Genomic DNA, 922746 nt, shown 5'->3' with positions numbered 1-922746 from the left:
CATATACTTGTTGTATCGTTTCTTTGTGAGATTGTGACATTGTTAATATTAAATCTGCATTTAAATCCTCTGCTGTAAAACGTTTAGCATTACTAGGTGATGGTAAATGATGTTCATTTATAATACTTAGTGTATTCTGTGACGTAGGCTGACCATCTTGAGCAAAAACACCTCGTGATTCTATGATATATTCAGGCATTTTTGCTTTGGCAATACTTTCAGCCATAGGACTTCTACACGTATTACCAGTACAGACAAAGATTATTCTCATAGTTGATCTCCTTTAACAATAGTTTGACTTGCAGCTTTCATCATTCTATTCATAATCGCTATGGTATGGTCAGTAATATCAAAACCATAAATATATGCTGTTTTAATTTGTTCATCTTGATCAATATGATGCAATATTTTATAAAGGTTATGATTTGCCCCTTTAATATCATTTTCATTTTTACATAATTCTATAAAAATAGACCCTTCAGGCACGAAATCTCGCTTATCATTTGGAACGATAAATGCTGTTTGGCTCCAATCTTTTTCTTCTGAAGGCTTTATATTGAATGCTTGAACAATTTGTAAAGGTGTATCTGGCGCATAATGTTTATATTTCATCCCTGGTGCAATTGGCTTATCACTATCCAAAGTCTTTGCTGTAGATACACTATGAGGTAACACCGCTTCAATCATCGTTTTCGTAATTGAACCAGGTCTAGCAATTCTAAATGGAAACTGTGTGCAATCTAATACAGTGCTTTCCAACCCTTCTTCACTTTGATCACCATTTACCATACCATTAATACGACCATTTAAATCTGAATAAACGTGTTCAAATGTTGTAGGTGACGGTCTACCACTTAAATTTGCGCTCGGTGCTGCTATGGGTATATCTACGAATTGCAAAATTTGTCTGCCGATTGAATGACTTGGCATTCTAACAGCAATTGATGATAAACCACCACTTACACTTTCACACAAATATCCCTTTTTAATCGGTAATATAAAAGAAATTGGTCCAGGCCAAAAATGCTTCATCAATAATTTAATTTCGTCTGTTATATCATGTGTAAAATGTTCTATTTGTTTTAAATCATGTATATGCACAATCAACGGGTTATCTGAAGGTCTACCTTTCGCTTCATATATCTTTTGGATCGCTTCTGCATTTCTCGCATCTGCACCAAGACCATATACTGTTTCCGTTGGTATTGCAATCAAGCCTCCTTGTTCGAAGATGTGCTTGATTTCATTTATATCCGGAAATTGATTGATTTCATTTTTATACTGTCGTAAATCCCAAATCTTCGTTTCCATTTAGCCCCGCCCTTTCTTCTCATGATTTTATTTTAGAATAAAATAAAAAGTTATGCACTCTCATGATTTATCATGTTCAGTACATAACTTCTTATTACCACTCGAAAGAAATAATTCTATCGTTATTATTAATATCTTTTATAATTTGAACATCTAATGAAGGATATTTAGATTGTATTTTTTGCTTCAATGTTTGACCTTGTTTATAACCAATTTCAAAAACGACCTTTGCATTCGGCAGAAGTACTTTTGGCAATTGGGTTAATATTGCATCATAAACCTTATACCCATTATCTTCTGCAAATAATGCAGAATGTGGTTCATATTTCAATACTGTGTCATCCATCAGTACAGCCTCACTATCATCAATATAAGGCGGGTTAGAAATTAGACCATTCACTTTTATACCTCTTTCTATTAAAGGTGCTAATGCATCACCCTGCAAAAAGTTAATAACTACTTGATGGCTAAGGGCATTTTCTTGTGCTACGGCTAATACTGTATCATATAAATCTGTAGCATAGACAGTTAATGAACGATTCATTTTTTTTAGTATAATTGGAATATTGCCACTACCTGTACCAATATCAACAATTGTATCATCAGAATGAATCTCGTTATAAAAGTGTAACATGACTTCCTCAGTTTCAGGTCTAGGTATTAAACAATCTTCAGTCACCTTGAATGTCTCACCGTAAAATGATTGGCTTCCAACAATATACTGAATCGGTTCACCTTTTAACATTCTAACTTCAGCGTCGTTATATAATTCTAAATGTATGTCCGACATTACCTCATCCTTATGCATCAAATAATCCGCTTTACTCCATTGCAATAAATCTAACATTAACCATTCTGCTCGAGTCGTTTCAATATCTAGTTCAATGCATTTCATTTTTGCATTAGAAAGTCGTGTTTTATAATTCACCATTGTTAAGTTCTTTCAATTTATCAGTTTGTTCAGCTAAAGTTAATGCATCTATCACTTCGTCTAATTTTCCTTCCATAACTTGATCTAACTTCTGAATCGTTAAACCAATACGGTGGTCAGTCACTCGACTTTGAGGATAATTATACGTTCTAATACGTTCTGAACGATCACCAGAACCTACTGCTGATTTACGTTGGGCAGCATATTTTTGTTGCTCTTCTTGTAATTTCATATCAAATAAACGCGCTTTCAAAACTTTCATAGCTTTTTCACGGTTTTGAATTTGTGATTTTTCTGAAGACGTAGCAATGATTCCGGTCGGCACATGTGTGATACGTACAGCTGAATCCGTAGTATTGACATGTTGTCCACCCGCACCACTAGAGCGGTAAGTATCTACTTTAATATCTTCATTTCGCACTTCAATTTCTACATCTTCAACTTCTGGTAATACTGCAACTGTAGCAGTCGATGTATGAATACGTCCACCTGACTCGGTCTCAGGTACACGTTGTACACGATGGGCGCCATTTTCATATTTCAACTTACTATAAGCACCTGATCCTGAAATTGAAAAACTGATTTCTTTATAACCACCATGGTCACTTTCAGCGGCTTCTACAATTTCTGTTTTATAACGTTGTGCTTCAGCGTATTTAGAATACATTCTAAATAAGTTTCCAGCAAAAATTGCAGCTTCATCTCCACCGGCAGCAGCACGTATTTCCACGATAACGTCTTTCTCATCGTTAGGATCTTTCGGAATAAGTAAAAATTTAAGACTTTCTTCTAGTTTCGGAACTTGATTGTTAAGTGATTGGTGTTCTTCTTTTAACATTTCAATTTCATCACTGTCTTTTGTTTCTTTTAACATTTCTTCTATTTCAACAATGTCTTCTTTGACTTGTTTATAATTACGGTATACTTCTACAGTTTTTTGTAGATCTGATTGTTCTTTTGAATATTTTCTTAAGTTATCTGGATCACTTACTACATCTGGATCACTTAATAATTCATTTAATTGTTCATATCTTTCTTCTACGATATCTAATTGATCAAACACTACATTTCCTCCTTCATATTATTACTTGGTGCAACAATATGATGCGCTCTGCATCTTGGTTCATAACTTTCATTTGCACCAACTAATATAACTGGATCATCTATTTTTGCTGGGTTACCATCAATCAACCTTTGTGTGCGGCTTGAAGATGCACCACAAACAGCACAAACAGCTTGTAGTTTAGTCACTTCTTCACTTACTGCTAGTAGGTGTGGTATAGGTTCAAACGGTTCCCCTCGGAAATCCATATCTAGTCCCGCTGTAATGACTCTATGGCCTTTTTTAGCTAATTGTTCAACAATATTAACTACACCTTCTTCAAAAAACTGCACTTCATCGATGCCTATAACATCTGTATCTGACAAATCGTGCTTAAGTATTTCAGCCGCTGTTGAAATATTAATTGCTTCAATAGCGTTGCCATTATGAGAAACAATCTTATCTTTATGATAGCGGTCATCTATAGCCGGTTTAAATACAACTACTTTTTGCTTAGCATAAAGGCCTCGTCTTAATCGACGAATTAACTCTTCAGATTTACCACTAAACATGCTTCCAGTAATACATTCAATCCACCCGGAATGATAAGTTTCATACATTATGCGTTCCACCTTTTTCAAAACATAATCGATTCATTATAGCATATTTTTTTAATTGAAATATGCTATTTCTTCAAGATATTGAGTTATTTTTATGTATAAAAACTATTAAAACTGTAATATTCTAAATTAGAGACTTATATTTATAAAAACAAAAAGGCATTCTCATATAATGAGAATGCCTTATAACAACGATTACTCGTCGCTTGATTTGATTCCGAATTTTTTGTTGAAACGTTCCACACGGCCATCCGCAGCAGCGAATTTTTGGCGTCCTGTGTAGAATGGATGTGAATCAGATGAAACGTCTAAACGAATAACTGGGTATTCGTTGCCATCTTCCCATTCCATAGTCTCTTTTGAAGATTTTGTTGAACCACTTAGGAATTTAAAATTCGTAGTTGTATCTAAAAAGATTACACTGTGATATTCAGGATGAATATTTTTTCTCATTATTTTCAGCTCCTTTGCCCTGAACCATCTGGAACAGAGTTGTTTGTGAGTTTTTACCCAATACTTGATAATTATAATTGCTTTAAAACCAAAACGCAACCCTAAATCATATATTAGCTTGATAACACTTTGCTAATTTCAACTTAAATAATTGGTTTACCTGTTTTAGTGCTTTCTTTAGCAGCCTTTTGTAATTGTTCAAAAAATTCTTGGTTATTTTCTGTACGTTTTAATTTGCGTACAAATCTTTCTGTAAAATCAATTGAATCTGTAAACATATTACGTAATTGCCATAATGATTCTAAATCTTTTGGAGAAATAAGTAGTTCTTCTTTACGCGTTGAACTACGACCGATATCAATAGCTGGAAATACTCGGCGCTCTGCCAATTTACGATCTAGATGTAATTCCATGTTACCCGTTCCTTTAAATTCTTCGTAAATCATATCGTCCATACGTGATCCTGTATCAACTAACGCTGTAGCTAGTATCGTCATACTGCCACCAGCTTCAATATTTCTTGCAGCTCCGAAAAATGCTTTTGGCTTGTGTAATGACGCAGGGTCTAAACCACCAGACAATGTGCGTCCACTTGGTGGTATGACAAGGTTGTATGCGCGAGCTAACCTTGTAATTGAATCCATTAAAATAATGACATCTTTTCCTACTTCAACAAGTCTTTTTGCACGTTCTAATAAAAGTTCTGCAACTTTAACATGGTGTTGTGGTGGCTCATCAAATGTAGAGTGCACAACTTCAGCAGATTCAACAGAACGTTCAATATCTGTTACTTCTTCTGGACGTTCTCCGACTAATAATACAAATAATTCTGCATCTGGTTTGTTGATAGCAATAGCGTTAGCAATCTCTTTTAATAGAGATGTTTTACCTGCTTTTGGTGGTGCAACAATAAGTCCACGTTGGCCCAAACCAATTGGCGTAATTAAATCCATAATACGAGTCGAAAAATTTTGCTTCGTTGTTTCTAAAACGATTCGTTCTTCAGGATATAATGGCGTTAACGCTTGAAAGTGAGGTCTTTTTTTAACTTCTTCTGCATTCTCGTCGTTAACAAAATCAACTTGTAGCAAACCATAATACTTTTCATTATCCTTTGGTTTTCTTACTTTACCAGTAACTTTATCGCCGCGTTTGATTTCAAAACGACGTATTTGACTGGCAGAGATATAAATATCTTTTTCACCTTTTGAATAATTAACTGTTCTAAGGAAACCATAGCCATCTTGTTGGATGTCATCTAATACACCCTCCATATAATAGTTACCGTCTTTTTCCATTTGCGCTTCCATAATTGCAAGAACAAGTTCTTTTTTATTAAGTTTACTATAATTTGTTAGTTTTAGAGATTTTGCTTTTTGAGTGAGATCTTTTGTAGTGTAATTTTTGTATAATTCGTGGAACGATTCATACTGAGGTGATGTTCGTACTTTATCAGGCATTATCTTGCACCCATTTCATAAATAAGTTTTTAAATAACGCAACGTACTACGCTACTTACTTTTATAACTATAGCAAATTTCTTATTTAATTACAAAATGTATTTCAGTTTTTATAAATTATAAAAGCAAGACAGTTAAACTGCCTTGCTTCATTTAAATTATTTAATTACTGCTAAACTTTATTATTTATAATAGCCAGCAATGGACTTAACTTCTAGGAATTCTTCGATACCGTAGTCGCCCCATTCGCGTCCAATACCAGATTGTTTATAACCACCAAATGGTAAGTCCGATTTACGGCCAGCTTCATTAATTTCTACTGTACCAGCTTCAATTGAACGTGCTACTTTTTGTAATGTGTCTTTATCATTACCGTATACATATCCAGCTAAGCCATATTTAGTATCATTTGCAATTTTAATTGCTTCATCTAAATCATTGTAAGTGATAATTGACATCACTGGGCCAAAAATTTCTTCTTGCGCGATTGTCATACTATTATCAACATTATTAAATATTGTTGGGCGAGCAAAGTAACCTTTTTCTAAGCCTTCAGGTTTGCCAGGTCCACCATAGAATAATTCTGCACCTTCTTCAATACCTTTATCGATATATGATTGTACTTGGTCAAATTGTTTTTTACTAATGATTGGACCAACTTGAGTGCCTTCTTCGCGTGGATCACCGACTTTAACTTGACTGAATTTTTCTTTTACAGCTGTTAAGAATTCTTCTTTTAGACTTGCTGGTACTAATGTTCTGGTACCTGCTGTACAAACTTGACCAGTATTGCTAACAACTTTACCAGTTGCTGCACTTGCTGCACCATCAATATCTGAATCATCTAAAATAATATATGGTGATTTACCGCCCAATTCAAGTGATACTTTTTTGAAATCTTCAGCTGCTTTTTTCATAATGCTTGAACCAGTTGGACCAGAGCCAGTGAACGACATCATTCTTACTTTCGGATGTTCACTTAATGGATTACCTACACCTTGTCCATCACCATTCACTAAGTTAAACACACCTTTTGGCACGCCTACTTTATCAAAAATTTCAGCCAAAATAATTGCGGCGAATGGTGTCTCTTCAGATGGTTTTAATACAACTGGACTTCCTGCTGCAAAAGCGGCAGATAATTTCAATGAAGTTTGATTCGTTGGGAAATTCCAAGGTGTAATTAAGCCAGAAACACCAATTGCTTCCTTCACAACTAAATCATCACCACGACGTTCTTCAAATTCAAAATTATCTAATGCATCACGTGCTGCTTCAAAGTGATCTAGTCCCATTTGATAATGTACTTTTTCTGATACTGATAAAGGCGCACCTAATTCGTCTGTAATTGCCTCTATAAGATCATCTTTTCTATTTTTATATTCTTGTACTATTTTATCTAATAATGTTCTTCTTTCTTCTATTGAGCTGTGTCTAAATTCTAGATACACATTTTCTGCAGCGTCTACTGCTTTATCAACATCTTCTTTATTACCTTTCGCAATTGTACCTGCTACTTCTTCTGTCGCTGGATTAATAACTTCTAGTGTTTCTCCACTAGTGCTTTCGATCCATTCTCCGTTAATATATTGTTTAGTGAAATTTCTCATCAATAATTCACTCCCTAATTTGTGTTGATAATTATATTTTAACCGAGATTCTATATTTTTAAACATTAATGCTCACGTTATTTGACGACAAACGTTGTTATTAAGCGTTTTCTAATCATTTTACATTAATAATTAGTCCCAACAAAAACCTTGAACCTCACAATTTATAAGCTGAAAAAATATATATTTTCTTTTTTTGAAACAAAAAAGAAGTCTATGACATGTCATAGACTTCTTCTCTTATTATAACGCTTTAAATCTTCGTTCATAGAGATTGATATTATTGATTTTCAAGTTCAATAAAATCTTGCGCCCACTTTTCCATTGGTACTAATGCTGCCGCTAGTGCATCACCTTTATCCGTAAGTTGGTATAATATGTTCATCGGGCTTGTAGATACTATTTTTTTCTCTACAAGACCCCATTCACTTAGGTCTGTTAATTTTATACTAAGTGCACGTGGTGTAATTGTTTTCAAATCACGTTTCATATCCGAAAAATGAGCAGATTTTTCTGGACACCTAGACAAGTAATTAATAATTAGACCATTCCAACTTCTACCTACTATTTTAAAGGTCTCTTCAAGATAAGGGCAAACCTCCATGGTCATCACCTCATATCGTTTTTATTCTATAATCTGAGTTACTAAAATATATTTCAAGTACTTAGTATATTTAGTATACCACATTTTCTAAATTTCTTCAGTCCAAATATCTGCACCTAATGATTCTAAAGTACTCACAATATTAGTGTAGCCACGATAAATATGTTTTACGTTGTAAATTGTAGTAACACCTTCTGCTAAAAGTCCTGCAACAATAAGACATGCGCCTGCTCGTAGGTCACTCGCATATACTTCTGCTCCTGTTAATTTAGATGGCTTAATAGTTGCCGTACCATCATCTGCATTGATATTGGCACCCATGTTTTTTAATTCATCAACGTGTCTAAAACGCGCTGGGTATATTGTTTCAGTCACAAAAGATACACCATCTGCCATAAATAATAGCGGTGTAATAGGTTGTTGTAAGTCTGTAGCAAATCCAGGATAAACTAAAGTTTTAATGTCGACGCTTGAATAAGGCGCACTACGTTTAATTTTAGCACTATCATCGCCAACTTGAATATCCACGCCTAATTCTTTTAACTTTACAGTTAATGGTTCAACATGTGTTGGGATAATATTATTAATTTGAATATCCTCACCACAAGCTGCAGCTATACACATATACGTACCAGCTTCTATTCTATCTGGAATAACTTGATGATGAGAACCGTGAAGACGATCCACACCATTAATCTTAATCGTACTTGTACCTGCACCTTTTATATCTGCACCTAGACCAATTAAATACGTTGCTACGTCTACAACTTCTGGTTCTTTAGCTGCGTTTTCAATGACAGTATGCCCTTCAGCTCGTACAGCTGCAAGCATAATATTAATTGTTGCACCAACGCTCACAATATCTAAAAATATATTTGCACCAGTTAATTTGTCAGCTTCAATTTTCATAGAAGTCTCACTTGATTCATCAATCTTCGCGCCTAAAGCTTTAAAACCTTTGATATGTTGATCAATAGGTCTTGGTCCTAATGGACAACCTCCAGGTAAACCAATGACACATTTTTTAAATCTACCTAACATTGCACCCATCATATAATAAGAGGCACGTAAAGACTCGACTTTATTATTAGGTAATGGTGCATTTTCAATGTCAGTAGGGTCGACCTTTAATGTCATACCATCTAATTCTGTTTTAATATTTAAATCCCCTAATAGACTAACCAATGTTTCTACATCAGAAATTTCTGGAAGACCTTCAATTGTTACTTTATCTTCAGCCAGGATTGCTGCAGGTATAATTGCTACTGCACTGTTTTTAGCACCGTGGATATCCACTTCACCTTTAAGTGTTTGTCCACCTCTAATTTTTATCACTTCTTGAGCCATTCGCTTGTTCTCCTTTGACTTTCAATCATTATTTGCATTATAAATTACTTTTTCCAGTTTGCAAAGTACATCAGTCTACTAAAACTTTTTAAAATTAAAATTAAGTGATGCAAGTTACATATAAATTATTTACTATAGTTTTTATTTCCCATTATTTTATGTTTTAAATCATAATTATATATATTTTGTTTGAGATTTATGTAAATAGTTTGGATTTAATAATAACCTCTTTACCAAACGATAGCAATTATAACATAAAAAAATAAGACTGGGACATAATTACATGTCTCAGCCTCATTTGTAATATAGATTAAATTATTTTGCTCGGTTAGATGTACCAAACTCTTTAATTTTACCAATAACTGTTGCTTTGATTGCTTCACGTGCTGGTCCTAAATATTTACGAGGATCATATACTTCTTTATCTTTGTCTAAAGCTTCACGTACTGCTTTAGCAGAAGTGATTTGGTTTTCTGTATTAACGTTAATTTTTGCTGTGCCGAAAGGAATAGCTTTTTGGATATCTGTAGTTGGGATACCAGTACCACCGTGTAATACTAACGGTAATCCTGTAGAAGCACCAATTTCTTCCATTTCTTTAAATCCTAATTTAGGTTCACCTTTATATGGTCCGTGTACTGAACCTAATGCTGGTGCTAATGTATCAATGCCTGTTCTTTCAACAAGTTCTTGACACTCTTTAGGATCTGCATAGATAACACCTTCAGCGATAATATCGTCTTCTTGTCCACCTACAGTACCTAATTCAGCTTCAACTGATACGCCATGTTCATGCGCATATTCAACCACTTTTGAAGTGATTTCAACGTTGTCTTCAAATGAACCATGAGAAGCATCGATCATTACTGATGTAAATCCAGCATCAATTGCTTCTTTACATTTTTCAAAGCTTGAACCGTGGTCTAAGTGGATTGCAACAGGGACAGTGATTTCTTTGTCGTGCATTAACCCTTCAACCATTTTAACTACCGTGTAGAAACCACCCATATAGCGAGCAGCACCTTCAGATACACCTAAAATAACTGGAGCATTCTCTTCTTGTGAAGCTTCTAAGATAGCTTGTGTAAATTCTAAGTTATTTAAGTTGTATTGACCAACTGCGTAACCATTTTCTTTTGCGTCTATTAACATTTCTTTCATTGAAACTAAAGGCATGAAAGTTCCTCCTTGGTGCTTTAAGCACATATTTTTACAATCTAATTATATCAAAATTAGAAACCTTTTGCATTCTTCTAATCAATTGTAAGCGCTTTTAATTGTTTTTTTCTTTTTAAAACCTTAAAAATAGACCTTTTTCTTCTAATTTTTGTAAATTTGTTATACTATACATCTTATTTTACAGTAATTATAAAAATATAATTATGAAATCGTTTCAATCAAATAACACGAATTTTGAAACCTTTATAAAAAATTCAATTATCGTTAATTTATAATGACATTTAACAATTAAGGATATAAAAAAGACGCATTGCTAACTGTAACTTTTAATTACTTAGCTAACATGCGTCATTTTTATTTTATTTAGATTGTTTATTTTTTAAAGCAGCTTCAATAAACGCTTTGAAAATTGGTTGTGGACGGTTAGGTCTTGATAAAAATTCAGGATGGAATTGACAAGCTACGAAAAAGTCATTTTCAGGAATTTCCACTATTTCAATTAAGCGACCATCAGGGCTCGTACCTGAGAACACCATACCGTTTGCTTCTAATTGTTCTCTGTATTCATTGTTAAATTCATAACGATGACGATGTCTTTCTTCAATATCAGTTTCATTGTAAATTGAGTGTGCTAATGTACCCTCTTTAATATGGCAAGGATAAAGTCCTAAACGTAACGTACCGCCTAAATCTTCAATATCTTTTTGTTCAGGTAGTAAATCAATAATTGGATACGGCGTGTTTGGATCTAATTCTGCTGAATGTGCACCTTCAAGGTTAAGTACATTTCTAGCAAATTCAACCGTTGCTAATTGCATACCTAGACAGATACCAAAGTACGGTACGTTATTTTCACGTGCATATTTAATCGCAGAAATTTTTCCTTCACTTGCACGGAATCCAAATCCACCTGGGACTAAAATACCATCTACATCTGATAATATTTCTGACACATTATCATCTGTCACTTCACTAGAATCAATCCATCTTACTTCAATATCTTTTTTAAATGGATAACCTGCATGTTTTAATGATTCAACAACCGATAAATAAGCATCTTGAAGACTTACATATTTACCAACTAAACCAATTGTCACTTTGCCATCTAAATTATTCACTGTGTCTAGTAAATATTGCCATTCATCTAACTGTGTTTCGTATTTTGGATTAAGTTCTAAACGATCAATCACAATGTTTTCCATATCTTGTTTGCTTAACTGTAAAGGAATTTCATATAGTGATTCTGCATCACGACATTCGATTACACTTGCTTTGTCGATATCACAGAATAAAGCGATTTTATCTTTTAAATCTTGTGTTAATTCATATTCTGTACGAACCACAATCAAATCAGGCTGAATACCTAAACCGCGTAATTCTTTTACACTATGTTGTGTTGGTTTCGTTTTCATTTCTCCAGCAGCTTTAATATACGGTAATAATGTACAGTGTACATACATTACATTTTCGCGACCTAAGTCACTGCGAATTTGTCTAATGGCTTCAATAAATGGTAATGATTCTATATCCCCTGTTGTTCCACCGATTTCAGTAATAACAACATCAGCATTTGTGCTTTCTCCTGCTAAAAGTAAACGTTCTTTAATTTCATTTGTGATATGCGGGATAACTTGTACTGTTCCTCCTAAATAATCACCACGACGTTCTTTCTTCAATACGTGAGAATACACTTTACCAGCTGTAACATTAGAATATTTATTTAAGTTAATATCTATAAATCGTTCATAGTGTCCTAAGTCTAAGTCTGTCTCTGCACCATCATCAGTAACAAAAACTTCACCATGTTGATATGGACTCATCGTTCCAGGATCTACGTTTAAATATGGATCGAATTTTTGGATTGTTACTTTTAGCCCTCTATCTTTTAATAGTCTTCCTAAAGATGCTGCTGTGATACCTTTTCCTAATGAAGAAACAACTCCACCAGTTACAAAAATAAATTTTGTCATGTTCTGCCTCCTAGTTATTAAAACAGTTTTTTCAATCAATACCGATATTGACATCGAATTTTTAAAATCAATTGCTTAATTTTTTGTGTAATAGCGTGTTTTACATATTATAATTATCATTTATTATTTTCATATGTATAAATTATTGCTCTAAGCAATTACCTAATTTCAAAGAATTCATAAATTTTTTATAGTCATTTAAATAAAAAAATCGCTCCCTCTCACATCGTTGTAAGGGGGAGCGTATAATATTTATACACGTCGTCCTAATTAAAGGAGCCCGAATAAAATTTTATCATTTTCACGAGAAAAGTCAATTAAATCTCAAATAATTATTTTTCAGTTTCTTCCTCGGCTTCTTCGTCTTCATCTTCTTCTTCGTCTTCATCATCAAAGTCTTCATCATCTTCATCAATAACAATGCCTTCTTCTTCAACTTCGTCTTCTTTTGGTTCTTCAGGATCATTCAAAGTTTCTTGGTCATCAGTTACAGCTGGGATGTCATCATCGTCATCAGTTTCATCTTCACCAAGTAATTTTAAATTTTTATCTTCTTCTGGGTCATCATCCAATATATCGAATTTTTGAATTGTTGGCGCAATTTTTTCTTCAATATCATCTACTGAATACCAATCACGTAATCCCCAGATATTTTCTCCAACGTTTAAAAAACGACCGTCAGTATTTAAGTCTGTATAGAATTGTACAATTCTATGTTCTACTTCATGGTCTTCATAATGTCCAAGCGCTTTAAATTCATCGATGATATCGTATAAATTCATAGTACTATTTTTTTCATTTAATAGCGTATAGGCCATATCGATAAATGATTTCTCATCAACCATTTCTTTTGTATAATCTTGAATTCTCATTATTTATTCTTCCTTTCAAAGGCATTTATCCAAATCCGTACTAAGTTCATCTTAAGTAATAATAACAAATGTAAATTATAAATGACAATTTGTGATTTCGCAATCTCTATTAATAATTTATATGCTTTTCAAATACTTTAAAATCATCCGCAGACTCGATTTCAACAAAGTTACTATTGATACATAACGGTTTTAATTCATTATTCTCACCATATAGTGTAATTGTCAACAGACTGACATCATCAAAATACTTTCTGATATATGTAGAAAGTTGTCTCAAAGCACTTTCCGCAATACCATTGTGTCTTTCTGATTTATTAACCTCTACAGAAGAAATATTCATACGTTGTTCATGTTTTTCTACTGCAATAAATCCTACTTTGTTTCCATCTTTAAATAAATCAATAATATGAATGTTGAACGGCACATCTTCCGTATTTGGCTTTAATTTCAATGATGATACATGGTTTGAATCTAAGTCTAAATAATATAATCTTTCTTTTCCTAGTGGTCCTTCTTCTTTAGTTGCAGTGTGCATGAAACCTGCACGTTCATAAACATTCCAAGCACTCTCATTTTCCGCATCAACGACTAAATATAAGTGGTTGAAATCTGGAAATAAAGATTGAACATATTGTGGAAGATACATCATCATTTTAGTACCATAACCATAACCTTGAAAATTTTGGTTAACAGATAGTGATCTAACATAAATCACTTGTTTTGGTGTATCGTAGCCTTCATGTTGATAATACTGATGCAAAACGAAAAATCCTACAACTTCCCCTTTTTTATTTAATGCGATGTTTGCAATTCTATCTTTATCGTGCAACGCATCTTCTAAAACATCACTCGGCAAAGATGAATAAATTTGTTGGCGCTCATTCAATTTAAAATTATAAAGTGCATCTTTATATTTATCTTCATACACTTGAACTGTAATTCCTTCAAATTGTTTTTTAATAAACATATCCTATCCCCTATTTAAAACTTAGTAATTATTTATTAATACCACTTTCTAACTAATTATAACCTATATTAAACCGTTTAGTTTAAAAAGCAATTCATGAGCCAATTCACACCAAATTGATCTTTAACTTGACCATGCATAGCATTGAAAAATGTTTTTTCAAGCGGCATATGTGGTTCACCAAATTTACTCAAAGCGTTATATACTTGTTGTTGCACTTCTAAATCGTCAAAGGTCAAAATAATATTAGTATTATCATTATGCCATTCTTTTCCGTATGTACTTGATATATGTAATATCACTGTTGCATTCACATGCAATTCTGTATGCAGTCGTCGTCCATTTGTTTCGTTTAATATTTTTTCTTCTCCACCAAACGCATTTTTATAAAAATTCACAGCTTCATCAACGTCGTCTACTTTAATAAACGGACTTAATTGCATCATAAAAGAACGCTCCTTTTAATTTCATATTTGATTTTCCCCTATTTTATTATAATATTAGTTATAATGTAAATTTATTTGGGGGGAAATAGAGATGAAGATTGGCATTGATGCTGGTGGAACTCTAATTAAGATAGTTCAAGACAATAACGGGGAACGTGTATACACAACAAAATCAACTACTGAAATTGATGATGTTATCTCATGGTTAAATCAACAAAATTGTGAAAGCATTAGTTTAACTGGTGGACAGGCTGCATTAATACAAGAACACTTGACTTGTCCTTCGCGTATTTTTGTCGAATTTGATGCGGCTGCAAAAGGTTTAGAAATACTTTTAGTAGAACAAGAGCACTTATTAGATGATTACATCTTTACTAACGTCGGTACCGGCACTTCATTACACTTTTCAGACGGTAATCATCAACAACGTGTAGGTGGCGTTGGCGCAGGTGGTGGAATGATTCAAGGGCTTGGATATTTATTAACTGGTATTAAAGATTATAAACAATTAACTGATACAGCTCAAAATGGAAATAGAGAGATTATTGACTTGAAAGTTAAACATATTTATAAGGACAGTGAACCACCTATCTCAGGTGACCTTACAGCAGCAAACTTTGGCCATGTCCTACATAATTTGGATGCCAATTTTACAGATGCTGATAAATTAGCATCTGTTATAGGTGTTGTTGGGGAAGTTATTACCACAATGTCTATTACTGTTGCTAGAGAAAATAATACTGAAAATGTCGCTTATATTGGTTCATCTTTTCATAATAATGATTTATTAAAAAAAGTTGTTACAGACTATACAATACTTCGCGGGTTTAAACCTTATTATATTGAACATGGTGCATTCTCTGGTGCATTAGGTGCAATTCATTTATAAATATCAACATGAAAAAAGCAGTTTTCTACGTTTTTCAGTAGAAAACTGCTTTTACTAGTAATTCAAAATACAAATGTCCCAAATTTCTATCTATAGTTTCAAAACAACTCATCATAATTAATCATTATTCAAATAATATAAAAACAAAATACTAGCGCATTGAAACGCATTTAGAAATAATTAAAATGTAAGTTGGTCAATCACTTTTTGAGCAGATACAACTGTGCCTACAACACCCGATTTCAAGTCTATTGCTACAGCTTTATCATCATCTCGTAAATTATCTAACCATTCAGCGAATACTTCACCTTCGATTTCGATAATTTCACATTCTTCAAAGTCTTCGTTCCTTACCTTTTCAGCTCTACTTTTAATGCTCCAAACAGGCATGATTTGTGGTCTTTGATGTTCATCATCACTAATCAATATAAAATGCTTTTCTTTTTGATTAGATAAACCAAAGACTGCGTCCTCTTTAGCAACATCGTTTACAAATTCTTTCAAACGAATATTGTCTAAATCAGACATTAACTCATTTGTAATTTCTACAATATTAATCAATTCGCCATCTGTAGTACCAGTAGCATCAATGAGTACTTCTTCGCCTTCTTCAAATAAGTTATCCATTTCGTATGTTACAAAACGGTCTATATCAATTTTCTTTATATTGCTGTAGTCAATATTAAGCTTCTTCAAAAATGTTTCCGCTTTAGATTTTTCCGACCACGCACATACTACATTTTTTCCCAATACTTCATGTCTAATTAATTCTTTTGATTTTGTAGCTACGTAAAAGACTTCATTGACTAAAATTTCTTGGAAAAATGAATTTTGTTTATAAGACATCATAGCACCTTCAATTCATTTATAATATTTACCCATACTTAAAATATAAATGACTCTTATACTCTAGTCAATTAACGTCTAATGTAATTTACTAGAGAGATTCATTATATTTGTGAGTAATTGTTCTATTCTTCTTCTAAATCATTTAAAAATTGTTGCTCCATTTTCTCCACATATGATTTGTTTTCCCCATGCCATATGCAACCAAACCTTGATTTAACAACTTCATTATCAAACCAATCCCCATCATAATAAGATAACGGAAATAATACACCCTTATTTACATACTTCATAATTGTGTTGAAAAATTTTGAATTATCTACATGTGATAAATAACTATAAAATTTATGATAACCTTCTTGAAGAAACGGTTCTAGCAATAACATACTTGTTGAGCCATTCTGTCTAAAATTCAAATCTATCGCAAAAATGTCATCGTTGCTATCTACCAAAAGGTCAAAACCAGCTATTCCAAAATATCCTTTCGAAACGCCGACTTCCATAATCTCTTTACCCGCTTGAATTACAGCATCAGGCACATCTTGTACATTTTCGTTTCCATTATAATATCCATATTTATTGGTTAACTGTTCAGAAGTCCCAATATAACGCACACCAGTATACTTCGAATATGCATATTGAACACAATAATTTGCAACTGCTTCTACTTTTTGTTCGATAATCATCGTATCTGTTTCGTTTTTAGCATTTTCAATACGCAATTTTGCTTGTTCTAAATCAGCATCATTATAACAAATCATCACACCATATCCACCTGCTGTTGGTAGGTCGTCTCCAGGTTTCAATACAAATGGATACTCCCATTTTGCTACAGTTTCTACAAAATTATCTATATCAACAACTTCTCTTGTAGGTAGATATTTATAGTTCGTCCATTCTGGTATACGTGCTTTATTATTTAAAGCTACAAAAATATCCTTATCCAATGCATAATACTTTTTATTCAAAATATCTTCACCATGAATGTATTGAAAGTAAACTTTTTTATAATCATGTGCCAAATCTTGTATCAATTGTTCATAGCTACTTTGATCTTGAAATTTAAGCGTATTGGTTGGCATAGCTTTACCAATTGCTTCAAATAGCATTTTTAATTTATCAGTTACACTTGCTTCGTGTACGATTACAGGCATCTCATTAGCAATAATCAGCTCTCTACCAGTCAAAAAATTAGATTGATGTACTTCGGGTTCCAACCAAGGATTCGATATATAAGACGGTCTAGAAGTATAAACAATATGTGAATCGTAAAGATCACTAAGTGTTAATGTAGGTCTTAGAGAGCTATGATTTGTCATTTTTTGTGCCCCTTTGTATATTGATATTGTTCGATGATTTCTTCAAACAATGGTTTATTTTCTATAAGTTCTTGCCCCATTAAAGCGAGAATTTTCGCACCTCTAATTAATGCTTGATCACCATGGGTACTACCTGCTGCTTCACGGAAACGATGTGTATGACCAACTAAATTTCGTGAACCAATTTTGATATGAGGATGAATCGTTGGTATACAATGACTGACATTCCCAGTATCTGTAGAACCATATCCAAAATCATCATCTATAACTGCTTCACCCATTTCAGTGGCATGTTTCGCAAATAAGTCATCTAATTTAGACGTTTTAATAAATTCATTAACCCCATTTTGTATTGGTCCAAATTCAAAGTCACAATCTGTTTGTAATGCTGCACCTTTTGCTATCTGTCCAACCCGCTCAGTCAAAACATCTAGCTCTTTTCGAGACGTAGCCCTCGTATAAAAACGCGCATGTGTAAAATCAGGTATAATATTCGCTGCTTTACCACCATCAAGTATCACACCATGCACACGTTGGCGTCTTTTAATGTGTTGTCTTAATTGCGCTATCCCATTAAAATAAGAAATCATCGCATCTAAAGCATTTCTCGCTTCATCTGCGTTTTCAGATGCATGCGTACTTTTACCATAAAATTTTATATCTAAAACATCGACAGCCAATGTATCAATCGTTCGATATGTTTCATTTCCAGGGTGGACCATGAGTGCAATATCCAACTCATCTATAACACCTGCTTTAACATAAGTCGCTTTAGCACTGCCATTTTCACCGCCTTCTTCTGCAGGACATCCTAAGACAATAATTTTACCACCAATCTTATCAATCACTTGTTTCAATGCAGTACCCGCTAATACACTCGCAGTACCTATAATATTATGACCACAAGCATGTCCTAAACCTGGCAAAGCATCGTATTCTGCTAAAAATCCAATTGTAGGCCCTTCTATACCTGAGTCATATCGTGCAATAAATCCTGTTGCATGTCCTGCTATATCAGTTTCCACATCAAAATCATGTGCTATTAGATCTTCAATCAAAGTTCTCGAAGCAAAAATCTCTTCATTTCCTAATTCTGGTCTTTGGTGTATCTGATGACTTATTTCTAAGTATTTATGATTTTCATTTTCTATATAATCTAAAATAATTTGTTTTTTCTCCATCGTTTGCACTCTACCTCCTGAATTACCAAAACACTTTCAACTTCCATACACTATGGATTAAGTAATTTTATAGATAACACCACATATCATGCTAAATATTTATATCGTGTTTAATTATTATTTATTCTATCGGGTTTCTCGTCTTCTGTCATTCCTTTTCTGAATTTTAAATAAATTAGTATTTTACCACTTTGTATTTATACCCGTTTCAGAAATTGTAAATACATTGCGGTCTTGTTACAATTAACTTACTTATAATATTAGGAGGATATGACATGCCAAAAATGAACGTTGAAAGCTTCAATTTAGATCATACGATAGTATCTGCACCATTTGTCAGACTAGCTGGTAAAATGGAGGGCGCTAACGGTGATGTTATTCATAAATATGATATCCGTTTCAAACAGCCAAACAAAGAGCATATGGAAATGCCTGGTTTACATTCTCTAGAACATTTAATGGCCGAGAATATTAGAAATCATTCAGATAAAGTAGTTGATATTAGCCCAATGGGTTGTCAAACTGGCTTCTATGTTTCATTCATTAACCATGATGATTATGAAGATGTCTTAAACATCATCGAACAAACAATCAATGATGTATTAAACGCTACAGAAGTACCTGCTTGTAATGAAGTACAATGTGGCTGGGCAGCAAGTCATTCTCTTGAAGGCGCTAAAGAAATTGCACAAACTTTCTTAGATCAAAAATCAGTATGGCAAGATATATACGGAGAAAACAAATAATCATACTAACCTATAATTAGCTTAAGATAACTGTGAGTTCATTTATTCCTAACTTAATTATATTGCATAAAAAAGTGGCTGTTAGATTTCCAATAAGGATACTAACAGCCACTTTCTTTATTTAACCGATTATAGCTTACTAATCATTTTTATCATGATAAATTGTAATGGTAAACGGCCATACAAAGCCCATTTAGGTAATTGCTTACCAGCTAGTGGTAAATTTTTACGTGCCATATAAATATTAGCTGGGAAGACAGCCCATAAAAAAGCATTTATCGTTTTTTTCAAACATGTTGAAGGCTGCTTGAATAATAATAATAAACCAAACACGATTTCAAACACACCTGTGATTAAAACTGCGGCTTTTCTAAATGGTAAATATTCAGGTACAATATTTCTGAAATTTTCTTCATCTTTAAAATGAAGCACGCCAGCTACGCTAAAACCAATGCCAAATAAAATTCTAATTATTTTCTTCATTACTCAATGCCCATTTCTTTTAAATAACTTCTTCCGTACTCTGGTAATTTCACATTAAAATTATCAGCAATCGTTGCACCCAGCGAACTAAATGTAGCATCTACCGATAATTCATGATATTCAGCAATTTTCGGACTAAACATTAGAACTGGGATATACTCTCTTGTATGATCTGTACCTTCAGCAGTTGGATCATTACCATGATCAGCAGTGATAATTACTAAATCATCTTCTTGTAAATGCTCGATAAGTTCAGGTAAACGCTCATCAAAATCTTTAATCGCTTGTGCATAACCTGCTTTATCACGACGATGTCCGTATAAGGCATCAAAATCCACAAGATTTAAAAAGCTTAGTCCATTAAAATCACGTTGTACTGTTTCTATTAATTTGTCCATACCGTCCATATTATCTTTTGTACGAACCGCTTCAGTCACACCTTCGCCATCGAAAATGTCATTTATTTTTCCTAAGGCAATGACATCATAGCCACCATCTTGTAATTCATTCATAACTGTTCTGCCAAAAGGTTTTAAAGCATAGTCGTGTCTATTAGATGTCCTTTTAAAGGAACCTGGTTCACCAAGATAAGGTCTGGCAATAATTCTACCAATTAAATATTTTGGATCTTTGGTCAATTCTCTTACTTTTTCACAGATATCATAAAGTTCTTCTAACGGAATAATATCTTCATGGGCAGCAATTTGGAGAACTGGATCAGCTGAAGTGTAGACTATTAAGTCTCCAGTCTTCATTTGATGTTCGCCCCATTCATCTATAATTTGCGTTCCAGAAGCAGGGCGATTAGCTACTACTTTACGACCAGTTATTGACTCAATTTCATCTATCAACTCTTTAGGGAATCCTTCAGGATATACTTTAAAAGGTTGCATGATATTTAAGCCCATAATTTCCCAATGCCCTGTCATTGTATCTTTACCAACAGAGGCTTCACTCATTTTAGTGTAAAAAGCTTGTGGTTTTGCTTCTTTTTCAATTATAGGTAGTGGTTCAATATTACCTAAACCTAATTTTTGAAGATTAGGTAATGACTGATTAAAATCTTCTAACGTGTGTTTTAATGTATGACTGCCTTCATCGTTAAAAGCTTTTGCATCAGGGCCTTCCCCTATGCCTACTGAGTCCATCACAATTAAGTGTACTCGTTTAAATGGTGTAGTCATTATCTCAACTCCTATTCAGTAATAATTTTATGAATCAATGTTGGTTCTGCACCTTGTTCACTTACTGTGATACTTTGGTTCAATTTCTCTATTACATCATCAACGTTTTCGCGATTACTGTGTATTGTTAATAGTGGTTCGCCTTCATCGACTCTGTCGCCTACTTTTTTATGCAGTACAAGACCAACACTTAAATCGATATCATCGTCTTTTGTTTGTCTACCTGCGCCTAACATCATCGAGGCAACGCCCATTTCATTCGCAACAATTTCAGTTACGAAACCAGATGATTCCGCTGGTAATGCGACTTGATATTTGGCTTGTGGTAATTTTGATACGTCGTCTACCACTGAGCCATCTCCATCTTGATTCTCTAAAAATGTTCTGAAACTTTCTAAAGCAGAACCATCTTGTATTGCTTTTTCTAACAATGCACGTGCTTCTTCTAAATCTTTTGCTTTGCCGCCCACTACAACCATTTGTGAACCTAAGGTCATTACAAGTTCAGTTAAGTCTTCAGGACCTTTACCTTGTAGTGTTTCAATTGCTTCTTTTACTTCTAAGGCATTACCTATAGCGTGTCCTAAAGGTTGACCCATATCTGAAATGATAGCCATTGTATTTCTACCTACATTATTACCGATGCTTACCATAGCATGTGCTAAAGCTTCAGCATCTTCAAGCGTCTTCATAAATGCGCCATTACCTGTCTTAACATCAAGCACAATTGCATCAGCACCTGCTGCAATTTTTTTACTCATAATTGATGAAGCGATAAGTGGAATAGAATTTACTGTACCAGTAACATCACGAAGACCGTACAATTTTTTGTCTGCCGGTGTTAAATTACCAGTTTGCCCAATGACAGCAACTTTAGCTTCATTCACTAACTTAACGAATTTTTCTTCACTGATTTCAACATGGAAACCTTCAACTGATTCTAATTTATCAATCGTTCCGCCTGTATGTCCTAGTCCTCTTCCGCTCATTTTAGCTACAGGTACACCTACAGCTGCAACTAAAGGTGCAAGTACTAATGTAGTTGTATCTCCAACTCCACCAGTAGAATGCTTATCAACTTTAGTACCGTGAATATCTGATAAGTCAATAACGTCACCTGAATTAACCATTGCCATAGTTAACGCAGCTCTTTCTTCATCATTCATATCTTGAAAGAATACAGCCATCGCTAAACTAGAAGCTTGATAATCCGGTATGTCACCATTTGTATAACCAGTTATAAAAAATTCAATTTCCTCTTTCGTAAGTACTTGTCCGTCACGCTTTTTTTCAATAATATCTACCATTCTCATATGAGTTGGCCTCCCCTGTTTGTCTATCATACAAACTTAATAATATATCCCTTTTTTAAGTATTAACTATTCTAGTAGTCAGAATCGCTTTCTAAGCCTTGAATTATTTGAACGCCTGCACTCGCACCAATACGCGTTGCGCCAGCTTCAAGCATCTTGTTGAAATCTTCAAGATTTCTCACGCCACCAGAAGCTTTCACTTCTAAGTCATCTCCAACAGTATCTTTCATTAATTTCACGTCTTCTGGAGTTGCACCGCCACCAGCAAACCCTGTTGATGTTTTAACAAAGTTAGCACCTGCTGCTTTACTTAGTTCACTTGCTTTAACTATTTCTTCGTCTGTTAATAGACATGTTTCAATAATTACTTTAACTGTTTTACCGTTCGCAGCGCCAACAACACTTTCAATGTCTTTTTGTACGTCTTCATAACGTCCGTCTTTTAATGCACCAACATTGATAACCATATCAAGTTCAGAAGCACCATTTTTCACAGCATCTTCAACTTCAAACATTTTCGTTTCTGTAGTAGACGCGCCTAAAGGGAATCCAATTACAGTACAAACTAATACTTCTGTATCTTTAAGTTTTTCTGCTGCATATTTTACATGTGTAGGATTAAGACACACTGATTTAAAATTGAATTCTCTAGCTTCCTCGATAATTTTGTCGATTTGAGCTCTAGTCGACTCCGGTTTAAGTAATGTATGATCTATATATTTTGCGTAATTCATATTAAATCCTCCTAATTTTTGTTTACAATTAACATTCATTTCACTTATTATTATAAAGCAAAATTAAATAGATATCTTTATAAACACTCTCTTATTATCTATATTACAAAAATTCGCAATAATAATAAACAAATGTTATCTTTAAATTGATAAAAGAACATAAAGGAGAAGATGATTATGACAAAATCTACACCTCATATTCAACCCAATGGAACTAAAATTGCAAAAACAGTATTGATGCCGGGAGATCCGCTTCGTGCAAAATACATAGCTGACAACTATTTAGAAAACGTTGAACAATTCAACGAAGTTAGAAATATGTTTGGATATACTGGTACTTATAACGGGAAAGAAGTATCAGTAATGGGATCAGGCATGGGCGTACCTAGTATTGGAATTTATTCTTATGAGCTTTATAATTTCTTTGATGTTGAGACAATTATCCGTATTGGATCTTGTGGTGCATTACAAGAAAACGTTAACCTTTACGATATAATTATTGCTCAAGGTGCTTCTACAAACTCTAGTTATGTAGAGCAATATAATATTCCAGGTCATTACGCACCTTTAGCTGATTTTGATTTAGTTTTAAAAGCAAAACAAAAAGCGGATGAAATTGGGGCAACTACACATGTAGGAAACATATTATCATCTGATACATTCTATAATGCTGATCCAACGTTTAATGAAAGATGGCAACGTATGGGTATCTTAGGTATAGAAATGGAATCTGCTGCATTATATTTAAATGCAACTTACGCTGGTAAAAAAGCGTTAGGTATATTTACAGTGAGTGATCATATATTACGCGATGAAGCAACTACAGCTGAAGAACGTCAAAATTCTTTCACTCAAATGATGGAAGTCGCACTCGAAATGGCTGAGTAATTGATATTTCAAATCATTATTTAAATAAAACAGGTCCTTCAAAACAACGTATGTTTTGGAGGACCTGTTTTTTAATGAAAAATGGATAAGATATAGAAATTCCGAATAAATGGATTCACTGCGATAGTGATTATATTCATGGCCTTTTGTATAAGTGTCGTGATTTTTAAATAGAAAAAGAGCGAAGAAAAATCAAAATTTGATTTTTCTTCGCTCCTACAACGTTGACTGGTTATCAGACAGCTACTATGCAATCCTTCAAAGATAACAGATTGATGCTTATAATCTAAAATCAGGTTATTTTCGCACTAGCTTACCACTCACTCAATCAAAATATAATATTCATTCATATATGTTACTGAATTCTCTTATTTACCTAAATAAGATTTTAACATCCAGTTATGTTTATCTATATTTGTTTTCATACCGATGAACATGTCTTCTGTTACATCATCTTCAGCAGCTGAAGCAACTTCAATTGCTTCTTCTAATTGTTTTGTAATATTTTCAAAGTCTTTAGATAGTTCTTCTACCATTTCTTCAGCTTTATAGCCTTTACCAGCTTCATCAATGATTGCAAGGTCTAAACTTTCTTTTAATGTTGCAACTGGGTTTCCACCTGCTGCTAAAATACGTTCAGCTAAATCATCGATATATTGACTTGCTTCATCATACAATTCTTCAAATTTAGTGTGTAATGAGAAGAAATTAGGTCCTTTTACATACCAATGAAAATTGTGTAATTTAGTAAATGCTACTGTCCAGTTTGCCACTTGTTCATTTAATACTTTTACTACGTCTTTATTACTGTTTGCCATGCTAAAATCTCTCCTTTAAGTTTAATTATCATTACAAAATGACAACTCGAGTTCTTGATTACATTTATTATTATATAATAATCATTATAATCTGTAAAGTGTTTAACTTATCTAAATTAGAATTATTTTAATCTGTGTTGTCATTTCATAATCTTACTATATTATACCCAAATTAAGGGGGTTTAATCTAGTTCTTTTCTGTATGGCATCGCACCTTGAGCACCTAATCCAGTTACAGAAAAACTACCCGCTAAATTAGCAAAATCAACGGCTTCTTCTAAAGGTTTATTTTCAATTAGTGCAACAGCTAAAGCACCATTGAATGTGTCACCAGCACCTGTAGTATCAACGACTTTCTTTTTATATCCTTTGACAAGTTGTTGAGAATCATTGTAAAACATAGCACCTGCTGCTCCCTTAGTTACAATAAGCTTACGAGGATAAGCTTTCAGTGCTTCATCTACTCCGTTTTCAAATAGTAGTTCACTTTCTGATTCATTTGGTGTAATCCAAGTCACTTTATCTATAATTTCTTTGTCAATGTTACGATATGGTGCTGGGTTTAATATTACTTTCATATCATGTTTCACAGCATAATCTGTCACTTCTTTAATTGTATGTTCTGGTATTTCATGTTGCATCAAAATAATATCTCCTGCACCAAAGCGCTCGAGTTTTGGTAACACTTTTTCAGGCGTTACATGATTATTAGCAGCAGGCACAACGATGATTCGATTATCATCTTCAAACAGTGTAATATGCGCTGTTCCAGATGTTTCATTTTCAATTTTATCCATAAAAGTTGTATCTACATTGTTTTGTTCTAAGTTCTCAATAATCTGTTTACCATTTTCATCATCGCCTACAGCGCCTATCATATATACCTTATTACTCAAACGAGCTGCTGCAACAGCCTGATTAGCACCTTTGCCACCAGTAGTTGTAAAAAATGAATTACCCATAACTGTTTCACCTGCTTGTGGTAAAACGTCTGTTTTCACTACTAAATCAATTGATGAACTACCTATTACAACAATGTTCTCCATATTTGCTTCCTCCGTCTATTCAATCAATAAAAAATGATTGCTCATAAGCATTAGGCTGATGCCAATGCGTTTTCCACATTTTATCCCTATTATCAGCAAACAATTGATATCCTAAATCTCTAAGTGGTTTAGGCGTCAAATGTAGCAATATACCGATCCATTTATAATTTGTCAGTGTTGTGATTAGTGTAGTGATTGCATCAGATTTATATTCGAAATGATCCCCTTCTTGCAATATAACACTGTCATATTGTTTTGTTTCAGGATAATTTTCAAATAAATTTTGTGCTGTTTCTCCTTGTAATTCAGCAAATTGATAACGTCTTGACAAACCATTTTGTATTAGCCAAATTGCATAGTTATAGCAATATACACAATTGGCATCATAATATATTATTGGCATATACTTCACCCCTAACAGTAAAATATTATATTGTCACTTCATAAGAGAATGTGATTTCTCCACACTATTATTATATCCTAAAATTATAAAATTAAATCATTATATCACTCGTTATCCTATTTTATTGTCATTTATCCTCTAATTATAACCGCTGGGACGTTTTAAACTAAATCGGACTAACACTTTAAACTACAAAAATTTAAAAGAGCACCAATCCATTGATAAAATACAATGAATTGATGCTTCTATTTTAAGTATGGATATATCCATAGCTTATCTTATATTATTAACTTTAAATAAGTTATGACTTAGAATTAGTCTTGATTTACTTTCACGATTCTTGTATATTTCAAAAATTGTTCAGTATATTTTTGCTTAATTTCATTTAAGTCATCATATGTGATACCCACAATATGCCAATTTGGATTAAAATGATAAAATGAATCTTTTTTTCTAGACCATTTAACCATACTACCATCTCTATTATAGCGTGGTAATGTTATTTCATAACCTTCAAGCACATTGATATATGTTTGGAATATATCAGGATCAATACGATTAAAGTTATCTATAACAAGGTAGCTTTTATCTGTACGAGGCATAAGATTCGTTATAAACCCTTCTCTGTAGTACAGTGCACCTGTTTCATTTGGTAAATACTTCCCGTACAACATATCTTCAGAAAAGTCAGGATGACCAGAAGTTATCACTGGTTTCGCATTCGTTTTTTGTAATAAATCTTCAGCTGCCTTTAAGCCTTCTCCTTTATCAACTACGAGTAAAATAAACGGTTTTAAATCTTCAGTATGTTCATCAATCATCTGACCACTTTTAACAGCTTCAAACTGTGATTTCATACCATCATTTTTACTTATTTCACGAATCGCATCGAATTGTGTTTTTGACATGCTAGCAATAGCTTGCTTTGCGTTTTCTTGAAGATAATATAAATTTTTCAATTTAGGATGTTTGTTTAATGTACCCAATGAAACAGGGTCAATTTCCTTTTCAAAATAAACCTCAATTGCAGTACTGTTTGTTCTCCCAGGTATAGGTGATTTTTCATGTATATGCTTACTTACTTCTCCTACACCAATGACGGACTGATCTCTATTTTTATTATAAAAAATAAGTTGATCACCTATTTCAAGTTGCGTGTAAAAATGATAACCATTTCGTTTAATACCGTTATATGTGTGCGTATATATTGTATTGTATGATTTAGGTTCGAACTCTTGTTCTTCCGCTATAAAAAAGTATCGAGGAATTTTTGTTTCTCCTTTACCTAAACTAACAATTAACTCAAATTCTTCTTGTGTTATTTGATTAAATAAAGTTTCTTTCATATTTCTCATTCTAAATTCTAATTGTTCGCTTCTTTTCAAATAATCCGCAGTTAATGGTTTAAGCTGTTCTTGTAATTGAAAATGAACACGAATTTTATTTTGAGCACCTGTTTGTACACTTGTAATTTCACCCAAACCTAATAAACCAGTATCCATTTGTACTTGATAAAAGATAACACGGTCTCCTACTTTAGCTTGTTTAAATGATCGGAAACCTTGTGAAGGATTAAATTGTGCACCTGATTCAAATAATGTCGTCTGACCTACTAATAGTTCATTATGGTTCCAGCGATTATATCCGCAGTTCAACCAAAAATAACTTGTTTCCTCTGCCATTTAGATACTCCTTATCTCATATAAAAATTCTATCTAGCCTATTATATGCAAAAATTTCTTTCTGAACAAACATTACAATAAGTTTATCAACTTCATCGTAATTAAACTTGAAATAATGACGACAATCCATGTTACTAACCCAAGCATTACCGGTTTCATACCTGCTTGTTTAAATTGTTTAAAATCAACACTTAATCCAATGCCAGCCATCGCCATTGTAATTAAAAACAATGAAATTTGTTGGAATACATGTATCACTGTTGGTGAAAAATTAAAAACAGTGCTTATTAAAGATGCTACGATAAACCATACAATAAACCATGGAAATATTTTAGCAATAGATGTATCAGTTTGTTTCGCTTTTTCTTTACGTATCGTTCTATATGTAAAAAAGAGTACCACCGGTATAATCATTAAAGTACGCGTTAATTTTACAACTGCCCCTGTTTCTAAGGCTGTATTGCCATAGTTTGAAGTTGCAGCAATCACACTTGAAGTATCATTAATAGCTGTTCCTCCAAAATATCCAAATGCAGTTTGCCCCATATTTAATACGTGGCCTAATGGTGGAAATACAAATACTGCTATTAAATTAAATAAAAATATCGTAGAAATAGCGAATGCTACTTCACTTTCTTTCGCTTTAATTACTGGACTTGTTGCAGCAATTGCCGATCCACCACATATTGCTGTTCCAACCCCTATTAAAATACTTAGATGTTCATTAATTTTAAATATCTTCATTAACAAAAACACAATGATAAAGGCAGCAAGTAAAGTAATGATAATGATTGGTAACGATTTCCATCCAATTGCTCCAATAGATTGAAAGCTCAATGTAAACCCAAGCACGATAATGCTGTAATGCAAAATCTTTTTGCTACTATACTTGATACCAGCTTCATATTTTTTAGGAATTAAAATTATATTATTGATAATAATTCCTATAATAATAGCAAAAATTGCACCGCCAATGACTGGAAATTCACTTCCTAATATTGTTGCAACCATTGCAATTACCAAGGTCATCATGATACCCCGTACTTTTTGCACACTTGCCACCTCCCAATTTAGTTTCATTTTAGCATATTTCTTTTGACATAAAACTGTAAAAATAAATATTATATTTTGCAATATTTATTTAAATATTTTCAGCTAAATTCTCACAGCACACAAATAATTAATCTTAAGATACTTCGTAAAGTATATTTCAAATTGTTTTTGTTCTGTTTTTTTCATAAAATCACAAAAAAAGTATCTTCTACAATAATGTAAAGATACTAAACTTATTGGCTATTACGCTACGGCAAACGCAGCCATAATCGGCATGATGTTAATCATAACCCCGCCAAGCTTTAATAAACCGCTTATCTCTTTATTAGGAATTGTAATCAATGATGAAATTATCCCAATTACTCCTATCATTACTGGAAATGCCATAGAAGGAAAAATTGGTAATTTTAAAAATATGCCTGCACCTGCTAACATTCCACAAACTAATGAGATATACAAAAATTTATACATTTCAAAACACTCCATTTTTTCTATAAGTAACTAACTATTAGTTCGTAGTCTCCTTCAAATATTGTATCTAAGTCGTCTGAAGTTAGAATAAAGTTTTGTCCATGATTTAAATCATAAACTTCGCCATCAATAATCACTTGTCCCTCACCTTTAAGTACTGATACGAGAACAAACTCTCTTGGTTTCATATAATTTAGTGTACCTGAAATTTGCCATTTCACAATTGTGAAAAAATCATTAGATACGAGTTGTGTACGTTTGTGATTTTCAATGATTTCAGTATCTGTAGCAATATTGATATTTTCATTGGCTATTTCAATGACGTCTTTAGCTTTTCCTTGGTCAAGTTCACGTTTATGTCCTGAGTCATGTTCACGATCGAAATCATACACGCGATACGTTACATCTGAAGATTGCATCGTTTCATACACTAGAATACCTGCACCTATGGAATGGATTGTACCTGCAGGGATAAAATAAAATTCTCCTGGTTTAACTTTAACTTTATTAAATAAACCATTATACTCTCCGTCATTTAATTTATCTATGGCTAACTCTTTTGTTTCTGCAGAAAGCCCATAGATAATTTCTGAATCTTCTTTAGCATCGATTATGTACCAACATTCAGACTTTCCATATTGCCCGTTCTCTTTTTCATAAGCATACGCATCATCTGGATGAACATGTACTGACAATGCTTCCTTAGCATCAACAATTTTAGTCATTAACGGGAATTCTTTGCTTGGAAAATCACCAAACAATTCTCTGTGCTCATTCCAAACTTGATCTAAAGTTTGACCTTTGTATGGTCCATTTAATATCTCACATTTGCCATTTGGGTGCGCTGATATCCCCCATGCTTCTCCAATACAATCGCTTGGTAAATCATATCCTAATTCTTTTAATCTATTGCCACCCCATATTTTTTCATGGAAAATTGGTTTTAAAAATAATGGCATTAATCACACCTCCAAATTCTTAAGTTGCTTCATTCAAATTTTAAGTCTTTCTATATAAAATACTTTTAACGGAAATTTTTATGTATGGTTTTGTATTTTTTATTTGAGCTATAAAGATTGTATCATATAACGCTGCGCGTTATAAACGACTAGTTCAACGTTCAACGATACTAAAATCACTTGTTATTATATCAATTATTTATAAAGCATAATAGATTATTTTGTTTGACTCAATTACATTTTTCGTCATTTTAATGAACAATTATATTATTGTCGTAAATTTTTTTACAAAAATACTTGCCATTATAGACTTAAAAATATTATAATTACTATAGAGTCACAAAAACAGACTCTATCTGTTTTACATATAAGGTAATTAAAAGTTTATTATGATGTACTTGAAAAAGCTGATTACTTTTTCAAAAATATAAAATTTGCGATAAAGCCCAAACTTCCTTAGTTTGGGCTTTTATTATTGCTCAACAACCTAAAGTAAAAAATTTATGCCTTAAACTTAATAAAATCAAAAAAATAAAAGCACTTATTTCATTTTTTAAAATTGAAATAGGTGCTTTTTTCAATAAGACTGAAACATAAATACCTGTCGCAACCATACTGTTACATTGGCAGTAGCTGTCTAAATTGAAATTACGCTTATATTAATGCTTTTATTCCTATTTTTAAGTCCTCTTTGCCGACCTAACTTCACACTACAAAAGCTGTTTTAAAAATTAGATTGCTGACACACTCCCAGATGCTTTCCAAATATTATTGCTCTTTAAAATTAGCTAAAATTGTTTCTTTAACTTCTAATAAATGTGACTCCATGGCTTTAACTGCATTGGTAGCATTTTGTTCTACGATTGCATTATAAATAATCACATGTTCTTCATGTAGTTTATTCATTGTCTTTTGTTTGCTATAAATAAATATCTTTCTTGTTTCTTCCATTGAATCTTGCATTAATTCAGAAATGTTATTTAATAGCTCAACTAGCAATGAATTTTTGGCTGCCTTTGCAATTGAAAGATGAAATTGTAAATCTGCTTTTTCCCCAGATGTGCCATCGGTTACCGCTTCACCCATTTCATCCAATGCTTTCTTTAAACTCACTAAATCTGCTTCATTACGATGTATGGCAGCCTTTTCTACCGTAGCACTTTCTACGATTTCTCTTAACTCTAAAAGTTCTGTAATTTGATCTAACGATGTGAACTTATCACCTAATTCAAAAAAGGTTGGTTCTATTTGCTTAATAAATGTACCATACCCTTGTTTCATTTCTATAATTCCAATTGTTCTTAAAGCATTTAATGCTTCTCTCACTGATGCAACACTTACACCATACTGTTGACCAAGTTTTTGTATAGAAGGTAACTTATCACCCACTTGATACTCCCCTGATTTTATACTTTCTAACAGAATGTCAGCGATTTGTTCATAGATTTTCGTGTTTGAAATTTTCATAATTACCTCCAAACGATATCTATTATTGTATCAAATTTTTGCTATTTATTTATATTATAAGCTATATATTTCAAATAAAAAAAGAACCAATTTACACTTCTATGTAAATTGGCCCTCTAAAGTCCGCTCTAAAATCGATAATTACTTATTAAAATTTGATAAAGCGGTTGAAATTTCTTCATCGCCACTAACAATTTGGAACTCAGTATTTAAGTAGTCATCTTCAGTCAATACTTTTGTTAATACAGATGCTACATCTTCGCGAGGGATTGATCCTCTACCTTCAAAAAATGCACCTACTTCAATTTTATTCGTACCTGCATCATCTAATAAACCGCCCGGATGTACAATTGTATAACCTACATCTGCTTGTTTAAGATATTCATCAGCATAGTGTTTCGCAATTGTATATGGTTTTAAACCTCCACTTGCTTCGAATGACTCTCTTCTAGAATCATAAGTTGAAACCATCACATATTGTTTTACGTTATTGGCTTCACTTGCTTTAATTGATTTAATTGCGCCATCTAAATCCACACTGATTGTTTTATCTGCACCTGTGTTACCACCAGATCCAACAGAAAAGACAACTTTGTCGAATCCTTTAACCTTTTCAGTCAATGTTTTGATATCATCCGTTTCTACATCTATTAAAGTTGCATCTATGCCTTTATCTTTTAACGCGTCTACTTGTTCTTGCTTTCTTACAGCAGCTGTAAAGCTTTCACCACGTTCTTTTAATTGATTTACTAGATGTTGGCCAACGCCACCATTTGCTCCAATTACTAATATACTCATAAATTATTGCCTCCTTAAAGGTAGTTGCTACTTAAAAGTCTACCACTTCTGTGGGATTTTAAAACTAAAGTGAATTATACTTTGACAATAAAGCCTCCTTATATTAATATATGAATAAATGTTCATATATTAATATAAGGAGGCTTTACGTAATGAATGAATCTTTAGATTCACAAACAATTGATAACGTGACTGAAATTTTCAAAGCATTAAGTGAAGGCAATCGTTTACGTATTATGCACTTATTATCACATGGCGAAAATAGTGTCGGTCATATTGCTCACAAATTAGAGATGAGCCAATCAAATGTTTCTCATCAATTGCGTGTACTGAAACAAGCTCATTTAGTGAAAGCTAAACGTGATGGTCAATCTATGATATATGCCATAGATGATACGCATGTTACTACCCTATTAAAACAAGCGATACATCACGCAACACATCAACAATAAGGAAGGTGGCGTTTGACATGTCTGAATCTGAACACCATGGACACAATCATGCACATGGTCATGTGCACACAAATAACAAAAAAATATTACTTATTAGTTTTCTAATTATTGGAACCTTTATGATTGTTGAGATTATTGGCGGCTTTGTTTCTAATAGTTTGGCATTACTTTCTGATGGTCTACACATGTTTAGTGATACAATTTCTTTAGGTGTAGCGCTACTTGCTTTTATTTATGCTGAAAGACATGCTAATAAACATAAAACATTTGGTTATAAAAGATTTGAAATATTGGCTGCATTATTTAATGGAGTCACATTATTCGTTATAGGCATTATTATTATTGTTGAAGCTATTGGTCGTTTCTTTGATCCTCAAGAAGTTCAATCCACAGAAATGTTTATAATTAGTGTTACCGGACTAATAGTTAATATTATAGTTGCTTATTTAATGTTTAAGGGCGGAGACACATCACACAATATTAATATGCGTGGCGCATTTCTTCATGTAATCGGAGACTTATTAGGTTCAGTAGGTGCAATTATAGCTGCTGTGCTTATCTGGAATTTCAACTTAACAATCGCCGATCCAATTGCCAGTATCATTGTATCTGTACTTATTATTAAAAGTAGCTGGGGCATAACAAAATCTTCTCTCAATATCTTGATGGAAGGTACGCCAAGTGATGTTAATATGAATCAAGTCTTTTCTATGATTACGGAAGAAGAAAAAATTAAAAATATACATGATTGTCATGTTTGGACAATTTCCAACGAAATGAATGCTTTAAGTTGTCATGCTGTAGTGCCAAATACGATGACTATTGAAGAAGGTGAAGTGCTCTTAAACAGATTAGAACATAAATTAGAACACTTAAATATTCAACATATGACCATACAGCTAGAAACAACTGATCATCTACATGATAATAATCTTTTATGTTCTGCAATTTATTCAAAACAAACAACACATCATTCACACTCACATTAAAAAAAGTGATTTTCCAAACAAAATTGGAAAATCACTTTTCATTTATGAAACCTTATATTTTTAATAGACCGTTGATAATTTAAATAAACTTATCAAAGATTAGATCTTTTGCTGGTACTTGTTTTTCAGTAAAGCCTCTTATAAATTCTTCATTATCATACGGAACTTTAATACGTTCACATGAGAATTCATTTTCATCAATTGTTATAATGCCATATACTGCATAAGCACCATTATTAAGTCCTACAGAACCAGGGTTAAAATATACAGTAGATTTGTCATCATAAAAATGCACTGTATGATTATGTCCAAAAACGATTAAATCAGCATTCTTGTCTTCAAATAATGCTTTAACGTTTTCTTCACTTGGCTCAACAATTGGACTATAAGGTTGTCCATCAATAGGTGTACTTAATTTCTCATTGGCAATTTCATAATGAATAAACAATACTTTTTTATTATTAAAAGTCTTCTCAATTACACGTGGTAATTCATCTAATTTGTCATAATAGTCTTCATCTAAATGACTTTCAATCCATTGATGATGTTCATAGAATTTATCCTTTAAGTCTTCTGGATAAGGAGTATCATTTACGATCGACATAACCGCTTCATCATGATTACCTGCAATGATTTCCATATCATCTCTATCGAAAATTTCATCAAGCACTTTATTTGTTTCATGCCCTACTCCGATATTATCGCCTAGATTAAATATTTTATTGATTCCTTCTCTTCTATCAATATCATCCAAAACGGTTTCCAATGCATCAAAGTTTCCATGTACATCAGTAATAATTGCAAATTTCATGATGATATCTCCTTTCAACTTTTTCTCATTAGGATATTCTAACATTTTATAGCCAATTTGTTACCTATTAATTTTAAAATCTTCAATTTTTTGATATCGTATTGTTATCACTAAAAAGGAGTGCTTAAAATTTGTTTAAATATCATAAACTAGCTTTGCAAAATGTAAAACCCCAAAATGCTAAAACAATACTGTTTTCAATTGTAAGTTTTATCATATTATTTGCTTTAACAATTTTATCGTTTATACCAGTTCAACCTGCAATTTATAAATTCGCAATGTCGATGGCAATGCAACAACCAATCGGTGGTTCAATATTTATGTTGATACTAACAATTCTGATTCCACTATTGATTTTTGTATTAATCGGTTACCCATTAATAGTTGGAACTATATACACTATAGACAAAGCATTAAATAAAGACAAGGTTAAATTAAAAGATTTATTCTCAGTCTTTAAAAAAGGTAAATATCTTAAAAGTTTAAAATTAGCTTTATTCACTTTATTATTCATTCTAATTTTATTCGCGCTCAATTTACTCGTATCTAAAGTACTTAATTTAGGTATCATGCAATTATTCACTGCACTACAAGGTCCATTAAGTAGTTCTGATCATGCACTTGGTCTTTCACTAACTTTCCAAATTATTGCAGCAACAATTACCGTCTTTATTCAATCATTTATTTATTGGTTCTTTGCTATTGTAATTATTAACTTTACTGTAGCATTTGTTAAAGATCCTAGTGTTGGTGCTTGGGCAGCTGTTAAACGTGGATTCAAGGGCGTTAAAAATGGTAAGAAAACTTGGTTTAAATTCTACCTTGGTATATTACTATTAAACTTAATCGTAATTATCCTTGCAAATCCTGTTAGTCAATTAATTTCAATTTCAACAGGCGGTATTTCACAAACTGTCGCAATGATTCTAATTTACATTATATCTATTATCGTTATTATTGTAAGATTAGCCATTTACTATATGAATATATTAGCGATTATTCAATATTATAACCGTAATGGTGAAAGTATAGATAAAGCTGAAATAAAAAAAGATAAAAAGAACTCTAAAAAACAATCAAACAATGATTCAAAAATAGAAAACAGTGTAAATAATACTACTGAAAAAACGAAGTCTAATCTAAGTGATAAAAGTGACAATATACAAGAAAATGCAAAAGATAACTTAAACGATAAAAGTAATAATATTCAAGATACTACAAAAGATAAAGCTTCAGATTTAAAAGATCAAATTAACAAAACAGATAAATAATATATATCAGAAACACGAATTGCCAATGTAGCATTTTAAATGTCTACATTGGCAATTTTTATATTTCGATACATTTATACCGCTTATTTATCCATCGAGTTTTAAACCCCTATTATGTGCATTCTATCTATATCGTGTATTATAAAGTTCTTGAACATATTAAAAAAATGATAGATAATCTTTTTCAAGAGAACCTATCAGTTTTATGTTTATTATTTTATGAAATGTTCTTTTAGATATGCTGCTGCACCATTTTCTTCATTCGTTAAAGATGTTACATCTTTTGCTAAAGCCTGAATTTCAGGTCTCGCATTTCTCATAGCAACAGTATAATGTCCAAATTCAAACATTGCTCTATCATTATCACTATCACCAATGACTAAAGTTTCTTCCTGATTAATACCAAAGTGTTCAATCATCTCTTTAATACCTGTGCCTTTGTCTGTATTAAACGCCATAGTCTCTGCATTAAAGCGTGATGAATTTGATACACTGATTTGTAATGCTGCACTATCTTCGATTAATTGATTACGGAAATTAGTGATTTTCTCATATTCAGGTGAGAATAAATAAATTTTTGAAAATGACGTATCAGGAATAGTATCTTCCCAATCTACTTTGCCTTTTAAAGACTCTCTTCTAGAAGTCCATTCACTTTCTCCTACTTTGCCCGGTGGTGTTGCTGGTTCAAATAATGCCTTCGCCCATGCTTCATCTTCTTTAAGCACGACACGGTCACTGCCAAATGGGAAGATTTCATAATATATTGCTTCTTGTTTTGCACGTTTAATAACTTCACTTACTGTATTATATGAAAGACCATGTTTAAAAATAGTCTCTTTTTCCACTACACCTAACGTTCCATTCGAACTTATAATGCCATCTACTTCAAAAGTTTCGGGCACCAAATAATGAATTTCGTCATGTGCTCTACCAGTTGCTAAGAACACTTTATAACCAAGGTTTCTTAATTGTTGAATCACTTCAGTTGTTTCCGTATCTACCCGGTTATCTTTATGTAAAATCGTACCATCCATATCTAAAAATATTGCTCTCACATTATCCATCTAAGTAATCCTCCATCACATGTTATCGTATTAAATTATGGCATTATATTTCCTTTTCCGCAACGCGTTATCGTCTTAAAAATAGTGAGTAGCGTTGATTTTGATAAACCACACTCACATCTCTATTGAAAAAATTACTTAAAGTGTCACTATTTAATACAGACTGTAGTTCTCCTTGCTTATAACATGTACCATCCTTCAATAAAAAGCCGCGTTGAATATTTTGTGTAATTTCTTCAACAAAATGTGTTACATAAATCACCGCAAGTTTTGGATTTTGTTTATATAATTTATCAAGTGCACTGAGCAAATCTTCGCGTGCTATAAAGTCTAATCCTGAAGCAGGTTCATCTAAAATCATTAATTTAGGATCACCCATTAATGCTCTAGCAATCAATACTTTTTGTCTTTCACCCGTTGATAAATAGCCATAATATTGATTTTCAAATTGACGCATACCCATTTGCTCTAAATATCGCTTAGCCATTTCAATATGACTCGCTTTCACTTCTTTATAAACGCCTATTGATTTAAAAATACCACTGATGACTACATCTAATACAATTTCGCCATCTTGAAATCGATTCATTAAACTGCTTGAAACAAACCCTATTTGATCACGTACATTATCTGCAGAATAACCTTTGTTCCCTGGCTGCATACCAAACAATGATAGCGTCCCTGATGTATGTGGTTCATAAGCATTTAAGATGTTGAGTAATGTTGTTTTACCTGCACCATTTAAGCCGTATAACATCCATTTTTCGCCTTCACTTATTTGCCAACTCACATTTTCAATTATTTCTTTTCCTTGTTTTCTTCTTGCAACATTTTTCAACTCAACAAGCATGAAATCACCCCTATTCTTTACACTTCAACTTATTTTAAACACTTACTTAAATTATTTTATGATTGTGCGTCTCTAAATATTTTTTCCAAAGTTTTGCCTTTAGCTAGTTCATCAATCATTTTATCTAAGTATCTAATTTCTTTCATAATTGACGGCTCCATATTTTCAACTCGAATACCACATATGACACCTGTAATTTTAGTTCTATTAGGATTTAACTCTGGTGCTTGTAAAATAAATGTTTCATAATCCGTTCCGTCATCAATAAGTTTATCTATTTGTGTTTGCGTATATCCTGTCATCCAACAAATAATTTCATCTACTTCAGCTTTAGTTCTTGCTTTCTTTTCAACTTTTTTAATCAGATGCGGGTATACAGAGCCGAAAGCCATCGTATATATTTTCGGTTTCGTCATTTTAAAAATCCTCTCTTAGTTTCTCTTAACAATTTTTATAATAATCTTAGCATAATAGAACAATTTATAATTTGAAAATAATATGAATACTATATACCTTTCAAAATCAAAAATAAAAGGCGGGTGTGCAAAAGCAACCAGCCTTTTATGAAAGTAATGCATATACAGTAATAAACTTTTCTTTAATTATCAACAGTATGTCAGTATAGAATTAAACTTATATCATTTATTTAATATTTCAATAAAAAAGTGAAATATTATTCACCTACGACCCCATCATTATCTCGATCGTCCATATGCGCATATAACCAATGATCACTATTTATTGGCATGCTGAACCCTGCAGCTTCAGCTTCTGCAATTGTCACTTGTCCATTACCATCAGAATCAACGTCCGCAACTGTCTCATCATCCCCTGTTGAAGTTGCTGGCTCAGACTCTGGCTCCTTATTACCAGTTAACCCAAGTGACTCATTTAGTTCATCAGGGTTCACATTATCAAATGAATCTGTTACTTCATTTCCATTTATAGTATAAGTATATTGATAGCTAGAAGGAATTTGTGTTTCGGTATCGGGATAAGTTATATTAGCTTCAAAATTAGTAGCTCCGCCCGCTTCTCGGATAGTCTTTTCGAGATAAGCTTGATCACCATGTCGGTTTAGCGTACTATCTTGTGGAGTAATATTATAAGCATTCGACACACCACCAAGTGAGTCAGCAATAATGTGTCCTTCGTCTAATTCATCACTTTCAACACCAGGTACCTTTGCCTCATCAGCATAATATCTACCTGACGATAACACATCCTCTGTCTCATCATCTTGTATTTTAATTTCATCTGCAATAACTCGTGTCAATTGCCCGTGTTCGTTAGTGAACGCCCAATATTTTCGATCACCATAACCGATATCTACAACGACGTTCGCGTCACGGTTCCCAGACATATCACCACCATCGACTTCAATTTTTTCATAGCCTGGAAACGTATCATCACTAGCTTCAGTTGTCGTTTCACCTTCTACTTGAGGTTCCTCTGATTTGTTTTCATTCTTTACCTTGGTAGTTGTTTCTTCTTTTTCATTTTTTAAATCTGTGACTACCTTTGCATCCGTATCTTTATCGGCAGAAGATGTATCTTCTCCGTTGGCACAACCAACAATAAAAACAGTCATTAAAAGTAAAACTAAATATTTTATTTTCTTCATTTTAGTACGCTCCTATTATGTTACTTGTTAATCATTCAAAACCCTCAAAATTATAATCTCGGACATTATAGTACTTACAACTTTTATGTATTTTTGTATGATATTATTTATTTCCTATTATACAGGAGTAACATTACTTTTGTTTTAGTTATGCAACAATTATTTATAATTATTTTATGCCTAATTTTTTTGAGTAAAATCAATGTATTTCACTAAATTTAATACATAATAAAAAGGCTGAATCACCAATGGATTCAGCCTTTTGTTATATAAACAATAAGTTATAATTTAATCTTTATTTATTCTACTGTAACTGATTTTGCTAAGTTACGTGGTTTGTCTACGTCTAAATCTCTGTGTAGTGATGCGTAATAAGAAATGAGTTGCATCGTTACTACAGAAACTAATGGTGTTAATAGTTCATGTACTTTTGGAATTACGTAAGTATCGCCTTCTTTGTTTAGACTGTCCATTGAAATGATACATGGGTTTGCACCACGCGCTGCAACTTCTTTCACGTTACCGCGGATTGATAAGTTAACTTTTTCTTGTGTTGCTAATGCAATCACAGGTGTGCCTTCTTCAATTAACGCAATCGTACCATGTTTTAACTCTCCACCAGCAAATCCTTCTGCTTGGATATATGAAATCTCTTTAAGTTTTAAAGCACCTTCTAGACTCACATTATAGTCTACTGTACGACCGATAAAGAATGCATTACGAGTAGTTCTTAAGAAATCTGTTGCAATTTGTTCCATAACATCAGCGTCATCTACAATCGCTTCGATTGCAGTTGTTACCTTAGCTAATTCACGTAATAAACTTACATCTACTTCTTTACCACGTTCTCTCGCTACGATTTTTGCAAAAATAGAAAGTACTGCAATTTGCGCTGTGTATGCTTTTGTTGAAGCAACAGCTATTTCCGGGCCTGCATGTAATAGTAATGTATGGTTAGATTCACGTGATAACGTTGATCCTGCAACATTCGTAACCGTTAACGATTTGTGACCTAATCTGTTCATTTCAACTAATACCGCACGACTGTCTGCTGTTTCACCCGATTGTGAAATATAAATAAATAATGGTTTTTCAGAAAGTAATGGCGTGTTATACACAAATTCTGAAGAAACATGAACTTCAGTAGGAATACCAGCCCATTTTTCGATAAATTCTTTACCTACTAAACCAGCATGATAACTTGTACCTGCAGCAATAATATAAATACGATCCGCTGCTGCAACATCTTTGATAATGTCTTCATCCATTTTCAAGTTACCTTCTTCATCTTGGTATTCTTGAATAATACGACGCATTACTGCTGGTTGTTCATGAATTTCTTTTAGCATGTAGTGGTCATAAACACCTTTTTCAGTATCAGCTGCATCAATTTGTGCTGTATAAGCTTCTCTTTCTTGAACAGTGCCATCTTGATCTTTAATAATAACTTCATCACGTTTAACGATAACAATTTCATGATCGTGAATTTCTTTATATTGGTTCGTAACTTGTAACATAGCCATAGCATCAGATGCAATCACATTGAAATCATCGCCTACGCCAATTAATAATGGTGATTTATTTTTAGCTACATAAATTTTATCTTTATCTTCACTATCGATTAAACCAAGTGCGTAAGAACCCTCTAATAAAGAAACTACTTTTGTAAATGCAGCTTCAGTAGCAAGGCCTGTATTTGAGAAATATTCTACTAATTGTACAATCACTTCTGTATCTGTTTCTGAGATAAATGAAATATCTTTTAAGTATGCGTTTTTAAGTTCTTCATAATTTTCAATTACACCGTTATGCACAAGTGTAAATCGTTCTGATGTTGATTGATGCGGATGTGAGTTTTCATGATTCGGCACACCATGTGTCGCCCAACGTGTATGTCCGATACCTACATTACCATCAGTATCATCACTATCTGCAACTTTTCTAAGCTCAGCAATGCGTCCTTTAGATTTAAATACTGAATTACCTTTGTCATTCACTACTGCAACACCGGCAGAGTCATAACCTCTGTATTCTAATTTTTCTAAACCTTTTAATAACAATTCTTTGGCATTATCATGCCCAATATATCCAACAATTCCACACATTTAATTTTCCTCCAATGTAATGGCGATGGGCAACGAACGTTCAGCGTGTACGAACCTGTTCAATTGCTTATAAGCCATCATAGACGGACTGGTGCCTTTGTTTATTTAAAAGCGAATCCATGTCTAAGATAGGCATATTAGTCCCATACACCTTATAATATTATTTTTATTTTATTTTTGGCTATCTTATTAACTTTGTGCACTAGGTTGCCCTAATGTTTTCCTTAATAAGTTCACGAATGAGCCACATCCGGGATAGCATCCGCCGATGGTTCGATAACTATCCTCCTCGTCTACAAGTACTGATATCATGTCTATTAAGATTTCTGTTATAAACCTTAAATATTTAACATTTATCACTTCACTTGCACAGGCGCTATAATTGAACTAAATGATTTAACTGTCCTCCTTTCCCTCAATAATTCTTATTGTACAATGTAAACAATGTTTATTGCAAATCATTTATTAACATTATTTTTACAACCACTTAAAATTTTATTTATATGTTGTCACACTACGTAATTTTCTTTCTTTTTTGTATTAGATAACTGTCGTAAAGTTGTCAAAAACTCTATGACAAAATTGAAATTACTTTAAGTTGTTTATTAATGTAAACAGCCATACAATGAACTTATAAATAAAAACAGAAAAAGAGGTGCAATTTATGTCACAAACAGAGACTAAAGAAAACAAAGGTATTGGGCGCAAAGTCCAGGCATTTGGCTCGTTTCTTAGTAGTATGATCATGCCAAACATTGGTGCATTTATCGCATGGGGTTTTATCGCTGCTATTTTCATTGATGGTGGTTGGTGGCCGAATAAAGAGTTAAGTGAATTATCTGGACCAATGATTTCATACTTGATTCCATTACTTATTGCTTATAGTGGTGGACGTTTAATTCATGAAATGCGCGGCGGTATTATTGCTGCTGTAGCAACAATGGGGGTTATCGTTGCTTTACCAGATACACCAATGTTACTTGGTGCAATGATTATGGGACCTCTCGTTGGTTGGTTAATGAAAAAAACTGACGAATTTATTCAACCGAGAACACCACAAGGCTTTGAAATGTTATTCAATAACTTCTCTGCTGGTATTTTAGGTTTTATAATGACTATCCTAGGTTTCAAACTTTTAGCACCAATTATGGAATTCATTATGTACATCCTTTCATTAGCAGTTGAAACGTTAGTACATGCTCATTTACTTCCATTAGTAAGTATTATAGTAGAACCTGCAAAAATCGTATTTTTAAATAATGCGATCAACCATGGCGTGTTTACGCCTCTTGGTGCCGATCAGGCAGCTTCTGCTGGTCAATCCATTTTATATACAATTGAATCTAACCCTGGACCTGGTTTAGGTATTTTAGTTGCTTATATGATTTTTGGTACTGGAACTGCAAGAGCAACATCTTACGGTGCTGGTATTATCCACTTCTTAGGTGGTATTCATGAAATTTACTTCCCTTACGTATTAATGCGTCCGTTACTATTCGTAGCTGTAATTTTAGGTGGTATGACAGGCGTTGCTACTTATTCACTATTTGACTTTGGATTCAAGAGCCCAGCTTCACCTGGCTCCTTTATCGTTTATGTTCTGAACGCACCTAAAGGTGAATTTTTACACATGCTTATCGGTGTAGTACTCGCAGCCTTAGTTTCGTTCATCGTTGCTGCCATCATCTTGAAGTTCACAAAAGAACCTGATGAAGACCTAGAAGCTGCAACGGAAAAAATGGAATCTACTAAAGGTAAAAAATCAAGTGTATCTTCTAAACTAACAGGGAATAAAGATAATAATACTGTTGGAACGACTGGTGCTGGTGCTAGTGCTGCAGCTACATCTGCAGATACTGAAAGTAGTGAAGCACAATCTGAAGAAGACTTATTAGATAATTATGATACAGAAAATGTACATGCGCATGATTATAGTAAAGTAAACCATGCTATATTCGCTTGTGATGCTGGTATGGGCTCAAGTGCTATGGGAGCAAGTATGTTACGTAATAAATTTAAAAAAGCAGGTATCCAAGATGTGGATGTTTCAAATACCGCAATCAATCAATTATCTGAGGACGCACAACTTGTTATTACACAGAAAAAACTTACTGATAGAGCAATTAAACAAGCACCTAATGCAATTCATATTTCAGTAGACAATTTCTTAAATTCACCTAGATATGATGAATTACTTGAAAATCTTAAGCAAGACGAAAATTAATTAAAAATTATATAGAATAATACTGGAGGGTATGACTATGTTTTTGAGTACACGTGAAAAAGAAATTATCGAAATGTTAATTAAGTATCACGGTCAATATGTCACGATTTATGACATTGCTCAACATCTAGCTGTATCCTCTCGTACTATTCATAGAGAGTTAAAATCCATTGAGTCATTCATAAATACGTTTAATATTAAATTAGAACGTGTGACTAAAAAAGGAATACAACTCGATGCAGATGAGCATGCAATGACCTCACTGAAAAATGTACTGTCACAACAAAATACAATCGATTTATCTCAAGAAGAACAAAAAGTTATTATTTTATATGCTTTGATTCAAGCTAAAGAACCTATCAAGCAATATGGCTTAGCACATGAAATTGGTGTATCTACACAGACGTTAACCAAACTTTTGGATGAATTAGACATTGAACTTGATCAATATCAATTAAAATTACAGAAAAAACGCGGCGAAGGTATTCATTTAAGTGGCGCTGAATCAAAAAAACGTGAATTATTAAGTCAACTTATGGTCAATAATTTAAATAGTACGAGTGTCTATTCAGTAATTGAAAATCATTTTGTCTATCAATCCATTAACCAATCTCAACTGGCGATGGTAGATATGGATAAAATTTTCCAAGTAGAACGCATACTTATGGATCATTTAGATCAACTCCCCTATTCATTGACTGAATCTAGTTACCTCACATTGACTGTGCATATTGTATTAAGTATCGATCGCATGCTTAATGGTGAATACGTTGCGCTAAATAATGATATCTATAATAATGTTAAAGATTCATTTGAACACAAAGTAGCTGCTGCACTCGCCTTACATTTAGAACATATTTATGGCGTGCAGTTCAATCAAGCAGAAGTAACCTTTATTACAATTCATTTGCGTGGTGCGAAACGTAAGGAATCCGTTGAAGTGTTTAAAGATAATAAGGATGAAGCTCGTATCGATCAACTTATTCACTCTGTTGCTAAATATTCACAACAAGACTTTAAAGATTGGGATACACTGAGTGAAGGTTTGAAATTGCACCTTATTCCTGCAATTAATCGATTGAACGCAAATATTGAGACATATAATCCATTAACAGAAATGATTAAACATAAATACCCTAGACTTTTTGAAAGTGTACATCGAGGTTTATCACATATTTGGCCAGATTTTAATTTTCCAGATAGTGAAATTGCATTTATTGTGTTGCATTTTGGTGGTGCTATTCAAAATCAAGGAAGTCCATTTTATAGCGTCTTAGTTGTTTGTAGTAGCGGTATTGGCACAAGTCGCTTACTAGCTACACGATTACAGCAAACATTCAGTGAGATTCAAAAAACGACACAAGCTTCAGTTGGAGATTTAAATGAATTAGATCCAACACAATTTGATGCGATTATCACAACCGTAGATTTAGACATTACAACACCTTATATCACTGTAAATCCATTACTGCCTGATTCAGATATTAATCATGTTGCTGCGTTTCTAAACATGCAAAAAGACTTACAACCCAGCGACACATTAGATTATACACATCAAAATATACCAGATCCTGAAGCTAAACTATCTTATATCAGAAAAGGTTTAGAACTTATTGATTCAGTATATATTGATTATATAAGCGTTTCTAATTGGACTAACTATTTAACTGAAACATTATTATCTCACCAAATTATTACAGATGGTCAGTCATTCGCTGAACTCATTAAGCATCATATGGACACTCAAGGATTTGTCTTGGAACCATATCCGATAGCCATACCTCATTTAAAGAATGAAATAATTCAAAAGCCTTTTATTTTAATTACGATTTTAAATGAGTCTATCATGCTTAAAAGTAATCAAAATGACGATTTATCAGTAAATTATTTATTAAATATGTTTGTACCGCATGATGATACGATGTCACAACTTGTCAGTGACATATCAGGAAAAATGGTTGAACATTTAGACAATATTGATGAATTTATGCAACATCCAGAACAATTGTTAGATATTTTAAAGCAGAGTTATCTTATACAATTACAAAATCTATTAAACTTGGAGTGAAGAAAATGAGCGAATTATTCAGTAACGAAAACATTTTTATTAACCAATCAATGAAAGACCAAAACGAAGCAATCGAAAAAGCGGGACAAGCCTTAGTTTCAAGTGGTGCCGTGACAGAAGCATATATTCAAGCAATGAAAGACCGTGAACAAGTCGTTACGACTTTCATGGGTAATGGCTTAGCAATTCCACATGGTACTGACGAAGCTAAAACAAGTGTCTTAAAATCAGGATTAACATTAATTCAAATTCCTAAAGGTGTCGATTGGGACGGTGAAGAAGTTAAAGTCGTTGTCGGAATTGCAGGTAAAGACGGTGAACATTTAGATTTACTTTCTAAAATTGCAATTACGTTTAGTGAAGAAGAAAATGTTGAGCGTATTGTTAAAGCTTCATCTGCAGAAGAAATTAAACAGGTCTTTGAGGAGGCTGACGCATAATGAAAGCATTACACTTTGGTGCAGGTAACATAGGCAGAGGTTTTATCGGTTACATCTTAGCTGATAATGATGTTAAAGTAACATTTGCAGATGTGAACGCTGATATTATCAATGCTTTAGATGAAAAACAAGAATATGATGTCATTTTAGCTGATGAAGCTCAAACAACAACACGCGTGCATAACGTTGATGCAATTGATTCAGGTTCCCTTTCTGAAAGTTTGAAAGAAGCAGTATTAGAAGCAGACTTAATTACCACTGCAGTTGGCGTTAATATCTTACCAATTATTGCTAAATCATTTGCGCCCTATTTAAAAGAAAAAGAAACACCTGTAAATATTGTGGCATGTGAAAATGCTATTATGGCTACGAACACTTTGAAAAAAGCGATTCTAGATATAACTGGTCCTTTAGATGACCATATCCATTTTGCTAATTCAGCAGTCGATAGAATCGTGCCAATGCAAAAGAATAAAAATATTTTAGATGTCGTGGTTGAACCATTTTATGAGTGGGTTATAGAAAAAGATAAATGGTTCGGTCCAGAATTAAATCACATTAAATATGTAGATAACTTAACACCATATATTGAAAGAAAACTACTAACTGTGAATACTGGTCATGCTTACCTAGCTTATGCAGGTCGATACTTTAATCAGCCTACAGTATTAGATGCTATTAATGATGAGAATATTAAACATGATTTAGATAAAGTACTTAAAGAAACTAGCCAGTATATTACAAGTCAATTTGATTTTACAGAAAATGAACAAGCACAGTATGTTGAAAAAATTATAGGTCGTTTTAAAAATCCTAACTTATCGGACGAAGTTACGCGTGTCGGTCGTGGCACAATTCGTAAAATAGGACCTCAAGATCGTATCATTAAGCCATTAAATTATTTATATCAAAATAATTTAGAGCATGACGGTTTAGTTAAAGCAGCTGCATTGTTGTTAAAATATGATGACTCTAACGATCCCGAAACAGTAGAGAAAAATGATTATATTAAATCCAACAGCGTTGAAGCATTCTTAAAAAATTATGCTAAAATCGATGAACAATTAACTACAGAAATTGTTCAAGCATATAATGTACTATAATATTTTAAAATTGCTGTCAAATAGTAATAAAAAACTGGGAACAAGAGTTTTAACCTTGTTCCCAGTTTTTTTATTTTATCAAAAATTGAAATTTGTTTATTCGTCTAATCCCATTTTATCTTGTACCACGTCTGCTATTGTTTGCGCGAAACGTTGTGCATCTTCATCAGTTGAAGCTTCAACCATTACACGAACAAGTGGTTCTGTACCTGAAGGTCTTACTAATATACGACCTTCCCCGTTCATTTCTACTTCTACTCTTGTCATTACTTCTTGAACATCAATATTTTCTTCTACACGATATTTATCTGTAACTCGTACATTGACTAATGATTGAGGATATTTTTTCATTTGGCCTGCAAGTTGACTTAGACTTTTACCAGTCATTTTAATAATACTTGCTAATTGTACACCTGTTAATAAACCGTCACCTGTCGTATTATAATCCATAAGAACGATATGACCCGACTGTTCGCCGCCTAAATTATAATTACCTCTTCTCATTTCTTCAACAACATAACGATCTCCAACTTTAGTTTTGTTTGATTGAATACCTTCATTTTCTAAAGCTTTATAAAATCCTAAATTACTCATCACTGTTGAAACAATCATATTGTTATTAAGCTCACGATTCTTAGACATCGCTTGCCCAATAATAAACATAATCTGATCACCATCAACGATTTCTCCATTTTCATCAATAGCGATAAGTCTATCTCCATCACCATCAAAAGCAAGTCCAAAGTCACATTCAGATTCTACAACTTCCTTAGCTAATGTTTCAGGATGTGTTGAACCAACTTCTTTATTTATATTATAACCATCTGGATTACATCCAACTGTCACAGTATCTGCTTCTAAATCTCCGAATAAAAATGGCGCTAATGATGAAGTAGAACCGTTCGCTCCATCTAAGCCAATTTTCATGCCGTCTAGATTTACATCTACTGTTGATTTTAAATAACTGATATATTTTTGACTACCTTCAAAATAGTCAGAGCAATGAACGATATCTTCTCCAATTGGTCTAGGTAAGTCAGGATTATCTTGATCTAAAAGTGTTTCTATTTCTTGTTCTTGGTCATCTGACAATTTAAAACCGTCTGAACCAAAGAATTTGATACCATTATCTGGAACTGGATTATGAGAAGCAGAAATCATGACGCCTAAATCAGCTTCCATTGCACGAGTTAAATAAGCAACTCCGGGCGTTGATATAACACCTAAACGCATTACCTCTGCACCAATTGAAATAAGTCCAGCAATTAAAGCAGATTCTAACATTTCTCCGGAAACACGCGTATCTCTACCAACGAGTACTTTAGGGTGCTTTTCCCCTTCATTATGTGCTAATACGTAACCACCGTAGCGTCCTAATTTAAATGCAAGTTCAGGGGTAAGTTCTTTATTAGCTACGCCCCTTACGCCGTCTGTTCCAAAATATTTTGCCATTATATATATCTCCTTTATTTTAAAAAAATCTATTTGACTGTAATTGTTGCAGTTGTATCTTTAGGACTTACTTTAGTAACCTTATCAGGTACTTCAAACGTAATATCTTTTTCAGTAGAACCTGCCACATCATCCAAATCAATATTGGCTGTAATTTCATCAATATCTTCTAGATCTTCTTTATTACCATAAATTTCAACTTCCTCATTATCTAATTCGATATTATCTACTTCACGACCGTTTGATAATGAGCCTACTGTTTTAGTTTTTACTTTCACTTTTTTACTATAGTCTTCTACTTTCACACTTAGATTGACTTCATTTGGTTGAACCATCACATCAATTTTATTTAAGTTTCTATCAAATGCAGTAATTTGTGCAACATCTGTTGTGTTTTTAGAAATTTCACTTTTATTTTTATATGTTGCTTTTAAATAAGCAATTTTATCAATTTGATTTTTACCGCCAGTCACTTTAACAGTTTCTGGTGACACGCTCTGTTCACTCACTTTATATTCCGGATCCAAATCATTATTACTTACATCTGGTTCTACTTTTAATGTTTTACTTACTTTCTCTTCCAGATTTATGGTTGTTTCTTTCGGTTTCACATTATAATCAATATCTTTATTTAACCCATTCACTTGGAATTGTGTAGTATGCTTACCTGCTTTTTCTTCACTCAAGTCTAATACGGCTTTAATACTTTCACCATTTTCAGCCTTTAGTACTTGTGATTGTGGTCCAGATATTTCTACATCTACTTTATTTGGAACTTCACTGGCATACAATGATGTGTTGTCATACTTCACTTGAACTGGTACATCTTCAATTGTTTCTGAAGATTTCTGTCCTAAGTTATCAGCATTAAAAATATTGCCAAACATATTATTAACTGATAAGAAAAATATTAACGCTAATACAAGTGCTATTAACCTTAATCCCCACTTACTTTCTAGCATATTATTTCACACCTTTCTTGTTAAAGTGTGTGCCAAACCAATGTTCAGCCAATAATTCTTCAAAAGCTTCGTTAGAAATATCTTTTCTTAATTTACCATCAAATGTAACGGAAATTGACCCTGTTTCTTCAGAGACAATAACTGTAAAAGCATCAGACACTTCAGAAATACCAACTGCTGCTCTATGTCTTGTACCTAAGCTTTTAGCAATCTTGGCACTATCTGATAATGGTAAATAACTTGCAGCACTTGCAATTTTATTTTCTTGTATAATCATCGCACCGTCATGTAAAGGTGTGTTAGGCACGAACACGTTTGTTAAAAGTTCTTGTGATATTTCCGAGTTCATGGCAATACCAGTTTCGATATAATCTTGTAACCCTGTTTCATTTTCAAAAACAATCAATGCGCCAATACGTCGTTTTGCCATATACTGCACTGCTTTGGATACAGAGGATATAAGTTTTCCTTCATCACTATTTAAATTAGTTGAATAGCGTTTAAATAGACTTCCACGACCAAGTTGTTCTAATGCGCGTCTAATTTCTGGTTGGAATATTACGATTAAAGCTAACACACCCCATTGAATAACTAAATCAAACAATTTGGCTGTGGCTGTTAAATTTAACATTTTACTCACTTGTTGACCAATAACTATTACGACAATTCCCTTTAATAGTTGAATGGCTTTGGTACCTTTAAAAACTGTAATGAGAAGATAAAGTACATACCATACTATGAGCAAATCGAGTACACTTGCAATTATTTTCACTGTACTCCAGTCATCAAAAAAGTTGGATAAATCCATAACATCTCCTCCGGTTATCTGTTCCCATGATATATATTATACCAATCATAAAGCCAACTGTCATATTTAGTATTTAATTTTATTGTAAAAATTAAAAAAACTGATATGGATTTAATCCACATCAGTTTCATTACTAATTATAGAAGCGTTTCTCCAAAGAAACTACCTACTAAACCAACAGCTTGTTTAGCTGTATCATTGGTGTGATCTATTAATGGATTAACTTCAACTATATCCATAGAAGTTACACACTTCGAGTTATGTAATAACTCTAACGCAAAATGACTTTCTCTATATGTCAAACCACCTAAGACTCTAGTGCCTGTTCCTGGTGTTTCAACAGGATCCAACGCATCGACATCTAATGATAAGTGTATACCGTCTGTTTTAGCTTCTAGATACTCTATCGTTTCATCCATAACTTGTTTAATACCATATCGATCAACTTCCGCCATAGTATAAGTTTTAATATTATTTTCTTTTATGTAACGGCGCTCGCCATCGTCTAAGTCTCTCATTCCTATAAGAACGATATTTTCTGGCTTTACTTTAGGTGTATAATTTGAAATGTTAACTAAACGATCATCCCCGTCTCCAGCAAGCACACGTAATGGCATCCCATGTATATTCCCTGATGGTGATTCTTCAGGTACATTCAAATCCCCATGTGCATCATACCAAATAACGCCTAAATTATCATAGTGTTTACTTACGCCAGATATTGAACCTATAGCAATGGAATGATCTCCTCCAAGAATTAATGGGAAGTTATTTTTCTCAATACTATTCGATACAGCTTCACTTAAGTTATTAGAAACAGTAATAATTTCATCTAAATTTCGTAAGCCCTCTTGCTCTGAATTAAACTTATCTAAATCGATTGCTGGTACTTCAATATTACCAGAATCTTCAACGGATAAACCTATCGCTCTAATACGATCAACAATACCTGCATATCGTATAGCATCTGGACCAAAGTTAACCCCTAATTTCCTTTGACCATATGTTGATGGTGCTCCAATTATTTCTATTTTTTTATTCATGTTAAAAACCCCTTTGCTTTCATCTGTTACTAGAATAATCGAAAGCGCTTTATGTTTCAAGTTAATGTAATATCATAATTTTTTTATAAAATCGACATTTTACATATAAAACCAGTATAATGATTTATAATTCATAAAAAGGCCTTATATTAGCTTTTACATACTATTCTAATCATAAAAATGTATATAAATTATTTTGAATTTTCTTTATTATATTATCATTTAAAAATTTTTAGTAATTTTAATTTTCAACACAAAAAAAGCATTTCTCATAAGAGAAATGCTATAGAGTGAGCCATAGTGGGCTCGAACCACTGACCCTCTGATTAAAAGTCAGATGCTCTACCAACTGAGCTAATGGCTCTAAATGGCTGGGCTAGCTGGATTCGAACCAACGAGTGACGGAGTCAAAGTCCGTTGCCTTACCGCTTGGCTATAGCCCATTAATGGTGGAGGGGGGCAGATTCGAACTGCCGAACCCGAAGGAGCGGATTTACAGTCCGCCGCGTTTAGCCACTTCGCTACCCCTCCGCTATTAAATTAAAAATGGTGGAGGATGACGGGTTCGAACCGCCGACCCTCTGCTTGTAAGGCAGATGCTCTCCCAGCTGAGCTAATCCTCCAATATGTATGACCCCGACGGGACTCGAACCCGTGTTACCGCCGTGAAAGGGCGGTGTCTTAACCGCTTGACCACGGGGCCATATGGCTCCACAGGTAGGACTCGAACCTACGACCGATCGGTTAACAGCCGATAGCTCTACCACTGAGCTACTGTGGAATAATGAAATTGCCTGGCAACGTCCTACTCTTGCGGAACGTAAGTCCGACTACCATCGGCGCTAAGGAGCTTAACTACTGTGTTCGGCATGGGAACAGGTGTGACCTCCTTGCCATTGTCACCAGACAATGAACTGTATAAAAAATTATACATTCAAAACTAGATAGTAAGTAAAATTTGATAATGCCAAACAAAACACTTTTTAAATTTGATTAAGTCTTCGATCGATTAGTATTCGTCAGCTCCACATATCGCTATGCTTCCACCTCGAACCTATTAACCTCATCATCTTTGAGGGATCTTATAACCGAAGTTGGGAAATCTCATCTTGAGGGGGGCTTCATGCTTAGATGCTTTCAGCACTTATCCCGTCCATACATAGCTACCCAGCGATGCCGTTGGCACGACAACTGGTACACCAGAGGTATGTCCATCCCGGTCCTCTCGTACTAAGGACAGCTCCTCTCAAATTTCCTGCGCCCACGACGGATAGGGACCGAACTGTCTCACGACGTTCTGAACCCAGCTCGCGTACCGCTTTAATGGGCGAACAGCCCAACCCTTGGGACCGACTACAGCCCCAGGATGCGATGAGCCGACATCGAGGTGCCAAACCTCCCCGTCGATGTGAACTCTTGGGGGAGATAAGCCTGTTATCCCCGGGGTAGCTTTTATCCGTTGAGCGATGGCCCTTCCATGCGGAACCACCGGATCACTAAGTCCGTCTTTCGACCCTGCTCGACTTGTAAGTCTCGCAGTCAAGCTTCCTTATGCCTTTACACTCTATGAATGATTTCCAACCATTCTGAGGAAACCTTTGAGCGCCTCCGTTACTCTTTAGGAGGCGACCGCCCCAGTCAAACTGTCCATCTGACACTGTCTCCCACCATGATAAATGGTGCGGGTTAGAAATCCAACACAGCAAGGGTAGTATCCCACCAACGCCTCGACGTAAGCTGGCGCTCACGTTTCAAAGGCTCCTACCTATCCTGTACAAGTTGTACCGAATTTCAATATCAGACTACAGTAAAGCTCCACGGGGTCTTTCCGTCCTGTCGCGGGTAACCTGCATCTTCACAGGTACTATGATTTCACCGAGTCTCTCGTTGAGACAGTGCCCAAATCGTTACGCCTTTCGTGCGGGTCGGAACTTACCCGACAAGGAATTTCGCTACCTTAGGACCGTTATAGTTACGGCCGCCGTTTACTGGGGCTTCGATTCGTAGCTTCGCCGAAGCTAACCACTCCTCTTAACCTTCCAGCACCGGGCAGGCGTCAGCCCCTATACATCACCTTACGGTTTAGCAGAGACCTGTGTTTTTGATAAACAGTCGCTTGGGCCTATTCACTGCGGCTCTCCTGGGCGTTAACCCTAAAGAGCACCCCTTCTCCCGAAGTTACGGGGTCATTTTGCCGAGTTCCTTAACGAGAGTTCGCTCGCTCACCTTAGAATTCTCATCTTGACTACCTGTGTCGGTTTGCGGTACGGGCACCAAAATTCTAGCTAGAGGCTTTTCTTGGCAGTGTGAAATCAACGACTCGAGGAAACAATTTCCTCTCCCCATCACAACTTGACCTTAAGAGTGCCGGATTTGCCTAACACTCAGTCTCATTGCTTGGACGTACAATCCAATAGTACGCTTCGCCTATCCTACTGCGTCCCCCCATCGCTTAAAACGAAATTTGGTGGTACAGGAATATCAACCTGTTATCCATCGCCTACGCCTATCGGCCTCAGCTTAGGACCCGACTAACCCAGAGCGGACGAGCCTTCCTCTGGAAACCTTAGTCAATCGGTGGACGGGATTCTCACCCGTCTTTCGCTACTCACACCGGCATTCTCACTTCTAAGCGCTCCACATGTCCTTGCGATCATGCTTCAACGCCCTTAGAACGCTCTCCTACCACTGTCCTTACGGACAATCCACAGCTTCGGTAATATGTTTAGCCCCGGTACATTTTCGGCGCAGTGTCACTCGACTAGTGAGCTATTACGCACTCTTTAAATGATGGCTGCTTCTAAGCCAACATACTAGTTGTCTGGGCAACGCCACATCCTTTTCCACTTAACATATATTTTGGGACCTTAGCTGGTGGTCTGGGCTGTTTCCCTTTCGAACACGGACCTTATCACCCGCGTTCTAACTCCTAAGATAAAATTGATTGGCATTCGGAGTTTGTCTGAATTCGGTAACCCGATAAGGGCCCCTCGTCCAAACAGTGCTCTACCTCCAATAATCATTACTTAAGGCTAGCCCTAAAGCTATTTCGGAGAGAACCAGCTATCTCCAGGTTCGATTGGAATTTCTCCGCTACCCACAACTCATCCGCTCACTTTTCAACGTAAGTCGGTTCGGCCCTCCATTCAGTGTTACCTGAACTTCAGCCTGGTCATGGGTAGATCACCTGGTTTCGGGTCTACGACCAAATACTCAACGCCCTATTCAGACTCGCTTTCGCTACGGCTCCACATTAACTGCTTAACCTTGCATCAAATCGTAACTCGCCGGTTCATTCTACAAAAGGCACGCCATCACCCATTAACGGGCTCTGACTACTTGTAAGCACACGGTTTCAAGTTCTATTTCACTCCCCTTCCGGGGTACTTTTCACCTTTCCCTCACGGTACTGGTTCACTATCGGTCACTAGAGAGTATTTAGCCTTGGGAGATGGTCCTCCCGGATTCCGACGGAATTTCTCGTGTTCCGTCGTACTCAGGATCCACTCAAGAGTGAACAAACTTTCGACTACAGGATTATTACCTTCTTTGATTCATCTTTCCAGATGATTCGTCTAATTTGTTCTTTTGTAACTCCGTATAGAGTGTCCTACAACCCCAACAAGCAAGCTCGTTGGTTTGGGCTCTTCCCGTTTCGCTCGCCGCTACTCAGGGAATCGATTTTTCTTTCTCTTCCTGCGGGTACTAAGATGTTTCAGTTCCCCGCGTCTGCCTTCAGATATGCTATGTATTCACATATCGATAACACGACATAACTCGTGTTGGGTTTCCCCATTCGGAAATCTCTGGATCAAAGCTTACTTACAGCTCCCCAAAGCATATCGTCGTTAGTAACGTCCTTCGTAGGCTTCTAGTGCCAAGGCATCCACCGTGCGCCCTTAATAACTTAATCTTTTCGACCTTCAACACGATAAAATCGGTTGAAAACCTAAAATGTTATTAATCTGTGAGTGTTCTTTCGAACACTAGCGATTATTTCTATTTTTTTGAATTCAAGCTTTTTAAAACTCTAATTCACTCGGTTTTGCTTGGTAAAATCATAAATTTTACTTACATATCTAGTTTTCAATGTACAAAATAACGCAATGAATACTCGTAATGAGCATTCAAAACTGAATGCAATATGTCAATGTCATTCCTCTTCATCTTCTCAAGGAAGATGTTCCGAATATATCCTTAGAAAGGAGGTGATCCAGCCGCACCTTCCGATACGGCTACCTTGTTACGACTTCACCCCAATCATTTGTCCCACCTTCGACGGCTAGCTCCATAAATGGTTACTCCACCGGCTTCGGGTGTTACAAACTCTCGTGGTGTGACGGGCGGTGTGTACAAGACCCGGGAACGTATTCACCGTAGCATGCTGATCTACGATTACTAGCGATTCCAGCTTCATGTAGTCGAGTTGCAGACTACAATCCGAACTGAGAACAACTTTATGGGATTTGCATGACCTCGCGGTTTAGCTGCCCTTTGTATTGTCCATTGTAGCACGTGTGTAGCCCAAATCATAAGGGGCATGATGATTTGACGTCATCCCCACCTTCCTCCGGTTTGTCACCGGCAGTCAACCTAGAGTGCCCAACTAAATGCTGGCAACTAAGTTTAAGGGTTGCGCTCGTTGCGGGACTTAACCCAACATCTCACGACACGAGCTGACGACAACCATGCACCACCTGTCACTTTGTCCCCCGAAGGGGAAGGCTCTATCTCTAGAGTTTTCAAAGGATGTCAAGATTTGGTAAGGTTCTTCGCGTTGCTTCGAATTAAACCACATGCTCCACCGCTTGTGCGGGTCCCCGTCAATTCCTTTGAGTTTCAACCTTGCGGTCGTACTCCCCAGGCGGAGTGCTTAATGCGTTAGCTGCAGCACTAAGGGGCGGAAACCCCCTAACACTTAGCACTCATCGTTTACGGCGTGGACTACCAGGGTATCTAATCCTGTTTGATCCCCACGCTTTCGCACATCAGCGTCAGTTACAGACCAGAAAGTCGCCTTCGCCACTGGTGTTCCTCCATATCTCTGCGCATTTCACCGCTACACATGGAATTCCACTTTCCTCTTCTGTACTCAAGTTTCCCAGTTTCCAATGACCCTCCACGGTTGAGCCGTGGGCTTTCACATCAGACTTAAGAAACCGCCTACGCGCGCTTTACGCCCAATAATTCCGGATAACGCTTGCCACCTACGTATTACCGCGGCTGCTGGCACGTAGTTAGCCGTGGCTTTCTGATTAGGTACCGTCAAGATGTGCACAGTTACTTACACATTTGTTCTTCCCTAATAACAGAGTTTTACGATCCGAAAACCTTCATCACTCACGCGGCGTTGCTCCGTCAGACTTTCGTCCATTGCGGAAGATTCCCTACTGCTGCCTCCCGTAGGAGTCTGGACCGTGTCTCAGTTCCAGTGTGGCCGATCACCCTCTCAGGTCGGCTACGTATCGTTGCCTTGGTAAGCCGTTACCTTACCAACTAGCTAATACGGCGCGGGTCCATCTATAAGTGATAGCAAAACCATCTTTTACTTTAGAACCATGCGGTTCCAAATGTTATCCGGCATTAGCTCCGGTTTCCCGAAGTTATTCCAGTCTTATAGGTAGGTTACCCACGTGTTACTCACCCGTCCGCCGCTAACTTCAAAGGAGCAAGCTCCTTATCTGTTCGCTCGACTTGCATGTATTAGGCACGCCGCCAGCGTTCATCCTGAGCCAGGATCAAACTCTCCATAAATGAATTATGATGTTTGATTAGCTCATAAAATACTAATTTGTGTGTTATCTCTAACACGTTTGAACCAACAATTTAATGTTGTGTTCGGAATTAACGTTGACATATTGCAATTCAGTTTTCAATGTTCATTTGGATAATTGCTTTATTACTATACCATTTCAATTGACGTTGTGTCAATAAAAAATTAATATTCTTTAACAATCATTTAACATTACTTTAATAATATTAAAGTATTTCTTATAATGTTTCAAGTATATTTTTTACACTTTTTCGAAATTGAATTAAATAATGTTTTTGTCGTTTTTGACGACTTTTATATAATATCAATTCCACAAGAGAAAGTCAATACTTTTTTGTTTATTGTGATTTGTTACGTTTACACTGTATCGTGCTTTCGTTGGTCACAAGAAATAATTCTACCACCATTCAAAAAAATTGCAAGAGAAAAGTGGATAAAAATTAAATTAATTTTTACCCACTCCTTAAATGCTACTATTTACTAGTCTTTTCAATGATTTGTTGTGCCATTGATTGGTATATTTCTCCTAATCTATCATCTGGTTGATAAATGGAAGGCGCGAAATCTTTTGGATTCCATGATGGTTGTTCTAATGGTAGGTGACCTAATAAGTCTGTTTGTAATTCTTCAGCAAGCTTTTCACCGCCACCTGTTCCAAATACATATTCTTTATTTCCAGTTTCTTCGCTTTGGAAGTAAGACATGTTTTCTATTACACCTAAAATCGTGTGTTCAGTGTGTTTTGCCATTGCTCCAGCTCTTGCTGCAACAAATGCTGCAGTAGGATGAGGTGTTGTTACAATAATTTCTTTACTTGATGGCAACATCGTATGTACATCTAAAGCAATATCCCCTGTACCTGGTGGTAAATCTAAAATCAAATAATCTAAATCTCCCCATCGTACTTCAACAAAGAAATTCGTAAGCATTTTCCCTAACATTGGGCCTCTCCATATAACTGGTGCGTTCTCTTCAACAAAGAAAGCCATTGAAATTACTTTCACACCATGACGTTCAACTGGTATGATTTCTTTACCTTGTACCCCTGGTTTTTCATCAATTCCCATCATGTCTGGAACGCTAAAGCCATAAATATCAGCATCAACTAGACCAACTTTTTTACCTTCTCTAGCTAATGATACTGCTAAATTGACTGCTACTGTTGATTTTCCAACGCCACCTTTACCAGAAGCGATGGCTATAAACTCTACAGGATTGTCTTTAGATAATAAGCCTTCTATTGTTTGTTGCTCGTCATCACTCGTACCTCTATATTGTTCTACTACATCAGATGGTAATTCTTCAAATCTGATGCCAACTGTATTAGCCCCATTTTCTTTTAATACTTCCACTACGGCCATTTGTAAATCTAATTGAGGTTGTCCCCCTAATTGAGCCATAGCTATTTTGACACTTACATGCTCTATTTCTTCTTTAATAGTAACCTCTATTATTCCATCAGTTTCTTTTAAAGGTACATTTATTATTGGATCTTTTAATTCTCCAACAAGTTCTTTAACTTGCTCAGTCGTTAACACAATGCGTCCCCCTCTTTATAAAATAATCATTATTTATATTCTAACAAACAAAACTTAAGTTTGCTTTAAATAGTTTATATTCAGTATAAATATAATCAGCTTATTAAAAAAGAAGTTAGCTCACTTCACTCTCTATTAAAGAATAAATAAACTAACTTCTTATAGTAATTGCTATATTTCTTTCTTAAATGGTTACTTTAACTATCGGAGATAAAGTTAAAGTATTACAGTTTCTACTATATATTAACATTATATTCATTCTTCATAATCACAACATTTAAAGTGCTTCAATTAACTGTTGTGATTTTCTAAAATAAGATGCTTATTTTCCATTTAAGTTTTCACTATCTGGATAAAATATTTCCTTACATATAAATAAGAGTCCTATGATGAATACAATCACCCAAAAATCAATATTTATATAAGTGTAATGGATATGCACTATGAAGTAAAATAGCAAAGTTGTTACAGTGAAAGTAATTAAGTGATAAGTTATTCCTTTAAAATATGGGTTATCTGGTAATTTTTTTCTAAAGTAATCCATTAAATTCTCTATTATAAACAAATTGAAATAACCTAATACAATATAACTACCATAATAAATTAAGTTATCGTAAAAGTTTTTGTTATATCCAAAATACGCAAGATGGAAATAAATAAGGATTCTACTCAAACCATATAATCCAAATCCTAAAAATGTTAAAAATATAGCCCCAGAAATAATAAATACCGAAAGTACAATAAGCGTTGTAAATAAATATTTTATATATTTCATTGCTTACTGTCCTCCCTTTTCACTCTATTTCGATATTCCGTTTAATAATCACCTAACTTTTGTTACAACCTCGCTAGTATTTATTATTAAAACTATAATCGCATAAACTATATTACCATTATAACAACTCACTACCAAATACAAATTAACACGAAGCTCTACTATTCAAATTATAACGTTTATTGATGAAGTAAATCATGTTTTAGTTATATAGATACAGTTTACTAATTAGATTCTTGTTTCTGTTCTTTATAAAACACAGTCCATAAAACTATTAGTATAATCAATATAATTAAACTAAGTAAGATAACATTGTGTATTTGCAGACTGATAAAAGTGAACGATAAAGCATAAACGTAACCCATTACAGTAGAACCTATTGAATTACCTAAACTCTTAGTTAATGTATAGAGTGACATCATCCGCTTCATATTATTTAATGAAGTCTCTTCTTGAGTTATAACACTATCTTTTGTATAAACTGTGCCAAAGCTAACCCCTGCAAGTAATAAACTAAATGCTATAAATAATGGCGATTCGGTGCCTATAAATATTAAAATGCCACATAGCATTAATAGTGTGAAAGCAAAAATATATAATCCTTTTCTACTCATTCTAACCTCTAATTTATCTAATGAAAAATTAAGCGCTAACCAAGCAAATGAAATTGGAAATATTACAAAGCCACTTTGTAATGGTGAGAGGCCCATTTCTTCTTGTAAATAAATAGGCATATATAAGTTGTAACCCATCAAAATAATTGCATAAGCAAAATCAGTAAAGAATATTAAAATAATTGTCTTATTAAATTCTGTAACTGGTACAAATGGTGTTTTTATGTTTTTTTCATTTTTGTAAAGAACCACTGCCATTATACAAGCTAAGATAAGCGAAATGATGTTTAAATATAAATTCGCTTTATTCATAACTGTAAACATTAAAAAGAAGATTAATACATAGAAGTACGTTAAGCCCTTCACGTCTAATTTATTTTTTGCAGTTGTATTTTCATTTTCAAAATGGAATGTGATTATCACCAATACCATAGCAGCAATTGCAATCGGAATATTCACGAAGAATAACCAGTGCCACGTTGCAAATTCTAAAATAGTTCCTCCCAAAACCGGGCCAATAATGCTAGAAATCCCCCACACACTACCAACAATTCCCATAATTTTATAACGTAATGGGATTTCAAAGGCAAGTTTAGGTACTATTTGACTCAGTGCCATCATTACACCAGCACCTAAACCTTGTATAAAACGAGACATGATAAGTATCTCAAAAGTGCCACTTATTCCGGATAAGAAACTTCCTATAGTAAAAAGCAATAATCCTAAAAGTGTGATATAAATAATTTTCGTTCGATCTAGTAGTTCTCCTACAATCGGATTAGCTATGACAATTGCAATAAAATAAACTGCGAAAATCAATGAAATGGATGAAGTAACATTTAAGTCATCTCTTATAGTAGGAATTGCTAAAGAAACAATTGATGTTTCGATGGCAGACATAAACATAATTAATATTAATGCAACTACGATACCTAAAGACTTAATATTCATAATCTACCTCCTTGCATAACAAATTAAATTTTTTTAGCATAATCAGAGCAATTACTATGTAGTAATAAGTTTCAAATCGACTTCTTGAGGCTAGGGCAGAAATACATGTTACAGTCTAAATCTTTCTTTGTTTTAAAAAAAGAGCGGGATAGAAATCAAAATCTGATTTCATATTCCCGCCCCCACAAAGCCTACTAAAAAATAATACAAGAGCCGAAACTCTTGCATAAGTACTTAAAACAAGCCCATATATATCAGACAGCTAGTGCCCATATAATAATTGCTTTTAAAACATAGATTTATGTCCTAGAGATTACTAAATCTATGTTTTTTAGAATTACATAAAATATAAAATAGCTATAAAATGAAATACGGATGCAATTACTATAAAGAAGTGCCAAATCATATGAAAATATGGACGATCTTTTTGTGCATAGAACCATGCTCCAACGGTATAAGCAATCCCACCAAATAGTATAAATAGCATAAATATTACCGATGAATCGAAAATAATTGTCGGTAAAAATAAAACGCCAATCCATCCCATAACTAAATACATAGTTAAGCTCAATTTATGACTAACATTTTTAGCTAAAGATTTGTATAGAATACCCCAGAGTGTAATACCCCAAAGTACTGCCATTGCAGTCCATCCTAACCATCCACCAATTAACACTAAACATATTGGCGTATATGTTCCAGCAATTGCAATATATATCATACTGTGATCGATAATTCTGAGTATATATTTATGCGAAGAATTATTAGGCATCGCATGATAAATCGTTGAAGATATAAGCATTAGGAAAATACTTATCACATATAGCGAAACGCTAAATGAACCTAATATGCCATGATTTAAAAAACTTTGTATTGCTGCATAAGGCAATACACATAAAGCAATGAATGCAGCTGCCCCATGTGAAACTGCATTTCCAATTTCCTCACCAAATGTTAAAGGTACAATATTTTTAAATGTTTTAGCCACTTTGCTATTATCTACATCTACTGTATGAGACATAAGTGTAACCACCTTTTTTATATCAAATTCATACGTTTCAAATCAGCTGTAGCTGTTTCAACACTATCTTTACCTTCTTTATTTTTTAAAGGAGAAAACTCTTCTTCTCTCGGTACTTGTAATGTAATAAAGCTATTAGCATATTGGAAAATATCAAAATAGAATAATTCAAACTTAAGTGTCGGTTGCTCAATTACGCCAAAATCATCATCTAACTGTTTTAGTTTTTTAATCGCTAAATGATATGGCAATGCATGATCAACCACATTGTTAATAAATAAAAGTTTAAATGTATGTATTCCTATATTAGCGTTATTAAATTCATTAGCAACTTCAGGGTCTAATTCTGAATATTCAAGCACAGTATCTTTTTGATTAGCTGTCACTAATCTACCAACACTTTCCCCCTCTTTAGGTTGAATTGACTTTGTAGTGATATCCATACTTTTTTGGAATGTATAACCTGCAAATAATGGATCCAATACTTTCACAAGAACGTTATCAATATTATTCAAGAAAATATATTCCACTCCATTGTCTGTCATTTCATCTAAATAGCCTGAATTTTTGAGTGATTTAAACACGCCACCATTACCGTTAGGCGTTTCTAGGATATTACCATCTACATCTAAAACTAACTTGCCTTCTTCAGATAAGGCAACAATGTTCTCTTGCTTGAAAAAGTGCACATGTGATTTATCATATCCAAAATAATCTTTAGCTTCGAAAAATAGTTGTGTTTCTTTGTCATTTACTTTGCTAGTCATGATATACCAATCGACAGCTACACCTGTTTGCTCTTTTAATGCTATTAATTGTTGTGCTTGAATTTCAAATAAGCTAACGCCTTCAATTTCAAATGAACCTTTAGGTCCTTTATAACCTAAACGCGTCCCTTGTCCACCTGCCATTAATAACACTGCAAATTTACCTTTTTGAATTGCGTCTAAACCAACTTCTTCATATTTTTTGATTTCTTCTTCTGAAAAATCATTTTTAACATCATATTTCACCTCATTAATAGAGGAAACGTCATCGATTACTTTTTTATTTACATACAAATCTTCGTATAAATCTTGAATATCAGATAAGTTTAAAGAGTCTACTTTATTAGCCAATTGTTCTTTCTCATTTGTACTCATTAGTTTTTCAAATTCAATTAAATGGTCTTGATTAAACTTTTCTAAACCTTTCTTATCTAGCATGTTCTCTCTCCTTAATATTCAAATATTAGATAAAAATAGTATCTTATTACTGACTTGAATATATAATTTCACTATTTGTACTTTATATTATTATGATTATATGCACAACCTTAATCATAACCATTTAAAAAAAAAGCTGCTTAATAAATGGTTGAAAAAACACATAAGTTGCGCCTATAGTTAACGCGCTCGCAAGTGATAAATCAACGAGACCACCTGTTTTAAAAACTAAAGGGAATTTCACATTGATTGGGATAGGATATAAAAATTTAACTCCCCTAGGTGTTAACATATCTAGTATAACATGAGACAGCATTCCTAATATAATGGTAATTAAATAATAAATTGGCGTTTGAATAGCATATAATAAACAAATTATAATTGAAATAAATAATAGCGAGTGTGTAAATGTCCTGTGACCAAATAATAATCTAATAAAAAAGCTCAAAACTTTAAATCGTCTACCAATTTTACTTTGTGCATGACAAATATCAGGTAATAAACTTGATATAACTGCAAGCGTTATAACCGTAATTGATGTAAACAAATCTGTATGAAAATATTCTATAGTTAATGCGCCTACTAATAAACCGCATGATGCGTGGGTTTTACCTGTCATTTTCACTTCTCCTTATCGCAATATATTTTATCATATCTTTTATATCAATGCGAACGTACTTTCGTAAAAAACATTGAGTATAACATATTCAATAAAAGTATCACACAATTACTTGAAAACGGTTGCATGTTGTTGTATGATATAGCTATAAATTAATTAAAGGATGTGTTCTAGATATGGCAATGACAGTTAAAAAAGATAACAATGAAGTAAGAATTCAATGGAGAGTTGCAGATATTAAGATTCCAACAAGTGATATTAAGAACATTTCACAAGATCAAAATATCCATGAAATTCCAAAATTAGATAGAAACAAAGTTTCGAGAATTGGTTCTACTTTCGGAAAAACGAACCGTGTTATCATCGACACTAATGACCATGAATACATTATTTATACGCAAAATGATCAAAAAGTATATAATGAAGTAACAAAATAATATTAAACAATTAACAATAAAAAGACGCAATTCTAACCCCACGTTAGAATTGCGTCTTTTTTATATTAATCACGTCTTAAACATATAAGGGATATCAATTAACCTCTAATTCACAATGATGATATACTATAGCTAAATCTTAGAAAGTGGGTGCATATCATGTACGTTGTTACGAATAGAATTGATGTTAAAAAAGGGTTTGCAGAGAAAATGGCGCCTAATTTTACAAAAAAAGGCAAAATAAATGAATTAGAAGGATTCCGTAAAGTTGAAGTTTGGCTAATCGAAGACGAAACAGACTACGATCAAATGTATGTGAATACTTGGTGGGATTCTGAAGAAAATTTCAAAGCATGGCTTGAAAGTGATGCGTTTAAAGAAGCACACGCAGGTAAGTCAAAATCTAAAAGTGAAGATTCACCAGTCATAGGGAATAAAGTTGTTAAAGCAAATGTTTTATCAACACTTAATTAATCAGATACGTTTGTAAGTTTAAATACAACAAAACAATAAATATTGCAAAACACCCCGAAGATTAGTTTTTCAATCTAACTTTCGGGGTGTTTTAATTGTATTCATAATTCATAATGTTTTTAAACTAATTAAAATATAAATGCGCCATCAACGCTATAATCGGTAATGCAATAATTGTTCTGATTAAGAAAATAACAAATAGTTTAAAGATACTGACTGGAATTTTCGAGCCTAATATCACCCCACCTACTTCTGATAAGTAGATTAACTGACTAATACTTAATGCACCGATAACGAATAATGTAATATCATTGCCTACGCCCTCAATTAATATAGAAGGTAAAAACATATCGGCAAAGCCTATTAATATTGTTTCTGATGCTTGCGCAGCTTCAGGAATTTGCAGTAATTCTAAATATGGTACAAATGGTTTACCTATAATTGCAAATATTGGTGTGTAGGTCGCAACGATTGTCGCTAGTGTACCAATACTCATAACAACTGGTAAAATAACAAACCACATATCTACAACTGTTTTAAATCCCGATTTGAAAAATGATTTGAATCCTGGTGCATTAATACCTGTTTCTGTTGCCATATCAAAACCGTGACTTAATGCTGTTTTATTTTCTGGTAATTTTTCAGTTCTCATTTCTTCAGATACTTCTTTTGAGTATTCGTCTTTGATTGATTTTAATGGCCAGACTCTTGGCAAAATCAATGCACAAACAATACACGAAACAATAACTGAAAAGTAGAAATAGAAGAAATGATTTTGCATATGTACTGTTTCCGCAATGACGATAGCAAATGTTATAGATACTACACTAAAGGTAGTAGCAATAACTGTTGCCTCACGTCTAGAATAAAAACCACTTTCATATTGTTTACTTGTTATTAATACCCCTACTGTGCCATCTCCAATAAACGATGCTAAGTTATCCACTGTAGAACGCCCTGGTAATGTGAATAAAGGTCTCATAATAGGTCTAAAGATTGGACCTAAAAATTCTAACAATCCATATTCCATAAGTAATGGTAAAAATAATGCAGCAAATAAGAATACAGCAACTAATGTTGGCAATAGACTTTCAAATACAAGCCCACCAGTGTCTGCAGAATAAATTACTTCAGTACCTACTTTCAAATAAGTCATCCATACAAAGACAACTGCTAATATTCTTAATAGCAACCAGACGATTTTCACATTAAATGCATTATATAAAAGTCCCTCTGGTTCTAATTTATTTTTCAATATTGTAGAGCATAAAATCGATAATATACCTGATATTGTAATAATCAAAACAATAATTAATGGCATAGCGTTCCCGAGCACATCTTGCAACAGTCCTGCTAATAGCGCGACGGGTAATGTAGTTTGCTTAACACCATCTTCAGTCACAGTAACAGGTACTAAAAACAAGATAATACCAATCAATGACATGACAATGAATTTTAATCTACCTCGTACCAATTGTGATTTACTATATTTATTCATTTCATTCACCCCTTAGGTGTTTATATTTTTATATACACTTAAAAAAGCAACAGCAATAATTATAACCTATTATGTATAAATATGTAAATCAATAATTTTAGGTTTTTATTGTCTTCTTGTATATGTATAAATAAAATGATTGACTCTAATATTATTTAGGGTCAATTACACTTTATATGAAAACGCTTACTTTTGCAATTTATTTTTGAATTATATTTTTCTTATTAAAAATAAAAAGTATGGAACGCCGACAATAGCAACGATTACACCGACAGGAATATCGATAGGTGGATGAATACCTCTTGCAAGGCCATCACTAATTGACAGTATAAGTGCACCAATCAAACCTGACATAATGATGATGTGGATATGTTTATGGCCAACTATTCGTCGCGCTATATGCGGTGCAATCAGTCCAAGAAAACTTAATCCCCCGACGAGTGAAATTGAAGCGCCTGCTAAAGCTACTGCTAAAAATAATAAAATCATTTTAATCTTTTTAATTTTTGCCCCTAGTCCCAGCGCTACATCGTCACCAAGAATTAAAATATCTAACTGATGACAGTAATAAAAAATAAGCGGTAAGGTAATGATAAACCATGGTAATATCACTGTTATGTTCGACATGTTGTGACCATATAAACTTCCAGTAAGCCAAACTAATGCAGTATTTGCATCTAGCGGATTACGTATTAACATATATTGAACAATCGTAGTACAAATTGCACCTATTGCTAAACCAATTAATGCAATTTTCGAACCTTTCATATTAAATTTAGATATTAACAAAGTCAAAATCAAACTAATACAAAATGCACCAAAGAAAGAACTAAATGGCAAAATATATAAAGGCGCTGTAGGAAATAGCATTATAACCGTAACAGCGGATAAACTCGCACCTTTTGTAATACCAATAACATCTGGTGATGCAAGTGAATTTCTTACAACACCTTGTATCAGAGCACCAGAAATCGCTAAGCTACTACCAACAATCAATGCCAAGCACATTCGTGGTACTCGATACTCATTTAAAATAAAGTTATCTTGTGAAAGTAAACTTTTAACCACTTCAGCAGGATGTATAAATACTGAACCTATGGACAATGATCCAATTGCAAAAATAATAAGTAATATCGTCACAATCGTATATTTTAATATAAGTCTAATAGTCATATGCGATCCACTCCTTTAGCAGTAATTGCAAGGAAGTATAATGCACCTACAAATGAAGTAACAATACCTACAGGCGATTCAAATGGAAATGCAATTAATCTACTGAGTACATCAGATAGCAATAATAAGTCTGCACCAATAATTATCGCTAAAGGAATCATCACCCTATAATTTGTATGTATATAATATTTAACAATATGTGGAACGATTAATCCTACAAAGTCAATAGGGCCCGCTACTGAAACAGAAGTTCCTGCTAATAAAATAACAAGAATAGCTATAATAATTCTCACTACTTTGACATTTTGCCCTAAAGATGTAGCTAATTGTTCACCTAGCTCCATAATTGTTAATTGTTTTGCTATCATAATAGTTCCAGTAAAAGCAATAATAAGCCAAGGTAAGATGCCTAAAATTTGTGTCCAGTTGATAGTAGATAATGAACCTACAAGCCAAAACATAACTGTGGAAGTTGCATGTTCGTTTAGTAGAATAATTCCTTGAGTCATACTTGTAAAAAATAAATGAATGGCCATACCTGCTAATGCTAACTTAATTGGTGTTATTCCTTTTGTAGATCCTGATAGCAAATAAACTGTTAAACCACCTACAAACGCGCCAAAAAATGCTAGTATTGTAGCAAATGGTGTTAAGGCAGGTATAAGCATCGTGATAAATACGATAACGAAAGAAGCGCCCGAGTTAACGCCAAATATTTGAGGCGATGCCAAAGGGTTTCTCGTCATAGCTTGCATGAGTAATCCAGCCACGCTAAGTGCTGCACCAATGAATAGTGCTGCAATCATTCTAGGCATACGCACATTATGAATTAAAAATGTTTGTTTCGTTTGATCGTGTGTCCATAGATAATCTATAAAATCTTTCGTTGTAATGCGTGAAGCACCAACCGTTAAATTAAAATACATCATAACAAAAAGCGCACCCACACTCACAATGAATATGAGTGCTGTGCGTTTTTGTATTTTGCTTTCAGAACTATTGGTTTGACTAATACGCTTTACTTTAGCCATTTACCATCACCCTATTGTTGTTTATCATTATTTTTGGTTTTAGAAACTTCTACGAGTTGTTTTGCTATTTCTTCAGAAGAAATAATACCACGTGCTCGTGCCCAAGTATTTCGATCAAAAATAGATACTTTATTATTTTTCACTGCGTCTAGATTTTTCCATACTGGATCCTGTTCTTGTTTTTTCAAATTCGGGTCGTCTTTTCCTTCATCAACCATGATAAACATTCGTCCTGGATTAATATCTGAAAGTACCTCAGAATTTAATTGTAAATAAGGACCTTTTAAGTATTTAGCTAAATTATCTGTTTCTGTTTTATTTAATGCGTTCTTAAAACCTAGCTCTTTTAGCAGCTCACCAACATAAGTATTTTCAGGATGAGATAGTAATCCTGATTTTGCAATAACAGTAGCTAACACTGGCTCAGATTTATCCATAGTAATTTCTTTACTGTATTCTGACATTAAATCTTGATGTTCTTTTAATCTTTCTTTTCCTTTATCTTCTTCTCCTACTGCTTTCGCAATTGTTTTAAACGCATCTAAATTATCTTTATAGTCACTATCAAAACTTGGCAGTAGAATTGTCGGCGCAATTTTTTCTAAATCTTTTTGTATGCCTTTATGTCTATTAGTATCAGCTATAATTAAATCTGGTTTCTGATTACTAATTTCTTCTAAGTTAGGCTGTTTACGTAAACCAACTGATTTATAATCACCGATTTTTTCACGAATTGGTTTTAATATTCTATCCTTTTTACCATCATCTGCTATACCCACTGGTTTTATATCTAAAGCTGCAAGTGCGTCTACATATGAAAATTCTAACGCTACGACTCGCTCAGGATTTTTATCAAGCTTTGTTGTACCGCCATCATGTTTAATCATCACGTCAACTTTATTAGCGTTATCCCTTTTAGATTCCCCAGTGTCTTTATCATTACCATTTCCACAAGCGGTCAATAATACTACTGTCAAAGCTAATATAAGCACACTCATAAATTTAAAACTATGCTTCATCGTTGTCACTCCTTAGATGTGTATATTTACATATCTAATTTTATTGAGAATGATTATCGTTGTCAACATATTTTTAATTAACTTTTAATTTTCTACAATGAATTAAACACTTGATTTTTAATGTTAGTGCATGCTTGCTCAACACCTTCATCACGTGTATATGCTTTTGTTAAATTAGGCATATACATGCTTTGTGCTAAAGCTTTATACCCTAGACTAAATTGTATTTTGTCTCCTAATTGATAAAAATCCTGATTTAATAAATCAATCATGACATGATCACTTGTAGCACCTAATATTTTCACTTGATGATGTATAGGTGTAATCGCTTCGACATGCGTATCCAAACTACCAATATCAATAATGGCTTGTAAATATTGTTTGCCTGTATCATAGTTCATACGTGGCTTAATCTCTACTATTTCTGCTTCTAAAATAATTGTATCTTGATATAACATTGCAATTGGATGATTTGTTGTGGTCTCAATTCCTCTGAAGAGCGTTTCGCCTATTCTCAGTTCGTTAATTTTACCTAAATCACTATAAGCCATTTGAGTTAACAAACTTGAATTTCCACCTGATATAATTTTAAATTTTATATTGGTCACTTCTTCAATAGACTTTACAAATTGATTAATCATTTTCACATCTTCATCTGTAGGTGCGTTCGACTGAAAACACATAAAGTTAAATGCTAACCCTGTAATATTAAGGTGATGCATCTGAATTATTTCTTTAATATAGTCAATCACATCATAAGTTAAGATACCTTCCCTAGCATCTTTCCAATCCACCATGAGTAAAATTTGGTGCTTCACTTGTTGTTTACCTGCAAGATCATTTAATTGTCGAATCGTCGCTATCTCAGTTTGAATGCTTATATTCGTATAACGCACTACATCTTCAAGTTCATATTGATTTGTAGTTCCTATCATTGCAAAAGATAGATTGGTATCTTTACTCTTCGTAATATTATCAATTCTGGCATCTGCAAAGTGTGTCATACCAATGTCTTTTAACACTTCTATAATTTTGCTATCACCAGCCACACATTTGGTTACAGGTGTAAAACAAATATTATTTTGACTGCACAAGGCGTTTAATACATGACCGTTATATTTAATTTTAGATAAATTAATCTGTAATTGTGCCATGTTTACACCTCTTTATATAATGGGTTCTTTAATTTTATAGTTACGTACTGTTTCACTTTACTTTCCATTCTCATGCGCAACAATGCTTTGACTGAAATCGTAGGTCCAAACAAAACTGTTTTCAACACTTGTGCATGAGCTTTTTGTGAATCTATCGCTTCATCTACTATGTTCCCAACTAATTTAAATAACGCTCGCTCATCTACTTCTTCATATTTTGAAAAATAATGAATCAGTTCTGCAATTTGATTTTGAATTACTGAATGTTGAAACTTTCCGATAACCGCTTCAATATTTTCAGCAATCAGACTTGAATTCGTTATATCAACATGAGGTAATTTAAGCTTTAAAGTGTCTAAATCTATTCTTGAACCACCTAGATCTCTAATAATAAATTTCATTTGATAATCCGGTCCAAGATTAATAATCGTATTTTGCATATGCGCTTCTAAGGCGATACCGTAATCTTGTATATATGCAATTAATGGTTCAATTAAAGTTTTCGCATAACTACACAAAAATTGTTTGATGGCGATTGATGTAGGTCCTTCTCCAATCCACTCCAAGTAACTATCTACAACGACTTTGTTATCAACTGGATTTTTATTAATTAGACTAGCTGTCACCAACGTCGTTCCGTTATCTGCGATATAAGGTTTGTGTCTCACTATGCAAGCCAATTGACGTGCGGTATCGTCATCTATATTTACATGAATACCATAAGGTTCCAAAGCGACTTGTAATTGTGGGTGTAGCTCTAACATCTCTTGTAATTCATAACTGAGTTTAGGTCCATCTACTGTCGTCACAGCTGCAACGGTTCGGATGGCACTCGTAGCTTGAATATTTACTGGTAATTTAATATGATACGGCTTATTGATTAACGCCATTGTTCTAAATGATAACGTTGCTTTAGATGCTACATCAAATGGTGTGGGTAATAATCGACCTTCTTTTATCCATTCCGAAAATTGATGCACAATCACATTGTCATATTGCCAAGGATGTACAAGTATTATTCTATAATCCTCCAGTTCAAACTGGTACGGTTCTAAAAATGCTTTGAGTTTATAACGATATTCAGGAATAATATGATTTAAAATATATTGTTCATCATCTTCCATTGACGTTGTAATACAATCTGCTTTATGAATAAGCATTACTTTTAATGGAATAATCTTTTCAAACTCTGGCGCATATAATTTTACTTCTTTTCTTGTTAATGGCAATTTCGTTTTAGACAAGGGATGCGTTGGATGCCCTTCTACAACGATACTCTCCGAATAAGTTAAATCATTAATTTCTTCTGAATCTTTAAAATGCTTTAACCAGACGAAGAAATTAATAGTTTCAGGCATTCTCGAAAATTTCAATGTTGCATGAATCAATGCTTGTCTATGAGAAAAATGGTCATACGTCAATGCAAAACCATCTCTACTAGAAATGAGTTCTTCTCTCAATCTGTTACTCATTGGTATATCAAATTGCTTATCCAATACATCGAGCAAGTGTTCTACAGTTTCGATTTCCATCATAGTGTTACCCTTGATGTAACGTATCTTTCCTCTAAATACATATCTTTCCATATCACTTTTATGTACTTTATCCACTTGTAAAAGTTGTCCATGATATTGTAATTCAATATAATCTTCAAACTCATTAACTATCATTTGATCAGGAAAAATATGTTCCTTAATAATCGCATTATAAATACGATACTGTACGTTTTTATCTGCAGTTTGCCATGTCCGATCCGTCATACAACAATGCCTCCATTTTGCTCAATCTATTTATTATATATTGAATAATGCTGTAATCACAAATGTATTCAATTCTATTACAAAGCATATGATTACTGTATTTAAAGTAATTTACTTCTACTTTTCCATTTTAATACTCACTATGTTCCCTCTATTTTTCAAATCAACACAGTACTAAAAATAAATTATTCGGTGTCCATTCACTTTGGGATGTTAAAATACATAGAAAAGTGGTAAATATAAATGATGAAACTGTTATATTTCATATGTCATACAATCAAATTAACACTATTATGATAGAACCCATACTTATTTTTATAATTGATAATTATTATCAATGTACTTAATATAGATTATATAAATACCTTATACTTTTGTAAAATAATTTTAAGAGGTGCCTTATGAATACAAACATAGACTTTAACAATTCAATTAATAAACTCACTGAAGATGAACAATATGCATTAACCTATTTAGAATCTATCAATTATGAATGGCGTGATGCATTTATGAAAGCGTTATTAATCAGTAGAGATAAAATATCACAGCGGCTCATCACTTCTTTACATAGAGAGAATTTAGTTAATAGTCGCGATTATAGTCAGGTCATTACAACACAAGATGCACCAATAAACTTAGCAACTAACCAATTACAAACATTAAAAATAAATTTCCCACACGCTCAAAAAACTTTATATGCACCTATTACTGGATTACATGCATTCGATAGAATTGATGTTGAAGGCCCCTTTTATTTTGAAAGTAAGCATAATTTTGAAAGAATTTTACATCCTAATGAGATATTAAGTTGTATTTTAACCGAAGTACCAACACTTAATAATGACGCAAGTTATCAATTTAGAGAAGATATAAATAATAGCGTAGCTAATATGGCTATTTCGCTTAGCTTTCAAATGATTACATTAGCTGATGAAACTTTGCCTCTTGGTCAACTAATTATTGAAGCGGAAGATAGTTATTTAAGATCCGAACAAGCAGTTGTTGAAGGGCATCCCTTACATCCAGGTGCAAAATTACGTAAAGGTATGACACCTGAAACTGCAATTAATTATTCTTCTGAGTTCAATAATGTTATAGGCTTAAAGTTTATCTTAATACATAAAGATATTGCAAAAGTTGAAGCATTATCCAAAAATTACAATGAAACTCTATATGATTTATTCGAAGGCTTATATTCCGAAGTTTTAAAAGAGGTTGGTTCTGAACATATTGATACGTACTATGTCATGGTCATACATCCATGGCAATATAATGAAGTATTAATAAATCAGTATGACAATGAGCTTAAAGAAAAACGAATTATTCCAATTCACTATCAACTTGATTATCACGCTGGTCTATCGTTTAGAACACTAATGCCAAAGCTGCCTATAACTTCACCCCACATTAAACTATCAACTAATGTGCACATCACAGGTGAAATTAGAACTTTATCTGAACAAACAACAATTAATGGCCCACAAGTCACAAAAATTTTGAATGACATTAAACATAGCGATACCCTATTTCATAATATTGCTGGAGATACGATTGATGAAATTGCTGGCATCCACTTTTTTAAAACAGAAGATCCACATGATATACAAACTATAAGAAGTGAACAATTAGGTTCGTTATTTAGAACTAATATTTATGATGTTATTGATAATAATACAACACCTATGATTCCATCAACTTTAGTTGCCAACTATGTTTATAACTATGAAACACCTATCAATACACTTATCAAAAAGTATGCACAAACACATGCTTTTGATTCTTATAAAGAAGCATGTATCACTTGGATAGAACAGTATAGTCAAGCACTAATTGATATTACGCTACCTTTATACATTAAATATGGCATCGCTCTTGAAGCACATTTACAAAATACTATCGCTACATTTAATAGTGATGGCTCGTTAAACAAATTATATGTCCGTGATTTTGAAGGTTTACGCATTGATGAAGCTTACTTGAATCACATGGGATATAGAACCCAAAATTTTCATGAGAAATCCTTAATTTTAACGAATCAACCACAAACTGTTTTTAATAAAGTATTTTATTCTAGTATTCAAAACCATCTTGGAGAATTAATCTGTACTTTAGCAAAATCTAGTGCTATTGATGATTTAGAACAAAGCATATGGTCAAACGTAAGTGATCTATTAGCTAACAAGTTAAATGTTATCGCCAATACTATGGATGATTCTAAAAGAATCGATGAAATTAGAGCATTATTATTCGCGTCTGAAATTGACTATAAATGTGTAACCACGATGAGACTAGAAGATGAAGCAGATGTTTATACATATATAAAAGTGAATAATCCACTTCACCGAAATCATGAATCTCATTAAAGTATGATATTAAGTCTATTTAAATATTAAAAAACCAAATGCTTTTATAGCAATTGGTTTTTCGACATTTTAAAACCGCTAAAGCAAATTAACTTTAGCGGTTTTTAGTTTGATACTCAATTAATTATTGTAAGCCTTTTTCCTCATTATTTGAGTTTTGGCTTTTTTCATTTTTTTGAGACCATTCTTTTTTAGTCATTACATCTTCAACGCGCATGTTAACTTCAACTACGTCAAGACCAGTAATATATTTAACTTGTTCTTTAACTAAATCTGTTACTTTACGGAAGATTTTAGGTGCTGATTCACCGTATTCTAATATTACTTTTAAATCAACAGCTGCTTGTTTTTCTCCAACCTCAACGCTTACGCCTCTTGAAACGTTCTCGTTGCTTCCGAATGAGTTAGAAATACTATCGACGAATCCGCCTTTCATTTCTAAAATTCCACTTACTTCACGCGCTGCGATACCTGCAATTTTCTCAATTACTTCATCAGAAAATGTTAATTTATTTGAAAATTGCGGTTCTTGTTTTTGTTGTTCTTGTTCTTGTTGCTTTTGTGCTTCTTGTTCATTAACTCCAGTTTGATTATTATATGCTTGTTTTGCTTTGTTATTATCTACTGCCATATTAAAATCTCCTTTGTCTTCTCAATTTTTAAAATTTAATTTTAAGTCATTTTCAAACTTTGGAAATACTAACTCCATCGATTTAAGAAATTTAAAAAGTCTTGCTTACGGTCTTTAGTATACCCGATTGCAATTCCAATCAAACATAATACTAAGATTAATATTGTACTCCAGAAACCTAGTGTTAAGAATAATATTGCGATAATCAAGAATGCTAAGAATCCAATGATTCTCCATTTAAATACTTTTAAGAAATCAACAACTTCTTGTGTAGAATCTTGTCCATTTTGGTGATTATTATTAGTCATGATAACCCTCCCTTACAACACACGTTTGCCTGAGGTTTTTTGATCTCTAACGTTGACCTCTAGTTTTGATACTGGTAATTCAGTAAAGTGTTCTACGTTCTGCTTAATGTCATTTCTAATTTCTTCCGTTAATGATTTAACTTGAACATCACCTGGTACAAAGAAATCCGCTTTCAAAGCAATATGTGATTTCTTTTTCTTGTTATACAATTTTGCAATCACGTTCGGTTGACGAATTTGATCATATTGTACAAGTGTATCGTATGCTGATTTTTCAATTGCTTTTCTCGATACATAAATATGACCATCATTGAAATCTTTGTAAAGTCCGGGTTTTCTATACGTAGGTTTAAACAAGCTGAATACTAGTATCAGGCCAATTAAAATGAGTAACGCTGCTAAAGTTATTAAGGTTGGTTGAAACCAATTAAACTGTGTTAAGTAATCTTGATACTGAGTAATTCTAGAGTCTTTGATATACATAAACAGTAAAACACCAACGATTACTACAATTAAAAGTCCTAATATGAAATTTTTAAGTCGCTTCACCTCGTATGCCACCTCCTATGTTTCTAGATTATGTACTTGTTATATATGACTAATACCCTTTAAAAAAATCTTAGAAACATTTTTATTGTATTTGTTAAATATTTTCTATGGCAAAATAAGTTTGCTCTAGTTATTATTCTTCCGATCTTCAGTTGATTCTATTTGTTTATCGTCTTCTGTTTCTGAATCACCTTGATTTGCTTTACGATATTGTAAAAGCTGACTATCCGTGACAAGTAGCTTATTGCTAGGTCTCGGCTTTTCTATTGCTAATGATTTAAAGAGTGACCATATCATTAATATAATGACAATGGAGAATGGTAATGCTGCAATAATTAACAGGTTTTGAATCGATTGCGTTCCACCCGTATAAATCATAATCATCGCAAATAACGCTAAAATAATGCCCCAACTGACTTTGACTAAACCAGAAGGATTAATACTACCTTTAGAACTCAACATACCTAATACATACGTAGCTGAGTCGGCTGATGTTACAAAGAAAATCATAATGACTATCAGCGTGATAATACTCAATACAAATCCTAATGGAAATTGTTCCAACGTAGCAAAGGTCGCTGTTTCAGTTGCTTCTTTCGCGATATTCGCAATACCGTTTTGTTGTAAGTAAATTGCTGAGGCGCCAAATACTGCAAAAAATATGAAACATACAAGCGCTGGTACAAATAATACACCTAATATAAATTCTTTAATCGTTCTACCTCGAGAGACACGGGCGATAAAGATTCCAACAAATGGCGCCCATGAAATCCACCAAGCCCAATAGAAGATTGTCCATTGTTTTAACCACTGGAATTTTTCTCCACCCGATTGCGGTATACGTAAACTCATGTTAAAGAAATTAGCAATATAATCCCCTAATGAATTGGTAAACGTATTTAATATCGTTAGTGTAGGTCCTACACAGAACAATAAAAGTAACACGAGGAAAGCTAACGCCATGTTAATATTACTTAAGCTCTTAATACCTTTATCAATACCTGACCAAGCTGACCAACTAAATAATAAGGTTGCTATAATAATGATAATAACTTGACTCCCAAAATTAGAGGGTATTCCAAATAAGAAATTCAATCCTTCATTGATTTGCAACGCACCAAAACCAAGTGTTGCAGCAACACCTGTTACAGTAGCAATAATTGCAAGGACATCTATCGCCCCACCGATAGGACCTTTCATCATTTTACTGCCTAAAATAGGTATTAACGTAGCACTGACTAGTCCCGGATAACCTTTATGGAAATTAAAGTACGCAAAAACGAGTCCCACGATACCATATACAGCCCATGCGTGCACACCCCAATGAAAGAATGAAAATTGCATCGCATCATTAATTGCAGTTTGCGTGCCTGCTTTATGTAATGGGGTTAAAGTAAATGCATGACTAATTGGTTCAGAAGTTGTCCAAAAGACTAAACCAATACCCATACCTGCACTAAATAACATTGCGAACCATGATTTTAATGAAAATTCAGGGTCTTCGCCTTCTTCACCCAATGTAATAGATGAATATCTAGAAAATAATAGATAAACACATACAATTAATATGACTAATACAAGTAATAAATAATACCAACCAAAATTAACTGCTATAAAATTCGTAATAGATTGAGTGACTGATTCTAATTGTTTCGGTAATATTGCGCCATAGAGTACAAATACTGTACAAATAGCTAATGCCACCCAAAATACTGCTGTCATTTTTTTAAAATGCATAACAAAATTACACTCTCCCTTTGCTTTATGTAAGATACATACCCTATCATACTTAATATATTCCATATTTGTAACCACTTTTAAGGATTATTAAAATCTTATTTAAACACTATAAATAGATTTATTAAATATGTAATTATAATAAATTTACATATTTAAAAGCCTTCCAATTATTCACCCATAAGGTAATTGTTTGGAAGGCTTATCTAGTATATTAATTTCATAACACATTAACATGACAGATTTTAATATTTATAACTTATGATTCTTGATTGAGTTGAATTACTAATTTACCAATCATGTTTTGATTTTCAAGTTTCGTATGTGCTTCGAACAGACTATTTGCTGTTAAACCATCTATCACTTCATTTAAAGTTGGTTGATATACATTCGCTTCTATTTTTTCAGAAATGTCCGTTAAATAGTCACGATGTAAAGTCATGTCTTCAGTTTCATGTAGCGGTCTTGAATACATATATTCATGTGTAAATGTAATACTTTTAGGTTTGAGTAAGTTTAAATCTTGTTTATTTTTAAAAGCGACAATGGTTGCAATGATCCCTCTTGGTTTTACGAGTTCGATCATTTTTTCATAGTATTGATCTGTATCAAATGTACAGAAAATATAATCAACTTCGCTTATTTCATATTTTTCAAACTCTTTAACTAAATCATTTTTATGATTTAATACAATATCTGCACCCATATCCTTAGACCAAAGATACGTTTCTTCTCGTGAAGCGGTTGTAATAACATGGAGTCCATGATGTTTAGCTATTTGCGTTGCAATACTTCCTACACCACCTGCACCATTGATAATTAAAATAGACTTACCTTTATTATCTTCTGGATTATGCGAAATTTTAAATACATCAAATAATGTTTCTGATGCAGTGAGTCCTGTTAAAGGTAAACTTGCAGCTTCAGCAGCACTTATATTTTTAGGTTTTTTAGCGACAAGACGCTCATCAACAAGTTGGTATTCTTGATTAGAACCTTGATATGCAGGAGAGCCAGAATAAAATACTTCGTCGCCAACTTTAAAATGATTAATTTCTTCACCTACCGCTTCTACCACACCAACAGCATCAAAGCCTAGAACTCGTGGTGGCTCGTCAACAGGAGACTGTCTTATTTTAGTATCTACAGGATTAACACTAATCGCTTTTACACGTACTAAAAGTTCGTATTGCGTTGGTTCAGGTCGTTCAACTTCAAATTCATAGAACTGATTTCCTTCATCTAGATCAAAACGAGTATCTGCACCTATTGCTTTCATATTACATATCTCCTTTAATGTTTAGATATTGTCTGACACCTGTACAACTTGTTTGCCAAAGTTATCGCCTGTAAATAAGTTTCTAAATGCCTCTGGTATGTGTTCAAATCCATTCATGACTGACGTTTTTGTTTTTATTTTATCTTCTTGGACCCATTGGGCAAGTTGTTTACTCGCATTTGCGAAATCATCTGCATAATTTGCCACAATAAAGCCTTTCATTAATGCTTGTGATTTTATGAGGATGGGTTGAATACGTGGACCATGTTCAATCGTTGTATCATTGTAACCAGAAATTGCTCCACAAACAGGAATTCGAGCAAATTGATTTAAGTGTTTCATTACTTCATCAGCAATCAATCCACCGACGTTTTCGAAATACACATCTACACCATTTGGTACTGCTTTAGCAAGTTGTTCTGAAAAATCATCTGCTTTATAATCCACACTCGCATCAAAACCTAATGTTTCTGTTAAGTATGTTGTTTTTTCAGGGCCACCTGCAATACCTACAACATAAGCACCTTTTAATTTAGCAATTTGTCCTACCACTGAACCAACCGCACCAGATGCTGCAGATACAACAACTGTTTCGCCTTCTTTCGGTTGTCCAATTTTTAATAGCCCATGATATGCTGTTTGACCAGGCATGCCTAACACGCTTAAATATAAATATAGTGGAACATCTGTGTTAGATACCTTAATAACATGCTTTGCTGGGACATTGCTTAGTTTTTGCCAAGGGAATTGTCCAGTAACAATGTCACCTTTATCAAAACCATCTGCTTCTGATGCAATGACTTTACCAACAACATGCCCTGATAAAGGTTCATCAATTTGGAATGGTGTGATATAAGAATCACTATCATCCATACGTCCGCGCATATATGGATCTACTGATATATATAACGCTTCTACTTGAATTTCATCTTTTTTCGGCATATCTATTTCAACAGTTTCATATTTAAATATCTCATCTGAAGGAATGCCTTCAGGTCTCTTAGCTAATACGATTTGTTCTGTATTCATTATATTGCCTCCATTCGCTATTTTCTTTCATTTTATAGTGATATAACGGTGCAATCAATCAAATCGCTTATTGAGCTCTATGTGGTCATGTTATGCTTACGTTAAATTCATATACTAATCGATATATAGTAATAAGGAGATATTGAAGTGAAACTAAGTATTTTAGATTATGTTCCAATTTTTGAAGGCCGCAACGCGACACAGGCTTTAAATCATACCGTTGAATTAGCTCAATTAGCTGAGTCATTAGGCTTTTATCGCTATTGGGTGGCAGAGCATCATCAAGTGCATTCTGTAGCCTCTAGTGCGCCTGAAATGGTTATGATGTCACTCTTAGAACGAACATCCTCCATTCATATTGGAAGTGGCGGTATTATGCTGCCTCATTATAGTGCATATAAAATTGCAGAACAATTTAAAATAATGGAAGCACGTCACCCTGGACGCGTCGATTTAGGCACAGGACACTCGCCTAGCTTCAAAAATGTGAATCATGCTTTAAATGAAGCTAAAACAAAAGATATAAGTTATAAAACACAAATTAATGATTTAATGCATTATTTTAATGATGACAATACTTATAATCATCGTTTTAAAGGGTTACAAGCAACGCCATTAATCGATACGAAGCCGAGTATGTTTATATTAGGCATGAGTAAACAAAGTGCTGCAATCGCTGCAGAAAAAGGATTACCTTTCGTAGTTGCACTTATGGGTCAAGCTAACCAAATTACTGAAAATGTTATTAATCATTATCGTGACTTATTTAAACAATTTCATCCTGAAAGTGAATCTTATGTTATTATTTCTACATTTGTAATTACTGCACAACAGCAATCACAAATAGCTCAATTAGAACATGCCTTTCATTTATGGTTAGTGCGCATTGGTTATTTGGATCAGCCTGAGTTTTATCCTTCAATTGAATTTGCAATGCATCGACAACTCTCAACACGTGAACAAGATAAAAAGATTTCTAACCAAAATAGAGTGATTTCAGGTTTACCTAATCATGTTATAAAAGCACTGAATGATGTTGCTTTAAGATTTAATGCTGACGAAATTATGATTCAACCACACGTTTTTGGTGAAACACACCGAAAAACACTGCTAGAGTTAATTGCCAAGGAAAATATAACAGAATAATAATAAAAGCAATATATCGCCCACATTTAACTATCGGCTGATATATTGCTTTTTTGCATGATATTTTAATTTACAGATCTTTATCCCATAAGAAATCATTTATTTTATCTTGGACTTTTTTATTATTTGCTAGTTTTCCATGCTCTGCATTAGGCCCATGCACTTTAAATTCATCATATGATTTTACGTTGTCACCTAATAAATATTTTAATGATCTTGAAGATACATTAGTCACCCTACCGTCTGAGTCTGTACCATCTTCAATGTCTCCATATATATTTAGCACATTTACGTCATCAGGAAATTTATGTTTCATAGCTCGTAATTCCTTATAATCATCCATCATTTTATTAGGTTTGCCTTTTTTATCTAATTCAATATTTAATTTTTTGCCATCTACATCTACCTCACCATTAAAGTTCCCGGCCAAATTTACTACTTTATTTAAAGCAGGTAGTTGTTCATCGTCTCCATAATTTAACATATAGTAACTAAATGATTTATTACTCATAGAATGTGCGACAAAATTAAATTTTTCAAAGTTATATTGATAGTTCGTGGCAATGATGGCATTTCTTATCCATTTTGCATTTTTTTCTACATTTTCATTATTATTATCTTCTAACTTAATTTTAATAATTGGATATTTAGATTTACTTGTTAAATTTCCATCGAATGTCACCTTTCCATCAGATGAAACATATGCTTGAATAACCTCTTTTGATGCACCTGACTTAATAGCTGAATTTACTAGAAAATTCCCTGAGTCAGCTGAGCCTTTATATCCATGAAGATAAAATGTAGGTATTGCTTCCTCGGAATCACTTCTGACAGGATATTCGTTATTTCCATAATATTTAATTACTAAAATAACTACACTTAATAAGGCAACGAGCAAAATGATAAGTAGTACTGTATAGAAATTATAAGAGTTCTTTTTATCTTCCATGTAATCACGCCTTATATTATAGAGTTATTTTCCTTAATTACCCAACATCTTATCATACTTAACGTTTTAAAATAAATTTTTATTTTGTAATACAAAAAAAGCACTTTCCAATTATATTGGAAAATGCTTTTTAATATCGAACACAAACTGTCTACACTAATTTGCATACTGTATCTGGAAGCGAATAACTTCGCAACAGTTGCAGTAGTAATATTAACGTTTTGAGAACTGTGGTGAACGACGAGCTTTTTTAAGACCTGGTTTTTTACGTTCTTTCATACGAGGATCACGAGTAAGTAATCCAGCGCGTTTTAAAGAACCTCTGTATTCAGGATCTGCTTCTAATAATGCACGAGCAATACCGTGACGGATTGCTTGAGCTTGTCCAGTAAATCCACCGCCGTGAACGTTAACTAAAACATCATAGTTACCTTTAGTTTCTGTAACATCAAACGGTTGGTTTATATCTAAAATTAATGATTCAAATGGTAAGTAGCTACGTACATCGCTGCCGTTAACAGTAATATTACCTTCACCTGGTACTAAACGTACACGTGCTACTGAGTTTTTACGACGGCCTGTGCCTTTATATTCAACTTGTGCCAATGTAATTTCCTCCTTTTAATTAACCACGTAACTCGTAGTTTTCTGGTTGTTGTGCAGCGTGTGGATGTTCAGCGCCACCATATACAAATAATTTTTTACCTTGTTTTTCGCCTAAACGCGTGCTTGGTAGCATACCTTTAATTGAATTTTCAAGTAAACGTTCTGGGTTCTTAGCTTTTAACTCACCAGCAGAAATTGATTTAATTCCGCCTGGGTGGTTTGAGTGACGATAATACATTTTATCTTGTTCTTTGTTACCTGTAAAATGTATTTTTGAAGCGTTGATGATAATCACATAATCACCTGTATCAACGTGTGGTGTATAAGTTGCTTTATTTTTACCGCGTAAAATAGTTGCTACCTCTGATGATAAACGACCAAGTGTTTTATCTTCAGCATCAATAACATACCATTTGCGCTCAATGTTTGATTCATTAGCCATAAATGTTTGACGCATATAATTGTCCTCCTAGAATAAATAAATGTTTCTTGTTTAATAGTTATTACTTTTAAGTTTAGATGTCATTTATTTTGTTAATTTTTTGTTCTTGTTCTACGTGCTTCTATATCTTGTTACACAATAAGATTCCGGGGCTTATCGTGGGTGATATAAAACAATACCGTTAGTAATCGTATAATTTTTAAGACGTTTTGTCAATCTTATTTAATCATTTTGTGTTGATTTTTTTTGATGTATTTTTATATCACTACCAAAGTCATTGATTAACGCTGAAGATGTCAAATAAATCCGCTCTAAATATAATCCTTCAGATGGTGCAGTATACGGAACCTGATTACGATCTTTCATCATTAATAACTCAGGTACCTCTTCAGGATTACGCTTTCCTTTACCAACTTCTAATAGAAACGCCATAAGCACACGTACCATATTATATAGGAATCCTGAGCCTGTGACAATATAATCCAGACCATTTTCTGTAATTTTAATACGACTTTCATATATCGTGCGCACTTTACTCTCTACTTCTGTTTTTTGTGAACAAAAACCAGTAAAATCATGCGTTCCTACGAATAATTGGGCTGCCCGATTCATTTTTTCAATATCTAATGAATCGGTAATATATGTTTTCAAACCGCATTGGAAAGGATCCTTGTGCTCTGATTGATAAATTTTATAACGATAAGACTTTCCGACACAATCATATCTACAATGAAAGTCATCATCGACAATCATTACATCATTCACATAAACATCATCAGGCAAAGCACGATTCATTACGTACTTCCATTGTGGCGGAGCAATATTCAATTCTGTATCAAAATGAAAATATTGTTCTAACGCGTGTACGCCTTTATCGGTTCTACTACTTGGGTGAATTCGCACATGACGTTTGTGCATTCTTTTAAGTATTTTTTCAAACTGTTGTTGTACTGTTCTACCATTTTGTTGTATTTGAAAACCAAGAAACTGACTTCCTTGGTATGAAATATTTACTAAAACACGCATCATGCATTACACTCCTATATATTTTAAAACAAACAGTATCACTGCTATTGGTATTAGTAATATGAGCACTAATACATCTGTCCATCGCCATTGCAACTTACGAAAACTCGTACGTTGTTTTTTAGTATCGTAACCTCTTACTTCCATTGCAATAGCTAAGTCTTCTGCCCTTTGAAATGCTGAAATAAACAATGGTATTAATAATGGTATAAAAGCTTTAATTCGATTAACCAATCCTCCAGAGCTTATTTCTGAGCCACGAGATTTTTGAGCTAAAATAATTTTATCTAACTCGTTCATCAGTGTTGGTATAAATCGCAACGCTATCGACATCATCATGCTCAATAGATGCACAGGTATCTTAACAAGTTTAAGCGGTGATAATAGTCTTTCAAATGCATCTGTTAAGTCAATTGGACTTGTCGTTAACGTTAATATCGTTGAAATCATAATGATGAACATGAGTCTCAATACAATATAAATACCTTCTAAAATCCCCTGTGTATCGATAGAGATAAATGACAGCTCAAATATTCTTGTGCCACCCTTGGTTAGAAACAAATGCATTAGAAAGGTAAATATGAGAAATATCCATATTGGCGTTAATCCTTTTACTAAAAACCATAATTTAATATGGGCTAACTTCATGAAAGTTAATATTAATAGAAACAACCAAAAATAAGTAGCAAACGAATGTGCAAAAAAGATTAATACAATAAAGAAAAAGGCAAATATCAATTTTGAACGTGGGTCCAAACGATGGATTATTGTATCTAACGGCAGATAGCGCCCTATGATAAACTTATCTCTCATGTTGTTGCCACTCCTTATACATTTCAATAAATTCTGCTTCAGTTAATGCGATTTTATTAAAATAATATTGATGTTTATCTTCAATATCCCTTTGCAGTTTCACAATATTTGGTACATCTAAGTGCATTTGATTCACATAGTTCGTATCACTAAATAATTTACGTGGTGTACATGAATCAATAAGTTTGCCATTGCTCATAATTTTAACTTCATCTACATATTTGGCTACGTCATTCATTTCATGCGTTACAAGAATGATTGTTTTTTGTTGTTCCACTTGAAGTTTTTTTATTAATTCCATGATTTGTTTTCTACTCTTTGGATCAAGGCCTGCAGTAGGTTCATCTAAAATAACAATGTCTGGATCCATTGCCAATATTGATGTAATTGCGATCTTTCTCATTTGCCCACCTGACATTTGAAAAGGAGACTGCTGCAATATATCCCTGTTAAAACCAAATTCTAATAGTAAACGAAACGCACGTTCTTTTACTTCGTTAAGAGGCATATTAAAGTTTTGAGGACCAAAAAGAATCTCTCTTTCAACAGAATCTTCGAATAGCTGTGATTCCGGAAATTGAAATACAACACCTACGCGTTTACGTACTTGCTTTAAAAACTTATCTTTAGTCTTATGGGTGATTGTTATATCATCTACTTCTAACGCACCACTAGTTGGCTTTAAAAGGCCATTGAAATGTTGAATCAATGTTGATTTGCCAGAACCAGTTTGTCCTATTACAGCATAGTATTTCCCTTGTTCAAATGACGTGACAATGTCTTCCAACGCAAGATATTCAAAGGGTGTGCCATTTTGATATACATAACTAACTTGGTTAAAATGAACCGTCATAATTTTCTTACCAACCCTTCATAAGTTACGTAATCAGTAACGCCTAATAACTGCTGATGCATCCGCATTGAAAATGGAAGATCTAAACCAATCTTTGTGAGTTCATTACCATCACTAAAAATTTCTTCTGGTAAGCCCGATTGATGTACAGTACCTTCATTTAACACCACTACATGGTCGGCCTCTACTGCTTCTGACAAATCATGTGTAATAGAAATAATCGTAACATCTTTATCGTCTTTTAAACGATGAATCAATGAAAGTAACTCATTTCTACCAGCAGGATCTAACATAGAAGTAGCTTCGTCTAATATAATGATATTTGTATCCAAAGCGAGAACTCCTGCAATTGCAACACGTTGCTTTTGGCCTCCTGAGAGAGACTGGGGTTCGTATTTAGCTCTATCTAACATTTCTACGTCAGCTAATGCTTTAGGCACAATACTCTGCATGATTTCATATGTTACGCCATTATTTTCTAAACCAAATGCAACATCATACTCCACTGTAGACCCTACAAATTGATTTTCAGGATTTTGGAACACAATGCCAATGTGCTGTCTTAAGTAACTCAAATTATCTTCTTGAACTAATCTATTAAGCAAATAAATATCACCATCAAATGGTGATTCTATGCCTATCATTAGTTTAGCAATAGTAGATTTACCTGAACCATTATGTCCTACAATTGATGTCCATTGTCCTTTTGGAATCTCAAAAGATACGTCATTTAACGCAAATCGTTCATCACTATTATATTTAAATGAAACATGATTAAATGTAATAATATTATCTCGCGTGTCCACATCAATTGCCTCCCAAAATTTATAATCATCATTGTTGTATACTTATCCTATTTTACATGAAACTTTCTAAAGAAGCACTAGTAAAGTCTAAAGAAACACTGCTATAAATAAGTACTTTAAAACTTTTATAAAATAACTCTTTTGACATTTGCGCATTAGTGTAAGTGTTCATACATTGCTAATCGGAGTGGGACAGAAATCTAATTTTTCTAACAAGATTTCGTCGTATGAGCCGAGTTCCGCTAAGCGGACTAGAAAATGGGATTCAAGAGTTGGAGCTCTTGCATAAGAACTACTGCTCTTCATAAATGAAGTAGTTCTTTAAAAGCTTAATATAAGCGCATCTTCATTTCAGTCAGCCACTGCCAATATAATAATTGAGGATGAGACATGTATTTTGTCCCAACCTCTTGATTTTCAAATGCATAAGGCCTCCTCAATTCTGTAGGAATTGAGGAGGCCTTATAAATAAAAAAAGCGCGCACCCCATCATATTTTTGAGTTCACGCTTTAAAGTTTATTAAGTTTGATGGGGTACTCTGAGCTAGACAATATTTGTATGTGGCAAACATTATCGTTGCACTCATTTGCTTTATACATAGTAGTACGTATATTTAAATTAAACTAATTCGATAATTACTGATTCAGCTCCGTCACCGCGACGAGGGCCTACTTTAAGAATACGAGTGTAACCGCCTTGACGTTCTGTATAACGTTCAGCAACTTCACCGAATAATTTTTGTAGTGCAGTTTGAATTGATTCATCTTCATTTAAGATTTCAACATTGCGTAAAGTTTTAGCAGCTTGACGACGAGAAGCTAAATCTCCTTTTTTACCTAAAGTGATTAATTTTTCAACAACACTACGTAGTTCTTTTGCACGTGCTTCTGTAGTTTCAACACGTTCACTAACGATAAGTGATGTAGCTAAATCGCGTAACATAGCTTTACGTTGATCAGAAGTACGACCTAATTTTCTGTAACCCATGAGTTAACCTCCTTTATATTAATCTTCTTTTCTTAATCCTAAACCTAAATCTTCAAGTTTGTATTTAACTTCTTCTAAAGATTTACGACCTAAATTACGGACTTTCATCATGTCAGCTTCTGATTTATCAGCTAACTCTTGGACAGAGTTGATACCTGCGCGTTTTAGACAGTTGTAAGAACGTACAGATAAATCTAATTCTTCAATTGACATTTCAAGAACTTTTTCTTTTTGATCTTCTTCTTTTTCAATCATGATTTCAGCATTTTGTGCTTCATCAGTTAATCCAACAAAGATATTCAAATGTTCAGTTAAGATTTTTGCAGCTAATGAAACAGACTCTTGTGGCGTTATAGAACCATTAGTCCAAACATCTAACGTTAATTTATCAAAATCACTACTTTGACCTACGCGCGTGTTTTCTACAGTATAGTTAACACGTTCTACAGGTGAATATAATGAATCAACTGGAATTACACCAATTGGTAAATCACTAGTGTTATTTTGTTCTGCTAATGCGTAGCCTCTACCTTTATTAGCAACTAGACGGATTTTTAAATGTCCACCTTTAGAAACTGTTGCAATTTTAATCTCAGGATTCAGTATCTCTACATCACTATCATGAGTAATGTCACTTGCAGTTACTTCGCCTTCATCTTTAACATCGATCTCCAAAGTTTTTTCTTCTTCAGAATAGATTTTTAATGCTAGCTTTTTGATGTTCATAATAATTGCAGAAACATCTTCAACAACATTATCTATAGCTGAGAATTCATGTAATACGCCTTCGATTTCAATGTATTTAACGGCAGCACCTGGTAATGAAGATAGTAGGATACGACGTAAGGAGTTTCCTAGTGTAGTACCGTAGCCACGTTCTAGTGGTTCAACAACGAACTTACCGAATTTAGCATCATCACTAATTTCAATTGTTTCAATTCTAGGTTTTTCGATTTCAATCATTTACAAATATCCTCCTTGATTACGTCGACTTGATTTGTACTGTAATTTCTCAGTGACCTGCGACAATAACAATAAAATTATACGCGACGACGTTTTGGTGGACGACAACCATTATGTGGAACTGGAGTAACGTCACGGATTGCAGTTACATCTAATCCAGCTGATTGTAATGCACGGATAGCTGATTCACGACCAGGACCTGGGCCTTTTACAGTGACTTCAACAGATTTCAAACCATGTTCCATAGCTGATTTAGCAGCAGTTTCTGATGCCATTTGAGCTGCGAATGGAGTTGATTTTTTTGATCCTTTGAATCCAAGTGCACCTGCTGATGACCATGATAACGCATTACCAAATTCATCAGTAATTGTTACGATTGTATTATTGAATGTTGAACGGATGTGAGCCACACCATTTTCAATATTCTTTTTCACTCTACGTTTACGAGATACTTGTTTACGTGCCATTTAAATTTTGCCTCCTTTACCTATTATTTTTTCTTGTTAGCTACAGTTTTAACTGGGCCTTTACGAGTACGAGCATTGTTCTTAGTCTTTTGTCCGCGTACTGGTAAGCCACGACGGTGACGGATACCACGGTATGATGAGATTTCCATTAAACGTTTAATGTTTAAGTTTTGCTCACGACGTAAGTCACCTTCTACTTTATAGCTATCTACTACTTCACGGATACGACCTAATTCATCATCAGTTAATTCGTTAACGCGTGTGTCTGGTGAAACGTTAGCTTCTTCAGCAATTTTATTAGCTGTAGTAGTACCGATACCATATACATAAGTTAATGAAATAACAATACGTTTTTCACGTGGAATATCTACTCCTGCAATACGTGCCATAATTATTTACACCTCTCTTTATTAGCCTTGTTTTTGTTTATGTTTTGGGTTGCTACAAATTACCATTACTTTACCTTTACGTTTAATGACTTTACATTTTTCGCAAATTGGTTTTACTGATGGTCTTACTTTCATTTTAATACCTCCCTATATTATGGAGTGACGATTATTTATAACGATACGTAATTCTTCCGCGCGTTAAATCGTACGGAGACATTTCTACAGTTACTTTGTCGCCAGGCAGAATACGAATATAATTCATTCTGATTTTACCACTTACGTGAGCTAAAATCTCATGACCATTTTCTAATTCTACTTTAAACATTGCATTTGGTAAAGTATCTAACACAGTACCTTCTAATTCAATAACATCTTGTTTAGCCATTTATTAACTTCCCCCTTTTTGCAATAGTTGGTTATCGTCAACAATCAACTCTAACCATACGAGTCTATAAGTGTTGTTAATAAGTTTAACAAAATTAAAATGAATTACTATATCGCATTGTCACTCTTATTCAATTATACTTTCGACATTCCATAGACCGTACAAGTTGATATTATTTTAAGTTTTCTAAGATATCGATAACGTCTTCAGTTACGACTTTAATATCTCTTGAACCATCAATGTTTTTTAATACTTTTTTATTATCATAGAATTCTAAGATAGGTTTAGATTGTTTAACATTGACATTTAAACGATTTGCAACTGTTTCTGGGTTGTCATCTTCACGTTGGTATAATTTACCACCATCAAGATCACAAATACCTTCAACTTTAGGAGGATTGAATACAAGATGATAAGTTGTTCCGCATTTTTCGCAAATTCTACGACCAGTTAGGCGGTTCATTAATTCTTCTTCAGCTACCTCTATATTGATAACAGCATCAATTTTTCTATCTAATTCTTGCATAATTTCATTTAATGCTTCAGCTTGTTCAATAGTACGAGGAAAGCCATCTAGTAAGAATCCTTTTTTTGCATCGTCTTCAGAAATTCTATCTTTAACGATGCCCACAGTTACTTCATCAGGGACTAATTCTCCACGATCCATGAATGATTTGGCTTCTTTGCCTAAATCTGTTCCATCTTTAATCGCTTTTCTGAACATGTCTCCAGTAGATATGTGTGGAATTGGGAATTTCTTTACAATTTCACTCGCTTGAGTTCCTTTACCTGCACCAGGTAAACCCATTAAAATGATATTCATAAGTGCCCTCCTACAATTTATCTACCACCAAAGCCTCTATAATCTTTTTGAGTCACTTGAGCTTCAAGACTCTTCATTGTTTCTATTGCTACACCAATTACGATAAGTAAGCTGGTACCACCAAGCTGAATAGATTGAGGTAAGCTCATTACTTTAGTAGCAATGATTGGCAGAATCGCAATTACAGCTAAGAATATTGACCCTACAAATGTTAAACGATAGAGAACTCCAGTAATATATTTTTTTGTTTGTTCACCAGGTCTAATACCTGGAACATAACTTCCTTGTTTCTTGAGATTATCTGACATCTTTCCAGGATTGACTTGAACAAATGCATAGAAGTATGTGAATGCAATGATAAGCACCACATAAACAATCATACCGATATTACTCGATGGATTTGCCACGTCTGAAATCTTCTGCGCCCAACTAGCGTCAGGGAAGAACAATGTTAATGTTCTAGGTAACAAGAAGAATGCCATTGCAAAGATAACCGGGATAACCCCAGCAGCGTTAACTTTCAAAGGTAAATATGTTGCTTGTGAACCTAATCGTTGTGTTGATTGCTTTTTCGCATATTGAATTGGAATTTTACGAATAGCTTGTAATACAAATATTGCACCGACTGTTAATAATATCATTCCAATGATTAACCCTAGTACTTTCAACCATGCCATTGTAGTATCATCTTGACCTACGAAAGACTGTTGATAGAACTGAATTAATGATGAAGGTAGTGATGATAAAATACCACCAAAGATGATAATCGAAATACCATTACCAACACCGAATTGAGTGATTTGATCACCCATCCAAATTAAGAATGCTGTACCTGCTGTTAATACAACAGCTATTAATAAATAACTAAGGATTGATTGATCAATGATCAATTGACCCTTTAGATAATTATTAAATTGGAACGCCATCCCAATTGACTGGATAAAGGCAAGAACAATAGCAAAATAACGTGTGATGTTAGTAAGTTTTTTTCTACCTGCATCACCTTGTTTTGCCCACTCAGAAAACTTCGGAACAATATCCATTTGTAATAGCTGCATCACAATTGATGCAGTAATGTAAGGCATTATACCCATGGCAAAGATTGAGAAATTCTGCAAGGCTCCGCCACCAAATGTATTTAACAAATCAGTGACACCTTGAGATCCTTGTCTACTGTCAAAAGCAGCTGGATTTACGCCAGGTGCTGGAATATAAGTACCTATTTTAAAAATAACTAACATTGCGAGAGTAAAAAAGATCTTGTTACGAACTTCTTTAGTTTTAAAGAAGCTCACAAGCGTTTGAAACATTAGATCACCTCGTGTGCTCCGCCTTTTGCATCAATAGCATCTACTGCAGACGCAGAGAATTTGTTAGCTTTCACAGTTAACTTTTTGTCTAGTGAACCTTTACCTAGTACTTTAACACCAGATTTTTCGTTCTTAACTACACCAGATTCTACTAATAAAGCAGGAGTTACTTCAGTACCATCCTCAAATTTATTAAGTTGGTCTAAGTTAACAATAGCATATTCCTTACGGTTAATGTTAGTAAAACCTCGTTTTGGTAAACGACGGAATAATGGTAATTGACCACCTTCGAAACCTGGTCTTACACTACCACCTGAACGTGCTTTTTGACCTTTTTGTCCACGACCACTAGTTTTACCGTTACCAGTAGCTGCACCACGTCCAACACGGTTACGTACTTTACGAGAACCTTCTGACGGTTTTAGCTCATGTAATTTCATTTCGGCACCTCCTTAATTATTTTTCTTCTACTGTCACTAAGTGACTGATTTTGTTGATTTGCCCACGAATAGCAGGGTTATCTTCAACAACTACTGAAGAGTTCGTTTTTTTCAAACCTAGAGCTTCAACAGTTTTACGTTGTGTTTCTGGACGACCTATAACACTACGAGTGAGGGTAATTTGTACTTTAGCCATAACTTATTTTCCCTCCTTAATTGTATAATTCTTCTACTGATTTACCGCGTAATTTCGCAACTTCTTCAGCATTTTTAAGGTTTTTTAATCCATTAATTGTTGCACGAACCATGTTGATTGGTGTATTTGATCCTAAAGATTTACTTAAGATATCAGTGATACCAGCTAATTCTAATACCGCACGAACAGGGCCACCTGCAATAACACCAGTACCTGGTGCTGCTGGTTTCATTAAAACATTACCTGAACTGAAACGACCATTAATAATGTGAGGTGTTGTACCTTCAACACGTGGAACAACTACTAAGTCTTTCTTAGCTGCTTCTACTGCTTTTTTGATTGCTTCTGGCACTTCTTGTGCTTTACCAGTACCGAATCCAACGCGACCGTTTTTATCTCCAACCACTACTAAAGCAGTGAAACGGAAACGACGACCACCTTTTACAACTTTAGCAACACGGTTAATTGTAACAACGCGTTCTTCAAATTCTTTCACTTCTTCTCTACGAGCCATGTAAATGTCCCTCCTTCAAATTAAAATTCTAATCCATTTTCACGAGCTGCATCTGCTAAGGCTTTAACACGGCCATGGTATAAATATCCTCCACGGTCAAAAACAATTGTTTTAATACCTTTATCGCTAGCTCTTTTAGCTACAGTTTCGCCGACTTTAGCTGAAAGTTCAACTTTTGAACCTGTTTCATTTGCTAAGTCTTTTTCTTGTGTTGATGCTTGTGCTAATGTTTTGCCATTAACATCATCGATAACTTGTGCGTAAATGTGTTTGTTTGAACGATAGATGTTTAAACGTGGTTTTACAGCTGTGCCTGACAATTTATTACGGACACGAGCATGTCTTTTCAAACGCACTTGGTTTTTATCAATTTTGCTGATCATTTTATTACTCCTTTCTTCTGAAAGTTATTTATTATTTACCAGTTTTACCTTCTTTACGGCGAACGAATTCTCCTTGATAGCGAATTCCTTTACCTTTATACGGTTCTGGTGGTCTTGTTGCACGAATGTTTGAAGCGATAGCGCCAACTGCTTCTTTAGAAATACCAGTTACTGTAACTTTAGTATTTTTTTCAACAGCGAAACTAACACCATTATCAGCTTTAATTTCAACTGGGTGTGAATAGCCAACATTAAGGATTAAGTCTTCACCTTGCATTTGAGCACGGTAACCTACACCTACTAGTTCTAATGTTTTTTGGTATCCTTCTTTAACACCGATGATCATATTATTAATTAAAGTACGAGTTGTACCATGTACTGTTTTATCATCTTTAGAATCAGATGGTCTCACAACTTCTAAAGTACTTTCATCTTGTTTATATGTCATTCTTTCATCCATAGTTTTAAACAATTCACCTTTAGGACCTTTAACAGTTACTGTATTGCCTTCAATAGTTACTGTTACGTCACTAGGGATGTCAATAATTTTTTTACCAACACGACTCATGTTATCGCACCTCCTTGTTATTTATTATTACCAAACGTAACCTAGGATTTCTCCGCCGATATTACGTTTTCTTGCTTCTTTATCAGTGATAACACCTTCTGAAGTAGAAACTAATGCAATGCCAAGACCGTTAAGTACTTTAGGTACTTCGTTAGCTTTAGCATAAACACGTAAACCTGGTTTAGAAATACGTTTTAATCCAGTGATAACACGTTCATTGTTTTGACCATATTTAAGGAATAAACGGATAACCCCTTGTTTATCGTCTTCAACAAATTCTACGTTTTTAATGAAACCTTCACTTTTTAAAATTTCAGCAATTTCTTTTTTAATGTTTGAAGCAGGTAATTCTAATTTATCGTGACGCACCATGTTGGCGTTTCTTACACGAGTTAGCATATCTGCAATTGGATCGTTGATTGTCATTGATTGTTGCCTCCTTTCAGACTTTTTATATTACCAGCTAGCTTTACGAACGCCAGGGATTTGGCCTTTATAAGCTAATTCACGGAAACAAATACGGCATAATTTGAATTTACGATATACGGAATGTGGACGACCACAGCGTTCACAACGAGTATATTCACGTACTTGGAACTTTTGTTTTTTTTGTTGCTTAGCAACCATTGAAGTTTTAGCCACTTAATTAGCCTCCTTTAGAGATTATTTTTGAAATGGCATACCGAATTGTGTTAACAATTCACGAGCTTCCTCGTCAGTGTTAGCAGTTGTTACGATAACGATATCCATTCCTCGTATTTTACTTACTCGGTCATAGTCGATTTCAGGGAAAATTAATTGTTCTTTAATACCTAAAGTGTAGTTACCTCTGCCATCAAATGCAGATTTAGATACACCACGGAAGTCACGTACACGAGGTAGTGATACAGAAATTAATTTATCTAAAAAGTCATACATTCTTTCGCCACGTAAAGTTGTTTTAGCACCAATTGGCATACCTTCACGTAAACGGAATGTTGCAACAGATTTTTTAGCTTTTGTGATTAATGGTTTTTGACCAGTGATAGCTTGTAATTCCTCTACAGCATCATCTAATACTTTAGTATTTTGTACAGCGTCACCGACACCCATATTTACTACGATTTTATCAATTTGCGGCACTTCCATTACTGAACTATAGTTAAAATGTTTCACTAAGTTTTGAGTAACTTCAGAGTTGAATTTTTCTTTTAAACGGTTCACAGTGGATCCTCCTTTCAATTAGTTATTAATTATTAGTTTTGATTTCTTCGCCTGATTTTTTAGCGATACGAACTTTTTTGCCATCTTCGAATTTATAACCTACGCGTGTTGGTTCATTCGTTTTAGGATCTAATAATTGTACGTTAGAAACATGGATTGCTGCCTCTGTTTCTAAGATTCCACCTTCAGGATTAAATTGAGTTGGTTTTTGGTGCTTTTTGATTGTATTGACACCTTCCACAACGACACGGTCTTTTTTAGGTTCAGTTGCAACAACTTTACCTTCTTTACCTTTGTCTTTACCTGCGATAACTTTTACGTTGTCACCTTTTTTGATATGCATGTGTGGCACCTCCTTAAATTTATATATTTATAAATGTATTATTAAAGTACTTCTGGAGCTAATGATACAATTTTCATGAAGTTGCCTTCACGTAATTCACGTGCAACAGGTCCAAAGATACGAGTACCGCGTGGGCCTTTATCGTCGCGAATAATGACACATGCATTTTCATCAAATTTGATGTATGAACCATCGTTACGACGTACGCCTGATTTAGTACGTACGATAACAGCTTTAACTACTTCACCTTTTTTGACAACGCCACCTGGTGTAGCATTTTTAACACTTACTACGATAACGTCACCAATATTCGCTGTTTTACGACCAGATCCACCTAATACTTTAATTGTAAGAACTTCACGTGCACCAGAGTTATCTGCTACTTTTAATCGTGTTTCTTGTTGGATCATGAGTTAAACCTCCTTTATCTTCACTATTTATTAAATAATAACTGATTCTTCAACAATTTCTACCAAACGGAAACGTTTAGTTGCTGATAAAGGACGTGTTTCTTGTATTTTAACTGTGTCCCCTAATTTAGCTGAGTTGTTTTCATCATGAGTTTTGTATTTTTTAGAGTATTTTACTCGTTTACCATATAATTTGTGCATTTTGTATGTTTCAACAAGTACAGTTACAGTTTTATCCATTTTATCGGAAACGACTCTACCTACATAAACTTTACGATCATTTCTTTCGCTCACTATAGTAACCTCCTCTTTAAATTAAATTATTGATTAGCTTTACCTTGTTCAATTTCTCTTTCACGAACAACAGTTTTTAGACGTGCAATCGTTTTTCTTACCGTGCGAATACGTGCAGTTTCTTCTAATTGACCTGTTGCTAACTGAAAGCGTAGGTTAAAAAGCTCTTCTTTTGAAGATTTAATTTGTTCTTCGATTTCTGAAGTGGTTAAGTCTCTAATTTCCTTAGCTTTCATTTGTTTCACCACCCAATTCTTCACGTTTTACAAACTTAGTTTTCACTGGAAGTTTGTGACTAGCTAAACGTAATGCTTCGCGCGCAACTTCTTCGTCAACGCCTGCGATTTCAAATAAAATTCTACCTGGTTTTGCTACTGCAATCCAGCCTTCAACCGCACCTTTACCAGCACCCATACGTACTTCTAAAGGTTTTTTAGTGTAAGGTGTATGTGGAAAGATTTTAATCCAAACTTTCCCGCCACGCTTCATGAAACGTGTCATTGCAATACGAGCTGATTCGATTTGACGAGATGTGATCCAAGAAGTTGTAGTTGCTTGTAAACCATACTCACCAAATGTTACATAGTTACCGCCTTTAGAACGACCAGTTGTTTTAGGACGATGTTGGCGACGATATTTTACACGTTTTGGTAGTAACATTATTATTTTCCTCCTTCACTAGTGTTCTTAGTAGCAGGAAGAACTTCTCCACGATAAATCCATACTTTGACACCTAATTTACCGTAAGTAGTGTCAGCTTCTGCATGTGCGTAACTAATGTCGGCACGTAGTGTATGAAGTGGAACAGTTCCTTCTGAATATTGCTCGATACGAGCGATGTCAGCTCCGCCTAAACGACCTGAAACTTGTGTTTTGATACCTTTAGCGCCATTTTTCATAGCTCTAGTAATAGCTTGTTTTTGTACACGACGGAACGATGCACGATTTTCTAATTGTACTGCAATATTTTCAGCAACAAGTTTAGCATCTAAATCAATTTTCTTGATTTCAATAACATTGATATGAACTTTTTTGCTTGTTAATGAGTTCAATTTATTACGTAATTTTTCAATTTCTGAACCGCCTTTACCGATTACCATACCTGGTTTACCAGTATGAATAGCGATGTTGATACGGTTAGCAGCACGCTCAATTTCAACTTGAGAAACTGATGCTTCTTTTAATGCGTTATCAATATACTTACGGATTTTTAAATCTTCGTGTAATAATGATGCGAAGTCTTTTTCTGCATACCATTTAGCTTCCCAATCACGGATGATACCAACACGAAGTCCGATTGGATTAATTTTTTGACCCACAGTGTTCCCTCCTTAAAAGATTATTAAGCTTCTTTAGCTTCTTCTTTACCGTCACTTACGACGATTGTAATGTGGCTTGTACGTTTGTTGATCGCACTTGCACGGCCTTGTGCACGTGGACGGAAACGTTTTAATGTTGGTCCTTCATTAGCATAAGCTTCTTTAACTATTAACTCATCAGTGTTCATGTCATAGTTATGTTCAGCATTTGCTAAAGCGGACATTAATAATTTTTCAACTACTGGTGATGAAGCTTTGTTTTTTAATTTTAAAATCGCTATAGCTTCACCAGCGCTCTTGCCTCTAATTAGATCTAATACTAATCTAACTTTACGAGGTGCGATTCTTATTGTTTTAGCAACCGCTTTTGCTTCCATTCGAATTTCCTCCTCTACTTGTTAGAAGTTATCTTCTAGTTTTTTTGTCATCTGCTGCATGACCTTTAAAAGTACGTGTTGGTGCGAATTCTCCTAATTTATGACCAACCATATCTTCAGTTACGAATACAGGTACGTGTTTACGTCCATCATATACTGCGAATGTATGTCCGATAAAATCAGGGAAAATAGTTGAACGACGTGACCAAGTTTTGATTACTTGTTTTTTCTCGCTTCCGCTTTGAGCCTCAACTTTTTTCTTTAGATGATCGTCAGCAAAAGGTCCTTTTTTAATACTACGAGCCATAGTGGCGCCTCCCTTCTTATTGTGAGCGTGCAGCAATCATGCCGCACACGCAAATAAGTCATTTTTATTTTTTCTTCTTACGTCCACGAACGATAAGTTTGTCTGAAGATTTTTTACCACGACGAGTTTTCTTACCAAGCGTAGGTTTACCCCAAGGTGACATTGGAGATGGCATACCGATAGGTGCACGTCCTTCACCACCACCGTGTGGGTGATCGTTAGGGTTCATTACAGAACCACGAACTGTTGGGCGTTTGCCTTTCCATCTAGAACGTCCTGCTTTACCAACGTTAACAAGTTCATGTTGTATGTTACCAACTTGACCAACAGTAGCACGGCAAGTTGAAAGAATCATACGTACTTCACCAGATCTTAATCTGATTAAAACATATTTACCTTCTTTACCAAGTACTTGTGCACTAGCACCAGCTGAACGAGCGATTTGCCCACCTTTACCAGGTTTCAACTCGATGTTGTGTACTACTGTACCTACTGGGATGTTAATTAATGGTAATGCATTACCTAATTTGATATCTGCATTTTCACCGTTTTCCAATACTTGACCTACTTTAAGGTTTTTTGGAGCGATGATATAGCGTTTTTCTCCATCAGCATAAACTAATAATGCAATGTTTGCTGAACGGTTTGGATCATATTGAATTGAATCAACTTTAGCGTTGATGCCGTCTTTATTACGTTTGAAATCAATAACACGGTATTGACGTTTATGTCCTCCACCGCGATGGCGAACTGTCAATTTACCTTGGTTATTTCGTCCCGCTCTTTTCGGTAGCGGTTGTAATAATGATTTTTCTGGAGTTGTTTCAGTGATTTCTGAGAAATCATAACCAGTCATATTACGACGACCATTAGTAATTGGCTTATATTTTTTTAGAGCCATTGTCGTTTACCTCCTTATTGGTAATGTTTTAGTTGAATAGATCGATTGATCCTTCTTTTAATTTTACAATTGCTACGCGTCTTTTGTTTGTATAGCCTTGGTAACGGCCCATACGTTTTTTCTTTGGTTTGTAGTTGATGATGTTTACATTTGCAACTTTTACGTCAAAGATTTCTTCAACAGCGATTTTAACTTGTGTTTTATTAGCACGAGTATCAACGTCGAATGTGTATTTGTCTTCTGCCATAGCGACAGATGATTTTTCAGTGATTACGGGGCGCTTAAGAACGTCTCTTGCTTCCATTATCCTAGCACCTCCTCAACTTTTTTAGCAGCTGATTCTGTAATTACTACACTGTCAGCGCTTGTGATATCTAGAACATTTAAACCTTGAGCTGTAGTAACTTGTACACCAGGAATGTTACGAGCAGATAATGCTACGTTTACATCTTCTGATTCAGTAACTACTAATACTTTTTTAGGTTGTTCTAAATTTGAAAGTACAGCTTTGAACTCTTTAGTTTTTGGAGCTTCTAAGTTTAATGTATCAACAACAGTTAAACCTTTTTCTTGTACTTTATAAGATAATGCTGAGCGTAATGCTAAACGACGCATTTTCTTAGGCATTTTGTATGAGTAGCTTCTTGGTGTTGGTCCGAATACGATACCACCACCACGCCATTGTGGAGCACGGATTGTACCTTGACGCGCACGTCCTGTACCTTTTTGTCTCCATGGTTTAGCTCCGCCGCCTCGTACTGCTGAACGGTTCTTAACAGCGTGTGTACCTTGGCGTAATGAAGCACGTTGTAAATTAATTGCTTCAAAAAGAACACTATTGTTTGGTTCGATTGCAAATACTGCATCGTTTAATTCAACTGAACCTGATTTAGTTCCATCTACTTTTAATACATCATAATTTGCCATTATGCATATCCTCCTTTCATTCTATATTATTTATTACCTTTGATTGATGAAGTGATTTCTAAGAAACCTTTTTTAGGTCCAGGTACATTACCTTTAACTAAAATTACATTGTTTTCAGTATCAACTTGAACTACTTCTAAGTTTTGAACTGTTACTGTGTCTCCACCCATACGTCCAGGCATTTTTTGTCCTTTAAAGACTTTTGAAGCATCTGATGCCATACCTATTGAACCAGGTGATCTATGGAAATGAGAACCATGTGACATTGGACCACGTGCTTGATTATGACGTTTAATGGCACCTTGGAAACCTTTACCTTTAGATACGCCTGTTACATCAATTACGTCTCCAGCTTCAAATGTATTAACTGAGACTTCTTGACCTACTTCGTATTCATCAACGTTAACGTTTTTGAATTCACGAATGAAGCGCTTAGGTGCTGTGCCTGCTTTTTTAGCATGGCCTTCAGCTGGTTTGTTAGCATATTTGCTAGTTTTGCTACCTTTTTTATAAGCTCGTTTATCTTCGTAGCCTACTTGTATTGCGTTATAACCATCAATCTCTTCAGATTTCTTTTGTAATACAACGTTTTGGCTTGCTTCTACTACTGTTACTGGGATTAAATCACCGTTTTCTCCGAAAACTTGTGTCATCCCGATTTTTCTTCCTAAGATTCCTTTGGTCATCGAAAGTCCACCTCCTAAATTTTTCTATTATAATTTGATTTCGATGTCTACGCCAGATGGTAAGTTTAAGCCCATAAGAGCATCAACTGTTTTTGGTGTAGGATTAACAATATCGATTAAACGTTTATGTGTACGTTGTTCGAACTGTTCACGTGAATCTTTGTACTTATGCACGGCACGAATTACAGTATAAACTGATCTTTCAGTCGGTAACGGAATTGGTCCAGATACATCTGCACCAGAACGTTTTGCTGTTTCAACAATTTTTTCTGCTGATTGATCGATTACGCGGTGATCATAAGCTTTTAATCTGATTCTGATTTTTTGTTTTGCCATAATTTTCCCTCCTTATTCGTCTACATTTAAGTGATAGACTTCTCCACGAAAACTATCTCACACAGCGCCATGGCAAAGCGGCCGGGTGTGTCAGTAACCTTTCGCTTCATCGCGTGTTCTTAAAGTCCAACATTAGATATGTTACATGAAAAGCAGTGATTAATCAAGCTTTTCTGCAAAAGTTTTTATACTTTTTGTCTAACACATACTTTGTTATTGTACTTGAATACGCTAATCACTTCAACCTTTTTTGAAATCTTTTTGAAAATCTTTTTAAATCTCTACAATTGATTATTACTTATTATTATTTAAATCCATTGGTTTGTTTTATAATAGTAGATATTAGGTGGTGATTTGATATGAAAAGCGGTATTCGTACTACGCTTATAATTTTGAGTTTTATACTCCTTATAGGAGAGTTTGTTTATGGTATTCCATTTCTTGGTGGTAGCATTATTCTTAGTTTTGGTTGGCAACCATTGCTCATTAACGCCCTATTATACCTTGTAACTATGATAATACTTATTGTAGATAAACAAAACTCAATTAAACCAATGATGGTTATTCCATTATTAGGTCTTATCGGTTCATTCATTGCATTTTTACCTTTCATAGGTATGGTTGTGCATTGGATTTTATTCTTTTTAATGCTTTTCTTTATATTCGTACTCTTTTCAACTCCTCTGTATGTAGCTAACAAAAATGCAAAAGTAGTATATACAGAATATAGGGAAACTCATAAGAATTAGACTTTCTTTTTAAATTTGTTTTATAAGTTCTGTTAGTTAGGATTAACTATTTTTCATCGAGCGTATATTGTATGAGTCTTTGTTTGGTTAAATCATACCAATCAGGTAAATTCCTTCTTTATGTAAAGCATGAATTTTATTACCTTTTCTAAAATTGCTATTATAATGAAGAAACTTGTTTTTACTTCTTGTATAATATAGATTTGATGTGTAATACTACCTACGAATTCTAAACAATTCCAAATTGATTATTTATAAAATATAAAAGCACATTGTCGCGTCACTTTGACGTTCAACAATGTGCTTTTAATTTATCCGTGAACAAATACGAAATAGAGAATAAATAATACCATTAAGCCATACATAATAGGATGTATTTCTTTATGTCTTTTAGAGATTAACATTGTAATTGGATAGAATATAAACCCGCAAGCAATACCTGTCGCAATTGAATATGATAAAGGCATCATAATAATTGTGACAAAAGCTGGTACTGCAACTTCAAATTTCTTCCAATCTATTTCTGCAAAGTTTGAAGCCATTAAGACACCAACTACAACTAATGCAGGTGTAGTAACTGCACTCGTCACTACTTCCATAAGTGGACTAAAGAATATCGCTAATAAGAAACAAAAACCTGTTACTACACTTGCAAACCCTGTCCTAGCTCCGACAGCAACACCTGATGTTGATTCAATATATGTAGTCGTTGTTGTGGTACCAAAAATTGAACCTACGATTGTTGCTAATGAATCTGAGAAAAGTGCACGTCCAGCTCTTGGAAGTTTGTTATCTTTCATCATACCAGCTTGACTAGCTACTGCTACTAAAGTTCCTGCTGTGTCAAAGAAATCTATGAATAAGAATGTTAGGATAACAATTAGAAATTGAACAGTAAATAATTGTGATGGATCTTTAAAGGCTTCAAAAGCTGCACCGAAAGTTGGTTCAATACTTGGAACTTGACCTACAATGCCACTCGGCGTATGTATAAGACCAGTAATCATACCAAGAATAGACGTAAGCATCATACCAATAAATATTGCTCCTGGCACTCTAACCGCATAGAGTATAACAGTGATAATAATACCAAATATAGTTAAGAGTACCGGACCCTCAGTAATTTGCCCCAATGTAACTAAGGTAGAATCATTGGAAACAATAATACCAGAACTTTGTAACCCTACAAAGGTAATAAATAACCCGATTCCAGCAGAAACTGCCATTTTCATCTGGAAAGGAATTGCGTTTATGATTATTTCCCGTAGCCCTGTCATAGTGAGGACTGCAAATACTAAACCAGAAAATAGTACTCCAGTTAAACCGACTTCCCAAGGAATGCCCATAGTTAATACAACAGTAAATGCAAAGAATGCATTTAAGCCCATACCAGGTGCTAAAGCAATCGGATATCGTGCGATTAGCCCCATAAATAGTGAGCCAACAAAAGCTGCAAGTGCTGTGGCAACGAAAATAGCACCTTGATCCATTTTCATATCGTCAGACACGCCATCAACGCCTGCTAAACTAAGTACTTGAGGGTTAACAGCTAAAATGTATGCCATAGATAAGAAAGTCGTTAGCCCACCAAGTATCTCTTTCTTATAGCTTGTTCCATGTTTATCAAACTTGAAATACTTTTTCACAGTTAGTTCTCCTTTTTTTAAAATACCTTCATATTTTAATATCAAATTAACTATTTTACAATAGCAAACACGAACTTTGTTAAATTATATATTTCGTTTGTTCGATTATTTTAGAATTTAAGGTCTTTTAGCGCGTCTTGGAATGGGTTATTCTCTATACCTTCATCTTTATTCATGTATTTTTTCATATCTTTTTTATTTATTTTATCTGACTTTTTATTTTTATGTCGTTTATCCATTTGAGCTTGACTTTCAGTATGACCACAGACACAGCGATAAACGGCATCCTTTCCTCTTCCGAATAATGTCATTTTTTTATGACAATTAGGACAGCGTGCGTTAGTTTTTCTTTGAACATTCTTTTTCGTTTTACACGTTGGATCCTGACAAACTAGCATTTGTCCATTTTTCGTTTTAACTTTAATCATAAATTTGCCGCAAGTTGGACACTCAGTAGTAGTTAAATTGTCATGCTTATACCTTTGTTCGCTTTCCTTAATTTCAGATACAACGTCGTTAGTAAATTGTTTCATCTCTGATATAAACTGTTTCACATCATATTTGCCTTGTTCAATGAGTGAAAGTTTTTCTTCCCATTCTGCTGTCAATAATGGAGAAGTAAGTTTTTTTGGTGCTAATTCTAAAATTTGTTTTCCTTTAGAAGTTACTTTTATTTTGCCATCACGTGCTTCAATCGCATTCATATTAAATAATTTTTCTATGATATCTGCTCTGGTTGCTACAGTACCTATACCGCCCGTTTCTTTTAATGTGTCATTATGTTTTTTATCATCTAACGCAAAGAATTTCTGAGGGCTTTCCATCGCTTTGAGTAAAGTTCCCTCATTAAAATACGCTGGAGGTGTTGTTTCATGTTGGTCTATGTTCACGCGAGTGATTTTAAGTGTTGCGCCTTTTTGCATTTGAGTAATTTGTTCATTTGTTTTTTCTTGTGTATCATAGACTGCTTTAAATCCTAATTTTGTAGTGATTTTATCTTTAAAAGTAAATTTATATCTACCAACACTTAATTCTATAGAAACTGCTTCGTATTCATGAGGTGGCATTAGATTTTCTAAGTATCTTTGAGCAATCATCATATATATTTTTGATTCTCGTTGGCTTAATTGATTCATATCAGGACGTACTTCTGTTGGTATAATAGCGTGATGATCTGATACTTTACTATTATTTACAAATCTTTGTTTAGCAGAAAATGATTGTGACATTTGTCCTTTTGCAATGTCTTTTAAAGTGGTAGCCATAATTGCTTGCAAACGGTCTTTAAGCGTATCTACCATGTCATCAGTTAAATAATTTGAATCTGTACGAGGATACGTCACAACTTTATGTCTTTCATATAATGCTTGTAGTGTATTTAATGTCTCTTTAGGTCCTAAGTGATAACGTTTATAAGCTTCTTGTTGTAAGTCAGTTAAACTAAACAATTGCTGTGGGTATGATTTTTTATGACTTTTAGTTATTGTTTCAATCGTTGCTACTTGTCCTTCAATTTCCTTCTTGATATCTTCAAAAATTGTTTTATCTGAATGTGATTGAGGTTTAATACACTGAAAATTAAGACCACCTGCATTCAATTTCATCGTGAAATAAGTTTGTGGTTTGAATTGATTAATCTCATTTTGTCTCATTTGTACTAATTGTATTGTAGGAGTTTGCACACGGCCAAGTGACAATTGAGCGTCATATTTAGTTGTCAACGCACGCGTAGCGTTGATACCAACAATCCAATCTGCTTCACTACGTGCTAATGCAGCATGATATAAATTGTCATATTTACGACCATCTTGTAATTTATTAAAACCATCTTTAATTGCTTTATTTGTTACAGAACTAATCCATAAACGTTTAATTGGTTTATGATTATGTGCTTTATCTAATATTAATCGCGCTACTAGTTCTCCCTCTCTACCAGCATCTGTTGCAATGATGATATCTTTAACATTATTTTTCTTAATTAAAGATTGAACTGTTGAAAATTGTTTTCTTGTCTTACTTATAACAACAGTTTTCATTTTATTTGGTATAATAGGTAAAACATCAAGTTTCCATTCTTTATAATTATTATCATACTGTTCTGGCGTAGCATTCGTTACTAAATGTCCTAACGCCCAAGTGACAATATATTTATTATTTTCAAAGTAGCCATTGCGCTTTTCATTAACATTCAAAGTATTTGCAATGTCTCTACCTACTGAAGGTTTTTCAGCTATAATTAGTGATTTCATAATTTCGCCCTTTCAATTTCAATATAATATTTATTGTAACATGTATATAGCACATCGAAACTTCCATTTATTTCAAAAAGTTCCTATAATTAACTTAAATAGTTTACAGACGGAGGTATTTTTATGAAAACTATCAAATTAAACGACTATGACCAGATAGAGCAATTTATAATTAACGCAGATTATCGCTCAGCTTCTTATTTATACAAATTACCACCAGCACATAAAAACATTACAACTAATATAAAACAACTGATTGAAGATCCAGGCGTCTATGCACAAATAAATGATCAAGACCAAATCATTATGCTAATTTCAGCCTTTCAATATGAACAAAATAAATATAAAGTTCTTGGTCCTTTCGTGAATAAATCAGTTTCACCATCAGTTTTAGCTTTTCAAGACTTATTTGAAACCTTAGCACAAAGCAAATCTGAGTCTACAAGTTTCAACTTTTCTTTTGAAGAAACAGAACAAAATTATTTAGATTTTATGAAAACCATCCAATCTTCTTATAGTTTTACAGATTATTATTTAGTAGCATCACAAGATATTGGTGAAATTGAGCACGCACAAAACATCACTGAATATCAACCAGCTTACTATCGTTTATTTAGTAAATTGCACGAACACACATTTAAACATGATGTAATGACTGCAGATGAAATTGTTGAATCACTAGATGAGCATCATCGCCTATTTATCTTTATGTCTGAGGGACTACTGAAAGGTTATCTCTACCTTCAAATATTTGAAAATAGTCATAAGGCAGAAATTAAATATTTTTCTTCACACTCTGATTATAGACTTAAAGGCATAGCATTTGATTTACTATCACACGCTATACACATCGCGTTTACTAAGCACGATATAGAAAAAGTTTTTTTCAAAATACGTAGTAAAAACACGACACTCGTTGAACGTTTTAATGAGCTAGGTTTTAATATCAATTATGAATATAAAAAATTTAAATACGTCGCTGCTCATATTTAATTCGTTATACCTTTATAAGCTTAAAATTTGGAATCCAACCAAATTTTAAGCTTATTTTAATTATTCTTATTAAAAATACTCAAAACAGTTACCCATCATATTTCACAATGATGTAAAATAATTTTGTATATAATCTAATATTTTTTACTATATTAATATTTTGCTTTAAAATATCATACAAGGGCAATCTAAGATAGTTATTTTGAAAGGAAAGTATTATTTAAATAGAGAGTGAGTGAAGATAAAGTATGGATATATTAATTGCCCTTTTACCCGCGTTATTTTGGGGAAGTGTTGTTTTAATTAATGTGCTCGTTGGTGGTGGCCCTTATAACCAAATTAGAGGTACTACATTTGGTGCATTAATCATTGGTATTATTTTATTATTAACTGGCAATGCTGAATTTGGTGACCCCACTATTATTATTGTCGGTTTAATTTCAGGTGCTTTTTGGGCGCTTGGTCAAGGCTACCAATTGAAATCAATTAGTTTAATTGGTGTGTCTAAAACAATGCCTATCTCTACTGGTTTACAATTAGTAGGTACAACATTATTTAGTGCTGTATTTTTAGGTGAATGGAGTACTGGTACTCAAGTTACACTAGGCCTACTCGCTATGGTATTACTCGTTATTGGTATTGCTATGACGTCTATTAAAGGCAAAAATGAAGCATCAGAAAGCACGAAAAACTTTGGTAAAGCAATGCCTATCTTATTAATTTCTACTGTAGGTTACGTCGTGTATGTAGTTATAGCTCAAATCTTCGGTGTAGATGGAATGAATGCCCTTTTCTTCCAATCTATAGGTATGGCGATTGGTGGCTTAATTCTATCAGCTAAACACGAAACATCAATAAAAAGTACTGTATGGAATTTAATTCCAGGTGTTATTTGGGGGATAGGTAATTTATTTATGTTCTATTCACAACCCAAAGTCGGTGTAGCAACAAGTTTTTCATTATCCCAATTATTAGTCATCGTATCTACACTTGGCGGTATTTTCCTATTAGGTGAGCGTAAAGACAAACGTCAAATGACTGGCATATGGGCTGGTATTGTTCTCATTGTCATTGCTGCCTTTGTACTCGGAAATATTAAAGGTTAACATTAACAATCAAATATCATGTATTACAAATAGATAAACAACATTAAGTTTAAGGCAACGACAATTTTTCATTGCATATTAAATGATTAGTGGCTTTCATCTCTAATCATTTAATATTTGTCTTAAACTTTTTGTTTTATACTATTACTATCAAGGAGGCGTCATACATTATGTTTAAAGACTTAGAAGGTAAAGTTGTAGTGATTACAGGTGCTGGTAGCGGTATTGGAAAAGCTATGGCAGAACAGTTTGGTGATGAAAAAGCCAACGTCGTTATAAATTATCGCTCAGAACGCCATTTAGAAGTTGTATCTCAAACTATTAAATTAATTGAAGATGCAGGCGGCAAGGCAATCAAGGTACAAGCTGACATATCAAAAGAAGATGATGTAGAACGTTTAATTCAATCTGCTGTAGATCAATTTGGTACACTCGATATCTTAATTAATAACGCTGGATTTGAAAAACCGATTCCTACACATGAAATGCCTTTAGAAGAATGGCAAAAAGTAATTGACGTCAATTTGACTGGTGCATTTATAGGCTCAAAAACAGCTATAAACCAATTTTTAAAAGAAGATAAAAAAGGTGTAATTATCAACACATCAAGTGTTCATGATAAAATTCCATGGCCAAACTATGTAAACTACGCAGCAAGTAAAGGCGGATTAAAATTAATGATGGAAACAATGTCGATGGAATATGCACAATATGGTATTCGTATTAATAATATTTCACCGGGAGCTATCGTTACTGAACACACGAAAGAAAAATTCTCTGATCCAACAACACGTGAAGAAACATTAGAAATGATCCCATCTAAAATCATTGGCGAAGCTAGTCAAGTTGCTAACGTCGCAAGATTTTTAGCTTCTGACTTAGCGGATTATATTCATGGCACAACAATATATGTCGATGGTGGTATGACAAATTATCCTGCATTTATGGGTGGTAAAGGTTAAACTAACATTTAATCTAGTGAGCAATTATTAACGACAGCAAAAAGCACACTTGTAAATAACAAGCGTGCCCTAATTGAGACTGAGACAAAATACATGTCTCAGTCTCAATTATTATATTGGCAGTGGATGACTGAATTGAAAATGTACTTATATCAAGCTTTTAAACAACTACTACTTCGTTTATGAAGACAAGTTGTTCTTATACATGAACTTTAGCTTTTGCATTGCATTTTCTAGTCAGCCTTGTGGGACTTGGCTCATACGCTGAAATATTTTCGGAAAAATGAGGTTCCTCCCCTTCACTTATACAAATAAAGCTTGGTAAATGTATAATATAATTATACTAATAACAATCGTTAAATTGGTGACCATACCTACCAGTGGTAATGTCTTATATTTAAATTGAATTGCATAAGGTATGATGGCTACACCTACGGGTAATAACCATGCAACCTGTAGTGTTGTTTTTACCATTTGATCATCAACTGGTAAAAAGAAATATACGAGTAAGCCAGCGATAACACCTAGACCATAATGTAATAAAATGTACTTCATCGCAATTGGTAAAAAGCGTTTATCTATACTAAAATTCAACATTAACCCTATCAAGATCATCGATAATGGCATATTAGCCCCTGATAGTACAGAGAAGAAATCAATTACTGGATCTGGAAAATGAATATTGAGCATATTTAAAATAAACATGATGATATATGTCATTAACGGTACTGATTTAAGAAGATTTTTCGCTAAATATTTAAAGTCAAAACTATCACCTGAACTACTAAAATAGCTTCCTACAAAGTAAGTAACCCCAAACATAATAATTGCGCCACCAATATCTACCATACCAAAATAAATCATACCAGTATTTGGCCATATGGCTTCTACTAGTGGATATGCAAATAAGCCTATATTGAGTGAAGCCATCATCATACCAGTTGTCCCTCGTATTTGATTATCATATTTCATAAAGAACCATACCATGATTAATTTTGTTAAAACACCATATAAAATCATCAGTATAGGTAAGACAGAAAGAGATAAATCTAAATCTGCTTCGTTTAAATTAACTATCACGAGCGAAGGCAATGTGACATTTAGAACTAATGTTGCAAAGACTTGGCTGTCGTTTGCCTTAAAGTAATTAATTCTTTTAAGTGCATAACCTAATGCAATAAGTAAAATAATTATGATAAATTGTTGGGTCACAATAAACCTTCTTTCGTTACATCTTTTCGTTTTCATTCCATTTTCATACTTTAACATATAACTCGGTTATTTTAGAAGCTTTCAATTTCATGTTATAATTTAAACTAAAATAGTGTGGTTAGTGCCGCATACAAAAGGAGTGTGTAAAAATGGATTTAAAAGAAAAATTAGCTGAACTAAAATATGATTATGTGAGACTACAAGGTGACCTTGAAAAAAGAGAATCCGTCAATCAACAAGTTGACCCATTATTACGACAACTTGAAGACATAGAAAAAGAAATTGCATCTGTTCGTTCAGAAATTAGTCAAAAAGAACGTAAATAACATCCTAGTAAATCAATTTTTTACGTGCTAAGATTAAGTGCATACATAGAAAGGATGTAATTCAATGCAACTGTACCTTATCTTTTTACCAATATTATATCTTATAGTAAGCTACATCAGTGTATTTAAAATGCCAACAATCATTACACGCATTTTACGTATTATTATGGCCTTGCTCTTATTATTTGTTGTAGCAATTACAACATTATCCTTCCCTGCAGTAAACTGGTGGGTGTTCATCGTACTATTACTTATCATTGGCAATGTAGAAATTACAGCATTTAAAAACGGTAAAAAAGATCCTAAAGCCGTTCAAATCTTAAATATAATTACAATTTTACTATTTGTGGTATACGCTATTTTAGTATTAGTATTATATTAATTATTTAAATATTGAGTATTGAAGTAGTTGCCTATTTCAATACTCTTTTTGCGTAGTGCATTATTTTCAGTTAACTGACAATATAAGCTCTAAGAAAACATATGATTTATTCTGTATCTTTTCTATATAATGACAAATAAAACTGCTTACACATATAATACTGTGTAAGCAGTTTTTCTGTAGGCGTTTATTAATACATCCTAATATGAGTTACCTATTTTTACTTTTTCTTGTTACGTTTATTTATAATTTTATCTTTCAAGCTAAATAGTATTTCGTAAATAACAGGTACTACAATTAGCGTTAATAATGTAGAAGAAATTAACCCACCTATAACTGTCGCTGCCATACCTTTTGAAATAATAATTGAGCTGTCTTCACCAAACAACATTGGTAATAGTGCACCAATTGTAGCTATAGCTGTCATAAGAATTGGTCTAATACGCGTACCACCAGCTTCTAATAATGCGTCTTTCATTTCCAGACCTTGTTTTTCTTTATTAATAACTCTATCTACTAGCACAATCGCGTTTGTGACTACGATACCAATCAGCATAAGCATGCCTATCATACTTGGTACTGATATTGTTTCGCCAGTTAAGACAAGTGCGATTACTACACCTATTACAGTATATGGAAGAGAGAATAGAATTGTAAATGGTGCAAGCGCACCTTTAAACGTAAGAACAAGCACTAAATAAACAATTATTATTGCTGCTATCATTGCTAGCACCAATTGAGAAATAGCTTTGCTTATGTCTTCATTAGCCCCTCCTACTTTAGTTTCTACGTTATTTGGTTTATCTATATCGTTCACTTTAGATATTACTTTTTGAGCCATACCACCGACATCATCGTTTGTTACTTTTGTAGAAACTGTTGCAGTGTAATCACCCGCTTCTGTTTCTATTTTATTAGGTGTGGATGATTTTTCTAAATCGGCAATCTCGCTTAACTCAATAGATTGACCAGTTGGTGTTTGTACTTCTGTGCTTTCTAATTTTTCTTCTGTCCAGTTTTTATCTTTGTCTTCTTTAACTTTTACATCTATGGATTTACCTTTTTCTTTAACAGTCGTAACCGTTTGTTCAGGTGTATTTTGATTTAATGTCATTGCTAATTGCGAAGCTGACAAACCATAGCTTGCAGCTTTATTTTGATCGACTTTGATATTATATTGCTCATAAGTTTGTGATAAATCTGACTTAACATTAGATAATCCTTTAATATCTTTCATTTCGTCTTCAACTTTTTTTACGGTTCCTTCTATTGAATCTAAAGATGGACCTGTAACTGCAATTTCTAATGCTTTGTTGTCTGTGCCAGTACCCATATCTTGATTACCCCAATCACCAGGGTGTTTATATTTTTCAATATGACTGAGTACTTTATCTGGTTCTTCATCAAAATTTGGTGTGTTAGAATCATATTCCACCATTATCGCCATGCTGTTTGAACTTCCAGTAGGGTCAGTTGGCGTCGCACCACCAACTGAATATTGAACAGTATTTACTTTATCTTTTTTATTTAAATATTTCTGTACTTCTTCCGCATGATTCAAAACGCCTTCTTCAGTTTCACCAGGTTCTGGTGTATATGTAAGTGTCATATACTTATCTTCACCTGTGGAAATGAAACTTGTTCCAAGTTTAGCAGCACCTAGCCCAATACTTGCTATCAAAATGATTGTACTAATAATAATAACAATCCATTTATGGTTTAATGACCAATTTAATACTTTTTTGTAATTACTACCTATCAAACCTAGTTTATTTTCTTTATGTTGTTTGATTCCTTTTTTAAAGAACGTTGCACTTAATGCTGGAACAATTGTTACAGAAACAAGAAGTGACGCTAATAAACTAAAAGCAATTGCAAGTGCAAATGGTCTAAACATTTGCCCTACTGAACCTGTTACAAAGACTAGTGGCAAGAATACAATAATTGTCACTATAGTAGATGATAAAATTGGTTTGAACACTTCACTTGTAGCACTTATAACTAATTTATCTCCGCTTAATTGCTCTTCCTTATCTGATAATCGTCGGTATATATTTTCTACTACTACGATAGAGTCATCAATCACACGTCCTATAGCAACGGTTAATGCACCTAAAGTAAGAATGTTTAATGAGACATCTGATAATTTCAATGCCACCATCGCTATTAAGATAGACATTGGTATGGATACAATTGAAATTGCAGTCGTTCTTATATTTCTTAAGAATAACAAGATTACGATAATCGCAACCATTGTACCTAAAGCTGCTTTTTCAATCATAGTGTAAAGAGAATCTTGTATAGGTTTCGCTGTATCCATGACTTTAGTTGAATTGACATCAGGATTTTCTTTAACAAATTTATCAATTTCATTTTTAGTATCTTCGGCTACTTTTACAGTGTTAGCATCTTGTGATTTAGTAACCTGTACATTCACCGCATCTTTACCATTTGTTTTGGAAATAGACTCACGTACATCGCCTACAGAGACATCAGCAATATCATCTAATTTTACTGATGGTACGCTTGCTCCACCTGAGCTACTACTTGCTCCAGCACCTTGCATTGCTGAACCTTGCGAAGAAGCTCCCGAACCATCTTGACTTTGTGCTGCGCCTTGTTGATTTGAATCACTTGCACTTTGTCCTTGAGTGCTAGAGCCAGCACCTGCAGTTAGTGGTATTTCTAAATCTTTCAATGCATCTACCGATGTGAATTGACCATCGATAACAACAGATTTTTCTGTCTTATCAAATTGGAATAATCCGAGTGGCGTTTCACTTGTAGCACTCTTTAAAAATTGTTGAACACTTTCTGCACTTAAACCACTTTCTTGTAATTTATCTTGATCAAACTTCACAGATACTTCTCGTGACGTTTGACCGTTAAGTTGTGCAGTTTGTATGCCTTCAATTGTTTCTAAACGTGGGATCAGTTCGTTGTTAATTTTATTTGTCGTATCTTTGAGGTTATCTTCCTTATTACTAAATGAATAAGCTACGATAGGAAATGCATCCATTGAACTTCTTGTCAGTTCCGGTTCCTCAACCTCTTCATCAAATTTAATCTTATCGATTTCTTTCTGCAAATCATTTTCCGCTTTATCCATATCTGCAGTTTCTTCATATTCTACAGATACCATTGAAGCATTTTGTATAGATTGAGCGCTTACGCTTTTAACATCAGACATAGACCTAACTTGACTATCTATTTTATCGCTAATGTCTTCCTTTACTGTTTCTGGGGTTGCACCCGGTAATGCTGTTTGTATTGTAATTATAGGTGGTTCGGCATCTGGTAATAGTTCGAGTTTCATTTTAGAACTCGAGTATATGCCAGCTAATATAACTAACAAGACCATTAAGAAGATTGCAAATTTATTTCCTAATGAAAACTGTAATAATTTTTTTATCATGCGCTTAATCTCCTCTCGTACTTTCATTTCGTTATATCTAATTTACCATAAGTCTCTAACTTACAATATCATATATATTAATAATTTTATAAATTTATTTAGTATATAAAAAATGCACAGTATAAAGTTTTATAAAATTTAAATCAAAACTTTATACTGTGCATTTTTATGTTCAACTATTTTATTACATTTTACTTACTTCTAAGTTTACGAGATATTCTAATTTTTGCTTTAGTAAGCTTCGGTTTTACATTTTCAATTAATTGATACAGTGGTTTGTTTAATACATAATCAAACTCACCTATTTTTTCACTTAAATATGTGCCCCAAACTTTTTTGAATGTCCATAAGCCATAGTGATCGGAGTCTTTATCGGGATCATTATCAGTACCACCAAAATCATAAGTTGTTGCGCCGTGTTCCCTAGCATATTGCATCATAGCAAACTGCATATGATGGTTTGGTAGAAAATCACGATATTCATTTGAAGAGGCACCATATAGATAATATGATTTGTTACCTGCGAACATTAACAACGCGCCTGACAAATAAATACCTTCAGGGTGCGATAGTTCTAATTTTTCCATATCCTCAATTAATTCTTGGGTTTTAACGATTTTATTATTTACATCGTTGATTTTATTTAGTGTTTTTTTATCTTGTTTTTTTTCAGCTAATTTAACTTTTTCTTGCTCAAGCTGTGATAAGTCTTCTCTTAAATCTTTGAGTACTGGTTTAGGCTCTAATTTAACTAAGAATAATTCTGCATCGCCTTCTGGATTCATAGCATCGTATATATTTTGGAAATAACTAATATCACGTGTTAAAAAGCCATCACGTTCACCTGTAATTTGCATTAAGTTAGCAAATGTTTTTAAGCCTTCTCTATTAGAACGCTCAACAGTCGTACCACGTTTTAAAGCTAATCTGACTTTTGAACGATTACGTCTTTCAAAACTTTGTATAAGTTCTTCGTCCGACTTTTCAATTGGTGTTATCATTGTCATTCTTGGTTGTATATAATCTTTAGATAAGCCTTCTTTGAAACCTTTGTGTTTAAATCCTAGTGATCTTAGGTTTGTTAATGCGTCAGCACCTTTGTCTACTTCAACATCTGGATCAATTTTAATAGCGTATGCTTTTTCTTCTTTTGCAATTTGCATTGCGTACTCTAAAAGCGTTTCTAATGCGAGTTTATTACTGTAATCTGTAACAAAACCTCTAGAAATATAGCATAACGTATAAGGTAACTTAGGTACCTTTTTAAATAATAGTTGAGCAACGCCTTTTACTTCGCCCTCTTCTCCAACTGCAATACGTTTTGAATACCATCCAGTTAGTGTTTTTGTTTCTGCCCATTTTGTTAATTGTAATAAATCACCCTGTGGATGCGACTTAACAAATGCATCATGTGCTTGATTTGTGATATTCATCTTTTCCATACAACTGATGTCTCCTTTATCAATTCAATACTTTGATATTATACATTGCTTCGCTCATAATTTCACATATAAACAATTCATTTGTTATACTATATTAAAAGAAAAAACGAGGTGTTTTCATGCGTATTTTTATTATTGGATTATTACTGATTATTAATTTAATCTTTGTAGTTCAAGCTTTTATCGAACCACTGTCAATATCATACTTGAGCTTAAGAGTAATTTTAGCAGCGTTGTCTTTTGTTATATGTGTTTACTTATTATTATTACGTACACATAAAGTCGCCACGTATTTAACTATTTTAACACTTATTATTTCATTGATACACATTTTCATTATTGCACATAGCGCATACCTTTATATTTATTAATCTGCCTCGAACTGATAGCTTGCTCCTCGAATAATTAAAGTATACGATGATGAAGTTTTATCGTCTCTTAATGTGACAGATTTATACCCTGAATGTTCACCATCATAAATGTGGTAAACGACATCATCATTTTTTAATTTTAATGCAGTATATGTTTTAGTTTCACTTATTTTTTCCATATCAAACCAATATTCCCATTTTTTTACAGTATGCTCTCGTTCTGTGCTGTATATATTAATTGTTTTAATCGTAAATTCTTTTTGTTGCAACGGTTCTAATTTTGCATTTCTCACTTCTTCAGCTTCACTCCACTGTATAAAAAATGGTGGTTTTACTCTATAGTCTGGATCTGCAATATAAAGCAATTTCCAAGATGTTTTATCACCTTTCACATTTTCCCTATGCATATCTATGGGACCAATGACCTCTATATTTCTCGTTTCCAAATCTTTTTTCAATTGATGAATATCTTGCGTACGAAATGCCAGTGTTTTTATACCTTGACTATAATTATCTTGTACTATTTTAGAAGGAAACGATACACGTCCTTCATCTGTTTTTATCATTTTTAATAATACGTCGGGTTTATACACGTCTAACAACTCTATATATGCATTATTCAAATAGGTTAATCTGTTATAAGTTCCCAACCTTTCATGGTGGCCACCTTGATGTAATTTAAACAAATGCCCCGGATATTTAAAGTTATCTAATTGATGAATATAATGAATCATATGATCTAATTTTAAATACTGCATTAGGTATCTCCCTTATTTTAGCTTTAACTATATCTTAACAAATTGTATACCACTTTACTTGTCTTAACTAACACTACGTAATAAATTTCTTATCTCCATAAACTTTTTCTTGAATTTTTAATGATTTTACATCGCCTACTATTGATTTTTTTATTAAAAAAGAATAGAATAAGTATGCTGTAAATTAAGTTAGCAAAGCTAACTATATTAGGAGGTCATTATGGAAAAAAATATTATATTTAATAACCTTATTGCAATTTATAGACCATACACAAAATTGTTTCAACCTATATTTGAAGAGTTTGATCTATATCCTGCTCAATGGTTGGTATTTAAAGATATAGCATACAATGCGCCTACTACTTTGGTACAAATATCAAAGCGCCGTGCCATCGAGAAACCAACGACACGTAAGATTTTAAAAGTACTTTCTGAAAAATCATTGCTTTCAATTGAGCCTGGAATTGATAAAAGGGAGAAATTATTGGCACTCTCAAAAGAAGGTCAGCTATTATATAACAACATTAGTACTCGAGTTGATAAGGTACAAGGTCAGCTTATTGAAGACACAGGATTATCTGAAGGCGATTTTAAACAGGCAGTTAAGACTATTCAATCAATACATGAAGCTATAACAAAAATGGAGGAAGGGTAATATGAATCAAGCAATACCAACAAAATCACCCATATGGACAAAAAGTTTTAATATAAACTTTATAACCAATTTTTTAATATACTTATGTATGTACTTACTTATAGTAATAATCGCCAGTTATGCTAAATCTGAATATAATGTTTCAGATAGCACCGCTGGCTTAGTAACAGGACTCTTTATCATAGGTTCCTTAATTGGCCGTTTTGTAACTGGTAAATATGTAAATAAAGTCGGACCAAAACGTATATTGTTAATTGGATTAGTATTTTTACTCGTTACCCAATTGTTATATTTTATAGAAGGTTCTATAACATTACTCATGTTTACTAGACTAATCAACGGTATTGCTACAGGAATTACTACAACGGCAACAGGCACCATCGCTGCTTATGTCACGCCTAATGATAGAAAAAGTGAAGGCATTAGTTTATTTTCTTTAAGCCTTGTTATTGGTGCAGCTATTGGCCCTTTCCTTGGTTTACTATTAATTAATACTTTTCCAATTAAAATGTTATTCTTAATTTGTCTTGTTTGTGGTGTAGTAAGCTTATTAATTTCTTTCTTTGTAAATCTACAATTTAAGCCCGATACAACTGATACAACTACTCAAAAAACAACAAGTAAAAAATTCAACATTAATAATTACATTGCAAAAGAAGCCATACCTGTAGCAATAATTATGTTGATTTCAGGTTTAACTTATTCTTCAATACTTACATTTTTGCAATTCTTTGCTCAAGAGATAAATTTAGTAACGATTTCTAGTTACTTCTTTATATTTTATGCCATTGCATCATTGATCACTCGACCAATTGCAGGTCGTCTCATGGATCAAAAAAATGAGAACGTCATTGCATATCCTGCCTTTGTATTCTTAATCCTTACATTCGTTACTTTAAGTATTACAAATAATGGTTGGTTACTCATTCTTGCTGGCTTGTTCTTAGGTGCAGGTTATGGAAATATTTCATCCTGTATGCAAGCTATTGCCATTAAAGTATCACCACCTGCTAAATATGGTATAGCAACTTCAACCTATTTTATCGGATTAGATTTAGGAGTTGGGTTTGGACCATATGTTTTAGGCTTTATGACATCCTCCGTATCTTATGCACAATTATATGCTATTATGGCCGTCATCGTACTTATAGCAGCTATTATTTATTTCTTCTTACATGGCAGAAAAGTTAAACAACTTAACTCATTGTAATAAAAAGAGAACGGAAAGGAATCAAATTTTGATTTCTTAGTCCCGTTCTCTTTTTTATGTATGCTTTTATGTAGACTTGATTATTGTGCTACTTTAATCGTTTCTATTTCTTGTATAATATCATCAAAAATCTTAGTTTGAATATCATTGAAATAATAATAAACTTGTCTTTCATCTGTCTCAGAGCGAACTTTAGACATGAGTTCTTTTTTATAAATTTTTCGTATAATCACGTCAATCTTGCTCGTGTCCCATAACATTTCGAAATGAAGTGTATCTCTCAATTCCTTTCCGCTGATTTTTTTAGCTTCATACACTTTATACAACACAACAAATTCTTCAATTGATAAATGATGTACGGTCTTCAACCAATGTTTTAATTGACTTAATGCTCTTTCAGAAGTTATAAAATAAGATACTTTACTTTCCATAATAATGGCCTCCTCATCGTTTTTTCTTGTTGTTTTAATGGCTTTATAATGAATAAGCTTCGAAAATATTATATAACATTTTCTTCATTAAATCTATTATTTTAAAAGTAATAGATAAATATTTTTTACTATTGTCTTTCATTTATATAGCTTCTTATACATACCAAGCATTTTTTTGTTTTAATTAAATCCCTAAAGTAAATATAAACATTTTTTATTAATAGAATATCTTAAAAAATCTTTATTTTAAAATTTGAAAATGTCTATTATTAACCTTTATTTTGTTAAATAAATAGAATGATTTTTTTATCTTGTGATTTAACACAAAAAACGCTGAGAGCATATTTATTTAAGCTGCTCCAGCGTTTTATGATTTTAGTTATTATGTCAGCGTCAAAACTATAACAAGTCTAATAGATAGATTGACAACTATCTAGTGATACTAACCACCAATATAATTCATATTAATTTTTTTGCGCTTTCTATTTGCTACGGTTTGTTCCGTACGTTCATCTGAATATCTATCATCTCTAACGTTCCATAGTACTTTAAATTGTTCAAATAGCTCGTCATCAGTTGCTCCAGCACGCATAAATGATTTCACATTAAAGCCATCTACTGTACTAAATAGACAACTATAGAACTTACCGTCTGATGACAATCGACCGCGTGTACAAGTAGAGCAGAAAGATTGAGATACACTAGTGATAAGACCAAACTGCGCACCATTATCTTTATGACGATAATATTTAGCGACTTCGCCAAAATATTTTGGCTCAACAGATTCAATATCAAACTCATTTTCTATCATATTTAACATTTCATCTTTTGTTACCACTTTACTAAAATCCCATCCATTATCATTTCCAACATCCATAAATTCTATAAATCTAATCTCAATATCTTTCTCTTTGAAATACTGAATCATAGGTAGAATTTGGTTATCATTTACACCTTTTTGTATAACCACATTTACTTTCACATGGAATCCTATGGAAATTGCATAATCAATCTGTTGCAATATTGTAGAAGCTTTTATATTTCTATTATTAATCGCTTGAAACACTTTGTCTTCAATTGCATCTAAACTTACATTAATACGTCTTAAACCTGCATCATATAATTTTTGACCATGTTTTTTTAACAATAAGCCATTTGTCGTTAGACCAATATCTTCTACGCCATCAATCTGATTCAATTCATAAATCAATTTATATAAATCACGTCTGAGTAATGGTTCACCGCCTGTAATACGTATTTTTTTCACACCTAATCGTGTGTATACTTTCGAAATACGTACCATTTCATCAAATGTAAGAAGCTCGTCTTTAGGTAAGAAAACAAAATCATCGCCAAATATTTCTTTAGGCATGCAATAATCACAACGGAAATTGCATCGATCTGTAACTGATAATCTTAAGTCACGTATCGGCCGCCCGAGTTTATCAGTGATTTGTTCTACCATATCGTTAGCCCCCTTTATCTATTTATAATTTCATGTTGTAAAGCGTCCAAATCATGCTGGAAATTAATATTTTTATACCAATAATCAGGTGAGTCAATTGTATTAACATCTAACCAATCGCTTGCAACTTTAGTATAAACATTCTTTAAACTATAATCATCTGAATTCAGTGCCTTATCAATGTAAGTTAAAGTATGTGGACTGTAAAAGGCAAGTGTAGGTATCGGTCTACCCGCTTCTTGAAAACCTGCAATATCTAACTGGTCTTCAATAAGGTGTTCCACCATAAATTGATATAATTTACTTATCGCTTTTTGAGTAATCATAGGTGAGTCAACGGAAATAACAAAGAAAAGTTCTTCCTCTAGGTGTTGGCTCATGACTGATCTAATACCTGCCAAAGGCCCTTTATCTTTATTCTGGTGTTCATCTATAATTATATTTGGGTAATCAAATTGTGTCGCAAGATTTTCATTGGTACTTATAATAATTTGATTAAACATGTTCGTTGCTTCTAACACATCTATAATTCGCTCATAAAATGTTTGCGATTCAATTTGTGCAAAAGCCTTAGGTTCACCGAATCTCTCTGACTGTCCTCCGGCAAGTATAATTGCTTTCATCTCTTCTTTACCCTCCGCTAACTGGTGGAATCAATGCGACAGTGTCATTAGGTTGGACAATGTCATCATTTTTCACAAATTCTTCATTTACTGCTATTTGAAATTTTTTATCGCTAATACTAGGATAACGTTTAAATAAATCTGTAATAAATTCATCTACAGTAATATCATAACTTAAATCGATGTCTTCTGATTGTTTTGCTAATATTTCTTTTATCTCTGCAAAATAAAGTACTCTCAAGATTGGCCTCCTTCAATCGCATCCTCATAGCTTCCATGTTGATGTCCTTGCCATTGTGCACCATCTTCCCATATTTCCTTTTTCCAAATAGGTACGATTTCTTTGATACGCTCAATTGCATATTCATTTGCTCTGTATGCATCTTTTCGATGTGGCGAAGATACACTAATAAGTACTGCAATATCTGAAATAGCTAACGGGCCAATTCTATGAACGATTGTTGTTTGTGTACCAGGCCATTGTTCTGAAATTTCATCACCTATTTGAGCTAACTTTTTTTCTGCCATAGGAATATAGGCTTCATACTCTAAATACTCTGTTTTAATTCCTTTTGTCCATTCTCTTACATGACCTGTAAAAACAACAACTGCACCTTGATGTTCATTCAGTACATAAGATCTATATTGCTCTGTCTGTATCGGCTCGCTTGTCACTTCAAATTGCTTCATTTAATTCATTCCTTTGATATTAAAAAAGATAATAACCATTGGTCATACTGACGTAAAGCCTCTGGTTTTGATATATTAATGGCATACTTAATATGTGTTAAATGATTTAGTGCATTTCGGTCGTTTTCATCACGATAAACTAACACTTTATCGTAACTTGCTTCTTTAAAACCCTCTACCAATATTACGTTACTGTCTATTGTAACAGATTCATCTATGATTTCATCAAGCGTTTTGTTTTGTGTTCTGGTGACACTTTGTTGGTAAGCATTACCTTGAACAATACTTTGATCTGCACCTGCATAAAAGTGTTTCATATGGTCAACATGATTATTTTGTAATGTGATATCAGGGTCGTCCTCAGAGTTATGATGTCCATGATGTTTCACCGTTGCTACTGTGTGGTGATGTTCTTTTAATACCTGAATTGTATGTTCTATTAATGTGGTTTTCCCAGAGTTTTTCAATCCAACAATTTGTAAAATCATATAAAGCATTCCGTTTCATAAGCTAGTGATTCAGTTAATATTACATTTACCGTATAACCTTTTTTATATCCTCTTGTTCCACCTGGTAACATAATCATGGCATTACTATGTGCAATCGCTACAACTGCACCTGATTTGTTAAATCCTGAAGGAACCGCTGTCATTTCTTTGCCGTTAAAAGTGACCGTCGCACGAATAAATCTCGTAAATGGGTTTGCTTTTGTAAAATCTTCCATCAATGTAGCTTGCACGACTTGAGGATAAAGTGCATTTGCGTGCATCATATGTTGAACTGCTGGCTTAACGTATAACTCAAAGCCTGTAAAGCATGCTGATGGATTTCCAGATAAACCAAATAGATACTTACCTTCTGCTACTGCTACTGTCGTCACACTTCCTGGACGCATAGCAATTTTATTAAAAAGGACTTCAGCATTTAATGCTTCGTATATTTGTGGTAAATAATCAAAATCCCCAACTGATACACCACCAGTAGTAATGACGATATCATGTTGTTGCATCGCTTCTGTAACCACTTGAATACTACTTTCTAAATCATCTTGTTGTATTTGATAACGTTTTACTTGTAAGTCTAATTTACTAGCCAATCCAGTAATCATTGGCCCATTAGAATTCCTTATTTTCCCAGGTTCTAAATCATCACTTACATCTAATAACTCACTGCCTGTAGCAATTACGGCTACGCTTGGTTTTTTAAAAACAGGAACTTGTGCATAGCCATATGTAGCTAATACTGCAATGGCACCAGGATTAATTTGTTGTCCTTTTTGTAAAATAACGTCACCTATTTGAGTTTCTTCACCTTTTAAAGAGACGTTTTCATTTGATTTAAATGCCTTACGTAATGTGAAACTTTGTCCTTGTTCTACAGTTTGTTCTAACATGACGACTGCATCTGCACCTTCAGGCATCGCGGCACCTGTCATAATTCGAACTGCTTCAAACGCACCAACTTTTTTATCCGAAACAGCACCGGCACCAATATGGTCAATCACATTGAAAGTTAGACGGTGCGCACCACTTGCATTTGTTGTATCTTTACTTCTAATGGCAAAACCATCATAGGGTGATTTGTTAAAACGGGGAATTTCGTATGTAGCAATAATATCTTCAGCCAATACATGGTTTAAGCTAGCATCTAGGGGCACTGTAGTCTCACCCATATAAATATTTTGACTCACAACGCGTTCAATGGCTTCACCTACTGGAATTGGATTTCTTTTCTCAACTGGCATCTAAATCTACTCCTTATATTAATTAATTTCGTGATATACTAGAAAACGATTAGGAGGGATATGTTTGTCTGAATTTACACATATTAATGAACAGGGCAATGCTAAAATGGTAGATGTTTCTGAAAAAAATATTACGAAACGTACTGCAATTGCACATTCAAGCATTACCGTAAACCCAGAAATCTATCAACAAATTGTTGATCATACAAATAAAAAAGGAAATGTTCTTAATACTGCACAAATTGCAGGTATTATGGCTGCTAAAAACACTGCTGATATTATTCCAATGTGTCATCCTTTACCACTAACAGGTATTGATGTTGAATTTCAGTGGCAGAAGCATACGCAAACTTTCACTTTGAATATCCAAGCAACTGTGTCTACTACTGGAAAAACAGGTGTCGAAATGGAAGCATTAACTGCTGCAACTGCTGTAGCACTTACTGTATATGATATGACAAAAGCTTTAGACAAAGGTATGGTTATTGGCGAAACTTATTTACTATCTAAATCAGGTGGTAAATCTGGTGATTTTGAACGAAAAGCATAATTAATATTTACGCTCAACTCGAATAAAGTCTCTAAGACATAAATACGTGTCTCAGCCTCAATAATTATATTGGCAGTAGCCTATCTCATATATAAATACACTAATGTGAAGCTCTTGTATTCTTTTTTCTAGTAAACCTTGTGAGAGGGCGGGAAAGATATCAAATTTCGTATTTTGATTCTTCTCACCCTCTTTATTTAGTTATTTCTTTAACCAAATGATTTAGTTCTGGTTTTATTAACTTCTCCAATGCTAATTTAACAGCTCCAGTAGATCCTGGAATACTAAAGATTAACTTGTCATTTACTGTCCCCGCGATTGCTCGAGACAATAATGCTCTCGTACCTACATCCTCAGCATAACTAAGATATCTAAACAGCTCTCCAAATCCTTCAATTTCTTTAGTAAAAAATGAAGATACTGCTTCTATAGTTACATCTCTTTGTGCAATACCAGTGCCACCTGTAGTAACAATCACATCGATATCTTCACTTAACCATTGCTCAACTTGCATTTGAATCGCTTCTTGTTCATCTTTTACTATTTTATAATGCGCCTTATCGATTGAAACATTTAATTCCGATAACAACTCTATTACTAATTTACCACCCTTGTCTGTCTTATAATCTCGTGTATCAGAAACTGTCAATACTGCACATTTTATATCTTGATTTAACTTAACATTTGTATGCATTGTTACACTCCTTTAGCCAAATAGTTGGTTTATTAAAGTAATCGCTTGTTGAGGATTCGTCATACCATGTATCAGTAATCTGCCACCTTTAAAGCTAACAATACGATAGCCATTATATTCAAAGTGAATCATATAAGGATTACGTCGATAGGCAATATTTTGCTGAGTTAAAAATGTTTCTAATATTTCCTGGGAAATATTAGGGTTTTCGTATTGCACTGTATCCCTACCACACAAACTAGCAAACTGTCGTTTCGTTTCATTTAAATGTGGATACGTAGGTGCGCAACCACAAGTCTTGCAATCGCTCCGTTGTAGTTTACTAAATCCAAATGTAAAGTGTGTGCCTTCCCATAAATCTCCATAAATTACTTTAGTCGGAACGTGTTGTTCTGTTAAAATTTTTAGCGCATCCCTCATCTGCAAACTTGTAGTCATCGTCACTGCAGGTTGAATTACACCTACCGTATCACATGTCATGTTTATAGCTGGTAACTGTGGCACTAAGCAATTAAAACATGGCGTGTGTCCTGGAATAAAAGCAGCTTCTACATAAGTACTTTGGACTACCCCACCATAAATCCACGGTATGCCTTTTTGAAAAGCAAAATCATTAATTAACTGTCTCGTTTCAAAGTTATCTGTTGCATCTAATATAAGTTGAGCTGAACCAGCATTGTCATCTAAAAACTGACGATTTACATGTGCAATATAACTATGAATCTTCAAATCTTGTCTAATATCCAATAATTTTTGTTTAGCAGCAACAACTTTTGGCAAACCTTCCAACGCATCCGATTCACTAAATAACGTTTGTCTTTGAAGATTACTATATTCGATATAATCTCTGTCTACAATAGTTAATGTACCAACCCCTGCTCTAACTAAACTTTCAGCAAGATGTGTACCAAGTGCCCCCACACCTACAATGAGCACGTGTGATTGCATGATTTTATCTTGTCCTTTAGGACCTATATGTTTAAATAACGTTTGTCTTGAATAGCGGTCTTTTGTCACTACAATAACCCTCTCTATACATCATTGTATCCATTATAAATCTTGCATGCGAGAGTAACAACGGTTTGCCATTAATATTACAAAAAGTAGTGAATTCCCTATGTATTTTTGATTCTGAGCACTAGCAATGATTGGTATAACTAGAAAAGTTAAAGGTTTTATTCATACACTTAATATGCTCTAAATCATGCCGCACGTTACTTATAAAGCATATCCTTTAATTATATGTTCGTGTTACAATAAGTTAACTATTACATGGAGGTGAATCAATGGCACGTTCAAAAGACTATGAACAACTATTGGAGCAAGCAAAAGATATCGTCATCAATTCAATTGGAGAAACCATGGATCTTTATGGAGTCAATCGTAGTGTAGGTAATCTATATGGCACGATGGTTTTTGAACAAAGTAATATGACACTAGATGAAATGCGTTATGAATTACAAATGAGTAAGCCCAGTATGAGTGCAGGTGTTAAAAGACTGCAAGAATTTGATGGCGTAAAACAAGAGTTTGTTCGAGGAAGTAGAAAACAACACTTTACTGCTGAAAAAGACTTTTTTACGTTTTTTGGAAACTTCTTTTCACAAAAATGGAAACGTGAAATCAAATTGAATTCAGAAGCAATATACAAAGCTGAATCTTTATTGAATCCCATTATTCATTCAGAAACTGCTACACCTGAAATCATAGAAGAAGCACAAGAAATTTTAGAGCAAATAGAACATTCTAAACTCTATTATGCTTGGCTATCTACTCTAACAGATGCGCTCAATTCAGGAGAAATATTTGACTATTTTCCAATTCCGGAAAATAAATTATAATCGACATGTCAACATAATAAGACCAATCCATAAATACTAATAATGGATTGGTCTTATTTTTAATATTTTATAATTTCACAAGTACCTAATCACCTAGAATATATCTTGAGCTTGCAGCATCTTATCAGCAATCATTCATTCAATATTAATCACTTCATGAGCCAGTGCCTCTGCTTCATAATTAGAATGTGTTACAAAAATAATTGGTATTTGCCACTCTTCAAATATGCGCTTTACTAACTGAATACTTTCATCTTTAGTCGTATCATCCAAGCTTGAAAATGGTTCGTCCAATAATATGAGATCTGGTCTAGTACTTAACGTTCTTGCTAATGCCACACGCTGGGATTCTCCACCCGACAGTCTCATTGGAAACTGTGATTTTAAATGCGTAATGTTTAATTGATGCATCAAAGTCTCTATATGTTCAGAAGGTTGCGCCATAAAAGTTATATTCTGATACACATCCATATTAGGAAACAATTGATAATCTTGAAATAAGTATCCAATATTACGCTGTTGAATTTTCACATCTATATTGTTAGGCGTATCAGTTAAAATACGTTCATTAACTTCTATATGTGCCTTATTTGCACTTTTCAATCCTGCTATAATATTTAAAATTGTTGTTTTACCAATACCGGAAGGACCTTTAACTGCATAAATTTTAGGTTCAGTATCTTGTATGCTCATATGCAATTGCGTGTTTTTGAGCGCATGCTCTAAATGTAATTTCAACAATTAATCTACCTCCCGATAACGGTCTTTATTCAACACATTGATTGTGCCAATTACTGTAATCGCAAATGCGACAAGGACAATCACCCACAACCACGCTTGATTTTCTTTACCTTGTTCTACTAAAAAGTATATTTCTAAAGGTAACGTATTCGTTTTATTAGGTATGTAACCAGCAACCATCAGTGTCGCACCAAATTCCCCTATTGCTCGGGCAAAGCTCATCATAATTCCTGATAATATCGGACGCTTGGACAATGGTAAAATTAATTTGAAAAATATCTTGTTTTCACTCGCACCCATCGTTCGTGCAGTATTGAGCATTTTATTATCTATACTACGAAACCCTTGAACAGTATGCTGATACATCAATGGAAAACTCACAATCACAGATGCAATAACTGCTCCAGTCAGCGTAAAAACTACTGGTAAATGTAATACATCCGTAAAAAATGCACCAACAAAACTTCTAGGTGAAAAGACAATTAATAAAATAAATCCCATAACAGTTGGTGGTAATACAATAGGTAAAATAATTATACTTTCTAAGATTCTAGCAATAAAACCATGTCGTTTATACAACCATCTTGAAACAACGATACCAATAAAAGTAACGATGGTTGTACTAATAACAGCTACTTTGAGTGATATCCAAAATGGTGTAACATCTACCATTGCTAAAACCTCCTATGCTTCAAATTGATACTTTTCTAATATTTCTTTAGCTTGATCTGTCTTAAGAAAGTCAATCCATGCTTTAGCTAACTGCTTATCTGTTGTTGTCGCTGCTTTATAAACAATGGGTTGCTTTAAATCAGCTGCATCGATTTCTTTAACATGACTCTCGCCATTTTGCTGGCTTTGATATAAGTCAGTTTTATACACATACCCTAATTGCGCATTACCTTTTTCAACATAGTTTAGTACTTGTCGCACATCTTTAGCAAATACTAAATTAGGTTTCACTTGTTCGTATAAACCGTTATCTTTTAAATATTGCTGGGCGTATTTCCCCGCTGGCACAGAATTAACCTCACCAATGGCTAATTTATCGCCTTCTTGTAGAGATTCAACCGATTTATAATTACTGTCCTTGGCACCAATAAGTACGAGTTTATTTTTAGCGTATTCATATGTATTTTGTGCTTTATCTTTATCTTGTAATGCATCAACGTCTTTCTTGTTCGCTGACATAAACACATCTACAGGCGCACCTTTTTCAATCTGTTGTCTTAATGAACCAGACCCACCATAATTAAATGTAACATTTGCATCTTTATGATCTGCTTCAAATGCTCGTTTCAATTCTTTAGTTGCGTCAGTCAGACTTGCTGCTGCTGAAATATGTAGTTCTTGTTTTTTTTCGTTTCCATCAGAATTGCTATCGTTTTTGCTCTTACTGTTTCCATTTGAACACCCTGCTAATACTAGACATAGCGTCATAAACATTACGATTAAATATTTTATTTTCATATAAAACAACTCCTATCACTTATAATTATATTCTTATTCATAAAAAAACAAAAGACCTAAATGATAGTACTTAGGCCTTTTGTAAGCGTATATTTTTTATAATTGTGAGGCGCTGTTTTATAGTTGTTCAATAAAGCGTTTAAACGCGTGATGACCTTGTTCTGTATTCTTAAATACGCCAGCATCTTCTAATACACGTTTGAATTTAAATCCTACTTCTTTATCTACAACTTCATCGACATTATTTACATTAATATCATATGATTGTTTCATTTCTTCAGCCCATTGTTGATGTATTCCTAAATCTATTTGAGTTTTATCTAATAAATAATCTTTAACTTGTTGTAATTCTTGTTTTAGTCGCCCTGGTAATATAGCAGTTCCCATTACTTCAATTAGACCTATATTTTCTTTCTTAATATGTTGCACGTCTTTATGTGGATGGAAGATGCCATCAGGGAATTGTTCTGAAGTTTGATTGTCTCGTAAGACAATGTCTAATTCATATTGTTGTTCCCTATATCTTGCGATTGGTGTAATCGTATGATGACGTTCACCATTAATGCTAAATGCTTTAATATCCACACTATCATCCGAATATTGATTCCATTGTGTCATGACATAAGTAGCTGCTTCAATCAGTTGCGCTCTATTGTCGCCTTTCAAACGAATAACACTCATTGGCCAATTTAAAGTGCTAGCTTGAACTGATGGATAATTAGCAATAGTAAATTGATTTATTTCAGCAGCGTTATCCATCGGAAATACATGTCTTCCAGTTTGATAATGATTGTGCGATAAAATTGATCCACCCACAAGAGGTATATCCGCGTTAGACCCAATAAAATAATGAGGAAATTGATCTATAAAATCTAACAAATTAATGAAAGTATTTTTATTGATTTCCATAGGGACATGTTGTTCAGATAAAACAATACTATGTTCAGCAAAATAGGCATATGGCGAAAATTGGAAGCCCCACTTTGCACCATTTAAATTTAAGCGAATGACGCGGTGATTTGTTCTTGCAGCTTGTAGCACTGAACCTTTAAAGCCTTCATTTTCTATGCATAATGCACATTTCGGATAAGCGGTAGCTGGTGCTTCTTTCGCTTTTGCAATTTGTTTTGCATCTTTTTCAGGTTTTGATAGATTAATCGTGACTTCAATATCTCCGTATTCAGTAGCAACATCATAATTAATATTATTCGCAATTGCATCTTCTTTGACATAGTGATTACGTTTAGCTATGTCATAAAAATAATCTGTAGCCGCTTCTGGTGACAGTTTATATGCTTCGTTAAACTTGCGGTTAATTACCGATGGGCGTGGTGTAATTAAGTCTAGAATTTGAGCTTCAACAATTTCTTTACTATATAATGCATCTTCAATACAATTTTCACTAACAGCTTGGCGAATCCAATATTGTGTAATTTCATTTGCTGTCGCATCTTTATTTAATTCAGACACTGCTGAATCATCAATACCTTTTGCATTTAAATTACGCAATAGTTGGTTTTGAATATAAATGCTATCTTCTTCTTCATAAACACCATACGAAATTGCTTGTGATACAAATTGTTGTACTAATTGTTGATTTAATAACATGCATTAACCCTCCACATTTTCTTGATATCCATTTGGATGTTGATGATGCCATTGCCACGCTGAATTAATAATATCGTTAATGTTATCGTGCTGTGGTTTCCAGCCAAGCACTTGTTGCGCCTTATCACTTGATGCGATTAATTTACTTGGATCACCTGCTCTTCTTTCTCCTACTACTGCTTCAATAGGTTCATTTGTTACTGTTCTTGCAGCTTCTAGAATTTCAAATACCGAATAACCTTGACTACTTCCTAAATTAAATGCACCAGATGCTCCGCCGTTTTGTAAATGTTGATACGCCAAAATATGCGCATCTATTAAATCAACGACGTGAAGATAATCACGAATACATGACCCATCTTCTGTATCATAATTATCACCGAATATTGTTAAGTATTCTCTTTGTCCAAGTGCGACTTCTAATACAATTGGTATAAGATGTGTCTCTGGACGGTGGTCTTCACCAATAGCGCCATTTTCTTTAGCACCTGCAACATTAAAATAACGCAGTGCTGCATAATTAACCCCGTATGCTTTATGACTCCAGTGCATCATTTTCTCCATCATCAATTTACTTTCACCATATGGACTTGTAGGTGTTTTAGAATCTTCCTCAGTAATAGGTACTGAATCTGGCTCACCATAAACTGCAGCTGTCGAAGAAAAAATAATATGTTCTACTTGATGGTCATACATGACTTCTAATAACACTTGTAATCCGTACACATTATTATTGAAATAGGCTAACGGTTTTTCTACAGATTCACCAACTAATGAATAAGCACAAAAATGGAAGACACCTTCGATGCTTTCTTTATTAAAGACATCATCTAAAAATGCTTTGTCTCGAATGTCTCCTTCATAAAACGTAGCTTCTTTATGCACAGCTGCTCTATGTCCTGTACCTAGATTATCTACTACAATAACGTTGTATCCTCTTGCAATTAACTGATCTACCGCATGACTTCCTATATAACCAGCGCCACCTAAAACTAAAACAGACATATACAAAATCCTTTCTCTATTCATTGATTAATAATTTATAATGATTTAACGCCATCACTTATACCCACATGATAAAATGACGGAGCGTAACCGATGCGCTCTATATATTGCTTAGAAACTTCATTTTCCAATTGTTTTACACTATCTTTATGTACTAAAGCAATTGCGCAACCTGCGAAGCCAGCACCAGTCATTCTAGCTCCCAACACGCCATCAACTTGCTGAGCTGTTTCTGCTAAAGTATCTAATTCTATCCCTGTAACTTCATAATCTTCTTTTAATGAGGCGTGAGATTCATTTAATAACTTTCCAAATTGATCAAAGTTATTTTCTGCTAACGCTCGATGTGCTTTTTTCGTGCGTTCATTCTCCGAAACTGCGTGTCTTGCACGACGACGCTTCACTTCATCCTCAATAAGATCTTGATGCTGTTCAAATTGTTCTAATGACAGCTCCCCTAATGATGCAATATCAAGTGCTTGTTGCAACGAAGCTAATGCCGACTCACATTGTGCTCTACGTTCATTATATTTACTTTCTGTAAGAGAACGTCGCTTGTTCGTATTCATAATTGATATGACATAATCTCCAAATTTCGCAGGTACATAATCAAATTCTAAAGTTGCGGTATCTAGTAATATTGCTTGCTCAGCTTTACCCATACCAATAATAAATTGATCCATAATACCTGAATTGACACCAATAAATTTATTTTCAACACGCTGTCCTATTTTTATAAGTGCTAAGCGTTCTAAATCTAAAGTAAACAACTGCTTAATGAGCCAGCCAGTTAATAATTCAATAGACGCTGACGATGACAAACTTGCCCCATTTGGAATATTTCCTTCAACTAAAATATTGAAACCATGGTCTATGTCAGAGAATTGTTCACTTAAATATTTAACTACACCTTTAGGATAATTTGCCCAATCATGTGCCGCTTCGAATTCTAATTCATCTAACGTAAATGTAATCATACCAACCTCTTCAAAATTATTTGAATAAAGTTGAATAAGTTTATCATCTCGCTTTGTAGCTAGGCCATATGTACCCAACTCAATCGCAGCTGGAAAAACATACCCACCGTTGTAATCCGTATGTTCGCCTATTAAATTAATGCGTCCCGGAGCAAAAGCACTGACTTCAGCCTTAACGCCAAACAAAGTTTCAAACTTATCATGCATGGCTTGTAACATAATAACCCACTCCTCCTATATAAATCATTTTATCTATAATGATATTCTTCTAGTAAACATAATTAAAGTTTACTTGTTTACTAAATGTTTTGTCAATTAAGATTGTCTTTTTGTTTTAAAAGTATTCCGCTCTTTAAGCTGTGCTTCTACTACGACATGTATGGCAACGTGTCTCGTTTTATTAATGCGTTCTTCTGCCATTCGCACTGCAGTTCTACCAAATTCATCTACTGGTATGTGTACACTACTTATAGAAGGCACAGCATACTGTATGACTTCTAAATCATTAAAACTTATCAATTTAACATCTTTTGGAATTGCTATTTTTTCATATTGAATTTGTTGTAATATACCTATAGCAATCATGTCGTTCCCTGCTATAAAAACTTCAGGTAACCGATGCGCATTTAACAACGTTTTTACAGCTTCTTCACCATTTTCTTTTTTCCAGCCATTAATCATAGTTATTTCGTTAATTTGATGTTCAGAACACCATTCTCTATACGCTTTATATCTAACATCTGTATGATTTGAAAACGGTGTACCGGCTAAATCTCTAATCATATGACTACCACCGATATACGCAATTTGAGTCATTCCTAATGACTTGATTTCATCCAATAAGTTGGTCATAGAATAGTGTAAATCTGAATAGACAGCATCTATTGATTTCGGTGTATTAGGATTGTTAATGACAACTATATTTTCATTATATTCACGTAGTGTGTTCAATGCTTCTGTAGAAAAATTACCTACTACGATAATTGCCCCTGCCTTGTCGACTTTATATAAATCTAGATTTTTATCGTTTCCATCTATTCTAATTGTGCGCTTCAAAGACAAATTCAAACGTTTAACTTCAGCTTCTATTGCTAAGCGTATCTCTCTATAATAAGGGTCTGACATTTCTTTAGCTCGAGATGCATAGGTAATGATTTGAATGCTTTTATTTTTTCTAGCCGATTTTTGATATTGTAGTTCGTTTGCAACACGATGAATCCTTTCTCTCGTATTTTTTGAAACTGACAATGTTGGATCATTATTTAATACACGTGAAACAGTGCCAGGACTTACCTCTGCTTCACGTGCAATATCTCGTATACTTGCCATATCGAAATTCACCTCTTTAATTGTTTACCATAAGTTTACTTGTATATATCCTTTTAATCAATCTTGACTATTTTAAAAATCATTATAAATAATACAATGTGTAAATTAAAAATCCTTTGTTATATTCATAAACTGAATCTTTTTTTTACATTGAAAAATGCGCTAAAATGAAAGAGTGAATATGAAACGGGGTGTACTCATGCATGAAGATATACTGACCAATCAACCCATAGTACGGTTTGAGAACGGTAAGTTAGTAGAAACAAAGGATCATTACGTTACTGAGTTTCCATTAACAATTATGGTAAATGGCGAAGAATTTGCGACTATAATTTGCAGCCCGAACCACTTAGAAGAGCTTGTCTTAGGTTTCCTAGCATCTGAAGGAGCTATTTTAAAAAATGATGACTTAAAATCTATCCAAATAGATGATAGTAAAGGGTTTGCTCATGTTGAATTGACCAAATCTCTCAGTGAACGTTTCGAATATTCAACAAAGCGCATGATTGCGTCTTGTTGTGGTAAAAGTCGAGAGTTTTATTTTCAAAATGACGCGGCAGTCGCAAAGACTTCTATGTCTAAAATTGTGTTAAATCCAACTCAAGTACTCAATATGATGACCCGTTTGCAAAGCGCCAGTAAAATTTTCAAACAAACTGGTGGCCTTCATAATGCTGCGATTAGTGATGGCGATAAATTCTTTGAGCATCGTCAAGATATTGGTCGTCATAATGCATTAGACAAATTGTATGGTTATTGTATACAACGACATATACCTGTACGTAATAAAGTGTTGATATTTAGCGGTCGTATTTCATCAGAAATATTAATCAAAGCTGCGAAAATCGGTGTTGGCGTCATCTTATCGAAATCTGCTCCGACAACATTAGCAGTGACACTTGCTCAAGATTTAAACATTACTGCCATAGGATTTATTAGAGATGGTAATTTCAACATTTACAGTCATCCAGAACGCATAACACCTGTTGAAACTTTTGAGTAGTAATTTAAAATCTAAATCTTTACAGAAATTAGATTTTAAATATAAAAAGGACGCATCCATTTGATTACGGATGCGACCTTTTATTTTGAGCGTGAGTATTTTTGTCTCAGTCTCTATAATTATATTATTTAAATGTATTTAGCATTTTCTTTTAAAATTTGATAACAGTAACTTATATATATGTAACCTTGTCGGATATACATTTCCTTAGCACTGTCTTCACCGTCAGCTATTAATATAATCGGTTTCGTATCAGCTACTTCCGCCACAAAAGTTTGCATCGTACTGCCAATGCCTTGTTTCTGATAACTTTCATCTACACCAAAACCATCAATTTCCACAGTACATTGTGAAATGATTAAATCCAAAATCCCTACAGGCACATCTGCTTTATATGCGATTACACGAGATTTACTATCTTTATTGAATTGATTGCGTATTACTTCAATACTTTCGTCTGCATACGCTTTGCCAAACGGTTCAGCAAATTGACGATAAATTGTAATATAATCTTCTAATGTTTGTTCAGTAACAAACATGACTTTAATTTGATCATTTTTATGTTTTTTTATATTCTGAGATTCAATTGCATAGAGTTCCATTAGTCCTAGTTCAAAATCATATGTTTGAATTTTATCTAACCATTGTTGATCTAACAGTGTATTCTCAGGAAATGTAAATGCTAAATGATGAGATGCTTGCTTTTTATGCATATCTAATTGATTTTTCATATCTTGTTCCCAAGATATGATAGACGGCATTTGTTTATAATCCCATTTATTCACATCGTAGACTAAGGGTTCGTCAGGTGTCAGATAAATTGTCTTTAGTGTATCATCCACAAAAACATCACCTTGTTGAAATATATCATTCATCGAAATCACCACGATTCAATCACCTGCCCTTATATATTTATTTTATTAATTGTTTAAAACGACTATGATTAAGCATAATATTACCTATCAAACTTGCAATAATTGCTTTGACTAAATCCGCAGGCATGAAGACAAATGATAAAGTCACTGATTTTGAAATCGGTAAATTAGTCATAAGCCCCATAACAATTGTACCTACAATATCTAATAAAATAACACCAAAGATTATTGTTGTAACTAATAATACAGTAAAGTTTATTTTTTTGAAATACAAATCTCTTACTAAACCAATTAGATATGCAATGACTGGATACATGATTAAAAAGCCAGTAGAGGGTCCTGCGAATACACCTATACCACCACGTCCACCAGATAATAATGGCAAGCCAGTTGCTACAAGTAATAATAATACAATTACACTAAGTGCCCCGTATTTACGTCCAAGTAAAATTCCCGCTAAGAAAATACCAATATTTTGTAAAACGATAGGTACTGGCATAATTGGCAATGGAATAGCTGGCACAAATCCTAATACACCAATAATTGCTGTCATTAAAGCAGTGTATACTAAATATTTTGTCGTCATAGTCAATCCTCCTAATGAAAAAAATTATACCACAAATGTTAACTATTAAAAATAAAAAGTTTACAATAATTTATATATAATAAAAAAACACAACTCAACGGTATTAAGTCGTTGAATTGCGCTTTTTTAAAGCTGATTATAGTATTAATCGTAATACTTATTAATTTAACTCGGTATATTAGTTATTTAAAAATTTCTCTTTTAAATCTTTTCTCATAAACTCTAAAGTATATGGGTCATTATACCAATAAGTTTCAGCTTGCACTTCAAGCACATTGTCATTTTGAACTGCTGGTAAGTTATTCCATAGATTAGTTTTGGCATAAGCTGGTGTTGATTTCCCTTTACTTGTCGAAACAATATAATCGCCAGCATAGTCTGCTATTTTTTCTTGTTTCACTTCAGCCCAACCTTCTTTTTCAACTAAATCATTTAATTTATCAGGCATTTTAAGGCCAAATGCTTGATACAATACTTCTCCGCCACGGCCCCAGTTTGGTCCATAACTATATAGTTTTTTCTCGAATTCATCAAAAATTGAAACTGTTGCGTCTTCACCAATTTTATCTTTAATTTCTTTACCATCTTTTTTAGTTTGTGCTTTCCATTTGTCTTCCCATTCTTTTACTTCATCTTCTTTACCAAGTAACTTACCTAATTCCCTTTGTTGATCTAAATATTTATGTTTGCCGTAATCAAATACGACTGTTGGCGCAATCTTTTTATATTTTTTAATATTTTTGTCAGTAGAATATACAACGATTAGATCTGGTTTCGTTTTTGCTACTTTCTCAACATCATTCTCGCCAACTTTTTCAACATCTTTAAATTTATCTTTAAGGAGGCTACTACTATCGACTTGTTCATTTACCGCAACAATATTTCCACCAAGATATTTAATTCCGCCAGCATATGTAGGAGCAACTACTGCTATACGTTTTGGATCTTTTGGTATATCTATCTTTTTCCCACTATCTAATTTATAAGACTTTGTTTCAGCTTTTGAGTCACTGTCCGAATTATTACCACATGCTGCTAAAATAAGCACTAAAGCAATTAACGGAAACAATAATTTTTTCATAAATTTTCCTCCATTGAAAATGATTATCACTACCAATCGATTATATAATGACTAAAGTAAATTTACAATAGTAATCATAAGTATCTTCAAATTTTTTTGGATAACAAAAAATACATATAGACAATTTGTCTATATGTATTTTAACTGTTTGTTTATATATTTTTAAAAATGATCTAATACACTATGTGCAATATTCGTATACGCCATATCTTCCATCGGTGGATTGTGTAAACCTGCGCGCATATCTCTATAATAGCGTTGTAATGGTCTTTCCATTTGAAGACTTTTAGCACCAACAATTCGCATAGCTGTATCTATAACTTCTAACCCTTGGTTCATTACCAACACTTTACTTGCTGATGTTTCATTCCAAACCTTACTACCTGAAACCTCACGATTATATATCGCTGCAGTACTCCACAAGAAATGGCGTGCAGATAATAATTGAGCTTCCATCTTCCCAATATTTTGTTGCACAGTTGGAATATCACCAATAGTACCTTCAATACTATTTGGACTGTAATTTTTAGCAAAATCTACAGCATAGTCTCTTGCTGCTTGTGCAATACCAAGATACACACTTGGTATATGTAAAATCCAGCCATTCGGTTTCTTACCACCGGCGCCTCTTATTTCAACAAAGTTTTCTTGCGGGATGTGCACATCATTTAATAATAAATCATGACTTTCAGTTGCACGCATACCTATCATATTCCAATTATCTGCAATTTCTACACCAGGGGTATCTTTTTGTATTAAGAAAAAACCAACTTGATCGATGTCTTCATAATAAGCACTCACAACAAAATGTGTCAGCCCTTTACTCATTGAGGTAAACGTTTTTACTCCATTAACAACAAATCCATCATCTACTTTAACAGCGTTTGTCGCAGGTCTTCCGCCACGAGTTGGGCTACCAGTCTCAGCCTCACTAACTGCTCGATTTACTAACGCTCCATTTTTCACTGCTTCAGCAAAGCGATCTAACATAGTTGGTTCCCACATTTGTTGTTCATATAATTGGCCTACTACACTTAAATGCCATCCTATAGAAAGTGCAGTCGCACCATCAATAGATCCTAAATAGCTTTGTAATATAACCATATCTTCAACAGTTGCCCCTTCACCACCGTATGCTTTAGGTAAAGTAAGCAGTGTATATCCTTCTTTCACTAGCCATTCAATATTTTCATAAGGAAAGCGCGAATGGATATCATTATATTCCGCTTTCTCTTTAAATTGCGTTTTAACTGTATCTAGTTTTGCAATCCATTTTTCTTGAATATCCGTATGTATTAATGCGGAATAATTCACTTTCATCACCTCATCATTAACTTTATTACTATTTAAACTTAGTTTAACACTCGCCATTATTGAAAGAAAGCTTTTCAGCACCAAATCCCTACTTTACCGATAAGAATTAATATGATATTTTGTATTTATTGACATACTGGGGGAAATTGAATGATTACAGTTAAAAACATCATACATAAATACAACGAGAACACGATACTTAACGACGTTGGCTTTGCACAAGAACAGGGCACGGTTACTGCAATTATAGGGCCAAGTGGCTCCGGGAAAACAACTTTACTTAGAACGTTAAACGCACTCGCGCTTCCTAAATCTGGCACCATTGAAATCGGGGATGAAACATTTGATGCTGCACACCATACAAATAAAGATATTGCTAAATTACGTCAAAAATCAGCTATGGTGTTTCAAAATTACAATTTATTTAAAAACAAAACAATACTTGAAAATATCACTTTAGGTTTAATACATGGTCAAAATTACACTTCCAAACAAGCTAATGATATTGCTACATCTTATTTAGAGCGCGTGAATTTATTAAATCAAAAAGATAAATACCCTATTCAGCTATCTGGAGGTCAAAGCCAACGTGTAGGTATTGTTCGTGCACTTGCGCTCAATCCAAAAGTTCTTTTATTAGATGAACCTACTTCTGCTTTAGACCCTGAATCAATTCAAAGCGTCTTATCTCTGATTAGATCGATTGCTCAAGAAGGTATGACGATGGTACTCGTTACACATGAAATACAATTTGCAAAAGCAATTGCTGATCAAGTTATATTTATTGATGATGGGCAAATTATCCATCGTGGAACGCCACAAGAAGTATTGGAAGATTCAAAATCTGAGAGAATCCATCGCTTTTTAAACAGAGTTGAAACGGAGCGTGACATTTAATGACATTAAAAAGAAGTTTCACATTTTTATTAATGTTAATGATGGTTTCCGTACTAACAGCATGTGGTAATAATGATGCTTCCAATAGTAATTCTCAGAAAAAAGAAGTTAAAGTAGCACTTTCTGCTGAAGTTAATCCACCTTATTTATATACAAATAAAGATAATGAGTTTGTTGGCTTAGATATGGATTATATGAAATTAATTGAAAAGAAATTACCTCAATATGATTTTAAATATGAAGTCGGTGAAGAGGAATCGAATTTAGTGGGGATTGGTTCAGGCAAGTTTGATATGGGGATAAATTGGTTTTTCAAAACACCAGAACGTGAAAAACAATTTCTCTATCAGGATGTGCCTTACAGTTATGCGCTACCTTTATTAGTAGTAAACAAAGACAACAATGACATACATAGTTTACAAGATTTACCTGATAAAAAAATCACTCCTATGGCACCAAGTGGTGGTTTATATTCTATACTCACGCAGTTTAATAAAGACCATAGTCCCAAAATTGACATCAACACAATACAAGAACCTTCAAATGGAGACAATTTAAAAATGGTCAGCCAAGGACGTCGTGATGCCATGTTTTTAAACTGGAACACATATAAAGCAATCCAAGAACAGATAAATGCCGACGTTAAAATAGGTGGTATTGTGAAGAAAGAACCATTGCATATCGTTTACAATAAAAAACACCAAAAACTTCACGATGACGTGGATCGCGCAACCCAAGAACTTAAAGATGAAGGCAAATTACAATCACTTTCAAAAAAATACTTTGATATAAATGTCTTTGATGATTTAAGTGAAATTAATGAGCAGAAAGATAAATTGGAGGTGACAAACTAATGGGATCAGTCAATTGGTTAGATTTGTTTGGACAAGTGTTACAACAATTACCTTTAACTTTATTGATGATAATTGTTTCTCTCTTTTTCGCAATCATACTTGGTTTTATTTTAGCAATGATTCGTATTAAAAAGACAAAAATACTCGCTCCTATTGTAAGAGTTTATCTTTCATTTATACGGAGTACACCATTATTATTACAACTCTTTTTAGTATATTTTGCATTACCTCAATTATTGTTACTTATTCATATAGATATTAACCATTTCAGTAGATTGTTTTTTGTTATCTTAGCATTCACTTTACATACAGGTGCATACCTTTCTGAAATTATCAGAGCAGGTTATCAATCCGTGGAATATAGTCAAATTGAAGCTGGATTAACAATTGGTTTATCTTATCCTAGAATTTTAAAAGATATTATTATACCTCAAGCTTTACGAAATAGCATACCAAATTTAACAACTCAAATCATAGAACTTGTCAAAGATACTTCATTGGCTTTCACCATTGGTATCATCGATATGATGGGACAAGTCAAACTAATCATTGGAAACAATTACGGACTCGGTATGCTAGAGGTTTATATCGTAATTTCAATCATATACTGGATTATTGCTCTAATTATTCAAGGTACCTTTACTTTAATTGATAAACGAACACAAAAACCATATAGCGTTTAAGGAGGAAAATCATTTTGTCATTCATTCTATATACTATAAGTGAAGTGCTTAAAGGCGTGCCAAATACAATTATTATTTCCATTGTAGCTATGTTCGTAGGTCTTATTATTGGGACGTTATTTGCGATTATTCGTATCAAACATGTACCTGTCTTATCTCAACTTATAATCGTGTATAATTCGTTTTTTAGAAGTACACCATTAATCGTTCAATTGTTCATACTATATTATGGAATACCTTCATTTATACTTTTTTTAAATGATCGGTTCACTTTGACAATCAATCCTGACATATTCTCACCTTTAGCGATTGCCTTTATCGTCTTTTCTTTTCATGCCGTAGCGTATCTTTCTGAATCAATTAAAGGCGGTCTTCAATCCGTAGATCAAAATCAAATTGAAGCTGCGCAAACTGTCGGACTATCAAAATTCAGCATTTATAAAGAAATTGTATTACCACAAGCTTTTGCTTATGCATTGCCTAACATAGAAAATCAATTCATTATGTTAATCAAAGGTACTTCCCTAGCATTCGCTGTTCAAGTAACTGAAATTATGGCAGTCAGTCGTGTTATTGCAAATGAAGGTTATCGTTTTATTCCTGTTTATACAGTAGCAGCTATATTTTACTGGTTGTTAGCAATAATATTAGAGTTCGTCTTTGCGAAAATGGAACGTAATACGACGCGTTACTTAAGAGCAAATGCTTCTTAGATAACGATATCAAACAAAAAACTGTTTCTGAAATGTTATTTCAGAAACAGTTTTTTTGTAATTTATTATATTTAAGCTAAACTTTCCATGCATTCCGCTTTAAGTTTATAATATTGTTTTACTTTTTTCGGCATTGTGCCATGTTGTAATTCATCTTTAGTAACTATAGGATAGTTTTTAAAAACAACTGAGCCTATATAACCACAAAGTGCACTTCCTGATGCACACATTAGTGCCACAATTATTACAGTTAATGCATTATTAAATCCAAACATAACCATAAGCCCAGCAATTGGTGTAGCTGTACCTGTCGCATCATTTACTAAACCAAACATAGAGATAATTACACCTGAGAGCGCACCACCTACAAAGTTTGTTAAATATACTGGTACTGGATTTGCTGTCACAATGTCAGCTTGAGATAAAGGCTCTATTGCAACTGAAATCGTTGTTTTACGATCTCCAAACTTCATACGCTTAAATAATACAAAATTCATAAATGATGAACCAAATACTGCTAAAGCACCGATAGCCATTGGTGTACCAGTTAATCCTAATAATGCTGTTAATGCCATTGAGCTTAACGGTGCAGTAGCAACAACAGTAATAATACCACCAAGTACAATGCCCATTAGAATAGGACTTGAAGTCGTAGATTCTTTAATGATATTTCCAATTTGTAATAACGTCGCATCTACTAATGGTGTTGTACCAATAGCAATTAAACGTGTAATAGGTGCGATGACAATAATCGCTGCAATTAAATCAAGCCCATCTGGTAATTTTTGTTCCATCCATTTCATACCGAAACTCGCAATATAAGCTGCAACAAAGCCAGGTAAAAGATCCATGCTTCCACATGAAACAGCAATTACAAATGCATAAACTGGAGATACACCCATAGCTAATGCTACGAGTCCTGCAGCTGCAACACCGCCAAGTCCTCCAGCTGCATCACCTAAATCTCCTAAGAATGGAATACCAAACAAGTCTCCACCTACATATTTATGAAACGCTTCTACTAGAAATGAAGCAATAGCTGCGTTAGCAAGGGCCCCCATGGCCTTGCCTCCATTTGGTGCTTTACTCGTGAACAATGTAAACAAAGCTAAAACAATCCCTAAAAATATGATCCCGATTAATAAATTCATAAAAACACCTTTCCAAACCGTTTTGTATGCGCTTTCATTAGACAAATATTAGTATAGCACATTTAATTTGGTTCTCAAATCATATTTTCGTACAATATATAACTATAATTATAAAATTACATTATTCAGAATATTCAAATCATTTAGACTTACGTACAACCTTATTATCATCAAGCTTTCACACATTAAAACTGTTCTTGTAAGTTCTCAATAAGTTCATTAATTTTATCACGTTGTGCTTGATTTATATATACTACTACAGTTCTTTCATCTATATTGCTTCTTTTTTTATTTAAAAAATCCATTTTTATAAGCTTTTGTAAAGCCTTCGTTAAATAGTATGGTTTCAATTCTGAGTATTGAGCAATTTCTTTTGCAGTGACGTCATTTTCTTTACAATTATACAGATAATTTAATATCAGTACCTCTTCGTAATTTAGTTTATAGTTCTTTTTCGTTGTTTTAAAAAACTTCCTACCTTGTTGATAAGTTGTAATAAGTTCATTTAGTGACTTGAAATTTTGTTCATTCACAAAACCACTCCTTTTGTTATATCTTGATGTTAGTAATTTAATTTTATCCTATTTAACGCCTTTAATTCAATATGCTTAACTATGAAAAATATGAACAATTCCTACTCTTTTTTTAATCTTTTATTTTTATTTTTAAATTTTAGTGGTTCATTCACCCTTTTTATTACTAAAAAAAGACATAGGTATAAAAATTTCAATTATCAAATATCTCTATTTAAAATAATGCATTTTGATATTTTAAATGAGCTATATAAATTCATACAAAAATGCACAGCAAGTGTTAGACTATTATCCAACATTTGCTGTGCATTTAAACGATTGCCATTTTAAATGATTGAGTTCTATCATTATTATTTTTTCTTAAGATCAACTGTGTCTATGAAGCTTAATGCTGCTAAACTTGTTAAATCTAATGCATGTTTAGCACCTGCTTTACCATGTCCTGCTTCAAAGTGTTTAAATGCTGCTACACCTAAAACTGAAATTGTTATAAGTGATGCAATACGTGATAATCTTTTACTTGCAAAGCTTAAAACGAAAAATACAGCACTTAATGCTTCAAGTGCTCCTGCCAATGGCATTGCATTCGATGGCAAATTAAACACTTCAACAAAAGATTCTTTCATTGATTGATCACCTTTAAGTTTAGGTTTTGATGCATCATATAATTCCTTAGCTAATTTTAAATTTGTTAAATAACGTAATATCATTACAAACGCTCCTTTTATTTGTTTTCAAAATATTTATCTACAATAGGCTTTACTCGCTCTGCTAACAATTTAATTGTATTGATTGTTTTATCATGTGGCATAGAACCTACAGGTGTATGCAGCATAAAACGAGTAAGGCCTAGTGCTTCAATTGTTTCAATTATCTTTTGTGCAACGGTTTCCGGACTTCCAACATACAAAGCGCCATGTGGACCTGCTTCACGATCGAAGCTGTTTTCATCATATGGTGGCCAACCCCGTTCTTTGGCTAATATATCATGACTCGCTTTTACTGATGGGAAAAACTCACGTTTTGCCAACTCATCTGTTTCAGCAATGTACCCCCACGAATGCGTTGCTATAGGCAATTCATTTATATTATGTCCGTAAGATCTAGCAATAGATTTGTACATATCTATATTTCTTCTAAATCTTTTTGGATCACCGCCAATTATAGCATAAGTTATAGGTAATCCTAATGCTCCTGCTTTCAATGAAGATTCTGGCGTTCCTCCAGTTGCAATCGTAATTGGTAAAGGCCCATGTTCCGCCTTAGGATAAACACTTAAGTTTTCAATAGAAGGTCTTAACTCCCCTTCCCAATTTACAATTTCCTCTTTATTAATGGTCAATAATAAATCTATTTTCTCATTAAAGAGTTGTTCATAGTCTTTTAAATCATAGCCAAATAATGGAAATGATTCAATAAATGAACCTCTTCCTACCATTATTTCTGCACGTCCATTAGAAACTGCATTTAATGTAGAGAAACGTTCATAAACTCGAACAGGATCATCTGAAGATAATACTGTTACTGCACTACTTAACTTTATATGCGTTGTATTACGAGCTGCTGCTGCTAACACTGTAACGGGATCAGATACTGCATAATCTGCTCGATGATGTTCTCCCAAACCATATACATCTAAACCATATTGGTCAGCTGTTTCTATTTCTTCTATTATATTTCTAATTCTTTGTCCATTACTTATAGCTGCTTGTCGTCCATTTTCCATATGAATATCAATATTATCTGCAAATGATGTCAAACCAAGTTCTATTTTCAAATAATCACCTCACAAACTAAGTATAATTTTTATACTTCTATATTAAATACTTCATTAGAACATGTCAATTTCAATGCTCTAATTCTTTTTTTCCTATTAGAACAGCATTTAATTTACATTAACCTTAATTTAATACTTTTTATATAGTATTTATTTAAAGCGTTTTTTCAAATATTTAAATAACTAAATTCTCTCATATTTTATTGTTTGTAATTTTCTGTTATTTTACAGCTTTGTAATAAACTGAAGTGCAATTATACACTGTAAATTTTGTAAAGGTTATATTAACGGCATTTTAAGCCTAAAATGCCTCTTCTCCTTTTGTTACATTACGCACTTCATTATTAGAACTAAATTACAAAACGATAACAAACCCCACAAACAGAGTTTTTTCTGATAAAGTAATTCTTGTCGTTAAAACAGCGAAAAAAATTATAAAAAATGTCTTTATGAGACTGGGATAAATGATTTACAATTATTAGGAGGAAATTTAACAATGAAAAAAATCGCTACAGCTACTATCGCTACTGCAGGAATCGCTACTTTTGCTTTTGCACAAAATGATGCAGACGCTTCAGAAAATAACAATGGTGGATATAACCCAAATGATCCAACATCATACAGCTATTCATATACAATAGATCAACAAGGTAACTATAATTACACTTGGCAAGGTAACTGGAACCCAAGCAATGCTAACCAAGGTCACAACAACAATGCTCAAAGCAATAACAGTGGTTATAGCTACAATCAAAATGCTTCTACAGCTACTAACAGTAACTCAAACCAATCATATACAACAAATAACCAAGGTACTGGTGGAAGCGGAGCTGTTTCAACTTCTACTTCAAATAGTAATGTTCAAGTAACAACTACTAGCGCACCATCAAGCTCATCAAACTCAATGGCTAACACTTCAGGGTCATCAAGCAACCTTTATACTTCAGGTCAATGTACATATTATGTATTTGATAAAGTTGGCGGTAAAATTGGTTCTACTTGGGGTAACGCAAACAACTGGGCAAGCGCTGCAGCTGCATCAGGTTACACTGTAAACAACTCACCTTCTCAAGGTTCAATCTTACAATCATCAACTGGCGCAATGGGTCACGTTGCTTATGTTGAAAATGTAAACAGCGACGGTTCAATTAACGTTTCTGAAATGAACTACGGCCAAGGTGCTGGCGTTGTTACTTCACGTACAATCTCAGCTAGCCAAGCTTCATCTTACAACTATATTCACTAATAAATGTTTTAAATAAAAAAAGACAATCCTCATGGATTGTCTTTTTTTGCTATTTTTTCTTAAAGTTCTTCACTTTAGTGATTATTCAGCTATAGTATTAAATGGAAAAAGGGGGCCGAGATAGAAATCAAAATTTGATTTCTATCTCGGCCCCTTTTATGTTTCAGTCTTCTAAAGTCTTATACTTATTAAAACCAATATGCTATCGCTATCCAATATATAAAGGCCATCAAATAAAGTAATGGAAAACTTTCTAAAGCTTTGCCTTTAATCCGTGTATATAACACAAATATACCTATTATGAGTAAAATAACTGAAAAAATAAGTCTTACAATAAACATTGTTTGCAATGAAATTATTGACGTCGCTGCCAACGGTAAAATCGCTACTACGATTGTTAATATAACAATAATAATCGTGTAGTAAATTGTATCGCTACTCTTATTTCGATGAGAATTAATCCAAAATATAATGAGTCCAAATATCGTAGTTAGTAAAATTTCATGTATTATCGTTGAACTATTTAACAATTCGGTCCTATAAAGTAATATCGCTACAATATACAATACAAAACCGATTGAAAAATAGATTATAGAAGGAGTCTTTACTTTTTTATCTACATTGAAATATTGATGAATTCCTGATGCCAATAGTAATATCGCTACAATTATCACTAGATATAACATAGAATCACCTCATCCATAGTTATATATAACCGAATTATATATTTTTAAACTTATAGTTCATTATTTATATTAAGAATTATAAGTTTTTCTCTTTCAACGATATAGACTTAAATCATTTGGTTTATTAACTCTTTGCTTTTTTAATGCCAATACCTGAAAATCCATAAAAAATTGCAAATATGATACATAGATAACATGGTACTGCCCAAATAAAGAATTGATCCACTGATACACCTAACTGTTGTGTATAATAAATGCCTGATGTTCCCCATGGAATAAGTGGAATAATCATTGTACCTGAATCTTCTAGTGTTCTTGATAAATTAGAACGATCTAAATCCATATCATTATACATTTCCATCATTAACACACCGACCATGATAATGACTACAGATGCCACACCAGCAGCGAGTACCATTATTAGGCTACCGATGACGGTCGCTAGTATTAATTGTCCAACTGAATTAATGTTTTTGGAAATTGTTTTCAAAATAACATCTAAACAACCAGCTTTTTCAACAATACCTGCGAAGGCATAGCCACAAAAAATAGTAACAATGATTTCTGTCATACTCATCATGCCGCCTTGCTCAATCAAATTAATGGCTCTATCCGATAAATCTCCACTACTTGACGCCACCATGCCTTTATTAAAACCATCGAAAGTGGACTTAAATCCATCTACAATGTTAAATCCATGATTAAATGCGCCAACAATGATTGCACTCAAACTTGAAATAAGCATTGCAGGTACAGTCGATATTTTTAATAATAAACACGTAATAATAATCAATAAGGGAATCCATACAAAAATATTTATATTATAAATTTTAGTTAATTCGCTAAGCATTTGATTCACTTGTGACGTATTAGTATTTCCACCAAATTGCATACCTGCAAAATACCAAACAATTAAGCCGATAATTGATGCTGGTATAGTCGTCCATATCATGGCTCTTATATGCGCAAATATATTCACTTTTGTTACTAAAGCTGCTAAATTTGTCGTATCTGAAAGTGGTGACATTTTATCACCAAACACCGCCCCTGCAATTATGGCACCTGCTGCCATACCTGGTGTAATATGTAATTGTGTCGCTATAGCCATTAGCGCTATGCCCGCTGTAGACGCAGAGCCCCATGCTGTCCCTGTGGCAACTGAAGTAATTGCACATATAATAAATGCAGATACTAAAAATAAATTAGGGTCTAAAAATTCTAACCCATAATAGATCAAAGCTGGGACAGTACCTGAGTACATCCATGTACCTACGATAATTCCAACCGCTAAAATGATAAAGATAGCTGGCATTGCTGTAGCTAAGCGATGTGTGATACCTTCTTCCAAATCTTGCCATTTCAACCCAACACGTCTTGCTATAAACGCAGCATATGCTGATGCTAAAATTAATAAAGCTTGTATTGGAATTTCAAAAACAACAAATCCTGTAATTACTATTATAATCATTACTATAATAGTAGAAATTGATTCTAAAAATGTTGGTTGTCTTGTCATACACAGTCCCCCTATTGTTAGTTTAAATTAATTAAGCCCCAATTTTTCTTTGCCTAATTCATTAATAGTGAGTCCTTCTTCAAAAAAGTCACGCTCTAAAATAGTAGATGCTAACACAATGATGGCATCAATGTTTGGCGTTTCAACCTCAATTTCACGACCAAGACTAGACCATAATACGAGTCCGTATGCAATATCTTCTGTTAAATAACGATTTTTCACATGGTTTGGTCCTTTGATTTGTGAAAATACTGGGCTCGTGTTAAACAATCTATTTAAAGGTTCATCTTCATCTTTTTTTTCTAAATAACCACGTTCAATACGTGCTTCTTTAGCTGGAGACAATTCAAAGCCTAACTTACGTCCTAAAGTTAATCGTTCCAACTCTACTGCGTGTAATAAACGAACGGTGTGTTTCGTTATACCTTCTTCATATAATGCAAAGTCATCTGCATAATCGATGCGTCCTACATTGAGTAATGTTGGGCCTGGATGCACTTCTGGATTCCCATTCTCAAGATTTGTTTTCCAAAGGCTTTCCTCTTTTACAACATATGGATATAACGTTTCAATTTTGTCAAAGCTGTTACTTAAATATTCTTTATCATATGTTGAAAAATGAACTTTTCTTACATTTAACGATAAGTCCACGTGAGCTTCATCAAAATTCACTCTTGTCCCATAAGTTAATGTGTTCACTTCAGCAAATATCGGCATAACTTCTATACGCATATCTTCTAAGACGTTCATAAATCGAATTGAGGCCATTGCCGCTGCGATATTAAAGAAAATTAATTGCTTATCATTAATAAATGGTGCCATCGTACGTGCATAATGCTCAATAAATGTAGATGGTATAATAACTTGAATGATTTCTGCATCACTAACAACATATTCCATGTCATCACTGATATCAGTAAATTCAATGAACGTTTCTTCTCCTTCATTATTAAACGTAAACCCACCTTGTGCTATCGCCTTGTCAAACTTATCAATAGATTGATTTCGACAATATAACTTCACCTCATGTCCTTTATGTTTCATATCTAATGCTGCTGTAACAGCACCATTTCCTGATCCTACGATTGCTATCTTCATAAATACCCTTCTTTCTCTAATGATTTGTATATATGAGTGTTTTAAACATTACTATAATGTATATCCAATTTAGATTTCTGATAAACACTGGTATTCAGCCTATCCTTAGTTGCATTATATTCATTTGTTTCATCCCATTAAATGCACTATATTTTAAAATGCTCACTTTGCTAATTTTTAAATTGTAGCCTTTCAAATTAAATATCATTTAAGAATAAAATTTGTTATAGTTATGCTAATAAGGGAGGCGTGATTCATATGGATCAACAATATAATACAAACCAATCTTCTACAGTTATAAATCAAGAACCAAGTAGCGATGATAGATTAATGGGTACTTTAATCTATGTGTTAAGTTTTTTCACTTCATTAATAGCACCACTAATTATTTGGCTCATTAAACGTGAAGATTCACCATTCATTGACAAGACTGGTAAAAATTATTTCAACTTTTTACTTTCTTATATGATTTGGCTAATCGTTGCTTCAATAGCGATGTTTATCATAATAGGTTTTATCTTATTCCCTATCATAGCTATTTTGAATTTTATATTTACTATCGTAGCTGCTGTAAAAGCATATAATGGAGAAGACTATTTACCACCACTTTCAATTAGATTTTTCAAATAAAATGAATCTAAATTTTGTGACTTATTACAACTGTTGTAATACAAATTAGTTATTTTGAATGTTAAGTTATTGTAAAACCTTATACCATAGCTTTTTACAAACCATTACAAACCGATACCTTTCTGTAACCTCACATGTCGTTTATTACAACGATATGTGAGGTTTTTTTAATTGTTTTACAAAAGCGTAACAAACCACACAAACCTAAATTCATCTGTTAGAGTATTACTTGTCGTTGAAAGCAAAGCGAAAAATAAAACATTAACTTTAAAGACTATCGAACGAATAACATAAATAATAAATATTAAGAACGTACAAATTTGGGAGGATTTTTTAATTATGAATAAATTAGTAACAGCAACAACTATCACAGCAGGTATCGGCGCAGCAATCGTAGGATTAGACCAAGGAAATGAAGCAAGTGCAGCAGAGCAAACACAACAAACAACTCAAACTACTACACAAGAAACTTCAAGCTCAAGTGCTAACTTATATACTTCAGGTCAATGTACTTGGTATGTATTTGATAAAGTAGGCGGAGGTATCGGTTCTACATGGGGTAATGCAAATAACTGGGCTTCAGCAGCTTCATCTGCAGGCTACACAGTTAACAACTCTCCAGAAGCTGGATCAATCTTACAATCATCTGAAGGACCAATGGGCCACGTTGCATATGTTGAAAATGTAAACAATGACGGTTCAGTAACGGTTTCAGAAATGAATTATAGTGGCGGACCTTACTCTGTAAGTGAACGTACTATCTCTGCTGGTGAAGCAGGTTCATATAACTATATCCACGTTAACTAATATTCGCTACTACAATATAAATTAGAATATTTCAGAGTGCCAACAAAGTCTAGAGCTTTGTTGGCACTTTTTTGTGCGTGTTTTTCGTGGGCACTTCCTCATCCTATAGTCTTCATATTATGCTTGATTAACTAGTCAATCATCGGAGTATAATACTACCCCTTTTTAAAATAATATACTCAATCATTCATCAATATCCGTTTATAGAGATAACCACATCAAAATAAATATGAGGACATCACGCGCTATAGTTAAAACAAATTAAAAAAACAGCGTTTAGCACTAAATTTTTTTATATAATTTTTAATATTGCAGTATAACAGAATATTTGAGAAAATAAGAGCGTTTGATGAAAAAAGGAGGCACAACGATGCAATGGTTTAAAGTTATACTTGCTGGACTTATAGAAATATTATGGGTCACTGGCTTAAACACTGCTGATTCGTTACTTAGTTGGATTGGTACGATCATCATTATTATTATAAGCTTCTTTCTTGTTATTGCTGCGTGTAAATCATTACCCGTCGGCACTGTTTACGCCGTATTCGTAGGTATTGGCGCAGTCGGTACTGTTTTAGTGGATATGTTATTTTTCGGTGATCCTTTTAACTCTATGAAAATTATCTTAATTATACTATTGGTAGTAGGTATTATCGGTCTAAAATTAACTACAGAGGAGGCTGAAAACTAATGGCTTGGTTTATTTTACTCATTGCAGGTCTATTAGAAGTAATTGGTGTAGTCATATTAAATGAAATTACACGCACTAAAAGGAAATCATTAGTCGCTCTATTAGCAATTGCTTTTATCTGTAGTTTTAGCACGCTCAAAGTAGCAATGAATGACATTCCTATGGGAACTGCTTATGCAATTTGGAGTGGCATCGGTACTGGCGGTGGCACACTTGTAGGTATGTTAATATACAATGAATCTAAAAATGCAAAACGTATATTCTTTATTGGTTTGATTATTTTTTCCATAGTGGGCTTAAAGCTCATAAGTTAGAAAAACAAATAATAAAATAGACTTTCTAAATCATGTTATAAAAATAAAAGCAATAATTCATTATTTAATAGTGAATTATTGCTTTTTTTGGTAATAGCTATGTATGACTTATATACTTTATAATATATAAAGAAGCAACAAAGAAATCGTTTTCTATAGCTTTTTCGTCATTACATAAAAAGAACACACAAGTATTTCTTTAATAAATATAATAATTTGTTTAGTGCTTTGAAGTTTACTATACTAAATATATAATGGAGGGATTATACATGGTAAAAGTTTATATCGTAGGTCCAGTACCTGAAGTAGGTTTTGACTTGTTAAAAGATCAAGGTTATGAGGTTGAAATGTATGAAGGCGAAGGTATCATTGATAAAGATACTTTAAAGCAAGGGGTTAAAGATGCTGACGCTTTAATTAGTCTGTTGTCTACCAACGTAGATAAAGAAGTAATTGATGCAGGTAGCAATTTAAAAATCGTCGCAAACTATGGTGCAGGTTTTAATAACGTAGATGTAGCCTATGCTCGTCAAAAAGACATTGACGTTACAAACACACCAAAGGCTTCAACAAATTCTACAGCTGAATTAACTTTTGCACTCGTACTTGCAGTTGCAAGACGTATCGCTGAAGGTGATAAATTATGCCGTACAACTGGCTTTGACGGATGGGCACCATTGTTCTTCCGTGGCAGAGAAGTTTCTGGTAAAACGATTGGTATTATTGGCTTAGGTGAAATTGGTGCTGCTGTAGCAAGACGTGCCAAAGCGTTTGATATGAATGTGCTTTATACTGGCCCTAACCAAAAAGTCGATAAAGAACGTGAAATCGGCGCCAAGTATGTAGACTTAGAAACTTTATTAAAAAACGCAGATTTTGTAACAATTAACGCTGCATATAATCCAGATTTACATCATCAAATTGACACTGATCAATTTAAAATGATGAAGTCAACGAGTTATTTAATTAATGCTTCGAGAGGGCCTATCGTTCATGAACAAGCTTTAGTACAAGCTTTAAAAGATAAAGAAATTGAAGGCGCTGCTTTAGATGTTTTCGAATTCGAACCAGAAATAAACGACGAATTAAAATCACTAGACAATGTAGTACTCACACCACATATTGGTAATGCGACATATGAATCTCGTGATATGATGTCTAAAATTGTTGCGAATGACACAATTAGTAAGCTAAATGATAAAAAACCTAAGTTTTTAGTAAATTAATGAATTAGTTGCTAAAAGCTTAGTTCTAAATACTTAGTACAAATTAAAGCACCCATCCATTAAAAATATGGATGGGTGCTTTCTATTAAAATATTCCAAGTTTATTTACTTTTGGATTTATATAAAAACTTAGTTTGGTTCGTAATTAATTTATTGGGCAAAGCCTTTGCAATGCCATTTCTTACAGCTACAACCAGTTTATTACTACGTTGTGCGAGTTTACCTATTTTTCTAGAGCGTGTAATTACTTTTTTAGTATGTTTTACACGTAATTTATCATAGCGTTGTAACGCCTCATCAAACGAATATGACTGAAGACAATTTGCTAAGACTATCGCGTCTTCCATTGCTTGTCCAGCGCCTTGTCCCATGTTTGGCGTCGTTGCATGCGCTGCATCACCAAGTAAAATAGCACGTTGATAAACAAATGTTTTCAGTGGTTTTAAATCATAAATGTCATTTAATAAAATATCTGTTTCGCTTTGTTTATCTAATACGTTTCTTATTTCATTTGGAAAACGATTAAATCTGGCTTGTAAATGAGGTTTGCCATAGGTTTTCATTTTACTATCTTTTTCTTTAGCATTAATAGAAATAAACCAATAGGCTTGGTTGTTTAATAAAGGTACAACCCCTACTCTTCCTTTCGGAGACCAATACTCTTTAGCAATTTGAGCATCTTTAATATCCACATCTTCTACCAATCCTCTAAACACTGTATAACCTTGATATTCAGGCTTACTATTAGGTTCAACCGTATTTCTTATCTTAGAATGTACACCATCTGCACCAATACATAAATCAAATGCTTCTTGCTGTTGTGTATTAAAATGTAAAGTCACTTTTAAATCGCCATTATCAATATGAGTCACAAAATGATCTGTATAGATTGCTTCTTCCGGCACATAAGATTGAATCACATCTATTAAATCTTGACGAGACATTGTTAAGTTCACCGTATTCTTTTTTAACTTCACTTTGGATAGCACGTTATTTTTATCATCTCGCACTTCCATTGTATCAATGATTTGCCCAACATTTTTAATGCCTTTTGCTAAATCATGCTTTCCTAATTTTTCAATAACGTTACCACCAATGCCGATACCTGCACCTATTTCAGCTACTTCATTGTTTTTTTCAAATACTTTGACATCATGTCCTTGTTCAATTAATAATGCTGCAGTTGTTAATCCACCAATACCCGCGCCAACTATAGCTATTTTCATTTTCAATTCACTCCAAATTTTCCTAGTCTATTCGATATTAACACTTTTATAAAACTTTATATTAATAAGCTCTTTGATATTAGCCTAAGTATTGTCAATAAGTCATCACACAAAAAAGATAACAAACGTATCATGAAAACACCCTGTTATCTTTCGTCATAAATATATTATAACTCAATTTTTACAAATAATAATCCTTATTAATATGATCTTTCTTTATACCCAGTTTATCATAATAAACCTTCATAAATGTGGCGATGTTTTCGTCCCATTCTACATCACTTGCATATTGGTGTTCTCCAGGTGATTTAGGATTCCAACGCATTTGATACAATGATAATTGTTCATTTTCAAAGTAATTACCTCTTATAAATTTAGCTCCACCCATAATTGCGCGTTCTGGTGAAGTCCAAGATTGCTTTTTAGCAAAACTGCTACCTGTGTGTACTGCATTTTCATCAAATGCACCTATACCGTAAAAATTATAGTAATGCTTACCATCATCTTCTATACCTTTAGCCAATTCAGATTTACCATTACCTGTTTCAACAAGCGCATGGCTCACAAGGTATAACACATTAACTTCATATTTGTCTTGTGCTTTTAAAAATGCATCACCTTTATTTTTCAATATCCCTTTATCTTTTAAAATATCATTTACTTCTTTTTCTGACATTGACACTTTTTCAGAAATATCCATATGATTCAAGTTATCTTTGTCATCATTTACATCCATAGCTTTTTTAACATCAGCTTTTGAAGCCTCAACAAATCGACCGTTTTTTTCTGTCATATTGAGAGTGCCTTCACCAAGTTGCTTATCTACCGCTTCATCAAAAGAATGTGTCTTTTTATCATCAAATAGGTGTGTTTCGTTTATAATTAATAAAATCGTAAATACAATGATGATAATGAGCATAATAAATAATGTTAATCTTTTCTTTATAATTTCATTCATTATATAATAACTCCCTAGCTTACACTTATTTAGTTAATGTAACATAAGCAATAATAATAGCAATTAAGACAACTACAAAAGAAATGTTAAGCGCTATCCTCATAGCTTTCTTATCTCTAAACAACATATTGAATATCATTAAACTGATGACTAATGAAACTGCGAACATTGTAATAGCCATTACCATATTCATCATTATTAAAAAAACAACTCCCAAAACTAGAAATACATTTGAGATAACCGCCATGATTTTAATCATTTTCGCGTTGATAAGCCTTCCACTCCTCGCCCTTAAAAATATATAAAATTTAATTCTAATAATAGAAATTGTATCATATTTACCATTGTTTCAATATGTCATTTTTAAAACAATAGGCTGAAGCGCTTCTATAAAAACTGCTTATCTTCATAAATGAAGTAGAAGTTCTTTAAAAGCTTGATATAAGCGCATTTTCAATTCAGTCAACCACTGCCAATATAAAAATGAGACTGAGACATGTGCTATGTCCCAGCCTCTAACTTTTATTTTAACTATTTATTAGGGAATGCTTATCTTGACATACCTCTAAGCATATTCATCATATATGTCAGACTACGATTCATTTCATCATCTTTCAACATACCCATCAAGCCAGTAATCGATGTTTTTTGATTCGGATTGGCCTGATTTGCGACATGTAAGCCTTTGTTCACTTTATTTAACATCTCAGATAAGTCATTTACATCTAAGTCACCTAATAAAAATACAAGTGAAGCCATATTTGAAATCAAACCTGAATATTGTTCTTTATTTAATTCAACAGAGAACTTATTGGCTATAACACCTCTACTTTTAATTGCACCAGACATAGCATCTAGCAATTTAGCATCATCTAAAGTGCTAATGATGTTGATTGCTTTTAAAATGCTATCTTTGTTTGCAACAATTGCATCTGTCACTTCAGCTAAATTTTCCTCTTTAATCTCTGCTTCAGTTTTTTGCATGCGTTTAATATTCGTTATTCTTTCAGCCATTATTTATCCACCTGACTTCCTGGGAAAGTATAATCTTTACGTTTCCATTTGTCTTCAACTCGAACGCTGTATTGTGGTTGACGTTGTTTATTTACACGGAAGTTCGTAGGGTTAAGTGGTGATTTACCTCTTCGTGTCTTCACTTCCATGCGACAGCTTGTACGTTTATAAGATGGAGTATCTGTATCTTTGTCTACATCACTATTTGTTAATAAGTTAATCGCTCCATGGTCACCATTTTCCATAGCATTATTATTTAATGGGATATAGATTTCTTTACCTTTAACTCTATCCGTCACATGTGCCACAAGTTCTAATTCACCAGTTTCAGAAATTAATTTAATTTCTGCTCCCTCATGAATACCTCTGTCCTCAGCTAGTTCAGGAGATACTTCAACAAATGCATTTGGCATTTTGTATTGAAGTCCTGGTACTTTATAAGTCATATTGCCTTCATGGAAATGCTCTAATATACGACCGTTATTTACATGTAAATCATATTCTTCATTTACTTTAAAGAAATTATCAAATGTTAATGGATAGAACTTCGCTTTTCCATCATCAAAATTAAAGCCTTCTAAGAACAGTGTCGGTTGATCTGTACCATCTTCTGCAACTGGCCATTGTAAACTGTCATATCCTTCTAAACGATCATAGTTCACACCTGAATATGATGGCGTTAATCTTGCGATTTCATCCATGATTTGACTTGGATGTGTATAGTTCCAATCATAACCTAACGTTTTGGCTACAGCTTGGATAATCTCCCAGTCTGGTTTAGAGTCACCTTTAGGTTCTAAAGCTTGGTATAAACGTTGGATACGACGCTCTGTATTTGTAAATGTGCCTGTTTTTTCTAATGATGGACTTGCTGGTAACACTACATCTGCGTATGAAGCAGTAAATGTAAAGAACTCATCTTGTACTACTAAGAAGCCAACTTTTTCCAATGCAGCTTGTACATAGTTGATGTTAGAGTCAACGATACCTGTATCTTCACCATATAAATAAAGTGCATCAATTTCTCCTTCATGTATACCTTCCATCATTTGATGGTTATCTTTACCTACTTTTCTAGGTAATGTTTGACCATATTCGCGTTCGAATTTTGCTCTTATTTCATCGTCAGTAACACTTTGATATCCTGGGAATTTGTCAGGCATACTCCCCATATCACTACAACCTTGTACGTTATTATGACCACGTAAAGGATAAGCGCCTGTGCCTGGTCTTCTATAGTTACCTGTTGCTAATAATAAATTAGATATCGCTGTTGAAGTGTCACTACCAATGTCTTGTTGTGTCACACCCATTGCCCATGCGATTGATACTGATTCAGCATCTACAAGTTGATGTGCAAAGTCTATTAAAGCTTCTTTAGAGATACCCGTTGTTTCTTCCGCAAAATCCATTGTAAATGGCGCTAATGATTTATGATACGCTTCAAAGCTGTTCACCCATTCGTCGATAAATACTTTATCATGAAGATCGTTATCGATAATGTATTTAGTCACTGCTGACAACCAAACTAAATCAGTACCAGGTTTAGGCTGATAGAAATTATCTGCGCGTTCAGCCATTTCATGTTTACGTATATCAAACACATTTAAAGTATTGTTATATAGCTTATGACCACGTTTAATACGTGAAGCAATAACTGGATGAGCTTCTGCTGTGTTTGTACCAATTAAGACAACCATATCTGCAATTTCAAGATCATCTATTGAACCAGAGTCACCACCATGACCTACCGTTCTAAATAGCCCTTTTGTTGCTGGTGCTTGGCAATAACGTGAACAATTATCTACATTATTTGTGCCAATGACTTGTCTTGCAAGCTTTTGCATAAGATAAGACTCTTCATTTGTTGCTTTTGAAGATGATATAAATGCTAAGCCATCTGAACCATGAGAGGCTTTAACTTTATTAAAGTTATCAGACACAACTTTTAGTGCTTCATCCCATTCAACTTCTTCAAATTGGCCATCTTTACGTACTAATGGTTTTGTGAGACGTTCTTCTGAATCAATATAATCCCAACCGAATTTGCCTTTAACACACGTTGCAATTTTATTAGCTGGTGATTCTTGTTGAGGTTGAACTTTTATAACTTCTCTATCTTTTGTCCATACATCGAAAGAACAACCAACACCACAGTATGTACATACTGTCTTAGTTTTTTCGATACGCTCTTCACGCATTGCTGCCTCTGAGTCAGAAACTGCAAACAACGGACCATAACCTGGTTCCGCTTTTTTCGTTAAATCAATCATAGCTGCTAATGATCCAGGCTCTAAATCAGTCATATAGCCGGCACTGCCTTCCATATTGACTTCCATCATTGCATTACATGGACAGACTGTTGCGCATTGACCACAACCTACACATGATGAATCGTTGATTGAAGTATCATTATCCCAAATCACTCGTGGTTGTTGGCGTTCCCAATCAATTGTAAGTGTTTCATTTACTTGAACGTCTTGACATACTTCTACACAACGACCACATAAAATACATTGATTTGGATCGTAACGATAGAAAGGACCGTAATCTTTTTCGTATGGCTTTTCTTTATATTCATAAGTTTGATGCTCTAAACCCCATTGGTCCATTGTATTATGTATTTCACAGTCGCCATTGTTATAATCACAAACTGTGCAATACAACATATGATTTTCTAAGATTCTGTCTAAAGCTTCTTTTTGGCTTGTTTGTACGTTATCATTTTGCGTATTAACAATCATAGGTCTATCAATTGTGGTACCACACGCACGTGCCATTTTACCGTCTATTTCAACAGTACACGTGTCACAAGTTTGTATTGGACCTAGCGATTCGTTATAGCATATTGATGGAATAAATGTATCTTGAGATTTGATGAACTCAAGTAAATTCGTCCCTGGTTCTACAAGATAATCTTTGCCATCTAATGAGACAATCAAATGTTCTTGCATTCTCTTCACCCCTATTATTATTTATGATGCCCGCGTTATATATCTATTAGGTGCTGAATAACATTCCATCTAAAAAGCCCACACTTTTTTAAGATAATGTTATCTATATTGTATATCTATTTCATTTAAATGTTAAGGATTTCCACCTTATTTCACATTTTATTATATTAGATGTACTTTATGGCTCAAAACTTAATATTTATAGAAAGTTATTTTATAATTCTTTTTGATCAATAATCTTTCTGTTATTTCGTAAATATTGGCATAATAAAAAAACTATAGATTTTAGCATTCGCCAAAATCTATAGTTCATTTAAATTACATTCCTAAATTATCTTTAATGCTTGCTTCAATTTCACTAAGTGAACTCTCACTTGGTATAAAATAGTACAAGCCATCATCTTGTATGCCACCCTGTCCATCTAACTGGTGTCTATTGACCTGTTCATTCGCATCATTATAATTACTTCTTATTTTGTTTAATTCTCCAACTGTAAGGTCCGTTTTCACATTATCTTCAACATGATTCATTAATGAATTAAAATGTGTAACTGAACTGATACTTGTAAGTTTATTAGCTAAGCCTTGGATAACAAGTTGTTGACGTTCTTGACGACCAAAGTCTCCGCCAGCGCCCTCTTCTTTACGACTTCTAATAAATGCCATCGCTTCTTCTCCATCCATATGGGATTGAACGCCCTCACTAAACTGATAACCATCATATGAGAATGACGCGTTACTCGTTACATTGATACCACCGACAGTATCTATCATATCTTGCATACCGTCCATATCTATTGTTGCGTAGTGATCAATAGGTACATTTAATAAATTCTCTACTGATTTCACTGCCATATCAGGTCCACCATAAGCATATGCATGGTTGATTTTTTCAGTAGTACCTTTACCTACGATTTCTGCTTGTGTATCTCGTGGAATGCTGACAATTTCTGTCGTTTTTTTCTGCGGGTTAATCGATAATACCATTACTGTATCACTACGTTGACCGCCACCTTCAGCATCTCTTTTGGCATCAGAATCGACACCAAACAAAGCAACTGTAAATGGATCACCATCATCTAAATTGACGTCTTTATCTCTTAATGAAGATTTATCTCTGTCTAAAGGATTATGAATTGATCCCCCAACAGAAAATATTTTAAATCCTAAATAAATAACTGCTAGTAACGCTAATAAAAATAATATACCAAAGAACCACAATATTAATTTTGTTGGTAAGCCCATTTTTTTATTTTTTTTAGAACGATTCACTCTTATCATTCTCCGTTTCTGTATTCAATTTCTCTCATTTAGTAATACATTATATATTAATAAGTTGGGTTTGGCATAGTGCTTTAGACCTATTATTTATATAATAAATAATAAATACAGTGATTTTTTATTGTATTTTGTATCCCTTTCCTGAATTTAGTATACCTAATACTTTTTCATGACAACCATTGTTACTAATAATAAATGGGCCTGCTTTAGAGAAGTCTAGCGGCGTATTATCTAAAGTCGTCATTTTAAGTCCAAGTTCACTGGCAAACAAGAATTGCGCTGCGATATCCCAAGGTTTTGGATTTGTATTAACATGCGCACCGAATTGTCCTTTGATTACACGGATTGAATCTAAACCACAAGATCCGATAAAACGATGGCTAAATGAAGCATCATTTAGGCCATGAATGGTCTCATCATTCATAACTAATGTATTAAATGAAATAATTGCATCTTGTAAATCAATACTTTCGGGTTTTTCTAGTCGCTTACCATTCACATATGCACCATACCCTTTAGCTGCTTTGTACAGTTGACCATGTGGGTAATCATAAATATATGACAGCATTGGTTCACCATCAATAAAATAACCTAGAATAATACAGTAATCTTCTTGTTGTTTAACTAAATTTGTCGTTCCATCAATGGGATCCATAACCCATACATGTCCTTCTTTAGGATGCACTTCTTCATTCGACTTTTCTTCAGCGAACAACTGATGTTCTGGAAAATTTCGCTTTAAAAATTGTTCGAAGTTATGTTGTATTGATTTATCAACATTTGTCACTAAATCAAACCTATTTTGTTTCGTACTTGTAACCATATCCTCGATTAACTTCGGGATGACTTTATCCAATGTTTCAAGCCAAGACCTCACGGCATCATCGATATAAATTAATTGTTCTTTTTCCATGTATAGACACCTCTTTAAATTTATAAATTATTATGTTCCTTATTAAGTATGAACTATCTTTAATTTATTATATTTTATCATAGAAATATTAATGAAATATATGATATATCATAACCACTAAAACAATTTGGCACACATATTGTTGCTATAACATAAAAATAAAACCGACCAGCGTAGCTAGTCGGTTAAATAGAAAGGAAAGTAAGTAATAAATATTGAAGATGTTTGATTAGTAACGTGAACGAATTAGATGTTAACAAAACTATATGTAATAGCCTACCCCTTTGTCATCTACTCGCTACCCCCTTGTTACTAATTACATATTAACATAAGTTTTTAGCTAATGTAAGCGTTTTCTTTATTTTTTTAAAAAAGTTTTTCTAAATGTCGTCATTGTCACTTTTATGATATAATAAATGTAATATGTAATCATTTGGGAGGTGACTTTCTAATGAATAAACGCGAGAGACAAAATAAACTTGTTCTAGCTATTCAAGAGAATAGACAAATTACCGCTTCAGAGTTAGCAAAAAACTTAGACGTGTCAAAACGAACGATTTTAAGAGATATTCAAGATTTAGAAGATCAAGGTGTGAAAATTTTAGCAAAGCACGGTAAACTAGGTGGCTACCAACTTCAAGAAACACCAAATAGTTATGAGATTGAGCTGACTGAAAATCAACTATCCGCTTTGTTCTTAGTGCTTAATGAAAGTCAGTCTTACACTACGTTACCTTATAAAGAAGAAGTTAATGCAATTATTAAAAAATGTTTGAATTTACCTTATACAAAAATGCGACGCGCTTTAAAAAAGCTAGACCGTTATATTAAATTTGATCACCGACAACATACAAATTTACCACCTATATTTTCTGAAGTCCTCATTTATTGTACTGAAAGAAATGTTATGGCAATGGAATACAATAACGGTACAAATATAGGCACTGAAAATGTTATTTTTATCGGATTATTATGTGAAAAAGGTCTGTGGAAAGCAGTCGTCTTTGAAATTGGTTTGGGTAAAACAAATGAGATTCCTATTATTGATATACACGATATCTCATATTCATTTGAAAAGACAATCAAGACTCAAGACATTACTATAAATAATTATCAACAATTTTTAAATCCAACTGAGTCCTAATTGTCTCAGTTGGATTTTTAATTACTTATATTTTTTCGATAAGCAAATAGTTTATTAATTCCTAAAGTCGTTTCTCAAAATTTCTCTCTCCTTTTCACAAGTTTATAATTACCTTCCTATTCTATTCAATATTGTATGTTGATTATTTAAATTCACCCTAAGCACAATGAAATATTTTCAATTTAAATTAAACAGCCTCATCACATTTATGAAAGGAAGTCTTTATGTATAACTTAGAATTCCATCATTTAGAACAACACATCAGTAAATTATTGAACTTACTAGAAATATATAAATTTGCAATCGTCACCAATCATAAAAAGAAAAACGACTACAAACAAAATATTCATGATTATATCGATAAAGAATACGCCGCTCTAAAAAGCGTCTCAAAGCATCATACTTCTCTTATTCACTACAATTACTTTCAATTTCTTTCTGAACAAATTGAACAGCCTATAGATGAACTAACTATAGGTAATACAACGAAATATATAAGTGATATTCAGCAACGTTTATTTCGTATCCACCAATTATTAACCCCTCTTTTGTAACAATATTACACTCTGAAGATTTTTATAAATTAAAATTGTAATAGTTTTTCATGTATTGTACAATGAAAACGATTACAGCAATATAAGGAGTGATAGCAATGCATGGATTTTCTATATATCTTGGACAGCCCATCGACAAACCATATATCAAACGGATGATTGCTTCAGGCTACAGCACCATTTTTACATCTGTACAAATTCCTGAAGAAAACGAAAGTACTAAATATCGCTATTTGGGAGAACTTTTAGATTATTTATCTAATGATCAGCTTACATATATGATTGATATCAATCCTTTGTTGCTGGATCACAATTTCTATCAATTCTTACATCAATATGAGACAGCAGAATTTATGATCCGTATCGATCATAGTACTTCTTTAAATGTCGTCAACGATATTATCAGTAACGGATTCAAATGTTGTATCAATGCTAGCATCATCTCAGAGCAATTATTGCAACAGCTTTACCATGAGCTTAAAGATTTTACTTATCTTTGTTATTGCCATAATTATTATCCAAGACCTGATACTGGTTTGGAGCCGCAATTCGTAGCGTCACAAAACAATTTGATTTTAAAATATAACGCACAAGCAGATATATTTGGCTTCATCACTGGTTCAACGTTGCGTGGCCCTCTATATAAAGGTTTGCCAACAATTGAATCTACAAGATATCAGCACCCTATTCAAAGTGCACAGTTACTTAAAGATAACTTAGTAGAACATGTAATGATTGGAGATCCACTCATTGATTCACATGCTGCACAACAACTCATTACTTTTTTACACCACAGACATTTCAACCTAAATATTACGCTTTTAGATGACCAAGTATCATCAATATTATTTAAACCTCATACGGTGCGTGCTGATAATCCAGCTCACGTTATTAGATCACAAGAAGCTCGTCTTTATTGTGATACAGAGATTCAACCATTTTCAACAAATGGTCGAAATTTCGGTGCTATAACCGTGGATAATAAACTAAATGGACGTTATCAAGGTGAATTACAAATTATTAAAAATGATTTACCACCGCATAATCATATCAATGTTGTAGGTGAAGTTAAAAAGACCGATTTACCATTAATTCAATGCATGCGCCCTAATGACACATTTGAATTTACGTACAAGAATAAGGAGCTGTAAAAATGAGTAATTTAATAACTGAATCAAGAAATGAAGCTACAATGCACTTAGACGAAATGTCTATTCAACAAGCTTTAGAGACTATGAATGAAGAAGATCAAAAAGTACCTCAACAGATAAAACAAATATTGCCTGACTTAGCCAAAGTCATTGAAGTTACAACGAAGCAATTTAAAAAAGGTGGCCGCATTATCTATATGGGCGCAGGCACGAGTGGAAGACTCGGCGTACTCGATGCAGCAGAATGTGTGCCTACATTTAATACAACACCTGATGAATTCATCGGATTAATAGCCGGTGGTCAACCTGCCATGACAGTCGCAGTCGAAGGTGCTGAAGATAGTGAATCACTAGCACATGATGATTTAAAACACATTGACTTAACAGACAACGATGTAGTTATTGGCATTGCGGCCAGTGGAACTACGCCCTACGTCAAAGGCGGTTTAAAATACGCTACAGAGTTAGGTGCCCATACAGTTGCCATTTCTTGCAATGTCGATACAGAAATTAGCAAACTAGCAGAATTCCCTGTAGAAGTTAATGTCGGTCCCGAAGTATTAACTGGATCTACGAGATTAAAATCAGGAACAGCACAGAAACTAATCCTTAATATGATTTCCACAATCACAATGGTTGGTGTGGGAAAAGTTTATGGCAATCTTATGGTAGATGTAAAAGCCACAAACCATAAATTAGTTGACCGTTCAGTGCGTATTATTCAAGATATTTGTGATATTCCATATGAAGAAGCTCAAAAGCTTTATAATGACGCAGACCAAAACCTTAAACAAGCAGTCGTTATGTACCTATGTGATATTTCAAAAGCTGAAGCAGAAACAAAATTACGTCAAAATGACAATATTATTAAACAAGCAATAAAAAATTAATTTATCCTGATTTAAATAGCAATGTCACGTTGCCACATGAACCATATAACTATGATGCAATAAGGAGGTATATAGGATGACAAAAGAACAAAAACTCGCTGAACATATTATAGACGCTGTTGGTGGCCTTGATAATATGGATAATGTTATTAATTGTATGACCCGTGTCAGAATTAAAGTGATCGATGAAAACAAAGTAGATTATGATAAATTAAAAGCAACTCAAGGTGTTATGGGCGTCGTAAAAGACGAACGCGTGCAAGTGGTAGTTGGTCCAGGTACTGTTAATAAAGTAGCGGATCATATATCTCAATTAAGCGGTGTACGTCTAGGGGAAACAATCCCTCATAACTCTACGAATTATAAAGCTGATGCTGAAGCCAAAGCACAAGAAAATAAAACAGCAATTCAAAGCAAACAAAAGCGTGGCGCCTTTAATAAATTATTAAAAACAATTGCCAATATCTTTATTCCGTTAATCCCAGCCTTTATTGGTGCCGGATTAATTGGTGGTATTGCTGCAGTCTTAAGTAACCTTTTAGCTGCTGGCCAAATTTCAGGTGACTGGGTTACACAACTTGTCACAGTGTTCAATGTAATTAAAGATGGTATGTTAGCTTATCTAGCTATTTTCACAGGTATTAATGCAGCCAAAGAATTCGGCGCAACACCGGGGTTAGGTGGTGTTATTGGTGGTACCACATTACTCACAGGATTAACTGATGAAAATGCGATTACTAATATATTTACAGGCGAACCACTGCAACCTGGTCAAGGTGGTATTATTGGTGTTATTTTTGCAGTATGGCTTCTTAGTATCGTTGAAAAACGATTACATAAAATTGTCCCTAATGCAGTAGATATTATTGTCACACCAACTATTACGTTATTTATCATCGGTTTATTAACTATATTTATCTTTATGCCATTAGCTGGCTTTGTTTCTGACGGTTTAGTATCTGTCATCAATGCTACAATCAGTATCGGTGGCGTTTTTAGTGGCTTTATCATCGGTGCTTTTTTCCTACCGCTAGTTATGTTAGGATTACATCATATATTTACGCCTATTCATATTGAAATGATCAATCAAACGGGTGCAACTTATTTACTTCCTATTGCTGCAATGGCAGGCGCTGGTCAAGTTGGTGCTGCTTTAGCTTTATGGGTAAGATGTAGGAAAAATACTACGTTAAGAAATACACTCAAAGGTGCACTACCTGTAGGATTTTTAGGCATCGGAGAACCTTTAATTTATGGTGTCACTTTACCGTTAGGCAAACCATTCTTCACTGCCTGTATTGGTGGAGGTATTGGTGGGGCTGTTGTTGGAGGTATTGGTCACATTGGAGCAACTGCAATTGGACCTAGTGGAATCTCATTGTTACCTTTGATTTCAGATCATATGTATTTAGGATATATTGCAGGACTACTCGCTGCGTACGCAGGTGGTTTCGTCTTCACCTATTTCTTAGGTACGACGAAGACTATGAGAGAATCTGATAGCTTAGGTGATTAATTATGACCAACGTACTTTACAAAATTGACAGCAATTATGCTCAGTTAACTAAAAGTGAGAAAAAAATTGCAGATTTTATCTTGAATTCACCACATAAAATCATCAATATGTCAGTACAAGATTTATCTAACGAGATTCATACTAGCACAGCATCCATCGTTAGATTTAGTAAAAAAATTACAGATAAAGGTTTCCAAGAATTAAAAATTGCCATTTCTCGTTATTTACCTGATGACGCAATCCATAATAATCACCTTGAATTGGCGGATAATGAGTCAGTCGATACACTAAAAACAAAAATGCTATCTCGTGCAACAGACACGATGAACTATGTATCAACGTACATAGATGAATATAGTATTGACAGTATTTGTGAAACAATGAAGCGTTCAAATACAATATTCTTATTTGGTTATGGTGCTTCACTCGTAATCGTTACTGACTTATTTCAAAAATTATCACGCATTGGACTCAATGTCCGTTTGTTACAAGAAACACATTTATTTATGTCAACATTAGCAACACACGATGAAAATGACTGTATTATCTTTGTAACAAATCAAGGTAATCATAGTGAAATGCAATCCATGGCTAAAGTCGCAACAGACTATAACATTCCAATTATTACCATTTCTAGTTCTAATGATAATCCTGTTGCAAAAGTTTCAGACCATACTTTAATATATGGTCAAACGGATGAAAACGAACTACGTATGGCTGCAACAACATCATTATTTGCTCAACTTTTTACAGTAGATATACTTTACTATCGCTATATCGCATTGAATTATCAAAGTGCATTAGACTCTATTACACAGTCTAAAATGGCTTTAGATAATTATCGTAAGCATTTATCTAAAATTAAATTCAAACATTAATCTATATGTTAAGTTGAACTATAAAAAAAGCACCTATCGTCAGCAAAATACGCTGACTTGATAGGTGCTTTTTTGTGAATTAAAATAAGAGACTAGTAAATCGTATAGTAATTTTTAGTGCCTTATTTTAAGTTATCCTAAATATTGATATTTTATTTATTTAGCTTCACTTTTTAAGAATTCAAAAATGTTTTTAGCATTATCTGTATTATCTATATTTCCTTGGAATTTATCACTACCAGGGCCATAAGCATATGTGTTCACGTCTTCACCTGTGTGTCCTGTTGTAGTCCAACCTGTATTCGATTTATCATTGATTGGTTTTTGAATTGCGTTTTGTAATTTTTGTAATTGCCCTTCATATGCATCATCATCTTCATTTAATTTTTTCAACTTCTCAGCTTCATCTTTAATTTTATCAATTTGAGATGCCTCTACATCAAATCCATAACCTTCATTAATTACTTTTTCAGCATCTTCGCCTTTGGCAATTTGTTCAGTCATGTATGTTCCTGAATGTTTCATATCGTGGATTACTTGAGGGTTCCAAAGGTAATCTTCACCTTTGGCAATTGATAAACCACCTGTTGAGTGATCTGCAGTTGCCACTACAAGTGTATCTTTATGTTCTTTAGCATAGTTCATAGCATAATCAAATGATTTTTCAAAACCTTCCATTTCTGACATTACACCAGTAACATCATTTGGGTGACCTGCTTTATCAATCGAAGCACCTTCCACCATTAAGAAGAACCCTTTATCATTTTGCTGTAATTTATTAACTGCAGTTTCTGTCATATCTAATAATTTAGGATTTTTATCAGGGGCGTCTATTTGTAATGGCATATTTCCATCAGCGAACAAACCTAATACTTGTTTACTTGTTGATTTTTGTAAATCTGTTTTATTATCTACAACGTCATAGCCATCTTTTTTAAATTTATCTGCTAAGTTGCCATTTTCTTCACCGAAATATTTTGCACCACCGCCAAGTAAGACATCTACTTTATGTTCGCCGTTAATTTTATCATTGTAAAATTGTTGTGCAATTTCATCTTTTTTATCGCGTGAGTCTACGTGTGATGCATAGGCTGCAGGTGTTGCATCTGTAATCTCAGCAGTGGAAACTAAGCCTGTTGATTTACCCTTTTCTTTTGCTTGTTCTAATACTGTTTTAACATTTTCTTTATTTTCATCTACACCAATTGCCCCATTATATGTTTTATGACCAGAACTAAACGCAGTAGCTGATGCTGCTGAGTCCGTAACATTCTCTTTCGGGTCAGCTGGATTTGTACGTTGATTGCCGACAAGATGTTGATCGAACGCAGTTTTTTCCATTTCTTTTGTTTCAGGATTATCTGCAAAATAACGATACGCTGAATTATAAGATGGTCCCATGCCATCGCCTACTAAAAATATTACATTTTTAGGATTTTCAGTATTTCCCATATACGACACATCAGGTGTATCATTTGATGCTTTTCCATCACCAGAAGCATATGTTGATTGTACATTTCCTAATGCAGATCCAACAACAATTGCACTAGCTACAGTTACAGTTGCTAACTTATTTAATAGTTTCATAAATTAATAACTCCTTTGATATGTATTATTGTGCTTACATGTTAAGTGTAATACTCTAATTTTGTCTCAATATTTTAATAATGTAAATTTTCTGTAAAACACTAGTTGTGTAAATGCTTATATACCTATGGTTTTGAGAGACATTTTTATAATAAAAAGGTTAGCTATTTTATAACTTTGTAATTTCAGTCATAAAGTAGCTAACCTATATTTAATTCAACCTATATTAAATTTGTTTATCTTTATCTAACTTATGATAGCCTTTTAAGAAATAGAAAATCGCCATAAACGATAAGAATACAATACCAATTACTACAGAAACAACTGTCTCTTTATTGAATAACATTCCAATTAATACTGTAATAAAGAATGCCATTGTAATGTAGTTTGTAAATGCTCCGCCTGGCATTTTAAAGGGATGATCCTTTACTAATTCAGGAGAACGTTTCCTAAATTTCAAATGACTAATTAAAATCATAAACCACGGTACCATACCTGGTAAAATAGATGCACTATATACATAAACAAAGACGCTCTCAGCACCTTCAATAAATAAAGGTAAGATAACATTTAGTAATGCTCCAATTAAAATACCAATAGAAATTGCTGTTACTGTCCACACAGGAACACCATTTTTCATAACTTTAGAAAAGAATTTAGGCATTTGTCCTCTTTGAGATAATGTAAATGTCATACGACTCGCACTGAATATTCCAGAGTTACATCCAGACATAGCAGCAGTTAATACTACAAAGTTAATAAAGCCAGCTGCAAACGTAATACCAACTTTTGCAAATGTTCCAACAAATGGACTACCAATGTTACCTAATTGATCCCAAGGATAAACTGTTACAATTACAAAAATCGCACCAATATAGAAAATCAATATACGCCAAATGACGCCATTAACGGCACTTTTAATATTTTTCTGAGGGTCTTTTGTCTCTCCGGCTGTAATACCGATTAATTCTACACCTTGGTAAGAGCCTATAACAATAGACAGTGCAAAGAAGAATCCAATCCAACCGTTAGGCATGAATCCACCATGTGCCCATAAATTTGATAAACCAAGTGCTTCTCCTCCATTACCTAATCCGAAGAAGATTAATCCAAATCCTGCAATAATCATTAAGATAATTGTTACTACTTTAATCATTGCAAACCAGAATTCAAATTCACCAAAAGCTTTAACTGACACTAGATTAGCACTGGCTAATAATATTACTACCAGTACACCTGGAATCCACTGTGGTAAATCCGGAAACCAATAATTCATATATTCTCCGACGGCTATCACTTCACTCATACCGACGACAATCCACTGGAATATATTACTCCAAGCAGTTAAATAGCCTGCCACTGGATGTATGTAATCACTTGCAAAGTTAGCATAAGAACCTGTGGTAGGATATAAATAAACCATCTCCCCCATAGCTCTCATTACTAGAAATAAAAAGATACCTGCTATTAAATATGCAAATATAACAGAAGGACCTGTCCACTTTATAGTGCTTGTTGCGCCCATAAATAGTCCTACTCCAATTGTCCCGCCAAGTGCAATCATACGCATTTGACGTGCACCTAGCCCCCTATGTAATTCTTTGTTCTCGTTCATAATTCAAACCCCATCTCTTTCGATTGTAAGTACAGATGAAACACTTATTATGTCGCCATTATACTATAAATTCTAAAAATTGGAATAATTATTTTCGATTTATGTAAGGGTTTACATTTCCGCTATTAATTGTATTTTATTTCGTCAAAAATTGCAAAGTAATTTTACAAATTCCAATTTTTTATTTTTCAACTATCATCATGAAATTTATTATGTAGATATTGTGAATTTATTCACAAATATTAATTAGCATAGTATACTTGTCCTAACCTATCAAAAGTGAGGATAAGTAATTGAATGAGAAAAACATTAAATGGGATAAAGTCTTCTATGGCAAGGCATGGATTAACCATGTAGTTGAAACGATTAGAACCAAGGACGTACTTCAAAGTTTTTACTTAAAGCGTTATCTATTACGTGCCACGATGGCCGGGTTTATCTTAGGTATCATTACTGTATTCGTGTTGTTAATTAAAGCTAGCATCGGAGGCGATATGGCCTCTGGTGTGACAAATTTAGTTTCATCCATCGCCTTTAGTTTCGCACTATTACTAATACTATTCACTAATTCAGAATTATTAACAAGTAATTTTATGTATTTCACTGTTGGATTGTATTATCGTGTTATTAGTCCTATGCGTGTCTTAAAAATTTTCACCTTATGCTTCATAGGGAATGTGGCTGGAGGCTTAATATTTTTCACACTCACGCGACTTTCAGATATTATGTCTCCAGAGATGTTCATTCAACTTGAAGTTGCAATTGAACATAAGCTATTTGCTGCAGGATTTTTAGCAATTTTAATCAAAGGTATATTCGCTAATTTTTTTATCAATATTTCATTAGTTATCGCCATGCAAATTGATGACATTCTAGCTAAAATGTTTGTCATGATGTTTGGCGTATCCATATTCGCCTTTATGGGTTATGAACATGTCGTTTATAATTCTGTATTATTTGCTGGTGGACTCGTTTATCAAAGTGATTTAATGTCATTGATCCCTACGTTAATTAATTTACTTGGTGCTGCTTTTGGAAACTATATTGGCGGGGGGTTGATTATCGGATTGTTTTACGCCTATTTAAATGATCATCATCAATATGATGGTGAAAGGTTACATTAATTTTGCGATATTCTATATTTCAAACTTTCTATGGTATAATTTTCATTAGATTTTATTACAAAGGAGTTCAACATGAATAAAATTTTACTAAAAAAAACAATTACAGTTTCTCTTATCTTTGGGGTGTTATTTTTCTTATTAAATTATGTTTCTGGTTCAGATAGTTCAATTGGACAATTAATTTTAAAAAGTCTACTTGTAATTGTAGTATTTGCTATTTTATATTATGTCTTATTTTCTATTGTTGATTCACCAGAACGAAAATATAAATTTGGTATCACGATTCCAATCGCATTGTTAATAGCTATTATCATATGTGCTTTAATATCTACTATAAAAGTTGGTATTATTGTCGGTTTAATTCTTGGTATCGTCGCTGGTTATGTTTGGGAATATATAGAAAAAAATAAAAATGGTGGTGACAAATCATGAGTATGATTATAGGCGTTATTGTAATCATTTTACTAATTGTAAGTTTGATTCCTAATTTAAAAGCAGTAAAAGCTTCTAAAGAAACTGGTGAAAAAAATACACGTTTTGCAATCATGGTAGGTATAGATTCAATACTACTCGTCCTCGTTGTAGCAACATTGATTTTCCAACTTTTATAATTAACAATGCTTATATTAAATATAAGCTCACATATATAATACAGTTGACTTCGCAACAGTGCTTTGTTTGCGTGCTAAAAGGGGCCTCCATATGGAAGCCCCTTTTTTAAATTTAATATCAGGTGCAAATTTACAATTTATCTTGAAGTACAAAATAATATATTAAACTAGCCCCTAACAAATAAACCACTGTGCCTACCATAAATGATCTAAAGTGTATTTTAAATGGTATTTTTTTATTAAAAATTGGGCCTAATAGCAAATTACTTATCGCCAATACAATGGGTCCACCCAAGAAAAATAAAATTAAATATCCACTCATTTAATTAATCTCTATTTTTCTCAAAGTATGTCGTAATGATTTCTTCACCGGTTAAATCTTTTCCAGTAAATGCCACTTCGCTAAAATCTTGTTTTTCTGTCATTGTATTTGTATTGACGATAACATCTAAACCAGCTACAACTGCAGCAGTTGCACCATTAACTGAGTCTTCAATCGCTAAACAATTTCCTGGATTGTAATTAAGTTTTTGAACAGCAGTGAGGTATGGTTCAGGGCTTGGTTTAACCGCTTCAACATCTTCTCGACCTACAACGATATCGATATAATTGCTTAATCCTAGACTTTCAAATGCTGGTTTGATATCGGCTCTATAGCTACTCGTCGCAATCGCCATTGGTATATGACATTTTTTGCAATAATCCATTAACTGTTTCATTGCATCAATGATTGGCAAATCAACGCTCGTGTTATTGTGTTCAACATAAATTTCATGCTTATTTTCTTTGCCTAATTGACCTTCTAAATAATGATGTAAATCCGTTGCGGCTCCGCCAATAGATTGACGATAAAAATCCAATGTTATTTCAGTTAAATTATGTTTTTTTAAGTGTTTATTAATGATTTCAAATAGATGTCTTTCTGTATCAATAATCGTGCCATCAAAATCGAATACGACTGCTCTATACATAATATATCCTCCTCTGTCCACTTGTTTTCTTAAATTATATTAATGCTAGCTTATCATATTTTTATTTTGAAATATGCATTTTCGGTTTTAAAATGGTAACATCAAAATTAAAAGCTCACTCCAAATTTGAAGTGAGCTTATTATATATGCTTCTAGTGTATTATCGTTTATTCCAATATTTTGCTAAAACTGGTCCGGTAATATTGTGTATCAAACTAAATACTGCTCCGGGTACTGCTGATAAAGGACTGAAATGTACGGTAGCCAATGTTACTGCTAACCCTGAATTCTGCATTCCAACTTCAATCGAAACAGCCTTTTTATCGGCGCGTTCCAGTTTAAATATATTTGCTAATGTATATCCAAGTACATAACCAACAATGTTATGTAATATGACTACTGCAAAAATGAGCAATCCTGTTTCTAGTATTTGTGATTTACTCCCACCTACTACAGAAGCGAGTATGAGAGAAATAGCAATTACAGAAACGATTGGCAATGCAGTTGCAGACTTATCAGCGAATTTTTTAAATACTTTTTGTAATATAAAACCAATCGCAATAGGGATAAGTATCACTTGCACAACTGACCAAAACATACTCATAAATGAAACTTGTAACCATTCATGTGCAAATAAATAAATTAATGCTGGCGTTAAGAACGGTGCAAGTAATGTAGAGACACTTGTAATAGCTACAGACAACGCAACATTTGCATTTGCTAAATAACTCATAACGTTACTTGATGTTCCCCCTGGACAACACCCAACTAATATCACACCAATTGCAATTTCAGGTGGTAATTGAAATAATTTAGCAATTAAAAAAGCCGCTAAAGGCATAATTGTGTATTGCAAAATCACACCAATTATTACGCACTTAGGCGATTGAAATACAATTTTAAAATCTTTAGGGTCAATGGTTAACCCCATACCCAACATTACGATACCAAGTAAATATGGTACCCAACCACTTAACGTAGCTAACTGAGTTGGAAAAATAAATCCAATTATTGCAGCGATTAACATCCATATCAAGAATGTGTTTGTTGCAAACCGACTCACTTTTGATAACATCTCTCAACACTTCCTCTATGTATTAATAAAGAAAAATGTATCATACTTTAAACGCCTATACAACTGAATTTTCAAAATATTCCAACTTTTGTAAATGCAATAATATCAAACTCAAAAATAATTTCTAACTTCGTTCTAAAGACCTAGTGCCAACATTTTAAAAGAGTGGTACAATTTAATAGAAATAAAAACTTGTATAATTTTAAGTGTAAAGAATATTATGATTAATATCCATATGACACTTTATATAGATATGGAGGTATAATATGTTTTTAGATAGAACGGAAACTTTTGTGTTAAATATAGGTGGACTTAACAAACGCGCCACACGAAAAAATTTAACTAAATTATGTAAGCAAATTAATTTTTGCAACTCATTCAAGTTTTCAATTTTCAAAGAAAATAACTTGTATGCATTAAAGGTCAACTTACCAAAATACCAGTTACCATATATTATTAGTTTTCTTAGCTTTCATAATTATTTAATTTATCAAATTATAGAAAGTAATCATTCTGAAAAGTTATTAGATCTTGATCATTTATTGTTATCTTCTAAACGTTTTGAACTGACTATCGATGGGCTTTACGACGCTTTTGTCAAAGATAAAGTTATTGATATTTTGAACTTAATCAATCAAACGGAGCATATTACATATACCTTCAATAGAGATAAAATAAATGTTTCTTGTTCTCCTAAAGTTTTCGCGAAGCTCATCCAAATGGTTGCTACTCATAACATTGATGTACTTGGTGCAATATACCAACCACGATTAATGAGTAAAGCTAGGATTTCGTAATTCGTTTAAATAATAAAAAATAAGCACAGCCCGTATGGAACGGTTCCATACGGGCTGTGCTTATTTTTTATTATTTATTTAATCTTGCTCTTCTTTGTTAACAATGTTTTCAAAAGCTTCTCTTACTTGTGGTACTGACATACCAACAACGACTTGGACATTTTTACCACTTTTAACTAATCCGTGTGCCATTTGGTTGTGCGTGAAATAACCACTATCTTCTACTTTATCTATATCATTCACTGTTAATCTTAAGCGTGTCGTACAATTTGTTACGTCCTTGATGTTTTCTTTACCGCCAAGGCCTTCTAAATAATAATTTGCTTTATCTTCGTATTCATTACCAGTAGATATTGTATTTGCTTTGTCATCACTACCTTTTTTACTCTTATAATCATTTTTACTATACAACTTCACGTCTTCTTCGTCTTTCTTGCGACCAGGAAGTGGAATATTGAATTTTAAAATTAAGAATCTGAATAAGAAATAATAAATAGCAGTAAATACAAGACCAATAATGATTTGAATTACATATGTTAACCAATGATTTTGTGCTAAAGGTATCCAATTCGTAGCAAAGAAGTCTAATAGACCGCCACCAAAGTTACCTACGAGGCCAAATCCATACATAAGTGTATCCATTGTTGCAGCTAATAATGCGTGCAATACAAATAAATAAGGTGCAATAAATAAGAATGTAAATTCTAATGGCTCTGTAATACCTACAACTACAGCAGTTAATGTAGCTGGGATAAGTAACGCTGCAATTTTTTTCTTATTCTCTTTAGGTGTTGTTGAATACATTGCTAATGCAATACCTATCGAACCAAATACTTTACCATTACCTTGTAACATAAATCCATAAGGAAATTGTTCTTTCAATGGCTTTGTACTCGTCGCAAATTCATTTACATGCGCAAACCATTCTGCTTTTAATCCGTGGTTTACCACTACCGGGCCTACTTCAATTGGTGCATAAATAAAGTGATGTAAACCAGTTGGAATAAGCACTCTTTCTAAGAAGTGATATAGCCATACTCCAATGTAACCTGATCCTATGATAAATCCTTGTAATGAAGAAATACCACCTTGAATCGTAGGCCAAACAATACATGTTATTAATGCAATAGGTAACATAACAAAAAACGAAATCGTTACTACAAATGTTAACCCTTGGAACACACCTAACATTTCAGGCAGTTTCTTACTATAGAACCTATTATGTATCCATGTCACAATGCTAGAAATTATGATACCACCTAAAATATTGGTATCTAACGTTTCGATCCCAGCAATTGCTTTGAGTCCGGTAACATTCTCGACACCTTTTTCCAAATTAGCTCCAAATGTATGTGGCCATTGCGTGAGAATAGCGTTAATAAATGTATTAAACATTAGATAACCCATTAACGCTGCTAGTGCAGCATGACCAGGTGCTTTTTTAGCTAAAGAAAGCGGCAACCCGACAGCAAATACAATTTCCATGTGATCGAATATTACCCAACCACCAGATTCTATTACGGACCATATTCTAAACCAAGTCGTCCCATCTTCTGCAATACTTCCCATTATTGCAGGATTTTTAAATAATGTAGCAAACCCTAAAACAATACCGAAGAAAGCAAACATCAATACTGGAACTATCATCGCACTCCCAAATCGTTTAATTGCGTTCATAGAAATATACCCCCAAATACTATTAAATTTAGATAACTTACATTCAAATCCTTATATGTAAATTTATCATTTTTAGATACGTTTGTTTCAAAACTTATCTCAATATTAAAGGAAACGCTTACATATAAGCAATGGTTTGACTACATTACGAATAGTTTTGTATAATCAGATTATATTTCCAAAACTTGAAAATATTTTCATGAAGTGCGAGGTTATCATATTGTTTTTAGATGAACGCGTTAATAATAACTTTAATAAATTAAATGAGAATGACTTACATATTGCTCATTTTATCAATACACATACGACAGAATGTAAAACCATGAAAATTCAAGACTTAGCAGAATTTACGCATGCTTCAAATGCAACGATTCATCGTTTTACGCGTAAATTAGGTTTTGATGGTTATAGTGACTTTAAATCTTACTTAAAGTTTGAAACTGAAAAATCTCATAATCTCCCTTCCGACTCTATCGAAGGATTCAAACAAGACGTCGAAAATACTTTTACATATTTAGAACGTATCGATTATAATCTTGTCACCGATAAAATCAACGAAGCAGAGACCGTCTATTTGTATGGAACAGGTGTCGCACAAATGAATGTAGCCCAAGAAGCGCAACGTATTTTGTTAACAATTCATAAAAATATTATTGTATTACATGATGTACACGAATTTAAAATGGTACTTAATAGAACTACACCTACAGATATTTTCTTCATTATTTCTCTTTCTGGTGAATCACATCAATTATCAGATATCACCAACTTATTACAGTTACGTCAAAAATATTTTTTCTCCATTACTACTTTAAATGATAATACACTTGCTCAAAAAGCTAATTATAATATTTATGTTTCTAGCAACACATTTTATCTTGCTGACGGTATAGATTATTCAAGCTTTATAAGTTATCACATATTTTTCGAAACATTATTGCGTAAATTTAATGAGCGCATAGAAAAAGGTGAAATTATATCGTAATAATTCACCTCCTTTATCCTGAGCTTACTTTTGAAATATAACTACACATCTCTATGTTCAAAAACCCTTACCCTAATCCATTAGCATATACTTATGGATTGGGGTAATTTCAATTTACATTAACTTGATTTCATATGGGACATCTGTAGGAACAATACGAGGTAAAATTTAAAAGCTAGGATTTGTGCCCTACAAGTAAGTATGAAACATTTATTGTAAAGGAGATATTACACTTGGTGGAAAACGTAAAAAAACTGTCAACAAAGCTAAAACTTTGCTAACAGTTTATATTCAAAATATCTTATTAAATATTAAAGGTCTGATTCAAATTCTTCTAATACCACTTGTAATTTATCAAATAATATTTCGAAACCATGCGCAGTAGAATCATGATATTCTTTTTTCTTCTGCTTATATTCCAGTATTGTATATCTACGTTCTTTTGGCACAAAAGCTTTATAATTAAAAATCATTTGAGCGATGCCCGCTTCTCTTTCGAATATTTCAATTTCAATGGTATCTTCAGAATCACTTAACTCTGGCATACCAATTGTCATGACGATATATTCATATGGCGTTAACGTAATAAAAGAACCTTTTACTACATTTTCTTTCCCTTTACGAACGTCAACAATTTCATAACTTCCATTTTGTTCAGCGTTAATATGAATTGATTTATTTGTTCTATCTGTTGTCATAAACCATTGTTTAAGAAAACGTTGATCTGTCCATGCTTGATATAATAATTCTGGTTCAACTTTAAATAGTCGTTCAAGTCGTATCTCAACGTATTCATTTTCAACATTATATTTACCCACGATTGTTCACCTACTTTCACTCTTAATTCTATTCTAACCTATTCTACAAGACTTCTAAACAATAATCCTATGAATCATAAAATGTTCTAGTCTTTACTTTAAAACGTTCAACTTCTATATTTTATCGTCAATAGTCAGTAAACGTCAAAATTTTAAACGTCACTTTCGCAAAAACATGTATTTAAGTACTTTTTATAAACTTACTGTATATCAAAGCATAATAAAAAGGGAGGTTCATCAGATACAAACACTGCACTGATTCGCCTTCCCTTTTAACCCCTTATTTCTTATTTAATCTTGGTAAGTTAAATAAGATTGCAATCAAACCACAAACGCCCAAAATCATTGGATAAATAGAGTAGGGTAATAACTCAAATGGCGATATAGACGCCACGCCTGCTGCTGCAATTAACTGCGGGCTATAAGGTAAGAGCCCTTGGAAACAACTCGCAAACATATCCAAAATACTTGCCGATTTTCTTGGATCTATATCATATTCTTCTGAAATTTCTTTTGCTAATGGGCCAGACATCAGTATCGATATCGTATTATTCGCTGTTGAAATATCCGCTGCACTGACTAACCCAGCTATACCTAATTCTGCGCCACGTTTCGATTTCACTCTATTACGAACAAAGTGAAGTAACCATGTGATACCGCCGTTATGTTGAATAAGCGCTACGAGGCCTCCGATAAGTAAGGCAATCATCGCAATATCTTCCATACCAATAATACCTTTTGAAATGGACTCTAATAAGCCTGTCCAACCAAATGATCCATCTATAAGGCCGATTATTGCTGATAATGCGATACCACCGATAAGCACAATAATTACATTAATACCAATTAATGCTAATATTAGTACCATTAAATAAGGTAAGACTTTGATAATATTATAATCGTAACTTTTACTTGCATCAATTTGTGCTCCATTTGTTAAAAACCACAAAGCTATAATCGTAAATATAGCACCTGGCAACACAATTTTAATATTCACTTTAAATTTATCACTCATTTTTGTCTTTTGAGTACGTACGGCAGCGATTGTTGTATCTGAAATCATTGATAGATTATCGCCAAACATTGCACCACCTACAACTGTAGCCATTGTAATAGCTGCTGAGACGTCTGTTGCTTGACTCAATCCAAATCCAACAGGCGCTATTGCTGCTACTGTACCTACAGATGTACCCATTGAAAGCGAAACAAACATACAAATAATAAATAAGCCTACGATAATTAAATTCTCTGGAATAAGTGACAGTCCTAAATTAACTGTAGATTGTACGCCGCCCATGTCTTCAGTAGTTTGAGAGAAGGCACCAGCCAGTATAAAGATGAGCATCATTAAAATAATATTTGAATGACCCGCGCCTTTTGTGAAGACTTCCACTTTTTTATGAAACGTTTCTTTTCTATTTAAAATCAAAGCTACAATAGATGCTACTAAAATAGCTACATTTAAAGGCATTGTTGAAAAATCTCCTGTACCAATACCTACACCTAAAAATAAACCTACAAATACGAGCAATGGAATCAATGCCCAAGCATTACCTTTCTTTGTCTTCTCCATACAAAACCAACTTTCTATAAGGGTAAAAGCGTGAAATTTATTCCCCGCTATTTCTTTATGTTTCTTTTTGAAAATAAAAAAACTCTTTTCTATTGAAGAAAAGAGTAAACGTTGTGTCTTCGTTCTTATCTTCTAGCATACATCTATGCTACTGGAATTGGCACACGCATCATCATGTTGCCGAAGCATCGACGGGCCAGTCCCTCCACTTCTCTAGATAAGTTATTAAATTGTTTTATTACAGTATATTTTAACTGTAATTCGTGAAATACTGATTTAGCTTAATACGTTAAAGCACGTTTGTCAACATTACTTTGCAACCATACGATATTTTCAACAAGTGTAACACCCTTATTCAGTAGGTCGCACAATCGTAAATGTTTCTCCTAAAGATGCATAGTCATTGCCAGCTAAGCGAGAAATAGCTGTTAGCGCTTGGGCATCAATTTTACTGTCTTCAAAGTATACATCATCATCGATATGGAACATAACGACTTCACCAATAATTAAATCAGAACCTTCTTGTGGATCCCCTAATGGAATAATTCTGTTTAATTTACATTCCATACGGATTTTTGCTTGTTGTATCCCTGGCACAGAAACAAGTTCTGAATCAATACATGTTAAATTTGTTCTTTCTAGCTCATTACTTGTACGTTCTATTGGTGCTGCCGTTTTATTAACTTCTTCAACTATGGTTTCATCAGTAATGTGAACGACAAATTCTTCGGTTTCTTCAATATTGACTGACGTGTCTTTTCGTTTACCTTCTGAGCGTACAGTAGAAATCATAATCATTGGCGGTGCGCTATTCACTATATTAAAGAAACTGAATGGCGCTGCATTTAAATGACCTGACTTGTCTTGAGAAGTAACAAATGCAATCGGTCTTGGAATAATACTCCCACTCAGTAATTTATAATTTTGTTTTTTAGAGAGTGTATCTGCTTTAAATTGTTTCATATTGTATTATCATACCTTTCAAAAAATAAAAGCTAGATAATCTCATAGAGATTTCTAACTTTTGATATCATTAGTCTAACTGAGTTCCGCCTGTTACACCATAAACTTGCCCAGTCGTATAACTCGATTCTTCGGCAGCTAAATGTACATACACTCCTGAAAGTTCAACAGGTTGTCCTGCTCTACCTAATACTTCTTTTTGACCAAATGTAGGTATTTTAGATTGTGGCTGGCCACCAGATATTTGTAAAGGAGACCAAAATGGCCCAGGTGCTACACAATTCACACGAATACCTTTAGCACCTAATTCTTCAGATAAACTTTTAGTTAATGAAATGATTGCTGCTTTTGAGGCTGCATAATCATGTAAAATTGGATTTGGATTATATCCTTGCACTGATGAAGTCGTCGTAATTGTAGCACCCGGCTGTAAATAATCTAGTGCTTTTTGAACTGTCCAAAATATAGGATAAACGTTCGTTTCAAATGTTTGAGTAAATGAAGCTGTATCAAAACTTTTTAAATCATCTCTGTATTGTTGATGTCCTGCTACAAGGGTTACATTGTCTAAACCGCCTAGTGCATTATAAGCTTGCTCTACTAAATCATAGTTAAATTGTTCATTTCGGAGATCTCCTGGTATTAAAACAGCTTTTCTACCTGCTGCTTCAATCACTTCTTGTACTTCTTCGGCGTCTGCTTGTTCTTCAGGAAGATAATTTATCGCTACATCTGCGCCTTCTTTTGCATACGCTATAGCTGCTGCTCTTCCAATGGCAGAATCTCCACCCGTCACTAACATTTTATAATTTGTTAATCTGCCATAACCAATATATGAAGTTTCCCCACAATCTGGTTTAGGTTCTAATTCTTTTTGTAAACCAGGAACCGCTTGTTCTTGTTTTGGAAAATCTTCACTTGAAAATTTTGTTCTCGGATCTTGGGCTGCCATAATACAACACTCCTTAAATAATTATTATATCTTTACATTACCCAAATTTTATAGGAGTTAATACATATACAAAGTGTTTGGCAACTTATACTTCGTTCAATAATTTTTGCACAAATGTAACAAAATACTCAGGTACTTTTTCTAGAATACGTTCATCTGGGTCATACTTAGGGTGATGTAAATCATATTCACTATTCGACCCAATAAATGCAAAGACGCTTGGATATTTATTTGAAAAACCAGAAAAGTCTTCCCCAATTGTTAAAGGTTTATCCATAACTTCTACATTATATCCAACTTGTTTCGCTACTTCGATAGCGTCATCCGTTAGTTTCTCATCGTTTTTAACGGCGCCTGGTAAACGATGATATAGTGTTTCTATTTCGACATCAAACGCTTCTGCAAGCCCACTTCCAATTGCTCTAAGCCGTTCTTCAATATAAACACGTTTATCTTCATCAAAGCTTCTCACAGTACCTTGGACATATGCCTGATCAGCGATGACATTCCATGTATTTCCACTAGATACTTCACCTATAGTTACAACTGCGCTATCAAAAGCAGATAGATTTCTACTCACAATCGATTGAACACTGTTAATTAATTGTCCTAGAACGATGACAGGATCATTACCCTGTTCTGGTTTAGCAGCATGCGCGCCTGTGCCTTTTATTTTAAATTCAAAGCGATCTACAGATGACGTAATTACACCAGGTTTCACTGCAAATTCACCCACGTCTAACGACGGATAATTGTGATAGCCTAACACAGCTTTTGCACCATCAATCGCTCCTGATTCAGTAATATGTAGTGCACCATAACCCAGTTCTTCTGCAGGTTGAAAAATAATGCGGACACGCCCTTTTAATTGGCTTTCAATGTCTTTAAGTCTTGTTGCTACGGCTAAAATACTGGCCATGTGTATATCATGTCCACATGCATGCATAATACCTTCATTTGTTGAAGTGAATTCATGTACCACTTGCTCATGAATAGGTAAAGCATCAATGTCTGTTCTTACAGCTACAAATGTTTCACCTTGTCCTACTTCAGCAACTAAACCAGTCTCTAATGGTAAATCAATTATTTTAATATCATACGCCTCTAATATTCGTTTCAATCTTTTTGTCGTCTCATATTCAGCATCTGAAAGTTCAGGGTATTGATGTAAAGTTCTTCTCCAATTCACGTAATCTTCATATTGTGGCATTATATGTCACGTCCTTTCTTATTAATAAAACGGAAAATCATGTAATAACTTATCGTTACAACAACGACGCCTAAGGCAAGGTTATTCGTAATTAAAATAAGCAATACAGTAGATATAATTAAAGTACTATTTAACAAAGGTGCTTTGCGAATGAATGGCACCGTTCGTCTATCAAATGTACCAAGTGAAATCGTGATCAATACAGTAGCTAACACTGCCATAGGTATTCGTCCGATTATTTCTCCAAAAATAAATAAACAAATCAATAAAAAACTGCCTGTGATGAAAGTAGAAACCCTCGAATTTGCACCCATAGCTATGTTAAAACGCGATTGTCCAACAAGTGCGCTACCGCCAAAACCTCCAAACAAGCCAACGATAAAGTTTGCAATGCCTTGACCAATAGATTCCTTATTCTTATCACTAGTTGTCGAAGTTACAACATCAACCATTTGTGCTGTTAATGTCGTTTGGATTACGGCTACGATGGCCATTGCTACACCATAAAGTAATGCAACCATCACTATATTCAAATCACTCATTTCATTAGGTATGGAAGGTATTGGCATTTTTATATGTATTGAAGCCGTATCAGAAACATATTGAATGTTTGGTTTAATCACTCCTGCAAGTAGCGTCAATATAATAATTGCTATTAAAGGTGCTGGTATAAGTTTGATATATTGCCCTGCAAGCCAAATAATAAAGAATGAAGCTATTGCAAACACATATGTCGAAGCTGAAACATTAAATATATGCTTTAATTGGGATGTAAACAATAATAAACCTAATGCATTCATAAAACCAATAACAACACCCGTAGGTACGAAGTCTAACAATTTATTTATGTGACAGTATCCTAATATGATTTGTATGACGCCCATAAACAATGTAGCTAAAATAAGCGCTTTTAGGCCATGACTTGCCATTAATGGTGCAACTACTAGCGACACACCACTACTTGGCGCTGAGACCATCAACGTTCTATTGCCAGTAAAGCTCAACACGAGCATCATCAAACCAGTACTTAACATGCCTATCGTTGGGCTTACGCCAGCGATGAAAGAGAATGCAATTGCGCCTGGAAGTAATGCAAGGGCAAGTAATATACCTGTGAGCATATTTTGACTTAAATCCCCGCTCCATTGTTTAACATAAGTAGTTTGCCCCACATTCGATGTCACCTCCCATGTATGCTTTAAATAACATGGTACCATAATTGTCAAAATATTTAATCAACTCAAACTTAATTAATTTACACTTAAAAAAGAAGAGTGAACTTGAAAAAGAGCTTTGCATTAGCTCTTTTCAAGTTCACTCAATTCACAACAATATAACAATTAAATCTGAGACATACGTATATGCCCCAGATTCAATATTATTAGTTATTTAATTTAATTTGGTTATCAACAAGTATTTGGCCATCTTTGATTACTTTTTCAGCATGGTTTATACCATAATGATATGGAATATACTCATGGTTTGGTGCATCCCAAATGACGATATTGGCTTTGTCACCTTTATTAATTGTTCCAGCATCAACATCAATTGCTTTTGCTGCATTCACTGTAACAGCATTCCAAATCTCATTCGGTGATAATTTTAATTTCAACGCAGCAATCGACATCACAAGTTGTAAGTTGTTTGTCACACAACTCCCTGGATTAAAGTCTGTTGCAATAGCGATAGCTCCACCATTATCTAACATACCTCTAGCATCTGCGTATTGCTCCTTACCTAAATAAAATGTGGTACCTGGTAGTAATACAGCTACTGTATCGCTATCTTTAAGCTTCGCTTTGCCTTCTGTACTTGACGCAACTAAATGGTCTGCAGAAATTGCACCTTCATCAATTGCTAATTCTAGACCACCTAATGGATCAATTTCATCTGCATGGATTTTAACATCAAAACCTAAATCTTTTGCTGCTTGCATATATTTTCTAGATTCTTCTACTGTAAATACGCCTGTTTCGCAAAAGATATCTGCAAAATCAGCATACTGTTTAACTTCAGGTAGTAAATCAATCATTTCTTGTAAAAAAGCTTGATTAGATTTCGCGTCTTTTGGTACTGCATGCGGACCTAAGAAAGTATGTTTCATATCTAAGTTATATTTTTCTGCTAAACGTTTGGATACACGTAGTTGTTTGAGTTCACTTTCTTTATCTAAACCATAACCACTCTTACTTTCAACAGCTAAGACTCCATGTTGTATCATCGTTAACAAATTCTTTTCAGCTTTATTAAATAGCTCTTCTTCAGTTGCATTTCGTGTAGCTTCTACTGTGGATAAAATACCTCCACCTTGCTCAAGTATTTCTAAATATGAAACGCCTTGTCTTTTAAGCGACATTTCATGTTCTCTTGAACCGCCATGCACTAAATGAGTATGTGCTTCAACAAGTGATGGTGATACAACTTTCCCTGTAGCGTCGATTGTTTCCTTCGCCTCATATTCATCTGTATGGGCACCCGAGTAAACCACTTTGCAATCTTTAACAACAACCGTTCCATTTTCAATGATTTCTAATTCGTCTAAATCTTTTCCTTTTAAAGGACGCTCTGTAGATTTTGGTAAAATTAATTCTTTAATGTTTTGAATAATTAAATCGTTCATTTTATATCTCCTTTACCCGTAATCATTGGAATTTTGATACCTTTTTCTTTAGCAACATTAATTGCTGATTCATAACCTGCATCTGCATGTCTTACAACCCCCATACCCGGATCTGTCGTTAATACACGTCCTAAGCGACGATCTGCGCGTTCTGAACCATCAGCGACAATGACCATACCAGCATGTAATGAGTAACCCATACCTACACCACCGCCATGATGGAACGAAATCCATGAGCCACCAGCCGCTGTGTTAATTAAAGCATTTAATACTGCCCAGTCTCCCACAGCATCTGAACCATCTTTCATACCTTCTGTCTCACGGTTTGGACTCGCAACAGATCCTGAATCAAGATGATCACGCCCGATAACGACCGGTGCAGAAATTTCTCCATCACGAACCAAACGATTTAAGGCTAAGCCCATTTTGGCACGTTCCTCAAAGCCCAACCAAGCTATACGAGAAGGTAATCCTTGGAATGCAATTTTTTCTTGAGCTAAATCTAACCAGCGAATAAGCTTTTCATTATCTGGGAATAGTTTTCTCATTTCTTCATCTGCACGTTCGATATCTTTAGGATCTCCACTTAAAGCTGCAAAGCGGAATGGCCCTTTGCCTTCACAGAATAAAGGTCTAATATACGCTGGTACAAATCCTGGGAAATCAAAAGCATTTTCTAAGCCATTATTATAGGCAACTTGTCTAATATTATTCCCGTAATCAAAAGCAACTGCACCATTTTTTTGGAATTCAATCATTAACTCAACGTGTTTTCTCATTGAATCTTGGGATAATGCAACGTATTCTTTAGGGTCTTTATCACGTAGTGATTTTGCTTCCTCTAATGAATAACCTTGTGGAATATAGCCGTTCAATGGATCATGTGCACTTGTCTGGTCAGTAACAACATCAATTTTAAATCCTTTATCTAAAATGGCTTTGTGTGTATCTACAGCATTACCAACAAGTCCGATAGATAATGGTTTACCCTCTTGTCGTGCTTCCTCGGCTAAACGTAAAGCCTCATCTAAGTCATGTGTTTTCACATCGCAATAACGTGTTTCTATACGTTTATCAATACGTGTCTCATCAACATCTACACCAATTACAACACCGCCATTCATCGTAACGGCCAGTGGTTGCGCACCACCCATGCCACCTAGTCCGGCTGTTAAAGTCACTGTCCCATTTAACGTGCCATCGTAATGTTGATTAGCAAGCTCACCAAATGTTTCATAAGTACCTTGAACAATACCTTGGGAACCAATATATATCCAGCTACCCGCTGTCATTTGTCCATACATCATTAACCCTTTTTTATCTAATTCGTTAAAGTGATCCCAATTTGCCCACTCAGGTACAAGTACGGAATTTGAAATTAATACACGCGGTGCTTCTTCATGTGTTTTAAATACAGCAACTGGTTTTCCGGATTGTACTAACATTGTTTCATCCGCTTCTAATGAACGTAACGTCTCTTCTATCGCTTCAAATGCTTCCCAGTTTCTAGCAGCTTTACCAATACCGCCATATACAACTAAATCTTCAGGACGTTCAGCTACTTCTGGATCTAAGTTGTTATACAACATTCTAAGCACTGCTTCTTGCTCCCAGCCTTTACATTCAATATCTAAACCTTTTTTTGCTACTATTTTTCTCATGAAAAATCACTCCTCATTTTAATTAATTAACCTTTGTTTAATAAATCTTAAAATAGCCATAATGCGAATGGTATCGTGATTAGTAATGTAAGCACTACTCTTTCAAACCATATCAAGACCAATTTACCAACTGATATTTTTATCTCAGTTGAAAGAATCACAGGTACCACACTCGAGAAAAAGATAATCGCCGAAACACTCATTACTGCTACTATAAATCTCGTAGCTAAATCAGCAGTTTGTGCAATGGCAGCAGGTAATAGCATCTCAACAATTGAAATGGTTGAAGCTTGTGCTAATATTGCTACATCCTGAACTGGGAATATACTTATAAATGGATAAAAAATATAAGATACATATTCTATTATCGGTGTATATTCAGCAATAACTAAACCTAAGAAACCGATAGACATAATAGAAGGTAAAATCGCAATTGTCATTACGACGCCATCACGTAAATTTTCACGTACGTTTCCTATTAGTGAGTCAGCATTTTTAACAGCCAACTTAGCTTCTAACCAAGATTCTTTTAATAAAGGCATATCTCTGCTTTTTTCTTCTTTATATGGTTGGTTCTGATATGTCGTGTTTTTCTCAAATCTTATAGGTGGGAGTTGTACGGTGATGGCAGTAACTATAAAAGTCACTGCAAGTGTGAACCAAAAATAAAGGTTCCAATGTTCAATAATACCTAATGTATTGGCTACTATAATCATGAAAGTAGCAGATACAGTTGAGAAACCTGTCGCAACAATAACTGCTTCTTTATGTGTATATCCACCATTTTTATAGACTTTATTTGTAATTAATAAGCCAATTGAATAACTACCTACAAACGAGGCAACCGCATCAACTGCTGATTTACCTGGTGTTTTAAAAATAGGTCTCATGACTGGTCTCATAATTACGCCAATAAATTCTAATAATCCGTAACCTACTAAAAATGTTAATAAAATAGCCCCTACTGGGATTAACACACTTAGTGGAATCGCTAATTTATCGTATAAAAACGGTCCAATACTTTCTTTCAATACAAATCCTGGTCCAAAATCAAAGACAATCATGAAAGCAATGAAGACGCCTAATACTTTAAATAAGCTAAAGATAATATCAGTTTTTGATTTGTTCCATTTTTTATTAATAAATGGATGCAATGCACCTATAATGATTAAAAGTAATACATAATAAGGTAAAATTGGATTCACCAAAAATGTAATCCACTGAACAATATGATCAATCAGAATTGTTGATTTACCATTAATCGTTATAGGTACAAAGAAACATATAATGCCAATTAAGCTATAAATGAAAAATTTCCACATGTACTTCACGCCCCTAACATGAAAGTACGCCTCCCGCTATATCTCTCAGTATAATATGATATGATATATACTACCAATATAAATAAACTAATTATTGATAGTTTAAAACTATAAGATAAATACATATTCACGGAGGAATTATATTGAAAATCATTCAATTAGAGTATTTTGTCGCCGTTGTGAAATATAATAGTTTCACTAAAGCTGCTAACTTTTTACATATTAGTCAACCGTCTTTAACGACTACAATAAAAAAAATGGAAGCCAATTTAGGTTATGACCTTTTTATGAGAACTACTAAGGATATTAAAATCACTGAAAAAGGAATTCATTTTTATAATTACGCGCAACAATTGATACAGAACTATCATCAAACAATCGAAAAAATGTATGACCTCAATATGGGACATGCGCCTAAAATCAAATTATCTATTTTAGAATCAGCAAATCAATGGATTTCTCAAGTGCTTTCTATCCATTTAAAATATAATCCTAATCAGACTTATCTTGTATCTGAAGTGCATGACCAAAATAAAATACTGGAACAACTCATCAATTTTGAAAATCATCTCGCTTTGACCAACGAACAAATTAGTCATGAAGATATTAAATCTATTCCTTTATACGAAGAATCCTATGTCGTTATTACACCTAAAAATGCTTTTCCAGATACTAAAATAACGTCTATTAAATCATTGCCATTAATTTTACCTACAAAAGGCTCTCAAGTGCGTAAACATCTTGATGATTACTTTACACGTATGAATATACATCCAAATATCATTATGGAAGTTGATCGTTTTGAAGCGGCTACGAATTTTGTCCATAGAGGATTAGGATATGCTGTTATTCCACGCGTATATTATCAATCATTTAATGCACGAGATTTAGATGCACTAGAAATGCGTCCCAAACTAGGCCGTTCTATTTATATTAACTATCTAAAAAAAAGAAAGCACTCAGAGCGAGTACTTTCTTTTATAGATCAGTGCATTGATTATTGGAATATTAAAGAATAAAATGATGTAAAAAATTAGCAGATAATTTAGCAGTTCGATTATCCACATCATATTTTGGATTTGTTTCGGCAATACTAACAGTCGAAACTTTCTCATTTGGAATAATACGTTTCGCCAATTCAAGTACAACATGCGGTGATAGACCTAATACAGCATTTGCACTTACACCCGGTGCGAATGCACTATCAATAACATCCATACATATCGTAAACATAATCACATCATGATCATGTACGAAACGTTCTATCTTATCCTTAATTGGAGGAGAAATTTGATGTAACAATTCATCAGAATAAACAAAACCGATGTCTCTTTCTTTCGCGTAATCAAATAGTGCTTGCGTGTTACCACCTTGTTGAATACCTAATACTAAATAATCAGTATTTTCATCCTGTTCTAAAATTTGTCTAAAGCTCGTACCAGAAGTAGAACCAGATTCTTTTCTAGTGTCAAAGTGTGCATCAATATTTATGACACCAATAGAAGCATCAGGAAACGCCTCACGCGTGCCCAAATACTGTGCATAAGCGATATCATGTCCGCCACCTAATAAAAAGGTTTGGTTATGTCTTTGTATCGATGAAGCAACATAATGCGCAAATTCTTGTTGGGTTTCTTCTAAAGTTTCGTGATTATGTTCAACATTTCCATAATCATAAATTGAACATGTTCTTAAGACTGGCAAATTAGCAAAAGTCTTCTTGATTGCATCTGGTCCTAACTTAGCTCCGATTCTTCCTTTATTAAGTTCAACACCCTTATCAACCGCATAACCTAGCATACCTACACCGTGACGTGGTTCATCGTACTCATCTTCAATATTACGAAATTGTATCGTTTGAAAATGTCTGAATTCTGTTTCCTCTGTTTCACTATCGATTCTTCCTGTCCATAAATCACGTTGTGCTAATTTATACATAGTTCTCCTCCTTTTGAAACTATATCGACACTTAAAGTATACGCTTACATTTTTGCCAATTCAATTATATTTATAATTACCTTTACCCACTTGTTTAAAAGTTAATTTTGAAATTCACATTAAAATTGTTGCGTTTACACGTTTGATTTTGTAAAAGTATTACATTTCAATGATAAATATTTGAATTTAATTTATTTATCACTAAGAAGTATGTATAATTAGGCATAAATGATTTTTCTGAACCCTATTGGAGGTTACATAATGAATACAAAACGTATACCAGGTTTTCAATGGGCAATGATGATATTTATTTTCTTCATTATTGCTTATGCAGCACCTATTATACTTAAAGATTTTCAAGGTACAATTTCACTTAAAACTTTTGTCTTTGACATAAGTAGCTTAGCACCATTTATTGCTGCTATTATATGTTTACTCGTCTTTAAGCACAGAGGTACGCAACTCGGTAGTTTAAAGTTTTCAATTAGTTTAAAAGTTATAGAACGTATCATTTTAGCACTCGTTATACCATTAATTATTTTTATTATTGCTATGATTTGCTTCAATGTTTATGCAGATAGTTTTGTACTTCTACAAACAGAAGATTTATCTGTTTCAATTATATCAATTATCATTGGTCAAATTATCATGGCTTTCTTAGTAGAGTTTGGTTTCCGTTCTTATTTACAACATATTGTTGAAACTAAGATGAATACATTTATCGCATCTATTATTGTAGGGATTATGTATTCAATATGGAATGTTAATATTTCATTTAGCTTTGATTATGCGATATATAGTTTCCTTTATTCTTTCGCTTTTTCAATGATTATTGGAGAACTTATTCGTGCTACAAAAGGACGTACAATATACATTGCGACAATATTCCATGCGACAATGTCATTTGGACTCGTTTTCTTATTTAACGAAGAATTAGGCGATGTGTTCCCAATGAAAGTAATTGCTTTAAGTACAGTTGCTGTTGCCGCTGTTTACATTCTATTAAGTATTATCGTTCGAGCGATTCTTTATTTCTTCACAAAACGTAATTTGGATGAAGTGGATGATAACAACTATCTTGACCATGTTAACGAAACATCTGAAAACGATGCTCAAATCGATGATGATGTTGATGAAGATAGTGTTAAAGATGAAAACAAGACAAACACTTCGACTTCAGACAGCTCAAAATCAACGACTGCTGCAAGTGGTATTGCTGTGGCCAACCGAACGACACATGACTCAGATCAACAGCCGCACACTGATGACACAACAAAGACGACAGCTTCAACAGTCGATGATAAAGATACAACATCTCCAGTTAATGAAGCAACTGAACAAAACAACACAGATTTAACTACTGATGATAATCAAAAAAAGACAAACACTGAAAACAACACGACGTATCATAACAGTGATGAAATAAATCAACAAGATGACAACACAAAATCTAATGATAATGACAATAACGACTCAAACAATTTAACTAATAGTTCAGTTGAAGCATCTACTGAAAAAGTAAAACATGATTCAAATGACAACGATAATGAGTCATTAAAAACAAGTGCGCGTTATTCAACTACTCGTAAATCTTCAGCAGTAAGTAATGCGAAAGCATCCATTACTGAGGATAATCATGTTGAAGACACATCATCAACTGAAGCAAACACTACACACGCAACACATAATGATGCAGCAGTAGATAATGATTCAAACGATAAACACACGCGTTCTCCTTTTAATCTTAAAAGTAAACGTGGTCACCGTCGTTAATTACATCAATGCGTTACATTATTAAATCTTGAGGAAGCATTGTATATATAATACTTCCTCATAGAGTGTCGACAAAGTCTCTGGCTTTGTCGGCATTTTTTGTATACATTTTCCGCGAAACCCGTAGTCTTCAACTAATACTTTATTAACGAGTCAGGCGTCGCCAAAATCACTACCATCTTTATATAAAAAAAGTGATAAATAATCCATTGGGACCTTTATCACTTTTTTATTATTTATTTATCAAGAATTTTTACACCGTCTGGTGAACCAACAATAATTTGGTCAGCAACATCTAAGAAATAACCAGTTTCCAATACGCCCACAAGATGGATTAAATACTCATGCATTTCGTAAGCGTCTATATTTTCGTATAATTCTAAGTCCAATATATAGTTACCATTATCTGTAATAAAAGGCACATCATCAACAACGCGGCGTATTGCTTTAATATTGCCCTTACCATATGACTCAATCTTTTTAGATACGAGTAGCCAATTAAATTTATCTACTTCTACAGGAAGCTTAAACGTTTGGCCTAAATAATCTACGCATTTACTATCATCTATTAAAACAATAAATCTGTCTGCCATAGCATCAATTACTTTCTCTCTAAATAGTGCTCCACCGCCACCTTTTATAAGGTTTAATTGGTTGTCTACTTCATCAGCGCCATCAATTGCGATATCAATTTTATCTATATCGTTTACATCGACTACACGCATACCTAATTCTTTAGCGATATAAGCCGTTTTGTTTGAAGTACAGACTCCAGTTATATCAATATGTGCTTGTTCTAATTTCTCTGCGATTTTTGGCACGAGTAGTTCAATTGTTGAACCTGAACCAATACCCACAATCATACCATCTTTAATTTGGTCTAATGCATCATCAAATGTACTTAACTTCAACTGTTTTTTATTCATAATGCTTCCCCTTTACACACAGTACTTTTACCTTTATTGTACATGAGATTTATAAAAATACATAGCTAAAAAACGTAAATATAAAACGCTAATATATGTTCACTTGCATATTCCTAAATTTGTTTTAAAATGATAATCACTAAACTGCAGGAGGTACTGAATTATGATTTATACGCTAGATGCAATTTCTACAGGTAAAATTCAAGATTTATCATACAGTACGAAAAGACCGATGCGCTCAGCCTTAAACAAAAAGAGAATCACAAATCAAATGTGGTTATCGAAGACTGGGTTCATTGAAGATGAGCAAGAATATAAAGGGCATGGTGGACCAGATAAAGCGCTATGCCTTTATAGTAAGAAGAACTATGAATTATGGAAAAATGATGTTTCTACATTACCTGACTATGCTATGTTTGGTGAGAATCTAACTGCTGTCGATTTAGATGAAAATGACATTTATTTGGGGGATCAATTCCAATTAGATGAAGCAATTGTAGAAGTATCTGAAATAAGAGAACCATGCTGGAAAATTCAAGAAAAGTATAAAATTCCAGATCTAGTTAAGCGCATGTCGCGTTCTTGTAAGACTGGGTTTTATCTTAGAGTTATCAAAGAAGGGTTTGTAAATGATGCTGCAAATTTAGAATTAATACATTCTTCAAACACGCATATGCCTCTTACAGTGTTCGAACTTAATGACATCTATTATAACGATAATAAAAATATAAGACGTTTAACAGATGCTTTGAAGAACCCCTATCTAACTGATGAGAGACATTCAAAGTTGCAAAAATTTTTAAAACGAGCACAAAACATCGCAGAGAAATAACTATATAAATGGGAACTGGAGAGAAAAATAAATTTTTCTCATAAGGTTTCGGTGTATGATTCGCTCTCGGCAAAGATGTCTAGAAAATAGACTACAAGAATTGCAAGTCTTTAAAAGTTTAATATAAGCCCATTTCCAATTCAGTTAACTACTGCCAATATAAAAATAAGGCTGAGACATAAAGTAATGTCCTAGCCTTATTTGCATAATATCAATTTAGTTTCTATAACTCTTTTTCAAAAATTTTATATGACGTTTTTGAATAGTATGGTTGATTAGCTTCCAATATAGATGGGGCTTTTTCTCCCATTAAGTTAATGTCATTTGGTATACATTGCGTCTCAAGTGTAAAACCAGAATGTGCCTTGTAAATATTAAAGTCACTTTGCCAACTTGTAGTATCATTAAATGTGAAAATTACAACATTTGGCATGTCAGTATTCACTGTTAATAAAAAGCGTTTATTTTCAACGGTCATTTCATTGCCACCTATATCAAATGGATGATCGATGCCGCCAAAACGTTCCATTTGTGCTTTCACAACTGGATGTTCACTCGTAAAAATGTCTTTAAATTGTATGTTTTTTTCGTTAAACGTGTCCACTAAATCAATTGGTTTCATGCTTTCAACAATATTATCGTCGCCTAATAAATACATATCTAATTTTGAACTTGAAATACTATGGTTATCAATTACATTATTATCTCTATTCAAATTAAAATAAACATGATTCATCGGATTAAATAACGTTTTCTCTGTAGCGGTTGCTTTGTATTCAATTGTCCATTTATGGTCAACATCATAAGTATGAATTACTTCTAGGTCAATATCACCAGGAAAATGGTCGTCTGAACTTTTTATAGTTGTTGTAAAAATAACTTTTACTTGGCCCACTTGCTCTTCAATTTCATAATCAAAAAAGCGTGTACCAATACCTTCTGGACCACCATGTATGTTATGTTCACCGTTATTTGCGTCAAGCTGATACGTTTTTCCATCTAATTCGAAAGTAGCATTTGCAATTCTACCACCATAACGACCAATTGTTGCCCCGAAATGAAATGGGTTTTCCTCATAGAATTCATCTGCTTCTACAACATTTCCAAGTACAATGTTATTATCATCGTATTTCCATGAGACAATACGTGCGCCATAATTTGTAAAAACAATTTTCGTTTCTTCATTATCAATTTTAATTAAATCAATACCATTACTTTGGCTTTCTACTTTTGCAAACATCATCAATTACTCCCTTTCAAACCCAATACTTTTTCAAAAGTTAATATTAAGTTTTATCATGAATAAAAACATCACTTACAAACGTGGCCTGTAAATCACAACTCAGAAGGGGATCTTCATTGTGTTTAGGCAATGTAAACTTTCTCACTACAAGTCCAATTAATTTGAATATTTAATTTGAATATTTATTTTGAATATTTATTTTGAAAATAATAATTCAATTGTAGTAAACAAACCCTATCACACATAATACGATTAAATGTAACAACATCAATGTGATTAACTATGCTTCCCTCTAGCATAAATTAACTTGCAAAGTCACTTTGATGCAATAACACAAATCTTGTGTAATATTTAATACTCCCTATTTCTTCTATTACTCTCTTATATTGTAACAATTTAGTCAAATGTTTATCTATACTAATCGTCAATTTTAACAAACAATCATAAAAATTGTTATACTTTTTCTATTATTATACAAATAATAGCCAAATTTTCATTGTATAATATTATAACTTTGTTGAATTCCTCTTTATTCTACTACTTAATTTATATAAGTACATAGTAATTTTATATAAACAACTTTCTATTTACTCTAAAAAGATACGTTTTTATACACAATAAGCGTATCAATATTAAAAAATAAACTACCTCCACATATTACATGGTGATGGTAGTTTATTTTAATAGCGCACTTTAAATTATTATTTTTTGTTAAATATACGTTTTACCGAGCTCATAAAGCCTTTATCAAAACTCAAAATCGTATCTTTATAACTACGCACTGCAACCCATAATAGTATAAAAATAGTGATAATAGATATAACCATACTTAATACGATTTCCCAAATAGCAACATCAGGCGTGGATGCACGAACAAACATTACAAATGGTGAAAGTAATGGTATAAAGCTCGTGATTTTCACTAATAACGTATCTGTGTTCATGATACTGAAAAAGGAAATATAGAAAGCAATCATACTAATTAATGTCATTGGCATTAATGATTGATTAATATCTTCTATACGCGCAGTAATAGATCCCAAAATCGATGCTAAAATAATATATGAAAGTATACCAATAATCATTGATATGATACCTACGACGATTAATTGCACGGTTAATTCGTTTGGTTCAATATCAAACCCTTTTAACATATCTCCAATATCAAACACTAAGAAACATATAATGCCAGCCACAATAAATATACTGATTTGGGTTAATGCTACTGAAACCACACCTGCCATCTTCGCAAGTATATGCGTCACTGGTGACACACTCGTAATAATCATTTCAATAACTCGTGATGTTTTCTCAGTTGCGATTTCCATTGCAACTTGGCTCGCATAATTGAAAACGATAAAGAATATGAGCATCACGCCTGCATATACAATCATTGTATTAAAGCCTTTTTGAGCTTCATTTAAATTTGAATTGTTGGCATTATCTGCAAGCACTTCTGAAGTCACTTCACTTTGAGACTGCAATTGCTTTAATTCATCTTGTGATAAGTTTAAATTCGCTGCAACAAATTGTGTTTGTACAGTTGATAATGTTGCTTTTAATTTTTGCTTATCTTGTTCTGAAACAGTATCTTTACTCAATATTTTACCTGAAAGTTTTTGATCTTCGCTCAGTTTAATAACGTATGCTTTATCTAATTTTTCGTTTTTAACCTGTGACTTTGCTTGTTTCTCTGATAATTGCTTAAAGTCTGCCCCTTCATCAAGCTGATCACCTTGTGATTTAATGACTTTATAAATTTCATCATTCGATGAGACGACCCCTACTTTATCAGGGCCATCGTCAAATAAATCAATGATATTATTAATATTCGCCGCTCCAACCATTAACAGAATCACAATAGCTGTGAATATAACAAATGACTTTGTTTTAACTTTATTTTTATAAGTTAAGGAAAAAGTTGCAAAGAATTTATCCATTGACGTCACCTACTTTTGCTATAAAGATTTCATTTAGTGATGGTTCTACAACTTGGAATCTTTTGACGAAACCATACTGTATTACAACTTCATAAATTTTCTCAGCAACCGCTTCTGTCTCAATCATTGCTTTAATTTCCCTTTTACTTCTATCTACATTTAATACACCATCAATGCTATCTATCTCTGACATTTCATGTTCTGTTTCTATGACGACACTTTTCTTACCATGATTAGCTTTCACTTCATCAATCGGCCCTGAAACAACAAGCTCTCCACGATTTAGAATACAAACATTATCACATAACTCTTCTACATGTTCCATTCTATGAGAGCTATATATAATAGTAGTACCAGCATTATTTAAATCTTTAACCGCTGATTTTAATAACTCTACATTTACTGGATCTAAGCCGCTGAATGGTTCATCCAAAATGAGTAATTCTGGTTTATGTAACATACTTGCTAAAAGTTGAATTTTTTGTTGATTCCCTTTGGATAGTGCTTCAATTTTCTTTTCTCTATTTTCCTTAATACCAAACCTATCTAACCAATAATCTATAGCTTCTGTAATTTCTTTGGACTTCATTCCTTTTAAAGTAGCTAAATAACGTAATTCATCTTCTACTTTCATTTTAGGATGTAATCCTCTCTCTTCTGGTAAATAGCCAATGTGGTTGTATGAAGTCTTGTCTATGGGTTTGTCATTATATGCAATTTTGCCTTCAGTGATTGGCGTTAGACCTAAAATCATTCTGAAGGTTGTCGTTTTTCCTGCACCATTTCTGCCTAGAAAACCTAACATTTTACCTTGTTCTAAAGATAATGAAATATCATTAACAGCTGTAAAATCTTTATACTTCTTGGTTACATGTTCAATGTTTAGTGACATTGTGCCCCGACCCCTTTCTTTTTAAAAATTATATACTTTGATAATACCATTAGATTAAGCAAAGTTACATTTTAAATTTAACTTTGCTAGACATGATTCTATTTTATTAATGGTCTTAGCTCATTGACGTAACTATAATCGATTAAAAATATAACTTTATTACTTCTTATGCAAATGATATAACACAATAAAAATAACGCTGTTTCCACTTAAACTAAGTTGGTAACAGCGTTTTAATTTCAATATTTTAATTCATCTTGCTTTTGAGTTTATCCAAGTTGCCCATTTTCTTTTGTATTAAAAGTATCTTCATACCCATGATCACTCGAACGAATGTGATTACCGTATTTATGGCTCGTCCCATATTTATTTGTTCTTCTTTCACTATCCAAACAACAAATAACTAAACAATATATTCCTAAAACCATATAAATGATATATATCAACAATAGCGTAATGATACTAGAAATATTAGCATATTCAGGATCCATCGCATTTATTGATGTAATAATAATATTAGTAACAATTAATACAGCAAAATAAATCACTGGAATCACCATTTTTCTACTAGTATCATGAAATCTTCTTACCAATAATGCCCAGCCAGGAATCAGTGTAGCTAATCCATATATAACAAGATATATACAAGATATGACTATTAAAATGCCCCCAATTATAGTAACTTCACCGGAATAAGATGAAACACCTGAAATAAGCATGATTAAACCTATAATAAGTATTATTAGCGCTGGTATCATAAAAATCAAATGCCATAACGTCATGTACCAATATTCGCTACGACGTGAGCGCCCTTTAAAATTAACATAGTTTGTCCAAAATAATTTGAGCGCTTGAAGAAAGCCAATTTTCCGCTCCATATTACTCCCCCTTCATATACGTTTGTTAAAGATAATTTTTAAATTACATTAAACTTTGGTACATTATATGTAAATTCTTTATATATCTCATTTAGTTTAGTGTAACAAACTATTTTGTGAGTAGTAATACAATTTTACTGATTCTAAAAAAAACATTTAAAAACATTTATTTTTTTTAAAACTTGAAACCGGAGGAACAACTCATGGATTTTTTACGTCGAGATACAATAGCTATTGCTAAAGATTTATTAGGTGTCAAAGTGGTTTTCCTAGATGAACTCGAAACATTCACTGGATACATTGTAGAAACTGAGGCCTATGTTGGCAAAGAAGACCGCGCTGCTCATGGTTTTAATGGAAAAAGAACGCCCAAAGTAGAATCTTTGTATAAACGTGGTGGAACGATATATGCGCACGTTATGCACAATCACCTTTTAATAAATTTTGTCACAAAATATGAAGGCATCCCTGAAGGTGTATTAATTAGAGCTGTAGAACCTGAAGAAGGTATTGAAACCATGAAATTAAATAGAGGAAAAAGCGGGTTTGAATTAACTAATGGCCCTGGAAAGTGGACAAAAGCATTTAATATCCCTCGACATTTAGATGGTTCTCACTTAAATGAAGGCCGCCTATCAATTGACACTAAAAACCGTAAGTACCCATGCGCTATTGAAGAAAGCGGACGTATTGGGATTCCAAATAAAGGTGATTGGACATTTAAACCACTACGTTTTACTGTAAAAGGCAATCCGTATGTCTCTAAGATGCGTAAATCAGATATGACAGATTCAGAATATACGTGGCTCTAATACAATATAATAATATAGAAAAAGAGCTTCCTAAGATGGACGGCTCCGCTACGTTCGTTTCTATTTCTTTTATCGATTGCTTTATTCAACATTACAGACCTCACCACTGTTTAATTTAAACATATTATTTTTGTTTGAAAAATGGCAGTAATTTGGACCGACTCCTGCGGGAAAAGCACTAGCCGAAGACTACAGGCTGAGGCTGTACCCGCGGAAAACATGCACAAAAAAGTGTCGACAAAGTCAGAGACTTTGTCGACACTCTGAGAGCTTCCAAAAATGGAAGCTCTTTTTTCTATATCAAGCATAAGTTTTTCATCAACTATTTATTTTTTAACTTTTTATTTCCATCTAATAAACCAAATTGAATTGTTATAATTGTACAAATAACCAATATAACTGGATAGAATGAATATTTTAATACTTCTAAATAGGAGACATCACCATATTGTTCTACCATTAACATCCCACTATCATGGGGTAGAACCATTAAGGCACTACAAGCAAATATATCTAGTAAGCTGGCCATCCGTTTAGGTGGCACTTTATATTCATCACCAATCTCTTTTGCAATTGGTGCAGAAATAATAATCGCTAACGTATTATGTGAAAGTGCAGCAGATAGCACACCTGACATCATACTGATGACATATTCAGCACTTTTACGTCCTGTAGCCTTCCTCTTCATAGCTTGAATGATCCAATCCACACCACCATAGTATCGAATCAATGCTACAAGGCCAGATACTAAGAATGCTACAAGGAAAATGTTGAACATACTTTCCATACCGTCGCCCATTGCTTTAGTAAATTGGAAGATACCCATTTGACCTTGAACCAAACCTAGTAGTCCAGCCATCCCAATACCAAGAATAAGCACAAGAATCACATCTAAACCTGCAATAGCCGCTATTAATACAAATATATAAGGCAAAATATTAATGAAGTTGAAACTTAAATCACCTTCTACATTACCAGTGCCACCAACAATGGCGTATATAATTGCAGTGATAAGCGCGGCAGGCAAAGCAATGAGTACATTCATTTTAAATTTATCTTTCATCTTAGCGCCTACACCATTCGTTGCGGCAATCGTTGTATCAGAAATGATGGATAAATTATCACCAAAGTAAGCACCTGCAATAACTGCTGCACCCGCTGCTGCAACACTTAAATCCGCTGCTTGTGCTACAGCTACACCAACAGGTATAAATGCTGCTTGCGCTCCTGTTGAAGTCCCTAAAGTTAACGCAGCAAACCCACTCATTATAAATATTCCTGGGATAAGTAAACTTGGTGGAATGACGGAAAGTCCCATGTTCACCATAGCTTCTTTACCACCCATTTCAGACGTAACCGTTGAAAAAGCACCTGCAAGTAACAAGATTAATCCAAGATTTACAATGCCTGAGTTCCCTGCATGTTCAGTAAAAATTTGAACTTTTTTCGTGAATTTCGTTTTTCTATCATAACAAGTCCATGCTATGACAATACCTATAAAAATAGCGACATGTCGCGGCAATTGATCAAAAGCATCCTCTTTGCCCATAATCGTAAATGTAATCCCCACACCGATATATAAAACTAAAAATATTAATAACGGCAATAATGCTAACGCACCATATTGTTTTTCACTTCTTAATGATTCACCCATATACTTACTCCTTATAACCTAGTATTTACATATGATATATAGTATATCAAAACTGATAGAATGTCATCGGATAAAACTTCATTTCTTTTATATAATGGTCATTTAGTCTTTTTTAGCTATTTGATTATACTTACTAATTTTAATTTTACTTCCTTAATTAACTTTAATACTATATAAATTAAGTTCTATTATAAATTTCGGTGTTAAATTACACAAAAAAACTATATATTTCTTAGCATTTAATTTTTTTGTAGCATTATCATATTCGAGAATGTATAATAAATATCATGGACTTTTGTAAGCACTTTCTTGCTTTAGTACAAAAATTATTTACATATCACAACTTAGGAGAGATTTATTTGTAAAATGAGGGGGAATGAAAATGCTAGAGCTAGACGCTATTACTACTTTAGCACTCGCATGTGTTTTATATCTTTTAGGGGTATATATAGTGAATCATATTGGCATCTTAAAGCGATTATGTATTCCTGCACCAGTAATTGGTGGTTTGTTATTCTCAGTACTTGTTGCTATCTTACAATCAACGAACATTATAACAATAAAATTAGATTCTGAATTCTTTCAGAACTTCTTTATGCTTGCTTTCTTTACAACAATTGGACTAGGAGCATCATTAAAACTACTACGCTTAGGCGGAAAAGTGTTAATATTATATTTTATCTTTTGTGGGGTTCTTGCCGTATTCCAAAACATTATTGGAGTATCCTTAGCAAAAGTTTTAAATATTCCACCATTACTTGGACTAACAGCTGGTTCAATGTCAATGGAAGGTGGACACGGGAATGCTGCAGCATATGGTCAAACCGTGCAAAACATGGGTATTGATTCAGCATTAACAGCCGCTCTAGCAGCCGCAACATTAGGTCTTGTTGCTGGTGGATTAATTGGTGGTCCTGTAGTTAAATTTTTAATAAATAAATATAATTTAAAACCAGAACACGCAGAAGAAACAACAAAAGATTACAGTAATGTAAAATCTAACGCATATTTAAGAAATCGCATGACACCAACAACAATATTCCTATTACAATTTTCAATTGTAGCGATCTGTATGGCCATTGGTTCTTATTTAGGTAATACATTCTCGGACATAACAAACATTAATGTTCCTGTTTATGTGGGTGCTATGTTTGTCGCAGTTATTATACGTAATATATCAGAATATAATAATTTAAATCTTATTGATATGAAGATTGTCGATAGTATCAGTGATGTTTCTCTTAGCCTATTCTTATCTATTGCCTTAATGAGTATTCAACTTACTGAAATTTATCAATTAGCGATTCCATTAATCGTTATTGTATTAGTACAAGTCGCATTTATCGTATTATTCTCAGTCTTCGTCGTCTTCCGAGGACTAGGTAAAAACTATGATGCCGCAGTTATGATTGGTGGTTTCATCGGACATGGTTTAGGTGCTACACCTAACGCAATGGCTAACCTAGATGTTATTACTAAAAAATACGGTGCTTCACCTAAAGCTTATCTTGTCGTTCCGATAGTCGGAGCATTCTTAATAGATTTACTTGGTGTACCAATCGTTACAACATTCATTAACATCTTTGGTTAAAGTAAAAATGACATTTGAATCAAACTGAAATATAAACCTTTTCAGTTAAATAAAAAGATGGTTGAGACAAGTATTTATGTCTCAGCCATCTTTTTTGTTATCTAATATCTAACCCTCTTTGTTCTATCCATGATTCTAGCTTAGGGCTAAAGATCATTTGTGATTGTTTTAAATCTTTAATTGTTGGTGTATCAAGCATTGTCATAATTTTCTTCATGTGATCTGTGAATTGTTCAGCATAATTAATTGCCTCTGTAATACCATGGTGCTCGACTTGGTTTAAAAATGGTCGTGACATACCAACAGCACTAGCGCCTAATGCAAGACATTTCACTGCATCTAATGGCGTTCTCACACCACCACTTGCTAATATATCCATATCTTGTTGGTGTGCAGTACTTTCTAATAGTGATTCAACAGTCGTTTGCCCCCATAAACCAAGATAATCCATATCTTTATATGTACGTCTTTCATTTTCAATATCTACAAAGTTTGTACCGCCACGTCCACTTACATCAACGTATCGGATCCCAATCTCATGCAATTGTTTAATTGTTTCTTTGCTCATACCAAAACCAACTTCTTTAACAATCACTGGTACATCCACATGCGCTACAATTTGCGCAAGATTTTCCATCCATGTAGAGAAAGTTCTATTCCCTTCTGGCATGACAAGTTCTTGAGGTGCATTTACATGAACTTGTAGCGCTTGTGCATCAAGTAATTTCACTGATTCAACTGCTTTATCTACAGGTACATCTGCACCAACATTACTGAATAAAATACCATCAGGATTTGTTTCTCTTACTATACTAAATGATGAAATCATTTTACTATTACGTAAAGCAGCATGTGTAGATCCCACAGCCATTGCCATTCCAGTTTCACGTGCAATGATCGCCAGTTTCTCATTGATCTCTTTCGTCCATTCACTGCCACCTGTCATTGCATTAATATATAATGGTTGCTTAAGTGTAAAGTCCTTTAATTCACTTTGTATATTAACATCATCCACATCGATATTCGGAATTGAATGATGGACAAACCTTATTTCATCAAAATCTGAAATTGTAGCATCTTGTTGTGCCATTGCAATTTCTACGTGCTCATTCTTTCTTTGTTCTCTTTTATTATCACTCATCTTATGCCCTACTTTCAATCCTTATTATGTTCACTCTATTATTTAAAACATTACCTATATTTTCAAATATAATATTAAAACCATTTCTCTTTTTTAAAATAAAAGATACTACCTATACTAATTGCTAACATGATTGCAAGTACAATGTAATAACCGTAATGCCATTGAAGTTCTGGCATATTTGAAAAATTCATTCCATATATACCTGTAATTAATGTTAAAGGAAGGAATACAACAGATACTAAAGTAAGTATTTGCATAATGCTATTCATCTTATAGTATGAATATGACGAATAATTATCCCTTATTTCTTCAGTCATTTCTTGTGATAAGTTTATTATATTTTCTTGTTTAATCATGTGATCGTCTATATGTTGAATATACATATGATTCTTGTCATCTACAAGTAATTGACTGCTTTCTTTCATATTATCTACTAATTCTCTCATCGGATATATAATACGCTTTAATTTTATGATTTTCGAACGTATTTTAAATACATCATCCATTATTTCTTTAGTTGAGCTACCATGTGTTTCTCTATCTTCTAACTCATAGACTTTATTTTCGATATCATAAATTAATTCAAAATAAGTATCTACAACTTTGTCTAAAATATAAAGTATCACATCTGAAGCATCTAAATCCGATTCATAATGGCTTGAGATATACTGCTCTACTTCTTGTAATACCTCAAAATGTTTATGGTGATATGTAATTAACATATTGTCTTTAATGTACAGATTCAGAACCTTGTCTCCAGTATATTGCGAATCAACGCTATGAAACGCTATATACTGATACGTGTTATAAATTTTATATTTAGCCCTTGGAGTCCCATTTATTGTATCATCGATTTCAAGTTGATTAAAATTAAAGTATGATTGTAGCATCTCGTTTTCTTCGTCAGATGGATTATTAAAATCACACCAAATAAAAGTAGCTGATTCAGGAATTTCTTTAAAGTGATTAACTTGGGATAAAGATTCTTTAGAAGTCTGATATTTTATTGTCACACTCATAATTTCCCTCCTCAAATCATTTCTTTTATTTTACCATGAAATACACTGTATGTATGGTTTAGTAAGTTTTAGTTATTTTTCTTTAGTAAATACATTTACATGTTAAAATTTAACTATTACTTTTATTTTTAACAACCAAGGAGCTGTTTACATGAAAAAGCCTTTTACAGTAGTACAAACTGTTGCCAAAGAAATGATAGATCATAACGGTCACGTACATGATGCCAACTACAATATGGTTTTTAGTGATGCAATAAACCAATTTAATTATCAGCATGGTTTATCACTTCAAGAACGAAAAGCATTAAATTATACAATCTTCACTGTTGAAGAACAGACTGCTTATTTATCGGAATTAATTGAAAATGACCAATTCTACATCAGTGTATATATATATAATTACGACGTTAAAAGAGTACATTTCTTCTCAATAATGAAGAAACAAGATGGGACGACTGTAGCTACAAATGAAGCTATGATGTTAGGGATTAGCAGAGCAACTAAAAAATCCGCCCCATTCCCTCAACATTTTTTAGATCAAATTGTAAGTTATTATGATAATCAAGAACGCATCGATTGGCCTAAACAATTAGGTCATCGTATCAACATTTCACAGTAAGGAGATGTATATTCATGTCACAAAATATAAGAGAAGTCGTACAATTACAGCTATATGATTTATTCGATAATACTAAATTTGAACTTAGTGAACTCAATCAAAATAAAAGTCTCGTTATTAATGGCCCTGATAGTAAACTCATCAAGCGTGGTTTAGATATAAGCTATCTCCAAGGTCAAAAGAAAGCAATCGACGCGATTGATACACTTTTAAAAACATATACAGATGATCGTATATTCATTGAACATTATAATAATTACGCGCTTATTACTTCAGAAGAATTTGAAACATCTGCTTCTAACTTTGGTTCAATGATTGAACCTCAAGATGAATTCGAATTATTTTTAGCAACTCATTATAATCTAATGGGTCAAAAACTAATTATCGATACGATTAATACACTTATAAATAGTTAAACGCAATAAAACAGTTCCAATTTATGTGCAAATTGGAACTGTTTTATTGCGTTCTATTTATATTTTGACTTTATAAGTTGGCTTTTACTTAAAGTAAATAACTTTATTGTTCATTATACGTCAATTGTATTAACGATTTGTTTAACAACTTTATGAGACTCTCTAATAGGCAATAGTTCGAACGCATGAACCATGTTTTTGTATTCATAATAATGAATTGGTTGTTGACGCTCTTCTAAAATATTAACCAATTTTTTCATATCTGGTTGATAAATCTCACGAGTACCACCAAACATAAATATCGGTGGTAAATTAGTTAAATTACCATTGATAGGTGAAACTTTAGATTCATCTAGTGATAAATCTTTTGACCAATAACGCATAATTTTTTGAATACCATATTTATTTAGAATGACATCTTTCTTTTCTAACTCTTCTGTAATTGCTTCGTTTTGTAGATGCGCATCTAGAAGCGGAGACAGTAAATAAACCTTGTTTGGCAACGGTTGTTGCTTATCTTGCAATTGCTGCATAAAGCTTAATGCTAATGCACCACCTGTCCCATCGCCCATAATGATGATTTCATCACTACTCACTTCGGATAATAATTGATTATACACTTCAAAAATAGCACTGTATGTGTCATCAATATAATACTCAGGTGCTTTAGGATAAATTGGCATAACAATTTCATGTAATGTACTCAATGCGAGCTTATCCATTAATCTCCAATGAAATGCTGAGGGTTGCAATACATTGTAGCCACCATGTATATATAGTATTTTTTTCTTGCGACTATGCCTAAAACAAAATCTGAAAAGTTGCATGTCACCTATAGTTTGCTTATCCAAATCGGATTTCACATTTAATGTTTCTGGTTGTTTATGCTTTTTTTCATTCATTTTTAACCTTGTGTCTAAAAAACGTTCAAAATCTTGCTCACCTTCAAATAAAATTGATCTATGTGGTAATAAATACTTGTTGATAAATTTTGTTGTCAGTCTTGATTTCATTCATAATCAACCCAATCTCTATATTTAATGTGCATTTTATCAGAATTTTTTAATATAATTTAGTATTTAAAATTAATGTTATGGTAAAATTAATACAATGACATAAAAACGAAGATATAATATAATGTAAGTAACATAAAACCCCTATTTTAAATGCTACTGAATATTAAATACATTCTATCGATAATTAAAATGTATCAGTTATTTAGCATTATAACAAAACAAAAGTCATAAAATAAGCAGATGCTAATATTAGTTTAGCGAAAGGAGCACCTTATGGCCGAAAAAAACAAACAGTTTGCCGATTTTGAGCACACACTAACGAGCGAGCCTATGCAAAGAGGATCTCAATACGGTAAAAAGAAACTTTCTTGGGTAAACATACTTATCCAACTTCTCGTATTAATATTAGTAGCTATTACAGGCTATAGTATGTTTAAGGAACCTATTTTCAATCTAGTGTTTGTTAAGGAAACAATTAACTTCCACCAACTTACAAACTTTCAAGAAACGATCAATAGCTTCTCTAACTTAAATATCAACGTTGAAAACATTGACAACTTACAAACAAGTGTCGATCGTTTGATATTAGTATTTTATGTATTTTTTATTGCTTGTATTTTTAGTTTAGTTTTAACTATTTTTACGATCATTTTTAATAGAACTTCATTAAAAATTGTCAATATGTTTGTTATTGCCATTATGTTAGTTATTACATTTGGTTTTTCTTACTTAATTAAAAATATTGCTAGACGTATCGCTAATTCAATAAATCAATATTATGTTTCCGTTAAGCCTATTGATATTTTGACTGAGGCTGATGCAATTCATAATGCGCTCATCCTTTTAGGATGTAGTATTGCATTGATTATTATTAGTATGCTTTTCAGAAATCGTAAACCTCGTATACGTGCTTAATAATGAAAGCATAACTGTTCATTCATTAAGCTAACACAACTAAATTTTAAAATAAAAGAACCAATCCATTAGATAATGGATTGGTTCTTTTATTTTGAGAATAGCTACTTATATCTCATTTTTAAATTTTATAGTTACTTTAATTTTCTTTTGATAAATAATGTTCTTTCCCTTTTAAGAAAAGACTTAATATAAATGCAAGTGCACTTAAACCTGTCGCAACTAAAAACGCGCTATTCACACCGTTAATGGAAGCAATTTTCTGAACAAATTCTAACAATTGTGATGTCGCTAATTGTTCGCCGCCCATTGTTTGTGCCATTTCTTGTAAACGATCTTTAATAAATGGATTCGTTTTATCCAAATCTTGTGAATAAGCAGCGATATGTTCAGTTGTTTGTGTTGACATTACAGTCACTAATAAAGCTGTACCTATAGAACCTGCAAGTTGTCTTAATGTATTTGATAAGGCATTACCATGGGAAATCAACCGTTGTGGCAAGGAATTCATGCCTGCAGTCATAATCGGCATCATGATAAAACTCATACCAAATGAACGAATCATATAAACTATCATTAAGTGAGTATACGTTGTATTCGTATTCAGTTTCGACAATTCCCAAGTTGCATAAGTCATGATTCCTGTGCCTATAAGGGCTAACGGCTTAATACCAATTGTATCTAATAATTTACCTGCAATAGGACCCATTAGTCCCATAATTAATGCACCAGGTAATAATAGTATCCCTGAATCCATAGGACTAAATCCTTTTAAGTTTTGTAAATACAAAGGCAATAGAATCATACCACCGTATAAACTCATCGTAACAATCATATTGATTATAGTTGTTAATGTGAAACCAGAATACTTTAATACTTCCATATTCAACATTGGTACACGCATTGTAAGTTCTCTAATAACAAAGGCAATAATAAAGATAACACCTAGCATTAATGAAATTAACACGATAGGTGAAGTCCATGTATTATTCCCTGCTTCACTGAAGCCATACAATAGCGCACCAAAACCAATGGTACTAAAGATAATACCTGGGACATCTGCTTTAGGGTTTGTTGTAACTTGATATACTCTAAACCATATATAACCAATAATTAATGCTACCAGTCCGATGATAAACATACCATAGAACATAACATTCCATTGGTAATTTTCAACGATATATCCAGATAATGTTGGACCAATCGCTGGTGCTAAGATCATTGCTATACCTAATGTTCCCATTGCCGCCCCACGTTTTTCTGGTGGGAAAATCGTCATAAATACATTTGTACCTAACGGCATTAATACACCAGCTCCAATGGCTTGCAATACGCGTCCTGCCATCATCATTCCAAACGAACCTGATATACCACAGACTAAAGAGCCTAATGTAAATAATGCCATCGCAACTAAAAAGAGTTTACGATAAGAATATTTATTAAATAAAAACGCACTGATAGGAATTAAAATACCGTTGACCAACATAAATCCTGTCATTAACCACTGTCCGGTATTTGCAGAAATATTAAAATCAATATTGATTTCTGGTAAAGCCACATTCAATAACGTTTGATTTAAGATTGCAATAAACATACCAAAAATCATTGCTACTAAAACTTTGGCTTGTGTAGCACCTTTACCAAACATAAATGAATTATGTTTGGCTTTTAGTTGTTCATTGACTTGGGCTTCTTCTGAGTTTGGATTTATAGTTTCATGATTTGAATCAGTTTGTTGTTGTACTTCTTCGGTTTCTGTATTAAAAGTTTCATTTTCATCATCAAGCACATCAGATTCTGATGTAACGTTTTCACTTGTATGATGTGTTGTTGCAGATTGTTTCGTTGTTTCGCTAGATTTTTCATTGTTTCTTATATTAAATTTAGATTGATAATTTTCATTTGATGTGTTGTTTTCATGCTTAACATGTTCCATTTGTCGCATTGATTTCTTTTTATTTCTTTTCGTTATAAATAGATTCAATAATCCGACAAGAATGAGCGCTATGACTACGTAAATAATAATGAAGGCCATTGTCATTTCAAGCCCTCCTTAGTTTTTATGGATTTTAACTTCAGCGTTCATTCCTGGAACAACATTATTAGATGGTTTTGAATCTAGTGAGATTTTTACAGGTACTACTTGAGAAACTTTAGTATAGTTACCATCACTGTTTGTTGAAGGCATCATAGAAAAACTTGACGCTGTTGCTTTACCAACCTCTTCTACTTTACCTTTAAGTTCAGCGTCTTCACCGTCTAGTGTTATATTTACATCTTTACCTTCTTCAACATCTGCAATGTCTTTTTCATCAACATTTGCAGTAATGTATGAATCATCTAAATTATAAGCATAGGCAATTGGCGATCCAGCTTGCGCCATTGAACCTTCCATACCATCAGTTTTTACAATTGTGCCGTCTTGAGGCATTTTAATATCCATTTTTTGTGATTGGCCGTCTTCACCTTTTGTTGCAATCTCTGCAACTTTATCACCTTTACTTAATTTCTCATTATTCTTAACGTCAAAAGATTTAATTTCGCCTGCTGCTGGAGCTGAAACTTTAATTTGCTCACCATCAACTTTGGCATTATCTGTACTGACGAATCCTGTAGCTTGATTATAAAAGTGGAAACCAACTACTCCTATTATTACAAGAACTACAATGGTAATGACATTAATTAACACCATTTTCTTCATTACACTTTCCTCCTATTTGCTTTTAAAATTCACCTTATATATTATAGAGTCATGCTAAATAAAAAAACACCGACACTTCTACTAAATGTGTCGGGTAAGTAATTATATGTTTTTTGAAGGAGATAAAATGAGACAGAAAGCTAAAAATAAAATCATTCGAAATATGATTATCCTATTAGAAGAACATCCATTTGAACATATTACTATTAAAATGATTTGCGCTTATAGTGGGGTCAATAGAACGACATTCTATGACTATTTTGTGGATAAATATGACCTTTTATCTACAATTCAAACTTATCACTTAAAAAAGTATATAAAATTATTAGATGTTTTATACAATAGCTTTGAACACACAGAAATCAACTATGAGAAATTATATAAATTTTTTAAAATTATTTTGTGCTATATCCATCGTCATTATGGCTTCTTTCACGCAATATTTGTTACACACCCAAATCGTGACTTATTTAGCGATTACGTTAAAGAAACCAAACTCAATTATACAAAATTGTTAGATGATTATACGACTGTAACAAATAAAAAACAGTTTGTTACGTATGCTATCGGTGGGCAACTTGGTATTATCTATTACTGGGTACGTGAAGACTGTATTGAATCACCAAATGAAATGGCACAAATTTTACTTGCAAATGCCATTAAATTAGGGCGTTAATACTGTAATCATTTTCGCATTACAATGTTTTTATAATATAGAAAATAAAAACGGCTGCTAGATATCCACTAAGGAATCTAACAGCCGTTTCTCATTTTCTTTTTATCCAATTTCACTATTTTAGAGCTACACGTTTAAATACATAATAATTTATTATTTGAAGTGTAATCAACAATAATCCTACTATTAATATAATCGTGACATAAGGGATATAACTATCTTCTCCCATCACGCCAACTAGTGGTGACACAAGCCCACCTATTAAGAATTGCACTAACCCTAATAAGCTAGATGCACTACCATTGCCGACTGTGTTCTCATCCATTGCAATCGAGAAACCTAATGTCGCTACTCCTGTAACAGGAGCCACTAGAACAATAAAGCCTATAAACAATAGCCAGATAGATAGATGCATGTATAAAATAACGCTTATCCATACAACACCCACTAATTGAATGATTGTTAATACACGCAAAAGAACTTGTCTATCAATATAATCCACTAACTTACCTGTCAATTGACTAGAAACAATGAGACTTATACCTACAGATGCAAACATTAGGCTAAATTGCTGAGCAGACATGTCATAAATACGTTGTGCAATAAAAGGAGATGCAGAAATATAACTAAACAATATAACGAATGTCACACCTTGTATAAGCATAGGTAATACAAATCGAGGTGTAGCTAATAACTGTTTGAAACCTTTGAAGATACTAACGAGATGGGGGCTATCTCGTTGCTCAGTTGACAATGACTCTTTAATATTAAATATCGTTCCAAATAACATTAGCAGACCAAATATAGTTAATATAACAAAGACCATACGCCACGTAGAAAATGATAAAATGACACCGCCTAATGCCGGTGCTAATACTGGTGCAACACCGTTTACTAACATGAGTAACGCTAAAAATTTAGTTAATTGTTTTCCGGTATACAGATCACTTGATATCGCTCTAGAAATCACTGCCCCTGCTCCACCACAAAATCCTTGTACAAATCTTAAGGCGATCATCAACCAAATATTATCCACAAAAATAATACCTATACTTGCCAATGTAAATAATGCCATAGCTACGATTAATGGTGTCTTTCGTCCAATAGAATCTGATATCGGACCTACAAATAAATTACCTAATGCTAAACCAATCATAAACAAAGATAAAGTTAGTTGTGAATTAGATGTTGTTGTATTGAAATCTGATTGTATCTGTGGCAAGCCTGGCAAGAACATATCAATAGATAATGCGCCTATCGCAGTTAACGCGCCTAAGATAATAACAAACAGTAAGGAATTCTTATGTTGCTCTTGATAATTGGACATTTCTATTCTCCTCAATGCTGAAACCCTAGCATTTTTAGCTACTTATTAACACTTCATCTCATATCATTATAAGAAAAAGTTCATTGCTATTATTATAGCCTTTGCTAACGCAATTTTAAATAGATGTAGTTAAATTGATATGTAAAAGACAAAGGAAGCGATGATAAGAAATCAAAATTTGAAATTTGATTTCTTATCACCGCTCCCACAAAGTTGACTAAAAATACGCTTTGCATTAATTTTTTAAATATTTAACTTTGCTCTGAATACTTCACTACTTTTAAATCATTCGCTTTGTCATTACCTTCAAGTTGATATTCTACTTCACCATATTGGCCATCTTCTTTTAATGTTTGGCCTGTAACATAGAATGTATTACCTTCTTTTACAATATCAGTAATCTGTGGCTGCTGAAGATAGAATAGTTCATTAGATTTAACGTCTTTTTTAGTATCCTTATATTTTTCACTATCTTTCTTTAAATAGGATGATACTAAATTAAAATCACTTTGACTGCGTGCACTAATCATTGCCGCAGTGTAATCACCGAAAAAACGAGACACCTTATTTCTAAAACTATTTTCTTCTTTTTCTTTTTTCTCAACATACTTCTCGATTTCATCATCATCAAAGTTTAAAGTGACTTGTGTTTTATCTTTGAGGTTATCTGTTTTCACTGTTGTTTCTGCTGATTTAAATGTTTTCTTCTTAGCTTGTCCTTCAGCAGATACCGTTATATCTTTTGTTTTAGGATATGGGCCAAATTCTTTAGCTTTTGCGTAATCATAAGTTTTGTCATTGATTTTAACTTTAACTGAATCTGTATCTATTTCAGATGCACCATTTAATTCAACTTGTACATATGCTTCGTTAAAGTCTTCAGTAACATCAACTGATTCATTGTTACTGTCATTAAAATTGAATTTGAGGTGACCATTGAATTGACCGTTCGACATTTCTTTTTTAGCTTCAAGTGTATAATCGCCTGGAATAAATTTACCTAAAGAAGTTGGCTTATTTTTCTCAGCTACTACAGTTTTTTGCTTATCATCTGCCTTAAATTCATACGTTGTTTCTTGTTTAGGTTTTACAATCGCTTCTTTAGTTGGTGCAGTAAAGCTCATATTATCAAATATTAAATAGCGAGTCCCATTTTTACTGATTCTCAGAACTTTTTCTCCATTTTTGGCTGTGACAAAATCTGAATTCTTAGTATCATTTTGGTTCAATTTCGCAATTTTACTATTTACATCTTTCACAAAGTTATCCATTCCAACTTCATTTTTTATGTATTTAATATAAGCATCAGCTTCATTTTCATCAACACTGTTATTTTGAGTACTCAAAAGAGTTGAAAGTTTTTGCGTATCGTTATTATCTACTGCGTTTATTATAATCTCTGATTGCGCTTCAGGTGAATTAAAGTTTCTAACCAAGAAAAAAACAATGATAAGTAAGATAAGGATAAAGAATGCAATACCCCAAGGAATAACTTTACGTACGTTAATATTGGTTGTGTTTTTATTTGTTTTTGTAGAGCGTGTCATTTTTTCTGAATCGCCTTGCTTTGCACGATAACCGCAATGACTACACCTTCTCTGCCCATTTCTTATGTTTTCTCCACACTTCGGACATTTTTGCATTTTATCACCTCTTTACGTTTACCCTTGTTTTTTACACTATCCCGTTATTTTAACACATTATAGGATTAAACTATATGACAGATTAATACTCCATTAATCACTATACCCATGCATAATCGCAGTATACTAATAGTATATTTTAAAGCTATAATATTTATTATATGTGCCTTGCTTAAAAATTGATATACGCATTTAGTCTAATGCTTTGTTCTTTTATTGAATCGTCTATTGTTCATAACAATGTACCTTCAAAATTAATATCTAAATGTTTTATAAGTTAAAAGAGACTACTAGTCACCCTAGCTTGGATGCTAACAGCCACTTAATAAGACTCATCTTTAGCTAATTATATCTCGATGTATTTTTTAAATATGTCCTATCATACTTATATTGATTAATGTTACGAATGATGTTTAATATTAAAGTTCTTCAGCCTTTGATCAATGATTTCTAATACATAACGCGCTTGTTCAATTTCATCATCTGATAGATCATGCAGTATATCACTGACTATGTCATTTATAATAGACTTACTTTTTCTATTAAATTGTTTGCCCTTCTCAGTTAATTTAATATATTTTAATCGTTGATCTCCTGTGTCTTCAGATTTATCCCATTGTACAACCTCAGCTTGAATTAATTTTTTTATTCTTCGGCTGACGGCAGCTTTATTTACACCTTGTCGTTCTGTAATTTCTGTTAAAGTCATCGCTTTTCCATTTTCAAGCATTAATATAACGTTTGCTTGTTCTTTTGATACATTGTATTCTTCTCTTAATGCCTTTAATAATTTAGCTAATAATGTATTTACATCATCTATAAATTCTCCCATGAATTCTATATGACTACTTAAATTTTTCACCATTGGTTGCACCTCTTTAATCTCCACTGTATGTAATATCATTTTGTAATTTGTTATATTAATAGTATCAATATTTTAACTTCTATAAAAGTTAAAATATACAATGCTTCCATTTACGGATATTGTATGTTGCTTAATATTAATAGTAACGCTTTATCCATTTGCATATTTTAATGGATTCAACTACATTTAATATACTATAAAACACTGGGGTGAAACATGAATATTCTGGCACTACTTTGTATTTTACTGATAGTACTTATTTTCTTAAGTATGTATTTTAATTTTAAATATTTTGCAAATATTAATATTTTTATTTCCCAGGTAATATTAGGTTATATTGTAATTATCTTACGTATTGGTTCTCATCAAATCCCTATAGACATCATTGTTGTAATGATTATTGGTTTCTTATTAGTACATATAAAACACAAACATATACTGCAGTATCGTATGAGCGCGCTATTTTTAAAACGACTTTATCGCTTATCTTTTAAAGTTATCGTTTTCACACTTGCTTGTGCATACATTAGCTTGCTACCTTTTGGATTTAATGTTGTATTCCTATGGTTATCAGCGATTGCCTTTAGCGCGATTTTCACTTTTATTTGTTATGTATCTTGCGCTTCTTGTTATTTAAATCAGAAATATATAGCAAAGTTTGATACGATACTCGTCTTAGGTGCGGGTATTTTTAATGAACATGTCACGCCTATGTTAGCTAATAGATTAGATCGAGCATTAGCATTGTATAAACAACAACCAAATGCCCAATTTATCGTAAGTGGTGGACAAGGTCCGGATGAACCTATATCTGAAGCTTTGGCCATGTTTCGTTACTTAGTTGATCGTGGCGTGAACCCAGCTCAAATTTTAATGGAAGATGCATCTACGAGTACATATGAAAACATTAAATTTACAAAAGCACTAATACAGCAGTCATTCAATACAAAACCTAAGATTGTCTGTGTCACAAGTCAATTTCATATTATGCGTGCAGTCCGCTTCGGCCAAAAGTTAGACCTTAAATTAAAAGGCGTAGGAAGTCATACACCTTATCACTTTTTTGAAGTTGCCTTAATTAGAGACTTTTTAGCATTAATGTATCAATACAAGTTATTGCTTACAGTTTACTTTGCTACATTATTTTTTTCTTGTATTTTTGCATTGTGGCACATCCCTACTTCTTAGACATATAATGTTAAAAACAACCAGCTTTAAATCGATTAAAATATCAATTTAGCAAATAGATCAACGTGACACAGTATTAAGTATTTATTAATAGTATTAAACATAAGATGAATAAGAACGTAAAAAATAAGAGGCTGGGACATATCACATGTCTCAGCCTCTTATTTTTATTGGCAGTGGCTGACTGAATTTAAAAAGCGCTTCGGCTCTTATATTCCATTTAACAGTCAGCTGTGTCGGGATGGCTCATACAACTAAATTTCATTGAAAAAAATTAAATTTCTGTCCCATTTCCTTCTCCCCGTTCTAAAAAGGTTATTTATTATTTTTATCTCCCAAGCGCTTCAAAAGGAATTAGACTTTTATGGGTTATGAATTCACAATTACACCATTATCTAATTCAATTACTCTGTCTGCATACTGAAATAATCTTTTGTCATGGGTAATCATTATACCTATCATTTTTTTACTTTGTATTTGATTTTTAATCATGTGAATAACTTCAGTTGCACGTTCTGCATCTAAACTTGCTGTAGGTTCATCCGCAAGTATAATTTTAGGATTGTTCATCAATGCTCTCATAATCGCTACACGTTGTTTCTCCCCACCAGATAACATATGTGGAAATACATTTAAACGGTGTTCTAATCCTATTTGTTTTAATAACATTTCCGCTCTTTGACTAGCATCATTTTTAGACATTCCAGCTTCTTTACCTATTGTCGTTAATTGTGCTTTCACTTTTAAATAAGGCACTAAATGTGAAGATTGGAATATAAATCCAATTTCATTCAATCTTAATTCTGATGCTTTTTTATCTCCTGCATATAATGGAGAACCATTATACAAAATGTCACCACTATTTTGTGAGAGTAAACCACCTAAAATAGTAAGTAATGTTGTCTTACCTGAACCTGACGCACCATTTAATATTACGAATTCTCCATCATTTACTTCAAAGTTTATTCCTTTTAATACAGGCGTTTCTGATGGACCTTTCCCAAATGATTTTTTAATATCTTTTACTTGTAAACTCATTATTCTCCACCTCCAATTGCTTCAATAGGGTCTACTTTAAACAGTTTAATGAACGATAACACTGCACCTATAATTGCCACTACAATAAATACGCCTACAACTAATAATAGATTAGATAGTGTTACATGGAATGGCATTGACACGGGCATAATTAATGATAAACCACTCACAAATCCTACAGAAATTAACACGCCGATCATAGTAGTAATTAATATTTGAATTAATAATGCACTTAATAAATGTTTTGTTTTGATGCCAATTGCTTTTAAGATACCGATTTCTGGTATTTTTTGAATCGTCATAACATAGAAGAATGCGCTAAGTACGATCGCTGAAATCACGAATAAACTTACAATCATCATATTTAATGGCGCTTGCTCTGCTTGATAACTTGGTATTTCACTTGTAATATCATCTTGTGTAAATACTTTGACATCTGAGATTTTATTTATTTCATCTTGTTGTTTACTTGTTAAGTCTTTAACAGGATAAACTGTACTCACTTGTTTGTTCAAATTGTCGAAGCCACTATCACTCATCATCACGACTGAGCTATGTGAATGCATCGTATCGTTGATAACACCTGATACTCTTAATTCTTTACCATCTTTAACTTCAACCATGTCACCAACGTTTATACCTTCTGCAGTGAGCTTACTATTAATTGCAAATTCATTATCTTTTGTTGGATAACTACCTTCTGCCAATTCAGGCTTGTCATTATTCACTGTATTAATCATCACAACATCTTCTTCGGTTTTATCAATTTTTAATGTTTGTGACGCTAATTTTAATGGTTCTTGGTTTGTAATATCTTCTATTTTCTTTTGTTGTTCTGGTTTGATAATTGATTTCTCAATTTGTGGTTGCTTATTATCCTGTAAAACATATTTTTCAGTTTTCATATTGTCTAACATCGATATGTTTTCTCTTGCTAACCCCTGTGCTAATCCGCTAATAAATAGAACCATAATACCTAGTAATAAAATGATTAACATAATTAAAATATAACGGAATTTATAATATTTTATCTCCTGCCATGCTAATTTCATCATTTCCACTCCTTCTCCAAAACTTATATCTAGAGTTTATCCTCCTTATGTGAACTCAATATGAACTTATGTTCATTTTTTAAAAACTTTTGTTATTTGTGAAGTCTATGAGTAACGTTTATAATGACAATAAAATGAAGAAGGAGACATTGCCCATGACAACTTGTCTTATTGTCGATGATGACAAAAAAATATTAGAGTATGTTTCTAATTATATTCGTCGTGAAGGATTAGAAACAATTACGCAATCAAGCGCTGAAGACGCACTGTCCTATCTAGAATCAAATCTAGTAGACATTGCCATTGTAGATATTATGATGGGTGGCATGAGCGGTTTTGAGCTCTGTAAAATTTTAAAAGAAGATTACGATATGCCAGTTATCATGTTAACTGCGCGCGATGCGCTAAGTGATAAAGAACAAGCTTATTTAACAGGCACAGATGACTATGTCACGAAACCTTTCGAAGTAAAAGAGCTCATTTTCAGAATTAAAGCTGTGCTGAAGCGCTATAACATTAATGCTAATAGTGAAATTACTATTGGCAACCTGACGCTTAATCAAGCGTATTTAGAATTACAGACAGATTCTAAAACAATGAATTTGCCTAATAAAGAATTCCAATTGCTATTTATCCTTGCTTCTCATCCAAGACAAGTTTTTAATCGTGATGATTTAATAGAAAAAATATGGGGATTTGATTATGAAGGTGATGAGCGTACTGTCGATGTTCATATTAAACGCCTTAGAAAAAGGCTTGAAAAATTGGAAGCATCAGTAACAATTCATACAGTGCGTGGATTGGGTTATAAGGTGGATGATCATGTTTAAATCACTCTATACACGCATTGCAGTGTATACTATTGTTGTTATGCTCTTCAGTGCAGTAGTCAGTTTTTTATGTACAAATATTATTTATCATAATTTTTTGAAAGAAAATAATGACGCAAAAATTATGCGTACTCTAAAAGATTCGATGGAATATCAAAAAGAATCAAAAATTGATAGTCACCCACCATTTTTCAAACATTTAGGTGAAATGAATTACCAAATTATGACTATTTCAGAAAATGGAAAAAGAACATACTATGGTGAAGCATTCAGAAAAGATAATATAGCACAACAAGATGTTCAAAGTGTATTAAACGGTAAAGATTATCATGGTATTAAAAATTTACCTTACACGCCTATTATTACTGGTTTTTTTGAAAATACTACTCAAAATACAGTAGGTATTGCTTTTGAATCCGAAGGTCAAAACTATGCCGTCTTCATGAGACCTGATATCGGTAAAACATTTAGTGAATTTAGAATATTCTTAGCGATACTAATATCGTTATTACTCATTATCTCTATCATCCTAGTTATTTCTTCAACTTATACATTAATCAAACCCATTCAACAATTGAAAAACGCGACAGAACGTCTTATGCAAGGTAATTTTGATACAGCAATTAAAATCACACGTAAAGATGAATTAGGCACGTTACAATATCGATTTGATAAGATGAGACTTTCATTAAAACAATTAGATGATATGAGACAACATTTCGTTCAGAACGTTTCTCATGAAATCAAAACACCATTGACACATGTTCATCATCTACTTGATCAGCTCAAATTTGCTAAGAGCGATCAGGAACGTGAGCGCTATATTGATGATATTTACCAAATCACTACACAACTTAGCGAATTAACAAAAGAACTTTTATTGTTATCCGAAATTGATAATGGTGCACATCTTGAATTTAAAGATCACATTGAACTTAATCAACTTTTAAAACAAATTATTCGCCATGAACAATTTTCTGCCAATGAAAAAGATTTAATCATCATGTCAGATTTAGAAAATATTGAAATGGTTGGTAACGAACGCTTATTACATCAAGCATTCCAAAACCTCATTACAAATGCAATTAAATATTCAATTCAAGGCGGTACGATAGATATTATACTTAAGCAAGATTTAGATTCTATTAAGTGTACAATTACAGACGATGGTCAGGGTATGACTGAAGAAACACAATCTCGTTTGTTCGAACGTTTTTATAAAGCAAGTAATCATGACAATAGTAATGGCTTAGGCCTTGCTATTGCTAAGGCCATTTTTGAACTACATGGTGGTACGATATCCATAGTAAGCGAAAAAAATAAGGGCACTACATTCTCTATCGAAATCCGTAAAAGTTAAATTAAAAGCGCACGGTTAGCCTAGTATGATACTAGATTAACCGTGCGCTTATTTTCATTGCTTATTATCATATCAATGCCAAAGCAATATTAATTTATTTTTAAATTTTTCGTGATTTCTTCATTCAATTTCGTATAAAGTGCTTCATTATCTGATAGTTTCATGCCATATGAAGGCACCATTGTTTTCACTTTGTCTTCCCATTGTTTAAATTCTTCACCATAGCAACGTTTAAGCATATCAAGCATGATATCTACTGCTGTAGAAGCACCAGGCGACGCACCTAACAATGCAGACAATGAACCGTCTTCAGAAGTTATAACTTCGGTACCAAATTGCAATGTTCCCTTACCATTTTCTGTATCTTTGATAACTTGCACACGTTGACCAGCTACAACAATTTCCCAATCTTCACTCTTAGCATTAGGAACAAATTGACGTAAGTCTTCCATACGCTCTTCATTTGAAAGGGTAAGTTGTGAAATTAAATATTTTGTTAAACTCATTTCTTTAATTCCTGCAGACAGCATTGTAATTAAGTTGTTTGGTTTCACAGACTTAATTAAATCCATATTTGAACCAGTTTTCATGAATTTAGGTGAAAATCCAGCAAATGGACCAAATAATATTGTACGTTTGCCATCTATGTAACGTGTGTCTAAATGTGGTACTGACATTGGTGGTGCTCCTACTGAAGCTTTTCCATATACTTTAGCAAGATGTTGCGTTGTAATTGATTCATCTTTACATACTAAGAACAAGCCACTTACAGGGAACCCACCAACATGTTTGGATTCTTTAATACCTGTTTTTTGTAGCAATTGTAAACTTGCGCCACCAGCACCGATGAACACGAAATCACTTTCAACAAATGTCACGATATCTGTTTGTAAATCTTTAACTTTCATCTCCCAAACACCGTCTTCACGTTGTTTAAGATCTTGTACTTCATGTTCATAATTTAATTCAACTTGCTTTTCTTCTAAGTTTTCAAATAACTTTTTAGTTAGTGCACCGAAGTTAACATCTGTACCAGTTTTATCATAACTCATTGCCATTGGTACATGAGATGTACGACCTTCCATCATCAATGGTACCCAATCAGCTATTTTATCTTTATTATCAGTAATTTCCATATTACTGAATAGAATGTTTTTGTTTAATCTGTCCACACGTCTTTTTAAGAAATCTACGTTACGGACACCTTGTACAAAACTCATGTGAGGTACTGGCTTAATAAATGCTTCAGGTTGCGTAAGTTGACCTTGTTTAACTAAGTAATTCCAAAATTGTTTAGTAACTTGGTATTGTTCATTAATTTTTACAGCCTTATTTATATCTATTGAACCATCTTTATTTTCTTTTGTATAATTCAACTCACATAATGCAGAGTGACCCGTACCCGCATTGTTCCAACCATTAGAACTTTCTTCTGCTGGCGTAGATAACCTTTCATACATCTTAATCTCTTTCTCTGGTGCGAGTTCTTTTAATATAGTTCCTAATGTTGCACTCATGATACCGCCACCGATTAAGATGACATCTGTTTTGCTATGTTTTGTGCTCATAACAAACACAGTCCCCCTTTTATATATGTTTATAGAAACGTTATCTTTATCCTTTTAAAAAAGTGGATGAAGCGTTTTCTATAACTAAAAAATAAAAAACCTTGCCGTTATTATTGATTAAAATGTAAAAATAACGAAATATATCTTTATACTTCTCTAATTATATACGTAATCGCCCTATGAAAAAAGGGCTTTCAGTAATTCTACACAAATTTTGTTAATATGTGTTAACCAAACTGTTAGTTAAAAGAGCTATTATATCTTCTAAAAAGACGTTAAAATGCTTTTTAAATACTGAAATAAGTTTGATACTACTAATAAAAACACATTATACATTTCATGATATAATGAATTCTAATTTAAGTTAAGAAACATTTGGAGGTTTTCCGATGAAATCAATCACTTTTTTCATGCATAATATCTATGCCATGGGAGGTACTGTAAAATCTATTTCACAATTAGCTAATACACTGGCTAAAAAAGGTCATAAAGTCGAAATCATTTCTATATTTAAAGGTGATTTAAAACCTTATTTCGAACTCCATGATTCTATCGTTATAAAACCTTTAATCAATTATCAGTTGCACCCTAAAAATTTCAAAAATTTACTTTTTAACCGTATTAATAAATACACTTCATTTTCTAAACCTAAAGTACTTTCAAAAAATGAACCAGGTTTAAACCAGTTTTCACGTTATATAGAGAAAAAGATGATTAAATCCATTCGTAAAATCGATACAGACGTTTTAATCGGGACTAGAGCCAGTTTTAATATATTGATTGCAAAATATGCACAAAACAACATTGAAACTATTGGCATGGAGCATATGAATTTTGAAGCCCATCCTGAAGCATTTCAACAAGAAATCATTGATGCATATACCGCTTTAGATAAAGTGACTACACTTACTACTGTAGATAAAATTAAATATCAATCTTATATTCAAACACCTATTTATGTTGTTCCAAATATTTTAGATGAACCTAGACTTAATAAAACAAAAGAAAAAATAATTACTGCAGCTGGCCGTTTAGAATATGAAAAAGGATTCGACATACTCATCGATAGTATTAATCCCATTCAGCATATCGTCAGAAAATTTGGCTATAAAGTACACATCTTTGGAGAAGGGCAAGAAAGAGATGCATTACAACAACTTATTGATCGATATGACTTATCAGATATTGTTTTACTACAAGGTTCAACGCAACAATTAAATGAACAATTAGCAATTAGTGAAATTACAGTTGTTCCTTCACGTAACGAAGGTTTCGGCATGGTTATCTTAGAAGCCATGAACCAAAGTAATATTGTAGTAAGCTTTAGTGGGAACGCTGGGCCTGATTCTATTATTAAAAATAACGTAAATGGTTATTTAATAGATCATAAGAACGTGACTGAATTGTCGAATAAACTGCGTAGACTCATCAATCAAGAATTCAAAGAACAAGTCCTTATAGAAAATGGTTTCAAGACCGTAGCTACTTATTCACCTGAGGCTGTTTATCAACAGTTTTCAAATATGCTTAATTCAAAATAAAAAAGATGTTGGAGCATATCAATTTATACTCCAACATCTTTTTTTATTTAAATATCTATCGTGATTCGGGTCAATCTTTCATCGAAGACTACAAGATAAAACTTTGATTTAGGCAAATCATTATAGATTTATATAAATTAGCGCTATCTACGTAAAACAAAAAAACTGCCAACAAAGTCTGAACTCTGTCGACAGCTAAATATTATTTATTTCTAGATAAAGAAATTCAAGATAAATGTCCAAATACATATGAAGACGAGCATCGCAATACTATAGCGTAATGTCATTTTCAACAATTGAGATTCTTTACCAACTTGTTGTACAGATGCAGTTGCGATTGCAATAGATTGCGGAGATATAAGTTTCGCTGCTACACCACCAACAGTATTGGCAGAAACGAGTAACGCGCCACTTGCTCCTATATTATTTGCAACAGCTGCTTGAATCGGCGCAAACAACGTATTATTATTTGTCACTGATCCAGTTAAAAAGACACCAATCCAACCTAAAATTGGAGATAGTAATGGGAATATAGCGCCTGTTTTTGCAATACCTTCACCAATTACATTACTTAATCCTGCATACGTCATAAGTTTTGAAATTACTAAGATAAAACATATTGTGATAATTGGTAACCAAAGTTCTTTAAATGAAAGTTTAAATAGTCGACCACCATCAGCAAAACCAACACGTTTAGACATTAAAATAGTAATAATTATTACTAAAAGAATGGCTGTACCTGTTTGACCAATTATGTTTAATGGAAGACTAATTGCTTTATTTGCAATCTCACTATAAGTACCCGGCAATGTGATGTTAAAGACGAACGCTTCTAATGCACCACCTGGCTCAAACAGTGCTTTGAAGTTTGGTGCACTCCATATCATTACAAATACTGTTAAAATGAAAAACGGGCTCCATGCATAAACAATTTCTTTCGCTTTATGTTGATCAATTTCTTGTGGTTTTTCTTCTTTATTAATTCTAAAGATATGTTTTGGTTGAAATTTTTTAGAAAATAAAGCTAATGCTAACATTGCGCCTAATGGTGGAATAATATCTGCTAATTCAGGTCCAACAAATAATGTAATTACAGCCTGTAATACTGTATAAGTAATACTTACAATTAAGATGGCTGGCAATGTTTCTTTAATACCTTTGAAACCATCAATAATCCATATTAATAGGAATGGTACTGCCATATTCATAATGAATAAAGTGAGCGTAGACATTTGTGATACTGCCATACCTGTAATATCTTCTGGTAATCCTAAAGTGTTAATTACAGTGATAGGTAAACCAATCGCACCAAACGCCCCTGCTGTAGCATTTGCAATTAAACATAGCATCGCTGCTTGTAATGGAGCGAAACCAAGCTGAGTTAGTAAAAGAGCACATATTGCAATTGGTACACCAAAACCTGCAGCACCTTCTAAGAATCCATTAAACGCAAAACCAATAAGTAATAATTGGATACGTTGGTCTTGTGAAATACTAGATATACTATCTTGAATAGTTTGGAACTGCCCTGTTTCAGTTGTAACTTTATATAATAATACTGCCATGATAACAATATAACCAATAGGTATGATACCTTGGAAAAATCCTTCGACAACTGCACCAGAAGCAATACTTACTGGTAGTTTAAAACACAATATTGCAATGATTAATGTAACGACTACAGTAGTAATTGATGCATATATCCCTTTCATTCTAAATACAGTTAAGCATAACAAGAATAAAATAATAGGAATCGCTGCAATGATAGATGAGACTAATACATTGTTAAAGGGGTTAAAAGTTTCTACAAACATTTGCTTCACTACTTCTTTCTATTTTAATTTATATTGAGATAGCTCGTTATTGTGATTTTTTTCACAATGAAATTATAACATTTTCTGTATTAAATACAATATACTTTTTAAAACTTTCATTATTTTTTCTAGCGTAACACGAAGTTTAAAATTTTAAAACCTGCTCTGCAAGGGATTCATTTATCTCAAGTGCACTCCGTGGTAAAATAGTAACAATAATGATTAAGTAGAGGGATATTAATGATAAAACAAATTGAATTAGTTGAGTGGCAACATTTAGAAACTCAACTAAAAAAAGCAACACTAGAAGATTATACACATTTTGTTGTAATTAACAACAGTATAAAAACACACCAAAATATGATTGAGGCAGTTAATTTGAAGCCTTGCACGATTGTAGCTGACTATACTGTTAACCAACAATACATAAATGATTGTCGTTATTTTGGTAAATTAGAGATTACATTTAATGATTGGATAGAAAATATTAATCACTATCCAAACATCATTTTCCATATAGAAACAACGCAACGTATTATAGATGAATTTAATATACAAAATTTATTTGACTTAGCTTTAATATCACTATTGCAAGATGATGTTGTTACTGACAGTCATGTCACTTTTGATTTCAGTCAGTCGTTTACTACAAGTAGCAAGATATGGAAGGATATACACCAACTGACACCATTGAATACGACAAAATTTAATTTAAATAAATTGGCATATGAACATAAACATGTCCTTCCATTTAAAACGAATGAAACATTGGCGCCTGAACAAATGCGTTTTACTGATAAATGGTTGAATGCTACAGGTTTCAAAATGCCCCATTGGCTTTTCAATATTGTGCAACGCCAGTCAGTTAAAAAGCATCGAGAAAAAAGCTATATATATGAAAAAAACCCGTCAAAAGTTAAAAATCATATTGTATTCTTAGGCTTTGATTATGGTTTTAGAGGTAACTCTCGTTACTTGTTCAATCATTTTGCTAAACATTTTTCAAAATTACCAATATATTTTATAACCGATGATGTCAATGGTCCAAACTTCATCAAGCCAGATGATCCAAAAGCAAAAGATCTCATAGAAAGCGCATGTGTAGTGATATTAGAAAGTAATATTCCTGATACACTAAAACCTAATGGAACTATTATTCAACTTTGGCACGGTACACCTATTAAAAAACTGTTTTTAGATAGTAATGAACCATCACAAAATCTAAATATTTACAATTACCGAGCACGTAAATATAATAAGTGGTTACAGCAAGATTATTTTGTATGCGATAGTGAATCCATTATTGAATATTTCAAATCTGCTTTTCCACAACAACAAACACATATTTTAAACTGTGGTTATCCTAGAATCAGATATTTGCTAGATAAACAAACGGATCACCATTATATTTCTTTTATTAAACGAGAATTGAAGTTAGACCCTGAAAAAGAAACTTTACTTTATGCGCCAACATGGAAATCTCACCAAGATGATTCAGATCTATTACCTATTAGTGACGGATTACTCAATAAATATAATGTTATATTTAAAGGACATATTGAAGATCAAGCTTCTTATATTCCTGAAAATGCAATTCTTGCACCGCCACATATAGAAGTTCAAGACTTATTATTAGTTTCAGACATTGTACTCACAGACTATTCTTCTATTATTTTTGATGCATTAACAATTAATAAAACTGTTTGTCAGTACACACCAAATCACGCTAAATACATTGCTGAACGTGGAGTTTATGATGAAGTTATGCATTCATTAGCTACTGTTAGATATAGTGATGCTAAGGCTTTGTTAAATGATTTAATTAGTCATCAAATGACAGAGATTCATTCCAATCCCTTTATCAATAAAGATAATCATGCTTTTGAAACACTGTCTCATATTATTAAAAAGTGTAATAAAACATATAACTAATATAGAAATATCGTTAATCATATAATAAAAAGGCTAGGAAACCTCATTACAGTAATGAGAGCTCCTAGCCTTTTTTTGTGTATGATTACTACTTCAATTGATTATTGATGATAAGCTGGATCTACAACTCGTACAGTTCCTTGTTGATCTACTGTAGCAATTGCGTATGTTCCTGGTTCAGCTTGATTTTGGAAACTAAAGATATAACTATAATTACCTTCGCTTCCTTCAATGGCATAATCATTATAAGGATTAGATTGACCATTAATTGAGTTAACTTCTGCCATTGCATTATCTAATGAGTTTTGGAAGTTAGGTAAATTCTGTAATGCGGCTTGATTATCAACAGTTCCTGACGAAATATTTTGTGAAACTGGAACCACATTTTGTCCTTGGTACGGTGGTACATATTCTGATGTCCCTGAATTTGCTGTACCATTGTTTGCATTGTTTGTATTCGCATTGTTTGATGCATCATTGTTTGCATTCGCATTACCATTTGCACCGTTTGCATTTGCACTATCTGCAGAACCATTAGCGTTACTACCACTATTAGCTGCATTGCTATTAGAATTTGCATCACTTGAACTATTAGCACTATCGCCACTATTAGAACTGTTAGCGCCATTACTATCATTTGAATTTGAATCATTGCTATCTGTAGCATTTCCACTGTCGCTTGATGAACTATCACTATCTGAGTCACTATTACTGTTGCTATCAGAACTATCATCATCGCTTGAATTGCTGTCACCAGATTTACTGTCTGAATCTTTGTCAGAGCTATCATTGCTCTTCTTGTCATCATTCTTAGAATCTTTTGATTGGTCTTCGCTAGATTTTTTGTCATCTGAACTATCATCTTTGTTATTACTTTCGTCATCGCCACCATTTGAACAAGCAGCTAAAGCTAAAGATAGTGTCAGCGCCCCTGCTAATAATTTTTTCATATAGAAAACCTCCTTATGTTTTAATACTCATAACTTAATAGTTTAGCCATATGTATTAATTTGCCAATAAGTTAGATGAGAATTAGTATGTTATTCACTATAAATTTAAAAATAAACATCTTTTGTCAAAAATCTTTCGAAAGAAAATATAAATTTAATGAGAACTAAAAATTTCAAAACTTTAATTTACATTATTATCAGCTTAATAAGTTAACTTAATTTATGATATTTAAATTGTTACTTAATTATTCCATTAATTTATTTGATCCAATTCATGCTATTTATAAATATTTCTCCATAATTAAATCCGTATCGATAATAGAACCTGTATAAAATTGATGTTCTCCAGTCACTGCAAGCCCTTGTTTTTGATAAAATCGATAAGCTTGCGTATTATGCTCCCATACACCTAACCAAAGCTTTGATTTGTTCAGATCTTTTGCTTTAGCCACTGCAAAATCAAAGACACTTTTACCTTTACCACTACCTTGCGCTTGAGGTAAAAAATAAATACGCTGTAGTTCAAGATATTCATTACCCATAGCTTCCGTTTGAGCCTCATTAATATTCAATTTAAAATAGCCAATAACTTTATTATTCTCTTTATAAAAGTAAGTGAATGAATTTTTATTTAGTAACTCTTTTTTTAGTTGTTCGACAGCATATGCTTCATTAAAGTAATGTTTGAAATCTTCCTCAGAATATTCTCCCTCCTCAAATGTTGTTCTAAACGTTGTCATACACAAATCTCTCAACATGTTAACTTCAGATTGTTTAACATGTTCAATACAGTGGGTCATGATTCCACCTCTATTTCTATTAATATTTGTTATTTATTATACTAAAACTAGGATAATTTTACTATAAATTTTTCATAATTCCGCTATTTTCGCAAGAGTATATTTACAATAATTCTCATCTTGTAACAAAACCAAAAGTTTTTGACTTTGAAGCGCTTACTTCTAAAACCTTATGTCTAGCCTTATTGTGTAATTTGCAATTACATGATAAAGTTGATTCTAGTTTTTTAATTGTGCATAAATATATACATAAGGGAGTGCCCTAAGGCAATGACTGAATCATTTAAAGCTTTTGTGGTCGACGAACAGGACGGCAAAGTAACAAATCAATTTAAAGATATAACTATAGATGACCTTCCAGAAGGTGAAGTGCTGATTAAGGTTAAGTACTCAGGTATCAATTATAAAGATGCATTAGCAACGGTTGAAAATTCAAAAGTTGTTAATACTTATCCAATGGTTCCAGGTATTGATTTAGCAGGTGTAATAGAACATTCTGATACGCACGCATTCGAACCTGGCGAAGAAGTAATCGTAACTGGTTACGATTTAGGGAGCAGTCATTATGGTGGATTTAGTGAATATGCTCGTGTCAAAGAAGAATGGATCGTGCCATTACCTAAAGATTTAACACTGGAAGAGGCTATGATTTACGGAACAGCGGGTTATACAGCAGGATTAGCAATAGAGAAATTAGAGCGTAACGGACTTTCAGTTGAAAAAGATGACGTACTTGTACGTGGTGCTACAGGTGGTGTTGGAACACTTGCTGTTATGATGTTAGATTCTATTGGCTTTGATGTTGTAGCGAGCACAGGTAAATCAGGTGTTGAAGAAAAACTTAAATCACTCGGCGCAAAAGAAGTTATACCTCGTATTAGCGAAACTGATAATAAACTCCTTGGCAAACGTACTTGGCAAGGAGCAATTGATCCTGTAGGTGGCGAAAGCTTATCTCAGATTATCAAACAAATAGATTATAATGGAAGTATCGCAGTAATCGGTATGACTGGTGGTCATAAATTTGATAGTTCAGTATTTCCTTTCATATTAAGAGGTACTAGTATTATAGGTATTGATTCAGTTTATACTGAAATGAAACAACGTAAACATATCTGGCGTCGATTAGCTAGAGACTTAAAACCAGATCATTTACACGAAATTAAACAAGTAATCAAATTTAGCCATATCGAAGATAGTATTAAAAAAGTCCTTGAACATAACAATTCTGGCCGTATCGTAATCGATTTCGAAGCATAGTAAAACAATAATTCCTTACCCCTACTTCAATTCATATTTTGAAGTAGGGGTTTTTGCATTTTAAATATAAATTCATTTTTATTCACATATAGAAAATATTCCGTTTGATATAAACACATATGAATTAATAAAAATCTTATACTTTAATATTTACAACCAATATATGAAAGCGTATACTTATATCTATCGAATTAAATCAGGAGGGTTTGGGAATGAAAATAAATAAGAAACTCATCTTTTTCCTTGGTGCCTTAGGTGGATTACTCTACGGTTATGACATGGGAGTCATATCTGGTGCTTTATTATTTATAAAAGATGATATTCCTTTAAATAGTTTTACAGAAGGTTTAGTCGTTTCATCTATGCTCGTTGGGGCAATTGTTGGTTCGGGAGCGAGTGGACCAATGTCCGACAGACTTGGACGTAGACGTGTTGTGTTTATCATAGCAATCATTTACATTGTCGGAGCATTAATACTAGCATTAGCACCATCAATGCAAATCTTAGTGCTTGGTCGTCTAGTTATTGGTTTAGCTGTTGGTGGTTCTACCGCAATCGTTCCAGTATACTTATCTGAAATGGCACCAACAGAACAACGTGGATCATTAAGTTCATTAAACCAATTAATGATTACAATTGGTATTTTATCATCATATTTAATCAACTACGCTTTCACACCAATTGAAGGCTGGAGATGGATGTTAGGTCTTGCTATTGTACCTTCTATCATCTTGCTTATCGGTGTAGCATTTATGCCTGAAAGTCCAAGATGGTTACTTGAACATCGAAGCGAAAAAGCTGCTCGAGACGTTATGAAATTAACATTTAAACATAATGAAATAGATAAAGAAATTGCTGATATGAAAGAAATCAACAAGGTTTCTGACAGCACTTGGAATGTCTTAAAATCAGCTTGGTTAAGACCTACTCTGTTAATTGGTTGTGTGTTTGCCTTGCTGCAACAAATCATAGGTATTAACGCGATCATTTACTATGCACCTACTATTTTTAGTAAAGCTGGATTAGGAGATGCTACTTCTATTTTAGGTACAGTCGGCATCGGTGCAGTGAACGTGGTAGTTACAATTGTCGCTATTAATATTATTGATAAAATTGACCGTAAACGTCTATTAATTATCGGTAATATCGGTATGGTTGCTTCATTATTAATCATGGCTATCTTAATATGGTCAATGGGAATTCAATCATCAGCTTGGATTATTGTTGCTTGTTTAACTCTATTTATTATATTCTTTGGTTTCACTTGGGGACCAGTACTATGGGTTATGTTACCAGAATTATTCCCAATGCGTGCACGTGGTGCAGCAACGGGTCTGGCAGCATTAGTATTGTCAATTGGTAGTTTATTAGTTGCACAATTCTTCCCACTCTTGACTGAAGTATTACCAGTAGAACAAGTATTCTTAATATTCGCAGCTGTTGGTATTGTAGCTTTAATCTTTGTTATTAAATACTTACCAGAAACTCGTGGACGTAGCTTAGAAGAAATTGAAGCGGAATTACGTACTAGAACAAATGCAAACGAAGCAAATATAAATGAAACAAAATAATTTCATTATATAAAAACGCTGACATCAGTTTCACCTCATAGCTGACGACAAAATCGTAAGATTTTGTCGTCAGCTTTTTTGTTCGCGTTTTTTGTGTGCACAACTTCATCCTGTATCGGCTTTTGCTTTATTAGCTAGTAAGGAGTAGGCACAAATCAATAACATTTTTCAAATAAAAAATTATTCATCATATTAAGGCAAAAGAAATAAATATATTAAAATTTAGTGAATAAGTGGCTCTTTTCATAGAAAAACACTTTCGTTGAATGCATATTAAAATGTATTCAACGAAAGTGTTTTTATGTTATTAGCTGAGCCAACTTTATTATATTTTAATATTTTCGATACATCCCTGCCGAATGCGGTTCTGTCGTTATAAAACCGTATTGTGCATATAGCTGATCTGCTGGATAGTCAGCAATTAAACTGACATATGTGCCTTGTTCAGCTTCAGCAGAAATGTACGCCATAATATTTGTCATAATCAACTTGCCATAGCCTTGCCCTTGATAATTAGGATTAACAGCTATATCAATAATTTGAAACGCTGTCCCACCATCGCCAATTACCCTCCCCATGCCAATAAGCAATTGATTATCATAAATTGATACATCAAAACAAGCATTAGCTAAACCTTTTGCTGCTGCTTTTTGTGATTTCTCACTCAATCCTGCTATTTTGCGTAAATTTCGATACTCTGAAACTGTTGGGGCCTTATGCTTTATTTCTATCATTTACGAACAACTCCTAAAAAAACACTATGTAACATTTACCATATCACATAGCTTCTTAGCTTACTTTTATTTTAAAGATATTTTTTCATAACCACTTTATTTGATTCTTTAAACACATCATTGTGACTAGATACATAACCCTCAGGTGTGGCTTTAGGCTCGACATATAATTTAGCTAAGTTTGCGGCATTAGCTGCATCACTAAATGCACTAGCAATAAGATGTGCTTTTGCCTCGTGATAGATAATATCACCACATGCATACAGCCCTTCAATACTCGTAGATGTATTGCCAAAACCTTTAATACTATATTCGTTAAACATATCAACTTGAGTTGAAGATTCTTCTAGTAATGTATTTTCATGATCAAAGCCATGACTAATAATCACTTCATCAAATGTTTTAGCAATTTGTTCTTTCGTTTCTGTATTTTCTAAAATAACCTGTTCAATTTTAGTTTGTGTAGAATCACCAATAAGTTGATGAATATGTGTGTTAGGTAATTTTTCAACTTCTAATTTATCCAACACATCTTTCATTGCCTCATAGCCTTTAATATCTGCTTTACGATAAATAAGTGTGACACTTTTGGCATAACCACTTAAATCATTTGCCCAATCTAATGCAGAATTCCCAGCGCCTGAAATCAATACGTTTTTATTTTTAAACTTTTTCAATGATTGTACTACATAATGTAAATTCGTTAGTTTATAGCGCTCTGCATCTTTGATATCTAATTGCTTAGGATTAATAATACCACCGCCTATTGCAATGATGACAGATTTGGCGTCATAAATATTATGCTTATCCGTTTCAATTTCAAAATGTTGTTCCGCTATTTTTCTAATGTCTAAGACACGTTCTTCCAAATTGACTTCAGGATTAAAATGTAAACCTTGTGTAACTGTATCTTTAATTACTTCGCCACATGGTTTAGGCGCTAAACCGCCAATGTCCCATATAATTTTTTCAGGGTAAACATGCATTTTCCCACCAAGTTTATCTTGTATATCAATAATTCTAACACTCATACCTCGTAAACCCGCATAGAAACTTGCGTACAATCCTGCTGGTCCACCACCAATAATTATAACGTCATTCATAATGAATCCTCCCAAAATCTATCTTTTCTCTTGATACTATTATGCTTGAAATGATAACGATTATCAATGGAAACGCTGTTATTTCCAGTCCCTTTTTCATTAATTTGTATACTTAAAATGGATATACCGATACGGTCATTTTTCTTAGATTATACTTTATTAACGAAGTTTCTCATCTAGAAAATAAAGGAGTGGAACCACCCCGGCAAAGCTGATTAGAAATGACGTATAAAAGCTGAAGTGCTTTTTCAATTCAGTCAGCCACTGCTAATATAATAAAAGAATCTGGGACATGTACTTATCTCCCAGATTCTTTTTAAATTTATGATCATACTTAATGTAGCATTACAGTTTATTTTTCATTTTTAGGATCTTTGATAATTGCACCTTTTAACAAGAAGAATAATAAAATAAACCCTGCTGTTAAAATTGTATGTCCGATACCAGCAAATCCTGCAAATGATTCTGGTACTGTTTTACCTATGACTTGATATGTTCCTTTAGTAAACATCATCCCTATTGTTGTTAATACACCTAGGTTAAATATAATGTAGAACCAATTAAATAGATAATAACTACTTAAATTAAAGACTTTTGTTACAGGTAATAAAATAAGATGCATAAACATGCCTAATATCAACGTATGTGTGTGTACAACTACAAGTTGCGTTTCACCAGTAAAATCATACGCTAATGTTAATTCACGATAATAAAACCCACTTAGTAAACCTAAGATTGTATAGACTAAAAAAGCATACAATATTCTGCGCATCGAGACTCCTCCTTATAGCTATTATAGGATATTTTTAAAAAAATTACAGTGACAATTCAACAAACTTACTCATTAAAAAGACAAGTCATATTTTTAAGATGACTCGTCTTTTTATTTATTTTATTAAATAACTTTATACACCTATTTTATTTAGCTGTCTTTTTAAAGATTGCTACTAACGACAAAATGATTGCAACAATAGATACAATCCATAGTGCTATTGGGCCATTACTAGATTGACTGCTTACAGCAGTATCTTCGTTCCCCTTAGCTACTTTAGTAATAGGTGCAGGTTTTTCTGCATCTTCATCTCCTGTCCATTTAACAGTTTCACCATCATCGTATGTTTGGTAAGCATCCCATTTAAATTCGCCTTCTTTTTCAGGGTTCGCCACTTGGATTGGTAAATCGATGAATTCATTTGGGCCAATGCCTTTATCTTTTGCCGTCCAAGTAATTTTCGTAATATTACCATCATCATCTTTAGTTAATTTATGATCAAATTGATCATTAGGTTCAACACCAACTACTGTAAGTTCTTTCGGTACTTTTAATTCAATTTTAGTCGTATTTGCATCTTTTTCGACTGGAACTCTGACATCATACTTTTCATATGAACCCGGTTCACTCGTATCTGGATTTAGCGTTACGTGAGCATCTGCACTTTTAGAAAAGCCCACTGCAATGATACATGCGACGATTGCTGCCATAATTTGTTTAAACATAAATTTTATCTCCCTTTATCCTGGAATATTGATTTGACTCATAATTACACCAACTAATATCAATATAATTCCCATAATTAATTCAATATACAATGTTACTTTATTTGCGCGGTGTTGTTTTCCTAACGCTCGTGTCGTTTGATAAAATCCTAGTGTCATCATGATGAGCGTTAATACCACTTTAACGATGAGCAATGCACTCCATGTTTGTATATTAGTCCAAATAGCTAATATATTTGTTTGGTCTATAGACATCAATACGCCAGAAATTATAATAAGTGCTACTGCAATCGTATTTAATTTCAATAAAAATGCTCTGATAGCATGGCTACTCTGATTTGATTTCGCACGTATGACAAGGAGTAAATAAATCAATGCACCTAACCAAAGTGACATCCCGCCTATATGTACTGTTCTAATTAAAATCGACCAAATAGGCACGCTTTGAGACCATGCGTGTCCAGACATACTCAATGTGATTAGCATTAATATTGTTATGAATACATACCAACTCTGTGACATGTGTTTCAATGTAAATAGCCCTAACAATACTATAATGGCCACCATCGTTAAGACAAATGGCACTTGTATTAGCGCTGCTGTTTGTAATGATAATACATCAGAAACAACATCTGAAGAAAGTGTCATCATATAAACTAAAGCAGTCATTACTGATAGCATCATAAGCATCCATACAATAGGTTTAATATATTGATTAGACTGAAATGGTAATAACCCTTTTCTACTTGCCAATTGATTTACTAGAAATAGGCCTGATAATGTAATAATGAGTCCTTCAGTTATAAAGCGTAATGCTCCAAACCAAAAATCTGCTTTTTCATAAAATGGTGGTGTCGTATCAATTCCATTAGCAGTTTCTTTACCAATTGAAAATTCAAACGTATCGCTTATCTCGTGACCATCTGCTGACATTGTTTGCCATTTTACATTATGTGTTCCTTTTTCTAACTCATCCACAGGAAATGATAATGTCTGTGAAGAACCTGTTGTACTCGGTTTCACTTCAGCAATTTCACTTCCAGTGTCATCAAAAATTTGCACACTCGAATATTGTGCGTGTACTGGTTCATTAAATTGTAGTTCAATTTCTCCTGGTTGTTCATTTACAACGCTGTTCGCGTTTGGCGTTACTTTTTCAAGTGTAGCATGTGCTGACACTTGTTGCGTTAATGCCATAAACACTATGATTATAGTGATGAAAAATATAGACATCGTCGCTTTAGGAAATCTTATAGACAGTTGCACGACAAATCCCCCTACTTATGTCTTGTACTTCTCATCATATTAAATTCAAAGTTTATTCACAATATTAATTATTAATTGTCATTTTTCAGACATATCATTTACATTAATTATTTTAATTCATGTTATATACTTGCAATCAATTTATTACATGTTATTGATTTGTACAATGCTATCTTTTAAAGTATGATGCTTTTATTTTTACAAAATAAATATCACTCATTTCCTCTCTAAACAATAAAAAGCTCATTCCCAAATTGTTGTGATTGGGAATGAGCTTTTTAATATATCAATTGATTTCAAATTATATTTTAGTTGTTTTCATTATTTTCAACTTGGTCTATTTTATCCACTTTACGCTGTGAACCGCCTTCCCAAGTTACATTGAGATAAGCTTCAACATTCTTTTTAGCGACTTCTATGCCAACAATTTGAGCGCCCATTGTCAAAATTTGTGCGTTATTACTTAATTGTGCACGTTCTGCAGAGTAATAATCATGTGCAAGCGCTGCACGAATGCCTTTGAGTTTATTAGCGGTGATTGCTACGCCAATCCCCGTACCACAAATTAAGATGCCTCTTTCGTTTTGTCCTTGTTGAATGCTTTTACCTACTTCAGCAGCTACATCTGGATAGTCAGTTTCTGCACATTGATGACAACCAAAATCTTCTACCTCATGTCCTAATTGTTCGACATGAACTTTAACCGCTTCTTTTAATTCATAACCATTATGGTCTGCACCAATTGCTATTTTCATACTAATTCCTCCTTATAGATTTAGCTACAGTAATTAAATAAATGATTTAAAAGTTTCTAACATAAGATACGAAGATGTCGCGCCTGGATCAACATGTCCTTGGGCACGATAACCTAGTCTTTTAGAACGTCCTTTATTAGAAATAATCTCTTTCGTGCTATCCATTCCAGACTTCGCTTTCACCAGTGCTTTATTAAAAGCGTCCCCAAATGGTTCATCCTTATCTAGTGAGGTTTCTAAAGATTTATAAAACGGGTCAAGCGTATCTATCATTGTCTTATCTCCGATTTCAGCTTTACCTCTATCTTTAATACCTTTACTAAAAGCAATCCAAAATTGATATAATGCTACATCATCTAATTCAGTTTTGTTTTTTACTGCAACAGCCGCCTTAAGATAACCAGAAGCATAGAGTGGACCAACTGAAGAACCAACTGCATCTAAAAAGCTTTTACCGACTGCAACGCTAATTTTTGCGATATCATTTTGTGTTTGCAATTCATTATTTATCGTTTTTTGTACAGCTTGATAACCAATATTCATCGTTACACCATGGTCACCATCACCAATTTTTCTATCCAATTCACAAAGGATATCTTGTTGTTCTTCAAATAAAGTTGTTAACGCTAAGATATATTGTTTAAATGATTGACTCGTCAACGCCATAACTACTTCCTCCTACACTTCTTTAAAGTTTGGGCAATCTACTGGATGATCCATACAAGATTTCAACGTTTCATCTAATTTCATTAAACTCACCGAAAAGCCGCCCATTTCCATTGAAGTTATAAAATTACCTACATAAGATTTATATGTTTTAATGTTTTGTTCTTTTAAAATTTCATCTACCTCTTTATTTATGATGTACAGTTCCATTTGAGAAGTTGCACCTAAGCCATTAACCAATACAATGACTTCATCATCAGCGTTGTATAGTCCTTCTTTTAAAATATTTTGCATAATCACATGAACTGTTTCTTTTGCTGTGCGAATTGTTGTTTTTTCAATACCTGGCTCACCATGATGGCCTAAACCAATTTCCATTTCGTTCGCTTCTAAATCAAAACTTGGTTTTCCAGTTTGAGGTAAGTAGCACGGGCTTAAACCAATACCCATTGAACGGGTACAATCATTAGCTAATTGGGCAATACGTCTTACCTCTTCTAAGTCATAACCAAAATCAGCTGCTGCGCCTGCTGCCTTATACACTAACAACTCTCCAGCTATCCCTCTACGATCATCAATATCTTTTGAAGACGCAACATCATCATTACCTATGACCACTGCAGTTTTGATATCATCTTCAATTTCAGTCATTTCACTAGCCATTTCAAAGTTCATCAAATCGCCCGCGTAATTACCATAAATGTATAACACACCGTGACCTTCACTTATTTCTTTAGTTACAGCTTGTATTGGAATAGGAGATGGAGAAGCAAATATATTACCGACAGCGACACCGTCTGCCATGCCTTTCCCTACATAACCTAGGAACGCTGGTTCATGTCCTGAGCCACCACCTATTAATACACTTACTTTTCGATTAGTATTGCGTTTTTTTCCAATTAACGCCCTTTGGTGAAGTTTTGAACGTCTAATATAGTCAGGGTAGGCAATCACATAACCAGTCATTAACTCTTCAATGACATTATCGGGGTTATTAATCATCTTTTTCATTTCAATTCTCTCCTTTTTACGATGCTCTATATTTGAACTTGGATGTTAAGGTACCAGAACGATTTTTAATGATTGATCACCTTTTTTCATTAGTTCAAAACCTTCCTCAAAATCTTTAAGTGCTAATTGATGCGTCACAACGCCGTCTGTTGGGAAATCTCCTTTTGCTATACCATCGATAACAAGCGGATAACAATAAGGTCCTAAATGGCTACCCATCAAGTCTAATTCTTTACGGTCTGATATAATACTCCAATCCACTGTAACAGGATCAGCAAATACTGAAAATTCTACAAAACGGCCTAATTTTCTGATTGCACTCAAACCTTGCTCTACTGATTTAGGATGACCGGTGGCTTCGATGTAAGTATCACAACCATACCCTTCAGTCAGTGCTTTGATTTCTTTGACGACATCTACTTTTGATGGATTCATAACAATATCAGCGCCGAATTTTTTCGCTAATTCTAAACGATCATCTTTCATATCTAGCACTACTAACGTTTCAGCACCTGATTTTTTAGCAGCGCCCACCATGCCTAGTCCTAAAGTTCCTGCACCAGATAACACAACGAAATCACCGAGTTTAACATTCGCACGTTGTACAGCGTGTAGACTACATGCGTAAGGTTCAATTAAAATCGCTTTTTCAATCGGCATATCTTCTGGCACTTTATAATTAATTGCTTCTTTCGTAAATTTCATATATTCTGCCATACCGCCGTTTACATTGTTTTGGAAGCCATATAAATCATGTTTTTCACACATCCAATACTGACCGTGATTACAAAATCTACAATCCCAACAAGGTACAATTTGTTCAGAAATTACACGATCACCAATTTCAAAATCTGTAACTTCATTTCCTTTTTCTACAATGCGTGCGATAAATTCATGTCCAGGTATCATCGGTGCCTTGATATATGACGGCTGTGTTTCATCACCCCAAAAGCTAGGTGCCCCATCATATGCTTTGATATCGCCTGCGCAAATGCCGCAAGCTTCTACTTTAACGACAATTTCCTTAGGATTATCAATTGTTGGCGTATCTACAGTTTCATATTTATATTCTCCAGGTGCATAAGCTACAACAGCATTCATTTTTTCCGGATAATTTTTCTTTGTCATTATTAACAGCTCCTCAACTTTTTAGAAAGCGTTTTCATTTACAATTACAATTCTAATATATATTTTTGTTTCTTTCAAATATTTTTTCGTTTCTTTTCGTTTTGATCTGTTTTTATTTGCTTGTGTACGATTTATGTTAAAATAGTTAATGATACGAAGGAGGATATGATTCATATGAAAATGTACGCGGATGAACGAAGAGAGCATATATATACTTATATAAAATCACATAAACGTGCGACTGTTAAACAGCTTTCAGATTATTTAAGTGTGACAGAAGCAACTGTTAGGAGTGATCTTAGACGTTTAGAAGGTGAAAACAAAGTCACTCGAACGCACGGTGGTGCAAAAGTAACTGAAAATATGACATCTAAATTAAACTTTTCTTATCGTCTGACACAAAAACATAGTGAAAAGTATAAAATTAGTAAATATGCATTAAAAAAGATTGAACCACAACAGTGCATTATGATTGATGCAAGCTCTACAACATATGAATTAGCAAAATTATTAGCAGAAACTACGATGGAACTTACAATTATTACAAATGGTTTAGAAAATGCGGTACTTTTAAAAGAGAACCCACATTTAACTGTTCTAGTAGTTGGAGGATTTGTTTCGCAGGACTCAAATGCTATTACTGGTAATATAGATTCACAAATATTAGAAATGTATCATATTGATTATTTCTTTTTATCCGCAAATGGCTTTACACTTGATAATGGATTAACAGACTTCTCACTACCTGAAGTTCAATTAAAAAAACAAATGGTGCGAGAAAGTGAAAATGTAATTGCACTTATTGATAAAAGTAAATTCGATATTTCTTCTACACTTTCCTTTGCAAAAATCAGTGATATCACCGAAGTTATAACAGATGAACCACCAACTCAAAAATGGACACATGACGTCCCTTTCACGCTCACAATTGCACACTAAATAAAAAAGGAACAATGATGATAGCTCTTATTTTAAAAGTTAAACATGACTTTTAAAATATCACAGTACATCATTGTTCCTTATATTTTTGTTATTTTTAAACGCCGCCACTCCAACCTACAGCAGTAAAGATGTAAAGTATAACCGAGCCAACGACAATCCAAATTAGAAATAGTGGTGCCATAAATTTAAACCACGAGCCAAAGTTTGCTTTGGCAATCGCGATAGCACCTACTGTTGCACCTAAAGTTGGTGTAATTAAGTTACCTAACCCTCCACCAAACGATAAGGACGTTAATAACATTTGATCATTAACACCTAACGCATTAGTCACAGGTTGTAAAATAGGAATCATCACGCTCATTAATCCTGAACCAGATGGTACTAGTAAATTAAATATACCTGCGACAATAAATACGATAACAGCTACCATGCCAGACGATGAACCATCAAGTTGTGTAGTAAGACTGTTTACAATTGTGCTCAATATCTTACCTTTTTCTAAAATCACACTAATTGTATTTGCCATGATAATTGCAAATGCTACGACTAACATCGGTTTAGCACCTTCCAAAAATCCATCAACCATTGCAGTTGTCCCTTTTTGTTTTATTAAATAGGCTAAAACAAAACTAATACCAAAAACAGTAATAAATACACCATTGCCGTATTTTTCTGTCCAGTTTAACATACCATTACCTAAGGCTAATATAATCGGTGTCACAATGACTAATGTAGCTACGATGATATCTCTCCAATTTACTTGTCTATCTTCAATTGCCATATCATCATTACTTTTTTCTTTATGATTAAACAGCCACTTTTGTGTCGGCATCATACTCTTATTAGGATCTTTAATGACTCTTCTTGCGTACCAAATCACATATAACAGAGTGATAATTAAAAACACTGCATACATTATAGCTCTTCCACCATAACCAGAATAAAGTGCTACTTCAGGATAAACAATTTGTCCAATTTTAGCCATACCTGAAGGTGAAATTGAAAAAGCCATATACAAAGGTAAAAATGTAATGGCTAGTGCCATAATAGGGTCTAATTTCAAACGATTTACGAGTATGACTCCAAGCGTTACGAACACGATCATTTGATCTCCACCAACGAAGAACCCGATAAACGCCATCAAGGAAAATAACCCGATAATTAATGGCAATGCACCAGCATGTTCGAAACGAAAAATCATATAATTCGTTAATTTTGTCACAGAGTCTAATTGTAATATACCACCCATTGCACCACCTATAAATAATAATAGTGTAATCGTTTGGGCTGATTGAACCCCCCCATTAAGTATGAGTGTAATAGCATAAAATGGATTCACTGGGTTTTGTGAAATTGCATGATACGTCCCTTGTATCATTGATCCATCTTTACTTGTATCAAATTGCCCAGCAGGAATGACATACGTCAATAAACAAGCAAACATCATCATAATAAGCATCATTAATAGCACATGAGGTAATTGGAATTTTCTTTTCACTTTTGTTTCAGTTTGCTCTGGCGCAGTGTTGACGTTACTATGGTTTACATGTTGATATGATGTTGTACTTGATTCTGACATGAACTTCACTCCTTATATTTAAAAAACAGACGCAACGTTTTAAAATAGAGGCGTCTATCCACTTTATTGTTTACTGAGTATTAGTGTGTTACTTCTGTCCTACTATATCTATTTTCTTTAAAAGGAATACCTATATGATCTCGTAATGTATCCCCCTGATATGCTTTATCGTAATAACCTTTTTCTTCTAAGATAGGTAATACATAATTTAAAAACTCATCATATACAGGTCCATTAATATGGGGGCCGAAGATAAATCCATCTGCTGCGCCATGTTCAAACCATTCAATGATTAAATTTGCTACTTCTTCATAAGTACCAGTGAAAGGAGAGCGACGGGCTGTTTCTTCCAAAGCGACATCTCTCAATGTTAAATTATTTTGTTTTGCGCGTGCCGCAATAGAATCTGCAGTAGCACGGAAACTATTTTGACCCACTTCACCTAAATCTGGAAACGGTGCATCGAGATCATATTGGCTGAAATCATGATGATCATAATATCTACCTAAGTAATCTAAAGCTTCGTCAATTGTCGCCAATGATTTTATTTCATCAAAGCGTGCTTCTACCTCATCGTTCGACTTACCAATAACTGGGGATAATATAGGATATACTTTAATGTTTTGTGGATCGCGTCCAAACTTTTTGGCTTGTGATTTAATACTGTCGTAATTACTTTTAGCGGTATCTAGTGATTCACCTAAAGTAAATACTGCATCAGCATATTGAGCTGCATATGCTTGTCCTTTAGGAGATGCACCTGCTTGAAATATAACAGGTTGGCCTTGTTTAGAACGACTAGCATTTAATGGACCCTTAACTTGAAAATATTGTCCTTTATAATCTAACGTATGCATTTTTTCCTTATCTAAATATGAGCCAGTCTCAACATCAAATGTAAAGGCATCATCTTCGTAAGAGTCCCATAACCCTTGAACGACTTGCAGATGTTCCTCAGCAATATCATACCTAACATCATGTTCAGGATGATCTCCTTTACTATAGTTATCGGCACTACCAGCAAGTGGCGAAGTTACTATATTCCAACCTGCACGCCCATGACTGATTTTATCGATTGTTGCGAGTTGTCGTGCAACAGTAAAAGGTTCACTATATGATGTTGAAATAGTACCAACTAAACCAATACGCTGAGTTACCGGCGCAAGCGCAGCTAAAAATGTTAACGGCTCATGTCTATCTAAAAAATGTGGAATAGATTTCTCATGAATAAATAATCCATCTGCCACAAATACAAAACTGAATCCTGCCTGTTCAGCTTTTTTAGCAACATCAAGTTGGAATTCAAAATTTGTACTGGCATCGCTCGGTACATCTTTAGATTTCCAAGCATGCATATGACCACCAGGACCGTTTAACATGATTCCAAAATCGATTTTATTTTGACTCATAATACCCCTTCTTTCTGCTTTTCTTTGTTATTCGTAATAGCTAATTGGTCTACTGTTTTAATTCTTAATTTATGATTTTGAACTGGCATATGTAGCATAAATTCATCTATATTGCCGTCACGATTTAATTGATTTAGCTGTTGCTTAATTTCATCCGCGGAACCATTAAAAACATCTATTTGCTTTTCTTCAACTTCAAAGTCTTCGTCACTTTGTTTTTTAAATGTTTCTACTTGTTCCTTTGTATTAACAGTGATTTTTCTACCATCATCGAAATGTAAAGCATAATTTGTACTACCTTCTTTAACTAATGCCTGTTCTTCTTTATTCTCTGATACAACGGCAGCCACCCCTACAATGACTCTGCCTTCAGGAAATTGTTGCTTATAATCTTTAAGGGCTTGTTGTAATGTTTCAATATTTGAATTTATGAAAAATGCATATATAAACCCAACTTTTTCTGTAGCAGCAAATTGAGCAGAACTTTCACTACCACCTAGTAGATAAATTTGTGGTGTGGAGATTTCATTATTGCGTATCGTTGTTTTTAATTGTCCATAATCTTCGTTTGCAGAAAAATCTCCATTATTAAATTGATTTAATAAATGAAATTTATCATTGAAACTTGTTTGTGGTGACTTTAATTCTGTTTGCAACGCCTGTGTCGCTAAAGGAAAGCCTCCCGGTGCTTTACCTATACCTAAATCGACTCTTCCAGGTGCTAAATGACTAATGAAATGAAATTGCTCTATAACTTTGAATGGACTATAATGTTGCAACATTACGCCACCAGAGCCTACACGTATATTTTTTGTGTGATTCAATATATGTGTTACAAGTATCTCCGGACTCGTACCTGCAACTTCTTCTATATTGTGATGTTCAGCAACAAAGTACCTTGTATAGTTTAATTTATCTGCTAGTTGTGCCAATTCCACTGTACGAGCTATACCGTCGTTTACTGTTTCATTTTTATCTATTGGACTTTGATCAAGAATGCTAATAGCTGTCACACGCTGTCCCCCCATATCAGTTTTCTGAAAAATTTATTATATGTAATATTATGCCTTCTATGACTTTTTGTCAAGTATCCCTATCTCTTTACTAAGGATTAAAAATAAAATGATTTGATACATGTGATTTATTGTTCCAAATACAGCGATATTGGTTAATTTTCAACAATACAAAAAAGTTGAGAAAGTCTGTTTTACAACAAACTTTCTCAACTTTTAATTTTATATTTAATTATACTTTAGTAAGTCCAGCCCACAGTATGTTCTGTTTCTTCTTCACTTGAAAGTTCGTCAATATCAATCATTGCTTCTGATACATTTCTCGAATGATAACCAATACGTTCTAGTATAGCAATCATATCTAGATATAACAGACCACCTTCTGGTGAACATTCACCTGAACTTAAACGCTTAATATGTTTTTTTCTTAAATCATGTTCAAGTGTATATGAATCGTTACTTAAATTAACAATTTCATCTTTTTTAACTTTGTCATATACGCTAAACATTTCAACTGATTTATCGAAAGACATATTCACGTGTGAATAAAGTTTATCGATACTTTGTGCAGCTTTATCAGAGATTTGTACTGGTTCATTGTGTAACTGTTTCAAATCTAATATATACGCTTCAGATAATCCAGCTACTTTTAACATCGTACGGTTTACGTCAAATAACACAGACATTCTTTCTGCATCTTTTTTGGATATTTTCTTCTCAGATATTTTCGTTAAATATTCTTTTACATTGTCATGCATATTTTGAACAGCCGCATGTTTTTGAAGTACTTTTTTCTCATTTTTTTCATTGTATTCACTAACATTCTCTAATAATGAGTATGTCATACGTCCAATGTTTTGGATTTCATCTTGTGCTTCTTGTAAAGCAATACTTGGAGCTCTATTAATTAAATTTTTATCTAGATGTCTAGGTTTATATTTTTCTGTTATATCTTCACCAGGAATAAGTTTTGTTACGATCCAAGCTAGAACAAATATAAATGGTAATTGAATCAATGTATTTGTAACATTAAATGTACCGTGTGCAAAGGCAATCGTCATTTCTGGATTTAAGTGCATTACTCCTTGCATCCATTCAACAACCCATTGATAAATAGGTAAAATCGCTAAGAATATTGCCGCACCTATTACGTTAAACATAACATGTACTGCTGCTACACGTTTTGATGCAAGTGAGCCAGCTAAACTTGCGAGTATAGCCGTGATTGTTGTACCAATGTTGTCCCCTAACAATATAGGTAACGCACCATTTAAACTAACTAAGTCATTCGCATAGAATCCTTGTAGTATACCAATTGTGGCGCTTGAGCTTTGGACAATAACTGTTATAATCGTACCTGCTGCAACGCCAAAGATTGGGTTAGTTGACATGTCTAACATGAATTGATGGAAACCATCTAAATTAGCTAGTGGTTTTACGGCACTGCTCATTAATTCTAATCCGTAGAATAACGAACCAAAACCAAATAAAATCATACCGATATTTTTAACTTTTCGCTTTTGAACAAAGAATATTAAAAATGCACCAATAGCTAATATTGGTAGCGAATATGCACCAAGATCAATACCTATAATAAATGCTGTAACTGTGGTACCTATATTCGCTCCCATTACAACACCAATGGCTTGACGCATTGTCATAAATCCTGCACTTACAAGTCCAATGGTAATTACCGTTGTACCAGAACTACTTTGAATCAAAATCGTAACTATCGCACCTGCAAGTACGCCCATAAGTGGGTTGCTCGTAAATTTATTTAATATACTTCTAAGACGGTCTCCTGCTGAGGCCTGTAAGCCATCGCCCATTTGCTTAATTCCGTATAAAAATATACCTAATCCACCGATAAAAGTGAAAATTGTCTCCATAACAGATGAATCCATTGTCACACCTCTTTAAATTATTTGTAAACTATGTGAATTATAACGCATATTTGTAAATTTAGTGTTAATTTTTTATTAAAATTATAGAGTGATTTCTAAATGCTTTTGCAATCATATTTCAACGATATATCAGACCACCTAATAAATGCTTTGCTATCAGTGTTTTCCTATTTATTTTATTGATTTTATGTGTAAAACAATTATGTCTTTTTAATGAATTTAATCATATAAATATACTCAAAAGAATTAATTCTCTTTATTTATGTTTTTATTGAGGTATATGTATTAAAACCGTCTCCCCAAATTTTGAGAAGACGGTTTTAATTTGAACTTAATGCTTATATAAAAACTTTTCACTAAATGATTGTTATATACCGTTAATTACTTGGTTTAAGATGGTAATTCTGATCGTTTTCCACTATGCTTTCTAATCATTGCTGCTAATATCGATGAAATTATGCCGAAAATTATAAATCCTACAAACATCCACATCGTTGAATTCATTTCTAATGACTGATGCATATAGAGTAATTCTCTTAAATATTCAGCATAGTGCGTAAATGGGTTCCAATCCACTATATAGTCTTGATAAAATTTCGGTAACATTTGTTTTGGCGATGTTACGAGTTGCATACTAAAGAACATTGCTATAAAGAAAATAGGAATTGATTTCATACCTAACCATGTCATTACACCTAAGATTAAACCCATAAATCCTAGAATAGAAATGGATATATAAATTGCTATTTTATTTATATCAGGGAAGTCAAAACCTAACACACCTGACATGAAATAAACATACCCAAATCCACCAACAAATGCTGTAATCACTCCTACAATCATTTGTCCTATTGAAGCGATAATACGTTGCGAAATTTCAATATTATTACTCGTTCTAAATGCAAAGAATAGTAGTAATGAAGCTACAATTGAGCTTATCCAGACTGGCATAAACATTAAGAACGGCGCGTTACCACTAGCTTGGTGGTCCTTCACTTCATTCACTTTTTTATTTATTACATTTACAGGCGTTGTAATATCTTTGATATCGCTCGCATCTATTTGCACATTCTGTTGGTCTAATGTATCTAAACTCTGTTTGGAAATTTGTTTGTTAAGATTATCCCCAATACCTTTCAGTATATTAGATGACATTTGTGAAGCCTGCATATTCGCCCCACTATTCGTAAGTGTTTTAAATTGAGCTTGCTTTACTGTTATATCTTGGTTACTACTTTCTTGAGCCATTTTCTGTTGCATTTGTTTGGCTTGAGCAGCAGGTATTTCACCTGATTTCACTTTATCTTCCATTTCTTGTTTCTTATTATCCATTACTATCTTTTGAGTTTTACTCATCGCATTTTTTGAAAAATCTTCTTCGAAAATTGCAGCACCAAAATATTTTTGTTCATCTAATCCTTTACGCGCTTCTTTTTCGCTATCTACATTGATCCATTTTATTTCATCAGAGTTACTATCTTTCAATTTATCTTCTAAATTTCCACCTATGTTTATATCTTTATTTTGAATAGATGTCCCTTCATCATGATTCACAATTGCGATTGGCATCTCTTTAGGTTGGGGATTATACGCTGGATAAAAACCAATTGAAAAAATTGCAAGTATGATTAATATCGCTATTGGCGCAATCCAAAGTAATTTACTTTTAAATATATTCATACCATTTACCTCCTTATTGAACATCATGTTGATTATTCACTACTTTGTTTATTATAATGAGGTTAATAGAATATTCAATATGCAATAACAATCATATTGTCTTTTTATCAACATATCATTACATATTGTTAATTAACTAAAATGAGGTGACTACTATGCCAGAAGATCGACGTGTACGTAAAACTAAATCAGCGATAAAAACTGCTTTTATACAATTACTTGAAGAAAAAGAGTTAGAAAAAATTACAATACAAAATATTACCCAATTAGCCGATGTCAACCGCGGTACTTTTTATTTACACTATGAAGATAAGTACATTTTACTTTCTGATATGGAAGATGAATTTATATCAAGGTTAGCCGATAGAATTGTATTCGAAAAAGTCATCATGCATGATGTAAGTGTTGAAGCATTTGCCAAAGCATTTTCAGAGGAAGTTTTAAAGAATATCATTACTTATTTATATGACAATATTGAATTTTATAAAGTGATTTTTAAACTTGATAGAAAAAGTAAAATAGAAGAAAAAATTTCTGATTTAATGTTAAATAATATGAAAAAAAGCATACCTTTTAGTAATACCGTTTCTGATATTCCTATTGGTTATTTTCATAGTTATGTAAATGGGGCCACAGTTTCGTTTATAAAATATTGGGTACAAGATGAAGATAGAATGGATCCAGATACGGTAGTTGATTATTTGTTTAAAATTATCTTTAATGGTCCTTTACGTCTTATGGCAAATGAGCACCAGCATACTGATCATACAAAGTAAACTTGTCATCTTTGTATTTCTTCGCTAGTATTAAAAAGAATTTTAGAGAAAGGAACTATTTGTATTATGATTACTGCATATAAACACACACAAACACATGAGATAGTTGAATCTCCATTAGATCAATCCGCTTCTTGGATAAATGTAGTAGATCCAAATTGGGAAGAAATTGATTCTTTAATAAATTTATACGGTATTCCAGATGACTTTGTTCGTGACCCATTAGATACAGAAGAAAGCGCTCGTGTCGAGTATGATGAAGATACACGGTATTCACTGATCATTCTCGATATACCAGTTGTTAATGATACAAACTTAAAAGTACTTTCCTTTATTACTATTCCATTAGGTATCATCATTGGCAATAAAAAAATAATAACTGTTTGTAATACTGAAAATGAATTTCTCGAGAACTTTAGTCGTCAAAATATTAATTTACATTTTCATAGTCGCTTTGCACTTAATATATTACTGACAATTGCCAATCACTATAATAGAAATCTTAGATTACTTAATAAAACAAGATTACGCATCGAACGTGATTTAAAAAATAATGTCACGAATAAACAACTTTATAATTTAATGGAAGTAGAAAAAAGTTTAGTATATTTTCTTGCGGCACTTAAAGGCAATGAAGCCATTATCAAAAAATTATTTCGACTACCTGCAATTAAGCGTTTCGATGAAGATGAAGATTTGTTGGAAGATTTGGTTATCGAGAATAACCAAGCCTTAGAAACCACAAAATTATATACAGACATTTTAGAGAGTATTACAACCTCTTATGCTTCATTGCTTTCTAATGAAATGAACAATACGATGAAGACATTAACGCTGTTTACTGTTTTCTTAACCTTACCTACATTAGTATTTAGTTTTTTTGGTATGAATGTACCCTTACCTATAGATGATCACAGCTATGTATCATGGCTCATTGTTATTGCTATTTCATTAGTCATCGTGACGATTGTTGGCGCATTTTTATGGCGTAAACAAAAGCTTTGAAGGCATCCTAAAAATTGATATTTAACATAAAAACAAACCCACGTTGTAATTAACGTTGGGTTTGTTTTTATGCGTTATAGCAAAAGTCTAAATCTCACTAGAATTTATATAATTATCCTGCTTCATTTTTATATTTATTTCTAAAAGATAAAGTGTACGTAACCGCAAAGGCTACGATAAAGGTAATGAGCATCGCAATACCATAATGTAACCAACCATTATTCTGACCGCTAATAGATATAAAACCTGGAAGTCCTGCAGTACCTAAAGCAATTGCTTTAACTTTAAAGAATGAGATATAAGCTGAACCAATACCTGAACCTACAATTGCTCCAATGAATGGATACCTTAATTTTAGATTCACTCCAAACATTGCAGGTTCCGTAATACCTAAAAGTGCTGAGATGCCCGCAGCAGATGCTACGCCTTTTAATTTCTTGTTCTCTTTTATAATAAAGAAAGCGGCTAAAGCTGCTGCACCTTGCGCTATATTAGACATCGTTGCTATTGGGAAAATAAATGAACCACCTGTAGACGCACTATCTGCAATCAATTGTGTTTCAATTGCAATAAAACTGTGGTGCATGCCTGTAATTACAATTGGCGCATATAGCAAACCAAAAATAAGTCCGCCAATTGCACCACCAAATTCATATAACCACGTTAGTCCATCAGATAACCAATAGCCTAACGTGCGTGTGATGGGTCCAACAAATAAAAATGTTAAAAATGCAGTAACTAAAATTGAAAGTAGCGGTGTTAATAAATTATCTAATACAGCTGGTACTACTTTACGTAAACCTTTTTCTAAATTAGCTAAAATATAAGCAGCTACTAACATTGGCAATACTTGCCCTTGATAACCTACCTGATTTATTTCTAAACCAAGCACATTCCAAGAAGGTATTTCTTCCCCTTCTTCTAAAGCTTTGGGATAATCATAGGCGCTCATTAACTCTGGATGCACAAGAATCATCCCTAAGGCTGCTCCAAGAAAAGCGTTTCCTCCAAAGCGTTTGGCAGCGCTAAATCCAATTAAAATTGGCAGTAGCGTAAACGGTGCATTCGCAAAAATGTTAATCATTTCTGCCAGACCTTTGAATTGATTATGTACTTCTATTAATGACTGTTTATCATAGAAAATACCTGGTGCTGTTAGAATATTATTAATTCCCATTAATAAACCACCTGCTACGATTGCAGGGATAATTGGTACAAATATATCAGATAACATTTTCACAAATCTCTGGAATGGATTCATGTTTTTATTACCTTCTGCTTTTACTTCTGTTGTCGTAGCAGCTTCTTTACCTGTTATGCTTTCTAACTCTGCAAATACCTTGTTCACAGTACCCGAACCTATAATAATTTGATATTGGCCACCAGTAGAAAATGTTCCCTTCACAACATCCATTTCGGATAATTCTTTTTCATCTACTAAGCTTTCATCCTTAAGAACAAGACGTAATCGTGTGGCACAATGTGCCATCGCATCTATATTTTCTTCTCCACCGATTGCTTGTAGTATTTCTGTAGCAGATTTTTTATAGTTCATCTCTATACCTCCCATTTAAATAGAACCGGTTCCATAAATATGAATATTTTTATTGTAACCGGTTCCAATAAATTACGCAATAGCTAAATGAACTTTTACACCGCTTATTCTACGATATATATACCACTTACTAAATGATGTTCAGCCCATATTTTCGAGTTCAGCATCATCAACATTATTATAATAGCCTTGAATCTTACTTATAAAATAATCTTTTAGTTTTAGTATAGATTCTGAATTTGTCTGTGCATCTTCTAGATGAATCTTCCATGCTCTGTCAGGACATTCAGTTTCAAAAAATTCTTTGTGTATTCTAACGGTACTTCTGTTAACTGGTAAATTGTATTTTTTTAATAATAGTGCAGCAACCCAAAAACTAACTTCTTCATTTTTCATAAATTCTTGATCTGTAAGCACACCATCTCTTTTAGATTGGCATCGTTCTACACCTATAAAATGTGTATTAGCATAGATGTTACCACAATGCCATTCAACATATTCTGTTGGGTGAAACCAATAGCAAGTATCCTGATCTACATAAACACTTGCCCATCCTTTTTCAAGTTCATTTTTTTCGATTCTATTATTTAGCCAATCTATATAATCTTTGGCAGCATAATTCTCAGCATCATCATGAAGAACAATGCCTAATATATAAGGTTTTAAATCAGTTATTTTATTATTTGTGGTATAAAAATTGGAATAAATATGATTCATAATGAATAACCTCCTCTAAATAATACGTATATGAATTAAAAATTCGTTATTGTATAGTAAAAATTTATACGTACCTCATTTTACATTGTTCTAAATTTAATTTTTACATCTTTATAACAACATTATATTCAAAAATATTTATATTTAAAGTATTACTGTTCACAACATTTTATTATATAATGTAATCTGTTTAACAAATCATTTTTCTATTAGGAGTTGCTTTTATGATGGAAAGTACAACACTATGTATTCATGAATATTTAAGTACATACACACGACGTTGTATCGACCGAGTAATCTTGTTATTTTCTTTAAATAACCAACTTGACGTCGTGATCAATGGGAAACATGAGTCTGTTGGCAGCAATCTTACCGTTATCAATCATAGTGATTTATATCAAATAACGAACGCTGAACAACTTGTTGAATTAACAATACCTGTACAGCAATTTGCGGAAATAGATCAATCATTCTTTCATTGTTATTATAATTTCAAATTGATAAATTCTAGTGAATATATCAAATATTTAACATTAACTATGATTGAGCAATTAAGTCGCTTAAATGATACGAAATCTTCAAATATCATTGAAATTATTACCATTTTAAATAAAGAAGCTAAAATTAAACAAGATTTTATTTATGTACCTTCTATTCAATCTGAAAGTAACTTGTTAAATAAAATTACTGTATTTATTAAAGCTCACGTAACTCAGCCTATTTTTTCAAAAGATATTTCTAATTCTTTTTATATATCGGCACCGTATATCTCTATTTTGTTCAAGAAATACTTAGGCATAAGTTTTAAACATTATATTGCTAGTTTAAAGATAGCCTCCTCCTTAGCAGAATTAGTTCATAGTAAGGAGACAATCCATGCCATTTCAGAAAATATGGGATTTAACCATTATCCAAATTATACACATCAATTTAAAAAACACTTGAATATGACACCTAAAGAATACAGGAAAAAATTCATGGTATTACAGCGTATCCCTGTGAAGCTAATTAACAAAGACGTTAGTAATTATATCCCCTATTTCGAATCTATTTCAGTAGAAAAGCCATTGTCATCTAATCAAGTCAACATCGAATTGGATCAATTAACCTATAAAGATACTGCAAAAACACCGACGCTTTTTATTCACATTGATGATCTGATGGATATCGTTCAATCAACTTTAAACACTAACCTCAATTTCACTGATTTATCCGAATCCTATTTAATGATTAACAATGTTAGTAAGCTCGCTTTAGAAAAGTTGAATTTCACTGGCTTGATTGACTTCATTGACTCATTATTTTCAAATAATGTAGGCATCGCAATTAGGGTTAAATCTAGCCATCAATTTAAATTTATTCAAGATATCATCTTACAGTATTTAAAATATAAAAATGAGTATCATTATCAACAATCTAACTCTAATTTTATAATGCTTTTCGATGCTGAACATTTGTCATTAAAAGAAATTAACCGTTTATATATTAAAGTAAAAAATTTAAATATTCGTATAAAACTAGCTATAACAGTAGAAGGTGTAATCAAACAAACACATTTCTTAAAAAGTGCATTTGATATATTACACAGATTCAATTTTGATTTTTACTTTATTGATATTGAACAAAAAGAGGTCCAATCATTGCTTAATAAAAAGAGTAATATGTTTAATCACTCAATGAGCTATTTTGACTATTATAATCAACTCATTGACGCATCTCAAATTCACACCTCTAAATTTGTATATACCAAACTCACCAAAAAGTGTTTTAAATTATATAAAGAAAATACTCCCTTAGAAACTGCCGACTTAATGTGCCATATATTAATTATGCTCAATCGAGGAAGTGGTGTAGGTTACGAATTAATGGCTAAAGATAATATGGATATTGCATTAATGAATCGTCACGGAATATGTGAGCCTTTAATATATCTATATCAAATTGTGAAACCTTTTATTGGTAAACCTTTATCAATTCATGAAAATTATATCGTTTTTAAGGATTTTCAAAATATACACATCTTATTATTTAATTCATTGAAACATCGCTTTTCGCCACAAGAAGTACATAAATTTGTCCTAAGACCTCATGTATTACCTACTAAGGCAATGCTATTTATACAAACACTTAACAGAGAACATGGTTTTATTGATTACGCCCTACCACCTTTATTAAATGAAACGTATATCGAACGCACACTTTTACGTCATATAGAACAAGCAAATACGCCAAAAGCCGAGATAAAACAATTTATACGAACAACTGATCTCCTAGAATTTGAACTTCATTATGACGAGCTAAAGTATATACGTATCTCACCATTCTAAATAGCAATCAATGTTACACTTAATGTAGCTTATCTTATAAATAAGTCTAAAATAGTACTATTCATTATAAATCGAATAAAATTACCCACTTTATAATTGCATTATTTTAGCATTTCAGATATAAAAGAAGAAACGGATATAAAGGAGATTTCAACTTTGAAAAACAAAAAAATGTTTGCAATTGTTATTAGTTCAGTAATGTTAATTGTTGCTATTGTTTTAGTCGTTATGATGATGTCTAGTGGTCCAAAAGAGACTTACTATGGCTATATGGAAAACAGTACAACAGCTGAAAAAGTAATCAGCGAGAAAGATAAAAAGATAGAAAAAGATGTGAAGTTACCTTCTGAATCTGGATTTTCACCTAAGAGCGGAGATTTTGTTAAATTAGTAAAAGCTGAAGGTGACGATACTTATAGTGAAATGGAAGTTATCGATCATGACGATATGCCACATGGCTTAATGATGAAAATTCATGACATGGGTGAAATGAAAGGCATGTAATCCACAGGTTTATGTAAGTGCTTAACTTCTTTACTCACATATATAAGAGCAGTTAAATTTTCTTAAATAGAGATTTACTGCTCTTTTTTTAATCTATATAGTCTCTGTAAAAAAGAAGTATTAATAAAATTAACGAACAAATATTATTTCAAAGATACCACCTAAAAAAACCAAATGCTTATATAGCACTTGGTTTGTCTACGTTTTTATTTTCTTAGTTAGTCTTTAATTTTATAATCTTTTTTAAATGCATTATGTTTGGCACCTTTGATATCTTTATTTGTCTCCGGATCAAAACCTTGGACTACAATTCCTGTAGTCATGCTGATTGGTTGAACTACATAAGTATGTTTTGGATCATCTTTAAATTTAACTTCTTTATAAAACAAACCTTTTTTAGCACTGTACAGTGTTTCTTCAGATTTAATTTTCTCTGTCAAATTTTGATCTTCCATATAATGATCAACCAATTCTAAGTGTTTATGCCCTTGGTATGTTCTCATGGCAAAGAATAATACAATTGAAATTATAAGCGCTACAAGTAATACACCCATAATTTTAAAAAATGTCTTCATTTATAATCTCCTCTAGTTAACGCGATATCTTTCTATAGTAAAGTAAGTCATTAACTTAATATGTAAGTTATATCTTACTCAAATCATTAATATTCGCTCATTCAAATTGATAATAGTAATAGTATGACTGATTATAATACAATTATAAAGCGTTATAACTGTTTTGTAACAAAATCTCCTTATATTTCAGAGCAACCCAAACATCAAATTAACATTTCTTAATATCATTTAATACATAAATCCTATTTCAAGTTTAGTCGTATTGATTTAAAGCCTATAATCTTTATATGAATTCAAGTAATTAAGACGTACGGAATGTTATAGTATTAAATTTTTACTTATTTAATAAGATAATAGTTAAAAAATAGTATAAAAAGCTATATCTAAAGGTGCGCAACCGTTCCTTGACAATGAATGGTGTTCATAATATGGTTAAATTTCAAAAGGGGTGATTAAATGGAGGAAAAGGACAGCTACCTAGAACAGCAACTATGCTTTCTATTTTATGTTTCTTCTAAAGAAATAATTAAGAAGTATACTTCTCATTTAAAAGAGTATGATTTAACATATACAGGTTATATTGTCTTACTCGCAATTAAGGTGGACGAAAAAATTAATATTAAGACGCTTGGTGAGCGTGTCTTTTTAGATTCTGGAACACTTACACCTTTGTTAAAAAAACTTGAGAAAAAAGGTTATGTAACAAGAACTCGTGAGATTGATGACGAACGTAACTTACAAATTGCACTTACTGATAAAGGGACAAACGTGCAAGAACCGCTTTCAAAAGTTTCAAAAAAAGTTTTTAGTGAATTCGATATGGACATAGATGAAGCTATAGACTTAAAAGATACATTGCAAAAATTTGTTAATAAACATTTCGCGAAAGATATTTAAATCATATGGGGTTTGTTGAGGTTAAATGGGACAATGTAATACATACATAACATTTTTATCTTCGACTCACCTCTTTTTAATCCTACTTACTACAACACCCACTTACTTACTTTACTCCTGAAACTTAACTATCCAACACTTGTTATAAAGCATTCTCTGCATCTTAACGTTTCATTTTAAAATGTTTCAACTTTCATGCTAAAATAATGTGAATACAATGATTAATAGTTTGACTTTGATTTTCTTTGACTATTTTATTATAATGTATTTGTAAGGTAAACTAAGTGTTCACTTTAATTTTATACTTTTTATAACTTAAACTTCAATTCCATTCGATTAAATATAATAATTAAACTACGCTGAGGAGAGATGTAGCATGACTTTTGAAAATAAAAATTTTAACAATCCGTTTATCGATGTAAATCCAGGTGATTTATTCAGAGATTTTGGAAAACAAATTTTCGAACAATTTCCTGGCAATGAGAGTATTAAATCAGATATTAAAGAATTAGACAATGCCTATATCGTTGAAGCTGAACTTCCAGGTATTAAAAAAGAAAATATTAGTTTAGAATTTGAAAATAATTTGCTAACGATTGAAGGTAAGCAAATTGTCGAAGTTCAAGATGAAAACGACACTAAACGTGCAGTACACCAAGAACGTAACCATAGTGATTTGAGCCGCCAATTCCCATTTGAAAATGTTGATGATAGTAGTATCAAAGCTTCTTATGAAAATGGCCTACTCACTGTAACGTTGCCTAAAAAAGAGCAAAAAGAACAACCGAAATCAAACATCAAAATAGACTAAACATTCATAGATAATAAATAGCGCTACATTTCCAATTTATGGTAATGTAGCGCTATTTGTTTTCTTATTTTTTCTATATTTAAGAAATCAGTCTCAAATTGTCTTTTTTTACGATATGTAGCATGGTAATGATGCCTATAACACCAAAGAATGCTAAAAATATAAATGCTAAATGGCTTGTACCAGTCATCATTGTGACATAAGATATGACAATTGGAGGGAAGAAACCACCAAGTCCGCCCATCATTGAAACAATACCATTCGCTGCTCCTGATTCTTTGGCAAAATAGAATGGAACGAGTTTGAACACGAGACCATTACCAGTACCTGCACATATACTAATAAGTAAACAACCGATTGTAAACAATAATATATGACTTGAAAACCCTAAAATAATTGCACCTATAATCATAAATACAAAATCTATCATTAATAAAATAACTGCATTAAATTTATCTCCTAAAATCCCACCTAATGGCCTTAAAAAAGTGGCTAACGCGATAAAGATACCAGATCTAATACCAGCATCTACTTCACTAATACCAAAGTTTTGAACTAAAAAATTCGGTAAAAATAATCCAAACGCTACAAAAGCACCAAATGTAATAAAATACCATAATGATAAATAATAAAGCTTAAGATCTTTCATTAATTTTTTAGACTGCTTAACGAGTGGCACCTTTATTTTTTTCTCATTCGCATCACCCAGAAGAAACATTAAAATTGCAAATAAAACAATAACAATCAAATAGCCTCTAACTGTCGTTTGCCAGCCAATCATACCTGCAATAACTGGAGCTAAAAATGAAGAAATTGCAGTACCAATGTTCCCCATACCATATATTCCATTAGCAAGTCCTACTCTTTCTTTAGGAAAATATTTAGGAATTGATGTGACACCGACTGAGAAAATTGCGCCCCCAACACCTAAGAAGAAACCAGAAGCCATTAACATGCCCGGCGTTTGGGCTTGGCTTAAAAAGTAAATAGGAAATAATAGAATAATAAAGCTACAGAAAAACACCCATTTAGCACCAATAATATTAGTTAAATATCCAAATGGCACTCTTAGAATAGAACCCAATATAACGGGTATTGCTAAAATAATTGAAAGTTGATTCCCCGTGATATTAATATCTTGGGAGATAAAAGGCATTAATGGAGATATAATACTCCATGCCATAAATCCAACTACAAGACTTAGCGTTTGTAAGCTAAGTTGGAAACCACCACTTGCTTTGTTCATTCATTTCACCTTCATTTTCATCTATTTAATTTCAATGATTAAATAGCCAGTATTTCGCAGTTACTCAATAATTAAAAAATATGGATATTATTTAATGTTTATGAAAGTTAAAACTGGTGTTATATAAGCGAATTGAAAATTGCTTTTTGTTTACAAAATACTAGCTACACTTTCATTTTATGTTTATTGTGAAAAAATTAACATAAGGATTATCCCTTAAGTTAATGTGTGGTTTCCCCTATATTCATCAACCATTATTATTACTTTATATTTTGGTTTCACAGCACAGTAAATAAATCTTTTATAAAAAAAGTTAGCACGAAAAAATGACTGAATAGAACAATCATTTTTCGCGCTAACACTATATTGATGAATCTATGTGATTTAAAAGTCGACTAGTTTTTTCTTCATTGCATATTCAACTAATTCAGGTTTTGTTTTTAAGTCTAGTTTTTGCATGATATGTGTTTTATGTGCTTCCACCGTTTTGACAGAGACGAATAACTTTTGAGCGATGTCTTTATTGCCATATCCTTTTGCAATTAATGGCAAAATCTCGATTTCTCTTTTAGATAAAATTTTAAATGGATCATTACTCGCTTGAGTATCTTGAAACGAATTGTTAACGAATTCGTTTACTAGCGATGTTGTGAGTTTCATATCTACGTAAGTTTCACCTTGGTAAACGGTTCTTATAGCCAATAAAAGCTGTTCATCTGGAGCATTTTTTAAAATGTAGCCTTTTGCGCCATTCCTTAATACATGAAATAAATATTCCTCATCGTCAAACATCGTTAATATCAATATCTTTGTTTCTGGAAAACTCTCAGATATCTTACTTGTTGCAATAAGCCCTGATTCACCCGGTGGCATGCTTAAGTCCATAATTAAAACATCTGGCTTGTATTCCATTACTTTCTGGTACGCTTCTACACCATCAGCTGCCGTCCCAACGACTTCCATATCTTCTTGATAGTTTAAAATCATAGAAAATCCTGTGCGCACAACAGCATGATCATCTGCTATCACTATTCTCAAAATTAATTTCTCCTTATTCCCTTATATTGGAACTTCTAATGTAACGATAGTACCTCTATCAATCTGTGTATCTATACTTACTTCTGCATTAACGAGTTCTGCGCGTTCATTCATACCATAAAGTCCTAATCCGGTACCTTGTGGTTGATCCGTTTTAATAAAACCTTTGCCTCTATCTATAATTTCTGCAATTAATTTATAGTCGTTTACATGTAAATCAATATCAACAGTATCTACACCAGCATATTTTATTGCGTTAAACAATGCCTCTTGAACAACACGATATACGACTGTTTCAATCTCACTATCAAAGCGATGTGAAGCTAGATTAGAGTGATATTCTATGCGTATGCCATAATTGGCTTCAACTTGTTTGAAATAGGTTTTAAATGCTGCATCTAAACCTAGATCATCCAAAGATGACGGCCGCAATTCAACAGATAAATTACGAATATCATCTATCAATTTGGACATTAATCCTTCTATTCGCTTAGAATTATCTACCAAAGTTTGCATTTCTCTATGGTATTTTAGCAGCCTTAATTCCACATCGATGTTTAACATTTCTTGTACGAGACTGTCATGCAATTCACGTGATATTCTTTTTCTTTCATTTTCTTGTGCAGATATCGTTTTTTGCATCATTTTTCGCTGATACATCTTGTCATGACGCTCTATTTGAGGTGAAACATTTTGTAATGTAAATGCTTTAATATCTTTTGTTTCATCAATAGTTTGATATGTCGCTGTAAAAGGTTCAACTGTACCACGCGTCGTTTTCATAAATACTTGAAAACTTGTATTTCCAACTGAATCAGCTTCTAAAAAGCAATTTGTACATGATTGTAAATCATATTCATTTGTATACCCATCACAGCGACTACATATCGTATTAGTCATTTCTTGGTAGTCATTATCCGGTGAAATAATATCATGCGCTGCTTTATTCATCGCTATCACTTGACCATATTTATCAACAAATACTATTTTTTCACTTGTATTATTAAAATATTGAACTAACAATTGGTCTATACTTTCCACTTGATTCGTTTTCATAAAATCACCTAGTCTTCTTCATTAAAAACACCCAATTTATTTACGATTGAAATAGAGTGACATGTTTGAGGTAGTGGTCTATTATTTCTTTGACCTAATAATAGCACACCATAAACGTGATTTTCATACCATAATGGTATTGCCATCACTGCTGTTAGCCGTTCACATAATATTATTGGATATTTGTGTTTTTCGCTCGGTAAGAGAAATTGATTGATATCTTCTATCACCATTCGCTTACCTGTTTTCATCACATTTCCTGCAATCCCTTTACCTATTCTAAGCACAATAAGTTTATAGCGAGAATTGGTACTTCCAGATACATAATTCCATTTTATCGGTGACAATTGGTTTTCATCTTTGTAAAATGCCAATCCTGCAAAATCAAAACCTTCTTCAATACGTAGCGTGTCTAAAACGGCTTGATAATTCACTTGTTCATTAAAAGATAATAGGCTCAATCTTTCGCCTCCATTCACACTTTATGCTTTCGATAAATAATGTAACTACGGCTCACATAAGTTAGTGGTACACTCCACACATGAACTAATCTAGTAAACGGCCAAAAAGCCATAATCACAAATCCTAGAAGTATATGCATCTTAAACGCGAGTGGTACATGCGTCATTAATGTAGCATCAGGTGAAAACATAAATAGTTGTCTAAACCATATTGAAATTGTCTCTCTATAATCAAATGTTGGTATCGTTGCATTTGTTACTAAAGTAGCATAGCAGCCCATAAAAACAATAATTAGAAGTAAAAAATTCACAATAATATCTGAGGCAGAACTCAATTTTCTAATGTTCTTTTTAGTTACACGGCGTGCGGTTAGCAACAACATACCTATCATAGTTATTATACCAAATATACTCCCAATATACACTGCTCCTATATGATACAAGTGATCATTAACACCGACTGCTGATAACCAAGATGCAGGTATAACTAATCCTACAAAATGGCCCATAGCTACGGGAATTATGCCTAAATGGAACATGAGACTGCCCCATTTCAATTGTTTCTTTTCAATAAATTCACTAGATTTAGCAGTCCATGAAAATTTATCAAATTTATATCGTGCGATGTGCCCAATTAAAAAAATAGCTACGCAAAGATAAGGTACAATCACCCATAGAAATTGATTAAACATTTGTCTTCACCTCTGATACAGGTTCGATGCACGCTTTCAAAGTAGCTCTTAATCCTTTGATTAAGTAATAATATGGGCTATCTTTTTCTTTTAATTGTTGTGCCATCGCATAAGTACCATCTTCAATAATCATGATGATAAATTCAATATTTCCTTGTGCGCGTGAATCATTTTGCCATTGTGCGACATATAAAAACTCTAGCATTAAAGGTAAATAATCTGGCAATTCATTGGCTGCCATTTCCAATCCAAACATCTCATATAATACTTTTAATTTAGCGAGTAACTGTCCACGTTCCTTTTGTGTATCAAATTTATTATAAGTCATATAAAGTGGTGCCTTTTTATTAAAATCAAATGTGTCTGAATACAATTGTTTAATTTCTAACAGGCTGAGTTCATGCATCTTTTCACGATAAATTAATAAATCATCAAACGCTGGATGTCCCAAATCAATAACTTCTTCAAATGTTTTCGGATGAAATGTCAATTTTTCAGGAAATTCCAACTGTTGAGCTAAGTAACCAAAAGTTTCTTGATAATAAAAATACTGCGTTAGATTAATCACGGAAAATCCCTCCATAGAAATTTTCGTTGTATATTTCTTGTCCTGATTTTTCAGATGCTGTACCCACAGGAACACCACATCCTTCACAATTAGAACCGAAGTATTCTCCACCATAACCTTGACTACCTTGAGCACGATACGTATCTATATAGTCTTCTTTATGAGATGTTGGAATTACAAAGCGATCCTCATATTTCGCTATAGCTAACAAACGATACATATCTTTTGTTTGGCGTTCAGTTAATCCAAGTCTTGACAATTTATCAGTATCAAATGGTTTGTTTGTCACTTCTGCACGCATATAACTTCTCATAATTGCCATACGTTGTAATGCTATTTTAATTGATTCTGTATCTCCAGCAGTAAATAAATTCGCTAAATATTGAATTGGTAATCTCATTTCTTCAATTGCTGGGAATATCATATCAGGATTTCTATTTGCATCTGTTGCCGTTTGCCCTTCAAAATAACTCATGATTGGACTCAATGGTGGACAATACCAAACCATTGGCATAGTGCGATATTCAGGATGCAATGGAAACGCAAGTTTATATTCAATAGCGAGTTTGTAAACTGGTGAATTTTGAGCTGCCTCAATCCATTCCATTGAAACACCATCTTTTTGTGCTTGTTCAATCACTGATTCATCATATGGATTTAAGAATAAATCGAGTTGTTTTTCATATAAATCTTGTTCGTTTTCTGCACTAGCCGCTTCTTCAACTCTGTCGGCATCATATAATAAAACACCTAAATATCTCATACGACCAGTACAAGTTTCAGAACATACTGTAGGCGTGCCTGCTTCAATACGTGGGAAACAAAATGTACACTTCTCTGCTTTATTGGTTTTCCAGTTAAAATAAACTTTTTTATATGGGCAACCTGTCATACAATATCTCCAACCACGACAAGCCTCTTGATCGACTAGCACAATACCATCTTCGTCTCGTTTATACATTGCACCAGAAGGACATGAAGCAACACAACTCGGGTTCAAACAATGCTCGCATAATCTTGGTAGATACATCATAAAGGTTTCATCGAATTTAAATTTAATATCTTCTTCAATACGTTGAATATTAGGGTCTTCTGGTCCAGTAACGTGCCCCCCTGCTAAATCATCTTCCCAGTTAGGTCCCCAATTTAAATCTAATTTCTCACCTGATATTAGAGAATGTGCTTTAGCGACTGGCGAATGATTACCTGCTTTAGCTGTCGTAAGGTGGTCATAATTATACGTCCACGGCTCATAGTAATCTTTAATCACTGGCATATCAGGATTATAAAATATTTTCCCTAATGCTATTTTTGACCATTTACTACCAGATTTAAGTTCTAGTTTTCCTTTTTTATTTAAGTACCATCCACCTTTATACTGTTCTTGGTCTTCCCATCTTTTGGGGTAGCCAATACCTGGCTTAGTTTCTACATTGTTAAACCACATATATTCAGCTCCGGGTCGGTTTGTCCATGTACTCTTACAAGTGACACTACAAGTATGACAACCTATACATTTATCTAAGTTTAATACCATTGCGATCTGTGCTTTAATCTTCAAGCCAGTCAACCTCCTTCAGTTTTCTAACAGCTACATAAACATCTCTTTGATTTCCAATAGGACCATAATAATTAAAGTGATAACTGATTTGTGCATAACCACCTACAAGTTGTGTTGGCTTTAAATGTATTCGTGTTGGTGCATTATGAGAACCACCTCTTGTTTCTGTAATTTCAGAACCTGGGGTTTCAATATGCTTATCTTGAGCGTGATACATAAACATCGTTCCTCTTGGCATACGGTGTGACACAACTGCTCGGGCAGTTACTACTCCGTTTCTGTTGTAGACTTCTAACCATTGATTGTCTGCAATATCATGTGCTTTTGCATCCTCTTTTGAAATCCAAACCGTTGGACCACCTCTAAACAGTGTCAACATATGTTGGTTGTCTTGATAAGTAGAATGGATATTCCATTTACCATGTGGGGTTAAGTAGCGTAATACGAGTGTTTGATCATCCATCGTGACATGCTTATCCCTTGTCCCAAATACCATTGGTGGTAAAGTTGGTTTATAGACAGGTAAGTTTTCTCCAAATTGTTGGAATATTTCATGATCAATATAATAACTTTGACGTCCTGTTAATGTTCTAAATGGTACTAAACGTTCAATATTTGTTGTAAAAGGTGAATAACGCTGTCCATTTTTATTTGAACCAGGGAACACTGCAGTTGGAATAACTTCTCTTGGTTGGGCCGTCATATTTAAAAACGTTATTTTTTCTGATGCACGTTCACTAGAAATATCTTTTAATGGCATGCCTGTTTGTTGTTCTAAATCTTCATAAGATTTTTGTGATAATTTGCCATTTGTAGCTGAAGACAAATTCAATACAGCATCTGCTGCACGTCTTGCAGTATCTATTCTAGGTCTACCGTTTCTCACTGAATCTTCTTTGTCATCATTCCAAGTACCGACCATATGTTTCAGCTCTTCATATTGTTCTGACACTGTAAAACTCACACCATGAGCACCCACTTTAGCTTTTTCTAATAAAGGCCCTAGTGTGACATATTTATCAAATATTTTTGTATAATCTCTATCAACAACTGTGAAGCTTGGCATTGTCTTACCAGGAATGGCTTCTACTTCACCTTTAGTCCAGTCCTTTACAATACCATTCACATTCGATATTTCTTGTTGCGTATCATGAGCTAAAGGTGTAGTTACGACATCTTTGTATACGCCTGTAAGGTGTTTTTTCGCAGTTTCTGACACTTCTTTACTTAACGATTTGAAAATATCCCAATCTGAACGTGATTCCCATAAAGGATCGATTGCCGGATTAAATGGATGTACAAAAGGATGCATATCCGTAGATGATAAGTCATGCTTCTCATACCATGTCGCAGCTGGCAAGACAATGTCTGAGTAAAGTGGTGTCGAAGTCATTCTAAAATCTAGTGACACAAGTAAATCTAGCTTACCTTCAGTGTCATCTCTCCATTGAATCTCTTCTGGTTTCACTTCTTCATTCGGTTCTGCCAATAGTCCAGACTTTGCTCCGAGTAAATGTTTCATAAAATACTCTTGCCCTTTCGCAGAACTAGATATTAAATTAGAACGCCAGAGGAATAACGTTTTCGGATGATTCTTTTTCAAATCAGGATCTTCAATCGCAAACTCTGTATCTCTCGATTTCACAGAATCTACTGCACGTTTTAAAATCGCTTCATTATTAAATTCATTTGCCTCTCTTGCTGCTTCACCAAATGACAAACTATTTTTATTAAATTGTGGATACGAAGGCAACCAACCTAATCTGGCTGCTAGCACATTATAATCTGCTGGATGTTGGTGCTTAATATTCTCAGCTAATGGGGATTTTATACTATCCACATTAGATTCTTCATATTTCCACTGATCTGTCGCAAAATAGAACCAACTCGTGCCATTTTGTAATCTTGGTGGTCCTTGCCAATCTTTGGCGAATGCAAGTGTATTCCACCCTTCAATGGGTCTACATTTTTCTTGGCCAACATAATGCGCCCATCCGCCACCATTCACACCCTGACAGCCACATAGTAATACTAAATTCAATATAGAACGGTATATCGTATCTGAGTTAAACCAATGGTTAATACCTGCACCCATAATGATCATCGATTTACCCTTTGTATCAATTGCATTTTGCGCAAATTCACGTGCCACTTGCGTAACCACATCTTGTTTCACACCTGTCACTTTTTCTTGCCATGCAGGTGTATAATATGAATTTGCATCTTTATAGTCCTTCGCTTCTAATTCATGATTAAATCTTTTTATGCCATATTGACTTGTCATTAAATCATAAACTGTCGTTATATATTGTTCTTCTCCATTTGCTAGAGTAATTTTTTTAACCGCAATTGGTCGTTCAAAAATACCATTGCCCTCATTATTGAAATATGGAAATTGTATTTTTTCTAATTCAAAATGATCTTCTGCAAGACTCAGTGCCGGGTCAATTTTACTACCGTCTTCATTTTCTAATTTTAAATTCCATTGTTTATCTTTTTCCCAACGTTGTCCCATTGTGCCATTTGGAACCGTTAAGTCTTGAGTGATTTTATCAAAAATGACAGGCTTCCATTCACTATGCTCTACTGTTTCGCCTAAGTCATTTGCTCTTAAGAAACGACCTGCTTTAAAACCATTTTCATCTTTATCTAACATGATAATAAATGGCATATCCGTATATTGTTTTGAATAATTTATAAAATGCGCATTGGGTTGATTAACGTAATGTTCTTGTAGTATGACATGCGTCATCGCTTGCGCAAGTGCTGCATCAGAACCAGGATGTGGTGCTAACCAATTGTCTGCAAATTTCACATTCTCTGCATAATCAGGTGCAATTGACACCACTTTCGTTCCTTTATATCGAACTTCAGTCATAAAGTGTGCGTCTGGGGTACGAGTCATCGGTACATTAGAACCCCACATCATAATGTAAGATGCGTTATACCAATCACTTGATTCAGGCACGTCGGTTTGTTCACCCCAAATTTGAGGTGAAGCAGGTGGTAAATCTGCATACCAATCATAAAAACTCAGCATTTCTCCACCAAGTAAACTCACAAATCGTGCACCAGAAGCATAACTCAACATAGACATAGCAGGTATCGGGGTAAAACCAGCTATTCTATCTGGACCAAATTTTTTGATAGTATAAATAATTTGAGCAGATATGAGTTTCCCTACGTCTTTCCAATTCGTTCTCACTAATCCACCTTTGCCTCGTGCTTGTTTATATAATTTTGCTTTTTCCTCATCTTCTACGATAGATGCCCAAGCTTCTATCGTATTATTATCATGAGTTTCTAGGACTTCTACCCAAAGTTCCCACAACTTTTTACGGATATATGGATAACGAATTCTTAAAGGACTATATTCATACCAAGAAAATGAAGCACCACGTGGGCAACCTCTAGGTTCAAATTCAGGCATATCAGGCCCACAACTTGGATAGTCTGTTTGTTGATTTTCCCATGTAATCACACCATTTTTAACAAATACTTTCCATGAGCAAGAACCTGTGCAATTCACACCATGAGTCGTTCTAACTACTTTGTCATGACTCCATCTTTCTCGATACATTTTCTCCCATTCCCGACTCTTACTTTCTAAGACCGACCAGTCACCATTAAATTTTTCTGTCGGCTTAAAAAAGCTTAATCCAAATTTTTTCATTGAAAACACCCTCTCAGATCATTGCCAGTAAAATTTTAAAAGTAGGATTCTATGGTTCACTTCATTCACTGCTTAACTAAATTGTACATTTTTTCACAAATTTCAAATATTAGGGAATCACCTAATAAGCAGTGGAAATACCCTTAGTTTTTAAGTACACACTCATGAGCAAAAGTAATTTAATGTCCTATAAATATAAAAAAGACGATCTCTATTCACTACAATAGAAATCATCTTTTTATTCTTTGGGGTTATCAATTATCTTCTGAAATCATCTTATTTTATATCCTTAGAGTGAATTTTCTCATCAAAATGTCGCATTAATTGTTGTTCTATAAACAACTGTTGGCTGTGATGAAGCTCATGCTTTTCATCAGGGTTAATTAAGCACCATCCACCGTTTTCATAGACATCAAATGCTTGCTCCATTGCCTGTAAACGGGGTCCAGAAATTAAATATTTCTTACTAGCACATTTTTTTAAGGTGCTTTTAATATTTTCATAAGCTGCTATATCTCCTACAATCACTATGCCAGGTGATATTTGTTCTAAATCATCAGAAACCTGCTCCGCAATTGTAGTTACCGTACCTATAATATGTTTTTCATTAAAAGAAGAAACATTAAATATGAGCAATACTGGATAATCTACTTGTGTAGTCTGATATATTTCATTCATAATTTCACTCAACCGCTTCACACCCATATAAATAGCTAACGTGCCCCCATTTATAAGTGCTGTAACATCAACTTGCTGCTGACTATTTTTATTCAGATGCCCTGTCGTAAAAGTGACACTATGGGCGACATTACGAATTGTTAATCCTAAACCTACTGAGGCTACAGCAGCACTCGCTGTTGTAATACCTGGTACAACTTCAAAATCAATTCCGGCTTGTGACAATGTAACAACCTCTTCATGGACTCTACCAAAAATTGCAGGATCCCCACCCTTTAATCTAACAACACATCTATGGTGCTTTGCAGCTGAAATTAATTTTTCATTTATGACTTGTTGTTGTATATGCTTACGGTATGCTTCCTTACCCACATTTATTATTTCAATTTCTGGTCTTACTAATTGTAAAATGAATGGATTGACTAATCTGTCATACAATATGATATCTGCACTTCGAATAAGACGTTCGGCCTTTCTTGTTAATAATTCAGGCTGCCCAGGTCCAGCACCTACGAGATATACCTTGCCATAAGTGTTTAGTGGCATATATATACAGCTCCATTATGAATTTCTACATCGTAAACATCCACACATCCAGTATCTGGTGACTGAACGAGTCCCGTTTTCAAATCTATTTTTTGATCATGCAAAGGACAATATACAAATTCACCGCTTACCGTACCTTCTGAAAGTGGTCCTTGTTTATGAGGACATACATTATGAACTGCGTGTATTTCACCTGATTCTGTTAAAAATAAACCAATTTCGATATCGTTTATGATTACCTTTTTGCCAACTAAAGGAACAAGCTCATCGACCGTTGCTACTTTTATTTTTTCTAATGCTTTCATAATTAAACTTTCTCCACTTCAAATATTTTTTGTGCTACTTCATTATTTATAATGTGTGACCATGGTTCAGCTTCTATAGCTTTTTTCGCTTCCATAATACGATTGAACAAATCGTCTTGTCTTTCTTGATTTAATAAAACTGCTTTAACGTTTTCAAAACCTAATCGCTGTATCCACGGTGCAGTACGTTCTGCATAAATACCAGTCTCTCTATAATATTGCATCATCGCACCACATAATTTAATGACCTCATCTTCTGTTTCGACGGTAGTTAAATGTATACCCTCTGTTACGTCCGTACCGCCATTGCCCCCAATATAAATTTGAAAGCCATTTTCAACGCTGATAACACCAAAGTCTTTAACACCAGATTCTACACAGCTTCTTGGACAACCAGAGACACCCATTTTAAACTTATGTGGCGTGTCGATGTATTCGAATGTTTTTTCTAAACGAATACCTAATTGCGTAGTATATTGCGTACCAAATCGGCAAAATTCCTTACCTACACAACTTTTAACTGAGCGTGTCTTTTTCGCATATGCTGAAGCTGAACGCATACCTAAATCAGACCATATTTGTGGTAGTAATTCTTTTTTAACACCATACAATCCTATACGTTGAGAACCTGTCACTTTCACTAATGGCACATCATATTTTTTAGCAACTTCTCCTAACCGAATTAACTGATCTGCATTCGTAACACCACCGCGCATTTGGGGAATCACAGAAAATGTACCGTCATTTTGAATGTTGGCATGATAACGTTCATTTGCAAAACGTGACTCAATTTCATCATTATGCTCAAATGGATAAACCATATTCAAATAATAATTAATAGCTGGTCTACACTTTGGACAACCCGACTTATCACTAAAGTTGAGTGCATAGCGTACTTCCTTAGACGTTTTCAATCCTTTTGCTCTTATCTGAGTAACAATTTGATCACGCGTGAGCTCAGTACATGCACATATACCAGATGGTTTAGAAGCAACAAAATCATCACCTAATGTATACTCTAAAATCTGACCAATTTGCCCTTTACACTTACCACATGAATTGCCAGCTTTTGTTTCTTTTGTGACTGCTTCTACACTAGTAAGACCATGCTCATTAATTGCACTCACAATCTTTCCTTTGCTGACACCATTGCATCCACAAACTGTCTCATCATCTGACATGTCGGCAATACTTATTTCACTCGTTACTCCGCCTTTATGCATAAGTGAAACCATCGTGTAATCTTCTAATGGTTCTTGTTTTTTCATCATATTAAAAAATCTTGGACCATCATCAATATCTCCATATAAGACTGCTCCAACAATGCTGTCATCTTTTAAAAACACTTTCTTATAATGTTTATTAACACCGTCAAAAACCTCTACACCTTTGATATCTATCTCTTCTTTAATTTGACCAGCACTATATAAATCACAGCCCGAAACTTTTAAAGAAGTAAATGTTGTGGAACCTCGATAGCCTTCTGCTTCTCGACCGGTTAAATGGTCTGCCAATACTTTACCCTGCTCATATAATGGCGCAACTAATCCATACACTTTACCATTGTGTTCTGCACATTCACCAACTGCAAAAATAGCTTCATCACTCGTTTGCATATAATCATTAACGACAATGCCTCTATTCACTTTTAAGCCACTTGACTACGCAACTTGTGTATACGGTCGAATACCAACTGCCATGACCACTAAATCTGCTTCTAATGTTGTACCATCCGCTAACAAAACACCGGTAACATCTTCTTGTCCAAGTATTTCTTGTGTACTTGCCTGCAATTTAAAGTGCATTCCTTGTGCTTCTAAATCTGCTTTCAACAAATCTGCAGCCTTTTTATCTAATTGCATTTCCATAAGCCATTCAGCAAGATGTATCACAGTAACTTCCATACCCTGGTCCATTAATCCACGTGCACATTCTAATCCCAGCAAACCACCGCCGATTACGATAGCACGCTGCTTTGTTTTAGCAATTTCAATCATACGCTCAGTGTCTTCAATCGTTCTCCAACCTATTACACTCGATAAAGACGCACCTGGTATAGGTAATACAAAGGCACTCGAACCCGTAGCAAATATACAAATATCATAATGACATCTAAGGCCATCAGCTGTAATCACTTGTTTTAGTTCTCGATTAACCTCTACTACTGGATCATTTGTAATAAGCTGAATATCATTGTTTTTATACCACTCAAATGGATTCATAATGGTCTCATCCACTGTCATTTTTTTCTGCAATATATTTGATAACATAATTCGATTGTAATTTGGATATGGTTCCTTACCTATAATCGTTATGTTATATTGCTGTGCATCACGTTCTAATATTTCTTCAATCGTGCGTATGCCCGCCATGCCATTACCAATCATTACTAACTGCTTTTTAGACATTGTCTTCCTCCTCATACTCTTCATTTAAAAATGCTTGTACCGCTTTTGATAGTTGTTTCACTCCGCTACGATTGGTACCATTTGATCTAAAATGAATACTTATGTCTTTGTATTTTATTTCGCACATGTTGTAAAAATCAGATTGCGCTTTATCACCTATATGGTTAACAAGTTGATAACGCTTAGCATCTTGTTTAATTAGATGATTCACATCTTCATCATCTGTTGCAGCAAAAATAATATCCGCATATTTAATATCTTCGCTGTCATAACACTTCGTAAACAACTTCATTTTAGGATATTCAATTTCAAAAAATTCCGGTAAAAATTTTTTGCTTATAATAACTAGCGACTGTATGTCTTCCTTAATAAGCTGTTGTACTTTTCTGTACGCAACTTTACCTGCGCCAATCACTACAACACGCTTATCTGACAAGTTGAGTTGAATTGGATACACTTTCAAACACCTCTAATTGTTTAATTCTTTCTGTAATCATCGTTGAGAGCAAAGGGTCAAAATTAATAGCTGCTGCATAATGTATATTACAACCGTCATTCATTTGCGCTATATGATGTTTTGCTTTGTTTACCAAAAAGCCGTCATAGAAAAATAAGGGTACAATCAATATGTCTGTATTATTTTTTAAATAGTGCAGTAAGTTAAAGCGATAATTGTAGTCACCATATAATGTCATCATAGAAATAGGTATTTCAAACACGTCACAGTCTTGAGTTAACTGCCATAAAGCAATATCAGGATGACGATAACGTTCGCTGCCATGAGCCATTAAAATAATGTGCTGTATTTTAGGATGACTTTTAACTTTAAATAAAATTTTCTGTTTAACTAGCGTTGTCATTAATTTATGTGTGCCAAGTGGCTCAGCAATTTTATATTTAATATGTGGATATTTATTCTCATAAAGTTTTAAGATCATAGGAATATCTTCTAAATAATGCTTTGCTGGAAAAAGTAAAAGTGGAATGATATTAAAACTTTTAGTACCCTGTTGAATACGTGTGTCTAGTACTTGTTCAAGACTTTGATTTTTACTTTCTAAGAAAGCAATACGATAATCACGTACGTTACGACTTACCAATTGCTCCAAAAAATGATGTAGTACTTCATTTTGTTTCCCTTTATTCATGCCATGAACAACAAGTATAAAATCAGTCATATGATCCCCCCTTTTCTTTACACTTGCATTGTAATATAAATTCAGTTGTTTTTGTGAATTAAATCACATGATAGTTTAAAAATAGGGAATCCCCTTATCCAATCACTAATGGGATTCCCTATGCATTTATTCAATTTATTAGAATGGTGGCGTACCTAGTACTTCTTCGTCAAAACTTTCCGGTATTAGTACTTTTCTCATGATAACTCCCAAATCTCCATCGTTACTCTCGTGCTCACCGTATATTTCATAACCACGTTTTTTATAAATATCTAGTAGCCAAGGGTGTAAACGTGCAGATGTACCAAGCGTCACTGCTGGTGCTTTAAGCGTGTCTCTTAAATAAGTCTCTTCAACATATTTTAACAATTTACTTCCAATACCTTTACCATCATATGACGGCTTCGTTGCGAACCACCAAACAAATGGATATATTGAGATACGACGTTTTCCTTCCCAAGGATAACGCACCGTAAGCGTTGAAATTATTTCATGATCATCTTCTAGTACAAACATCGTACTTGTTTTAATATTCTTTTTAACTAATTCAACATTCGCATTAACTGATGGCCAATCTATACCTAATTCCCTTAACGGAGTAAAAGATTCATACATCAATTTTTGTAATGCCTCCGCGTCAGATTCCACAGCAACTCTTATATTATATTCAGACATTTTGTCACTCCTTCTCATTTATGGCTTATTCATTCATGGATAACATCCCTAAAAAATCATAAACCATTTACAATCATATCAATACAATATGGCTTCTTAATTATTGAGTCAATTATTATGTTTTAAAAACTAAAAAAAGCACAATCACAAAAAAATTATGATCATGCTTGTTACTATTTTGAATATCATTAATTATGTAAGCTATTTCGTTTACCATTTAAATACGCATAAACTAGACCAACGAAAATACCTCCACCAATGTAGTTACCTATAAAGGCGAACACTATATTTTTTAATACGTGTAACCATGCGACTCCATCAAAATCATAAAACACCATACCTGCGTATAGCCCTGCATTAAATACAACGTGCTCATAACCCATAAATACAAAGACGATGACTCCACTAGCAATGAAAAATGCTTTTGTTAGACCGTCTTTAAATTGAATTGATAAATAAATACCAATATTAATAAAGAAATTACAAAATATGGCTTTACCTAAAATGCCATACCATGTGGCATCTACCGTCTTACCATTCACAAGTTTCGTTAAGCTTGCAACCATGTCTGAAGTCATGATTGGCGTGAATTTCATTAAAGCAAATAGGAAAAATCCACCTATTATATTAAATAGAAAACATACCATCATAATACCCAACGCTTTATTCATACCGATGACTTTATAATACCAACCAACTGTTAAAAACATAAAGTTACTCGTTAATAATTCTGAATGTGACAGTACAATTAAAACTAAGGCTAAACTAAATGAAATAGCTCCCATTAAATTTATTAAACCTTCATTTGCACCTGCAAATTGTGTTTTTATAGCTAGCATAAATACAGTAACAATTGCTAGTAAGAATCCTGACATAATAGATTTAAGTGCATAACGACCAGGTGTCTTATCAAACAAAACTTCCTTCATTTGTACTTGATTATTAATATTATCAATCGTTTCTCTCGACATGTAAGTGTCCTTAATGGATTTATTATTATCTACCAAGAAATATGCCCCCTTTTTTATTTAAAAAAATGATGATTTATCTATACCAATGATGTTATTATATTAGTTTCATTTGATATTTAATAGTCAAAAAATAAGTTTTTTAATTTTGAAATTTAATATATTGCGCATTAGCTTAAAATAACGTAAACTTTACTTGTACTAAAAACAAACACAAGCAAAACCTAAAGGAGGCCTATACTTGAATACACAATTCTCTGTTTCAATCCATATTCTCTCTCTGTTAGCTATAAAAAATGAACCTGTTTCAAGTCAATATATCGCTGACAGTATTAATAGTAACGCCACCTTAGTGAGAAAATTATGTCGTTATTTAAGAGACGGTAATTTTATACAAAGTAGCCAAGGTATCGCCGGTTACAGTTTATCTTGTTCATCCCATGATATTAAACTCGGTGATTTATATAAGCTTATTTTTGCTGACACAACCCATTTCGCCAAAATTCATGGTCACACTAACACAGATTGTCCTGTTGGGAAAAATATAACGCCTGCACTTGATGAAATATATAGTGATGTTGACGAAACGATTATAAATAAACTTAACGCCTATACAATTAAAAGTGTCATTGATCGCTTTTAAATAAATAACGCTTGATTAGCATGCTATGTACTTAATTTTCATTAAGTATAAACAAGCTAATCAAGCGTTTTATTTTTGTGAAGGAATATAGAAATGAGCGTTCTTATAATGGTATATCAGATGTGAACAATCAAATGGTATACCAGTAGTTGTATAAAATACTTGTTCATAATTTAAGCAAGGATCGCCCTCATCCAATTCTAATAATTCAGCTTCTTCTTCTTCCAATTTATCTACATTAAAATAAATATCAGAAAACCCAATCTTCACTTTTAAGTTTTGTTCTAAATATTTAAAAATAGAATTTTCTGCTATAGATTCATTTAAAAATAGCACGATATCTTTATTAAAATACGACTGCTCGAAACAAAATATTTCACCATCTACATAAACAATACGCTCTAAAACATAGACTAATGTATCTTTCTCTAACTTTAATTTTTGTCGAACGCTTTCTGGTGAAATGACTTCCTCAACGCGCAATACCTTATTTGTTACATTTAGCCCTGTAAATTCATCACTAAAACCGCCAGTTGAAAAGAGATTAAGATATCCATCTCTTTTTTTATTACGCACATAGATACCACTACCACGTGCTTGATAAATATTACCTTGTTTTTCTAATATTTCCAAAGCTTTAATAATCGTGCTTTTACTCACATTATATTTTATTTTTAATGCCTCAACACTTGGTAATTTATCCCCTGCTTGAAATTGACCACTTTCTATATATTCATTCATTTGTTGAGCAATTTGTTCATACTTGAGCATATACTTACCCCTTTTATATTAAAATTCACCCAATTATAACATGAATGCCAATTTAAACTATCGAACTTTTTATTTGTAAGGGTCTTTACAAATTGTACCGGTACAATTAGAATGTAAGAAACGATTACACAAATCGTGTTGATTAACTTATTAAAGGGGTTGGGAAATGTGGCAGACAAAAATAAAATACTCGCACAAAGTATATTAGATGCAGTTGGAGGAGAAGAAAACCTTGTCAAAAGTACTCACTGTGCGACACGATTACGTTTAGTATTGAAGAGATCTATTCCAGATGCCAAAAAGAAAGTCTCAGAAACAGACGGAGTTGTAACTGTTGTAGAAAATAATGGGCAATTTCAAGTCGTTATTGGCAATAACGTTGGTGAAGTATATAAATCTTTTGAGATTTTAACTGGTAAACAACAATCTAATGATAATGATCAACCTGAAAATAAAGGTTCGATACTCAATCGTGTAATCGCAACAATGTCAGCAGTATTCGCACCATTTATTTATATTTTAGCTGCCGCTGGTATATTACAAGGGTTATTAATAATCATAAAACTTATAGTTCCAAATTTTGAAAATACCGGTACTTATGAAGTATTTAACTTCATGTCTTGGGCACCTTTCACATTCTTACCAATATTCATCGCAATTACTGCTTCACGCCATTTTAATGTAAATACTTATATTGCAATTGCTTGTACTGCAGCATTGGTGAGTCCTGATTTAACTGGAATGGTAGAAAGAATACAAAGCGGAGAAACTATTAAATTGTTTGGTATGCCTCTTACAGAGACAAGTTATACTTCATCTGTTTTGCCACCATTGTTCTTAGTTTGGATATTATCCTATGTTGAAAAATACTTAAACAAATGGATACACGATGTAGTAAAACCTTTATTCACTCCATTTTTTAGTATTGTTATTATGGTTCCTGTTACGTTACTCGTTATTGGACCAATCACTACCCTCGGAGCACATGGTATTGCTGCTGGCTTTAATTTTCTAGTTGAAGTTGCACCATGGTTAGCAGGCGCACTTATTGGAGGTTTGTGGCAAATATTTGTAATCTTCGGTGTACATTGGGGAATCACTCCTATGGTTTTAGCAAATTTTGAACAACATCAAAGTGATTCTTTCCAAGCATTCCAAACAATTGCCGTAATTTCACAAATGGGAGCTGTTATCGGCGTATTAATAAAATCTAAAAGAACAGAAATTAAACGCGTCGCTTCTTCAGCTGCTGTTACTGGCATTTTTGGTATTACAGAACCTTCAATATATGGTATTAATTTACGCTTTAAAAAGCCCTTTATAATAGCATGTATTAGTGGTGCTCTAGGTGCATTTGTTGCAAGTTTCTTTAATCCTAAATATTATGCATATGCTGGCCTACCTGGTCCTATAACAATTATTAACGGATATAGTCCCGACAATCCTTCATCTATATGGGGCATTGTAATAGGATCAATAATTGCTATCATTTTACCTATTATATTAATTCAATTTTTAGGTTATGGTCATGATACGACAGAAGAAGTAGAAGACACAGAAATTAATTCAAGTACTGACCCTCAAACTAATTCAACAAATAATAATCTTGAAACACTTATTCATAGTCCATTAAATGGACAAGTCATTCCATTACCTGAAGTTGATGATCCTATTTTTGCTGAAGGTATGATGGGTCAAGGTATTGCTATAAAACCTCAGGATAATACAATTTATTCACCAATTGAAGGTACCGTAAGTATGATTGCTAACAGTAAACATGCAGTAGGAATTACTTCTCCTAATGGTGTAGAAATATTAATACATGTTGGTTTAGAAACTGTTCAGTTAAATGGAGAAGGATTTGAACTATTTGTTAATGAAAATGATGCAGTCAAGCAAGGTAAACCTTTAATAAGTTTCAATCAAAAATGGCTTGAATCAAATGGGTACGATACTGTAATTCCAATCATTGTCACTAATTCAGCTGAATTTAGTGAAGTAATTACTACAGATGCAGTACAAGTTTCGCAAAATGATGCATTACTAACAATTATAAATAAATAATAAGAATAAAGGAGTATATAATAATGACTAAATTACCAGAAGACTTTTTATGGGGTGGCGCTCTTGCTGCCAATCAATTTGAAGGTGGTTACGATAAAGACGGAAAAGGCTTAAGTGTTATTGATGTAATGACTAATGGAGAACATGGCAAGCCTCGTGAAATCACGCAAGATGTAGACCCAAATAAATATTATCCAAATCATGTAGGTATAGATTTTTATAATCGTTATAAAGAAGACATCGCATTATTTAATGAAATGGGATTAAATTGTTTACGTACGTCAATCGCTTGGTCTCGTATCTTTCCTAATGGAGATGAAACAGAACCTAATGAAGCAGGACTACAATTTTACGATAATATTTTTGATGAATTGTTAAAATATGGGATTGAGCCAGTGATTACTTTATCTCATTTTGAAATGCCTTTACATTTAGCACGCGAATATGGCGGTTTTAGAAATAGAAAAGTAGCAGATTTCTTTGCTCAATTTGCAGAAACTGTATTCAAGCGTTATAAGGATAAAGTTAAATATTGGATGACTTTTAATGAAATTAATAACCAAATGGATATAGATAATCCGATTTTCTTATGGACAAACTCAGGCGTCCTTATCGAAGAAGATGAAAACCCAGAAGAAGTACTGTATCAAGTCGCTCACAATGAATTAATCGCGAGCGCAAAAGCTGTAAAAATAGGTAGAGAAATTAACCCTGATTTTGAAATAGGATTAATGATTTCTCATGTAGCAATATATCCTTATTCTTGTAATCCAGAAGATATGATGGAATCCGTAAAAGCAAATCGTTTACGTTTCTTCTTCCCAGATGTCCAAGTTCGAGGCTACTACCCTAGCTATGCAAATAAAATGTTAGAACAAAAAAATTATGATATTGGTTGGCAAAAAGGAGATGACAAAATTTTATCAGAAGGTAAAGTTGATTATATTGGTTTTAGCTACTATATGTCTACTGTTGTTAAACACGATGCAAAATCATATACTGGAGAAAATGTTACCAATGGTGGGTTAGCGAATTCTGTCGATAATCCTCATATTCAGCAAAGTGACTGGGGTTGGGCCATTGATCCTACAGGGCTACGTTATACTTTGAACATATTATATGACCGTTACCAAATACCACTTTTCATAGTTGAAAATGGCTTTGGTGCTGTAGATGAAATTGATGAAAACGGTGAAATTCATGATACGTATCGTATCGATTATTTAAAAGCACATATTAATGTAGCAATCACAGCAGTTGACGAAGATGGAGTGGATTTAATGGGCTATACACCATGGGGTATTATAGATATTATTTCTTTCACTACAGGAGAGATGAAAAAACGTTATGGTCTAATTTATGTCGATAGAGATAACCAAGGTAATGGCACTTTAGAACGTAGAAAGAAAGATTCTTTTGATTGGTATCGTAATGTTATTGAAACAAATGGTGAATCATTAAGTTAGTGATAAAGACAGTAATTTTCACTGATTCCTGTGGTAATAGTACTAGTCATCGACTAATACTTTTGACTCTAACCTAAGTTAACTATTATGAAGAATATTGATTTACTTAAGTATACGCAAATAGAACTGACGACAAAGCCAAAGACTTTGTCGTCAGTATGAAGAGTAGTACAGAACTCTAATTAGAGCAATTAGAGTTCTGTACTACTCTCTTTTTATATAAAATATTAGTTTTTATACTTACTTAACACATGTAAGCCATAAGCAAAGATGCCATATCCTGTTAATGTACGTATAAACCATTTAAATGTAGTATGACTCAAACTTTTTTCATTTAATAATAACGCCGGTACTAGCGTACTCACTGAATATAGTCCAAGTACTTTAACATAACGTTTATTCAATACACTCACCTCTTTTCATATACTATTATATCGAAAAGAGGCTTAGAATAAACAGGTGATTTTCAACATCTTATTGACTATTCTTATAATTTTGTTAAAAGCGTCTCTAAATTATCAAAAGTACTATTCATACCTTCTTCTACACCCATGTCCAACAATTGTTGTGCTGCTTTAGGATCTGGCAATTCTGCTATAGATTTAATCGTAGTTAAACCGTCACTCTTTTCTTCTATATGAATGATGTTATGCATACCTGCCATTTTTTCATCAATATTACCATCTTTGTCTGCAAAGTAATCATAGTAATCAATGAGTATAGGTTCCTTCACTTCATTATAATTAGTCACAGTATAGCTTGTACCTTGAGGCGCACGTATCGCAAAAAATGCATGTCCACCAGTCTGAACATTAAATTGAAATACTTCAGTCTTTGCACCTTGTGGATGAAACCATTGTTCAAATAAAGCACGGTCAGTATAAGCTTTAAATATATTTTGTGCAGTTGTGTTAAAATCTCTCGTAAAAATTATTTTATTTTCCTTAACTTGAACTGTCATTTACGATTCTCCTTCATTCATAATTACATATGATGTTATCTTTTTTACTTTAGCATTTTTGCTATGGCTTTCAAATTCAAAGAAGTCTGCAAAATAAACTGAATCTCCATTTTGAGCAATTTGAGTGCCATGAACTGCGCCTAATTTGCCATGAGAAATATTATGCGTTACTTCCAATGATGCAATGTCGAATTTATGTTCGTTAATTTCATCATAAAACGCTTCAAAACCATGTAATTCAAAAGCGCCAGGAACCTCCCATATAAAATCTTCTGTGACAGCTTCAAATAATTGTGCTTTATCTACTAATATTGAGCCTATTAAAAAATCTAACATTACTTTTCTTTTAGGTGCATTATCACAATTTAAATCTCCCGTTAATTTAAATGGTAAGTCTGACTCGGTTTCATTATTAAAATTCAAGTTGATATCTATTAACGCTTCATGAAGTATTTCAATCGCTTTAGGTCCAATACCATGAATGCCTAATAGTGCTGTACGCTCATACTGTGCTACTTTTTCCAAAGTTGTTATCCCTATATTATTAAGTGCTTGTGTTGCAGGTCTTCCAATTTTCGGCAATTCTGTTGACATGTTATCTCCCCCTATCTTAGTATCACTATACCCATTTCATTGTTTCATTATTTATCAATAAGCATTAATTATAACTCACTAACTTTTGTCGTAAGGTAGTTGACAAATCCTACAATTTAAACTACCTTATATTATAAGATAGTGAAAAGAGGGATGATATGTCAATTTCAAATCAAATGATGAAAGGATTATTAGATGGTGCCATATTGGGACTGATTTCTCAAGGTGAAACATATGGTTATGAAATTCTAGATAAATTAAAATCTCAACAATTCCCTGAAATTAGCGATGGCAGTATATATCCAGTATTATTACGACTAAATAAAAATGGTTATGTCACTACAATAACTAAAAAATCGGATACTGGCGGACCAAAACGTAAGTATTATTTATTAACTGAAGACGGTAAAAAAGAATTAGCAAATTTTAAAAGTAAGTGGAACTACTTAAATAATGGGATGAATAATTTAATGAGGACTGTTGACGTTGTTGACTAAAAAAGCTGAAGATTTTTTACTTAAATTAAGAATCGAATTATTATTTCGTGGCAAGAACGAAGATGAAGTTAATGCGATTGAAGAAGAATTACGTGATCATATTACAATCGCTGAAGAAAACAATGATAATATCAATAATTTACTAAACACGCCTATTAAAGATTATGCTGATAACTTTTCTAAAGAATTGAGTTTAACTAAAGGTATTCATAAATACATACTTTACATTATTTCATTTATGATTGTAATGACAACTGTTCCAAGAATGCTGGATAATTCATTCCAGTTAAGCTTATCGTTAATATTCTATATTTTGTTCATCTTTATTGGTTCTTTTGTATTGGTATTGTTTGTAGTAAAAAAAGTAATTATGAGATGGGGCGATAGTAAGAAAACATATGTTGCTGCTTTCGTTATTGCACCTGTTATTTTCGGAATTTACTTACTGTGTGAATTCGTGTTACGTAACCATCCATTATTTGTTTTTTGGTCACCCAATCAAACTACTAACTTTACAATGGGACTAATGCTTTTATTGATAACAATGATTACTTGTTTTGTATTAAAACAAAAATATTTTGCTTTTTTAATATTAGTCTTATGTCTCCCAGACCTTATTGGAAAAATATTTACTAGTGGAGATCATACAAACTATAATTTCGTACTGATTACTAGTATCGGTACTATAATCATTCTCTGGAGTGTTAGTATTTATATATTCTTTAAATATTGGCGTGAGAGAAAAGAAAAGAGTCATTAATCTATATAAAAATAGCTACTAGATACCTATATTAGGTTATCTAGTAGCTATTTCTTTTAATAAGCGTTAAATTTTAGACGTTTATGTTTCTTAGTCTTCTAAAGCAAATTCTATACTAGCTTGGAATTTCACATCTTTACCAACCATTACGCCGCCTGTTTCCAGTTTTTGGTTAAATGACATGCCGTATTTTTCGCGATTGATTGTACCATTTACAATGAAGCCTGCAGTTGTTGCACCATTTAACGGATTTTTACTTGAACCTTCATAAGAAGCATCAAAAGTTTCTTCTTCAGTTACATCTTTAATTGTTAAATTACCCGTTACTGATTTTTCATCTACTGAAGTAATTTCAAATTTTACATCTGGATAATTTTCAGAATCAAAGAAATCTCCACTACGTAAATGACCATCACGGTCTGCTACGTTTGTATCAATTGAGTCAGCTTTAATTACAGCTGTACCTTTAAGTGATTTTAAATCATTAATGTCGCCTTCTAAGTTTACATCGAAATCTTTAAATTTACCTTTAACGTTAGAAATCATTAAGTGCTTCACTGAAAATTCTACTACTGAATGTGCTGGATCAAAATTAAATGTTGTCATAAAAAACATACCTCCAAAGTATTATTAGTTTATTTGATACATTTAGTATACCAGATATATTTATTATATCAAGTGAAAAGTTTGCACTTTTCATCTACTTTAATTTCATTCCCTCAATTCACTTTTTTATTCAATTTAAATTTAAAAAGTAATTTGACTTAGAGTAAATTTCAATATTAATGCGCTAGCATCTCTGCTTTAATTTCTTTACTACTTAACGCTTTAGGATAATATGTCGGCCAATTATCTAATTCTTTCATCACTTTTTCTTTATCATTACCTATAAATATATGATAGTGATGTGCTTTCTTAGGTGCAATATTATGGTCACTAAATTGGACATACTTAGGTAAATCTTTATCTCCATTATCCTCTAATTTAAATGTATATCTTACACCTCTATTGCCTTTTTCATATTTCAAAATATCTTTGCCATCATACTTATATTTACCTGACGCTTTTTTGCCGTTCTTCTCAAACGTAATTGAGTCACTTGTGATATTGATATTATCTATATCTGTTTTATAACCCTTTTCGTAATATGCTTTATATTCTTTTGCTGTCATTGAATCATCTTCTTCAGCTTTATGCTTCATCACATCATCTAATGATCCATCTTTCAAATATGGATATACTGATTGCCAATCACCTTTATAATCCGCTAATGGTCTATCTTTAACTTGGTTATCTTTAAAGTAACCCTCTGAAATTGCTTTTTCATGTTTGCCTTGCTGTTTATCATCATTTACTTTGATATCGTTACTTAAAGCTTTATCAATGTTTTTTATATTTTTATTCATAAGGGATTGATAGGTTAAATCCTCATCCTGTTGTTGTTCTTTATTAAGAGATTCCATATTATAAAATTTTAATGGCTTAGCCTTTGTTTCTTTACGAATTGTATCTGTAACTTTATTTGAAACATTATCTTCATATAAAATATATTTTGCTCCTGAATCATTAATTTCATTAACTATTTCTGTTAAAGCTTTTTGAGATGGGTCTTCTGCATTCATGTTTTGAACACCTTTTTGTACAAAACCATATCTTTCAGATAAATAACCCATTGATTCGTGAGAAATAAACACAGCATTACCTTGTTTATCTTTTGTAACATCTTTCATTTTGTCATCTATTTTTTTCAGTTCTTTATCTAGTTTTTTATAATTTTCTTCATAATCTTTTTTGTGTTTTGGATCTTTATTAATTAATTCATCTTTGATTTCTTTAGCAAAAGTTTGATTGAATTTAGGATCTAACCAAACATGCGGATCATATCCTCCATGATGATGTCCCTCGTGCTCATGCCCCTCTTCTTCTTCGTGACTATGTTGATCTGTAAGTAGTTGGGATTTGTCTAATTTATCTTCTAGCGATAATTTTTTATCTTCATCTTTTATCGTTGATGCCACTTTTTTAGCAACAGGGTCTAGGTTGTCTCCTGTGTATAAGAACAAATCTGATTTACTCGCATTAATTATGTCTTTTTGAGTTGGTTCATAGCTATGTAAGTCTGTGCCTGCTGGATAAATTGATTCTACTGAAACATGTTCTCCTCCAATTTCTTTAGCAAATGATTTTAGCGGAAAAACTGTTGTATTAATTTTTATTTTATTTTTGTCACCTTCACTTCCTTTTTCATTCGTATCAGCTTTGCCACATCCTGCTATGACAATTGCAAATGTAATGACCAAAGATATTATGTATAGTGTTTTTTTCATTCTACATCCTCCTACAAATAGTAATACTTACGATTTAAAATTATAAACTCACTTCGACCAAAATGCAATACTAAATAATAATGATTACGATTTATTTTCGTGTAAAAGAAAAGCCTAAAGTACATTGTTATTACAATTTTTTGTACTTTAGACCAGTTACTTACTTATTTTTTTCTATTAATTTTTTATAATTGTCGTAATCATACGGATCTTCCACTTTTTCTCCACCTATATAAACTGTAGGTGCAGTATCAATATTTTTATCTTCAGCTTGTTCTTTATCTTTCTGAGCTGCTTTCCATGATTTACTATCTTCAGTTTTATAATCTTTTTTAATTTTTTCTTTTTGTTTACTGTCGATACTTAATTTATCAATTTGTTTATCAACCAGTGACTTAGTTATCCATTCTTTTTCAGCATCGCCTTGTTGTTCAAACATTAATTTTTGAAAATCTAAATATTGCTTCGGTGCAATTTGCTGTACTGCATGACCAGCTCTCGATCCAATAATCGAATCATCACCAAGAAAAGCCATATTCACAAATTCATAATCCACTTTATTTTTATCTATATAATCTTTTTTAAGTTTAGGCATAATATTACTTTCTACTTTTTTACAATAGGAACATTTAAAATCACCATATTCTATAATTTTAATTTTCCCATTGGCATTTTGCTTGTCATCTTTATGTGCATCCTCATCACTTGAGCAAGCAGTTATTAATAACATAGTAGCTATCAAACCTAAACATAGCCATAATTTTTTCATATGCTTTCAAAAACACCTCAATTTTAGATATCAATAAATAAAATTATTCTTTAATATCCATATTTTCTTCTTTATAATCAGGTTCATGCTTGTGTGTATATGCTTTCGAATTAAAATCTTTTAAATGTTTTGCTTTATCGTCTTCAAATTTATAAGTATAATAATGTACTTCTTCGTCTTCTTTAAAAGGCTTATAAGCAAGCATGACATATTTACCTTTTTCATAAACGTATATATTCGCATTCTTTTTGTCGAATTTTTCTTCAAGATCACCTTTTTGTTTTTCAGATAAGTTTTCTTGATATGTTTGTTGTTTATTTACTGCTTTATCTATTTTATCAGCATACTTCCCACTACTACAGCCTGCTACAATAATCGTCGATATAGCGATCATGATCAATAACTTTTTCATTATTTGACACACTCCTAAATCCAGTTTAACTACTCATGAATCACCTTTAAAATATAATTCTTCCATAAATATTATCATACAATGAACAACTTAAATGTTCTAGAGTGATTTTAAATTCATTCTTTCTAAATATTTTATTTTACGAATAAAAATTCGGCTCGACAATTTATGTCAGGCCGAATTTATTGTTAATCTGCTAAACGCATTTTAATTGCTAATGCACCATAATTTAATTCGTCAGTTTGCGAATATATTTGATATATGGCTGCTAATTTTTGAGAAAGCTGTTCTTCCTCTTTAGCACCAATTTCTTTATTTGTATAATGATTAATCAATGCTTGAAATGAAGGGAAACCCACCATTTCTGTGACGATTACATTGACTTGTTCATCCGTCTCGAGATTTGTGAAAATAATGGTATCTCCATTTTGTACTTCTTGTCTTTTTTCATCATTTAATCTTACTTCGATTGTTTTTGTCCCATTTTTAACTAGATGAAATGGCTCATTATTTAATTTCATCGAATGTTCTATGATACATACACTCCATTCTTGTATTTATGTGGTTATTTATGTTTAAAAATATCACAATTACAAATGTAATTACAGTGTTGTCTATAGTGCTTCGTAACATTAATCTATTATAATTCTTTTTGTTCTGCTCGTATCTTGCGTTGACTTTTCAGCATAAACACACTGAGTAAACTGATAATAGAAATAATAACTGCAAACCAAAATGCGCCATGATACCCACTTAATAAAGCTTCATGTTGTATTTGAGCTGCCATCTCTTGTTTTCCAATACCTTTATAATTACTCATATCAGGTGTGAAGTTTTTAGAAACTTGGGTCATCACTGTAATTAAGCCAGCTGTACCAATAGAAGCTGAAATTTGTTGCACTGTATTCGTCATTGATGAACCATGTGCATTCATCTCACGTGATAACTGGTTCATTGTATGTGTCATTAATGGCATCAATCCTAATGCAATACCTATCATGCGAATTGCATATACCGTTGCAAGAATTGCTGGTGAAGTCTGTTCGTCCATTATTACAAAATAAGAAGTCGTTATTACAACAATGGACATGCCAATTAATGCTAATATTTTAGCACCATACTTCTCATATAAAAATCCTGAAGCTACTGACATTATACCCATTACAATTGCACCAGGTAATAATATAAGCCCAGATTGAAGCGCTGAGTCTTTCATTATATTTTGCACGAACATTGGTAATATTGTTTCAGATCCAATCATTGATATCATTGTAAATGCCATAATTATAATACCTACAGCAAATTGACTGTTTTTGAATACTGAAAAATCTAGTAATGGCGTTTTTAATTTTGTTTGGCGGATAATGAAAGCTGTTACTAAGATAAGTCCGCCTATTACAGTTGTTAAAACTACTGGATCATTCCAACCATCACGTGAAATCGAACTTGTACCATAGAGTAAACCACCAAATCCTAGTATGGATAATATGATGGATAATACGTCAACTGGTACTTTTCTATTCGTACCCACGTTTTTCACAAACTTAAGTGCTCCGATGAATGTTAATGCTGCGATTGGTGCAACAACAAAGAAAAGTGAACGCCAATCAAAGTATTCAACAAGTACACCTGATAACGTTGGCCCTATGGCTGGTGCTAAACCAATTACTAAACCAAATGTCCCCATATACTTACCACGCTCATGCGGTTCAAAGATGTCTAATATTGTAGTCATCATAAGCGGTAACATGATTCCAGATCCTAATGCTTGAACAATTCTTCCCCCTAATAAAATTGAAAAATTAGAGCTAAATCCTGCAATTATAGTACCTATAAAAAATATAAATATTGCTGTTAAAAATACTTTCCTAGTTGAAAATCGTTGAATCACCATCGCTGATAATGGGACAACTACGCCATTAGTCAATAGAAAGGCTGTTGTGAGCCATTGTACTTGCGTGTAATCTATTTGAAAATCTTTCATTATACTTGGTAATGCTGTTGTTAATAACGTTTCATTTAAAAGTCCAAAGAAACCGCCAAGCAACATCATTAATATCATTAATATTTTGGCTTTTTGATTCATATTCTGTCTCCTGTTTTCCTATTAGTCTATCAACCATAAAATAGCTGCATTTATGCATTATACATATATTTCAACGACATCACATTAAATAAACTTAAAAACATTAAAAATCGTCGTAATTATTTTTTTATGCACAATCCCTATCTTTAAATCGTAATAATTACTATTTACAAAATATTTATGATACTTCATAATACACATAGATAAAGGAGGTCATATTTTATGAAATTAGATGTACAAACAGCACGTCGTAACTTAAATAGTCCTAATATAAAGACACGAAAACGTGCGCGCAAGATTATTCAGCAACACAAACGTAATAAATAATATTTCTACTTAAATACTTTAATTTTAAATTATAGTAACAGCTTAAATTCCCTCCAGAATGGTGTTTGTCTATTTCTATTAAATTATGCAAATTTTCTACATAAATTAATTCTCATATAACTGTGTGATAATGATGCATAAGAAGACGGACAGAAATCTAATTTTTCTAATAAAATTTCGTCGTCTCACCCCAGCACAACTAACTAGAAAAATCGAGACTGAGGCATGTGATATGTCTCAGTCTCTTACTTTTCATCAAGACAATAATATACTTAAAAATATTATAATTATAGTATATTATTGTCTTTACTTTTTTGATAAAATAGTGTTGTACACCAATAATTTTATTTGGAAGGAGAATTTTATGCAGCTTTTAACTATAGAAAATATTAATAAACGGATTAAGAAGCAAAAAATTTTAAAAGACATTTCATTCACTCTTAAGCAGGGAGAGGTCGTAGGTTTAGTCGGTGCTAATGGAGCTGGGAAAACAACGTTAATGAAAGTAATTTTAGGACTTTCTAATTATCAATCCGGTTCACTTAAATTACATGGGCCTATGAATAATAAGCACATTGGCGCTTTAATTGAAAACCCTGGAGTGTATCCTTTCCTTACCGGTTACGAAAACATGACTTTAATTAATGAAGATAAATATAAAGAAAACATGGAACAAATTATAAAAAATTTAGAAATGTCTCAATTCATACATAAAAAAGCTAAAGCATATTCTTTAGGAATGAAACAGAAATTAGGTATTGCACTTTCCCTTTTAAATCAACCTCAACTCGTTATCCTAGATGAGCCTATGAACGGATTAGATCCAAAAGCAGTGAGAAATGTAAGGGAAACTATTTTAAGTCTCAAAGCACAAGGTGTTTCGTTTCTTATATCAAGTCATATGCTAGGTGAACTCGTTAAAGTAACTGACTCGATTTTAATTATTGATAATGGGGCTATCGTTAAAGAAACGACAATGGAAGAACTCAATAATTCGAATGAAAGTGATTTGGAAAATGTATTGCTTAATATTATCGATCATAAGGAGGAGAAAAAATAATGGGAACATTGATAAAACAAGAATTATATAAAATTTTTAAAAAGAAATCATCAATTATTATACCAATCATTATTTTTATCATCATGATTGGTTTAGCTATTTTAAGCAAAAACTATTCGAATGTAATTGAGTCAAATTTGCTACTTGAACAAGGTTATAGTGGTTTTTCTTGGATTATCTTTTTGATGATAATTCAAGCAAGTACAATTATTACTATGGAATTCCATTACGGTACAATTAAAAATTTACTTTATAGAAATTACACAAGAACAAGTATTATTTTAAGTAAACTTATTGCATTGTTCATCTACTCTCTAATTGTATTTGTACTTTGTATTCTAATTAGTTTGCTACTTAACCTTACATTTTTCTCTGACATCGATATTTTAAAACACTCAGGAGAACAATTATCTCCATTACAAAGTTTATTATTAACATCATTAGCAACTTATGTAGGTATGTGGCTCATTTTAAGTTTAACGTTGTTACTTTCTTGTATACTTAAAAGTCCAGGCGTCTCAATCGCTGTCGGTATTATTTTCTATTTTGCTACTTCGATACTCGCTGGCATTTTATTTATGGCAATTGAGCAATGGGAATGGCTTAAATGGAGTCCTATTAATATGTTAAATCTAAGTGTCCAAATTCTCGATAATGATATATACAAAAAAATGACAAAATTAGAATTACACGAATTACTTATTGGTAATGTTGCATATATTGTAGTTTTCTTAGCATTAGTAGTGTTAGTCTTTAGAAAAAAGAACGTTTAATTTTTACTACTAAGATAAGTTATTAAAACCAGACTCGAATGATGTGTTCTAGGTAAGCAAGCACGAAATTATAATATATAACAGCCCTGAATTTATAAATTCAGGGCTGTTATATATTATATCTAGTTTATTACTTAGCTTTCATCATAAATAATATTTATTCGTCACTTTTAAATCATCTGTTAATTCATAAATAAGAGGTGCGCCTGTTTTTATTTCATAATTAACAATAGCTTCGTCAGATATATCCTCTAAATATTTAATTAGTGCTCGTAATGAATTACCATGAGCAGAAACTAATACTGTTTTATCATCTAATAACTGTTGAGAAATTTGATCATTCCAATATGGTATCACTCTAACCAAGGTATCTTTTAAACTTTCAGATTCTGGCATAACTCTTCTATCTAAAAGTTCATATTTTCTATTATTTAAATAACTATTTCGTTGTTCTTCATTTTGCTTTGGTGGTGGCGTATCATATGATCGTCTCCAAATATGAACTTGGTCTTCACCAAATTCTTCACGAGCATCATTTTTATTTAAACCTTGCAATCCGCCATAATGACGTTCATTTAATCTCCAAGATTTTATAATTGGTATAAATAACTGATCAGATTCATTTAACAAATGATATGTCGTTTTAATAGCTCTTTTTAACAGAGACGTGTAAACAATATCAATTTCTATACCTTGATCTTTTATTTTTTTACCAGAGGTGATTGCTTCATTTCTACCCTGTTCAGATAAGTCTACATCTGCCCATCCTGTAAATAAGTTTTTAGCATTCCATATGCTTTGCCCATGTCTACATAAAATTAGTTTTGGCATAATATTTCCTTCTTTCCATTAAGTAAAATATGGTTTTATACGATATTTACAGGAATGTTACAGCAATAATACTTATTGTTTATAGTTGCAAAGCTGACCACTCACCTATTCCTGCACTAATTATCGCATTTCTATATTAAAATTATAACAATTTACACTTTATTTTGAAATGATTGTATTCATTTATTCATAAAAGATACTTTCTTTTTATTTTTCTGTAACCTACTCACCATTTTTTGATGTTACAGTTATAAACGTTGAAATAAGAAAACAGTAAATAACTATTATTTATTAAATTTTTAAATACTTAAATGTAAAAACATAACCTGTGATATTTCATATTGTATACAGGTAAATCAATTAGGAGGATTTAAAAAAATGAAAAAATTATTATTAGCATCTTTCGCATCGATTACTATTGCAGCAACTGGTTTAGGAGTGAGTTCAAGTGTATCAACAGCAGACGCAGCTGAGACATCAACACAACAAACTAACAATGACGTATACAGTGAATTTATAGAAGCAGGTGGCACTAAAGCGCTATGGGATAATATTGTAATGCCTGAATCAAGCGGTGACCCTGAAGCAGTAAACGAATTGGGCTATAAAGGGTTAGGACAAACTAAAGAAGCTTGGGGCACTGGCACAGTTGAAGAACAAACTAAAGGTATGATTAACTACGCTGAGGAGCGTTACGGTTCAATAGAATCAGCTATCGATTTCCGTCTAGCTAATGGCTGGTGGTAATTAATACCACCTATTCAAGCACTACGTGTGAGAATAGATTGTTTTAACACATAAATAATTTGTAGACCTGAAATTACTTTCAGGTCTCTTTTTATGTTATTAACTCAATTATTTATCAAATAACTATATTTTCCAGCGTAAAGGCTCGGACCGTGTCTTAGGCAAGCAATTATGGATCTTACATATGTTATAAAAAGTCGGAATAAAAAAACTGCCAACAATTGTCGACAGTCAGAAATCAATTACAAATATATTTAGTTTGAATATTATTTATTTTTAATTATTGTATAGATGCTGGTTCGGGATGTACATAAACTGAAGAAATACCTTTTTCATGCATATGTTGTTCTACTTTATCACAGATATTGTGCGCATCTTCTAAAGATAAATCCGATTCTACGACAATAGTTACATCTACAAAAATACTACTGCCATGGTATCGTCCTTTAATATTTTGCACATCAATCACATCTTCTATTTCTAAAACATAATTTTTGTAAGCTTCTAATTCTTGTTCATTAAACCCATCACTTAAAGTAAAAATTGATTCTTTAAATATTCTAAAACCAGTGTAGATAATAAGTAAACCTAAAATCGTTGCTAATACTGTATCAAGAATTGGCAAACCAAATTGTGTAAAAATTAAACCTACAGCTGTTCCAATACTAACTAACGCATCTGATAAATTATCCTTTGCCGCTGAATTTAGCGAACTACTATTCGTTCGTCTAGCTAACTTTTGATTAATATAAAATACTATCAACATAATAATGCCACTTATAACACTGACATATATCGTAATTACATTAGGTGCATGGTGATCTTTAGAAAAAATTTCAGGAACACTTTCTATAACAACTTGTATACCTACAAACATGATAATAAACGAAACGAGTAACGTTGAAATATTCTCTGATTTTAAGTGTCCATAAGGATGGTTTTTATCCGCAGGCTTAATAGAAATTTTCAGTCCTATAATAACCGCTAACGAAACTACAATATCAGTCATATTGTTTAAACTATCTGCTCTAACTGCTGCTGAATCGTACATAGAGCCAACAATAAATTTGGCAATTGAAAGAACGATATATACAATTAAACTTAAATAAGCGCCTTTTTGCGCTGTTTTCAAATTTTCATTTTGTGTCATATCTGTTGTCCACCTTAATTAATATAGAACATTTATTATGACTTATCCCAAGCATATTTACAACAATTTTTATTCAAAAATTATTTAATATAAAAAATCTAATTATTTTTTTAGTCTTTCCTAAATAAAGTTGTTAAATTGTACAAAAACAAAAGCCTTCACTATTCTAACTTTACTTTTAAGTCTAAAAAAATCAGTCTTTCAGTATATATTTTGATAAAACAAAAGTAATAGGTATCGTTATAATTAATCCTGCAAACGGGGCTATTACTGAAGAAATATGAAACCACTGTACGAATATATACAATAGCAATGTCTGCATCCCCATATTTACAACCTGTGTTAACGGAAATTGAATAAATTTACGCCATGTGGGTTTTACTTTATATACAAAATGGCAGTTTAAATAATATGAAATTATAAAACTAACCATAAACCCACTTACATGACTGACTAAGTAATTTAAATCTATTAATTTTAATAAGATAAGGTAAACAATGTAGTAATTTAATGTATTAATGCCACCAACAATGATGAACTTTATAATTTCATAGTGGGTTTTATTTAAATTCATCTGCTTACTCCTTTGATTCATATTTATAATTATTTCGCACGTTCTATTTGTTTTTTAGTATGTAAATTATCATTGCATTTCTAAATTCATATGGGATAATTATTTAGTTACAGAATAATTAAACTTGTATGTAATAATGCATAAGAGAGAAATTTAAAGGAGTACTTAACATGGACAAAACTTCAAATCGCCAAATACCGCTAATTGTTATTATTGTGTTGGGTATTATGACTACTTTTGGTCCTTTAACAATAGATATGTACGTTCCATCATTACCAAGTGTACAAAGTGATTTTAATACAACCGCTTCTCAAGCGCAACTCACACTGTCTTTCGCTATGATAGGACTCGCAATAGGACAATTTATCTTTGGACCTTTGTCAGATGCATATGGACGTAAAAAGATTGCTTTGATCATTATCATATTATATGCAATTGCTTCATTTATTGCAGTATTCGCAACTTCTATGTCTACTTTATTAACAATTCGTTTGATACAAGGTTTGACTGGTGGCGGAGCCATCGTCATAGCTAAGGCCTCTATAGGGGATTTACATAAAGGTAAAGCCTTAGCCAAAGGTCTAGCTTCACTTCTTGTCGTGAATGGGATTATTACTATTATCGCTCCACTGATCGGTGGTTATGCCTTAAGTGTCTCAAACTGGCAAGCTATTTTCTTTATTTTAACAATTGTTAGTATGATCATATTCTTTTTCGCCCTTTTCAAAATGGAAGAAACAAGAACAGCTGATCTTTCAAAACTTAACTTTGGCACTATTTTTAAAGACTTTGGTTATTTGTTGAAAAAACCAGCTTTTGTTTTTCCTATGTTGTTGCAAGGATTGACGTATGTGATGTTATTCAGTTTTTCATCTGCAGCCCCTTTTATTACACAAAAAATTTATGATATGACACCCCAACAATTTAGTGTGCTATTTGCAATTAATGGTATTGGATTAATTATCATGAGTCAGCTCACTGCTATTTTAGTTAGCTATATAAATCGTTATGTATTACTGATTGCACTAACAATGATACAAATTGCAGGCGTCGTATTAATTTGTATCACACTCATATTACACCTACCAACCTGGGTTTTAGTCATCGCATTCTTCTTAAATGTTTGCCCAGTAACAGGGATTGGTCCGCTAAGCTTCACATTAGCAATGGAATCTCGTACAGGTGGTAGTGGCAACGCCTCTAGTTTACTCGGTCTTTTCCAATTTATTCTAGGTGGTGTGATATCTCCGTTAGTTGGTTTACAAGGCGGATATAGTGTCATGCCATATTTAACGATTTTAGTTATTACTACGGTGCTAATTATTTCATTAGAACTTGGCTTAAAATTCACTACCAGAAGAAGTGTATTGAACAAATAATCTATATAAAACAAGTGCGACACCAGTCCTATTATAAAAGGGAGCTTCCAAATTTTTGGAGGCTCCCTTTTATTTTTTGTTACTATGATTTATCTAAACGATAGGAAGCCATATTTCTGTAATATATTCTTCTGATCTAATTGGTCCCTCTTTATACAACTCAAAAAATGGCGCATCGCGAAATTCATAATCTAATGTAGGTAAAATATGTCTATTTATCTTTTCCATACCCTTTTTAATAGACTCAGGTACTGGCCCTTTAGCATCAAAGACAATGTATCTACCCTCAGATAATTCTGTTCTCTGCCATTGCGCTTCATCTGTATCATTGGTAACACCAATGAGACAATGGACTTCACCATTAGCATGAGGCTTATAAACAGCCAATAGCCCTTGCAATTGATTATTACCTAGTGGCATTAATTCCTGTTTCTTCCCTTTATCATCAAAATCCATCCAGAAATTAAATATATCTTCTTGCGCTTTTTGACCAGTCCCATACTCCTTTTTCACACCTAAGACTGAAGTCCGTGGTAGCGTCTCTAATCTGTATTCCATACACATCCACCCCTTTTTGTTATTATAACCAAAATACATATACGATTTCTATCGTGAACTATTATATGGATATTCAGGCATCTTAATATGCATCTTCAAATAATGGTTATATAATAAAATAAATTTCAAAACAATTCCATTTTTGCAAATCAAGCAAGGAGCCATAGCATGAGTCGAAAAATTTTATCTGTAAAACCAATTAGTCAGCTTTTTCCTATTCCAATGGTTATGGGATGTGAAGGCGTATCCGCTGCCATGATACTACAATTTAATGAACACGCTATTCCAGCTACACAAATTATGAAACATTGGCCTAGACATGCAAATAACCCTTATAAAGGCTATGTGGGCAATCATCTATGGATTAAACGAGGGCATCACCAAACAATATTCCCGACTGCTTTAGTTCCTCATTTAAAACAATATGATGCACATATCAATGACAGTACTGGACAATCTTTAAATGACCTATGTAGCATTATTGATCAAGGCCAACCAGTGGTAATTTATCACACTGTGCTAGGTCAGCGTCCTGAGAAACGTACATTTAAATTAGATAACCATCCCACTCAGTTAGTGTCCAATATTCATGTCACTGTACTCATCGGTTATGACGAACATCATTATTATTATATTGATCCACTATGGTCACATTTAGGTAAAATAATACTTGTTCCTGCAATCATACCCAATCAATTTCAAATTATTAAAATCAAAAAAGCTAAATTAGAACATAGTTATAACGCACCTGGTCGCATGAGTTTTTATATTCAACCATCATAATGTTGACAAAATAAAAATAGATAGGACGAGATAGAAATTTAATTTGCTTTCATATTCTCGCCCCTATAAGGTTACTAAAAAATTGAAATACTATATAATGCATGATTGATTTCCTGTTCTATATCAGCTGAACGCCATTCTCTTTGATAACCTAAACATGGACAAATGTATGTGATACCGCGTTCTTCAAATGCATTTCTAAAATGAACATGCCCCATAATGCTATAGCGAATATCGTATTGTTGATATAGAGTATCAAAATCTGACGTTCCTATAAACGCATTAAAATAATCAAATATACGATGTGGCATTGGCACTGCAAATTTCGGATGCGTTACGATATGTGTCATAAGTATCACTTTTTTGTGTTTAACTTTTTCAATATCCTTTGCCGTTTGTTTGGCTGCAATGCGAGATAGTTTTCTATCTTCCATAGGCCAATCAATTTTAACTTTATCTTGCCATGTTGCACCGTAATACTTTCTACGAGCAATTCTTTCAATTGAAAATTTAGGATCCGCATACGTATAATCATACCATCCTGTGTTCCCAACAATGGCCCATTCATCATTTATGTCATAAGGTTTTCCAATTAAGCACGATTCCATCGCCATATAAAAATCTAAAATCTCAGCTGATGTGGCACCTGTATCTGTAGACCAAAAATCGTGATTTCCCGGAATAAATAATACTTTTATTTGTGTTGTGCTTTCAAGCCGCTCAATAAATTGCTGTGTTAAGTTATAATTATTGGAGATATCTCCTGCAATTAGCAACATTTCTATACCTCGCTGATTTATAACTTTAATTAATACTTGTTGATAATCTTCAGGTTTCAGTGTCTTATGTCTATCTACATGCAAATCTGAAATCATACCTATTTTCATATTTATCACATTCCTCTACTTCATAACAGTATCATTATTACATACTCTCTTATAGTTCATTAAGTAATCCGCATAATTTTGAATTGTTTTAATTAATAAAATATAAACCATTAACACAACGTCATCACGTAATATATTTATTCTACATTACTATTGAAAGTGTAAATATTTCTTTTTAAAAATAAATGATGCTATAATAATATCAATTTAGTATATAAAGGAGGACATTCTATGGAGTTTACAATTAGAGCCTTGTCCGAAGAAGATAAGCACGGTAAAGCGATAGTTCATTATGAAAGTTGGCTGGAAACTTACGATGACATAGCTAAGAATGATTACTTAGAAAAACTTGATAAGGAAAAGTTTATCAAGCAGTCCTCCTTACATGATGTACCAACATTAGTTGCTATTGTTAATAACGAAGTTGTAGGTTTTATTTCCTATGGCAAGACACAAACATCAACGTCTTCAGATGATTGGAGCGAAATCTTCGCATTATATCTATTAGAAGAATATCAACGTCATATGATTGGCTTTGCGCTAACACAGCGTGCATTAGAGTTATCTTATCCAGATAATGTAATGCTATGGGTTGTAGAAGAAAATGACAATGCTATCAATTTCTATGAACAGGTAGGCTTTAAACGAACGCCTGAAAAAAAACCTACCTATCTCGGTAAAACATATAATGAAATAAGAATGAACTTCACAAGAACTGAACACGACCAATAATTAAATCATAATAAACAAAGCGTACCTCCTACATAATGTAGACGTACGCTTTGTTTATTATAATGTAAGTGTTAGTGTGTTTCTCCTAACGCTACTTTGATATCTTTATCTGATTCAATGACCACTTCAAGCGCTACTTTCAAACCTTTAGCGATTGTCTCTAGAGACATCGATGGCTTTTCTACCTTATCTGCAACTTGTTCAGGTATGAATGGAACATGGATAAAACCAAATTTAATATTTGGAAACTGTGTCGCCTCTAAGTAACCAAGTTGATATAAAATATGATTGCATACAAATGTGCCAGCTGTATTAGATAAACGTGCAGGTACACCTTGTGATTTTATTCCCTCAGTTATACGTTTAACCGGTAGATTAGAAAAGTAAGCAGCTGCTCCTGTTGTTTGTATGACTTCATCAATTGGTTGATTGCCTTCATTATCTGGAATACGTGCATCATCTATATTGATTCCGACACGTTCCGGTGTTAATTCAAACCTACCACCTGCTTGTCCAATCGCTAAAACAATATCATATTCTTTTTGATTTAATTGTTCTTCTACGACCTCTTTACTTTTATGAAATACAGTTGGTATTTCTAATTTATCTATCTTATGACCATCAATTTCATCTGGCAAAAGTTTTACAGCTTCTAAAGCAGGATTAATTGCTTCTCCACCAAAAGGATCGAAACCCGTAATTAATATATTCATCATTTAATAGCCTCCTTTATTTTTAATTCACTAACGCTCAATAATTATGATTTAAAAAGCCCAAAAATACATTAAACCAATGTGTACAAAAATTAATATAAACGCGATAGGTGCTTGTGCTTTAATAACGCCAAATTCATCTTTCATTTCTAATAATGCTACTGGCAATGTATTAAAGTTTGCTGCCATAGGTGTTAACAACGTTCCACAAAATCCACCTGTCATTGCTAAAGCACCAGCTATAACAGGGTCTCCACCTTGAGCTATAACAAATGGAATACCAATACTTGCCGTGATAACCGTAAATGCTGCAAAAGCGTTGCCCATTAGCATCGTAAATAATACCATGCCTAATACATATGCTGTCGCTCCTAATAAATGATTGCCTTCCGATAAAAATGAAGATAGCCCTTTAGAAATAACATCTCCAACACCACTAACAGTAAATAGCACACCTAAAGCTGCTAAAAACTGAGGTAATATACCTACAGTGCCAATCTGTTGTGTTAATCTATCACTATCATAGAGCACATATTTGCTATTAGGTTTAATTACAACATAAGCTGCTAACAACCCTAAAACAGAGGATACACCTAAACCAATTGCGCCGCCTAAGGGCGTCCAATTTGATACTGCAATTGCAGCCACAGCTAGTATAATAGCTGGAATAAATAATTTATTACCATATTTTTTTGCACCTTTATCTCCTGTTGTTTCATCAACATCAATGATATTTTTGATTATTACTTGCTTAAATAATGTTAATCCACCCATTACTAAAATAAATATACCGTTTATTACATTTGGTATATAAGGACCTATGATAAAAGTTGTTGCTAGCAAAATCCAAAATAGGGCTGTACCATACTTCTTCTGATGTGACGAAGCTTTTAATACACGATATGCTGTATAAAGTAATTGTAAACCTATTAATATGTAAAAGAGCTCTAAAATATTATTTAATGTATTTTCACTCATTTTTGTTCACCTGCTTCGTGCCATACTTTTTCTCTAAATACTTATCAAACCTTATGTTATTAATCCACACAATAATGAAAACGATAATTGCAATTGGTAATGATGCGAGAACAAGATCGACTGCATCTACTTTAATGCCTAATGACTGAAACGTTCCAACCATTAGTAATACACCTGCTGCGCCAACAAATAAATTTTGTCCAAAGAAATTACCATAATTTTCCATTGCAGAAGCTTGTGCTTTTATCTTCTCAATATCTGTTGCATCGACTTCTTCATCTTTTAAGTTATAACGTGTTTTTAATGCACCTTGTACCATCGGATTAATCAGTGGCCTAACAAATTGTGGATGTCCTCCTATACGAATCGACGCCACACCTGCTAGCTCTCTAATAACTAAATAAATTGTCATCAATCGTCCACTCGTTACACGCTTCACCTTTCCTATTAAATTAGAAGCTTGTTTTTTCAATCCAAACCTCTCTATTAATCCAACCATCGGTAAAGTTAAAATGAACAACGTCACCAACCTATTATCTACAAACGCCTTGCCCAATGTATCTAGAATTTCATAAATATCTAATCCTGATACAATTCCAGTAACTACTGCGGCAATTAAAATTACTGCAATAGTATCAACTTTAAAGACAAATCCTAATATGATAATCAAAATTCCTATTAATTTTAACCATTCCATAAAATCCCTCCTTTTTACTATAGTATAAATTTATTATTCCTAAATACAATGAATTTTCAGAAAAATTATGTTGATAACTCGCTTTTATGAAAATCCACAAAAAAGAGCGGGAGTATGAAATCAAATTTTGATTTCATACTCCCGCTCCCACAAAGCTAACTAGTAAAAGTTTAACTTCAAGAATAACTGTTATTTAGTTTAACTTACTCATGAGATTTATTTTTATAACCATTTCAATTCTGACTCAGGAACTTCACGTGAAGGTAATAGCGTCTCAACAATCAATATAATCGTACAAATTATTGATACAACATTTAAGAATATTGCAACGCTATTGATTTGTATAATATCAAACAAGATATTAACAAGAATCGATAAAATAATTAAAATGAGTGCAGTAACCCTTTTTCTACCTGCATCATAAAATCTTCTTAACGTCACTGAAACCATAGGTACCATGATTGCTAAAGCAAATATACCAATAAGTGCAGATAAAATCGCTGCGACAATAAAAGCGCCTGTTATAAAGCTAATTGCGCCGATTAACGCTACGATAAAGATGCCAATGATATGAACCAATACTGGTGTCCAGAACTCTAGTCTATCTGATTTCCCTTTAAAGTCAGCATATCTCTTCCAAAAACTTTTATACGCCTCTATCATATTGTTACCACTCCATTTTCTTCTTATGGAATTACCTGTGCAATGAATATATTCACTAATATATCGCACTAACCTATACACTAACAAGCATTAGATTATAAAAATTTATTTAAGAAAAGATTACAAGTTATTCTTGCTCTTTTGCTGACTCAATATAAGAATTAATAATTTGTTCTAAAACAACAGGTAATTCTTCAAATGCACTTTTTTTATGCAAACGTTCACTGACTTTATGTGCGTCTTTACCTATCGGTCCACATAATAATATCGGTGCGCTAATAGCTTGAATAACTTCAAATGGTAGTTGATATGTTTTATTAAAATTAGGCGTATTTTTTTCATAGGCAGCAATTTGTTCCATATCTCCATCAAAGTTCAAATAACTACTATCACTAATACCATTAAAATAGTGAACACGTTCACTTTGACGTTGAAATTGATCGCGTAACGTTCGACGCACTAATTCAACCGTTGACTCAATACGCTTATCGTAAGACGAATTAACAGCAGGATAATATGGTGTTGCAAAAAATGTCACTACTGCTGGTGCAATATCTTTACAAGTTTGCATTAACGTATCAGCAACGTTGACACTTTGTAAATGTAACTCGTCTGTCTCTTGGATCGCCTTATCGATTTGCATAGTTATATATGCCTCTCCATGTTGTTTAATGGCATATCGCTTTAATTGCTCATATGTGAGCACATTAATTTTCGTATCAAATTCTTTCTCTTGCTCTTCTAATATAGAGAGCCAATCACTTTCACAACGTTCTGTAGCGTGTATTACTGAATCGATAAACTGTCTAAACACATCAGCTGGTTTATTTTTAAAAAGAAAAACATTAAACAATCCTATTGTTCTGAATGGTGTTTGGACATCGTACGCCAATTTATAATCTCTCATATGCAGAGATACTGGAACGGGCGTTGCATCATTTTCAAAAACTTCTCTAAATGCATTGTTGTATTCAATCTCTTGAGTAATATAACTCATCATAAAGTTAGAACTCAAACCATCTAATGGATTACCTACATGCGTTTCTTTGCCATAACATAATACACCAGGCATAATTTTTCCAATTGACCCTGAATATATATAATGCTTTTCATCAGCACCAGCTTGTTGAAAAGTAGGTTCACTATTTAAATGAAGTTGTATATCTAAATGATATTGTTGCTTTAGCTGGGCAATTGCTTCTACTGCTTTGCGCATCCCCGAAGAGTTGACTTCTTCATCTGGCACTGTAACTAAAATTAAATTAATGTCCCATGCTTCAACACTAGCCAATTCAATTAATGAAAGATGCAACATGAGCCCTGCTTTCATATCCATTGTGCCTCGGCCAAATAAATAGGTGTCATTGTTTAAGTCTTCAATTGCTTCTGCATTTAAATAATGATGATTTGGGGAAAATAATGATTTTAATTCATCTGGATTAAACGCATTGCAATGAAAATTACCATAATCTTCTACACCAACAGTGTCATAATGACTAATTAACACAATTGTTTTTGCCGAAGTATTTGCTTGATAAAAGGCAACAACAGCTTCCTTATCATCTTCAGTTTGTGTCAATTGAATATGCTTTTTATGTTCTTGAAAGTATGTAAGTTGTAACAATAGCTGCTTTACGAAGTTTGGAAATGTTAGTTCCCCTTCAGAATTCGTCACTGTTGGATGATTCACTAATCTCTTTAATAAATTCAATCGATTTTCGTATGATTGCCATAGCAATTTCGTCACTTTATCCCCTCCGTTTGTAAGCGTTTTCTCAAGTATAATATGTATTGAAATTCAATAGCAATAGATTTAATTATAAAAACGATATTTTAACGTATTTAATAGTTTCTCAATCGACACTTAGTTACAATTGAATGTTCCTAACTATAATATTCTATAAATTAATTAACAGTTTTCAGAAAATTAAAATTACATGTCATTATATCCTTGTAATCTGATAAGGATTGTTGTATTATTCATGTATTATCAATCTTGGAGGTTAATATTTATGACATTATATTTACTAGAAGCAAATGACTTAGCTTTTGCCTCAACAAAAAGCGAATTAGAAAAGAAAGCAGCTGATTTAACAACTGCTGAAGTACCAACGCTTATCGAAGTACAGGCGACAGAAGACCTTACACACGGATACTTTATCGTTGAAGCTAATGATGATACTGAAGCGAAACAATTTTTAGAAGATGCTTCAATTAATATAAATCTTGTTAAAGAAGTACGTTTAGTTGGTAAAGAATTAGAAGACGTTAAAAAAGGTGATGCACATGTAGATTACCTAGTAACTTGGAATATTCCAGAAGGCGTTTCTATGGATCAATATTTAGCACGTAAAAAGAAAAACTCAGTACATTATGAAGAAGTGCCTGAAGTACAATTCCAACGTACTTACGTTTGTGAAGATATGTCAAAATGTATCTGTTTATACGATGCACCAGACGAAGATGCTGTTCGCCGTGCACGTAAAGCTGTAGATACACCTATCGATGATATCGAGAAAATATAAAGAACTACTTTCTCAATGAAATTGAGATTAGTAGTTCTTATGCACTTTTTTCAAAATAAAAAATTAAAACCAATCACTTCACGGGCTATGTGTATGCATAGCCCTTTAGTGTAAGGATAAACCATACTAAAACGATAAGATTAATCGAGGTGTTGTAATGATTCACATTGACCACGTTCAACATCAATTTGGCGATAACCAAGTCATTAATGATTTTGAATTAAATATAGAAAAAAGTAACATCGTAACTTTTATAGGTAAAAGTGGTTGTGGTAAATCGACGTTATTAAATATTATTGGTGGTTTTTTAACACCAACTTCAGGGACAGTAAATATTGATGGAAAAATTAAACAAACACCATCACCTGATTGTTTAATGATATTTCAACACCACAACTTACTTCCTTGGAAAAATATTAACGACAACATACGTATTGGTTTGTCTCAATACATAAGCAATGAATACATTAATAAACAGTTAAAAACCGTAGATTTAAATCATAAAGGAAAATTATTCCCAGAAGAATTATCCGGTGGTATGAAACAACGTGTTGCGCTTTGTAGAGCACAAGTACACCAACCAAATGTCATTCTCATGGATGAACCTTTAGGCGCTTTAGATGCTTTTACACGTTATAAATTACAAGATCAGCTTGTACGTTTAAAAGAGCGCACAAAAGCAACAATCATTTTAGTTACGCATGATATTGATGAAGCGATTTATCTTTCAGATAATATCGTGCTACTCGGTGAGGGGTGTGAAATTATCAATCAATATAATATAAAACAATCTCATCCTCGTAACCGCAATGATAGTCATTTACTAAAAGTTAGAAATGATATTATGGAAAAATTTGCGTTAAATCATCATATGGCAGAGCCAGAATATTATTTATAAGGAGTGTTAAAAATTGAAAAAATATATTGCTTTTACTTTAATACTCCTACTTATTCTTTCTGGTTGTAGCCCAAATAAAAATCAAGATAGTCAAAATAGTGACAATAAAAAACAAACTATAAAAATAGGCTATCTTCCAGTAACACATTCAGCAAATTTGATGATGACAGAAGAAATTCAACAAAAGTCTAAAAAATCTGGTTACAAACTTGAACTCATACGTTTTAATAATTGGCCAGACCTTATGGATGCATTGAACAGCGGTAAAATCGATGGTGCATCTACACTGATTGAACTTGCAATGAAATCAAAACAAAAAGGCTCAGATATTAAAGCAGTCGCCTTAGGTCATCACGAGGGCAATGTGATTATGGGACAAAAAGGTAAAGAAGCTTCTGATTTTCACAATCACGGAGAATACAGTTTTGCTATCCCACATCGTTATTCAACACATTATTTATTACTAGAAGAAATGCGAAAGCAAATGAACTTAAAATCTAACACTTTTAGTTATCATGAAATGGCTCCAGCAGAAATGCCTGCAGCGTTAAGCGAAAAGCGAATCTCGGGTTATTCTGTCGCGGAACCATTCGGGGCACTGGGAGAAAAATTAGGTAAAGGCGATACTATAAAGCATGGTAGTGATATCGTTCCAGATGCTTATTGTTGTGCACTCGTACTCAGAAGTGATCTTATTGATCAACATCATACAGTTGCCAAAGCATTCATGTCAGATTATAAACAAGCTGGTTATAAAATGAACAACAAAGAAAAAAGTGTTGATGTCATGGCAAAAAACTTTAAGCAAGATAGAAAAGTTCTAGAACAATCAGCAGAATGGACATCATATGGCGATTTAACAATTAAAAAAGATGGTTACAGTAAAATTACAGATTTAGTAAATGATCATAATCTTTTTAAAGCACCTGCTTATAAAGATTTTGTTGATCCTACGCTATATAAGGAGGGATAAATGAAATGACAGCTAATTTAGTCAAAAAATGGACATTACCAATCATTACTTTCATCATTTTCCTATTTATATGGCAATGCGTAATATGGATTGGAGATTACCAGCCCATTCTTTTACCGGGACCCTTACTAGTAGCAGAAAGTATTTGGCAGTTCATTATTACCGGGGAAATATTCTCACACTTAGGTATTAGTTTATTTCGCTTTATTGTAGGATTTGGATTTGCAGTTATCGTAGGGGTTCCTGTTGGCTTTTTATTAGGACGCAGTAATGCATTATTTGATGCAATAGAACCGCTATTTCAATTAATTAGACCAGTCTCCCCTATTGCATGGTCGCCGTTCGTCGTTTTATGGTTTGGTATAGGAAGTTTACCGGCGATGGCAATTATATTTATTGCAGCATTTTTCCCAATTGTTTTTAATACAATCAAAGGGATTCGAAATGTGGAACCACAATACTTGAAGATTGCGTCTAATTTAAATTTAAAGGGTTGGTCATTATACCGAAACATCCTCTTCCCTGGTGCATTTAAACATATTATGGGCGGTATACATATGGCAGTTGGAACAAGTTGGATATTCTTAGTTTCTGGAGAAATGATTGGTGCACAATCTGGACTTGGATTCTTAATTGTTGATTCACGGAATATGTTGAATTTAGAAGATGTTTTATCTGCCATATTCTTTATTGGGGTATTCGGATTTTTAATTGATCGCCTCATTAGTTATTTAGAGAAAATGATATTAACACGTTTTGGTGAATAAAGGAGAGTATATTTATGAGTTTAAAAACACACATTGAAAACGAATTAGATCCCTATTTAGTAGAAATTGATGACGGTTCACATTATCCTAAAACCTTCATTCAAACTTTATTTGAAGAAGGTTATTTTAAAGAAAATGATGTCAAAGCAAATTCAGAAGTCATCGAAGAAGTATCAAAATCTTGTCTGACAACGGGCTTCTGTTTATGGTGCCAACTGGCATTTTCTACCTATTTACAAAATGCAGAACAACCGCATTTAAATAAAGAGTTACAACAGCAATTACTATCAGGTAAAATTTTAGGTGCTACAGGATTATCAAATCCGATGAAATCATTTAATGATTTAGAATCTTTCAACTTGTCACATCACTATAAGGATGAGCAATTCATTGTGAATGGTAGATTACCTGCGATTAGTAACATTGCTTCAGAGCATTATTTTGGTGCTATTTCTAAATCTGAAACATCAGATGAACTTGTAATGTTTATCGTTCAAGCCAATCAAGAAGGCGTTAATATAAATGAAATGTCTACCTTCTTAGGTGTAAATGGTTCAGCAACATTTTCAATTGAAATGAATGATGTGCACATACCTGAAGCACATATTATTACACACGACGCAAAAACATTCGCATCTAAGATACGTCCACAATTTGTAGCGTTACAAATACCGATTGCATTAGGTTCAGTACGTTCATCACTTGATTTAATTCATAAATTCTCTAATGCACAAAATGGCATTAACAAATATTTAGAATATGATGTTCAAGATTTTGAAGCACGTTATAATAATATAAAAAATCAATTTTACAATTTATTAGATACACATGATTTACACAATCAATTTGGTGACTTGATTGATTTGAAAAAAGAAGCCGGTTATTTACTACTTGAAGTCAATCAAGCATCTATGGTTAACGGGGGTTCTAGAGCATATTCACCTCGTGCACCTCAAGCACGTAAATTAAAAGAAGGCTTTTTCTTTGCAGCGCTAACGCCAACATTAAGACATTTAGGTAAACTACAAGAAGAATTCAAAAGCAGCAATGCTTCAGTTTAATAGCTCAATTTAAAAAAGTAATAACTTTTATATAATAGGAAATTACTTGTTGATATTTTTATTTTTAAGTAATAGCAGTTATTGGGGCGACTTCTGACTAGTTAATAAAGCATTAGCTGGAAACTACAGGATGAGCTGTACCCGCGAAAAGCGTGCACACAAAATTAGACAAAGTCTCAGACTTTGTCGACATACTAAAACAGCGAACAACTGTGTAAATACAGTTGTTCGCTGTTTTTCTGTTACTATGCGTTAACAAACCATTCGATTGCACGTTTAATACTTTGATCCCAATAAGCATAATCATGTTCGCCAGGTCCATCCTCAAATTGATATGGAACTGCTTTTTCATCTAAATACTTGATAAATTGTTGATTATCTTCGTGCAATTCATCTTCTGTGCCACACATGATGAGTAACTCCGGAATAGCTTTATTTTGGTCTACTGCTTGATCGACTAAATGATATGGATCTAAGTCAGTACCTTTAACCCTTTTACTTGTTCCTGCTATAGCTTCACCTGAGAAATCATACCAATCAAAATCCATAAGGTGTTGACCATTAAATACTGCTGATAACGGACAAGCTTTAGCAAAACGATGTCCTTGTGATAAAGCATATTTAATAGTGCCATAGCCACCCATAGAATGCCCAGCAATAAAATTATCTTCTCTTTTATCAGATAATGGTAAAATTTGATGCGCATAATCTAACACTTCTAATACATAATCAAAATAGTTATGGCCATAAACCATGTTACTATATCCACTATGGTCCGCGTTTGGCATAATGACAGCTAATTGATGCGTATTAGCATAACGTTCAATACTTGTGTAACGCATATAAGAAGTTTCATCACTTGAAAGACCATGTAGTAATAATAAAGTTTTCAATGGTTTCGGTTGTGCTGCTTTATTAAAGTAACTTTCATCTTCCGGTAAAATCACCATAAAATGATGATGCATACCTATTGTTTTAGAATTATAATTAATTGATAAAATTGCCAACTTTAATCACTATCCTTTATTAATTAACACTTTGTGGCTTATGCTTTGCTTTTTTCTGTGTTTTGTTAGAAGGATCTAAACGTTTTTCTAAAAATCTCAATCCAACGTCAATTAGAATTGCGATTAATGCAATTGGAATTGCACCTGCAAGAATAAACGTTGTGCCATCTGTTGCGTTTGTACCACGAATAATAATGTCACCTAAAGTTGGTGCTCCAATAAATGACCCAACTGCTACAACACCAATTGCTACAACAAGTGCGATTCTTAAACCACCTAAAATTACAGATAAAGACAACGGTAACTCAATTAAACGTAACACTTGGTTTCTTGTCATACCCATACCTTTACCAGCATCTTTAATGTTTGCATCAACGCCAATAATACCTGTAAAAGTATTTTTAATTATAGGTAATAATGCGTATAAGAACACTGTTAAAACAACTGTATTTGGACCTAAGCCCATCACTAACATTAAAATTGCTAACATCGCAATAACTGGTACAGTCTGTATAATATTGGCAATTGTAATAATCGTCCATGATAATTTTTTATATCTAGCAATGATAATCCCCAATGGAATACCTACGATTGCTGCAAATAAAACGCCATATACTGACATTAATAAATGCTTAATGAATAAATCCCATAGGTAGCCAAAGTTGACTGAATAATATTCGACTAATTGCTGTAATAAATTACCTTCCATTAGTTTTGACCACCTTTCTTATCGTCTTCAAAATAGTTGTGTGCTTTCAAGAATTTTTCAGCTACAACAGCTGGTTCTTGACCTTCACCATCTGCTTGATAATTAAGCTTTTGCATTTCTTCTGTTGATATTTTGCCCTCCAACTTATTAATAATTGGTTTTAATTTTGGATGTTTTTCTAATAAACTATTCGTTGCTACTGCACTCGAATCGTATGGTGGGAAAAAGCGTCTATCGTCTTCAAGTACTTTTAAATCGTACCCCTCAATACGTCCATCCGTTGAATAACCAACTGCTACTTCTAGATTTCCTGAATTTAAAGCATCATATACAAGTCCGATTTGCATTGGACGTACTGTATCAAAGTCAAATCCATATTCTTTCGTAAATCCTGGATAACCGTCACCTTCACGATGTAACCACGAACTGTCCACGCCAAGTCTTAACTCATCACTATATTTTTCTAAATCTGAAACAGTTTCTAAATTATATTTCTCAGCTGTTTCTTTAGTAACCATAAATGCGTATGTGTTCGCAAAACCATATGAATCAAAGAATGTTTGATCAAATTTCTTTTGGAACCCATCTTGAGTCGCTTCCATCGCTTTTTCAGGATCTTTTATTGGATCTTCTTTTAAAGCGCCTGTTAAATCTGTGCCATTATATCTTGCCCCTGACATATTTGCATCACCATTCACTAAAGCATTATGTTGAATGGTACTTGAACCTAAATTGTTAATTAATGATGGTTTAATCTGACCATCTGTGTCATGTTCTATTAAAAGCCTCAACATATGAGACATAATTTGTGATTCACTCGTTGCAAGTGCTGTAATTTTAACTTCATTATCTGAGCTGCTACCACTTAAACCAGGTAAACTACATCCAGATAACACCGTCAGACACAGTACAAGCACGATACTATACTGTTTAAACTTCTTCATAATGTCCTCCTTTTATTATCTGGATACTTTTAAGCCTTTTGGAACAGCCCATTTTTCGACTATTGAAAGTAATACATCTACAACTAAAGCTAAAATTGTTACAAGTATAGCTGCACTTACAATCATCAATGGATCATATAAATTTAAACCGTTAAATACAAAGTCACCTAAGCCGCCTGCACCAACATAACTTGCTAGCGTCGCCCAACTGATTACATATACAGATGATAATCGAATACCACCTAATATAAGTGGTAAAGCTAACGGTAATTCAATATCTTTCATAAGTTGTAACTTGGTCATTCCCATACTTGTGCCAGCTTCTTTAATATTATTGTCGATGTTTTTGACGCCTAACACAGTATTATTTAATATTGGTAAAAGTACATAGATAAATAATGCTACAATTGCAGGTAATTTCCCCACGCCAAATATTGGTATCATGATAGCTAATACCGCAAGTGTTGGTATTGTTTGAAGCACACCAGCAATTGTGAGTACGATATTTGAAGTTCTTTTCATTTTGGATAAGATAATGCCTAATGGAACAGCCACTACGATAGCGATTAACAATGCGATCATTGAGATATAAAAGTGTTCAGCTGTTTTTGATATCAGTTGCCCACCATATTGCTCTATGAAAACTTTCATTATTTATCAGCTCCTACATTTTCGGGCTCTACTATTGCATTTTGATCCGCATTGTCATCTTCGTCTATTTCGCCCCAAATACTGTCATAAACAATATCCACTAGGTTTGCTCTCGTAACTAATCCAATTAATGTTTCACCATCTTTATCCACTACCGGAACGTTTCTTACATTTCGTTTTAAAATTGTACGTACTGAATCTTGCAATTTACTGTCTATTCTTACTCTATAAATATCACGTTGCATCGTATCGATAAGCTCTTTGTTTGCACGTAAGCCTTGGTTAATGTCTTCAATATCTAAGTAACCTAGTAATCTATTGTTATTACCTACCACAAAAATAGTATCTACACGACGTTCTCTCATGACTTTAACTACTTCGTTCAGTGAACGATCTGCGTGTACAGTTACTGGTTTAATCATTGCATCTTTAACTGTACGCATATTTGGACGATCTTGAATTAATCTATTTTGACCAATAAAATCACGTACGAAATCGTTTGCAGGATGACGTAAAATATTATCTGGTGTATCAAATTGTATAACTTGTCCTTCAGACATAATACAAATTTTGTCTGCTAGCTTAATCGCTTCATCCATATCATGCGTAACAAAAACAAATGTTTTACCTAATTTTTGTTGTAATTCTTTCACTAAATCTTGTAATGTATCTCTCGTAATCGGGTCTAATGCACCAAATGGTTCATCCATTAAGATGACATCTTGTTCAGCAGCTAATGCACGCACTACCCCAATACGTTGTTGCTGTCCCCCAGATAATTGAGATGGATACCTATCTAAAAACTCTTCTGGTAAATCTACGAGTTTAATTAATTCTTTCGCTTTACGTTCTTTCTTTTCTTGAGACCATTTTAATAATTTCGGTACTAAAACGATATTTTCTCTGATTGTCATATGAGGCATGAGTCCTATTTGTTGAATTACATAACCAATTTTTCTACGTAATTCTACTGGATTCATTTTGCGGACATCTTTGCCATTAATTGTTATTTGTCCCTCAGTAGCTTCTATCATTCTGTTAATCATTCTTAAAGCAGTAGTTTTACCACTACCACTTGTTCCTATAAACGCAATAAATTCACCAGATTCAACATCTAATGATATATTATCTACAGCTTTCTTCCCACCGCCGTAGACTTTTGATAAGTTTTTAATACTTAACATGGTTCAATTCCTTTCTATGTACATATTTTTAAATTAAAAATATTTCATAATAAATTTAGGACTATCTGTGGATGTTATACAAATTCTAAAATAAGTAACAACATAGCTACAAATAGCCCTAATTTATTCGTTTTGGTTGTTAAAAAACAAATCAATTATACAATAAATTAAAATTTGATTTTGTTACCCTATACAATAAGATACCTTAATTAATAAAAATAAACAATTTATACTTATGAATTTTGTTTCTTTAAACATTCAATAAACATAGTTAATCAATCGTTTCAAATTGATTTCAATTATACTATTTATGCTTAATGCCAATAAGATGACCAAGCTCTTGAGGCTTATTTTTAATCGTATTTATAGTAGCATAATCTTCAATCGCTTTTTTTATCATTTCTGGAAATACTTCGGGCTTATCTATAGCTGTATTCATTCCCATGAGCATTACTTCATAAGTTGCACAACGAGATTGATTTGCATCTGTTAACGTCATAAACACATGTAAACGTTTCGCATCATAATCATATAGCTCAACATTAACCGAGATTAACTCATCTACTTTAATTTCTTTTAAATACATCACATGATTTTCTAAAGTAAACACTGTGTATTGGCTTTGTGCTATCGTCTCTTTATCTAGTCCTAGATAGGCAAGCCAAGCATCTGTCGCATCACTAAAAACACGATTATATTCAGCATCATTCATATGACCATTGTGGTCTACCCAAATATCTTTCACTTTAGTCGTATATTCAAACTGTGAATGTATCATATTAATACTCCGAAGGGCTTGTGGCTTTTTTCATTGATGGTGTATCTTCTGGCCAATATTCTTCTGCTAATTTTTTTACTTTGATTAAGAATTCGTTGCGTTTCTGATCAAGCTCTGACATTGTTTGGCCTTGTGATGATGCTTCACATCCATTAACGACTTCTTCATATAAATCTTTCGTTAATTCTGGTGCTACTAATTTAGTCCATGGTTTTTTCAAAGCTGGGCCAAATTGTTTTAACATGTGGCGCATGCCACCTTCTCCACCTGCCAAATGGAAAGTCATGAACGGTCCGTATTGTGCGTAACGCAATCCTGCTGCATGTGTGAATGCTTTATCTACTTCTTCTGTAGTAGCTATGCCATCATTTACAATATGCAATGCTTCTCTCCAAAGTGCTTCCATTAATCTATCAGCAATATGACCTTCTATTTCATGTCTTACATGCAGTACGTCCATGCCGATACCTTCATAAGCTTGTTCAGCTTTTACTGTCGTTGCTTCCGCAGTTAATTGTCCTGGAACAATTTCTACAAGTGGTAAAATATATACCGGATGGAATGGATGAGCTACAACTAAACGCTCTGGATGTTGTAAGTTTCGCTGTAACTCTGAAGGTTTAATACCTGAAGTGCTTGAACCTATTGTTGCATCAGGTCGTGCATAAAAGTCTATTTCAGTCAGTACTTGCTCTTTTAATGATTCAATTTCAGGCACATTTTCTTGTATATGATCTGCTTCTTTAACGGCTTCTTCTAAATAAGGTGTAAATGTAAGATTTTCTAATGAAGCACCTTCTGCTAAGCCAAGTTCTTCGGCATATGGCCAATTTTGTTTTACTTGTTTCAACATTCTTTCATATGCGCCTTCACTTGGATCAGTAGCGATTACTTCATGGCCATGTGCTAACATTCTTGTAATCCATCCACTACCAATAACGCCTGTACCTACGACTGCGAACTTCATTTTGCCCCTCCTTGTGGATCTCTAAGTTGATATTTTTCACGCGCTTCAGCTGGCGTCATTGGTTCTATATCTAAACCTTGTAATATTTCTACAGCCTTTTCAACGAGTTGTTCATTCGTGGCTTTGACACCTTTTGCCAAATATAAATTATCTTCTAATCCCACACGTACATTGCCTCCACGTTTAGCCGCTTCTTCTACTGTTGGAAATTGCATTCTGCCAATGCCAAATGCTGACCAGTGTGCATTTTCAGGTATACGCGTCTTAAAGTATTCTATTGTTTCAGCGTCATTTTCTGCTCCCCAAGGAATGCCAAGACAGAATTGGAACATTGGCTCTCCTTCGATTAAACCTTCATTTATAAGTTGCTTAGCAAATGATATATGACCACTGTCAAAACACTCTAACTCAGGTTTCACACCAGCATCTTTAACAAGTTGTGCTTGTTCTCTTAACCAACTTGCTGGGCTTAAATAAAGCGTGTCACCCATATTGACACTACCACAGTCTAGGGTACACATTTCTGGTAATAATGCGCCTACAGGTTCGTGTCTTTCTTTTGGTGTTTGCATGTCTGTTCCTTTTGCGCCAGTATATGGATCTTCCAGATTCGGGATGAAGTCTCCTCCTCCACCAGAAGTAATATTTATAACAATATCTTCGTCTGCTTCTCTAATTAATCTCACAGCTTCTTTAAAAAATTCAACGTTATGACTAATGCCACCTGTTTCTGGGTCCCTAGCATGTATATGTGCCACAGTCGCTCCTGCTTTTGCACATTTTATCGCTGAATCAGCAATCTCTTGTGGTGTTACAGGAACATTTTTATTTTTTTTTGTAGTATCTCCAGCACCTGTTATAGCTGCTGTTAGCATAACTTTCTTCATTAATATAAACCTCCAACAGAGTTTTTTAATACATCGATTAGTGTACCAACCAGACGGTTTAGTTTCAACCTTATAAAATATAAAAAAGGGACTAATCAATTTTTAATCATTGACTATCCCTATATTATCAGTGCTTTACATGAAATTTTCATTTAATTATTTTTTTATAATTTCTATTTTTATCGACCCTTTTTAATCGATTTTTTCATTTTTAGTATAAGTTGTTAGTCTTTCTAAAACTTCAGCTCGCATCGAATCATCTATGGCATCTAAACCAAATATTTCAGACAGCCATAGCCCATCGACCGCCATTCGAATAATTGTCGCATCAACTTTGTCTAATCCATCATTCTCAATATTGAATTGCCATTCTTTATATGTGTCTTGTAAAGGTAATAATAAATTACTATTTATACCTTGTGCAGCTAACATTCCTGAAGTGATAGATGCATTTTCCGAACTGTATTCGCGTGTAGCATCTATAAATGCGCGTATCCATTTACCTTGTTGTTGGTCATCACCTTGCACATGTTTATCAACGTTAATTCGATATATTTCGTCTGCATGATCGACAAGTCCTTGAATTAATGCAAATTTGTTTTTGAAATGATACAACAAGCCACCTTTACTTACGCCTGCTTTCTTAGCAACAGCATCCAAAGTTAAATATTCACTGCCTTGTTCATTAACGATAGATGCAGCTGCTTCTAGTAATTGTATCCGTTTAGAAACTCTTGGCATTAATACACCTTCTCTCTAAAAGTACGTTACGAGTTGATATCTCATAACACTTTTTATATTCGAGCAAACTATAAACGATAATTGTTAAAGTTGCAACTGTATCTTTTTATTATTAATTAAAATAATGACCATTAAACAAGCGATATGAACTAAATACACGTTTTATTTTATTTATATTAAATATGAATAACTCTTAAAAATCATTCTACACTTTTTTCAGCTTACTTAAATTACGTGGCTATTTTTCTAGACTTATTCTGTAATTTTAATATCAACTTCAAGTCTATATTATTTATCATCTATACCCTTACCTTCTAAAATATGATCCACATATTTTTCAACACGTTTTTCACGTGTTGTCGCTCTTTTAGCTTGTCCGATATGAAACATGTACTGTCTCTGTCTACCGGGTGTTAAATTATAAAATGCTTCTTCAAGTTGAGGGCTGTCATTTAATTTTATTTGTAGTTCTTCTGGCATTTCATAGTCTGCTGTTTTTTTCATTGGCACTTGCTTGCCTGATTTTTCAATTCTTATTGCTTCTTCAACATACCATTTAATTTCATCTCTTCGGTTTTCAACTTCTTCTAGGCATTCAAAGCGCAACTGTCTTGCAGCTTGAACATTTTTCGTTTGTTGAATAAGTGATTGATATGGGTCTTCCATGATAGACCCTTTTTCAAAAAGTAAAGCACAATAATGTTTAAAATCTTGAATAATCACTACATTTTTATTCTCTAACGTGTAACAAGGGTGCATCCATTTATAATCTTCTACTAATTCAGTTTCTCGAATAATTTCACGCATTATTTTAAATTCATCTTGCCATTGTTTTAATCTATCAATAAATGCATTTACTTTAATATGATCATCTTGTTCATTAGCCATAAAAATTACACCTCTTTATAATTAATTTATTTATATTTATTCTACTATGAAATGATTAATTTTATCTAGATTTAATCTTTTTAACATTTATACTAAGTTTTCCGATTGATATACTATGAATTGAATAGTTGTTATGGTATGATTTTTTTATTATTTAGACTATTACATAGAATATGAGGTGATTTTAATGCAACAAGCAACAAATTTAAAAAAAGTACTAGGTTTAACTGACGTCTTGGGTATAGCTATCGGGCAAATCATAGGTGCTGGGGTCATGTCACTTACTGGAATTGGTATACAGATGACTGGTAGTGGCATAACACCTGCATTTATTTTATCTGCCATCATCACCTTACTGACGATGCTCCCTATCGCAATATTAGGTTCGACATTACCTACTACTGGCGGAATGTATCAATACACTAGTCGTTTATTGTCTCCAAAGACAGGCATTTTTTGGTTATTATTATTTATCTTTTTACAGATCACGTTGTCATTATATGCATTATCATTCGCACAATATTTAGAAGGTCTTTTCCCTGGAGTACCGGTTAGGACTGTCGCCTTCTCATTATTAACTATTTTATTTATCGTAAATATCATTGGTATTAAATCTGCCTCTATTATTGGAAATATTATGGTAGTCACTTTAATAGTGGCTTTGTCTTGCTTTATCATATTTGGTGTTCCACATGTTAACTTTGGTGTATTTAATACGAAATCTATGCTCCCAGATGGTTTCACCGGCTTCTTTACTGCTGTAGGCCTTGTTTCTTTTGCGACTGGTGGTGCTCAAGTAGTTGCTGAACTTGGTGGAGAAATGAAAAACCCTAAAAGGGACATTCCCATTGTTATTATTGTTGCTACTATATTTGTCGGATTATTATACGCATTTATTGCCTCAATTGCAGTAGGTGTATTACCTATTCCAGAAGTAGCAGGTAGACCTTTAACGAGTGTCGCAAAAGAAGTATTACCAACCCCGGTATTTATCTTCTTTATGGTTGGTGGCGCGATGTTTGCTTTAGCAACTACACTTAATTCGACTTTTACTTGGGTAACAAAAAGTTTATTAGTGGCAATTCACGATGGTTATTTACCTAAATATTTAGGTAGCGTAAACAAAAGGTTTGGTACACCTCATTGGCTATTACTTATCTTTTACATTATTGGTGCATTGCCTATTATTACAGGTATGTCTTTAGATGTTGTTGCACAACTTGGTACAGGCATTTCTCTAATTGTATTTGCATTTCCAGCCTTAGCTGTGACACAATTGCCAAAAAAATATCCTGAAGCATATAAACAATCCCCATTTAAAGTGCCGTATCCTATCCTAGTGACAATTGCTATAAGTGCAATTATAGTCTTGCTATGCCAATCTTATTTGCTAATTTCAGATTTAAAATCAGGTTATATCATAGGCACCTTTATATATATTATTATCTCAGCATTTATTGCTCATTTCTCAAATAAAAAAGCGCATTTAAACATTAGTGAAATACAACTAAATTCTAAGCAAATCCCCGAAGAACAAATCAACTTTTCTAATGATTTATAATATAATAAAAATGAGGACGGGCACATGACATCAATTTTCCAATCGACATGTGTCCGTCCTCATTACTGTTTGACTTCCCAAAACTCTGTTTTCTGCTTAAAATCAAATATTAATTTACATATAACAAAAGCTTATTTATCACTAATTTTTGTGAGTCAATCAACTATTTTTGATACTCTGAATTAAATTTACTTACGCTTTATTATATTTCGCTGCTTTTTTTAAACTTATAACCAATATAAGTGCCACTAGGGCAATGGCAGCACTAAAGTAAGTTACAGCTAAAACATCTATTTTCGAAACAACTAAACCACCTATGATACCACCGATGCCAATACCGGCATTTAAGCTCGACATATTCCAACTCATCACTTGACTTGTATCCCCGTCAACGTGTTCAATGATACCACTCTGAACTGCCGGATTTGTACTCCATTGCATAATGTTCCAGATAAAGATAACCATTAATAGCAAGCCAGTACCTGGTAAGAAAACATTCAATACTAACATCATAAGAATAAATATTGAAGTTGCAATCGTTAACCAGCGCTTACTTGTTAATTTATCTGATAGTACTCCACCCATCGAAGTTCCTATTACACCTGCAATACCATTGATTAATAATGCTATAGAAACAAATGATAGATCATGACCACTGGACAACATTAACGGATTAATGTAGATAAATGTAACGGAATTCGCTACTAATAATAGGAATGTAATACCTAAATATTTTGTAATTTCTGCAGGTCTTAAGATTTTAGAATAACTACTGCCACGTTTTTGACTACTTGTACTTGTTGTAGATGCTTTAAACTCTGGATCAGGTACATAAAAGTACATAAGAATACCAACAAGTATACTTACAGCTACTATAAATAGAAACGTAAATCTCCAACCAACTAAATCACCAATAATTGTTCCAATAGGCACACCGAATACGTTAGCACCACTAAAACCTGAATAAACGATACCTATCATTTTCCCACGATGTTGAGGTGCCGTTAATAAAGCTGTTAATGCTAGTATCTTCACTACAATTAAAGCTGCAGCTGCTGAAGATAAAATGCGTCCAAATACTAAAATAGTAAAATCAGGGGCAACTGCAATAATTACGTTCCCTAACATAAACATTACTAATGCCCATAATAAAACTGGTCTTGGTGAAAAACGATTTGTGACTTTAACCAAAATCGGTCCTGCAATAGCAAAGGTAATTGCATATAAAGTTACTAACTGACCAATAATTGCTTCAGAAACACCTAAATCATTACTCATTAAATTCATAATCCCAGCAACCATCATTTCAACCATACCTACAATAAATATGCTCAAAATAAATGTTGCAATTCGCATAGCTGACATACGTTTCACTCCTTTCTTTTATTTCGTTGCAATTTTTACATAACCACTATATTATAAACCATTCGTCAACAGGTTTGAATATATTTACTTGGTGCCACCTCTAACGTATTAATAACATTTAACAATTCACAAAGTACCGCAACATTCATTAATTAGCTCATAAAGTTAAAAACAACAATGAATAAAGGGAACATCCTATTTTAGATGCTCCCTGACTGAGTTTCTTCTATAAAATTTAGCGTTGTTCAACATGCAAGTGACGTCCTATCAGTTGATTTCGATGGTTAAAAAATTGTTTATAGCTTAAGTATGTAGCAATTAGTGCTGACATGATTGTTGCTGTTGTATGAATAAATACAACCATCAATTGAAATTTCACAGCTTCTAATGGGTCAACACCACCAATAATTAACCCTGTCATCATACCAGGTATAGATACAATACCATATGTTTTAACAGAATCTATTGTTGGGACGATCGCTGTCTTTACACTTTCTCGTATTGTCGTTTTTGAAGAAAGTTTCGGCGTAGCACCTAGCGCTAATTTAGCTTCAATCCTACTCATCTCTTTAACAAATTCTCTATCTAAATTCTGATAAGCCAAATTAATAGCAATTAGTCCATTACTCCCTAGCATACCTGCAATCGGAATGACTTCATTAGGCTTGAATTGAATAGCACCTGTTATGATGACGCCTGCTAATGGTAATGCAACACCAATAAATATTGCTGCAAAAGATATCCAAAACACATGATGCATCACTGGTGATGCTCTACTGATTGTATTCCAGGAAGCATTAATAATAATAATAAATACAAATAATAAGAGTAACCATTTTTGGTTAACATCAAATATAAAGTGCAAAAGATACCCTAAAATAACAAGTTGAACGACAGCTCGTGTTGTTGCCACGAGTAGATCTTTAATAATATGTAATTTTTCTTTATAAGAGACAATCATGGGAAAGATTAGGAGTAACCCTGTTAACACTAAAGCTGTTGTACTCATTATAAATCCTCCTGTTTGTCTATTTTGCCATCAACAATTCGAATTCTTTTTTGAAAATGTCTAATACTCTGATTCGTACTATGTGTAATCCATAAAATTGCAACACCTTCATCAGCAAGCTTGAAAATGAGGTCTTCTACTTTCTCATTATTTTGCGTATCCAATGCACTTGTTGCTTCATCTAATAATAGTATTTGAGGTTTATACATTAATTGTCTAGCAATTGTAATACGTTGTCTTTCTCCACCTGATAGATGCTCTACACTTGTATTAAAATTATAGTGACCTAAACCAACAGCTTTTAATAACTTCTTAGCTCTTTTACGATCAAATTTGTCCTCTCGAACTACAGCAGGAAATGCCATATTATCGCCAATTGTAAAATCAAACAGATCACTTTCTTGTAATAAATAACTAATGTCCATACGTAATGATTCAGGTTTAATTTGTTCATAAACTTTACCATTAAAATATATGTCACCCTGCGTTGGACTAATCAAATTATTAAGCAACCGTAACAATGTACTTTTACCGCTTCCAGAAGGTCCTATAATAGCAATTGTATCTCCCTTTTCTATTTTCAAATTGATATTATCGATGATGTATCTATTGCCTATTTTGTAAGAAACATTTTTAACTTCTAACATCATCTGCCCTCCTTAAAGTATGAATCATTTCATCTTATTTATTCCCTAAATCAATTATTTTAATAGCCTTTTCACGCAATGCGTTGGGGTCAGGCGTTCACCTAATAATTAATATGTCATTCAACAAATTTCATTTACTTATTTTTTATTTCATAAAAACAATAGCTATGAATGAAATTAAATTATTTACAGCATGCAACGTTATAGCCAGTGCTAAATTCATACCACTCTTTAAATAAACAAAAGCAATCGCCACGGCAATAATAATATAGGAGCCTATCTCAAATGGAGATGTGGCACCAATCATATGAACACCTGCAAACAATACAATTGAAAGAACTGTAGCAAAACCATATGTAATTTTTTTGCCTAGTTCATGGATAATTAAATGCCTAAATAATAGTTCTTCAATAATAGGCGTTAAAATCACAATATCAATAAATAAAAATGGTAACATCCTGTTATCAGCGAACATTTCCTCTAAGAATATTTGATTTTGTGTTTCATTATATTGTAATGACTTAGGCAAAAATTCCATTAACCAAGCGTATGTTGAATTTAAAATTAAAATTAATAGATATGCAACCATAATCATCAATAGATATCGAGGTACTTTTTTAAACCTATCCATTGCAATCGATAGCATTTTATCTTTTTTATGCATTGCATAAAAGCTATATAGAATGATTATTTCTGCAATGACTGCGCTCATGACTAATATATTTTCATCAGTAACAAACGATTCATTTTTTATATCAATAATAGAATATATTCCATATATTAAAACAAAGAAAATAATAGGAACTATATTATTAGCAACAATATATATAGGGAATAGCCAAAAATCTCTTTTTACAATCTTGTCATTGTTCCATATGTTTTTTTCATTGTGTTCTTTTTTTATCTCATGAGTTGACTGTTTAGCCATATGACACCTTCCTTATCGTTGTATACAATGAATATACCATGATTTAAATTACTTATATACATTTTATAATATATTTATTCGTCAGCTATTCTCATCTTTAGTATATTGGTCAGCCCTACTTTATAGTAGATATCATATTGTAAAATGCGTATTTTGTTGTAGTATATATGTAAATGGGGAGGGATGTTACATGGCAATTTTGACAATATTACAATTCATCGTAAATATCATCATAGTGCTAATTTTATTAAGTGTATTAATTATTGGGGGATTTTTACTATTTAAAGATAAGCATCAAAAGCAACATAGTGTATTACGTAATTACCCATTACTTGCACGTGTTCGCTATTTTGGAGAAAAAATTGGTCCTGAACTCCGTCAATATTTATTTTTAGCGGATACGAAAGGTAAACCATTTTCCAGAAATGATTTTACTAACATCGTATTAGCTGGAAAATATAATTCTAGAATGACGAGTTTTGGTACGCAAGAAGATTATAAAGATGGTTTTTATATACAAAATACAATGTTTCCTTTACAAACATCAGAATTACACATTGATCAGTCACCTATGATTTCTTCTTTTATCTATGAAATTGATAATGAACGTCTGTTCAATCGTGATGAACATAAAATTCAAGCTGAATTTAATCCTTACTATATATCAGAAGAAAATCGTGTCACTTTAGGCGCAGAACTTAAGCACCCATTCAAACCTAAACGCTTAGTTGGTCAATCTGGTATGAGCTATGGTGCATTAGGTAGTAATGCAATCAAGGCATTGTCTAAAGGACTTGGTCAAGCAGGTACTTGGATGAATACGGGCGAAGGTGGATTATCAGAACACCATCTTTCTGGTGATGTGGATCTCATCTTTCAAATTGGACCGGGATTATTCGGAGTACGTGATAAAGCAGGCGTATTTGATATAGATGCTTTTCTTGAGTTAGCACATAGAGATAAGATTAGAGCCTTTGAAATAAAACTCGCACAAGGTGCCAAAACACGTGGTGGGCATATGCAAGGTAATAAAGTAACTGAAGAAATTGCAAATATACGTAAGGTTGAACCATGGAAAACAATTAATTCGCCTAATCGCTTTGATAGCATTAACAGTCCAGAATCTTTACTTAATTGGGTAACTCAGCTCAAGCAACAAGCTCAAAAACCGGTTGGCTTTAAAATTGTTGTAAGCAAAGTTTCAGAAGTAGAAAAACTTGTACAAACTATGGTTGAGACAAATCAATATCCTAGCTTCATCACCGTTGATGGCGGTGAGGGCGGTACTGGTGCAACTTTCCAAGAATTGCAAGATGGTGTTGGTTTACCTTTATTTACGGCTTTGCCTATTGTAACTTCAATGCTTGAAAAGCATGGCATACGTGACCGTGTTAAAATCTTCGCATCTGGAAAGCTTATCACGCCAGATAAAATCGCAATTGCTTTAGCACTTGGCGCAGACTTAGTGAACGTGGCACGTGGCATGATGATTAGTGTCGGCTGTATCATGAGTCAACAATGTCATATGAACACTTGTCCAGTAGGCGTAGCTACTACGGATCCTAAACTCGAAAGAGGACTAATTGTCGATGAGAAAAAATATCGTGTCACTAATTTTGTAACAAGTTTACACGAAGGATTATTTAATATAGCTGCTGCAGTCGGTGTGGAGTCACCTACAAAAATATCTAAAGACCACCTCATTATTAAAAATAAAGATGGGGGTGTTCAATCAATACGCGATTATAAACTGAAATTAATTGATCAACATCGATGACATAAATAGAGCTCTATTACTTAAAAGTAATTAAACTGCTTTTCAAAGTAATAGAGCTTTTTATTATTTATTTGCTTCATTTATTTGTTGCGTTAGTTTTGTTTCTATAGTGCTTTGCTCATCTTCTAATGGATTGAACTCAAATTTCTTATCATTTATAAATACTGTTGGTATGCCTTTAATTCCTCTACTAACCGCTTCTTCAGTAATCGCTATAGAGCGTTCATCAGCTTCTTTCTGAGGTGATAAGTTAAACTGTTTCTGCATTTTCTCTTCTATAGTAGCAAAATCAACTGTCCATTCTTTTTGAGTGTCATACAATTTACGTATAATTTCTAGTGTTTCGTCAGTATTTTGATAATCTAAATGAATATTTGCAACCGTACCTTTTAATAATCCGTTCTTCGTTTTATCAAAATGCTTAATTACATGTTGTACTTTACCTTGATCTATCAGTGTTTTTAATGATTGATCTGCAGCTTTAAAATAATTTTTACAATATGGACAAGCCAAATTTATAAATGATTCCACTTTAACGGGCGCATTTGATGACCCTAATGTAAGATGTTTAACTTCTTTCATATAAAATCCCTCCACTTTGTCTATATTTATATTGAAACATGCTTATTCTTTTTATGCACACTTTTAGTCTGAGTAATTTAGTAGGAATTTTATTTTTCAAACCAATTAGCGACGTTCCTCATTACTTATTCTCCCTCATAGTCAAAATGCTATGTAATTGCATACTTCATGTTAAAATAAAGTTATCAATTTTAATGGGAGGCATTATATGAACAATTCAGTGAAGTTATTAAAATCACTAACAGATGTTGATGGTATTGCAGGCCACGAAATGGCAGTTAAATCTTTAATGCACGAATATTTAACACAAGTAAGCGATGAAATCATAGAAGACAATCTAGGCGGGGTTTTTGGTAAAAAGACTGCTACTACAAGTAATAAAACATTAATGGTTGCTGGTCACTTAGATGAAATCGGCTTTATGGTGACTAAAATAGATAAAGACGGCTTCCTAAAATTCACCCCTATTGGTGGCTGGTGGAATCAAGTCATGCTCTCTCAAAAAGTAACGGTAACTACGGATGATGGTAGAAAAATTAGAGGTATTATCGGTTCTAAACCGCCACATGTATTGTCACCGGAAGAACGTAAAAAAAACGTTGATATGAAAGAAATGTTTATTGATATTGGCGTTAAAAGCAAAAAAGAAGCACAACAATTCGGTATCGAATTAGGTAATATGATAACACCATATAGTGAATTCGAAGCATTAGCGAATAATAAATATTTAACTGCAAAAGCTTTTGATAACCGTTATGGCTGTGCCCTTGCAGTAGATGTATTACAAAACCTTAAGAATGAGACTATTGACATCAATCTTGTCTCCGGTGCCAATGTTCAGGAAGAAGTTGGTCTTCGTGGAGCTAAAGTAGCTGCCAACAAAATCAAACCTGACTTAGCTATAGCTGTAGACGTTGCTGTCGCATATGATACACCAGGAATGTCTGGTCAAGTAAGTGATACAGCAATTGGTAATGGTCCTGTCGTTATTTTAATGGATGGATCTAATATTGGGCATGTTGGATTTATGAAGCATATTAAAGCAGTGGCTAAAAAACATAATATTTCGATTCAATTAGACACTACTGCTGGCGGTGGCACAGACGCAGGAAGTATTCATGTCGCGAATGAAGGGACACCAACTGTCGCTATTGGAGTCGCATTACGTTACATGCATTCCAATGTTTCTGTGTTACACACAGATGATTACAAAAATTCAGTAGCCTTAGTTACGGAAATTATTAAATCTCTTAATGACGATGTGGTTGAGCAAATCATTTGGTAATCTAGGAGTTAACTGAGATACAGTATTCAAATGTAAAGTTAAAACAAACATAGAACGTATTCAAATATACTAGCTATACGGATAAGGGAGCGGGACAGAAATCAAATTTGATTTTCTATCCCCTCCTTTTTTATACTTTTTAAATGAATTTTCAAACAAATACACGAACGTTCATATATGTTATATATATTTAAACTTTGAAAATCATAAAGTTTTCAGAATATTTATTCTATTTTTATTCTTAATTTGTTATACTACCGATAACTTATTAGGGAGGTCGTTATGATGGTTTCGAATACTAAAGGTAAGCCAACGCTAATAAATAGATTTTTGAATATTGTAGAAAAAGTTGGAAACAGATTACCCGATCCTAGCATTTTATTTTTCTTAATGTGTGTAGGACTCGCAATACTTACTTGGGTTGTATCATTATTTCAGATTTCCGTAAAACATCCAGGTACAGGTGATACGATTGCAATCAAAAGTATTTTAAGTAAAGATGGACTATCGATGATTCTGAATGACGCCATAAAAAACTTTTCAGAATTTCCAGCATTAGGTCTTGTCCTTGCAGTCATGCTTGGTATTGGGGTAGCAGAAAAAACAGGTTACTTCGATAAATTAATGATTCAAGTCGTACATAAAGCACCAAAGAATTTCATTGTGCCGGTCATTATTATTATAGGTATCTTAGGCAATGCTGCGGGTGATGCAGCGCCGATTGTGTTACCACCATTAGCAGCGATGGTCTTTATTAAATTGGGCTATCACCCTATTGCGGGTTTAGCAATGGCTTACGCGTCTGCTCTTGGAGGATTCTCTGCAAATGTCATGATTGGTATGTCAGACGCATTACTTTATGCATTTACAAAACCAGCTACAAGCATTGTTTCTGATAGTGTGCATGTCAATGTAGCTATGAACTGGTACTTTATTGCAGCAAGTGTGCTCGTTTTATTACCTTCCGTATATTGGGTTACTATGCGTTTTGTCATTCCTAGATTAGGCAAATATGATGATTCTAATTCAGCTATTCAAGCCGATGATTCTAATTCAAAGCTCACACCTCAAGAAAACCGTGCCGTATTTTGGGCTAATATCAGTTTTTTTGTATTAATTGTATTGCTTATCATTTTAGCAATACCGCAACACAGTTTTCTGAGGAATGCCAACACAGGTAGTTTACTGAATGATGCACCTATCATTAACGGTGTCGGTCTAATTATTTTAGTATTATTTTTAGTTCCTGGTTTAGTGTATGGCATTATGGTAAAAGAATTTAAAAATTCTAAAGACCTAGGAAAAATGTTAGCTGATTCAATGTCATCTATGGGTTCATTTATCGTCATTGTGTTTTTTGCAGCGCAGTTACTTGCCTTTTTAGAATGGAGTAACCTGGGCATTATCGTTGCTGTTAAAGGCGCTTCAATACTTCAAGGTCAGAATGGCGTTGTACTTATCCTAGGTATTATCTTATTAAGTGCACTGATTAATTTATTAATTGGTAGTGCATCTGCCAAATGGGGGATTTTAGCACCTATTTTTATCCCAATGCTTATCATTGTAGGTTTCCATCCAGCATTGACTCAAATGTTGTATAGAATTGGTGATTCTATTAGTAATCCAATAACGCCTATGATGCCCTACTTACCATTGCTATTATCTTATGCACAAAAATATGATAATGATATGAAATTAGGTTCACTATTATCTAGTCTAATGCCCTATACAATTATATTAAGTATCGTGTGGCCATTATTCATGATTGTTTGGTATCTATTAGGTTGGCCGCTTGGTCCAGGTGGTCCCTTACATGTAAAATAAATTATTAAAAAAGAGGCAGACAAGAAGGAAATATTTCCGTGTCTGCCTCTTTACTTTCAATTATACTAACCTCTGAAATAATCGGCGTGTAGTTATACTTTTATTAAGTAATATTAAATATTTTAGAACACATTTTTTTCTAATTGTTGTAATATAAAAGTAAGAAAAGGGTAAATAAAGTACAAGTAAAGTAAAATAACCTCATTTACTTAGGAGGAAATTATGGAACGTATAGGATTAATAGATATTGGTTCAAATACCATTCGACTCGTTATTTTTGAATTTGATCATAAAACAGGATTAAATGAAATATTAAATATCAAAACACCTGCAAGGTTAAGCCAATATTTAACTGAAGATTTGGCTATGACTGATGACGGTATTGAAGTATTAACTAAAGCATTGCGCAGTTTTAAAAAGGTTGCTGACAAGTTTAATATAGATGAATTACATCCGGTAGCAACCGCAGCCATTAGACAATCTACCAACCAAGAGCAGATTATTGAACATATCAAAGAAGCACTTAAAATCAACATTAAAATTATTACAGAACAAGAAGAAGCATTTTATGGTTTCTATGCTATCACACATACTACTGATGTTAGTGACGGCGTGTCTGTCGATATTGGTGGTGGCTCTACAGAAGTCACACTCTTTAAAGATAAAAAACTAATAGAATCACATAGTTTTCCATTTGGTGTTGTTACATTATCTCATCGCTTCTTTGAGGGCAAAAACCATAATGATAAATCAGCAATCAAAAACATGGAAAAGTTTTTAACTAAACAATTTGAACAACTTTCTTGGTTAAAAAATCAAGAAATCACCTTAGTTGGTATCGGGGGTTCCGCACGTAATGTCGCGCGCATTCATCAATCTGAGCACTCATACCCTATTGGTGGTGTTCACAACTATGCAATGACTGAAGAAAATATTGATGAAGTGTACTCAATCATTAAAAAAAGTTCATATGACGATTTAAAAGATATAGATGGTCTAAGTAGAGATCGTGTAGACATTATCTTGCCCGCTGTAGCTGTCTTCAAGTCATTATTTAATAGAATTAATGCGAATCAATTCACATTTTCTCGCAAAGGGCTACGTGAAGGTTATGCGATGAAATTAATTTCTGAACGTCACCCTGAAGAATTTAAAAAAGAGAATATTCGTAAAGATGCTCTATACCATTTAGCTAACGAATATCGCATTGAGGAAACAAGTGCTAAACAACGTGTGAAGCTAGCACAAACATTATTAGAACAATTAATAGGCTTTAAAAAATTAGAAGTAACTCAAAAAGAATACGAACTATTTGCTGAAGGGTCTTACTTGTACTACTTAGGAAGATTTATTGATGCTGATTCAAGCTCACCGCACACCTATTATATTATCGCGAATTCAATGATTGATGGTTTTCCCCATGAAGATAGAGTGAAGCTCGCTTTACTTGCTAGTTTTAAAAATAAATCATTATTAAAATTCTTTAGTCATGAAACCAAATGGTTGCGTGGCAAAGAATTGGATAACATCCAATCTCTAGGCGGCATTATCAAATTTGTCAATGCGCTTAATGTGTCTCATACGAGTTCTGTAGAGCAAGTAGAATTACAACAAAATGATGATGATTACACCTTATTTGTATACTACAACGGTGAGCCTATCGCTGAAGAATATCAATCCTTGAGGCAGAAAAAGCATATTGAAAAAATCTTAAAAGATGACCTATCTATCATCTTTACAAAATCTTAAAATTTATATGATAAGTTATACGTAGCAAAATACAATATTCAGACTACAACGAGGTGTAATTAGAGTTATGCATAGAAATTTGGGAGCAAAAGATTTGAACTTACCACAATACTACAATAATAGAGAACTCAGTTGGTTAGATTTTAACTATCGCGTATTACAAGAAGCCAATGATAAAAACAATCCATTGCTTGAGCAACTTAATTTTGTTTCGATATTTAGTTCGAATTTAGATGAGTTCTTTATGGTCCGCGTAGCTGGTTTACAAGACCAAGTCAAAATGGGTTATGATAAACCCGAAAATAAAGCCCAATTAACACCAAAACAACAACTTAATCAAATCAATATCAAAAATAAACAAAATGTCGACTTACAATATAAGCGTTATAACGAATTGGTAGAAGATTTACGTCAACATAAAGTTGAAATTGTTCAACCGGATGAATTACCTGAATCGTTATTATCTCAATTAGAAACAGAATTCAAAACTGGTATTTTACCAACATTAACTCCATTAGGGATAGATGCGTATCACCCTTTCCCAAAATTAAATAATAAAAGCCTGAATATCTTTGTTGATATAGATACTGAAGATGCGATTAATTCTGCAATTGTCCAAATACCTTCTTTAATACCTAGATTTTGTTCATTAAATAAAGGCGATACGCAATTCATAATTATGGTAGAGGACATCATTACGCATTTTATTAATGAATTATTTAGCGGATATGAAGTACTAAACACTTTTGCGTTTAGAATTACTAGAAATGCTGATTTAACTATACATGAAGACGGTGCGGAAGACCTTCTCATTGAAATTGAAAGGTTTTTAAAGGAACGTAAACGTGGTACTGCTGTACGCTTAGAAGTGGATGGACGATTCGCCACGCATGAAGACATTGTGTGGATTATGAACCAAGTAGAAGTACATGATGATGAGGTTTATTTTGTAGACGGTCCGTTAGATTTAACGATGCTGTCTAACTTAGTTGATCACTTATCTAATAAATTGAAGCACTTAAAATACAAAAAGTATGTGCCACAGACACCACAGTCTTTAGGTAACCATAATGTGTTTGATTTATCGTTGAAAAAAGACATATTCTTCCATCACCCTTTCGAATCGTTTGAGCCCATTGTCGACTTCATACGTGAAGCCGCTGAAGATCCAGATACAATTGCTATTAAACAAACGCTTTATCGTGTCAGTAAAGATTCCCCTATTATTAATAGCTTGAAAACCGCTGCTGAGAATGGGAAACAAGTTACTGTACTTGTTGAGTTAAAAGCACGTTTTGATGAAGAAAATAATGTGCATTGGGCAAGAATGTTGGAAGACGCCGGCTGTCATGTTATATATGGTATGACCCATTTAAAAACGCATAGTAAAATTGCGCTTGTAGTCAAACGTATCAATAATAAACTCACTTCCTTTATTCATCTAGGCACTGGAAACTATAATGATAAAACCGCTAAATTATATACGGACATGGGGCTAATTACTACAAACGATGCAATTGCTGAAGACGCACTAAACTTTTTCAATTATCTTAGTGGTTATTCAGTCAAACCTGTTTATAATAAACTTATTGTTGCACCATTTGATATTAGAGATGTCTTCTTAGCTCGAATAGACAATGAAATTCAAACACATCATGAACATGGTAACGGCAAGATTATAATGAAGATGAACTCTTTAACAGATAAAGATATTATTCTTAAATTATTTGAAGCCTCTTGTGCTGGTGTTAAAGTTCAACTTATTATTCGTGGTATTTGCTGTCTGAAACCAGGTATCCCGGGTATTAGTGAAAATATAGAAGTCGTAAGTATCGTGGGACGCTTTTTAGAACATTCACGTATTTACTATTTCCACAATAATGGAGATGAAAAAATCTACTTATCTTCTGCAGATGCCATGACACGTAACATGATTAAGCGTGTAGAAATCTTATTTCCTGTTGAAGACAAAGCCATTGCCAAACGTTTATTAGATTATATGAACCTTCAGTTATCTGATAATCAAAAAGGACGTTTTCAAGATTCACATGGACGTTATCATTACATTGAAAATAACTTGTCACCATTAAACTCTCAAGCTTATTTAATGAAGGAAGCGATGAATTATGGTCAACAACTTCAAGATGAAGTATCGCAACCACAACCTCATGTTGTATCAGCCAATTCACCTCAAGGTTGGTTTTCTAAAATACGTCGCACTTTCAAAAAATAATCCATTACATTAAATATAGCGCTGAATGCTCCGTTTAAAAGTGAGCATCCAGCGCTATTTATTATGTTTTTGTCATACAATAGCGCTTGCCATTATATATTAATAATGCTTCCATACATAATTATAAAGTTTAGACATCACCCACTTGTGTATCGGAGCTTGTGATACTAAATATACTAGCCAAGGTAAAGCGGGTTCATAATGATTCAAACCAATCACACATCTATAACTCGATGTTGATGTTCTAAATTCGAGCATTCCATCTTTTCCTCCATTACTACTTACTAGTAAACCGCCTGTTACTTTTAAAATGAAATTGGTTGGTGAGCTGTATGCTTTTTCCATTTTTATTAATGGATATGGTAAGAACTTCAAGCTAATTTCAAAGCGCTTCTCTGTTTGCTTAATTCTAATCCATCCTAAACTACATTCTTTTAAATATTGTTCATACATGTCAACAAGTTGTATGGCATTGATTTCTTTTGTAAGTAACATATGTTGAAATGAATAGACTTTTTTATATTTATCTTGCATATGTCTCGAACATTTACCTATCCTATTTATAACTTTAGAAACTGACATATCAATTACTTTGACTTTTTGCGAATTAAATATATTTTTAAAATGATTGTTATACTTTTTTTCCACGTTCAATATGTGGATTTTCTTGTCACTACATGAAGGTAAGGCGTGTAATATATTTTCAATAGCCCACATATGCATACTATGCGAATGTCCTTGTAAATATCCATTGGGAAGTGCTGCTTTATTCGTTATATATATAATATGATGCATTTGTTTTAAAGTACGTTGCAATTCATAAGTTTGGAATACATTTGTTGCCACAAAAACGCTATTCAAATGTACAATATTATTATTTGTATAAACTTCATGATGGTTTTGTAATTTCTTAATTAATTGTTTACCTAAATAACAATTCGCACCAAATATAAACACTTTCATTATTATCGCTCCTATTGACACTCTAGTTGATAATTGATTTGATATTTTTTAAAACGACCAATCAAATGATATCATTCGCATTTTAACACACTATTTTTGCTATAATTAATAAATGAAAGATTTCGTATTATAGGAGGATTTTTATGCTTGAATTAAAAAAATTAAAACAAAATTTCCCTTTAATTAATGATATGCAACAATATAAACCTATCTTTTGGGAAAACCCCAAGTTTCATCAAGTTGAAGCGCTCCCTTTTTCAATAGAAGATATCGAAGACGCAGCATTACGTCTCGAACGATTTAGTAGTTATATACGCAAAGTATTTCCTGAAACAGAGAAAGATCACGGATTAATTGAATCACCATTGAAGCCCATCCCCTTTATGCACAACCACCTTTCTCAAACAGAACAACATGGAGCTAACGGCAAGTTATGGCTGAAATGCGATAGCCATCTTGCTATCTCAGGTTCTATCAAAGCTCGAGGTGGTATTTATGAAGTTCTTAAGCTGGCTGAAACGATAGCAATGAAACATGGTGGTCTCGAATGGACAGATGATTATCGTATTCTAGATGAACCACATTATAAAGAATTGTTCAGTAAATATAATGTTTCAGTTGGCTCAACTGGCAACTTAGGTTTAAGCATAGGTATCATGAGTGCCAAACTTGGTTTCAGTGTTACTGTACATATGTCTAGTGATGCTCGTCAATGGAAAAAAGATTTATTACGTGCTCGTGGTGTAGAGGTCGTAGAACATCAATCTGACTACCAATTTGCTGTTGCTGAGGGCAGAAAAAGTGCAGAACATGATGCATCTTGTCACTTTGTTGATGATGAAGGTTCTGCTGATTTATTCTTAGGTTATACTGTAGCTGCATTACGCCTAAGAACACAATTAGATAGTCAAAATATTCAAGTAGATGCTGACCACCCACTTTTCGTCTATTTACCATGTGGCGTTGGTGGCGGCCCTGGTGGTGTTGCTTTTGGATTGAAAAAAGTCTTTGGTGAACACGTTTATTGTATTTTTGCCGAACCGACACATGCACCTTGTATGTTACTAGGAATGATGACGCAATTGCACGATGAGATTTCAGTGACTGATATTGGATTAGACGGACGTACCGATGCAGACGGGCTTGCTGTATCACGCCCTTCCCGTTTAGTCGGTCAAATAATGAACACACTTTTATATGGCGCATTTACAGTTGATGATAAACAAATGTATCGCTACTTATATATGTTAAGTGAGAAAGAAGATATCTTTATCGAACCATCTGCCGCTTCAGGTTTTGCTGGCCTTACTGAAGCTACAAAACACGCTAAAAATAAAGGAATTCATATAGAAAATGCCAACCATATCGTGTGGGCTACTGGTGGAAACATGGTGCCAAAAGACGAAATGATGAAATATGTGACTTACGGTCACAGTTTAACTTAGTATGTTGAATTGTCAGTAGTTGGCTCATGTTTAGTCAGCCTATCTGGGAGTGAGACAGAAATCTAATTTCAATTTTTGATTTCTGTCTCACTCTTTTTTAATCATTTTCTCCCACTTCTTTAATAAGAAACTTTTAGCTATCTAAGTTAAATCAAATATCTATTTTCAGAATATTTATTGAATTTAAAAAATAACTATGTTAAAGTATTCTTTATCAATCCACTTTAGTTCGGTAGAGTAACAAAGTAAAAAAGACAAAGGATGGTCATATTATGAATACAACGACACTTATTAACAACAAAGAATTTGAATTAGCCTTTTTAAAACATTTTCAGCAAGCTGAATTCAAACTCGTAGATTTCAGTTTTATCGAATCACTGTCATGGCAAACCCTTACAACAGACGATTTGCAACAAATGACTGAGCGCAGTTTCTGGCAACATGACCATCATATCTTTGCATTACGCAATGATTTTACCGATCAATTATTACGTTATTACAGCAATTATCCACCACAATATCAAAGTGTTGCCTACACTGGCCCTATTGTTCGTGATAATGAAGTTTATACTCAACTAGGTATCGAACATTACAATCCAACAATTACAGACATGCAAAACGACTTCATCACCTTTTATGACTACATCAAAACAACATTAAATGATGATATTGATTTTGTGATTTTAGGTCATTATCAACTGATAGATTTACTTTTATCGCCTAAAGAACAAACCGAAGATGTATTGAAACTCATACAGGAACGTAATATTTCAGAACTTACATCTCAATTAGGTATAGCGCATCCAGTTGTTCAACTACTCACTACCAAGACCACAGAACAACTTGATTTATTAAGTCAGCTATTTCCACATGATCATCGAACAATACAGGCATTACGCCGATGGGAACAATGGTTTAAATCTCAAGATATTACTAATATTCACTTAGATATCACGCCACAACCACCACGTTCTTATTACAAAGGTGCCTTTATGAGATGTCATCTTAAAAATAATAAATCACAACAACTTACAGGTGGTTTTTACAAAGGTGAATTAGAAGGCTTTGGACTTGGTTTTATACTTTAATTAAAAAGGGAGAGAACATCATGCTTACTGTAGCTTTAGCGAAAGGAAGATTACTAAAAAGCTTCATTGCTTATTTGAATGAAGTAAATGAACAAGAACTTGTACGCGCATTGGAACAGAGAGAGCGTCAGTTACTCATCTCTGTAGGAGAAATCCAATTTGTTTTAGTTAAAGGGAGCGATGTACCTATTTATGTCGAACAGGGGGTTGCAGATGTAGGCATCGTAGGTAGTGACATTTTAGAAGAAGGTAATTACACAATCAATAATTTACTTGATTTACCTTTTGGTGCTTGTCACTTTGCATTAGCAGCTAAACCAGATACAACAACTTTTACGAAGGTAGCTACCTCTTATACTAAAACAGCTAGAAAATATTTTGAAGCCCAAGGATTAGACGTAGAATTAGTAAAACTATCTGGTTCTATCGAATTGGCATGTTTAGTCGATATGGTCGATGGTATTGTAGATATCGTCCAAACAGGTACCACTTTAAAATCGAATGGCCTAGTTGAAAAAGATACAATTAAAAACATTAATGCCAAATTAATTACAAATAAACAATCTTATTTTAAAAAATCAGCCGAAATAGACGATTTTATACAAACATTGGAGGTGTCTCTCATTGATTATAAATAAAGCTACATTTTTAAAGGACTATTTAAATCAATCCGCATTAAATGAAGGGTTATATCCTCTAGTTAAGGATATTTGTGACAATGTAAAGCTTCAAGGTGACCAAGCTTTAAAAGCTTATAACCAACAACTTGATCACGTAGAGACATCAGAACTTGAAATTCCTTATGAAGCTTTAGAAACGGCTTATAATCGCATTGACGATACATTACGTGATGCGCTTCAGCAAAGTCACTCACGTATCAAAGCTTATCAAACTTCTATTAAATCTACAGCACAACAAGGTACAGATGAATGTTATGAAATGTATCATCCATTAGAACGTGTCGGTGTATATGTACCGGGCGGTAAAGCAAGCTACCCTTCTACTGTGTTAATGACTGTCACATTAGCTAAGGTAGCTGGTGTTAAAAATATTTTTGTTGTCACACCACCGCAAGCCCGAGGATTACCTGATATTGTTTTAGCAGCTTGTTATATTGCAGGTGTCGATAGAGTATTCCAGGTTGGAGGCGCACAAAGTATCGCAGCGCTTGCTTATGGTACAGAAACAATTCCAAAAGTAGATAAAATTGTAGGTCCCGGCAATCAGTATGTTGCTTACGCAAAAAAATACCTCTTCGGTCAAGTAGGTATTGATCAAATTGCTGGTCCAAGTGAAATCGCCTTAATCATAGATGAGACGGCTGATTTAGATGCTGTAACTTATGATGTATTTGCTCAAGCTGAACATGATGAACTTGCGAGAACGTTTGTGATTAGTGAAAATAAAGCGTTATTGCAGCAACTCGAACAACGCATCCAACAAACTTTAAGCCAAATTGAACGTCAGCCTATCGTTGAAGCAAGCTTAACAAACAATCATTTTTTAATTTCAGTAGATAGTTTTAATGAAGCATGTGATTTAATGAATCAAATCGCCCCAGAACACGCATCAATTCAAACAGCTTCACCACGTGATTATCTAAATCATGTGCGTTATGTGGGCGCACTATTCTTAGGACATTATTCTCCAGAAGTTATCGGTGATTATGTAGCGGGACCGAGTCATGTCTTACCGACCAATCAAACTGCGAGATTTACCAATGGTCTATCCGTTAATGACTTTTTAACACGTCATTCTGTGATTGATTTATCTGAAGCTACATTTGAAAAAATTGAAGGTTCTGCACGTAAGCTCGCTCATACTGAACAACTTTTTAACCATGAACAATCTATAGAAATCAGATCACCAAAGGAGCCACGTAATGATTAGAATTAACAAAAATGAAAGTCCACTTCGTCCATTATCTGATTCACAATTGGCAACAATTATTCAAGAAGCAACATTTAATTTCTATCCAGATGACGAGTATGAACGTTTTAAAGCAGCTTACGCAAATTATTATAATCTTTCAGCTGAACAAATTATTGCAGGTAATGGTTCTGATGAATTAATTCAAAAATTAATGCTGATTATGCCAGAAGGCCCAGCACTTACATTGAACCCAGATTTTTTCATGTATCAAGCCTATGCTTATCAAGTTGATCGCCCAATTGAATTTGTAAATGCTGAACCAGATTTATCATTCGATTTGGAACGTATTTTGCAACGTATAGATGAAGTTCAGCCAGCGTTCTTTATCATGAGTAATCCGCACAATCCGTCAGGCAAGCAATATAGCCTGACGTTCTTAAAAGCAATTGGAGATAAAATGAAGACATTAGGTGGTTATTTCATCATAGATGAGGCTTATTTAGATTTTGGTAATACTTATCAAATAGAGATGCAGCCGCACATTTTACAAATGCGTACACTTTCAAAAGCATTTGGCATCGCTGGGTTAAGATTAGGCATGCTCATTAGTACGCCCGAAACAATACAAGAAATTAAAAGGATTGAACACCCTTACCCATTAAACACAATTACATTGCATATTGCTTTATATATGTTTGAACATACAGAAATGCTGAACAATTTTATAAATCATCAAAGACAACTGGCTATGAAATTACGCAATATGTTTGATGACTTAGTATCAGATATCATGGTCGTATTTCCTTCCTCGACGAACTTTGTTTTAACAAAAGGAACTGCAGCACAAAGTTTGGGCGCATTTATTAAGGCGCACGGTTTCCTACCTAGAGTCTATGAGGAAAACGAAATGGCTGATTATGTTCGTTATTCTATAGCTACAGATGAACAGTTAGATGAATTAGCAGCAATCATTAAAAATTGGAGGTCTCAATATGATTTATCAAAAAACACGTAACACTGCCGAAACACAATTAAGTATTTCACTTGCAGATGATCAACGTACAAGTAAAATTGATACGGGTGTGGGTTTTCTAGATCATATGCTTACCCTCTTTACTTTTCACAGCAAATTGTCAATTACAATAGAAGCGAATGGTGATACGGAAGTCGATGATCACCACGTGACTGAAGATATTGGTATCGTACTTGGTCAATTATTATTAGAATTAGTTAAAGAACGCAAAAGCTTTCAACGCTATGGCGTAAGTTATATTCCTATGGATGAAACACTTGCACGCTCAGTTGTAGATATCAGCGGCCGTCCGTATTTATCATTTAATGCAGACTTAAGTAAAGAAAAAGTAGGTACCTTTGATACGGAACTTGTAGATGAATTCTTTCGTGCATTAGTGATTAATGCACGATTAACAACACATATCGATTTATTACGTGGCGGTAATACACACCATGAGATTGAAGGCATATTCAAATCATTCGCCCGTGCACTAAAAGAAGCTTTAGCAAGTAACGATTCAGAAGGCATACCCTCTTCTAAGGGTGTGATTGAATGATTGCTATCATAGACTACGGTCTAGGAAATATTAAAAATGTACAACGTGCAGTCGAACATTTAGGCTATAAAACGATACTGACAGATAAGCAAAGTGAAATAGAAGCTGCAGATATCATCATATTACCTGGTGTGGGTCATTTTAAAGACGCAATGCAAGCGATACAAACACGTGGCTTAGCATCAGTGCTACAGTCAATTACAGATAAACCGATTATAGGTATCTGTCTTGGTATGCAACTCTTATACGATTGGAGTGCAGAAGGAAATGTCGAAGGTTTAAAACTTTTCCCGGGAAATATTGTTCCAATCGAAACACACTATCCTGTACCTCATTTAGGCTGGAATAATTTAATTAGCAACCACCCTCAATTGGCACAAGATGTATATTTCGTACATTCATATCAAGCTGAAATGTCTGAACATGTCGTTGCTTTCGCTGAATACGGTGATCCAATTCCAGCAATTGTTCAATATAAACACTATATCGGCATTCAATTTCACCCAGAAAAAAGTGGATCCGATGGATTAACAATACTCAACCAAGCATTGAAAGGCGGTTTCTTATTATGATTAAACTCTGGCCAGCAATTGATTTAATCAATGCTACAAGTGTACGACTAACTGAAGGTAAATATGATTCAGAAGAAAAAATGCCACGTAGCGCTGAAGAAAGCATCAAATTTTATAACCAGTTTAAGTGCGTTGATCGTATTCACATTGTCGATTTAATCGGCGCAAAACAACAATTATCTATTGAAAGAAATTATATAAAAGAGTTACGACAACTTACTGACAAATCAATGGAAGTTGGTGGCGGTATTAGAAGTATCGACACAATAGAGGCCTATTTCAATGACGGTATTGATTATTGTATTGTAGGTACCAAAGGTATTCAGGATTTAGCATGGTTAGAGCAAATGGCAAATCAGTATCCAAATCGTATATACATTTCTGTTGATGCTTATCGTCGTGATGTAAAAATCAATGGTTGGGAACAAGACGCTCAACTAGATTTATTTGATTTAGTTAACGAAATTGAACGCTTCCCACTTGGTGGTATTATTTATACAGATATTTCTAAAGATGGTCGATTGGAAGGACCCAACTTTGAAATAACAGGACAATTAGTAGCAGCGTCTGATAAACAAATTATCGCTTCAGGTGGTATACGAAACCAACAAGACTTAACACAGTTAGAATCACTAGGCGTCTATGCTGCAATCGTCGGTAAAGCAGCGCACAATGCTGATTTTTGGGAGGGATTATCATGATTAAAAAGAGAATTATCCCCTGTTTAGATGTAAAAGATGGTCGCGTAGTTAAAGGGATTCAATTTAAAGGATTACGCGATATTGGTAATCCAGTAGACTATGCGCTTTATTACAATGACCAAGGTGCAGATGAACTCGTCTTTTTAGATATTTCTCGAACAGAAGCTGGTCACGATCTCGTACTTGATGTCATTGAAGAAACTGCCGGAAAATTATTTATTCCACTTACGGTTGGCGGCGGTATTGCTACTTTAGATGATATATCACAACTACTTAATCATGGTGCAGACAAAGTTTCACTGAATTCAAGCGCACTTAAAAATCCAGAGTTCATTAAACAAGCAAGTGAGAAATTTGGAAGTCAGTGCATTTGTATCGCTATTGATAGCAATTATGATGACGAACTGAAAGACTACTATTGCTATACTCACGGTGGTAAACAACGTACTGATAAACGTGTATATGATTGGGTCCAAGAAGTAGAAGCATTAGGGGCAGGTGAACTACTCATCACAAGCATGACTCACGATGGTATGAAACAAGGCTTTGATGTGAAACATTTACATGATATTGAACAACTTGTAAATATTCCTGTCATCGCTTCAGGTGGTGGCGGAAAACCAGATCACTTTGTTGATTTATTTAAACAAACAAATGTTTCTGCAGGTCTCGCGGCAAGTATATTACACGATAAAGAAACCACTGTAGATGAAATAAAACAAACGATGGCACAAGGAGGTATTCCCATTAGATGACACAGCAACCTGATTTTAGTAAAGGACTCTTACCAACAATTTTGCAAGATGTTGATACAAAACAAGTGCTCATGCTTGGCTATATGAACGAAGCAGCATATAACAAAACATTAGCAGATGGCATTGTTTGTTTCTATTCTCGCTCTAAAGAACGTTTGTGGACCAAAGGCGAGTCTTCTGGCCACACGCAAGTAGTTAAAAACATTCATTTAGACTGCGATCAAGATACACTACTCATCGATGTTGTGCCAAATGGTCCAACTTGTCATACTGGGAGCCAAAGTTGCTTTAATACCGACGTTCCTTTTAATATCCAACAATTAGAACAAACTGTAACTTCAAGTGCACAATCCAATAAAGAGAACTCATATACACAATATTTGTTAAATGAAGGTCTAGAAAAAATCACCAAAAAATTTGGAGAAGAATCGTTTGAAGTTGTTATTGGCGCGATGAAGTCTGACCGTAATGAAGTGACAAATGAAACTGCAGATTTAATGTATCATCTATTCGTATTATTACATGCTTTAGATATTAAATTTGAAGACGTCGAAGCTGTGTTAGCACAACGTCATCAGACCTCAAATAACTTCAAAGGCGAACGTAATGATATAGACAATTGGTAAAATTAACAATTGCTTTACTACGATGTGAATCCTTTTTAATTTTGCTAACTTAGCAAGATGATTGCTATTAGTCGATTTTAAATCATAAAAAGAGAGTGAAAATCAAAATTTGATTTCCGCTCTCTTTTACTTTATATTTTATTTGTTTTTCAAAAGTTCTTTTTTGAAAAATTCTGCTTGTTTTTCTACTGAGATCAAATCAGCATAAATGGCTTCATCCATTGAATAATAGATCACATTGCCATTTTGTACAGCTTCATTATTATGCCATATGTTCGATTTAACAAATTCATTGTTCACTTTCCCACCATCTTTTGTTGGTAAGAGTAAGTAATCACCTGAATAGTCATTGAATTTTTCTTTAGGTACTTTCATGAATTTTTCTTTTGGCATTGCTTCCTTAGCTTCGGGATCTTCTTTTAGTTTAAACCCTTCGTAAATTGCTTCACTGCCTCGTCCAAATCTAGGTCCAAATTGATAAATATCTTTTGCTTGAATATCCATAATTGAAAAAGTTTTATCTTCCCCAATGGCTTTTTTAATTTCTTCACCATCTTTTGCTAACTTTTTAGATAGTTCATCAGCTTGTTTCTTAGCTTTGCTTTCTTTGTTTACTAACTTACCAATTTCAATATGAGTATCTTTATAGTCCATATTTTGTACTTTTATAGGTACTGTTGGTGCTATTTTAGATAATTTTTTATTATTTTTATTTTCTTTATATGTAATAATCAAATCTGGTTTCAACTTAGCAGCAGCTTCTACATTTTCTGGATTAATTTTCTTAACTTTTCCCATGTCTAAATACTTAGAGTCTGGATATACATTCGTAATACCAACAGGTTTAACACCTAGTTTTTTTAAGTTTCCGTAATTTGCTGTTAAAACTAAGACTCTCTTCGGATTTTTAGGTATTTTAACTTTACTACCATCCTCAGTAGTATAAGATTTCGTACCCTTATCATCTTTTGCATCTGATTTATTAGATTCATTGCCACTACTACATGCCGCTAAAAATATTATAAAACATAACATTAAACATAGTATTTTTTTCAAATTAATAACCTCTCCCATTGTATAATACCTTCATTATAATTGAAATTGATTATCAATTGCAATTTAATTATACTTTTACAAGAAATAAATATATACTTTATTTAATAAGATAAATAAAATTACTGCTCTTTTAATTATCTTTTGATATTATAAAATTATATTAGGGAGATGACTGAAATGGAAAATTACTTTTTAGGAATTGATCATGTACAAGTTGCTGCCCCGGCCAATCGTGAATCAGAAGCTCGCGAATTTTATTCAGAAACACTTGGATTCAAAGAAATTACCAAACCTGCTAACTTAGCCTTAAATGGCGGCGTGTGGTTTCAAGTCGGTCACCAACAACTACATGTTGGTGTTGAAGATGACTTTTCACCGGCTAAAAAAGCACACCCTGCTTTTCTCGTTCATAACGCTACTGACGTAAGAAAATTACTTGAATCTAAAGCAATTGAAATTATATATGGGGATGAACTCGAAGGTGCAGATCGTTTTTATATTTATGATCCATTCGGCAACCGAATTGAAATTATTGAATGGTTATAATTTAGTGTCTTTATTAAAGTCCTTAAAAATACGCCTTGCACATAATCATTTATGTACGAGGCGTTTATTAGCTAATTTTTGCAATTATAATTGTTCATCTATCAATGTTAACGCAATTTCTAATGCTTGAATTCTATTTTTTAATAATGTCGTTCGACTATTTAGATTTCCTTTTTGTTCTCATTGCGTCAGCGATTTTTGACATTTTGTTAAAAGCGAGCGTATTTGTGCCCTACTTTGTTGTAATTCTGTTTTGGTATACTGTTCCATTATTTTCTCCCAATGCTGACTTACTAATCACAATGTTTATAATCAGCTTAAAGTTCTAAACACATTAAGTCCTCATCATAGTAAACAGTTCCATCGTATAGTGCTTTCGGCTCAGTTCCATAACGTTTAAATCCTAACTTTTCATATAAACTAATTGCACGTTTATTTTCACTAAGCACGCATAAATTGATTGTTTTTATTGTATTTTGTTCAACCACATAATCAACGATTTGTTGGATTAGTTGCTCAGCTATACCTTGTCGTCTATATCGTGGGTGACAATATACCGAAACTAAATTACCTTTATGCTTTATTTTTTCTAAAGTCTCACTATAAAACGTCGCAATACAAACCAGTGTTGCTTCATCAAAAGCCCCTACAGTAAAATGAGTAGCGCTATTTTCTAACCTCACTTTGAATTTCTCAATCGAAAATTCAATCTCTCTATCATATGTAGAAGCAAAGCCATTAGGATCTGTCTGGAGTGAATTGAGTCTTAGTAATCGATACTGTGATACATCAGCTTCACTTAAAAATCTAAAGTCCATTTAATCACGCCTTTCAGTCTATCGCTACAACTATCATTATAGACCCTTAGCTCTGCTTGAAGTTAGGGGTCTATAATGATACTATTCTAAACTGGTCGTACAGTTACTTCGTTCACATTGACATGACTCGGTTGTTGTAATGCATATATAGCTGCTTCTGCAATATCTTCAGGGTCTAATTTTTTACGTTCTCCCCAATCCGTTGCTCCACTTAAAGGCGTATCAACCATTCCTGGTGAAATACTCGTTGCCCGAACGCCTGTCTTAGCCAATTCTTTTTCTAAGCCTTGTGTTATCGCATGTACAGCTGCTTTTGACGCACTATATAATGTACTTTTTTTCGTTACTTCAAATCCAGAGATAGAAGCTATATTTATAATATGACCACTTGATTGATTTAAAAATGTTGGTAGCACTGCATTTATGCCATAAAGTGTTCCTTTAACATTCACATCAATCATTGCATCCCACGCTTCTACATCACCATCTGTAATTGCTGAAGACAGCATTTGACCAGCACTATTTATTAATATATCTACACGACCAAATTTGTCTTTCGCCGTTTGGACTAAGCGCTCAACATCTTGTTTGTCTGTAATATCCACTGCTAATGTCTCAACGTCTGCATTGCCTGCTTTTTGAATACGTTGGGCAGTATCATTTAAACGTGATTCATTACGCCCTGACAATACCACTTTCACTCCATGACTTGAAAGTACTTGCGCAATACTTGCACCAATCCCACTACTTGCACCTGTAACAATTGCAACTTTATTTTTTAATTCAACCATTTATAACTTCCTCTCTTTATAATGTAGGTAAATTTTTCCTTATATTTTCACATTGTATCATGCAGTTATAAGGATAAATAAATAATTGAATTTGGGTTATCTTGTCAGAATACATATTTCGTTATAAAGTAGGTGTATATAATAAATATAAGTAGCAATATGTTCGATGCTTAAAGGAGGATGGCTCATGAATTTTGAAGAACGCTTAGCTAAGTTACGTGAAACGATTGGTAAAACAAGCTTTGATTTTCGATTTGAATCATTATTTGATAAAGAAGAATGGATTAATATGAACATACCACAGCGTAAACAATTAGAACGTGAATTTCATAAATTTATAGAACAAAACGACCATTTACGTATACCTTACACTACCGAAGACCATATTCGTATGCGCTTGTATAATTTAGTTTATGATTACAATGAAATTAAACATAATTTTAAATCCTATATTTGATTCCTTCTTACTAAGATAACGTTTGCACTTTATATACAATACAAAAGCCTATACTACTGGATGAACAGTAAGTATAGGCTTTTGTAAGCTTCTAACGGATGAACGGTAAATCATGAAAGTTGATACTGGGGAGAAAACCATGTTAGAAGTTGGCTAATACCTTTCATTATTGCACAGTCATAACGAGAGGTATTACTCAACGCCATAATCACTCGATGCACACAGTGTATAAATCATTAGCTAGCTACTTTTTTTGCAAGTCCATAATTGTATAATTTCTCTGCATCAACGTAAGCTATATAATCAATACTTCTGTATCCATCTTTAATATCATTGATAATACCTTGGTTTACACCGGTATGAGTATAAATATCATAGCTACTTTCATTTGAAAAAATAACTTCCTCAATTACTTTTCTCATTATAATCACTCCGTATTTTTACTTTCGCTAAGCTTTTTCTATCTTCTACACTTTCATCATAATAGATAGTAACTTGATTTGAAAGTATTTTGTGATTATTTTCACAAATTTATCACTTTTAAGCTTTTTCTATTTATTAAAATCGTTTATTAATTGACTTCTCAAATTAATTGAAGTGATTTCTTCATTTTTATGTTGTTGAAAGTATTCTTATATTATTATTTTTATAGAAATACATAGGCTATGAGTTTCTCATTACGTTCTTTCACAAACATATTTTTTATTAAAAGAATAACCTTTTTGTTAAAATTCCTCCTTAAACTAAACATTTTGTGAAAATTATCACATTATTCCGTGAAATAATGTGGTATTTTTGCTTTGAGCGTGATAATTTTAATAGTGTAATGTAAGCGCTTTATAAAATTCTCTACGCTTAGACTAACAATGCTTTAACTATTTATTCGTAATGTCTAGATAGCTATACATAAAAATTATTTTTGAAAGGAGCATTTAATATGATCGAAACTTTATCACAATATCAACCTAAATTTAAAAAATTGATTTGTGTTGATTCAGATGGTTGTGCCATTGATTCAATGACAATTAAACACGAACGCGCTTTTGGCCCTGCACTTGTAAATGAATGGCAACTTGATGATATCAAAGAAGCTGTGTTACAGCGTTGGAATGCTTTTAATTTATATGAAATAACAAGAGGGATCAATCGTTTTAAAGGACTCGAAAAAATGTTGAGCGAACTTGTAGCAAAGGGATTAAACATTGAAGGTTATGAAGATATAAAGCATTGGGTTCAAACCACTGCATCTTTTTCCAATCCGGCTCTAGAACAAGCAATTCAAGCCTCACCTGAAAAGTTAGGCTTACAAAAAGCACTGGCATGGTCGCACAGTGTAAATGACCACATCAAGAATTTACCTAGTATTGGTCCTTTCGATCATGTCCAACGTACGTTGAAAAATGCCTCAACGTTTGCTGATATTGCAATCGTATCTTCCGCAAATTTATCCGCAGTTGCTTATGAATGGGAAACATATCACCTTACACCCTATTTGAGTGGCATGTTTGCTCAAGAAGCTGGTACTAAAGAATACTGTTTAGAACAATTGAAACAATATTACAATACCGAAGACATCATCATGTTAGGTGATGCTATGGGTGACATGGATGCTGCAAAATCGCATGATATTTATTTTTATCCTATTTTAGCAGGACATGAAACTCAATCATGGTTAGATTTTGATAATAAATATTTAAAATTATTTAAAGAAGGTCGCTTCAATCAAGACATTCAATCATCCTTAACTACAATATTTTATAATAATTTCGAAGGAGAGAACTAAGTTTATGGCAAAAGTAAATTTAAAAGCAACACCTTATAATTTAGATGACGAACAAATTTCATGGGTAGAGCGTACACTTGGCACTTTGACAGACGAAGAAAAAATTGGACAACTCTTTTTTAATTTATTTTCTTTAGAAGGCGGTAAGAAGTTTCATGATGCTGACTTAACAAATAAAGAAGTCTTAGAACGTTTCCACATTGGTGGCGCACGTTATGAAGGCGGGAATAAAGAAGATGTACAAAATTTACTCAATGATTTACAAGAACACGCAAAAGTTCCAGTCTTAGTAGCCGCAAACTGTGATTCAGGTGGTAACGGCGCTTGTAAAGATGGTACCTACATCGCAAGTGCTGCTCAATGTGAAGCAGCACAAGACACAAAAGTAGCTTATAATGCTGGCCTCGTATCAGCACGTGAATCTTCTGCTTTAGGCGTACATATTAATTTCGATCCATGTGTAGATATTTTGCAAAATTGGCGAAATACAATAGTGAACACACGTGCTTATGGTACAAATGCAGAAACAGTTATAAAATATTCTAGCGCTTTTATAGATGGTTTTAACTCTGAACGTGACATGATTACTTGTATCAAACACTTCCCAGGAGATGGTACTGAAGAACGTGACCAGCATCTCGTACTTGGTGTGAATGAACTCTCAACACAAGAATGGGATGATAGTTTCGGCAAAGTTTATCAGCATCATATAGATCGTGGTGTTCAAATGATTATGGCAGGTCATATTGCACAACCCGCTTATTCTAAAAAATTAAATCCAGCGCTTGAAGATAAAGATATCTTACCTGCTACACTTGCACCCGAATTAATTACAGGCTTATTAAAAGAAGACTTAAACTTTAATGGATTAGTTGTTACTGATGCTAGCCATATGTTAGGTATGACCGCTGCAATGCGTCGTGAAGACTATGTGCCACAATCTATAGCTGCCGGCTGTGATATGTTCTTATTCTTCAATGATTTAGAAGAAGATTATCAATTTATGTTAAATGGTTATAGAAATGGTGTTATCACTGAGGAGCGTTTAAATGATGCAGTACGTCGTATTTTAGGACTTAAAGCTCAAATGAATTTGCATAAACAACAAGCAGAGGGTACACTGATCCGCCCACAAGAAGATTTAGCTATTATTGGTTGTGATGAGCATTTAGCAATGCGTACTGAAGCTGCTGACTTAGGTATCACTTTAGTTAAAAACACTTTAGATCAGTTACCGATTCGACCTGAAACGCATAAGAATATTCAGTTATATATTATAGAAGGTGAAAAAGATGGTATCTATAAATCTGCAAACAATGTAGAAGAAGATATTATTCAAGAATTAGAATCACGTGGTTTCCATGTGACATTGAATGATGGTTCTACACGAGTTAAAGGTAAAACGTTAGAGTATCGTGAAAAAGTAGATGCAGCACTTGTCTTTGCTAATATTATTGGTTACGCAGCTGAAAATAATTACCGTATTAAATGGGGCACTGCCATGAGTAATGAAATTCCTTGGTATGTGCATGAAGTCCCAACAGTATTCGTTTCTTTAAACTTCACAACTCATTTGCACGATGCGACAATGGTCAAAGCTTATATCAATGCCTACCATTCAAACCCAGAAACAATCAAACAAACAGTAGATAAAATCATGGGTGAAAGTGAATTCAAAGGTACTCATAACGACTTAGTTTGGACAGATAAATGGCAAGCAAAATTATAATATTAAGTAAGTTTTCTATATTAGATTGTTGAAACATTTTTAAGAACATAAATACTTATCAACGACTAAAAGGGGGTTTCCACTTATGGAAAACCCTTTTTATATTTGTCGTTACAGTCGTTACCTTTATTTGCATTTTCAATCATGCTTTATAACGGACCAGCCCCAACTAGTAGTCCTCGGCTAGTGTTTTATTAACTTGTCAGGAGTCGCCCCAAACTACTACCACTTTTCAAACAACATAGGATATAACTTAAAAAGTGATAGTATTTATAATATTAATTATATTAATAGTTAAAAGATATCAAATGAAGTAATTTTCATATTGGAATGCTTTCACAATAATCACTTATTACATAAATTAGTTAGCAAAAAGTTTCATGATATTTATAAATGTATACAAAACGAACCCCCTACAAATGCCATCATCCATCGTAGAGAGTTCAATGTTTAAACTTTATTATAAATCATGTGTATTAATTTTTATATCCAAAATCAGGAATATTGTCCCAACGTTTTTTGAAATAATGTGCGACTGCTTTCGGTCTTCTCTCACGAGTGAAGATACCCTTTTTATTTCCTTGGACTCTGATAATTCCACTAGATGTTTCAAAGTCAGCAAAGTTCCATGTTTGTTCGCCTATAAATTGAGGATAGTTATCTATAACTTCATGATTGGCTTCATAATAACGAATTTGATATTCTTCCGTAAATAATTCATCATTAATTGCGTGCATCCCCGCTAATGTATCTGCGCCGTATTCCGTAAACATAATTGGCTTGCCCGGTTGTTTCTTACTCCAAGCATCTAACTCTGCTCTCAATGCCTCTTTAGCTGCTTCTAAATCACCAGTCTGTGTATACCAACCGTAATATCGATTTAAGCACAACACGTCTACTAAATCTTGTACTTCACATGTGTCTGGTTGGGAAGTGAGAATTGTCACAATCGTTACCGGACGTTGTTGTGGGTCACATGCTCTTGCTAAGTTCACTAAAGGCTCAAAGTACGCTTTAGCGCCTTTTTCAGTAGAAGCCGGTTCGTTAGCAACAGACCACATCACTACACATGCATGGTTCTTATCACGATCAATAAGACCTTTAATCACCGCTTCATGTGCCTCTTTTGTACCAATTTCCTTAAACGTATCTCGCGTCGTAGTACCAGATAAAATAGCACTAAAGTTTAGGTGCACACCTACCGCAGTCGTCTCATCAATGATGACGATACCTTGTTCATCTGCTAAGCGCATCATTTCTTCTGAATAAGGATAATGTGACGTTCTAAATGAATTCGCACCAATCCATTTCATCAGATTAAAGTCTAATACGTTTGTAACTTCATTCATACCACGTCCACTATAATAAGCATCTTCATGTTTACCAAAGCCTTTAAAGTAAAATGGTTCTCCATTAATTAAAAATTGTCCTTCTCTGACTTCTACAGAACGAATACCGAAACGCTCTGCATACGTATCAATAACTTGGTCATTATCTAACAGTGTGACTTCTAAATGATATAAATAGGCATTTAATGGTTGCCATAAATGAGGATTGTCTACTTCTATGATACCTTCTGCGCCTGATGTTTCAGCTACGATATTATCCTTTTCATCTCGTAACTTAACTGCTATTGTAGGCACTGCTTCATTCGTAGTGACTTTATATTGTACCTTAGCACAGTTTTCTAATACTTCTGGCACAATTTCAATATCTTCTATAAATACTTTAGGTGTCGTATATATTTTCACAGGTCTATGTAAACCTGCATAATTAAAGAAGTCGAAGTTTGGTGAATTTTTCTTAATTATTTTACCATCATTATTAATCGATTCACAGTACTCACCAACTGGCAAAGTGGTTTCATCTAAAATATTATTCACACAAACTGTTAAACGATGCTGACCAGAACCAAATTCCGAATCGATGTCAACTTCAAATGGTAAGAAGCCACCTTGATGTGATGTTACTTCTTTACCATCGACATATACTGTTGCTTTATGTGTTGCAGAACCAAATCTTAATACAACACGTTCGTTTCTTAATACGTTAGGTATTGTAAACGTTCTTTCATACCATACGTTACCAACGTGATTACGAATATCAGAAGTAACACCTTGGTCGTTATATGATCCTGGTACTGCCATAACTAAATCCGTATTTAATGGTCGTGTCACATCAATTTGATCATCTACGCCCTCTATCTTAAAGTCCCAGATGCCATTTAAATCAATCATACTTCTATATTTATTTATCACTGGATATAACATGATTTAACCCCCTCTAAAACAGTTCAATTATCTAAAAATGAATTATAATTCTTCTCTAAGTGCTAATTCTTTAACAATTTGTTTATGTCTATGGTCAGTTAATGGATATGCAAAGAAGAACAATATCACTGCGATTAAACAAAGTGAAGCAGGTACAATAAAGAACAATACTTTTAATCCTGTTATTGTTTCAGCTGATTGAGCTGCTTGTGGTACATAACCAATGAGCGTTAAAGCTAAACCTGGTAGGAAACCAGCTAAACCTTGTGATATTTTTCTAGTGAAACTGTAACTTGAATAAATAATACCTTCTGATCTAATACCTGATTGCCATTGGCCATATTCTACAACGTCTGCAATAAATGCCCAAGTCACAGTATTAGGAATAACTAAGAATAATTGTGCAATCGTATTAACAATTAAGAATAATAACACATTATCGGAGAAGAACATGAAGTTAATAAATTGGAATACAACGAAACCAGATACACCGATAACTGCTGTCATTTTCTTACCTACTCTTTTACTTAAAAATGTAGTTAAGAACAATGCAGGTACTAATATAATAACGTTTAATGTACTCACAACGCCCACTAAATTAGCTTCACCCAGCACATATTGGAAGTAATATAGTTGCGAGGACTGTTGTAAGAATAATGCTGTAATCGTTAATAAAGTATATAATGCTAAAATGATAAATGGTCTATTTTTAAATAAATTTAAAAACGCTTTACGACCAATACCTTTTTCTTTCGGTCTTTCTACTGTATGGCGTTCTTTAACGCCTTTGTAACACAATAGATGGAATGTCACACCAGCGACAGCAAGTATACCCACTACAACTGGATAACCCAATGCATGACTAGGGAATAGACTAACTAATGGGATAACTACAATACCAGAAATAAACATAGCCCCCTGTGAACCTAAGTTACGAAACACTGATAGTTGCGTACGATCATCTGCATTAATAGTCATAGATGCTGATAATGAGCCATATGGAATATTTACAAATGAATATGCTGCGTTAAATAATAAGTAAGTTCCAAATGCCCATATTATTTTCCCCGTTTGACTAATATCTGGTGACATAAAGGTTAAAACTGTAAGTAAGGCGAGCGGTATCGTACCGTACAAAATAAAAGGCTTAAACTTGCCACGTTTAGCAAAGTTCCTTTGATTATCTACTAAAGTCCCCACTCCAGTATCTACAAAGGCATCAAAGAACTTCGCAACAAGAAACACAGCTCCCCCAACTACTGACGGTATGCCCAAAATATCTGTATAGAATAACAGTAAGTAAATTTGTCCCATATCAAACATTAAGCCATTACCTAAATCTCCAAATCCATATGCAAGTTTTTCTTTGAATTTTAATCTTGGTGATTGAATTTCTTTAAAACTCTTTAACTTACTATTTGCCGGTTTTAATTTTGCTGTAACCATGCTGATAACCTCTTTCCACTATAGAAACGTTCCTGACTGCGCTTTACTGTTTTAATCGTTTCTTAGTATGTATTAGTGATTGTTACAATCAATCGATAATAAGACACACAATTATGTAAGCGTTTTCTTATATCGTTAAAAATTTTTATTCCCATAAATTAAATTACTTTTGAAGTCGTTAATGACATATCGCTCACCCTTATTTATAGGAATCTTAACTTTATTATATTTTGAATTACAGAACAGTCAACATTAAAATAACAACGTTGTTATAAAATGAATTTCACTTAATTAATACATCGTAAGCGAAGGTGATTCACAAACTCTATAACTACAGCTTTTATTGACATACGAACTCAGCTATTTCTTTTGGTTTGCCTACAATTCATTTTTTAAATATAAGTGTGTAAACTTGTATGTTAAACAATGATTTTACATCATAATTATCATTTTATTAATATTTTTAATAATATATTCACTAAAAATGAAACAATCAATGTCTTTTTCTAATTTTCTATAGTTCATTATCCTAATAAAACTCTTTATGTTTTGTTCGATAACTTAATGGTGTTGTTCCGTATTGTTTTTTAAAACACTGTGTAAAGTAGCTTTGCTCTTTAAATCCAACGTAATTTGCCACTTCAGCGACGGTCATTTTAGTTCTCGCAATAAGGTCACGTCCCTTTTTCACTCTTGATTCAATGATGTATTGTGAGATAGATTTATGAATTTCCTTATTAAATATTTTGGACAAGTAACTCGGTGCCAAACCAACATATGAGGCGAGCTCATTTAATGACAATGCACTATCTAAGTTTCTTTCAATGTATTGAATTACCTTACTTACTTTTGGACTATAGGCATTCGCTTTTACCTTCATCGCACTATCTGTATATGCTTTAACAATTGAATGGGTGATTTCATCTAAAGTTTCTATGTCCATTGTTTGATCTATTAATGCCGCATACTTTGCAGATATTTCATCAATATGAATCAAACTTACACCCGCTTTTTCTCCGGCTTTACGGCATAACGTATTAATCAAATATGCTTTGTATTGTTCATTTGAAATATCATCCCTTACACGTCGTAAGCCTGCAACTGATAAATTCATTGCATTTAGAATTGATAAAGCTTCATTAGCATTGCCATTTTCAACTGCAGTAAGTAGCTGATTCTCCATATTATAACGATACTCTATTTCTTTTAATGTATAATCCATTTGCGCTTTGGATTCTGCTAACTCTTCTGTATTCGAATGAAAACTAAAATCAATTTTCACAGTTTCATAAATGCTATTTCTTTTTTTCAAAAAACGAATTGCTAAGCGACACATTTTTTGTGCTTTAACTTGGTGACACAAAGGTATCGTCAGTAAATATTGCTTCAATATAGAAAGTTTCGATATTTTAATATCTAAACTTTGAAGTAACTCATTACAACGACGTTCATTTGGCCGCTTCTCCATATATGGGCCAACAATATAAATTTGCTTGTACTTTTTAAATTTGAAAATTAAAAAGTTTACACCAAAACGATTCGTATAATGATAAATTTTATTGCTATGCATTTGTACAATAAAATGTTTCAACTCATTATTGAACTGCTTGCGTGCAGTATTTGTAAACGGCGTCTTAATATGATTAATCACCCCATTCATATCACTCATATCATATCCTTCTAGCCGAATTCCCAATAATTGTAGCGCATGCATCTGTAAAATCTCTAGCGTTTCCTCATTCATAAAAAAACACCCCATTCCTTATATTTTTATTATATCTAAAAATATAAGGAATGGGGTGTGAAATTTATATTAAATTTCTTTGAACTTATCAAACAATTCTATAACCAGTTCGTTTTTTATTGTCAAAAAAATTAATTCAAAATATTAATTCAAATTGGATAAACGGCTATTTACGGTATCTTCACACGTTTACTCATTTGAATTTTTCTTACCAAATTTGAGTTTAAATGGTGCATAGAATAATACAAATATAAGTACAAGTCCTAAATAACCTATTAATGGATAGAAAATTGCTACTAAATCTGTAAAACCTACGAAACTCAAACACAAACCAATGATGACTGTAACTGTATAGAAAAGTTTAAAACGTTTCGTATCTACCATCGTAAAGCGTGTTGCAAATGCATAGAACATACCTAAACCAGTATTGAATATCATACCGAAAATGACAAAAGCCATAATGACTCCAAGTATAGGTGAAATATGATTCACGATACCTAACATTGGCATCTCCATTTCGCCAACAACATCGATTTGTGTAAAGATAGCTAAATGACTTAGTACAATCATAACGCCTAATGCAAGTCCACCGAATAAACCACCTAATGCTGCAACTTTTGTATTTTTCTCAGAACCACCCATGACAATCGCCATAGAAGCACCAACTGCTGTATTAAATGATGCATAGTTTACACCTGCTATAAACCAGTTAGGTAATGTTGATGGTTTCGCATCTGAAATCGTATTAAGTTGTGAGAATGGTACATCTGTTGTCATAAAACTATAAACTGAAATTATTATAATGAATATAATTAAAAATGGAGTTATATTCCCAATTACTTTAACAACGCCTTCTACTTTCATCATACCCGCAAGTAGAATAAGTATTGTCATAAGAATCGTACCTACAATTGAAGGTAATCCGAATTGTTGATTAAGGTTTGATCCAGCTCCTGCAATCATAACGACACCTACACCAAAGAGTGTAAAAATAATGACTAAATCAATAATCCATCCTAAAATTTTACCAAATATAGATTTTCCTGTGATATTATGTATAACTTCTTTATGAGAATCTGTCTTAGATTTACTTCCTAACCAAACAAGCATCATACCCACATAAGCAAATAATGCTGTAGTAATGATAGCGCCAAATGTCCCCATAATGCCAAAGCTCGTGAAGTATTGAAGTACCTCTTGCCCTGATGCAAATCCGGCTCCTACAATGACTCCAATAAATGCGCTTGCGATCAGTAATATTCTTTTCATAATTAAGCCCCCTATTTTACTTACTATAAATGAGTTGTGTATAATTTCAACACTCGTATATTTGTGTAACATCAACCACTCACATTTCAATCACTCAAAAAGGTTGAAATAGACGTTTTGATATCGCTAAAAATTTGATATTGGTTTTATTTTATCATTTTAAAGCAATTGGATGTTGTTCTTCTCAACGACATCTATATTTAAGTAACGTAAAATCACAACAAAAATTTAAAAATTCATAATAAATTAAATAAAAATCCTCTTAACTATTAAGGAGTCCTTTATTGAGATTATCTTTGTTCATCAATTTCATTATTTAATTTTAATAGAAATTAAGTTAATCTTTTTCGCTTTTTCTGTTATATTTTTATATGTTTTTGCTATTATATGAGTTCAATCATGAAATTATTTTAGTTTAAAGCAGCAATTATTTGGGCCGACTCTTGACTCATTAAATATAGTACTAGCCGAAGACTAGAGGCTGTGCTCGTGGAAAGCGTGCACAAAAAATGCCAACAAAGTCGTTAAACTTTGTTGGCAGATTGGCTTTCTATTTTAGACAAACATATTAAGTATAAGTATGAAGATTAAACCAGATACTGAAATCACAGTTTCAAGTAATGACCACGTTAAGAAAGTCTCTTTAACAGTCAAACCGAAATATTCTTTGAACATCCAGAATCCTGCATCATTAACATGAGATAAAATAACACTACCCGCACCTATTGCAAGCACAACGAGCGCAACGTTAACATCTGATACTTGTAACAATGGTAAGACGATACCTGTAGATGAGATTGCTGCAACTGTTGATGACCCTAAAGCAATACGAAGTACTGCAGCAACAAGCCATGCTAAGAATATAGGAGACATTTCTGTACCTTCAAACAATGTAGCAATAGTATCTCCAACGCCACCTTCAATTAATACTTCTTTGAAAGTACCGCCACCACCAATAATTAAGATCATCATCCCAATTGGATAAATCGCATTAGATACTGAATCCATAATTTCTGAGTTTTTGCGTCCTTGTTTAATACCCATAGTAAAGATTGCAAACAGTACAGCTATAAGCATTGCCGTAGCTGCAGTACCAATAAAGTATATAAATGATTCAAAGCCATTTGTAGCTTCTTCATGGCCTGTAATCAATTGTACAATTGTTGATAGCAACATCAAAATAACAGGAGAAATCGCAGTTAATAAACTGACTCCGAATCCCGGCATTTCTTCTTCTGAAAATTCTTTTTGTGCACCTAAGGCTGATATATCGCCCTCACGTGTATAAGCCGTTGGTGCAATTTTTTGCGCAATTTTATTAAACAATGGTCCAGCTATAATTGTAACTGGAATTGCAATAATCATACCGTAAAGTAATACGTGGCCTAAGTTTGCATCTAATTCTTTAGCTATAACTACTGGTCCTGGATGTGGCGGTAAAAATCCGTGCGTTACAGATAAAGCCACAACCATCGGAAAACCTAATTTTAACTGTGAAACATTTGCACGTTTAGCAATCGTAAATACTAAAGGAATCAATAATACTAAACCTACTTCAAAGAATAAAGCAATACCTACAATAAACGCAGCTACAAGCATTGCCCATTGTACATGTTTAGGTCCGAACTTATCGATAAGCGTGTCAGCAATACGTGTCGCACCCCCACCATCAGAGAGTAGTTTCCCTAATATAGCACCTAATCCGAAGATCAATGCAATATGTCCTAGTGTACTTCCCATACCATTTTCTACTGTTTCAATGATTTTATCTAAAGGCATACCTAGTAAAATTGCAGTCACAATTGATGTGATAATTAATGAAATAAATGTGTTTAACTTTAAGAAAATAATAAGTGATAATAATACGATAATTCCTATTACCACCGTAATCAATGGCCAAATTGTTTCAAACATCATCGTTCTCCCCTTTCAAATTAAAGATTGAATTAGAACTTTACAGACATGTATCTAATCAATCGTGGTAACGCTTTCTTTCATAATTAAAATTTTAAAGAGTATGTGACAAGTTCTTCGTAACGTGAGTGTCGCTTGTTGACTTGTCACTTTTCTCTTTAAAGGCTCTTTCTATATCGTCTTACTATGGTTTGTCATCCGTCATATGTTCACGTTGGAATGTTGCAATTTCTGTGTAGCGATCCTCTAATGAACGACTTAAGTTGATAAATATAGAAATGAGTTGTTGATACACCTTCACATTATCTTGGTTCGGCTTATGTTCGTTTGTAGTACCGACCATCTCTTCGATAATAGAAAAATCATCAATTTCGCCAAGTGCTTTCATTCCTAATACACATGCACCTAAGCAAGAGCTTTCATAACTTTCAGGTACAATTAAATTCGTATCAAAAATATCTGCCATCATTTGGCGCCACACTTCACTTTTCGCAAAACCACCTGTTGCTTTAATTGTCGAAGGTGTTTCATCCATTACTTCGATTAGCGCAAGATATACGGTGTAAAGATTGTAAAGAACACCCTCTAAAGCAGCACGAATCATATGTTCTTTTTTATGCGTTAATGTTAATCCAAAGAATGAACCTCTGGCATCTGCGTTCCATAATGGGGCACGTTCACCAGCGAGATATGGATGGAAAATCAATCCTTCTGCACCCGGTTTAACTCGATTAGCAATTTTAGTTAACACGTCATATGGATCGACGCCTAAACGTTTTGCAGTCTCTACTTCGCTGGCTAATAATTCATCACGAAGCCAACGTAATACGACACCACCATTGTTTACAGGACCACCTATAACATAATGATCTTCAGTTAACACATAGCAGAAAATACGCCCTTTATAATCTGTACGTGGTTTATCTATCACCGTTCTAATTGCTCCCGATGTTCCTATCGTCACCGCAACTTCACCTTTTTTAAATGCATTCACACCTAAATTGGAAAGTACACCGTCACTTGCACCAACCACAATTGGTGTATTTTCATCTATGCCCATCAATGTTGCATAGCGACGTTTCATACCTTTTAAAATGTGTGTTGTTGGTACAACCTCTGGTAATTGGGTCTCTTCAATACCTAGCAATTCTAGCGCTTCTTTGTCCCAAGCTAATGTTTCTAAGTTAAGCATCCCAGTAGATGATGCCATAGATTGATCTATAACAAATTGCTCAAATAATTGATAGAAAATGTATGTCTTAATATCAGCAAATGTAGCAGTTTGGTTGTATATTTCTTGTTGTTCATGCTTCATCCAAAATATTTTAGCCAACGGGGACATAGGATGGATTGGCGTGCCGGTTCTTTGATATATTTCATTACCATTATGTTCATTTTTAATCTGTTCAGCGTATTGGCTTGCGCGATTATCTGCCCAGGTTAAATTTTCAGTTAATCGTTGGTTACTCGCATCCATTGCTATTAAACTGTGCATCTGAGCACTAAATGAGATTAATTTAAGATCTTCTTTAGCAATATTAGCTTCTCTCATTACATATTTAACTGTCATTAACACTGCATCAAATAACTCATCTGGGTTTTCTTCAGAAGTTTCCACATTAGGTGTATGCAATGGATAACCGATATTGTGTTTCATTATAAATTGACCTTTTTCGTCGTAGAGTACTGACTTCGTACTCGTTGTGCCTATATCGACACCTATCATGTATTTCATGATTTTTCCTCCTACTTCTTTTACCGAGTTAAAACACTAATTTAACCAGAAACTGTCAACATCCTCGCCAACGTCATCAAAGTTGAGATGGAATGCTTCTCTAAGTTTTGCAGCATCTTGCTTCGCAATCGCTTCTATAAACACTTCATGATTACGATGAATACGCTCAAAATCTTCTGGATTCTCGCTCATGCGTGTACGCATTGATAATAATATCAGTGCTTCCATTACCGGTCTTAAGTTATTCCAAAAAGTTTTTAAGTATTGGTGCTTTGAAGCGAGTATCGTAACTTCATGAAATTTCATATCATGTTCAGTAAATGCTTCTGCATCTTCAAATTTAACTGCCACTTTCATCATTTCTAATTGTTTACGTAATTCTTTAACAATCTGATCATTATTCAAAGTTTTGATTCTACTAAACGCAAATGATTCCAACATTATTCTTAAATCATAAAGTTCTTTTTTCTCTGTATCATCAAAAGGCAATACTTCTGCGCCCATTCTTTCTAAATGTATCAATTGATCTTGCTTTAATAATTTAAATGCATCCCTGACTGGTGATCGACTAACATTAAATTCTTTAGCAATTTGATTCTCCGTCAATAACGTATCTGGCGTTATTGTGCCCTCAACAATTCTTAAACGAATCTCTGCAGCAATCATTTCACCTTTCGAGACGCCCTCTAGCCATTGTTCTGGATACTTATAATTCATGATGATATCACCTCTTTTTATCAATACGATATACTTGTATACAAGTATAGTAATACACAACTTCACTATTTGCAAACGCTTGCAAAGGGTGTTTTTATCTATTTTCAACTAAAAAAACCGACATGACAGGTCTTGAACCTATCATATCGGTTATTATATTTATTTTACTTTCATAAAAATTTGAAGCATTATGACGGTTGCAGCTCACGACATCCATTCCTCAGCAGTAACAAATTAGAGCTTCAACTTTAATGTAGTTTTACTTAATTATCGAATACTTCAGAATGTATATTTTGCATTTTACTTTCAACCGTTGTGATTTCGTTTGCACATTGCTTTAATGCATTTCTATAGTTCTCAGTATTTTCCGTGTTTTTATAACGTATTTTATGCTCTAAGCTTGCCCACATATCCATACCAATTGTTCTGATTTGAATTTCTACAGGCACAGTTTCTACTGTATTAGCTAAAAATACTGGAATTGCTACAACGATATGTAAGCTACGATATCCATTATCTTTAGGATTTCCAATATAGTCTTTACGTTTCAAGAGCTTCACATCTTCTTGTTTAAGTAATAACTCTTCTATCACATAAATATCATCTATATAGTTACAAATCACTCTAATACCTGCAATATCTAATATATTTTCTCTAGCTGACTCTGTGCTTATCTCTAATCCTTTACGATTTAACTTTTTAATTAAGCTTCGCATTTCTTTAACACGACGCTCCATATGATGGATCGGATTATGTTTATACATTTGTTGAAAATTATCATCTAAAATATCTAATTTAGTACTAATTTCTTTGAGTGCTGAAGAATATAATTGTTCCAAAGCAACGAACCCTATTACCATATCAAATGCATCTTCTTGATTATTTATATGCTTTAGACTCTCTCTAAATTCTTCCTTCAAATCGTCTATATTTAGTGATGGTTTACGTTCAATGTACATATTTCTTTCCTCCCAAGAGATCTACTTAGACTACATTATAGCTGATTTTTATTTATTAACTAAATAAAAAGATACTTCAAATATGATAAAATACATTTTTGAAGTATCGTTGTTTTTTCAAACTGAAATATATTTAAAAAAAGTACTAGTCCATCAAGTTAATGGAATAGTACTTCGGCGATTAACATCTATGTCCCGAAATCTCTTACTCTATGTTCTATTATTTCATGGGACAACTGAATATTTGATTGCTATTCATCTTTCTTATGTTCTCTCACTTCTGTCGATCTGTTATCAGCAATATTACGTGCACGTTTCATCGCATCCTCTTTCTTATCAAAACTATCGGAAGCTTGCTTAGCACCGTCTGTTTTAATCTTCCATTTATTATCTTCATAATAAACGTGAACATCTTTATTATTTAATTCAGGGTTCGCTGAATCATCTTTTTCATGTTTAGTTATTTTCTTGTTTTTCAATTCGTCTAATTCTTTTTTAGAAGCGTCTTTATACCAAGATTCAGCTTGCTTCGTAGCAATAGGTATTGCTCTATCTTCCTTATAACCATCTTTGAGCATCGCATTTCCAATATCTATTGCTTTTTTAAGTTCTAATTTTTCCATGTTTTTCCAACTTTGTGGGTAATCATCCATTGTCCAAGGCATTAACTTTAACCTCCTACGTTATAATTTATTCTTCGTCTTAATTGTTGTTTACCACTACTGAAAAGTTACAAACAAAGCAATATACACTTTCAATTAAAAACTCAAAATAGATAGCAATGATTAATTTTCTTAATGAACGGGAATTAAAGTATGAATCTAATCATTTCATACAGTACTTATAAAGGAGGGATATAATGACAAATATAGCGATAGGTTTAATTCCTTCACCTGACATGCCACATAAACTTATTAATAAAATTTCCGATTATCTAGCCGATGATATCCATAACAATGTAGATGATAAAACAAATTGGGATTTTGAAACACATGTCGCTTCCATGGTTGGGACAGCTGAACATATGGATAAAGCACTAGATATCGCATCAAATATAAAAAAACAAAAGAATTGGGACTACACAATTTGTATCACTGATTTACCAAGCCTATCTAATAATAAAACTGTGATTTGTGATATAAATCTAGATGACAAAACAGCATTAATATCTGTGCCAGCATTAGGTGCTGTGAATTTAAAACACAAGCTACGTCATTTTATTACATTTATTGTTAAATATTTTTTTACTTCAGGTTCAGATAAAAGCCTTTTGAAATCAAAGTATTTTAAATTAACAAAATTCAATGAAGTTATACCAAATGAAGATAACAAACAAGATAATAGAAAGCGTATTGTTTCTAAAACATCATTTTTAGGTTGGTTTCATTTAATCTTAGGCATGACTTTTTCTAATGAACCTTGGTCTGCTATTTTAGATTTCAAAAAAATTATTTCAGTATCCTTTGCAACTGGAACATATATCGCAATCTTCTCAACACCATGGGATTTGAGCTTAGATTATGAATACTGGCGCTTTATTCTACTCATGTTATTATCTATAAGCGGCATGGTCGGATGGTTAATATATTCATATAATTTATGGGAACGCCCAAATCCAAAAACACAACAATCCTATCGTTTCATTTACAATTTCACGACATTGACTACATTATTCGCTATCACCATTTTTAATTTTGCTGCATTATTTATATTACTCACAATAAGTACATTATTATTTGTACCACCAGAGATCTTTTCTAGCTGGACTTCTTTGAATGAAAAACAACCAACTTTCGTCAACTATATTAACCTTATTTGGTTTATAACTTCGTTGGGTATTTTAGCTGGTGCCATGGGTTCAACAGTTGAAAATGCTGAAAAAATCAAACGTGTAACATATTCATTCAGACAATATTATAGATATAAAGAACTAGAACAAGACGACGATAACACTAATAGTACTGATCAAGCGTCAGATTACAATAATGGCAAAAAACTATCACACAGTGAGGAGGATTCCAATGACAAATAGGACGATTGAAATCGGATTAGTAGCGGCACCAGGTATAACGGAAAAAATCGCTCACAATCTTGAAAATAACTTGCCAGACATATTAGCGAATTATTTCGCTAAAGATATTGAATGGAAAATCAATACAGTTGTTGATCCCCTTACTGGTTCTGCAGAAACTTCCAAAGAAATATTCGAAAAAATTGCTAACTACCAAAATAATAATAATTGGCAATACACTATAGGACTGACTGACCTCCCTATTATTAAAGATAATAATGTTATCGCTTTTGATATTAATAAAAGTAATGGTGCCAGTTTAATTTCCGTACCTTCCTATGGATGGCGACCAGTTCAAAAACGTATACAAAAATCTATAGTTGGAATTATTGAAACTGTGAATATGGATCATTCACAGGATTTACAAAAAAATGATCACAACGATAAAGGAAGTCAAGAGAAATTAAAATCACAATTTCCACTTTCAACTTTAAAATCACGCACAGCATATTTAGAAGACACAAATTCCAAACATACACACTATTTTGTTTCATCTAATACAAAAGGTTCTTTTCGTTTAATCAGTGGTATGACATTTGCAAACAACCCATTAAACATGCTCAGTAGCTTGAGTAATGTCGTAGCCATCGCATTCACTACTGGTGCTTTTGGTATCGTTTTTACTACGATGTGGAATTTAAGTTATGTTTATTCATCTTGGCGCATGTTACTCATGATGGTAGTCGCCATTTTGGGCATGATGTTTTGGATTATTGTAGCGCACCATTTATGGGAATCGAAAAAAGAAAGTAGAAATAAAAGAGTTACAATGTTATATAATTTGACAACTGTACTAACATTAACTGTTTCACTTATTATTTATTATATAATATTGTTCTTTTTATTCTTAATTGCTACTCTTGTAGTCTTGCCTTCAGGTTATTTAGGTCAAACTTTACAAATGGGTGGCTCCGCAAATTTAATCACTTATATAAATCTTGCTTGGTTTGCTACTTCTATATCAACAGTTGCCGGTGCAATTGGTGCTGGTTTAAACAATGAAGAACTCATATTAGAAAGTACTTATGGTTTTAGACAAAAAGAACGTTATAAAAAAATGGAAGACCAAGAAAAACAACAAGAACAGAAAAGAACTGAAGCTAAGAAAGATATTGAAGAGAAGAAGCAGGAAGAAGAAAAGAAAGCAGAACAAGAAGCTAAAAATAAACAAGATCACTAGGGACAGTCTTACCTCAGACAAACTTCAGACTTCCCTTCACACTTAAAAATTTGTTTGACACCTTAAAACAAATAAAAAACAAAAGCAAGCCAACCCTTAATTTCATTCATCATAGGGTTGGCTTGCTTTTTAAACTTGTGCTAATTTCACTTTTTGTCTTGCGTTCATACAATTATTTTGAATACTCATCAATGATGTTTTAATGTGCATATACTGAGGTAGTTCGGGTATTTCTTGAACTTTAATATGCGAACCTCTTTCAAAATGTTTTGCTATATTTTCAAAAATAAGTAAGTATTCGCCCATTGTTTCATCATCTATATGATACCTTTCTTCATTACTCAAAGCTCTTGTAAGCATAAAGCTAATTTCTTCTAGAGCATAAATACTCGGATAATAATACTGTATGACCATCTTATTACTAAACAGTTCACCATTTGCGCTGTTATATACTTGCTTCATGTTATTAAGTTTCACGCTTAACTGAAGCATTTCTTGTTTGTCTTGTTCTCGTGATGAATATTTACTACTTGCAAACAAGTAATGGAACAATACTGCCTCGTCTCTTGCTACGTCCGCGAGTGTTGCTGGTAACATGGATGACGCTGTCTTTCTGCCTATTACCAATAAACAAATAACAGCAATTGCAATACCCACAATTACATCAATCACGCGTGGTAATGCAATTAAAATTGTTAAGTGATTCGCTGCTATACCATTCAACAAGATCACTTGAATCGTTATAAAAATAACAGCGAATGAATAGTTAGCACCCACAAATACCTCTGTCACACCTGCTGCTGCAGCTAACAAGATAATCGCAATTGGTAACGGTGGCGTCGATAATAAAATTAGAGATAATACAAGCACACCTATAATTGTACCAACGCCCCTAGATCCAGCACGTTCAAAACTATGTAACGTTGTTGAACCTAATAGTACTGTATGTGTACTTAAAGGGATCCAATATGCTTTTTCAAAGCCAAACATAAGTGCAATAAAAATTGAAATAGCCATAATAACTGTATAGCGTAATGTATTTCTAAACACAAAGGAATCCAAAGTTAAATTTGTTAACATACGGTGTCCATAAATAGGAACACGAATATCAATTTCATGTTCTACACGTTCATTACCTGCATTCATAATTGCATCTACTTTGAATATATTATCAACTAGATTTTGATATTGGTCATCAATTTCCACTGCTTTTGTCCATTGTTTTTTAAAATTACCTTCAGAGTATACAAGTTTTATTACAAAATCTGCCATTTCTTTGATTTCTTTAGGTAAAGGACGCATGTTCTTTTCATTCAGCTCTAATAATTCTGAATGAATACCTTGCGCTGTATTATGAAGTAATAGCAAACGCTGAAATTCGGGCGATTCTTTAGATTTCGCAGTACTAGAAGTAATCAGTTGAGTATCTGAATTTCGAAAAGCAGTCACTGCGAATTGTGATGCTTTAGCAAATGCCTTCGGATCATCAAAATTATAAATAAGTTGTTTAATGATATTATAGTCATTTTTGATGGCTTTTGACTCTGCAGATTCTTTAGAAATAACTATAAGTATAGTAACAATTAATGTTGCTAATAATCCCCCAACAAACATAGCGAGCCCTCTATATAAAGCTTCTTCTGGAGCTACAGGTAAGTTGAAAGGTAAACTGAAAGCAACAATAAAGAATGTCGATGAAGGTCCTGGTATATTCAATGAACTAAATATATAATACGGAATGACCGTAACAATAAGTAGCAATACACCAAAGATAAGTGGTTGGCTTACTGTGAGCGTACCTAATATCATTGCAATAGATAACCCTATCGATGAGAAAAATACGATACGCAGTTTTGATTTAGATGACCCACCAAATACATATATATGTGCTAAAGTACCAGTAGATATTAATAATCCTGTAGAAAGATGACCCATTAAATAACCAATAATGAGTGGGATAAACATTAATATAGCTTGTCTTAAACCTTTAGCAACATCGATTTTCATGGAATTAAATCGAACAAGTGACTTTAAATATTTAACCAATGTTGGTGTTCATCTCCTTTAATATTTTATTTTTCATTAGTTTAATACGTGTGTGCTCTACAAATTAAAGTCTTTAAAAAGCACAAATAAAAATGGGAGAAGGAGAGAAATCAAAAATGTGAAATTTGATTTCGTATTCCAACCCCCACAAGGCTGACTAAATATCTTAAAAGTTTGATATAAGTACAATTAGATATCAGACAGTTACTGTGTAATCTCAAATTTACATTTACGACATAGTATGTTGTATTTATATCCTAGTCTTATTAGGTCGTAAACACATGTAGTCTATTTATCTCAGCTTACTAACAATTCAATATTTAATACAATATTGTTTATTATCGTAAAAATTACATATGTCCAACTTAAAACATCACTTTACTATTTTAACACTTTTTGAAAAATATTTTGTCGTATTTGATTGGATAATATCATAGACAATTTATTATAAATCATTTCATTGTTAGTATGATGTAAAAAATCTTTTTATATCGCCCAAATGATTTATTCTGCTTCTTTAATATCTTCATGAACGCTTGAATAATCGATATCTGTTTCTAAAAATTCATCATTATTCACAGGAAAGTGTTGTTCAAGTGTTTCTATATTACTAATTTCTACTGAGCCACTATTAAATTCAAAGTCTAAGACATGGCCACCAAACGTTTTATTTTTATCAACAAAATGTAAATGAAATCCTCCTGCAGCTACGCCATGAAATAATTGTGGAGAATAAAATCCTACAATCGTACCATGCACTTGTTCTTGCGTATATTCAGGTTGTTTTTTAGCCGATTCTATTAATTTAGTATAAGGTCTCTCTTGTTTCGGCATCATTCTGACATGAATCATTTCAAATTTACCGGTGATTTTGACAGCTATAAATATATTATTACTCGCTGCTTGACGTTGTATTTCATTTAACAAAGCTTCAGAGTCTGTGATATAGCGAACATCAAATTGCTTATCTACTTTGAAAGGGGTAACTGTAGAGAATGGTGTCATTTCATTACCTTCTAATTGTTTGAACTCACCATATTCATTGGCATGATATGCGTTACCATCTAATATAATAACTTCACCATCAGAACCAGTTAATGTTCCTATACCTAAATCACCATGTTCTAAAATTTCGTTAATCGTAGCAGTGCCTTCTAATAAACCTGCCATCAACGTACCTAAAGTTCCGTGTTGATATAACATTATTTCTTCTCTCCTTACTAAAACGTATTACTTACTTTTTAAAATTGGGGGTATTTTTATTATAATTGCTTCCAACATGAAATTATACACCATTATATTACACTGCAACAGCTTAGTGTCTTAATCGACCATATTAAAAGGCATAAAAAGTCTAAACTCACGAGATTGTGTAAGTTTAGACTCTTATTTTTGAAATGGTATTTTATTTAGTTTGAGAAACCTTAATATCTGGTTTTGTAATCAAATATTGCGTAACTTCTTTGAAAAAGTGTTGAAAGTGTTCTGTGCCATTGTGTACTTCTAAAGCTTCTTCATTTTCATATTGTTCGATAAAAGCAAATGTATTAGGCTCATCCGTTCGTTCAAAATGTGCATAATACAATGCGCCGTCTTCTTTGTTAGCTGCTAATACAAGCGGTTCTACTAACGCTAAATACTGATCACGCTTTGACGGATCAATTTTCATTATCGCATTTACAGTAATCATCTTTTTCTCCTCCTAGGAAATCATTATCTTTATAAATTACCGCAAACTAAATATCGCAAACATTGCATGCTTAATATCAATTATTAAAAAAAGTATCATTCAGTAATAAATCGAAATACTCCAAATTTTGAAACCAAATATATCAAAAAAAGACTAACTCCCCCTTTGAAGTTAGTCTTTTATAATATATAATTTCTCCCGTTTTAAACTAAATGAGTGACTTTATAGTTTAATATAAAACTTCATCTAGCTTATTTGTTTAATTTTGACTACATAATTTAAACCCCTTATTTAAATTATGTTTTACTTTTTCTTGCCAACGCTTTTAACAGTTTGACGTACATCTGCTAAATCCCCTTCAACATCGATGTCAGGTTTTTTAGTAAATTTACTTACTACAACCGTTACAATTAAACTTGTTAAGAAGCCTGGTATGATTTCATATAAATTAAAGAAATCATTAATTTCACCAAGTGGTTTAACAAATGCAATCCATATAATTACTACAATTGCCCCTGCTAACATACCACTTACTGCACCAGTACGACTTAAGCCTTTCCAATATAATGACAATAGAACAAGTGGTCCAAATGCTGCACCAAAACCTGCCCATGCATTACCTACAAGACCTAAAATCGTGTCGTTTGGTGTCCAAGCAATCCAAAGCGATATAAGTGCTACAACGATTACTGATAAACGTCCCACCAAAACAAATTCTTTTTGATGTTCTTTGGCTGCTTTCTCACCACGGAATAATTTATAAAAATCTTCTGTTAATGAACTTGATGTCACTAACAATTGTGAAGAAATTGTACTCATAATCGCGGCTAAAATAGCAGCAAGTAAGAACCCACCAACAAGCGGATGGAATAAAATTTGTCCCATTAAAATAAATAGTGTTTCTGGATCTTGTATGTCTGCGCCACCACTATTAATAAATGTGATACCTGTAAGACCAACCCCTACTGCACCTAGTAAGCTGACTGCCATCCAACCGATACCAAAACGTCTTGCTGTTGGTATTTGTTTAATTGATTTGATAGACATAAAACGTACAATGATATGCGGCTGACCAAAGTAACCTAATCCCCAAGCAAAGAATGAAATAATACCTATTGCTGTTGTACCTTTAAATAAATCCAAATTCGTAGGTTTTATTTCTGCTGCTTGTGATATTGTATCAAGTCCACTTAATTGCATCATAGCAACAATCGGTACCATCACCATAGCGATAATCATAACGACCCCTTGGAAAAAGTCTGTTAATGATACTGCTAAATAACCACCAAAGAATGTATATGCAATAACAATAACTGCTACGATTACCATACCCAAGTGATAATTTACACCAAATGCACTTTCAAATAATACCCCACCTGAAACCATTCCAGAATGAGTATATAACGTAAAGAATACAACAATAATTGCCCCGGCAATTATTTTAATAGAGTTAGATTTATCATCTAGTCTATTTTTAAAGAAATCTGGTAGCGTAATGGCATCCCCAGCTTTCTCTGTATATACACGGAGACGCGGTGCTACAACAATATAGTTTATGTATGCCCCTATAGTTAGACCAATCGCTAACCACGCTGCTGATAGCCCAGTTGTATAAACTTCCCCAGGTAGTCCCATTATCATCCAACCACTCATGTCGGACGCCCCTGCGGATAATGCTGTTACATATGGACCAATATTTCTGCCGCCCAACATATATTCACTGACATTGCCTGTCGATTGTTTAAAGCCATAGTAACCTATGCCTAGTAAAACAATGAAATAAACAATTAGCATAATATAAGTTTGCCAGTTCGGGTCTACTTGACTCTGTAATGATGCTCCCAATGTAAACATTGAACAAACTCCCTTTTACTTTATGATTTTGTCACATGCATTCATTATACAAAAATCAGAGAGATTTTAAACCACTTATCAGAAACTTTTTTCTTCCATTTTTTGTTAAAAGGGCTTTATGGCACTTTGAACACTGATACATAAGCGTTTTTAACGCTTAAAATTAAAAGTGTAATAATTCTCTTTTAGTGCTTTTAATCTCGTTTTACAATTCACGAAAATGTATGTTTCCCACAACTTTTATATAAATATCGTTTTTACTGTATTTGAGTAACATGTTATTTTACATTATTTTTTGCAGTAATTGCCTTTTCTATATATATAAACTATAAACATTTTCTATCGTTTATTCATTATTAAGCCGTTTTTTAGAATTTATGTACAGTTAATAATATAATAAGAAATGGACATAATAATCAAAATTAATGCTACAATAAAAACTATATAATGAAAGCGTTTTACATAGCTGTAATACAAAACATTACAAAAACTATACAACTGGAGTGACATAAATCATGTGTAAAACAACGGATAAAAGCGTAAAGGACAGATATTTAGATTTACTTTCAGAACAATTTCACTCAAAAGAAGAATTGGCTACAGAAATCATTAATTTGGAATCTATTTTAGAACTTCCAAAAGGCACAGAACACTTCGTCAGTGATTTACACGGTGAGTTCCATGCTTTCCAACACGTGTTACGTAATGGCTCTGGAAATGTACTGTCAAAAATCAATGACATTTTCCAAGATACTTTAACACGTAAAGAAATTAATGAATTTTCCTCACTCGTATACTACCCAGAAGAAAAAATAAAATTAATAAAAAATAATTTTACTTCTAAAGCTGAATTAGATGAGTGGTACGTAACTACAATTAATCGTTTAATTAAATTGATTACATATGCCTCATCAAAATATACACGAACAAAATTACGTAAATCGCTGCCTAAAAACTATGTCTTTATTATTGAAGAATTACTGTATAAAAGTAATAAATACAATAACAAACATTCCTATTACGAAACATTAATCAATCAAATCATAGAGCTTGAACAATCTGATGATTTAATCATCGGTCTATCATTTACCATCCAACATTTAGTAGTTAATCATTTACATGTTGTGGGTGATATTTATGATCGGGGACCAGAACCAGATAAAATTTTAGAAACACTTATTGATTATCCCTCAGTAGATATTCAATGGGGCAATCATGACGTTTTATGGATTGGAGCTTATGCTGGTTCTAAGGTTTGTTTAGCCAATTTACTGCGCATTTGTGCACGTTACAATAATTTAGATATTGTTGAAGATGCCTACGGTATTAATTTACGTCCATTATTAACACTTGCTGAGAAATACTATGATGGTAATAATAAGGCATTTCAACCTAAAAATACTCAGGATTTAACCCAAGCAGAATTAGAACAAATTACGAAAATACATCAAGCTGTCGCAATCTTACAGTTTAAATTAGAAGCGCCTATTATTAAACGTCGTCCAGCATTTGAAATGGAAGAACGTTTAGTGTTAGAAAATATCGACTATGCAAAAAATGAAGCAACATTGTACGGCAAGACTTACACGTTAGAAAACACTTGTTTCCAAACAATTGATCCTGAAGATCCTAATAAATTACTTGAAGAAGAAGAAGAAGTGATGAACAATTTATTATTATCTGTTCAACAATCAGAAAAATTAAAACGTCATATGACTTTCTTAATGCAAAAAGGTAAGCTCTATTTGCCTTATAACGGTAATTTACTTATCCATGGTTGCATTCCTGTAGATGAAAATGGTGAAATGGAATCTATGACGATAGACGGTGAAAAACGCTATGGTCGAAATCTATTAGACTACTTTGAAACTCACGTCAGAAAAGCATTCGATAATAAAGAAATTGAAGATGACTTAGCAACTGATCTCGTGTGGTATTTATGGACTGGTAAATATTCTTCACTATTTGGTAAACGAGCAATGACAACTTTCGAACGTTACTTTATTAGTGATAAATCAGCACATAAAGAAGCTAAAAACCCATATTATTATTTACGTGAAGATGTAGATATGTGTAAAAAAATGCTAAAAGACTTTGGATTAGATCCTGAACAAGGCCATATTATCAACGGACATACCCCTGTGAAAGAAATTGATGGCGAGAATCCAATTAAAGCAGAAGGTAAAATGATCGTAATCGACGGTGGCTTCTCAAAAGCCTACCAATCAACGACTGGTATCGCAGGCTATACTTTACTTTATAACTCATTCGGTATGCAGCTTGTAGCTCATAAACATTTTAATTCGAAAGAGCATGTTCTGCTTAACGGCGCTGATGAACTTTCGATTCGTCGCGTCGTAGATAAAGAATTACAACGTAAAAAAATACGTGATACGAATTCAGGTCAAACTATCCAAGAAAAAATTGATATCTTAAAAGAATTAATGCATGATCGCTTCGTAAATTAAAGCAACTCAATAAACGCATAAAAAATCCATTTGCTAACAATAAATTATTGCGCAAATGGATTTTTTCTATATATTCTGATGTAAATAAGCGTCTTTCAAATAACCAATCATCCCTTTTTCTGATTCTACAGGATTATTATTACCACGCTTGAATGTTACGACTTTACCATCACTAATATGATAAAGTATCATATCATTTTCAGTTAACTCACCTTTACAAGATACTGGTATTTCTATAATATTGTGATCTTTAATAAAACGGTTAAACCAACGTGATGTAAAATTCCAATCAAACAAAATATGATTTTTGATTGGCCCATCGACATTACTTCGTGCATGTTCATCACTAAACGACACGGGCATCATATCTACATTTTTCAAACCAAATTCTGGGACTAATTCATTAAATGCTAGACTGTTAAATACAAATGATTGCGTCATGAGTAAACATTTGTTGTAACGTGTCATATCTGCATAAATACGATCATTACTCGACAGTAAATTGCCTTCAAAAATTTCAAAATCTAAATCATGTGAGCGTTGAGACGTATTTTTAAATAAATTAAATGCCATAACTGGAATATTATGTTCTCTCAATTTTGCGCCGAGATGAAAAGCAAATTCACTTTCTCCTACAATGATTACACCCGGTGGTTCTGTACTTGAAAGCCTCATAACTTTACTCAACGGTAAGAAACTAAAACCATAAATCACTACGGTAATAAACACTAATCCAAAAGTAACTGGCGTGATGAATTCAGCCATTGGTGTACCTTTCTCTACGAATAAGCCCCCAAAAAACTGAGCAACAGTAAGTACGACAATGCCACGCGGCGCCATCATAGACACCATCGCGCGTTCACGTTTTGAAATTTCTGTATTTATCGTAGCCAGTATGATTGAAATCGGCCTAATTAAAATAATCATGATTGCACAGAAAATAAATAATTTCCACGACATGACACTTTTTAACACTTCTAATGTTAAAGAAGATGTAATTAAAATAAAGACCGTCGAGATCATGATTGATGACGTGTTCTCGATAAAATGATCAGATTCTTTGAATATTAAATCGTGACGTTTCATACGTGCCATCATTAAACCGAAAATTGTGACTGCAAGTAATCCAGATTCTGGTAAAATTTCATCACAAATAGCAAATATTAATAAAATAAAGACTAATTGAATTGGTGGCATGAGATTTTGAGGAATTAAATCACGTTTAATCAGCCACATAAATAAGTATGATGCACCAAAACCGATGACCACAGCTACTAAGAAGCGTAAGACAAAACTCAATATAATTTGCAATTCAAAGCCCTGTTCAAATATTTGAAACACATAAAAAGCACCGAGCGCTAACATAGGTCCAATAGGATCAAGTATGATACTTTCCCATCTTAATATTGAATCTACACTTTTTCGAACTTTAGCTTGTTTTAATAATGGTTGAATTACGGTAGGCCCCGTTATTAAAAATAAACCGCCTAAGACGAGTGAAATTGCCCATGAGAATCCTAATACGTAATGTAAGGCAATTGAACCTAAGATCCAAGCAATCGTAGCTCCTATAGTAATGATACGCATCACTGCCTTAGAAATACCTTTTAATTCACGAAAGTCTAAATTACTACTTCCTTCGAATAAGATAATAGCTACAGCTAATGATACTAACGGACTGAACACTTCTTGTCCTAAACTTTCTTGAGGGTTAATCAGACCAAATATAGGCCCTACGAGTAACCCTACGATAGCCATGACTACAATCGATGGCCATTTAATTCTGGTAGCAAACCACTGGCTGAAAATGCCAAGCGCTAAAAATATAACGATGAGCAACATTAATGGTAAGTTTAGTAAAGTCACATAACTCCCTCTCTCTATTTTTAATATCAAACAATTTTTGTATACTTTCTTTCAAAAATTCATTAACAGAAAAACATACTATCAAAATTTGAAGTTTAACGCACTAAAATGACCTTCACTATATACCCACACATATTTCACTTTAATCGTAGCGATATTCCGAAATACCTCGCTGAGTACTCTCCTGATATACATATGTCTACACCAAATAAACTTTCGTGTTTATTTCTCTTCCTTTTTAAGGTAGAATTAACTATTGTGATGCTTTTTATATAACATAACTTAATTCGGATAATGAATTGTCATGAAAGGATTCCAAACAATATGAATAAATTAAAAGAAATTATTATTGTTGCTTTTGCATTTGTCGGTGTTGTAGTAGGTGCTGGCTTTGCTACAGGGCAAGAAATTTTCCAATTTTTTACAAGTAACGGTAATTTTAGTGTGTATGGTGTTTTTATTACTGGCTTGATTATTACTGTTGGCGGGGTTTTTGTACTGAACACAGGTTATCGTCTGCGTTCACATAGTCATACAGAACCGATCAAATTTTACTTACCTCGTACTATTGCAACGATATTTGATGTCATATTAACATTATTTTTATTTGCATTAGCAATGATTATGACTGCAGGTGGCGTATCTACAATTAATGAAAGTTTTGATATTCCCTATGGTCTTAGTTCATTTTTATTAATCTTAGTTATTTTATTAACACTATTTTTAAAATTTGATCGCTTAATTACTGTATTAGGCATGGTTACCCCATTCTTAGTCTTAATTGTAACGATTATTGCAATATATTATTTTTCAACTGGCCAATTTAATTTTGAGGCTGCTGACAGCTATGCAAATAGTGAAGGCCGTACAGATAACTGGTGGTGGTTCGATGCTATCAATTACGGAAGTTTACAAATTGCTGCTGCTTTTAGCTTCCTTTCAGTAATGGGAGGTCGTTTAAAATTTGAAAAATCAACTATTTGGGGCGGTATTTTTGGTGGTATTATCATTACCTTCCTATTATTAATGCTCAATCTCGGTATGGTTACAGAATTCGCCCAAATTACAGGCGTTGCACTCCCATCATTATTACTAGCCAATAATATTTCCCCTTTTATTGGTGTATTTATGGCTATCGTTATGATTTTAGTTATTTATAACACAGTCGTAGGATTAATGTATGCGTTCGCCTCACGATTTACTGAGCCTTATAGTAAATCGTATTACATTTTAATTACCATAATGGCAATTATTACTTTTGCTACAACTTTTATTGGTTTTATCGAATTGATAGGCAAAGTATTCCCTATCATGGGTATTTTCGGTTTCATTCTATTAATTCCAATATTTATTAAAGGTATACTTAAAAACAAACCCGAATAACACATAATTGATTATCTATATTCCGAAAGAAAATCAGTTTTATAGGATATAGACAAAATTGAATATTTTGCCACCGCACTGAGTCACTCTATTTTGAGAGTGACTCTTATTTTTTATCTATTTTAAATCTAGTTATTATGATCTATAAATTTAAAAACAAGACATAAACTGCATGCGCTCTATTACACACATGAAGTTTATGCCTTCTATTTCTTGCTATTATTTTAATGTTTCACATTTTTCACTATTATATATTATTGATTTAATACTGTTTGACCTGCTTGAATACCTGCTTGCGTTAGTTCGTGACTATTCACCCAAACTTGCGTCACATTTGCTCCACGACTTTCAAAAATATCAATTACATTCTTACTAGCTTCTACAGTAACGATTGGATCGTTTTCTCCCATAGAGAGTAATACATCTACATCACTTAAATCTTTATTGTTCACTAAATCTACAGGATAAAGTGGTGCATATAACAATGCTTTTTTAAATGTAATATCATCATGTAACATCATGCTAATCGCTATATTTGAGCCATTTGAAAATCCTACCGGTATGGCTTGTGCTAAATCAAAGTTATATTTATCAGCCGCTTCTTTTAAAAATGTAATTAAGCGCTCTGTTCTATATTCTAAATCTTCGATATCGTATTTTCCTTCTCCTAGACGTTTGAAGTAACGGTTCATACCATTTTCAGAAACCTCTCCTCTAACGCTTAATACATTATATTTAGAATTCAATACTTCACCTAATGGTAACAAGTCTTTTTCATCCCCACCTGTACCATGTAATAAAATAAATGTAGGTGCGTTTGCTTCGCCTTCTTTAAAAATGTGTTCCATATAACGACATCTCCTTTAATTTTGTATTATATTCATTAAACTTGCTACTGTGTAAAATTGCTATTATCATACATCACTATATTCTAATTGGTGGTAAATGGCGTAAAAGTTCTTCTCTTTTTTCTTCATATTGAGGTGGTAACATCAAATGTGTACCAAGTTCCTCAAACCGTTCATCAACGGTAAACCCTGGCCCCTCTGTCGCAAATTCAAAAATAATACCACCATGTTCTTTCATGTAAACTGCATTAAAATAATTACGGTCCTTAACATCTGTTACGTGGTAACCTTTTCCTGTCATTTTTACTTGCCAACCACGATGGTCTTTATCTGTAGGTACAGACCAAGCAATGTGATGTACAACGCTAACACCCCAACGTACATGTTCTTCCGGTGCGACTTTCTGAACCATGACGTGATGTTGCCAATCACCAGCTGTTTCAATATGGATATAATCATCGTTTTCACTTACTTGCGACAATCCCATATCCTTTGTTAAGGTACGTACAGTCGCTATTGGATCCAGCGACAACATCGTCACACCATGAAAACCAATAATGTCTTTGTCATTATCTCCATTTGTTTCTCCTTCAACAAGTGCCAATGGCAAACCATGTATATCATCAAACTCTAAAGTTTCTTTATCGAATAACTGTGTTCTTTCTACATTTATATCATTTTCTAGTAAATGTTGTTCCCAAGCTGCAATAGCATCTTTTGGAATTCTAAACGCAATTCTTTCAACTTGTCCTGCACCAATACGACCTTTATGCGCATTTGGCCAATTGAAAAACGTTAATATCGTTCCATTATCGACGTTGCCATTCGAGAAATATAAATGATACGTAGACGGGTCATCGAAATTCACTGTTTTTTTAATTAATTTTAAATTTAATATATCTCTATAAAACTGAATGTTTTCTTCTGGATTACCTACAATTGCTGAAATATGATGAATGTGTTGAATTGCTTCCATAATTGTTCCCCCCTGATTATTTACCTCTGCACTTTTTTAAACGCGAGTGCTTTATCGTTTTGTGTTAAATGGTTTGACTTCTGATTCAATATATTCACGTTGCTCTTCTAAAAATGGTGGCAGTGCTAGACTTTCTCCAAGTGTTTCATATGGTTCGTCACCCATAAAACCTGGGCCATCTGTAGATACTTCAATTAATATATGACCAATACGTGCATATAAAGCTTCAAAATAAAATCTATCTACTAAGCCAGAATTACCTATACCTAATTCTTTATATTTTTCCATCCATTGCTCAATTGCTTCATGATCTTTTAATCTAAATGACACATGATGTACTTCACCGTAGCCTTGACGCGATGCTGCTCCTTCAACATCTTTTCTTAAAATTACTTGACCGCCATTGCCACCTTCGCCGACCTCTAATAAAGCAACATTATCTTCTTCATGTTTCACTTTCATACCAAAGACTTGTTCTAATATTTTGATAAAATCTTCAAAATAGCTAACTGTAATTTCAATTGGTCCCAATCCATAAATAGCTTTGTCTGTTGGTACAGGACCATTTTTCCATGGTGTACCCGGTGCAACACCTGTATTATGTTCATCTGATACAAGTTGGTATCTTTGACCATCCACTTCTTCAAATGGTAAAACTTTTGTGCCAAATAACGTTTGTATACCATCATGTTTTATTTCAAAGTCATTAAAACGTTGTTCATAATATTCAAGCGCTGCATCATTTGGAACTCTAAACGATGAACGTGAAATTGAATTTGTTCCTCCAGTACCTTTTGGCACATTAGGAAAATCGAAAAATGTCATATCTGTTCCTGGTGAACCTACATCATCTGCAAAAAATGTGTGATACGTATATATGTCATCTTGGTTTACTGTTTTTTTAACAAGTCTCATACCTAATACTTCTGTGAAAAATTTATAGTTTCTTTCTGCATCATCAGTGATCGCAGTTACGTGGTGGATACCTAATAATTGATTGTTTGTCATAATAAAACTCCTTATTTTATAATTTATCTCGATTTCGAAGTAATTTTCACTAAATTTTAAAAGTGCTACTACACTTCTGTGGATTGAGCACTTATTTTTTTCAAAGCTTGTTTTAATGTGGTCATTTCTTCATCGGTAAGTACCGAGAATGTTGATGTTAACGTTACTGCATGTTCTGGAAATATATCATCCATCAATGCATGTCCTTGATCAGTAAGCGAAGCATTGGTAACACGTTTATCTTGTTCATTACGTATTCTGATTACAAAACCTTTTTCTTCTAATTTATCTACAACATATGTGATGCTACTGCTAGCAATTAATACTCTCTGTCCAATACGTTGTATCGGTTGATCACCTTTGTTATACAATAATTCCATTACTTCAAATTCTGTAAGATTTAAGCCATAACGTTGAACGTCTGTCCTAACAATTTGTTCCAAATAGTCTACCGTTCGGTTTAATCCAATGAATGTATTTAATGATTCTTTTGTACGGTCCATTACGTCACCAACTTTCAATTTGTTTCTAATTCGAGATAAATATAACACCTCTCAATAACATAGTCAACATATAAGTATAAAAAATATACCAAAATAAATAAAACATCTATTTTATGGTCTTAGTTGAGACTAAAAGTCATTTTCATCGCTTATTTTCACTTCAAAATCAAATTAAAATATCCAATTAATTATTATACAAAATAATATTTTTTCTCTCATTCTCGTTTTCAAAAAATATTCAGTGGTAGAAGAAAGTATATGGAGGTGTCATAATTGAACAAATTATTTATTAATAATGAATTTATCGAAAGTAAATCAACTGACACAGCAGACGTAATCAACCCTGCTACGGAAGAAATAATAGATACAATTTCATTCGCAACAGAATCCGAAGTTAATGATGCAGTAGAAAAATCAAAACACGCCCAGTTAGAATGGGAAAAAGTACCTGAACCTACGCGTGCTGATCATGTAAAATTATTAATTCCATTATTAGAACAGAATAAAGATACATTGGCAGAACTATACGTTAAAGAACAAGGTAAAACACTTGCTTCAGCTAAGGGTGAAATTGATAAAGCGATTCAGTTCATCGATTATATGACTAGTTTAAGCATGAGTAACAAAGGTGAAGTTTTACAAAATAGTCGTGAAAACGAAACTATTTTACTTACGAAAAAACCTGTTGGTGTTACTGCTGGCATCGTTCCTTGGAACGCGCCAATTATGGTATTAATGAGAAAAGTCATACCAGCTATCGTTACTGGCTGTTCGGTAGTGATTAAGCCAAGTGAAGCAACTTCTTTAATTACACTTAAACTTGCAGAACTTATTCGTGAATCTACAATACCTGCTGGTCTTGTACAAATTCTACCAGGTAAAGGCGAAACAGTTGGCACTCAATTGTCACAACATCCGGACATTCAATTAATCTCTCTTACTGGTAGTATGCGTGCAGGTAAATCTGTATACGCTGAAAGTGCTAGTACAGTTAAAAAGGTTAATTTAGAGCTTGGTGGTAATGCACCTGCGCTCGTCACTTCAAACGCTAATTTAGATAAAGCTGTTGACTATATCGTTACAGCAAGAGTAAACAATGCTGGTCAAGTGTGTACATGTCCAGAACGTATTTTTGTACACGAAGCGATTCACGATACATTTATCAATAAATTAAAAGGTAAGATGGAACAACTTAAAGTTGGTGATCCATTCAATAAAGACACAGACTATGGTGCTATTATTAATCAACAACAGCTTGATAGCATTGATGACAAAGTACAAGATGCTGTGAAAAATGGTGCTGACTTAATTACAGGCGGACATAAAGTTGATGGCGCCGGCTATTTTTATGAACCAACTATTTTAGATAAAGTTAATCCTCAAAATAGTGCATTTAAAGAAGAAATTTTTGGTCCTGTCATACCGATTGTGACATATAATGAATTTGAAGATGCTATTGAACAAGCAAACGATACTAATGCCGGATTATCGTCATTTATCTTTTCTGAAGATTTAAAAGAAATAATGACTGCTACAGAGCGACTTAAATTTGGCGAAGTTTATGCTAACTGTGAAGCTGAAGAAGTTGTAAATGGTTTCCATGCCGGTTGGAGAGAATCTGGTATAGGTGGCGCTGATGGCATTCATGGCCTTGATGAATATTATAATACCACTGTATCTTATATAAGATACGACTAGACACATCAGTCACAGACTTGAATAATAACAGTAAAAAGCCACGAAGAAATGTGCTAAAACAGCATTCTTTCGTGGCTTTTTGACTTTGATTTTTTAATCGTTCAAAGCTTTATCCAATGATTTTATGTTTTCTTTCATCAATGATTGATATGAAATGTTTTCTTTATCCGCTTCGGATTTGGACAAGGTTGCCATATTATGGAAACCTAATGGTGTCGTATCAGATTCTTTCTGAATGACATCCGTTACTTTAGAAGAAATATTTTGTTCATATAAAACGTAAGGTTGTCCTGTTGCTTTAATGTTTTTAACAATATCCATCAAATCTCTTTGACTTGGTTCTTCATTATTCATACCGCTAACACCCACTTGCTCAAAACCATATCTGTTAGCTAAATAACCGATAGAATCATGCGAAATAACTACTTTATCACGTTTCGTATCTTTAGTAATTGCTTTCATTTGCTCATCAATATCTTCAATATCTTTAACTAATTTTTGATAATTTTTGTCATAATAATCTTGGTGTTTAGGATCTTTTTTCGTTAAATCATCTCTGATTTCTTTCGCAAATATTTTGTTCATTTCTGGATCCAGCCACACATGAGGGTCATTCTTGCCATGATCATGACCTTCGTGTTCGTCTTCATGTTCATGGCTATGCTCTGCTTCCTCATGTTTGTGCGCTGTTTCTTCATGTTCATGACTATGCTCTGCTTCTTCGTGTTCGTGCGCTGTTTCTTCATGTTCATGACTATGCTCTGCTTCCTCGTGTTCGTGCGCTTTTTCCTCATGTTCATGGCTATGCTCTGCTTCCTCGTGTTCGTGCGCTGTTTCCTCATGTTTATGATTAGCATTAAAATCGTCTTCACTCAAATTTTTTGCTAAGGGCAATTTTAAATTATCATTATTGATAGAACGTGTAATTGTTTTTGCGACTGGATCCATAGCTTCACTGGAATAAACAAATAAATCACCTTTGGCAATATTAATCATTTCTTTTTGCGTAGGCTCAAATGAGTGCATATCAGCACCGGGCGGGTAAATAGATTCTGCTTCAACATATTTACCACCGATTTGTTCGGTAAAACTTTTGAATGCAAATGCAGTCGTATATATTTTAAGTTTATTTTTAGAACTGACGTCTTGTTTTTCTTCTTTATTAATATCCCCACATGCACTGAGTAACACAGCGCATACACATGTCAGTATCAACAGTATACTTTTTTTCAAAAAAATTGCCCCTCCAAATCGAAATTGTTCCGTTAAAACTATAAACTTATTTCACATATTTTTCAATGGTTTTCGCTTAATCATTATATATTTCTTTACTTAACTTTATCACTTCTATGTTAATTCATACTGTAAATTGTTTAATATTTGGCAAAACGTGATATTTAGTAAGTAATACATTTATAATAGGAGTGATAAAATGGCTGATATTAAACAAGGTACGAATAAATTTTACATTGGTGATGATGAAAATAACCCACAAGCGCAAATTACTTTTAAACAACAAGGTGATAATCAAATTGATATCGATCACACTGGTGTTCCAGAAGAATTTGGTGGACAAGGTATTGGTTCAAAATTAGTTAAATCTGTTGTAGATTATGCACGTGAGAATAATTTAAAAGTAACTGCATCTTGTCCTTTTGCTGAAGCAGTAATTGAAAAGAATTCAGATTATCAAGATGTTTACGTAGGTTAAGCTTTAAAATTTTAAATTAGATATTTCACAATAGCTAGCTGATATTTAACTTAATTTGTTTCAAGTTCTTAAAGAACTACTTCCTCATTTATGGAGATGACTAGTTCTTATGCAAGAGCTTTAGTTCTTGTATTCTTTTTTCAGTCATCCTTATAGGGCGGGCGTATGAAATCAAATTTGATTTCATACGCCCGCCCTCTTTTTATCCATTTTGTAGTAAATACATATTATGATATATACCATGTTGCGCAATCAATTGATCATGGGTCCCTCTTTCTACTATTTCCCCACGATTTAATACAAGGATTTGATCCGCATCTTGTATTGTGGATAATCTATGTGCAATTGCTAAAGTTGTGCGACCTTTTCGCATTTCATTTAATGATTTTTGTATTTGCTCTTCTGTTGCTGAATCTATATTTGCAGTTGCTTCATCTAAAATTAATACTTTAGGATTCGTAGCAATTGTTCTCGCGAATGCAATTAATTGTCTTTCACCGCTTGAAAAAGCACTCCCTTTTTCTATTACTTTATGATTATATTGCTCAGGCAATTTCTCAATAAAATGATTAGCATGTACAAATTCTGCTGCAGCCTTCACTTGTTCAAACGTCATCGTAGGATGATATAACTTAATATTAGATGCGATTGTACCGTAAAATATAAATGCATCTTGTAAAACTAAACCTATTTTCTCTTTTAATTCAGCTTTAGGTATAGTCTTAAGTGAATTGCCATCGACTTCAATGTCACCTCGGTTAAATTCATAAAAACGCATAAACAAGTTAACGATGGAACTCTTTCCAGAACCCGTATGGCCAACCAATGCTACCATCTCACCAGGATTGGCAGTAAACGTGATATCATTCAGTACATCTGTTTCACCATCATAACTAAAACTAACATGTTTAAATGCAATTTTCCCGTCCTCAATTTTGTGTGTTTTGGTTTCATGCTGTTGTGGTTCATAAGTGTCATCATCAATAAGTGCAAATACTCTGCTAGCTGATACAAGTGCTTGTTGTAAGATATTTAAATTCTGACTCACTTGATTAATAGGTTCAAAGAAACGTTCCATATATTGTACAAACGCAAATACAACACCCGCCGTGATGCCAGTAGTATAACTAATAACACCAAAATAACCAAGAATCATGACCACTGCAAAAACAGATATAGAACTGATAGCAGGACGTAATAATAAACTATCAAGTTTTACTGTCTTCAGCATATAGTCATAATGTTCATCATTAATTTTGTTAAATTCTTTATTTAATCGTTGCTCTTGATTAAACGCTTGAATAATTCTCATACCTTCAATTGATTCTGCTAATTTAGAATTCAAATCAGATAATCTTTGTCTCGTTTTAGTAAAAAGAAAGGCAGAGTATTTTCTATACGTCGCTAATATTATAAAAATAATAGGCAAAAACACAAGTGCAATTAATGCTAATTTTACGTCTAAAATAAACATCATGATATAACTTGCAATCATCATAAAAAATGCCATGATAAAAGTAGAAAACACGCCAATGATCATATCCACGATTGTTTCTGTATCATTCGTCAATCTTGATACAATACTGCCTCCAGGAACTTTATCGAAATACTTCATACCTAATTTACCTAATTTATTAAAAGCGTCAATACGCAATTGTTGAATTACCTTAAAAGCTAAATATTGGAACATATACTGACTAAAATAAAGGGTGATAGCACCTATAATTTGTATACCTAAAAATATAACAATCAACCAAATCATCGTATCTTTTGGAAAATGGCGTGGCGTTAAATAATCATCAATAAATATCTTGACTATATACGGTGTCATCATACTTGCCACAGTGGATAAGATAAGCATGATAAAGGCTAATGTAATCGTACCTTTATAGGGTAACGTATATTTAAACAACCGAATTAATGCACTTCCTTGGTCCTTTGCAGTTAAGTTAGTACGTTCAGTCATTTTCATCGCCCCCTTTCGTAAGATGATCTAAGTTACGTGATAACTTATCTTGTAAAGCTTGGGCTTGATACGTTTCATAATACCAACCTTTTTTCTCTATGAGTGAGTTATGAGTACCACTTTCAACGATTGTCCCTTCATCCAATACAATGATGAAGTCTGCATGTTTTACAGCGCTCATGCGATGTGCAGTAATGATATTGGTTTTACCATTTCTCACACTTTCTAAATTAGCTAAAATAGCTTCTTCCGTTTGCGCATCCACAGCTGACAATGAATCATCTAAGATAAGAACTTCTGGGTCTACTAATAATGCTCGTGCGATGGACACACGTTGCTTTTGACCACCAGATAAAGAAACACCCCGTTCACCTACTACAGTATGATAACTATTAGGGAAAGCCATAATATCGTCATGAATATGACTTAAGCGACTCGCTTCATAAATACTGTCATCATCAATTTCCTCATTACTAAATGCAATATTATTACGTATCGTTGTGGAGAATAAAAAATGTTCTTGTGGCACATAGCCAAATTGAGCTCTTAAATGCTTCACATTATAATCACGTATTGGATGGCCACCGTAAGTGATATCTTGCCGTCTTTTAGTATCAAATTCTCTCAATAACAAGCGTATTAATGCACTTTTCCCAGAACCTGTACGTCCAACAATTCCAAGTGTCGATCCCTGCTTAACTGAAAAATGCATATCATATAGTCCTTGTTCATCATTACCCGGGAAATTAAACTGTTCTATATTAAATATAATGTCACCCGTTGGAGGACCATCGATTTTATAAGTGGTTTCTATATCGTTCGGTAAGTTTTCAATTTCATCAATACGCTCATAAGACGCTTTGGCTCTCTGCACAATATTAAAAAATAAACCTAGCGCTAATAATGGCCATACGAGCATGCCTAAATATGTAGTAAAAGTAATAAGTTGTCCTAGCGTAATCTCATTTTGAAATACCATTTGTGCACCAAATGCAATCGCTAAAAAATAGCTAGTACCAATTACCAAAGTTATCGTAGGATCAAATAAAGCATCTATTTTCGATACTTTTAAATTTTTAGCTACAACATCATCACTGAGTGCTTTAAAATCTGCTTGGTCACTTGATTCATAACCAAATGTTTTAGTCACTTTAATACCTGCAACACTTTCCTGCGTTTTATCATTCAATTTACTAAACGCAGCTTGTGCTTTTTTAAATCCTTTACTTAAAAGCGACCCATAGTAACTCGTTAATAACACCATAAAAGGTAAGGGAATAAGCGCAATTAATGTTAGTTTCCAACTTACCGTCGTAGCCATAGTAATTACAACGGTACCTCCACTAATTAACGAATCAGCAATCATTAGAATACCCGCACCTGCAGCATTTTGTACTGCTCTTATATCATTAGTTGCATGCGCCATTAAATCGCCTGTACGTCTGTTTTGGAAAAATATCGCGCTCATAGCCGTGTATTTTTCATACAAATAGGTTCTCAAAGTCTGCCCTAGCTTTTGACTCGTTCCAAAAATAGATAATCTCCATACATATCTTAAAACATACGTTAATATCGCTACAATAGTTAAGATAATAAGGTAGATTGTTAATAGTTTGGGTGTTAGCTTATTTGTCGTCATTTGGTCTATTGTCTTACCTATGATTTGAGGTGGTACGATTTCAATTAATGCGATTAATAGCAACGTAAATAAACCAACAATATAACTCATTTTTTGTTGTTTAAAAAACCATCCTAATTTCCAAAATACTTTCAAATCCTCACCCCCGAAATCATGTTAATTACACTGTCACTCTAGTTTACCATAAGTTTACATAGGTAAATATATCAATATTTTTACACTACAAGTCACTAAAAGACATATAAAAATACCGGCAATGAAAATCACTGCCGGCATAAATATAATACATTTTAGTTTGAGTTTTTTCGCTGTTGTTCTTGGAATTCGTAAAACACTTGGAATAACATAATTAACATTGCTGGGTGATACGTTTCACCTTCAATATATACGTCATGACGTGACGCTAATTTAAAGCGCTCAGACTTTGTTTGCATTAATTCATTATTCCCATCTGTCACTTTTACGCTTCTAGAAAAAAGTCCTGATTGAAATTTTAATGTATCACCTTTATTACCCTCAAAAAGCAATGTAGGTTTAAAGCCTATTTTCGAACGAAAAACACCTATTGGATCGTCATTTTTTTCTACTTGCCATACTGTTTTAAATGGTGTTTTAAACGCACCACTTATAGTTTTTTCCTGAAGAATACGATACGTATCTTTGCCATCTGTAATCTCAAAGTTTTGTTTGCTATTGCCAAACATTGCAAAAGCCTCTTGTGTTGATGAAGTATAAAATAATTGTAACTTAAATACCGCTTCATCCTTATCATTAAACACATCAATTGCTGCTTTGGAAGCACTGAAAAAATTTTCTTTAAAATAATAATGTGCCATTTTCAAAACTCCTATCCGTTAACTTTTTTCATTTAACCTTAGTATACCCCATGCTGAAATTCAAACTATAAATCGCTTTGAAATTCTATTTGTACATTCGAGCAAATTGTGTTGACTTATAAAGTAAGATACTCTAAACTCAAACTTGTAACAATAATAAATACAAGTAATGATAAGGAGCTTTATTATGACTTTTCACGATAATACATCAATCCAAGTAACGAATATCACTTTAAACGTTGAAAACCTATCAACAATGATTAAATTTTATAAACAAATTTTAGGCTTAACCGTCAATACTGAAACTCAAAAGGACGTTATATTTAATATAGGCAACCATGGTCACACTTTAACTTTACACGAAATCACTGATGGACGTCGCCCTTCTATGAAAGAAGCAGGTCTATTCCATATCGCCCTACTGTTACCATCTAGAATAGATTTAGCTAACTTCTTATATCACGCATCAAGTTTAGGCGTTCAAGTTGGTGGAGGTGACCACCTTGTCAGTGAAGCGTTATACCTTTCAGATCCTGAAGGCAACGGGATTGAAATCTATGATGACCGCTCAAAAAACGAATGGTCATGGAACGGCAATAAAGTAAAAATGGATACACTGCAAGTCGATGTTAATGACCTTATTGCACAACGTACAGAAACAGGTTGGCAAGGTATGCCTGACGATGCCAAAATAGGACATTTACATTTAAAAACTGCAGACTTAGAACAAGCGCGTCATTATTATATTGATCAATTGGGATTAGAACATATTTCCGATTACCCACAAGCGCTATTTATGTCTACCAATCAATACCACCACCATATCGCAGCAAACGTATGGCAATCCAACACGGTACGTCAAGATAACGACACAAGTTTAGGTTTATCACATGTTGATATATACAAACCTAGTGCAACTTCTGAACAATTTATCGGACCAGAAGGTTTTGAAATTGCAATACACAGCGACGCTTCACTTGTGGCTGATAAAAATAAATAATCCATATAATTTACGGACTTGAATTGCTTTCAAGTCCGTTTTAATCATTAAATTTAGATACTATAGTGTTATTTTAAATTTAATCTTTCTTTTGACTTATGATTACTACCTCCTCTATATTTAATATATAAATTTACTTTTATTAATTAGTTAATAAACAAGGGATGTTATTTACTATGAAAATTACTAAAATACTTAACAATAATGTTGTTATTTCTAATATCAATCATGTAGAGCGTATCGTAATGGGCAAAGGCATTGCTTTTGGAAAGAAAAATGGACAAAGTTTAGATAAAGATAAAATAGACAAAGTGTTTATACTTACGAGTAATGAACAAGAACGAATGCTCACATTACTCAATGAAATTGATCAAGATGTATTAATGACTACGCAAGATATTATCGTAGAAGCTAATAATTTATATGAGAAACCCATTTCAGAATCAGTATATCTTTCTCTTACAGATCATATTGATTATGCGATTAAACGTACACATGAAGGCCATAATATTAAAAACCCTTTATTATACGAAATTAATCGATTATATCCTCAAGAATTTAATTTAGGTCTAAAAGCGATTGAATTTATCAACCAACGTTTTAATGTATGCCTTCCTAAAGATGAAGCTGGTTTTATAGCAATGCATATTGTAAACGCGAGTATGGATGAGAATATAGCTAATATTTATGAAATTACTAAAATTACTAAAAGTATTCTTGATATCGTACGCTATCATTTCAATTTGCATATGACAGAAGATGAACTTAATTATTCTAGATTTATGACGCACCTTAAATTCTTTAGCCAAAGATTAATCAACCATGAAGCATTAAATGAAGTTACTGATGAATCGTTATTACATGCATTACAACAAAAGCACAACAAATCAGATGCCTGTGTCGATAAAATTTCTGATTTTCTTCAAAAACATTACAATCACAAATTATCTAATGATGAGCGCGTATATCTTATATTGCATATAGCGAGATTATTAAAATAAAATGAAAGCGTTGACATTTAAATATGCAAACGCTATACTATATTCAATCTTATATATTGTTACTTTAGACGTTATTATCGACGTTTGGGGTTGTAACTTTAAGTAGGCAAAACCCAGAGTAATACATTTCGAAACCTTAGGGCGACGTATGTGTATTATTCTGGGTTTTTTGTTTTTCTATTATTGTTAAGTACTTTCAAAGTGATATTAGCAGATGCCAACATTTCTTTTGTGGCCACAAGAAATGCAAACCATCTTTCACTCACTTTTATACTGCTCACACTTAACTTAATAGATAATTATAAAAATTGAGGTGAATTTGTTATGAAATATGAAGGATTAGCTAAAGATATCGTTGATAAAGTTGGTGGCGTTGAAAATATCAACTCTTTAACACATTGTATTACTCGTCTCCGTTTCAAGCTAAAAGATGAAGAGGAAGCAGATACTGAATACTTAAAAAACAATGAAGAAATCGTGACAGTTATGCAATCTGGAGGACAATATCAAGTAGTAATTGGAAATCATGTGTCAGATGTTTATGATGCAGTCAATAAAGTAGCAAATTTAAATGATGACGATACTGATACATCGCATGAGAAAAGCACAGGTAGTTTATTAAATCGCTTTATTGATTTAATTTCTGGTATTTTCCAACCTATATTAGGTGTATTAGCTGCTGCTGGTATGATTAAAGGTTTTGCTGCACTATTCTTAGCATTAGGATGGATTTCCGAACAGTCAGGTACTTATCAAATACTATTCGCTATCGGTGACGCATTATTTTACTTCTTTCCACTATTCTTAGGTTTAACAGCAGCCAAAAAATTTGGCTCCAACCATTTTATAGGTATGGCTATCGGTGCTTCACTTGTCTATCCTACACTTGTAGGAGCTATGGCAATGGAGGCTAAAGGAGCGTCCACTCTTTTTGCTGGCACGATTTTTGAAGTTCAATCAAATTTAACATTCTTAGGTGTCCCAGTCATATCAATGACTTATACATCTAGTGTAATACCTATTATTATTGCAGTTTACTTTGCAAGTATTCTTGAAAGAAAATTAAAAGTCATTATTCCAGATGTGATTAAAACATTCTTTGTACCATTTTTCACACTGTTAATTGTAGTGCCATTAACATTCTTAATTATAGGTCCTATCTCTTCTTGGATTGCCAATTGGATAGGCAGTGGTGCAATTGGCATTTATGGATTAAGTCCAATATTAGCTGGCCTATTATTAGGTGCATTTTGGCAAGTATTTGTAATTTTCGGTCTACATTGGGGTCTTGTAGCAATTATGATAAATAATATTTCAACTTCAGGATTTGACATTATTTATCCACTTATTTTTGCAGCGTCATTTGCACAAACAGGTATTGTATTAGGTATTTTCTTTAAAACTAAAAATACAAAGTTAAAATCTTTATCACTACCTGCTGCAATTTCTGGTATTTTCGGTGTAACTGAGCCTGCAATTTATGGTATAACCTTACCACGTAAAAAAATGTTTATTTATAGTTGTATTATTGGCGGTCTCTTTGGTGCATTCATAGGCCTAGCTGGTACAAAACTATTCTTTATGGGAGGATTAGGTATTTTTGGTTACACAGCTTTCATTGGTGATACAGGATTAAATTCAGCATTCTGGTTAGCAATATTAGCTACTATTTTAGCTACAATCGTAGGTCTGATCGTCGGTTATATTTTCCATACAGACAAAAATGAAAAAGATGTTCAAACTACTGCGCCTCAATCAGAACAGACGAATAATAAAGATAATGATACTTTAGATACAAACAAAGCAATTCAAAACGAAAATGTAAAAGAAGACGATTTTATCGTTGCACCTATATCTGGCGAAACATTGCCATTAGAACGTGTTGATGATCCCGTCTTTGCTTCTCTTGCTATGGGTAAAGGAGTCGCAATCAAACCCTCTTCCAATTCAGTGGTTGCACCATTTGATGCCAAAGTAGAAAGCCTCTTCCCTACTGGACATGCGATTGGTTTGAAATCTGCTAATGGCACAGAAGTACTCATTCATATTGGCATCGATACAGTGAAATTAAACGGCAAAGGATTTAATCCCCTTGTAGCCCAAGGTGACTCGGTTACAACAGGACAACCTTTAATCGAATTTGATTCAGAAGTTATTCGTGATGAATCATTTGATGACACAATTATGATAGTAGTAACAAATACTAACGAAACTAAAGATGTTGTCATAGAAGATAAAGACAGTATTATACAAAAAGATCCATTAATTTCAGTAATTTACTAATTTAAGGAGGTTTATTTATGTCAGTGTTAAATAAAAGTTTTTTATGGGGCGGAGCTATCGCAGCCAACCAGGCTGAAGGAGGTTATGACAAAGATGGTAAAGGATTAAGTTTAGTAGATCTCTTACCTGCAGGTGAGGCACGCAAAGAACCATTATTCAATCCATCAAAAGCTTTAAACCAGGACTTTGATTATTATCCTAGTCATCAATCAATCGACTTCTATCATCGTTACGAAGAAGATATAAAACTCTTTGCAGAAATGGGATTTAAAGCATTACGTTTTTCCATCTCTTGGCCTAGAATTTTTCCAAATGGAGACGAAACAGAGCCTAACGAAGCAGGTCTAGCATTTTATGATGGTCTATTTGATACATTAGAAAAGTACGGCATTGAACCTATCGTTACGCTAAATCATTTCGACACACCTTATTATTTAGCAAAACATTATGGTGGTTGGTATAACCGTAAGACCATAGATTTCTTTATGAATTATGCAACTGTTCTTTTTGAAAGATATAGTCGTCGCGTAAAATATTGGATTACACATAATGAGATCAATATGATTCTTCACATCCCATATATTGGTGGCGGTTTAATTATTGAAGATACTGATAATAAGAACCAAGTAATGTATCAAGCAGCACATCATCAACTTGTTGCTTCAAGTCTAGCAACCAAAGTCGCGAAAGAAATTGATGAAACTAATCAAATTGGTTGTATGTTGGCTGCTGGAGATGTCTATCCAAACACTTCTCACCCCAATGATGTGATGGCTGCTGTATCAAAAAACAGAGAACAATATATATTTATCGACGTTCAATCACGTGGAGAATATCCAAATTATAGTAAACGTATGTTCAAGGACTTGGGTGTGTCTATAAAAAAAGAAATCGGTGATGACGAAATATTAAAACAAAACACTGTAGATTATATTTCTTTTTCATACTATTCCAGTAGACTTGAAAGTGGCGACGACGCTATCAACAAAAACAAAACGGCAGGCAATGCTTTTGCTTCACTTAAAAACCCTTACCTAGAAGCATCAAATTGGGGCTGGCAAATTGATCCTGTCGGCTTAAGAGTTACGATGAACCAAATCTATGATCGTTATCAAAAACCACTATTTATTGTAGAAAATGGTCTGGGTGAAATGGATGAGATCAATGAAGATGGTACGATACACGATACGTATCGTATTAAATATTTAAGTGAACATCTCGAACAAATGATTGAAGCAGTCAAAGATGGTGTGCCATTAATTGGTTATACTTCATGGGGATGTATCGACATCGTTTCTGCAGGTAGTGGTGAAATGAAAAAACGTTATGGCTTTATATATGTGGATCGCGATAACAAAGGTAATGGTAGTTTAAATCGTAGTCGTAAAGATTCATTTTACTGGTACAAACAAGTCATTCAAAGTAATGGAGAAAATTTAACATATTAAATAAATTTTAGGAGGACGTATTATGACAATGTTACATGGATTTAAGGATTCATTTTTATGGGGCGGCGCAACTGCTGCGAATCAAATTGAAGGTGCGTATGATTATGATGGTAAAGGAATGTCGGCGGCTGATTTCGTCGAGTATGTACCGAAAGAACAACGAACTGGCGATAATAATATGGAGATGACTTCCGAAAAAATCAAAGCTATTTTATCCGGAGAATATGAAGGGCGTTTTCCAAAACGTGATGGTATAGACTTTTATCATACTTACAAAGAAGATATAAAACTATTTGCAGAAATGGGTTTCAAAGCATTTAGAATGTCTATACATTGGTCTCGCATATTTCCTAAAGGTTTTGAAGAAGAACCTAACGAAGCAGGTCTTGCTTTTTATGATGATGTATTTGATACTTTATTATCATATAATATTGAACCTGTAGTCACTTTAAGTCACTACGAAACGCCATTTGGTCTAACTGAAAAATATAACGGTTGGGTTGACAGAAACGTTATTGATCACTTTGTTCACTATGCAGAAACTGTATTCACACGTTACAAAGATAAAGTGAAATACTGGATGACTTTTAATGAAATCAATATTATTAATATTTCACCTTATACAGGTGGTGGTATTATTTCTGATAGAGAAACAAACCCTTTAAAAGCTTCATACCAAGCATTACATCATCAATTCGTCGCTTCTTCATTAGCAACTAAAAAATTAAAACAAATTATACCAAATGCTCAAATGGGTTGTATGCTCGCGCGTATGAAACATTACCCTTATACATGTAATCCAGAAGATGTATTGAAAGCACAACATGAAGATCAAATGAATTTAATGTATACAGATGTACATGCACTTGGTGAATATCCTAATTTTTACAAAAAATTCTTAGCCGATAACGATATTACTTTAGACATTACAGATGCAGATTTAGCAATCATTAAGCAATATACTGTGGACTATATCTCGTTTAGTTACTATATGTCTCTATTATCTTCGACTTCTCCTGAAGGAGAAACAACACAAGGTAATTTAATGAACAGCCTTAAAAACCCTTATCTTGAAGCTTCAGACTGGGGATGGCAAATTGACCCTATTGGATTAAGAATAGTCCTAAATGAATTATGGGACAGATATAAAAAGCCTTTATTTATTGTTGAAAATGGTTTAGGTGCTAAAGACATCGTTGAAAACGGTCAAATCCATGATAACTATCGTATTGACTATCTTGAAAAGCATATTACAGAAGCCAAAAAAGCAGTTCAAGACGGCGTAGATTTAATGGGCTACCTCGCTTGGGGACCTATCGACTTAATATCTATGTCTACAAGTGAAATGACTAAACGTTATGGTTTTATCTATGTTGATCAAGATGATTACGGTAACGGTAGCAAAAAACGCATTAAAAAAGACTCGTTTGAATGGTATAAACACTTGATTAATACAAATGGTAAAGAACTATAACTCGTGTATTTAATTCCAGTATAAGCATTTTAAATATATGTAGTAATTTGTGTTGATTACTACGGAAAACATGCACATAATACTAACAACTAAGTTCTGGAAAATAGGACAGACAAAAGGGAGCATATCGTTGATATGCTCTCTTTTTAGTGTTAAATGAGTCTTATTATAATTTTATATAATTGAACCAATTTCATTAAGTGCTGACGCCTTGGGGAATAGTATGAGCGAGAGACTACAGGCTCGAGCCATACCCCAGGCACGCATGCACTTGCAAAATTGGAAGTTTTTAAATTTGAGAATGAGCTATTTATATCTCCGGCACTTCATTATTAAACTTAGTTAAAATACTAATATTTTATTATAACCATTCTACAACATCTGCTTGAGGCTGGCGTACTTTTTCTTTAGATTCTGTTTCTCTATAACCAAAAGCTGCCATTACGGAAGGTGCAAAGTGTTCTGTATCTGCAATACCTTCTTCAGCTAAGAATTGAGTAACTGCATCCAAATCAAAACCTTCTATAGGACAAGAATCAATGTTTAATAATGCTGCACTCGTCATCATATTCCCAAGTGCAATATATGTTTGTTTTTTAGCCCATTCTAACAATGTTTGTTCAGTGTCATTAATATGAAAACTCGTTTGGAAATTTTCGAATTTTTCTTCTGTTGCCGGAATACTTTCTTCACTATACTTTTTAATATCACGTATCATATGTTGAACGAATGGTGATTTCGCTGTAACATTTTTGCGTGCTAAGATTAAGACAAAATGACTTGCTGTATCTAGCTGGCCTTTTGCACCCCAACTGATTTCTTTCAATTTGCTTCTAATCTCACTATTTTGAATCACAACAAATTTCCATGGCTCTAATCCGAGTGAGCTTGGTGAAAGTCTCCCCGCTTCTAAAATAGTATTAAAATCACTGTCTTCTATTTTTTTACTTGCGTCAAAACGTTTCGTTGCATGTCTAAAATTAAACGCATCTAAGATCGTTTGTTGCATTTGTGTCATAACCTGAGTGACCTACCTTTCAAATCAATTATATATATCAGTATAGCTACTTTCTAATTCTTATTGAAATAATATGTTTATATAATTGCGGCGGCTAATATCAGCGAGTAAGAACGTGCCTTAGGCAAGCGAGTATGAAATTTATATAGCACTATCTAAATTATGTCTGTAAAAAAGAAACAAAAAACTGCCAACAAAGTTACGATTTTGTCGACAGTTTAAGCGTAAGGCACATAAATACAGCAAAGTTAAAGATTTCTGTCCCGCTTTCCTATATATTTAATTCAGTACACTTAATACTTTTTCTTCAATTACAGTTAACACACCTTGTTCATCATTCGTAGGTGCAATGTGATTTGCTACTTCAAATAATGTTTTATCTTCACTATTTTTCATAACATAACTATGTGTTGCAAGCTCTAACATATCTAAGTCATTATTGGCGTCACCAAATGCCATCAAACTATCAGGACTTAATTCCCATTTCTTTAATAAACGATGCAATGCCTGGCCTTTAGTCATTCCAGGTATAATAAGATCGATACTGTCTCGACCACTTGATACAAGCTTTAAATCTTCAGTAAAGTTTTCACTTAAGTCTTCATCTAGTGTCGGGTGTGATTTTCTATCAATATTCAATGCTATTTTCACATATTCATCATCTGGTAAATCTTGAAATGACTCAATTTCTTTTAATTGACGATAATAAAAATGTGCTTCTTTTTTAAACGCTTCTGTATTATCCTTTAGTATATAGGCACTGCGTAATCCACAAACAATCAGATTATCAATGCCACGCTCAATGTTTAAATAGTCAATTACTTTTTGATAAAAGCTTCTATCAAATGCTTCATAGTCATATAAAGTATCCCCTTCATATATAACTGCACCATTTTCAGCTACAAACAACATATCACGTTGTCCGAAAATAGATTTTAATTTAGCATATTGGTTACCACTTGCTGCAATAAACTTAATGTCATGTGCTTTGAGCTGTTGAAAAATTTGTTCAAATCTTTTTTCATCATAACCTTTTTTGGAATCTAAAAATGTTCCATCCATATCAACCGCAATTGCTTTTATCATAATGTCCCCTCAAATCTTCCTATTTATGTATATCTTTACATTATATCGACTATACAGTGTGATTCAAAGTAAATTCATCATATATTGTAATTTAATTATTAATATTAAACGCTCACTGTCTTATTAAAAAAATCATTTGTAAATAATTCAATTTTAGATTTTTCCGTATAGCTTAAATAATGGAAAATAAATACAAAAACTGCCGAAAAATTCAATACTTTTTCGACAGTCTATATACTTCCAACGTACTGATTTTTGCTTTTATTTCAAGCTATATTATGTCTTTAACAGTTATTTTAATTAAGTTAAGTAGTTGTATGATACTGCTTAACTTTTATGTTTTTTAACATGCACTTTAGAAATATAATTAGATTTTTCTTTAATGTCATAAATCGTTAAGCCTTTAATATCTTTCTTCTCACCTGGGACAATAATACTCACAATATAAGAGAAGATAAAAGCAACTACAAATGAAATAATTGAAACAAAGAATGGTGAGTTTCCTCCACCTACGCCATTAAAGATATAAGCAATAATGATTCCCAAAATTAGTCCTACAATTACGCCAAATGTATTTGTACGTTTTGTAAATATACCAACTGCAAATACACCTGCTAATGGTACGCCTACAAGGCCTGTAACTAATAAGAATAAATCCCATAAATCATTGGAATCTGCTGCAATAAGATAGAGCGACATTCCAAAACCAAATAAACCAGCTAAAATAATCATCCATCTTGCAAAAGCGACTTCGCTTTTTTCTTCACCTTTGCCGAAAAATCTATGTTTAATATCAACAGATAAACAAGCAGAAATTGAATTTAAGCTTGATGAAATCGTTGACTGTGCGGCTGCAAAAATAGCAGCAATTAATATTCCAGCAACAAACGGCGGCATTTCAGTAAGTATAAAATACGGTACGATTGATGACGTATTAAAGCCTTCTGGTAAAGTACTTTCATGGCTATAGAATGAATAAAGCATTGTACCCATACCATAAAATAATGGTGCCGAAATTAACGCTAAAGCACCATTCATCCACAATGCTTTTTTCGTTTCTTTCATCGAATCTGACGCTTGGTAACGTTGTACCACGTCTTGACTCGCAGTATATTGATGTAAATTATTAAATATATTACCTAAGAAAATAATAGGAATTGCTGCAGCTGCCGAATTTAATTTCCAGTTATCTACACTAATAATTTTCTTGTTTTCCATTGCATCTGATATAAGTGTGCCCATACCATCTTGTAAGTGTGATACACCTAGTATGATAATTGCTGCAGCACCACCTAATAAGATGATCCCTTGAATAAAGTCACTCCATACTACACCTTCAAAGCCCCCTAAGAAGGTATATAAGATACAAAGTATCCCAACGAGACTCGCAACCACATAAGGATTCATATCAGATACTGCTGTGATTGCCAATGTAGGTAAATAAATTACAATTGCAACTCTACCTATATGAAATAACACAAACAGTAATGAACCTATGACACGGACACTCGGCCCAAATCGTGCTTCTAAATACTCGTATGCAGAAGTAACATTTAACTTTTTGAAAAACGGTACATAAAAATAAATTAACAGTGGAATAATAGCTACAATTGCAATATTACCAGCAATATAAGACCAGTCAGTTAGAAATGCTTTTTCTGGCGTAGACATAAACGTGATCGCACTTAAAGTGGTTGCATAAATAGAAAAACCTACTGCCCAAGACGGCAAACGTCCACTTGCTGTAAAGAAGCTATCTGTATTTTGACTTGCGCGTTTGGTAAAGTATGCACCAATTAATAACATAATCAATAAATAAGCGATAACTGCTACCCAGTTCCATGTACCAAAACCTACCTGTTGCATTTACTTCATCCCCTTGTGTGATGTTTTATAAATTATAGTTTTTGATTAATGTTTCCAATTTACTTCTATTACTTTCATCAAATGGTTTGAATGGGCGCTTAGGTTGGCCACCATCAATACCACGCGTTGCTAGAATTTCTTTTAATGTTGAATAGATACCCATGGATAATACATTTTCAATAATGTCATTTGTATCGTGTTGAATTTGATAAGCTTCATCAATTTCACCATTTTGAGCTTTTTCAAAAATTTGTCTAGCGCGCTTACCATTCACATTATAAGTTGAGCCAATTGCGCCATCTACCCCAGATATTGCAGCTTGGACTAACATTTCATCAAAGCCAGAAAGAATTAATTTGTTTGGATATGCTTTACGTATACGCTCGAGCAAGAAGAAGTTTGGTGCAGTGTATTTCACACCGATTACTTTTTCATGTTCAAAAAGTTCGCCAAATTGCTCTATTGATATATTCACACCTGTTAAATCAGGAATAGCATATATAATGAGATTGTTTTGAGTTGCTTCAATTAATTCAAAATAATAATCTTTAATTTCTTCAAATGAGAAAGGATAGTAAAATGGCGTAACTGCTGAAATTGCATCATAGCCTAATTCTGTAGCATATTTCCCCAATTCAATCGCTTCATTTAAATCTAAAGAACCGACTTGTGCAATCATCTTCACGTCATCATTTACTGCTTCTTTAGCAAGTTTAAAGATTTGTTTTTTCTGTTCTTTATTTATTAAAAAGTTTTCTCCTGAACTACCATTTACATATAATCCATCTAAACCTTCTGTTTCAATTGCATTTTTAGCAATCTGTTTTAATCCTTCTTCTTTCACTTGACCTTGTTCATCAAACGGTACTAACAACGCTGCATATAAACCTTTTAAGTTCTCTTCCATGTGATAACCCTCCATCTATTTTTCTTAAGTTATTATTATAAAAAATGTATATAACCTTTTATGATCTATATATCATCTTCCATAGATTTCTATTTACATCTCAAATTGTAAACGCTACCATAAATAGTGGCAATAGCTTTTTGAAAAGTTTCATCATTTATTACGATATTTTATGAAAATGATTTTCAAATGTAGTTATAACTACACATTTAAATATAAAGATGATACATATAATAAGAAGATGTTACAGGAGGCATGGCATATGGAAAATTATAAAGTCGCAATTGATATCGGAGGAACAGCAATTAAGGCGGCTGTTTTAGACGAAGATTTAAGTTTTATAGATTATCACAAAGTTTCTACACCGGACAATATTAATCATCTTATCGTTGATACTGTATACGCATTAGTTGAACGTTTTCAAAAAGAATACAATCTTAATCCCTTACAAGTAGGCATATCTAGTGCTGGTGTTGTTGATGAAGAAAATGGCATCGTTGTCTACACTGGACCAACAATACCTAATTATAATGGCACAAATTTCCACCATTTACTAGCACCACTGAATGCACAAGTACAAGTCTTTAATGATGTGAATGCCGCCTTACTCGGTGAACTTAGTCTTCACCAATATGAAGTGGATAATATATTTTGTCTTACACTAGGTACTGGGATTGGCGGCGCTTTTTATAACGATACGCTACAGTTATACAATGGAGAACGTAATAGAGCAAATGAAATAGGTTATTTATTATATAACGCGGAAGAGAATAAAACATTTGAACAACGTGCCTCAACTTCAGCACTAAAGTCTTTAATGTTATCTCGTGCGTTTCCCTATGAAGAGGATGTACCTAAACTATTTGAATTAGCTGAGCAAGGAGACACGTTGGCACTATCTATTCTTAATCAATGGAGTCAAGCTGTTGCCGAAGGTATTGCACAAATTCAAATCATCTATGATCCTGGTTTAATTCTTATCGGTGGCGGCATATCTTCCCAAGACCAGCAATTACTCAAATATATCACACCAAAAATAGAAAGGTTCTTACCGCCACAATATGGTCATGCAGCCATACAAACTACACATACACAAAATCATGCTTCACTGTTTGGTGCAATTTCTAAATTTTAAAAATAACCTGTGAAATCATGCGTTTTCTTTAATTTGAACGACTATATGTCATTCAGTAAATATGAGAAAAATCACGCACGCCATTTCGCAGGTTATCTGTTGTTATCATTCATTTAAAATCACTTTTTTAGTTTGTTGATAAACATTATTCATATATTTATCATCTAACAATAAATAACTGACAATATCTATTAAGAAAAGCGTCGCTATTTGTGTATTAATAAATTGTGTATCATTAATTCTAGATTGATCCGTTGTAATTAATACTAGATCTGCACATTGCGTTAAAAGACTTCCTTCATAATTTGTAATGACTACCACATAAGCACCTCGTTCATGTGCAATTTCTGCAGCAGCAATTAACTCTGTAGTCTCACCGCTATTTGAAATAGCTACAAAAGTATCCGAAGCTGTTAATAATGAGGCAAATATTTTCATTTGATGCGCATCTGTAGAAACGCTCCCCTTCAATCCCATGCGCATCATACGATAGTAAAATTCAGTTGCAGATAAACCTGAACTACCGAGCCCAGCATAAATAATTTGGCGGCTACGATTAATTTGATTTACAAAACTTTGAATTTTTTCATCAGATATAAATTCTCCTGTTTGTTGAATAATATCTTGATGATACTTATGAATACGTTGAATCAGCGGACTGTTCTCAATAACTCTGTCCGTCATTTCTTGTTGTAAATTAAATTTCAAATCTTGAAAGTTGTCATAATTCAATTTATTACTAAAGCGTGTAATGGTCGCTGGTGATGTTTTAATAGCATACGCTAGCGAATTAATTGTGGAAAATGTATCATCAAAATCATTATTTTGAATGTAATCAACAATTTGTTTATCAGTTTTTGTAAATAAATGATGATAACGTTGAATACGATTTTCAAATTTCATAAAATTCACCCTTTCAAAATAAATAATAATTAAAGTATATATGAAAATGTTTTTCATAACAATGAAAACTATTGATTATTATTTTCTTGATGTTATATTAAAATTACTAAGTCGATACAAATTAATTTTTATATTAAATCTACTAAAGTTATGGAGTGTAATATTATGTTACCACAAGGATTAATTGTTTCATGCCAAGCTTTACCTGATGAGCCTTTACACTCATCATTTATCATGTCAAAAATGGCTCTAGCTGCATACGAAGGTGGCGCAGTTGGCATTAGAGCAAATTCTAAAGAAGATATCATTGCTATCAAAAAAGAAGTTAACCTACCAATCATTGGTATCGTTAAACGTGATTACGATAATTCAGACGTTTTCATTACAGCAACAAGTCAAGAAATTGATGAATTAATTGAAAGTAAATGTGAAGTAATTGCCTTAGATGCTACAAAACAACAACGTCCTAAAGAATCATTACAAGAACTTGTTTCATATATACGACAAGCAGCACCAAATGTTGAAATTATGGCTGATATTTCAACGCTTGAAGAAGCGCAATACGCGGACGAATTAGGTTTCGATTATGTAGGGACTACATTACGTGGCTATACCTCTTATACTAAAGGACATATTTTATATGAAAATAATTTCCAATTTCTTAAAGATGTTTTAGCAAATGTTAATGCTAAAGTTATTGCTGAAGGTAATGTCATCACCCCTAAAATGTTCAAAGCAGTTACTGATCTCGGTGTGCATTGTACTGTCGTTGGCGGAGCAATTACACGTCCAAAAGAAATAACAAAACGTTTTATCGACGTTATCGATAAATAATATAAAAGACCGTTATCAAGCGATTATTGCAAGCTCATGCTTGCCGTTAAACTACACTCTTGTTCAATCACAGTAGTTTAATACAATCGTCTCGATACGGTCTTTTTTTAATTACTAATATCATTTAAGTCGCTTCAGCAACAAATATTTTACGGTCTTCCCACTCACCCGTTTGTTCATTATAGTTATCACAAGTAATTAAAGTTAATTGCTGTTTATCTAATTGTTGTTCTTCTAGAACTTCGACATCTTCAGGCTTCACATCAAATATTTTAGTGATTTTATATGTTTTTTCCTCATTCCCAGTTTTAAAATAGACACTGCTTCCTTTTTTTGCTTTTGGCAAGTTAGAAAATTGATAGGTCGAAGAACCTGTGAACGTATGACCAGCAATTGCAATGTTTTGATCTTCTAATGACTCATCTGCTTCAGCAAAACTCACACCTCTTTCAAGTTGTGCTGGTGTCGCTGGTCCAGGATAAACTGGTGTTTTTATATCTGCATCTGGCACGGATATATAGCCTGCCATTTCTGATTTATCATTTGGTATTTCAACCTGCTCTTGTTGGTTCTTGTTATGTTGTTTATCGAAAGTTTCAACTTTTTCCTCGTTCTCTTTCTCAGTAAAATAATTATCAATATGTGGCTTGGCAAAGATATAAATAGCTGCCAATATAAGCAATACTCCAATAAGTGAAATGAGTCGGCTCCCCCATTTTTTCATGCTTTATAACTCCTTTATTAGCTTTAATTATTATAGAATTCTACATAAGTATAGCACAAGGCATACTAGGCCATACATTCTTTTCCTAAGGTATTGTCTATTATATAATCTAAGATGTTAACTTTCATAACAATAAATTGCGTATTCATCATATTAGGTGTTAAATATAAATAAATGATTTTCTAACTACACTTATGAATTATTTTCACAAAAACTCACTGAAAGGATGATATATTATGATACGTAACGCAGTTCAATCCGACTTACCTAATATATTAGACATCTATAACGATGCTATACTCAATACTACAGCAGTTTATACATATAATCCCCAAACCCTAGAATCACGAGAAGCTTGGTTCGAAAAAAAGACCGACAATAATGAACCTGTCATCGTATATGAAGAGCAAGGAGAAGCAATCGGTTTTGCTACTTATGGTTCATTTCGAGATTGGCCCGCCTATCAATACTCAATTGAACATTCTATTTACGTTAATAAACACCATAGAGGCAAAGGGATTGCTTCTCAATTACTCTCAGAAATAATTGAACAGGCACACAGCAATGGCTATAAAACATTAGTTGCTGGTATTGATGCTACAAATGATTATAGTATTTATTTACATAAAAAATTTAACTTTACGCATTCAGGTACCATACATAAGGTAGGTTATAAATTTGATAAGTGGCTTGATTTAGCCTTTTATCAATTAGATTTAAGTACTATGCCATTGAAATAAGACTATACATTTCTAATATTTGTCTTCGACAACTTCATATACGAAATTTAACATATCGAGTTTGATTGAAAAGTTACAGTAATTTGGACCGACTCCTGACTAGTTAAAAAATCATAAGCTAAAGACTACAGACATTTTTGGCCTCCATAAAAAAATGTCGACAAAGTCGTGAACTTTGTCGACACTCTGAACAGCCCTAAATTTTAGGGCTGTTTTATTATATTTATTTATTTATTCATTTCTAACCACTTTGCCATTTCATTTAAATTATTCACTGTAATGGTCGGCGACTGTCCATTATCATCATATTGTTCTCCTTTACGGTTTACCCATACGGTATCAAAACCAAAATTAGCTGCTCCAGTTACATCCCAAGAGTTTGAAGACACAAACAAAATATCTTCTCTAGTCATTTTATAATATTCTAATATTAGCGCATAGCTTGCAGGGCTTGGCTTATATTGTTTAATCTCATCTACACTAATCACAGTATTTATATAGTCACTGATTTTTGAATTGTCGACTAACGGCATTAACATACTATCATTGCCATTAGAAAGTATACCGATATCGAAACCTTTTCCATTCAAACTAGAAAGTACACGTGGAATTTCATTAAAATAATTTAAATCTAAAAAGGCATCAAATAATTGATTTACATCGTCTCTATTATACTGAATTTTATGTTCATCCAGTACATAGCGTAAAGCATCTTTAGTTAAATCATCAAATGGAATATAGCGCTGCATAATTTGTCTTAAAAACATATGATTTAATTGTGTTTTTCGCCATAGTTTTGAAATTGATGCTGCTAATTCATCATCAAATTGAGTCATATCATTTTCTAAGGATGACATATCAAAGATTGTTCCATACACATCAAAGATAATAGCTTTATACATATTGAACCTCCCCTTCTTGATAAAACTAAACTACTTACTCTTTAGCACAATATTGGCATGTTAAACAGTTTTGACCTAAGATTTAAACTTAATTTATTAAATTCTTGCTTTTTCTTATGCAACATTTATATTGTTCGCTATAACTTGACTGCTTATCACTTTTATAAAGTTTTGGTAAATTTATACATATTACTATTACTTTTTGTTTAATCGGTTATAGAGAAATAAGAGAGGAGCTTGGTGACTATGAAAAAAATACTTTTGTCTGATATATTAAATCTTTTTGTTATAGCTTTAATCTACATGGTCTTTATCACGTTAATACTGTTCTCCCTTGATTTGTTTGAAATCCAAACAACTGGCTCCATATTTTTGGAAAAACTTAGCTCTATAACCATCTTTCAAATCTTCAGAAATACTTTATTTAATGGCTTATTTACTTTGTTTTTATTTATTACCTGTTCAATTTTAATTTTTAAATCTATAGACTTATATGCTAAGCAAAAATGATTCTAGTAAAAATTATTTCTCTCTCATTATTAAGTGCTAACTTATGTTAATTTCAAGAAAGTTAAGCCATTTTAACAAACCTACTTTGCATTGTGCAAATTTTTATTATTTATGCATTTTATATTGTAAGACTACATTGTTAGTTATATAATATTTATAGAGAATGTGTTTGCGTTTTATATAAAGGCCCATCATCGTGCCGTTTATTATCATAGTTATATTCCATTCCCAGAATTAAACTTTATGCACCCGTTTTAATAAAGCGTATCAACATGATTCTCAGCAAATGAGCATATACTTCAATATGGCCCATTGCAAGAGATCTAAAATCACTTTCAGGCTGTGGTTTTAGATCTTCTTGTATTGTTCACTGTTCCCTTTATTATCCTTCTAAATAAATCATAAGGTTAGCACGTCAGCATTATTTTTAAGTGCAACAAACTCCTTCTTTTTCATTATTTACTACTTTCTCTCACTTTAATTTAAAACAGAAGTATTTGTATCACCATTTTTATGTTTATTGCATATATTTAGCTTATATTTAAAAATTATATACAAATCCATTTATTTGTAACTAACCTCAAATTTTCACATTCTAAATGAAGTATCTTATTTATTAATTTAAAGCCCAATAAATTTAATGAATCCCAATTCTCCATTAAGAAATCATTTGTCTGAACGACTAATTATTTCTTTAAGATATCCATTTATTAATCTTGTTTGATATTCGAACATTTTTTCATGTCACAGTTGTACAATAACGTTATTACTATAAAGCAATCGGTTTATATTTAGGCAAAGGTGATATTTGTGATAAGTTCTTTATCTATTAGAAGTCATTACACAACTCAATTAACACGCTGTATAAATAAGGTTATTATACTTCTTCCGTTAGGGAAGCCATGTAAAATTAATTTGAATGGCTCAATTATGACGATAGAAAATGGCGTTATAATTAATAATGCTGATTTATATCAAATGATTGATGTTCAAGACCTTCTTGAACTAGATATCCCATTACCTCTATTTATTGAAAAAGATCCATGTTTATCGCATTCATTTTTTGACTTTAATCAAATACGTTATGTAGAGCAATTCAAAAATTTAATTTTACAAAAGCTCCAAAATAATGCTCAAGACAAAAATGTAATGAATTACTATATTTCTAATATAATCGAGTTTTTACTAAAAGAAGCAAAAGTGTCATTACAATATAATTATTTACCACCTCTATACACAAAGCACCCACTAGTTTATCGCCTAACACAATATATCCATAAAAATATCTATGACACTTTAACTACTAAGCAAGTATCCAAAACATTTTTCATTTCACAATCCTATATCTCTATTTTATTCTCAAAAATATTAACTATGAATTTCAAACAATATATAAGTTCATTGAAAATTGCTTTATCCGTCTTTGATTTAATACAAGATAATAAAGCGATTCATGATGTAGCAACAAAATATAAGTTCATGAATGTGAGTACTTATTCAAAACATTTCAAACATTATATTGGTGTACCTCCTAAAAGGTATATTTATCAATTTAGAAAAGGTTATTTCAACGATCCTTATCAAATAGCAATCAACGAACCTAATTTATCCAAATATTTTTCGGATATTTATTATTATTCTCGCAATCAAACAGAAATACCATATACTTTAAATCTGGCTGACCTATCTTTTAATCAACGCTTCCATGATACTTTTATGGTTATTCGGATAGATAATTTACAAGACTTATTAAAATTTAATTACAATGCTATACAAAATAATATTTATTCCAACTTCTCTAAAGTAAACTTTTTAATTAAAAATACAGACTTTGTGTACTTAAATGATTTAGATACTCAACAGTTATTCGATACAATTAAATATTTAATTACTCAAGGATATGATTTAACATTTAAAATTACAACTTTAAATTTAGTGCAAACATTTGATTATCATGTACTTAAAGTATTGAAAGAAACGCTTAATACTAAAAATTGCTTAGAGCAAATAACTCTATTATTTGAACTTGAAACCAGTTCTATTAAAGATATGCAATGTCTTATCAAAAGATTAAATCACCAATTTCCTTTGTTAAAAACAGGAATCGTTATAGATCCTTTTATTGAATATGGTCATAACCTCACTCACATCATTAAGAAAATTAATGCATTACAAGTAGATTATTTTTACATTAACCATGACTTGATTACATTTGGAAACTTAATTTCAAAAAAATCAACTTATTCTAAATCAGAAAATACTTTAAAACAAAATATAGCGCTGTTCCTTCATAAAATGGGGATAAAACATTCAAAAAAATTAATTTTCGCTAAAATAACCCATAATGCATTAAAAGTTTATTTCAATAATGAGACTGATGCTACCCATATATTATTGTCTGAATTATTGATTGAACTGAATCAATACATCGCTGGCTTTGGCTATGCCTATTATACAGATGATAAAGAGCACTTTATGCTTATCAATCACCATCAAAGCGTAATGCCTATCGTTCATGTTTATAGTTTATTAAAGCCTTTTCTCAATAATCAAGTTGCATTGCTTTCTTATGGAATCATAGCTAAAACAAAAAACCATTATCATTTTTTATTGTTTAATAATCAAAGCAATCAGACTCATAAATACGTAGAGGTTAATATTAACCATAATTTCTCCAACGATTTCCCTGTATTCACGCGTCTACTTAACCGTGATCATGGTATGGTTTCACAATTGGTACCTCACAAGCTCAACCAGAAATATATTAATCCTGCAATACTGAAACAAATAAATAATACCAACTATCCATTAGCAAAATTAAATATGCATGCTCATAAAGAACCTATGGTATTAACAGTTTCTAATTCTTCACTTTTGTATTTCATGATCCCCATAAAATAATAATATTGTAAAAAAAATGACTGTTAGATTTCCGTAGAATTCTAACAGTCATCTATTAAATTTTGAGTTTAAGCTTAAACATCTTTAAAGACAAACTAATATATCATTAATACTTTAAGATTAAATGCGGCGTTTCAATTCTAAAGTTCTTTTTAAGTTCGCTTGCTTTCACTTTCTCATGCACAGTTAAATCATATGTCATCTTATCGTTTGTGTTTAAACTGTTTAAATAACCATAAGTGAAGCGTTTAGGCAACATAAGTGCTGTCATCCCTTCCGATAATAAGTAATTGAATTTTAAGCTACGTAATTGTATTGTTTTACTATCTTTAGAAGTAACTTCTAACATGTCATAAAGTTTATTATTAGTTACATAGAATGACAGGTTATCAAAATCTTTCGTGAAGTATGGCGTAAAGCGATAATATTTATTATTACTTTCTGCAATTGTACTTGTCTCTACTTCATAAGGATATTTTGCACGTTTACTACCAATACGTTTTTCAACAATTATATTATCTACTCTCATCTCTAAAAAGGCATCCCAAACTTTTTCTTTCACCAAGTATGGGATTATATCATTCATCGACGCACTAAATTTAAAGCGAGATTGATCGTTAATTGCTAACGGTACATAAATCAGTTCTTTTTTGTTTCGAGAAACAAGCTTTAATTGAATCATTGTCGCAACATGATTAGGATTAATGATTGATTTTAAGAATTCTAGCTCTATTTCAAATCCTTTATCATTAAATTTAAAATGTGACATTCTTAAATCAGGTTTAATCAATTGTTTGAATTTGAAAAACGGCTCATTTTCACCAAATTGTATTTCCAGTTCTCCTTGGTGTGCATTATAGTTATAAAAGCGACCATTTTTATAACTTTCTTCAACCTTTTGGTAATGTTTCATATCTTTTAGACGTGCGTAATACAACAATGGTTTCAAGGAATCGTTTACTAATTCATCTACTTCTGAAGGTACTTTTTGGATAAAGTCACCTAATGCATCCATCCATACTTCTTTTTTATCATCGGCTATTTTCAGAGAAAAATTATTAGTTCTTGAGAAGGAGAAATGACGATCTATAAAATAACCTAGCACCTTATGTTTATTATCTAAAGGACTGTCTAATATTGCTTCTGTTATCAATGACATGACCTTGTAAAAATCTTCTGGTGAAACGTAGGCTGAACTCATATGTTCGCCTTCACGTTTTGCAGCATAGTAATAAGGTTTATCAGCTAGTACAGCTATTTTATCCGCATTGAGATAAGCTTTCATTGTAAATAGTTGATCTTCAGCGCTACGCAAATCTTCTGGAAAATTAATATTATTATTGCGTAATAATGACGTTCTATAAAACTTAGTAGGACCTAGTGTATATATAATCCTCGAATTTTCCAGTGTCACAGAGTCACTTGTTTCTTTAAACATAGACCTTGGAACACCACGACCATTTACACCTTCCATTCTTACTAATACCACATCTGCATTATTGTTATCTACAAATTTAGACACATCTTTTAACGTATCGTTATTAATATAATCATCAGAGTCTACAAAAAATACATATTCTCCTTGAGCAATTTGTAGTGCTGTATTTCTTGGCTTACCTGGGCCACCTGAATTAGTATCAAGCTTTTTCACAATTAAATTCATCTTATCTTTATATGGCTCTACAATTTTTAGTGTGTCATCTGTTGAACAATCGTCAACAAGTATCACTTCAAAATCCTTTTTATCATACTTTTGATTTTTTAGACTGTTCAATAACTCTTCAATATATTTTTCCGAGTTATAACTTGGTACTATAATTGAAAATTTCACTTTATTTCACCTCATAAAAAGTGAGCTAAGATACAATGCAATATACTTAGTTTAATAGCAAATAAAATATACGCTATATCTTACCATCAGTCTATTTATCATTGTACTTAACTCACTATATTGATCTTATTATTTTAGTTCTACTATAAGTTAACTTCCAAATACATTTCTTACTAAACGCTCACTTGAGCGCCCGTCTTGATATTTAAAATGTTTGTCTAAGAAAGGTGATACTTTTTCTACTTCGTAATCGCTATTATCTAATGCCGTAATTAAATCTTCAAATGATTCGATAATTTTACCTGGAACAAAAGTTTCATAAGGTTCATAAAAATCACGCGAAGTAATGTAGTCTTCAAGGTCAAATGCATAAAAGAGCATTGGACGTTTAAATACTGCAAATTCATATACAAGAGAAGAATAATCACTGATCAATATATCAGTAACAAATAGAATGTCATTAACTTCTCTAAAATCTGATACATCTACAAAATATTGTTCATATTCTCTAGGTATATTTAGTCTATTTTTCACAAATGGATGCATTTTGAACAGCACAACTGCATTATTTTCACGACAATAACGTGCAAATCTCGCAAAGTCTATTTTAAAGAATGGGTAATGTGCTGTGTGGTGGCCACTGCCTCTAAATGTTGGTGCAAATAGAATAACTTTTTTACCTTTAATGATAGGTAAATCTTGCTCCATTTCAGCTACAATTTCTCTTTCATAATTTTCATCGAAAAGAATGTCTGTTCTAGGCACACCTGTTGGTATAATATTCTGTTCTTTAATGCCAAACGCTTCCCCATAAAAAGGAATATCTGTTTCAGATGAGACAAAGGCTTTTGTATAATTTCTGTGGTTGACGGAATTAAAGAACGGCCCACCTTTTTTACCAGTACGGCTATATCCAACTGTTTTAAAGGCACCTACTGCATGCCAAACCTGTATAATTTCTTGGCTTTTTCTAAACTTCACTGTATATAATAGTGGATGAAAATCATCTACGAAAATATAATCTGCTTTACCTAATAAAAACGGAAACTTAAACTTATCAATGAAATTTCTTCTTGCAGAAATATTGGATTTAAACAGGGCATGGATTTTATACTTTTTATCTAAATTTTGACGTAGCATTTCGTTATATACGTACTCAAAGTTACCTGACATATATTCTCTTGAATCAGAAGTGAATAATACTGTATTCCCTTTTTTTAAGTGGAAAAATTTAGTTACTTTAAATATAGATTGAAATACAAAATTACGCATGTTAAAAGAGTATCTATTATATTTTAATCGCAAGTCCATCATTTTTTTCTTAACCGGGTTCACTTTCGGTTCCGGTGCTTTAAAATTAATATTCAACACAAACTCATTTACTTCGCTCGAAATCATTGGTTGAACAGTATATTCTGTTTTCTTTGAATTGCCACCTTTTTTAAATATCAACTCATAATGTTTCAAAAGATAATTATTTTTTCCATTTAGTGTTTCTTCTGCTTCGTATTCTTCTAGTTGGATATCATCTAATTCATAACTATTAGGATTCAGTAATGTTTCATTGATATGTGCAATATAATCAAAATGATCCTTGTAGACAATGAGATATTCACCAGATGGAAGATAGTTTCCATCATCTAAAATCGCCACATTAAAACGTGCTTTAAATTTGTTTCCTTCAATTTTCACATCATTTGCTGCTAATTCTTTAGTTTCAGTCAAATTTCGTAAAACAAAATTTTTCTTGTTAAGCTCAATATCATTAACGTGACCTTCAATAAATAATTGAATTCGCTCCCAATAAATGTCATCAATTATTATTTTAGATTTGCTCAATTTTAAAAACCCTCTCTCGTTCAATTAATTAGTTATAAAATTGCGCAATGTATATTAATAACTAATTTAGAATAGTTTAAAATAAGTATAAATTGAATTTTCAGTTATCTTGTTTGCATTTATATATTCATGTTATTTACATTGTCCATTTAAGAACAGTCTTGCCCCATGATGTTGATAAATCTGTTTCAAATGCTTTTACAGCATCATTAATTGTTTTAATATCAAATTCATTACCTTTTAGAAGTGCTAATTTTTCAACGACATCAGGATTGTCTTTATAAAATTGAGCAACGTCTCTGAAATCTTGCGCACCACTTCTACTACTACCAAACATCGTTATACCTTTTTCTAGTACAAGACGTGTATTTACTTCTATTGGATATTCACTTACGCCTAATAAGCTAATTGTCCCTTCTGGAGAAATCAAATCAATAATCTGATTCACCGCTGACTGGCTTCCTTTACCGCCTACACATTCGAAACCATGATCAAATGAGACATCTTCTGGCACCTCATGAATATGATATATATGTTCTACAAATGAAAAGTGACTTAATTTATAATCTGTTTTACCAAAAACATAAATTTTAGCGTCTGGGTATAGTTTGTGGAGTAAAATCGCTGTTATATAACCTAAATTCCCATCTCCCCATACGCCAAAACTATTTTTATGTGAAATTGATTTACGTTCAAAACGTTGAATTGCGTGCCAAGCTACGCTGACTAATTCAGAATAAGCAATTGTACTTAAATCTTCGATGCTCTCATCTATTTCAACGACTCTATCGTGATCCATAAATACATAATCTTGCATAAATCCGTCAAAACCACTAGATCTAAATTTACTGCTTGGCAAATAATTTTCAGCTATGACATCATTTTTTTCTACAGGTGTATTAGGTACCATGATGACTCTTGTACCAATCTCAAACATACCTTTATTGTCATAAACAACTTCACCAACACCTTCATGAATCAATGACATTGGCAGCTTGTTTTTCAGCACTTTTTCATTTCTACTACCTGTATAATATCTTTGATCTGCTGCGCAAATTGACAAATACAGTGGTCTTATAATAACTTTATCGCTTTTAATGTCTTCATTATTATATGTTACTTCAAATTGTCTCGGAGCAACGAGTTGATATACTTGATTAATCACTCGACATCCCACCTTTTATGATTGAGTTAGCAACTTTAAGATCATAAGGTGTCGTTATTTTTATATTGTATAATTCTCCCATAACTAGTCTTACAGATTTGTTTGCTACAACTAGTATCTTACAGGCATCTGTCATAATTTTCTTATCGTCACTTGAAAGCTCATTATAACTATTTCTTAACAAATTAATATTAAAAGATTGAGGCGTTTGACCTTGATACATTTCACTTCTAACTGGTATAGACTTTATGGATTCACCATCTTCTGATGTGATGATTGTATCAGTAGCTGTTATTACAGTATCTACAGCACCATATTTCAAAACACTTGCTATGTTTTCTTTAATAATACGGTGTGTTAAAAACGGTCTAACTGCATCATGTGTAACAATAACATCTTCATCAGTAATACCATTTTCAGCTTCTGCTGCTTCTATAATACTCATAATCGTTTCATTACGGTCCTCGCCGCCTTGCACAACTTTAATTCTGTCATCATTAATATTATGTTTACGTAAGGTATCTTTCGTATGAGAAATCCATTTTTGAGGTGTAGCAATAAAGATTTTATCGAATTCACTTGTTAATAAGAATTTCTCTACTGTATGAATAAGAATAGGTTTCCCATCTAAATCTAAAAATTGTTTTGGTAATGGAACATTTCCCATTCTTGATCCAATACCTCCAGCCAAAATACCAGCATATATCATATATTTCCCTCCTATGTAGTTGTTGCTTTTTCAGTTTTTATTTTATTTTTCAAATTTTATTATTAAATAACTTGGCTATATAAATCTGTTTTATAAGTCCATTTTTACACTGTACTCATAAAATGCATTATATAAACATTATATTACCAACTATTATAGTCTTTTTCTACTTATATCCATCCCCGTACAAGTTAATACAGTTTTTTTTCTAATTCCAAACCATATCTTTACTTTTATAATAAATATTACAGAACTTTATAAAATTTATTTTAAAGCATCATATTAAATTAATTTAAATCGATAAGGCAAAAAAGCAGATTTCCTTAAATAGGAAATCTACCTTTTCACTTTTCTTCATCAAATTTGTGTTGTTTGCTAGACTCATCAATTTAGCTTGTGCCTTATTTTATCTATTACCAACATCGTGTCCTATTTCTACAGTCTTATCATTTTTATTGTAAAGTGCTGCTTGCACACTACCAAAGTTAGGATCGTTTCGTTTTTCTTCTACTTTAAAACCTAAACTTTTGAAAATAGAAACATCTGCCTTACTCATAGCATTTTCATAAAACACTGTACCGCCATCATTGTAAAAGCGTGGCTTATCTATCGACTCTTGAAGCGTGCCATTACCTTTTAAGTAATCTATCAGCACTTCATTGGTTGTGGTAGGAATCTTATTACCTCCTGGCGTCCCAATACCCATATAATAATCAGGACCCACGACTATACTTGGAGCTGTATATGATCTAGGTGTTTTATGTTTCCCACCATGGTTAGGGCTTAAAGGATCAGAAGAAAAGTTTGATAAAGAGTTGTTCATATAGAAACCTTCCTTCATAAAATCACCTGAACCAAAGAAACTTGATAGTGTATTAGTAGTACTTGTTACTTTGCCCTCTTTATCAACTACAACAAAGTGTGTTGTACTTGTATTATCTACATTATTTGTGTTGAAGTTACTCTCAAAGTTCACTTCATTTAGTTTGCCTAGTAAATAATCTTGAGATAGGTATTCATCGTAATCTTCATCTTGGCCATTGACTATATCTCTATTTCGATACATAAGTGCTCTCGATTTTAAAATACCAGTAATATAATCTAAACGGTTATTAGGGGTAGTTTGATTATTTGGATCTATTTGCTCATTTTCTGGCGCAGACTGTGTATTTTGCGGCACTTGATTGTTTGTTGCTTCATCTATTTCTAAACCTTGAAGCATCAGTGTGCCACCTAATGGATTAGATGCAGAATAAACTTTAGTATTTAAATAATCTGTGCTAACCGGTTCTTTTTTCGTGGTTTTATAACTATTAAAATCTTTTTCAGTTATTTCTTCATCTACTTGATCAGAAACACTGTCGCCCACTTTATCATAGAAATAGTCTGGCCCATGATCTCTAATTCCTTTAATTGTTTTAGCTAATTCTGGCTGTTTAACTACTTCACCTTCTCTTTTGGTTTTATCACCATCAAAAAATGGTGAGTCCCTATCAACATCAGAACCGTATAATTTCAAACTGCGTTCTAATTCTGAATCAACTTCAAAACCTTCTTCTGCTAATGGAATCACATAGTTTAAAATTTTCTCTTCATCCATTTTACCCGCTTCTTTATGTGCATCATGTATCCCACGTACAAAACCTGGTGTACCTATTTCGTCTTTCTCATCATATTTAAATGATGAAATATCTTTGTATTGCCATTGCTTTGGCGCAACATTAGGTTTGCCATCATAGGCTAACATCGCGCCTCCGCCACCTAAACCAGATGAGTGAGGCTCGGTTATTGCTAATGCATATGAAACACCCATGGAAGCATCAACAGCATTGCCTCCGTCTTCAATAATTTTCTCACCCACACGGCTTGCTATTGGATTATTCGAAGCAACACCGTAATTTTCATCTGATGGGTTCTGATCATGATCTGCAATCTTATTTTCATATAATTCATCTTTATTATAATTATCTTCTTTGGTTGCTATAAAAAAGATAAAAGAAATAATTATAGTAAGGAGTAAGATTACGATGAGCGTTTTTTTATTATAAATACTCATACTTAAGCTCCTTTAGACAAATATTGGTGATGCGATGTTTTAAGTTCATTTTGTTCATATTGATCTAAACCTTCATTTGCTTGAGCAAATACAATTAATAAAAAGATAACTAATACTATTGAAACTACTGTAATACTCACCCATTGTGTTTTAATGTTCATATACGTAACCTCCATTCTCTTTTTTTAGATTTACACTTTTGCTTTCAATATTGTTCAATAATTTAATTTCTTCCACTTTGTTAGGATTGGATTCTGTTATTTTTCCACCCTGTGATTTAATTGGTGTTACCATAAATTCTGAATTTTTACCATTCCAATTTTGTTGAACAGCCAAGCCTTGTTTATTTTTAGATAAAAAATCCTCAGAAGTTACGTTACCAAGGCTATAAAAAATACTAGTACCCTTATATTTTTCAATCTGTTGAATCACTGAGTTGTGACCAATAATTACATCTGCACCAGCATCAACAAGTGAATGTGCATATTTCTTTTGTCGCGTTGTAACAGCACGTTCATCCGTTATTCCCCAGTCGACATTGGCTACAACGTAATCATTTTCCTCTTTTAACTTTTTGATTAATGGAATATAAATATTCGGTTCTAAACTTACCGAAGTTGTATTCTTCAAGGAGTCAGTGTAATCAGAATCAACATCTGTAAACGAAACATTGGCAACTTTTTTACCTTTAACTGTTTGTTGTACTGTTTTACTATTAATAGGATTCGAACCATTTCCAGTTAAGTAATTATAACCAGCCTGCCCTTCTACCGCTCTACCAAACTCTCTCGCTGTTATATTATCAGTGACCTGGTTAATAATATTTAAACTTTTAATATTTAACCCCCTTAAAAACATGACATTCTCTAAATTCTTATTAATATTTGTTTTTCTATCTTCTGAAAAATTGGTGAGTTTTAAGCTTGCTGTTGAGTAATCACTTGCATTTAAAACACTTTCTATCGGGCTAAAGGTGTCGTTAATATTGTTTTTCCTTATGTGCTTATTCATTTCTATATTACCTAAATAAGTCATCCTTATATCATCTTTGGCTTTCTTCATAGCTTGAACTGGTTCAACTTCTTGTGATGACATAGTGAATATTAAAAGTGCAATTGCCCCTATTAAAATAATGCCGGTGTATATAGAGTTGCGTTTTTTGTGACGTTTCGTCCATTTTAATACCCGTTCCTCTATAGTAAATCGTTTAGATTGCTTCATATTTATGCTCCTTACTAATTGATAAAGCTATAAAAGAATAAGATGACATAAGTAATACATGTTAATAACATACATGTAGATAAAGTAATAATGACACCTTGTTTTTGAATTGTATTTGCTATGATACCTGGAATAACAACGCCAATCCCTGACATTTCTACCATTTCAAATGGGGTTAAGGGATAAATGATGTCAAATACAAACTTTAATACCATACCAGTAAGTATCATTGCCGCAAATTTTCTACGACCATATAAAATTACGATTTTGCTTACACCATGATTAACAATGAAATATGTAATGCAACTAATAATGAGTACGGATAGTAACATTATCGGCTGATCAAAAATCAAAGCTAAATATCCTGGTACTACTAAACCAGCTGGACTAATACCAAATTTCTCGGCAAAGATTAGACTTAGTACAATACCCACAAATAATGAAAAATATAACTCTGAACCTATCATATTATTTGATCCCTTCTATATATTGCGCTATTTGTTTACCTGGTCCGTGAATGTTACCCACACAGAAAACCAAGGCATTTTGTGACTCTTTATATAATGCGCTCTCAACTTCTTTTATATCTTTACCTTCGAAGTTTAAATACTTCTTATTAGTCTGCCCTTTCATTACATCATTGACCATTTGAGTACTTTTACCTGTACAAATTAATGTATCAAATTCGACATCCTTTAAAAAATCTTCACAAAACTGTCTCGTTCTGTCGATTCTGTCGGAACGACAATTTAATATGAGTACAATTTTTTTATATGGATAATTATAAGTTTCAACTTTGTCTAATATTGCTTTTGACGATTTTGGCTCATTTGCAGCAAATGCATTAACATAAACATTAGTTGAATGATTAGCGTTAAAGTATTTAACTTCAACAGCTCCAACATCAGGTGGTGCATTGAGCATGCCACGCAAGGCTGTATCTCGATCTATACCCAGCGCTTCGGCAACGCCCATAGCAATTGCAACATTATCTGGGAATACGATGTAACCGAACTTTCTTAGATAGGATTCAGGAACATCTTCTTTATCAACAACAATTAATTTTGTTTTACGTTTTTTAGCAACTTTAGCAAAAAATTTAGTGTAGTCATCTTTCATTACTACAAGATGACCTTTGTATGGAATGGTCGCTGTAAATGCCTCGGCAACCTCGTTTAATGTCGGCCCTAACACATCCATATGATCTTCCATCACATTAACAATCACACCTATATTTGCTTTCACTAAGTCTTTTTGAAATGTAATTTGATAATCTGGATTAACTGCCATACATTCATTTACTAAGGCATTGGCTTTTTGTTTTACAACTTTACGAATAATGTCACGTTGTTCGCCGATATTTGCTCCTTGAGGCTTCCTATAAACTGGATACTCTCTTGGCGTAAACCAATACAGCATACGTGCATCTGTTCCTGTTGTTTTACCTATTACTCGGTAGTCGTCCTCACGTAGTGTACTGTAAATCAACCTAGTTATAGTGGATTTACCTCTTATACCATTTATATTTATGCGTATTGGAACTTTTTCTAATCTGTAGGAATGTTGTTTTTTCTCAACAATACCTAGCCAAAGTACTAGACCTACACATATGATGATGAGTAGCAAATTTCATCCCTCTTTTCAGCAGCGTATTTAATTTTATGTAAATATCAAAGTAGGTTAAGCATGTTATTAATACATAGTGAAGATGTATCAACTAAAAATATCATTCACAATATTTTAACAATTCCTACCTATCAATACTGTTATGCTACCATGTAGTTATTGATTTAATATAAATTGTTTGAAGAATTGATTAATTATTCGTAAATTCAAATTTACATTAGATGTAATATTCATCTTTTATCTATATAAAGCCTTATATAATGGTATTTGTATTTTTAGAAAAAATAAATACTTTTTATCGAAAAATTTAAATTTAATTTAGTATTGATGTTTTTTACCATAAATAAATATATAATATTTACTACTTCTTAACATGTTATTAAAATTTAAATGTTATCTTATGTGTGTAGGAAACAATAAATCTATGTAGGAGGCAGTTTATGAGTAAATCTGTGAAATTAGTAGTTTCTATATATCTTGGTGTTGTATTTCTTATCACTTTTAGCTATCTCATTATGATTTTAATTGGTAGTATTCAAGGTAATGATATGAAGGGTGCAGTTTTAGATACTGCCAATCCTACAAACCTTGAAAATGTAGAATACAATAACGAATCTTCATCAGGTAAAACATCAACTGAAAGTAATAGCGTACCTGATGAATTACAATCTAATCTTACAAATACATTGAAAACAAAAGCCTTATCACACAATGTTAATTCTCATACATGGTCCCTAGATTACACTCAATCTAAGAGCCATGTATGATTTTTTTGTTAAACATACGATGTACGCTCAAAATATAAATAAAAACTCAAATGAAATTTTCTTTCAGTACTCATCTTCTTTTTCAGTACGTTAAAATTTAATTAGTCGGAATCTTCAGATATAATTAAATTGATAGATGGTTATTATTTAAAGAAAAGGGGTTTTATTAAGATGAGTAAATTTTCAGAAGCAGAAAAAGTTCAAATACTAGAAGATTTAGTAAGTATTAAATCTGTAAATGATCACGAAATTGAAGTTTGTGAATATCTTAAAGATTTATTATCTAAACATGGTATCGACTCCAAAATAATTAAAATCAACGATACACGCGCAAATTTAATAGCAGAGATTGGTGAAGATGGACCAGTTCTAGGTATTTCTGGACATATGGACGTCGTTTCAGAAGGCGATAAAAATAAATGGACATATGATCCATTCAAATTAACTGAAGTAGATAATAAATTTTATGGACGTGGTTCTGCAGATATGAAATCAGGACTTGCTGCATTGGTCATCAGCTTGATTGATATCAAAGAACAAGAATTATTAGACCATGGTAAAATTCGTTTGCTCGCAACTGCAGGCGAAGAAATCGTCGGTGAAGGCGCAAAAGCTTTCCAAGAGCAAGGCTATATGAAAGATGTAGAAGCGCTCGTTATTGCCGAACCATCTCAGGATAGAATTGTTTATGCACATAAAGGTTCAATGGACATTCGTGTTACTTCAAAAGGTAAAGCTTCACACAGTTCCATGCCACATCTTGGTTTCAATGCAATTTCGCCACTTGTGAAATTTGTTTATAAAGCGGATGAAGGATTTGAAAAATTCGATAAAAGTAATACCCTTTTAGGTAATGCCATTATGAATGCTACTATCTTTAATGGCGGTAACCAAGTGAACTCTATTCCAGAACACGCTGAGTCAGAATTTAATATCCGTACAATTCCAGAGCATGATAACGAACAATTTATTTCTTATTTTAATGAAATTTTAAAACAAGTTGAAACTGATCAGACAGATATTGAAATCGATACTTATATGTCTAGACCACCTGTTTATACAACTGGCCAAAATAAACTAGCAGAATTAGCACGCGAAATGGGCACAAAATATTTAAATGCTGATTTACCTTTGGAAGCTTCACCAGGTGTAACCGATGCCTCCGACCTACTTGTAGATAAGGACGAAGACTTCTCATTTATTATGTATGGTCCTGGTTTAGTCAGCCAAGCGCATCAAGTAGATGAATATGTAGAAAAAGATGTGTACTTAGCTTTTATTGACTTATACACAGAATTTTTACCAACTTATTTAAAAAACAAGTAATACTGCTAACCCATGTCGTTTCCTCAAATAACTCAAGAAACAATATTTTATATATAAATTTAGACAATAACAATGAATGTTTGATTATATTTTTTCGTTTAATAATGGCAGTGCTTTGCGCCGACTCCTGACTAGTTAATAAAGCACTAGTCGAAGACCACTGACTGAGTCTGTGACAGCGGAATGCGTACACAAAAAACTGCCAACAAACCCCAAACTTTATCGGCACTCTAAAAGGGCTTTCCAAAAAAAATGGAAAGTCCTTTTATTTATATAGCTTAATTTATAAAGATTTTTAGGTTAAAAGATAAATTATTCTTAATGATTATTGATAATTTGCTTTAGTTGTTCTAAAAATTGTCGTCTTTCCGGAATTGGAAAGATTGGATGAATATGGAATAAATTATAACCTGGTAAGAAATCATGTTCGATGTTTTTTTCATTTAATAAGTTCGATAATTTCACTGCATCTGGATATAACGTTTCTTTTGTACCTATTGAAATCGTAATATGTCCTAAGCCATCTAATGCACCATTGATTGGAGAAACTCGCCAATCTGTTAATGGTGTATCGCCTGTCCACAATTCTATGAAATACTGCGTACCTTTAATAGCTAACATAGGATCTATTTTTTCATACGCAGGTGCTTCAGGATTAGATAAGGTCACATCTAAAACGGGAGAAATCAATACAATGTTACTTGGCTGTTCTAAGTTTAATGTTTTGATATATTGTGCAAATGACAATGCAATTTGACCGCCCGCCGAATCACCCATGATAATCACTTGTTGTGGATGTTCTACTTGAGCAATTATATTTTTATAGATTTCAGTAAGCAATCTAAACGTCTCTTTGTAAGTTGCATGTGGTACTTTGGGATATACAGGCATAATGACTTTCGCGTCCAATTCATCTGCAACTATATCTATATACTCAAAGTGTGTTTTAATAGGGTCTTGGACCCACGCACCTCCATGTAAATACAATACAACTCGTTGTTGGCTATCTGCTTTATCATTCACTACATACGTCGTTGCATTTTGTATAGTTGTAGTTCGAACATCGTTTCGAAAGCTATAATCCGTGCCTTTGTGTGGCCCTTCTGTATCTCTCATCACAACTTTCAACATTTTCTTCGCATTTTCTACACTTTCAAATGGCTTTTTCATTTGTGTAGCTCTTATTGTTGCTTCATATAAAAAGCTTTTATAGCTACGTTTTTCTTTTGCCTTAGCATAAAAGTAGGAAGTTATTACGCCAACACTCGTTAATCCTACAATTTTTTTAAACAAAATATATAACCTCCTCAATTCGTCTGATATATATTTTATAATAAAGTAGTTCATATTTTTAGTAAAAGCAATTACTTATATTCAATATTTTAAATTTATGTATATATCGTTGATTTCTCAACCTTACCTTGTCTTTTCGCCTGACATCTACAACATGCGCGTAGCATTAGGAATAAAATCCTAATCCAATATCATTGCCATATAGAGTTCATCATAGTAATGTTCATCCATATAAATTGATTCACGCTTAATACCTTCGATTTTAAATCCTAATTTTTCGTAAAAATTTATAGCAGGTGTATTCGATGTGATTACATTTAATTCTAAGCGTCTTAACCCCTTGCGCTTTGCCCACCTAATTGTTTCATCAAACATTTTTGTTGATAAACCTTGCTGCTGCTTATTGTTAACGAGTCCTGTCATAATATAACCAATATGTTTCACCTTAAATAATGTACTAATATGTACAGAAAGATATCCTAAGATTTCATTGTCATCTGTTTTAACACCAATATAAAAATTACGCTTAATATCATCAATAAATACTTCTTTATCAAAGCTACGTTCATCTGGCAAATACAACATATATTGCGTTTCTTGGTCGATTTTCTTCATACAAGTATATAGTTCCTCTGCTTCATCAGGACAGATTCTTTCTATTCGCATATACATCCCCCTATTGTGCTATTAATATTCTTTATCATACATTATTCATAAGAAATATGAAACTTTTTATCTAATTACTCACATTTTTATTTTAAACAATTTAATTATTTTGTGTTATTTCAAGTATCAACAACACAAAGATGGACTCATTATCAATGAGTTTTTGTTCTATATGATGGCTTTTGATTTTGAGATAACCACATTATACGAATACTATCTGAAAGTGTAGCTTCAATTCTTCGTCCAGAAAATATAGATTGTGTATAGCATAAAGAATTACTTTCAATATCATTTTAGGGTGATAAGGTGATGCACTATTTAAGTAATTGAATTCGTAGAATTCTGTTTCTGGGATTGTTTCAACAATTTGATTAACTGCATGTGCGATATCATTGTTAGGAATCAAAATTTCAGTTTCCATTGGTAGTGTTAACTGAGTCATATTATAATTTTTATACATAAGACACCTCGTTTTAAAGTCATGTTAGAGTAACTTTAAAACGAGGTGTCTTATTTTTGTATTAATTTATATAATTGTACCGATTTTAAATAGAAAGAAATTATACGCTAAAATGTATTAATCTATACTTTGATACATCAAATTCAACTGATGTTCAAATCGTTGCATATCAATAAAGCGACCTTGTCTGTGCATTTCTTTTCCATCTAAATATATTAAATCTACTGGCACAGTAAATATCGATAGTTCACCAGCGATAGCTTCTAAATTACTTTGGTTTATAACCCCTAGTGACACATTAGGATATTCACCTACAAGTCCTTCTATTTGTGGTAACACTGCATGACAAACGCTACAATTGTCTCTCATTACATGTATAACCGCCAATTTATGATTGTTAACAAACGCGTGAAATGATTCTATCGTAGTCAATGTTCGCGTCATTTTTAAACACCATCCTCGTCACACAAATTGTATCTCATTATGAAACATTTTCAGATGAATAATCAACGTATTTGCTTCGAAAATACAATAACCCAATATTCTAAAATAGCTACTATCCTTTTAGCAATTGAACATATTATATTTTAAAATATAGCATACAACTATTATAGTGACTTGGTGTTTTTTAACAGTAATTGTTCGATACGCGTTCTTATCTCTTGCGTATAACCTTGTAAACCACCTGTATGAATAAATAAAATGGATTGCTGATCATCATAATGACCTTGTTTTATTTCCTCAACAAGCCCTCGAAAAGCTTTTCCAGTATATGTGGGGTCTAATATTATTCCTTCTTGTTGCGCAATGTCGATATAAAATTGGAGTTCTTCATCCGTTGCTTGGCCATATCCTAAACCAATATAATCATCTTTGATTAAAATCGATTCAAATGAGACCGTGTCCTTGTCTAAATCTTTAATAATCTCAATCACTTTATTTTTAAAGGTTTCAGCATTTTTATTTACAGCATAGCCAATGATTTGAGTCGCTAAATTATTACTCGTTTTGCCAAACCAAAGACCAGCATACGTCCCACCAGAACCTACCGCTAAATTAATAGAATCAAACTGAACGCCCATCGTGATTTCTTGGTTTAATATTTCTTCATAAGTATTAATATAACCATGAGCGCCTATCCAGTCAGATGCGCCAGCAGGTATTTTAAATGGCGTTTTGCCACTTTCTTCTAATTCTCTATACAATATTTCCATCGTTTCTTCTCTTGAAGCGCTAGGTTCTATAAAATGTATATGAGCGCCTAACATCGTTGCCAAAAACAAATTCCCTTCATAGTACTTCTTAGTTCCTCTCAATATTAAATGGCATTCTATATTGTATTGCGCGCAGACAGCAGCAGTTGCACGCGCATGATTAGATGTGATTGCTCCAGTTGTAATGACTGTATCATAACCGTTATCTAATACATACTGTATTGTATATTCTAATTTCCTTACCTTATTGCCTGAAATTTCGGTTCCTGTATAGTCATCTCTTTTAATATAGATGTCTTTACCTAATGACTGACTTAGTGCTTCTAATTTATGAATAGGTGTCTTTAAATTCGCGATATTTAATTTTCTTTGTAACATCATCGATTCCCCTTAATTAAAGTATAATATTTATTTTTTAGGTATAAACACTTCAGCTTCACTAGCATTTGGATAATAATAACCGTTAGGGATGGTCTGTAATTCAATTAAACTCCCCCATGGCGTGCGTATATATACTGTTTTATTATTTGCTGTATCTTCATATTTTGTATTACTGTGTGGTGCCGAAATCGGTTCGCCTCCTGCTTGCTTCACTTGATTAAAAGTTGTTTCAAAATCATCTACGTAAAATGAAATATGTGTAAAACCAATATCTTGTAGTGATGCCGGACTTTGTTGAGTAGCATCTTTAAATTCAAACATTTCTATATTAGGTCCATTATGAAACACCATCATGCGTTTTTTTATAATTTTTGCTCCTTGTTCTATATCTAAGACATGTTCTACAAATGCACCTGATCGCGAATCATCAGCTTTGGTTTGACTATCATAGGCTATCTTGCCATCCAAAGCTTCTTTGAAAAATGTAGTTGCAACTTCAATATCTGGTACTGTCAATCCAATATGGTTTATCCCTCTTGTGATATCCATATCCACCCCCCTTTCAAAATCATATTTTTCAAATGTGATAAAAGTGTTCAATTTATTCTAGTGGAAATGTTCTTTTAATAATATATAACGGTTCATATCTCTAAATACTTCTCCATCGAATACATCTTGATAATCTGTAGCAACAAAAGAAAAGCCAACTTTTTCAGCAACTTTATTGCTTGGTATATTTCGAACATCAGCTAAAATAGTCAATTTATTTAAGCCTAATGTTTCAAAAGCATAATGGCACATACGCTTTACACATGTTGTTGTAATTTGCTTACCTGAATAACTTTCAGCAATCCAATAACCAATTTCTGCTTTACGATTCTTCGTATCTATTTTATGTAAATCTATGGTACCTATAAGATCATCTTCATAGTAAATAAGAAATAAGCGACCTGTATTGTCTGCATGTTGTTGAATCATCATTTTCAAATATGCACTTTCGTCTTGCACTGTGACATCTTCAGTAATAAATTCTAAAAATGGTTCTAAGTGTGAAAAATTTTCTTTAATTGTTTGATATAATGCTTCAGCCATATTTAACTCTGGTGGCATAAGTGTTACTTTAGGCATCACTTGCATTGATGGTCTATAGTTCATAATTTCACCCTCATTTTTAATATAATCATAATCCCTATGATATTTATAATTTCAGAATATTTCAACATTTTATCTTAAAAAATAAAAAACAGTTCGAATTTTTATCAATTCGAACTGTTTGAGATGCTATATAATATGATTATTTAGTCTTGTTTAACTGTCATAATCAATTGTTGTGATTTCACTTCTGATACATCAGTTATTTCAAGTGTACGATTTTCTAAGTTTGTTAATATCAATGGTGTCACAATACTAGGTGCATTTGCTTTAATATAGTCTAAATCAACTTGCATTAGCGTTTGACCTTTTTTAATTGTGTCTCCTGTACTCACCATACTTTCAAAGCCAGAACCATCTAATTTAACAGTATCAATACCAATATGAATAAGTAATTCTATACCTTCATCTGACTCTATACCAATCGCATGTTTTGTAGGGAATATTGTTTTCACTGTACCGTCAAATGGTGCCACAATTTCTCCATCTTCAGGAACAAATCCTACACCATCACCCATCATTTTTTGAGCGAACACTTGGTCAGGTACTTCTGATAAAGGTATGATTTGACCTTTACCTGGTGAGTAAATTTCCACTTCATCCAAATCGTCCATATGTGTAACTTTATTATCGTCTTCAACCGGTACTGTTGTTTCAGTTGGTTTTGTAATTTCACCTTTCATAATCATAGCCATATCATGCTTGATTTGATCGGATTTAGGACCGAATATTGCTTGCATATTATTACCTACTTCAAGCACGCCAGAAGCACCCAATGCTTTCAATCCAGCAACATCGACCTTACTCTTCTCTTTCACTTCAACACGTAGGCGTGTGATACAAGCATCAAGATGTTTAATATTCTCTTGGCCACCCATTGCATCTAATACTTCAAATGGTAATTCACTCGCTGTTGCTGTAGAAGCTTCAACTTGCTTGTCTTCACGACCAGGCGTTTTGTAATTGAATTTTGTGATTAAGAATCGGAATACAAAGTAGTAAATTACTGCGTATACCAGTCCTACTGGAATCACAAGCCACCAATTTGTTTGGTTCGGTAACACGCCTAATAATACAAAGTCTATAAAACCACCTGAGAATGTATATCCTAAATGCACATCTAATAGATACATAGTTAAGAACGCTAAACCATCCAGTATTGCATGAATAAAGAATAATAATGGCGCTACGAATAAGAATGAGAATTCTAATGGTTCCGTAATACCAGTTAAGAACGAAGTTAAAGCTGCAGAACCCATCAAACCAGCAACAACTTTCTTACTTCCAGGTTTCGCTGTATGATAAATAGCCAAAGCTGCTGCAGGTAATCCAAACATCATTACCGGGAATTCACCCTGCATAAATTTACCAGCTGTTAAATGACTTCCTTCACGAATTTGTTCTATAAAGATACGTTGGTCACCACGAATAATATCTCCTGCTGCGTTCGTCCATGAACCAAATTCAAACCAAAACGGTGCGTGGAAAATGTGATGTAAACCAAACGGTATTAATAAACGTTTGATAAAGCCGAATAAGAATACAGATAAACCTGTATTGGCATCAAGTAACCCTTCACTAAATGCATTTAATCCTGTTTGAATAGTTGGCCATATTAAAGCCATAGGGAATGCTAATACAAAAGAAGTCAGTGCCATCATAATTGGCACAAAACGTTTACCAGCAAAGAACCCTAAATATGATGGTAATGAAATATTAAAGAATTTGTTATAACACCAAGCAGCAAGCGCCCCAATGATAATACCGCCAAACACCCCTGTTTGTAATGTTGGTATACCTAAGACACTCGCATAACCACTCGCTGCATCATTTACGTTATCTGGTGACACATGTAAAAATGCACCCATCGTTTTATTCATAATGATATAGCCGACAAACGCAGCAATAGCTGCAACGCCATCACCACCAGCTAACCCGATTGCAACACCCATCGCAAATATGATTGGCAAATTATCGAATATAATACCACCTGCGCCAGCCATCATTTCACCGATACTTTGAATTCCTCCATTTTGTATAAATGGAAGGTATTGTTGTAGGGACTCCCCTTGAATTGCTGTACCAATTGCTAGTAATAAACCAGCGGCTGGTAAAATTGCGACTGGTAACATTAACGCTTTACCAATACGTTGCAATTGTCCAAAAAACTTTTTAAACATACACAAAAACATCCCTTCTCTATCTTTTTCGCCAAAACGCACACAAAAAGGCATGAGCAAACAGACTATTCCCGATAGTCGCTTTGTTTGCTCATGCCTGCTTAACCAGTAACACGCAATATGACGATTTGTTTTAATTTATTATATACTATTTCAAAAATTTATACAATATCCATTCGCATTCTATTTTTCAAAATGTTATAACTTCTTTTCACTATGATGTGCAATCAGCAGCCGATTATTAATGCGATAGACATCCCGATACTACAAATTACTACCCATATCACAATTAATTTCCACGCAAATTTCAGCCATTGTGTGTAAGTGATTTTCCCAACAGCTAATGCGCCCATGAGTATTGCCGACGTTGGGAATAAAACATTGCTAATCGCATCGCCATATTGGAAGGCAAGCACAGTAACTTGTCTATTAATATTTAATAAGTCAGATATAGGCACCATTAAGGGCATTGTTGTTAATGCTTGGCCTGAACCTGATGGTATAAAGAAATTCAAGCAAAATTGTAATATAAACATTGCTATGATTACCATTGAAGAAGGTATATCTGCTAATAAAGTTGTCATGCCATATACAATTGTATCGATGACTTGACCATTCTCTAAAATTACAATAATACCTTTAGCAAAGCCGACAATCATTGCTCCAAATAGTATATCTTTCATACCTTCAATCATTGCATCGAAAGTGCCATTCATCCCTAGACCACCAATGAAACCTGCTAATAAACCTGCTAGTAAAAAGTTCGCACTCATTTCATTAAATGACCAACCATAAGTAAAAATACCATATACGTTTAATATAATCGCTGCAACGATTAAACCTAAACCTATTGCCTGTCTTTTTGTAAATCGAGGTGTGGACATTTGGGTTTCTAGATTACTTTCTGCTTGTTCCAATTCATAAACGAGACTTTTAGTTTTATCTTTCTTAACTTTTCGAGCATAAAGCATTACTGTCATTATCGCGGCGCTTAAAATAAACAGATAGATGATTGTCCGTAGCCCCCAACCTGAAAACATGGGTAATTCAGCTACAGATTGCGCTACACCGACTGTAAATGGATTGAGCATACCACCTATAAATCCACTAGCTGCCCCAAGTATTACCATAGCAGCACCTGTAAGCGCATCATAGCCTAATGTTCGGGCAATAATAATACCAATTGGCACGAAAATAATCGTTTCTTCTGCTAGCCCAATAGAAAATCCTAGAATAGAAAAGATAGTCATTGTTAAAGGAATCATAAGCCCTTTATACTTCCCTAATGCTTGCATCGCTTTATTGACACCATTTTCAAATGCACCCGTCTTATGTACGATACCGAAGGCGCCACCTACTAAAAAGATGTAAAATACAATTTCTCCACCACTAATTAATCCTTCAGGTATCGCACGAAATATATCGAAAAATGATACACCATGCTGTTCTACTTCTTGATAAGATCCTGAAACAACTAGAGTTTGTCCGTCCTTTTTCTCACGTGCGAACTCCCCAGCCGGTATTATGTATGTAAGTAAGCTTGAAAAAGCAATAATTATTAATAATAATGCATATGTATGTGGCGTTTTAAAACGATTTGATTTAAAAAATGATTTAAACATTAGGATCTTCCTTTCTTCACTCAAACTAACGTTCGTCGCTATTTACTATTTATATACATATATAGCCTATTTTATGCGAAATAAGCTTGTCTGTTAATTTTTTATACAAAATTCCTAATATATAGACGAGTTACAGAGAACGATGTACTCACTTCTATTCATATTTTACGCTGTAATTGTATATAAAAAAGCTTAATCTCTCAATATCAATTTTGAGAAATTAAGCTTTTAACTTATATTCAAGGAGAAGGACGTTTCAGACAAGAGATTGTACTTTCTCGAAACTGTTAAATAATACTCGCTTTTATTGTTTGACGAAAAAATCATTTATTTAAATGTTATTCATCTTCTTTAACTCGCATTAGTCTCATACCATTCAATGCCACAAGTAGCGTTGCACCCATATCTGAAAGTATCGCGATCCAAAGTGTTAACCATCCTGGAATAACTAAAAGCAATGCAATAATTTTTATTATTATTGCAAAAGTAATATTCGCTTTTATGATATTCAGCGTTTTACGGCTCAGTTTAATCGTAAATGGCAGCTTATTCAAATCATCTCCCATCAATACTACATCTGCCGTCTCAAGTGCTACATCCGTGCTTGCTCCGCCCATAGCGACACCTACTGTCGAAGCTGCTAAAGCTGGCGCATCATTGACACCATCTCCAACCATAGCCACGCGTTTATATTTGGATTTTAATTGTTTAATCACTTTAAGTTTATCTTCAGGTAGAAGCTCTGCTTTTATATCTGTAACACCAACTTGATTACCAATCGCCCCCGCAGTATTCTGGTTATCACCTGTTAACATGACAGTGTTTTCAATACTTACCTGATGTAGTTTGTGCAGTGCTTGTTGGCTCGTTTCTCTCACTTCATCAGCAACAGCAATTATGACTTCAACACCTTTATCCGTCCCTGCTAGCATCACTGTTTTACCTTGCGCTTGAAGAGAAGATATTAAATTTCTAAGTTTATTTTCAGAGTTATTTGCAGTTAATAACTCTGAAAACATTTTTGAATTCCCAACGTAAGTCATACGACCATCTATTCTACCTTTTATACCTTTACCTGTAATAGAAGAGAAATCTTCTACAATAATATCTGAATAAGATATGTGTTCAGCATTCGCTTTACTCATAATTGCAGAAGCCAATGGATGTTGGGATCGATATTCTAATGCAGTAATAATGGACATTATTTCACGTTCATCCACTCGATTATTGATAACTTTGAAATCAGTCACGACTGGAACGCCTTTAGTCAAAGTGCCTGTTTTATCAAATGCAATTGCTTTCAGTGCTCCGATTTCTTCTAAGTAAATACCACCTTTGACAAGTACACCTTTCTTCGCAGCATTACCTATTGCCGATACTATAGCTATTGGTGTAGAAATAACAAGGGCACACGGGCATCCAACCACAAGAACTGCAAGCCCTTGATATACCCATTTATCCCAACTTGCTTCAAAGAATAGTGGTGGCAATACAGCAACCATTGCCGCAATCACTATGATCACAGGTGTATAGTATTTTGCAAATTTATCTACAAATGCTTGTGACGGTGCACGTTCTGCTTGTGCTTCCTCCACGAGATGTATAATTTTGGATATTGTGGTATCTTCAACTCGTTTTGTAATTTTTACTTCTAGAAATCCTTCTTCATTTAGTGTGCCTGCATACACATCATCATCTTTATACTTTTCAACTGGGACAGATTCACCAGTGATTGCTGCTTGATTAATTGATGAGTAGCCATCAATTATAATACCGTCCATCGCAATTTTTTGACCTGGTTTTACAATCATAACATCACCAACGACAATATCATCAACATGTACAGTCATTTCTTGGTTATCACGTTTGATTAAAGCCTTATTCGGGGCAACATCCATCAATGAAGTAATCGATGCTCTGGCTCTATCCATGGAGAATCGTTCTAATGATTCGCTAATTGAAAATAGAATCACCACAACCGATACCTCTGCCCATTCACCGATAATGACACCACCTATAACAGCAATTGTCATCAATGTTCTCATATCGAACTCTAATTGAATCAAATTCTTGAGACCAGTTGTTATCATGGAAGCGCCGCCGACAATCATTGATGTAATAAATAAAAGCGCCGTTATAATATTTTCATTTCCATTAATAAACATGGAAATAAAACCCAGCGACATAAATAATGCCGAATAGATTAATGTACTATGTTTCTTATAAAACGGAATATTTTCTTCTTGTTCATCTTTTGAATCCGAAGTTGTACGTGTTGTGGTTTTTGGTATTACTTTTAAATTTTCAAATGCACCGGCTTTTTCCAATTCTTCAATACTTGCTTCACCCTGCACAGAGATTTGAGAGGCACCAAAATTAACACTTGCATCGTGTACATTAGGCAGTTTTTTAACATTATTTTCAAACTTCCCTGCGCAACTGGCACATGAAAAACCCTGTACTCGATATGTACTACTTTCTTTATTTGTTACTTTGTCTTGCTGCTCAGACATTAGCGCTCACTTCTTTCCTATGCGTTAATGCCATAATCATAATCTGTTTGATATGTTCATCATCCAGCGAATAGAAAGCCATTTTCCCTTCTTTTCTAAACTTGAGTATCCCTTGTTTATTAAGCGTACGAAGATGATGAGAGGCATTTGCGATCGTCACACCTATGATATTTGAGATATCGCATACACATAATTCTTCTTCCTGACATAAAGCATAAGTAATTTTAGCTCTATTTTCGTCTGCGATTGCTTTCAAAAGTTGAGAAACACCGGAAATATCTATATTTTGTAAATCATGCTGTACTTTATTAACCTTTTTTTCGTCATAACAGAAAACTTCACACGTTTCATTTTTATTCATATCCTCCAACCTCTCATTAAAGTATATATTTGAATATTATTATACATTTAACTCAATAGTCATTCAAGTGTCCACTTTAATGTATAAGGATATGTAACGCTAAAATTTTATGTAACATACTAAGTAAAAAATGGCAGTAATTTGTGCCGACTCCTGCGGGAAAAGCACTAGCCGAAGACTACAGGATGAGGCTGTGCCCGCGGAAAGCGTGCACAAAAAAGTGCCAACAAAATCGGAGACTTTGTCGACACTCTGAAAGCTACCAAGCATAAAATAGTTTGGTAGCTTTAAATTAAAATATAAGTTTAGAAGAAACGTTTTACCGCTGTAGACATTGGAGGTAACTCCTCTAGGTCTAATTTTCCATCTTCAGTAATTGATCTAAATGCCCATTTACCATAATTCATTGCTTCATCCATCACAATCTTGCCTGGTAATGGTGCTGCTGTTTCATCAACGTACACGTTGACAATTGTTGGACGGTCTTGCGACATTGCATCTTCAACTACTTCGTCAATTCTATTTGGGTCAGTTAATGTGTAACCAACGCCACCACAACTTTCAGCAAATTTTGCGTAATCAATATCAGTGAAATTAATTGCATATTCTAATTCACCAGCTGCTTGTTGTTCATATTTAATAAATGAAAGTTGTTGATTATTTAACACAAAGAACGTCATTGGTAAGTCATATTGTACTGCTGTTGCAAAGTCTTGCATTACCATTTGGAATGCACCATCACCAGCAATACCGACAACTTGACGATTAGGGTATGCTGTTTTAGCAGCAATGGCACCTGGCAATGCACAACCCATTGTACCTAACCAACTAGATACAATAAATTTATTGTTAACTGTTAAATTTAAATAACGTGTTGACCATACTGTTGATGTACCTACATCAATAGAAAAGATTGCATCGTCTGTTCTTACTTGGTTAATTGCATCCATTAGACGTTCTGGTCTAATTGGTTTACTGTTATCTTCTAAATCTTTTGCCATCCATGCATCCCAAGTTGCTTTTCTTTCTAATGTTTTCGTTAAGAAATCACGTTCTGATACATGTTTTACTGAATCTGTTAATTGTAGTAATGATAATTTACTGTCACCAACAATGCCCACATTCACATCAAAACGATGGCCAATATTTTCAGCATTGTTATCAATTTGAATTGCTTTAATATTTTTCTTAGGTAAATAATCCACATAAGGATAATTCGTACCTATCATGATTAATAGGTCGGCATCTTGTATTGTTTGGTAAGATGTTTTCGTTCCGATTTTACCTAGATTACCAATATTATAAGGATGTGCATCCGCTAATAAACCTTTCGCAGGTAGCGTGATAATTGAAGGTATTTTCACCGCTTCAATAAATTGAAGTAGTTCATCTTTGGCATGCTTGGCACCCATACCGACAAGTACTACCGGACGTTTACTTTTATTGATAAGCTTAGTTGCTTTTTTAATACTACGTGGTTTTGGTGTTACACGTGCTAGTGGTGCAGTGTCCACTTTTGTATTTGTTGTATCTTTAACTTTATTTGTTAATAAGTTATTCGGTAAGATTAATACGGCTACACCTTTTTTCTCATATGCAGTACGAATCGCTTCATTGACAATACCAAATATATCTTTGTCATTTTCAGATATTTGACGGTTATAGACTGACACGTCATCAACTAATTTGCTAATATCTGTTTCTTGGAATGCTTTCGTACCTAAAGCTGTACTATCTGTTTGACCAGCTAAAATAAGTTGAGGTACATTGTCCATTTTCGCATCATACATACCGTTAAGTAAGTGAATTACACCAGGTCCACCAATACTTAAAGCTACTCCAATTTTGCCAGTCACTTTCGTATAACTTGAAGCAGTTAGACTTGCAACTTCTTCGTGTCTAACGTTAACAAATTTAATATTATTTCTAACTGTTCTTAAACTATCTACGACTGCATCTATAGAATCTCCTGGAATACCATATAAATGATCAATATCCCATGCTTGCAACGCTTTTACTAATGCTTCATTTGCTTTAATTTTTGCCATTTTTAAAATAGCTCCTTTCAAATTTCAATCATTTTAAATCGTTGATTCTTCTGATGTTGTTTGCAGTAAAATATCTAGTTCGTTTTAAAACTTAATATAATAAGAGGACGAGTATCGGTAATACAATAGAACTTAATACGGCTGTTAAAATCATACCGATAGAACTAAAAGCACCCGACTCACCATCTATTTCAAATGCTTGTGCCGTACCGAATGCATGAGATGCATTACCGTACGTTAAACCTTTTGCAATAGCGGTCTTAAATCTTCCCACTTTTAATAAATAAGACCCTAATATACTACCAATTAACCCTGTCGCGACGATAAACATAACAGTAATCGTATCTACCCCGCCCAGTTGGTTTGAAACTTCTATACCAACTGCGGCAGTCATGGAGCGTGGTAACATCGTCATAATAACTTCTCTTGAATAACCTAATATTTTCAATAAGCAAAATATAAACACAAAGTTTAATATCACTGCTGAGAAGACACTACTGAATATGATATTGGCATGTTTTAATATTTTATGACGGTTCTGATATAACGGAAAAGCTAAACAAACCACCGTACAGTTTAATAGATAATTAATCCATTGACCGCCAACCATATAACCTTGATAATCTACATTAAATAGAAGCAAGATCGTAATAATACCAATAGAAGATATGAGTGCTGGATTTAAAAACGGGTTTTTAAATTTTTGCTGTAATTTTTTAGCTCCAGCATATATAACAATTGTTAAGACAATCATTATCAAAGCATTTAAAAGTGTCATCTAATCTTGTCCATTCCCATATTCCGTAGTTCTAACCATTTTCTCCGCTATAAACCCTGAAATTAAAGCAACACAGCAAGTTCCTAAAATAATCATTGCGAAGAATAAAATGAAATTTAAATTGATCTCAGATACGACATCCATGACACCTACAACGGAAGGTACAAAGAAAAATACCATAGTTGTTAAGAAAAAATTCGAACCTTTACTAACCCATTGTGATGGGATAATTTTAAATTGTAGTAAGAGAAAAAATAAGATTAAGCCTACGATGCTTCCTGCAATTGGAATGTGCAGAACACTTTGCAAGACATTTCCAGCATACGTAATAGCCATAATCATTAATATTTGAAATAAAACTCTAACTACCTTTAGTGACATCTGCATTTTTATCATCCCTTTATCGTCATTTTTATTTGGTGTTTTGTTGATTACATATACTAGTATAAGCCCGTACGTAATATAATAAAAATATTGATTATCAATGACACCTATTACTTTTATTCATGTAAGCGATTAAGTCTATTATATTTCATTATATTAAAAATAAACTTTTAATATTCACCCTTTTCATTCAAAAGTCTCTGTTATCACAACACTTACATGACTTTTCATTTGATTATTTACGTTATTGTAAACAAAACGAGGGCAGGAAGAAATCAAAATTTGATTTCTTCCTGCCCTCTCAAGACTGACTAGAAAAACGATAAGCTATATAAGTGCTTTTTATAATCGTTGTTTCATAAATTCAATCCACTTTTTAGTCGCATGACTTAAATATTTATCCTTCTTCCATATAACGCCCAACTCCCAACGCATTGCTGGGTCATCAATTTTTATACTTTTAAAATTACCATCAAGTAAATTCACAATATTCTCTGGTAAGATACTCACACCAAGATGTGCGCTTAATAAATTTTCAATAAAGTTCCACTGAGAAATTTTAGAAATTGTATTTGGCACAAATCCTGAATTTTTAGCCGCTTCAATAATTTTGTCATTTAAATAGAAATCTTCATTAAATAGTATAAAGTCCTCTTCTTTTAACATACTCATGTTTATTTGTTCATAATTCGCTAATCTATGCTCTTTATTCAATACGAGTCTCAATTCTTCCTCATATAACAACACAGAGTGAAAAATGGACTGATCCACTGGAATTGTGGTGATACCAATATCAATCTCATCTTTAATTAACTGAGTCTCAATCATCTTCCCACCATTTTCCACTAAATTGTATGTAACATTTGGGTATTTTTGATGAAACTCACCAAGTATATGAATAAATTTATTCATGTTCATCACTGCAGATAAACCTATACTGATATGACCCGTTTCTAAACCAAGTAGACTATTAACCTCTCTAGGCAAATCATTATAGAGTGTTAAAATTTCTTTGCTTTTTTGATAAAACACTCTTCCTGCATCAGTCAATGCAAGTTGTCGTTTACTGCGATCGAAAAGTGTCATGTTCAATTCTTTTTCTAAATCTTTTATTGCTTTACTAATTGTTGGCTGAGCAATATATAAAGATTTGGAAGCATTTGTCATACTATTTTGGTTTACAACTTCAACAAAATACTTCATCTGTTTAATATCCATGCACGATCTCCTCTACTTGAAACATAATTAATACTTTCCAGTATACGTTTAAATTTCAATATTTCAATATTAACTCGTTACAAAAACGTCAACACACAGACCCTCATTATTTTTAAATACTTATCGAAAACAAACCCATAAACATAAAAATGCACTCCTAAAAATTGAAACTACATTCAACTTTAGAGTGCATTTATTTTTCGATATATTCGGACAATTTTAATTAATCAGAAATATATGTTTATACACTTAATTCATATTATATTGTTTAGATTACTAACCTTGAATTAAATACAACTGTTACAAATCAACGTGTTGACTGCTTTTAAATCAAATTGCTGTATTATGTTAGGTTCGCCTCTTCTTCTTTTCTATTTTGTTCAATTTCTTCTTTACTTAATCCTATAATTTTAAAACCAATATACCCAAATATAATAGATATGACTGGTACTGTATAATTTAAAATTGCATAAGGCGCATATTCTATAACAGACACACCTAATGTCGAAGCAATAAATACACCACAAGTATTCCATGGTACAAACACAGACGTTAATGTACCGCCATCTTCTAAAGCTCTGGATAAGTTTTTAGCATGTAAATTTTTCTTTTTAAATGCCCCTGCGTACATTCTGGATGGGACGATAATTGATATGTATTGTTCGGAACATGTAAAGTTTGTACCAATACATGACACTATAACAGATGCAATTAATGATCCTGTAGATTTAGCAAATTTTAATATAACCGAAATTAATGCAGTTAACATGCCTGAATATTCAAGTACGCCACCAAATGTCATTGCGACAAGTGTAAGTGAAATCGTATAGAACATCGATTCTAAACCACCACGGTTAAATAATTCATCAACTAATTTATTGCCTGATTCAATCGTGTAACCTGTTTGTAGTGCTGTTAACCCCTCTACAATGGAATCACCTTGTATAAACAGTTGCGCGAAAAACCCTAATATAATACCTACGCAAATCGATGGGATTGCTGGTACTTTGACTACTACAAGTGCGATAACTGCCAATGGTACTATGAGTAACCACGGTGTAATCACAAAGCTATCTTGCATCGTAGTCAGTATTTCATCTATATTTTTGGTGTCAAAGTTTTTATCACCAAAACGTATACCGATAAAGAAAAATGCAACTAGTGATATCACCAAAGCTGGTATCGTCGTAAAAAACATGTGTTGAATATGTTCAAATAAATTAACACCAGACAAACCAGAAGCTAAATTTGTCGTATCAGATAATGGGCTCATTTTATCACCAAAGTAAGCTCCACAGATGACTGCGCCTGCAACCATACCTGGCGAAATACCCATGCTCAGACCAATACCCATAGATGCTACACCTACTGTCGCCATTGTAGACCAACTACTACCTATAGCTAGTGCCACAACACCACATAGCACAATTACTACGACTAAAAAATATCTTGGGTCGATTAATTGCAGTCCGTAATAAATCATAGTAGCTACTACACCACTACCTATCCATGAACCAATTACTAGACCTACGAGAATAATGATTACTATAGCAGGTAATGCATGTCGAATCCCCTTATACATCATTTCTTCTACTTCGCTAAATGCGTATCCATGTAACATGGTTATAATAATCGCAACTGCCGTACCAATCATTAATGGTATATGAGGCTCTTTCTCAAGCACCGCTACCGTTAATAACATTGAAGTTATCATAATGATTAAAGTAATTAAAGCAGATGTAAGTCCTAATTCTTTCTTTGTTCTAATCTTTTCGCCATTATTTTTAGATTTCTTATTAAAAATAGTAGGCACCTCCCCTTTGTTATTTTATATCATACTTAACTTTTTATGCGCTTTCAACAGCGTATTTATTATTTAAAGGTAGTTATTATCACATTTGTAGTTATTTTACACCATCCAAACCACTTTTTTTATACACATAGGCCACTATTTTTTACAACTCGCTTTTTTAAAATAACTCGTCACATCATATTCCCCCAATCTTTATTAAAGGGAATGACTATGTATTAAAAACATTAATATAGAAAAAATGTAACTCCGAGTCGAAGTTACATTTTTCTATATCTGTTTATTCAATTAAATTTAATGAAATTGGTAACTATGATGTCCTTTGGCAAAACCTTTAGCAGTAAATAACCAAGAATACCCACCCATTTCTATATCGTTCGCACTAATAATTAATTGATCTGTACCAGGAATAAAGGCAGGATGCGTTGATCTCAACATGTGACCTTGATCACGTCCTGGTATCAAGATTTGACCTATTGGATAACCTTTTTTATTAAAAACAAGTACTCTTCCTTGGCCATACATTGCAACATAAAGGTTGTCATCGCTATCAATGCAACAAGAGTCTGGACCTTCATGTCCTGTGAAGTGATAAGGAATAGAGGCACCAAATGGCGCAATCGTAACACCATCATCCAATAAATCTATGCGATGTAATCGATTTGCATTTGTCTCTGTAACCCACAATGTTTTTTCATCAGTACTTAAGGCCACACCATTGGCCACAGCAAGATTCTGAATGACAGGTGTGATCGTTTTATAATCTGGTGACACATAGTAAACACCACCTTTAGGATTTGTAGAATAACCACGGAAATCTGTAAAATAAAATCCACCTTTACTATCAAATACTAAATCGTCAACACAATATTCAGTATCAATATCTGAAACAATTGGAACTTCTTGTTCACCTTCTGAATTTACTGCAAAGATACCTCCTGAGCTTTCAAAATCCCCTAAATAACAAACAAAAAGTCTTCCATCTTTATGTATTTTAACTGCTGCTGGATTTTGTTTTTGTGATTGAAATAGTGTTGTCACTTTTTTCTCTGGCAGGTCTACGTGAAAGATTGTACCTCCAAATACTTCACATAAAAGTAGATTCCCATCTTTATCAAAGCATAGCCCTTCAAGTTGTAAACCTTCATCAGAGATTTTTAACCATTGTTCTGCCGTAACTGTTTGGATATCCGCTTCATGTGAAAGTATTGGCACAGCTGAACTTGCATTCCCTTTATACGATAATGCCGGAATGTTGTTGTTTTCCATTATTCATACCCCTTTTCTACTTTTTTCTTATATAACAAGTATATGATAGTATTTTCTTAAAATAAAATCATAACCATAGCATTAGATAATAGAAATAGCGTTTTAACAATTTAACTAAAACATTTATTTCTCTTCAAACTAAGCACGTTAAAGAGGAGTGGACATTATCGTGGCCCACTCCTCTAATACATCCACCTATGATTCAATCATACCTTTCACATTGAAGGTGCTTTATATATATTAATTCTATTTGTTCTCTCTTAATTGATCTAGCAATTGTTGTGCTGTTGCTGTATTGGCTCTTGGCTCATCTTTCAACATATCTGCGATTTGTGCGATTTCTTTACCTTCTGCACCCACAACAATGGCTAACGATTTATACTGTAAGCTCATATGTCCTTTTTGGATACCTTCTGATACTAATGCACGACAAGCAGCAAAGTTTTGTGCCAAGCCAACAGCAGCAACTACATGTCCAAGTTGCTCAGCGGAATCTACTTTCATTAAATCTAGCGCTGTTTTAGCAATTGGTAACACTTTTGTACCGCCACCGACTGTCGCTAATGTCATAGGAACTTCAATCGTCCCAACTAATGTCTGACGTTGCTCATCATAATGCCATGTTGCTAAGCCACGATACTGTCCATCTTTACTTGCATATGCATGTGCGGTTGCTTCAACACCACGTGTGTCATTACCTGTTGCTAAGACAACAGCGTGGATACCATTCATTACACCTTTATTATGTGTCGCTGCACGGTGAATGTCTACTTGTGCTAATACAGAAGCACGTTCCATACGTTTCGCTACTTCTTGTCCATTGCGGCCATCTTTGGATAAAGCAGAAACTTCTATTTCACCTTGTACTTTAACTACAGACGCTGTCGCATGGTTTGATAAAATACTCATTAAAATATCAATATTGTCTAATTCATTTTTCAAATAAGCTGTAATACCTTCTAAAATTGTATTCAGCATGTTCGCACCCATAGCATCTTTTGTATCTACAAATACTTTTAATGACAATAAACCTTCCGCTGAAAACGTATCAATTTCTATGCGACGGTAGCCCCCGTCTCTTTCTAAAATTGAAGGATATACTTCATCAGCAATTTGTTTAATTTGTGGTTCCAACTGATTAATTTTTTGTGCAAGTGCCTGTGTATCATTTACGCCATCAAATACAATTTGGCCAATCATTAAACGTTCACTAGATACCACCTTGAAACCACCAGTTTGATTAACAAGTTTAGCGCCATAGCTTGCAGCTGCAACAACTGAAGGTTCTTCTACCATCATTGGCACAACAAATGGTTTTTGATCAACAATAATTTCAGGTAGTAATCCTACAGGTAACGAACCTTGACCAATCACATTTTCAATCAAACTATTCGCAATCTCTTCAGGAATAAGCGGGTTATTTAGCAATATCACTTTATTTTCATTGCTCAACCAGCCTTTTTGAACAAGTTGCTCTAATTTCTCTTCACGAGATAAATGACGAAATGACTTATCTAACGCTTCCATTATTTATGCCCCTTTTCAATTTCTAGTGCTATACCTAAGCCGCCGCCAATACAAGCCGTAGCGATACCACTTTGTTTATTCTCTTGTGACAATACATTCACAAGTGTCGTTACCAAGCGTGTACCAGTTGCGCCGATTGGGTGACCTAGCGCAATCGCACCACCGTATAAATTGAGTTTCTCTTCAGCTATGCCTAAATTGTCTCGAACAGGGATACTTTGTGATGCAAATGCTTCAGTCATTTCAACTACATCTACGTCATCAATATGTTTACCTGTCTTATCTAATAATTTTGTAACTGCATGATATGGTGCATATCCCATATAATCAGGATCACAACCTATTTCAGCATGTTCTCCTAGAAGCGCTAAAATTTCATAGCCTTGTTCTTTTGCATAAGCTGCGTCCATTAAGATAATAGTTGAACCACCATCATTAATACTAGAAGCATTACCACCAGTAACTGTGCCATTTTCTTTGAAAATTGTTTTTAAAGTTGCAAGTTTTTCTATACTCGTATTACCACGTATACCTTCATCACTTGTCATCCATTCACCATTTACGTCTTTTAACGGTACGATTTCATTATCAAATTTACCCGCTTCAGTCGCTTGATGCGCTTTTTGATGAGAATCATTTGCAAATTTATCTTGTTGATCACGTGTCACATCGTATTTCTCAGCTATTTTTTCTGCTGTAATGCCCATTGGTACATTTGAAAAAGCATCTGTTAACCCGTCATGCATAAAGCTTTGAACAGGTGATTCTCCCTCTTTTAAAATAAGTTGTGGTGCGTTCGTCATACTTTCTACGCCACCAACTGCAACTACTTTCGCTTCTCCCAATTGGATTGCTTGTTTACCGAGGATAATTGATTTTAGTCCCGAGCCACAAACTTCATTAATTGTCATAGCTGGCGTTGTATTCGGTACACCTGCATTGATACTAATTTGACGCGCTGGATTTTGTCCACTTCCACTTTGTAACACATTGCCATAAATAACTTGGTCTATTGTATTTGGATCCAATTTAATTGCTTCTATCGCTGCTTTTAATGTTTTCTTTCCGAGTTCAACTGCTGAATAATTACTTAATTTCCCTTTAAATCTTCCAATTGGTGTACGTTTTGCACTTACGATTGCTATTTTATTCATTTTCAATCTCCTTTATTTACAGTTAATTTTAAATCATTGTATTTTATAAGCGTGATTTGGTATGATACAGGTGCTTATTTATATATAGAAAGGTGTCGATACGCTTTATGACAATTGGTATTGATCAAATTAATTTTTACGTTCCAAGATTTTATGTAGACATGGCTAAACTTGCAGAATCACGCCAAGTTGACCCAAATAAATTTCTACTTGGCATTGGCCAAAATGAAATGGCAGTTAGTCCAGTAAGCCAAGATATTGTTACAATGGGCGCAAATGCCGCAAAAGACATCATTACTGATGAAGATAAAAAACAAATCAGTATGGTTATCGTTGCAACAGAATCTGCAATTGATTCTGCGAAAGCTTCAGCAGTACAAATACATAACTTGCTAGGCATTCAACCATTTGCACGTTGTATTGAAATGAAAGAAGCTTGCTATGCTGCAACACCAGCAATTCAATTAGCTAAAGATTATTTAGCACAACGTCCAGATGAAAAAGTATTAGTTATCGCTAGCGATACTGCACGTTACGGTTTAAACTCTGGTGGCGAACCTACACAAGGTGCAGGTGCAGTTGCTATGATAATATCACAAAACCCACGAATTCTTGAATTAAATGATGACGCAGTTGCATTCACTGAAGATGTCTATGATTTTTGGCGTCCAAGTGGACAACCTTATCCTCTCGTTGATGGCGCATTATCAAAAGATGCTTACATTCACTCGTTCCAAGAAAGCTGGAATGAATATGCTCGTCGCTACAATAAATCATTAGATAATTTTAAATCATTATGTTTCCACGTACCATTTACAAAAATGGGTAAAAAAGCACTTGACTCAATTTTAACAGATTCTGTTGATGAACAAACAAAAGCGCGCTTAACTTCTGGTTATGAAGATGCTACATATTATAATCGTTATGTAGGTAACATTTATACTGGATCTTTATACTTAAGTTTGATTTCATTATTAGAAACACATGACCTTTCTGGCGATGATACAATCGGACTCTTCAGTTACGGTTCAGGTTCTGTAGGCGAGTTCTTTAGCGGTAAAATTGTAAAAGGCTACCAAGATGCACTTGATATTCAAGGACATAAAGACCTTTTAAACAATCGTACTGAAATTTCAGTTGAAACGTATGAATCATTCTTTAAACGTTTTGATAATTTAGAATTCGATCACGAAACTGAATTAGCTGATGAGCAAAAAAATATTTTCTATCTTGAAAGTATTAATGATCATATCCGTAATTATAATACCTTAAATTAAATCTGAAATCACTTAATCGTATCATGATTAAGATACATAATTTAAATTACCATATTTAGCTTATGCATTTAAATCATGTGTTAAGGAGTCTTTACTGAATTTAATAAATTCATGTATATAAAAAGGGAGTGGGACAGAAATCTAATTTTTCTAATAAAATTTCGTCGTCCCACCCCGGCACAGCTGACTAGAATTGAAAAAAGCTTGAGATAAGCGCATTTTCAATTCAGTCAGCCACTGCCAATATAAAAAAAGAGGCTAAGACATGTCATTATGTCTCAGCCTCTTTTCTTTTTACTCAACAAACTAAAACAGAGGAGATATTTGTCAATTTACGACTGTATCTCCTCTGTTTTATGTACGTACCATGTTATAACTTAATTATTTTTCTGCTTGTTCTTGTTCAATCTTACGTGTATATGCTTCGTATCGTTCTTTATTAGGTTGTAAAGTCAAACCTAGATATTTCCGTTCTTTGTTTGCATCTTTAAATAAAGCAATCATCATTAATATCACTACAAAACTAAACGGTAGTGCTGATATGATAGCAGCAGATTGTAAGGCATCTAAACCAGTATCTCCACCAGCTAATAATAAGACATACGCAATAGCTGCTAATGCTAAGCCCCAGACAATTTTAACAAAGCCTGTAGGGTTTAACGTACCATGTGCAGTCTGCATACCTAAGACATAGGTCGCTGAGTCTGCCGAAGTAATAAAGAATGATGCAATCAGCGCTAATGCAATCATTGAAAGAATAAATCCAAATGGTAATTCATTAAAGATTCCAAATAATTGTGTCTCAGGTGGTAATTTAAATAATTCACCGTGTTCTTGTCCAACTGTGATACCTGTCGTACCAAAGGCACTAAACCAAATGATACTAATCACTGTTGGAACACCTAACACTGCAACAACAAATTCTCTTATACTACGTCCTTTTGAAATCCTAGCGATGAATATACCAACAAATGGACTCCAGCTCATCCACCAGCCCCAATAATAGATTGTCCATGTTTGTAACCAGTCCGATTTTTGTTCATTTAATGGAGCAACATCTAAAGTATTAAATAAAATCGAATTCAAATAGTCTCCTGTGCCACTTGTCATCATGTTTAAGATAAGTAGCGTTGGTCCCACAATAAAAACAATTACGAGTAGTAAAGCGGCTAACACCATATTCAAATTACTTAAATATTGGATACCTTTGCTTAAACCACTCCATGCACTATATAAAAACAATACAGTAACCACTGCTATAATTATACCTTGAACCAATGAATTAGCTGGTATACCAAATAAATAATTAAGCCCAGCGTTAATTTGAATAGCCCCTACGCCTAAAGAAACTGCAACACCAATTACTGTTGCAAAGACTGCTAGCACATCTACAACCGTGCCAATAGGACCTTCTACTCTATCGCCTAAAATTGGGCGTAGCGTTCTTGAAATCAAACCATTTTCACCTTTACGGAACTGTGAATACGCTAGTGCCAAAGCAACAACACCGTACATCGCCCATGGATGAACACCATAGTCTAGAAATGAAGATTGAAACGCTTCTGACATGGCTGCTTTTGTTTCAGCATCTGCAGTTGGCGGTGCTAAATAATGCGAAATAGGCTCTGATGCTCCGTAGAATACTAAACCTATACCCATACCTGCACTAAATAACATCGCTAACCATGACACCGTACGAAATTCTGGTTTGTCCGAAGGTTTACCTAACTTTAATTTACCGATTGGGCTAAATGCTAGAAATACGCAAAAGCCTAGTATTACAGTATATAACAACATATAATACCAACCGAATGTATCTGAAACCCAAGTAGACACACTACCTGTAATACTCCCAAATTGTTGAGGGAAAATTGCGCCAACCAAAACAAGTAATCCTATGATGGCAGCTGAATATATAAATACACTTGAAAATTGTTTTTTCTCTTTTGGCAAAATTCTCACCATCCCTTAAATTTTTAGCAAAGACGTGTAATAGAATACCATACTGAGTTAAATTATCAACTTAGTTAGAGTTTTTTTACAACTTGCAAGCGTATTTAAGTAACTTTTTTAAAATTTTAATTCATTGCTCAACCTTACTGCTTCAAGGCTTTGTACTATGTTTAGGTCTATAAAATGCATCCATATCCATTTTTTCTAATTTAAGTAACTCAATTTTGGTATCAATGCCACCACCATAACCTGTTAAACTGCCATCTTTACCAACAACTCTATGGCATGGAATGATAATTGAAATTGGATTGCTGCCTACTGCGCCACCCACCGCTTGTGACGACATTTGAGCTTTACCTCTTTTTTTTCCTATTATTTGTGCTATTTCTCCATACGTTACTGTTTCGCCATAGGGTATTTCTAAAAGTGTTGCCCAGACTTGTTCACGAAATTCCGTGCCAGACGCTTTTAAAGGAAAATCAATTTCCGGAATATTTCCCGAGAAATACGCATCTAACCAACGTTCTACTTTATCAAAGATAGGTTGTTCTGTTTCTACTAACTTGTGATCATATTTTAATTCGAAATCTGTTTGATTGGGTAGCCACAAGCCAGTGATATGCTCTCCGTCAGATGTTATTGCAACGCGTCCGATAGGTGCTTGATAGTATCTTTTATAATGCATGATGCTCCCCTCTTTCTGTCCTTCTGAATTTGTTTTATCATAAATCTTTCTTGGTTTTATGTAAACCATTAAGGGAATGAGTAAGACAACTCAAGATATGTATGGGAGGCCTTTTCTATGTCTAAATCAAAGCAACAAAATTCTATTAACAAAAGTGCTGATTTAAATTTTAATACACCTCAAAGATCTGAACGTCTTACAATGATTTATAAAGCACTATACCAATTAAACGATGTTGTTCTTGGCATCATATTCTTAATAGGTAGTTTTTTATTTTTCAGTGATACTACTGTCACTATAGGTACAGTATTATTTGTAATCGGCAGTATACAGATGACAGTTAGACCGCTTATTGCATTGTCACATGATTTACATTTGGCACATAAATATAAAAAATTAGAAATGTATGACAAATAGTATACTTTATAATTCAACGTAATAAAGACCACTGCAACGATAACGTTACAATGGTCTTTAATTTTAATATTTAACTATTTATTTTACGTGTCGGTATGATTAATGCACTCGCGAGAACGCCACAACCAACAATACAAGCACCAACGATAAAGCCTGCGGTTGCCGCTGTATGTAAGCTTTGTCCACTTTGCATGATCGCTGTGTAAATAGAAGTCATAATTGCAATACCAAATGCGCCACCAAGTGTTGAGCCCATTTTAAATATACCGGAAGCGACGCCCACTTTTTCTGGAGGTGTAGTTGAAACTGCAGTACTCAATGCAGGTGTTGCAAAGAGACCTGTACCGCCACCAAAAAAGACTGATGCAATTAACGCTACAACGATATACCCTGAGGTACCAAAGAACGTTAAACTAAATAATAATATACCTATTCCTGTAAATATTGGTCCGATAACCAACGCACGTTTCGCGCCAAATCTTTTAATGCTCTTTTCACCTAAGCGTACAACAATAAGTAGTGTAATCAAGTACGGTAAAGTAAGTAAACCTGCTTGGAACGCACTAAATTCCAATCCACCTTGCGCATACATATTAAATAAAGCAATGACACCAACACCTGTGTTAAGTAAGAAGTTCGCAAGTACTGCGCCTATATAAGGTCTATTTTTAAATAATTCCAAATCGATAAACGGCACTTTTTTGCCACGTTCTACTTTGAAGAACATAAATACACATATGATAAAGACAGCTAATAATATTAATGTTGGCGTACTCAGCCATCCCATTTTATAACCTTGTGTAATGACAAAACTAATACTCGCAATCATAATCACAAATATTGTAAGTCCTGCATAATCAAAACGATTTGCTTTGTCTTTAATTAATTTACTTTCTGGTAAATGTTTTAATAGCATCAGCGCAACAAGCGATAATATAATCGACAAAATAAAGATAGATTGCCACGAAATAAATGTTGCCATTGCTCCTGCAAAAAACGATGATAAACCTGTGCCGCCAAACGCACCAATCGACCAAAAACTCAATGCTTTTTGTCTTTCGTCCCCTTCAAAAAAATCATTGACGATGGATATCGTCGCTGGCATGATAATTGCTGCTGATAAACCTTGCACAACTCTACCTAGAATCAATAATACGACATTTCCTGAGACGATAAGCATAAGTGAACCAACGATACTTAGTATGAGTGCAATACGTGTCATTTTCACTTTACCAAATTTATCTGAAATGTTACCTGCTACTACCATAAACACACCAGTAACAAATGACGTTAAACTTATAGAAATATTGACTATACCTGGACTAGCTCCAAAAGTTGACTGGATTTGAGGCCCAATATTCAAAAATGACTGGGCAAATAACCAATAAGTTAATATTGATAATACAATACCCGTCAACAATTTACCCCCTGAAATTTGTTTCATTTTTTCTACCATAAAAGCATCCCCTATGTTTGTTAATAATATAAAGTTAGAATTTAAAAGACACTTCTCTTCGCAAATTACAATTGAGAATATTACACAATTAAGTGTACGATTATTTCTTTTAAAAATTCTTACACTTTAAATTTTATCATTAATTAAGCATAAAGGTCAGAATTTACATGCTATTATTTCGAATTTTCTGATAAATAATGGCTATAATTTGTCATTTTTTACGTGAGCAAATTAACTAAAATAATTTTTTTACCGCTTTATTAAAGTATTTTTTGAAATAAATTTGCTGGTGTAATCCTTTATTATTTGTAACAAAATGAAATGTCATTTGTTCAGAAATTAAGAGCTCATTTAGAATGTCTACGCCTTGTTTAGTTTGAGCTAAGATATTGGTATTGATCTCTGGATGTTGTTCATCTTCAAGCGTGCCAATATACCAATAAACATGTTCTTCTTCTTTAATAATAGGTTGCTGTTTCATAAATGTTAGAAAGCCTGGATACCATATTGAAGGTGAAATCAGTATATATGTGCCAAATGTATCTGGTTTCTTGAATAACGCATAGAGCGCAACTAATCCACCTAGTGACGCCCCAGCAATACTTATATCCAAGCGCTGTTCAGATACATTGAAACATTTTTTTAAATAAGGCAACAATTGATCAGAAATCCATAAGAGATAATCATCCACTGCACTATAAAATGATTCATCTTCGACTTTATCTTGCCAAGCCGCATAAATTTTGTCATTATCATTCTGCACTAATCCTACAAATATGACTTCTCGTTCAATATCCTTAAATAAGTCATCACCATCTTGAACGATTACTAAAGGATATGGACCAGCTTTACGCTTAAAGTATCCTTTAGGTAATTTCACTTTAATATCACAGTGTTGAAAACGAATATTAAAATTTCTTATATTCATAGCAATCAACCCTCTTCCTATTCACCTCCATTAACTCAGGTGATTTTATAGAAAATTATATAACTCGATATCATTTTCTTTCGCATATTCTAAAGCAAGTATTTCTAAGATATTAATTAGTGCAGGGTTACCTTTAACTTTAATATATTGGAATTTCAAATTATGTTCTTCTGCTTTAATATTTTTTAATTCTGATTCATCTAAATTTTGTTGCGCTACATAGGCTTTTCTAAATTTTGCTGTGCCAGCATCTGATTTCACATTGAATTGTGCGAGCTTATCATTTAAATCTTTTTGAGTAAGTTTGTATCCAGTCATAAACCCACCTGCTTGTCCTACATATAATGGTTTTTTATTTTTAAAGATAACAAAAACACCTTTTTGTTCTTGAACTTCACTTCTAGTTTCTTTATCAAATGTAAGTGCCTTTGACTTATCATATTTGAATAATTTTTTTAACGGCTTATTATAATCTTCAAGCAATTCACTTAGTTTTTTATCTGCATTCATTTCAATCATCCTTTTTTATTGTTTTATTATTCTATATATACACTTTAATGCGCCTGCATAAACTACATGAAAAATGAGAAGAAAATTATGCACACAAAAATAAAGGTTGTAGCCCAGTATAATAAGCTACAACCTTTATTTTATGTTTTAATACTTTATTTTAAATAATTGAATACGGTAACGCCTACTGCTTCAGCTGCTACGCGTAATGATTTTTCACTGATATCAAATTTAGGATGATGATGTGGATGAATGTCACCATTGTCAGGTGCAGCACCTGCATAAATAAATGTGCTCGGTATAGCTTTAGCATAATATGCAAAATCTTCAGAAGGTGGTTGTGCTTCACATCTTTCTATACCTTTAATTGCATCTGTATCAGCACTTTCAATAGATTCTACAACAAAATTCGTAAACTCTGGATCATTGTACAATGCAGGATAATCGACATTATATTCTAATTCACATGTCACACCAAACATTGCTTCTAAGCCATCTGTTAAACGTTTAACCTCTTTTTTAATAGTTTGTTTGGTTTCATCAGTCAAGGCACGTACATCGCCCTCTACTTCAATACTATCTTTGATTACATTAAATTGTCCTTTACCGTCAAATGAACCAATTGTTACAACGCCAGTTTCAAAAGGATTCAAACGTCTTGAAACTATTGTTTGTAAAGCATTAACAAAATATGCACCAGCTACAATACTATCATTTGCCGTATGTGGTGATGAACCGTGTCCTCCTTGGCCATTCACTTTAAGTTTAAAGAAATCTCTACCCGTTTGTACATTACCTTCACGATAATATACATTACCAGATGGCATATGACTCATCACATGGACACCTAATACATGGTCGACACCATCTAAGACACCATCTTTAATCATCGCTTGTGCACCGCCTGGAGGTACTTCTTCAGCAGGCTGATGAATAACAACAACTTTACCTTTAAATTGATCTTTCAATTCGATAAGTGTTTCAGCAAGAATTAGCATATATGCTGTATGTGCGTCATGACCACAAGCATGCATCACGCCTTCATTTTTTGAAGCAAATGCTAACCCAGTATCCTCTTGAATTGGTAGTGCATCAAAATCAGCACGTATTGCAATTGTCTTACCAGGTTTCCCACTATCGATTGTCACCTTCAAACCATTAGGACCTACATTCGTTTCTACTTCACAATCTTTATCTTTATAAAAATCTTCAATATACTTAGGCGTTTCTTCTTCGTGGAAAGATAGCTCAGGATATTGATGAAGATAGCGACGTATCTCAATCATTCGATTTTCTTTCTCTTTCAATATATCTATTAATTGTTTCACCATAACAGTTCCTCCTATATTAAATATATTCAACTTATTTACATTATATACTTTTTGAGTGTAATTTATGTGTTAGAGCATTTGTTGAATAACGTAAATGTTATGCCTTTTTAAATGATGGGACAGTAATCAATATGATAATTAACGATAATAATGCCATCAATACATTGAGTAATAATCCTATTGATGCGCCAGTTTGGACATTAGTAGTACTTGCCACGATGCCATAAAGTGCGCCTGATAACGCGATACCAAATGCACCACCGAGTGATGAAGCCATTTTATAAATACCAGAAGCCACACCTACTTTATCTTCAGGTGAATTTGAAATAGCCATATCAGTTGAAGGTGTAGCATAGAAACCGAGTCCCAAACCATAAAGTAAATATCCAATGATACAAACGACTACATAAATTGTGCTTGGTAAAAATGTAAGCGAGATTAAAATTATGCCAATCATATTAAAAAATGTGCCGAGCATCATCGGCTTTTTAGCGCCTACTTTTTGTAGAATCTTTTCTCCTACTCTAATCATTAACAATACTGTTACCAAATAAGTAATAGATAATAAACCAGTTTGGAATGCATTAAAGCCTAAACCTTGCTGCACAAATGTGTTAGCTACTAACAGTGCACCTGCTACACCATTTAATAAAAAATTAGAAAGTGTGGCACCTGTATACGCTTTATTATTAAAAAGTTTGAAATCGATTAATGGATTTTGTTTTTTATTTTCCATTTTAATAAAACTTATTGTCGAAACTATAAATATTATTATTAAACCTATAATGATTGGTGAAAAAATACCCAATGATGCACTTTGTGTGATCACCACATTAATACTTAACATCATAACAACAAATAATAGTAATCCTGTGTAATCAAATCCTACCTTAGTTTTGCTAACTGATTTTGTTTCAGGTGTGCCTTTTATTAATAACATCGAAACTAAGGCGATGATGATAGACAAGATAAATATCCATCTCCATCCTACAAATGTCGATACCATTCCGCCAAATAAAGATGCTAAACCTGAGCCTCCCCATGAACCGATAGACCAATAACTTAAAGCACGTTGTCTATCTTTCCCATCAAAATAAGCTTTCATTATGGCTAATGTTGACGGCATAATTGCTGCAGCAGACAACCCTTGAATCACTCTACCTACAATAAGTAAGATAGATAAGTTACTCACGATAATCAATAATGAACCAATAATACTAAGCCACAAACCAATATAAGTTATTTTTACGCGTCCAACTTTATCAGCGAGACTACCTGCACCTACCACAAACATTCCTGAGAAAAGCGCAGTAATACTCACCGCAATACTCACTGTTCCTATATTACTCTTAAAAGATTGCTGCAAAGTCGGGACTACATTTAATAGTGATTGTGCAAACAACCAAAAGGTGACGACCCCTAATACAATTCCTAATATTAATTTATTATCTCCTTTATATGTCTGTACATTTCCTTTTTGAGTCATTTTTTATCCTCCTAAATTAAATTTTCAAATGACAAACAGGAAAGATAAGCCTAATTGTAAAATGTTTTTCCACCCTAAACATCCTCAATCAATGATGCTCGCTATCCTCTCTAAAAACGATTTTAGCGCGTAATTTTTTATCTCAATATAGAGTATTTGTTGTTTTACTATCTTATTTATAATGCATTCGATTTATATTACTTCTATGACAAAAATGTACATATTGATTTTTGTCATCAACAATTATTCTCGCGGTTAAATATATGATTACTTATACATAACCAACATAAAAAAACTAACTAAAAGAAATAGTGATTTTTATTAATTCTTTTAGTTAGTTTTTTGTATTTATATTTCTTTATCAAAGTATCTTCTGAATTCAATAATTTGAATTGCATTTGTAAGTAATTTCAAATGATATGTTATTGTATCAGTTGCCTCTACTTCACTAACGTCTAATTTAGGAAAAGATACTCGATTAACATAATCAATCGTTTCTTCATCCATGCCATGTTGTGTATTATATTGTTGCCATACTTTATATAACGCACCGTGGTTTTTATCTAATGTTAGATGTTTGATTTTGTATATCCCAGGTAATAAATGGAAAATATTTATTTGATAGTCTTTATGATTTAAATTATTAGAAGGATTATTCAAAGTAAAATAAGGGTTATAATGTTCTGCATCCCAAAGCACAATTTGAAAATGTTCGGTGTTACCTAAAACAATACAATTTCCATTTCTATACAAGATGTTTTTAAATAATTTTTTATAAAACATACTTGTAAAAAAAGCAGGTCTTTTACCATCAAATTGATGATATAAATCAATACCGTTTAATTGTGTTTTTATATCTTTCTGACTATATTGCTGATGTATCTCAAAATTCAACCAGTATCCAATCCTATTAATATGACCATTCATTTCTATGAGTTGTTCAAAGATAATGCCTGCTCTAAAATATTCTCCATTTGTCAAACTTGTATTACCTGTCAATGTATTCCAATTTAATAACGTAAAGGAAATATTTCGGTCTTTTACATCTAACCATTCCATAATTTCCTCTAATTTGAGCGTGATATGTTTCTTAGCTAAATTATATTGGTTACTCTCAATAGATTGAAAATTGATTATGTCATTTTGATTTGCACAGAATGCAATACTATCAATATGTTGCTTATGGACCTCTAAAATATATTTAGCTACACGTGCCTCCGTCTGATGCTCAATATTAAAGTTCAATACAATTTTGATATCCTTAAAATACTGTTTAAATAATATGATTATTGCTTGGGATATATCTTCATCTATACAATTTATGTAAAGTACTAAATTAAATAAATGATTATCTGGCAGTGTGTTATAAATATGTTCCAATGCATATGCCAATTCTTTGGAATAAGCATTGAAATTCGACATTACTTTGGGCGGGTCTACCTCTATGCCCAGGCCAATGTGATGCATAAGTAAAAAATTCAAGCATTCATCTATTTTCATATATCGGTGCACATTCGGTATAACTTCGTCACTTTCGATAATCTTATCTTTAATAAAACCTCCTCTAATAGGATCTTTAATCAGTACATGATTTAAACCTATGCAATTTTTCACTTCTAGTATTTGGTTTCTAAATCTTTGAATGAGCAACACGTCTAAATTCCCTATATGTATCACATGTTGATAATGCAAAAGCGTTTGTTTTGAGTCCTTTAAAGTAATATCAATGACTTTTTCTGCTTCAGGTGATTGCAAAATATCACCAACAGATTCATTTATATAATCTGATAAATAGTGTAAATAAGTTTGATATGCAACCTCTTCTTTTTCTTTATTTAACTTTTCAATCAAAAACGTATTTTTATACTTTTCTCTATATTGTGTAGGCGTCATTTGGGTGTCTTTCTTAAAATGTTTCAGTAACATATTAGAATTGCTAAAACCATTTTTCAAAGCAATTTGCGTAATCGTTTCATCTGTATAAACCAAATCTTCCTTACAATGCTCAAGTCTTATGTGAATTACATATTGATTAAATCCCATTCCTATTTGCTGTGTAAAAAGTTTTGATAAATAAGCAGTACTAAGTGGCACCTTTTGGGCTACTTCAGTTAACGAGATATGCGCAGAGTAATTACTTTGAATATAGTTACACACAAATTCTAATCGATAGTCATTTAACATTTCTCTATATGATTCGTTCATTTTTGTAGGTAAAAATCGCGCAATTATAAACATTAAATTGATTAATTGCTGTTCTATGTATAAACGATAAAATTCTCCTTTTCTTATATCAACAACGCCTATCATTGCAATAGCATTTACGATTTGTTTATAAATAACTTCTTGTAAATGTCCCTTATCCAAAATTAAAATTTTATCATTATAATCAGATATATATTGTTTTATATATCTTTCAGTTAAATGAATAGAAATATAGAGCGTGTCTTCATTTTCTATAAAACGAAATTGCTCACGGTGATTAACAATAAAAACATCACCTTTTTGGTATTCATATATTTCATTATATTTCCATACTGTCATACTACTTCTCAGAACTAGCACAAGTCGTAAACCATCATTTATGCTGACAGTTAAATTGTTAGGTTCATTAAATTCTACTCGACAAAATGTTTTCATGATTCACCTCGTTATAGTTAAATATTTTAATGAAAATCCCCAATTATTCAATTATAATTTAAAATTTGTTAATCTTTAGACAAAAAAGCAGCCTGACATAATTGTCAGACTGCAAATTTTTACTATAAGCAATATTTTTTACTGGTCTTTATTTTTCGCTTTATGTGTTGATTCAAGATCTTTTTTTAACCCATGACCTTCAATATCAATACTTGGCAAGATTCTATTTAACCACGCTGGCATATACCATGATGCTTTACCAAATAATTTAGTTAGTGCAGGCACTAACATTAATCGTACGATAATTGCATCAAATAATACACCAAACCCAAGTGCTAAGCCCATTGATTTAATCATGACATCCTCTTGGAACACGAATGCGATGAACACACTGAACATAATCAATGCTGCTGCAACAATGACTGGTCCACTTTCTTTAATACCTACTTTTATAGAATGTTCATTGTCACGTGTAACACTATATTCTTCATGTATACGTGACATCAAGAACACTTCATAATCCATAGCTAGGCCAAATAATAAACCTATTACAATTACTGGTAAAAATGCGAGTAATGGTCCAGTAGTATCAACACCAAACAAGCCAGCCATAAACCCTTCTTGCATGATTAATGTTGTAAAACCGAGTGTCGCTGCCAGTGATAGTACGAATCCGAGCACTGCTTTTAACGGAATAATAATCGAACGGAAAACAACCATTAATAAGATAAATGCCAAGGCTACGATTACACCAGCAAATAATGGAATTGCCTCATTTAATTTTTGAGACATATCTATATTAATTACACTCTGACCAGCTACCTCAGTCTTGAAGTCGTAATTGTCTTTTGCTTTATCGTTATAATCTCTCAAGTCATGTACTAAGGTGTTTGTAGATTCTGCGTTCGGTCCTTTTTTAGGAATGACCGCCATCATAGCGTAATCCTTACTACCACTTAATTGTGGTTCTGTAACCAATTCTACATTATCCATGTCGTTAATATCTTTATTCATATCTTTCAAGGCTTTTTGTAAGGCTTGAGGATTATCTTTCTTATCTTTAACGTTCACTAGCATGGCAATTTGTCCATTAAAACCTTCGCCAAATTTATCCGAAACGATTTCATAAGCTTTCTTTTGAGTAGAATCTGAAGCTTTCATACCATCGTCTGGGATTCCTAAGCGCATGTCTTTAACTGGTATTGCTACTAGTATTAAAATAATTAAACCAATTAATATTGCTAATAATGGTTTGCCGAGAACGAATTTTGACCAACCTGTATCAACATCGCCTTTAAACTCTGATTTCATTCGTTTCGGTTTTATTTTTTTATGGAAAATACTAATCAATGCTGGTAATAAAGTGAGTGCACTCACTACCGCAACAAATACACTAATAGCAGATGCGAACCCCATGATTGCTAGGAAATCAATGCCAACAAGTGATAGTCCACAAACTGCAATGATTACAGTTAAACCAGCAAATATGACTGCACTACCAGCTGTACCTACTGCTAAACCAATTGCTTTGATGTGGTTAGGTTCTGTTCGCATAATTTGTCGATATCTAAATAATATAAACAACGCATAATCTATACCTACTGCTATTCCAATCATAACAGCTAAAGTCAATGTTATATTTGGAATATCAAATACATATGTAAGTAAAGAAATAATACCTACACCCGTGCCTAAACCAATTAATGCACTAATGATAGGCATACCTGCCGCTATAATTGAACCAAATGTAATTAACAGCACTACAAATGCTACAATTATACCAATTAACTCAGAAGAACCACCGATTTCTGTGGATTCCATGCCTGTACCCATTAATTCAGCCTGTACATTATGGTCCTCTTCTATTTTATCGATTTTATTTTTGATGTTATCTTTAGAACTTTCTTGTAATGATGTAACTTTGACATCATAATTCACATCCGCAAATGCGGTTGTTTTATCTTCACTAATTTGTTTATTATCATAAGGATCTGTAACATTTTTAACATCTTTGTCATCATCTTTAATATCTTTCAAAGCCTTTTTGACATCTTGTGTTATATCTTGCTTAATAATGCCGTTTTTCGCGTCACTTTTAAGCACAATTCTAATTTGTGCTTTTTCACTATCCTGGTTAAATTCATCCTCGAGTTTCTCATTTGTATCAAGCGATTGCAGACCATTCATAGTGATATCATTATCAAATTTAGGTGAATTTAAAGTAAGCGGTATTATAATTGCTACAAGTAAAATCAACCATGCAACAATACTCCACCATTTATGCTTAGCAATAAATGAACCTAATTTATACAAAAACTTTGCCAAACTATTGCCTCCTTATTTAATCAACGTTATAGTTTAAACATACAATGTAGTTTAAATTTTTGTTACACATTTATAGTAACATACTAATTCTTACGCCTGCCTTAAAAAAGTGGTAATTAATTAAAATTATTAATTTAAACTACAAATAAGGAGAAATGTAGTATGAATGAAAAAGACTTGCGTGTTATAAAGACAAAACTGTCGCTTTCCCAAAGCCTTTATGAACTAATAGAAAAACAAGCATTCTCTACAATAACAGTTAAACAAATTTGTGATTTTGCATTGGTCCATCGCACTACTTTTTATAAACATTTTTATGATAAATATGATTTACTTATCTATTTAATCACTGATTTAACCAAAGATTATTTTTCTATAGATTTAAAAGAACGGATTAACTCTCCAATTTCTACTATGCAAACCACTTTTGATAACGTGAACGGAATGGAACGGATTACAGAAAAGCAAAAAGACGACAAAGAATTTGAGCGTACGATTACAAATTATTTTATCCGTGTATTACAAAATGACATTAAAGATAATGTCTCACGTATTTCTGTAGATTCAAGTGTTCCAATCGAACTGATATTTTATATGTATGGCTCAAGCTTACTCGGTTTTATGGAGTGGATGCGTGATCATAATATTAAACGTCCAGCACACGAAATAGACGAAATTTTTCATAAAATGATTAATATCAAAGTAAAAGATGTATAACAGCAAAAAAGCCACTCACTGCAATGCAATGAGCGGCTTTTAAATTATTTTATAATTTTAATTAGAACATTTCTGAAGCGACTTTTTGTTCTAAGAAGTTTAATAGATAGTCTGGGCTACCTGTCTTAGCGTCAGTACCTGACATTTTGAAACCACCGAATGGGTGATAGCCAACAACTGCTGCAGTACATCCACGGTTTAGGTATAAGTTACCTACATCGTATTCTTCAACTGCATGAATCCAGTTTTCACGATCATTTGTAATTACAGCACCTGTTAAACCATAATCTGTATCGTTAGCAATGTCTAATAGTTCTTCAAAGTCGTTACCTTTAACAAAGCCAACCACCGGACCAAAGATTTCTTCTTGCATGATTTGGTCTCTTGATTTTAAGTCTGAGATGATTGTAGGTTCAATAAAGTATCCAGTAGTACCATCCGTACCACCACCGAACTCTAATTTACCTTCTTTGCTACCAATTTCAATATAATTTTTAATTTTATCGAATTGTTTTTTATTAATAACTGGTCCCATGTTCGTGTTATTCTCAGTATTGCCCAATGTTAAATTCTTAGTTAATTCAACTGTTTTTTTCAATACTTCATCATATACATCTTTGTGTACGATTGCACGAGAACACGCTGAACATTTCTGTCCTGAGAAACCAAATGCAGAACTTACAATAGATTCTGCTGCTAAATCAGTGTCGATATCTTTATCAACTACGATTGCATCTTTACCACCCATTTCAGCAATAACACGTTTTAAGAACTTTTGTCCTTTTTGTACTTTTGCAGCTCTTTCAAAAATTCGAGTACCTGTAGCAAGTGAACCTGTGAAAGTTACAAAATGCGTGTGTACGCTATCTACAAGATAGTCACCAATTTCTTTTGGATCCCCTGGTACAAAGTTAACAACACCTTTTGGTAATCCAGCTTCTTCTAAAATTTCAATTAATTTATATGCAGTTAATGGTGTATCTTCTGCTGGTTTTAAAAGTACTGTGTTCCCTGCAACTACTGGCGCTAATGTCGTACCAGCCATAATTGCAAACGGGAAGTTCCATGGTGGAATTGTAACACCAGTACCAATTGGTTTATAGAAATATTTATTATGTTCTCCTTCTCTATCCAATGTTGGTTTACCGTCCGCTAATTCCATCATTGATCTCGCATAGTATTCAATGAAATCAATACCTTCTGCTGCGTCACCTACAGCTTCATCCCATGGTTTACCTGCTTCGTAAACCATCACTGCTGATATTTCTTCTTTACGACGTCTAATAATTGCCGATACTCTAAGTAAAAATTCAGCACGATCTTTGTGTGACCATTTCTTCCATGATTTATAAGCTTCGTTTGCAGACTCAAATGCTTTATCTACATCTGCTTGAGTTGCTTTCGAAACTTCTGCAATAACTTCAGTAGTATTGGCAGGGTTGATAGATTGATACGTATCTTTTGTGAATATTTCTTCCCCATTAATTACTAAAGGAATTTTTTGATTTAATTCACCTTTAACTTTCTTTAAAGCCTCTTTAAATGATTCTACATTTTTACTGTCTGTAAAATCGATACCTGGTTCATTCTGATAATTAACTACCATTTTTCTACCCCCATGTCAGTTTGTAAATAGAAAACACGAATGGAATTATTCCACTCTTGATTTTATTGTATATGTATCACACCACAAATGCAATCGCTTACAATCATTTTTTAATTAAATCGTATCTCACCTATTTCGCATTATTCCCTAAAATTTGCTATTATATTCATTGATATTTATTGTTAATATTATATAAATAGTAAATGCTAATTTAATAAAATTTATCTTAATATTTACACTGAATTCTCATTACGTATGTTATTATTTAAACTTGAATATAATCATAACAATATTTATTTTCAAAAAAAGAACAATCGAGAGGTTAAGCTATTTATGAAAACATATACGTCTGTTATTTTTTGGATGCGTACTATAGCTTGTTTAAGTATTGTTCTCATTCATGCGATTACAACTACATTTTCCAAAATGGATTTTGTGGGCCATGGCACTGCTATTAGAATATTTCAATTATTGCTAATGTTTAGTACGCCATTATTTGTATTCATTTCAGAATTTTTATTAGCGAAAAATTATCACGTTAAAACAAAACCTGGTTTCTTTAAAAACAAATTGATTTATTTAGGTATCCCATATATTGTGGTTAATCTGGCTATCTCATATTTCTATTTTGAACCTGAGACATTAGAAGATTACTTTGGGCATGTTTCAAACACGATGTTCCACGGTGGCGCTGTGACATACTTTATTGTAATTATTTTCCAATTCTATATATTACACATTCTCTTTGCTAAATACATAATTAAATGGAAACCTATTCCTGTAATTATTGGTGCAACAATATTCGCCACATTATATTGGGCATTTAGAGAATTTGTACCCCCATCAGAAAATCCAATTTTAGGATTGTTTTGGGGAAGAGAAGGTTGGATGCTCTTTTTAGGTTGGATTAGTTATTTCTTACTTGGTTTTTATACAGGCATATACTATGAGTCCCTCATGAAGAATATTAAAAAATATACTTGGCTTATTATTTTTGGCGCAATCTTGTCAGCAGGTATATTAATTAGTAACTATTTATTCGGTGTTAGTACTTGGGTAGAATCTAAACGCTTTGATATACCATTTTATGTCACAATGGTGATCTTGCTGTTTTTCTTATTCTCATCCTATGTCAAATATGTTCCAAAATTCGTATTATTTATAAGTAACTACTCATTCTGTATATATTTGGTTCATTACTTCTTTGTGCATGATTTAGGCTTATTGAGAGCGGATAGTTCATTAAGAAACATTGCTTTCACTTTCATTCTCACAGTCACAATATCAGTTTGTCTAGCATATGTATTCAACTTATTCAAACTTGGAAAATTTATGGTAGGTGGGATTGGACACATCAATTACGACAAAGTATATGAAAGTTATAAACACGGCAAGATGGATTAGTAAATTAACAAATTATATATCAAATACAATAATTAAAAGAGGACTAGCTGTATTTTACAATCAGCTAGTCCTCTTTCTTCATCTTGTTATCACCATTTATCAATTTTACGTTCATCATAAAATACTCCGATTTTATTTATCTTTACGATCTTGGCGACGTTGATACGTGTGTTCATCAGAAGTCGATACCGCTTCGTCTTTGTCATCACTTAGTTTCTTTTGCTTTGCAAAGTCTCTATCATCAGTTTGATGTTCTGGTGATTCATCTTTTAATTCAGTATTTCGCTCTTGATAATGATTGTCTGTATTGCTTCTATTATTTGAATTCGTAACACCTTCATAGCTCGGTTTATGCGCTTTTCTTACCAATAGTAAAATCCCAGCTACTAACCACAATAATGCAGTAATCCAATTAAATGTAAATACTGTAACAATTGCAATTAATATCAGTACAACACCCGACACTTTAGGAATTTTATTAATTAATAACGCAAATATAATTGCGATAATTGTACATACGGTAACTGCTCCTAAAGCTACAATAAACAAGCTACTCGCCATATCTAATAATTGAGATGGTGTCATTTGATTTGATAGCTGATTAAATTCTTGACTATTGTTCATTGATTGTATGAGTGAATCTTTTACGCTTGCATCATTTAAAAATGGTGTAACGATAGCCATTAAAAATATTAAGATAAACTGTAGGATAATGCCTACCCAGGTTAATATTTTTTCCACAGTTCTTTTCATAATTTTCCTCCTCAGGAATTTACTTCTAGCTTTGTTAATGCTATACCCCTCACAAATAACGTTATGCAATAATATGATTGCTCAACCTATTCTATTGTATTTAAATACTTAAAACAAACGAATTTAGTCCAATGAATAATAAAATAATAATAAGGGTATGTAATTATAGTCTAAATAAACAAAGGAATGATTAAATAACGCCATGAACAATAAGCATAAGAGAAAAACAAAAAATCGTAATTTGGTCTACATTATTTCAGTAGCTATCATTTTACTCATCACTTTATTTGCTGGTATTTTCCCAAAGGGGTTTGGAACATACGCACAACAAGTTTATGACTACATATCAAATTCTTTCGGATGGTTATTCTTAGTTATTATTTTTATTTTAGATATCTTTTTAATTGCGCTAGCTGTATCTCGTTATGGACGCTTTAAATTAGGTAGAGATGATGAAGAGCCTGAATTTTCTATGCATTCTTGGATTGGAATGCTATTTTCAGCAGGCTTAGGTGTAGGTATTGTCTTTTGGGGTGTAGCTGAACCATTAAGTCATTATTTACATTCTCCCTTCCCAGGCACAGTCGCAGATGAGTCAGCAGAATCTGCAAGAGTCGCAATGGGTTATACATTTTTCCATTGGGGTATTTCACAATGGTCTATATTTGCAATTGCCGGTCTTACTGTCGCTTATTTCCAATTCAGAAAAAATCGTGACGGCCTAATTTCAACAGCGATGGAGCCTGTATTTGGCGAAGCATATAAGCGCCCTTACAGAAACATCATCGATATTTTAGCTATTATTGCGACAGTGATGGGTATCGCAACTTCAATTGGATTAGGTATTATGCAAATTAGTGGTGGTTTAGAACATGTGTTCAATGTACCTAATAATAATATCACTAAAATTACAATCACTATTTTGATGGTAGCTATTTTCTTAACTTCAGCTGTAACTGGTTTAAATAGAGGTGTCAAATGGCTAAGTAATATTAATATAGGATTAGGTGCCTTGCTTCTTATCTTTATGTTCATTTTTGGTGATTTAAAATTCATTTTCGAATCTTATACTTTAGCAATTGGTGATTATTTACGCCATTTTATTGAATATAGTTTGCGTATTAGTCCATATACTGGAGACAATGGTTGGATTCAACAATGGACAGTCTTTTATTGGGCATGGGTGATTTCATGGTCTCCATTTATAGGTGGTTTTGTTGCGCGCGTTTCACGTGGACGTACGATAAGAGAATTCATCGTTGGCGTACTCATTATTCCACCACTCATTTCATTTACTTGGATTGCTGGTTTTGGGGGTACAGCAGTTAAAATTGCACTCAAAGAGAATGATAATATTGCTAACGTTGTTGATCAAGACTACACCGTAGCGTTATTTGAATTGTTATCTAAATTCCCTCTTGCTGACATTACGAGTGCTTTAGCAATTGCACTAATATTTATATTTATTGTCACAAGTGCTGATTCAACAACACATATAGTCTCGGGCATGGCAACAGGTGGCATAGCAAATCCTAAGACGAAACACAAAATCATTTGGGGTATTTTAATCGGTGCAATTTCAGTATCTATGACAATTGCCGGTGGCTTAACAAGTTTACAAACCGCTTCTGTCGTCACAGGTCTTCCATTCTCTATTATCTTGCTCTTAATGATTGTGTCACTGATGCGTGCACTGCGTAGAGAACCAACAAAACACTTTAAAATGACACATATAGACGATGATAAAGATTATTCAATTCCACTTGAACAGCGTGAAGATGATGACACTAACGATTCAAAAGACGATTCAGTAAATGATAAACAAAGCACAACTCATGATGAAAAAGAAGCTGAATCAAACAAACAATATAGAAATAATAAAAAAGACGAAAATAATAATGACAAATAAAATGATTCACCCCTCCTATTCTCTAGCTAATGGAGGGGCATTTTTATAAACTTGTAATATACATATATTTAACTGTTATGACTTATTTTTGCTAAACTAACGATAAGTTTTAAATTAAGGGGATGGTTTTATGAATTTAGATAATATACAGCCACATAAATTAAGAGAAATGATTAGTAATGGAGAACTTACTGATCCTACAAGTGGTATGGCTAAAGGTTACGTACAAACCAATGTCGTTATTCTACCTTCAAGCTACGCATATGATTTTTTAAAGTTTTGTTTTAGAAATCCTAAAACATGTCCACTTTTAGATGTATCCGAAAAAGGTTCTACTACCTTTCCTTTCTTCGGTAAACAAGCAGATATTAGCACAGAAGTGGCAGAATATCGTGTCTATCGTTATGGCGAGCTTGTTGAATCACCAACAAATGTCTCGCATCTATTTAATGATGATATGGTCAGCTTTTTAATCGGTTGTAGTTTTACCTTTGAACATGCCTTATTAGAAGCCGACATTCCGATTCGACATATTGAAGAAGATCACAATGTACCTATGTTCATCACTGATATACCCGCAGAACCAAGTGGCGAGTTTGCAGGTAATATCACAGTAAGTATGCGCCCGATGACAATGCAGCAAGCCATTAAAGCAACTGAAATTACTACACACTTTAAAAATATGCATGGGACACCGCTACATATTGGTGATCCATCTAAAATAGGTATTGATAATATTACAAGACCTGATTTTGGAGAACCTGCCACAATAAAGGAAAATGAAGTTCCTGTCTTTTGGGGATGTGGTGTGACCCCACAATCTATCGCTCTAGATGCCAAGCCAGAATTAATGATTACCCACGCACCAGGACATATGTTTATTACAGATATACTTAATAGTCAAATTGGTGATTAATAACTAGTTATCTATTACTGTTTCAAATATCTCAAAAAATAAAAGGACGTTTAGATTTCATTTAAAAAATCTAAACGTCCTTTTTTATTCAATATTTTATAGTTCAACGCATTACAACGTATGTTTTAACGGGATTCTATATCCTCTTGCGTTACAATTGGATAATTTTTGAAAAGTATCGAACATACATAGCCTACAATTAGACCAATAACAGCGATAATTGCGCCATAAATGAAAATTTTCAATGGATCATTAAATCCAAACATCACTAAGAAGCCAGCTAGTGGTGTTGCCGTACCAGTCGCATCATTTATCATTCCAGAAGAAGCGATAACCGCACCTGCCAATGCACCACCTATAAAATTCGCAGTATATATTGGTACGGGGTTTGCAGACACAATATCTGCTTGAGATAGTGGTTCAATACAAACAGCAATTCTTGATTTACGATCGCCTAATTTCAATTTATTAAACATTGTGCCATTAATAAATGAAGATGAGAAAGAAACCATAGCAGCAATTGCCATTGGCATACCAGTTAGACCAAGTAATGCCGTTAAAGCCATAGAACTTAATGGGGCTGTTCCTACTACTGTAATAACACCACCAAGTATAACACCCATGATAATAGGGTTGATTTCTGTAGAACTTTGAATGATGTCACCTATTTTTAATAGTGAATTGTTAACTAACGGTGTAATACCCGTCGCAACTAATCTTGCTAAAGGTGCAATAATTAAAATACCTACGATCAAATCTATACCATCTGGTACTTTTCTTTCCGCGTATTTCATTAAATAACCAACAACATAGCCAGCGACGAAACCAGGTATTAAATCTAGTCCTCCACATGAGGCAGCTATAACTAAAGCATATACAGGTGAAACACCAATAGCTAATGCTACAAGTCCAGCTGCAGCTACACCACCAAGACCTCCAGCAGCATCGCCCAGTTCACCTAAAAATTTAATACCTAATAGGTCGCCACCTACGTATTTATGAAATGCTTCAACTAAGAATGTTGCAATTGCAGCATTTGCTAAAGCACCCATCGCACGCATACCCATAGGTGCTCGATATGTAAACAGTGTAAATAACGCTAACACTACAACTAAAAACAAAGTTCCAATAAATATATCCATCTTTGAAATGCCTCTTTCCTTTTCTTGAAGTAGTTATGTTTTTGTGTGGACATAATTGTTTCAATTCTAACTATAAGCAGATTTATCGATTCCTTTCTAAAAATCAGAGTCATCTATCTTATATATATTCATCTACAATTATATTACTTACCTTTTCACTCACATTTTTATATCTTAACACATTTCGCTATTATATTCCGAACAATTTTATTATTTTAAATTTAAGCTCCGCGGAATATTTTTCTACATTGTTTTAATTTGTTTTTTAATATTACACGATTTAATGATAATGACTATTGTAGATTATTTTTATATTTCATGATTATTTACACTATGTACAATAAAAAAGTGGTGGTAATATCCATTACGTAATGAATGTTACCACCGCTTTTTCTGTTAAATATTTATTAATTATCTATTTTATTTATAGGTTTAGCTGGTGTTCCGACTGCTAGTACATTTTCCGGAATATTCTTCGCCACAACACTACCTGCCCCAATGACTGCTCCATCACCGATTTGAACACCTGGCAACACAATAACGTTAGCGCCTAACCACACGTTATTTCCTATGTTAATAGGTAATGCTTGTTCTAACCCTATATTTCTCTGTTGATATTGAAGAGGATGAACAGCTGTATAAAGTCCACATTTCGGACCTATAAAAACATTACCTCCAATAAAAATCTTTCCGCCATCCATAAAATAACAATCATGATTTACAAATACATTATTTCCTAAAAAAACATTGTAGCCATAATCTACTTGGAATGGGCTTAATATTTCTAAATTATCTGGCTTGTCATTGAGTAAGTCAGTTAAAATTGCATTGCGTTTTTCTGAATTGCTCGGCTTTGTGTGGTTTAATTCAAAGCAAAGATCTTTCGCTTTATTCCTTTCAACATCCAAAGCTTCATCAAAGTTAGCATCATACCATTCACCTGCTAACATCTTTTCTTTTTCGTTCATACATACATCCCTCCATCATTAAGTTCCGTCAAATATACATACATATTCTAACACCTTTTACAATTTATCCTAGATGAATAAATAATTGATACATCATTGTTCCAGCATAATTTCCTATTACATAACCTAATGTACCAATAATAAGTATCGGGCCCACTAAACCTGACCAGCCTTTTCCAATAGCTAATGCTGCTGCAGTAGTAGGCCCTCCTGCAGTTGCATTACTTGCTAACAATATTTCTTCAATTTTAAATTTAAAGAGCTTACCTAAAATAAGACTTAAACCTAAATTGAAAATCAAAATAATAATGACAAAAACAAATAACAACGGTGCAGTTGTAATAATTTTAGCAAATGAAGCCGGCGTGCCAATGACTACAAAGAATATATAAATAAGGAAAGTGCCGATTTCTGATGCACCTGCTAACTTCTCAAAGAAATCTCCCCAGATAGCAACAACTATTAATGTCAGTGTTGTTAACAATAAATAAGAATCACCAAAGAAAGATACAATAATTGTTAATATGAGATTACTTTTAGGTACCCATAGTTGTATCAATTCTGCTATTTTGAAACTAATCGCTACAAGTGCAATGGCACTTGCCATTGAAAATGCAATATCTAATAATTGAATTTTTTTTGGTTGCCAAAATGACTGTTGTGTCTCAGGTGTCGTTTCAGATTTATAATTAGTAGTAAAATACTTTTTTATCCAAGGCATTGATGGAATGGCTATAAGTAATATAAAATACAGTGCCATAACACTGTTATCAGCAACTACTGTCGAAGAAACCATGTCTCCAGGTGTTTGGAATTTAGAACTTAAAGCTGCAAAATTCACGCCACCACCAATATAGCTTCCAGTCATCATGGCGCCTATTTTAGACAGGTAAGGTATCCATTGATTTAAAGTAAGAAATGCAACCACTGTACCTATCATTGTCCCTACCGAAGCAATCATAAAAATGAATAATAATCGTCTACTTTCTTTCCATATCTTTAAAATGTTTGAACTAAATAATAATAATGGAATAGAAAGTGGCACGATAAAATCCCATACCGTATCATACACCGGTGAACTCGTTGGTATCACTTTAAAGTTTGATAAGAGCATTGCCCCCACTAGCGCTATAATAGCTCCCGAAATTGTACTTGCCCACTTGTATCGCTGTTCTAGGAATAAACTTATTGTTGCCCAAACTATAATAATTGCCCATAACATCCACGTGTCATCTTTAGCTATAAGTGCACCTAATACCATGAACATTCCCCCTTTGAAATAAATTTTTATTCTAAGATATTAAATACAGTTTACCAGTATTTTTCATTAATTTTTATAATTTTCTGAAAAAATACATTGTTTTGCTCTTTTTAAATTGGTATTCTTGCAACTATAGACAATAACAAGGGGGATTTTTGCAAATGAAAGAAAAAATCGGTTTAATCTTAGGGCCATCACTCTTCATCATTTTTTATTTTATACCCAGTATTACAGGTTTAGCGGATGAACCACGTGCTGTTCTTGCAGTCACACTTTTTGTGGCTACATGGTGGATTACAGAAGCAATTCCTATACCCGCTACGTCACTCATTCCATTGATATTACTACCTTTGAGTGGCGGGACAAATGAACAAGTAGCTGCGAGTGCTTATGCTGATCCAATCGTCTTTATGTATATGGGCGGCTTTATTATCGCACTGGCCATTGAAAAATGGAATTTACATAAACGCATTGCTATGACCATCATTTCTTTGATGGGTTCAAATAGTAATCGTATTATTTTAGGTACGATGATTGCAACTGCATTTATTTCAATGTGGATTTCAAATGCAGCAACCGCACTCATGATGTTGCCAATTGCGTTAGCATTAATAAAAGAAATTAAAGATGCACAATTCCTCAAACCAGAATCAGCCCACAAATTCGGGAAAGCATTATTATTAACTGTCGCTTATTCAGCATCTATCGGTGGCTTAGCAACGCTTATTGGTTCAGTACCAAATGCGGTTTTCGCAGCCATCGCTTCCTCTACTTTAAATAGAGAAGTGTCCTTTGCGCAATGGATGTTATTCGCCTTACCATTAACAATTATATTGTTAATCATTTTATACTTATTAATGACAAAATGGTTATTTAAAATTGAAGACTCCGACAAAATATCTTCAGATTTTGCAAAGAAAGCTTTACATGATTTAGGTCCGATGAGTTTAGAGGAAAAGTTAACAGGTATTGTTTTCCTTTTCGTTAGTATCTTGTGGATTGGTGGTGGTCTCTTGCCTGCTTCTTTAAATTTATCAGATACAGTTATCGCAATGTTAGGTGCTGTATTGCTCTTCCTTATTCCTGCAAAATCTTCTAACGGCGCATTACTCGTATGGAATGATATGAGTAGACTACCATGGGGTATATTGCTATTATTCGGCGGTGGCTTATCCTTAGCTGCTGCCTTTGAAGATTCAGGACTGACAAAATGGTTTGGTGGCATGCTAGGTTTCGTCGAACCACTACCATTAATCCTTGTCGTTATCGTATTATCGACGTCTATTTTATTCTTAACAGAAGTGATGTCTAATACGGCAGTTTCCAATATGTTAATGCCAATCAGTATTGGTTTAGCCGCAGCAATTAGCCAAGATCCATTTATTATTATGGGAATTGTCGCAGTATCCTCAACCTGCGCATTTATGTTGCCAATTTCAACACCACCAAATGCTGCGGTATTTAGTTCTGATGAATTAGAAATGCAAGATATGGTTAAAGCTGGATTTATTTTAAACATGTGTGCAATTGTGGTAATATCACTATTCGTATATTTCTGGTTACCTATTGTATTTGGTTTATAAAAAGAAAGTTCTTAATAGTTTGTATCGTTAGGATACAACTAAGGTATGATATAATTTCGATACTAGGGACGCATGTCACAAAGTACAAAACGGTATAGAATAAGAGTATAAACTTATAGAAGGAGTCATTTATTATGAAGACAATCATTAAAGGGGCTATCGCAGTATTACTGATATTAGGCGTAGTTAAAACATTCCAGGACCATGACGTACAAGCAGAAGTAGTTAATTATTATAACCAAGCTAAAAATGGTGAATTACTTCAAAGTATAGAAAGTGTGAATTTCGACTCATTAAAGCACTTACAATTAGATGATCTTATCCCTTCTGATTTCTTTTAAAGTTTATCAACTTTCTTCTAGATAATTACAGAACAAACGTTATCTGATATGTTGGGTGTCAACCTTGTCCCAATTTCGTATCGATACTGTAATTGTCGTACCTTATTAACATAAATTTCAACAAATAGGTTTTCCAAGACAACCTTCAGACAAATAAATTAAGAGGCTGAGACATGATGACATGTCTTAGCCTCATTTTTTTATATTGGCAGTGGCCGACTGAATTGAAAATGCGCTTATATCAAGCTTTTTTCAACTCTAGTCAGCTGTGCCGGGGTGGGACGACGAAATTTTATTAGAAAAATTAGATTTCTGTCCCACTCCCTTTTTTGTGAAAAAATATAAATTTTTAAAGGGTAAGTGTAAAAAAAGCATAATGACATATTTCGATAAAAATCGTATAATAATATAAATTTATGATGTCATATAATCTCCACCATTAACGTGGATAACTTGGCCTGTAATATACGAACTATCTGCGTACGTTGCTAAAAATACATAAGATGGTGCCAGCTCAGCTGGTTGCCCTCTACGTTCCATTGGTGTATCAGAACCTTGATTTTCAACTTTGTCTTCTGTGAATGTTGCTGGAATTAATGGTGTATAAATTGGTCCAGGTGCCACTGCATTAACACGAATACCTTTTCCAATCAACGTAGTTGCTAATGAGCGTGTGAATGCAACAATCGCGCCTTTTGTTGCTGAATAATCTATAAGATGTCCCGAACCTCTATAAGCTGTCACACTCGTAGTATTAACAATCGCATCGCCATCACTTAAGTGTGGTACTGCAGCTTGAGATAAAAACATCATTCCAAAAATATTCGTTTCGAATGTTTCTTTTACTTGTTCTGGTGTGATATCTTCAAAATTATCTTTTGGAAATTGAACGCCACCATTATTAACTAATATATTGAGTCCGCCAAAATCATTTACGACTTTTTCAATTAAATCTTGTGATGATGCAACATCTTTCAAATCATGTGCATAGGCTTTTGCTTTTACACCTAAAGATTCCAAACGATTTACTACCGCTTCAGCATCTTCATGTTCATCATAATATCCAATCGCAACGTCTGCGCCCTCTTTAGCATATAGTGTTGCCACTGAACGCCCAATACCTGAATCTCCGCCGGTAATCAAAGCAACTTTCCCTTTCAATTTTCCACCACTTTTATAATCTTTCATTTCTGAAAGTGGCTGTGGATTCATATCTTTTTCAATTCCTGGTTGTCTATCTTGTGTATAACCTTTAATTTGTTTATGAAATTCAGTTAAGTTCATTTGTATACCTCCATTTTTACGCCTATTACTTGCTAGATACCACTTCAGAACACATACAAACATTTTGAATTTTTAATTAGTTTTGAACAATTTAAAATGTATACATTAACAACACACTATAACAGTGTCGCTATAGTGTGTTGACTGAGCTTTAAGATTATTAATTTTATTAATTGGATTTAGATAGAATGTTTAATAATTCTACTTGAATGGATAAATGACATAACTGCAAATATGCAATAAACAATTGAATATGCGCCCATAACAATATAGACAGGTAACATATTTGTAGTACTGAGGATCAACATAAATGCCTTAGCTGCAAAATATGCATGTAATAATGACACTACTAGTGGCAGTCCAAAATTAAACATTACTTTAAGCCCTAACCCTTTGAGCATATCACTATGTGTGTATCCAATTTTGCGTAATATACGGAAACTCGGTATCTCATCTTCTGTTTCATCCATCTGTTTAATATAAATAATACAACCTGACGCAACTAAAAATGCTAGTCCTAAGAATGATGTAACGAATAATAATATTCCCGAAGAGTCATTCAATTCTTGACGTACTAATTTTTGAGGATAGATATCAGGATGAACCGAATGGGCGATTTTATTAGCTTCTTTCCAATTATTTTGATTTTTTAAATCATAACCATATTGGGTACGTGTTTCCTCACCTTGTGGTTTCAATTGATTATATTGCTGTTCACTTATGAGTAAGACAGGTGAAGCAAAGCTGACATCGTTTTTAAAATTCACTTCTTTTTTAGCATCAATCACTTTAAATGTGTCCACTGGTTTAGTGTCAAATTGGATTTTTGTATTTAAATTGAATTTCATTATACTTGCGGACGAAGCCATATTTATCATTTTCGCTTTATGATTCGTAATATCCTTATCATTAAAATATTTATTACTTGTTATAAACATTTTATCAGTTTCACCAAAATTACTACTGTAATTATAAAAATTTTCTTTAGTTACTTTTAATTCAGTAACTTCTTTATATACTTTGTTATAACCTATATCCTTTTGTTTCAATTCATCTTCAAATTGTTGGGCTTGCTTATTTTCCAAGAAATTAAAATCTTGTGGTGAGGATTGCTTCACTGTATCGTCAATCGTTGACTTACTGATTGCACCAAAGCACAGTACGGTTACAGTAACAGCAGATATCGTCGCTATTATTGTGAGTGACAATGCATTTTTCTTCATTCTGTGCATGATTGAAGATGTAAATACAACATCTGTTATAGAAACATTACCATTTTTTGAACGCTTCAATGTTTTAAAAATCAGCGACACTGAACTTCTAAAGAATAGATATGCACCTATAATAGTTAAAAACAAAATGGCGAATGGCGCGTACATTAATTGCTCGGCGAATTTGCCAAACAGTTCAGTAGACATGTAATAACCAAAAGCAATCATGGCTATGCCTAAAATGCCTGAGATAACTTCAATAACGGTCATCTTAGATTGAGTTGCTTCAGATTTTGTACTATCATTCATCATTGATAATATACTGCGCTTACGTAAAAAGATGAAGCTTTGTGCCATAATCAATAGGAAAGACACGATAATTAATAAAATTGTTTGTATAACAGCAGGAAATTGGAACGTTAATGATACACTCGTGTCTATAGTTAATACCTTGAGTACAATCATTAAGAGAATTTTCGAACCAAAGACACCAATAATTACGCCCATCAACCCTGTTATTAAAAACATTGCAGCTTGTTCAATTAATAATATGCGCATAATATTTTTTCGAGTTAAACCTATTAATTGATATAAAGCAAATTCACGTGTCCGTCGTTTTATAAATAATTGATTTGCGTACATTAGAAATACGAGTATAATCGCAAATAAGAAATATGATCCTACTTCAGAACCCTTTCTAATAATAGACATTGAATTTACGTTGTTTATACTCTCTGTATACTTTAATGTTACGAAACTAAAATATAATACAATACTGACAATCAATGAAAATATATACATCGCGTAATGCCGTATGTTTTGTCTGAAGTTCTTAATTACGATCTGATTAAAACTCATTTGCTACACCACCCAAAGCAGTTTGCATATGAATGATATTTTTGTAAAACGCTTGATTCGAGTCATCACCTTGATAAATTTCAGAATGGACACTGCCATCTTTCAACATAATGACACGATTAGAATAACTTGCTGCCACTGGATCATGTGTCACCATTACAATCGTTGCATCTATGCTTTCATTCAAATCTTCAAGCCTGTTTAGAAGATCTTGTGCACTTTTTGAATCTAATGCGCCAGTAGGTTCATCAGCAAAAATAATAGCAGGTTTATGTACCGAAGCGCGTGCTGCTGCAGTACGTTGTTGTTGCCCTCCAGAAATTTCATTAGGGTATTTATGACCCAGTTCATGAATACCTAGCGCTTTTGTTACTTCATTATAATTATTTTCTTTTTCTGCTTTAGACATTTTTTGAATTGATAAAGGAAGCATGATATTTTCTTTTACCGTTAATGTGTGTAATACACTATAGTTTTGAAAAATAAAACCTATCTCTTTTTTACGAAAATCTGCTAACGCCTTGTTACTCATGTTATTTATTTTGTTACCGTTAATTTCAACTGTGCCACTCGTTATATAATCAATAGAACTTAGGACGTTTAAAAGTGTTGTTTTACCAGAACCTGAAGGCCCCATTATAGTAACAAATTCACCCTTTTCAATTGAAAAATCTATCCCCTTTAATACTTCTTGTTGCTGATGTCTGTTACCGTACTTTTTTGTTAGTCCTTCTACTTTTAATATCGACATGTTTGTTCACTCCTCGTCATCTTTTTCTCTATATAACTATCATAGCTAATTAATTTTTTCTTTTCGTTTGATATAACTAACAAAAAGCTATTTTAAAATGACAACTTTGTCACTTATATGAAATTTAGTTGATTCTATTTTTTTAAATCTACACTTCTGTCATATGATATAATAGTCTAATTGAATTTTAAATAAGGAGTACAAGAAGATGTTAAATAAACTTAAAAGAGAATGGCTCACTGCTCCGGGCACCAATATCGTAGCTGGTATCCTTGTGGCGCTTGCACTCATTCCTGAAGCCCTTTCATTCTCTATCATTGCCGGTGTAGATCCTATGGTCGGTCTATACTCTTCATTTATTATAGCAGTTGTTATTTCTTTCGTTGGTGGTAGACCAGCAATGATTTCAGCAGCTACAGGTTCTGTTGCCTTAGTCATTGTGCCATTAGTAAAGGACCATGGCGTTCAATATTTACTGGCAGCAACAATTTTAATGGGTATTATACAAATTATTTTTGGTGTGTTAAAGGTAGGACGTTTAATGAAGTTCATCCCAAACTCTGTCATGATTGGTTTCGTTAACGCTTTAGCCATTCTTATTTTCATGACACAAATCAAGCATATATTTGGTATATCAATACCTACATATTTATTTGTTATTACTACACTACTAATTATTTACTTATTGCCACGCGTATTCAACAAAATTCCCGCGCCACTTATCGCAATTGTTGTACTTACTATTGTCTACTTAGCGACTGGCGCAAAAGTCGAAACTGTTGGTGATTTAGGTCAAATCACACGTTCATTGCCACAATTTTTCATTCCTGATGTGCCATTTAACTTAGAAACATTACAAATTATTTTGCCTTATTCTTTATCTATGGCGATTGTTGGACTTGTAGAAAGTTTATTGACTGCACGTATCGTAGACCAAGCAACTGATACGTATAGTAGTAAAAATAGAGAATCACGTGGACAAGGTATTGCCAACTTTATTACAGGGTTCTTTGGTGCTATGGGTGGCTGTGCTATGATTGGTCAATCCGTAATTAATGTACGCTCTGGTGCAACAACACGTCTTTCTACTTTTACAGCTGGTGTATTTTTGATTGTTTTAATTATCGTGTTTGGGGATTGGGTCGTTCAAATTCCTATGCCTATATTAGCTGGCATCATGATTATGGTATCTGTAGGAACGTTTGATTGGCATTCATTCCAATTTATGAAAAAAGCACCACGAACTGATGCGTTAGTCATGGTACTCACTGTAGCTATTGTACTATTCACAAGTAACCTTGCCTTAGGTGTTATTGTTGGTGTCATTGTAAGTGCCCTTTGTTTTGCTACAAAAATATCAAATGTTACTGTAGATTACGAAGAAGTCGATGAGACAATTCACTACAAAATCAAAGGTCAAATTTTCTTTGTCTCTATAGATTCTATGATGAATCAACTTGATTTGGAATTACGCAATAAAATAATTTACTTAGATTTTAGTCAAGCTCACTTATGGGACGATTCCGCAGTGAATGCGATTGATACTTTAATAGAAAACTATCATAAGAAAAAAAACACAATTTATGTACAACACCTCAATAAAGACAGTCGTAAAATTGTTTCAGAATTAAGTAAAGTAAACAAACAACATCTTTTATAAAATATGAATCTATGAGATTGAAATATCGGTAAGTTTTTAAAACTACGCCCTTATTTCAATCTCTTTTTTCAAACACAAAAATTGACTTTTATACCTAGTGGGGGTATATTAAAAATATAGAAATTAAAAAAACGACTCTGTCACCAATATTTAGTTACATGTATGAAAGGAGGTTCACTTCATGACTGAAAAGAAAAAAACGACTTTAGGTATCACCGGTATGACTTGTGCCGCGTGTGCAAATCGTATAGAGAAAAACTTAAATAAAATTAATGATGTAGACGCCACTGTAAACGTTACAACTGAAAAAGCAACGGTTGCTTACAATCCTGAATCGACAACGATTGATGACCTTACGCACTCCATTGAAAAAACAGGTTATGGCGTCTTAACTGACAAAGCAGAACTCGATGTTATAGGCATGACTTGCGCCGCATGTTCGAATAGGATTGAAAAAGTATTAAACCGTGACGCTGGTGTTGAACATGCTAATGTCAATTTAACTACTGAAAATGCAACGATTGCTTATAATCCAGAAATGACTTCTATTGATGATTTGATTAAAAAAATTCAAAAAATAGGTTATGATGCAAAACCAAAACAAGCAGCCAGTGAGAAAAGTTCGCAAAAAGAACAAGAGTTAAAACACAAACGCACTAAACTTATTATTTCAGCAATTTTAGCAGCACCCTTATTGCTTACAATGTTTGTACACCTTTTCGGTATGCAAATACCTCATATCTTTATGAATCCATGGTTTCAATTTGCATTAGCAACACCTGTTCAGTTTATAATCGGTTGGCAATTTTATGTAGGTGCCTATAAAAATTTACGCAATGGTTCTGCCAACATGGATGTGCTTGTCGCCTTAGGTACAAGTGCCGCATACTTCTATAGTTTATACGAAATGATAAAATGGCTAAACCTTACAAATTATACACCGCATCTATATTTTGAAACGAGTGCAGTACTAATCACATTGATTCTTTTTGGAAAGTATTTAGAAACGCGCGCAAAAACACAAACTACAAATGCTTTAAGTGAATTGCTCAACCTTCAAGCAAAAGAAGCACGCGTGTTACGTAATCAAGAAGAACTTATGATTCCATTAAACGAGGTTGTCCAAGGCGATCACCTTATCATTAAACCTGGTGAGAAAATACCTGTAGACGGTAAAGTTATTAAAGGAACCACTTCTATAGACGAATCTATGTTAACTGGTGAATCTATACCAATTGAGAAAGTTCAAAATGATAACGTCATCGGTTCCACAATGAATAAAAATGGGTCTATTACAGTAGAAGCAACTAAAGTTGGCAAAGACACAGCGCTCGCTTCAATTATTAAAGTTGTAGAAGAAGCACAAGGATCTAAAGCACCTATTCAACGTCTTGCTGATATTATTTCTGGCTATTTTGTACCGATTGTAGTTGGCATTGCTTTACTCACATTTATTGTATGGATTACACTCGTACAAACAGGACAATTCGAACCAGCATTAGTTGCTGCAATCGCAGTACTCGTAATCGCCTGCCCTTGTGCACTTGGGTTAGCTACGCCTACTTCTATTATGGTAGGTACTGGAAAAGCTGCCGAAAACGGTATTCTTTTTAAAGGTGGCGAACATATTGAACGTACACACCAAGTTAATACTGTTGTATTAGATAAGACAGGTACAATCACAAATGGTAAACCCGTAGTCACTGATTTTGATGGTGATGATAAAGTGTTACAACTACTCGCAAGTGCAGAAAAAGGTTCTGAACATCCTTTAGCTGAATCTATTGTGAACTACGCTAAAAAGAATCACATTCCATTTTTAGAAGTAGCACATTTCGAAGCGATACCAGGCCACGGTATAAAAGCGACAATTGATGGTAAATCATTATGTGTTGGTAATCGTAAATTTATGATAGAAGAAAACATTGCAATAAACAGTGCTGAAACACAATTATCACGTTTTGAACAAGATGGAAAAACAGCGATGATGATTGCCATAGATAGCGAATTAAAAGGAACAATCGCTGTTGCAGACACTGTTAAAGCTTCAACAAGTGAAGCAATTCAGCAACTTCATGATTTAGATATTGAGGTCGTGATGCTCACTGGAGATAACGAACGTACTGCACAAGCTATTGCAAAGCAGGTAGGCATCGACACAGTAATCGCCGAGGTACTACCTGAAGAAAAAGCCTCAAAAATTGTAGAGCTACAAGATCAAGGCAAGACAGTAGCCATGGTTGGTGATGGTGTCAATGATGCGCCAGCACTTGTACAAGCAGACATTGGTATAGCAATTGGTAGCGGTACAGAAGTTGCTATCGAAGCTGCTGACGTTACAATTCTTGGCGGTGATTTATTATTAATTCCGAAAGCCATGAAAGCTAGTAAATCAACAATACGCAATATTCGTCAAAACTTATTTTGGGCATTTGGTTACAATGTAGCTGGTATACCGATTGCCGCATTAGGGTTACTCGCACCATGGGTAGCCGGCGCTGCAATGGCGTTAAGCTCTGTGAGTGTCGTCACTAATGCATTGAGACTTAAACGCATGAAATTATAATTCATTTTTGAAATAATATGATAGAGACATTCATTATTTTAAGGAGGTGATTTGTATGACTGCAGAAACAATTAAAGTAGAAGGCATGAGTTGTGATCACTGTAAACAAGCAGTAGAGTCAGCACTTACTAACCTTGATGGTGTTACAACAGCAGATGTTAACCTTGAAGAAAATAACGTTAAAGTAGATTATGATGACAGCAAAGTCGAAATATCTCATATGAAAGAAGCAATTGAAGACCAAGGTTATGATGTAAAATAAATTAATAGCACACAAATATAGTGGACGCCTCATCTCTGATGCGCCCACTTTTTTTATTGTTTATATTAATTTTAATACTGAGTTAAAAACCCTTTATAATGTATTAACACGGAGGCCTGTATCACCAGTGTTCAATACTTCTAATGTTGCATCTAGTGCATCCACAATTAAATTTTCAACTGCTGCATCTGTATAAAATGCAATATGAGGAGACAGTATAACATCTTGTCGTTCAATTAATTGAGTTAAAATATCATCTTTAAGTTCAGTGCCTCTTTGATCACTAGGAAACAATCCTTTCTCACCTTCATAAGTATCAAGCGCTGCACCTTTTAACGTTCCATTATCCAAAGTTTCTATAAGTGCGCTTGTCTTTACAATAGAACCACGCGCACAGTTGATAAACACAGCGCCCTTTTTAAATGCTTTAAATAAATCTTCATCAAATAAATAGTCATTTTCTTTACTACCTGGAATATGTACAGTGACAATGTCTGCATCTTTTACAACTTCAGTCACGGTATCTTTATAAGTTAAATATGTTTGGCATTGTTCATTCGGTTCAATATCATATGCCACAACTTCCGCGTCAAACCCTCGAGCAAAAATTTTTCCTACAATAGAACCAATGCGCCCCGTACCGATTACAGCGACTTTTAAATCTCTGATAGAACGTGATAATATCGCTGGTTGCCATCTGAAATCGTAAGTTGCTGTTTTTTGTTGAATATCATTATAATTACGAATTAAATTAAGTGCTTGAGAAACTGTATACTCTGCAATTGAATGTGGCGAATACGAAGGTACATTTGAAATAATCAAGTTATATTTTTGAGCTAAATCCAAATCATAACTATCAAAACCTGCACTACGTTGTGCAATTTGTTTAATACCAAAATCATGTAATTTTTTATATACTGTTTCATCTAATGGAATTTGCTGTGATAAAGATAAACCATCAAATCCTTCTACTCGACCTACTGTGTCTAAAGTAAGTAAATCTTTATCTAAATCAACCTCTACTTTGTATTTTGTTGCCCATGCTTCTATGTAGGGAATATCTTCTTCACGCACGCCAAAAAGTTTGATTTTCGTCATCTAAATTCACTCCTATTTTATTATTGATAAAGATATTTAAGCGATTGAATACGTTCTGCTGCTTCCAACAATGCTTGCTCATCAAGCGCCAATGAAATACGTACATAGTTACGCCCATGTTCACCAAAAGGTATGCCAGGTGCAACAAGAATAGATTGCTCTTGTAATAAATAGTCAACAAACGTTTCACCATCGTATTCGGGCGGTGTTTTCAACCACAAGAAAATGCCACCTTTCATCGGTTCAAATGGTATATCCACTTCATTAAGTTTTGCTTCAAATTGATTTCTACGTTTTTTAAAAGTTTCATTTTGTTCTTCTAAAAAATCATCATAATGATTCAATGCATAAGTAGCTGCATCTTGTAACGCACCAAACATACCAGCGTGTGTATGTGATTGGTATTTCTTTAAGGCTTGTATTATATCTTTATTCCCTACTGCAAAGCCCACTCTAAATCCTGACATGTTGTAACCTTTAGATAAGGAAAAAATTTCTACTCCCAAATCTTTCGCACCTTCAGATTGCAGCATACTGGGATTCTTACCATCAAAACCAAATGCACTATATGCAAAATCATGAACAATTTTAGTTTTCGTATTTTTAAATTTTGCAACAGCTTCATCAAATACAGCCTTTGTAGCCACTGAGCCAGTTGGATTATTAGGATAAGTTAAATAAACTAGACGTGTATTAGGTAGCACTTTTTTATCTACTTTATCCCATTCAGGTAAATAATACGGTGGTTTAAGTACCAATCGCTCAGGTTGTGCATCAGCCAACATCACCCCTGCCAAATAGTCTGTATAACCAGGATCCGGTAGCAATACATGTTCTCCAGGATTAACGATACATGTTGGAAGCGCTACTAAACCATTCTTCGTTCCATATAAAATACAAACTTCATCTTCTTTATCTAATTCTACTTGGTACTGCCTTTCATAAAAATCTACAATTGCTTGTTTCAAGCTATCTTTACCATGAAATGCTACATACTTCTGATTCTCAGGAAGACGTATCGCATCAGCGAAACAATCAATAATACCTTTTGGCGTTTCGCCATCAGGGATACCGACTGCCATATTGATTAATGGTAAAGGCCCATGTTCAACCTTTTGCCCCATTGTTTTACCAAAGTAACTATCAGGAATTTGTGCTAATCTATCTGAAATTGACATTAAAAAGTCCTCCTATATAAAAAAACTATATACCCAATGAAGTGGCATATAGTTTTCACATGTCACCTATCTATCAAGTCATGTCACTTGTTGGAAGTAGCACAGTACTTACGACATAAGTCTGCTGCTGAAGTCTCATAGGGCCAAATCCCTCAACTTCTCTGGATAAGTTTTCATTTATTTAATTAGCTTTAATTTTATCAGAATATTCACGCTTGTCAATAAACTTTAAAGTATAAAAAAAGAGTGACTACTAAGAGCCACTCTTTCTATTTATAATTAAATCATTATATTGTGTGCTTAAATCTTACCATGCAACCCATGCGCCAGCACCTTGAGATTCGTAAACCTCAACTGCTTTATCCATTTGATCTTGAACAGACATACCAGCATGTTCACCATGACCTAATAATTGGAATAATCCGTATGCACCTGATGAAGCGTTAACTGCGTTTGCATTTCCGCCACTTTCACGTTGGATAACACCTTTCCATTGTGATGCTGATACACCAGTACGTTCTGCCATTTGTTGCGCTACTGAATCAATGCTTGATGTATTTGTAGTAGTTGTACTTGTTTGTGTAGTTTCAACTTTTGTAGTAGTTGAAGCTTTAGGAGCTGCAACTGGTTTTACGTCAACATTGTTTGATTGTTGTTGCGTACTTACTTCGCTTGCTGATTTTTCGTTAGTATTAGTAGTTGCTTGTGTGCTAACGTCTTGAGTTGTGTTTGTAGAAACGTTAGAAGATGCAGTTTGAGCACCTGCTACATCATATTCCCATGACCATGATTGACCGTCTGAAGTGAATGTATATTCATAACCGCCTAATACGAAATCATAGTTGTATGCACCAGCGTGTAATGGTTTTTCATTTAATTCTGCAGCATTACTTTGTGCTAATTCAGCTAAATGTGCTTTGTCGATGCTTTCTTCTGAAGCGTGAGCTTGATTGTTGTCTGCTGTTGCTGCGTATCCTGTTACACCTAATGCTACTGCTAATGATGATGCTAAAATTGTCTTCTTCATAATTAAAAAATCCTCCATTTAAATCTTTTTAAGTAAAATTATATTTTCGTTAATTAAATTATCCTATGTACTTCAAGCAATTAATTTTTATGTGTTATTTTTTCGCCACAAATAATATACCATAAATTTCGCTCAATTATATTACACTTAGATAACAAAACGTTACAGATAACGCTTCTCTTTGTAACATTGAAATATAACCGTTTTGTTTTGTAACGCTCTAAACAAATAAAATATACTTTTCATATATCTCTAAATGTTATTATATTGCGCTTCACGTCAATTTTTATACTAGTTTTTTATATAGTCTGAAATATTACAAAACCATCTACTGTTACCCAACTGTAAAATTAAAATTCAACATAAAAATTATAATTTTGCGCGAAACTTGCACTGATTTTTGTCAAAATAAAAAAAGACCACTGTTATGTGGCCTTTTAGATTATCTAACTGTATTTTCAAAAAATCAATTTGACTGTTAGTTTATTACAAATCGTTACTCATTTCATATCCAAAACATATAACATTTTATGCTAAGAATTTATAAATGTTACTATCATACAGTTTTAATACCTTCATATAGAAAAGATTAATTAAGTACCCCATAATAAATGGAACTACAAAGAACGTGATAAATACTAATAATAAATTCATTAATATCGAGTCTTCCATAAATTTAAAAGCACTAATTGGCCCTACAAGCCCGATAATACCAAATCCGGCTGATTCTTTAGTACCTTCTATACCAATAAGCCCACCTACAAACCCTGTGATAAGTGCGTTTGTAAAAATCGGCAATAAAATAATAGGATGTCTTACCATATTCGGTATCATCATTTTAACGCCACCTAAGAAAATCGTTATCGGTACGCCTGGTCTATTCATTTTCATTGTGCCTGCAACAAGTACACCTTCACATGCTACGATGCCAAGCGAAGCAGAACCAGCTGCTAGACCACTTATACCTATGGCTAGGGCTGTAGCCACGGTCGATATCGGTGAAATAATTATGAAACTGAATGCAAGTGCAATAAGCATAGACATTAATATAGGTTGTAATTCTGTAAATGAATTTACTAAATTACCTATACCTGTAGTAATCATTTGTATGTATGGCAGTATGAGTACGCCTATTAATGCAGCCAAGCCTCCAACAATTGTTGGTAAAATAATTAGCGTTAAACTACCGAAACGTTCTCCTACTATTAATATAAAAAACACTGCAATTGCTGCAGTAATCATTGTATTGATTAAATCCCCAACGCCTACAAGCATCCATACACCATCTTTGAATTGTGCAACCCCACTACCAACAAATGCCGAACTTGCAACTACTGCTGTAGCTAATGGCGTTAGATTGAAGCGCATTGCAATCAATGCTCCTACAAGAAGTGGTACTGTAAATTGTATACTTTCGACAACTTGTAACATTGTTTCGAATATTGGATACTTTGGTGAAAGCAATTTAAATAATTCACCTAAAATTGCATTTGGAATCAGACCTGCAACAATCGCTATTGCTACACCTGATAATACATTATTTATAAATTGTTTCGGACTGACTTTCATCATAGCAGTTCCTCCTAAGTTGTAATAATTACTAATATATCACATTATCTTAATTTTCAGAATATTTATTTCGTATTTAATTTTTTAAAATAATCTAGTAAAACAACAACTAAAAAGCCCACAGATTACGATTAAGTAATCTATCGGCTATTAATTATATATTTAGTTTGATTCTAATGGTTTTTAGTTTCTTCCATAATAACTTTTATTTTTCCATTAATTCAGAAGTTATAACGAGTCCTTGTGTTTCAGTTTCAAAAAATTCTAGTTTTTGCAGTTTATTATTTTCTGGTAATAAGCGACCAAATTGTTCCCAAATCCAAAAAGCGATATTTTCAGCTGTTGTATTCATATCCGGCAATGTTTCGTTGACTAATTTTCCGTCTAAATAAGGTGCAATTTCTTTTTTATATAACTTATCAACTTCGTTAAAATCCATTGCTAGGCCATAATCATCAATTGCAGATAAAATTTCAATGTTGAATTTGTATAAATGATTCTCTAAATCTTTGTGAAATTTTTCAGTGAAATAAATACGATTATCGCATGTAAATTCATAATAGTTTTTTATACATACATTGTTATCTCGATATTTGAATTGTTGAGGTGGTTGCACATTATCGAAATTTGTCATTGAACTCACTCCTATTTCTCTCTTTGTATCTATATACCCTTTCTCTTTCTTCTATAATTAAAGTAATTATGTTTTTCTATATTCATTATAGGTAATTAAGTATTGTAATAGTTTTTTTAGAAAGGATGAATGCTATGACTATTCACATTCAAAGAATTTATGATAAAGAACAAAAAGATGGTGTGCGTATACTTGTAGACCGCGTTTGGCCAAGAGGTGTATCTAAAGAGGATGCAAATTTAGATTATTGGTTGAAAGAACTTGCGCCTACATCTGAGTTAAGAAAATGGTTCGATCATGATCCTAAATTGTATGCTGCTTTCAAAGAAAAATATGAAAAAGAATTACGTGAAAATGACAATCAACAAGAAGCATTTAACGAACTTAAAGAAATCAAATCTAATACTAAAAAAGATATTATTTTATTATTTGCAGCTAAAGATGAAGAGCATAACCAAGCTGTCGTACTGCAAGACTTGCTAAAATAAGGTGGTGTTAGAATTGGCCACATGGAATATTCATGTACAAGATGACTGTGTTCAACAATTAATTAAAAAAGATGCAACATTAGCATTACTTATTAAAAAAGTCGGCAATCTTCAAATCAATATTCGTCCTAACCCATTAAAATCTTTAATTCGCTCTATAATAGGACAACAAATCACGGTAAAAGTGGCCGCATCTATTTTCGAACAGCTAACAGATGCTATCAATGATGAATGGACAGTTGATAAACTGTCAGAAATTGAAGATACGCAAATGAAATCCTTTGGTTTATCTAAATCTAAAATTAATTATATTCATAATTTAGTAACACATATACAACATGGAAAACTAGATTTAGAAAATTTGCACAAGTTAAGCAACGATGAAGTTATTCGCACGTTAACTGAAGTGAAAGGTATTGGGCAATGGACTGCCGAAGTTTTTTTATTATTTACATTACAGCGTCCAGATGTTGTCCCTGTTCATGATGTTGGTCTGCAAAGATCAGCGCAATGGTTGTACGGTACAACTAAAGCGCAACGAAAAGCACAGCTTGCCTTATGTTCTGAACGTTGGACGCATTGTGCATCTATTGGTGCATTCTATTTATGGGAAGCCATACATCAAGATTATTTAGCTTACGCTTCCATACATGACATTAATGACTAATGTGTATACAGAAAGCTTTGCTAACTACAAAGCTTCATAATGTCGACAAAGCCTACGACTTTGTTGGCATTTTTTGTGCACGCTTTCCGCGGACACAGCCTCAGCCTGTAGTCTTCAGCTAATGTTTTTCCCGCAGGAGTCTGCCCAAATCACTGCCACTTTTTAAAATAATAATAATATAATCAATCATTGGTTGAAATTATGTAAAGACAAACGAAAATAAAATTGAATCTATAACTAAATTAGAGAAAAGATATTCCCTACATTTCTAATCATAATTGGCCATTGAAATTAATGAACAAAGATTGTCTCAAGGAAAAACATCTATAAAAAAACCAAATGCCTTTACAGCATTTGATTTGTCTACGTTCTGAGCTTTGGCAACATAAGGCTAAAGCTTTTTATTATTTTTTATATAAACTTTTTTCACCATCAGGCAGTTTTTCTATAAATGATTTAGGATCTTCGGCATACGTATTACCTACGCCACCATTCATTCTTTGGAAATGAAGATGAGCGCCTGTAGTTTGTTCGCCAGTATTGCCTGACAGTGCAACGACATCGCCAGCTTGCACTTTGTCACCTTCTTCAACCTTAAAATCATTTAAATGCATATACCATTGATGATACTGACCATTTGCTTCCGAAATTTGTAAGACTTTCCCACCTAATTCGTTATTAAATGTGCGTGTTACCGTACCGTCTGAGGCAGCTTTTATAGGCGTATCTTCAGGTAAATGATAATCTATACCATAATGTTTACCATCAAAATTACTTCTCTCGTATTCACCAAATGTTTCTGTTTCTCTACTTCCATCAAATAACATGCTAAATGAGTTACCATTATCTTCATAAGTCTCGTTACTGCTTTCTTCTGTAAAAGTTTTATTCATACTGTCTTGAATGTCGTCGATGTTAATAATGAGTAGTGTTAACGGAACTATAATAATAATAAGTAAAACAATTGTTTTTATCGTATTTTTCACTATTCAAATCACCTTTATTATATTTAAGTTGTGATATATTAGTATACTTTTTATAGTTTTGATACGCTAATCATACAGCTTGAAAACGGCTCATACTTTAGTTTGATGTCACAAAAAAGTCATCGTATATTGTTTATACAATGACTTTTTCATTCAACTTATTTCAGATTATGCTTCAACGCCCCTAAAGCTATATATTATTTTAAGTACTATAACTTCCAAGCATATTTTCCATTAGTTTCCATACGCTTTCTACATCCACTGCAGTAGCGAAATAAGCATTTTTTTCTTTATGCATAATATCATTTAAATCGACTGCCATCGTCCCATAAGTAAGCGGACTTTGGTGTTCAATATCTATGTGTGTATGTTGCATCGTAAATAAGTCTGGCTGTAATAAATACAAAATAGTACAAGCATCATGTATTGGGCCACCATCCATATTAAAATGTGTTTTATATGTTGATTTGAAAAACTCTAAAAGTTCAACGACAAATTTAGCAATTTGATTGTCGATACGCTTAAAGCGATTAATAACTTCATCCGTTGCCAATACTTGGTGTGTGACATCTAGCCCAAATACATTAATTGTCACTCCACTATCAAAGATTCGTTTCGCCGCTTCAGCATCTACCCAAATATTGAATTCCGCGTTAGGCGTCCAATTACCAAATGTGCCGCCGCCCATAATTGTTATAGAATCGATATATTGCGTGATGCTTGGATCTTTAATTAATGCAGTTGCTATGTTAGTTAACGGTCCTGTAGCAACAATGGTAACTGGTGCTTCACTTTGCTTTAATGTTTTAATAATGACGTCAGCAGCATGATCTGGTGTGGGTTTAAGAGATGGCACTTCAGGTAACTTCGGACCATCCAAACCAGTATTGCCATGAATTTGGGAGGCAAATGAAGCTGGCTTAATTAACGGACGTGTTGCACCAACTGAGACATTGATATCTCCTCTTCCCATAACTTCGAGCACATTCAATGCGTTCTTTGTATTTTTTTCAACAGATTGATTACCTGCCACTGTAGTTACTGCTAAGACATCAAGTGAGCTATTTTTTGCACCAGCTAAAATTAAAGCAATTGCGTCATCATGTCCTGGATCACAATCCATAATAATCTTTTTAGTCATATGCTTCACTCCAATTAAAATATTTTAGATATGTTGCTCATTTCAAATCTCAAAACTAAAACAATAGCTAATACTGAAAGTTCAATCAAAAATTCGCTATAACAAGAATCTTCTACGTAAACCTTACTGTATTCTAATCCTTCAATTCGAAATCTTGCCACATTTCTATCATACTACTTTTTAATATGGTAGTAACAATATTAACTAATCAATATTCAAACCGAAAACCATAGTAATAAACTAATTATGAAACAATGTAATTCATGTTAAAGTACACCGTTTTATATTTATTTTCACTCATTACAAATCAAGCATATTGACATTCATGAACTAAAGCCAGATAATTTGTATAAATTATCTTATTTGCAACTTATTTAAGGAGGTGTGAAGTCAATGACCACAACACATGTTGATCCACGAATTACCAGAACAAAAAAATTATTGATGGATGCCTTTCGCGACATTGCTAAAGAAAAGAAGTTACAAACCATTACAGTGAAGGATATAACTGAACGCGCAACTGTAAACCGTGCTACATTCTATGCTCACTTTTATGATAAATATGACATTATGGACTATACATTGTCAGAAACCATTCTTAAAAATTTAAACGATAACTTAACCCTTGCTTCCGAACTTAATGAAGAAACATTATGCAAAACGTTTATCACAATTACGAGTTATATTGAAGAAACACATAATGAATGTAAATTAAATAGTGCTGCATATGGTGAAGTAGTTGAAAAGAGAGTAAAAGAAGAACTGGAAGATATTTTCTTAACGTTAATCGTACAAAAACATCCAACTGAAGATAGAGAAGCCTTAGCTACAAGTGCTCGCTTTTTATCGTGGGGGCTATATGGCACAGCTAAACATTGGTTTCATACGAGCAACACTTCTGCACATAACTATATCGAAAAAGCACTTCCTTTGTTTATGAGTCACGTATTAAAATAAATCATACAAAAAAGCCTCTAAAGCAATGCTTATTTGTTCTAGAGGCTTAAAATTTTTCAAGAAACTATTTTTTGTTTTCATTAATAAAGTCTAATACATCACCAGTTAATGCGACGCCATTATTACTTTCACCTTCTACGCCACCATAATGTAATCCTACTACTTCATTATTCGCATTAAAGATTGCAGAACCAGAGTTACCGCCAAATGTACTCGCACCGTATGTAAGTTGCGTGCCGCTATTTGTTAATACTTCTCCCTTACTTTCCCACATTGTAGCTAACGATTTATCACCCGGATAGCCAGTTACTGTCACAGGATCACCTTTACTAACACTTGATGCATCTTGGATTGTTGCGGGTTGTACGACATCACCTACGGACTGCCCTTTATCGTTAGTATTAAAATGTACAAGTACTAAGTCTTCTTGACCAGGGTAAGCTTGGACATCTTTTTCAGTAAACTCACCATACGGAAATGAACTTTCATTTTTAGCTGCAGGTGCAAATGTCATATCGCCGTTTGAAAGATTAGCAACATGTTTATTTGTTAATACAGTATTTTCATCGATGACTACGCCTGTCGCTATATTTGCTCCCATATTAATGTATCCCACTGATTGATAATGACCTGTAGTGGTATTTTCAATTTGTGTTCTGTCTTCATCAGGTAATATGACCCTTGGCATAACTTCTGATGACTGACTATTGGTCGTATTATCATTTTGTTGTGTTTGTGTTTGCTGATTCGTTGTATCGTTATTTTGAGTATCCGTAGCTGCAGAACTACTAAATGGTGCAATTGCAGATAACATAACTAAAGAAAAAGCTATACTACCTATCATTTTTCTTATAAACATAAATAACCCTCCATTAAAATATATTATACTATTAAAATTTAAAGAATTTTCCAAAAATAATCAAATCATAATATTAGTTTTTGAAAATATATCACCTTAATTTATAAGTTTTTTTAGTAGTATATTCTTAGGTTATACCCTATCTTCTAAAATAGTATCATTTTCAAAACAACACATTTCTTTTTATGTTGTTTAAACGATACATAAATAAACATGTTGTTTGCTTTATATTTCGTAACGTAATACAATGCATTTAAACAACAGGTGTTAGTTAGGTAATGCTTGTTGCTTAAATAAAGTTAGGAGGGATAGACGTGACAACAATTCAAAAACACAATGGTTTCAAACGGACTTTTCAACAGGGTCATTTGACGTTAGGCTTAACGTTACCTTTTGATAATTCTGAACACATCGCATTGTCGTTGGAACATCAAGTTGATTTAGCGCAATACGCTGAAACACTTGGATTTACGAGCCTTTTTGTACGGGACAGTCCGCTTTATAGCCCACATTTAGGAAATGTAACGACAAACTACGATCCGTTTGTATTTTTAACTTATCTCAGCGCCAAGACATCAAAAATCGCTCTCGGAACATCTAGTATTGTTGCTACATTACGTCATCCAATTCATATAGCGAAAGCTGCTACTTCTCTTGACTTGATTTCAAATGAGCGATTATTATTAGGCGTTGCTACAGGAGATCGATCATTCGAATTTCCAGCTTTTAAAGTAAATACAAACCATTTAACTGAACAATTTCAAACAGCGATAACTTCTATAAACGATTTATGGAAAACACATTCACCGCAAATATCAAATTCTATATTTGAATTATATGAGGATGCCGGTTTACAAATATTACCAAAACACAAGCATATTCCAATGTTTGCTACTGGTTATTCAAAACAAAATATGTCTTGGCTAAAGAAACACATGGACGGCTGGATGTTTTACCCACAAGATTTTCAGCAGCAAAAGAAATTATTACAAGATTGGCATCAAAATGATGTATTCAAACCTTTTATGCATCCACTTGTTATCGATTTGTCTGTGAATCCAAATGAGTTGGTTAAACCTATTAAAGGTGGTTATCGCTTAGGTAGAAATACTTTAATAAAAATATTAAAATCATATGAGCGTATAGGTACGAATCATATTATGCTCCACTTAGTTGAAAATGAAAGAACTTATAAAAATATATTAACAGAGGTTGGAAATTATATTATTCCACACTTTCCGCCTCATGAATTACAGGAGGAAAAAAATTATGACACTATTAGATAGAATTAATATACTAGCAAATAAAGAAAAAGTTGAAACATTGAGCATTGAAGAAAAACAAGAACAACATGTGTTAAGACAAGAATATTTACAAATGATTCGTGGACAAGTTGTTAACACATTTTCAACTTTGAAAGTCGTTGATCCTTTAGGTGAAGACATTACGCCAGATAAAGTCTATAAATTACGTGAAAACATGAATACTTTAGATTTAAATTAAATTGATAACTTTATAATAAATATTCACAAAAACGGCTGTGCACTTTCATATCAAAGCGCACAGCCGTTTACTATTTCTGAGGTTCACAAAGTGCAATTACTTATATCAATCGTTTAAAATTTGTTGCATTGAACGATCAACACTGCTCGCATACATATTTCCAAATTTGACTAAGTGTACCATTAATAAATAAAGTCTATAAAATTCTAAGCGTTTCTCCGCACCATCGCTCAATGGATAATGCTTATTATATTCATCATAAAATGATTGTGTAAAACCGCCAAACACGGTAGTAATACCTAAATCAAATTCTCTATCACCATATAGTGGTGCCGGATCAAATAGTGCAGGCGAACCATTTTCTAAAAACATATAATTGCCTCCCCATAAGTCTCCATGCAATAAGGAAGGTTTACTCGTATGCTTATTCAGTGCATCTATAATGACCTTACGTACACGTTTATATGTTTGAGCATCGTTATCTGTCCATAATTTCAACCGCAATAATTCATCTTTTAAATGGTCCAGACGACGTTCCACAAATAATGTTGTCCATGAATCTGTCCAGCTATTATCAAATGAAATATCTCCACCTTCATATGGTAAATCAAACCCAAATTTTCCTGATGATTGTTGTTGGCTATGCATTTTCGCAACAAGCTGTCCTAATTCTCTTTGGCTACCAGTTGTGCCTTCATCTAAAAAGGTTAAGAGTAAATAAGCATCTTCATTAATTTTTCCGCTTCCAATCACTTTTGGCGCAGTAATTTGCGCTTGTTCAAAAAGGTTTAAACCTGCAATTTCTGCTGCAAAGAAATCTTCATTACGATTACGTTGCACGAGTAAAAAATAAGTTTCATCTGGTGTTGTTACTTGAAATGCTTCATTCACGTCTCCACCACCAACTGGAGATATAGATTCTATATGATTTAATGGAAGTTGTGCTTGCCATTCTTGTTTCATTTGTACCCCTCCATAACTATTAAGCTATAATATTGCTACTTAATTATTACCATTTTCAACATATCTTAATCAATAATGCTTATTGTCATACTTTTTATGTGACACTTCTTAAAATTATCTTGATTTACTCTAGGCATATATACAGTAAAATGCTAGTCTATTAAAGACATCATTTTCAATATAGCCAACAATATAAATTAACTTTTGGCTTAAATACATATAAAATTCGATTAACGGAGTGATAATCTCATGTATAAACTAATCAAACCTATTTTATTTCAATATGATCCCGAAAAAGCACATGGCATGACTATTGACGCACTGAAATTCGTACAAAAACATTCTAAATTATTACCAGTCATCGAACAATTATTTCATTATGAGCATGCGGCCCTACATCAAGAGATTCATGGTATTCATTTTGACAATCCAATTGGTCTTGCAGCAGGATTTGATAAATCTTGTGAAGTTCCTAAAGCTTTAGAAAAAGCAGGATTTGGTGCAATAGAACTCGGTGGTGTTACACCTAAACCACAGCCTGGTAATCCAAAACCACGTATGTACCGATTAGTTGAGGATAATGCTTTAATTAACCGTATGGGCTTCAACAATTTAGGTATGAATAAGGCACTTAGTAACTTACGTAAATATAGCTATCAAGTACCTGTAGGTTTGAATGTGGGTGTGAATAAATTTACTGATTATGAATCACGTTATCAAGATTATATAAAAGTAATCGATACATTTAGAAATGATGTAACTTTCTTTACTGTTAATATTAGCTCACCTAATACTAAAAATTTACAAAGCTTCCATGACAAAGATGAATTCTCACAGCTTTGTTCCGCAATTCAATCATATAAAGACAGTCACGATATCAACGTTCCTATTTTTATCAAGCTGACTTCAGATCTTGATTTAGATAGTTTAGGTCGTATGTTGGACCCTATCGTTGAAACTTTTGATGGCATTATTTTAGCTAATACTACTCAAAAACGTGAACAGTTACATTCTGACAATCAACATGAAACTGGTGGTTTAAGTGGTAGACCACTATTTGAGCGTAATTTAGAACTCATTTCTTATGCTTACAAACAAACAAATGGTCAGTTTTTAATTATTGGTACTGGTGGTATATTTAATACAAATGACGTTATTACAATGATGCGCCATGGTGCTTCACTGGTACAACTCTATAGTGCATTAGTATTTGAAGGTCCAGGTCTTACCAAAAAATTGAATAAGAACTTGGCAAAATATCTTAAAACAGAAGGTTATGCGCATATAAGTGATATTATAGGATTAGACATATAAAATTCAGCAATTATTTAATTTAAAATCATATTACATTATTTTTATTAGGGTATGTAAATATTAAAGGAGGCGCTATTATGTACAAGAAAATACTATTAGCTTATGACTTTGGCAACACATTCGATAACGTTCCGAAAGAACTACAAAACTTAACTGCTGGCGTAGATGACGCAGAAATTACAATTTTTAATGTTATTTCTGAAGGAGAATTGCAAACCTCAGTACGCTATGATGGTAAACATTTTGAAGAATTAGCAAACGAAAAGGGCAAAGAACTTGATCCATTTGTTCAAAAATTAGAAGATCTTGGTTTAAATGTTCGCGTGAGATTTAGTACAGGGTACATCAAGCAATCTATTCTACAAGAAGTTGAAGAAAACCATTATGACATTATCGTCATGAGTAATAAACGTGCAAAATCAGACATTAAAAATGTCCTAGGCAATGTCACTCATAAAATTGCTAACAGCGCGAATCTTCCTGTATTAATTATAAAATAATAGGTATATAAATAAGGAAGCCTCCATCTAAATTTTGGAAGCTTCCTTATTTTTTAGCATTATCGTCGATTATTTTCGACTTCTATTTATTCTTTATCCTCTTGATTTAAGTATCTTTCAATCACTTGTAATACACCAGAGTCATCATTAGATGGTGCACGGTGTTGGGCTATTTTTTCAAGTTCTGGACTACATTTTGCCATAGCATAACTATGTGTCGTCAGTGCAAGCATTTCTAAGTCATTATTAGCATCCCCAAAAGCTAATAATTCGTCTTTATCTATTCCCCATTGGTTTAAAAGTGCTTGAATCGCCACACCTTTATTCACACCAGGTAAAATAAGATCCACACTCTCAGCACCACTTGTCACGGCACGTATTTCGTGTGCATATTCACTTTCCAAACCAGCTTTCACTTGCTTTACGATATCGTCATCTTTGATTCTCATCGCCACTTTAACAAACTGGTCATCTTTGATATCACTAAAGTTTTCAACTTTTTCAATATCATAGTAATAGTTGGTAATAAAATTCATAAATTCATCGCTACAATTACTTTTAACATATGCTGATTTAATCCCACTTACTATAACGTCAGAGATATTATAATCCACCATAATTGTCTGCAAAATGTCAAAAGTAAGTTGTTGGTCAAAATGTGAGGAAGATATTAACGTATCATTAACATATGTAACAGCACCATTTTCTGCTACATACGTAATTTGTGATTCCTTGCCTGGGAAATATGATCGTAATTGGGCATATTGATTTCCACTTGCTACAATAAATTTTATATTTCGTTTCGTTACTTCTTCAAATATTTTTTCAAAATATATTTCATCAAACGTATGATTGGATTTAAATAACGTTCCATCTTTGTCTACTGCAATTGCTTTTATCATCGGTATACATCCTTCCAAATTCGTTATCAACCCTAACAATATATGCTACTACTTACTTTACATCACAATAACATTAAATAAATGACCATCTATGTCACTAAACAAACCACCATAAAACCCTTCTAACATCGTACCGCTCTGCAATACTTTACCGCCCGCTTCTTTAACTTTATTTAATAATGCATCAACCTCTTGAGACTGAGATACGGAAATAGAAACTAATGCTTCATTTGAGCCTATATTAGAAAGCTGAGATGCTTTTTTAAATTGGCTACGTTCAATAAGCATGATAATTTTATTATCGCTCGTTTGAATTCCTCTCATTTTATCCAAAACAGCGTCATTTTGTTGAATTTTAAAGCCAATTGCGCTAAAAAATGCTTCGCTTGCTTTAAGGTCTTTTACTGGTAAATTTAGCCACGCTGATTGTATATCCATTTTAACATGCCCCCCTATTTTTACTCACCATACCATATCTCACTCTATAGGGGGCGTTAATCACCTACTTTAAACTATAGAACCGTTATCCACTTACATTGTGATTATTTCCTAGGTTATACTATAAAACTAAAATTAAATGAATTAATCATCGTTAATATGAGTGAGTTTACGAATTTGCGATAGGTCGATCTTTTCAATCAATTGTTCATATATGTTCAACGCCTTTTTAGTCATTGTTAATCCTTCTTCAGTTAGATAGATATACATAGCGCGCTGATCTTCAACACATTCTTGTCTATAAACGAGCGGACAATCCATTCTTTCTATCCTAACGATTAAACGCGACATTGCACTTTGACTCAAATCTACAATTTTGATTAAATCATTCATTTTATATTTTTTTCCTGTTGCTTTATAAATTTCGTATAGTACATAAAATTCTTTTAAGCTTAAATGATATTGTTGTTTTAACGTTTTTTCTATTAATGATTCTGTATAGTGCACATATTTTGTCATTTCAATCCAATTATTTATTTTTTGCTGTTGTTCCATATAACATCCCCCAATACTTAACTAACATCTCTATTTATTCTTATTTGAATTTATCGATTTAAATTACGTCTAAGCTTGATTCAACTGTTAATCCCATAATTTACCATTAAAAAAGTGAGCGCATTCACTTAAGATTAACACATTCATTATTAAATAAAAAAGTACGCCTAAATACCACTAGCAACTTACTTTTTAATAAAAAAAACATACTGAAAGGCTTTATAAATAAAAGCCCTCTCAGCATGTCCAATTCACTATGAATTGCTATTTAGTAATTTCTCTTTAAGATCTTTACGTTCATATTCTAATGAATATGGATCATTCAACCAATAAATACCTTCATCTACTTTAAATGTATGGTTGTTTTGTACCGCTTCAGTATTTTTCCAAATTTCTTTATTTTCAAATGATAAGTCTGACCCTTTTGCTACAGGAGTCACAACATAATCGCCAGCCATTTTAGGAAGCTCCTCTTCTGAGATATCAGCTAAATCATTTTCTTTTGTTGCTTTTTCTACTGTCTCTGGCATTTTCAACCTAAATGAGTCGTATAAAATCTCACTACCGTGACCATACGTTTTACCTAGCGCATAGATTTTTTTATCAAAATCTTTGATGATAGACACTGTTGTATCTGCTCCAATGGCATCTTTGATTTCTTTACCATCATCTTTTGTTTTTTGTTCCCAGTCTTCAACCCATTTTTTTGCTTTATCTTCTTTGCCAACAATTTTCCCTAGCTCTAGGTGCTGTTCTTTATAATCATGTTTTGCATAATCAAAGGCAACAGTTGGTGCTATTTTTTTCATTTTTTTCAAGTTTTTATCTGTATTATAAGTAATGATTAAATCTGGTTTGAGTTTCGCGACACTTTCTACATTTTCAGCATCTACCTTCTCCACATCTTTAAATTTTTCTTTTAATACTTTACTGTCATCAACGATATTCGCAACTCCTACAATATTCGCATCAAGTTGTTTTAAACCACCTGCATATGTTGCCCCTAAAACGACAATACGCTTAGGATTTTTAGGTATTTTCACTTTATCTCCTGAGTCTTGTTTGTAAGTTGTTTTTTCGCTATCTTTTTTAGACGACTTGTCTTCTGAGCCATTGCTACACGCTGCAAGTACAAGCACCAACACTAACAAAGGTAATAATAGTTTCTTCATTGTTTTATGTCCCCTTTTTTATCGTATTTTAAATTATACAGGAAGTTGTATTAAACACAATAAGATATAAAGAATTACTATTTGAAATTCTAAATGATTGTAGATGTTATATATATAAACAGCCACTTTCTTAATATATAGAAAGTAACTGTTTTGTATATTCATGTCGTTGATTACTAAATAAATTCTCTACATTAAAATCGTCTACAATGATGCCATTTTTCATTACAATAACTCTTTCAACCAAATGATTTAAAAAGGCAATATCATGAGAAATCATCAACATGCCTTTTTGTGTTCTGTGATGATAATCTTTCAGCACTTCTATCATTTTTTGTTCTGCAATAACATCTAAGCTGGCTGTGATTTCGTCACATAGAAGCATATCTGGTTCCAACATAAGTGTACGGATTGTATTAAATCGCTGTAATTGGCCGCCACTTAATTCATCAGGTAACCTATCCAACAACTTAGCATCTAATTCCATATATGTCATCAATGCTTTCATTCTTCGTTTTACATCACTCATAACCGTACCTTTATAATACTGTATAGGTTCTGCTAAGGATTTTCCCATATTAAATTTCGGATTAAAACTATCATATGCATGCTGAAATATAGGTAATAGTGTTAATCCATGTGTGATGATTTGTCCTTCGGTCGGTTGAAGTAAACCTAGCATAAGATGCGCTAAAGTTGTTTTTCCGGAACCACTTTCACCTACGATACCAATAATTTCATCCGCTTTTATAGTCAGGTTAATATTAGTTAAAATAGGATCTTGATCGTATTTAAAGTTTATTCCTGTTAATTCAATCATAAGCATTCTCCCTTCTTAGCTGACTACGGGAATTAAATAACTCCAGGCTATAGGGTTTTACATTGTGATTTTTAAAGGCTTGAACATGATTAGAATCTATCACTTCTCCGTGACGTATCACATGAATCCAGTCACTAAAATCTAAAACGTGTGATAAATTATGTGTGATAATTAATAAAGTTACTTGATGCACTTCCGCTAAATGTTTAATTAAGTTCATTACATTATAGCCCGTTATCGCATCTAATGATGAGGTTGGTTCATCAGCGATAATGACTTCTGGATTTAACATCAGAACACTTGCAATTTGTACCCTAGCAAGTTGTCCTCCAGACAAGCTAAAGCAGTAGCGGTCCATGACTTGGTCAGGTACTAAATCTACCCATTGTAATGCTTTGATGACAAACTGCTTTGCTACTGCTTTCTTAACTTTATAGTGCATTCTGTAAATAGCCATAAGTTGCTTACCCAGTTTTGTATGATCATTAAAGCTGTGTGTATAGTCTTGAGAAATAAAACCGATATCTTTGCCTAATAAAGTATGCATATCTCTGACACTTTGGTTTTTGTAACGTAATCCATCAAATTTCATATCTAATGTACGTGGTACACGTTGAACGAGTGCTTTGGCAGTTAAACTTTTACCTGAACCACTTTCACCAACTAGGACATTCACTTTACTTTGCTTAAGCCCTAGATTGATATTATGGATGAGTGCGGTTCCTGTATTATCTTTGATTGATAGATTGGATATCTCGAGTATATTAGTCATCCAAATCACGCTTCCCTTTTAATAATTTATCTCGTAACGCATCACCAGCTAAATTGAATAACAATATTGTTAGTGTAATTAAAGTTGCTGGCACAATTAATAATAATTGATAAGAACTAATATAGTCACGTCCCGCATTAAGCATTGCACCCCATTCAGGTGAAGGTGGTTGCGCACCTAATCCTAAAAAGGATAGTGATGAAATATAAAGTATGATTTTACCAAAATCCACAGTCATCAGCACAATAATAGATGGCGTAACTTGTGGTAAAAAATGCTTCCAAATAATTGTACGCGTTGGCACATTAAAAAGCTTAGCCATTTGTATATAAGGTTTCATCATTTCACTGCTTACTACAGAACGCGTAAGTCTTGTATATGTCATCCATTTAATTATTGTAATGGCGATGACTAAATTCCAAATACTTGGTTTAAAGAAGCTGGCAAATGCAATCATCAATACAAATTCTGGAATACTTAGTCCAATGTCAATTAAACGCATAATCACAGTATCAACGATGCCTTTTTTGTAGCCTGCTAAAAGTCCAAGTGGGACACCAATAATTACTGTAACAAGTAATGTAACCAAACTAATGAGTAAAGTGTATCTTGCTCCAACAATAACTCTCGATAATAAATCTCTACCATAATCATCTGTGCCTAACCAATGGGCCAAACTTGGCTTTTCCAAAGCATTACCTAAATGTACTTCTAATGCACTATGAGTTGAAACAAAAAATTGCGCTATGATAATTATGATGAGATAGAAGGCAAAAACATAGAAAATGAGATTGTGTTTATTCATATGTTTCATTACATCTCACCATCCTGACGCGCTACTTTAGTCTTTTTACGTTTTTTATTGTATCGCCGTTTTGGATCTAGCCATAATAGCAGTAAGTCACTGATGGTGTTAGCTAGAACTACAAGGAAGCCGATCATAAGGACTGCACCTTGCACGACAGGATAATCCCTTGCTCGAATGCTATCGACTAAGAAATGGCCAATACCTGGTATGCCAAATAAGTTTTCAATAACCACTGTGCCTCCAATAAGACTGCCTATAGACATACCCAAGACAGTAACGACCGGTAAAATAGCAGGTTTAAACAAGTCTTTCCATAAAATATAACGTTCAGACATCCCTCTGAGCCGAGCCGCTTCTATTTCTTTTGATTGGTACAATTCTACTAAATTAGAACGCATTAATCTGACATAATAGGCACTCATACCTATGCTAAGTGCTATCACAGGTAAGACGTACCCTGCTAACGAATCTAATCCGGATGATGGGAGCAAGTTGAGTTTTTGAGCAAATACATAAATCAATAATGTTCCCAAAAAGAAGGACGGTATACTAACAGTAAAAGATGTTACTATCCGGATCAATGTATCAATCCAAGTATGATAGTATTTCGCTGCAATAATACCTAATGGCACTGCTACAATAAAAACAATAATAATAGTCAAAACAGCTATGAATGCTGTAGGTGGCGTATAATAAATCAATTCATTGATTACAGGTTCACCTGTTTGATAACTCGTACCAAAGTTCAATTGTACAATTTGTCCTAACCATTGAATATATTGGATGACTACGGGCTGATCTAAACCTAATTTTTGTTTGGTGGCTTCAATTTGTTCACTTGAAACGTTAGCTACATCTAAATGTAAAATTTTGTCGACTGGGTCTCCTGGCGTAAGTTTCATTAATATAAATGTGATAGTAGAAAGGACAAACAATACAATGATCATTTGTCCAATTCTAGAAAGTATATTTTTTAATATCATTGTTTTTTATCTACTTTATAATCGATAAGATAGACGCCTTCCGGTGTTGCTTTTAGGTTTTCTACATCTTTATTCATACCGACGATATTATCATTATATGAAATATAACTATTTGCTAAGTCTTTGTTCGTTATATCAATAATTTCATTCGTTAAACGATGACGTTCTTTTGTATCTACTGTTTTATTAAATTGATTTATTAGCCCAGTCACTTTGTCATTGTCATAATCACCTGCGTTAATCGCACCTTCTGGTTTGTACGCTTGGTTGAAGAAATAACCTGTGTCTCCTCTTGGAATCGTACCAAAACTATAAAGTGATGCATCCCACTGATTTTTATCTTTTAGATAACCTTGGATATCATCCACATTACGTAATTTAATATCGATATTTGCTTTTTTAGCATCTGATTGGATGACTTGTGCAATTTTTGGAAGCTCTGGACGCCCATTATATGTTGAAACTGTTAATTGTAATGGATGTTCTTTGGTATAGCCTTCTTTTTCCATAATTTGCTTGGCTTTATCTATATCTTGTTTCTGTACTTGTTGATTCTCTATGAAATCTAATTTGGTATTGAAAGGCCCGGTCGCTGGTTTAGCATGACCTTTTGACACATTTCTAGCAATACTTTCACGATCTATGACTTTATCAAGTGCTTCGCGTACAGGTTGCGTCATCTTATCGCTAGTATGGTTATATAAGAGTAAGCCTGTTCTAAATCCTGAAACATTTGATACTTTTGTTTCATCACTCTCTTTTAGTGTTTTTACTTTTTCAACAGGTACATCTGTAATGACGTCTGCTTTACCTGATTCTAAATCACTCGTACGCGCGTTACCATCCTCTTGATATGTAACATTGATATGATCTAGTTTCGGTTTACCTTGCCAGTAGTCTTTGTTTTGATCTAACTTAATTTTTTGAGATTGCTTATAATCTTTAATTTGATATGGTCCAGTACCAACAGGTGTTTTATTTACATCGCCCTTTGCTTCCGTATCATAAATCGCTGAAAATGGACTGGCAAGCTCTGAAACTAATTCAGGATATGCTTCTTTTGTCGTAATCGTAACATTTTGTCCGTCTACTTGAATGTCCTTAATAGGAAGAGATCCTTTTACCAAGTCACTTTTCTCAATACTTTCTTCCAAACTAGATTTCACTGCTTTACCAGTCACTTTTTTACCATTTTGGAATTTAATATCATCTTTTATTTTTAGATCGAGTTGAGTTGGTGACTTTTGATCATATGATTCAACTAATAATTTTTGAACTTTCCCTTCAGCGGAGGCTTTAAACAAAGATTCTGCTGCGCCAATTTTCACTGGTACATCGGTTTCATAAGGGGCGATTGAAGTTGTTTTTAAAGGTAACTCAATGTTCAAAGTGTTTCCTTTAGATTGACTTCCAGATCCACTACATCCTGCTAAAGTAATTGCTGCGGTTGCAAACAATACAACTAATTTTTTCATTTATTTTCCTTCTTTCTAAAAAACCATTCTTAAAATCAATTAGAAATTTATATTTTAAAACTTATAACAATAGAGTTAACTACACTTTCAACCAGATTACTTTAAGTTTTCATGTTATATCACTCTATTTGTTGTTCTTTCATTTGATTACCCGCAAATAGCATAATCCACGTAGCAATAATAAATGGCAATGTAAATACCGGTAAACCAAATGGTGTTAATAATGTAGTCATGCCTGCATGTAATATGACAGTTAGCAGAATGCCTAACACAATACTTATATAACGCGGAATTCTAGTACTAAATGCGACACCTAAAGCTAACACTGTAAGTATGACATTATAGCCAAACAGACCATCATTAATTTGGTCGTGATTACCACCAAGTACCGTGACTGCTGCAAAACCTATAATATTTGCAATAATTGCAAATGTACCAGCTTTTCTAGAAGCAATAAAAATACCAATAAGAATTAATATACCTGCAATCATATTTTTAAGTAAAAATATTTCACTGAAACCTGTCAAAAATGCACTTATAAAGTCGATACTATGACCAGAAAATTTAATTTCCTGAACTGTATTCGGCAAAATATTAACATCTGCGTTCACAAATTTAAATTGGAATGACATGAGTAATACAATCCAACTTACAAATACATATGGCATTGTTAACATTGGCACACCAAATGGTTTAAAAAACTCTCTAAATGCCGAACCAATAGGCATTGTTATAATAATTGCCACTAATACAATAATCACGCTATACCATTCTGGTACTAAAAACAATGTTAAAGCAATGGCAGTAAGTACGGGATTAAATCCAGCCAATCCCGTATTGATTTCCTCTTCGGAATAATTCGTGCGTTTTGCAAGCAATAAGGAAATGACACTTGCAATTAAAGCCATTAGCCCCACTTTCCAATTGCCTACAAAAATTCCTGCTAAAATAAACAACCCTGTCCACGAATTGTTCAACAATAATACTTGCGCAATATTCTTCAATATTATCCGAATAGCGTCCACAACGTCACCTGATTTCTATATTCTTTAACTTAAATAATATTATATTAATATCCACTAAATTTAAAGAGATACATATTTTCCATTATCAAATTTTTCTTTATTTTTCACACTTGCAAGGGGTTATTCTTGTAGTTAAATTATAAACGGCCTATTATTAAAATATGGAGATAAATAGTAGAAACATATTAATAATTGAAAGGTAGTGAAGCTCGTGCATTTTACTCAACGTGAACAAGATAAGTTGATGTTAGTCGTAGCTGCTGATTTAGCACGCAGACGTCAACAACGAGGTTTAAAGTTAAATTATCCAGAAGCAGTAGCTATAATTAGTTTCGAAATTCTTGAAGGTGCAAGAGATGGGAAATCTGTAGCAGAACTTATGAGTTACGGTAGGCAAATATTAAGTGAAGATGATGTGATGGAAGGTGTCGAAGGTTTAATAACTGACTTGGAAATCGAAGCAACATTCCCTGATGGCACAAAATTAATTACGATACATCATCCAATTGTATAAAGGAGGATTTATATTATGAAACCTGGTGAAATTATAGTTAAACGTACAGAAATAGAAGTGAATAAAGGTCATAAATCCACAATACTTAATGTAAAAAATACTGGAGATCGACCTGTACAAGTCGGTTCACACTATCATTTTTTTGAGGTGAATCCTGCATTAAAATTTGATCACGAAAAGGCGTATGGTAAACGACTGGATATTCCGGCAGGTGCGGCTGTACGTTTTGAACCTGGAGATGAAAAAGATGTTCAGTTGATTGAATATGGAGGCAAACAAAGAATTTTTGGTTTCCACGGTGAAGTGAATGGACCCATTGATGAATCTTGTGTCTATCGAGATGAAGATTTATCAGTAGAAGAAGTTAATGAAGAAAGCGAAAATGCGAATAAAGAAAGTGGGTATAAAGCATGAGTTTTAAAATGACGCAATCACAATATACAAGTCTTTATGGTCCAACAGTTGGTGACTCTGTAAGACTTGGAGATACAAATTTATTTGCAAGAGTGGAAAAAGATTATGCTACGTATGGCGATGAAGCAACATTTGGTGGCGGTAAATCTATCAGAGATGGCATGGCTCAAAACCCTAATGTCACGCGTGATGATAAACAAGTTGCAGATCTAGTTATGACAAACGCAATGATTATCGACTACGATAAAATCATTAAAGCCGATATCGGCATCAAAAATGGTTATATTATGGCAGTCGGTAAAGCAGGTAATCCAGATATTATGGATAATGTAGATATTATCATTGGTGCTACGACTGATATCATTTCAGCAGAAGGTAAAATCGTAACTGCAGGTGGTATCGATACACACGTTCACTTTGTTAACCCTGAGCAGTCACAAGTTGCACTTGAAAGTGGGGTTACTACCCATATTGGTGGCGGTACTGGTGCATCTGAAGGTGCAAAAGCAACTACAGTTACTCCAGGACCATGGCACCTACACCGCATGTTAGAAGCAGCGGAATCATTGCCATTAAATATCGGTTTCACTGGTAAAGGACAAGCAGTCAATCACACTGCCTTAGTAGAACAAGTACATGCTGGCGCGATTGGCTTAAAAGTACATGAAGACTGGGGCGCAACGCCTTCAGCATTAGACCATGCTTTACAAGTCGCAGATGACTATGATGTTCAAATTGCACTACACGCTGATACATTAAATGAGGCTGGCTTCATGGAAGAAACGATGGCCGCAGTTAAAAACCGCGTATTACACATGTATCATACAGAAGGTGCTGGTGGTGGCCATGCGCCAGATTTAATTAAATCTGCTGCCTATCCAAACATCTTACCTTCTTCTACAAACCCAACGCTTCCATACACAGTAAATACTGTAGATGAACATTTAGATATGGTCATGATTACCCATCACTTAAACGCTGCAATCCCAGAAGATATCGCCTTTGCTGATTCTCGTATTCGTAAAGAAACAATTGCAGCAGAAGATGTATTACATGATATTGGCGTATTTAGTATGGTAAGTTCTGATTCTCAAGCTATGGGACGTGTCGGTGAAGTTATCACACGTACTTGGCAAGTTGCGCACCGTATGAAAGAACAACGCGGTGCATTAGAAGGTGACAGTAAACATAATGACAATAATCGTATCAAACGTTATATCGCTAAATATACGATTAACCCTGCAATTACTCACGGTATTTCAGATTATGTTGGCTCTATTGAAGAAGGTAAACTCGCCGATATTATCATGTGGGAACCTGCTTTCTTTGGTGTAAAACCAGATGTTATTCTTAAAGGCGGACTCATTAATACAGCCATTAATGGTGATGCTAATGGTTCTATACCTACTTCTGAACCATTGAAGTACCGTAAAATGTACGGACAATTAGGCGGCAATATGCAAAGTACTTCAATGACTTTCGTGTCGTCAACAGCTTATGAAAATGACATTGATAAACTACTCGGTTTAAAACGTAAAGTGAGACCTGTTCGTAATATCCGTAAATTAAGTAAAGCAGATATGAAAAATAATAGCGCAACGCCCAAAATAGATGTTGATCCACAAACATATGAAGTATTCGTAGACGGAGAAAAAATTACAAGTGAACCAGCTACTGAACTACCGTTAACTCAACGCTATTTCTTATTCTAGGAGGTAAAAAATGATCATCGAAGAGATTGTAGGAAATATCGCTAACATTGCTGATAGTGAAAAAGAGAAACATACAGAAAAAGTATACTTGGAAAACTCTGATTTAGTTAAACGTATTCAACGTGTAACGACAGACCATGGTAATGAAATTGGAATTCGTTTAAAACAACCTATTGATTTACAATATGGCGACATTTTATATAAAGACGATACCAATATGATTATCGTAGATGTGAATTCTGAAGATTTACTCGTTATTAAACCACGCACGCTACAAGAAATGGGAGATATCGCGCATCAACTTGGCAACAGACATTTGCCAGCACAATTTACAGAAACTGAAATGCTTGTACAATACGACTACTTAGTAGAATCTTTATTAAAAGATTTAGGGATTCCATACGAGCACGAAGATCGTAAAGTAAATAAAGCATTTAGACATATAGGTCATTCACATGACTGATCATGCACACCTACGTCTGTTTCAATTTTGTGATTCTCAATTCCCGACAGGTGCATTTAGTCATTCATTTGGTCTTGAAACTTATATTCAACGGGACACAGTACATGACGAAGAAAGCTTTCAACAATGGCTCACGTTATTCTTAAATGAACAATTGACATATGCAGATGGCTTAGCCATGCGCCTTGTCTATGATGCGCTCGATCAAAATGATTCAGAATCTATATTACGATTAGATAAAATTCTTTTCGTGCAAAACTTACCAAAAGAAACACGACAAGGTTCAAAACAAATGGGTAACCGCATGGTCAAACTCGCTTCAGAACTTTATGATAGTGACTGGATTGACTGGTACAATGCGCAACTAAAAGAGAAAAAAGCCAAGTTGCATCCTGCCATTTGTTTTACAATGCTCGGACATCATTTAGGCGTCGATATCGAAACAATTATTGATTATTATTTATATCAAAACGTGTCTAGTTTAACTCAAAATGCTGTACGTGCAATTCCTTTAGGGCAAACTGCTGGTCAACGTATTGTCCATCATATGATTCCACTTATGAAAGAGACAAGAGACCATATCATGACATTGGATGAATCTCAATTGGGCATTACTGCGCCAGGATTAGAAATCAACCAGATGGAACACGAGAACGTCAATGTAAGAATTTTTATATCTTAGGAGGACAATTTTTATGACAGAGACAGTTAAAATAGGTATCGGGGGGCCTGTCGGTGCAGGTAAAACCCAACTTATCGAGAAAATTGTTAAACGTTTAGCAAAAGACTTGAGCATTGGTGTTATCACTAATGATATATATACAAAAGAAGATGAAAAAATATTAGTTAACTCAGGTGTATTACCTGAAGATAGAATTATCGGTGTTGAAACAGGTGGATGTCCACACACAGCAATTCGTGAAGATGCATCAATGAACTTTGCAGCAATTGATGAACTAAAAGAACGCAATGAGGATATCGAACTTATTTTCATTGAATCTGGTGGAGATAATTTAGCTGCAACTTTCAGCCCAGAACTCGTTGATTTTTCAATTTATATTATTGATGTGGCACAAGGCGAAAAAATTCCTCGCAAAGGTGGACAAGGTATGATTAAATCTGATTACTTTGTAATCAATAAGACTGACCTAGCGCCTTATGTTGATGCATCATTAGAACGCATGGCAGAAGATACAAAAGCATTCCGTGGTGATCGCCCCTTCACTTTCACAAATCTTAAAACTGACGAAGGTTTAGACAATGTACTTGAGTGGATTGAACAAGATGTATTTCTTAAAGGATTAGCTTAATGTCTGAGTCAAATCAAAAATGGACCGGCCAATTAGATTTAACTGTTTTTAATAACGGAAAAAAATCTGTTGCACGTGATATCTTTTTTGAAAGAGCATTAAAAGTAATGCGTCCAGTTTACTTAAACGGCTCGGATATTCCTACATTTTATATTGTAAACGTAGGTGGCGGTTATTTAGACGGTGATCGCTATAACATGAACTTCAATATAGACACTAATGCGAAAGTCATATTAACTTCGCAAGGTGCAACGAAAATTTATAAAACGTTAAATGACCATGTGGAACAATATCAAAATTTCAATATTAAAGATAACGCTTATGCGGAATATGTAGGCGATCCAATTATCGCTTTTGAAAATGCCAAATTCTATCAACATAATACATTTAACTTGAGTTCAACAGCATCTTTATTTTATACAGATATTTTAACACCAGGATATTCTAAAGAAGGTAAAGCCTTTAGCTACACATATATGCATTTATTAAATGAAATTTATGTAGACGATGATCTCGTTGTATTTGATAATATGTTACTTGATCCAACTAAAAATAAAGTGGATGATATTGGTTACATGGAGCATTATAGCCACTTGGGTTCTTGTTATTTTATCCACCCAGATGTTAACCAAAAATTTATAGATAACGTATTCGATCAAATTAAACACTTGCAACAAGTATATGATTGTCGTTTTGGTATTACACAGTTACCAACACATGGTTTTAGCATTCGTATTTTATCTAACAAAACACAAGTAATCGAAAAGATTTTAACAACATTACAAACTTATGTTGTTAAAGAAATCTTCGATCGTGACGTTGATTTTTTAAGAAAATATTAGTTATTCTCGAGGTTGGACATAAATACCATTCTCAAAATAAAAGGACTAATCCGTATTAAATGGATTAGTCCTTTTAAATATATAAATTATTTTTCAAACTAAAGACACAACTTTTAAATTAAATTAAGTAACCAAACTAAACTTATCACTAACAAAACTATCGTAACGATATAGATTAATAACTTTTGTCCTTTAGTTAAAGTTTTTTCTCCATTCGTAAACAAACTAAATAACGAACCATCCTTGCCCATTAATAATGCGATAGAATAAATAAGTAAGACTAAAGATAAAATAAATAATATTAATGCAACAAATACCATAATAGTACTCCCCTCACAATACATCTGTTTTTCTTAGTTCTATGCCTATTCATTCTATCTTAATATTCAAATTTGTAAAATAAAGCCTACACAAATGATCATATTGATTTTATTTCTATTATGGTAATTCTCCATTTTTTTCTAATCGTTTAACTTTAAATGGTGCATAAATTAATACCACAATTAATACTAATCCTAAATAACCAATGAATGGATAAAATAATGACATTAAGTCTGTAAATCCTGCAAAACTTACTGCAAAGCCAATTAAAATAGCTAAGATATAAAATATTTTAAACTGTTTTGTTTCAGGAGTAGTAAAACGTGTAGCAAGTGAATAGAACATACCTAAACACGTATTAAATATCATTAAATAGATAATAATAGACATAAGAACACCTAAAATTGGAGATATATCATTTACAAGCCCTAACATCGGCATTGGTAAATCCCCTACCGTTTCAATTTTAGAAAGTATCGCAAAATGACTTATCATAATCATTATGCCTAAAACAAATCCTCCGAAGAAGCCACCCCATGCAGCTACCTTAGGATTCTTCTCACTACCACCCATAACAATTGCCATAGTTGCTCCTAAACTGATATTTAATGAAACGTAATTAACTCCTGAAATAAACCAATTCGGCACCGCTGACGTATGTTCTTTAGCTATGTCAGTGAGTTCAGTAAACGTACCTGACATAGTAAACAAGCAATAAACCGCAACAACGAGAATCGCTATAATCAATAACGGTGTAATATTACCGATAACTTTAACAACATTATCTACACGTAACATACCGAATAAAAATACTAAGAGAACCATTAATAATGTTCCAAGTACTGCTGGTATACCAAACTGTTGTTCAAAGTTCGAACCACCACCAGCAAGCATTACGACACCAAATCCAAATAAAGCGATGATGAGTACAATATCTATCACCCATGCAAGCACTTTACCAAACAATGTACCGCCTGTTAATTTATGTATTACATCATTATGACTTTGAGCTTTAAACTTACTACCTAGCCATACAAGTACCATACCAATATATGAAAATAACATTGTTGAAACAATTGCTGCAAATATACCCAACTTACCGAAACTAGTAAAATATTGTAGGATTTCTTGTCCTGAAGCAAATCCAGCGCCCACAATTATACCAATTAAGGCACTACCTATTAAAAATACTTTCTTCATAGTAATCCCCTTTGTACGTAGTAATATTTTTTGTTTAAAACGTAAAATCATCATTGTGAAATAGAACGCATTACATTATATAACCCCTTTGTACACATCTATCAATGTAACTTCGTATTGTCTCTCACAACAATGTAAACGTTTACATATTCATAGTAACTCACTTAGCTTTAATTTTCAAACCGCTGAAAATACTTATTCTTGATGGTATTCACATTATATAATACGCACTTTTCAACTAATAATAATATCATTATAGAGAAAACAAATTTTTAAACTTTTCACTATAAAACTGATACAATTATGTAGTCCAATATTAAAAAATAATTATAGGAGTGGTCTCATGGTAGAAGAATACATATATAGAAATACCGTACAACCATCTTGGATTGACCGTAATAATCATATGCACGACGCACAATATTATTCAATTTTCAGTGATGCAGTTGTTGGTTTCTTTGAATCTGTAGATTTATCAATTTCATATCGTCCCGATCAAGAGATCACGATATTTAGCATCGAAGCACATATTTCTTTTTTAAATGAATTATTACTAGATGATCAATTTTATATCAAATTTCATATACATGACTATGATGCCAAGAGAGTGCATTTGTTTTTAACGATGTATAATGAGCAGGATGAACGTACGGCTACTTATGAAGTCATTATGATGGGCGTAAGTCACCATACAAGACGTAGCATGAATTTCCCTGAACCTGTTTATGATAAGATCAAAACATATTTTGATAGCCAACAACCCTTCGACATTCCAAAACAATTAGGTCATGTGATTGGTATTCCTAGAAAATAACCCTGTGATACATAGAAGCCTTATCTTAAAACTAAACTTAAGTCCTAATAAGCCATTATCCAATATGACATACAAAGGCTACAAAAAGTACTACATAGATATCACAACAGAACAGTGTCTTATAAAAAAGAACCTCCAAATGATTGGAGGTTCTTTTTTATAATTAATTATTTTAGGTGATCTAACGCTTTTTTTAAATCTTCCACTAAATCTTCAGTGTCTTCAATGCCAACTGAGAGACGAATTAGCCCATCTGCAATACCTTCTTTGGCACGAATGTCTTTAGGAATAGATGCATGTGTCATTAATGCTGGTACAGAAATTAAACTTTCTACTGCGCCTAAACTTTCAGCTAATGTGAAATATTGCGATTCACGGATAATTGCTTTGGCACTTTCTATATCCTCAACTTCAAAAGCAACAACACCAGTATGTCCTTCTGATTGTGCTTCGTGGATATCATGGTTTAAATGTTCAGCGATGCTTGGATGGAATACTTGTTTAACATTTTGATGGTGTTGCAACATTTCAATAATTGAAAGTGCATTACGTTGTACTTGTTCCATTCTTAGCCCTAATGTTTTAATACCACGAATTAATAAATAACTATCTTGTGGTCCCAACACGCCGCCTGTTGAATTTTGAATAAATCCAATACGCTCAGCTAGGTTCTCATCATTTGTAGCAACTAGGCCTGAAACGACATCACTATGACCACCAATGTATTTTGTAGCTGAATGCAATACGATATCAATACCCAATGTTAATGGGTTTTGGAAATATGGCGTCATAAATGTATTATCAACAACTGATATCAAATTATGTTTTTGTGCAATTTCAGCTGATTTTTTAATATCTGTTACTCGTAATAATGGATTTGAAGGTGTCTCAATATATAACATTTTTGTTTCTGGTTTAATATATTGTTCCACTTCATCTATATGCGTTGTATCTATGAAATCTGCTTTTATTCCAAAACGTGAAAACACTTTTGTTAGAGCTCTATAAGTGCCACCATAAACGTCAGAATTTATCAATAAATGATCGCCTTCATCTAATAACATAATCACTGCTGATATTGCTGCCATACCTGAACCAAATGCATAACCATATTGACCATGTTCTAAATCAGCAATTAAGCCTTCTAATGAACTACGTGTTGGATTAGCTGAACGAGAATATTCATATCCCTGTCTCATATCACCGATGTCATCTTGCATAAATGTACTTGTTTGATAAATTGGTGTAGTTACTGCACCTGTATATGGGTCTGTAGTAGATCCGCCGTGAATTAATTGTGTTTTTTTATTCATTAATGATTCTCCTCATAATTAAAGATTTTTTGTGACATGTATCGATCACTACCATCAGGAAAAATCGTTACAATAACGCCACTATTGATGTGTTTTTTTACTTCTAATGCACCTTGTAAGACTGCGCCAGAGGAACTTCCTACAAGTAATCCTTCTCGTTTTGCCAATAATGCTACATTTTCAAAAGCATCTTTATCAGATACCTTAACAATATCAGAAACTAAGGATTCAGGTAAAAACTGAGGCCACTTTTCAGAACCGATACCTTCAATATCATGGGGATGTTGAGCTCCTCCACTTAATATAGAACCTTCCGGCTCAACTATGACATTCTCTACATTTAATGAAGTTAAGTGTTCTGCAACACCTGTAAATGTACCTCCTGAACCTATACCAGCTACAAAATAATCTATTTCTGGCAATGCGTCTGTAATTTCTTTGCCCAACGTTTCTAAATATGCTTTCGGGTTGTTAGCAGATTCAAATTGATTTAAATAAAGTGCGCCTGTTTGCAATTCATATTGCTTTGCTGCTTCTTGAGCACCTTGCATGCCTAGTGCTTTCTCAGTTCTTCTAACTTCAGCACCTAAGGCTTTAATAATAGCTATTTTTTCTTCTGCAAAACCTTCAGGTGCAAAAATAACTGCATTTATATTATGATGGTTGGCTGCAATAGCTACGCCAATACCCGTATTGCCTGCTGATGCCTCTACTACAGTTCCACCTTTTTGTATTAAGTTGTTCTCTAAAGCTTTTTCAATTAAATACTTCCCAAGTCTATCTTTAATACTACCGCCAGGATTGAATTGTTCTAATTTAGCATAAATTTGAACATCCTCATTACTAAAAGATTTTAATAATACCATAGGTGTATTGCCGATTAAATCATATGCAATCATCATAGTCCTCCACACACAGGTGTTTTTAATATTTTGCTTATTCCCTACTATACTGATATGAATTATAAATAGTTTCAGCCCTTTTTGCAAATTTTATAATTAAAATATTGTAAAACACTTAAAATAAATCCTTACTTTTTTAATAAGAATACTTGAATTCACTATATAGCTCTTGTATAGTGTTAGTTATCAGAAAATTCAAATTTATAGGAGGATTTACATTATGAGTCAGAATTCATGGCATTTAGACACATTATCAATTCATGGCGGTCAACAAGTGGATGATTCAAAATCACGCGCAGTACCTATCCATCAAACAACGAGTTATGTATTTGATAGTACAGACCATGCACAAAAATTATTTTCGCTACAAGAAGACGGTAATATTTACACGAGAATTATGAACCCAACACAAAATGTCTTTGAAGAACGCATCACGGCTCTAGAAGGGGGCGTTGGCGCTTTAGCTACTGCTTCAGGACAAGCTGCAATACATCTCGCATTATTAAACATCGTTGAAACAGGTGATGAAATTGTTGCTTCTTCAAACTTATACGGTGGTACATATAATTTATTAAAAGTGACATTCAAAAAATTAGGTATTAAAGTCCATTTTGTAGATCCTAGCAATCCTGAAAACTTTAAAAATGCTATTACAGATAAAACGAAAGTTGTTTATGCAGAAACAATCGGCAACCCTCGTATTGATGTTCTAGATATAGAAGCTGTTGCAGATATTGCACATGATAATGGCGTTCCATTAATTGTTGACAATACATTCCCAACGCCTTATTTATTACGTCCGTTTGAGCATGGTGCTGACATTATTGTTCATTCAGCCACTAAATTTATTGGTGGCCATGGTACTTCAATCGGCGGTGTCATTGTTGATAGTGGTAAATTTAATTGGGATAACGGTAAATTCCCTGGCTTAGTAGAACCAGACCCTAGTTATCATGGTGTCTCTTATGCGAAGGATGTAGGAGAAGCTGCATTTATCACTAAAGCACGTGTTCAATTATTACGTGATTTAGGTGCATCTGTATCACCTTTCAATGTTCATGAGTTCTTAATTGGTTTAGAAACATTACATCTACGTATGGAACGTCATTCAGAAAATGCTTTACGCATCGCACAATATTTAGAAAAACATCCAAATGTAACATGGGTAAACTATCCTGGTTTAGAAAACAATGCTTACAATGAATTAGCTCAAAAATATCTACCAGATGGACAAGGCGCTATACTCACCTTTGGCGTTGATGGTTCAGTAGACGATATTGCTAATTTCGTTGAAGGATTAGATTTATTCTCACACGTAGCAAACGTTGGTGATTCTAAATCATTAATCATTCATCCTGCAAGTACAACACACTTACAATTGTCACCAGAAGAACAAAAAGCTTCAGGTGTACTACCAGAACTTGTAAGATTATCAGTTGGAACAGAAAAAGTAGAAGACATCATTTCAGATCTTGATAAAGGTTTTAAAGCATCACTTGGAAATTAATGAAAAAATTTCCTTAGTGGAATTAAGGAAACTAATGTTAAAAGTTTCCTTAGTGACGCTAAGAACCAAGTTCACACTCTGAAAATATAGCACGTCAAAAACGCCCAACCTTTATTTGTTTGGGCGTTTTTTAGACTGCGCGCTATTATCCCGTCACACAAACCGAAGACCCCTGTGTGTGTAAATTTTATATTTCAACTCCTATATTCTATTAATAAAGGTATTTACCTTTGTGTTTGTTAATTAATATTGGGATAATAACAATAATTGTTCAATAAGTTGGAGGTGCATGTTTGGATAATCAAAAAGATCAAATAACCATGAATGTCATATTACTTACCGGTAAAATACTTTTATCTTCTGGCGCTGAAGTATCGCGTGTTGAAGATACTATGCGTCGCATAGCAATTTGTATGGGCTATTACAATAGCCAAGGATATGTCATAAATGTGTTTATCAATTTTTCACTTAGTGAGGAACACGATACACGCATTTTGCGTATTAATAAAAATACCACCAACTTATTGAAAATATTTCAAGTTAACGCAATTTCACGGAAACTCACAAGTAATCAATTATCTATAGAAGAAGCTTACGACCTTTTAAAAAATATAGATCGCACATCAGTAACAATTCCACTGTGGAAGAAAGGGATAGCAGCTGGCATTATCTCGCTGAGCTTTTTATATTTACAAAATGGTACATGGCCAGATGCGATTACCGCAATCATAGCTGGTGCTACAGGATTTTTAATTGTAGAATTTATGCATAGCAAGTCACTGACTATGTTTATCCCTGAATTTGTAGCCTCTTTTGTAATAGGAACAATCGTTATCTTTGGGTCTAAATTATTCAATGTTGATAATATGTTTGGACCTGCCATGCTTGCTTCAGTCATGCCAATCGTTCCTGGCGTATTAATAACAACCGCAATACAAGATTTATTTGGCCGTCACATGCTTATGTTTACAGCAAAATTTTTGGAAGCATTAGTTATTGCTTTTGCGATTGGTTCAGGCATAGCAATTGCGTATTCACTATTTTAAGGGGGATTCTTCATGACTATTTTAATTACATTCTTATGCAGTTTCAGCGCCTCTTATTTCTTCAACGTGATTTACGATTCGCATAAAAAGGTATTTCTTCCCGCCGGATTTGCTGGAGCCATGGGTTATATCGTCCATTTTATTTTAAGCGAGCATGGACAAATGGATACAATATACACAAGTTTATTAGGTAGTTTAACACTAGGTTTAATCAGCCATACTATGAGTCGAATATATAAAGCGCCTGTTGTATTGTTTATGATTCCTGGTATTATTCCACTTGTTCCAGGAAGCATTGCTTTCAGTGCGACACAACAACTCGTTACGCTTAATTTTACTGACGCGACTAACACATTTATTCGTGCTATTTTGATAGCAGGTGCGATTGCTTTAGGTTTGTTGATTTCAGATCAATTATCTAAAACTTTGAACATACGAAAATACTTAGCTATTAAAAGAAATAAACTTTAAAAAGACTACACACTATTGTTATACATTTCAAATAGGTTTATAAAAACGTTATTTGATAGTAATACAACGTATGTGTAGTCTTTTATTATGATTCATTCACAAAATATAAACCCGTTAATACATTAGCTTCTAAATCACTTACTTTAATACTAATGGGGCTATTTCGTACTAAATGATGTTCTTTTACATAGGTTTCTATACTTTCTTTATAAGGCAATGGACTTTGCGTTACGCCGCCGCCTAATACAATATGATAAATATTAAATACACTAAATAAATTTGTACACAGTTGTTGAGTTAAGTTTAAAACTTCCTCAATCATGTGAGTTATTGTTTTGTCTTTACCTTGAACATACATTTCAATGGCTTCTTTTGTACTCACTTCTCTTTTGAGAATCCCACTCGCTTTTCTGCTAATCGCTAATCCAGAAATCTCATTTTCCACACAGCCATATTGCTTACAGACAGGACATTGGTAACTACTATCGCTTTTAATTACTGTATGGCCAATCTCACCAAAGTTCCCGTCAATGCCAGAGATTAATTGTCCCTGTTTCATATAAGCCATGCCAACGCCTGTACTAATCGTTAAATAAATGAAATCCTCAGTTTGTGCTTTTATATACTGATGTTCTGCTAAAATTGCAGCATCCGTATCATTAACAAATCGTGGCTTAAATTCACTATTCTGTGTTATATAAGTACCCGCATTAAATCCATTATATTTTTGCAAATTGGGGGGATTTAAAAATAAACCTTGATTATAATCACAAGGACCTGGCATCGCAATATTTAACGAAGTTTTATCGACATTTTCGAAATTCTCTACATAATCATTCGCCAGACTTATAATTTCTTCAAATTCCTTTTCGGGCACATCTTTATCCGTTTTAAATTTTTGACTCGCTACGATTTCTAAGTCTTCATTGATAAGGCCCACAATCGTTTTAGTTCCTCCAATATCAACACAAATTTTCAACATCAGGCACCAACTCCATCATTTATTAGTTTATCTTAATTATGTATAAAAAGAGGCACAGACAAAACTAATTTGCCTTGTGACAAATCAAATTCATCTTGCCTCTTCTTATTTATACATGGCTGACAATCATCGTCATGTCACCATTAAATTTTATCTCTGTATCTTCTGTTGTCAGTATAAAGTGCGTACCTTTGTTTAAACTATAGTCGCTTCCATCTACAGTAATTTGTCCGCTACCTTCAACAATTGAAACAAGACAGTAGTCATGCGGTTTTCTATAATTTAAGTTACCAGCGATCACCCATCGTTCAACTGTGAAAAAATCATTAGACACAAATTGTGTGTACTGCTGCCCTTGGATATTTTCATGTATTGGCGTCGTGTTAGGTGAATCTTCTGAAAGATGAATTACAGCTTTACTCTGTTCTAAGTGCAAATCACGTTTATTTCCATCTTTATCTACACGATCATAATCGTATATTCTATATGTCGTATCCGAAGATTGTTGCGTTTCTAAAATCATAATACCTTTTCCTATTGCGTGTACTGTTCCAGCTGGTACATAGAAGAAATCTCCTGCTTGTACTTTTACTGTTTTAAAAAGTGTATCAAATTGTTGTCGATCAATCATTTCGTTCAATTCATCCTGGTTTTTAGCGTTCACATCATAAATAATCTCTGCATCTTCTTGTGCATCTAGAATATACCAACACTCTGTTTTGCCATATTCACCTTCATATTTTTGTGCGTATTCATCATTTGGATGGACTTGAACTGATAATTTATCGTTTGCATCTAATATTTTCGTTAATAAAGGGAATTTAGTATCACCAGTTTCACCAAATAATGCTTTATCTTCATCCCATACTGCTTCTAATGTTTTACCTTTATGTTTACCATTCTCAATTATATTCGGTCCATTAGGATGTGCTGATATCCCCCAACATTCACCCGTATATTCATTAGGAATATCATAATTGAATGATTTTAAAGCCGTACCACCCCAGATACGTTCTTGAAAAACAGGTTGTAAGAATAATGGCATATGCTCATACCTCCAATTATATTTCTTTTAGTATATCGTATATTTGTTCTGTATGTGTTGCATCGATTAAACTTTGACGGATATTATCATCCATTAGCGCTCTAGATAAACGCTGTAACAATTTCAAGTGAGTATCACTACTATCACTTGGTACTGCAATTAAGAAAACAATTTTTGGCAATGTGCCATCTAAGCTATCCCAATTCACGCCTTGCTTATTATTCATAACTGCTACGATTGGTTTTTTCACTGCATCTGACTTAGCATGAGGTATTGCCACATTCATGCCTATAGCCGTTGTCGACTCCATTTCTCGTTTTAAGACGTCTGCTTTCAGTTTTTCCGTATCTGTAATGTAATCATATTTATCTAATTGATCTACAAGATGTTCAATTGCTTCGTCTCTTGTCAATTTCTTCTCTGATATTTCAATTACCTCTTGCTGAAATACTTCAATTTCATCATCTGTTGTTGATTGTTTATCTTCTTTTTCTTCGGCGCTATTTTGCGCAGTTACTTCTGAATCATTCTGACTTTGTTCTGTCATTCCTGCTTCTGTATGCGCTGCATCTCCAGATATTGCTGGTGTTTTTCTTCTTAGTGTTAACACTGAGAACATTGTCACAACACTACCTACAATCACTGCTATAAAGAACCAGAGCACTTGGTCAATACCACCAAGCACAGCTACGATAGGTCCACCGTGTGCTACTCTGTCACCTACGCCACCAATTGCTGCAATCGCCGCTGCAATCATAGCACCTATCATATTAGAAGGTATAATACGTAAGGGATCTTGAGCAGCAAAAGGAATCGCACCTTCCGTTATACCAAATAATCCCATTGTAAATGAAGCTTTACCCATTTCTACTTCACCTTTATTAAACTTGCGTTTGTTGATAAATGTTGCAAGACCTAGACCAATAGGTGGTGTACATACTGCAACAGCAACCATACCCATGACTGCATAATTTCCTTCAGCAATCAATGCTGAGCCAAATAGAAATGCTACTTTATTTACTGGTCCACCCATATCAAAAGCAATCATTGCGCCAATAATCAACGCTAAAATTACGATATTTGTTCCTTGCATCCCTTTCAACCATGTCGTTAAGCCTTCAAAAATACTAGCAATCGGTGCGCCAATTAAGAAAATAAAAATGAGCCCTACGATAAGTGAAGATATTATCGGTATAATGATAATCGGCATAATTGGAGCCATTGCTTTTGGTATTTTAATATTTTTTATCCATTTTGCAATATAACCTGCTATGAAACCTGCTACGATACCGCCTAAAAAACCTGCACCTGCGTCACTACCATAAAAACTACCATCAGCAGCTATCGCACCACCAATCATCCCTGGCACAAGCCCCGGTTTATCTGCAATGCTTACAGCAATATAACCTGCCAAGATAGGAACCATAAAGCTAAATGCTAAATTACCGATATTTTCAATTGATTTCCAAAATGAATCTTCCGGTATTACTAACCCTTCAGGTGTGGCTTTGCCTCCTAAAGTCAATGCAATTGCCATCAATAGTCCACCAACAACGATAAATGGAACCATAAATGAAACACCATTCATCAAATGTTGGTATATCATTTGCATGCCACTTTTTTGCTCCTCATCATCTTGATTAGAAGCACCTGTCGCATTAGCTTCATGATGTATGTGTGCATCTTTATCGATAATACGTTGAATGAGTTCTTGTGGTTTATGAATACCTTCTCGAACACTTTCATTGATTAATAATTTCCCATCAAATCGAGATAAATCTACTTGGCGATCTGCGGCAATAATAATCCCATCCGCTTCTCTAATTTCTTTCGATGTCAAAACATTTTCAGCACCAACGCCTCCCTGCGTCTCTACTTTAATGTCTATACCCATTTCTTTACCTGCTTGCTCTAATTTCTCTTGAGCCATATACGTGTGTGCTATCCCATTTGGACACGATGTTATCGCTAAAATTTTCATAACGTTCATCCTCCTTACTCCTAATTGTAAACGCATTCACAAATAAATAAAAAAGACTAATTGCCGTTAGTAGTGGCAATTATTCTTTCACTAACTGAATTACTTTATCCCTTAATATTTGATCTTCAAGCACTAACAACTGATCTACATCATTTTCAGTTAAATTGGCTATCGTATGAATAATCTTTTTCATAGCTGGAATATCTTGTTCTGCTATTGCTAAGAAAAAGACTAATTTCGCTCTATTTTGTTTCCAGCCAAAACCCTGCATGTTTTTAAAAATAACCACGTGTGATTTCAGTACCTTTTCAGGATCGCCGTGGGGAATACTAATCCCATTTCCTATAAAAGTAGAAGAAAACTTTTCTCTTTCCAAAGCACTTTGGATATATTTTTCGCTAACTGAATGGTTCTCCCCCAAAATAATTTGCGCCTGTTCAAATACATAGGATGCTTCTGTTAGCTCTTGCTTGTCTGAGTGCACATCAAATTGAATGGCTGCTAATTCATCCTGATTTAGCACAGGATTTTGCTTATGCCGTATAAATGATTGAATTTTATTAGCATCTTCATTGGAAAATAATGGAGAAACCTCCATTACTTGTAATGTATCTGGCACCTGAAATTTATCTATAAAATGCGTCGTAATCAAAGCATCGACACCTGAAAAATCATACTGTGACACATTTTCTAATTTCAATGTATCTATCACGTGTATCCTATCATCTAAATTTGCTATTTTAGCTTCCAATAAACTTGAAATACCCAAACCATAGTAGCAAGTAATTACGATATTAAAACGATTTTTTTCATTACGATCTATTGATGATTGAAAATGTAATGCTAAAAATGCAATTTCATCTTCTACTAGATTTATTTTTGCGTCTTCAGACAGATGATTTACTGTTTCATATAATGTGTTAAAAACAAAAGGATAATGTTTTTTTATATCTTCAGTTAATGGATTGTTAATGTAGACATTTTTAGCAATACGTAAGTAGGTTCTACTAAAATGTGAATAAACATTGTCACGTAATGCTTTATCTTTTGTAAAATTCACTCCAACACTTTTTTCCATTTGATATATCATTCTATCGATATAACTTTTAACGAACACTTTTTCTAAGCCTAAATCGTATTTATTAAAATAGTAACTAATAAAAAATGAAAACAATTTAGCTGTTTCATCACTTAGACTATATGCTAATTTACGATTTATTTCGTCTATGCAATGCTGTGCTATAATTTGTGATTCTTCATCTACAACCCACGAAGCGTCATTGCCATTGTTTCTTTTAAAGATAATAATAAGATGTATGAGCAATTGTCGAATTCGAATATCGGAAGTTTGTATTTGGTAATCACTTAAGTTATTTTTAATAATTTGAAATATCATTTGGATATGTGCTTCCGGTATTTCATTTAGAATGAATTGCTCTACAGTCTGGTGTTTTGTAGAGAGCTGATTTAAATGGAGAATCGCATTTCTTATATTCATTTCGTTACCATTAACTGTAATACCTTTCTTCTTAGAAATATTTACATTAATATCAAATGAGGTACACCATGATTGTATTCTATTTAAATAGTCATTTACTTCTGATTTTGTTAAGTCAAAGTCATTTTCCAATTGATCAACAGTCATGGGTTGTTGATGCATTAGCAATTGGCACCCTATTTTCAACAGTATTTCACTTTCTTTATTCGTATATGCTGTAACGATTTCTGCTAATTGTTCTACACTATATAAGGTACGGTTCATTTTATAACCTCGACCCTTTACACTAACAATGAGTTCTTTCACTAACTCACTATTAATATATTTAATGTCACTTCGTACAGTTCTGTTAGAAACATTCAAGTAGTTCGCTATTTCGTTTGCACTTAAATAATCATTACTATTATTTAATATTAAACGAATCAGTTTAGCATGTCTTTCTTGCATAGCTGCACCGCACTTTCCACATTCTTACACGCCTTATTAGTAAGCGTTACCTATAATATCAAATACATTGTAGCTATAACTCATTATATAAGCAAGGAGTTCACTGTTTATTTAACATCACCTTAATTTCTGCTATAAATGCTTATTTTAAATAAAAAAGAGATAGCAACTGAATTTTTCATTCGTTACTATCTCTCAATTATTAATTTGTTACTTTACTAATTATTTGTTTTATATATCGATGCGCCTCTTTGAGTTGAGCAATTTCTGTTGGACTAAGTTGAATTTCAAACCTCTGTTTAATACCTTCACGTCCCACTAATGTAGGTAGGCTAAAGGCACTCTCATTCAAACCAAATTCATTACTTATTGAAGTTAACGGCATGATGCTCTGCTGGTTTAATGCAATTGCTTGTATTAAATAATTGACTACTTTCGATATCGCTGCATTTGTCCATCCTTTTTTATAAAACACATCCATAGATACCTGATCTATTTCTGAAGTTATGCGCGTTTTATCGATGGGTGGCGTATCCGTCAATTGTTGAAATTCATCTAATGTCATGCCATAAATTCTAACTTTACTCCATACAGGAACTGCATGTTGCCCATGTTCTCCAATCACAAACGCTTCAACATTCTTAGGGTCAACTTGGTAATATGTCGCAATCAATGTTTTAAATCGAGATGTTTCCAAAGATGTACCAGTACCAATTATTTTATGTGAAGGATACTGAGACACATTGCTCATATAAGTAATTGTATCTACTGGATTAGAAACTAAAATAACAATCGCATCTTGTGTCACTTGATTAATTTGTTTCATGACCCCTTCAATCATAATTCGATTACCTTTCGCAAGCAATACCCGGTCACCCTCATTAGGATCTGTTGGCACACTTGCTGTAATTACAATGAATGAGGCATCGGTTAAATCCTCGTAATTGCCCTCGCGAATATTGATGTGGGTTGAATTAGGTAAACCTTGCGTGTGCAAATGATCCAGTGCTTCACCACTTGCTCTTTCTGTATCTGTATCAATTAATACAATATCTGAGAATAAATTTAAATTTTGGACGTCTGTAAGTACTTGGCTTCCTACTTTACCAAGCCCAATGATTCCTACTTTGGACATTTTACCCCCGCCTTATTTATAGAATATTAATATATGGTACTTTTAATTACTATATAAAATGTAACCAATTTATTGTGTTATCTATGACAACCTATTTTTCATACGGAATGACGTCTTGACCGTATTCTTTTTTAATAAAGTCTTGTGTTTCTTTTGATTGTAGTACTTTAATTAACGTTTGATATTTTTTATCATCTTTATGGCCTTTTTGAACGGCGACTATATTTGCAAATGGTGATGATTTATCCTCAACTGCAATCGAATCTTTATGTGGTGTTAGTCCATTATCGATAGCATAGTTGGAATTCATAATAACTGCCGCGCCTTCTTTGCTGTTATATGTTTTTGGTAAAAATTCAGCACCTTGTTTGTTATTGAATTTTAAATCCTTTTTATTTTCTACAATATCCTCAAATTTTGCATCTTCAATATTTACGCCTTTTTTAATTTTAATTAAACCTTTATCAACAAAAAATGATAAGAAGCGTCCTTCTTCAGCAGGATTGTTCGATACATAAATTGTTGAGCCTTTAGGGATATCATTAATATCTTTATATTTTTTACTGTACACACCCATTGGCGTAGTTAAGACTTTTCCTACTTCTTCAATATTATAGTTATGATCTTCTTTTTCAGCTTTTAGATAAGGCACGTGTTGGAAAAAGTTTGCATCTACATCGCCTTTATCTAATAATTTATTAGGCACTTTATAGTCATTCACTGTCTTAATTTCTAATTCATAACCTTCTTCTTTCATTGCTTTTTTAGCGTGTTTTAGCACTTCGCCATGTGGTGCAGGAGACGTTGCTATCGTGATTTTTTTATCCTCACCTTCACCCTTTGAATTTCCGCACGCTGCTAATATAACTGCTAATACTAATAACGAAACTAAACTTATAAACCTTTTCATCAAATCTCTCCTTATAATTTGTTTTAATTTACGACTAAAGCTATGTATAAAAAAATACTTTCTCTTGGTTTTCAAGAGAAAGTATCCACCTTCCCTCATCTTTGAAAGTAAAATTACTTTCTGTGAATTAGCACCATTTCAAAAACGACGGTTGCTGGGCTTCATAGGGCACATCCCTCCACCACTCTAGATAAGAGTAAATCATATGTATTTGATTGTTTTAATCCTAGCATCGCACTCATGATTAGTCAATAAGTTTTTAGAAAATTCTAAATCATTTGTTTTCATAAATATTTCCACTTTCGTTCCATGTGAAACAATAATCATTCTGATAGTTAACTTTATAATTTGAGAAGCTAAAGAAAAAATAACACCTTAATTTAATATATACATCTACAATAATAATATAAAATATATATATAAATATGCGTAATAATTTTATGAAGTGGTATATATATATTAACAAGATAGAAATAATACATAACACGAGGAGTTGCATAATAATGAGAATTTTAGTCTTAGGAGCAGGTGGTATCGGGGGCTACTTTGGTGGTCGCTTAGCTGAAGGTGGTCAAAACGTTACATTTTTAGTACGTTCAAAAAGAAAATCATATCTAGAGCGTAATGGTCTATCTATTCATAGCGAAAAGGGTGACTATCACTTTAACCCTCAACTTATTACAAGAAAAGACCGTGTGAAACCATTTGACGTAGTGCTCTTGTCTTCTAAGTCTTATCATTTAGAACATGCGCTTGAAGATTTAACACCATTTGTTAACGGTAATACAGTGATTATTCCGTTACTTAATGGAATCGCACATCTACCAAAGTTACAATCAACTTTCGGTGAAAATAAAATTATGGGTGGTTATTGCGTTATTGAAACGACTTTAAACCCCGTTGGTGAAATCGTTCATACAAGTCCTTTTGACAAACTCTTTTTTGGTGAATTAAATGGTGATCAAAGTGAACGTGCTGAACAAATTGCTCAAGCTTTTTCAAATACCAAAGCTGAATTTATTTTAAGTTCAAATATCCAGCAAGGTATGTGGCATAAATATTTAATGATCACTGTACTATCAAGTCTTACTACACTCATGCATGCACCAATTGGACCAATTCGTGATAGCGTGGGAGGCGTTGATTTTATTGAGTCACTATACAATGAAGTCGCTTCAATTATGCGTACACATAGTGCGCCGATTTCGGATAATATCGTCGATCAATATATGAAATCACTGCCGAAATTATCTTATCACTTCAAGACTTCTATGCAACGAGATATGGAAAAAGGACTAAATATTGAAGCAGATCATTTACAAGGTTATTTGTTAAATTTAGCAGCATCATACCAATTAAATGCACCTCTGCTAACTACTGTTTATCAAAACCAAAAAGTATATAAAGAAATGCTTCAATAATAACTATTTAAAATCGTTGTTTATAGAACTTAATGAGCAGTTGCATAGTGCCGACAAAGTTGAAGACTTTGTCAGCACTTTTTTGTACACACTTTCAGCAGGCATGAGCCATCCTATAGTATTCGGCTAGTACTTTTCCCGCGGGGTCGGCACAAATCACTGCATTGATTCATTGATGTAACTAAATATAGGACAACAAATATATAAATGAATTAGCGAAAAAGAATTCTTCCATTTCCTTGTAAATTTAGCAAAGAAATTGATAAACAAAGATTATCTCAAGGAAAAACACCTATAAAAAATAAACCAAATGCTTTTATAGCACTTGGTTTATCTACGTTTTGAAACCTCTCATGACATAACATAATGAGTAGATTTATTATGTTATTTTTTCACTTTCATTCTTTTAAATCCTTTTATAATCAGTGGATAGAACAGCGCTAAAATAGTCATCAATGTCAATACGATACTAATTGGGGATGCCAAAAAGATATCTGCTACATTGTTATTACTCACTATTAAGCTTTTACGAAAATTCTGCTCCATATCTGAACCTACGATTGCTGCCAAAATTAAAGGCGCAGCCGGGAAATCTAATAATTTCATAACTAAGCCGATAATACCGAAAATAATTAGAATATAGAAATCAGTGATACTATAACCTAATGTATATGTACCGATAAACGCTAGCACCAAAATAATAGGATATAACACTTTGGGTGGTGTACGTAATGTTTTTAACAGTAATCCTATTAAAGCAATGTTCAAAATGACTAAGAATATATTACCAATAAACATGCTATTAACGAGTGTCCATATCGTTTCAGGCTCATTTGCAAATAATAAAGGTCCTGGTTGTAAACCTAGCATAACGACTGCACCTAAAATTACAGCTGTTGTTCCTGATCCTGGCACGCCCATCGTTAATAACGGGATTAAAGCACCTACGGAAGCAGCATTATTAGAAGCTTCTGGCGCAGCTACGCCTTCTATTTGACCTTTCCCGAAATTCTTGCCATTTTTAGATATTTGTTTTTCGGTTGAATAGCTTAACATTGCCGCAATAGAGCCGCCTGCTCCTGGTAATACACCGATTAAGAAACCAATAGGACTTTGGCGAAGCATAGCGCCTCTTGTGTTCTTTATATCTTCCTTAGATAATTTCATTGATCCTACATCAGCTTTAGGTGGTTTCAATGCATCTAAATGTAAATAATTATATAATACTTCTGCTACGGCATATACCCCAATGATAACGACTAAGAAGTTGATACCTTCACTTAAATGAGGTAAATCAAATGTGAAACGATAAATACTTGTTTGTAAATCAACACCTACCGTACTAATGATTAAACCAATACTTGTCGCAATGAACCCCTTGACCATCTTCCCTGACGATAAAGTTACAATAGCTGAAAGCGTAAATAAGAATAATAAAAAGTACTCTTGAGGACCAAATTTTAAAGCAAAGGCAGATAACGGTTTAGCTAAAATGATAAAACCAATAACTGCTACAATACCTCCAATTAACGAAGCTATAGCTGAGATCGTTAGGGCTTTACCCGCCTCTCCTTTTTTGGTCATTGGATAACCATCGAATGTAGCTGCAATGGCTGAGCCATCACCTGGCGTATTTAATAAAATCGAACTTCTCGAGCCACCATACATGGCACCATAATAAATTGAAACCATTAAAATCAATGCGCTTACTGGTTCCATACCAAATGTCACAGGTATGAGTACTGCAACCGCAGTCGCAGGTCCTAATCCAGGTAACATACCTACCACAGTACCTAGAAAACCACCGATAAGGACCCATAAAAGGTTCATCGGATGAAACGCTGTTGATAATCCTTCTAAAAAACTACCTGCATCAATCCCCATTTAAATCACCCTCCTTAAGGTAAACTGACATTCAATAATTGTGCGAATGTGTACCATGCAATGCCAGAAAAAATCACCGTAACTAAAATATTCTGTAACCATCTTTTATATCCGTTAATTAAGAACATAATGGCACCTAAGAATATAATTGTTGAAATTAAAAAGCCAAGACGTTCGAATATTAAAGCGTATATTACTGTTAAAACAATTGTTAAGACGATACGTATAAATGTTTTTCTCTCTAGTAATTGTGAAAAGGCTGTAAAATCTTCATGACGTTTTTTAAATTCTTGAAAAAAATAAACAATGCTCATTATCAAAAGCAATAAACCAACTAACATTGGAAAATACATCGGACTATTAGGATCGCCAATGTTCGATTTAGGTATATTTATAGTTAATACTAAATAAATAAGACCAAATAATATTAATAATACTGGAAAGACAAGTCGTGACATTTATACTCCCCCTTATTTCAGACCTGAATCTTCGACTAGTTTTTTATATTTCTTACGTTGTTCTTTTAAAAATTTCTCACTTTCTTCGCTATCTTTATAATAATTCTCCCAGTCGTTGTTCTTTCTTATTTTTTGCCATCTATCTGATTTCACTACATCTTGCATTGTTTCATCCCAATAGGCAATTTGTTCTGGTGTCATATCTTTCGGCCCCATCACACCACGCCAATGTGGAAAGACGACATCTACACCTTGTTCTTCCCAAGTAGGAACATCTTCGATGCCTTCAACCGGTTTATCAGATGTTACTGCTAACATTTTTAATTTTCCAGTCTGGTGTTGTTCTTTTACTTCAGAGACAGCAGTAGAAGCAACATCTACATGTCCACCTAATAAAGCGGTTTGTAAATCTCCTCCGCTTTTATATACAAGGAAATCGATTTTATCTACATCGACGCCATATTCCTTCGCTGCTTGTACAAAAGCTAAGTGGTCATTGTTACCTAAACCTGGTGCAACACCTATGGTTAAGGATTCTGGATCTTTTTTTAGCTTTTCCATCACTTCTTTACCAGAACTTAAATTAGATTGATTAGATGCTGTTAAACTAATCCACTCTGTTGCTAAAATCGCAATAGGTGTAAAGTCTTCTGTACCTAAATCACTTAATCCCAATTCCTTGTTAGATAATAATAAACTTGAGTTGATAGAAATCGTATTCGGCGAACGTGATTTTAAATATTGCCAGCCGACTTCTCCGCCACCTCCAGGTTTATTAATCACATTAACATTTTGTTTAGTTAAGTCTTCATCAATCATAATTTTTTGTATCGCACGTGCTGTAGTATCCCAACCGCCTCCTGGAGAAGCTGGCGCAACGATTTCTATCGTTTCATTGGGAAATTGTTTATCCGATGCACTCGAATTATTTTCTTTACCACAACTTGCTAGTACAACTGAAAAAATGATAATTAATATCCCCCATCTTTTCATCTTAATCCCCCTTCATTGAAAACGTTTACAAACTAACTTTATATTATCAGATAATTCAGTCTATTAAAACATTAATTTATGCCTTTTATGTTTTTCTTATTCAAAAGTTAACATTTTAAAAGTTATATTAAAATATTAATAAAGGTGCTAAATATTATTTAAAAAGTGCGTCAATAACCTCCATTATTATCACTTTATCTAGCAGTTAAAATAAATTGCTTAATTACAGTAGAAACAGGATATATTAAGTATAGTGCTTCTTTAAAATTCTATTTTAATCAAATATGTATTAATAAGAATTAAACGCATAATTTGGGGGGATTTACTATGGGACAGAATCATCCATTTGATAAAGCTACACAACTAACTGAAGAAACGCCGGGTGTTTATAAAGGCCATACGTCCGAAAAGTATGCCAATATGATTGGACCGTTTGGTGGCGTTATTGCATCTACGTTGCTTCGTGCTGTCTTAGAACATCCAGAACGATTAGGAGAACCAGCTTCGTTAACTATTAACTACGCAGCACCTGTAGCTGATGGCGATTTTAATATTAAAGCAACACCTACTCGAACAAATCGATCCACTCAGCATTGGTATATTGTGCTTTCTCAAAATGCTAAAACTGTTATTACTGGAACGGCTGTTACTGCTCAACGACGAGATACTTGGTCTACTACCGAGATAGCGTTCCCTAATGTGCCAGCTGCTGAAAATGTTGATTTTCCATCAATAGAGGGCGCACCACCTTGGTTACAGAATTATGATATACGAATTATTAAAGGGGCACCACTCGCATTATCACAAACACAATCTAACAATGCTCATGATTCTACGACACTTCAATGGATACAAGACAATCCAAAGAGAAACCTTGATTTTCTCTCACTTACTTCAATATGTGATGCTTTCTTTCCACGTATTTGGGTACGTCGTGAAAAAATGGTACCTATTGGAACAGTTTCGCTTACTATTTATTTTCATGCTGATTCAGAAACACTTAAAATGAATGGTAATCGAGAAGTCTTAGGCCATACACGTGCACTTAAATTCTATGATGGCTTCTTTGACCAAACTGGAGAAATATGGAGTTATGACGGAAATTTACTCGCGACAACGAGTCAATTTGTTTATTACAAAGAATAAACATTTTAAATTTCATGAGAATTAAAAAGAGCTATAAAGCATCTACAACATAGATGCTTTATAGCTCAATTTATGAATTCTTTTAATGACTTACTTCTTCACTTTGAAAATGCCCACCATGATATTGGTCTACATATTGATAATCATGTTCTGTACGTGCTTTCAAAATTGCATTTCTTAATAGATTATTTACTTTATTTTTACCATGTATGATTTCGCCCCATACACGTGCATTTTCTTGTACAAATGTCGTGCGTGGTTTACGCTCTTCTTCAAATTCTGTAAATGCCTTTTCATAATTCGTTTCATGTTTTTCTAACATATCAGCCATGAATGATGCATCTTCTAAAGCTTGGCATGCACCTTGAGCAAGATATTGTAACATTGGGTGTGCGGCGTCACCAATTAATGTAAAGTTACCTTCTGACCATTTATCAATCGGCTTACGATCAAACATTGGCCATCTTTTTTGTCTTGAAATATAGGAAACTGCAGTTTGCACTTTATCACATGTTCCAGAGAATACTTCATCCATTTCTTCTGGTGTGCCCCAATCATCTGCTAGTTCATTACCTGGTTGATAGTTTTTACTTTTAAACACAACAACTTGATTATAAAGTTCACCTTTACGTACTGGATATTGTACAACATGCATATCAGGACCAATCCACATATAAACATCGTCTAAATTACCAATATTAGTAACTTCTTCCATTGGAATTGCACCTCTATATGCAACATATCCTGAACAAATAGGCTCGTCATCAATTAAATAACCACGTGTAGTAGACCATAAACCATCTGCACCGATAACGGCATTTGCTTCATGACTATCACCATTTTTAGCTGTGACTTTTACATCTCCGTTGCTTTTTGTTTCTATATTTTTGATGTATTGATTTGTAGATAATTCCACATTAGGATGTTCTTCACATGCTTCTAATAAAATACGATGCAAATCAGAACGATGAAGTACGATATAAGGTGCACCATATCTCTCACGATAAGTCGAATCGATGTCTAGCGCAGATAATTCTTCACCTGTAAATGCGTTCATTAATACTAATCGTTTTGGAAAAACAGCTACTTCATTAATCTTATCCATTACGCCTAATTTTTGTAATACATTCGTACCATTCGCTGCAAGTTGGATACCCGCGCCAATTTCTTTAATTTCTGGTGCCTTTTCTAAAACCTTAACATCATTTCCATTCTGAGCAGCACCCAAAGCTGTTGCTAAACCTCCGATACCGCCGCCAATAATGATCATTTTTTTATTTTCATTACTCATGATGTTTACCCCCTTGTTTTAAAAATCAACTTTCAATATATAATGATTAAATTTTTTTGTATCATCAAATACGATTAACGAAAATCCCCTGTGAATTCGTCTATTATTTTTTGATGCCCCTTATTTTCTTCTAAACTATCTCCTCTTTCTAACTCAAAACGATCCATAATTGGAATATCATTTACTGAGAATAAATATGAATCTTCACTTGCTACATGTTCATGCCAATTCCAGTTTGGTACTACAAAGTAATCCCCTTTTTTCCAATTAAATTTCGTACCATTAATAACAGTATAACCGGACCCTCTATGCACACAATAAATAACTGAGTGTGTATGTCTATGTGCTTTTGTATGATGTCCTTTAGGTAAATGTGTCATTCTAGAGCCAACGGTTGGGTTGGCAGATTTTCCTGTTGATGGATTAATATATTCAACTGTAAATCCATCATATGGATCAGAATCAAAGTTCATCAAACCATTGATTGCATCTACAGTGCGATCCCATTTATAGTTAGCCAGTGGTGCTACATCAAATTTGTCATCACCTATTGGACGTACCATTCCACCTCGATATCTTTTTTCAGAGAAGTTATCTGGAACATCAGGTTGTTGTAATCCATCTTCGTATGGTTCAAAGAACGTACCACCTAGATTATAAATAGTAGGAATATCTAACGCATCCATCCATATCATTGGTTCATCACCTAAATGGCCATGACCATGCCATAAATTTTTAGGCGTTGTTAAAAAATCCCCTTCTTCCATAAATATACGTTCACCTTGAACAATTGTATAAGCGCCCTCACCGTCAGTTATAAATCTGAGTGCACTTTGCGTATGACGATGCGAAGGAGCTTCTTCTCCTGGTTGCAATAATTGCACCGCTGCATAAAGCGTCTGAGTAGTTGATACATGTCCCCATGGTTGACGATAAGTTAAACCTGGATTTTGAAAATAGATAGCACGACGCTCGCCACCTCTGTCAGGCGTAAATATTTCCGCTGCCTCTGATAATTTTTTCTTCAACAATTCACCACTCCATAAATAAGCTTGTGCATGTGATTGTGGCGTCTTATTCATTACTTCAGGAATAGCTTCCCAAAGAGGTCCTAAATTATATTGTTGAATATCTCGTGTAAAATCTTTTACGTCACTGTCTTGTAAGAAACTTCCTTTATCTGCCATAAAAAATCTCCCCTTTAAAATATAATTTTATTCAGGCACTTTACTTAAATTTCTTTTAATTTGTCCAAGATGCTTTTCAATATGCTCATCAATAAAATGTTCAATAATAAATGAAACTGGTTTATTACCAAACTTTTCGAAATTTCGATGTGGGTTTTCTTCTGTTAAACGGCTTTCGTCAATTTTTGAAAGTCTTTCATTTACTTCGTCTTTCAAATTCGAAATTGATTGTATAACATTTTCAACATTTAATGCTTCTGGGTTAGACACTGCTTCTAATCTAGCTTCATCTTTCAAACCTCTTCCCCATTTTGAACCCGGTTCTGATAATACTGTTGCAGTTTCGCTTAACCAATATGAAGTCGCTTCTTTAACATGATTTAAAATTTGTAAAATAGACCATTCATCTTCTGTTGGGTTCCAACGTATTGTTTCTTCTGGTAATCCATATACTTCTTCTAAAATATTATCTAAAGTATGTTGAATTGATTCGATATACGTTTCTATTTTCGACATTTTATATGCTCCTTTAAATTTATTTTTGTTTGTTTTCTGTAACTACTTTATTTTCTAAAGCACCTATTTTATCGATTTCTATTTTTACGACATCGCCGTCTTTCATAAATACTTGTGGATCACGAGCTGAACCTACGCCACCTGGTGTACCTGTTAAAACGATATCTCCTGGTTTCAATGTTGCTAATCCAGATAAGAAAGTAACTAATTTTTGAACTGTGAATACATGATTAGATGTATTTGAACGTTGCATTTCTTCACCATTTAAAGTGAGTACCAACTCTAATCCGTCTGGATCTTGTAATTCATCAGAAGTCATAATCCATGGACCCATTGGCGCTGTGCCATCGACTGTTTTTCCTTGTAGCCATTGTAAAGTTCTTTGTTGAATATCACGGTAAGTTACATCGTTAACGATTGTGTACCCTGCTACATAATTAAGTGCGTCTGCTTCAGATACATTTTTTGCTTCTTTACCTATTACAAAAGCAAGTTCCGCTTCGTAATCCAATTTATCTGAGATAGGATAATGAACAATATCGTCTTCTGGACCAACAATTGTATTATCAAATTTAGCAAATACTACTGGATTTTCAGGTAAGTCACGCCCCATTTCTTTAATGTGTTCTTCATAATTATGTCCTACACAAAACATTTTTCCTGGATTTTGAATAGGCGCCTCTATTTTTACTTCTTCTTTTTTATAAATTAATTGATGATTAAATACATCCGGTTTAGCTTGCGCAAAATCAATTGCTTCTTTAGCATAGTTTAAACTTTCTTCTCCACCTTCAATGAACCCCTTCGCATCTGATGGAACATATGCTTCAGCAATCGTTCCGCTACGAAATTTACCCTTACTTTGTAATAAAGCTTGAAATGCATAGTTTAAATCTACTACTTCATTTTTTTCTGTTAATGTACCTAACCTAGAATAACCATTTGTTTTAAAAGTAATCAGTTTCATAAAATATCTCCCTTTGTTTTAAAATTTAAGTTTTCTTAATCAATAAAAACTTATTCTTTCTAATGGTTTTTCCACTCATGTGATAATGTGTTCACCATTTGTAAACAATTATAATTAATTGTCAGAAAATTGTCAATCTTCCTTTTGATAGTAATTCATTTCTATTAGTATAAAAAGACAATATTTTTAAATATAATTGAGTAAATGTATAGTGCTAGAATATTGTGCTATAATTTGATTGCATGAAGGAGCGTGAGTAATAAATGGCGGATAAAAAGAGTAAAGACTATATCCAATCTTTAGATACAGGTATTAAAATATTGAATGTATTACAGAAATCTAAATCCCCTATGAAATTTAGTGAGATTCAACAAATTACCTCTATTACGAAAAGTAACTTATACAAATATATGAATACTTTAGCTAATAATGAATTGGTCTATCGTAACCCAGCTACAGGTGAATATCATTTAGGAAACCAACTCATACAACTGGGTATGTCAGCAATGGGTAATTTAGACTCACTCGCTATTGTGACACCATACTTACAAGAAATTGGCCGTCACAATAACAATACAGTGCTGTATTCAGTAATCACTAGACGAGGCCCAGTCGTTACAAAAATTTGGCATGCAGAAGGTATTTTAAATATTGGTGCCCAAATTGGTACAGTACTCCCCCCGAAATCTTCTTCCGGTAAAATATTTGCAGCCTTTTTTGATGAAACTCAAAAAGAGTACGAAGATGAAGAATTAAATAAAATTCACAATCAACAAATTGCTTTTGCTGCAGAACCGTTGATACCTACAATTTCTTCTGTTTCTTTCCCTGTGTTTACATTTAATAAAGAACTAGAAGGGATTATTTCAGTTATAGGAGTAAAAGACAATTTACCAGATTCAGTAGAATCACCGGATACACACTATTTATTAGAAAAGCAAAAAGAAATTTCTAAATTATTAGGATTACACCTTTAATAATCAAGGTAAGTCAAATCATTTTCTGTTGATTAGACCAATAATTGAATACATAAACAGCCATTAAATGATTTTAATGGCTGTTTTTTTAGATTAAAATATCATATTAATTTTACTGCTCAGTCCTTTTCTCTTAGTTTTCTAACAGTTTGAATTACATCTCCATAGCAATTAAATATTCTTAATTTTCACATTTTTCATTGTAATTGTAAAAAAACACCTATATAATCACCACTAAAGAACAAAGGACACTAATATGATAAATATGCTGTTTTATTATCATATTTTAACTATTAGTGTTTAATTTCATGGAGGGGTTATATTTATGGGGGAAATCAATACAACCAAAGTAGTGAATAAAAGTAAGTTCAACAAATTTCATTTTAAATTAATTTTTTGGAGCTTTTTTCTTATTATTTTCGACGGCTATGATTTAGTTTTGTACGGTACAGCAGTACCTATGTTAATTGAGGATTGGGGACTCTCCGAAATTGAAGCAGGTACTTTAAGTAGCTATGGCCTATTCGGCATGATGTTTGGGGCTATAGGTTTTGGCATACTAGCTGATCGTATTGGTAGAAAAAATGTCATAGCAATCACATTGGTTTTATTCAGCTTATTTACATGTCTTTGTGGGTTTGCTGCAAATACAACACAGTTTGGCATCTATCGCTTTTTAGCAGGTTTAGGTCTGGGGGGGATCATGCCTAATGTAATAGCACTAGCAACAGATTTTGCACCTGAGAGAATGAAAAACCTTGTCGTTTCAATAGTGTTATGTGGCTACTCAATTGGTGGTATTCTTGCACCAGTATTAGGGTTAACATTAATGCCTATCGGAGGTTGGCGCTCAATCTTTTGGGTAGCAATTTTACCTATATTTGCACTACCGTTTTTACTTAAGCAATTACCTGAGACGTTTAGTTATTTAAATCGTACTAATAGGAAAAAAGAAGCAGTAAATACATTAAGAAAAATTGATCCAAAACTTAACATATCAATGAACGATACGATAAAAGATATCGAAGTTTCTACTACTAAAGTGCCTTTAATGGACCTATTTAAAGAAAACAGGGCGCTCAGTACAATCTTATTTTGGTTAACTTTCTTTTGCTGTTTATTAATGATTTTTGGTTTAAATACATGGTTACCAAATTTAATGATGCGAGCAGGATATGAATTAAATTCTAGTTTAATGTTTTTAATCGTATTACAAGTTGGAGCAATCGTAGGAACACTTATAATCGGAAGACTATGCGACAAATTTGGTTCCAAAAAACTACTTGTGCCATTATACATTGCTGGCGCTATTTCTTTATCTCTATTGTCTTTAGGTAAAGATGTTAATATATTTGTTATTTATATTTTAATTGCAATCGCTGGCGCTGCTACTATAGGTTCACAAAATCTCGTTCAAGCTTTCGTATCGCAATATTTCCCAGCCTATATTAGATCCACAGCGTTAGGTACAGCTTCTGGTATTGGGAGAGTCGGCGGAATGATTGGACCGCTAATGGGTGGCTTTTTACTCACATTTGCATTACCTATGCCTATGTACTTTATCGCTTTTGCTATTCCAGGTTTAGTAGCTGCCTTAGCACTTTATTTAATACCCATGCAACATGCAAGTGAAGAATATAAAAAAACGTATCAAGTTAAAGACGTGCCGAAAGACGTACCGAACGAAGTTAAATAACTTAATACTTAAAAATCTCAACCAATACTGGTTGAGATTTTTAAGTATTAAGTTATATTATAAATTTAGAGATTTAATAAAATCGATTATATCTTCAGACATTTCTTCATTATCTAAAGCAAACTGTATTGTTGTTTTGACAAATCCTGATTTTTCACCTACATCATAGCGATTACCTTCGAAATCGAAAGCATAAACGCAATCGTCACTATTTAGCCGTTCAATTGCATCTGTTAATTGTATTTCTCCACCTGTACCTATTTCTTGGCTTTCTAAATAATCAAATATTTCTGGTGTTAATACATAACGTCCCATGATTGCTAAGTTTGATGGTGCCGTGCCTTTTTCAGGTTTTTCTACAAATTGTCGAACACCAAATAAGCGATCATTTGATTCTAATGGATCCACAATACCATATCTGTGTGTTTCACTTTTATTCACTGTTTGCACACCAATGATTGGTTTACCAGTTTTGTCATATTGATTCATTAATTGCTTAATTGCTGGTGTATTTGACTTCACAATATCATCACCCAATAATACCGCAAAAGGTTCATTACCAATAAATTGCTTCGCTGACCATATCGCGTGACCTAGACCTTTTTGTTCTTTTTGTCTTACATAGAACATATTAGCTAAATTACTTGAATATTGTACTGCATTTAATAAATCTATTTTGCCCTTAGATTTAAGTATCATTTCAAGTTCGCTTTGATTATCAAAATGATCTTCTATTGCCCTTTTATGTTTACCTGAAACGATAATAATATCTTCTATACCCGCATTCACTGCTTCTTCAACTATATATTGAATCGTAGGTTTATCTAATATTGGCAACATTTCTTTCGGCATAGCCTTTGTTGCTGGTAAAAATCTTGTACCTAAACCTGCCGCAGGTATAATCGCTTTTTTAATTTGCATAAATTTTCTCCTCTATATCTAAACACAGATTCACATTTTGCGTTTGGTAAATTTAATATTTGCTTAATTTCTATTGTCTAAGTTGCTTTAATAATTCAGCATAATTATCAATTGCTGTTTGATGTTTTAATCGTTCATTATTTTTTACGCTGTAAAGTGGTTCATCAACAATTTTCATCATGCTTTTTGCAAAAAATGAAATATTATTAGGTTCGGCTAAGTATCCGTTCTGTCCATTTTCAATTATTTCTCGGGGACCATATTTAACATCATACGAAATGACAGGGCATCCAACTGCTATACTTTCCATAATTGTTAATCCAAATCCTTCAAAATCACTTGTTAACAATGATGCTCTTGAAGCTTTAAATTCTGCTAATGGGTTGGATGTATAGTCATTTATCTCTACGTACTCATTTAAAGCATATTCATTTATTAAGTCTTTAATCATTTTCAATTGATCTGCTTCATCTTTTCCATATAATACTAATTTACTTGTGTAACCTGCTTCACGAAATAATTTATACGCCTTTATAAGATGGTCTAATTGTTTTTGTAATCCAAATCTACCTATATAGATAAATTGGTCTTTAAAACTTGATGGTTCACGCGAAGGCTCTGCCACTTCAATAAAGTGGGGTATTACAGCAAAACGGTCATCTTCAATAGAATATAAATTTTGTATATCTTTTTTTTGATGGTTCGTTAACACTAAATATTTAGTAACACGTTCTGAATTTGTAAGTGCATATTTATATGATTTTTTTACATTACTGCCGTCTAAATGTGAATTGTGAAAAACCAATACATTTTTCGTATTATTCGTTTGTTGTAGCAATGCTCCGTCTAGAAGTCTGGCGTCATTAAAAACAATATCTCCATCTTCTAAACGATTTTGGAAATAATATTGAAAAAGCTGTTTTTCGTTTTCAAATGCTTTAAAATGTTTACCGTCTTTATATAATTGAACTAATAATAGTGTTGTATTCTCATCATCAGCAAAAAACTTTTCACAATATTTATTACCTTCTCGATCGTAAAACTTTTCGACAATTTTCCCATAATTTTTAGTAGAAAAATAAATTTTTTTATGCAATTCTCCATAATTATTATATTGATGTCTCTCTACTCTTTTTTTACAATAAGGTGTCATAAAATCTTCGAATTCTAAAATATTACTTCCTGGCCTGAATTTTCTATATAGAACATATGTATCACCATCATAATAGCGAACGACATCACTATTATTTTTTCTGATTTCACTCGTTAATCCTTCAATATCTCGTTCAACTTCCTGATATTCTATTGTGTCACTATTAGAGTGTGGATTATATAATAACTTAAAATCAGATAGCCAATCATAAATATTTTCTACTCTGATTTGAGCATTTAATTTATTATTTTCCACAAATGATTTAATAACTTCATAATAGTTAGGATTATAATTTGTTGTTAATATTGTGTTTGTTTCATTTAAATCGTCATGCATTAATTGAATTCTATTTAACAACGCTTTCGTTCTTCCGCCATGAACTGGTGGTAATGTAGATGTTATTGTATAAAGCACTTATGACTCTCCCCTGACATAATAAGTTGTAATAACAATAGTGTACCATATAAAATGAAGATTTTTATATGAAAGAAAACATTTATTTGAAAAAGCAAAATTCCGTACAATTATATAGCTCATTCATTAACATATCGCTAGAGATTAAATTAAAATAATACGGGAAGATAATTAATAAGAAGGTGAAATAATGTTAGATAGAGAAGAAGTTTTTAATTATGTGAATCGTAAGTATGATGTAAAACCAGATTATCCTTGGCAAACTTATTCGAACTTTGCAGCTTTAAGACATAAAGATAACAAAAAATGGTTTGCTTTAGTGATGAATATTTCTCAAGACAAAATAGGATTAAATGGCACTGATGAAATAGATGTATTGAATTTGAAAGTCAGACAAGAATTTATTGGTCCTTTAAGAAAAAAAGAAGGGTTTTACAAAGCCTATCACATGGATAAATCCAATTGGATAAGCATCAATTTAAATGAAATTAACTCTATAAATCATATTAAAGATTTAATAGCAGAAAGTTTTGAGCTAACACATTAACTCTGTTCATTTTCAGCAAAACTTCACACTAAATTGATATTAAAAACAGGTGAGCATCCTTTAGTTATAAGATGCTCACCTGTTTTATTTTAATTATTTAATTTTACTGTTCTTCTGCTTCTTTTTGATTCGTACGTTTTTGTAATAATATTGCTACCGCTGCTAGGATTAAGACTAAAACGGCGATACCGATAAGTCCAAGATATTTAGCAATATTACCAAAGACAATACCTACGACTAAGAAATCTGTATCTGAGAATGTCGTTGCTGCGCCACCAAGTTCACCTAGGAATGGCAAGAACAGTAGTGGTAAGAATGTAATTAACAAGCCATTTAATGCTGAACCTGCTATTGTACCTCTAATACCTCCACGTGCGTTACCAAAAACGCCAGCAGTTGCCCCTAAGAAGAAGTGAGCTACTACGCCTGGAAGTATAACTACGCCACCAAATAAGAATAAGACGAACATGCCCAAGACCCCAACAATAAAGCTGACAAAAAAGCCAATTAATACAGCATTTTGTGCATAAGGGAAGACTATAGGACAGTCTAATGCTGGTTTTGTATTAGGTACTAATTTTTCAGAAATGCCTTTAAACGCTGGCACGATTTCAGCTAATATTAGGCGTACACCTGTTAATATGATAAACACACCAGCTGCAAAAGTAACCCCTTGAATCAGTGAAAATACAATAAAGTTTTGACCGTCACTAATTTCTGTATGTACGAAGGTTGGTCCTGCAAATAATGCTGCCACAAAATAAAGTAATGTCATTGTGAGTGAAATACTGATTGTACTTTCTCTTAAAAAGCTTAAGCCTTTAGGGAAATTAATTTCTTCAGTTGATTTAGATTTTCCTTTAAATAACTTTCCAACCTCTCCAGCTGCCCAATAACTGATCGTACCAAAGTGACCTAGAGCGACTTGGTTAGTCCCAGTTATTTTCTTCATCGTTGGTTGCGCTAACGCTGGTAATATGGCCATAATTAATCCTAAAATAATAGATCCCGTGATTACTGTCAATGTCCCAGTGATATTACCTACTGACAGTAATATAGCTAAAAAGGCTGCCATATAAAATGTATGATGACCTGTTAAAAAGATATATTTCAAATTCGTAATACGTGCGATAATGATATTAACAATCATCCCAAATACCATAATTAATGCTGCTGTTGTGCCATATTGTTCTAAAGCAATTGAAATAATTGCTTCATTATTAGGTACAACACCTTGCACGCCAAAAGCGTGTTGGAATATTTTTCCAAATGGTTCTAATGATTGTGTTACAACATTCGCCCCTGCGCTTAACACTAAAAATCCAAGTATTGTTTTAATCGTACCAGACGTGATGTCAGTGGCAGATTTTTTTTGCATAATTAGACCTATCAAAGCGATTAAAGCAACTAATATAGCAGGTTGACTCAAAATATCAACGATAAAATCTAGTATAGGTTTCATAACGTTGCCCCCTTACTTATAATTTATAAAATGTTCAAATCACTTAATTTCTCATTCAATTTATTTTGTAACTCTTCCTTATCTAGAATGTTATCTAAAACAATAACGTCCCCTAAGTGCTTTGTATTTTCTTCTAAATCTCTACCGCAAATAAATAAATCTGCCATATCAGGACTCGCAGACATAACATCACTGTGTTCTACTTTAATGTCTGATGGTGCATTTAAATTTTTCAAAGCTTCCTGTGCATTCATTTCCACCATAAAGCTACTTCCTAAACCGTGACCACATACAACTAAAATTTTCATTTTCATCATTCTCCTTTAAATATATTTATTATTTCATCAATGTCTGTTGCTACTAATAATTTATTAACTGTGTTCGAATCTCCTAAGATAGTTGCTAAATTCCTTAATATTTCTAAATGGCCTTCGTTATCAACAGCGCTTAATACAAACACGAGAGAAGCATGATGTCCATTTTCAGAAAAGTTAATATGGTGATTCAATTTCAATAAACTTAATCCTATTTTTTTAACATCATCACTCGGTCTAGCATGCGCTATTGCAATTTCAGGTGCTATTACAATATAGGGTCCTAATTCTTCTACGCTATAAATCATCTTTTCAATGTATTGTTGTTTAAAGTACTCTTGTTCTAGCAGAGGTTCAGATGCAACACGAATTGCATGTTTCCAATCATCCACTCGATCTCGTATCTGTACTTTATCCGATGATAAAATTTCCGGACTCATTTATATCCCCCTTATTAATGTTGACTTACATCACGAATACATGACATGATATCTGCTATGTTTCCAGAAAACAGTGTTGCTCTCGTTGCTTCCTCCATGATTAGCTCGCTAAATTGTCGCAAAGCATTTAAATGTATCTGCGGCTGCTCCGTAGCTAATGTAATAATGATATGCACTGGATCATATTGCTGATGATTAAAGGTCACACCCGTTTTAAAATGAACTAAACTAAATCCTACAGGTTGTTTAACATGTTTATGGTTAGCATGAATCAATGCAATATGAGGACTAATTACCATATAAGGCCCAAATGCATCTAATTGTTCAATAATGTCAGCAGCATAGGCCTCATCTACGATTTGATCATTTACAAGCGGTGATACACATTGTCTAATTGCATCATTTCTTAAAAGTGTTTGCTGTTGTGTCAATATTCGAGATTGTGGTAATACTTCTTGTAATGTTGGTCCTAGCCCTTTAACATCATTTACATATCGCTCTCTTGAATGGTTAATAATTTCATTTAATTGCTTTCGATCATCTTTATTTAAAAATGGTGAAACCCTAATTACTGGTACGCTTGCTTGTTCAAAAGGAACCGTAGAAATGATATAATCAATACCTTCATGTTTTAGCATTACTTCATCTATTTCATATATAGAATAAGCATCTACAATTTCTAATTCTGGATAAATATGATCCATCCTACTTTTTAATAATTGAGATGTTCCTATACCTGATCCACAAAGTAACACGACTTTAATGGCATTTGTTGTCACTGCTGAAATCCGTTCAATCGCAGAAGCAAAATGCAGTGTGATATACGATAATTCATCATCAGTAAAGTCGATTTGGTAATTTTCTTCAATGCCCCATACATGCCTTTTAATTCCTTCTATAATATGGTGATACTGCGCATGAATCTCCTTATTTAAAGGGTTCGCATGCGTCATATCAAACTTCAATCGATGAATTGCAGGTCTCAAATGTACGATTAAACCATTTGCTAATTTGCTATCAGACATTAAATCTAGTCCTAACTCACCACTCATACGTTCAATCAATTGTTCTGTTAATATCTCTAAATCGTCTATTTGTTGATTGAGTTCATTCACTTCTGACGTTTTAGCACCCAGTAAATGTAAAGTAATAAAAGCTGCCTCACTTTTTGGAAATTCAATCTGAAAAATAGCTTCTAATTTTCCTTTAATTTTAAGTGCAATATGAAATTGCTCTGTTTTAGCGAGCTTTTCATACTCTTTATCAGGTATATCGAAAGCAAAATGTTCATTTGTACGATGAAGCGCAATCAAAATGTGATAAATCAATCCATCAATTGCACTTTGAACTAATTGATATTTTGCATCTAATAATATAGAAGTTACTGTTAAACGAATTTGTTCTAACTCTTTATTCGAAAAAAGTTGATGACCCATGTGATGTGTGTGTGTTTGAAAATATTCATGTACACGTGTGGCATAGGCTTTACGATAAGCATTTTCCTCACCCTGAATTACAAACCCTTTATTTTTCTTGTACTCAAGAAACAAATCGTTTTCTTCTAACCAAGATTGAACATTTTTTAAATCTTCAACAATTGTACGACGTGTTACTGAAACCAATGTTGCTAATACTTGGGATGAGGTGGGTTCAATCGATTCAAACAACTTCAAAGTGATATATAATATGCGTTCTTTCTTTGAATAATGCATCGATGTTCCTGTATATTTCGGCTCTAATGTTGCCAACTGAAGCGCTGTTGTTGTAATCTTTATCCCCTCATATTTATTCCGATCAATCGTTAAATCTAATTTATCTTCCATAGTTTCAATGTATTCAAGATCATATTGGATTGTTCTTTCAGATACATTGAACTCTGTTGCTAAATTATGAATTTGAACAAAGGCTTCACGTTCAAGTAAGTACGTTAATATATGATGTTGTCTCTTGCTTAACACATCAGCAACCTCCTTACAGTTATATTGTAACCGCTTTCTTGTACGTGTGGATGTGTAATCTATTTCGTCTCACAATACGAAAAGTTGCACATCTAAATAAAAAATACTATTTTTTAATTATAAAATGCATTGACCTATTTTGATACTTTTTTGTTTATTTTTTAAAATAAAAAAGATGTAAAAGTAATTAAACTTTTACATCTTTTGCTGACATTGATTCACTAGCATAACAAATCATACAATTATTTATTATTTTTTTACTTCTTTATATAAATCTATCATTTCTTGGGCAATATCTTTAAAAGTGATTGCCGTCATTAAATGGTCTTGACTATGCACTGTTAACAGCGTCAAGTTGATATGTTCACCTTGTGCTTCCTTTGTTAACATATGCGTTTGTACATGATGTGCTTCAAGCAAAGCATCTTCAGCTTGTTTCAGTTTTGTTTCCGCTTCATCAAACGCACTTTTTTTAGCTGCAAATATGGCTTCCATCGCATGACTTTTAGCATCACCACTATAAGCAATGAGCGACATCGCAAATTCCAAATTCCTCTCTTCTTCAGTCATTGTTCCACCCCTATTCGCTCATTAAACGTTCAGCTGCACTTAATACGTTTGCGCCGTTCATCGTACCGTAATCCGTCATTTCAATGACTTCTACAGGTATGTTTTTGTCTGCACATTTTTTAGTATATTCATCTTTTTTAAAACGGACCTGTGGACCTAATAACAAAATATCTACTTGAGCATCTTCAATTTTTTGATCCGCTTCTGTCGTTGAAACTGCAAATATTTCACGGTCTAAATCTTGTTTTTCAGCTTCTTTTTGCATTTTCTGAACTAACATACTTGTACTCATTCCAGCTGCACATACAAGCATTATTGTTTTTTCTGCCATATAAATCCCTCCATTTATTATTACTATACCCTATCTGTTAATTGATCTCGCTATCATGGATAATGTGTGGCGTTGTCCACGTATCGCTTTACTTAATTCAAAAATATTTTCTACAGGAGCTAAACCGCCATAGCCTGCGTCACCAATATGTTGAATATCCACACCGCATATTTTATTTCGAATTGCGAAGTCCCTAATTGTACTGGCGTCAGAACTCTCTTGACTTGTCCCTATTGCTGACATGACTAAACCACCATGATGATGGACTGCTTTCACTATGTCTTTTAATTGTGCTTCATCAAATCCTGGAACTGTTCCAATAGATGGTACTAAAATAATATCAGCACCTGCATCAATAAATTTTTCAACATATGCTTTAGTAATTACAGGTTCATCTACACCTGCACTGTGCATTTTTCCGGCTATAATCAATCCTGAAAAATTTGCTCTTGTCTCAGCAATTGCACCAACAATTTTTTCATTAGATACGCCAGTACCTGGATTTCCGGTCATGCAAATAAAGTTTATGCCTAATTTTTCTAAAGCTTTGACTGTTTTCGGACTTGCTTGTCGTCCTTTAGCAATATTTAATTTTTCTTCTGCCATGCTCGCTTGCTCATCTACTGGTTCTAAATTGACACCTATAGGTCTTGCAACAAGACGTCTTAATTCTTTAATGACATGTTTTTTCTCGTCTATGTTTTCTACTTTAGGATTGAACGCGTCTAATCCATTTAATAAAATCAAATCTGCTCCGAATGCACGTGATAGTTCTGCATTTGTTATGTCGGGTGTCACTGGTGTACGCGTAACAACATTCTCTGCTAAAACAACGCGACCATCACTTGCTTTAATACTTTGTTTTAATTCTTCAGCCGTCATTTTCACTATTTCTGAGGCATTAGCACTTAATAATCTCTTAACCATATTATCTACTCCTTTATTTTGGTTCTTCCGTTTCTTTTTTTCCGTTTACTTCTTTATCTTCTAAATATAAATTATATTTCTCCATTGCTCTATAAAATGGATAATAGAGTAAAATATCGATAATGATACAGACAATTTGAACCAATGAACCACTATAATGCCCTGTCGCTAAAAATCCACTGATGATAGGTGGTATCGTCCATGGCATTGCTGTACCATTTGTAAGGTGTACAAGACCACTCGACATTGCGAAATAAGTTATGGTCGCATTAATCATTGGTGCTAATACAAATGGAATAATTAATCTCACATTAAGTACAACAGGCAAACCAAACAATGTTGGTTCATTAATATTAAATATTCCCGGCATTAAAGTAAGTGGTGCCATCGTTTTTGTGATTTTACTGGAACGTTTTTTAAAAGCTAATATCGCAATTACGATGACTAGTCCTATTGTTGAGCCACCGCCACCCATAAATACAAAATTATCAATAAATGGCTGCGTTATGATATGCGGTAAGTCTCCGTGTGGATTGGCTTGATATGCTAGACGGTTTTCATCAATATTTTTCAACCAAATTGGTTGCATAACTGCATTTACTACGTTTGCACCATGGATACCAACAAACCAAAAAGCACTATTAAGACCAACTAAGATAATGGTACCGATCAAGCTGCCTCCCATCAGACTTAACGGTACGCCTAATGTATTAACAATCAATTCATGGATGTTGCCAAACGGTAAATTATCCAATGCGATATATACAGCAAGCCATAATATGATAATAACTGCCCCAGGTATTAATGCACTAAAACTCTGTGCTACTGCTGGTGGTACTTGATCTGGCATTTTGATTCTAATGTTTCTATTGATAAACCACTGAAAAATTAACCCTGAAATAATACCAATAATAAGTGCTACGAATAAACCCTGACTTCCCATATATATTTGAGGTATTGCTTCTTCAGGTACTTTATCTCCAGTCATTACATTCGGTGTGACAACTAAAAATGCTGACATCGCAATAATACCGGCTGAAACCCCGTCTGTATTATATTGCCGGGCAATACTATGTGCGACACCAAAACTTGCAACTAGTCCCATTAATCCGAATGTCCCATTCACTGCTTTCATTAAATATGGTTGAATCCCCTGTGCTTCTAGCCACTCTATCCAGCCCGGTATCGCAATACCACTGATTACTAAAAATAATGAACCAATAATAATCAAAGGCATTGCAACGATAATACCATCTCTCATTGAAATCAAAATTTTATTAGACCCCAATTTAGAAGCGACTGGTAACAAATGTTTTTCTAATGCGTCATTAAATTTACTCACATCAACACCCCATCGTAGATTCGATTTTGAAAACGCTTTCAATGTTTTAATTAATTATAATTTATAATCAATTATGTGTCAATATAGTTGCAACTTTTTATTTTTAATATAATAATAAGAGTATTAAGAAATTATGGTGATAAAAATGAAAGCAAACATGACAAATAAACAGCGAATGATACGTGGCCAAATTTTAAATGAAATATACGTACGTGGCCCTATATCAAGAGTTGACATAGCAAGAAATACAGGAATCACACCAGCAACAACAACTGCAGTAACCGCAGAACTAATACAAGATAATCTCATTAAATCTACGGATATTGAAGTTGATCATTACGATATTGATACTAAAAAAACGTCAGGACGCAAAAAAATATTACTTACAATTTGTAATAAATACAATTACTATGTTGGTATTGAATTAGCCAGAGATTTTGTAACGTTATGTTTAACTGACAATCTTGGCAATATCGTTGATCAGAATATGATTGATATTACTACAACACAATTCTTAAAAAAAATTACTCCAAACTTTATATTGGAAGAACTTAATCATTTCTTAAAACAACATGCAACTTATAATATTCAAGCAGTTGGCATTGCTTTACCAGGTCACTTTGATGAAACAGATCAACAAATTGCTTCGAATAGTGATTGGTCCGGTTTTGATTTGAAAAATTTACTTTCTCATATTGACCTGCCTGTATTTTTAGAAAATAACGTACATTGTATGAGTCTATATGAACATTTACTTACATCAGAAAATGATGGCGAAAATTTCATCTTCTTCCATGCTGTAAAAGGGATTTTTTCATCTAGTATGTACCGTGGTAATTTATATGGAGTTTCCAATTTTTCTGTAGGGGAAGTCGGACATACCATCATCCATCCAGACGGTGAACGCTGTGAATGTGGTCGTAGAGGGTGCTTACAAAACTATTTAGGTGGTATGAATATTATAAATAAAGCTAAAGTTATTTATAGAAGTGCTCAAAGTACCTATCTCACAAGTTTAGTAGCAGACTCAAATGATATAACTTTAGATACTGTTATAGAAGCGTATCGTTTAGGCGATAGTGGCATCGTACAAATTATCAAAGATGCTATGCGTGCAGTCGCAATTACGCTCAATAATTTAACCATGTTAGTAGATACCAATAAAATTTATTTGCATGGTCCATTATTTAACAATGATATTACAGATGTCATTTTAAAAGAATATTTAAGTTACCAAAACTTATACGGTGGATTAGGTAAAATTGATTTTCAAATGAAGTCGTATCAGCCTATTAATGGTGCAAAAGGTGCCTGTGCCCTTGCCATCCACCAACATTTAATTTGGTCAGAAGTATAAATGAAGCCAAATATGATAGTTCAACAACCGAGTCTGACACATAAATACATGTCACAGACTCGGTTATTTTATAGGTAATAGCTGACTAATATAAAATGTATTTATATTACAACTACGTCATCATAAATGAATATATATATAGTTCTTTAATAGCATTTCAACCCTTGCATTCCTTTTACTCCCCCAATTTTTTATATTTTTTAATTGTAACGATTTTCGTAACTTTTATATGCAAGTGTATATAATTGTAATATTACATGTTAGAATTTTATTGTAATAAACTCATAATGTTTATAAATCCACTAGATCCTGGAGACCTGGACTACTTATCCAGGTTTCTTATCATTTAAGAAATAGGTGAAAAGATGAACTTCGTAGAATTAACAGAAAAAGAATTCACTGATTTTATTAATCAAAACTTTGTGCATTATACCCAGTCTACTTCTCATTTTCATTATAGAAATAATAAGAAGAAGGATGTACATTTAATAGGTGTTAAACAAGATAAGAAAGTAATAGCAGCTTGTCTATTAACAGAAGCTAGGGCATTAAGGTTTTTTAAATACTTTTATTCTCACAGAGGTCCAGTTTTAGATTATAGTAATCCAATATTAATTAAATTCTTTTTTGAAAATTTAAAAGTATATTTAAAAACTCAAAAAGCATTATTCGCTTTAATAGATCCATATATTTTAGAAAATATTAGAGATGCTGATGGAAAAATAATCAAACACTATGATAATGAAAAGCTTAAAAATGCATTATCAAAATTAGGTTATGCCCATCAAGGTTATAGTATTGGTTACTCTACTACTAGCCAAATTAGATGGTTATCTGTTTTAAATTTAAAAGATAAGAGTGAAAGTACCATATTAAAAGAAATGGATTATCAGACACGTCGTAATATTAAAAAAACTTTTGAAATGGGTGTGGAAATAAAAACATTGGATATTTCAGAAACCGATGTATTCTTTGAACTATTTCAAATGGCAGAAGAAAAGCATAATTTTAAATTTAGAGATAAAGCTTATTTTGAGGAAATGCAAAAAATTTATGCTAATCATTCTATGTTAAAACTCGCGTATATCAATTTAGAAAATTATAAGCAGCAATTGCAAAAGAAAAACGCTAACCTTCTTTTAGAAATTAAAAATTTAGAGAATAAATTACAAGAAAACACTAATTCTAAAAAAACAAAAATGAAATTGAACCAGTTAACGCAACAACAAAAGAGTTACGAAAGAAAAATTAATGAGACGATTGAATTAATTTCAACAGAAGGAAATATCTTGAATTTAGCTGCTGCATTTTATATATACACGAAAGATGAAGTTTATTACCTATCTAGTGGTTCTAATCCTAAATACAACCAATTTATGGGATCTTATCGTTTGCAATGGGATATGATTACATTTGCCATAAATAATGCTATTCCAAGATATAATTTTTATGGCATTACTGGAGACTTCAGTGAAACTTCTGAAGATTATGGCGTACAGCAATTTAAAAAAGGCTTTAATGCACACGTAGAAGAATATATTGGCGATTTTATAATTCCAATCAGAAAATATTTATATAAACTATATTTATTAAATAAAAATAGACACGTTAAATGAATTAGATTCAGCTAGATTCAAAACCAAACGCTGTAATGGTATTTGGTTTTGAATCTATTTTTGTTCATTTATCTCATTATTTAATATTTCTTGAAAATGGCAGCGCCTTAGGCCAATTTCTGAATAACCCGAATACTATAGGCTGAGGTTGCACCCGCGGACAGCGCGCACAAAAAAATGCCAACAAAGTCATAAACTTTGTCGACATTCTAAACCAATACAAACTTGTATCGTCTTCTGTATATTTATTTAATTTAAAGCTGAGTCATCAACGATAACTTCTACATTCGGATGTTGGTGCAAGATTGAAGCAGGAAGTGATTCTGACACTTTACCATCCAGTAATTGTTGGATTGCTTCTTGTTTATTACTTCCAAACGCTATCAGAATGATACGCTTCGCATTCATGATAGATGCTAAGCCCATTGAAATAGCTTGTTTAGGTACATCTTCAATATTATCGAAGTGTTGACTGTTGGCTTTGATTGTTGAATCCGTTAAATCTACTACGCGTGTTTCACTTTCAAATGATGAAAATGGCTCATTAAAACCAATATGTCCGTTTTCACCGATACCTAAAATTTGAATGTCTGCTGGCCCTGCATCTTGTATACATTGCTCATAAGCTATACATTCTTTTTCTACATCTTCTGCATCACCTTTAGGTAAATAGATATTGTCTTCATTCCAAGTGCTATTATGATTGAATAAATTCTCTTTCATATAAGCATGATAACTTTGTTCGTGATCTGCCGCTAACCCAATATACTCATCTAAATTAAATGTCACCACATCATTTAATTTTGTGTGATTAACATTAATTAATTCCGATAAGTATTTATAAATATCAATCATTGTACTTCCCGTAGCAAGACCTAACACAGCATTAGGTTGCGACTTTATTTGTTTTAAAAGTTCTATAGCAACATATTGACTCGCCGTTGTGCGATCTTTCAAATTTATAACGTTCATATTTCTACCCCATTCTTTCTAATATCACTATATATTTTCATAATTAACATTTAATATCCTATATTACATAATTATCTGTTTTTTATCAAATTAATATAAAATGAATCATGCATACAATACCATTATACGCCTGTTTATGACTGTCGACTATCTAATAGTTCTTCTACTTCATTTTTTATCGTAGTTACATGGGGGCCATAAACAATTTGAACGCCGTTACCCTTCTGAATCACGCCTCTTGCCTCGGTCGACTCTAATACTTTTCTATCAACATCTTGATTAGTCTTTAAGGTCACTCTTAATCTTGTTGCGCAACAATCAACGACATCAATATTCTCTTTACCACCAAGACCTTGAATGATCGTTTTAGCACGATCAGTTGCTTCTACTGTTTCAGCCGCTTCGCCTTCTTCACGCCCAGGTGTTTTGAAATTAAATTTCGTGATGCAAAATCTGAATATAATATAATAAAGCATAAACCAAACGATACCTATTGGAATTACCCACAAGAAATTCGTCTTAGCATTGCCCTGCAATATACCAAATAATAGATAATCAATGAAACCACCACTAAATGTTTGACCAATCGTAATATTAAATATGTCTGCGAGCATAAACGCTAAACCATCTAAAAAGGCATGTATGACATAAAGAACCGGTGCTACAAATAAGAAACTGAATTCTAATGGTTCTGTAATTCCTGTTAAAAATGATGTTAACGCTGCAGATAACATTAATCCGCCAACGACTTTTTTACGTTCTGGCTTTGCAGTATGGTAGATTGCCAATGCAGCACCACATAAACCAAACATCATAGTAATGAATCTACCTGACATATATCTTGATACACCTGAATAATATTTAGTAACATCAGGATCACCCAATTGAGCAAAAAAGATATTTTGTGTACCTTGTACAATTTGTCCTTTCACTTCTAAAGTACCACCCAGTGCTGTCTGCCAAAATGGTAAGTAAAAAATATGATGTAAACCAAATGGTCCCAAAAGCCTTAAAATAAAACCAAAGAAAAAAGTACCAATAACTCCTGTTTTATCTACAAGTCCTCCAACACCAAATATCCAACCTTGCACAGTTGGCCAAATAAAGAACATCACGACACCTAATATAATAGAACCTAATGCTGTGATAATAGGCACAAAACGCGAACCACCAAAGAAGCCTAAATAGGTTGGCAAGGATATTTTATGGAACTTATTATGTAAAAGCGCTGTCATGATGCCGGTTATAATACCGCCAAATACACCTGTTTCCACTGTTTGTATTCCAAGGACTGTACTTTGCCCTTCTTTAGCTAAATTACCGTCTGCTAATGTATCTGTAATAATTAACAAACCATTCATTGAAGCATTCATAATGAGGAACCCTAACATGGCAGCTAAACCTGCTGTTCCTTTATCACTTTTGGCTAAACCAATCGCAACACCTACTGCAAAAATGACAGGTAAATTTTGGAAGACAATATTACCTGCAGATGACATTAATATAAATATATTTTGTAATAGTTCAATATCCAATAAAGGATATGCTTTGATTGTATTTGGATTACTTAATGCGCCACCAATACCTAACAATAAACCGGCTGCCGGTAAAATTGCTATAGGTAACATAAAGGACTTACCGAATTGCTGTGCTTTCTCAAATAGCTTACTCATAATTGATTAACCTCCTAATTACCATAAATATACAAGCAAAGAAAATGATAATCAATACAATTATCCATTATGAAAAATATTTTCAAAAGATACAACTCTTTTTATGTAAGCCCTTCATTATAAATCCCGTTTAGTTCACTTAAACAACAATTTTCTTTATATATTAAGTAATCTTTTTGACCTATCAAAGGCGCTTTACAATCTACATTGTCATATTAAAAGTTTCTCGGCAGTGTTTTGAGCCAATATTTTCGGTAAATAATAGTGGTTGAAGACTATAATCTGTGACTTCGTATGGTGTGCAAAAAAATGGGGAGGGATAGAAATCAAAATTTAAAATTTGATTTCTATCCCTCCCCTTACAGCTATTACTTCGCTTAAAATATATCGCCTAGTGTCACTGACATAATTGCTTTTATAGAATGTAATCTATTTTCAGCTTGATCAAATATCACAGCGTGCTCACCTTGAAATACGTCATCCGTAATTTCCATTTCAGACAAGCCATATTTTTCATAAATCTGTTGTCCTACTTCAGTGTTTAAATCATGAAATGCTGGCAAACAATGTAAGACGATTGCCTCAGGATTCATTGTATTCAGTAGCATCGATTCATTGACTTGATAAGGTAATAACTCATTAATACGTGTTTCCAAAACAGATTGATCTTCACCCATTGATAACCATACATCTGTATAAATAGCATCTGTTTGATAAATCGCTTGATTCACGTCATCCGTAATTAAAATTTCACTCTGAGATTGTGCAGCATAATTCTTAGCTAACTTTTGAATTGCTTCATCAGGTTGTAAAGATTTAGGTGCAGCAATATGTACGTTAACGCCTAATATTGCTCCAGTAATAAGTAAATCATGTGCTACATTATTTCTAGCATCACCTACATAAGTTAATGTTTTGCCTTCTAAAGTTCCCCAATTTTCTTTTAATGTAAAGAAATCCGCAATCATTTGCGTTGGATGCCACTCATTCGTCAAGCCATTCCAAACTGGTACATTGGCATTTTTAGCTAAAGATTCTATATCTTTTTGATGATAACCTCTAAATTCAATACCATCATACATACGTCCTAATACTTTTGCAGTATCAGCTGTAGATTCTTTCACACCTAAGTGAATATCTCCTTGGCCGAAATACTCTGGGTATGCGCCCAAATCATACGCGGCAACACTAAATGCCGAACGTGTTCTTGTAGAGGGTTTTTCAAAGAGTAACGCTAAATTCTTTCCTTTTAAATAAGGATGAGGGATCCCACGTTTTTTCTTTTCCTTTAACTCTCCAGTAAAATCTATCAATGTATTCAATTCTTCTGCTGAAAAATCGCATGTTTTCAGAAAGTGTTCCCCTTTAAAAACTTGTAACTTATTTAAAGCTGTTGTGTTCAACCCCATTTTCATCACTCCAATATTTTTATAAGATTTATATACATAATATACGTAATTAACAGATAAAACAAGTATAAATATACTTTATTCTGTATATTATTGAATTAAAGTTCAAAATATTATCTTACATCATTTGATAAACAGCACTAATTTAAACTAATGTTTTTAACATTCATGCAGTTTTTCAAAGCATTTATGCAATGTGTTTTTTAATGAATCACACTTGTGAAATTTATTTTTTGAGTTATGCACGAATGCACATTACACTACTTTTTTATACTACAATGTTCCTGAACTACTTAACTGACGGAGGTGATCGATTCTGTTAAATGAAATTGTGGCTGTAATCAAACAGATTGTTGCTCAAGTTATTTCTGGAGAGTTCCAAGAAAATTAGTCTTTCATTTCCACACCATTTCAAAACGATTGCATAATTAGCTTTTTAAAATAAGAGTGTCCCATTCTAATTTCCAAACTAGAATGGGACTCCCATAACGATAAATATTTATTTTTTAAATACATGCTTTTTTACGATTATGTTGCTTCTTTCTTACTAAGTTTTGCACGTTCTTCAGGTGTTTTTAAGAAACGTGTCATAATTGCACTTGCCACATATAATCCAAAGATTAAGTACATCATCCCTTTTACACCAATACTATCGTAGAATAACGCTACTAACCCAGGTCCAGCAAATACACATAGCCCTGCGCCTAAGTTTAATATAGCCATCGCTGGTCCTTTATCGCCATCACCTACAAGAGAAGGTACAAGCGCAGAAATTGGAACAAATCCTGCTAGACACATCCCCCATAAAAATCCTACAGTACCAACGACAAATACATTACCTGTAAATAATTCTGGTACAAAATATAATCCTAATGTAAACACAGCACAACCAACACCACCGATGTATGAGATTGTATTCTTCCAACCAATCTTGTCACTCAACGCACCGAATATTAAATTAAATATAATATTTGCGATAAAAATTGTTCCCCAAATATTGAGCCAAGTCGTCGTTGCAATACCTTTGGATGATAAATATATTGGTAAGAACAATGGAAATGCATATTGTGCCGCTTGATTAATTATTCTAACGATACATGCCACTGCAACACGTGGTTCTCTTTTTAATATCGTAATTCCAGCGCCCATTTCTTTTACATGTTCTTTAACACCATGCCCTTTATCTTCTATTTCAAATTGATCTCTGTTTACAAATACAGCTAAAAATGTTCCGATAAGTACCCATATAATGGCTGTCCATAAAGTGAACACATGACCAAACCATTGAATTGCAAATGAAGAATAGAATGAACCAAGCACACTTAAACCACCTGTAAATACAAACCAGAACCAACCTACTGCGGCACCTAATCGTTTTTGAGGTGAACGGTAAGCCACCCAAACTAAAAATGAATAAGCAAACAACGGATAACCAAATCCTCGAATAGCATACGATGGAATCATTAATTCATAATTCATCGTAGGTATCGCAAATCCTACAAATATAATATGACCAACAATATATAAACCTGTGCCTAATAACATAACTTTACGCGGTCCAATAATTTCGACCAAAACACCAGAGAACCAAGATCCAATTGCAATCGTCACACCATAACAAGTCGTTAAAATTGCAGTTTGTTGAACGGATAAGCCATGATCATGAAGATAAGGACTAATCCATGCAAGTTCTAATCCATCCCCCATCATAAATATTAATACGCCAATGTAACCCCATAATAAGGTTGGTGGCATTCCCATTTTCGTTAATTTTTTATTCATATTTAACACACCCCTATGTCATTAAATTGATAACTTATGGCTACTTATACAATTGCAAAACATACTAAAAAGCTAAGTGATAAAATAAATTTTAATTGTTGTCGTTCATGGTCATTGATTAGAAAACGCTTTCATATATTGCCTTTATATTATTGTATTTTTTCTAATAATGCAAATTTATTTTCGTTTCCTTTCGTTTTGTTTCGATTTATAATTAATAATAGATACTTTTTGTATTATTACACCTTCTATAGTACTCTATTAAATAAACTCAGCTATTTTTTTGATATGTTTAATAAATTATTTAAGTTATATATTAATTACAGATGATTGATTTTTATACTGAAAACGTTTACAATAATCATGATTTAATCATCATATGACTAGATGATATTAATTTGTAAGTTAGGGGTTAAAATATATGCTGTTATTAATTGCTTTAAGTGCAGTAATTGTACCGTTTATCTTTTTAGTGCTACTTCGTATGTCAGCTTTAAAAGGTATGATAATCAGTGCAATTGTTGTTACGTTATTGGGAATATTTGTTTGGGGTATGAAAGGTAATGTCGTAATTGCCTCATTATTACAAGGTACGCACAAAACGTTTACGATTCTATATATCTTATTCGGTGCGCTTGTATTACTTAATACTTTACGACAAACTGGGGCTGTAAATCGTATTAATTCAGGCTTCCAGAAAATATCTGGAGATATGCGTGTCCAAGTGATTATCGTCGCTTTCTTATTCGGATCACTTATTGAAGGTGCATCTGGTTTTGGTACACCTGCAATGGTTACAGCACCATTAATGGTAGCTTTAGGTTTCAGACCAATGATTGCTGTAGTATCTGCATTAATCGCAGATAGTGTGGCCGTATCATTTGGTGCGGTTGGTACGCCTGTCCTTGTAGGATTGAGTACATTGAAAGACGCTGACAGTGCATTCTTCCAATCTACTGCTGAACGTATTACTACATTAGATTTATTAAGTGGTATTTTCATTCCAGTTATTGTAATCATTACTTTAGTTGTTTTCTTTGGTAAGAAAAACAAATTAAAATCTATACTTGAAATGTTACCATGGCTCGCTTTAATTGGTGTTGTTTATGCAGGTTCAGCATTTGCTTATGCATTCTTATTTGGCGCAGAGTTCGTTGCAATTTTAGGTTCATTAACTGGTCTAATAGTAGCAGTTATAACTGCAAGTAAAGGTTGGTTATTGCCTAAGACTGAGTGGAAAGATGGCTTAGATGATTCATATGAAACTAATGACTCTGAACACTCAATGAGTTTGCTAACAGCTTGGGCACCGTATTTAATGGTAGTTGTCTTATTACTACTCACAAGAACGGTACCATTTATTAAAGATTTCACAACAAGTGTTTTAGATTTAACTTGGACTAATATAATGAATTTTGAAGAGATTTCATCAGATTGGGAAGTGTTATATTCACCCGGAACCATCTTAATACTATCCGCAATATTTGCGATACTCATTCAGAAAAAACCGTTTAAAGACCTAACTAAAGCTAGTAAGGAATCATTGAGTACAATTAAAATTACAGGTATTACGCTTATTGCGACACTAGCAATGGTTCACGTCTTCATTAACTCTGGTATTAATGCCAATGACTTAATTAGTATGCCTGAGTACATAGCTAATGCTATGTCCCAATACTTAGGTCCAATTTGGTTATTTGTCGCTCCATTCTTAGGTGCCTTAGGTTCCTTTATTACAGGAAGCGCTACTGTTTCAACACTTACATTCTCACCAATTCAAATGAACATCGCAAACGCAATTGGTGCTGAACCATTCACTGTATTAGCCGCACAAATTATTGGTGCCGCTGCAGGTAATATGATTTGTGTTCATAACGTTGTTGCAGTTTGTGCTGTTGTCGATATGCCAGGTAAAGAAGGTAGTGTTATTAGAAAAACGCTCGGACCAGCACTATTATATTGTGCACTTGCAGGTATTAGTGCGTATATCTTCACACTATTTTTCTTCTAATTTAATTAGAAATTAATAAAAAAACAGACTAAGTGCTTTGATTAGCATTTAGTCTGTTTTTATATGTTCTTTTTTAATGCTGCAAAACACTTAGGATATCCATGGATAGCAACTTAAAATTTTATCATCACTTTAGATGATAATTTTGAATTTCCAGCAATTTCAAACGCTTCTTTAAAGTCATCAATACTATAAGTCTGTGTGACCACATTCTCTATTTTTTCATTTTCATCTAAAACTTTTAATGCGTCTTCTATCTCACTATTAAATCTATAGCACCCTCGATATGTTACTTGCTTTACATTGATTGTCCCTAAATTAATAGAAGCTTTTTCATTTTCTATATTACCTACCTGAATGATTGTTCCTCCAATATTAACTGCTTTAAAAGCTGTTGTTACAGCTGGCGTTGCACCTGAGCATTCTAATACCACATCATAATAATCTTCTGGTACATCTTTATCTTTTATATTCAGTGTATCAATTTCACCTAAGTCTTTAGCACGTTCCAGAGGTTCATTTAACATATCTGTAATCATCACACTTTCTGCTCCTATAGTATAAGCTGCACCTGCCGCAAGCAAACCAATGGGACCTGCTCCAGAAACAAGTACTTTTTTTCCTTTAACACCGCCGGCCAAGTTAATTGCATGCATTCCCACACTTAGTGGTTCAGCTAATGCACCGCTCTTTAAAGATACATTTTTAGGTAATGGTAATATTTGCGCTTTATCTACTATCATTTTTTCAACCATGGCACCTTGTTTATGTGGTAAATACCTTGCAGATCCTAAGTATGAGCCGTTTGGCCAAACCTCTGGATTATGAGGCAAGCGGTCAATTTTCTCACCGTAAGTTGCTGGATGCACAGTTATTTTAGTACCTTCAGGCAATGTTTGCCCTTTGTACTTCATCTCTTCAAGTAGGATACCGCTTAACTCATGACCAGGTATTAATGGTTCTCTTATCACTGCTGCTCCACTTATACCTTCAGATAAATAATGTAAATCCGAGCCACAGATACCTACATATTTCACTTCAATTAACACTTTATCTTGATTAATATTTTTATTAATTGCATCAATATCACGTAAGACAATATCTTCTTTACCATTTATATATACAGCTTTCATTTTTTACATACTCCTTTTCTTTTAAATAATCATATTTAAAATTAAAACAAATCCTAATCCACAGACAGATATAGCGGTTTCTAATAACGACCAAGTTAAAAATGTTTCCTTTACCGTTAAACCAAAGTACTCTTTAAAAATCCAAAAGCCAGTGTCATTAACATGGGAAAAAATAATACTACCTGCACCAATAGCTAAAGTTACTAATGCTAAGTTAGCGTCTGTTGCTTGTAGTAGCGGTAAGACGATTCCTGTAGTTGAGATAGCGGCAACCGTTGCTGAACCTTGCGCAATACGTAGTAATGATGAAACAATCCATGCTAAAAGTATTGGAGACATACTCGAACCAACAAACATGTGCTCAATTGTCTTTCCAACACCGCCATCGATTAATATTTCTTTAAATGAACCACCTGCACCTAAGATAAGTAACATCATCCCAATAGGAATAATTCCAGATTTTGCACTTTCCATAATCTCATTCATATTTCTATTTCTACGTACACCCATTGAATATATTGCAAAAAGTAATGATATTAGCATTGCAATTGGTGCATTACCGATAAAGTAAGTAATACTTTCAAACTGATTTGTCGCTCTATCTTGGTGTCCTGTAATCATTTGAACAATTGTAGCAAACAACATCAAAATAACAGGTAATAATGCAGTAAACACACTAATACCAAACCCTGGACGATATCTTTCTTCAATAGATACCTGAGAAATTACATTTGTCATATCTACTTTTTTAGTGAACGCACTTGGTGATAATTTAGGTAATATTTTCACAAGTAAACCACCAACAATGGCAACTGTAGGTATGGCTATAATCATGCCATAAAGTAGCACTTGCCCTAAGTTCGCATTTAATTCTTTTGCTATGACAACTGGTCCTGGATGCGGTGGTAAAAAGCCATGTGTCACTGATAATGCAATGGCCATTGGTATACCAATAGTCATATGAGATACGCCTAAACGTTTAGAAATTGTAAATGCTAAAGGTATTAACAATACAAGACCTACCTCAAAAAATAATGCAATACCAATAATAAATGACGCTAAAATCATCGCCCATTGGATATATTTCTCTCCAAATTTATCTATAAGTGTATCCGCAATTCTATTTGCTCCGCCTCCGTCAGCAAGTAACTTACCTAAAATTGCTCCTAAACCGAATATAATTGCTACACTTCCTAAAGTGCTACCCATACCTGTTTCAACTGTTTTAACTATTTCATTTAATGGCATACCTAGGATAATACCTGTAAAAATGGATGTCACAATTAAAGATATAAATGCATTAATCTTAAATTTAATAATTAAAACTAATAGTACAATGACGCCTAACACAACACTGATTAATGGCCATAATTCTCCAAACACATCAACACGCCCCTTTTATTATTAAAAATATAAAATTTTAAGTTTTATGTTTATTCCACATTATGAAATGGTATATCATATAAAGGAATTAATTATTAGTATAAAGCGCTAATGAGAGCGCTGTCAATCAAAGGAGGAAGATTATGTCAAATGTTCAGTCTATTGATCGTGCCCTAATTTTATTAGAATCAATATCTAAACACAGCCCGGTTTCACTTAATGAACTAGTTGAATTAAGCAATCTATCAAAAACAACAGTCCACCGATTAGTAAAATCTCTTGTTGATAATCATTATGTAAAACAAAATTCTTTAACACATCAATATGAATTAACTTACAAATTATTTCAATTAGGTTATTCAAGTATTCAAAAGATCGATTACTTAAACATTGCTAAAAGTTTAATTAGCAAATTATCTATAGAGGTATCCGAAACATGTCATTTAGTCCTCGAAGACAGCAATGAAATTTTATATATAGAAAAATTTATTCCTAACAATACTGTCTATGCTATGGCCTCAAAAATAGGACAACGAGCACCAATGTATTCCACTGCTGTGGGAAAAGCTATTTTATCTACTTATAGTAATGAAGCTATTCGAGCTGTGTGGGATAGTTCTAATATTGAAAGTTATACTGAACAAACCATTACCGATTTTGAAGTTCTTATGAAAGAAATAGAATCAATTCGTGATCAAGGCTATGCAGAGGATAATGAAGAAAATGAAAAAGGGATTTTTTGTGTTGGCACTTACTTTGTTAACTATAAAAATGAAGTTCAAGGTGCAATAAGCTTATCTTTTTCAACGTCTCAACTAAATAAAAAAGCCTTTTTTATTGATAAGTTAAAATCAACTGCAAATGCTATTTCAAAACACCTAGGATATCCAATAGATTAAAGTGTATTTTTACTTTATAACTTCGTTATATTATCATACTCCTTAATATTTTGATAAAGTACAATTAACTTATTAATTAAATTTATTTGCCAAACTAAACAATGGGATTGGATGGGGATCTACAAATGAAATTTAAAAATGTTACATTATTAACATCTGAGTTGGAAGAAACTTTGCAGTTTTACGAAGAAACATTAGAATGTCCTGTTCAAGTTATTGATCAAGATTCTTTTATTGTTCAAATTGGGGAAACTCAATTACATTTTCAAAAATCTGAAGAAATCAATCAACCGTTTTACCACTTTGCAATAGATATTCCTTACAATCATTTTTATGATATGAAACAACACTATCAAAATATTTTATTTTTATTAATGGAAGATGGTCAACACACAACTTATTTTGAATCCTTTGCTGCACATTCACTTTATTTTAATGATCCTTCAGGTAATATTGTCGAACTCATTGCAAGGGTATCTAATATGACGGATGATCCTGAATTTTCAAGAATTAGTGAAGTCGGATTTGTATGTAATGAGCTAGACGATGTGTATCAAGCTTTAATCAATCATCATCTTACAACACATGAAGCGCGCTCATTTTCTCCAGAAGGTTTAAATTTCATGTGTGATTCAGACGATGAGTGTTATATTTTATTGACGCCAGAAAATAAAAAATGGATTTTTTCTGATAAAGCATCTACTACATTTCCGATAGCTATTGAAACACAAGACTTCAAATTAACTTACGACGACAAACATCAATGGTCTTTAGTATCTTTATAAATTTATACATAAAAAGGATGGGAGCAAGACATGTATTGATGTCACACTCCCATCCTTTTTATATTCAAAATATTATTCCCTTACCTGTGATTTGTCACTGACAAACTTTTTTAACGTTTTATCTAATCCATCTTTTGCTTCTTGATCATAATCATAAGTGCTGTCTTCATTAGAAGTGATGTGTTTATCTAATATAAATCTACCTTTGTGAATTGTATCTGCACCTAATTCTTTAATCACTGGATCTAAGCTATATTGAATTGCTAATACATGTGCAAAGGTTCCGCCTAATGCTAACGGCAATACTGTCTTACCTGTGAAAGCACCTCTTGGTAATAAATCTAAATACGTTTTAACAATACCTGAATAAGCTGCTTTAAATACAGGAGATATGATAATAATACCATCTGCGCTTTCTATTTTCTGATGTGTTTCATTAATAGACGCATTAGAAAAATCCGCTGTAATCAACGCTTCTGCGTCTAATTGATGAACGTGTACAACATCTGTATCAATACCTTCATCTTCTAGATATTTTTCAGCATACTCGACAATACCTGTTAAACGAGATTGTAATTTATTTCCACCTGCAATGATTGCTACACTTGCCATCTTTAATGTCCCCCTTTATTTATTCAAACTGCTTATACTTTCTCAGACACCTGACAGGAGCTCAATTTTTTTAAAACCAAACATGTTATTGTTGTGCGCTTTATCTCTATCAAATTTAAATTTCTGCTGTACTATAACTATATTGTTCATTTAATTGCGGTTTATATTGTGATCCTGGATGCGTTGATCTTAAATACTTTTCACCTTTACCGAATAAATTTTCTCTAAGTGTTGTATTTTCTTCATCATAATCTTTACGATAAACGCCACGTGCTTGTAATATTGGAACGACTTTTTCTATGAAATCTTCATATGAATTTGGTATCGTTCCATAGGCAATATTAAATCCATCTACATCAGCAACTTCAACCCAATGCTCTATTTCATCAGCAATTTGAGTAGGTGTACCGACAAAGCGAACTGAGCCAATACCTAAGCCATGATGTTTAATAGCCTCTTTCAGTGTCCATTTACGTGTCGGATCTTTCGCATAAATATCTAACAAGCTTTGAATTGCGTCTGTTTCAATATCTTCTAAATATTGATCTGGATCAAATTGAGAAAAGTCTATGCCTGTGTGTCCACTTAATAAAGCAGCAGTTCCTTCATAAGTGATATGTTGAATTAACTCTTGATGTAATTGTTCTGCTTCTTCTACCGTATCACCAATAACGGGAACAATCATAGTAAATACCTTTAAGTCTTCTTTATTTCTGCCTTGTTGTGTTGCTCTAGAACGAATGTCATTTACATCATTAGCCAAACCTTGAAGTGAATGATTCACGACAAAGATTGCTTCTGCATGTTTACCTGCAAAGTTACGACCTTTATCTGAAGCACCTGCTTGGAATAATACTGGTGTACGTTGTGGAGATGGCTCTACAATATGTGGTCCAGGTACATTAAAGAAACGACCTTTGTGATTAATTAAATGTACTTTATCAGGATCTGCATACGTGTTAGTAGCTTTATCTTTTACAACTGCATCATCTTCCCAACTGCTTTCCCACAATTTATACGTTACATCTAAAAATTCATCTGCACGATCGTATCTTGTTTCTTTAGGCATACGTTCTGTTAACCCTAAATTTTCCGCTTCACTTCCTAGGTAAGATGTCACAACGTTCCAACCAATACGACCATGTGTTAAATGATCTAATGTAGAAAATTTTCTCGCAATATCATACGGTTGAAAATAAGTTGTAGATACAGTTGGCGCAAACCCTACATGTGCTGTTGCTTGCGCCATAGCAGAAATCACTAATAAAGGATCATGATCTGGGACTTGAACAGCATGTTGTACAGCTGTTTTATAATCATTGCCATATTCACTATATGTTCCTAATACATCAGCGATAAATAATGAATCGAACTTTCCTTTTTCAAAAAGCTTTGCAAGCTTCACCCAATAATCGATTGTGCCATGTTGCGCACCTTCATGTTTGTCATGTTTCCAAAGTCCAATTGCATGTGGTGCTGGTGAGTTCTGAATAAAGCCATTGAAATGTATTTGTTTTTTTCCCATTGTTATTACCTCCTATGAGTTTAAGTGATACCTGTACTTATATTTCATGTTTCCATTTTCATTTATCATGTAAAATGTTTTTATATTAATTAGATATAATTAATCGGATATTATTTAAAAATTATTTTTCAATCGTACTCAAATCTCCAGCTGGTAAATCTAATTCCCAAGCTTTTAAGACACGACGCATAATTTTACCAAAACTTGTTTTCGGTAATTTATCCATAAAATCAATTTCTCTTGGTGCAGCATGTGCAGCTAAACCGGTCTTAACAAATTGTCTTATTTCAACTTTGAGTTCATCTGTTTTCTCTACGCCTTCACGCAATGTGACATACGCTTTGATAATTTCACCCCTTACGTCATCAGGGATGCCAATAACACCTGCCTCAGCAATCGCTGGATGTTCTACAAGTTTAGACTCAACTTCAAACGGGCCTACTCTTTCGCCTGATGTCATAATCACATCATCTACTCTACTTTTGAAGAAAAAGTAATTGTCTTCATCACGATATGCTGAATCTCCAGAAATATACCAGCCATTTACAAAATATGAATTGAATTTTTCTTCATTTTTCCATATTTTTCTCATCATGGAAGGCCATCCTGCTTTTAACGCTAAATTACCTAAGGTATTAGGAGGTAATTCATTGCCTTCGTCATCGACAATACTTGCAGTAATACCTGGTAATGGTTTACCCATAGAACCCAATTTAATTGTCTGACTTGGATAATTCACAATCATTAATCCACCGGTTTCTGTCATCCACCAAGTATCTAGTATACGTCTGCCGTATACCTCATTCCCCCAACGAATCACTTCTGGGTTTAAAGGTTCACCAACTGACAAAATACTTCTTAATGTTGATAAATCATATTGCTTAGTGAATGTCTCGCCTTTACTCATCAACATACGTAATGCTGTAGGGGCGGTATACCATAATGTAACTTTATATTTTTCTATCATTTCATACCATAATTCTGGAGAGAATCTTCCACCTATGACACAATTCGTTACGCCGTGAAGCCAAGGACTGAATATGCCATAGGACGACCCTGTAACCCATGCTGGATCTCCAGTACACCAATAAATATCATCTTCTTGTAAATCTAATACATATTTTCCTGTAATGTAATGCACAATCATCGCATCCTGTGCATGTAAGACGCCTTTAGGTTGGCCAGTTGAACCAGACGTGTAATGCAATACAAGTGGATCTTCACGATTTAGCCATTCAATGTCGAAGCTATCACTCGCACGCTTGAACGCTGTATGAAAATCAATATGTTCTGGCGATACATTGTTACCTACAACTATAATTGTTTCTAAGTCTGGTAATTTTGAGTAAGGTACACGGGGTAATAAATCTTCCGTTGTAACTAAGACTTTAGCGTCTGCATTGCTTAAACGTTCTTCTACTGCTTGATCCATAAATGCTTCGAATAATGGTCCACATATTGCTCCAGTTTTTAAAATACCTAAAAATGAAAAATAAAGTTCTGGCATTCTAGGCATATACACAAACACTCTATCGCCTTTTTCTACGTTAGCTTCTGTCTTTAATAGATTCGCTACTTTATTTGAAGCTAGCTTTAAATCTTCGAAAGTAAAAGATGCTTCTTGTGCGCTGTCTTTATAATTCAAGGCAATTTTTTGCCCTTTACCGTTATCTACGTGACGGTCTATACATTCATATGCCATATTTACTTTTCCTGTTTCATACCAAGAAAATGCTTTTTCCGCTTCTTCCCAATCAAAGTTATTATATGTATATTCATAATCTTGAAGATTAAAGTTTCCTTTTTCACCTTTTAAAATTTCAGTTGTCATGTGTAGGCCTCCTATAAAGATTTAAAAATCATTATAGAGGGAACTTTCTGAATATTCAACCTATTATTTAATAATTCCGATATATTTAGTATGATTTAAACCTTTGAAACCTAGAGCCACATATCTTAGAAGTTTTACAAATAATTTTAATGTTTTTTAATTGTTCCACAATTTCATTTTAAATTATTATAACTTAAAGGATATTTATTATTCATTTGATTATGATTGCTTTGGTGTGAGAATTGATAATAAAAATAATTATTATGTTAGCTTATATTTTATAATTGACGAGAATAAATATGACATTATCATCTCAAGAGATATAGAGGTCTTTTAAGAGGATATTTGAGACTCATAGATGTATTTGGTTTATTTAGGCAAACTAAGGATCATAGGCGGTTATATAGCATTGTAATGAATGATTGAATTTGTATTTTGAAAATAGCAGTGGTTGTGGTGACTCCCCAAGCTAAAAAAGAGCCTGGGACATAAATATCCCATTCTCAAATTAAAAGCAGCAATCCATTAGAAACTAATAGATTGCTGCTTTTCTACGTTAAAATCTTCCGATTTTGAAAGCGCATGCTTGCCTGGGGTATGGTTCGAGCCTGTAGTCTCTCACTCATACTATTCCCCTAGGCGTCAGCTCTTTACAAAATCGGTACAATTATATAAATTAATACAAAAAAATAAGTCACTTTCGTATAATAAAGTTACTCTAACATAACTTTAGAATGAGGTGTCTTATGTATAAAAATTATAATATGACTCAGTTAACACTGCCAATGGAAACTGAAATTTTGATTCCTAACAATGATATCGCACATGCAGTTAATCAAATTGTTGAAACAATTCCAGAAACAGAATTCTACGAATTCAATCACTTAAATGGTGCATCATCTTATCACCCTAAAATGATGTTGAAAGTAATTCTTTATGCTTATACACAATCTATATTTTCTGGACGAAGAATTGAAGCTGCACTTTCAGATAGTATTCGTATGATGTGGTTATCTCAAAATCAAAAGCCATCATATAGAACAATCAATCGTTTTAGAGTAAATCCAATCATGGATAAATTATTAAAGTCCCTATTTGTTAACTTTAGAACCCAACTTATAGAACAAAAACTCATTGATAATGAGTCCATATTTATTGATGGTACTAAAATTGAAGCTAATGCCAATAAGTATACATTTGTATGGAGAAAAAATACTGAACGCTATAATCAAAATGTGATTGATAAGTCGAAATCACTTTATGAAGAACTCATACAAACTGAGATTTTACCTGAGCTCAAATTAGAGATGAATGAAGAAATGAGCAATCAAGATTTAAAAGAAGTTTGTACAGAATTAGAAAATAAAATCGAAGATTTATCAAAAACAATTAAAACTGATAGTAATATTGAAAATAGAAAGTCACTAGGCTTAAAAAAGAGTAACTTGAAAAAATATAAGAAAGAACTTAACGAAATAATTGAACATAAAAGTAAATACCAAGTTCAACTAAGGACTTTTGGTGACAGAAACAGTTATTCAAAGACTGATAATGATGCCACGTTTATGAGAATGAAAGACGATCATATGAGAAACGGACAATTAAAAGCTGGTTATAATTTACAAATTGCGACAAATCATCAATTCATTTTATCTTTCAATGTTTATCAAAATCCTACGGATACAAGAACGCTTATACCTTTTTTAGAGCACATTAAAAATTATTATGGTGACATTCCTGAATATATCGTCGCTGATGCAGGCTATGGAAGTGAACCAAACTATTTATCTATTCTAGATGATTTTGGTAAAACACCTTTAATTACATATGGAATGTTTATCAAAGAACAAAAAAAGAAATATAAAAATGATAAATTTAATACACAAAACTGGGCATATGATGAGATTAACGATGAACTTATTTGTCCAAATAATCGTAGATTACCTTTTATAAGGTATGCTTATAGAAAAGATAAATATGGTTTTAGAAGAGATTTTAAACTGTATGAAAGTGATAGTTGTAACGGGTGTTTATTAAGAAATCAATGTATTAAAAATAACTCACTATCTAATAAAAAAGTAATGAAGAATTATAATTGGGAATATTTTAAATTTCAAATCAATAAAAAGCTTTCAGAACCAAAAACACAAAAAATCTACAGTCAAAGAAAAATTGATGTAGAACCAGTTTTTGGTTTCTTGAAGGCTATTTTGGGTTTCAAACGAATGTCACTTCGTGGGTTACCTAAAGTTAAACGAGAAGTAGGGCTAGCATTAATGGCAATAAATATAAGGAAAATAGTAGCTCATCGAGCTATTAAAATGGATAAGAACATAAAAATGGTGGTTTCTACTTTATTTCACGTAGAAACCACCATTTTTTTAGTTATCTGAGAAGCTTATGTCTCAGCCTCTTTTTTAAATATATTGTCGATCGTACTAACGCTGGATGGTTGTACCAACGTTTTGACCACTTTGTAACTTTTTAATAATATGTGATTCATTACCTGCCGCAATGACTACTTTTTCACAACCTGATTCAATCGCTTGAATCGCATCTTGAACTTTAGGAATCATACCGCCGTAAATTGACGCTTGATCGATATAGTGATTGATACGTTCAGCATTCAGTGTAGCTTGCACTTTTTCATCAATGATGACACCAGGAATATCACTTAATAGATAAATTGGAGCCTGTAAAAATTGTGCGATTTTATATGCTAATGTATCTGCATTAATGTTATACAATTGCCCTGTGCTTCTATGTTGACCTATAGATGCAATGACTGGTACAAATTGTTCTGTTAATGAAGCAAGTACAGAAGTATCGACATCTGTAGGTTCACCGACATAACCATATTTATCGTCTAATGGGATGACATCAAATAATTTTGCATCTAAGCCATTGATACCAACACTTTGAATATCTGATTTATTAATTTTGCTAACGAGACTTGGATTGACTGATCCAATTAATGTCTGACTTGTTACTGAAAGTACTTCTTGCGTTGTCACTCTTAAGCCATCTTTAAATTGTGTAGGCACGCCTTGTTGCTCCAAAGCTTCATTAATAAAAGGTCCACCGCCATGTACAATGATGGGTTTAAAGCCTTGTTGTCTTAAAAATGCAATGTCTTCTATTGTTGAATCGTGTAGATTTGTCAGAGTGCTGCCACCTATTTTAATTACAATATAGCTCATTTGTCACACTCCTTAGGTTCTATATGAAGCATTGATACGTACATATTCATATGAAAGGTCACAACCATATGCTGACGCTGCGCCTTCACCGTTACCAACTGATGCTTCAATGTAAATATTATCCGCTTCTAATTGTTTTTTTAAATGTAACTCATCAAATTCAACTGACATGCCATCTTCAACGACAGACACATTACATAAAGAAACATTCGTCTGACTTGGTTCTATGTCTTCAGAAGCATAGCCCATCGCTGTAACGATTCTTCCAAAGTTGGCATCTTCACCATGAATTGCTGTTTTAACGAGACTTGATGATACAATACTTTTAGCAATTTTTCTTGCTTCTGCAACATCATTTGCGCCTTTAACTTTAGCCGTAACTAATTTCGTCGCTCCTTCACCATCTTTAGCTATAGATTTAGCAAGATACTGGCTCACGAAATTTAACGCATATTCAAATTTTTCCCAATCTGGATGTAACGTATCGAGTTTATTATGGTTCGCCTGTCCATTTGCCAAGCCAAGAACCATATCATTTGTACTAGAATCTCCATCAACTGTAATCATATTAAAGGAGTTATCAATCGTTTGTTTTAAACAATTGTCTAGCGTATCCGCATCAATTTTTGCATCTGTAGTAATAAATGACAGCATTGTTGCCATATTCGGATGAATCATACCCGAACCTTTAGCTGTTCCTCCAATTGTTACAGTTATACCATCAATTTCAACTTGCACAGATAAATGTTTAGTAAATGTGTCCGTCGTTAAAATAGCTTGATTGAAAAACTCACTTTGATTATATTGTTCTTTTAAAACGTTTTGTGTGCCGTGTTGTATCTTATCCATAGGTAAAAACGATCCTATAACACCTGTAGACGCGACACCTACGCTTTCTTTGGATAAATTTAAATGCTCTGCTACCCATGCTTGCGTGTCTTTGGCATCTTGTATACCTTTTTCACCAGTACATGAATTAGCATTTGCTGAATTCACTACAATGGCTTGTAATGATTGATTATTTTTAATCGTTTCTTCAGTTACTTTTAACGGTGCTGCTTTAAAACGATTCAATGTATAAGTTCCTGCCGCAGCAGCTGCTGTCGTTGAGTAAATCCATCCAAAGTCTTTTTTCTTTCTTCTTAATCCAACGTGCATGCCTCCAGCTATAAAACCTAATGGAGAACTTACATCCCCTTGTAAATCTATCTTCAATTGATTGAGTGTATCTAACGTTTCAATATCTTTCATCCCATCTCACCTTTCTTTTTATATTACGGATATACAGGTAATTGTGTTAATCCTGTTGCTTCGTTCAATCCATACATTAAGTTTAAATTTTGTATTGCTTGACCACTTGCACCTTTGACTAAGTTATCAATAACAGAAACAATCACTGCTGTTTGACTTTCTTCGTCAACATACATGCCGATATCACAATAATTACTACCGTATACTTCTTTAGTTTTAGGATAATTACCTAAATCTCTAATGCGTACAAATGGTTTACTATCATAATATTGATTGAAAGTTGCATGTAAATCTTCGCTAGTAGTTTGTTTGTTTAATTTCACATATATCGTAGAGAGTATGCCACGTGTCATTGGTACTAAATGCGGAGTAAATACTACTTTGATATCTTCATTTGCTAAATACGAGACATATTGTTCTATTTCAGGCTTATGTTTATGCTTACCAATCGCATAAGCACTTAAGTTTTCATTCATTTCAGCGTAATGGACGTGTTGTGCAAGTGACCTTCCAGCGCCTGAAACGCCTGTTTTGGCATCTATAATAATTGAATCTTTTTGAATTAGTTTTTGATCTATTAACGGATGTAACGCTAATAATGTCGCAGTAGGGAAACAACCAGGATTAGCTACTAGTTGTGTATTCGTTTGATCTATTTCAGACCATTCTGCAATACTATAGTTTGCATCATCCAATTGTTGTTGTGTCGCAGCTGTTTCACCATAAAATTGTTGGTAGAGATCTCTATTAGTTAACCTGAAATCACCTGATAAATCGATGACTTTTATATTTTTCTTTACCAAATCTGGCGCTACATGTTTACTTACATTTGAAGGTGTAGCAAAGAACATCACATCACAGTCAACTGTTTCAGTGTCTAAAGCTTCGTAGTGATGCGTTAAATGGGTTAAGTGAGGAAATGTATCTTTTATTGGTTCATCCGCTTTAGAATGTGAAAAGATATATTTAATTGTTACATTTGGATGGTGTTGTAATAATCGAATTAACTCCACTGCACCGTAACCACTGCCTCCTACTATCCCAACTTCTATCATAACGTTCATTCCTTTCTGAATATTCAAACTTTTTTAAGTGTTATGCTTTACTTTTTTTCTAAAACTTCTGTTATTACTTTTATAACTTTATCAATTTCCTCATCTTCAATAACAAGTGGTGGTGCAAGTCTAATAATATTCCCTTGTGTTTCTTTACATAGCACACCTTGTTCTATCATCTGTTGACAATACGATTGTGCTGCTTCAGTTAATTCAATACCGATAAATAATCCTCTGCCTCTCACATCTTTTATGATGTTGCTGTCTATCAGCTGTAAATGGTTAAGTAATTTTTGTCCTTGTTCAGCAGAACGTTCGATTAAGTTTTCGTCAATTAACACATCTAATGCCGCTATTGATACTGCACATGCAAGTGGGTTACCTCCAAATGTTGAACCATGTGTACCAGGTGTAAGTACTTTCATCACGTCATCGTTAGCTAACACTGCTGAAATCGGATAAAGACCGCCACCAAGCGACTTACCTAATAAGTAAATGTCTGGTTCTACACCTTCCCATTCCATTGCAAACATCTTACCTGTTCTACCAAGACCAACTTGTATTTCATCTGCAATAAATAGAACGTTGTGTTCATCACATAAGTTTCGAACCTCTTGGATGAAATAATCTGGCGGTACGTTGACGCCACCTTCACCTTGTATTGGCTCAAGTACAATTGCGGTTGTATTTTCGTTAATGAGTGATTTCAAGCGAGTGATATCTCCGAAATCCATATATTGCATATTATCTAGCAAAGGTCCAAAACCTTTTTTATAACTTTCTTGCGATGATAACGATAAGGCACCTAGTGTACGACCATGGAAATTTCCATTCATTGCAATAATTTCGCCTTGGTTTTCCGCTATACCTTTAACATCAGTTCCCCATTTTCGTGCGATCTTAATTGCCGTTTCAATGGCTTCTGTACCTGTATTCATAGGTAATACTTTTTCTTTATTGGCAAGTGAACATATTTTCTCTTCCCATTTGCCCAAATTGTCGCTATATAATGCACGTGATACCATAGTTATTTTTTCACTTTGCTCTTGAAATGCTTTTATAATTTTCGGATGACAATGCCCTTGATTGACGACTGAAAAACCTGAAATACAATCAATGTAGCTATTATCTTCAACATCCCAAACTTTAGCACCGAGACCTTTCGTTAAAGCCAGTTTAAGCGGGCTATAATTGTTCGAACTGTATTGATCTGTTAGTGCAAATAAATCATTCATCGAAACCCTCATCCCTTTTCTATAAATATTCTAAATTTTGAATTAATATCCATAAATCATACACGTAATTTTACAATTAGTCAAAGATTAATTTAAATAATAATTAAATAAACAATTGCCTTAAAGCCTTTTTGCAAATTTTTTATATACTTAACATTTCTAGAAATACTGTGATGACAATCTGTTCAATGTATATAAGTTGTATTTTTTAGTACAGATGGCTTTTAAAAAAATGTTATGTAATTATTTAATGGCAGTAACCACCCTACTATTTTCATAAAAATGGCAAACTAAGTTTCCTTTCCACTTAGTTTGCTTAATATTAATTAGCACTATCTAAGATTTTCATTTGCTATTATAGAGTTTTGGTTTGTCCTCAAATTTGAACTTTTATCTTTATTGATTTGCTTAGTAAATTTAAAACAGATACTACGCCGTAGCATGCTGTATCAAATTTATAATAATTAGATATGAAATCATACGGGGCATGAATCTCGTTAATACAATTTTTCACGATACTTTTTAACAATAAGAAAGCAACGCTTACAAAGTATAAATAATTCATAAAGTGCTACCATTTTATTTGCGTTTTTGCTAATCTATTTTACGTTCAAAACAAGTTGAATGCATTTTTTATACAAACTCTTGTATACGGAATTATTATACGCATATAAAAACTCAAGTCAAACCAACTTTTAAATCGGCAATAACTGTATACAAAGGGATATTTATACACATTAAACATACTTAATGTATAAATATGTGGCACAATTCATTCGCCTTCAGTCCTATAGATAAAGTCCATAGCGTGTCATTTTACCATGTTACTCATTTATTCATTAAAAGTATATTCACAGTAAATATCAAATTTACACGCAATTGCCTTCAAACCTTTTGATGCCAACACTTGTAGGCATTTTACAGCCTTTTAAATCACAAATTTACCCTTATTTTACTTTTTTAATGTATTTATACACAAATGAAGCAGTATCTACAAGGAATTGTGTTTAATCCGTTTAGATACTGCTTTTTATGATGTTACTCAAATATATAATTATGCTTTTAGTAAGGTCATTACATAAATAAATCTAGTATTAGTACAACAATTAATCCAGTAATTGATGTCGTCAATAATAAGACACCCCATGTTTTAAAGGTATCCTTTATGGAAATGTTAAAGTATTCTTTAAATAGCCAGAATGAAGCATCATTTACGTGTGTAATGGTATTACTACCTACTGCAGTAGCGAGGACCATAAGCACAGGACTTACATTAAACGTAGGTATCAGTGGTCCTACAATACCTGCAGCAGTAATCGCTGAAACTACACCTTGTCCAGTAGCAATACGAATCAACGCTGTAATGAGCCAAGCCATGATAAGTGGTGAAATATTAGTATCTTTCATAATATCTGCTATATAGTTCCCAACATTAGCTTCTAGTATTACTTCTTTAAATGCACCACCTGCACCGACGATGAATATAATCGTTGCAACACCTTTCAAGCCGCTTTCAAATGTCTTCATCATATCATCCATATTTTTACCTTTTCTAAGACCGAAGATGACAATAGCAGTTAAAATAGCAATAATAAGACTGATTTCTGCACTTCCTAAAAATGTTACAGTTTCATGTAATAATGTATCCTCAGTAATAAATAAACTTAGAATTGTTGAAATCGAAATTAAAATTGCAGGAATAAGTGGTATAAATAAACTCATTCCAAAACTTGGCATTTCACTTTCTGAAAAAACCTTGTTCTTTTTTAATAACGGAGGTACTGGATAATCCATATTTTTCATAAACTTAGGTAGTACAATACCTGCCATGAACACACTAGGTATAAAGACAATAATTCCTAATATATAAACCATACCCATATCTGCGTTGTAAGCATCTACAAGGGCAGTTGGTCCTGCTTGAGGTGGAAATATACTATGCGATAGTGTCGTGGCAGCAACCATAGTAATCGCTAACTTCATAAATGGTGTTTTTGCTTCCACTGCAATACTAATTACTAATGGTGCTAAAATCATAAATGCCACTTCATAAAACACAGAAATACCAAATACAGCACCTACAATAATTAATGCCCACTGCACATGTTTAGCACCAAATTTATTTATAAGTGTCGATGCAATACGTTGTGCTGCCCCTGAATCCACCATTAATTTACCAAGTACTGCACCAAATCCAATAATAAGTGCTAGACTTCCTAACGTTGATCCTAATCCTTCTTTAATTGTTTCTAATATTGCAACAGGTTTCATCCCGTTTATAAAACCAACCACTATTGCTGAAAAAATGAGCGCTAGAATACTATTGATTTTGAGCTTAATATTTAAGAATAATAGTAAGGCAACCCCTATTACGAGTGAAATGAGTGGTAGATGTTCGCTTAAAAATGACAATTTCATGTCCTCCCATCCCTTAATAACTTATGAAAGCGAATTCACAACTTCTAATTATAATAGATTTGATTTAAAATAACAACGTTGTTATTTTAAAATTGCTTTTACTTTAATTTCTCAAAAGATATTCAACTAATTAATATAAAAATAAAAGCATACCCGTCACTGTATAAGTCTCTTTATAACAATAACGGATAGGCTTTTTAATTTTGTTAATTATACGTATCAAAGTGCCATTGCTTATCTTTCAGGACATCTCTATAGAATGGGTCTGTGCCGATTACTTTAATACGATCTGCTAACGCTTCTACTTCGTCTAAATGATGTGTCGTTAATATAATCAGACATTGTGCTTTCATTTTATTGAGCAAGCTATGAATATCATATCTTGATTTCAAATCTATACCTACAGTTGGTTCATCTAATATTAATATTTGCGGATTACTTAAAAGCCCTATTAATACATTCACTTTTCTTTTCGTGCCACCTGATAGTTTCGACACAGCAATTGTTCTATCTGCTAAATGAAGTTGGGATGCATACTGGTCTATTGTGTCCTCTGTTATAGGATTTTTACATAATGCCTTAAAGCAATTGATATTTTCATTTACTGACATGTGTTCAAATAATGCAATATCTTGAGGCACATATCCAATCATATCTTGAAGTTGCTTTTTGGCAACTTGGTCACCAAAGTAAGTAATATTGCCACGATCCGCTTCCTCTAACCCTGAAATCACTCTTAACAGTGTGGATTTTCCAGCCCCATTTTCACCAAGTAAAATAGTTAACTGTTTATCTTCAAATGTCATATCTAGCGATTCAAAGATGCTTTTACGACGGTATTGTTTTTTAATATTTTGTAATTCTATCATCTCATCACTCCTATAATTGTATGAAGATATAAATTAAACTCATCACTAGTGCATATATAAGGGTCATAAACAGTCTATGACTTAATGTATTTACTTTAAATAATAGCCAAGCTACGCCCAATTCATAAATTAAAATAACCAATAGCGATTTCACATAAAATATCAATGATAAATTTTGTTGAAATACGATTGTTGTCAGACTTAAAAAAATCATTAATATAATGGTATGTGCAATAGCATATGTGCCAAACAATTTAAGTCGACTATAACGGAACATAAATAACCTTGCCAGCGCTCCATTTTGTTTCAATCTTTGATGTAACACAATTTGAACACTGCTAACACATAATAAAATCGCAAAGACAATACTTAATGATATAGAAGTATTAGAACTATGATTAATAACATAATGCGCTATCTTTGATTCTGGCGTTTCTTGATTTAATTTTCTATTAACTGCTTTTAACGAGGTATCTTGATCGTTATCTTCTAAGTGCGACTTCACTATATTAGGTATTTGCTGTTCATACAAAGAACGACTAATCATTTCTAACGTAATATCTCCAATAAAGTCATCTCTGCCATATAGTGTTAGTGCATCTTTCAAATGATTACTATGCAACTTGTCACTATAATTTTCTGGTATTTGCAAACTGACTACCGCTTCTTTTCTAGTAACGCGTTCCTCAATGTATGCTTCCTCAAGCGGCACATGCTCTACCTGCACAAATTCATTGCCATCTATAGCTTCAATCAATTTTTTAGATGACGACGAGCGTTCTTGATCTTGGACTGCAACTGGTATTTGAAATGATTGATTGAGTGTCTTGTATACACCCCACACTGCCAATAGTGTAAATAATAATAATATCGTCAGTAACACGTATTGTTTCCACTGTTTTACGACTACGATAAAAAGGTAAGGTTGAATCATCTACGATACCTCCTGACAATGACAAATATTAATACAACAAATGATAATAGCAAGCTAATATAAAACATAAGCGGCGTTTCTAAAATGTAATTATTTAATATGATTTCCAACATTTGATTTGTTACAAAACTAAATGGTTGAGTCGTAAAAATACCATTGAATAAATGCTTAAAATATATGGTAGGTATGATTAAGCCTGATAGCAGAAAAATCACAAGACTTAATATACTTTTCAAAATATAATTCATCCATTTAAATGATATTAAATCAATAATCGTCAGCCAGATTATCAGCATCAAGATATAATATATAAGTTGAATTACTAGAGTAGACCAATTGTAGCTTTCAAAATCATTCGGCAATACATTGAGCATCCAAAATAAGCCAACTACAGACCAAATACTCGTATAAAATAATGTAAATAAACTTCGAATAAGTGTTAGTTTCTCAAATGAAAAATGATACATGCTTAACCTAGATTTTAATGCTGTTACTTGATTCATTTTTAAAATTGAAAATAACGATAAAGCGAAGATAAAAATAGACGCTAAATAGCCAGTTATCACATAATAACTCGCAGTATCATAGATTTGTACAGGTTGATAATCAAAACCGCCTGTACGGTTTAACCCTGTAAACAATAAGTCTGTTAATAAAAGCATCGTGTCTTCTTTTCCAGCGTCCTCTGCAAGTGATGTATAAGCAAGTCCCCCACCCATAGACAACATGAGACGATTGTACACTGAATCTGTTAATTGATTAATGACTAAACTTTTAGTCGATTGTTTATCATATGTATAAACCGAAATAGGCAAGTTACCATTTTTATAAAATGACTTAGTCATCCCTTTTTCAAACACATAGTATCCTTCTAACTTCCGAGCTTTTAACAATTGGTGTGCTTCTTGTTTATTATAGCGTTTGATACTAATGTCTTTGCCTAAGTTTGTACCATTGCCCATCGATTTAAGTATTAATGCAGTTTCTGTCGATTGATCGCGATCCACAACACCAATTCTAAATTTGGAATCATCTTGGTTAAATTGTTGTATGACAAGTAAGACTGAAAACAAACCAATGATAATTAACACCAAATATAAAAACAAATGCCATTTTTTCAATAAAAAGGAGTGGTAAATGCGAAACAATTGTAATGTTCTCATTTAACCACTCCTTTCATTAATATTTTAGTTTAAATTTTTATAATGCTTATTTATCTTCAAGATCTTTCACAACATCTTTCAAGATGTCTTCAGCATTATCAGAAATTTCTTTTTGTAATTTACTGAAATCACTGTTAGACATTGTATTTAAATCTTTCGCACCAGCTTTATCAAACTTAATGTCTTCTTTAAGTTTAGTTTCGCCTTTTATGTTAACTGTAACAGGTTCATATTGAACTTCAGTGGTAATGTCGAGATCTTGTTTTTGTGAATTATTCTTCACATCAGTCTCTAATTTATTTTCATATTCAATTGTAGTTTCATCGTAGTTTGCACTGATTTCGATATCACCTTTATCAGTACGTTTGTTACCGTCCACTGTTTCTTTATTTGTAACTTTGATATCTGATTCTTTAATACTATCATCAAAACCTAAAGTATATTTATCGTCATACTTATCATCTTCTTTTGTTGACTCACCTTTGAGCGAAATCTTAGCCTCATCAGCAGATACGTTATAATCCATAACTAACTTGTCATCATCGATTTGACTTGTACCCTCTAATTTGATTTCAGCACCGCTATTATCTTTCAATGTTAAATCACGTTTAAGAATTTGATTGTCATCTTCCCATATTACAGATTTAATACTTGGGAATTCATCTTTATCAGCATCTTTCACTTCTTCTAAAGCCTCATCAATTGAATCATCATATTCTTCAGCATTAAATTGATCTTCTGCAATGCCTTTAATATCTTTATCTTCTTTAGCTTTTTCTAGAACTGCTGTCAAAATTGATTTCGTTTCAGCTTTGCTAATATCCATTGTTACTTTATTCGTATCTTTCTCTTCGCCATCAACATCGATCTTATCGTCTTCTTTTTCAAAATTATCATCATCAAGTTTATCGATAATTAATTCACTATAGCGTTCACTAATTTTCTCAACTTTTTCTTGTGAAATTTGTGTCCCAGATAATAGAGAATTTAAATTCAATGTATCATTCGTGATTGCTGAATTATTGCTGTTCATATTTGATGAACTACTTGAAAAATCGCTTGATGAACTGCTTGATGAACTACTGACTGTTTCACCCGTTAATTTTTCATAAACATCTACGAGTTCATCATTTTTAGCTTTGTAAACATCATCTAAAATTGGTGCTGAGTAGTATTGATTGTTCTCATCTGCTGCCCATTGAAATTCCCCAATTTCATTATCGGCTACAGTAGGGTTTAATGCTAATACTGACTTTTCGTTCTCTGGATCATGTCCCATTTTAAATCCTATTTTAGAAGCATCTACTGCAGATTTTGGTATATCAGATGATTTAAGTAATTTCTCTGGTACATCTGCACTTGCATCTAAACTAATTAAATATGACTCATCTTTCATTTTGTCTTGAAATTTAAATTCATTTTCAAAACGGTCTTTAGCGTATTCTTGCATTTGCTTAGCGGTTTCTTGCTCACTTAATAAATATGTGTTCTTCGGTGAATTTTTCATGAAATAATAAGCAGCTGCACCGCCTATCCCAACAACGAGTAACACCCCAACAACGACTGCTATGACGATCTTCACTGTCTTTGACATATCGTCCAACCTCCCATAAAATTTTATTTCTTTTATAATATCACAAAACTTATAATATTAATTAATTAATTTGATAATTTTTATAAATTTTTGCATCTTTTTAAATTATATATTTATACTTTTTATACCGATGATATTATTTAATTAAGTGCAATGTATTGTGCTTAATTGACGATTGCACAAATTATTACAACTCACTTTTAAAGATTCATCATATAAAAAGACGCAATGCTCATAAATAAGCATTGCGTCTCTTATAATTCACCATATTAATCTTTTTTAACTTCATCTTCCCACCAAAGTGCATCTTTAGGATTTTGAATGACGTCTTCATATTCTTCTTGATTTTCAACGTTCGGATAATTCCCTCTCAATGATTTGTTTGATGTTGATTTAAACATTGTTAAGAAAATAATAAGTCCGATGATGTTAATAAACATCAAATAATATGAAGGTGAAATTTCTTGACCTGTCGTTTGTACTAACATTGATAAAATAAACGGTGTTAAACCACCAAATATTGCAGCACCAATATTATAAACAAGTGACAAGGTACGTAATCTCACTTTTGTATGGAACATACTTGGTAACACTGATGGCATTACGCCTTCAAATGTTGACATGAATAGTGCGATGATAAATAATCCTAAGATAACAACTGGTATAATTGGAATACTCATGAGCCAGAAGGCAAGCACAGAGAATAAACTAAAGCCAATTAAACCAAATAAAATTGTATTCTTATTACCAACCTTATCACTATACCAACCAAAGAAAAATACAGCTGGTATCATCACTAACATCGTGACCGTACTCAGTATAGAACTCATAGTGCCCCCTAAGTTAATGGTTGAGTTTAAGTACGATGGCATAAAGGATAACACCATGTAATTAGCCACATTTAAGAATGCGACACCGGCGAAACAAACGATGATATCTTTCCAATAATATTTAAATATATCTAAATAAGAATATTCTAATTCTTCTTGTTCTTCTAATGTCGATTCATAAGCAGGACTTTCGTCTAATCCTGTACGCAAGAAGATACCTACGATACCTAATGGTGCAGCAAGGATAAATGGAATTCTCCAACCCCAGTCTGCCATTTGTTGATCGCTTAACAATGCATACATCAAACCAGCTAGAACTGCTGCCATAATACTACCTGCGAGTGTACCAATTTCTAGTCCACTACCTAACTTACCACGTGCTTTATCTGGCGATGATTCTGCTATGTAGGTCATCGCACCAGCGTACTCTCCACCAGTTGAAAATGACTGAATCATACGTACTATAAGTAATAGAATTGGCGCCCATATACCGATTTGATCTTGCGTTGGTAGTAACCCAAGCATCAATGTTGAAGCTGCCATAAGTAATATTGTTGATGATAATACAACTTTCCGTCCATATTTGTCCCCTATATGACTGAAGAAGATACCACCAATCGGTCGTACTATAAATGCAAAAGCAAATACAGCAAATGTAGATACAATTTGCATCTCTTGCGGTAAATTACCAAAGAAATTGGCACTTATAACTACCGCTAATTGCGCATATAACCCGAAGTCAAACCACTCAATTGCGTTACCAATACCTGTGGCAACTACACTTTTTTTAGCTTGATCGGAATCTACCCTATTAACTTTTTCTTTTTTAAACTTCACAAAAAAAACACCCCTTAATTTTTGTCTATCAATATAACATAACATAACCTGTGTACAAATTTTTAAACAATTTAGATTTAATGTTCCTTGTATTTTACATTTAAAATGCATAATTACTTATATATCAAAGCGATACAGTGACCTACTTTAATCTCTATATTCATTATAATTCCCATAACATTGGACTTTATGGATTTAAAAATTAATTCAATTAAACAAAAACAGTTTATTTTAAATCACATTATGTTATATAAATACTTTTTACAGCCCAAAAATCATTCTTAAATTAATTTTTCAGAACGCTGCATATTGTTTTCTTTGGTATAATAGCTTCATAAAAATGAACATATGGAGGCATTCAAATTATGAAACAAATTTATTTTAACCATGATGGTGGTGTAGATGATCTCATTTCATTATTTCTATTAATACAAATGGATGATATAGAGCTTATTGGTGTAAGCGCAATTGGTGCAGATAGTTATATCGAACCCGCAGTAAGTGCATCTCAAAAAATAATTAACCGCTTCTCTGACCAACCAATACATGTTGCCGCTTCTAAAGAGCGCGGTAAACATCCTTTTCCAAAAGATTGGCGTATGCACGCATTTTTTATGGATGCGTTACCTATTTTAAATGAACCATCAAACCAGCACTCTTTATTATTAAAACAGCCTGCCTACCAAGATATTATAGATAAATTACAAGCTCAGTCCCAAAAAGTCACTTTACTTTTTACAGGTCCCTTAACAGATTTAGCCAAAGCTATCACAGTAGAGCCTACTATTGTTCAGAATATCGATTGCCTTGTATGGATGGGCGGCACATTTTTAGATAAAGGTAATGTTGAAGAACCTGAACATGATGGTACAGCTGAATGGAATGCTTTTTGGGATCCCGAAGCTGTGCAAATTGTATTTGATACGAATATCAAAATAGAAATGGTAGCTTTAGAAAGCACGAATCAAGTACCTATGACATGGGATGTTAGACAAGCATGGGCAAACGAACGTCATTATCCTGGTGTAGACTTCTTAGGTGTAAGCTATGCTGCTGTCCCGCCATTAACACACTTCCAAACAAATTCCACTTACTTCTTATGGGACGTATTAACAACAGCTTACGTTGGCATGCCTGAACTTGTTCAACAACACAGTGTGAATGTGTCTGTACATACTGAAGGAGCTAGCCAAGGACAAACGTATATTGACGATGTGAATGGTAGACCTATTTCACTAGTAGATCACGTTGAACATGACGCTTTCTTCAAATACATCACTGATTTAGCTAAAAAAGTCATACACTAAAAAGTAAATAATAGTTTTACTAATAAAAAAAGAGGGATTTCCAATTTTTTGGAAGATCCCTCTAATCATTAAAATATTTTTAACAGATCTATATTAATAACTATCCGTAGTTAAATATTGTTTATCGATGACATCTTTAGTGATTGTTTCTAAACGTTGTTTCGTAACATCATTTTCGTCATCATAGCTTAGTGCGTGGCGTTTTGCTAACTTATCATCGTATCTTTTAAGTGGATACATTTTAAAACTATGTCGTGTGTTGTCATCAAGTGGATTGGCTATTTCATAATGCGTAATTAAAGACTGCCATTTAACATTTTTAATCGTTACGCCCTTGGGCAATTTCTCAATATTAAAACGAATATTACCTCCTAATACATTACTTTCATCACCTGTACTTTGCCCATTCAAAAAATTTCCCAGGGAATAAGCTACTAGCGTCTTATGATTGTCTTTTCCTTTTACCCATTCTATAGGTTGAATGACGTGAGGATGTGTCCCAATTACAACATCTACGCCTGCATTTGCAAATACTTCAGCATATTTATTCTGTTTACGCGTTGGTTCATGTTTGCCTTCACTTCCCCAATGTGCCGACACAATAACCGCATCACTTTGTGTTTTAGCTTTCGCTACATCTTCTTTAATCTGAGCTTCATCAAAATAATTGATATGATACGGTTTTTCAGGAGAAATATCATTTGTGCCATATGTATAACTTAATATTGCAACTTTGATTCCATTTCTCTCAACAACAGGTATATGATCTCTCGCTTTTTGTGAATTAAACGCGCCAGTATATAAGATATCGTCAAATTGTTTCCATAAATTTATCTCATTCCGCAATCCATCGGTTCCTTGATCAAGCGTATGGTTATTCGAACCGTTAACAATGTCAAATCCCACATCAACGATATCATCCGCTATATCCGTCGGCGTATTAAATTGTTTGAAGCCTGAAAATCCTTTTTCATCTCCACCAATTGGTGATTCTTGATTTATATAAGAAATATCTGCAGATTCAATATCTTTTTCTAAGTATTCATACATAGGTTTAAAGTCGAAATTACCATCAACTTGTAACGCATCCTGATAAACTACTGGATGAATTAAATTATCTCCAACTGCATAAAATGAAACTTTATCTACTAATTGCTTTTGGTCATGCAAGCATAATCCACTAAAAAATATAAAAACAGTAAATAATATTGTCATCATTATTCTATATTTCCACATAGCTTCCCCCCTTTGACCATTTCAAATAAGTTTCACTTTACATTTATTAATTCTATTATAATTAAATATCTCAAAATATTATAGAGGATTTACAATATACTCAAACTTCCTTAACAATATAATAAGAGCTTAGGTAAAATCTCTTTTTGTATGAATTCTTCATAGTGATTGAATTCGTAGAATTCTGTTTCTGGAATTGTTTCAACAATTTGATTAACTGCATGTGCGATATCATTGTTAGGAATCAAAATTTCAGTTTCCATTGGTAGTGTTAGCTGAGTCATATTATAAGTCTTATACATAAGACACCTCGTTTTAAAGTTATGTTAGAGTAACTTTATTATACGAAAGTGGCTTGTTTTTTGTATGAATTTATATAATTGTGCCGATTTTGTAAACCGCTGACGCCTAGGGGAATAGTATGAGTCTGTAAAACAAATAATATCTCAACTCTATTGCTATATTTGCAGTAGATGACTGAAGTGAAAGCGCGCATAATATTAAGTTTGTTTCACTTCTAGTCATCTTTGCCGGGGTGGGACGACGAAATCTTATTAGAAAAATTAGATTTCTGTCCCACTCCCATACCCCAGGCAAGCATGCGCTTTCAAAATCGGAAGATTTTAACATAGAAAAGCAGCAATCCATTAGAAACTAATAGATTGCTGCTTTTAATTTGAGAATGAGATATTTATATCTCAGCCCCAATTGGATTCAGCTTATAATATTATACGTGCTTAGTAATTGTTTCTGCTGGTAAACGATATGAACCATGAGCAGGATTTTTTGCTTTTCCTATTGCTATAATCATAACAGGTTCATAACGTTCTGAATCGATATCAAAGGCTGCGGCTATTTGATCACTTTCAAATCCACCTATTGGATTCGTATCATAACCATAAGCTCTGGCAACTAACATAAATTGCATAGCAGCTAGACTACTATCAATTTTTATAATATCGTTCATTTCAGTTTTTTCTAAACTTCTATAGAAAGGTAATACTTTCCCAAGTAATTCATCTTTCACATCTTCGGGCATTAATCCTTGCTTGACAGCGTTATTATAGATTTCCTCACCGTATTCATGACTTTGCATATCCCCAAAGATAACTACCATTGCGGACGAAGAATCATTTTGACGTGTATTAAAGCGTATAAGCGGGCGTAATCTATCTTTACCTTCTTCACTCTCTACAACTAAAAAGCGCCATGGTTGCATATTGACTGATGATGGTGCCTTTGTTGCTTTTTGAATCATTTCATCCATCTCTGAGGTTGATATTTTAACTTGCTCATCAAAAAGTTTTACAGATTTTCTATTCATTACTATATCTTCAAAGTCGTTATTAATCATTATTCATTTCTCCTTAACTATTTTTAACAAAAACAAATTATACTCAATTTATTTCAATTTACAAATCATCTGTTTGAGAATGAAATTAATACCAACGAGAATTTAAATAATCATTAACAATACTTCATCAAAAACTTAATATAAGGATACGCTTTTCCAAAAAATCTATTATACTCTTTTTAATTAAATGCAATTCATACACTTAAACTTCACGAGTGCAAAATCGTAAATTACCCTAATCTGTTATTTGCATAGACATTGTTATATTTCTATCACAGAAACCCATTTTTTCGTATAATTTTTTAGCAAAGTTATTCGCAAAAACATTTAGCCTTACTTCTTTGATATTTTTCGCTTTAAAATACTCGCCGACAAATTGTATTAATTCTTCAGCGACTCCGTGTCTTCTATATTCATCAAATACATACAATTCGTATATAAAGCCGTACTCCTCTTGAATAAAATAATCTGTTTTGTCATCTATAAGCACGAAACCTTTCATGTGCCCTTCTTCTATTAATACATAATACTCAGCACCTTCATTTATTAATTGTTTTGACGCTGATCTCATCGCATGATCTGATAAGTCAAACTCTGCTGTTATTGCTTCTTTAAATACAGTCGGTACCGTTTCATTGATTATTTTCAACTCTTCTTGGTTTGCTTTTCTAATTGTCATCATTACGCACCCTTTCTGCAACACACTTTCTTTGTAAATACTTACAATCATTGTTATATCTCTTTACAATTCAAATAATTTTTATTACTTTGACAATACCCTAAATCAAAATAATTTAATTTCAAGGCTTTGCAAAATAAAAACTTTATTATTCAAAAAATTTAATATCAATATAATTCTTCTTAACTACTGTATATATTGAATTTTTATAGTAAAATAGGATAGTGACTTTATCTATATACCATTAATTACAGGCGACTTCACTATATTATCAAGAAGGTTTTTGCAATATACAAAGACCTATTTTTTTATAGTGAATACTGTACATGATACAATGGATGCTTTACAATCAACAGATCATCTGATGATTGATTACCATTGTTTCTTAATAGAGCATTTAAATAACTTACAAAGCTATTATCAATAGCCGAAAATATTATAAAAAGTTCGATATATTCTACCTTATATCAAAATATAAAGAGAAAATTTTAAAAAAAGAGGGAATAAATAATGAAGTCCATATCTGTAATAGTGACTTATTACAACTCAGAAGACTATATAGAAAGATGTTTAACTAGTCTTAAAAAACAAAGATTTCAAGATTTTGAGTTAATTTTAGTTAATGATGGTTCAACTGATAATTCAAAAACAATTGCAACACAAAGTATTGCAAATTGGGATATACCAATAAAAGAAATTGATTTACAACAAAATACAGGTCATGCACATGCAAGAAATATTGCTATGCAAGAAGTAGATGCACCATATTTTATATTCATTGATTCAGATGATTATTTAGCTTCTTATGCACTTGCATTTTATATGAAAAAAATAAATCAATTTGATGCACTTATTTCACCAATACATTCATTTACACTGGATATACCACAATATATAGACCAAGACTTAGTGCGTGTGGAATATTTAGATACCAAAACTAAGTCAAATCAATTTTTACGCAAAAATTCAGCGTGTAATATTGTCTTTAAAACCGCTATCGCACGTGGGCATAATCTACAGTTCAATGAAGGATTAGATGTCTTTATTGACTGGTCATTCATATTAGATTTTATAAAATATTCAAATGGTTTTGTACGTGTGAGTCGCTTCCCGTTTTATATCAAAGGCGAAGTTTACGACCCATTCTTAAAACCAAGATTATCTAAGCAAGATTTCGGTATTGTCTTCAATGATTATGTTTATAGTTTTTCAGATTCTATTCAACGTGCGCCTTTAAAGGAAAACAAGCGTTTCATAAAAAATAAAATGAAAAGTTTATTTAAATATTCGTTTGAACCTTCATTAAGAAAAACACCTGAAAGATACGAACAAAATAGTGAGTTATTACCAAGCTTAACGAGAAAACTATTTCCTACAATTTTCAAAAATGAAAAACCTTTATTTATCGCAGAATCGCTCATGCTTATGTTGAATAAGAGAAAATCAGCATTTAAAATTAATCAGTTTAGAAATAAAGCTCGATTAGCTAAAAATGTTGTTTTACGCAGAAAAAACAAACATCGTGCGCTTTACCAATTGACAGATTCTGAAGATAAAGTAAATCCAAAAACGATCGTATTTGAAGCTTTTGGTGGTAAAAATTATAGTGATAGTCCTAAATATGTTTATGAATATATGATGAAACATCATCCGAATTATGAATTTATATGGGTATTAAAAAAACCTGACAGCGTACAAATACCAGGTCCTGCCCAAAAGGTTAGAAAAAATTCTAAAGCATACTATGATGCTTATTCTAGAGCAAAATACTGGGTATCAAATGCTAGGCTCCCACTGTTTCTAAATAAAAAACCTAACCAAGTCTATATCCAAACTTGGCATGGTACACCATTAAAACGCTTAGCAAACGATATGAAGGTCATTCGTATGCCTGGAACAACAACAGATCGTTATAAACGCAATTTCAGAGAAGAAACAAATCGTTGGGATTATCTCGTTTCACCAAATGCTTATTCATCAAAAATATTTGAAACAGCGTTCTGGATGAGTCCAGAACAAATCCTCGAAATTGGTTATCCTAGAAATGATGTTTTAGTTAATCGCTCACAAGACGAAGCATATCTTCAAGAAATCAAAGAGAATTTAAATTTACCCGAAGATAAGAAAGTAATTATGTATGCTCCTACATGGAGAGATGACGAATTTGTTAAGAAAGGTAAATACTTGTTTGATTTGAAAATTGACTTAGATAACTTACATGAGCAATTAGGTGATGAATATGTGATTTTATTAAGAATGCATTACTTAATTTCTAATGCTCTTGATTTAAGAGGTTATGAAGAGTTTGCAATTGACGTTTCAAATTACAGTGACATCTCTGAATTATACTTAATTTCAGATTGTTTAATCACGGATTATTCATCAGTCATGTTTGATTACGGCGTACTAAAAAGACCGCAATTCTTTTTCGCTTATGATTTAGATAAATATGGTCAAGATTTACGTGGTTTCTATCTTGATTATCATAAAGATTTACCAGGTCCAATTTATCAAGATGCTTATAAATTAGCTGATGATTTGAAAAACTTAGACCAAGTAAAAGTAGATTACAAAGATAAAATCGACACTTTCTATAATGATTTTTGTTCATTAGAAGATGGTAAATCGTCTAAAGCAATTTCTGATTTAATTACTGGTCGACAAGACAAGTAGTTCTTAGATAAATGTTTCAGCTCTTGTATTCCATTTTAAATTAGCCTTGTGGGGCGGAAGTAAGCAATCAAATTTCAAATTTTGATTGCTTACTTCCGCCCCTATTTTCATTTAATTTTTGAGCTAATAACTGCCAAGCTTTGTGATAATTATCATCTAATTGTACAGGTTTAAAACCAAACTCAAGATACATATTAATGGCTTTATAACTAATCGTTTGTGAAGTTAAATAAGCTTTATCATGATATAACGCTAAAATATTCATTGCTGCACTAAGTAATGGCTTAGATAACTTTTTTCCTTGATATGCTGGTATAATACCAACCCAATGAATCCTCCCCATCATTTGAGTATCATCACCTAAATAGCCATACCACGCAGTTGTCGTACCCACAACTTCTCGCTGTTCATTTTCAATGAAGATACAACGTTGTTCCATCTCTGTTACATGATTCCCAAATTCTTTATTAAACCTTTCTAATGCCATTTCCTCAGTTGTAAACTCACCTGCTAGCGTTTCTATATAAGCCCATAATTTTTCATCGCCTTTACGGAATTTCCTAATGACAAAACCTTTAGGCACATCATACTGTGGTATGTCGTCTAACTGGGTTCTCATCATTTGTACTTTAATATTTTCCATCCTGCCACACCCCACATCATTAAATTTGTTATATCAACTTATATTTATAATAGCCTTATTCCCATCATAAAAACACATATTACAACTTCAAATAAAAACTTATATATTATGCACATTATAAATTTATGAAAAACATAAAAAAACTGCCAACCAAAAAAATCATACATTTTTGGTGACAGTGAAAATATCTATACTTATCTAGGATGTTATTCAAATCTATACTTCCTTATTTTGAAACACCTATCGTATTCAACAATACAATACCTATGAGTATAAACACGATTGCTATAATACCTGTGAGATTTAGATTTTCATTAAATAAAACAACTGCGAGTACTGTACTCAATATTAATCCCAAACCAGCCCAAGTGGCATAACTTAAGCCTAATGGTAGATATTTCATAGCTAAACTAAAAAAATAAAAGCAAATAATAAATGAGACAGTTGCTGATAAACTTGGGTATAATTTACTAAAGCCTTCAGAAGCCTTGAGTGAAACGGTGCCTGTTACTTCAGTAATAATAGCAATCACTAAATATAAATAAGCCATAATACTCCTTTCCTAAATCGAAGCACTTGGAAAGTTAATCGTTTTTATATTAACCTTTTTAACAATCGCTCTACTTCTATTTAATCAATATCAAAGTCCTGTTTAACTATTGTAGCAATTGTTCACTTTGCCATTTCCAACTCTAAAACAGTATCACTTTAACACCTACAAATAATAAGAAACTGGTGAAAATCATTGAATTTATGACTTCACCAGTTGTTATTTCAAATTATATATTTGTTCATTTCTTTTATTTTACTGTTCCTGCATCTTTGTCATGTACACCATGACGATAGAAATCGATATATTCTGGTTCCATAGGTTTTTTACCACGGATAATGTCTGATGCTTTTTCTGCCATCATTAATACAGGTGAGTGGATATTTCCGTTTGTAGTGCGTGGCATTACAGATGCATCTACAACACGTAAGTTTTCCATACCATGTACTTTGAATGTTTCAGGATCAACAACTGACATTTCGTCAGATGCTGGGCCCATTCTACAGCTACATGATGGGTGCAATGCAGTTTCGCCGTCACGTTTTACCCATTCAATGATTTCTTCATCTGTTTGTACTTCAGGTCCTGGAGAAATTTCTCCACCATTAAATGGATCTAATGATTTTTGAGACAATATGTTTCTAGCTACTTTGATTGCTTCAACCCATTCACGTTTATCTTCTTCTGTAGATAAGTAGTTAAATACGAAATCTGGTTTTTCAAATGGATCTTTAGACTTAATCTTCAAGTAACCACGAGAGTTAGAATACATTGGTCCTACGTGTACTTGGTAACCATGAGCATGTGGTGCTTTCGTACCATCGTATCTTACTGCGATTGGCAAGAAGTGGAACATTAAGTTTGGATAATCTACATCATCATTTGAACGTACAAATCCGCCACCTTCGAAGTGGTTAGATGCTGCTGCACCTTTACGACCTAAAATCCATTGTAAGCCAATGAATGGCATTTTCAATTTGTTAAGGCTAGGTTGCATTGAAACGGGTTGTTTACATGCATGTTGCACGTATACTTCTAAATGGTCTTCAAAGTTTTCCCCAACACCTGGTAAATGTAGACGAGGTTCAACACCAACTGAACGTAGGTGTTCTGTATCACCAATACCAGATAATTGTAATAATTGTGGAGAGTTAATTGCGCCACCAGATAAAATAACTTCTTTCGCATTCACTGTATGTTCTTTACCATTCTTCTTGAATGTTACACCAGTTACTTTATTACCTTCAAAATTTAATTTAGTTACAAACGCACGTGTTTGGACGTCTAAGTTTTTACGTTTCATAGCTGGATGTAAGTAAGCTCTTGATGCTGAAACACGTCTACCGTTATGCACTTGGCTATCAAAAGGACCAAATCCTTCTTGACGGAAACCATTAACGTCTGGTGTTTTATTATAACCAGCGTCAACACCAGCATTGAAAAACGCTTGGAATAACGGGTTTTTAGCAGGTCCACGTCTTAATTTAATTGGACCGTGGTGACCACGATACTGATCATCTTTAGTAGAACCAAATGTTGTTTCCAAACGTTTAAAGTATGGTAAACAATGCGCATAATCCCATGATTCCATGCCTTTTGGTTGCGCCCATTTTTCATAATCCATTGGGTTACCACGTTGGTAAATCATACCGTTAATGGAACTTGAACCACCTAATACTTTACCACGCGCATGTCCAACTTTACGTCCACCCATATGTGGTTCTGCATTTGTTTCATAAATCCAGTCATATAGTTTATTCCCTGCTGGATACATTAATGCTGCTGGCATTTGAATTAATAAATCCCAAGAATAGTCACTACGTCCAGCTTCTAATACAAGTACATCTTTAGATGCATCTTCACTTAAACGGCCACCAAGTACCGAACCGGCACTGCCACCACCAATAATGATATAATCATACGATTTTTTCATTTTTGATAAAACCTCCTAAATTTTTAATTATTAATATTTTTTATTTGTGTGCAAATTACCTATTGTTTACCAAACCAATTTACTGGCTCTGGGTTCGTATTACGTAGAATATGTTTCTCAACTTGATATTCTGCTAAACCTTCTTTACCAAGTTCTCTACCAATGCCTGATTGTTTATAACCGCCCCATGGTGCTTGTGCAAAGTATGGGTGGAAGTCATTAATCCAAACCGTACCCATCTTCAATTTATTAACAACACGCTCAGCTTTACCGATATCTGAAGTGAATACGCCACCTGCTAAACCATAAATTGAATCATTTGCTAGTTCGATTGCTTCTGCTTCTGTTGAAAAGCCTTCAATTGTTACAACTGGACCAAACACTTCTTCTTGTACAATACGCATTGAAGTATCACAATCTGTAATGACAGTTGGTTCAAAGAAGAAACCATCTTGTAAGTCTTCACGTTCTGGTCTTTTACCGCCAATCGCAATTGTTGCGTTTTCCGATTTTGCAACTTCCATATATTTTTCGATTTTTTCTCTGTGCTCAGCTGAAATAACTGGACCCATTTCGGTTTCTGGATTAAATCCATCACCTAATTTAATATTTTTAATTCTTTCAATTAATGCCGCTTCAAATTTATCTTTGATATCGTTGTGTACTAAGATTCTTGCCCCAGCAGAACATACTTGTCCTGCATGGAAAAACCCACCATTCAAAGCTTGATCGACTGCAAGATCAAAATCAGCATCATCGAAAATAATATTAGGATTTTTACCACCAAGCTCTAATGCAACATTCGTTACGTGATTAGCAGCTTGTTTCATAATATGTTTTCCTGTTTGAATACCACCTGTAAAAGATACTAAGTCTACTTCTTTATGCGATGATAACGGCTCTCCTACTTCTGAACCTTTACCTAAGACTAAGTTAATTACACCTTTAGGGAATCCCACTTCCGCCATCAATTCAAATACACGAATTGTTGTTAGCGGTGTGATTTCACTCGGCTTCATAACAAGCGTACACCCTGTAACTAATGCTGGAGCAATCTTCCATGAAGCTTGTAGTAAAGGATAGTTCCAAGGTGTGATTTGTGTGACAACGCCTACTGGTTCTTTTATCACTTTACTTTCAGTATTAGGGATTGGTGAATCTATTATTTCGCCACCATCTTTATCTGCTAAACCAGCAAAATAATTAAATACATTCGCAATGTCGTCCATGTCCGCATAAGATTCTTCTAATGTTTTACCTGTATCTAATGTTTCAAGTCTTGCTAATTCTTCACGGTGTTCAACGATTAAGTCAGCAATTGCGCCAACTTTTTTGCCTCTAGATTCACTTGTTTCTTGAAACCATTCGCTACCTTCAAATGCATTTCTCGCAGCTAAAATGGCACGTTCACTATCTTCCGAAGTACCTTCTGCGACTTCAAAAATGACTTCTTGGTTATATGGATTAATAATTTTTCTTGTTTCTTCGTTTGAGCTACTTACCCACTCACCATCAATATATTGACGACGAGATAATTGATTTAAAAGTTCCATGAAAATTACCTCCGTTAAGTTTGTTAAATTTTTATTTAACGAATTTTACAAGCTTTATGTTAGCATAGTAATTGAAAGGGTGTCAAACGAGTTTAGTTATAAGCTGATTAGGGATTTGTATAATTATAAAAATGTAATTATTTTGCATTCCTTAATCATCAATATCTTAAATTCGTATAAAAAATTATCGGAGGTGTACATCGTGGTACATTCAAACAACCCTGATAAGCAATTGGATGAAGCAAAAGACATCGTTATCAATGCAATTGGTGAAACGATGGACTTATACGGGATTAACAGAAGTGTAGGTAATTTATTTGGTACTATGCTCTTTGAAGACAGCATGACATTAGATGAAATGCGTGAACAACTACAAATGAGCAAACCTAGCATGAGTGCTGGAGTAAAAAGGCTCCAAGAATTCGATCTTGTCAAACAACAGTTTACACGCGGCAGTAGAAAACAACATTTCATTGCTGAAAAAGACTTTTTCAATTTCTTTAGTAACTTCTTTACCCGCAAATGGAAAAGAGAAATTGTAATTAACTCTGAGGCTGTTTATGATTCAGTAGCTATACTTGATAAGGTCATCAACGACAAAAATGCTGATGCAGCGACTAAGACAGAAGCTAGCGAAGTCAAAGCACAATTAATCGATACATTACCCTACTATGATTGGTTAGATAATTTAAGCCAAGCAATCGAAAGCGGCGAAATATTTAAATACTTCCCAATTCCAGAAAATAAGAAATAACACTTATTTCAATGCTTCAAGAGAAGTTTTACAACTTTAAAAATGGCAGTTAGATTCTTTCTTAGAAATCTAGCTGTCATTTTTTCATTTTCAGATACATCTTCATTGAAAAATCAGTGTAAAATACGTATTTAAAATTTCTGATACGTCACAATCCACTTCCATCTCCACTACAAAAAAAAAAGCAGTGAAGCAATCTAATGTCATAGATACTCCACTGCTTTTTATATGTTTTTATCTATAAGTTGTCGTCATTTTTCTTTTCTCTCACCTGTGTAATTCTCAGTGAGCGTCTTTCTACTTCTTTATATTTATCCGCACGACGCTCAAGTTTGAGTCGATCCTCATTTAATGTCCGTAAGAAGGAAATCATCATCATGACGAAGACAATGAGTACTGGCACACTAGCAAGTAAAGAAGCTGTTTTTAACACTTCCAATGATCGCTCACCACCAACAAGCATTAATGCAAATGGTAATAAACATAAAGCGAATGCCCAATATAAACGGTTTGCTTTTAAAGGTTCTCCAACCACTTTTTTCTGAGATGCTGCTGCTAAAATATAAGATCCAGAATCAAAAGTCGTTGCTAAGAACAGTACCGCAGAAAGCAAGAATAAAATAATAACTAAATTAGGAAATGGTAATTGATGCAACACTTCAATTATAGTTGCTTCTGTACCATGCGTGTTTAAATTCTGAACAACATCAAACGCTCCAGTTAATTGTAAGTAAACTGCATAGTTACCGAAAATACCAAAGAATAACATACAGCCTAAAGTACCGTATATTATCGTACCTAGAACGACTTCTTTCATAGTTCGTCCTTTAGAAATTCGAGCAATAAACAACCCTATAAACGGTGCATATACAATCCACCATGACCAATAGAATATTGTCCAATCTTGTGGGAAGTTCGTTTCCTTACGTCCACCGATACCTCCGAATGGTTCTATCCATGTCGCCATTTGGAAGAAGTTTTTTACCATATTACCCATACCTGTTATCGTTGTTTCCATAATAAACACAGTTGGACCAACAATCAGTACAAATCCGAGTAAAACAAATGACAAAATAACGTTCCAGTCACTTAATACTTTTATACCTTTTTTCAACCCAGAATAAGAACTGTATGCAAAAAGTGCAGTTATGATAAATAGAATCGCACCACGCATGACCATATTATCCCCGTCTAAACCGGTCAATCTTTCTATACCTGCTGTAATCATCGGTACGCCAAGTGCGAGTGATGTTGCAGCGCCTCCAAGTAAACCGAAGATAAATATAATATCAGTAACTTGTCCAATAAAGCCATCTGTCTGACTTTTTAAGATAGGTCGTAACGTTTGGCTGATTTTAAACACTGGTTTTTTCTTCACGAATATAAGATAACCAATACATAACGCTGGCAGTACGAATGTTGCCCAAGCGATAGGACCCCAGTGGAACATGCCATACATTGTAGCGTAGTTTAAAGCACTATCCGTCATTCCTTTACCACCGTGTGGCGGGTCTTGATAGTAAAAGGCCCATTCAATAACGCCCCAATATAAAATATCTGAAGCAATACCAGCACAGAACAGCATTGCTGCCCAACTAAAATTATTGAATTCAGGTTTATCTGTAGATTTACCTAATGTCACATTTCCATATTTTCCAAATGCAATGTACAAAACAAATATTAAAATTGCCAATCCAATAAATAAGTATACTGAACCAATTGTACTTACCACAGCTTCATTCATTTTCGTAATAATATCTTGACTGGCCTTTGGAAAAACCATCATAGGAATTACTGCAATTAATAAAATTACGGAAGACCCTATAAAGGTCGTCCAATCCATTACTTTATTCTTTTTCAATTGTTGAACACCCCTCATAGTAAATTTGTATGTAAAATTACCGCTAATAAATTTAATGAATTAGCAAGAACTATTTAATTATTCACAAACATGAGCCTAACGAATTTTAAATAATAATGCAAATTACATTCAAACGAGTTATTTGTAAAAGATGAATAATTATATAAAAACACCAATTAATTTGAATATGAAAATCGCTACAATCACAGTGTTAAGTTTAAACTTAACGAAATTAATGAATCTTACAAACTTAACTAACTGTATTTTTATACATATAATATGAATATATATTCTATTTTATTTTTTTATTTTATTTATGTATTTGGTGATTTTTCACAAAAAAATCGTTTAATTTTTACATTGCTTGGTTTTTGTTAATATTAGTGAAAAGCATAAAATAATTATAAATATAAATGTCTTTAAATTACGTCATATTAAAATGACTTCGAGTTTAAATTAATGGCCTTCAAAACTAAAAAGGTATAGTGAATCGCATACAAAAAAGTGTCGACAAAATCCGAGACTTTGTCGACACTCATAAGCTATTTTTATAATTTTAATATCATTTTTCTATATACCAATTATTGTTATCGAATATTAATATTTTGCAGCATCAGATGATGGATGTAAAATTAACTCTACATCTTGGTCCGATAATTTATAATCGTAAAATTTTTGATAATATGATTTAATCTCATCTTTCATATTGTATTTAAATTTATTAGGGTGGTTATGTTGTGCCATCCATTTCAACATTAATGGAGCATCACCATTTGGTGGGAACCAACGATAAATACCTAAAGGTACCTTATAGACTTCTTTGTCTTTCACTGCCTTCACTTGGCTCCAATCTTGACCATCCGTTTTATTTTCAATCAAATCTTCTGGTTGTGTTTCAGTGAAATTAGTAATATAGATTTTATCCGGATTCCATTTATAAATTTGTTCCATATTGACTTCTTTTTGTCCTTCTATGCCATCTTCTCCAACTATATCAATTCCGCCAGTTGCTTTAATCCATTTTTCACTATGGAAATTTGATCCAGCTACAACGATAGAATTATCTGAGTGCTGATGTAGAAATAAAACTTTGGGTTTCTCTGATTTTTTTGTGTCTTTTAAGCTTTCATCAATCATTTTTTGAGATTTTTCGCCCTCTTGCATAAACTTATCAGTTCTCTCACTTGTTTTACCACCTTTGATCTCTGAAGTTATTTCTAACCAACTGTTAAATGTAGTCAATGGATCATCATCTTCATCATTTACAGTATCAAGACCAATTGTAGGTATACCACTTTCTGCAACTTTATCTAAGGTTTTCTTTTCAGATGCAAGTTCAAAGTAGACATCTGGATTGATTTTAGATAATTCTTCTATATTGATATCACCATTTTTCACAAATTCAGTAGATGCTTTTTTAATATCAGGAGATATTTTAGCTAGCATTGAATTTTCTGCAGCATTGTAGGCATTTGGATGTAATCCTTTTATTTCTTTAGTAGAATTCGTCCCTACAAACCAAGCAGAAAAATAAGGCAGTATGCCCCCTACTACAATACTATCCGGATCTTTTTTAATCTTCACTTCACGATTTGTTTGATCGGTAACAAGTTTTTCCTATTTCGTTAATTCTTTATCTTCTGAATTACTCGCTGTACTGTTTGAACTACATGCAGTAAGTAATGTAGCTGATAATACAATCCCAGATAGGATACTATATTTTCTATTCATTGCTGATTTCCTGTTCATATCTATTTTCTAAACTAAGTCAAAATAACCTAGTGTAATTTATAAGTACTAGACCTATATGCATCCATAAAAATTGATTAAATACTTCCAATAGCATTCTAAGTCTATATTTATGCATATTTCTCTATATATAAACTATTCTAATGATAATGATAATCAATTTCAATATGTATTTTAATTATCTTACTTTTAATTGAAAGTATTCTATAATATAGAAGGAATAATAAAGTCTTGAATAAAGAGGGTTTGAAAATGGATAAAAAACAAATTGTAAATTATTGGGATAAACGTGCCGAGTCTTTTAGTAAAGATAAACAGGCCGAATTAGAAAGTAGTCATGCAACAGCTTGGTTGAAAGAGATAGAAGCAATTACTCCATTAAGAGATGGTTTAAAAGTCTTAGACATAGGTACAGGTGCTGGTTTTCTAGCAATCCTATGTGCACAACAAGGCGCTGAAGTATCAGGTATTGATCTTGCTCCTGATATGATTCAATCTGCAAAACAGAATGCACAACAATTAAATCAAAATATAAAATTTAAAGTCATGGATGCAGAACATCTAAATTATGAAAATGAAACTTTTGATGTCGTTATCGCTCGAAATGTGACATGGTTAATGCCTAACACACAAGCTACTTACAAAGAGTGGTTACGTGTGTTAAAACCAAATGGCCATCTTATTAATATAGATGGTAACTATGGCAAAGATTCCTTTATTAATTACGGGGATATCTCAACAGATCACGCACATAACACACTGGGAGATGAGATGTTGCAGGAAAGCGAAATCATCAAACAAAGCATACCTATTAATCATCAATCAAGACCACAATATGACATAAACATCTTAAAACAGTTAGGATATCAAAACATTCATCTTGATACTGGTGTTTATGCTCGAGTATATAAAGAACAAGATGCTTTTTATAATCCAACACCTATATTTTTAATATCAGTCACTAAACCTATGACCTAGTTTAATGTACATTTTTTTATATTAGATAGAATATTTATTATATTTTAGTATCTTAAGTGCCTTGAACTTGCGTTATGCTTCAATTTTTATCATACTAAAAGAGAATACAGTAAAAGGAGTGGTAAGAATGAATAAAGAACAATTTGATAAAGTGAAAAATGGTAAAGGTTTCATTGCTGCATTAGATCAAAGTGGTGGTAGTACACCAAAAGCGCTTAAAGATTACGGCGTTACTGAAGATCAATACGATAGCGAAGATGAAATGTTCAAACTCGTTCATGACATGCGTACACGTATTGTATCATCACCTTCATTCAGCGCTGATAAAATTATTGGTGCAATTCTTTTCGAACAAACGATGGATCGCGAAGTAGACGGTAAACATACTGGAGATTACTTAGCAGATAAAGGCGTTGTTCCCTTCTTAAAAGTTGATAAAGGTTTAGACGAACAAAAAGATGGCGTTCAATTAATGAAACCTATGCCAGATTTAGATGCTTTATTAAGTCGTGCCAATGAACACAAAATTTTTGGTACGAAAATGCGTTCTAATATTTTAGAACTAAACAAAGATGGTATTGATTTAGTGGTAAAACAACAATTTGATGTTGCTAAACAAATTATCTCTGCTGGATTAGTTCCAATCATTGAACCAGAAGTTAATATTAATGCTGAAAATAAAGCAGAAATTGAAGCATATTTAGCTGACTCAATCTTAGAAGAACTAAACAAATTAAACGACGATCAACTTGTGATGTTAAAACTATCTATCCCTACAAAAGCTAACCAATACCAAACACTTATTGATCATGCTAATGTTGTACGTGTTGTTGCACTATCAGGTGGATACAGTAGAGAACATGCAAACGAAGTCCTTAAACAAAACAAAGATTTAATTGCTAGCTTCTCTCGTGCACTTATTAATGATTTAAATGTAAATCAATCAGATGAAGAATTTGATAAAATCTTAGGTGAAACAATCGAATCTATTTATGACGCTTCAGTCAATAAAGCCTAAATAAATAATTCCTACACCTTATTTATTTCCCAGGAAAAGCAGAGCGCTTGAGATTTGAATACCTCAGTAAACTAATAAAAGCAGTTTTCTACTCAAAATGTAGAAAACTGTTTTTTTCATGATTAGATTTTTTTATTTGCACATAGAGGTACTTTTTTCGTAACAACAAACACCTAAAACACATATTTTTTGTATGCGTCCTACTAGAATGTGAGGTGATTTGAGATTATAAGTTCATGAAGTTCCTATGGTATGTAATCAGCAATAACATCCTAATTACCTTCATCAATTTCAGGATAAACAATATATCCATCATCTTCTATAATCGGCAAAGCACCCCATTGCCCTAATTCATGCTGTTGCTGAATAATTTGTTGTTCGTTATCAAGCATAATATGATGTACAGACCATTTGTGAGCAGTTAGCCAATTACTCACAATTAATCTATGACATCGCGCTGGATGAGGTTCTGAACACATGTATGCTACACGTTTTGAATCCCCTAACACTTCTAATGCCTTGATTCCTTCTTGAAAATCTTCCGTCAAAGTATAATCAGCGTAATTATGGAAAGACTCATTATTCCATGCTTCATTTATTGTTCTACCTACACTTTCAGAGGCTTTTCTTCTACCACCTAACAACGTATTATATTGATATTCAATGTTTGCTTCAGTGAGCCATTTTCTCATATTCTCTTCATTAAATTGAGGATTGCGTTTACTCCCTCTATACGCACGTACATCCACAATGACCTCTATATTAAATTGTTGAAGCATATCTATAAATTGCTGTTCCGAATGATTCGCGTGACCTATCGTATATATTTCCGACATTCTAATCCCCCTAACCGTTGAAACATCTTGTATTTATACTATATAACCTAATTAAATTTTTATAATCCCAACTATTTAATTTTGCGATATATTGACTATAAACTAATTCTTAAAATATACTAGCCATCATTGAAAAATATCTATATACTAAATTTAATTTATAAAATAACTTTATTTAAAGATTAAGGGGACAAAAATGAAGAATTATTTACATAGGTGGGTCATAGAAGCACTCAGTTTTATGGCTTTAGGATTATTCGGATCGTTAATTATCGGGTTAATTTTGGATACAATAGGTAGTCAAACATTACTGCCTCAATTAGACTTAACATTTTTAACTGAAATAGGTAAGGTTGCCATGTCTGTGACAGGTGCAGCGATAGGTGTTGCAATTGCATATGGATTAGGCGCAAAACCACTCGTTGTTTTTTCTTGTGTCATTGTAGGAACATTGGGGTATACCACTTTTGAAGGTGGTCCTGTGGGGGCATATATTGCTACTTTAATCGTAGTTGAACTGAGTAGATTATATGCAGGAAAAACAAAAATCGACATTATTATAACGCCCTTACTAACAATTATTATTGGTGGTTTCATTGCAAAAAGCTTTGGTCCGGCACTCAATCAATTTATGACTGGCTTAGGCAAAATCATCAACGCTGCTACTGAGCAACAACCATTCATAATGGGGGTTCTCGTAGCTGTCATCTTTGGTTTAGCTTTAACGGCGCCTATTTCTAGTGCTGCACTTGCACTTATGCTTGATTTAAGTGGATTAGCTGCTGGAGCGGCGACAATTGGTTGCGCAGCTCAAATGGTTGGATTTGCAGTCAATGGCTTTAAAGATAATGGCTGGGGAGGTATATTATCCGTTGGAATTGGTACAAGCATGTTACAAGTTCCAAATATTATTAAGCACCCTATGATACTCTTACCTCCAACACTTGCGAGTGCAATTGTTGCACCTATCATGACAACATTGTTCCCTATGACGAATAATGCTGCTGGTGCCGGTATGGGAACAAGTGGATTCATCGGTCAAATTATGACTATTAATACGATGGGGGGCTCACTACAAGTTTGGATGTTAATCCTTGTATTCCACATCCTCTTACCTGCAGCTATTAGTTTTTCATTATATAAACTATGTTTAAATAAGCAATGGATTAAACCTGGAGATCAACTTATCCATATCGCTAACTAATTTTTAAATAGTGATAATTGAATCTGACTCATATGTGGAAAAGCGTGCACAAAAAGCAGTCCGAATATAAAATTCGGGCTGCTTTTGTATTTATCCTATATTAAAATAATATTACCTATCTTCTTGTACTGGAACTTGCTCACCACTCACAACATTTCTCTTTTGTGTAAAATAGAGTACAAATGCAATGAAATACCAGACCAAGACAATTAACCATTCTGATGGCCAAGCCAATGATGATGGCATGCCAGGCAAGTATATGATTAAGAATAACACACTTAATACAATTGCAATTATACCGACTGCTTTACCATTCTTAATACGATAAGGGCGTTCTAACTCTGGCTGTGTTTTACGTAACTTAAGGAATGAAATAGCTACGAGTAAATAACCTAATACAACACCTATACCCCCTGCATTAACAATCCACTGAAGTGCAGGTCTACCTAATAATGGTGCAACAAATGCAAGTACACCTAAGAATAAAATACCGTGTGTAGGCGTTTTAAACTTTGGATGAATATAAGCAAACCATTGTGGAATCATCTTATTTTTGGCCATGGCATATAATATTCTGCTACCACCAATAATGAATGCATTCCAACTCGTAATAATACCGGCGACACCACCAAGCACTAGCAAGATACCGAAACCACTATGACCGAATAAATTGACCATCGCATCAGCTGTTGCTAAGCTACTTGTCGTCAATGCTTGTGGAGATAATCCTGTGGATACACCAAAAACAATCAATAAATAAAATATGACTGACGCAATAATAGAAAAAATTAAAATACCACCAATTTTTTTAGCTGGTGCTTTTACTTCTTCAGCTATTTGCGGTATGACGTCAAATCCCACAAATAAGAAAGGAATCATCATTAAGACAGACATTGTACCACCAACACCATTTTCAAATGGTTGTAAATTATTAAAGTTACCATTGAACCCTGCACCAAACACAAGTAGCAACCCTACTCCAACGATAAATATTGTAAATACTGTTTGCATAATCGCTGCTGGCTTAACGCCGAAGTAATTAAGTGACGTTAAGATGATACTTCCTACAGAACCGATGAGTACCCATGTCAGATAAACATCCCATCCTGCGATATTCCACAATAACCCTTGATGCTGAAACGGAATTACATAATCTATCACAGTTGGCAAAGCAACCGCTTCGAATGTTATTACAGAGACATAGCCAAAAAGCACCGACCAACCGGATATAAAAGCGATTCCCGGAGAAAATGCTTTTTTCACAAAAACAAATCCGCCCCCTGTTTCAGGAATAGCTGCAGCTAACTCTGCATATGTAAGTCCTATCACAATAACTAAAAATCCACCTATTAAAAATGCAATAATACTTCCTACAAAACCTGCTGTTGAAACCCATTCTCCTGATAATACGACCCATCCCCATCCAAGCATGGCGCCGATAGCAAGAAACAAGACATCAACAATACTCATTGATTTATTAAATTCTGATTTCATTGAACATACCCCATATCATTCCTCAAATTTCAAAAAGTGATATATCAAGGCTGAAATAACATCTAATTAATTACGATAATTCCAACCTTGGAATCACTTTATTTCCTCACTTTGTTTACGTTTAAATCATTTCATCTTGTAATTGTTGAAAATCAAAATTATCTGCTAAGTTTCTATTGATAGATATTTAGTTTCTAAATATGGTTCAATTCCTTCTGTACCGCCTTCTCGACCATAGCCACTTTCTTTCAAACCACCAAAAGGTGCGTGTGCTGCAGAAGGGCCACCGTCGTTCCATCCAATGACGCCGTACTCTAATTCATTAAATAATTTCAATCCAGTACGATAATTATTTGTGAAGAAATATGAAGCTAACCCAAATTCAGTATCATTTGCAATGTCTATCACTTCATCTAAATCATCATAGGTCATGATTGGTGCCACAGGTCCAAATGTTTCTTCATGCATCACTTTCATGTTCAAATCTACATTAGAAATTACTACTGGTTTTAAGAAATTGCCACCTAATGCTTGGATTTCTTCTAAACTACGAGATAACTTGCCACCTTTGTCTTGTGCATCTGTAATATGTGTTAACACTTTCTCGACAGCATTGTGATCTATTAGAGGACCTATTTTAACTTCCTCCTCTAAACCATCACCTACTGTGAGTGCATGTACTTTTTCAGTTAGTCTTGCTGTATATTGTTCCGCTATATCTTTATGTACAAAGATACGGTTTGCACATATGCATGTTTGTCCAGCATTTCTGAACTTAGAAGCAATCGTCCCATCAACGGCTGCTTCAATATCTGCATCATTATGTACAATAAACGGTGCAAGACCTCCAAGTTCCATCGTTACATTTTTTACTGTTTGTGCTGATTGTTCAATTAATGTTTTACCAACGGCTGTCGATCCAGTAAACGTTATTTTATTAATTTGGCCATGTCCAGTAAATATATCACCCGCATCTTTACCTGATGCAATAATATAAGATATCGCATCTTTCGGAATACCCGCTTCATGTGCAAGTTCTACTAATTTGATAGTAGTTAAAGGTGTCTTCACTGCTGGCTTACAAATGATTGTACATCCTGCTGCTAAAGCTGGTGCCATTTTACGCGTAATCATTGCTGCTGGAAAATTCCAAGGTGTAATTGCTCCAACCACACCAACTGGAAATTTATCTATAACCATTTTCTTAGAAGGTGTATGGGCCGGAATTGTACGCCCATAGACACGTTTCGCTTCTTCTGCATACCATTTCACATAAGAATTCGCATAAGCTACTTCCCCTTGAGCTTCAGCTAAAGGTTTACCACCTTCAAGGGTAATCAGACGTGCAAGTTCATCTTGGTGTTCATCTATAAGTGTAGCCCATTGGTTTAATTTACCAGCACGTTCATGTGCATCTACAACTTTCCATTCTTGAAAAGCTTGATGAGCGCGTTTTATCTGCGTATCAATCTCCTCATGCGTCGTGTAATCTAAACGTTCAACTACTTCATTCGTTGCTGGATTATATACTTCTAACTGTTCCATATCCTTCACTCCTTAAAAAACATTTTATACTCTATGTCTATCATTAACTTATACCCTTTAATATTTTGAAAATGAACTTCATTTTTTAAGAAACGCTATAATTTGAAGTCACTTCATCAAATACATGCGTTAAAATGTTTAAGCCTTGGTTAAGTTCTTCATCAGTTATTACTAATGGAGGTAAGAAGCGTATAACATTGCCTTTAATTCCTGCAGATAATAACAACAAGCCTTTGTCATTTGCTATTTGTGTGATTTTACCTGTCAGTGCTTTATCAGGTAAACCTGTTTCAGCATCTACAACTTCAAAAGCTACCATAGCCCCTAGACGACGAATCTGTGCGATATGCTTGTGTGACTGACTGAGTTCTTGCAAATATACTTCAATATCATGGCCAAGCTGTTCTGCTTTATCATTTAATTGCTCTTGCTCTATAATATCAATTACTTTTAACGCAGCTTCACAAGCTAATGGATTACCTGCATACGTACCTCCTAATTCTCCTGGCGCTGCACTATCAATGATTTCTGCTTTACCTACTACACCACTTAAAGGAAACCCCGCAGCAAGTGATTTAGAAACTGTGATTAAGTCTGGTTCAATATCAAAATGTTCAATTGCAAAGGTTCTACCTGTTCTAGCAAAACCCGTTTGTATTTCATCTACTACAAAAACGATACCATTGTCTTCACAAATTTGTTTTACTGTATCAACAAACTTTTGATCAGGAATAATAAATCCACCTTCACCTTGTACGGGTTCCATTACAATACATGCAACGTCACTTGGATCTACAGTTTCAATGAAGAAGTCATGTAATTTATGAATCACTTGATCTACATATGCAGCTTCCGTTAATTCTTCAGATTTTTCAGAAATATTAGGATATGGTGCTTGATAAACTTCAGGCGCAAATGGACCGAATCCATATTTGTAAGGTTTCACTTTGCTTGTCATAGACATTGTTAAATTTGTACGACCATGAAAACCACGTACAAATGATACAACGGCTTGTCTACCTGTATATTTCCGAGCAATTTTCACTGCATTTTCTACTGCTTCAGCACCAGAGTTTAGTAAAATAGCTTTTTTAGCAAATTCACCTGGCGTAATCTCTGTTAATTTCTGTGCTAGGTTAAGGTAACTTTCATACATCATGACATTAAAGCCGGGATGAATGAATTTATCTAGCTTTTCTTTTAAATGTTTGGTAATTTCTGGGTGCGTATGACCGACATTAAGCGTACCAATAGCACCAGCAAAATCAATAAATGTATGACCATCTACGTCAGTAATTGTTGCTCCTTGCGCTTTATCTGCAACATGCAAATTTCCATTACCAACACCACGTGCTACATACTTTTCTCTTTTTTCTTTAAAATGCTCAAATTGACCTGACATTAAAAAACCTCCTCATGCTTATTAAAAAAGATTTATGGTTGTCTAAAAATTTAAGTCATTATTGGTATTATGTAAAGACCCAGTTTAAGTAAACTAATGGTACCAGTTTATTCAGAAAGCACTTGTTTCAAACGCTTTACAGCTTCAGGTATCTGTGATTGTTCAATTTTTGAGAAGCCAATAATTAAAATTTTAACCGCCTCATTCTTATGAAATGTTTTTACAGAAAAGCGTTTAATAGTATAAAGTTCTAATTTTTGTGCTTTTGCGCGTGTTTCAATTTCTGTATATGTATAAGGAGAAACTACTTCTATGATGAAGTGTAAACCTGCGCGTGTATCTTTTATTTGAATGTCATCTTTAAAAACATTTTCTAAATGTTCGATTAATAGAGACCTTCTTTTTCCATATAGTTGATGCATTTTTTTAATATATTTTTCGTAATGACCTTCTTTAATCATTAAATTGAGTGTTAATGCATTTAACATAGAAAAATCTGGTATCATATTATCATTTTGTAATTCAAACTGCTTAATCAATTTTGATGGTAAAATCATATAACTCATACGTAAACCTGGCATTAATGTTTTGGAAAAAGTACCCAAGTAAATCACGCTGTCATTTTTATCAAAACTAAACAATGACGGTATATTGTCTGTTTCATACTTAAACTCACTATCGTAGTCATCTTCTATAACATAACTATGTGTTTGGCTTGCCCAGTTTAATAAATCGATTCGTCTTGAGACAGGCATAATGGTGCCCATAGGAAACTGGTGAGATGGTGTTACAATAACAGCATTAGGTTGCACTTGTTTGAGCTGATCTATAGATATACCTTTATGATCTAATTCTATTGCTGTGGTTGATGTATTCGTTTGATTTAGTAATGTTCTAAAACGTGAATAGCCAGGATTTTCTACAGCAATCGTTACATTTCTTTCCAATAATTGAATTAACTGCATCAATAAAGTATTCGTTCCTGATCCTATAACGATTTGTTCAGGATGACATTGTATCCCTCTTTGATATGACACGAGTTTCGCAATAGATTGTCTTAGTTCTATTGGGCCCTTAACGTGTGGAATAGTCGACAAATAATAATCATAATCTTGAAATACACGCTTTGTTAACTTTGCCCATGTGTCGACTGGAAATTCTGATATATCTGTACTCATATGGGAAAAAGAGTAATCAAATGTAGTTCGAGTTGTATGTTCGTGGCCCTCTAATGAAATTTGTGCGTCAGGATCGACGATTAATTTATCTAACGGTTCTATAAAATAGCCTTTTCGTTCCTTTGTATAAATGTAACCTTCAGCTAATAGCTGTTCGTAAGCTGATTTCACACTGTTCACACTCACATTAAGATGCTTTGCCATATCTCTTTTTGAAGGGATTTTTTCATGACTTTCATATTTGAATGCGAGTATATCATCTTTTAAGCGATTATATAACTGTCTATAGATATATTGTTCTGTGTCTTGTTGCATAACTACACCCCTTCGCTATATTACAATTTGTTTATTATACACATGGTTAAGTCTACTATACTAATAAAATTATTTTTTCTATTTTGATTTAAAAAACAACGGTAGCCACCATGAGGTTAACTATCGCTGTTGGTATTGATTTCACGTCAAGAATTATCAGACATTAGAATCAAATATTATAAAATTGGAGATGCTAATTTAGCAATAGATTGTTTAAACTTAATCCAATGTGAACGCTGTTCGTAACGTTCTTCTGTGAGTTCTTTTGAAACTTTAAGGTCTTCAAAGAATGCTTCTTTTAATTGTTTCGCGATTTGCGTGTCATACATAAATGCATTAATTTCAAAGTTTAATTCAAAGCTACGAACGTCCATATTTGCAGTACCCACGCTTGATACTTCATCATCAATCATAATCATTTTAGAATGGATAAATCCATTCTCATATGTGTAGACTTTCACACCGTCTTTAATCAGCTGAGCCACGCTTGTAATTGTCGCCCAATATACAAATATATGATCAGGTTTACACGGTATAATCAAACGAACATCGACACCAGATTTCGCAGCAATACGCAGGGCATTAATAAACCCTTTATCCGGAATAAAATAAGGACTGTGCATATAGATGGACTTTTTAGCATTCATAATCATCTTCATATATCCAAATTCAATTTGATGCCAATTATCACTTGGTGCACTGGCAGCCAGTTGCATAGACACGTTGCCACCTTGATAGGCATTGTTCGGGAAATATCTTTTATTATATTCTAGCTGTTCACGTTTAGCTTGCGAGTTCCAATCATGTATGAAACTCAATTGTAGTGCATCGACACCGTCGCCTCTCACTCTTAAGTGTGTATCTCTCCAATAGCCAAACTTCTCGTCTAAACCTAAATATTCGTCACCTATATTAAAACCACCTACATAACCTGTCAGTCCATCAATAATTACAATTTTACGGTGATTTCGGTTATTTACTCTAAAGTTTATAAAAGGTATTTTAGATTTGAAAAATGCCTCGACTTGTCCGCCCTCTGACTGAAACTTTTTGAAATTAGAATTATGTACCGATTTAGAACCTACGGCATCATAGAGTAGTTTAACCTCTAGACCTTCTGCAACTTTTTCTTCTAATATTTCAATAATTTCACTACCTAAGCCGTCTAATTTTAAAACGTAATATTCCATATGAATATAGCGCTTAGCATTGCGTAAATCTTGCTTCATTTGATCATACAAATCATGACCATCTGTGTAAATATCGATATTATTGTTATTACTTAAAAAAGATTGTTCTTTCGTTAATAACGTATTAGCAATATCAGCATGTTTTCTTACAATAGGATTTTTTGAATCACTAATTTTGTTTGTATCATCTTGAAGTTGTGACCGTAACCTTTTCAACCCATCTTCAATTTGATTATGCTCAAATCCGCGTTCACGTTTTTTTCTAACTGCACGTCCGAAGAATATATACACAATAAAACCTAAAATCGGCATAACGAATAATAAGAATAACCATGCCCAAGTTGAGGTCGCATCTCTTCTATCCCTATCTAAAAATACAATAAGTAAAGCGAGCACGATGTTCATTAGAAAAAAGAAAGCTAACACGATTCTATATATCGGGCTTATACCTGTATCAAACATCAATTGCATAAAATCACCCCACTACTTCACTTTTATAAAAATTGTTATTTAAAAATTAACTGTTGCATTAAACTTTTCATTTTATTCTCATATAAATTGAATGTCATAAATAATAACGTTCAATGAATAATATTTCAATTGATATAATCATTTCAATTATATTCTATCGTGAGTATTTTTACCATTTTAAATACATTTCATTTAATTTATGAAAATATATGACAGCTTATTTTCAAACTATTTATTTTGTTTTGATTGTGCTTGATTGTTCTATAGTACGTTTACGTCCCGCTTGTGAGCCAAATAGCGTTATAACAATCGCAGTAATTAATAAAATACTTAGTGAAGCAGTCCATTTACCTGTCATATCATGCAAGATACCAAATAATAACGGACCTACTGCTGCAACAAGATAACCTACTGCTTGAGCCATTCCTGAAAGCTTTGCTGATGTTTGAATATGTTCCGTTCTTAAACTAAAGAACGTATTCACTAAGCCAAACGCAAGACCACCCGCAACGCCGATTAAGATAGTAGAAATGATTGCTAGATGTGGCGCAACTAGCATAATTGTCACACCCACAATAAAACATATACCTGTAATAAAGGTTAAGAAGAATTGCGATTTCATTTTAGTCGCAAATATAGGTGTAATGAAGGTAAATGGAATAATAGCAATCTGCATAATAGATAAATATGCGCCTGCCTCATTAATAGTCATGCCACTATGAGATAAATAAGCAGGCAGCCAATTAATCAACGAATAAAATATAAGTGATTGTCCCCCCATAAGTATCGTAATTTGCCATGCTAATGGAGATTTCCACACATTTACACTTTTCCGAGGTAAAGCTGTTGCGGTTTCTTGTGTTCCTTTTAATTGAAATGACCATATAATGATTGTTACAAGTGTGATAATTCCTATAACACTGATAGCGATATTATAATTAAATGCCTTTACTAAGGGCGCTGTCCCATATGAGGATAAGCCACCAAACACATTCATCACAACGGTATAATATCCCGTCATAATACCGATATGTAGTGGAAATTTCGCCTTAATCATTGCTGGTGCTAGTACATTACCAAATCCGATACCAATACCTATCAGCACTGTTCCTATGTATAACCATGAAATGCCCGTAATTGATCTGACAAGGACACCAATAAAGATTAAACAAAGTGCTAAGAAAATTGTTTTTTCTAATCCCATTTTATTACTTGTTCGAGCAGCAAATAATGAAATCACAGAGAATGCCAATAATGGCACAACTGTTATAACACTGACTGCACTATTAGACATCGCTAAATCTGTCTTAATGTCAGGTAACGCAACACCAATAGATGTGATCGGTGCTCTTAAGTTAGCCCCTACCAGTAAGATGCCTATAAATAATAACCAATTAAATGGCTTTATGGTTCTATATTTTTCCATATTGTACCGCCTTGCTCGCTTTATTTTAAAACAACACAATATATGGTACGATATGTACGTTATATTGTAAATAGGAGGATTCACTTGTATAATATTCAAAACATAGTAGCCAGAAATTTATCTGCCTACCGAAAAAAACACAACCTCAGTTTAGGTAAAGTTGCAATAGCAACAGGTGTGAGTAAAAACATGCTGAGCCAAATTGAAAAAGGCACTTCTAATCCAACGATTACAACGTTATGGAAAATCGCAAATGGATTACATTTATCATTGTCTCAATTAACCGCGATGAATAATGATAGCGTTGACTTTATTGATGAATCAGATATCATCCCTATCATCGATGAACAAATAGCGATTTATCCTTATTTTCCTTACGACGATAATAAAAAATTTGAAATGTTTAAAATGGAGATACAAGCAGGAGGCAAGATGCTTTCTGAACCTCACCATACTGAGTCTGAAGAATATATTATTGTTAACAAAGGTCAGTTAAAAATAGCAGTCGATACAACAATGTATACGATCAATAGTAATCAAGCTTTCCGCTTCAATAGTGACGTGCCTCATCGTTACTTTAATCTAACTGATGAACCTGTTGTATTTACCGCAACGATTCATTATCAATAGAACATTCAATTTAATCCTTATAATATTATGAGCCATTAGTCTCCTAACAGAAATCTAATGGCTCATTTTGTATTCAAGATATTTTAGAGTCTTGTTGATTCCTTTGGCATTTCGTCATAAATCTTTCATAAGCTAAAATAGCTTAAAGTGTCGTGTATATTTGACACATACTCTCATGTCAGATATATTGTACATGTAATATATATTTGACACTAAAGAAGGGTAATAAATCTATTATGAATAAAGTTAAAAACTTTCGTACTGCTAAAAACATGTCACAGCTCACACTTGCGCGTTCAGTAGAAGTATCACGTCAAACCATTAATATGATTGAAAACGATAAATATAATCCCTCGCTTAATTTATGTATAAAGATTGCTAAAGCATTAGATGTCACCTTAAATGACTTATTTTGGGAGGATGATAATCATGAATAATAAAGATAAATGGCTTTATCAAAGATTTGCAGGAACAACGAACTATCCCGATGAATATCAAAGACATGAAATTGACAAATTACTTGCTAAACTTTCAATTATTTCACTATACATATTCTTAGCTTTACTTTACTTATCTATATTTTTTGATATTGAGCGTTCATTTATTTCACCTTTTAGTATAGGCGGTATCATATTGATAATTATATTGGCGTGCAGGATGTCTATGAGTCATTTTGCAGCAGATGCCCTTACAATAGAAGTTACTGATAAAGAAACGTATCATCAAACATTAAAAAATTCACGTAATAAGAGAATTATATTTCTTATTGTAGCAATCATTTATATACTACTTGTTAACTCAGTCATTGCTCCAATGCTTGCAGGAAACGCATTGAATATGGAACGTCTAACTGACTTAAACACATTTTTCCCTGTAATAGTTATTGCAGTATTTACAATTGCTAAAGATTCACGTGTAAAACTTATTGATCAAAAGGAGACGTATAATGGAAAATAACAGGTTACTTCGTTTAATTCCTAACTTCAGGTTTACTGATGAATATGAAAGACAGCAATTACTTCATGAATACGCTAAATATTTTGTGTGGCTATTTTGGGGCATCATGATTATTTCTGTAGCAGATATATGGATAGAATTTTACTTACACCGTATACCTATCTTAGGTATTTTAGGTTTTGCTTTAATTATGATATTATCTCTAATTATGATCATCGCTATTAGAAACAAAAAAATAGATGTAGTAGAGTCTTATTCAGAAGAATCATTGAAAAAAGAGATGAAGAAAGTGCGTAATGGGAGTTATATTTTTGCTGGAATGATATTCTTGATTGCAAACTTTAATCAATATATTCTCCCTTTTATTATACATAGTATGCTTCCTGAGAAATCTGATATACTGATTAACTTATTCATTTCTATTGGATGCGCCATTATAGCCGGCTTGTTTGTTTATACCCTTGGTCGCAGAAAGGTTACGCGTGCCTATATGAATAAATAAATATAAAGAACCACGTACTCATAAATAATTGAGCACGTGGTTTTATACTATGTCGGAAAAGTATAACTTAAATCCCAACCAATATCATATTTATCTACCAGTTTAGCGTACTTAGCACCCCAGAACATATCTGCTAGTTCCATCTGTACCTCTCCACCCTCTTTGAGACGGTTATAAACTTCCTCTATATCTGCTTTATTTTCAAACTCTAACACAATATAGACATTGCGATCTTGTAACATAGTATCATCATCTTTCGGAATATCAGACAGCATAAATATTTGACCATCTACCTCGAGTTGACTATGAATAATTCTATTCGAGTCATCAGCAACTGATTCATTCGCTTCGCCATAAGTCATGATTCCTTTGGTCGTCCCACTTAATATTTCACTATAAAAACCTAGTGCTTCTTTACACGTACCGTTAAAAAACAAGTAAGGCATTACTGTTTTAAGCATAGTGACACTCCTTATTAAAAATTTTATATCACTTTAACAGTACCCACTCTCACACATAACTAGTCTCCACTTTTTTAAAACAGACACTGACCGACGTCTTAAATATTTCATTCGCTTTGAAACATGATTATAAAATCTAAAATAATAGATGTTATTACAAGAATTTTTCAATATAAAATGCAGATTCTTCGATAGATTTATATTCCGTATTAATCACAGTCGCGTTTAATTTTTCAAAAATTTCCTCAGCATATACTAACTCCTGTCTGATACGTTCAATACTATTGTAATTTGTAGGCCCATGTAACCCTAAAACTTTCACACGTTCATTACGAATATTCAAAATGTAATTAGGACTAGCAGTTAAACCAAATACTTTCAATTTCTTATATTTAAAGACTTCATCTGGTATATCAACTTCTGGTACTAAAGGAATGTTTGCTACTTTATAACCCTTATTCGCTAAATACATACTCAAAGGTGTCTTTGATGTTCTAGAAACTCCAACGATGAGCGCATCCGCTTCGCCGATATCAGTAAAATGCTTACCATCATCATATTTCACTGAGTATTCCATTGCTTCAATTCTTTTAAAATAGTTTTCATCTAATTTGCGTAAAGCGCCACTTTCAAGAATAGGTGAACAATTGGTAAGCTGCTGAATAATCCCTATTAAATCTGACATATAGTCGACATAAGGGATTTGTTCATTTTGTGCATACTTTTGACCTACTATATTAAATTCTGGGTTCACTAACGTCGTAACAACGACTGCCCCTCGTTCTTTTGCTCGTTTCAAAACATTAATTAATTCTGATTCACTTTTAATAAATGGAAACTTCTTAATCTCTATTTGTGATACTTCTGGAAACTGAGTTAACGTGGCGTGAATCATACGTTGTGCAGTTTCACCAATTGAATCTGATACTACGAACAAAGTGAGTTGTGGTGTTTGTGTATCATTAAACACGTAATCGACCACCTTCAACTTCACTTTGCGCAGTAGAAAGCAATGCGCCTGGCACTCTATACGGAGAGCATGAGACATAATCGATATCTAAATTATTAAAGTATTGTATTGATTTATGGTCACCGCCAAGTTCACCACAAACCCCTATTTTAAGCGTTGGATTGGCAGCTTTCGCTTGTTCCGTTGCTACTTTAACTAATTGTCCTACCCCTTCTGCATCTAACGTTTGGAAAGGATCAATATCTATGATGCCTTGTTCAGAATACGCACCAATAAATTTCCCAGCATCGTCACGTGAAAAACCAAATGTTAACTGTGTTAAATCATTCGTACCAAAGCTAAAGAAATCACATTCTTTTGCTAAATCTCCTGCAATTAGACAAGCACGTGGTGTTTCAATCATTGTACCTATGAGGTAATTTACAGATTCTCCCGCTTCTTGCTGTAATACTTCAATACGTTCAGTGATTTGTGTCTTTAATGTCGTGAATTCTGCAACAGTTGAAACAAGCGGTATCATGATTTCTGGTTGGCAATCAATACCTTGTGCTTTTAATCTTAATGCACTTTCCATAATCGCTTCTACTTGCATGACATATAGTTCAGGATAAGTAATAGCTAAACGACAACCTCTATGACCAAGCATTGGATTCACTTCGTTTAAATTTTCTATATATTGTTCTAATGTTTTTACTGGTACATTTAATTGTCCGGCAACAGATGATTTTTCTTCTGTTGATTTTGGTAAAAATTCATGTAGTGGTGGATCTAACAAACGAATAATTGTCGGACGTTCTCCAGATAGTTTTAATATTTCTTCAAAATCTGTTGTTTGATATTGCTTAATTTCATTTAAAGCTGTGATACGTTTATCTTGTGTATCTGACAGAATGAAACGACGCATTTCAACGAGACGTTCAGGTCCAAAGAACATATGCTCTGTACGTACAAGCCCAATGCCTTTTGCACCAAATTGATAGCCAGCTTGGATATCTTGAGGCGTTTCTGCATTCATACGTACGTCTAATTTTGCTACACCGTCTGACCATTCCATAAACTGTTCGAAAGCTTCACTCCTTTCTGCTTTCATTGTTTCAACTTCTCCAACATAGATGTCCCCTTGAGCGCCATCAACAGATATCATATCGCCTTCGTGCAATGTGCCTCCAGGATAATTTACAACTTTATCGACAACATTAATTTCTAAATCTGAACAACCTGTAACACAGCATTTACCCATACCACGTGCTACAACTGCTGCGTGAGAAGTCATTCCGCCATGCGTCGTTACAATTGCTTCACTTGCGACCATACCTTCGATATCTTCAGGTGACGTTTCAGGGCGCATTAAAATAACACTTTCACCTTGTTCAAATTGTATTTTAGCTGTTTCTGCTGAAAAGACAATTTTTCCACTCGCTGCACCTGGACTGGCTGGCAAGCCTAATTTAGAAATAACTGAAGCATGATCTAGCGCTGTTTTATCAAAGTTAGGATGCAATAATTGATCAATCGATTTTACTTCGACATTCATCACAGCTTCTTCTTTTGTAATTACACCTTCTTCAACTAAATCTACTGCAATGTGAATCGCTGCATTCGCTGTACGTTTGCCATTACGCGTTTGTAAAATATAGAGCTGTTCATTCTCAATCGTGAATTCTATATCTTGCATATCTTTATAATGTGTCTCTAAACGTTGCGATACATCTACAAATTGTTGATGCACATGTGGCATTTGATCTTTTAATGATTCAATATCTTTAGGTGTACGTATACCAGCTACGACATCTTCACCTTGTGCATTTAATAAATATTCACCAAATAATTTCGCTTCTCCAGTGACAGGATTACGTGTAAACGCAACACCTGTGCCACTGCGTTCGCCACTATTGCCAAATACCATTTCTTGAATATTAACTGCAGTACCTATATCATGTGGAATTTCATTTAATTCTCGGTAGACTCGAGCACGATCGTTATCCCACGATTTGAATACTGCTTCAATTGCTTCTGTTAGTTGATCAAATGGTTCTTGTGGAAATGGTTTGTATACTTCATCTAAATAGACACCTTTAAAATGTTCACAAATTTCTTGTAACCCTTCTGCCGGAATATCAGCATCATTTTGGTATTCATGTTGCGTTTTATAAGCATTAAAATATGTATCAAATGCATTCATTGGTATGCCATATACGACCTCACCAAACATTTGTAACAATCTACGATAACAGTCATAAGCAAAGCGAGCATCATTTGTTTTCGCTGCTAATTTTTTCACGTTATCATCATTTAGCCCTAAGTTTAAAATTGTATCCATCATGCCAGGCATAGATATTTTCGCTCCACTACGTACTGAAACAAGTAATAATTGTTCCTCAGATGAAAATGATTTTTCTGTACGTTGAGAAAATGCTGCTAATTGACTATTCAATTGTTCTGATAATGCTTCAGGCACTTTAGAACCATGTTTCAAGTATTCAATACACGCTTCAGTTGTAAGCGTGAAACCATCTGGAACAGGTAACCCTAAGCGTTTCATTTCAGCCAAATTGGCCCCTTTGCCACCTAGTAAATCTTTCATTGATTTTTGACCTTCGTCAAATGCATAAATATATTTTGTCATACTAAATCACCCCTATTTTGAAATACGTTATACTAATTGTTATTGAGTATGTCATATTGAAAAGCAAAAAACAACTATAATATTGGAAAATTTGGAAAATATATTTATTTTTTCTTTATTACAAACTCATCTGATTCAAACAAATGGTAGCTGCTTTAAACACAAAAAAGCCCAAGCAATCATTATTAATGCATTGCTTGGAGCTTCTTATGTTCACCAGTTTATCGTCATATTTGAATGTAAGATATCATTTAATTTACTATGCAACTATGATGCTTACAATATAAGGAACCTGCTTCATAGGTAGTTTTCATATCACCATCAATGAAATGTTATATTTCTATCAATCATAAAACGCACAGTTAATCTATTTAATATTTTCATTTGATATAAACTGGTTCTATTCATTGATAAATGTTAAAAGATTAAGTGAGTTAAATAGATAGATTTGTGCTATATAAACAATCTAACATTTATAACTTGTGGCATTTACAATCATTCAAAATGACATTTTACAGACCAAATGTCTGCTTTAAAGTAGGTGAATATTTAATATATAATCATTTGATAAAGTGATAAAGAGGTATACTTGCAATTGAATTATGTCGCGAGTAACAAAGGTGGAAATTATTAGTTTTGAATATGCTCAACTTTTAAGTTGAAAATAAGGTGCTTCTTCCTCTGTAGTGTAATACTTATTTTATAGCTTCGTGCTTTGCAAAATACTTTTCTAAAAAATAACTTTTATTTCGCCTATATCTTGTTCACGCTCCTTCATCTCGAAATACACCAATGACACATTGATGTGAGTTATTACTTAACAACTCAATAATGGCGCCATTTCCAAAACAAAATTTCAAACTGAAAACAAAACGTTTTGCATCTATAAAGATTTTCGTTATTTATTTTATAGAATTATTTAGCAATAACTTAATTTTATTATATTGTCGTTCGTGTAATTTGTAAAGTGGTTTTTAATAATTTTCTAAAAATTGAAGTTCTAATATTTTACACCCGTTACAATTTGAAAATTCAATCATGATAAATATCAAAATTCTAAATTTTATAATCATTTGCTTTTCAAATCACACCTATCCATTCTCGCTTTAACACCACATCGCAATTTGTAATTTCAATGCCTCTGAATACTTTTTAGGGTTCAATCCTGTAACTGTTTTACATTTTTCTAACCTATATAACAGTGTATTTCTATGAATGTATAAATGCTTTGCTGTTTGCGAGATATTCAAATTATTATGAAAAAATATTTTCAATGTTGCAATACTTTGCTCATCTAAATCTCCTATTATTCTTTTTTTGAATCGTTCTCTAATTTCGCTGTCGATTTGATATAACAGTGTTTTTTCTTCTACCTCTTCAAATGATATAAGTGGTGCTGATTGCTCATTTAACATAAATACGAGCTCACATTCTTCATACGCTTTTTTAAAATCATTTAAATTTGTAAATATAAGGCTTGAGGTCATATGTACTTCTAATTGTAAGTCTTTAAACATTTGATGAATTCGATTTATTTTCTCATCTAAAGCACACCGGTCTTCATCAGTAGCAAGAATTACGATACGGTTATGATTCGTAAACGCAATGACAAAAGAACTAGGGTCAATCTTACTTGCTAATGTACGTACGGTGCTGTTCCTAGAGAATATTTGCTTTTCAATATTGATGATAATGCATTTGCCGAATGTTAATAGATTAATATTAAGTTGATTACTTAAATGTTGAATAAATGATTTTGACGGTTCACTTTTCAGCAATTCTTCTATAAATAACTCCTGACTACGTATATTACCTTCTAATTCGTATGTAAAATAATTTTGATATAGCAATAATTCCGTAGACATTTTCACTAAATCTGATACATGGGTGAGTTTTTCAGGATCACCTGTTATACCAATCACACCAACGATGTTATCTTGAAAAATAATCGGTAAATTTACGCCTGGTTGCGTTCCTTCTAATGTCGCACTATCTTCCTTTGATAATATAACTGTTTCTTCTCGTTCTAATACTTTACGTGCACCTTCATGAATTGTGCCTACACGTTTTTTATCAAATGATGCTATGATTTCTCCATTAAAATTCATGATATTAATATTGCTCTGTGTTCTTTTAGCTGTTTCTTTTACAATTAATGTTGCCATTTCCTCTGTGAGTATATTCATATTTTCACCACTTATCATTTTTATACAAAATTATAGCTTTATTTTTGTATAGTTTAACTCTATTTTCAATAAAATAAAATCGATACAATGAAATAATAAACAAAAGTAAGCGTTTACAAAGGAGGAACCACAAGTGAAAATCATTTTAGCACCGGATTCATTTAAAGGGAGTATGACAGCAACCCAAGTCTCAAAATATATGGCAGACAGCATTACAGAAGTATATCCACAAGCTGACATACATGCTTTACCCGTTGGTGATGGCGGCGAAGGTACGATGGAAGCACTAGTGAATGCCACAAGCGGAAGCTTTCATACTGCTTCAGTAACAGGCCCTCTTGGAAATCATGTAACTGCTCAATATGGTGTGCTCGGTGACGACACATGCGTAATTGAAATGGCAGAAGCTTCTGGGCTAAAACATTTAACTGATGACACTTTAAATGCTATGACAACAACGACTTATGGCACAGGCGAATTAATTTATGACGCTTTAGAAAAAGGTTACAAAAAATTTATTTTAGCTATTGGGGGCTCTGCAACAAATGATGCTGGTGCAGGTATGTTACAAGCTTTAGGCGCCAAACTATTAGATAAAAACGGCAAAGATATCGCCTTTGGGGGAGGTGCTTTGCAACATATTAAGCAAATAGACTTAAGTCATTACGACACTAGAATTAAACATTGTGAATTTATTATTGCGACGGATGTTCAAAATCCTTTAATAGGTCCTGACGGCGCTTCACATGTTTTTGGTAAACAAAAAGGTGCCACAGAAGATAATATTAAACAACTTGATGCCAATCTCACGCATTGGGCAAATCTTGTAGAAAGAAGTACGCATATGAGACTTCATGCTTTGCCAGGGGCTGGTGCAGCTGGTGGACTAGGAGGTGCCTTCAAAGCATTTTTACCTAGTCATTTTGAAGATGGTATTCAAGTAGTAATAAAACATACGCAATTAGAACAGCTTTTACCAAATGCAGATCTAGTTATTACTGGAGAAGGCAAAATTGATTTTCAAACTTTTTATGGTAAGACACCTATGGGCATCGCAAAATGTGCGAAACAATTTGATGTCCCTGTCATCTTTATCGGAGGCTCTATCGAAGTAGATATAGACCAATTTGATGAGGTTGGTGTGGTAAGTGCTTTTAGTTTAACCGATGGTCCATTGTCATTCGCAGAGACGTTAGCAAATTCGGAAAAATTAATTAAAAAAACAACTAAGAACATCATAAGAACATTTTTCCATAACCACTAGCATAATTAAGGGGATGTTTCGTTATGAGAATTAAAGATACGATTGAAAAAGTACCTGGTGGCTTGATGGTTGTTCCGTTATTATTAGGCGCTGCAATCAACACGATTGATCAATTGCACTTGAATTTTATTACGAATGGTTTGAAATTTTTAGGCGCTCCAAAGACTGAAGAAGGACATTATGAAATGTTGCAAATTGGGGGGTTTTCTCAGGATTTATTTAAAGATAGTGCGCTCGTTTTAATAGCCTTATTTATCTTTTGTGTAGGAAGCCAAATGAATTTAAAAATTGGTGGCAAAGCGTTAAAAAAAGGTATGATATTAACATCAACGAAATATTTTTCAGGTTTAGGTGTTGGTCTATTACTTGGCGCTATATTTGATCCATGGACAGGGTTATTCGGTTTATCTACAATAGCTATTATTGCAGCAATGACCAATAGTAACAGCGGAATGTATGCTGCACTAACAAGTGCATATGGCAACCGCTCTGATATCGGTGGTTTATCTATATTAGCTATTAATGATGGTCCTTTACTTACATTAATATCTTTAGGATTTATCGGTACGAATTTTCCAGTCATTTCTTTCGTTTCTGTGTTATTACCACTCGCAATAGGTATGCTCTTAGGTAACTTAGATCCTAAAATCGCAGAATTTTTACGACCAGGAGAATCATTACTCATTCCTTTCTTTGCCTTTTCATTAGGAGCAGGAATGAATTTAGCTGAATTCTTTAATTTCTCAGTATTATCTGGTGGCCTCACATTAGCATTGCTTACATTTGTCTGTACAACTGTGACAGGTGTAATTGCCTTTAAACTATTTAAAGAGAAAAGTGTCATCGGTCCTATTTCAGAATCATCTACTGCAGGTAACGCCGTTTCTACACCTGCTGCAGTTGTCGCAGCCGCTTCAACTGCTTTAGCTAGTGGTAATTTGAGTCAAAGTGAATTTGCTATGATAGAAAAAGTAGCACCTATCGCGACAGCTCAAATTTCAGTTTCTGCTATTACTACGGCGATTTTATGTCCAATTGCTGTTATCATGGTAGATAAATACCAGAAGCGCAAAGGCATTGATGGCACTCAGGAACATTTTAAAAACGATCACAAAGCATTTCCTAAGTTAAAACAAGCCACAAATGCGGCTAATTATGAAAGCGCTTTAACTAAAAAGGAGGATTAACTTTGAAGACTACAATATTATACGGCAAATCAAATGTTGAAGTTGACTTGCCGGAGCAAAGCGTTCTAATTGAACCCAAAAACATTGAGCCACTTGAAGATCATGTAACAGCAATACGCACAGCATTAAATAATCCAATTGGCTCAGAACCATTGCAAGACATGGTGAGTGCTAACCAAACTGTATCTATTGTTATTAGTGACATCACACGACCGACACCCAATCACATTCTCGTACCATTACTGATAGAAACATTAGCCCACGTACCTTTAGAAAACTTTGTGATTATCAATGGTACAGGTACACATCGCGATCAAACACGAGAAGAACTTGTACAAATGCTTGGTGAAGACATAGTGAGCAAAGTGAAAATTGTACATAATCATTGTAACGATAAGGATACGCTTAAAAAAGTAGGCCATAGTCAATATGGTTGTGATGTATACCTGAATAAAGATTATGTTGAATCTGACTTTAAAATTGTCACCGGTTTTATCGAACCTCACTTCTTCGCTGGCTTTTCTGGTGGGCCTAAAGGTATTATGCCTGGTATTGCTGGCATAGAAACAATTATGACTTTCCATAATGCTAAAATGATTGGCGATATACGTTCAACTTGGGGCAATATGCAAGATAATCCTGTTCAAAATATGACCCGGGAAATCAATGCAATGTGTAAACCAGACTTTATGCTCAACGTCACGTTGAATAAAGAGAAAGCGATTACCGAAGTATTTGCTGGTGAATTATATGAAGCACATGATAAAGGGTGTGAATATGCCAAAGCACATGCTATGTTCAAGTGTGATGAGCGTTTTGATGTCGTGATTGCTTCTAACTCCGGCTATCCTTTAGATCAAAACTTATATCAAACAGTTAAAGGCATGAGTGCAGCACATAAAGTAGTTAAAGAAGGTGGCAGCATTATTATGTTATCTGAATGTAGCGATGGCTATCCTAATCATGGTAATTATGCAGAGATACTAAAAATGGCTGACTCCCCTCAAGGGCTTGTCGACATGATCAGTGACCCTAACTTCGCGATGCTTGACCAATGGCAAGTACAAAAACAAGCTGTGATTCAAACTTTCGCTGATGTTTATTTATATTCTAAACTCAGTGACCAACAAACCAAAGATGCCATGTTGCATCCTGTGCATAATATAAATGAGACACTTAAAGCATTAGAAGGTAAATATGGAAAAGATATGACGATAGGTGTTATGCCACTTGGACCACTTACTATTCCATACGTAGAATCATAATTTAGGAGGAATCATTATGTTAACTAAAGTATTAACGAAAGAACAACAATTAGAACGTGTATTAAAAGATATGAATCGTGTAATCGTCGCGTTTTCAGGTGGTGTAGATAGCAGCTTTGTATTAAAGAAAGCCATAGATGTACTCGGCACTGATAATGTAAAAGCAGTTATTGTAAAATCCGAGTTATTTAGAAATGAAGAATTTGATCAAGCCCTGCGTCTAGGTGAATCATTAAATGCCAATATGATAGAAACTGAAATTGAAGAATTAAAAGATCCAAATATAGTTGAAAACACACCAAGTAGTTGGTATTACAGTAAACGTTTATTATATTCAAAACTTGAAGACTTGAGAGTAAACTACAACTTCGACTATGTCATCGACGGCATGATTATGGATGATTTAGATGACTTCAGACCTGGACTCAAAGCAAGAACTGAATTCGGTGTTAGAAGTGTGCTACAAGAAGTTGAATTATATAAATCTGAAATTAGAGAACTAAGTAAATCCAATGATCTACCTGTATGGAATAAGCCTGCATTATGTAGCTTGGCATCTCGAATTCCTTATGGTGAACCTTTAAATTTCACAAAGGTTAACAAAGTAAATGAAGCTGAAAAATTCATTTTAAGCTTAAACATTAATCATGTCAGAGTACGCTATCATAATAATATCGCAAGAATAGAAGTAGACGACACAGCTATCCCTGCAGTGCTTCAATATAAAAATCAAATCACACTTCGCTTGAAAGAACTTGGTTTTGATTATGTAACTATTGATTTAGAGGGCTATCGTACAGGCAGCATGAATGAAGTCATCAATACACAAGATGAGATTTAACAAAATAAAGGTGGCATAACTATGACTGAAAACCAAGACCCAATAGAGTCATTACTTCTAGCGGTAAAAGAGAATACGCTTTCCATTACAGAAGCAAAAGATAAATTAAGTCATTATGATGAATTAGGTTTTGCAAAAATTGATTTACACAGAACAAAACGACAAGGCTTTCCAGAAGTTATATTTGGTGAAGGAAAAACTGTAGCGCAATTAGACGAAATCGTACACACTTTAATAAAGCATGACGAAGTCATTTTAATTACTAGAATCGATCAAATTAAAGCAGATGATATCATCGCTAAATATCCACAACTTGAATACCATGAAACAGCACGTATCGTTTGTACACCTGTTAATAAAATTAATAAAACGGAACATTTTGCAGCGATTATTTGCGCCGGTACATCTGACCTACCTGTAGCTGAAGAAGCGGCTATTACAGCTGAAGTTATGGGTATTTCAGTACAACGCTTTTATGACGTAGGTGTTTCTGGCATCCATCGGCTTTTTGCACATATCGAAGCCATTCGTCAAAGCAAGGTGTCCGTAGTTATTGCTGGTATGGAAGGTGCATTGTCTAGCGTCGTTGCCGGCTTAGTGGATCATCCAGTCTTTTCAATACCTACGAGTGTTGGTTACGGCGCCAATTTAGATGGTGTTACCACACTCTTATCTATGGTTAATTCTTGCGCACCTGGCTCGAGCGTACTCAACATCGATAATGGATTTGGTGGTGGCTATAATGCCGCAATGATTATAAATATGATTGAAAATGCTTAGAACGGAGTGAAACATTATGTCCAAAGCGATTTATCTTGATTGTCATGCTGGTATTGCTGGAGATATGCTATTGTCTTCGCTTGTAGATTTGGGTGCAGATGTCATCTTTATTGAAACACAATTAAAAACATTACCGCTCAATCATTTCAAACTTAACTTCTCAACTCAAAACAAACAAGGCATTCAAGCTATGTCACTTAAAATTGATTTCGAAGAAGCACACCATCATAGAAAAGCATCAGATATCTTTAAGATGATCAAAGAGAGTAGCTTACCAAGCAGAGTGAAAGAAAGAAGCCTCCGGGTATTTGATGTGATTGCACACGCAGAAGCTAAAATTCACGGTATGTCTGTTGAAGATGTTCACTTTCATGAAGTTGGCGCTATGGACTCTATCATTGATATTATTGGCGGATGTCTTGCACTAGAAGATTTAGCTATTGATGAACTCTATGCCTCGCCTATCCCAACTGGTAACGATAAAATCAATATCGCACACGGTGTCTATCCAGTACCTGCACCAGCGACTGCTGAAATACTCAAAGGTATCCCGCTTGCGTCCTTTGATGTTAACAGTGAATTGACAACACCAACTGGCGCTGGTTTTATTAAAGCATTAGTTTCGGAAATCGTTCCTTTACCTGCAGTAACCATGGAGCAAATCGGTTATGGTTGTGGTACGAAAGATTTCGATTTCCCCAATATTTTACGAACAATTGAATATACAGTAAAAGACAACACACCAACACAAGTCCAAGTGATAGAGTGTCAGATTGATGATATGACACCAGAGATGCTCGGTTTCTTTATCGAACAAGTACTGGATGACGGTGCGCTAGATGCTTACTTCACTCCAATTACAATGAAGAAAAGTAGACCCGCAACACAACTTACAGTGATTAGTAAATTTGATGATGCACAATACTTTGAGAATTATATACTTAAAAATACAAGCTCTTTAGGTGTAAGAAGTTATGCAGTCAATCGCAAAATTCTCCATCGCCAGTTTCAAACAATTCACACAAAGTATGGTGCTATATTAGTAAAAATAGGCATGATGGATAATAAAATTATCAAAGCGAAACCAGAATTTGAAGATGTAAAAAATGCAGCAATCCAATCTGGCAAAACTTTCTCAACTGTATACAATGAAATTCAGCACGAAGTTCATAACCACATTAAAATAGAAGATTAAAATAGTCTATCATGAGCTAAAGACTACAGGCTGAGGCTGTACCCGCGGAAAACGCACACAAAAGACTGCTCCAAAATTAAAAATCTATCGACAACATAAAATCCAGCACTCACACTTAAGTGAAGTACTGGATTTTTTATTGCTTAATTATTTTAATGAAGGACCCACTTTAATATTTGCACTATCTAATGCAAGTTCTAATACTTCTATAACTTGAATACTATGTTCTAATTTTTCTTCTGCTAAATCGAATTTTTTATCATTAATAATCTGAACCATCTTCACAAATTCCTCATACATACGATGTTTTTGTTGGTTAACTTGATATGATTGTGTACCACCGTCATTAAATGTAAGATCAAACGCTTTTAATTCATTTGTTGGACCTTTAATATGAATTGTTGCATTTTCACCTTGAATGTAAGACTGATTGTCAGAACTAGAGTCTTTTGCACCAATACAAACAACTTTCATTTCATCATAATCAAGATTTAAGATACCAGATGTATCAATATCATTTTTAACGTTAGCAAAATAAGTAACACCTTTAGGCATCCCGAAGAGTCCAACTGCTAAATGGATATTGTATACATTGATATCCATGAGTGCACCTCCGCCCTTCTCAGGATCGAAAGCAGGTTGAATGATGCCTTTTTTAAAATTATCATATCTTGAAGAGTACTGTGAATAATTAAATTGGGCTATTTTACATGTACCTATTTCACTCACAGATTGTTTTAACACATCATAATTACTTAAATACAGGTTAGTAATAGCTTCGATAATAATAACGTTGTTCGCTTCAGCCAATGCTTTTAATGTTGTTAATTCTTCTTTAGTTAAAGTAAATGGTTTTTCACATATTACATGTTTCTGTTGCTCAATTGCTTTGCGTGCATAATCAAAATGCAGATGATTTGGTACAGCTAAATAAATCGTATCCATATCTTCATCTTGAAGAAACTGATTATAGTCCGTAAAAATTGTTTTAATATTAAACTGTTTCTGTAAACTTTCTACATTTTCTGGATTTCTTCCTGTTGAAACAATACTATGAAACTCAATGTCTGAAATTTCTTCCATCACTGGTAATGCTTCTTTGACGATTTTGCCCGCGCCTACGATACCTAATTTCATGTTGGTCTCTCCTTCTCACTTAATCTAAATTATGCTGCATTATCATTTGGTGCAATATTAAATTGTTAATAGCTATTTTAAAACCCATTCAATATATCATTATATTTGAATTCATCATGTAATTCAAAATCTACAGCCTTGATACAATTCGTATTTTGTTTTGAAAATCTCACTAGTGGTATACAATTAATATAAAGGTATAACATGAAATCATTTTTTATATTCTTTAAATAAAGGAGGCATTTTTGTGTCCATATTTTATTTTTTAATATTTATAGTAATTGTTTTAATTATCTATTTCATTTTCAGAAAAAATTATAAAAAAGAAGCTGCAGTTAATAAAAGAAAACGTAAACGTGAAAAAAGAGTAGCAAACTATATTAGCGAAGCTTTTAAAATAGAAAATTTAGAAGATGTTAAAGAAAGTAAAACAACAATTGCTTTGGTTTATCCTAAAGAAACATTAGATGTTGAACCTGAACAAGTCGTAAAAGTAGAAAATCAAAGTGAAGAAAAAGTCGTAACAGAATTTGAAATGCCTGAAGGTATTAAAAGAGAAGAATTATATGACTTTTCTCTTAAACACACTAAATTTTATATCGCACATGATCGTTACGCACGTCTTAAAACGGTTGATGAAAATGAACAAACAAATAGTGGCATTATAAAATAATTCAATTGTTAAAGGAGTATGTATATGACACCAATTGTTAAAGCTTATTCAAATGATGAAGACATTGAAATTAATATCAACACATTAAAAGATCAAAAAATTAATGCAAAAGATATTTATGTTCTATCTCATGATGCAGATCATACAGAACGCATCGTGAAAAATACAGAAGTCTCAGGTATTGATTACAATCGTTCTGATGTTGGCGAAAAAGAACCAAATCAAGGTGACCAACTAAGAGATAAGTTACAAATTCTTGGCGTTTCTGAAAGTGATGCGCAAGATTACGAAGAACTTATGGATCAAGGTAATGTACTACTCATTGTTACAGATCAACGCGCAGTTAATGTACTCTAAAATTAAATTATTTAGCTAAACCAATGTACCCCGCATTCTTTTAATTAGGATGCGGGGTACATTGGTCTTTTATACATATTTATTATAATTGATTAAAGTTATTTTCTTGAAGATCTGTAATTTTAGCAATTTCTACTTTTTGGTCTTTAGGCTCCAATACATGTAAATACTGTTCATCGTCGTTATCTTCAATTTTCTTTACAGTAATACGGTCATGTTCTATAGTTTCGATAATTATTTCTGAATGCTTATTTAAAGCCTCTTTAATATGTTGCTTATCCATGCTACAACCTCCTTAAATAAAAGCTGATTATATTTCGAATCTCTTCATCTTCTACCCTTAAAGTATTTTTCAAATCAAAGAAAACATAACCAACCTATTTATAAACCATTGAATATTGTTGTGACGAAAGTGAATGTAACAATTAAGGCTGAGACATGAATTTATGTCTCAGCCTTAATTATCAATTTTTATTAACTTAATATTACATCTACTAATTCTTCTGCAGTAGCTTTACCGAAATAATATGTAATGTCTATTTCACTTAAAGCTTTTAATAAATCCTCTTTGACTACACGTACGCCTTTGAGTTGTTCTTCAACATCTTTAATGTCGCCTTGTCCAAAAAAATCTCCATAAATACGACATGCTGAAATACGTCCTTTTTCTACAGAAAGAGAGATATCAATCGTGCCTGCCGCTAATCTCGCGTCTCTATTATATTCATAGCGTGGGGAACCACCAAAATTCCATTCCCAATTTTTATATTTTGACGCTAACATTTCATCGACGGCTTCCCAATCAGCATCAGTTAATTCGTAACGCTTTGCGTCATTCATATCATCAATGTCTAAAATCTCTTTAACCATCAGATCTTTAAATTCATGGATCGTTACATTTTGATATTCTGGTGCCAAATATTCACGAATATTGCCTACACGTGATCTTACGGATTTAATACCTTTGGATTCTATTTTTTTACGATTCGGCTTCAATACTTTAACCATAGGTTCATAATCTACATCCAATAATAAAGAATAGCCACCATAGATACGTCCCTTAATCAAAGTCATTGCTGCACCAGATACTTTTTTATCGTGAATGGCTAAATCATTACGTCCACTTTGCACAACTTCTGTTGCACCCAGTTGATGTAAAGCATGTATACCTGGTTCGTAAAAGCGTTTAAAATTACCATAAATTGTATCGTCTTTTTCTAAAATACAACACATATTCACTGCACCACTGTCTACATAAACTGCGCCACCACCTGTATCACGGCGAACAACTTGAATACCATGTTCGTCTAAATAATCTTGGTTAATTTCTACAGCAGTATTTTGAAAACGACCTATCTCCACTTTTGGATCACAGATATACGGGAATAAGATATCTTCATTTAAAAATATATTTTGGCTAACGTGAATTTGCATCGCTAATGCAACTGCACCGTCTGTTATATATTCGCCATTGCGAATAGGTTCAATTAAATACATATTGTTCTCCTATATAGTTAATTTTTTGTTGGCTTCAGTTATGAGTGTTGAAATATCTTCGGTTAGATGTATTGTTCTATCTCGAATATTTTCTGGAATACGATATGCTTTCTTATTCATTGTCATAAATAAAGCATTTGGATTATGTCGTGTCATGCGTTGAAAAGGTTGTTTCACATATTGTGGTGTCGTATAGCCGATACCTATTTCTAGATATAATACTTTATCTTCTTTATGTGCATCAAGGAACTGATTATAGCGAGATAACTGCGCATGAAAATCAGCATCCTCTACCATACCAACTTGTGCTTTTCGTTTATTGATTTCCATGGGCGCATCACATTCAGGACAATGCGGCAAGAGTTCTCGTGGTACTTCCATATGCTCTTGTTCTACAATCATTTGACGTATTGCAGCATCATCACGGTAAGTCTGCGCATGACAATGTTGACTACATTGCCACAAGATATACTCTCCTTGAATATGAAAAACTTTATCCAAATCAAAATCAGCTACCGCAAATGCATTATCTGCATTCGTCGTGATGATATGATAATCTTTATTACTTAAAATTTGATTAAGCGCAGTATAAGATGCGCCTACAGGCTGGTCTAAATAATTCAGCGCAACAAATCGACTTTGAAAAGCCCAATATTCTTGCCAACTTTCGAATGTATGAAGGCTTGCTTGTAACATATCAAAGAAACCGTATTTTTTAATAAAATCCGGGAAATTTTGTGTGAAACGTTCACCTATATACGTAAAACCATCTGACGCTGACATACCGGCACCTATCCCAACCACAACTGCGTCCGCTTCATTTAAAGCATCTGCTAATATATCGGATTGTCGATTATAACTAGTATTTAAGACATCCCAAGTTGATTCAGCCATAATGTTTCAGTCCTTCCTTATACAATGCAGCATCTTTATCTGTAAACACATTGAAAACAACTGTGATATCAGAATCATGTTCTCTTTTATATTGCATTACAGTCGAAATTGCTATCTGTCTAGCCTCATCTTGAGGAAAACCAAATACGCCTGTTGAAATACAACAAAAAGCAATGCTTGATAATTTTTGCTGATCCGCAAGTTCGAGACAGCTTCGATACGAGCGCGCAAGTAAATCACGGTTCATTTGTGACACCGGTGTTTTACGAATTTGTGGTCCTACTGTATGAATGACATATTGAGCAGGCAAGTTATAAGCAGGGGTGATTTTTGCTTTACCAACACCTTCACGTCTACCTTGTTTATCTATTAAATTTGCACAAGCTAAACGCAACTGGACGCCTGCTTTAGTATGGATGATATTATCGATACAGTTATGATTCGGCTCAAAACAGCCTAACAGCTTACTGTTAGCCGCGTTTACAATAGCGTCTACCTCAAGCTGCGTGATATCACCTTGCCATAAATATATATCGTCATTGAGATATGGGGTTAATGATGTTAACGACGTAACTTGTTGCGCATTGTAATTTTTTAAAAATGCATCTTGCACCTCAATAAAATCTGCTTCAATCGGTGTTGCTGGTCTTACATTTACTAACCCTCGAAACGTTTCGAAACGTTCTATTTCCGTATCAGGTAAGTCTGCAATGGCGCCGTCCTGTGTTTCTTGCCACAAATACTCAATTAAATACGCTAAACGTTCTGTTTGTTGCATAATTTATGCCTCAGGAAGTGCATTAAATGCTGCTTCGTCAACATTTTCTAATTTAACCAACCAATTTTCTTCAGCTTTTTCAGAATTTAAAAGCGTTGGTTCATCTTCAGCTTTTGTATTACGTGCAACAATTTTACCTGCTAATGGTGATTGAACGTCTAATACTGTTTTAGAAGCTTCAATACTAACAATTTCGTCATCGACTTTAATGTCGTCGCCACCCATAAATTCAACATAACCTACTGTTCCTACATCATCTTGCAATTCAGGTGTCATACTGTATACGTACTGCTCTCCAACTTTTTCTACCCATAAATAATTAGCTAATTTTTTCATAAAATATCTTCCTTTCATCAACTTGTTATAAATATATTTGCGCGAGTAATTCGATTGTACGACAGCGTTGCGCTATGTCTGGGATCAAAGGTACAACCATCACTTCGTCAGCATTAAATGTTTGAATCATTGTGTCTATTTGTTTTTTTGCACTTTCTTTTGTACCTACAATTATACGAGCTCGGCTTTGAGTAATCAAACGTTCATCTCTTTCAGAACGTGAATATGATTGTGCTGTTTCGATAGAAGGTAGACGTTCAAATTCGGCAAATTGTTGTTTTCCTAGTAGCCAAACTTCTAATGATTGAGCTAGTGCTTCTGCTTCTGATGCTGTATCAGCAACTGCAACAAATGTAGTGAGCATAACAGTAGGTTTCATATTTAATGCCGTAGGTTTAAAGGCTTCTCTATAAGCTTGTACACTGCTTTCAGCTTTTTTAATTGCTTTTTCATTAGGTAATAAAAAAGTTCCCAGTGTATATCCCATGCCTTGACGTCCTGCCATTTGTGCAGACGGTACACTCGTACTTAATAGCCACATTTGAGGCACAGTAGTAACACGAGGTTGTGCAAATACTTGTTTAAAACGTTGCTCTGGTTCACGCTCCGTTAGATAATGTCGCACATCGGTAATAGACTGCTCGTAGTCTAAGAAATGTGTTTTCGTTTCATTCATAGCTTGTTTTACACTGGGTGTACCTGAATTATTACCGATACCTAAGTCTACTCGCCTAGGGTAAAATGCTTCTAATAATCGAAAATTTTCAGCCACTTTAAACGGACTATAATGCGGTAACATCACTCCACCCGAACCGAGTCGGATTTGCTTCGTCTTTGCCAGTAATTGCATCATCAATAATTCTGGACTACTACATGCAAACGCCGGTACATTATGATGTTCCGTCATCCAAAAGCGCTTATAACCAAGTTTGTCTGCTAATTGCGCTAAGCGTACTGTATCCTGTAAGGCATCTTGTGCTGACTTGCCTTCATCAATAACAGCATAATCTAAAATATTCAATTGAACCACGTTGGTTACCACCTCCACCAATACTGACCTTATATACTTTGTCGTACTTATAATGTAAGCACTTTTGTTTGAGTGTATATCGTATCTCAGTTATGCTAAGATTCATGTACAAAACTTTAGACACGTATCTGCAAAACATGTTTCCCTTTTTTAAATTACCCTCACCCTCTAGGATAACTGATATAGAAAATTTTTGTTACATTTTGCTTGAAAAAATTACCATATTTTTTATTTAATTGACCACGATATCCTATTAGTGTTAATTTTAAATTACATATTACAACGAAGATCGAGGTTATAGTTATGAAAACTCATTATCAAGCATTATTCGAACCATTAACGTTACCCAATGGCGTCGTCTTCAATAACCGTTTTGTGCTATCACCTATGACTACGAATTCCTCAACACAAGACGGACATATTACTGAGCAAGACTTACGCTATGCACAACGCCGGGCACACGCTGCGCCCTTGCAAGTAACAGGTGCAGCCTATATCGAACCTTATGGTCAATTATTTGAATATGGTTTTAGTATCACTGATGACAGTTGTATACCTGGTTTGAAAAAATTAGCAACTGCAATGAAAAAAAATGGCAATAAAGCCATTTTACAACTGACTCACGCAGGACGATTTTCAAATCAAGCCATCTTAAATTATGGCCAAGTTTATGGCCCAAGCGCTATGTCCTTAAATTCTCCTATTCAACATGACGTTCTAGCTATGTCTTTAGATAAAATCACTTCTGTAACGCATCAATATGCGGAGGCAACTTCTCGTGCTATACAAGCTGGTTTTGATGGTGTAGAAGTTTCAGCTGCCCAACGCTTACTTATACAAACATTTTTCTCTACTTTTTCTAATCAACGTACAGATCAATACGGAAATCAAAGTTTAGATAATCGTGCCCGAATCGGGTTGGAAATACTAGCTGCTGTACAAAAAGTCATTGATAAAGAAGCACCACCACAATTTATTTTAGGCTATCGCGCTACACCTGAGGAAACAAGAGGGAGTGATGTGGGGTATACAATAGACGAATTCAACGAACATCTTGATTGGGTATTAGATACAGCGAATATACAATATTTAGCAATCGCAAGTTGGGGGCGTCAAATTTATCAAAACAAAGTCCGTTCTGACGGCAAGCACACAGGAAAATATGTCAATGCTGTCGTCCATGATTACCTTGATGGTAGAATTCCTGTCATCGCTAGTGGTGGTATTAATTCACCTGAAAGTGCGCTTGATGCCTTACAACATGCAGATATGGTGGGGATGTCGTCTCCATTTGTGACGGAACCAGATTTTGTCTTAAAATTACAAGAAGACCGTCCAGAGGATATTGATTTACATGTAACCATCGACGATATTGATGAACTCGCAATCCCGTACGCGGCATTTAAAGATATCGTTAAAATGATGGACTACGGCGAAGGATTAAAAAAAGAAACCCGTGATGAGTTACGTAAACTTGAAACAAACTATGATCAAGTAGATTATAAAGCAATAGAAAAAGATTAATTTAAAATACTGACAAACTGAGCAGATAAAACAGCTTAGTTTGTCTTTTTTATATCGCGTATTTGTTTTGGAAAAATGAATTAACATCTCAAAATATGTAAAAAGCATTGGACCTTATCATGTCCAATGCTTCCTTGTTACATTTTATGTGAATTTAACCATTTTGTTTTGCAAATGCTTGGCCAATTGCATTTAATTTATGTGGTGCGTCATGTACTGCCATCTTCACTTCAACTAGATGCATCATTTCTGGTTGTGCCTCGATTTCGAGGAATGTATTTTGTAGTGTTTCACTCGTTGTCACATCGTGCACAATGACTTCATCTTTTCCACCGAAGACTGTTGGTAATAATTTATAATCCCACATTTTAATATCGTTGTATGACGCATTTTCTCCATGAATTTTACGTTCTACTGTATAACCGTCATTATTGATAACAAAAATAATCGGCTTGATTTGCGCTCTGATCATCGAAGACATTTCTTGTACTGTTAATTGTAAGGAACCGTCTCCAATTAACAATAAATTTCTACGCTGTGTGTTCGCCATCTGCGTACCCAGTGTCGCTGGTAAAGTATAGCCAATTGACCCCCATAATGGCTGTCCTATAAATTTATTGTTACTGTATAACGCTAAATCATAAGCACCAAAGAATGATGTGCCTTGTTCAGCTAATATCACGTCGTCTTGCTTAATAAAATCTTGCATCATTTTGAAATAAGTTGCTTGAGATAAAGGATCCCCATTCAAATCGTATTGATTTTCTTTAGGACGTAGAAATTGAGGGAACGTTGCGTCATTAACGTAATTAATTGTATTTAAGCCATCCAATAAATCGATAAGTGATACTTCCATATCTTTCGTTTCATTCATTTTGAAGTGACGATGATTGATCATAACGACATCATCAATATCAAATTGATACGAATACCCTGCAGTTGCAGAATCTGTTAATTTCGCTCCAATATTTAAAATTGCATCACTTTGATCCACGTAATTTCTAATACCTTCTTCTGCTAATGAGCCATCATAAATACCCATGTAATATGGGTTTTCTTCATTAAATGAACCTTTGCCTAATGATAATTGTGCAACAGGAATTTGCGTTTGATTCACAAATTGTTCAAGCTTTTCATGTAAATCGAAACTATTAATCTCATGGCCTGTGATTATGACTGGTTTATCCGCACTTTGTAACTTTTCTTTGATCATGTTCACATACTTAGCAACATCCATCCCCTGATGTTGTGGCACTTCAAACGGTTGGTCTACTTCAATTTCTACGCTTGCTACGTCAATTGGTAAATGTATGTGCACTGGGCGTTTTTCAATTAATGCAGCTTCAATTACTCTAGGAATTTCTGACTGGGCATTTTCAGGCGTAAGATACGCTTGTGTCGTCGTAATCGGTTCATACATTTTTCTGTAGTCATCAAAATTTCCTTCTCCTAAGGAATGATGCACATACTTCCCTGCCTTTTCTACTGCTCTTGTAGGCGCACCGGTAATTTGAATAACCGGCACACGTTCAGCATATGCACCAGCAATACCGTTAACAGCACTGAGTTCTCCTACACCAAATGTTGTTACCATTGCACTCATCCCTTTTAAGCGCGCATAGCCGTCAGCCGCATAACTAGCATTTAATTCATTTGTGTTACCAACCCAGTCCATATCATCGCGACTAATAATATCATCTAGAAAAGTCAGATTAAAGTCACCTGGCACACCGAATACTTTATCGACGCCTACAGCGCTGATACAGTCCATTAAATATTGTCCTATACGTTTTTTCATTCATCATTTCCCCTTTTTTATCCATCTCTATTACACTACAAACTTAACTTAATAGAGATAAAAGGTCAATGATGTTGACTTTATTTTTTGCTATTTTTTATATGTTAATTCTAATTGATGAATCATATGTGTCAGCATTTCATTATGAGGTGTCGCCACACCACAGGCTTTACCGTATGTAACAATTTGTCCATTTAAATAATCTATTTCTGTTAGCCGCCCTTTATATAAATCTTGATGCATTGATGGATAATGTAAACCTTGTGATTCAATTGGATAAGCAGCTTCAATTTTGTTAATTAAATTTTCAAAATTGAGTTCTAGTCCTCGTGCATGAGCCACAGCCACGATTTCTTCAATAATAGGAATAACCATTTGTCGTGCTTGTTCATATAGTGAAAATTGGTTTATTGTTTTATCTAAGATCGTGCATAATGGATTCAGTACACTGTTCAATGTAGCTTTTGACCATATAGATTCAAAGACATTATCACTAATTGTAGAATTTAATTTTGCATTATTAAAAATTGTATTAATCGCTTCTGTACGATAGTCTTCCCCACCGTCTGCGCGTTGCAGTTCTATTGTTCCTGTACCTTCTAACAGTATTTGTCCAGGCCCTCTTAAACCTGCTGTCCACATCGTTACTGCTAAAAATATTTGTGATTTCGGTATAATTTTAGCAAAACGTTCTTCATGTCCTAAGCCATTCATCATTGTTAATACCGCCGTCGTTTCTTTAATCGCATTAGCTTCATTCAACGCCTCAATCATTGCTTCTGAATCCATCGCTTTTGTTAAAATGATAATCAAATCATATTGCTCATCGATTTGTCCTGGCAACTGCGCTTTGATATTAATATGATATGTATCTTTTTCGGTTTGTATATTCAAGCCATGTTGCTGAATATTTGTAATGTGTTCTGTCCAATAATCTATTAAAGTTACATCATATCCTGCTTCGGCAATTTGCGTTCCAACACGACCACCCATTGCTCCTGCCCCTGCAATTGCTATCTTAACCATACAATCATCCTTCCTTTTATTTCATAATAGTAATTCAACAAGTTAATTCCGCTATAGTTAGAAAATTCTTAATTTTTAAATAGTATAAAGTTGTTTAATAATTTAATCTTTCTTATTCTCGTCTTTTAAATATTTTACTTCTTGAAATCCTGTACGATAAGAAGCAAATTCTTCCATTATGTCATACCAATCATTGCCAACTTTTTTCTGTATATCTTGAAATAAATCATTTTGTGCCTTATTAAGTTCTTGTACTAATTTGGTTCCTTTTTCTGTGGGGTACAAGGCTTTAATACGTTTATCCGTTTCGGTTGGTTGTTCAGTGATATATGCCTCATCTTTTAATTTTTTCAACGTTGCATGACTGCCTTGTTTAGAAATCTCTAAACTTTTCAATAAATCTTTTATTGTAATTCCAGGTACTTTTTCGATAAAAAATAAGAACCTATGATGTTGTCTATTTAAGCCATATGCTTCAATAATTTCATCTGCTGTATTTATAAACGTTTTGTAAGCAAAATAAAATAACAAATTCTCATAATCATTATTATTACTTTCCATTATTCACATTCCTTTTTTGTAATTTTTAGCGCATCGGCGGGGGTTACTAATTAATATCTTTATTACAGTTCAGTTGATTATTACAAGTGCTTTAAATGTGGCTCCAATAATACGGAAAGTTCTCCTACTAAAGTATCTATATCACATGGTTTTGATTCTTCAATCCACCATATAATAACGCCTACTACAGCAGAGGATAAAAACTGGGCAGTAATTTCACTGTTTTGTTTATTTATGGTGTCGCGCATTTTCTTTGATAATGTTTGCTTAAGCATATTAAGATCTGACTTTTTAACCAAAGTTTTCAAAATATCGTACTGATCGTCAATAACGTACATGACTTCACGCAACGTTTCTTTATTATCTCCTGATTCTGCAAGATAAATATTGCATTTATCCACTGCTGCGCCCAAAATATAATCAATTGCATGATCTAAAATGTCGTACTTATCTATAAAATTCAAATAAATGGTACCTCTATTTATATTGGCATGTTGAGCAATATCATTCATTGATATTTTATCAAAGTCTTTTTCTCTAATCAGTTCAACAAAGCTACGAATAATAAGTTTTTGGGATTTTTCTTTTCGTTTATCCATTTTAACTCCTTTTAATATCAACAATTTTTAATATTTGTTCATTAAACATCAACAAGGTTGTATTGTTCATTGAGTTTAAATCTTATTGATGATAACTTCAAGTTATTAAACAATTGTTCAATAATTAAACTGGAGTGATAATGATATGAAAATTTTAATATATGGTGCAGGTGTACAGGGGCAATTTTTAGCTCACGCACTAAATACCAAAGATAATGACATTACAATGTTTGCACGTGGAAAAACTTTAGAGCACTTGAATGAAAAAGGTTTAAAACTTAAGCATTCATTGCAAAGGAAGACAACAAATGAACCTATAACAACGATAAGTACACTTTCAGAACATGATATTTATGATGTTATTTTTGTAACTATGAAGTATTCAGATTTTTACAATGTCGTACCAACATTAGCTCAAAACAAAAGTGAAAACATTATTTTCATTGGAAATAACATGAATCCTAAATTACTACAAAGCACATTGACGCAACAGAGTAATCACCTTAAGCATATCACTTTCGGCTTTTTAATGACTGGTGGTTCAAGAGAAGCAAGTCATACTAATATTTTAAGATTTAATGCTGGAGAGCTCAAAGTAGGAAACATGCATGGGGAAATTACGTTCTCAGACAAACTAAATTCAATATTTAAAAATGCGAAAATCAAACTAACTTATGAGCAGAACTTTGAAGATTGGTTGATGTCACACGCTGCTTTAGTCTTACCTTTAAACATGTTATTTATTCTAAAACAAAACCAAAACACTAGTGCGCATACGATAACCAAAGAAACGATAGCTGCTTTTACTGAACTACATCAATTGTTAGAACACAAAGGACATACTATAAAACCAAAAGCACAATCTGTTATATTTAAAAATTTCAAAGGATTATCCAATATAGTATTAAAAGCAGTTATGAACATTGGCCTCATCAATCAAACACAAGGTTCTTTTAAAGAGCTTGAAGCACTTTATAACGATGTTAAAGTACTCAATCAAAATACAGCACTAACTACAAGTCATCTAGATGCTCTATTTGAAGCGAGCAAATCCGTCAGTTAAAACGACTCAATTCATTGCAGTTAAAAAGGAGTGGGTATACGAAATCAAAATTTAATTTCGTATACCCACTCCCACTATGCTGACTAGATGATAGGTTCATTCTTTAATTTAGGTTATTTTATTTCAATTGTACGTTTCTTTAGAAATGAAGCATATCCTAAAATCACGTAAATCACAGTCACGATTGCAAATATCACTTCAAATATCATTACAAAATACAACACACTTTGTACTTTATGAGGTAAAGATTCAATTTCAAGTAAGTTATAGAGTGATGTCGCTGTTGTCACCCACGGGAAGGTTAATGCTGAGAATGAAAATCTAAAATTCAATTTATATAATTTCGGTATAAATGTTAATGAGTATATAAATATGAGTTGAGAGATAATCAACATCGTTATAATGTAAAACATTTGTGTATGTACTACACTTAATAAATAACCGTTTAAACAAAGTGAAGATGGTGCTGCTATGATGATTGTCATAGGAAATTGATTTTCGTTATATAATCGCCATGTCTTTTTAAACAGTACGACACATATTAATACTAAAAAGCATAGCGTCGCAATATACACGATCAATTCCCCAAAGAATGGTGAAAAATCTTCAGCAGTTTCTGAAATAACGCCAATTCCCACAAATGTAACAAACCAACTGGTACTCGGAACGATACGTTCATTTTCATGTAAATAAATATGGTAATAAATAAATAACCCAATAATAACAAACTGCAGTATCACAACGAACCACCACAACCAAATTATGATTTCCCAGGTAATATTCAATTGGTGGTATAAGATATAGAGTAATGTCAGAAACGTCATTGTAAACGTGGGAAAAGTCGCACATATATTACGGTCAGATAATTCTTTCAATACAATACTAGGAAATTGTATACATTTTAGTATAAATAATCCAACCACAATAACACTAATAATTAAAAATATTGTAGCTAAAACATTTCTATCCATAATGTACAAAAGATTACTTAATGCTGAAATACCCAATGCTAAGCCACAAATAGCAGTCGGTATTACACTTATAAATTTTCGAAACATATCATTTATTAATCCTTTTTATTTATATTTGAATATTACATACATTATAACTATACTATTTTATCGAATTCTAAGCGTTACATCTGTTTATATTGCTTTGAAAGCCGATATGATTCTTCTCATTTATCAAATGAATTTTAACACTAATATGTGACAGATAATACCTCACTGGGAATAATCTTTTTTATATAAACAAGCAGACCACTATTATTAATTATGGACTGCTTTACATTATTTTCATTACAGTTGTATATTAATCTTCAATAATGTCTAATCCATCTTTACGTAATTGTGCTAAGCCTTTTAACATTTGTTCAATATCATGATTCGAGTGTCGTTCCCATGTAGCTAATTTTGCTACAATTCTCAAAGGTTCCTTCGAGCGATATGAGCGAGTTGGGTTCCCAGGAAATTTTTTATCTGTGACATTAGGATCATTTTCAAATGTCCCAATAGGTTCAATAATATAAATGTATTCTTGTGCCGGTTCGTCAGCTAATGCAGCCGAAAGTTCTGCCCCCCACTTAGCTGTGTCTAGAGCCCCAGTAAAATAAATATGGTTCATTTTACGGTTTTGATAATTAGAAATTCGCTGTGTTTGTAGTAAATCACCTATTTGTAATTCAGCCTTTGTCCCATGAAAAAATGGTCCTTGATCCAACACTTCTTTTTGTTCTACCATTGTTCAACACTCCTTCTTCATCTAAGCTATTCACCAGTATAAACTGATAAACAATAAAGAAGTAGTCTATAATAATATTATTATTTAATGTATAATTAAGACAAAGGACCTCTGATTTTAAATCATATTAAAAAAGAGCAGAAGAAAATCAAAATTCGGAATTTGATTTCCTACTCCCCTCCAGAAATACAATTTTACAATCTTTCTAAATGAATCATTTCATCTGCTTTGTCTGTAAAAATACCATCAACGCCCCAATTTGCTAATTGATTTGCACGTAATTGCTTATTTACTGTCCAAACGTTTAATACATAGCCCGCATTTTTGATTTTTTTAACACGTGCTTGCGTCAATTTCGCATCTTCAATATTCACTATTTTCGAACCACAATAATCTAATAGCGTTCTCCAATCATCACCAAAAGCTGCAGATTTAAATATGACAGCTCTCTCATAATCAGGCATAAACTGCTCTGCTAATTTCACTAAAACCAAATTAAAACTTGATATCAATACATTTAACTCCGAATCTAATCCTTTTAATTTATCTGCAACTTGTTTAATCATACTTTCAGATAATACTGTGCCGTTCGGACCTGTAACGCCCTTCAATTCAATGTTTAAGTTCATGTTATAAGCATTTGCCAATTCAATAACCTCATCAAACGTAGGTAGTTTTTCTGCTTCAAATTCTGTGCCAAACCAGCTACCTGCTGATGTATCTTTGATGTCGGAATAATTTAATTGTGTCACTTCTCCTACCATATTCGTTGTTCGATCTAAAAAATCATCATGGATTAAAATCAACTGTTCATCTTTAGTAATCGCTACATCTAACTCAATCCACTTTAATCCAGGCGTATTCCCAGCTTCTTTATAAGACGCGAGCGTATTTTCTGGTGCTTTACTTGGTAAACCTCTATGTCCATAAACAGTAAACATATCATCATCCTCTTCAATTTAAATTTAATGCAAGTATGATATGGTATTAAAGATATTTCAAATATTCTTTGTTAATTCTGCATATTACTATAAAAAAACGTCCTTGAATTCTATAACAGAATTTCAAGAACGTTTTATTTTATCATTTTAATTTATGCTTTTGAGTTTACGTATGAAGTTGGGTCTACTGAATAACCGTTACCAATTCCGCCTTCCATGCGTTGGAAGTGTAAATGTGGTGCAGTAGAGTTACCAGTGCTACCTGACTCACCGATTTGTTGTCCTTCTTTAACTTGGTCACCTTTTTGAACGTTTAATGAATTCATGTGCATATACCATTGATAGTTGTCACTGTTTTGTTCTTGGATTGTAACTTGGTTTCCTCCACCATAATTACTCCAACCACTTTGAACAACAGTGCCATCTGCTAATGAATACACTGGTGTGTTTTCATCCATTGCATAGTCCACACCGTAATGTGCGCCGCCACCATGATATTGACCATATGGTTGCATTTGACTATTACTTGTTAACCAATTTGATGAACTTGTGCTGTTATTATTGTTTGATGATGTATTGTTATTTGAAGCTTCTGATGTGCTTGCGTTGTTATTGTTGTTTGATGATGCATTGTTGTTTGAAGCTTCTGATGTGCTTGCGTTGTTATTGTTGTTTGATGATGCATTGTTGTTTGAAGCTTCTGATGAAGGTGCCGCTTCTTGTTGCGTAGCATGTCCTTCATTAGAACTATTTGTGTTTGTTGATTCTGTAGCAGGTGTATTTGTTGTGTTCTCTACGTTATTTGACGTTGCATTTTGTTTCACATCTTCAACACCGTTACCGTCATTGCGTGTATAACTACTTTCATAGTTTTCGTTTGATGATGTGTTATTTTGTGTATAAGATGCGTTGTCATTAGTTGTTGTGCTTTGTTCTTGTGATGAAGTTTGAGCAGAAACTTCATTATTAGAACTTTGTGGTGCTTCTTGTGATTGCGCTGGTGCTTCATTTACATCGTATCCACTCTGTTGCACAGCTTCATGACTTTTATTAGCACTATAGTTGTTATCATTATATGCATTTGTTGCATTCGTATTTGTTGAGTTTGTGCCTTGATCATTCATAGGGAAATAGTAATAATGGTAATTTCCTTCTTCATCAATTAAATAGAAATAATATTGTTGTTGATCAAACAATGATTGATCCCAGTTTCCATCTAATGTATGGTGATAATTTCCACTATTATCTTCATCAATATAACCATATTCAAAGATATCATTTGTAGCTTGGTTACTTGAATATTGCGTACCTGATTGATTATTCTCTGATGCTTCTGCGTCTGACTGTGCTATGCCCACTGCTCCCAATGACAATGTAGCAATTGTTGCTGTAACGATTTTTTTCATAATTAATAAATCCTCCCAAAATTTTTCCTTAGCTAACAATAGCAAAGAAATTATATTAAGAGAATAGCAGAAACTGTTTTTTAATTTTTTGGTAATTGATTTGAGACACCTGTAATTATTTTGAAAATTCTATCTATAATATATATTAAAATATGCTTGGTATAAATTTTAAACATAACCACTTCTCAATGACATAAAAAAATATAGCATTACACCTTTTAAAAGAACTAATGCCTTTTTTATATTATTTGTTACGTGATACTATAGATATATTAAGAATGAAGGGGGCATATAATGGAGGATTTGAAAAACAGCTATGTAAATAGAGGTTCAAAAGCATATATTAAAATTATCGTTGCGCTTTTCATTTCAGGATTCACTATTTTTTCAGTACTATATAGCGTTCAACCATTGATCCCCCATTTCACACAATCATTTAATGTGAGTGAAACCGTTGCAAGTTTGGCATTGTCGGCTGCAACCTTGACATTAGCTTTTGCTATGCTTTTTTTTGGTGCAATATCGGAAGTAATTGGACGTAAACCTATTATGATTTTTTCTGTAATTTCGGTGTCATTATTAGCGCTAGTGCAACCGTTCATTACAGATTTCAATACCTTCTTAATTGTTAGGCTTATACAAGGTATCTGTTTAGCAGGCTTACCCTCTATCGCCATGGCATATATCGGTGAAGAAATTTCTGCGCATAGTTTACCCGAGGCAATGGGTATTTATATAAGTGGCAATGCCTTTGGTGGTGCGTTTGGTAGAATATTCACTGGATTTATTTCAAGTATTTATGGTTATCAAGTCGGCTTATTCTCCATTGCAATTATTAGTGTTGTCGCAGCAATATTATTTGCTTTCTTACTACCAGCATCTCGACATTTTGAGAAGCAACGTTTTTCTGTTAAAGCATTAGTATTGAGCTATAGTCAACATTTGAAAAACATTCGTTTACTAAAACCTTTTATGATTGGATTTCTATTATTAGGCTGTAACATCGCTGCTTTTAATTATATTGGCTTCGTGTTGGCAGCTAAACCTTATCAATTGCATGACAGTATTATTAGCTTTGTTTACTTATTATTCTTAATTGGTATGATATCTTCTATATTAAATGCAAAATTACGTAATAAATTAGGCACATTAAACGCTTTAAAATTCAGCATATTACTATTAATCGTTGGTATTTGGATTACACTTTTACCTTTTTTAGCTTTTAAAATACTCGGATTGGCATTCAGTGTTTATGCATTTTTCAGTGGTCACGCGATAGCAAGTGGCGTAGTTGCAAGTCGTGCTGAACATCATAAAGCGCAAGCATCTAGTTTATATCTATTATTTTATTACATGGGGTCATCTATTGGCGGTACATTAGCAGGTATCTTCTATGGGCTGATACAATGGCCAGGTGTTGTATTTATGATCACAGCTTTCATGATTATTGCATTTATTATTTCATTAACAATCAAACAGAAAACGGCTTACAAATCTTAAATTTAAGATTTATAAGCCGTTTCTTTTACTTCTTCAGTGTTTTTATCCAATTATATTAATGTTATTGTATAGGTGTCATTTGTGCTTCAAATTCATCAAGCAGTGTCCGGACTTCATCTGTTGTACTCGTACTCATCAGCTGATGTCTCAGTTCACCTGCACCTTTGATGCCACGTACATACACTTTAAAGAATCTGCGCAATGGTTTAAACTGACGGGGTTCTTCTTTTGTATATTTATCGAATAGGTCAAGATGTAATCTCAACAGACCTAATAGCTCTTCACTCGTATGCTCTTTTGATTCTTTTTCAAATGCATACGGATTTTGGAAAATTCCACGTCCAATCATTACACCATCAACGCCATACTTCTCTGCCAGTTCGAGTCCTGTTTTTCTATCCGGAATATCTCCGTTAATCGTTAATAATGTGTCCGGTGCGATTGCATCACGAACCTTTTTAATTTCTCCGATTAATTCCCAGTGCGCATCCACTTTACTCATTTCTTTACGCGTACGAAGATGAATCGATAGGTTCGCAATATCCTGCTCGAATACGTGTGTCAGCCAATCTCTCCACTCATCGATGTCAGAATAACCGAGTCGAGTCTTAACACTTACGGGAAGACCTCCTGCTTTAGCTGCTTGAATAATTTCAGCTGCAGTTTCAGGACGCTGAATTAGTCCTGAACCTTTACCTTTTGTTGCAACATTCGGCACAGGGCAACCCATATTTAAATCGATGCCTTTAAAGCCCATTTCTGCCATACCGATACTCATTTCACGGAAATGCTCTGGCTTATCTCCCCAAATGTGAGCGACAATAGGCTGTTCATCTTCAGTAAATGTTAAGCGTCCGCGTACACTGTGTACACCTTCAGGGTGGCAAAAGCTTTCTGTATTTGTAAACTCCGTGAAGAAAACGTCAGGTCTGCCTGCTTCACTGACAACGTGACGAAAAACAACATCTGTAACATCTTCCATTGGTGCCAAAACAAAAAATGGACGTGGTAATTCACGCCAAAAGTTTTCTTTCATATATATTTAAACCTTCTTATCTATTATTATCTCGAATTTTTATCCATGACGATATTACCACAAAAAGTCAATTTACACAAAAGTATTATGACTGTTAAAAAGCCTGAATAGAGTACTTCTACACGTGTATATAACTCCTCTAACTTTTTATTTATTTAAATCCATTTTCTCTTTTCGAATATATCATTTAATTTGTGACTCTATAACTATACATACTGCTTAATAGTCCCACGCAAAGTATAATTGACGCGAAAATCAGTGCTGCATTATAATTTCCAGATTCACCGATCAATACACCAGAAAGTGCTGGTGCAATCATTTGTCCCAAACTATAAATAACCGTTAATGAAGCAACTAAATTTATTTTACTATTACTTTGAAACATTAACGTTTGTGCTTTAGACATAAACAATGTCGTTAACCCAAGAAATGTAGCACCAAATAAAATAGAACTTATCACTAGACTCGTTATGCTTTCTGAAAAAACAGGCAATATTACGGCAATAATTTGTAAAATAAATGCTAAATTAGTTGCTTTACTGTACCCTAATTTTTCAGCCATCATAGACCATAAAATCGTCGATGGAATAGCTCCTAATCCTACAAACATCCAACTTAACGCTGCATAATCTGCAAATTCAGGTATGGATTTAACGATTGCTACTAAAAATGTACCTGTAATTATGTAACCCGCACCTTCACAAAAATACGCTATTGAAAATCCCCAAATAAATTTTTTATTCAATTTAACTTTCGGTTTATCTTCCTTTTCATTTAAGGTTTGTGTTTCATTTTCAACATTTGAATTTTGGCGCATACCAAAAAACACAAAACTTCCCATAACTAAAGCAAAAACGCCCAGTAAAATCCACGTTATCTTCCAATTATTTTCTGTAGTGAATAAAAATATGAATATACTACTTGTGAAAATGCCTAGACCCACACCACTATAAAGCATACCTGAGATACGACCTTTGTTCGCTGCTCTCAATGCTTCGAGCGCCACATTTGAGGCTAAAACAAAAACCGTTCCACTCGTTATCCCTGCGATTAAACGGAAAATTATCCATAATGTAAAATTATCAAATAATCCCATCAATATTGTTGAAACTATATTGATTAGTAAATAAACTTTCAAATCTGTAACCTTGCTAAACACAACTATCCATATAGGAATAATTGCTCCAATTAAATAACCTAAGTAATTAATAGTTGCAAGTAATCCTGCACTCTGGTTATCCATATGTCCCGTTTGTTGCATAAACGGCATAATAGGTGTGTATGCAAAACGTCCAATTGCCATAACTATAAACAAACAAATCATACCTAATATAAGTTGCCGATAAGCTTTTTGCATTTCACCACACCTTTCTTTACTAATTACTCCATTATACGCCTAAGATATATTTTTAGAAATGGCACATCATCAATAAGTTATATACAAAAGAAGACGGAAGCTCTATTTAAAGAGCATTCCGTCTTCTTTATTTTGTAATACTATAGTGATATTTTATCTTTATAATATTAATACTTATTAATGTTCTTCTGTATTTTTACGACGTCTTCCAATTAATATAAATGCACCAATCATAGCTAATAATGAACTGAATAATCCTTTATTTTGGTTCTCATTTTCACCAGTAGTAGGTAATTTATCTACATGTTTATTATTTCCTTTATCTAGATTATTTTTATCATTATTCATATTTGAAATAGTACCTTTTTCATCATTAGTTTGTATAACATCGCCTTTGGAAGCTACATCTGTCCCTGATTTATGATTAACTGAATCATCGGAATGTTTGCTGTTACTATTTGGATTTCTGTGTTCTTTTCCATCTTCCCCTTCAATTCCATTCAATCCTAATTGACTATTTAAATCAAAATTATTGCTAAATTTATCATGATCATTCGCTTGTTTTGTTATTGAAGCGCTACTATTATTCACAATAATTGTTGTTGTTCCAGACATATTTCCTGACTTATCAATTGATGAGACTTGTATAGTATCTCCAGGGTTTAAATCTATTATAGAAGGAACATTAATTACGTAGTTTCCTTGATTATTAGCCTTTCCAGTTACGATAGTTCCATTTGGGAATTTAACTGTAATTGTTGAGCCTGGCTCTCCTGTGCCTGTTACTTTCATGTCCCCACTCGTTACCTCATTCACCGTTGGGGCTACAGGTACTGTCGTATCTTTAACAGTCAATCTTGTTTCTGGTGATACATTACCCGATGGATCTGTTGATGTGATAACTAACTCTTCGTTTCCATTCAATTGCTTATCAGCTGGTAAATCGATCACGTAATTTCCTTGATTATCAACTGTGCCTGTTACTGTACTTCCATCTGGGAATTGAACTGTGATTGTTGATCCTGGTTCTCCTGTTCCTGTTACTTTCATGTCTCCACTTGTAACCTCATTCACCGTTGGGGATACAGGTGCTGTCGTATCTTTAACCGTTAATCGCGTTTCTGACGATACGTTTCCTGATCCATCTGTTGATGTTACAACCAATTCTTCGTTGCTATTCAATTGCTTATCAGCTGGTAAATCAATCACATAATTCCCTTGATTATCGACTGTGCCTGTTACTGTACTTCCATCTGGGAATTGAACTGTGATTGTTGAGCTTGGTTCGCCTGTTCCTGTTACTTTCATGCCTTCACTTGTCACTTCATTCACCGTTGGGGCTACAGGTGCCGTTGCATCTTTAACCGTTAATCGTGTTTCTGGCGATACATTGCCTGATGCATCTGTTGATGTTACAACCAATTCTTCGTTTCCATTCAATTGCTTATCAGCTGGTAAATCAATCACATAATTCCCTTGATTATCGACTGTGCCTGTAACTGTACTTCCATCTGGGAATTTCACTGTAATCGTTGATCCTGGCTCGCCTGTTCCTGTTACTTGCGCGCCTTCACTTGTAACCTCATTCACCGTTGGTGCTACAGGTGCTGTCGCATCTTTAACTGTTAATCTTGTTTCTGACGATACATTGCCTGATCGGTCAGTAGCCGTAAAAATTAACTCTTCGTTGCCATTCAATGGCTTATCAGTTGGTAAATCAATCACATAATTTCCACGATTATCTACTTTACCTGTTACTGTACTTCCATCTGGGAATTTAACCGTAATCGTTGAATTTGGTTCGCCTGTTCCTGTTACTTGCGTACCTTCACTTGTCACTTCATTCACCATCGGTGCGTTTGGTACTGTCGTATCTTTAACCGTTAATCTTGTTTCTGCTGATACATTGCCTGATGAATCTGTTGATGTAACAACTAACTCTTCATTGCCTACTAAATCAATGTTTGTCGGAATATCTATTGTGTAGTTGCCTTGACTGTCAGATGTGCCTGTTGCCACACTTCCATCTGGGAATTTAACTGTAATCGTTGAGACTGGTTCACCTGTTCCTGTTACTTGCGTGCCTTCACTTGTAACCTCATTCACCGTTGGTGTTACTGGTGCGGTCACATCTGTAACAGTTAATCGTGTTTCTGACGATACATTGCCCACACTATCTGTTGATGTAACTACCAATTCTTCGTTCCCTACTAAATCTACGTTTGTCGGGATATCTATTACGTAGTTTCCTTGATTATCCGCCACACCAGTTACAACACTTCCGTCTGGGAACTTCACTGTAATTGTTGAATTTGGTTCACCTGTTCCACTTACTTGCGTGCCTTCACTTGTAACTTCATTCACCGTTGGTGCGTCTGGTGCTGTCGTATCTTTAACCGTTAATCTTGTTTCTGACGATACATTGCCTGATTCATCTGTTGATGTGACAACTAACTCTTCACTACCATTCAATTGCTTATCTAATGGTAAATCAATCGCGTAATTTCCTTGATCATCCACTTTACCTGTTAACACGCTTCTATCTGGGAACTTAACCGTAATTGTTGAGCCTGGTTCGCCTGTTCCTGTTACTTGCGTACCTTCACTTGTGACCTCATTCACCGTTGGTGTTACGGGTACTGTTGTATCTTTAACCGTTAATCTTGTTTCTGGCGATACATTGCCCGCACCATCTGTGGATGTGATGACCAACTCTTCGTTTCCATTTATTTGCTTGTCTACTGGTAAATCAATCACGTAATTTCCTTGATCATCTACTTTACCTGTTAACACACTTCCATCTGGGAATTTAACCGTAATTGTTGAACCTGCTTCACCTGTTCCAGTAATTTGTGTACCTTCGCTTGTAACCTCATTCACCGTTGGGGCTGTTGGTACTGTCGCATCTTTAACTGTTAATCTTGTTTCTGCTGATACATTGCCAGTACCATCTGTTGATGTCACTACGAGTTCTTCATTGCCTACTAAATCTACGTTTGTCGGAATATCTATTGCGTAGTTGCCTTGACTGTCTGCTGTACCTGTTGCTACACTTCCATCTGGGAATTGAACTGTAATCGTCGATCCTGCTTCACCTGTTCCTGTTACTTGTGTGACTTCACTTGTGACTTCATTCACTGTTGGTGCTACGGGTGCTGTCGTATCTTTAACTGTTAATCCTGTTTCTGGTGACACATTGCCCGCAACATCTGTTGATGTCACTATCAATTCTTCGTTCCCTACTAAGTCCACGTTTGTTGGGATATCAATCACGTAATTGCCTTGATTATCTACTGTGCCTGTTGCCACACTTCCATCTGGGAATTGGACCGTAATCGTTGAGCCTGGTTCACCTGTTCCTGTTACTTGTGTGCCTTCACTTGTAACCTCATTTACCATTGGTGCTACGGGTGCCGTCACATCAGTAACAGTCAATCTTGTTTCCGGTGATACATTGCCCGCACCATCTGTCGATGTCACTACGAGTTCTTCATTGCCTACTAAATCTAGGTTTGTCGGGATATCTATTGCGTAGTTGCCTTGACTATCTGCTGTGCCTGTTGTCACACTTCCATCTGGGAATTGAACTGTAATCGTCGATCCTGCTTCACTTGTTCCACTTACTTGCGTGCCTTCACTTGTAACTTCATTCACCGTTGGCGCTACCGGTGCCGTCACATCAGTAACAGTCAATCTTGTTTCTGGTGATACATTGCCCGCGCCATCTGTTGATGTAACTACGAGTTCTTCATTTCCTACTAAATCTACATTTGTCGGAATATCTATTGTGTAGTTGCCTTGACTATCTGCTGTACCTGTTGCCACACTTCCATCTGGGAATTTAACCGTAATCGTCGATCCTGGTTCACCAGTTCCTGTTACTTGTGTACCTTCACTTGTAACCTCATTCGCCGTTGGTGTTACTGGTGCCGTCACATCAGTAACAGTCAATCTTGTTTCCGGTGATACATTGCCCGCAACATCTGTTGATGTAACTACGATCTCTTCATTCCCTACTAAATCTACGTTCGTTGGAACATCTATTGCGTAGTTGCCTTGACTATCTACTGTGCCTGTTGCCACACTCCCATCTGGGAATTGAACTGTGATTGTTGAATTTGGTTCGCCTGTTCCTGTGACTTGCGTACCTTCACTTGTCACTTCATTCACCGTTGGTGCGTGTGGTGCTGTCACATCAGTAACAGTCAATCTTGTTTCCGGTGATACATTGCCCGCAACATCTGTTGATGTAACTACGATCTCTTCATTTCCTACTAAATCTACGTTCGTCGGAACATCTATTGCGTAGTTGCCTTGATTATCTGCTGTGCCTGTAACTCTACTTCCATCTGGGAATTGAACTGTAATCGTCGATCCTGCTTCACTTGTTCCTGTTACTTGTGTACCTTCACTTGTGACTTCATTCACCACTGGTGCGTTTGGTGCTGTTATATCTGTCACAGTTACTGGGTCTGATGCATAGCTCGTTTTTCCATTCTTTGTAGCAGTAGCAGTCAAAATTGTTCCGGCTTTAAGTGGCTGGGTCAACTGCAACGTTTTCGTTGTCTCGCTGTTTCCTAACACCACTTTTCCAATAACCTTGTTATTATTATCTTTGACCACAATAGTAGATCCTCCAACACCATTGACTTGAAGGCTTGTACTTTGATCGTTAATCGGGGCAATACTTGGTTTTAATAATGATTTTATATCAATTACCTTAAATGTATTTACCTCATCATTTCGATAGTTAGGTGAGTCTATAGCCACCTTATAAGTACCAGGTGTTAATTTCGATACGTTTAATCTAAATGTACCGTTACTATTCACGGTACCTTGACTTACTACCGTGCCATTTGCGTTCAAAATTTTCACTTTTTGATTTGCTGCATATTGATCTAATGGGACATCACCTTTGATGATGGTATCCTCTGTTGTGATATCATTTACAATAGGTTTGCCTACTAATGGAGAGGTCTGATATCTTAAAAATTCGTCTCCATCATTTTTACCATCTCTATCTGTATCACCGTTAAATGGATCAGAATGAGAATTATGAATTTCAAAATTATCTGTCAAACCATCTTTATCTATATCTTGAATGTAGTACGTTGAAGAACCAAAAGTATTAGCGATCATTCCTCCATTTCTATCTGTTAAGTATCCATTAAATGCAAAGTCTTCTTTTACTCGGGTTGTACTAGGTATTAAATTACCGTTCGCATCATAAGAAGCACCCCTAGTTAATATATTATTAGGGCTTTGATTATATACAAGTACAATTCTAATACCTACAGTTTCTGGTAATGAATTATTAAATTCTATGAGTTGATTTAAGTCGGTATCTGCAATAGTTCCTCTACCATTTGCATCAACTGCAAGCGTTGCTACTCTATTTCCTTTATAATATTTCTTATCAAAACCACTTACACCTTTAAAATCTAATTTATGTAATTCTATTGAAGAAATATATGGTAATAAAGTAGGATCAATTTGATAATTATATGCCCATTGTTTATTTAACCCAAGATCAAGTATTCTTCCACCATAGTTAAATATTCCATTCTTTAATATTTGATGATCAATGATTGCACCACCGAAATTACCGATTGTAGAATCAAATTGTACTGTTCCACTACTTGCTTTAAATGCATTATTGGCATTATTAGATTGTGATGGGACAATGTTATTTATTTCCGTATCTGATGGTGTTAAAAAATAACCACTTGTTTCTGAAGTTTGTATTTTTTTATTTTTAAAATCGTCTTTCACATATATTAGATAATTTAACTTATCTTTTTTATTTTTCATACTGTTCAAGATATTTTTAACGGTAGTGTCAAGTTCCATACGTCCTCCAGTGGCTGTATATTGCGATAATATTTCTGCACCACCAAATAAACCACCATTTGCTCTAATGAAATTAACTTGCCAAATATTAGTCAGTTTACCTTGCTTATTAGATAATCTAACTAACTTTACTGGTGATGTAGAACCAACAGGATTAACAGTAATTCTTGTCACATGGTTAGCAATCACTGGGTCTAGTTGTAAATTTATTTTATATCTATCTCCAGAATTTGCTCCAGTCAAATAACTATGGATTTCAAATGGAATAGTTTTTCCATTTGAAATTTCGTTACTTGTTAATGTACTAGGATCAAAAATCAAAGTTTGGAATGTATAGTTATCTGAGTAATCTAATGTTTCCAAAGAACTGTCTTCTGTCATTGCTCTGGCTGATTTATTTCTAATTATGACTGAACGAGCCCTTCTCACTTTAGCAACATTATTATTGGATTCATTTGTATTCAGCGCTCTCGCTCTTTCACTTCCACTTCTATCTACGGCAGTGTTTGCATTAGCTGAATTAGTATTTTCTCTTTGTGTATTTACTTCATCTTTTGCTTTTATTTTATTACTAGTATTATTTGCTATATAACTATCAACATCTCTTGTTTGTTTAGATTGTGCCTCGCTTTGGTTTATTGTAGTTTCCTCTGCTACATCACTTGTTTGTCTATCCTCGTAATTTGGAGATGTGTCATCAACATTATTAACTTTTTTATTTTCGTTTTTTATAATTTCACTATTTTCTTTGTTTTCTTTTTCAATTACATTAGTTTCTTTTTCACCATTCGCTTTATTATCAGCTTTTAGTTTATTCTCGGTTTTTACAATTTCACTATTCTCTTCATTAGTTTTATTAGGTTTTGACGCTGCATTTTCTTTTTCAATTACATTCGACACGTTGTTATTATTCTCTTTATTGTCAGTAACTTTACTTTCATTAGTATTTACAGCTACTTCTGGTTCTTTATTGCTGGTGTCAATTTCATTTGTGTTATTTGCTGTTGGCTTACTTTGAACAATACTTTGCTCTGAAGCACTATGACTTGCTTTTAAATTGTCCTTCTGAATATCATGGCTTTCTGAAAAGTCATTGACTGGCTCTTGTTCGTTGCTATTTGCTTTTTCTGTATCAACTAAGTGGTTATCATCTTCATTCACATTAGTACTGAGTGCTTTGGAATCTTTTGGAAGATCGTTTTCTGCTGCATTCGCATCGTTAGATATTCCGAATACTAATACGCTTCCTACTAATAATGACGCTGTGCCAACTGAAAGTTTTCTAATAGAATATTTATTCTTTCTATTAGGTGTTAAATCATGATTGTTTTTCATTATTTTCCTCCATTAATCTTAGTCGATATTACAATATCACAATTGTATTATTTTTTTAAGAGTTTTATATGGATTTAAATATAAAAATTAAGTTAGAAAATTATTTATTAGGTTCACGAAAATATACAATTGGAAATAATTTTAGTAACAACAAAAAAACTATCACGCATTAGCGCAATAGTTTTAAATTTCTCATTATATTTATTTATTTTTCATTAAAATAGACCTGTTGGCTTTGTATCATAACTTACAAGTAGATTTTTAGTTTGTTGATAATGGTCTAACATCATTAAATGATTTTCTCGTCCGATACCGCTCATTTTGTACCCGCCAAAAGCAGCATGCGCTGGGTAAGTATGATAATTATTAACCCACACACGTCCTGCTTGAATTCCTCTACCAATACGATACGCAGTGTTCTGGCTTCTCGTCCAAATACCTGCTCCAAGACCATAGATTGTATCATTCGCCATTTCTAGAGCTTCTTCATTTGTTTTAAAAGTTGCAACAGATAATACCGGACCAAATATTTCTTCTTGGAAAATACGCATACTTTGGTCACCTTTGAATATCGTTGGTTCAATATAAAATCCATTTTCTAAATCCTCGTTTTCTTGTCTAACATTTCCACCTACAAGAATTTCAGCACCTTCTTCTTTACCAATATCTAAGTATTTTTTGATTTTTTCTTGTTGCTCATTTGAAGTTTGTGCACCAACCATTGTTGTTTCATCTAAAGGATTTCCTAATTTTATTTTATTCACTTTTTCTATACATAAAGCTATAAATTTTTCATAGATGTCTTCATGAATAAGTGCTCTTGAAGGACATGTACATACCTCACCTTGATTTAGTGCAAACATGACTAAACCTTCTACAGCCTTTTCTAAAAACTCATCATCTTCATCCATAATATCTTTGAAGAATACATTCGGTGATTTACCGCCCAGTTCAAGTGTAACTGGTATAACATTGTCACTAGCATTCTTCATAATAATTTTTCCAGTTGTTGTTTCACCTGTAAACGCAACTTTATTTATGTTTTTATGCGTCGCTAACGCCTCACCAGTCTCATTTCCGAAACCATTTACTATATTGAGCACACCTTCTGGTAAAATATCTTCTATCACTTCAATAAAATGTAAAATCGATACTGGCGTTTGCTCTGCGGGCTTTAGTACTACTGTATTACCTGTTACAATCGCTGGCGCAATCTTCCAAGTTGCCATAAGTAAAGGGAAATTCCAAGGAATAATTTGTCCAATTACGCCTAATGGTTCTTTGTAATGATATGCAACTGTATCATTATCTATTTGTGAAATGCCGCCTTCTTCTGCACGAATCACACCTGCAAAATACCTAAAATGATCTACTACTAATGGTAAATCTGCTGTAAGTGTTTCTCTCACTGGCTTTCCATTATCAAACGTTTCTATCACTGCTAAATATTCTAAATTTTCTTCAATACGATCAGCTATATCTAATAATAACTGCGATCTTTGAGATAATGATTTTTTACCCCATTCTACTTGCGCTTTCTGGGCAGCTTCAACAGCTAAATCCACATCTTTTTGTGTAGACTTAGGTATCTTGGCATAACTTTCACCTGTAACTGGTGAAATATTATCAAAATAGTTCCCTTCTTGTGGTTCAGTCCATTTTCCACCTATAAAATTAGCATATTTCGATTTTACTTTGTATTTTGCATCTTCTTGATTTGGATTTGTATATATCACTGTAAAACCTCCTTTATTGAGTCTAATACCCTCAAAAAAATAAAGTAAGCGCTTTCTTAAACAATGTTTTCTTTAATATGAGAAATAATAAAAAAGATTACATTTTGTATTAGTTTAGCTTGTTAGTTGAAAATATATTTAAATCAGACAAAAAAATCCCTTGAAGCTTAACACTTCAAGGGATAGTTTATTATTTATTGTTTAAATCAAGTTCTGCATTATTTGCTTGTCGTATTTCTTTTAATAGTGCATAATCTTCAATTAATGATTTACCATAAGATGGAATGATTTCTTTCAACTTAGGTTCCCATTCGGCCATATAATCTGGGAAGTTTTTCTCGATTACTTCTAATGCAACTGAAACTGAAGTAGAAGCACCTGGAGATTCACCTAATAATGCAATTACAGAATGGTCTTTTGAATTTACAACTTCTGTACCGAATTGAATAAATCCTCTACCGTGTTCTTTCGTATCTTTGATAACTTGAACACGTTTACCAGCTTGCATAATATCCCAATCTTCATCCTTAGCATCAGGAACAAATCGACGTAATTCTTTCATTCGATCTTCTTTTTTAGCTAATACTTCTTGAATAGAATATTTAATTAACGGGAAGTTTTTCGCCGCTGCAGCTAACATAGTGATTATATTGCTAGGATTGATTGATTTAAATAAATCTAAATTAGAACCATTTTTCAAGAATTTAGGGCCAATCGCTGCGAATGGTCCAAATAGTAATGAGTTTTCATCTTGAATATAACGTCTGTCTAAGTGAGGTACCGTCATTGGCGGTGTACCTTCAGGTTCTTTACCATAAGCTTTAACTTCGTGCTTAGCTACAACATCAGGATTATTACATACTAAGAATTCTCCTGTAATTGGGAATCCACCTAAATGTTTACTTTCTGGAATACCAGTTTTTTGTAGCATTGGAATTGCAGCACCACCTGCACCAATAAATAGATAATCAGTGATGTGATGTTCTACTTTATTAGTCTTAAGGTCTTTAATTTTAACTTCCCATTTACCATCTTTACGACGGCTGAAGTCTTGAACTTCATGTTTGTAGAAAAGTTCTGCATTTTCATGTTCGTTTAAGTTTTTAGCCATTTTTCTTGTAAGTTCACCGAAGTTAACATCTGTACCTTCGTCAATTTTACTAGCTGCAACTACTTCTTCTGGGTCGCGGCCTTCCATCATTAATGGCATCCACTCTTGTAGTTTTTTATGATCTTCTGTATATTCTATACCTTTAAACATTGATAAAGGCGCAAGTGCTTCATAACGTCTCTTCAAGAAATTCACATTTTTATCGCCTTGCACAAAACTAATATGCGGTAATGGGCGTATAAATTCTTGTGGGTCTTGAATTTGATTACTTTTTACTAAGTGAGACCAAAATTGTTTTGAAATCTCAAATTGTTCATTAATTTCTTTCGCTTTTTCTATATCGATTGAACCATCTTTTTGTTCAACTGTGTAGTTCAATTCACATAATGCGGCATGTCCAGTACCAGCATTGTGGCGTTCGTTAGAACTTTCAATTGCAGGTTTTTCGAGTCTTTCAAAAAGTTTAATATTCCATTCTGGTGCAAGATCTTTTAACATCGTACCGAATGTTGTACTTAAAACACCAGCACCAATTAAAATGACATCTTTTGAGTTAGATTCACTCATTTTTTTACCACCTCTCATAATCACTTTTTAATTAATTATATAAGATAAAACAAAGTTGTTTAGTTCTTGAGATAACGCATACATTATTTTCACTACTGTATTTATACCCTTAAAACTATTTAATTATCATATAATTGTTTTCTCGATAAATATCTCTCTCTACATATGATAAATCAACACTAAGAAAATGTAAATTGTATATTGAGAGAATGTTGTATCTAACTGAATTGTTCACTAATCATGTAAATACATTACGACAAATTAATCACCGATAATAATATTATCTATTAAACGTGCCTGACTAAATTTGACTGCTAGCGATATAAAAATTTTATCTGTAATTTCATGTTGTTCGATAAGTTGAGGATAGCTATAAATTGCCACTGTTTCTATATCCCCACTCGTATGTTGTTGTATATAATCACGCGTAGCTTCAATAATTTTCAAACTGCTTCGTTCACCTTGATTATATAATGATTGTGCTAACTGCAAACTTTCATAAAGGTGAGGCGCTTCTGCTCTTTCTTCTGACGTTAAATAAATATTACGTGAACTCTTAGCTAGACCATCCGCTTCACGAACAATGTCTACGCCTACAATATCAATTGCATGATTAAAGTCTTCAACCATTTTTTCCACTATAGCTAATTGCTGTGCATCCTTTTTTCCAAAATAAGCACGTTCTGGTTGTATAATATTGAACAGTTTATTTACTACTGTCACTACGCCGTCAAAATGCCCCGGACGTTGTGCGCCTTCTAATACTGATGCTAGACGTCCAGCCTTTACTTCAATTGTAGGTTGTTCCGGATACATTTCTTTTTCACTCGGATAAAAAATATAATCTACGCCTACTGATGAGGCTTTAATTGTGTCACTTTCAATGTCTCGAGGATACGCATCTAAATCTTCATCAGGTCCAAATTGTAGTGGATTTACAAAAACACTAATCACTGTCACGTCATTTTCAGTAATAGATTGTGACATCATTTTCAAATGGCCCTCGTGTAAAGCGCCCATCGTAGGTACAAAGCCCACTGATTTATTTGATTTTATCCATTGCTTAGACATTTCAGTCATTTCTTCTATAGTAGTAATTAACTCAGTCATTCAGACACCTCGTTCATGACCTGCTTTTTGTAAGTGTGCGCATCACTTGGAAATTGTTGTGACTTAACTTCTGTATTATATAGAGATAATGCTTGAACACCTTTTGAAAAATCACCATATTGTTTCACAAATTTTGCTTGATGGTTGACTTCATAATTTAGTAAATCATGATACACCAATACTTGACCATCTGTGCTTTTACCAGCGCCAATTCCAATAACTGGTATATCTAAATTTTTAGTGATTTTAGCAGCTAAATCGCTTGGAATTGCTTCTAGCACTAACATAACAGCACCTGCTTGTTGTACATTATAAGCATCATCTATAAGTTGTTGTGCTGCTTCTTTAGTATTTGCCTGCATTTTATACCCAGTTATACCAACACTTTGGGGTGTTAACCCAAGATGTGAAACAACTGGAATACCCACATTGCTACAACTTTCAATATATTGAGTTAAATGTGCACCTTCAGCTTTAATCGCATTCGCTTGAGTCTGCTGATATAATTTTACAGCTGTTTCTAAATCCGACTGCTCGTTTATACCCACCGCACCAAAAGGCACATCTACAATTACAAATGTGTCTGGCGCACCTCGTCGTACTGCTTTTGCATGGTGAATCATATCGTCTACCGTCACTTGTACTGTACTATCATAGCCTAAGACGGTCATCCCTAATGAATCACCAACTAATATTGTATCTATTTGTGCTGCTTCAGCTTGCTTCGCACTAGGATAATCATAAGCTGTCACCATTGATATTTTATCGTTACTCTGTTTCATATCTAATAACTGATTTAATGTTTTCAATTAAAATCATCTCCGCAGTTTGTTATATTTGTATTGTTATCCATATACTAACCAATCTACTTAGAAAAGGAAATTAAAAACATGAACAAAATTGCAATAATTGGACCTGGCGCAGTAGGTAGCACGATTGCAATTGACCTTTTAACCATACATCCCGACTTACACTTACTCGGTCGACAACATCAAACACTCACCTACTTTGCCAATAATAATACTGGACATGCACATACTTTACAGGTAACGCCATTAACAAATGATCAAAGCCAAGTTGATTTTTTAATTATTGCGGTCAAAATACCTCAGCTTGATGCTATATTAAGAGAAATGAAACATTTAATCCATGAGCAAACAACTATTATACTTGCTCAAAATGGTCACGGTCAGTTGTCACGCTTTGAACACCCTCACGTATTTCAAGGTGTTGTTTATATTAGCGGACGAAAATCTGGTTCTACAGTAACGCATTATCGTGATCACAAAATCATTTTAGAAGATTCTCCAGAAACGCGTGCATTCCAAGATATTGTAGCTGGCTCTTCTTTAGAAATTGAACTCACAAACGATATTGATTATGCCATTTGGTATAAACTACTTGTTAATTTAGCTATTAATAGTGTCACAGCATTAAGTCGTCGCACTGCCGAAGTACTTCAAGTCCCAGGAATGAAACATCTTTGTAAGCAATTATTAGTTGAAGGTGTAGCCATTGCACAAGCTGAAAATATCTATTTTGGTGATGACATTATCGATGGTATTATGACGATTTACGAAGGTTATCCCAATCAAATGGGCACAAGTATGTATTACGATATCATCTCAGATAACCCATTAGAAATAGAAGGAATCCAAGGCTTTTTATTTAGAAAAGCAAAATTACATCAAGTGAATACGCCAGTACTGGATACTATTTATTCGCTGTTATTGGCACAACAAAAATAATTAGTGCTATTTTTTAAAATACGCTCTACTTGATATGCCAATATTAAAAATTATATTTCATTCGTTATCGTGCGTTTCTTTCATATTGTTATAAACGGTAATTTATTTTTATGCTGTTCATAAACAGTTCATAAAATTACTTTATATTGCAGTTATTAACAATTTGGAGGAAGAAAAAATGAAAAAATTAATGTTCAGCTCTGCCTTTTATACTTTATTAGGATTACTTAGTGGTTTGTTCTATAGAGAAATGTCAAAAGGAGAAAATTTTAGCGGTTATTCGCAATTAAATGTAACGCACACACATTTATTAGTTTTAGGTACAATTATGTTCTTGATTTTCATGGTTATCGAACATCAACTTAAATTGACTCGTAATAGTAAATTATTTAATAGTTTCTTTTATATTTTCCACTTAGGCGTATTAGTAACTGTAGCGATGCAATTTGTGAACGGTATTGCTACTATCAAAGGATTCAATGTAAGTCCTGCAATCGCAGGCATTGCTGGTTTAGGTCACATCTTTATTTCTATCGCATTCATCTTATTCTTTGTGTTATTAAATAAAAGAATTAACGCCACTGCAGAAAAAAGAAAATAGCATAACCAAAAATCTGTTCAAGTCTCAATAATAGAAACTTGAACAGATTTTTTGTGTGTTTTTATTTTACTCCATACATAAAATTATTAAAAATTAATTCTATATTTTAATTCATTAAAATGTTAATGAATTAATTGACACTCTTGCTCACAGATTTCAGAAGTGTACAATTGCGAGCAAGCGCTTACATAAATCAGTATAAAAATTCATTTTATGTTAGGAGAATTAATTTGATTACAGAATTCATTGATTTCTTAGATAAAATTATATGGAGTCCTCCGTTAGTTTTTGGTTTATTAATAACAGGATTGATATTTTCACTTATTACTCGCTTCGCACAAGTGAGACAATTTAAAGAAATGTTACGTTTATTATTCAAAGGTGAAAAATCTCCACAAGGTATTTCTAGTTTTCAAGCTATTTCATTATCACTAGCTGGCAGAGTTGGCACTGGGAATATCGTTGGTGTGTCAGCTGCCATATTTATTGGCGGCCCCGGCGCAGTCTTCTGGATGTGGGTGACAGCTTTACTAGGTGCAAGCACTGCATTTGTAGAGTCTACATTGGGTCAAATATATAAACAAAAGGAAAATGGGGAATACAGAGGCGGCCCTGCTTATTACATTGAAAATGGTATTGGAGGAAAGTTCGGAAAAATATTTGCGTTAATATTTGCTATAGTGACTATTATTTCAATCGGACTTTTAATGCCAGGCGTACAGTCCAATGCAATTGCAACTTCATTACATAGTGCTTTTAGCATTCCAAAATGGGCAGTCACAATTTTTTTAGTAATATTACTATCGCTTATCATTTTTGGTGGAATTAAACGCATTGCCAGTATGGCAACAGCAATTGTCCCTTTTATGGCTATAGCTTACATTTTATTAGCTGTTATTGTAATTTTTTTAAATATTGAGGAAGTTCCTGCATTATTCGCACTTATTTTTAAATCTGCACTAGGGTTGCAATCTACTTTCGGTGGAATTATTGGGGCAATGATTGAAATTGGTGTAAAACGAGGATTATATTCAAATGAAGCAGGTCAAGGGACAGGACCCCATGCAGCTTCAGCGGCAGAAGTATCTCACCCAGCAAAACAAGGGCTTGTACAAGCTTTCTCAGCTTATATAGATACTATTTTCGTCTGTACAGCTACCGCACTAATTATTTTAATTTCAGGAACTTATAATACAACAGATGGCACAGAGAATGCACAAGGACAGCCTAATTTAATTGAAGATAATGGTGTTTATGTATTAAATGCAGATGGCTCTAAAGATTTCTCTGGGACTGCCATGTATGTACAATCTGGTATCGATAAAGCATTTCAAGGCGATAGCTACCAATTTGACCCAAATTTCGCTGGATTCGGCTCTTATTTTATAGCAGTTGCATTATTTTTCTTTGCATTTACTACCATATTAGCTTATTCGTATATTACCGAAACAAATATTGCGTATCTTACTAGAAATTTGAGTGCTAAAAAATCAAATTTTTATATTACATTGACCCGTTTCCTACTTATTTTTGCCACTGCATATGGCACAATCAAGACCGCTGATGCTGCGTGGGCAATGGGCGATGTAGGTGTTGGTATGATGGCATGGCTAAATATTATAGCTATATGGATTTTATGTAAGCCCGCCTTTCGTGCTTTAAAAGATTTTGAAAATCAGAAAAAATCGAAAGGATCTGGCAGCTTAGCTGTTTATAAACCCACGCAACAAGATGCTCCTAATGCATATTTTTGGTTTAACAGAGAAAAAAATAAAGACAATTTTCATAAACAAGAATAATAAATCTTTTACACACAGTTATATTATTTTATAACAAAACCCATGCCCTCTACTACATCGAGGAACATGGGTTTTAATTTATTGATAGTCAATAACCATAGATATTAGAGTCATATTTTCTCCATTATTAATATAGCTATGAGAGATGTCTGATTTGAACCTCAAGGCATCGCCTTCGCCTAAATGAAGCGTTTCATGTTCTAAATGCATTTCTAATTGTCCATCAATTACAATAATCGATTCCTCTGAACCGGATAAATGGGGTTCTGCATCTAATGTTGCTCCTGGATCGAGCTCTACATAAAAGAATTCAAAGGACTTACTCTTTTCAAATGGGAAATATGGATAAACACGATATTTACCCTCATCTTCAGTCACAGGTACAACATCTTCTTTTTTTAACTGTGTATAATCTGACTCTGCCTCATTCATTAAACTACTAAACGATAATTTTAAACCGTTACTAATTTTCCAAACGGTATTTATTGAAGGAATCGTATTACCTTTTTCAATTTCATTCAATGAAGATGTACTCACCCCTGTGAGTTTTGATAATTTGTCCAAGCTAATCTTATTTTTCTTTCTATATAAGTAAATATTCTTAGCTACTATTTTATGAAATTCCATTATTCGACCCCTTTTATATTGACTTTCCTGTTTAATGGATATAAAATCCTTTTAAAAGGAAATATCCTATTGAGCGGAAGTTTAGTGATTATATTTCCATAATACAGGATAATGAAGGGAGAATGCAATTTGTTTATATCATTTATTTTTTATACGTTTTTTATGAGTTATACCCCTGGGCCTAACAATTTATTAGCATTAGACGGCGTTTTAAAATTAGGTCTTAAAGGCACTGTGAAATTCTTAATTGGTATTGGATTAGGTTTTTTAACGCTTTCAATGTTTTGCTTGTTATTTAGTGAATATATGGCTGCTTACTTTTCAAATTTTATATTTGTAATTAAAATAGTGGGATTTATTTACTTATTGTATCTTGCTTATTCTGTATTTAAACATGATAGTAAAGACGCTCAACAAAGCAATACGTATCGTATGAGAGATGGTTTGCTTCTTCAATATATGAATCCTAAAACAATCGTTTATGTACTTACTGCTATCGTGACCTATGTCACTACTCAAAATATAAGTTTTCTTGCTACACTGAGTTATACAATTATCATTGCACTTATCGGTGTTTCAGGTGCAGTCGCCTGGGCCGTTATGGGGCTTTGTTTTAAAAAACTTCTATTAAAATATGAATTCATCTATAAAGTTAGTATGTCTGCATGTCTTGTAGTTTTAGCATTTATGATGATTTTAGAATGATTATTATCAAATTGAACTTTATTAAATTTTCTTGGAATTTACTTTTTAATTCTCACTATTAGGGTATAAGGTATATAGAGGTGATTCATGTATGGATAATACTAATTTAACTAACAAGATTAACGAAATACTCAATACATCACGTGTCGGGGTGCTATCTACCGCATATAATCATATACCTAACAGTAGATACATGATTTTTTATAATGACGGTAACACGCTTTATACAAAAACAAATGTTAACTCAATAAAAATTGAAGAAATTGAGTCAAACCCACGTGCACATATTTTAATTGGTTACGATGATACAAATAATCGTAGTTTTTTAGAAATTGATGCCACATTATCAATTGTTCAAGATCAAGAAACAATTGATTGGTTATGGCAAAACCAAGACAAATCATTTTTCGATAATAAAACTGACCCAGAACTATGTGTAGTTAAAGCTCAGCCAAAATCTATTAAGATAATGAATGATAAAACGTTAGACGAACCACAAATTATAAATTTTGAAGGTTAATTTTCAAAACGCTTGTATAAGTAATAGCTTATACAAGTGTTTTGTCTTTCGTTAAATAATCTACGATTTAAGATACACTGTCTTTTTCACATAGAAAATGAATACATTCTATATTTAAATAGGTTATTATAGAAGTAAGCTTTATAAAATAAGTTGAAAATGAATTTTTTAATTTATATAAATCTAGTGACAATTTACATATAGGAGGTAATTTATGTTTTTAGCATGGAATGAAATTAAACGTAACAAGTTGAAATTCAGCTTGATTATCGGTGTCTTAATTATGATTAGTTACCTACTCTTCCTTTTATCTGGCTTAGCAAGCGGACTGATGAATATGAATAGAGAAGGTATCGATAAATGGCAAGCCGATGCTATTGTATTAAATAAAGATGCAAATGAAACTGTAGAGCAGTCTTCGTTCAATAAAGATGATGTCGGAAATACATATGATAAACAAACGACTTTAAAACAGACAGGTGTTATCGCTTCTAATGGTAATGCAGAAGAAAATGCCTTACTATTTGGAGTCACTTCTGATTCTTTCCTAGTACCTGATATGATAGAAGGCAAAAAAGTTAAATCTGACAATGAAGTAATAGCAGATGAAACTCTAAAAGATAAAGGATTTAAAATAGGAGATAAATTATCGTTATCACAATCAGATGAAAAATTAGAAATTGTAGGCTTTAGTGAAAGTGCTAAATACAATGCCTCTCCAGTGCTGTTTTCTAATAATAGTACAATACAAAAAATTAATCCTTCATTAAATGAAGATAAAACCAATGCGGTCGTGGTCAGAGATAAAGATTGGAATAAACAAGATTTAAATAGTGATTTAGAAGCTATAGAAATTGAAAGTTTCGTTGAAAACTTACCAGGTTATCAAGCTCAAAACTTAACGTTAAACTTTATGATTACATTCTTATTTATTATTTCTGCAACAGTGATTGGCATCTTTTTATATGTCATTACGTTACAAAAAACAAATTTATTTGGTGTGTTAAAAGCACAAGGCTTCACAAATGGATATTTAGCAAAAGTTGTATTATCACAAACGTTCATCATTGCGATGATTGGTACAGTGATTGGTCTTGCGCTAACTATACTTACTGGTGCCTTTTTACCAAGTGTGGTCCCAGTTAAATTTGATGTTACTACGTTATTAATATACGGCGTCGTCCTTATCATAGTTTCTCTATTAGGTAGCCTCTTCTCGATATTGACGATTAGAAAAGTAGATCCACTCAAGGCAATAGGATAAATAGGAGTGTATAAATAAATGCTAGAATTTAAAAACGTCACTAAAAGTTTTAAAGATGGGAATCAAACAATTGAAGCTGTAAAACCTACATCTTTGAAATTTAATAAAAATGAACTGATTGCCATTATCGGACCCTCTGGTTCTGGAAAAAGTACATTCCTAACAATGGCCGGCGCATTACAGACGCCCACATCTGGTGAAATTATCATCAATGATAAACAGGTATCTCAACTTTCGCTGAAAGAATTAGCAAAAACAAGGATGCAAGAAATTGGTTTTATTCTTCAAGCTACGAATCTTGTACCATTTCTAAATGTAAAACAGCAATTTAAGTTATTACAAAAACAGAAAAAAGATGTGCTAGACGAAGCAAGTTATAATCAACTTGTTAAGCAACTAGATATTGCGGTGCTTGAGAATAAACTTCCAAGTGAAATATCTGGCGGACAAAAGCAACGCGTTGCGATTGCTAAAGCACTTTATACAAAACCATCAATTATTTTAGCTGATGAACCAACCGCTTCATTAGACACAAACAATGCAATGGAAGTAATGAAAATTTTGAAAGAACAAACGATGGAACAAAACAAAACTTGTATCGTCGTTACGCATGATGAACGACTAACAGAGTATTGTGATAGCGTATATCACATGGAAGATGGTATGCTTACGCTGACTCAGGACAACAAATCATAATAAAATCCCTTCATAGCAATCAAATTCAAGTGATTATTTATGAAGGGATTTTTTATTTTGGTTAACAATTAATATCATATAATTAAATTTGTGATTAATATTAAGATAAGACCTACCACAGATAAGATAGACTCTAATAGCGTCCATGTTAAAAATGTTTCTTTCATAGTTAAACCAAAGTATTCTTTGAACATCCAGAAACCTGCGTCATTAACATGAGAACAGAAAATACTTCCTGCCCCAATTGCTAATACTACTAAGGAAATATTCACATCTGCTGTTTGCAATAATGGTAATACAATTCCTACTGAAGAAATCGCTGCTACTGTTGTAGAGCCTAATGCTGTACGTAATAAAGCAGCGGCCAACCACGCAAGAATAATCGGTGACATTTCTGTGCCTTTAAATATTTCTGATATAGTGTCACCAACACCGCCATCGATCAATATTTGCTTGAATGTTCCTCCACCACCAATGATAAGTATTAACATAGCAATTGGTGTAATTGCGTTAGCAACAGTGTCCATAATTTCCTTCATTGTTTGTTTACGTCTAATTCCCATTGTATATATCGCAAACAACACAGCGATAAGCATTGCAGTTACAGAAGTACCAATAAAGTAAATAAAACCTTCAAATCCTTTGGCGTTACCATCATCATTACCCGTAATGAGTTGTACCACTGTCGCCAATAACATCAATATAACTGGAGCAAGTGCTGTTAGTAGACTAATACCAAAACTAGGTAATTGATCTTGATCGTATTCCTTCATTTCTCCAACTGCTGCTTGATTACCTTCTCTTTTAAAAGCTTCTGGTGTCAGTTTATGTGCAATTAAAGGAAATGTTCCGCCAACAATAATCGCTAATGGAATTCCAATAATGATTCCATACATTAGCACATAACCAATATTTGCATTAACAGCTTCGGAAATCGCTACAGGACCTGGATGAGGTGGTAAAAATCCATGTGTTATAGCAATTGATGTTGCCATTGGTAAGCCGACTTTTAAATTCGATATTTCCATTCTTTTTGCTAATGTAAATACTAATGGAATTAATAATACAAATGCTACCTCTAAAAATAACGAAATACCAATAATAAATGAAGCAATAATCATAGCCCAGGTCACATATTTTTCGCCAAAAACGTTTATAAGTGTGTCTGCAATACGTGTTGCTCCACCACCGTCAGATAACAGTTTTCCTAAAATGGACCCGAGACCAAAGATAATTGCAATATGTCCTAAAGTATCGCCCATCCCTTTTTCAATAGTAGTGACAATCGTGTTTAAAGGCATACCTAGCAAGATACCTGTTACCATTGAAGTAATGATTAATGCAATAAATGTATTTAATTTAAGCCAAATAATTAACATTAATAATATAAGTACCCCTATTACTACAGCAATTAATGGCCACATTTCTCCCATCATTTTATCTCCCTACCTTCTAATTCTCTTTTATACTACTGTTCATTTTGTATACATTTGTTAACGTATTAGTACTACCAATATTTCCCGGGAAAATAACATAAGGCATATTAGAATACTTTGCTTCTTCACCAGTCAGCCACACAGGTACGCCTTGCGTTATTTGCCCAATTACTTGTGCTTTTTTAATTTCCAATCCTTTAGTTGCAACATCACTAGAAGTGATTCCGCCTTTGGCAATAATAAACTTTGGTTTTATGCTTAAGCCCCTTACAATTTCTACCAAAGCATTTGAAATATTTGTAGAAATCCCTAAATTATTTGTTAAATCTTCAGTCTTAATAACATCTCTAGAAGTATAAACAACCACATCTTTACTATTTTTAATTAATGATTCTACTTCTTGAATTCTTTCGTCTATATATACGTTTAAATCTGCTTTAGTAACTGATTTAACATCAAATTCAATTGGTGTGATATGAGTGTTGTTTAGTAAATGATGTAATTGTGATGATGTTTTTTTCACATGTGATCCAACGATAATCAAACCACCATGGTTATTATTACTAAATTGATTTAGATTAATGATTTCACCTGGAGTCTGACACATCGATTTCACAAACGACGCAGCTGTTCTAAACATAAATTTCTTATCATCATTCGCTAAAAATGCTGTTAAACAAGATACAAAATAATCCATATCTTCATCATTTAATGCATCTACCACGACTGCATCAAAGTTTGATACTGCGTGAAATGTTTGTAATATACTTTCTTTATTTCTTTCTCTTATTTGAGATAACGTAATATGGTATACATTTTCAGCTTTAACGTCACCAAAACTCTTCTCTTCTATAAAATCTGCCATCGTTTGGGATTCAAAACCAAATGTAGTATCATTGGCAAATTCACTTTCAGAAACAGGAGTGTATTTCCCATCTTCTTTAAGATAATGGACGCCGTTATATGTATACCTCTCACCTTCAAAAAATTCAGGTAAATAAAACACCGCATCAAATGCTTTTTCTGAGGCATCACTTAAGACCTTAGGTTCTAAATAAAAGTGACCTCTTAGAGTGGAATCGCCCCTACTAATTACAATAAAAGGGTAGTCTAAACGTCGAGAAACCAATTCTATATTTCGACTAATTTCCTGATGCAATTTTGTCGTTTCTTGTTCATTCAATGCTCTAGAATTAGTTAATATATAAAACATATGATTCTCTTGGTTAAATCCATCTTCAATTAAATCTTCCGACCAATCTGTATACACAGGTAAGTCTTTAACTGTTTGTGTACCAGTTGGATCATCATCCAAAACTATGATTTTATATTTAAAGTCATCCAATTGCTTATGAATCTCGTCATTGTTTGTTTGATTAATTAAATCTTCAGTTAGCACTTTCTCACCTCATCTATATATTATTAATTTTTTCAAAATATTTGATAATACCAGAATGATCATTTGTACCATTCCCTTGGGCTACTTCTGATTTATATATTTCTTTGACTTGATTTGCTAAAGGTAGTGTTAGTCCAACTGTATCTGCTGTCGAACTTACATTCTTCATATCTTTCAGGTTTATATTAAGTGTGCCACCAGGTTGATAATCTTCTTCAATCATCTTAGGAAATTTTGCTTCCATAACATTTGAACCTGCAAGGCCATCTTTAATTGCCTCATGCATACTTTCTAAGTCAATATCAAATTTTTTCGCAAGTACAACTGCTTCAGAAAGTGCTGCAATATTTGTATTTACTATAATCTGATTAGCCAGTTTAACAACACTTCCTGCACCGACATCACCGACTCTTATCACAGATTTTGCAATAGGTTTTAGAACGCTCTGAACGATTTCTAAATCTGATTCATCACAACCAATCATGACTGAGAGTTCACCAGTAATTGCTAATGGCTCACCGCCACTTACAGGTGCATCTATATATTTAATTTGCTTTTCTTTCAAAACTTTACTTATCTCTAACGACTCATTTGGCGTTAACGAACTTGTATCAACGACTGTCTGAACACTAATATCTGACTGATTTAAAATTGCATCTTTTCCACTGTATAAAACTGCTTTTACAATTTCACCATTAGGTAATGAAGTAATAATGTGATCTACTTCTTGAGCCATTTGTTTTACAGATACTGCTTGTGCACCCTCATTAATAACTTCTGCTTCTGCTTCTTTATTCAAATCATTAACGAGAACCGTCACATTCTCTTTCAAGTAATTCTTAACCATTGGTTTTCCCATTATACCGAGACCAATAAATCCTATTTTCATAAATTACACCCTCCTGAAAACGTTTACAAACATTATTGTATACTAAAACAATTAAAATGTATACATTTATACAAAGAATTATTTATAGTACACTTATGATAATGAGGTGAAGAAATTGAACACTAATGAATTAACTGTTTATCAAAAGATTAGAAATGATATTATTTCTGGTGAATTGAAAAAAGATGAAAAGATTACAGAAGCTAAACTTGCTAAGAAGTATGATGTAAGCAGAACGCCTATACGCGAGGCTTTGAAACAACTAGAATTAGAATATTTTATTAAAAACTCTTATATTTTCATGCCAACAAGTGAAGAATATAGACAAATTTTTGAAATGCGTATTTTATTAGAAACCTATGCATTAAGAAAAGCAGCGGTAGTATACACAAAAGAAGATTTAGAAGAATTGAATAAGTATGCCGAAATAAATATCGATAAAGAATCTGAAGATCAAATTATTGAAACGAATGACAAGTTCCATCAAAAGATTATTGCAGCTACAAATAATCAATTTATACTCGATACGTATCAAAAATACAAAAGTTTTATCTATCTATTTAGTCAAACTGTCATTAATCAACGCCGTCCTGGACTAATCGAAGAACATAAGGAAATTGTTGCGGCACTTTTTAAGAGAGACATAGATTTAGCTGTTGAATTATTAGAAACACATCTAAAAAATGATTTAGAATTCAGTCTCTATTATTTAGATTTTAAAAAAACTGAATAACATCAAATAGGCATAGATACATAGTAATTCAATGTATCTATGCCTATTTTTATTTCGACTAATTATAGAACTAATATAATTTAAATGAAAACTATGTATAAATTATATTAGTTCACAGTTATTGCTTTTTTTCCATTTTCGACATATATTATAGATAACTAGTATACTTTTTATACTACATCGGTTTATTTTCTTTTAAATAGGTAATGAGTATTAAAACTAGAAATTATCATAATGCGGGGGTACACATATGAATATTGTCGGTCATCATCACATTTCAATGTATACAAAAGATGCTCAAATAAACAAAGACTTCTACACTCAACTATTAGGATTACGCTTGGTAGAAAAATCCGTGAACCAAGATAATCCAACTATGTATCACTTGTTTTTCGGTGATGAAATTGGCTCTGTCGGTACGTTACTAAGTTTTTTTGAAATTCCACATGTAGGTAAGAATCGTCCTGGTACAAATTCTATCCATCGTTTTTCTTTACTCGTCCCAAATGAAGCTGCACTATCTTATTTCAAGTCGCGTCTCACAGAAGCTAATATTACGACAACTGATATAACATATCTAAATCAGCCAGCACTATTGTTTAAAGATGTCGATAATCTAGAAATTGTATTGCTCGTTAACGATGACTATAAAATCCCTACAACGTGGAGAAAAAATCCTTATACGGATATTCCTTTGCAACATCAAATATTAGGTATGGGACCTGTTGAGCTTAGAGTACGTGAAGCTCAACCAACAATCGATTTTTTAAAAAACGAACTCAATTATGCACCTCGTCAAGACACTGATGAAACTGTTATGGCATTAGATCAAGAAGGTTTGTATACTGATTTCGTAGTTATTGAACAACAAGGAGAGCGTGCGCGTCCTGGTCAAGGATATGTACATCATATCGCCGTGAACACGCCAAAAGATTCAAATTTAGAGTCTGTATTAAACACAATTAATCATAACCCAGGAAATAATAGTGGCATTATAGATCGCTACTTTTTCAAATCTCTTTATTATCGACATAATAGTATTATGTATGAATTTGCAACTGACTCACCTGGATTTACGGTTGATACAGAGATTGAAAACCTAGGTAAAGAACTCAATTTGCCAGATTTTATGGAAAATCAAAGAACAGAAATAGTGTCTAAACTACATGATTTATAAAGGATGATACGCTATGGCTAAATTAAAAATGAATGAAAATGCCCCATTAGAATTTGGTCTTTATTCACTTGGAGACCACTTACTTAATCCTCATAAAGGTGAAAAAGTAAGTTCTGAAAAACGTATACAAGAATTAATTGAAGCGAGTCAATTAGCCGAACAAGCAGGTATCAACGTTTTCGGCGTTGGTGAAAGCCATCAAGAACATTTTACTACACAGGCGCACACCGTTATTTTAGGTGCAATCGCACAAGCAACAAATACGATTAAAATATCTAGTTCATCCTCTATTATTAGTGCAGCTGATCCAGTTAGAGTCTTTGAAGACTTTGCAACACTAGACCTTATTTCTCACGGTCGCACAGAAATTGTAGCGGGAAGAGCATCACGTACTGGTATATTCGATTTATTTGGTTTAGATTTAAATGACTACGACGAACTTTATGAAGAGAAATTAAATTTACTGTTAGAACTTAATAAAACAAATAAAATTACTTGGTCTGGTAAGTTCAGACCTGACTTAAATAACATGGAAATTTTTCCAAGGCCTATAGATAATGTATTACCAATTTGGAGAGCAGTTGGTGGTCCTGCTGCTAGTGCAATCAAGGCTGGTCGTCAAGGTATTCCGATGATGATTACAACTTTAGGTGGTCCAGCAATGACATTTAAAAATTCTATAGACGAATACCGTTTAACTGCCAAAGAATATGGCTTTGACAATTCCGCTGAAGCATTACCTGTTTCTACAGCAAGTTTATTCTATACTGCTGATACAACACAAGCTGCTTTACGTGAATTTTATCCTCATATTAATGTAGGTATGTCATTTATAAGAGGAACTGGTTATCCAAAACAACAATTTGCAAATACACCTGATTATAGAGATGCCCTAATGGTAGGAAGTCCACAGCAAATTATTGAAAAAATACTTTACCAACATGAGTTATATAATCACCAAAGATTTATGGCCCAAATTGATTTTGGTGGTGTACCTTTCGATAAAATCATGAAAAATATCGAACTTATCGGTAATGAAATTATACCTGGAATCAAAAACCATTTGAAAAAGTAGGTGACTTAGCATGAAAATCGTAATTCTATCCGGTTCAACTGTCGGTTCTAAGACAAGTACAGCCATGACATATTTAAACGAAGCAATTTCTCATCAACATGAAATTCAATTTTTTGATTTAAAAAATTTAAATTTGTCATTTAGTGATGGTCGCAATTATTTAGATTATTCAGGAGATACTTTAGAATTCACTACTGCCTTAATGCAAGCTGATATTATTTTTATTGGTTTCCCTATATTCCAAGCTTCAATTCCTGGCACTTTAAAAAACGTATTTGATCTACTTCCTGTTAACGCTTTTAGAGATAAAGTTATCGGAATCATAGCCACGGCCGGTTCACCTAAGCATTATTTAATTCCTGAAACACAATTAAAACCAATATTAGGTTATATGAAGGCACACATTATTCAAACTTATGTATTTATCGAAGAACGTGATTTCTCACAAGGTGCTATTGTAAATGATGATATCTTATTCAGAATAGAGGAATTAGCTACTTCAACATTACGCGTCTCCAAAGTGTATTCACAAATAATAGAAGAAGAAAATGATCAATATGACTTTTAGTATATAAATTTCACAAATTAAACTTAAGTACATTAATCTTTAATTATAAAATAGTTGGTTTAATAAAAATACGGAGAAACGATAAATATCATCGTCTCTCCGCTTTTTTTAATCTTTCATCATTATAATCAATATGTTATTAATTCAATTTATTGGTAACTAAACCTTTAGCAGTTTCAAAAACAGTAATATCTTTTTTTGTGATGAGGTCTTCAGTTAATTGCAATTCAGTTATTTGGTTTGTATCATACCATTTAACATACATTGTGCGTGTTGTTAAATTGAACACAGTTTGGTAAAGGGTATAATGCAATTCTCCATTTTCATCAAGTACAGCGCCTTTAGGAATACTAATGCCATCTAATAATTTGAATGCATCCAACACATCATACTCAGGTTTGTCACTATTTATAAGATGATTTTTCAAAAATGCGGTGCGCACAAATCGCTCTGGTGCTGTATAGCCACCCGGTAAACCATAAGTGCCACCTTCATTTCCTAAGGATTTTAGTGGTTGCCCCATAAATGTACTTTCCTGTGGTTTCTGTGGTGTAATATTTGTATAATTTCTTAGGTTTTCGTAATGCCAGTTTAAATCTGGGTTATTCGTTAATACGCCGATTGGATTTTCATTTATGACGATACGGCCATCTTGGAATGTAAGTTCGACAGATCTACCTGTATCATCAGAAACGTGATAATGCAATGGCGGTACTTCTGCAATTTCGTTTACTACATGTGCTACCACATTAACTGATTTAGCATTTTCGATTAAATCTTCAATATTTTTATTATAGCCAAGTATCCATGTAATAATTTCGTTTTGGCTAATATTTATAAAGCCTTCTCGTACTTCAGAAGCATACGATGCATAACCTCTAAAGTACTGTACGGAAGCACCCACGCCGTGTTCATTCACGCCGTCTCCAAATACAAAGCCTGCCATATCGCTGCCTGCTCCGATAAAACCATACAACGTCTCACCTTTATATCCAACACGTGATTCCCAATAAAAATGACGCGGCTGTACTGCGGGTTGTCCGTCCAAATGATAGACAAAATCCATCGTACGTCCTAAGATCGCCTGGTTACTCTTTGATAAGAATGAAAATCCTGTACACATTCATAATCTACTCCTTTACGCTATGCTTAATCTCTATCTATAGTGATTAAATTCAGGTTCTTGTTCCTTGTTCCTCTCTATATTAGGAAACTTCTTACTATATTAATACTAATTCGCTTGCGTAACCGAGTTAAAATATAAAAATTAAGTTCTTTTTTAAGTCGTAATATATTCACATCGTTTACCTGTGCTCAATGAAGTTGGTACATCAATAATGCGTTGATTTAATGAACCTTTATAAGGTAAGTTAGGTTGAAACAAATGATTGATAAAAGGCCCATCTACTAATACATCGATGAGCTCAAGTAATGCCCTTCTCTCAGCAGTATCTTGAACTAAATATTCATATAAAAATCCTGTCCATACCCATAACGATTTGGAATTACCAAAACGTTGCCTCAATACTTGGGCACATTTTAAAGTAATATCTACATTACAGAAAGGTTCGCCACCTAAAATGCTTAAACCCGAAATATAATCTGGTTCGCAATAATTCATAATTTCTTCTAAAATCGAGCCATTAAAACGCTCTCCGTATCTAAAATTTTGAGCAGCTTTGTTATAACAATTTTTACAAGCAAAAGGACAACCAGAAACGTACATACTGCATCTAACCCCTTCGCCATCAACAAAGCTCTGTGCTTCTATTTTGGCAATATAACCTTGTCCCTTTGTGATTTCTAAGATTTTCATAATGTTGTATCTTTCAAGTGTTTAACACGTGCACACATTTCTTTATGACGACCTTCAATTGTCGGCCGTTGTACAGGATTGCCTAAATAACCGCAAGTTCGTTTAACGACATCTACAGTTGTTGGGTCATCATTACCACATTCAGGACATTGATAACCTTTAGCCGTTGTTTTGAAATCTCCTTTAAAATCACATTTACGACAATGATCGATAGGAATGTTCGTCCCTAGATAGCTCACCTTGTCATAGGCATAATCCCAAACCGCTTCCAAAGCTTTCAAATTATGATTGAGCTTTGGATACTCGCAATAGTGAATATACCCACCGCTCGCATATACAGGATAATCTTTTTCAAAATCAATTTTCTTAAATGGTGTGATGTCTTTACGTACATCATAATGGAATGAATTTTGGTAGTAGCCTTTATCTGTAATGTCAGCAACGTCACCAAATTTTTCTCGATCTAATCTGCAAAATCTATCTGTTAAAGATTCACTTGGTGTACTATATATGCTGAACCACACATCGTATTTTTCAGTCCAACGTAGTTGATAAACTTTCATGGCTTTTAAAATAGCTAACGTAAATGCTTTGCCTTTGGACTTACTTTCCCAATTCGGACCAAAGAATACTGTAGCCGCTTCATATAAACCGATATAACCCATAGACAATGTTGCACGTTGACCTTTAAATAGGTCCATCACACTATCATTGTCTGTTAAACGATGTTTAAATGCGCCATTTTTATATAAAATAGGAGCATTATCAGGTGTTGCTTCTGCTATTCGCTCTATACGATACACTAACGCATCATGCATGAGATTCATGCGTTCATGGAATAATTTCCAAAATAGTTCTATATCTCCATCAGATTCTAATGCAATGCGTGGTACATTGAGTGTCACTACCCCAAGATTACATCTACCATTATTTTCATATTCACCTGCTTCATTTTTCCATGCAGGTAAAAATGAACGACATCCCATCGGTGCTTTGAAATCGCCTAGCAATTCAACAGTTTTATCATAATTTAAAACATCTGGGTACATACGCTTTGTAGAACATTCTAGCGCAAGTTGTTTAATATCATAATTGGGATCTAATTCATTGAAATTCACACCTTTTTTGATGGAAAATACTAATTTAGGAAAAATTGCGGTAATACGGTCTTTACCTAATCCTTTAATACGCGTGTGAAAAATTGCTTGCTGAATTTTACGGCTATATTTATCTATACCGAGCCCAAATCCCAGTGTTACAAATGGCGTCTGTCCATTAGATGTATATAAAGTATTAATTTCATACTCTAAACTCTCAATAGCATCACTTATATCTTGTGTCACTTGAGTATCCACATATGTATCAATATCCGCTGCATTCACAAATTTTTCTGCAACTTTGCGGTGTTTTTGCTCATTAAATTGAGCGTACTTACTTAACAATTCATCTACTCTATCAATTGTGCAACCGCCATACTGACTACTCGATACATTCGCAATAATCTGTACTAACTGCGCAGATGCTGTTTGAATCGATTTCGGTGAAGTCACTGTTGCGTTACCTATTTGAAAACCGTCTTCTAGCATACTTTCAGCATCGATTAAACAACAATTCGTTAGCGGTTGAAAAGGATGATAATCTAAATCATGAAAATGAATATCTCCCTGTTTATGCGCTTCAGCCACATGCTTTGGCAGTAAATAGTCCAATGCATATGATTTAGAAACTACTCCCGCCGTTAAATCTCTCATTGTTGAAAACGTAGAACTATCTTTATTGGCATTTTCATTAACTACTGTAGGATCTTTAGTAATAAGATTTTTTAAATTCGTTTCAAGTTTATTCATATTATCCCTCTTCACTATATATTGTGTTTTATTTTAATTTATAACACTATATATAGTGATTCAAATATGAACATCTACGTTAACGAATTTGTCATATATTTTCAAACATTTCATGAACTTTAGTTTGTTTTTGCAATAAATGCATTACCTCATTTATCACTTTAAGCATTTTAGAAGTTCTTCATATAATGCTACTGCTTGGCCTTCATTTTCAATACCATACACGTTCATTCTGCCGTCTTTAAATAGCGTTATTTGATAATCTCGATAAGATATCATTTTAGCGAAATGATTACTTTTCATAACTTTCACTGGAAGTAAATCTGTATATTTAAATATTTGAGGAGTAAATCTCAGTAGAAATACATTACCGCACTGTTTTTCAATAGAATTTGGTTGAGCCATGTTGAGATATTCATAATTTCCTTCGTTACAGATAGGGCAGTTACTATTTTTTAATGAATCTATATTGAGTGTTTTATATTGCATCGTAAAGCAATCCATCGTTGTTAATTTTTTAGAAAAACCTTTTCCAGACAGCCACCTTAATAACTCTGAGACTTCCATGCTTGCCACTTGATGAATCACTGGAGGAAGCACACCGTTTATTGCGCAACTTTCCCCTGTAGATGGCGTCGTACTAAGCATACATTTTAAGCATGGCCCCTGATAATCAATGGCATATACTGTGCCCTTACTGCCTACAGCTGCACCATAAATCCATGGCACACCTAATTTATGACAAACTTCATTAATCAAATATCTAATCGCAAAATGATCCATTCCATCTAGAACAATGTCAGGTTGATGTTGACAGAGTAATACTTCAATATTTGTATTTGTAATCTCTTGATATAACGCCTGTACTTGAACTTCACTATTAATTTGTCCAAGATGCACTTTTAACGCTTCTACTTTAGGCAGCATTTGCGTGGCATCTGCTTCAACATAAGTAGCCTGTCTGTGTAAATTGGATTGTTCTACAATATCCATATCGATAATGGTGAGCTGACCAACACCCATTCGAGTTAACAGCTCTGCACATTGGCTTCCAAGCGCACCTGCGCCCATGATCATGACATGTGTCTGTTGCAATTGCGCTTGTCCATATTTACCAAATGCTTCATAACGCATTTGGCGATCATAGCGTTGTGTCATAGGAATCCTATACCTTCAGTAGGGCTTGAAGCTTGTGCTGTGTATTTCACTGGTATTCTTCCCGCTTCATAACTCAACCTACCTGCATGAATACCTAATTTCATCGCTTTCGCCATTTTCACTGGATTTTGTGCGCTAGATATTGCCGTATTAAGTAGGATACCATCTGCTCCGAGTTCCATTGCATGACAGGCATCTTTAGGAGAACCAATACCCGCATCAACTATGACAGGAACATTTACTTTTTCGATTATATAACGTAAATTCAAAGGATTATTAATACCTCTGCCCGTGCCTATCGGTGATGCGAGTGGCATAATTGCATGCACACCTAAATCTTCTAATCGTTTTGCTAATACCACATCATTAGAAATATAAGGACAAACTGTATAACCTTTATCTAACAAGATTTCACAAGCTTTATACGTTTCTAACGGGTCGGGCAATAATGTTTCATCGTCTCCTATAACTTCTACTTTAATCATGTCACAGACACCTGCATGATTTGCGATTTCAGCTATGCGGACTGCTTCTTCTGCTGATTTTGCACCTGCAGTATTAGGAAAAGTAATGAATTTAGTTAAGTCTACTTTCGCTAATGGATTGGGTAAATTTTTATCGTATAAATTCATTCGACGTACTGCAAAGGTCAAAACCTCTGTCCCGGACGCCTCGATTGCTTCCGTTTGTATTGCTTCACTATCAAATTTCCCTGTACCTAATAATAATCTTGAATTCAACTTAAATTCTCCTATATTGAACATGTTATCCGCCTCCTACAAATTCTAATAATTCCAAACGATCTTCATCTGTAACCTTATGCTTTGAAAATTGTTCTCGCTGAATTAATTGTTCATTATGTTCCACAATCATACGCGTTTCATCCAAATCCAATTCTTGAATCACTTCCTGAATACTTAATACCTTATCAAAAGTAAAGTTGTCACCGTTTATAATGCACTTCATTGGTCTTACCCCTTTCAATTATAAAATCTGCAAATTGTTCCGGCTTACGATCATACTGAATCCAATTGCTCATCCATTTTCCGACGTAAGGTGATAGTAAAATGCCATTGCGATAATGCCCTGAAATGATAAATAAATGCTTGTCTATTTCATCCATAATGGGTTTTTCACCTGAGGTATAAGGTCTAATGCCTGACCATTGATTGATTAATTTACCATCTCTTAATTTAGGAATATGCGTCGTAGCCTGTTGTAACAACCATTTTTTCCCTAATTGAGAAACGCCTACTGAATAATCATCAAAGTAACTTGTGGCTCCAATTAAATAACGATTTTTCATTTTTGGAACAACGTAACAACCATTTGTAGTAAATAGCGTTGTTTCTAAAGACAGATTTGGATGCTCTACAAGTAACACTTCACCTTTAACGCCTGTAACACTACTGTTTGGCATGTAGTGGCTCAATAATTTTCCACTCCAAGCTCCTCCAGCGACCACTATCTTTTCCGCAGTTAACACATCTGTATCGGTTACCACACGATAGCCTGGATTTAATGGTGTTATGTCACTAACTTCTGTGTTGTAAATACGGTGAATGCCCCGTTGTTCTAATGATTTTAATAACGCTTTCGTGTATTTATTGGCATTGATTTGATTATCATTCGGTATATACATCGCGGATAAATTGTCTGATATTACGTTGCCATTCGTTCTTTCTTTCAGTAACTTTGCAGGCAATAATTCCACAGATCGGTTGTATTGCTGCAGAAATTTGTATTGCTTTTCAACACTTGCGTTATCATCAATACTGCTTGCGATTTTAATTAAACCACTATCCAGATATTCAATATCTAAGCCTACTTCATCTAGCAAACTATCCCTCAGTGGCTCGAACATAACTTGAGACTCTCGTGCTATATGAAACAAATCACTGTCTTCAGTAAATTCATTTTGAGCACCAAGCATTCCTCCAGCTTTAAATGAAGCATGTTTCCCTGGTATATCACGATCTATCACAGCAATTTTGATATCTGATTTACTTAATTCTCTCGCGATTGACATACCCATTACACCAGAGCCAATGATTATGACATCATACATACGTCTTCCAAGCCTCCTTCAGCTGTTTAATTTCATTTACGTTTTGTTGCGCAAAAATGGAAATCCCTGCAATGCCTTTGAATCCATTAGGTAGCTCTTTTAAAGTTTGTGTATTGATACCGCCTAAAGCGATAATTGGGATATTGAATTTTAACGCTTTATTTATTTCATTTTCTGTCCTTGGATGTTTATTCGGTTTGGAATTGGTTTTAAAAATATGTCCATATAAGACAAATGCTAACTGTAATGCTTCTGCTTGCGCTATATGTTTTGTGTCGTGTGTAGACATACTAACTTGGATGTCTGGATGATTATATTTAAAGTCCGCTATGCGCTCATCTTTTTCTTTAAAATGAATCGCACGTAACTTGCATCGTGTTAATACAGTTAAATTGTCATGAATAATTATTTTACTTTTCGGAAAGCCGGATTGATTAAGCAAATGAACCCAATCAATCAATTCAGCCGTCTCCATTGGTGTTCTGATAATTAAATAGTCTATAAACTGCTCTATTTTGATATACTGCTTAATTTCTACTGCATTTAAATACTTATACTGTGTAATTGCTATAAACAATGTTTTCACCCCAAATAAAAAAACGTCATTTTTCTGGTAAGAAAAATGACGTTGGATTAACGAATTCGCATGTTTATAACGCCACTTTCCTACGCCAGTACAAACTGGATCAGGTTCAAGGAATTCCCAAGTTACTACTTCGGTCTCAGCCTTATGCAAGGCACTTCCAGTGGTTATTTAAGCTATTTAATTTTTATAATAATTATTAAATATGTGTTGAAGAATTATTACATACAACTTAACCTATTCCATTGATTATTTCAAGTGGTATTATAATTTAAGTTGTTTTTAAGTGTTAAAGTAGATACTATTACTTATTTTTAAATTATTCAACTAGTAACTATTTTTTACTTTTAGATATTTCTAGTAAACTAGCTGTAAGACTTTGAGTTTGTCGATATACACTTTGATATAAATCAAAATATTGCATATATTGTTTGTGTTTCTCACTATCTGGTTTAAAAGATTTTTCATAACGTATAAATTGCTTTGTAGCCGCTTCGATACTTTCATACCATCCTAGACCACATACAGCCAAGATTGCCGCGCCCATACAAGGCCCTTCTTCATACTTCAATTTACTAATTTCAGCATTAAATATATCGGCTTGTAATTGCAACCAAAAGTCGCTTTTTGCACCGCCACCGATAGACACGATATGTTTAATATCTTTACCACAATCGCGTAAATATTTTATCGACTCGAATAAAGAAAAGGTTATGCCTTCAATAACTGCCCGTGCCATGTCCCCACTACTGTGTAAGCCACTTAAACCTATAAAGCTCCCTCTGATGTTGGAATCCCCATGTGGCGTACGTTCTCCCGATAAATATGGTGTGAATAACAATCCATTACTGCCAACCTGTGATTGGCTCGCCATGGTAATGATTTCATCATAGCTTAAATGTCCTAATATATTTCGGCGTAGCCACTGCAAACTGTCACCAGCAGCAAGTGTCACGCCCATAACATAAGCCATATCTTCTAAAGCATGATTAAAATAATGCATATTCCGGCGATACTCCGTATGTTTTTCACTTTCACATGATAAGACCACGCCTGAGGTGCCAATACTACAGAGTGTTTCATTGGTTTTAATCATTCCCGCACCAAGCGCTCCACACGCATTATCACCACCACCTGCAATAACAGCCACTTGCGCATTTAGTCCGAGTTCTGTTGCTATCTCCTCGTCCATATAACCAACTAATTTATGTGAAGCTACAAGTTTAGGGTAAATATTATGAATACCAAATTGTTTACCAATATTTTCATCCCAAGCTTTGCACTTATGATCAAATAATAATGTACTTGAGGCATCTGAATATTCCATATTTAACTTGCCAGTTAATTTGAATCGAACATAATCCTTAGGTAATAAAAACACTTTCGTATTGCGCCAATGTTCAGGTTCATTTTCCTTTATCCATAATAATTTCGTAAGGGTAAAACCTTCTAATACAGGATTATCTAACACATAATCACCTAGTTTTTCTCTAATAACCTCACATTGAGATGTAGTCCTTGTATCGTTCCAAAGAATTGCATTTCGTAGTGGTTCGCCATTATCGTCCAATATCACCAAACTATGCATTTGTCCTGAAAGTGATAGTCCGCTAATATGCATATGCTTAACTTCATCTGTCACCATTAATCGCTTAATACATCGTTTAGTTGCTTCAAACCACGCTTCTGGATGTTGTTCATTAAACCCATTTTGTGGCTGTATGATGTCTAGAGATTCGCTTGCACTCTGTAAAACTTTACCATGTCTATTTACTGCTATTACTTTAACAGAGCTTGTTCCAATATCAATACCTAACACTGTATCAGTCAATTTAATCGGTCCTTTATAAATAGATTTTAAATTTTTATTTCGTAATATGTGATATACGACCTATTTATAACACGTCCGATAAATAAATCAAAATTCTAAAAAAAGAGCAGGAATATGAAATCAAATTATGATTTCATATTCCCGCTCCACTAGGTTGTCTAGATATTTAAAATAGAATTCTAGAAAAATAGATGACGATGACTACTGTTACTGCACTTAGTAGTGTTGATAAGAATACCAATTGCGCAGCAAGTTCTGGGTGGTTATCATATTCTTGCGCAATAACTGAACTATTTACCGATGTTGGCATAGCAGAAGCGATAAATAATGTTTGTGCAATCACGCCTTCTAAACCAAGTAATTTAATAATCACTAAAGCAATAAGTGGACCAATAACTAGTCTCACAAATATATAAATATAAGAAATTGACCATTTAAAGCTGAATTTAATATTCGCTATTTGAGCACCTAGCAATAATAATGCAACAGCAATCATTGCATCCGCCACGTAATTTGCTGGCGTCCAAATAAATTCTGGGATTGGCACATTATTATAATTTAAAATAATAGCTAACACCAAAGCGTATAAAACTGGCATTTTAAAATATCCAAGTAGCGCCTGTAATTTCCCTATTTGCAACGACTGAATCGCAAAAATTCCGTATGAAAAAGTGAATATATTTTGTAATGACAATACAATAACTTGCACAGACATAGCTAATGGATCGCCCTTAAACACTAAATCATTAACTGGAACGCCATAGTTGCCTGAATTGAAAAACAGAATACTATTCGTCAACGTTGTTGCTTCCCCTTTATCTGTTTTACGAATAGTAGACAACAGTTTACCAATGACATATAGGACGACCATATACAAAATAAAGAAAATGACTATGTAAAATAAAAGCTTTATAGCGAAATCTGTTTTATAAAACTTCACAAATATAAACCCTGGTACAAATACATATATATTTAATTTAGCTAGCGTCTTTAAATCTAATGTGAATTTCTTTTGTAAAATAAACCCTAAAAAAATCATGATAAAAATAGGTAAAAGCACAGTTTGTAAAATATACAACATCTCACTCATTATATTCCCCCTTTGTTCAAAATCATATATGAATTAGACTTATATAAATTAATTATTATAGTTTATGATAGCAGAATATTAATTAATTTACTGTTTGTCTGACTAATAAAATATTTTTCATCTTTATATTTACGTATGAAATAAAAAAACGGATTGTTTAACGTGAAACAATCCGTTGTTTTATAAACATTTTATGTATGGGATTTCATTTTTAAGATTCTGAAATCTAGACTCTTTTTAACTTGGTCGTCTGAAAAAATATATCCAAACCACTATGATTTCCACATACTGAGTCGAGAATTAGACTTCTGCTAGTCTTCCTTCACTAAGAGGTAAGGCTAACCTTTGGGTAAAATGCCAATTTCATGCGGAAATTAGCTCTATTTTGTAATTAAGTATTCTAAGTTTAGTGTTTCTTTCAAATACTTAATATTTTATTTCTTACGATTTCTTTTTTTCTCTTCTAACACTGACATCACTATAAATCCAACTACCAAAATAGGTAATAGCATTCCAATTACCATCATCATATTTTTCACCCCATTTTAATATCAGAAAATAGCCTGATAACAATTAATTTAATTGAATAGCTCTTTATTAAAATATAACATATTTTTTATGGTTTTATGAATGTGAATATGACTATAATATGTCTATTTTATTTATAATTTGAAAAACTAGATTTCCAATCATCTGGAAACCTAGTTTGTTTTTGATCTATTTAATTGTCGAGTTTAATTAGTATTTATATGGATCATTATGATCTTGTTTCGTTTTTCCATCTAAATCATCAAAGTCTTTTAAATCTTGATCTTGATTAGAGTTAGATCTTTCATATGACTCATTCACTGCATCTTGTTTATTGTCATTATACATTTCACCTTCACCATGAATCGGTTGTTTTGGTTTTCTCACTAATAACATAACACCTGCAACAATCCATAATATCGCATTTATCCAATTTCCTAAGAATGAAATGACACCTACTAGAATAAGTAAGATTCCGGCTACTTTAGCTTTTTTATTTATTAGAATAGCTCCAATGATTGCAATGATCAAAATTACTATAGATAAAACCAAGCCTGCTGTTAATAAACTACTCAACATACCGAAGATATTTGTACCATCTTCATATGAGAAGCTTGGATCATCTGCCATCATTTGTTGAATGACTGTTTCTTTCACCTCATTGTTACCTATCATTGGTATGAAAACTGCGATAAGAACTACACCAATTAATTGCAATGCAATACCTATCCATGTGAGTACGCGTTCAGTTGTTCTTTTTATCATAATCGTGCGCCTCCTATTTCTATTTATTCGCTTCAATTACAATGCTAATTATACTAATTGTTAATATTTAAGTCTATTCATTATAAACAAAATATGTTTGAAATAATAAATAATATAATAACAAAAAAGCTCGCATTGTATGCGAGTCTTTTTTGTCAGTTTTTATGTGCTTTAAATGCGTCATTAAGACGCGACAATTGGTCTACAAACTCATGTACTTCATCTGTTGTAAATTTGTCACCTATACGTTCTTTAACAGCTTCAATCATAACTGAATTTGCTTTTTTTAAAAAAGTCTCCCCTTCTGTACTGAGTTTAACTAATTTAATACGTTTATTATCTGTATAGGCTCTTTCAACGTAGCCCATTTCTTCTAATTTAACGATACGTTTAGAAGCTGCCGTTTTAAATATATTTTGCAACATTGCAAGTTCATTAATCGTCACTTTACCTTCAGTTTGTATTATTCTCATTGCTTCAATTTGTTCTCTTGATAAAAAATTACCTAAACCTGTTTCCTTTATCATTTCTACAATTTCTTTATTTAAATGCAACATAACAAACTGAAATTTGGTAATGGCTTCTTCTATCGTTTGATTGATGTTTTCATTTTCCATACTTTTCACCCCTACATTGCTTTAGCTTTACTTAAATTCCACTGAAAATGGAACTTTTTCTCTCTTGTTAAACCATAATAGCACTAAGAATTGTAATAATATCATTCCAATAATAATAGCACTTAATAGTATTACAATGAAACTAAAGTTAAAGTGTCCAGCATTGGTAAAAATTGCTTCTCTATATCCTTGAATTGCATAGGACATTGGAGAAAATGGATGAATCCATCTAAAGAAGCTGGCTGAAAGTTCAATTGGGAACATGCCTTCACTTGAACTCAATTGTAATATGAGTAATAACATGGATAAGAATAATCCAATTCTATCCAAGAATAATGCTAAGAATGACGTAATCGTTATTGCAGCAATAGCCCATAAAAAGCTCACTAATAGGAATTGGCCTACGTTGTCAATCGACATATTGAATGCAAATATAACCCAACTACTCATAAACAATGCTGATAAACTACCTTGCAGAAGATAAAGTAATAGCTTACCAAGCGCTTGTTTAGTTGAGGAAACGCCTTTGTTTAATGTTTTTCTCAATGGATAAATCGCACTAAATGACACTGCTCCAACAAATAAACTTACACTCGCCATATAAGGTACAATTGTTTCGCCATAATTGTCAGCCTTAGTAGGATTATTTTCATTTATTTTCGTTACATTATTTAATGCTTTTTCATTGTCATCTTCAAGTGAAACATCTTGCTGACTCGTGATTGCTTCATCTAACTTAGCTTTTAATTGATCATTATTTTCCTGTAATTGATTTAAACCATCAGTAACTTGGTCATTACCTGATAATAATTGCTGTGCAGGTTGTCCTACAGCTGGAACTAATTGTTGCAAGCCATCACTGACTTGCTGATTACCATCAATTAATTGTGACTCTGCATTAGACATTTCGCCTAGTGCGTCAGATGTATCTTGATAACCATCTTGTGATTTTTTCGTACTCGCAAATATTTCAGTTAAGTAATTTTCACGAATGTCATCTTTAATTGTGTCTGTTACTGTATCAATTGCTTTCTGAGCAGTTTGACTACCCGTGTAACTTGAGCCCGGATTAACTTGCGTTTCTAAATTAATTTTTTTAGGATTTTCATCTAGTAATGTCGTTGCATTTTTAGATGCGTCTTTAGGTACAATAATTGTTCCCACACTATTACCTTTTTCCAATTCATGTGCAGCTTTTTTCTCGGAAACTGCTTGGAATTTAAAATCCTCATTATCTTTTAATTCATCTACTAAATCATCGCCAATTGTTATTTTTTCACCATTTAATTTGGCTGATTCGTCTTGATTTACAATAGATATTTCCAATTGATCTGTCTTATCATATGGGTCCCAAATTGAGCCTACAAATAGTGCCACATAAATTAGAGGGATAAGCGCTATGGCTATAAGAGATACGATCAACATTTTATTTCTGAATATAAATTTAAATTCATTAAACATTTACTATCTACCTTTCTTTTTTGAAAATGTACACCCCATGTACTATTAGTTTGAAAATAATCCCAAACGCTATAAATATTACGTTATGGAGCGTGTTAATCCTTGAATTCGTCCATTTTTTCAATATGTGGAGTGTTTTTATTTATACAGTACACCCCATGTACATTTTTATATAATACGCTCTTGAAAATAACTTGTCAATCATAAAATTCAACTTCTAAAAATACTATTTTTGTTTTATCTTTATATTATGAATTTTAACATATTTAAAAAATAATGAATTTAATGTGATACATCATACATAAAATGTTCATAATTTTCTGATTTTATTATATTGACCAATTTATGAAAACGCATTATATTAAAATCAAATAACAGAATGGAGGTTTTGCATATGAAATCTTTATTAGATTTATTTAGTCTAAATGAAGTGAATTTGTGGATTTTCAAGTTTGGTAGAAAAGGCAAAAAATGGTATTTTTAATCTTTGTTATTGAAGGTGTGTTATTACACACCTTCTTCTTAATATCTAAGAAAGGTCAATATCTATGAAGAAAATAGAAGCAATTGTAATTGCAACATTACTTATAGTTGTCTCTGGTGTGAGTTTAAATATAATGCTTATGCTTTCAGTATCTATTCTAGATAATTCTTCCGCTCTTATATACTATATAATTTTTATGTTTATTTTTATCATTTCATTCATTGGATTACCCACTTTACTTGTAATGTATTTATTTAAAAAGCATTTACGTATTTGGTACTTACAAATTTTTAATTATAAACGTTTAATTTTTATGTTTATTATTATTTTGCCTTTTTCTTTATTTTTAATTGGAAAGGCAGCAACAACTGAGTATTTTATTGTAGCTATTTGTGAAGAATTTTTATTTAGACATATTTTACTAATACTCTTATTAAGCGTCTTTAACAAATCATCAAGTTTTATAATAGGTTCTTTTTTATTTTCCTTAATCTTACATATTAATGGTGATCTCATAGTTAATTTATGTACAAAATTCCCAAGCAGCTTAATTATGTATTGGCTCGCAGATAAATATAAATTACAAGATGCCATCGCTTTCCATTGGTTGTATAATATTTTGATTTACAAGTTTTCTTAAAAGGAGTTTGTTTTTATGAAAAGAGTATTCAACAAATCTAATATCATTTTTTCATTTATATTAAATCTTGTATTCTCTTTTATAATGTCTTTAATAAATGTCAATTTAGGATTAATATTTATGATTTTGGGATTACTTATTTTTCCATTACTATCAAATATTCTTTCTATTATTTTTAGCAAGAATACGTATAACTTAGTATCTTTATTTATAATGGCTCTGTTCAATATTTTATATTATTACATTGTGTCAAACTCTATAATGTCTAATCCAAAATTCAAAGAAATTAGTGATGATTTTACAACTGAGAAGAACGATTTTTATATAGAAATAAATCAAAATTTACTTACCATCCCTCAATTTATCTTTTCATTTTTAATATACTTTTGTTTAACTTATTTAATCTTAAAAATATTTTTTAAAGGAGAACATAATGTTAAAAATAGATAATCTTTATAAACGCTTTAAAAATTCTGACTTCAATGTGCTTGATGGTGTTTCTTTAACGATTAATAAAGGCGATATTATTGGATTAATCGGTAAAAATGGCGCTGGTAAGACTACATTAATGAAAATTATTGCTAAGTCTAAAAAACCAACTTCAGGATCTATCACTTTAAACGGTATAGATATTTTTAAAAATAATAACGTTATGAAAAACGTAGGCATTATGATTGATACAGTTTATTTCAAACACTTTTCCGCTAAAAAAAATTTGATTTACTACTTACATGTAAATAATAAGGAAAAATATCTTGATAATATCGATAATGTTCTAGAACTTGTTGGACTGGCACATACTAAACATAAAAAAGTGAAAGACTTTTCCTTTGGTATGAAACAAAGATTATCTTTGGCGATGTGTTTACTAGATGAACCTGAATTAGCAATTATGGATGAACCTTTTGTTGGTCTCGATCCTGACGGTGTTAAAACGCTCATTAGCGCTTTGAGAACATGGGTGGAAGAAAGAAACATTGCGCTTCTTATTTCAAGTCACCAGTTAAACGAATTATCCGAGGTTTGTGATAAATTCGTGATTATAAAAAATGGAAAACTTCATCATATTGATTACAATAAAGACCAAGCTTTAAAAATTGTAGTTAAGGAACAAATTCATCCTGAACATAGACAAGAATTATTAGACCTATTTACAACAATCAAAAATATTTCTATAAATGAAATTTCTATTGAAATCGATTCTGCAGAGTATAACGATATTATGAAATATGTAGTTAATCATTACACATTAGTAAATACAGTCAATGAACAAGATAATTTATATCACCATTATGATGAATTTGAAAGGCAGTGAGAAAATGCTTACTAAACATATATTTTGTAATATATCCACTCGCAATTCAGCTTTAATTTTTTACTTAATTGCGCTTTATCCGTTTTTATATTTAATTACGCTAATCCTCCCTACTAATTTTATGCAAATAAATGGAGAAACAAATGGACTCACCGGACTAGATTTCTATTATGGTGTTTTAGCTGCTCAATCTCAATTTGCTGTACCATTAATTTTAGTTACTTATTTTATTAGTTTTCTTTTTTATGAAGAGTATGAATCTGGTCGTTTAATTTTTTATAAAGATATTAGCCGTACATATCTATATAACTCTAAAATAGTTGCTTTATTATCTATGTATGTTATTTATTTCATTCTATTGTTCATTGCTTCTCAAGTTTTATATTTTACATATATTATTAAATTCAATTATGCTTCGGGAGATTTTTTATCATCTTCTGCAAGTATTAACTACAGTGATATTTTAGGCATTATAGGTATCTATGGGATTACATTAATAGCTATTTTCTTTGGAATCATGTTATCTATGAAACTCTCAACAGGTTTTAACATACTTGGTGTAGTCATATTATTAATGATAATGTCTGCTGCCCCACTCATTCATGGATTTAAATATTTCTTTCCTAACAGTTATGAAGAAGCAAATAATATCAGTGAATTCTTTACTAAACTAGTAATTATTATTTTAATAACGCTCGTTTACTCTATCGTATGTTATATCGCAGGTTTAAAAATGTTCAAACGCTTAGAATATTAACTTAAAACATCAAAATGGATAATTGATTATAATATGTTTTTAATAATGGCAGTAATTTGGGCCGTCTCATAACTAGTTAATAAAGTGCTAGCTGGATACTACAGGATATGCCAGCGGAAATCTTGCATATAACAATTGCCAACAAAGTCGAAGCTTTTGTCGACACTCTAAAATAATCTAAACATAAAAATGTTTAGATTATTTTTATGTTTTATCTTCATAATTACCATTTTTTTAATCTGTCTACTATAATATATAATATAAGTCTTGTATCACTAATATTACTTGCTAACATAACTTTATCTATAATCTATAACTTTGGTGCAATGTGTTACACTGTTGTAATATTAGACAAAAATCGCATTTAAACCCTGTTTAAACTTATAAGAGGTAATTAAAAAATGGAAAATAATTTAAAAATCAGTATGAATGAAAGACGTGTATTAAAACAAATCTTCAATAATCATAATATTTCACGCACTCAAATATCTAAGAATTTAGAAATCAATAAAGCCACTATTTCTAATATATTAAATGCTTTGAAAAAGAAATCCTTAGTCATTGAAGTGGGCGAAGGTAATAGTACGAAAAGCGGAGGACGCAAACCAATCCTCCTAAAAATCAACAAACATTATGGCTATTATATTTCTATGGATTTAACATATAGCTCTGTAGAATTAATGTACAATTATTTTGATGGTACCGTGTTAAAACATGAATCATATAACTTACCTGACAAAAAAGTGAGTAGCATCTTGGCTATATTAAAAACAAATATACCTACTTCTGAAAGCTATGATACTTCCTATGGCTTGTTGGGCATGTCTGTCTCAATTCACGGTATTGTAGATCACAATCAAACTATTATTCACCTTCCCTTCCATGAAAGTGAAGGCATTTCCATTACAGATGAGTTAAGATCACTGACTCAAGTTCCAGTAATTATTGAAAACGAAGCAAACTTATCTGCAATTTATGAAAGAAGCATCCATAGTAATTCAGAAATGAGAAATTTAATTGCTCTAAGTATTCACAAAGGCATTGGTGCAGGTTTAATCATCGATAAAAAATTATATCGTGGCTCTAATGGTGAAGCTGGCGAAATCGGTAAAACGCTCGTTCTTCAAAATGGTGAAACATACAACACAATTGAAAATATTTGCTCTCAAGAAGCATTAATTCAAAGTATTAGTAATAAATTTGAACGAAATATATCACTTGCAGAACTTATCGAACAATATCATCAACATAATGATATTGTTATTCAAGAAATTGAATATTTTACAACTAAAATTGCAGTATTAGTTCACAATTTAAATACGCAATTTAATCCGGATATGATTTATGTGAACTGCACATTAATCAATGAATTACCTGTTATTTTAGATTCGATTAAAACACAGCTACATCAATATTCGACTCATTCCGTACAACTCAATCTTACTACGAATGTGAAACACGCAACCTTATTAGGTGGCTCAATCGCAATTATGCAGAAATTATTAAACATTGATGATATTCAATTAAAATCTAACTAAACAAGCACACCCTTTTACATTTTTGTAGAAGGGTTATTTTTGAAATATTTTAGAAAGCGTTTACAAAAATAATTTTCCGTGCTATATTATCTCTAAAGTTAGTTTGTTTAATAAACTAACCAACTAGTTATAGGAGGATTATCATGACATATTTCAATATTGATAAAGTAAATTACGAAGGACCTAAATCAAATAATGTTTTTAGTTTTAAATATTATAATCCCGAAGAAAAAGTAGGCGACAAAACAATGGCAGAACACCTAAGATTTGGTGTGGCTTATTGGCATACATTTACAGCTGACTTATCTGACCCATTCGGTGTTGGTACAGCTGAACGTGATTGGGATAACTTAAGTGACATGGACAAAGCTAAAGCAAGAGTTGATGCAATTTTCGAATTTATGGAAAAAACACGTATTGATTATTTCTGTTTCCACGATATAGATATCGCTCCAGAAGGTGCAACATTAAAAGAATCTAATGAAAATTTAGATATCATTGTAGACCTTATTAAAGAAAAAATGGATCAAACTGGTAAAAAATTACTTTGGAATACGACAAACAACTTTACACACGAACGTTTTGTACATGGTGCAGCAACTTCTTCTAACGCTGAAGTTTTCGCATATGCCGCTGCAAAAGTTAAGAAATCATTAGAAATCGCTAAAAAATTAGGCGCTGAAAACTTTGTTTTCTGGGGCGGACGTGAAGGTTATGAAAGTTTACTAAACACAGACATGAAATTAGAGTTAGACAACTTAGCTAATTTCTTAAAATTGGCTAAAAGCTATGCAGAAGAAATTGGTTATACAGGACAATTCTTAATTGAACCTAAACCAAAAGAACCTACAACACACCAATATGATACTGATGTTGCGACTTCACATGCTTTCTTACAAAAATATGACTTAGATAAAACATTCAAATTCAATATTGAAGCAAACCATGCAACATTAGCTGGTCACACTTTCCAACATGAATTAAGATATGCACGTGATAATGATTTATTAGGTTCAGTAGATGCAAACCAAGGTCACCCACTATTAGGTTGGGACACAGACGAATTCCCTACTGACGTCTATGATACAACATTAGCAATGTACGAAATCTTAAAAAATGGTGGATTAAATCCAGGTGGTTTGAACTTCGATGCTAAACCAAGAAGAACTTCATTCAAACAAGAAGATTTAATTTTAACGCATATCGCTGGTATGGATACATTTGCACTTGGTTTAAAAGTAGCTCATAAAATGATTGAAGATAATTTCTTTGAAAATATTGTAGATGAAAAATATAAATCTTTTGCTGAAGGTATTGGTAAAAAAATAGTTGAAGGTAATACTTCATTTAAAGAATTAGAGGAATATGCTTTCAACATTAATGAGATTGATAATACTTCTGATCGTTTAGAAGTAATTAAAGCTCAAATGAATCAATATATTTTAAACATTAATAATGGAGACTGATAAAAATGACTTATGTAATCGGTATAGATATTGGTACAAGTTCCTTAAAGTCTATTGTTGTTAATAAAAATGGAGACGTTGTAGATTCATACAGCGTCTCTTATCATACGCTGCATCCTAAATCTGGATACAGTGAAATGAATCCAGATATCTGGTATGACGCAACAATTGAAAGTTTAAAACATTTATTAAACAAATATGCACAAAAAGAAATTACTGGCATTAGTTTTTCAGGTCAAATGCACGGCCTAGTGGTTATTGATCAAGCAGGTGCAGTCATTAGACCTGCTATTTTATGGAATGACACCCGCACATCTAATGAGGTTGATGAAATCAAAAATAAATTAGGTCTCGACGCACTACTGAAATTCACACAAAACACTGTGTTAGAAGGATTTACATTACCTAAACTAATGTGGCTTAAAAATAATGAAATTGATAATTACAACAAAATTCATAAATTCATGTTGCCAAAGGATTACATTGTTTATAAATTAACTGGCAACATTTTTACAGAACCTTCAGACGCTGCAGGTACAATTATGTTTAGCGTGAAAGAAGAAAATTGGTCTACTGAACTACTAAATAGTTTAGATATTGACACATCTATTTGTCCAGATATCATTGCTTCTCATGAAAAAAGTGGTCAATTAACTGACAACGTGAAAAAAGCTTTAAACATCGATTGGGATATCAATGTCTATCAAGGGGGCGCTGATAACGCATGTGGCGCTTTAGGCTCTGGTATCACAGATGAACAAAAGCAATTGGTAAGTATTGGTACTTCTGGCGTAGCACTCTCCATTGAAAATAATACTGACTATGAAAATGATGGCAATGTGCATTACTTTAATCACTGTGTGCCCGATCAAAAATACATTATGGGAGTTACTTTATCCGCTGGTTATAGTCTGGAATGGTTAAAACAACTATTAGACCCTGATGCAGATTTTGCTGCATTCTTAAAAACGATTTCTGATTCTGATGTTGGATCAAATGGATTAATGTACACACCTTATTTACTCGGTGAACGTACACCACATAATGACGCGGCAGTTAGAGGCAGCTTTATCGGTTTGGATGCGAATACCACACAACTCGATATGAAACGTTCTGTTATCGAAGGTATCACATATTCTATAAATGAAAGCATTCAAATCATGAAAAACAACGGTATTAACATTAAGGAAATTGTTTCTATCGGGGGCGGCGCAAAAAATCATGAATGGCTCCAAATCCAAGCAGATGTCTTCGATGCAGCTATCACCACAAGAACTGAAGAACAAGGTCCAGCTTATGGGGCAGCGATGTTAGCTGCCATGGGTGAAGCGTGGTTTGATACTTTCAATGAAATGAGTCAATCATGGATTACATATAATCAAAAAGTATCTCCTATTGAAGAAAATAGTAAATCATACCACAACTTATTTGATATTTATAAAACAATCTATGACGCTACACAACCAGTAACTCAAAAACTAAGTAAATTTAAGTGATTTATCAAGGGGATGGATATATGTCAACTTATAATAATAAGAAGTTTATCTTTAAAATAGCTTTAATCGCAACGCTTGGTGGGTTGTTATTCGGCTATGACACTGCAGTTATTTCTGGTGCTGAACAATCTCTCCAGAAATATTTAACTAAAGATTACGGTAGCTTTATCCATGGCATTACAGTTTCTAGTGCCTTAATCGGCTGTATTATTGGTGGCTTGTTATCTTCAAGTTTCTCAAGTCGTCTCGGTCGTAAAAAATCATTACAAATAGCTGCTATTTTATTTATAGTTTCTGCGCTTTTATCAGGCTATCCGGAGTTTTTATTTTTTGAACCAGGTGAATCCAGTCTTTCTTTACTGATAACATTTAATATATATCGTGTCATCGGTGGAATTGGCGTGGGATTAGCCTCTGCAATATCTCCAATGTATATTAGTGAAATTGCACCTTCTTCTATAAGAGGGAGACTTGTTTCATGGAACCAATTCGCTATTATATTTGGTATGTTAGTCGTTTATTTTGTAAACTACGGTATCACTTTCGGTCAATCTCAAAGTTGGATTGAACTCATCGGATGGCGTTATATGTTTATGACTGAAGCAATACCAGCAATTGCATTTTTCTTTTTATTATTTTTAGTACCTGAAACACCAAGGTATTTATCTTTAAATAATAGAAACACTGAAGCACTTACAGTATTAAATAGAATATACTCTTCTAAAAATCATGCACAGAACGTTTTAAACGATATCTTATCAACTAAAAATAAACTAACAGATGTAAAAGCACCATTATTTAGTTTTGGTAAAACTGTGATTATTATCGGTATTTTATTATCTATTTTCCAACAATTCATCGGTATCAATGTGGCATTGTATTATGCACCACGTATTTTTGAAAATTTAGGTGCAGGTGAGAATACCTCAATGATACAAACTGTTGTGATGGGATTAGTAAACGTAATATTCACCGTTATCGCTATATTATACGTCGATAAATTTGGTCGTAAGCCTTTATTAATTATCGGTTCTACTGGTATGGCAATTGGAATGATCGGAATGAGTACACTCGCTGCTAATGGCGCGTTTGGCATTACAACTTTAATATTCTTAGTTATATATACTGCATCATTTATGATGAGTTGGGGACCAATTATCTGGGTGTTATTATCAGAAATATTCCCTAACAGAATTAGAAGTGGCGCGATGGCTATAGCTGTCGCAGTACAATGGTTAGCAAACTTTACAATCACTTCTACTTACCCATCTATGATGGATATTAGCGGTACAATGACTTATGGATTTTACGCACTGATGAGTATATTATCTGGCTTGTTCGTATGGAAATTCATTCCAGAAACAAAAGGTAAAACACTAGAAGAATTAGAAAAAGTTTGGATTAAAGACAAAGATAAACAAGTTTCTAATAATGTAGAAGAAGTTCAAAGTAATAACTCAGCACAGTAAAATTCGAAGTTAATGTATAGATATTTCCACTATAGTTAAACTTAAAAAGTCTAAAACATAAATTTCTCGTTCTCAAATAAAAGGCCCAATCCATTATAAAAAATGGATTGGGCCTTTTATTTAAAATATTTACTATTATATAATTCCATCTATGATGAAAGCAATTGCAAAAGCTACAAATGATAATAACGTTTCCATTACTGTCCACGTTTTAAATGTCTCTTTGACATTTAAACCTAAGTATTCTTTAACCATCCAGAATCCTGCGTCATTTACATGAGATAACATTAAAGAGCCTGCACCAGTTGCAATAACTAATAATTCTAGATTCACCCCAGACATGTGTTGAATAATTGGTGATACGATACCAGCAGCTGTAGTTAAAGCAACCGTGGCTGATCCAGTAGCAACACGTATTAAACCTGCTACTAAAAAGGCTAAGAGTAATGGCGATAGTGAAAGCTGTTCTGTCATCTGTGCAATTGTATTTCCGACACCTGTTTCAATAAGTATTTCTTTAAAGCCTCCACCAGCACCGATAATTAAAATAATGGAGCCAATCGGTAAAATACATTCTTCTACTAAATCTTTAATTACATTTTTCGTCATACCTTGCTTAAACCCTAATAGATAGAAAGCGGCAAAACAAGAAATTAATAATGCTATCACAGGACTTCCTATAAATATCAATGAGTTTTTTATTATGCTAGGAATCTCTCCTAAGTATGGTGTAATTATAGATAGTAACATTAGTAATACTGGTAAAATGATAACTAAAAATGAAATACCTACACTTGGTAATCCCTTAGTTTTATTATTTACTTTAATAATATTAGGTGGATTTTCCGGTATAACTCGTTTACTAATAAACTTACCAAAAATTGGGCCTGCAATAATTGCAGTTGGTAACGCAATGATTAGTGAATATAACAACACTTTTCCTAAATCTGCTTCATATATGCCGATTGCTGTCATTGCACCAGGATGTGGTGGCACAATCCCATGCACAATTGATAAACCTGCTAATAACGGAATCGCTATTAGTAATATACTGGTCTTAGTGGTTTTATGAATTGAAATCACTAATGGTAATAAAATCACAATCCCTACTTCAAAAAATACAGGTATACCAATAATAAATCCTGATAACATCATTGCCCATGGTAATTTTTTATAACCTAACGCTTTCACTAAGTAATCCGATATTTGCATACCAGCACCAGAGTCAGACATTAATTTACCTAAAATTGTACCTAAAGCTAAGATACCTACTAAATGTCCTAATACATCTCCGACACCAGTTTCATATGCTGTGACAATTTTTTCAGGAGATAAACCTGCCATAATAGCTAAGAATAAACCTGCTACAGTTAAACTTATAAATGCATGCCATTTCCACCATGCAACACCTAATATGACAATAACGATTGAAAGTAGCGTAATGATTAATAAATATATATTAGAATCCATTTTCGTTCCCCCAGTTATGTTAGCGCTACCAACAAGTCAGAAGAGTTTGCCTATTCTTTTAAACTGATGCTATATTTCTCCAATTTACTATTATAATAACCGATACTATACTCAACTATATTGTTTAGCGTTGAATAAGATATTCTTTCTCTTACAAGTAATGGCTCAGATGGATTAAGGTTCAAATAAGACGTAGCTTGTGCATCAAAACCAACAGAGAAGTTATCTTCAATATCTTTTATTTCTATTTTTTCATCTTCTAAAATTTTATAAATAGATAGGTCATTATTTTGTTTTAATTGACTATACTTATCCAAACTATTTAATGGATATGGTAAATAATGTTTGAACAGAATATACGGCGTATCATTTAATAAATAAACTCTCGTGATCTTATAGGATTTTTCACCAAACATTTGAAATAATTCACTATTTTTATCATGCTCTTCGACGACAATATCTTTTATAAGCTTTTGAATTTGGTTCCCTTGTTCTACGAGTTTTTCTGTAAAGTTTTTATTATTAGTAACATTGCTTAACTGTTTGTGATTAATAACAGTTGTACCTTTGCCACTTTTTTTCTCTAAGTAGCCAAGCGAAACTAATTCTTTAATAGCTGCTCTAACTGTCACTTTGCTTACATTAAATTCTTTTTCAAATTCAATTTCGGTTGGTATATAATTACCAATAGTGTAGATACCGTGAATAATTCTATCTTCAATAATTTGTTTTATTTGTAAATATAATGGCCCTTTATCTGATGATAAATTTGTCATAAATCAATTACCTCTCAATATCATTTTTTTCTTCATTTATGACTTTTATTATATCATCAGTATCAAACAATGGTGTATCCCCAGATATTGTATGTGCTAATACACAAGATGCCGTTGAAAATGAAACTATTTCTTGAGGATCCATATTTGATAATTCACCATGCATCACACCACAAGTGTACGCATCTCCTGTACCAATTCGGTCTAAAATATCAACTTCGAATGCTTTAGAGTAATACATTCTTTTATCTTTAAATAAATAACCTTTGATATTATTTTGATTACTGCCTTGAATCGTTCTTATAGTTCCAGCGATAATGTTTATATCAAATTTATTAGCTACAATCGGTAATAATTCTTCTAGTTGTTCTTCTTTTGTTTCTTTCGTTGTTGTTAAATCCAGAGTATTAATTGCATCTTTTTCACTCATGAGCACAATGTCTGCTTCTTTTAAAATACTTTCATAGTAAGGTTTAGCACGTTGATTACCATTATCCCCCCATAATGAAGGCCTAAAATTACAATCAAAGACAATCTGAATATTTTTCTCTTTTGCTATTTTAACTATTGTCAAAATATTATTTTGCGTTAAATCGTTCATGGCTAAAGATATACCACAAATATGCAAAACATCGATTCCTTCTAGTGACTGGGAAATATTATATTTTGATATATCTGTTGTATTAAAACTACTTTGCTGTCTGTTTGTATATGTTACATTGCTTGGACGATTCCCAAATCCTTGCTCCAAAAAATACATTCCTAAATTATCATTATTTTTAATAACAAAATCACTATGAATACCTAATCTTCTTATTGCCCCAATAGCTGCTGTTCCAATAGCATTATCCGGCACTGCACTAATCAAGCTCGTATCATATCCAAATTGTGATAATAAACCTGTTACATTAACACCTGTTCCAGTAAAAGAGTATTTTAAATTTTCAGCTTGTCTTAATAGCAGATTATCAGGTACCTCTAATCGCATCATTATTTCTCCATAAGCTGCAATGTGTTTACTCATAAGCATCAACCAATTGTTTCATTTTATATGTTAGCCATTCGACATCTTCTAGATTTGTTAGTCCTGTATCTTTATCAATAATAGAAGAATATACATGTGGGATGATTTTAGGAACATTATATTCTAATGCGATTTTTACTATTTGTTCAAAATTTTCTTTTGTAATACCACCTGTTGGTTCTAAACCAAATTCTGCTTCTCCACACGCTTGAGCCACTGCTTTATACTCTTCAACCGTAGCTAAACCTTTCATAGGAAAGAATTTGATTGATGAACCTCCCATATCCTTAATTAAATTAATTGCTGCTTGAATTGGGACGTTCGCCTTCTCGACGCCATCACTACTTACAGGTCCCGTAGAAATATTAACGTACCCGGGTTGCCCTGTAGGAGACACTAAAGCATTAACCCAAGTATTTTCACCGCTGTTAGCTGTTGTTTGTCCAACACTCGTAAACACTTGATTGATATGTGATCCTTTATAAAATTTAGCAATATCAGCTACCACTTTTGCTTGTCTATTGTCTCCTGCACCTAGCCCTATTGATATTGCATCATCTACCTCATTGCCAAATTGACTCATAGCTTTCACAGCATAATTTACGCTATCATAATCTTTTGATAAGACTCCTATCACCACATTTTTATCTGCTGCATGAAATACTTCTTTTATATTTTCTTCACCTTTAGCTAATACGTTCAAGGCTACTCTATCTTTATAAAACCTTTCTAGAATTTTCATTAAATAACTCCCTCCAGGATTTCAATAATTGTTTCATAAATAATTTCAATTTCCCCTTGCTTTAATGGTCTAGGGTCAATATCAAAGAACCCTTGTTTAACACCATAATCTCGCGTATATATAGCAATATCAGCTGTTTTTAGTTTTTCAGAGAATAATTCTGCTGTTAAATTTAGAATAGATGGATTCACATGTACGCGTGTTCTGTATATTTCTCTGCCCGCTTCATCTTGAACAATCTCTAATTTTATACCTTCATAATTATTTAATGATTCTAGTTTTTTTAGTTCATTTTTTTCTTTTTTGGAATTATCTACTTTATCAAAGTATTCATCTAAAGCTTGTAGTAATCCAAAAGTCGACTCTTTTCCTACTTTCATACTGCGTCCAATAAAATGTAATTGAACTTTAACCGATTCAATGAGCGCTTTTTTACCAGCAACAATACCAGTAGTTGGTCCTTGAATTGCTTTTGAACCACTAAATATGACCAAATCAGAACATTGGATGTATTTTTCTAAGTCTTCTTCAGCTGCTGCATCGACAATTAACGGGATATTATGACTTTGTGCTACTTCATATATTTCTTCGACCGATGCCATATTTTTTTGAACAGCGTGATGAGATTTAACATATAAAATAGCTGCCGTATTTTCACTTATTGCTTCTTTAACATGTTTGTTTCTACCTTCATTTGCATAACCTACTTCAACAGTGCGCCCTCCTCCTAAATAAACCATAGTTTCGATAGGTGCACCATATTGGACATTATGTCCTTTAAATAAAATCACTTCATTTCTATCTATTTTTTCATTATGCAATCTTTGACTCTTACGCTCATTACCCTCAGTAACAATTCCTGCAATAGATAATGCAATGCCACTAGAAGCTGAGTTTACAACGACAGCATCTTCAGCATTAATTTTATTTGCAATGTACTCACCAGATTTATCAACTAGCTCTGCAATTTCCACATAATTTTGTCCTCCAAATTTCATTGCGTTCATTACGGAATTTGTAGGTGAGGACACACCTAGAATACTCATTCTCCCACTTGCGTTTATAACTTGTTTCAAACCATACTTATAATTCAATGAATTTGCCATTTGCTACCACGCCTCTTTCTTTGATTACTTTATTTGTTGTAACTTCGTGCTCATGAGAATCTATTATAATTTGTTCCGTATCAGTAACATCAAATATAGTTAAATTTGCTGTCATACCTTCTTTAAACTCTGCTAACTTGGGTCTATTTATTATTTCAGCTGGTTTTTCTGTTACTGCCTTGATAATTTCATCTAATGTGTAACCAAGGTATAAGAATTTAGTTAGTACATTAGATAAACTAAATACTGGACCTTCTAATCTGTTTTTTTTATAAATATCTGAACTTATACTATCGAAATGTATATTACTTCGCTGAGCTTGCTGAGCAACTTCAAATGAAAAACTGGCGTTACCATGACCAACATCTAAATTCACACCTCGTCTTATCGCATCTTTTAAGACTGTTAATGCATTACCTTTTTCATCAAATAAATTATTAGATTTACCATTCAAAAAGTGAGTAATGACATCTCCTTTTCTAAGTAAAGGGATAACGTCCTGAATTTTAGGGGGTGCTGAACCAATATGAGTCATAATTGGTAATTTTAATTGTTCACTTATTTCTACTGCTCTTTCTAATGGAATTGTCCCATTCCCTTTAACTACGCTACTACTTATACGTGCCTTTAACCCGATTATCATATCTTTATATTCTTCAGCAGCTTCAATACACGTTCTCATATCTATCCATTCTAAATTTGATAATTCGTCTATTCGTTCTAGACCAATTTTAGAAATATTTAAAAACGAAAATACATTTGTTTGGCTGCTTTGTGCTCTCTCGTACAATTCACTAACTCTATCTGCACCACAACTACCTGCATCTACTATCGTCGTAACACCTTGCTTTACTCCAATCTCATCGATTTCATCTCCATACGGACTGAAATCTGAAAAAGCATGTACATGTAAATCAATCCAACCAGTTGATACAAAAGAATTTGAACCATCAAAAAGGATATGACCTTGTAAAACATTTTCTTTTGAAATTTTTTCGATTACACCGTTATTCAGCAAAATATCAATTCGACGATTGTCTAAAGTAGCAATATTTTTAATAATTCCTGAACTTTTCACATTAGCTCACCTCTTGAAAAAGATTATAACATTATAATGTTTGTAAGCGCAATCATTATAACGTTATAATCTTTTCTTTTTGAATAATGTGCTAATTACTTTTTTAATAAATAATATTAAAACATTCAACATACCAAAACTAAAAACACTTTCGCAATATAAATTATTACGAAAATGTTTTTAGTTTTTTCTATAATACAAATTTAGTTTATATAGGATTAGCGGCTAACTATATCGCTGTCCAACCACCGTCTATTTTGATCGTTTCACCTGTAACAAAATTTGATAATTGTGAACTTAGATATATGACTGCGCCTGAAATATCTGTAGGTTTTGGCATTTTATGAAATAGGATACGATTCAATACGTCTTCTTTAAACGCTTCATTCTTGAACATCTTCTCTGTTAATTCTGTTTCTACAAATGTTGGAGCAATTGCGTTAACGTTGATATTGTATTGTGCCCACTCAACAGCAAGTGCTTTTGTTAGTTGAATCACACCACCTTTGCTTGAAACATATGGCGCTCTATCAAAATAACCAACAAAACCAACTTGTGATACCATATTCACAATTTTTCCACGCTGTTCTTGTGCCATGTATTTTCCAACAAACTTAGAGATAAAAAACAATGATTTTAAATTAATGTCTAATACGTTTTCCCAATCATTTTCCTCAATTTCAAATGCAGGTTTACTTATATTTATTCCAGCATTATTCACAAGTACATCAATTTTTCCATATTTTGAAATAATAGCGTCTATTACTTTTGAAAGTTGATCAATTTGAGTCATATCCAACGCATAAACCGTATGTTGCCCACTAGATTCATTCAGTATATCTAACGTTTTATCTAATGAATCTTTATCTCTAGCTATAACGATTACGTTGGCACCTAGCTGAGCGAAATCGATTGCAATTTCTTGCCCAATACCTCGGTTGCCACCAGTTACAATAACAGTCTTACCTTCTAAATCATTAAGTTTTTTTCCACTATAAATCATCCTATTTAGTTTCTTGATCTTTCTTCAAAAAATACATCAATACTTCGTCACGCTTATCAATAATTTCTTGAGACTCACTTTCGCCCCAATCATAAAACCCTTTCCCCGTTTTATATCCAAGGTTGCCTTCATCAACATGTTTATTCAAAGTTTTACCAGATGCTTTTTCAGTACTTAAATCTTCAAATAAATAATCAGATATGGCACTAAAAACGTCCAATCCTCCTAAATCCGCTGTCATGAGTGGACCAACGACAGGGTATCTTCTACCTACACTATAAGTTACTGCAGCATCAATATCTTCCTTAGACGCTACACCTTGATCAAGTAATGATTGTGCTTCTCTAAAAAGCGCATACTGTAATCTATTACCAATAAATCCTGATATTTCTTTTTGTATTAATATCGGCTTTTTGCCTATAGCATTAATTACATTTTCAGTCCGTGCAACAGTTTCAATATCTGTGTCTTCATTTTTCACAATTTCTACTAATGGAACTAAATGTGCGGGATTCCAAAAATGTGTGATGATAAAATGATTGGGAAATTTATAATTTTTGGTTAATTGTTGTAATGTAAAACCAGATGTATTACTAGCTAATATGGTTTTTTCATCTAATAAAGCATTTAATTTTTCATATAGTTTACTTTTAATAGTTAAATCTTCTGGCACAGCCTCTATGATAAATGTAGTGTCTTCCACTACCGCTTCAATATCTGTGTCTAAGGTAATATTATTTTTGATATTTTGCATTTGAACGTCACTAATTAAATCATTTTTATATAATAACAGTACCTTTTTATCAATTTCTGTTTCAGCTCTTTTTAAATCTTCCAAGTTGATACTGTAAACTTTAACTTTATAATTCGCCCAAGCAACGGATAGAGCGATTGAATGGCCCATCGTTCCACTACCTAATACAGCAATATTCTCCATCATTACACCCCTTTTGGCTAAACTATTTTAATTTATTTATCTCAGTAAATTTCCAAGTGTTTTATAGACCTAACATAAATAGACCGATTGCGATAATCACTGCTACGAGTGGAACAACGACTGTCATAGCTCCAAACGCCCCGTATGCATCTTTATGTGTTTCACCTGCAATAGAACGAATCGTCGTTACGGTATATCCACCATGTGGCAATGAATCTAACGTGCCTGAAGACATCGAAATTGTCCTATGCATCGCATCAGCATTTACACCCATATCTAAATAATGTGGTGCTAATATAGGTAAGGCTATCGATTGTCCACCAGATGACGAACCGGTTAAACCGGCAATAACCATTACCGCAAATGCACCTGTAATTAATGGAGAACCTGGCAAGTTCGTAACATAATCAATAGCGTCATTAAAAGCTGGTGTCACTTTCGCGACGCCTCCAAAACCTACAACTGCTGACGTATTACCTAACGCAATCAATGCACCTTCAGTACCTTTTCCGACTGCTTTCCAAAAATCTTTAAAATAACTTTTATTCAATAACCATGTTGCGATGATACCACTCGTTAAAGCGACTATTAGTGCGGATTGCTCTAATGTATCATGTAAGAAAAATGATACTAACAACACAATTAATAACGGAATCATACTTAAAAATGGATTAGGTAGTTTATTCCTATCTTCCATTTGATCCCCAGTTCTACTAATAAAATATTCACCTTTTCGTTTTGCTTTTTTAATCATATGCATCAACCATAAATAACCTGCAACTAACATAAACAATGCAGTGATGATACTAACAGTCCATCCTGCATATGGACTTGTATGTAAGTATGGTACCGGTATCCAGTTTTGTATTTCTGGAGACCCAGCTGAAGTCATTGTAAATGTAGTGGAACCTAAAGCTAAAGTAGCTGGAATAAATCTTCTTGGAAAATCAGATTCCTTAAATAAATTTACAGCCATAGGATAAACGGCGAATGCAACTACAAATAGACTAACTCCGCCATAGGTCAAGACACCACAGGCTAGTACAATTGCTAAAACTGCTCTTTTCATACCTATTTTTTTAATAATCCAATGTGATACACTTTCTGCAGCACCACTGTCTTCCATGACTTTTCCAAAAATTGCTCCAGTTAAAAACATTAAATACCAAGATGTCACAAAACCAGAAAACCCACCCATATAACTTGTAACAAAATCCATTTCCTTACCTGTAGCAAGTTGAGAAAACAAAGGTATACCATTTAAAACGCCAACAAACAACGCAGATAAAGGCGCTGCGATTAATAGATTCACACCTCTCATTACTAGAATAGTTAAAATAACTAACCCACCAACTAATCCTATAACACCTAACATATAAGTATGTCCCCCTTTAGAACATAAACGGTTTTATTTACTTCCTTTATCTCCATACTTTCTAACACGTAATAATGCTTGTTCTGCGTGTCCCGCAAAATTCTCATAACCGCATAGTCTCGCTGCATACTCACCCATAGCTGCACTTTGTTCTTCAGATGTAATACGTTGATAAGTCACTGTTTTAATAAATTTACCTACCCATAAGCCCCCTGTATAACGTGCTGCCTTTTTAGTAGGTAGTGTGTGATTCGTACCAATGACTTTATCCCCATAAGCTACATTTGTTTCTGGACCAAGAAACAGCGCGCCATAATTTGTTAAATGATTTAAAAAGTAGTCTGGTTCTTTAGTTAATACTTCAACATGTTCAAAAGCGAGTTTATTCGCTTCTATTACAGCTTCTGCTTCATCTTTCACAATAATCACTTGGCCATAATTTTTCCAAGATTCCCCTGCAATATCAGCTGTTGATAACGTTTGTAATTGTCTTTCTATCTCTTTTAAAGCTGCTTCCGCAATTGCTTCAGAAGTAGAAATAATCGCACCTGGAGATGTTGGTCCATGTTCCCCTTGGCCCAATATATCTGTAGCAATCATTTCAGGTTCTGATGTTTCATCTGCAATCACTAATGTTTCTGTAGGGCCCGCGAGTAGATCGATACCGACTCTGCCAAATAGTTGACGTTTCGTTTCTGCTACAAAAGCATTACCTGGCCCAACAATCATGTCTACAGAATCTATTGTTTCTGTACCTATCGCCATACCACCCATGGCTTGAATGCCACCTAGAATATAAATTTCATCGGCGCCCGCTTTGTACATTGCGTACACAGTTGTTTCTGGAATTTTACCGTCTATTGGTGGTGTACAAGCTATAACACGTTTCACCCCAGCAACTTTGGCAGTTAAGATACTCATATGTGAAGAAGCAATCATCGGGTATCTACCGCCTGGAATATAACACCCTACGCTATCAACCGGTATATTCTTCTGACCTAATATAACGCCAGGTGAATTTTCTGTTTCGAAGTCTTTCAACGAGTTTTTTTGAGCTTCAGCAAATCTTTGAATGTTATTTTGCGCGAATGCGATATCGTCTTTAACTTGTTGTGGAATATCATTAATAATGCTTTCAATTTCTTCGTCACTTAATTTAAAACTTTCAGGACTCCAGTTATCAAATTTCACAGACAAATCGCGTAAAGCTTTATCCCCTTCAGCTTCAATCGTTTTAATCGTATCACTTACAATTTGACTAACCTTCTCATCAGATTGTTTTATTTCTTCTTGGCTTTTACCATTTTTTAATTTGTAAGACATTTAAAAATCCCCTCTCCCAGAGCGTGCGCATGCAATTAAACACAACAAAAGATTTTTGCATACGTATGCAAATATTTCACTTTATGTTATAGTAAGCGTTTTCAAATGTCAAATTGTTTTCGTTGTTTTTCTGAATTTAAACTTCCCTTTTAACTTCCTTTGTTCTATCTCATCTAAGTTGTCTTTTAATAGGATTTCAATTGTTTCATCGATCATTTCATTCAATGGCTGTGACCAAGTAGAGAGCTGATGATTGGGCCATGAAGCCATTCGTATATCATCGAATCCTATCACTTCAATTTCATTAGGAACCTCAATATTCATTTTCTTCACTGCCTCTAATACACCGAGTGCTGTAATATCGTTTGCGCCAAATATACCTCGAGGTCTGTTGCCATCCTTTAGATATTTCAATGTAGATTTATACGCTGTCTCAAAGGTGAAGTCCCCCTCAATCACATCTATATCCTGTTTTCTTTCACTAAAATACTGCCTAAAGCCATGTAATCTATCTCTATTTGTAGATGTGTTATGTTGACCTGACACATACAAGTTCTGCTTGTATCCTTGATTATAAAAATATTCGGCTACCGATCTTGCTGCAAAAATATTATCACTTGAAACTGAATTACAATTTAAGCTTTCATCATATCTATTAAATAACATGACTGGAATATTTGAGCTTTTTAACTTTTTCACTAAGTCTGATGATAATACTGCATCTGTGATAATAATTGCTTCAACATTATATTCAAGAAATTGGTTAATTTCTTCTTGTTGAATTTCTTCATTTTCTGTATATACAAATAGTACAGAATAGCCGAATTGTTTCAATTTTTGTGTAAATAATGCTAAAACTTCATGATAGAATGGGTTCTGTTTATTTTTCATAGCTAAACCAATTAGTTTAGATTTGTTAGTGATTAAACCTCTAGCTAAAGCATTGGGTTTATAATTTAATTCATTGGCAACTTTCAACACTTTTTGTTTTGTTTCTTCTGACACACTTTTACCAGGTGTAAAAACTCTGGAAACTGTAGATTGTGATACATTCGCTTTTTTAGCTACCAATTCTGCTGAAACATTCTTCTTTTTCAACTTTACCACCTCATCTATACGTCTTCATATTTGTATGTAGTACACTATATTTTATAACTCTTTATATTACATTATAGAATAAGAATTTCAAATGTTGCACTATTTTAATAGTAAAAACACTTCCGTAAGCATCCATAACATATGAATTTACACGAAAGTGTTTTTAGATTTTTATCTTAATGTGTATAAAATTTCAATATCATTCTTTATACTTTTCTGTAACGTTTAAGTCCAATGATATTTAGTATTGTAAATATCAAAATAAATAGCAACAGTATAACAATATCGAACCAAATAAATTCAAATCCCTGTCCCTTAATCATTACATTAGTCAGCGCATCACCGGCATATCTTAACGGAAATACATAGCCAATAGTACTAACCCAATTGGCAATGCTATCTAAAGGGATAAGTCCAGAGAAAAAGACTTGAGGTATAACAACTAACGGTATAAATTGAACCATTTGAAATTCTGAATTTGCAAAAGTTGAAACAAACAAACCAATAGCTAAAGCAGATAATGCAATAAGTATATTAATTAATAATACCCACCATATACTTCCTACAACCTCAACTTTCAGTAAATATATGGAATAAAATACAATAATTAATGTTTGTAATATCGCAAACAAGCCATAACCTGCTAAATAACCAAAGACAATTTCACTTCTTTTAACAGACGTTGCAAGTACACGTTCTAAAGTTCCTTTCGTACGTTCTCTTAAAAGTGCTATACCAGAAACTAAGAATACAAAGAAAAAGACAAAGAAACCTATGAGAATTGGAAATATTTTATCAAAAAATGTGCTGTCAGCATCACCATAAAGATAATGACTATCTATGCTCAATGCTTCTGCCTGTTGTCCATTGCTTTGTTTCATATTGTCCGGTATCTTTTCAACAATTTTAGTCATATCTTGCATCTTATTCTTTTGGATTGCACTCGCTAACAATTGTTTCGTTGAGCCTGTAAGACTTGGATCTTCATTTTTATAAGTAACTTCTAGATTAGACCCTTTTTGTTCAATATATGCATCCAACTCTGAATCCACAATTGTATCTTTAATTGAGCTAGGTGCATCATACTTTTCAACATCTACTTTGTCTGAAGGCAAAGCGTTCACAATTTCATTTGATACTGATGCGTCCACACCCATTTTTATATTTGTTTCATTATTAGTATCAAATATAAAATACATCATCGTTAAAACCAAAATCGGTGCAAATAACATTAATGCTAACGTTCTTTTATCTCGTAATAGTTCTTTAATAACTCTGATAAAAATCGCCTGAAATCTCATTACTGCACCTCCGCTTCTGCTTTTATAAACACTTCTTCGATAGAATCAACTTCAAATTTATCTTTTAATTCTTGAGGCGTTCCAATCGTAAATAGTTTTCCTTCAACAATTAGACCTATATAATCACAACGTTCTGCTTCTCCCATAACATGCGTTGTGACAATCACTGATTTACCCTCATTTGCTAATCCATTCAATTGCTTCCAAACATCTTTTCTAAGTTTAGGATCAATGCCGACTGTAGGTTCGTCTAAAATAATAAGATTGGGATTTGCTAACAGTGTTATAGCCAAAGAAAGTCTACGTTTCATACCACCTGAAAAATGAGAAACGACCTTCCCTAATTCAGGTTCTAAATTTACTATTTTTGTATTTTTAGTAATAGCTGCTTCTAATTCCTTGCCTTTTAACCCCATCAAATTACCGAAAAATACTAAATTTTCTCGAGCTGTTAACGACTCATATAACGCATCACTTTGGCCCATATACCCTATTTCATTCAATACTTTGCGATTAGGTATTTGTTTATTGAATATTTGAGCCTGTCCTTCATCTAAACTTTCCATACCCATTAAACATTTTATTGTCGTAGTTTTACCTGAACCACTAGGACCAATCAATCCTAATATTTCTCCCTCAGTTAATTCTATATTAATGCCATCTAAGACTTTCTTTTGATCATAGTATTTTATTGCGTTTGTTAACTTTGCTACAAGGTCAGCCATACATACTCCTCCTTATTAGACATCGTGTCAATTATCATTCATAATGCGATTATATACTTATGCCCTATAAATGCAATGAAGATGTCAGCGTTAATAAACACATAAATTTATATGTCAATTAATATTTGGAGTGAATAGAATGAATGATGCAATGATTACTGATATACGTATATTAAAAACCAAAAGAACTACAAGAAAAGCATTAATAACACTTTTGAAAAACAAAAAATTTGATCAAATAACGGTTAAAGATATTTGTCAGCAAGCAGAAATAAGTCGAGGTACTTTTTATTTACATTACAAAGATAAATATGATTTAGTATATCAATATCAAATTGATATGATGCAAAAAGGAAGTGAGAAAGTTAAGCAATTGATTGATACAGACCGTAATTTATTATTCTTCAATATGATTAATTTTTGGAATAATGAGGCTGAACTCTTATTGTTACTGATATCCAAAAACGGTTCTGTTGATATTCAAAACCAAGTTAAATCTATGTTACAAAATCATATTGAGAAAAATATTTTATATTTTGTAAATCCTCCAAGGCTTAATGAAAAAGAAAAGCATTATTTTGCAATATTTTTAAGCAATGCAGTTTTTGGAATTATTCAAGAATGGGTGAACAACGGGCAACAAGAAACACCTCAGGAGCTCGCAACAATCATAAATATAATCGTTCCTGAATCATGGTTAAGAAGAGATATGTAGAGGGAGTTTACTATTTCAAATAAAAAAACTGCGCTATCATTCATAATTAAGAAGATGCGCAGACAATTCGTATAAAATCTTTTTTATTTTAATCCTTGTGTTTTATTGGAACTTCACTGATTCGCTAAAAGCTTTATAGCCTTCTCTTACATTAACGATATGATTAAAACCTTTATCTTCTAATATCCCTACTGCTATAGAACTTCTTACACCTGATTGACAGTGAACATATATTTTATCTTCTTTATTAAATGGTATATCTTCAATCATCAATTTGCCATGTGGAATATGAATCGCTTGTGATAGATGTCCATTCTGCCATTCTTCTTCAGTACGCACATCTAATATGTTTTGTTCTTTGCCAGTTATATCACTGCTATGAATAGATGATGTCATCGTTAAACTCTGTGGCAAACGGTATCCGCTGACATAATCGAATCCTATTAATTGTAGTGTGTGTACCGCTTCTTCTAAAATTTCTTTGTCACCTATTAAATCAATGGGTTGATTATAATTTAAATACCACCCGATTTGGTTAATAAAGTTCTTATTATAAGGGATATTGATTGTACCTTTAGTATGTCCACCATGAAAAGCTTCTTTAGTACGTAAATCAAATGCTAAATTATCTTTATTTAAACTAGGATAAACGTTATACGAATGATATAAGTTCATCCCAAACTGATTAATTTTTTTCATTTGCGCAAAGTGATGTGGTGGCGCGGGTTGATTTGACGTTAATGTCTCAATGAATGTTACTTTATTCGTTTCATTAAACGCCCAATTGTTTATTTTTTCATAACCTAAGGTAGACATTGGCACCGCACCTAGTGACTTACCACAAGGACTGCCTGCCCCATGTCCCGGCCATATTTGAATAGAGTCAGATAACTCTTTCACAGTTTCAATAGAATGATACATTTGCTCCGCACTAACTTCAGTAGAACCTTCCATTTGAACTGCTTTTTCTAATAAGTCAGGTCTGCCGATATCACCAACAAATATAAAGTCACCGCTAAATAGCCCCATAGGTACTTGGCTACCGCCACCTTCGTCAGTTAATAAAAAACTAATACTCTCTGGGGTATGTCCTGGCGTGTGTAACACTTCTAATTTAATGTGACCTACTTTAATTTGATTTTGGTGTTTAACGTAATGTGTTTGGTCTGGCATATTTTGATAACTTAATTGATCATCACCTTCTCCAGATACATAAATTGCTGCGTTTAAACGCTCTGCGACATCACGAATACCTGAAGCAAAGTCAGCGTGTATATGTGTTTCTGCGGCATGTGTAATCGTAAACCCTTCACTTTCTGCTACTTCTATATATTCTGCTAAATCGCGTATCGGATCTATCACTATTGCTTCACCTGTACGTTGACATCCTACTAGATAAGAAGCTTGCGATAATTGTTCATTATAAAATTGTTTAAAATACATAATACATCCTCCTTTTTAACCGTTACACTCGTACTAAATAAATAAATTATGACTCGCGTTTTCAGTGTCGCCGATATACGTACCTACACCGCCATAGGAAACTTCATCTCTCAACTCTTCTTTTTTAATGCCCATAACATCCATGCTCATCGTACATGCAATCAGTTTGATATCTTGATCTATCGCTTGGTTGATGAGCGATGGTAGCGAATCAACATTTTTCTTTTTCATTACATAACGCATCATCACATTACCCAATCCAAACATGTTCATTTTAGAAAGCGGCATTTTTAAAGGGGACTTCGGCAACATCAAATCAAACGTTTTCGCAATACCTTGCTTACGCATTTTTGAAGTTTTTTCCTTTTTCAAGGCGTTAAGCCCCCAGAAAGTAAAGAAGATAGTAACATCTCTGCCGGCAGCTTTAGCACCATTTGCGATAATCATTGCTGCCACTGCTTTATCTAACTCGCCACTAAACAATACAATTGTAGTGCCTTTAGTTGTATGCCTAACTTCCATAGTTTTGGGTTGTTCTTTTTGGATAATAGCTTTAACATCATGCCCATCTTCATTTAAATTAACCAAGGTATGACCTGTTTGTTTCACCCAACTTTTAATATCACTAGAGAAACCTGGATCTGTAACAGTAACCTCCATTTGGTCACCTTCTTGAATATTTTTCACTTCTTTACTGATATTAACTATAGGCCCTGGGCATTGAAGATTACTGTAATTAAATTGTTTACGGTCTGACTTAATATCTACCTCTGCACTTTCTACTGCTGCTTCACCTTCACTCACATTGTTCTGTGCATAAGCTTGATAACCACCTTCTAAATTGACTACATCATAGTTTTGCTCAGATAAATATTCGCTCACTTTAGCACTGCGTTTTCCACTTTTACAGTGTATATAGTAAGTTTTATTTTTATCATAATTAAATGTTTCAATGTTATCTACGGGATGTAGTATGGAACCGTTGATATGTCCTAATTCATATTCTTCTTCTGTTCTAACGTCAATCAGCTGACCCTCAGAAGCTAATCTTGCTAATTCTGTTTCACTTAAATCATTGATATGTTTTTGGTTATATTGTTTCATATTCATCCTCCTATAAATACCTATAGGGGTATAATAAGGTCTCTATATATTATTGTCAAATACCCCCTACCCTATTTGACACTTTTAATTTATTCACTTAGTATGTAGGTAATTAGTTTTTAATATGGAGGGAAAATTATGGATTACGATAAAAAAATGGTTAACCGTATAAAACGAGTTCAAGGTCAGTTAAATGGCGTCATTAAAATGATGGAAGACGAAAAGCATTGTAAAGATGTCATTACTCAACTTAGTGCATCTAAAAGTTCTATCCAACGATTAATGGGTGTCATTATTAGTGAAAATTTAATTGAGTGTGTCAGAGAAGCAGATGAAAATAATGAAGATTCACAAGAATTAATTAACGAAGCCATTGAATTATTAGTGAAAAGTAAATAATGGATATTCTCACAATAACTATTATGTTGTTTATTGGAATATTTGGGGGATTTATCTCTGGATTAGTAGGTATAGGAGGCGCAATTATTATTTATCCAGCTATCTTATTATTACCACCATTGTTTGGCGCTCCTGCATATAGTGCATATATCGCCTCAGGCCTTACTTCAAGTCAGGTTTTCTTTAGTACATTGAGTGGTTCAATAAAAGCCAGGAAAAAACCTGAATTTTCTCCACAACTTGTAATTTATATGGGTGGGGGCATGATTGTAGGAAGTGTTTTTGGTGCGCTCCTAGCAAATTTATTTAATGCTGCATTTATAAACGTTATATATATTATAATCGCTGTACTAGCGCTAATACTGATGTTTATTAAAGTGAATTCTTCTTCACAAACTTCTCAATTTAACGGTCCTTTACTCATAAGTATTGGAGTTATAATCGGTATTATTTCAGGTATAGTCGGTGCAGGTGGCGCCTTTATTATTATTCCTATACTACTCGTAGTATTTAAATTACCAATGAATACTGTTGTCGCTAATAGTATTGTCATTGCTTTTATGTCTTCAATAGGAGCTTTCGTTATAAAGTTTATGCAAGGTTATATACCTATGACAGATGCACTATTTTTAATTATTGGGAGCATTCTTTTTGCGCCATTAGGTTTAAAAGTAGGCAATAAAGTGCCAAGCTTTGTACAAAAATGGATTGTGAGTATTTTAATTATTATCGCAATTATGCAACTGATAATCTAACTTAATTTAAAAGGAGGCTTATAATGAATCACTGGGATGAAAAATTCGACTCAGACAATTATATCTACGGCGAGGAAGCAAACGAGTTTGTGAAAAATATTTTTCAAACTAACACTACAAACAATGAAAATATAGTATTATTCGCAGAAGGTGAAGGCCGAAACGCGATCTATCTTGCACAACTTGGTTACGATGTCACAACATATGATATGTCTAAAGTAGGTATCGATAAACAATATAAGCTAGCACAAGAGACCGGTGTTAATATAAAAGCAAATTATGGTGACATCACACAGCCTGACCTAACAACTCAATCAACATTTGATTATAGTATTAATATTTTTGGTCATGTCCCTGCCGAGGGCAAACAAGCTATGTTTAATAATCTTATTCAATCATTAGTCAAAAACGGTCACAGTTATTTTGAATTTTACTCAATAGAACAACTAGAATATCGTTCAGGCGGTCCTAAAGATAAGTCAATGCTTTATGAAATAGACGAAATTAAGCATTACTTAGCTCAACACACTATTAAAATTCATGTGCTAAAAAAGCGTGAAACATACCGCTACGAAGGGACAAAACATACAGGTCTGGCTTCTGTAATACAAGGTCATATTGAAAAATTATAATTCATCAATAAATCATCATATTCTATTAATAACCCTTCTATACAGTTCACAGCAGTATCTAAATTGTATAGAAGGGTTTAAATCATTTAAATCCCCCTCTATATTCCTCGGCTATTTAAAATGCTGTTCAATAAAAAATTATAAAAACCAAAGGAAATACCTAATTCTTACAAATCCAATAAAATAAGTAATGTTACACTTAGGCATAAAAATCCTCCAGTTAGGCAATTTCGCGCAACTCAACAGTGAAATATTTTATATTGTAGTTGATAAATTAAAACTTTGTTTTAATTTTAAATACTTGGAAAGGGGTGTTTTATATGTCAGCAATCATAGAAGCACTAAATAATGCCATCCAAGCAGGTATCGCTCATGATTGGGTAACTATGGGTACAAGCATTGCAAGTGCATTAGCTAGCGGGGTAGACTTTGTTTTAGGTTTCTTAAAATAAAGTTATTTTCCTCACAAAAAGGACCTTCTCTAAAATCACATGTGATATTTTTAGAGAGGGTCTTAAATTTAACTTCTAAACATTTGTAATTTTTGAAAATAAAAAATGGCCGAGACATAAATATATGTCTCAGCCTCAAAGTAATAGCTTAACTATACTTTTTCAGTTTGTGCTTGTGCTTTTTCATTGTTTGACGCATGTGAAGCACCGATTGCTTCGATTTCTTCTAGTGTACGTCCTCTAGATTCTGGAACGAATTTTTTCACAAATAGTACGCCGAGTATACAAATGATGCCGAATATCGCAAATACGATTTGTTGAGGGAAATACACTGTCATAATTGGGAATAGTAATCCAACTAAGAAAGAACCAATCCAATTTAATGAGGATGCTGCACCTGAAGCAAATCCTCTAATTGCTAATGGGAATATTTCTCCAACTATAACCCATGTTAACGGCGCCCATGTAAATGAATAGAACGCTACATAAATACTTAAAAATACAACAATGAGTATCGGATTCGCATTTGGTAATATCAAATTAATGATTGCTGGTAATATGAAGGATAATCCCATCACAGTACCACCCAACATAAGCAATGTTCTTCTGTTAAATTTATCCGCTATCCAAATGAAGAGTAATGATCCTAATACTAAAATTACACCTTGAATAATTGGCCACATTAAAGCTGTACTTGCTGAGCTACCAGTAGCTTGTTCAACAATTAATGGAATATAATAGAATATTGCATTTGCCCCTTGGAATTGTTGGAACGCAGCTACACCCAATCCAGCGATAACTAAATATTTATATTTGCCACTAAATAATGTTGCTAATGATTGGTTTACTTTATTCTTATTTTCTATTTGAATTGTCTTGTTTATTTCTTCAAATTCTTTATCTACATTTTGGTTATTTCTAAGGTTGCTTAAGACCATTTTAGCTTCTTTAAATTTATGATTTTTAATTAAAAATCTTGGAGACTCTGGCAATTTTAATACACCCCAGAATAAAATGATTGCCGGAACTGCTGCTGCTCCTAACATTAATCTCCAACCCATTTCAACAGGTAAACCTCTTAAGAAATAGTCTACGATGTATGATAACAACATCCCAGATACAATCATTGTTTGATTCATACCAGACAATTGACCACGATACTTGGCTGGAGCCATTTCTGACATGTAAGCTGGTACTAGTGCTGATGCAGCACCAACTGCTAACCCCAGAATTACTCTTGATATAATTAAGAAATAACTACCGTCATGTGGTGCGATACCTGACAAAACAGAACCAATTACGAAAATGATTGCAGAAATTAAAATCATTTTCCTTCTACCAAGCGTATCAGATAATTTACCTGCTAAAATACCACCAAATATTGCGCCTAGCATTACTGACGAAGTAATTAACCCAATTATAAATCCACTATTAATATTCCAGTCTTCTCTTAAAAATGGTAACGCTCCGGTCATAACACCTATGTCATAACCAAAAAGTATCCCACCAAAAGCGCCGAAGAAATAGATAAAGCGATTCGAAACTTTACTGTTTATTTTCATCCCATTCACCCTTTTTTAAAACAAAATATGCCTTACATTACGTTATTTGATTAACGACAAATCTACTGTAATTTAATTTATTAATGTATATTCTGAATCAAACATGTTTAATAATATTTCTATTTGCGATGTATTCAATTTAAGTGACAGTACTGTGTGATGACCGCCGCCTTCTTCAATCCAACGTTTCACGCCTTGTTCTAATGATGGTTTAACATCCCATAACACTCTAGCTACTGGTAAGTTAGGTGCAGGTTCATCTAATTGTTTAGCAGTAATTTCATTCACAATAAACTTGAAGTGTGTGCCAAGATCCATCATTGTGACCACTACGCCGTCGCCAGCTTTTCCATCGAATACTAATCTTGCTGGATCTTCTTTACCACCTATACCTAGAGGATTTACAACGATTTTAGGTTTCGTGTCTGCTAATGTTGGATCAACTTCCAACATATGTGCGCCTAGTATATGTGATTGGTGACTTCTTAAGTCGTACGTATAATCTTCCATGAACCCTGTTGCTTCATTTTCTGCAGCAATTTTAAGTAAGCGGTCTAAAGCAGCAGTCTTCCAATCACCTTCACCTGCAAATCCGTAACCTTGTTCGTTAAGTCTTTGTACTGCTAAACCTGGTAATTGTTTCATGCCATGTAAATCTTCAAAGTTAGAAGTGAAAGCAGTATATCCACCCTCATCTAAAAAGCGTTTAATCGCAATTTCATATTTTATTTGTTCTTTAACGGAAGCATTAAATGCGTCTTTACTGTACGCTCTGTATTCAAAGTCATATAAATCTTCATATGATTTAAATAATTGATCTACTTCTGAATCTGTTACTTGATTCACATATTCTACTAAATCACCTATACCAAAATAATCTACAGTCCAACCGTATTGGATTTGTGCTTCGATTTTATCCCCTTCAGTAACAGCTACATTACGCATGTTGTCACCAAATCTTGCAACTTTTAAGTTGAAGCTTTCATTATAAGCATTGGCTACAACCATCCATTCTCTTAATTGCTTTTGTACATTTTCATCTTTCCAATGTCCAAAAATAATTTCATTTTTCTTATTAAGACGGCGGTTAATATAACCGTATTCTCTATCACCATGCGCTGATTGATGTAAATTCATATAATCCATATCAATGTTTTCCCATGAAATATCATTGTTGTATTGAGTTGCTAAATGTAATAATGGTTTTTGTAATAATTTAGTACCTCTAATCCACATTTTCGCTGGTGAAAATGTATGCATCCATGTAATCACACCTAAAATATCATCACGATAATTCGCTTCTTTCATAATATCTGTAATAACATCTGCAGAAATTGCTAATTTCGTTTGTAACTCTATTTCAAACGGTAATTGTGCCTGCGCGTTTAATTCGTCCGTAATATTTTGTGCATTTTGTTTAACTTGTGCGAGTGCATCATCACCATAGAGTTCTTGTGATCCAATCACAAACCAGAATTTTTTTGTTGTAGTCATTTTGTTTCCTCCTTAGTTTTGTCCGTAATAGGCATTTGTGCCGTGTTTTCTTTCAAAGTGTTTATCAAGTACTGCTTTAGGTAATGTTTCTGCGAATGGATTTAATTGTCTTGTGAAGATATTCATCTTACATACTTCTTCTAACACTACTGCGTTCATCACAGCTTTTTCACAATTATCTCCCCAAATAAATGGTGCGTGACCATGCAATAATACTGCAGGTACTTCATGTGGGTTGATACCTTTTTCTTTAAATGTTTCAACAATGACATTGCCTGTTTCATACTCATAATCTTTATTGATTTCTTCAGTCGTTAAAAATCTAGCACACGGAATTTCGCCGTAGAATGTATCTGCATGTGTTGTTCCCATAGCTGGCACGTTCAATCCTGATTGCGCCCACGTTGTTGCCCATGGTGAATGCGTATGTACGACACTGCCAATATCACCAAATTCTTTATAAAGGACAGCATGCGTTGGCATATCTGAAGAAGGTTTTAAATTTCCTTCAACCACTTCACAATCTAAATTACAAACCACCATATCTTCTGGTTTCATGACATCGTAATCTACGCCACTCGGCTTGATAACAAATAATTGTGATTCTGCATCAAAGGCACTCACGTTACCCCATGTATATTTAATCAATCCTCGGTTTGGCAACTCTAAATTTGCTTTATAAACTTCAGCTTTTAACGCTTCTAACATGTTATTTGCCTCCTAAATACTTAGCTATCGATTGTTCTATAGGTAAACCCTTTTTAACTTTTTCTACATAGTTATTAAAGTTAATCACTTCTTGTTCTGCTGGTTCCACTGTTACTTCTTCTGTGTTTAAAAATACAACTTCATTTAAAAAAGTAGCTAAAGGTTGTTGAGATTCTTGTGCGCTATAGTAAGCTAAAACACTGACACCCCATGCGCCACCTTCACTTGCCGTATCCATTACGGTAATTTTATTTTCAAGTGCTGATGATAATACTTGCTGTGCGACACCTTTCGTTTTAAAAATACCGCCATGTGCTATTAATTTATCTATGTTAATCGATTCATTATTTTTCAATAAATCCATTCCAATTTTCAAAGTACTGAATGCACTATATAAATGCATTTTCATAAAATTAGCTAAATTGAAATTATAGTTTGGTTCACGTACAAATAATGGATAACCTGTTTCTACGTCTGTGATGTTTTCGCCTGAAACATAATTGTATGAAAGTAAGCCACCAATGTTGTCATCACTTTCCAATGAACGCTCAAATATCTGTCCGTACAACTCATCTGATGAAAAATCAACACCCATGACACTTAATACTTCGCCAAATATGTTCATCCAATCATTAATATCAGAAGTACAGTTATTGGTGTGAATCATTGCTACTTCACTTCCATCAGGTGTTGTTACTACATCAATTTCTGGGTACATACCCTTTAATGCATCAGATAATACAACCATTGCAAACGCACTAGTACCGGCTGATATATTACCTGTATTCTTCGCTACTGTATTCGTTGCTACCATACCAGTACCAGCATCACCTTCTGGAGGGCACATCACGCTACCAGCTTCAAGATTTCCTGAAGGATCTAATAATGTTGCACCATCACTTGTAAGACGACCACCATTTTCACCTGCCAATTTAATTTCAGGTAATATAGTTTCTACTGACTTTGCAAATCCTTCACTTTCAAATAAGTCATTGGCTTGATTTAATAAATCAGATCTATACGTTTTGTTGTTAACATCTATTGGGAACATGCCTGAAGCCTCGCCAATACCGACAACTTTTTCACCAGTTAAGTACCAATGTACATATCCAGCTAACGTTGTTAAATATTCAATTTGATTCACATGGGCTTCTTTATCTAATATGGCTTGATATACATGCGCAATACTCCAACGTTCTGGAATATTAAATTGAAATGCTTCGCTAAGTAACGTAGCTGCCTTTGCTGTATTACCATTTCTCCAAGTTCTAAATGGTACAAGTAAATCTTCATTATGATCAAACGCTAGATAACCATGCATCATACCGCTGATACCAATCGACTTCACTTGTTTTAATGTTAAATTATGTTTTTCTTTCATTTCTGTTGTCATTGCACTATAACTTTTCTGTAAACCGACCCAGATATCATTAATGGAATATGTCCAATATCCATCTACGAATTGGTTTTCCCATTCAAAATGTCCAGATGCAACTGTATTTAAATGCTGATCAATTGCTACGGTTTTAATTCTTGTAGAACCAAGTTCAATACCAATCGATATATCTTCACTATTTAATGCTTTCTTCAAACCATCCATTTCCAACACTCCTATTGAAACCGTTTTCAAATACACCTTATAATATTTGTCCGTACATGTCAACATTTATTATTTTATGTCCGTACATGTTTTGGGTTATAAAAAGGCTCAAACCAATAGCGTGATTGATTTGAGCCTGTCTTTTATATTTTTTTTACAGAATTTCGTTCGATAATATATGTATCTATAAGTTGTGACGTTTGTTTTTTATCTGTATTTATCGCGTTAATCATCCATTCTGCTGCTTTTCTACCAAGTAATTCTTGAGGATGTGACGTTGTAGTCAAATCCATCTCACTCAATTTACTTAGCACTGAATTATCTTCGCCAACCACAGATAAATCGCTTGGTATCTGCACGTTTCGCTGTTTTAATCTTTGGATGATCTCGTAAGCAATTTCATCGTTATAACAAACTAAGCCAGTGATATTAATCTTTTTCTCACAAATATGCTGAACAATTTGTTCGATGACTTGTGGCTTACTTTCGGTATCAAATGTATAAATATGTTCGCCTTTAAAAAGAATATGATTACTTTCAAAAGCATTAAAATAACCTTTCATTCTTAATTTACCTTGGTTATCGTCTATTTTAGTAATTAAAGCAATATTTTCATGTCCTTGATCAACTAAATATTTTGTTGCTAAATAGCCAGATTTCACATCATCAATTGCTATATAAGGCAAATTCAACTCATCATACTTAGCATTAATCATTAAAATCGGAATATCTCGCTGTTTGAATAATGAATAATAGGACAAGTTCGGATTATAGACATTACTCTTAGTAGGTTCTATAATAAGTCCCGTCACACCTTGATTCAGCATCATCTCTAGACATCTACGTTCTTCCTCATGATTGTTATTCGTACTTGCTAATATTAAAGAATAGCCATGCTTTTTTAATACATTCTCAATGCCTCGAATAATACTCGGGAAAATATAATCCGATAAGTAAGTCACGATTACGCCTATTTTTTTAGTTTCATTGTTCTGATTTGTATTTAAATAATTGTAACTCACATATGATCCAGAACCTTTTTTCTTTTTAATGTATCCTTCTTTGACTAATAAATCCATTGCTTGTCTGATTGTATAGCGACTTAAATTATATCTATCCTGAAATTGCTTTTCTGTAGGCAAGAGCATTCCAACTTGATAGCTTTTGTTAATTATTTTTTCTTTAATTTCGTCCGCTACAATTTGATATTTCGGCTTATTCATAATTGAAAATCTCCTAGTCTCACCAATTTGTCTTAATACCGCATATTATAGCATACGTCATATTTATTCAATGAATCAAATTTTAAGAAAAATTGAATTTATACGTTGAATTCATCATATAATATAAAGTAATTACGTACTTAGTTTAAACGTCGTTCTTTGTACTGCCATCCCTCTTGAAAGACTACTGTTAAGCCATTGAAACGTCACTCATTAAAATCTTTTGACTTATGAATTGACTGTTGTTATATTAAAATTAAGAAGGAGATATGCGCTAACATACCTCCCTCACAGACCCGTTAAAATACGGTGGCTTTTTGATTTGAAAACAACGTTCCAACACTTATTAGCCTAAAGTTGGAACGTTATTTTTTTTGCTATTACAAACTAAAATGAGTCCAATGATTGTTAACACAACCATTAAGATTTCATAATCAGTCATTTGCTATCCTTTCTTGGAGTAGAGACCAAAACCATAGGCATCACCCCATTTTCAATGAGATTAGCCACCTTTATTCCAACTTGTCTGTAAAAATATTTTACTACATGAACTGCGTCACTCCTACCTTTTCTTCACTTTTTGAAAAATTTAACTATCCCTAAATGAATCATTTTATTGAAGTCTTATAACGTCTCTATGTAAGCTTTTAAAAATATAATAAAATCTTTTGACTTATGAATTAACCGTTGTTATATTAAAATTAAGAAGGAGATATGCGCTAACATACTTCCCTCACAGACCCGTTAAAACACGGTGGCTTTTTGGTTAAAATAACCTTAACTTCTCCAAAGTTGGAAGGTTATTTTTTTTGGCTATTACAAACTAATATGAGTCCAATGATTGTTAACACAACCATTAAGATTTCATAATCAGTCATTTTCTATCCTTTCTTGGAGTAGAGACCAAAATCATAGGCATCACCCCATTTTCAATGAGATTAGCCACCTTTATTCCAACTTGTCTGTAAAAATATTTTACTACACGACTTGCCTCACTCCTATCTTTTCTTCACTTTTTGAAAAATTTAACTATCCCTAAATGAATCATTTTATTGAAGTCTTATAACGTCTCTATGTAAGCTTTTAAAAATATAATAAAATCTTTTGACTTATGAATTGACTGTTGCTATATTAAAATTAAGAAGAAGGTATGCGCTAACATACCTCCCTCACAGACCCGTTAAAAAGACGGTGGCTAGACAAAGTGAAAATAACGTTCCAACATTTATCTGCCTAAAGTTGGAACGTTATTTTTTTTGGCTATTACAAACTAATATGAGTCCAATGATTGTTAACACAACCATTAAGATTTCATAATCAGTCATTTTCTATCCTTTCTTGGAGTAGAGACCAAAACCATAGGCATCACCCCATTTTCAATGAGATTAGCCACCTTTATTCCAACTTGTCTGTAAAAATATTTTACTACACGACCTGACTTACTCCTATCTTTTCTTCACTTTTTGAAAAATTCACCCAAAAATATAAAACGTTTTCATTTTATTAATAAGAAATTGATACATTTTACTTTGTACATGGTACGCTATAATTAATAAAAATATTACTTATTATATTAAATGGATAGATTGTATGAGGAGTGAACTTGGATGAAAAAAGTTTCTATCAAAGATGTAGCTAAAGAAGCAGACGTGTCTTTGACTACGGTTTCTCAAATTTTAAATAAAAAAAGCAACCGTTTTTCAGAGGAAACAGTAAACAAAGTCATTGCTGCTAAAGAGCGATTAGGCTACTTCCCTAATAAAAATGCGCAACAATTACGTGGTAGCCAAACAAAATTAATCGGTGTGCTATTACCAAATTTAACTAATCCATTCTTTTCCACGATGATGCAAACTATGGACGATCATAAACCAGATGATGTCGATTTATTCTTCTTAACAACAAAGGAAGATAAAATCGAAGAAGGGATTATGCATCTTGTCGAACGAGGCATGGATGGTCTGATTATTGCGCAGATGATTAAGAACCCGTCTCGTTTAAATCAATATTTATTAAATCATAATATACCCTATATCGTACTAGATCAAAGTGATGACCATGGATTTACTGATATCGTAAAAACAAATGAACGCAGTGGTGGTGAACTTGCAGCCGCACATCTTATTGATTACGGCCACACGCACATTTCAATCATTCAACCTTATAATTTAACGAGTAATATGAAAGCAAGAACAGATGGTTTCATCAAATATTGTGAAATGCATGAGATACCATCTCCTATAATTATCGAAACCCCTTTAAATAAAGAAGGTGGATTTGCAGTCATTGATGATATTATAAAGTCCAAATCTAGTGCTATTTTTGCAACGAATGATGAGATGGCTATTGGTATTATGCGTGGTCTCGCTGATAAAGGATTTCACGTACCAAACGATATTTCAGTTATTGGATTTGATAATATAGACATTGCAAAATATCTTGTCCCTTCCCTCACCACAGTTGCACAACCTATTAAAGAAATAGGCGAGGCTGCATTAGCTTTAATCACTCATAAGCTGAATCAAAATGATGCAACTTTACATAACGTTGCATTACATAATGAGTTAATTATCAGAGAAACAACGCAACATTTTTAAAAATAAAACACACATAATATAAGACTTAAAGATATGTCATTGATTGCTTGACTCGAGTTAGCAGTTATCAATTTTCAGCTTATCTTCTAGGTCTTATATTTTTTTTGCAAAAAATGAAAGCGTGTACAAAAATAGAAATTGATGTTATTATGACTTAGTAAAACGTTTTACTAAATCGTTTTACCTAAAAATAATCACTACATAAATATATATATAGAGGTGTCTTATGGATATTATAGCAATTTTAATTGGTCTTGGACCATTACTGGGTTGGGGACTATTTCCTACCATCGCATCGAAGTTTGGTGGACGACCAGTTAACCAAATATTTGGTGCAACAGTAGGAACGTTGATTTTCGCATTAGGTTTCGCATTCATTCAAGGTATCGATTTTCCAACAGGAATGAACCTTATATTTTCATTGATATCAGGTGTTGGTTGGGGCTTTGGACAAATTATTACTTTTAAAGCATTTGGTCTAGTTGGTTCTTCCAGAGCTATGCCAATCACAACTGCATTTCAACTGTTAGGTGCATCACTATGGGGTGTCTTCGCATTAGGAGATTGGCCAGGATTAACAAATAAAATTATCGGCTTCACTGCCCTACTTGTTGTGCTAATTGGTGCATATATGACTGTTTGGAGTGAAAAATCAGAACAACAGTATAGTAAGAAATTAAGAAATGCAGTTATTTTACTACTTATAGGTGAAATAGGTTATTGGGCCTACTCTGCAGCACCTCAAGCAACTAATATCAGTGGTATGGAAGCATTCTTACCACAAGCAATGGGTATGGTGCTTGCTGCAGTAATTTATGCATTTATGAATATGAAACAAGGCAATGCTTTCTTAGAAAAAGTCAGCTGGAAACAAATTATTTCAGGATTGTTCTTTGCATTTGGTGCATTAACATACTTAATTTCTGCACAGTCAGATATGAATGGATTAGCGACAGGATTCATACTGTCACAAACATCAGTAGTATTAGCTACGTTAACAGGTATTTATTTCTTGAATCAGAGAAAAACACCAAAAGAACTTATCGTTACTATTATTGGACTTGTAATCATACTAATAGCAGCAGCAGTTACAGTATTTATTAAATAAACTATAGAATGGGAGATTTAATTATGAAAAAAACAAAGGTTTTAAATAGTCATGTATCACATGCAATTGCAACATTAGGGCATTTTGATTTAATAACAATTAATGATGCGGGTATGCCAATTCCAAATGACGAACGTCGTATTGATTTAGCGATTACTAAAGATTTACCACGCTTTATTGATGTTTTAGAGAACGTTTTATCAGAAGTTGAAGTTCAAAAAATATTTCTTGCAGAAGAAATCAAAACACAAAACGCTGAACAACTTAAACAAATTAAATCATTGATAGGTGACAATGTAGAAATTTCATTTATTCCACATGAAGAAATGAAACAAAATTTAAATCATTCACTAACAAAAGCTAATATTCGCACAGGGGAAACGACACCATTTTCAAATATTGCACTTGAATCTAACGTGACATTTTAAAGAAAAAAGGAGAATATACTATGACAAATAAAGTTGTAATTATTGGTTCTACCAATGTAGATAAAATTTTAAACGTAGACCGTTTTGTTAAACCAGGAGAAACATTACATCTTCAAAATGCTCAAAAAATTTATGGTGGCGGTAAAGGCGCAAATCAAGCACTTGCAACTGCTCGCTCAAATGCCCAAACAACTTTTATTTCTAAGATTGGAACTGAAGGAGACGCAGATTTCATGTTAGAAGATTTTGAAGAAGCGCATATGAATACAGACTACATCATGACAACAGATACTGCCCAAACAGGCCAAGCATTCATAACAATTGATGCCAATGGACAAAATACAATTTTAGTTTATGGTGGCGCAAATATGGAATTAAATGATACAGATGTAAATAAAGCAGCCGACGCAATTGCAGAAGCAGATTATATTATTGCTCAACTTGAAGTGCCTGTTCCTGCGATTATTAGCGCTTTTAAAATCGCACGTGAAAACAATGTCACTACTATTTTAAATCCAGCTCCTGCAAGTGAATTATCTAAAGATTTACTGACTTTAACTGACATTATTGTGCCAAACGAAACAGAAGCAGAATTATTAAGTGGTATCGCAGTTACAGATCGTGCATCAATGCATCAAAACGCCGAATACTTTTTATCTTTAGGCATGAAAGTTGTCATTATCACACTTGGCGAGCAAGGTACTTATTACGCGACAGCAAATTCTGCTGGTTTAATACCTTCGTTTAAAGTAAAAGCGATTGATACAACAGCAGCAGGTGACACTTTTATCGGTGCATTTGCAAGCCGTCTCAATATGACAGACTTTAATATAGAAGAAAGTATTACTTACGCAAATAAAGCAGCTTCGCTTACAGTCCAAGTTGAAGGTGCTCAAAAATCAATTCCATTAGAACAAGATGTGTTAAAAGCTTAAAGATAAACTACTTATTTAATACATCATGAGATAGTTCATAATCACTGCTCATAAACAAAGGCGGTTCTCACTAATCTGAGAGCCGCCTTGTTTATTTATTTATATTTATTTACGAGTGCTTTAGGAAGATGACAGTAATCATCAGGGAATCTTGTTAATCTATCTTGATTTTCTTCTGCACTTTTCACGTAATTTGTCAGTGGTAATACTTCTGTTGCAATCAGATAATGGTCTTCAATTGCGTCTATAAATGCTTGCGCCTCTTTTAAATGCTTGGCATCTTCACTGTATAATCCTGTTCTATATCTCAAGCCAACATCTTCACCTTGCTTGTTTACGCTATAAGGATCAATAATTTCAAATAGATATCCCATTAAGTCTGTAACTGTCACTTTTGCTGGATCAAATGTTGTCTTAATGACTTCTACATATCCATCATATTCTCCATCGAGTGTATCTGTAATACCGTTTGCCCTACCGCCTTCTGTGTCTACTACACCAGGTAAAGTTTTAACAAAGGCTTGTACACCCCATAGACATCCGCCTGCCAAGTATACCGTTTCCATTTACATCTCTCCCTTTTCAACTAACAATTATCAATTCAGTATAGTAATAACCACGTTCATTTGCAATTACTTATAGTTTAGCGTTTTCAAAGGTGTATGATTGATTTTTTGTCAAAAGGGAAAATATTAAAGTAGTATACAAGGAGGAATTACATGCCTAAAGTTGAAGAAAGAATGTTAGAAGATATCGAAGAAAAACCTTCAAGATCACAAAGCGATTTAAGCTCTGAAAAGGAAATGCAGCAAAATGCCTTTGAAAGATTAGGCAAAGACGTCGTAATCATCGAAACTTTAGCAATTATGAACATTATTTTTGCTATAAGTACAATTGGCTTAGTGACTGCACTTGTTTGCACAAATAAGAAGAAATAAGTTCATCATAGCTGCTTCTAAATTTTAAGAAGTATAAAATGAATGCTATATACCTATGCTCTTTTCATGGTTTTCACTATTAAAGTGACGGCTTTGAGAAGAGCATTTTTATTTTTCTATTTCTTCAAATGTACTTTTCATATATAATGAAAATATTGCACTAATTTAAATTAATAAATTGAATATTATCCCTTTTTTGTTATAATGCAATAAGGAGAATTTTGTTCTTTTACTCGAAATAATGAGTAAGTAAATTATAAATGAAGCATCACGTTGCTTCAATACAACCAACCACTTCAACCATAAATTTTATATTAATAATAATGAAAAGAATAGATTAGAGGAGAATCGAATTATGGATTATAGAGTATTATTGTATTATAAATATACAACACTTGATGACCCCGAAACTTTCGCTACGGAGCATTTAGATTTTTGTAAGAATTTAGAACTTAAGGGCCGTATTTTAGTATCTACAGAAGGTATCAATGGTACTGTATCTGGGACAGTCGAAGCTACTGATAAATATATGGAACAGTTGAAATCAGATGAAAGATTTAAAGGGATTACTTTTAAAGTTGATGAAGCTGAAGGACATGCTTTCAAAAAAATGCACGTACGTCCAAGAGAAGAAATTGTTGCACTAGATTTAGAAGATGACGTTGACCCAAGAGAATTAACAGGAAATTACTTATCACCACAAGAATTTAGAGAAGCTTTATTAGCTGATGATACTGTAGTCATTGATGCAAGAAATGATTACGAATACGATTTAGGTCATTTCCGTGGTTCAGTTCGCCCTGATATCACGAGATTTAGAGACCTACCTGATTGGATTAAAGAAAATAAAGAGCAATTCATGGACAAAAAAATTGTCACTTATTGTACTGGCGGTATCCGCTGTGAAAAATTCTCTGGTTACTTATTAAAAGAAGGCTTTGAGGATGTTGGTCAACTTGAAGGCGGCATTGCTACTTACGGTAAAGATCCGGAAGTAAAAGGTGAATTATGGGACGGTAAAATGTATGTCTTTGATGAACGTATTAGTGTAGAAGTTAACCAAGTAGATAAAACAGTTGTGGGCAAAGAATGGTTCGATGGTACGCCATGCGAACGTTATATCAACTGTAGCAATCCAGAATGTAACAAACAAATTCTTGTTTCTGAAGAAAATGAAGAACGTTATTTAGGTGCTTGTACACACGAATGTGCAACTCACGAAAATAATCGTTATGTAAAAAAACATGACATTAGCGAAGAAGAAAAAGCAGCACGCTTGGAAAACTTCAAAAATCTTGTAAGCCAATAAATAATATAAAACACTGTTATGCATGATGCATAACAGTGTTTTATTTATCGTTTCACTCGTGTTATCAAACTTTCTACTAACCCTTCTATACTACTATTAATAACTTCTATATTTTTGTCATTTATGTTTTTGTCACCATTAAACCAAATTGGTTTCATGCCTACATTAAGTGAACCAGAAACATCATTTTCCCAAGAATCTCCTACATATATTGTATGCTCAGGTTTGATATTTAGCATATGAGTCACTTTTAAAAAAGCAGCACTATCAGGCTTTTCACTTCCAATATCTTCAGATATAAATATATTATTTTCAAAAACCTTATTTAATTCTAAACGCGCTATCTTAGTCGTTTGTTCTAAATTTTTCCCGTTAGTTAATATACCTATATTCACCCATTTTTTTAATTCATTAAGGTGATCATTTAATATTATATTAGGTTTAATATGTTGAATAATAATGTCAAAAAATGCTAAGAAATATTCATGAGCTCCTTTCGTTGTAATATTTTTCTTAAAATATTTTAAGCTTTCAATTAATCGTAGTTGCCTGAGTTCATCTAAAGTTATCTCTCCTCGACTATGTTTCAACCAAAATTTTTTATCATAATAAGTGTAAATTTTGAGGAATTCATTATATGCAATATCTTCTGCATATCCAGAATCGTTGAAAATTTGTTTATTCGCAATTAACCATAAATCATTGAAAGGAAATAAAGTATTATCTAAATCAAATAATACTAATTCTGCATTTTTAATTAAAAACCCCTCCTTAAGAGTAATTAACGTCGTTACATAATAATTATAAAGCGACTTTTCACTTTTACTGTATTAAGTTTTCAACAAAATTATGAATTTTAAAACCTTCTCGTCATAAACTTAATCCCTTTATGCGTACAAACTAAAAATAGAATATGTGCAATGATCCAACAGATATACCCCATGAATTGGAATTGAAAAACAGGGTTAATTGCCATATAAATCAGCAATGGATACAGTGCTAAAAATGAAAACATGACACAAATTAACGCGATATAATAATAATCCCCTAACTTTTTATAAATAAAATAGAGTAAAGCATAAAGTAAAATTGTAATGCCTACATGAATTAAAAATTCCATAACAATATTTGAAGCATTGTCATCTATTAAAAAATCTATATTCAGTAATAATGCTGTTAAGTGCATCGATTTAAGTAAATCGAAAAATAAAGTAGTCAAAAATAATATAATTGCTAACGTCAATGCTACGATTAAATGTGCTAAAAGTTTTTTCATAATATCATATTATTCCCTTACACCCATTAGTTAATCAACTTTCAAAATAAATTTATTTACATATAAAAATCCCTGCCTCTACATGTGTAGAAACAGGGATTAGTTTATTCACTTAACTATATTTAATTTTAATTAGACATTACTGCTTATATTATGCAGTAACCCATTGTGAAGCACCTTCAGATTCGTAAAGATCCATTGCTGCTTGATCTTGTACTGATTCTGGAGCTTCAGTTGGTGATTGACCTTGGTATTCTTCAGGTGCTACTGAATCCCAAGTACTTTGTAAGAATTGGTATTTACCTGCTGCACCTGATGAAGGGTTAACAGCTTTAAGGTCGCCACCTGATTCACGTTCAGCAATTCCTTTTAAGTGATCATTAACTTCTACAGATGAACCACTTGAAGCCTCACTTGAGCTAGACTTATTTGAACTTTCTGAAGATTGAGTTGAAGCTGCTTCTTGTTGTGGTTGTTGAGTTTCTTCAGTTTGTGGAGCTGATTGTTCAGTTGGTTGCTCAGCAGTTGCTTGTTGTGCTTGCTCTTGTTGTGGTTGAGCTTGTTGTTGACCACTATTAGTTGAAGCTTGCTCTGATGAACCATTTGAACCTTCACCATAGCTCCAAGTAAAGTTTGTACCATCTGATTGGAAGTTATAATTTACGCCATCTTGAGTAAAGTTATGATTATATGAACCCTCTTGTACGGGTGCTTGATTTAATTGTTCAGAGTTTGATTGAGCTTGTTGCGCTAATTGTGCTTGGTCTACGTTTTGTTCTGAAGCGTCAGCTGAATTTCCTGCTGCTGCTCCTGTTACGCCTAATCCTACTGCTAAAGTTGATGCAATTACTGTTTTTTTCATTATTAATAATCCTCCTAAGAGATAATTTCTATTTTATAGTTTTAAAATTAATTCGTAATTTCAATCATCGCTAAGACGATTTACTTTCCTCAATTAATTTACAAGACCTACTGTAACATCTATAAATAGCTCGTGGGTTACAGTGAAGTTAAAAAAACAATCGACTTTTTACACTCCCATTACACTAAAAATCTTAATAATTTCCAGAAAATTCAACCAAAATCCTCTCATGATAGTTCATAAATAGAATACTTGGCTTTACCTCTATGTAATCTCTATGTAATTAGTGTGACAACGGTGTATCTTTACACCAATAGTATACAGTTACTTTTTACTTCGATTTATTTTTATTTCCCGTTATTTAAAATACATTATTTTTTATTTCTATAATATATTTATGTCATTGAATTTATTCTACAATATGATAATATACTATGTTGATATATTTTTAATTATTTTTTAATATTGCGTACTAACTATGTAAAGCATTATATCGATTTGGAGGAGTTCAATGTTGATCAATGTCCTTTATGAGGATAATCATTTACTTATGGTCGAAAAACCTATTAATATACCAGTACAGGCTGATGACTCAAAAGATGAAGATTTATTATCTATGTTAAAAGATTACATTAAAGAAAAATATAATAAACCAGGAAAGGTTTACCTTGGTTTAGTACATCGTCTCGACAGACCAGTCGGTGGTGCTATGGTTTTTGCCAAAACATCTAAAGCTGCGTCTCGTTTATCAAATGAACTAAGAAAACAAAACTTTGATAGAACATATTTAGCGGTTGTTCATGGTGCTCCTGCAAAAAAACAAGGTGAATTTAAAGATTATCTCTGGAAAGATCGGAATAAAAACATCGTACATGTGGTAGATTCAAGGAAAAAAGAAGCAAAGCAAGCCATCTTAGACTACAAGATGATTCATAATGCTGAAAAGAAAAGTTTAGTCGAAGTACAATTACGAACTGGACGCTCACATCAAATTAGAGTGCAATTTGCGAATCAAAACTTACCATTATATGGTGACCAAAAATATGGACAACATATGAATAAACCTGGTCAACAAATTGCTTTATGGGCATCGCACCTTAGCGTAAAACATCCGACTAAAGATGAAATTATATCTGTAGAATCAATCCCAAGCGAAGGCATCTGGTCACGTTATTTGTAATACTTGCATTGCATTCATACTACGCTTGCATTTCCTCGGAAATATTTTAATAACAAAAACAAGCACGATTTAGATACTAATCTAAATCGTGCTTGTTTTATTTATCTCAAATTATTTATTAAATCAAAAAACCTGCTTCTATATTGTAGAAACAGGTTTTGAATACTTTATTTAACTGATTAATTACTGACTAAATTATGCAGTAACCCATTGTGAAGCGCCTGCAGTGTTGTAAAGTTTAACTGCTGCTGCATCTTGTACTGATTCAGGTGCTTCTGTTGGAGATACACCTTGGTAAGCTGCTGGAGCTACTGAATCCCAAGTACTTTGTAAGAATTGGTATTTACCTGCTGCACCTGATGATGGGTTAACAGCTTTAAGATCGCCACCTGATTCACGTTGAGCGATTGCTTGTAAATGAGAGTTAACATTTACTGATGAACCACTTGAAGCTTCACTTGATTCTTTTGAAGTAGATTCTTGTTGTGGTTGTTGAGTTGCTTCAGTTTTTGGTGCTTCTTGCTGAGCTGGTTCAGCCGCTTGTTCAGCTGGCGCTGATTGTTGTGCTGGCTCAGCTGCTTGTTCAGCTGGTGCTTCTTGTTGAGCAGGTGCCTCAGTTGAACCTTCAGTTGATCCTCCACCAAAGCTCCAGCTAAAGTTTGTACCATCTGATTCGAAGCTATAGTCTGTACCGTTATGATTAAAGTCTATGTCATATGAACCATCTTGAACAGGTGCTTCATTTAATTGCTCTGGATTTGATTGAGCTAATTGCGCTAATTGTGCTTGGTCTACGTTTTGTTCTGAAGCGTCAGCTGAATTTCCTGCTGCTGCTCCTGTTACGCCTAATCCTACTGCTAAAGTTGATGCGATTACTGTTTTTTTCATTATTAATAAATCCTCCCAGAAAGATAATTTTCATTTTTTATTTTATGCGATTGAATTTCAATTATTTAATTAAAAAATAATTTACTGCTTCAACCAACTCACAAATAATACTATAACATCCATAAAATGTTTGTAGGTTACAGTCAAATTAAAATATACGCATGTTCATTACATCTAAATTACATTGAAAAAGTGACTCATAATGACTAAAAAGTGAATAAAAGCTTTGATGAGCGTCTGTAAACAGCTTAATTTAGAATATAAACACGTAATATTTATGTAATTTGTTTGTCAATTGTGTACAATTCCACCTTGTTTTCCCATTTGCAATTTATTGAAAATCCTACTTGCACCCTTTTTAAGAGTTATTTTACTATAGTTCTATATAAATCATACAAAATAGCTAGATAACAAATTAAAAAAGCCATTCAAATTTTCATAATTTGAACGACTTTCTAGATTCTACTATTTAGATAGTGCTATTTTAATATGTGCTAAGTGATGTTCTTCATGCCAAGATAGTTTTGCTATCTTTTTAGCTACCGTTATCTCGCCACTATCTTTTAACGTAAATGTTTGTGCTAATTGATCTTCATTTAAATTGTTAGCTACCGCTACGATACGCTCGTTCATGCCTTCTAGCATCTTAATCGAGCTTTCGATAGGTAAGTCGTTATCCGGCAACATCACCCATTCATCTTGAATAAACGCTGGTACGGTCGGATTGTTATCCGTGAGTGCTAACTTCAAACGCTGATACATATTTAATTGAGAGTCAGCAATATGATGTACAAGTTGACGTACTGTCCAACTCCCTGCACGATACTTTGCATTCAACGCTTCATCATCTAGCGAGTCTACAGTCTCTCTTAAGCGTTCAGTATAACCTTCTATTTCTTTCGCCCACTTTTGTATATCATCTAATGTTACATTATCTGGAACTTCTAATTCTCCTATTGGAAATCTTACATCCATTTAATCACCTTATTATCATTTATTTAAATTCACGCACATTATCTCTACATCATTATTATTCTCTGTTTCTTTAAAATTAAACATTTTATAAAATGCACACAATTTTTCAGTCATTATAATGTAGGTTCTCATCCTCTTCTTTATATTTCTTACTTAACTAAAGGCATTTTTATGAACTTTTTAATATTATAGTGAGCACGTTTTACTGATTTGATATTATAAAATTGAAAAATTAAGAAAAGGAGCATTTTAAAGATGAAACAACATTCAGCAAAGAATAAAAACACCACATTTAAACCGCTTTGGCTAATCATCAGTGTGCTTGCGCTTGTGATTATCATGCTATTACCAACGCCAGACACCTTACCTTTCATGGCTAAAAGTGCATTAGCTATCTTACTATTCGCCGTTATCTTATGGGTAACTGAAGCAGTCACTTACCCTGTATCAGCAGCGATGATTGTCGGTTTGATTATCTTGCTCTTAGGATTTAGTCCCGTACAAAATTTAACCGAGTCTCTAGGTAATCCACAAGCAAGCGGTAAAGTTTTAGAAGGGAGTAGTTTATTCGGTACGACTAACGCATTGAAACTCGCTTTTAGTGGATTCTCATCTACTGCCATTGCACTGGTAGCTGCAGCACTATTTTTAGCTACCGCAATGCAAATTACAAATCTACATAAGCGTCTCGCACTCATCGTTCTTTCTATGGTAGGTAATAAGACCAACCGCATCATTATCGGTACAATTATTGTTGCCATTTTTCTAGCTTTCTTTGTACCTTCAGCAACTGCGCGTGCTGGGGCAGTTATTCCTATTTTGTTAGGGATGGTTACTGCTTTTGGCATTTCTAAAAATAGTAAACTTGCTGCTTTACTTGTCATTACGGCGGTACAAGCTGTGTCTATTTGGAACGTAGGTATTAAAACGGCAGCCGCTCAAAATATCGTTGCCATCAATTTTATTAATGATCAATTAGGAATAGATATTTCATGGGGTCAATGGTTTCTTTATGCTGGTCCGTGGTCTATCTTGATGTCTATTGCACTTTATTTCATTATGCTAAAAGTAATGCCACCAGAGGTACACGAAATATCTGGAGGCAAGCAACTGATCAAAAAACAATTACATGAAATGGGTCCTATCACTGCTAAAGAATGGCGTCTCATTGCTATTTCAATTGCATTACTTTTACTTTGGTCTACAGAAAAAGTGCTACATCCGATTGATTCATCTTCTATTATTTTATTAGCGCTAGCAATCATGTTAACCCCTAAAATTGGTATTATGACATGGAAAGAAGCTGAGTCTCGCATTCCATGGGGTACGATTATTGTATTTGGTGTGGGTATCTCCTTAGGTAATGTGTTATTAAAAACAACTGCTGCGCAATGGCTAAGTGATCAAACCTTTGGGCTTATCGGCCTTGAATACTATCCATTAGTGATGACGATTGCTTTAATTTCTTTGTTTAATATATTAATTCATTTAGGTTTTGCAAGTGCCACAAGCTTGGCATCTGCATTAATTCCAGTATTTATTTCACTCACAATGACATTAGATTTAGGAGAGCAGTCTATGGCCTTTGTGCTCATACAACAATTTGTAATTAGCTTTGGCTTCTTACTTCCTGTTAGTTCACCACAATCTATGTTGGCATATGGTACAGAAACATTTACTGTTAAAGATTTCTTGAAAACAGGTATTCCAATCACCGTTATTGGTTACTTACTTATCGTATTATTTAGTTTTACTTACTGGCAATGGATAGGTTTCATTTAAACACTTTTAGTTATCTAAAAAAGCGAACGCACAATGATTAAAATTGAGCGTTCGCTTATATTTTAGTATCTATTTCAACCACTTGCCTGTTTCTAATTAAACGTTTTTCCAAAACCTACAATGATATCTTTATATTGATCTAATGAGTCTACTACGGCATATTCACCATCTCCATGCCACGCATCACCAGAAGGTCCGAATTCAATTGCTGGCACATCAAATCTTGAAAAGTATCTTGTATCTGCAAAGCCATGCTGTCCAAAAATATTGGCTTCTTGATTGCCAGTTACAGATTTAATTTCTTTTACAAGATGTTGAATATAAGGATTATCTATTTCATTTTTCACACTCGGACCTGACATATGCACAGCTATTTCATCATCTGTAACACCTTTAATTTGTTCTAGAATGTCATCTTTATCCTGGTTAGGTAAATAACGAATATCAACTGAAAGCGTACATGTATCTGGTACTTTGTTATAAACCTCACCACCAGAAATTTTAGCGAGATTGATCGAAGGGCCATCAAAAATATCTGTAGATTGTTTCGCAAACGGCAAGTCAATTATTTTTTCGTATACTTCATAGGCTTTTATAATGGCATTGTCACCTTCCCAAGGTCTACTACCATGTGCTGACTTACCATTTAATTGAATGTCAAATTGTAAAAGGCCTTTAGATTGATAGCCAATTCCAATTTGCGTTGGTTCAGCACAAATCACAAAATCACCTAAATAGCCTTGCTCTGTTAAATACGCAGAACAGTTATGACCACCAATTTCCTCATCTGTAACTAATTGAAGTTGAACGCTGGCATCACCTAAATCAGCATCTTGAAGTTCAGTCATTGCAACCATAAATGAAGCGACACCTGCTTTCATATCAGCAGAACCGCGTCCATAAATTTTGCCATGTTTAATTTCAGGGTCAAATTGTGCTTCTTTCCCACTCACCACATCAACATGCCCATTTAGAATGAGTCGCTTACTACCTTCGCCTACATTACAAATAAGCATCTTATAATCATTGTTCGTTATAATTTCAGATTTGAGCCCCTGTTCTTCTAACCACTGTTTACAATAATCAATGGTTTCATTTGCAACTTCTTGATTAGAACTATCAAAAGTAATTAATTTTTGTAATAAATCCAACGTTTTGCCCATTCAATCTACCCCCTATGCTTATTTGTGCAAAGTATAGTATATTATCTGAATATTGACAAGATTTAAAAATTTTAGTAACATTTGATTAACACGAAATTGAAAAGGGTTTCAATAATATGATTTTAGTTTTGTCCAAGTGAATAACAACTAAGCAAAGGCGCTTATATCTCAATTAACAAAAATTGAGTATATAGGCGTCTTTTTGCGTATTAAGGGGAGATTATATGACACGTAATTTAAATTATAACTGGGTAAACGGTGAAAAAGTTGAAACAGACAATACCATCGCCGTCGTTAACCCAGCAAATGGAAACTCCATTGGCAAAGTACCAAGTGTAACTGAGGACATCGTACAACAAGCAATTGATAGTGCGTCCACTGCTTTTGAAACATGGTCGAATTATACTGCTGAAACAAGGCAAGGCTATTTAGAACAATGGGCAGTCAATTTATTAAATAAACAAGAAGCACTCGCAACGATTATGAGTGAAGAACAAGGTAAACCTTACGCAGAAGCTTTTGGTGAAGTCGGAGTTTGTGCTAAATTCATTCGTTGGTTTGCTGAAGAAGGGAAACGTATTTATGGTGAAGTCATTCCACCTTCATCAGAGAATCAACGCATCTCAGTCACGAAACAACCTGTAGGCGTTTGTGGATTGATTACACCATGGAATTTCCCTGGCGCAATGGTTGCACGTAAAGTGGCACCTGCATTAGCTGCTGGATGTACTGTCATCGTCAAACCATCAAGTGAAACACCAAGAATTGCAATTGCGATTTTCGACGAATTAATGGCAACTGGCATTGATAAAGGAGTCGCAAATATTGTTACTGGTAGTTCTTCAGTCATTTCAGACAAACTATTTGAGGACAAACGTGTTAGAAAAATGTCATTCACAGGTTCAACGCCAATTGGCAAGAAATTAATGAGCAAAGCTTCTGATCAAGTCAAACGCATCTCACTCGAACTCGGAGGCAATGCACCAGCAATTGTGTTACCGGATGCCGATTTAGATAACGCTGCAGACGCGATCGTTGATAACAAGTTCGAAAATAGCGGTCAAATGTGTAATGGTATCAACGTTGTACTTGTACACAAAGATGTTAAAGCAGAGATGACACAAAAAATTATCGACCGTGTAAAAACTATCAAAGTCGGCCCAGGTGATCAAGAGGATACGCAAGTAGGACCGCTCATTAATCAAAAAGCGATTGATAAAGTTGAACACTTAGTCGCAGATGCTAAAAAACAAGGTGCTCAAGTTGAAACTGGCGGAGATAAAGCTGACATTTCTACATCAAGTCTTTTCTATCAACCTACTGTCATAACGGGAGTTGAACGAACGATGGCTATTGCACAGGAAGAAATATTTGGCCCTGTCGCACCGATTATTACATTCGAAGATGAAGATGAAGCGATTGATATTGCAAATGCTTCACCATATGGTTTAGCTGCTTACTTCTTTTCTAATAATATTAATACGGTTTATAAAATCAGTGAAAAATTAGAATTTGGCATGATTGGTGTTAACGGTACGCAATTAAGTGTCCCTCAAGCACCATTTGGCGGTATTAAAGAAAGTGGAATGGGACGTGAAGGCAGTCACTTTGGATTAGATGGGTTCTTAGAATTGAAATATATTTCATTATCTTTACTTAAATAAACTAATAAGGGGTTGTCATATATGAATAACAATATTAAAGGCAAAAAAGTAACTGGCGATATTACAAAGGAACAATTACTTGAATTAGTTAAATCTGATGATATCGATACACTCATCATGGGCTTTTGTGACATGCAAGGCCGTTTGATGGGGAAACGAATCACGGGTGATTTCATTTTAGAAAATGATATATCTGATGGTACACATTTCTGTAACTACTTGTTAGGTACAAACTTTGAAATGGATACGAACGATAATTTTGAATTTATGAACTGGGACAAAGGCTATGGTGATTATTTAGCTGTACCTGACTTGAATACGTTAAAAGTCGTGCCTTGGTTAGAACACACTGCGATGGTCTTTTGTGATGTGTATGCCGTAGATGGCAGTGAACCGATTGCAATTGCGCCGCGTAACATTCTCAAACAACAAATTGATAAAGCAGAAGCACAAGGCTTGTCACCACATATGGCAAGTGAACTTGAATTCTACTTATTCAATAATTCATTTGAAGATATTTCGAAACAAGGATACGACAATTTAGAAGCTGCCGGTCATTTAAATGAAGATTATAACTTATTGCAAGGTAGTAAGAATGAACCGATTTATCAAGAAATTAGAAATCAAATGCACTTAATGGGCATTACTATCGAATCTTCAAAAGGTGAAGCGTATAAAGGACAACACGAAATCAACTTAAAATACTCAGACGCCTTAGATGCTGCTGATCAACATATTATGTTCAAACATGGTATGAAAGAAATCTGTATCCAAAATGATAAATCCGTAACATTCATGGCTAAACCTTACGAAGCATGGACAGGTTCAAGCGGTCATATTCATTTAAGTATGATGAAAAAAGGCACGAAAACGAATGCTTTCTATGCAGGTGATGACGCAGAAGAACCAAAATCTGAAACGATGAAACATTTCTTAGCAGGTATCATTAAATTCACGAGAGATTTTTCATTAATGTTTGCGCCTTACGTAAACTCTTATAAACGTTTTGCGCCTAACTCATGGGCACCGGTAAGTATCGCATGGAGCCAAGACAATCGTTCTGCTGGCTACCGTGTTGTAGGAGAACAAAATGCATTACGCTTTGAATCACGTATTTCAGGTGCAGATATGAATCCATACTTAGCTTACTCTGCTTTAATTGGTGCTGGTTTATATGGTATCGAAAATAAAATCGAACTTACTGATGAACTCGTTGGTAATGCTTATGAACAAGATCATATCGACCGTATCCCATCATCGTTACACGAGGCTATCTTAACTTGGAAAAATAGTGATGTTGTGACAAAAGTCCTTGGTGAAGATGTTGCGAATCATTATTTAGAAGCTGCACAATCAGAACAGAATGACTTCGATTCTTTCGTAACAACTTGGGAACGTTCACGTTACTTTGAACAAAGCTAAATATATTACTGAGGAGGAAAACGATTATGAGATTACAAGACAAAGTATGTATTATTACAGGTGCTGGCGGTGGCATGGGTAAAGTAGCTGCACAAATGTTTGCAAATGAAGGCGGTAAAATCGCAGTATTCGAGAGAGATGAACAAGCCGGTCAAGAGACTGTGAAGGCAATCACAGATAACGGTGGAGAAGCTTCTTTTTTCAAAGTAGATATAGCTAATGAAGCCAATGTTAAAAGTGCGGTTGCTGATACAGTTGAAACTTATGGAAAAATTGATGTGCTTTATAATAATGCTGGCGTCATGCCAGAAGCAGATAATTCTGTCGTCAATACAAGCGAAGACGTATGGGATTTAGTCATGAATATAAATGTTAAAGGTATTTTCTTTATGACGAAATATGTGATTCCTGAAATGGAGAAAAACAATTCTGGATCTATCATTAATATAGCTTCATTTGTTGCTGAAATGGGTTGCTCAGTACCTCAAGATGCGTACACCGCTTCAAAAGGTGCAGTCGTATCTTTAACGAAATCATTAGCAATTCAATTCCGTCCTAAAGGCATTCGCACAAATGCAATCAGCCCTGGTCCAATTGAAACACCCTTATTAATGGAATGGTTAGTTGCAGATGAAGAAGCTAAAAATGCGAGATTAAACAGACAACCTACTGGAAGATTTGGCAAACCAGAAGATATTGTCAACGCCGCGTTATACTTAGCGTCAGATGAATCGGATTGGACAAACGGTGCAAACATGAACGTAGACGGCGGTATCACTGCAAACTACTTCTAATACCTCTCTACAGAATCAGCCTTTAAGGAAGCAGGAACACGAAATCAAATTCTACATTTTGATTTCATATTCCCGCTTCCTTTTACTGTGTTCTAAATAAATTTCATGACGTGTTTCTTCTATTGTATATAGTTATATAACTGGACCATTTTTGTAAAGCGCTGACGCCTATGGGAATAGTTTGAGTCTGTAAAACAAATAATATCTCAACTCTATTGCTATATTGGCAAAGATGACGAAATCTTATTAGAAAAATTAGATTTCTGCCCCGCTCCCATACCTCAGGCAAGCATACTCCTTTAAAATTGGATTATTTTAACTTTAAAACACCAATCCATTAAAAAATAATAGATTGGTGTTTTAAAATTGAGACTGAGATATTTATGACCCATCCCTGTTTTTTAGTTTATTTATCTAAATATTCATGCTCTCCAATGATGCCGGCACGTCTATCAATTTCTTCCAATTTTCTCGCTTTCGGTATACATAGAATATAAGCAAAGCATATGGCTATAACACCTGCACTCAATTTACCAATTAATACAGCTGGTATGAGCGTCGGCTGGAAATTTGCCGTATATGACAAATGGTCACCCAATAAGAATGCACCACAGACACCGAATGCGATATTTAACACTTTATCTTTAGGTGGCATATCTCTTACTAACTTAAGCATTGCTAGAATATTAGCAATCGTAGCGATAAACCCAGCACTACCCACTTCACTGAGTCCTACTTTACTCCCAACACTATGCAGACCTTTAGAGAAGTACTTACGTATTAAATAAACCATTGGAAATGCACCCGATAACATGATAGCAATATTCCCTGCGTTCTCTAATGCCCTAAAGTTATCTTCACTATCTGCCATAATTGGATCAAATCCCCAAACACCAAAAACTGTTGTAAATAATCCTGTAAATATTTCTACTACTGAAAATACAAAGACCAATTTAATACAAGAATCTAGTATTTTACCAAAGACAATAAATATCTTAATCATAATATCTGAGAAGAAATACAGCCCTATGGCCGTTACTACTACAAAAATAATTAACGGTAATAAGTTGATAAACACAGTGGACAAGCTAATTTGGAACACATGTGTTGCTGCACTCGTTGTATCAATCACTGTACGTATTTTTGTATGACTGAATAAAATAATTACCGTGGAAATAAATACACCAAAAGGAATGGCCAACAAACCTGATAGAATACCTAAAGCCATGTATTTATGATCTCGTTTATCCAACATCGGGAGACCAAGCGGGATTGTGAAGACGATTGTGGCACCAGCCATGAAGCCAACAATCATTGCCATAATCCAACCTTCATAACCATCCTTTAATACATCTGCGAGTTGATATCCCCCCATATCTGTCGCGAGTATTGATGTTGCAGCTATAGCGGGATCCGCACCAATTTTATCAAAAAGTGGTCCAAAGAATTTTTCTATAAACTGCGATATGAATGGAATAGAAGCCATAATACCTGCTGAGTTAGCAAAGATAGGTCCAATGGTATAAATTCCTTCCATAAATTCCTTCCCTATACCTTCATTCGCATTCCGAATTGCACCAAAAGCACCTAACACTGCACATACCATAATAATGTAAATAATCACTGTACCAATATGTTCCATGATAGTTTCCCCCATTTTATGAGCTATAAAAAAACAAAAAGGTGCCTATTTGATTAATTCAAATAAGCACCTTTGCTTGATTATATTCACTTGTATTGTAATGCTATTACCCCAATTGTTTAATGATTGCTGAAGCTTCTTTTTCAATAGTTATTTGGTTATCCATACTGTTTCTCCTAAGCTTTTGATAAGCTGCTTCTTCCGTTAAATCAAGTTGCTTCATTAGTAAGCCTTTTGCCTTTTCTATACGTTTCCGATGTTCCATTTGCAAACGTGTATCACTCACTTCTTGCTTGAGTTTACCCATACTATCTGATTGCGACATTGCAATTTCAATAGCTGGCAGCAATTGTGACTCAGATATAGGTTTAACGATATAACCTACGATATTTTGTTGCTTAGCTTCTTCAACGTACTCACAATGACTATATGCTGTCAGGATAAGTATCGGAATATCATGTTTCTTACCAATAATTTTACTGGCTTTTAAACCATTCAACTTTGGCATTTTAATATCCATGACAATCAAATCTGGCCGAAATTGATCTGCGGCTTCAATTGCTTTTTCTCCATTGCCTACTTCTGCGACGACATTGTAGTTTGCTTCCCCAAGCATTTCTACTATATCCATTCGGACAATTGCTTCATCTTCAACTACCATAATAGATTTCATTTCAATCCACCCCTTTGTGTTGAAACTCAACTTTACCTATTGTTCCAATTGAATTACGGTCAATGTTAAATGTACCTTCTAAATCATTTTCTGCTATAGTAGTAACAATTTTCAAACCAAATGATGGTTGAAAGGCACTCTCTTCTTCACCCGTATCTTGAACTTCAAGCTTTACGGTATCAGATTCTGTATCGTACGCTAACACTACACTTATGATACCCTCAGTCTGATTGTTGAAAGCATGTGTTAAGCAATTCGTAATTAATTCATTCGCAATCAACGCCACAGAGACTGCAATATTAGATACTAAATTAATATGTTCATCTGTCTGATATGTGATATGTAAGGTTTTATTCGATGATTCGTTATAAACGACCATATTACCTATCTTTTTAATCAATTTATCGATATTCACCGTATCTGTCGATGATTCATCTAGAATGACTTCATATACAGAAGCGATACTTAGTATACGATTTAAACTTTCTTGGAAATATTTTTCACTACCATTTGGCAAACCGCGTCTCATCTGTAAGCGCAGTAAACTGGCAACGGTTTGTAAATTATTCTTCACACGGTGATGTACTTCTCTAATTGCTACAGATTTAGAAATGAGTTCGCGTTCCTTTTCTTTCAAATCTGTAATATCTTTCAATAGTATTAAATGACCTGTCATTACGCCTTCTTCAAGTAACTGAATACATTTCACTTGAAAGTAGTGTCCTTTAAGCTCGCGTTCTTCAATTGTGATAACACGACCATCTGTAAGCATGTCTTTAATGCTCGGGAACAGCGTTACGAAATTCAATCCCGCTTCACAATTGACGTCTACTAAATCTCTAACCATTGTCTCACCGGCTAAATTATAGTAGCGAATATCTAATGCGTTATCTAAATCAAATAAACTTTCTTCAATCATATCCGGTACAAAAATTGGGTTATCACTATTTTGCGAGACGATATCACTTAATGTTGTTGTCGCCTGCGTCAAAGCTCTTAAACGTTTTTCTTCCATTACTTTGTTGCTTACATCTATTTCCATAATCAGCGTTCCAACAATGACATCTTCCAATTTAATTGGTGTAACACTTTGTTCTACGACTTTACCTTCTTGAGTGATTGCACGATGTTGTGCAAATTCATCTCCTTCCAACACTTGGAATACAGCGGGTTCAAATTTTTCATACACATTTTCACCAATGACTGAACCTTGGTATAAACCTTCGTCATTTGTAGGTATGGCCTCCGCTACTACTATAACTTCTCCATCTTTTTTAGTAGGACAATCAATAAACACATTCGCCCTATTTAAATCAGCAATCATTTGTAAATGATCAGATACTTCTACGATATGTTGTATAGCCTGTGGTGTTAAACTTGTATGCGTTTTACATAAATTTTTCACTTCGTTGATAGTCATCATTCCAAACATAGTTTTGCGAATATTTAGATTTCTCATATATATAACTACCATTATGAAATTTTGACGATTATATGTCAATGTAAAATGAGATAATTTAAAAATTTATAGTAATTTTTCATCATTATTGCGTAGTCTCGATTATTCTACCTCGCACTTTTATATAGTTAATATATGTGTTGCTTTAAAGTTCCTATAATTAAAACGGAGCAGAATAGAAATCAAAATTTGATTTCATATCCCGCCCCCACAAGACTCTCTATAAACAAGCTCGGTTGTAAATTATTTATGCATCTAACTGCATATATACGATATGTGTTCTTAAATATTCTTCTAAGCCATGCTTACCGTCTGCTCCACCAATACCTGACTGTTTTACGCCTGCATGGAAACCTTGAATTGCTTCAAAGTTTTCTCTATTTATATATGTTTCACCGAATTCTAATTTTTCTACTGCTGTAAATGCTTTTTGGATACTCTCTGTATAGATAGAAGATGTTAAGCCGTACTTACTGTCATTTGCTAATTCAATTGCTTCTTCAAAAGTATCAAATTCAACAATTGGCAATACGGGTCCAAAGACTTCTTCTTGAACAATATCCATACTATTTTCACATTTTGTGATGATTGTAGCTGGATAGAAGTAACCTTGTTGTTCAGGTATTTCTCCGCCACATTTAATTACGCCGCCTTGTGCTTCAGCTTTTTTAACATGGTTATGCACATGCTCTTGAGCCTGTTTATTAATTAAAGGGCCCATGTCGTAATTATGTTCTAACGTATTACCAAAACGAACTTCGCTCATTTTTTGAGCTAATCGTTGTGTGAATTTTTCACTTATACTGGAATGTACATACACTCGTTCAGCGCAGTTACACACTTGACCCGTATTAATAATACGAGAATCTATAATATATTGAACTGCTTTATCTAAATTAGCATCTTCTAAGACAATTGCCGGTGCTTTACCACCCAGTTCTAAATTAACTTTAGTTACATTTTTACTTGCAGCTTCCATTACTTTTTTACCTGCTGAGACACTACCAGTAATAGAAACGAGTGCGACTTTACTATTACTCGCAAGCTCATTACCCACCACGCTACCTTCACCGTTCACTAAATTAAACACACCAGGTGGTAAGCCAACTGAATCTAAAATCTCAGTGAATATTTGCGCATTTATAGGTGTTTCTTCTGAAGGTTTAACTACAATTGTATTTCCAGTAATAAGTGCTGGCGCTGTTTTGCGTGCGATTAAGAAGAACGGGAAGTTCCATGGCAAAATACCTGTAGTAACCCCGAGAGCTTTTTTGTACATTAGAATATGTTCCTTCTTACGATCACTCTGTATGATTTCTCCTTCATATCTTCTTGCCCATTCTGCCATATAATCTATATAATCTGCTGTAAAAAAGACTTCCGTGTTCGCTAAATCATATGTTTTACCACCTTCTTGCATAATCACTTTGGTAATTTCTTCACTTCGCTCACGAATACCTTCCGCAATTTTTTTAAGGTAGTTGCCTCGTTCAATTGCTGGCAATTCGCTCCATTTCGTTTGGGCTTTATCTGCGTAGTCGATAGCTTCTTTAGTGTCTTGTTCTGAACCTCTATATAATTTTGCAATCGTTTCTTCAGTTGCAGGATTTTTCACATCAATTGCATCTTCCAAGTTTCTTTCAACAAATGAACCGTTAATATAATCTTTAATATTCATCATATTTTACTCTCCCCTTCTTGAATCATGGTATTTGTTTCTGGTGTAATGTTTACGCTACTATTTGCACTTTCTCCATATCTTTCACGTTCAATTTGTTCTAACGTCTTACCTTGTGTCTTAGGAGTTAGTACAATGCCAATGACTGCATGAATAACTAAAAATGAAATCATAATGATTCCAGTAATTTTGAATCCAAGTGATGCTAAAATGGTAGGTAATACGAATGTATATACTGAGATTCCTGCTCGTACTATAAAATACATCAAGCCTTGCGCACCAGCACGATAACGTGTTGGAAATAGTTCACTTGTCCATAATGCATAAAAGGCTTGTGCACCTATACCTGCTGCTGAGCCCCATAATAAAACAAATAAAATTAGTGATATCCAATTCATAGGTGCAAAGGTCAATATGATCCAAGCTACAATCCCCATCGTTGCACCAATACTAAATAATAATCTTTGACTGATACGGTCCCCTAATTTCATAAATCCAAAGTAAGTCGTAATCACTGTACAAAGCCATAAAATCGCTTGTAAAATATTGGCTTGTGCACCGCTCAGACCACCGACGCTTTCATAAATGAAGGGCATAAAGTATCCCATTGCGCCAGACGTTAAATTCCAAAATAAATAAATTCCTATGAGTAATAACATTGCCTTTAAATTTACTGGATTAGTAAATAATTCTTTAAAAGCTGATGTCTTTTTAACATTAAATGAAGCTTCTCTTTGTTCTTTTTCCTTCTCTTCTTCCCAAATTTTAGATTCTTCCATACCTTGTCTAATCCACCACGTAATACCTGCGATGATAAACAAATGTAGAAAAATTAATCTTGAGCCTAATAATCCTAATGGCGCTAGCATAACTGCTAAAGTAAAAGTAATTGCTGGTCCAATAGACCATGCTAATTGTGCAGTTCCTACACGTTTTGCTCTTTCTTTTTCTGGCGCTTCTTCTGCAATATATGTCCAAGCTACAGGTACCCCTATACCTACAGCTATACCAACAATAATTGTACCTGTGAGTAACATTGATAAATTAACAGAAAGCATGATAATTAAAATACCTACCATGTACAATAATAGATCGTATTTAAAGATAAATTTTCTACCTAATTTATCTGTTAATGGACCACCGATTAATGCACCAATTGCTGCACCTATCGCGTTCGCACTTAACGCACTCAGTAACCCCATCTGCCAATTATCAATGTTCAAATATGCTTGCCATAATGATAAACTACTCGCCGCTGCAATAATTGAACCCGCTTCTATATAATTGGCCATCGCAACTGCAATTGTTGCAAGCCAGCCATTTGTCTTTTTAGGTTTTAAACTCATAACCTCATCCCCATTTTTTGTTTATTTCAAATAGAACATCTCTCTCAATTCAGTTGATTTAGGACTGTTATCTTCATTAACTTGCATGATATCTGACATGTAGTCCCACCATTTCCGACAAATCGGATTTTGTGCCATATTGTCATATGCCGTTTTATCGTTAACATCAAGCACTGCAAATAATTCTCCAGTGGCTTCATTCAGAAAAATACTGTAGTCATGCACGCCGCTCTCTTTTAATAACTGTTTCATTTCAGGCCATAGTTCATCGTGTCTACGTTTATATGCATCATAAGAATCTTCATTGACATACATCACCGTTGCGATTCGTGTCATCTATCTCACCTCAACCTCTAAGTAACCTTCTTTAGGTTCAACATTAAATCCTTGAGCTAACTCCCATAAATTCTCATCCGAAATCGTTTGTTTAATACCACCTTGTGCTTGCGCGTACGTATATACTTCAGCTGCTTTTTCAATGGTTTCAATCAGACCAAACACTTCGTCTAAATCATGCCCAGCTCCAAATACACCATGAAATGGCCAAATAACAGATCTTTGCTGTTTCATCTTTTCTGAAGTGAGTTGCCCTATTTGTTCTGTGCCAGGTACGACCCAAGGAATAATACCAATGGCATCTGGAAATACAACGAGACATTCCGTACACATTTTCCATAATGTTTTCGTAAATGCCTTTTCATCTAATTCATGTGTATACGTCATCGCAATCGTATGTGTGGCGTGACAGTGCATAATAACGCGGTGTGTAGCATCGACTTCCAATCGTTGGATATGATTCATTAAATGCGTTGGCAATTCACTTGTTGCTACTGCATCATTCACAAACCCCCATAAAATGTTATAGCTTTTACCATCTGCTGCAATTTTAATTAAACCTAATGCATCTTGTGGATCGTCTATAATATTTTTGAAGTATTTTCCCGTACCGGTGACAAGAATATATTTATCCGCTAATGGACGAACTTCAAATGGCAGACTTACGTTTCTTATATTTCTGCCATCTTCTGATAAATACGGTTGAACCTTGGCATCATCTAATATCCAAGATATGTTTCCTCCGTTACGTTCGTCCCAACCTTTGTGATACATCAAATGTGTAATCTTAGATAATTCTTTAACTGCGGGAGAATCTACAAAGTTTTCCAATTAAATTCCTCTTTCCTCTAAAATATTTTCTTCGTATTTTTTAATCGGCTCATACCAATCCAATCCTGGTTCAGCATCGTTTCTACTACAAAATTCATTCCATATCGCGCCAAACGGATACATCTTCATTTCTTCTTGTAACGCTAAACGTCTCGTGAAATCACCGCTTTGTTCAACTTCTTTTAATTCATTGATAGGATCTAATAATGCTTTAAGCAATGCTTTTTGCATATTTCTAGTACCAATAACCCATGCAGCCACTCTATTAATAGATGCGTCAAAGAAATCTAAACCAACTGTTGTAGTCTTAAGTAAATCGTTATAAATGAGTTCTTTGGCTATCTCATTCAATTCGTCATCCAATGTAACCACATGATCGCTATCCCATCTTACTGGTCTAGAAACATGTAAACTTAAACCTTTTGTAAATAAATTGAGTGCCGATAATTTGTTAGACACCACTTCTGTTGGATGATAATGTCCGGCGTCTAGTAATATTTGTTTATTTCTTGTTAAGGCATAACCCATATAAAATTCATGAGAACCCACAACATAACTTTCAGAACCAATACCAAACAATTTACTTTCTAATGTATCGATATTGTAGCTTTCATCTATTTCTTCTTTAAAAATTTCATCCAAACTCTCCATCAAACGTTTACGAGGTGTTAAACGATCTACTGGTGTGTCTTTATAACCGTCCGGAACCCAAATATTCGTTGTTGAAGGTTCTCCGAGTTCTTTACCAAAATATTCACCGATTTTTCTAGATTTTTTACAGTGTTCTATCCAAAAATCTCTAATTGATTTATCTGGATGTGCTAATGTGAACCCGTCTTCTGACTTCTCATGACTAAAGCATGTCGGGTTAAAATCTAATCCCAATTCATTTTCTTTTGCCCAATGAACCCAATTTTCAAAATGCTTTGGCTCTATTTCATCTAAATCGATTGCTTCTTCAGATTCGGCATAAATACCATGTAGATTAATTTTATGTTTTCCTGGAATATGTTTTAAAGCTTCTTCTAAATCACTTCTGAGTTCTGCTCCATTGCTTGCTTTACCTGGATGATTACCTGTAACTGATATGCCTCCTGATAATTCTTGATTGAAAAGGAAACCTTCTACGTCATCCCCTTGCCAGCAATGAATAGAAATTTTAATATCTTTTAATTTAGTTAAAGCTTTTTCTACATCAACGCCTAATGCCTCATATTGTGTTTTTGCTGCTTCAAATGCTTCTTTATTATACGTACTCATAATGAGTAACCCCCTTGAATGTCTTAATATCTTGATTTGCCATACGCTTCAATTCTGGTTTGGCTATCTTTCTCGTATCTGTAGAACCCTTAATTACTGCTCTAGCTTCTTGAATATTTTCAAACTCACCTGTGCCAATCATTGTTGCTGCTAAATTCCCATAAATTGTCGCTTCCGTTGGTCCCGCAATGACGTCACAATTTGTATACAAGGATGTGAGTTCATTTAAATAGTCATTGTTGGAACCACCGCCAACAATATTGATTACTTCGATTGGTTCTTTTGTTATTTCGTTTAACTCTTCTATGGAAATTGCATAAATTATTGCCAGATTCATATAAACGCTTTGAACAATTTCACCTAACGTTTGTGGCGCTGTTTGGTTCGTCTGAATACAGTAATTTTTAATTTCATCCACCATACAGTCAGGATTAATAAAGCGTTGATCGTTAAAGTCGATATAGACTTTAAAGTCTTGATGTTGTTTTGCTTCCTCTACCATTTCAGGAAATGTATAATTTTCGGGCCAATCTTTTCGAATGCGTTGTATAATCCACATACCTATAATGTTTTTTAAAAAGCGATAGGTGTGGTTCATACAGCGTTCATTAGAATATCCAAGTTCTAATGCTTTTTCAGTTACAATTGGGCTTTCTAATTCTTTACCTATTAATGACCAAGTACCACTTGATAAAAACGCCCATTTTTTTAATGCATCTCCAACAGAACCTAAAACAGCTGATGCGGTATCATGCGATGCTGTCGCATATACATGTGTCACAGGTAAATCATCCTGGATGTTTAAGTCTGCATTGATTTCGCCTATGTATGTACCAGGTTCAATCGTGTTTGGAAATTGTTCCTTATCTATTCCTATTGATGTCAGCAACTCCTGATCTAACGAATGATCATGCACTGAAAGTAATTGTGTCGTACTTAAATTAGTAATTTCATTTCTTTTCTCATGAGTAAGTAAATAATTTAAATAATCAGGAATAAGCAAAATATCATGTGCTTGATCTTTTAATGTGTGTGTCTCTTCAAACAATTGATAAATTGTATTAAAAGTTAAAAATTGAATTCCAGTTTTTTGAAAAATATCGTATTTGGAAACTTCGTTGAATAATTTACCCATCGTTGTATCCGTTCTTGAATCCCTATATGAAACGGCATTTTGTAAGCGCTTCCCTTTATGGTCTAAAAAAAGGTAGTCTACGCCCCACGTATCTATACTTAAACAACACTCTGTGATGCCCATAGCTTTCGCTTTTTTCAAAGAAACAATAATTTCTTCGAATAAATAGTCAACATCCCACACTTCCTGTTGATTCTGTGTTGTAAAACCATTGGCGAAACGATTGATTTCTTGTGTTTTAATCTGGTTATTGTCGATATTTGCTAAGATGGCTCTACCACTAGACGCCCCAATATCAACAGCTATATAATGCTTCAACTTATCACCTCTTTGGTTATGATTATAATCAAACAATCCACATAAATCAACATAAAACAAAATATTTCGATAATTAATGTGGTTTATGTGTTGTTTTCAGTCTTTTTTTGTGAGATTAAAAGCGGTTTTATGCTATAATGATGACAATATATATTTAGGAGAAATTTATTATGAAGCCATTTGAAAGAAGAAAGTCACTACTAAATCATCTTTATTTGAACAATGTTGTTTATGTGAATAAATTAGCTTCTGAATTTAATGTTTCAGAAGAAACAATTCGTCGAGATTTAGAAAAATTGGAAAAAGAAGGTATCGTAGAACGGAATTATGGTGGCGCTAAACTAATCAAAACTGAAGAACTGCCTTATTCAGTGAGACATACACGCAATAAAGATAGCAAAGTCATTATTGCTAAAAAAATTGATCAATTTATACAAAATGATACAAGTTTATTTGCTGATTCTAGTTCTACAATAAATGAAGCATTAAAGCGTTTCGCTATTTCCAATAAAAGAATTCATATCATAACAAATGCTGTAAATGCACTATATGAACTAAATCAAACATCTATGGAAATTAACTCAACAGGTGGTAAATTATTAAAACATTCTTCTGCATTAGTTGGTCCACAAACAACAGAATCAATTAATAAATTCCATACAGATTATGCGATTTTAAGCTGTAAAGCTTTGTCTAAAGATGGCATCATCACCGATTCTAATGAATACGAATCTCATATTAAAGAACTCATGATCAATAAAGCCAAACAAGTTATTTTGGCAATTGATGCTTCTAAACTTGATGGCAATAGTTTAATAAGCTTTGGTCACTTATCCAACATCGACTATATCGTGACAAATATTGAATTTGATGACGAATGGAAAAGTATCCTAGAAAATCATTCAGTAAAGGTAATATAATTTCTCTTTTTAACTTTCGTATCTTATAATCAATGAATTAAGAATGAAATTATTAAAATAATAAACATATTATACGATAAGCACTTATCATTCCAAATGCGATGGTAAGTGCTTTTTCTCATGCTAATCACAATGATGTACATAAAACGGAAATGCATTTGTGTCTAATGAGTGTACAACTCTTTGATGAGCTGTGCTAAATTAGAGTCAACAACAAGGGAGGGATTCAAAATACAAGCAGAAAACTTTAATATCATTACCGAAATGATTAAAAATCCGAAAATTAAAGGCAAAGACTTAGAAGTAATGTTCAACATGTCTCGTAGACAACTTGGCTATCGAATCCAAAAAATCAATGAATGGTTAACTGAACAAGATTGCCCAACGATTGAACGCACAAGCCAGGGATTTTTCATCGTTGATGATATAATCAAAAATTTTCTTAATGTATCAATTGAACCTATTCCACAGGAAGATGAGCAAGTATATACTGCTTACCAACGCGCGCATCTCATTTTACTGATGTTGTTTAGAGAAGATGAAACATTGTCATTAAATCACTTTGCAATCGATTTAAAAGTAAGTAAGAACACAGTGTTAAATGATTTAAAAAAATTAAAATTATTACTAGAACCATATGATGTCACTCTGAAATATTCACGGCAGGAGGGTTATTATTTAGTCGGTAATGAGTTTGAAATTAGAAGACTTTTAACACGTTTAATTGATAAAGTATTCACTTTAAATATTTCAAAAGATGATATTTTAGCAAGTTTAGCGTTGCAAGAAGAGAAACTTCAAATTATCGATTTTCAAATCAACAAAATCGAACAATATTTAGAGAATAATTTTATTGATCAAAGTACTGAGACATTACGCTACAAACTCTATTTCATTATGAGAAGAATTCAGCACGATAAGATCGTCTCACCTTTTTCAATTGGATACGATGACCTTTCCGACACTGAGGAGTATCAAGCAACTGAAATACTAACTTCAAACTATCCTGATATACCTCGGCAAGAGAAATTATTTATAACATTGCAACTCTTATCAACAAGCGTGCAATGGTCGGAATTAGATGATGTGAAAGTTTTACCAGAATTAAAAACTGCATTACAAAGCATGCTTGATCAATTTGAGAAAATCACTTTTATCACTTTTGAAGATCGTGAAACATTGGTCAACCAATTGTTATTTCATATGAAGCCTGCCTTTTACAGAATTAGATATGAGTTATCTGATGTCGATAGTTTACAGAATAATCTGAAAGATGATTACAAAGAATTATTTCATCTTGTTAAACTCTCTTCTAAACCTATGGAAAAGTTCTTTAACCAACCATTACCTGATAATGAACTCGCATATCTAACCATACTCATTGGCGGTATTCTAAGAAGACAAGATGAAGACATCGACAAAAAGGTAAAAGCTGTTGTGGTTTGTACACAAGGTACATCAATTTCTCAATTGATGTTACAAGAATTGCGTAGTGTGTTTCCAGAATTCATATTTTTAGATGCATTATCACTACGTGAATTTAATCAGTATACGCTAGACTTTGATATTGTCTTTTCACCAATGCACGTGATGACACACAAAAGATTATATATCACGAAATCTATATTAACTGCCAAAGAAAAACACGATCTTCGTCAGCACGTATTCGGTCAACTCAACAACAGTTTCGAGACAGACATACACGCTGAAAAGATGTTAGCCATGATACGTGAACATGCTGATATTTATAACGAAGATGCTTTACTTAATGAAATTAAAAACCAATTTGATGATATTCATGCATATGCTTCAATCAAATCGTCTTCAATTTCGTTAAATGGTCATTTGAATTTACAAGATTTATTACCGATACACCATATTCAATTTGCATCTCATGTTTCAAATTTGGAAGAAGCAATTCGGCTAACGGCTGAACCACTTTCTAGTCAAAAGTATATAGATGCAAATTACATCGATTCAATGATTCAATCTTTTGATGATACTTATATGGTTATCAATCAACACATCGCCATACCACATGCTGAAAACGAACAAAACGTAAACCGTACGTCTATGAGTATGTTGGTATTAGATGAACCATTAACGCTAAGTACAGGTCTGAAAGTACATGTCTTTGTGGTTATCGCAGCAACAGATAAATTCAAGCATTTAAGACCTCTACTACAGTTACGAGATTTAGCACAAGACAATGAAAGTATGCAAAGCATTATACAAACAGATTCAAAGTCCCAAATATTTGAAACGATTAAACAATTTTCAAAAATAGACTAAAGCAAAGGGGTTGCGTCATATGGAAGGTTTAACAGTTGATGCCTCGAATGTTGTCATTGGTTTAGAGGCCACTACAAAAGAAGACGTATTAAGTCAATTAGCTGATTTAATGCATGACAATGGTTACGTAAAAGCATCATATAAAGATGCAGTCATCGAAAGAGAACAATCATTTGCTACAGGGTTACCTACAGTTTATTGTTCTGTAGCTATCCCACACACAGATATTCAGCACGTGAATTCAAAATCAATCGGTGTGGCTGTCCTTAAAGAAACAGTGCCCTTCGTCATCATGGGCGAAGTTGAAGAAACAACCGATGTGAGATTAATCTTTATGCTCGCAATGGATAAAGAGGATGCCCAGTTATCATTACTTCAAAAATTGATGGGTATTTTCCAAAATGATCAAATACTTGAAACCATTGCCAATGCAACAGATAGCAATCAAGTCGTAGAAGTTATTGAACAAGAATTAGCAGACGCATAATCATTCAATTTATTAATAAAAATATAACAGGAAGAGAATTTAAATATTAAGTTCTCAAATTAGGAGGAAATTATTATGAAACAAGTATTAGTAGCATGTGGCGCAGGTATCGCAACTTCAACGGTAGTAAACAGTGCAATCGAAGAAATGGCAAAAGAGCACAATATCAAAGTAGATTTAAAACAAATTAAAATTTCAGAAGTTGGCGTTTACGCAGATTCAGCAGATTTATTAGTTACAACTGCAATGACGCAAAAAGAATACGACTTCCCTGTCATTAACGCACGTAATTTCTTAACTGGAATTGGCGTTGAAGATACTAAGAAAGAAATCTTAGACGCATTACAAGAATAATAAGTCATTTAATTTAAAATACCGAATCAATCGTTGGGATAAATATCAAAAAAGAAGTTCATGGTTTTATCAAAATGACGTCTTTATTTATACCAACATCACTTTATATTAAAGAGGATGGTGTAAGGGATGAGTGGATTTGTAGATTTTATTCAAGCTTTTCTAGATTTAGGGGCAACAGTAATCCTTCCAATCGTTATATTTTTACTAGGATTATTCTTTAGGCAAAAAGTCGGCGCAGCATTTAGATCTGGTTTGACGATTGGTGTCGCATTCGTAGGGATTTTCTTAGTTATTGATTTACTTGTAAACAATTTGGGACCCGCTGCTCAAGCTATGGTTAAGAACCTAGGGGTAAGCTTAAATGTTATTGATGTGGGTTGGCCAGCAACATCATCTATTGCATGGGCATCTGTTATCGCAGCATTTATTATTCCTTTAGGTATTGTGATTAACATTGTCATGTTACTGACAAAGACTACTCGAACAATGAACGTAGATATTTGGAACTTCTGGCATTATACATTTATGGGTGCCATGGTTTACGCCGTATCTGATAGCATTTGGCAATCCTTAGTGGCTGCAGCAATATTCCAAATCGTCTGTCTGAAAGTGGCTGACTGGACTGCACCAATGATGAGTGAGTTCTACGATTTACCTGGGGTCTCGATCGCCACAGGTAGTACAATTTCATATGCGCCAGGTATTTTCTTAGTCAAAGGTTTACAAAAAGTGCCTGGTATCAACAAACTACATGCAGACCCAGAAACGATTCAAAAACGTTTCGGTGCATTTGGTGAATCCATATTCGTCGGTTTAGTACTTGGTTTAATCATTGGTTTGTTAGCTGGTTACAACGCTGGCGATGTTATCAACCTTGGTATGTCAATGGCTGCTGTTATGGTGTTAATGCCTCGTATGGTTAAGATTTTGATGGAAGGTTTAATGCCTGTTTCCGAATCTGCACGTACTTGGTTAAACAAACGCTTTGGGGAGCGTGAAATCTATATAGGTTTAGACGCTGCGGTTGCATTAGGCCACCCAGCAGTTATCTCAACAGCTTTAATTTTAGTTCCGATTACAGTATTATTAGCAGTTATTTTACCTGGTAACCAAGTCTTACCATTTGGTGACTTAGCAACAATTCCATTTATTGTCGCATTTATCGTAGGTGCTGCACGAGGTAATATCATACACTCTGTTATTGTCGGCACAATCATGATTGCCATCTCTTTATATATCGCAACAGATGTTGCACCGATATTCACAAGCATGGCAGAAGGCACAAACGTAAATATGCCATCTGGCTCAGCTCAAATTTCAAGTCTTGACCAAGGTGGTAACATCTTAAATTACATTATTTTCAAATTCTTTAGTTTATTTAATTAACAGATAGGAGCTGACATTACATGAAAGCACTCGTTAAAACTGAACCAGGATTCGGGAATCTAGAAGTCTTAGATAGAGAGATACCTTCACCGAACGCAGATGAAGTAAAAATAAAGGTCCATTATGCAGGCATTTGTGGCACGGATGTGCACACGTATGAAGGTCATTATAAAGTGAACTTTCCAGTGACACTTGGCCATGAATTTTCAGGAGAGGTTGTAGAAACAGGCGCTAATGTCACTGATTTTAAAATCGGTGATCGCGTCACTTCTGAAACAACATATTACATTTGTGGTGAATGTGAATATTGTCAAAGTGGTGATTATAACTTATGTAATCATCGTAAAGGTTTAGGCACACAACAAAACGGTGCCTTTACGCAATATTTAGTTGCACGTGCAGCTAGTGTCCACCGTATTCCTGATAATGTTTCATATAAAGCAGCATCTATGACGGAGCCATTAGCTTGTGCCCACCATGCCGTTTCTAAAATTGAAATACAGCCTGACGATGTCGTAGTCGTTATGGGGCCTGGACCTATTGGATTACTTGTCGCGCAAGTCGTTAAAAGTAAAGGTGCACAAGTCGTAATCACTGGATTAGATAATGATCAAACAAGATTAGATAAGGCAACAGAACTTAAATTAGATCATGTCGTCAATATTCAAAATACTGATTTAAAAGACTATGTAAACAGTATTACGAATGGTTATGGTGCAAACGTAGTTTTAGAATGTTCTGGTGCAGTACCCGCTGCCAAACAAGGTTTAGATATCTTACGTAAAAAAGGACAATATGTCCAAGTTGGTATCTTTAAAGATCCAGAAATTTCTTTTGATTTAGAAAAAATTATACAAAAAGAAATACGAATGGTCGGTACGAGAAGTCAAAAACCAGCCGACTGGGAACCTTCTTTACAACTATTAAGCAGTGGTGATGTTAATGCTGAAGCGTTAGTCACAAATGAACTTGATATTACGCAATGGGAAGAAGGCTACAACCATATCAAAGGTGGAGAAGGCATCAAAGTACTCCTTCGCCCTATCGATTAACTTGTTTCAAATAACCATCATTTAGCAATTAAATGATATAAGGAGATAATTATTATGGTAGAACATATGTTAGATTTCATGCTTGGGCCATTGAGAGGTATTACAGATTTATATATGAATAACTTACTTTATTGTAATATAGTCGTTTTTCTTGGTTACTTCGGCGCAAAATTTTTTAAAAAGAAAAAAGTTACTTCTGATCAGAATTAATATTCAGAAGATAAGAGGTGAAATACTTTGAAAGCTTTGAACCTATACGACATTGAAGATTTAAGATACGAAGAAACAAAACCGCCTGAAATTGAAGACAGTAACGATGTCATTATTAAAGTGATTGCAACTGGTATATGCGGTTCGGACAATTCTCGCTATAAGAAGCTAGGCCCTTATCGTGAAGGCGTGACATTTGGTCATGAATTTTCAGGAGTTGTAGAAAGTATAGGCAATAACGTTAATCATGTGGCAGTTGGCGATGCAGTCACGGGTTGTCCAGCTATCGCTTGTCACGCCTGTGAGCAATGTGAAAAAGGTGAATACTCTAGATGTGAACATTTATATGTTATTGGCTCTTATGAACCTGGCTGTTTTGCAGAATTCGTTAAACTACCTGCAAATAACGTCTTAAAATTGCCAGCTAATGTAGACTTTGATACAGCTGCTATGGTCGAACCTTCTGCAGTAGTAGCACATGGTTTTTATAGAACAAGCATGAAACCTGGGGCGACTGTAGCTGTTATAGGATGTGGCAGTATCGGTTTACTAGCCATTCAATGGGCTAAAATATTTGGTGCCGCTAAGACTATTGCTATTGATATCGACCCAGATAAATTAGCAATTGCTAAGACGCTTGGCGCAGATTATACGATTAATTCTAAAGCAGAAAATTTAGATGACGTTATCGCTACGATTCCTCATAACATAGATGTCGCTGTTGAATCAGCAGGCTCACCATTTACGATTGGACAAGTCTTAACGTTACCAGCTAAGGGCGGGGAAGTCTTACTGCTAGGCATACCTTACTCCGATATTGAAATGGATCGTGTTCATTTTGAAAAAATATTACGTAATGAACTTAACGTCATTGGATCTTGGAACGGCTTATCCGCCCCATTTCCAGGCGAAGAATGGCATGCGTCCCTTCATTACATGTCTACAGGAGAGATTCAAGTGGATCCGATGATTTCAGATCGCTTAGATTTAGCAAAAGGTCCTGAAACATTTGATGCATTAGTTAATAAAAAGAAACATTTTGATAAAGTAATCTTCCACCCATAATTAAAATCTAACATTGCCATAATTATTATAAAAAAGTCCTAACACTGATGACAGTATTAGGACTTTTTTGATGCGTATTGATATCCACACATGTTTTATATTACTGTACTTTCATAAAGCCATTCCCCAAGACATCTCGCACATCATGAATAACAAGAAAAGCATTTTCGTCGTGAGCATTAACGATTTTCTTAATTCTTGATAATTGGTTTTGCGGTACAACGACATAAAGCACATTCGTCTCTTTTCGTTCATAACCACCGACTCCATTCAATAATGTTGAACCTCTACCTGTTTCTTTATTAATTCCCTTACTAATTTCATTATTATAATTTGAAATAATTGTAATTGCCTTTTTAGGATTAAAACCTTCTATTACAAATGACATACTTTTCTCAACGATAAAAAGCATAACAATGGTATATAAAACATTTTGCACGGGAAGGATGAATAAGAAAGATAACACAATGATTGAATCAAGCATAAACAACGCTTGAGAAGTTTTAATCTCAGTATACTTGTTTATAATTTTAGCAATAACAGATGTGCCACCTAATGTACTTCGCGCTGAGATTACAAGTCCAGTACCGACACCAAGTAGTAAGCCGCCAAACACTGTGCTTATAAAATCAGATTCAATCTGCATATTAAATGATTCAGTTAGTCCTAAAAATATTGAACTCGAAATTACTGTAATCAATGTGTAAACTGCTGTCGTTTTACTTAAATATTTCCAACCTACCGCAATTAATATCATATTTATAATTAGTGAGGTAATTGCCGGTGATAAGCCTAGTGTATATTTTAGATTTAGCGAAATACCTACTGTACCACCCTCCCCAAAATTAGCAGGAATTACAAACACATTAATGCCTATACCTATAAGAAATGTTCCTAAAATACAGAAACATATATTTTTAAAATGGATTTTGTACAACATCCCAATAACACCTCATTCCTTTTATTTGAAAATCACTCATTCCTACTGTTTTATTTCATTTATATTGATCGGCTAGAAAGCACGACATAAAAAGAAACTTTTCAGTTATTAACCAAAAAGTTTCGAAGATATAATTTTTCGTTATTTTTTTAACACAAGTATATATCATAGTAGAAATGGTCTGTTATTTCAATTGAATAAGGTTAATTTGTTTTATAAATTGTAATTGAATCCGTTACTTTTATTATATATTAGCAATAGCGTTGAATTAAAAAGACAAATCAAACGATATGACTCGTCCGATTTGTCTTAGTACAAGTTGAATATTGTAAGTATTATTCTTCTATATCAATATTATTTATTGCTTCCTTCGAATTAGAAATAATGCTTGGAATTATCAAAATAGTTAGTAAAAGTCCAAGTATAATGTAAATACCTATATGACCCATCCATGCCCCAATATTTCCTATAATTACACCAAGCACTCCAAAATCAATATCGCCGAATGTAGTATTTTTAAATCCTAAATCCCCAAGAACCGGTAACAACATTGCAGGTAAAAATGTTAATAACAAGCCATTAACAAAAGCACCAATTATTGACCCCCTTCTTCCACCTGTTGCATTACCAAAGATGCCCGCCGTTGCCCCAGTGAAGAAGTGAGGAACGAGACCAGGAATAATAAACACCCCAGCCGTAATACCGACTATAAACATTCCTACTATGCCCCCTGCAAAACTACTAATAAAACCAATTATTACAGCAGTTTGAGCAAATGTGAAGAAAACAGCACAGTCGACTGCCGGCACTGCATTAGGGATAACTTTAGTCGCAATACCTTGAAATGCAGGAATTAAATCTGCAAGAATCATTCTTACGCCAGCATATACTATTGCAACACCAACTGCGAATTGTAAACCTGTAATTATTGCGTATAGATAGGGTGACTTCCCATCTGACAAAGTTGCTACATATTCACTCCCAGCTGCTATAGCAGCAATCAAATAAATAATCATCATAGTTAAAGCTGTTGAAATAGTGGTATTACGTAAAAAGCTCCATTTTTCACTTACTTGTATATCTTCGGTGCTAGGACTATTTTTCCCAACTTTTGAACCTACATAAGCAGCTAAATAATAACCTAAACTACCAAAATGACCAACTGCTAAATCTTCATTATCTGTTACACGTTTCGTATAACGTTGTCCAATAGCTGGCGATATTGAACTCCAAGCTCCTAGAATAAACCCACCAATAAGTACTAAGCTTATTCCCTTGAAATCCAATGCTCCTAAAACTGCCGAAAGTAAACATGCCATAAAAAAGCTATGATGACCTGTTAGAAATATATACTTAAATCTAGTGAATCGCGCTATTAGGACATTAAATACCAATCCTACAATAAGTATGCTCATTGTTTCTACACCTAATACTTCTTGAGCTACAGAGGTAATCGCTTCATTATTAGGTACAACACCTTTGATATGAAAACCCTTCTCTATCATTTGAGACAATGGGTCTAAAGACATTACAATTACATTTGAACCTGCAGTAAGCATTAAATAACCCAGAATAGGACCCATAGTTCCTGTAAATACTTTATGTCCAGGTGATTTAAGTGCTAACAAACCAATCATAGCAATCAATCCCATTAATATTGCTGGTTCACTAATTAAATCTTTAAAAAAATATAATATCTGCATTTTATCACCTGCTATAAATTATTTACTTAACTCTTGCATTGTTGTTAACAAATCTTCTGTTATTTTCTTTTTATTAGTATAACTTCTTACAAGAGCTACTTTCTGACTTTCTTTAAAAATACTTGCTAATTCTTTAACTGTCACAAATAAATCTGCATCTTTACCAACTGCTGCGTTCGAATCTATCGATTCAACATCCACTTCTAAATCATTTTCTTTTGCAATTTCTTCTACTTTCATTTTCAGCAATAAACTACTACCAATTCCATTTCCACAAACTGTTACAACTTTTAACATAATGATTCCTCCTAAGAATTTATATATTTATCTATCAATGTTGATAAGTCTATTGCATTATCAGCCTTAATAATTTCCTCTATTTTTATATTATCATCGATTACTTTAGACAATTGTTGTAATAAACCTAAATGTTCTTTATTATCAACAGCTGCAAGAACAATAATAATATGCACTTCTTTCTCTTCATCAAATATTTCTTTTTTATCTAGATTAAAATCAATTGGCACATTATTTTTCAATAAACTCAAACCAATTTTATTCACACCATTTTCTGGTCTTGCATGTGCTATAGCGACGTGTGGCGCAATAACAATGTAACTACCTAATCTATCTATTATTTCAATCATTGCATCAATATATTTCAATTCAATATAACCATTATCTTTTAATGGCTGAGCAGCTAATTTAATTGCTGATTGCCATTCGATTTTTTCTTCTATAATATTTATATTCTCTTGTGTAAACAGCACCATCAAACAACTCCTTTGAAATTCACAATAATTTAAATATGATGTTAATATATTGTTTAAGTCTTTAAAATTGCATTTTAACCATTTGCATTCCTCTTATCCATAGCTTTGAAATACCATGTAAACAATAATATATAAGCCACTAATGACACTATAGCAAAAGTAACAAGAGCTAAATCCATTGTATCCCAAGCTCTACCAATTAACACACCCAACATTTTTTCAATTGGATCTGAATCCACAGATGAAAACATTTGCTTTTCAGAAAGTCCTGATGGAAATTCACCTATTTTTTTAGATGTATTTGTTAGATAATTAGATATCATCGTGGCAGCCCATAAAAATAGTGGAATGAGTATGGTTCCAATCACTGTCATCCTTATTACCTTGCCTTTAGTGATAAGTAACAGTGCAGGAACTAATACTGTCATTAAAATACCACCAAGTGGTAAAACATTATTTCCAGGTAAGAACATTGCAATTAGTAATAATAATGGAGCTAAAATGTTTACTACAGCCCATAGTTCCGCACTAGCTGCAAGTATCGGCCAATCAATCCCAATGAACAACTTTCTATCCTTAAATTTTGAAGTCATCAATTTACTGATTTTCTCGGATAAAGGACCGATAGCAGGACCAAACCACCCACCAATATATGCAAATAATTCTAATACTACACCAGTGGTAAAACCTAGTGTCAAAATTTCTTTCACTGATTGCTGACCAAGTATTCCAATAAACGCCCCCAAATAAACACCTATAGCAAACTTACTACCCCAAAATCCAATTTTTCTATTCAAGGTTTCTGCATTAAAATCATATTTATCAATAAAAGGTAAATATCTAGTAATAATTTTATCTAATATTAATACAAAAGGTGCGATAAGTAGTGACGGATGTGCAGTAGTAGTAACGTTTTTCTTATCATAGTTTAATACATAATTAATCGAAGGTTTTAATGCATCTGAATTTTTCAACATAAAAATATAAATCAAAATAACAAATAAACTAGTAATTATAATGTTATGTGCATAATATTCAATCAATAAACCAATGATAGATATATTCCAAATGTTGAATAAATCCACATTCAATGTTTGAGTTTTGTTAAAAAATAGCAAAACTAAATTCGTAATGATGCAAATAAGAGCAAAATATAAAGTATAGACTGATCCCCAAGTAATGACAGCCATAGGCGCCCAACCTAAATCAGTAATATTTAAGTTCACACCTGTAGACTCTACAAAAGCATTTAAAGCAGGCCCAAGTGCTTCAGTTAGCAACGATATAGCAGCAGTCATCCCAGTTAAAGCTATTGCCATTCTAATTCCACTTTCTAATGATTTAGAGAATTTAACACCAAATCCTAATGAAAGCAAAGTAATGATTATAAACATAATTGCCGGGCCGCCTAAACTGATAAAACTTTCGAAAATATTGTTAATAAAATCAATCATGCTCTCCCTCCTTTTGTTGTAAACGGTTACAAAAGATGGTTATTTACATAATAATCTAATACTGCTTTGAATTCAAGTTAAATTGACATAATATTCAGAAACTTATACACTTAAATGTAATCGGTTACAATAAAGAAGGTGAAATTTTATGGTTACGATAAAAGATGTAGCAAAGATGGCTGAAGTTTCTACTGCTACTGTTTCTAGAATACTTAATAACCGTCCTGGAACTAAACCAGAAACAGAAGAAAAAGTTAAAAAAATAATTGATTTATTAAACTACAAACCTAATCACATTGCTCAATCTTTATCTAATAAATCTTCAAATTTAATTGCTTTGATTATTCCAAATTTAAACAACCCATATTTTTCAGACTTAGTTAATTTATTAGAGTCTTCCGCTAATAAATATGGATATAAACTTTATTTATGTAATAGTAACGATAGTGAAGAAAATTTATCATTCTTCTTAGAAAGTATCGTTAATAATTATATTAAAACCGTAATAATTAATTCACTAGCAGTCACGCAAAAAGATATTGATTACTTAGAAAATAATGGAGTAAAGGCCATTACAATAGATCGAACAAATATTGATAGTCACCCTAATGCTGTATCTGTAAATCACTTTAAAGGTAGCTTTTTGGCTACAAAATATCTTATTAAGGAATGTAATTGTAAGCATATCTTATTCCTTTCTGGAAAAATGAATGAACGATCATCAATCAATCGGTTTAATGGTTATCAACACGCCGTCAAACAGTATATCACGAACGGCAACACATATTTGTCAGAAGGTGATTTTACTTGCGAGAGCGGTTTTGAACTAACAATTGATGCTATTAATAAACCTAATTCATACGATGCTATTGCTTGTGCAAATGACGCTATGGCTATAGGAGCTATTCGAGCGTGTTACCAAGAGGGGGTTTCTATTCCAAAAGAAGTACAAATAGTTGGATATGATAACTGTCACTTATCTCAATATACGACTCCTAGTCTAACGACTGTCAATCAATTAAATAGTGAAATTGGAGATTCTATTATGAAATCTATACACGAAAATGAAATCATAAAATTTGAATACGAACCAAAAATAGTTGTGAGGGAAACGACGAAATAATTATTATTAAGGGGCGCTGATTATGACTAACGAAATTATTACTATGGGAGCTATTAACCAAGATATATTTCTTAATGCAAATAGCTTTCCTAATCATGGTGACACAGTATGGTTAAAAAGTATCAATAAACAAACCGGTGGTAAAGGTGCAAATCAAGCTCTGACATTATCAAGGTTAAATAATGACATACGCTTTATCGGAGCAGTTGGTGATGATGATAACGGTCAAAACATGCTACAATATTTTAAGAATCTTCATTTAAATACTGACTACATTCAAGTAAAACAAGAGGTTGAGACAGGAACTTTCGTCATCATATTAGATAGTACGGGAGAAAATACAATGCTTGGCACTTTAGGCGCTAATAATTTGCTCAACAAAAAAGATGTTGAATGTGCATTTGAAAATACAGAAGCTAATTATTTTTTACTTCAGCTAGAAACAAGTAAAGACTCCATTTTGAGTGCATTAAAACTAGCTAAAAGTAAAGGTATTACTGTAGTGTTAGATCCCGCACCATCCGATGGATTCAACATCCAATATCTTAAATACGCAGATATTATTACGCCAAATCAACAAGAGGCAGAAACCATCACTAAAATAAAAGTCACTGATAAAGATACTGCATTTGAAGCCGCAAAAGCTATTCACAAGATGGGCGTTGCAACCGTTATTGTAAAAATCGGCGCCCAAGGATCTGTTATTTACAATGATAATATAGAAGCTTTTATCCCTGCTTATCATGTTAAAGCTATAAATACTGTTGGTGCGGGGGATGTTTTTGCGGGTGCACTTACCTCTGAATTAAATAATGGTAAAAGTTTAGAGGAATCAGTAAAATTCGCTACTATAGCTTCTGCAATTAAAATTAGAAGTTCCAAAACACAAGAAGCCATACCAACTCAAGATGAAATAGAAAAGTTTATAGAACAGCATAACTAAACTTAAGAAGCATTCATACTTAGTATGAATGCTTCTTATTTAAGTCGTTTCTCTTTCAACTAGAGATACTGGCAACGTTACATGCATATCTTTATTATATTCATTCTTATTACTTATTAAATCTAAAAGTATTTCTGCTGCTGTTTTTCCCATAAGTGGCTTATCTTGTTCTATTGTCGTTATACTTGGATAGCTATATCGAGATACTGATACATTATCAAAACCAATAATTTTAACATTTTCAGGTACTTTTACATCATTACCTTTCAATGCATGTAATGCACCAAGCGCAATCCAATCATTTGTAGCAAAAATACCATCAAAATCATATCCTTTTTTAACCAAATCATCAATAACCATTTTAGCATCATCGAAATGCGTATTATCAAGATTAATAACATCTCGTTCATCAATTGCAAATCCATTTTTTTCTAAGGCTTTGCAATACCCTTTATAGCGTTCAATTGAGGTGGATGTATTATTTTTGTTTTTTAAAATTAAAATCTTTTTACAATTTTTATCAATCAAATATTGCGTTGCTATAAATCCTCCTTTGAAATTATCTGATTCTACAATTGCAATTTTTTGATCTACTGCTGGTTTTCTATCTATACAAACAACAGGAATATCACGTCTAACTGAAGTATGAAGTGTATCGTTTTTCCCCGAAATATAAATTAAACCATCTACGCCTTTAGAGTCAAGACTTGCCAAGTAATCCAATTCCTTCTCTTGCTCACCATTTGTATTACAAATGAACACTGTAAAGCCGCTTTTTTCAAAGAAGTATTCTTCTATTTCAGCAACTATAGATGCAAAAAATTCATTTTTAATATCTGGTACAATAACTCCAATTGTATTAGTTTGATTTATTCTTAGACTCTTAGCCACTAAGTTCGTTTTATAGTTATTATCTCTAATAACTTTTAGCACTCTTTCTTCAGTTTCTTTAGAGAACCTGCCATTTTTATTAATAACTCTTGAAACAGTTGCTACCGATACACCACTAATTTCTGCAATTTGTTTAATTGATAAATTTTTCTTTATCATACATGCACCTCAATATTTATACGTTGAATCATTTATTTGGTTTTTTTTGAGCATCAATTATACCTTTATCTTTATTTACTTTGTTATGGAGATTGATTGACTTAATGTCAAATTCATTGCTGTTTGTTACTATCACTGGTGTAACAACTTTGTAGTTAGGTTTGATTTTTTCAATATCAAAAGTTGCAATCTTATCACCTTGATTTACATGTTGACCTTGAGTTACCAGTGACTCAAAATGCTCACCATTTAATTCTACAGTATCTATACCAAGATGCACAAGCAACTCTATACCATTATAACTACGAATCCCATAAGCATGTTTTGTAGGGAACACTGTTACCACCTCTCCTGAAATTGGAGCATAAACTTCATTAGATTCAGGTATAATTGCCACCCCATCACCTAATAGTTTGTTAGAAAACACTCCATCTTCAATTTCTGATAATGAAATCACATCACCTTTAATAGGACTTTTAGCTATCACCTGTTTTGAATCGCGATTGTGTTTCTTATTTTTTTCATCCTTGTTGTTTTCAAAATTTCTAGTATTATCTACTTTACTTGTATCCATGCTTGCGTCATTAAATCCTAGTAGATATGTTGCTATTGCCCCTGCCACGAAACATATTGCTAAACCAATTATATAGTATACAAAGGTTGCTCCAACAAATGCGGGTAGCGTTGTAAGACCTCCAAACACAAAAGCATAAGATTTAACACCCATACCACCTATATAAGCACCACCTACAGCACCACCAATAAGCGCACCAATAAATGGTCTCTTTAATTTCATACCAACTCCGTAAATAGCTGGTTCTGTAATTCCCGCTAAGAAAATGGATAATAACGCAGATAAACTAAATGATTTCATTTTTTTATTTCTAGATTTTATCAATACTGCAAACACTGCACCTGCCATGCCAAAGTTAGCAGCAGCAGTTAATGGCACTATTTTATCAAAACCTATAGTGCTGACATTACTAATCATTATTGGATTTACTGCCCATTGCAAGCCAAACACTACAAATATATTCCAAACTCCACCAACAATAGCACCAGTGAGCCATCCATTAGATTCGCTCATCCAATTAATTGCATTTGCTATCCATTCGCCCACATAAACACCAAACGGACCAAACAAAGTAACTGTTACTGGGACAATGATAACGAACGAAATTAAAGGTACAAGAATAATTTGCATATTCTGCCATATATATTTTTCCAAAAATCTTTCAAGATAAGAATAAGCCCAAATCGCTAAAATTGCTGGAATAACAGTTGAAGAATAATTCATAAGAATCACTGGAATCCCCATGAATGATGTAGTCGTACCGTTCCCATCATCGCCAAGCAATTTTATCAAGTCTGGGTGAATCAATGATGCTCCAATTACAGCAGCGATATAAGGATTAACCTTAAACCTTTTAGCGGATGTAAACGCTAACATTATTGGTAAAAAATAAAAGATTGACATTGAAGTAGAAGAAAGTATTACATACGTTCCTGACTCCTCATCAATCCAACCTATTTGTGCTAGTAAAAGTAATATCCCTCTTAAAATACCAGCACCAGCTAATGCTGGTAAAAGTGGGGTGAATATCGCTGCAACAGTATTAAAAAATCTAGATACTAAATTGCCTTTATTTTGTTGAATATCTTCATTTGAATCTTTATCGCTAATGCTAGATTCAGTAATTTCCGTTAAAGCATTATAAACTTTGGGAACTTCTGTTCCTATAATAATTTGATATTGCCCACTTTTTGAAAAAGCTTGAATCACATCATCAGATTCATTTAAGGCGTCTTCATTTACTAAAGATTCGTCATTTAAAACAAAACGTAATCTCGTAGCACAATGTGTGACCGAGTTTATATTACGCTCTCCCCCTATGCTGGATAAAATAAATTGTGCACTTGCCTTATAATTCATAACTATCACTCCCAATTATTTATGCTAGAAATCTATTTCTAGCATAAATATTCTGTTTCTATATCATCTATCATATTAATTCTATTTTGGTGTCTTCCACCCTCAAATTCAGTGCTAACCCACTCATTCACAATCATTTTAGCTAAATCTATTCCTATAACACGTGAACCAAATGCTAAAATATTCGTATTATTATGTTGTCTTGATAATTTCGCTGTATATGGTTCACTACAAACTACAGCTCTAATACCTTTCACTTTATTAGCAGATAATGAAATACCAACGCCAGTACCACAAATTAATATGCCTTTATCAACCTCTCCTTTTACAATTGATTCTGCTACATTTTTACCATATTTAGGATAATCAGTTCTTTCTTCACTATCTGTTCCAAAATCAACAACTTCGTGTCCTAATTCCTCAAGATAATCCTTAACTTTATATTTAAAATCTACTGCTACATGATCGTTTCCTATACCAATTTTCATAATAATTACTCCTATTCCTTTAATTTTTTAATAATATCACTGTATGATTCTTCTTTTCCAAAAAGAGAAGATGTTCCTAAAATGAATCCCTCCACACCTAACTTGCTTAGGCTATCTACTTTCTCCGGAGAAATTGCTCCATCAACATTTACTTCATAGTTATATTTTGATTTAAACTTCTCTGATGTAAGCTTTTCAATTTTTTCATTAATAAATTCAAGATATTTTTGACCTGCAAAACCAGGATTAACAGTCATTACTAAAACATAATCAACTATATTTAATAAAGGCTCAATCGTACTTATAGAAGTATTAGGATTTATTGCAATACCAGCTTTAATACCTTTATCTTTAATTTTTTGTATAGTTCTAGCAGGATGTAAATCTGTTTCGGGATGGAAATAAATAATATCTACACCTTTTTCAGCAAACAAATCAATATAATTATCTGGATCTTTAATCATTAAATGGACATCAACAATTAATGATGTAGATTTTCTAATTAATTCTAAATCTTGTAATCCCATACCGAAATTTGGAACAAACTGACCATCCATAAAGTCAATATGAAAACCGTCTACTTTTGCCTGTTCTAAACCAATAATTTCATTTTTTAAATTACCAAAATCTGCACACATCATTGATGGAAACATTTTTTTCTCCAACATATATACCTCCTATATAGCCTTGAGTAATCGTTTACTCTTTTAAAAAATTTTCTTCGCCCCATTAACATGAGTAATCGTTTACTCATGCAAGGCAATAATTCACAATTAAAATGTAACATACTCTTATTGGGATTTCAAATGAAAATTTTAGGCTGCTTTCACATTTAATATGTAAAAGCAGCTTAAAATTTTCTTAGTATTAAAATGCATTCTGATTGAGCCATTGCCCGCCATCCATGGTCATGCAAGCGCCATTGATATAGTCCGCATCGTCTGAGAACAAGAATTTAGCCAAACCTGCAATTTCTTCAGGTTGACCCATTCTACCAACTGGTACACTATCTAGTGTCTGTTGACGTGCTTCTTCAGATAGACTTAATTTTCCTGCCCCACCTGTATTTTCAATTGGCCCCGGTGCAATGGCATTCACTGTAATTCCATATTTAGAACCCCATTCCACGGCAAGTGTTCTCGTCATAGCAAGGACGCCAGCTTTCGCACTTGCAGAATGAATAACACCTGGACCAGATCTCCAAGCATACGTCGCAACCATATTCAAAATACGACCTTTTTGACCATGTTTAATCCATTCTTTACCTACTGCTTGTGTACAATACCAAGTACCATTTAATACAATATCTACAACTGAATTCCACGCATTAATCGACAAATCTTCTGCAGGGCAAATAAAATTACCCGCTGCATTGTTCACAAGCCCATCTATCTGTCCAAATGTTTTTACAGTCTCATCTATTGTATACTGCACACGCTCTGGATCACGTACATCCATGTCTATACATAACACCTGACCTTCATATTGTTCAATTTCCGCTTTAGCAACTTCAAGTCGTTCTAATGAGCGACCTGTTATGACTACTTTGGCACCTTCTTCAGCAAATCGTTTCGCCATTGCTTTGCCCATGCCACTACTACCGCCCGTTATCATCATCACTTTGTCCTTCATTTACATTCTCCTTTTAAAAGCTTGATTTAATATGATTCAAATAAATTAGTAAGCGCTTACATATTATTGTACATTAATTTTACTTTTTTAGTAAATTATCTTATTTTTGTTTTTAAAAAAAGCGAGAAAATAAACCAAAATTTGTAATTTGATTTATTTTTCCGCTCTATAAAGATTACTAGATATTTAAATTATCAACATGAGATGCTTTATTTATGCTCTAGTCTCTTAAAACATTATTGTTTATGCTGTACAAAGCGATGGTATAAATATTTTACGGCAGTTACGAACATTAATAATATCCCTAATGCCACAAATAAGAAACCAAATTCCACTAAAAACCATGGCTCACGTAAGATGCCATCTTGATCGACACGACTAGGTAAAACAATAAATAGACCTCCCATTAAAATTCCGAAAATCATGCAAAAAATACTTGAAAAAAATATTTTTTTACTCATAATCTGTATATAACCTCCTAAATTTATTAGACAATTAACTGCCTTCTTTCAAGTTTTTATTATCAAATATAGAATGTATTTATAAAAGAAAGCATCACAAGACATAGCTGTTTTGAGTGACAGTATGTCTTGCGGGAGGTGTAAAGTGTTGCTAGCAATCGCATAACATCAGCTTTTACGAAGAATCTAACTATATAGAGATTGGAGGAAAGATCGTATGGATTTTGGAAATCAAATTAAATCGATTAGAAAAGAACATCAACTCACACAAGAACAACTTTCCGAACAGCTTAATGTATCCAGACAAACAGTATCAGCTTGGGAAAATAATAGATATTTACCAGATATAGAAATAATTGTGCATATCGCTAAAACGTTCCACTTGTCACTCGATGATTTAATCTTAGGCGATGACGTTATTAAAGATAAACTCGTTAATGATGGAAAAAGCATCAAACGCATACGTCTAAGTATTGTAAGTATGATTTTAATTTTGATTGGTATTACCTGTGCGATACTTTTCTTAGTCATCCCCTCTTACGTTTCACAAGACGGCATACTGCATGAGCCTTGGTTTCTTGTACCTCTTGGATTGTATGCGCTGATAGGTGGCCTCACCGTAGGACTTATCAATTTAATCTTAATATTCATGAGTCACTACAAACATTCACGTAGTTAATCATAGAGAGGGTGACACTTTATATTTAAATTAAGGCTGCGTTGAAAGCTCGACGATTTAATTTTATATATTTCTATTAACTTATTTTCATGGTATAGACGTTGGCACTTTTTTGTGCATGCTTTCCGCGGGCACGGCCTCAGCCTGTAGTCTTCGGCCAGTGCCTTTCCCGCAGGAGTCAGCCCAAATTAGTGCCACTTCCATAATAATATAGTATCTTCAATTATTTATTATCATTCATTGTTTAAACTTATATATAGGAAATATTTGCTATAAAAACTACAACTATTTCACTTTAAACGCAGTCATAGATTTCTCTAAATGAGATTTCATCGTGTTTACGATAGCTTCCTCATTTTTGTATGATAGTGCCTTAATTATTTCATTATGTTCATCAATAACTTCTATCATTCTTCCTTGGCTTTTTAATCCTTGAGTACCAATAAGAATGGATAGGTCATGTTGCACATTATAGCTTTTTAAAAATAACTCAAACTGAATAATTTCCATTAAGTAGGTATGGAAACTTTTGTCTAATAACATAAATGTATAATAATCATCATTTTGAGCTGCTTTTATTTGTTTTTCAATAATAGCTTTTAAATCATGAATATGATCTTCATCTATTATTTGTACAATAAAAGGCACACAAGCAATCTCTAGTGATTCTCTCAATAAGAAAATTTGATCAATTTCATGGTTAGTAAATGTATTTACTTTATAACCTTTTCTTGGTTTAAAAATCATAAGTTGTTCTAACACTAATTCATTTATTGCTTCCCTAACCGGTGTACGAGAGACGTCTAGTAAATTAGATAATTCAACTTCAGTAATAAATTGATCAAGTGGTAATTCATTATTAAATAATGAACGCTTAACTTGATCATATATTTCTTGTTTTATTGAATTTCTATTAACTTTTTTTAAAGAATCATACATCCTTGAACCTCCTAGAGAATTTATTTAAATAACGAAACCGGATAAGTAATTAACCATGGTACGTACGTAATGATTATTAATATTACAATTAAAATAGCTAATTGTGGTGTAACTGATTTGATAATTTTTTTAATATGCACTTTACTTATAGATGATACTACAAATAAACAAACTCCTACCGGTGGCGTTATCATTCCTATAGATAAATTCACAGCCATTACTACGCCAAAATGAATAGGATCTATATCTGTTGCCATAATTAATGGTAAGAATATCGGTGTGAAAATAGTAACTGCGCTTATTGTATCTATAAATGTACCTGCTATTAATAATACAATATTTATTACAAGTAATAGTAAAATTGGATTATCTGCAAAAATACCTAACATGGATTGTAGTTGTTCTGGAACATTATTGAAGGACACAAACCAAATAAATATTGCTGCACTTCCTATTAAGAATATGATACCAACGGAAGTCTTTGTACTACTAATTAATGCTTCATACAATTTTTTGAAGTTTAATTCTCTATATACAACACTACTTATTATTATCGCATATAAAACTGCAATTACACCAGATTCTGTAGCAGTAAATAATCCACTAACAATACCTCCTATAATAATTGCTGGCATTAATAATGCCAAAATAGCATCTTTAAATCCTAAGAGTATATCTTTTAAAGGGGGAAAACTATCCATAGATTTATATCCTTCTTTTTTACCTACAAAGTAACTATAAATCATTAATCCAATCCCCATTAAAATACCAGGAACAACTCCTCCAATAAATAAATCACTTATAGATTGGTTTGCCATAACACCAAATAAAATAAATATAATACTAGGAGGTATAATTGGCCCCACAGTCGCAGCCGAAGCAACTAATGATGCAGAAAAACCTTCATCATATCCTTCTTTTTTCATTAATGGTAACAACATGCCACCTATTGCAGCTGCTGCAGCTATCGCTGTACCTGTTAACGCAGCAAAAAATACGCTCGAAATTATTACAACCATTGCTAAACCACCAGGCAATGGACCAATTAGTAGTTTAGAGAATTCAACAATTCTTTTAGACATACCACCTTTTGACATTATTTCTCCAGCTAATACAAATAGAGGTATAGCTAAAAGTGAGAAATTATTTATGCCAAAATACATTTTCCTCGGTATAATTTCTAAAAATTCTATACCAGTCCATCCAATTCCTATAATAGATACAGTCATTAAAGAAAACGCAATGGGCATTCTGATAATTATAAGTACAAATAGCAATATAATTAGAAATAATATCATGATTTATCACCCGGCTTCCAAGTAAAATAAATCATCAATATGAAACATATTGGCATTGGTATATACATAATCCATCTACCAATTGGCAGAGAAGTCATAACTTGCCCCGCACTTATACTTAAATTCACTTGTAAAATACTATAATAAAAAATTATCAATAGTACGAAGGTGATTACACTTTTCACAAAATAATCTAGCGCTTTTTCTAACTTTTTAGGTAACTTTTCAAATAAATCAACTTGTAAATGCTCTTGCTTATACATTAATACCACTGCTCCAAATAAAATACTGTACACAAAAAACAACATTAAAAGTTCTTGCGACCAAAAAATTGAAGTTTTAAAAACAAAACGTGTAAGGAGCTGCAAGAATATAGTCAAGATCGATAAAATCATAAAAACTGTCATTAGGTGAGTAAGAATGGTTATAAATTTCTTCTCTATTATATTTAATTTATTCATATTTATCCCCCTTATTCGCTAAATTGACGAATTATGGATTTAGGTACTTGATCATTGATTTCTGACTGTACATCATTCGTATTCTTTTTAAACTCATCCCGATTTACTTCAGTAATAACCATGCCCTCATTTTTTAGTTGTTTCTTTATTTTTTGTTCTTGGTCTGCAATATATTTACGTTGATATTTTGTTGATTCTTCAACACTTTCATTCACTATTTTCTTCTCCTGCTCAGAAAGGTTCTTATAATAATCTTGGTTCATGAGGATAACTGCAGGTGTGTAAGTATGATTGGTTAAAGAAATATATTTTTGTACTTCGTATAATTTTTGAGATGCAATTGTTGGTAATGGGTTTTCTTGGCCATCTACAACGCCCTGATCTAATGCAGAATATAATTCACTAAAACTAATCGGCGTAGGTATTGCGTCTAAAGATTTTAAATGTTCATTCCATACCTTCGCAGATTGTACTCTTAGCTTTAGATTTTTCATATCTTCAGGATGCTTTATCTCTCTTTTATTATTTGTAAAATGCCTAAATCCTACTTCCCAATATCCAAGACCTTGCATATCTTTAGATTGTGCTAATTTCAATAAATCTTTTCCTGGTTTGCCATCGAGTTTAGAATACACATCTTGTTTATTTTCAAATAAATACGGTATACCAAATAAGTTCATTTCTGGTATTGTGTTTGACAAGCTACTATCAGCTGCTACAGTAGACATTTGAATTGAGCCAGTCATCGTTTGATCTACTAACTCGTCTTCATTACCCAAGCTTCCATTTCCATAGACATTAACTTTTAACTCACCTTGAGATTTCTTTTCAACTAATTCTTTGAATTTTTGGGAAGCTATATTATATTGGTGTGTATCTGAACCAGTATGTGCCAGACGTATTGTTTTTACTTCCTCATCTTTAGTTTTATCCTCACCACTTTGACAGCCGCTTAATATTAAAACTATTAATAAAGAAAATGAAAAAAATTTTTTCATAAAATGTCCTCCCCTTAAAGGCTCATTAAGAATATAAATCTATTCTTCTATTTTTAAATACGGGTATACTTTCACGTATTTCATGAACGAGCTCCACATCTATTTCTGTAAAAATTGTACTTTCACTTTCTCCAGCTTCTTGAATAACGTTTCCCCTTGGATCAACAATCATAGAATGTCCTGCATATGTCGTTTTGCCATCACTTCCAGATGAATTACAAGCTATAACATATACCGCATTCTCAATTGCTCTAGCAATATTTAAGTGCTTCCAATGATATAACCTTGAATCTGGCCATTCTGCAACGACAAAAATTACTTTAGCGCCATTTACTGCTAATTGACGTGTTGACTCAGGAAACCTTAAATCGTAACAAATAATGCCCCCCATATCTGTATCCATCAATTGAAAAGGTTGTGGTAAGAAATGTCCTCCAACCATGAACTTTGGCTCGTCTAACATTGGAACCAAATGAATCTTATCGTAATTGTAAATAAGTTCGCCATTTTCATTAAAAACAACTAACGTATTATAAACTTCATCTTGTTTTTTATTCGAAACAGATCCTGCAACTATGCTCACTTTATATTCTTTAGCTAAATTTGAAATAAAGTTTATGGTTACTTTCAGATTATCGTCAGCTTTTTCATTTAAATTTTCTAAATCGTAACCGTTATTCCACATTTCTGGTAAAACAACAATACTTGTAGTTTTTAACAACTCCTCACTAAATAATTGCATGATTTTATTTTTATTTTTTTCGAAATCACCTAAAGCAACATTAAATTGAAATAATTGGACGTTGATCATAGTTTTTTTACCTCATATTCTAATGTAATATATTTGTTATTAGATGGATTTACTAACTCAGCTTTAAAAGCATTCGGATATTTAAATCCACTAACCAATGGCACAGTACCACAATAAACAACAGCATTTTTTAAATTTGCGTCATCTTGATTTAAAGAAGTTATTAAATCTTTATAAGGTAAAATACTGCTTACTTTATCGTCTTGATATAATTGCCAGTCCCCATCTACGAATACGAATGACCTTAGCTCTAATTCATCCCAGTGTTCTTCTACCTCAGTAAAATCCCATATAGTGCTGGCGATTGGCTTTGCACATAATTGTTTAGACTTATGAATACTCACAGTTTCTAGTTCACGATCAGTGTGATCGCTACCAAGCGTCACATAGCGCTTATCATTATCAAAGATAATAACAATTTCAGCTTCTCCACTAGATTTATCACCAATAATTGAAATAGACTTATTTTGTCTAAAAAGTAGCGGATCTAAATGATAAATTTCAGGAACTGAATTAGGTTCAGGCACGCCTAGTTCTTTTAATTCAGCTATATGCTCCTTTGTTTTTTCAACATTTCTTCCTGAATATCCAATGCAATAAGCATTATCAAAAGTTAAATCTATTTCTTCATAATCTAATTTAAATTTCATATTCACACCCCTTTTTAATGTATACATTATACAGTGTACATTAATTAAGTGAATATTTACAATATTTTTATAATTTAAATCTTAAAAACATTTTCTAATTCTCACTAAATAAACTATTTTTTAATTAAGAAAAATGAGCTATAAGCAATATTACAAAATATGATAAGTTCTTAAATTTTATGTAAATTCAACCTCAGACAAAAGTATAAATGTTACATTGAAATCGAAATACGATATCGATTTCCGATATATTAGTTAGAGAGGATGAATGCATGTGGAATCAAAATTAGAAAGACGTATGTTTTTAGGGTTTATTTATATTCACATCTTGCATCATGCGAGTGAACATCCTATCTATGGTAGTTGGATGATTGAAGAACTTCAAGAACACGGTTATACAATGAGCGCTGGTACGTTGTATCCCCTCTTACATAGTATGGAAGACGAAGGATTGCTTGTTAGTGAGAAAAATGTGGTTGCAGGTAAACAACGCAAGAACTATACCATCACTTCATTTGGTAAAGAAATGTTAGTAAAAAGCCAACAAAAATTAAAAGAACTTGTTGGCGAAGTATAATTTATAAATTGGGAGGTTATGCTAATGAAATATCTTGAAGTCTTTTTGGTCGCGCTAAGATTAGGTTGTACATCTTTTGGTGGTCCAACAGCACATCTCGGTTACTTCTATGATGAATACGTTAAACGTAGGAAGTGGCTCACAGAACAGCAATATACAAATTTAGTCGCGTTATGTCAGTTTTTACCTGGTCCTGCAAGTAGTCAAGTCGGTTTTGGTATCGGCATAACGAAGGCAGGTTTACTTGGTGGCGTTATTTCATTTATTGGTTTTACATTGCCTTCAGTTATTGTATTAATGCTTTGTGCGACGCTGCTCCTTGCTTACAGCAGTGATTTAGGTTGGACGCATGGCTTGAAATTAGTTGCAGTTGCCATCGTGCTTAATGCCATTATTGGCATGGGCAAGAAGCTTTTGCCTGATGTGAAAACAAAGCTTTTTGCACTATTTACCTTAGTTATGGCAGTCACAGTGATTCATCCTATGTCACAATTGGGTGCATTGATTATCGTGGCGCTTGCTGGATTATTACTCTTTAAAGAAAATGATGAAAGTAAAACATCAATAAAGATATTCAATATTCCTAAATTAGTTGGTGTTATTGCACTTACACTCTTTTTCAGTTTTTTATTAATTTTACCTATTATTAATTTCTTCACAACCAATTCATGGGTGAGTATGATTGATCATTTTTATCGCTCAGGTGCACTTGTTTTCGGTGGCGGCCATGTTGTTCTACCATTATTAGAACAAGCATTTGTCGCAACAGATATGATCAGTGCAAACGACTTTTTAACAGGGTACGCATTAACACAGGCAGTGCCGGGTCCATTATTTACCTTTGCAGCATATATCGGTACCGTTATGTCTGGCATTCCAGGTGGTATTGTCGCAACAATCGCTATTTTTTTACCTGCCTTTTTACTATTAATTGGCGTTTTACCATTTTGGGAACACGTGCAGTCGAATCGCTATGCTAAAGCAATGTTAAAAGCGGTCAGTGCTGGTGTAGTTGGTATTCTAATCGCAGCACTTTATGATCCTATTTTCACATCATCCATCAATTCACACATGGATTTCGCATTTGCTGCTATATTATTTGTATTGCTAGCCTACTGTAAAGCTCCGTCATGGCTAATTGTAATTTTGGGTTTAGTGCTTGGCATAACATTTTATTAAATTGATACTTTGTACTGTTTTGCAAAAGTATTTACTAATTACAACTCATATTCAAATCATTTATTTTGCCAATCGCATTGTAGTTAGTTACAATATTATCAAATAGAATAGTTCTCTTATTAAGAGCGAGTGGAGGGATTTGGCCCTGTGAAACTCCAGCAACAGCTTTAACGAGCGATGTGCTAACTCCAACAGTTCATTTTATATGGACTGAAAGATGAGAAGATGTGCGGAAGCTCTTCTTGTCTAAGAAGGGCTATTTTATTTGTAAAAAATGAAAAGGTGGTATTTTTTATGAAATCATTGCACGAATTATTCACGGAACTTGAATATTGGGACAGCTACAAACCAAATAATATGCCAAGTAGTATGGCCAAAGTACAGCATATTCATCATCTCGAAAATGAAATCTTAAGAAACATCGATGTTCGCGATTATAAAACAATTATTTTAGACAAAGAACAGTCATAAGATACAAAAAAACTGAGGTGCGTCGTATAATACGCATCTCAGTTTTTTTATTCTATATTCATAATTATTTCCTAGGACATAATTATGGTATTATGCTTCGCTACCAAAAGGTACATACTTAACTTTTGTATCTGCTGGTAAACCTTCATATTTATTGAATAGCGTTTGATATTTATCACTTGTCGGTGTTGCATGATGTAAATAATGTTCAAATGGCAGTTTCTCCATCGTATAGAAATCCTTATCTGGATTCTCTTTTACTTCTTGTTTCAAATTCGCGATTCGCGTTTCATTTTGATAGTGAATATAGCAAAAACCACTCAAATAAACAACACCAAACATGATTGCAATTCCCACAATCATATTACGCCACAATGTATGTATGACGTTGAGTTGAACAAATAAAATCAATAAAATGATGCTATAAATTACATATACTGTATAAAAATTCCTTGGACCGAGTGGTGATACAATGACTAAAGGTGCACATACAAGTAAAGTTGAGGCTAGGAGTAAATATAGTGTATAACGTACTTCCTTTTGCCCGATCACTAAATGTATTGCATAAATCATTGCACTTAAGAATACAATACAAATCAAAGTATTGAGCAGATTTGCTATAGTCATTGAATGGAAATTTTGTAATGCGAATTGTTTATATATGAAAAAGTAATACATAGGTAATATCAATAATCCACTAACAGTCAGCCCTATTTTTACCTTGGATAAGCTATGCAGTGCAGTACTTCGATATAACATAACTAGCACCACAGCAATTACCATAGATAAAATCACAATTTGATTGAAAAAGACCCAGTCTGGAATTGTTGTAGTCACCGTATGGAATATTTTATCGAATAATCCTGTTTCACTCGATATATTCTGGTAACTGCTGCCTTCAAAAAATATTTTACGATAATTGGGGTTTAAAAACATGATTACTGTGCCAGCCACAGATAATAATAAACCAACAATAAATTTAGGATTAATTTGTCGATAAAGTAATAAGTTCAGGGCGATAGCTAACACCAAAATCATACTATTAAAGAGCGTCGTATTTTCCATGAAAAACTGCCCAATAAAACAAATAATATAAAAGACAATATTAATTACAAGTGTAAGCCCTCTTCTTTCAAATAAAACTGTAACAATAAACCATAAAATGAACAGCACGCACAATGTTGCTGGGACATAATTATAAAAGCCTGCAAACCATCCATAAGTTTGTTTGTATATCTCACTTGGTATCGTAACCATAAGTATGAAAGCTATTAAATAATATAGTGGCTGTTTCGTATTATGAGTAAAACGAACAATAATATATATCATAGCCATGCTGATCAACGCGTAAGATATCCACCTAAACCAATCCAAACGAACTGCTACAGTTTCTAAAATATTACCCAAATAACGTCCATTTAAATTCGCATATTTTTCCTGCCACATTTGCACGCCATACTGACTATACCAATCCCAATCATCATGGGTTAATGGTAAAAAGAACGCCATAAAATAGTAAAATAAAAATAGTGCTGTAAGTGTCAGATACATCTTGTCCAAATTTAGTGATTTCATATTAATTTACCTCATGTTTATTTAAATTCGTCTTATGTATAATAAATAACGGTCTCTGTTTCACTTCATAATAAATTCTACCTATATATTCTCCAATAACACCTAAAGAAGTCAGCTGCACGCCGCCTAAAAATAATACCGCAAAAATAGTAGTGAAATAACCAGGCGTAGACACACCATAACTCAGCGTATAAATTAAATTGAATACAATGTAGAGGAAACTCATCAAACAACTGAATAATCCTAAATAAATAATAATACGTAACGGTCTATTATTAAAGGAAATCAGTCCATCTATACCATAATTTAACAATGAACTAAATGACCATTTAGACTCTCCTTCTTCACGTTGTACATTTTGATATTCAATGACTTTAGGCTCAAAGCCAATCCATGCAAATAATCCTTTTGAAAATCGATTGTATTCTCCTAATTTAACAACTTCTTTAACGGCACGCTGACTCAATAACCTGAAATCTCCTATGCCATCCTCTAAGGTAACATCTACCATTTTATTAATCATTAAATAATACATTTTAGACAGATGCTTACGTAACCAACGCTCTCCAGTCCTATCCCTTTTAGCCACCACTTGATCTTCGCCATTTCTAAAATCTACAATCATTTGCGGAATCAATGAAGGCGGGTGCTGTAAATCTCCGTCTATGATTATCAACGCCTCAGCTTCCGAACTTGCTTTCAAACCTGCATACATCGCTGACTCTTTACCAAAATTACGTGAAAACGAAATATATTTCACTCTACTATCTAATTCAGATAATTGTTGAATTATTGTTAATGTTTGGTCTCTACTTCCATCATCCACGAAAAGTAATTCATATGTATAACCGTTAATATAACTATCATGTTGCATAATTTCTGTTAATTTATCATAGGTTTGTTTAATTACAAACGCTTCATTAAAGCATGGAATCAATATTCTAATCATTAAAACGGTGCACCTCTTTGAATTATATTTATATAAAATTTATTATATACAGTATTATACAATATAACAAATCAGAATGTACTATATATTTTGTACATTCTGATTTTATCGAGTGCGCTATGTGTATTTTATTTTCTTTCCATTTTACCTACGACATAATTAATATCCCGTTGGATGTTTTCTGGTTGTTCACCTATATCATAATTATATTCTAGAGTCAGATGTGCGTTCGGCGTATATTGATGATACATTTCAAAAAATGCATCCATGTCTAATGTTCCTTCATGCAATAAATTGTGGTCATCATGCTTACCGTCATTGTTGTGTAAATGATAGAATTTAATCTTATGCTTAAGTTGGTGAACCACATGTTCTAAATCCCAATTATTAGCGTTAGCGTGTCCCACATCAATTAATACACTGTTCTCTCTTTCTTTACAGAAATCAATAAATTCTGATTCTGTTAACAGTTTATTTTGCTTAGTATCTACCCCTACATTTTCCACTAAAATATTTACACCTTGTACTTTCGCTTCTGACGTAATATTGTCTAAATTACGTGTTGTCTCAGCAATCATTTGCTGTTTATTGTTAATAGCTACATTATTTACATGGTAAACAATATCTTTAATACCTAATGCCACGCAGTGTTCAATTGCCAATCTAATTTGCTTTAAGCTATATGAATCTTCTTCTCTCGGATGCGAATGCTCTACATCAAAAATTTGTTCGTGATATGTTAAGAAACGTTGTGAATCTTTACCTAGCTCAAGTAATTCCTTCGTATAGTCTTCATCTTGGTTGTTACCAAAAAGTTCTATGCCTAAGTTTGGATTTGCTTCTAAAAGACTATAAATTGGTGCTAATCCGCTTCTAATATATGTGTTTGTACTTAAGATTAATGCCATGATTATCGCTCCTCAATATTTATTTCTGTATTTTGGTCAAATAATATTACTTTATTCATATCAAACTTTATATTTACAACTAATTGTTCAGGCTTGTCATAACTTTTCACAGTCAATGTTTGTTCGTTTAACTTACCAATCAAACTGTAGCATTCACCTAAATTTTCAATATCTTCTATTTCAAATTTCAGCTCAGTTTGTTCGTCTGTGATATGAACTGCTTCAGGGCGAATACCGACTAAAAGATGATGTCCTTCGTACTGATTTAAATATTGTTGATTTAGGCTTTTTGTGTCTATTGAAAATTGTGTATCAAATTTAAGTCGATTATCTTCATATGTTGCGTTCAGAATATTCATCGGAGGTGCACCAATAAAACGTGCCGTAAAGACATTACGTGGATGATTATAAATATTTTCAGGTGTGTCGAACATTTGTATTTCACCCTTATTAAACAACGCAATACGATCTGCCAATGCCATCGCTTCTAACTGATCATGCGTTACAAAAATAAAGGTATGTTGGTACATGTCATGTAAATGCAACAACTCTCTTCTTGCAGAAACACGTAATAAGGCATCTAAATTAGACAATGGTTCGTCTAATAAGAAATATGAAGCATTTTTAACAACTGCGCGCCCTAACGCAACCCTTTGACGTTGACCACCTGATAATTCACTCGGTTTACGCTCTTTTAAATGTTTCAAATCAAGTATAGAAAGTGCTTGGTCCAGTCTCTGGTTAATCTCTTCTTGTGGTACTTTATTCCGTTTTAATGCATAAGTAATATTTTTCTCTACACTCATATGCGGATACAATGCATAGTTTTGAAAGACCATCGCAATGTCTCTTTCCCCCGGTTCATAACTTGTTACATCTTTATCATCAAAAAGAATTTGACCGTCTGAAACACTCTCAATACCTGAAATCATTCTGAGTATGGTAGACTTTCCGCACCCAGAAGGACCTAAAAACACAACACGTTCACCGTCATTTATTTTTAAAGTTAAATCCTCAATTACTTTGGTGTCACCAAATGATTTACTTAAATTTTTCAATTCTAAAGTACCCATTGTCATCCTCCTATTTAATTCCACTAGTAGTAAAGGTAGCGATAATAAAACGTTGGAACACTAAATATATAATGAGTGGAATCGCCATCGTTAATACACTTAAGGCCATCGCCACAGTAAAGTTCGTCCCACCTTCTGAACTTACGAACAGTTGTAATGCTAAAGGTAGCGTATAATTCTCTTCATTTTTCAACATTAAATTCGGCCAGATATATTCATTCCATGACAATATAAAAAACCAAATACTTGTAGATGTTAGTGCGGGCTTAGTAATCGGTACAATTACATCTTTCATCGTGTGCCACACTGAAATATTATCTACTTGAAGCGAGTCTAATAAAGCTCTCGGAATATTACGCATAGACTGCGTTAACATGAATATACCAATTGCGTCTGCGAGCTGCGGTAAAATGACACCCCAAACCGAATCCACAAATCCTAAACGTGCCATAATAATATAGTTCGGAACCATTGTTACTGTAAATGGCACGAAAATAGTTGCTACAAGTACTATATATGTCACTTTTTTAAATTTAAATTGGTAAAAGACAATGGCAAACGCTGCTAAAAATGAGATTGCCACTTTAACAATCGTAATCACACTCGCAATTACGAATGTATTCGTCGTAATTTGTAGCAATGGAATATCGTTAACTAGCTTATCGAAATTCTCTATCGTAAATGGTATCGGAATTAAATTAAGCATAGAATCATACGCATAACTTAACTTTTTGAATGAATTACTTACCGCAAAAATAATCGGATAGATTGCCAATAATATACACATAATTAATACAATGTGAGCAATATAAGATTTAGTTTTCATACTTAACCCTCCTCTCAACCACTAAAAACTGAATCAATAATAGTAAAAAGAAAATAATTAGCGTAATTGTTGATACTGCAGCTGACATTCCTGTCTTATATAAAGTAAAACCTTCGTGGTAAGCATGATAGATTAAGTTACTACTCTGATAATTTGGGCCACCTTTAGTAATGACGCTAATGGGCGTAAAGACATACTGTAACCCTTGGACAATCGTCATAATTAAAATATAAAAGCCTGTCGCTGAACTCATCGGTAAAATAATATCGATAAAAATACGCGATGGTTTTACATTATCTATTTTTGCCGCTTCGATCATCTCTCTTGGAATACCGATAATACTTGAATATAGTACTAGGAAGTTATAGCCAAACACTTTCCAAGCAACGATTAAACTAATCACGAATATGACCCAGCCATTCGTAGTGGTCCAATTCGGTATCGATAATCCAAACACATCGAGTATTTGTGCTACAGGCCCCGATACAGGATTTAGTATCCAAAGGAACACCATCGCTCCTACCACTAAAGAAATTACGGAAGGTATAAATAACACCGTTTGATAAACCCGTTTACCTTTGCCGACAAAGTAATCTACGATAAATGCAAAAATGTAAGTCATTACTGTATTAAATACGATAAGTAATGCAATATAAGCAAATGTCTGAACGGTAATCATATAAAATTTGGGATCTGTAAAAAGATCAATATAATTATTCAATCCCACAAATTCTTTATGTGTTTTAACCATATTCCAATCAAAAAAACTTAAATACACGGTATAAATTAAAGGAATAATGTTAAATATTAAAATGATGATTACAGATGGTAATAACAACGCATAAGGTAACCATTTTTTATTCATTGCTTGCCCCTCCTCAACTCGTTAATCTAATTCCTGATTAATTCTATTTTGTGTTTCTTTCATTGTTTGGTTTACATCTGCATTTTCACCGAGTATCTTATCTCGCATATCAATGAGTTGTTGTTCGGCTTCTAAACCACTATTACCAGGGAACGCAGCCCATGGCACAACATTGCTCATCTGTTTAATTGCGGGTTGCATCATCTCATTTTCTGCAACATATGATTTCAAGCCTTTTGGATTATCTACAACATCGTTACGCGGCGGCACATAACCTGTACCTTTCGTCCACTTAGCCATGTTCTCTACTTTATATAGGTACTTCATAAACTTCCATGATGCTTCTTGCTCTTCTTTTGTATCTGAAGTAATACCTAACATTGATCCACCAGCGGGAACTTTTTTCTCTTTGCCTTCCCAGCTAGGCATTTCTATCGCTTCGACATCAAACTTGGCGTTATCTTTAATATGCTTTTGTTTCGCATTAGTTGTAAATAACATACCAACTTCACCGTTAATAAAGCTTTGTTGACCTTGTTCATCATTTGTATGTAATGCTGATTTATTTTTCACCATGTCTTGCATCAATTGATACGCTTCTACGCCCTCTTCACTCGCAAATGATGCTTTTCCATCTTTAACAATTTTGCCACCGTTACTATCAACGATCGCTTGTTGTGCCCAGCTATCAGCTGGTTCTTGTATAAACACGCCGTATTGATTTGATTTATTTCGAATCGTTTCAGCATATGTTTGAACTTCTTCCCACGTTTTCGGACCACTTTCATCTAAATTTGCCTTACGTAAAATATCTTTATTTATAAACATAACGGGACTACTTACAGAGTACGGCAGTCCTAACTGCTCACCTTTTTCATCCTGTGCAATACTCAACATTTTGTCATCAAATTTTTCCTCTATAAATTTCTTATCTTCTGGAAATGATTCATTAATGACATCTTCAGGTGATGTATATTCAAAGTTATCTTTGTAATAGTTTTTAAATGACCAACCAATTTGAACAACATCTGGTGTCCTTCCACCCGCCGCTTCAGACATCATATTTTGTATTAATCCTTTATACATGTCCGGATTATATTTAGATTGCACGTAAACATCATCGCTTTGCGCATTAAAATCTTTCACAAGTTCTTTTACAGTTTTACCGCCTTGCGTCTCTGCATTGACATGCCAATATTCTATTTTGACCTTGCCATCCTTTGTCTTATTGTTGTTTTCTTCAGCGCTACAACCGGCTAAAAATAACAATCCAATACACAATAGAAAACCAATTTTTTTCATTTGCCTTAAAACCTCCCAAAAAAAATTGCCAAATAAACGTGTAGATACACGCTTATTTGGCTCTCCAATTGCCTGTCGTTTACTTGTCATATTCAATGTAACAAACCAATATTGAGTTTCATCAATGCTCATGTAAAAATTCAGTAAATTCTCTTCTCCACATCTCTTTATTCGCTGTCGATACGCCTAATGCACCATCTTCAAGTGCTTGAGTTAAGTAACTTTCTCTATCTACTAAACCGCCCATAATAATTGGTATCTTCACTTGTGACTGAATAGAGTTGATTAAAAATGATGTAATTGTTGGCATTATTTCTAACAAATCAGGTTGACTTACACGAGCAGTATTAATGATATTTTCTTTCATATCATGATCCGCTAAGAAGAAACGTTGAATCACAAAGATGGCATTTTTCTTAGCTAATTTAACATGGCTCGTTTTTGTGGTTAGAACACCTTGGGGTTGGATTATTTGTTTTATGTATTTAAAACCAAAATCATCTAATTTTAATCCTTTAATCATCTCTACATGAATATAAACATCAATGCCATGTGATTGATACAGCTTCACATACTCTTTTATGTTTATAAAGTTACCCGTTAAAATAAACACTGCTTTTATATTATCTTTATATTTTAGAACAGTTTCTAACTGTTTTTCATTTGTCACAGATGCAATCACTACTTTATTGTCTTTCATTTTATCCTCCACTTTATAAATAACTATAATACTATTTAAGCATTATTTTATTAATACAGATACGTCTTCACATTTAAAGATTGTTAAAATTGTTTGAAGCTTTAATATTAAGTCGAATAAAACACACGAAAAAATTGCCGACAAAGTTTGAGTCTTTGTCGACAATTTAATTTACTTATATTACTTTTCTTTATCTTTGCTTTCTTTTGATTCGTCCTTTAATTCTTGTTTGTTTTCTTTTAATTTCTCTTTATCTGCCTCAGGTGTGTAATCTACGCCTGTTGTATAATCATTCGCAGCATTCCACAATAAGAATTCATTTACGCCGTGATCTTTAAGCGCTCTAACTTGATCCTCAATTGCTTGACTATCATACGCTTTATAATTACCTTCACCTAAATACTGAGCAGTAAAATCTTGTAACCATGGGCGTGATTTTGGTTTGTCTTTGCCTAATGCATTTAGCACTGACGTTTCTTTATCTAAATAATTATCTATTGCTTTGTACGGTTCTTTATCTGGTGCCGCAAGACCGAAATCTTCTGAACTCCAATGCGAAGGATAAATCATAGATGAAATTGCGTCTGTATTTTCAGCTATTTTAGGGAAGCTTTGACCTATTCCAGGAGCCTCTTCTACCATTGCTGCGTAGCCAAATACATCAGCCGATACTTTCACATCATAATCTTTTAATTCTTTTCTAGCAGTACTTAAAAATTGAGTGACTGTATCAACACGCTGGTCTACATCACTTAACTTACTATCTTCGTATCCATCTTTGCTATATTGCAAGCTACCTTCCACATTTTCAAATCCTTCAGGAAAACGTACATAATCATATTGGATATCTTTAAATCCAGCTTTAGCCGCCTCTTTAGAAATATCAATATTATAATTCCATACATTTTTGTTAAATGGGTTAACGAATTTATCACCGCCATCACTTTCCCATACACTGCCATCTTCTTCTCTAAATGACCATTCTGGGTGGTCTTCAGCTAATTTTGAGTCTTTAAAAGTAACAATTCTCGCGATGGGATAAATATTCTTTTCTTCCATTTCTTTAAGTAATGGCTTTGCATCTACGATATCAATCGTATTATCATCAATTTGCTTATTACCAGTATTAAAATTGATAGTCACATTACCTGTATCATCTTTAACATCAATAACCATCGCATTTAAATCAGTCTCATCAATAAATGTTGTTAATTCTTTAAATTTTTCTCCATTTGTTGAATTTGCACTAACATAAATACCTTTCACGCCGTCTTTAGGATACGCCACGTCACTATAAGGTTTGCCATTTTCTTTATCTTTCGATTCACTTGCATGATTTTTATTATTGCTTTCTTCGGAACCCTTCTGTGATGAGTCATTCGCACATCCTGTTAACGCAAGCGTTCCAGCAAGTATCGTTGATAAAATTAGTTTTTCTTTCATTATTCATTTTCCCCTTAACATAAACTTAGGTATCCCTTCACACTCGAATGCCTTGATTTTAAGTTTAGCACAATACAATTGTGTTGCAAACGTCTAATTATTAAGGTTGTTTTCTTTATAACAAATGAGTTGAACACTTTACATATTATCGATTACCGTAATATCAGATAGTTCTTTGTAAAATAATTTTATATTCAATTTATTTCTGTCACTTTAAGGGTAAATGTTAATATAAATCGTAAATCATGAATGGAGGATTATTTTGTCACGTATAATAATTAAACCTGCCTATCCTGAATTACAAAAGGGTGGATATTTTAACTTATTAGCAATTGATGACATGGCCAAAGTCTTTTTCAATACAGAGAATGAAATTAAACTTGAACAAGGCATGCAAAATCTATGGCGACAAAATGGCAATCGATTTAGCTACAACAACACGATTATTGCTTTTGTAAATGGTCAACCCGCCGGTGCTATCTCTTGTCTTCCTTATGATACGCTTGAAAGTCAGACATTAGCCACTGTCGAACAGATAGTAAAAATACAGAAACTGCAAATAGTGCCTCAGTTCATCAATAACTTTAAAGCTATAGTCGCTTTGATTAATTTAGATGAAGGTAGTTCAGGAGAATATCATGTAAGCATGCTTGCCACACTTTCTCAATTTAGAGGTATGGGTATAGCTAAAAAGCTACTTACTTATGCTGAACAACTTGCCTTACATAAAGGCTATGATATTATTTCACTGACGGTAGAAATTAATAACACTTCTGCCCAGCGCTTGTACCAAAAACAAGGTTACGATTATGTAGGTGAAACTGGTGAAGGCGATATTAAAGTATATAAAATGCGGAAATATCTAGGCTAGTAGTTACCTTGTAAGATATGAAAAACACGCACTCCTTTTAGATAAGAAGTGCGTGCTTCATTGTTGTTTTCTAGACGCCTGGCATTGTTCGGCCAGACAACCCGATGACTGACCTTTCTGATGTGAGGGGTTTTCAAGGAATGTTTCATGTAAAACATTTATGATTTATTAATACGTACTTTATCAATAGGTTCACCTAGTTCTTCTGAACCTTGAGGTACATGATATGTTAGGACTTCAATATATGAATCTTTGATATTTACTTTACTAAACGTAGGTTTGTTGTCTTGAATTGATTTCGCAGCGTAATCTTTTTCACCATCAAGCTCATAAAATTTACTACCACTCGAAGAATTTAAAGTAACATAAACTGTACCATCTGGATTTGTATACGATTGCGGTGCTTCACCATTTTCATCCCATTGTACTTGTGGTTCTTTACCTTTCATGACATGCGAACGACTGTAAGAATGATCATGACCACCTAATACAAGATCTACATTATATTTTTCCATTAAAGGTGCAATGTGATTACGTCTATTTTTAGTTGCTAATGTATCTGAGTGTTTACCTGCAGAGTATGGATTACGGTGTGTTAAACCAACAATCCATTTAGGGTCTTGACCCTTTGTATCTTCGATTGCACGTCGCAGTGTTTCTTCATGACCTTTAAAATCCAAGCTTTCCGAATTCAAACTTACAAACAAAGTATCATTATGAGTATAGTAAAAATTTGAACTCGCTAAATTTTTTCCATCATCTTGTAAATTCGGTAGGTTGAAATGTTGGGAAAATGCTTTGTTTGCTCTATCGTGATTACCTAATGTGGGTACAACTGTAAAATTCTCCATACCTTGTGCTTCGATGAAACCACTATAAGCTTTTTCATCCCAAGGTTCATTAACTTGATTACCTAAACTCAATAAGAAGTCAGGATCTTTGTTTAATTGATCCATTTGATTTACTGTGTTTTGCCATCCTGCATTGTCTTCTTCTAAATTACCTGAAGCACCTAATTGTGGATCAGCTACTGCAATAAAGTTAGTTTCGCCATTGTTATCAGTATCAAATCGACGTATTGCTGATTTCTCTCCGTTGTCACCATTATAAAAAAGATACATATATTCTTTATTTTCTTCTAAATTGGATAGCGTGGCTTGTGTATAATTCATATCTGGTACATCTTTATTTAAAAATAGTTCCGTGTTACTTCCCTCATGCGTTTGTCCTTCAATACGTCTTGCATTAGAAAAATCTTCATCTTTGTTTGCTTCTGCAATTTCCACGTAGCCTTGTTCATCTGATTCATGGTACCAAGTGAGATTTTTTTCTGAATTATCCGCACCAATTGTTAAAATTGGGTAACGATGTTCGTTTGATTGTTGATTTTGAGTCGCTTGTTGAGATTCACTAGCTGGTTTTTCTGAAATATTTTGAGACGGTTGTGGCGTTTCATTTGATGGTTGTTCATTTTTTTGTGTTTCAGTATTTGTTGATTTCACTGATTGGTCCATCTTTGTACTTCCATTTTTATGGCCTTGTTGTTCTGTAAATTTGTTATGTGATTGATCTTCACTTTTTTCTTTAGTTGTATTATTGGTATTTTCATTTGTTACGCTTGTTTCTTTTTGTACAGTATTTCCTGGGTTATGATTTGATGCTATATTCTCATGAGAATCAATTGTGTTTTTAGGAGGTGTTTCACTTATTTCCTCATTTTGTTTTTTACTTTGAGTCTTTTCAGTTAGTAAATTCTCTTCTGGATTTGTAGCATCTAGAGTTTGTTGATCAGTAATATCTTGCTCATTTTGTTCATGCTGTGCTTGGTTTTCATCTGATGAATTTATGTTCATCTGTCCATTTTCTTTTGGCGGCTCTATATTTTTTTGATTATTATCTTCAGAGTTTAAAGTGTCATTTTGAGGTTCATTATTTGTTTTTGTTGTATCTTTAGAAGAAATGTTTTTACCTTCTGTCGACGATATATTTTGTTGTACACTGTCATCTTTATTTACCGATTGTTCAATATTATGTATTGGCTCGTTTGTCTCTCCTGAGGTGTTAGCATGTGCATTTGAAGATGCAATTATAAATCCTGCAACTGATAGACTAAATAAGATACCCGATGACTTTTTCTTCATAAAACGTACCCACTCCTAGTTTAGTTATGTAATTATTAATACTATTCTTTCTCTTAAATTTATCAAAATAGTATTAATTCAAAATTAAATAGAAGTAAATGTTTATGTGGAATACATATTTAGACTAGTTATTTGCTATTCTGTTAAATTTTGGTTATAGTATTTTTAAATAGAATAGTTCTCTTATTAAGAGCGAGTGGAGGGATTTGGCCCTGTGAAACTCCAGCAACAGCTTTAACAAGCGATGTGCTAACTCCAACAGTTCATTGATATGAATTGAAAGATGAGAAGATGTGCGAAAGCTCTTCTTGTCTAAGAAGGGCTATTTTATTTATAAAAAATGAAAAGGTGGTATTTTTTATGAAATCATTGCACGAATTATTCACGGAACTCGACTATTGGGAAAATTACAAACCAGTTAATATGCCTAGTAGTATGAACAAAGCACAACATGTTCAATCAATCAAAAGAGAGATTGTTAACCGTATCGATGTCCATAAGTATAAAGACGTTATATTAGAAAATGAAAACTAATATTTACTAGAAAAAAAGACATTCGTCATAAATACGAATGTCTTTTTTATTAGTAAAATGTTCCTTAGAATAAATTCAATTGCGAATAATCATCTTTATTCATTTCTTCTATTTTTTCTATTTCATTAGCAATTCTTGTAACAACTGGTACAACTAATGCATTTCCCATACAAAAATAACGCATTCTATTTGCCATAGTATCTGTCCAACCATCAGGAAAACCATTTAATCTTTCTGCCTCGACAGGAGTTAGTAGACGATATCTTTCATTATCTTTAATTAAATGTGTACTTCGATTGACTGACCCTTCACTTGTAAGCATTGTACGAGCTGGTAAATCTATAGAGTCTGTTTCAGACATACCACCTTCTGAAAAGTAATATTCGTGTCCTGTATTTGATGTTCTTAATATCTTTTTAGGTCCTCTTAAATACCTAAATTTTTCAATTTTTTCGTCAGATAATTCAAATTCATCTGCAACATCTGCTTCAAGTATTTCTTTTAACGGGGTCGGACTTTCATATATAGGAACAGTATCAATTGTTTGTATCTCTCCGTTTTTCATAACACCTGAATTAAAAAATTGAAGACTAAAGGTGTCAGAGATTTCGACAATATCATTCGAAACCTTCGTCGAAGTCGTCCTGTTTTTATTAGGAGTAGCTTCAATTGGAAAAGCTTCAGCGAATAAACCTTTACTATATATCAATTTTTCTAAACTATAATTCCCCATCATTTTTGCGTAATTTAAATCACGTCTGTAACCGAAAATAAACACTCTACGTCTTCGTTGTGCATTTCCGTAATCAGCTGCATTGATTACTCGCCATTCAACATCATAGCCCAATTCATGTAAAGTCGAGAGCATTACACCAAAATCTCTCCCTCTTTGTTTAGAAGGAGATTTAAGTAATCTGTCAACATTCTCTAGTAATATATATTTAGGTACTGTATTTTGTATAAATCTCACAATTTGCCAAAATAACACACCTTTTTTTCCTTGTATTCCTAATTCACCTCTTAAATTTCTTGCCACAGAGTAATCTTGGCAAGGGAAACCACCAACAACCATATCAGCACTTGTATCCGCCATTTCTTTATCTGTGACTTCGGTGATATCTGCATTACTGTGAACGCCACTATTGAACCTAGAGCTATAACAAGCATATGCGTGTTGAATTTTTCGAGATGGTTCCCATTGATTAGCCCATGTTACATCAAAATATTTTTTATTAGTACTCTCTAAGCCTAAACGAAATCCGCCAACACCCGCAAATAATTCTGCTACCTTAATCTTACTCATTTTGAAGCTCCTTAAATTTAATGAATATATTTATTATATCAAAAACCGAACAATCGTTCTAATATTTTTCACCAGCTCTGTATAGATCTATAAATTAATTTTCAGCTTAATTTTTCGAAGTATACTATAACACTAGTCAAGCAAGTCTTCAATTTGTTCTCTAATATAAGCGGCATTTAACCAAAAACATGTTTTAGTCATCCATTTGTTCGAAAAATTGTAACCATCCGGTTTGCCTTGCCATTGAGCAGGAGTAGGCAATTCATTAGCATATTTCCCATCTACAGAATAATCACTTTTAGTAGCATGGGGTCTCACGTGGCATATTTTATGTTCTCCTGATCCAATAAAATTATTAGTGATTTTAATTTTATTATTTTTATCATAATTAGTTTTTAATTTTATACCTTCTCTAATTTTATTTCTTGTATCCTCCCAAACTTCTTTTATTGTAGTATTTATTTTTTCTTCAGGAATAGAGTGGAACTTAGTACCTTTAAAAACAATTTTTCCATCTTCCTCTTTAAATACTACAAATAGAAATCGTGATTCTAACAAGAAATTATGCCACTGAGCAGAAGGTGAACCATATTCATCTTCCCAGTCTTCTTCAGATAATTCTTTGAAATCAAAAGTAGGAAATGACATGCTCTCTTCAATTACATTGTTTGTATTTACTTTAATAGTCTTTACAACTATAGATGCTTTTTCAAACTCTTCTATATCATTTAATTTATCAGTTAAATCATGTTTGCCATTTATATTCAATATAGCTGATGCAACTATACTATTAATATTTTTTGCATTACTTTTTATACCAAAATGGTTACATAACTCATTTAAAGCCCATCCTATAAAAGGTGTAAATTTTCCTGAAACAATCTCTTCTATATTCTTCTCTTTAACTTCAAATCTATCTTTAATTATTGATTTACATTGTTGAGTACCTAACACATAATCTCTTAGTAGAGATGTCATGTAACCTGTTTTTAGAGAGAATGCTCGTGTCTTTGCCATCACATCAGAGTTAGGTTGAGTTCTTACTGACTCTCCATTCTTACCTTTTGTACATGGAGATAAATATTGAAAGTGTTTTTCACTTAATTCATGTGCTCGACCTTCTTCAACAAATTTATATATTTTTTCCCAATCTTGTTTTATAATTTCAAAATCAATTGGGTTATCTTTCATTTGATATAAAATAGCTTCTCGAATAAACCAATCACCTTTATCAACTTCATTATCATGTTCATAAAAAGCGATCTCAATTGTATTATTTTTAAATAGAAAGTGACTTGTCTCAAATTCTTCTTTAATCAAATCATTGTAGTTAATCATGTTTAACACTAATCTTTCTTTAGCACTATACTTGTTATTTTTTATTTTCTTAAAAGGTGTTGCTTTTAATTCTACTCCAGCTTCTTCCATGTCCGGCTTACTTTCACTATCTGGTTGTTTGCCAAACCAATTTTCAAATGCATCTCCCATAGAACTTTTTGTTGATTTTACATATCCGTTTAAACTCAATTCTTTTAATGTCATACCCACAGCATCTTTAGCTCTGTTATGTACTTCTTCTTTTGTTTTATAATCATTAACCATATTTTCAACCTCACAATCAATTTTAGGTTTACAAAGTATCCGTTTATACACTAATAAGCTTACCATATTTTAAAAATTGCACTTCATTTTCAATATTATGTTTTCAAGCTACTAGACTTTCTAAATGATTTTCTAGCACTAAAAATTTTATTTTATCCTCAAAATAAAAAAGAGATTAAACAACTTATCGTTGCTTAATCTCAAAAATATTTCTTTTCCGCTTTTACTTGAAACTTCTCTTATTTATATTCTTCAACCAATTCTTTATAAAACTTACTCAATGCTTTGTTTTCTGTTTCTTTAAATTGTTGGTCTGGGCGTAGGTTCGGGTCTTTACCAGTATGATCTTTTGGTGCGAAGCCTGATGCTAAAGTCACATCATCTTTATCTTCAAATTGGTATTCGTAGACCTTGCCCTCTTCAGTAAAAATGTATTTTGTCACTGGCTTACTTAAGTCTGCAACTTCCTTATAACCTTCTACATTAGAAAGGTCTTCCGCTTCTTTATCAAAGCCTGTTTCACCATCTTTAGGTGTATAGGCAACGGCGCCAGTTACAGCATGTAAATCGAATGCTTCAGGTCCAGGTTTGCCTGTATTATTTATTTGAATTTCTCCTTTTTCCGTACCTGCATACCAATCACCATCAGAAATACTACTTGTACTAAAATAACGATTGGAGACTGCCTTACCGTCTTCTTTTTTATCTTCAGCTAGCCAATCTATCATTTCTTCTTTTATTTTCTTCTGTTCTTCATCAGAAATTTGAGTTTTATTTGATGTTTCTTCTTTACTGGACTCTTGCGCTACTGCTTCTTTTCCAGTCGCTTTATCTGTCTCAGCTTTTTCATTACTACAACCCATAAGTAACGCTGTACACATAGATATTATTGATAAAGCTTTAATATATTGTTTCATAAAACAAGTCTCCTTTTTCAAAGGGAAACCGATATACCTAAGCTATAAAATAAATTACAGCTTAGGTATTGGTTTTAATTATATTTAATCTTTTTGAATACCAAATTCATCTACTAATTCTACGCTACGTTGTTCACCTTTACTGATGTCACCGCGTAGTTGATAAATTTTAACTTTCAATTGATCGCCTTCAACTTCATATACTGAGAAGTTTTGAGCTGATGAATCTCTGTTATTTTCATGTTTATCTTCAAATGCGTCTGTTTCTTGTGGCTGCTCGCCTAGTTTGAATAAACTATTGTAATGATCTAAATCTTTCTGAGTTAACCAGCTTAATTCTGGTCTAACCTTTTTAATGTGCTCTAATGAACGGTCATAAATACTATCATATTCTTTCGTACCACCAGTGTTAGGTAACACATAAACTGAACCTTCTGGATCGTCATAATATTTCACGCCATCTTCGCCAACGAATTGTTCAGTATCTTCTTTCTTCGCGTTCACAAAACTATTTTTCGTAGATGTGTGTTCTAAAGGATGTGTACGTGATAACACATGGTCGTGTCCTTGTAATACTAAGTCAACGTCAAGATCATCAATTTCTTTTGTTAATTCTTCTCTTACTTTCTTCACATCTTCATCTGAAAGTGCATGATATGATTTAGAATACATTGGTTTGTGTAAGTTTAAAACAACCCATTTTGCCCCATTGTCTCGCGCCTGTTTAATATCTTTCTTAATCCATTCCATCTGTTCATCACCGATGGCCTTTTCATCTGGATTGTCTTTTGATTTCTTATTATCGTTTGTATTCGCTACTACCATGTGTGCCCCATTATAATCAAATGAATAGTACGAACCGCCATTTACTGCGTCATTTTCTTTTGGTACGTTCATGTGTTCATTGAATTTACTCAATAATTTTTCGTCTTCTTCATTTAACGCATACTCATCATGGTTACCTGGTGCTGCAGCAACTGGTAACGACATAAATGATGGTCTAGATTGTTTATACAAGTCTTTCCATTCATCTTCAACTTCAGCAGTTTCTACAAAGTCCCCTGTATGTAGTGCGAAGTTAGGATCTCCTGCTGTTTGGATTGCGTTTTTCAATGTATCAGCACCAAATGCTGCTTCATTTCTTACGTTCTCATTCCAAAAAGCATTTTGCGTATCTGTGTATTGTACAAAGCTAAATGGATCGCCTTTATCACCGGAAGTCTTGAACTTACCTATTTCACTTTTCTTCCCACTTTCACTACCCACTTTGTAGTAATATTGTGTATTCGGTTTTAAATCTTTAGCTTGTGCTTTGTATGTATATTCTTTTTCTTTGATTAAATCTGTTTTACCGTGCTTGTCGCCACTCGTCCACTCAGGGCCACCTGCATTTTCATCGGTGTAATAACCATTCACTTTAGGTTTGCCATTTTTTTCAATAGGTTCGCCTTCATCATCTTTAGCTACATCTTTATAGATGATATTGCCATCTTTATCTCTTTCAAGATACTTAGAGTCTACTTTTTTAGGTTTCGCATCAAATGATTTTGCGTCTGAAAAATCTTTAGATTCTGAAACCCATACTTTAGAATCTTTGAACTTGTCTGTTGTATACCAACTAAAACCCATTTCTGTTTTAGTGTCACCCTTAAAATTTGTAATTACACGGTTAGGATTATTGTTCTCTGGAACCTCAGCTACTTTAGGTTTTTTATCCAGTAATTCAATATCACCTTTTTTTTCCCCTTCTGTTGCACTACCTGCACTACCTGAACCACTTGCATCAGCTGTTGGTGCTGAAACTGTAGTAAATACTATAGCTAGACTCATTACAGTACTTACAGCAATAGAACGATACTTATATGCCATCACACGTACCTCCCAATATGAATTTTTAATGTTTCATTCACTATTTTAGCAATGTAATATTAATCTAAAGTTAATGCTATATGGATTTTGTAAATTTCAAATTACTATTTGAAATCATTAAAATATAAAATCCAATATTTTTAAGATTATTTAAATTTCCGGATAAATATTTTGGATTGCTGTATATAATGCGTCAGAAAAATCATACATGGTAGATGTCCAATTGTCAGTATTTGTTCTAGAAACAGCACTCAGGTCTCCATTCTTGAAAAATGCTTCTCTTAAAGCTCTCGTTAATTCGAGTTGAATACCTGTGCTATTCTCTTCACTATTTATAAAATTGTTGTCACTCAACCCTCCTATATTTTCTGGAGGCGTTTCTACCACAAAACCGTATCTTTCAAGTTGATTTTGAATTTCATCTTTTAATGTAGATTTTAACCCGCCTAAATAAACAATTTCTTCATCACCTTGAGCACCATGAATTGCAATTGTTGCTTTACGATCTTTAATCATATGATTCAATGTTGGGTCATCATAACGTGTGGAAGTAACGTGTAATTGTGAATTATTAGATGGTCGAATACCTTCAAAAGAGAAGTAGTCGTAATCACCTTCATTAGCTAATAATTTTGTTAATTCTGAAGTACCTTGTTCTATACCACCACCATGAGCTGCTACCACAAGCACTTCACTGCCATTATCTTTAGTCTCTTTTTTCCAATCTACGTTTTCTACTGTGTCATTTTCCAATTCGGTCATTGAATTATAATAGTCAGTGGTGTTTGTCTCAACTGCTACATTACTAGAATATTTAACTTCGTTTGTTAATGATGCCGACATTTTATTAATTGTTGCTTTAGATTGGTTTGTGGACAATGTTACGGTATTGGGTGTAGTTGTATTTGTTTTCATCGATGCTGACTCAGTTGGTGAGACAGATGATATGGGCGCTCTTCTCGTTTTAATTGCTGTTGCGTTTTGAGTTGATGATTCCGCTGTAGCCCTTGTGTTGTTTGTTTCTGTTGTTGTTTGTGCAGTTGACGCTGACGGTTTAGATTTTGGGCTTACAGTTTCTGAGCTTGAGTGAGATTGTTTTATCGGTTTGGGTGGTATTTTAGTTTTTGATGTCATGGGAGCATTTGTAGTTTTAAAATTTAATGTGTCCTCTGGTTTTTTCGCAGTTGTTTCATCATAATCTAATCCGCTCATTATAGGTTGATTAGATGTAGAAGTTAATTTTTTTGTAGTCTCTTGGGGTTGTTCTGTTGGATTTTCGATTCCTGTTTGTTTTTTGACCTCTATTGGATTTTCGATTTCAGTTTGGTTTTTGGCCTCTATTGGGTTTTCGATTTCAGTTTGGTTTTTGGCCTCTGTTGCGTTTTCAATTTCAGTTTGGTTTTTGGCCTCTGTTGCGTTTTCAATTTCAGTTTGGTTTTTGGCCTCTGTTGCGTTTTCAATTTCAGTTTGGTTTTTGACCTCTATTGGGTTTTCGATTTCTGTTGCGTTTTTGGCCTCTGTTGCGTTTTCGATTTCTGCTTGCGTTGCTGTAGTCTGGATTTCGCTCTTCGTTGATCTACTCGCATGTGCCTGTTCATTTTTTAAATTGATTACGCTTAAAGTTATTGCCACAGTCACAATTCCAAAAGTCACTTTACTTACTGAAAAGGTACGAAATCTAAAAACATTGTTCATGTGTATTCCCCTTAATAAATATTTATTTTAGTATAATCATAACCAATAATTCTATAAAAGCAATATTTTATTATATACCATACAACACTTGTGTTTATCATTAGAATTTAAAAATTAAATATATATAATACCAACCACACAATATTGGTATGCGTCTATATTACTTTGTCTTTCTCTCAACATCCAACTCAATCGTGAATTGTGGTTTTTCTTTTTTAAATAAATAATCACCATTTCTAACAGAAGCTAGGCAATCAACTCGGCGACGTTGAGCTTCGAATACGTTGGGCGCATCAAGCACGATAAAGTTAGCTGGCTTACCTTCATTTAAACCATAAACTTCCTCAATCTGCATTAATTTGGCGCCATTATAAGTAATTAAATCAAAATTACGTGGGAAATCTTCCTCACGCATTAATTGAGTAGCATGTAGACCATTGTCTAAAATATTCATTAAGTTACCTGAACCTGCTGGGTACCATAAATCAACAATCGAGTCTTGACCAAATGCTACGTTAATATTGTTATCTACGAATTCCTTAACGCGTGTTAAGCCACGACGTTTAGGATAGCCATCTTGTCTGCCTTGTAAGTATAAATTTTCAGTAGGACAAGATACAAAGTTCAAGCCAGATTGACGAAATAACCCCATCATACGGAATGCATAAGCATCATCTGTTGAACCAAATGAGCATGTATGAGAGGCAGTCGTTGATTGACCATAGCCTTGTTTCATCGCTTCAGCATTTAATATCTCTAAATAACGTGCTTCAACATCATCTGTTTCATCACAGTGCACATCAATTAATTTATTGTATTTAATAGCTAGGCGTACGATTTCTTTAACCGCCTTTGTGCCATCTTCAGGGCTCCATTCATTATGAGGTATGCCTCCGACACAATCTGCACCTAATTGTAATGCTGCTTCCACCAAGTCACGACCTGTTTGGCCTTTTTCTTCAAAAGAGTACATACCATTTTGTGGAAAGGCAACAACTTGTATCGTGATATTATCTTTGAGTTCATCGCGTACTTCAATCGCTGCTTTAATACCTGTTAAATTAGGATCTGTACAGTCTGTTTGAGCTCGAATATATTGTGTACCATAGCCTGCCACATCGTTAACTGCCTGTCGCATGCGTGATTTCATTTCTTCTTTAGTTGTACCTTTTTTATAATCATTCCATAAATCAATCGCTTCGAATAATGTACCTGATTCGTTTTTTATTTGTGGATCTTGACCAGTAAAATAATAATCTAAGTGTAAATGAGCGTCTACATATGGGGGTAATACTAGCGCACCCTCTAAATCAATTACTTCATCAGCTTCGCCAAAGTTGTTTCCAAAAGATGAAAACTTGCCGTCTTCTACTAAAATCTCGGATGCATAATCGTGTTTATATATTGTTGCATTAATAAATTTTTTAAACATTTATAAAACCTCCTCCATCTATATTTACCACAACTACAGAATGAAATGTTAATCGACCCATTGCAAATGAGATTAAATTGAAATCAGTCACAAAAAGCACTTCCATATATTTGTTTATGGAAGTGCTTTATTTTTAAATTCGTTTCACTTTAATCTCATATTGTACTTACAAGATATAACTATCTGTCACCTTTTAATTCTCTTTCTTTTAATACATAACTTAATAAATCTAACATGACACGTGCTGCAGTTTGACCTGTCATGCCAGTTTGGTCATACATCGGAGCTACTTCAACTAAATCAAATCCAATAACTTCATTATGTTTAGCTACTGCTTTTAACAGCTCGTTCACTTCATCATATAATAAACCTCCAGGAGAAGGAGTCCCTGTTCCGGGAGCTATTGATGGATCTATACCATCTATATCAATTGTGATATACAACTTCTCTCCTTTAGGAATGAGTTCTGCCAATTTTTCTGGTCCTTTTTCTCGCATTTTTTTAGGAGATAAAATTGTTGCACCATATTCATGTGCTGCATCAACATCTTCTTTTAAACTACTACTAATACCTCGGATACCAAATTGATAAATATTTTTCACATGGTCCATTTCAGATAATCTTCTAATACAACTACCATGACCATATCTTTGGCCAGATCTGTGATCAGCCCAGTCTAAGTGTGCATCAATTTGTAAAACATGAAAAGGTCCCAATGCTTCAAGTCCTTTACCTGTTGCAGCTGTTATTGAATGATCTCCTCCAATAATTACAGGCATAGCATCTTGTTCAACAATTTTACTTAAAGTTGCTTCTGTATTTTCATGACTTTGCATAAGATCGCCATGTACGATATCTACATCACCTACGTCAAAGACTTTCCACTTTGGTCCTAAATAAGTAATATCATTTTCGATATCGTAAGCTCCGTCTAATCCAAAGCTATATAATGTTGAGCCTTCCCTAACCCCTCTTGGTCCCATTCTTGCGCCTGATTTCCATTGTGTTCCCATATCATTAGGTACGCCGACAACTGCCACATCAGCTTTAAGTTCTTTTAACTTTTCAATACTCTCACAAATTGGATATTTTCCAAATGTACAAATACCTGTAAACGGTAAATTAAGAGTTTGTTTTTCTTCTGGATTCATCATATTAAATTCCCCCTGTTTTTAAATATTAAGTCCATTTCGTTCTTAATGATTTTTCATACATTGTTAACATCAAAATGGTAATTGAAACTATCCCAAATAATAATGGTGTTAACATGCCAAGCGCTCCTGCTAGATGCTCATTATTAAATAATACTGAAAATGAGCTGTAGATAGCTGTAGATATTGCAATTCCAAAAGAATAACCTAATGAACTTGCCATTTTATAAATACCTGAACCAATGCCGACTTTATCATCACTTACATGTTCTAATAGAGTATCTATAGAAGGCGTTGCATATAATCCAATACCAATACCTGCAATTAGAAATCCTATAAATACAACAATGAGGTAAGGAAGATTAGGTAAAAATGTTAATGCTCCAAAACTCATACCAACACTTGCAATAATAATTGAGAAAAACATCGGTTTACTTGGCCCCATTTTCTGATGCATTTTTTCTCCTACTCTAATCATTAATAGGAGTGCAACAATATTACCAAGTGTTAACAATCCTGTTTCAAAAGCAGTAAATCCTCTACCAATTTGAATATAAGTATTAGCAACAACAATTGTTCCTGCTATACCATTCTGTAAAAAATTGGTTAAAACTGCACCAGTAAATGGTTTTGATTTAAACAATTCAAAATCAATAAATTGATGCGATTTTGTTTTTTCGTAAAATATAAATACTAACGTTAATAGGATAGAACCAATAAATAATGTAACTATAGTAAAACTTGTCCAACCCAAATCTTGCCCTTGCGTCACGATGACATTAATAGCGAGCAAGATAAATACGAAAATTACAAAACCGACAATATCAAATTTTTCTTTATTTACTTTCGCTACTTTTGTTTCTTCAATATTTTTTAGTAAAAACATGGCGATCATAGCAACTACAATTGATAGTATAAATATCATACGCCAATCATAGTAAGTTGCTATTAATCCTCCAACAAATGTTGTTACGCCACCCCCACCCCATGAGCCAAATGACCAATAACTTAAAGCTCGTTGACGCTCACTTTTTTCAAATGTTGTTTTAATTAAAGCTAAAGTCGCCGGCATAATTAAAGCAGCTGACAGTCCTTGAAGCGCTCTTGCAAAAATTAATAAGATAGGTTCTCTAGCAACTATGACTAATAATGAGCCAATGATGCTGATAATCAAACCAACATAAGTTATTTTCTTTCTCCCAATTCTATCTGCTATACCACCACCAACTACAATGAATAATCCACAAAACAATGAAGTTAGACTCGTGGAAATATTCAAAACACCTGTTGAAACTTTCAGGTCTTTTTGCATGGTTGGAATGATATTAATCATTGATTGTGCAAAAAGCCAAAAAGTCAATATTGCCAAAACCATTCCCAAAATATACATATCGGTCTGTCTTTTAGCTTTCATGGCAATCCCCCTTTATTTGAAGGCAACTTCAAATTAGTTGAAGTTTAGCACCATGATTAGAGCTCGGCAAATTCATTTCTGAATAATCAGATAAATAAAAAGCGAGATGACTTAACAACAAATAGCACTACAATAACCTTTGTACTCCTCGAAATCCTTTTAAATGTGACGCTGTATAAAATTTATTTATGAGTTCATTTATTTTTTTATATTTTTTCAAAAAATAAAGCGACAAGTAGATAACTACTTATCGCTATTTTTTATCGAATGTAAAGTAACACTTACAAAAATCGATGAAATTAATAATGTCAGAATTCAATGCTTCTTCTCGATATAACAGCCAAGTACTCCTTGTAATACACTCACCATTTTTAAACTTCAAATCTTTTGTATAAAAGATATCTTCATCTAAAATACAAGATCGTGGAACAATTGAATAGCCCATACCTATTTGAACAAATTTTTTACATATTTCAATCTTATCAACTTGGGAAATATTCCTAGCATATGTATCATAACGCTCATCCCACCATTCATTGATTGATTTAGAAATAGAATTTTCTAATTCTATATAGGTATTATAATTCTGGTGTGATTTATAAACTATACGATACTGTTCGTGTAATTTTTTTAGGTTTATCGGTTTTTTGCTAATAATTGTTAATGGATCTTGATTTAACAATATTTTCTTTCCATACCAATCGTATTCACCAGTTAATATTCCAATATCTATATCATGATTTTCTAACTGTTCTAATATCTCAATACTCCATCCGCTCGTCATATTCATATATACTTCTGGATGTTCTTGAGAATACTGCTTTATTAATTCTGGCATGGTGTAAATTGCAAAGTTTGTATTTGCTCCTAATTTTAAATTACCTTTTAAATCTTCATGTATTTCATTAATACTTGATTTTAAATTTTGAATTTCAGATAATACTTTGTTTGAAAATTTAACTAAGTGCTCACCCTCAGCTGTAAAATTAAATTCATTCCCCACCTTGTTAATAATTTTAATACCAAACTCTTTCTCAATTTTCTTTATTCTATACGATAGTGATGGTTGGGACATAAATAATTTATTTGCTGCTTTAGTAAAACTTTGTTCTTCGTTAAGTAACGACAATATTTTATAATCATCATCTTGCACATGAAAACCTCCCATTTTACAAATCATTACACATCATTCTACAGTATTATTACACTATTTTCTCTTGCGAGATAACTCATTAAGATTATTAATCCTAATTCAAGATGTTCAAGAAGAATTTAATATTAATTTACGCTATCTTAACAATTCCTTTGAATTAGCTTTGTTACAATATAATTAAATTTGAAATTTAAAGGGGAATGGTTTTGAAGAAATTAACTTGGTCATTAATCACATCTATGGCATTAGCAACTACTGTCATAGCACCTAGTACACTTCACGCAACGACAGCAGAGCAGAGTCCGAAAGATACAAAAGATAGTTCGACAAAAAGTATAGAAATTCACGATATCCAAGGTGAAGGTCATCAATCACCTTACGATGGCAAAAAAGTGAACAACATAACAGGCATTGTTACATATCAATATGAATTAAATGGTGGCAAGTACTTACATATTGAAACACCTGACGATAAACAGGATAATAACCCAAATACATCTGAGGGGCTTATCATTTATACGGGTAATCAAAATTATGACGCCCAAAAAGGTGACTTAGTTAATGTTACGGGCACTGTCGATGAATATTATATTGACGGTTATGGCGATAAACAAGAAACTGACTTACCAGTAACTCAAATTAATGCGCGTGACGATAAAGGTGGCAATGTATCTATTGAAGAAAGTAACCAAAAATTGCCCGAGCCGTATGAGATTGAAAAAGTACCAAGCAAAATTTCTGCAAACGATAACTTTCAGACCTTTGATCGTGAGCAATACGCAATTGACTACTGGGAATCGCTAGAGGGCATGCGTGTTGAAGTTGGCGATGTCAGAAGTGTTGGCCCACAAGAACACGGTGACCTTTTCACTGTTTTAGACGACCAACCTGCTGAAACGGACAATGGCGGAGTACGTTTAACAGAAAATGACCAGCATGGTGAACGTATTCCTTTTAAAATGTATGATAATAATAAAGCGCGTGATTTTGATGTAGCAACAGGCGATAAATTTAAAGGTCCAATTATTGGTCATGTGAATTATGGATTCCAAAACTACAAATTAAATGTAGATTTAGATGACATGAAACAAGCACATGTCGAGGGTGACACTGAGCCACAACCAACTTCCATTGAACCGAGTAATCAAAAGCTCAATGTTGCATCTTATAATTTAGAAAATTTCTCTAACAATTCATCATCTACAACAGAGGATAAAGCGGATAAAATTGCGAATGGTATCACAGAACACATGAAAAATCCTGATATTATCGGCGTGACTGAAGTACAAGATAATGACGGACCAAAAGAAGGTGGTCCAGAAGCTAATAAATCTTATGAACGCTTAATTAAAGATATTGAAGAAGCTGGTGGTCCCAAGTATAAATATTTAAATATAGATCCTTCAATGAATGAAGACGGCGGACAGCCTGATGCAAATATTCGTGTTGGTTTCTTATACAATCCTAAGCGTGTTCAATTTGATAAATCTATTGAATCTGGAGATGCGGACACAGCAGTCTCATATAAAGATGGCGACTTAACATTAAATCCAGGTCGCATCGACCCAAATAACCCTGCCTTTGATGATTCTAGAAAACCATTGGCTGCTCAATTTAAATTTCATGGAGAACAAGTCATCGTATTAGCGAATCATTGGAACTCTAAAAATGGTGATACACCGCTATTCGGTAGTCAACAACCACCTGTATTAGAAAGTGAAAATCAGCGTGTTGAAATTGCGAAGTCAGTTGGACGCTTTGTAGAACAAGTTCAAAAAGACAATCCTAATGCGAATATCGTATCCGTTGGTGATTACAATGATTTCCAATGGTCAAAACCGTTAAAAACATTTGAAAGCTTTAATATGAGCAATATGATTTACGATTTACCTGAAAGCGAACGTTATTCATACAATTATCAAGGTAATTCACAAGCACTTGATCACATATTCGTTTCAAATAACTTGAAAAACCATACAGAATTAGATCCAATTCATGTAAACAGTGATTTCACTGATATGTCAGGTCGTGCGAGTGATCATGATCCACTATTAGCTCAAATTGATTTAAAACAGGCCCGTAAAGATGAAAAAACTAAATAGGTACAAAAAATCGACAAAATCATAAGACTTTGTCGACAGAATGGAACGAGGATGCCATGCATCACTCGTTCTTTTTTTATAATAAGACGTCATTGCTCAACTAAATATACTTTTTCAGAATAACAACGTACACTATCCATTTTTTCCTCTAAGAATTTATTCCATTTTACATTTCTATTTAGCTCACTCTGTTCTTTTAAAATTGTTAATGGCACTTGTAAGTTAAGACAGCGACCAGAAATGTTAAAACGTGTGACACCGGCTGGGACAGTTTCTCCTCTATTGACGATTGTTTCGATTTCTTGAAAACCAAGCGGCTGATATTTCATCAAGATATGCTGGTTAGATACACAAGTATTATCACTCTGTGCTATACGTTCCACATCATAGGTTTGACTATAACTGGCAACGACCTTTGCCCACGCTTCTAATTTCTGTTCTCCTAAATCTTCTACATATAAATATTGTTCGTCATGGCCTTTGCACATTGTAATAAATGGCGTGGTATTTTTAATTTCTGTCGTCCATGGCAAACTGTTATCTTGTCTCAAAGTTTCCCACCATTGACCAATAGCCACTTTATGGTTCCATGTACTAATTGAATATTGTGTCTCATTAATATCTTGCACTGGTACAACGCGACATCCAAGTGCCTTGAGACTCGTGAAACGATGCACACCGTCAATAACCATATATCTACCTGACTGTGTTTGTGTAACTAACACTGGATGTCTCATAATTTGTTCTGCTTCAATACTTTGCTTTGTCTTTTCTAAACGCTTTTGCTCAAATGTTTCGTGTAAGTCTATGTGTTCCACTGGTACAAGTTTTAATGCTTTATACATTTGTTCCATTGTAGTCCTCCTTATTGATCAGATAAATAGATAAATGTCGGATGTGGATGACTTAAAAAATCATGGTGAGAAATAGACCAACCATAAGCGCCAGCGTAATTAAATATTACGACATCCCCAGTTCTTACAGATTTTACTGGTGTTTCTTTTGAGAAAACATCTTTCGGCGTGCAGAGTTGACCGACGAATGTCACCTTTTCATTTGCGACTTCCATGCGTTCAAAGTGATAAGAGTTATGGTCAATATGACATATTTCAAAAGGATGGTTGTGTTGCCATGACACTGGTAGTCTGAATTGTTGCGTGCCCCCTTTTAAAATAGCGTAATACGCATTATGCACTTGCTTGATATCAATGACTTCAGTCGCATAGTAACCGATATGCGCAACTAAGTAACGGCCACACTCAAAGTTCAACGTAACGTCATTCATCGCTTCTTCATTAATCACGTCTTGAAAGCCTTCAACAAATTTCTGCCATTCGAATTGTTGATTTAAATCTGCGTAATTGACTCCGATACCTCCACCGATATTGATATGTTTCAGTGGAAATTGAAAAGCTTCTGACCATATTTTTGCTTTATGAAAATAGAGTCGCATAACATCTAAATGTAACGCTGCATCTAAGTTATTTGAAATAGAATGAAAATGAAACCCTTCTAAGTTGATATGCGGTAGTTCAAGTGCAAGTTTAATTGCTTGTTCGACTTCATTTTCCGATATACCAAATTGGGTTGGGCGTCCTGCCATGTGTAGCGTTGCATTTGGAAAAGGCCCTGATAAATTCACACGTAATAAGACATCCATCTGTTCATTTTTGGTATCTAGGATCGCATTTAACCTTTTTAATTCATATATACTTTCCACGTGAATGCGTTGAATGCCTTGATCGATAGCAAATGTTAATTCTTCGTCTGTTTTTCCTGGGCCACCAAAAATAATACGCTTTGCTTTTTTATGTGCTAAGCCTTTTTGTATTTCACCTTGAGATGCAACTTCAAATCCAGCAACGGATTCACTCATCGTTGCTAAAATGTCATCTTCACTATTCGCTTTCATCGCATAATACATCTCGCAGTTCTCTGGTAAGGACGACACGATTTTATGCACATGTTGACGTAATGCGTTTAAATCATAGATATAATGACAAACAGGTGCGCCACTTTGCTTTATCTCTTTAATTTTGTCGAATATTTGTGTCACGTTCTGCTTCTCCTTTAAATGAGGTTAATTCTGATTTTAAGTTACGGTAGAGTTTGCCACGGTCGTCTCCAAGTACAAACGTATTAACACCACGTTGTGCCCATATATCTTGTTGTTCTTTATTTCTTGGTAAGGCACAAAAGTATTTATTGTAACCACTTGTCACGTCATGCATGTAACGTAATGCTGATTGTACGACTTCACTGCTCGTTTCCCATGGTATGCCAAACGATTGCGATAAATCGGCAGCACCTTCAATAATCATGTCTAAACCTTCAACTTGTACAATGTCTTCTATGGCGCTGATGCCCTCTTGATCTTCAATCATCGCCATGACAATAATTTTGTCGTTTGCGTTCGCCATGTAATCCGTTAATGGAATTTCACCAAACTTGGCCATACGTCCACCATTTAAACTACGCATACCTTGAGGATAATAACGACTTAATTCCACAATATGTTCTACGGTCGCTTTATCTTTAACATGAGGGATAATAATACCTCTTGCGCCCATGTCCAACACTTTGATAATATCTCGATCAATGACTTGAGTGACCCTGACAATTGGCGTGATTTGCGCTGCTTCAGCTGCACGAATTAAATGTTCTAACGTTTCATCGTTAATGGCAGCATGTTCAGTATCTATAATTACAAAATCGTAACCACTCGCTGCGATGATTTCAATAACAAGTGGGTTCGGAATCGAATTGAAAATGCCATAGACTTCAGCGTCTTGTGCCAATTTATCTTTGAGGGATAACGTCATCATGATGAATCACTCCTAACGGGTTAGTTACGTGATGGATTCTTATTTCCGTATCCTCTAATAATCTTCTTGTCGTTAATTTTTCTACTTGTATCGTTTTTTCAAACAAATCAAAGTGGTCATAATTAGGTAAGTCAGGATGGGTTTGACGATATTGCTTGATTTCATCATATACATACATCCATTGTTGATGTTCACTCAAATTGTAGTGACGTTCAAAGAACATAATGATTTCAGAAATATTAATAAAGAAAAATGCATCTAAAGCAAAATCTCTAACAAGTTCCACATCTTCTGTTTCGATAAATGAATTACGATTAATTTTCTTATGTTCCTCTGGTGTGTCTTTTAATTGAGGATTTTGTGCCTCTTTACTTAGTAATCCACGTTTAAAACGCACACCATCATGAAAATCTTTAATTGCTACACGTGTTGGCCAACCGTCTTCATGAATAAGCATCATGTTTTGCGCATGTGATTCAAGTGCAATACCGTGATAATAAAGCATATGGATAATCGGTTGCACTGCAACTTTGATAAATTGTCTAACCCAAGCTGCTACACCATATTGTGCAATCCATTGCTGAATAATTGGATTCTGTCGTTGGTCTAAACTATAAATCGCATTAAACGGTATCGCATCTTCAGTTTCAGTTAAGTAACTGTGTAAGTTCTCTCGCCATATGACAGATACTGCACCATATATTGCTTCACGCTTTGATTCAGTTAAATTATCATTAATATAAGACATACCTAATATTTCACCTAAGAATACTGTTTTTAATTCCTTATTTAGATAGCTATCTTGTTCATGAATATGCTTTAACCAATCTGTAATTTGCGCTGCATTCTCAATCGTATGTGGCGCTAATACACGTTTAGTGGATGTATTCGTAATGCTTAAAGGAACTTTAATATAATATTTAGACGTGTCCACAGGTGATAATGTACGAATCGATTGTTGCGGTGTATAGTATTCTTCCGATTCGCCTAGTAATATAATTTCACCATTAATCCATTGTTCAGCAAGTTCACTCGCAATAATGTGATCAAATTGCCAAGGATGCACTGGCAACCACTCATAGTCTGCTAATGGTTTATCTAATGCTAGTAGCACTTCTTTAAACTGCTGCACAACTTCATCACCTAATTGTTGTTGAAGTAAGTCTTGCGATTCGATATTTCGAGAGACAGTTTGTTCAATATAATGTTTGGGAATTGCGAGCCATTTCAATGTAAATGTCGGTTGGAAATCAGGGCCATATTGCAAATTATCTACCAGAGTAAAACCAAGACGTGATTTATAACTTGGGTGATAAGGATGGCCTTCCATCGCATAAGATTCAAGTGCATCGAACGTTAATTTAACACTACCCGCAGTCATCTCTTTATATCGCATGGCTTGTGTATCTTTCAGCTCCGTTTGTAGTAATTCGTTGATAAACGCCTCAACTTTTTCATTGTTTTTATCAAATGTATATATGACTTCTCGTAACATTGTAGCGTAATCAACCGTTACTGCTGTATCGCCATCATCTGTGATTCGCCATACAGGTGACGTAAGTTCTAGCCTTTGAAAGCTGTCTAATTCTCTCACTTCAGCGCGATACGTTGCGTCTTCAGCTTCAATGGTTACTATCGAAGTAGCACCTTGTTGTGTCACCTCATATTGCACAACATCCTCATATATAATAGAAGTTACAAGTTGATTCATAATGCGTTGCTTTACTTGTTGTTCAATATTGTGCATCATGTTGTCGTACCTCCTCTTCCATAAACATTGAGTTCGGTATATTGGTATAAAGTGGGTTATCGCCGCAATCTTTTATTTTGCTCATAAAGTTTGCTTTTGCTGAAAATGTTGGACTTTCATATAGGTCATCCACATAGACTTTCATTTGTGCTGATGTACTTGCGTCTTGAGACCAATTCAGCAATTTATTGCGAACCGTTTGCCATAATGTCGTTTCACTGCCAACGCGTTTGCCCATTGTAGCGACCAAATGTCCTAAATGATTTACAATAATGTAGTATTTAAAACGATGCCACGCCGCTTCATTACTATAGACAACTGGACTAACGCTTTGTATTATATTGGGAATAATTTGCGCACGCTTTGCGATATCTTCTGCTATGCATACGCCTTCCAAATCTCTGACATAACACACTTGCGGATGGCCATCTTTAAATTCAATTAAAGTATTTTGTACATGTGCTTCTAAACTAATGCCAGTTTCAGATAATAATTCAAGCATAGGATATAAGGTGATGTCTAAGTATGTACTTAACCATTCCTCATCCGACAAACCGCTTTGAGTAATCAAGTCTCCTAACATAGAACCCGGCTCATGTGGCATGGTTTCAAATAGACTTGCTAACACGTGAATTTGTTTCTCCGAATGATAATCTTCAATACCTTCACGCACGATCATTGCAGTGTTTGCTAATAAATCAAAAGCTCCTGCTTCAGACGAATATTTCAATGCACGATAACCTTCTTCAAACATCAGTTTAAAATGCTTTGTTTCATAGTCTGTTTTTATCGATGCGATAACATTTGCAGCATCAATCGTTCGTTCTACTTGTTCATAATCATTCGTTCTTACGAAGTTTGTGATTTTGACATTTATCGGTAATTTCAAGTAAATGTTAAGCTCTTTTGAAAATACCGTACGAACAGAAGACGTTGGATAGACATAATGTCCGCTGATACCGATGTCTTTAATTAAGCCGTCATCCATCCATTGTTTAAACTTAGCGTTATCTTTTAATACGGTTATTTGATATGGATGTAAGGGTAATAATATATAACCGTCGTCTATGTCATCAGTATCTAACTGTGCCAACTGTAATACCAATTCATTTACTGCCGCCGCTCTACCTTCCACATATCGTTCTAGCATGATAGAACAATCAACTTGTATATAATACAGTTGAAATTGCGCGTGGCATTCTGGTGCATAATGCAATAAATCTTCTTCGCTAAATCCGACAGAACTTTTGGGTGTTGGATGAAACGGATGACCTAAATAAAGGGATTGTTCCGAAATAATATACTCATCTTCAGTTTGTTGTTGTTGCGCACGTGTTAAATAGAGTGCGGTGCGTTTTACACTATTGTTAATATCTTTATAAATATTTTGTAGTATTGCTTTTAATCCGGTTTTATCTTCATCTTCTGTTTGTTGTGCGAGCATCTCAAACACGTACTCAATCACTTCCATTGGTGCTAACTGTGAAGACGTGCCATTGTCTTGTGCACACATCACTGGGTGGTATGTGTGATGACCCATTACTGACCAATAATTAAATTTACCTATTAACGTTTTAGACGGCCCGAGCGTGATGTGCCACATGTTTTGCTCTGGCTGCGCATTGTACAAATTTTGTTCTCTAAAATATACATTCAATATACGTTCTACAGCTGCATGTTCAGCTATTTCAATATTCTGATTACTTTGCACGTTTATTATTCAACTCCCATACATTCATTGTTAATTTATAATCTTTCACAGCGTTTAATTGAGATGATAATAAGACAACACAACTGCTTATAAATATGCCACCCATCACGATAAATGTAACCGTAGGGTTATAGCTACTTGTAATCACAGCGCCTAACATACTGCCTGCTACTTGTCCTACAACTAACATACTGTTTGTGGAACCAACGAAAGTGCCTTTTAAATCTTGATGACATGCCTTAACAACGACATACATCACACTTTGAATTAATGCACTATACGTAAAGCCTTGTATCACTCTAAAAATGATTAACATCCATAGTGTAGTGGACAGACCTTGGAATATAACACTTAAGCCACAAATGAGTGCAGTGATTAAATAGACATATTTGACGTAGTTTTTATCATTTAAGCTTCCCCATAATGGGGCACTTAAAATAGAAGCAGTCCAAAATGCAGATTGAACGAGACCTACTGCCGCTTTATCATCTAAAAATGTCTGGTTGGCGCCAGTTGTTAAAGGGGCGAGTGCAGTCATCATGCCATACATCGCAAGATTGGCAAGTATACCAACGATAATGAAGCGACATGTCACTTGCGAACACAGTAAACATTTAAATGATTGTCTTACACCACAACGTATAGGTTCTGGTTCGCTACTGTTATGCTGATGTGTAGTTTCTATAAGTAACTTAATACCTACTGCACAGACAATAAATGTCAAAATAGCAATCACTAACAGTAACGACTGAAATCCAACAATACTTGCTGCAACGCCTCCGATAAGTGGTCCCACAAGAGAGCCCGCACTAATAGAACTTTGCAATTTCCCAAGTACTTTACCACGCATTTTTTCAGGTGCTTCACTCGTCGCAAATGCATTAGAAGCATCTACGACACCGCCAAATAAACCTTGTAATAATCTGACTAACACAAACTGCAGTGGCGTTGTACAGAGTGACATCAATAATAAACAAATTGCTAAACCTAATAATGCACGGAGTACCATCCATTTTCGGCTGATTCTATCTCCAAGTTTGCCCCACAACGGTGATGAAATCATCGTTGTGATAGCGGGCGCTGCAATTGCAATCCCACTCCACATTTGAATTTCTGTAACAGATAAATCCTTGAGCGATGCAATATAGATTGGCAACAAAGGAACGAGTACGGTCAGTCCAGCTATCGAAATAAACTGGCTCAGCCATAAAATGCGAAAGTTCCTATACCAAATCGCTTCACTGTTCATGACGCATCATTGGGTTTGGTATTGTCCCAATACTGGATGGCATGCTACCGCCACCTGATTCTTGTTGATGTAAAAGTGGTAAGAGTACGCGTTTAAAAGGCCACGTTTGCTTCTCGAACAAAATATGTTGCACTTGTGCTTTATCCACTTCCGAACAATCCATCTGCTGCACATGCTTTGAAAGTGATGATTTAATTTTATTCATTAACATTAGTTCATCCAATCCAAAGACGTGATGTAGCATATCTACAATTGCATATAAATTCACTGATACTGCTAATGTTTGAAAATATGTAAAGAATGTTTCTATATCTTCATTAATTAACGTATTTGGAGAATTTTTGCTTATCGCATATTGTGGAATATCAATGTTATTTTCATGCATCCATCGTGGATAAATACGCACTGTATCGTGATCTCTCAATATAAATTGATCCACGTGCCCTTCTTTAAATAAGATTAAAATATTTTGTCCATGTACTTCTGGTAAGACACCATTTTGCATAAATTTAATCATAATACGAAGAAATTGATCTATCATCTCATCAAATAACACTTCTAATTGCTGACTTTCCATTTGATCTTGGGCTATGCCAAGAATATCTTCATATAATGTGGCATCATGTGCCGCTAATGCAGCCATCGATACGAGTTGTGACGATGGTGCTGTCACTTGTTTAGGATAACTTCTAATCTGTGTTGTCAGATGGCCTATTTGATCTTGGAATATATCTTTATCTGCATTAATAAACGATAGCCACTGCTTTTCATTACACAGCGCTACCTTATTTTCTAAAGTGCTGTCTTGAGCTATAATTTCACTTAATAATTGCTCTGCCTTCTCACCATTTAACAAATAGCGTGTCGGTGTTAATCTCAGTGCACCTAATGACTGCATTGAAAACGGTACTTTAATATGCTGAAACGGACGTTGAATATCAATAAGCGAGCGCATAGATGATGACGGTAGAAACTCGCCGAACTCATAATCTAACGGCACAATGATGCGCGCTGCGATTTCTGCTTGAAACATTTCGGGAATCACGTGTGTCATTTGCCAAGGATGTACAGGAAATACCATATACGACTCTGAAGATAAGCCTGCCGACTCAAGCGTGTGTCCCAATATATCCTCGTCTTCGATTGCTAATGCTTCATTGAGTATGCTTTCGTTTAAATACTCACTCTTTAAAATGTAATCACGATGTATCGCAACCGTTTTTAAAGAAAAAGTTTTAAAGTATTCGGGTTGATATTGTTGATAATCTTCTGTATCTAAACCACGTTTTTCTTTAGCTAAAGGATGAAATGGACGATCCTTTAAACTCGCAAACTGTTCTGATTTGATAAAGGGATGCTCTGATAATGTTAATCCTGCTAATTGGGCTGTTAACTGATCCATCGCAACTTCTAGGCCTTCTCGAAAACGTACTGTATTCAATTCACGGCTCGACGGTGCATTCATTTCAACTAATGCATCCCATAACCCTAAAGCATTGATCTCGTGTTGTTCGTCATTGTCTTTTACAAAGACGGTCGTTCCTTTTAATCTATAAATATTTAAACCACTATGATAAACAGGTATATAGAGCGCCTTATCTTCATTGCCATATTTCAATATCGTATCTGAAGCGATTTGCAATGCTTCACTTTTTGTCAAAAGACCAAAGATATCTTCAAATAATAGACCATCCACTAGATCTCTTAAAATAGTAGTGTGTGCATGATTTTGTTGATGATTCGCTGTGGCTTCTATCACTGTACGACACTCCTTAATATAGACTTAATGTTGTTCCGATTTGCTGTTGCTTAGCTTCTTTATAAATATAATAAGCACTTGAAATATCTTCGATTGCCATACCCATTGGATTTAATAAAATAATTTCGTCATCATTTTCTCTTCCTGGTTTAGCACCCGTTAATAATTCTCCTAATTCAGCATGTAAGGCTTCCCTACTAAAGCGCCCTTCTAATACAAGTTGGTTAATTGTCTTTTTCTCGCGATTTGCTTGTGACCAATCGTCTACCAAGACTTTATCTGCTTGTGTAAAGACGTCTTTTTTAATATCCATAATTGAAATATTGCTGATAAATGTGCCTTTTTGAATCCAATCATATTCAATGTAAGGTTTGTCCGTAACTGTACAAGTAATGACTACCTCTCCATTTTCAACTGCTTTTTTCGCTGTTGTCGCTTGAACAAAGTGAATATCTGGACGTGCTTCGGCCCATTTTTCAATAAAATTAGCGCTGGCTTTTTCAAATTGATCAAAAACATATACTTGTTTAATATGATTAAATTGCTCTAACATACTTTGCAATTGTCTATCACCGATTAGACCACAGCCAATAATTGTTAATGCTTCAAATCCTTTTTTTGCTAATTTCTGAGCAGCAATTACCGAAACAGCCGCCGTTCTCATACTACTAATTAAGCTCGCTTCCATCACTGCAATGGGATAGTTTGTTTCAGGATCATTCAAGATAATGACACCACTTGCACGTTCTATCTTACGTTCTGAAGGATTGTCATGTTTACTTCCAATCCATTTAATACCTGATACTGGATCTTGACCGCCAATATGACTTGGCATGGCAATAATACGATCCGCTATATGTCCTTCTGTACCATTTGCGCGTAAATATGGCTTTAATGGTTGCACAAAATCTTGATTCGCATGGGCTTTTAATGCTTCAGTTAATGCATTTACATAAACTGTTGAATGATTACCTCCTGCTTGTTCAATATCTGATCTATTTAAATACAACATGTCTTTGTTCATCGTGTTAGCGCTCCTTTTTTATTTTTCACTTCATCAAACCATTCATCTGAATAAACTAAATCTAAATAGCGATCGCCTCTGTCAGGTAAAATCGTCACAATTGTTTTATCTTTAGCAATTGAATCAATGACTTTTTCAATCGCTGATATAATTGAACCTGTTGATCCTCCTGCAAAAATACCTTCATAATCAACTAAGCGTTTACATCCAAGTGCTGATTGGTAGTCATCCACATGAACAACTTGGTCTATTTCTTCTTTATTTAAAATTTCAGGCACTCTACTCGCGCCAATACCTGGTAATTCTCTATCTGTAGGCGTTTCACCAAAAATAACTGACCCTTTCGCATCCACCGCAATAATATGTGCATTCGGGTGATATTCTTTGATCTTTCTACTCATGCCCATAATGCTACCTGTAGTACTCACTGGCGCTATAAAATAATCAATTGGAGTTTCTATTTGCTCTACGATTTCTGCACCAGCACCATGATAATGTGCTTTCCAATTTAATTCATTTGCATATTGATTAATCCAATATGCGTTGTCAGTGGAATCAAGTAATTCACGAACACGTTGAATACGTGTCATTAAATACCCACCATTTTCATCCGCTTCGTTTACCATATCTATATTTGCACCATAACTTTTAATAATTTTTAAATTTGTTTCTGAAATTTTCGGGTCTACCACACATGTTAGTGTTAATCCTTTTATCTTAGCGATCATTGCTAGAGCAATACCTAAATTTCCTGAAGTACTCTCAATTAAATGTGTACCTTTAGTAATTGTTCCTTTTTTAAAACCATCTTCAATGATGTATTGAGCTGGTCTATCTTTCATACTGCCGCCTGGATTCATATATTCTAATTTTGCGTAAACATTATGTTCCGGGAACAGTTGCTGGAGCTGTATCATTGGCGTTTTGCCTATACATGAAAGTAAAGAATCATGACAATGCTTAGGTTCTTGTCTCACTTAAATTCCTCCTAAAAAATATGGATTATTAATAACACTACGATACTGATAACGATTATCATTATCAGTAAACTGTATTCTAGGTATCCTTTCTAAAAATGTCAAATCTTTATTTAATTTTTTAAAAAATTAAAAATTTTTGTTGACATATCGTTTGCTTTATAAGATATTAGGATTGATAATGATTATCAATCCAAGTTGGAGGTTTTAGAGAAATGAAGCATTTAACAAAAGTATTCATTACTGTTTTAGTAGCCGTTATGGTGTTAGCAGCTTGTGGAAATGGGGAGTCCGAAAAGTCATCGGAGTCAAAAGAAGATAGTAAAACAACGAAGATCAAACATGCTATGGGGACCACTGAAATTAAAGGAAAACCAAAACGTGTCGTAACATTATATCAAGGAGCGACTGATGTATCTGTCGCATTAGGCGTCAAGCCTGTCGGTGCTGTAGAATCTTGGACGCAACAACCTAAATATGATTACATAAAAGACGACCTAAAAGATACAAAAATAGTAGGTCAAGAACCTTCACCAAACTTAGAAGAAATATCTAAGTTAAAACCAGATTTAATCATCGGTTCTAAAGTCAGAAATGAAAAACAATATGAACAACTTTCTAAAATCGCACCAACAATTACGCACGATACAGTGTATAAATTTCAAGATACAACGAAAATGATGGGTAAAGCACTCGGTAAAGAAGACAAAGCTGATGAGTTATTAAAGAAATATGATGATAAAGTTGCACAATTTAAAAAAGATGCAAAAGCTAAGTATGGAGAACAATGGCCAATGTCAGCTTCAGTTATCAACTTCAGACCAGATCATGCACGTATTTATGCAAGTGGTTACGCTGGAGACATCTTACATGACTTAGGGTTTAAACGACCAGAAGGACAACAAAAACAAGTTGATAAAGGTAAAGACATCATTCAATTAACATCTAAAGAAAGCATTCCACTTATGGATGCTGATCATATATTTATGTTCAAGTCTAACACTACTGATAAAGACGCAGAGTTAACTAAGAAGACAGAAGCAGATTGGACATCAAGTAATCAATGGAAAAACTTAAATGCAGTAAAAAATGATGAAGTTTCAAAAAATGTAGATGAAATCACATGGAACATGGCTGGTGGTTATACTTCATCTCTTGAACTCATTGATGATTTATACAAAAAATTAGATATTGAAAAACAATCTTAATCAATAAGGAGTTACCTCATGTTACTTAAACCGCGGTATAAATTAATGCTTTCTGGTTTATGCCTTATCGTTGTAACGATTTTAAGTTTAATAATTGGAAACACGCTTGTATCACTTTCACAGTTGGTACAAGCGTTGTTCCACTTTAATAGCAATAACGATATACATATTCTACTTGCCGAATCACGCGCATCAAGAACACTCATTGCTCTACTTACCGGCGCGGCGTTCTCTGTATCTGGTTTGCTTATGCAAGTATTAACACGTAATCCAATTGCTTCACCCGGACTGTTCGGTGTTAATTCAGGCGCCGTGTTCTTCGTGATTTGTGGCTTAACATTTTTTAAAGTGCAATCATTTGAAGCGCTCATAACTATTTCATTTATCGGGGCAATTATTGTAACTGTTCTTGTCATTACACTTGGCATGTTTAAACAAGCGCAATTTTCACCTAAACGTGTGATATTGGCTGGCGCAGCGATTTCAGCATTATTCGGAGCATTTACACAGGGCATTTTAATTATGAACCAAAGCAATTTACAAAGCTTTCTGTTTTGGCTAAGTGGTTCTGTTGCTATGCGTAATGTGTGGGAAGTGCCTTGGGTCATTCCAATAATTATTATATTTCTGCTCATTGCCTTTGCGATGTCGTCACATATCAACATCTTAATGACGAGTGATGAAATTGCTTCTTCACTTGGTCAAAAGGTCAAATTAACAAAAATGGTTATGGTATTAACTATTAGTGCGCTTGCCGGCATTTCGGTCGCACTTGCAGGATCTATTATGTTTATCGGGTTAATCGTACCGAATATTAGTAAAAAGTTAATGCCAGCTAACTATAAATATTTAATACCTTTCACTGCGGTTAGTGGCGCTATGTTAATGACATTGTCCGATATTTTAGCTAGGACAATTATTCAACCACTCGAACTTCCTATAGGTGTTATCACAGCAGTCATTGGCTCAATTACACTTATTTATATTATTAGGAAAGGAATTCAACGCATATGAATGAGACAGTCCATAAAAAAGATACTAAACGCTTAGTCATTGCCGTTCTCATATTGATTGTTTTTTCAATATTGAGTTTAATGCTGGGGTCTACTTTTATATCGTTAAATAGTATCCTTTCTTATATTATTGATCCTATTTCAAGTCCTGATCAATTTACAATCGAAGTGTTGCGCTTGCCAAGAATTACATTGGCGATTGTAGCTGGTGCAGCACTTGGCGTTAGTGGTTTGATTCTACAAAATGTACTTAAAAATCCTATTGCCTCTCCAGATATTATAGGTGTAACAGGTGGCGCAACATTTGGTGCAGTAACATTTATTGCGTTTTTAGGAGATATTAGTGTCCATTGGTTGCCAGCGTTTTCGCTCACTGGTGCAGCTGTGGTCATGATGATTCTTATCAGTTTTCAAAAAAAGGGCAATATCCAACCAACGACATTAGTTATTATTGGTATCGCACTTCAGACGTTATTTATGGCGCTCGTTAATGGCACGCTTGTGCTTACAAAGCAACTTGCTGCGTCTAAAGCCTATACGTGGCTTGTCGGTAGTTTATCTGGTGCTACATTTGAAAACAGTTTGATATTGGGGTTATTTATAGTGTGCACTTTGCCATTGTTGATTATCGTGCTTCCGAGAATGAAAGTATCCGTTATGCATGATAATGTTGCCACAGGTTTAGGCGTAAAGGTTCATCAAACGCGACTCATTCAAATGGTGATTACAACGATACTTGCTGGTGCAGCGATTAGTTTTGTGGGTAACATTGGCTTTGTTGGTTTAATCTCACCGCATATTGCTAAAGCTTTGATTAAAGGGAATTATTTAAAGCGCTTATTGATGTCAGCGATCTTTGGCGCACTTTCCATCGTCATTGCGGATCTTATAGGAAGAACGGTGTTTTTACCAAAAGAAGTTCCGGCTGGTGTGTTCATTGCTGCATTCGGCGCCCCATTCTTTATCTATTTACTATTGACTGTAAAAAAACTCTGATACGATCATATATTCTCAAATGCAAAGAACTAATACATTAAATTATGTATTGGTTCTTTTTTCTATACTAAAATCTTACGATTTTGAAAGTGCATGCTTGCCTAGGGGTATGGCTCGAGCCTGTAGTCTCTCCCTCATACTATTCCCCTGGGCGTCAGCACGTTGCAAAATCGATACAATTATACAAAACATATTTAGCCCCTTTATCTCAACTGTATAAATATTATTGATTTATAGTATGATTAACTTAAGACGAATACATGAATATTCAAAGGGGTTTTAAAATGAGAGAATTAGTAGGAAAATGTTCTGTCTGCCAAAAAGATATTTATTGTTTAAATGGTTTCTTGAATGGTGAATATAATGACAATCACTTGTATTGCTTTGCTTGTGCATCAAATATTGAAAAAGAATGATTTTATATATTATAACAATTTAAGTGGTATTAAGTTATAATAGTGTTATGTTAATTAACACCAGGAGGTTAAATTATGCCATTAGGCTCTGCCATAGCTCTACTTTGTGCATTTTTTGTTATTTTCTTTTTGCCATATATGGAGAAGAAAGATAAAAAGAAAAAGTGAAAAAGCTATTATAAAGTTATAAATATAAATTTTCAGAATTCACTTATAAAAAGCAGTCACAAATCATTAAATTTGTGACTGCTTTTTTATACATCTATACTTGTCAGATTTTGAAGAGTCCGGCCAACTAAGGAATAGTATGATTGAGGATGCATACTATAAAATAGATAACCAAACATGTTCAAAATCCTAATTTTTTAAAATAACAGTGGATTGAGTTCCTACTGTATTCAAAAATGCTATATTACATTAGTTCGAGACACTTTTAATAAAGTTACTACTTTTGTACGCTTCTGTTAAAAGTTGTCCATCGTTTGATACGTAAAAATATTTTTCATCAAGTGTAGACACCTCTGTTGGGAAAAGCCAATATAGCTTACCTTTTTCAAAGGATTTGTCTTGTTTGATACATAAATATCTACATTCTGATATGCTCATTTATTGCTGCCTCATTTCAAGTTAGAAGTAGCCCTGTATTATTTAATAATCGTGTTATTAAATACAAAACTAGGTTCTGCACCTAAAACGATAAGGAATATTTGTGAGTAAGCTACAAATTGGAATTTTAATATCATTTCATTAACAAATTTGAATTCATTATTTTGTTTAACTTTTTCAACTTCTCTTTCATATAACTCCAAAACAGAATCTCTAATTAAGATAGGTCTGTTGTTTTGAATAGCTTCATTATTATTTGAAAACATAAGTAATCCTAAATATTTATAATGAATACTTAATTGTCTTGTTAAACTTGCTATATATTCTAATTGCTCATATAACTGAGGAGATTCTTCTCTCAAAGTTTTTAAATCTAATTTGCATTGTGTGAGTTCATCCATTTCATTAACCATTTTTATCACTTCTCCAATTCCCATGGTTTACATAAATTAAGAGACTTAATTAATGTTTTACTTTGTGCTCTTCTCGCTTTACGCATTTTCGCTCTTTCTTCACCATACATATACAATGTTTTTTCATCTTGAGTCTGCGCTGTAATTTTAGGTACTTTAATTGATTTTTTGTTTTCATCTAAGGCTACAAACGTAAGAAAAGCGATAGCAGCAATTTTTCTTTCTGCTGTAATCATATCTTCCGAAATAACCTTACAAAATATTTCCATAGATTTTTCTCCTGTATAAACTACAGAAGATTCTATACAAACTGAATCAGATTGAGTAATAGGATGTAAAAATTCTACACTATCTGTAGATGCTGTGACACATTCTTTAACTCTTGCATGTCTTCTAGCAGACAATGTCGCATTATTATCGATTTTTTTCATCAATACGCCACCAAATAGTGTGTTGTAATTATTTAAGTCATTAATTAACACTTGATCGGTACTGACAATTTTACTATCGCTCGGATATTTATAATTTTCCATGAAAAACTCCCGTTCTATAATGTTTATGTCATAAATTATAGAGCGGGAGCATATAAATAGAAAATACCCTTTTTTTATAAGGGTATAAATTTTGTGAATGACTTTGCGTTTAATGGTGTAATAAGTAGTTTTCTTGTATAAATTTAATCCAATTTTTAGTTAATGAATCAACTATGATATCTTTTCTCCAAATAATGGCAAGTTCCCATTTCATTGAAGGTTCGTTAATATTAATAGCTTTCAAATCTTTATCCAATAAATCAAGTATCCCCTCAGGTAATATACAGATGCCCATATTATTTATTAACATTTCTTCTATAAAGCTCCACTGAGTCGTTTCAAAAATAATATTAGGATTAAACCCATAGTTTCTACACGTATTTTTTATTTTATCGTTTAAGTAAAAATCAGAATTAAATAAAATAAATTCTTGATGCTCTAAATCTTCAATATCAATCGTATCTTTATCAGATAATGGATGATCTTTATGAACTACAAGCTTTAATTTTTCTTCCAAAAAAGTGAATGTACTGAAAATTTTATGATTCGTCGGTAAGACAGTAATCCCCATATCCAAATCACCATAATATATGTCATTTTCGATTTTTTTACTTCCATTTTCAAAAAGTTGAAATGTTACATTTGGGTAAGAATCATGAAACTGAGAGATGAGTTTTATTAGTCTTCGAATATTAATAATTGTAGGAATTCCTATTTTTAAATGTCCACTTTTCAATTCTAAAAGATTACTTAATTCATTAGGGATGTTTTCATACATTTTTAGCATTTCTTTACATTGAAAAAAGAATGCCTCTCCTGCATCAGTTAGGTATATTTGGTTTTTATATCTATTAAATAATGTTACTTCTAATTCTTTTTCTAGTAATCTAATCGTATTACTAATTGTTGGCTGTGTAATAAAAAGTTTAGCTGCTGCTTTCGTCATACTTTTTTGTTTTACGACTTCAACAAAATACTGCATATGTCTAAGTTCCAATAAAATCACACCTTCTTTTTATATTATGAGTATAGCGTTCTATAGTTTAATTATTTTTATATTTTATAATCATGAAATTTTTAGCGTTCTTATTAATATTAATTTTATCATGTATTAGAAATATAACACTAAGGTTTATTTTTATATCATATTATTATTTCCAAGGAAATAGCTAAATCACTAATTGTCATCATGATTTGATTAAAAAAGACCGTTACCACATTTCGTGATAACGGCCTTTTCAAATATATAATAAATTTCTATTTTTAATACTAACTTAAAAATAATCATAAAATTATTTTACTACTCCTTTTGTAAGCATAATGTTACCATATATTGCTATTTCACCTGTTTGAATAATCGTATGACAGTTTTCAGATGTCTTATAAAAATCAAATCGTTCTAAATAATTTATCTCTTTTTCACTAATTAAATTTTTATACTCTTTCCAAATATTCGGTTCTTGATCTTTTTCTACAGGAGACATTAATTGTACAGGCGTTTCTATATAATCATCTATAGGCATAACCTCCATTATTGCTACTAATAATTCAGTTATATTCAATCCATCTGCACGCACTACTCTTTTACCGTATGTTTGCGCAGGATAATTTGCATCTGCCAACAGTAATGTATCACCATGACCCATTTCCATTAAACTTTTAACTATATCTGGTGATAAAATCTTAGGAATACGATTTAACATACACTAACCTCACTTACCATATTTTGGTCTTAATGCTACTAATTCATCGATGCGTTCTTTTGGTAATTCACGTTCACCATCAATTGATCTAGTAATGAATGTTAATTTTGCAATATATTCTAACCTTTCCATGTTTAGATACGCATTCATTAAAGTATCGCCCCATGTTAACGCCCCATGACTTTCTAATAATACTGCTTCATAGTTATCAAAATATGGTTCAACAGAATCAGGTATTTCTTCTGTAGATGGACATCCATATGCTGCTAATGGGATTTCAGGCATTGCTATTACTACTTCTGGCATAGTTGCCTTTTTAAGTACTTCTCCTTTAATAGCAAAACCAGTTGCATATGGTGGGTGTGCATGTACGACACCATTACACTTTTCCATTGCTTTGTAACATCTCAAGTGCATTTTCACTTCAGAGGATGGTAAAACACCTTCTTTAGCTTCTAATATATTGCCCTCTAAATCCAATTTAACTATACTATCAGGAGTCATATAACCTTTACTTGTAGCTGTAGGAGTAGCCAAAACTTCATTTGCAGATAACCTAGCTGATATATTTCCGTCATTTGCGGCAACAAAGCCTTTATTAAATAAATTTTTACCTATATCACACATTTGTTCTCTTAACTTCTTCTCTTTTGTATCCATGTTTTTTTCCTCCATCTTCATTTTCTATCCAATAACGTTCTATTTCTTCGAGTGTCTTTCCTTTTGTTTCTATAGCTTTAAAGTGTATATAGAATATTGCCACTAATGATAATAGTGCATAAATTAAAAATACGTTATTACCCATCCAAACTAAAAACATTGGGAATGTTAGTGAAAAGACAAAGTTTAATCCATATTGAGCAAATGTAATAATCCCCATACCTAAAGCTCTAGCTCTTAGTGGGAATATTTCTGGAATATAACTCCAAAATACAGGGCCTAATCCAATACCAAAAGAAAATACAAAAATAAACAAACTAATAATTGCTAACACCGCATTATCTCCAAAAAATGCCATTCCTAAACAGGAAGGAATTTGTCCAATCATTGAGTAAATTAATAAACTCTTTCTACCTAATCGATCTATCAAAGGTAATGAAATTAGTGTACTTAAAACAAGAGCTATACCAACACCGTAATTAGCTATAATTGAAGCATGTGAAATACCTACATGTTCAAATATTTCTGGAGCATAATAAATTGCGGCATTAATACCTGTAAACACTTGAAATATTGTCAATATAAATCCTAGCATCACTATAGGTCTGAATTTTTTAAATAAATCAGTGAATTTAGTAGATTGATGGTTTAAACTTAATTTAATATCTTGAATCTCATTTTCAACTTCTTCTTTACTATATCTAACTTTATACAAAACTTTCCTAGCTTTATCTATCTTGCCATCGCGTACGAGCCAACGAGGACTTTGTGGAGATATAAACATACCTACTGCAAATATAAGTGCTGGTATAACACCTAAGCCTAAAGTCCATCTCCATTCACCATTTGAAAAGTTAGCTGCACCTACCATATATGATGCAAGTATCCCTATATTGACACTTAATTGATAAAGTGATGCCATAAAACCTCTTATTTTGGGAGGTGCTAATTCAGATAAATATATTAATCCATACATATTAGCAATGCCTGCTGCTATTCCGAGTATAAATCTAAAAATTAGTAACGTACTTGTATTATCAGCAACTGCACATCCAATAGAACCTATGATAAATATAATACCGCCCCAAATGAGTAAATTACGACGCTCAATTTTTCGTTCGAATATAGTTGCTGCTATAATAGACGGCAACGCCCCTAGAAGTAAAAAGCTAACTACTAACCCTTTTTCTTGAGTATTCAAACCGAATTCTTTAGTAATTCCAGGTAGCGCCAATGCAATTGCACCCGAATCATATCCATAAAGTAATCCTGCAAACCCTCCCAATACAGCAAAGACATAAACTATTTTCGGGATTTTACTTGATACATTTTGTTCCATAGTATCCCCCTTTTTATAACGTTTCTATATTGTTAAATTTCTTCATTTCAATTGAATTGGAAATTATGTTAGGTATGTCTGTATATTCAATTAAATTTAACGCAATGAGTTGACTTAAAATATTCCCAAATGAACTTGCTTCAATCGGTCCAGTCAATATCTCTCTCTTCGTTTTTTGAGCTGTTAATTCACAAAGTAATCCATTTTGTATACCGCCTCCAACAATATGTATGTTAGAAAATTGCTTTTGAACTACTTTTTCTAAATTAGTAATTACTTCTTTATATTTTTCAGCCAGACTATTAATAACAACTCTTACAAAGTCACCTACTGAACTAGGTGGTATTATATCTTGTTTAATAAAATGATTTTCAATAGTTTTATGCATATTACATTTATTCATAAACTCTTTTTGATCAACATCAATCGTTTCGTTATATGATGATAGCTTAGCCTTTTCAACTAATTTTTCATGGCTATACATTACACCATTTTCTGCCCAATACCTTTGGAGCTCTTGCAAAATCCACAAGCCATTAATATTTTTTATTAGTTTAGTTTTTCCATCTACTGTCCCTTCGTTAGTGAGTTTTAATTCAAATGCTTTTTTCTTCGTAATGGGTTCCTGAATTTTAACGCCCATGATTGACCATGTACCACATGATAAAAACACTGAATCCTCTTTTGTTACCAATAATGATGCCGCTGTATCATGTCCAGCACCAGTAATAACTTTAGTGTTTTTATAAACTTCTTCGTTGAATTCTGAGTTCTTAACCTCTCCTAAAACTTTTACGTTTTCAATCTCTTGCTTGAACCAATGTTCTGGAAAATTCAATTTATCAATTACTTTTCTAGACCATTCATGATCTTTGTTTAGCAACCCACTCGTACTTGCTATTGAATAGTTTGTTGCTTTTTCTTTCGTTAAGAAATAATTAAACAAATCAGGCATAAATAATAATGTTACTGCCGCCTCTCTTAACCATGGATAACGTTTTAAATCTGCATATATTTGTACAATAGAATTAATTGTAGTTGGATAAACGCCTGTTTCTTCAAATAACTCTCTTTTTGATAAAAGTTTATATATTTCATTTTCATACTTTTCTTTCTGTTCATTTCGATAATTACGAGGTAGCATTAATAAATCTCCATTTTTATCTAAATAACCATAATCAACGCCCCAAGTATCGACAGATACACTATCAACATGAATATTTTCATTAGCCAATATTTTCATGCCATTTTTTATTTCTTGGTATAATTTTGGAAAATCCCAATAGAGAATACCATTCATTTCTACAGGTGTATTAGCAAACCTATATATCTCATTTAACTGGATATTATTTTTATGAAATTCTCCTAATACCATTCTTCCTGAACTTGCTCCCAAATCAAATGCAATATGATTTGTTTGATTCATGGCTCTCACCTACCTATATAATGGTCCGAAATTTTGACACGCTCTAAAATCCGCTCCTTCTAATGACTCTGTTCCAAAAGCAGTCCATACTTTAGGTCTGAATATGTCTGCTTCATCAATATTGTGCATATTAATTGGTATGCGTAACATGGACGCTAAAGTTATTAATTCTTTTCCAATATGTCCATAACTAATCGCTCCATGATTAGCGCCCCAATTATTCATAACATCATAAACAGATTTAAATGCTCCTTTGCCTGTTAATCGAGGAGCAAACCATGTCGTTGGCCAACCTGGATCAGTACGTTGATCTAGTATTTGATGTACATCGCTTGGTAAATCAACAGAATACCCCTCCACAATTTGTAATACTGGACCAAGTCCATCCACTAAATTTATACGGCTCATAGTCATCGGCATATTACCTTTTGTTAAGAAATTAGTTGAAAACCCACCGCCTCGGAAGTATTCACGATTTGCTGGTACTAATTGGGTATGTTCAATACAGGCATCTACTTCTTCATCCACAATATCCCAGTAGGGTTTCATAACTGGCTGTCCATCCTCGCTTTGTTGCCCTGTTCCATCCAAAGTTGTTGAACCAGAATTAATAAGGTGTAATACACCATTTTCAGCTTGTCCTTCTAATTTTTTTCCAGTAACACGTTCTACTGCTTCAGAACTCCAGTAAGTTCTTACATCAGAAAAAATTTGTGCTCGGTTTGTTAACAAATAATTAAATAACATGGACACACCATTCAAACTATCATTTTCAGTTGCGAAAATATGTGGTGCTCTTTTGCCATTCCAATCAAAAGAAGTATTAAGTATCGTTTCTAAGAAGTCACCATTAGGATAATAATCAGTCCATTGTCTTTGACCTTGGAAACCTCCAACAATTGCATTGTGACCTTCTGATTCTTCTTCAAATCCTAAGTCAGCTAATTTTTTGTTACCTATAAGTAAATCTTTACAAATAATCGTCATTTTTATAACAAATTCCAATTGCTCATTCTTAGCTTCTTCACTTATTGGATTTTCTTTTGAATAAATATCTTCAGATACTTCGAATTTTTCTTTAGTCCATTTTAATGCTTTTTCAAACTCAGAATTATCATATATACCCTCGTTCATTCTTCTGATAATTTCAACAGAGTCAACCTGTTCATTACGCATACCTAAATACTTTTGAAAGAAATCTTCATTTACCATAGAACCTGCAATCCCCATTGCTACGTTCCCTATAGAAAGGTAAGATTTATCCTGCATCATACCTTTAGCTAATGCGCCCCTACTGAACAATAAAATTTTGGATTTTACATCATTGGGAATGAAATCATCATCAGAATCTTGTACATTTTCACCGTAAATACCAAATGCTGGGATTCCTTTTTGAGCATGTGCCGCTAAAACAGCAGCTAGGTAAACTCCTCCTGGTCGTTCTGTTCCATTCAATCCCCATATAGCATGAGGTATGTCTACTCTCATATCCATTGTTTCTGAACCATAACACCAACATGGCGTCACAGTGATAGTTCCGCAAATATTTTCTTTATCAAATTTTTCCTTACTTTTACTAGCCTCAGAAACACCACCGATTGTAGTATCAGAAATAACACACTTTACAGGTTCTCCATTTGGATATTTTAAATTTTCTTGAATAAAAGCTTCTACAGATTTTGCCATGTTCATAGTTTGATTTTCTAAAGATTCTCTTACTCCTTTACGTCTCCCATCAATTGTCGGTCTAATTCCTATCTTTGGTAAATTATTAAACATATTTAACAGCCCCTTTTCTTAAATTAACTACATCTTATGACAGCGCTACCAAAAAGTAAAGAAAAAACAACATTTTACTTTTGTTTTTTCTTTGTTTGTTTATCTTTAAGTATAATTTCTATATACTGTATACGAGGAGTTGTTTATAGTGAAAAAATTTCAAAGATATCAAGAAATCATAAATATTCTAAACTCATACAGACATGTTGAAGTTAAAAATTTAGCTGAAACTTTTAATGTTACAGAAGAAACAATTAGAAGAGATTTAGAGCACTTAGAGGATCAAAATGTCCTCACAAGAACTCATGGAGGTGCAACTTTAGCCAGTAGAAATGATTTATCATATTACTATCGTTCTACTAAAAATTTAGAACTAAAAAAGACTATTGCTAATAAAGTTTTAGATTTATTAAAGGATAAAGAAACCATCATGGTAGATTCCAGTTCAACAGCATTAGAATCAATTAGGTTACTTTCAAGTAAAAGTTATTCTCCAAAAATAATAACAAATTCTGTGAATTTACTTTATGAATTTTCGGATACAGACTTAAGTTTAGTATCGACTGGGGGTAACCTAAATAAACATTCAGGCACCTTAGTAGGTGCTCAAGCAATAGAAACGATTAAAAATTACTATACACAAGCTATTTTATTAAGTTGTAATACTATGAGTAATAATGGTTTTAGTGTAGGAGGAGAAGAAGAAGGATTAACTAAAAAAAGTATGCTTCAACAAGGAAGTTTGGTCATTATGCTTGTAGATTCCACAAAAATATTGAACGATGTTACTGCATTTTTTAAATTTGCAGATTATAATCAGGTCGATATAATTGTTACAGATAAGCCCACATTACCAGATGAGTTCATACCATTTATTGAACGCCATAAAATTAAGGTTATTTAATTTTATGCCTAGATAATTTCTTACTATTTGAGCTTATTTTATGAGATATTCCCCTATAACAGTCATAATTATGAAGTTTCTCATTAAGATACTAAATGAAAATTATCTTTTACTCACGAAAGTTATTAATAATTCTTAAGAATATATTTTTAATTCTATTATACCGATAAGTAAAAAAAGACCGTTACCACATTTCGTGATAACGGTCTTTTCAAATATATAATAAATTTCTATATTGCTGATTAATATGAGTGAAATACCTTAAACACTAGTTACTCAAAATTCAATTTAAAATTAAATTTGATTTGTGTATCATTGAGTCGATAAACTTCATTTAATTCTGGACCGCAACTATTAGAGCCAATCCCACTTTGAGCATAATCAATATACAAATACGTATAATCTTCGACTTCTAATTGATCTTTATGTGACGTATGCGTTAGCTGATTTAATGAATAATGCGTTGTATTAAAACTGAATGTGTCTCCACTTGTTACAACCATAGCATTTCGACCATTTGAAACTTTAACAAATGTAGTCTGATTATGACTTCCTGATTCTTGAGGTTTGATATCGTTACTTACATTATCTGTCACTGTCGTTTCGAAATAATCTAAATATGTTGCCACACCTTTATCTTGATAGCTGCTATAAGGACCATTCCCATAATATTCGACTTGCTCATAGTTACTTGGTAATGTCATGGCTAAACCGAAACGTGGTAGAAATGGAGCTAATGTATCTTTCACTAAATCATAATTCACAGTAAGTGTACCATCGTTTTGAATCGTCCACGTAAGTGTACCTGAAAGCACAGGAGGAACCGCTTCATTAACCAACGCAATATCAAAAATAAGACTGACGTCACTCTTATTTTCAACGATTCTGTAATCATGCACACGCGTAGTAATATCTTTATATCCAGCGTATGCCCATTCTTGCTTAACATTGATGTCATTATCTGTTGGTGCACGCCATAGATTATTTTCTGTTTTCTGATTCATAACTATTACACCTTCATGCGCAACTGTTTTTAAACTCGCATCTATTTTATTAAAAGTGTATATCCAATCACCAATAGAAACATCGATTGTATGAATATCGTCTTTATATGCTATTGATGACGGTTTCGTATTCTTATACGTCATTAATTGTCGCTGATATACGATTTGATCATATCCTAATTCAAAATGAGCCGAACGTAACTTATCTCCATATTTCAATTTGTAGTGTAACATCACATCACTGAGTTCATTTATATTAATATAGTCACTTAAATCAATCTTTTGTGTCGTATGGGGTGCGAATTTAGTAAAAGGAACTTCAAACGTCTGACGCGTTCCATCTAAATAAGTAGCAGTTGCTTCAACACTTAAATAATCTTCTATATGTGTGAAATCAAGTTGATTACGTAATGTTAGTTGATACTCATCTTGCTCTATTACTTTTAACGGTCTATGTTCATGTTTAAATTCATAATATCCTTCGTGAGGTATACGGTCAGGTGAAACAATACCGTCCACACAGAAATTACCATCATGTAGACGTTCTCCGAAATCTCCACCATACCTAAATATTGACTTACCATCTTTCACACCTGTCTGAATTCCGTGGTCACACCATTCCCATACGAACCCTCCAATAAAACTATCGTAAGCCTCAACAAGCTTTTGATAATCATGAAGATCTCCTGGTGAATTCCCCATGGCATGCGCATATTCACACAAAATAAAGGGTTTATCTAAATTCGGGTTATTCAAATATGTCGTTTCAATTTCTTCTGGAGATGGATACATCCTACTAATCATTTCAATGTTAGATAAATCATAGTCTTTTGATTTATCACGATGTAATGTGCCTTCATAATGAAGTGGTCGTGTAGCATCTAATTCTTTCGCTCGTGCCAAGCCTTCAACCACATTAACGCCAAATCCAGATTCATTACCCATTGACCATGAAACAATCGAACTATAGTTTTTCAAAGGGATTATTGAAGCTTCAATACGCTCGATAATTGCAGTTTGATATTTAGGGTCATCCGTAATGATATTAAAGTGCTCAGTGTTCTCTTCACCATATAAACGAACTACACCATGCGTTTCTAAATCTGCTTCACTCATCACATAAAAGCCATATTGGTCTGTTAATTCATAGAATAAAGGCGATTTCGGATAATGTGCTGTACGAATTGCGTTAAAATTACCTCGCTTCATAAGCTCTAAATCTCTCATAAATTGAGCTTCATTTATCGTATAGCCTGTTTTAGGATCACTATCATGATGATTGGTGCCACGTAATTTAATAGATTGTCCATTAATATAAAATTGATTATCTCTGATTTTAACTTCTCGAATACCAATTTTTTGGGTAATCACTTCTTGAGCAGTAGTAATTGCTAACGTATAAAGCAAAGGTCTTTCTGCTGACCATAATTGTGGTTTGTTAACAGTAAAGCTATACTGTTCTGAAGCTTGAGTACTGCTGACTAATTCACCATATGGATTATATAAGTGTAATTCAACTTGGTCTAATCCTTGTTTACGTGCCAAGTTCACATCTATCGTTGCCTTATTCAAATCATCATTTAAGTGTGTTTCAATTTTAAAATCATCTACACGTGATTGCGCTCGTTTTAAAATATAAACATCTCTAAAAATACCTGAATGTCTGAACATATCTTGGTCTTCAAAATATGTGCCATCTGAATATTTCAATACAAGAACTTGTATCGTATTTTCTCCATCACATACAAATTTTGAAATATCAAATTCTGAAATAGCATGAGATATCTGACTATAACCTACAAATTGATTATTTATCCATACATAAAAGGCGCAAGCTACACCTTCAAAATTCAAATGATAATCACTTTGCATATCATATGAATTTAACTCAAAAGAACGTGTATAACGTCCGCATGGGTTATACTTCGGAACATATGGTGGATCAAATGAAATTGGATATTGTGTGTTAAGGTACTGTATTTGATCGTAGCCATATAAATTCCATACAGACGGTACTGGCAATATATCCTTTTTAATCTGTTGAGGTTGGTTTAAACATGCTTCTAGAGAATTGAAATATTCAAAGTGCCAATCACCATTTAATAATGTCACATTTTTTGTATTATAACGTGTTTCTAAGCGGTAGTCAGCCTCCCCTCGTTGATAAGGTATATAAAATGCACGTCTTGGCATCAAGTTCACATGCTGAATCTCCATATTTTCATGAAATTGCTTTTCTAACATAAAATGACATCCCCTCTATTTAATATTCTCTCTATGTTCTCTCTGACGTTTATATCGGAGTGTTTTCTCAATATCATTTAAAAAGTCACCTTTTAAATGGAATGCTTTATGATATAAAAATGCTGTTAGACTAACGAAAACTAGCGGTGCGACAATAATCATGATACGCAGACCATTAACTGTGGCCTCTGATTGTGCCTCATTCGGCGTATAACCTAATACAGATAATCCAATCCCCACAATTAAAGCGGCAACTGCTTGTGATGCTTTAGTTAAAAACGTATTTGTGGAAGTGATCACACTCTCATTACGTTGCCCAAACTTCACTTCACCATAATCAATCACATCTGCAAGCGACACTGTTGTTATACCAATCATAAATCCTGAACCAACACGTAACATACCTGCACCTATAATGACTAAGATAGTACTCTGTGGCGCCACGAAGCCTGATATTAAAATAATAATCAAACCAGTTATGATAAGTGTAATAGATGTATTAAACGCTCTAGTTCTACCAACCCATTTAATAAAACGTGGTAAAAGTAGCAAACCAAGCATTTCACACAGAATCATTGAATTAAAAATTGAAAATAAATGTTCCGCATTCACTACATATTTAAAGTAATAAATGATAGAACCATTAAGCGTTTGTAGACATAAATTAAAAGTTAATAAAACACCCATGATGGCAAGTAATTCTTTGTTTTTAAATAAAATACGACCAATATCTTTAAAATTAACTTTAATACCTATTTGTTTTTCCATTTCATGATCTTCAGGTACTTTGAATACTGTTACACCTATCGTAAAGATAAAAACAATACTACAAATTACGGCAAAGACAAAAATTCCTACTGAATCACTGCCACTACCAAAGACATCACCTAATTTATGTATAAAGAACAAACCAAAAGTACCTACAATAAATGCAGCTAAACTTGCGAAAAATCTAGGAATAACTGAAATCTCTTCACGTTCTCTAGGATTATGCGTCAAGTTCGGTAACCAAGACCAGTATGGAATATCCATCATCGTATATGTCATTCCCCAGGAAATATACATAATCGATATATAAATATACATAGACGTTTGAGATAAATCTAAATTCGTAAACAGCAAGACTGTAACAATAGCATTAGCAAGCGTACCGATAACGAGCCACGTCTTGAACTTACCAAAGTTATTCCGCGTATTATCAACGATCATCCCCATAATCGGGTCATTAATAGCATCCCAAATACGTGCAACAAAAAGCATAACTCCGACAAACGCAGGAGATAAACCTACAATATCTGTGATATAAAACATTAAGAAGAGCCCAACAATATTAAATATGGCGTCCTTCCCTATTGCACCAAATCCAAAAGCTAATTTTTGCTTTCCAGTTAAATATCTATCCATCTTCTCCACCTCTAAAATTTCACTTTTTAAAGCGTTTACATATATGTTAATGTCATTTTATCAACTTAAAGTGCGTGTAATGAATAGCATAATGATGATGTTATATGGCAAAATGTTGCATTTTGTTATTATAATGTGGTTATATAAGTCTAAAGAAGTTCAATATGATGAATTGAGAGGTGTGTTATGCAAGTTTTATGGAAAAAATTTAGCAAAAAGTTAATAGATGCTAATTTAGTAGAATGTGGTATTGAAGTCGGTGTACCAAACGTAGGTTATAATTATACAGTTTTCCAAACATCTGTCATACATATCGTGACGCATGGTGAAGGTATTTTTAAATATAATGGGCAGAGTTTTAACTTAAAAAAAGGCGATATGTTTTTACTAGAAAAAGGTATGGAAGTTGAATATAAGCCTTCATTTTCAAAACCTTGGACTTATTATTGGGTTGGTATTAGCGGTAAACAGATTCTAGATTATTTAGCACGCAGTTATATCGTTGATGATCACGTCATTAAAGGTAAAGACACTTCTGAAATTAAAAAAACGATTCAAAATATCTGTAATCTTTCAAAAACCATTGCGTCTAGCAACTCACATGATATTTTAATCATGCAGCATATATACCAATTAGTTTATATGCTTCAAGAACAGTTTCCTAAAAATTTCTCAGTTAACGTCGATATTGTTAACGAAGATATCCAAAAAGCAGTCGAATTTATCAATTCAAACTATCACAAGAATATTAGTGTCGTTGATGTTGCGCAATATGTTAATGTCACCCGCAGTCATTTATTCAAGCTGTTTAAGAAAAATTTAAATTGTTCTCCCAAAGCATACTTAACATATATCCGTATGTATCATGCATCTCAATTACTCATACATACGAATAACATGATATGTGAAGTTTCAAGTAAAGTCGGATATAAGGACCCTTTACTATTTTCTAAAAATTTTACAAAGCATTTTGAAATTAGTGCGTCTGAATATCGAAATAATTTTTCGTAAATAAATATGTTTAACTTCTTTGATATGTGGAATCATAGTACTATAACATTTTAAGGAGGCGTTTATTTATGAGTAAGTTTGACGAGTATAAAGATCAAGCAACAGATAAAGCTAAAGATAAGGCCAACGAAATTAAAAATGACGACGAGAAAAAAGAAGAATTGAAAGACCAAGCAACAGATAAAGCTAAAGACTTAAAAGATAAATTCTAATTTTTGAAATATAGCTAAATTAAAATAACCGCCAATGATGAGATGCCTCATTATTGGCGGTTATTTTAATGGTTTAAGTTGGTGATAATATTTGGTTTTCTTTCCACAATTTGGAGACAGTTCAATTATATTTTTCTATATGTATATAAAATTTTAACGTTCTTTTTACTATATAAATTCAATTTTGACAAAATTATGTATTTAAACAATTCAATAAATATATTTTTGAAATTTTTACCGTTACTATAAAATGAAATTAGATTGTGTGTTATAATACTTTCGAATAACACCCTCCTTTCTTTAGATGAATTTCATAATTTTACGAAAAACCATGGGTTGGTTCTATTAGTACAAGGAATAGGGATAATAATTGCTGTTAATACTTTAATACATTGGCTATTTTATTGGGGAAATCATATTTTTTAATAGTAGCTAAAGACTATGGAGATTAAAAACTATTTTTTAAAATTAAAGAATAAAGAATTAGTTTCAAATTCAGATTTATATTTTTATGAGGGAAAAATAAATCATATTGTTGGAAAAAATGGTGTTGGTAAATCACAACTAGCTAAAGATTTCATATTAAATAGAAATGGTTGTATACCTAAAGTAGTGTCACAAAACACAACTCTTATTTCTAGTTCATCAAATGTACCTAATGATATAAGTAAGGATTTTCTATTTGATTTACTGAAATGCAAGTTTAATAATGAGAGTAAATTTAAAGAGATTAGTAAGATGCTTAATCTAGAGTCAATACCTAGCAAGATTCTCATTAAAAATTTAAGTGATGGTCAAAAACAAAAATTAAAATTATTAAGTTTTTTACTAGAGGATAAATCAATAATAATCCTAGATGAAATTACAAATGCTCTAGATAAAAAGACAGTTAATGATATTTATAGTTTCCTAAATAAATTCATCTCAGATAACCCTTCAAAAGTAATTATAAATATAACACATAATTTATCAGATTTAAGTAGTATAAACGGCGCGCACTTTTTATTTAAAGATAAACGCATTGAAGAATATACATCAAAAGATCATCTAATAAATGATTATATTAACTTATAAAGATAAAGAGGTGTAAAAATGTTATTAGAATTTAAAAAGAGTATTTCAAATAAAATAATTTTGACATTAGGTATATTGTTCATTTTTGTATTTTTATTAGGTTATTTTTTACCAGTTGGTATAGATAAAGTTATCAATTTGACATATGGACAATATTTTTTCAGCACATACACGGTAGCTACTGAATTTGGTTTTTTATTATTCTCTTTCATAATTGCTTATTTCATAAACAAAGAATATAGTAATAAAAATACATTGTTTTATAAGTTACTTGGAGATAACGTATTTAAATTCTTTTATAAAAAAGCTGCTATTTTATTTATTGAAAGCCTTATATTTTTAACAATTGGTTTAACAATAATTTCTGCTGTTTTTTCAAATTTTTCGCACTTTTTACTATTACTCACTTTATTTTCTTTAGTACTCTTACAATATATATTGATTATTGGAACTATAAGTGTACTATCGCCAAATGTTCTTATAAGTATAGGCATAAGTATTATTTATTGGATAGGATCAATCATACTAGTTGCAATAAATAAAACTATTTTTGGGATAATTGCTCCGTTTGAAGCTAGTAACAATATATATCCATTAGTCGAGCAAGTATTAAATGGTAATAAAGCGTTTTTACCTGCAAATCAAATTTTAACTATATTTATATTTTTCCTGATATTATTTGTAGTCAACTTCATACTTTTAATTTTTGCTAAAAAGCAGTGGTTAAAATTAGGGCTATAACTTTTTATGATACTAGCCCTTTGAATGCGAACCCGGACACACTTGATTAGACAAATTTTATTGTTAAATTGAGCGTATCGATATTTCCACTATTACTTAATTATAAAAATGACGACGAGAAAAAAGAAGAATTGAAAGACCAAGCAACAGATAAAGCTAAAGACTTAAAAGATAAATTCTAATTTTTGATAAACACAAAAATACACTTCCACTTAGTAGCGGAGGTGTATTTTTTATGCTTTATATAATTGTTGTCACCTAACGAAATAATATGTCCTTGAGTTAGATTATAAATCACCTGTTAAAAATTGTGCTTCACCGTTAAAGAAACTCCAGTTTTCATCGGTATTTTCTACTAAACTAATCATAATATCTTCTTTACGAATGCCTACTTTTTCATGTAACGTATTCACTAAATTTTTGTAGAATGTCGTTTTTTGTTCTTTTGTTCTCGGTCTTGAAACGATAGTAAATACAATCACGTCATCCGTTCTTTCGATGCCTAAGCCTGTATCTAATATTTCCATTTCATAGTCCTCATGTTGATTCACAATTAAATATTTATCACCTTTTGGTGCTTGAAACGCATCTAACATCACGTTATATGTGATATCTAAAATACTTTTGATTTCCTCTTTTTCTCTACCTTTGATCATGTCTAATTTAATTAATGGCATGTAAATGCTCCTTTTAAAATTATTTATTTATCTTTATTTGAATATCCGACTTTTAACGAAATAAACACTACAACAAACATTCCTAGAAAACCATATAACCATATCGATAACATCTCATTAACAAACATTAATTATTACCTTCTTCTACATTATATTTTTGATTATCTTTTGGCTTGATGAAAAATGCAGTAATTGTAATTGTTGCGATACCGATAAATGTTGCTACTGCCCCTGCCGACATAGTACTTGGAATAATACCGCCGAAGTAAATGACTAAATATGAACCTAGCCCTACAAACATAGATAACTCTGCTGCTCTCGCTGGTGCTTTCTTCTTAGCGTATATGGCATGTAAGATAGGACCTAACGTCCCCGCTGCGATACCTGATATTCCAATCCACATAATGTCGCTCATATGTTTTGGAGGTTGTAAGACAAGTAAAAATGATAATATACCTACGATTGGTACACTGATTTTACTTATTTGAAAAGCAATTCTATTCGCTTTTTCATCACTAATATTAATTATTTTTCTTTTAACTAAGAACTTCAAGAATATGTCATTCGCAAATACTGTAGAAATAGATACAAATAATCCATCTGTTGTCGACATTGCTGCAGCTAAAATGACCACACCGAAAAGTGCTACAATCACTGCAGGAAATGCCCAAATGATATAGTCAAGTAGTGCTAAGTCTGATGTTTCAACACTATTACCCAATGCGACGCGAGCGAATATACCACCGAATAACACGAGTAGACAAAGCCCAGTGACAATAATATAAGTATTGATCATTTTTCCTAAATCTTTTTCGTTTTTCAAGCCTAATATTTTATTGAATAAATGTGGTGCAGAGGCGAACGCCCACTGTATGACGATTGCACCTAAAACCATGGCAAAAGAGTTGAAATGTACAGACTCTGGATTAAATACCTTAACTAAATTTTCATTTTGGTTAGATAAATTATTTGCGATATCAGAAAATGTACTTGTTATACTCCCTTTCCAGAAAATAACAATACCTGAGATAAATACACCAAGACCTGCAATGGCCATAATGATAACTTGTATCGCATCAGTATAAATATCTGCGAGTGCACCACCAACGTAAACGTATAGTACGACAATAACGGCTATAAAGACGAGTCCGCTAAAGTAAGACATACCGAGTAAATATTCAAAAATCCTTGCGCCTGCAACAAACTGGCTGGCTATATAAAATATATTAAAAAGAAGGATAATGCCAGTACCTACACGCATAATATCGCTGTCGTAGAAATCTCCTAACCAATCTGGAAGGGATAAAGATTTTTGAGTTGTATTTAATTTCCTTACCTTTTTGGCAACCATTAAGACACCCGTGGGTCCACCGATAAACATAGCTAGAAATAGCCATAAGTTATTAAGACCCCATTCATAAGACCAACCGGGATAGCCTAAAAAGGTGGCTGCACTTAAGTATGTTGCTGCAAATGATAGTCCGAGCACTCTAGGCCCTACATTGCCGCCACCAGTTGCAAAATCAGCAATATTTTTCATCTTGCGTGAACTGATATAACCCACGATGACCATGACTACCATAAATAATATGAAGCCTATCCATGTATAGAGAGAAATTTCATCCATTGTTCTTTACTCCTTTTTTATTAATTTATATAAGAGTATTCGCTGCACTCTTGTTTTTTGCTGGATGATTTTCTTTTATTGTTTTTTGATCTTTACCGAACATATTTTCACGAAGTGTTGTACCTTCGTATTCTGTTCTATATAGACCTCTTTTTTGTAATTCAGGGATAACATGCTCAACAAATTCTTCAAATGTACCAGGTGAATAACTTTGAGCGATATTAAACCCAGCTGCCCCACCTTCAACTGCCCATGATTCAAATTTATCAGCGACTTGCTCTTTCGTTCCAATAAATTTAGCTGTGCCATTGCCAAGTCCATGGTTTTTCACAGCTTCTCTGAGTGTCCATTTATGGTGTGGGTCTTTGGTATACATATTAAGATTGCCTTGCATCGCTTCTGTCTCAATATCTTCTATATACTGATCTGGGTCATACTCTGAAAAATCAATGCCTGTATGTCCACTTAATAATGATGCGGAACCTTCATAGCTAATATGTTCTGTTAATGCTTCGTATTTTTGATAGGCTTCTTCTTCTGTTTCTCCGATAATTGGGAGTACCATAGGAAATACTAAAATATCTTCCTTACTTCTGCCATGCTGTTCAGCTCTTGTGTGTATATCGTCTACATAGCTTTTCAATGATTCTACTGAGGTATGTTTCGTGAACACTGCTTCTGCATGTTTCGCCGCAAACGTTTTACCTTTTTCTGAAGCACCTGCTTGAAATAATACAGGCGTTCTTTGAGGTGATGGTTCAACTATATGGGGTCCTGGCACACTAAAGAATTCACCTTCGTGGTTAATTTCATGCACTTTATCAGGGTCCGCGTACGTATCCGTGTCTTTATCATTAACTACAGACCCATCTTCCCAACTGTCCTCCCAAAGTTTATAAACGACTTGGAGAAATTCATCTGCTCTGTTGTATCTTAAATCTTTTGGCAATCGTTCTTTCAATCCTAAGTTAATCGCTTCACTTTCTAAATAAGAAGTGACAACATTCCAACCTAAACGACCATTAGTTAAATGATCTAATGTAGATAATTGTCTAGCTAAACTATACGGTTGTGCATATGTAGTAGAGATTGTTGGGGCAAAGCCAATATGTTTTGTCACTGCAGCCATAGCAGAAATAATCGGTATAGGATCGTGCGCAGGCAGTTGAACCGCATGCTTAATTGCAGCATCACTCGATTGATTATAAACACTATACGTTCCTAAAACGTCTGCAATAAATATAGAATCAAACTTACCTTTCTCTAAAGTTTGCGCAATATTTATCCAATAATCTAATTTATTATGATGTGCACCTTGGTCTTTGTCATGTTTCCATAATCCAGATGAATGAGGAGATGGTGAGTTTTGAACAAATCCATTAAAATGTATCTGCTTCTTCGGCATATGTTTTTCCTCCTAAATGTAGTTTCGTTGTGCTTAATAGTGACTGTTGAGGAAATTTTAAAATTTAATTTAATATTTTTTGAATTACTTTACTCATTTCCCAAGATGAAAATTCTCAATATATAGAATTTTCAGATAATATCTATGCTAGTTAATATAGCGAATATTACATACTTCGTCAACACCAAAACTGTAATTTATATAAGATTAGTCGGATTAAATCGGTAAAATACTTTTATTCATATGATTCTGTTTATGAAAGTGTATAAAACCAAGTAAAACTCATTCATTCGGGTATGAAAGAATGAGATGCGAATATAATAGATATATGTATAGTAAAATCCAGAGAAAAGATAATTCACCTATTTCATAATTTTAGTAAACATATGACGCTAAGTGTCTATTTTATAAATTACATTATTTGAACACTGTGTTTAATTATCATATGTTTAACTTACGAGAAGCAATTACAGTGGATGGGAGTTCGATAAATATGAGTAGTGACGTATTAATAGTTGGAGCTGGTCCTAGTGGTTTAGCTATGGCAATTTCATTAAGTAACCAAGGGGTACCATATAAAATCATTGATCAAAATGAAGGTCCTGGAACTGCTTCACGGGCAATGGCTGTCCAGGCAAGAGTACTTGAATTTTATCAGCAATTAGGTTTTGCAGATAAGATTGTGAAAAAAGGAATTTTAGTAGATACTATAACTTTATATAAAGATAATAAAGATGTTGCTAAATTACCTGTAGGTAAAATAGGTAAAGGCATCAGCCCTTATCCCTATGTTTTAACACTACCTCAAGACATCCACGAAAGCATACTTGTTGATGAACTAGAACAACGAGGTGGTCAAATTGATTGGAATCACGAGCTATTAAGATTTGAGGATGATGGTGACGCTGTAACAGCTACCATAAATACATCTGAGGGAGAAATGACAAAAACATTTGCCTACATTTGTGGTTGTGACGGTGCCAGTAGTGTTGTTAGGAAAGCACTAAACATTGATTTTCCAGGTGGAACATACCGTCAAATGTTCTTCGTCGCTGATGTAGAAAATGATACTGCATTAAAAACAGCATCCATGGGCTTCCATAATAACTACTTTTGTTTAGGATTCCCAATTAGAACTACAGGACAACTACGTCTTATTGGTTTAATACCTGATGACCTTGTAGTAGACGGGGAGGGTCCTCAATCACTCACTCCTCTAATTCCACATGTTGAACGTATATTACCAATACAAGTAAATAAAGTGAACTGGTACTCATCCTACCGTTCCCACCATCGTGTTGCTGAAAAATTCAGACTAGGTCGGGCTTTCTTATGTGGAGATGCTGGTCATATTCATAGCCCTGCTGGCGGTCAAGGTATGAACACTGGCATAAGCGATGCGCTTAATTTAGCTTGGAAACTTGGAGCAGTTCTAAAAGAAAAAGCCTCACCAAAATTACTAGATACTTACGAGCCTGAACGTATCCAATTCGCTCAAAGGTTAGTGAAGACAACAGACAAAGCTTTTCAAATTATGGCCAATAGTCGGATGGTGAAAAATTTTCTCATTCCTTTTTTTGCACCTAAATTATTACGTTTTAACACTTTAAAACAATTAATGTTTAAAACAATTTCTCAAACTAATTTAAATTATCGACATAGTGAATTAAGTAGCGGAGAATATGGTGACATTAAAGGTGGAGATCGCTTACCATGGGTGTATATAAATACTATTGATAACTTTGAACCATTAAATTCTTATGATTGGCAACTTCATGCATATGGTAAAGTTACTCAAGAACTCAAACAGCTCGCATTTGAAACTGGTATTCCGCTATATGATGTACCTTGGCAAAGAGCAATCAATGTGAAAGGTATTAAAGAAAATTCAGTATTTCTAGTACGTCCAGATAGTTACGTATCCGTAGCTACAGACCTCCAAAATTTAGACACTATAAAAAGTATGATTCGTAATTATAATATTCGTCGGTTAAATTAACTTAGATTTTGAAAAATGTGTGTAAAAAGTGCAATTACTCACCCCTTTTTTTAATCAAAGAATCTCATTCATCCAATAAGATAGATGAGATTTTTTCGTACTAATTTAAAAAATTAAAAATTTATCGACATTTGTGTTTGCTACTTACAATGGTATAAAATATAAAAGAGATTATTAAGTAACATATATAAGAAGCATGAACAATTGGACGCAATTAGTACGGATATTAACACATTATTAGATTTAAAAATAGAAAGGATACGTATTGAATAATGAATAAATTACAAAAAGATGGTTATTCAAGATATGATTTAATGAAAAGTTTAAATTATGAGGGTATTGAACAGGATTATAATGAAATATTAGCGTACTTTGCTGATTTACCTGAAGATGATTATGCGCCTAACCTTAATAGATATAGAAGATACTCTAGAGCAATCGTTTTACCTGGCACAGAAGATGTCTTTTGGCTTCCTACAATTGAAAGAAATGGCGTTGATTATTCTGCGTATTTTCAAGGAAAGTTCAATCCAGAACATTCCGGCTCATATAGAGAATTCCATTCTATTGATGAAAATATAAGAAGTAATAAATTGTTAAACGATATTATTATAGCCAATTATCATGAAACGTTTTGGAACGAAGAGGATAAAATCTTACCGATTCATGTGGGCGTGCATTTCGTTAAATTGTATGTAGAAAATGACGGAGATAAAGCCGTTTCCTCACCGAACTGTTTGCACCAGGATGGAGAGCCGTTTACTTTTGCTCATTTAATTGAAAGAAAGAATATTGTTGGTGGAACGAATGCTATCGCTGTACCAGAAGCTGCTGGAAGTAACCCGAAAGATACAGATGAAAACAATATAATAGAAGTTTTTGAAATGGAGAACCCTTTAGAGTCATATGGCGTTTACGATCCTAATGTCAGTCATTATGTGAGTCCCGTGGTAAAAGGTTCAGAACAAGGTACAGGTCTTAGATCTGTCATATTAATTGATTACCAACAAACAGTTGTTGCAGATGTCGATGAATAATAAAAGAGCCTGGGACATAAATATCCCATTCTCAAATTAAAAGCAGCAATCCATTAGAAACTAATAGATTGCTGCTTTTCTACGTTAAAATCTTCCGATTTTGAAAGCGCATGCTTGCCTGGGGTATGGTTCGAGCCTGTAGTCTCTCACTCATACTATTCCCCTAGGCGTCAGCTCTTTACAAAATCGGTACAATTATATAAATTAATACAAAAAAATAAGTCACTTTCGTATAATAAAGTTACTCTAACATAACTTTAGAATGAGGTGTCTTATGTATAAAAATTATAATATGACTCAGTTAACACTGCCAATGGAAACTGAAATTTTGATTCCTAACAATGATATCGCACATGCAGTTAATCAAATTGTTGAAACAATTCCAGAAACAGAATTCTACGAATTCAATCACTTAAATGGTGCATCATCTTATCACCCTAAAATGATGTTGAAAGTAATTCTTTATGCTTATACACAATCTATATTTTCTGGACGAAGAATTGAAGCTGCACTTTCAGATAGTATTCGTATGATGTGGTTATCTCAAAATCAAAAGCCATCATATAGAACAATCAATCGTTTTAGAGTAAATCCAATCATGGATAAATTATTAAAGTCCCTATTTGTTAACTTTAGAACCCAACTTATAGAACAAAAACTCATTGATAATGAGTCCATATTTATTGATGGTACTAAAATTGAAGCTAATGCCAATAAGTATACATTTGTATGGAGAAAAAATACTGAACGCTATAATCAAAATGTGATTGATAAGTCGAAATCACTTTATGAAGAACTCATACAAACTGAGATTTTACCTGAGCTCAAATTAGAGATGAATGAAGAAATGAGCAATCAAGATTTAAAAGAAGTTTGTACAGAATTAGAAAATAAAATCGAAGATTTATCAAAAACAATTAAAACTGATAGTAATATTGAAAATAGAAAGTCACTAGGCTTAAAAAAGAGTAACTTGAAAAAATATAAGAAAGAACTTAACGAAATAATTGAACATAAAAGTAAATACCAAGTTCAACTAAGGACTTTTGGTGACAGAAACAGTTATTCAAAGACTGATAATGATGCCACGTTTATGAGAATGAAAGACGATCATATGAGAAACGGACAATTAAAAGCTGGTTATAATTTACAAATTGCGACAAATCATCAATTCATTTTATCTTTCAATGTTTATCAAAATCCTACGGATACAAGAACGCTTATACCTTTTTTAGAGCACATTAAAAATTATTATGGTGACATTCCTGAATATATCGTCGCTGATGCAGGCTATGGAAGTGAACCAAACTATTTATCTATTCTAGATGATTTTGGTAAAACACCTTTAATTACATATGGAATGTTTATCAAAGAACAAAAAAAGAAATATAAAAATGATAAATTTAATACACAAAACTGGGCATATGATGAGATTAACGATGAACTTATTTGTCCAAATAATCGTAGATTACCTTTTATAAGGTATGCTTATAGAAAAGATAAATATGGTTTTAGAAGAGATTTTAAACTGTATGAAAGTGATAGTTGTAACGGGTGTTTATTAAGAAATCAATGTATTAAAAATAACTCACTATCTAATAAAAAAGTAATGAAGAATTATAATTGGGAATATTTTAAATTTCAAATCAATAAAAAGCTTTCAGAACCAAAAACACAAAAAATCTACAGTCAAAGAAAAATTGATGTAGAACCAGTTTTTGGTTTCTTGAAGGCTATTTTGGGTTTCAAACGAATGTCACTTCGTGGGTTACCTAAAGTTAAACGAGAAGTAGGGCTAGCATTAATGGCAATAAATATAAGGAAAATAGTAGCTCATCGAGCTATTAAAATGGATAAGAACATAAAAATGGTGGTTTCTACTTTATTTCACGTAGAAACCACCATTTTTTTAGTTATCTGAGAAGCTTATGTCTCAGCCTCTTTTAAAGTTCATCATTACGGCAATAAGTTAAATCCAAACTAAAAAAGCAATGAAATAAGTGCGAATATAGGGAGCCCGCCTTGTTTTAAAATTATAGATTTTTGACTAGTAATTGCCCCATATATGGCAACTAAGATAATATAAATTAGAATACAAGTAATTAATGCTCTAGGATTATAGGAAAAGAACAGCGCATATAATAACATCACACCAAGAAGTCCATTGTATACACCTTGGTTTTTCATAAGAATCTTTAAATTGGGCTGCTTTAATTCTTCCTGCTTAATATTGAATATTTTACTAGTTCTAAGGGAAGTTGTTTTAATCGTCTGTAATATCATTATATATATAAATTCAATAGCAACTAATACAACTAAAATCACTGTAACAATACTCATAAATAAACATACCTCTTTTTCAAATGAACTTTCCATATATTAATATCACAACTTTAACTGGAGAGTAATAAATTAAGTGATTTGAAGTAACTCTCCTTCAATAACTCCAATTCTTTTATTCAATACTTCTTTTTGGTTATTTAAAACCCCTAAATGTACTTCTAATATTGTTTTTATATCTATTTCATTATCATATAACATACCTGTATTTTTTTTGATTTCTTTTAAACTCATATTCAAATTACTTAAACATTTTATGAATTTTATCATTTCAATATCATCTTTACTATAGAGCCTTTTATTATTAGTGTCTCTTTCTATAAATTTTAATATCTCCTTTTTTTCATAAAATCTTAATTTACTTTTACTTATATCACATATGCTTGCTACTTGATCAATATAAATTTTTTCCAATGTAAGCACATCCCTTCTCTTAAACTAAGGTTTAACTGTTATCTTATTATATAACCACGCTAGAGGAGGAAAAACAATTAAAAAGATTTGATTTTTATAGTTCAAAAGCAATCATTATTACAAGAAATCATTTTATTTAAGCAAGTCAGTTTAAACACTAATTAAAAAAACATTAAAACGGAGGATTATTATGCAAAATGAACAAATTGTATTAAACGAAAGACCAGAAGGATTACCTAAAGATGACACTTTTAAATACGAAGCAATCCAAACAGCGGAACCTAGTACGGGTGAAGTACAATTAAAATCTATTTATATTTCTGTGGATCCTTATATGCGCGGAAGAATGAATGATTCAAAAAGTTACGTTAAACCTTATGAAATCGACAAAGCAATTGATGGGCATGTTTTAGCGAAAGTTATAAAATCTGAAGTAGAATACTTGGAAGAAGGAGATTATGTTACGGGTGTCTTACCTTGGCAAAGAATAATCACTACTGATGCCAATCAAGTGACTAAAATACCTTCCACAGAAGTTCCTCTACATTTATACTTAAGTATTTTAGGAATGCCAGGTATGACAGCATATACTGGTTTGTTGGAAATAGGTAAACCAAAAGAAGGAGAAACAGTTGTTGTATCTGCTGCTTCGGGCGCTGTAGGGTCTGTAGTAGGACAAATTGCTAAAATAAAAGGTGCAAAAGTAGTTGGCATTGCCGGTGGAAAAGAAAAAACACAATATTTAACAGACACATTAGGCTTTGATGCGGCTGTTGATTATAAAGGCGATGATTTTGAAGCACAACTTGCCGCATCTGTACCAAATGGTATTGATGTATATTACGAAAACGTCGGTGGAAAATTATCAGATGAAGTTTTCAAACATTTAAATACATTTGCACGTGTACCTGTTTGTGGTGCAATCTCAACTTACAATAATACGCAAACTGAAATGGGACCAAGAATTCAGGAAACACTAGTTAAAAGCCAAGCCCTAATGCAAGGTTTTGTAGTAGGACAGTTTGCAGAGCATTTTAAAGAAGCAAGCGAACAACTTGCCAAATGGGTAGCTGAAGATAAAATAAAATCACAAGTAACAATCGATGAAGGTTTTGATCAATTGCCTAATGCATTTAGAAAACTATTTTCTGGTGAAAACTTCGGTAAACAAGTGGTTAAAATATCAGAAGAATAACTTGAGATATAATCTAATATGAAAGTATATGAGATAAAAAACACAATTAGCTTATAATAAAAATCTCACTCATCAAATAAGATGAGTGAGATTTTTTATTATAAAGTTTTTGGTAAACTGTTTGCTTAAACTGTTGCGTAATCTTTTTTACCAAAGCATGTTACAAGTAATAACATAATTATTGATAGTGGCAACCCAATTAAGATTGGATGCAGACCAAACGGATGACCTAGTATTTGCCATATTACTGCTGAGCCAAGTCCACTCCACATTGCGATGTTACCCGCAAGTTTGGTAGGTTTTTGCCAAAACAGACCGAAAATCACTGGCGCAAGCAATCCTGAAACTGTCATCGCAGTGCCTGTTACCATCAGATTTACTAATTCTGGAATCATAAGTGCTAATACTAAAGAAATAACAGCTACGATTAATACTGAAAGTTTACTATATAATAGCATTTTATGTTGATTATGACTTTTCACATTTGGTTTTATAATATCATTTGCTATAGATGAAGACCCTGCAATAAAGAAGGAATCCGCGCTAGATATTACCGCTGCTAATAAGACGATTATCATTATGAGTACTAATGGAAATGGGAACACTTCTTGAATGACATTATAATAAACTAATGGGGTTTCTGCTATGTCCAAATTCAAACCAAACTTAGCATAGACACCAATAAACACTGTCATTGCGCCTAACGCTACTGCAATAATCATAGAAATACCATAACCATTTCTTGCAGTTTTCAAATCTTTAGCAGCCCAAATACGTTGCCACACATCTTGTCTGATAAATTGATAGAACGCTAATGTTAGCAGATAAATTAAGATTTCATTCGGTGTGATATTAAGGTAATTTAACATATCGCTTTGATTTTGACTGCTTGCATTGGCTTGAATATCACTCCAACTACCTGAGTAATAGATAACCACAAAGAATAACACAATAACACCGATTGTAAGTATTGTTCCTTGAACAACGTCTTGCCAAACGACAGCTTTTAAGCCGCCTAGATATGTTTTTATAGTCAGCAAGATACATCCTATAATAATACCCGCTGTCATATTTAATCCTATTGTTAAATTCAAAATAGAAGCAATTGCAACAAATTGCATACCTGTCATCGCACAATAAGCAAATAAGAAACTGATAACAGTAGGAATACGTGCTGATTCGCCATAACGAAGCGCAGTATAATCACCGATTGTCACCATATTATGCTTTTCACCTAATAATCTAATACGTTTTAATAAAAAGAATGCAAGTACAATAACAGCAACCATCATAGTTATATGAATCCACTGTTGTCCCATACCTAATGTATAGCCATTTTCCATATAACCTAACAGTGTCGCGCCACCTACACCTGTACTCACAAATGTTAAAATCAGTGGCCATAGTGTTACCGTTCTGCTTGCCATATTATAGTCATCATAAGTTTTAATTTTTCGTTGTATGTATACAGACATTAGTAATAGAAAAATAAAATAAATAATGATCGTAAATCCTAAAATTAATTGTTCGCTACTATTAAACACTACATTATCCCCTCGTAAATATATTTTTCACAATGCCTTTAGTTTATCGTGACTCCTTACATGAATCAAACTAAATTTTTAGTTTTTGTTGATGTCATTAGACTTCCTTAAATAGTTGAATATAAAACGTTATTCCCTCATCAGAATTTTAAGCTAGCTCGAAGTTAATGTAAACCAATTATTTATTTAGGTTTACATTTGTATAGAAATAGCCTTATTATAAAAAGGAGAAACTATTAAATTCTAAATAAATGAGGAGAATTAATATGAAATTAGCTAAAAACATTTTACAAGGGGAAACATTAACTAAAGATACGTTGCTAAAAATTTATGAAGATCCTAACGTAGACACATTAGATTTATTAAACGAAGCTTATATATTAAGAAAACACTATTACGGCAAAAAAGTTAAATTAAACATGATTTTAAACGCAAAAAGTGGTATCTGTCCTGAAGATTGTGGTTATTGCGGTCAATCTAGGGATATGAAACAAAAGCAGCGCTATAGTTTAGTGCCAGAAGAACAAATCGTTAGTGGTGCCAAAGTAGCGCATGAAAACAATATAGGCACTTATTGTATTGTTATGAGCGGTAGAGGTCCAAGTAACAAAGAAATTGACCATATAAGTAGAACTGTAGAAGAAATAAAATCAAATCACCCACAGTTGAAAGTATGTGCATGTCTTGGATTAACCAATGATGAGCAAGCTAAAAAACTCAAGGCAGCTGGTGTCGATAGATATAACCATAATATAAATACAAGCGAAAACTACCATGAAACAGTTGTAACTACACATACTTATAAGGATAGAACCAATACTTTAGAAATTATGAAAGCAAACAATATTTCACCATGTTCTGGTGTCATTTGTGGTATGGGAGAATCAAATCAAGATATTATTGATATGGCGTTCGCCTTAAAAGAAATTGATGCCGATAGTATTCCTATTAATTTTTTACATCCTATTCAAGGCACAAAGTTCGGAGAAATGGATGAATTAACTCCTATGAAATGTTTAAGACTAATTGCTTTATTTAGACTCGTTAATCCATCTAAAGAAATTAGAATTGCTGGCGGTAGAGAGGTTAATTTACGTTCACTACAACCTTTAGCTTTGAAGGCTGCAAATTCAATATTTGTAGGAGACTATTTAATTACTGGAGGACAGCCAAATCAACTAGACTATAAAATGATTCAAGATTTAGGTTTTGAAATTGACTTTGGATACAATGAATTGAAAGGAAAATAGGAATAAAACTGCTATTAATACTATGCTTTGGTCTATCTTTTGGTGGTGCAAGAATTATATTTAGAAAAATAATCGTGACAGAATACGCAAGTCACACTGTAAAAAATGTTTATTCCCTGGGAAATGCATTCGGCCTACCCATTCTTTCTGTTTGTATTTATCTAGGCATGTTGAATTTGGATTTTGTTTGGTTACCCTCATTCATTTTATTAACTATATTACTTATTTTACTTAAAACTCAATACCAAAAAGGAGCTCTGTAAATGAACACTCAAATAGTTAAATTATAAAATTGATTATATTGAATAAAAAAGAACTCAGGTTTAACTATTTGAGCTTAATTTCAGGTGTCGTTAACTTCATAATATCGAAAGTGAACAATTATGGTTTTTCTCTTTTTAGAATAAAATTCTTCACAAATTTATATTTTTTCCGGTCGTATTTCGCGTATGAGTAACTTAGTACACTAAATGTAGCTGCACCCAGCAAGTTCACAAATAAATCTTTCATTGTGTCATGTATGCCGACATCAAGATAGCCACCATCAACCACATTCTCAACACGATTTCCCGACGCATCTCTACTCTCTATAACCGTTTTCTCAATACTATCAATGTGGTGCACAGTATTGTGCTCATTTGCCAAAGCTGCACTATTCACTTTTTGAACTACTCGATCTTTTTGCATGTCCATACCCATACCCTGATCAACAGTATATTCAAAGAACTCCCACATCACACCGATTGTCATAGAAAAACAAAATGTAACGATTGCCAGAAACAGTGGATTTAAATTGATTCCTCGTACATTTTTATTAAGTAAAAATACTAATGAAAATCCGATACCTGCAGCTAAAAAGCCATTAATTGAATGAAGCATTGTGTCCCATAGTCTAAAATAACTGTAAAAATCTCCAAGTTCACCTAAAATCGTAGAACTAAAAATAAACAGTACAATTATAAATTCAAGTAAATTAGGAATTTCAATTTTTAATAATCGTTCAGTTAATTGTGGAATGGTAAAGAGTATAAGCGTCAAAACAAGGGTGAAAATCACATCCCATCTTTGGATAAATATCAATTCATTAATAAGGCTGAACATAACAATTAAGCGCAAAATCACATATACGGTGATTACTTTCTTATTTGCCGTTTTCGTGCTACTTGTAAATATCTTTTTAAAATTATTCATAGGCAACCTTCTCCAATACTTATAGCGTATAACTTACAACCAATGAAATGATATATAAGCAGTTTTATAGTTTTTACTTGGCTTGTTTTTCATTTTCAAAACAGATACCCTTAATTTTCTAATTATGGTATCAATTTACTTAAGTTAAATTAGATGTGGCATTCTCTATTATAATGACTTCAGCATCTTCTACTTTTAAATAAAGTTATATAATCTATTAGACTATAACATTATATGGGGGGTAGAAACGAATAAGCAAACCTATTTTTATTTAATAGATTTGCTTATTTATTATAATTTTTAATTAGATAAGTGTTTTTATATAATTTTTTATCTTTATTTACTTACTTAGATTTTTTGTTCGTTTATCGTTGTATAAATTCAATGAGTATCAATGAATTATTATTTTAAAAGGTGGCAATGCTTGTGCCGACTTCTGCGGGGAAAGCACAATTCGAAGACTCCAGGCTGAGTCTGTGTTCACGGAAAGCGTGCACAAAAAATGCCAACAAAGTCATAGACTCTGCTGGCAATCTAAATCTTTTATTTCCTTTAGAACCACAGATCTGCGAGTAGTTCCATGGATTGTTTTCTTTTTTCTGGGTCATACGCATAAGTCACAATGATAAGTTCATCCGCTCCAGTCTCTTCAGTGAATGCTTCTAATTTATTACGAACTGTTTCAGGTGAACCCACCGCTTTGATACTGAACATTGATTCCATCATTTTTCTTTGTTCTTCTGACCCTAATTCTTCGGGATCTACAGGTGGTTGTAGCTTACGTTGTTGACCAGTATGCATATCTCTCATCATTTGAATCGTCGTTGTCCAAATTTTTTCTGCTTCTTCATCTGTTGGTGCTACAACGACATTAATCCCCGCCATGACATACGGTTCATCAATTTGAGAAGTTGGCGCATCCGTCTTGAATGTTGAACGGTACATATCAATTTTTTGTTTATAGTCATCAGGTGCAAAATGTGTCGCAATAGAATACGGCAGGCCAAGCTGTCCAGCAATAGATGCACCATTTATACTTGATCCCAATACCCAAATTGGTATATTCGTACCTGTACCTACTGTAGAAGTCACAGGAACACTGTTACCGAGACCTTCGTCGCTGAACCAGCCCATGAGGTCAAAAATAGAATTTGCAAAAGTCTGTGCATCACTATCAGAACGTGTAATCAACTGTGATGTCTTTTGATCAGTGCCAGGCGCTCTTCCAAGTCCAAGGTCAATTCTCCCCGGATAAAGTTGTGCAGTCGTGCCGAAATTTTCAGCTAACTGCAATGGTGAATGGTTTGGCAACATAATACCGCCCGAGCCGACACGAATATTTTTTGTTCGTGCTGCTGCCATCGCAATCAGTTGTGATGTAGCACTGGATGCAAGATTTTTTGTATTATGATGCTCAGCAAACCAAAGTCTCTTGAACCCAAGATGATCTACAAGCTCTGCATTATCCATAGATGCTTCAAGCGCTTCTTTGACTGTCTGATTTTCTGAAATGCCTACAAGTTCGAGGACACTTAATGGTATATGTTTTGTCATTTATTTAGTACTCCTTTATAAACCTTATTGAATATTGATGATTTTCTAATTTGATATCATGCCTATACTGTTATATTTAAAACGTATATGAGCATCACACAATTTAAAAAATCCTCTGCTGATTACATGATAAAACACCAGGCGATATAAAGATAATTTACTGTTTATAGCATCTAAATATTCAATGTAACTAGCATTCTTTATTATTAAATTTAAAAAGGTTCTGTTATTTAATTATTTCTCGGGAAATAAAAAAGATGAGAACACTACTTTTCATAGTGTTTTCATCTTGTTAAATTTTATAATTCATTAATAACAGCTCAATTTATTTGGCTTCGTAATAGTTTTCTCCAAGTATATTCGAGATAGTGTATTTCGATTTGTCCAAGTCTTTCTCTATGAAATTTGGAACATCCTTTTCTTCGATATCGTACATTACTTCAATTTCTTTGGAAAATAAACTTGATTGTTCATTTAAATATAATGATAATTTTGGCAATGGATTTGGCTCTATAGTTGTAGAAGTATCTAATTTTCCTAATGCATCTATATAAGTTTCTAGTGAGCGAGCCCCTACAATTTTTGTTCCTTGGTTATCTTTATTTACGATTACTATTGTTGGGAATCCACGTACGCCCAATTGACTCACTAAATTAAAATCTTCCGTAAGAAGATTTTGTCCTATATCGCTGTCTGCGATGTTTAAAATTGAGTCAACATCTATAGTATTGTCACCTTTATATAAATCTTCAACAATATACTTAAGCACTGCTTTATCTGAAATATTTTTATTAAAAACAAAAACAGCTTCTCTAACTAATCTAGTAAATTTAATTGCAGCCGCAGGTGAATCTACATGTTGAATTGCTTTATAGAGTCTAGATGCAGGAAATGAAGATTGAACAGGATCTATTTCCATTATTGTGCCATCAATAGGCATGCGTGAATAATTCCCTACTTCTTGCCAGTGTGGGGTAACATCTGCAGGCTTGTAGATACCATTCGCTGGATCTATCGGGCCGTCTCCCCATTCCTCTAATAATCCCCCCATAACCATTTGGAAATTAAATAAATGACCATATTGTACAAGTAATTTATTTAGAGTGGGTTCAAATGCCCAACAATGTGAACACATAGGATCTGTTACATAATACAAAGTTAAATTCGGTGCGCTCACATCAAAATTTATCGTTTCAATTTCACTTTCCTCACTTGGTTTACATATACCAGAATACATATCACATACCATGTTTTTTCCCATTGAAATAACCTCCAAAGTTTAAATATAACTAATATAGCTTTATAATAAGTATTAATAGCGATAATAAGTACCAACAAAGATATATTAATGTTGGATATTCAACACTAATGACAAAGTGTTGGGAGAAAATGAGGGAGTCGAATGCTAAAATCAAAATCAGACTTGCGAGTTATTAAAACCAGAAAGTCAATTATGCAAGCATTTATTAAGCTTTCAGATGAAAAAGATTTTAAAAATATAACAGTAAAAGATATTACAGAAGAAGCACTCATTAATAGAGCTACGTTCTATTATCACTTTAGTGATATTTACGATTTACTAGATAAAGTCCTTGCCGAAGAATTATTGATTAATTTGAACTATGCAAATTATGAACAACGTCAATTAGATGAGGCTACCATTTCTAATATTTTTAAAACAATCGCAGAGTTTCAATTATCGTTAAATAGAAGATGTCATAGGAGTTATCCTGAAACAATCGGCAACATTATACAAGAACACGTTGAGAGAGTACTTTATAAATTGTTGCTAGAGGTGAATTTCGAGGATGACGATACACGACACTTAGCTGCAACGATGCTAAGTGCAAGTATATATCGAGCTTCTGAAAAATGGTGTCAAAGTTATAGCGATATCCCTGCTGAAACCTATATCAATCGTGTGATTCCATTCATTCTTTCTGGCTTAATATCTCGTGACAAAGAATAAATGAAACGAGGCGCTTTAGATGGAAATTATAATTATTATATTACAAATTATTTTAGGCATATTTTTCATAATGACAGGTTCTAAAATATTATCCGGAGCCATGAAAGCTGATTTTTCACGACTTGGTTATCCACCCATTTTCAATCAAATCACTGGTACATTTGAGTTGCTTGGTGGTTTAGCAATGCTTATCGGCATTTTCTATGGCATGTTCGCTTTCTTAGCTAGCATATTACTCGGCGCGACAATGTTAGTAGGCGCGTTATCTCTCGTCTTTTTAGGAAACGATCCTATTAAGAAGGCAATGCCAGCAACCGTATTATTTATCTTAAATTTAATCATATTTATCTACTATGTATCATCAGGACTTCTATAATAAATATTGAAAGACAATAACCCTCTTAACGCGTTTATATACAAAACCTTAAGAGGGTTTTTCTTATTTTAATCAGTCTCCCTTATTCATAATAATTAGTATTTTATTAAGCAAATGTTATCCTCTCATTGCCATTTCCCACTATTTAATTGCGTTAATTATAACCACAATACTAATTAGATTATAATGAGTACAATTATTATTTTATATTATGCTATAATTATTTAAAAAGGAGGCTAATATGACTAACGGATCAGAAGTTTTAATATGGAAACAGAATAAAGTCGCTAAGAAACTTATCGAAGCGCATGCCACTTCGCCCGAACATGCTAGGACTTACGAAAGTTTAAATATTAAATACAATAGGACGTTTAAAAACTTATTAAAAAAAGAAGTGATTAAAAAAACTGGTGATAAATACTACCTTGATATAGCAGCATGGGATAAATTCAGAAAATCTTGTAAAAGACTATTTATACTTTAAAAACATATATAACTTTTGGTTAAGCGCTTTGTCGTCTTCTTATGTGCTTTTCACTTTTAACCCACGATAACGATTAAGCGTTGCACAGAATTCCTGCTTTCTTGGCAAAGCTAAATTTCCTGGGTGTCCATTAAATGGAGTAAGTGCGTCTAAACCATTGTGCTCTATAAAATCATAAAGCTTGTCAGCTGCTTGAGTTAAAGTATCCTGCTCATTTAATAGATGCTTATGGTAATAATCAATCATGTCCGCTAAACATTGTGTTTGACTATTATCTACCAATTGTTCCAAACCTGAAATATCAATAAGTTCCTTACCATATAAAATCGAATACAGTCCTTTAACTTTAAAACGATTTTCTTTCCCTTTTTTAGAAAAACTAGACTTTAACGGGATGCGTTTAGGAATGTCACCGAATTTTTTATCTATATTCGTACTTTTATTACTATCGTTTGACGTCGCAATGGATTTAGCTTGTGCTGTAACGTCTTTCAATACATATTCATCCATCATCAACACTTGGTCTGCCGCTTCAAAATAATCGCCCGAGCCACCCACAATTAAAATTGTAGAAACACCATATTCTTCATAAAGTGGTGTTACCTTACTCGCAAATGGTGTGATAGGTTCTTTCTCAGGCGCAATCAGTTGTTGCATACGGCTATCTCGAATCATGAAGTTTGTTGCAGATGTGTCTTCATCAATTAGTAATAATGATGTGTTTGACTCTAAAGCTTCCATCACGTTCGTTGCTTGCGACGTACTGCCACTCGCATTTTCAGTCGAGAATTGCTGAGTATTTTTATTTCCTGGTAAATTATTTATAAAAGGACTGATGTTCACTTTTTCTATATTACGGCCATCTTCTGCACGTATTTTCATAGCATCATGACACGTAATAACGTATTCTCTACCGTCACTAGGAATATGATTATAGACACCACGTTCTAATGCTTCAAGTATCGTTGACTTACCATGGAAACCTCCGCCAACAATTAAAGTAATCCCTTGCGGAACACCCATACCAGTGATGGTTTTCCCACTCGGTAAAGACAATTCAACTTCTACATTTTCCGGACTATTAAACGCTACAGCACCGGATAATTGTTTATCTGAAACACCACTTTTACGTGGCAATATAGAACCATTTGCGACAAATGATACAAGCTGTCTGCGCTCAAGTTCTTCACGAATAAATGCTTGGTCCAACATTAACGTAACTTGTGTCTTTAATGCAGCTTGATCAATACTTTTATAAAGTAATGTATGCTCTACAATTTCTGGTAACGTGTCGATTAATATATTTGCAGCGACTTTTCCTAAAATTTTTCGACCTGCTGCTGGCAAACTAATTTCTAGTCTCACTTCAATGTCCTGTTTATTGATCACAACAGCAGTCCGCTCTAAAATCTCTTGACCACAACGATCGATAGAAATATTTCTAGCACTTTTTGCGTGTTTATCGTTATGTTTCAATGATTCTATGCTTTCTTTAAACGCTCGAGCTAGAAAATCAGATACTCCCACAATTTTGTTTTTGGAATCTAGCAGATTGTCTGGAATATTTGCCGTTTCACGATTCATGATTACTCTCATTTTTGAAGGCGGCGCATACGGATCCACTTGTGCATGATCAATCGCAAGACGAAACTGCTTAAATTGATACATACCTTTCAGGCGTTTATATGCATCATACTTCTGTCCATCTAATGATCTTAATAACTGCGCAAATTCTGTAGCTTGTTTCAATAGTGTACCTCCTTCAGTGATGCTTTATTAAAATACTTTAGACGCTCTTTCTAATATTTACCCAGTATAAATTATTAAATTAACTGTGTACAATATTTATTTTTTATAGTAAAACTATCTCTCGCAATAAAACCCAAAAAGAAACGTAGCAACATCAAAATATTTATATGATTACTCTATTCCCAAATATAATTGAATTAAATATTTTCTAAATTGCTTGATTCATATAGGTAACACTATGTATTAATAGTTTTATTTATTTTTCAAAAATAAAGCATATGAACACCAAGCTGAATATGGGAAAGAGCTGTATACGTTTTAGTAACCCAAAGAAAATCCCTTATGACCTCCTTGGTGAACTGGCAGAAAAAACAAGCGTTGAAGAATGGATTGCACTGTATGAATCACGCCTGAAAAATTCTCAGTAAAATAAATAGTATTCACCTATCACAAAAATAATTAAATACTAAAAGAGGAAGCATTATAATCAAATGCTTCCTCTTTTGGTTTATTGTTGCTTACTTATCTCCCATTGATAAGGGTCTGCTAAACTGCCCCAATCTTGCTCTATTTCATAACGATTTAACAAACATGCATCGAGTTCACGTTCAATTTTTTCAGTATCTAAATCTGTACCGATGATGACAAATTGTGTGTTTCGGTCTCCATATTCAATATCCCATGTTTCTGCCACATCTGTTCTTTCGTGCAATATCTGTCTTTGTTGTTCTAATGGCATCGCAGCTACCCAGTAAGTCACTGGACTAATGTTACAAGAGGACCCAGCTTGTGATAATAAACAGGCGACTTCATTATATTGCGCGAGCCACACGATACCTTTGGAACGCACGATGTTATCTGACATATTTTCCAACCATGTGTTAAAACGTTTCGCGTGAAATGGTAATCTTCTGGAATAAACAAAAGAACTAATACCATATTCTTCAGTTTCTGGTGTATGTGTCGCATGGCCACCTTCAGTTAATTCTTTAATCCATCCTGCAGAATCACTCGCTTTTTCAAAATCAAAGCGTCCCGTATTTAAAATTTCGTTTAATTCTACCTCTGCATTCACAGTTTTAATTAATTTCGCTTCAGGTTGTAACTGTCTCAGTACATTTTCAAGTTTCTGTAATTCCTCGTCAGTAACTAAATCTGTTTTATTCAATACCAGGACATCACAGAATTCAACTTGGTCGATTAGTAGATCTGCAATCGTGCGTTCATCCGTAACATCAGCACCTTGGTCTCGATCGACCAATAAATCTTCTGAGTTAATATCATGGGTGAATCGATTCGCGTCTACGACTGTCACCATTGTGTCTAATTGACATATCGACGTTAAATCAATGTCGAGTTCATCATCTATGTATGAAAATGTTTGGGCAACGGGTACAGGTTCTGAAATACCTGTAGATTCAATGACAATATAATCTATATTTCCTTTATGCACGAGGCGTTCCACTTCTTTTAATAAATCATCTCTCAAAGTACAACAGATACAGCCATTTGATAATTCAACGAGTTTTTCATCTGTTCTCGATAAGCCACCGCCTTCTGCAACCAAATCTTTATCAATATTAACTTCACTCATATCATTTACAATAACTGCTATTTTACGTCCCTCTCGATTTTTTAAAATGTGATTGAGCAACGTTGTCTTCCCTGAACCTAAATAGCCACTTAAAACAGTCACCGGAATTTTACTCATTAGACATAACTCCCTTTTTATAAATCGTAATAATTACGTTTTATAATGTAACGTGAATTATAAGTAAAGTCAATATTATAATAATGACCTATTGATTAATTTTTCAATCTTAAACGTAACTTATAAAATTTTAAAAAGCTGACAACGAAAATAATGTTGTCAGCTTTTTCAATACTTATTTAGAATTCATCTGCTTCAGGTTACTCAATTTCCATTTTGTGTAGCATGATTAATCTGTCAATTGTTTGCTTTTTCATTCTAAACTAATATTTTCACTTCTTTTTTCGCACTATGCTTAACCGCTTCGGCGACTTGGTGAGTGACGTTTTTATCTAGTGCATTCGGAATGATGAAATCTGCTGCCAACTGATCTTCTCTTATTGATCCTGCAATTGCTTTAGCAGCTGTTATTTTCATTTCTGTTGTAATATCACTTGATTGTGCGTCTAACACGCCTCTAAATATTCCAGGAAACGCTAGTAAATTATTAATTTGGTTAGGGTAGTCTGAACGTCCTGTTCCAATGATTGTAGCTCCAGCTTCTATTGCTTCTTCTGGGTATATTTCTGGGATAGGATTGGCTAATGCAAAAACAACTGGGTTATCATTCATTGACTGTACATGATCTTTTGTTAACGCTTTGGGACCTGATACACCAATAAATACATCTGCATTTTGAATGACATCATCCAATGTGCCTGTAGATCTTTCAGGATTTGTATATGTTGCAATATCTTGTTGGGCGCTGTTCATCCATGTTTCTGATTTATTTAAGACACCTTCTAGACTGACCAGCGTAATATTATTATATCCCGCTTCTAATAACAACTTAGCAATCGCAATACCTGCTGAGCCTGCACCATTAATAATTATTTTTGAAGAATAGTCCTCTTTTTGAACAAATTTAAGTGCATTGATTAATGCTGCAAGCACAACGATTGCCGTTCCATGTTGATCATCATGGAATACTGGAATATCAAGTTCTTCAATTAATCTCTTCTCAATTTCAAAACAACGTGGTGCGGATATATCTTCTAGATTAATTCCAGAAAAATTAGGCTCTAACGCTTTTATAATAGATATAATTTCTTCAGTATCTTTTGTATTTAATGAAATCGGAAATGCATCTACATTTGCCAGTTTTTTAAATAAAATACTTTTTCCTTCCATAACTGGTATAGCCGCTTTGGGTCCAATGTCACCTAGTCCAAGTACAGCCGTACCATCCGTAACTACAGCAATCATATTACCTCGCGCTGTTAACGAATTTACTTTTGATTCATCTTCTGTAATCGCCTTACATACTTCAGATACACCAGGCGTGTATACGACACTCAAATCCTGTTCATCATTAACCTCTACTTTACTCGTAATCTCTATTTTTCCTGAACGTTCATGGTGTAAACTGATAGAATCTGTAGTTTCATTTCTTACTGACATATTTATTACCCCTTATATAGTATTATGATTTAACTTAATATTTTTAACAAAAACGTGGCCATGATTACTGTTGATACGCCGCCTATTCTGGTAGCAACTTGTGCAAATGGCATAAGTGCCATACGTTTAGATGCTGATAATATAGCTACATCTCCTGTACCGCCTAGACCACTATGACATCCCGTCACGATAGCGGCATCTACTGGATACATTTTCATCAATTTACCTACAAAATAACCAGAAACAATCATGGTTAATACGACTGATGCACATATGACAACATATGCTGGTGTAACAATCTTAACGACATCTTCTAAAGGTATGTACAACATTCCAAGACCTACCATTAATGGCCAAGTTAAACTTGTAGATACAAATTTATATAAATTATGTGCGCCATCTTCCATTTTGTGTGGCATTACTTTCAAACATTTAATAATCGTTGCAAATAGAATCATAATAACTGGCCCCGGCATACCTATGAATTTTTGACCAAGTGTACCGACAATAAAGAAACTACAAGCAATGAGTAACCCTGCTCCCATAAGTGAGAAATCAATGACTTTTTCTTTCTCTTCTTTATCATCATTTGTTTCATTTATGTTTTCAGATTTAATTAATTTTCCGTTTCCTGAAAGCTTTGTATGTTTTTCACCTACGCGCATCATGACTCCCGCAGTGACAACCGCAAATATATTACCAATTACTGCTGCTGGAATCATTTGAGAAACGAACGATTCAGCACTTCCTCCTAATATAGATGAGTATGCAATGGATAATGGGAGAATACCTTCACCAATACCTCCTCCAATAATAGGTACAACAATATAAAACAATGTATGCTTAATATCATAACCAAATAATAAGCCGACTAATAAACCAGCAGATACTGCCAGAATAGTTCCCACTAGTAAAGGCACAAACATACGTGTGAATCCTTGAATTAACACTTTACTGTTCATACCTAAAATACTTCCAACAACTAAACAAGAAATATAGAAATATAAAAAGTTCGATGTCTTCATCAAACTTGTAACCGCTTCCATTGAAGACGTGTTAATAACGTCTAAAAACACTAAAACAGATGGTACAAGTAATGCTAAAATAGCAGGTCCACCGATATCTTTTAAAATCGGCAATTTTTGACCAAGATCTCCTAGCAAGATACCTAAAATCATGATTACTGCGAATCCACCAATCATGTCTGCAGGTAATGTATTATATACGGATGCAGCTAATATAATTGCAGCTAGTGTTAAGTAAAGTGGTAATGGCAACACACCCACTTTAATATGAATCAACCTTTTTCCTAAACTTTTAAAGCTGCTCTCTATTGGCATCCCATCATTAGTAAGCGCTTTCAAATTTGCTTTCGTATTCATTATTAACCCCCTTGTTACGTATAAATCTATTTTATTCATAGACGATATAAATTTATAGTTTATGAAATTTTAATTATCTTTTTGTAATTAAAAAAACCGAATCAAAAGGAATTTCATCCCTTTGATTCGGTAACATTTCACTATAATTCTATATAACCCTTTAAATACTGAAGATTATCCTTTTTAACCTTATAGAAATTAATGGGACGCCCTATACCATAATTTAACGATTCCTCTAAAACCTCTATATCCGTTAAAAACTTTAAATATTTTCTTACAGAAACTCTCGAAATATTAACACGCTTTGAGATATCATCTGTAGAGAATTCATTTTCTTCAAAGTACTTCATTTTATCAATAATCACTTGTAACGTGGCTTCTGTTACACCTTTTGGTAATTTGAGCTCTGAATCACGGTCAACAACTTCCTTGTTGAGAAACTCAGCATCAATATCCGTTTGATTAATACTACTAGTTTTATTAAAGAATGTGAGGCCTTTTTTATACCTCAGTAATGATTGTTGAAAACGCTCAAAGTCGAAGGGCTTAATCAAATAATCTACAGCGCCGTAACGAAATGCAGTTTGAATCTCCTCGATATCCGTAGCTGCTGTGATGAGAATTGCGTCTATTTTATAACCTTGCTCTCTTACATATTTAAGAAATGTTAATCCATTTTCCTCAGGCATGTATATATCCAGCAATAGTAAATCAATTTCTTTATTTTCTATATGTTTTATAGCTTCTTTAACATTTGAGGCAATATCAACTGAAGTTTGGTCATCTATTTTTTTAATAAATTGTTGATTTATTTGTGCAACCATTGGATCATCTTCAACAATTAAGATATTTAACATTTATAGTTCCCCCTTTTCTGAATAATTTATAACGACTGAAAATGTCACATTGCCTTCTACATTAGAAGCTACATTTATTTCCCCGTTAAGTTTCTCTACGCTTTGTTGAACAAGATGCAGCCCATAGCCTCTGTGCTCCCCTTTAGAAGAGTAGCCCTTTTCAAAAATTTGATGGGCTAAATCACCTTTTAGACCTAAGCCTGAATCTACAATATCTATGATTAATGCGTTATTTATATATTTCAAATGTACGTCAATTGTTTTCTCACTAACAGCAGATGCGCTTAAAGAATCTATACTATTATCTATTAAATTACCTATAATCGTAATCATTTCATGAGTAATATATGACTGCTTCGGTTCCGGAATCATTGTATGGCTGATAATAGACAATTTAATATTCTGTTCTCTCGCCAAACTTAATTTGCCAATTAAGAATCCAGCTAACACAGGATCTTTAATCTTCGACGTAATACTACCATTCTCTTGACTGCCTAGTTCCACAATCTCATGTATATACTGTTTTAAATCCTCATAATGTTCCATTTGCAGCAGGCCAGAAATCACATGCAACCTGTTACTAAACTCGTGTGACTGCGCACGTAATGTATCAGCATATGTCTTCACACCTACTAACTGTTCAGAAAGTTTGTTCACCTCTGTCTTGTCTCTAAATGTTGAAATTGCACCAACAATTTCATTATTTACAACCAGTGGCACTCTATTAACCAAGATCTTCACTCCATTAATATTTTGTTCCTTGTCCAATTCTGGTTTACCTAACTCGAGTACTTTTGGTAGTTGTGTAGACTCCATATAATCATCAATCTTCATGCCGATTGGATTGCCTTTTAAATTTGCCTTATTAAATATATCCATCGCTGATTTATTCACTAAATTAATCTTACCTTCTTTATCAACAGCAACGATACCCTCATGAACAGATTGCAACATCGTGTTCCTTTCTCCAAGTATCTTAGCAATATTCGATGGTTCTAAACCAAGTAAAATTTTCTTAATATATCTAGACAGTAAATATGCACCAATGGCACCGACAATAAGTCCAACAATTGACCCAATGATAATTTGCTTATTCCCATCTGCAAGTGCTTCAGAAACACTTTTCATCGGTACACCAACGGCAACTACTCCAACTTGCTTACCATCAGAATAAACAGGGGTAAATGACCTTAATGATTCACCGAGCGTCCCTTTAGAAATCGAAGCACTCTCTTTACCGTGCAGCGCATTTGTTTCATCGCCACCTTTAAAATGCTTACCAATGCGTTTTTCATTAGGGTGAGATTTTCGTATCCCGTTCATATCCATCACAACAATAAAACTCACATCCGTTGATTGTTGTATTTCAGACACATACGTTTGTATACTGTTATCATTGTCACCTTTTTTCAAAGTAGATTGAACAATCTCAGACTGAGCAACGGTCTTACCAATTACTTCAGCTTTCTCTTCAGTTGTTTTATGTATCGTATCTTTAATGGTCTTACTAATCAATACACTCGTAATAAGTAATGAAAATAACACTACAATACATACTACAATAATGATCAGTGTGCTTAACTTTAGTCTCTGTTTCTTCAAAGCCCCAAACCGCCTTTAGTTATTAAAATTTATACATATAATTATTAGAAATATATCATACTTTTTAGAATTAATTAGTATAAGTTTTAAATGTGAAATTTAATAGAATAATAATACAATTTGAAAAAAGACCGTAAATATACCCTTAAACAAGAGATAATATACGGTCGTATGTTGGTGCTTAAGTATATGTTTTATTTGCTAAATTACTTTTTACAACTTAAAATTAATTTAAAGGTTAGGAGTATGATTTTTAAAATTTTAATGGAGTGAAATGCATGAATGACAGGATTGAACAATTCAAGAACATCATTAATGATTCTAATAAAATCACGTTTTTTACAGGGGCAGGTGTATCTGTCGCAAGCGGTGTCCCAGATTTTCGTTCTATGGGTGGGCTATTTGATGAAATTTCAAAAGATGGCTACGCGCCTGAATATTTATTAAGTACGGATTATCTTCAAGATGACCCAGTAGGATTTGTTGATTTTTATCATAAACGTTTACTTATAGCTGATAAGCAACCGAACCTTGTTCATCAATGGATTGCTCAACTAGAACAAGACAAACGTTCATTAGGTGTCATTACCCAAAATATCGACGGTCTGCATTCTGATGCGGGGAGTCTTAACGTTGACGAACTGCATGGTACGTTAAATCAATTCTATTGTATTGACTGCCATAAGGCATATTTCAAAGATTATATTATGGAACAGCATTTACGTGATTGTGAAGTGTGCGGTGGTCCCATTAGACCTGATATTGTACTTTATGGGGAATTATTAAATCAAAATACGATATATAATGCACTGGATAAAATAAATAAAGCTGATACTTTAGTCGTCCTAGGTTCGTCACTCGTAGTCCAACCAGCAGCAGGACTTATTTCGAACTTTAAAGGACAAAATCTAATTATCATTAATAATGACCCTACACCTTATGATAACCACGCAACTTTAGTCATTCATGACGACATGGTCAAAGTGGTTAATGAACTAGAATATATAGAGTGAGTTATGTAGTGAAGTGAAAGCATTTATAAAAAAGGAGAACGCGTTTTATAAGACGCGTTCTCCTTTTTATAATCTTTGAATCTATACTAAACAGCTTAGAAATACTGGAAACAACCTCATCGATGGCTTCACTTTTTTAATCTTCTATAATTAATGCATCTATATTATCTAATTCATATATTTGTATTGTTCAGTCATAATTTCATGGGAAGCCATATTCATTGACCTAAAGTATACTTTAAGGTTTATTATGAACAATGAAGAATATCAATAGAAATATTCTGATGTACGAATATTGGAGGAATTAATATATGTTAAATGTTAAAGCTAGAGCTGTGAATAGTCCAGATTCTGATTTTTATGCTACAGAAATTAAAAGACGTGATCTTGATACACACGATATTTTGATAGAAATTAAATATGCAGGCATATGCCATTCTGATATTCATACTGCACATGGAGAATGGGGTCCCGTTAATTATCCATTAGTGCCAGGTCATGAAATCGCAGGAATTGTTAAAGAAGTCGGTTCTGAAGTCAGTAAATATCAAATAGATGACCGTGTCGGTGTAGGTTGCATGGTAGACTCTTGTGGAGAATGTGTTCATTGTCAAAATGGCGAAGAACAATACTGTCTAAAAGGAAACGTCGGTACATATGCAGGTACAGACAGATATGGTGAACCAACTCAAGGTGGATACTCAACACATATCGTAGTCCATGAAGATTTTGTATTACGTATTCCTGATAATATTGGTTTAGATGCTGCTGCACCTTTACTTTGTGCTGGCATTACGACTTATTCACCTTTAAATCATTGGAATGCAAATGAAGATAAAAAAGTAGCGATTATAGGTATGGGTGGACTTGGACATATGGCTGTTCAAATTGCACATGCTATGGGCGCTGAAGTAACTGTATTATCAAGAACATTAAATAAAGAAGAAGATGGTTTGAAATTAGGTGCTTCACATTATTATGCAACAAGTGATGAAGCAACGTTTGAAACACTTGCAAGCTCATTTGATTTAATTATTAATACAGTGAGTGCGAATCTGAAATTAGATGATTATCTTAACTTATTAACACTAGATGGTACAATCGTTAATGTTGGGGCACCCGCAGAGCCTATATCATTACATGTAGCAAATTTAATTGGTCATCGTAGATCATTTGCTGGTTCAGCTATTGGTGGTATAAAAGAGACTCAAGAAATGTTAGATTTCTGTTCAAAACATAACATTGAACCTCAAATCGAATTAATTTCAGCTGATCAAATTGATGATGCTTATAAGAGAGTCTTAGCTTCAGATGTTAAATATCGTTTTGTAATTGATACAAGTACTATGTAATATTTTGAATGAATAATATTCATTTGCAATTACTAAGGAGGTTATTAGATGGTTAGTGAATCTGATATGACTTATTTAGAACGATGTGTCGAATTAGCAGAACAGGCACTGAATAAGGGAGACGAGCCGTTTGGATCTATATTAGTGAGTTCTAATGGCAACATTTTATTTGAAGATCACAACCATGTTAGTGGTGGTGATCACACTAGACACCCTGAATTTGAAATAGCGAAATGGGCCGCTAATCGTTTAACACCAGAAGAGCGCAAGACAGCAACAGTTTACACTTCTGGGGAACACTGCCCGATGTGTGCCGCCGCGCATGGTTGGGTAGGTCTTGGAAGAATCGTTTATGCCAGTTCTTCTGAACAATTAAATACGTGGCTAAGTGAGATAGGTGCACCACAATCACCAGTAAAAAGTTTACCAATCCATCAAGTTATTGAAAATGCTGATGTCGATGGTCCAGTTCAAGCATTGGCAGAAAAAGTACACACTTTACATTTAAAGTTACACAAAATAGTTTGATTTCTTGCTAAGCTATTTTTAAAAATGCCTAAAATTGGATGAAAGTAATTGAGCCTGGGACATAAATATCCCATTCTCAAATTAAAAGCAGCAATCCATTAGAAACTAATAGATTGCTGCTTTTCTACGTTAAAATCTTCCGATTTTGAAAGCGCATGCTTGCCTGGGGTATGGTTCGAGCCTGTAGTCTCTCACTCATACTATTCCCCTAGGCGTCAGCTCTTTACAAAATCGGTACAATTATATAAATTAATACAAAAAAATAAGTCACTTTCGTATAATAAAGTTACTCTAACATAACTTTAGAATGAGGTGTCTTATGTATAAAAATTATAATATGACTCAGTTAACACTGCCAATGGAAACTGAAATTTTGATTCCTAACAATGATATCGCACATGCAGTTAATCAAATTGTTGAAACAATTCCAGAAACAGAATTCTACGAATTCAATCACTTAAATGGTGCATCATCTTATCACCCTAAAATGATGTTGAAAGTAATTCTTTATGCTTATACACAATCTATATTTTCTGGACGAAGAATTGAAGCTGCACTTTCAGATAGTATTCGTATGATGTGGTTATCTCAAAATCAAAAGCCATCATATAGAACAATCAATCGTTTTAGAGTAAATCCAATCATGGATAAATTATTAAAGTCCCTATTTGTTAACTTTAGAACCCAACTTATAGAACAAAAACTCATTGATAATGAGTCCATATTTATTGATGGTACTAAAATTGAAGCTAATGCCAATAAGTATACATTTGTATGGAGAAAAAATACTGAACGCTATAATCAAAATGTGATTGATAAGTCGAAATCACTTTATGAAGAACTCATACAAACTGAGATTTTACCTGAGCTCAAATTAGAGATGAATGAAGAAATGAGCAATCAAGATTTAAAAGAAGTTTGTACAGAATTAGAAAATAAAATCGAAGATTTATCAAAAACAATTAAAACTGATAGTAATATTGAAAATAGAAAGTCACTAGGCTTAAAAAAGAGTAACTTGAAAAAATATAAGAAAGAACTTAACGAAATAATTGAACATAAAAGTAAATACCAAGTTCAACTAAGGACTTTTGGTGACAGAAACAGTTATTCAAAGACTGATAATGATGCCACGTTTATGAGAATGAAAGACGATCATATGAGAAACGGACAATTAAAAGCTGGTTATAATTTACAAATTGCGACAAATCATCAATTCATTTTATCTTTCAATGTTTATCAAAATCCTACGGATACAAGAACGCTTATACCTTTTTTAGAGCACATTAAAAATTATTATGGTGACATTCCTGAATATATCGTCGCTGATGCAGGCTATGGAAGTGAACCAAACTATTTATCTATTCTAGATGATTTTGGTAAAACACCTTTAATTACATATGGAATGTTTATCAAAGAACAAAAAAAGAAATATAAAAATGATAAATTTAATACACAAAACTGGGCATATGATGAGATTAACGATGAACTTATTTGTCCAAATAATCGTAGATTACCTTTTATAAGGTATGCTTATAGAAAAGATAAATATGGTTTTAGAAGAGATTTTAAACTGTATGAAAGTGATAGTTGTAACGGGTGTTTATTAAGAAATCAATGTATTAAAAATAACTCACTATCTAATAAAAAAGTAATGAAGAATTATAATTGGGAATATTTTAAATTTCAAATCAATAAAAAGCTTTCAGAACCAAAAACACAAAAAATCTACAGTCAAAGAAAAATTGATGTAGAACCAGTTTTTGGTTTCTTGAAGGCTATTTTGGGTTTCAAACGAATGTCACTTCGTGGGTTACCTAAAGTTAAACGAGAAGTAGGGCTAGCATTAATGGCAATAAATATAAGGAAAATAGTAGCTCATCGAGCTATTAAAATGGATAAGAACATAAAAATGGTGGTTTCTACTTTATTTCACGTAGAAACCACCATTTTTTTAGTTATCTGAGAAGCTTATGTCTCAGCCTCGTTTTTATGTCTCAATGTTTTTTCCACATCTTCTAAGCTTATTTTAAAATCAAAAATTCCTTTTCAAACGACTATTTTCATTATAACTAAATAAAAACAAGCCGTTTGCTAGAATGAAAACCAAAGCTATTATCACATATAATGTGTGTAGTGATATTACCTCCAATAATATTGAAGCTGAATAACCAGCTATTGGTATTGTGCCCCAAGTAAATAAATATATAGTAGAATTTACTTTACCTCTAATGTTTTCAGGAACAATTTCATATTGAACTGTGGTTCTTAAAACACTTCCAAAACTCCTACAGAGATATCCTAAAAATACACCTAAAAAAAATAAATATGATTTTGAAATAAGGAATAAAAATGGAATACTTAAAATGAGGTTTACTACCCCTATTGATTTTTCAAAGCTAAACTTTTTAATAATTATATTAGGAAGTACCGAACCAACTATAGCTCCAAATGAAAGCAATCCTATTATAATTCCTGCTAAATGATTACTTAATTCTAAATATCTTACTAAGTATAAAACCATGGTATTTGTAAGTATTGTCATTGAAAAATTAATCCCCATTGTAACGATGATTATCAAAATGAGTTTTCTATTTTTAAAAATATATTTTAACGAATTGAAATTAATATTGTCACTATTCTGATTAACATCTTTTTTATACGAATTTACATCCAATCTTCTTAACTTGTAAGTATAAATTAAGAGATTTAGTATCTGCAAAAACAGCAATATAAACATAGCTACAGTTATACTATTAGTTAATGTAAAAGTTATTATTGGAGATAAAAAATTAACAACTGATCTAACTAGTTGAACTAAACTATTAATAGAAGTTAAATCTTCATAAAAATAATCTGGAATAAAAACGCTTGTATTAATTTCTAATATACTTGAAAATAAACTCATTACAACAATAATAATAAATATAATCGTAAAGTCATTCATGTTACGCAGTAAAGTGAAAATAAAAATTAAATTAAACATAATATAGACTAAATATGTGAATATAGGTACTGTCACACTAGAAAATTTATCAATAAGATAACCTGAGAATTTACTAAATATGATAAAGCCTATTGAGTAAGTTGACGTGAGGAACACTATTTTAGAATCAGAGAATTGCCATGACGTTATACCTATCAGTGGTATGAGATAAATAATCATGTCATTTATCAATAATCGATTAAATTCAGTAAAGATAAAGTTATTGCGCATTTTTCAACTTTCCCGAATACGTAATCTTAGAGTGTAGCTTTTCGAAAACCTTTATTACACCTTTATATAAAACCTTTGAGTCTATACTCAAACGCTTAGAAAGACTGACAGCAACCTCGTCAATAGCTTCATTATTTTGTTCCTTTATAAACAAGCTACTCATGCTTCTTAACATGTTATCCCCTCTTTTAACATGAAGTAAAATTACAGTTTTATTTTATATCGATTTGTGTTGTTCATCAACTATATTATAATTTTAATTTCTATTGCATGAGCAACTCCCTTCATAAAAAAACACTTTCATTTGAATTCAACGAAAGTGTTTATATTTTACTATGCTCAACTATATAGAAAGATTACTTTTAACTAATTGAATCTTTTATTTATATCATGAACGGCTTTCTATGGTTTCATCGAGATCTTCTGTATTAGATTCTAAGTTAATAACATTGTAGTATGGTTTAGATTTAATCCGATCTTTATCACCAATAACATAAAATTCTTTTTTAGCCCTTGTGACAGCAACGTTTAATAGATTGGGTTTTGCGCATGACCAATTGACTGCACCATCTTGATTATTGTCAGTTCCTATTACAAAATAAACTTTCTTTGCTTCTTTACCCTGAAATGTATGGACAGTTCCAATTGAATTTTTGATCCAGTCGCTTACTTTTTTAGAATCGTCACTTACAGTATGAAGCAATTCTTTTCTTGCTAATAATTGAATTTGTTTTTTTACTTCAGTAAATGGTGAAATGACATAAACGCTTGGTTCATGCTCTCCATTTTCTATAGCTTGTTTCCAATCATTTTTAAGTAGTGCTATGACTTTATCTCCTTGTTCTTTTACGAATTGTCTCTGTACCGAATTACCTTTAATATCATACCATCCAGTTTTACCTATATTGGTAATAGTTTTAGGTAAGACCATTTTATTATCATAGGCAATTTGATTGGCGATAGTAAACATTGGCTTTAAACATCTTCTATGTACCCATAATGGAATTCCAATCCAGTATTTACTATCTTCATCATCCGTCTGAGTCTTCCAATATCCATATTTATTCGCAAAATCAGCTACAGTTTGAACAGAAGATGCTTTTGAAAGTAAACGTTCATGAATATGATAGCCTTTTCTAATATTAGCTATTAAATTATCTTCCATTGTTACTACTGGCTCTATTTGAATAGGATCTCCAACTGCAATCACTCTCTTAGAACGATATAATGCTCCGACTGCTGCTTGTGGGAGAGCTTGGCCTGCTTCGTCTATAAACAAGTAGTCAATAAAATCTTTAGACAATCCTCTATACATTGATGCGAAACTTGCAAAGGTCGTACTCACTACAGGAAAAATAAGATGCATCACATTCCATGCATTCGTCACACGAACTGGTGCCGAATCAAGAACAGCTAGTTGTTGCATTAAAGATAATTTATGTTCAATTTGAGATGGCCAACGACCATCTGGTAAATTTTCTGGATGTAAGAACTCCTCAAACACTTCTTTATTCTCATCTACTTCAATACGCTTTGTATCATCTATCCCTTCAATATAAGCTTTCAATGTTTGGTTAGGGTCTTTACGAGCTCTTTCTATATCGCCAATAAAGAAACTATTAAAATCAGGGTCTGGAGATTCACTATTTTTAACATATTCAATCGTAAAATAATGTTTGAATATGCCATTTGTTTCGGAAATAAGTACAGCAAAAAAGTCACGATACGCTTCATCCAATTGCTTAATTTTATCTTCGTTAATCGGCTCATCTGCAATAATTTCATTGAATTTTTGCTGGAATTTACGTTTAGTGTCATTAAATATTTGTTCTATGTTTGCACTCTTATTTTTTCTGATTTCTTTAAGTGCACTCATAATCATAGGGATATGTAGACTATCTGTTACTACTTTTCCATTTTCATCAGTTTGGAATGTGTAACCATAACAACGCTTTTCATTTGGGTTAAAAATTTCTGCATTATCGTTGAAAATATTTTGAATTTCTTTATCAATTTCTTTAAAATAAAAGCAATTTCTATATAAACGAAATATTCTTTTACCGTATTTTTGAGGTTGCTCTGCAATTTTATATCGTTCATCATTCCATATATCATAATAATCTTCAAAACTTTGTAATTGCTTTTGTTGTTCATTATTTTGAAAATTACCTTTAGATAAAGTGCTTCCCTTGTCATATTTAACTTCACCAGGTTGTAAAGATTCTACTAGTAACCATGCTGATAAAGTATCATTAACTAAATTCGCCATTTTGTCTCATCCTTATGTAATTAAGTTCATTCGCCCTATTTTAACAATATTCTGAAAAAATTCATAATGGCTATAAATGTTAATACGAATTGTGCCGTTATTCCATTATTAAATTAATATCTTTATTAAGAGAGTTTTAGCTTTAGATGTTTAATATCGCTTTGTAATTGATACAAGTACTATGCAATATTTTTGAAAAAATGCCAGTAGAATTTGGAGCATTAGAAGTTTTCATGAAATTTTAAATGTAAGAATTGAGACATGAAACAGAGCATTTTAATAGAGTAGTATGATTTCTATTCGACATAATTCAACTTATCAGAAGTGCATATGCTTGTAGATTCTCAGATGTCGCCTATCTCTCAGGCGTCAATTTGACGTAGGGAGGAGGTGTATAAAGTGATGCTTATTTTCGTTCACATCATAGCGCCAGTCATCAGTGGCTGTGCCATTGCGTATTTTACTTATTGGCTATGTAAACGCAATAAAAAATAGGCGACATTAAGCCACACCAACAAAAATCCCCTCACTACTCGTAATAGTGAGGGGATTGGTGTATAAGTGAATACTTATTTTCGTTAAATGTATTATAACATCATAGTGTAGAGGAATGCAAAAGACGAAGAAACTAGAATATTATCAATTGATCTATTTACTTTCTAATATATAAAACTCTTTAATGAGTATTGTTGTTTTTTAAATAAATTTAGATGAACTTTGATAACTATTAACATTTTGATAGGAAGTTTTATTGTATTTTCAAAACGATGGTATAATTATTTAAATAGGAGAAAATAGGAGGGGTAAAAGTGCTACTAGAAAATTTACAATCTTATAATAATAATTTAGCTGAATCACATAAAAACATTAGAAATACAGGTTACGAAATTCATGATAGAAATATTTTTATAAATCATATTTTGAAGCCTTTAGGTTATGAACAAAAGAATATTCTACATGATGTTCCCCAAAGAGGTGATAAAGGGTCAAAAAGTCCAGATATTAGGTTATATGGTAAAAAAGAGTACAAATCTAAACATAGTTATAGTCAATTTATAATTGAAACAAAAAACTATAAATTGTTATCGGAAAAAAATATATTATTGACTATTTACAATTAAAAAGATACATAAAATTTAATGAATCTAAAATTAGGTTGATAGGACTAACTGATTACCAAACATTAATATTATTTAATGCTACAGAAATTAAAAAGAACTCAAAAATTAACTTTAATAACTTGGATAAGATTACTAATATCGAAAAAGAAGTTTTTGAACGAAACATAATTATGAGTATTGATTTAGAAAATGAATCAGAGAATACAATAAATAAACTGAAAATTATAAGTCATGAAAAAATATTTGAAAATCAAAAGTTTATTAATCCACAAGAATATGAAAGAACTAATTCTATTAATAATCCATATGTAAGGAAAAACTTTATATTTGAGCTATACCATTTGATGATAAGGTTACAAAATCAAATTGTTCCAAATTTTGAAACTAAAATTTTAGATGTACAATCACAAGTGACAATGAGAGAAGTTTCATGGACTGAATTTATGAAAATTATAATGTCTACCCATAATGAGGCAGTAATGAACTTTTTTTGGTGGGGCATAGAAATGAACTATTTAGATAATTTTATGGAAGATAAAAAAAAGTATGATGTTACTTTGATAAATACATTTTTAAATGATAGAGAAAAAAAAGATTCGTTTGTATTAACATCGATATATAATATTATTAATAAAACAATGTTTTTAAGAATACTAGAGGATTCAAATACAAAATCCACTAAGTTTCTAGAAGGCTTAGTAAACGGAAGATATATATCCAATGGTATTTTGGAAATGAAAAGGAAAGAAGGAAAAGATTCTCTTTTACGACATTTTGTAAATGTATTTAAATTTGACCAACCTGATTTGAAACCATATAATTTTATTTTAAGTAAAGATATATATAATTGGGTGCTAAATGAAAATGAATACTCAATCACAGATTTGTTGATTGAACTAGTTCGATTATTTAATGATATTAATTTTAGTAAAGTTAACCAAGATATTTTAGGTGATATTTATGAACATTACTTAGACCAAGAAGAGAAGGGTTCAGAGAGAACAGCGCGTAGATTACTTGGTCAATATTACACACCTAAACCTGTTGTAAGGTTAATGTGGTATTTGACTAGAGATGTTATTCAAAAATATCAAAGTAGAGATTTATATTCTGAAGGAAATGATTATTTAAATATTATTGACCCTGCTTGTGGAAGTGGAACATTTATTTCAGAAACAATTCTTCATATTAATGAATCAGCAAGTAGTTCTAAAATTAATAAGAATGGAAAAGTATTTCATTTTATAAAAGACAGAAATGAAAGTAAACGTATAGAAAATAACTTATTTGGTTTTGAGATAAATCCTTTAAGTAAAAGTATTGCAGATATAAACCTTTTTTTTGCATTAATTCAAGCTTATGGAGAAAATTCATCTGAAGAAGTAATAGATGATATTAATGTTTATCGAACTAATAGTTTAGATTTAATTGATAGTGAAAATGCAATTGATAAAAATGATATAGAGGAAAAAGTTTTGTTTTTAAAAACTGAAATAAAAAAATCATATATGCAAAATTACAATCTTAATCTTGCTAAATCTCAAAAGTATGATGTCGTTATAGGAAATCCTCCATATGGTTCAACAGATGTGAATAAAATAATGAAAAAAGAATTAATACCTTTTGCATTTGCTGAAAATAATTTTGATGTTGAGGGCGTTAACATTAAGTTTAAATGGAATAATAAGGATTTTTCTGGGAAAGTACCAAGTAATGAAAAAAATTCAGGAAAACTTAATGATTTATATGGTTATTTTTTTGGATTAGCTGATATATTATGTGAGGAAGAAGGGATTATTAGTTTCATCACGTCAAACACTTATTTAACAATTCCAACATATAAATGGTTTAGAAAGTATATTTTAGAAAATTATACAATAGAATATATTATTAATTTTAATAAAATTTCAGAAAAAGGGAATTCTATATTTTTTCCTGACGCTGGTGTAGCAACAAGTATTATTATAATGAGAAAAAAGACTGCTGATTCAAATCATGAAATAAACTATCTGGATTTAAGCAAATTAGATAACATAAAAAAGAAGTATGAAGCATTTTGTGATATTACCTGGAATAAAAAGACAGGTATATTAAATAAAAATGACATAAAAAGTTTCTTGGTTAAACCAATAAGTAAAATGGGCTTTCAAAAAATACAACAATCTAGTTTGTATAAAAATAATAATTATATATTTTCATTTAATGAGTTCTCAGAAACTGAATTACTAAATAAAATAGAGAATAATTCGGTACGAATTACTTCATACGGTTCAAAAAATACAGGCATAGATGTTGGCGATTTGGAATTAGTCAAGAAAAATAAGAAAGATTTAAAATCAGTAATAGAAAAAACTGTCTTTAAAAAGGACTTTAGTAATATGAAAAAAACATTAAGCAACCACTTGAAAAAACAATTTAAAAAAAATAAAATAAAAACTGTTTTTGATGATAATAAAGTGGAGAAATTTGTATATCAAAAACATTTACAACCGTATTCATTTAAAGAGACATCATTAACTTATTTTGATGAAAATATTTTATGGAGGCATAGGATTTATGATAAAAATAAAATAAATGATAATCCTATACACTCAATATTTAAATTGTTCATCCTTGAGAGAAGAGCTAAAGGCCAGTTAATTAGTTTAGTTACAAGTGAAAAAGTTCTTCCTCAGCATGGTGGGCGTTTTATGTATTTAGTACCTTCAGAAAATTGTAGTATAGATAACCTTTATATGATGGCTGGAATTATAAATTCTAAAGTAATTCAATACCTTTATAGAAATAGATTAATGGGAGATAAAGACATATTGATTCCAGACATTAGTAGAGTCCATTATGATATAAAAACGAAAATAATAGATACAAGTAAAAATATTCATAGTTTAGAAAATCATAAATACAATTATTATAATAAGCTTGAAGAAATGCATTCTCTATATAATGAGCAAATAAAAATCAATTTATTTACAGATAATAATTATTGGGAGGCTCATCAAGAAGACAATATTATTCAAGATTATAATGTAAATGAAATCATATTCGATGATGAATTAAAAGTTATTAAAATGAACAATAATTTATATATAACAACTGATACAAGTGAAAATTTAAGGATGTTATATGAACAAATCAAAAATTACGAAGGTAATTTAATTAAAAAACCTTTGATAATAAATTTATTGAAATTTACTAATACAGAAAAAGAATACTTATTAACTTTAGATAATCAAATTAAAATTTTTATAGATTACATTGATAAACTAGTTTATCAAATTTATAATTTGAATGACGAAGAAATTAAAAAGATAAAACGTGAAATAACTAATTAGTTATTTCACGTTTTATCTTACACATTTATTTTAACTGGTCAATCTTAGTTTGTTTTAAAATACGATAAACTGTTGAACGACTTACTCCAGTATGTTCAGCAATTTCTTCCCCAGTAAGTTTTTGTTCGTCATATAAGAATTTAATTTCCCTTTTCTTATGGTCAGGTAATGAAGGTCGACCACCTATGCGCCCTCTTGCTCTTGCAGCTTCTAGACCTTTTTTCGTACGCTCAATTAATAAGCTAGCCTCTAATTCCTCAAAAGCACTCATCATGGTAAAGAACATTTTTCCAATCGCATCTTTGGTGGAGACGTTCATATCTATAATATGTAAATCAATGTTATTTTCATCTAACCACTGAGATAGCTCAATTAATTGCTTTGTTGTTCGGCCAAGACGATCTAGTTTATAGATAACGAGATATCGCCTGCACGTAAACAATCCAAACTTTTATCAAGTTCCGTTCTTTTGGTTTTACGACCACTCGCTTTCTCGCTAAAAATACGTTCACAACCATATTCTTCAAGTGTATCAATCTGTCCATCCAGACTTTGATTTTGTGTTGATACACGTGCATAACCAATTTTAGCCATTTGAATATTACCTTTTTAAATCATTTTATAGGTAACTTATTAACAAAATCTAATTCTCGATGCAAATAAACGTGTTTCTCATCGTCTAAAAACTCATGGTTTTTGATATTTATGATACATTGATTATAACGCAAGTTAATAGTCTTAAATATCCAAGAAAAACGTTTTAAAATCTGAATTAGGGTGTTCAAAATACAATGATTTTAGATGCTTTCATATATTTCTTTTTTATATTGTCTATACGCATTTGTATTATTTACTTTATTATCAATCTCTATTATTAATTTTCCACTATATTCTTCTGATAAATAAGCTTTCTCTTTACAGTGTTTCTGTCATTCTAATCTAGGATCAACTTCATTTATATACCATTCCTCAATATTAGGTAAAATGAAGATAAGGTAGCCCGCTAGTCTGTGAATACCATTGGATTCTTTCGCAATTAGAGCTTGTAATATTAAGTATTCAAATAAATCGCAGTAAACTAGATTTTCTTTCTTTTGATAATCGAAAGCGTATCTATAATGACGAATAAACTTAAGGTTTGAAAGATTATCATATTTACTATCAAATATATGATGGCAATATAACCCTTCTTTTTTTTTGAAGATTTTTCTTTATAATAGTCGTCTGTATCTTCATCATACTTTTTAAGTAATAGCGTTATAACCTTTGCATAAGACATTTTAAGTAAGCTTCTATATTATTTATATTTTTCTTCATGGTTAATGATCATATTATTAATTCTCCCGGTTGACTATTCTACTTAATTCCTCAATTGATAAAGGCTGTTTAGGATTTGTATGAATCATTTTATGGCAGTGTGAACAAAGAGGAATTAAATCATTTTCAGGATTTACGGTAACTTCTTTTCTTATAGAAAACATAGGTTTTATATGATGTATTTCAATAAATCCTTCTCCCAGGTCCCCATATTTGGATTTAAAATTGAAACCACAAACTTTACAAGTAGTACCATGTATTTCTATGGCTTTTTTTCTTAGCGCTTGATTTCTTTCATATTTCATTCCATATTGAATATAAGGTTTTCCTTCAATATATTCAGTGTTTTCTAATTCTTTCGTTGATTTAGAATTTTTATTATTTGAAATCTCTTTTACATATTTTTTAAAGTCGCCTTTTAAAGGAAATGGTTCTTGTACATTCCCGTTCAATCCATTTTCTTTTAAAGAAGTAAAATCTAGTTTTTCATCATTAAGTTCATTTAATAACTCTAACTCCATATAATTACCGTAATTTATATAGTTTTCGCCTTTGATCACAAATTCACTGTCATCTATAGTTGTATTCGATTTATTCACTTCGTTTATTAAGCACTGGTATTTTATGCTTTTGACAGGAGAAGAAAGGTAGATGTATACAATATCTCCTTTTTTAGCTTTAGTTAATTGTTTACTTTGCTTCCAATCTATCACATTAAATTGATTGAAGGCACCTATAACATCATAGAACTGAATGTTACAAGGTATTATCCATTGTGTATTTGTCATTTTGCATATTTCCTTCCCAATTAAGAAATGGTATTAATAAAATTAACTCACTCTTTAGTTTACATAATAAATCGTTATCAGAACTAAACAAACATCTTCTGTAAAAACCCTTTCTTATCACATGAAAATTTTGTACTTCTTTATTAATATTCATACTTTATATTAGTATTACTACTTCCAATCTTCATACTCACTTCTTATCAATTCTTCATTTTTATCGATAACTGTTTTCATACAAAACATGTTTTTAATTATTGATATAATAGCCATTATAATCACAATACAAAGTAGCCAAGGGTCTTTAAATTCAAATATTTTTGCGATAATTACACCTACTATACCAATTAGAAATATTGATATCCAGCTTAAAATGTCCATAACAAAAAGCGAAAATTTTTCGTTAAATATTTTGATGCTTTTCAGTCGATAATTTACATTAGAAACAAAATTATTATTTTCTATATACTCTTCAGATATCGGTAATGCAACTTCTCTATGTATTTTTTTGTAAAATTTACTAATTTCTCTTTCTTCAAAAATATCACTTAAAGCTTGATATTTTACAATCCTATGTGAATCTATAATTTTTTGTTTAATAAGTAATCCTGAAAAACTTGAAGTTTTTATTAATGTAAATGTAATTCTTAATTTTGATTGATAGATCATTTCCAAAACAATCGTAATTAATATTATAAATATTGAAATAGATAAAAGGGTTCCTCCATACAAACTATGATTAAAATTATCCCAACCACCTTTATAGAATATTAAGCCCCATTATACTTCCTAGATTTTGCAAATATTTAGCTATTATATAAGCCCACTCCATCACAATCACCCTAATTCTTATTTATTTAACCTATTTACATCATATCAGCTACAATTAATAATCGTCATATAGTCTAATATGCTAAAATCTCTAAGTGAACAATAAAAACATATTACTTATGATATTATTAACAAAAACATAACTGCAATTCCTATAAACCTCATACAGTATGTTACGTTCAAAATCCCTTTACTAAGCGGCTGAAAAACCGCATCACTTATGATAAGCTTCTGCTTATCGGTTAATGATTCATTTTTACAAATGCACACCAAAATTTTTCTTAGCTTAATATTTATTATCTATATTATCAAGATATCACATCATATATTTAAAATTTGACAAGTTTTAAATATTAAGAGAAATTAGTGTTGTAATATTTTATTTTTATTAAATGAAAGGATGATTTATATTATGCGTAGCTTTGAAGATATTATGTATGAGGTTGCAAACATTCATAATTATTTTAATAAAGTATCTAAAATTGAGGCTAGAAATGCAAGTGAAAAATGGGAACTTTCAGAAGCAAATTCACAATCAGGTATGTTGGCAATGTTTTTAGAAAATATTTCTGAAAATATAGAAAATTATTCCACCGATGAATTAAGTAAAATGATTTATTCTATATCACGAGCACAAAGAGAAATATTTAAATTAATCTAGTATCCAAGCACATACATTGAATGTATGTGCTTTTTAAACAAAGGAGTAAATTTATGATAATGTATATATTTACATTATTAAAGCGAGTATATATTCAAACTTATTTTTTATTATAGGAGCTTAAGTGATTGTTATTATATTCTTCTCTGAATCATTTGATAAAAAATATAATATATTAAAAACAATAACGCAAAATCTATACGAATCTCTTTCATTTTCTCCAGAATTTTTGGAATTTCTTCATATCAATCTTATAAATATCAACTAATTTATCAATTCTTTTGTAACTACGCCTTATTTTTTAAACCTAAAGCTTTCTCAAGATTTTTTTGGTATACGTTTTTTGTATTCTTGTTCCATAGTTAGTTTTTGTCATAATATATTCATATCACATTTCATATACATTTATAACTATATTATTAAATCCACTTTTGAAGTTCCTCTTTATTTTCTTTATTTAAAACTCCACTACATATTGCACTTACATGCTGTTTATCTTTATTATAAATTATTCCAATCACCTTTCTTATTGCCTCTTGAACTTCTGTAACAGACAATTCATAATAATGATTATCTATAAATGATATTCCGTGAGAGAGACTATTAATAATGTCTAAGCTTTCTTCTAAGTCTTCAATTTTTTCATTTGCTATATTATAATATTTTGATAATTCAGTAACCGAAGTAGCTGTCGCGTATTCTATTTTATAATGGCTCCTAGCATGGGATTCTAAAATAAACCTCACTTTATTTGCATATTTAATATAATTATCAAGCTTATTAACTTTACTCTTACCTTTTATTGCAAAGGACATTACTTCGTTAAAAACAGTCCTATAATAATCACTATAATTGCTTAACTCTTCTTTAGATAATTTATTTACTTTACTAAGCCCATCAATTTTTTCAATATACCAGTAGGAAGTTTCCTTGGTATTATTCTTTCCTTTGAAAGCAAAATTATGGAAATCAAAAGACGAATGTGTAAAAACAAAAACCTGTTTATTTGCAGATTTGGAAAACTCAATAAATTGATTAATAATTTTAGTTAAATGATATCTATTTTCTGTATCTAAACTAGTAATTGGGTCATCTATGATTATATACCCAATATTTTCTTTCATCTCACTATCTGCTATCATAAATAAATTATAATAAAAATGTAAGAAACCTATTAATCGTTTTTCACCCTCACTTAAATCAACTAAATTAAGTTTTTCTTTTGTTACTCTATGTAAAACTCTATAACTCTTAACTTCAATATTAGGCTCTAATTCAATATTTATATCAAGTATTTCAAACCTCTTATTTACTATTTCACTAAACTGTTTCAAGTTAGATGAGTTTGTTTTCAAATCTGTTATCCAATCATTATTATCTATTATACATTCTTCAGCTGCTTTTATTTGTTTTTCATTTCTACTAATGTTACAAATTTCCATTTGGATTCCTTCATCATTTTTTAGCTTATTACCAATCCATGATTTCACAAAATCCGCAATTGAATCTATAATCTTTTTATCATTTTGTATTTCTTTTTTTAAATTTTCCATATAATTATTAACGATATTATCTATTATGTTTATTGATTCCCAATTATCCATAGGATACTCAAGCTGTTCATATGCCTTTACTTCCTTATCTTCCAATATATGTAACAGTCTAATAAGTTTTTCTTTTTGATTCGAGAAATTTTCTGAGTCAATATCTATATTTAAATTTTCAATATTACTTAATGATTTATTTATTTTTATTTTATAATTGTTTAAATTTTCAATCAAATAACTAAATTCATTTTTTATTCTTGCATCTATATTTTCTTTTACCAATTCTACATCAAATAAGTTACCGCAAAACTCACATGTTTCCTCTTTTGATTGCATGTTATGAATTTCTAAACCATCTTTTATCCATTCAGAAACTTTGTAACTCACACTACTTGTAGGTTTAATTACTTCTTTCATTAGTAATTTCACCATATTACTAAACTCATCATAATCAAAAGCTAAAACTGGTGTTTTTATATTATTTAATAAGACTTCTTTGCTGGTTAATCTTTCTTCTAATTCATCTAAAGATTCTATAGTCATCTCTTCAATTATATCGTTAGCATTTTTCTTCCAACTATAAAATGCATTAACAGGATCTTTGTCAGCATTTCTCTTCTGCTTAACCACATTACTACCTATTTCAAATCTTTCTCTAGCTTCATTTAGTCTAATATTCATTTTATCGTAAATTCTTTCTTTTGAATGCATAATTTCATTATTTTTCCGAGTAATAAAATTTTCTAAATGATTGATAGCACTATTTAAATGCTTAATTTGATTACTATGATTTATAGATTCTTCTCCAATAACCAAACTCACACCATCGATTTCTTCAACTTCTTCAATGTTATTTTTTAAGTAACCAGTATTAAAAATAACGCTTTTTTCATTATCTAATCTTTTTAACCATTCACTTAAAGAACTTTTTCCACTCCCGTTTCTTCCAAAGAATATATTTACTTTAGTCAAATCATCATTACTAGTGTAATTATCAAATGATTTATAACTAACATTTTCTAATTTATTAAACATCAAATCAGCCCTTTTTTATTTTAAAATTATATTATACAAAACCTATTTTTTAGTTTTATTTGTGATACGCTTCTCCCCTCATGATCTTAAACGCACGGTAGACTTGCTCGATTAAGATGACGCGCATCATTTGGTGTGGAAAAGTCATTTTACTGAAAGACAGGGCGTAGTTGCTGCGGTCTAAAACTTCTTTATGTAGACCATTTGATCCCCCAATAATAAACGTAAAGTCGCTTTGACCGCGTGTCATGCGGCTTTCTATTTCTTTGGCTAATCCTTCTGATGTCAGCATGTTACCTTTAATCTCTAAAGTAATCACTGTGGATTGTGGTTTTACTTTTGCTAATAGGCGCTGACCTTCTTTCTCTTTAACTTGCTCTATCTCTTTGTCACTCATATTTTCGGGTGCTTTTTCATCAGGTACTTCAATGATTTCTATTTTAGAATATGCACCTAACCTTTTTTCATATTCTGCTATAGCTTGTTTCCAGTATTTCTCTTTTAGTTTACCTACTGTGAGTATCGTAATCTTCATAGTTATCCTCCAAAAATTGTGTAGTAGTTGATAGTTATTAGACTTATCCACAAGTTATACACTTATTCACACTATTCCCTCTTATTATAACAGGAATGCATACTATTTTTTAATAATGTTTACGATTTCTACACAAAAGTAAGTGAATAACCTGTTTATTTGTGGATAACTCTGTGTACAATGTGGGTACTTCCCTGTGAATTGTGCACATCTCTGGATAACTATGTATAATTCCGTGGATAAGTACGAGGTTGTCTTACATACTTATTCACAGTGTTTACATTATCTTCATACTATCTTTGCTGAATCCTTACTACATAGTAATTTCATTAATTGTTATAATTATCCGTCAATTGCATATGGTTATTTTCAGTTAAGACCTAGGGTTGTATACCCATATATTCCTTCTTTTTTTGAGTAAATTTCCCTATAAAAATCCTCCTATTAAATGTATTTTATCTTATACATATGCTAGAAAAATATAAAAAACCGATACCTCCTATTGAGATATCGGTTCCTTCACTTTAATGTTGACCATGGATTACATTAGCTTGAAGCTAATGCATTAAGAAAATCTAAATTTCAAACCAGTTAAAATGTTCTATAATGTATATATCGGTGTTGCTTTGGCTTTATCGGTATCGCATAGCAATACTTCTTTTTCTGTGTCGATGTCGTGTTCGTTGAGGACTTGTCCAACGCTCATGCGTGCCAAGTCTTTCATATTATTGTCTTGTGATAAGTGAGACAGGTAAATGCGTTTTGTGCTGCCTGTGATGACGTCTGTCATTGCTAAGCCTGCATCTTCATTTGAAACGTGTCCCATATCACTCAATATACGTTGTTTCGTCTTCCATGGATAACCGCACATGCGTAACATATCCACATCGTGATTACTTTCGAAGATAAAGGCATCACTACCTTGAATCATGCCTTTCATGCGGTCCGAAACATAACCTGTATCTGTTAAAATCGTGAATTTCTTATAATTATTATGGAAAATGTAGAATTGTGGATCTATCGCATCATGTGAAACATTAAACGATTCGATATCAAATCCAGCAATTGATTTCGTTTCGTATGGATTAAAAATGAATTTTTGATCCATTGGAATTTTACTATCTTTCTTTTCAATGGCTGTCCATGTCTTCTCATTCGCATAAATTGGCAAACCATATTTACGTGCTAACACACCTAGACCTTTAATATGATCAGTATGTTCATGTGTAACTAAGATGCCGTTTAAATCTTTAATTTGTTTGTCTATTTGTCCAAATAGCTCTTCCATTTTTTTTCCTGTCAAACCTGCGTCGACAAGAATACTACCTTTATCACTTTCCACATAAGTGGCGTTCCCTGTACTGCCACTCGCCAATGCGCTCATACGTATCAAGCGATTCACCCTTTCTAATCTATTGCTTCTATTACTTATGGGGCAGTCTCCGGTTTATGTGCCATCAACATGCCCTCTGTCTAATTATTTATTATAATATAGTAATTTATCTAAAGTTTTGAGAATATGAAACGAGCTCTTTTTCAAAAATTGGCTTAAGCTATCTTCAAAATTATAAGTATATGATACTCTAATGAACTGTTTCATACTTCTTTAATAACTCTCATTAACAGTATTTAATTTTAACATACTTTTAGCTTTCAGCATGTCCAAATTGTTTATTTAGATACTAATCTATCTTTTAAATTCCATTAATCACATTCTAAAAAGTGATTTAATAATTATCCGTAACTTGTAAAAATTTTTGACGAGACGCCTGAAGAAACAACATGAGTCTAAGACTACAGGCTAAGGCAGTGCCCGCGGAAAGCGTGCATAAAAAAACTGCCAACAAAGTCGGAGACTTTGTCAACAGTCTGAGCACACTTTACTCAAAAGGGCGTGCGTTTTAATTTCATTCTCAACTTATCCACAGTTATCCACAAGATTATTCTTCAATAATTTTTGGACTATCTGCTACGGCTTCGACATAATATGTTTTTATCTTGTCGCCGTGTTTTACTTTGATTTCCCAATTGGCTTCAAGCACTTGAACGTTCGGCTCTTTGACAACAGTATAGTAGCCTAGTCGTGCATTGGTTACTTCGTCGTTGCGCTTGAGATAACGATTATAGTAAAGGTCTTCGATGGCGCTTTGCGCTGTGTTCACTTGCTTTTTATCATTATTCGTACCTTCTGAAGGCTCGATAGATTTCATAGCAGTTTGTTCATAACTTGAAGCTTTGCCATCTTCAACATTAAATTCTAATTTCGCTCTACTATTATTCATAATTGGATAATCATTATATGTCTGTTCAAATGTAACTTTTTCATCATCAATATGGCTCATTTCGTAATCTTCACCTTTAAAGACGCTGCCTTTGACATACGATTTAAGGTCGGTGAATTGATCATTACTGATGTTAATTGGGTCACTAATATCACCTTTGGCTACTGCGCCTGAATGCTCGCTAGTGATACTTGGACGTGTCTTCGCATAAGATGAAAAATCATTCGATCTTGCTGTCAGTAATTGCATTTTCAAACCATTCACACTTGGGAGGTTCTCTGGAATTTTAATTTCTTCTTGTTTAAAATTCACTGCATTTTCGTCTTCACTATCACTAATCTGTGATTTATTCACTTTATCCACATAGATAATAATCAGGCTAATGTTGACTAGAATAAATACGATAATAAATAATGTTTTTGCGCGTTTCCAGTTCATTTATTCTAGCCCCCCATCGTTGTATGCATGCCATTCGCCTTTATATTCTACATACCATTGTGGTTTGAATTCACTATTACGTTGAATTTCGATGTCGCTACCGTCATCTTTATGTTCCATGTTGTAACCAATCGTCATGTTTGTTACTTCTTCAAAGTCGATTTCAGGATTGTTTGCCAGTTCTGAACGTACTGTTTCAGCACCTGGTAAATCTATTTCATCTTCACCGCTGTCTATCGTGACATTAGATTTTAACAATGCACGTGCATAACTGAAGACGCCTTTGTCGCTCCATGAGACTTTAATATTATTCAAGTCGTCATCATTGAAGGTTGGTCGGCCGTTTAAGAACATTTGATATGTCAGTTCGCCGCCTTTATTATCTGTGCTGAACAGTCTGTAATCATCTGTAAAGCCACCATGATTGTTGATGTAATCATAAGTACTTGGAATACTATCTTGCATGTTTGTTGAACGATCTTCATCTTCTGAGAGATTCGTGTAACGATATTTTTCATTATCTTCACTGTAGTTGGCGACACCGGTGTTATTGTTGTATGTCGCTGTCCCGCTTTTCGTGCTACGTACGACTACTGAGTCATTGAAGAGTATAGAATTCATCGTATCGACACTAATGCGATTATAAATCGTGTGGTATGATTTTAAACCTTTAGGTGCCTTCGGTGCAAAGATATGTGTAGCCTTATCGATGGTATCTTTATTCGTAATAATCTCTGTATATGGCTTCATACTTTTCTGTTGTTCTTTCATTTGTTTAGCAAATGAACTGATCTTCGCCGTCGTCGTCATACGCACGACATTATGACGATCTTTACTAACAGCATAGAGTTTAACTTTGCCGTCTTGATTGTCATCAATTAATAAACGGTCGAATTTAAAGTTATTCGGTACTTTCGCATCGATGTTCAATGCTTGGCCTAAATAAGTCGCTAGTGGCATGTCATAACTGAAATCCAGTACTAAAAATTCGTCACTTAAATCTGGAATAATCAAATTATGATTACTATGCATTTGTTCGGCATGTAATACGCGCTGGTTTTTCAAGGGACTAATCGTCTCTTCGACGTTGCTACGTGTTGCTTCCATACCTTCTGTGTCATCACCATTAGAGTGAATGATTTGATATGGGGCAACAACTTTACTCATACCTTGATCAAGTGGTTTACCTATCGTATTTGCTTTCGCATCTTTATTACTACTATCTTGTTGATCTACGTTCGCTAAGTCTGGCGAGAAGTTCCACGTCATGTATGTCAGCACAACACTCATTAATACTAAAAGGTATAGGATGATGGATTTGATTAACTCTTTACTCCGCATCCCAATCACCATCTTCTAGTACTTCACATGGCAGTGTAATGAAGATTGATGTTCCTTGTCCTTCTACACTGTTTGCCCAAATGCGACCATTATGTGCTTCAACAATTTCTTTGGAAATGGCTAAGCCTAAGCCTGTACCACCCATTTTACGTGTACGTGCTTTATCCACACGGTAGAAACGGTCAAAGATTTTATCCACTTTATTAATTGGAATACCAATACCATTATCTTTCACACGTATTGTCATACGATTGTATAACGCGTTCTGTTTCACGTGAAACTCTACACGTTTATCACCGCGAGAATACTTCATCGCATTGGTAATAACATTATCAAATACTTGTGTCATCTTGTCTGGATCGATTTCTGTAAAAATCGTATTATTTGGAATTTCGCGGACGAATGTCGTTTCTTTATCGGACATTTCGTGACGGTTAATAATTTTATTGATAAACATATTAAAGTCTATGATTTCTTTCGTAATTTGATCGGATTCGTTATCCATTTTAGATAATTGTAAGAGATCATTTACGAGACGAATCATACGTTCTGTTTCTTCACGTGTTACAGATAAGAATTGCGGCGCAAGTTCTTTATCTTCCCAAGCGCCACTTTCTAACGCTTCAATGTAGCTGTTCATAGATGTCAGTGGTGTACGTAATTCATGTGAAACATTTGCTACGAATTCACGACGTTCACGTTCTACTTGTTGCTGTTCTGTAACGTCATGTAGTACGGCAATGTAACCTGTCACAAACCCTGTTTCTTGGACAATTGTACTAAAGTTAACACGTGCAATAATGCCTTCATTTTCATTAATATCTAATAAGAAGCTATCATTATTCTCTTGAATTTCATCTAAAGAGAATTCTTCTTCTAATTTAAGGACATTTAACATGTAGTCCCCAATAATATCTTCTTTTAGTGAGCCCATCATCGTCAATGCCATGTCGTTGACAATACGCACGCGACCACGGCGATCGGTCGCAATAATTCCATCACTCATATGAGTGATAACTGAGTCTAAGCGACGTTTCTCACTTTCTGTATTCGCTTGTGCTTCTTGTACACGTTTCGATAGATTATTAAAGGCAAGTGCCAACTCGCCAATCTCATCGTTACCGTATATTTTTACGCGTTGCGTATAGTTACCTTTAGACATCTCTGCAGCTTGGTTACGCATATCTGTAATAGGTTTCGTAATCGTTCGTGCAATAAAGAAACCTAAGATAATAGTAATTAATAAGGAAATCCCTGTACCAACGATAAAGATTTGGTTGATGCTGCTAAGTTGTTTAAATACATCGTTAATATCCGCTTCGATATAGACGTTACCTATCGTACCGTCGTTAGATGTTTTAACTGGTAGGTTATATACCCACACGCGTTGTTTCCCGTTACCGTAATCTTTTAACACGGTATGGCTATTAATTTCGCCTAAAGATAAGGCTTTTTGGATAGAGTTATCGTTCGCTTTTTGATTTATTAGACTACGCGTAGACTGCTTTGAAGTGGCCATAATAATCTGGTCTTTATCAATAAAGCGGATTTCTTCTATTTCTTGTCTATTGGCATACTCATTTAATAAGTTTTGAACTTCTTTTTGAGCATTAACCGAATTGTCTTCGTCATAGACTTTTTCTATATTAATTTCGATTTGTTTCGCGTATTGCGAAATATTATTTTTAAATGTTTGTGTTAATTCTTTTTCTAGACTATTGGTAAAATATAAACCGATAATTTGCATACCGATTACAATGAGCAACACATAGACAATAACAAGTTTCGTGTGTAAAGACTGAAAATATTTAAGCCATTTCATTTATAAGCGTCCCCTAGTCATGTTGTTGGAGGAAATATCCAACACCACGACGAGTTACTATATATTCTGGATGAGATGGATCGTCTTCGATTTTTTCACGTAAGCGTCGAATTGTTACGTCTACTGTACGCACGTCACCAAAATAGTCATAACCCCAAACAGTTTGCAATAAATGTTCACGTGTCATTACTTGACCCATATGTTTAGATAAGTAATGGAATAATTCGAATTCACGGTGTGTTAAGTCAATTTCTCCGCCACGTTTTTTGATAGAGTATGCATCTGGATAAATAACGATGTCTTTAATAGAAATTTCATTGGATGCGTTGTCCACTTCTTGTGCTGGTTGTGAATAATGACGACGTAAGTTTGCTTTCACACGTGCGATTAATTCGCGTGTACTAAACGGTTTCGTTACATAATCATCGGCACCGAGTTCAAGACCTAATACTTTATCAATTTCTGAGTCTTTTGCTGTAAGCATAATAATCGGCATTTCAAATTTCTTACGTACTTCACGACATACTTCCATGCCATCACGCCCTGGTAACATAATGTCTAATAACACGATGTCGGGTTCTTCTTCATATATTAAATCAACTGCATCATCACCATCGTAGGCACAAAATACTTCGTAACCTTCTTTTTTTAAGTTAAATTCTAAAATATCAGCAATTGGTTTTTCATCATCGACTACAACAACTTTTCTAGCCATATTTATAAACCTCATTTCTAAATTGTAGTACGTTCATTTTTAAAAATTTTACGTCTTTCTCTCTAGTATAATTTACCATTTATAACCTATTAATTCTATTTTTCTAAATAGAAAATTATATTTGTATATTGTAAAATTATAACATTGTTCGTATTAAATGGGTACTTATCGATAAATCATAGATGCATCAAGTGTAAACAATATCAACGTATCAATCGAACTTCTTGCCTATAACCCATATACAGCCTGCATTTAACCTTCCTTTTAAGAAGCATGCAATACGCATACATCTTCCTACCAAAATCAAAAAAAGTGATACATATATGAAGTAACGGGTCATGTATTCAGGTTACAGCGAAGAATGATTCATTCGCTCTAATTTCTACATGTACGCGTCGCTTATTTATATGTATCACTTATCATTTTTAAATTGTTTTCGTTTTTTTAACAAATAGAGACAGTATAAATCCGATTATTGTTAAACCTACTATAAAGAAGAAGGTATATTGGATACCGTGTGCAAGTACAACTTCTTGTGCAGCATTCGGGTTAGCTGAACCGAATGCCTTCATTGCCGTAGTATAGATTGTTATGGCAATCGCAGTACCAGCTGATCCACCTACTTGAATTAATGTTGTAATCGTAGCTGAACCATCTGCATATAGATGATGTGGCAACTGATTTAACGCATTTGTTTGTGCTGGCATCATAACCATGGATATACCACAGAATAATACCATGAATGCAAGAATGATTGCCCATACTGGAGTAGAAGCTGAAATCATAAACGCGAATGAGATTGCTGCGATAAACATGAACAAGAAACCTATAATGCCAAAGTATCTCGCGCCGAAGCGATCAAATAGTGATCCAATAACTGGCGATAATACTAAGTTCACTGCGTTACCTGGTAATAAGATTAAACCAGCAACAACAGAACTAAATAATAGCGCGCCTTTTAAATAGAGTGGTAATAAAATACCTGTAGATAATATACATAAGATCGTTATGAACACCATTGCCGCACCTAATATAAACATTGGGTACTTAAATACATTTAAATTAAGCATTGGTGAGTCGATTTTAAACTGACGCACGATAAAGATTGCTAAGCCAATTACGCCAATGAATAATGGCAACCAGACGATGACATCTGTAAATGCCGCTTCTGCCATTGAGCTAAGTGCGAATATTAGTCCTGCAAAACCAATCGTCGATAAGAAAATCGATATAATATCTATTCTAGGTTTCGTAATTTCTCCAACGTTTTCAACATGTGAAAAAGCCATCAATAATACAACAATATATAAAATTGCGCTAATCCAGAAGATGAAGTGCCAACTTGATGCTGAAATAATAACACCTGATAATGTCGGCCCGAGTGCTGGTCCTGCTGTAATAACAAGTCCCATTATGCCCATGACTGCACCACGTTTTTCAATTGGGAAGATTAACATTAGTACGGTCACCATAATCGGTAACAAGATACCTGTACCTAATGCTTGTATAATACGTCCTAACAATAACAAACCAAAGTTAGGTGCAAGTGCGCCTACGATGACGCCTAATAAAGATAATAATATGCCTGTAATAACTAGAGACTTTGTATTAAACCATTTGATTAAATACGAAGATGCAGGAACTAAACAAGCCATGACGAGTAAATAACCTGTCGTTAACCATTGTACAGTTGCTGCTGAAACTTGAAAATCAGCCATGATATCTGTTAAAGCCATATTTAATGCTGTTTCACTAAACAGACCCATAAATCCGCCAATCATTAATACGAGTGCATACATTTTTGGATTTTTCACTATTACTTGTGTTGCCATTTGATATACTCCTTTTTATGGTAAACGAAGTATAAGTATAATTAAGAGATAATAAAGTGAGTGTTGCCTTGAAGTAAAAATTCAAGTGTAAAGCAATCGTGCTTTGTCGCTCATTTTATTAAATTCATCTCCATGCTTTACTACTTATTCCTATATTTCCATTTCATTTTAGTCTATATAAATTGAACATCAGTTTTGTATCACCCAGGAAATAATTTAAATCATGATGACAACAAACAACGTCCGCTCAATATGAACCTACTTACTGTACCAAATTTTTCAAATTAATGTCAACCTAGTTGACGAAAATGATTGTAAAAAATTAAGCATCAAACAATTGCTTCTATTGCTTGATACTTAATTATCTATTTAGTATTTATTTCAATATCTTCTAAATGCCAATCTTGCTGAAGTACTTGTTTAAGTTGCTCTAACTGTGTACTACCAATCATTGTTTCTATGTGCGCGACGAGTTGTAATTTATGTTCTACATACTCTTCAAAACACTGCAGACCTAATGTAGTTAAGTTTACGCATTTTTCTTTTTTATTATTGGGCACAGCTTCAACTTGAACGACACCTTTGTGCTCTAATTGTTTGATCGCTTTATGAATAGCTTGGCGTGTGAGATGAATTTTTCTAGTAAGTTCGGCAAAAGTTGGTTTCTCATAGTTGATTTTATCAATCAGATACCATTCTGAGCTGCTGAAGTGAACATCTTGTATTTGCTCTGAAGTTGTGGATTCCAAAGTTTGTCTAAGCGCACTGTGACGTTCACTAATTAAATCTATGAGATCTAATCCCTCTATACTTTTATCATTTGCCATACTTACACTCCTCACATTGATTTCATATGATGCTATGCCAATAAATGCTCATCACCATCGCGACATCTCGTTATGTTTATGCTGAAAATTGATATTAATCTACCATATGCTCATTTATCATAAGCAATTTTTTTATCAAATTCAAATTAAGCTCATTTTATAACTTCTATATGTAATAACACTAGTATAATCAATTGATAATGATAACAAAAAAATGCCCATCCTATTGGATGGGCATTATACGGTCTCGACGGGAATCGAACCCGCGATCTCCTGCGTGACAGGCAGGCGTGTTAACCGCTACACTACGAGACCTAAAAAATGGTGACTCCTACGGGACTCGAACCCGTGTTACCGCCGTGAAAGGGCGGTGTCTTAACCGCTTGACCAAGGAGCCTGTCTTAAGCACAAGTTAAATTATACCAAGTCTCTAGAAGGAAGACAAGCTCTTTTTTTAATTTTATTAGTATAATTTTCTATATTTATTGTATAAAGTTAGTGTTTTGAGATTTATTTTGAAAAAACTGCTATAAAGCCACTAATGAAAATGCAGAAATCTTTAAATTCATTCAATATCGTGACAATAATTTTTAATTTAAAACAAAACTATTAAACTTAAAATCTTTTTTGTTTTCAAAACTTTTTGCTAAACTTGTGTAATAAAATAAATTAGGAGGCTTACCTTTGGCAAATGTATTATTTATCAACTCAGGATCACCCGGACATTTTAATCCAACTATTGCAGTATGTAAGGAACTCGTTGAGCGCGGTGAAAACGTCGTTTATTACATATGCGATAAATATAAAGATAAATTAGCTGAAACAGGTGTAGAAGTACGCACTTTACCTACTGATGCTATAGTCAACCGTTTTAGATCTTATGGCCAACATCACTTATATAACGTAATTAACGGTTTATTGAAAACTGCGGATATCATCGTGCCTCAAATTTTGGAAGAAACGAAAGATGAGCATTACGATTATATGATTCATGATTCTATGTTTAGTTGTGGCCATATCCTTGCACAAAAATTAAATATCCCTTCAATATCTTCTATTGCATCATTTGCGCATAGCAAACAAAGTTTTGATGCATTTACAGAAAAATTAACAACAATGGTTGATGCCAATGAAATTAAACAAGCCGATGACACATTTAATGAATTGAAACAACATATTGAATCTACATATAACGTTGAAGTCCCTTCACGCTTTGAAGTGATGAATAATCCTGGAGATTTCAACTTATGTTATGTAATGAAAGGTTTCCAAATCAATTATGACCTATTTGATGAGCAACATTGTGTCTTTACTGGTCCTTCAGTCATTCAACCACAACCCTCTGGATTTATGGATGACATTGATCAAACACGACCAATCATTTACATTTCTTTAGGAACTGTTTTTAATCAAAATATCGCTTTTTTCAATAAATGTTTTAAAGCACTAGCAGACATCAATGCATCGGTTGTCGTCTCTATCGGGGAAACAAATCATCTAAACGATTTCGATGAGGTACCTGACAACTTTATAATTAAAGATTATGTACCACAAACTGAGTTATTACAGCATACAGCATTATTCTTAACACATGCGGGCATGAATAGTACAAACGAGGCTATGATGATGAATGTGCCAATGCTAGCCTTCCCACAGAGTGCAGACCAACCTATGGTAGCCAAACAGATAGCAGACTTAAATGTAGGTCATCACATTGATGAGGCCATTACGTCTGAACAATTAAGCTGTGCTGTATCAGAAATGTTAGAAAATCAAATGTATTATCAACGACATATCGAAAAAGTAAAAAACGTGCAATCTATCGATGAAACGGGTTATGCATATGCAGTAGACCAAATACTCGCTTTTCGTAATAAAATTTGCCAATTCAATTAAATAACAGTTATATATAAATAAAAATACCTTGTAGACGCACCGTTAACGGTGAACTCTACAAGGTATTTTTTCATAATTAGACTGGAAGCCTAACTTGGTATTATTTTCCTACCATAAAGATTTTAATAAGTTTGTTTGATTACGGTCTGGGCCTACTGAGAAGATTGAAATCTTCACATCACACAGCTCAGAAATGCGTTCTAAATATCTACGTGCATTTAAAGGTAATTCTTCTAATGAACGACAACCCGTAATATCTTCAGTCCAACCTGGTAGTATTTCAAAGATTGGTTTACAACGGTTTAAGTCTTTCAAGTTTGCTGGGTATTCAGTGATTTCTACGCCATCTAATTCATACGCTGTACAAATCTTCACTTCTTTAAGACCAGTCAATACATCAATAGAGTTGATTGATAAGTCTGTGATACCACTTGCACGACGAGAATGACGTAATACCACTGAGTCAAACCAACCAATACGACGTGGACGACCAGTTGTTGTACCATATTCACGGCCAACTTCACGAATGTGGTGACCATCTTCATCGAATAGTTCAGTTGGGAATGGACCATCACCCACACGAGATGTGTATGCTTTACATACGCCAATTACTTTAGATACGAATGTTGGACCAACACCGCCACCTACAGTAACGTTACCTGCTACTGGATTACTTGAAGTTACAAATGGGTATGTACCATGGTCAAGGTCTAACATAACGCCTTGAGCACCTTCAAATAATACTTTTTCTTCTGCTACAAACGCATCATCTAATACTTTAGCTGTGTCTACTACGAAAGGTGCGATACGTTGACCTGCAGCGTAATATGTTTCAAAGATTTCATCAAAAGTTGGACATGCTTTGCCAAACATACCTTTGAAGTAATCATTTTTATATTCAATATTATTTTTTAGTAATTGTTCAAATGTTTCTTTGTCTAATAAATCTGCCACACGAATACCGATACGTTGCGCTTTATCTACATAAGCTGGGCCGATACCTTTTTTCGTTGTGCCAATTTTATTATCTCCACGGCGTTCTTCTTCATATTCATCTTGTTTTAAGTGATAAGGTAAAATAACTTGTGCACGATTAGAAATACGTAAATTATCTGTTGAAATACCTCGTTCATTTAAAGCATCTAATTCTTTTAATAGTGCAACTGGATCTACAACTACACCATTACCAATCACTGATAATTTTTCTTTATAAAAAATACCAGATGGTACTAAGTGCAATTTATAAGTTTCTCCACCAAATATAATTGTGTGGCCCGCATTATTACCGCCTGAAAAACGTGCAATAACATCTGCTTGTTCTGCTAGAAAATCCGTAATTTTACCTTTACCTTCGTCTCCCCATTGTGTCCCAACGACTACTATTGATGACATATGAGCACCTCCAAGTTTTTCTCAATTAACCAATGAGTATTCTACCAATACCACAACGATATTGCAAACAAAAATCGAACATTGATTTTTCGTCATTTTTCTAATCCTCATCGATATTCAAACACCGCAATAAATACGGTAAACATAGTAATACCAATGTTTTCATTGTATTTTCCATTAAAAAAAGACACATACTTACATTAAGATTCAAGAATGAAATACAAACAAAAACCGTACAATAAAACATAAGTATGTATTATTGTACGGAAAAATTAATTTTATCTTTTTTCTAACCCATCATATCTGCATGGGCATAATCTATATCTGTAAATTTATTATATTGTTTCATAAAGTGGAGCTTCACAGTTCCTGTAGGACCGTTACGTTGTTTGGCAATAATAATTTCGATATCACCATTATCATCATTCGTTTGTGGTTCATAGTTCGTGTCGTCATCGTCTTCTTCATCTTCACCTTGATTGTAATAATCATCACGATATAGGAAGGCAACGATATCGGCATCTTGCTCAATCGAACCAGATTCACGTATATCACTCATCATTGGTCGTTTGTCCTGACGTTGTTCAACGCCACGTGATAGCTGACTTAGTGCGATTACAGGACATTCAAGTTCTCTGGCAATGGCTTTTAATGTACGAGAAATCTCAGAAACTTCTTGTTGTCTGTTGTCTGAAAAGCGTGAACCACTACCTGAAATTAATTGTAGATAGTCGATCACTATCATGTCTAGCCCGTGTTCTTGTTTCAAGCGGCGACATTTTGAACGAATATCTGTAATACGGATACCTGGTGTATCATCAATAAATATCTTCGTACGTGATAACTTACCTACTGCAATTGTAAAACGATTCCAGTCTTCTTCAGTCATTGCACCTGTTCTTAATCGGTTGGAATCGACATTGCCCGAACTACAAATCATACGTGTCGCTAATTGGTCAGCACCCATCTCAAGCGAGAAGATACCAACTGAATAATTACGTTCATTTGTAGCTACTTTCTGCGCAATATTAAGTGCGAAGGCAGTCTTACCTACAGAAGGACGGGCAGCTAAAATAATCAAATCATTACGGTTAAACCCTGCTGTCATCTGGTCTAAATCACGATACCCTGAAGGAATACCTGGTGTCTGACCACTGTTTTGATCTAATAATTCTGCCGTCTCATATACTTCACCAAGTACGTCTCTAATGTCTTTGAATCCATCACTTTCACGTGAGGATGATAATTCTAATATACGACGTTCCGCGTCGTTCAGTATTACATCTAGTTCCAGTTCATCATTGTAACCATCATTCGCAATACTATCAGCTGTTTGTATTAATTTACGCTTGGTTGCGTGTTTAAATACGATTTCTGTATAGTACTGAATATTACGTGTGGTTGGCACATTACTAGATAATTCAGCTAGATATTGTGGACCGCCCGCTTCATTCAATCGTCCTTCTTGTGACAATTGATCCATGATTGTTACCACGTCAATATCTTTGTTGTCTTCGTTGAGGTTCATCATGGCTCTAAAGATGTGTTGATGCGCGCCTCTATAAAAGGACTCAGGAAGTAATACTTCCTGAGTTGTGTTGATCAATTCTGGATCTATGATAATGGCACCTAAGACAGACTGCTCAGCCTCATTACTGTGTGGCATTTGATTTTGTTCATACATTCCATCCATTACGATTACACCTCATATCTCAATCCGTTATTATTGTTCAACTGTGTGTACACGAATTGTACCTTCGACTTCTTTGTCTAATTTAACTGGCACGTTTGTGTAACCCAATGCATGGATACCGTTTGGTAAGTCCATTTTACGCTTATCAATCTTGATGTCATGTTGTTTTTGTAATGCTTGCGTGATTTGTTTCGTACTTACCGAACCAAATAATTTGCCGCCTTCACCTGTTTTAGCAGATACTTCGACTTCAATATTACTTAATTGTTCTTTTAATTGTTTAGCGTCTTCAATTTGTTGTTGACGCTCAGCTTCAGCTGCTTTATTTTTTTGTTCTAATTGTTTTAAGTTACCTGGTGTTGCTTCCACCGCATAATTTTTCTTTATTAAGAAGTTGTTTGCATAACCTACTGGTACGTCTTTAACTTCGCCTTTTTTACCTTTACCTTTTACATCTTGTGTGAATATTACTTTCATGAATTTTCACTCCTACTCATTTGTTCTGTTATAGCTTGTTGTAATTTTTCGATTGCTTCATCGACAGTTACATCTTTCATTTGTGTAGCTGCATTTGTTAAATGACCACCACCGCCAAGTGCTTCCATCGTTAATTGAACATTAACTGCACCAAGTGAGCGGGCAGACATACCTATGAGGTTGTCTTCTCGTCTCGCTATTACATATGAAGCCTCTACACCATCTAAACTTAACAGTTCATCGGCAGCTTGTGCAACTGTAACAGGATGATAGATTTTGTCGTTAGAACCGTGGGCAATCGCTACCCCATTCTCTTGCAGTTTCACCGTTTGAATCAACTCAGTACGATTGATATACGTATCAAGATCATCTTTCAAGAAATGCTGTGTCAATATCGTATCGGCACCATGTGCACGTAGATAACTTGCGGCATCAAATGTTCTAGAGCCTGTACGCAATGTAAAGTTACGGGTATCTACGATAATACCAGCAAACATAACTGTTGATTCTAAACGTGTCAGACGTTGTTCTGTCGGTTGATACTCTAGTAATTCTGTGACAAGTTCAGCTGTCGAACTTGCGTAAGGTTCCATATATATAAGCAATGGACTAGAGATAAAGCTTTCACCGCGTCTATGATGATCAATCACGACTTTACGGTTTGCTTTATTTAAAATATTTTCATCAATAACCATTTCAGGTTTATGCGTATCTACGATGACTAATGTTGTCTTAGATGTCATAATATCCCACGCTTCATCTGAAGTAATGAAACGATCTTTTAGTTCTGGTTTTTCATTCACTGCATCCATAACACGACGTAACGTTGGATCGATATCTGATTCATTTAATACAATGTAGGCATCTAAATTATTCATCATTGCAAAGCGGGATACACCAATTGCTGCACCGATTGCATCTAAATCAGGACGTGTATGCCCCATAATAATTACTTTGTCGCCTTCCATCAAGATATCTTTTAAAGCGTGTGAAATCACTCGTGCTCTTACACGTGTACGTTTCTCCATTGGGTCAGTCTTACCGCCATAGAAACGTACATTACCATTCATACTCTTAATCGCTACTTGGTCACCACCACGGCCGAGCGCTAAATCTAAGCCTGACTGCGAAAGTTCACCCAGGTCGATAAGATTTTCTGAGCCTTCACCGACACCAACACTTAATGTAAGTTGGGCACGATAACCGACGCTCTTTTCACGGAGTTGACTTAAAATACTAAAATTAGATTCTTCGATATCTTTTAAAATACGTTGATTTAAGTACGCCACAAATTGATCAGAACTATAACGTTTGAAATAAATGTTATATTCTGTCGCCCATCTACTGATTACACGTGTAACCATAGAGTTAATTTCTGATCTTTGTGTATCGTTCATATTTTGAGTAATTTCATCATAGTTATCTAAGAATAATGTCATGATAATCGGTTTGGATTCTTCATATAATGCTTCCGTTTGAATTTCTTCTGTAATATCAAAGAAGTATAAAACATGTTCTTTTTCAGAATATCGAACGCGATAGTGATATTCATTTTCTTTAATTTCAATTTCTTGTGTTTTTTCTAATTGTTTTAAAATATTAGGATATACTTCGTTTACTGGGTCGGAAATGACATTACGGTCTAATCGTTCCGACATAAAATGGTTCATCCACTCTATGTTTTCATTTTCGTCTAAGATAATCATCCCAATAGGTAAATTCTTAATTGCGATGTTGCTACCTTCAGAAATATGACCACTCAGACCATCTACATAGCTATCTAGTTTTTGTAAAGCTTGTCTTACCAAAAATACTGTCCCTATAATTATAACCACTAAGACAATCGCAGCGATACCTGCCATAATTTGGTTGAAAACGAACCATATTACAACAAGCGCAATTGCCGTGAGTGCCATTATGATAAATGGCAAGAGCAAGGCTTTTTTAGTGGATTGACGATTCATTTTTCCACCTCAAATCATTTTTTAATGATACGTTTTAAGTTAATACATAAATCTACAACACCCAGGAGGCTTACAATATGTGTAAGTGGCATTAGAATTGTCCCTATTGCCATTAAAATCACAGTAAGTGTGAGCGGCATTGATTTTGCCTTTCCGAAAAAGTGAATCACACTTAACCCCTGAATATACATACATAATGATAACACAATTTCGAAGTTTAATACGATACTTTGGAACGCACTCGGTTCGACAGTAAACATAACACAAAGTAGGACAATCATATACATCCATAGCAATGAACGCTTCATTTGCCATGCATATAATGGTTTGAATATTGGTGTAGCAATTTTGAATTTACGTAAAATTGGAAAAGTAACTAGTAAATTGATTAATATGAGTATAAATACTGCAATGATTACATAACTTGGTAACTGAACTGATAATTGACGGAACATTTCTTCAAACATTTGTTTATAATCTGCACCAACACCTGCATTAGAAATATAATAATTTATTTGATCTTTCACAGGTTTCATTAATGTTGTTGATGTTGGTATTTTATCAAATGTTTGTAATGCCATAAATGCAATTAACGAGATCATACTCACGTATGTAGTTGTAATATAAAGTATACGCTCTTTAGATGTACGTTCTTTTAATAATTGGCCAACAACGAAACTCACTAAGAGTACGAGGACCATGATACTTAATACGAATATATTACCTAATAAAGTTGTTAATACAACTGTTACGACTGCTGTTAAACCAAATGATTCTACAGACTTATGCCATAAAATAATGCCTGGAATTGTCGCAAACAAACTCAATACAAGCCCAAGCGGTGGTAATATATGTAAAGCTAAAGCTACTATGACTAGCGTGATTATACTAAGTATAGTTGCCTTAGGATATATTTTTGAAAACAAATTCGCCACTCCCATACTATTTTTGACTATAACTTTTATTTTAACCTCTTTAAAACTTTTATACAATTATTGCCAACTCATTTCTATAGAAGTTAAACATACACTACACATTCAACTATTTGAAGATAAACTAACGTTCACCCTTTCAGTTGATATTTGGTACAGGAACAACCCTTACTACTACATAAAATCACAGGTATTTCCTTGCATTTTCCCATAAAAAACAGGACATACAGTAGCAGTCAGTCTACCTTGTATATCCCACCTGATTATTCTGATTCTACTCTGTCGTCCTAAATTTAATATTCTATAATAAAGTCACTCTCATTTACGCTTGATTTTATACACCTTTAAGAAATGGTATAAATTAGGTGCCCAATCATTAAAATTAACTAAAAATCCATCATGCCCTACATTGTCAGGTACAAAGAAATGTTTATGATATTTAAAGCGTTGCCCAACTGCATAAACAAGGTCATCAGGATAAAGTAAGTCGTCCGCAAAGCCCATCGTCATCATCTTAGTATCTAGTTTACTGAACACTTCGTCCACGTCATCACGGCCTCTATCCACATCGTGACTGTCTAAGACATCAAGCAGTGTTAGATAACATGAATAACTAAAGTGCTTCATAAACTTATCACCTTGGTGCCTTTGATATGCAACTACTTGATCTGGCGAGAAGCGTTGTTCATAACTTTTAGACGAACGGTATGTTAAGAAACCGAGCTGTCTTGCGATACTCATACCTTGCTCATTGTCTAAATGAATCGCTTGTCTCGCAATTTCATTAAATGCACGGCTATATGAAGATGTTCTCTGTGTAGCAGCAAGTATAACAGCTTTATCAACATCAAATTTACGGTTATATAATAACTCTACTGCCTGCATGCCACCTAAAGAGCCACCTATAAGTATATTAATACGTTCAAATCCTAAGTGCTCAATACCTAATTCAATTGCACGCACTATATCACGCAAAGTTAGTTGTTCTGGAAAGTCTTCATCAGTAAGTGCTGAACTAGAACCAAATGGACTACCAATTACATTAAAAGTTAAAAACTGATAATCGTTAATTGGCATATAACCACCATCAATAATGCCTCTCCACCATCCAGGTTGTTCACTTGTACCATACGTTAAGTGATTTCCTGTCAAAGCATGACACACGACCACAAGAGGTTGACCTTTCAATCCAACATGTTCGTAACGTAATTTTAAGTTTGAGATTGTTTCTCCTGACTCTGTTGTAAATGGTCCTAATTCTAATGTATCAACCGTATAATTCGTCATGATTTACCTCCTACTTAGTAAAAAAACTCCTCACTATAATAAGTAAGAAGTTGAAAATTACTTATCATTCGACTATATCGTTGGTTTTAGCACCGTACTTTATTCAGCCGGTTGCTGAAGCATCATTGGGCCAAATCCCTTAGCTTCTCGAAATAAGATTTAATTTTAATTGTATTGCACTACATTACTACTATTGATGTTTCTACAATCAATTTATCTTTTAAAAAATGTCGGAATTTTCTAATTATTGTTATTCTAACGGATAAAATGATTTACATCAATGAAATAAATTAAAACACCCATCTTAATGCAGCCATAATAATAATGCCACCTACGATTGTAATAGTTAAACTACGTGTGATAACTGCAATCACTACTGTAGGGATCATCGTAATTAAAAATGGCACATTAATGCTATACCCCATCATTCCATCTTGTTGTTCAATCAATCCGTCAATAACTAAAGCAGTAAATAGCGTAATTGGTATAAACGATAACCATTTTACAACTCTTTCAGATAGTTTAATTTTAGATATAAGTAAAAACGGTATTATCCGTGTAAACCATGTCACAATACCACAAAGCAAAATAATGATAAGCATGTGCGTCGTTGTTGTCATCGTTCCATCACCACCCCAAGCCCAGCTGCTATCGTAGAAGCAAGTATAATTGCCACATAGGATGGCATAAAGAGACTTAAAAGAAGCATCATCACGATTACAGTAATAATCAATACAAAATACGTCTTAATGCGAGAGCGTTGAACTGATTCAAACTGTGATACAGCTAAAAAGATAAACATTGCTGCAATAGCGAAATCTAAACCTAACGTCTCTGGGTTGTTTATGTATTTTCCAAAAATAGCGCCCATAACACATGCAAATGTCCAAAACAAATAAGCTGTGATATTTAAACCGTGTAACCAACGATCATTAATTTTTTCTCCTTTAAGGTGTGGTGTAATTGCTACACCAAACGTTTCATCTGTAATGAGCGTTGAAAGCCCTATTCGATTTAATAAACCGTATGATTGATAACTCGGTGCAAGTGTCATACTCAGTAGAAACATTCTGGAATTAACGATAAATGCTGTTAACACAATCGCAGAAATCGGTGTACCTGCGATGACTAGTGCACAAATAATGAATTGTGCAGCACCAGCATACACGAGTAAACAGAGTAAGATAATTTCAAGCAAACTAAATCCTGAGGCTACAGCTACAATTCCAAAAGACAACCCTACCCCAGCGTACCCTAATAATGTAGGAACACATTCTTTCACACCTTGCTTAAAAGTTACATGCGCTTCCATTACCTCACTCCTTTCATTTTTAATTTTTAAAAACAATAGATTAAGTTTAATATAAAGCAGGAGTTTCATTCAATGACTTTAGACTTCTGTTTGTGTGACGGAAGACAACCCTCAGTTTAAATGTGTTGTTATCAAAAGGTTTTTGATGTGTCAGAATTTTATGAAATATTTTAGACTTACTTGTTGTTTTCCGTATAAAAAACCATTGAGGTCACTTATATAATTTTATAAATTACGTTATTTTTACCCCTACCCTACCCCACCACGATATAAATAAAGAGCGTAGCAAATGCCTTTGCTACGCTCTTTTAGCCATGCTTGTTTAATTTTATTTTACAGGACGGATTGCTGTTTTACCGCCCATAAACGGAACTAAAGCATCTGGTATTGTAATAGAACCATCTGCGTTTTGATAGTTTTCAACGATTGCTGCAAATGTACGTCCAACTGCTAACCCACTACCATTTAGTGTATGCACTAATTCTGGTTTAGCATTTTTATCACGTTTGAAACGGATATTCGCACGACGCGCTTGGAAGTCAGTTATATTTGAACATGAACTAATTTCCTTATAATCATTATAGCTTGGTAACCAAACTTCTAAATCATATGTTTTGCTAGCTCCAAATCCAATGTCACCTGTACACAGATTCACACGACGATAAGGTAGCACAAGTTCTTCTAAAATCGCTTCTGCATGATTTGTCATTTCTTCAAGCGCATCCCAAGAATCTTCCGGTTTTTCAAAACGAACCATCTCAACTTTGTCGAATTGATGTAATCGAATCAGACCTCTTGTATCACGTCCAGCTGAACCCGCTTCACTACGATAACATGCTGATTGTGCTGTGAATTTAGCAGGTAAGACATCAGGACCTATAATTTCATTACGATAATAATTCGTTAGTGGTACTTCAGCTGTTGGAATTGTGTACAGCCCTTCTTTTTCAATTTTAAATAAATCTTCTTCAAATTTAGGTAATTGACCCGTACCATACATTGAATCTGCATTTACTAACTGTGGTACCATCATTTCTGTATAACCATGTTGTGTTGTATGTTTCGTTACCATGTAGTTCATTAATGCTCTTTCTAATTGAGCACCTTCACCAGTTAAGAAGACAAATCTCGCACCTGACACTTTAGCACCACGTTCAAAGTTAGCCATATTTAAATCTTCTACAAGATCCCAATGTGCTTTTTCTTCAAAATCAAAGTTTCTTGGTGTGCCCCAACGTTTAAGTTCTACGTTTTCTTCATCTGACGCGCCTACAGGAACATCATCTTGAATTATGTTTGGAATACGAGACAGTTTATCATTAAGATCATGATCTATTTGATTTAAATCATCATCTAAGACTTTAATTTCATCTCCAAGTTTACGCATCTCAGCAATAACATCGTCTGCATTTTCTTTATTACGTTTCTTCTGAGCAATCTCTCCACTTACTTTGTTACGTTGCGCTTTCATTTCTTCAGCTTGGCTAATTAATTGGCGACGCTTTTCATCTAATGCTAAAATATCGTCAACTACTTGTGCATCCATACCACGCTTTGTTACTTTTTCTCTAACTAAATCAGGTTCGTTACGGAATAATTTAATGTCTAACATATCGCATTCATCCTTTCAATTTTTAAAAATGTTTGGATAATAACACAAAAAAGACCACATCCCCTCTACAAGGGACGTGGTCTACGTGTTGCCACCCTATTTAACAGCCTAATTAGACTGCACTCTCCATAAATAACGGCCAAAGCCGGTTGTTCTTCTAATAGTAGGTAGATTCACACTAACGTTGATTACTTGTTCACACCAACCACAAGTTCTCTGAAATCAAACAATTAATACTACTTAGCCTACGAACAATAACTTATTAACTTGTTTTAAATATAGCAAATAACCTTATATTTTTCAAGAGTGACAGTGCTGACGTCTATTATATCTCATTCATATACGCAATATCGTGTAAATATTGCGACACCGCTGCGATATCTTTATGAAATTGTCTATCTTCTGTGATGGATGGTATGATTTGGCGTAACGTTTGATATTTTTCATACGTTTTTGGTGATAACTTATCAATATCTTTATATTCTACAGCTTGTAATGCAATAATCGTCTCTATCGCTAAGACACGTCGTGCATTCTCTACCATCATATAACCGTGACGAGAAGCAATTGTCCCCATAGATACATGATCTTCTTGGTTCGCTGACGACGGTATAGAATCAACACTGGCAGGATGTGCAAGTGTCTTATTTTCTGAAACTAAACTTGCTGCCGCATATTGCATAATCATTGCACCACTTTGTAAACCTGGTTGTGGACTTAAAAATGCAGGTAAGCCATTATTCAATTGTGGATTCACAAGTCTTTCTAGTCTACGTTCTGAAACATTAGCCAGTTCGCTGACCCCTAATTTTAAGAAATCTAAAGCAAAAGCAATCGGTTGTCCATGGAAATTACCACCGGATATCACTAGTGTTTCATCATCTTCATCAAATATAAGTGGATTATCATTTGCAGCATTCATTTCAAATTCTAGTTTTTCTTTAACATAATTGAACACTTGGAAACTTGCTCCATGAATTTGTGGGATACAGCGTAAAGTATAAGCATCTTGCACACGTACTTCACCTTGTGTCGTTGTTAACTCAGAACCTTCTAACCAATCTAACATACGCGCAGCTACATCAATTTGTTCTTGGAAGTTACGTACTTTATGTACTTTTTCATTATAAGCATCTGTAATACCATTGAGTGCTTGATGTGTAAGTGAAGCAATCCATTCTGCTTGATAGCCTAGACTTTCTGCTTCTATATAGTTGATTACACCCTGGGCAGTCATCGCCTGTGTACCGTTGATTAGTGCCAGTCCTTCCTTTGCCTGTAATTCTAGTGGCTTACGCTTCAAGTTATTTAAGACATACCGACTGTCTACCTCTTCACCTTGGTAAAAGACATTACCTTCACCAATCAAGGCCAATGCTAAGTGAGATAACGGTGCTAAATCTCCAGAAGCACCAAGTGAGCCTTGTTGAGGAACTACCGGTACAATTCTATTATTAATGAAGTATACGAGCTGTTCGACTAAAGCTACTGTAGTACCAGAATGTCCTTTAAGTAGGGTATTTAATCTTAATACCATCATCACTAATGACACTTCTTCTGAAAATGGATCCCCCATACCACATGCATGTGAACGGATAAGGTTAACTTGTAATTGATTATATTCCCCTTCATCAATACGCACATCACTGAACAAACCAAATCCTGTTGTAATACCATAGACTGTCTCTTTATTCGCTATAATATTCTCTACTGTTTGACGGCTTTGTTTTACCCGTTCAAAAGCTTCTTCAGTCACTTCCACCGTATCTTTCTCGTATAAAAATTTCTTGATATCTTCAATTGTAAGCATTTCTCCATTTAATTGTAATGTCATTTCTCCATCTCCCTACTTATGAATTTAATTCGATTAATTCGAGTATACGCTTACATTTTCAGCAGAACAATAGCTTTTGACACATCCGTAACATGGTATCAAATCACTGTTTTAATAGGGTAAAGTAGCATTCATCTTCATTTTAGAAAACTTAATCATTTCTTAACAACGTTACCTATTGACTTAAATGCAATGCAGGTTTATTATTTTCTATTGTATTAAAAAACAGCTTAAAAATTTAAAAACAAAATCCCTTCAATAGACAGCAATATTTTGCACGTATAATTGAAGATTTTAAAGCCAATTTATAATTACTTTTGTAATTTTAAGCTCTGACTTTTTACGTATATTATTCAAAAATGAATAGCGTTAAATTATCATAAATTTTAAAAGGAGGTTTCAATATGGAAACTTTATCATCGGTAAGCATTCCTAGACGTGAAGATGATACACATAAAGGTGATTATGGCAGAATCCTTTTAATTGGAGGTAATGCAAACTTAGGTGGCGCGATCATGCTTGCAGCACGTGCATGTGTTTATAGTGGCAGTGGGCTAATAACAGTAGCTACACACCCAACGAACCATGCTGCACTACATTCTCGTTGTCCTGAAGCAATGGTCATTGATATTAATGATACAAAAATGTTAACAAAAATGATTGAAAACACAGATTGTATCTTAATCGGCCCTGGATTAGGTTGTGATTTCAAAGGTAATAACGCAATCACATTCTTATTACAAAATATTCAACCACATCAAACGCTAATCGTAGATGGCGATGCTATAACGATTTTCAGTAAATTGAAACCTGAAATACCTGCTTGTCATGTCATTTTTACGCCACATCAAAAAGAATGGGAACGTTTAAGTGGTATTCCTATTGAGGAACAAACATATGAACGTAATCGTGAAGCGGTAGATCGTATTGGAGCAACTATTGTCCTAAAAATGCATGGTACGGAGATTTATTTCAAAAACAAAGATTATAAATTACCAATCGGCACGCCTGCTATGGCAACCGGAGGCATGGGCGATACCCTAGCTGGAATGATTACGAGTTTCGTCGGGCAGTTTGATGACACTCAGGAAGCTGTCACAAGTGCAACATACGCACATAGCTTCATTGGTGAACAGTTAGCAGAGAAAATGTATGTCGTCCCGCCATCAAGACTTATAAGCGAAATCCCACATGCCATGAAATCATTAGAAAGCTAAGTTATAACGAAAAAAGACCTACCTTAATGAGGTAGGTCTTTTTATATGTGTATTTATCTTTAATCAAAGATTATTCTTCTTCGTTGTCATCGCTATCTGCATTATCGATATCTTCGTTAACACGATCCATAAAGTCTTCTCTTACTTCTTTACGGCCATCTTCTTCAGAGTTGTCATCTTCAACTTCTGTATGGATACCACTACCAGGTGTGTTATCTTCTACAACTGCTTCATTACTAGATGACGCATCTTGTGATTCAGAATCCGTTGTTTGAGCATTTGTTAAACTTGCTTCATTTACTTCAGATTCTTCATTTGCTTCAGCTTCTTCTTCATCTTCCTCGTTTACTATAGCTACCGTAGATACAAATTGATTATCATCTAATTTGATTAATCTCACACCTTGGGCTGCACGACCATTTTGTGAAATGTCATTTACATCAATACGAATAATAACACCAGAATTTGTTACAACCATCAAGTCTTCTTCTCCTGTGACTGATGTTATACAAACAATATTACCATTACGTTCAGTAATCGTAGCAGTCTTAATACCTTTACCACCACGGTTTGATAATCTGTAATCTCCTACAGGTGTACGTTTACCGTAACCATTTTCAGTAACGACTAGGATTTCATCATCTTGTTCCGCTTTAGTAACATCTAAGCCGACAACTTTATCGCCTTCTCTAAGCGTAATACCTTTCACACCTGCCGCTGTACGACCAAGTGGACGTAATGCAGTTTCGTGGAAGCGAATTAATGACGCATGCGCAGTTCCGATAAGAATATCAGTTTCACCATCTGTAAGACGTACTGCAATCAGTTCATCATCATCTTTAAAGTTGATAGCAATCTTACCGTTTCTGTTTATGCGTGAGAAGTTGCTTAACGCAGAACGTTTAACTCTACCTTTTAATGTTGCAAATACAAGGTAATCTTCTTCACTTTCTAAATCTTTAACGGCAATCATTGTACTGATAGATTCATCACTATCTAACTCTATGGCATTGACTACTGGAATACCTTTAGACTGACGTGAGAGTTCTGGTACTTCGTAACCTTTAAGTTTATAAACACGACCTTTATTCGTAAAGAATAAAACGTGATCATGTGTACTTAACGTTACGAGTTGACTAACAAAGTCTTCTTCGAGTGTATTCATACCTTGTACACCACGGCCACCACGATGTTGTGATCTATATGTTGAAACAGGTAGACGTTTAATATAGTTATTATGACTTAATGTAATGACAATTTGTTCTTCAGGGATTAAGTCTTCATCTTCAATATTATCAAGTCCACCAAGTTGAATTTCAGTTTTACGTTCGTCACCAAAACGATCACGAACATCAATCAATTCATCACGCACGATTTGTAAAAGCTTTTCTTCATCTGCAAGAATTGCTTTTAACTCTTCGATATAAGCAATTAAATCATTGTATTCTGATTCAATCTTATCGCGTTCTAAACCAGTTAAACGTCTTAAACGCATGTCCAATATCGCTTGAGCTTGACGTTCAGTTAACTTAAATTGCTCTTGCAAGCTTGCCATCGCAATTTTGTCGTTATCTGATTCACGTATTACTCTAATGATTTCATCAATATGATCTAGTGCAATTCTTAAACCTTCTAAAATATGTGCACGGTCTAATGCTTTTTTCAAGTTGTATTCAGTACGTCTTCTTACAACTACTTTTTGGTGATCTAAGTATTCAACCAATGCTTCTTTAAGCGTGATAAGTCTCGGTCTACCATTTACCAATGCAATCATGTTTACACCAAATGATGTTTGTAATGGTGTTTGTTTATACAAGTTATTTAGAACAACACTTGCGTTTGCATCTTTACGAACGTCAATTACGACACGTACACCTGTACGTAAACTTGTTTCATCACGTAAATCTGTAATACCTTCTATTTTTTTATCGCGAGCTAATTCAGCGATTTTTTCTATCATACGCGCTTTATTGACTTGGTATGGTACTTCAGTCACTACGATACGTTGACGTCCGCCACCGCGCTCTTCTATTTCAGCACGAGAACGCATTATAACTGAACCACGTCCAGTTTCAAATGCACGACGGATGCCACTTTTACCTAGAATTAAAGCACCTGTAGGGAAATCAGGACCTTGAACATCTTCCATTAATTCAGAAATCGTGATGTCAGGGTTATGACTTAAACTTAATACGCCGTTAATAACTTCTGTTAAGTTATGCGGTGGAATATTAGTAGCCATACCAACAGCGATACCCGAAGCACCGTTAACTAATAAGTTCGGGAACCTTGATGGTAAGACTGACGGCTCTCTTTCATTACCATCATAGTTGTCTATGAAATCAATTGTATTTTTGTTAAGGTCTCTCAACATTTCAAGCGTGATTTTAGACATACGTGCTTCTGTATAACGCATCGCAGCAGCGCCATCGCCATCCATTGAACCAAAGTTACCTTGACCATCAATTAAAGGATATCGATAGCTGAAGTCCTGTGCCATTCTTACCATTGCTTCATAAATCGATGAGTCACCATGTGGGTGATATTTACCCATTACGTCCCCAACAATACGTGCAGATTTTTTATATGATTTGTCAGGTGTCATACCTTGTTCATGTAATCCGTATAATATACGTCGATGTACTGGTTTTAATCCATCTCTAACGTCTGGCAAAGCACGTGAGACAATAACGCTCATCGCATAATCTAAGAACGATTCGCGCATTTCATTGGTTATATTTCGTTCATTAATTCTTGATTCAGGTAGTTCAGCCATCAAGATATCCTCCTTCAAAAATTCAGTTCATTGTATTAGAAATCTAAGTTCGCATAGACTGCGTTATCTTCAATAAACTGTCTACGATTCTCAACAACATCGCCCATCAACATTTCAAATACTTGGTCTGCTTCTATAGCATCTTCTAATGACACTTGTAGTAACGCTCTGTGTTCAGGATTCATTGTAGTTTCCCACAATTGGTCCGCATTCATTTCACCGAGACCTTTGTAACGTGAAATCGACCATTTTGGACTTGGATCTAGTTCTTCTTTAAGCTTATCTAATTCACGTTCGTTAAACACGTAATATTTTTGTTTACCTTGCGTCAATTTGAAAAGTGGTGGTTGCGCAATATATACATATCCCGCTTCTAATAACGGTCTCATAAAGCGATAGAAGAATGTTAAAAGCAATGTTCTAATGTGCGCGCCATCGACATCGGCATCTGTCATAAGGACAATCTTGTGATAACGTGCTTTACTCAAATCAAATTCTCCGCCAATTCCTGTACCAAAAGCAGTAATCATTGAACGAATTTCATTGTTATTTAGTATTCTATCTAATCGTGCTTTCTCAACATTTAAAATCTTACCCCGTAATGGTAAAATCGCCTGTGTCTCTGAATCACGGCCTGATTTTGTAGACCCTCCGGCAGAGTCACCCTCGACGATAAAGATTTCACTTCGAGATGGATCTTTACTAGAACAGTCTGCAAGTTTACCAGGTAGACTTGAGATTTCCAATGCAGATTTACGGCGTGTAACTTCACGTGCTTTTTTAGCTGCAAGACGTGCATGTGACGCCATAATACTTTTCTCAACGACAATACGTCCGACTTGTGGATTTTCGTATAAGAATCTTTCAAATAATTCAGCGAATAGTTTATCAACGACTTGACGCACTTCTGAGTTACCAAGTTTCGTCTTAGTTTGTCCCTCAAATTGTGGATCACTATGTTTGATAGAAACGACCGCTGTTAAACCTTCACGTGTATCCTCACCTGAAAGTCGCTCTTTATCTTCTTTGATTATTTTACTGTTTAGACCATAGCTGTTTAGCACACGAGAAAGCGCACGTTTGAATCCTTCTTCATGTGTACCGCCTTCATATGTGTGAATGTTGTTCGCATATGTTAATAAGTTAGTTGCATAACCTTTGTTATATTGTAATGCGATTTCAACTTCAATGTCATCTTTTGATTCATGCACATAAATCGGTTCATCATGAAGTGGTTCTTTCGTTTCATTCAACATTTCTACGTAAGATTTAATACCACCCTCATAGTGATATGAGTCTTCTCTTACTTCTTCTTCACGTTCATCTCTTAACGTAATTGAAATACCTTTATTTAAGAAAGCAAGCTCTCTTGTACGCTGTTGTAATGTGTCATAGTTATATTCTGTAGTTTCAGTGAAGATCTCAGGATCCGCTTTAAAACGAATTACTGTTCCAGTAGGCTTATCAGTTTCCCCAATGACTTTCAAATCAAATTGAGGTACCCCTTTTTTATAAGCCTGATGATAAATTTCGTTATCTTTATAAACGTACACTTCTAAATCTTCAGACAACGCGTTAACTACTGATGAACCTACACCATGTAGTCCACCAGATACTTTATATCCGCCGCCGCCGAATTTACCGCCAGCATGAAGCACTGTCAAAATAACTTCTACAGCAGGACGTCCCATTTTTTCTTGAATACCTACTGGAATTCCTCGTCCGTTATCAGTAACTTTTATCCAATTATCTTCTTCTATAACAATTTCAACTTCGTCGGCATATCCAGCAAGTGCCTCATCGATACTATTATCGACAATCTCCCATACAAGATGATGCAAACCTCTTGCTGAAGTTGAACCTATATACATACCTGGTCGTTTACGAACCGCTTCTAGACCTTCTAATACTTGAATCTGACCAGCACCATAATCTTCCGTGTTGTTCACATCTGACAATGCTTCCACCTTCACTTTCTATTACTTTATAATTTCGCCTTGGTTGATGCGATAAAGTTTAGCGTTCTTCATAATTTCATGCTCTATACCGTCGACTGATGTTGTAGTTACAAAAGTCTGCACTTTATGTTGAATTGTGCTTAATAAATGCGACTGACGTGAATCATCTAATTCACTTAATACATCATCTAGCAATAAGATAGGGTACTCTCCTACTTCGATATTCATTAACTCAATTTCTGCGAGTTTTATCGATAAAGCAGCAGTCCTTTGTTGGCCTTGAGAACCATACGTCTGAGCATCCATACCATTTACATTGAAACCTAAATCATCTCTGTGAGGACCGTATAAACAAACGCCTCTATCTTTCTCGCGTTCCATATTGTCATTGAGCAAAGTTAAGACTTCTTCTAAGCGTTCCGTGTCACTTTTCTCTTCATCGCTGAGTTTTATACTAGGCAAATATTTTAATGACAATGTCTCACGTTCGTCCGTTATCCCAGAATGGATAGGCTTAGCTAGTGATTCAAGTTCTTTAATAAAATGTTCACGTCTGAGCGTAATTTTGAGCGCATACGCTGCAAATTGTTGATTTAAGACATCTAGCATTGTGCTATCTGTCTTTTGACCATATTGCAGTTGCTTCAAATAATTATTTTTTTGTTTTAAAATTCGCTGGTACTGGGACAAATCATTTAAGTATACTGCAGAAATTTGTCCAAGCTCCATATCTATAAATCTGCGTCTAATTTGTGGTGATCCTTTGACAATATTTAAATCTTCAGGCGCAAACAATACAACGTTCAAGTGACCAATATATTGAGTCAGTCTACTTTGTTCCAAGTGATTAATTTTAACTTGCTTACCTTTTTTGGTTATAAACATCGTTAAAGGCATTTCACCGTATCTATAACTAAGTTCACCTTCTATTTTAGCATAGTCCATACCGAAACGTATAAGTTCCTTGTCATTGGACGTTCTATGACTTTTAGCCAACGCTAATGTATAAATAGATTCAAGGAGGTTTGTCTTCCCTTGTGCATTCTCACCTATCAATATATTGACCTCTGGATGACAATCAAGGCTAACTGAATCATAGTTACGATAATTTTCTATCTGGAGTGTCTTTAATCTCATTCTTCACCTTGATGTAAAATAACAAATGAACCGATTTCTGGTATGACAATGCTATCTTGATGGTTTAACTTTTTACCGCGACGTGTTTCACGTTCGTCATTTATCAAGACATCAAAATCTTGTAAGAACCATTTTGCTTGTCCACCAGATTCGATAATACCTTCTGTCTTTAGAAATTGCCCTAAAGTAATGTCTCCATCAACGATTACCTCTTCAACCAAATCAATCACTCCGTTTCTTTTAAGCTCACTAATATATTATACCTTTTTTCACGAAAAATTTCATGTAAAATACAGTGTGTAAGCGTATTCTTATAACTAATTTCCACTTCTTTTTAATAATTATCTACAAAGCCCGTTATAGTAGTTGTTTTACATATAATATTATATCAAATTTCGAGTAGTTTTAATCCGTTTTTTTGATTCTCTATCCGCAATTTCCAAATATAATTCGAAATTATATCTGCATTTTTAATATTTGAGCTTTTAAATGACATTTAAAGCGTGTTTTAGACGCATTTTAAAATTCTATTAAAATACCCTAACAATTAACTATAAATGCTTATATTTAATCGCTCAGTGCCTTTAAAAATGAAATATACCTCTTAAAATACTTCTAAAATTTAATCTTGTCTTAAAAAATGTCCCCTGCTTTATTTATATACACGCATATAGACCAGTAATTACTTTTGAATTTAAAAATGAATAGAAAAAACCCCAGACAAAATAAATTGTCTAGGGATAAGTTATTAAATTCTAATATGTTCTGATTGGTAGAATTAATTGTGTTACCGAATCATCGTCTTTAGGTTTTAAAATAAATGGTTTCATTGTGCCGAAGAATTCTATTTCGACTTCGTCATTATCAATTGCTTTCAATGCATCCATCATATATTTCGAGTTGAATGAAATCTTCAAGTTGCCACCATCAACGTTACTTGCTTTAACGTCTTCGTTAACAGTACCAATTTCAGGAGATGTTGAAGATAATTCTACTAATTCATTACCAGTACTTAATTTAATAACGTTATTACCACCTTCACGTGCTAATAATGATGCACGATCGATTGCATGATAGAATTCACCGTTATTAATGCCTAATTTAATTTCGTAATTCTCTGGGAACAAGCGAGATGTATCAGGATAGTGCCCTTCTAATAAACGTGAAATAAAGTTCACATTGCCAACTTTGAACAGTACTTGGTTTGATGCAAAGAAGATATCAATCTCTTCTTCACTATCTGTCATTATTTTATTTAACTCTGATAATGCTTTACCTGGAATGATGACATTTTTATTTTCAGACTCGTCTTCTAATGCCACTTTTCTTACAGCCAAGCGATGCGAATCAGTAGCTGTGCATATTAATTCACTATCTTGTATAAGCCAGTTAACACCAGTGAGAACTGGGCGTGTTTCTGAGGTGGACACTGCAAAATTCGTCTGTGCTATCACGTTTTTAAGCACTTTTACAGATAATTGAATCGCATCATCGCGAGAAACTTGTGGTAACAATGGGTATTGATCTGGATCTAAACCACTTAAGTTAAATTCAGAATGTCCTGAAGTAATTAATGTTTGAAATTGTTCATTTGTAGAAAGTTTTACTTCTTTACCAGGTAATTTTTTAATGATATCTACGAAGAAACGACCAGGGAGTACGACTGATCCAGTTTCTGCAACTTCTATAATGTCTTCACCATCAACTTGTTTAGGTATAGTGATTTCGATAGATATTTCTGAGTCAGAACCAGTAAGTATCACTTCGTTATTTTTAACTTCAATTTTTATACCAGTTAATATTGGTAATGTAGTTCTTGGTGAGATGGCTTTTAATGTGTCATTTAATTGAGCAATAAAATAATCTCTTCTTATTGTGAATTCCATCTAATTTTCAAACTCCTTCCAGTCGTTTATATATAAATTATATAGGTTTTAAAACAGTAGTAATAGTAGTAGGGCTTGTGGATTACGGGATAACTTATATGAATTCAGGTATGGCATTATTTAACGACTGTGGATAACTTGTGCACAGTGTGTATGACTTTTACACATTATCCACAATTCCCCAAAATTTATCGTTACTACGTTATTCCTCATTTTTCTACAATTAATCTGTTGTAGTACAGTTTTTTTATTGATTTCTAATTTCTTTTTCCAAGTTTTCAAGTTCTTGTTTAAAAGTTGAATCACTACTTACTTCTTTAGCTATTTTTTCATGTGCATGGATAACCGTAGTATGATCACGACCACCAAACTCTTCACCAATTTTAGGTAATGAAAAATCAGTTAGCTCACGTGATAGGTACATTGCAATTTGACGCGGATAAGCAATGGATTTTGTACGTTTTTTAGCACTAAAATCTTCAATTCTTACGTTATAGTATTGTCCAACTATCTTTTGAATGTCCTGAATCGTGATTTTTTTCGATTTTGGCGCTTGGATAATATCTTTTAAGGCTGCAGCAGTTAATTCAGTTGTAATCGGTTGGCCTTGAAGTTTAGAAAATGCTAATACACGAGTGAGTGCACCTTCAAGTTCACGAATATTAGACTGGATTTGATTAGCAATATAAGTTAAAGCTTCAGTTGGAATATTTAAATTTTCTTCTCCAATTTTTTTCTGCAAAATAGCCATTCTTGTCTCGTAATCAGGAGGCGTAATATCAACGATTAATCCCCACTCAAAGCGAGAACGCAAACGATCTTCTAATTTAGCAATTTCTTTCGGCGGTCTATCACTTGAAATAACAATTTGTTTGTTTGCTTGATGTAATTCATTAAAAGTATGGAAAAATTCTTCTTGCGTTTGCTCTTTATTTTGGATGAATTGAATATCATCTATTAATAAAACGTCAATATTACGGTATTTTTCTCTAAAACGCTCAGTTTTATTATCACGAATAGATTTAATAAATTCATTAGTAAATTTTTCACTAGACGTGTAAATAACTTTAGCATCAGGATTGTTTTCCAATACATAATGACCAATTGCATGCATTAGATGCGTTTTTCCTAAACCAACGCCACCATAAATGAAGAGCGGGTTATAGGCTTGAGCAGGTGCTTCGGCAACAGCAAGACTTGCTGCATGAGGAAATCTATTGCCAGGTCCGATTACAAAAGTATCAAAAGTATTGTGTGTATTGAATTGTTCGCCGCCAATGACAGCTTCATCTACACCTGGTGTATACTTTTTCTTTTGTGGAATCTCCTGACTTGTGTGTTGATTTTCACCGGACTTTAAACTCTCTAACTGGTCTTCAGAATAGAAAACTGGCATAATTTCATGACCTATTGCCTCATATAATGCAGTTTGAATAATTTCAACATAATGTGTTTTTAACCAATTGGCAACAAATGGATCATCGATAACAACGATAGCTTCATCATTTTGCAATGAGTAAAGCTTAGTATCTTTAAGGAAAGTTTGATAGCTAGGATAACTTACTTTCTCTTGAGCCAAGGTTAGGACTTTTTCCCAAATTTCTTTTTCTGACAT

At 33.4% G+C, this 922746-nt stretch carries 836 protein-coding genes, 8 tRNA genes, 3 rRNA genes, 6 pseudogenes, 7 riboswitches and 1 other annotated feature (1 of these 861 only partly in view); of the genes and pseudogenes, 263 read left to right on the top strand and 590 right to left on the bottom strand.

Features of this window, described 5'->3' with window-relative positions; all coding sequences use genetic code 11:
- The 15 genes from MHB47_RS04260 to MHB47_RS04190 form a co-directional block, all read right to left on the bottom strand.
- Window positions 1-271 carry the 5' portion of a low molecular weight protein arginine phosphatase gene (locus MHB47_RS04260; RefSeq protein WP_021339781.1) on the bottom strand. It extends 152 nt beyond the left edge of the window, so 271 of the gene's 423 nt are visible here — the first part of the coding sequence; its start codon is at window positions 269-271; its stop codon lies off the left edge, out of view.
- Window positions 268-1311, bottom strand: a complete 1044-nt coding sequence (locus MHB47_RS04255) for an L-threonylcarbamoyladenylate synthase (RefSeq protein ID WP_340755326.1) — start codon at window positions 1309-1311, stop codon at window positions 268-270. Before MHB47_RS04255 ends, MHB47_RS04260 begins: the two co-directional genes overlap by 4 nt.
- Before the next feature lie 94 nt (window positions 1312-1405).
- Window positions 1406-2242, bottom strand: a complete 837-nt coding sequence (gene prmC, locus MHB47_RS04250; protein WP_340755324.1) for a peptide chain release factor N(5)-glutamine methyltransferase — start codon at window positions 2240-2242, stop codon at window positions 1406-1408.
- A complete protein-coding gene (gene prfA / locus MHB47_RS04245; RefSeq protein WP_340755322.1) occupies window positions 2229-3305 on the bottom strand; it encodes a peptide chain release factor 1 in 1077 nt (358 codons plus the stop codon). The genes prmC and prfA overlap by 14 nt, the downstream gene beginning before the upstream one ends.
- A complete protein-coding gene (locus tag MHB47_RS04240; protein WP_002507065.1) occupies window positions 3305-3904 on the bottom strand; it encodes a thymidine kinase in 600 nt (199 codons plus the stop codon). Before MHB47_RS04240 ends, prfA begins: the two co-directional genes overlap by 1 nt.
- Window positions 3905-4099: 195 nt before the next feature.
- On the bottom strand, window positions 4100-4357 hold the full coding sequence (locus MHB47_RS04235) for a type B 50S ribosomal protein L31 (protein ID WP_002507064.1): 258 nt from the start codon (window positions 4355-4357) through the stop codon (window positions 4100-4102).
- A 143-nt stretch (window positions 4358-4500) separates the two neighbouring features.
- Window positions 4501-5817, bottom strand: a complete 1317-nt coding sequence (gene rho / locus MHB47_RS04230; RefSeq protein ID WP_002507063.1) for a transcription termination factor Rho — start codon at window positions 5815-5817, stop codon at window positions 4501-4503.
- A 182-nt stretch (window positions 5818-5999) separates the two neighbouring features.
- Window positions 6000-7427 carry an aldehyde dehydrogenase family protein gene (locus MHB47_RS04225; RefSeq protein ID WP_340755320.1) on the bottom strand — a complete coding sequence of 476 codons (1428 nt, stop codon included), beginning with the start codon at window positions 7425-7427 and terminating at the stop codon, window positions 6000-6002.
- Between the two features lie 280 nt (window positions 7428-7707).
- Window positions 7708-8031 (bottom strand): winged helix-turn-helix transcriptional regulator, encoded by a 324-nt coding sequence (locus tag MHB47_RS04220; protein ID WP_002511426.1) that lies wholly within the window; start codon window positions 8029-8031, stop codon window positions 7708-7710.
- An 87-nt stretch (window positions 8032-8118) separates the two neighbouring features.
- Window positions 8119-9378 carry a UDP-N-acetylglucosamine 1-carboxyvinyltransferase gene (locus MHB47_RS04215; protein WP_021339784.1) on the bottom strand — a complete coding sequence of 420 codons (1260 nt, stop codon included), beginning with the start codon at window positions 9376-9378 and terminating at the stop codon, window positions 8119-8121.
- 315 nt (window positions 9379-9693) lie between these two features.
- The gene (gene fdaB / locus MHB47_RS04210; RefSeq protein ID WP_002507059.1) at window positions 9694-10554 is read right to left on the bottom strand and encodes a class IIb fructose-bisphosphate aldolase FdaB; all 861 of its coding nucleotides are present in this window, start codon (window positions 10552-10554) and stop codon (window positions 9694-9696) included.
- A 362-nt stretch (window positions 10555-10916) separates the two neighbouring features.
- On the bottom strand, window positions 10917-12527 hold the full coding sequence (locus MHB47_RS04205) for a CTP synthase (protein ID WP_340755318.1): 1611 nt from the start codon (window positions 12525-12527) through the stop codon (window positions 10917-10919).
- A gap of 332 nt (window positions 12528-12859) precedes the next feature.
- A complete protein-coding gene (rpoE, locus tag MHB47_RS04200) occupies window positions 12860-13399 on the bottom strand; it encodes a DNA-directed RNA polymerase subunit delta (protein ID WP_002507057.1) in 540 nt (179 codons plus the stop codon).
- 109 nt (window positions 13400-13508) lie between these two features.
- Entirely contained in the window at window positions 13509-14369 is an 861-nt protein-coding gene (locus MHB47_RS04195) for a GNAT family N-acetyltransferase (RefSeq protein WP_021339787.1), read from the bottom strand.
- A gap of 77 nt (window positions 14370-14446) precedes the next feature.
- Window positions 14447-14815, bottom strand: a complete 369-nt coding sequence (locus MHB47_RS04190) for a VOC family protein (protein ID WP_340755316.1) — start codon at window positions 14813-14815, stop codon at window positions 14447-14449.
- A gap of 91 nt (window positions 14816-14906) precedes the next feature.
- On the opposite strand from MHB47_RS04190, the gene coaW reads away from it, so the two are divergent.
- Entirely contained in the window at window positions 14907-15704 is a 798-nt protein-coding gene (coaW, locus tag MHB47_RS04185) for a type II pantothenate kinase (RefSeq protein ID WP_340755314.1), read from the top strand.
- Between the two features lie 180 nt (window positions 15705-15884).
- Here coaW and MHB47_RS04180 read toward each other — a convergent pair whose 3' ends face one another.
- From MHB47_RS04180 to MHB47_RS04170, 3 genes are all read right to left on the bottom strand, one after another.
- A complete protein-coding gene (locus MHB47_RS04180) occupies window positions 15885-16550 on the bottom strand; it encodes a DUF2750 domain-containing protein (protein WP_021339789.1) in 666 nt (221 codons plus the stop codon).
- A 125-nt stretch (window positions 16551-16675) separates the two neighbouring features.
- On the bottom strand, window positions 16676-17869 hold the full coding sequence (gene ldmS / locus MHB47_RS04175; RefSeq protein ID WP_340755312.1) for an L-aspartate--L-methionine ligase LdmS: 1194 nt from the start codon (window positions 17867-17869) through the stop codon (window positions 16676-16678).
- Window positions 17866-19050 carry a M20 family metallopeptidase gene (locus MHB47_RS04170; protein WP_340755310.1) on the bottom strand — a complete coding sequence of 395 codons (1185 nt, stop codon included), beginning with the start codon at window positions 19048-19050 and terminating at the stop codon, window positions 17866-17868. The genes ldmS and MHB47_RS04170 overlap by 4 nt, the downstream gene beginning before the upstream one ends.
- A 275-nt stretch (window positions 19051-19325) precedes the next feature.
- On the opposite strand from MHB47_RS04170, the gene MHB47_RS04165 reads away from it, so the two are divergent.
- On the top strand, window positions 19326-19796 hold the full coding sequence (locus MHB47_RS04165) for an S-ribosylhomocysteine lyase (protein WP_107515129.1): 471 nt from the start codon (window positions 19326-19328) through the stop codon (window positions 19794-19796).
- Between the two features lie 129 nt (window positions 19797-19925).
- On the opposite strand, the gene MHB47_RS04160 is transcribed toward MHB47_RS04165, so the two are convergent.
- The 4 genes from MHB47_RS04160 to deoC all read right to left on the bottom strand — a co-directional run bounded on the left by MHB47_RS04160 (window position 19926) and on the right by deoC (window position 23510).
- Complete coding sequence (locus tag MHB47_RS04160; protein ID WP_340755308.1) at window positions 19926-20279, bottom strand: DoxX family protein; 354 nt, start codon at window positions 20277-20279, stop codon at window positions 19926-19928.
- Window positions 20279-21463 carry a phosphopentomutase gene (gene deoB / locus MHB47_RS04155; RefSeq protein ID WP_340755307.1) on the bottom strand — a complete coding sequence of 395 codons (1185 nt, stop codon included), beginning with the start codon at window positions 21461-21463 and terminating at the stop codon, window positions 20279-20281. Before deoB ends, MHB47_RS04160 begins: the two co-directional genes overlap by 1 nt.
- 11 nt (window positions 21464-21474) lie before the next feature.
- Window positions 21475-22776, bottom strand: coding sequence for a pyrimidine-nucleoside phosphorylase (locus tag MHB47_RS04150; protein ID WP_021339793.1), 1302 nt, complete (start codon window positions 22774-22776; stop codon window positions 21475-21477).
- Window positions 22777-22847: 71 nt separating this feature from the next.
- A complete protein-coding gene (deoC, locus tag MHB47_RS04145; RefSeq protein WP_021339794.1) occupies window positions 22848-23510 on the bottom strand; it encodes a deoxyribose-phosphate aldolase in 663 nt (220 codons plus the stop codon).
- A 177-nt stretch (window positions 23511-23687) separates the two neighbouring features.
- Here deoC and deoD point away from each other — a divergent pair, with 177 nt between their 5' ends.
- Entirely contained in the window at window positions 23688-24398 is a 711-nt protein-coding gene (gene deoD / locus MHB47_RS04140) for a purine-nucleoside phosphorylase (protein WP_002507045.1), read from the top strand.
- A 368-nt stretch (window positions 24399-24766) separates the two neighbouring features.
- On the opposite strand, the gene MHB47_RS04135 is transcribed toward deoD, so the two are convergent.
- From MHB47_RS04135 to MHB47_RS04095, 9 genes are all read right to left on the bottom strand, one after another.
- On the bottom strand, window positions 24767-25216 hold the full coding sequence (locus MHB47_RS04135; RefSeq protein ID WP_002507044.1) for a Dps family protein: 450 nt from the start codon (window positions 25214-25216) through the stop codon (window positions 24767-24769).
- Between the two features lie 182 nt (window positions 25217-25398).
- Window positions 25399-26262, bottom strand: coding sequence for a ribokinase (gene rbsK, locus MHB47_RS04130; protein ID WP_340755304.1), 864 nt, complete (start codon window positions 26260-26262; stop codon window positions 25399-25401).
- Window positions 26263-26281: 19 nt separating this feature from the next.
- Entirely contained in the window at window positions 26282-26665 is a 384-nt protein-coding gene (locus MHB47_RS04125; RefSeq protein WP_021339796.1) for a thiol-disulfide oxidoreductase DCC family protein, read from the bottom strand.
- 314 nt (window positions 26666-26979) lie between these two features.
- The gene (locus MHB47_RS04120) at window positions 26980-28347 is read right to left on the bottom strand and encodes an EVE domain-containing protein (RefSeq protein ID WP_340755302.1); all 1368 of its coding nucleotides are present in this window, start codon (window positions 28345-28347) and stop codon (window positions 26980-26982) included.
- A 72-nt stretch (window positions 28348-28419) separates the two neighbouring features.
- A complete protein-coding gene (locus tag MHB47_RS04115; protein WP_340755300.1) occupies window positions 28420-29400 on the bottom strand; it encodes a YeiH family protein in 981 nt (326 codons plus the stop codon).
- A gap of 243 nt (window positions 29401-29643) precedes the next feature.
- The gene (locus MHB47_RS04110) at window positions 29644-29871 is read right to left on the bottom strand and encodes a hypothetical protein (protein ID WP_002507039.1); all 228 of its coding nucleotides are present in this window, start codon (window positions 29869-29871) and stop codon (window positions 29644-29646) included.
- Window positions 29872-29891: 20 nt separating this feature from the next.
- Window positions 29892-30830: a mannose-6-phosphate isomerase, class I gene (gene manA, locus MHB47_RS04105; protein WP_340755298.1), complete on the bottom strand. Its 939-nt coding sequence runs from the start codon at window positions 30828-30830 to the stop codon at window positions 29892-29894.
- A gap of 768 nt (window positions 30831-31598) precedes the next feature.
- Window positions 31599-32297 carry a FadR/GntR family transcriptional regulator gene (locus tag MHB47_RS04100; RefSeq protein ID WP_277583581.1) on the bottom strand — a complete coding sequence of 233 codons (699 nt, stop codon included), beginning with the start codon at window positions 32295-32297 and terminating at the stop codon, window positions 31599-31601.
- A gap of 141 nt (window positions 32298-32438) precedes the next feature.
- Window positions 32439-33095, bottom strand: a complete 657-nt coding sequence (locus MHB47_RS04095) for an NAD(P)-binding oxidoreductase (protein WP_002507034.1) — start codon at window positions 33093-33095, stop codon at window positions 32439-32441.
- A gap of 152 nt (window positions 33096-33247) precedes the next feature.
- On the opposite strand from MHB47_RS04095, the gene MHB47_RS04090 reads away from it, so the two are divergent.
- Together MHB47_RS04090 and czrB are read left to right on the top strand one after the other, a co-directional pair.
- Window positions 33248-33547 (top strand): ArsR/SmtB family transcription factor, encoded by a 300-nt coding sequence (locus tag MHB47_RS04090; protein WP_340755292.1) that lies wholly within the window; start codon window positions 33248-33250, stop codon window positions 33545-33547.
- Window positions 33548-33564: 17 nt separating this feature from the next.
- Window positions 33565-34536 (top strand): CDF family zinc efflux transporter CzrB, encoded by a 972-nt coding sequence (gene czrB, locus MHB47_RS04085; RefSeq protein WP_340755290.1) that lies wholly within the window; start codon window positions 33565-33567, stop codon window positions 34534-34536.
- 79 nt (window positions 34537-34615) lie between these two features.
- Here the strand turns inward: czrB and MHB47_RS04080 are convergent, their stop codons facing one another.
- Window positions 34616-35347 carry a metallophosphoesterase family protein gene (locus tag MHB47_RS04080; RefSeq protein WP_002507031.1) on the bottom strand — a complete coding sequence of 244 codons (732 nt, stop codon included), beginning with the start codon at window positions 35345-35347 and terminating at the stop codon, window positions 34616-34618.
- A 131-nt stretch (window positions 35348-35478) separates the two neighbouring features.
- Here MHB47_RS04080 and MHB47_RS04075 point away from each other — a divergent pair, with 131 nt between their 5' ends.
- A complete protein-coding gene (locus tag MHB47_RS04075) occupies window positions 35479-36618 on the top strand; it encodes a hypothetical protein (protein WP_340755288.1) in 1140 nt (379 codons plus the stop codon).
- Window positions 36619-36830: 212 nt separating this feature from the next.
- Here MHB47_RS04075 and MHB47_RS04070 read toward each other — a convergent pair whose 3' ends face one another.
- The 5 genes from MHB47_RS04070 to glmS all read right to left on the bottom strand — a co-directional run bounded on the left by MHB47_RS04070 (window position 36831) and on the right by glmS (window position 42264).
- Entirely contained in the window at window positions 36831-37685 is an 855-nt protein-coding gene (locus tag MHB47_RS04070; RefSeq protein ID WP_002507029.1) for an HAD family hydrolase, read from the bottom strand.
- A 67-nt stretch (window positions 37686-37752) separates the two neighbouring features.
- Window positions 37753-38535 carry an ABC transporter ATP-binding protein gene (locus MHB47_RS04065; protein ID WP_340755286.1) on the bottom strand — a complete coding sequence of 261 codons (783 nt, stop codon included), beginning with the start codon at window positions 38533-38535 and terminating at the stop codon, window positions 37753-37755.
- 56 nt (window positions 38536-38591) lie between these two features.
- On the bottom strand, window positions 38592-38951 hold the full coding sequence (locus tag MHB47_RS04060; protein ID WP_340755283.1) for a DUF2200 domain-containing protein: 360 nt from the start codon (window positions 38949-38951) through the stop codon (window positions 38592-38594).
- A 257-nt stretch (window positions 38952-39208) separates the two neighbouring features.
- Window positions 39209-40159 carry a DNA/RNA non-specific endonuclease gene (locus MHB47_RS04055; RefSeq protein WP_340755281.1) on the bottom strand — a complete coding sequence of 317 codons (951 nt, stop codon included), beginning with the start codon at window positions 40157-40159 and terminating at the stop codon, window positions 39209-39211.
- A gap of 299 nt (window positions 40160-40458) precedes the next feature.
- On the bottom strand, window positions 40459-42264 hold the full coding sequence (gene glmS / locus MHB47_RS04050; RefSeq protein ID WP_340755279.1) for a glutamine--fructose-6-phosphate transaminase (isomerizing): 1806 nt from the start codon (window positions 42262-42264) through the stop codon (window positions 40459-40461).
- Between the two features lie 664 nt (window positions 42265-42928).
- On the opposite strand from glmS, the gene MHB47_RS04045 reads away from it, so the two are divergent.
- From MHB47_RS04045 to MHB47_RS04030, 4 genes are read left to right on the top strand one after another with little or no spacing between them, the layout of a single operon-like run.
- Entirely contained in the window at window positions 42929-44488 is a 1560-nt protein-coding gene (locus tag MHB47_RS04045; RefSeq protein ID WP_340755277.1) for a PTS mannitol transporter subunit IICB, read from the top strand.
- Window positions 44489-44525: 37 nt separating this feature from the next.
- Complete coding sequence (locus MHB47_RS04040; RefSeq protein ID WP_340755275.1) at window positions 44526-46556, top strand: BglG family transcription antiterminator; 2031 nt, start codon at window positions 44526-44528, stop codon at window positions 46554-46556.
- A 5-nt stretch (window positions 46557-46561) separates the two neighbouring features.
- Window positions 46562-46996, top strand: a complete 435-nt coding sequence (locus MHB47_RS04035; RefSeq protein WP_340755273.1) for a PTS sugar transporter subunit IIA — start codon at window positions 46562-46564, stop codon at window positions 46994-46996.
- A complete protein-coding gene (locus MHB47_RS04030) occupies window positions 46996-48099 on the top strand; it encodes a mannitol-1-phosphate 5-dehydrogenase (RefSeq protein WP_340755272.1) in 1104 nt (367 codons plus the stop codon). Before MHB47_RS04035 ends, MHB47_RS04030 begins: the two co-directional genes overlap by 1 nt.
- 96 nt (window positions 48100-48195) lie before the next feature.
- Here the strand turns inward: MHB47_RS04030 and glmM are convergent, their stop codons facing one another.
- From glmM to MHB47_RS03935, 19 genes are all read right to left on the bottom strand, one after another.
- A complete protein-coding gene (glmM, locus tag MHB47_RS04025) occupies window positions 48196-49551 on the bottom strand; it encodes a phosphoglucosamine mutase (protein ID WP_340755270.1) in 1356 nt (451 codons plus the stop codon).
- Between the two features lie 29 nt (window positions 49552-49580).
- A complete protein-coding gene (locus MHB47_RS04020) occupies window positions 49581-50513 on the bottom strand; it encodes a CdaR family protein (RefSeq protein ID WP_340755268.1) in 933 nt (310 codons plus the stop codon).
- Window position 50514: 1 nt separating this feature from the next.
- Window positions 50515-51321, bottom strand: coding sequence for a diadenylate cyclase CdaA (gene cdaA / locus MHB47_RS04015; RefSeq protein WP_002507018.1), 807 nt, complete (start codon window positions 51319-51321; stop codon window positions 50515-50517).
- 137 nt (window positions 51322-51458) lie between these two features.
- Window positions 51459-52364 carry an arginase gene (rocF, locus tag MHB47_RS04010; RefSeq protein WP_002507017.1) on the bottom strand — a complete coding sequence of 302 codons (906 nt, stop codon included), beginning with the start codon at window positions 52362-52364 and terminating at the stop codon, window positions 51459-51461.
- A 291-nt stretch (window positions 52365-52655) separates the two neighbouring features.
- Window positions 52656-52728 (bottom strand) — tRNA-Lys (locus MHB47_RS04005).
- Between the two features lie 4 nt (window positions 52729-52732).
- Window positions 52733-52807, bottom strand: a tRNA-Gln gene (locus tag MHB47_RS04000).
- 4 nt (window positions 52808-52811) lie between these two features.
- Window positions 52812-52895, bottom strand: a tRNA-Tyr gene (locus tag MHB47_RS03995).
- 16 nt (window positions 52896-52911) lie between these two features.
- Window positions 52912-52987: transfer RNA gene (locus MHB47_RS03990), tRNA-Val, on the bottom strand.
- An 8-nt stretch (window positions 52988-52995) separates the two neighbouring features.
- A tRNA-Glu gene (locus MHB47_RS03985) sits at window positions 52996-53067 on the bottom strand.
- A 3-nt stretch (window positions 53068-53070) separates the two neighbouring features.
- A tRNA-Asn gene (locus MHB47_RS03980) sits at window positions 53071-53145 on the bottom strand.
- Window positions 53146-53156: 11 nt separating this feature from the next.
- Window positions 53157-53271 (bottom strand): 5S ribosomal RNA (rrf, locus tag MHB47_RS03975).
- An 82-nt stretch (window positions 53272-53353) separates the two neighbouring features.
- Window positions 53354-56277, bottom strand: a 23S ribosomal RNA gene (locus MHB47_RS03970).
- A gap of 288 nt (window positions 56278-56565) precedes the next feature.
- Window positions 56566-58118 (bottom strand): 16S ribosomal RNA (locus MHB47_RS03965).
- The 16S, 23S and 5S rRNA genes sit together here with 6 tRNA genes alongside, the layout of an rRNA operon.
- Before the next feature lie 492 nt (window positions 58119-58610).
- Window positions 58611-59675, bottom strand: a complete 1065-nt coding sequence (locus MHB47_RS03960; protein WP_002507016.1) for an Mrp/NBP35 family ATP-binding protein — start codon at window positions 59673-59675, stop codon at window positions 58611-58613.
- 322 nt (window positions 59676-59997) lie between these two features.
- Window positions 59998-60450 carry a SepA family multidrug efflux transporter gene (locus MHB47_RS03955; protein WP_065338492.1) on the bottom strand — a complete coding sequence of 151 codons (453 nt, stop codon included), beginning with the start codon at window positions 60448-60450 and terminating at the stop codon, window positions 59998-60000.
- A 224-nt stretch (window positions 60451-60674) separates the two neighbouring features.
- Entirely contained in the window at window positions 60675-62015 is a 1341-nt protein-coding gene (gene sdrM / locus MHB47_RS03950; protein ID WP_340755265.1) for a multidrug efflux MFS transporter SdrM, read from the bottom strand.
- Window positions 62016-62352: 337 nt separating this feature from the next.
- The gene (trhA, locus tag MHB47_RS03945; RefSeq protein WP_340755263.1) at window positions 62353-63036 is read right to left on the bottom strand and encodes a PAQR family membrane homeostasis protein TrhA; all 684 of its coding nucleotides are present in this window, start codon (window positions 63034-63036) and stop codon (window positions 62353-62355) included.
- 17 nt (window positions 63037-63053) lie between these two features.
- Window positions 63054-64241, bottom strand: a complete 1188-nt coding sequence (locus MHB47_RS03940) for a UTP--glucose-1-phosphate uridylyltransferase (protein ID WP_002507011.1) — start codon at window positions 64239-64241, stop codon at window positions 63054-63056.
- Window positions 64242-64365: 124 nt separating this feature from the next.
- Window positions 64366-64860, bottom strand: coding sequence for a metal-dependent hydrolase (locus MHB47_RS03935; RefSeq protein ID WP_340755261.1), 495 nt, complete (start codon window positions 64858-64860; stop codon window positions 64366-64368).
- Window positions 64861-65036: 176 nt separating this feature from the next.
- On the opposite strand from MHB47_RS03935, the gene MHB47_RS03930 reads away from it, so the two are divergent.
- Window positions 65037-65297, top strand: coding sequence for a SunI/YnzG family protein (locus tag MHB47_RS03930; protein WP_002507009.1), 261 nt, complete (start codon window positions 65037-65039; stop codon window positions 65295-65297).
- A 159-nt stretch (window positions 65298-65456) separates the two neighbouring features.
- On the top strand, window positions 65457-65771 hold the full coding sequence (locus tag MHB47_RS03925) for a heme oxygenase (RefSeq protein WP_002507008.1): 315 nt from the start codon (window positions 65457-65459) through the stop codon (window positions 65769-65771).
- A gap of 124 nt (window positions 65772-65895) precedes the next feature.
- On the opposite strand, the gene MHB47_RS03920 is transcribed toward MHB47_RS03925, so the two are convergent.
- The 6 genes from MHB47_RS03920 to MHB47_RS03895 all read right to left on the bottom strand — a co-directional run bounded on the left by MHB47_RS03920 (window position 65896) and on the right by MHB47_RS03895 (window position 73406).
- Window positions 65896-67269 (bottom strand): YjiH family protein, encoded by a 1374-nt coding sequence (locus MHB47_RS03920; RefSeq protein ID WP_340755259.1) that lies wholly within the window; start codon window positions 67267-67269, stop codon window positions 65896-65898.
- A gap of 210 nt (window positions 67270-67479) precedes the next feature.
- Entirely contained in the window at window positions 67480-68442 is a 963-nt protein-coding gene (locus tag MHB47_RS03915; RefSeq protein WP_340755257.1) for a FecCD family ABC transporter permease, read from the bottom strand.
- Window positions 68439-69473, bottom strand: a complete 1035-nt coding sequence (locus tag MHB47_RS03910) for a FecCD family ABC transporter permease (protein ID WP_340755255.1) — start codon at window positions 69471-69473, stop codon at window positions 68439-68441. Before MHB47_RS03910 ends, MHB47_RS03915 begins: the two co-directional genes overlap by 4 nt.
- An 11-nt stretch (window positions 69474-69484) precedes the next feature.
- The gene (locus MHB47_RS03905; RefSeq protein ID WP_340755254.1) at window positions 69485-70492 is read right to left on the bottom strand and encodes an ABC transporter substrate-binding protein; all 1008 of its coding nucleotides are present in this window, start codon (window positions 70490-70492) and stop codon (window positions 69485-69487) included.
- A 92-nt stretch (window positions 70493-70584) separates the two neighbouring features.
- A complete protein-coding gene (locus MHB47_RS03900) occupies window positions 70585-71646 on the bottom strand; it encodes an alanine/ornithine racemase family PLP-dependent enzyme (protein WP_340755252.1) in 1062 nt (353 codons plus the stop codon).
- A gap of 2 nt (window positions 71647-71648) precedes the next feature.
- Window positions 71649-73406 (bottom strand): IucA/IucC family protein, encoded by a 1758-nt coding sequence (locus MHB47_RS03895; RefSeq protein WP_340755250.1) that lies wholly within the window; start codon window positions 73404-73406, stop codon window positions 71649-71651.
- Between the two features lie 401 nt (window positions 73407-73807).
- On the opposite strand from MHB47_RS03895, the gene MHB47_RS03890 reads away from it, so the two are divergent.
- Complete coding sequence (locus tag MHB47_RS03890; RefSeq protein ID WP_340755248.1) at window positions 73808-75769, top strand: IucA/IucC family protein; 1962 nt, start codon at window positions 73808-73810, stop codon at window positions 75767-75769.
- A 124-nt stretch (window positions 75770-75893) separates the two neighbouring features.
- Here MHB47_RS03890 and MHB47_RS03885 read toward each other — a convergent pair whose 3' ends face one another.
- The 6 genes from MHB47_RS03885 to MHB47_RS03860 form a co-directional block, all read right to left on the bottom strand.
- On the bottom strand, window positions 75894-76400 hold the full coding sequence (locus MHB47_RS03885; protein ID WP_002507000.1) for an Asp23/Gls24 family envelope stress response protein: 507 nt from the start codon (window positions 76398-76400) through the stop codon (window positions 75894-75896).
- Window positions 76401-76468: 68 nt separating this feature from the next.
- Window positions 76469-76708 carry a DUF2273 domain-containing protein gene (locus tag MHB47_RS03880; RefSeq protein ID WP_002506999.1) on the bottom strand — a complete coding sequence of 80 codons (240 nt, stop codon included), beginning with the start codon at window positions 76706-76708 and terminating at the stop codon, window positions 76469-76471.
- Between the two features lie 12 nt (window positions 76709-76720).
- Complete coding sequence (gene amaP, locus MHB47_RS03875) at window positions 76721-77257, bottom strand: alkaline shock response membrane anchor protein AmaP (RefSeq protein WP_002506998.1); 537 nt, start codon at window positions 77255-77257, stop codon at window positions 76721-76723.
- Window positions 77258-77383: 126 nt separating this feature from the next.
- Window positions 77384-78994 (bottom strand): BCCT family transporter, encoded by a 1611-nt coding sequence (locus MHB47_RS03870; protein WP_340755247.1) that lies wholly within the window; start codon window positions 78992-78994, stop codon window positions 77384-77386.
- A 259-nt stretch (window positions 78995-79253) separates the two neighbouring features.
- Window positions 79254-80273 carry a zinc-binding alcohol dehydrogenase family protein gene (locus tag MHB47_RS03865; protein ID WP_340755245.1) on the bottom strand — a complete coding sequence of 340 codons (1020 nt, stop codon included), beginning with the start codon at window positions 80271-80273 and terminating at the stop codon, window positions 79254-79256.
- 21 nt (window positions 80274-80294) lie between these two features.
- Window positions 80295-81302: an NADP-dependent oxidoreductase gene (locus MHB47_RS03860; RefSeq protein WP_340755243.1), complete on the bottom strand. Its 1008-nt coding sequence runs from the start codon at window positions 81300-81302 to the stop codon at window positions 80295-80297.
- A 147-nt stretch (window positions 81303-81449) separates the two neighbouring features.
- On the opposite strand from MHB47_RS03860, the gene MHB47_RS03855 reads away from it, so the two are divergent.
- Entirely contained in the window at window positions 81450-82448 is a 999-nt protein-coding gene (locus tag MHB47_RS03855) for an LLM class flavin-dependent oxidoreductase (RefSeq protein WP_340755241.1), read from the top strand.
- 70 nt (window positions 82449-82518) lie between these two features.
- On the opposite strand, the gene MHB47_RS03850 is transcribed toward MHB47_RS03855, so the two are convergent.
- The 36 genes from MHB47_RS03850 to rpsJ all read right to left on the bottom strand — a co-directional run bounded on the left by MHB47_RS03850 (window position 82519) and on the right by rpsJ (window position 102472).
- Window positions 82519-83397, bottom strand: coding sequence for an alpha/beta hydrolase (locus tag MHB47_RS03850; RefSeq protein WP_340755239.1), 879 nt, complete (start codon window positions 83395-83397; stop codon window positions 82519-82521).
- Between the two features lie 213 nt (window positions 83398-83610).
- The gene (gene rpsI / locus MHB47_RS03845; RefSeq protein ID WP_002506992.1) at window positions 83611-84003 is read right to left on the bottom strand and encodes a 30S ribosomal protein S9; all 393 of its coding nucleotides are present in this window, start codon (window positions 84001-84003) and stop codon (window positions 83611-83613) included.
- Between the two features lie 19 nt (window positions 84004-84022).
- A complete protein-coding gene (gene rplM, locus MHB47_RS03840; RefSeq protein ID WP_002506991.1) occupies window positions 84023-84460 on the bottom strand; it encodes a 50S ribosomal protein L13 in 438 nt (145 codons plus the stop codon).
- Between the two features lie 207 nt (window positions 84461-84667).
- The gene (gene truA, locus MHB47_RS03835; RefSeq protein ID WP_340757272.1) at window positions 84668-85471 is read right to left on the bottom strand and encodes a tRNA pseudouridine(38-40) synthase TruA; all 804 of its coding nucleotides are present in this window, start codon (window positions 85469-85471) and stop codon (window positions 84668-84670) included.
- Window positions 85472-85477: 6 nt separating this feature from the next.
- Window positions 85478-86284 (bottom strand): energy-coupling factor transporter transmembrane component T family protein, encoded by an 807-nt coding sequence (locus MHB47_RS03830; protein ID WP_340755236.1) that lies wholly within the window; start codon window positions 86282-86284, stop codon window positions 85478-85480.
- Window positions 86274-87137 (bottom strand): energy-coupling factor transporter ATPase, encoded by an 864-nt coding sequence (locus MHB47_RS03825; RefSeq protein ID WP_002511443.1) that lies wholly within the window; start codon window positions 87135-87137, stop codon window positions 86274-86276. The genes MHB47_RS03830 and MHB47_RS03825 overlap by 11 nt, the downstream gene beginning before the upstream one ends.
- Window positions 87134-87943, bottom strand: a complete 810-nt coding sequence (locus MHB47_RS03820; protein ID WP_340755234.1) for an energy-coupling factor transporter ATPase — start codon at window positions 87941-87943, stop codon at window positions 87134-87136. The genes MHB47_RS03825 and MHB47_RS03820 overlap by 4 nt, the downstream gene beginning before the upstream one ends.
- A gap of 619 nt (window positions 87944-88562) precedes the next feature.
- A complete protein-coding gene (gene rplQ, locus MHB47_RS03815) occupies window positions 88563-88931 on the bottom strand; it encodes a 50S ribosomal protein L17 (protein WP_107514950.1) in 369 nt (122 codons plus the stop codon).
- A gap of 18 nt (window positions 88932-88949) precedes the next feature.
- Entirely contained in the window at window positions 88950-89894 is a 945-nt protein-coding gene (locus MHB47_RS03810) for a DNA-directed RNA polymerase subunit alpha (RefSeq protein ID WP_002506985.1), read from the bottom strand.
- A 77-nt stretch (window positions 89895-89971) separates the two neighbouring features.
- Window positions 89972-90361 carry a 30S ribosomal protein S11 gene (gene rpsK, locus MHB47_RS03805; protein WP_002506984.1) on the bottom strand — a complete coding sequence of 130 codons (390 nt, stop codon included), beginning with the start codon at window positions 90359-90361 and terminating at the stop codon, window positions 89972-89974.
- Between the two features lie 23 nt (window positions 90362-90384).
- Window positions 90385-90750: a 30S ribosomal protein S13 gene (gene rpsM / locus MHB47_RS03800; RefSeq protein ID WP_002506983.1), complete on the bottom strand. Its 366-nt coding sequence runs from the start codon at window positions 90748-90750 to the stop codon at window positions 90385-90387.
- A 21-nt stretch (window positions 90751-90771) separates the two neighbouring features.
- Window positions 90772-90885 carry a 50S ribosomal protein L36 gene (rpmJ, locus tag MHB47_RS03795; RefSeq protein WP_002471372.1) on the bottom strand — a complete coding sequence of 38 codons (114 nt, stop codon included), beginning with the start codon at window positions 90883-90885 and terminating at the stop codon, window positions 90772-90774.
- 31 nt (window positions 90886-90916) lie between these two features.
- Entirely contained in the window at window positions 90917-91135 is a 219-nt protein-coding gene (gene infA / locus MHB47_RS03790; RefSeq protein ID WP_001118443.1) for a translation initiation factor IF-1, read from the bottom strand.
- Between the two features lie 172 nt (window positions 91136-91307).
- Entirely contained in the window at window positions 91308-91958 is a 651-nt protein-coding gene (locus MHB47_RS03785) for an adenylate kinase (protein ID WP_002506982.1), read from the bottom strand.
- A gap of 17 nt (window positions 91959-91975) precedes the next feature.
- Window positions 91976-93268: a preprotein translocase subunit SecY gene (secY, locus tag MHB47_RS03780; protein ID WP_340755227.1), complete on the bottom strand. Its 1293-nt coding sequence runs from the start codon at window positions 93266-93268 to the stop codon at window positions 91976-91978.
- Window positions 93268-93708, bottom strand: coding sequence for a 50S ribosomal protein L15 (gene rplO, locus MHB47_RS03775; protein WP_002506980.1), 441 nt, complete (start codon window positions 93706-93708; stop codon window positions 93268-93270). Before rplO ends, secY begins: the two co-directional genes overlap by 1 nt.
- 16 nt (window positions 93709-93724) lie before the next feature.
- Window positions 93725-93904, bottom strand: a complete 180-nt coding sequence (gene rpmD / locus MHB47_RS03770) for a 50S ribosomal protein L30 (RefSeq protein ID WP_021338399.1) — start codon at window positions 93902-93904, stop codon at window positions 93725-93727.
- 16 nt (window positions 93905-93920) lie between these two features.
- Window positions 93921-94418, bottom strand: a complete 498-nt coding sequence (gene rpsE, locus MHB47_RS03765; protein WP_002506978.1) for a 30S ribosomal protein S5 — start codon at window positions 94416-94418, stop codon at window positions 93921-93923.
- Window positions 94419-94438: 20 nt separating this feature from the next.
- Entirely contained in the window at window positions 94439-94801 is a 363-nt protein-coding gene (gene rplR / locus MHB47_RS03760; RefSeq protein ID WP_340755224.1) for a 50S ribosomal protein L18, read from the bottom strand.
- Between the two features lie 31 nt (window positions 94802-94832).
- Entirely contained in the window at window positions 94833-95369 is a 537-nt protein-coding gene (gene rplF, locus MHB47_RS03755; protein WP_002506976.1) for a 50S ribosomal protein L6, read from the bottom strand.
- A 27-nt stretch (window positions 95370-95396) separates the two neighbouring features.
- Window positions 95397-95795: a 30S ribosomal protein S8 gene (gene rpsH / locus MHB47_RS03750; RefSeq protein WP_002506975.1), complete on the bottom strand. Its 399-nt coding sequence runs from the start codon at window positions 95793-95795 to the stop codon at window positions 95397-95399.
- A 30-nt stretch (window positions 95796-95825) separates the two neighbouring features.
- On the bottom strand, window positions 95826-96011 hold the full coding sequence (locus MHB47_RS03745; protein ID WP_002482625.1) for a type Z 30S ribosomal protein S14: 186 nt from the start codon (window positions 96009-96011) through the stop codon (window positions 95826-95828).
- Window positions 96012-96032: 21 nt separating this feature from the next.
- Window positions 96033-96572: a 50S ribosomal protein L5 gene (gene rplE / locus MHB47_RS03740; protein ID WP_002506974.1), complete on the bottom strand. Its 540-nt coding sequence runs from the start codon at window positions 96570-96572 to the stop codon at window positions 96033-96035.
- A 25-nt stretch (window positions 96573-96597) separates the two neighbouring features.
- Window positions 96598-96915 (bottom strand): 50S ribosomal protein L24, encoded by a 318-nt coding sequence (gene rplX / locus MHB47_RS03735; protein ID WP_002506973.1) that lies wholly within the window; start codon window positions 96913-96915, stop codon window positions 96598-96600.
- Window positions 96916-96956: 41 nt separating this feature from the next.
- Entirely contained in the window at window positions 96957-97325 is a 369-nt protein-coding gene (gene rplN / locus MHB47_RS03730; protein WP_002506972.1) for a 50S ribosomal protein L14, read from the bottom strand.
- Window positions 97326-97355: 30 nt separating this feature from the next.
- A complete protein-coding gene (rpsQ, locus tag MHB47_RS03725; protein ID WP_002506971.1) occupies window positions 97356-97619 on the bottom strand; it encodes a 30S ribosomal protein S17 in 264 nt (87 codons plus the stop codon).
- 26 nt (window positions 97620-97645) lie between these two features.
- Entirely contained in the window at window positions 97646-97855 is a 210-nt protein-coding gene (gene rpmC / locus MHB47_RS03720) for a 50S ribosomal protein L29 (protein WP_002506970.1), read from the bottom strand.
- Window positions 97845-98279, bottom strand: coding sequence for a 50S ribosomal protein L16 (gene rplP, locus MHB47_RS03715; protein ID WP_021338400.1), 435 nt, complete (start codon window positions 98277-98279; stop codon window positions 97845-97847). The genes rpmC and rplP overlap by 11 nt, the downstream gene beginning before the upstream one ends.
- A 2-nt stretch (window positions 98280-98281) precedes the next feature.
- Complete coding sequence (gene rpsC, locus MHB47_RS03710; RefSeq protein WP_002506968.1) at window positions 98282-98938, bottom strand: 30S ribosomal protein S3; 657 nt, start codon at window positions 98936-98938, stop codon at window positions 98282-98284.
- A 23-nt stretch (window positions 98939-98961) separates the two neighbouring features.
- The gene (rplV, locus tag MHB47_RS03705; protein ID WP_002482617.1) at window positions 98962-99315 is read right to left on the bottom strand and encodes a 50S ribosomal protein L22; all 354 of its coding nucleotides are present in this window, start codon (window positions 99313-99315) and stop codon (window positions 98962-98964) included.
- Window positions 99316-99343: 28 nt separating this feature from the next.
- Entirely contained in the window at window positions 99344-99622 is a 279-nt protein-coding gene (gene rpsS, locus MHB47_RS03700; RefSeq protein ID WP_002482616.1) for a 30S ribosomal protein S19, read from the bottom strand.
- 64 nt (window positions 99623-99686) lie between these two features.
- The gene (gene rplB / locus MHB47_RS03695) at window positions 99687-100523 is read right to left on the bottom strand and encodes a 50S ribosomal protein L2 (RefSeq protein ID WP_002506967.1); all 837 of its coding nucleotides are present in this window, start codon (window positions 100521-100523) and stop codon (window positions 99687-99689) included.
- Between the two features lie 28 nt (window positions 100524-100551).
- Window positions 100552-100827, bottom strand: a complete 276-nt coding sequence (gene rplW, locus MHB47_RS03690) for a 50S ribosomal protein L23 (protein WP_002506966.1) — start codon at window positions 100825-100827, stop codon at window positions 100552-100554.
- Entirely contained in the window at window positions 100827-101450 is a 624-nt protein-coding gene (gene rplD / locus MHB47_RS03685) for a 50S ribosomal protein L4 (RefSeq protein WP_021338402.1), read from the bottom strand. Before rplD ends, rplW begins: the two co-directional genes overlap by 1 nt.
- Window positions 101451-101476: 26 nt before the next feature.
- Entirely contained in the window at window positions 101477-102136 is a 660-nt protein-coding gene (gene rplC, locus MHB47_RS03680; protein ID WP_021338403.1) for a 50S ribosomal protein L3, read from the bottom strand.
- A 27-nt stretch (window positions 102137-102163) separates the two neighbouring features.
- Window positions 102164-102472 (bottom strand): 30S ribosomal protein S10, encoded by a 309-nt coding sequence (rpsJ, locus tag MHB47_RS03675; protein WP_002482611.1) that lies wholly within the window; start codon window positions 102470-102472, stop codon window positions 102164-102166.
- A 359-nt stretch (window positions 102473-102831) separates the two neighbouring features.
- Between rpsJ and MHB47_RS03670 the strand changes: the two genes are divergently transcribed.
- Window positions 102832-103221, top strand: a complete 390-nt coding sequence (locus MHB47_RS03670; RefSeq protein ID WP_340755220.1) for a hypothetical protein — start codon at window positions 102832-102834, stop codon at window positions 103219-103221.
- Window positions 103222-103532: 311 nt separating this feature from the next.
- Here MHB47_RS03670 and MHB47_RS03665 read toward each other — a convergent pair whose 3' ends face one another.
- Together MHB47_RS03665 and MHB47_RS03660 are read right to left on the bottom strand one after the other, a co-directional pair.
- Window positions 103533-104867, bottom strand: a complete 1335-nt coding sequence (locus MHB47_RS03665) for an NCS2 family permease (RefSeq protein ID WP_002506962.1) — start codon at window positions 104865-104867, stop codon at window positions 103533-103535.
- 110 nt (window positions 104868-104977) lie between these two features.
- Window positions 104978-107116 carry a DNA topoisomerase III gene (locus MHB47_RS03660; RefSeq protein ID WP_340755218.1) on the bottom strand — a complete coding sequence of 713 codons (2139 nt, stop codon included), beginning with the start codon at window positions 107114-107116 and terminating at the stop codon, window positions 104978-104980.
- Window positions 107117-107239: 123 nt separating this feature from the next.
- On the opposite strand from MHB47_RS03660, the gene MHB47_RS03655 reads away from it, so the two are divergent.
- From MHB47_RS03655 to MHB47_RS03645, 3 genes are all read left to right on the top strand, one after another.
- The gene (locus MHB47_RS03655) at window positions 107240-108109 is read left to right on the top strand and encodes a GNAT family N-acetyltransferase (RefSeq protein WP_340755216.1); all 870 of its coding nucleotides are present in this window, start codon (window positions 107240-107242) and stop codon (window positions 108107-108109) included.
- A 248-nt stretch (window positions 108110-108357) separates the two neighbouring features.
- Window positions 108358-109215, top strand: a complete 858-nt coding sequence (locus tag MHB47_RS03650) for a RhaT/GlcU family sugar-proton symporter (RefSeq protein WP_002506959.1) — start codon at window positions 108358-108360, stop codon at window positions 109213-109215.
- Between the two features lie 170 nt (window positions 109216-109385).
- Window positions 109386-110177: a glucose 1-dehydrogenase gene (locus tag MHB47_RS03645; protein ID WP_002506958.1), complete on the top strand. Its 792-nt coding sequence runs from the start codon at window positions 109386-109388 to the stop codon at window positions 110175-110177.
- Between the two features lie 303 nt (window positions 110178-110480).
- Here MHB47_RS03645 and MHB47_RS03640 read toward each other — a convergent pair whose 3' ends face one another.
- Entirely contained in the window at window positions 110481-111389 is a 909-nt protein-coding gene (locus tag MHB47_RS03640) for an AEC family transporter (RefSeq protein ID WP_002506957.1), read from the bottom strand.
- A 149-nt stretch (window positions 111390-111538) separates the two neighbouring features.
- Here MHB47_RS03640 and MHB47_RS03635 point away from each other — a divergent pair, with 149 nt between their 5' ends.
- Window positions 111539-111715 carry an SE1832 family protein gene (locus tag MHB47_RS03635; protein ID WP_002511448.1) on the top strand — a complete coding sequence of 59 codons (177 nt, stop codon included), beginning with the start codon at window positions 111539-111541 and terminating at the stop codon, window positions 111713-111715.
- Window positions 111716-111779: 64 nt separating this feature from the next.
- Entirely contained in the window at window positions 111780-112097 is a 318-nt protein-coding gene (gene mspA / locus MHB47_RS03630; RefSeq protein WP_192978636.1) for a membrane stabilizing protein MspA, read from the top strand.
- Window positions 112098-112317: 220 nt separating this feature from the next.
- On the opposite strand, the gene MHB47_RS03625 is transcribed toward mspA, so the two are convergent.
- From MHB47_RS03625 to MHB47_RS03615, 3 genes are all read right to left on the bottom strand, one after another.
- Window positions 112318-115512, bottom strand: coding sequence for an efflux RND transporter permease subunit (locus tag MHB47_RS03625; protein WP_340755213.1), 3195 nt, complete (start codon window positions 115510-115512; stop codon window positions 112318-112320).
- A gap of 191 nt (window positions 115513-115703) precedes the next feature.
- Entirely contained in the window at window positions 115704-116954 is a 1251-nt protein-coding gene (locus MHB47_RS03620) for a lipid II:glycine glycyltransferase FemX (RefSeq protein WP_340755211.1), read from the bottom strand.
- Between the two features lie 367 nt (window positions 116955-117321).
- Window positions 117322-118083, bottom strand: a complete 762-nt coding sequence (locus MHB47_RS03615; RefSeq protein ID WP_340755209.1) for a VOC family protein — start codon at window positions 118081-118083, stop codon at window positions 117322-117324.
- Between the two features lie 220 nt (window positions 118084-118303).
- On the opposite strand from MHB47_RS03615, the gene MHB47_RS03610 reads away from it, so the two are divergent.
- A complete protein-coding gene (locus MHB47_RS03610; protein WP_340755207.1) occupies window positions 118304-118738 on the top strand; it encodes a MarR family winged helix-turn-helix transcriptional regulator in 435 nt (144 codons plus the stop codon).
- 1 nt (window position 118739) lies between these two features.
- Entirely contained in the window at window positions 118740-119948 is a 1209-nt protein-coding gene (locus MHB47_RS03605; RefSeq protein ID WP_340755206.1) for an MFS transporter, read from the top strand.
- Window positions 119949-120028: 80 nt separating this feature from the next.
- Here the strand turns inward: MHB47_RS03605 and MHB47_RS03600 are convergent, their stop codons facing one another.
- From MHB47_RS03600 to MHB47_RS03570, 7 genes are all read right to left on the bottom strand, one after another.
- A complete protein-coding gene (locus MHB47_RS03600) occupies window positions 120029-120379 on the bottom strand; it encodes a SarA family transcriptional regulator (protein ID WP_002506949.1) in 351 nt (116 codons plus the stop codon).
- Window positions 120380-120821: 442 nt separating this feature from the next.
- On the bottom strand, window positions 120822-121844 hold the full coding sequence (gene moaA / locus MHB47_RS03595; protein WP_340755204.1) for a GTP 3',8-cyclase MoaA: 1023 nt from the start codon (window positions 121842-121844) through the stop codon (window positions 120822-120824).
- A 14-nt stretch (window positions 121845-121858) separates the two neighbouring features.
- Complete coding sequence (gene mobA / locus MHB47_RS03590; RefSeq protein ID WP_340755202.1) at window positions 121859-122467, bottom strand: molybdenum cofactor guanylyltransferase MobA; 609 nt, start codon at window positions 122465-122467, stop codon at window positions 121859-121861.
- A gap of 7 nt (window positions 122468-122474) precedes the next feature.
- Complete coding sequence (gene moaD, locus MHB47_RS03585; protein WP_046465836.1) at window positions 122475-122708, bottom strand: molybdopterin converting factor subunit 1; 234 nt, start codon at window positions 122706-122708, stop codon at window positions 122475-122477.
- The gene (locus tag MHB47_RS03580) at window positions 122705-123157 is read right to left on the bottom strand and encodes a molybdenum cofactor biosynthesis protein MoaE (protein WP_002506945.1); all 453 of its coding nucleotides are present in this window, start codon (window positions 123155-123157) and stop codon (window positions 122705-122707) included. Before MHB47_RS03580 ends, moaD begins: the two co-directional genes overlap by 4 nt.
- A 5-nt stretch (window positions 123158-123162) precedes the next feature.
- Window positions 123163-123645, bottom strand: a complete 483-nt coding sequence (mobB, locus tag MHB47_RS03575; protein WP_340755199.1) for a molybdopterin-guanine dinucleotide biosynthesis protein B — start codon at window positions 123643-123645, stop codon at window positions 123163-123165.
- Window positions 123642-124901, bottom strand: a complete 1260-nt coding sequence (locus tag MHB47_RS03570) for a molybdopterin molybdotransferase MoeA (protein WP_340755197.1) — start codon at window positions 124899-124901, stop codon at window positions 123642-123644. Before MHB47_RS03570 ends, mobB begins: the two co-directional genes overlap by 4 nt.
- 64 nt (window positions 124902-124965) lie before the next feature.
- Here MHB47_RS03570 and moaC point away from each other — a divergent pair, with 64 nt between their 5' ends.
- Window positions 124966-125451 (top strand): cyclic pyranopterin monophosphate synthase MoaC, encoded by a 486-nt coding sequence (moaC, locus tag MHB47_RS03565; RefSeq protein ID WP_340755195.1) that lies wholly within the window; start codon window positions 124966-124968, stop codon window positions 125449-125451.
- Window positions 125452-125644: 193 nt separating this feature from the next.
- On the opposite strand, the gene MHB47_RS03560 is transcribed toward moaC, so the two are convergent.
- Window positions 125645-126145, bottom strand: coding sequence for a MogA/MoaB family molybdenum cofactor biosynthesis protein (locus MHB47_RS03560; protein WP_064783517.1), 501 nt, complete (start codon window positions 126143-126145; stop codon window positions 125645-125647).
- A gap of 12 nt (window positions 126146-126157) precedes the next feature.
- Window positions 126158-127162: a ThiF family adenylyltransferase gene (locus MHB47_RS03555; RefSeq protein WP_340755193.1), complete on the bottom strand. Its 1005-nt coding sequence runs from the start codon at window positions 127160-127162 to the stop codon at window positions 126158-126160.
- Between the two features lie 269 nt (window positions 127163-127431).
- Here MHB47_RS03555 and cudC (MHB47_RS03550) point away from each other — a divergent pair, with 269 nt between their 5' ends.
- Entirely contained in the window at window positions 127432-127986 is a 555-nt protein-coding gene (gene cudC / locus MHB47_RS03550; RefSeq protein WP_021338415.1) for a choline uptake/conversion transcriptional regulator CudC, read from the top strand.
- 135 nt (window positions 127987-128121) lie between these two features.
- Here cudC (MHB47_RS03550) and MHB47_RS03545 read toward each other — a convergent pair whose 3' ends face one another.
- The 7 genes from MHB47_RS03545 to MHB47_RS03515 all read right to left on the bottom strand — a co-directional run bounded on the left by MHB47_RS03545 (window position 128122) and on the right by MHB47_RS03515 (window position 135116).
- Complete coding sequence (locus tag MHB47_RS03545; RefSeq protein ID WP_340755190.1) at window positions 128122-128727, bottom strand: ATP-binding cassette domain-containing protein; 606 nt, start codon at window positions 128725-128727, stop codon at window positions 128122-128124.
- A complete protein-coding gene (gene modB, locus MHB47_RS03540; protein ID WP_340755188.1) occupies window positions 128728-129399 on the bottom strand; it encodes a molybdate ABC transporter permease subunit in 672 nt (223 codons plus the stop codon).
- Between the two features lie 12 nt (window positions 129400-129411).
- Window positions 129412-130197 carry a molybdate ABC transporter substrate-binding protein gene (gene modA / locus MHB47_RS03535; RefSeq protein ID WP_340755187.1) on the bottom strand — a complete coding sequence of 262 codons (786 nt, stop codon included), beginning with the start codon at window positions 130195-130197 and terminating at the stop codon, window positions 129412-129414.
- A 117-nt stretch (window positions 130198-130314) separates the two neighbouring features.
- A complete protein-coding gene (gene galT, locus MHB47_RS03530; RefSeq protein WP_340755185.1) occupies window positions 130315-131805 on the bottom strand; it encodes a UDP-glucose--hexose-1-phosphate uridylyltransferase in 1491 nt (496 codons plus the stop codon).
- A gap of 3 nt (window positions 131806-131808) precedes the next feature.
- Window positions 131809-132810, bottom strand: a complete 1002-nt coding sequence (galE, locus tag MHB47_RS03525) for a UDP-glucose 4-epimerase GalE (protein WP_340755182.1) — start codon at window positions 132808-132810, stop codon at window positions 131809-131811.
- 35 nt (window positions 132811-132845) lie between these two features.
- Window positions 132846-134006: a galactokinase gene (locus MHB47_RS03520; protein WP_340755181.1), complete on the bottom strand. Its 1161-nt coding sequence runs from the start codon at window positions 134004-134006 to the stop codon at window positions 132846-132848.
- A gap of 96 nt (window positions 134007-134102) precedes the next feature.
- Window positions 134103-135116: a LacI family DNA-binding transcriptional regulator gene (locus tag MHB47_RS03515; protein ID WP_340755180.1), complete on the bottom strand. Its 1014-nt coding sequence runs from the start codon at window positions 135114-135116 to the stop codon at window positions 134103-134105.
- A gap of 199 nt (window positions 135117-135315) precedes the next feature.
- Here MHB47_RS03515 and fdhD point away from each other — a divergent pair, with 199 nt between their 5' ends.
- The gene (gene fdhD, locus MHB47_RS03510) at window positions 135316-136119 is read left to right on the top strand and encodes a formate dehydrogenase accessory sulfurtransferase FdhD (RefSeq protein ID WP_340755178.1); all 804 of its coding nucleotides are present in this window, start codon (window positions 135316-135318) and stop codon (window positions 136117-136119) included.
- 128 nt (window positions 136120-136247) lie between these two features.
- Here the strand turns inward: fdhD and MHB47_RS03505 are convergent, their stop codons facing one another.
- From MHB47_RS03505 to MHB47_RS03490, 4 genes are all read right to left on the bottom strand, one after another.
- Window positions 136248-136994 (bottom strand): GNAT family N-acetyltransferase, encoded by a 747-nt coding sequence (locus MHB47_RS03505; RefSeq protein WP_340755176.1) that lies wholly within the window; start codon window positions 136992-136994, stop codon window positions 136248-136250.
- 37 nt (window positions 136995-137031) lie between these two features.
- Entirely contained in the window at window positions 137032-137580 is a 549-nt protein-coding gene (locus MHB47_RS03500; protein ID WP_340755175.1) for a biotin transporter BioY, read from the bottom strand.
- A 178-nt stretch (window positions 137581-137758) separates the two neighbouring features.
- Complete coding sequence (locus MHB47_RS03495) at window positions 137759-138661, bottom strand: ABC transporter substrate-binding protein (protein ID WP_002506928.1); 903 nt, start codon at window positions 138659-138661, stop codon at window positions 137759-137761.
- Window positions 138662-138823: 162 nt separating this feature from the next.
- Complete coding sequence (locus MHB47_RS03490; RefSeq protein WP_422055654.1) at window positions 138824-139981, bottom strand: acyl-CoA dehydrogenase family protein; 1158 nt, start codon at window positions 139979-139981, stop codon at window positions 138824-138826.
- A gap of 144 nt (window positions 139982-140125) precedes the next feature.
- Here MHB47_RS03490 and MHB47_RS03485 point away from each other — a divergent pair, with 144 nt between their 5' ends.
- Genes MHB47_RS03485 through MHB47_RS03470 form a run of 4 tightly spaced genes read left to right on the top strand, consistent with a single transcriptional unit; the run spans window position 140126 to window position 143122 of the window.
- A complete protein-coding gene (locus MHB47_RS03485; protein ID WP_002511462.1) occupies window positions 140126-140872 on the top strand; it encodes an amino acid ABC transporter ATP-binding protein in 747 nt (248 codons plus the stop codon).
- The gene (locus MHB47_RS03480; RefSeq protein WP_340755173.1) at window positions 140872-141726 is read left to right on the top strand and encodes an amino acid ABC transporter substrate-binding protein; all 855 of its coding nucleotides are present in this window, start codon (window positions 140872-140874) and stop codon (window positions 141724-141726) included. The genes MHB47_RS03485 and MHB47_RS03480 overlap by 1 nt, the downstream gene beginning before the upstream one ends.
- Window positions 141726-142409: an amino acid ABC transporter permease gene (locus MHB47_RS03475; protein ID WP_002506924.1), complete on the top strand. Its 684-nt coding sequence runs from the start codon at window positions 141726-141728 to the stop codon at window positions 142407-142409. Before MHB47_RS03480 ends, MHB47_RS03475 begins: the two co-directional genes overlap by 1 nt.
- Window positions 142410-142423: 14 nt before the next feature.
- Window positions 142424-143122 carry an amino acid ABC transporter permease gene (locus tag MHB47_RS03470; protein ID WP_340755171.1) on the top strand — a complete coding sequence of 233 codons (699 nt, stop codon included), beginning with the start codon at window positions 142424-142426 and terminating at the stop codon, window positions 143120-143122.
- Window positions 143123-143193: 71 nt separating this feature from the next.
- Here the strand turns inward: MHB47_RS03470 and MHB47_RS03465 are convergent, their stop codons facing one another.
- The 4 genes from MHB47_RS03465 to MHB47_RS03450 form a co-directional block, all read right to left on the bottom strand.
- Entirely contained in the window at window positions 143194-144273 is a 1080-nt protein-coding gene (locus MHB47_RS03465) for a PTS sugar transporter subunit IIC (protein WP_002511464.1), read from the bottom strand.
- 185 nt (window positions 144274-144458) lie between these two features.
- On the bottom strand, window positions 144459-144806 hold the full coding sequence (locus tag MHB47_RS03460) for a transcriptional regulator, SarA/Rot family (protein ID WP_285322003.1): 348 nt from the start codon (window positions 144804-144806) through the stop codon (window positions 144459-144461).
- A gap of 350 nt (window positions 144807-145156) precedes the next feature.
- Entirely contained in the window at window positions 145157-145516 is a 360-nt protein-coding gene (locus tag MHB47_RS03455) for a hypothetical protein (protein ID WP_002506919.1), read from the bottom strand.
- Window positions 145517-145530: 14 nt separating this feature from the next.
- Window positions 145531-146583 (bottom strand): LLM class flavin-dependent oxidoreductase, encoded by a 1053-nt coding sequence (locus MHB47_RS03450; RefSeq protein ID WP_340755166.1) that lies wholly within the window; start codon window positions 146581-146583, stop codon window positions 145531-145533.
- Between the two features lie 496 nt (window positions 146584-147079).
- Between MHB47_RS03450 and MHB47_RS03445 the strand changes: the two genes are divergently transcribed.
- Entirely contained in the window at window positions 147080-147829 is a 750-nt protein-coding gene (locus tag MHB47_RS03445; protein ID WP_340755164.1) for a CHAP domain-containing protein, read from the top strand.
- A 188-nt stretch (window positions 147830-148017) separates the two neighbouring features.
- On the opposite strand, the gene MHB47_RS03440 is transcribed toward MHB47_RS03445, so the two are convergent.
- From MHB47_RS03440 to MHB47_RS03430, 3 genes are all read right to left on the bottom strand, one after another.
- Window positions 148018-148515 carry a hypothetical protein gene (locus tag MHB47_RS03440; protein WP_340755162.1) on the bottom strand — a complete coding sequence of 166 codons (498 nt, stop codon included), beginning with the start codon at window positions 148513-148515 and terminating at the stop codon, window positions 148018-148020.
- A gap of 124 nt (window positions 148516-148639) precedes the next feature.
- Window positions 148640-150031, bottom strand: coding sequence for a Na+/H+ antiporter NhaC (gene nhaC, locus MHB47_RS03435; protein WP_340755160.1), 1392 nt, complete (start codon window positions 150029-150031; stop codon window positions 148640-148642).
- A 27-nt stretch (window positions 150032-150058) separates the two neighbouring features.
- Window positions 150059-151129, bottom strand: a complete 1071-nt coding sequence (locus tag MHB47_RS03430) for an NAD/NADP-dependent octopine/nopaline dehydrogenase family protein (protein WP_340755158.1) — start codon at window positions 151127-151129, stop codon at window positions 150059-150061.
- Window positions 151130-151387: 258 nt separating this feature from the next.
- On the opposite strand from MHB47_RS03430, the gene MHB47_RS03425 reads away from it, so the two are divergent.
- From MHB47_RS03425 to MHB47_RS03405, 5 genes are all read left to right on the top strand, one after another.
- Complete coding sequence (locus MHB47_RS03425; RefSeq protein ID WP_340755156.1) at window positions 151388-151759, top strand: DUF4870 domain-containing protein; 372 nt, start codon at window positions 151388-151390, stop codon at window positions 151757-151759.
- Window positions 151760-152098: 339 nt separating this feature from the next.
- Window positions 152099-152566 carry a CHAP domain-containing protein gene (locus tag MHB47_RS03420; RefSeq protein WP_340755154.1) on the top strand — a complete coding sequence of 156 codons (468 nt, stop codon included), beginning with the start codon at window positions 152099-152101 and terminating at the stop codon, window positions 152564-152566.
- A gap of 370 nt (window positions 152567-152936) precedes the next feature.
- Window positions 152937-153257 carry a DMT family transporter gene (locus tag MHB47_RS03415; RefSeq protein WP_107514632.1) on the top strand — a complete coding sequence of 107 codons (321 nt, stop codon included), beginning with the start codon at window positions 152937-152939 and terminating at the stop codon, window positions 153255-153257.
- On the top strand, window positions 153257-153571 hold the full coding sequence (locus MHB47_RS03410; RefSeq protein WP_340755152.1) for a DMT family transporter: 315 nt from the start codon (window positions 153257-153259) through the stop codon (window positions 153569-153571). The genes MHB47_RS03415 and MHB47_RS03410 overlap by 1 nt, the downstream gene beginning before the upstream one ends.
- 269 nt (window positions 153572-153840) lie before the next feature.
- Window positions 153841-154797 (top strand): 2-hydroxyacid dehydrogenase family protein, encoded by a 957-nt coding sequence (locus MHB47_RS03405; RefSeq protein WP_340755150.1) that lies wholly within the window; start codon window positions 153841-153843, stop codon window positions 154795-154797.
- Window positions 154798-154898: 101 nt separating this feature from the next.
- On the opposite strand, the gene MHB47_RS03400 is transcribed toward MHB47_RS03405, so the two are convergent.
- The 7 genes from MHB47_RS03400 to MHB47_RS03370 all read right to left on the bottom strand — a co-directional run bounded on the left by MHB47_RS03400 (window position 154899) and on the right by MHB47_RS03370 (window position 163143).
- Window positions 154899-156023, bottom strand: coding sequence for an FAD-dependent monooxygenase (locus MHB47_RS03400; protein ID WP_340755148.1), 1125 nt, complete (start codon window positions 156021-156023; stop codon window positions 154899-154901).
- 181 nt (window positions 156024-156204) lie between these two features.
- Window positions 156205-156981, bottom strand: coding sequence for an N-acetylglucosaminidase (locus tag MHB47_RS03395; RefSeq protein ID WP_021338435.1), 777 nt, complete (start codon window positions 156979-156981; stop codon window positions 156205-156207).
- 25 nt (window positions 156982-157006) lie between these two features.
- Window positions 157007-157240, bottom strand: a complete 234-nt coding sequence (locus MHB47_RS03390) for a hypothetical protein (RefSeq protein ID WP_002511467.1) — start codon at window positions 157238-157240, stop codon at window positions 157007-157009.
- 290 nt (window positions 157241-157530) lie between these two features.
- Window positions 157531-157995 carry a DUF1641 domain-containing protein gene (locus MHB47_RS03385; RefSeq protein ID WP_065338576.1) on the bottom strand — a complete coding sequence of 155 codons (465 nt, stop codon included), beginning with the start codon at window positions 157993-157995 and terminating at the stop codon, window positions 157531-157533.
- Window positions 157995-160949 (bottom strand): formate dehydrogenase subunit alpha, encoded by a 2955-nt coding sequence (fdhF, locus tag MHB47_RS03380; RefSeq protein ID WP_340755144.1) that lies wholly within the window; start codon window positions 160947-160949, stop codon window positions 157995-157997. Before fdhF ends, MHB47_RS03385 begins: the two co-directional genes overlap by 1 nt.
- Window positions 160950-161267: 318 nt before the next feature.
- Window positions 161268-162221 (bottom strand): LCP family glycopolymer transferase, encoded by a 954-nt coding sequence (locus MHB47_RS03375; RefSeq protein ID WP_445684150.1) that lies wholly within the window; start codon window positions 162219-162221, stop codon window positions 161268-161270.
- A gap of 127 nt (window positions 162222-162348) precedes the next feature.
- The gene (locus tag MHB47_RS03370) at window positions 162349-163143 is read right to left on the bottom strand and encodes an inositol monophosphatase family protein (protein WP_340755140.1); all 795 of its coding nucleotides are present in this window, start codon (window positions 163141-163143) and stop codon (window positions 162349-162351) included.
- Between the two features lie 451 nt (window positions 163144-163594).
- On the opposite strand from MHB47_RS03370, the gene MHB47_RS03365 reads away from it, so the two are divergent.
- From MHB47_RS03365 to MHB47_RS03340, 6 genes are all read left to right on the top strand, one after another.
- Entirely contained in the window at window positions 163595-164287 is a 693-nt protein-coding gene (locus MHB47_RS03365) for a helix-turn-helix transcriptional regulator (protein WP_002506899.1), read from the top strand.
- A gap of 224 nt (window positions 164288-164511) precedes the next feature.
- Window positions 164512-164841 carry a hypothetical protein gene (locus MHB47_RS03360; RefSeq protein ID WP_002506898.1) on the top strand — a complete coding sequence of 110 codons (330 nt, stop codon included), beginning with the start codon at window positions 164512-164514 and terminating at the stop codon, window positions 164839-164841.
- Between the two features lie 98 nt (window positions 164842-164939).
- Window positions 164940-165992: a MupG family TIM beta-alpha barrel fold protein gene (locus MHB47_RS03355; protein ID WP_340755137.1), complete on the top strand. Its 1053-nt coding sequence runs from the start codon at window positions 164940-164942 to the stop codon at window positions 165990-165992.
- 2 nt (window positions 165993-165994) lie between these two features.
- The gene (gene murQ, locus MHB47_RS03350) at window positions 165995-166882 is read left to right on the top strand and encodes an N-acetylmuramic acid 6-phosphate etherase (RefSeq protein WP_193018478.1); all 888 of its coding nucleotides are present in this window, start codon (window positions 165995-165997) and stop codon (window positions 166880-166882) included.
- A 76-nt stretch (window positions 166883-166958) separates the two neighbouring features.
- Entirely contained in the window at window positions 166959-168398 is a 1440-nt protein-coding gene (locus MHB47_RS03345) for a PTS transporter subunit EIIC (RefSeq protein ID WP_021338444.1), read from the top strand.
- 2 nt (window positions 168399-168400) lie between these two features.
- Window positions 168401-169276: a MurR/RpiR family transcriptional regulator gene (locus MHB47_RS03340; RefSeq protein ID WP_340755134.1), complete on the top strand. Its 876-nt coding sequence runs from the start codon at window positions 168401-168403 to the stop codon at window positions 169274-169276.
- Window positions 169277-169432: 156 nt separating this feature from the next.
- Here MHB47_RS03340 and MHB47_RS03335 read toward each other — a convergent pair whose 3' ends face one another.
- Both MHB47_RS03335 and MHB47_RS03330 read right to left on the bottom strand, forming a co-directional pair.
- Window positions 169433-170863 carry an alkaline phosphatase gene (locus MHB47_RS03335; RefSeq protein WP_340755131.1) on the bottom strand — a complete coding sequence of 477 codons (1431 nt, stop codon included), beginning with the start codon at window positions 170861-170863 and terminating at the stop codon, window positions 169433-169435.
- A 226-nt stretch (window positions 170864-171089) separates the two neighbouring features.
- On the bottom strand, window positions 171090-172478 hold the full coding sequence (locus MHB47_RS03330; protein ID WP_069801795.1) for an amino acid permease: 1389 nt from the start codon (window positions 172476-172478) through the stop codon (window positions 171090-171092).
- A 293-nt stretch (window positions 172479-172771) separates the two neighbouring features.
- Here MHB47_RS03330 and MHB47_RS03325 point away from each other — a divergent pair, with 293 nt between their 5' ends.
- From MHB47_RS03325 to MHB47_RS03315, 3 genes are all read left to right on the top strand, one after another.
- Entirely contained in the window at window positions 172772-173602 is an 831-nt protein-coding gene (locus MHB47_RS03325) for a formate/nitrite transporter family protein (protein ID WP_340755127.1), read from the top strand.
- A gap of 72 nt (window positions 173603-173674) precedes the next feature.
- On the top strand, window positions 173675-174034 hold the full coding sequence (locus MHB47_RS03320) for a hypothetical protein (RefSeq protein WP_340755125.1): 360 nt from the start codon (window positions 173675-173677) through the stop codon (window positions 174032-174034).
- Window positions 174031-174213, top strand: coding sequence for a hypothetical protein (locus MHB47_RS03315; RefSeq protein ID WP_002506889.1), 183 nt, complete (start codon window positions 174031-174033; stop codon window positions 174211-174213). Before MHB47_RS03320 ends, MHB47_RS03315 begins: the two co-directional genes overlap by 4 nt.
- Before the next feature lie 130 nt (window positions 174214-174343).
- Here MHB47_RS03315 and MHB47_RS03310 read toward each other — a convergent pair whose 3' ends face one another.
- The 3 genes from MHB47_RS03310 to MHB47_RS03300 all read right to left on the bottom strand — a co-directional run bounded on the left by MHB47_RS03310 (window position 174344) and on the right by MHB47_RS03300 (window position 176259).
- Entirely contained in the window at window positions 174344-174535 is a 192-nt protein-coding gene (locus MHB47_RS03310; RefSeq protein ID WP_002506888.1) for a hypothetical protein, read from the bottom strand.
- Between the two features lie 4 nt (window positions 174536-174539).
- Window positions 174540-175184 (bottom strand): HAD family hydrolase, encoded by a 645-nt coding sequence (locus MHB47_RS03305; protein ID WP_002506887.1) that lies wholly within the window; start codon window positions 175182-175184, stop codon window positions 174540-174542.
- A 160-nt stretch (window positions 175185-175344) separates the two neighbouring features.
- A complete protein-coding gene (locus MHB47_RS03300; RefSeq protein WP_340755123.1) occupies window positions 175345-176259 on the bottom strand; it encodes a bile acid:sodium symporter family protein in 915 nt (304 codons plus the stop codon).
- Between the two features lie 266 nt (window positions 176260-176525).
- Here MHB47_RS03300 and MHB47_RS03295 point away from each other — a divergent pair, with 266 nt between their 5' ends.
- Complete coding sequence (locus MHB47_RS03295) at window positions 176526-177056, top strand: hypothetical protein (RefSeq protein WP_021338452.1); 531 nt, start codon at window positions 176526-176528, stop codon at window positions 177054-177056.
- 78 nt (window positions 177057-177134) lie between these two features.
- Here MHB47_RS03295 and MHB47_RS03290 read toward each other — a convergent pair whose 3' ends face one another.
- Window positions 177135-178733, bottom strand: coding sequence for an alpha-glucoside-specific PTS transporter subunit IIBC (locus MHB47_RS03290; protein WP_340755120.1), 1599 nt, complete (start codon window positions 178731-178733; stop codon window positions 177135-177137).
- Window positions 178734-178953: 220 nt separating this feature from the next.
- Between MHB47_RS03290 and MHB47_RS03285 the strand changes: the two genes are divergently transcribed.
- Window positions 178954-179718, top strand: a complete 765-nt coding sequence (locus MHB47_RS03285) for a MurR/RpiR family transcriptional regulator (RefSeq protein WP_002506883.1) — start codon at window positions 178954-178956, stop codon at window positions 179716-179718.
- Window positions 179719-180029: 311 nt separating this feature from the next.
- Here the strand turns inward: MHB47_RS03285 and MHB47_RS03280 are convergent, their stop codons facing one another.
- The 9 genes from MHB47_RS03280 to MHB47_RS03240 form a co-directional block, all read right to left on the bottom strand.
- Window positions 180030-180536: an SRPBCC family protein gene (locus tag MHB47_RS03280; RefSeq protein ID WP_002506882.1), complete on the bottom strand. Its 507-nt coding sequence runs from the start codon at window positions 180534-180536 to the stop codon at window positions 180030-180032.
- 280 nt (window positions 180537-180816) lie between these two features.
- Entirely contained in the window at window positions 180817-182109 is a 1293-nt protein-coding gene (locus tag MHB47_RS03275) for a Na+/H+ antiporter NhaC family protein (RefSeq protein ID WP_340755118.1), read from the bottom strand.
- A 122-nt stretch (window positions 182110-182231) separates the two neighbouring features.
- Window positions 182232-182333, bottom strand: a riboswitch (SAM riboswitch).
- Window positions 182334-182460: 127 nt separating this feature from the next.
- A complete protein-coding gene (locus MHB47_RS03270; protein ID WP_056935839.1) occupies window positions 182461-183072 on the bottom strand; it encodes a flavin reductase family protein in 612 nt (203 codons plus the stop codon).
- Between the two features lie 70 nt (window positions 183073-183142).
- The gene (locus MHB47_RS03265) at window positions 183143-184024 is read right to left on the bottom strand and encodes an SDR family oxidoreductase (RefSeq protein ID WP_340755115.1); all 882 of its coding nucleotides are present in this window, start codon (window positions 184022-184024) and stop codon (window positions 183143-183145) included.
- Window positions 184025-184109: 85 nt separating this feature from the next.
- A complete protein-coding gene (locus MHB47_RS03260) occupies window positions 184110-185234 on the bottom strand; it encodes an amidohydrolase (protein WP_107514608.1) in 1125 nt (374 codons plus the stop codon).
- Window positions 185234-186406, bottom strand: coding sequence for a SulP family inorganic anion transporter (locus MHB47_RS03255; protein WP_340755112.1), 1173 nt, complete (start codon window positions 186404-186406; stop codon window positions 185234-185236). Before MHB47_RS03255 ends, MHB47_RS03260 begins: the two co-directional genes overlap by 1 nt.
- 209 nt (window positions 186407-186615) lie before the next feature.
- On the bottom strand, window positions 186616-187854 hold the full coding sequence (gene hutI, locus MHB47_RS03250) for an imidazolonepropionase (protein ID WP_002506875.1): 1239 nt from the start codon (window positions 187852-187854) through the stop codon (window positions 186616-186618).
- Window positions 187851-189515: a urocanate hydratase gene (hutU, locus tag MHB47_RS03245; protein ID WP_340755110.1), complete on the bottom strand. Its 1665-nt coding sequence runs from the start codon at window positions 189513-189515 to the stop codon at window positions 187851-187853. Before hutU ends, hutI begins: the two co-directional genes overlap by 4 nt.
- A 47-nt stretch (window positions 189516-189562) precedes the next feature.
- Complete coding sequence (locus MHB47_RS03240; protein ID WP_340755108.1) at window positions 189563-190837, bottom strand: YjiH family protein; 1275 nt, start codon at window positions 190835-190837, stop codon at window positions 189563-189565.
- Window positions 190838-190980: 143 nt separating this feature from the next.
- On the opposite strand from MHB47_RS03240, the gene MHB47_RS03235 reads away from it, so the two are divergent.
- Window positions 190981-191856 (top strand): LysR family transcriptional regulator, encoded by an 876-nt coding sequence (locus MHB47_RS03235; protein WP_021338462.1) that lies wholly within the window; start codon window positions 190981-190983, stop codon window positions 191854-191856.
- Here the strand turns inward: MHB47_RS03235 and hutG are convergent.
- On the bottom strand, window positions 191846-192775 hold the full coding sequence (gene hutG, locus MHB47_RS03230; RefSeq protein ID WP_002506871.1) for a formimidoylglutamase: 930 nt from the start codon (window positions 192773-192775) through the stop codon (window positions 191846-191848). The two genes, MHB47_RS03235 and hutG, sit on opposite strands and share 11 nt — an antisense overlap.
- A 261-nt stretch (window positions 192776-193036) precedes the next feature.
- Here hutG and MHB47_RS03225 point away from each other — a divergent pair.
- A pseudogene (locus tag MHB47_RS03225) lies at window positions 193037-194242 on the top strand (CPBP family glutamic-type intramembrane protease); the annotation flags it as partial.
- Window positions 194243-194784: 542 nt separating this feature from the next.
- Here the strand turns inward: MHB47_RS03225 and MHB47_RS03220 are convergent.
- The gene (locus MHB47_RS03220) at window positions 194785-195474 is read right to left on the bottom strand and encodes a ribose 5-phosphate isomerase A (protein ID WP_277595310.1); all 690 of its coding nucleotides are present in this window, start codon (window positions 195472-195474) and stop codon (window positions 194785-194787) included.
- A 163-nt stretch (window positions 195475-195637) separates the two neighbouring features.
- Here MHB47_RS03220 and MHB47_RS03215 point away from each other — a divergent pair, with 163 nt between their 5' ends.
- Complete coding sequence (locus MHB47_RS03215) at window positions 195638-196306, top strand: MOSC domain-containing protein (RefSeq protein WP_277595309.1); 669 nt, start codon at window positions 195638-195640, stop codon at window positions 196304-196306.
- Window positions 196307-196529: 223 nt separating this feature from the next.
- Here MHB47_RS03215 and MHB47_RS03210 read toward each other — a convergent pair whose 3' ends face one another.
- The 4 genes from MHB47_RS03210 to MHB47_RS03195 form a co-directional block, all read right to left on the bottom strand.
- Window positions 196530-197546 carry an aldose epimerase family protein gene (locus MHB47_RS03210; RefSeq protein WP_021338466.1) on the bottom strand — a complete coding sequence of 339 codons (1017 nt, stop codon included), beginning with the start codon at window positions 197544-197546 and terminating at the stop codon, window positions 196530-196532.
- Between the two features lie 704 nt (window positions 197547-198250).
- Window positions 198251-199489 (bottom strand): ABC transporter permease, encoded by a 1239-nt coding sequence (locus tag MHB47_RS03205; protein ID WP_340755091.1) that lies wholly within the window; start codon window positions 199487-199489, stop codon window positions 198251-198253.
- Entirely contained in the window at window positions 199482-200381 is a 900-nt protein-coding gene (locus MHB47_RS03200; RefSeq protein WP_277595307.1) for an ABC transporter ATP-binding protein, read from the bottom strand. Before MHB47_RS03200 ends, MHB47_RS03205 begins: the two co-directional genes overlap by 8 nt.
- Before the next feature lie 269 nt (window positions 200382-200650).
- Window positions 200651-201259, bottom strand: a complete 609-nt coding sequence (locus tag MHB47_RS03195; protein ID WP_340755089.1) for a DUF805 domain-containing protein — start codon at window positions 201257-201259, stop codon at window positions 200651-200653.
- A 203-nt stretch (window positions 201260-201462) separates the two neighbouring features.
- Here MHB47_RS03195 and MHB47_RS03190 point away from each other — a divergent pair, with 203 nt between their 5' ends.
- A complete protein-coding gene (locus MHB47_RS03190) occupies window positions 201463-202071 on the top strand; it encodes a DNA-3-methyladenine glycosylase (RefSeq protein ID WP_340755088.1) in 609 nt (202 codons plus the stop codon).
- Between the two features lie 322 nt (window positions 202072-202393).
- On the opposite strand, the gene MHB47_RS03185 is transcribed toward MHB47_RS03190, so the two are convergent.
- On the bottom strand, window positions 202394-203725 hold the full coding sequence (locus tag MHB47_RS03185) for a Na+/H+ antiporter NhaC family protein (protein WP_002506862.1): 1332 nt from the start codon (window positions 203723-203725) through the stop codon (window positions 202394-202396).
- 382 nt (window positions 203726-204107) lie between these two features.
- On the opposite strand from MHB47_RS03185, the gene gltS reads away from it, so the two are divergent.
- Window positions 204108-205316 (top strand): sodium/glutamate symporter, encoded by a 1209-nt coding sequence (gene gltS / locus MHB47_RS03180; protein WP_021338471.1) that lies wholly within the window; start codon window positions 204108-204110, stop codon window positions 205314-205316.
- Window positions 205317-205413: 97 nt separating this feature from the next.
- Here gltS and fni read toward each other — a convergent pair whose 3' ends face one another.
- Together fni and corA are read right to left on the bottom strand one after the other, a co-directional pair.
- Entirely contained in the window at window positions 205414-206457 is a 1044-nt protein-coding gene (gene fni / locus MHB47_RS03175; RefSeq protein ID WP_340755085.1) for a type 2 isopentenyl-diphosphate Delta-isomerase, read from the bottom strand.
- 74 nt (window positions 206458-206531) lie between these two features.
- Window positions 206532-207479, bottom strand: coding sequence for a magnesium/cobalt transporter CorA (gene corA, locus MHB47_RS03170; protein WP_021338472.1), 948 nt, complete (start codon window positions 207477-207479; stop codon window positions 206532-206534).
- A 151-nt stretch (window positions 207480-207630) separates the two neighbouring features.
- Between corA and MHB47_RS03165 the strand changes: the two genes are divergently transcribed.
- On the top strand, window positions 207631-208098 hold the full coding sequence (locus MHB47_RS03165; protein WP_002506858.1) for a thioesterase family protein: 468 nt from the start codon (window positions 207631-207633) through the stop codon (window positions 208096-208098).
- Between the two features lie 14 nt (window positions 208099-208112).
- Window positions 208113-208514 carry a hypothetical protein gene (locus MHB47_RS03160; protein WP_002506857.1) on the top strand — a complete coding sequence of 134 codons (402 nt, stop codon included), beginning with the start codon at window positions 208113-208115 and terminating at the stop codon, window positions 208512-208514.
- A gap of 113 nt (window positions 208515-208627) precedes the next feature.
- Here the strand turns inward: MHB47_RS03160 and MHB47_RS03155 are convergent, their stop codons facing one another.
- Window positions 208628-209527 (bottom strand): alpha/beta hydrolase, encoded by a 900-nt coding sequence (locus tag MHB47_RS03155; RefSeq protein ID WP_340755083.1) that lies wholly within the window; start codon window positions 209525-209527, stop codon window positions 208628-208630.
- Between the two features lie 276 nt (window positions 209528-209803).
- Between MHB47_RS03155 and MHB47_RS03150 the strand changes: the two genes are divergently transcribed.
- On the top strand, window positions 209804-210445 hold the full coding sequence (locus tag MHB47_RS03150; protein ID WP_340755081.1) for a hypothetical protein: 642 nt from the start codon (window positions 209804-209806) through the stop codon (window positions 210443-210445).
- 139 nt (window positions 210446-210584) lie between these two features.
- Here the strand turns inward: MHB47_RS03150 and MHB47_RS03145 are convergent, their stop codons facing one another.
- Together MHB47_RS03145 and MHB47_RS03140 are read right to left on the bottom strand one after the other, a co-directional pair.
- On the bottom strand, window positions 210585-212486 hold the full coding sequence (locus MHB47_RS03145) for a DHA2 family efflux MFS transporter permease subunit (protein WP_340755079.1): 1902 nt from the start codon (window positions 212484-212486) through the stop codon (window positions 210585-210587).
- A gap of 12 nt (window positions 212487-212498) precedes the next feature.
- Window positions 212499-213146: an HlyD family secretion protein gene (locus MHB47_RS03140; RefSeq protein WP_002511478.1), complete on the bottom strand. Its 648-nt coding sequence runs from the start codon at window positions 213144-213146 to the stop codon at window positions 212499-212501.
- Between the two features lie 127 nt (window positions 213147-213273).
- Between MHB47_RS03140 and MHB47_RS03135 the strand changes: the two genes are divergently transcribed.
- Complete coding sequence (locus MHB47_RS03135) at window positions 213274-213822, top strand: TetR/AcrR family transcriptional regulator (RefSeq protein WP_002506852.1); 549 nt, start codon at window positions 213274-213276, stop codon at window positions 213820-213822.
- 115 nt (window positions 213823-213937) lie between these two features.
- Here the strand turns inward: MHB47_RS03135 and MHB47_RS03130 are convergent, their stop codons facing one another.
- From MHB47_RS03130 to MHB47_RS03120, 3 genes are all read right to left on the bottom strand, one after another.
- A complete protein-coding gene (locus tag MHB47_RS03130) occupies window positions 213938-215149 on the bottom strand; it encodes a multidrug effflux MFS transporter (RefSeq protein WP_340755077.1) in 1212 nt (403 codons plus the stop codon).
- A 251-nt stretch (window positions 215150-215400) separates the two neighbouring features.
- Window positions 215401-216792: a zinc ribbon domain-containing protein gene (locus MHB47_RS03125; protein WP_340755075.1), complete on the bottom strand. Its 1392-nt coding sequence runs from the start codon at window positions 216790-216792 to the stop codon at window positions 215401-215403.
- 400 nt (window positions 216793-217192) lie between these two features.
- Window positions 217193-217657: a MarR family winged helix-turn-helix transcriptional regulator gene (locus tag MHB47_RS03120; RefSeq protein ID WP_002506849.1), complete on the bottom strand. Its 465-nt coding sequence runs from the start codon at window positions 217655-217657 to the stop codon at window positions 217193-217195.
- A 216-nt stretch (window positions 217658-217873) separates the two neighbouring features.
- Here MHB47_RS03120 and MHB47_RS03115 point away from each other — a divergent pair, with 216 nt between their 5' ends.
- Window positions 217874-218845, top strand: a complete 972-nt coding sequence (locus tag MHB47_RS03115) for a YdcF family protein (protein ID WP_340755072.1) — start codon at window positions 217874-217876, stop codon at window positions 218843-218845.
- Between the two features lie 369 nt (window positions 218846-219214).
- Here MHB47_RS03115 and MHB47_RS03110 read toward each other — a convergent pair whose 3' ends face one another.
- Together MHB47_RS03110 and MHB47_RS03105 are read right to left on the bottom strand one after the other, a co-directional pair.
- Entirely contained in the window at window positions 219215-219883 is a 669-nt protein-coding gene (locus MHB47_RS03110) for an ABC transporter ATP-binding protein (RefSeq protein WP_277595295.1), read from the bottom strand.
- On the bottom strand, window positions 219883-220935 hold the full coding sequence (locus MHB47_RS03105) for an ABC transporter permease (RefSeq protein ID WP_021338480.1): 1053 nt from the start codon (window positions 220933-220935) through the stop codon (window positions 219883-219885). Before MHB47_RS03105 ends, MHB47_RS03110 begins: the two co-directional genes overlap by 1 nt.
- 155 nt (window positions 220936-221090) lie before the next feature.
- Here MHB47_RS03105 and MHB47_RS03100 point away from each other — a divergent pair, with 155 nt between their 5' ends.
- Both MHB47_RS03100 and MHB47_RS03095 read left to right on the top strand, forming a co-directional pair.
- Window positions 221091-221765 (top strand): response regulator transcription factor, encoded by a 675-nt coding sequence (locus MHB47_RS03100; RefSeq protein WP_021338481.1) that lies wholly within the window; start codon window positions 221091-221093, stop codon window positions 221763-221765.
- On the top strand, window positions 221758-223125 hold the full coding sequence (locus MHB47_RS03095; protein ID WP_340755070.1) for a sensor histidine kinase: 1368 nt from the start codon (window positions 221758-221760) through the stop codon (window positions 223123-223125). The genes MHB47_RS03100 and MHB47_RS03095 overlap by 8 nt, the downstream gene beginning before the upstream one ends.
- 89 nt (window positions 223126-223214) lie before the next feature.
- On the opposite strand, the gene mqo (MHB47_RS03090) is transcribed toward MHB47_RS03095, so the two are convergent.
- Entirely contained in the window at window positions 223215-224693 is a 1479-nt protein-coding gene (mqo, locus tag MHB47_RS03090) for a malate dehydrogenase (quinone) (RefSeq protein WP_277595292.1), read from the bottom strand.
- Window positions 224694-225082: 389 nt separating this feature from the next.
- Here mqo (MHB47_RS03090) and MHB47_RS03085 point away from each other — a divergent pair, with 389 nt between their 5' ends.
- Window positions 225083-226234 carry a glycosyltransferase family 4 protein gene (locus tag MHB47_RS03085; RefSeq protein ID WP_340755068.1) on the top strand — a complete coding sequence of 384 codons (1152 nt, stop codon included), beginning with the start codon at window positions 225083-225085 and terminating at the stop codon, window positions 226232-226234.
- A 212-nt stretch (window positions 226235-226446) separates the two neighbouring features.
- Here the strand turns inward: MHB47_RS03085 and MHB47_RS03080 are convergent, their stop codons facing one another.
- Complete coding sequence (locus tag MHB47_RS03080; protein ID WP_002506841.1) at window positions 226447-228048, bottom strand: L-lactate permease; 1602 nt, start codon at window positions 228046-228048, stop codon at window positions 226447-226449.
- Window positions 228049-228288: 240 nt separating this feature from the next.
- Here MHB47_RS03080 and MHB47_RS03075 point away from each other — a divergent pair, with 240 nt between their 5' ends.
- Window positions 228289-229980 carry a CDP-glycerol glycerophosphotransferase family protein gene (locus MHB47_RS03075; protein WP_340755066.1) on the top strand — a complete coding sequence of 564 codons (1692 nt, stop codon included), beginning with the start codon at window positions 228289-228291 and terminating at the stop codon, window positions 229978-229980.
- Window positions 229981-230081: 101 nt separating this feature from the next.
- Here MHB47_RS03075 and MHB47_RS03070 read toward each other — a convergent pair whose 3' ends face one another.
- The gene (locus MHB47_RS03070) at window positions 230082-230930 is read right to left on the bottom strand and encodes a hypothetical protein (RefSeq protein WP_340755064.1); all 849 of its coding nucleotides are present in this window, start codon (window positions 230928-230930) and stop codon (window positions 230082-230084) included.
- Window positions 230931-231211: 281 nt separating this feature from the next.
- Window positions 231212-231730, bottom strand: a complete 519-nt coding sequence (locus tag MHB47_RS03065; protein ID WP_064783478.1) for a GNAT family N-acetyltransferase — start codon at window positions 231728-231730, stop codon at window positions 231212-231214.
- Between the two features lie 270 nt (window positions 231731-232000).
- Here MHB47_RS03065 and MHB47_RS03060 point away from each other — a divergent pair, with 270 nt between their 5' ends.
- Window positions 232001-232990, top strand: a complete 990-nt coding sequence (locus tag MHB47_RS03060) for an acrylyl-CoA reductase family protein (protein ID WP_064783477.1) — start codon at window positions 232001-232003, stop codon at window positions 232988-232990.
- Between the two features lie 212 nt (window positions 232991-233202).
- Complete coding sequence (locus tag MHB47_RS03055; RefSeq protein WP_002506836.1) at window positions 233203-234561, top strand: glucose transporter GlcP; 1359 nt, start codon at window positions 233203-233205, stop codon at window positions 234559-234561.
- A 332-nt stretch (window positions 234562-234893) separates the two neighbouring features.
- On the opposite strand, the gene MHB47_RS03050 is transcribed toward MHB47_RS03055, so the two are convergent.
- The 9 genes from MHB47_RS03050 to MHB47_RS03010 all read right to left on the bottom strand — a co-directional run bounded on the left by MHB47_RS03050 (window position 234894) and on the right by MHB47_RS03010 (window position 242721).
- Window positions 234894-235295, bottom strand: coding sequence for a GNAT family N-acetyltransferase (locus MHB47_RS03050; protein ID WP_277595288.1), 402 nt, complete (start codon window positions 235293-235295; stop codon window positions 234894-234896).
- A 71-nt stretch (window positions 235296-235366) separates the two neighbouring features.
- Complete coding sequence (locus MHB47_RS03045) at window positions 235367-236398, bottom strand: NAD(P)/FAD-dependent oxidoreductase (RefSeq protein WP_002506834.1); 1032 nt, start codon at window positions 236396-236398, stop codon at window positions 235367-235369.
- 352 nt (window positions 236399-236750) lie between these two features.
- On the bottom strand, window positions 236751-237170 hold the full coding sequence (locus MHB47_RS03040) for a DUF2871 domain-containing protein (RefSeq protein WP_002506833.1): 420 nt from the start codon (window positions 237168-237170) through the stop codon (window positions 236751-236753).
- Window positions 237171-237316: 146 nt separating this feature from the next.
- Window positions 237317-237895, bottom strand: coding sequence for a YcnI family copper-binding membrane protein (locus MHB47_RS03035; protein WP_340755054.1), 579 nt, complete (start codon window positions 237893-237895; stop codon window positions 237317-237319).
- 15 nt (window positions 237896-237910) lie between these two features.
- Entirely contained in the window at window positions 237911-239161 is a 1251-nt protein-coding gene (locus tag MHB47_RS03030) for a copper resistance CopC/CopD family protein (protein ID WP_340755052.1), read from the bottom strand.
- 308 nt (window positions 239162-239469) lie between these two features.
- Window positions 239470-239916 carry a ribose 5-phosphate isomerase B gene (gene rpiB, locus MHB47_RS03025; RefSeq protein WP_002506830.1) on the bottom strand — a complete coding sequence of 149 codons (447 nt, stop codon included), beginning with the start codon at window positions 239914-239916 and terminating at the stop codon, window positions 239470-239472.
- A gap of 33 nt (window positions 239917-239949) precedes the next feature.
- A complete protein-coding gene (gene dhaL / locus MHB47_RS03020) occupies window positions 239950-240582 on the bottom strand; it encodes a dihydroxyacetone kinase subunit DhaL (protein ID WP_056935856.1) in 633 nt (210 codons plus the stop codon).
- A gap of 12 nt (window positions 240583-240594) precedes the next feature.
- Window positions 240595-241593 (bottom strand): dihydroxyacetone kinase subunit DhaK, encoded by a 999-nt coding sequence (locus MHB47_RS03015; RefSeq protein WP_340755047.1) that lies wholly within the window; start codon window positions 241591-241593, stop codon window positions 240595-240597.
- A gap of 45 nt (window positions 241594-241638) precedes the next feature.
- Window positions 241639-242721, bottom strand: a complete 1083-nt coding sequence (locus tag MHB47_RS03010; RefSeq protein ID WP_069817542.1) for an MDR/zinc-dependent alcohol dehydrogenase-like family protein — start codon at window positions 242719-242721, stop codon at window positions 241639-241641.
- A gap of 174 nt (window positions 242722-242895) precedes the next feature.
- Here MHB47_RS03010 and MHB47_RS03005 point away from each other — a divergent pair, with 174 nt between their 5' ends.
- A complete protein-coding gene (locus tag MHB47_RS03005; RefSeq protein WP_021338496.1) occupies window positions 242896-243660 on the top strand; it encodes a DeoR/GlpR family DNA-binding transcription regulator in 765 nt (254 codons plus the stop codon).
- 97 nt (window positions 243661-243757) lie between these two features.
- On the opposite strand, the gene MHB47_RS03000 is transcribed toward MHB47_RS03005, so the two are convergent.
- From MHB47_RS03000 to MHB47_RS02980, 5 genes are all read right to left on the bottom strand, one after another.
- The gene (locus tag MHB47_RS03000) at window positions 243758-245242 is read right to left on the bottom strand and encodes a Na+/H+ antiporter NhaC family protein (RefSeq protein ID WP_340755043.1); all 1485 of its coding nucleotides are present in this window, start codon (window positions 245240-245242) and stop codon (window positions 243758-243760) included.
- A gap of 80 nt (window positions 245243-245322) precedes the next feature.
- Window positions 245323-246651, bottom strand: a complete 1329-nt coding sequence (locus MHB47_RS02995; RefSeq protein WP_002506824.1) for an LLM class flavin-dependent oxidoreductase — start codon at window positions 246649-246651, stop codon at window positions 245323-245325.
- A complete protein-coding gene (locus tag MHB47_RS02990; RefSeq protein ID WP_021338499.1) occupies window positions 246648-247664 on the bottom strand; it encodes an MsnO8 family LLM class oxidoreductase in 1017 nt (338 codons plus the stop codon). Before MHB47_RS02990 ends, MHB47_RS02995 begins: the two co-directional genes overlap by 4 nt.
- A 239-nt stretch (window positions 247665-247903) precedes the next feature.
- On the bottom strand, window positions 247904-249568 hold the full coding sequence (locus tag MHB47_RS02985; RefSeq protein WP_192978683.1) for a Na/Pi cotransporter family protein: 1665 nt from the start codon (window positions 249566-249568) through the stop codon (window positions 247904-247906).
- Window positions 249569-249958: 390 nt separating this feature from the next.
- Window positions 249959-251248: a YhgE/Pip domain-containing protein gene (locus MHB47_RS02980; RefSeq protein ID WP_340755040.1), complete on the bottom strand. Its 1290-nt coding sequence runs from the start codon at window positions 251246-251248 to the stop codon at window positions 249959-249961.
- Between the two features lie 155 nt (window positions 251249-251403).
- Here MHB47_RS02980 and MHB47_RS02975 point away from each other — a divergent pair, with 155 nt between their 5' ends.
- Together MHB47_RS02975 and MHB47_RS02970 are read left to right on the top strand one after the other, a co-directional pair.
- Complete coding sequence (locus MHB47_RS02975) at window positions 251404-252024, top strand: TetR/AcrR family transcriptional regulator (protein WP_340755038.1); 621 nt, start codon at window positions 251404-251406, stop codon at window positions 252022-252024.
- A 66-nt stretch (window positions 252025-252090) separates the two neighbouring features.
- Window positions 252091-253029, top strand: coding sequence for a magnesium transporter CorA family protein (locus MHB47_RS02970; RefSeq protein WP_340755035.1), 939 nt, complete (start codon window positions 252091-252093; stop codon window positions 253027-253029).
- Between the two features lie 112 nt (window positions 253030-253141).
- On the opposite strand, the gene MHB47_RS02965 is transcribed toward MHB47_RS02970, so the two are convergent.
- Complete coding sequence (locus tag MHB47_RS02965) at window positions 253142-254584, bottom strand: sucrose-specific PTS transporter subunit IIBC (RefSeq protein WP_340755033.1); 1443 nt, start codon at window positions 254582-254584, stop codon at window positions 253142-253144.
- 141 nt (window positions 254585-254725) lie between these two features.
- Complete coding sequence (locus MHB47_RS02960) at window positions 254726-255301, bottom strand: peptidoglycan recognition protein family protein (RefSeq protein WP_064783463.1); 576 nt, start codon at window positions 255299-255301, stop codon at window positions 254726-254728.
- Between the two features lie 224 nt (window positions 255302-255525).
- Between MHB47_RS02960 and rsp the strand changes: the two genes are divergently transcribed.
- Together rsp and MHB47_RS02950 are read left to right on the top strand one after the other, a co-directional pair.
- On the top strand, window positions 255526-257628 hold the full coding sequence (gene rsp / locus MHB47_RS02955; protein ID WP_340755030.1) for an AraC family transcriptional regulator Rsp: 2103 nt from the start codon (window positions 255526-255528) through the stop codon (window positions 257626-257628).
- A 156-nt stretch (window positions 257629-257784) separates the two neighbouring features.
- Window positions 257785-258132, top strand: coding sequence for a DUF4889 domain-containing protein (locus tag MHB47_RS02950; protein WP_002506815.1), 348 nt, complete (start codon window positions 257785-257787; stop codon window positions 258130-258132).
- Window positions 258133-258350: 218 nt separating this feature from the next.
- Here MHB47_RS02950 and MHB47_RS02945 read toward each other — a convergent pair whose 3' ends face one another.
- The gene (locus MHB47_RS02945) at window positions 258351-258707 is read right to left on the bottom strand and encodes a DUF3139 domain-containing protein (RefSeq protein WP_021338508.1); all 357 of its coding nucleotides are present in this window, start codon (window positions 258705-258707) and stop codon (window positions 258351-258353) included.
- A 456-nt stretch (window positions 258708-259163) separates the two neighbouring features.
- On the opposite strand from MHB47_RS02945, the gene MHB47_RS02940 reads away from it, so the two are divergent.
- Together MHB47_RS02940 and MHB47_RS02935 are read left to right on the top strand one after the other, a co-directional pair.
- The gene (locus MHB47_RS02940; RefSeq protein WP_065338657.1) at window positions 259164-259604 is read left to right on the top strand and encodes a MarR family winged helix-turn-helix transcriptional regulator; all 441 of its coding nucleotides are present in this window, start codon (window positions 259164-259166) and stop codon (window positions 259602-259604) included.
- Between the two features lie 376 nt (window positions 259605-259980).
- Complete coding sequence (locus MHB47_RS02935; RefSeq protein ID WP_002506812.1) at window positions 259981-260415, top strand: Hsp20/alpha crystallin family protein; 435 nt, start codon at window positions 259981-259983, stop codon at window positions 260413-260415.
- A 79-nt stretch (window positions 260416-260494) separates the two neighbouring features.
- Here the strand turns inward: MHB47_RS02935 and MHB47_RS02930 are convergent, their stop codons facing one another.
- The 15 genes and pseudogenes from MHB47_RS02930 to MHB47_RS02860 form a co-directional block, all read right to left on the bottom strand.
- Window positions 260495-261661 carry a nitrate/nitrite transporter gene (locus tag MHB47_RS02930; protein ID WP_056935867.1) on the bottom strand — a complete coding sequence of 389 codons (1167 nt, stop codon included), beginning with the start codon at window positions 261659-261661 and terminating at the stop codon, window positions 260495-260497.
- A gap of 384 nt (window positions 261662-262045) precedes the next feature.
- Window positions 262046-262699, bottom strand: coding sequence for a nitrate respiration regulation response regulator NreC (nreC, locus tag MHB47_RS02925; protein ID WP_002506810.1), 654 nt, complete (start codon window positions 262697-262699; stop codon window positions 262046-262048).
- A 21-nt stretch (window positions 262700-262720) separates the two neighbouring features.
- Window positions 262721-263755, bottom strand: coding sequence for a sensor histidine kinase (locus tag MHB47_RS02920; RefSeq protein ID WP_069813308.1), 1035 nt, complete (start codon window positions 263753-263755; stop codon window positions 262721-262723).
- Window positions 263756-263763: 8 nt separating this feature from the next.
- Entirely contained in the window at window positions 263764-264216 is a 453-nt protein-coding gene (nreA, locus tag MHB47_RS02915) for a nitrate respiration regulation accessory nitrate sensor NreA (protein WP_002506808.1), read from the bottom strand.
- 14 nt (window positions 264217-264230) lie between these two features.
- Window positions 264231-264908: a respiratory nitrate reductase subunit gamma gene (gene narI, locus MHB47_RS02910; RefSeq protein ID WP_002506807.1), complete on the bottom strand. Its 678-nt coding sequence runs from the start codon at window positions 264906-264908 to the stop codon at window positions 264231-264233.
- On the bottom strand, window positions 264901-265476 hold the full coding sequence (gene narJ / locus MHB47_RS02905) for a nitrate reductase molybdenum cofactor assembly chaperone (protein WP_069813310.1): 576 nt from the start codon (window positions 265474-265476) through the stop codon (window positions 264901-264903). Before narJ ends, narI begins: the two co-directional genes overlap by 8 nt.
- Window positions 265469-267037 carry a nitrate reductase subunit beta gene (gene narH, locus MHB47_RS02900; RefSeq protein ID WP_069813312.1) on the bottom strand — a complete coding sequence of 523 codons (1569 nt, stop codon included), beginning with the start codon at window positions 267035-267037 and terminating at the stop codon, window positions 265469-265471. The genes narJ and narH overlap by 8 nt, the downstream gene beginning before the upstream one ends.
- Window positions 267027-270710, bottom strand: coding sequence for a nitrate reductase subunit alpha (locus MHB47_RS02895; RefSeq protein WP_340755022.1), 3684 nt, complete (start codon window positions 270708-270710; stop codon window positions 267027-267029). The genes narH and MHB47_RS02895 overlap by 11 nt, the downstream gene beginning before the upstream one ends.
- A 276-nt stretch (window positions 270711-270986) precedes the next feature.
- The gene (gene cobA, locus MHB47_RS02890) at window positions 270987-271934 is read right to left on the bottom strand and encodes a uroporphyrinogen-III C-methyltransferase (protein ID WP_340755020.1); all 948 of its coding nucleotides are present in this window, start codon (window positions 271932-271934) and stop codon (window positions 270987-270989) included.
- Entirely contained in the window at window positions 271925-272239 is a 315-nt protein-coding gene (gene nirD, locus MHB47_RS02885; RefSeq protein ID WP_002506802.1) for a nitrite reductase small subunit NirD, read from the bottom strand. The genes cobA and nirD overlap by 10 nt, the downstream gene beginning before the upstream one ends.
- 2 nt (window positions 272240-272241) lie before the next feature.
- A pseudogene (gene nirB, locus MHB47_RS02880) lies at window positions 272242-274647 on the bottom strand (nitrite reductase large subunit NirB).
- Window positions 274640-275104 (bottom strand): precorrin-2 dehydrogenase/sirohydrochlorin ferrochelatase family protein, encoded by a 465-nt coding sequence (locus tag MHB47_RS02875; RefSeq protein ID WP_002506800.1) that lies wholly within the window; start codon window positions 275102-275104, stop codon window positions 274640-274642. The pseudogene nirB and the gene MHB47_RS02875 overlap by 8 nt, the downstream one beginning before the upstream one ends.
- On the bottom strand, window positions 275073-275825 hold the full coding sequence (locus MHB47_RS02870; RefSeq protein ID WP_340755017.1) for a sirohydrochlorin chelatase: 753 nt from the start codon (window positions 275823-275825) through the stop codon (window positions 275073-275075). Before MHB47_RS02870 ends, MHB47_RS02875 begins: the two co-directional genes overlap by 32 nt.
- A 138-nt stretch (window positions 275826-275963) precedes the next feature.
- Entirely contained in the window at window positions 275964-276500 is a 537-nt protein-coding gene (locus MHB47_RS02865) for a GNAT family N-acetyltransferase (RefSeq protein WP_002506798.1), read from the bottom strand.
- Between the two features lie 188 nt (window positions 276501-276688).
- The gene (locus MHB47_RS02860) at window positions 276689-277507 is read right to left on the bottom strand and encodes a formate/nitrite transporter family protein (RefSeq protein WP_069801919.1); all 819 of its coding nucleotides are present in this window, start codon (window positions 277505-277507) and stop codon (window positions 276689-276691) included.
- A 202-nt stretch (window positions 277508-277709) separates the two neighbouring features.
- On the opposite strand from MHB47_RS02860, the gene MHB47_RS02855 reads away from it, so the two are divergent.
- Window positions 277710-278111 (top strand): Rrf2 family transcriptional regulator, encoded by a 402-nt coding sequence (locus tag MHB47_RS02855; protein ID WP_021338519.1) that lies wholly within the window; start codon window positions 277710-277712, stop codon window positions 278109-278111.
- A gap of 69 nt (window positions 278112-278180) precedes the next feature.
- Here the strand turns inward: MHB47_RS02855 and MHB47_RS02850 are convergent, their stop codons facing one another.
- Window positions 278181-278882 (bottom strand): GntR family transcriptional regulator, encoded by a 702-nt coding sequence (locus tag MHB47_RS02850; RefSeq protein WP_069813324.1) that lies wholly within the window; start codon window positions 278880-278882, stop codon window positions 278181-278183.
- A gap of 168 nt (window positions 278883-279050) precedes the next feature.
- On the opposite strand from MHB47_RS02850, the gene MHB47_RS02845 reads away from it, so the two are divergent.
- Both MHB47_RS02845 and MHB47_RS02840 read left to right on the top strand, forming a co-directional pair.
- Complete coding sequence (locus MHB47_RS02845) at window positions 279051-280946, top strand: beta-glucoside-specific PTS transporter subunit IIABC (protein WP_340755014.1); 1896 nt, start codon at window positions 279051-279053, stop codon at window positions 280944-280946.
- 23 nt (window positions 280947-280969) lie between these two features.
- Window positions 280970-282412, top strand: a complete 1443-nt coding sequence (locus MHB47_RS02840; RefSeq protein ID WP_340755012.1) for a 6-phospho-beta-glucosidase — start codon at window positions 280970-280972, stop codon at window positions 282410-282412.
- Window positions 282413-282639: 227 nt separating this feature from the next.
- Here MHB47_RS02840 and MHB47_RS02835 read toward each other — a convergent pair whose 3' ends face one another.
- From MHB47_RS02835 to MHB47_RS02825, 3 genes are all read right to left on the bottom strand, one after another.
- Complete coding sequence (locus tag MHB47_RS02835; protein WP_340755010.1) at window positions 282640-282816, bottom strand: hypothetical protein; 177 nt, start codon at window positions 282814-282816, stop codon at window positions 282640-282642.
- Window positions 282817-282899: 83 nt separating this feature from the next.
- The gene (locus MHB47_RS02830) at window positions 282900-283373 is read right to left on the bottom strand and encodes an SRPBCC family protein (RefSeq protein WP_021338520.1); all 474 of its coding nucleotides are present in this window, start codon (window positions 283371-283373) and stop codon (window positions 282900-282902) included.
- Window positions 283374-283967, bottom strand: a complete 594-nt coding sequence (locus MHB47_RS02825; protein WP_002506790.1) for a DNA-binding protein — start codon at window positions 283965-283967, stop codon at window positions 283374-283376.
- Between the two features lie 158 nt (window positions 283968-284125).
- Here MHB47_RS02825 and MHB47_RS02820 point away from each other — a divergent pair, with 158 nt between their 5' ends.
- Together MHB47_RS02820 and MHB47_RS02815 are read left to right on the top strand one after the other, a co-directional pair.
- Window positions 284126-284464 (top strand): PadR family transcriptional regulator, encoded by a 339-nt coding sequence (locus MHB47_RS02820; RefSeq protein WP_340755007.1) that lies wholly within the window; start codon window positions 284126-284128, stop codon window positions 284462-284464.
- The gene (locus MHB47_RS02815) at window positions 284454-285224 is read left to right on the top strand and encodes a hypothetical protein (protein ID WP_340755005.1); all 771 of its coding nucleotides are present in this window, start codon (window positions 284454-284456) and stop codon (window positions 285222-285224) included. The genes MHB47_RS02820 and MHB47_RS02815 overlap by 11 nt, the downstream gene beginning before the upstream one ends.
- Before the next feature lie 90 nt (window positions 285225-285314).
- Here the strand turns inward: MHB47_RS02815 and MHB47_RS02810 are convergent, their stop codons facing one another.
- The 6 genes from MHB47_RS02810 to MHB47_RS02785 form a co-directional block, all read right to left on the bottom strand.
- Window positions 285315-285830 carry a YceI family protein gene (locus tag MHB47_RS02810; RefSeq protein WP_002506787.1) on the bottom strand — a complete coding sequence of 172 codons (516 nt, stop codon included), beginning with the start codon at window positions 285828-285830 and terminating at the stop codon, window positions 285315-285317.
- A 176-nt stretch (window positions 285831-286006) separates the two neighbouring features.
- Window positions 286007-287551: a zinc ABC transporter substrate-binding lipoprotein AdcA gene (adcA, locus tag MHB47_RS02805; protein ID WP_340755002.1), complete on the bottom strand. Its 1545-nt coding sequence runs from the start codon at window positions 287549-287551 to the stop codon at window positions 286007-286009.
- Window positions 287552-287711: 160 nt separating this feature from the next.
- Complete coding sequence (locus MHB47_RS02800; RefSeq protein ID WP_340755000.1) at window positions 287712-288320, bottom strand: DsbA family protein; 609 nt, start codon at window positions 288318-288320, stop codon at window positions 287712-287714.
- Between the two features lie 43 nt (window positions 288321-288363).
- Window positions 288364-288732, bottom strand: a complete 369-nt coding sequence (locus MHB47_RS02795; protein ID WP_002511500.1) for a cystatin-like fold lipoprotein — start codon at window positions 288730-288732, stop codon at window positions 288364-288366.
- Between the two features lie 188 nt (window positions 288733-288920).
- Window positions 288921-289253, bottom strand: a complete 333-nt coding sequence (locus MHB47_RS02790) for an ASCH domain-containing protein (RefSeq protein WP_340754998.1) — start codon at window positions 289251-289253, stop codon at window positions 288921-288923.
- 119 nt (window positions 289254-289372) lie between these two features.
- Complete coding sequence (locus tag MHB47_RS02785) at window positions 289373-290818, bottom strand: MDR family MFS transporter (protein WP_002511502.1); 1446 nt, start codon at window positions 290816-290818, stop codon at window positions 289373-289375.
- A gap of 222 nt (window positions 290819-291040) precedes the next feature.
- On the opposite strand from MHB47_RS02785, the gene MHB47_RS02780 reads away from it, so the two are divergent.
- From MHB47_RS02780 to MHB47_RS02770, 3 genes are all read left to right on the top strand, one after another.
- Window positions 291041-291145, top strand: coding sequence for a putative metal homeostasis protein (locus MHB47_RS02780; RefSeq protein ID WP_002511503.1), 105 nt, complete (start codon window positions 291041-291043; stop codon window positions 291143-291145).
- Window positions 291146-291509: 364 nt separating this feature from the next.
- Window positions 291510-292205 (top strand): ABC transporter ATP-binding protein, encoded by a 696-nt coding sequence (locus tag MHB47_RS02775; RefSeq protein ID WP_340754996.1) that lies wholly within the window; start codon window positions 291510-291512, stop codon window positions 292203-292205.
- Window positions 292205-292978: an ABC transporter permease gene (locus MHB47_RS02770; RefSeq protein WP_340754994.1), complete on the top strand. Its 774-nt coding sequence runs from the start codon at window positions 292205-292207 to the stop codon at window positions 292976-292978. Before MHB47_RS02775 ends, MHB47_RS02770 begins: the two co-directional genes overlap by 1 nt.
- 144 nt (window positions 292979-293122) lie before the next feature.
- On the opposite strand, the gene MHB47_RS02765 is transcribed toward MHB47_RS02770, so the two are convergent.
- Window positions 293123-293809, bottom strand: coding sequence for a 2,3-diphosphoglycerate-dependent phosphoglycerate mutase (locus MHB47_RS02765; RefSeq protein WP_340754992.1), 687 nt, complete (start codon window positions 293807-293809; stop codon window positions 293123-293125).
- A 378-nt stretch (window positions 293810-294187) separates the two neighbouring features.
- Here MHB47_RS02765 and MHB47_RS02760 point away from each other — a divergent pair, with 378 nt between their 5' ends.
- Window positions 294188-294556: a hypothetical protein gene (locus MHB47_RS02760; RefSeq protein ID WP_340754990.1), complete on the top strand. Its 369-nt coding sequence runs from the start codon at window positions 294188-294190 to the stop codon at window positions 294554-294556.
- Window positions 294557-294836: 280 nt separating this feature from the next.
- Here the strand turns inward: MHB47_RS02760 and MHB47_RS02755 are convergent, their stop codons facing one another.
- Together MHB47_RS02755 and MHB47_RS02750 are read right to left on the bottom strand one after the other, a co-directional pair.
- Window positions 294837-295706, bottom strand: coding sequence for a cation diffusion facilitator family transporter (locus tag MHB47_RS02755; RefSeq protein WP_340754988.1), 870 nt, complete (start codon window positions 295704-295706; stop codon window positions 294837-294839).
- Window positions 295707-295899: 193 nt separating this feature from the next.
- Window positions 295900-296280, bottom strand: a complete 381-nt coding sequence (locus MHB47_RS02750; RefSeq protein WP_002506775.1) for a GtrA family protein — start codon at window positions 296278-296280, stop codon at window positions 295900-295902.
- A gap of 170 nt (window positions 296281-296450) precedes the next feature.
- Here MHB47_RS02750 and MHB47_RS02745 point away from each other — a divergent pair, with 170 nt between their 5' ends.
- On the top strand, window positions 296451-297659 hold the full coding sequence (locus MHB47_RS02745) for a multidrug effflux MFS transporter (RefSeq protein ID WP_002511504.1): 1209 nt from the start codon (window positions 296451-296453) through the stop codon (window positions 297657-297659).
- Between the two features lie 93 nt (window positions 297660-297752).
- Here MHB47_RS02745 and MHB47_RS02740 read toward each other — a convergent pair whose 3' ends face one another.
- Window positions 297753-298217 (bottom strand): GyrI-like domain-containing protein, encoded by a 465-nt coding sequence (locus MHB47_RS02740; protein ID WP_340754986.1) that lies wholly within the window; start codon window positions 298215-298217, stop codon window positions 297753-297755.
- A gap of 168 nt (window positions 298218-298385) precedes the next feature.
- Here MHB47_RS02740 and MHB47_RS02735 point away from each other — a divergent pair, with 168 nt between their 5' ends.
- Window positions 298386-299000: a C39 family peptidase gene (locus MHB47_RS02735; protein WP_107514331.1), complete on the top strand. Its 615-nt coding sequence runs from the start codon at window positions 298386-298388 to the stop codon at window positions 298998-299000.
- Between the two features lie 74 nt (window positions 299001-299074).
- Here the strand turns inward: MHB47_RS02735 and MHB47_RS02730 are convergent, their stop codons facing one another.
- A complete protein-coding gene (locus MHB47_RS02730) occupies window positions 299075-299887 on the bottom strand; it encodes a metallophosphoesterase (protein WP_031265850.1) in 813 nt (270 codons plus the stop codon).
- A gap of 231 nt (window positions 299888-300118) precedes the next feature.
- Here MHB47_RS02730 and MHB47_RS02725 point away from each other — a divergent pair, with 231 nt between their 5' ends.
- Entirely contained in the window at window positions 300119-300619 is a 501-nt protein-coding gene (locus MHB47_RS02725) for a GNAT family N-acetyltransferase (RefSeq protein WP_340754982.1), read from the top strand.
- 71 nt (window positions 300620-300690) lie between these two features.
- On the opposite strand, the gene pcp is transcribed toward MHB47_RS02725, so the two are convergent.
- From pcp to MHB47_RS02700, 5 genes are all read right to left on the bottom strand, one after another.
- Entirely contained in the window at window positions 300691-301332 is a 642-nt protein-coding gene (pcp, locus tag MHB47_RS02720; protein WP_340757269.1) for a pyroglutamyl-peptidase I, read from the bottom strand.
- A 51-nt stretch (window positions 301333-301383) separates the two neighbouring features.
- On the bottom strand, window positions 301384-302310 hold the full coding sequence (locus MHB47_RS02715; protein WP_340754981.1) for a DUF979 domain-containing protein: 927 nt from the start codon (window positions 302308-302310) through the stop codon (window positions 301384-301386).
- Window positions 302303-303007, bottom strand: a complete 705-nt coding sequence (locus MHB47_RS02710) for a DUF969 domain-containing protein (RefSeq protein WP_103170243.1) — start codon at window positions 303005-303007, stop codon at window positions 302303-302305. Before MHB47_RS02710 ends, MHB47_RS02715 begins: the two co-directional genes overlap by 8 nt.
- Window positions 303008-303229: 222 nt before the next feature.
- Complete coding sequence (locus tag MHB47_RS02705) at window positions 303230-303670, bottom strand: DUF805 domain-containing protein (protein WP_340754977.1); 441 nt, start codon at window positions 303668-303670, stop codon at window positions 303230-303232.
- A 127-nt stretch (window positions 303671-303797) separates the two neighbouring features.
- On the bottom strand, window positions 303798-305417 hold the full coding sequence (locus MHB47_RS02700) for a M20/M25/M40 family metallo-hydrolase (protein ID WP_340754975.1): 1620 nt from the start codon (window positions 305415-305417) through the stop codon (window positions 303798-303800).
- A gap of 265 nt (window positions 305418-305682) precedes the next feature.
- On the opposite strand from MHB47_RS02700, the gene MHB47_RS02695 reads away from it, so the two are divergent.
- The 5 genes from MHB47_RS02695 to MHB47_RS02675 all read left to right on the top strand — a co-directional run bounded on the left by MHB47_RS02695 (window position 305683) and on the right by MHB47_RS02675 (window position 309894).
- Window positions 305683-306195, top strand: a complete 513-nt coding sequence (locus tag MHB47_RS02695; RefSeq protein WP_002506764.1) for a DUF4242 domain-containing protein — start codon at window positions 305683-305685, stop codon at window positions 306193-306195.
- Window positions 306196-306352: 157 nt separating this feature from the next.
- Complete coding sequence (locus MHB47_RS02690; RefSeq protein WP_340754973.1) at window positions 306353-307093, top strand: ABC transporter ATP-binding protein; 741 nt, start codon at window positions 306353-306355, stop codon at window positions 307091-307093.
- A gap of 13 nt (window positions 307094-307106) precedes the next feature.
- A complete protein-coding gene (locus tag MHB47_RS02685; RefSeq protein WP_107510564.1) occupies window positions 307107-308066 on the top strand; it encodes an ABC transporter substrate-binding protein in 960 nt (319 codons plus the stop codon).
- A gap of 5 nt (window positions 308067-308071) precedes the next feature.
- Complete coding sequence (locus tag MHB47_RS02680; protein WP_021338540.1) at window positions 308072-308833, top strand: ABC transporter permease; 762 nt, start codon at window positions 308072-308074, stop codon at window positions 308831-308833.
- A gap of 14 nt (window positions 308834-308847) precedes the next feature.
- The gene (locus MHB47_RS02675; RefSeq protein WP_340754971.1) at window positions 308848-309894 is read left to right on the top strand and encodes an acyl-CoA dehydrogenase family protein; all 1047 of its coding nucleotides are present in this window, start codon (window positions 308848-308850) and stop codon (window positions 309892-309894) included.
- Window positions 309895-310139: 245 nt separating this feature from the next.
- Here MHB47_RS02675 and MHB47_RS02670 read toward each other — a convergent pair whose 3' ends face one another.
- From MHB47_RS02670 to MHB47_RS02625, 10 genes are all read right to left on the bottom strand, one after another.
- On the bottom strand, window positions 310140-310901 hold the full coding sequence (locus MHB47_RS02670; RefSeq protein ID WP_002511509.1) for an alpha/beta hydrolase: 762 nt from the start codon (window positions 310899-310901) through the stop codon (window positions 310140-310142).
- Between the two features lie 19 nt (window positions 310902-310920).
- Window positions 310921-311610, bottom strand: coding sequence for an ABC transporter permease (locus tag MHB47_RS02665; protein WP_002506758.1), 690 nt, complete (start codon window positions 311608-311610; stop codon window positions 310921-310923).
- A complete protein-coding gene (locus MHB47_RS02660; protein ID WP_340754969.1) occupies window positions 311610-312554 on the bottom strand; it encodes an osmoprotectant ABC transporter substrate-binding protein in 945 nt (314 codons plus the stop codon). Before MHB47_RS02660 ends, MHB47_RS02665 begins: the two co-directional genes overlap by 1 nt.
- Window positions 312555-312569: 15 nt before the next feature.
- Entirely contained in the window at window positions 312570-313205 is a 636-nt protein-coding gene (locus MHB47_RS02655) for an ABC transporter permease (RefSeq protein ID WP_277582297.1), read from the bottom strand.
- Window positions 313205-314389: a betaine/proline/choline family ABC transporter ATP-binding protein gene (locus MHB47_RS02650; protein WP_340754965.1), complete on the bottom strand. Its 1185-nt coding sequence runs from the start codon at window positions 314387-314389 to the stop codon at window positions 313205-313207. The genes MHB47_RS02655 and MHB47_RS02650 overlap by 1 nt, the downstream gene beginning before the upstream one ends.
- 304 nt (window positions 314390-314693) lie before the next feature.
- A complete protein-coding gene (locus tag MHB47_RS02645; RefSeq protein WP_340754963.1) occupies window positions 314694-315167 on the bottom strand; it encodes a thioesterase family protein in 474 nt (157 codons plus the stop codon).
- A 1-nt stretch (window position 315168) separates the two neighbouring features.
- Window positions 315169-316134 (bottom strand): 3-hydroxyacyl-CoA dehydrogenase NAD-binding domain-containing protein, encoded by a 966-nt coding sequence (locus MHB47_RS02640; RefSeq protein ID WP_340754961.1) that lies wholly within the window; start codon window positions 316132-316134, stop codon window positions 315169-315171.
- A complete protein-coding gene (locus MHB47_RS02635) occupies window positions 316131-317021 on the bottom strand; it encodes a BKACE family enzyme (protein WP_340754959.1) in 891 nt (296 codons plus the stop codon). The genes MHB47_RS02640 and MHB47_RS02635 overlap by 4 nt, the downstream gene beginning before the upstream one ends.
- A 192-nt stretch (window positions 317022-317213) precedes the next feature.
- The gene (locus MHB47_RS02630) at window positions 317214-317762 is read right to left on the bottom strand and encodes a TetR/AcrR family transcriptional regulator (RefSeq protein ID WP_046465936.1); all 549 of its coding nucleotides are present in this window, start codon (window positions 317760-317762) and stop codon (window positions 317214-317216) included.
- Window positions 317763-318050: 288 nt separating this feature from the next.
- A complete protein-coding gene (locus MHB47_RS02625; protein ID WP_340754956.1) occupies window positions 318051-318650 on the bottom strand; it encodes a YdeI/OmpD-associated family protein in 600 nt (199 codons plus the stop codon).
- Window positions 318651-318837: 187 nt separating this feature from the next.
- On the opposite strand from MHB47_RS02625, the gene MHB47_RS02620 reads away from it, so the two are divergent.
- Window positions 318838-320211 (top strand): APC family permease, encoded by a 1374-nt coding sequence (locus MHB47_RS02620; protein WP_340754954.1) that lies wholly within the window; start codon window positions 318838-318840, stop codon window positions 320209-320211.
- 192 nt (window positions 320212-320403) lie between these two features.
- Here MHB47_RS02620 and MHB47_RS02615 read toward each other — a convergent pair whose 3' ends face one another.
- From MHB47_RS02615 to MHB47_RS02600, 4 genes are all read right to left on the bottom strand, one after another.
- A complete protein-coding gene (locus tag MHB47_RS02615) occupies window positions 320404-321576 on the bottom strand; it encodes an MFS transporter (protein ID WP_340754951.1) in 1173 nt (390 codons plus the stop codon).
- Window positions 321577-321811: 235 nt separating this feature from the next.
- Window positions 321812-322585, bottom strand: a complete 774-nt coding sequence (locus MHB47_RS02610; RefSeq protein WP_002506747.1) for an ABC transporter permease — start codon at window positions 322583-322585, stop codon at window positions 321812-321814.
- Complete coding sequence (locus MHB47_RS02605; RefSeq protein ID WP_340754949.1) at window positions 322585-323235, bottom strand: ABC transporter ATP-binding protein; 651 nt, start codon at window positions 323233-323235, stop codon at window positions 322585-322587. Before MHB47_RS02605 ends, MHB47_RS02610 begins: the two co-directional genes overlap by 1 nt.
- Window positions 323236-323377: 142 nt before the next feature.
- Window positions 323378-324160 (bottom strand): CPBP family intramembrane glutamic endopeptidase, encoded by a 783-nt coding sequence (locus tag MHB47_RS02600; RefSeq protein ID WP_340754946.1) that lies wholly within the window; start codon window positions 324158-324160, stop codon window positions 323378-323380.
- A 190-nt stretch (window positions 324161-324350) separates the two neighbouring features.
- Between MHB47_RS02600 and MHB47_RS02595 the strand changes: the two genes are divergently transcribed.
- On the top strand, window positions 324351-325937 hold the full coding sequence (locus MHB47_RS02595; protein ID WP_340754945.1) for an FMN-binding glutamate synthase family protein: 1587 nt from the start codon (window positions 324351-324353) through the stop codon (window positions 325935-325937).
- Window positions 325938-326000: 63 nt separating this feature from the next.
- Here MHB47_RS02595 and MHB47_RS02590 read toward each other — a convergent pair whose 3' ends face one another.
- Window positions 326001-326519: a thioredoxin domain-containing protein gene (locus tag MHB47_RS02590; protein WP_340754943.1), complete on the bottom strand. Its 519-nt coding sequence runs from the start codon at window positions 326517-326519 to the stop codon at window positions 326001-326003.
- Between the two features lie 208 nt (window positions 326520-326727).
- Here MHB47_RS02590 and MHB47_RS02585 point away from each other — a divergent pair, with 208 nt between their 5' ends.
- The 4 genes from MHB47_RS02585 to MHB47_RS02570 all read left to right on the top strand — a co-directional run bounded on the left by MHB47_RS02585 (window position 326728) and on the right by MHB47_RS02570 (window position 333610).
- Window positions 326728-327804: a M42 family metallopeptidase gene (locus MHB47_RS02585; protein WP_340754941.1), complete on the top strand. Its 1077-nt coding sequence runs from the start codon at window positions 326728-326730 to the stop codon at window positions 327802-327804.
- Window positions 327805-328089: 285 nt separating this feature from the next.
- Window positions 328090-329628 (top strand): AbgT family transporter, encoded by a 1539-nt coding sequence (locus MHB47_RS02580; RefSeq protein ID WP_340757264.1) that lies wholly within the window; start codon window positions 328090-328092, stop codon window positions 329626-329628.
- Window positions 329629-329847: 219 nt separating this feature from the next.
- Window positions 329848-331377: an exopolyphosphatase gene (gene ppx / locus MHB47_RS02575; protein ID WP_340757262.1), complete on the top strand. Its 1530-nt coding sequence runs from the start codon at window positions 329848-329850 to the stop codon at window positions 331375-331377.
- 67 nt (window positions 331378-331444) lie between these two features.
- Window positions 331445-333610: an RNA degradosome polyphosphate kinase gene (locus MHB47_RS02570; protein WP_340754938.1), complete on the top strand. Its 2166-nt coding sequence runs from the start codon at window positions 331445-331447 to the stop codon at window positions 333608-333610.
- Between the two features lie 99 nt (window positions 333611-333709).
- On the opposite strand, the gene MHB47_RS02565 is transcribed toward MHB47_RS02570, so the two are convergent.
- On the bottom strand, window positions 333710-334573 hold the full coding sequence (locus MHB47_RS02565) for a hypothetical protein (RefSeq protein WP_340754936.1): 864 nt from the start codon (window positions 334571-334573) through the stop codon (window positions 333710-333712).
- Window positions 334574-334716: 143 nt separating this feature from the next.
- Between MHB47_RS02565 and MHB47_RS02560 the strand changes: the two genes are divergently transcribed.
- The 10 genes from MHB47_RS02560 to hisIE all read left to right on the top strand — a co-directional run bounded on the left by MHB47_RS02560 (window position 334717) and on the right by hisIE (window position 343203).
- On the top strand, window positions 334717-336018 hold the full coding sequence (locus MHB47_RS02560) for a D-serine ammonia-lyase (RefSeq protein WP_340754934.1): 1302 nt from the start codon (window positions 334717-334719) through the stop codon (window positions 336016-336018).
- 272 nt (window positions 336019-336290) lie between these two features.
- Complete coding sequence (locus tag MHB47_RS02555) at window positions 336291-337106, top strand: ATP phosphoribosyltransferase regulatory subunit (RefSeq protein ID WP_002506735.1); 816 nt, start codon at window positions 336291-336293, stop codon at window positions 337104-337106.
- A gap of 20 nt (window positions 337107-337126) precedes the next feature.
- Window positions 337127-337744, top strand: a complete 618-nt coding sequence (hisG, locus tag MHB47_RS02550; RefSeq protein WP_002506734.1) for an ATP phosphoribosyltransferase — start codon at window positions 337127-337129, stop codon at window positions 337742-337744.
- The gene (gene hisD / locus MHB47_RS02545; protein WP_445684160.1) at window positions 337734-338996 is read left to right on the top strand and encodes a histidinol dehydrogenase; all 1263 of its coding nucleotides are present in this window, start codon (window positions 337734-337736) and stop codon (window positions 338994-338996) included. The genes hisG and hisD (MHB47_RS02545) overlap by 11 nt, the downstream gene beginning before the upstream one ends.
- The gene (locus tag MHB47_RS02540; RefSeq protein WP_340754930.1) at window positions 338989-339993 is read left to right on the top strand and encodes a pyridoxal phosphate-dependent aminotransferase; all 1005 of its coding nucleotides are present in this window, start codon (window positions 338989-338991) and stop codon (window positions 339991-339993) included. The genes hisD (MHB47_RS02545) and MHB47_RS02540 overlap by 8 nt, the downstream gene beginning before the upstream one ends.
- The gene (hisB, locus tag MHB47_RS02535; protein ID WP_056935900.1) at window positions 339971-340549 is read left to right on the top strand and encodes an imidazoleglycerol-phosphate dehydratase HisB; all 579 of its coding nucleotides are present in this window, start codon (window positions 339971-339973) and stop codon (window positions 340547-340549) included. Before MHB47_RS02540 ends, hisB begins: the two co-directional genes overlap by 23 nt.
- A complete protein-coding gene (hisH, locus tag MHB47_RS02530; RefSeq protein ID WP_340754927.1) occupies window positions 340546-341121 on the top strand; it encodes an imidazole glycerol phosphate synthase subunit HisH in 576 nt (191 codons plus the stop codon). The genes hisB and hisH overlap by 4 nt, the downstream gene beginning before the upstream one ends.
- Window positions 341118-341822, top strand: a complete 705-nt coding sequence (hisA, locus tag MHB47_RS02525; RefSeq protein ID WP_340754925.1) for a 1-(5-phosphoribosyl)-5-((5-phosphoribosylamino)methylideneamino)imidazole-4-carboxamide isomerase — start codon at window positions 341118-341120, stop codon at window positions 341820-341822. The genes hisH and hisA overlap by 4 nt, the downstream gene beginning before the upstream one ends.
- Window positions 341819-342577, top strand: a complete 759-nt coding sequence (gene hisF / locus MHB47_RS02520; RefSeq protein ID WP_340754922.1) for an imidazole glycerol phosphate synthase subunit HisF — start codon at window positions 341819-341821, stop codon at window positions 342575-342577. Before hisA ends, hisF begins: the two co-directional genes overlap by 4 nt.
- Complete coding sequence (gene hisIE / locus MHB47_RS02515) at window positions 342574-343203, top strand: bifunctional phosphoribosyl-AMP cyclohydrolase/phosphoribosyl-ATP diphosphatase HisIE (RefSeq protein WP_340754920.1); 630 nt, start codon at window positions 342574-342576, stop codon at window positions 343201-343203. Before hisF ends, hisIE begins: the two co-directional genes overlap by 4 nt.
- A 138-nt stretch (window positions 343204-343341) precedes the next feature.
- Here the strand turns inward: hisIE and MHB47_RS02510 are convergent, their stop codons facing one another.
- Window positions 343342-344238 (bottom strand): ABC transporter substrate-binding protein, encoded by an 897-nt coding sequence (locus MHB47_RS02510; protein ID WP_340754918.1) that lies wholly within the window; start codon window positions 344236-344238, stop codon window positions 343342-343344.
- Window positions 344239-344436: 198 nt separating this feature from the next.
- Between MHB47_RS02510 and MHB47_RS02505 the strand changes: the two genes are divergently transcribed.
- Window positions 344437-344805 (top strand): VOC family protein, encoded by a 369-nt coding sequence (locus MHB47_RS02505; RefSeq protein ID WP_056935903.1) that lies wholly within the window; start codon window positions 344437-344439, stop codon window positions 344803-344805.
- 317 nt (window positions 344806-345122) lie between these two features.
- Here MHB47_RS02505 and MHB47_RS02500 read toward each other — a convergent pair whose 3' ends face one another.
- Both MHB47_RS02500 and MHB47_RS02495 read right to left on the bottom strand, forming a co-directional pair.
- Complete coding sequence (locus MHB47_RS02500) at window positions 345123-345623, bottom strand: N-acetyltransferase (RefSeq protein WP_340754913.1); 501 nt, start codon at window positions 345621-345623, stop codon at window positions 345123-345125.
- 86 nt (window positions 345624-345709) lie between these two features.
- Window positions 345710-346414 (bottom strand): SDR family oxidoreductase, encoded by a 705-nt coding sequence (locus MHB47_RS02495; protein WP_340754909.1) that lies wholly within the window; start codon window positions 346412-346414, stop codon window positions 345710-345712.
- Between the two features lie 187 nt (window positions 346415-346601).
- On the opposite strand from MHB47_RS02495, the gene MHB47_RS02490 reads away from it, so the two are divergent.
- Complete coding sequence (locus MHB47_RS02490; protein WP_002506721.1) at window positions 346602-346871, top strand: DUF1413 domain-containing protein; 270 nt, start codon at window positions 346602-346604, stop codon at window positions 346869-346871.
- Window positions 346872-347107: 236 nt separating this feature from the next.
- Here the strand turns inward: MHB47_RS02490 and MHB47_RS02485 are convergent, their stop codons facing one another.
- Window positions 347108-347293 carry a hypothetical protein gene (locus MHB47_RS02485; RefSeq protein WP_002506720.1) on the bottom strand — a complete coding sequence of 62 codons (186 nt, stop codon included), beginning with the start codon at window positions 347291-347293 and terminating at the stop codon, window positions 347108-347110.
- Window positions 347294-347808: 515 nt separating this feature from the next.
- Between MHB47_RS02485 and MHB47_RS02480 the strand changes: the two genes are divergently transcribed.
- Both MHB47_RS02480 and MHB47_RS02475 read left to right on the top strand, forming a co-directional pair.
- On the top strand, window positions 347809-348654 hold the full coding sequence (locus MHB47_RS02480) for an HAD hydrolase-like protein (protein ID WP_340754907.1): 846 nt from the start codon (window positions 347809-347811) through the stop codon (window positions 348652-348654).
- A gap of 4 nt (window positions 348655-348658) precedes the next feature.
- Window positions 348659-350383 (top strand): glycoside hydrolase family 3 protein, encoded by a 1725-nt coding sequence (locus MHB47_RS02475; RefSeq protein ID WP_340754905.1) that lies wholly within the window; start codon window positions 348659-348661, stop codon window positions 350381-350383.
- 476 nt (window positions 350384-350859) lie between these two features.
- Here MHB47_RS02475 and uidA read toward each other — a convergent pair whose 3' ends face one another.
- The 9 genes from uidA to MHB47_RS02430 form a co-directional block, all read right to left on the bottom strand.
- Window positions 350860-352653, bottom strand: coding sequence for a beta-glucuronidase (uidA, locus tag MHB47_RS02470; RefSeq protein ID WP_340754903.1), 1794 nt, complete (start codon window positions 352651-352653; stop codon window positions 350860-350862).
- 42 nt (window positions 352654-352695) lie between these two features.
- Window positions 352696-354099: an MFS transporter gene (locus tag MHB47_RS02465; RefSeq protein WP_340754901.1), complete on the bottom strand. Its 1404-nt coding sequence runs from the start codon at window positions 354097-354099 to the stop codon at window positions 352696-352698.
- A 529-nt stretch (window positions 354100-354628) separates the two neighbouring features.
- Complete coding sequence (locus tag MHB47_RS02460; RefSeq protein ID WP_002511521.1) at window positions 354629-355843, bottom strand: helix-turn-helix domain-containing protein; 1215 nt, start codon at window positions 355841-355843, stop codon at window positions 354629-354631.
- A 189-nt stretch (window positions 355844-356032) separates the two neighbouring features.
- Window positions 356033-357112, bottom strand: a complete 1080-nt coding sequence (locus MHB47_RS02455) for a YkvI family membrane protein (RefSeq protein ID WP_340754899.1) — start codon at window positions 357110-357112, stop codon at window positions 356033-356035.
- Window positions 357113-357667: 555 nt separating this feature from the next.
- Window positions 357668-359026, bottom strand: a complete 1359-nt coding sequence (locus tag MHB47_RS02450) for a gluconate:H+ symporter (protein WP_002506713.1) — start codon at window positions 359024-359026, stop codon at window positions 357668-357670.
- Window positions 359027-359210: 184 nt separating this feature from the next.
- On the bottom strand, window positions 359211-360761 hold the full coding sequence (gntK, locus tag MHB47_RS02445; protein WP_021338574.1) for a gluconokinase: 1551 nt from the start codon (window positions 360759-360761) through the stop codon (window positions 359211-359213).
- 36 nt (window positions 360762-360797) lie between these two features.
- A complete protein-coding gene (locus MHB47_RS02440; protein WP_340754898.1) occupies window positions 360798-361478 on the bottom strand; it encodes a GntR family transcriptional regulator in 681 nt (226 codons plus the stop codon).
- Between the two features lie 263 nt (window positions 361479-361741).
- Complete coding sequence (locus MHB47_RS02435; RefSeq protein WP_340754896.1) at window positions 361742-362437, bottom strand: GTP pyrophosphokinase; 696 nt, start codon at window positions 362435-362437, stop codon at window positions 361742-361744.
- A gap of 251 nt (window positions 362438-362688) precedes the next feature.
- Window positions 362689-363102: a DUF2188 domain-containing protein gene (locus MHB47_RS02430; RefSeq protein WP_002506709.1), complete on the bottom strand. Its 414-nt coding sequence runs from the start codon at window positions 363100-363102 to the stop codon at window positions 362689-362691.
- 194 nt (window positions 363103-363296) lie between these two features.
- Between MHB47_RS02430 and MHB47_RS02425 the strand changes: the two genes are divergently transcribed.
- Both MHB47_RS02425 and MHB47_RS02420 read left to right on the top strand, forming a co-directional pair.
- Window positions 363297-364469 carry a hypothetical protein gene (locus MHB47_RS02425; protein ID WP_340754894.1) on the top strand — a complete coding sequence of 391 codons (1173 nt, stop codon included), beginning with the start codon at window positions 363297-363299 and terminating at the stop codon, window positions 364467-364469.
- Window positions 364459-365688 (top strand): 5,10-methylene-tetrahydrofolate dehydrogenase, encoded by a 1230-nt coding sequence (locus MHB47_RS02420; protein ID WP_340754892.1) that lies wholly within the window; start codon window positions 364459-364461, stop codon window positions 365686-365688. Before MHB47_RS02425 ends, MHB47_RS02420 begins: the two co-directional genes overlap by 11 nt.
- Before the next feature lie 129 nt (window positions 365689-365817).
- On the opposite strand, the gene MHB47_RS02415 is transcribed toward MHB47_RS02420, so the two are convergent.
- The 4 genes from MHB47_RS02415 to putP form a co-directional block, all read right to left on the bottom strand.
- On the bottom strand, window positions 365818-367695 hold the full coding sequence (locus MHB47_RS02415) for an FUSC family protein (protein ID WP_340754890.1): 1878 nt from the start codon (window positions 367693-367695) through the stop codon (window positions 365818-365820).
- Between the two features lie 543 nt (window positions 367696-368238).
- Entirely contained in the window at window positions 368239-368937 is a 699-nt protein-coding gene (budA, locus tag MHB47_RS02410; RefSeq protein ID WP_021338581.1) for an acetolactate decarboxylase, read from the bottom strand.
- Between the two features lie 202 nt (window positions 368938-369139).
- The gene (locus MHB47_RS02405) at window positions 369140-369424 is read right to left on the bottom strand and encodes a putative quinol monooxygenase (protein WP_002506704.1); all 285 of its coding nucleotides are present in this window, start codon (window positions 369422-369424) and stop codon (window positions 369140-369142) included.
- A gap of 303 nt (window positions 369425-369727) precedes the next feature.
- Window positions 369728-371278, bottom strand: a complete 1551-nt coding sequence (gene putP / locus MHB47_RS02400) for a sodium/proline symporter PutP (protein ID WP_107513502.1) — start codon at window positions 371276-371278, stop codon at window positions 369728-369730.
- A 515-nt stretch (window positions 371279-371793) separates the two neighbouring features.
- On the opposite strand from putP, the gene MHB47_RS02395 reads away from it, so the two are divergent.
- On the top strand, window positions 371794-373746 hold the full coding sequence (locus tag MHB47_RS02395; protein WP_069802380.1) for a fructose-bisphosphatase class III: 1953 nt from the start codon (window positions 371794-371796) through the stop codon (window positions 373744-373746).
- Between the two features lie 66 nt (window positions 373747-373812).
- Here the strand turns inward: MHB47_RS02395 and MHB47_RS02390 are convergent, their stop codons facing one another.
- The gene (locus tag MHB47_RS02390; RefSeq protein WP_198644030.1) at window positions 373813-375588 is read right to left on the bottom strand and encodes a cation:proton antiporter; all 1776 of its coding nucleotides are present in this window, start codon (window positions 375586-375588) and stop codon (window positions 373813-373815) included.
- Window positions 375589-375936: 348 nt separating this feature from the next.
- Here MHB47_RS02390 and MHB47_RS02385 point away from each other — a divergent pair, with 348 nt between their 5' ends.
- Complete coding sequence (locus MHB47_RS02385; protein WP_340754886.1) at window positions 375937-376995, top strand: YkvI family membrane protein; 1059 nt, start codon at window positions 375937-375939, stop codon at window positions 376993-376995.
- 254 nt (window positions 376996-377249) lie between these two features.
- Here MHB47_RS02385 and mhqD read toward each other — a convergent pair whose 3' ends face one another.
- The 4 genes from mhqD to MHB47_RS02365 all read right to left on the bottom strand — a co-directional run bounded on the left by mhqD (window position 377250) and on the right by MHB47_RS02365 (window position 380330).
- A complete protein-coding gene (mhqD, locus tag MHB47_RS02380; protein ID WP_065338746.1) occupies window positions 377250-377843 on the bottom strand; it encodes a methylhydroquinone degradation carboxylesterase MhqD in 594 nt (197 codons plus the stop codon).
- A gap of 76 nt (window positions 377844-377919) precedes the next feature.
- Complete coding sequence (locus MHB47_RS02375) at window positions 377920-378819, bottom strand: VOC family protein (RefSeq protein WP_340754883.1); 900 nt, start codon at window positions 378817-378819, stop codon at window positions 377920-377922.
- Window positions 378820-378870: 51 nt separating this feature from the next.
- Complete coding sequence (mhqE, locus tag MHB47_RS02370) at window positions 378871-379827, bottom strand: ring-cleaving dioxygenase MhqE (RefSeq protein ID WP_340754881.1); 957 nt, start codon at window positions 379825-379827, stop codon at window positions 378871-378873.
- Window positions 379828-379895: 68 nt separating this feature from the next.
- Window positions 379896-380330: a MarR family winged helix-turn-helix transcriptional regulator gene (locus tag MHB47_RS02365; protein WP_340757259.1), complete on the bottom strand. Its 435-nt coding sequence runs from the start codon at window positions 380328-380330 to the stop codon at window positions 379896-379898.
- Between the two features lie 273 nt (window positions 380331-380603).
- Here MHB47_RS02365 and aldA (MHB47_RS02360) point away from each other — a divergent pair, with 273 nt between their 5' ends.
- Complete coding sequence (gene aldA, locus MHB47_RS02360; RefSeq protein ID WP_340754879.1) at window positions 380604-382028, top strand: aldehyde dehydrogenase; 1425 nt, start codon at window positions 380604-380606, stop codon at window positions 382026-382028.
- A gap of 93 nt (window positions 382029-382121) precedes the next feature.
- Here aldA (MHB47_RS02360) and MHB47_RS02355 read toward each other — a convergent pair whose 3' ends face one another.
- Window positions 382122-383261 carry a metal ABC transporter solute-binding protein, Zn/Mn family gene (locus MHB47_RS02355; protein ID WP_340754877.1) on the bottom strand — a complete coding sequence of 380 codons (1140 nt, stop codon included), beginning with the start codon at window positions 383259-383261 and terminating at the stop codon, window positions 382122-382124.
- Window positions 383262-383460: 199 nt separating this feature from the next.
- Between MHB47_RS02355 and MHB47_RS02350 the strand changes: the two genes are divergently transcribed.
- The gene (locus tag MHB47_RS02350; RefSeq protein WP_002506693.1) at window positions 383461-383739 is read left to right on the top strand and encodes a GNAT family N-acetyltransferase; all 279 of its coding nucleotides are present in this window, start codon (window positions 383461-383463) and stop codon (window positions 383737-383739) included.
- A 202-nt stretch (window positions 383740-383941) separates the two neighbouring features.
- Here the strand turns inward: MHB47_RS02350 and MHB47_RS02345 are convergent, their stop codons facing one another.
- The 3 genes from MHB47_RS02345 to MHB47_RS02335 all read right to left on the bottom strand — a co-directional run bounded on the left by MHB47_RS02345 (window position 383942) and on the right by MHB47_RS02335 (window position 388180).
- The gene (locus tag MHB47_RS02345) at window positions 383942-385705 is read right to left on the bottom strand and encodes an ABC transporter ATP-binding protein (RefSeq protein ID WP_340754875.1); all 1764 of its coding nucleotides are present in this window, start codon (window positions 385703-385705) and stop codon (window positions 383942-383944) included.
- A complete protein-coding gene (locus MHB47_RS02340; RefSeq protein ID WP_340754872.1) occupies window positions 385698-387479 on the bottom strand; it encodes an ABC transporter ATP-binding protein in 1782 nt (593 codons plus the stop codon). Before MHB47_RS02340 ends, MHB47_RS02345 begins: the two co-directional genes overlap by 8 nt.
- A gap of 155 nt (window positions 387480-387634) precedes the next feature.
- Entirely contained in the window at window positions 387635-388180 is a 546-nt protein-coding gene (locus tag MHB47_RS02335) for a tubby C-terminal domain-like protein (protein WP_340754870.1), read from the bottom strand.
- Between the two features lie 187 nt (window positions 388181-388367).
- On the opposite strand from MHB47_RS02335, the gene MHB47_RS02330 reads away from it, so the two are divergent.
- The 5 genes from MHB47_RS02330 to MHB47_RS02310 all read left to right on the top strand — a co-directional run bounded on the left by MHB47_RS02330 (window position 388368) and on the right by MHB47_RS02310 (window position 395386).
- Entirely contained in the window at window positions 388368-389180 is an 813-nt protein-coding gene (locus MHB47_RS02330) for a VOC family protein (RefSeq protein ID WP_318420307.1), read from the top strand.
- A gap of 176 nt (window positions 389181-389356) precedes the next feature.
- Entirely contained in the window at window positions 389357-390181 is an 825-nt protein-coding gene (gene licT, locus MHB47_RS02325) for a BglG family transcription antiterminator LicT (RefSeq protein ID WP_340754865.1), read from the top strand.
- Between the two features lie 324 nt (window positions 390182-390505).
- Complete coding sequence (locus MHB47_RS02320) at window positions 390506-392464, top strand: beta-glucoside-specific PTS transporter subunit IIABC (protein ID WP_340754863.1); 1959 nt, start codon at window positions 390506-390508, stop codon at window positions 392462-392464.
- A 17-nt stretch (window positions 392465-392481) separates the two neighbouring features.
- Window positions 392482-393912 carry a 6-phospho-beta-glucosidase gene (locus MHB47_RS02315; protein WP_340754861.1) on the top strand — a complete coding sequence of 477 codons (1431 nt, stop codon included), beginning with the start codon at window positions 392482-392484 and terminating at the stop codon, window positions 393910-393912.
- Window positions 393913-393934: 22 nt separating this feature from the next.
- Window positions 393935-395386 carry a glycoside hydrolase family 1 protein gene (locus MHB47_RS02310; protein WP_445684149.1) on the top strand — a complete coding sequence of 484 codons (1452 nt, stop codon included), beginning with the start codon at window positions 393935-393937 and terminating at the stop codon, window positions 395384-395386.
- Window positions 395387-395747: 361 nt separating this feature from the next.
- On the opposite strand, the gene MHB47_RS02305 is transcribed toward MHB47_RS02310, so the two are convergent.
- The 4 genes from MHB47_RS02305 to MHB47_RS02290 form a co-directional block, all read right to left on the bottom strand.
- Window positions 395748-396404: an NAD(P)H-dependent oxidoreductase gene (locus tag MHB47_RS02305; RefSeq protein ID WP_340754859.1), complete on the bottom strand. Its 657-nt coding sequence runs from the start codon at window positions 396402-396404 to the stop codon at window positions 395748-395750.
- 279 nt (window positions 396405-396683) lie between these two features.
- Window positions 396684-397490, bottom strand: a complete 807-nt coding sequence (locus tag MHB47_RS02300; protein WP_065338756.1) for a Cof-type HAD-IIB family hydrolase — start codon at window positions 397488-397490, stop codon at window positions 396684-396686.
- A gap of 327 nt (window positions 397491-397817) precedes the next feature.
- Window positions 397818-399356, bottom strand: coding sequence for a sodium:solute symporter (locus tag MHB47_RS02295; protein WP_340754857.1), 1539 nt, complete (start codon window positions 399354-399356; stop codon window positions 397818-397820).
- Between the two features lie 25 nt (window positions 399357-399381).
- Window positions 399382-400263 (bottom strand): N-acetylneuraminate lyase, encoded by an 882-nt coding sequence (locus MHB47_RS02290; protein ID WP_002506684.1) that lies wholly within the window; start codon window positions 400261-400263, stop codon window positions 399382-399384.
- Window positions 400264-400525: 262 nt separating this feature from the next.
- On the opposite strand from MHB47_RS02290, the gene MHB47_RS02285 reads away from it, so the two are divergent.
- A complete protein-coding gene (locus MHB47_RS02285) occupies window positions 400526-401398 on the top strand; it encodes an ROK family protein (protein WP_340754855.1) in 873 nt (290 codons plus the stop codon).
- 105 nt (window positions 401399-401503) lie between these two features.
- On the opposite strand, the gene MHB47_RS02280 is transcribed toward MHB47_RS02285, so the two are convergent.
- The gene (locus MHB47_RS02280; RefSeq protein WP_002506682.1) at window positions 401504-402301 is read right to left on the bottom strand and encodes a MurR/RpiR family transcriptional regulator; all 798 of its coding nucleotides are present in this window, start codon (window positions 402299-402301) and stop codon (window positions 401504-401506) included.
- A gap of 165 nt (window positions 402302-402466) precedes the next feature.
- Here MHB47_RS02280 and MHB47_RS02275 point away from each other — a divergent pair, with 165 nt between their 5' ends.
- Window positions 402467-403135 carry an N-acetylmannosamine-6-phosphate 2-epimerase gene (locus MHB47_RS02275; RefSeq protein ID WP_340754853.1) on the top strand — a complete coding sequence of 223 codons (669 nt, stop codon included), beginning with the start codon at window positions 402467-402469 and terminating at the stop codon, window positions 403133-403135.
- A gap of 124 nt (window positions 403136-403259) precedes the next feature.
- On the opposite strand, the gene srtA is transcribed toward MHB47_RS02275, so the two are convergent.
- The gene (srtA, locus tag MHB47_RS02270; protein ID WP_340754850.1) at window positions 403260-403859 is read right to left on the bottom strand and encodes a class A sortase SrtA; all 600 of its coding nucleotides are present in this window, start codon (window positions 403857-403859) and stop codon (window positions 403260-403262) included.
- A gap of 236 nt (window positions 403860-404095) precedes the next feature.
- Here srtA and MHB47_RS02265 point away from each other — a divergent pair, with 236 nt between their 5' ends.
- A complete protein-coding gene (locus tag MHB47_RS02265; protein ID WP_340754847.1) occupies window positions 404096-404599 on the top strand; it encodes a GNAT family N-acetyltransferase in 504 nt (167 codons plus the stop codon).
- Window positions 404600-404826: 227 nt separating this feature from the next.
- Here MHB47_RS02265 and MHB47_RS02260 read toward each other — a convergent pair whose 3' ends face one another.
- The gene (locus tag MHB47_RS02260) at window positions 404827-405501 is read right to left on the bottom strand and encodes a haloacid dehalogenase type II (RefSeq protein ID WP_340754845.1); all 675 of its coding nucleotides are present in this window, start codon (window positions 405499-405501) and stop codon (window positions 404827-404829) included.
- Between the two features lie 1320 nt (window positions 405502-406821).
- Between MHB47_RS02260 and MHB47_RS02255 the strand changes: the two genes are divergently transcribed.
- A complete protein-coding gene (locus MHB47_RS02255) occupies window positions 406822-408912 on the top strand; it encodes a helix-turn-helix domain-containing protein (RefSeq protein ID WP_340754843.1) in 2091 nt (696 codons plus the stop codon).
- Between the two features lie 106 nt (window positions 408913-409018).
- Here MHB47_RS02255 and MHB47_RS02250 read toward each other — a convergent pair whose 3' ends face one another.
- From MHB47_RS02250 to pgsB, 9 genes are all read right to left on the bottom strand, one after another.
- Window positions 409019-410743: a glycosyltransferase gene (locus tag MHB47_RS02250; RefSeq protein ID WP_340754841.1), complete on the bottom strand. Its 1725-nt coding sequence runs from the start codon at window positions 410741-410743 to the stop codon at window positions 409019-409021.
- A 150-nt stretch (window positions 410744-410893) separates the two neighbouring features.
- Complete coding sequence (tarL, locus tag MHB47_RS02245; protein ID WP_340754840.1) at window positions 410894-412582, bottom strand: teichoic acid ribitol-phosphate polymerase TarL; 1689 nt, start codon at window positions 412580-412582, stop codon at window positions 410894-410896.
- Window positions 412583-412718: 136 nt separating this feature from the next.
- A complete protein-coding gene (locus MHB47_RS02240) occupies window positions 412719-413747 on the bottom strand; it encodes an alcohol dehydrogenase catalytic domain-containing protein (protein ID WP_340754838.1) in 1029 nt (342 codons plus the stop codon).
- The gene (locus tag MHB47_RS02235) at window positions 413740-414456 is read right to left on the bottom strand and encodes a D-ribitol-5-phosphate cytidylyltransferase (protein WP_340754835.1); all 717 of its coding nucleotides are present in this window, start codon (window positions 414454-414456) and stop codon (window positions 413740-413742) included. Before MHB47_RS02235 ends, MHB47_RS02240 begins: the two co-directional genes overlap by 8 nt.
- A gap of 406 nt (window positions 414457-414862) precedes the next feature.
- A complete protein-coding gene (locus MHB47_RS02230; RefSeq protein ID WP_340754834.1) occupies window positions 414863-416512 on the bottom strand; it encodes a gamma-glutamyltransferase in 1650 nt (549 codons plus the stop codon).
- Between the two features lie 2 nt (window positions 416513-416514).
- The gene (locus tag MHB47_RS02225) at window positions 416515-416673 is read right to left on the bottom strand and encodes a hypothetical protein (protein ID WP_002506669.1); all 159 of its coding nucleotides are present in this window, start codon (window positions 416671-416673) and stop codon (window positions 416515-416517) included.
- A complete protein-coding gene (locus tag MHB47_RS02220) occupies window positions 416663-417733 on the bottom strand; it encodes a CapA family protein (protein WP_340754832.1) in 1071 nt (356 codons plus the stop codon). Before MHB47_RS02220 ends, MHB47_RS02225 begins: the two co-directional genes overlap by 11 nt.
- Before the next feature lie 14 nt (window positions 417734-417747).
- Entirely contained in the window at window positions 417748-418200 is a 453-nt protein-coding gene (pgsC, locus tag MHB47_RS02215; RefSeq protein WP_002506667.1) for a poly-gamma-glutamate biosynthesis protein PgsC, read from the bottom strand.
- A 1-nt stretch (window position 418201) separates the two neighbouring features.
- On the bottom strand, window positions 418202-419359 hold the full coding sequence (pgsB, locus tag MHB47_RS02210; RefSeq protein WP_340754830.1) for a poly-gamma-glutamate synthase PgsB: 1158 nt from the start codon (window positions 419357-419359) through the stop codon (window positions 418202-418204).
- Window positions 419360-419799: 440 nt separating this feature from the next.
- Between pgsB and MHB47_RS02205 the strand changes: the two genes are divergently transcribed.
- On the top strand, window positions 419800-420126 hold the full coding sequence (locus MHB47_RS02205; protein ID WP_340754828.1) for a hypothetical protein: 327 nt from the start codon (window positions 419800-419802) through the stop codon (window positions 420124-420126).
- 171 nt (window positions 420127-420297) lie between these two features.
- Window positions 420298-421452 (top strand): ArgE/DapE family deacylase, encoded by a 1155-nt coding sequence (locus MHB47_RS02200; RefSeq protein ID WP_340754826.1) that lies wholly within the window; start codon window positions 420298-420300, stop codon window positions 421450-421452.
- A 318-nt stretch (window positions 421453-421770) separates the two neighbouring features.
- Here MHB47_RS02200 and MHB47_RS02195 read toward each other — a convergent pair whose 3' ends face one another.
- The 19 genes and pseudogenes from MHB47_RS02195 to MHB47_RS02105 all read right to left on the bottom strand — a co-directional run bounded on the left by MHB47_RS02195 (window position 421771) and on the right by MHB47_RS02105 (window position 443482).
- Window positions 421771-422745, bottom strand: coding sequence for an alpha/beta hydrolase (locus tag MHB47_RS02195; RefSeq protein ID WP_340754824.1), 975 nt, complete (start codon window positions 422743-422745; stop codon window positions 421771-421773).
- Between the two features lie 180 nt (window positions 422746-422925).
- A complete protein-coding gene (locus tag MHB47_RS02190; RefSeq protein ID WP_056935924.1) occupies window positions 422926-423411 on the bottom strand; it encodes a GNAT family N-acetyltransferase in 486 nt (161 codons plus the stop codon).
- 164 nt (window positions 423412-423575) lie between these two features.
- Window positions 423576-423871 (bottom strand): annotated as a pseudogene (locus MHB47_RS02185) (transposase); the annotation flags it as partial.
- A gap of 117 nt (window positions 423872-423988) precedes the next feature.
- Window positions 423989-424315, bottom strand: coding sequence for a thioredoxin family protein (locus MHB47_RS02180; RefSeq protein ID WP_021338614.1), 327 nt, complete (start codon window positions 424313-424315; stop codon window positions 423989-423991).
- Window positions 424316-424479: 164 nt separating this feature from the next.
- Window positions 424480-425463 (bottom strand): D-cysteine desulfhydrase family protein, encoded by a 984-nt coding sequence (locus tag MHB47_RS02175; RefSeq protein ID WP_340754820.1) that lies wholly within the window; start codon window positions 425461-425463, stop codon window positions 424480-424482.
- Between the two features lie 30 nt (window positions 425464-425493).
- Window positions 425494-426015 (bottom strand): VOC family protein, encoded by a 522-nt coding sequence (locus MHB47_RS02170; protein WP_340754818.1) that lies wholly within the window; start codon window positions 426013-426015, stop codon window positions 425494-425496.
- A 57-nt stretch (window positions 426016-426072) separates the two neighbouring features.
- Window positions 426073-426621, bottom strand: a complete 549-nt coding sequence (locus MHB47_RS02165; protein ID WP_340754816.1) for a GNAT family N-acetyltransferase — start codon at window positions 426619-426621, stop codon at window positions 426073-426075.
- Window positions 426622-426764: 143 nt separating this feature from the next.
- Window positions 426765-428798 carry a glucose-specific PTS transporter subunit IIBC gene (gene ptsG, locus MHB47_RS02160; protein ID WP_340754814.1) on the bottom strand — a complete coding sequence of 678 codons (2034 nt, stop codon included), beginning with the start codon at window positions 428796-428798 and terminating at the stop codon, window positions 426765-426767.
- 227 nt (window positions 428799-429025) lie between these two features.
- Window positions 429026-430420, bottom strand: coding sequence for a YfcC family protein (locus tag MHB47_RS02155; RefSeq protein WP_340754812.1), 1395 nt, complete (start codon window positions 430418-430420; stop codon window positions 429026-429028).
- A gap of 338 nt (window positions 430421-430758) precedes the next feature.
- Window positions 430759-432933 carry a heavy metal translocating P-type ATPase gene (locus MHB47_RS02150; protein WP_340754810.1) on the bottom strand — a complete coding sequence of 725 codons (2175 nt, stop codon included), beginning with the start codon at window positions 432931-432933 and terminating at the stop codon, window positions 430759-430761.
- On the bottom strand, window positions 432926-433294 hold the full coding sequence (locus tag MHB47_RS02145) for an ArsR/SmtB family transcription factor (protein WP_340754808.1): 369 nt from the start codon (window positions 433292-433294) through the stop codon (window positions 432926-432928). Before MHB47_RS02145 ends, MHB47_RS02150 begins: the two co-directional genes overlap by 8 nt.
- 305 nt (window positions 433295-433599) lie before the next feature.
- Window positions 433600-435342 carry a pyruvate oxidase gene (locus MHB47_RS02140; protein WP_340754806.1) on the bottom strand — a complete coding sequence of 581 codons (1743 nt, stop codon included), beginning with the start codon at window positions 435340-435342 and terminating at the stop codon, window positions 433600-433602.
- Between the two features lie 91 nt (window positions 435343-435433).
- Window positions 435434-436120 (bottom strand): LrgB family protein, encoded by a 687-nt coding sequence (locus MHB47_RS02135; protein WP_340754803.1) that lies wholly within the window; start codon window positions 436118-436120, stop codon window positions 435434-435436.
- Window positions 436121-436507 (bottom strand): CidA/LrgA family protein, encoded by a 387-nt coding sequence (locus MHB47_RS02130; protein WP_002511542.1) that lies wholly within the window; start codon window positions 436505-436507, stop codon window positions 436121-436123.
- 339 nt (window positions 436508-436846) lie between these two features.
- Window positions 436847-437722, bottom strand: coding sequence for a cidABC operon transcriptional activator CidR (gene cidR, locus MHB47_RS02125; protein WP_340754801.1), 876 nt, complete (start codon window positions 437720-437722; stop codon window positions 436847-436849).
- A gap of 343 nt (window positions 437723-438065) precedes the next feature.
- Window positions 438066-439535 carry a Na+/H+ antiporter NhaC gene (gene nhaC / locus MHB47_RS02120; RefSeq protein ID WP_340754799.1) on the bottom strand — a complete coding sequence of 490 codons (1470 nt, stop codon included), beginning with the start codon at window positions 439533-439535 and terminating at the stop codon, window positions 438066-438068.
- A gap of 291 nt (window positions 439536-439826) precedes the next feature.
- Window positions 439827-440801: an SMP-30/gluconolactonase/LRE family protein gene (locus MHB47_RS02115; RefSeq protein WP_340754797.1), complete on the bottom strand. Its 975-nt coding sequence runs from the start codon at window positions 440799-440801 to the stop codon at window positions 439827-439829.
- A 246-nt stretch (window positions 440802-441047) separates the two neighbouring features.
- Window positions 441048-442328 carry a hydroxymethylglutaryl-CoA reductase, degradative gene (locus MHB47_RS02110; RefSeq protein ID WP_340754795.1) on the bottom strand — a complete coding sequence of 427 codons (1281 nt, stop codon included), beginning with the start codon at window positions 442326-442328 and terminating at the stop codon, window positions 441048-441050.
- The gene (locus tag MHB47_RS02105) at window positions 442328-443482 is read right to left on the bottom strand and encodes a thiolase family protein (protein WP_340754792.1); all 1155 of its coding nucleotides are present in this window, start codon (window positions 443480-443482) and stop codon (window positions 442328-442330) included. The genes MHB47_RS02110 and MHB47_RS02105 overlap by 1 nt, the downstream gene beginning before the upstream one ends.
- Before the next feature lie 107 nt (window positions 443483-443589).
- Between MHB47_RS02105 and MHB47_RS02100 the strand changes: the two genes are divergently transcribed.
- Window positions 443590-444759: a hydroxymethylglutaryl-CoA synthase gene (locus tag MHB47_RS02100; protein ID WP_340754790.1), complete on the top strand. Its 1170-nt coding sequence runs from the start codon at window positions 443590-443592 to the stop codon at window positions 444757-444759.
- A 381-nt stretch (window positions 444760-445140) separates the two neighbouring features.
- On the opposite strand, the gene MHB47_RS02095 is transcribed toward MHB47_RS02100, so the two are convergent.
- The gene (locus tag MHB47_RS02095; protein ID WP_445684148.1) at window positions 445141-446724 is read right to left on the bottom strand and encodes a BCCT family transporter; all 1584 of its coding nucleotides are present in this window, start codon (window positions 446722-446724) and stop codon (window positions 445141-445143) included.
- 139 nt (window positions 446725-446863) lie between these two features.
- Entirely contained in the window at window positions 446864-447397 is a 534-nt protein-coding gene (locus MHB47_RS02090; protein WP_340754786.1) for a methylated-DNA--[protein]-cysteine S-methyltransferase, read from the bottom strand.
- 117 nt (window positions 447398-447514) lie between these two features.
- Here MHB47_RS02090 and MHB47_RS02085 point away from each other — a divergent pair, with 117 nt between their 5' ends.
- Window positions 447515-447814 carry a YrhK family protein gene (locus MHB47_RS02085; RefSeq protein WP_340754784.1) on the top strand — a complete coding sequence of 100 codons (300 nt, stop codon included), beginning with the start codon at window positions 447515-447517 and terminating at the stop codon, window positions 447812-447814.
- A gap of 70 nt (window positions 447815-447884) precedes the next feature.
- Here the strand turns inward: MHB47_RS02085 and MHB47_RS02080 are convergent, their stop codons facing one another.
- The 7 genes from MHB47_RS02080 to MHB47_RS02050 all read right to left on the bottom strand — a co-directional run bounded on the left by MHB47_RS02080 (window position 447885) and on the right by MHB47_RS02050 (window position 458490).
- Window positions 447885-449270 (bottom strand): MFS transporter, encoded by a 1386-nt coding sequence (locus tag MHB47_RS02080; RefSeq protein ID WP_340754782.1) that lies wholly within the window; start codon window positions 449268-449270, stop codon window positions 447885-447887.
- Between the two features lie 235 nt (window positions 449271-449505).
- Entirely contained in the window at window positions 449506-450198 is a 693-nt protein-coding gene (locus MHB47_RS02075; RefSeq protein ID WP_340754780.1) for an alpha/beta hydrolase, read from the bottom strand.
- A 45-nt stretch (window positions 450199-450243) separates the two neighbouring features.
- Entirely contained in the window at window positions 450244-450708 is a 465-nt protein-coding gene (locus MHB47_RS02070) for a hypothetical protein (RefSeq protein ID WP_021339732.1), read from the bottom strand.
- A 155-nt stretch (window positions 450709-450863) separates the two neighbouring features.
- The gene (locus tag MHB47_RS02065) at window positions 450864-452039 is read right to left on the bottom strand and encodes a M20 family metallopeptidase (RefSeq protein ID WP_340754778.1); all 1176 of its coding nucleotides are present in this window, start codon (window positions 452037-452039) and stop codon (window positions 450864-450866) included.
- Window positions 452040-452136: 97 nt separating this feature from the next.
- A complete protein-coding gene (locus MHB47_RS02060) occupies window positions 452137-453525 on the bottom strand; it encodes an MFS transporter (protein ID WP_340754776.1) in 1389 nt (462 codons plus the stop codon).
- 348 nt (window positions 453526-453873) lie between these two features.
- Complete coding sequence (gene aryK, locus MHB47_RS02055; RefSeq protein ID WP_340754774.1) at window positions 453874-456165, bottom strand: transcriptional regulator AryK; 2292 nt, start codon at window positions 456163-456165, stop codon at window positions 453874-453876.
- A gap of 138 nt (window positions 456166-456303) precedes the next feature.
- The gene (locus MHB47_RS02050; protein WP_340754772.1) at window positions 456304-458490 is read right to left on the bottom strand and encodes an MMPL family transporter; all 2187 of its coding nucleotides are present in this window, start codon (window positions 458488-458490) and stop codon (window positions 456304-456306) included.
- 162 nt (window positions 458491-458652) lie between these two features.
- Here MHB47_RS02050 and MHB47_RS02045 point away from each other — a divergent pair, with 162 nt between their 5' ends.
- Window positions 458653-459207, top strand: coding sequence for a TetR/AcrR family transcriptional regulator (locus MHB47_RS02045; protein ID WP_277581829.1), 555 nt, complete (start codon window positions 458653-458655; stop codon window positions 459205-459207).
- A 61-nt stretch (window positions 459208-459268) separates the two neighbouring features.
- Here the strand turns inward: MHB47_RS02045 and pruA are convergent, their stop codons facing one another.
- The gene (pruA, locus tag MHB47_RS02040; RefSeq protein WP_340754767.1) at window positions 459269-460813 is read right to left on the bottom strand and encodes an L-glutamate gamma-semialdehyde dehydrogenase; all 1545 of its coding nucleotides are present in this window, start codon (window positions 460811-460813) and stop codon (window positions 459269-459271) included.
- 333 nt (window positions 460814-461146) lie between these two features.
- On the opposite strand from pruA, the gene MHB47_RS02035 reads away from it, so the two are divergent.
- Entirely contained in the window at window positions 461147-462217 is a 1071-nt protein-coding gene (locus tag MHB47_RS02035) for an acyltransferase family protein (RefSeq protein WP_340754765.1), read from the top strand.
- A gap of 132 nt (window positions 462218-462349) precedes the next feature.
- Here MHB47_RS02035 and MHB47_RS02030 read toward each other — a convergent pair whose 3' ends face one another.
- The gene (locus MHB47_RS02030) at window positions 462350-462970 is read right to left on the bottom strand and encodes a DUF4064 domain-containing protein (RefSeq protein WP_340754763.1); all 621 of its coding nucleotides are present in this window, start codon (window positions 462968-462970) and stop codon (window positions 462350-462352) included.
- Between the two features lie 202 nt (window positions 462971-463172).
- Between MHB47_RS02030 and MHB47_RS02025 the strand changes: the two genes are divergently transcribed.
- A complete protein-coding gene (locus MHB47_RS02025; RefSeq protein ID WP_340754762.1) occupies window positions 463173-464879 on the top strand; it encodes a BCCT family transporter in 1707 nt (568 codons plus the stop codon).
- A gap of 130 nt (window positions 464880-465009) precedes the next feature.
- Window positions 465010-465795, top strand: coding sequence for a putative hydro-lyase (locus tag MHB47_RS02020; RefSeq protein WP_340754760.1), 786 nt, complete (start codon window positions 465010-465012; stop codon window positions 465793-465795).
- Between the two features lie 125 nt (window positions 465796-465920).
- Here the strand turns inward: MHB47_RS02020 and MHB47_RS02015 are convergent, their stop codons facing one another.
- From MHB47_RS02015 to MHB47_RS02005, 3 genes are all read right to left on the bottom strand, one after another.
- A complete protein-coding gene (locus MHB47_RS02015) occupies window positions 465921-466937 on the bottom strand; it encodes a PTS sugar transporter subunit IIC (protein ID WP_340754758.1) in 1017 nt (338 codons plus the stop codon).
- Window positions 466938-467344: 407 nt separating this feature from the next.
- Window positions 467345-467905 carry a sugar O-acetyltransferase gene (locus tag MHB47_RS02010; protein WP_340754756.1) on the bottom strand — a complete coding sequence of 187 codons (561 nt, stop codon included), beginning with the start codon at window positions 467903-467905 and terminating at the stop codon, window positions 467345-467347.
- 64 nt (window positions 467906-467969) lie between these two features.
- On the bottom strand, window positions 467970-469166 hold the full coding sequence (locus MHB47_RS02005; protein WP_340754754.1) for a DUF819 family protein: 1197 nt from the start codon (window positions 469164-469166) through the stop codon (window positions 467970-467972).
- Window positions 469167-469327: 161 nt separating this feature from the next.
- Between MHB47_RS02005 and MHB47_RS02000 the strand changes: the two genes are divergently transcribed.
- Together MHB47_RS02000 and MHB47_RS01995 are read left to right on the top strand one after the other, a co-directional pair.
- On the top strand, window positions 469328-470749 hold the full coding sequence (locus MHB47_RS02000) for an SLC13 family permease (protein ID WP_340754752.1): 1422 nt from the start codon (window positions 469328-469330) through the stop codon (window positions 470747-470749).
- 134 nt (window positions 470750-470883) lie between these two features.
- Window positions 470884-471090 (top strand): hypothetical protein, encoded by a 207-nt coding sequence (locus MHB47_RS01995; RefSeq protein WP_069818160.1) that lies wholly within the window; start codon window positions 470884-470886, stop codon window positions 471088-471090.
- 414 nt (window positions 471091-471504) lie between these two features.
- On the opposite strand, the gene MHB47_RS01990 is transcribed toward MHB47_RS01995, so the two are convergent.
- The 3 genes from MHB47_RS01990 to MHB47_RS01980 all read right to left on the bottom strand — a co-directional run bounded on the left by MHB47_RS01990 (window position 471505) and on the right by MHB47_RS01980 (window position 475194).
- Window positions 471505-472374, bottom strand: coding sequence for an SDR family oxidoreductase (locus MHB47_RS01990; RefSeq protein WP_021339749.1), 870 nt, complete (start codon window positions 472372-472374; stop codon window positions 471505-471507).
- Window positions 472375-472553: 179 nt separating this feature from the next.
- A complete protein-coding gene (locus MHB47_RS01985) occupies window positions 472554-474443 on the bottom strand; it encodes an ABC transporter permease (protein ID WP_340754747.1) in 1890 nt (629 codons plus the stop codon).
- Window positions 474433-475194 carry an ABC transporter ATP-binding protein gene (locus MHB47_RS01980; protein ID WP_002506622.1) on the bottom strand — a complete coding sequence of 254 codons (762 nt, stop codon included), beginning with the start codon at window positions 475192-475194 and terminating at the stop codon, window positions 474433-474435. Before MHB47_RS01980 ends, MHB47_RS01985 begins: the two co-directional genes overlap by 11 nt.
- 208 nt (window positions 475195-475402) lie before the next feature.
- Here MHB47_RS01980 and MHB47_RS01975 point away from each other — a divergent pair, with 208 nt between their 5' ends.
- The 3 genes from MHB47_RS01975 to copZ all read left to right on the top strand — a co-directional run bounded on the left by MHB47_RS01975 (window position 475403) and on the right by copZ (window position 479682).
- Window positions 475403-476854 carry a SulP family inorganic anion transporter gene (locus MHB47_RS01975; protein WP_002506621.1) on the top strand — a complete coding sequence of 484 codons (1452 nt, stop codon included), beginning with the start codon at window positions 475403-475405 and terminating at the stop codon, window positions 476852-476854.
- Window positions 476855-477035: 181 nt separating this feature from the next.
- Complete coding sequence (locus tag MHB47_RS01970) at window positions 477036-479420, top strand: heavy metal translocating P-type ATPase (RefSeq protein ID WP_340754745.1); 2385 nt, start codon at window positions 477036-477038, stop codon at window positions 479418-479420.
- A 55-nt stretch (window positions 479421-479475) separates the two neighbouring features.
- Window positions 479476-479682, top strand: a complete 207-nt coding sequence (copZ, locus tag MHB47_RS01965; RefSeq protein WP_340754743.1) for a copper chaperone CopZ — start codon at window positions 479476-479478, stop codon at window positions 479680-479682.
- Window positions 479683-479775: 93 nt separating this feature from the next.
- Here the strand turns inward: copZ and MHB47_RS01960 are convergent, their stop codons facing one another.
- The 5 genes from MHB47_RS01960 to MHB47_RS01940 form a co-directional block, all read right to left on the bottom strand.
- A complete protein-coding gene (locus MHB47_RS01960; RefSeq protein ID WP_340754741.1) occupies window positions 479776-480780 on the bottom strand; it encodes a D-lactate dehydrogenase in 1005 nt (334 codons plus the stop codon).
- 20 nt (window positions 480781-480800) lie between these two features.
- Window positions 480801-481958 carry an aminotransferase class I/II-fold pyridoxal phosphate-dependent enzyme gene (locus tag MHB47_RS01955; protein ID WP_340754740.1) on the bottom strand — a complete coding sequence of 386 codons (1158 nt, stop codon included), beginning with the start codon at window positions 481956-481958 and terminating at the stop codon, window positions 480801-480803.
- 63 nt (window positions 481959-482021) lie between these two features.
- A riboswitch (SAM riboswitch) is annotated at window positions 482022-482130 on the bottom strand.
- Window positions 482131-482265: 135 nt separating this feature from the next.
- On the bottom strand, window positions 482266-482985 hold the full coding sequence (locus tag MHB47_RS01950; protein WP_046465988.1) for a transglycosylase family protein: 720 nt from the start codon (window positions 482983-482985) through the stop codon (window positions 482266-482268).
- 528 nt (window positions 482986-483513) lie between these two features.
- Window positions 483514-484557 carry a PTS transporter subunit IIC gene (locus tag MHB47_RS01945; protein WP_002506615.1) on the bottom strand — a complete coding sequence of 348 codons (1044 nt, stop codon included), beginning with the start codon at window positions 484555-484557 and terminating at the stop codon, window positions 483514-483516.
- Window positions 484558-484759: 202 nt separating this feature from the next.
- Window positions 484760-485188, bottom strand: coding sequence for a 6-pyruvoyl trahydropterin synthase family protein (locus tag MHB47_RS01940; protein WP_340754736.1), 429 nt, complete (start codon window positions 485186-485188; stop codon window positions 484760-484762).
- A 134-nt stretch (window positions 485189-485322) separates the two neighbouring features.
- On the opposite strand from MHB47_RS01940, the gene MHB47_RS01935 reads away from it, so the two are divergent.
- On the top strand, window positions 485323-485676 hold the full coding sequence (locus MHB47_RS01935; RefSeq protein ID WP_002506613.1) for a DUF488 domain-containing protein: 354 nt from the start codon (window positions 485323-485325) through the stop codon (window positions 485674-485676).
- Between the two features lie 4 nt (window positions 485677-485680).
- Complete coding sequence (locus MHB47_RS01930) at window positions 485681-486343, top strand: DNA-3-methyladenine glycosylase family protein (RefSeq protein ID WP_340757255.1); 663 nt, start codon at window positions 485681-485683, stop codon at window positions 486341-486343.
- Between the two features lie 404 nt (window positions 486344-486747).
- On the opposite strand, the gene MHB47_RS01925 is transcribed toward MHB47_RS01930, so the two are convergent.
- Window positions 486748-487329, bottom strand: coding sequence for a M23 family metallopeptidase (locus tag MHB47_RS01925; protein WP_340754734.1), 582 nt, complete (start codon window positions 487327-487329; stop codon window positions 486748-486750).
- Window positions 487330-487531: 202 nt separating this feature from the next.
- Complete coding sequence (locus MHB47_RS01920; RefSeq protein WP_340754732.1) at window positions 487532-488470, bottom strand: nucleoside hydrolase; 939 nt, start codon at window positions 488468-488470, stop codon at window positions 487532-487534.
- A 393-nt stretch (window positions 488471-488863) separates the two neighbouring features.
- On the opposite strand from MHB47_RS01920, the gene MHB47_RS01915 reads away from it, so the two are divergent.
- Entirely contained in the window at window positions 488864-489427 is a 564-nt protein-coding gene (locus MHB47_RS01915) for a TetR/AcrR family transcriptional regulator (protein WP_002506609.1), read from the top strand.
- Between the two features lie 64 nt (window positions 489428-489491).
- On the opposite strand, the gene MHB47_RS01910 is transcribed toward MHB47_RS01915, so the two are convergent.
- The gene (locus MHB47_RS01910) at window positions 489492-490286 is read right to left on the bottom strand and encodes a trypsin-like serine peptidase (protein WP_340754729.1); all 795 of its coding nucleotides are present in this window, start codon (window positions 490284-490286) and stop codon (window positions 489492-489494) included.
- Window positions 490287-490600: 314 nt separating this feature from the next.
- Between MHB47_RS01910 and MHB47_RS01905 the strand changes: the two genes are divergently transcribed.
- Together MHB47_RS01905 and MHB47_RS01900 are read left to right on the top strand one after the other, a co-directional pair.
- The gene (locus tag MHB47_RS01905) at window positions 490601-491572 is read left to right on the top strand and encodes an LLM class oxidoreductase (protein WP_340754727.1); all 972 of its coding nucleotides are present in this window, start codon (window positions 490601-490603) and stop codon (window positions 491570-491572) included.
- The gene (locus MHB47_RS01900) at window positions 491556-491789 is read left to right on the top strand and encodes a DUF896 domain-containing protein (RefSeq protein ID WP_340754725.1); all 234 of its coding nucleotides are present in this window, start codon (window positions 491556-491558) and stop codon (window positions 491787-491789) included. The genes MHB47_RS01905 and MHB47_RS01900 overlap by 17 nt, the downstream gene beginning before the upstream one ends.
- Window positions 491790-491894: 105 nt before the next feature.
- On the opposite strand, the gene MHB47_RS01895 is transcribed toward MHB47_RS01900, so the two are convergent.
- A complete protein-coding gene (locus MHB47_RS01895; RefSeq protein ID WP_325974133.1) occupies window positions 491895-492752 on the bottom strand; it encodes a fructosamine kinase family protein in 858 nt (285 codons plus the stop codon).
- Window positions 492753-493001: 249 nt separating this feature from the next.
- Between MHB47_RS01895 and MHB47_RS01890 the strand changes: the two genes are divergently transcribed.
- Together MHB47_RS01890 and MHB47_RS01885 are read left to right on the top strand one after the other, a co-directional pair.
- Window positions 493002-494066 carry a quinone-dependent dihydroorotate dehydrogenase gene (locus MHB47_RS01890; protein WP_340754721.1) on the top strand — a complete coding sequence of 355 codons (1065 nt, stop codon included), beginning with the start codon at window positions 493002-493004 and terminating at the stop codon, window positions 494064-494066.
- Between the two features lie 77 nt (window positions 494067-494143).
- The gene (locus tag MHB47_RS01885) at window positions 494144-494566 is read left to right on the top strand and encodes a universal stress protein (protein WP_069817867.1); all 423 of its coding nucleotides are present in this window, start codon (window positions 494144-494146) and stop codon (window positions 494564-494566) included.
- 86 nt (window positions 494567-494652) lie between these two features.
- Here MHB47_RS01885 and MHB47_RS01880 read toward each other — a convergent pair whose 3' ends face one another.
- The 10 genes from MHB47_RS01880 to yut form a co-directional block, all read right to left on the bottom strand.
- On the bottom strand, window positions 494653-495468 hold the full coding sequence (locus MHB47_RS01880; protein ID WP_069833163.1) for a Cof-type HAD-IIB family hydrolase: 816 nt from the start codon (window positions 495466-495468) through the stop codon (window positions 494653-494655).
- A 57-nt stretch (window positions 495469-495525) separates the two neighbouring features.
- On the bottom strand, window positions 495526-495906 hold the full coding sequence (locus MHB47_RS01875) for a VOC family protein (protein WP_340754718.1): 381 nt from the start codon (window positions 495904-495906) through the stop codon (window positions 495526-495528).
- 144 nt (window positions 495907-496050) lie between these two features.
- Window positions 496051-496461 carry a MarR family winged helix-turn-helix transcriptional regulator gene (locus MHB47_RS01870; RefSeq protein ID WP_340754716.1) on the bottom strand — a complete coding sequence of 137 codons (411 nt, stop codon included), beginning with the start codon at window positions 496459-496461 and terminating at the stop codon, window positions 496051-496053.
- Between the two features lie 254 nt (window positions 496462-496715).
- Complete coding sequence (locus tag MHB47_RS01865) at window positions 496716-497633, bottom strand: ABC transporter substrate-binding protein (protein WP_340754714.1); 918 nt, start codon at window positions 497631-497633, stop codon at window positions 496716-496718.
- 130 nt (window positions 497634-497763) lie between these two features.
- Window positions 497764-498453, bottom strand: a complete 690-nt coding sequence (locus MHB47_RS01860) for an ABC transporter ATP-binding protein (protein WP_340754712.1) — start codon at window positions 498451-498453, stop codon at window positions 497764-497766.
- On the bottom strand, window positions 498446-499225 hold the full coding sequence (locus MHB47_RS01855) for an ATP-binding cassette domain-containing protein (protein WP_340754710.1): 780 nt from the start codon (window positions 499223-499225) through the stop codon (window positions 498446-498448). Before MHB47_RS01855 ends, MHB47_RS01860 begins: the two co-directional genes overlap by 8 nt.
- Window positions 499218-500039 carry a nickel transporter permease gene (nikC, locus tag MHB47_RS01850; RefSeq protein ID WP_340754708.1) on the bottom strand — a complete coding sequence of 274 codons (822 nt, stop codon included), beginning with the start codon at window positions 500037-500039 and terminating at the stop codon, window positions 499218-499220. Before nikC ends, MHB47_RS01855 begins: the two co-directional genes overlap by 8 nt.
- Window positions 500039-501016: a nickel ABC transporter permease gene (gene nikB / locus MHB47_RS01845; protein ID WP_340754706.1), complete on the bottom strand. Its 978-nt coding sequence runs from the start codon at window positions 501014-501016 to the stop codon at window positions 500039-500041. The genes nikC and nikB overlap by 1 nt, the downstream gene beginning before the upstream one ends.
- Entirely contained in the window at window positions 501013-502491 is a 1479-nt protein-coding gene (nikA, locus tag MHB47_RS01840; RefSeq protein ID WP_340754704.1) for a nickel ABC transporter substrate-binding protein, read from the bottom strand. Before nikA ends, nikB begins: the two co-directional genes overlap by 4 nt.
- Before the next feature lie 119 nt (window positions 502492-502610).
- Complete coding sequence (gene yut, locus MHB47_RS01835) at window positions 502611-503516, bottom strand: urea transporter (RefSeq protein ID WP_340754702.1); 906 nt, start codon at window positions 503514-503516, stop codon at window positions 502611-502613.
- A 211-nt stretch (window positions 503517-503727) separates the two neighbouring features.
- Here yut and MHB47_RS01830 point away from each other — a divergent pair, with 211 nt between their 5' ends.
- From MHB47_RS01830 to MHB47_RS01800, 7 genes are read left to right on the top strand one after another with little or no spacing between them, the layout of a single operon-like run.
- On the top strand, window positions 503728-504030 hold the full coding sequence (locus MHB47_RS01830; protein ID WP_340754700.1) for an urease subunit gamma: 303 nt from the start codon (window positions 503728-503730) through the stop codon (window positions 504028-504030).
- A gap of 15 nt (window positions 504031-504045) precedes the next feature.
- On the top strand, window positions 504046-504444 hold the full coding sequence (locus MHB47_RS01825; protein WP_340754698.1) for an urease subunit beta: 399 nt from the start codon (window positions 504046-504048) through the stop codon (window positions 504442-504444).
- Window positions 504441-506156, top strand: a complete 1716-nt coding sequence (gene ureC / locus MHB47_RS01820) for an urease subunit alpha (protein ID WP_340754696.1) — start codon at window positions 504441-504443, stop codon at window positions 506154-506156. The genes MHB47_RS01825 and ureC overlap by 4 nt, the downstream gene beginning before the upstream one ends.
- Before the next feature lie 10 nt (window positions 506157-506166).
- Window positions 506167-506619 carry an urease accessory protein UreE gene (gene ureE / locus MHB47_RS01815; RefSeq protein ID WP_340754694.1) on the top strand — a complete coding sequence of 151 codons (453 nt, stop codon included), beginning with the start codon at window positions 506167-506169 and terminating at the stop codon, window positions 506617-506619.
- Window positions 506612-507301: an urease accessory protein UreF gene (locus MHB47_RS01810; protein ID WP_069817854.1), complete on the top strand. Its 690-nt coding sequence runs from the start codon at window positions 506612-506614 to the stop codon at window positions 507299-507301. Before ureE ends, MHB47_RS01810 begins: the two co-directional genes overlap by 8 nt.
- 13 nt (window positions 507302-507314) lie before the next feature.
- Window positions 507315-507929: an urease accessory protein UreG gene (ureG, locus tag MHB47_RS01805; protein ID WP_340754690.1), complete on the top strand. Its 615-nt coding sequence runs from the start codon at window positions 507315-507317 to the stop codon at window positions 507927-507929.
- Window positions 507929-508771 (top strand): urease accessory protein UreD, encoded by an 843-nt coding sequence (locus tag MHB47_RS01800; RefSeq protein WP_340754688.1) that lies wholly within the window; start codon window positions 507929-507931, stop codon window positions 508769-508771. The genes ureG and MHB47_RS01800 overlap by 1 nt, the downstream gene beginning before the upstream one ends.
- A 113-nt stretch (window positions 508772-508884) precedes the next feature.
- Here the strand turns inward: MHB47_RS01800 and MHB47_RS01795 are convergent, their stop codons facing one another.
- The gene (locus tag MHB47_RS01795) at window positions 508885-509091 is read right to left on the bottom strand and encodes a hypothetical protein (RefSeq protein WP_107514248.1); all 207 of its coding nucleotides are present in this window, start codon (window positions 509089-509091) and stop codon (window positions 508885-508887) included.
- A gap of 118 nt (window positions 509092-509209) precedes the next feature.
- Entirely contained in the window at window positions 509210-510292 is a 1083-nt protein-coding gene (locus tag MHB47_RS01790; protein ID WP_340754684.1) for a YkvI family membrane protein, read from the bottom strand.
- Between the two features lie 343 nt (window positions 510293-510635).
- On the opposite strand from MHB47_RS01790, the gene MHB47_RS01785 reads away from it, so the two are divergent.
- The gene (locus MHB47_RS01785) at window positions 510636-511106 is read left to right on the top strand and encodes a thioesterase family protein (protein ID WP_002506583.1); all 471 of its coding nucleotides are present in this window, start codon (window positions 510636-510638) and stop codon (window positions 511104-511106) included.
- Between the two features lie 167 nt (window positions 511107-511273).
- Here MHB47_RS01785 and MHB47_RS01780 read toward each other — a convergent pair whose 3' ends face one another.
- Window positions 511274-512419 (bottom strand): bifunctional cystathionine gamma-lyase/homocysteine desulfhydrase, encoded by a 1146-nt coding sequence (locus MHB47_RS01780; protein WP_340754682.1) that lies wholly within the window; start codon window positions 512417-512419, stop codon window positions 511274-511276.
- Window positions 512419-513318 (bottom strand): PLP-dependent cysteine synthase family protein, encoded by a 900-nt coding sequence (locus tag MHB47_RS01775; protein ID WP_340754680.1) that lies wholly within the window; start codon window positions 513316-513318, stop codon window positions 512419-512421. Before MHB47_RS01775 ends, MHB47_RS01780 begins: the two co-directional genes overlap by 1 nt.
- A 223-nt stretch (window positions 513319-513541) precedes the next feature.
- On the opposite strand from MHB47_RS01775, the gene MHB47_RS01770 reads away from it, so the two are divergent.
- From MHB47_RS01770 to MHB47_RS01760, 3 genes are all read left to right on the top strand, one after another.
- Window positions 513542-514828, top strand: a complete 1287-nt coding sequence (locus tag MHB47_RS01770) for a homocysteine synthase (RefSeq protein WP_021338824.1) — start codon at window positions 513542-513544, stop codon at window positions 514826-514828.
- Window positions 514829-515121: 293 nt separating this feature from the next.
- Window positions 515122-515874, top strand: coding sequence for a threonine/serine exporter family protein (locus MHB47_RS01765; protein WP_340754678.1), 753 nt, complete (start codon window positions 515122-515124; stop codon window positions 515872-515874).
- 12 nt (window positions 515875-515886) lie between these two features.
- A complete protein-coding gene (locus tag MHB47_RS01760) occupies window positions 515887-516345 on the top strand; it encodes a threonine/serine exporter family protein (protein WP_002506578.1) in 459 nt (152 codons plus the stop codon).
- Window positions 516346-516430: 85 nt separating this feature from the next.
- Here MHB47_RS01760 and MHB47_RS01755 read toward each other — a convergent pair whose 3' ends face one another.
- The 6 genes from MHB47_RS01755 to MHB47_RS01730 form a co-directional block, all read right to left on the bottom strand.
- Entirely contained in the window at window positions 516431-517327 is an 897-nt protein-coding gene (locus MHB47_RS01755) for an ROK family protein (protein WP_340754676.1), read from the bottom strand.
- A gap of 109 nt (window positions 517328-517436) precedes the next feature.
- The gene (gene manA / locus MHB47_RS01750; RefSeq protein ID WP_340754674.1) at window positions 517437-518372 is read right to left on the bottom strand and encodes a mannose-6-phosphate isomerase, class I; all 936 of its coding nucleotides are present in this window, start codon (window positions 518370-518372) and stop codon (window positions 517437-517439) included.
- A 16-nt stretch (window positions 518373-518388) separates the two neighbouring features.
- Complete coding sequence (locus tag MHB47_RS01745; protein WP_340754672.1) at window positions 518389-520353, bottom strand: fructose-specific PTS transporter subunit EIIC; 1965 nt, start codon at window positions 520351-520353, stop codon at window positions 518389-518391.
- Window positions 520354-520432: 79 nt separating this feature from the next.
- Complete coding sequence (locus tag MHB47_RS01740; RefSeq protein ID WP_340754670.1) at window positions 520433-522298, bottom strand: BglG family transcription antiterminator; 1866 nt, start codon at window positions 522296-522298, stop codon at window positions 520433-520435.
- A gap of 202 nt (window positions 522299-522500) precedes the next feature.
- Entirely contained in the window at window positions 522501-523433 is a 933-nt protein-coding gene (locus tag MHB47_RS01735) for a lactate/malate family dehydrogenase (RefSeq protein ID WP_340754668.1), read from the bottom strand.
- Between the two features lie 91 nt (window positions 523434-523524).
- Entirely contained in the window at window positions 523525-524343 is an 819-nt protein-coding gene (locus MHB47_RS01730) for a MetQ/NlpA family ABC transporter substrate-binding protein (RefSeq protein ID WP_340754666.1), read from the bottom strand.
- Between the two features lie 92 nt (window positions 524344-524435).
- Window positions 524436-524540: riboswitch (SAM riboswitch) on the bottom strand.
- 306 nt (window positions 524541-524846) lie between these two features.
- Here MHB47_RS01730 and panE point away from each other — a divergent pair.
- Entirely contained in the window at window positions 524847-525764 is a 918-nt protein-coding gene (panE, locus tag MHB47_RS01725) for a 2-dehydropantoate 2-reductase (RefSeq protein ID WP_056935960.1), read from the top strand.
- 384 nt (window positions 525765-526148) lie between these two features.
- Here panE and MHB47_RS01720 read toward each other — a convergent pair whose 3' ends face one another.
- Genes MHB47_RS01720 through MHB47_RS01710 form a run of 3 tightly spaced genes read right to left on the bottom strand, consistent with a single transcriptional unit; the run spans window position 526149 to window position 529099 of the window.
- Complete coding sequence (locus MHB47_RS01720) at window positions 526149-527648, bottom strand: tripartite tricarboxylate transporter permease (RefSeq protein WP_340754662.1); 1500 nt, start codon at window positions 527646-527648, stop codon at window positions 526149-526151.
- A gap of 14 nt (window positions 527649-527662) precedes the next feature.
- The gene (locus MHB47_RS01715) at window positions 527663-528106 is read right to left on the bottom strand and encodes a tripartite tricarboxylate transporter TctB family protein (protein WP_340754660.1); all 444 of its coding nucleotides are present in this window, start codon (window positions 528104-528106) and stop codon (window positions 527663-527665) included.
- A gap of 12 nt (window positions 528107-528118) precedes the next feature.
- Window positions 528119-529099 carry a tripartite tricarboxylate transporter substrate binding protein gene (locus tag MHB47_RS01710; RefSeq protein WP_340754657.1) on the bottom strand — a complete coding sequence of 327 codons (981 nt, stop codon included), beginning with the start codon at window positions 529097-529099 and terminating at the stop codon, window positions 528119-528121.
- Between the two features lie 327 nt (window positions 529100-529426).
- On the opposite strand from MHB47_RS01710, the gene MHB47_RS01705 reads away from it, so the two are divergent.
- The gene (locus MHB47_RS01705; protein ID WP_340754656.1) at window positions 529427-530245 is read left to right on the top strand and encodes an acyl-CoA thioesterase; all 819 of its coding nucleotides are present in this window, start codon (window positions 529427-529429) and stop codon (window positions 530243-530245) included.
- A gap of 82 nt (window positions 530246-530327) precedes the next feature.
- Here MHB47_RS01705 and MHB47_RS01700 read toward each other — a convergent pair whose 3' ends face one another.
- The 4 genes from MHB47_RS01700 to MHB47_RS01685 form a co-directional block, all read right to left on the bottom strand.
- On the bottom strand, window positions 530328-531536 hold the full coding sequence (locus MHB47_RS01700) for an FAD-dependent monooxygenase (protein ID WP_021338835.1): 1209 nt from the start codon (window positions 531534-531536) through the stop codon (window positions 530328-530330).
- Window positions 531537-531610: 74 nt separating this feature from the next.
- A complete protein-coding gene (locus MHB47_RS01695) occupies window positions 531611-532723 on the bottom strand; it encodes a cupin domain-containing protein (protein ID WP_340754654.1) in 1113 nt (370 codons plus the stop codon).
- Between the two features lie 27 nt (window positions 532724-532750).
- On the bottom strand, window positions 532751-533239 hold the full coding sequence (locus tag MHB47_RS01690; RefSeq protein ID WP_340754652.1) for a DinB family protein: 489 nt from the start codon (window positions 533237-533239) through the stop codon (window positions 532751-532753).
- Between the two features lie 19 nt (window positions 533240-533258).
- Window positions 533259-534206: a fumarylacetoacetate hydrolase family protein gene (locus MHB47_RS01685; RefSeq protein ID WP_340754650.1), complete on the bottom strand. Its 948-nt coding sequence runs from the start codon at window positions 534204-534206 to the stop codon at window positions 533259-533261.
- 263 nt (window positions 534207-534469) lie between these two features.
- On the opposite strand from MHB47_RS01685, the gene MHB47_RS01680 reads away from it, so the two are divergent.
- Window positions 534470-535183 carry an IclR family transcriptional regulator gene (locus tag MHB47_RS01680; RefSeq protein ID WP_002511577.1) on the top strand — a complete coding sequence of 238 codons (714 nt, stop codon included), beginning with the start codon at window positions 534470-534472 and terminating at the stop codon, window positions 535181-535183.
- Window positions 535184-535508: 325 nt separating this feature from the next.
- Entirely contained in the window at window positions 535509-536879 is a 1371-nt protein-coding gene (locus MHB47_RS01675) for an MFS transporter (RefSeq protein WP_340754648.1), read from the top strand.
- Between the two features lie 57 nt (window positions 536880-536936).
- Here MHB47_RS01675 and galU read toward each other — a convergent pair whose 3' ends face one another.
- Together galU and MHB47_RS01665 are read right to left on the bottom strand one after the other, a co-directional pair.
- Complete coding sequence (gene galU, locus MHB47_RS01670; RefSeq protein WP_340754646.1) at window positions 536937-537800, bottom strand: UTP--glucose-1-phosphate uridylyltransferase GalU; 864 nt, start codon at window positions 537798-537800, stop codon at window positions 536937-536939.
- A gap of 70 nt (window positions 537801-537870) precedes the next feature.
- Window positions 537871-539367 (bottom strand): glycosyltransferase, encoded by a 1497-nt coding sequence (locus MHB47_RS01665; RefSeq protein ID WP_340754644.1) that lies wholly within the window; start codon window positions 539365-539367, stop codon window positions 537871-537873.
- Window positions 539368-539557: 190 nt separating this feature from the next.
- Here MHB47_RS01665 and MHB47_RS01660 point away from each other — a divergent pair, with 190 nt between their 5' ends.
- Entirely contained in the window at window positions 539558-539914 is a 357-nt protein-coding gene (locus tag MHB47_RS01660; RefSeq protein ID WP_002506568.1) for an MmcQ/YjbR family DNA-binding protein, read from the top strand.
- Window positions 539915-540017: 103 nt separating this feature from the next.
- Here MHB47_RS01660 and MHB47_RS01655 read toward each other — a convergent pair whose 3' ends face one another.
- The 8 genes from MHB47_RS01655 to MHB47_RS01620 all read right to left on the bottom strand — a co-directional run bounded on the left by MHB47_RS01655 (window position 540018) and on the right by MHB47_RS01620 (window position 547258).
- On the bottom strand, window positions 540018-541376 hold the full coding sequence (locus MHB47_RS01655) for a PTS ascorbate transporter subunit IIC (protein WP_340754641.1): 1359 nt from the start codon (window positions 541374-541376) through the stop codon (window positions 540018-540020).
- 23 nt (window positions 541377-541399) lie between these two features.
- The gene (locus tag MHB47_RS01650) at window positions 541400-541684 is read right to left on the bottom strand and encodes a PTS sugar transporter subunit IIB (RefSeq protein WP_002506566.1); all 285 of its coding nucleotides are present in this window, start codon (window positions 541682-541684) and stop codon (window positions 541400-541402) included.
- Between the two features lie 5 nt (window positions 541685-541689).
- Entirely contained in the window at window positions 541690-542130 is a 441-nt protein-coding gene (locus MHB47_RS01645; protein WP_340754638.1) for a PTS sugar transporter subunit IIA, read from the bottom strand.
- A 14-nt stretch (window positions 542131-542144) separates the two neighbouring features.
- Window positions 542145-544088 (bottom strand): BglG family transcription antiterminator, encoded by a 1944-nt coding sequence (locus MHB47_RS01640; RefSeq protein ID WP_340754636.1) that lies wholly within the window; start codon window positions 544086-544088, stop codon window positions 542145-542147.
- A gap of 249 nt (window positions 544089-544337) precedes the next feature.
- Window positions 544338-544658, bottom strand: a complete 321-nt coding sequence (locus tag MHB47_RS01635) for a PTS lactose/cellobiose transporter subunit IIA (RefSeq protein ID WP_340754635.1) — start codon at window positions 544656-544658, stop codon at window positions 544338-544340.
- A 10-nt stretch (window positions 544659-544668) separates the two neighbouring features.
- Window positions 544669-544989 (bottom strand): PTS sugar transporter subunit IIB, encoded by a 321-nt coding sequence (locus MHB47_RS01630; RefSeq protein WP_340754632.1) that lies wholly within the window; start codon window positions 544987-544989, stop codon window positions 544669-544671.
- 30 nt (window positions 544990-545019) lie between these two features.
- Window positions 545020-545916, bottom strand: a complete 897-nt coding sequence (locus MHB47_RS01625) for a DUF7916 family protein (protein WP_069833127.1) — start codon at window positions 545914-545916, stop codon at window positions 545020-545022.
- A gap of 13 nt (window positions 545917-545929) precedes the next feature.
- On the bottom strand, window positions 545930-547258 hold the full coding sequence (locus MHB47_RS01620) for a PTS sugar transporter subunit IIC (protein WP_340754628.1): 1329 nt from the start codon (window positions 547256-547258) through the stop codon (window positions 545930-545932).
- 145 nt (window positions 547259-547403) lie between these two features.
- Here MHB47_RS01620 and MHB47_RS01615 point away from each other — a divergent pair, with 145 nt between their 5' ends.
- Entirely contained in the window at window positions 547404-548615 is a 1212-nt protein-coding gene (locus MHB47_RS01615; protein ID WP_340754625.1) for an ROK family protein, read from the top strand.
- A gap of 365 nt (window positions 548616-548980) precedes the next feature.
- A complete protein-coding gene (locus MHB47_RS01610; protein ID WP_340754623.1) occupies window positions 548981-550231 on the top strand; it encodes an aminoacyltransferase in 1251 nt (416 codons plus the stop codon).
- Window positions 550232-550480: 249 nt separating this feature from the next.
- On the opposite strand, the gene nagB is transcribed toward MHB47_RS01610, so the two are convergent.
- From nagB to MHB47_RS01590, 4 genes are all read right to left on the bottom strand, one after another.
- A complete protein-coding gene (gene nagB / locus MHB47_RS01605) occupies window positions 550481-551203 on the bottom strand; it encodes a glucosamine-6-phosphate deaminase (RefSeq protein ID WP_002506555.1) in 723 nt (240 codons plus the stop codon).
- A 134-nt stretch (window positions 551204-551337) separates the two neighbouring features.
- A complete protein-coding gene (gene ptsG, locus MHB47_RS01600; protein WP_340754621.1) occupies window positions 551338-552876 on the bottom strand; it encodes a glucose-specific PTS transporter subunit IIBC in 1539 nt (512 codons plus the stop codon).
- Between the two features lie 377 nt (window positions 552877-553253).
- Complete coding sequence (gene argF / locus MHB47_RS01595; RefSeq protein WP_340754619.1) at window positions 553254-554285, bottom strand: ornithine carbamoyltransferase; 1032 nt, start codon at window positions 554283-554285, stop codon at window positions 553254-553256.
- Between the two features lie 528 nt (window positions 554286-554813).
- On the bottom strand, window positions 554814-556067 hold the full coding sequence (locus MHB47_RS01590) for an MFS transporter (protein WP_002506552.1): 1254 nt from the start codon (window positions 556065-556067) through the stop codon (window positions 554814-554816).
- A 421-nt stretch (window positions 556068-556488) separates the two neighbouring features.
- Between MHB47_RS01590 and MHB47_RS01585 the strand changes: the two genes are divergently transcribed.
- The gene (locus MHB47_RS01585) at window positions 556489-558078 is read left to right on the top strand and encodes an L-lactate permease (RefSeq protein WP_340754617.1); all 1590 of its coding nucleotides are present in this window, start codon (window positions 556489-556491) and stop codon (window positions 558076-558078) included.
- A gap of 113 nt (window positions 558079-558191) precedes the next feature.
- Here the strand turns inward: MHB47_RS01585 and MHB47_RS01580 are convergent, their stop codons facing one another.
- Complete coding sequence (locus MHB47_RS01580) at window positions 558192-559211, bottom strand: zinc-binding dehydrogenase (protein ID WP_340754615.1); 1020 nt, start codon at window positions 559209-559211, stop codon at window positions 558192-558194.
- A gap of 21 nt (window positions 559212-559232) precedes the next feature.
- A complete protein-coding gene (locus tag MHB47_RS01575) occupies window positions 559233-560594 on the bottom strand; it encodes a gluconate:H+ symporter (protein WP_340754613.1) in 1362 nt (453 codons plus the stop codon).
- Window positions 560595-560737: 143 nt separating this feature from the next.
- Here MHB47_RS01575 and MHB47_RS01570 point away from each other — a divergent pair, with 143 nt between their 5' ends.
- A complete protein-coding gene (locus MHB47_RS01570; protein WP_325983330.1) occupies window positions 560738-561493 on the top strand; it encodes an IclR family transcriptional regulator in 756 nt (251 codons plus the stop codon).
- A gap of 125 nt (window positions 561494-561618) precedes the next feature.
- On the top strand, window positions 561619-562278 hold the full coding sequence (locus MHB47_RS01565) for a hypothetical protein (RefSeq protein ID WP_340754606.1): 660 nt from the start codon (window positions 561619-561621) through the stop codon (window positions 562276-562278).
- A gap of 72 nt (window positions 562279-562350) precedes the next feature.
- Here MHB47_RS01565 and ssuE read toward each other — a convergent pair whose 3' ends face one another.
- The 3 genes from ssuE to acsA form a co-directional block, all read right to left on the bottom strand.
- A complete protein-coding gene (ssuE, locus tag MHB47_RS01560) occupies window positions 562351-562890 on the bottom strand; it encodes an NADPH-dependent FMN reductase (protein ID WP_340754604.1) in 540 nt (179 codons plus the stop codon).
- Between the two features lie 115 nt (window positions 562891-563005).
- Window positions 563006-564415 (bottom strand): LLM class flavin-dependent oxidoreductase, encoded by a 1410-nt coding sequence (locus tag MHB47_RS01555; protein WP_002506548.1) that lies wholly within the window; start codon window positions 564413-564415, stop codon window positions 563006-563008.
- A gap of 121 nt (window positions 564416-564536) precedes the next feature.
- The gene (gene acsA / locus MHB47_RS01550; protein ID WP_340754601.1) at window positions 564537-566246 is read right to left on the bottom strand and encodes an acetate--CoA ligase; all 1710 of its coding nucleotides are present in this window, start codon (window positions 566244-566246) and stop codon (window positions 564537-564539) included.
- 746 nt (window positions 566247-566992) lie between these two features.
- On the opposite strand from acsA, the gene MHB47_RS01545 reads away from it, so the two are divergent.
- The gene (locus MHB47_RS01545; RefSeq protein WP_340754162.1) at window positions 566993-568639 is read left to right on the top strand and encodes an IS1182 family transposase; all 1647 of its coding nucleotides are present in this window, start codon (window positions 566993-566995) and stop codon (window positions 568637-568639) included.
- A gap of 45 nt (window positions 568640-568684) precedes the next feature.
- Here MHB47_RS01545 and argB read toward each other — a convergent pair whose 3' ends face one another.
- The 10 genes from argB to MHB47_RS01495 form a co-directional block, all read right to left on the bottom strand.
- Window positions 568685-569446, bottom strand: coding sequence for an acetylglutamate kinase (argB, locus tag MHB47_RS01540; protein WP_340754599.1), 762 nt, complete (start codon window positions 569444-569446; stop codon window positions 568685-568687).
- Window positions 569447-569458: 12 nt separating this feature from the next.
- Complete coding sequence (gene argJ / locus MHB47_RS01535; protein ID WP_340754598.1) at window positions 569459-570697, bottom strand: bifunctional glutamate N-acetyltransferase/amino-acid acetyltransferase ArgJ; 1239 nt, start codon at window positions 570695-570697, stop codon at window positions 569459-569461.
- A 23-nt stretch (window positions 570698-570720) separates the two neighbouring features.
- Window positions 570721-571752 carry an N-acetyl-gamma-glutamyl-phosphate reductase gene (gene argC / locus MHB47_RS01530; RefSeq protein ID WP_340754596.1) on the bottom strand — a complete coding sequence of 344 codons (1032 nt, stop codon included), beginning with the start codon at window positions 571750-571752 and terminating at the stop codon, window positions 570721-570723.
- Window positions 571753-571799: 47 nt separating this feature from the next.
- A complete protein-coding gene (gene rocD / locus MHB47_RS01525; protein ID WP_340754594.1) occupies window positions 571800-572987 on the bottom strand; it encodes an ornithine--oxo-acid transaminase in 1188 nt (395 codons plus the stop codon).
- 1074 nt (window positions 572988-574061) lie between these two features.
- Window positions 574062-575399 carry a gluconate:H+ symporter gene (locus tag MHB47_RS01520; RefSeq protein WP_021338859.1) on the bottom strand — a complete coding sequence of 446 codons (1338 nt, stop codon included), beginning with the start codon at window positions 575397-575399 and terminating at the stop codon, window positions 574062-574064.
- A 212-nt stretch (window positions 575400-575611) separates the two neighbouring features.
- A complete protein-coding gene (locus tag MHB47_RS01515) occupies window positions 575612-576274 on the bottom strand; it encodes an ABC transporter ATP-binding protein (RefSeq protein ID WP_340754592.1) in 663 nt (220 codons plus the stop codon).
- Between the two features lie 10 nt (window positions 576275-576284).
- Window positions 576285-577208, bottom strand: coding sequence for an ABC transporter permease (locus tag MHB47_RS01510; RefSeq protein ID WP_340754590.1), 924 nt, complete (start codon window positions 577206-577208; stop codon window positions 576285-576287).
- Entirely contained in the window at window positions 577205-578371 is a 1167-nt protein-coding gene (locus MHB47_RS01505) for an ABC transporter permease (protein ID WP_340754588.1), read from the bottom strand. Before MHB47_RS01505 ends, MHB47_RS01510 begins: the two co-directional genes overlap by 4 nt.
- A gap of 46 nt (window positions 578372-578417) precedes the next feature.
- Window positions 578418-579965 carry a DUF6583 family protein gene (locus MHB47_RS01500; RefSeq protein WP_340754586.1) on the bottom strand — a complete coding sequence of 516 codons (1548 nt, stop codon included), beginning with the start codon at window positions 579963-579965 and terminating at the stop codon, window positions 578418-578420.
- 269 nt (window positions 579966-580234) lie between these two features.
- On the bottom strand, window positions 580235-581632 hold the full coding sequence (locus MHB47_RS01495) for an MFS transporter (protein ID WP_340754585.1): 1398 nt from the start codon (window positions 581630-581632) through the stop codon (window positions 580235-580237).
- A 365-nt stretch (window positions 581633-581997) separates the two neighbouring features.
- On the opposite strand from MHB47_RS01495, the gene MHB47_RS01490 reads away from it, so the two are divergent.
- Window positions 581998-582939, top strand: coding sequence for a nucleoside hydrolase (locus MHB47_RS01490; RefSeq protein ID WP_340754583.1), 942 nt, complete (start codon window positions 581998-582000; stop codon window positions 582937-582939).
- Between the two features lie 93 nt (window positions 582940-583032).
- Here MHB47_RS01490 and MHB47_RS01485 read toward each other — a convergent pair whose 3' ends face one another.
- The 4 genes and pseudogenes from MHB47_RS01485 to MHB47_RS01470 all read right to left on the bottom strand — a co-directional run bounded on the left by MHB47_RS01485 (window position 583033) and on the right by MHB47_RS01470 (window position 586211).
- Window positions 583033-584175 (bottom strand): CapA family protein, encoded by a 1143-nt coding sequence (locus MHB47_RS01485; RefSeq protein ID WP_340754582.1) that lies wholly within the window; start codon window positions 584173-584175, stop codon window positions 583033-583035.
- Between the two features lie 116 nt (window positions 584176-584291).
- A pseudogene (locus tag MHB47_RS01480) lies at window positions 584292-584477 on the bottom strand (IS5/IS1182 family transposase); the annotation flags it as partial.
- Window positions 584478-584902: 425 nt separating this feature from the next.
- Window positions 584903-585529 carry a nitroreductase family protein gene (locus tag MHB47_RS01475; RefSeq protein WP_340754580.1) on the bottom strand — a complete coding sequence of 209 codons (627 nt, stop codon included), beginning with the start codon at window positions 585527-585529 and terminating at the stop codon, window positions 584903-584905.
- Window positions 585530-585764: 235 nt separating this feature from the next.
- Window positions 585765-586211 (bottom strand): GNAT family N-acetyltransferase, encoded by a 447-nt coding sequence (locus MHB47_RS01470; RefSeq protein WP_230456593.1) that lies wholly within the window; start codon window positions 586209-586211, stop codon window positions 585765-585767.
- 507 nt (window positions 586212-586718) lie between these two features.
- Between MHB47_RS01470 and MHB47_RS01465 the strand changes: the two genes are divergently transcribed.
- Entirely contained in the window at window positions 586719-588881 is a 2163-nt protein-coding gene (locus MHB47_RS01465) for a bifunctional glycosyltransferase/CDP-glycerol:glycerophosphate glycerophosphotransferase (protein WP_340754578.1), read from the top strand.
- A 67-nt stretch (window positions 588882-588948) separates the two neighbouring features.
- Here MHB47_RS01465 and MHB47_RS01460 read toward each other — a convergent pair whose 3' ends face one another.
- The 4 genes from MHB47_RS01460 to betB all read right to left on the bottom strand — a co-directional run bounded on the left by MHB47_RS01460 (window position 588949) and on the right by betB (window position 593560).
- The gene (locus tag MHB47_RS01460; RefSeq protein WP_340754577.1) at window positions 588949-589524 is read right to left on the bottom strand and encodes a GNAT family N-acetyltransferase; all 576 of its coding nucleotides are present in this window, start codon (window positions 589522-589524) and stop codon (window positions 588949-588951) included.
- A gap of 226 nt (window positions 589525-589750) precedes the next feature.
- Window positions 589751-590074: a DMT family transporter gene (locus tag MHB47_RS01455; protein WP_002506528.1), complete on the bottom strand. Its 324-nt coding sequence runs from the start codon at window positions 590072-590074 to the stop codon at window positions 589751-589753.
- A 250-nt stretch (window positions 590075-590324) separates the two neighbouring features.
- Entirely contained in the window at window positions 590325-592007 is a 1683-nt protein-coding gene (betA, locus tag MHB47_RS01450) for a choline dehydrogenase (RefSeq protein ID WP_002506527.1), read from the bottom strand.
- Window positions 592008-592066: 59 nt separating this feature from the next.
- Window positions 592067-593560, bottom strand: a complete 1494-nt coding sequence (gene betB, locus MHB47_RS01445; RefSeq protein ID WP_340754575.1) for a betaine-aldehyde dehydrogenase — start codon at window positions 593558-593560, stop codon at window positions 592067-592069.
- Between the two features lie 202 nt (window positions 593561-593762).
- On the opposite strand from betB, the gene cudC (MHB47_RS01440) reads away from it, so the two are divergent.
- Window positions 593763-594314 (top strand): choline uptake/conversion transcriptional regulator CudC, encoded by a 552-nt coding sequence (gene cudC / locus MHB47_RS01440; protein ID WP_340754572.1) that lies wholly within the window; start codon window positions 593763-593765, stop codon window positions 594312-594314.
- Window positions 594315-594552: 238 nt separating this feature from the next.
- Here the strand turns inward: cudC (MHB47_RS01440) and MHB47_RS01435 are convergent, their stop codons facing one another.
- Both MHB47_RS01435 and MHB47_RS01430 read right to left on the bottom strand, forming a co-directional pair.
- Window positions 594553-596175 (bottom strand): BCCT family transporter, encoded by a 1623-nt coding sequence (locus MHB47_RS01435; RefSeq protein WP_107514301.1) that lies wholly within the window; start codon window positions 596173-596175, stop codon window positions 594553-594555.
- Between the two features lie 597 nt (window positions 596176-596772).
- Window positions 596773-597906 (bottom strand): annotated as a pseudogene (locus tag MHB47_RS01430) (ABC transporter substrate-binding protein).
- Window positions 597907-598176: 270 nt separating this feature from the next.
- On the opposite strand from MHB47_RS01430, the gene MHB47_RS01425 reads away from it, so the two are divergent.
- Window positions 598177-598902 (top strand): class I SAM-dependent methyltransferase, encoded by a 726-nt coding sequence (locus tag MHB47_RS01425; RefSeq protein ID WP_340754568.1) that lies wholly within the window; start codon window positions 598177-598179, stop codon window positions 598900-598902.
- A gap of 127 nt (window positions 598903-599029) precedes the next feature.
- Entirely contained in the window at window positions 599030-599920 is an 891-nt protein-coding gene (locus MHB47_RS01420; protein ID WP_002511606.1) for a fructose bisphosphate aldolase, read from the top strand.
- Window positions 599921-600192: 272 nt separating this feature from the next.
- On the opposite strand, the gene MHB47_RS01415 is transcribed toward MHB47_RS01420, so the two are convergent.
- Window positions 600193-600756, bottom strand: coding sequence for a DUF488 domain-containing protein (locus MHB47_RS01415; RefSeq protein ID WP_340754566.1), 564 nt, complete (start codon window positions 600754-600756; stop codon window positions 600193-600195).
- Window positions 600757-600952: 196 nt separating this feature from the next.
- Between MHB47_RS01415 and MHB47_RS01410 the strand changes: the two genes are divergently transcribed.
- Window positions 600953-601960 (top strand): PTS transporter subunit IIC, encoded by a 1008-nt coding sequence (locus tag MHB47_RS01410; protein WP_340754564.1) that lies wholly within the window; start codon window positions 600953-600955, stop codon window positions 601958-601960.
- Between the two features lie 111 nt (window positions 601961-602071).
- On the opposite strand, the gene MHB47_RS01405 is transcribed toward MHB47_RS01410, so the two are convergent.
- The 6 genes from MHB47_RS01405 to MHB47_RS01380 form a co-directional block, all read right to left on the bottom strand.
- Window positions 602072-603454: an APC family permease gene (locus MHB47_RS01405; RefSeq protein WP_340754561.1), complete on the bottom strand. Its 1383-nt coding sequence runs from the start codon at window positions 603452-603454 to the stop codon at window positions 602072-602074.
- 165 nt (window positions 603455-603619) lie between these two features.
- Complete coding sequence (locus MHB47_RS01400) at window positions 603620-604999, bottom strand: NAD-dependent succinate-semialdehyde dehydrogenase (protein WP_340754559.1); 1380 nt, start codon at window positions 604997-604999, stop codon at window positions 603620-603622.
- 85 nt (window positions 605000-605084) lie between these two features.
- A complete protein-coding gene (gene gabT, locus MHB47_RS01395; protein WP_340754557.1) occupies window positions 605085-606401 on the bottom strand; it encodes a 4-aminobutyrate--2-oxoglutarate transaminase in 1317 nt (438 codons plus the stop codon).
- Window positions 606402-606508: 107 nt separating this feature from the next.
- Entirely contained in the window at window positions 606509-607894 is a 1386-nt protein-coding gene (gene gabR, locus MHB47_RS01390; RefSeq protein WP_340754555.1) for a MocR-like transcriptional regulator GabR, read from the bottom strand.
- 176 nt (window positions 607895-608070) lie between these two features.
- Window positions 608071-609555, bottom strand: coding sequence for a cardiolipin synthase (gene cls, locus MHB47_RS01385; RefSeq protein WP_340754553.1), 1485 nt, complete (start codon window positions 609553-609555; stop codon window positions 608071-608073).
- Between the two features lie 232 nt (window positions 609556-609787).
- Entirely contained in the window at window positions 609788-610981 is a 1194-nt protein-coding gene (locus tag MHB47_RS01380) for a CynX/NimT family MFS transporter (RefSeq protein WP_340754551.1), read from the bottom strand.
- A gap of 84 nt (window positions 610982-611065) precedes the next feature.
- Between MHB47_RS01380 and MHB47_RS01375 the strand changes: the two genes are divergently transcribed.
- The 4 genes from MHB47_RS01375 to MHB47_RS01360 all read left to right on the top strand — a co-directional run bounded on the left by MHB47_RS01375 (window position 611066) and on the right by MHB47_RS01360 (window position 613070).
- The gene (locus MHB47_RS01375; protein WP_340754549.1) at window positions 611066-611611 is read left to right on the top strand and encodes a helix-turn-helix domain-containing protein; all 546 of its coding nucleotides are present in this window, start codon (window positions 611066-611068) and stop codon (window positions 611609-611611) included.
- A 236-nt stretch (window positions 611612-611847) separates the two neighbouring features.
- A complete protein-coding gene (locus tag MHB47_RS01370; RefSeq protein ID WP_002506511.1) occupies window positions 611848-612048 on the top strand; it encodes a helix-turn-helix transcriptional regulator in 201 nt (66 codons plus the stop codon).
- Window positions 612041-612568 carry a hypothetical protein gene (locus MHB47_RS01365; protein ID WP_056935992.1) on the top strand — a complete coding sequence of 176 codons (528 nt, stop codon included), beginning with the start codon at window positions 612041-612043 and terminating at the stop codon, window positions 612566-612568. Before MHB47_RS01370 ends, MHB47_RS01365 begins: the two co-directional genes overlap by 8 nt.
- Window positions 612558-613070 (top strand): hypothetical protein, encoded by a 513-nt coding sequence (locus tag MHB47_RS01360; protein ID WP_340754545.1) that lies wholly within the window; start codon window positions 612558-612560, stop codon window positions 613068-613070. Before MHB47_RS01365 ends, MHB47_RS01360 begins: the two co-directional genes overlap by 11 nt.
- Window positions 613071-613117: 47 nt before the next feature.
- Here the strand turns inward: MHB47_RS01360 and MHB47_RS01355 are convergent, their stop codons facing one another.
- The 4 genes from MHB47_RS01355 to MHB47_RS01340 all read right to left on the bottom strand — a co-directional run bounded on the left by MHB47_RS01355 (window position 613118) and on the right by MHB47_RS01340 (window position 619313).
- Entirely contained in the window at window positions 613118-613531 is a 414-nt protein-coding gene (locus MHB47_RS01355) for a VOC family protein (protein WP_340754543.1), read from the bottom strand.
- 154 nt (window positions 613532-613685) lie between these two features.
- The gene (locus MHB47_RS01350; RefSeq protein WP_002511617.1) at window positions 613686-614501 is read right to left on the bottom strand and encodes a pyruvate, water dikinase regulatory protein; all 816 of its coding nucleotides are present in this window, start codon (window positions 614499-614501) and stop codon (window positions 613686-613688) included.
- On the bottom strand, window positions 614494-617127 hold the full coding sequence (gene ppdK / locus MHB47_RS01345) for a pyruvate, phosphate dikinase (RefSeq protein WP_340754540.1): 2634 nt from the start codon (window positions 617125-617127) through the stop codon (window positions 614494-614496). Before ppdK ends, MHB47_RS01350 begins: the two co-directional genes overlap by 8 nt.
- Before the next feature lie 1106 nt (window positions 617128-618233).
- On the bottom strand, window positions 618234-619313 hold the full coding sequence (locus MHB47_RS01340; RefSeq protein WP_340754538.1) for a CdaR family transcriptional regulator: 1080 nt from the start codon (window positions 619311-619313) through the stop codon (window positions 618234-618236).
- A 133-nt stretch (window positions 619314-619446) separates the two neighbouring features.
- On the opposite strand from MHB47_RS01340, the gene MHB47_RS01335 reads away from it, so the two are divergent.
- From MHB47_RS01335 to larC, 6 genes are read left to right on the top strand one after another with little or no spacing between them, the layout of a single operon-like run.
- Window positions 619447-620577 (top strand): glycerate kinase, encoded by a 1131-nt coding sequence (locus MHB47_RS01335; protein WP_340754535.1) that lies wholly within the window; start codon window positions 619447-619449, stop codon window positions 620575-620577.
- A gap of 23 nt (window positions 620578-620600) precedes the next feature.
- A complete protein-coding gene (locus MHB47_RS01330; protein WP_340754534.1) occupies window positions 620601-621764 on the top strand; it encodes a 2-keto-3-deoxygluconate permease in 1164 nt (387 codons plus the stop codon).
- Between the two features lie 2 nt (window positions 621765-621766).
- Window positions 621767-623029: a nickel-dependent lactate racemase gene (gene larA, locus MHB47_RS01325; RefSeq protein ID WP_340754532.1), complete on the top strand. Its 1263-nt coding sequence runs from the start codon at window positions 621767-621769 to the stop codon at window positions 623027-623029.
- A 16-nt stretch (window positions 623030-623045) separates the two neighbouring features.
- A complete protein-coding gene (larE, locus tag MHB47_RS01320) occupies window positions 623046-623870 on the top strand; it encodes an ATP-dependent sacrificial sulfur transferase LarE (protein WP_340754530.1) in 825 nt (274 codons plus the stop codon).
- 21 nt (window positions 623871-623891) lie between these two features.
- A complete protein-coding gene (gene larB, locus MHB47_RS01315; protein ID WP_340754528.1) occupies window positions 623892-624650 on the top strand; it encodes a nickel pincer cofactor biosynthesis protein LarB in 759 nt (252 codons plus the stop codon).
- 16 nt (window positions 624651-624666) lie between these two features.
- The gene (larC, locus tag MHB47_RS01310) at window positions 624667-625845 is read left to right on the top strand and encodes a nickel pincer cofactor biosynthesis protein LarC (RefSeq protein ID WP_340754525.1); all 1179 of its coding nucleotides are present in this window, start codon (window positions 624667-624669) and stop codon (window positions 625843-625845) included.
- Window positions 625846-625992: 147 nt separating this feature from the next.
- Here the strand turns inward: larC and MHB47_RS01305 are convergent, their stop codons facing one another.
- Window positions 625993-626982: a Gfo/Idh/MocA family protein gene (locus MHB47_RS01305; RefSeq protein WP_340754523.1), complete on the bottom strand. Its 990-nt coding sequence runs from the start codon at window positions 626980-626982 to the stop codon at window positions 625993-625995.
- Between the two features lie 247 nt (window positions 626983-627229).
- Here MHB47_RS01305 and MHB47_RS01300 point away from each other — a divergent pair, with 247 nt between their 5' ends.
- Together MHB47_RS01300 and MHB47_RS01295 are read left to right on the top strand one after the other, a co-directional pair.
- On the top strand, window positions 627230-627655 hold the full coding sequence (locus tag MHB47_RS01300; protein ID WP_002506496.1) for a hypothetical protein: 426 nt from the start codon (window positions 627230-627232) through the stop codon (window positions 627653-627655).
- 24 nt (window positions 627656-627679) lie between these two features.
- Window positions 627680-628012, top strand: coding sequence for a general stress protein (locus MHB47_RS01295; protein ID WP_340754521.1), 333 nt, complete (start codon window positions 627680-627682; stop codon window positions 628010-628012).
- Between the two features lie 82 nt (window positions 628013-628094).
- Here the strand turns inward: MHB47_RS01295 and MHB47_RS01290 are convergent, their stop codons facing one another.
- From MHB47_RS01290 to MHB47_RS01265, 6 genes are all read right to left on the bottom strand, one after another.
- Complete coding sequence (locus MHB47_RS01290; RefSeq protein ID WP_002511628.1) at window positions 628095-628295, bottom strand: hypothetical protein; 201 nt, start codon at window positions 628293-628295, stop codon at window positions 628095-628097.
- A gap of 191 nt (window positions 628296-628486) precedes the next feature.
- Window positions 628487-629509: a lipoate--protein ligase gene (locus tag MHB47_RS01285; protein ID WP_002511629.1), complete on the bottom strand. Its 1023-nt coding sequence runs from the start codon at window positions 629507-629509 to the stop codon at window positions 628487-628489.
- 9 nt (window positions 629510-629518) lie between these two features.
- Entirely contained in the window at window positions 629519-630403 is an 885-nt protein-coding gene (locus MHB47_RS01280) for an SIR2 family NAD-dependent protein deacylase (RefSeq protein ID WP_340754519.1), read from the bottom strand.
- Window positions 630396-631181: a protein-ADP-ribose hydrolase gene (locus MHB47_RS01275; RefSeq protein WP_340754518.1), complete on the bottom strand. Its 786-nt coding sequence runs from the start codon at window positions 631179-631181 to the stop codon at window positions 630396-630398. Before MHB47_RS01275 ends, MHB47_RS01280 begins: the two co-directional genes overlap by 8 nt.
- A 3-nt stretch (window positions 631182-631184) precedes the next feature.
- Window positions 631185-631517, bottom strand: coding sequence for a glycine cleavage system protein H (locus tag MHB47_RS01270; protein WP_002506490.1), 333 nt, complete (start codon window positions 631515-631517; stop codon window positions 631185-631187).
- Between the two features lie 25 nt (window positions 631518-631542).
- Window positions 631543-632547: an LLM class flavin-dependent oxidoreductase gene (locus tag MHB47_RS01265; RefSeq protein WP_340754516.1), complete on the bottom strand. Its 1005-nt coding sequence runs from the start codon at window positions 632545-632547 to the stop codon at window positions 631543-631545.
- Between the two features lie 303 nt (window positions 632548-632850).
- On the opposite strand from MHB47_RS01265, the gene MHB47_RS01260 reads away from it, so the two are divergent.
- Window positions 632851-634071 carry an NADH-dependent flavin oxidoreductase gene (locus MHB47_RS01260; RefSeq protein WP_340754514.1) on the top strand — a complete coding sequence of 407 codons (1221 nt, stop codon included), beginning with the start codon at window positions 632851-632853 and terminating at the stop codon, window positions 634069-634071.
- Between the two features lie 154 nt (window positions 634072-634225).
- Here the strand turns inward: MHB47_RS01260 and MHB47_RS01255 are convergent, their stop codons facing one another.
- From MHB47_RS01255 to MHB47_RS01240, 4 genes are all read right to left on the bottom strand, one after another.
- Window positions 634226-635869 carry an alpha-keto acid decarboxylase family protein gene (locus tag MHB47_RS01255; protein WP_340754512.1) on the bottom strand — a complete coding sequence of 548 codons (1644 nt, stop codon included), beginning with the start codon at window positions 635867-635869 and terminating at the stop codon, window positions 634226-634228.
- A 90-nt stretch (window positions 635870-635959) separates the two neighbouring features.
- Window positions 635960-636895, bottom strand: a complete 936-nt coding sequence (locus tag MHB47_RS01250; protein WP_340754510.1) for a ketopantoate reductase family protein — start codon at window positions 636893-636895, stop codon at window positions 635960-635962.
- A 102-nt stretch (window positions 636896-636997) separates the two neighbouring features.
- Window positions 636998-637456, bottom strand: a complete 459-nt coding sequence (locus MHB47_RS01245) for a MarR family winged helix-turn-helix transcriptional regulator (RefSeq protein ID WP_107510670.1) — start codon at window positions 637454-637456, stop codon at window positions 636998-637000.
- An 80-nt stretch (window positions 637457-637536) separates the two neighbouring features.
- Window positions 637537-638055, bottom strand: a complete 519-nt coding sequence (locus MHB47_RS01240; RefSeq protein WP_069818404.1) for a TetR/AcrR family transcriptional regulator — start codon at window positions 638053-638055, stop codon at window positions 637537-637539.
- Window positions 638056-638200: 145 nt separating this feature from the next.
- Here MHB47_RS01240 and MHB47_RS01235 point away from each other — a divergent pair, with 145 nt between their 5' ends.
- Window positions 638201-639118, top strand: a complete 918-nt coding sequence (locus MHB47_RS01235) for a ketopantoate reductase family protein (protein WP_340754506.1) — start codon at window positions 638201-638203, stop codon at window positions 639116-639118.
- 113 nt (window positions 639119-639231) lie between these two features.
- Here the strand turns inward: MHB47_RS01235 and MHB47_RS01230 are convergent, their stop codons facing one another.
- The 4 genes from MHB47_RS01230 to MHB47_RS01215 all read right to left on the bottom strand — a co-directional run bounded on the left by MHB47_RS01230 (window position 639232) and on the right by MHB47_RS01215 (window position 643205).
- A complete protein-coding gene (locus tag MHB47_RS01230; RefSeq protein WP_340754504.1) occupies window positions 639232-640176 on the bottom strand; it encodes a TDT family transporter in 945 nt (314 codons plus the stop codon).
- 253 nt (window positions 640177-640429) lie between these two features.
- Window positions 640430-640858 (bottom strand): NAD(+)--rifampin ADP-ribosyltransferase, encoded by a 429-nt coding sequence (arr, locus tag MHB47_RS01225; RefSeq protein ID WP_340754502.1) that lies wholly within the window; start codon window positions 640856-640858, stop codon window positions 640430-640432.
- Window positions 640859-641052: 194 nt separating this feature from the next.
- On the bottom strand, window positions 641053-641799 hold the full coding sequence (locus MHB47_RS01220; protein ID WP_318420132.1) for a glycerophosphodiester phosphodiesterase family protein: 747 nt from the start codon (window positions 641797-641799) through the stop codon (window positions 641053-641055).
- Window positions 641800-641951: 152 nt separating this feature from the next.
- On the bottom strand, window positions 641952-643205 hold the full coding sequence (locus tag MHB47_RS01215; RefSeq protein WP_340754497.1) for a M23 family metallopeptidase: 1254 nt from the start codon (window positions 643203-643205) through the stop codon (window positions 641952-641954).
- Window positions 643206-643499: 294 nt separating this feature from the next.
- On the opposite strand from MHB47_RS01215, the gene MHB47_RS01210 reads away from it, so the two are divergent.
- Entirely contained in the window at window positions 643500-644705 is a 1206-nt protein-coding gene (locus MHB47_RS01210; protein WP_340754495.1) for an MFS transporter, read from the top strand.
- A 61-nt stretch (window positions 644706-644766) separates the two neighbouring features.
- Here the strand turns inward: MHB47_RS01210 and MHB47_RS01205 are convergent, their stop codons facing one another.
- The 7 genes from MHB47_RS01205 to panB form a co-directional block, all read right to left on the bottom strand.
- Window positions 644767-645741 (bottom strand): tRNA dihydrouridine synthase, encoded by a 975-nt coding sequence (locus MHB47_RS01205; RefSeq protein ID WP_107516719.1) that lies wholly within the window; start codon window positions 645739-645741, stop codon window positions 644767-644769.
- Between the two features lie 187 nt (window positions 645742-645928).
- Window positions 645929-647098 (bottom strand): YbfB/YjiJ family MFS transporter, encoded by a 1170-nt coding sequence (locus tag MHB47_RS01200; protein WP_002506476.1) that lies wholly within the window; start codon window positions 647096-647098, stop codon window positions 645929-645931.
- Window positions 647099-647275: 177 nt separating this feature from the next.
- Window positions 647276-654283, bottom strand: a complete 7008-nt coding sequence (locus MHB47_RS01195; protein WP_340754492.1) for an Ig-like domain-containing protein — start codon at window positions 654281-654283, stop codon at window positions 647276-647278.
- Window positions 654284-654498: 215 nt separating this feature from the next.
- Window positions 654499-656019: an acetaldehyde dehydrogenase ExaC gene (gene exaC / locus MHB47_RS01190; RefSeq protein ID WP_340754490.1), complete on the bottom strand. Its 1521-nt coding sequence runs from the start codon at window positions 656017-656019 to the stop codon at window positions 654499-654501.
- 190 nt (window positions 656020-656209) lie between these two features.
- Complete coding sequence (gene mqo, locus MHB47_RS01185; protein WP_340754488.1) at window positions 656210-657715, bottom strand: malate dehydrogenase (quinone); 1506 nt, start codon at window positions 657713-657715, stop codon at window positions 656210-656212.
- A gap of 243 nt (window positions 657716-657958) precedes the next feature.
- Window positions 657959-658807 carry a pantoate--beta-alanine ligase gene (gene panC, locus MHB47_RS01180; protein ID WP_340754486.1) on the bottom strand — a complete coding sequence of 283 codons (849 nt, stop codon included), beginning with the start codon at window positions 658805-658807 and terminating at the stop codon, window positions 657959-657961.
- Complete coding sequence (gene panB, locus MHB47_RS01175; RefSeq protein WP_340754484.1) at window positions 658804-659616, bottom strand: 3-methyl-2-oxobutanoate hydroxymethyltransferase; 813 nt, start codon at window positions 659614-659616, stop codon at window positions 658804-658806. The genes panC and panB overlap by 4 nt, the downstream gene beginning before the upstream one ends.
- Window positions 659617-659697: 81 nt before the next feature.
- Here panB and MHB47_RS01170 point away from each other — a divergent pair, with 81 nt between their 5' ends.
- From MHB47_RS01170 to MHB47_RS01160, 3 genes are all read left to right on the top strand, one after another.
- Window positions 659698-660555: an oxidoreductase gene (locus tag MHB47_RS01170; RefSeq protein WP_340754482.1), complete on the top strand. Its 858-nt coding sequence runs from the start codon at window positions 659698-659700 to the stop codon at window positions 660553-660555.
- 178 nt (window positions 660556-660733) lie between these two features.
- On the top strand, window positions 660734-661156 hold the full coding sequence (locus MHB47_RS01165) for a DUF2871 domain-containing protein (protein WP_340754480.1): 423 nt from the start codon (window positions 660734-660736) through the stop codon (window positions 661154-661156).
- Window positions 661157-661386: 230 nt separating this feature from the next.
- Window positions 661387-662955, top strand: coding sequence for an alanine/glycine:cation symporter family protein (locus MHB47_RS01160; protein WP_340754478.1), 1569 nt, complete (start codon window positions 661387-661389; stop codon window positions 662953-662955).
- Window positions 662956-663033: 78 nt separating this feature from the next.
- Here the strand turns inward: MHB47_RS01160 and MHB47_RS01155 are convergent, their stop codons facing one another.
- The gene (locus tag MHB47_RS01155) at window positions 663034-663582 is read right to left on the bottom strand and encodes a helix-turn-helix domain-containing protein (RefSeq protein ID WP_069818131.1); all 549 of its coding nucleotides are present in this window, start codon (window positions 663580-663582) and stop codon (window positions 663034-663036) included.
- A gap of 162 nt (window positions 663583-663744) precedes the next feature.
- Between MHB47_RS01155 and MHB47_RS01150 the strand changes: the two genes are divergently transcribed.
- From MHB47_RS01150 to MHB47_RS01135, 4 genes are all read left to right on the top strand, one after another.
- On the top strand, window positions 663745-664287 hold the full coding sequence (locus MHB47_RS01150) for a LysE family transporter (protein ID WP_340754472.1): 543 nt from the start codon (window positions 663745-663747) through the stop codon (window positions 664285-664287).
- 91 nt (window positions 664288-664378) lie between these two features.
- Entirely contained in the window at window positions 664379-664807 is a 429-nt protein-coding gene (locus tag MHB47_RS01145) for a pyridoxamine 5'-phosphate oxidase family protein (protein ID WP_340754470.1), read from the top strand.
- Between the two features lie 214 nt (window positions 664808-665021).
- Window positions 665022-666071: an ABC transporter permease gene (locus tag MHB47_RS01140; RefSeq protein WP_340754468.1), complete on the top strand. Its 1050-nt coding sequence runs from the start codon at window positions 665022-665024 to the stop codon at window positions 666069-666071.
- Between the two features lie 18 nt (window positions 666072-666089).
- Window positions 666090-666767, top strand: a complete 678-nt coding sequence (locus MHB47_RS01135) for an ABC transporter ATP-binding protein (protein WP_046465779.1) — start codon at window positions 666090-666092, stop codon at window positions 666765-666767.
- 74 nt (window positions 666768-666841) lie between these two features.
- Here MHB47_RS01135 and MHB47_RS01130 read toward each other — a convergent pair whose 3' ends face one another.
- The 3 genes from MHB47_RS01130 to MHB47_RS01120 are packed head-to-tail and all read right to left on the bottom strand — an operon-like array spanning window position 666842 to window position 670491.
- Entirely contained in the window at window positions 666842-668203 is a 1362-nt protein-coding gene (locus MHB47_RS01130) for a gluconate:H+ symporter (protein WP_107517225.1), read from the bottom strand.
- 16 nt (window positions 668204-668219) lie between these two features.
- Window positions 668220-669602: a four-carbon acid sugar kinase family protein gene (locus tag MHB47_RS01125; protein ID WP_107517224.1), complete on the bottom strand. Its 1383-nt coding sequence runs from the start codon at window positions 669600-669602 to the stop codon at window positions 668220-668222.
- 13 nt (window positions 669603-669615) lie between these two features.
- Complete coding sequence (locus tag MHB47_RS01120; protein WP_340754461.1) at window positions 669616-670491, bottom strand: NAD(P)-binding domain-containing protein; 876 nt, start codon at window positions 670489-670491, stop codon at window positions 669616-669618.
- 115 nt (window positions 670492-670606) lie between these two features.
- Here MHB47_RS01120 and MHB47_RS01115 point away from each other — a divergent pair, with 115 nt between their 5' ends.
- The 4 genes from MHB47_RS01115 (at window position 670607) to MHB47_RS01100 (ending at window position 674044) form a co-directional block, all read left to right on the top strand.
- Window positions 670607-671224 carry a GntR family transcriptional regulator gene (locus tag MHB47_RS01115; protein ID WP_021338909.1) on the top strand — a complete coding sequence of 206 codons (618 nt, stop codon included), beginning with the start codon at window positions 670607-670609 and terminating at the stop codon, window positions 671222-671224.
- Between the two features lie 250 nt (window positions 671225-671474).
- Window positions 671475-672401, top strand: a complete 927-nt coding sequence (locus MHB47_RS01110) for a VOC family protein (RefSeq protein WP_340754459.1) — start codon at window positions 671475-671477, stop codon at window positions 672399-672401.
- Between the two features lie 13 nt (window positions 672402-672414).
- A complete protein-coding gene (locus tag MHB47_RS01105) occupies window positions 672415-673476 on the top strand; it encodes an LLM class flavin-dependent oxidoreductase (RefSeq protein ID WP_340754457.1) in 1062 nt (353 codons plus the stop codon).
- A gap of 10 nt (window positions 673477-673486) precedes the next feature.
- Entirely contained in the window at window positions 673487-674044 is a 558-nt protein-coding gene (locus MHB47_RS01100; protein ID WP_340754455.1) for an NADPH-dependent FMN reductase, read from the top strand.
- Window positions 674045-674183: 139 nt separating this feature from the next.
- On the opposite strand, the gene MHB47_RS01095 is transcribed toward MHB47_RS01100, so the two are convergent.
- The 13 genes from MHB47_RS01095 to MHB47_RS01035 all read right to left on the bottom strand — a co-directional run bounded on the left by MHB47_RS01095 (window position 674184) and on the right by MHB47_RS01035 (window position 687808).
- A complete protein-coding gene (locus tag MHB47_RS01095) occupies window positions 674184-675167 on the bottom strand; it encodes a choloylglycine hydrolase family protein (protein WP_340754453.1) in 984 nt (327 codons plus the stop codon).
- A 156-nt stretch (window positions 675168-675323) separates the two neighbouring features.
- The gene (nrdG, locus tag MHB47_RS01090) at window positions 675324-675860 is read right to left on the bottom strand and encodes an anaerobic ribonucleoside-triphosphate reductase activating protein (RefSeq protein ID WP_340754452.1); all 537 of its coding nucleotides are present in this window, start codon (window positions 675858-675860) and stop codon (window positions 675324-675326) included.
- Window positions 675857-677722, bottom strand: a complete 1866-nt coding sequence (gene nrdD, locus MHB47_RS01085; protein ID WP_340754450.1) for an anaerobic ribonucleoside-triphosphate reductase — start codon at window positions 677720-677722, stop codon at window positions 675857-675859. Before nrdD ends, nrdG begins: the two co-directional genes overlap by 4 nt.
- A gap of 141 nt (window positions 677723-677863) precedes the next feature.
- Complete coding sequence (locus MHB47_RS01080; protein ID WP_340754448.1) at window positions 677864-678865, bottom strand: ThiF family adenylyltransferase; 1002 nt, start codon at window positions 678863-678865, stop codon at window positions 677864-677866.
- Window positions 678862-679629, bottom strand: coding sequence for a thiazole synthase (locus MHB47_RS01075; RefSeq protein WP_340754446.1), 768 nt, complete (start codon window positions 679627-679629; stop codon window positions 678862-678864). Before MHB47_RS01075 ends, MHB47_RS01080 begins: the two co-directional genes overlap by 4 nt.
- A 1-nt stretch (window position 679630) precedes the next feature.
- Window positions 679631-679831 (bottom strand): sulfur carrier protein ThiS, encoded by a 201-nt coding sequence (gene thiS / locus MHB47_RS01070; protein WP_107516704.1) that lies wholly within the window; start codon window positions 679829-679831, stop codon window positions 679631-679633.
- The gene (locus tag MHB47_RS01065) at window positions 679809-680933 is read right to left on the bottom strand and encodes an NAD(P)/FAD-dependent oxidoreductase (RefSeq protein WP_340754443.1); all 1125 of its coding nucleotides are present in this window, start codon (window positions 680931-680933) and stop codon (window positions 679809-679811) included. The genes thiS and MHB47_RS01065 overlap by 23 nt, the downstream gene beginning before the upstream one ends.
- The gene (locus tag MHB47_RS01060; RefSeq protein ID WP_340754441.1) at window positions 680926-681519 is read right to left on the bottom strand and encodes a thiamine phosphate synthase; all 594 of its coding nucleotides are present in this window, start codon (window positions 681517-681519) and stop codon (window positions 680926-680928) included. Before MHB47_RS01060 ends, MHB47_RS01065 begins: the two co-directional genes overlap by 8 nt.
- A 60-nt stretch (window positions 681520-681579) precedes the next feature.
- Window positions 681580-681688, bottom strand: a riboswitch (TPP riboswitch).
- A gap of 162 nt (window positions 681689-681850) precedes the next feature.
- On the bottom strand, window positions 681851-683347 hold the full coding sequence (gene xylB, locus MHB47_RS01055) for a xylulokinase (RefSeq protein ID WP_340754439.1): 1497 nt from the start codon (window positions 683345-683347) through the stop codon (window positions 681851-681853).
- 166 nt (window positions 683348-683513) lie between these two features.
- The gene (locus MHB47_RS01050) at window positions 683514-684437 is read right to left on the bottom strand and encodes an AEC family transporter (protein WP_340754437.1); all 924 of its coding nucleotides are present in this window, start codon (window positions 684435-684437) and stop codon (window positions 683514-683516) included.
- A 738-nt stretch (window positions 684438-685175) separates the two neighbouring features.
- Window positions 685176-685730, bottom strand: a complete 555-nt coding sequence (locus MHB47_RS01045; RefSeq protein WP_340754435.1) for a DUF4064 domain-containing protein — start codon at window positions 685728-685730, stop codon at window positions 685176-685178.
- A gap of 155 nt (window positions 685731-685885) precedes the next feature.
- Complete coding sequence (locus MHB47_RS01040; RefSeq protein ID WP_046465770.1) at window positions 685886-686347, bottom strand: MarR family winged helix-turn-helix transcriptional regulator; 462 nt, start codon at window positions 686345-686347, stop codon at window positions 685886-685888.
- Between the two features lie 27 nt (window positions 686348-686374).
- Window positions 686375-687808: a YhgE/Pip family protein gene (locus MHB47_RS01035; protein WP_340754433.1), complete on the bottom strand. Its 1434-nt coding sequence runs from the start codon at window positions 687806-687808 to the stop codon at window positions 686375-686377.
- A gap of 548 nt (window positions 687809-688356) precedes the next feature.
- Here MHB47_RS01035 and MHB47_RS01030 point away from each other — a divergent pair.
- The 8 genes from MHB47_RS01030 (at window position 688357) to xylE (ending at window position 696973) form a co-directional block, all read left to right on the top strand.
- Window positions 688357-688932: a CPBP family intramembrane glutamic endopeptidase gene (locus MHB47_RS01030; protein WP_340754431.1), complete on the top strand. Its 576-nt coding sequence runs from the start codon at window positions 688357-688359 to the stop codon at window positions 688930-688932.
- Between the two features lie 15 nt (window positions 688933-688947).
- Window positions 688948-689382, top strand: coding sequence for an Msa family membrane protein (locus tag MHB47_RS13460; protein ID WP_021338928.1), 435 nt, complete (start codon window positions 688948-688950; stop codon window positions 689380-689382).
- Window positions 689366-690247, top strand: coding sequence for an ABC transporter ATP-binding protein (locus tag MHB47_RS01025; RefSeq protein WP_340754429.1), 882 nt, complete (start codon window positions 689366-689368; stop codon window positions 690245-690247). Before MHB47_RS13460 ends, MHB47_RS01025 begins: the two co-directional genes overlap by 17 nt.
- Before the next feature lie 121 nt (window positions 690248-690368).
- Window positions 690369-691004 (top strand): amino acid transporter, encoded by a 636-nt coding sequence (locus MHB47_RS01020; RefSeq protein WP_340754427.1) that lies wholly within the window; start codon window positions 690369-690371, stop codon window positions 691002-691004.
- 401 nt (window positions 691005-691405) lie between these two features.
- Window positions 691406-692542 carry an ROK family transcriptional regulator gene (locus MHB47_RS01015; protein WP_261697901.1) on the top strand — a complete coding sequence of 379 codons (1137 nt, stop codon included), beginning with the start codon at window positions 691406-691408 and terminating at the stop codon, window positions 692540-692542.
- Between the two features lie 143 nt (window positions 692543-692685).
- Window positions 692686-694008, top strand: coding sequence for a xylose isomerase (gene xylA, locus MHB47_RS01010; protein ID WP_002506442.1), 1323 nt, complete (start codon window positions 692686-692688; stop codon window positions 694006-694008).
- Window positions 694009-694013: 5 nt separating this feature from the next.
- Window positions 694014-695504: a xylulokinase gene (gene xylB / locus MHB47_RS01005; protein ID WP_340754422.1), complete on the top strand. Its 1491-nt coding sequence runs from the start codon at window positions 694014-694016 to the stop codon at window positions 695502-695504.
- 20 nt (window positions 695505-695524) lie between these two features.
- A complete protein-coding gene (gene xylE / locus MHB47_RS01000) occupies window positions 695525-696973 on the top strand; it encodes a D-xylose transporter XylE (RefSeq protein WP_340754420.1) in 1449 nt (482 codons plus the stop codon).
- Window positions 696974-697108: 135 nt separating this feature from the next.
- Here the strand turns inward: xylE and MHB47_RS00995 are convergent, their stop codons facing one another.
- The 13 genes from MHB47_RS00995 to MHB47_RS00935 form a co-directional block, all read right to left on the bottom strand.
- The gene (locus MHB47_RS00995) at window positions 697109-698443 is read right to left on the bottom strand and encodes a GntT/GntP/DsdX family permease (protein ID WP_340754418.1); all 1335 of its coding nucleotides are present in this window, start codon (window positions 698441-698443) and stop codon (window positions 697109-697111) included.
- 50 nt (window positions 698444-698493) lie between these two features.
- The gene (locus tag MHB47_RS00990; RefSeq protein WP_340754417.1) at window positions 698494-699219 is read right to left on the bottom strand and encodes a GntR family transcriptional regulator; all 726 of its coding nucleotides are present in this window, start codon (window positions 699217-699219) and stop codon (window positions 698494-698496) included.
- 7 nt (window positions 699220-699226) lie between these two features.
- The gene (locus tag MHB47_RS00985) at window positions 699227-700243 is read right to left on the bottom strand and encodes a sugar kinase (protein ID WP_340754415.1); all 1017 of its coding nucleotides are present in this window, start codon (window positions 700241-700243) and stop codon (window positions 699227-699229) included.
- Entirely contained in the window at window positions 700236-700985 is a 750-nt protein-coding gene (gene dagF, locus MHB47_RS00980; RefSeq protein ID WP_340754413.1) for a 2-dehydro-3-deoxy-phosphogluconate aldolase, read from the bottom strand. The genes MHB47_RS00985 and dagF overlap by 8 nt, the downstream gene beginning before the upstream one ends.
- A complete protein-coding gene (locus tag MHB47_RS00975; protein ID WP_340754410.1) occupies window positions 700985-702091 on the bottom strand; it encodes a DgaE family pyridoxal phosphate-dependent ammonia lyase in 1107 nt (368 codons plus the stop codon). The genes dagF and MHB47_RS00975 overlap by 1 nt, the downstream gene beginning before the upstream one ends.
- A complete protein-coding gene (locus MHB47_RS00970) occupies window positions 702069-703169 on the bottom strand; it encodes an amidohydrolase/deacetylase family metallohydrolase (protein ID WP_340754409.1) in 1101 nt (366 codons plus the stop codon). The genes MHB47_RS00975 and MHB47_RS00970 overlap by 23 nt, the downstream gene beginning before the upstream one ends.
- A gap of 229 nt (window positions 703170-703398) precedes the next feature.
- Window positions 703399-704172, bottom strand: a complete 774-nt coding sequence (locus MHB47_RS00965; RefSeq protein WP_340754407.1) for an SDR family NAD(P)-dependent oxidoreductase — start codon at window positions 704170-704172, stop codon at window positions 703399-703401.
- Window position 704173: 1 nt separating this feature from the next.
- Window positions 704174-705109 carry a 3-hydroxyacyl-CoA dehydrogenase family protein gene (locus MHB47_RS00960; RefSeq protein ID WP_340754405.1) on the bottom strand — a complete coding sequence of 312 codons (936 nt, stop codon included), beginning with the start codon at window positions 705107-705109 and terminating at the stop codon, window positions 704174-704176.
- Between the two features lie 61 nt (window positions 705110-705170).
- A complete protein-coding gene (locus tag MHB47_RS00955) occupies window positions 705171-706484 on the bottom strand; it encodes a GntP family permease (protein WP_340754403.1) in 1314 nt (437 codons plus the stop codon).
- Window positions 706485-706517: 33 nt separating this feature from the next.
- Entirely contained in the window at window positions 706518-707807 is a 1290-nt protein-coding gene (hisD, locus tag MHB47_RS00950; protein ID WP_340754401.1) for a histidinol dehydrogenase, read from the bottom strand.
- Window positions 707808-707915: 108 nt separating this feature from the next.
- On the bottom strand, window positions 707916-708905 hold the full coding sequence (locus tag MHB47_RS00945; RefSeq protein ID WP_340754399.1) for a LacI family DNA-binding transcriptional regulator: 990 nt from the start codon (window positions 708903-708905) through the stop codon (window positions 707916-707918).
- Between the two features lie 206 nt (window positions 708906-709111).
- Window positions 709112-710206 (bottom strand): ABC transporter permease, encoded by a 1095-nt coding sequence (locus MHB47_RS00940; RefSeq protein WP_340754397.1) that lies wholly within the window; start codon window positions 710204-710206, stop codon window positions 709112-709114.
- Window positions 710206-710931, bottom strand: a complete 726-nt coding sequence (locus tag MHB47_RS00935) for an ABC transporter ATP-binding protein (protein ID WP_340754395.1) — start codon at window positions 710929-710931, stop codon at window positions 710206-710208. The genes MHB47_RS00940 and MHB47_RS00935 overlap by 1 nt, the downstream gene beginning before the upstream one ends.
- A 139-nt stretch (window positions 710932-711070) precedes the next feature.
- Between MHB47_RS00935 and MHB47_RS00930 the strand changes: the two genes are divergently transcribed.
- Window positions 711071-711646, top strand: coding sequence for a TetR/AcrR family transcriptional regulator (locus tag MHB47_RS00930; protein ID WP_340754394.1), 576 nt, complete (start codon window positions 711071-711073; stop codon window positions 711644-711646).
- A 102-nt stretch (window positions 711647-711748) separates the two neighbouring features.
- Here MHB47_RS00930 and cstB read toward each other — a convergent pair whose 3' ends face one another.
- Together cstB and MHB47_RS00920 are read right to left on the bottom strand one after the other, a co-directional pair.
- On the bottom strand, window positions 711749-713089 hold the full coding sequence (cstB, locus tag MHB47_RS00925) for a persulfide dioxygenase-sulfurtransferase CstB (RefSeq protein WP_340754392.1): 1341 nt from the start codon (window positions 713087-713089) through the stop codon (window positions 711749-711751).
- Window positions 713090-713122: 33 nt separating this feature from the next.
- On the bottom strand, window positions 713123-714193 hold the full coding sequence (locus tag MHB47_RS00920) for a DsrE/DsrF/DrsH-like family protein (RefSeq protein WP_340754390.1): 1071 nt from the start codon (window positions 714191-714193) through the stop codon (window positions 713123-713125).
- A gap of 138 nt (window positions 714194-714331) precedes the next feature.
- Here MHB47_RS00920 and cstR point away from each other — a divergent pair, with 138 nt between their 5' ends.
- From cstR to MHB47_RS00900, 4 genes are all read left to right on the top strand, one after another.
- A complete protein-coding gene (gene cstR / locus MHB47_RS00915; RefSeq protein WP_002506435.1) occupies window positions 714332-714592 on the top strand; it encodes a persulfide-sensing transcriptional repressor CstR in 261 nt (86 codons plus the stop codon).
- A complete protein-coding gene (locus MHB47_RS00910; RefSeq protein WP_340754388.1) occupies window positions 714592-715347 on the top strand; it encodes a sulfite exporter TauE/SafE family protein in 756 nt (251 codons plus the stop codon). The genes cstR and MHB47_RS00910 overlap by 1 nt, the downstream gene beginning before the upstream one ends.
- Before the next feature lie 23 nt (window positions 715348-715370).
- Window positions 715371-715979, top strand: coding sequence for a class I SAM-dependent methyltransferase (locus MHB47_RS00905; protein WP_340754385.1), 609 nt, complete (start codon window positions 715371-715373; stop codon window positions 715977-715979).
- A gap of 320 nt (window positions 715980-716299) precedes the next feature.
- Window positions 716300-716431, top strand: coding sequence for a beta-class phenol-soluble modulin (locus MHB47_RS00900; RefSeq protein ID WP_002506432.1), 132 nt, complete (start codon window positions 716300-716302; stop codon window positions 716429-716431).
- Window positions 716432-716583: 152 nt separating this feature from the next.
- On the opposite strand, the gene MHB47_RS00895 is transcribed toward MHB47_RS00900, so the two are convergent.
- From MHB47_RS00895 to MHB47_RS00875, 5 genes are all read right to left on the bottom strand, one after another.
- Entirely contained in the window at window positions 716584-717993 is a 1410-nt protein-coding gene (locus MHB47_RS00895) for a sugar porter family MFS transporter (RefSeq protein WP_340754383.1), read from the bottom strand.
- A gap of 72 nt (window positions 717994-718065) precedes the next feature.
- Window positions 718066-719487 carry an L-arabinose isomerase gene (gene araA, locus MHB47_RS00890; protein WP_340754381.1) on the bottom strand — a complete coding sequence of 474 codons (1422 nt, stop codon included), beginning with the start codon at window positions 719485-719487 and terminating at the stop codon, window positions 718066-718068.
- 12 nt (window positions 719488-719499) lie between these two features.
- The gene (locus tag MHB47_RS00885; RefSeq protein ID WP_340754378.1) at window positions 719500-720195 is read right to left on the bottom strand and encodes an L-ribulose-5-phosphate 4-epimerase; all 696 of its coding nucleotides are present in this window, start codon (window positions 720193-720195) and stop codon (window positions 719500-719502) included.
- A gap of 1 nt (window position 720196) precedes the next feature.
- The gene (locus tag MHB47_RS00880; RefSeq protein WP_340754376.1) at window positions 720197-721795 is read right to left on the bottom strand and encodes a xylulokinase; all 1599 of its coding nucleotides are present in this window, start codon (window positions 721793-721795) and stop codon (window positions 720197-720199) included.
- A gap of 143 nt (window positions 721796-721938) precedes the next feature.
- Window positions 721939-723018: a GntR family transcriptional regulator gene (locus tag MHB47_RS00875; protein ID WP_340754374.1), complete on the bottom strand. Its 1080-nt coding sequence runs from the start codon at window positions 723016-723018 to the stop codon at window positions 721939-721941.
- 1607 nt (window positions 723019-724625) lie between these two features.
- On the opposite strand from MHB47_RS00875, the gene rbsR reads away from it, so the two are divergent.
- The 4 genes from rbsR (at window position 724626) to rbsK (MHB47_RS00855) (ending at window position 728086) form a co-directional block, all read left to right on the top strand.
- Entirely contained in the window at window positions 724626-725615 is a 990-nt protein-coding gene (gene rbsR, locus MHB47_RS00870; RefSeq protein WP_340754372.1) for a ribose utilization transcriptional repressor RbsR, read from the top strand.
- A gap of 226 nt (window positions 725616-725841) precedes the next feature.
- Window positions 725842-726723 carry a ribose/proton symporter RbsU gene (gene rbsU / locus MHB47_RS00865; RefSeq protein ID WP_002506425.1) on the top strand — a complete coding sequence of 294 codons (882 nt, stop codon included), beginning with the start codon at window positions 725842-725844 and terminating at the stop codon, window positions 726721-726723.
- A 23-nt stretch (window positions 726724-726746) separates the two neighbouring features.
- Window positions 726747-727151 carry a D-ribose pyranase gene (rbsD, locus tag MHB47_RS00860; protein ID WP_021338943.1) on the top strand — a complete coding sequence of 135 codons (405 nt, stop codon included), beginning with the start codon at window positions 726747-726749 and terminating at the stop codon, window positions 727149-727151.
- A gap of 20 nt (window positions 727152-727171) precedes the next feature.
- Window positions 727172-728086 (top strand): ribokinase, encoded by a 915-nt coding sequence (gene rbsK, locus MHB47_RS00855; RefSeq protein WP_021338944.1) that lies wholly within the window; start codon window positions 727172-727174, stop codon window positions 728084-728086.
- A gap of 95 nt (window positions 728087-728181) precedes the next feature.
- Here the strand turns inward: rbsK (MHB47_RS00855) and MHB47_RS00850 are convergent, their stop codons facing one another.
- Window positions 728182-728652: a peptide-methionine (S)-S-oxide reductase gene (locus MHB47_RS00850; protein ID WP_340754370.1), complete on the bottom strand. Its 471-nt coding sequence runs from the start codon at window positions 728650-728652 to the stop codon at window positions 728182-728184.
- Window positions 728653-728805: 153 nt separating this feature from the next.
- On the opposite strand from MHB47_RS00850, the gene MHB47_RS00845 reads away from it, so the two are divergent.
- Together MHB47_RS00845 and trhO are read left to right on the top strand one after the other, a co-directional pair.
- On the top strand, window positions 728806-729024 hold the full coding sequence (locus tag MHB47_RS00845; protein WP_002506421.1) for a hypothetical protein: 219 nt from the start codon (window positions 728806-728808) through the stop codon (window positions 729022-729024).
- Window positions 729025-729379: 355 nt separating this feature from the next.
- The gene (gene trhO, locus MHB47_RS00840; RefSeq protein WP_340754367.1) at window positions 729380-730333 is read left to right on the top strand and encodes an oxygen-dependent tRNA uridine(34) hydroxylase TrhO; all 954 of its coding nucleotides are present in this window, start codon (window positions 729380-729382) and stop codon (window positions 730331-730333) included.
- A gap of 44 nt (window positions 730334-730377) precedes the next feature.
- Here the strand turns inward: trhO and MHB47_RS00835 are convergent, their stop codons facing one another.
- The 3 genes from MHB47_RS00835 to MHB47_RS00825 all read right to left on the bottom strand — a co-directional run bounded on the left by MHB47_RS00835 (window position 730378) and on the right by MHB47_RS00825 (window position 732471).
- A complete protein-coding gene (locus MHB47_RS00835) occupies window positions 730378-731091 on the bottom strand; it encodes an HAD family hydrolase (RefSeq protein ID WP_340757253.1) in 714 nt (237 codons plus the stop codon).
- Between the two features lie 98 nt (window positions 731092-731189).
- Window positions 731190-731609, bottom strand: coding sequence for a hypothetical protein (locus MHB47_RS00830; RefSeq protein WP_340754366.1), 420 nt, complete (start codon window positions 731607-731609; stop codon window positions 731190-731192).
- A gap of 151 nt (window positions 731610-731760) precedes the next feature.
- The gene (locus tag MHB47_RS00825) at window positions 731761-732471 is read right to left on the bottom strand and encodes a transglycosylase family protein (protein ID WP_340754363.1); all 711 of its coding nucleotides are present in this window, start codon (window positions 732469-732471) and stop codon (window positions 731761-731763) included.
- Between the two features lie 511 nt (window positions 732472-732982).
- Between MHB47_RS00825 and MHB47_RS00820 the strand changes: the two genes are divergently transcribed.
- Window positions 732983-733651, top strand: a complete 669-nt coding sequence (locus tag MHB47_RS00820) for an RluA family pseudouridine synthase (RefSeq protein ID WP_340754361.1) — start codon at window positions 732983-732985, stop codon at window positions 733649-733651.
- A gap of 195 nt (window positions 733652-733846) precedes the next feature.
- Here MHB47_RS00820 and MHB47_RS00815 read toward each other — a convergent pair whose 3' ends face one another.
- Together MHB47_RS00815 and MHB47_RS00810 are read right to left on the bottom strand one after the other, a co-directional pair.
- Window positions 733847-734539, bottom strand: coding sequence for a transglycosylase family protein (locus MHB47_RS00815; protein WP_340754359.1), 693 nt, complete (start codon window positions 734537-734539; stop codon window positions 733847-733849).
- A 465-nt stretch (window positions 734540-735004) separates the two neighbouring features.
- A complete protein-coding gene (locus MHB47_RS00810; protein ID WP_340754357.1) occupies window positions 735005-735514 on the bottom strand; it encodes a YfiT family bacillithiol transferase in 510 nt (169 codons plus the stop codon).
- Between the two features lie 255 nt (window positions 735515-735769).
- On the opposite strand from MHB47_RS00810, the gene MHB47_RS00805 reads away from it, so the two are divergent.
- Entirely contained in the window at window positions 735770-737296 is a 1527-nt protein-coding gene (locus tag MHB47_RS00805; protein ID WP_340754355.1) for an SLC13 family permease, read from the top strand.
- A 92-nt stretch (window positions 737297-737388) separates the two neighbouring features.
- Here the strand turns inward: MHB47_RS00805 and MHB47_RS00800 are convergent, their stop codons facing one another.
- Entirely contained in the window at window positions 737389-738459 is a 1071-nt protein-coding gene (locus MHB47_RS00800) for a M20 family metallopeptidase (protein WP_340754353.1), read from the bottom strand.
- A 224-nt stretch (window positions 738460-738683) separates the two neighbouring features.
- Between MHB47_RS00800 and MHB47_RS00795 the strand changes: the two genes are divergently transcribed.
- The 3 genes from MHB47_RS00795 to MHB47_RS00785 are packed head-to-tail and all read left to right on the top strand — an operon-like array spanning window position 738684 to window position 742339.
- Window positions 738684-740123, top strand: coding sequence for an NAD-dependent succinate-semialdehyde dehydrogenase (locus tag MHB47_RS00795; RefSeq protein ID WP_340754351.1), 1440 nt, complete (start codon window positions 738684-738686; stop codon window positions 740121-740123).
- A gap of 21 nt (window positions 740124-740144) precedes the next feature.
- Window positions 740145-741545 carry a glutamine synthetase family protein gene (locus MHB47_RS00790; protein ID WP_340754349.1) on the top strand — a complete coding sequence of 467 codons (1401 nt, stop codon included), beginning with the start codon at window positions 740145-740147 and terminating at the stop codon, window positions 741543-741545.
- A 26-nt stretch (window positions 741546-741571) separates the two neighbouring features.
- On the top strand, window positions 741572-742339 hold the full coding sequence (locus tag MHB47_RS00785) for an SDR family NAD(P)-dependent oxidoreductase (RefSeq protein WP_021338955.1): 768 nt from the start codon (window positions 741572-741574) through the stop codon (window positions 742337-742339).
- Between the two features lie 406 nt (window positions 742340-742745).
- On the opposite strand, the gene eutH is transcribed toward MHB47_RS00785, so the two are convergent.
- The 9 genes from eutH to MHB47_RS00740 all read right to left on the bottom strand — a co-directional run bounded on the left by eutH (window position 742746) and on the right by MHB47_RS00740 (window position 753017).
- The gene (gene eutH / locus MHB47_RS00780) at window positions 742746-743981 is read right to left on the bottom strand and encodes an ethanolamine utilization protein EutH (protein WP_340754347.1); all 1236 of its coding nucleotides are present in this window, start codon (window positions 743979-743981) and stop codon (window positions 742746-742748) included.
- Between the two features lie 106 nt (window positions 743982-744087).
- The gene (locus MHB47_RS00775; RefSeq protein WP_340754344.1) at window positions 744088-744654 is read right to left on the bottom strand and encodes an ANTAR domain-containing response regulator; all 567 of its coding nucleotides are present in this window, start codon (window positions 744652-744654) and stop codon (window positions 744088-744090) included.
- Window position 744655: 1 nt separating this feature from the next.
- Window positions 744656-746113 carry a sensor histidine kinase gene (locus tag MHB47_RS00770; RefSeq protein ID WP_340754342.1) on the bottom strand — a complete coding sequence of 486 codons (1458 nt, stop codon included), beginning with the start codon at window positions 746111-746113 and terminating at the stop codon, window positions 744656-744658.
- A 247-nt stretch (window positions 746114-746360) separates the two neighbouring features.
- A complete protein-coding gene (gene aldA / locus MHB47_RS00765) occupies window positions 746361-747794 on the bottom strand; it encodes an aldehyde dehydrogenase (protein WP_340754341.1) in 1434 nt (477 codons plus the stop codon).
- Window positions 747791-749137 (bottom strand): MFS transporter, encoded by a 1347-nt coding sequence (locus tag MHB47_RS00760; protein ID WP_340754339.1) that lies wholly within the window; start codon window positions 749135-749137, stop codon window positions 747791-747793. The genes aldA (MHB47_RS00765) and MHB47_RS00760 overlap by 4 nt, the downstream gene beginning before the upstream one ends.
- Window positions 749138-749158: 21 nt before the next feature.
- Window positions 749159-749473, bottom strand: coding sequence for an L-rhamnose mutarotase (rhaM, locus tag MHB47_RS00755; protein WP_340754337.1), 315 nt, complete (start codon window positions 749471-749473; stop codon window positions 749159-749161).
- Entirely contained in the window at window positions 749474-750304 is an 831-nt protein-coding gene (rhaD, locus tag MHB47_RS00750; protein WP_340754335.1) for a rhamnulose-1-phosphate aldolase, read from the bottom strand.
- Window positions 750305-751564: an L-rhamnose isomerase gene (rhaA, locus tag MHB47_RS00745; protein WP_340754333.1), complete on the bottom strand. Its 1260-nt coding sequence runs from the start codon at window positions 751562-751564 to the stop codon at window positions 750305-750307.
- Complete coding sequence (locus MHB47_RS00740) at window positions 751551-753017, bottom strand: rhamnulokinase (RefSeq protein WP_340754331.1); 1467 nt, start codon at window positions 753015-753017, stop codon at window positions 751551-751553. Before MHB47_RS00740 ends, rhaA begins: the two co-directional genes overlap by 14 nt.
- A 170-nt stretch (window positions 753018-753187) precedes the next feature.
- Between MHB47_RS00740 and MHB47_RS00735 the strand changes: the two genes are divergently transcribed.
- From MHB47_RS00735 to MHB47_RS00700, 8 genes are all read left to right on the top strand, one after another.
- Complete coding sequence (locus tag MHB47_RS00735; protein ID WP_340754329.1) at window positions 753188-753937, top strand: DeoR/GlpR family DNA-binding transcription regulator; 750 nt, start codon at window positions 753188-753190, stop codon at window positions 753935-753937.
- Between the two features lie 186 nt (window positions 753938-754123).
- A complete protein-coding gene (locus MHB47_RS00730) occupies window positions 754124-756229 on the top strand; it encodes a BglG family transcription antiterminator (RefSeq protein WP_340754328.1) in 2106 nt (701 codons plus the stop codon).
- A gap of 19 nt (window positions 756230-756248) precedes the next feature.
- Window positions 756249-756716 carry a PTS sugar transporter subunit IIA gene (locus MHB47_RS00725; protein ID WP_340754327.1) on the top strand — a complete coding sequence of 156 codons (468 nt, stop codon included), beginning with the start codon at window positions 756249-756251 and terminating at the stop codon, window positions 756714-756716.
- A gap of 75 nt (window positions 756717-756791) precedes the next feature.
- Complete coding sequence (locus MHB47_RS00720) at window positions 756792-757070, top strand: PTS sugar transporter subunit IIB (RefSeq protein ID WP_021338961.1); 279 nt, start codon at window positions 756792-756794, stop codon at window positions 757068-757070.
- Window positions 757071-757199: 129 nt separating this feature from the next.
- Window positions 757200-758459: a PTS galactitol transporter subunit IIC gene (locus MHB47_RS00715; RefSeq protein ID WP_340754325.1), complete on the top strand. Its 1260-nt coding sequence runs from the start codon at window positions 757200-757202 to the stop codon at window positions 758457-758459.
- A 20-nt stretch (window positions 758460-758479) separates the two neighbouring features.
- Window positions 758480-759511, top strand: coding sequence for a zinc-binding dehydrogenase (locus tag MHB47_RS00710; RefSeq protein WP_340754323.1), 1032 nt, complete (start codon window positions 758480-758482; stop codon window positions 759509-759511).
- Between the two features lie 54 nt (window positions 759512-759565).
- Window positions 759566-759721 carry a hypothetical protein gene (locus tag MHB47_RS00705; protein WP_340754321.1) on the top strand — a complete coding sequence of 52 codons (156 nt, stop codon included), beginning with the start codon at window positions 759566-759568 and terminating at the stop codon, window positions 759719-759721.
- Between the two features lie 27 nt (window positions 759722-759748).
- Complete coding sequence (locus MHB47_RS00700; RefSeq protein ID WP_340754319.1) at window positions 759749-760786, top strand: galactitol-1-phosphate 5-dehydrogenase; 1038 nt, start codon at window positions 759749-759751, stop codon at window positions 760784-760786.
- 100 nt (window positions 760787-760886) lie between these two features.
- Here the strand turns inward: MHB47_RS00700 and MHB47_RS00695 are convergent, their stop codons facing one another.
- The 5 genes from MHB47_RS00695 to MHB47_RS00675 all read right to left on the bottom strand — a co-directional run bounded on the left by MHB47_RS00695 (window position 760887) and on the right by MHB47_RS00675 (window position 765656).
- Window positions 760887-761726, bottom strand: a complete 840-nt coding sequence (locus MHB47_RS00695) for a YitT family protein (protein WP_002511677.1) — start codon at window positions 761724-761726, stop codon at window positions 760887-760889.
- A 335-nt stretch (window positions 761727-762061) separates the two neighbouring features.
- Complete coding sequence (locus MHB47_RS00690) at window positions 762062-763429, bottom strand: PTS ascorbate transporter subunit IIC (RefSeq protein ID WP_340754316.1); 1368 nt, start codon at window positions 763427-763429, stop codon at window positions 762062-762064.
- An 18-nt stretch (window positions 763430-763447) separates the two neighbouring features.
- Window positions 763448-763726, bottom strand: a complete 279-nt coding sequence (locus MHB47_RS00685; RefSeq protein ID WP_069821131.1) for a PTS sugar transporter subunit IIB — start codon at window positions 763724-763726, stop codon at window positions 763448-763450.
- Window positions 763727-763737: 11 nt separating this feature from the next.
- Window positions 763738-764202: a PTS sugar transporter subunit IIA gene (locus MHB47_RS00680; RefSeq protein ID WP_340754314.1), complete on the bottom strand. Its 465-nt coding sequence runs from the start codon at window positions 764200-764202 to the stop codon at window positions 763738-763740.
- Between the two features lie 74 nt (window positions 764203-764276).
- The gene (locus MHB47_RS00675; RefSeq protein ID WP_340754312.1) at window positions 764277-765656 is read right to left on the bottom strand and encodes a PTS transporter subunit IIC; all 1380 of its coding nucleotides are present in this window, start codon (window positions 765654-765656) and stop codon (window positions 764277-764279) included.
- 148 nt (window positions 765657-765804) lie between these two features.
- On the opposite strand from MHB47_RS00675, the gene MHB47_RS00670 reads away from it, so the two are divergent.
- Window positions 765805-766779, top strand: a complete 975-nt coding sequence (locus MHB47_RS00670; protein ID WP_340754310.1) for a LacI family DNA-binding transcriptional regulator — start codon at window positions 765805-765807, stop codon at window positions 766777-766779.
- Window positions 766780-766801: 22 nt separating this feature from the next.
- Entirely contained in the window at window positions 766802-767722 is a 921-nt protein-coding gene (locus tag MHB47_RS00665; protein ID WP_340754308.1) for a PfkB family carbohydrate kinase, read from the top strand.
- 39 nt (window positions 767723-767761) lie between these two features.
- Here the strand turns inward: MHB47_RS00665 and MHB47_RS00660 are convergent, their stop codons facing one another.
- The 6 genes from MHB47_RS00660 to MHB47_RS00635 all read right to left on the bottom strand — a co-directional run bounded on the left by MHB47_RS00660 (window position 767762) and on the right by MHB47_RS00635 (window position 773286).
- Window positions 767762-768772 (bottom strand): LacI family DNA-binding transcriptional regulator, encoded by a 1011-nt coding sequence (locus tag MHB47_RS00660; RefSeq protein WP_340754306.1) that lies wholly within the window; start codon window positions 768770-768772, stop codon window positions 767762-767764.
- Between the two features lie 28 nt (window positions 768773-768800).
- Window positions 768801-770705, bottom strand: coding sequence for a beta-glucoside-specific PTS transporter subunit IIABC (locus tag MHB47_RS00655; protein ID WP_340754304.1), 1905 nt, complete (start codon window positions 770703-770705; stop codon window positions 768801-768803).
- Between the two features lie 38 nt (window positions 770706-770743).
- Window positions 770744-771193 carry a ribose 5-phosphate isomerase B gene (gene rpiB, locus MHB47_RS00650; RefSeq protein ID WP_340754302.1) on the bottom strand — a complete coding sequence of 150 codons (450 nt, stop codon included), beginning with the start codon at window positions 771191-771193 and terminating at the stop codon, window positions 770744-770746.
- 11 nt (window positions 771194-771204) lie between these two features.
- A complete protein-coding gene (rpe, locus tag MHB47_RS00645; protein WP_340754300.1) occupies window positions 771205-771861 on the bottom strand; it encodes a ribulose-phosphate 3-epimerase in 657 nt (218 codons plus the stop codon).
- Between the two features lie 199 nt (window positions 771862-772060).
- Window positions 772061-772825, bottom strand: a complete 765-nt coding sequence (gene fadH, locus MHB47_RS00640; RefSeq protein ID WP_340754298.1) for a 2,4-dienoyl-CoA reductase — start codon at window positions 772823-772825, stop codon at window positions 772061-772063.
- A gap of 236 nt (window positions 772826-773061) precedes the next feature.
- Entirely contained in the window at window positions 773062-773286 is a 225-nt protein-coding gene (locus MHB47_RS00635; protein WP_340754295.1) for a DUF3955 domain-containing protein, read from the bottom strand.
- A 217-nt stretch (window positions 773287-773503) separates the two neighbouring features.
- Here MHB47_RS00635 and MHB47_RS00630 point away from each other — a divergent pair, with 217 nt between their 5' ends.
- Window positions 773504-773965, top strand: a complete 462-nt coding sequence (locus tag MHB47_RS00630) for a helix-turn-helix domain-containing protein (RefSeq protein ID WP_340754294.1) — start codon at window positions 773504-773506, stop codon at window positions 773963-773965.
- Window positions 773966-774250: 285 nt separating this feature from the next.
- Here the strand turns inward: MHB47_RS00630 and MHB47_RS00625 are convergent, their stop codons facing one another.
- Genes MHB47_RS00625 through MHB47_RS00600 form a run of 6 tightly spaced genes read right to left on the bottom strand, consistent with a single transcriptional unit; the run spans window position 774251 to window position 779122 of the window.
- A complete protein-coding gene (locus MHB47_RS00625) occupies window positions 774251-774904 on the bottom strand; it encodes a GntR family transcriptional regulator (RefSeq protein ID WP_046465742.1) in 654 nt (217 codons plus the stop codon).
- 20 nt (window positions 774905-774924) lie between these two features.
- Window positions 774925-776202, bottom strand: a complete 1278-nt coding sequence (locus tag MHB47_RS00620; protein WP_340754292.1) for a TRAP transporter large permease — start codon at window positions 776200-776202, stop codon at window positions 774925-774927.
- On the bottom strand, window positions 776199-776663 hold the full coding sequence (locus MHB47_RS00615; protein ID WP_340754291.1) for a TRAP transporter small permease: 465 nt from the start codon (window positions 776661-776663) through the stop codon (window positions 776199-776201). The genes MHB47_RS00620 and MHB47_RS00615 overlap by 4 nt, the downstream gene beginning before the upstream one ends.
- 11 nt (window positions 776664-776674) lie before the next feature.
- Window positions 776675-777661 carry a DctP family TRAP transporter solute-binding subunit gene (locus MHB47_RS00610; RefSeq protein WP_340754289.1) on the bottom strand — a complete coding sequence of 329 codons (987 nt, stop codon included), beginning with the start codon at window positions 777659-777661 and terminating at the stop codon, window positions 776675-776677.
- A gap of 25 nt (window positions 777662-777686) precedes the next feature.
- Window positions 777687-778469: a carbon-nitrogen family hydrolase gene (locus tag MHB47_RS00605; RefSeq protein WP_031265948.1), complete on the bottom strand. Its 783-nt coding sequence runs from the start codon at window positions 778467-778469 to the stop codon at window positions 777687-777689.
- Entirely contained in the window at window positions 778469-779122 is a 654-nt protein-coding gene (locus MHB47_RS00600) for a DUF2848 family protein (RefSeq protein WP_340754287.1), read from the bottom strand. The genes MHB47_RS00605 and MHB47_RS00600 overlap by 1 nt, the downstream gene beginning before the upstream one ends.
- 274 nt (window positions 779123-779396) lie before the next feature.
- Between MHB47_RS00600 and MHB47_RS00595 the strand changes: the two genes are divergently transcribed.
- The 3 genes from MHB47_RS00595 to MHB47_RS00585 all read left to right on the top strand — a co-directional run bounded on the left by MHB47_RS00595 (window position 779397) and on the right by MHB47_RS00585 (window position 781349).
- Complete coding sequence (locus MHB47_RS00595; RefSeq protein ID WP_340754285.1) at window positions 779397-779699, top strand: PadR family transcriptional regulator; 303 nt, start codon at window positions 779397-779399, stop codon at window positions 779697-779699.
- Between the two features lie 24 nt (window positions 779700-779723).
- Window positions 779724-780878 carry a chromate efflux transporter gene (chrA, locus tag MHB47_RS00590; protein WP_340754284.1) on the top strand — a complete coding sequence of 385 codons (1155 nt, stop codon included), beginning with the start codon at window positions 779724-779726 and terminating at the stop codon, window positions 780876-780878.
- 113 nt (window positions 780879-780991) lie between these two features.
- Window positions 780992-781102, top strand: a riboswitch (SAM riboswitch).
- Window positions 781103-781172: 70 nt separating this feature from the next.
- A complete protein-coding gene (locus MHB47_RS00585) occupies window positions 781173-781349 on the top strand; it encodes a hypothetical protein (RefSeq protein ID WP_176721524.1) in 177 nt (58 codons plus the stop codon).
- Window positions 781350-781439: 90 nt separating this feature from the next.
- Here MHB47_RS00585 and MHB47_RS00580 read toward each other — a convergent pair whose 3' ends face one another.
- The 9 genes from MHB47_RS00580 to MHB47_RS00540 form a co-directional block, all read right to left on the bottom strand.
- A complete protein-coding gene (locus MHB47_RS00580; RefSeq protein WP_340754280.1) occupies window positions 781440-782924 on the bottom strand; it encodes a DUF6056 family protein in 1485 nt (494 codons plus the stop codon).
- A gap of 1 nt (window position 782925) precedes the next feature.
- Entirely contained in the window at window positions 782926-783873 is a 948-nt protein-coding gene (locus tag MHB47_RS00575; protein WP_340754278.1) for a glycosyltransferase family 2 protein, read from the bottom strand.
- A gap of 128 nt (window positions 783874-784001) precedes the next feature.
- Complete coding sequence (locus MHB47_RS00570) at window positions 784002-784781, bottom strand: sugar phosphate isomerase/epimerase family protein (protein WP_340754276.1); 780 nt, start codon at window positions 784779-784781, stop codon at window positions 784002-784004.
- 2 nt (window positions 784782-784783) lie between these two features.
- Entirely contained in the window at window positions 784784-785854 is a 1071-nt protein-coding gene (locus MHB47_RS00565; RefSeq protein ID WP_340754274.1) for an ABC transporter ATP-binding protein, read from the bottom strand.
- Between the two features lie 10 nt (window positions 785855-785864).
- Window positions 785865-786680, bottom strand: coding sequence for a carbohydrate ABC transporter permease (locus MHB47_RS00560; protein ID WP_340754272.1), 816 nt, complete (start codon window positions 786678-786680; stop codon window positions 785865-785867).
- Complete coding sequence (locus MHB47_RS00555; RefSeq protein WP_340754270.1) at window positions 786670-787545, bottom strand: carbohydrate ABC transporter permease; 876 nt, start codon at window positions 787543-787545, stop codon at window positions 786670-786672. Before MHB47_RS00555 ends, MHB47_RS00560 begins: the two co-directional genes overlap by 11 nt.
- Window positions 787546-787566: 21 nt before the next feature.
- Window positions 787567-788847 carry an ABC transporter substrate-binding protein gene (locus MHB47_RS00550; RefSeq protein WP_340754268.1) on the bottom strand — a complete coding sequence of 427 codons (1281 nt, stop codon included), beginning with the start codon at window positions 788845-788847 and terminating at the stop codon, window positions 787567-787569.
- A 121-nt stretch (window positions 788848-788968) separates the two neighbouring features.
- Window positions 788969-789547: a glycerol-3-phosphate responsive antiterminator gene (locus tag MHB47_RS00545; RefSeq protein ID WP_340754266.1), complete on the bottom strand. Its 579-nt coding sequence runs from the start codon at window positions 789545-789547 to the stop codon at window positions 788969-788971.
- A gap of 180 nt (window positions 789548-789727) precedes the next feature.
- Window positions 789728-790990, bottom strand: coding sequence for a putative glycoside hydrolase (locus MHB47_RS00540; protein WP_340754265.1), 1263 nt, complete (start codon window positions 790988-790990; stop codon window positions 789728-789730).
- A 262-nt stretch (window positions 790991-791252) separates the two neighbouring features.
- Here MHB47_RS00540 and MHB47_RS00535 point away from each other — a divergent pair, with 262 nt between their 5' ends.
- Entirely contained in the window at window positions 791253-791861 is a 609-nt protein-coding gene (locus tag MHB47_RS00535; RefSeq protein WP_340754264.1) for a GNAT family N-acetyltransferase, read from the top strand.
- A 158-nt stretch (window positions 791862-792019) separates the two neighbouring features.
- Here the strand turns inward: MHB47_RS00535 and MHB47_RS00530 are convergent, their stop codons facing one another.
- Complete coding sequence (locus tag MHB47_RS00530; RefSeq protein ID WP_340754262.1) at window positions 792020-794002, bottom strand: metallophosphoesterase; 1983 nt, start codon at window positions 794000-794002, stop codon at window positions 792020-792022.
- A 180-nt stretch (window positions 794003-794182) separates the two neighbouring features.
- Window positions 794183-794292, top strand: a riboswitch (SAM riboswitch).
- A 70-nt stretch (window positions 794293-794362) separates the two neighbouring features.
- On the opposite strand from MHB47_RS00530, the gene MHB47_RS00525 reads away from it, so the two are divergent.
- Entirely contained in the window at window positions 794363-794536 is a 174-nt protein-coding gene (locus tag MHB47_RS00525) for a hypothetical protein (protein ID WP_340754259.1), read from the top strand.
- Window positions 794537-794600: 64 nt separating this feature from the next.
- Here MHB47_RS00525 and dcm read toward each other — a convergent pair whose 3' ends face one another.
- The 9 genes from dcm to MHB47_RS00480 all read right to left on the bottom strand — a co-directional run bounded on the left by dcm (window position 794601) and on the right by MHB47_RS00480 (window position 807072).
- The gene (dcm, locus tag MHB47_RS00520; protein ID WP_340754258.1) at window positions 794601-795839 is read right to left on the bottom strand and encodes a DNA (cytosine-5-)-methyltransferase; all 1239 of its coding nucleotides are present in this window, start codon (window positions 795837-795839) and stop codon (window positions 794601-794603) included.
- A 132-nt stretch (window positions 795840-795971) separates the two neighbouring features.
- Entirely contained in the window at window positions 795972-797441 is a 1470-nt protein-coding gene (locus tag MHB47_RS00515; protein ID WP_340754256.1) for a Sau3AI family type II restriction endonuclease, read from the bottom strand.
- 239 nt (window positions 797442-797680) lie between these two features.
- A complete protein-coding gene (locus tag MHB47_RS00510; RefSeq protein ID WP_340754253.1) occupies window positions 797681-798358 on the bottom strand; it encodes a hypothetical protein in 678 nt (225 codons plus the stop codon).
- A gap of 84 nt (window positions 798359-798442) precedes the next feature.
- Window positions 798443-800227: a metallophosphoesterase family protein gene (locus MHB47_RS00505; RefSeq protein ID WP_340754251.1), complete on the bottom strand. Its 1785-nt coding sequence runs from the start codon at window positions 800225-800227 to the stop codon at window positions 798443-798445.
- Between the two features lie 150 nt (window positions 800228-800377).
- Window positions 800378-801922: a poly-gamma-glutamate hydrolase family protein gene (locus MHB47_RS00500; protein ID WP_340754249.1), complete on the bottom strand. Its 1545-nt coding sequence runs from the start codon at window positions 801920-801922 to the stop codon at window positions 800378-800380.
- A 160-nt stretch (window positions 801923-802082) separates the two neighbouring features.
- Entirely contained in the window at window positions 802083-803354 is a 1272-nt protein-coding gene (locus MHB47_RS00495; protein ID WP_340754247.1) for an amidohydrolase family protein, read from the bottom strand.
- Window positions 803355-803533: 179 nt separating this feature from the next.
- On the bottom strand, window positions 803534-804508 hold the full coding sequence (speB, locus tag MHB47_RS00490; protein WP_242361616.1) for an agmatinase: 975 nt from the start codon (window positions 804506-804508) through the stop codon (window positions 803534-803536).
- Window positions 804509-804533: 25 nt separating this feature from the next.
- Complete coding sequence (locus MHB47_RS00485; RefSeq protein ID WP_340757251.1) at window positions 804534-805925, bottom strand: MFS transporter; 1392 nt, start codon at window positions 805923-805925, stop codon at window positions 804534-804536.
- Between the two features lie 247 nt (window positions 805926-806172).
- On the bottom strand, window positions 806173-807072 hold the full coding sequence (locus MHB47_RS00480) for a LysR family transcriptional regulator (protein WP_340754245.1): 900 nt from the start codon (window positions 807070-807072) through the stop codon (window positions 806173-806175).
- Window positions 807073-807272: 200 nt separating this feature from the next.
- Here MHB47_RS00480 and MHB47_RS00475 point away from each other — a divergent pair, with 200 nt between their 5' ends.
- Complete coding sequence (locus tag MHB47_RS00475; RefSeq protein WP_445684147.1) at window positions 807273-809174, top strand: endonuclease/exonuclease/phosphatase family protein; 1902 nt, start codon at window positions 807273-807275, stop codon at window positions 809172-809174.
- An 89-nt stretch (window positions 809175-809263) separates the two neighbouring features.
- Here the strand turns inward: MHB47_RS00475 and sbnI are convergent, their stop codons facing one another.
- Genes sbnI through sbnA form a run of 9 tightly spaced genes read right to left on the bottom strand, consistent with a single transcriptional unit; the run spans window position 809264 to window position 820469 of the window.
- Complete coding sequence (gene sbnI, locus MHB47_RS00470) at window positions 809264-810028, bottom strand: bifunctional transcriptional regulator/O-phospho-L-serine synthase SbnI (protein WP_340754241.1); 765 nt, start codon at window positions 810026-810028, stop codon at window positions 809264-809266.
- A gap of 11 nt (window positions 810029-810039) precedes the next feature.
- Entirely contained in the window at window positions 810040-811230 is a 1191-nt protein-coding gene (locus MHB47_RS00465) for a type III PLP-dependent enzyme (protein WP_340754239.1), read from the bottom strand.
- Complete coding sequence (locus tag MHB47_RS00460) at window positions 811205-811999, bottom strand: HpcH/HpaI aldolase family protein (RefSeq protein WP_340754237.1); 795 nt, start codon at window positions 811997-811999, stop codon at window positions 811205-811207. Before MHB47_RS00460 ends, MHB47_RS00465 begins: the two co-directional genes overlap by 26 nt.
- Window positions 811974-813746 (bottom strand): staphyloferrin B biosynthesis protein SbnF, encoded by a 1773-nt coding sequence (sbnF, locus tag MHB47_RS00455; RefSeq protein ID WP_340757249.1) that lies wholly within the window; start codon window positions 813744-813746, stop codon window positions 811974-811976. The genes MHB47_RS00460 and sbnF overlap by 26 nt, the downstream gene beginning before the upstream one ends.
- Window positions 813733-815460 (bottom strand): IucA/IucC family protein, encoded by a 1728-nt coding sequence (locus MHB47_RS00450; protein ID WP_340754235.1) that lies wholly within the window; start codon window positions 815458-815460, stop codon window positions 813733-813735. Before MHB47_RS00450 ends, sbnF begins: the two co-directional genes overlap by 14 nt.
- Entirely contained in the window at window positions 815450-816709 is a 1260-nt protein-coding gene (locus MHB47_RS00445; RefSeq protein WP_107518294.1) for an MFS transporter, read from the bottom strand. The genes MHB47_RS00450 and MHB47_RS00445 overlap by 11 nt, the downstream gene beginning before the upstream one ends.
- A complete protein-coding gene (sbnC, locus tag MHB47_RS00440) occupies window positions 816699-818468 on the bottom strand; it encodes a staphyloferrin B biosynthesis protein SbnC (RefSeq protein WP_340754233.1) in 1770 nt (589 codons plus the stop codon). Before sbnC ends, MHB47_RS00445 begins: the two co-directional genes overlap by 11 nt.
- Window positions 818469-818481: 13 nt before the next feature.
- On the bottom strand, window positions 818482-819492 hold the full coding sequence (sbnB, locus tag MHB47_RS00435; RefSeq protein WP_340754231.1) for a 2,3-diaminopropionate biosynthesis protein SbnB: 1011 nt from the start codon (window positions 819490-819492) through the stop codon (window positions 818482-818484).
- Window positions 819489-820469 carry a 2,3-diaminopropionate biosynthesis protein SbnA gene (gene sbnA, locus MHB47_RS00430; protein WP_056936083.1) on the bottom strand — a complete coding sequence of 327 codons (981 nt, stop codon included), beginning with the start codon at window positions 820467-820469 and terminating at the stop codon, window positions 819489-819491. Before sbnA ends, sbnB begins: the two co-directional genes overlap by 4 nt.
- Before the next feature lie 215 nt (window positions 820470-820684).
- Here sbnA and MHB47_RS00425 point away from each other — a divergent pair, with 215 nt between their 5' ends.
- The 4 genes from MHB47_RS00425 to MHB47_RS00410 all read left to right on the top strand — a co-directional run bounded on the left by MHB47_RS00425 (window position 820685) and on the right by MHB47_RS00410 (window position 824102).
- Complete coding sequence (locus tag MHB47_RS00425) at window positions 820685-821677, top strand: ABC transporter substrate-binding protein (RefSeq protein ID WP_002511713.1); 993 nt, start codon at window positions 820685-820687, stop codon at window positions 821675-821677.
- Window positions 821678-821695: 18 nt separating this feature from the next.
- Complete coding sequence (locus MHB47_RS00420) at window positions 821696-822691, top strand: FecCD family ABC transporter permease (protein ID WP_340754228.1); 996 nt, start codon at window positions 821696-821698, stop codon at window positions 822689-822691.
- Window positions 822688-823686 (top strand): FecCD family ABC transporter permease, encoded by a 999-nt coding sequence (locus tag MHB47_RS00415; protein ID WP_340754226.1) that lies wholly within the window; start codon window positions 822688-822690, stop codon window positions 823684-823686. The genes MHB47_RS00420 and MHB47_RS00415 overlap by 4 nt, the downstream gene beginning before the upstream one ends.
- Before the next feature lie 284 nt (window positions 823687-823970).
- Window positions 823971-824102 carry a hypothetical protein gene (locus MHB47_RS00410; RefSeq protein ID WP_255157039.1) on the top strand — a complete coding sequence of 44 codons (132 nt, stop codon included), beginning with the start codon at window positions 823971-823973 and terminating at the stop codon, window positions 824100-824102.
- A gap of 417 nt (window positions 824103-824519) precedes the next feature.
- Here the strand turns inward: MHB47_RS00410 and MHB47_RS00405 are convergent, their stop codons facing one another.
- The 9 genes from MHB47_RS00405 to MHB47_RS00365 form a co-directional block, all read right to left on the bottom strand.
- Entirely contained in the window at window positions 824520-824708 is a 189-nt protein-coding gene (locus tag MHB47_RS00405) for a hypothetical protein (protein ID WP_021338994.1), read from the bottom strand.
- 38 nt (window positions 824709-824746) lie between these two features.
- A complete protein-coding gene (locus tag MHB47_RS00400; protein ID WP_002506333.1) occupies window positions 824747-825121 on the bottom strand; it encodes a hypothetical protein in 375 nt (124 codons plus the stop codon).
- A 5-nt stretch (window positions 825122-825126) separates the two neighbouring features.
- Window positions 825127-825654 (bottom strand): acyl-CoA thioesterase, encoded by a 528-nt coding sequence (locus tag MHB47_RS00395; protein ID WP_002511719.1) that lies wholly within the window; start codon window positions 825652-825654, stop codon window positions 825127-825129.
- A gap of 109 nt (window positions 825655-825763) precedes the next feature.
- Window positions 825764-826651 carry a cidABC operon transcriptional activator CidR gene (cidR, locus tag MHB47_RS00390; RefSeq protein ID WP_340689017.1) on the bottom strand — a complete coding sequence of 296 codons (888 nt, stop codon included), beginning with the start codon at window positions 826649-826651 and terminating at the stop codon, window positions 825764-825766.
- Between the two features lie 295 nt (window positions 826652-826946).
- Complete coding sequence (locus MHB47_RS00385; RefSeq protein ID WP_340754223.1) at window positions 826947-827357, bottom strand: RbsD/FucU family protein; 411 nt, start codon at window positions 827355-827357, stop codon at window positions 826947-826949.
- Window positions 827358-827366: 9 nt separating this feature from the next.
- The gene (locus tag MHB47_RS00380; RefSeq protein WP_340754221.1) at window positions 827367-828017 is read right to left on the bottom strand and encodes a class II aldolase/adducin family protein; all 651 of its coding nucleotides are present in this window, start codon (window positions 828015-828017) and stop codon (window positions 827367-827369) included.
- Window positions 827977-829356: a sugar porter family MFS transporter gene (locus MHB47_RS00375; RefSeq protein ID WP_340754219.1), complete on the bottom strand. Its 1380-nt coding sequence runs from the start codon at window positions 829354-829356 to the stop codon at window positions 827977-827979. The genes MHB47_RS00380 and MHB47_RS00375 overlap by 41 nt, the downstream gene beginning before the upstream one ends.
- A 13-nt stretch (window positions 829357-829369) precedes the next feature.
- Complete coding sequence (locus MHB47_RS00370) at window positions 829370-830782, bottom strand: rhamnulokinase (RefSeq protein ID WP_340754217.1); 1413 nt, start codon at window positions 830780-830782, stop codon at window positions 829370-829372.
- Between the two features lie 9 nt (window positions 830783-830791).
- Window positions 830792-832561, bottom strand: coding sequence for an L-fucose isomerase (locus tag MHB47_RS00365; RefSeq protein ID WP_340754215.1), 1770 nt, complete (start codon window positions 832559-832561; stop codon window positions 830792-830794).
- Between the two features lie 148 nt (window positions 832562-832709).
- Between MHB47_RS00365 and MHB47_RS00360 the strand changes: the two genes are divergently transcribed.
- Window positions 832710-833465: a DeoR/GlpR family DNA-binding transcription regulator gene (locus MHB47_RS00360; RefSeq protein WP_340754213.1), complete on the top strand. Its 756-nt coding sequence runs from the start codon at window positions 832710-832712 to the stop codon at window positions 833463-833465.
- 272 nt (window positions 833466-833737) lie between these two features.
- Here the strand turns inward: MHB47_RS00360 and MHB47_RS00355 are convergent, their stop codons facing one another.
- Together MHB47_RS00355 and melB are read right to left on the bottom strand one after the other, a co-directional pair.
- Window positions 833738-836713 (bottom strand): glycoside hydrolase family 2 TIM barrel-domain containing protein, encoded by a 2976-nt coding sequence (locus tag MHB47_RS00355; protein WP_340754211.1) that lies wholly within the window; start codon window positions 836711-836713, stop codon window positions 833738-833740.
- A 15-nt stretch (window positions 836714-836728) separates the two neighbouring features.
- A complete protein-coding gene (gene melB / locus MHB47_RS00350) occupies window positions 836729-838117 on the bottom strand; it encodes a melibiose:sodium transporter MelB (RefSeq protein ID WP_340754209.1) in 1389 nt (462 codons plus the stop codon).
- 186 nt (window positions 838118-838303) lie between these two features.
- Between melB and MHB47_RS00345 the strand changes: the two genes are divergently transcribed.
- The 4 genes from MHB47_RS00345 to MHB47_RS00330 all read left to right on the top strand — a co-directional run bounded on the left by MHB47_RS00345 (window position 838304) and on the right by MHB47_RS00330 (window position 841155).
- Window positions 838304-839128, top strand: coding sequence for an AraC family transcriptional regulator (locus MHB47_RS00345; RefSeq protein ID WP_192978802.1), 825 nt, complete (start codon window positions 838304-838306; stop codon window positions 839126-839128).
- Window positions 839129-839196: 68 nt separating this feature from the next.
- Window positions 839197-839340, top strand: a complete 144-nt coding sequence (locus MHB47_RS00340) for a hypothetical protein (RefSeq protein WP_002506316.1) — start codon at window positions 839197-839199, stop codon at window positions 839338-839340.
- Window positions 839341-839781: 441 nt separating this feature from the next.
- The gene (locus MHB47_RS00335; RefSeq protein WP_340754207.1) at window positions 839782-840414 is read left to right on the top strand and encodes an ATP-binding cassette domain-containing protein; all 633 of its coding nucleotides are present in this window, start codon (window positions 839782-839784) and stop codon (window positions 840412-840414) included.
- 18 nt (window positions 840415-840432) lie between these two features.
- On the top strand, window positions 840433-841155 hold the full coding sequence (locus MHB47_RS00330) for a peptide ABC transporter permease (protein ID WP_340754205.1): 723 nt from the start codon (window positions 840433-840435) through the stop codon (window positions 841153-841155).
- Between the two features lie 287 nt (window positions 841156-841442).
- On the opposite strand, the gene MHB47_RS00325 is transcribed toward MHB47_RS00330, so the two are convergent.
- The 3 genes from MHB47_RS00325 to MHB47_RS00315 all read right to left on the bottom strand — a co-directional run bounded on the left by MHB47_RS00325 (window position 841443) and on the right by MHB47_RS00315 (window position 844864).
- Window positions 841443-841832: a tautomerase family protein gene (locus MHB47_RS00325; protein ID WP_002506312.1), complete on the bottom strand. Its 390-nt coding sequence runs from the start codon at window positions 841830-841832 to the stop codon at window positions 841443-841445.
- Between the two features lie 127 nt (window positions 841833-841959).
- Complete coding sequence (locus MHB47_RS00320) at window positions 841960-843459, bottom strand: sodium:solute symporter family protein (RefSeq protein WP_340754201.1); 1500 nt, start codon at window positions 843457-843459, stop codon at window positions 841960-841962.
- Between the two features lie 25 nt (window positions 843460-843484).
- Entirely contained in the window at window positions 843485-844864 is a 1380-nt protein-coding gene (locus MHB47_RS00315; RefSeq protein ID WP_340754199.1) for an LLM class flavin-dependent oxidoreductase, read from the bottom strand.
- Window positions 844865-845357: 493 nt separating this feature from the next.
- Between MHB47_RS00315 and MHB47_RS00310 the strand changes: the two genes are divergently transcribed.
- The 3 genes from MHB47_RS00310 to MHB47_RS00300 all read left to right on the top strand — a co-directional run bounded on the left by MHB47_RS00310 (window position 845358) and on the right by MHB47_RS00300 (window position 849821).
- The gene (locus MHB47_RS00310) at window positions 845358-846863 is read left to right on the top strand and encodes an FAD-dependent monooxygenase (RefSeq protein WP_340754197.1); all 1506 of its coding nucleotides are present in this window, start codon (window positions 845358-845360) and stop codon (window positions 846861-846863) included.
- Window positions 846864-847135: 272 nt separating this feature from the next.
- Entirely contained in the window at window positions 847136-847900 is a 765-nt protein-coding gene (locus MHB47_RS00305; RefSeq protein ID WP_340754195.1) for a 2OG-Fe dioxygenase family protein, read from the top strand.
- 274 nt (window positions 847901-848174) lie between these two features.
- Window positions 848175-849821, top strand: coding sequence for an IS1182 family transposase (locus tag MHB47_RS00300; protein ID WP_340754162.1), 1647 nt, complete (start codon window positions 848175-848177; stop codon window positions 849819-849821).
- A 59-nt stretch (window positions 849822-849880) separates the two neighbouring features.
- Here MHB47_RS00300 and MHB47_RS00295 read toward each other — a convergent pair whose 3' ends face one another.
- Window positions 849881-850240: a DUF1304 domain-containing protein gene (locus MHB47_RS00295; RefSeq protein WP_340754193.1), complete on the bottom strand. Its 360-nt coding sequence runs from the start codon at window positions 850238-850240 to the stop codon at window positions 849881-849883.
- Window positions 850241-850312: 72 nt separating this feature from the next.
- Entirely contained in the window at window positions 850313-850654 is a 342-nt protein-coding gene (locus MHB47_RS00290; RefSeq protein WP_021339371.1) for a helix-turn-helix domain-containing protein, read from the bottom strand.
- A 190-nt stretch (window positions 850655-850844) separates the two neighbouring features.
- Here MHB47_RS00290 and MHB47_RS00285 point away from each other — a divergent pair, with 190 nt between their 5' ends.
- Entirely contained in the window at window positions 850845-851849 is a 1005-nt protein-coding gene (locus MHB47_RS00285) for an NADP-dependent oxidoreductase (protein ID WP_340754192.1), read from the top strand.
- A gap of 125 nt (window positions 851850-851974) precedes the next feature.
- Here the strand turns inward: MHB47_RS00285 and MHB47_RS00280 are convergent, their stop codons facing one another.
- A complete protein-coding gene (locus MHB47_RS00280; RefSeq protein ID WP_340754190.1) occupies window positions 851975-853393 on the bottom strand; it encodes a sodium:solute symporter family protein in 1419 nt (472 codons plus the stop codon).
- 266 nt (window positions 853394-853659) lie between these two features.
- Between MHB47_RS00280 and bioB the strand changes: the two genes are divergently transcribed.
- Entirely contained in the window at window positions 853660-854643 is a 984-nt protein-coding gene (gene bioB, locus MHB47_RS00275; RefSeq protein ID WP_445684146.1) for a biotin synthase BioB, read from the top strand.
- A 381-nt stretch (window positions 854644-855024) separates the two neighbouring features.
- Here the strand turns inward: bioB and MHB47_RS00270 are convergent, their stop codons facing one another.
- The 3 genes from MHB47_RS00270 to MHB47_RS00260 all read right to left on the bottom strand — a co-directional run bounded on the left by MHB47_RS00270 (window position 855025) and on the right by MHB47_RS00260 (window position 858649).
- Window positions 855025-855834 carry a hypothetical protein gene (locus MHB47_RS00270; RefSeq protein WP_340754188.1) on the bottom strand — a complete coding sequence of 270 codons (810 nt, stop codon included), beginning with the start codon at window positions 855832-855834 and terminating at the stop codon, window positions 855025-855027.
- A 552-nt stretch (window positions 855835-856386) separates the two neighbouring features.
- Entirely contained in the window at window positions 856387-857388 is a 1002-nt protein-coding gene (locus MHB47_RS00265) for an LLM class flavin-dependent oxidoreductase (protein WP_056936106.1), read from the bottom strand.
- Between the two features lie 325 nt (window positions 857389-857713).
- A complete protein-coding gene (locus MHB47_RS00260; protein ID WP_340754185.1) occupies window positions 857714-858649 on the bottom strand; it encodes a DsbA family protein in 936 nt (311 codons plus the stop codon).
- A gap of 141 nt (window positions 858650-858790) precedes the next feature.
- Between MHB47_RS00260 and MHB47_RS00255 the strand changes: the two genes are divergently transcribed.
- The 3 genes from MHB47_RS00255 (at window position 858791) to MHB47_RS00245 (ending at window position 860217) form a co-directional block, all read left to right on the top strand.
- Entirely contained in the window at window positions 858791-859357 is a 567-nt protein-coding gene (locus MHB47_RS00255; protein ID WP_002506296.1) for a TetR/AcrR family transcriptional regulator, read from the top strand.
- Window positions 859358-859376: 19 nt separating this feature from the next.
- Window positions 859377-859733 (top strand): DoxX family protein, encoded by a 357-nt coding sequence (locus tag MHB47_RS00250; protein WP_340754183.1) that lies wholly within the window; start codon window positions 859377-859379, stop codon window positions 859731-859733.
- Window positions 859734-859974: 241 nt separating this feature from the next.
- Window positions 859975-860217, top strand: a complete 243-nt coding sequence (locus MHB47_RS00245) for a hypothetical protein (RefSeq protein ID WP_340754181.1) — start codon at window positions 859975-859977, stop codon at window positions 860215-860217.
- A 39-nt stretch (window positions 860218-860256) separates the two neighbouring features.
- Here the strand turns inward: MHB47_RS00245 and MHB47_RS00240 are convergent, their stop codons facing one another.
- The 6 genes from MHB47_RS00240 to dcuS form a co-directional block, all read right to left on the bottom strand.
- Window positions 860257-861966, bottom strand: a complete 1710-nt coding sequence (locus MHB47_RS00240) for an ABC-ATPase domain-containing protein (protein ID WP_340754180.1) — start codon at window positions 861964-861966, stop codon at window positions 860257-860259.
- Between the two features lie 508 nt (window positions 861967-862474).
- Window positions 862475-863677, bottom strand: a complete 1203-nt coding sequence (locus MHB47_RS00235) for a GTP-binding protein (RefSeq protein WP_340754178.1) — start codon at window positions 863675-863677, stop codon at window positions 862475-862477.
- A 258-nt stretch (window positions 863678-863935) separates the two neighbouring features.
- Window positions 863936-865117, bottom strand: a complete 1182-nt coding sequence (locus tag MHB47_RS00230) for an NAD(P)-dependent malic enzyme (RefSeq protein ID WP_340754176.1) — start codon at window positions 865115-865117, stop codon at window positions 863936-863938.
- A 29-nt stretch (window positions 865118-865146) separates the two neighbouring features.
- Complete coding sequence (locus tag MHB47_RS00225) at window positions 865147-866499, bottom strand: 2-hydroxycarboxylate transporter family protein (protein WP_340754174.1); 1353 nt, start codon at window positions 866497-866499, stop codon at window positions 865147-865149.
- A gap of 140 nt (window positions 866500-866639) precedes the next feature.
- A complete protein-coding gene (locus MHB47_RS00220; RefSeq protein ID WP_340754172.1) occupies window positions 866640-867356 on the bottom strand; it encodes a response regulator in 717 nt (238 codons plus the stop codon).
- The gene (dcuS, locus tag MHB47_RS00215) at window positions 867357-868958 is read right to left on the bottom strand and encodes a DcuS/MalK family sensor histidine kinase (RefSeq protein ID WP_340754170.1); all 1602 of its coding nucleotides are present in this window, start codon (window positions 868956-868958) and stop codon (window positions 867357-867359) included.
- Window positions 868959-869236: 278 nt separating this feature from the next.
- Here dcuS and MHB47_RS00210 point away from each other — a divergent pair, with 278 nt between their 5' ends.
- The 4 genes from MHB47_RS00210 (at window position 869237) to MHB47_RS00195 (ending at window position 873817) form a co-directional block, all read left to right on the top strand.
- Entirely contained in the window at window positions 869237-869971 is a 735-nt protein-coding gene (locus MHB47_RS00210) for an NAD-dependent protein deacylase (protein ID WP_340754168.1), read from the top strand.
- A gap of 311 nt (window positions 869972-870282) precedes the next feature.
- Window positions 870283-871323 carry an NAD(P)-dependent alcohol dehydrogenase gene (locus MHB47_RS00205; RefSeq protein WP_340754166.1) on the top strand — a complete coding sequence of 347 codons (1041 nt, stop codon included), beginning with the start codon at window positions 870283-870285 and terminating at the stop codon, window positions 871321-871323.
- 48 nt (window positions 871324-871371) lie between these two features.
- On the top strand, window positions 871372-871851 hold the full coding sequence (locus tag MHB47_RS00200) for a nucleoside deaminase (protein WP_340754164.1): 480 nt from the start codon (window positions 871372-871374) through the stop codon (window positions 871849-871851).
- Window positions 871852-872170: 319 nt separating this feature from the next.
- Entirely contained in the window at window positions 872171-873817 is a 1647-nt protein-coding gene (locus MHB47_RS00195) for an IS1182 family transposase (protein WP_340754162.1), read from the top strand.
- 69 nt (window positions 873818-873886) lie between these two features.
- Here MHB47_RS00195 and MHB47_RS00190 read toward each other — a convergent pair whose 3' ends face one another.
- Window positions 873887-875068 carry an MFS transporter gene (locus tag MHB47_RS00190; protein ID WP_340754160.1) on the bottom strand — a complete coding sequence of 394 codons (1182 nt, stop codon included), beginning with the start codon at window positions 875066-875068 and terminating at the stop codon, window positions 873887-873889.
- Between the two features lie 388 nt (window positions 875069-875456).
- The gene (locus MHB47_RS00185) at window positions 875457-877337 is read right to left on the bottom strand and encodes a DEAD/DEAH box helicase (RefSeq protein ID WP_340754159.1); all 1881 of its coding nucleotides are present in this window, start codon (window positions 877335-877337) and stop codon (window positions 875457-875459) included.
- Between the two features lie 399 nt (window positions 877338-877736).
- On the opposite strand from MHB47_RS00185, the gene MHB47_RS00180 reads away from it, so the two are divergent.
- From MHB47_RS00180 to MHB47_RS00170, 3 genes are all read left to right on the top strand, one after another.
- On the top strand, window positions 877737-877832 hold the full coding sequence (locus MHB47_RS00180; RefSeq protein ID WP_340754156.1) for a type I toxin-antitoxin system Fst family toxin: 96 nt from the start codon (window positions 877737-877739) through the stop codon (window positions 877830-877832).
- Between the two features lie 314 nt (window positions 877833-878146).
- Complete coding sequence (locus tag MHB47_RS00175) at window positions 878147-878458, top strand: hypothetical protein (RefSeq protein WP_340754154.1); 312 nt, start codon at window positions 878147-878149, stop codon at window positions 878456-878458.
- 35 nt (window positions 878459-878493) lie between these two features.
- Entirely contained in the window at window positions 878494-881790 is a 3297-nt protein-coding gene (locus tag MHB47_RS00170; protein WP_340754152.1) for an HsdM family class I SAM-dependent methyltransferase, read from the top strand.
- Window positions 881791-881815: 25 nt separating this feature from the next.
- On the opposite strand, the pseudogene MHB47_RS00165 reads toward MHB47_RS00170, so the two are convergent.
- The 3 genes and pseudogenes from MHB47_RS00165 to MHB47_RS00155 all read right to left on the bottom strand — a co-directional run bounded on the left by MHB47_RS00165 (window position 881816) and on the right by MHB47_RS00155 (window position 884561).
- A pseudogene (locus tag MHB47_RS00165) lies at window positions 881816-882384 on the bottom strand (recombinase family protein).
- Window positions 882385-883124: 740 nt separating this feature from the next.
- Window positions 883125-883895, bottom strand: coding sequence for an HNH endonuclease (locus MHB47_RS00160; RefSeq protein WP_340754150.1), 771 nt, complete (start codon window positions 883893-883895; stop codon window positions 883125-883127).
- Between the two features lie 171 nt (window positions 883896-884066).
- Window positions 884067-884561: a hypothetical protein gene (locus MHB47_RS00155; RefSeq protein ID WP_340754148.1), complete on the bottom strand. Its 495-nt coding sequence runs from the start codon at window positions 884559-884561 to the stop codon at window positions 884067-884069.
- Window positions 884562-885135: 574 nt separating this feature from the next.
- Here MHB47_RS00155 and MHB47_RS00150 point away from each other — a divergent pair.
- On the top strand, window positions 885136-885384 hold the full coding sequence (locus tag MHB47_RS00150) for a hypothetical protein (RefSeq protein WP_340754146.1): 249 nt from the start codon (window positions 885136-885138) through the stop codon (window positions 885382-885384).
- Window positions 885385-885803: 419 nt separating this feature from the next.
- Here MHB47_RS00150 and MHB47_RS00145 read toward each other — a convergent pair whose 3' ends face one another.
- From MHB47_RS00145 to MHB47_RS00095, 11 genes are all read right to left on the bottom strand, one after another.
- A complete protein-coding gene (locus tag MHB47_RS00145; RefSeq protein ID WP_340754144.1) occupies window positions 885804-887966 on the bottom strand; it encodes an AAA family ATPase in 2163 nt (720 codons plus the stop codon).
- A 55-nt stretch (window positions 887967-888021) separates the two neighbouring features.
- Window positions 888022-888501 carry a 23S rRNA (pseudouridine(1915)-N(3))-methyltransferase RlmH gene (gene rlmH / locus MHB47_RS00140; RefSeq protein WP_021339332.1) on the bottom strand — a complete coding sequence of 160 codons (480 nt, stop codon included), beginning with the start codon at window positions 888499-888501 and terminating at the stop codon, window positions 888022-888024.
- 601 nt (window positions 888502-889102) lie between these two features.
- Window positions 889103-889903 (bottom strand): MBL fold metallo-hydrolase, encoded by an 801-nt coding sequence (locus MHB47_RS00135; protein WP_102134920.1) that lies wholly within the window; start codon window positions 889901-889903, stop codon window positions 889103-889105.
- Window positions 889904-890441: 538 nt separating this feature from the next.
- On the bottom strand, window positions 890442-891221 hold the full coding sequence (locus MHB47_RS00130) for a two-component system regulatory protein YycI (protein ID WP_340754140.1): 780 nt from the start codon (window positions 891219-891221) through the stop codon (window positions 890442-890444).
- Window positions 891222-892562 carry a YycH family regulatory protein gene (locus MHB47_RS00125; protein WP_002511858.1) on the bottom strand — a complete coding sequence of 447 codons (1341 nt, stop codon included), beginning with the start codon at window positions 892560-892562 and terminating at the stop codon, window positions 891222-891224.
- Window positions 892552-894384: a cell wall metabolism sensor histidine kinase WalK gene (gene walK, locus MHB47_RS00120; RefSeq protein ID WP_002506237.1), complete on the bottom strand. Its 1833-nt coding sequence runs from the start codon at window positions 894382-894384 to the stop codon at window positions 892552-892554. Before walK ends, MHB47_RS00125 begins: the two co-directional genes overlap by 11 nt.
- A gap of 13 nt (window positions 894385-894397) precedes the next feature.
- Window positions 894398-895099 carry a response regulator YycF gene (yycF, locus tag MHB47_RS00115; RefSeq protein WP_002506236.1) on the bottom strand — a complete coding sequence of 234 codons (702 nt, stop codon included), beginning with the start codon at window positions 895097-895099 and terminating at the stop codon, window positions 894398-894400.
- A 425-nt stretch (window positions 895100-895524) separates the two neighbouring features.
- Window positions 895525-896931: a DHA2 family efflux MFS transporter permease subunit gene (locus tag MHB47_RS00110; RefSeq protein WP_340754138.1), complete on the bottom strand. Its 1407-nt coding sequence runs from the start codon at window positions 896929-896931 to the stop codon at window positions 895525-895527.
- A 365-nt stretch (window positions 896932-897296) separates the two neighbouring features.
- A complete protein-coding gene (locus MHB47_RS00105; protein ID WP_046465674.1) occupies window positions 897297-897758 on the bottom strand; it encodes a MarR family winged helix-turn-helix transcriptional regulator in 462 nt (153 codons plus the stop codon).
- 242 nt (window positions 897759-898000) lie between these two features.
- Window positions 898001-898073: transfer RNA gene (locus MHB47_RS00100), tRNA-Asp, on the bottom strand.
- A gap of 7 nt (window positions 898074-898080) precedes the next feature.
- Window positions 898081-898155: transfer RNA gene (locus tag MHB47_RS00095), tRNA-Glu, on the bottom strand.
- A gap of 287 nt (window positions 898156-898442) precedes the next feature.
- Here MHB47_RS00095 and MHB47_RS00090 point away from each other — a divergent pair.
- Window positions 898443-899654, top strand: a complete 1212-nt coding sequence (locus MHB47_RS00090; RefSeq protein WP_340754136.1) for a macrolide family glycosyltransferase — start codon at window positions 898443-898445, stop codon at window positions 899652-899654.
- Between the two features lie 108 nt (window positions 899655-899762).
- Here the strand turns inward: MHB47_RS00090 and MHB47_RS00085 are convergent, their stop codons facing one another.
- The 10 genes from MHB47_RS00085 to hutH all read right to left on the bottom strand — a co-directional run bounded on the left by MHB47_RS00085 (window position 899763) and on the right by hutH (window position 912157).
- Complete coding sequence (locus MHB47_RS00085; RefSeq protein ID WP_340754134.1) at window positions 899763-901046, bottom strand: adenylosuccinate synthase; 1284 nt, start codon at window positions 901044-901046, stop codon at window positions 899763-899765.
- A 289-nt stretch (window positions 901047-901335) separates the two neighbouring features.
- Entirely contained in the window at window positions 901336-902739 is a 1404-nt protein-coding gene (gene dnaB / locus MHB47_RS00080; RefSeq protein ID WP_002506230.1) for a replicative DNA helicase, read from the bottom strand.
- 30 nt (window positions 902740-902769) lie between these two features.
- Complete coding sequence (gene rplI, locus MHB47_RS00075; RefSeq protein ID WP_002506229.1) at window positions 902770-903216, bottom strand: 50S ribosomal protein L9; 447 nt, start codon at window positions 903214-903216, stop codon at window positions 902770-902772.
- Window positions 903213-905180 (bottom strand): DHH family phosphoesterase, encoded by a 1968-nt coding sequence (locus MHB47_RS00070; RefSeq protein ID WP_046465672.1) that lies wholly within the window; start codon window positions 905178-905180, stop codon window positions 903213-903215. The genes rplI and MHB47_RS00070 overlap by 4 nt, the downstream gene beginning before the upstream one ends.
- Window positions 905181-905194: 14 nt before the next feature.
- The gene (locus MHB47_RS00065) at window positions 905195-906121 is read right to left on the bottom strand and encodes a DUF2232 domain-containing protein (RefSeq protein ID WP_176721756.1); all 927 of its coding nucleotides are present in this window, start codon (window positions 906119-906121) and stop codon (window positions 905195-905197) included.
- 309 nt (window positions 906122-906430) lie between these two features.
- Window positions 906431-907399: a homoserine O-acetyltransferase MetX gene (gene metX / locus MHB47_RS00060; protein WP_107514423.1), complete on the bottom strand. Its 969-nt coding sequence runs from the start codon at window positions 907397-907399 to the stop codon at window positions 906431-906433.
- Between the two features lie 58 nt (window positions 907400-907457).
- Window positions 907458-907558: riboswitch (SAM riboswitch) on the bottom strand.
- A gap of 131 nt (window positions 907559-907689) precedes the next feature.
- Window positions 907690-908019: an AzlD domain-containing protein gene (locus MHB47_RS00055; protein ID WP_107518312.1), complete on the bottom strand. Its 330-nt coding sequence runs from the start codon at window positions 908017-908019 to the stop codon at window positions 907690-907692.
- Window positions 908016-908711: an AzlC family ABC transporter permease gene (locus MHB47_RS00050; protein ID WP_107516580.1), complete on the bottom strand. Its 696-nt coding sequence runs from the start codon at window positions 908709-908711 to the stop codon at window positions 908016-908018. The genes MHB47_RS00055 and MHB47_RS00050 overlap by 4 nt, the downstream gene beginning before the upstream one ends.
- 328 nt (window positions 908712-909039) lie before the next feature.
- Window positions 909040-910323 (bottom strand): serine--tRNA ligase, encoded by a 1284-nt coding sequence (serS, locus tag MHB47_RS00045; protein ID WP_340754125.1) that lies wholly within the window; start codon window positions 910321-910323, stop codon window positions 909040-909042.
- A 67-nt stretch (window positions 910324-910390) separates the two neighbouring features.
- Window positions 910391-910585, bottom strand: a binding site (T-box leader).
- 63 nt (window positions 910586-910648) lie between these two features.
- On the bottom strand, window positions 910649-912157 hold the full coding sequence (hutH, locus tag MHB47_RS00040; protein WP_340754123.1) for a histidine ammonia-lyase: 1509 nt from the start codon (window positions 912155-912157) through the stop codon (window positions 910649-910651).
- A gap of 404 nt (window positions 912158-912561) precedes the next feature.
- Here hutH and MHB47_RS00035 point away from each other — a divergent pair, with 404 nt between their 5' ends.
- Complete coding sequence (locus MHB47_RS00035) at window positions 912562-913374, top strand: NAD(P)H-hydrate dehydratase (protein ID WP_340754120.1); 813 nt, start codon at window positions 912562-912564, stop codon at window positions 913372-913374.
- Window positions 913375-913444: 70 nt separating this feature from the next.
- Here the strand turns inward: MHB47_RS00035 and gyrA are convergent, their stop codons facing one another.
- The 6 genes from gyrA to dnaA all read right to left on the bottom strand — a co-directional run bounded on the left by gyrA (window position 913445) and on the right by dnaA (window position 922746).
- The gene (gene gyrA / locus MHB47_RS00030; protein WP_340754119.1) at window positions 913445-916150 is read right to left on the bottom strand and encodes a DNA gyrase subunit A; all 2706 of its coding nucleotides are present in this window, start codon (window positions 916148-916150) and stop codon (window positions 913445-913447) included.
- Window positions 916151-916185: 35 nt separating this feature from the next.
- On the bottom strand, window positions 916186-918117 hold the full coding sequence (gene gyrB, locus MHB47_RS00025) for a DNA topoisomerase (ATP-hydrolyzing) subunit B (protein ID WP_340757247.1): 1932 nt from the start codon (window positions 918115-918117) through the stop codon (window positions 916186-916188).
- Between the two features lie 12 nt (window positions 918118-918129).
- Window positions 918130-919245, bottom strand: coding sequence for a DNA replication/repair protein RecF (gene recF, locus MHB47_RS00020; RefSeq protein ID WP_340754118.1), 1116 nt, complete (start codon window positions 919243-919245; stop codon window positions 918130-918132).
- Complete coding sequence (gene yaaA, locus MHB47_RS00015) at window positions 919242-919475, bottom strand: S4 domain-containing protein YaaA (protein ID WP_172457949.1); 234 nt, start codon at window positions 919473-919475, stop codon at window positions 919242-919244. The genes recF and yaaA overlap by 4 nt, the downstream gene beginning before the upstream one ends.
- 525 nt (window positions 919476-920000) lie before the next feature.
- Entirely contained in the window at window positions 920001-921131 is a 1131-nt protein-coding gene (gene dnaN / locus MHB47_RS00010) for a DNA polymerase III subunit beta (protein ID WP_002506215.1), read from the bottom strand.
- Between the two features lie 247 nt (window positions 921132-921378).
- Window positions 921379-922746 (bottom strand): chromosomal replication initiator protein DnaA, encoded by a 1368-nt coding sequence (gene dnaA / locus MHB47_RS00005; RefSeq protein ID WP_065339129.1) that lies wholly within the window; start codon window positions 922744-922746, stop codon window positions 921379-921381.

It is taken from the genome of Staphylococcus sp. FSL K6-3157, from assembly GCF_038005145.1.
GTDB classification, from domain to species: domain Bacteria; phylum Bacillota; class Bacilli; order Staphylococcales; family Staphylococcaceae; genus Staphylococcus; species Staphylococcus equorum.
Note: the sequence above shows the minus strand (reverse complement) of the source record. Positions and strands in the feature narration are given on the sequence as shown.

Coding starts and splice junctions, on each gene's coding strand:
- larB (WP_340754528.1), top strand. CDS start 623,892: ATGACTGAAAACCAAGACCCAATAGAGTCATTACTTCTAGCGGTAAAA.
- MHB47_RS02940 (WP_065338657.1), top strand. CDS start 259,164: ATGGAGGAAAAGGACAGCTACCTAGAACAGCAACTATGCTTTCTATTT.
- MHB47_RS01425 (WP_340754568.1), top strand. CDS start 598,177: ATGGATAAAAAACAAATTGTAAATTATTGGGATAAACGTGCCGAGTCT.
- MHB47_RS00815 (WP_340754359.1), bottom strand. CDS start 734,539: ATGAAAAAAACAGTAATCGCATCAACTTTAGCAGTAGGATTAGGCGTA.
- MHB47_RS00320 (WP_340754201.1), bottom strand. CDS start 843,459: ATGGATGAAATTTCTCTCTATACATGGATAGGCTTCATATTATTTATG.
- MHB47_RS03670 (WP_340755220.1), top strand. CDS start 102,832: ATGAAAAGCGGTATTCGTACTACGCTTATAATTTTGAGTTTTATACTC.
- mobA (WP_340755202.1), bottom strand. CDS start 122,467: ATGAAAGCAATTATACTTGCCGGAGGACAGTCAGAGAGATTCGGTGAA.
- MHB47_RS00325 (WP_002506312.1), bottom strand. CDS start 841,832: ATGCCATTAATTAAATTAGACATGATCAAAGGTAGAGAAAAAGAGGAA.
- MHB47_RS01555 (WP_002506548.1), bottom strand. CDS start 564,415: ATGGGAAAAAAACAAATACATTTCAATGGCTTTATTCAGAACTCACCA.
- MHB47_RS00305 (WP_340754195.1), top strand. CDS start 847,136: ATGAATAAATTACAAAAAGATGGTTATTCAAGATATGATTTAATGAAA.
- fdhD (WP_340755178.1), top strand. CDS start 135,316: ATGCATGAAGATATACTGACCAATCAACCCATAGTACGGTTTGAGAAC.
- MHB47_RS01590 (WP_002506552.1), bottom strand. CDS start 556,067: ATGAATAAAAAATTAACGAAAATGGGAATGCCACCAACCTTATTATGG.
- MHB47_RS03060 (WP_064783477.1), top strand. CDS start 232,001: ATGACTGAATCATTTAAAGCTTTTGTGGTCGACGAACAGGACGGCAAA.
- MHB47_RS02795 (WP_002511500.1), bottom strand. CDS start 288,732: ATGAAAAAGTTATTGATCATGATCGCTATATCGACGATTATTGTAGCA.
- hisG (WP_002506734.1), top strand. CDS start 337,127: ATGCTTACTGTAGCTTTAGCGAAAGGAAGATTACTAAAAAGCTTCATT.
- betA (WP_002506527.1), bottom strand. CDS start 592,007: ATGAAAAAATCGTATGATTATATCATTATTGGTGGTGGCAGTGCCGGT.
- hisD (WP_340754401.1), bottom strand. CDS start 707,807: ATGTCTTACAAATTAAAAAATGGTAAAAGCCAAGAAGAAATAAAACAA.
- hutU (WP_340755110.1), bottom strand. CDS start 189,515: ATGAGAAAAATAGTAGCAAAAAAAGGTTTAGATATTGAATGTAAAGGC.
- nagB (WP_002506555.1), bottom strand. CDS start 551,203: ATGAACGTTATAAATTTGAAAGATCGCACAACGGCGAGTCAATATGTT.
- MHB47_RS00510 (WP_340754253.1), bottom strand. CDS start 798,358: ATGAAACAATATATTAAAGCTTTATCAATAATATCTATGTGTACAGCG.
- MHB47_RS03190 (WP_340755088.1), top strand. CDS start 201,463: ATGGATTTTTTACGTCGAGATACAATAGCTATTGCTAAAGATTTATTA.
- MHB47_RS01025 (WP_340754429.1), top strand. CDS start 689,366: ATGTTAAAAATAGATAATCTTTATAAACGCTTTAAAAATTCTGACTTC.
- MHB47_RS03080 (WP_002506841.1), bottom strand. CDS start 228,048: ATGTTTGTAGAAACTTTTAACCCCTTTAACAATGTATTAGTCTCATCT.
- MHB47_RS00685 (WP_069821131.1), bottom strand. CDS start 763,726: ATGTTAAAAGTTGTAACAGTTTGTGGAAATGGAATTGGTAGTAGTTTA.
- MHB47_RS03205 (WP_340755091.1), bottom strand. CDS start 199,489: ATGGATAAATTCTTTGCAACTTTTTCCTTAACTTATAAAAATAAAGTT.
- MHB47_RS00960 (WP_340754405.1), bottom strand. CDS start 705,109: ATGGAGAATATTGCTGTATTAGGTAGTGGAACGATGGGCCATTCAATC.
- rplN (WP_002506972.1), bottom strand. CDS start 97,325: ATGATCCAACAAGAAACACGATTAAAAGTAGCAGATAACTCTGGTGCA.
- MHB47_RS00720 (WP_021338961.1), top strand. CDS start 756,792: ATGAAACAAGTATTAGTAGCATGTGGCGCAGGTATCGCAACTTCAACG.
- pgsC (WP_002506667.1), bottom strand. CDS start 418,200: ATGATAGGTTCAGAGTTATATTTTTCATTATTTGTGGGTATTGTACTA.
- mspA (WP_192978636.1), top strand. CDS start 111,780: ATGCAACTGTACCTTATCTTTTTACCAATATTATATCTTATAGTAAGC.
- MHB47_RS04095 (WP_002507034.1), bottom strand. CDS start 33,095: ATGAGTATATTAGTAATTGGAGCAAATGGTGGCGTTGGCCAACATCTA.
- rpmD (WP_021338399.1), bottom strand. CDS start 93,904: ATGGCTAAAGTACAAATTACCCTCACTCGTAGTGTTATAGGTCGTCCA.
- MHB47_RS00160 (WP_340754150.1), bottom strand. CDS start 883,895: ATGACAAATACACAATGGATAATACCTTGTAACATTCAGTTCTATGAT.
- MHB47_RS03360 (WP_002506898.1), top strand. CDS start 164,512: ATGTATAACTTAGAATTCCATCATTTAGAACAACACATCAGTAAATTA.
- MHB47_RS00730 (WP_340754328.1), top strand. CDS start 754,124: ATGAGCTGTGCTAAATTAGAGTCAACAACAAGGGAGGGATTCAAAATA.
- MHB47_RS01170 (WP_340754482.1), top strand. CDS start 659,698: ATGAACAAAATTGCAATAATTGGACCTGGCGCAGTAGGTAGCACGATT.
- MHB47_RS03065 (WP_064783478.1), bottom strand. CDS start 231,730: ATGACCCACTGTATTGAACATGTTAAACAATCTGAAGTTAACATGTTG.
- MHB47_RS03310 (WP_002506888.1), bottom strand. CDS start 174,535: ATGAGTGGATATTTAATTTTATTTTTCTTGGGTGGACCCATTGTATTG.
- MHB47_RS01695 (WP_340754654.1), bottom strand. CDS start 532,723: ATGGCAGATAAAGGAAGTTTCTTACAAGACAGTGACGTAAAAGATTTT.
- deoB (WP_340755307.1), bottom strand. CDS start 21,463: ATGACTACACCATTTAAACGAGTACACTTAATTGTGATGGACTCAGTA.
- MHB47_RS01910 (WP_340754729.1), bottom strand. CDS start 490,286: ATGTTTATAAGAAAAATGATAGGTAGTATAGCTTTTTCTTTAGTTATG.
- MHB47_RS03220 (WP_277595310.1), bottom strand. CDS start 195,474: ATGAATAAAAAACAGTTGAAGTTAAGTACATTTGATGATGCATTAGAC.
- MHB47_RS02510 (WP_340754918.1), bottom strand. CDS start 344,238: ATGTTATGTTTTATAATATTTTTAGCGGCATGTAGTAGTGGCAATGAA.
- MHB47_RS03600 (WP_002506949.1), bottom strand. CDS start 120,379: ATGGAAAGTAAAGTATCTTATTTTATAACTTCTGAAAGAGCATTAAGT.
- putP (WP_107513502.1), bottom strand. CDS start 371,278: ATGTTTACATTGGGAGCATCATTACAGAGTCAAGTAGACCCGAACTGG.
- betB (WP_340754575.1), bottom strand. CDS start 593,560: ATGGAACTTTTAAATCAATTATCTCGTCGTCAATATATTGATGGTGAG.
- xylE (WP_340754420.1), top strand. CDS start 695,525: ATGTCAACTTATAATAATAAGAAGTTTATCTTTAAAATAGCTTTAATC.
- rho (WP_002507063.1), bottom strand. CDS start 5,817: ATGCCTGATAAAGTACGAACATCACCTCAGTATGAATCGTTCCACGAA.
- MHB47_RS00580 (WP_340754280.1), bottom strand. CDS start 782,924: ATGAAATCACTAAATTTGGACAAGATGTATCTGACACTTACAGCACTA.
- MHB47_RS00335 (WP_340754207.1), top strand. CDS start 839,782: ATGGAGATTAAAAACTATTTTTTAAAATTAAAGAATAAAGAATTAGTT.
- MHB47_RS02730 (WP_031265850.1), bottom strand. CDS start 299,887: ATGAAAATAGGTATGATTTCAGATTTGCATGTAGATAGACATAAGACA.
- MHB47_RS00270 (WP_340754188.1), bottom strand. CDS start 855,834: ATGAATAATTTTAAAAAGATATTTACAAGTAGCACGAAAACGGCAAAT.
- MHB47_RS02415 (WP_340754890.1), bottom strand. CDS start 367,695: ATGAAAATCGATGTTGCTAAAGGTTTAAGACAAGCTATATTAATGTTT.
- MHB47_RS00690 (WP_340754316.1), bottom strand. CDS start 763,429: ATGCAGATATTATATTTTTTTAAAGATTTAATTAGTGAACCAGCAATA.
- MHB47_RS00600 (WP_340754287.1), bottom strand. CDS start 779,122: ATGAAATTTAAATTAGATTATGAAGAAATAGATTTAACTTTTGATAAT.
- MHB47_RS00310 (WP_340754197.1), top strand. CDS start 845,358: ATGAGTAGTGACGTATTAATAGTTGGAGCTGGTCCTAGTGGTTTAGCT.
- MHB47_RS01490 (WP_340754583.1), top strand. CDS start 581,998: ATGAAACAAATTTATTTTAACCATGATGGTGGTGTAGATGATCTCATT.
- MHB47_RS00635 (WP_340754295.1), bottom strand. CDS start 773,286: ATGAGTAAAAAAATATTTTTTTCAAGTATTTTTTGCATGATTTTCGGA.
- MHB47_RS02420 (WP_340754892.1), top strand. CDS start 364,459: ATGACAAATAGGACGATTGAAATCGGATTAGTAGCGGCACCAGGTATA.
- MHB47_RS00330 (WP_340754205.1), top strand. CDS start 840,433: ATGTTATTAGAATTTAAAAAGAGTATTTCAAATAAAATAATTTTGACA.
- panE (WP_056935960.1), top strand. CDS start 524,847: ATGAGAATTTTAGTCTTAGGAGCAGGTGGTATCGGGGGCTACTTTGGT.
- MHB47_RS01280 (WP_340754519.1), bottom strand. CDS start 630,403: ATGGCTGAATCAACTTGGGATGTCTTAAATACTAGTTATAATCGACAA.
- gntK (WP_021338574.1), bottom strand. CDS start 360,761: ATGAAATACATGATAGGTGTCGATATAGGCACAACGAGTACGAAGTCA.
- MHB47_RS02275 (WP_340754853.1), top strand. CDS start 402,467: ATGTTACCACAAGGATTAATTGTTTCATGCCAAGCTTTACCTGATGAG.
- MHB47_RS00905 (WP_340754385.1), top strand. CDS start 715,371: ATGAATCACTGGGATGAAAAATTCGACTCAGACAATTATATCTACGGC.
- MHB47_RS03045 (WP_002506834.1), bottom strand. CDS start 236,398: ATGAATGACGTTATAATTATTGGTGGTGGACCAGCAGGATTGTACGCA.
- MHB47_RS03140 (WP_002511478.1), bottom strand. CDS start 213,146: ATGAAGAAAATGGTGTTAATTAATGTCATTACCATTGTAGTTCTTGTA.
- MHB47_RS00705 (WP_340754321.1), top strand. CDS start 759,566: ATGGTAGAACATATGTTAGATTTCATGCTTGGGCCATTGAGAGGTATT.
- MHB47_RS01420 (WP_002511606.1), top strand. CDS start 599,030: ATGAATAAAGAACAATTTGATAAAGTGAAAAATGGTAAAGGTTTCATT.
- MHB47_RS01270 (WP_002506490.1), bottom strand. CDS start 631,517: ATGAAAAAATTAGCTAATTATTTATGGGTAGAAAAAGTTGGAGAGCAG.
- coaW (WP_340755314.1), top strand. CDS start 14,907: ATGAAGATTGGCATTGATGCTGGTGGAACTCTAATTAAGATAGTTCAA.
- MHB47_RS01580 (WP_340754615.1), bottom strand. CDS start 559,211: ATGAAAGCTGTATATATAAATGGTAAAGAAGATATTGTCTTACGTGAT.
- corA (WP_021338472.1), bottom strand. CDS start 207,479: ATGAGTGTGACAATAAAATATCAGACTTCTAAAGAATCTTTATCCCAA.
- rpe (WP_340754300.1), bottom strand. CDS start 771,861: ATGTTGGAGAAAAAAATGTTTCCATCAATGATGTGTGCAGATTTTGGT.
- ureE (WP_340754694.1), top strand. CDS start 506,167: ATGATCATCGAAGAGATTGTAGGAAATATCGCTAACATTGCTGATAGT.
- MHB47_RS03335 (WP_340755131.1), bottom strand. CDS start 170,863: ATGAAACTATTAAATAAGTTAGCAACTGTAACTGTAGCTAGTGCAATT.
- MHB47_RS02610 (WP_002506747.1), bottom strand. CDS start 322,585: ATGAGTACAACAGCTTTAGTGTTAACAGGGTTACTCCTAATCTTTCCC.
- MHB47_RS01035 (WP_340754433.1), bottom strand. CDS start 687,808: ATGTTTAATGAATTTAAATTTATATTCAGAAATAAAATGTTGATCGTA.
- MHB47_RS00795 (WP_340754351.1), top strand. CDS start 738,684: ATGACACGTAATTTAAATTATAACTGGGTAAACGGTGAAAAAGTTGAA.
- MHB47_RS00825 (WP_340754363.1), bottom strand. CDS start 732,471: ATGAAAAAAACAGTAATTGCATCAACTTTAGCAGTAGGATTAGGCGTA.
- MHB47_RS04125 (WP_021339796.1), bottom strand. CDS start 26,665: ATGCCAATAATATATTATGATGCCAATTGTGTATATTGCTATAACTAT.
- trhO (WP_340754367.1), top strand. CDS start 729,380: ATGGATTATAGAGTATTATTGTATTATAAATATACAACACTTGATGAC.
- MHB47_RS03105 (WP_021338480.1), bottom strand. CDS start 220,935: ATGAAATTAGCATGGCAGGAGATAAAATATTATAAATTCCGTTATATT.
- MHB47_RS01880 (WP_069833163.1), bottom strand. CDS start 495,468: ATGATAAAAGCAATTGCAGTAGACAAAGATGGAACGTTATTTAAATCC.
- MHB47_RS03130 (WP_340755077.1), bottom strand. CDS start 215,149: ATGTCCAATTATCAAGAGCAACATAAGAATTCCTTACTGTTTGTTATT.
- MHB47_RS02265 (WP_340754847.1), top strand. CDS start 404,096: ATGATACGTAACGCAGTTCAATCCGACTTACCTAATATATTAGACATC.
- MHB47_RS04020 (WP_340755268.1), bottom strand. CDS start 50,513: ATGCTAGAAAGTAAGTGGGGATTAAGGTTAATAGCACTTGTATTAGCG.
- MHB47_RS00110 (WP_340754138.1), bottom strand. CDS start 896,931: ATGGCAACACAAGTAATAGTGAAAAATCCAAAAATGTATGCACTCGTA.
- MHB47_RS03155 (WP_340755083.1), bottom strand. CDS start 209,527: ATGAAATCAAGACTGACAACAAAATTTATCAACAAGTATTTATTACCA.
- copZ (WP_340754743.1), top strand. CDS start 479,476: ATGACTGCAGAAACAATTAAAGTAGAAGGCATGAGTTGTGATCACTGT.
- MHB47_RS01870 (WP_340754716.1), bottom strand. CDS start 496,461: ATGGAACAACAGCAAAAAATAAATAATTGGATTGAAATGACAAAATAT.
- MHB47_RS03890 (WP_340755248.1), top strand. CDS start 73,808: ATGAATACAAACATAGACTTTAACAATTCAATTAATAAACTCACTGAA.
- MHB47_RS03655 (WP_340755216.1), top strand. CDS start 107,240: ATGAAAACTATCAAATTAAACGACTATGACCAGATAGAGCAATTTATA.
- MHB47_RS00300 (WP_340754162.1), top strand. CDS start 848,175: ATGTATAAAAATTATAATATGACTCAGTTAACACTGCCAATGGAAACT.
- MHB47_RS01015 (WP_261697901.1), top strand. CDS start 691,406: ATGGAAAATAATTTAAAAATCAGTATGAATGAAAGACGTGTATTAAAA.
- MHB47_RS03050 (WP_277595288.1), bottom strand. CDS start 235,295: ATGATAGAAATAAAGCATAAGGCCCCAACAGTTTCAGAGTATCGAAAT.
- rpsJ (WP_002482611.1), bottom strand. CDS start 102,472: ATGGCAAAACAAAAAATCAGAATCAGATTAAAAGCTTATGATCACCGC.
- MHB47_RS04070 (WP_002507029.1), bottom strand. CDS start 37,685: ATGGATAATGTGAGAGCAATATTTTTAGATATGGATGGTACGATTTTA.
- MHB47_RS00895 (WP_340754383.1), bottom strand. CDS start 717,993: ATGAAAATAAACAGTAAAGTTTCGAATCGCTTTATCTATTTCTTCGGC.
- MHB47_RS04135 (WP_002507044.1), bottom strand. CDS start 25,216: ATGGCAAACAGTAATAAAGACGTAGTAAAAGTATTAAATGAACAAGTG.
- MHB47_RS00525 (WP_340754259.1), top strand. CDS start 794,363: ATGAAATCATTGCACGAATTATTCACGGAACTCGACTATTGGGAAAAT.
- MHB47_RS00735 (WP_340754329.1), top strand. CDS start 753,188: ATGAAGCCATTTGAAAGAAGAAAGTCACTACTAAATCATCTTTATTTG.
- rbsR (WP_340754372.1), top strand. CDS start 724,626: ATGAAAAAAGTTTCTATCAAAGATGTAGCTAAAGAAGCAGACGTGTCT.
- MHB47_RS01020 (WP_340754427.1), top strand. CDS start 690,369: ATGCAAATAAATGGAGAAACAAATGGACTCACCGGACTAGATTTCTAT.
- budA (WP_021338581.1), bottom strand. CDS start 368,937: ATGTTATATCAACACGGAACTTTAGGTACGTTGATGGCAGGTTTATTA.
- nikB (WP_340754706.1), bottom strand. CDS start 501,016: ATGATATTAAAAAATATACTTTCTAGAATTGGACAAATGATCATTGTA.
- galE (WP_340755182.1), bottom strand. CDS start 132,810: ATGTCTGTTTTAGTTTTAGGTGGCGCTGGTTATATAGGAAGTCATGCG.
- MHB47_RS03070 (WP_340755064.1), bottom strand. CDS start 230,930: ATGAAAAAATTATTAGCAGGGGCGCTGACACTATCTTTAGCTTTAGCT.
- MHB47_RS01700 (WP_021338835.1), bottom strand. CDS start 531,536: ATGAGTAATGAAAATAAAAAAATGATCATTATTGGCGGCGGTATCGGA.
- MHB47_RS02460 (WP_002511521.1), bottom strand. CDS start 355,843: ATGAATGAGGAAACGCTAGAGATTTTACAGATGCATGCGCTACAATTA.
- MHB47_RS00345 (WP_192978802.1), top strand. CDS start 838,304: ATGCAAGTTTTATGGAAAAAATTTAGCAAAAAGTTAATAGATGCTAAT.
- rplW (WP_002506966.1), bottom strand. CDS start 100,827: ATGGAAGCAAGAGACGTTCTTAAGCGCCCCGTAATCACTGAAAAATCA.
- ldmS (WP_340755312.1), bottom strand. CDS start 17,869: ATGACAAATCATAGCTCTCTAAGACCTACATTAACACTTAGTGATCTT.
- rpmJ (WP_002471372.1), bottom strand. CDS start 90,885: ATGAAAGTAAGACCATCAGTAAAACCAATTTGCGAAAAATGTAAAGTC.
- MHB47_RS02090 (WP_340754786.1), bottom strand. CDS start 447,397: ATGCATTATAAAAGATACTATCAAGCACCTATCGGACGCGTTGCAATA.
- MHB47_RS03645 (WP_002506958.1), top strand. CDS start 109,386: ATGTTTAAAGACTTAGAAGGTAAAGTTGTAGTGATTACAGGTGCTGGT.
- MHB47_RS01975 (WP_002506621.1), top strand. CDS start 475,403: ATGTTAAATAAACTTAAAAGAGAATGGCTCACTGCTCCGGGCACCAAT.
- MHB47_RS00785 (WP_021338955.1), top strand. CDS start 741,572: ATGAGATTACAAGACAAAGTATGTATTATTACAGGTGCTGGCGGTGGC.
- MHB47_RS03215 (WP_277595309.1), top strand. CDS start 195,638: ATGATTTATACGCTAGATGCAATTTCTACAGGTAAAATTCAAGATTTA.
- MHB47_RS02140 (WP_340754806.1), bottom strand. CDS start 435,342: ATGGCAAAAATTAAAGCAAATGAAGCATTAGTAAAAGCGTTGCAAGCA.
- trhA (WP_340755263.1), bottom strand. CDS start 63,036: ATGTCTCATACAGTAGATGTAGATAATAGCAAAGTGGCTAAAACATTT.
- MHB47_RS01650 (WP_002506566.1), bottom strand. CDS start 541,684: ATGAAAATTTTAGTTGTATGTGGTCACGGTTTAGGAAGTAGCTTTATG.
- MHB47_RS03465 (WP_002511464.1), bottom strand. CDS start 144,273: ATGAATTTATTAATCGGGATCATATTTTTAGGGATTGTTTTAGCTTTG.
- MHB47_RS04030 (WP_340755272.1), top strand. CDS start 46,996: ATGAAAGCATTACACTTTGGTGCAGGTAACATAGGCAGAGGTTTTATC.
- MHB47_RS03270 (WP_056935839.1), bottom strand. CDS start 183,072: ATGAAACAATTTAAAGCAGATACACTCTCTAAAAAACAAAATTATAAA.
- MHB47_RS01780 (WP_340754682.1), bottom strand. CDS start 512,419: ATGAATAAAAAAACACAATTAATTCACGGCGGATCTACTACAGACCCA.
- mobB (WP_340755199.1), bottom strand. CDS start 123,645: ATGATTTTACAAATTGTTGGATTGAAAAACTCTGGGAAAACCACATTA.
- MHB47_RS01970 (WP_340754745.1), top strand. CDS start 477,036: ATGACTGAAAAGAAAAAAACGACTTTAGGTATCACCGGTATGACTTGT.
- MHB47_RS02800 (WP_340755000.1), bottom strand. CDS start 288,320: ATGAAAAAATTATGGCTATGTTTAGGTTTGATAGCTACTATGTTATTA.
- MHB47_RS02190 (WP_056935924.1), bottom strand. CDS start 423,411: ATGCGAATAGAAAGAATCTGTCCTGATGAAGCAGAGGAACTATATACT.
- MHB47_RS02970 (WP_340755035.1), top strand. CDS start 252,091: ATGATTACTGCATATAAACACACACAAACACATGAGATAGTTGAATCT.
- MHB47_RS02620 (WP_340754954.1), top strand. CDS start 318,838: ATGCAACAAGCAACAAATTTAAAAAAAGTACTAGGTTTAACTGACGTC.
- MHB47_RS01895 (WP_325974133.1), bottom strand. CDS start 492,752: ATGAAACAAGAATGGCAAGCACAACTTCCATTAAATCATATAGAATCT.
- MHB47_RS01735 (WP_340754668.1), bottom strand. CDS start 523,433: ATGTCCAAAGTAGGAATCATTGGGCTTGGTAAAGTAGGAAGCCAAGTA.
- MHB47_RS03015 (WP_340755047.1), bottom strand. CDS start 241,593: ATGAAAAAGATGATTAATAACCCCGATAATGTCATTGAAGAGTTAATG.
- MHB47_RS03260 (WP_107514608.1), bottom strand. CDS start 185,234: ATGCCACAATATGAAGATTACGTGAATTGGAGAAGAACTTTACATCAA.
- MHB47_RS02100 (WP_340754790.1), top strand. CDS start 443,590: ATGACAATTGGTATTGATCAAATTAATTTTTACGTTCCAAGATTTTAT.
- MHB47_RS00375 (WP_340754219.1), bottom strand. CDS start 829,356: ATGGAACAAAATGTATCAAGTAAAATCCCGAAAATAGTTTATGTCTTT.
- MHB47_RS01305 (WP_340754523.1), bottom strand. CDS start 626,982: ATGAAATTAGGTATCGTAGGCGCGGGCAAAATCGTCAAAGAAGCATTA.
- MHB47_RS04205 (WP_340755318.1), bottom strand. CDS start 12,527: ATGACAAAATTTATTTTTGTAACTGGTGGAGTTGTTTCTTCATTAGGA.
- MHB47_RS00220 (WP_340754172.1), bottom strand. CDS start 867,356: ATGTTAAATATCTTAATTGTTGAAGATGATCCAATGGTTGCACAAATA.
- MHB47_RS02710 (WP_103170243.1), bottom strand. CDS start 303,007: ATGGAATGGTTAAAATTAATAGGAATTTTGATTATCATATTAGGATTT.
- rplP (WP_021338400.1), bottom strand. CDS start 98,279: ATGTTACTACCAAAACGTGTAAAATATCGTCGCCAACATCGTCCTAAA.
- MHB47_RS02060 (WP_340754776.1), bottom strand. CDS start 453,525: ATGACTCAAAAAGGAAATGTACAGACATATAAAGGAGATAATAAATTA.
- MHB47_RS02500 (WP_340754913.1), bottom strand. CDS start 345,623: ATGGACTTTAGATTTTTAAGTGAAGCTGATGTATCACAGTATCGATTA.
- MHB47_RS00965 (WP_340754407.1), bottom strand. CDS start 704,172: ATGATTTATAGTGGAAAAAAACTTAATGATTTAGAAGGTAAGACTGTT.
- cstR (WP_002506435.1), top strand. CDS start 714,332: ATGGATTACGATAAAAAAATGGTTAACCGTATAAAACGAGTTCAAGGT.
- MHB47_RS00035 (WP_340754120.1), top strand. CDS start 912,562: ATGGAAACTTTATCATCGGTAAGCATTCCTAGACGTGAAGATGATACA.
- MHB47_RS02345 (WP_340754875.1), bottom strand. CDS start 385,705: ATGACTGAACGTACTAACTTAACTGCAAAGGACCAAGGAAGTGCATTA.
- MHB47_RS02830 (WP_021338520.1), bottom strand. CDS start 283,373: ATGACAGTTCAAGTTAAGGAAAATAAAATAATTTTTACGAGAGATTTT.
- metX (WP_107514423.1), bottom strand. CDS start 907,399: ATGACGAATTATACGGTTGATACATTAGAATTAGGACCATTTACAACA.
- MHB47_RS01165 (WP_340754480.1), top strand. CDS start 660,734: ATGAAAAAATTAATGTTCAGCTCTGCCTTTTATACTTTATTAGGATTA.
- MHB47_RS00670 (WP_340754310.1), top strand. CDS start 765,805: ATGGTTACGATAAAAGATGTAGCAAAGATGGCTGAAGTTTCTACTGCT.
- MHB47_RS00495 (WP_340754247.1), bottom strand. CDS start 803,354: ATGTTTAAAAAATTTATTAATGCAACAATATATAAACACGATTATGCA.
- MHB47_RS02790 (WP_340754998.1), bottom strand. CDS start 289,253: ATGAAATTAAATAATGAGCCATTTCATCTAGTTAAAAATGGGACAAAA.
- MHB47_RS00245 (WP_340754181.1), top strand. CDS start 859,975: ATGACTAACGGATCAGAAGTTTTAATATGGAAACAGAATAAAGTCGCT.
- MHB47_RS03455 (WP_002506919.1), bottom strand. CDS start 145,516: ATGATATTACGTTATTTAACAAATTTAAAATTAGCTAAGGAATTATAT.
- larE (WP_340754530.1), top strand. CDS start 623,046: ATGTTAACTAAAGTATTAACGAAAGAACAACAATTAGAACGTGTATTA.
- MHB47_RS00070 (WP_046465672.1), bottom strand. CDS start 905,180: ATGAATCGTCAATCCACTAAAAAAGCCTTGCTCTTGCCATTTATCATA.
- MHB47_RS02740 (WP_340754986.1), bottom strand. CDS start 298,217: ATGGAATACAGATTAGAGACGCTACCACGGACTTCAGTCTTAGGTGTG.
- rsp (WP_340755030.1), top strand. CDS start 255,526: ATGATGGAAAGTACAACACTATGTATTCATGAATATTTAAGTACATAC.
- MHB47_RS00955 (WP_340754403.1), bottom strand. CDS start 706,484: ATGTTAGGTGTTATAGGATTAGTTGGTGGGTTAGTTATTTTAACTATT.
- rplD (WP_021338402.1), bottom strand. CDS start 101,450: ATGGCAAATTATGATGTATTAAAAGTAGATGGAACTAAATCAGGTTCA.
- MHB47_RS00425 (WP_002511713.1), top strand. CDS start 820,685: ATGAAGCATTTAACAAAAGTATTCATTACTGTTTTAGTAGCCGTTATG.
- aldA (WP_340754341.1), bottom strand. CDS start 747,794: ATGATGAATATTAAAGATTATATTAACGGTTCATTTGTTGAAAGAAAC.
- MHB47_RS00295 (WP_340754193.1), bottom strand. CDS start 850,240: ATGAGTATTGTTACAGTGATTTTAGTTGTATTAGTTGCTATTGAATTT.
- MHB47_RS00900 (WP_002506432.1), top strand. CDS start 716,300: ATGTCAGCAATCATAGAAGCACTAAATAATGCCATCCAAGCAGGTATC.
- MHB47_RS00530 (WP_340754262.1), bottom strand. CDS start 794,002: ATGAAGAAAAAGTCATCGGGTATCTTATTTAGTCTATCAGTTGCAGGA.
- MHB47_RS13460 (WP_021338928.1), top strand. CDS start 688,948: ATGAAAAGAGTATTCAACAAATCTAATATCATTTTTTCATTTATATTA.
- ptsG (WP_340754814.1), bottom strand. CDS start 428,798: ATGTTTAAAAAGTTTTTTGGACAATTGCAACGTATTGGTAAAGCGTTA.
- MHB47_RS02390 (WP_198644030.1), bottom strand. CDS start 375,588: ATGTTGCTCATCGTTATATTTTTAGCGCTTGGCATTTTCAGCCAGTGG.
- MHB47_RS00265 (WP_056936106.1), bottom strand. CDS start 857,388: ATGACAAAACATATACCATTAAGTGTCCTCGAACTTGTAGGCATTTCA.
- MHB47_RS02150 (WP_340754810.1), bottom strand. CDS start 432,933: ATGTCTGAGCAGCAAGACAAAGTAACAAATAAAGAAAGTAGTACATAT.
- MHB47_RS01785 (WP_002506583.1), top strand. CDS start 510,636: ATGGTAGAAGAATACATATATAGAAATACCGTACAACCATCTTGGATT.
- MHB47_RS03895 (WP_340755250.1), bottom strand. CDS start 73,406: ATGACGGATCGGACATGGCAAACTGCAGATAAAAACGTACAGTATCGT.
- MHB47_RS01740 (WP_340754670.1), bottom strand. CDS start 522,298: ATGCAAGAAAGACATGCTAAACTGATTCGTTTAATATTAAATAATAGT.
- MHB47_RS02235 (WP_340754835.1), bottom strand. CDS start 414,456: ATGATATATGCTGGTATTTTGGCTGGAGGTATTGGATCAAGAATGGGA.
- MHB47_RS01770 (WP_021338824.1), top strand. CDS start 513,542: ATGAGTCAGAATTCATGGCATTTAGACACATTATCAATTCATGGCGGT.
- mhqE (WP_340754881.1), bottom strand. CDS start 379,827: ATGACAAACAATCAATTATTAGGTATCCACCACGTAACTGCGATCACT.
- MHB47_RS00715 (WP_340754325.1), top strand. CDS start 757,200: ATGAGTGGATTTGTAGATTTTATTCAAGCTTTTCTAGATTTAGGGGCA.
- MHB47_RS02300 (WP_065338756.1), bottom strand. CDS start 397,490: ATGATAAAAGCAATTGCGGTTGATATGGATGGAACATTTTTAGATTCC.
- rpsH (WP_002506975.1), bottom strand. CDS start 95,795: ATGACAATCAACGATCCAATTGCAGATATGCTAACTCGTGTAAGAAAC.
- MHB47_RS01565 (WP_340754606.1), top strand. CDS start 561,619: ATGAAATTTAAAAATGTTACATTATTAACATCTGAGTTGGAAGAAACT.
- MHB47_RS01610 (WP_340754623.1), top strand. CDS start 548,981: ATGAACTTCGTAGAATTAACAGAAAAAGAATTCACTGATTTTATTAAT.
- dnaN (WP_002506215.1), bottom strand. CDS start 921,131: ATGGAATTCACAATAAGAAGAGATTATTTTATTGCTCAATTAAATGAC.
- MHB47_RS03040 (WP_002506833.1), bottom strand. CDS start 237,170: ATGCGCAGAATATTGTATGCTTTTTTAGTCTATACAATCTTAGGTTTA.
- cudC (WP_021338415.1), top strand. CDS start 127,432: ATGGCACGTTCAAAAGACTATGAACAACTATTGGAGCAAGCAAAAGAT.
- MHB47_RS01400 (WP_340754559.1), bottom strand. CDS start 604,999: ATGGAACAGTTAGAAGTATATAATCCAGCAACGAATGAAGTAGTTGAA.
- MHB47_RS02825 (WP_002506790.1), bottom strand. CDS start 283,967: ATGTCAACAGAATTGCCGAAAATTGGAAGACCTGCAACACAAGCACTT.
- MHB47_RS03305 (WP_002506887.1), bottom strand. CDS start 175,184: ATGTATAGAGCAGTCGTATTCGATTTTGATGGCACGATTATTGATACA.
- MHB47_RS03825 (WP_002511443.1), bottom strand. CDS start 87,137: ATGACGGTTCATTTTAACCAAGTTAGTTATGTATATCAAAATGGCACA.
- MHB47_RS03055 (WP_002506836.1), top strand. CDS start 233,203: ATGAAAATAAATAAGAAACTCATCTTTTTCCTTGGTGCCTTAGGTGGA.
- MHB47_RS03915 (WP_340755257.1), bottom strand. CDS start 68,442: ATGACTATTAGACTTATATTAAAATATACGATTGTGACGATATTACTT.
- MHB47_RS00380 (WP_340754221.1), bottom strand. CDS start 828,017: ATGGATACAAAAGAGAAGAAGTTAAGAGAACAAATGTGTGATATAGGT.
- MHB47_RS00340 (WP_002506316.1), top strand. CDS start 839,197: ATGAGTAAGTTTGACGAGTATAAAGATCAAGCAACAGATAAAGCTAAA.
- aryK (WP_340754774.1), bottom strand. CDS start 456,165: ATGAAAACATTTTGTCGAGTAGAATTTAATGAACCTAACAATTTAACT.
- MHB47_RS01945 (WP_002506615.1), bottom strand. CDS start 484,557: ATGATGAAAGTCAGTCCGAAACAATTTATAAATAATGTATTATCAGGT.
- MHB47_RS03385 (WP_065338576.1), bottom strand. CDS start 157,995: ATGGCTGAAAGAATAACGAATATTAAACGCATGCAAAAAACTGAAGCA.
- MHB47_RS00630 (WP_340754294.1), top strand. CDS start 773,504: ATGGATTTTGGAAATCAAATTAAATCGATTAGAAAAGAACATCAACTC.
- MHB47_RS01075 (WP_340754446.1), bottom strand. CDS start 679,629: ATGTTCAATATAGGAGAATTTAAGTTGAATTCAAGATTATTATTAGGT.
- MHB47_RS01980 (WP_002506622.1), bottom strand. CDS start 475,194: ATGTCGATATTAAAAGTAGAAGGACTAACAAAAAAGTACGGTAACAGA.
- ptsG (WP_340754621.1), bottom strand. CDS start 552,876: ATGAGTAAGCTATTTGAGAAAGCACAGCAATTCGGTAAGTCCTTTATG.
- MHB47_RS02980 (WP_340755040.1), bottom strand. CDS start 251,248: ATGAATATATTTAAAAGTAAATTACTTTGGATTGCGCCAATAGCGATA.
- MHB47_RS01220 (WP_318420132.1), bottom strand. CDS start 641,799: ATGTTTACTGTTTATGGACATAGAGGTTTACCAAGTAAAGCACCAGAA.
- MHB47_RS02960 (WP_064783463.1), bottom strand. CDS start 255,301: ATGAATCATATTTATTCCAATTTTTATACCACAAATAATAAAATAACT.
- MHB47_RS03660 (WP_340755218.1), bottom strand. CDS start 107,116: ATGAAATCACTAATTATAGCTGAAAAACCTTCAGTAGGTAGAGACATT.
- MHB47_RS01130 (WP_107517225.1), bottom strand. CDS start 668,203: ATGATGGGAGAAATGTGGCCATTAATTGCTGTAGTAATAGGGGTACTT.
- rhaM (WP_340754337.1), bottom strand. CDS start 749,473: ATGACACGAATCGCAACGGTGATGTATGTCAATGAAGATTCTTATGAT.
- MHB47_RS01155 (WP_069818131.1), bottom strand. CDS start 663,582: ATGGAATTTCATAAAATAGTAGCTAAGAATATTTACTTATATAGAAAG.
- MHB47_RS01330 (WP_340754534.1), top strand. CDS start 620,601: ATGAGAATTAAAGATACGATTGAAAAAGTACCTGGTGGCTTGATGGTT.
- ureG (WP_340754690.1), top strand. CDS start 507,315: ATGACAGAGACAGTTAAAATAGGTATCGGGGGGCCTGTCGGTGCAGGT.
- MHB47_RS00675 (WP_340754312.1), bottom strand. CDS start 765,656: ATGATTGATTTTATTAACAATATTTTCGAAAGTTTTATCAGTTTAGGC.
- MHB47_RS02290 (WP_002506684.1), bottom strand. CDS start 400,263: ATGGAAGAGAACTTAAAAGGTTTATATGCAGCGTTGTTAGTACCGTTT.
- deoD (WP_002507045.1), top strand. CDS start 23,688: ATGACAAAATCTACACCTCATATTCAACCCAATGGAACTAAAATTGCA.
- MHB47_RS03480 (WP_340755173.1), top strand. CDS start 140,872: ATGACATTAAAAAGAAGTTTCACATTTTTATTAATGTTAATGATGGTT.
- MHB47_RS01415 (WP_340754566.1), bottom strand. CDS start 600,756: ATGTCGGAAATATATACGATAGGTCACGCGAATCATTCGGAACAGCAA.
- infA (WP_001118443.1), bottom strand. CDS start 91,135: ATGGCTAAACAAGATGTTATTGAATTAGAAGGTACTGTGTTAGATACT.
- MHB47_RS02045 (WP_277581829.1), top strand. CDS start 458,653: ATGAATGAAAAAGACTTGCGTGTTATAAAGACAAAACTGTCGCTTTCC.
- MHB47_RS03160 (WP_002506857.1), top strand. CDS start 208,113: ATGTCACAAAATATAAGAGAAGTCGTACAATTACAGCTATATGATTTA.
- MHB47_RS04220 (WP_002511426.1), bottom strand. CDS start 8,031: ATGGAGGTTTGCCCTTATCTTGAAGAGACCTTTAAAATAGTAGGTAGA.
- MHB47_RS03420 (WP_340755154.1), top strand. CDS start 152,099: ATGAATAAATTAGTAACAGCAACAACTATCACAGCAGGTATCGGCGCA.
- MHB47_RS01500 (WP_340754586.1), bottom strand. CDS start 579,965: ATGTCAAAGACAGTGAAGATCGTCATAGCAGTCGTTGTTGGGGTGTTA.
- MHB47_RS01460 (WP_340754577.1), bottom strand. CDS start 589,524: ATGGAAAATATTAAAGTACAAATGATGAGAACCCAGTTAGACGACATA.
- MHB47_RS01775 (WP_340754680.1), bottom strand. CDS start 513,318: ATGATTGCATATGATTTAATCGGCAATACACCTATGGTATTATTAAAA.
- MHB47_RS03440 (WP_340755162.1), bottom strand. CDS start 148,515: ATGTTATATCTAGTGATAATTGTAGCGATATTACTATTGGCATCAGGA.
- rlmH (WP_021339332.1), bottom strand. CDS start 888,501: ATGAAGATTACGATACTCACAGTAGGTAAACTAAAAGAGAAATACTGG.
- gyrA (WP_340754119.1), bottom strand. CDS start 916,150: ATGGCTGAACTACCTGAATCAAGAATTAATGAACGAAATATAACCAAT.
- MHB47_RS00195 (WP_340754162.1), top strand. CDS start 872,171: ATGTATAAAAATTATAATATGACTCAGTTAACACTGCCAATGGAAACT.
- MHB47_RS04190 (WP_340755316.1), bottom strand. CDS start 14,815: ATGATGCAATTAAGTCCGTTTATTAAAGTAGACGACGTTGATGAAGCT.
- gabT (WP_340754557.1), bottom strand. CDS start 606,401: ATGTCAGGTCAATTTGAGCATTTTAAAGAAAAAAGAGAAAAGTATGTA.
- MHB47_RS01545 (WP_340754162.1), top strand. CDS start 566,993: ATGTATAAAAATTATAATATGACTCAGTTAACACTGCCAATGGAAACT.
- MHB47_RS02350 (WP_002506693.1), top strand. CDS start 383,461: ATGGCTGATATTAAACAAGGTACGAATAAATTTTACATTGGTGATGAT.
- uidA (WP_340754903.1), bottom strand. CDS start 352,653: ATGTTATATCCAGTGATAAATAAATATAGAAGTATGATTGATTTAAAT.
- MHB47_RS03505 (WP_340755176.1), bottom strand. CDS start 136,994: ATGAATGATATATTTCAACAAGGTGATGTTTTTGTGGATGATACACTA.
- MHB47_RS00540 (WP_340754265.1), bottom strand. CDS start 790,990: ATGAAAGAAAAACTAATTTTATCAACGATACTTGCTGGAACGCTTGCG.
- MHB47_RS02655 (WP_277582297.1), bottom strand. CDS start 313,205: ATGAAAGTTTTCATAGAGCAATATGGTGGGCAACTGATATCAAAAACA.
- MHB47_RS03100 (WP_021338481.1), top strand. CDS start 221,091: ATGACAACTTGTCTTATTGTCGATGATGACAAAAAAATATTAGAGTAT.
- MHB47_RS02650 (WP_340754965.1), bottom strand. CDS start 314,389: ATGTTAAGTATTAAAAACTTATCAAAAGTCTACGGCGGTGGGAAGAAA.
- MHB47_RS01120 (WP_340754461.1), bottom strand. CDS start 670,491: ATGAAAATAGGATTTATTGGTCTCGGTATAATGGGAAAACCAATGGTT.
- cls (WP_340754553.1), bottom strand. CDS start 609,555: ATGCAATTGATGTTTGATACAGGTATAAGCCCGATATATAGAATCGTG.
- pruA (WP_340754767.1), bottom strand. CDS start 460,813: ATGGTAGTTAATTATCAGAATGAACCAGGTATCGATTTTACAGACAGT.
- MHB47_RS01625 (WP_069833127.1), bottom strand. CDS start 545,916: ATGGTTAAGAGATTATTAAGTGCTAATGCCTCAGAAATAGTGAAAATG.
- MHB47_RS01510 (WP_340754590.1), bottom strand. CDS start 577,208: ATGATTCAACCTTACCTTTTTATCGTAGTCGTAAAACAGTGGAAACAA.
- MHB47_RS02780 (WP_002511503.1), top strand. CDS start 291,041: ATGAAATTAGATGTACAAACAGCACGTCGTAACTTAAATAGTCCTAAT.
- MHB47_RS00105 (WP_046465674.1), bottom strand. CDS start 897,758: ATGGCAAATGATAAAAGTATAGAGGGATTAGATCTCATAGATTTAATT.
- MHB47_RS03005 (WP_021338496.1), top strand. CDS start 242,896: ATGAAAATGTACGCGGATGAACGAAGAGAGCATATATATACTTATATA.
- MHB47_RS00615 (WP_340754291.1), bottom strand. CDS start 776,663: ATGAATAAATTAAATATAATAGAGAAGAAATTTATAACCATTCTTACT.
- MHB47_RS03570 (WP_340755197.1), bottom strand. CDS start 124,901: ATGCCAGTTGAGAAAAGAAATCCAATTCCAGTAGGTGAAGCCATTGAA.
- MHB47_RS03415 (WP_107514632.1), top strand. CDS start 152,937: ATGCAATGGTTTAAAGTTATACTTGCTGGACTTATAGAAATATTATGG.
- MHB47_RS02930 (WP_056935867.1), bottom strand. CDS start 261,661: ATGAACAAAGCAAGTGGTGGTTTCCAACTTAGCTTACAAACGCTAAGT.
- nikA (WP_340754704.1), bottom strand. CDS start 502,491: ATGAAAAAATTAGTTGTATTGTTTGCAACCGCAGCAATTACTTTAGCA.
- dhaL (WP_056935856.1), bottom strand. CDS start 240,582: ATGGCGTTGACGAGTCAATCATTTAAACAATATATCTTAGCGTTAACA.
- cstB (WP_340754392.1), bottom strand. CDS start 713,089: ATGTATTTTAAACAATTTTATAATGAACAATTATCGCAAGCTTCTTAT.
- MHB47_RS02590 (WP_340754943.1), bottom strand. CDS start 326,519: ATGAAAGAAGTTAAACATCTTACATTAGGGTCATCAAATGCGCCCGTT.
- MHB47_RS02105 (WP_340754792.1), bottom strand. CDS start 443,482: ATGAATAAAATAGCAATCGTAAGTGCAAAACGTACACCAATTGGAAGA.
- rplB (WP_002506967.1), bottom strand. CDS start 100,523: ATGGCTCTAAAAAAATATAAGCCAATTACTAATGGTCGTCGTAATATG.
- MHB47_RS03485 (WP_002511462.1), top strand. CDS start 140,126: ATGATTACAGTTAAAAACATCATACATAAATACAACGAGAACACGATA.
- licT (WP_340754865.1), top strand. CDS start 389,357: ATGAAAATTACTAAAATACTTAACAATAATGTTGTTATTTCTAATATC.
- fdaB (WP_002507059.1), bottom strand. CDS start 10,554: ATGCCTTTAGTTTCAATGAAAGAAATGTTAATAGACGCAAAAGAAAAT.
- MHB47_RS01030 (WP_340754431.1), top strand. CDS start 688,357: ATGAAGAAAATAGAAGCAATTGTAATTGCAACATTACTTATAGTTGTC.
- MHB47_RS03425 (WP_340755156.1), top strand. CDS start 151,388: ATGGATCAACAATATAATACAAACCAATCTTCTACAGTTATAAATCAA.
- MHB47_RS01645 (WP_340754638.1), bottom strand. CDS start 542,130: ATGAGTCCGGAAATTTTATCATCGGATAAAGTACAGATACGAGATCGA.
- MHB47_RS02230 (WP_340754834.1), bottom strand. CDS start 416,512: ATGAGTATTTATAATAAAAAAACGCTCATCGTAATCTTACTCCTTACT.
- MHB47_RS02145 (WP_340754808.1), bottom strand. CDS start 433,294: ATGAATAAAAATGAAACGTGTGAAGTTTTCTGTTATGACGAAAAAAAG.
- MHB47_RS00405 (WP_021338994.1), bottom strand. CDS start 824,708: ATGAGCATATCAGAATGTAGATATTTATGTATCAAACAAGACAAATCC.
- MHB47_RS02025 (WP_340754762.1), top strand. CDS start 463,173: ATGAACAATAAGCATAAGAGAAAAACAAAAAATCGTAATTTGGTCTAC.
- MHB47_RS00155 (WP_340754148.1), bottom strand. CDS start 884,561: ATGATCTATCAATCAAAATTAAGAATTACATTTACATTAATAAAAACT.
- MHB47_RS04180 (WP_021339789.1), bottom strand. CDS start 16,550: ATGTCTTATAAACAAAATTCATTTTTCCAAGAAATTTTAGTCAATGAA.
- MHB47_RS03865 (WP_340755245.1), bottom strand. CDS start 80,273: ATGAAAGCAATAGGTGCAGATACTCGTTTTGATCTAGATGAAGGAAAT.
- MHB47_RS02765 (WP_340754992.1), bottom strand. CDS start 293,809: ATGCCAAAACTAATTTTATGTAGACATGGGCAAAGCATATGGAATGCT.
- MHB47_RS04215 (WP_021339784.1), bottom strand. CDS start 9,378: ATGGCTCAAGAAGTGATAAAAATTAGAGGTGGACAAACACTTAAAGGT.
- MHB47_RS02430 (WP_002506709.1), bottom strand. CDS start 363,102: ATGCCTTGGACAATGGATGATTACCCACAAAGTTGGAAAAACATGGAA.
- MHB47_RS03265 (WP_340755115.1), bottom strand. CDS start 184,024: ATGGCAGCCCAAGATCCGAGAACAAAATTTTCAAGTGAAGATTTTCCA.
- MHB47_RS02010 (WP_340754756.1), bottom strand. CDS start 467,905: ATGAACGAAAAAGAAAAGATGTTAGCAGGTGAATGGTATGATGCTAAC.
- MHB47_RS03925 (WP_002507008.1), top strand. CDS start 65,457: ATGTACGTTGTTACGAATAGAATTGATGTTAAAAAAGGGTTTGCAGAG.
- hisA (WP_340754925.1), top strand. CDS start 341,118: ATGATTAAACTCTGGCCAGCAATTGATTTAATCAATGCTACAAGTGTA.
- MHB47_RS00515 (WP_340754256.1), bottom strand. CDS start 797,441: ATGGTTAATGATTATAAAACAAAAGAAGAAGTACATAACAGAGCTAAA.
- MHB47_RS01630 (WP_340754632.1), bottom strand. CDS start 544,989: ATGGCAGAAAAAACAATAATGCTTGTATGTGCAGCTGGAATGAGTACA.
- MHB47_RS01105 (WP_340754457.1), top strand. CDS start 672,415: ATGGCTAAATTAAAAATGAATGAAAATGCCCCATTAGAATTTGGTCTT.
- MHB47_RS02225 (WP_002506669.1), bottom strand. CDS start 416,673: ATGAACATTAAAACACAATGGGTGAGTATTACAGTAGTTTCAATAGTA.
- MHB47_RS03365 (WP_002506899.1), top strand. CDS start 163,595: ATGAATAAACGCGAGAGACAAAATAAACTTGTTCTAGCTATTCAAGAG.
- MHB47_RS02750 (WP_002506775.1), bottom strand. CDS start 296,280: ATGAATTTAAATAAAACCCACTATGAAATTATAAAGTTCATCATTGTT.
- hutG (WP_002506871.1), bottom strand. CDS start 192,775: ATGTATAAATTAGCACAACGTGATTTATGGACAGGAAGAATCGATAGT.
- MHB47_RS02080 (WP_340754782.1), bottom strand. CDS start 449,270: ATGGTAGAAAAAATGAAACAAATTTCAGGGGGTAAATTGTTGACGGGT.
- MHB47_RS02490 (WP_002506721.1), top strand. CDS start 346,602: ATGAATTTTGAAGAACGCTTAGCTAAGTTACGTGAAACGATTGGTAAA.
- MHB47_RS03910 (WP_340755255.1), bottom strand. CDS start 69,473: ATGGCTAAAGTAAAGCGTATTAGTCAAACCAATAGTTCTGAAAGCAAA.
- speB (WP_242361616.1), bottom strand. CDS start 804,508: ATGATGAATCCAGAAGAAAAACAAACTCTTAATTTACCGTTTACAGGT.
- MHB47_RS01150 (WP_340754472.1), top strand. CDS start 663,745: ATGAGTTATACCCCTGGGCCTAACAATTTATTAGCATTAGACGGCGTT.
- MHB47_RS02760 (WP_340754990.1), top strand. CDS start 294,188: ATGAAAAAATTATTATTAGCATCTTTCGCATCGATTACTATTGCAGCA.
- MHB47_RS01960 (WP_340754741.1), bottom strand. CDS start 480,780: ATGACGAAAATCAAACTTTTTGGCGTGCGTGAAGAAGATATTCCCTAC.
- MHB47_RS01515 (WP_340754592.1), bottom strand. CDS start 576,274: ATGATAGAATTACAAAATATTAAAAAACAATACCGTCGTAAAAGCATC.
- MHB47_RS03475 (WP_002506924.1), top strand. CDS start 141,726: ATGGGATCAGTCAATTGGTTAGATTTGTTTGGACAAGTGTTACAACAA.
- MHB47_RS01505 (WP_340754588.1), bottom strand. CDS start 578,371: ATGAGAACATTACAATTGTTTCGCATTTACCACTCCTTTTTATTGAAA.
- MHB47_RS02095 (WP_445684148.1), bottom strand. CDS start 446,724: ATGGTGAGAATTTTGCCAAAAGAGAAAAAACAATTTTCAAGTGTATTT.
- MHB47_RS02475 (WP_340754905.1), top strand. CDS start 348,659: ATGGCAAAAGTAAATTTAAAAGCAACACCTTATAATTTAGATGACGAA.
- MHB47_RS01475 (WP_340754580.1), bottom strand. CDS start 585,529: ATGATTAATAACGACTTTGAAGATATAGTAATGAATAGAAAATCTGTA.
- MHB47_RS01050 (WP_340754437.1), bottom strand. CDS start 684,437: ATGAGTGAGATGTTGTATATTTTACAAACTGTGCTTTTACCTATTTTT.
- MHB47_RS02690 (WP_340754973.1), top strand. CDS start 306,353: ATGATTCACATTGACCACGTTCAACATCAATTTGGCGATAACCAAGTC.
- MHB47_RS00555 (WP_340754270.1), bottom strand. CDS start 787,545: ATGAATAAAAAATGGTTACCTTATGCGTTGTTATTACCATCTGTAATC.
- MHB47_RS03115 (WP_340755072.1), top strand. CDS start 217,874: ATGAATATTCTGGCACTACTTTGTATTTTACTGATAGTACTTATTTTC.
- fdhF (WP_340755144.1), bottom strand. CDS start 160,949: ATGCAAGAACATTTGATTGTCTCATTAGATGGCAAAGATTATCTTGTA.
- MHB47_RS00415 (WP_340754226.1), top strand. CDS start 822,688: ATGAATGAGACAGTCCATAAAAAAGATACTAAACGCTTAGTCATTGCC.
- prmC (WP_340755324.1), bottom strand. CDS start 2,242: ATGGTGAATTATAAAACACGACTTTCTAATGCAAAAATGAAATGCATT.
- MHB47_RS04240 (WP_002507065.1), bottom strand. CDS start 3,904: ATGTATGAAACTTATCATTCCGGGTGGATTGAATGTATTACTGGAAGC.
- MHB47_RS04060 (WP_340755283.1), bottom strand. CDS start 38,951: ATGACGAAACCGAAAATATATACGATGGCTTTCGGCTCTGTATACCCG.
- MHB47_RS00145 (WP_340754144.1), bottom strand. CDS start 887,966: ATGTTTAATAAATTAGAAAATGTTAGTTATAAATCATTTGATAATTAC.
- MHB47_RS02065 (WP_340754778.1), bottom strand. CDS start 452,039: ATGGTGAAACAATTAATAGATATATTGAAAGAGAAAGAAAATCGAATG.
- MHB47_RS03920 (WP_340755259.1), bottom strand. CDS start 67,269: ATGAATAAATATAGTAAATCACAATTGGTACGAGGTAGATTAAAATTC.
- rplO (WP_002506980.1), bottom strand. CDS start 93,708: ATGAAATTACATGAGCTAAAACCGTCAGAAGGTTCTCGTAAAGTACGT.
- rpsS (WP_002482616.1), bottom strand. CDS start 99,622: ATGGCTCGTAGTATTAAAAAAGGACCTTTTGCTGACGATCATCTAAAG.
- MHB47_RS00665 (WP_340754308.1), top strand. CDS start 766,802: ATGACTAACGAAATTATTACTATGGGAGCTATTAACCAAGATATATTT.
- nirD (WP_002506802.1), bottom strand. CDS start 272,239: ATGAAAGCATTAGAAAAAATAAAAGTAGCAACGGTCGATGAGCTTGTT.
- MHB47_RS01875 (WP_340754718.1), bottom strand. CDS start 495,906: ATGGATATACAATCAGCGTGGCTAAATTTACCAGTAAAAGACCTTAAA.
- argC (WP_340754596.1), bottom strand. CDS start 571,752: ATGATAGAAGTTGGGATAGTAGGAGGCAGTGGTTACGGTGCAGTGGAG.
- rplI (WP_002506229.1), bottom strand. CDS start 903,216: ATGAAAGTAATATTCACACAAGATGTAAAAGGTAAAGGTAAAAAAGGC.
- MHB47_RS03490 (WP_422055654.1), bottom strand. CDS start 139,981: ATGAAAGTGAATTATTCCGCATTAATACATACGGATATTCAAGAAAAA.
- rbsD (WP_021338943.1), top strand. CDS start 726,747: ATGAAAAAAACAAAGGTTTTAAATAGTCATGTATCACATGCAATTGCA.
- MHB47_RS01990 (WP_021339749.1), bottom strand. CDS start 472,374: ATGAACTTAACTGAATTTCATAAACAAATTAAAGGTTATACACAAGAT.
- MHB47_RS00830 (WP_340754366.1), bottom strand. CDS start 731,609: ATGAAAAAACTTTTAGCACATTTAATCGTAGCATTGACGTTAGCAATT.
- MHB47_RS00445 (WP_107518294.1), bottom strand. CDS start 816,709: ATGAACAGTGAAGCGATTTGGTATAGGAACTTTCGCATTTTATGGCTG.
- MHB47_RS00845 (WP_002506421.1), top strand. CDS start 728,806: ATGCCTAAAGTTGAAGAAAGAATGTTAGAAGATATCGAAGAAAAACCT.
- MHB47_RS01040 (WP_046465770.1), bottom strand. CDS start 686,347: ATGGAAAATGAAAACATCAATCAAACGATAGAAGAAGCCATTACCAAA.
- MHB47_RS00125 (WP_002511858.1), bottom strand. CDS start 892,562: ATGCGGAGTAAAGAGTTAATCAAATCCATCATCCTATACCTTTTAGTA.
- MHB47_RS01900 (WP_340754725.1), top strand. CDS start 491,556: ATGACACTATTAGATAGAATTAATATACTAGCAAATAAAGAAAAAGTT.
- czrB (WP_340755290.1), top strand. CDS start 33,565: ATGTCTGAATCTGAACACCATGGACACAATCATGCACATGGTCATGTG.
- MHB47_RS04110 (WP_002507039.1), bottom strand. CDS start 29,871: ATGTATAAATTTTTGTATATCTCATTAGTTTGTGGAATGTTAGCAGGT.
- walK (WP_002506237.1), bottom strand. CDS start 894,384: ATGAAATGGCTTAAATATTTTCAGTCTTTACACACGAAACTTGTTATT.
- MHB47_RS03150 (WP_340755081.1), top strand. CDS start 209,804: ATGGCCGAAAAAAACAAACAGTTTGCCGATTTTGAGCACACACTAACG.
- MHB47_RS02395 (WP_069802380.1), top strand. CDS start 371,794: ATGTGTAAAACAACGGATAAAAGCGTAAAGGACAGATATTTAGATTTA.
- MHB47_RS02330 (WP_318420307.1), top strand. CDS start 388,368: ATGACTTTTCACGATAATACATCAATCCAAGTAACGAATATCACTTTA.
- acsA (WP_340754601.1), bottom strand. CDS start 566,246: ATGACAACTGAAATTTTAAAAGGTGAAAAAGGAAACTTTAATCTTCAA.
- MHB47_RS02075 (WP_340754780.1), bottom strand. CDS start 450,198: ATGAATATAAGAAATTTTAATATTCGTTTTCAACACTGTGATATTAAA.
- MHB47_RS00910 (WP_340754388.1), top strand. CDS start 714,592: ATGGATATTCTCACAATAACTATTATGTTGTTTATTGGAATATTTGGG.
- hisF (WP_340754922.1), top strand. CDS start 341,819: ATGATTAAAAAGAGAATTATCCCCTGTTTAGATGTAAAAGATGGTCGC.
- MHB47_RS02335 (WP_340754870.1), bottom strand. CDS start 388,180: ATGGCACATTATTATTTTAAAGAAAATTTTTTCAGTGCTTCCAAAGCA.
- MHB47_RS02315 (WP_340754861.1), top strand. CDS start 392,482: ATGTCAGTGTTAAATAAAAGTTTTTTATGGGGCGGAGCTATCGCAGCC.
- MHB47_RS02320 (WP_340754863.1), top strand. CDS start 390,506: ATGAAATATGAAGGATTAGCTAAAGATATCGTTGATAAAGTTGGTGGC.
- MHB47_RS02630 (WP_046465936.1), bottom strand. CDS start 317,762: ATGCCAAGAGTTTCTAAACGGATACAATTACTAGAAGCAGCTGCATCT.
- mhqD (WP_065338746.1), bottom strand. CDS start 377,843: ATGGAACACATTTTTAAAGAAGGCGAAGCAAACGCACCTACATTTATT.
- MHB47_RS01235 (WP_340754506.1), top strand. CDS start 638,201: ATGAAAATTTTAATATATGGTGCAGGTGTACAGGGGCAATTTTTAGCT.
- MHB47_RS00235 (WP_340754178.1), bottom strand. CDS start 863,677: ATGAGTAAAATTCCGGTGACTGTTTTAAGTGGCTATTTAGGTTCAGGG.
- rpiB (WP_002506830.1), bottom strand. CDS start 239,916: ATGAAAATAGCAATTGGTGCAGACCATAATGGTTATGAATTAAAAGAA.
- dagF (WP_340754413.1), bottom strand. CDS start 700,985: ATGAAAATTCTAGAAAGGTTTTATAAAGATAGAGTAGCCTTGAACGTA.
- manA (WP_340754674.1), bottom strand. CDS start 518,372: ATGCCATTATTCTTACAACCTGTTTTTCAAGAACGTATCTGGGGTGGT.
- MHB47_RS00560 (WP_340754272.1), bottom strand. CDS start 786,680: ATGAAAACTAAATCTTATATTGCTCACATTGTATTAATTATGTGTATA.
- MHB47_RS02975 (WP_340755038.1), top strand. CDS start 251,404: ATGCCAGAAGATCGACGTGTACGTAAAACTAAATCAGCGATAAAAACT.
- MHB47_RS01485 (WP_340754582.1), bottom strand. CDS start 584,175: ATGTGGAAATATAGAATAATGATGACAATATTATTTACTGTTTTTATA.
- MHB47_RS00575 (WP_340754278.1), bottom strand. CDS start 783,873: ATGATTAGAATATTGATTCCATGCTTTAATGAAGCGTTTGTAATTAAA.
- MHB47_RS01810 (WP_069817854.1), top strand. CDS start 506,612: ATGACTGATCATGCACACCTACGTCTGTTTCAATTTTGTGATTCTCAA.
- MHB47_RS01360 (WP_340754545.1), top strand. CDS start 612,558: ATGGAAAATAACAGGTTACTTCGTTTAATTCCTAACTTCAGGTTTACT.
- MHB47_RS04165 (WP_107515129.1), top strand. CDS start 19,326: ATGCCAAAAATGAACGTTGAAAGCTTCAATTTAGATCATACGATAGTA.
- MHB47_RS00385 (WP_340754223.1), bottom strand. CDS start 827,357: ATGTTAAATCGTATTCCTAAGATTTTATCACCAGATATAGTTAAAAGT.
- MHB47_RS02870 (WP_340755017.1), bottom strand. CDS start 275,825: ATGACTGATTTTATACTTGTTGTTCATGGCATGAATAAAGGGAAACAA.
- MHB47_RS01465 (WP_340754578.1), top strand. CDS start 586,719: ATGAAGTCCATATCTGTAATAGTGACTTATTACAACTCAGAAGACTAT.
- MHB47_RS02810 (WP_002506787.1), bottom strand. CDS start 285,830: ATGACAACATTTAATTTTGATCCAGCACATTCAGTAGTAGAATTTTCA.
- MHB47_RS03165 (WP_002506858.1), top strand. CDS start 207,631: ATGAAAAAGCCTTTTACAGTAGTACAAACTGTTGCCAAAGAAATGATA.
- MHB47_RS03135 (WP_002506852.1), top strand. CDS start 213,274: ATGAGACAGAAAGCTAAAAATAAAATCATTCGAAATATGATTATCCTA.
- MHB47_RS02175 (WP_340754820.1), bottom strand. CDS start 425,463: ATGTTACAAAGAAAATTAAATATCGCGAATTTAAAGACACCTATTCAT.
- sdrM (WP_340755265.1), bottom strand. CDS start 62,015: ATGAATATTAAGTCTTTAGGTATCGTAGTTGCATTAATATTAATTATG.
- MHB47_RS02635 (WP_340754959.1), bottom strand. CDS start 317,021: ATGAAGAAAGTTATGCTAACAGCAGCTATAACAGGTGCTGGAGATACT.
- MHB47_RS00850 (WP_340754370.1), bottom strand. CDS start 728,652: ATGGAAACGGTATACTTGGCAGGCGGATGTCTATGGGGTGTACAAGCC.
- rbsK (WP_021338944.1), top strand. CDS start 727,172: ATGACAAATAAAGTTGTAATTATTGGTTCTACCAATGTAGATAAAATT.
- MHB47_RS02155 (WP_340754812.1), bottom strand. CDS start 430,420: ATGTTTAAATCATTTTTTAAATCAAATCGTTTTAAAACGCCACATACA.
- MHB47_RS01790 (WP_340754684.1), bottom strand. CDS start 510,292: ATGAAGAAAGTATTTTTAATAGGTAGTGCCTTAATTGGTATAATTGTG.
- rhaA (WP_340754333.1), bottom strand. CDS start 751,564: ATGAGTACGTATAATAAAGAAGCATTTGAAGCAGCAAAAACACAATAT.
- MHB47_RS03850 (WP_340755239.1), bottom strand. CDS start 83,397: ATGGAAGATAAAAAGAACTCTTATAATTTCTATACAGTACTACTTATC.
- MHB47_RS01215 (WP_340754497.1), bottom strand. CDS start 643,205: ATGAAAAAAATCGTTACAGCAACAATTGCTACATTGTCATTGGGAGCA.
- MHB47_RS01100 (WP_340754455.1), top strand. CDS start 673,487: ATGAAAATCGTAATTCTATCCGGTTCAACTGTCGGTTCTAAGACAAGT.
- rplM (WP_002506991.1), bottom strand. CDS start 84,460: ATGCGTCAAACATTTATGGCTAATGAATCAAACATTGAGCGCAAATGG.
- MHB47_RS02035 (WP_340754765.1), top strand. CDS start 461,147: ATGAAAACATATACGTCTGTTATTTTTTGGATGCGTACTATAGCTTGT.
- MHB47_RS02660 (WP_340754969.1), bottom strand. CDS start 312,554: ATGAAGAAGTTTAAACAGTATAGTATCGTGCTTGTACTGTGTCTGACG.
- sbnI (WP_340754241.1), bottom strand. CDS start 810,028: ATGGAACAAATGTATAAAGCATTAAAACTTGTACCAGTGGAACACATA.
- MHB47_RS03955 (WP_065338492.1), bottom strand. CDS start 60,450: ATGAAATATATAAAATATTTATTTACAACGCTTATTGTACTTTCGGTA.
- MHB47_RS03145 (WP_340755079.1), bottom strand. CDS start 212,486: ATGACAATGGCCTTCATTATTATTTACGTAGTCATAGCGCTCATTCTT.
- rplQ (WP_107514950.1), bottom strand. CDS start 88,931: ATGGGTTACAGAAAATTAGGTCGTACTTCTGATCAACGTAAAGCTATG.
- MHB47_RS01865 (WP_340754714.1), bottom strand. CDS start 497,633: ATGAAGAAACTATTATTACCTTTGTTAGTGTTGGTGCTTGTACTTGCA.
- MHB47_RS01825 (WP_340754698.1), top strand. CDS start 504,046: ATGAAACCTGGTGAAATTATAGTTAAACGTACAGAAATAGAAGTGAAT.
- MHB47_RS01720 (WP_340754662.1), bottom strand. CDS start 527,648: ATGGGGATTGATGCAGGTAGTTTTTTAGAAGGATTATCAACAGCGTTT.
- MHB47_RS02020 (WP_340754760.1), top strand. CDS start 465,010: ATGAATTTAGATAATATACAGCCACATAAATTAAGAGAAATGATTAGT.
- MHB47_RS00500 (WP_340754249.1), bottom strand. CDS start 801,922: ATGAACAATGTTTTTAGATTTCGTACCTTTTCAGTAAGTAAAGTGACT.
- MHB47_RS03295 (WP_021338452.1), top strand. CDS start 176,526: ATGTTTTTAGATAGAACGGAAACTTTTGTGTTAAATATAGGTGGACTT.
- MHB47_RS02570 (WP_340754938.1), top strand. CDS start 331,445: ATGCATAGAAATTTGGGAGCAAAAGATTTGAACTTACCACAATACTAC.
- MHB47_RS03410 (WP_340755152.1), top strand. CDS start 153,257: ATGGCTTGGTTTATTTTACTCATTGCAGGTCTATTAGAAGTAATTGGT.
- MHB47_RS01455 (WP_002506528.1), bottom strand. CDS start 590,074: ATGGCTTATTTATATTTAGTGATTGCTATTATTACTGAAGTAACAGGC.
- MHB47_RS03320 (WP_340755125.1), top strand. CDS start 173,675: ATGAATAAAATTTTACTAAAAAAAACAATTACAGTTTCTCTTATCTTT.
- MHB47_RS00230 (WP_340754176.1), bottom strand. CDS start 865,117: ATGTCAGTAAGAAATGAAACTACAGATTCTATCAGTTTACACCATGAA.
- MHB47_RS02220 (WP_340754832.1), bottom strand. CDS start 417,733: ATGAAGCAATCTAAACGATTTACTATAGAGGAACGGGTATTAAAATGG.
- MHB47_RS01200 (WP_002506476.1), bottom strand. CDS start 647,098: ATGCAAAAAGCTTATCGGCAACTTATATTAGGTATGATTTGTTTGTTT.
- MHB47_RS00875 (WP_340754374.1), bottom strand. CDS start 723,018: ATGAATAAGCCGAAATATCAAATTGTAGCGGACGAAATTAAAGAAAAA.
- MHB47_RS01290 (WP_002511628.1), bottom strand. CDS start 628,295: ATGGATAAGCAACATATTAAAGAGGCTTTAAATAAGCATTCAGAAATA.
- MHB47_RS00370 (WP_340754217.1), bottom strand. CDS start 830,782: ATGAATCAAACAAATCATATTGCATTTGATTTGGGAGCAAGTTCAGGA.
- sbnB (WP_340754231.1), bottom strand. CDS start 819,492: ATGAACAAAGACATGTTGTATTTAAATAGATCAGATATTGAACAAGCA.
- MHB47_RS02920 (WP_069813308.1), bottom strand. CDS start 263,755: ATGAAAACGAATCAAGTGGAAAGTATAGACCAATTGTTAGTTCAATAT.
- MHB47_RS03010 (WP_069817542.1), bottom strand. CDS start 242,721: ATGACAAAGAAAAATTATCCGGAAAAAATGAATGCTGTTGTAGCTTAT.
- MHB47_RS03430 (WP_340755158.1), bottom strand. CDS start 151,129: ATGAAGATAGCAATCGTAGGATCAGGAAATGGTGCTGTTACAGCAGCA.
- MHB47_RS03395 (WP_021338435.1), bottom strand. CDS start 156,981: ATGAATGAAATTATAAAGAAAAGATTAACATTATTTATTATGCTCATT.
- MHB47_RS00760 (WP_340754339.1), bottom strand. CDS start 749,137: ATGAGTTTAAAACCTAAAAAGACAAATGGCTGGCTTGCAACAATTGCA.
- rpsE (WP_002506978.1), bottom strand. CDS start 94,418: ATGGCTCGTAGAGAAGAAGTGAAAGAATTTGAAGAACGCGTTGTTACA.
- MHB47_RS03810 (WP_002506985.1), bottom strand. CDS start 89,894: ATGATTGAAATCGAAAAACCTAGAATTGAAACAATTGAAATTAGTGAT.
- MHB47_RS00065 (WP_176721756.1), bottom strand. CDS start 906,121: ATGGGAGTGGCGAATTTGTTTTCAAAAATATATCCTAAGGCAACTATA.
- MHB47_RS02985 (WP_192978683.1), bottom strand. CDS start 249,568: ATGGATTCATCTGTTATGGAGACAATTTTCACTTTTATCGGTGGATTA.
- MHB47_RS01940 (WP_340754736.1), bottom strand. CDS start 485,188: ATGACAAATTTCGATAATGTGCAACCACCTCAACAATTCAAATATCGA.
- MHB47_RS02665 (WP_002506758.1), bottom strand. CDS start 311,610: ATGGAAGGTAATTTATTACAGCAATTAGTCGAATATTATTCAGTCAAC.
- MHB47_RS01095 (WP_340754453.1), bottom strand. CDS start 675,167: ATGTGTACAGGATTTTCATTCTTATCAAAGAGTAACCAGGCGATCTTA.
- MHB47_RS00810 (WP_340754357.1), bottom strand. CDS start 735,514: ATGGATGTAAGATTTCCAATAGGAGAATTAGAAGTTCCAGATAATGTA.
- MHB47_RS02595 (WP_340754945.1), top strand. CDS start 324,351: ATGGCAATTTTGACAATATTACAATTCATCGTAAATATCATCATAGTG.
- rplX (WP_002506973.1), bottom strand. CDS start 96,915: ATGCATATCAAAAAAGGTGACAACGTAAAAGTTATCGCAGGTAAAGAC.
- glmM (WP_340755270.1), bottom strand. CDS start 49,551: ATGGCAAAATATTTTGGAACAGACGGCGTAAGGGGCGTAGCTAATAAA.
- modB (WP_340755188.1), bottom strand. CDS start 129,399: ATGGTAGATGTTACACCATTTTGGATATCACTCAAAGTAGCTGTTATT.
- MHB47_RS03900 (WP_340755252.1), bottom strand. CDS start 71,646: ATGGCACAATTACAGATTAATTTATCTAAAATTAAATATAACGGTCAT.
- MHB47_RS02755 (WP_340754988.1), bottom strand. CDS start 295,706: ATGACACAAAATGAAAATTTGAAAACAGCGCAAAAAGGCGCTTATTTA.
- nhaC (WP_340755160.1), bottom strand. CDS start 150,031: ATGACAAGACAACCAACATTTTTAGAATCAATTTCTACTATTATAGTA.
- MHB47_RS03880 (WP_002506999.1), bottom strand. CDS start 76,708: ATGACTAATAATAATCACCAAAATGGACAAGATTCTACACAAGAAGTT.
- eutH (WP_340754347.1), bottom strand. CDS start 743,981: ATGGAACATATTGGTACAGTGATTATTTACATTATTATGGTATGTGCA.
- MHB47_RS03495 (WP_002506928.1), bottom strand. CDS start 138,661: ATGAAAAAATTATTGTTTCCGTTAATTGCTTTAGTGCTTATTTTAGCA.
- MHB47_RS00625 (WP_046465742.1), bottom strand. CDS start 774,904: ATGTATGATTCTTTAAAAAAAGTTAATAGAAATTCAATAAAACAAGAA.
- MHB47_RS01890 (WP_340754721.1), top strand. CDS start 493,002: ATGTATAAACTAATCAAACCTATTTTATTTCAATATGATCCCGAAAAA.
- murQ (WP_193018478.1), top strand. CDS start 165,995: ATGAGTAATTTAATAACTGAATCAAGAAATGAAGCTACAATGCACTTA.
- MHB47_RS00805 (WP_340754355.1), top strand. CDS start 735,770: ATGAAACAACATTCAGCAAAGAATAAAAACACCACATTTAAACCGCTT.
- MHB47_RS00940 (WP_340754397.1), bottom strand. CDS start 710,206: ATGAGATTTCAGGCGATTTTTATCAGAGTTATTAAAGAACTATTACGA.
- dcm (WP_340754258.1), bottom strand. CDS start 795,839: ATGAGTAAGATTAAGGTAGCAGAATTATTTGCGGGTGTTGGCGGATTT.
- chrA (WP_340754284.1), top strand. CDS start 779,724: ATGAAATATCTTGAAGTCTTTTTGGTCGCGCTAAGATTAGGTTGTACA.
- MHB47_RS01285 (WP_002511629.1), bottom strand. CDS start 629,509: ATGTATTTAATTGAACCTATTCGCAATGGCGAATATATAACAGACGGT.
- MHB47_RS00995 (WP_340754418.1), bottom strand. CDS start 698,443: ATGGATTCTAATATATATTTATTAATCATTACGCTACTTTCAATCGTT.
- MHB47_RS00725 (WP_340754327.1), top strand. CDS start 756,249: ATGGAAGGTTTAACAGTTGATGCCTCGAATGTTGTCATTGGTTTAGAG.
- MHB47_RS02995 (WP_002506824.1), bottom strand. CDS start 246,651: ATGAGTCAAAATAAAATCGATTTTGGAATCATGTTAAACGGTCCTGGT.
- MHB47_RS01355 (WP_340754543.1), bottom strand. CDS start 613,531: ATGCTTAAAACAGTAATGCCTTACTTGTTTTTTAACGGTACGTGTAAA.
- MHB47_RS00710 (WP_340754323.1), top strand. CDS start 758,480: ATGAAAGCACTCGTTAAAACTGAACCAGGATTCGGGAATCTAGAAGTC.
- MHB47_RS02465 (WP_340754901.1), bottom strand. CDS start 354,099: ATGGTTACAGCAAAATTAAAACCGGCAAATAGTAAGTTAAAGAGTTTT.
- MHB47_RS03650 (WP_002506959.1), top strand. CDS start 108,358: ATGGATATATTAATTGCCCTTTTACCCGCGTTATTTTGGGGAAGTGTT.
- MHB47_RS03860 (WP_340755243.1), bottom strand. CDS start 81,302: ATGAATACAGAACAAATCGTATTAGCTAAGAGACCTGAAGGCATTCCT.
- MHB47_RS04225 (WP_340755320.1), bottom strand. CDS start 7,427: ATGAGAAATTTCACTAAACAATATATTAACGGAGAATGGATCGAAAGC.
- MHB47_RS01745 (WP_340754672.1), bottom strand. CDS start 520,353: ATGAAAATTTTAGCGATAACATCGTGTCCAAATGGGATAGCACACACG.
- MHB47_RS03345 (WP_021338444.1), top strand. CDS start 166,959: ATGACAAAAGAACAAAAACTCGCTGAACATATTATAGACGCTGTTGGT.
- MHB47_RS02070 (WP_021339732.1), bottom strand. CDS start 450,708: ATGAATGCAGATAAAAAACTAAGTGAATTGCTTGAAGATTATAATAAG.
- rocD (WP_340754594.1), bottom strand. CDS start 572,987: ATGAATGATTTATTTGCACTAACAGATCAATACAGTTCGAACAATTAT.
- MHB47_RS04160 (WP_340755308.1), bottom strand. CDS start 20,279: ATGAAGAAAATAATTAGAATTTTATTTGGCATTGGTTTTAGCGTAGCT.
- sbnF (WP_340757249.1), bottom strand. CDS start 813,746: ATGCACAATATTGAACAACAAGTAAAGCAACGCATTATGAATCAACTT.
- MHB47_RS01255 (WP_340754512.1), bottom strand. CDS start 635,869: ATGAAAAAACGTATAGGACAATATTTAATGGACTGTATCAGCGCTGTA.
- MHB47_RS01955 (WP_340754740.1), bottom strand. CDS start 481,958: ATGTCAATTTCAGATAGATTAGCACAAATTCCTGATAGTTACTTTGGT.
- MHB47_RS02735 (WP_107514331.1), top strand. CDS start 298,386: ATGAGTCGAAAAATTTTATCTGTAAAACCAATTAGTCAGCTTTTTCCT.
- xylB (WP_340754422.1), top strand. CDS start 694,014: ATGACTTATGTAATCGGTATAGATATTGGTACAAGTTCCTTAAAGTCT.
- MHB47_RS03290 (WP_340755120.1), bottom strand. CDS start 178,733: ATGAACGCAATTAAACGATTTGGGAGTGCGATGATAGTTCCAGTATTG.
- MHB47_RS00775 (WP_340754344.1), bottom strand. CDS start 744,654: ATGAAATCTATTATGGTAGTTGAAGATGAAGCAATTGTCCGAATGGAT.
- MHB47_RS01470 (WP_230456593.1), bottom strand. CDS start 586,211: ATGATGACAATTAGAAAAGCAAACCAAGAAGAGTTGAAAATAATCAAT.
- araA (WP_340754381.1), bottom strand. CDS start 719,487: ATGACTACAACAAAAAAATTCTGGTTTGTGATTGGATCACAAGAACTC.
- MHB47_RS00885 (WP_340754378.1), bottom strand. CDS start 720,195: ATGTTAGAAGCGTTAAAAGCTGAAGTTTATAAAGCAAATTTAGAGTTG.
- MHB47_RS01715 (WP_340754660.1), bottom strand. CDS start 528,106: ATGTCACGACTTGTCTTTCCAGTATTATTAATATTATTTGGTCTTATT.
- MHB47_RS02165 (WP_340754816.1), bottom strand. CDS start 426,621: ATGAACTATAGACCATCAATGCAAGTGATGCCTAAAGTAACACTTATG.
- ureC (WP_340754696.1), top strand. CDS start 504,441: ATGAGTTTTAAAATGACGCAATCACAATATACAAGTCTTTATGGTCCA.
- MHB47_RS02715 (WP_340754981.1), bottom strand. CDS start 302,310: ATGAGTGAAAATACATTAAATAATATTTTAGAGCTCTTTTACATATTA.
- MHB47_RS03405 (WP_340755150.1), top strand. CDS start 153,841: ATGGTAAAAGTTTATATCGTAGGTCCAGTACCTGAAGTAGGTTTTGAC.
- MHB47_RS04195 (WP_021339787.1), bottom strand. CDS start 14,369: ATGTTTATTAAAAAACAATTTGAAGGAATTACAGTTCAAGTGTATGAA.
- rocF (WP_002507017.1), bottom strand. CDS start 52,364: ATGAATAAAAAAATAGAAATAATTGGAGCACCATCAACATATGGTCAA.
- hutI (WP_002506875.1), bottom strand. CDS start 187,854: ATGAACGATTTAATTATTCAAAACATTAAAGAATTAATTTTACCAAAA.
- MHB47_RS03120 (WP_002506849.1), bottom strand. CDS start 217,657: ATGGTGAAAAATTTAAGTAGTCATATAGAATTCATGGGAGAATTTATA.
- MHB47_RS03560 (WP_064783517.1), bottom strand. CDS start 126,145: ATGCATACAAATGTTAAGTTAAATCAAGATATAAAATGTGCAGTATTG.
- MHB47_RS03200 (WP_277595307.1), bottom strand. CDS start 200,381: ATGTCACTAAACATTGAACATGTAACCAAGAAGTATAAAGATTTTACA.
- MHB47_RS03905 (WP_340755254.1), bottom strand. CDS start 70,492: ATGAAGCATAGTTTTAAATTTATGAGTGTGCTTATATTAGCTTTGACA.
- nrdG (WP_340754452.1), bottom strand. CDS start 675,860: ATGAAAATCTTAGAAATCACAAAGGGACAAGGTTATATTGCCAAAATA.
- MHB47_RS00585 (WP_176721524.1), top strand. CDS start 781,173: ATGAAATCATTGCACGAATTATTCACGGAACTTGAATATTGGGACAGC.
- MHB47_RS00570 (WP_340754276.1), bottom strand. CDS start 784,781: ATGGCATTAATCTTAAGTACAAACACATATATTAGAAGCGGATTAGCA.
- MHB47_RS02110 (WP_340754795.1), bottom strand. CDS start 442,328: ATGGAAGCGTTAGATAAGTCATTTCGTCATTTATCTCGTGAAGAGAAA.
- MHB47_RS04090 (WP_340755292.1), top strand. CDS start 33,248: ATGAATGAATCTTTAGATTCACAAACAATTGATAACGTGACTGAAATT.
- MHB47_RS01230 (WP_340754504.1), bottom strand. CDS start 640,176: ATGTTTCGAAAATTTATAAGTGTAATACCGACTGCTATTTGTGGCTTA.
- MHB47_RS00260 (WP_340754185.1), bottom strand. CDS start 858,649: ATGGGAAAAAACATGGTATGTGATATGTATTCTGGTATATGTAAACCA.
- MHB47_RS02305 (WP_340754859.1), bottom strand. CDS start 396,404: ATGACACAAATGCAACAAACGATCTTAGATGCGTTTAATTTTAGACAT.
- MHB47_RS01245 (WP_107510670.1), bottom strand. CDS start 637,456: ATGGAAAGTAATAATAATGATTATGAGAATTTGTTATTTTATTTTGCT.
- MHB47_RS04170 (WP_340755310.1), bottom strand. CDS start 19,050: ATGGAGAAAAAACAAATTATTTTAGATTATATAGAAAATGAAAATCAT.
- MHB47_RS01410 (WP_340754564.1), top strand. CDS start 600,953: ATGAAGAATTATTTACATAGGTGGGTCATAGAAGCACTCAGTTTTATG.
- MHB47_RS03870 (WP_340755247.1), bottom strand. CDS start 78,994: ATGCATTTTAAAAAAATGACAGCAGTATTTTGGGTGGCATTAGCTATT.
- MHB47_RS01705 (WP_340754656.1), top strand. CDS start 529,427: ATGGGACAGAATCATCCATTTGATAAAGCTACACAACTAACTGAAGAA.
- MHB47_RS02605 (WP_340754949.1), bottom strand. CDS start 323,235: ATGATGTTAGAAGTTAAAAATGTTTCTTACAAAATAGGCAATAGATAC.
- MHB47_RS00660 (WP_340754306.1), bottom strand. CDS start 768,772: ATGATAAAGAAAAATTTATCAATTAAACAAATTGCAGAAATTAGTGGT.
- MHB47_RS00820 (WP_340754361.1), top strand. CDS start 732,983: ATGTTGATCAATGTCCTTTATGAGGATAATCATTTACTTATGGTCGAA.
- MHB47_RS03930 (WP_002507009.1), top strand. CDS start 65,037: ATGGCAATGACAGTTAAAAAAGATAACAATGAAGTAAGAATTCAATGG.
- MHB47_RS01885 (WP_069817867.1), top strand. CDS start 494,144: ATGTACAAGAAAATACTATTAGCTTATGACTTTGGCAACACATTCGAT.
- MHB47_RS00610 (WP_340754289.1), bottom strand. CDS start 777,661: ATGAAAAAATTTTTTTCATTTTCTTTATTAATAGTTTTAATATTAAGC.
- MHB47_RS00800 (WP_340754353.1), bottom strand. CDS start 738,459: ATGGGCAAAACGTTGGATTTATTACAAAAATTAATTACTTTTGATAGT.
- modA (WP_340755187.1), bottom strand. CDS start 130,197: ATGAAAATAAAATATTTAATCGTAATGTTTATGACGCTATGTCTAGTA.
- MHB47_RS01675 (WP_340754648.1), top strand. CDS start 535,509: ATGGGGGAAATCAATACAACCAAAGTAGTGAATAAAAGTAAGTTCAAC.
- MHB47_RS04055 (WP_340755281.1), bottom strand. CDS start 40,159: ATGAAGAAAATAAAATATTTAGTTTTACTTTTAATGACTGTTTTTATT.
- MHB47_RS01950 (WP_046465988.1), bottom strand. CDS start 482,985: ATGAAGAAGACAATTTTAGCATCATCATTAGCAGTAGCATTAGGTGTA.
- MHB47_RS01920 (WP_340754732.1), bottom strand. CDS start 488,470: ATGACTAAAAAGATTATTATGGATTGTGATCCAGGACATGATGACGCA.
- MHB47_RS01110 (WP_340754459.1), top strand. CDS start 671,475: ATGAATATTGTCGGTCATCATCACATTTCAATGTATACAAAAGATGCT.
- melB (WP_340754209.1), bottom strand. CDS start 838,117: ATGGATAGATATTTAACTGGAAAGCAAAAATTAGCTTTTGGATTTGGT.
- MHB47_RS00420 (WP_340754228.1), top strand. CDS start 821,696: ATGTTACTTAAACCGCGGTATAAATTAATGCTTTCTGGTTTATGCCTT.
- MHB47_RS03110 (WP_277595295.1), bottom strand. CDS start 219,883: ATGAGTTTACAAGTAAAAGATATTAAAAAATCATTTGGGAAAGGTCCA.
- rbsU (WP_002506425.1), top strand. CDS start 725,842: ATGGATATTATAGCAATTTTAATTGGTCTTGGACCATTACTGGGTTGG.
- MHB47_RS03035 (WP_340755054.1), bottom strand. CDS start 237,895: ATGTTTAAACAAATTATGGCAGCAATCGTCGCATGTATCATTGCAGTG.
- MHB47_RS00790 (WP_340754349.1), top strand. CDS start 740,145: ATGAATAACAATATTAAAGGCAAAAAAGTAACTGGCGATATTACAAAG.
- MHB47_RS00200 (WP_340754164.1), top strand. CDS start 871,372: ATGGTTAGTGAATCTGATATGACTTATTTAGAACGATGTGTCGAATTA.
- MHB47_RS00055 (WP_107518312.1), bottom strand. CDS start 908,019: ATGACAACAACGACGCACATGCTTATCATTATTTTGCTTTGTGGTATT.
- MHB47_RS01730 (WP_340754666.1), bottom strand. CDS start 524,343: ATGAAAAGGTTTATAAGTTTAGTTTCGTTATTAGTATTAGCAGTTATA.
- MHB47_RS02770 (WP_340754994.1), top strand. CDS start 292,205: ATGGGAACATTGATAAAACAAGAATTATATAAAATTTTTAAAAAGAAA.
- MHB47_RS01365 (WP_056935992.1), top strand. CDS start 612,041: ATGAATAATAAAGATAAATGGCTTTATCAAAGATTTGCAGGAACAACG.
- MHB47_RS03185 (WP_002506862.1), bottom strand. CDS start 203,725: ATGGGTGAATCATTAAGAAGTGAAAAACAATATGGTGCGTTAGCATTA.
- MHB47_RS00130 (WP_340754140.1), bottom strand. CDS start 891,221: ATGAACTGGAAACGCGCAAAAACATTATTTATTATCGTATTTATTCTA.
- MHB47_RS00250 (WP_340754183.1), top strand. CDS start 859,377: ATGGAAATTATAATTATTATATTACAAATTATTTTAGGCATATTTTTC.
- MHB47_RS02450 (WP_002506713.1), bottom strand. CDS start 359,026: ATGTTTGAAACAATTTGGCCATTGATTACGGTGGTAATAGGAATTATC.
- MHB47_RS01915 (WP_002506609.1), top strand. CDS start 488,864: ATGACCACAACACATGTTGATCCACGAATTACCAGAACAAAAAAATTA.
- MHB47_RS01250 (WP_340754510.1), bottom strand. CDS start 636,895: ATGGTTAAGATAGCAATTGCAGGGGCAGGAGCAATGGGTGGTCGTGTT.
- MHB47_RS00475 (WP_445684147.1), top strand. CDS start 807,273: ATGGTTTTGAAGAAATTAACTTGGTCATTAATCACATCTATGGCATTA.
- deoC (WP_021339794.1), bottom strand. CDS start 23,510: ATGAATTACGCAAAATATATAGATCATACATTACTTAAACCGGAGTCG.
- MHB47_RS02935 (WP_002506812.1), top strand. CDS start 259,981: ATGACTTTTGAAAATAAAAATTTTAACAATCCGTTTATCGATGTAAAT.
- rplR (WP_340755224.1), bottom strand. CDS start 94,801: ATGATCAGCAAAATTGATAAAAACCAAGTGCGTTTGAAAAGACATGCT.
- MHB47_RS02555 (WP_002506735.1), top strand. CDS start 336,291: ATGAATACAACGACACTTATTAACAACAAAGAATTTGAATTAGCCTTT.
- MHB47_RS00225 (WP_340754174.1), bottom strand. CDS start 866,499: ATGAATACGAAAGCAAATTTGAAAGCGCTTACTAATGATGGGATGCCA.
- MHB47_RS01570 (WP_325983330.1), top strand. CDS start 560,738: ATGTCAAATGTTCAGTCTATTGATCGTGCCCTAATTTTATTAGAATCA.
- manA (WP_340755298.1), bottom strand. CDS start 30,830: ATGCCATTATTTTTAAAACCAATTTTCCATGAAAAAATATGGGGTGGC.
- MHB47_RS00285 (WP_340754192.1), top strand. CDS start 850,845: ATGCAAAATGAACAAATTGTATTAAACGAAAGACCAGAAGGATTACCT.
- cidR (WP_340754801.1), bottom strand. CDS start 437,722: ATGGATATTAAACAGATGAAGTATTTTGTTGAAGTTGTAAACCAAAAT.
- dnaB (WP_002506230.1), bottom strand. CDS start 902,739: ATGGATGGAATGTATGAACAAAATCAAATGCCACACAGTAATGAGGCT.
- MHB47_RS04120 (WP_340755302.1), bottom strand. CDS start 28,347: ATGGCAGAGGAAACAAGTTATTTTTGGTTGAACTGCGGATATAATCGC.
- MHB47_RS02495 (WP_340754909.1), bottom strand. CDS start 346,414: ATGGTTGAATTAAAAAATAAAGTTGCAATTGTTACAGGTGCAAGTAGT.
- MHB47_RS03125 (WP_340755075.1), bottom strand. CDS start 216,792: ATGCAAAAATGTCCGAAGTGTGGAGAAAACATAAGAAATGGGCAGAGA.
- MHB47_RS00400 (WP_002506333.1), bottom strand. CDS start 825,121: ATGGTTAATGAAATGGATGAACTCACACAATGCAAATTAGATTTAAAA.
- MHB47_RS01855 (WP_340754710.1), bottom strand. CDS start 499,225: ATGACTAATATACTCGAGATATCCAATCTATCAATCAAAGATAATACA.
- MHB47_RS03500 (WP_340755175.1), bottom strand. CDS start 137,580: ATGACGACAAAATATTTAGTATACACTGCTTTAATGACAGCAATTATT.
- MHB47_RS01045 (WP_340754435.1), bottom strand. CDS start 685,730: ATGATAAAAAGAACAACTGAACGCGTACTCACATGGATAGGTATTGCA.
- MHB47_RS01710 (WP_340754657.1), bottom strand. CDS start 529,099: ATGAAAAGATGGGGGATATTAATTATCATTTTTTCAGTTGTACTAGCA.
- MHB47_RS02865 (WP_002506798.1), bottom strand. CDS start 276,500: ATGTCTGAATATAATATAAGAGTTGCTGTGGAATCTGACGCGGAGGCA.
- MHB47_RS03885 (WP_002507000.1), bottom strand. CDS start 76,400: ATGGCAGTAGATAATAACAAAGCAAAACAAGCATATAATAATCAAACT.
- truA (WP_340757272.1), bottom strand. CDS start 85,471: ATGCGTGTTTTAGTAAATATTTCATACCAAGGAAGTCAGTTTCTTGGT.
- MHB47_RS02170 (WP_340754818.1), bottom strand. CDS start 426,015: ATGGATATCACAAGAGGGATAAACCATATTGGATTGACAGTACCAGAT.
- MHB47_RS00680 (WP_340754314.1), bottom strand. CDS start 764,202: ATGGTGCTGTTTACACAAGAGAATATAAATATTATAGAAGAAAAAATC.
- MHB47_RS02625 (WP_340754956.1), bottom strand. CDS start 318,650: ATGGCTAATGAACAAGATGATCATATTAAAGTAAATGCATTTATTGAT.
- MHB47_RS04235 (WP_002507064.1), bottom strand. CDS start 4,357: ATGAGAAAAAATATTCATCCTGAATATCACAGTGTAATCTTTTTAGAT.
- MHB47_RS03610 (WP_340755207.1), top strand. CDS start 118,304: ATGGAAAAAAATATTATATTTAATAACCTTATTGCAATTTATAGACCA.
- serS (WP_340754125.1), bottom strand. CDS start 910,323: ATGTTAGACATTAAATTATTCCGTAACGAACCTGATTTAGTTAGAGAA.
- MHB47_RS01405 (WP_340754561.1), bottom strand. CDS start 603,454: ATGAAATCAGAATTTAATAAATCAATGAGTATTGTTGATGTCTTGTTT.
- MHB47_RS02005 (WP_340754754.1), bottom strand. CDS start 469,166: ATGGTATTAGGTGCACTTATAGCTAAAGATGACACGTGGATGTTATGG.
- MHB47_RS04255 (WP_340755326.1), bottom strand. CDS start 1,311: ATGGAAACGAAGATTTGGGATTTACGACAGTATAAAAATGAAATCAAT.
- MHB47_RS01635 (WP_340754635.1), bottom strand. CDS start 544,658: ATGACTGAAGAAGAGAGGAATTTGGAATTTGCGATGTCGCTCATTGCT.
- narI (WP_002506807.1), bottom strand. CDS start 264,908: ATGTTTAATCAATTTCTATGGGTGATTGTACCTTATCTTTGCGTAGCT.
- MHB47_RS04045 (WP_340755277.1), top strand. CDS start 42,929: ATGTCACAAACAGAGACTAAAGAAAACAAAGGTATTGGGCGCAAAGTC.
- MHB47_RS02580 (WP_340757264.1), top strand. CDS start 328,090: ATGGTTTCGAATACTAAAGGTAAGCCAACGCTAATAAATAGATTTTTG.
- hisH (WP_340754927.1), top strand. CDS start 340,546: ATGATTGCTATCATAGACTACGGTCTAGGAAATATTAAAAATGTACAA.
- MHB47_RS03195 (WP_340755089.1), bottom strand. CDS start 201,259: ATGGAGCGGAAAATTGGCTTTCTTCAAGCGCTCAAATTATTTTGGACA.
- fni (WP_340755085.1), bottom strand. CDS start 206,457: ATGAGTGATAATAAAAGAGAACAAAGAAAGAATGAGCACGTAGAAATT.
- MHB47_RS03935 (WP_340755261.1), bottom strand. CDS start 64,860: ATGACAGGTAAAACCCACGCATCATGCGGTTTATTAGTAGGCGCATTA.
- MHB47_RS02540 (WP_340754930.1), top strand. CDS start 338,989: ATGATTAGAATTAACAAAAATGAAAGTCCACTTCGTCCATTATCTGAT.
- rpiB (WP_340754302.1), bottom strand. CDS start 771,193: ATGAAAATTGGTATAGGAAACGATCATGTAGCAGTAGATTTTAAATAT.
- MHB47_RS02115 (WP_340754797.1), bottom strand. CDS start 440,801: ATGGAAAACAACAACATTCCGGCATTATCGTATAAAGGGAATGCAAGT.
- MHB47_RS01145 (WP_340754470.1), top strand. CDS start 664,379: ATGGATAATACTAATTTAACTAACAAGATTAACGAAATACTCAATACA.
- MHB47_RS01685 (WP_340754650.1), bottom strand. CDS start 534,206: ATGAAACTGATTACTTTTAAAACAAATGGTTATTCTAGGTTAGGTACA.
- MHB47_RS02820 (WP_340755007.1), top strand. CDS start 284,126: ATGTCAATTTCAAATCAAATGATGAAAGGATTATTAGATGGTGCCATA.
- MHB47_RS04080 (WP_002507031.1), bottom strand. CDS start 35,347: ATGAAATTTGCAATTATTACTGATGTACATGGAAACTTTGATGCATTG.
- MHB47_RS00150 (WP_340754146.1), top strand. CDS start 885,136: ATGCGTAGCTTTGAAGATATTATGTATGAGGTTGCAAACATTCATAAT.
- fadH (WP_340754298.1), bottom strand. CDS start 772,825: ATGAAGGACAAAGTGATGATGATAACGGGCGGTAGTAGTGGCATGGGC.
- MHB47_RS02455 (WP_340754899.1), bottom strand. CDS start 357,112: ATGAAAAGAATATTACTGATCGCAAGCGCATTTATTGGAGTCATTGTA.
- MHB47_RS02560 (WP_340754934.1), top strand. CDS start 334,717: ATGCTTGAATTAAAAAAATTAAAACAAAATTTCCCTTTAATTAATGAT.
- MHB47_RS01615 (WP_340754625.1), top strand. CDS start 547,404: ATGAAAGCAAACATGACAAATAAACAGCGAATGATACGTGGCCAAATT.
- MHB47_RS01065 (WP_340754443.1), bottom strand. CDS start 680,933: ATGTATGATGTCATAATCATTGGCTCTGGTGTAATGGGTATGTCAATC.
- MHB47_RS03635 (WP_002511448.1), top strand. CDS start 111,539: ATGGATTTAAAAGAAAAATTAGCTGAACTAAAATATGATTATGTGAGA.
- MHB47_RS02640 (WP_340754961.1), bottom strand. CDS start 316,134: ATGAAGTTCGCAGTCGTAGGTACAGGCGTTATTGGTAGTGGATGGATT.
- recF (WP_340754118.1), bottom strand. CDS start 919,245: ATGAGATTAAAGACACTCCAGATAGAAAATTATCGTAACTATGATTCA.
- argF (WP_340754619.1), bottom strand. CDS start 554,285: ATGGGGTTGAACACAACAGCTTTAAATAAGTTACAAGTTTTTAAAGGG.
- MHB47_RS03830 (WP_340755236.1), bottom strand. CDS start 86,284: ATGAGAGATAAGTTTATCATAGGGCGCTATCTGCCGTTAGATACAATA.
- MHB47_RS00695 (WP_002511677.1), bottom strand. CDS start 761,726: ATGTTGTACAAAATCCATTTTAAAAATATATGTTTCTGTATTTTAGGA.
- MHB47_RS01755 (WP_340754676.1), bottom strand. CDS start 517,327: ATGTTGAAAATTTGTGTTGATATTGGAGGAACTAAAACGATTGTGGGC.
- MHB47_RS02030 (WP_340754763.1), bottom strand. CDS start 462,970: ATGAAAAGAACTGTGGAAAAAATATTAACCTGGGTAGGCATTATCCTA.
- MHB47_RS02440 (WP_340754898.1), bottom strand. CDS start 361,478: ATGAATTATAAGTATCCAGAACAATGGCTAGAGGGCGTCTCGAAAGGT.
- MHB47_RS02425 (WP_340754894.1), top strand. CDS start 363,297: ATGACAAATATAGCGATAGGTTTAATTCCTTCACCTGACATGCCACAT.
- MHB47_RS02385 (WP_340754886.1), top strand. CDS start 375,937: ATGAATAAATTAAAAGAAATTATTATTGTTGCTTTTGCATTTGTCGGT.
- MHB47_RS02840 (WP_340755012.1), top strand. CDS start 280,970: ATGACTAAATTACCAGAAGACTTTTTATGGGGTGGCGCTCTTGCTGCC.
- MHB47_RS02015 (WP_340754758.1), bottom strand. CDS start 466,937: ATGGATATATTTATTGGAACTTTGTTTTTAGTTGTAGTGTTAGCGTTA.
- MHB47_RS03355 (WP_340755137.1), top strand. CDS start 164,940: ATGCATGGATTTTCTATATATCTTGGACAGCCCATCGACAAACCATAT.
- MHB47_RS03615 (WP_340755209.1), bottom strand. CDS start 118,083: ATGCAGTATTTAAAATTAGATCATATGATTCATTATATTCATCAATTA.
- MHB47_RS00930 (WP_340754394.1), top strand. CDS start 711,071: ATGAATGATGCAATGATTACTGATATACGTATATTAAAAACCAAAAGA.
- MHB47_RS00355 (WP_340754211.1), bottom strand. CDS start 836,713: ATGTTAGAAAAGCAATTTCATGAAAATATGGAGATTCAGCATGTGAAC.
- rplC (WP_021338403.1), bottom strand. CDS start 102,136: ATGACCAAAGGAATCTTAGGAAGAAAAATCGGGATGACACAAGTTTTC.
- hutH (WP_340754123.1), bottom strand. CDS start 912,157: ATGACATTACAATTAAATGGAGAAATGCTTACAATTGAAGATATCAAG.
- MHB47_RS02480 (WP_340754907.1), top strand. CDS start 347,809: ATGATCGAAACTTTATCACAATATCAACCTAAATTTAAAAAATTGATT.
- MHB47_RS03620 (WP_340755211.1), bottom strand. CDS start 116,954: ATGGAAAAGATGAATATCACAAATCAAGCACATGATGCATTTGTTAAG.
- MHB47_RS01135 (WP_046465779.1), top strand. CDS start 666,090: ATGCTAGAATTTAAAAACGTCACTAAAAGTTTTAAAGATGGGAATCAA.
- MHB47_RS03210 (WP_021338466.1), bottom strand. CDS start 197,546: ATGTTTGCAAAAGTAGAAAGCCAAAGTAATGGTATTGATTTAATTAAA.
- nikC (WP_340754708.1), bottom strand. CDS start 500,039: ATGAAACATATGAATAAACACAATCTCATTTTCTATGTTTTTGCCTTC.
- MHB47_RS00975 (WP_340754410.1), bottom strand. CDS start 702,091: ATGGCAAATTCATTGAATTATAAGTATGGTTTGAAACAAGTTATAAAC.
- MHB47_RS02000 (WP_340754752.1), top strand. CDS start 469,328: ATGAAAGAAAAAATCGGTTTAATCTTAGGGCCATCACTCTTCATCATT.
- moaA (WP_340755204.1), bottom strand. CDS start 121,844: ATGGTAGAACAAATCACTGATAAACTCGGGCGGCCGATACGTGACTTA.
- MHB47_RS02180 (WP_021338614.1), bottom strand. CDS start 424,315: ATGACGCGAACATTGACTACGATAGAATCATTTCACGCGTTTGTTAAC.
- MHB47_RS02365 (WP_340757259.1), bottom strand. CDS start 380,330: ATGGACCGTACAAAAGAATCATTAAATACATTCATTGGATTAAACCGA.
- MHB47_RS00550 (WP_340754268.1), bottom strand. CDS start 788,847: ATGAAAAAAATTGGTTTTCTATTGTGTATTGGATTGTTATTTTTAGCC.
- MHB47_RS01800 (WP_340754688.1), top strand. CDS start 507,929: ATGTCTGAGTCAAATCAAAAATGGACCGGCCAATTAGATTTAACTGTT.
- MHB47_RS01210 (WP_340754495.1), top strand. CDS start 643,500: ATGGAGGATTTGAAAAACAGCTATGTAAATAGAGGTTCAAAAGCATAT.
- glmS (WP_340755279.1), bottom strand. CDS start 42,264: ATGTGTGGAATTGTTGGATATATTGGGCATGATAATGCCAAAGAATTG.
- MHB47_RS00770 (WP_340754342.1), bottom strand. CDS start 746,113: ATGAGAAATCTAAATATTCGCAAAACTATGTTTGGAATGATGACTATC.
- MHB47_RS00620 (WP_340754292.1), bottom strand. CDS start 776,202: ATGATATTATTTCTAATTATATTGCTATTTGTACTTATAATTATCAGA.
- MHB47_RS01240 (WP_069818404.1), bottom strand. CDS start 638,055: ATGGATAAACGAAAAGAAAAATCCCAAAAACTTATTATTCGTAGCTTT.
- MHB47_RS04150 (WP_021339793.1), bottom strand. CDS start 22,776: ATGAGAATGGTAGATATTATTGAAAAAAAGCGTGACGGACAAGTACTT.
- MHB47_RS01260 (WP_340754514.1), top strand. CDS start 632,851: ATGAAAACTCATTATCAAGCATTATTCGAACCATTAACGTTACCCAAT.
- MHB47_RS01080 (WP_340754448.1), bottom strand. CDS start 678,865: ATGACACAACGCTATGATCGCCAAATGCGTTATGAAGCATTTGGTAAA.
- MHB47_RS00990 (WP_340754417.1), bottom strand. CDS start 699,219: ATGACAAATTTATCATCAGATAAAGGGCCATTATATTTACAAATAAAA.
- MHB47_RS03085 (WP_340755068.1), top strand. CDS start 225,083: ATGAAATCAATCACTTTTTTCATGCATAATATCTATGCCATGGGAGGT.
- MHB47_RS01655 (WP_340754641.1), bottom strand. CDS start 541,376: ATGAAACCTATACTAGATTTTATCGTTGATATTTTGAGTCAACCTGCT.
- MHB47_RS01995 (WP_069818160.1), top strand. CDS start 470,884: ATGAAGACAATCATTAAAGGGGCTATCGCAGTATTACTGATATTAGGC.
- MHB47_RS02600 (WP_340754946.1), bottom strand. CDS start 324,160: ATGGCTAAACAGTCAACTCATGAGATAAAAAAAGAACACAATGAAAAA.
- MHB47_RS02895 (WP_340755022.1), bottom strand. CDS start 270,710: ATGAAAAAATTTGGATTAAGCTTTTTTAAGCCGACAGAAAAATTTAAT.
- MHB47_RS03275 (WP_340755118.1), bottom strand. CDS start 182,109: ATGGAGAAGACAAAGAAAGGTAATGCTTGGGCATTGATTCCATTGCTC.
- rplF (WP_002506976.1), bottom strand. CDS start 95,369: ATGAGTCGTGTTGGTAAAAAAATTATTGACATCCCTAGTGACGTAACA.
- galU (WP_340754646.1), bottom strand. CDS start 537,800: ATGCAAATTAAAAAAGCGATTATACCTGCGGCAGGTTTAGGTACAAGA.
- MHB47_RS01340 (WP_340754538.1), bottom strand. CDS start 619,313: ATGAATATACTCACAGAGGAAATGGCAACATTAATTGTAAAAGAAACA.
- ppdK (WP_340754540.1), bottom strand. CDS start 617,127: ATGACAAAATATATTTATGCATTTGACGAAGGTCAAAAATCAATGAAA.
- MHB47_RS03785 (WP_002506982.1), bottom strand. CDS start 91,958: ATGAATATCATTTTAATGGGTTTACCTGGTGCAGGTAAAGGAACTCAA.
- MHB47_RS02745 (WP_002511504.1), top strand. CDS start 296,451: ATGGACAAAACTTCAAATCGCCAAATACCGCTAATTGTTATTATTGTG.
- MHB47_RS02285 (WP_340754855.1), top strand. CDS start 400,526: ATGGAAAATTATAAAGTCGCAATTGATATCGGAGGAACAGCAATTAAG.
- MHB47_RS01195 (WP_340754492.1), bottom strand. CDS start 654,283: ATGAAAAACAATCATGATTTAACACCTAATAGAAAGAATAAATATTCT.
- MHB47_RS01860 (WP_340754712.1), bottom strand. CDS start 498,453: ATGATTGAATTAACAGGAATAAACTTTAAATACGATCAAGATCCTATT.
- MHB47_RS03400 (WP_340755148.1), bottom strand. CDS start 156,023: ATGAAAATAGCTATAGTTGGCGCGGGTATTGGTGGATTAACAACTGCA.
- rbsK (WP_340755304.1), bottom strand. CDS start 26,262: ATGGAGAACATTGTTGTAATAGGTAGTTCATCAATTGATTTAGTAGTG.
- MHB47_RS03390 (WP_002511467.1), bottom strand. CDS start 157,240: ATGATTAAAATCATGGCGGTTATCTCAAATGTATTTCTAGTTTTGGGA.
- ssuE (WP_340754604.1), bottom strand. CDS start 562,890: ATGGCAAGTGTAGCAATCATTGCAGGTGGAAATAAATTACAATCTCGT.
- MHB47_RS02295 (WP_340754857.1), bottom strand. CDS start 399,356: ATGCAACAGGTAGGTTTTGGTACATGGAACTGGGTAGCAGTTATCGCT.
- MHB47_RS02615 (WP_340754951.1), bottom strand. CDS start 321,576: ATGTCAGCTATGCGAATTGCAACATTTATTTTGAGCATATTTATTGTA.
- MHB47_RS01985 (WP_340754747.1), bottom strand. CDS start 474,443: ATGAGTTTTAATCAGATCGTAATTAAGAACTTCAGACAAAACATACGG.
- MHB47_RS03330 (WP_069801795.1), bottom strand. CDS start 172,478: ATGAACGAGAACAAAGAATTACATAGGGGGCTAGGTGCACGTCAAATG.
- MHB47_RS03095 (WP_340755070.1), top strand. CDS start 221,758: ATGTTTAAATCACTCTATACACGCATTGCAGTGTATACTATTGTTGTT.
- MHB47_RS03240 (WP_340755108.1), bottom strand. CDS start 190,837: ATGTGGAAATTTTTCATTTATAGCTTAATTGGCATTATATGTTTCTTT.
- rpsM (WP_002506983.1), bottom strand. CDS start 90,750: ATGGCACGTATTGCAGGAGTAGATATTCCACGTGAAAAACGTATTGTT.
- adcA (WP_340755002.1), bottom strand. CDS start 287,551: ATGAAAAAAACACTATACATAATATCTTTGGTCATTACATTTGCAATT.
- MHB47_RS02375 (WP_340754883.1), bottom strand. CDS start 378,819: ATGGAAGCAATTCAACACATTCATCATATTTCAGCAATTGTAGGTAAT.
- dnaA (WP_065339129.1), bottom strand. CDS start 922,746: ATGTCAGAAAAAGAAATTTGGGAAAAAGTCCTAACCTTGGCTCAAGAG.
- MHB47_RS03075 (WP_340755066.1), top strand. CDS start 228,289: ATGATAAAACAAATTGAATTAGTTGAGTGGCAACATTTAGAAACTCAA.
- MHB47_RS01760 (WP_002506578.1), top strand. CDS start 515,887: ATGACTATTTTAATTACATTCTTATGCAGTTTCAGCGCCTCTTATTTC.
- MHB47_RS04040 (WP_340755275.1), top strand. CDS start 44,526: ATGTTTTTGAGTACACGTGAAAAAGAAATTATCGAAATGTTAATTAAG.
- rplV (WP_002482617.1), bottom strand. CDS start 99,315: ATGGAAGCAAAAGCGGTTGCTAAAACAATAAGAATCGCACCTCGTAAA.
- MHB47_RS03340 (WP_340755134.1), top strand. CDS start 168,401: ATGACCAACGTACTTTACAAAATTGACAGCAATTATGCTCAGTTAACT.
- panC (WP_340754486.1), bottom strand. CDS start 658,807: ATGACTGAGTTAATTACTACTATAGAAGAAATGACTGAAATGTCTAAG.
- MHB47_RS00395 (WP_002511719.1), bottom strand. CDS start 825,654: ATGGAAAATTATAAATATCCGAGCGATAGTAAAATTGTCAGTACCGAT.
- MHB47_RS02485 (WP_002506720.1), bottom strand. CDS start 347,293: ATGAGAAAAGTAATTGAGGAAGTTATTTTTTCAAATGAAAGTAGCTAT.
- MHB47_RS01680 (WP_002511577.1), top strand. CDS start 534,470: ATGGCGGATAAAAAGAGTAAAGACTATATCCAATCTTTAGATACAGGT.
- arr (WP_340754502.1), bottom strand. CDS start 640,858: ATGGTAGAACAAAAAGAAGTGTTGGATCAAGGACCATTTTTTCATGGG.
- hisB (WP_056935900.1), top strand. CDS start 339,971: ATGATTTATCAAAAAACACGTAACACTGCCGAAACACAATTAAGTATT.
- MHB47_RS02585 (WP_340754941.1), top strand. CDS start 326,728: ATGAACAATTCAGTGAAGTTATTAAAATCACTAACAGATGTTGATGGT.
- galT (WP_340755185.1), bottom strand. CDS start 131,805: ATGTTATTAAATCAACAATTAGTACAACAATTTGTATCACAAGCAATT.
- MHB47_RS00205 (WP_340754166.1), top strand. CDS start 870,283: ATGTTAAATGTTAAAGCTAGAGCTGTGAATAGTCCAGATTCTGATTTT.
- MHB47_RS02705 (WP_340754977.1), bottom strand. CDS start 303,670: ATGATAGAGGCGTATAAAAGTTTTTGGAAGAGATATGCTGACTTTAAA.
- MHB47_RS00460 (WP_340754237.1), bottom strand. CDS start 811,999: ATGATGACGTTATCCCTCAAAGATAAATTGGCACAAGACGCTGAAGTC.
- MHB47_RS03515 (WP_340755180.1), bottom strand. CDS start 135,116: ATGGCAAGTATACGAGATATTGCACGTGAAGCAGAGGTAAGTCCTGGC.
- MHB47_RS02785 (WP_002511502.1), bottom strand. CDS start 290,818: ATGAATCAAAAAGCCAAAATATTAATGATATTAATGATGTTGCTTGGC.
- MHB47_RS02505 (WP_056935903.1), top strand. CDS start 344,437: ATGGAAAATTACTTTTTAGGAATTGATCATGTACAAGTTGCTGCCCCG.
- MHB47_RS01660 (WP_002506568.1), top strand. CDS start 539,558: ATGTTAGATAGAGAAGAAGTTTTTAATTATGTGAATCGTAAGTATGAT.
- MHB47_RS03625 (WP_340755213.1), bottom strand. CDS start 115,512: ATGATAAAAAAATTATTACAGTTTTCATTAGGAAATAAATTTGCAATC.
- srtA (WP_340754850.1), bottom strand. CDS start 403,859: ATGAAAAAATGGGGGAGCCGACTCATTTCACTTATTGGAGTATTGCTT.
- MHB47_RS00255 (WP_002506296.1), top strand. CDS start 858,791: ATGCTAAAATCAAAATCAGACTTGCGAGTTATTAAAACCAGAAAGTCA.
- MHB47_RS00985 (WP_340754415.1), bottom strand. CDS start 700,243: ATGAGTAAACACATTGCAGCTTATGGAGAAATAATGATGCGATTAGAG.
- MHB47_RS02945 (WP_021338508.1), bottom strand. CDS start 258,707: ATGAAGACATTTTTTAAAATTATGGGTGTATTACTTGTAGCGCTTATA.
- MHB47_RS02310 (WP_445684149.1), top strand. CDS start 393,935: ATGACAATGTTACATGGATTTAAGGATTCATTTTTATGGGGCGGCGCA.
- MHB47_RS02405 (WP_002506704.1), bottom strand. CDS start 369,424: ATGATTACTGTAAATGCGATAATGAAAATTGATCCGTCAAAGCGTGAT.
- MHB47_RS00315 (WP_340754199.1), bottom strand. CDS start 844,864: ATGCCGAAGAAGCAGATACATTTTAATGGATTTGTTCAAAACTCACCA.
- rpmC (WP_002506970.1), bottom strand. CDS start 97,855: ATGAAAGCTAAGGAAATTAGAGACTTAACCACTTCAGAAATCGAAGAA.
- MHB47_RS01585 (WP_340754617.1), top strand. CDS start 556,489: ATGCTGTTATTAATTGCTTTAAGTGCAGTAATTGTACCGTTTATCTTT.
- MHB47_RS02675 (WP_340754971.1), top strand. CDS start 308,848: ATGAGTTTAAAAACACACATTGAAAACGAATTAGATCCCTATTTAGTA.
- gltS (WP_021338471.1), top strand. CDS start 204,108: ATGCTAGAGCTAGACGCTATTACTACTTTAGCACTCGCATGTGTTTTA.
- MHB47_RS03300 (WP_340755123.1), bottom strand. CDS start 176,259: ATGTTATCAAAAGTGAGTCGGTTTGCAACAAACACATTCTTGATATGG.
- MHB47_RS03370 (WP_340755140.1), bottom strand. CDS start 163,143: ATGGAAAAAGAACAATTAATTTATATCGATGATGCCGTGAGGTCTTGG.
- MHB47_RS02130 (WP_002511542.1), bottom strand. CDS start 436,507: ATGCAGATGTCACTAAAGGTAGTTAGAGTTTTATTTCAAATATTAATG.
- MHB47_RS03605 (WP_340755206.1), top strand. CDS start 118,740: ATGAATCAAGCAATACCAACAAAATCACCCATATGGACAAAAAGTTTT.
- MHB47_RS00505 (WP_340754251.1), bottom strand. CDS start 800,227: ATGGCATATAAGTATCGTTCTATTGCTGTAAGTACTGTAATGAGTCTA.
- MHB47_RS02965 (WP_340755033.1), bottom strand. CDS start 254,584: ATGAACTATAAAAAATCTGCTACAGAAATACTACAAGCAATCGGTGGA.
- MHB47_RS02725 (WP_340754982.1), top strand. CDS start 300,119: ATGGAGTTTACAATTAGAGCCTTGTCCGAAGAAGATAAGCACGGTAAA.
- MHB47_RS04065 (WP_340755286.1), bottom strand. CDS start 38,535: ATGCTTGTTGAGTTGAAAAATGTTGCAAGAAGAAAACAAGGAAAAGAA.
- mqo (WP_277595292.1), bottom strand. CDS start 224,693: ATGAGCACAAAACATAGCAAAACAGATGTCATCTTAATCGGTGGCGGT.
- MHB47_RS00210 (WP_340754168.1), top strand. CDS start 869,237: ATGAATGACAGGATTGAACAATTCAAGAACATCATTAATGATTCTAAT.
- MHB47_RS01935 (WP_002506613.1), top strand. CDS start 485,323: ATGACTATTCACATTCAAAGAATTTATGATAAAGAACAAAAAGATGGT.
- MHB47_RS00190 (WP_340754160.1), bottom strand. CDS start 875,068: ATGCGCAATAACTTTATCTTTACTGAATTTAATCGATTATTGATAAAT.
- argB (WP_340754599.1), bottom strand. CDS start 569,446: ATGAGCTATATTGTAATTAAAATAGGTGGCAGCACTCTGACAAATCTA.
- MHB47_RS00880 (WP_340754376.1), bottom strand. CDS start 721,795: ATGGATGGTTTGAAGAAAGCATTAAATAGTGAAGATATATCGATTGGT.
- cdaA (WP_002507018.1), bottom strand. CDS start 51,321: ATGGATTTATCCAACTTTTTTGATGACTGGAGTACAGTGAAAATAATT.
- MHB47_RS03580 (WP_002506945.1), bottom strand. CDS start 123,157: ATGAAGCAATTTGAAGTGACAAGCGAGCCGATACAGACAGAGCAATAT.
- MHB47_RS00935 (WP_340754395.1), bottom strand. CDS start 710,931: ATGGCTGACCTTGTAGCAAAGTTAACAAACGCAATAAAATACTATGAT.
- pcp (WP_340757269.1), bottom strand. CDS start 301,332: ATGAATATATTAATTACGGGTTTCGATCCTTTTGGTGGAGAAGCAATT.
- MHB47_RS02135 (WP_340754803.1), bottom strand. CDS start 436,120: ATGACACTTTTAAATGCTTTGATAATGATTGTCTTAACAATTGTTATA.
- MHB47_RS03940 (WP_002507011.1), bottom strand. CDS start 64,241: ATGCTAGATAAGAAAGGTTTAGAAAAGTTTAATCAAGACCATTTAATT.
- MHB47_RS04100 (WP_277583581.1), bottom strand. CDS start 32,297: ATGAAAATTTCAAACACGAAAATCTATGAACAAATCGCTGACATTCTG.
- MHB47_RS02280 (WP_002506682.1), bottom strand. CDS start 402,301: ATGAAATTTGAAAATCGTATTCAACGTTATCATCATTTATTTACAAAA.
- MHB47_RS01275 (WP_340754518.1), bottom strand. CDS start 631,181: ATGCAACAAACAGAACGTTTAGCGTATTTAATTGAGTATTTGTGGCAA.
- rpsK (WP_002506984.1), bottom strand. CDS start 90,361: ATGGCACGTAAACAAGTATCTCGTAAACGTAGAGTGAAAAAGAATATT.
- bioB (WP_445684146.1), top strand. CDS start 853,660: ATGAAATTAGCTAAAAACATTTTACAAGGGGAAACATTAACTAAAGAT.
- MHB47_RS03000 (WP_340755043.1), bottom strand. CDS start 245,242: ATGTCAGAATCAAGTACAACATCATATCAACATGTAAACCATAGTAAC.
- MHB47_RS02260 (WP_340754845.1), bottom strand. CDS start 405,501: ATGTATAAAGCTATTATCTTTGATGTGTATGGAACAATCTTTGATATG.
- MHB47_RS00085 (WP_340754134.1), bottom strand. CDS start 901,046: ATGTCATCAATAGTAGTCGTTGGGACACAATGGGGAGACGAAGGTAAA.
- mqo (WP_340754488.1), bottom strand. CDS start 657,715: ATGAGAGGTGGTAAAAAAATGAGTGAATCTAACTCAAAAGATGTCATT.
- secY (WP_340755227.1), bottom strand. CDS start 93,268: ATGTTTCAAACGCTTGTGAGCTTCTTTAAAACTAAAGAAGTTCGTAAC.
- hisIE (WP_340754920.1), top strand. CDS start 342,574: ATGACACAGCAACCTGATTTTAGTAAAGGACTCTTACCAACAATTTTG.
- MHB47_RS00410 (WP_255157039.1), top strand. CDS start 823,971: ATGAGAGAATTAGTAGGAAAATGTTCTGTCTGCCAAAAAGATATTTAT.
- MHB47_RS02435 (WP_340754896.1), bottom strand. CDS start 362,437: ATGTACATTGAACGTAAACCATCACTAAATATAGACGATTTGAAGGAA.
- MHB47_RS01690 (WP_340754652.1), bottom strand. CDS start 533,239: ATGTCGAAAATAGAAACGTATATCGAATCAATTCAACATACTTTAGAT.
- MHB47_RS04035 (WP_340755273.1), top strand. CDS start 46,562: ATGAGCGAATTATTCAGTAACGAAAACATTTTTATTAACCAATCAATG.
- gabR (WP_340754555.1), bottom strand. CDS start 607,894: ATGCAACAAGACACAGAACAATATATCTATAGACAGTTATATAATCGC.
- MHB47_RS02850 (WP_069813324.1), bottom strand. CDS start 278,882: ATGCTCAAGTATGAACAAATTGCTCAACAAATGAATGAATATATAGAA.
- MHB47_RS02085 (WP_340754784.1), top strand. CDS start 447,515: ATGTCTAAATCAAAGCAACAAAATTCTATTAACAAAAGTGCTGATTTA.
- MHB47_RS02695 (WP_002506764.1), top strand. CDS start 305,683: ATGACATTATATTTACTAGAAGCAAATGACTTAGCTTTTGCCTCAACA.
- rpoE (WP_002507057.1), bottom strand. CDS start 13,399: ATGAGAATTCAAGATTATACAAAAGAAATGGTTGATGAGAAATCATTT.
- MHB47_RS02775 (WP_340754996.1), top strand. CDS start 291,510: ATGCAGCTTTTAACTATAGAAAATATTAATAAACGGATTAAGAAGCAA.
- MHB47_RS00050 (WP_107516580.1), bottom strand. CDS start 908,711: ATGGAAGCGCATGTAACTTTTAAGCAAGGTGTGAAAGAATGTGTTCCT.
- MHB47_RS00920 (WP_340754390.1), bottom strand. CDS start 714,193: ATGAAACAATATAACCAAAAACATATCAATGATTTAAGTGAAACAGAA.
- xylA (WP_002506442.1), top strand. CDS start 692,686: ATGACATATTTCAATATTGATAAAGTAAATTACGAAGGACCTAAATCA.
- MHB47_RS01380 (WP_340754551.1), bottom strand. CDS start 610,981: ATGGAAAAATATAGAACCATAAAGCCATTTAATTGGTTATTATTTATA.
- MHB47_RS01140 (WP_340754468.1), top strand. CDS start 665,022: ATGTTTTTAGCATGGAATGAAATTAAACGTAACAAGTTGAAATTCAGC.
- MHB47_RS03315 (WP_002506889.1), top strand. CDS start 174,031: ATGAGTATGATTATAGGCGTTATTGTAATCATTTTACTAATTGTAAGT.
- MHB47_RS00545 (WP_340754266.1), bottom strand. CDS start 789,547: ATGAAAGACAATAAAGTAGTGATTGCATCTGTGACAAATGAAAAACAG.
- thiS (WP_107516704.1), bottom strand. CDS start 679,831: ATGAAGTGCATTATAAACGGTGACAACTTTACTTTTGATAAGGTATTA.
- MHB47_RS02565 (WP_340754936.1), bottom strand. CDS start 334,573: ATGAAAGTGTTTATATTTGGTGCGAATTGTTATTTAGGTAAACAATTA.
- MHB47_RS02200 (WP_340754826.1), top strand. CDS start 420,298: ATGAGTAAATTTTCAGAAGCAGAAAAAGTTCAAATACTAGAAGATTTA.
- MHB47_RS02205 (WP_340754828.1), top strand. CDS start 419,800: ATGAGTAAATCTGTGAAATTAGTAGTTTCTATATATCTTGGTGTTGTA.
- MHB47_RS01205 (WP_107516719.1), bottom strand. CDS start 645,741: ATGAAAGAAAACTTTTGGCGTGAATTACCACGTCCATTTTTTGTTTTG.
- yycF (WP_002506236.1), bottom strand. CDS start 895,099: ATGGCTAGAAAAGTTGTTGTAGTCGATGATGAAAAACCAATTGCTGAT.
- argJ (WP_340754598.1), bottom strand. CDS start 570,697: ATGAAAGATATTGAAACGTTAGATACACTCAATCAATTGAAGATAGAT.
- MHB47_RS00185 (WP_340754159.1), bottom strand. CDS start 877,337: ATGGCGAATTTAGTTAATGATACTTTATCAGCATGGTTACTAGTAGAA.
- MHB47_RS02680 (WP_021338540.1), top strand. CDS start 308,072: ATGACAGCTAATTTAGTCAAAAAATGGACATTACCAATCATTACTTTC.
- MHB47_RS03520 (WP_340755181.1), bottom strand. CDS start 134,006: ATGTTACAAGCCATGCATGATAAGTTTGAAACTTTGTTTGGCGTTAAG.
- MHB47_RS01795 (WP_107514248.1), bottom strand. CDS start 509,091: ATGGTATTTGTTGCATTAATATTATTTATTTTATCTTTAGTCTTACTT.
- MHB47_RS02645 (WP_340754963.1), bottom strand. CDS start 315,167: ATGATACATTCACAGTTTGAATATACGACTAAAGTGAAAGATATTTGG.
- cobA (WP_340755020.1), bottom strand. CDS start 271,934: ATGCCACTAAACACTTATGGCAAGGTATATCTCGTAGGTGCTGGACCT.
- MHB47_RS00655 (WP_340754304.1), bottom strand. CDS start 770,705: ATGAATTATAAGGCAAGTGCACAATTTATTTTATCCAGCATAGGGGGA.
- larC (WP_340754525.1), top strand. CDS start 624,667: ATGTCCAAAGCGATTTATCTTGATTGTCATGCTGGTATTGCTGGAGAT.
- MHB47_RS00365 (WP_340754215.1), bottom strand. CDS start 832,561: ATGTTTAATAATTTACCAAAGATAGGAATTAGACCGACAATTGATGGG.
- MHB47_RS01295 (WP_340754521.1), top strand. CDS start 627,680: ATGACACCAATTGTTAAAGCTTATTCAAATGATGAAGACATTGAAATT.
- MHB47_RS01370 (WP_002506511.1), top strand. CDS start 611,848: ATGAATAAAGTTAAAAACTTTCGTACTGCTAAAAACATGTCACAGCTC.
- MHB47_RS03445 (WP_340755164.1), top strand. CDS start 147,080: ATGAAAAAAATCGCTACAGCTACTATCGCTACTGCAGGAATCGCTACT.
- MHB47_RS00565 (WP_340754274.1), bottom strand. CDS start 785,854: ATGGGTACTTTAGAATTGAAAAATTTAAGTAAATCATTTGGTGACACC.